The 922,746-nt window shown below is 46.6% G+C and carries 885 protein-coding genes, 27 tRNA genes, 3 rRNA genes, 6 pseudogenes, 11 riboswitches and 6 other annotated features (2 of these 938 cut by a window edge); of the genes and pseudogenes, 267 read left to right on the top strand and 654 right to left on the bottom strand.

The window, feature by feature from the left end; translation table 11 throughout:
• From A0126_RS05255 to A0126_RS05090, 34 genes are all read right to left on the bottom strand, one after another.
• On the bottom strand, positions 1-600 hold the 5' portion of the coding sequence (locus A0126_RS05255; protein ID WP_088836719.1) for an LrgB family protein. Its footprint begins 81 nt before the window's first position; the window shows 600 of its 681 coding nt (coding positions 1-600); the start codon lies at positions 598-600; the stop codon falls past the left edge of the window.
• Positions 593-982: a CidA/LrgA family protein gene (locus A0126_RS05250; RefSeq protein ID WP_088836718.1), complete on the bottom strand. Its 390-nt coding sequence runs from the start codon at positions 980-982 to the stop codon at positions 593-595. The genes A0126_RS05255 and A0126_RS05250 overlap by 8 nt, the downstream gene beginning before the upstream one ends.
• Positions 983-1,458: 476 nt before the next feature.
• Positions 1,459-3,273 carry a DNA mismatch repair endonuclease MutL gene (gene mutL / locus A0126_RS05245; RefSeq protein ID WP_088836717.1) on the bottom strand — a complete coding sequence of 605 codons (1,815 nt, stop codon included), beginning with the start codon at positions 3,271-3,273 and terminating at the stop codon, positions 1,459-1,461.
• 11 nt (positions 3,274-3,284) lie between these two features.
• Positions 3,285-5,819, bottom strand: a complete 2,535-nt coding sequence (mutS, locus tag A0126_RS05240; RefSeq protein ID WP_088836716.1) for a DNA mismatch repair protein MutS — start codon at positions 5,817-5,819, stop codon at positions 3,285-3,287.
• Positions 5,820-5,883: 64 nt separating this feature from the next.
• Positions 5,884-6,321 (bottom strand): YlbF/YmcA family competence regulator, encoded by a 438-nt coding sequence (locus A0126_RS05235; RefSeq protein ID WP_029333202.1) that lies wholly within the window; start codon positions 6,319-6,321, stop codon positions 5,884-5,886.
• A gap of 112 nt (positions 6,322-6,433) precedes the next feature.
• Positions 6,434-7,255 (bottom strand): DNA-3-methyladenine glycosylase family protein, encoded by an 822-nt coding sequence (locus A0126_RS05230; protein ID WP_088836715.1) that lies wholly within the window; start codon positions 7,253-7,255, stop codon positions 6,434-6,436.
• Positions 7,256-7,268: 13 nt separating this feature from the next.
• Positions 7,269-8,540, bottom strand: a complete 1,272-nt coding sequence (locus A0126_RS05225) for a DUF445 domain-containing protein (RefSeq protein WP_088836714.1) — start codon at positions 8,538-8,540, stop codon at positions 7,269-7,271.
• 123 nt (positions 8,541-8,663) lie between these two features.
• A complete protein-coding gene (locus A0126_RS05220; protein ID WP_029333199.1) occupies positions 8,664-8,951 on the bottom strand; it encodes a hypothetical protein in 288 nt (95 codons plus the stop codon).
• 124 nt (positions 8,952-9,075) lie between these two features.
• A complete protein-coding gene (locus A0126_RS05215) occupies positions 9,076-10,533 on the bottom strand; it encodes a phytoene desaturase family protein (RefSeq protein WP_088836713.1) in 1,458 nt (485 codons plus the stop codon).
• On the bottom strand, positions 10,530-12,146 hold the full coding sequence (locus tag A0126_RS05210) for an alpha/beta hydrolase (protein WP_088836712.1): 1,617 nt from the start codon (positions 12,144-12,146) through the stop codon (positions 10,530-10,532). Before A0126_RS05210 ends, A0126_RS05215 begins: the two co-directional genes overlap by 4 nt.
• Positions 12,147-12,238: 92 nt before the next feature.
• Complete coding sequence (locus A0126_RS05205) at positions 12,239-13,411, bottom strand: glycine C-acetyltransferase (protein WP_088836711.1); 1,173 nt, start codon at positions 13,409-13,411, stop codon at positions 12,239-12,241.
• Positions 13,411-14,499, bottom strand: a complete 1,089-nt coding sequence (tdh, locus tag A0126_RS05200) for an L-threonine 3-dehydrogenase (protein ID WP_088836710.1) — start codon at positions 14,497-14,499, stop codon at positions 13,411-13,413. The genes A0126_RS05205 and tdh overlap by 1 nt, the downstream gene beginning before the upstream one ends.
• A gap of 97 nt (positions 14,500-14,596) precedes the next feature.
• Positions 14,597-15,463: a 2-oxoacid:ferredoxin oxidoreductase subunit beta gene (locus A0126_RS05195; RefSeq protein ID WP_088836709.1), complete on the bottom strand. Its 867-nt coding sequence runs from the start codon at positions 15,461-15,463 to the stop codon at positions 14,597-14,599.
• The gene (locus A0126_RS05190; protein ID WP_088836708.1) at positions 15,450-17,201 is read right to left on the bottom strand and encodes a 2-oxoacid:acceptor oxidoreductase subunit alpha; all 1,752 of its coding nucleotides are present in this window, start codon (positions 17,199-17,201) and stop codon (positions 15,450-15,452) included. Before A0126_RS05190 ends, A0126_RS05195 begins: the two co-directional genes overlap by 14 nt.
• A 201-nt stretch (positions 17,202-17,402) precedes the next feature.
• On the bottom strand, positions 17,403-17,663 hold the full coding sequence (locus tag A0126_RS05185) for a stage V sporulation protein S (RefSeq protein ID WP_029333189.1): 261 nt from the start codon (positions 17,661-17,663) through the stop codon (positions 17,403-17,405).
• 29 nt (positions 17,664-17,692) lie between these two features.
• Positions 17,693-18,487, bottom strand: coding sequence for a TIGR00282 family metallophosphoesterase (locus A0126_RS05180; protein ID WP_088836707.1), 795 nt, complete (start codon positions 18,485-18,487; stop codon positions 17,693-17,695).
• A 49-nt stretch (positions 18,488-18,536) separates the two neighbouring features.
• A complete protein-coding gene (rny, locus tag A0126_RS05175; protein ID WP_029333187.1) occupies positions 18,537-20,099 on the bottom strand; it encodes a ribonuclease Y in 1,563 nt (520 codons plus the stop codon).
• A gap of 269 nt (positions 20,100-20,368) precedes the next feature.
• Entirely contained in the window at positions 20,369-21,409 is a 1,041-nt protein-coding gene (gene recA, locus A0126_RS05170; protein WP_029333186.1) for a recombinase RecA, read from the bottom strand.
• Positions 21,410-21,512: 103 nt separating this feature from the next.
• Positions 21,513-22,754 carry a competence/damage-inducible protein A gene (locus A0126_RS05165; protein ID WP_088836706.1) on the bottom strand — a complete coding sequence of 414 codons (1,242 nt, stop codon included), beginning with the start codon at positions 22,752-22,754 and terminating at the stop codon, positions 21,513-21,515.
• Between the two features lie 70 nt (positions 22,755-22,824).
• Positions 22,825-23,403: a CDP-diacylglycerol--glycerol-3-phosphate 3-phosphatidyltransferase gene (pgsA, locus tag A0126_RS05160; RefSeq protein WP_088836705.1), complete on the bottom strand. Its 579-nt coding sequence runs from the start codon at positions 23,401-23,403 to the stop codon at positions 22,825-22,827.
• Positions 23,404-23,449: 46 nt separating this feature from the next.
• Positions 23,450-24,346, bottom strand: coding sequence for a helix-turn-helix domain-containing protein (locus A0126_RS05155; RefSeq protein ID WP_088838459.1), 897 nt, complete (start codon positions 24,344-24,346; stop codon positions 23,450-23,452).
• Positions 24,347-24,377: 31 nt separating this feature from the next.
• Positions 24,378-25,157 (bottom strand): DUF3388 domain-containing protein, encoded by a 780-nt coding sequence (locus A0126_RS05150; protein WP_088836704.1) that lies wholly within the window; start codon positions 25,155-25,157, stop codon positions 24,378-24,380.
• Positions 25,158-25,250: 93 nt separating this feature from the next.
• Positions 25,251-25,955: an elongation factor P 5-aminopentanone reductase gene (ymfI, locus tag A0126_RS05145; RefSeq protein ID WP_088836703.1), complete on the bottom strand. Its 705-nt coding sequence runs from the start codon at positions 25,953-25,955 to the stop codon at positions 25,251-25,253.
• A gap of 3 nt (positions 25,956-25,958) precedes the next feature.
• Positions 25,959-27,227: an EF-P 5-aminopentanol modification-associated protein YfmH gene (yfmH, locus tag A0126_RS05140; protein ID WP_088836702.1), complete on the bottom strand. Its 1,269-nt coding sequence runs from the start codon at positions 27,225-27,227 to the stop codon at positions 25,959-25,961.
• Positions 27,227-28,480, bottom strand: a complete 1,254-nt coding sequence (gene yfmF / locus A0126_RS05135) for an EF-P 5-aminopentanol modification-associated protein YfmF (protein WP_088836701.1) — start codon at positions 28,478-28,480, stop codon at positions 27,227-27,229. Before yfmF ends, yfmH begins: the two co-directional genes overlap by 1 nt.
• Positions 28,481-29,029 (bottom strand): cob(I)yrinic acid a,c-diamide adenosyltransferase, encoded by a 549-nt coding sequence (locus A0126_RS05130; protein ID WP_088836700.1) that lies wholly within the window; start codon positions 29,027-29,029, stop codon positions 28,481-28,483. It abuts the gene before it with no gap.
• A 31-nt stretch (positions 29,030-29,060) separates the two neighbouring features.
• Positions 29,061-30,788, bottom strand: a complete 1,728-nt coding sequence (locus A0126_RS05125; protein WP_088838458.1) for a sensor histidine kinase — start codon at positions 30,786-30,788, stop codon at positions 29,061-29,063.
• A 2-nt stretch (positions 30,789-30,790) separates the two neighbouring features.
• Positions 30,791-31,507: a response regulator transcription factor gene (locus tag A0126_RS05120; RefSeq protein WP_088836699.1), complete on the bottom strand. Its 717-nt coding sequence runs from the start codon at positions 31,505-31,507 to the stop codon at positions 30,791-30,793.
• Positions 31,508-31,728: 221 nt separating this feature from the next.
• Positions 31,729-32,895, bottom strand: coding sequence for a c-type cytochrome biogenesis protein CcsB (ccsB, locus tag A0126_RS05115; RefSeq protein ID WP_088836698.1), 1,167 nt, complete (start codon positions 32,893-32,895; stop codon positions 31,729-31,731).
• Positions 32,892-34,430 (bottom strand): cytochrome c biogenesis protein ResB, encoded by a 1,539-nt coding sequence (locus A0126_RS05110; protein ID WP_239456862.1) that lies wholly within the window; start codon positions 34,428-34,430, stop codon positions 32,892-32,894. Before A0126_RS05110 ends, ccsB begins: the two co-directional genes overlap by 4 nt.
• A 21-nt stretch (positions 34,431-34,451) precedes the next feature.
• Positions 34,452-35,042: a redoxin domain-containing protein gene (locus tag A0126_RS05105; RefSeq protein WP_029333174.1), complete on the bottom strand. Its 591-nt coding sequence runs from the start codon at positions 35,040-35,042 to the stop codon at positions 34,452-34,454.
• Between the two features lie 126 nt (positions 35,043-35,168).
• A complete protein-coding gene (locus tag A0126_RS05100) occupies positions 35,169-35,930 on the bottom strand; it encodes a pseudouridine synthase (RefSeq protein WP_014969990.1) in 762 nt (253 codons plus the stop codon).
• Complete coding sequence (gene scpB, locus A0126_RS05095; protein ID WP_029333173.1) at positions 35,930-36,502, bottom strand: SMC-Scp complex subunit ScpB; 573 nt, start codon at positions 36,500-36,502, stop codon at positions 35,930-35,932. The genes A0126_RS05100 and scpB overlap by 1 nt, the downstream gene beginning before the upstream one ends.
• Entirely contained in the window at positions 36,492-37,247 is a 756-nt protein-coding gene (locus tag A0126_RS05090; protein ID WP_088836696.1) for a segregation/condensation protein A, read from the bottom strand. Before A0126_RS05090 ends, scpB begins: the two co-directional genes overlap by 11 nt.
• Positions 37,248-37,341: 94 nt before the next feature.
• On the opposite strand from A0126_RS05090, the gene A0126_RS05085 reads away from it, so the two are divergent.
• Positions 37,342-37,815 carry a DUF309 domain-containing protein gene (locus tag A0126_RS05085; protein ID WP_029333171.1) on the top strand — a complete coding sequence of 158 codons (474 nt, stop codon included), beginning with the start codon at positions 37,342-37,344 and terminating at the stop codon, positions 37,813-37,815.
• Positions 37,816-37,835: 20 nt separating this feature from the next.
• Here A0126_RS05085 and A0126_RS05080 read toward each other — a convergent pair whose 3' ends face one another.
• From A0126_RS05080 to A0126_RS05035, 10 genes are all read right to left on the bottom strand, one after another.
• Complete coding sequence (locus A0126_RS05080; RefSeq protein WP_088836695.1) at positions 37,836-38,183, bottom strand: GNAT family N-acetyltransferase; 348 nt, start codon at positions 38,181-38,183, stop codon at positions 37,836-37,838.
• A 151-nt stretch (positions 38,184-38,334) separates the two neighbouring features.
• Positions 38,335-38,865, bottom strand: a complete 531-nt coding sequence (locus A0126_RS05075) for a type 1 glutamine amidotransferase domain-containing protein (protein ID WP_088836694.1) — start codon at positions 38,863-38,865, stop codon at positions 38,335-38,337.
• A 97-nt stretch (positions 38,866-38,962) separates the two neighbouring features.
• A complete protein-coding gene (locus A0126_RS05070; RefSeq protein WP_088836693.1) occupies positions 38,963-39,400 on the bottom strand; it encodes a peptidylprolyl isomerase in 438 nt (145 codons plus the stop codon).
• 106 nt (positions 39,401-39,506) lie between these two features.
• Complete coding sequence (locus tag A0126_RS05065) at positions 39,507-40,511, bottom strand: S66 family peptidase (protein WP_088836692.1); 1,005 nt, start codon at positions 40,509-40,511, stop codon at positions 39,507-39,509.
• A gap of 97 nt (positions 40,512-40,608) precedes the next feature.
• On the bottom strand, positions 40,609-41,910 hold the full coding sequence (locus A0126_RS05060; RefSeq protein ID WP_088836691.1) for a pyrimidine-nucleoside phosphorylase: 1,302 nt from the start codon (positions 41,908-41,910) through the stop codon (positions 40,609-40,611).
• A gap of 26 nt (positions 41,911-41,936) precedes the next feature.
• Positions 41,937-42,749, bottom strand: coding sequence for a purine-nucleoside phosphorylase (locus tag A0126_RS05055; protein WP_029333165.1), 813 nt, complete (start codon positions 42,747-42,749; stop codon positions 41,937-41,939).
• 20 nt (positions 42,750-42,769) lie between these two features.
• Positions 42,770-43,942 carry a phosphopentomutase gene (gene deoB / locus A0126_RS05050; protein WP_088836690.1) on the bottom strand — a complete coding sequence of 391 codons (1,173 nt, stop codon included), beginning with the start codon at positions 43,940-43,942 and terminating at the stop codon, positions 42,770-42,772.
• 116 nt (positions 43,943-44,058) lie between these two features.
• Entirely contained in the window at positions 44,059-44,943 is an 885-nt protein-coding gene (gene xerD, locus A0126_RS05045) for a site-specific tyrosine recombinase XerD (protein ID WP_088836689.1), read from the bottom strand.
• Between the two features lie 124 nt (positions 44,944-45,067).
• Positions 45,068-45,550, bottom strand: coding sequence for a ferric iron uptake transcriptional regulator (locus tag A0126_RS05040; protein ID WP_088836688.1), 483 nt, complete (start codon positions 45,548-45,550; stop codon positions 45,068-45,070).
• 102 nt (positions 45,551-45,652) lie between these two features.
• On the bottom strand, positions 45,653-46,183 hold the full coding sequence (locus tag A0126_RS05035) for an NUDIX domain-containing protein (protein ID WP_088836687.1): 531 nt from the start codon (positions 46,181-46,183) through the stop codon (positions 45,653-45,655).
• Positions 46,184-46,380: 197 nt separating this feature from the next.
• Here A0126_RS05035 and A0126_RS05030 point away from each other — a divergent pair, with 197 nt between their 5' ends.
• A complete protein-coding gene (locus A0126_RS05030; RefSeq protein ID WP_088836686.1) occupies positions 46,381-47,235 on the top strand; it encodes an aldo/keto reductase in 855 nt (284 codons plus the stop codon).
• A 68-nt stretch (positions 47,236-47,303) separates the two neighbouring features.
• Positions 47,304-47,960 (top strand): type 1 glutamine amidotransferase domain-containing protein, encoded by a 657-nt coding sequence (locus tag A0126_RS05025; RefSeq protein ID WP_029333159.1) that lies wholly within the window; start codon positions 47,304-47,306, stop codon positions 47,958-47,960.
• A gap of 428 nt (positions 47,961-48,388) precedes the next feature.
• On the opposite strand, the gene A0126_RS05020 is transcribed toward A0126_RS05025, so the two are convergent.
• The 11 genes from A0126_RS05020 to A0126_RS04970 all read right to left on the bottom strand — a co-directional run bounded on the left by A0126_RS05020 (position 48,389) and on the right by A0126_RS04970 (position 57,799).
• Positions 48,389-49,027 carry a hypothetical protein gene (locus A0126_RS05020; protein WP_088836685.1) on the bottom strand — a complete coding sequence of 213 codons (639 nt, stop codon included), beginning with the start codon at positions 49,025-49,027 and terminating at the stop codon, positions 48,389-48,391.
• 26 nt (positions 49,028-49,053) lie between these two features.
• Positions 49,054-49,590, bottom strand: coding sequence for a PadR family transcriptional regulator (locus tag A0126_RS05015; RefSeq protein WP_088836684.1), 537 nt, complete (start codon positions 49,588-49,590; stop codon positions 49,054-49,056).
• Positions 49,591-49,717: 127 nt separating this feature from the next.
• Positions 49,718-50,281: an NUDIX hydrolase gene (locus tag A0126_RS05010; RefSeq protein WP_239456861.1), complete on the bottom strand. Its 564-nt coding sequence runs from the start codon at positions 50,279-50,281 to the stop codon at positions 49,718-49,720.
• A 17-nt stretch (positions 50,282-50,298) separates the two neighbouring features.
• Positions 50,299-50,880 carry a CDP-alcohol phosphatidyltransferase family protein gene (locus A0126_RS05005; protein WP_029333155.1) on the bottom strand — a complete coding sequence of 194 codons (582 nt, stop codon included), beginning with the start codon at positions 50,878-50,880 and terminating at the stop codon, positions 50,299-50,301.
• Between the two features lies 1 nt (position 50,881).
• On the bottom strand, positions 50,882-51,769 hold the full coding sequence (locus A0126_RS05000; RefSeq protein ID WP_088836682.1) for an ABC transporter ATP-binding protein: 888 nt from the start codon (positions 51,767-51,769) through the stop codon (positions 50,882-50,884).
• Entirely contained in the window at positions 51,753-52,487 is a 735-nt protein-coding gene (locus A0126_RS04995; protein ID WP_029333661.1) for an ABC transporter permease subunit, read from the bottom strand. Before A0126_RS04995 ends, A0126_RS05000 begins: the two co-directional genes overlap by 17 nt.
• Positions 52,484-53,248 carry an ABC transporter permease gene (locus tag A0126_RS04990; RefSeq protein ID WP_088836681.1) on the bottom strand — a complete coding sequence of 255 codons (765 nt, stop codon included), beginning with the start codon at positions 53,246-53,248 and terminating at the stop codon, positions 52,484-52,486. The genes A0126_RS04995 and A0126_RS04990 overlap by 4 nt, the downstream gene beginning before the upstream one ends.
• The gene (locus tag A0126_RS04985; protein ID WP_088836680.1) at positions 53,235-54,431 is read right to left on the bottom strand and encodes an ABC transporter substrate-binding protein; all 1,197 of its coding nucleotides are present in this window, start codon (positions 54,429-54,431) and stop codon (positions 53,235-53,237) included. Before A0126_RS04985 ends, A0126_RS04990 begins: the two co-directional genes overlap by 14 nt.
• A 15-nt stretch (positions 54,432-54,446) precedes the next feature.
• On the bottom strand, positions 54,447-55,205 hold the full coding sequence (locus tag A0126_RS04980) for an SDR family NAD(P)-dependent oxidoreductase (RefSeq protein WP_088836679.1): 759 nt from the start codon (positions 55,203-55,205) through the stop codon (positions 54,447-54,449).
• On the bottom strand, positions 55,202-56,176 hold the full coding sequence (locus A0126_RS04975; RefSeq protein ID WP_088836678.1) for an MBL fold metallo-hydrolase: 975 nt from the start codon (positions 56,174-56,176) through the stop codon (positions 55,202-55,204). Before A0126_RS04975 ends, A0126_RS04980 begins: the two co-directional genes overlap by 4 nt.
• A gap of 180 nt (positions 56,177-56,356) precedes the next feature.
• Complete coding sequence (locus A0126_RS04970) at positions 56,357-57,799, bottom strand: NADP-dependent glyceraldehyde-3-phosphate dehydrogenase (RefSeq protein ID WP_088836677.1); 1,443 nt, start codon at positions 57,797-57,799, stop codon at positions 56,357-56,359.
• 217 nt (positions 57,800-58,016) lie between these two features.
• Between A0126_RS04970 and A0126_RS04965 the strand changes: the two genes are divergently transcribed.
• Positions 58,017-58,895, top strand: coding sequence for a chemotaxis protein CheV (locus A0126_RS04965; protein ID WP_088836676.1), 879 nt, complete (start codon positions 58,017-58,019; stop codon positions 58,893-58,895).
• 115 nt (positions 58,896-59,010) lie between these two features.
• On the opposite strand, the gene A0126_RS04960 is transcribed toward A0126_RS04965, so the two are convergent.
• Positions 59,011-59,379, bottom strand: a complete 369-nt coding sequence (locus tag A0126_RS04960; RefSeq protein WP_088836675.1) for an Hpt domain-containing protein — start codon at positions 59,377-59,379, stop codon at positions 59,011-59,013.
• A gap of 121 nt (positions 59,380-59,500) precedes the next feature.
• Here A0126_RS04960 and A0126_RS04955 point away from each other — a divergent pair, with 121 nt between their 5' ends.
• On the top strand, positions 59,501-60,436 hold the full coding sequence (locus tag A0126_RS04955; RefSeq protein WP_029333146.1) for a magnesium transporter CorA family protein: 936 nt from the start codon (positions 59,501-59,503) through the stop codon (positions 60,434-60,436).
• Positions 60,437-60,499: 63 nt separating this feature from the next.
• Here the strand turns inward: A0126_RS04955 and A0126_RS04950 are convergent, their stop codons facing one another.
• A complete protein-coding gene (locus tag A0126_RS04950) occupies positions 60,500-61,603 on the bottom strand; it encodes a PP2C family protein-serine/threonine phosphatase (protein WP_088836674.1) in 1,104 nt (367 codons plus the stop codon).
• A gap of 124 nt (positions 61,604-61,727) precedes the next feature.
• Between A0126_RS04950 and ytzI the strand changes: the two genes are divergently transcribed.
• Together ytzI and A0126_RS04945 are read left to right on the top strand one after the other, a co-directional pair.
• The gene (gene ytzI, locus A0126_RS19100) at positions 61,728-61,898 is read left to right on the top strand and encodes a YtzI protein (protein WP_152638925.1); all 171 of its coding nucleotides are present in this window, start codon (positions 61,728-61,730) and stop codon (positions 61,896-61,898) included.
• A gap of 134 nt (positions 61,899-62,032) precedes the next feature.
• Positions 62,033-62,545 (top strand): YtxH domain-containing protein, encoded by a 513-nt coding sequence (locus A0126_RS04945; protein WP_088836673.1) that lies wholly within the window; start codon positions 62,033-62,035, stop codon positions 62,543-62,545.
• A 66-nt stretch (positions 62,546-62,611) separates the two neighbouring features.
• Here the strand turns inward: A0126_RS04945 and A0126_RS04940 are convergent, their stop codons facing one another.
• Entirely contained in the window at positions 62,612-63,196 is a 585-nt protein-coding gene (locus A0126_RS04940; protein WP_088836672.1) for a YdcF family protein, read from the bottom strand.
• A gap of 301 nt (positions 63,197-63,497) precedes the next feature.
• Positions 63,498-64,319 (bottom strand): endonuclease I family protein, encoded by an 822-nt coding sequence (locus tag A0126_RS04935; protein WP_088836671.1) that lies wholly within the window; start codon positions 64,317-64,319, stop codon positions 63,498-63,500.
• Positions 64,320-64,665: 346 nt separating this feature from the next.
• Between A0126_RS04935 and amyS the strand changes: the two genes are divergently transcribed.
• Positions 64,666-66,207 (top strand): alpha-amylase, encoded by a 1,542-nt coding sequence (gene amyS, locus A0126_RS04930; protein ID WP_088836670.1) that lies wholly within the window; start codon positions 64,666-64,668, stop codon positions 66,205-66,207.
• A 71-nt stretch (positions 66,208-66,278) separates the two neighbouring features.
• Here amyS and A0126_RS04925 read toward each other — a convergent pair whose 3' ends face one another.
• Positions 66,279-66,893 carry an NAD(P)-dependent oxidoreductase gene (locus tag A0126_RS04925; RefSeq protein WP_088836669.1) on the bottom strand — a complete coding sequence of 205 codons (615 nt, stop codon included), beginning with the start codon at positions 66,891-66,893 and terminating at the stop codon, positions 66,279-66,281.
• 381 nt (positions 66,894-67,274) lie between these two features.
• Between A0126_RS04925 and A0126_RS04920 the strand changes: the two genes are divergently transcribed.
• The 7 genes from A0126_RS04920 (at position 67,275) to A0126_RS04890 (ending at position 74,476) form a co-directional block, all read left to right on the top strand.
• Positions 67,275-68,198 carry an AAA family ATPase gene (locus tag A0126_RS04920; protein ID WP_029333138.1) on the top strand — a complete coding sequence of 308 codons (924 nt, stop codon included), beginning with the start codon at positions 67,275-67,277 and terminating at the stop codon, positions 68,196-68,198.
• Between the two features lie 5 nt (positions 68,199-68,203).
• Complete coding sequence (locus A0126_RS04915) at positions 68,204-69,274, top strand: DUF58 domain-containing protein (RefSeq protein WP_088836668.1); 1,071 nt, start codon at positions 68,204-68,206, stop codon at positions 69,272-69,274.
• Positions 69,275-69,297: 23 nt separating this feature from the next.
• A complete protein-coding gene (locus A0126_RS04910; RefSeq protein WP_088836667.1) occupies positions 69,298-70,164 on the top strand; it encodes an ABC transporter permease subunit in 867 nt (288 codons plus the stop codon).
• Positions 70,161-71,177, top strand: coding sequence for an ABC transporter permease subunit (locus A0126_RS04905; protein WP_088836666.1), 1,017 nt, complete (start codon positions 70,161-70,163; stop codon positions 71,175-71,177). The genes A0126_RS04910 and A0126_RS04905 overlap by 4 nt, the downstream gene beginning before the upstream one ends.
• Before the next feature lie 145 nt (positions 71,178-71,322).
• The gene (locus A0126_RS04900) at positions 71,323-72,024 is read left to right on the top strand and encodes an ABC transporter ATP-binding protein (RefSeq protein WP_088838456.1); all 702 of its coding nucleotides are present in this window, start codon (positions 71,323-71,325) and stop codon (positions 72,022-72,024) included.
• The gene (locus A0126_RS04895) at positions 72,024-73,154 is read left to right on the top strand and encodes an ABC transporter permease (protein ID WP_088836665.1); all 1,131 of its coding nucleotides are present in this window, start codon (positions 72,024-72,026) and stop codon (positions 73,152-73,154) included. The genes A0126_RS04900 and A0126_RS04895 overlap by 1 nt, the downstream gene beginning before the upstream one ends.
• A gap of 143 nt (positions 73,155-73,297) precedes the next feature.
• Positions 73,298-74,476: an MFS transporter gene (locus tag A0126_RS04890; RefSeq protein ID WP_088836664.1), complete on the top strand. Its 1,179-nt coding sequence runs from the start codon at positions 73,298-73,300 to the stop codon at positions 74,474-74,476.
• 202 nt (positions 74,477-74,678) lie between these two features.
• Here the strand turns inward: A0126_RS04890 and A0126_RS04885 are convergent, their stop codons facing one another.
• The 5 genes from A0126_RS04885 to A0126_RS04865 form a co-directional block, all read right to left on the bottom strand.
• Positions 74,679-75,791, bottom strand: a complete 1,113-nt coding sequence (locus A0126_RS04885) for an MFS transporter (RefSeq protein WP_255407432.1) — start codon at positions 75,789-75,791, stop codon at positions 74,679-74,681.
• 199 nt (positions 75,792-75,990) lie between these two features.
• Positions 75,991-78,558 (bottom strand): ATP-binding protein, encoded by a 2,568-nt coding sequence (locus A0126_RS04880; protein ID WP_088836662.1) that lies wholly within the window; start codon positions 78,556-78,558, stop codon positions 75,991-75,993.
• A 237-nt stretch (positions 78,559-78,795) separates the two neighbouring features.
• On the bottom strand, positions 78,796-79,281 hold the full coding sequence (locus A0126_RS04875; RefSeq protein WP_088836661.1) for a hypothetical protein: 486 nt from the start codon (positions 79,279-79,281) through the stop codon (positions 78,796-78,798).
• A 60-nt stretch (positions 79,282-79,341) separates the two neighbouring features.
• Positions 79,342-79,767: a hypothetical protein gene (locus tag A0126_RS04870; RefSeq protein ID WP_088836660.1), complete on the bottom strand. Its 426-nt coding sequence runs from the start codon at positions 79,765-79,767 to the stop codon at positions 79,342-79,344.
• The gene (locus A0126_RS04865; protein ID WP_088836659.1) at positions 79,767-81,887 is read right to left on the bottom strand and encodes a type IA DNA topoisomerase; all 2,121 of its coding nucleotides are present in this window, start codon (positions 81,885-81,887) and stop codon (positions 79,767-79,769) included. Before A0126_RS04865 ends, A0126_RS04870 begins: the two co-directional genes overlap by 1 nt.
• Before the next feature lie 43 nt (positions 81,888-81,930).
• Between A0126_RS04865 and A0126_RS04860 the strand changes: the two genes are divergently transcribed.
• Positions 81,931-82,827, top strand: a complete 897-nt coding sequence (locus tag A0126_RS04860; RefSeq protein WP_088836658.1) for a DMT family transporter — start codon at positions 81,931-81,933, stop codon at positions 82,825-82,827.
• A gap of 54 nt (positions 82,828-82,881) precedes the next feature.
• Here A0126_RS04860 and A0126_RS04855 read toward each other — a convergent pair whose 3' ends face one another.
• A complete protein-coding gene (locus A0126_RS04855) occupies positions 82,882-84,342 on the bottom strand; it encodes an MDR family MFS transporter (protein ID WP_088836657.1) in 1,461 nt (486 codons plus the stop codon).
• Positions 84,343-84,486: 144 nt separating this feature from the next.
• Between A0126_RS04855 and A0126_RS04850 the strand changes: the two genes are divergently transcribed.
• A complete protein-coding gene (locus tag A0126_RS04850; RefSeq protein ID WP_088836656.1) occupies positions 84,487-85,299 on the top strand; it encodes an SDR family NAD(P)-dependent oxidoreductase in 813 nt (270 codons plus the stop codon).
• 76 nt (positions 85,300-85,375) lie between these two features.
• On the opposite strand, the gene A0126_RS04845 is transcribed toward A0126_RS04850, so the two are convergent.
• The 7 genes from A0126_RS04845 to rnz are packed head-to-tail and all read right to left on the bottom strand — an operon-like array spanning position 85,376 to position 90,152.
• Complete coding sequence (locus A0126_RS04845) at positions 85,376-85,753, bottom strand: hypothetical protein (protein WP_088836655.1); 378 nt, start codon at positions 85,751-85,753, stop codon at positions 85,376-85,378.
• Positions 85,754-85,778: 25 nt separating this feature from the next.
• Positions 85,779-86,351, bottom strand: coding sequence for an ECF transporter S component (locus tag A0126_RS04840; RefSeq protein ID WP_088836654.1), 573 nt, complete (start codon positions 86,349-86,351; stop codon positions 85,779-85,781).
• Positions 86,342-87,307, bottom strand: coding sequence for an ATP-binding cassette domain-containing protein (locus tag A0126_RS04835; protein ID WP_088836653.1), 966 nt, complete (start codon positions 87,305-87,307; stop codon positions 86,342-86,344). Before A0126_RS04835 ends, A0126_RS04840 begins: the two co-directional genes overlap by 10 nt.
• Positions 87,261-87,962 carry a hypothetical protein gene (locus A0126_RS04830; protein WP_088836652.1) on the bottom strand — a complete coding sequence of 234 codons (702 nt, stop codon included), beginning with the start codon at positions 87,960-87,962 and terminating at the stop codon, positions 87,261-87,263. Before A0126_RS04830 ends, A0126_RS04835 begins: the two co-directional genes overlap by 47 nt.
• A complete protein-coding gene (locus A0126_RS04825) occupies positions 87,940-88,350 on the bottom strand; it encodes a DUF4430 domain-containing protein (RefSeq protein WP_088836651.1) in 411 nt (136 codons plus the stop codon). The genes A0126_RS04830 and A0126_RS04825 overlap by 23 nt, the downstream gene beginning before the upstream one ends.
• Positions 88,347-89,243 carry a hypothetical protein gene (locus A0126_RS04820; protein ID WP_088836650.1) on the bottom strand — a complete coding sequence of 299 codons (897 nt, stop codon included), beginning with the start codon at positions 89,241-89,243 and terminating at the stop codon, positions 88,347-88,349. Before A0126_RS04820 ends, A0126_RS04825 begins: the two co-directional genes overlap by 4 nt.
• Positions 89,244-89,246: 3 nt before the next feature.
• Positions 89,247-90,152 carry a ribonuclease Z gene (gene rnz / locus A0126_RS04815; RefSeq protein WP_088836649.1) on the bottom strand — a complete coding sequence of 302 codons (906 nt, stop codon included), beginning with the start codon at positions 90,150-90,152 and terminating at the stop codon, positions 89,247-89,249.
• 108 nt (positions 90,153-90,260) lie between these two features.
• Between rnz and A0126_RS04810 the strand changes: the two genes are divergently transcribed.
• On the top strand, positions 90,261-90,440 hold the full coding sequence (locus A0126_RS04810; protein ID WP_029333114.1) for a hypothetical protein: 180 nt from the start codon (positions 90,261-90,263) through the stop codon (positions 90,438-90,440).
• A gap of 57 nt (positions 90,441-90,497) precedes the next feature.
• Here A0126_RS04810 and A0126_RS04805 read toward each other — a convergent pair whose 3' ends face one another.
• Together A0126_RS04805 and A0126_RS04800 are read right to left on the bottom strand one after the other, a co-directional pair.
• Entirely contained in the window at positions 90,498-91,622 is a 1,125-nt protein-coding gene (locus A0126_RS04805) for a M20/M25/M40 family metallo-hydrolase (RefSeq protein WP_088836648.1), read from the bottom strand.
• A 205-nt stretch (positions 91,623-91,827) separates the two neighbouring features.
• Positions 91,828-92,814 (bottom strand): aromatic acid exporter family protein, encoded by a 987-nt coding sequence (locus tag A0126_RS04800; protein WP_088836647.1) that lies wholly within the window; start codon positions 92,812-92,814, stop codon positions 91,828-91,830.
• Between the two features lie 78 nt (positions 92,815-92,892).
• On the opposite strand from A0126_RS04800, the gene A0126_RS04795 reads away from it, so the two are divergent.
• The 4 genes from A0126_RS04795 (at position 92,893) to A0126_RS04780 (ending at position 96,662) form a co-directional block, all read left to right on the top strand.
• On the top strand, positions 92,893-93,978 hold the full coding sequence (locus A0126_RS04795) for an N-acetylglucosaminidase (protein WP_088836646.1): 1,086 nt from the start codon (positions 92,893-92,895) through the stop codon (positions 93,976-93,978).
• A gap of 56 nt (positions 93,979-94,034) precedes the next feature.
• Entirely contained in the window at positions 94,035-94,970 is a 936-nt protein-coding gene (locus A0126_RS04790; RefSeq protein WP_029333110.1) for a manganese-dependent inorganic pyrophosphatase, read from the top strand.
• A gap of 88 nt (positions 94,971-95,058) precedes the next feature.
• Positions 95,059-95,823 (top strand): 2,4-dienoyl-CoA reductase, encoded by a 765-nt coding sequence (gene fadH / locus A0126_RS04785; RefSeq protein ID WP_088836645.1) that lies wholly within the window; start codon positions 95,059-95,061, stop codon positions 95,821-95,823.
• Between the two features lie 125 nt (positions 95,824-95,948).
• The gene (locus tag A0126_RS04780) at positions 95,949-96,662 is read left to right on the top strand and encodes a ZIP family metal transporter (protein ID WP_088836644.1); all 714 of its coding nucleotides are present in this window, start codon (positions 95,949-95,951) and stop codon (positions 96,660-96,662) included.
• A gap of 164 nt (positions 96,663-96,826) precedes the next feature.
• Here the strand turns inward: A0126_RS04780 and A0126_RS04775 are convergent, their stop codons facing one another.
• The 7 genes from A0126_RS04775 to A0126_RS04745 form a co-directional block, all read right to left on the bottom strand.
• Positions 96,827-97,426, bottom strand: coding sequence for an HD domain-containing protein (locus A0126_RS04775; RefSeq protein ID WP_088836643.1), 600 nt, complete (start codon positions 97,424-97,426; stop codon positions 96,827-96,829).
• A complete protein-coding gene (locus A0126_RS04770) occupies positions 97,419-97,955 on the bottom strand; it encodes a GNAT family N-acetyltransferase (RefSeq protein WP_239456859.1) in 537 nt (178 codons plus the stop codon). Before A0126_RS04770 ends, A0126_RS04775 begins: the two co-directional genes overlap by 8 nt.
• 58 nt (positions 97,956-98,013) lie before the next feature.
• Positions 98,014-98,736 (bottom strand): amino acid ABC transporter ATP-binding protein, encoded by a 723-nt coding sequence (locus tag A0126_RS04765; RefSeq protein ID WP_088838454.1) that lies wholly within the window; start codon positions 98,734-98,736, stop codon positions 98,014-98,016.
• A gap of 13 nt (positions 98,737-98,749) precedes the next feature.
• Positions 98,750-99,406: an amino acid ABC transporter permease gene (locus tag A0126_RS04760; protein WP_088836641.1), complete on the bottom strand. Its 657-nt coding sequence runs from the start codon at positions 99,404-99,406 to the stop codon at positions 98,750-98,752.
• 60 nt (positions 99,407-99,466) lie between these two features.
• On the bottom strand, positions 99,467-100,240 hold the full coding sequence (locus tag A0126_RS04755; RefSeq protein WP_088836640.1) for a transporter substrate-binding domain-containing protein: 774 nt from the start codon (positions 100,238-100,240) through the stop codon (positions 99,467-99,469).
• A 786-nt stretch (positions 100,241-101,026) separates the two neighbouring features.
• Positions 101,027-101,452, bottom strand: coding sequence for a BrxA/BrxB family bacilliredoxin (locus A0126_RS04750; RefSeq protein ID WP_029333102.1), 426 nt, complete (start codon positions 101,450-101,452; stop codon positions 101,027-101,029).
• A gap of 32 nt (positions 101,453-101,484) precedes the next feature.
• On the bottom strand, positions 101,485-102,669 hold the full coding sequence (locus A0126_RS04745) for a class I SAM-dependent methyltransferase (RefSeq protein ID WP_088836639.1): 1,185 nt from the start codon (positions 102,667-102,669) through the stop codon (positions 101,485-101,487).
• A 98-nt stretch (positions 102,670-102,767) separates the two neighbouring features.
• Between A0126_RS04745 and A0126_RS04740 the strand changes: the two genes are divergently transcribed.
• Positions 102,768-103,541 (top strand): sporulation protein, encoded by a 774-nt coding sequence (locus A0126_RS04740; protein ID WP_088836638.1) that lies wholly within the window; start codon positions 102,768-102,770, stop codon positions 103,539-103,541.
• Between the two features lie 150 nt (positions 103,542-103,691).
• Here the strand turns inward: A0126_RS04740 and tenA are convergent, their stop codons facing one another.
• Positions 103,692-104,393: a thiaminase II gene (tenA, locus tag A0126_RS04735; RefSeq protein WP_088836637.1), complete on the bottom strand. Its 702-nt coding sequence runs from the start codon at positions 104,391-104,393 to the stop codon at positions 103,692-103,694.
• Between the two features lie 74 nt (positions 104,394-104,467).
• Positions 104,468-104,573, bottom strand: a riboswitch (TPP riboswitch).
• Between the two features lie 187 nt (positions 104,574-104,760).
• Here tenA and A0126_RS04730 point away from each other — a divergent pair.
• The 6 genes from A0126_RS04730 (at position 104,761) to A0126_RS04705 (ending at position 113,618) form a co-directional block, all read left to right on the top strand.
• Positions 104,761-105,642 (top strand): DUF1002 domain-containing protein, encoded by an 882-nt coding sequence (locus A0126_RS04730; protein WP_088836636.1) that lies wholly within the window; start codon positions 104,761-104,763, stop codon positions 105,640-105,642.
• A gap of 281 nt (positions 105,643-105,923) precedes the next feature.
• Complete coding sequence (gene abc-f, locus A0126_RS04725) at positions 105,924-107,780, top strand: ribosomal protection-like ABC-F family protein (protein ID WP_239456857.1); 1,857 nt, start codon at positions 105,924-105,926, stop codon at positions 107,778-107,780.
• 224 nt (positions 107,781-108,004) lie between these two features.
• Positions 108,005-109,474: an alanine/glycine:cation symporter family protein gene (locus A0126_RS04720; protein WP_029333096.1), complete on the top strand. Its 1,470-nt coding sequence runs from the start codon at positions 108,005-108,007 to the stop codon at positions 109,472-109,474.
• 128 nt (positions 109,475-109,602) lie between these two features.
• Entirely contained in the window at positions 109,603-110,490 is an 888-nt protein-coding gene (locus A0126_RS04715) for a diacylglycerol/lipid kinase family protein (RefSeq protein WP_088836635.1), read from the top strand.
• A gap of 276 nt (positions 110,491-110,766) precedes the next feature.
• Positions 110,767-111,489 carry a M23 family metallopeptidase gene (locus tag A0126_RS04710; protein ID WP_088836634.1) on the top strand — a complete coding sequence of 241 codons (723 nt, stop codon included), beginning with the start codon at positions 110,767-110,769 and terminating at the stop codon, positions 111,487-111,489.
• 137 nt (positions 111,490-111,626) lie between these two features.
• Positions 111,627-113,618 carry a penicillin-binding transpeptidase domain-containing protein gene (locus tag A0126_RS04705; protein ID WP_088836633.1) on the top strand — a complete coding sequence of 664 codons (1,992 nt, stop codon included), beginning with the start codon at positions 111,627-111,629 and terminating at the stop codon, positions 113,616-113,618.
• Between the two features lie 160 nt (positions 113,619-113,778).
• Here the strand turns inward: A0126_RS04705 and trpA are convergent, their stop codons facing one another.
• The 15 genes from trpA to A0126_RS04625 all read right to left on the bottom strand — a co-directional run bounded on the left by trpA (position 113,779) and on the right by A0126_RS04625 (position 130,368).
• Positions 113,779-114,558: a tryptophan synthase subunit alpha gene (gene trpA, locus A0126_RS04700; RefSeq protein ID WP_088836632.1), complete on the bottom strand. Its 780-nt coding sequence runs from the start codon at positions 114,556-114,558 to the stop codon at positions 113,779-113,781.
• The gene (gene trpB, locus A0126_RS04695) at positions 114,558-115,754 is read right to left on the bottom strand and encodes a tryptophan synthase subunit beta (protein WP_088836631.1); all 1,197 of its coding nucleotides are present in this window, start codon (positions 115,752-115,754) and stop codon (positions 114,558-114,560) included. The genes trpA and trpB overlap by 1 nt, the downstream gene beginning before the upstream one ends.
• A 5-nt stretch (positions 115,755-115,759) precedes the next feature.
• Complete coding sequence (locus A0126_RS04690) at positions 115,760-116,329, bottom strand: phosphoribosylanthranilate isomerase (protein ID WP_088836630.1); 570 nt, start codon at positions 116,327-116,329, stop codon at positions 115,760-115,762.
• Positions 116,316-117,092, bottom strand: coding sequence for an indole-3-glycerol phosphate synthase TrpC (trpC, locus tag A0126_RS04685; RefSeq protein ID WP_088836629.1), 777 nt, complete (start codon positions 117,090-117,092; stop codon positions 116,316-116,318). The genes A0126_RS04690 and trpC overlap by 14 nt, the downstream gene beginning before the upstream one ends.
• Complete coding sequence (gene trpD, locus A0126_RS04680; protein ID WP_088836628.1) at positions 117,089-118,108, bottom strand: anthranilate phosphoribosyltransferase; 1,020 nt, start codon at positions 118,106-118,108, stop codon at positions 117,089-117,091. The genes trpC and trpD overlap by 4 nt, the downstream gene beginning before the upstream one ends.
• Positions 118,109-118,114: 6 nt before the next feature.
• Complete coding sequence (locus A0126_RS04675) at positions 118,115-118,681, bottom strand: anthranilate synthase component II (protein WP_088836627.1); 567 nt, start codon at positions 118,679-118,681, stop codon at positions 118,115-118,117.
• A complete protein-coding gene (gene trpE / locus A0126_RS04670) occupies positions 118,678-120,072 on the bottom strand; it encodes an anthranilate synthase component I (RefSeq protein WP_088836626.1) in 1,395 nt (464 codons plus the stop codon). Before trpE ends, A0126_RS04675 begins: the two co-directional genes overlap by 4 nt.
• A 51-nt stretch (positions 120,073-120,123) precedes the next feature.
• Positions 120,124-120,370 (bottom strand) — a binding site (T-box leader).
• A 52-nt stretch (positions 120,371-120,422) separates the two neighbouring features.
• Positions 120,423-120,656: a binding site (T-box leader), on the bottom strand.
• Between the two features lie 50 nt (positions 120,657-120,706).
• Entirely contained in the window at positions 120,707-121,981 is a 1,275-nt protein-coding gene (locus tag A0126_RS04660; protein WP_088836624.1) for a dihydrolipoamide acetyltransferase family protein, read from the bottom strand.
• A gap of 13 nt (positions 121,982-121,994) precedes the next feature.
• Entirely contained in the window at positions 121,995-122,978 is a 984-nt protein-coding gene (locus A0126_RS04655) for an alpha-ketoacid dehydrogenase subunit beta (RefSeq protein WP_088836623.1), read from the bottom strand.
• Positions 122,975-123,988, bottom strand: coding sequence for a thiamine pyrophosphate-dependent dehydrogenase E1 component subunit alpha (locus tag A0126_RS04650; RefSeq protein WP_029333083.1), 1,014 nt, complete (start codon positions 123,986-123,988; stop codon positions 122,975-122,977). The genes A0126_RS04655 and A0126_RS04650 overlap by 4 nt, the downstream gene beginning before the upstream one ends.
• A gap of 13 nt (positions 123,989-124,001) precedes the next feature.
• On the bottom strand, positions 124,002-125,423 hold the full coding sequence (gene lpdA, locus A0126_RS04645; protein ID WP_088836622.1) for a dihydrolipoyl dehydrogenase: 1,422 nt from the start codon (positions 125,421-125,423) through the stop codon (positions 124,002-124,004).
• Positions 125,393-126,496: a butyrate kinase gene (buk, locus tag A0126_RS04640; RefSeq protein ID WP_088836621.1), complete on the bottom strand. Its 1,104-nt coding sequence runs from the start codon at positions 126,494-126,496 to the stop codon at positions 125,393-125,395. Before buk ends, lpdA begins: the two co-directional genes overlap by 31 nt.
• A gap of 13 nt (positions 126,497-126,509) precedes the next feature.
• Entirely contained in the window at positions 126,510-127,634 is a 1,125-nt protein-coding gene (locus A0126_RS04635) for a Leu/Phe/Val dehydrogenase (RefSeq protein WP_088836620.1), read from the bottom strand.
• A 13-nt stretch (positions 127,635-127,647) separates the two neighbouring features.
• Positions 127,648-128,568: a phosphate butyryltransferase gene (gene yqiS / locus A0126_RS04630; RefSeq protein ID WP_088836619.1), complete on the bottom strand. Its 921-nt coding sequence runs from the start codon at positions 128,566-128,568 to the stop codon at positions 127,648-127,650.
• 144 nt (positions 128,569-128,712) lie between these two features.
• Entirely contained in the window at positions 128,713-130,368 is a 1,656-nt protein-coding gene (locus A0126_RS04625; protein WP_088836618.1) for a sigma-54 interaction domain-containing protein, read from the bottom strand.
• A 121-nt stretch (positions 130,369-130,489) separates the two neighbouring features.
• Here A0126_RS04625 and A0126_RS04620 point away from each other — a divergent pair, with 121 nt between their 5' ends.
• Complete coding sequence (locus tag A0126_RS04620) at positions 130,490-130,744, top strand: DUF2627 family protein (protein WP_088836617.1); 255 nt, start codon at positions 130,490-130,492, stop codon at positions 130,742-130,744.
• A gap of 782 nt (positions 130,745-131,526) precedes the next feature.
• On the opposite strand, the gene spo0A is transcribed toward A0126_RS04620, so the two are convergent.
• From spo0A to aroQ, 15 genes are all read right to left on the bottom strand, one after another.
• On the bottom strand, positions 131,527-132,240 hold the full coding sequence (gene spo0A, locus A0126_RS04615; RefSeq protein WP_029333077.1) for a sporulation transcription factor Spo0A: 714 nt from the start codon (positions 132,238-132,240) through the stop codon (positions 131,527-131,529).
• Between the two features lie 3 nt (positions 132,241-132,243).
• Positions 132,244-133,950 carry a DNA repair protein RecN gene (gene recN / locus A0126_RS04610; RefSeq protein WP_088836616.1) on the bottom strand — a complete coding sequence of 569 codons (1,707 nt, stop codon included), beginning with the start codon at positions 133,948-133,950 and terminating at the stop codon, positions 132,244-132,246.
• Positions 133,951-133,962: 12 nt separating this feature from the next.
• The gene (gene ahrC, locus A0126_RS04605) at positions 133,963-134,412 is read right to left on the bottom strand and encodes a transcriptional regulator AhrC/ArgR (protein WP_088836615.1); all 450 of its coding nucleotides are present in this window, start codon (positions 134,410-134,412) and stop codon (positions 133,963-133,965) included.
• Between the two features lie 143 nt (positions 134,413-134,555).
• Positions 134,556-135,362, bottom strand: a complete 807-nt coding sequence (locus tag A0126_RS04600) for a TlyA family RNA methyltransferase (protein WP_088836614.1) — start codon at positions 135,360-135,362, stop codon at positions 134,556-134,558.
• Positions 135,363-135,368: 6 nt separating this feature from the next.
• Positions 135,369-137,255: a 1-deoxy-D-xylulose-5-phosphate synthase gene (gene dxs / locus A0126_RS04595; protein ID WP_029333073.1), complete on the bottom strand. Its 1,887-nt coding sequence runs from the start codon at positions 137,253-137,255 to the stop codon at positions 135,369-135,371.
• A 119-nt stretch (positions 137,256-137,374) separates the two neighbouring features.
• Complete coding sequence (locus A0126_RS04590) at positions 137,375-138,244, bottom strand: polyprenyl synthetase family protein (RefSeq protein ID WP_088836613.1); 870 nt, start codon at positions 138,242-138,244, stop codon at positions 137,375-137,377.
• Positions 138,241-138,462 (bottom strand): exodeoxyribonuclease VII small subunit, encoded by a 222-nt coding sequence (locus A0126_RS04585; RefSeq protein WP_029333071.1) that lies wholly within the window; start codon positions 138,460-138,462, stop codon positions 138,241-138,243. The genes A0126_RS04590 and A0126_RS04585 overlap by 4 nt, the downstream gene beginning before the upstream one ends.
• 1 nt (position 138,463) lies before the next feature.
• Positions 138,464-139,783 (bottom strand): exodeoxyribonuclease VII large subunit, encoded by a 1,320-nt coding sequence (gene xseA, locus A0126_RS04580; protein WP_088836612.1) that lies wholly within the window; start codon positions 139,781-139,783, stop codon positions 138,464-138,466.
• Positions 139,780-140,613, bottom strand: coding sequence for a bifunctional methylenetetrahydrofolate dehydrogenase/methenyltetrahydrofolate cyclohydrolase FolD (gene folD, locus A0126_RS04575; protein WP_088836611.1), 834 nt, complete (start codon positions 140,611-140,613; stop codon positions 139,780-139,782). The genes xseA and folD overlap by 4 nt, the downstream gene beginning before the upstream one ends.
• 65 nt (positions 140,614-140,678) lie before the next feature.
• Positions 140,679-141,080, bottom strand: coding sequence for a transcription antitermination factor NusB (gene nusB, locus A0126_RS04570; RefSeq protein ID WP_239456902.1), 402 nt, complete (start codon positions 141,078-141,080; stop codon positions 140,679-140,681).
• Between the two features lie 121 nt (positions 141,081-141,201).
• A complete protein-coding gene (gene accC, locus A0126_RS04565) occupies positions 141,202-142,554 on the bottom strand; it encodes an acetyl-CoA carboxylase biotin carboxylase subunit (RefSeq protein WP_239456856.1) in 1,353 nt (450 codons plus the stop codon).
• A gap of 14 nt (positions 142,555-142,568) precedes the next feature.
• Positions 142,569-143,030: an acetyl-CoA carboxylase biotin carboxyl carrier protein gene (gene accB / locus A0126_RS04560; RefSeq protein WP_088836609.1), complete on the bottom strand. Its 462-nt coding sequence runs from the start codon at positions 143,028-143,030 to the stop codon at positions 142,569-142,571.
• 167 nt (positions 143,031-143,197) lie between these two features.
• Positions 143,198-143,764, bottom strand: coding sequence for an elongation factor P (gene efp / locus A0126_RS04555; protein ID WP_088836608.1), 567 nt, complete (start codon positions 143,762-143,764; stop codon positions 143,198-143,200).
• Positions 143,765-143,792: 28 nt separating this feature from the next.
• The gene (locus A0126_RS04550; protein WP_029333064.1) at positions 143,793-144,857 is read right to left on the bottom strand and encodes a M24 family metallopeptidase; all 1,065 of its coding nucleotides are present in this window, start codon (positions 144,855-144,857) and stop codon (positions 143,793-143,795) included.
• Positions 144,858-144,876: 19 nt separating this feature from the next.
• Positions 144,877-145,302, bottom strand: a complete 426-nt coding sequence (gene aroQ / locus A0126_RS04545; RefSeq protein WP_088836607.1) for a type II 3-dehydroquinate dehydratase — start codon at positions 145,300-145,302, stop codon at positions 144,877-144,879.
• Between the two features lie 156 nt (positions 145,303-145,458).
• On the opposite strand from aroQ, the gene A0126_RS04540 reads away from it, so the two are divergent.
• Entirely contained in the window at positions 145,459-146,391 is a 933-nt protein-coding gene (locus tag A0126_RS04540; protein ID WP_088836606.1) for a DUF1385 domain-containing protein, read from the top strand.
• Between the two features lie 20 nt (positions 146,392-146,411).
• On the top strand, positions 146,412-146,819 hold the full coding sequence (locus tag A0126_RS04535) for an SA1362 family protein (protein ID WP_088836605.1): 408 nt from the start codon (positions 146,412-146,414) through the stop codon (positions 146,817-146,819).
• Positions 146,820-146,898: 79 nt separating this feature from the next.
• Here the strand turns inward: A0126_RS04535 and hpt are convergent, their stop codons facing one another.
• The 3 genes from hpt to A0126_RS04520 form a co-directional block, all read right to left on the bottom strand.
• Positions 146,899-147,426, bottom strand: coding sequence for a hypoxanthine phosphoribosyltransferase (gene hpt, locus A0126_RS04530; RefSeq protein ID WP_088838449.1), 528 nt, complete (start codon positions 147,424-147,426; stop codon positions 146,899-146,901).
• A 145-nt stretch (positions 147,427-147,571) separates the two neighbouring features.
• On the bottom strand, positions 147,572-147,994 hold the full coding sequence (gene mntR / locus A0126_RS04525; RefSeq protein WP_029333059.1) for a transcriptional regulator MntR: 423 nt from the start codon (positions 147,992-147,994) through the stop codon (positions 147,572-147,574).
• Positions 147,995-148,018: 24 nt separating this feature from the next.
• Complete coding sequence (locus A0126_RS04520; RefSeq protein ID WP_029333058.1) at positions 148,019-148,849, bottom strand: lipoate--protein ligase family protein; 831 nt, start codon at positions 148,847-148,849, stop codon at positions 148,019-148,021.
• A gap of 138 nt (positions 148,850-148,987) precedes the next feature.
• On the opposite strand from A0126_RS04520, the gene A0126_RS04515 reads away from it, so the two are divergent.
• On the top strand, positions 148,988-149,368 hold the full coding sequence (locus A0126_RS04515) for a rhodanese-like domain-containing protein (protein WP_029333057.1): 381 nt from the start codon (positions 148,988-148,990) through the stop codon (positions 149,366-149,368).
• A 239-nt stretch (positions 149,369-149,607) separates the two neighbouring features.
• Here A0126_RS04515 and gcvPB read toward each other — a convergent pair whose 3' ends face one another.
• The 13 genes from gcvPB to A0126_RS04450 form a co-directional block, all read right to left on the bottom strand.
• Positions 149,608-151,086: an aminomethyl-transferring glycine dehydrogenase subunit GcvPB gene (gene gcvPB / locus A0126_RS04510; protein ID WP_088836604.1), complete on the bottom strand. Its 1,479-nt coding sequence runs from the start codon at positions 151,084-151,086 to the stop codon at positions 149,608-149,610.
• Positions 151,079-152,425: an aminomethyl-transferring glycine dehydrogenase subunit GcvPA gene (gene gcvPA, locus A0126_RS04505; protein WP_088836603.1), complete on the bottom strand. Its 1,347-nt coding sequence runs from the start codon at positions 152,423-152,425 to the stop codon at positions 151,079-151,081. The genes gcvPB and gcvPA overlap by 8 nt, the downstream gene beginning before the upstream one ends.
• Before the next feature lie 13 nt (positions 152,426-152,438).
• Positions 152,439-153,521, bottom strand: a complete 1,083-nt coding sequence (gene gcvT / locus A0126_RS04500; protein WP_088836602.1) for a glycine cleavage system aminomethyltransferase GcvT — start codon at positions 153,519-153,521, stop codon at positions 152,439-152,441.
• Between the two features lie 182 nt (positions 153,522-153,703).
• On the bottom strand, positions 153,704-154,018 hold the full coding sequence (locus A0126_RS04495; protein WP_088836601.1) for a hypothetical protein: 315 nt from the start codon (positions 154,016-154,018) through the stop codon (positions 153,704-153,706).
• Complete coding sequence (locus tag A0126_RS04490; RefSeq protein WP_088836600.1) at positions 154,015-154,500, bottom strand: shikimate kinase; 486 nt, start codon at positions 154,498-154,500, stop codon at positions 154,015-154,017. Before A0126_RS04490 ends, A0126_RS04495 begins: the two co-directional genes overlap by 4 nt.
• The gene (locus A0126_RS04485; protein ID WP_239456854.1) at positions 154,493-154,726 is read right to left on the bottom strand and encodes a hypothetical protein; all 234 of its coding nucleotides are present in this window, start codon (positions 154,724-154,726) and stop codon (positions 154,493-154,495) included. The genes A0126_RS04490 and A0126_RS04485 overlap by 8 nt, the downstream gene beginning before the upstream one ends.
• Before the next feature lie 35 nt (positions 154,727-154,761).
• On the bottom strand, positions 154,762-155,193 hold the full coding sequence (locus tag A0126_RS04480) for a hypothetical protein (protein WP_235195262.1): 432 nt from the start codon (positions 155,191-155,193) through the stop codon (positions 154,762-154,764).
• On the bottom strand, positions 155,078-155,434 hold the full coding sequence (locus A0126_RS04475; protein WP_088836599.1) for a prepilin-type N-terminal cleavage/methylation domain-containing protein: 357 nt from the start codon (positions 155,432-155,434) through the stop codon (positions 155,078-155,080). The genes A0126_RS04480 and A0126_RS04475 overlap by 116 nt, the downstream gene beginning before the upstream one ends.
• 6 nt (positions 155,435-155,440) lie before the next feature.
• Positions 155,441-155,902, bottom strand: a complete 462-nt coding sequence (locus A0126_RS04470) for a prepilin-type cleavage/methylation domain-containing protein (protein WP_239456852.1) — start codon at positions 155,900-155,902, stop codon at positions 155,441-155,443.
• On the bottom strand, positions 155,871-156,182 hold the full coding sequence (locus A0126_RS04465; protein ID WP_088836598.1) for a competence type IV pilus major pilin ComGC: 312 nt from the start codon (positions 156,180-156,182) through the stop codon (positions 155,871-155,873). Before A0126_RS04465 ends, A0126_RS04470 begins: the two co-directional genes overlap by 32 nt.
• 20 nt (positions 156,183-156,202) lie before the next feature.
• Positions 156,203-157,141, bottom strand: coding sequence for a type II secretion system F family protein (locus A0126_RS04460; RefSeq protein WP_239456850.1), 939 nt, complete (start codon positions 157,139-157,141; stop codon positions 156,203-156,205).
• 17 nt (positions 157,142-157,158) lie between these two features.
• Complete coding sequence (locus A0126_RS04455) at positions 157,159-158,004, bottom strand: ATPase, T2SS/T4P/T4SS family (RefSeq protein ID WP_239456848.1); 846 nt, start codon at positions 158,002-158,004, stop codon at positions 157,159-157,161.
• A gap of 57 nt (positions 158,005-158,061) precedes the next feature.
• Complete coding sequence (locus tag A0126_RS04450) at positions 158,062-158,448, bottom strand: Spx/MgsR family RNA polymerase-binding regulatory protein (protein ID WP_029332995.1); 387 nt, start codon at positions 158,446-158,448, stop codon at positions 158,062-158,064.
• 225 nt (positions 158,449-158,673) lie between these two features.
• On the opposite strand from A0126_RS04450, the gene A0126_RS04445 reads away from it, so the two are divergent.
• Entirely contained in the window at positions 158,674-158,937 is a 264-nt protein-coding gene (locus A0126_RS04445) for a DUF2626 family protein (protein ID WP_012369782.1), read from the top strand.
• Between the two features lie 53 nt (positions 158,938-158,990).
• Here the strand turns inward: A0126_RS04445 and A0126_RS04440 are convergent, their stop codons facing one another.
• Complete coding sequence (locus A0126_RS04440; protein ID WP_088836596.1) at positions 158,991-159,608, bottom strand: MBL fold metallo-hydrolase; 618 nt, start codon at positions 159,606-159,608, stop codon at positions 158,991-158,993.
• Between the two features lie 167 nt (positions 159,609-159,775).
• On the opposite strand from A0126_RS04440, the gene A0126_RS04435 reads away from it, so the two are divergent.
• Complete coding sequence (locus tag A0126_RS04435) at positions 159,776-159,955, top strand: DUF2759 domain-containing protein (protein WP_029332993.1); 180 nt, start codon at positions 159,776-159,778, stop codon at positions 159,953-159,955.
• Between the two features lie 155 nt (positions 159,956-160,110).
• Here the strand turns inward: A0126_RS04435 and A0126_RS04430 are convergent, their stop codons facing one another.
• The 22 genes from A0126_RS04430 to A0126_RS04325 all read right to left on the bottom strand — a co-directional run bounded on the left by A0126_RS04430 (position 160,111) and on the right by A0126_RS04325 (position 182,308).
• On the bottom strand, positions 160,111-162,036 hold the full coding sequence (locus A0126_RS04430) for an LTA synthase family protein (protein WP_034801229.1): 1,926 nt from the start codon (positions 162,034-162,036) through the stop codon (positions 160,111-160,113).
• Between the two features lie 216 nt (positions 162,037-162,252).
• Positions 162,253-163,209 (bottom strand): ROK family glucokinase, encoded by a 957-nt coding sequence (locus A0126_RS04425; protein WP_157898463.1) that lies wholly within the window; start codon positions 163,207-163,209, stop codon positions 162,253-162,255.
• Between the two features lie 84 nt (positions 163,210-163,293).
• On the bottom strand, positions 163,294-163,491 hold the full coding sequence (locus A0126_RS04420) for a YqgQ family protein (protein ID WP_029332990.1): 198 nt from the start codon (positions 163,489-163,491) through the stop codon (positions 163,294-163,296).
• Complete coding sequence (locus A0126_RS04415) at positions 163,475-164,512, bottom strand: M42 family metallopeptidase (protein WP_088836594.1); 1,038 nt, start codon at positions 164,510-164,512, stop codon at positions 163,475-163,477. Before A0126_RS04415 ends, A0126_RS04420 begins: the two co-directional genes overlap by 17 nt.
• A gap of 203 nt (positions 164,513-164,715) precedes the next feature.
• Positions 164,716-165,225: a GNAT family N-acetyltransferase gene (locus tag A0126_RS04410; RefSeq protein ID WP_088836593.1), complete on the bottom strand. Its 510-nt coding sequence runs from the start codon at positions 165,223-165,225 to the stop codon at positions 164,716-164,718.
• A gap of 199 nt (positions 165,226-165,424) precedes the next feature.
• Positions 165,425-166,378: an L-lactate dehydrogenase gene (locus tag A0126_RS04405; RefSeq protein WP_088836592.1), complete on the bottom strand. Its 954-nt coding sequence runs from the start codon at positions 166,376-166,378 to the stop codon at positions 165,425-165,427.
• Between the two features lie 163 nt (positions 166,379-166,541).
• A complete protein-coding gene (locus A0126_RS04400; protein WP_088836591.1) occupies positions 166,542-167,324 on the bottom strand; it encodes a DUF92 domain-containing protein in 783 nt (260 codons plus the stop codon).
• Positions 167,315-167,863 (bottom strand): 5-formyltetrahydrofolate cyclo-ligase, encoded by a 549-nt coding sequence (locus A0126_RS04395; RefSeq protein WP_088836590.1) that lies wholly within the window; start codon positions 167,861-167,863, stop codon positions 167,315-167,317. The genes A0126_RS04400 and A0126_RS04395 overlap by 10 nt, the downstream gene beginning before the upstream one ends.
• Before the next feature lie 58 nt (positions 167,864-167,921).
• On the bottom strand, positions 167,922-168,071 hold the full coding sequence (rpmG, locus tag A0126_RS04390) for a 50S ribosomal protein L33 (protein ID WP_012369771.1): 150 nt from the start codon (positions 168,069-168,071) through the stop codon (positions 167,922-167,924).
• Positions 168,072-168,175: 104 nt separating this feature from the next.
• Positions 168,176-170,359 (bottom strand): glycoside hydrolase family 57 protein, encoded by a 2,184-nt coding sequence (locus A0126_RS04385; protein WP_088836589.1) that lies wholly within the window; start codon positions 170,357-170,359, stop codon positions 168,176-168,178.
• Between the two features lie 35 nt (positions 170,360-170,394).
• On the bottom strand, positions 170,395-171,117 hold the full coding sequence (locus tag A0126_RS04380; protein ID WP_088836588.1) for a DUF4912 domain-containing protein: 723 nt from the start codon (positions 171,115-171,117) through the stop codon (positions 170,395-170,397).
• A gap of 108 nt (positions 171,118-171,225) precedes the next feature.
• Positions 171,226-171,888 (bottom strand): phosphate signaling complex protein PhoU, encoded by a 663-nt coding sequence (gene phoU / locus A0126_RS04375; protein ID WP_088836587.1) that lies wholly within the window; start codon positions 171,886-171,888, stop codon positions 171,226-171,228.
• Positions 171,889-171,904: 16 nt separating this feature from the next.
• Complete coding sequence (pstB, locus tag A0126_RS04370) at positions 171,905-172,681, bottom strand: phosphate ABC transporter ATP-binding protein PstB (RefSeq protein ID WP_239456901.1); 777 nt, start codon at positions 172,679-172,681, stop codon at positions 171,905-171,907.
• A gap of 94 nt (positions 172,682-172,775) precedes the next feature.
• The gene (pstA, locus tag A0126_RS04365; protein ID WP_088836585.1) at positions 172,776-173,684 is read right to left on the bottom strand and encodes a phosphate ABC transporter permease PstA; all 909 of its coding nucleotides are present in this window, start codon (positions 173,682-173,684) and stop codon (positions 172,776-172,778) included.
• Between the two features lies 1 nt (position 173,685).
• Entirely contained in the window at positions 173,686-174,627 is a 942-nt protein-coding gene (gene pstC, locus A0126_RS04360; protein WP_088836584.1) for a phosphate ABC transporter permease subunit PstC, read from the bottom strand.
• A gap of 95 nt (positions 174,628-174,722) precedes the next feature.
• Positions 174,723-175,667, bottom strand: a complete 945-nt coding sequence (locus tag A0126_RS04355; RefSeq protein ID WP_088836583.1) for a PstS family phosphate ABC transporter substrate-binding protein — start codon at positions 175,665-175,667, stop codon at positions 174,723-174,725.
• 224 nt (positions 175,668-175,891) lie between these two features.
• Complete coding sequence (locus A0126_RS04350) at positions 175,892-177,964, bottom strand: peptidoglycan D,D-transpeptidase FtsI family protein (RefSeq protein WP_088836582.1); 2,073 nt, start codon at positions 177,962-177,964, stop codon at positions 175,892-175,894.
• A gap of 144 nt (positions 177,965-178,108) precedes the next feature.
• Positions 178,109-178,717: a superoxide dismutase gene (locus A0126_RS04345; RefSeq protein WP_088836581.1), complete on the bottom strand. Its 609-nt coding sequence runs from the start codon at positions 178,715-178,717 to the stop codon at positions 178,109-178,111.
• 93 nt (positions 178,718-178,810) lie between these two features.
• Positions 178,811-180,271, bottom strand: a complete 1,461-nt coding sequence (locus tag A0126_RS04340) for an alpha-amylase (RefSeq protein WP_088836580.1) — start codon at positions 180,269-180,271, stop codon at positions 178,811-178,813.
• Between the two features lie 115 nt (positions 180,272-180,386).
• A tRNA-Ile gene (locus tag A0126_RS04335) sits at positions 180,387-180,460 on the bottom strand.
• Positions 180,461-180,472: 12 nt separating this feature from the next.
• Positions 180,473-180,546 (bottom strand) — tRNA-Met (locus A0126_RS04330).
• A 121-nt stretch (positions 180,547-180,667) separates the two neighbouring features.
• Positions 180,668-182,308, bottom strand: coding sequence for a Na/Pi cotransporter family protein (locus A0126_RS04325; protein ID WP_088836579.1), 1,641 nt, complete (start codon positions 182,306-182,308; stop codon positions 180,668-180,670).
• A 224-nt stretch (positions 182,309-182,532) separates the two neighbouring features.
• On the opposite strand from A0126_RS04325, the gene A0126_RS04320 reads away from it, so the two are divergent.
• The 4 genes from A0126_RS04320 (at position 182,533) to A0126_RS04305 (ending at position 186,174) form a co-directional block, all read left to right on the top strand.
• Positions 182,533-183,006 carry a hypothetical protein gene (locus A0126_RS04320; RefSeq protein WP_088836578.1) on the top strand — a complete coding sequence of 158 codons (474 nt, stop codon included), beginning with the start codon at positions 182,533-182,535 and terminating at the stop codon, positions 183,004-183,006.
• Between the two features lie 182 nt (positions 183,007-183,188).
• Positions 183,189-184,298 (top strand): flavodoxin-dependent (E)-4-hydroxy-3-methylbut-2-enyl-diphosphate synthase, encoded by a 1,110-nt coding sequence (gene ispG, locus A0126_RS04315; protein WP_029332972.1) that lies wholly within the window; start codon positions 183,189-183,191, stop codon positions 184,296-184,298.
• 93 nt (positions 184,299-184,391) lie between these two features.
• Positions 184,392-184,970 carry a 5' nucleotidase, NT5C type gene (locus tag A0126_RS04310; RefSeq protein WP_235195212.1) on the top strand — a complete coding sequence of 193 codons (579 nt, stop codon included), beginning with the start codon at positions 184,392-184,394 and terminating at the stop codon, positions 184,968-184,970.
• A 127-nt stretch (positions 184,971-185,097) separates the two neighbouring features.
• Entirely contained in the window at positions 185,098-186,174 is a 1,077-nt protein-coding gene (locus tag A0126_RS04305) for a GGDEF domain-containing protein (protein WP_088836577.1), read from the top strand.
• 12 nt (positions 186,175-186,186) lie between these two features.
• Here A0126_RS04305 and A0126_RS04300 read toward each other — a convergent pair whose 3' ends face one another.
• From A0126_RS04300 to A0126_RS04260, 9 genes are all read right to left on the bottom strand, one after another.
• Positions 186,187-188,031 (bottom strand): EAL domain-containing protein, encoded by a 1,845-nt coding sequence (locus A0126_RS04300; RefSeq protein ID WP_162288267.1) that lies wholly within the window; start codon positions 188,029-188,031, stop codon positions 186,187-186,189.
• Positions 188,032-188,184: 153 nt separating this feature from the next.
• Complete coding sequence (locus tag A0126_RS04295) at positions 188,185-189,282, bottom strand: hypothetical protein (RefSeq protein ID WP_088836575.1); 1,098 nt, start codon at positions 189,280-189,282, stop codon at positions 188,185-188,187.
• A 12-nt stretch (positions 189,283-189,294) separates the two neighbouring features.
• Positions 189,295-190,116 carry a hypothetical protein gene (locus A0126_RS04290; protein ID WP_088836574.1) on the bottom strand — a complete coding sequence of 274 codons (822 nt, stop codon included), beginning with the start codon at positions 190,114-190,116 and terminating at the stop codon, positions 189,295-189,297.
• Positions 190,113-190,793 (bottom strand): ATP-binding cassette domain-containing protein, encoded by a 681-nt coding sequence (locus tag A0126_RS04285; protein WP_088836573.1) that lies wholly within the window; start codon positions 190,791-190,793, stop codon positions 190,113-190,115. Before A0126_RS04285 ends, A0126_RS04290 begins: the two co-directional genes overlap by 4 nt.
• Positions 190,786-191,172 carry a GntR family transcriptional regulator gene (locus tag A0126_RS04280; RefSeq protein ID WP_088836572.1) on the bottom strand — a complete coding sequence of 129 codons (387 nt, stop codon included), beginning with the start codon at positions 191,170-191,172 and terminating at the stop codon, positions 190,786-190,788. Before A0126_RS04280 ends, A0126_RS04285 begins: the two co-directional genes overlap by 8 nt.
• Before the next feature lie 400 nt (positions 191,173-191,572).
• On the bottom strand, positions 191,573-193,009 hold the full coding sequence (locus A0126_RS04275; RefSeq protein ID WP_088838441.1) for an NAD(P)H-hydrate dehydratase: 1,437 nt from the start codon (positions 193,007-193,009) through the stop codon (positions 191,573-191,575).
• Between the two features lie 185 nt (positions 193,010-193,194).
• A complete protein-coding gene (locus A0126_RS04270) occupies positions 193,195-193,620 on the bottom strand; it encodes a Fur family transcriptional regulator (protein ID WP_029332963.1) in 426 nt (141 codons plus the stop codon).
• Complete coding sequence (locus A0126_RS04265) at positions 193,592-194,461, bottom strand: metal ABC transporter permease (protein WP_029332962.1); 870 nt, start codon at positions 194,459-194,461, stop codon at positions 193,592-193,594. The genes A0126_RS04270 and A0126_RS04265 overlap by 29 nt, the downstream gene beginning before the upstream one ends.
• On the bottom strand, positions 194,458-195,225 hold the full coding sequence (locus tag A0126_RS04260; protein WP_088836571.1) for a metal ABC transporter ATP-binding protein: 768 nt from the start codon (positions 195,223-195,225) through the stop codon (positions 194,458-194,460). The genes A0126_RS04265 and A0126_RS04260 overlap by 4 nt, the downstream gene beginning before the upstream one ends.
• Positions 195,226-195,442: 217 nt before the next feature.
• Here A0126_RS04260 and A0126_RS04255 point away from each other — a divergent pair, with 217 nt between their 5' ends.
• From A0126_RS04255 to A0126_RS04245, 3 genes are all read left to right on the top strand, one after another.
• Entirely contained in the window at positions 195,443-196,981 is a 1,539-nt protein-coding gene (locus tag A0126_RS04255; protein WP_088836570.1) for a Ppx/GppA phosphatase family protein, read from the top strand.
• Positions 196,978-199,137, top strand: coding sequence for an RNA degradosome polyphosphate kinase (locus A0126_RS04250; RefSeq protein ID WP_088836569.1), 2,160 nt, complete (start codon positions 196,978-196,980; stop codon positions 199,135-199,137). The genes A0126_RS04255 and A0126_RS04250 overlap by 4 nt, the downstream gene beginning before the upstream one ends.
• A 75-nt stretch (positions 199,138-199,212) precedes the next feature.
• Positions 199,213-199,386 carry a XapX domain-containing protein gene (locus A0126_RS04245; protein WP_014969827.1) on the top strand — a complete coding sequence of 58 codons (174 nt, stop codon included), beginning with the start codon at positions 199,213-199,215 and terminating at the stop codon, positions 199,384-199,386.
• 54 nt (positions 199,387-199,440) lie between these two features.
• Here the strand turns inward: A0126_RS04245 and A0126_RS04240 are convergent, their stop codons facing one another.
• From A0126_RS04240 to A0126_RS04205, 8 genes are all read right to left on the bottom strand, one after another.
• Complete coding sequence (locus A0126_RS04240) at positions 199,441-199,623, bottom strand: FeoB-associated Cys-rich membrane protein (RefSeq protein WP_088836568.1); 183 nt, start codon at positions 199,621-199,623, stop codon at positions 199,441-199,443.
• Positions 199,624-199,639: 16 nt separating this feature from the next.
• Positions 199,640-201,616 carry a ferrous iron transport protein B gene (gene feoB, locus A0126_RS04235; protein ID WP_088836567.1) on the bottom strand — a complete coding sequence of 659 codons (1,977 nt, stop codon included), beginning with the start codon at positions 201,614-201,616 and terminating at the stop codon, positions 199,640-199,642.
• Positions 201,613-201,849: a FeoA family protein gene (locus A0126_RS04230; protein WP_029332956.1), complete on the bottom strand. Its 237-nt coding sequence runs from the start codon at positions 201,847-201,849 to the stop codon at positions 201,613-201,615. The genes feoB and A0126_RS04230 overlap by 4 nt, the downstream gene beginning before the upstream one ends.
• A gap of 128 nt (positions 201,850-201,977) precedes the next feature.
• Positions 201,978-202,592 carry a hypothetical protein gene (locus A0126_RS04225; RefSeq protein WP_088836566.1) on the bottom strand — a complete coding sequence of 205 codons (615 nt, stop codon included), beginning with the start codon at positions 202,590-202,592 and terminating at the stop codon, positions 201,978-201,980.
• A 19-nt stretch (positions 202,593-202,611) separates the two neighbouring features.
• On the bottom strand, positions 202,612-203,511 hold the full coding sequence (locus A0126_RS04220) for a deoxyribonuclease IV (protein WP_088836565.1): 900 nt from the start codon (positions 203,509-203,511) through the stop codon (positions 202,612-202,614).
• 104 nt (positions 203,512-203,615) lie between these two features.
• Positions 203,616-204,968 carry a DEAD/DEAH box helicase gene (locus tag A0126_RS04215; RefSeq protein ID WP_034801484.1) on the bottom strand — a complete coding sequence of 451 codons (1,353 nt, stop codon included), beginning with the start codon at positions 204,966-204,968 and terminating at the stop codon, positions 203,616-203,618.
• A 68-nt stretch (positions 204,969-205,036) separates the two neighbouring features.
• Positions 205,037-205,990 carry a sugar ABC transporter substrate-binding protein gene (locus tag A0126_RS04210; protein ID WP_088836564.1) on the bottom strand — a complete coding sequence of 318 codons (954 nt, stop codon included), beginning with the start codon at positions 205,988-205,990 and terminating at the stop codon, positions 205,037-205,039.
• On the bottom strand, positions 205,980-207,767 hold the full coding sequence (locus A0126_RS04205; RefSeq protein WP_088836563.1) for a two-component system sensor histidine kinase NtrB: 1,788 nt from the start codon (positions 207,765-207,767) through the stop codon (positions 205,980-205,982). The genes A0126_RS04210 and A0126_RS04205 overlap by 11 nt, the downstream gene beginning before the upstream one ends.
• A 147-nt stretch (positions 207,768-207,914) precedes the next feature.
• Here A0126_RS04205 and A0126_RS04200 point away from each other — a divergent pair, with 147 nt between their 5' ends.
• Positions 207,915-208,862, top strand: coding sequence for a 4-hydroxy-3-methylbut-2-enyl diphosphate reductase (locus A0126_RS04200; RefSeq protein WP_029332951.1), 948 nt, complete (start codon positions 207,915-207,917; stop codon positions 208,860-208,862).
• A gap of 394 nt (positions 208,863-209,256) precedes the next feature.
• On the opposite strand, the gene A0126_RS04190 is transcribed toward A0126_RS04200, so the two are convergent.
• From A0126_RS04190 to rpsU, 21 genes are all read right to left on the bottom strand, one after another.
• A complete protein-coding gene (locus A0126_RS04190) occupies positions 209,257-210,372 on the bottom strand; it encodes a Nif3-like dinuclear metal center hexameric protein (RefSeq protein ID WP_088836561.1) in 1,116 nt (371 codons plus the stop codon).
• Positions 210,372-211,088 carry a tRNA (adenine(22)-N(1))-methyltransferase gene (locus tag A0126_RS04185; protein WP_088836560.1) on the bottom strand — a complete coding sequence of 239 codons (717 nt, stop codon included), beginning with the start codon at positions 211,086-211,088 and terminating at the stop codon, positions 210,372-210,374. Before A0126_RS04185 ends, A0126_RS04190 begins: the two co-directional genes overlap by 1 nt.
• A 144-nt stretch (positions 211,089-211,232) precedes the next feature.
• Complete coding sequence (gene cccA / locus A0126_RS04180) at positions 211,233-211,574, bottom strand: cytochrome c550 (protein ID WP_029332948.1); 342 nt, start codon at positions 211,572-211,574, stop codon at positions 211,233-211,235.
• A gap of 155 nt (positions 211,575-211,729) precedes the next feature.
• A complete protein-coding gene (gene rpoD, locus A0126_RS04175; RefSeq protein ID WP_012369736.1) occupies positions 211,730-212,815 on the bottom strand; it encodes an RNA polymerase sigma factor RpoD in 1,086 nt (361 codons plus the stop codon).
• 34 nt (positions 212,816-212,849) lie between these two features.
• The gene (gene dnaG / locus A0126_RS04170) at positions 212,850-214,646 is read right to left on the bottom strand and encodes a DNA primase (protein ID WP_239456845.1); all 1,797 of its coding nucleotides are present in this window, start codon (positions 214,644-214,646) and stop codon (positions 212,850-212,852) included.
• 127 nt (positions 214,647-214,773) lie between these two features.
• The gene (locus A0126_RS04165) at positions 214,774-215,583 is read right to left on the bottom strand and encodes a pyruvate, water dikinase regulatory protein (protein WP_029332946.1); all 810 of its coding nucleotides are present in this window, start codon (positions 215,581-215,583) and stop codon (positions 214,774-214,776) included.
• Between the two features lie 14 nt (positions 215,584-215,597).
• Positions 215,598-216,227 carry a transcriptional regulator CcpN gene (locus A0126_RS04160; RefSeq protein WP_029332945.1) on the bottom strand — a complete coding sequence of 210 codons (630 nt, stop codon included), beginning with the start codon at positions 216,225-216,227 and terminating at the stop codon, positions 215,598-215,600.
• Positions 216,228-216,246: 19 nt separating this feature from the next.
• Complete coding sequence (gene glyS, locus A0126_RS04155) at positions 216,247-218,307, bottom strand: glycine--tRNA ligase subunit beta (protein WP_088836558.1); 2,061 nt, start codon at positions 218,305-218,307, stop codon at positions 216,247-216,249.
• Positions 218,300-219,190 (bottom strand): glycine--tRNA ligase subunit alpha, encoded by an 891-nt coding sequence (gene glyQ, locus A0126_RS04150; protein WP_029332943.1) that lies wholly within the window; start codon positions 219,188-219,190, stop codon positions 218,300-218,302. Before glyQ ends, glyS begins: the two co-directional genes overlap by 8 nt.
• 285 nt (positions 219,191-219,475) lie before the next feature.
• Complete coding sequence (gene recO / locus A0126_RS04145) at positions 219,476-220,225, bottom strand: DNA repair protein RecO (RefSeq protein ID WP_029332942.1); 750 nt, start codon at positions 220,223-220,225, stop codon at positions 219,476-219,478.
• A gap of 3 nt (positions 220,226-220,228) precedes the next feature.
• Positions 220,229-221,137, bottom strand: a complete 909-nt coding sequence (gene era / locus A0126_RS04140; protein ID WP_029332941.1) for a GTPase Era — start codon at positions 221,135-221,137, stop codon at positions 220,229-220,231.
• Positions 221,130-221,528 (bottom strand): cytidine deaminase, encoded by a 399-nt coding sequence (locus tag A0126_RS04135; protein ID WP_029332940.1) that lies wholly within the window; start codon positions 221,526-221,528, stop codon positions 221,130-221,132. The genes era and A0126_RS04135 overlap by 8 nt, the downstream gene beginning before the upstream one ends.
• Before the next feature lie 49 nt (positions 221,529-221,577).
• Entirely contained in the window at positions 221,578-221,928 is a 351-nt protein-coding gene (locus A0126_RS04130; RefSeq protein WP_088836557.1) for a diacylglycerol kinase family protein, read from the bottom strand.
• On the bottom strand, positions 221,925-222,401 hold the full coding sequence (gene ybeY / locus A0126_RS04125; protein ID WP_029332938.1) for an rRNA maturation RNase YbeY: 477 nt from the start codon (positions 222,399-222,401) through the stop codon (positions 221,925-221,927). Before ybeY ends, A0126_RS04130 begins: the two co-directional genes overlap by 4 nt.
• A complete protein-coding gene (locus tag A0126_RS04120; protein ID WP_088836556.1) occupies positions 222,398-224,455 on the bottom strand; it encodes an HD family phosphohydrolase in 2,058 nt (685 codons plus the stop codon). The genes ybeY and A0126_RS04120 overlap by 4 nt, the downstream gene beginning before the upstream one ends.
• 37 nt (positions 224,456-224,492) lie before the next feature.
• A complete protein-coding gene (locus A0126_RS04115) occupies positions 224,493-225,455 on the bottom strand; it encodes a PhoH family protein (RefSeq protein WP_088836555.1) in 963 nt (320 codons plus the stop codon).
• 160 nt (positions 225,456-225,615) lie between these two features.
• A complete protein-coding gene (locus tag A0126_RS04110; RefSeq protein WP_088836554.1) occupies positions 225,616-226,059 on the bottom strand; it encodes a hypothetical protein in 444 nt (147 codons plus the stop codon).
• 13 nt (positions 226,060-226,072) lie between these two features.
• Positions 226,073-227,056, bottom strand: coding sequence for a flotillin-like protein FloA (gene floA / locus A0126_RS04105; protein WP_029332934.1), 984 nt, complete (start codon positions 227,054-227,056; stop codon positions 226,073-226,075).
• On the bottom strand, positions 227,053-227,562 hold the full coding sequence (locus A0126_RS04100; protein ID WP_034801219.1) for an NfeD family protein: 510 nt from the start codon (positions 227,560-227,562) through the stop codon (positions 227,053-227,055). The genes floA and A0126_RS04100 overlap by 4 nt, the downstream gene beginning before the upstream one ends.
• Positions 227,563-227,755: 193 nt before the next feature.
• Positions 227,756-228,202, bottom strand: coding sequence for a GatB/YqeY domain-containing protein (locus A0126_RS04095; RefSeq protein WP_029332932.1), 447 nt, complete (start codon positions 228,200-228,202; stop codon positions 227,756-227,758).
• A 21-nt stretch (positions 228,203-228,223) separates the two neighbouring features.
• Positions 228,224-228,397: a 30S ribosomal protein S21 gene (rpsU, locus tag A0126_RS04090; protein ID WP_012369719.1), complete on the bottom strand. Its 174-nt coding sequence runs from the start codon at positions 228,395-228,397 to the stop codon at positions 228,224-228,226.
• Positions 228,398-228,708: 311 nt separating this feature from the next.
• On the opposite strand from rpsU, the gene A0126_RS04085 reads away from it, so the two are divergent.
• Complete coding sequence (locus A0126_RS04085; RefSeq protein WP_088836553.1) at positions 228,709-229,962, top strand: dicarboxylate/amino acid:cation symporter; 1,254 nt, start codon at positions 228,709-228,711, stop codon at positions 229,960-229,962.
• A 73-nt stretch (positions 229,963-230,035) separates the two neighbouring features.
• Here A0126_RS04085 and pulA read toward each other — a convergent pair whose 3' ends face one another.
• From pulA to A0126_RS04020, 13 genes are all read right to left on the bottom strand, one after another.
• Positions 230,036-232,948 (bottom strand): type I pullulanase, encoded by a 2,913-nt coding sequence (gene pulA, locus A0126_RS04080; protein ID WP_088836552.1) that lies wholly within the window; start codon positions 232,946-232,948, stop codon positions 230,036-230,038.
• Between the two features lie 346 nt (positions 232,949-233,294).
• Positions 233,295-234,218 carry an LCP family protein gene (locus A0126_RS04075; RefSeq protein ID WP_088836551.1) on the bottom strand — a complete coding sequence of 308 codons (924 nt, stop codon included), beginning with the start codon at positions 234,216-234,218 and terminating at the stop codon, positions 233,295-233,297.
• Positions 234,219-234,229: 11 nt separating this feature from the next.
• On the bottom strand, positions 234,230-235,417 hold the full coding sequence (locus A0126_RS04070) for a DHHW family protein (protein ID WP_088836550.1): 1,188 nt from the start codon (positions 235,415-235,417) through the stop codon (positions 234,230-234,232).
• A gap of 16 nt (positions 235,418-235,433) precedes the next feature.
• The gene (locus tag A0126_RS04065; RefSeq protein ID WP_088836549.1) at positions 235,434-236,822 is read right to left on the bottom strand and encodes an MBOAT family O-acyltransferase; all 1,389 of its coding nucleotides are present in this window, start codon (positions 236,820-236,822) and stop codon (positions 235,434-235,436) included.
• The gene (locus A0126_RS04060) at positions 236,812-237,309 is read right to left on the bottom strand and encodes a hypothetical protein (protein WP_088836548.1); all 498 of its coding nucleotides are present in this window, start codon (positions 237,307-237,309) and stop codon (positions 236,812-236,814) included. Before A0126_RS04060 ends, A0126_RS04065 begins: the two co-directional genes overlap by 11 nt.
• Positions 237,306-238,406, bottom strand: coding sequence for a non-hydrolyzing UDP-N-acetylglucosamine 2-epimerase (gene wecB, locus A0126_RS04055; RefSeq protein WP_088836547.1), 1,101 nt, complete (start codon positions 238,404-238,406; stop codon positions 237,306-237,308). Before wecB ends, A0126_RS04060 begins: the two co-directional genes overlap by 4 nt.
• Before the next feature lie 23 nt (positions 238,407-238,429).
• Positions 238,430-239,260 (bottom strand): ABC transporter ATP-binding protein, encoded by an 831-nt coding sequence (locus tag A0126_RS04050; protein ID WP_088836546.1) that lies wholly within the window; start codon positions 239,258-239,260, stop codon positions 238,430-238,432.
• A gap of 11 nt (positions 239,261-239,271) precedes the next feature.
• Positions 239,272-240,072, bottom strand: coding sequence for an ABC transporter permease (locus A0126_RS04045; protein WP_088836545.1), 801 nt, complete (start codon positions 240,070-240,072; stop codon positions 239,272-239,274).
• Positions 240,069-241,361, bottom strand: coding sequence for a nucleotide sugar dehydrogenase (locus tag A0126_RS04040; protein ID WP_088836544.1), 1,293 nt, complete (start codon positions 241,359-241,361; stop codon positions 240,069-240,071). The genes A0126_RS04045 and A0126_RS04040 overlap by 4 nt, the downstream gene beginning before the upstream one ends.
• Positions 241,362-241,637: 276 nt before the next feature.
• Positions 241,638-242,897, bottom strand: a complete 1,260-nt coding sequence (locus tag A0126_RS04035) for a glycosyltransferase (protein ID WP_088836543.1) — start codon at positions 242,895-242,897, stop codon at positions 241,638-241,640.
• Positions 242,894-244,216, bottom strand: a complete 1,323-nt coding sequence (locus tag A0126_RS04030) for a glycosyltransferase family 4 protein (protein WP_239456843.1) — start codon at positions 244,214-244,216, stop codon at positions 242,894-242,896. The genes A0126_RS04035 and A0126_RS04030 overlap by 4 nt, the downstream gene beginning before the upstream one ends.
• Positions 244,108-245,115, bottom strand: coding sequence for a class I SAM-dependent methyltransferase (locus A0126_RS04025; RefSeq protein ID WP_088836541.1), 1,008 nt, complete (start codon positions 245,113-245,115; stop codon positions 244,108-244,110). Before A0126_RS04025 ends, A0126_RS04030 begins: the two co-directional genes overlap by 109 nt.
• On the bottom strand, positions 245,112-247,757 hold the full coding sequence (locus tag A0126_RS04020; RefSeq protein ID WP_088838440.1) for a glycosyltransferase: 2,646 nt from the start codon (positions 247,755-247,757) through the stop codon (positions 245,112-245,114). Before A0126_RS04020 ends, A0126_RS04025 begins: the two co-directional genes overlap by 4 nt.
• A 283-nt stretch (positions 247,758-248,040) precedes the next feature.
• Between A0126_RS04020 and A0126_RS19385 the strand changes: the two genes are divergently transcribed.
• Complete coding sequence (locus A0126_RS19385; protein ID WP_167331095.1) at positions 248,041-248,202, top strand: hypothetical protein; 162 nt, start codon at positions 248,041-248,043, stop codon at positions 248,200-248,202.
• 105 nt (positions 248,203-248,307) lie between these two features.
• Here A0126_RS19385 and A0126_RS04015 read toward each other — a convergent pair whose 3' ends face one another.
• Entirely contained in the window at positions 248,308-249,300 is a 993-nt protein-coding gene (locus A0126_RS04015; RefSeq protein ID WP_088836540.1) for an NADP-dependent oxidoreductase, read from the bottom strand.
• Between the two features lie 155 nt (positions 249,301-249,455).
• Here A0126_RS04015 and A0126_RS04010 point away from each other — a divergent pair, with 155 nt between their 5' ends.
• A complete protein-coding gene (locus tag A0126_RS04010) occupies positions 249,456-250,559 on the top strand; it encodes a PTS sugar transporter subunit IIC (protein ID WP_239456841.1) in 1,104 nt (367 codons plus the stop codon).
• Positions 250,560-250,613: 54 nt separating this feature from the next.
• Here the strand turns inward: A0126_RS04010 and A0126_RS04005 are convergent, their stop codons facing one another.
• From A0126_RS04005 to A0126_RS03995, 3 genes are all read right to left on the bottom strand, one after another.
• Positions 250,614-251,240, bottom strand: coding sequence for an HAD family hydrolase (locus A0126_RS04005; RefSeq protein ID WP_088836539.1), 627 nt, complete (start codon positions 251,238-251,240; stop codon positions 250,614-250,616).
• 12 nt (positions 251,241-251,252) lie between these two features.
• On the bottom strand, positions 251,253-251,819 hold the full coding sequence (locus A0126_RS04000; RefSeq protein WP_088836538.1) for a DedA family protein: 567 nt from the start codon (positions 251,817-251,819) through the stop codon (positions 251,253-251,255).
• A 139-nt stretch (positions 251,820-251,958) separates the two neighbouring features.
• Positions 251,959-252,393, bottom strand: a complete 435-nt coding sequence (locus tag A0126_RS03995) for a YkvA family protein (RefSeq protein ID WP_088836537.1) — start codon at positions 252,391-252,393, stop codon at positions 251,959-251,961.
• Positions 252,394-252,555: 162 nt separating this feature from the next.
• Between A0126_RS03995 and A0126_RS03990 the strand changes: the two genes are divergently transcribed.
• Positions 252,556-253,296, top strand: coding sequence for an SDR family NAD(P)-dependent oxidoreductase (locus tag A0126_RS03990; RefSeq protein WP_088836536.1), 741 nt, complete (start codon positions 252,556-252,558; stop codon positions 253,294-253,296).
• Between the two features lie 525 nt (positions 253,297-253,821).
• On the top strand, positions 253,822-255,015 hold the full coding sequence (locus tag A0126_RS03985; RefSeq protein ID WP_239456840.1) for a murein hydrolase activator EnvC family protein: 1,194 nt from the start codon (positions 253,822-253,824) through the stop codon (positions 255,013-255,015).
• Positions 255,016-255,085: 70 nt separating this feature from the next.
• Here A0126_RS03985 and A0126_RS03980 read toward each other — a convergent pair whose 3' ends face one another.
• Entirely contained in the window at positions 255,086-256,735 is a 1,650-nt protein-coding gene (locus A0126_RS03980) for a methyl-accepting chemotaxis protein (protein WP_088836534.1), read from the bottom strand.
• Entirely contained in the window at positions 256,732-257,709 is a 978-nt protein-coding gene (locus tag A0126_RS03975) for a BMP family lipoprotein (RefSeq protein WP_088836533.1), read from the bottom strand. The genes A0126_RS03980 and A0126_RS03975 overlap by 4 nt, the downstream gene beginning before the upstream one ends.
• Positions 257,710-258,011: 302 nt before the next feature.
• On the opposite strand from A0126_RS03975, the gene A0126_RS19820 reads away from it, so the two are divergent.
• Entirely contained in the window at positions 258,012-258,128 is a 117-nt protein-coding gene (locus A0126_RS19820; protein ID WP_369834780.1) for an IS3 family transposase, read from the top strand.
• 85 nt (positions 258,129-258,213) lie between these two features.
• Here A0126_RS19820 and deoC read toward each other — a convergent pair whose 3' ends face one another.
• From deoC to rluF, 4 genes are all read right to left on the bottom strand, one after another.
• Positions 258,214-258,879, bottom strand: coding sequence for a deoxyribose-phosphate aldolase (gene deoC, locus A0126_RS03970; RefSeq protein ID WP_088836532.1), 666 nt, complete (start codon positions 258,877-258,879; stop codon positions 258,214-258,216).
• A 77-nt stretch (positions 258,880-258,956) separates the two neighbouring features.
• Entirely contained in the window at positions 258,957-259,841 is an 885-nt protein-coding gene (gene rarD / locus A0126_RS03965) for an EamA family transporter RarD (RefSeq protein WP_088836531.1), read from the bottom strand.
• A 22-nt stretch (positions 259,842-259,863) separates the two neighbouring features.
• Positions 259,864-260,739 carry an EamA family transporter RarD gene (gene rarD, locus A0126_RS03960; RefSeq protein WP_029332906.1) on the bottom strand — a complete coding sequence of 292 codons (876 nt, stop codon included), beginning with the start codon at positions 260,737-260,739 and terminating at the stop codon, positions 259,864-259,866.
• A gap of 55 nt (positions 260,740-260,794) precedes the next feature.
• On the bottom strand, positions 260,795-261,490 hold the full coding sequence (gene rluF, locus A0126_RS03955; RefSeq protein ID WP_088836530.1) for a 23S rRNA pseudouridine(2604) synthase RluF: 696 nt from the start codon (positions 261,488-261,490) through the stop codon (positions 260,795-260,797).
• A 394-nt stretch (positions 261,491-261,884) separates the two neighbouring features.
• Here rluF and A0126_RS19815 point away from each other — a divergent pair, with 394 nt between their 5' ends.
• Complete coding sequence (locus tag A0126_RS19815) at positions 261,885-261,977, top strand: IS3 family transposase (protein ID WP_157898462.1); 93 nt, start codon at positions 261,885-261,887, stop codon at positions 261,975-261,977.
• 197 nt (positions 261,978-262,174) lie between these two features.
• On the opposite strand, the gene mtaB is transcribed toward A0126_RS19815, so the two are convergent.
• The 7 genes from mtaB to hrcA all read right to left on the bottom strand — a co-directional run bounded on the left by mtaB (position 262,175) and on the right by hrcA (position 269,985).
• Complete coding sequence (gene mtaB, locus A0126_RS03950; RefSeq protein ID WP_088836529.1) at positions 262,175-263,509, bottom strand: tRNA (N(6)-L-threonylcarbamoyladenosine(37)-C(2))-methylthiotransferase MtaB; 1,335 nt, start codon at positions 263,507-263,509, stop codon at positions 262,175-262,177.
• 5 nt (positions 263,510-263,514) lie between these two features.
• Positions 263,515-264,261: a 16S rRNA (uracil(1498)-N(3))-methyltransferase gene (locus tag A0126_RS03945; RefSeq protein WP_088836528.1), complete on the bottom strand. Its 747-nt coding sequence runs from the start codon at positions 264,259-264,261 to the stop codon at positions 263,515-263,517.
• Positions 264,262-264,265: 4 nt separating this feature from the next.
• Positions 264,266-265,213, bottom strand: a complete 948-nt coding sequence (gene prmA / locus A0126_RS03940) for a 50S ribosomal protein L11 methyltransferase (RefSeq protein ID WP_088836527.1) — start codon at positions 265,211-265,213, stop codon at positions 264,266-264,268.
• A 24-nt stretch (positions 265,214-265,237) separates the two neighbouring features.
• Positions 265,238-266,347 carry a molecular chaperone DnaJ gene (gene dnaJ, locus A0126_RS03935; RefSeq protein WP_088836526.1) on the bottom strand — a complete coding sequence of 370 codons (1,110 nt, stop codon included), beginning with the start codon at positions 266,345-266,347 and terminating at the stop codon, positions 265,238-265,240.
• A gap of 135 nt (positions 266,348-266,482) precedes the next feature.
• Positions 266,483-268,309, bottom strand: a complete 1,827-nt coding sequence (gene dnaK, locus A0126_RS03930; protein ID WP_088836525.1) for a molecular chaperone DnaK — start codon at positions 268,307-268,309, stop codon at positions 266,483-266,485.
• 53 nt (positions 268,310-268,362) lie between these two features.
• Positions 268,363-268,923: a nucleotide exchange factor GrpE gene (gene grpE / locus A0126_RS03925; protein WP_029332899.1), complete on the bottom strand. Its 561-nt coding sequence runs from the start codon at positions 268,921-268,923 to the stop codon at positions 268,363-268,365.
• A 24-nt stretch (positions 268,924-268,947) separates the two neighbouring features.
• Complete coding sequence (gene hrcA / locus A0126_RS03920) at positions 268,948-269,985, bottom strand: heat-inducible transcriptional repressor HrcA (protein ID WP_029332898.1); 1,038 nt, start codon at positions 269,983-269,985, stop codon at positions 268,948-268,950.
• 77 nt (positions 269,986-270,062) lie between these two features.
• On the opposite strand from hrcA, the gene A0126_RS03915 reads away from it, so the two are divergent.
• Complete coding sequence (locus tag A0126_RS03915; protein ID WP_088836524.1) at positions 270,063-270,242, top strand: hypothetical protein; 180 nt, start codon at positions 270,063-270,065, stop codon at positions 270,240-270,242.
• 112 nt (positions 270,243-270,354) lie between these two features.
• Here the strand turns inward: A0126_RS03915 and hemW are convergent, their stop codons facing one another.
• Both hemW and lepA read right to left on the bottom strand, forming a co-directional pair.
• Positions 270,355-271,500, bottom strand: coding sequence for a radical SAM family heme chaperone HemW (hemW, locus tag A0126_RS03910; RefSeq protein WP_088836523.1), 1,146 nt, complete (start codon positions 271,498-271,500; stop codon positions 270,355-270,357).
• Between the two features lie 60 nt (positions 271,501-271,560).
• Entirely contained in the window at positions 271,561-273,384 is a 1,824-nt protein-coding gene (gene lepA, locus A0126_RS03905; protein WP_029332895.1) for a translation elongation factor 4, read from the bottom strand.
• A 233-nt stretch (positions 273,385-273,617) separates the two neighbouring features.
• On the opposite strand from lepA, the gene rpsT reads away from it, so the two are divergent.
• Positions 273,618-273,878 (top strand): 30S ribosomal protein S20, encoded by a 261-nt coding sequence (gene rpsT / locus A0126_RS03900; protein ID WP_014969761.1) that lies wholly within the window; start codon positions 273,618-273,620, stop codon positions 273,876-273,878.
• Between the two features lie 135 nt (positions 273,879-274,013).
• Here rpsT and A0126_RS03895 read toward each other — a convergent pair whose 3' ends face one another.
• Together A0126_RS03895 and holA are read right to left on the bottom strand one after the other, a co-directional pair.
• Positions 274,014-274,451: a GNAT family N-acetyltransferase gene (locus A0126_RS03895; protein ID WP_088836521.1), complete on the bottom strand. Its 438-nt coding sequence runs from the start codon at positions 274,449-274,451 to the stop codon at positions 274,014-274,016.
• A gap of 15 nt (positions 274,452-274,466) precedes the next feature.
• Positions 274,467-275,468 carry a DNA polymerase III subunit delta gene (gene holA, locus A0126_RS03890; protein WP_088836520.1) on the bottom strand — a complete coding sequence of 334 codons (1,002 nt, stop codon included), beginning with the start codon at positions 275,466-275,468 and terminating at the stop codon, positions 274,467-274,469.
• 100 nt (positions 275,469-275,568) lie between these two features.
• Here holA and A0126_RS03885 point away from each other — a divergent pair, with 100 nt between their 5' ends.
• Positions 275,569-275,730: a YqzM family protein gene (locus tag A0126_RS03885; RefSeq protein WP_029332892.1), complete on the top strand. Its 162-nt coding sequence runs from the start codon at positions 275,569-275,571 to the stop codon at positions 275,728-275,730.
• Positions 275,731-275,765: 35 nt separating this feature from the next.
• On the opposite strand, the gene A0126_RS03880 is transcribed toward A0126_RS03885, so the two are convergent.
• From A0126_RS03880 to A0126_RS03815, 14 genes are all read right to left on the bottom strand, one after another.
• Positions 275,766-277,928, bottom strand: coding sequence for a DNA internalization-related competence protein ComEC/Rec2 (locus tag A0126_RS03880; protein WP_088836519.1), 2,163 nt, complete (start codon positions 277,926-277,928; stop codon positions 275,766-275,768).
• Complete coding sequence (locus tag A0126_RS03875; protein ID WP_088836518.1) at positions 277,928-278,542, bottom strand: helix-hairpin-helix domain-containing protein; 615 nt, start codon at positions 278,540-278,542, stop codon at positions 277,928-277,930. The genes A0126_RS03880 and A0126_RS03875 overlap by 1 nt, the downstream gene beginning before the upstream one ends.
• Before the next feature lie 203 nt (positions 278,543-278,745).
• A complete protein-coding gene (locus tag A0126_RS03870; RefSeq protein WP_088836516.1) occupies positions 278,746-279,474 on the bottom strand; it encodes a class I SAM-dependent DNA methyltransferase in 729 nt (242 codons plus the stop codon).
• Entirely contained in the window at positions 279,474-279,821 is a 348-nt protein-coding gene (gene rsfS, locus A0126_RS03865; RefSeq protein WP_029332888.1) for a ribosome silencing factor, read from the bottom strand. Before rsfS ends, A0126_RS03870 begins: the two co-directional genes overlap by 1 nt.
• Positions 279,818-280,393 carry a bis(5'-nucleosyl)-tetraphosphatase (symmetrical) YqeK gene (yqeK, locus tag A0126_RS03860; protein ID WP_088836515.1) on the bottom strand — a complete coding sequence of 192 codons (576 nt, stop codon included), beginning with the start codon at positions 280,391-280,393 and terminating at the stop codon, positions 279,818-279,820. The genes rsfS and yqeK overlap by 4 nt, the downstream gene beginning before the upstream one ends.
• Entirely contained in the window at positions 280,383-280,952 is a 570-nt protein-coding gene (locus A0126_RS03855) for a nicotinate-nucleotide adenylyltransferase (RefSeq protein ID WP_088836514.1), read from the bottom strand. The genes yqeK and A0126_RS03855 overlap by 11 nt, the downstream gene beginning before the upstream one ends.
• Positions 280,949-281,242 (bottom strand): ribosome assembly RNA-binding protein YhbY, encoded by a 294-nt coding sequence (gene yhbY / locus A0126_RS03850; protein ID WP_088836513.1) that lies wholly within the window; start codon positions 281,240-281,242, stop codon positions 280,949-280,951. The genes A0126_RS03855 and yhbY overlap by 4 nt, the downstream gene beginning before the upstream one ends.
• Position 281,243: 1 nt before the next feature.
• The gene (gene aroE / locus A0126_RS03845) at positions 281,244-282,029 is read right to left on the bottom strand and encodes a shikimate dehydrogenase (protein WP_088836512.1); all 786 of its coding nucleotides are present in this window, start codon (positions 282,027-282,029) and stop codon (positions 281,244-281,246) included.
• On the bottom strand, positions 282,029-283,138 hold the full coding sequence (yqeH, locus tag A0126_RS03840) for a ribosome biogenesis GTPase YqeH (RefSeq protein WP_029332883.1): 1,110 nt from the start codon (positions 283,136-283,138) through the stop codon (positions 282,029-282,031). The genes aroE and yqeH overlap by 1 nt, the downstream gene beginning before the upstream one ends.
• A 141-nt stretch (positions 283,139-283,279) precedes the next feature.
• Positions 283,280-283,864, bottom strand: coding sequence for a YqeG family HAD IIIA-type phosphatase (locus tag A0126_RS03835; RefSeq protein WP_088836511.1), 585 nt, complete (start codon positions 283,862-283,864; stop codon positions 283,280-283,282).
• 143 nt (positions 283,865-284,007) lie between these two features.
• Positions 284,008-284,787 carry a phosphatidylserine decarboxylase gene (locus A0126_RS03830; protein WP_088836510.1) on the bottom strand — a complete coding sequence of 260 codons (780 nt, stop codon included), beginning with the start codon at positions 284,785-284,787 and terminating at the stop codon, positions 284,008-284,010.
• Positions 284,780-285,271, bottom strand: a complete 492-nt coding sequence (locus A0126_RS03825) for a thioredoxin family protein (protein WP_029332880.1) — start codon at positions 285,269-285,271, stop codon at positions 284,780-284,782. Before A0126_RS03825 ends, A0126_RS03830 begins: the two co-directional genes overlap by 8 nt.
• A gap of 13 nt (positions 285,272-285,284) precedes the next feature.
• On the bottom strand, positions 285,285-286,418 hold the full coding sequence (gene iadA / locus A0126_RS03820; protein WP_088836509.1) for a beta-aspartyl-peptidase: 1,134 nt from the start codon (positions 286,416-286,418) through the stop codon (positions 285,285-285,287).
• 69 nt (positions 286,419-286,487) lie between these two features.
• Complete coding sequence (locus tag A0126_RS03815) at positions 286,488-286,682, bottom strand: YjzD family protein (RefSeq protein ID WP_012369663.1); 195 nt, start codon at positions 286,680-286,682, stop codon at positions 286,488-286,490.
• Between the two features lie 196 nt (positions 286,683-286,878).
• Here A0126_RS03815 and A0126_RS03810 point away from each other — a divergent pair, with 196 nt between their 5' ends.
• Positions 286,879-287,688 carry a Cof-type HAD-IIB family hydrolase gene (locus tag A0126_RS03810; protein ID WP_088836507.1) on the top strand — a complete coding sequence of 270 codons (810 nt, stop codon included), beginning with the start codon at positions 286,879-286,881 and terminating at the stop codon, positions 287,686-287,688.
• Between the two features lie 63 nt (positions 287,689-287,751).
• On the opposite strand, the gene A0126_RS03805 is transcribed toward A0126_RS03810, so the two are convergent.
• The 7 genes from A0126_RS03805 to A0126_RS03775 all read right to left on the bottom strand — a co-directional run bounded on the left by A0126_RS03805 (position 287,752) and on the right by A0126_RS03775 (position 297,585).
• Complete coding sequence (locus A0126_RS03805; protein WP_029332877.1) at positions 287,752-288,603, bottom strand: YitT family protein; 852 nt, start codon at positions 288,601-288,603, stop codon at positions 287,752-287,754.
• Between the two features lie 236 nt (positions 288,604-288,839).
• Entirely contained in the window at positions 288,840-291,140 is a 2,301-nt protein-coding gene (locus tag A0126_RS03800; RefSeq protein WP_088836506.1) for a glycoside hydrolase family 65 protein, read from the bottom strand.
• A 255-nt stretch (positions 291,141-291,395) separates the two neighbouring features.
• The gene (locus A0126_RS03795; protein WP_088836505.1) at positions 291,396-292,427 is read right to left on the bottom strand and encodes a LacI family DNA-binding transcriptional regulator; all 1,032 of its coding nucleotides are present in this window, start codon (positions 292,425-292,427) and stop codon (positions 291,396-291,398) included.
• Positions 292,428-292,461: 34 nt separating this feature from the next.
• Positions 292,462-293,991 (bottom strand): alpha-amylase family glycosyl hydrolase, encoded by a 1,530-nt coding sequence (locus A0126_RS03790; protein WP_088836504.1) that lies wholly within the window; start codon positions 293,989-293,991, stop codon positions 292,462-292,464.
• A gap of 19 nt (positions 293,992-294,010) precedes the next feature.
• Positions 294,011-294,844 (bottom strand): sugar ABC transporter permease, encoded by an 834-nt coding sequence (locus A0126_RS03785; protein WP_029332873.1) that lies wholly within the window; start codon positions 294,842-294,844, stop codon positions 294,011-294,013.
• Complete coding sequence (locus A0126_RS03780; protein WP_088836503.1) at positions 294,844-296,199, bottom strand: carbohydrate ABC transporter permease; 1,356 nt, start codon at positions 296,197-296,199, stop codon at positions 294,844-294,846. Before A0126_RS03780 ends, A0126_RS03785 begins: the two co-directional genes overlap by 1 nt.
• Before the next feature lie 126 nt (positions 296,200-296,325).
• Positions 296,326-297,585 carry an extracellular solute-binding protein gene (locus A0126_RS03775; RefSeq protein WP_204251432.1) on the bottom strand — a complete coding sequence of 420 codons (1,260 nt, stop codon included), beginning with the start codon at positions 297,583-297,585 and terminating at the stop codon, positions 296,326-296,328.
• A 455-nt stretch (positions 297,586-298,040) separates the two neighbouring features.
• Here A0126_RS03775 and A0126_RS03770 point away from each other — a divergent pair, with 455 nt between their 5' ends.
• Entirely contained in the window at positions 298,041-299,828 is a 1,788-nt protein-coding gene (locus A0126_RS03770) for a glycoside hydrolase family 13 protein (protein ID WP_088836501.1), read from the top strand.
• Between the two features lie 303 nt (positions 299,829-300,131).
• Positions 300,132-301,283 (top strand): cation:proton antiporter, encoded by a 1,152-nt coding sequence (locus tag A0126_RS03765; RefSeq protein WP_088836500.1) that lies wholly within the window; start codon positions 300,132-300,134, stop codon positions 301,281-301,283.
• 71 nt (positions 301,284-301,354) lie between these two features.
• Here the strand turns inward: A0126_RS03765 and A0126_RS03760 are convergent, their stop codons facing one another.
• Complete coding sequence (locus A0126_RS03760; RefSeq protein WP_088836499.1) at positions 301,355-302,128, bottom strand: enoyl-CoA hydratase/isomerase family protein; 774 nt, start codon at positions 302,126-302,128, stop codon at positions 301,355-301,357.
• 198 nt (positions 302,129-302,326) lie between these two features.
• Between A0126_RS03760 and A0126_RS03755 the strand changes: the two genes are divergently transcribed.
• From A0126_RS03755 to A0126_RS03725, 7 genes are all read left to right on the top strand, one after another.
• Positions 302,327-303,709, top strand: coding sequence for an MATE family efflux transporter (locus tag A0126_RS03755; RefSeq protein WP_088836498.1), 1,383 nt, complete (start codon positions 302,327-302,329; stop codon positions 303,707-303,709).
• Positions 303,669-304,136 carry a Cys-tRNA(Pro) deacylase gene (ybaK, locus tag A0126_RS03750; RefSeq protein ID WP_088836497.1) on the top strand — a complete coding sequence of 156 codons (468 nt, stop codon included), beginning with the start codon at positions 303,669-303,671 and terminating at the stop codon, positions 304,134-304,136. Before A0126_RS03755 ends, ybaK begins: the two co-directional genes overlap by 41 nt.
• A 20-nt stretch (positions 304,137-304,156) precedes the next feature.
• Complete coding sequence (pssA, locus tag A0126_RS03745) at positions 304,157-304,894, top strand: CDP-diacylglycerol--serine O-phosphatidyltransferase (protein WP_200872399.1); 738 nt, start codon at positions 304,157-304,159, stop codon at positions 304,892-304,894.
• Between the two features lie 130 nt (positions 304,895-305,024).
• A complete protein-coding gene (locus A0126_RS03740) occupies positions 305,025-305,780 on the top strand; it encodes a carotenoid biosynthesis protein (protein WP_029332864.1) in 756 nt (251 codons plus the stop codon).
• Positions 305,749-306,447, top strand: a complete 699-nt coding sequence (locus A0126_RS03735; RefSeq protein WP_088836495.1) for a lysophospholipid acyltransferase family protein — start codon at positions 305,749-305,751, stop codon at positions 306,445-306,447. Before A0126_RS03740 ends, A0126_RS03735 begins: the two co-directional genes overlap by 32 nt.
• Entirely contained in the window at positions 306,444-307,520 is a 1,077-nt protein-coding gene (locus A0126_RS03730; protein ID WP_088836494.1) for a glycosyltransferase family 2 protein, read from the top strand. Before A0126_RS03735 ends, A0126_RS03730 begins: the two co-directional genes overlap by 4 nt.
• A 16-nt stretch (positions 307,521-307,536) precedes the next feature.
• A complete protein-coding gene (locus tag A0126_RS03725; RefSeq protein ID WP_088836493.1) occupies positions 307,537-309,009 on the top strand; it encodes a phytoene desaturase family protein in 1,473 nt (490 codons plus the stop codon).
• A 434-nt stretch (positions 309,010-309,443) separates the two neighbouring features.
• Here the strand turns inward: A0126_RS03725 and A0126_RS03720 are convergent, their stop codons facing one another.
• From A0126_RS03720 to addB, 9 genes are all read right to left on the bottom strand, one after another.
• Positions 309,444-310,271, bottom strand: coding sequence for a phytoene/squalene synthase family protein (locus A0126_RS03720; RefSeq protein ID WP_088836492.1), 828 nt, complete (start codon positions 310,269-310,271; stop codon positions 309,444-309,446).
• Positions 310,237-311,709: a phytoene desaturase family protein gene (locus A0126_RS03715; RefSeq protein ID WP_088836491.1), complete on the bottom strand. Its 1,473-nt coding sequence runs from the start codon at positions 311,707-311,709 to the stop codon at positions 310,237-310,239. The genes A0126_RS03720 and A0126_RS03715 overlap by 35 nt, the downstream gene beginning before the upstream one ends.
• Positions 311,706-313,196: a phytoene desaturase family protein gene (locus A0126_RS03710; protein WP_088836490.1), complete on the bottom strand. Its 1,491-nt coding sequence runs from the start codon at positions 313,194-313,196 to the stop codon at positions 311,706-311,708. Before A0126_RS03710 ends, A0126_RS03715 begins: the two co-directional genes overlap by 4 nt.
• Positions 313,197-313,302: 106 nt before the next feature.
• Entirely contained in the window at positions 313,303-314,301 is a 999-nt protein-coding gene (locus A0126_RS03705; protein ID WP_088836489.1) for a class I SAM-dependent methyltransferase, read from the bottom strand.
• A 231-nt stretch (positions 314,302-314,532) separates the two neighbouring features.
• Entirely contained in the window at positions 314,533-314,913 is a 381-nt protein-coding gene (locus tag A0126_RS03700; RefSeq protein ID WP_088836487.1) for a DUF1516 family protein, read from the bottom strand.
• Positions 314,914-315,001: 88 nt separating this feature from the next.
• Positions 315,002-317,542, bottom strand: a complete 2,541-nt coding sequence (locus A0126_RS03695; protein ID WP_088836486.1) for a HAMP domain-containing sensor histidine kinase — start codon at positions 317,540-317,542, stop codon at positions 315,002-315,004.
• Entirely contained in the window at positions 317,523-317,900 is a 378-nt protein-coding gene (locus A0126_RS03690; protein WP_029332854.1) for a response regulator, read from the bottom strand. The genes A0126_RS03695 and A0126_RS03690 overlap by 20 nt, the downstream gene beginning before the upstream one ends.
• 454 nt (positions 317,901-318,354) lie before the next feature.
• Entirely contained in the window at positions 318,355-321,906 is a 3,552-nt protein-coding gene (gene addA / locus A0126_RS03685) for a helicase-exonuclease AddAB subunit AddA (protein WP_088836485.1), read from the bottom strand.
• Positions 321,903-325,340 (bottom strand): helicase-exonuclease AddAB subunit AddB, encoded by a 3,438-nt coding sequence (gene addB / locus A0126_RS03680; protein WP_239456838.1) that lies wholly within the window; start codon positions 325,338-325,340, stop codon positions 321,903-321,905. The genes addA and addB overlap by 4 nt, the downstream gene beginning before the upstream one ends.
• A 138-nt stretch (positions 325,341-325,478) precedes the next feature.
• Here addB and A0126_RS03675 point away from each other — a divergent pair, with 138 nt between their 5' ends.
• Both A0126_RS03675 and A0126_RS03670 read left to right on the top strand, forming a co-directional pair.
• Entirely contained in the window at positions 325,479-325,859 is a 381-nt protein-coding gene (locus A0126_RS03675; RefSeq protein ID WP_088836484.1) for a truncated hemoglobin, read from the top strand.
• A gap of 59 nt (positions 325,860-325,918) precedes the next feature.
• A complete protein-coding gene (locus tag A0126_RS03670) occupies positions 325,919-326,257 on the top strand; it encodes a hypothetical protein (RefSeq protein ID WP_029332850.1) in 339 nt (112 codons plus the stop codon).
• A gap of 72 nt (positions 326,258-326,329) precedes the next feature.
• Here A0126_RS03670 and A0126_RS03665 read toward each other — a convergent pair whose 3' ends face one another.
• From A0126_RS03665 to A0126_RS03605, 14 genes are all read right to left on the bottom strand, one after another.
• A complete protein-coding gene (locus A0126_RS03665) occupies positions 326,330-326,740 on the bottom strand; it encodes a hypothetical protein (protein ID WP_029332849.1) in 411 nt (136 codons plus the stop codon).
• 120 nt (positions 326,741-326,860) lie between these two features.
• Positions 326,861-327,334 carry a competence protein ComK gene (locus A0126_RS03660; protein WP_034801199.1) on the bottom strand — a complete coding sequence of 158 codons (474 nt, stop codon included), beginning with the start codon at positions 327,332-327,334 and terminating at the stop codon, positions 326,861-326,863.
• A gap of 110 nt (positions 327,335-327,444) precedes the next feature.
• Positions 327,445-328,812 carry a HAMP domain-containing sensor histidine kinase gene (locus A0126_RS03655; RefSeq protein ID WP_239456836.1) on the bottom strand — a complete coding sequence of 456 codons (1,368 nt, stop codon included), beginning with the start codon at positions 328,810-328,812 and terminating at the stop codon, positions 327,445-327,447.
• Between the two features lie 11 nt (positions 328,813-328,823).
• The gene (locus tag A0126_RS03650) at positions 328,824-329,489 is read right to left on the bottom strand and encodes a response regulator transcription factor (RefSeq protein WP_088836482.1); all 666 of its coding nucleotides are present in this window, start codon (positions 329,487-329,489) and stop codon (positions 328,824-328,826) included.
• Between the two features lie 131 nt (positions 329,490-329,620).
• Positions 329,621-329,776 (bottom strand): hypothetical protein, encoded by a 156-nt coding sequence (locus tag A0126_RS19380; RefSeq protein ID WP_167331094.1) that lies wholly within the window; start codon positions 329,774-329,776, stop codon positions 329,621-329,623.
• Positions 329,777-329,877: 101 nt separating this feature from the next.
• The gene (locus A0126_RS03645; RefSeq protein WP_088836481.1) at positions 329,878-330,309 is read right to left on the bottom strand and encodes a methylglyoxal synthase; all 432 of its coding nucleotides are present in this window, start codon (positions 330,307-330,309) and stop codon (positions 329,878-329,880) included.
• Between the two features lie 121 nt (positions 330,310-330,430).
• Positions 330,431-331,975: a fatty acid--CoA ligase family protein gene (locus tag A0126_RS03640; protein ID WP_088838434.1), complete on the bottom strand. Its 1,545-nt coding sequence runs from the start codon at positions 331,973-331,975 to the stop codon at positions 330,431-330,433.
• A 125-nt stretch (positions 331,976-332,100) separates the two neighbouring features.
• Positions 332,101-332,988, bottom strand: a complete 888-nt coding sequence (locus A0126_RS03635) for an SDR family oxidoreductase (RefSeq protein WP_088836480.1) — start codon at positions 332,986-332,988, stop codon at positions 332,101-332,103.
• A gap of 51 nt (positions 332,989-333,039) precedes the next feature.
• Positions 333,040-334,029: a lipoate--protein ligase gene (locus tag A0126_RS03630; RefSeq protein WP_029332843.1), complete on the bottom strand. Its 990-nt coding sequence runs from the start codon at positions 334,027-334,029 to the stop codon at positions 333,040-333,042.
• 33 nt (positions 334,030-334,062) lie between these two features.
• Entirely contained in the window at positions 334,063-334,746 is a 684-nt protein-coding gene (locus A0126_RS03625) for a DsbA family oxidoreductase (RefSeq protein WP_088836479.1), read from the bottom strand.
• A 561-nt stretch (positions 334,747-335,307) separates the two neighbouring features.
• Positions 335,308-336,981: a glycerol-3-phosphate dehydrogenase/oxidase gene (locus tag A0126_RS03620; protein WP_088836478.1), complete on the bottom strand. Its 1,674-nt coding sequence runs from the start codon at positions 336,979-336,981 to the stop codon at positions 335,308-335,310.
• Between the two features lie 137 nt (positions 336,982-337,118).
• Complete coding sequence (gene glpK, locus A0126_RS03615; protein ID WP_029332840.1) at positions 337,119-338,609, bottom strand: glycerol kinase GlpK; 1,491 nt, start codon at positions 338,607-338,609, stop codon at positions 337,119-337,121.
• 28 nt (positions 338,610-338,637) lie between these two features.
• Complete coding sequence (locus tag A0126_RS03610) at positions 338,638-339,462, bottom strand: MIP/aquaporin family protein (RefSeq protein ID WP_088836477.1); 825 nt, start codon at positions 339,460-339,462, stop codon at positions 338,638-338,640.
• Positions 339,463-339,651: 189 nt separating this feature from the next.
• The gene (locus A0126_RS03605; RefSeq protein WP_088836476.1) at positions 339,652-340,215 is read right to left on the bottom strand and encodes a glycerol-3-phosphate responsive antiterminator; all 564 of its coding nucleotides are present in this window, start codon (positions 340,213-340,215) and stop codon (positions 339,652-339,654) included.
• A gap of 155 nt (positions 340,216-340,370) precedes the next feature.
• Here A0126_RS03605 and A0126_RS03600 point away from each other — a divergent pair, with 155 nt between their 5' ends.
• Complete coding sequence (locus A0126_RS03600) at positions 340,371-341,012, top strand: YczE/YyaS/YitT family protein (protein WP_239456834.1); 642 nt, start codon at positions 340,371-340,373, stop codon at positions 341,010-341,012.
• 45 nt (positions 341,013-341,057) lie between these two features.
• On the opposite strand, the gene A0126_RS03595 is transcribed toward A0126_RS03600, so the two are convergent.
• Both A0126_RS03595 and A0126_RS03590 read right to left on the bottom strand, forming a co-directional pair.
• Entirely contained in the window at positions 341,058-341,801 is a 744-nt protein-coding gene (locus tag A0126_RS03595; RefSeq protein ID WP_088836474.1) for an ABC transporter permease, read from the bottom strand.
• Complete coding sequence (locus tag A0126_RS03590) at positions 341,779-342,696, bottom strand: ABC transporter ATP-binding protein (protein ID WP_088836473.1); 918 nt, start codon at positions 342,694-342,696, stop codon at positions 341,779-341,781. The genes A0126_RS03595 and A0126_RS03590 overlap by 23 nt, the downstream gene beginning before the upstream one ends.
• 154 nt (positions 342,697-342,850) lie before the next feature.
• On the opposite strand from A0126_RS03590, the gene A0126_RS03585 reads away from it, so the two are divergent.
• From A0126_RS03585 to A0126_RS03575, 3 genes are all read left to right on the top strand, one after another.
• Entirely contained in the window at positions 342,851-343,342 is a 492-nt protein-coding gene (locus A0126_RS03585; RefSeq protein ID WP_088836472.1) for a GNAT family N-acetyltransferase, read from the top strand.
• A 42-nt stretch (positions 343,343-343,384) separates the two neighbouring features.
• A complete protein-coding gene (locus A0126_RS03580; protein ID WP_088836471.1) occupies positions 343,385-344,983 on the top strand; it encodes a sensor domain-containing diguanylate cyclase in 1,599 nt (532 codons plus the stop codon).
• An 86-nt stretch (positions 344,984-345,069) separates the two neighbouring features.
• The gene (locus A0126_RS03575) at positions 345,070-346,533 is read left to right on the top strand and encodes a glycoside hydrolase family 32 protein (protein ID WP_088836470.1); all 1,464 of its coding nucleotides are present in this window, start codon (positions 345,070-345,072) and stop codon (positions 346,531-346,533) included.
• 162 nt (positions 346,534-346,695) lie between these two features.
• Here the strand turns inward: A0126_RS03575 and A0126_RS03570 are convergent, their stop codons facing one another.
• The gene (locus A0126_RS03570; RefSeq protein WP_088836469.1) at positions 346,696-347,193 is read right to left on the bottom strand and encodes a GNAT family N-acetyltransferase; all 498 of its coding nucleotides are present in this window, start codon (positions 347,191-347,193) and stop codon (positions 346,696-346,698) included.
• Positions 347,194-347,460: 267 nt separating this feature from the next.
• On the opposite strand from A0126_RS03570, the gene A0126_RS03565 reads away from it, so the two are divergent.
• The gene (locus A0126_RS03565; protein WP_088836468.1) at positions 347,461-349,623 is read left to right on the top strand and encodes an ATP-dependent helicase; all 2,163 of its coding nucleotides are present in this window, start codon (positions 347,461-347,463) and stop codon (positions 349,621-349,623) included.
• A gap of 75 nt (positions 349,624-349,698) precedes the next feature.
• Here the strand turns inward: A0126_RS03565 and mscL are convergent, their stop codons facing one another.
• From mscL to A0126_RS03530, 7 genes are all read right to left on the bottom strand, one after another.
• Entirely contained in the window at positions 349,699-350,085 is a 387-nt protein-coding gene (gene mscL / locus A0126_RS03560; protein WP_029332829.1) for a large-conductance mechanosensitive channel protein MscL, read from the bottom strand.
• A gap of 12 nt (positions 350,086-350,097) precedes the next feature.
• Positions 350,098-350,982: a Cof-type HAD-IIB family hydrolase gene (locus tag A0126_RS03555; protein WP_029332828.1), complete on the bottom strand. Its 885-nt coding sequence runs from the start codon at positions 350,980-350,982 to the stop codon at positions 350,098-350,100.
• 116 nt (positions 350,983-351,098) lie between these two features.
• On the bottom strand, positions 351,099-352,562 hold the full coding sequence (gene cls, locus A0126_RS03550) for a cardiolipin synthase (RefSeq protein ID WP_088836467.1): 1,464 nt from the start codon (positions 352,560-352,562) through the stop codon (positions 351,099-351,101).
• A gap of 111 nt (positions 352,563-352,673) precedes the next feature.
• Entirely contained in the window at positions 352,674-354,080 is a 1,407-nt protein-coding gene (gene hemG, locus A0126_RS03545; protein ID WP_088836466.1) for a protoporphyrinogen oxidase, read from the bottom strand.
• Positions 354,070-355,002 (bottom strand): ferrochelatase, encoded by a 933-nt coding sequence (gene hemH, locus A0126_RS03540; RefSeq protein WP_088836465.1) that lies wholly within the window; start codon positions 355,000-355,002, stop codon positions 354,070-354,072. Before hemH ends, hemG begins: the two co-directional genes overlap by 11 nt.
• Positions 354,999-356,045 carry a uroporphyrinogen decarboxylase gene (gene hemE / locus A0126_RS03535; protein WP_088836464.1) on the bottom strand — a complete coding sequence of 349 codons (1,047 nt, stop codon included), beginning with the start codon at positions 356,043-356,045 and terminating at the stop codon, positions 354,999-355,001. The genes hemH and hemE overlap by 4 nt, the downstream gene beginning before the upstream one ends.
• A gap of 143 nt (positions 356,046-356,188) precedes the next feature.
• Entirely contained in the window at positions 356,189-356,491 is a 303-nt protein-coding gene (locus A0126_RS03530) for a MerR family transcriptional regulator (RefSeq protein WP_088836463.1), read from the bottom strand.
• Positions 356,492-356,608: 117 nt separating this feature from the next.
• On the opposite strand from A0126_RS03530, the gene A0126_RS03525 reads away from it, so the two are divergent.
• Entirely contained in the window at positions 356,609-357,904 is a 1,296-nt protein-coding gene (locus A0126_RS03525) for an ammonium transporter (RefSeq protein WP_029332822.1), read from the top strand.
• Positions 357,905-357,996: 92 nt separating this feature from the next.
• On the opposite strand, the gene A0126_RS03520 is transcribed toward A0126_RS03525, so the two are convergent.
• A complete protein-coding gene (locus A0126_RS03520) occupies positions 357,997-359,133 on the bottom strand; it encodes an ABC transporter permease (protein ID WP_088836462.1) in 1,137 nt (378 codons plus the stop codon).
• Positions 359,130-359,864, bottom strand: coding sequence for an ABC transporter ATP-binding protein (locus tag A0126_RS03515; RefSeq protein WP_088836461.1), 735 nt, complete (start codon positions 359,862-359,864; stop codon positions 359,130-359,132). Before A0126_RS03515 ends, A0126_RS03520 begins: the two co-directional genes overlap by 4 nt.
• Positions 359,865-360,202: 338 nt before the next feature.
• On the opposite strand from A0126_RS03515, the gene A0126_RS03510 reads away from it, so the two are divergent.
• The 5 genes from A0126_RS03510 to A0126_RS03490 are packed head-to-tail and all read left to right on the top strand — an operon-like array spanning position 360,203 to position 361,641.
• Complete coding sequence (locus tag A0126_RS03510) at positions 360,203-360,451, top strand: GlsB/YeaQ/YmgE family stress response membrane protein (protein ID WP_088836460.1); 249 nt, start codon at positions 360,203-360,205, stop codon at positions 360,449-360,451.
• Between the two features lie 44 nt (positions 360,452-360,495).
• On the top strand, positions 360,496-360,747 hold the full coding sequence (locus tag A0126_RS03505; RefSeq protein ID WP_088836459.1) for a GlsB/YeaQ/YmgE family stress response membrane protein: 252 nt from the start codon (positions 360,496-360,498) through the stop codon (positions 360,745-360,747).
• A 45-nt stretch (positions 360,748-360,792) separates the two neighbouring features.
• Entirely contained in the window at positions 360,793-361,044 is a 252-nt protein-coding gene (locus tag A0126_RS03500; RefSeq protein ID WP_088836458.1) for a GlsB/YeaQ/YmgE family stress response membrane protein, read from the top strand.
• A 42-nt stretch (positions 361,045-361,086) separates the two neighbouring features.
• Positions 361,087-361,338: a GlsB/YeaQ/YmgE family stress response membrane protein gene (locus A0126_RS03495; protein WP_088836457.1), complete on the top strand. Its 252-nt coding sequence runs from the start codon at positions 361,087-361,089 to the stop codon at positions 361,336-361,338.
• 51 nt (positions 361,339-361,389) lie between these two features.
• Positions 361,390-361,641 carry a GlsB/YeaQ/YmgE family stress response membrane protein gene (locus tag A0126_RS03490; RefSeq protein WP_088836456.1) on the top strand — a complete coding sequence of 84 codons (252 nt, stop codon included), beginning with the start codon at positions 361,390-361,392 and terminating at the stop codon, positions 361,639-361,641.
• 65 nt (positions 361,642-361,706) lie between these two features.
• On the opposite strand, the gene A0126_RS03485 is transcribed toward A0126_RS03490, so the two are convergent.
• On the bottom strand, positions 361,707-362,771 hold the full coding sequence (locus tag A0126_RS03485; RefSeq protein ID WP_088836455.1) for a hypothetical protein: 1,065 nt from the start codon (positions 362,769-362,771) through the stop codon (positions 361,707-361,709).
• A 114-nt stretch (positions 362,772-362,885) separates the two neighbouring features.
• Here A0126_RS03485 and A0126_RS03480 point away from each other — a divergent pair, with 114 nt between their 5' ends.
• The 4 genes from A0126_RS03480 (at position 362,886) to A0126_RS03465 (ending at position 365,612) form a co-directional block, all read left to right on the top strand.
• Entirely contained in the window at positions 362,886-363,311 is a 426-nt protein-coding gene (locus A0126_RS03480) for an HIT family protein (RefSeq protein ID WP_088836454.1), read from the top strand.
• 127 nt (positions 363,312-363,438) lie between these two features.
• The gene (locus tag A0126_RS03475; protein WP_029332814.1) at positions 363,439-363,780 is read left to right on the top strand and encodes a hypothetical protein; all 342 of its coding nucleotides are present in this window, start codon (positions 363,439-363,441) and stop codon (positions 363,778-363,780) included.
• Positions 363,781-363,864: 84 nt separating this feature from the next.
• Positions 363,865-364,434 (top strand): HTH-type transcriptional regulator Hpr, encoded by a 570-nt coding sequence (locus tag A0126_RS03470; protein WP_029332813.1) that lies wholly within the window; start codon positions 363,865-363,867, stop codon positions 364,432-364,434.
• Positions 364,435-364,697: 263 nt separating this feature from the next.
• Positions 364,698-365,612, top strand: coding sequence for a peptidylprolyl isomerase (locus A0126_RS03465; RefSeq protein ID WP_088836453.1), 915 nt, complete (start codon positions 364,698-364,700; stop codon positions 365,610-365,612).
• A gap of 161 nt (positions 365,613-365,773) precedes the next feature.
• Here the strand turns inward: A0126_RS03465 and namA are convergent, their stop codons facing one another.
• Together namA and A0126_RS03455 are read right to left on the bottom strand one after the other, a co-directional pair.
• Positions 365,774-366,796 (bottom strand): NADPH dehydrogenase NamA, encoded by a 1,023-nt coding sequence (gene namA / locus A0126_RS03460; protein ID WP_088836452.1) that lies wholly within the window; start codon positions 366,794-366,796, stop codon positions 365,774-365,776.
• 22 nt (positions 366,797-366,818) lie between these two features.
• Entirely contained in the window at positions 366,819-367,739 is a 921-nt protein-coding gene (locus A0126_RS03455; protein ID WP_029332810.1) for an HD domain-containing protein, read from the bottom strand.
• A 103-nt stretch (positions 367,740-367,842) separates the two neighbouring features.
• Here A0126_RS03455 and A0126_RS03450 point away from each other — a divergent pair, with 103 nt between their 5' ends.
• The 5 genes from A0126_RS03450 (at position 367,843) to A0126_RS03430 (ending at position 371,523) form a co-directional block, all read left to right on the top strand.
• The gene (locus tag A0126_RS03450) at positions 367,843-368,175 is read left to right on the top strand and encodes a hypothetical protein (RefSeq protein ID WP_088836451.1); all 333 of its coding nucleotides are present in this window, start codon (positions 367,843-367,845) and stop codon (positions 368,173-368,175) included.
• Positions 368,176-368,269: 94 nt separating this feature from the next.
• Positions 368,270-369,442: an IS200/IS605 family element RNA-guided endonuclease TnpB gene (gene tnpB, locus A0126_RS03445; protein WP_088838432.1), complete on the top strand. Its 1,173-nt coding sequence runs from the start codon at positions 368,270-368,272 to the stop codon at positions 369,440-369,442.
• Between the two features lie 61 nt (positions 369,443-369,503).
• On the top strand, positions 369,504-370,100 hold the full coding sequence (locus tag A0126_RS03440) for a CorA family divalent cation transporter (protein ID WP_239456832.1): 597 nt from the start codon (positions 369,504-369,506) through the stop codon (positions 370,098-370,100).
• 65 nt (positions 370,101-370,165) lie between these two features.
• Positions 370,166-371,245, top strand: coding sequence for a DNA polymerase IV (gene dinB, locus A0126_RS03435; protein ID WP_239456830.1), 1,080 nt, complete (start codon positions 370,166-370,168; stop codon positions 371,243-371,245).
• A 56-nt stretch (positions 371,246-371,301) separates the two neighbouring features.
• Positions 371,302-371,523 carry a YhzD family protein gene (locus A0126_RS03430; protein WP_088836449.1) on the top strand — a complete coding sequence of 74 codons (222 nt, stop codon included), beginning with the start codon at positions 371,302-371,304 and terminating at the stop codon, positions 371,521-371,523.
• A 135-nt stretch (positions 371,524-371,658) separates the two neighbouring features.
• Here the strand turns inward: A0126_RS03430 and A0126_RS03425 are convergent, their stop codons facing one another.
• Positions 371,659-372,036: a YlbF/YmcA family competence regulator gene (locus A0126_RS03425; RefSeq protein WP_029332804.1), complete on the bottom strand. Its 378-nt coding sequence runs from the start codon at positions 372,034-372,036 to the stop codon at positions 371,659-371,661.
• A gap of 20 nt (positions 372,037-372,056) precedes the next feature.
• Positions 372,057-373,193 carry a DUF445 domain-containing protein gene (locus A0126_RS03420; protein WP_088836448.1) on the bottom strand — a complete coding sequence of 379 codons (1,137 nt, stop codon included), beginning with the start codon at positions 373,191-373,193 and terminating at the stop codon, positions 372,057-372,059.
• A gap of 73 nt (positions 373,194-373,266) precedes the next feature.
• Between A0126_RS03420 and A0126_RS03415 the strand changes: the two genes are divergently transcribed.
• From A0126_RS03415 to A0126_RS03395, 5 genes are all read left to right on the top strand, one after another.
• On the top strand, positions 373,267-374,097 hold the full coding sequence (locus A0126_RS03415) for a helix-turn-helix domain-containing protein (protein ID WP_088836447.1): 831 nt from the start codon (positions 373,267-373,269) through the stop codon (positions 374,095-374,097).
• Between the two features lie 119 nt (positions 374,098-374,216).
• Positions 374,217-375,323: an ABC transporter ATP-binding protein gene (locus tag A0126_RS03410; RefSeq protein ID WP_029332801.1), complete on the top strand. Its 1,107-nt coding sequence runs from the start codon at positions 374,217-374,219 to the stop codon at positions 375,321-375,323.
• A 160-nt stretch (positions 375,324-375,483) separates the two neighbouring features.
• Positions 375,484-376,245, top strand: a complete 762-nt coding sequence (locus A0126_RS03405) for a transporter substrate-binding domain-containing protein (RefSeq protein ID WP_088836446.1) — start codon at positions 375,484-375,486, stop codon at positions 376,243-376,245.
• Complete coding sequence (locus A0126_RS03400; protein ID WP_088836445.1) at positions 376,242-376,892, top strand: amino acid ABC transporter permease; 651 nt, start codon at positions 376,242-376,244, stop codon at positions 376,890-376,892. The genes A0126_RS03405 and A0126_RS03400 overlap by 4 nt, the downstream gene beginning before the upstream one ends.
• 142 nt (positions 376,893-377,034) lie before the next feature.
• Positions 377,035-377,223, top strand: a complete 189-nt coding sequence (locus A0126_RS03395) for a hypothetical protein (RefSeq protein WP_014969669.1) — start codon at positions 377,035-377,037, stop codon at positions 377,221-377,223.
• A 359-nt stretch (positions 377,224-377,582) separates the two neighbouring features.
• On the opposite strand, the gene A0126_RS03390 is transcribed toward A0126_RS03395, so the two are convergent.
• Both A0126_RS03390 and A0126_RS03385 read right to left on the bottom strand, forming a co-directional pair.
• Positions 377,583-378,479 (bottom strand): aldo/keto reductase, encoded by an 897-nt coding sequence (locus A0126_RS03390; protein WP_088836444.1) that lies wholly within the window; start codon positions 378,477-378,479, stop codon positions 377,583-377,585.
• 147 nt (positions 378,480-378,626) lie between these two features.
• Complete coding sequence (locus tag A0126_RS03385) at positions 378,627-380,363, bottom strand: phospho-sugar mutase (RefSeq protein ID WP_088836443.1); 1,737 nt, start codon at positions 380,361-380,363, stop codon at positions 378,627-378,629.
• Between the two features lie 91 nt (positions 380,364-380,454).
• Between A0126_RS03385 and A0126_RS03380 the strand changes: the two genes are divergently transcribed.
• Positions 380,455-381,267, top strand: a complete 813-nt coding sequence (locus tag A0126_RS03380; RefSeq protein ID WP_239456828.1) for a sulfurtransferase — start codon at positions 380,455-380,457, stop codon at positions 381,265-381,267.
• Positions 381,268-381,305: 38 nt separating this feature from the next.
• On the opposite strand, the gene A0126_RS03375 is transcribed toward A0126_RS03380, so the two are convergent.
• The 4 genes from A0126_RS03375 to A0126_RS03360 are packed head-to-tail and all read right to left on the bottom strand — an operon-like array spanning position 381,306 to position 387,497.
• Positions 381,306-383,729 (bottom strand): glycogen/starch/alpha-glucan phosphorylase, encoded by a 2,424-nt coding sequence (locus A0126_RS03375; RefSeq protein WP_088836442.1) that lies wholly within the window; start codon positions 383,727-383,729, stop codon positions 381,306-381,308.
• 28 nt (positions 383,730-383,757) lie between these two features.
• Positions 383,758-385,209 (bottom strand): glycogen synthase GlgA, encoded by a 1,452-nt coding sequence (gene glgA / locus A0126_RS03370; RefSeq protein ID WP_088836441.1) that lies wholly within the window; start codon positions 385,207-385,209, stop codon positions 383,758-383,760.
• Between the two features lie 13 nt (positions 385,210-385,222).
• Entirely contained in the window at positions 385,223-386,323 is a 1,101-nt protein-coding gene (gene glgD, locus A0126_RS03365; protein ID WP_029332793.1) for a glucose-1-phosphate adenylyltransferase subunit GlgD, read from the bottom strand.
• Positions 386,324-386,336: 13 nt separating this feature from the next.
• Positions 386,337-387,497, bottom strand: coding sequence for a glucose-1-phosphate adenylyltransferase (locus A0126_RS03360; protein ID WP_088836440.1), 1,161 nt, complete (start codon positions 387,495-387,497; stop codon positions 386,337-386,339).
• 207 nt (positions 387,498-387,704) lie between these two features.
• Here A0126_RS03360 and A0126_RS03355 point away from each other — a divergent pair, with 207 nt between their 5' ends.
• Positions 387,705-389,486, top strand: coding sequence for a transglycosylase domain-containing protein (locus A0126_RS03355; protein ID WP_088836439.1), 1,782 nt, complete (start codon positions 387,705-387,707; stop codon positions 389,484-389,486).
• Positions 389,487-389,489: 3 nt separating this feature from the next.
• Here A0126_RS03355 and A0126_RS03350 read toward each other — a convergent pair whose 3' ends face one another.
• The 21 genes from A0126_RS03350 to A0126_RS03250 form a co-directional block, all read right to left on the bottom strand.
• Positions 389,490-390,056 (bottom strand): DUF5366 family protein, encoded by a 567-nt coding sequence (locus tag A0126_RS03350; RefSeq protein ID WP_029332790.1) that lies wholly within the window; start codon positions 390,054-390,056, stop codon positions 389,490-389,492.
• A gap of 246 nt (positions 390,057-390,302) precedes the next feature.
• Positions 390,303-390,776: a tRNA (uridine(34)/cytosine(34)/5-carboxymethylaminomethyluridine(34)-2'-O)-methyltransferase TrmL gene (trmL, locus tag A0126_RS03345; protein WP_088836438.1), complete on the bottom strand. Its 474-nt coding sequence runs from the start codon at positions 390,774-390,776 to the stop codon at positions 390,303-390,305.
• Positions 390,776-391,261 (bottom strand): methylated-DNA--[protein]-cysteine S-methyltransferase, encoded by a 486-nt coding sequence (locus tag A0126_RS19775; protein ID WP_088836437.1) that lies wholly within the window; start codon positions 391,259-391,261, stop codon positions 390,776-390,778. The genes trmL and A0126_RS19775 overlap by 1 nt, the downstream gene beginning before the upstream one ends.
• On the bottom strand, positions 391,251-392,396 hold the full coding sequence (gene queG / locus A0126_RS03335) for a tRNA epoxyqueuosine(34) reductase QueG (protein ID WP_088836436.1): 1,146 nt from the start codon (positions 392,394-392,396) through the stop codon (positions 391,251-391,253). The genes A0126_RS19775 and queG overlap by 11 nt, the downstream gene beginning before the upstream one ends.
• Before the next feature lie 82 nt (positions 392,397-392,478).
• A tRNA-Gly gene (locus tag A0126_RS03330) sits at positions 392,479-392,549 on the bottom strand.
• Between the two features lie 31 nt (positions 392,550-392,580).
• Positions 392,581-392,651 (bottom strand) — tRNA-Gly (locus A0126_RS03325).
• A gap of 4 nt (positions 392,652-392,655) precedes the next feature.
• Positions 392,656-392,736, bottom strand: a tRNA-Leu gene (locus A0126_RS03320).
• A gap of 35 nt (positions 392,737-392,771) precedes the next feature.
• Positions 392,772-392,845: transfer RNA gene (locus A0126_RS03315), tRNA-Cys, on the bottom strand.
• A 6-nt stretch (positions 392,846-392,851) separates the two neighbouring features.
• Positions 392,852-392,926, bottom strand: a tRNA-Gly gene (locus A0126_RS03310).
• A gap of 8 nt (positions 392,927-392,934) precedes the next feature.
• A tRNA-Gln gene (locus tag A0126_RS03305) sits at positions 392,935-393,006 on the bottom strand.
• A gap of 10 nt (positions 393,007-393,016) precedes the next feature.
• Positions 393,017-393,089 (bottom strand) — tRNA-His (locus tag A0126_RS03300).
• A gap of 9 nt (positions 393,090-393,098) precedes the next feature.
• Positions 393,099-393,169: transfer RNA gene (locus tag A0126_RS03295), tRNA-Trp, on the bottom strand.
• Positions 393,170-393,173: 4 nt separating this feature from the next.
• Positions 393,174-393,244: transfer RNA gene (locus A0126_RS03290), tRNA-OTHER, on the bottom strand.
• A gap of 36 nt (positions 393,245-393,280) precedes the next feature.
• Positions 393,281-393,353: transfer RNA gene (locus A0126_RS03285), tRNA-Phe, on the bottom strand.
• Positions 393,354-393,360: 7 nt separating this feature from the next.
• Positions 393,361-393,436, bottom strand: a tRNA-Asp gene (locus A0126_RS03280).
• Positions 393,437-393,443: 7 nt separating this feature from the next.
• Positions 393,444-393,517: transfer RNA gene (locus tag A0126_RS03275), tRNA-Met, on the bottom strand.
• 10 nt (positions 393,518-393,527) lie between these two features.
• Positions 393,528-393,602, bottom strand: a tRNA-Glu gene (locus A0126_RS03270).
• Positions 393,603-393,635: 33 nt separating this feature from the next.
• Positions 393,636-393,726: transfer RNA gene (locus tag A0126_RS03265), tRNA-Ser, on the bottom strand.
• Between the two features lie 26 nt (positions 393,727-393,752).
• Positions 393,753-393,827, bottom strand: a tRNA-Asn gene (locus tag A0126_RS03260).
• 6 nt (positions 393,828-393,833) lie between these two features.
• A 5S ribosomal RNA gene (rrf, locus tag A0126_RS03255) occupies positions 393,834-393,949 on the bottom strand.
• Positions 393,950-394,050: 101 nt separating this feature from the next.
• Positions 394,051-394,347, bottom strand: a sequence feature (16S ribosomal RNA rRNA prediction is too short).
• A gap of 388 nt (positions 394,348-394,735) precedes the next feature.
• The gene (locus A0126_RS03250; RefSeq protein WP_029332786.1) at positions 394,736-395,605 is read right to left on the bottom strand and encodes a nucleotidyltransferase-like protein; all 870 of its coding nucleotides are present in this window, start codon (positions 395,603-395,605) and stop codon (positions 394,736-394,738) included.
• 117 nt (positions 395,606-395,722) lie between these two features.
• Here A0126_RS03250 and A0126_RS03245 point away from each other — a divergent pair, with 117 nt between their 5' ends.
• Positions 395,723-396,085: a DUF2614 family zinc ribbon-containing protein gene (locus A0126_RS03245; RefSeq protein WP_029332785.1), complete on the top strand. Its 363-nt coding sequence runs from the start codon at positions 395,723-395,725 to the stop codon at positions 396,083-396,085.
• Between the two features lie 13 nt (positions 396,086-396,098).
• On the opposite strand, the gene perR is transcribed toward A0126_RS03245, so the two are convergent.
• On the bottom strand, positions 396,099-396,521 hold the full coding sequence (gene perR / locus A0126_RS03240; protein ID WP_369834779.1) for a peroxide-responsive transcriptional repressor PerR: 423 nt from the start codon (positions 396,519-396,521) through the stop codon (positions 396,099-396,101).
• A gap of 176 nt (positions 396,522-396,697) precedes the next feature.
• Here perR and A0126_RS03235 point away from each other — a divergent pair, with 176 nt between their 5' ends.
• Positions 396,698-397,996: a glutamate-1-semialdehyde 2,1-aminomutase gene (locus A0126_RS03235; protein ID WP_088836434.1), complete on the top strand. Its 1,299-nt coding sequence runs from the start codon at positions 396,698-396,700 to the stop codon at positions 397,994-397,996.
• 55 nt (positions 397,997-398,051) lie between these two features.
• On the opposite strand, the gene A0126_RS03230 is transcribed toward A0126_RS03235, so the two are convergent.
• The 4 genes from A0126_RS03230 to mutY all read right to left on the bottom strand — a co-directional run bounded on the left by A0126_RS03230 (position 398,052) and on the right by mutY (position 401,987).
• Positions 398,052-399,842 (bottom strand): ABC transporter ATP-binding protein, encoded by a 1,791-nt coding sequence (locus A0126_RS03230; RefSeq protein WP_088836433.1) that lies wholly within the window; start codon positions 399,840-399,842, stop codon positions 398,052-398,054.
• A gap of 43 nt (positions 399,843-399,885) precedes the next feature.
• On the bottom strand, positions 399,886-400,428 hold the full coding sequence (locus A0126_RS03225; protein ID WP_029332781.1) for a nucleoside tri-diphosphate phosphatase: 543 nt from the start codon (positions 400,426-400,428) through the stop codon (positions 399,886-399,888).
• 120 nt (positions 400,429-400,548) lie between these two features.
• Positions 400,549-400,971, bottom strand: a complete 423-nt coding sequence (locus A0126_RS03220; protein ID WP_088836432.1) for an SRPBCC family protein — start codon at positions 400,969-400,971, stop codon at positions 400,549-400,551.
• The gene (gene mutY / locus A0126_RS03215) at positions 400,968-401,987 is read right to left on the bottom strand and encodes an A/G-specific adenine glycosylase (protein ID WP_088836431.1); all 1,020 of its coding nucleotides are present in this window, start codon (positions 401,985-401,987) and stop codon (positions 400,968-400,970) included. The genes A0126_RS03220 and mutY overlap by 4 nt, the downstream gene beginning before the upstream one ends.
• A gap of 111 nt (positions 401,988-402,098) precedes the next feature.
• Between mutY and A0126_RS03210 the strand changes: the two genes are divergently transcribed.
• On the top strand, positions 402,099-403,082 hold the full coding sequence (locus A0126_RS03210; protein WP_088836430.1) for a metal-dependent hydrolase: 984 nt from the start codon (positions 402,099-402,101) through the stop codon (positions 403,080-403,082).
• Positions 403,083-403,139: 57 nt separating this feature from the next.
• Here the strand turns inward: A0126_RS03210 and A0126_RS03205 are convergent, their stop codons facing one another.
• The 5 genes from A0126_RS03205 to A0126_RS03185 all read right to left on the bottom strand — a co-directional run bounded on the left by A0126_RS03205 (position 403,140) and on the right by A0126_RS03185 (position 408,791).
• The gene (locus tag A0126_RS03205; RefSeq protein WP_051667383.1) at positions 403,140-403,415 is read right to left on the bottom strand and encodes a YfhJ family protein; all 276 of its coding nucleotides are present in this window, start codon (positions 403,413-403,415) and stop codon (positions 403,140-403,142) included.
• Complete coding sequence (locus A0126_RS03200; protein WP_088836429.1) at positions 403,415-403,732, bottom strand: DUF1811 family protein; 318 nt, start codon at positions 403,730-403,732, stop codon at positions 403,415-403,417. The genes A0126_RS03205 and A0126_RS03200 overlap by 1 nt, the downstream gene beginning before the upstream one ends.
• Positions 403,733-403,791: 59 nt before the next feature.
• Positions 403,792-405,852: an ABC transporter ATP-binding protein gene (locus A0126_RS03195; protein ID WP_088836428.1), complete on the bottom strand. Its 2,061-nt coding sequence runs from the start codon at positions 405,850-405,852 to the stop codon at positions 403,792-403,794.
• 17 nt (positions 405,853-405,869) lie between these two features.
• Entirely contained in the window at positions 405,870-407,597 is a 1,728-nt protein-coding gene (locus A0126_RS03190; protein ID WP_088836427.1) for an ABC transporter ATP-binding protein, read from the bottom strand.
• Between the two features lie 375 nt (positions 407,598-407,972).
• Positions 407,973-408,791 carry a RecX family transcriptional regulator gene (locus tag A0126_RS03185; RefSeq protein ID WP_088836426.1) on the bottom strand — a complete coding sequence of 273 codons (819 nt, stop codon included), beginning with the start codon at positions 408,789-408,791 and terminating at the stop codon, positions 407,973-407,975.
• 113 nt (positions 408,792-408,904) lie between these two features.
• On the opposite strand from A0126_RS03185, the gene A0126_RS03180 reads away from it, so the two are divergent.
• From A0126_RS03180 to A0126_RS03155, 6 genes are all read left to right on the top strand, one after another.
• Positions 408,905-409,813: a TIGR01777 family oxidoreductase gene (locus A0126_RS03180; protein WP_088836425.1), complete on the top strand. Its 909-nt coding sequence runs from the start codon at positions 408,905-408,907 to the stop codon at positions 409,811-409,813.
• 19 nt (positions 409,814-409,832) lie between these two features.
• Positions 409,833-410,975 carry an amidohydrolase gene (locus A0126_RS03175; RefSeq protein ID WP_088836424.1) on the top strand — a complete coding sequence of 381 codons (1,143 nt, stop codon included), beginning with the start codon at positions 409,833-409,835 and terminating at the stop codon, positions 410,973-410,975.
• Positions 410,976-411,235: 260 nt separating this feature from the next.
• Positions 411,236-411,793, top strand: a complete 558-nt coding sequence (locus tag A0126_RS03170; RefSeq protein WP_029332770.1) for a GNAT family N-acetyltransferase — start codon at positions 411,236-411,238, stop codon at positions 411,791-411,793.
• A 134-nt stretch (positions 411,794-411,927) separates the two neighbouring features.
• Positions 411,928-412,611 carry a response regulator transcription factor gene (locus tag A0126_RS03165; RefSeq protein WP_029332769.1) on the top strand — a complete coding sequence of 228 codons (684 nt, stop codon included), beginning with the start codon at positions 411,928-411,930 and terminating at the stop codon, positions 412,609-412,611.
• Entirely contained in the window at positions 412,608-414,002 is a 1,395-nt protein-coding gene (locus A0126_RS03160) for a sensor histidine kinase (protein WP_088836423.1), read from the top strand. The genes A0126_RS03165 and A0126_RS03160 overlap by 4 nt, the downstream gene beginning before the upstream one ends.
• Positions 414,003-414,127: 125 nt before the next feature.
• On the top strand, positions 414,128-414,646 hold the full coding sequence (locus tag A0126_RS03155; RefSeq protein ID WP_239456826.1) for a TVP38/TMEM64 family protein: 519 nt from the start codon (positions 414,128-414,130) through the stop codon (positions 414,644-414,646).
• A gap of 30 nt (positions 414,647-414,676) precedes the next feature.
• On the opposite strand, the gene rlmD is transcribed toward A0126_RS03155, so the two are convergent.
• Positions 414,677-416,062 carry a 23S rRNA (uracil(1939)-C(5))-methyltransferase RlmD gene (gene rlmD / locus A0126_RS03150; RefSeq protein ID WP_088836421.1) on the bottom strand — a complete coding sequence of 462 codons (1,386 nt, stop codon included), beginning with the start codon at positions 416,060-416,062 and terminating at the stop codon, positions 414,677-414,679.
• A 43-nt stretch (positions 416,063-416,105) separates the two neighbouring features.
• Positions 416,106-416,312 (bottom strand): SE1561 family protein, encoded by a 207-nt coding sequence (locus A0126_RS03145; protein WP_029332765.1) that lies wholly within the window; start codon positions 416,310-416,312, stop codon positions 416,106-416,108.
• Positions 416,313-416,399: 87 nt separating this feature from the next.
• Between A0126_RS03145 and yfkAB the strand changes: the two genes are divergently transcribed.
• The 3 genes from yfkAB (at position 416,400) to A0126_RS03130 (ending at position 419,012) form a co-directional block, all read left to right on the top strand.
• Positions 416,400-417,512 (top strand): radical SAM/CxCxxxxC motif protein YfkAB, encoded by a 1,113-nt coding sequence (gene yfkAB / locus A0126_RS03140; protein WP_088836420.1) that lies wholly within the window; start codon positions 416,400-416,402, stop codon positions 417,510-417,512.
• Positions 417,513-417,598: 86 nt separating this feature from the next.
• Positions 417,599-417,781 carry a hypothetical protein gene (locus tag A0126_RS03135; protein ID WP_088836419.1) on the top strand — a complete coding sequence of 61 codons (183 nt, stop codon included), beginning with the start codon at positions 417,599-417,601 and terminating at the stop codon, positions 417,779-417,781.
• Between the two features lie 82 nt (positions 417,782-417,863).
• Complete coding sequence (locus tag A0126_RS03130) at positions 417,864-419,012, top strand: MFS transporter (RefSeq protein WP_239456825.1); 1,149 nt, start codon at positions 417,864-417,866, stop codon at positions 419,010-419,012.
• A gap of 122 nt (positions 419,013-419,134) precedes the next feature.
• On the opposite strand, the gene A0126_RS03125 is transcribed toward A0126_RS03130, so the two are convergent.
• Both A0126_RS03125 and A0126_RS03120 read right to left on the bottom strand, forming a co-directional pair.
• On the bottom strand, positions 419,135-419,431 hold the full coding sequence (locus A0126_RS03125; RefSeq protein ID WP_239456823.1) for a hypothetical protein: 297 nt from the start codon (positions 419,429-419,431) through the stop codon (positions 419,135-419,137).
• Between the two features lie 153 nt (positions 419,432-419,584).
• Positions 419,585-420,514 (bottom strand): DMT family transporter, encoded by a 930-nt coding sequence (locus A0126_RS03120; protein WP_088836416.1) that lies wholly within the window; start codon positions 420,512-420,514, stop codon positions 419,585-419,587.
• 187 nt (positions 420,515-420,701) lie between these two features.
• Between A0126_RS03120 and A0126_RS03115 the strand changes: the two genes are divergently transcribed.
• Positions 420,702-422,651: a heavy metal translocating P-type ATPase gene (locus A0126_RS03115; RefSeq protein ID WP_088836415.1), complete on the top strand. Its 1,950-nt coding sequence runs from the start codon at positions 420,702-420,704 to the stop codon at positions 422,649-422,651.
• 62 nt (positions 422,652-422,713) lie between these two features.
• Here the strand turns inward: A0126_RS03115 and A0126_RS03110 are convergent, their stop codons facing one another.
• From A0126_RS03110 to A0126_RS03095, 4 genes are all read right to left on the bottom strand, one after another.
• The gene (locus A0126_RS03110; RefSeq protein ID WP_088836414.1) at positions 422,714-423,622 is read right to left on the bottom strand and encodes a YihY/virulence factor BrkB family protein; all 909 of its coding nucleotides are present in this window, start codon (positions 423,620-423,622) and stop codon (positions 422,714-422,716) included.
• A gap of 89 nt (positions 423,623-423,711) precedes the next feature.
• Entirely contained in the window at positions 423,712-424,137 is a 426-nt protein-coding gene (locus tag A0126_RS03105) for an NUDIX hydrolase (RefSeq protein WP_088836413.1), read from the bottom strand.
• A gap of 41 nt (positions 424,138-424,178) precedes the next feature.
• Positions 424,179-425,090: a guanosine-inosine kinase gene (locus A0126_RS03100; protein ID WP_029332752.1), complete on the bottom strand. Its 912-nt coding sequence runs from the start codon at positions 425,088-425,090 to the stop codon at positions 424,179-424,181.
• A gap of 190 nt (positions 425,091-425,280) precedes the next feature.
• Positions 425,281-426,174: a 1,4-dihydroxy-2-naphthoate polyprenyltransferase gene (locus tag A0126_RS03095; protein WP_088836412.1), complete on the bottom strand. Its 894-nt coding sequence runs from the start codon at positions 426,172-426,174 to the stop codon at positions 425,281-425,283.
• A gap of 160 nt (positions 426,175-426,334) precedes the next feature.
• Here A0126_RS03095 and A0126_RS03090 point away from each other — a divergent pair, with 160 nt between their 5' ends.
• The 7 genes and pseudogenes from A0126_RS03090 to A0126_RS19475 form a co-directional block, all read left to right on the top strand.
• The gene (locus A0126_RS03090; RefSeq protein ID WP_088836411.1) at positions 426,335-427,714 is read left to right on the top strand and encodes an isochorismate synthase; all 1,380 of its coding nucleotides are present in this window, start codon (positions 426,335-426,337) and stop codon (positions 427,712-427,714) included.
• Positions 427,704-429,353: a 2-succinyl-5-enolpyruvyl-6-hydroxy-3-cyclohexene-1-carboxylic-acid synthase gene (menD, locus tag A0126_RS03085; RefSeq protein WP_088836410.1), complete on the top strand. Its 1,650-nt coding sequence runs from the start codon at positions 427,704-427,706 to the stop codon at positions 429,351-429,353. Before A0126_RS03090 ends, menD begins: the two co-directional genes overlap by 11 nt.
• Positions 429,350-430,126: a 2-succinyl-6-hydroxy-2,4-cyclohexadiene-1-carboxylate synthase gene (gene menH, locus A0126_RS03080; protein ID WP_088836409.1), complete on the top strand. Its 777-nt coding sequence runs from the start codon at positions 429,350-429,352 to the stop codon at positions 430,124-430,126. The genes menD and menH overlap by 4 nt, the downstream gene beginning before the upstream one ends.
• A gap of 18 nt (positions 430,127-430,144) precedes the next feature.
• Positions 430,145-430,969 (top strand): 1,4-dihydroxy-2-naphthoyl-CoA synthase, encoded by an 825-nt coding sequence (gene menB / locus A0126_RS03075; RefSeq protein WP_029332747.1) that lies wholly within the window; start codon positions 430,145-430,147, stop codon positions 430,967-430,969.
• 74 nt (positions 430,970-431,043) lie between these two features.
• Positions 431,044-432,417 carry an o-succinylbenzoate--CoA ligase gene (menE, locus tag A0126_RS03070; protein ID WP_088836408.1) on the top strand — a complete coding sequence of 458 codons (1,374 nt, stop codon included), beginning with the start codon at positions 431,044-431,046 and terminating at the stop codon, positions 432,415-432,417.
• Positions 432,414-433,484 carry an o-succinylbenzoate synthase gene (gene menC / locus A0126_RS03065; RefSeq protein WP_088836407.1) on the top strand — a complete coding sequence of 357 codons (1,071 nt, stop codon included), beginning with the start codon at positions 432,414-432,416 and terminating at the stop codon, positions 433,482-433,484. Before menE ends, menC begins: the two co-directional genes overlap by 4 nt.
• Before the next feature lie 281 nt (positions 433,485-433,765).
• Positions 433,766-434,007: pseudogene (locus tag A0126_RS19475) on the top strand (transposase); the annotation flags it as partial.
• Positions 434,008-434,039: 32 nt separating this feature from the next.
• Here the strand turns inward: A0126_RS19475 and map are convergent.
• The 5 genes from map to A0126_RS03040 form a co-directional block, all read right to left on the bottom strand.
• Positions 434,040-434,786 carry a type I methionyl aminopeptidase gene (gene map, locus A0126_RS03060; protein WP_088836406.1) on the bottom strand — a complete coding sequence of 249 codons (747 nt, stop codon included), beginning with the start codon at positions 434,784-434,786 and terminating at the stop codon, positions 434,040-434,042.
• Between the two features lie 14 nt (positions 434,787-434,800).
• Complete coding sequence (locus A0126_RS03055) at positions 434,801-435,991, bottom strand: EAL-associated domain-containing protein (RefSeq protein ID WP_088836405.1); 1,191 nt, start codon at positions 435,989-435,991, stop codon at positions 434,801-434,803.
• 73 nt (positions 435,992-436,064) lie between these two features.
• On the bottom strand, positions 436,065-436,331 hold the full coding sequence (locus A0126_RS03050; RefSeq protein ID WP_029332742.1) for a hypothetical protein: 267 nt from the start codon (positions 436,329-436,331) through the stop codon (positions 436,065-436,067).
• 97 nt (positions 436,332-436,428) lie between these two features.
• Positions 436,429-438,015 carry a degradosome RNA helicase CshA gene (locus A0126_RS03045; RefSeq protein WP_088836404.1) on the bottom strand — a complete coding sequence of 529 codons (1,587 nt, stop codon included), beginning with the start codon at positions 438,013-438,015 and terminating at the stop codon, positions 436,429-436,431.
• 337 nt (positions 438,016-438,352) lie between these two features.
• Positions 438,353-439,207, bottom strand: a complete 855-nt coding sequence (locus A0126_RS03040) for a S1-like domain-containing RNA-binding protein (RefSeq protein ID WP_029332740.1) — start codon at positions 439,205-439,207, stop codon at positions 438,353-438,355.
• A gap of 237 nt (positions 439,208-439,444) precedes the next feature.
• On the opposite strand from A0126_RS03040, the gene A0126_RS19375 reads away from it, so the two are divergent.
• The 7 genes from A0126_RS19375 (at position 439,445) to A0126_RS03010 (ending at position 446,812) form a co-directional block, all read left to right on the top strand.
• Positions 439,445-439,612 (top strand): hypothetical protein, encoded by a 168-nt coding sequence (locus tag A0126_RS19375; RefSeq protein ID WP_204251421.1) that lies wholly within the window; start codon positions 439,445-439,447, stop codon positions 439,610-439,612.
• A 131-nt stretch (positions 439,613-439,743) separates the two neighbouring features.
• The gene (locus A0126_RS03035; protein WP_088836403.1) at positions 439,744-440,049 is read left to right on the top strand and encodes a hypothetical protein; all 306 of its coding nucleotides are present in this window, start codon (positions 439,744-439,746) and stop codon (positions 440,047-440,049) included.
• Positions 440,050-440,088: 39 nt separating this feature from the next.
• Complete coding sequence (locus A0126_RS03030) at positions 440,089-440,346, top strand: hypothetical protein (RefSeq protein WP_029332738.1); 258 nt, start codon at positions 440,089-440,091, stop codon at positions 440,344-440,346.
• Positions 440,347-440,423: 77 nt separating this feature from the next.
• Positions 440,424-441,122: a lysophospholipid acyltransferase family protein gene (locus tag A0126_RS03025; protein WP_088836402.1), complete on the top strand. Its 699-nt coding sequence runs from the start codon at positions 440,424-440,426 to the stop codon at positions 441,120-441,122.
• Position 441,123: 1 nt separating this feature from the next.
• Positions 441,124-443,016, top strand: a complete 1,893-nt coding sequence (locus A0126_RS03020; RefSeq protein ID WP_088836401.1) for an ABC-F family ATP-binding cassette domain-containing protein — start codon at positions 441,124-441,126, stop codon at positions 443,014-443,016.
• A gap of 151 nt (positions 443,017-443,167) precedes the next feature.
• Positions 443,168-445,009: a GGDEF domain-containing protein gene (locus tag A0126_RS03015; protein WP_088836400.1), complete on the top strand. Its 1,842-nt coding sequence runs from the start codon at positions 443,168-443,170 to the stop codon at positions 445,007-445,009.
• A 12-nt stretch (positions 445,010-445,021) separates the two neighbouring features.
• On the top strand, positions 445,022-446,812 hold the full coding sequence (locus A0126_RS03010; RefSeq protein WP_088836399.1) for a GGDEF domain-containing protein: 1,791 nt from the start codon (positions 445,022-445,024) through the stop codon (positions 446,810-446,812).
• Positions 446,813-446,869: 57 nt separating this feature from the next.
• Here the strand turns inward: A0126_RS03010 and A0126_RS03005 are convergent, their stop codons facing one another.
• The 3 genes from A0126_RS03005 to A0126_RS02995 are packed head-to-tail and all read right to left on the bottom strand — an operon-like array spanning position 446,870 to position 449,143.
• Entirely contained in the window at positions 446,870-447,514 is a 645-nt protein-coding gene (locus A0126_RS03005; protein WP_088836398.1) for a hypothetical protein, read from the bottom strand.
• On the bottom strand, positions 447,511-448,683 hold the full coding sequence (locus tag A0126_RS03000) for a DEAD/DEAH box helicase (RefSeq protein WP_088836397.1): 1,173 nt from the start codon (positions 448,681-448,683) through the stop codon (positions 447,511-447,513). The genes A0126_RS03005 and A0126_RS03000 overlap by 4 nt, the downstream gene beginning before the upstream one ends.
• A 28-nt stretch (positions 448,684-448,711) precedes the next feature.
• The gene (locus tag A0126_RS02995) at positions 448,712-449,143 is read right to left on the bottom strand and encodes a hypothetical protein (RefSeq protein ID WP_088836396.1); all 432 of its coding nucleotides are present in this window, start codon (positions 449,141-449,143) and stop codon (positions 448,712-448,714) included.
• A gap of 347 nt (positions 449,144-449,490) precedes the next feature.
• Between A0126_RS02995 and pflB the strand changes: the two genes are divergently transcribed.
• The 3 genes from pflB to abc-f (A0126_RS02980) all read left to right on the top strand — a co-directional run bounded on the left by pflB (position 449,491) and on the right by abc-f (A0126_RS02980) (position 454,433).
• Positions 449,491-451,740, top strand: coding sequence for a formate C-acetyltransferase (gene pflB, locus A0126_RS02990; protein ID WP_088836395.1), 2,250 nt, complete (start codon positions 449,491-449,493; stop codon positions 451,738-451,740).
• A 24-nt stretch (positions 451,741-451,764) separates the two neighbouring features.
• Entirely contained in the window at positions 451,765-452,484 is a 720-nt protein-coding gene (gene pflA, locus A0126_RS02985) for a pyruvate formate-lyase-activating protein (protein WP_088836394.1), read from the top strand.
• Positions 452,485-452,756: 272 nt separating this feature from the next.
• Positions 452,757-454,433 (top strand): ribosomal protection-like ABC-F family protein, encoded by a 1,677-nt coding sequence (gene abc-f, locus A0126_RS02980; protein WP_088836393.1) that lies wholly within the window; start codon positions 452,757-452,759, stop codon positions 454,431-454,433.
• Positions 454,434-454,605: 172 nt separating this feature from the next.
• Here abc-f (A0126_RS02980) and rsgA read toward each other — a convergent pair whose 3' ends face one another.
• Positions 454,606-455,655 (bottom strand): ribosome small subunit-dependent GTPase A, encoded by a 1,050-nt coding sequence (gene rsgA / locus A0126_RS02975; RefSeq protein ID WP_088836392.1) that lies wholly within the window; start codon positions 455,653-455,655, stop codon positions 454,606-454,608.
• Positions 455,656-455,925: 270 nt separating this feature from the next.
• Here rsgA and A0126_RS02970 point away from each other — a divergent pair, with 270 nt between their 5' ends.
• Genes A0126_RS02970 through A0126_RS02950 form a run of 5 tightly spaced genes read left to right on the top strand, consistent with a single transcriptional unit; the run spans position 455,926 to position 459,376 of the window.
• Positions 455,926-456,306 (top strand): lmo0954 family membrane protein, encoded by a 381-nt coding sequence (locus A0126_RS02970; RefSeq protein ID WP_029332726.1) that lies wholly within the window; start codon positions 455,926-455,928, stop codon positions 456,304-456,306.
• Positions 456,307-456,336: 30 nt separating this feature from the next.
• Positions 456,337-456,951 carry a hypothetical protein gene (locus tag A0126_RS02965; protein WP_088836391.1) on the top strand — a complete coding sequence of 205 codons (615 nt, stop codon included), beginning with the start codon at positions 456,337-456,339 and terminating at the stop codon, positions 456,949-456,951.
• A 57-nt stretch (positions 456,952-457,008) separates the two neighbouring features.
• Positions 457,009-457,728 carry a cell wall-active antibiotics response protein LiaF gene (liaF, locus tag A0126_RS02960; RefSeq protein ID WP_029332724.1) on the top strand — a complete coding sequence of 240 codons (720 nt, stop codon included), beginning with the start codon at positions 457,009-457,011 and terminating at the stop codon, positions 457,726-457,728.
• Positions 457,725-458,750, top strand: a complete 1,026-nt coding sequence (locus A0126_RS02955) for a sensor histidine kinase (RefSeq protein ID WP_034801180.1) — start codon at positions 457,725-457,727, stop codon at positions 458,748-458,750. The genes liaF and A0126_RS02955 overlap by 4 nt, the downstream gene beginning before the upstream one ends.
• Positions 458,747-459,376: a response regulator gene (locus A0126_RS02950; protein WP_029332722.1), complete on the top strand. Its 630-nt coding sequence runs from the start codon at positions 458,747-458,749 to the stop codon at positions 459,374-459,376. The genes A0126_RS02955 and A0126_RS02950 overlap by 4 nt, the downstream gene beginning before the upstream one ends.
• A gap of 500 nt (positions 459,377-459,876) precedes the next feature.
• Here the strand turns inward: A0126_RS02950 and A0126_RS02945 are convergent, their stop codons facing one another.
• The 8 genes from A0126_RS02945 to A0126_RS02915 form a co-directional block, all read right to left on the bottom strand.
• Positions 459,877-461,568 (bottom strand): b(o/a)3-type cytochrome-c oxidase subunit 1, encoded by a 1,692-nt coding sequence (locus A0126_RS02945; protein ID WP_088836390.1) that lies wholly within the window; start codon positions 461,566-461,568, stop codon positions 459,877-459,879.
• The gene (locus tag A0126_RS02940; RefSeq protein WP_088836389.1) at positions 461,569-462,039 is read right to left on the bottom strand and encodes a cytochrome c oxidase subunit II; all 471 of its coding nucleotides are present in this window, start codon (positions 462,037-462,039) and stop codon (positions 461,569-461,571) included.
• A gap of 12 nt (positions 462,040-462,051) precedes the next feature.
• A complete protein-coding gene (locus A0126_RS19085) occupies positions 462,052-462,165 on the bottom strand; it encodes a cytochrome C oxidase subunit II (protein WP_152638917.1) in 114 nt (37 codons plus the stop codon).
• 791 nt (positions 462,166-462,956) lie between these two features.
• Positions 462,957-463,664, bottom strand: a complete 708-nt coding sequence (locus tag A0126_RS02935) for a Crp/Fnr family transcriptional regulator (protein WP_088836388.1) — start codon at positions 463,662-463,664, stop codon at positions 462,957-462,959.
• A 168-nt stretch (positions 463,665-463,832) separates the two neighbouring features.
• Positions 463,833-465,215 carry an aldehyde dehydrogenase gene (locus A0126_RS02930; RefSeq protein WP_088836387.1) on the bottom strand — a complete coding sequence of 461 codons (1,383 nt, stop codon included), beginning with the start codon at positions 465,213-465,215 and terminating at the stop codon, positions 463,833-463,835.
• 191 nt (positions 465,216-465,406) lie between these two features.
• Entirely contained in the window at positions 465,407-466,114 is a 708-nt protein-coding gene (gene deoD / locus A0126_RS02925) for a purine-nucleoside phosphorylase (protein ID WP_029332717.1), read from the bottom strand.
• A 28-nt stretch (positions 466,115-466,142) separates the two neighbouring features.
• Positions 466,143-466,847 (bottom strand): response regulator transcription factor, encoded by a 705-nt coding sequence (locus tag A0126_RS02920; RefSeq protein WP_088836386.1) that lies wholly within the window; start codon positions 466,845-466,847, stop codon positions 466,143-466,145.
• Positions 466,847-468,604 carry a sensor histidine kinase gene (locus A0126_RS02915; RefSeq protein WP_088836385.1) on the bottom strand — a complete coding sequence of 586 codons (1,758 nt, stop codon included), beginning with the start codon at positions 468,602-468,604 and terminating at the stop codon, positions 466,847-466,849. Before A0126_RS02915 ends, A0126_RS02920 begins: the two co-directional genes overlap by 1 nt.
• 208 nt (positions 468,605-468,812) lie before the next feature.
• On the opposite strand from A0126_RS02915, the gene A0126_RS02910 reads away from it, so the two are divergent.
• Entirely contained in the window at positions 468,813-470,102 is a 1,290-nt protein-coding gene (locus tag A0126_RS02910) for an NCS2 family permease (protein ID WP_088836384.1), read from the top strand.
• Between the two features lie 107 nt (positions 470,103-470,209).
• Here A0126_RS02910 and A0126_RS02905 read toward each other — a convergent pair whose 3' ends face one another.
• Positions 470,210-471,493: an ABC transporter substrate-binding protein gene (locus A0126_RS02905; RefSeq protein ID WP_088836383.1), complete on the bottom strand. Its 1,284-nt coding sequence runs from the start codon at positions 471,491-471,493 to the stop codon at positions 470,210-470,212.
• Positions 471,494-471,682: 189 nt separating this feature from the next.
• Between A0126_RS02905 and A0126_RS02900 the strand changes: the two genes are divergently transcribed.
• On the top strand, positions 471,683-473,146 hold the full coding sequence (locus tag A0126_RS02900) for a potassium/proton antiporter (protein ID WP_088836382.1): 1,464 nt from the start codon (positions 471,683-471,685) through the stop codon (positions 473,144-473,146).
• An 18-nt stretch (positions 473,147-473,164) separates the two neighbouring features.
• Here the strand turns inward: A0126_RS02900 and A0126_RS02895 are convergent, their stop codons facing one another.
• The 5 genes from A0126_RS02895 to A0126_RS02875 all read right to left on the bottom strand — a co-directional run bounded on the left by A0126_RS02895 (position 473,165) and on the right by A0126_RS02875 (position 477,376).
• The gene (locus A0126_RS02895) at positions 473,165-473,764 is read right to left on the bottom strand and encodes a DedA family protein (RefSeq protein ID WP_088836381.1); all 600 of its coding nucleotides are present in this window, start codon (positions 473,762-473,764) and stop codon (positions 473,165-473,167) included.
• A gap of 19 nt (positions 473,765-473,783) precedes the next feature.
• Complete coding sequence (locus A0126_RS02890) at positions 473,784-474,002, bottom strand: hypothetical protein (protein WP_088836380.1); 219 nt, start codon at positions 474,000-474,002, stop codon at positions 473,784-473,786.
• Between the two features lie 157 nt (positions 474,003-474,159).
• Positions 474,160-475,134, bottom strand: a complete 975-nt coding sequence (gene asnA, locus A0126_RS02885) for an aspartate--ammonia ligase (protein ID WP_088836379.1) — start codon at positions 475,132-475,134, stop codon at positions 474,160-474,162.
• 66 nt (positions 475,135-475,200) lie between these two features.
• Positions 475,201-475,458: a binding site (T-box leader), on the bottom strand.
• A gap of 143 nt (positions 475,459-475,601) precedes the next feature.
• Positions 475,602-476,489: a carbohydrate ABC transporter permease gene (locus A0126_RS02880; protein WP_088836378.1), complete on the bottom strand. Its 888-nt coding sequence runs from the start codon at positions 476,487-476,489 to the stop codon at positions 475,602-475,604.
• Entirely contained in the window at positions 476,486-477,376 is an 891-nt protein-coding gene (locus tag A0126_RS02875; RefSeq protein WP_088836377.1) for a carbohydrate ABC transporter permease, read from the bottom strand. The genes A0126_RS02880 and A0126_RS02875 overlap by 4 nt, the downstream gene beginning before the upstream one ends.
• Before the next feature lie 167 nt (positions 477,377-477,543).
• On the opposite strand from A0126_RS02875, the gene A0126_RS02870 reads away from it, so the two are divergent.
• Entirely contained in the window at positions 477,544-479,223 is a 1,680-nt protein-coding gene (locus A0126_RS02870; protein WP_088836376.1) for a formate--tetrahydrofolate ligase, read from the top strand.
• A gap of 10 nt (positions 479,224-479,233) precedes the next feature.
• Positions 479,234-480,202, top strand: coding sequence for an alpha/beta fold hydrolase (locus tag A0126_RS02865; protein ID WP_088836375.1), 969 nt, complete (start codon positions 479,234-479,236; stop codon positions 480,200-480,202).
• 308 nt (positions 480,203-480,510) lie between these two features.
• Here A0126_RS02865 and A0126_RS02860 read toward each other — a convergent pair whose 3' ends face one another.
• Positions 480,511-480,930 carry a hypothetical protein gene (locus A0126_RS02860; protein ID WP_088836374.1) on the bottom strand — a complete coding sequence of 140 codons (420 nt, stop codon included), beginning with the start codon at positions 480,928-480,930 and terminating at the stop codon, positions 480,511-480,513.
• Positions 480,927-481,472 (bottom strand): imm11 family protein, encoded by a 546-nt coding sequence (locus A0126_RS02855; RefSeq protein ID WP_239456821.1) that lies wholly within the window; start codon positions 481,470-481,472, stop codon positions 480,927-480,929. Before A0126_RS02855 ends, A0126_RS02860 begins: the two co-directional genes overlap by 4 nt.
• A 172-nt stretch (positions 481,473-481,644) precedes the next feature.
• Here A0126_RS02855 and A0126_RS02850 point away from each other — a divergent pair.
• Positions 481,645-481,718, top strand: a tRNA-Gly gene (locus tag A0126_RS02850).
• A gap of 142 nt (positions 481,719-481,860) precedes the next feature.
• Positions 481,861-482,670 carry an MBL fold metallo-hydrolase gene (locus tag A0126_RS02845; protein WP_029332702.1) on the top strand — a complete coding sequence of 270 codons (810 nt, stop codon included), beginning with the start codon at positions 481,861-481,863 and terminating at the stop codon, positions 482,668-482,670.
• 333 nt (positions 482,671-483,003) lie between these two features.
• Here the strand turns inward: A0126_RS02845 and argF are convergent, their stop codons facing one another.
• From argF to argC, 7 genes are read right to left on the bottom strand one after another with little or no spacing between them, the layout of a single operon-like run.
• Positions 483,004-483,936: an ornithine carbamoyltransferase gene (gene argF, locus A0126_RS02840; protein WP_088836373.1), complete on the bottom strand. Its 933-nt coding sequence runs from the start codon at positions 483,934-483,936 to the stop codon at positions 483,004-483,006.
• The gene (carB, locus tag A0126_RS02835; protein WP_088836372.1) at positions 483,933-486,968 is read right to left on the bottom strand and encodes a carbamoyl-phosphate synthase (glutamine-hydrolyzing) large subunit; all 3,036 of its coding nucleotides are present in this window, start codon (positions 486,966-486,968) and stop codon (positions 483,933-483,935) included. The genes argF and carB overlap by 4 nt, the downstream gene beginning before the upstream one ends.
• A complete protein-coding gene (locus tag A0126_RS02830; protein WP_088836371.1) occupies positions 486,958-488,010 on the bottom strand; it encodes a carbamoyl phosphate synthase small subunit in 1,053 nt (350 codons plus the stop codon). The genes carB and A0126_RS02830 overlap by 11 nt, the downstream gene beginning before the upstream one ends.
• A complete protein-coding gene (locus tag A0126_RS02825) occupies positions 488,007-489,152 on the bottom strand; it encodes an acetylornithine transaminase (protein WP_088836370.1) in 1,146 nt (381 codons plus the stop codon). Before A0126_RS02825 ends, A0126_RS02830 begins: the two co-directional genes overlap by 4 nt.
• On the bottom strand, positions 489,118-489,891 hold the full coding sequence (gene argB / locus A0126_RS02820) for an acetylglutamate kinase (RefSeq protein ID WP_088836369.1): 774 nt from the start codon (positions 489,889-489,891) through the stop codon (positions 489,118-489,120). The genes A0126_RS02825 and argB overlap by 35 nt, the downstream gene beginning before the upstream one ends.
• The gene (gene argJ / locus A0126_RS02815; RefSeq protein WP_088836368.1) at positions 489,888-491,105 is read right to left on the bottom strand and encodes a bifunctional glutamate N-acetyltransferase/amino-acid acetyltransferase ArgJ; all 1,218 of its coding nucleotides are present in this window, start codon (positions 491,103-491,105) and stop codon (positions 489,888-489,890) included. Before argJ ends, argB begins: the two co-directional genes overlap by 4 nt.
• 13 nt (positions 491,106-491,118) lie before the next feature.
• Positions 491,119-492,150 (bottom strand): N-acetyl-gamma-glutamyl-phosphate reductase, encoded by a 1,032-nt coding sequence (gene argC / locus A0126_RS02810; RefSeq protein ID WP_088836367.1) that lies wholly within the window; start codon positions 492,148-492,150, stop codon positions 491,119-491,121.
• A gap of 872 nt (positions 492,151-493,022) precedes the next feature.
• On the opposite strand from argC, the gene nhaC reads away from it, so the two are divergent.
• Positions 493,023-494,396, top strand: a complete 1,374-nt coding sequence (nhaC, locus tag A0126_RS02805; protein WP_088836366.1) for a Na+/H+ antiporter NhaC — start codon at positions 493,023-493,025, stop codon at positions 494,394-494,396.
• A 242-nt stretch (positions 494,397-494,638) separates the two neighbouring features.
• Entirely contained in the window at positions 494,639-494,848 is a 210-nt protein-coding gene (locus tag A0126_RS02800) for a DUF3006 domain-containing protein (protein WP_029332693.1), read from the top strand.
• A 92-nt stretch (positions 494,849-494,940) separates the two neighbouring features.
• Here A0126_RS02800 and A0126_RS02795 read toward each other — a convergent pair whose 3' ends face one another.
• The 5 genes from A0126_RS02795 to nfsA all read right to left on the bottom strand — a co-directional run bounded on the left by A0126_RS02795 (position 494,941) and on the right by nfsA (position 499,116).
• Positions 494,941-495,396 (bottom strand): hypothetical protein, encoded by a 456-nt coding sequence (locus A0126_RS02795; RefSeq protein WP_088836365.1) that lies wholly within the window; start codon positions 495,394-495,396, stop codon positions 494,941-494,943.
• Positions 495,397-495,400: 4 nt separating this feature from the next.
• Positions 495,401-495,946, bottom strand: coding sequence for a TlpA family protein disulfide reductase (locus A0126_RS02790; protein WP_088836364.1), 546 nt, complete (start codon positions 495,944-495,946; stop codon positions 495,401-495,403).
• Positions 495,947-496,069: 123 nt separating this feature from the next.
• Positions 496,070-496,780, bottom strand: coding sequence for an NAD(P)H-binding protein (locus A0126_RS02785; RefSeq protein WP_029332690.1), 711 nt, complete (start codon positions 496,778-496,780; stop codon positions 496,070-496,072).
• 338 nt (positions 496,781-497,118) lie between these two features.
• A complete protein-coding gene (locus A0126_RS02780; protein WP_204251419.1) occupies positions 497,119-498,354 on the bottom strand; it encodes an LCP family protein in 1,236 nt (411 codons plus the stop codon).
• A 15-nt stretch (positions 498,355-498,369) separates the two neighbouring features.
• Positions 498,370-499,116, bottom strand: coding sequence for an oxygen-insensitive NADPH nitroreductase (gene nfsA / locus A0126_RS02775; RefSeq protein WP_088836363.1), 747 nt, complete (start codon positions 499,114-499,116; stop codon positions 498,370-498,372).
• 140 nt (positions 499,117-499,256) lie between these two features.
• Between nfsA and A0126_RS02770 the strand changes: the two genes are divergently transcribed.
• Complete coding sequence (locus tag A0126_RS02770; RefSeq protein ID WP_088836362.1) at positions 499,257-500,168, top strand: hypothetical protein; 912 nt, start codon at positions 499,257-499,259, stop codon at positions 500,166-500,168.
• Positions 500,169-500,208: 40 nt separating this feature from the next.
• On the opposite strand, the gene A0126_RS02765 is transcribed toward A0126_RS02770, so the two are convergent.
• Positions 500,209-500,472, bottom strand: a complete 264-nt coding sequence (locus A0126_RS02765) for a hypothetical protein (RefSeq protein ID WP_029332686.1) — start codon at positions 500,470-500,472, stop codon at positions 500,209-500,211.
• A 127-nt stretch (positions 500,473-500,599) separates the two neighbouring features.
• Here A0126_RS02765 and A0126_RS02760 point away from each other — a divergent pair, with 127 nt between their 5' ends.
• Positions 500,600-501,448 carry a GNAT family N-acetyltransferase gene (locus A0126_RS02760; protein ID WP_088836361.1) on the top strand — a complete coding sequence of 283 codons (849 nt, stop codon included), beginning with the start codon at positions 500,600-500,602 and terminating at the stop codon, positions 501,446-501,448.
• Here A0126_RS02760 and A0126_RS02755 read toward each other — a convergent pair.
• The 4 genes from A0126_RS02755 to A0126_RS02740 form a co-directional block, all read right to left on the bottom strand.
• Positions 501,406-502,356: a hypothetical protein gene (locus A0126_RS02755; RefSeq protein ID WP_239456819.1), complete on the bottom strand. Its 951-nt coding sequence runs from the start codon at positions 502,354-502,356 to the stop codon at positions 501,406-501,408. The two genes, A0126_RS02760 and A0126_RS02755, sit on opposite strands and share 43 nt — an antisense overlap.
• Before the next feature lie 114 nt (positions 502,357-502,470).
• Entirely contained in the window at positions 502,471-502,830 is a 360-nt protein-coding gene (locus A0126_RS02750; protein ID WP_088836360.1) for a hypothetical protein, read from the bottom strand.
• Positions 502,831-503,005: 175 nt separating this feature from the next.
• Positions 503,006-503,458, bottom strand: a complete 453-nt coding sequence (locus tag A0126_RS02745; RefSeq protein WP_088836359.1) for a GNAT family N-acetyltransferase — start codon at positions 503,456-503,458, stop codon at positions 503,006-503,008.
• A gap of 25 nt (positions 503,459-503,483) precedes the next feature.
• Positions 503,484-503,999, bottom strand: coding sequence for a GNAT family N-acetyltransferase (locus A0126_RS02740; RefSeq protein ID WP_088836358.1), 516 nt, complete (start codon positions 503,997-503,999; stop codon positions 503,484-503,486).
• A 299-nt stretch (positions 504,000-504,298) separates the two neighbouring features.
• Between A0126_RS02740 and murB the strand changes: the two genes are divergently transcribed.
• Positions 504,299-505,210, top strand: coding sequence for a UDP-N-acetylmuramate dehydrogenase (murB, locus tag A0126_RS02735; RefSeq protein WP_088836357.1), 912 nt, complete (start codon positions 504,299-504,301; stop codon positions 505,208-505,210).
• Between the two features lie 84 nt (positions 505,211-505,294).
• Here the strand turns inward: murB and A0126_RS02730 are convergent, their stop codons facing one another.
• Positions 505,295-506,518 (bottom strand): aminopeptidase, encoded by a 1,224-nt coding sequence (locus A0126_RS02730; protein WP_088836356.1) that lies wholly within the window; start codon positions 506,516-506,518, stop codon positions 505,295-505,297.
• Positions 506,519-506,616: 98 nt separating this feature from the next.
• On the opposite strand from A0126_RS02730, the gene A0126_RS02725 reads away from it, so the two are divergent.
• Positions 506,617-507,036, top strand: coding sequence for a DUF1232 domain-containing protein (locus A0126_RS02725; RefSeq protein ID WP_029332678.1), 420 nt, complete (start codon positions 506,617-506,619; stop codon positions 507,034-507,036).
• Between the two features lie 49 nt (positions 507,037-507,085).
• Here A0126_RS02725 and A0126_RS02720 read toward each other — a convergent pair whose 3' ends face one another.
• Together A0126_RS02720 and A0126_RS02715 are read right to left on the bottom strand one after the other, a co-directional pair.
• A complete protein-coding gene (locus A0126_RS02720) occupies positions 507,086-507,922 on the bottom strand; it encodes a formate/nitrite transporter family protein (RefSeq protein ID WP_088836355.1) in 837 nt (278 codons plus the stop codon).
• A gap of 189 nt (positions 507,923-508,111) precedes the next feature.
• Complete coding sequence (locus A0126_RS02715) at positions 508,112-508,723, bottom strand: hypothetical protein (protein WP_157898461.1); 612 nt, start codon at positions 508,721-508,723, stop codon at positions 508,112-508,114.
• A 132-nt stretch (positions 508,724-508,855) separates the two neighbouring features.
• Between A0126_RS02715 and A0126_RS02710 the strand changes: the two genes are divergently transcribed.
• Positions 508,856-509,725: a YitT family protein gene (locus A0126_RS02710; protein ID WP_088836353.1), complete on the top strand. Its 870-nt coding sequence runs from the start codon at positions 508,856-508,858 to the stop codon at positions 509,723-509,725.
• Positions 509,726-509,965: 240 nt separating this feature from the next.
• Positions 509,966-510,574: a CHASE3 domain-containing protein gene (locus tag A0126_RS02705; protein ID WP_088836352.1), complete on the top strand. Its 609-nt coding sequence runs from the start codon at positions 509,966-509,968 to the stop codon at positions 510,572-510,574.
• An 89-nt stretch (positions 510,575-510,663) separates the two neighbouring features.
• Here the strand turns inward: A0126_RS02705 and A0126_RS02700 are convergent, their stop codons facing one another.
• The 7 genes from A0126_RS02700 to A0126_RS02670 form a co-directional block, all read right to left on the bottom strand.
• Positions 510,664-511,029, bottom strand: coding sequence for an ArsR/SmtB family transcription factor (locus A0126_RS02700; protein WP_088836351.1), 366 nt, complete (start codon positions 511,027-511,029; stop codon positions 510,664-510,666).
• Positions 511,030-511,115: 86 nt separating this feature from the next.
• Complete coding sequence (locus tag A0126_RS02695; RefSeq protein WP_088836350.1) at positions 511,116-511,553, bottom strand: hypothetical protein; 438 nt, start codon at positions 511,551-511,553, stop codon at positions 511,116-511,118.
• A gap of 20 nt (positions 511,554-511,573) precedes the next feature.
• Positions 511,574-512,212 (bottom strand): thiamine phosphate synthase, encoded by a 639-nt coding sequence (thiE, locus tag A0126_RS02690; RefSeq protein WP_088836349.1) that lies wholly within the window; start codon positions 512,210-512,212, stop codon positions 511,574-511,576.
• The gene (gene thiM / locus A0126_RS02685) at positions 512,202-512,972 is read right to left on the bottom strand and encodes a hydroxyethylthiazole kinase (protein ID WP_088836348.1); all 771 of its coding nucleotides are present in this window, start codon (positions 512,970-512,972) and stop codon (positions 512,202-512,204) included. Before thiM ends, thiE begins: the two co-directional genes overlap by 11 nt.
• Positions 512,953-513,762: a bifunctional hydroxymethylpyrimidine kinase/phosphomethylpyrimidine kinase gene (thiD, locus tag A0126_RS02680; protein WP_088836347.1), complete on the bottom strand. Its 810-nt coding sequence runs from the start codon at positions 513,760-513,762 to the stop codon at positions 512,953-512,955. Before thiD ends, thiM begins: the two co-directional genes overlap by 20 nt.
• A 116-nt stretch (positions 513,763-513,878) precedes the next feature.
• A riboswitch (TPP riboswitch) is annotated at positions 513,879-513,989 on the bottom strand.
• Positions 513,990-514,050: 61 nt separating this feature from the next.
• A complete protein-coding gene (locus A0126_RS02675) occupies positions 514,051-515,325 on the bottom strand; it encodes a murein hydrolase activator EnvC family protein (protein WP_088836346.1) in 1,275 nt (424 codons plus the stop codon).
• Positions 515,326-515,528: 203 nt separating this feature from the next.
• Positions 515,529-516,980, bottom strand: coding sequence for a murein hydrolase activator EnvC family protein (locus tag A0126_RS02670; protein ID WP_088836345.1), 1,452 nt, complete (start codon positions 516,978-516,980; stop codon positions 515,529-515,531).
• Positions 516,981-517,240: 260 nt separating this feature from the next.
• On the opposite strand from A0126_RS02670, the gene A0126_RS02665 reads away from it, so the two are divergent.
• Positions 517,241-517,648 (top strand): VOC family protein, encoded by a 408-nt coding sequence (locus tag A0126_RS02665; protein ID WP_029332666.1) that lies wholly within the window; start codon positions 517,241-517,243, stop codon positions 517,646-517,648.
• A 53-nt stretch (positions 517,649-517,701) separates the two neighbouring features.
• On the opposite strand, the gene A0126_RS02660 is transcribed toward A0126_RS02665, so the two are convergent.
• From A0126_RS02660 to A0126_RS02640, 6 genes are all read right to left on the bottom strand, one after another.
• Positions 517,702-518,214 carry a type 1 glutamine amidotransferase domain-containing protein gene (locus A0126_RS02660; protein ID WP_088836344.1) on the bottom strand — a complete coding sequence of 171 codons (513 nt, stop codon included), beginning with the start codon at positions 518,212-518,214 and terminating at the stop codon, positions 517,702-517,704.
• A 24-nt stretch (positions 518,215-518,238) separates the two neighbouring features.
• A complete protein-coding gene (locus A0126_RS19370) occupies positions 518,239-518,406 on the bottom strand; it encodes a hypothetical protein (RefSeq protein ID WP_204251418.1) in 168 nt (55 codons plus the stop codon).
• A 30-nt stretch (positions 518,407-518,436) separates the two neighbouring features.
• A complete protein-coding gene (locus A0126_RS02655; protein WP_088836343.1) occupies positions 518,437-518,877 on the bottom strand; it encodes an Ohr family peroxiredoxin in 441 nt (146 codons plus the stop codon).
• A 138-nt stretch (positions 518,878-519,015) separates the two neighbouring features.
• The gene (locus A0126_RS02650) at positions 519,016-520,359 is read right to left on the bottom strand and encodes a hemolysin family protein (RefSeq protein WP_088838425.1); all 1,344 of its coding nucleotides are present in this window, start codon (positions 520,357-520,359) and stop codon (positions 519,016-519,018) included.
• Positions 520,360-520,541: 182 nt separating this feature from the next.
• Complete coding sequence (locus A0126_RS02645) at positions 520,542-521,024, bottom strand: DUF456 domain-containing protein (protein ID WP_088836342.1); 483 nt, start codon at positions 521,022-521,024, stop codon at positions 520,542-520,544.
• A gap of 61 nt (positions 521,025-521,085) precedes the next feature.
• Complete coding sequence (locus A0126_RS02640; RefSeq protein ID WP_088836341.1) at positions 521,086-522,291, bottom strand: DUF2254 domain-containing protein; 1,206 nt, start codon at positions 522,289-522,291, stop codon at positions 521,086-521,088.
• Positions 522,292-522,484: 193 nt separating this feature from the next.
• On the opposite strand from A0126_RS02640, the gene A0126_RS02635 reads away from it, so the two are divergent.
• Together A0126_RS02635 and A0126_RS02630 are read left to right on the top strand one after the other, a co-directional pair.
• A complete protein-coding gene (locus tag A0126_RS02635) occupies positions 522,485-523,969 on the top strand; it encodes an aldehyde dehydrogenase family protein (RefSeq protein WP_088836340.1) in 1,485 nt (494 codons plus the stop codon).
• A gap of 63 nt (positions 523,970-524,032) precedes the next feature.
• Positions 524,033-524,422, top strand: coding sequence for a tautomerase family protein (locus A0126_RS02630; RefSeq protein ID WP_088836339.1), 390 nt, complete (start codon positions 524,033-524,035; stop codon positions 524,420-524,422).
• 443 nt (positions 524,423-524,865) lie between these two features.
• Here A0126_RS02630 and yidD read toward each other — a convergent pair whose 3' ends face one another.
• On the bottom strand, positions 524,866-525,150 hold the full coding sequence (gene yidD, locus A0126_RS02625; protein ID WP_088836338.1) for a membrane protein insertion efficiency factor YidD: 285 nt from the start codon (positions 525,148-525,150) through the stop codon (positions 524,866-524,868).
• A gap of 101 nt (positions 525,151-525,251) precedes the next feature.
• Here yidD and A0126_RS02620 point away from each other — a divergent pair.
• The 4 genes and pseudogenes from A0126_RS02620 (at position 525,252) to A0126_RS02605 (ending at position 529,850) form a co-directional block, all read left to right on the top strand.
• Positions 525,252-526,194, top strand: a pseudogene (locus tag A0126_RS02620) (quinone oxidoreductase).
• 200 nt (positions 526,195-526,394) lie between these two features.
• Positions 526,395-528,752 carry a YhgE/Pip domain-containing protein gene (locus A0126_RS02615; RefSeq protein ID WP_088836337.1) on the top strand — a complete coding sequence of 786 codons (2,358 nt, stop codon included), beginning with the start codon at positions 526,395-526,397 and terminating at the stop codon, positions 528,750-528,752.
• Complete coding sequence (locus A0126_RS02610; RefSeq protein WP_088836336.1) at positions 528,739-529,299, top strand: TetR/AcrR family transcriptional regulator; 561 nt, start codon at positions 528,739-528,741, stop codon at positions 529,297-529,299. Before A0126_RS02615 ends, A0126_RS02610 begins: the two co-directional genes overlap by 14 nt.
• Before the next feature lie 272 nt (positions 529,300-529,571).
• Entirely contained in the window at positions 529,572-529,850 is a 279-nt protein-coding gene (locus A0126_RS02605) for a hypothetical protein (RefSeq protein ID WP_088836335.1), read from the top strand.
• 49 nt (positions 529,851-529,899) lie between these two features.
• Here A0126_RS02605 and A0126_RS02600 read toward each other — a convergent pair whose 3' ends face one another.
• The gene (locus tag A0126_RS02600) at positions 529,900-530,634 is read right to left on the bottom strand and encodes a metallophosphoesterase family protein (RefSeq protein ID WP_088836334.1); all 735 of its coding nucleotides are present in this window, start codon (positions 530,632-530,634) and stop codon (positions 529,900-529,902) included.
• Between the two features lie 359 nt (positions 530,635-530,993).
• On the opposite strand from A0126_RS02600, the gene A0126_RS02595 reads away from it, so the two are divergent.
• Positions 530,994-531,992: a PTS sugar transporter subunit IIC gene (locus tag A0126_RS02595; RefSeq protein ID WP_088838424.1), complete on the top strand. Its 999-nt coding sequence runs from the start codon at positions 530,994-530,996 to the stop codon at positions 531,990-531,992.
• An 88-nt stretch (positions 531,993-532,080) separates the two neighbouring features.
• On the opposite strand, the gene A0126_RS02590 is transcribed toward A0126_RS02595, so the two are convergent.
• Positions 532,081-532,153 (bottom strand) — tRNA-Val (locus tag A0126_RS02590).
• Positions 532,154-532,319: 166 nt separating this feature from the next.
• On the opposite strand from A0126_RS02590, the gene A0126_RS02585 reads away from it, so the two are divergent.
• Positions 532,320-535,427 carry an efflux RND transporter permease subunit gene (locus tag A0126_RS02585; protein WP_088836333.1) on the top strand — a complete coding sequence of 1,036 codons (3,108 nt, stop codon included), beginning with the start codon at positions 532,320-532,322 and terminating at the stop codon, positions 535,425-535,427.
• 154 nt (positions 535,428-535,581) lie between these two features.
• On the opposite strand, the gene A0126_RS02580 is transcribed toward A0126_RS02585, so the two are convergent.
• Positions 535,582-536,058: a DUF456 domain-containing protein gene (locus A0126_RS02580; RefSeq protein ID WP_088836332.1), complete on the bottom strand. Its 477-nt coding sequence runs from the start codon at positions 536,056-536,058 to the stop codon at positions 535,582-535,584.
• Between the two features lie 190 nt (positions 536,059-536,248).
• Here A0126_RS02580 and A0126_RS02575 point away from each other — a divergent pair, with 190 nt between their 5' ends.
• Both A0126_RS02575 and A0126_RS02570 read left to right on the top strand, forming a co-directional pair.
• Positions 536,249-536,794, top strand: a complete 546-nt coding sequence (locus tag A0126_RS02575) for a methyltransferase family protein (protein ID WP_088836331.1) — start codon at positions 536,249-536,251, stop codon at positions 536,792-536,794.
• A gap of 22 nt (positions 536,795-536,816) precedes the next feature.
• Positions 536,817-538,307: a phytoene desaturase family protein gene (locus A0126_RS02570; RefSeq protein WP_088836330.1), complete on the top strand. Its 1,491-nt coding sequence runs from the start codon at positions 536,817-536,819 to the stop codon at positions 538,305-538,307.
• 66 nt (positions 538,308-538,373) lie between these two features.
• On the opposite strand, the gene A0126_RS02565 is transcribed toward A0126_RS02570, so the two are convergent.
• Genes A0126_RS02565 through A0126_RS02555 form a run of 3 tightly spaced genes read right to left on the bottom strand, consistent with a single transcriptional unit; the run spans position 538,374 to position 540,987 of the window.
• The gene (locus A0126_RS02565; protein WP_088836329.1) at positions 538,374-538,925 is read right to left on the bottom strand and encodes a histidine phosphatase family protein; all 552 of its coding nucleotides are present in this window, start codon (positions 538,923-538,925) and stop codon (positions 538,374-538,376) included.
• A gap of 11 nt (positions 538,926-538,936) precedes the next feature.
• Entirely contained in the window at positions 538,937-539,620 is a 684-nt protein-coding gene (locus tag A0126_RS02560) for a response regulator transcription factor (RefSeq protein WP_088836328.1), read from the bottom strand.
• Positions 539,621-539,625: 5 nt separating this feature from the next.
• The gene (locus A0126_RS02555; RefSeq protein ID WP_162288266.1) at positions 539,626-540,987 is read right to left on the bottom strand and encodes a sensor histidine kinase; all 1,362 of its coding nucleotides are present in this window, start codon (positions 540,985-540,987) and stop codon (positions 539,626-539,628) included.
• A 166-nt stretch (positions 540,988-541,153) separates the two neighbouring features.
• Between A0126_RS02555 and A0126_RS02550 the strand changes: the two genes are divergently transcribed.
• A complete protein-coding gene (locus tag A0126_RS02550; protein ID WP_088836326.1) occupies positions 541,154-541,723 on the top strand; it encodes a YdhK family protein in 570 nt (189 codons plus the stop codon).
• Positions 541,724-541,768: 45 nt separating this feature from the next.
• Here the strand turns inward: A0126_RS02550 and A0126_RS02545 are convergent.
• Both A0126_RS02545 and A0126_RS02540 read right to left on the bottom strand, forming a co-directional pair.
• A tRNA-Val gene (locus A0126_RS02545) sits at positions 541,769-541,841 on the bottom strand.
• A 237-nt stretch (positions 541,842-542,078) separates the two neighbouring features.
• A complete protein-coding gene (locus A0126_RS02540; RefSeq protein WP_088836325.1) occupies positions 542,079-542,705 on the bottom strand; it encodes a nitroreductase family protein in 627 nt (208 codons plus the stop codon).
• 192 nt (positions 542,706-542,897) lie between these two features.
• Between A0126_RS02540 and yhfH the strand changes: the two genes are divergently transcribed.
• From yhfH to A0126_RS02520, 4 genes are all read left to right on the top strand, one after another.
• Positions 542,898-543,044 carry a protein YhfH gene (yhfH, locus tag A0126_RS02535; RefSeq protein WP_084157661.1) on the top strand — a complete coding sequence of 49 codons (147 nt, stop codon included), beginning with the start codon at positions 542,898-542,900 and terminating at the stop codon, positions 543,042-543,044.
• Positions 543,045-543,264: 220 nt separating this feature from the next.
• Positions 543,265-544,110: a polysaccharide deacetylase family protein gene (locus A0126_RS02530; protein WP_088836324.1), complete on the top strand. Its 846-nt coding sequence runs from the start codon at positions 543,265-543,267 to the stop codon at positions 544,108-544,110.
• Positions 544,111-544,122: 12 nt separating this feature from the next.
• Positions 544,123-544,773 (top strand): YkyA family protein, encoded by a 651-nt coding sequence (locus A0126_RS02525; protein WP_088836323.1) that lies wholly within the window; start codon positions 544,123-544,125, stop codon positions 544,771-544,773.
• Positions 544,774-544,866: 93 nt separating this feature from the next.
• Positions 544,867-545,775, top strand: a complete 909-nt coding sequence (locus A0126_RS02520) for an EamA family transporter (protein WP_029332642.1) — start codon at positions 544,867-544,869, stop codon at positions 545,773-545,775.
• A gap of 59 nt (positions 545,776-545,834) precedes the next feature.
• Here the strand turns inward: A0126_RS02520 and nagE are convergent, their stop codons facing one another.
• From nagE to A0126_RS02505, 3 genes are all read right to left on the bottom strand, one after another.
• Positions 545,835-547,343 carry an N-acetylglucosamine-specific PTS transporter subunit IIBC gene (gene nagE / locus A0126_RS02515; RefSeq protein ID WP_088836322.1) on the bottom strand — a complete coding sequence of 503 codons (1,509 nt, stop codon included), beginning with the start codon at positions 547,341-547,343 and terminating at the stop codon, positions 545,835-545,837.
• Positions 547,344-547,502: 159 nt separating this feature from the next.
• Positions 547,503-547,700 carry a CsbD family protein gene (locus tag A0126_RS02510; protein ID WP_088836321.1) on the bottom strand — a complete coding sequence of 66 codons (198 nt, stop codon included), beginning with the start codon at positions 547,698-547,700 and terminating at the stop codon, positions 547,503-547,505.
• A gap of 117 nt (positions 547,701-547,817) precedes the next feature.
• Positions 547,818-549,020: an ornithine--oxo-acid transaminase gene (locus A0126_RS02505; protein WP_088836320.1), complete on the bottom strand. Its 1,203-nt coding sequence runs from the start codon at positions 549,018-549,020 to the stop codon at positions 547,818-547,820.
• A gap of 181 nt (positions 549,021-549,201) precedes the next feature.
• Here A0126_RS02505 and A0126_RS02500 point away from each other — a divergent pair, with 181 nt between their 5' ends.
• Positions 549,202-551,241, top strand: a complete 2,040-nt coding sequence (locus A0126_RS02500) for a sensor domain-containing protein (protein ID WP_088836319.1) — start codon at positions 549,202-549,204, stop codon at positions 551,239-551,241.
• A 411-nt stretch (positions 551,242-551,652) separates the two neighbouring features.
• Here A0126_RS02500 and A0126_RS02495 read toward each other — a convergent pair whose 3' ends face one another.
• Positions 551,653-553,050, bottom strand: coding sequence for a basic amino acid/polyamine antiporter (locus A0126_RS02495; RefSeq protein ID WP_204251430.1), 1,398 nt, complete (start codon positions 553,048-553,050; stop codon positions 551,653-551,655).
• 114 nt (positions 553,051-553,164) lie between these two features.
• On the opposite strand from A0126_RS02495, the gene A0126_RS02490 reads away from it, so the two are divergent.
• Together A0126_RS02490 and A0126_RS02485 are read left to right on the top strand one after the other, a co-directional pair.
• Positions 553,165-553,848: an MgtC/SapB family protein gene (locus A0126_RS02490; protein ID WP_088838422.1), complete on the top strand. Its 684-nt coding sequence runs from the start codon at positions 553,165-553,167 to the stop codon at positions 553,846-553,848.
• A gap of 108 nt (positions 553,849-553,956) precedes the next feature.
• Complete coding sequence (locus tag A0126_RS02485; RefSeq protein ID WP_088836317.1) at positions 553,957-555,591, top strand: peptide ABC transporter substrate-binding protein; 1,635 nt, start codon at positions 553,957-553,959, stop codon at positions 555,589-555,591.
• Positions 555,592-555,689: 98 nt separating this feature from the next.
• On the opposite strand, the gene A0126_RS02480 is transcribed toward A0126_RS02485, so the two are convergent.
• On the bottom strand, positions 555,690-555,947 hold the full coding sequence (locus tag A0126_RS02480; protein ID WP_088836316.1) for a hypothetical protein: 258 nt from the start codon (positions 555,945-555,947) through the stop codon (positions 555,690-555,692).
• Positions 555,948-556,195: 248 nt separating this feature from the next.
• A complete protein-coding gene (gene ade, locus A0126_RS02475; RefSeq protein WP_088836315.1) occupies positions 556,196-557,932 on the bottom strand; it encodes an adenine deaminase in 1,737 nt (578 codons plus the stop codon).
• A gap of 127 nt (positions 557,933-558,059) precedes the next feature.
• Between ade and A0126_RS02470 the strand changes: the two genes are divergently transcribed.
• Both A0126_RS02470 and A0126_RS02465 read left to right on the top strand, forming a co-directional pair.
• Positions 558,060-558,599 (top strand): gamma carbonic anhydrase family protein, encoded by a 540-nt coding sequence (locus A0126_RS02470; protein ID WP_088836314.1) that lies wholly within the window; start codon positions 558,060-558,062, stop codon positions 558,597-558,599.
• A 108-nt stretch (positions 558,600-558,707) separates the two neighbouring features.
• Positions 558,708-558,905, top strand: coding sequence for a hypothetical protein (locus A0126_RS02465; RefSeq protein WP_088836313.1), 198 nt, complete (start codon positions 558,708-558,710; stop codon positions 558,903-558,905).
• A gap of 132 nt (positions 558,906-559,037) precedes the next feature.
• Here A0126_RS02465 and A0126_RS02460 read toward each other — a convergent pair whose 3' ends face one another.
• The gene (locus tag A0126_RS02460; protein ID WP_088836312.1) at positions 559,038-560,621 is read right to left on the bottom strand and encodes an ABC transporter permease/substrate-binding protein; all 1,584 of its coding nucleotides are present in this window, start codon (positions 560,619-560,621) and stop codon (positions 559,038-559,040) included.
• Positions 560,618-561,745, bottom strand: a complete 1,128-nt coding sequence (locus A0126_RS02455) for an ABC transporter ATP-binding protein (protein WP_088836311.1) — start codon at positions 561,743-561,745, stop codon at positions 560,618-560,620. Before A0126_RS02455 ends, A0126_RS02460 begins: the two co-directional genes overlap by 4 nt.
• Positions 561,746-561,936: 191 nt before the next feature.
• Between A0126_RS02455 and A0126_RS02450 the strand changes: the two genes are divergently transcribed.
• Positions 561,937-563,136 (top strand): LysM peptidoglycan-binding domain-containing protein, encoded by a 1,200-nt coding sequence (locus A0126_RS02450; protein ID WP_088836310.1) that lies wholly within the window; start codon positions 561,937-561,939, stop codon positions 563,134-563,136.
• 121 nt (positions 563,137-563,257) lie between these two features.
• Here the strand turns inward: A0126_RS02450 and lysA are convergent, their stop codons facing one another.
• The 12 genes from lysA to A0126_RS02390 all read right to left on the bottom strand — a co-directional run bounded on the left by lysA (position 563,258) and on the right by A0126_RS02390 (position 575,770).
• Complete coding sequence (gene lysA / locus A0126_RS02445) at positions 563,258-564,568, bottom strand: diaminopimelate decarboxylase (protein WP_088836309.1); 1,311 nt, start codon at positions 564,566-564,568, stop codon at positions 563,258-563,260.
• A 13-nt stretch (positions 564,569-564,581) separates the two neighbouring features.
• Positions 564,582-565,640 carry an alanine racemase gene (alr, locus tag A0126_RS02440; protein WP_088836308.1) on the bottom strand — a complete coding sequence of 353 codons (1,059 nt, stop codon included), beginning with the start codon at positions 565,638-565,640 and terminating at the stop codon, positions 564,582-564,584.
• Positions 565,637-566,569, bottom strand: coding sequence for a branched-chain amino acid transaminase (locus A0126_RS02435; RefSeq protein WP_029332625.1), 933 nt, complete (start codon positions 566,567-566,569; stop codon positions 565,637-565,639). The genes alr and A0126_RS02435 overlap by 4 nt, the downstream gene beginning before the upstream one ends.
• 25 nt (positions 566,570-566,594) lie before the next feature.
• Positions 566,595-567,302: a 2,3,4,5-tetrahydropyridine-2,6-dicarboxylate N-acetyltransferase gene (gene dapD, locus A0126_RS02430; RefSeq protein WP_088836307.1), complete on the bottom strand. Its 708-nt coding sequence runs from the start codon at positions 567,300-567,302 to the stop codon at positions 566,595-566,597.
• Positions 567,289-568,035: a 4-hydroxy-tetrahydrodipicolinate reductase gene (dapB, locus tag A0126_RS02425; RefSeq protein WP_088836306.1), complete on the bottom strand. Its 747-nt coding sequence runs from the start codon at positions 568,033-568,035 to the stop codon at positions 567,289-567,291. The genes dapD and dapB overlap by 14 nt, the downstream gene beginning before the upstream one ends.
• Positions 568,032-568,913 (bottom strand): 4-hydroxy-tetrahydrodipicolinate synthase, encoded by an 882-nt coding sequence (dapA, locus tag A0126_RS02420; protein ID WP_088836305.1) that lies wholly within the window; start codon positions 568,911-568,913, stop codon positions 568,032-568,034. Before dapA ends, dapB begins: the two co-directional genes overlap by 4 nt.
• 22 nt (positions 568,914-568,935) lie before the next feature.
• Positions 568,936-569,928, bottom strand: coding sequence for an aspartate-semialdehyde dehydrogenase (locus tag A0126_RS02415; protein WP_088836304.1), 993 nt, complete (start codon positions 569,926-569,928; stop codon positions 568,936-568,938).
• Between the two features lie 12 nt (positions 569,929-569,940).
• Positions 569,941-571,140, bottom strand: coding sequence for an aspartate kinase (locus tag A0126_RS02410; RefSeq protein ID WP_029332620.1), 1,200 nt, complete (start codon positions 571,138-571,140; stop codon positions 569,941-569,943).
• Between the two features lie 112 nt (positions 571,141-571,252).
• Positions 571,253-571,431, bottom strand: a riboswitch (Lysine riboswitch).
• A gap of 71 nt (positions 571,432-571,502) precedes the next feature.
• Positions 571,503-572,873 (bottom strand): argininosuccinate lyase, encoded by a 1,371-nt coding sequence (argH, locus tag A0126_RS02405; RefSeq protein WP_088836303.1) that lies wholly within the window; start codon positions 572,871-572,873, stop codon positions 571,503-571,505.
• Complete coding sequence (locus tag A0126_RS02400) at positions 572,870-574,075, bottom strand: argininosuccinate synthase (RefSeq protein ID WP_088836302.1); 1,206 nt, start codon at positions 574,073-574,075, stop codon at positions 572,870-572,872. The genes argH and A0126_RS02400 overlap by 4 nt, the downstream gene beginning before the upstream one ends.
• A gap of 121 nt (positions 574,076-574,196) precedes the next feature.
• Positions 574,197-574,625: a GNAT family N-acetyltransferase gene (locus A0126_RS02395; protein ID WP_088836301.1), complete on the bottom strand. Its 429-nt coding sequence runs from the start codon at positions 574,623-574,625 to the stop codon at positions 574,197-574,199.
• On the bottom strand, positions 574,622-575,770 hold the full coding sequence (locus A0126_RS02390; protein WP_088836300.1) for an alanine--tRNA ligase-related protein: 1,149 nt from the start codon (positions 575,768-575,770) through the stop codon (positions 574,622-574,624). Before A0126_RS02390 ends, A0126_RS02395 begins: the two co-directional genes overlap by 4 nt.
• A gap of 127 nt (positions 575,771-575,897) precedes the next feature.
• On the opposite strand from A0126_RS02390, the gene phnF reads away from it, so the two are divergent.
• Entirely contained in the window at positions 575,898-576,632 is a 735-nt protein-coding gene (phnF, locus tag A0126_RS02385; protein WP_088836299.1) for a phosphonate metabolism transcriptional regulator PhnF, read from the top strand.
• Positions 576,633-577,143: 511 nt separating this feature from the next.
• Here phnF and A0126_RS02380 read toward each other — a convergent pair.
• From A0126_RS02380 to A0126_RS02355, 6 genes are all read right to left on the bottom strand, one after another.
• Positions 577,144-578,244: an LCP family protein gene (locus A0126_RS02380; RefSeq protein ID WP_088836298.1), complete on the bottom strand. Its 1,101-nt coding sequence runs from the start codon at positions 578,242-578,244 to the stop codon at positions 577,144-577,146.
• Positions 578,245-578,522: 278 nt separating this feature from the next.
• A complete protein-coding gene (gene tnpB / locus A0126_RS02375; RefSeq protein WP_088836297.1) occupies positions 578,523-579,695 on the bottom strand; it encodes an IS200/IS605 family element RNA-guided endonuclease TnpB in 1,173 nt (390 codons plus the stop codon).
• Positions 579,696-579,807: 112 nt separating this feature from the next.
• Positions 579,808-580,563 carry a glucosamine-6-phosphate deaminase gene (gene nagB, locus A0126_RS02370; protein ID WP_088836296.1) on the bottom strand — a complete coding sequence of 252 codons (756 nt, stop codon included), beginning with the start codon at positions 580,561-580,563 and terminating at the stop codon, positions 579,808-579,810.
• A 15-nt stretch (positions 580,564-580,578) separates the two neighbouring features.
• The gene (nagA, locus tag A0126_RS02365) at positions 580,579-581,718 is read right to left on the bottom strand and encodes an N-acetylglucosamine-6-phosphate deacetylase (protein WP_088836295.1); all 1,140 of its coding nucleotides are present in this window, start codon (positions 581,716-581,718) and stop codon (positions 580,579-580,581) included.
• Positions 581,719-581,883: 165 nt separating this feature from the next.
• Positions 581,884-584,442, bottom strand: coding sequence for a bifunctional lysylphosphatidylglycerol flippase/synthetase MprF (gene mprF / locus A0126_RS02360; protein ID WP_088836294.1), 2,559 nt, complete (start codon positions 584,440-584,442; stop codon positions 581,884-581,886).
• Positions 584,439-585,794, bottom strand: a complete 1,356-nt coding sequence (locus tag A0126_RS02355) for an MATE family efflux transporter (RefSeq protein WP_088836293.1) — start codon at positions 585,792-585,794, stop codon at positions 584,439-584,441. Before A0126_RS02355 ends, mprF begins: the two co-directional genes overlap by 4 nt.
• Before the next feature lie 97 nt (positions 585,795-585,891).
• Here A0126_RS02355 and A0126_RS02350 point away from each other — a divergent pair, with 97 nt between their 5' ends.
• On the top strand, positions 585,892-586,674 hold the full coding sequence (locus A0126_RS02350) for a CHAD domain-containing protein (protein WP_088836292.1): 783 nt from the start codon (positions 585,892-585,894) through the stop codon (positions 586,672-586,674).
• Here the strand turns inward: A0126_RS02350 and glsA are convergent.
• The 3 genes from glsA to A0126_RS02335 form a co-directional block, all read right to left on the bottom strand.
• Positions 586,671-587,603 carry a glutaminase A gene (gene glsA / locus A0126_RS02345; protein WP_088836291.1) on the bottom strand — a complete coding sequence of 311 codons (933 nt, stop codon included), beginning with the start codon at positions 587,601-587,603 and terminating at the stop codon, positions 586,671-586,673. The two genes, A0126_RS02350 and glsA, sit on opposite strands and share 4 nt — an antisense overlap.
• 194 nt (positions 587,604-587,797) lie before the next feature.
• Positions 587,798-590,371 carry an ATP-dependent chaperone ClpB gene (clpB, locus tag A0126_RS02340; RefSeq protein WP_088836290.1) on the bottom strand — a complete coding sequence of 858 codons (2,574 nt, stop codon included), beginning with the start codon at positions 590,369-590,371 and terminating at the stop codon, positions 587,798-587,800.
• 6 nt (positions 590,372-590,377) lie between these two features.
• Positions 590,378-591,241, bottom strand: coding sequence for a DnaJ C-terminal domain-containing protein (locus A0126_RS02335; protein WP_088836289.1), 864 nt, complete (start codon positions 591,239-591,241; stop codon positions 590,378-590,380).
• 197 nt (positions 591,242-591,438) lie between these two features.
• Here A0126_RS02335 and A0126_RS02330 point away from each other — a divergent pair, with 197 nt between their 5' ends.
• A complete protein-coding gene (locus A0126_RS02330; RefSeq protein ID WP_029332605.1) occupies positions 591,439-591,630 on the top strand; it encodes a YwbE family protein in 192 nt (63 codons plus the stop codon).
• A gap of 41 nt (positions 591,631-591,671) precedes the next feature.
• Here A0126_RS02330 and A0126_RS02325 read toward each other — a convergent pair whose 3' ends face one another.
• From A0126_RS02325 to A0126_RS02315, 3 genes are all read right to left on the bottom strand, one after another.
• Entirely contained in the window at positions 591,672-592,796 is a 1,125-nt protein-coding gene (locus A0126_RS02325) for a M20 family metallopeptidase (RefSeq protein WP_088838420.1), read from the bottom strand.
• 57 nt (positions 592,797-592,853) lie between these two features.
• A complete protein-coding gene (locus A0126_RS02320; RefSeq protein WP_088836288.1) occupies positions 592,854-593,708 on the bottom strand; it encodes a MurR/RpiR family transcriptional regulator in 855 nt (284 codons plus the stop codon).
• Positions 593,709-593,874: 166 nt separating this feature from the next.
• Positions 593,875-595,038, bottom strand: a complete 1,164-nt coding sequence (locus tag A0126_RS02315; protein ID WP_239456817.1) for a CamS family sex pheromone protein — start codon at positions 595,036-595,038, stop codon at positions 593,875-593,877.
• Positions 595,039-595,187: 149 nt separating this feature from the next.
• Between A0126_RS02315 and A0126_RS02310 the strand changes: the two genes are divergently transcribed.
• On the top strand, positions 595,188-595,766 hold the full coding sequence (locus A0126_RS02310) for a class D sortase (RefSeq protein ID WP_088836287.1): 579 nt from the start codon (positions 595,188-595,190) through the stop codon (positions 595,764-595,766).
• Between the two features lie 116 nt (positions 595,767-595,882).
• On the opposite strand, the gene ligA is transcribed toward A0126_RS02310, so the two are convergent.
• The 34 genes from ligA to mtnK all read right to left on the bottom strand — a co-directional run bounded on the left by ligA (position 595,883) and on the right by mtnK (position 636,671).
• Entirely contained in the window at positions 595,883-597,877 is a 1,995-nt protein-coding gene (gene ligA, locus A0126_RS02305) for an NAD-dependent DNA ligase LigA (protein ID WP_088836286.1), read from the bottom strand.
• Between the two features lie 14 nt (positions 597,878-597,891).
• Positions 597,892-600,117: a DNA helicase PcrA gene (gene pcrA, locus A0126_RS02300; protein WP_088836285.1), complete on the bottom strand. Its 2,226-nt coding sequence runs from the start codon at positions 600,115-600,117 to the stop codon at positions 597,892-597,894.
• Positions 600,118-600,160: 43 nt separating this feature from the next.
• Entirely contained in the window at positions 600,161-600,844 is a 684-nt protein-coding gene (locus tag A0126_RS02295; RefSeq protein WP_088836284.1) for a heptaprenylglyceryl phosphate synthase, read from the bottom strand.
• A gap of 77 nt (positions 600,845-600,921) precedes the next feature.
• Complete coding sequence (locus A0126_RS02290) at positions 600,922-601,146, bottom strand: hypothetical protein (protein WP_088836283.1); 225 nt, start codon at positions 601,144-601,146, stop codon at positions 600,922-600,924.
• Positions 601,147-601,158: 12 nt separating this feature from the next.
• Complete coding sequence (locus tag A0126_RS02285) at positions 601,159-602,538, bottom strand: TrkH family potassium uptake protein (protein WP_088836282.1); 1,380 nt, start codon at positions 602,536-602,538, stop codon at positions 601,159-601,161.
• A gap of 39 nt (positions 602,539-602,577) precedes the next feature.
• Positions 602,578-602,892: a YerC/YecD family TrpR-related protein gene (locus A0126_RS02280; RefSeq protein ID WP_029332595.1), complete on the bottom strand. Its 315-nt coding sequence runs from the start codon at positions 602,890-602,892 to the stop codon at positions 602,578-602,580.
• Between the two features lie 68 nt (positions 602,893-602,960).
• Positions 602,961-604,700 (bottom strand): adenine deaminase C-terminal domain-containing protein, encoded by a 1,740-nt coding sequence (locus A0126_RS02275; protein ID WP_088836281.1) that lies wholly within the window; start codon positions 604,698-604,700, stop codon positions 602,961-602,963.
• Between the two features lie 795 nt (positions 604,701-605,495).
• Positions 605,496-606,749 (bottom strand): phosphoribosylamine--glycine ligase, encoded by a 1,254-nt coding sequence (gene purD, locus A0126_RS02270; RefSeq protein ID WP_088836280.1) that lies wholly within the window; start codon positions 606,747-606,749, stop codon positions 605,496-605,498.
• A 15-nt stretch (positions 606,750-606,764) separates the two neighbouring features.
• The gene (purH, locus tag A0126_RS02265; protein WP_088836279.1) at positions 606,765-608,285 is read right to left on the bottom strand and encodes a bifunctional phosphoribosylaminoimidazolecarboxamide formyltransferase/IMP cyclohydrolase; all 1,521 of its coding nucleotides are present in this window, start codon (positions 608,283-608,285) and stop codon (positions 606,765-606,767) included.
• The gene (gene purN, locus A0126_RS02260; protein ID WP_088836277.1) at positions 608,282-608,857 is read right to left on the bottom strand and encodes a phosphoribosylglycinamide formyltransferase; all 576 of its coding nucleotides are present in this window, start codon (positions 608,855-608,857) and stop codon (positions 608,282-608,284) included. The genes purH and purN overlap by 4 nt, the downstream gene beginning before the upstream one ends.
• A complete protein-coding gene (gene purM, locus A0126_RS02255) occupies positions 608,854-609,888 on the bottom strand; it encodes a phosphoribosylformylglycinamidine cyclo-ligase (RefSeq protein ID WP_088836275.1) in 1,035 nt (344 codons plus the stop codon). Before purM ends, purN begins: the two co-directional genes overlap by 4 nt.
• Before the next feature lie 19 nt (positions 609,889-609,907).
• Complete coding sequence (gene purF / locus A0126_RS02250; RefSeq protein ID WP_088836274.1) at positions 609,908-611,317, bottom strand: amidophosphoribosyltransferase; 1,410 nt, start codon at positions 611,315-611,317, stop codon at positions 609,908-609,910.
• Positions 611,293-613,512 (bottom strand): phosphoribosylformylglycinamidine synthase subunit PurL, encoded by a 2,220-nt coding sequence (purL, locus tag A0126_RS02245; RefSeq protein ID WP_088836272.1) that lies wholly within the window; start codon positions 613,510-613,512, stop codon positions 611,293-611,295. The genes purF and purL overlap by 25 nt, the downstream gene beginning before the upstream one ends.
• Positions 613,493-614,176: a phosphoribosylformylglycinamidine synthase subunit PurQ gene (purQ, locus tag A0126_RS02240; RefSeq protein ID WP_029332587.1), complete on the bottom strand. Its 684-nt coding sequence runs from the start codon at positions 614,174-614,176 to the stop codon at positions 613,493-613,495. Before purQ ends, purL begins: the two co-directional genes overlap by 20 nt.
• Positions 614,173-614,421 carry a phosphoribosylformylglycinamidine synthase subunit PurS gene (purS, locus tag A0126_RS02235; RefSeq protein ID WP_088836270.1) on the bottom strand — a complete coding sequence of 83 codons (249 nt, stop codon included), beginning with the start codon at positions 614,419-614,421 and terminating at the stop codon, positions 614,173-614,175. The genes purQ and purS overlap by 4 nt, the downstream gene beginning before the upstream one ends.
• On the bottom strand, positions 614,418-615,125 hold the full coding sequence (purC, locus tag A0126_RS02230; RefSeq protein ID WP_088836269.1) for a phosphoribosylaminoimidazolesuccinocarboxamide synthase: 708 nt from the start codon (positions 615,123-615,125) through the stop codon (positions 614,418-614,420). The genes purS and purC overlap by 4 nt, the downstream gene beginning before the upstream one ends.
• A 59-nt stretch (positions 615,126-615,184) precedes the next feature.
• A complete protein-coding gene (gene purB / locus A0126_RS02225; RefSeq protein ID WP_088836267.1) occupies positions 615,185-616,480 on the bottom strand; it encodes an adenylosuccinate lyase in 1,296 nt (431 codons plus the stop codon).
• Positions 616,477-617,580 (bottom strand): 5-(carboxyamino)imidazole ribonucleotide synthase, encoded by a 1,104-nt coding sequence (gene purK / locus A0126_RS02220; protein WP_088836266.1) that lies wholly within the window; start codon positions 617,578-617,580, stop codon positions 616,477-616,479. The genes purB and purK overlap by 4 nt, the downstream gene beginning before the upstream one ends.
• On the bottom strand, positions 617,577-618,068 hold the full coding sequence (gene purE, locus A0126_RS02215) for a 5-(carboxyamino)imidazole ribonucleotide mutase (RefSeq protein ID WP_088836265.1): 492 nt from the start codon (positions 618,066-618,068) through the stop codon (positions 617,577-617,579). The genes purK and purE overlap by 4 nt, the downstream gene beginning before the upstream one ends.
• Positions 618,069-618,157: 89 nt before the next feature.
• Positions 618,158-618,259, bottom strand: a riboswitch (purine riboswitch).
• A 439-nt stretch (positions 618,260-618,698) separates the two neighbouring features.
• Positions 618,699-618,899 (bottom strand): NETI motif-containing protein, encoded by a 201-nt coding sequence (locus A0126_RS02210; protein WP_029332581.1) that lies wholly within the window; start codon positions 618,897-618,899, stop codon positions 618,699-618,701.
• 117 nt (positions 618,900-619,016) lie between these two features.
• Positions 619,017-619,132, bottom strand: a 5S ribosomal RNA gene (rrf, locus tag A0126_RS02205).
• A gap of 54 nt (positions 619,133-619,186) precedes the next feature.
• Positions 619,187-619,483: a sequence feature (most likely nonfunctional fraction of RNA operon), on the bottom strand.
• 360 nt (positions 619,484-619,843) lie between these two features.
• Entirely contained in the window at positions 619,844-620,761 is a 918-nt protein-coding gene (locus A0126_RS02200) for a proline dehydrogenase family protein (RefSeq protein WP_239456815.1), read from the bottom strand.
• Positions 620,762-620,847: 86 nt separating this feature from the next.
• Complete coding sequence (locus A0126_RS02195) at positions 620,848-622,152, bottom strand: NCS2 family permease (protein ID WP_029332579.1); 1,305 nt, start codon at positions 622,150-622,152, stop codon at positions 620,848-620,850.
• Positions 622,153-622,286: 134 nt separating this feature from the next.
• A riboswitch (purine riboswitch) is annotated at positions 622,287-622,388 on the bottom strand.
• Between the two features lie 79 nt (positions 622,389-622,467).
• Positions 622,468-622,950 carry a hypothetical protein gene (locus tag A0126_RS19470; protein ID WP_239456813.1) on the bottom strand — a complete coding sequence of 161 codons (483 nt, stop codon included), beginning with the start codon at positions 622,948-622,950 and terminating at the stop codon, positions 622,468-622,470.
• A 769-nt stretch (positions 622,951-623,719) separates the two neighbouring features.
• Positions 623,720-624,256, bottom strand: a complete 537-nt coding sequence (locus A0126_RS02185) for a hypothetical protein (protein WP_088836262.1) — start codon at positions 624,254-624,256, stop codon at positions 623,720-623,722.
• A gap of 300 nt (positions 624,257-624,556) precedes the next feature.
• Positions 624,557-626,077 carry a glutamine-hydrolyzing GMP synthase gene (gene guaA, locus A0126_RS02180; RefSeq protein WP_088838417.1) on the bottom strand — a complete coding sequence of 507 codons (1,521 nt, stop codon included), beginning with the start codon at positions 626,075-626,077 and terminating at the stop codon, positions 624,557-624,559.
• 129 nt (positions 626,078-626,206) lie between these two features.
• A riboswitch (purine riboswitch) is annotated at positions 626,207-626,308 on the bottom strand.
• A 37-nt stretch (positions 626,309-626,345) separates the two neighbouring features.
• Positions 626,346-628,418, bottom strand: a complete 2,073-nt coding sequence (locus tag A0126_RS02175; protein ID WP_088836261.1) for a DUF4129 domain-containing transglutaminase family protein — start codon at positions 628,416-628,418, stop codon at positions 626,346-626,348.
• A complete protein-coding gene (locus A0126_RS02170; RefSeq protein WP_088836260.1) occupies positions 628,415-629,497 on the bottom strand; it encodes a DUF58 domain-containing protein in 1,083 nt (360 codons plus the stop codon). Before A0126_RS02170 ends, A0126_RS02175 begins: the two co-directional genes overlap by 4 nt.
• Positions 629,494-630,450 (bottom strand): AAA family ATPase, encoded by a 957-nt coding sequence (locus A0126_RS02165; RefSeq protein WP_088836259.1) that lies wholly within the window; start codon positions 630,448-630,450, stop codon positions 629,494-629,496. Before A0126_RS02165 ends, A0126_RS02170 begins: the two co-directional genes overlap by 4 nt.
• A gap of 370 nt (positions 630,451-630,820) precedes the next feature.
• A complete protein-coding gene (locus A0126_RS02160; protein ID WP_204251417.1) occupies positions 630,821-631,846 on the bottom strand; it encodes an ABC transporter permease in 1,026 nt (341 codons plus the stop codon).
• On the bottom strand, positions 631,846-633,363 hold the full coding sequence (locus A0126_RS02155; protein WP_088836257.1) for a sugar ABC transporter ATP-binding protein: 1,518 nt from the start codon (positions 633,361-633,363) through the stop codon (positions 631,846-631,848). Before A0126_RS02155 ends, A0126_RS02160 begins: the two co-directional genes overlap by 1 nt.
• A complete protein-coding gene (locus A0126_RS02150; RefSeq protein WP_088836256.1) occupies positions 633,360-634,439 on the bottom strand; it encodes a sugar ABC transporter substrate-binding protein in 1,080 nt (359 codons plus the stop codon). The genes A0126_RS02155 and A0126_RS02150 overlap by 4 nt, the downstream gene beginning before the upstream one ends.
• Before the next feature lie 19 nt (positions 634,440-634,458).
• Positions 634,459-635,505: an S-methyl-5-thioribose-1-phosphate isomerase gene (gene mtnA, locus A0126_RS02145; RefSeq protein WP_088836255.1), complete on the bottom strand. Its 1,047-nt coding sequence runs from the start codon at positions 635,503-635,505 to the stop codon at positions 634,459-634,461.
• Positions 635,502-636,671: an S-methyl-5-thioribose kinase gene (gene mtnK / locus A0126_RS02140; protein ID WP_088836254.1), complete on the bottom strand. Its 1,170-nt coding sequence runs from the start codon at positions 636,669-636,671 to the stop codon at positions 635,502-635,504. Before mtnK ends, mtnA begins: the two co-directional genes overlap by 4 nt.
• Before the next feature lie 76 nt (positions 636,672-636,747).
• A riboswitch (SAM riboswitch) is annotated at positions 636,748-636,850 on the bottom strand.
• 204 nt (positions 636,851-637,054) lie between these two features.
• A riboswitch (SAM riboswitch) is annotated at positions 637,055-637,156 on the top strand.
• Positions 637,157-637,236: 80 nt separating this feature from the next.
• Here mtnK and A0126_RS02135 point away from each other — a divergent pair.
• The 6 genes from A0126_RS02135 (at position 637,237) to A0126_RS02110 (ending at position 641,773) form a co-directional block, all read left to right on the top strand.
• Positions 637,237-638,427, top strand: a complete 1,191-nt coding sequence (locus tag A0126_RS02135) for a 2,3-diketo-5-methylthiopentyl-1-phosphate enolase (RefSeq protein WP_088836252.1) — start codon at positions 637,237-637,239, stop codon at positions 638,425-638,427.
• Entirely contained in the window at positions 638,424-639,083 is a 660-nt protein-coding gene (locus tag A0126_RS02130; RefSeq protein WP_088836251.1) for a 2-hydroxy-3-keto-5-methylthiopentenyl-1-phosphate phosphatase, read from the top strand. The genes A0126_RS02135 and A0126_RS02130 overlap by 4 nt, the downstream gene beginning before the upstream one ends.
• Positions 639,080-639,700, top strand: a complete 621-nt coding sequence (locus A0126_RS02125) for a methylthioribulose 1-phosphate dehydratase (protein WP_088836250.1) — start codon at positions 639,080-639,082, stop codon at positions 639,698-639,700. Before A0126_RS02130 ends, A0126_RS02125 begins: the two co-directional genes overlap by 4 nt.
• Positions 639,701-639,715: 15 nt before the next feature.
• Positions 639,716-640,255, top strand: coding sequence for a 1,2-dihydroxy-3-keto-5-methylthiopentene dioxygenase (locus A0126_RS02120; protein WP_088836249.1), 540 nt, complete (start codon positions 639,716-639,718; stop codon positions 640,253-640,255).
• Between the two features lie 188 nt (positions 640,256-640,443).
• Positions 640,444-640,944 (top strand): arsinothricin resistance N-acetyltransferase ArsN1 family A, encoded by a 501-nt coding sequence (locus tag A0126_RS02115; protein WP_088836248.1) that lies wholly within the window; start codon positions 640,444-640,446, stop codon positions 640,942-640,944.
• Positions 640,945-641,017: 73 nt separating this feature from the next.
• Positions 641,018-641,773, top strand: coding sequence for an MBL fold metallo-hydrolase (locus A0126_RS02110; RefSeq protein ID WP_088836246.1), 756 nt, complete (start codon positions 641,018-641,020; stop codon positions 641,771-641,773).
• 91 nt (positions 641,774-641,864) lie between these two features.
• On the opposite strand, the gene A0126_RS02105 is transcribed toward A0126_RS02110, so the two are convergent.
• Positions 641,865-642,512, bottom strand: a complete 648-nt coding sequence (locus tag A0126_RS02105) for a pentapeptide repeat-containing protein (RefSeq protein WP_088836244.1) — start codon at positions 642,510-642,512, stop codon at positions 641,865-641,867.
• Between the two features lie 209 nt (positions 642,513-642,721).
• On the opposite strand from A0126_RS02105, the gene A0126_RS02100 reads away from it, so the two are divergent.
• The 3 genes from A0126_RS02100 (at position 642,722) to A0126_RS02090 (ending at position 645,239) form a co-directional block, all read left to right on the top strand.
• Entirely contained in the window at positions 642,722-644,047 is a 1,326-nt protein-coding gene (locus tag A0126_RS02100; RefSeq protein WP_088836243.1) for a Y-family DNA polymerase, read from the top strand.
• Positions 644,031-644,360, top strand: a complete 330-nt coding sequence (locus A0126_RS02095) for a YolD-like family protein (protein ID WP_088836242.1) — start codon at positions 644,031-644,033, stop codon at positions 644,358-644,360. Before A0126_RS02100 ends, A0126_RS02095 begins: the two co-directional genes overlap by 17 nt.
• Before the next feature lie 66 nt (positions 644,361-644,426).
• Complete coding sequence (locus tag A0126_RS02090) at positions 644,427-645,239, top strand: ZIP family metal transporter (RefSeq protein ID WP_029332569.1); 813 nt, start codon at positions 644,427-644,429, stop codon at positions 645,237-645,239.
• Between the two features lie 107 nt (positions 645,240-645,346).
• On the opposite strand, the gene A0126_RS02085 is transcribed toward A0126_RS02090, so the two are convergent.
• On the bottom strand, positions 645,347-647,437 hold the full coding sequence (locus A0126_RS02085) for a heavy metal translocating P-type ATPase (protein WP_088836241.1): 2,091 nt from the start codon (positions 647,435-647,437) through the stop codon (positions 645,347-645,349).
• A gap of 172 nt (positions 647,438-647,609) precedes the next feature.
• Here A0126_RS02085 and A0126_RS02080 point away from each other — a divergent pair, with 172 nt between their 5' ends.
• From A0126_RS02080 to A0126_RS02060, 5 genes are all read left to right on the top strand, one after another.
• Positions 647,610-648,446 carry an undecaprenyl-diphosphate phosphatase gene (locus A0126_RS02080; RefSeq protein ID WP_088836240.1) on the top strand — a complete coding sequence of 279 codons (837 nt, stop codon included), beginning with the start codon at positions 647,610-647,612 and terminating at the stop codon, positions 648,444-648,446.
• Between the two features lie 111 nt (positions 648,447-648,557).
• Positions 648,558-649,151 carry a LemA family protein gene (locus A0126_RS02075; RefSeq protein ID WP_088836239.1) on the top strand — a complete coding sequence of 198 codons (594 nt, stop codon included), beginning with the start codon at positions 648,558-648,560 and terminating at the stop codon, positions 649,149-649,151.
• Positions 649,148-649,888: a TPM domain-containing protein gene (locus tag A0126_RS02070; protein WP_088836238.1), complete on the top strand. Its 741-nt coding sequence runs from the start codon at positions 649,148-649,150 to the stop codon at positions 649,886-649,888. The genes A0126_RS02075 and A0126_RS02070 overlap by 4 nt, the downstream gene beginning before the upstream one ends.
• 8 nt (positions 649,889-649,896) lie before the next feature.
• Positions 649,897-650,169, top strand: coding sequence for a DUF1294 domain-containing protein (locus A0126_RS02065; RefSeq protein ID WP_369834755.1), 273 nt, complete (start codon positions 649,897-649,899; stop codon positions 650,167-650,169).
• A 215-nt stretch (positions 650,170-650,384) separates the two neighbouring features.
• The gene (locus A0126_RS02060) at positions 650,385-651,347 is read left to right on the top strand and encodes an EAL domain-containing protein (protein ID WP_088836237.1); all 963 of its coding nucleotides are present in this window, start codon (positions 650,385-650,387) and stop codon (positions 651,345-651,347) included.
• Positions 651,348-651,388: 41 nt separating this feature from the next.
• On the opposite strand, the gene A0126_RS02055 is transcribed toward A0126_RS02060, so the two are convergent.
• Positions 651,389-652,414, bottom strand: coding sequence for an iron-containing alcohol dehydrogenase family protein (locus A0126_RS02055; protein WP_088836236.1), 1,026 nt, complete (start codon positions 652,412-652,414; stop codon positions 651,389-651,391).
• A 145-nt stretch (positions 652,415-652,559) separates the two neighbouring features.
• Between A0126_RS02055 and A0126_RS02050 the strand changes: the two genes are divergently transcribed.
• The gene (locus A0126_RS02050; RefSeq protein WP_088836235.1) at positions 652,560-653,384 is read left to right on the top strand and encodes an aldo/keto reductase; all 825 of its coding nucleotides are present in this window, start codon (positions 652,560-652,562) and stop codon (positions 653,382-653,384) included.
• 59 nt (positions 653,385-653,443) lie between these two features.
• Here A0126_RS02050 and A0126_RS02045 read toward each other — a convergent pair whose 3' ends face one another.
• From A0126_RS02045 to A0126_RS02035, 3 genes are all read right to left on the bottom strand, one after another.
• Positions 653,444-654,157: a general stress protein gene (locus A0126_RS02045; protein ID WP_088836233.1), complete on the bottom strand. Its 714-nt coding sequence runs from the start codon at positions 654,155-654,157 to the stop codon at positions 653,444-653,446.
• A 122-nt stretch (positions 654,158-654,279) separates the two neighbouring features.
• Positions 654,280-654,597: a DMT family transporter gene (locus tag A0126_RS02040; protein WP_088836232.1), complete on the bottom strand. Its 318-nt coding sequence runs from the start codon at positions 654,595-654,597 to the stop codon at positions 654,280-654,282.
• The gene (locus A0126_RS02035; RefSeq protein WP_088836231.1) at positions 654,594-654,920 is read right to left on the bottom strand and encodes a DMT family transporter; all 327 of its coding nucleotides are present in this window, start codon (positions 654,918-654,920) and stop codon (positions 654,594-654,596) included. Before A0126_RS02035 ends, A0126_RS02040 begins: the two co-directional genes overlap by 4 nt.
• 273 nt (positions 654,921-655,193) lie before the next feature.
• Here A0126_RS02035 and A0126_RS02030 point away from each other — a divergent pair, with 273 nt between their 5' ends.
• Together A0126_RS02030 and A0126_RS02025 are read left to right on the top strand one after the other, a co-directional pair.
• Complete coding sequence (locus A0126_RS02030) at positions 655,194-655,745, top strand: GNAT family N-acetyltransferase (protein WP_088836230.1); 552 nt, start codon at positions 655,194-655,196, stop codon at positions 655,743-655,745.
• Between the two features lie 211 nt (positions 655,746-655,956).
• Complete coding sequence (locus A0126_RS02025; RefSeq protein ID WP_239456811.1) at positions 655,957-658,713, top strand: SH3 domain-containing C40 family peptidase; 2,757 nt, start codon at positions 655,957-655,959, stop codon at positions 658,711-658,713.
• Between the two features lie 55 nt (positions 658,714-658,768).
• On the opposite strand, the gene A0126_RS02020 is transcribed toward A0126_RS02025, so the two are convergent.
• Positions 658,769-659,062, bottom strand: a complete 294-nt coding sequence (locus tag A0126_RS02020; RefSeq protein WP_029332555.1) for a putative quinol monooxygenase — start codon at positions 659,060-659,062, stop codon at positions 658,769-658,771.
• 88 nt (positions 659,063-659,150) lie between these two features.
• Here A0126_RS02020 and A0126_RS02015 point away from each other — a divergent pair, with 88 nt between their 5' ends.
• Together A0126_RS02015 and msrA (A0126_RS02010) are read left to right on the top strand one after the other, a co-directional pair.
• The gene (locus A0126_RS02015; RefSeq protein ID WP_088836229.1) at positions 659,151-660,323 is read left to right on the top strand and encodes a M20 metallopeptidase family protein; all 1,173 of its coding nucleotides are present in this window, start codon (positions 659,151-659,153) and stop codon (positions 660,321-660,323) included.
• A 70-nt stretch (positions 660,324-660,393) separates the two neighbouring features.
• Positions 660,394-660,500, top strand: a riboswitch (SAM riboswitch).
• Positions 660,501-660,607: 107 nt separating this feature from the next.
• A complete protein-coding gene (msrA, locus tag A0126_RS02010) occupies positions 660,608-661,138 on the top strand; it encodes a peptide-methionine (S)-S-oxide reductase MsrA (RefSeq protein ID WP_088836228.1) in 531 nt (176 codons plus the stop codon).
• A 422-nt stretch (positions 661,139-661,560) separates the two neighbouring features.
• On the opposite strand, the gene A0126_RS02005 is transcribed toward msrA (A0126_RS02010), so the two are convergent.
• From A0126_RS02005 to A0126_RS01985, 5 genes are all read right to left on the bottom strand, one after another.
• The gene (locus tag A0126_RS02005) at positions 661,561-662,106 is read right to left on the bottom strand and encodes a ribonuclease FAU-1 family protein (protein ID WP_088836227.1); all 546 of its coding nucleotides are present in this window, start codon (positions 662,104-662,106) and stop codon (positions 661,561-661,563) included.
• Positions 662,107-662,128: 22 nt separating this feature from the next.
• Positions 662,129-662,608: a DMT family transporter gene (locus A0126_RS02000; protein WP_088836226.1), complete on the bottom strand. Its 480-nt coding sequence runs from the start codon at positions 662,606-662,608 to the stop codon at positions 662,129-662,131.
• A gap of 12 nt (positions 662,609-662,620) precedes the next feature.
• Positions 662,621-663,298, bottom strand: coding sequence for a Crp/Fnr family transcriptional regulator (locus tag A0126_RS01995; RefSeq protein ID WP_088836224.1), 678 nt, complete (start codon positions 663,296-663,298; stop codon positions 662,621-662,623).
• Between the two features lie 11 nt (positions 663,299-663,309).
• The gene (locus A0126_RS01990; protein ID WP_088836223.1) at positions 663,310-663,738 is read right to left on the bottom strand and encodes a DMT family transporter; all 429 of its coding nucleotides are present in this window, start codon (positions 663,736-663,738) and stop codon (positions 663,310-663,312) included.
• Between the two features lie 412 nt (positions 663,739-664,150).
• Entirely contained in the window at positions 664,151-665,089 is a 939-nt protein-coding gene (locus A0126_RS01985; protein ID WP_088836222.1) for an NAD(P)H-dependent flavin oxidoreductase, read from the bottom strand.
• An 83-nt stretch (positions 665,090-665,172) separates the two neighbouring features.
• Here A0126_RS01985 and A0126_RS01980 point away from each other — a divergent pair, with 83 nt between their 5' ends.
• On the top strand, positions 665,173-665,688 hold the full coding sequence (locus A0126_RS01980; RefSeq protein WP_088836221.1) for a gamma carbonic anhydrase family protein: 516 nt from the start codon (positions 665,173-665,175) through the stop codon (positions 665,686-665,688).
• A gap of 105 nt (positions 665,689-665,793) precedes the next feature.
• Here the strand turns inward: A0126_RS01980 and paaX are convergent, their stop codons facing one another.
• The 12 genes from paaX to A0126_RS01920 all read right to left on the bottom strand — a co-directional run bounded on the left by paaX (position 665,794) and on the right by A0126_RS01920 (position 676,215).
• Positions 665,794-666,681, bottom strand: a complete 888-nt coding sequence (gene paaX / locus A0126_RS01975; protein WP_088836220.1) for a phenylacetic acid degradation operon negative regulatory protein PaaX — start codon at positions 666,679-666,681, stop codon at positions 665,794-665,796.
• Between the two features lie 76 nt (positions 666,682-666,757).
• On the bottom strand, positions 666,758-667,528 hold the full coding sequence (locus A0126_RS01970; protein ID WP_088836219.1) for an enoyl-CoA hydratase-related protein: 771 nt from the start codon (positions 667,526-667,528) through the stop codon (positions 666,758-666,760).
• Positions 667,525-668,733 (bottom strand): acetyl-CoA C-acyltransferase, encoded by a 1,209-nt coding sequence (locus A0126_RS01965; RefSeq protein WP_088836218.1) that lies wholly within the window; start codon positions 668,731-668,733, stop codon positions 667,525-667,527. The genes A0126_RS01970 and A0126_RS01965 overlap by 4 nt, the downstream gene beginning before the upstream one ends.
• Positions 668,730-669,599, bottom strand: a complete 870-nt coding sequence (locus A0126_RS01960; protein WP_088836217.1) for a 3-hydroxyacyl-CoA dehydrogenase — start codon at positions 669,597-669,599, stop codon at positions 668,730-668,732. The genes A0126_RS01965 and A0126_RS01960 overlap by 4 nt, the downstream gene beginning before the upstream one ends.
• Before the next feature lie 52 nt (positions 669,600-669,651).
• Positions 669,652-671,160 (bottom strand): aldehyde dehydrogenase family protein, encoded by a 1,509-nt coding sequence (locus tag A0126_RS01955; protein ID WP_088836216.1) that lies wholly within the window; start codon positions 671,158-671,160, stop codon positions 669,652-669,654.
• A 16-nt stretch (positions 671,161-671,176) separates the two neighbouring features.
• On the bottom strand, positions 671,177-671,953 hold the full coding sequence (locus A0126_RS01950) for an enoyl-CoA hydratase/isomerase family protein (protein WP_088836215.1): 777 nt from the start codon (positions 671,951-671,953) through the stop codon (positions 671,177-671,179).
• Positions 671,931-672,254 (bottom strand): EthD family reductase, encoded by a 324-nt coding sequence (locus A0126_RS01945; protein ID WP_029332541.1) that lies wholly within the window; start codon positions 672,252-672,254, stop codon positions 671,931-671,933. Before A0126_RS01945 ends, A0126_RS01950 begins: the two co-directional genes overlap by 23 nt.
• A 15-nt stretch (positions 672,255-672,269) precedes the next feature.
• Positions 672,270-672,767: a 1,2-phenylacetyl-CoA epoxidase subunit PaaD gene (paaD, locus tag A0126_RS01940; RefSeq protein ID WP_088836214.1), complete on the bottom strand. Its 498-nt coding sequence runs from the start codon at positions 672,765-672,767 to the stop codon at positions 672,270-672,272.
• A gap of 13 nt (positions 672,768-672,780) precedes the next feature.
• On the bottom strand, positions 672,781-673,566 hold the full coding sequence (gene paaC, locus A0126_RS01935; protein ID WP_088836213.1) for a 1,2-phenylacetyl-CoA epoxidase subunit PaaC: 786 nt from the start codon (positions 673,564-673,566) through the stop codon (positions 672,781-672,783).
• Positions 673,563-673,907 (bottom strand): 1,2-phenylacetyl-CoA epoxidase subunit PaaB, encoded by a 345-nt coding sequence (gene paaB / locus A0126_RS01930; RefSeq protein WP_029332538.1) that lies wholly within the window; start codon positions 673,905-673,907, stop codon positions 673,563-673,565. Before paaB ends, paaC begins: the two co-directional genes overlap by 4 nt.
• Positions 673,908-673,921: 14 nt before the next feature.
• A complete protein-coding gene (gene paaA, locus A0126_RS01925) occupies positions 673,922-674,893 on the bottom strand; it encodes a 1,2-phenylacetyl-CoA epoxidase subunit PaaA (protein WP_088836212.1) in 972 nt (323 codons plus the stop codon).
• Between the two features lie 20 nt (positions 674,894-674,913).
• On the bottom strand, positions 674,914-676,215 hold the full coding sequence (locus A0126_RS01920; RefSeq protein ID WP_088836211.1) for a phenylacetate--CoA ligase family protein: 1,302 nt from the start codon (positions 676,213-676,215) through the stop codon (positions 674,914-674,916).
• Positions 676,216-676,550: 335 nt separating this feature from the next.
• Between A0126_RS01920 and A0126_RS01915 the strand changes: the two genes are divergently transcribed.
• Genes A0126_RS01915 through A0126_RS01885 form a run of 7 tightly spaced genes read left to right on the top strand, consistent with a single transcriptional unit; the run spans position 676,551 to position 683,376 of the window.
• Positions 676,551-676,946, top strand: coding sequence for a thioesterase family protein (locus A0126_RS01915; RefSeq protein ID WP_088836210.1), 396 nt, complete (start codon positions 676,551-676,553; stop codon positions 676,944-676,946).
• A 46-nt stretch (positions 676,947-676,992) separates the two neighbouring features.
• Entirely contained in the window at positions 676,993-678,138 is a 1,146-nt protein-coding gene (locus tag A0126_RS01910; protein ID WP_088836209.1) for a Leu/Phe/Val dehydrogenase, read from the top strand.
• A 14-nt stretch (positions 678,139-678,152) separates the two neighbouring features.
• Entirely contained in the window at positions 678,153-679,205 is a 1,053-nt protein-coding gene (pdhA, locus tag A0126_RS01905; protein WP_088836208.1) for a pyruvate dehydrogenase (acetyl-transferring) E1 component subunit alpha, read from the top strand.
• Position 679,206: 1 nt separating this feature from the next.
• Complete coding sequence (locus A0126_RS01900; RefSeq protein WP_088836207.1) at positions 679,207-680,205, top strand: alpha-ketoacid dehydrogenase subunit beta; 999 nt, start codon at positions 679,207-679,209, stop codon at positions 680,203-680,205.
• Between the two features lie 12 nt (positions 680,206-680,217).
• On the top strand, positions 680,218-681,423 hold the full coding sequence (locus A0126_RS01895) for a dihydrolipoamide acetyltransferase family protein (RefSeq protein WP_088836206.1): 1,206 nt from the start codon (positions 680,218-680,220) through the stop codon (positions 681,421-681,423).
• The gene (locus A0126_RS01890; RefSeq protein WP_088836205.1) at positions 681,424-682,827 is read left to right on the top strand and encodes a dihydrolipoyl dehydrogenase family protein; all 1,404 of its coding nucleotides are present in this window, start codon (positions 681,424-681,426) and stop codon (positions 682,825-682,827) included.
• A gap of 33 nt (positions 682,828-682,860) precedes the next feature.
• Positions 682,861-683,376 carry a methylated-DNA--[protein]-cysteine S-methyltransferase gene (locus tag A0126_RS01885; protein ID WP_088836204.1) on the top strand — a complete coding sequence of 172 codons (516 nt, stop codon included), beginning with the start codon at positions 682,861-682,863 and terminating at the stop codon, positions 683,374-683,376.
• A 409-nt stretch (positions 683,377-683,785) separates the two neighbouring features.
• Here A0126_RS01885 and A0126_RS01880 read toward each other — a convergent pair whose 3' ends face one another.
• The 15 genes from A0126_RS01880 to A0126_RS01810 form a co-directional block, all read right to left on the bottom strand.
• On the bottom strand, positions 683,786-684,808 hold the full coding sequence (locus A0126_RS01880) for an aldose epimerase family protein (protein WP_088836203.1): 1,023 nt from the start codon (positions 684,806-684,808) through the stop codon (positions 683,786-683,788).
• Positions 684,805-686,301 (bottom strand): UDP-glucose--hexose-1-phosphate uridylyltransferase, encoded by a 1,497-nt coding sequence (locus tag A0126_RS01875; protein WP_088836202.1) that lies wholly within the window; start codon positions 686,299-686,301, stop codon positions 684,805-684,807. The genes A0126_RS01880 and A0126_RS01875 overlap by 4 nt, the downstream gene beginning before the upstream one ends.
• Positions 686,302-686,332: 31 nt before the next feature.
• Complete coding sequence (gene galE, locus A0126_RS01870; protein ID WP_088836201.1) at positions 686,333-687,325, bottom strand: UDP-glucose 4-epimerase GalE; 993 nt, start codon at positions 687,323-687,325, stop codon at positions 686,333-686,335.
• Between the two features lies 1 nt (position 687,326).
• Positions 687,327-688,499, bottom strand: a complete 1,173-nt coding sequence (locus A0126_RS01865; protein ID WP_088836200.1) for a galactokinase — start codon at positions 688,497-688,499, stop codon at positions 687,327-687,329.
• Complete coding sequence (locus A0126_RS01860) at positions 688,496-690,628, bottom strand: alpha-galactosidase (RefSeq protein ID WP_088836199.1); 2,133 nt, start codon at positions 690,626-690,628, stop codon at positions 688,496-688,498. The genes A0126_RS01865 and A0126_RS01860 overlap by 4 nt, the downstream gene beginning before the upstream one ends.
• 12 nt (positions 690,629-690,640) lie before the next feature.
• Positions 690,641-692,626 (bottom strand): beta-galactosidase, encoded by a 1,986-nt coding sequence (locus A0126_RS01855; RefSeq protein WP_088836198.1) that lies wholly within the window; start codon positions 692,624-692,626, stop codon positions 690,641-690,643.
• A 27-nt stretch (positions 692,627-692,653) separates the two neighbouring features.
• Positions 692,654-693,439 (bottom strand): carbohydrate ABC transporter permease, encoded by a 786-nt coding sequence (locus tag A0126_RS01850; protein ID WP_088836197.1) that lies wholly within the window; start codon positions 693,437-693,439, stop codon positions 692,654-692,656.
• Positions 693,440-693,452: 13 nt separating this feature from the next.
• Positions 693,453-694,415 (bottom strand): carbohydrate ABC transporter permease, encoded by a 963-nt coding sequence (locus A0126_RS01845; protein ID WP_088836196.1) that lies wholly within the window; start codon positions 694,413-694,415, stop codon positions 693,453-693,455.
• A gap of 74 nt (positions 694,416-694,489) precedes the next feature.
• Positions 694,490-695,800: an ABC transporter substrate-binding protein gene (locus A0126_RS01840; RefSeq protein ID WP_088836195.1), complete on the bottom strand. Its 1,311-nt coding sequence runs from the start codon at positions 695,798-695,800 to the stop codon at positions 694,490-694,492.
• Positions 695,801-695,829: 29 nt separating this feature from the next.
• The gene (locus tag A0126_RS01835) at positions 695,830-696,312 is read right to left on the bottom strand and encodes a hypothetical protein (RefSeq protein ID WP_029332520.1); all 483 of its coding nucleotides are present in this window, start codon (positions 696,310-696,312) and stop codon (positions 695,830-695,832) included.
• Between the two features lie 568 nt (positions 696,313-696,880).
• The gene (locus A0126_RS01830) at positions 696,881-698,041 is read right to left on the bottom strand and encodes an ROK family transcriptional regulator (RefSeq protein ID WP_088836194.1); all 1,161 of its coding nucleotides are present in this window, start codon (positions 698,039-698,041) and stop codon (positions 696,881-696,883) included.
• A gap of 106 nt (positions 698,042-698,147) precedes the next feature.
• Positions 698,148-698,852, bottom strand: a complete 705-nt coding sequence (locus tag A0126_RS01825; protein ID WP_088836193.1) for a hypothetical protein — start codon at positions 698,850-698,852, stop codon at positions 698,148-698,150.
• Between the two features lie 353 nt (positions 698,853-699,205).
• Positions 699,206-700,057, bottom strand: a complete 852-nt coding sequence (locus A0126_RS01820; RefSeq protein WP_088836192.1) for an MBL fold metallo-hydrolase — start codon at positions 700,055-700,057, stop codon at positions 699,206-699,208.
• Between the two features lie 74 nt (positions 700,058-700,131).
• Positions 700,132-702,801 (bottom strand): MMPL family transporter, encoded by a 2,670-nt coding sequence (locus A0126_RS01815; RefSeq protein WP_088836191.1) that lies wholly within the window; start codon positions 702,799-702,801, stop codon positions 700,132-700,134.
• Positions 702,802-702,840: 39 nt separating this feature from the next.
• Positions 702,841-703,284, bottom strand: a complete 444-nt coding sequence (locus tag A0126_RS01810) for a MarR family winged helix-turn-helix transcriptional regulator (RefSeq protein ID WP_029332515.1) — start codon at positions 703,282-703,284, stop codon at positions 702,841-702,843.
• A gap of 150 nt (positions 703,285-703,434) precedes the next feature.
• On the opposite strand from A0126_RS01810, the gene A0126_RS01805 reads away from it, so the two are divergent.
• Entirely contained in the window at positions 703,435-703,629 is a 195-nt protein-coding gene (locus A0126_RS01805) for a hypothetical protein (RefSeq protein ID WP_088836190.1), read from the top strand.
• 61 nt (positions 703,630-703,690) lie between these two features.
• On the opposite strand, the gene A0126_RS01800 is transcribed toward A0126_RS01805, so the two are convergent.
• The 3 genes from A0126_RS01800 to A0126_RS01790 form a co-directional block, all read right to left on the bottom strand.
• Positions 703,691-704,140, bottom strand: coding sequence for a universal stress protein (locus A0126_RS01800; protein WP_088838409.1), 450 nt, complete (start codon positions 704,138-704,140; stop codon positions 703,691-703,693).
• 36 nt (positions 704,141-704,176) lie between these two features.
• Entirely contained in the window at positions 704,177-704,626 is a 450-nt protein-coding gene (locus A0126_RS01795) for a YflT domain-containing protein (RefSeq protein ID WP_088836189.1), read from the bottom strand.
• A gap of 81 nt (positions 704,627-704,707) precedes the next feature.
• On the bottom strand, positions 704,708-705,436 hold the full coding sequence (locus tag A0126_RS01790) for a hypothetical protein (RefSeq protein WP_088836188.1): 729 nt from the start codon (positions 705,434-705,436) through the stop codon (positions 704,708-704,710).
• Positions 705,437-705,550: 114 nt separating this feature from the next.
• On the opposite strand from A0126_RS01790, the gene A0126_RS01785 reads away from it, so the two are divergent.
• Positions 705,551-706,183, top strand: a complete 633-nt coding sequence (locus A0126_RS01785) for a FusB/FusC family EF-G-binding protein (RefSeq protein ID WP_162288265.1) — start codon at positions 705,551-705,553, stop codon at positions 706,181-706,183.
• 41 nt (positions 706,184-706,224) lie between these two features.
• Here the strand turns inward: A0126_RS01785 and A0126_RS01780 are convergent, their stop codons facing one another.
• From A0126_RS01780 to msrB, 4 genes are all read right to left on the bottom strand, one after another.
• Positions 706,225-707,751, bottom strand: coding sequence for a GGDEF domain-containing protein (locus A0126_RS01780; RefSeq protein ID WP_239456809.1), 1,527 nt, complete (start codon positions 707,749-707,751; stop codon positions 706,225-706,227).
• A 607-nt stretch (positions 707,752-708,358) separates the two neighbouring features.
• Positions 708,359-710,899 (bottom strand): ATP-binding protein, encoded by a 2,541-nt coding sequence (locus tag A0126_RS01775; protein WP_088836186.1) that lies wholly within the window; start codon positions 710,897-710,899, stop codon positions 708,359-708,361.
• Positions 710,900-711,052: 153 nt separating this feature from the next.
• Positions 711,053-713,929: a S8 family peptidase gene (locus A0126_RS01770; RefSeq protein WP_088836185.1), complete on the bottom strand. Its 2,877-nt coding sequence runs from the start codon at positions 713,927-713,929 to the stop codon at positions 711,053-711,055.
• Positions 713,930-714,124: 195 nt separating this feature from the next.
• Positions 714,125-715,225: a peptide-methionine (R)-S-oxide reductase MsrB gene (gene msrB / locus A0126_RS01765; RefSeq protein ID WP_088836184.1), complete on the bottom strand. Its 1,101-nt coding sequence runs from the start codon at positions 715,223-715,225 to the stop codon at positions 714,125-714,127.
• A gap of 184 nt (positions 715,226-715,409) precedes the next feature.
• On the opposite strand from msrB, the gene A0126_RS01760 reads away from it, so the two are divergent.
• The gene (locus A0126_RS01760) at positions 715,410-715,793 is read left to right on the top strand and encodes a DUF302 domain-containing protein (RefSeq protein WP_088836183.1); all 384 of its coding nucleotides are present in this window, start codon (positions 715,410-715,412) and stop codon (positions 715,791-715,793) included.
• Between the two features lie 55 nt (positions 715,794-715,848).
• Here A0126_RS01760 and A0126_RS01755 read toward each other — a convergent pair whose 3' ends face one another.
• The 9 genes from A0126_RS01755 to A0126_RS01715 form a co-directional block, all read right to left on the bottom strand.
• Positions 715,849-716,625: a sulfite exporter TauE/SafE family protein gene (locus A0126_RS01755; protein ID WP_029332504.1), complete on the bottom strand. Its 777-nt coding sequence runs from the start codon at positions 716,623-716,625 to the stop codon at positions 715,849-715,851.
• A gap of 53 nt (positions 716,626-716,678) precedes the next feature.
• Positions 716,679-716,906 (bottom strand): sulfurtransferase TusA family protein, encoded by a 228-nt coding sequence (locus A0126_RS01750; protein WP_029332503.1) that lies wholly within the window; start codon positions 716,904-716,906, stop codon positions 716,679-716,681.
• A 50-nt stretch (positions 716,907-716,956) separates the two neighbouring features.
• Entirely contained in the window at positions 716,957-718,093 is a 1,137-nt protein-coding gene (locus A0126_RS01745) for an MBL fold metallo-hydrolase (RefSeq protein WP_088836182.1), read from the bottom strand.
• 31 nt (positions 718,094-718,124) lie between these two features.
• A complete protein-coding gene (locus tag A0126_RS01740; protein WP_088836181.1) occupies positions 718,125-718,691 on the bottom strand; it encodes a sulfurtransferase TusA family protein in 567 nt (188 codons plus the stop codon).
• Positions 718,692-718,739: 48 nt separating this feature from the next.
• Complete coding sequence (locus tag A0126_RS01735; protein WP_088836180.1) at positions 718,740-719,036, bottom strand: rhodanese-like domain-containing protein; 297 nt, start codon at positions 719,034-719,036, stop codon at positions 718,740-718,742.
• 26 nt (positions 719,037-719,062) lie between these two features.
• Complete coding sequence (locus A0126_RS01730; RefSeq protein ID WP_088838404.1) at positions 719,063-719,368, bottom strand: rhodanese-like domain-containing protein; 306 nt, start codon at positions 719,366-719,368, stop codon at positions 719,063-719,065.
• A gap of 78 nt (positions 719,369-719,446) precedes the next feature.
• Positions 719,447-719,926, bottom strand: a complete 480-nt coding sequence (locus A0126_RS01725) for a DsrE/DsrF/DrsH-like family protein (RefSeq protein ID WP_088836179.1) — start codon at positions 719,924-719,926, stop codon at positions 719,447-719,449.
• Positions 719,927-719,983: 57 nt separating this feature from the next.
• A complete protein-coding gene (locus A0126_RS01720; RefSeq protein WP_029332497.1) occupies positions 719,984-720,247 on the bottom strand; it encodes a metal-sensitive transcriptional regulator in 264 nt (87 codons plus the stop codon).
• A 105-nt stretch (positions 720,248-720,352) separates the two neighbouring features.
• The gene (locus tag A0126_RS01715; RefSeq protein ID WP_088836178.1) at positions 720,353-721,210 is read right to left on the bottom strand and encodes a LysR family transcriptional regulator; all 858 of its coding nucleotides are present in this window, start codon (positions 721,208-721,210) and stop codon (positions 720,353-720,355) included.
• 119 nt (positions 721,211-721,329) lie between these two features.
• Between A0126_RS01715 and A0126_RS01710 the strand changes: the two genes are divergently transcribed.
• Positions 721,330-722,184, top strand: coding sequence for a sulfite exporter TauE/SafE family protein (locus A0126_RS01710; protein ID WP_088836177.1), 855 nt, complete (start codon positions 721,330-721,332; stop codon positions 722,182-722,184).
• A gap of 78 nt (positions 722,185-722,262) precedes the next feature.
• Here the strand turns inward: A0126_RS01710 and A0126_RS01705 are convergent, their stop codons facing one another.
• A complete protein-coding gene (locus tag A0126_RS01705; RefSeq protein WP_088836176.1) occupies positions 722,263-723,120 on the bottom strand; it encodes a YihY/virulence factor BrkB family protein in 858 nt (285 codons plus the stop codon).
• 184 nt (positions 723,121-723,304) lie between these two features.
• Between A0126_RS01705 and A0126_RS01700 the strand changes: the two genes are divergently transcribed.
• Both A0126_RS01700 and A0126_RS01695 read left to right on the top strand, forming a co-directional pair.
• Entirely contained in the window at positions 723,305-724,387 is a 1,083-nt protein-coding gene (locus tag A0126_RS01700; protein ID WP_088836175.1) for a nitric oxide synthase oxygenase, read from the top strand.
• The gene (locus A0126_RS01695) at positions 724,384-724,836 is read left to right on the top strand and encodes an NUDIX hydrolase (protein WP_088836174.1); all 453 of its coding nucleotides are present in this window, start codon (positions 724,384-724,386) and stop codon (positions 724,834-724,836) included. Before A0126_RS01700 ends, A0126_RS01695 begins: the two co-directional genes overlap by 4 nt.
• A gap of 182 nt (positions 724,837-725,018) precedes the next feature.
• Here A0126_RS01695 and A0126_RS01690 read toward each other — a convergent pair whose 3' ends face one another.
• The 9 genes and pseudogenes from A0126_RS01690 to A0126_RS01650 form a co-directional block, all read right to left on the bottom strand.
• The gene (locus tag A0126_RS01690; RefSeq protein WP_088836173.1) at positions 725,019-725,801 is read right to left on the bottom strand and encodes a GNAT family N-acetyltransferase; all 783 of its coding nucleotides are present in this window, start codon (positions 725,799-725,801) and stop codon (positions 725,019-725,021) included.
• A gap of 110 nt (positions 725,802-725,911) precedes the next feature.
• A pseudogene (locus A0126_RS01685) lies at positions 725,912-726,984 on the bottom strand (amino acid permease); the annotation flags it as partial.
• 39 nt (positions 726,985-727,023) lie between these two features.
• Complete coding sequence (locus A0126_RS01680; RefSeq protein WP_088836172.1) at positions 727,024-728,829, bottom strand: mechanosensitive ion channel; 1,806 nt, start codon at positions 728,827-728,829, stop codon at positions 727,024-727,026.
• A gap of 173 nt (positions 728,830-729,002) precedes the next feature.
• On the bottom strand, positions 729,003-730,421 hold the full coding sequence (locus A0126_RS01675; protein ID WP_088836171.1) for an MBL fold metallo-hydrolase: 1,419 nt from the start codon (positions 730,419-730,421) through the stop codon (positions 729,003-729,005).
• Between the two features lie 46 nt (positions 730,422-730,467).
• Positions 730,468-730,767, bottom strand: a complete 300-nt coding sequence (locus A0126_RS01670; protein ID WP_088836170.1) for a rhodanese-like domain-containing protein — start codon at positions 730,765-730,767, stop codon at positions 730,468-730,470.
• 148 nt (positions 730,768-730,915) lie between these two features.
• Positions 730,916-732,784, bottom strand: a complete 1,869-nt coding sequence (locus tag A0126_RS01665) for an ABC transporter ATP-binding protein (protein WP_088836169.1) — start codon at positions 732,782-732,784, stop codon at positions 730,916-730,918.
• Positions 732,781-734,505 carry an ABC transporter ATP-binding protein gene (locus A0126_RS01660; RefSeq protein WP_088836168.1) on the bottom strand — a complete coding sequence of 575 codons (1,725 nt, stop codon included), beginning with the start codon at positions 734,503-734,505 and terminating at the stop codon, positions 732,781-732,783. Before A0126_RS01660 ends, A0126_RS01665 begins: the two co-directional genes overlap by 4 nt.
• Complete coding sequence (locus A0126_RS01655; RefSeq protein WP_088836167.1) at positions 734,498-734,986, bottom strand: MarR family winged helix-turn-helix transcriptional regulator; 489 nt, start codon at positions 734,984-734,986, stop codon at positions 734,498-734,500. Before A0126_RS01655 ends, A0126_RS01660 begins: the two co-directional genes overlap by 8 nt.
• A 208-nt stretch (positions 734,987-735,194) precedes the next feature.
• Positions 735,195-736,064, bottom strand: coding sequence for a cation diffusion facilitator family transporter (locus A0126_RS01650; protein WP_088838402.1), 870 nt, complete (start codon positions 736,062-736,064; stop codon positions 735,195-735,197).
• A gap of 306 nt (positions 736,065-736,370) precedes the next feature.
• On the opposite strand from A0126_RS01650, the gene A0126_RS01645 reads away from it, so the two are divergent.
• Positions 736,371-736,694, top strand: a complete 324-nt coding sequence (locus A0126_RS01645; RefSeq protein ID WP_088836166.1) for a thioredoxin family protein — start codon at positions 736,371-736,373, stop codon at positions 736,692-736,694.
• A gap of 43 nt (positions 736,695-736,737) precedes the next feature.
• Here the strand turns inward: A0126_RS01645 and A0126_RS01640 are convergent, their stop codons facing one another.
• The 8 genes from A0126_RS01640 to A0126_RS01605 form a co-directional block, all read right to left on the bottom strand.
• Positions 736,738-737,037, bottom strand: a complete 300-nt coding sequence (locus A0126_RS01640; RefSeq protein ID WP_088836165.1) for an excalibur calcium-binding domain-containing protein — start codon at positions 737,035-737,037, stop codon at positions 736,738-736,740.
• A 486-nt stretch (positions 737,038-737,523) separates the two neighbouring features.
• Positions 737,524-737,997, bottom strand: a complete 474-nt coding sequence (locus A0126_RS01635; RefSeq protein ID WP_088836164.1) for a hypothetical protein — start codon at positions 737,995-737,997, stop codon at positions 737,524-737,526.
• Between the two features lie 127 nt (positions 737,998-738,124).
• The gene (locus tag A0126_RS01630; RefSeq protein WP_088836163.1) at positions 738,125-740,512 is read right to left on the bottom strand and encodes a carbohydrate binding domain-containing protein; all 2,388 of its coding nucleotides are present in this window, start codon (positions 740,510-740,512) and stop codon (positions 738,125-738,127) included.
• A gap of 64 nt (positions 740,513-740,576) precedes the next feature.
• Positions 740,577-741,923, bottom strand: coding sequence for a GH1 family beta-glucosidase (locus A0126_RS01625; RefSeq protein WP_088836162.1), 1,347 nt, complete (start codon positions 741,921-741,923; stop codon positions 740,577-740,579).
• 26 nt (positions 741,924-741,949) lie between these two features.
• On the bottom strand, positions 741,950-742,870 hold the full coding sequence (locus A0126_RS01620; RefSeq protein ID WP_088836161.1) for a carbohydrate ABC transporter permease: 921 nt from the start codon (positions 742,868-742,870) through the stop codon (positions 741,950-741,952).
• 3 nt (positions 742,871-742,873) lie between these two features.
• Positions 742,874-743,770 carry a carbohydrate ABC transporter permease gene (locus tag A0126_RS01615; protein ID WP_088836160.1) on the bottom strand — a complete coding sequence of 299 codons (897 nt, stop codon included), beginning with the start codon at positions 743,768-743,770 and terminating at the stop codon, positions 742,874-742,876.
• Positions 743,771-743,830: 60 nt separating this feature from the next.
• Positions 743,831-745,138 carry an ABC transporter substrate-binding protein gene (locus A0126_RS01610; RefSeq protein WP_088836159.1) on the bottom strand — a complete coding sequence of 436 codons (1,308 nt, stop codon included), beginning with the start codon at positions 745,136-745,138 and terminating at the stop codon, positions 743,831-743,833.
• 206 nt (positions 745,139-745,344) lie between these two features.
• Positions 745,345-746,358 carry a LacI family DNA-binding transcriptional regulator gene (locus tag A0126_RS01605; protein ID WP_088836158.1) on the bottom strand — a complete coding sequence of 338 codons (1,014 nt, stop codon included), beginning with the start codon at positions 746,356-746,358 and terminating at the stop codon, positions 745,345-745,347.
• A gap of 213 nt (positions 746,359-746,571) precedes the next feature.
• On the opposite strand from A0126_RS01605, the gene A0126_RS01600 reads away from it, so the two are divergent.
• Both A0126_RS01600 and A0126_RS01595 read left to right on the top strand, forming a co-directional pair.
• Entirely contained in the window at positions 746,572-747,000 is a 429-nt protein-coding gene (locus A0126_RS01600) for a VOC family protein (protein ID WP_088836157.1), read from the top strand.
• A 340-nt stretch (positions 747,001-747,340) separates the two neighbouring features.
• The gene (locus A0126_RS01595) at positions 747,341-750,088 is read left to right on the top strand and encodes an ATP-dependent DNA helicase (protein ID WP_088836156.1); all 2,748 of its coding nucleotides are present in this window, start codon (positions 747,341-747,343) and stop codon (positions 750,086-750,088) included.
• 1,064 nt (positions 750,089-751,152) lie between these two features.
• On the opposite strand, the gene A0126_RS01585 is transcribed toward A0126_RS01595, so the two are convergent.
• The 6 genes from A0126_RS01585 to A0126_RS01565 form a co-directional block, all read right to left on the bottom strand.
• Complete coding sequence (locus A0126_RS01585; RefSeq protein ID WP_088836154.1) at positions 751,153-754,485, bottom strand: DEAD/DEAH box helicase family protein; 3,333 nt, start codon at positions 754,483-754,485, stop codon at positions 751,153-751,155.
• Between the two features lie 21 nt (positions 754,486-754,506).
• Positions 754,507-755,652, bottom strand: a complete 1,146-nt coding sequence (locus tag A0126_RS01580) for a restriction endonuclease subunit S (RefSeq protein WP_088836153.1) — start codon at positions 755,650-755,652, stop codon at positions 754,507-754,509.
• On the bottom strand, positions 755,645-757,108 hold the full coding sequence (locus A0126_RS01575; protein ID WP_088836152.1) for a type I restriction-modification system subunit M: 1,464 nt from the start codon (positions 757,106-757,108) through the stop codon (positions 755,645-755,647). Before A0126_RS01575 ends, A0126_RS01580 begins: the two co-directional genes overlap by 8 nt.
• A 263-nt stretch (positions 757,109-757,371) precedes the next feature.
• Positions 757,372-758,118, bottom strand: a complete 747-nt coding sequence (locus A0126_RS19465; RefSeq protein ID WP_239456807.1) for a hypothetical protein — start codon at positions 758,116-758,118, stop codon at positions 757,372-757,374.
• 78 nt (positions 758,119-758,196) lie between these two features.
• Complete coding sequence (locus tag A0126_RS19460; protein ID WP_239456806.1) at positions 758,197-759,693, bottom strand: DEAD/DEAH box helicase family protein; 1,497 nt, start codon at positions 759,691-759,693, stop codon at positions 758,197-758,199.
• Positions 759,690-760,013 (bottom strand): nucleoside triphosphate pyrophosphohydrolase, encoded by a 324-nt coding sequence (locus tag A0126_RS01565; RefSeq protein ID WP_088836151.1) that lies wholly within the window; start codon positions 760,011-760,013, stop codon positions 759,690-759,692. Before A0126_RS01565 ends, A0126_RS19460 begins: the two co-directional genes overlap by 4 nt.
• Before the next feature lie 110 nt (positions 760,014-760,123).
• Here A0126_RS01565 and A0126_RS01560 point away from each other — a divergent pair, with 110 nt between their 5' ends.
• Positions 760,124-760,513 (top strand): RidA family protein, encoded by a 390-nt coding sequence (locus A0126_RS01560; protein ID WP_088836150.1) that lies wholly within the window; start codon positions 760,124-760,126, stop codon positions 760,511-760,513.
• Positions 760,514-760,547: 34 nt separating this feature from the next.
• Here the strand turns inward: A0126_RS01560 and A0126_RS01555 are convergent, their stop codons facing one another.
• From A0126_RS01555 to A0126_RS01545, 3 genes are all read right to left on the bottom strand, one after another.
• Complete coding sequence (locus A0126_RS01555) at positions 760,548-760,814, bottom strand: hypothetical protein (protein WP_088836149.1); 267 nt, start codon at positions 760,812-760,814, stop codon at positions 760,548-760,550.
• A gap of 14 nt (positions 760,815-760,828) precedes the next feature.
• Entirely contained in the window at positions 760,829-761,212 is a 384-nt protein-coding gene (locus A0126_RS01550; RefSeq protein ID WP_088836148.1) for a hypothetical protein, read from the bottom strand.
• Between the two features lie 75 nt (positions 761,213-761,287).
• Positions 761,288-761,581 (bottom strand): hypothetical protein, encoded by a 294-nt coding sequence (locus A0126_RS01545; protein ID WP_239456805.1) that lies wholly within the window; start codon positions 761,579-761,581, stop codon positions 761,288-761,290.
• 146 nt (positions 761,582-761,727) lie between these two features.
• Between A0126_RS01545 and A0126_RS01540 the strand changes: the two genes are divergently transcribed.
• The 3 genes from A0126_RS01540 (at position 761,728) to A0126_RS01530 (ending at position 764,150) form a co-directional block, all read left to right on the top strand.
• Positions 761,728-762,441, top strand: coding sequence for a Type 1 glutamine amidotransferase-like domain-containing protein (locus A0126_RS01540; RefSeq protein WP_088836147.1), 714 nt, complete (start codon positions 761,728-761,730; stop codon positions 762,439-762,441).
• Positions 762,384-762,794: an NUDIX hydrolase gene (locus tag A0126_RS01535; RefSeq protein ID WP_088836146.1), complete on the top strand. Its 411-nt coding sequence runs from the start codon at positions 762,384-762,386 to the stop codon at positions 762,792-762,794. Before A0126_RS01540 ends, A0126_RS01535 begins: the two co-directional genes overlap by 58 nt.
• A 252-nt stretch (positions 762,795-763,046) precedes the next feature.
• On the top strand, positions 763,047-764,150 hold the full coding sequence (locus A0126_RS01530; protein ID WP_088836145.1) for a DNA/RNA non-specific endonuclease: 1,104 nt from the start codon (positions 763,047-763,049) through the stop codon (positions 764,148-764,150).
• Positions 764,151-764,188: 38 nt separating this feature from the next.
• Here A0126_RS01530 and A0126_RS01525 read toward each other — a convergent pair whose 3' ends face one another.
• The gene (locus A0126_RS01525) at positions 764,189-765,280 is read right to left on the bottom strand and encodes a GGDEF domain-containing protein (protein ID WP_088838401.1); all 1,092 of its coding nucleotides are present in this window, start codon (positions 765,278-765,280) and stop codon (positions 764,189-764,191) included.
• A 165-nt stretch (positions 765,281-765,445) separates the two neighbouring features.
• Here A0126_RS01525 and A0126_RS01520 point away from each other — a divergent pair, with 165 nt between their 5' ends.
• Positions 765,446-765,625, top strand: coding sequence for a hypothetical protein (locus A0126_RS01520; protein WP_239456898.1), 180 nt, complete (start codon positions 765,446-765,448; stop codon positions 765,623-765,625).
• A gap of 66 nt (positions 765,626-765,691) precedes the next feature.
• Here A0126_RS01520 and A0126_RS01515 read toward each other — a convergent pair whose 3' ends face one another.
• Positions 765,692-766,219 carry an NUMOD4 domain-containing protein gene (locus A0126_RS01515; RefSeq protein ID WP_157898460.1) on the bottom strand — a complete coding sequence of 176 codons (528 nt, stop codon included), beginning with the start codon at positions 766,217-766,219 and terminating at the stop codon, positions 765,692-765,694.
• A gap of 137 nt (positions 766,220-766,356) precedes the next feature.
• Here A0126_RS01515 and A0126_RS01510 point away from each other — a divergent pair, with 137 nt between their 5' ends.
• Positions 766,357-766,938: a DEAD/DEAH box helicase family protein gene (locus A0126_RS01510; RefSeq protein WP_088836142.1), complete on the top strand. Its 582-nt coding sequence runs from the start codon at positions 766,357-766,359 to the stop codon at positions 766,936-766,938.
• Complete coding sequence (locus A0126_RS01505) at positions 766,886-767,257, top strand: hypothetical protein (protein ID WP_239456803.1); 372 nt, start codon at positions 766,886-766,888, stop codon at positions 767,255-767,257. The genes A0126_RS01510 and A0126_RS01505 overlap by 53 nt, the downstream gene beginning before the upstream one ends.
• A gap of 53 nt (positions 767,258-767,310) precedes the next feature.
• Here A0126_RS01505 and A0126_RS01500 read toward each other — a convergent pair whose 3' ends face one another.
• The 7 genes from A0126_RS01500 to A0126_RS01470 all read right to left on the bottom strand — a co-directional run bounded on the left by A0126_RS01500 (position 767,311) and on the right by A0126_RS01470 (position 773,728).
• Positions 767,311-767,640 carry a hypothetical protein gene (locus tag A0126_RS01500; RefSeq protein WP_088836140.1) on the bottom strand — a complete coding sequence of 110 codons (330 nt, stop codon included), beginning with the start codon at positions 767,638-767,640 and terminating at the stop codon, positions 767,311-767,313.
• Between the two features lie 2 nt (positions 767,641-767,642).
• Positions 767,643-768,686 (bottom strand): DNA alkylation repair protein, encoded by a 1,044-nt coding sequence (locus A0126_RS01495; RefSeq protein WP_088838399.1) that lies wholly within the window; start codon positions 768,684-768,686, stop codon positions 767,643-767,645.
• Entirely contained in the window at positions 768,673-769,731 is a 1,059-nt protein-coding gene (locus tag A0126_RS01490; RefSeq protein WP_088836139.1) for a bifunctional transcriptional activator/DNA repair enzyme AdaA, read from the bottom strand. Before A0126_RS01490 ends, A0126_RS01495 begins: the two co-directional genes overlap by 14 nt.
• Before the next feature lie 173 nt (positions 769,732-769,904).
• Positions 769,905-770,156, bottom strand: coding sequence for a hypothetical protein (locus tag A0126_RS01485; protein ID WP_088836138.1), 252 nt, complete (start codon positions 770,154-770,156; stop codon positions 769,905-769,907).
• A gap of 253 nt (positions 770,157-770,409) precedes the next feature.
• Entirely contained in the window at positions 770,410-771,780 is a 1,371-nt protein-coding gene (locus tag A0126_RS01480) for a copper amine oxidase (RefSeq protein WP_088836137.1), read from the bottom strand.
• A 125-nt stretch (positions 771,781-771,905) separates the two neighbouring features.
• Positions 771,906-772,358: a hypothetical protein gene (locus tag A0126_RS01475; RefSeq protein ID WP_088836136.1), complete on the bottom strand. Its 453-nt coding sequence runs from the start codon at positions 772,356-772,358 to the stop codon at positions 771,906-771,908.
• The gene (locus A0126_RS01470) at positions 772,355-773,728 is read right to left on the bottom strand and encodes a PepSY-associated TM helix domain-containing protein (RefSeq protein WP_239456801.1); all 1,374 of its coding nucleotides are present in this window, start codon (positions 773,726-773,728) and stop codon (positions 772,355-772,357) included. The genes A0126_RS01475 and A0126_RS01470 overlap by 4 nt, the downstream gene beginning before the upstream one ends.
• A gap of 321 nt (positions 773,729-774,049) precedes the next feature.
• Between A0126_RS01470 and A0126_RS01465 the strand changes: the two genes are divergently transcribed.
• A complete protein-coding gene (locus A0126_RS01465) occupies positions 774,050-775,420 on the top strand; it encodes a copper amine oxidase (RefSeq protein ID WP_088836135.1) in 1,371 nt (456 codons plus the stop codon).
• Positions 775,421-775,651: 231 nt separating this feature from the next.
• Here A0126_RS01465 and A0126_RS01460 read toward each other — a convergent pair whose 3' ends face one another.
• On the bottom strand, positions 775,652-776,236 hold the full coding sequence (locus A0126_RS01460; RefSeq protein WP_088836134.1) for a DedA family protein: 585 nt from the start codon (positions 776,234-776,236) through the stop codon (positions 775,652-775,654).
• Between the two features lie 302 nt (positions 776,237-776,538).
• Here A0126_RS01460 and A0126_RS01455 point away from each other — a divergent pair, with 302 nt between their 5' ends.
• Positions 776,539-777,750 carry a dicarboxylate/amino acid:cation symporter gene (locus A0126_RS01455; protein ID WP_088836133.1) on the top strand — a complete coding sequence of 404 codons (1,212 nt, stop codon included), beginning with the start codon at positions 776,539-776,541 and terminating at the stop codon, positions 777,748-777,750.
• Between the two features lie 144 nt (positions 777,751-777,894).
• A complete protein-coding gene (locus A0126_RS01450) occupies positions 777,895-778,689 on the top strand; it encodes an NUDIX domain-containing protein (RefSeq protein ID WP_088836132.1) in 795 nt (264 codons plus the stop codon).
• A 359-nt stretch (positions 778,690-779,048) separates the two neighbouring features.
• Here A0126_RS01450 and A0126_RS01445 read toward each other — a convergent pair whose 3' ends face one another.
• The gene (locus tag A0126_RS01445) at positions 779,049-779,900 is read right to left on the bottom strand and encodes a VOC family protein (protein WP_088836131.1); all 852 of its coding nucleotides are present in this window, start codon (positions 779,898-779,900) and stop codon (positions 779,049-779,051) included.
• Between the two features lie 121 nt (positions 779,901-780,021).
• Between A0126_RS01445 and A0126_RS01440 the strand changes: the two genes are divergently transcribed.
• A complete protein-coding gene (locus A0126_RS01440) occupies positions 780,022-780,378 on the top strand; it encodes a winged helix-turn-helix transcriptional regulator (RefSeq protein WP_088836130.1) in 357 nt (118 codons plus the stop codon).
• A gap of 172 nt (positions 780,379-780,550) precedes the next feature.
• Positions 780,551-781,324 carry a nucleotidyltransferase domain-containing protein gene (locus tag A0126_RS01435; RefSeq protein ID WP_088836129.1) on the top strand — a complete coding sequence of 258 codons (774 nt, stop codon included), beginning with the start codon at positions 780,551-780,553 and terminating at the stop codon, positions 781,322-781,324.
• A gap of 153 nt (positions 781,325-781,477) precedes the next feature.
• Here the strand turns inward: A0126_RS01435 and A0126_RS01430 are convergent, their stop codons facing one another.
• Positions 781,478-782,407, bottom strand: coding sequence for an NADP-dependent oxidoreductase (locus A0126_RS01430; protein ID WP_088836128.1), 930 nt, complete (start codon positions 782,405-782,407; stop codon positions 781,478-781,480).
• A gap of 104 nt (positions 782,408-782,511) precedes the next feature.
• A complete protein-coding gene (locus tag A0126_RS01425; RefSeq protein WP_088836127.1) occupies positions 782,512-783,987 on the bottom strand; it encodes a methyl-accepting chemotaxis protein in 1,476 nt (491 codons plus the stop codon).
• A 145-nt stretch (positions 783,988-784,132) separates the two neighbouring features.
• Here A0126_RS01425 and crcB (A0126_RS01420) point away from each other — a divergent pair, with 145 nt between their 5' ends.
• Together crcB (A0126_RS01420) and crcB (A0126_RS01415) are read left to right on the top strand one after the other, a co-directional pair.
• Positions 784,133-784,537 (top strand): fluoride efflux transporter CrcB, encoded by a 405-nt coding sequence (gene crcB / locus A0126_RS01420; RefSeq protein ID WP_088836126.1) that lies wholly within the window; start codon positions 784,133-784,135, stop codon positions 784,535-784,537.
• Positions 784,534-784,893: a fluoride efflux transporter CrcB gene (crcB, locus tag A0126_RS01415; RefSeq protein WP_088836125.1), complete on the top strand. Its 360-nt coding sequence runs from the start codon at positions 784,534-784,536 to the stop codon at positions 784,891-784,893. The genes crcB (A0126_RS01420) and crcB (A0126_RS01415) overlap by 4 nt, the downstream gene beginning before the upstream one ends.
• 59 nt (positions 784,894-784,952) lie before the next feature.
• Here the strand turns inward: crcB (A0126_RS01415) and A0126_RS01410 are convergent, their stop codons facing one another.
• From A0126_RS01410 to A0126_RS01385, 6 genes are all read right to left on the bottom strand, one after another.
• A complete protein-coding gene (locus A0126_RS01410) occupies positions 784,953-785,807 on the bottom strand; it encodes a DegV family protein (protein ID WP_088836124.1) in 855 nt (284 codons plus the stop codon).
• 70 nt (positions 785,808-785,877) lie between these two features.
• Positions 785,878-786,906: an aldose epimerase family protein gene (locus A0126_RS01405; protein WP_088836123.1), complete on the bottom strand. Its 1,029-nt coding sequence runs from the start codon at positions 786,904-786,906 to the stop codon at positions 785,878-785,880.
• A 178-nt stretch (positions 786,907-787,084) separates the two neighbouring features.
• Positions 787,085-788,779 (bottom strand): LytS/YhcK type 5TM receptor domain-containing protein, encoded by a 1,695-nt coding sequence (locus A0126_RS01400; protein ID WP_088836122.1) that lies wholly within the window; start codon positions 788,777-788,779, stop codon positions 787,085-787,087.
• 610 nt (positions 788,780-789,389) lie between these two features.
• On the bottom strand, positions 789,390-790,703 hold the full coding sequence (locus A0126_RS01395) for a hemolysin family protein (protein WP_088836121.1): 1,314 nt from the start codon (positions 790,701-790,703) through the stop codon (positions 789,390-789,392).
• A 36-nt stretch (positions 790,704-790,739) separates the two neighbouring features.
• The gene (locus A0126_RS01390; protein WP_088836120.1) at positions 790,740-791,138 is read right to left on the bottom strand and encodes a MerR family transcriptional regulator; all 399 of its coding nucleotides are present in this window, start codon (positions 791,136-791,138) and stop codon (positions 790,740-790,742) included.
• A 140-nt stretch (positions 791,139-791,278) separates the two neighbouring features.
• The gene (locus A0126_RS01385; protein WP_088836119.1) at positions 791,279-793,414 is read right to left on the bottom strand and encodes a (Fe-S)-binding protein; all 2,136 of its coding nucleotides are present in this window, start codon (positions 793,412-793,414) and stop codon (positions 791,279-791,281) included.
• A gap of 381 nt (positions 793,415-793,795) precedes the next feature.
• On the opposite strand from A0126_RS01385, the gene tnpA reads away from it, so the two are divergent.
• The 3 genes from tnpA to A0126_RS01370 all read left to right on the top strand — a co-directional run bounded on the left by tnpA (position 793,796) and on the right by A0126_RS01370 (position 795,644).
• Positions 793,796-794,194 (top strand): IS200/IS605 family transposase, encoded by a 399-nt coding sequence (gene tnpA / locus A0126_RS01380; protein WP_088836118.1) that lies wholly within the window; start codon positions 793,796-793,798, stop codon positions 794,192-794,194.
• A gap of 5 nt (positions 794,195-794,199) precedes the next feature.
• Complete coding sequence (gene tnpB / locus A0126_RS01375; RefSeq protein ID WP_088836117.1) at positions 794,200-795,291, top strand: IS200/IS605 family element RNA-guided endonuclease TnpB; 1,092 nt, start codon at positions 794,200-794,202, stop codon at positions 795,289-795,291.
• Between the two features lie 128 nt (positions 795,292-795,419).
• Complete coding sequence (locus tag A0126_RS01370; protein ID WP_088836116.1) at positions 795,420-795,644, top strand: hypothetical protein; 225 nt, start codon at positions 795,420-795,422, stop codon at positions 795,642-795,644.
• A gap of 27 nt (positions 795,645-795,671) precedes the next feature.
• On the opposite strand, the pseudogene A0126_RS19455 reads toward A0126_RS01370, so the two are convergent.
• The 6 genes and pseudogenes from A0126_RS19455 to A0126_RS01345 all read right to left on the bottom strand — a co-directional run.
• A pseudogene (locus tag A0126_RS19455) lies at positions 795,672-795,788 on the bottom strand (IS30 family transposase); the annotation flags it as partial.
• Positions 795,789-795,987: 199 nt separating this feature from the next.
• Positions 795,988-797,031, bottom strand: coding sequence for a zinc-binding dehydrogenase (locus A0126_RS01365; protein ID WP_088836115.1), 1,044 nt, complete (start codon positions 797,029-797,031; stop codon positions 795,988-795,990).
• 21 nt (positions 797,032-797,052) lie between these two features.
• Positions 797,053-798,372, bottom strand: coding sequence for an APC family permease (locus A0126_RS01360; protein WP_088836114.1), 1,320 nt, complete (start codon positions 798,370-798,372; stop codon positions 797,053-797,055).
• Positions 798,373-798,554: 182 nt separating this feature from the next.
• On the bottom strand, positions 798,555-798,974 hold the full coding sequence (locus tag A0126_RS01355; RefSeq protein ID WP_088836113.1) for a hypothetical protein: 420 nt from the start codon (positions 798,972-798,974) through the stop codon (positions 798,555-798,557).
• On the bottom strand, positions 798,964-799,386 hold the full coding sequence (locus A0126_RS01350) for a YwiB family protein (RefSeq protein ID WP_239456799.1): 423 nt from the start codon (positions 799,384-799,386) through the stop codon (positions 798,964-798,966). Before A0126_RS01350 ends, A0126_RS01355 begins: the two co-directional genes overlap by 11 nt.
• 239 nt (positions 799,387-799,625) lie before the next feature.
• Positions 799,626-801,326 (bottom strand): glycoside hydrolase family 13 protein, encoded by a 1,701-nt coding sequence (locus A0126_RS01345; protein WP_088836112.1) that lies wholly within the window; start codon positions 801,324-801,326, stop codon positions 799,626-799,628.
• 361 nt (positions 801,327-801,687) lie between these two features.
• Here A0126_RS01345 and A0126_RS01340 point away from each other — a divergent pair, with 361 nt between their 5' ends.
• The 9 genes from A0126_RS01340 (at position 801,688) to A0126_RS01300 (ending at position 811,440) form a co-directional block, all read left to right on the top strand.
• Positions 801,688-803,127: an NAD-dependent succinate-semialdehyde dehydrogenase gene (locus tag A0126_RS01340; RefSeq protein ID WP_088836111.1), complete on the top strand. Its 1,440-nt coding sequence runs from the start codon at positions 801,688-801,690 to the stop codon at positions 803,125-803,127.
• Positions 803,124-804,749, top strand: a complete 1,626-nt coding sequence (locus A0126_RS01335) for an acetolactate synthase large subunit (RefSeq protein WP_088836110.1) — start codon at positions 803,124-803,126, stop codon at positions 804,747-804,749. The genes A0126_RS01340 and A0126_RS01335 overlap by 4 nt, the downstream gene beginning before the upstream one ends.
• Positions 804,750-804,753: 4 nt before the next feature.
• Positions 804,754-805,080: a bacillithiol system redox-active protein YtxJ gene (gene ytxJ / locus A0126_RS01330; RefSeq protein ID WP_029332401.1), complete on the top strand. Its 327-nt coding sequence runs from the start codon at positions 804,754-804,756 to the stop codon at positions 805,078-805,080.
• Positions 805,081-805,306: 226 nt separating this feature from the next.
• Positions 805,307-806,839 (top strand): DHA2 family efflux MFS transporter permease subunit, encoded by a 1,533-nt coding sequence (locus A0126_RS01325; RefSeq protein ID WP_088836109.1) that lies wholly within the window; start codon positions 805,307-805,309, stop codon positions 806,837-806,839.
• Positions 806,840-806,967: 128 nt separating this feature from the next.
• Entirely contained in the window at positions 806,968-807,264 is a 297-nt protein-coding gene (locus tag A0126_RS01320; protein ID WP_088836108.1) for a metal-sensitive transcriptional regulator, read from the top strand.
• Between the two features lie 12 nt (positions 807,265-807,276).
• The gene (locus A0126_RS01315) at positions 807,277-809,409 is read left to right on the top strand and encodes a heavy metal translocating P-type ATPase (protein WP_088836107.1); all 2,133 of its coding nucleotides are present in this window, start codon (positions 807,277-807,279) and stop codon (positions 809,407-809,409) included.
• Positions 809,406-809,612: a cation transporter gene (locus A0126_RS01310; RefSeq protein WP_088836106.1), complete on the top strand. Its 207-nt coding sequence runs from the start codon at positions 809,406-809,408 to the stop codon at positions 809,610-809,612. Before A0126_RS01315 ends, A0126_RS01310 begins: the two co-directional genes overlap by 4 nt.
• Positions 809,613-809,698: 86 nt before the next feature.
• Positions 809,699-809,923, top strand: coding sequence for a hypothetical protein (locus A0126_RS01305; RefSeq protein WP_029332396.1), 225 nt, complete (start codon positions 809,699-809,701; stop codon positions 809,921-809,923).
• 209 nt (positions 809,924-810,132) lie between these two features.
• Positions 810,133-811,440: a globin-coupled sensor protein gene (locus tag A0126_RS01300; protein ID WP_088836105.1), complete on the top strand. Its 1,308-nt coding sequence runs from the start codon at positions 810,133-810,135 to the stop codon at positions 811,438-811,440.
• 86 nt (positions 811,441-811,526) lie between these two features.
• On the opposite strand, the gene A0126_RS01295 is transcribed toward A0126_RS01300, so the two are convergent.
• Both A0126_RS01295 and A0126_RS01290 read right to left on the bottom strand, forming a co-directional pair.
• On the bottom strand, positions 811,527-812,153 hold the full coding sequence (locus A0126_RS01295) for a class F sortase (RefSeq protein WP_239456797.1): 627 nt from the start codon (positions 812,151-812,153) through the stop codon (positions 811,527-811,529).
• Entirely contained in the window at positions 812,113-812,907 is a 795-nt protein-coding gene (locus A0126_RS01290) for a DUF4397 domain-containing protein (protein WP_088836104.1), read from the bottom strand. The genes A0126_RS01295 and A0126_RS01290 overlap by 41 nt, the downstream gene beginning before the upstream one ends.
• Positions 812,908-813,492: 585 nt before the next feature.
• Between A0126_RS01290 and A0126_RS01285 the strand changes: the two are divergent.
• Positions 813,493-813,858: pseudogene (locus A0126_RS01285) on the top strand (IS3 family transposase); the annotation flags it as partial.
• A gap of 410 nt (positions 813,859-814,268) precedes the next feature.
• Here the strand turns inward: A0126_RS01285 and speB are convergent.
• From speB to A0126_RS01270, 3 genes are all read right to left on the bottom strand, one after another.
• A complete protein-coding gene (speB, locus tag A0126_RS01280; RefSeq protein WP_204251415.1) occupies positions 814,269-815,141 on the bottom strand; it encodes an agmatinase in 873 nt (290 codons plus the stop codon).
• Positions 815,142-815,201: 60 nt separating this feature from the next.
• Positions 815,202-816,041, bottom strand: coding sequence for a polyamine aminopropyltransferase (gene speE, locus A0126_RS01275; RefSeq protein ID WP_014969274.1), 840 nt, complete (start codon positions 816,039-816,041; stop codon positions 815,202-815,204).
• Positions 816,042-816,183: 142 nt separating this feature from the next.
• A complete protein-coding gene (locus A0126_RS01270; RefSeq protein ID WP_088836102.1) occupies positions 816,184-816,858 on the bottom strand; it encodes an NAD(P)H-dependent oxidoreductase in 675 nt (224 codons plus the stop codon).
• 397 nt (positions 816,859-817,255) lie between these two features.
• On the opposite strand from A0126_RS01270, the gene A0126_RS01265 reads away from it, so the two are divergent.
• Together A0126_RS01265 and A0126_RS01260 are read left to right on the top strand one after the other, a co-directional pair.
• Positions 817,256-818,812: a BCCT family transporter gene (locus tag A0126_RS01265; RefSeq protein WP_088836101.1), complete on the top strand. Its 1,557-nt coding sequence runs from the start codon at positions 817,256-817,258 to the stop codon at positions 818,810-818,812.
• A gap of 75 nt (positions 818,813-818,887) precedes the next feature.
• A complete protein-coding gene (locus A0126_RS01260) occupies positions 818,888-819,733 on the top strand; it encodes a metallophosphoesterase (protein ID WP_239456795.1) in 846 nt (281 codons plus the stop codon).
• 36 nt (positions 819,734-819,769) lie between these two features.
• Here the strand turns inward: A0126_RS01260 and A0126_RS01255 are convergent, their stop codons facing one another.
• On the bottom strand, positions 819,770-820,264 hold the full coding sequence (locus A0126_RS01255) for a YwhD family protein (RefSeq protein WP_029332388.1): 495 nt from the start codon (positions 820,262-820,264) through the stop codon (positions 819,770-819,772).
• 68 nt (positions 820,265-820,332) lie between these two features.
• Complete coding sequence (locus A0126_RS01250) at positions 820,333-820,860, bottom strand: hypothetical protein (RefSeq protein ID WP_088836099.1); 528 nt, start codon at positions 820,858-820,860, stop codon at positions 820,333-820,335.
• A gap of 171 nt (positions 820,861-821,031) precedes the next feature.
• Here A0126_RS01250 and A0126_RS01245 point away from each other — a divergent pair, with 171 nt between their 5' ends.
• On the top strand, positions 821,032-821,217 hold the full coding sequence (locus A0126_RS01245; protein WP_029332386.1) for a 2-hydroxymuconate tautomerase: 186 nt from the start codon (positions 821,032-821,034) through the stop codon (positions 821,215-821,217).
• 89 nt (positions 821,218-821,306) lie between these two features.
• The gene (locus tag A0126_RS01240) at positions 821,307-821,936 is read left to right on the top strand and encodes an NAD(P)-dependent oxidoreductase (RefSeq protein WP_088836098.1); all 630 of its coding nucleotides are present in this window, start codon (positions 821,307-821,309) and stop codon (positions 821,934-821,936) included.
• Positions 821,937-822,016: 80 nt separating this feature from the next.
• On the opposite strand, the gene A0126_RS01235 is transcribed toward A0126_RS01240, so the two are convergent.
• The 4 genes from A0126_RS01235 to A0126_RS01215 all read right to left on the bottom strand — a co-directional run bounded on the left by A0126_RS01235 (position 822,017) and on the right by A0126_RS01215 (position 826,075).
• Complete coding sequence (locus A0126_RS01235; RefSeq protein WP_239456897.1) at positions 822,017-822,361, bottom strand: YciI family protein; 345 nt, start codon at positions 822,359-822,361, stop codon at positions 822,017-822,019.
• Between the two features lie 257 nt (positions 822,362-822,618).
• Positions 822,619-823,797 (bottom strand): NupC/NupG family nucleoside CNT transporter, encoded by a 1,179-nt coding sequence (locus A0126_RS01225; protein ID WP_029332383.1) that lies wholly within the window; start codon positions 823,795-823,797, stop codon positions 822,619-822,621.
• A gap of 123 nt (positions 823,798-823,920) precedes the next feature.
• Positions 823,921-824,772, bottom strand: coding sequence for a phosphotransferase family protein (locus A0126_RS01220; protein WP_088836095.1), 852 nt, complete (start codon positions 824,770-824,772; stop codon positions 823,921-823,923).
• Positions 824,756-826,075, bottom strand: a complete 1,320-nt coding sequence (locus tag A0126_RS01215) for an HD domain-containing protein (protein ID WP_088836094.1) — start codon at positions 826,073-826,075, stop codon at positions 824,756-824,758. Before A0126_RS01215 ends, A0126_RS01220 begins: the two co-directional genes overlap by 17 nt.
• A gap of 146 nt (positions 826,076-826,221) precedes the next feature.
• On the opposite strand from A0126_RS01215, the gene A0126_RS01210 reads away from it, so the two are divergent.
• Positions 826,222-827,046 (top strand): octanoyl-[GcvH]:protein N-octanoyltransferase, encoded by an 825-nt coding sequence (locus tag A0126_RS01210; RefSeq protein WP_088836093.1) that lies wholly within the window; start codon positions 826,222-826,224, stop codon positions 827,044-827,046.
• Positions 827,047-827,059: 13 nt separating this feature from the next.
• Complete coding sequence (locus tag A0126_RS01205; protein ID WP_088836092.1) at positions 827,060-827,908, top strand: DegV family protein; 849 nt, start codon at positions 827,060-827,062, stop codon at positions 827,906-827,908.
• A 112-nt stretch (positions 827,909-828,020) separates the two neighbouring features.
• On the opposite strand, the gene A0126_RS01200 is transcribed toward A0126_RS01205, so the two are convergent.
• The 8 genes from A0126_RS01200 to A0126_RS01165 form a co-directional block, all read right to left on the bottom strand.
• Entirely contained in the window at positions 828,021-828,431 is a 411-nt protein-coding gene (locus A0126_RS01200) for a hypothetical protein (RefSeq protein WP_088836091.1), read from the bottom strand.
• Positions 828,428-829,972 carry a flotillin lipid rafts scaffold protein FloT gene (locus A0126_RS01195; protein WP_157898459.1) on the bottom strand — a complete coding sequence of 515 codons (1,545 nt, stop codon included), beginning with the start codon at positions 829,970-829,972 and terminating at the stop codon, positions 828,428-828,430. Before A0126_RS01195 ends, A0126_RS01200 begins: the two co-directional genes overlap by 4 nt.
• Positions 829,948-830,469, bottom strand: coding sequence for an NfeD family membrane protein (locus tag A0126_RS01190; protein WP_088836089.1), 522 nt, complete (start codon positions 830,467-830,469; stop codon positions 829,948-829,950). Before A0126_RS01190 ends, A0126_RS01195 begins: the two co-directional genes overlap by 25 nt.
• Positions 830,459-830,698, bottom strand: a complete 240-nt coding sequence (locus A0126_RS01185) for a hypothetical protein (RefSeq protein WP_029332376.1) — start codon at positions 830,696-830,698, stop codon at positions 830,459-830,461. Before A0126_RS01185 ends, A0126_RS01190 begins: the two co-directional genes overlap by 11 nt.
• A gap of 143 nt (positions 830,699-830,841) precedes the next feature.
• Positions 830,842-832,041, bottom strand: a complete 1,200-nt coding sequence (locus tag A0126_RS01180; RefSeq protein ID WP_088836088.1) for a multidrug effflux MFS transporter — start codon at positions 832,039-832,041, stop codon at positions 830,842-830,844.
• A 12-nt stretch (positions 832,042-832,053) separates the two neighbouring features.
• Positions 832,054-833,187, bottom strand: coding sequence for a YfbR-like 5'-deoxynucleotidase (locus A0126_RS01175; RefSeq protein WP_088836087.1), 1,134 nt, complete (start codon positions 833,185-833,187; stop codon positions 832,054-832,056).
• A 58-nt stretch (positions 833,188-833,245) separates the two neighbouring features.
• Complete coding sequence (locus A0126_RS01170; protein ID WP_088836086.1) at positions 833,246-834,001, bottom strand: TerC family protein; 756 nt, start codon at positions 833,999-834,001, stop codon at positions 833,246-833,248.
• A 149-nt stretch (positions 834,002-834,150) separates the two neighbouring features.
• Positions 834,151-835,008 (bottom strand): TerC family protein, encoded by an 858-nt coding sequence (locus A0126_RS01165; protein WP_088836085.1) that lies wholly within the window; start codon positions 835,006-835,008, stop codon positions 834,151-834,153.
• Positions 835,009-835,314: 306 nt separating this feature from the next.
• Between A0126_RS01165 and folE2 the strand changes: the two genes are divergently transcribed.
• Positions 835,315-836,220 carry a GTP cyclohydrolase FolE2 gene (gene folE2, locus A0126_RS01160; RefSeq protein WP_029332371.1) on the top strand — a complete coding sequence of 302 codons (906 nt, stop codon included), beginning with the start codon at positions 835,315-835,317 and terminating at the stop codon, positions 836,218-836,220.
• A gap of 174 nt (positions 836,221-836,394) precedes the next feature.
• Here folE2 and A0126_RS01155 read toward each other — a convergent pair whose 3' ends face one another.
• From A0126_RS01155 to pta, 8 genes are all read right to left on the bottom strand, one after another.
• Positions 836,395-836,841 (bottom strand): GDYXXLXY domain-containing protein, encoded by a 447-nt coding sequence (locus A0126_RS01155; protein WP_088836084.1) that lies wholly within the window; start codon positions 836,839-836,841, stop codon positions 836,395-836,397.
• A complete protein-coding gene (locus tag A0126_RS01150; RefSeq protein ID WP_088836083.1) occupies positions 836,838-838,031 on the bottom strand; it encodes a DUF2157 domain-containing protein in 1,194 nt (397 codons plus the stop codon). The genes A0126_RS01155 and A0126_RS01150 overlap by 4 nt, the downstream gene beginning before the upstream one ends.
• Before the next feature lie 129 nt (positions 838,032-838,160).
• Positions 838,161-840,140, bottom strand: a complete 1,980-nt coding sequence (locus tag A0126_RS01145; RefSeq protein ID WP_088836082.1) for a methyl-accepting chemotaxis protein — start codon at positions 840,138-840,140, stop codon at positions 838,161-838,163.
• Positions 840,141-840,326: 186 nt separating this feature from the next.
• A complete protein-coding gene (locus A0126_RS01140) occupies positions 840,327-840,626 on the bottom strand; it encodes a rhodanese-like domain-containing protein (RefSeq protein WP_088836081.1) in 300 nt (99 codons plus the stop codon).
• A gap of 94 nt (positions 840,627-840,720) precedes the next feature.
• Positions 840,721-842,097: an amino acid permease gene (locus tag A0126_RS01135; protein WP_088836080.1), complete on the bottom strand. Its 1,377-nt coding sequence runs from the start codon at positions 842,095-842,097 to the stop codon at positions 840,721-840,723.
• 223 nt (positions 842,098-842,320) lie between these two features.
• Positions 842,321-843,628 carry a nucleobase:cation symporter-2 family protein gene (locus A0126_RS01130; protein ID WP_088836079.1) on the bottom strand — a complete coding sequence of 436 codons (1,308 nt, stop codon included), beginning with the start codon at positions 843,626-843,628 and terminating at the stop codon, positions 842,321-842,323.
• Complete coding sequence (locus tag A0126_RS01125) at positions 843,625-844,209, bottom strand: xanthine phosphoribosyltransferase (RefSeq protein ID WP_088836078.1); 585 nt, start codon at positions 844,207-844,209, stop codon at positions 843,625-843,627. The genes A0126_RS01130 and A0126_RS01125 overlap by 4 nt, the downstream gene beginning before the upstream one ends.
• Positions 844,210-844,285: 76 nt before the next feature.
• Positions 844,286-844,385, bottom strand: a riboswitch (purine riboswitch).
• A 59-nt stretch (positions 844,386-844,444) separates the two neighbouring features.
• Positions 844,445-845,428, bottom strand: a complete 984-nt coding sequence (pta, locus tag A0126_RS01120) for a phosphate acetyltransferase (protein WP_088836077.1) — start codon at positions 845,426-845,428, stop codon at positions 844,445-844,447.
• Between the two features lie 344 nt (positions 845,429-845,772).
• Here pta and hemQ point away from each other — a divergent pair, with 344 nt between their 5' ends.
• Complete coding sequence (gene hemQ / locus A0126_RS01115; protein WP_088836076.1) at positions 845,773-846,549, top strand: hydrogen peroxide-dependent heme synthase; 777 nt, start codon at positions 845,773-845,775, stop codon at positions 846,547-846,549.
• A 93-nt stretch (positions 846,550-846,642) separates the two neighbouring features.
• On the top strand, positions 846,643-846,792 hold the full coding sequence (locus tag A0126_RS19365; protein WP_204251414.1) for a hypothetical protein: 150 nt from the start codon (positions 846,643-846,645) through the stop codon (positions 846,790-846,792).
• Between the two features lie 340 nt (positions 846,793-847,132).
• On the opposite strand, the gene A0126_RS01110 is transcribed toward A0126_RS19365, so the two are convergent.
• Together A0126_RS01110 and A0126_RS01105 are read right to left on the bottom strand one after the other, a co-directional pair.
• Positions 847,133-847,501: a DUF423 domain-containing protein gene (locus tag A0126_RS01110; RefSeq protein ID WP_029332361.1), complete on the bottom strand. Its 369-nt coding sequence runs from the start codon at positions 847,499-847,501 to the stop codon at positions 847,133-847,135.
• Positions 847,502-847,503: 2 nt separating this feature from the next.
• Positions 847,504-848,109 carry a trimeric intracellular cation channel family protein gene (locus tag A0126_RS01105; protein WP_029332360.1) on the bottom strand — a complete coding sequence of 202 codons (606 nt, stop codon included), beginning with the start codon at positions 848,107-848,109 and terminating at the stop codon, positions 847,504-847,506.
• 165 nt (positions 848,110-848,274) lie between these two features.
• Here A0126_RS01105 and A0126_RS01100 point away from each other — a divergent pair, with 165 nt between their 5' ends.
• From A0126_RS01100 to A0126_RS01085, 4 genes are all read left to right on the top strand, one after another.
• The gene (locus tag A0126_RS01100; RefSeq protein WP_088836075.1) at positions 848,275-849,903 is read left to right on the top strand and encodes an ABC1 kinase family protein; all 1,629 of its coding nucleotides are present in this window, start codon (positions 848,275-848,277) and stop codon (positions 849,901-849,903) included.
• A 132-nt stretch (positions 849,904-850,035) separates the two neighbouring features.
• A complete protein-coding gene (locus tag A0126_RS01095) occupies positions 850,036-850,887 on the top strand; it encodes a GRP family sugar transporter (RefSeq protein ID WP_204251427.1) in 852 nt (283 codons plus the stop codon).
• Positions 850,888-850,908: 21 nt separating this feature from the next.
• Positions 850,909-851,694 carry a glucose 1-dehydrogenase gene (locus tag A0126_RS01090; RefSeq protein WP_088836073.1) on the top strand — a complete coding sequence of 262 codons (786 nt, stop codon included), beginning with the start codon at positions 850,909-850,911 and terminating at the stop codon, positions 851,692-851,694.
• Between the two features lie 39 nt (positions 851,695-851,733).
• On the top strand, positions 851,734-852,708 hold the full coding sequence (locus tag A0126_RS01085) for a cation diffusion facilitator family transporter (RefSeq protein ID WP_088836072.1): 975 nt from the start codon (positions 851,734-851,736) through the stop codon (positions 852,706-852,708).
• Positions 852,709-852,968: 260 nt separating this feature from the next.
• Here the strand turns inward: A0126_RS01085 and A0126_RS01080 are convergent, their stop codons facing one another.
• The 4 genes from A0126_RS01080 to A0126_RS01065 all read right to left on the bottom strand — a co-directional run bounded on the left by A0126_RS01080 (position 852,969) and on the right by A0126_RS01065 (position 855,119).
• On the bottom strand, positions 852,969-853,715 hold the full coding sequence (locus A0126_RS01080) for a thermonuclease family protein (RefSeq protein ID WP_239456793.1): 747 nt from the start codon (positions 853,713-853,715) through the stop codon (positions 852,969-852,971).
• A gap of 79 nt (positions 853,716-853,794) precedes the next feature.
• A complete protein-coding gene (locus A0126_RS01075; protein WP_088836070.1) occupies positions 853,795-854,148 on the bottom strand; it encodes a thiol-disulfide oxidoreductase DCC family protein in 354 nt (117 codons plus the stop codon).
• On the bottom strand, positions 854,145-854,795 hold the full coding sequence (locus A0126_RS01070) for an SDR family NAD(P)-dependent oxidoreductase (RefSeq protein ID WP_088836069.1): 651 nt from the start codon (positions 854,793-854,795) through the stop codon (positions 854,145-854,147). The genes A0126_RS01075 and A0126_RS01070 overlap by 4 nt, the downstream gene beginning before the upstream one ends.
• Before the next feature lie 57 nt (positions 854,796-854,852).
• Complete coding sequence (locus A0126_RS01065; RefSeq protein ID WP_088836068.1) at positions 854,853-855,119, bottom strand: DUF5327 family protein; 267 nt, start codon at positions 855,117-855,119, stop codon at positions 854,853-854,855.
• Positions 855,120-855,175: 56 nt separating this feature from the next.
• Here A0126_RS01065 and A0126_RS01060 point away from each other — a divergent pair, with 56 nt between their 5' ends.
• Complete coding sequence (locus A0126_RS01060) at positions 855,176-856,141, top strand: Gfo/Idh/MocA family oxidoreductase (RefSeq protein ID WP_088836067.1); 966 nt, start codon at positions 855,176-855,178, stop codon at positions 856,139-856,141.
• A 36-nt stretch (positions 856,142-856,177) separates the two neighbouring features.
• Positions 856,178-857,836: a glycerol-3-phosphate dehydrogenase/oxidase gene (locus A0126_RS01055; protein ID WP_088836066.1), complete on the top strand. Its 1,659-nt coding sequence runs from the start codon at positions 856,178-856,180 to the stop codon at positions 857,834-857,836.
• Between the two features lie 88 nt (positions 857,837-857,924).
• Here the strand turns inward: A0126_RS01055 and A0126_RS01050 are convergent, their stop codons facing one another.
• The 5 genes from A0126_RS01050 to A0126_RS01030 all read right to left on the bottom strand — a co-directional run bounded on the left by A0126_RS01050 (position 857,925) and on the right by A0126_RS01030 (position 864,313).
• Positions 857,925-859,214: a DUF2252 domain-containing protein gene (locus A0126_RS01050; RefSeq protein ID WP_088836065.1), complete on the bottom strand. Its 1,290-nt coding sequence runs from the start codon at positions 859,212-859,214 to the stop codon at positions 857,925-857,927.
• Between the two features lie 69 nt (positions 859,215-859,283).
• The gene (gene msrA, locus A0126_RS01045; protein ID WP_029332348.1) at positions 859,284-860,231 is read right to left on the bottom strand and encodes a peptide-methionine (S)-S-oxide reductase MsrA; all 948 of its coding nucleotides are present in this window, start codon (positions 860,229-860,231) and stop codon (positions 859,284-859,286) included.
• 71 nt (positions 860,232-860,302) lie between these two features.
• Positions 860,303-860,485 (bottom strand): hypothetical protein, encoded by a 183-nt coding sequence (locus tag A0126_RS01040; RefSeq protein ID WP_029332347.1) that lies wholly within the window; start codon positions 860,483-860,485, stop codon positions 860,303-860,305.
• A gap of 56 nt (positions 860,486-860,541) precedes the next feature.
• Positions 860,542-862,302 (bottom strand): solute:sodium symporter family transporter, encoded by a 1,761-nt coding sequence (locus A0126_RS01035; RefSeq protein ID WP_088836064.1) that lies wholly within the window; start codon positions 862,300-862,302, stop codon positions 860,542-860,544.
• Positions 862,303-862,831: 529 nt separating this feature from the next.
• Positions 862,832-864,313 (bottom strand): amino acid permease, encoded by a 1,482-nt coding sequence (locus tag A0126_RS01030; RefSeq protein ID WP_088836063.1) that lies wholly within the window; start codon positions 864,311-864,313, stop codon positions 862,832-862,834.
• 112 nt (positions 864,314-864,425) lie between these two features.
• Positions 864,426-864,610, bottom strand: a riboswitch (Lysine riboswitch).
• Between the two features lie 171 nt (positions 864,611-864,781).
• Here A0126_RS01030 and A0126_RS01025 point away from each other — a divergent pair.
• Both A0126_RS01025 and A0126_RS01020 read left to right on the top strand, forming a co-directional pair.
• Positions 864,782-865,237, top strand: coding sequence for a MarR family winged helix-turn-helix transcriptional regulator (locus A0126_RS01025; protein WP_088836062.1), 456 nt, complete (start codon positions 864,782-864,784; stop codon positions 865,235-865,237).
• A gap of 156 nt (positions 865,238-865,393) precedes the next feature.
• Positions 865,394-866,485 carry a GGDEF domain-containing protein gene (locus A0126_RS01020; RefSeq protein WP_239456791.1) on the top strand — a complete coding sequence of 364 codons (1,092 nt, stop codon included), beginning with the start codon at positions 865,394-865,396 and terminating at the stop codon, positions 866,483-866,485.
• Positions 866,486-866,557: 72 nt separating this feature from the next.
• On the opposite strand, the gene A0126_RS01015 is transcribed toward A0126_RS01020, so the two are convergent.
• Positions 866,558-867,172: a TetR/AcrR family transcriptional regulator gene (locus A0126_RS01015; RefSeq protein ID WP_088836061.1), complete on the bottom strand. Its 615-nt coding sequence runs from the start codon at positions 867,170-867,172 to the stop codon at positions 866,558-866,560.
• A gap of 193 nt (positions 867,173-867,365) precedes the next feature.
• Between A0126_RS01015 and A0126_RS01010 the strand changes: the two genes are divergently transcribed.
• The 4 genes from A0126_RS01010 to A0126_RS00995 all read left to right on the top strand — a co-directional run bounded on the left by A0126_RS01010 (position 867,366) and on the right by A0126_RS00995 (position 871,080).
• Complete coding sequence (locus tag A0126_RS01010; RefSeq protein WP_088836060.1) at positions 867,366-868,022, top strand: HlyD family secretion protein; 657 nt, start codon at positions 867,366-867,368, stop codon at positions 868,020-868,022.
• Between the two features lie 12 nt (positions 868,023-868,034).
• Entirely contained in the window at positions 868,035-869,729 is a 1,695-nt protein-coding gene (locus A0126_RS01005; RefSeq protein WP_088836059.1) for a DHA2 family efflux MFS transporter permease subunit, read from the top strand.
• A 122-nt stretch (positions 869,730-869,851) separates the two neighbouring features.
• Complete coding sequence (locus A0126_RS01000) at positions 869,852-870,394, top strand: hypothetical protein (RefSeq protein ID WP_088836058.1); 543 nt, start codon at positions 869,852-869,854, stop codon at positions 870,392-870,394.
• A 128-nt stretch (positions 870,395-870,522) separates the two neighbouring features.
• Positions 870,523-871,080 carry a nitroreductase family protein gene (locus A0126_RS00995; RefSeq protein ID WP_088836057.1) on the top strand — a complete coding sequence of 186 codons (558 nt, stop codon included), beginning with the start codon at positions 870,523-870,525 and terminating at the stop codon, positions 871,078-871,080.
• A gap of 247 nt (positions 871,081-871,327) precedes the next feature.
• Here A0126_RS00995 and A0126_RS00990 read toward each other — a convergent pair whose 3' ends face one another.
• From A0126_RS00990 to A0126_RS00980, 3 genes are read right to left on the bottom strand one after another with little or no spacing between them, the layout of a single operon-like run.
• Positions 871,328-872,533, bottom strand: coding sequence for a CDP-glycerol glycerophosphotransferase family protein (locus A0126_RS00990; RefSeq protein WP_088836056.1), 1,206 nt, complete (start codon positions 872,531-872,533; stop codon positions 871,328-871,330).
• Positions 872,534-872,564: 31 nt separating this feature from the next.
• A complete protein-coding gene (locus tag A0126_RS00985) occupies positions 872,565-873,590 on the bottom strand; it encodes a ribitol-5-phosphate dehydrogenase (protein ID WP_029332337.1) in 1,026 nt (341 codons plus the stop codon).
• On the bottom strand, positions 873,587-874,300 hold the full coding sequence (locus A0126_RS00980; protein WP_029332336.1) for an IspD/TarI family cytidylyltransferase: 714 nt from the start codon (positions 874,298-874,300) through the stop codon (positions 873,587-873,589). The genes A0126_RS00985 and A0126_RS00980 overlap by 4 nt, the downstream gene beginning before the upstream one ends.
• Positions 874,301-874,609: 309 nt before the next feature.
• Here A0126_RS00980 and A0126_RS00975 point away from each other — a divergent pair, with 309 nt between their 5' ends.
• The 3 genes from A0126_RS00975 to A0126_RS00965 all read left to right on the top strand — a co-directional run bounded on the left by A0126_RS00975 (position 874,610) and on the right by A0126_RS00965 (position 879,215).
• Positions 874,610-876,373, top strand: coding sequence for a CDP-glycerol glycerophosphotransferase family protein (locus tag A0126_RS00975; protein ID WP_239456790.1), 1,764 nt, complete (start codon positions 874,610-874,612; stop codon positions 876,371-876,373).
• The gene (locus tag A0126_RS00970) at positions 876,370-877,431 is read left to right on the top strand and encodes an acyltransferase family protein (protein WP_088836055.1); all 1,062 of its coding nucleotides are present in this window, start codon (positions 876,370-876,372) and stop codon (positions 877,429-877,431) included. Before A0126_RS00975 ends, A0126_RS00970 begins: the two co-directional genes overlap by 4 nt.
• Before the next feature lie 587 nt (positions 877,432-878,018).
• Entirely contained in the window at positions 878,019-879,215 is a 1,197-nt protein-coding gene (locus tag A0126_RS00965; protein ID WP_029332333.1) for an MFS transporter, read from the top strand.
• A gap of 99 nt (positions 879,216-879,314) precedes the next feature.
• Here the strand turns inward: A0126_RS00965 and A0126_RS00960 are convergent, their stop codons facing one another.
• The 3 genes from A0126_RS00960 to A0126_RS00950 all read right to left on the bottom strand — a co-directional run bounded on the left by A0126_RS00960 (position 879,315) and on the right by A0126_RS00950 (position 880,952).
• Complete coding sequence (locus tag A0126_RS00960; protein WP_088836054.1) at positions 879,315-879,647, bottom strand: hypothetical protein; 333 nt, start codon at positions 879,645-879,647, stop codon at positions 879,315-879,317.
• Between the two features lie 172 nt (positions 879,648-879,819).
• Positions 879,820-880,272: a DUF4385 domain-containing protein gene (locus A0126_RS00955; RefSeq protein ID WP_088836053.1), complete on the bottom strand. Its 453-nt coding sequence runs from the start codon at positions 880,270-880,272 to the stop codon at positions 879,820-879,822.
• Between the two features lie 53 nt (positions 880,273-880,325).
• Complete coding sequence (locus A0126_RS00950) at positions 880,326-880,952, bottom strand: TetR/AcrR family transcriptional regulator (RefSeq protein ID WP_088836052.1); 627 nt, start codon at positions 880,950-880,952, stop codon at positions 880,326-880,328.
• 110 nt (positions 880,953-881,062) lie between these two features.
• Here A0126_RS00950 and kynU point away from each other — a divergent pair, with 110 nt between their 5' ends.
• From kynU to kynB, 4 genes are read left to right on the top strand one after another with little or no spacing between them, the layout of a single operon-like run.
• Positions 881,063-882,340, top strand: a complete 1,278-nt coding sequence (kynU, locus tag A0126_RS00945) for a kynureninase (RefSeq protein WP_088836051.1) — start codon at positions 881,063-881,065, stop codon at positions 882,338-882,340.
• A 10-nt stretch (positions 882,341-882,350) separates the two neighbouring features.
• Entirely contained in the window at positions 882,351-883,733 is a 1,383-nt protein-coding gene (locus A0126_RS00940) for an amino acid permease (RefSeq protein ID WP_088836050.1), read from the top strand.
• A 20-nt stretch (positions 883,734-883,753) separates the two neighbouring features.
• Positions 883,754-884,593 (top strand): tryptophan 2,3-dioxygenase, encoded by an 840-nt coding sequence (gene kynA, locus A0126_RS00935; RefSeq protein ID WP_088836049.1) that lies wholly within the window; start codon positions 883,754-883,756, stop codon positions 884,591-884,593.
• Positions 884,594-884,606: 13 nt separating this feature from the next.
• Positions 884,607-885,230, top strand: coding sequence for an arylformamidase (kynB, locus tag A0126_RS00930; protein ID WP_088836048.1), 624 nt, complete (start codon positions 884,607-884,609; stop codon positions 885,228-885,230).
• Positions 885,231-885,490: 260 nt separating this feature from the next.
• Here kynB and A0126_RS00925 read toward each other — a convergent pair whose 3' ends face one another.
• Positions 885,491-886,138: a cyclase gene (locus A0126_RS00925; protein ID WP_088836047.1), complete on the bottom strand. Its 648-nt coding sequence runs from the start codon at positions 886,136-886,138 to the stop codon at positions 885,491-885,493.
• 139 nt (positions 886,139-886,277) lie between these two features.
• Here A0126_RS00925 and A0126_RS00920 point away from each other — a divergent pair, with 139 nt between their 5' ends.
• Entirely contained in the window at positions 886,278-886,781 is a 504-nt protein-coding gene (locus A0126_RS00920; RefSeq protein WP_088836046.1) for a hypothetical protein, read from the top strand.
• A 59-nt stretch (positions 886,782-886,840) separates the two neighbouring features.
• Here the strand turns inward: A0126_RS00920 and cydC are convergent, their stop codons facing one another.
• Positions 886,841-888,556, bottom strand: coding sequence for a thiol reductant ABC exporter subunit CydC (cydC, locus tag A0126_RS00915; RefSeq protein WP_088836045.1), 1,716 nt, complete (start codon positions 888,554-888,556; stop codon positions 886,841-886,843).
• Positions 888,553-890,283, bottom strand: coding sequence for a thiol reductant ABC exporter subunit CydD (gene cydD / locus A0126_RS00910; RefSeq protein WP_088836044.1), 1,731 nt, complete (start codon positions 890,281-890,283; stop codon positions 888,553-888,555). Before cydD ends, cydC begins: the two co-directional genes overlap by 4 nt.
• Positions 890,284-890,494: 211 nt before the next feature.
• On the opposite strand from cydD, the gene A0126_RS00905 reads away from it, so the two are divergent.
• Both A0126_RS00905 and A0126_RS00900 read left to right on the top strand, forming a co-directional pair.
• A complete protein-coding gene (locus A0126_RS00905) occupies positions 890,495-890,977 on the top strand; it encodes an Rrf2 family transcriptional regulator (RefSeq protein WP_088836043.1) in 483 nt (160 codons plus the stop codon).
• A gap of 14 nt (positions 890,978-890,991) precedes the next feature.
• Positions 890,992-891,375: a nuclear transport factor 2 family protein gene (locus A0126_RS00900; RefSeq protein WP_088836042.1), complete on the top strand. Its 384-nt coding sequence runs from the start codon at positions 890,992-890,994 to the stop codon at positions 891,373-891,375.
• A 51-nt stretch (positions 891,376-891,426) separates the two neighbouring features.
• On the opposite strand, the gene A0126_RS00895 is transcribed toward A0126_RS00900, so the two are convergent.
• A complete protein-coding gene (locus A0126_RS00895) occupies positions 891,427-892,272 on the bottom strand; it encodes a KPN_02809 family neutral zinc metallopeptidase (RefSeq protein WP_088836041.1) in 846 nt (281 codons plus the stop codon).
• A gap of 208 nt (positions 892,273-892,480) precedes the next feature.
• Here A0126_RS00895 and A0126_RS00890 point away from each other — a divergent pair, with 208 nt between their 5' ends.
• The 3 genes from A0126_RS00890 to A0126_RS00880 all read left to right on the top strand — a co-directional run bounded on the left by A0126_RS00890 (position 892,481) and on the right by A0126_RS00880 (position 896,878).
• Positions 892,481-894,004 (top strand): methyl-accepting chemotaxis protein, encoded by a 1,524-nt coding sequence (locus tag A0126_RS00890; protein ID WP_088836040.1) that lies wholly within the window; start codon positions 892,481-892,483, stop codon positions 894,002-894,004.
• A gap of 272 nt (positions 894,005-894,276) precedes the next feature.
• Positions 894,277-895,392, top strand: coding sequence for a glycosyltransferase family 4 protein (locus tag A0126_RS00885; RefSeq protein ID WP_088836039.1), 1,116 nt, complete (start codon positions 894,277-894,279; stop codon positions 895,390-895,392).
• A gap of 151 nt (positions 895,393-895,543) precedes the next feature.
• On the top strand, positions 895,544-896,878 hold the full coding sequence (locus A0126_RS00880) for a sugar phosphate nucleotidyltransferase (RefSeq protein ID WP_088836038.1): 1,335 nt from the start codon (positions 895,544-895,546) through the stop codon (positions 896,876-896,878).
• Positions 896,879-897,008: 130 nt separating this feature from the next.
• On the opposite strand, the gene A0126_RS00875 is transcribed toward A0126_RS00880, so the two are convergent.
• The gene (locus A0126_RS00875) at positions 897,009-897,644 is read right to left on the bottom strand and encodes a peroxiredoxin-like family protein (protein WP_088836037.1); all 636 of its coding nucleotides are present in this window, start codon (positions 897,642-897,644) and stop codon (positions 897,009-897,011) included.
• 64 nt (positions 897,645-897,708) lie between these two features.
• On the bottom strand, positions 897,709-898,752 hold the full coding sequence (locus A0126_RS00870) for a YcjF family protein (protein ID WP_088836036.1): 1,044 nt from the start codon (positions 898,750-898,752) through the stop codon (positions 897,709-897,711).
• Between the two features lie 123 nt (positions 898,753-898,875).
• Here A0126_RS00870 and A0126_RS00865 point away from each other — a divergent pair, with 123 nt between their 5' ends.
• On the top strand, positions 898,876-899,481 hold the full coding sequence (locus tag A0126_RS00865) for a hypothetical protein (RefSeq protein ID WP_088836035.1): 606 nt from the start codon (positions 898,876-898,878) through the stop codon (positions 899,479-899,481).
• Between the two features lie 149 nt (positions 899,482-899,630).
• Here the strand turns inward: A0126_RS00865 and A0126_RS00860 are convergent, their stop codons facing one another.
• From A0126_RS00860 to A0126_RS00825, 8 genes are all read right to left on the bottom strand, one after another.
• On the bottom strand, positions 899,631-900,110 hold the full coding sequence (locus tag A0126_RS00860) for a GNAT family N-acetyltransferase (protein WP_088836034.1): 480 nt from the start codon (positions 900,108-900,110) through the stop codon (positions 899,631-899,633).
• A gap of 62 nt (positions 900,111-900,172) precedes the next feature.
• Positions 900,173-900,874 (bottom strand): YjjG family noncanonical pyrimidine nucleotidase, encoded by a 702-nt coding sequence (locus A0126_RS00855; protein ID WP_088836033.1) that lies wholly within the window; start codon positions 900,872-900,874, stop codon positions 900,173-900,175.
• Between the two features lie 3 nt (positions 900,875-900,877).
• Positions 900,878-901,348, bottom strand: a complete 471-nt coding sequence (locus A0126_RS00850; RefSeq protein WP_088836032.1) for a DMT family transporter — start codon at positions 901,346-901,348, stop codon at positions 900,878-900,880.
• Between the two features lie 12 nt (positions 901,349-901,360).
• Positions 901,361-902,029, bottom strand: coding sequence for a Crp/Fnr family transcriptional regulator (locus tag A0126_RS00845; RefSeq protein ID WP_088836031.1), 669 nt, complete (start codon positions 902,027-902,029; stop codon positions 901,361-901,363).
• Positions 902,030-902,041: 12 nt separating this feature from the next.
• The gene (locus A0126_RS00840; protein ID WP_088836030.1) at positions 902,042-902,467 is read right to left on the bottom strand and encodes a DMT family transporter; all 426 of its coding nucleotides are present in this window, start codon (positions 902,465-902,467) and stop codon (positions 902,042-902,044) included.
• 143 nt (positions 902,468-902,610) lie between these two features.
• Complete coding sequence (locus A0126_RS00835; RefSeq protein WP_088836029.1) at positions 902,611-902,949, bottom strand: zinc ribbon domain-containing protein YjdM; 339 nt, start codon at positions 902,947-902,949, stop codon at positions 902,611-902,613.
• 288 nt (positions 902,950-903,237) lie between these two features.
• Positions 903,238-904,089: a PPK2 family polyphosphate kinase gene (locus A0126_RS00830; protein WP_088836028.1), complete on the bottom strand. Its 852-nt coding sequence runs from the start codon at positions 904,087-904,089 to the stop codon at positions 903,238-903,240.
• 77 nt (positions 904,090-904,166) lie between these two features.
• Positions 904,167-905,024 (bottom strand): SDR family oxidoreductase, encoded by an 858-nt coding sequence (locus tag A0126_RS00825; RefSeq protein WP_088836027.1) that lies wholly within the window; start codon positions 905,022-905,024, stop codon positions 904,167-904,169.
• A 126-nt stretch (positions 905,025-905,150) separates the two neighbouring features.
• On the opposite strand from A0126_RS00825, the gene A0126_RS00820 reads away from it, so the two are divergent.
• Positions 905,151-905,465 carry a winged helix-turn-helix transcriptional regulator gene (locus tag A0126_RS00820; RefSeq protein ID WP_088836026.1) on the top strand — a complete coding sequence of 105 codons (315 nt, stop codon included), beginning with the start codon at positions 905,151-905,153 and terminating at the stop codon, positions 905,463-905,465.
• A gap of 52 nt (positions 905,466-905,517) precedes the next feature.
• Here the strand turns inward: A0126_RS00820 and A0126_RS00815 are convergent, their stop codons facing one another.
• The 22 genes and pseudogenes from A0126_RS00815 to A0126_RS00705 form a co-directional block, all read right to left on the bottom strand.
• Positions 905,518-906,507 (bottom strand): NAD(P)/FAD-dependent oxidoreductase, encoded by a 990-nt coding sequence (locus A0126_RS00815; protein WP_088836025.1) that lies wholly within the window; start codon positions 906,505-906,507, stop codon positions 905,518-905,520.
• 67 nt (positions 906,508-906,574) lie between these two features.
• Entirely contained in the window at positions 906,575-907,471 is an 897-nt protein-coding gene (locus A0126_RS00810; RefSeq protein WP_088836024.1) for a phosphotransferase enzyme family protein, read from the bottom strand.
• 125 nt (positions 907,472-907,596) lie between these two features.
• Positions 907,597-908,158, bottom strand: a pseudogene (locus A0126_RS00805) (isochorismatase family protein).
• 393 nt (positions 908,159-908,551) lie between these two features.
• A complete protein-coding gene (locus tag A0126_RS00795) occupies positions 908,552-909,127 on the bottom strand; it encodes a hypothetical protein (RefSeq protein WP_088836022.1) in 576 nt (191 codons plus the stop codon).
• Between the two features lie 81 nt (positions 909,128-909,208).
• Positions 909,209-911,005 carry a glutamine--fructose-6-phosphate transaminase (isomerizing) gene (gene glmS / locus A0126_RS00790; RefSeq protein ID WP_088836021.1) on the bottom strand — a complete coding sequence of 599 codons (1,797 nt, stop codon included), beginning with the start codon at positions 911,003-911,005 and terminating at the stop codon, positions 909,209-909,211.
• 794 nt (positions 911,006-911,799) lie between these two features.
• Entirely contained in the window at positions 911,800-913,155 is a 1,356-nt protein-coding gene (gene glmM / locus A0126_RS00785) for a phosphoglucosamine mutase (RefSeq protein WP_088836020.1), read from the bottom strand.
• A gap of 29 nt (positions 913,156-913,184) precedes the next feature.
• Positions 913,185-914,471: a CdaR family protein gene (locus A0126_RS00780; RefSeq protein ID WP_088836019.1), complete on the bottom strand. Its 1,287-nt coding sequence runs from the start codon at positions 914,469-914,471 to the stop codon at positions 913,185-913,187.
• Complete coding sequence (gene cdaA / locus A0126_RS00775; RefSeq protein WP_204251426.1) at positions 914,471-915,295, bottom strand: diadenylate cyclase CdaA; 825 nt, start codon at positions 915,293-915,295, stop codon at positions 914,471-914,473. The genes A0126_RS00780 and cdaA overlap by 1 nt, the downstream gene beginning before the upstream one ends.
• 115 nt (positions 915,296-915,410) lie before the next feature.
• The gene (locus tag A0126_RS00770; protein ID WP_088836017.1) at positions 915,411-916,025 is read right to left on the bottom strand and encodes a polymer-forming cytoskeletal protein; all 615 of its coding nucleotides are present in this window, start codon (positions 916,023-916,025) and stop codon (positions 915,411-915,413) included.
• Between the two features lie 16 nt (positions 916,026-916,041).
• On the bottom strand, positions 916,042-916,605 hold the full coding sequence (gene sigW, locus A0126_RS00765; protein ID WP_088836016.1) for an RNA polymerase sigma factor SigW: 564 nt from the start codon (positions 916,603-916,605) through the stop codon (positions 916,042-916,044).
• A 125-nt stretch (positions 916,606-916,730) separates the two neighbouring features.
• A complete protein-coding gene (gene rocF, locus A0126_RS00760; protein ID WP_088836015.1) occupies positions 916,731-917,639 on the bottom strand; it encodes an arginase in 909 nt (302 codons plus the stop codon).
• Between the two features lie 221 nt (positions 917,640-917,860).
• Positions 917,861-917,936 (bottom strand) — tRNA-Ala (locus A0126_RS00755).
• Positions 917,937-917,952: 16 nt separating this feature from the next.
• A tRNA-Gly gene (locus A0126_RS00750) sits at positions 917,953-918,024 on the bottom strand.
• 7 nt (positions 918,025-918,031) lie between these two features.
• Positions 918,032-918,104 (bottom strand) — tRNA-Lys (locus tag A0126_RS00745).
• 4 nt (positions 918,105-918,108) lie between these two features.
• Positions 918,109-918,192 (bottom strand) — tRNA-Tyr (locus A0126_RS00740).
• Positions 918,193-918,225: 33 nt separating this feature from the next.
• Positions 918,226-918,298: transfer RNA gene (locus A0126_RS00735), tRNA-Thr, on the bottom strand.
• Between the two features lie 9 nt (positions 918,299-918,307).
• A tRNA-Glu gene (locus A0126_RS00730) sits at positions 918,308-918,382 on the bottom strand.
• 2 nt (positions 918,383-918,384) lie between these two features.
• A tRNA-Asn gene (locus A0126_RS00725) sits at positions 918,385-918,459 on the bottom strand.
• A 16-nt stretch (positions 918,460-918,475) separates the two neighbouring features.
• Positions 918,476-918,591: ribosomal RNA gene (gene rrf / locus A0126_RS00720) — 5S ribosomal RNA — on the bottom strand.
• A 55-nt stretch (positions 918,592-918,646) separates the two neighbouring features.
• Positions 918,647-918,943 (bottom strand) — a sequence feature (most likely nonfunctional fraction of RNA operon).
• Positions 918,944-919,323: 380 nt separating this feature from the next.
• Positions 919,324-919,929, bottom strand: a complete 606-nt coding sequence (locus A0126_RS00715; protein WP_088836014.1) for a KinB-signaling pathway activation protein — start codon at positions 919,927-919,929, stop codon at positions 919,324-919,326.
• A 3-nt stretch (positions 919,930-919,932) separates the two neighbouring features.
• The gene (locus tag A0126_RS00710; RefSeq protein ID WP_029332281.1) at positions 919,933-920,964 is read right to left on the bottom strand and encodes an Mrp/NBP35 family ATP-binding protein; all 1,032 of its coding nucleotides are present in this window, start codon (positions 920,962-920,964) and stop codon (positions 919,933-919,935) included.
• Positions 920,965-921,144: 180 nt separating this feature from the next.
• Positions 921,145-921,777: a M15 family metallopeptidase gene (locus tag A0126_RS00705; protein ID WP_088836013.1), complete on the bottom strand. Its 633-nt coding sequence runs from the start codon at positions 921,775-921,777 to the stop codon at positions 921,145-921,147.
• A gap of 100 nt (positions 921,778-921,877) precedes the next feature.
• Here A0126_RS00705 and A0126_RS00700 point away from each other — a divergent pair, with 100 nt between their 5' ends.
• Positions 921,878-922,168, top strand: a complete 291-nt coding sequence (locus A0126_RS00700) for a hypothetical protein (RefSeq protein ID WP_088836012.1) — start codon at positions 921,878-921,880, stop codon at positions 922,166-922,168.
• A 92-nt stretch (positions 922,169-922,260) separates the two neighbouring features.
• On the opposite strand, the gene rpsI is transcribed toward A0126_RS00700, so the two are convergent.
• Positions 922,261-922,653: a 30S ribosomal protein S9 gene (gene rpsI, locus A0126_RS00695; RefSeq protein ID WP_012369042.1), complete on the bottom strand. Its 393-nt coding sequence runs from the start codon at positions 922,651-922,653 to the stop codon at positions 922,261-922,263.
• Between the two features lie 24 nt (positions 922,654-922,677).
• Positions 922,678-922,746, bottom strand: the final stretch of a protein-coding gene (rplM, locus tag A0126_RS00690; RefSeq protein WP_012369041.1) for a 50S ribosomal protein L13. Its footprint extends 369 nt past the window's final position; the window shows 69 of its 438 coding nt (coding positions 370-438); its start codon lies off the right edge, out of view; its stop codon occupies positions 922,678-922,680.

Genomic DNA, 922,746 nt, shown 5'->3' with positions numbered 1-922,746 from the left:
ACCCTCCCGCTGGTCGAGTGTCATCGATTTTGTTGCACCCATGACATGGGCAATCGAAGCCAGTCCGACACCCCGACTGACGAAGTGACGAATCTTTAATCCCGTCATCAAGCGTGGACCGACAAGTGAACCGACGAGCCCTGTCATCAGGACGAACGTCGCGGTTAAGGTCGCCGTTCCACCCGAACGCTCAGAAATCGACAAGGCGACGGGCAACGTGACGGATTTCGGGAGCAGTGCCAGATTCGTCGTTCGTCCGAGATGTAACAACAGTCCGAACAGGATATCTGACGTCAAGGCGATGCTCGTCCCGATGACGACCCCTAGCCCGATTTCCGGCAAGAAACGCCGAACGTGGTGACGGACCGTGTAGAGTGGAATTGCGAAGGCGGTGATGGCAGGACCGAGCATTTTCGTCAAATACTGTCCGCCAGTCATATAGGTCGCGTGGGATACACCCGTCAATGATAAAATCAAAATCATTGTTGCCGTCACGGTCAAAATCGGTAACGTCCAGACTCGTGGATACCGCCGATACCCGGCAAATCCAATCAAAAAGATAACAATCGTCAGAATCAACCAAAATAGTGCCTTAATCACGTGGCGTCACCCCATCTTTTCGATGAGCAAGCCGATCGACGATGTAGGCAGAACCGACGAGCGTCAGCAAGCTACTCATGATGACGATCAATACGATCTGTAAGCCGTTCTGGCGTAAGAATACCGCATAGTCCATGATTCCCGACAATGCCGGAACGAAGAACAACGGCATGATGAGCAGCAACAGCCGGCCGCCCCGTTCAACGTGTTTGACTTGGACGACCTTTGCCTTGAGCGCTAAATAGAGCAACAAAAGTCCGACGATATTCCCCGGTAACGCTAAGTCAAAGCTTTTACTGATCAGTTCACCGATTGTCGCAAAACAAGTGATCAGGATCACTTGCCCAATCAATGAAAGAAGTGTGCGCATTTTTGTAGACATAATTCCTTTTCCCCTTGTATAAACCGAATTCACTGTTCATTATCCGCTTCTGTTTGTGAACAATCAATGAAATGAGTCAATTTGTTTGATGTAATCGTTCTCACACGAATTGAAAGGATACTTCTTGATACAGTACAGCTTTAAGCATCAAGAACTGTTGTTGAACAGACGAACGTGTATGAAGCGATTCAAGACGAAACACGCTCTAAAATGTCTTTTTTTCGGTGTAATCCCAAAAAGCTTTGCTTTTGCGTTGACTCCTACGGGAAAAAGCGCGTTTTTACGCGCTGATAAGAGGCGGGCAAGCAACGAAAAACAGAAGCTATGATTGTCAAAGACTACGTTTCCTATACTTTGAGACTGTGCGTAAGTGGATGGACCATGACACACGAAACGCCGATAATCCCGTTTTTCATACGGAATCATCGGCGTTTTTTAGGCGTATTCTTTTCGTTTGCGAGAGGTAAATACTCTTCTCACATCACGCGTTTAAACAATTTCTCCAGTTCATATGTCGTCCATTCGATGATGACCGGTCGGCCGTGTGGACACGTGAACGGCATCTCGGTTTGTGACAGGTCGACGATTAACCGTCGCATCATCTCTTCATTCAACGGATGATTGGCTTTGATGGATTTTTTGCAGGCCATCATGATCGCCGCATCTTCCCGGTACTGTTCGATATCGACTTTTTGTTTTACCAACGCTTCATCCATCAGTTCTTGAATCGTCTCTTCCTGCCGGTGCGAGGGAAACCAGGTCGGCACTTCACGGACGATAAAGCTTTGTGGTCCAAACGCCTCCAGCTCAATTCCGACTTCCAGCAGTAACGGTAATGCTTCTTCCATCCGCTTCATGTCGTCAGATGAAACTTCGAACGTGTACGGCAATAACAGTTGCTGTTGTTGCTCGAGCGGACGACCAAACATCACTTTGTACGTTTCATACTTGATGCGCTCCTGGGCAGCATGTTGATCAATCAAATACATCCCGTCCTCGCCGGAACAGACGATATAGGACGAGTGCAGTTGACCGATGACATCGAGATGGGGAAACTTCGGTCGAGTGTCCTCCGTTTGGCCAGCGTTCTCTATTACTTCTTCCCGTTGCTCCCCTCCGAAACTGACTGCTTGTTCAGATTGTTGCCCTTCTGTCTCATGAACCGCTTCGCGTTTTGGAATCGGGTAATTCCAGACTGCACGCGACGACGTATCTTCAACCGAATCGACGCTATACGAGAAGTCGAGTCGTTCCTGAGCACTCGGGTCTTTTTTAGGTTTTGGTTTCGTCACTTGCGGAATCAACGTCTCGCGACTGAGTGTCATTCGAATCGTCTCTTGAATCAATTGACATAGCTCCGCTTCCTTCGACAAACGGACCTCCCGTTTTGCCGGGTGGACGTTGACATCAATCAATAGCGGGTCCATCGTCACCTCGATGACGGCAATCGGAAAACGACCGATCGGCAGTAACGTATGATAACCATTCAGGACAGCTTGCGACAAAGCAAAGTTTTTGACCGACCGCCCATTTAAAATCAAGGTGATGTAGTTTTTCGATGCCCGTGTGACTTCGGGTTTAACGAGATGACACGTCAATTGATAGTCCGCATTCGATGCTGTCGCAACAAGTGTCCCTTGAATCGTCTGATGCCCGTAGACGCTCGCTAAAGCTTGCCGGACGTCTCCGGAGCCATTCGTCTGGATCAACACTTTCCCTTCATGGACGGCACGGAACTTGACCTCCGGGTGGGCGAACGCCATCCGGTTCAAGACATCGGTGATTGCCGCAAGCTCCGTATGTGTCGTCTTCAAATACTTCAGGCGGGCTGGTGTATTGAAGAATAAGTGTTCAACGGTCAGTTCTGTTCCGCGGTTCATCGCGCTAGCCGAACGATCGAGTAACTTTCCGTATTCGAGAATCAATTGGACCCCTTCTTGATCGGCTCGTTTCGTCTTCAGCGTGACTTTACTGACGGACGCAATCGAGGCCAATGCCTCGCCCCGAAAACCGAGTGTCTTGATCCGGAACAAATCGTGTTCATCCTTAATCTTACTCGTCGCGTGACGAACGAAAGCGAGTTCCGCATCTTCCGGATAAAACCCGTGTCCGTTATCGCGAATCGTCATCCGTTTCATCCCTGCTTCTTCAAGTTCGACATCGACTTGTGTCGCTCCGGCATCGAGTGCATTTTCGACGAGCTCCTTGACGACGGAAGCCGGTCGCTCGACGACTTCTCCCGCCGCGATCCGGTTTGCTAACGAATCCGATAATTCACGAATGATGCCCATCCCTTATCTCCTCACTTTCTGGCTTCTGCTTGCAACCGATACAACGTATTGAGTGCATCGAGCGGTGTCATGTTAATTAAGTCGAGTGTCGCAATCGTTTCCTTGACAGGGTCCGGTTCTGCGAACAGGCTCATCTGATCGATTGGTGCCTCGAGTACTGGCGGCGTGACGTCGACCGGTGGTTTGACGCTTTGATCAGCTTGTTCGAACTCAGACAATAGCACTTCTGCCCGCGAAATCAAGGTTTCCGGTAAATCTGCGAGACGGGCAACATGAATCCCGTAGGATTGATCAGCTTTCCCGTCCCGGACTTCATGCAGGAATACTACCCGCCCGTTTTGTTCGACGGCGCGGACGTGGACGTTCGCAAGCTTCGCAATCGTTTCCTCGAGCACCGTCAACTCATGGTAGTGGGTCGAGAAAAGCGTTTTTGCGCCGACCGAATCGGCAATGTGCTCGACAATCGCTTGGGCGAGGGCCATTCCGTCATACGTTGACGTGCCCCGACCAATTTCATCCAGCAAGATGAGTGACCGATCCGTCGCTCGTGCCAATGCCTCTTGTGTCTCGACCATCTCGACCATGAACGTCGATTGTCCACTGACTAAATCATCTGCTGCCCCGATCCGGGTGAAGATTTGATCGAAGACGGGAAGTTCTGCCCGCGACGCCGGAACGAACGAACCGATTTGGTGGAGTAAGGCAATCAAGGCGAACTGACGCATGTAGGTTGATTTACCAGACATGTTCGGTCCCGTGATCAATAACATTTCCCGCGCTTCGTCTAATGCAATCCCGTTTGCGACGTATTCACCACGCGGTAAGACCGTTTCGATTACCGGGTGACGGCCGTCTTCAATCGCTACGCTTCGACCATTCGTCGTCACCGGACGGACGTAATCGTGCGTTTCGGCGATTTCCGCGAGCGCGACGAGGACATCGAGTTCCGCAATCCGGCGGCTGACCCGTTGCAAACTCTCAATGTGTGTTTTGACTTGGTCACGGACACCACAGAAGAGTTCATATTCCATCGTGATACTTTTTTCTTCCGCGCCGAGAATCAAGGCCTCTTTTTCTTTCAGTTCCGGCGTAATGTAACGCTCGGCATTCGCAAGCGTCTGTTTTCGTTCATAGCGTCCTTCCGGGAGCAGCTTGGCGTTGGCGCGTGATACTTCAATGTAATAACCGAACACACGGTTGTAGCCGATTTTTAACGTTTTAATACCCGTCGCCTGCCGTTCACTCGCTTCGAGTGTCGCAAGCCACGTCTTCCCGTCTTTTGAAGCGGTCAGCAATTCATCGAGCTCGGCGTTAAAGCCGGTCCGGATCATACCGCCGTCCTTCGTTGAAATTGGTGGGGCTTCGACAAATGCCGCATCAAGTAACGCCGTTAACTCGTCATGCGGATCTAGTCCAAGCGCCAATTGACCGAGACGCTGGCTGAGCAGTTCTTCGAGCGCTGCCTGTATCCGTGGAATTAACCGTAATGTCGTTTTCAGCTGGACGAGATCACGGGCAGAAGCTGTTCCGTAGCCGACTTTCGCGACGAGTCGCTCGAGGTCGTAGACTTCCTTTAACGTATCTTTCAACTGTTGACGCTCAAAGTAGTGTCCCAGCAGTTCTTCGACCGCATCAAGCCGCTCCGTAATCGTCTGTTCCGACAAGAGTGGTTTTTCAAGCCAACGCTTAAGCATCCGGCCCCCCATCGCGGTTCCCGTAATGTCGAGTAATCCAAGCAACGAACCCTTTTTGTCGCCTGTTCGTGCTGACCGGACGAGTTCAAGGTTTTTGACCGTATTCGGCTCGAGCTGCATGAAATCTGTCGCTTCATAGACGAGCGCCGGTTGCAGGTGCGACAAGGCACGTTTTTGTGTATCATGCATGTAGGCATAGAGGACAGCGAACGCATCCGCTTGTGCCGCGTCGATCGCCCGGTCACCATGCGGATGACTTTCGCGACGCGTGCTTTCCGTCAACGGGATCCGTAACGACTGTAATGCTGCCGCATGCTCCGGATTCGTCACGACGATTTCCCGGGGCAAGATGATACTCAGTTCCTTGATGACAGCGTCGAGCGAAGTAACACTCGTCAAGGCACTCTCGCCTGTCGAGACGTCCCCGCGGGCAATTCCGAACCGTCCTTCTTGTTCAGCGATTGCGACGAGGTAACGGTTTTCCTTTTCCGTCAAGGACGACATCAACGTACCCGGCGTGATGACTTGAATGACTTCCCGCTTCACGAGTCCTTTCGTCAACTTCGGATCTTCGACTTGATCACACAACGCGACTTTATATCCCCGTTCAATCAATTGTTCGATGTACCCGTTCGCCGCATGATGCGGAACCCCGCACATCGGAATCGGATGTTCCGCATTCTTACCATTCTTCGCCGTCAACGTCAGCTCCAGTTCATGGGCAACTTGTTTTGCGTCGTCAAAAAACAATTCGTAAAAATCACCCAATCGGTAAAATAAAAAGGCATCCGGATAATCCGCCTTAATTGAAAAATATTGTTTCATCATTGGTGTGTTGTGTACTGCTTCCATCTTTCCACCTCATTCGTAGAAAAAGCCGACGGATTTCCGTCGGCTTCCCCATTCATTTCATTGATTAATAGCCGCAACCGCCGCTTTTGTTTTCAGCTTCCATCCCACTGCCGGTTTTTCCAGCTAAGACATCGCCATCCGTTGCTTCGATGATTTGATCCGTAATCCCGTTCGAAATCGTCACCGTGATGTACTGAAGTAAGCCGTTGACTTCTTCTTGCGACTCTTGGAACTGTTGGACGACCGGCATCTCATCGAGCTCAGCAAATAATTTATCCAGTTTTGCTTCAACACGCGCGAGTGCCTCTGTTTTTCCGTAGTGCTGGCAGTTGACTGCCTCTTTTTGGAGGAACTTGATTTGTTTCATCATCTTTTGGACTTTTTCGTTGCCATTGATGTTTGCCTCTGCCGCTTTAAATCGTTCGACTTCTGACGTTTCAGAAATCATTTTAGCGATTTCGTTTGCTTTTTCGATGATTTGTTCATCTGTATACATACACATTCGTCCCCTCTATGTCGAGCGGTTAGACCGCTACTCGTCGTTTCTACGAACGATGACTCGTTCTGTCGCATTCATTATACCGTTCTCACTAGAGGGTGACAAGAATAGTTCCTTATTCAATCGAACGCCACAATAAGTAAGCAGCGTGACTGCGGTACGGGGCAAATTGTTCAGCGAGAACAATCGCTTCATTGACAGTCGGACGAACGCCATTCAAGCGTTCAAACGCCCGTAAAATCCCGATGTCGGACGCCGGAAATAGATCACTCCGCCCATAGCCGAACATCAACACATTTTGGACTGTCCAGGGACCGACGCCTTTTAAAGCAATCAATTGTTCAGCGATGACCGCATCTTCCGCCTGTCGGAGTTGTTCAAAGTCAAGATTGGCGGTCGCTGCCCGTAACAAATAATCGACTTTACGACCCGATAGTTGCAACGCCCGTAAGTCATCCACCGAAGCACCCGCCAGTTCAGCTTGCGTCGGCGGAAAAACGACGCCGTCGATTGTCGTTCCGAATGTTCGAAAAACCCGGTCCGTCAAGACGCGTGCGAACGACAGATTGATTTGCTGATGGATGATGGAGCGAATCAATGCTGTAAACGGATCAACATCGAGCACAAGCCGTTCCGCGCCAAACGTTTCAACGATCGAAGCAAGCGTCGTCTGCTTTAGTTCGTGCGACGGGTTCGGTTCATCTAAGCGAAACCGTCGACGCATCGCGTCGACCATCGGTTGTTTTGGTCCATCCCCCGCCAACACGATCGTTCGACGATCGTCCGCCCGGATTTGACCAATCCACGGCGCTTCATCGATACGAATTGGAATCCGTAAGGCATCTGCCGATTGTTGCTGTAGCGAATCATTCAACAGGCGGGTCCGGACACCCTCAAAATCATAATCAGACGTCAATTTTACTTCTTGTTGCCACATCAGAAGTCTCCTTTTACGCAAAAAATAGTTTGACTCCACCTAAAATTAAACCGATGAAAAATCCACAAATCGCTCCGTTGACCCGAATCCATTGTAAGTCGTTTCCGACTTTGTCCTCAATCATATGAATCAACGTTTCCGTATCGAACCGGTTCAAGTTCTCACGGACGAGTCCGCCGATCCGCGCATGGTTTTGGTCGACGAACCGGACGAGTTGGTCTTTCATCCAGCGGTCGCTCTCGTCTTTGAACGTCGGATGGTGTTCCCACTCATCAAGCGCCTGGTTCATTAAAGGCAGTGCCCGTTGTTCCCAAAATGCATCTGATATAAAGTACGTCTCTAGCTCTGCGATGCCTGACGTGTAGGCACGATCGAGGATCGGCTCTAAATCAATCCGTTCGATTTCTTGCATCTTCCACGCATCGATTTTCTCTAATCGGACATCATCTTGTGCGAGCTGTGCCAAATTCCGACGGATGTGATCGATGATCGCCAACCGATTTGGATGATGGACGTGTTTCATGTCTTGAATCACACTCAAGAGGACACTTTGGATGACAAGGCTGAGGCGTTCCTCCGAATAGACTTTTTGGACCGTCTTCGCTGTCACCCGTAAGAAGGTATTTTTTTCTTGATCAATCATTGCCTGATAGGCAAGTCGTCCGATTTGATCGCGGATGACGGGGTCTTGCAAGAGTTTTTGTCCGTAACCGAGCAGTTGATCAATCGCCAACTCATCGAGTCGGCGCTCATCGTTCAAATCGATTAAGCGATCGGCTAATTTCTTCGCCGGGTAAGCACGAATCGTTTCAACGATTCGCTCATCGGCCGCCTTGATGATTGATGCCCGTGGAAGCTTTCGTAAAATCCCGATCAATAGTTCCGTCACGGTCGATCGAAACGCCGGGACTAACACAAGTGAACGTAATAATTTGATGAAGCGATCTGCAAGCGTCATGTGGCGTAGCTTTTCGACGATGCTTTCTTTGTTCAATAAATCTTTTTCGAGCATCTGGACAATCGATTCGATGACCCGTTCCCGATTTTTCGGCAGCAAGTTCGTATGTGGAATCTTTAAACCGAGCGGATGACGGAACAGGGCTGTAATCGCGAACCAATCGGCGATTCCACCGACGAGACCGGCCTCAAAACCACTTTGAAGCCAAAAAATCCAAGCATTTTCTTTAAACGGTAGCGACGCGACAAAACCGACTGCCATAAAAATCAACGAGACGGTCGCGAGGCGTCGTGTCGAAGATTTTGGTGTGTTCACCTCGTGTTGCAAAACACTTCCTCCTTTTCATAGAAAGGGATTGATTGAGCGTATAGTTGATTATACGTTACCCCATTCTGATAAGTTTCGACAAGAAAGAGCCCCAGCCTCACCTGACTGGGACTCGTTATGTAATTAAAACGTGTATTCTCCGAATTTTTTGCCGTCCCACGTCGCCGTTGCCGTTGATACGAAATAGACTAATCCGTTTCCGAATGTGTTCTCCATTAAAGAAACAAGCTGTTGTCCGTTCGTTTGTTCGACAAATGCTAACCGAACCTCTTCCTTGCCTTGATAAATTCGTTCATAGACACTCAGTCCTCGGGCATTGATGAACGTTCGTGCCGTTGCAAAAACAATTGGCCCGACTTCCGGACGACGCTCCTGGATGAAGAGTTGACATTTTTCCTCAAAGGGATTCACGCGATTCACTCCTTCTCTCTTTTTATGGTCATGACTACTTACTTCCCGTCTCTCCCTCATCATAATCCTGTTCTGAAAAAAAAGCGACCATTCGGCCGCTTCTTTCATGATTTCACAAAGTCATTCAAATCTTGACACCTAACTGTCGGGCAACATGAATCGCTGACGTCGACGCACCGATTGTCCCTGCCCCCGGAAAGACGGTATCGCCAATGACATAGAGATTCGGGACACCGGTCCGAAATGATGCCGCGCGGAACAAACTCGTTGAACGCAATTGCGGATAACCGCCGACGCCACCGTCCGGTCGTGACGTGTAACGCACCCAGGCGCCCGGTCCACCAGGATGACGTTCGATTGCCTGCTCGCGAAAGCTGGGAAACTCTTGTTCGACAATCGTTTCGAATACATCCTGCATTCTTTCAATCTGATGCCCGTAATGTACGTTGTCCGTAGCATCAAAGTAACCAATCGGGACGTGACAGGACATCGTCAATGTCCGTACGCCCTCCGGAGCCCGTTTTATATCACCCGAACGTGATAATGACAAAAAGGCATGACCCGACGGTAACCGTTCATCATGAATTTGTCGAAAGGCACTATCGGATGTAACCAATTTTTCCGGAAAGGCAGCATAATACGTGAATGTGGCCCATTGCGCCAGTTTCCTTTGTCTTGCGTACGTCCGTTTAAGCGTCCGTAAAAGAGGTGGACTGACGAGACGTTGCATCGCTTCGAGTGGGAGCGCACCGATGACGACATCTGCTAACACGAGACGACCGCGACGATCTTCTAGTAAAAAGCCATCTGCCGTTTGCTTGACCGACGTGATTTTACGACCAAGCAACATCGTCGCCCCGTCATGTTCTGCCGATTCTTTCAAGATTTCTGCGACTCGATAAAGACCGCCCGGCACATAGTACGCACCGTCGTGATAAATCGATAAGGCAACGGCACCGAGTAACGCGGACGCTTCCTGACCGGTCTGCATACTGTCTAATAAAATCCCGTCCACCAGCCGAGCGAAAACCGATCCTTCCAACCCATGGCGCCGTAACACTTGTCCGACGGTCTGTGTGACGTATGGAAGTAAGGGCAGGCTCGATTGTGCTTCTTTTAGAATCAACTGTGCATCGTGCAATGTTCGTACAGGTAGTGCCGGGAGTGACTCCATCAACGGAGCGACATGACGTTGAATCTTATCGATTTCTTCAAAAAATGTGCCGATTTGCTGCGCCTGTTGTGGGAATACATCTTGTAGTTCTCCGATGAATCGAGCACGGTCACGGTAATAGGCAATATCGTGCCCGTCGATTTTAATCGTCATCACAAGATCAAGTAATTCCGTTTCGACATTTAACCCCAAGTGTTGCAAAATCCGGTCATGAATGCCGCCTCGTTGAAAGCCCATCCCGAGTGTCGCCCCGACCGGATACGTCAAATCTTTTCGGGTGAATTTGCCGGCGGAACCGCCCCATTCGCGACTTCCTTCAAGCAATGTCACGTCATGCCCTTCTCGAGCGAGGAGCGCCGCTGCTGTCACGCCGGCAATCCCACCACCAATAATCGCGACCCGTTTCATTGATTATCCTCCTCTTCCACGACTAGATTTTCTTTAAATAAGAAATCGCGTACTTCGCGGAAAACCGGTTCGCGCCGGTGAATCGTGAAGTGATCATACTTATATGACTTCGTCTCGATGTTGTCAGTATAATCTTCGAGCGTGAACGAACTGTCTAACGGAATCAGATTGAAGTCGCCTCCTTTGGCACCGAAGGAATAAACAAGGACATCACGCGGCCATGTCTCGAGCCGCGCTTTCAATCGCTCGATCGCCTTTGAGTTCTCTGCTAAATCCTGAATCGCCGGACTGTTCGTATTCGTCCCGAACGGAGCAAGCGTCAAGCCGAGCGTCGCATAATTTGATCCACCAATCGGTGCATCAAGCGTGACGACTTTTCGAATCGTATACGGAAGATTTTCATTCAACGTATATTCGACGACGTCGACTCCACCCATACTGTGACCAACAAGTTGGATGTTGGTAAACGTCGCCTTTTGTTGCTTGTCATACTGAGCGATCGCGGCTTCAAGCCACGTCTGTTGCTGCGCAAGGCTTGCTTCATCGTCTTCGAAGGTGATACGAACGAGTGGGAAGCCGGTCGACGAGTCATTGATTTTACAACTTACCTTCCCGGTCCGATCAACATCACATCGCCCTCCGTCATCCGCTAACTTTTTTTCCGTAAAGTTTTCAATCATCGGTAAGAAGGTCCGTTCCGTCCCGAACAAGCCATGCACCATGAACGTCGGGACAATCTCCCCCTTCGATTCCGTCACGATTTGCGTTGTCGGTGGCGGAGCACTGGCCGTCTCCTCAGCAAAGATTAACCATGCACCCCCTCCGAGTAACAGACAAACGAGTAGCGAGATACTGATTGTTTGAAGTTGTTTGCGGCGTAATTTCCGCACGTGGTGGATGATCCAAAACGTCAAGAGACCGAGTCCAATCAATAAGACGATCCCTGTGATAACCCAGCCCGTCGGATTCGGGACGTATGCCACGAGTTGCAATTGATTGTCTTTCGTCCCGTATAATTTCCACGAGACGTCATTGTAGTTCGCCCAGTCGATTTTCTCCGCATTTTGCAAAGCGACGACTTCCGGGACGTGCAGTTTAATCTCGATGTCCGCTTGACGGATGTAACGATCGGCTAACTTTTTAACTTGACCTGTAGGATGATAGCCCTTGATATTTAAGCGATCGATACTTAAGTCGATGTTTGTATTTAAACGGTACGTATTAAACCAAAAACCTTCATGCTTGTCCACATCATACGTCGTATCCGGCGGAATCAAGATTCCTCCGACACCTGTCTTCCATTCATCTTTAATCGAGGCCAAATCTTCAAGGTTCGCGAAGGTTTTTTCCATACGAAGTCCTTCATAGTCGTCCTTCGTTTTAAAAGTCGACGCTGCATAGCCGTTTTTTTCAGCCTGCTTCGCATACATCTCCCAGTCTGGATTAAAGTTCAATAATCGTGCGACCGGATGTTCTTTTGCTGCATACGTCGTCTTCAAGGTGACACTTTGATCCAGATGGACAGTCGCATCATACTGAATGCGAATGCAGCCACCGAGCAAAAACGTCAGCATCAATAAAGACGCCAGCAACAGCTTTTTTTGAATCGTCATAAAGCACGTGCACTTCCTTTCTGAAGTTCTCTTTTCCCTATCATACAATCGAAAAAACAGCCGAATCAATCATCGGCTGTTTTTCTATCCTGTTAAATCAAGTTTAATTCTTGTCCGACTTGTTTGAAGGCTTCGATTGCTTGTTCTAAATCGTCACGCGTATGCTCTGCCGTAACGATTGTCCGGACACGTGCTTTCCCTTTGGCAACGGTCGGGAAGGCAATTCCTTGCGCGAAGACGCCGTGAGCACGCAGTTGATCGGACAACTTATGACAAAGCGCTTCGTCCCCGACGATGACCGGTGTGATCGGCGTCGTCGATGTCCCGATGTTAAAGCCAAGATCACGTAGTCCTTGTTTAAAGAACTCTGTGTTTTCCCAAAGACGATCGAACAGTTCCGTCTCTTCTTCCATTACCCGCAGTGCTTCCCGATTTGCTTCGACGACTGCCGGCGGATGTGACGTCGAGAAGAGGAACGGGCGCCCTTTATGGATTAAGTAATCTTTAACATGCTGTTCACACGCGACATACCCGCCAAGGACACCAATTGCTTTCGACAAGGTACCGACTTGGAGGGCGACACGACCGTCAAGCCCAAAGTGGTTGACCGTCCCGCGACCACTTTTTCCTAAAACGCCTGAGGCATGTGCGTCATCGACCATGACAAGCGCATCGTACTTTTCTGCGAGTTCGACGATTTCCGGAAGTGGTGCGATGTTACCGTCCATTGAGAAGACGCCGTCCGTGACGACGAGTCGTGTCCGTGCGTCTTGAGTCTCTTGGAGCGCTGCTTCAAGATCAGCTAAGTCGACGTGTTTGTAAATGCGGCGTTTCGCTTTCGTCAAGCGAATCCCATCGATGATCGAAGCATGATTAAGGGCATCGGAAATGACGACATCCTCTGGTCCGAGCAGTGCCGACAAGACACCGAGGTTCGTTGCGAATCCCGACTGGAAGACAAGTGCTGCTTCTGTATGTTTAAAGGTCGCGAGTTCTTGTTCGAACGCTTCATGCATTTCGAGTGTTCCCGCGATCGTCCGGACCGATCCTGTCCCGGCACCGAATTCAAGCGCTGCATCCGCTGCCCGTTTTGCGAGACGCGGGTGCGCTGCGAGTCCGAGATAATTGTTTGAAGATAGTTGAATCAGTTCTTTTCCATCAATCGTCACACGATTGTGTTGTGCACTTTCGAGTGGTACGAGCTTGCGGAACGTCCCCGCCGCTTTCATTTCCTCTAATTCTGTCCGTAAGTGTTCGAAACCCATTAATTCGTCCCCCTTGGTTGTAGTACAACTTTGCCACATTTCCCTTGGCGCATCAATTCGAAGCCTTCTTCAAATCGTTCGAGCGGTAATGTATGTGTGATTAACGGTTTGACATCGACCTTGCCGCTCGAAAGAAAGGCTGATACTTGGCTCCATGTCTCGTACATCTTCCGCCCCGTGATTCCTTGGACGCGGACCCCTTTAAAGACGACATGGTTCGTCAAGTCGATTTCAACCGGTTTGACGGGCAGACTTAAGATGTTGACATCTCCGCCTGCCGTCACCATTTCAAAGGCTTGACTGATCGCGACCGGATGACCACTCATCTCGCAGACGACATCGATTCCGTCGCCGTCCGTCATCATCATGATCCGTTCGATGACATCATCATGGCGTGAATCAAGAACGACATCTGCGCCCATCGTCTTCGCAAGCTCTAACCGATACGGATTGACATCAATCGCGACGACTTCCGCTGCCCCTGCCGCTTTCGCGACCGAAACGGCCATCAAACCGATTGGACCACAGCCGACGATGGCGACCGTCTTGGCACTGACGTCGCTTGCAAGTACCGTGTGGACGGCATTTCCCATCGGTTCTTGAATCGACGCGATGCTTGCCGGCATTTCTTCCGGATTGACCCAGAGGTTTTCTTCCGGCATGACGACGTACTCGGCAAAACAGCCTTGCGTATCGACACCGATGATTTTCGTGTTTTTACAAATATGATACTGTCCCCGTAAACACTGTTTACATTGATGACAGACGATGTGTGTCTCAGCTGAAACATGATCCCCAAGCTTCAGACGTTTTGTCCCTTCGCCGAGTTCGACGACTTCTCCCGAAAACTCATGTCCGAACACGTATGGCGGATTGACACGAGACGCGGCCCAGGCATCCCATCCGTAAATGTGGACGTCTGTCCCGCAAATCGAAGTCGCTTCAACGCGAATCAATACTTCACCGCGTCCCGGGACAGGAACCTCGACTTCTTTCAAGACCGCTCCAAAACCACGCTCTTGTTTGACGAGTGCCCGCATCGTTTTTGTTTGCGTCGTCTGTTCTTCCATCGTCACTAATTTTGTCATATTTCCCCGACTCCTTCATGGGTCTTACCTGTTTCTCTAATCGGTAATGACCAAATGTTTAGCATCCCCAAAAACCAAACCATCATTCGACTCTATTTTACATGAATTCCGCAGCGAGTTGGTTAAATGTTTCTTCATTCATTTCAAGATCGGCAAACGTCAGTCCCGTCTCATCATACCCATCGATTTGTGACTGATAGTCGAGCCGCGAATCATCTTGATAAATCAGACCCATGACGAGTCCGTCGTGCTCATGGACGACGCGTTTCGCTGTATCGAGATTTGTTGCATCATACCCCTCAATCTCGTCCAGCTTCGTCAAATTTTGTTTGAACCAATCGTACGTGTTGACCTTGTTAAACGTCACACAGGGACTGAAGACATTAATGAAGGCGAACCCTTTATGTTCCGTCGCTTGTTCGATCAGCCGTGTCAATCCTTTCAAGTCGTTCGAGAAACTTTGGGCGACGAACGTCGCACCGGCAGTCAAAGCAAGCTCGACCGGTGAAATGCTCTTCTCAATCGAGCCTTTCGGTGTCGACTTCGTTTTGAATCCGGGAGCTGACGTCGGTGATGTTTGCCCCTTCGTCAAGCCGTAGATTTGATTGTCCATGACGATGTACGTCATGTCGACATTTCGTTTGAAGGCATGGACCGTATGCCCCATCCCGATTGCAAAACCGTCCCCGTCCCCGCCGGACGCGATGACTGTCAATTCCCGGTTCGCCATCTTGACGCCTTGGGCAATCGGGAGCGAACGGCCGTGGACACCATGAAACCCATAAGTATTGATGTAACCAGAAATGCGACCGGAACAGCCGATTCCAGAAATCAAAGCCAGTTCTTCCGGCTCAAGACCGACGTTCGCGACGGCACGTTGAATCGCTGCTTGAATTGAGAAGTCACCACATCCCGGACACCAGTTCGGTTTGACATCATTTCGAAAATCTTTAAAGGTTGCCATTAAAAACGCCTCCTGCTACTACCTGTTCTACGACTTCTGCCGGATAGAACGGATCACCGTTGAATTTCAAGATGTGTTCAATCTTGTCTGCGAACCCACAGTTCATCTGAATCAGTTTCGCGAGTTGACCGGTCGCATTGTATTCGACGACGACGACTTTTTTCGCCCGCTCAAGATGTGGACGGACGAGTTCACTCGGGAACGGGTGCATTTGACGAATATGCAAGTGATCGACTTTCATCCCTGCATGCTCTAGACGTGGCATCACTTCTTCAATCGTCCCGCGCGTCGAATTGAAGCCGACGAACAGGATGTCTGGTGTCTGATGCTGTTCCGTCACAAGGACAGCGTCTGCTAGACGGAATTGATTGAGTTTGCGTAAACGTTTCGTCATTTGATCGACCCGGTTCTTCGTTGCTTCCGAGGGACGTCCTTCTTCGTTATGTTCGACGCCCGTCACGTGATGAATCCCGTGTTTCATTCCCGGGACGACACGCGGGCTGATCCCGTCTTCCGTCACTTCATACCGTTTGAAGTAGTCTTTCCCGGCAAGTTCCGGTAAGTCGCCTTGCAGTAATTTTCCGCGTCGGATTTCGACACGTTCTAAGTCGAGCGGTTCGACCGATTGTTTTCCAAGCGATAACATCAAGTCGGTCAAAAGGATGACCGGACATTGGTATTCTTCTGCGATATTAAAGGCTTCTGCCGCATCATAAAACGCTTCTTCGACCGTCGACGGTGCAAGGACGACTTTCGGAATCTCGCCATGCGTACTGTAAATCATCGCCATCAAGTCCGATTGTTCTTGTTTCGTCGGGAGTCCCGTTGACGGTCCTCCCCGTTGTGTATCGATGATGACGAGTGGTGTTTCCGTCATCCCGGATAACCCGATGGCTTCCGCCATCAACGACAGTCCTGGTCCAGCTGACGCCGTCAAGGCACGGACACCGGCATAGTTCGCGCCGATCGCCATCGTGACAGCTGCCAGTTCATCCTCTGTCTGAACGACCGTTCCCCCGAACTGTGGTAATTTCTTGATTAAGTACTCCATGATTTCTGACGATGGTGTAATCGGGTAAGCGGCCATCAAGCGGGCTCCCCCTGTCACGGCACCGAGGGCAATCGCATCGTTGCCAATCATGAACATGCGTTGCTTCCCGTCGGCCGGTTCCAGGATGAACCGCTCGGCATCGAGTGCCATCTCTTCAAAAGCAGCTGCTCCTTCCCGAATCGCCGATAAGTTCTTTGCGACCATCTCCGGACCTTTGCGACCAAAAATTTGTTCGACGACGGCTTCAAACCGTTCTGGATCAATTCCGAGAATCGCACTTGAAGCACCGATCGCGACCATGTTTTTCATCAGTGCGGTTCCAAGACCCGCTGCGATTTCCGTAAACGCAATCGGATAGAGATCGGCACGCGAAGCATCCGGATTCGTCGGCTTGAACTTTGCGTCGGCAATGATGATTGCCCCCTGGCGTAACTCGTGGAAATTGACATCGATCGTCTCTTGATCAAATGCCACTAAAATATCGAGATCGTCCGCGACGGTCCGAACTTCATGTGTCGCCACACGAATCTTATTGTTTGTATGTCCACCTTTGATGCGTGAAGAAAAGTGACGATATCCATATAAATAATAACCAAGACGGTTGAGGGCAATCGCAAAAATCTCACCTGTCGATTCGATTCCCTCTCCCTGCTGTCCGCCTACTTTCCATGATAATTGATTGTACATCGACGTTCGCTCCTTCTCTGTCCCCTGAAATGATGGAAGCGTCTTACTTTACTATCCTCCCTCATGATACCGATTTACAGATACTTGTACAATCCTCCCCCGGAAATCCGTTCGTTTTTTTGATTTTCGTCACGACAAAAAGACCATCTACTCTAGCCGAGTAGATGATCACGTGTATTTAGGACCTATGTCCGAACGATCTTAGCGTGGTTCAACGATGAGTTTAATTGCAGTCCGTTCTTCGCCATCAATCATGATGTCGGTAAAGGCTGGGATACAGATTAAATCCATGCCAGCCGGCGCAACGAATCCTCGCGCAATCGCGACCGCCTTAATGGATTGATTGAGTGCACCCGCACCGATTGCCTGAATCTCGACAGAACCTTTCTCTCGAAGCACGCCCGCAATCGCTCCTGCGACGGCGTTCGGATTCGATTTAGCTGATACTTTCAGGGCGTCCATGCAATGTACCTCCCAATCAAAAATGACACTTAATCAAAGAATATCGATTGATCCGTCAAATGAATCCGTTCAATCTTCGTTGCTTTTTTCGTCGCATCATCGATATGAATCAAGACTCCATTTAGTTGTTCCCGTCCTTCCGCAACTTCAAACCGAGTTGGAAGCTGTGTCTTAAATTTTCGTAAGACATCATCTTTACGCATCCCGAGGACACCGTCCAGTGGACCTGTCATGCCGACATCCGTGATGTAAGCTGTTCCACCGTCAAGCACACGTTCGTCGGCAGTTTGGACGTGCGTGTGGGTTCCGACGACCGCTTGGACACGTCCGTCGAGGTGATAACCCATCGCGATTTTTTCACTCGTTGCTTCCGCATGGACGTCAACGAAAATCGCATCGACTTCCCCTTCGACTTCCGCAATCAACGCGTCAACAGTCCGGAAGGGATCTCCGAGTGCTGGTAAGAAGACCGTTCCTTGGACGTTGATGACGGCAATCTTTTTATTCCCGACCTTTAAGACCATCATGCCACGACCTGGTGTTCCTTCCGGATAGTTTGCTGGACGGACAATCCGGTCAGCGTCATCAATCCAGTCGAAAATGTCCCGATTGTCAAACGTATGATTTCCCATCGTGACGCCGTGGAAACCAAGTTCGAGTAATTGGTGATAAATCGATTTCGTGATGCCACGACCGTGTGCTGCATTTTCACCGTTGACGAGCATGACGGTTGGATTGTACTTCGACTTCAGACGTGCCGTAAATTGTTGTAAGATGTGTCGACCTGGTGCGCCAACGACGTCTCCGATAAATAAAATCTTCATGCTAATTCCTCCAATACATTAAAAAAGTGGCGGTCGCCCGCCACTTTGCTTATTTTGCGTATTCGACTGCTCGTGTTTCCCGAATGACCGTGACCTTGATATGACCCGGATAATCGAGTTCTTCTTCGATTTTCTTCCGGATATCACTCGCCATCTTGTGTGCTAAGACATCATCGACAACGTCAGGACGGACGATAATCCGAACTTCACGACCGGCTTGAATCGCAAACGATTTTTCAACACCATCGAATGATTCTGAAATTTCTTCCAAACGTTCGAGGCGTCGAATGTAACTTTCAAGCGTTTCTTGTCGTGCACCTGGACGTGCTGCTGAAAGTGCGTCTGCTGCCGCGACAAGGACGGAGATGACCGAAGTCGCTTCCGTATCACCATGGTGAGAAGCAATCGCATTGATGACTGTCGGATGCTCTTTGTACTTCGTACCGAGCTCGACACCAATCTCAACATGACTTCCTTCCACTTCATGGTCAATCGCTTTTCCGATATCGTGCAGGAGACCTGCCCGTTTCGCAAGCGTGACATCTTCGCCAAGTTCCGCTGCCATCATTCCCGCAAGATGCGCGACTTCAAGTGAGTGGAACAAGACGTTTTGTCCGTAACTCGTCCGGTATTTCAAGCGACCGAGAATCTTGACGAGATCCGGGTGGATTCCATGAATCCCGACATCATATGTCGCTTCTTCTCCGATTTCGCGAATTCGCTCATCGACTTCGCGACGTGATTTGTCGACCATCTCTTCAATCCGTGCCGGATGAATTCGACCGTCTTGGACAAGCTTTTCAAGCGCCATCTTCGCCACTTCACGACGAATTGGATCAAATCCAGACAAGATAACAGCTTCCGGTGTATCATCGATGATTAAATCGATTCCCGTTAACGTTTCAAGTGTCCGAATGTTACGACCTTCACGACCGATGATTCGACCCTTCATCTCATCATTCGGTAGGTTGACGACAGATACCGTCGTCTCAGCGATATGTTCAGCGGCGAACCGTTGAATCGCGAGGGACAAGATGTTACGTGCTTTCTTGTCGGCTTCTTCTTTTGCTTTTTGTTCGATTTCTTTTTGTAGCATTGCCGCATCATGCAGCGCAGCTTGTTTTGTCTCATCCATGATGATAGCGCGCGCTTCGTCTTGCGAAAGATTCGCAACACGTACGAGCTCTTGGCGACCTTCTTCATACAGATCCTCAACTTTGCGTTCTAACGCTTCAGCTTGTTGCTTCCGCTTCGCGATCTCAGCGTCTCGTGTGTTGATTTGATCTTCCTTTCGGTCGATTGAGTCGACACGGCGATCGAGAGTCTCTTCTTTTTGGAGCAAGCGGGCTTCTTGTTTTGTTAGCTCTTGACGACGTTCACGAAGTTCTTTTTCTACTTCATTGCGAAGTTTAAAGGCTTCGTCTTTCGCTTCGAGTAATGCTTCTTTTTTCGTTGCTTCCGCTGACACTTGTGCCCGTTCGACGATTTTTGTCGCTTCGGTTTCCGCGCCTTGAATCTTTGCTTCAGCAATCGATTTCCGCAAGAAGTAGCCTACGATGAATGCGATGAGCAAAGTGAGGAGAAGTATGATAATCCAAGTTATTGTATCCATGGGTTCACCTCCCCTTTGCAAGGTGTTTCTTAGTTCATTTCGGTTTTTCATCGAAGCTGTCTAAAAAACGTACATCTATATTGTAAGGATAGCACTCGTTCATTGTCAACGAACGGGCGGGAAAGAATTCCTTTGTTTTCCTCTTTTCAACAAAAAACACCTTGAATCGAGGTAACTTCAATGAAAAATCTAAAAAAAGATAACGTTCACTCCAGCGAGTAAACGTTATCGATTGTTCGATTCACCTTCAAGAAGGAACCGCCTCTATATTATTCTGCGAATAGATCTTCTGTTTCTTCTTCTACTTCCGCATCAAGTGCACGTTCAACAAGACCGTGGTGCTCACGAATCAAGCGTTCGACTTCCTCAGCGACCTCCGGATGCTCGACCATGTATTGTTTCGCGTTTTCACGTCCTTGACCGAGACGTTCTGAATTATAAGAGTACCATGCACCACTTTTTTGAACGATATCGAGATCCGTCCCGATGTCGATTAACTCACCGACTTTAGAAATCCCGAGACCATACATGATATCAACTTCTGCTTGTTTGAATGGTGGTGCAATTTTATTTTTAACGACTTTGATTTTTGTTTTATTCCCGACGATATCCGTTCCATTCTTCAATGCTTCCGCACGACGAACTTCAAGACGGACAGACGAGTAGAATTTCAAGGCACGTCCACCTGGAGTCGTTTCTGGGTTCCCGAACATGACACCGATTTTTTCACGGATTTGGTTGATGAAGATGACAATCGTCTTCGATTTGTTTGTTGCACCAGACAACTTACGTAATGCCTGACTCATCAAACGTGCTTGAAGACCTACGTGGGAATCACCCATTTCGCCTTCGATTTCAGCTTTTGGTACGAGCGCTGCAACCGAGTCGACGACGAGCACGTCTACTGCACCTGAACGGACGAGGGCTTCAGCGATTTCAAGTGCCTGTTCCCCTGTATCCGGTTGTGATAACAATAACTCATCAATGTCGACACCAAGTTTATTTGCGTAGGCTGGATCTAACGCATGCTCTGCGTCGATGAACGCTGCCTGACCGCCTTGTTTTTGTACTGCTGCAATCGCGTGGAGCGCAACAGTCGTTTTACCAGAAGATTCTGGACCGTATACTTCGATTACCCGTCCACGTGGATATCCACCTGCACCGAGAGCTATATCTAATGTGATTGATCCAGAAGAAATAACAGATACTTTCTGGTCTGCATTTTCACCTAGTTTCATGATTGAACCTTTACCAAATTGCTTCTCTATCTGGCGTAATGCCATTTCAAGTGCTGCTTTACGATCACTCACGTAGCAGGCCTCCTTCTATTTATCTTACTGAGATTATTGTACTTCTTTTGAGACCGAATGACAAGCTTTTTACGAACATTTATTCGCATACTTGGAATTATTCTTATTTCGGTTGAACGGCAATTTTCTTAAGGTATTTCAACAGAAGGAAGTACGCATCTTTTACAGAACGTAATCTAATCATACCACGGTCGAATGCTGGGTAGGTAAATTCAACGACCTCCGTTCCGTCCGGTGTTGCTAGGGCGCAATAGACCGTTCCGACTGCTTTTCCACTATTACTCGTCGGTCCCGCTTCCCCTGTCAACGCAATAGCAAGATTCGATTGATAGAGACGTCTCGCTCCTTCAGCCATCGCAATCGCGACGTCAGCGCTGACGGCCGTTTGTTCGCGCAGCAAGGTTTCGCTAACGCTTAACAGGTTACGCTTCGCTGCATCGTCATAGACGACGGCACCTCCACGAAAGCTGTTGCTTGCTCCCGCAATGTCAGTCAAACCGCTCGCAAAAGCTCCTCCTGTTAAAGATTCCGCTGCCGCAAACGTCACGCCTGCCTCTTCACAAGTCCGTAAGACGACTTCCGGTAAACTCGTTTCACCATAGCCATAAAAGTACTCCTCGACTTCCGCAAGGACAAGTTGTTCGAGTTCGTCAAGCATCTCGATGGCAACTTGTTCCTGCGCCGCTTTCGCCGTCAAACGTAACCGTACTTCAGCAAGTTCCGCATACGGTGCGATCGATGGATTTTGTGAGGAACGAATCAAATCGGTCAATCGGTCGTTCAGTGCCGATTCCCCGATTCCGAAAAAGCGAAGTGTTCTCGATTTGATGGTTTCCTGTCCAAACAAATGATCAAAATGATCGGCGATGATTTGCTTCATTTCCCGCGGGACACCTGGTAATAAGATATATTGGTGGTCAGCCGTCTTCAGCGACATCCCTGGCGCGAGACCCGCACCGTTCGAAAGGACATCCGCCCCTTCAATGACCAGCGCCTGTTTTTTTTCATTATCCGTCATCATGCGACCACGTGTTTTCAAAAAACCTTCAATCCGGCTGTACGCGACTTCGTCAACTTGCAAACGACGTCCGAGCAGCTTAGCGAGCACTTCTTTCGTCAAATCATCTTCCGTCGGCCCAAGTCCCCCCGTGATGACGAGGAGGTCGGCACGTGCTTGCGCCTGTTTGAAGACGTCCGTCATCCGCGCCTCATTATCGCCGACGACACTATGATAATGGACATCGATGCCGCAACTCGCGAGCCATTCCGAGAGGTACTGTGCATTCGTATTGGCGATTTCTCCTAATAATAGTTCACTTCCGACTGCTATGATTTCTGCTTTCATCTTCATTCCCCGCTTTCAAAAGTATATAAAAAGACTGTCCGATTTAGCGAACAGCCTTGTTTGAGATAAGTTACATCGATTTCGTGATTAATTTAATGTTTTTTGAGAAATACTCAACGCCTGAGTAAATCGTTAAGATTAACGCCAGCCACATCGTAATTTCAGCAAACGGGATATTGAGTAATGCAAATCCGATATCGTGAAGCAAGAAAGCGATGATTGACGTCAGTTGAACCCATGTCTTCGCCTTACCTGAGTTTCCGGCTGCTAAGACGATTCCTTCGTCTGATGCGACGAGACGAAGCCCTGTCACGGCAAACTCACGGCAGAGAATGATGACGACGACCCAAGCTGCAACGAAATCGAGCTCTACAAGGTAAACGAGTGCAGCTGCGACTAACATCTTATCAGCGAGTGGATCCATAAACTTTCCGAAATTCGTGACTAACTTATTTTTACGTGCCAAGTAACCATCCAACCAGTCCGTGATGGCAGCAACTGAAAAAATCATCGCCGCAACAAAGTGAGAAACCGGAAGTTCGGCACCGAGAACGTCCCATTGACCCCAGTTTGGGTCGATGGCGAGTACTGCGACAAAGACAGGAATTAACAAGACACGTAATACCGTCAATTGATTAGGCAAGTTCATTCTGGTATCCTCCTCCTTTTTATGTAAGATCAGTAGCTATGCCGTCTTACGGCGTAGCTACTTTCTTCAAGTAAATATTTTGAACGAGGAGCGAACGGTTAAGTTTGAGCTCCTGGTCATTGACGACGATTTTATCGATGCCTTTAATTGAACCGATGCGAATCCGAATCAAATCTGTTTTCGCATCTTTGACGACGACCGGGTTCGGATCGGACGCATTGATATGTTCTGGCGCGAGCGCCTCTCCTTCAAGCGATGTATCACGTACTCCGACAAACGGTGACGGCGATGCATCTTTTTTGATGCTGATCGAGACATCCATCGTTTTATCCGCCGGTACTTCATATGTGATATCTTGCCCAGAGGTCGTTTTCGCCACTAATGGCTTCTTGACTTCCTCTTTCGGTTCTTCTGTCACTTCTTCTTTTGGTTCTTCTTTCGGCTCTTCCGTTGCCGGAACATCCGTCTCCTGACTCGGAGCGTCTCCTTCATCAATCGTCACATCACTCTGTTTCGGTGCTGTCGTATTGGCTTTATCACTCGAATCGAGGAAATTTTGCAACGCATAGTAAAGTGCGACACCAATCGCAAAGATTAACAGGATGATAATGATGTTTGGAATCCACCGTTTGGCAACACTCTTTTTCGGAGCCGTCGACTTCGAATAGGTTGCGCGTCGTGACAACTCGACGACCGGTTGTGCTTCAGGTTCCGGCAAGTCTCGTTTATACGTCTCAAACACTTCGTCTACGTCCAGACCGAGTGCTTCGGCATACGTTTTGATGAAAGCACGTGCATAAAAAGCACCGGGCAATTGATCGTAGGCACCTTCTTCAATCGCGACGATATAGCGCTTTTGAATTTTAGTCGTGCTTTGAATTTGTTCTAGCGAAACGCCTAATGTCTCACGTTGTTCTTTTAAGTAGGTTCCGAGCTCGGTCATCGGTAACACACCTTCCATTTTCATTACTTATTTAAAAATTGAACCATTCATTTCCGCCAAGTGCACGTGGAGGTTCGGTCACGATGATTTCTTCGGTCGTGTTGCGTAATTCAATGATGTAATCGAAATCATCCCACGTGTATTCACTCGACTTAACGAACGCATCCGGATGTTCGACGATTTTCGTCGCTGGCAAACGCATGACTTCACGTAAAATTTGCCAATGGCGCTCATCGAAGTGCCGTTGGGACACAAGGGCATCGATGATGTAGACGTAGTCGCCCGTCCGTTCATCGTCAAATAACGAAGTTCTGACCGTTTGTTTGATTAAAGTCGACGATAAGAACAACCATTTCTTATTTGCACTGACACTTGCTGCGACGATCGATTCTGTTTTCCCGACCCGCGGCATGCCACGGACACCAATCAGCAGATGCCCATCCTGCTTACATAATTCAGCCATGAAATCGACGAGAATCCCTAAGTCTTCTCGAACAAAACGGAATGTTTTTAATTCATCACTACTATGGTCGATATAACGACCATGACGAATCGCAATCCGGTCACGCAACTTCGGCTTCCGGAGTTTGACGATCTCAATCGTCGGCATCGTCTTTAAGATGGCTGCGAGTCGCGGTATTTGATCAGGCTGTTTCGTTTGAAGTAACATGCCGCGGCGCTCACGATCAACACCATTGATCGTGACAATCGAGATATGCAGCATCCCCATAAGTGAGGCAATATCTCCTAGCACCCCCGGACGATCGACATTCAATTCGTACTCAAGATACCACTGTTCGAATTCACCCACTCGCTAGCCCTCCTCGTCTATACGGTTATCCATTCCCCATGTTAAATGATTTTTTGAAAAATGAAAAGCATTCCTCGTTCAATTTTCAAGCGATCACATCCACGCGCCATCAATTTTTAAAGTGGCTCCCGAGATATATCCAGCCTCTTCCCCCATTAAAAATGTGATAGCCGAGGCTACTTCTTCTTCCGTCCCGAACCGACCAGCCGGAATCTCCGCTAAGGCTTGTTCGCGATCTTCCTTCGAAAAAACAGCATTCATCGGCGTATCAATCCAACCAGGCGTGACAGCATTGATTCGTCCGTTCATTGCGCCTAGTTCTTTGCTATAGGCTTTTACGAAACCAAGTTGTGCCGCCTTACAGCTCGAATAAACGACTTCTCCGGCTACGCCGAACTCGCCTAAGACACTGCTGACGACAACGATCGACAACGGTGCGGAGAATGGTTTCTTATGTGTCAAGAACTGACTGATGCGAATGAGCGATTCGACGTGCAAGGTCATCATCGATTCAATTGAGTTCGTCGATTGATCGATTAACAGTCCACTAAAGCTCGTCCCGGCGATATGGACGAAACCATCGACTGGTGGCAAACCCTCACAAAGAGAGGCAATCTTTTCCCGATTCGACAAATCGCCTGCGACGATTTCAGTCGTCACAGGCAACTCCTGTACAAATTGCTCAAGCTCGTTTCGGCGTTGATGTGTATGCAAGACAAGTTCATGTCCGGCTGCTGCCAGGCGTCTCGCTGTCGCTAGACCGATGGCACCACTGGCACCTGTAATAAAAATCCGCATCGGTTAGACATATGGTTTGACGATTGAAATCGCTCGGTTCTCAAGCGCAAACAATTCGTCAAAACGTGCTTCAATTTCCTCTTTCGTAATCGAAGCAATCAGTGTCGGCAATGCAAACATGTTCGTGTCCGCTAAAGCATGACGTGAAAACTGATTGGCGATAAATTCCGGCGAATTCAATGCCCGTAAGAATTTCCCTTGCATCATATTCCGCTTCCGGACGACTTCCGTCTCGCTGAACGAGGGACGCTTTGTAAGAAGCTCCTCATACGCTGCGATGAAACGTTCCGGATCTTCCGTTTCCATCCCGAATGTCGCAAAAGCAAATTCTTCTTCGCTCGAATAATCAAAACTGAATGTATCGTCAATCAATCCTTCTTCATACAAGTCGAGATACGTCGACGAGGTTTGATCAAACAGGAGATGTAGGAGTAACTCACTCGTCATTTCTCGGCGGACTTGTTCTTCGCCGCGAAGTGATTCATCCTTATATCCAATCAAGACTTTCGGTGTCTTGACGTCGAGCTCGAGTTCGAATCGCGGACGTGCGACTTCTTTTGGTTCAACGCCGTAATCGCGTTCGATTGCCGGACGGTCTGTATAATCTTTTTTCGCTTGATTTTGTTTGATCAACTCAAGCGTTTCCGTAGGATTGATGTTTCCGACGACAAACAAAACCATGTTTGACGGATGATAGAATGTCCGGTAACACGTATACAAATCATCGGCTGTAATCTTGTCAATCGACTCCGGTGTACCTGCGATGTCAATCCGAACCGGGTGATTCGCGTACATCGATTCGATGAGTCCAAAAAATAGACGCCATCCGGGATTATCTTGGTACATCTGAATTTCTTGCGTAATGATGCCTTTTTCCTTCTCGACACTCTCCGGTGTAAAGTAAGGATCTTGAACGAAATCAATCAATGTTTCGAGATTTTGCTCGATCAGCGATGTCGCAGAGAACAAATACGCTGTCCGTGAGAATGATGTAAAGGCGTTCGCTGATGCACCGAGACGACCAAATTCTTGGAAGACGTCCCCTTGCAACGACTCAAACATTTTATGCTCGAGGAAGTGGGCAATCCCGTCCGGTACGCTCACCCAGTCCTCACCTTTTTTGAAACGATTGTCGATTGAACCATAGCGGGTCGTAAACGTCGCATACGTTTTTTCATAACCTTTTTTCTGAAGTAAATAAACAGACAAGCCATTGTCTAATTGTTCGAAAAATACCGTTTCGTCTGTATCATGATACGTTAACTGTTCCATTATTCTTCACCTCGCAATAAATAGACTGCCTCTAATTCGATTTTAGCGGCTAGACGGACGACATCTTCACGCGTCGCCGTCTCGATGATATGAATTTCATCTTCTAGCGTCAATCCACGCATTTTCGATCCGTTCAACCAGCCAATCAATTGTCCGGGTTGATCGAGAATTTGACGACGCGCATTGATGAGCATCGCTTTCGTTTGCGTCAACTCTTCAGCCGTAAAGTTCCCGGCTTTCAAATCGACAAGCTGTTCCTTGATGATTGTTTCTGCCCGTTCCGCTTTTTGAGTTTCGACACCGGAGTAGACATATAATGCACCATTCAACGCCGCATAACGCGATGCTGCATAATACGCGAGACTTTCTTTTTCCCGGACATTCATGAACAATTTCGAATGGGGAAATCCACCAAAAAGACCGTTGACGATTTGCATCCGGATCGAATCAGCAGATGTCGGATCGACTGCAACACGGTAGCCTAAATGTAACTTTCCTTGTTTGATTGGTTGTGTCTCTGATGAACGCTTCACACCGGCGACTTGTTTCAAGGCCGGAATATAATGACTCGTTTTTTCACTGTGCGAAGGCAAGAAGGATAATGCCTCTTCCATTTCGTCACGTGTCACATGACCGACGACGAAAACATCGATCCGGTCGTTTTCAATCATCGACCGATATGTATCGCGCAAGGAGGATGTTGTAATTGCCTCTAATCCTTCGAGCGTACCGAGTGACGACAGTGAAACGGCTTCTCCAGGGGCCATTAACTCAAGAAGACGCTGCTGGGCAAAACGCATTTTATCATCATAAAGTGAGCTGATCCGTAACGCATGGAGACGTTTTTCCTGTTTGACGAACTGTTCACGGAAGCCGCCTTCGGTTAAGTCAGGATAGAAAATCATTTGTTCGAGCAAATCAAGCGCCTCTTCAAGCAACGTCTCATGCCGTACGAGATCACCTCGGACGACGTCGAGCTGGAATGAAATAACATGCTCTTCGCCGAATTTCGAAGCATCTGCATAAAGTCCCGCATCATATAAGGTTTCGAGTGGTTCACGTAGCGCCTTCATCGATGGATAGGCCGCTGTCGATTTTTCCATGATGTACGGTAAGATCGCCCGGCTCGTCAGCGTTTTTTCTTCAAGTGGTGCAGAAAATGTGACGAGTACGGTCGTTGTCTTGAATTTATCGGTCGGGACGAGATGGTACGTCGTCCCCTCTTTTTTCCACGTTTCGAATGACTGACTCATTTACTCTCCATCCTTTCGTTTAAACACATGTGCACTGCGAAGGTATTCAATATCTGCTGTTTGATTGACTGCATTCTCATAACGCGCTGCGGCAAAGAAAAAGTCACTCAGTCGGTTGATGAATGGCAAGAGGTGACGGGCTTGTGCGACATCGACCATCGAACGTTCAATCCGTCGACAAATCGTTCGCGCAACATGCAGGCTTGCCGCTGCTTCCGTTCCGCCTGGCAAGATAAACTTATCGAGCGGGGGAGATAATTCCGTTAAACTATCAATCCAACTCTCAAGATTTTCTGTCGCAGTTTGACTCAAGCGGGATTCTTTTTGTTCGACGTACATTAAGTCACTTCCACAATCAAACAAGGCATGTTGAATGACAATCAATTGTTCTTTTACTTCAATCGAAGTTGCTTTTGTCCGTGCGAGGCCGACGAAGCTGTTCAGTTCATCCAGTTCACCCATCAAATCGATTTGCACATCATTTTTTTTAACGCGGCCACCGACGAGCGATGTTTCCCCTGAATCCCCGGTTTTTGTATAAATCTTCATTTTTCTCACTCCTATAGCGAAAGGAAGCGAATCAGAGAGTTCGCTTCCTTTGTTTTTTCGGTAATCGAATTCGGAATGTCGAGCCTTCGCCGAGCTGGCTCTCGACTTCGACCTCCCCTTCATGCGATCGGACGACGTTCACGACAATCGCGAGACCGATCCCTGTCCCCGTCTTGCCACGCGTCCTTGCTTTGTCCGCCTTATAGAAACGATCAAAAACGAACGGGACATCTTCTTCCGGAATTCCTGTACCGGAATCAATTACGGATAGGAATATGTTTTCCCTATCTTCCGTAATGTTAATCTCGATTTGACCATCCTCGGTGTAACGAAGCGCATTGCCGAGTAAGTTCGTCAACACTTGCTCCATTTGATCGGGATCCGCCTCGAACTCGACGTTCGGTCCGACGACGTCAAACGATACACGTTTGTCGCGTCCCATTTGCTTGAATTTTTTAATCATCCGTTTTGCAAACGGGACTGCTTCCATCGGTTCAATCCGTAACTCTTGATGACCTGCCTCCATTCGGGCAAGATCGAGTAAATCATTGACGAGACGCGATAGACGTTGCGACTCATCATAAATGATTGAAGCAAATTCTTTTGTCGCTTCATCGCTTTCCGTCATCCCGTCGACGATCGCTTCCGAGTACCCTTGGAGCATGACGAGCGGTGTCCGCAATTCATGACTGACGTTCGCAACGAAGTCGGCGCGCATCTTCTCGAGCTGCTGCGCTTCTGTCATGTCCCGTAAAACGGCAACAGCACCAATCTGCTCTTCGTGCTCAAGTAACGGACTGACGATAATGATGTAATAACGACCTTCCCGTTCAAAGGAAACAGTCATTTCTGTCTCTGTCCGCATGACGGTCTTGAACAAATCAATCAGTTCTTCCGGAACCGGTGCCCCTGCCAAAAAATCTTCTGCCGGCGGATTTGTCGCGAGCAACTCCCCGGAATCAGAGAACGTCAAGACGCCATCTGCCATACAGCGTAAAATGGATGACAACAGATGTCGTTCTTTATCGAGATCCGTGACATATTGATTCAATTGGCTGCTCATTTCATTGAATGCCAACGCCAAGTCCCCGATTTCATCGCGTGAACGTTGCGTCAGACTTTGGTCGAACTTTCCTTCTCCGGCTTCGACGACAGCTTGACGAATCGTCCGCAGCGGCGCCGTAATGCGCGTCGAGAGGAAGAAGGCGAATACGGTTGTCCCGATGATCGCAAGCAGGACACAGAGTTGAATGATCTGCCTCGCGCCTTCATTCGCCTGTTCGATGTTCGTCAGTTCTTCAATCAAATACGTCGTTCCCGCCTCACTTGATGTGACGAGCGGGGCACGATAGGCGAGTGCTGCCTTGCCATTGAATACTTCATAGTTCCCAATCGCCGTCTCGCCCTCTTCACCGTCAACTGCTTTCCAGTTCTGACGCTCGAGCTCCTTAATCATACGTCGTGCCTTTTCCTCTGAAATATTCGTTTGAATCGTTTCGTCCTTCGTTGTCGCAATCAACGTCGCCCCGTAAATATCCGTAATTTCGACGGCGGTCGCCGACCCTTCCTCTAGCCCATCGTGCGCTTGGAAAACGGTCTCGACTTGTTGACCTAGCTTCGCGAGATGTCCTCGTTCTTGTTCAATGTGAAACGAGTTAAAAAATTCGAGCAACAAAATCGTCAAAGCAATTAAAACGACAGAAACGAGCAGTAAAATCGTTCCCCATAATTTGATGACGACACTCTGTAACCACTTCATCGTCAAGCAGGACTATTCTCGAATTTGTAACCGACACCCCAGACTGTCGTGATCATCTGAGCCGCGCTCGGTGACAAGCGGTTTAGTTTTTCCCGCAATCGCTTAACGTGTGTGTCGACCGTCCGCAAATCACCAAAGAATTCATAATTCCAGACCTCTTTTAATAACTGTTCCCGTGAAAAGACTTTATCCGTCTGCTTCGCGAGGAAGTAGAGCAATTCGTATTCTTTTGGCGTCAAGTTGACTTCTTGCCCTTCGACCGTCACGCGGTGCGCATCATTATCAATCGTCAGATGTGGGAAGACGATAACATCTTTTGTTTTCGCATCCGTATGCAAGAACTTCGTTGCGCTGGCACGTCGCAGAATGGCCTTGACCCGAAGCACGACTTCGCGTGGACTGAACGGTTTAACGATATAATCGTCCGCTCCCATTTCAAAACCATGAACACGATTCGTTTCTTCCCCTTTTGCCGTCAACATGACGATCGGCGTCGCTTTTGTTTTGCGCAACTCTTCACAGACCTGCATACCATCGAGCTTCGGCATCATCAAATCAAGTAGAATGACATCATATTCCGTTTCAAGCGCCATTTCGAGCGCCATCTCGCCGTTGTCTGCTTCCTCAATCGTAAAGTTCTCCCGTTCGAGGTACATTTTTAATAAGCGTCGAATCCGTTCTTCATCATCGACGACTAAAATACGAGCTTCTTCTGACATCGGTTGATTCCTCCCATAAACTAGTCTCTCTTCTCTATCCTACTACTCTTTTAGTATACTATGAAACAAAAAGAAAAAACTTCCCTAACCGGTTAGACAGAAAAGGGTGATTGATTCATTTCATGTTTCCTTTAAAATCAAATATTTGATGCTTGGACGAAGAAAGGGAGTCACCAATCGATGTCATTCATCGATCGGTGACTCCCTGTTTCATTTTTTAGTCAGGCGTAAGAATGAAGACCTGCGACAACGAGGTTGACGAACACCAGGTTGAACATGATGACCCCAAACCCACCGACACACAACCAGGCTGATTTTTTACCGATCCAGCCACGCTGAATGCGCATGTGCAGGTAGAAGACGTAAAATAACGCCGTAATCAATGCCCAAACCTCTTTCGGGTCCCAGCCCCAATAGCGGCTCCATGCCATCTGGGCCCAAATCATCGCAAAAATCAAACCGCCCAGGATGAAGACCGGTAAGCCGATCGCAATTGCACGATAGCTGATTTCATCTGCTGTTTCTAAGTCGATTTTACGGGCGATCGGTTTTAAGCTTTCCGCAAGACGCTTCCGTAAGATGACAAATCGAAGGAGTACGTACAAGACGAGACCACCGATCAGTGACCAAAGAACTGTATTGACTTTGTTCGCGTTCAAGAAGTTCGGCAGTTCGACGACTGCGCCCGATCCCGAAATGACTTTTCCGCCTTCCGGACCAGTCAACACGGGCATCGTATAGTCGTGTTGCATCGTCGCGCCGTTTTTCGCAACATATTCAATCGTCGCATTCGTCGAAAGTGCGTTAAATAACAATCCGACAAGAATATAACCGACCACGCATGTTAACGAAAACATGACGACTTCAAGCCACGTCCGTGTTTTTGATTCTTTTCTGAAATCTGTTGCGTGAATCAGGTAAAGTAATCCTGTCGCGAAGCTGACCGCGAGGATTCCTTCGCCAAGTGCAGCTGTCGTGACGTGAATTTTCAACCAGACACTTTGAAGTGCCGGAATGAGTGGTTGGACCTCATCCGGGAACATCGATGCATAGGCGATGACGAGCAAAGCAATCGGCATCGCGACTAATCCTAAAACGTTGTTCCGGTAAATCCCGTAGACAATCAGGAAACCAAGAACCATCATCATCCCGAAGAATGTCGTATATTCATATAAGTTCGACACAGGAACGTGCCCCGCTCCTGCCCAGCGTGTAAAGAAATAACCAAGTTGTGTCGCAAATCCAATAATCGCGAGCGTAAAGGCAATCTTACCTGACCGGCTCGGTCCCTTTTTCCCACTCGTCGCAACCGCAAAAAATCCGGTACTGATGAGATACAAGATAAACGATGTCAGCAGTAAATTCCCACTCAAATTAAGCAAATTCATTCTGATTCCCCCTCTTCCCGCAACTTCTGCCGGTCTTCTAGTTGAGGAAGACCTACTTCTGTCAAGGCGAGATTGGCTTCTTTTTGAAGCCCTAACGCGTTCTTGTTCGTAAAGCCGGCAATGTTAATCCGACCGTTTGTTTCTCTAATCCAAAGGCGACGATGCGGCCAGTACATGCCGATGAGCAGACCCGCCATAAAGATTACTCCACCGATGAACAGGAACGGCAGCGTCAAATCTTTTTTAATCCGCACTCCCGAGATATTCGACAGTTCAGTCCCGGCAAAGCCCATCTTGTATTGATTTTCGTCCCCGCCGACATTGAGCTTAATCCCGATCAGACTCCGTTCGCCTTCCGGGTGCTCCGGTGACTTGATGTTAAAGACGAATGCCGGATTGACCGGCCGTGAAGAATTTGTCGTCGGTTTTCCGTCTTTGACGACGAAGTCCGGTAAAAAGTCTTTTAACTCGACTTCGTAGCCATCCTTCAATTCATACGTCGAGTCCGGGTTGCGTAAATCGACTTCAATCGTATCGACAACTTTTCCGGTTTTTTGATTTTCGATATTAAACGACATCGTCTTGAATTCAGGATCTGCCGCATATTGTTCCTGGAAGACTTGATAGTTTTCGAATTCAAACGGTTGGTTAACGGCCGTTTCACCAGATTTTACTTTTTCAAGTTCCGGTTTAAAATCATCCGTCATGCCCGTCTTTTTATACAACGTCATTTTCGTATCGTAGTTTTTCGGAACACTACCACCCGCTCGTTTCAGCGCTTCACTGAATTTCGCGTCGACCTTTTCCGGGTCATAAAATTCGATATTGAAGGCATTGTTTTCGAGGTAATACTCGTTGTCCGTCGCTTCGATCGGCAACGTTTCACCTTCACGAAGCCACAGCAACTCATCTTCATGCATCCCTGGTACAATCCGTAACATCGCGCCACCAAAGAATAAGACGAGTCCGATGTGATTGATGTATGGACCCCAACGTCCAAACCGTTGTTTTTCTGCTAATAAAGCGCCGTCCTGTCGACGGATTTTATAGCCTTTCTTTTTTAACAACGGCTCAATCGCGTCAATTTGTTTTACCGTTCCAGCCGTCTCAGCGCCAAATCGCTGACCGCCCATAAAACGGTCAGACTGGATGACCGGTTGTTTCTTCAACGCTCGATAGAGCGGGAAGAAGCGGTCGATCGATACGATGATGATAGATAAAAGTAATAAGGTGATCAGTCCGATGTACCACCACGATTCAAAGAGATTATGAAATCCTAATGCATAGTAGATATCGCCTGCCGTACCGTATTCCTTACCATAAAATTCTTCTGGCGGTGTCGCTTGCGGGATATACATTTCCTGCGGGAAAATCGTCCCGACACCACTTGCGAGAATGATTAAGCCAATCAACCACAGTCCGACTTTAACGGAAGAGAAGAATGTCCATGTTCGGTCAATCCACGACTGTTTTTTTCGTTTTGAACGAAGCTCTGCTTCTTCATAACGCATGTCCAGTTGCTTATATTCCTGCATCATCAATTCCCCCTCGATGCGTTACTCGTTTGCTTTTTTAATCATTTCTTCCAACTTCGCCTGATCAATTTCACCCTCATACTTTTCGACGACTTCGCCTTCTTTATTGATGATGAATGTGACCGGTAAGTTATAAATGCCGTACGCTTTCTCGACGGAACTGTTCGTATCCATCAAAATCGGATAGTCCGTTCCACCAATTTCCTTGATGAAGCTCGAGACGCGAACCGGTGTTTCGCCGACATTGACGGCTACAAAATTGACATTTTCATCTTGCATCATGCTGTAGTTGTCGTTAATCAATGGCATCTCTTTTTTACACGGTTCACAAAACGTTCCCCAAAAATTAAGCAAGAGTCCTTTTCCAGCATACTCATCCATCGAGTGTTGTTTCTCACCATACAAGTCGACGAGCGTAAAGCCAGGTGCATCGTCTCCCGCCATGACACGACCATTTTTATCGCGTGTCGCTTGATCGACGAACTGCATGATGACGACCGCACCAGCAAACAAGACGATCGTCATGATCATCAGTCGCCAGAATGAGCGTTTCTTCTTTTTTTGTTTAGCGGCTTCGAGCCGCTCTTCCGGGTTTTGCTTCGTTTTTTTCATGTTATACCGCCTCCACCCATATTGTACTTGAAATCGCTTAAATGTTGAGACAATGTGAAATACGTTAATTGTTTTGTCACAAAAAAAGAAAACTCAACCTATAGGATGAGCTTTCCGCTTTACAAATTAACGTTTTTTTGTGTTCTTACGTCTTTTCGTAGGTGGCGCGACGGGATCCGCTAGCTCACGCAATTGATTGACTTCTTTTTTTGAAAGTTCACGCCAGTCCCCTGAAGTGAGTCCAGCTAACGTCAAGAATCCGAACTGCTCCCGCTTCAACTTGATGACTTCTGCGCCGAGTGTTTCGACCATCTGACGGACTTGACGGTTATGTCCTTCGTAGATGACCATCTCGAGGATTGCCGTATTCTTTTTCTTGTCGACATCACGCATTTCGACGCGTGCTTTGCCTGTCTTGAATCCGTCTGGTAAGACGACACCCTTTTCCAGACCTTTGACGTGGTAATAATCCGGCACGCCTTTGATTTTAACGATGTAACGCTTCGGTACTTTGTATTTCGGGTGCAGTAAGAGGTTTGAAAATTCACCGTCATTCGTCAATAAAAGTAAGCCGCTCGTATTGTAGTCAAGACGACCGACCGGGAAAACACGATGGCCCGGCGGCACAAGATCAACAACCGTTTTACGTCCCTTATCATCTTCAACCGTCGAGACGACACCTGTCGGCTTATACAGCATATAGTAGACATGCTCTTCCCGTTCGAGCTTGACGCCGTCGACTTCGACTTCAGCACGTCCGCCGACTTTCGTTCCAAGCTCTGTGATGACTTTTCCGTTGACCTTAACGCGACCTTCTGTAATTAATTCTTCTGCTTTGCGTCGTGATGCGACACCAGCTTGTGCGATAATTTTTTGTAGACGTTCCATTAATTTATTCTCTCCTCTAGTGACGGTTCATTCCTGAAAAATAGATCGCCATCCGCTTCGAACGTTTCTTCGAATTCGAGCGGAGGTAACTCCTCGATACTATTGAGACCAAAATGGTCCAAGAAATGATCGGTCGTTTTATACAATTTAGCTCGCCCGACGCCTTTCGCACGCCCAGCTTCTTCAATTAATCCTTTTGCACTGAGCGTATGAATGACACGCTCTGTCTTGACGCCGCGAATGACTTCGATGTCTGCACGCGTGACAGGCTGCTTGTAGGCGATGATGACGAGCGTCTCCATTGCAGCACGAGACAAACTGTCTTCCGCGAGTGATCCCGCGTAGGCTTGAACGTACGGTGACATCTCTTTTCGTGTCACCATCTTAAAGACGCCACCGGACTCAACAATTTGAAGGACACGTCCTTCCGACTCAAACAATTGCTGGACCGCATGCAGTTGTTCGCGCGCTGCTGCTTCACTGATTTCAAGCACTTGGCTCAGGCCACGTGGATCGATGCCATCATCTCCGACGACAAACAATAGACTTTCAATGATTCGATCATACGCCAATCGGATTCTCCTCCTTCGCCAAGGTCCGTAATAAAATATCGTCGTTCATCTGCTCGCAAGCAATGACCCGTTGTTTGACGAGTTCAAGGACAGCAAGAAAACTGACGACGAGTTCTTCGACTGTCGGTTGTTCCGTAAAGAAGCCAAAAAAGGTCGTCCGTTCTCGCGACAGTACATATTCTGATACATGAACCATCTGTTGCTCCAGTGTCCGTTCCTCACGTTTGACCGTCTTCGACCGTCTCACTTTCCAGGCAACACGTTGTCGCATTTTTTCATAGGCACGCAACAAATCACTAAATGATAACGTTCCGTTATAGTCATTTGTTTCTGTATCCAGATAACGCAACAGGTCTTCCGGTTGTTTTGAAAAAAGCTCGAGTCGTGCTTCTTCCTTTTCCTTCAACACAACCGCTGCTTCCTTATACGCTTTGTACTCAATCAATTGTTGAATCAAACCTTCTCGCGTCGGCTCCTCATCAAAATCAGGAACCTCCTCGAACTCCGATTGTTCAATCGGTAACAGCTGTTTACTTTTCAGTTGCAAGAGCGTCGCAGCCATGACAAGATATTCACTAGCAACATCGAGTTCAAGATGCTGCATAGCTCGAATATAGGACACATATTGATCCGTCACGATTGAGACGGAAATATCGTAAATGTCGATTTCTAGTTTCCCAATCAAGTGTAACAGTAAATCCAAAGGGCCTTCAAACGCATCCATCTTCACACTATATGATTCCATGATTCTCCCTGCCCATCAACGTTTTTTGCGCCTTAGTATACCATACATCGTTACTGTTCGACTATGCTATATTAAAAGGAAAGGAGGTGCTCTCATGCACCCGATCGAACAATTTACTTTCGAATTCAATATACAAGAAGATTACTTCGAATGCCATGAAGTATTAGAAGAACTTTGGCAAGCCGGCAATCGGACGGACGAATCACTCGTCGCTTTGATTCAATTAGCCGTCGCCCGGTATCATCACCGGCGCGGTAATGTGACCGGCGCGATGCGGACCTATCCGAAAGCCTTTCAAAAAATCGAACGGCATGCAGCGTCAATTACCCAACTCGGCATCGATGCCACGCAACTGCTTACGTTAAAGTCCGCTTTTATGGAGCCGGAATACCGGAGAATCCATTTACCAGTAGACGAAAGACTCGAACAACGAATGAAGACCCAATCACTCGAACCGCTTGATCGAACCTTTTTAATCGACAAACACCGGTTACGAAACCGGCAAGACGTCATCGACGCAAGGCAAGCCGCACTTAAAAATCGCGGGAAATGGAAAAACCGGCCCTGAAATAAACGGACCGGTTTTTTTCATTGATTTTTCCACTTTTCAACAAGACGACTTGTTTCTTCAGTCGAGCCGATGATATCGAGACGCATCATCTTCGCCGCAGCGTCGAGTAATGTGTACGACATCCGCTCCCCGCGGAACGATGGAGACAATGCGATGTGGCTCAATTCAGCGTGGCCATCCACTAATTGAAAACCGATCACTCCTACGAAGTCTTCATCCTGTTTGTAAAGATACAATTGACGATCTTCTTCTTGTTCATAGGCTTGAACCGTTTCAAGCAAATACTTCGGATCCTTCACTTCACACGAAAAGGCGATTAACCCCATCGCGGTCCGTTCATTCAGCTTCTTATATTTTACTAGCATCTGATTCTACACCTTCCTAATTTCAACAACTCTCAGGACCATGAACGACTGAGACTCATTTATTCTACACCTTATCGGCTAGAATTACTTCATTTTTTTGTCGAGAAGGACAAAAAGAAGGAGTGAATCACTTCACCCCACCTTTTCCGAATTATGACTTCGACTTTTCTAACACGGCGATGAATTCACGCATATAGTCAGGTAGATCGGGCGGTCTCCGACTTGAGACGATGTGTCCGTCGACGACGACCGGCTCATCGTGCCACACTGCGCCCGCATTCGTCATGTCGTCTTTAATCCCCGGCGTACTCGTGACGTTGACACCTTTGAGTACATCTGCTGAAATTAAAACCCATCCCGCATGACAGATTTGACCAATCGGCTGTTTTTGTTCGTCGAAGTGTCGGACCATTTTCAAGACCGAATCAAACCGCCGTAATAAATCCGGTGACCAACCACCCGGAACGAGAATCGCGTCGTAGTCTGCTGGATTAATGTCAGCAAACGCGATGTCGGAGACGATTGGAACACCGTATTTCCCGATATACTTTTCATTTGCTTTCTCACCCACGATGTCGACCGTTGCCCCTTCTTCACGTAACCGGTGGACCGGGTACCATAACTCTAAATCCTCAAAATCATTACTGACGAGTTGAATCACTTTTTTACCTTGTAAACGCATCATGAAACGCCTCCTGAAATTCTATTTGTGCCTTATTATCTGTTCCCTTAGTCTAAAAAACAAAAACTCCCCTTCTAGTTGAAGAGGAGTCAGACACTTATGCTTCTACGCGAATTTCTTTAATGCCTGCGCCTTGCTTCATTTTTTGAGCATGCTCAAGTCCTGAAGTGACTTGTCCGAAGACTGTATGCACACCGTCAAGGTGCGGTTGCGGCTCGTGGACGACGAAGAACTGACTCGAACCTGTGTCGCGACCAGCGTGCGCCATCGAGAGTGAACCTGCTTTGTGTTTGTGCGGGTACGAAGTTGACGTTTCACATGGGATTGTTTTCCCAGAACCGCCTGTACCGTTCCCGATTGGGCAGCCGCCTTGTGAGACGAAGCCCGGGATGACACGGTGGAAGTTCAATCCATCGTAGAAGTTCGAGTTCGCAAGGCTCTCGAAGTTTTCTGTTGTAATCGGTGCATCGTCGTTAAAGAGTTCAAAATCAATTTTATTTCCGTCTTCTAATAAGATATATCCAGTTTTTTGCATTGTATACCAACCTTTCGCGCTTTTCAGCTAATGGTGTTCGTCACAAGCAACTTGTGACTCCATGGAACAGTGTACCAAATTTTTTCGGAAAACGCAGGTTTTTTACTCAGTTGACGGCAGAATCTACTATTTCAATTTCAATTTCATCACCGACACGAACGGAAGCTGTTACACCGAGTGGCAATGTCAGAACCGGATCCGTATGACCGAAGTCAGCGTCGAGGACAATCGGGAAGTCGTAGCCGCGTGTTGCCCGTAAAATGATGTCTTTCAATGTAAAGTCCGGATCAAAATCGACCTGACTCTCGAACCGGCCGATAACGAGTGCTGAAATCTCATCATACACACCAAGATGCCGCAACTGTGTAAAATAACGGTCGATCGTTTCCGGTGTTTCGCTTCCGTCATCTTCGAGCATCAAGACAACATCTTCGAAAGACGGCATATACGATGTACCTGCAAGTAACAAGAGTGTGCCACAGTTTCCGGCAAGAATCGGTCCTGTCCCCTCGCCTGTACGACCAATCAACATCCCCGCATTCGGTTGTCGTTTTTTCGGACGGTCGTCATGTACGTCCCAGCGGAGTACTTCATCCGTCCACTCGGATGAGGCGACGATTTTCCCAATCGGTTCCGTCTGCATCAACGTTCGCTTGAACGACTGTTCAGTATAGTCGTCAAGACCGTCCAGTAGACCGAACTGCGGCAAAATCGCCGGCCCTAAAAACGTCGTCAAACCTGTTTTTGCATAAATCGCAGCATGCAGTGCCGTGATGTCACTATAGCCGAGTAAAATTTTCGGGTTTTCCCGAATCAAGTCATAATCGAGCTCATCTAACAGCTGATGCGAGTTGAAGCCGCCGATCGTCGCGATGATCGCTTTGACTTCCGGATCGCGAAACGCCATATGTAAGTCTTGCACCCGTTCGCCAATCGTTCCTGCCGTATGACTATGGACTGCCGTCGCATTCGGCATCACAAGGACCTGAAAGCCCATCCGTTCCAATGTTTCAATGCCGCGTTGCAATCGGCGCGGCACGTAGGCTGCAATCGCTGATGCGGGTGACACGATCGCGATTGTATCGCCTTCTTTTAATCGAGCTGGTTTCATCTTTTTTCCTCCTTCTTCTTTTGGAAAAACCTGACTTTCATCATAACAAAAAAAGTAGCAAATTGGGAAGAAGACCCAACTTGCTACTTTACATGATTTAATCGATGACAGCGTGAACGAGCGGACGTTCTTCCGGTTTCGTTTCACTGATATGATACGCATGATCCATTTTCTCAATTGCTTGATCAAGCGTTTCTTTATTCGAACGAAGTGTCGCGATGACATCGCCGACTTCAACACGATCGCCGACTTTTTTCAATAACGTGACGCTTGCTGCATGATCGATGACGTCTGTTTTCGTCGCTCGGCCCGCTCCAAGAATCATCGCTGCGACACCGACTTCATCGGCGATGATTTCAGAGACATAACCTGCTTTTGATGCCACGAAGTCTTTTTGGTATTTCGTTTCAAGTGCTTTTGACATATCGTCAACGAGTGACGCGTCGCCACCTTGCGCTGCGATGAACTTTTTAAAGACGTCGAGTGCTGCACCGTTCGCGAGGCGTGTCTCGAGATCGGCATACGCTTCGTCGAACGTCGGGTAGAACTCACCAAGGACTGCCATATGTGAGGCAATCGTCAAGGCGATGACTTTCAAGTCACGCACATCTTTACCTTGTAAGACTTCGATTGCTTCTTTGACTTCGTTTGCGTTCCCGATTTCGTTTCCGAGTGGCTGATCCATGTCCGTGATGACGGCAATCGTTTTCCGGTTGACACTTTTCCCGATTGAAACCATCTCTGTCGCAAGTGCTTTCGCGTCCTCAAACGACTTCATGAAAGCACCTGAACCCGTTTTAACATCAAGAACGATGCTATCAGCGCCGGCCGCAATTTTTTTCGACATGATTGAACTTGCAATCAACGGAATCGAATTGACTGTTGCTGTCACGTCACGTAATGCGTAAAGTTTTTTGTCAGCAGGTGTTAAGTTCCCGGTCTGACCGATGATTGCCATCTTGATGTCGTTGACTTGGCTGACGAAGGCTTCTTCCGATAATTCAACATCGAAACCAGGGAAGGCTTCCAATTTATCGATTGTTCCACCTGTATGACCAAGACCGCGTCCGCTCATCTTCGCAACCGGAATTCCGATTGACGCGACGAGTGGTGCAACAATCAGACTGATTTTATCGCCGACGCCGCCTGTTGAGTGTTTGTCGACTTTTTTGCCGTGAATCCGTGATAAGTCGATGACGTCACCTGATTCGACCATCGCCATCGTCAAATCTGCGATTTCACGATCTGACATCCCTTGATAAAAAATGGCCATCGACATCGCTGACATTTGATAATCCGGAACGTCCCCGTTCGTGAATCCTTCGACCATTGCTTTAATATCGGCTGTTGGTAACTCGCCGCCGTCTCGTTTCGTTGCAATCAAATCTACCATACGCATAATCTATTTCCTCCTCTAAGGTGTTGTTACATTTTTTTGATCGAACCACGAACGAGCGACAGGAAGTGTGCCCGGACCCGTTCCGTCGTTTCGATGACTTCATCGTGATGGAGCGGCTGATCTAAGATACCTGCTGCCATGTTTGATACACATGAGATTCCGAGTACGCGCATGTCTGAGTGACGTGCGACGATGACTTCAGGAACCGTCGACATGCCGACGACATCTCCACCAAGCATCCGTGCCATTTTGACTTCAGCCGGCGTTTCATATGTCGGACCGGTGTTGCCGAAGTAAACGCCTTGACGAACATTGATTCCGAGCTCATCTGCCGTCGCTTGGGCAAGTTCCAGTAATTCTTTATCATACGGCTTCGACATGTCCGGGAAACGTGGTCCCATCTCATCGACGTTCTTACCGATCAACGGATTCGTTCCGAAGAAATTGATGTGATCTGTGATCAACATGAGATCTCCCGGTTCAAATGCTTCGTTACAAGCACCCGCTGCATTCGTCACGATTAATGTTTCGACGCCGATTGCTTTCATGACACGAACTGGGAATGTGACCATTTCCATCGAGTAGCCTTCATAGAAGTGGAATCGTCCTTGCATCGCGACGACTTGTTTGCCTTCGAGCGTCCCGAAGACGAGTTGTCCCGCATGTCCTTCCACTGTCGAAACAGGGAAGTTCGGAATATCGCCATACGGAATCGCGATTGGATTTTCAATTTCATCAGCCAGTACGCCGAGACCTGATCCGAGAATCAAACCGATTTCCGGCTTTGCCTGCATTTTACTTTCTAAATATGAACGTGTTTCATTCCAGTTGACTGTCATCCAAAATCGCTCCTTTGAAATTAAAGTTCTGTTAAAAAGCTTTTTCCGTGTGCCGGCATTTTAACACCGAAGTTTGCAGCAACCGTCGCTCCAAGATCAGCAAATGTTGCACGCGTTCCTAAATCGTTTGCGACACCAGATTTTTGGTACGCAAGAAGCGGGACATACTCACGCGTGTGATCTGTTCCAGCGTGAATCGGATCGTTTCCGTGGTCAGCTGTAATGATTAAGAGATCATCTTCTTGCATCCGCTCGAATACTTCCGGGAGACGTGCATCAAATTCTTCAAGTGCATCCCCGTAACCTTGCGGGTCACGACGATGTCCGAACAAGGCATCGAAGTCAACAAGGTTCAAGAAGCAAAGCCCTGTGAAGTCACGTTCGAGTTGACCAACGAGTTGGTCCATTCCGTCCATGTTCGATTTCGTACGAATTGCATCCGTCACACCTTCACCGTCAAAGATGTCAGCGATTTTTCCGAGCGAAATGACATCGAATCCAGCTGTCTCAAGCTCATTCATGACAGTCCGGTCAAACGGTTTTAAGGCATAGTCGTGACGGTTCGATGTCCGAACCCATGCGCCTTGCTCCCCAAGGAATGGACGTGCGATGATGCGACCGAGCATGTATGGATCGTCGCGCGTGATATCACGTGCATATTCACAAATTCGGTAAAGTTCTTCGAGTGGGACGACTTCTTCGTGGGCTGCAATCTGTAAGACAGAGTCAGCAGATGTATAGACGATCAATGCGCCCGTTTCGACGTGTTCTTGACCGAGTTCATCTAAGATTTCCGTACCAGAAGCTGGTTTGTTACCGATGATTTTCCGACCAGAGAATGCTTCAAGACGGTCAATCAAGTCAGCCGGGAATTTTTCAAAGACACGGAATGGTGTATCGATGCGAAGACCCATGATCTCCCAGTGTCCCGTCATCGTATCTTTCCCCGCCGATACTTCTTCCATTTTACCGTATGATGCGATTGGTGCGGCATCAGCCGAAACACCTTGAACGGCTTCAATATGCGCGAGACCAAGCTTTTCCAGGTTCGGGATATTCAAGCCATTCATATGCTCTCCGATGTGACCAAGCGTATGTGCTCCTAAATCTCCAAATTGTTCCGCATCGGGTGCTTCACCGATACCAACAGAATCCATGACGACTAAAAATACACGTTTGAATTGTTGTGCCATTTGTATTTCCTCCTAATACGTACTGTAATGAACGACTGCCCTAATGATTTTCCCACAAACCGACTAGACAAAACGCTTCATTTGTCTGAAGTCAGACCTTTGTTTTATAAGGAACATCATGCACGTGGATGATGATTCTTATAGACTTCATGTAACCGACCTTTGTTGACATGCGTGTACATTTGCGTCGTCGACAAGTCGGCATGACCGAGCATCTCTTGGACAACCCGTAAATCTGCACCATTTTCAAGTAGATGAGTAGCGAATGAATGACGGAGTACATGTGGCGTAATCTCTTTTTCAATACCCGCTTCTCTTGCACGTCGTTTAATCATCTTCCAAAAACCTTGTCGCGATAACCGGCTTCCCCGACTATTCAAGAAGACATAATCCGTTTGCTGGCCCCCTAAACTGTTTCGTGCTAATTCGAGATAGGTCGTGACGCTCTCAATCGCTGTCGTGCTGATTGGAATGATTCGCGTTTTGTTCCCTTTCCCAAGACACGATAAGTAACCGAGTTCGAGCTGCAGATCGTTTAACGTCAACTGTAGCAGTTCACTGACCCGCATACCGGTACCGTATAACAGTTCAAGCATCGCCGCATCCCGTCTGACGAGCGGATCGTTTCCGACCACGGAATCAAGCAACTTAACGACGTCCGTTTGACTCCAGACGACCGGGAGCTTTTTTTCTGGTTTCGGTAAATCCAAATGACGTGACGGATCACTCTCCACTTGACGCTCTTCGACCAAATATTGATGGAACGAACGGATCGAACTCGTCGCCCGTCTGACCGTCGACCGTGACTTTTGAGCGTTCAACAAGCTCTCGATATGGAGCACGATATGATGTCGTGTCACGAATTCAAGCGAAGTCACCCCTGCTTGTTCGAGCGAATGAAGATACTGGTTTAAATCATTTCGATAGGCTGCTGCCGTATTTCCTGACATTTGCCGTTCAATGACGAGATAGTTGATAAATGCTTCCAGTTGTTGTCTCACTGAATTCATCCTCTTGGCTTAAGAAATCGCTTACTTTCCCATCATATCAAAGGTGTAAACCGTTGTGAAGAGGTCTGACCTATATTTTCAAAAAGAAAAAACCGCCCTGTGTGTGGAAGGACGGTTAGACAGTTTGTGTTTGCGTTTGTTCAAGCGCTTCACGTGCATGACGCTCCTGACAAACACGGCAAACTCCGTGGAAGGTCAAGCGATGATCTTTAATTTTAAAGTGAAACCGCGAGACGATTTCTTTTTCGACATCTTCTAACATATCATCTAAAATTTCTTCGACGGAACCACATTCGATACATACAAGGTGGTGATGCGAGTGACTCGCCCCTTCTTGTCGTAAATCGAATCGAGATACGCCATCTCCGAAGTTGACCTTATCGACGACTTCAAGCTCCGTCAATAATTCGAGCGTCCGGTACACGGTCGCGAGTCCAATATCAGAGTTTTTTTCTTTCACTAATAAAAAGACATTTTCAGCACTGAGGTGATCCGACTCATGTTCTAGCAGGATACGCACAGTCGCTTCACGTTGGGGAGTCAGCTTATATCCTTTACCGCTCAGCTGTTTTTTAATGCGTTCAACACGACTTTCCATCATAGCGCCCCCTTAGGTCGAAACTGATGCTTTTATCATAGCTGATTCTCAATCAATTTTCAAATTAAAATGATTATCAACTGAAAATCAACCAAATTAGAATCATTTTAATGTACGGATGTGCCAATGTTGAATCGCCATGATTGTTTTTGCATCGACAATCGTGCCATTTGCAATCAGTTCTAAGGCCCGGTCAAGTGACAATGTCTGGTTTTCAAGGAATTCATCTGCATCCAGCTGACGTTCACCAGCCGTCAAACCGATTGCTTCATATATATGTACGCGTTCGCTGCAAAATCCCGGTGCCCCGTAAAAATCGAAGACATGTTTCAATTCTTCTGCCGCGTAACCTGTTTCTTCTTTCAATTCTCTTCCGGCACAATCAATTGGATTCTCACCCGCCTCAAGTTTTCCCGCAGGAATTTCAATCGATAGCTGTTCGAATGCTTTGCGGTACTGCTCGACGACAATCAAATCACCTTTTTCATCAAAGGCGATGATGGCGACGGCTCCGTTATGATAAACGAGCTCGCGCACTGATGTATTACCGTTTGGTAAGCTGACGACATGCTTTTCGACATTAAAGACTTTTCCTTCATAAATGACTTCTCGTTCGATTGTTTTTTCTTCCATTCCGAACACCTCTTCCTTCTATAACTATCCGCGCCGTAATTTATTCTTCTTATTCAGTATGCCTGTTATCTGATTCCTGATGCAAGTTTGTTTTTTCAAACTCAAAATATGAAACAGTTCCTCAACAGGGGGACGGAGAAATAAATATGATAAACTGTTCTGTAGTAGCACATATCGAAAGAAATGAGGGATTAGTCATGGGACTCGGATTAGGCACAATGACAATATTAAAACGCGGACAAGAAGAAGCAACAGAAATCCTCCGTACAGCGCTCGACGAAGGGGTCATTCATTTTGACACAGCGGACGTCTACGCGAACGGAGCCGTCGAATCGTTGATTGGACAGACATTTTCGCAAGAAGACCGCAGCCGGATTTTCCTCGCCTCTAAAGGCGGGAACCGAATGAATGCAACGGGAACGGGTTGGACGTGGGATCCGAGTTACGAGTACTTAAAACAAGCATGTCTTGAAAGTCTGAACCGACTCGAAACACCTTACCTCGATCTCTATTATGTCCACGGCGGAACGATGGAAGACGACCTCGATGCATCGATTCAAGCCGTGAAGGATTTAAAAGCAGACGGTAAGATTAAGGCCTATGGTCTTTCTTCTTTACGGCCGAACGTCATTAAGTATTGGCTCGAGCATAGTGATCTCGATTATTTGATGACACCTTACTCGTTACTCGATCGGCGCATCGAAGCACTCTTGCCTTTACTCAATGAAAAAAATGTCAAGGTAGTCGCTCGTGGTCCGCTCGCAAAAGGATTATTGACGACTGAGAGTACGTCGCGCCTCCAATCCGTTGACCAGTTCGAGCAATTTAATAAAGAACAACTCGAAGAAACATTGAATTTCTTGCAAGACTACCCACTACCCGCGCTCGCTCTCCAAGCAATCGATCAACAAGCCGCAATCGTACTGCCTGGTGCGTCGAGCGTGTCGCAATTACAGGCCAATCTCAAGGCGATGCGGGAACCCGTCACGCTTGAACAAATCAATCACGTCCTGAAGACATTGCCGGTCCATCCTTATACAGCACATCAATAAGGTTTGAGTTTTAGCAAGCCGGGGAATCCTCTTATTTGTAACGTTAACCCTAGAGGAGGAATTTTATTATGGCACGTATTTTAATCGTTTCAACAAGCGCGGATGACATGAACGGACACGCAACAGGACTTTGGTTCGAAGAGTTTGCTGCACCGTTTAACTTATTTAATGAAGCAGGACATGACGTCACTGTTGTTTCTGTTAAAGGTGGCGACGTCCCAATCGATAAAGCATCACTCGTCAAAGAAATTCTGCCGAAGTTCCAAGACGCACGTAAAGCACTAAAAGATACAGCTTCACTCTCAACAGTCGATCCTTCATCGTTCGACGCTGTTTATTTCCCGGGTGGACACGGTGCGGTCGTTGACTTCCCGAACAATCCACAAGTTGCCGGTGCAATCGAAGCAATGGTCAAGAAAGACGGAATCGTCGCATCTGTTTGTCACGGACCTGCCGCTTTCGCTCACGTCATGATTGATGGCAAACCATTCGTCGAAGGTCGTCAAATCAACGGCTTTACAGATGAAGAAGAAAAATCAACAGGTCTTGAAGAGAAAGTTCCATTCTTACTCGAAACAACGTTGCGTAATGAAGGTGCAACGTTCTTGACTTCAGACGCAGGTAAAGAATTCGCAGTCATCGATGGCAACGTCATCACAGGTCAAAACCCAGCTTCAAGTGAAGCTGTCGCTAAATTGATCGTCGCTAAACTCGCGACTGTCTAAAATTTTAGTTGATGCTAAGCACTTCCACTGAACATCAGTGGAAGTGCTCAGCGTGTAGACAAACTAGATGGAAGGTCACTTGAATGTGATTTCCCATCTTTTTTTTTGCTCTCTCTTTCCTTCCTAATTGTCTTCCTGTGGCAAACATCGCGCCGCTACAGCAAAGCTGCAGGGTCGCTCCTGTTTGCTTTCCACTAGGAAGCGATTAGATTAGAAAGCGAGATTTTTTTAGCTTTCTTTAAGATCAGTGAAGATACTCTGTCGTTTTGGAAACGATTCAAGACGGTCCACCTGAAAGGCGTCCCTTTTCGTCGACTTCTACGGGAAAAAATGCGTCTTTGCGTGCTTTTCTCCCCCCACGTGACGTTGTCTACATGCAAAACAGCACCTCCACTGAACAAAGGTGGAGGTGCTGTTTTCGCTTCGGGTCATTTCCCTTCGTTAATCGCCCGCTGAAGCATCAGTATTTCACGTTCGGCTGCCGCAACCGTGCGGTCTTCAATAACGAGCTGCTGCTGTCGTGCTTCAAGCTGCTCGTCAAGGTTCGTACGCTCTTCATCGGTAAACGACTGTTCAACCACACGTTCCCGTCGATACCAACGCTTCGGAATGATTTTTGGTGCTGGTCCTGTCTCAATCGTCCGTTCGATTTCATCGAATGCCGCCTGCACTTCTGCCTGACGGTCTTGAAGCGGACGAATCTGTTGAGTGAACGCCTGTAATCGTTCGTCGACGAAGGGGCGTGTTTTTGACGCCAACATTTCTTTTACATCCATTCGTAACACGTGTTCTGCTTGCTGACGTTGCATATCTTCTTCGTGATCTGTTGGTTCGAGAAGTTCCACACGGTCGCTGTTTTCAGACTCTGTCAGAATGTCTTCGATTTCACTGATCGACAACCACGAGACATGTCGCATGACGAATTGATCGATTAGCCCCGCATCAACATAGTAGTCTCCGACTTCTCCACCTAATTTCAATTCAGCGGCGGCATATGTTGCATGTCGTTTGATGATGTCATCCGTCTCTTCGTCCAGCCAGTCTTGATAATCTTTAAATACACTCACGTTCTCTACTCCCTATCCCATCACAATCAAACACTCGTTTGACTTCTCTTGATTTCTTCGATTGCCCAGTCACACCAATCGAGGTAATTCAGCATCATCCGTAGACCGTATTCACTCGTCAATGTCTCCCCGAGTGTCGCCCCGTTCTCTAAATGATCTTTTCGCCACACTTGCATCATGTCGACCGCAAATTGATGATGCCGTTTTGATTCTTCAAGGTAAGCGATCGCTTCCTCGAGCGGCAAGAGGTGTAACAACGACACGCGCATTAAGTTCTCATCTTTCATTTTCGGCTTAAATTCACTCGGTGCCCGCAGCCAGGCGACGAGCTCTGTTTGGCCTTTATCTGTAATCGAATAGACTTTTTTATCTGGAAGATCCTCCTGGACGATATGAACACTCGTCACGAGTGATGCTTCTTCCATTTTTAATAATTCTCGATAAATTTGCGTATGGTGTGCTGTCCAAAAATGCGTCATCTGTTTTTTGAACGTCGTACTTAAATCATAGCCTGTCGCTTCTCCCTGGGTTAGCAGTCCGAGCAGTGCGAATCGTAATCCCACTGGCTGCACCTTCTTTCATCAATAATATATATTGTTAATTATCTCAAATTACGTTGCATTACGCCACTTTGTACTTTTTTAAGCAAAAAAAAACTGTAGATCGCTGTCTCATCTACAGTTCCTCCTGTCACATGCTAGATTGTTCAATGCTTCGTTCGACCATCGCCCAGTACTCCGGCGGGTGCGGGACGAAGCGGTTCCGCCCGAAACGTTCACCCTCGATGCTGACGACTTCCGTTGTCGTTTCGTCACCTAACGTAGCAAATGCGTCGAATGAAAAAGCGACCAGCCGTTTGACTTCAGTCGCTTGTAAATGATAGTCAGAAATGGCTTGGTTCGATTCCGTCAAAAAGACCTGAGTCCGCTCGCGATCAATGAATCCCGGCAACGTCAGTTCTTCTAGAAAAATACCAACGTGCTCCAACTGATCCATCGCCCGGACGAGTCCGAGCTCTTCTTCGAGTTCACGAACACCATCAGCAACGGTTTCACCGGCAAGTAAATGTCCTGCCGCTGTAATATCGAGACAATTTGGAAAATCCTTTTTTCCAGTCGCCCGTTCTTGAAGAAGAACGATTCGTTGCTCTCGATTCACGACGAAGCAGTGGAACGTCTCATGCCATAACCCTTCAGCATGTACCCGGTTTCGTGACGCCGTGAATAATGGATGCCCGGCCTGATCCGTGACCATGATTAACTCCTGTTCACTCATCCCAGCACCTTAGAGGCTTGATAGAAGCGCTCGCCTACCGTATACAGCTCTGCAATCAAGAAGACGATCGCAATCCAGATGATTGCACTTGGGAATAACAGCATTGCCGTTAAAAACAAGAACCCCTCTGTCCGTTCAACGAGACCCGGCTGGTATTGGAAGGACTTGATGCCATAATTTTCACTGACTGCCCCAATCGCGAGAAACATCGTCATACCGATGACAAAGGACGCAATTAAAAAGAGCATGACGATTTGTGTTTCCGGAAAACGAAGCGCAATCCCGATCAGCACGGACAACTCGACGATTCGATCTAGTACAAGATCAAGAATCGTTCCAATCGCTGTCGGTTTTTCGCGACGTGCCATCGTCCCATCGACGACATCAAGCATTCCAGAAATCCACAATAAGAGAATCGCAATTCCCATCATGTCATTGTAGACGAAGAATCCTGTTGCCCCTCCGATGATGCCGGAAATGATTGTGACTTGATTCGCCGACAGACCAAGCTTTTTCAAACCGGTCGCCGCTTGGTCGAACACAGGTTGGACCATCTTTCGTGCTCGTGTATCTAACATATTAGTCCTCCTTTCTGACGACATAAACAGTCGTCGCTTCGTCGAACGCTCTTCTTGTCTGAATGACGAGTCGCTCGCCGGTTGCCCGTTCGACTTCATAGAACCGAACACCATATTGGATTAATTCTTTCGTAATCGTAACACGTTCATTTGTTTGATTCGTCGGTCTTAAGACCAACTCGATCGCAGACAGCGGATACCATGTCCCGTCTAAGGCAAGACCATCTCCAAAAAACGGACTCGTCTCGCTTAAAGCAACAGGTCGCCCTTGCTCGATAATGCGTCCTGCCTGCATGACATACACATAGTCCGCCATTGCCATCGCTTCTTCGCGATCATGTGTGACAAGCAACGTCGTCACGCCTTGTTGCTCCGTCAGGCGACGAATCAACGTCCGTAATTCACGCCTCCGCGGCAAATCGAGGCTTGAAAACGGCTCGTCTAATAATAAAAAGTTCGGTTGACTCGCAAGGGCACGTGCTAAGCTCGCACGTTGTTGCTCGCCTCCCGACAGTTGATGGACAAAGTCCGCTTCACGTCCCGGTAACCCGACGCGGTCGAGCCACTCCGAGACTTGTCGGGCGTCCCCTCGCATGCCAAGGCGGATATTCTGCCCGATCGTGAGATGGGGAAACAGTAGCGGTCGTTGAAACAGCATCGTCACTCCGCGTTTACTCGGGACTGTTTTCGTAACGTCACGCTCTCCGAAGTGAATCGTTCCACCTGAGACCTTTTCTAATCCGGCAATCAAGCGCAGTAACGTCGTCTTCCCGCTTCCACTCGGTCCGACAAGCGCAACGCATTGTCCCGAGGCGATGGTTAGATCGATGTCTTGCAAGACGGTCGTTTTACCGAAACGCTTCATCACTTTATTAATTTTTACGTCCATCTAATAACCTCCGAACCCCTTCTATCCATAAGGTAAAGAACAACATTTGCCCTAGATAAATCAAAAATGGTAACCCGATCAACCAAATCGTCGCTTCTTTAGCCGCATCAACCGCATTCCCAGAGTAAAGGGGGAAGACTTCAAGTGCGAGCATCCGAACGACGCCACCGCCGATGAGCACGACGAGTGCATACTGACTAAGTGTGATGACGGTGACGAGCAATGTCACCGATTGTAATGTCGGACGAAGCAACGGTCCGACTAAAAAGAAAAATCGCTTCAAGCGGTTTGCCTCAACAAGGACCGTCTGTTCGAGTAGTTGTTCACCGAGCGCCTGAAATCCGTTCGTATAAAGGCGGACCGTGTACGGAAGTGTCGGTAACAAAAGGACGAGTAACACGCCAAGGAATTGATCAGCCAAACCTAAACGGATCCACGTCAAATAAAGACCGAATGAGAGCAATAATACAGGTAAAAACAGTGGCAGACTAATCAACAACTCAGCCAGTTGAATGATTCGTCCCGTCTGAAAGGCAATGGCTTTCCCTGCCGCATAACCAATTACGTGGTTCAAAAACGTCACTGCTGCAATCATGAAGAGCGTCGTCGTCAACGTCTCGACGATTCGCGGATTTAGAGAAAATGATTTCGGAATGATTCCCAGCAGCGGTGCAACGACGAGACAAGCGATCAATAGCGTAACGATTCGTTGCTTCATTCAATCCGCCCCTTACTGATTCGCTCTGTGATCGGTCGAATCCACCACGTGAAGACGGCTAACATCATGAAGAGCAACGTCGTCAAGACGACACTGATGGCAAAAGCCGTTGGTTGTTGCGACAGGTCTCCTTGCGTATATAAATCAAATACATATACACCAATCATTTTCGGATACGTCACACCAAGCAATGCCGGCACTTCGTAGGCAAATAGAACAAATGCAAAAACGATGAAGCTAGCTTCAAGTGCCGGAAACAAAATAAAAACACCTTTTCCATGCCAAAATCGGCGAATCCTAGATAATCCAAGCAGTTGCCCCAATTCCTCATACCGGTGATCAAGCCGTCGAAAAACAGGAATGAGATAAAAAAAGATGAACGGTGTTTCTTTATATACGTAAGTCAAGATGATACTGAAATGATTCGTCTCATGCGGACCAATCATCGGTACATTACTGAAGTAGAGAATCGCAAGATATGCTGCACCAAGATGCGGGATAAACAGCGGAAGTGCGAGGATTTGTTCCGCCATCCCCCCTCGCCTTGAGAAAAATTGAGCTAAGCCGAAACCGACCCCTAACGAAAGTAACGTGCTACTCAGTGCGACGTACAGACTTAACACAATGCTTTCAAGAAACACGGTATCGCTTAACAATGCACGATAATCGGCGACTGTCGTCATCGATACACTGATGAACAGTCCATAAAGAACCATTCCAGCAATCAAGAAGACAGCGGGGTAAGGATTACCGCGCCACACGTTCCGGCCAATCCTTTCGAATGATCTCGAAGAATTCCGGGTCGAGCTCCGCTCGGACTTTTCCTTCAAATGCATCTGGTGTCGGTGTCGATTTTGCTGCCGGAACATCCTTAAACGCTTGTTGTTCTACTGACGTCAACGTACTTAAATCAAGACTTGTCCCATCTCCCCAGTAGGTCGCGTCATATTTCTTCAACTGCGCATCTGCCGATAACAATTCGTTGATTGCAACGAGCGCCCCTTTTGGGTTTGGTGCGTTAAATGGAACCGATAAGAAGTGGGTCGACGCAATCGAACCTTCTTCTAAGATGAGCGGACGCGTTTCTTCCGGGAAGGTCCCGGACGCTACTTCCTGTTCGGCCCGGCGTTCATTGAAGCCCATCGTGAATGCGACATCCCCCTTCGCATACAATTGATCGAGCTGAGCGAGCGTCTTCGGATAGGTTTTCCCTTCTTTCCAAAGGTACGGCTTTAAATCGTTTAAATAAGCCCATGTCTTTTTAAAATCGCTTTTCGGGTTCTTCAACGTTTCATTAGATTCGACCCCGTACATGACGTGACGGACAAACGTATTTCCCGTGAAATCCGTCACTTCCGGATAAGTGAATTTTCCTGGGTTTGCTTTGACCCAGTCTTTTAACTCGTTTAAGTCCACCGGTGGTTTGGCAACACTGGCTTGATCATAATGGAACGCAAACTGGACTTTTCCCCAGGCCGCTTCGAGCCCTTCCGTCTTCGTCCCACTATCTGAAGCTTGCGCCGCGGCGTCGACTTGCTTGATGTTCGGTAAGACGCGCGCGATGTCACCATATAACAGACCGTCTTTTTTCGCACTTCGGAAATTATCGCCGTTGATCCAGACGACATCAATCACGCCTGTGTCCTTACCGGCTGTTTTTTCAGCACGCAATTTCTGAATGATATCCGCTGTTTCAATCGGCACACGCTTCAATGTGATTTGCTGCTCTTTTTTCAACTTGGGTGCGACGTACTCGTCGATATAGGCATTGATTCCGTCATCTCCACCCCACATGTACATCCGGACCGTCGTTTTCGCTGCTTCCTGTTCAATCATTTTATAGGATGAACCTAGCACTTCGTCCTTTGCCGGCAAGTCAGAAGTTGCGCCACACCCGGCAAGCAACAACCCACCGACAGCGATACCGATTACTTTTTTTAACATTTTCATTCCACCCCATCATTTTTTGTCAAATCCGGACTTACCGAGCCATTCAATCAATCGGGGACAAACGGCATATGCTTTCGCTGAAAGTTCCATCCACCACGGTGCATTGACCTCTCGTTTTTGACGCTCGATCGCTCGGACCACCGTTTTTGCAAGCGACTCTTTCGATAACAAAATCGAGGCGACATTCTTTTCATATTTGCGACTGAGATCGGCGCGAATGAAAAATTCAGTCGCAATCGGTCCCGGATTAACCGTCATCACATGAATTCCTTTTGGTCGTAATTCAAGTCGCAATGCATTTGAGAACTGAAGCAGGCTTGCTTTTGTCATGCAGTAGATGGTCGATTTCGGAGTCGGCAGCTTTCCTGCCTGACTGGCGATATTGACAATCATTCCATTCGGACGCAGGAAAGGTAGACACGCTTTTGTCAACCGAACGGGCGTCAGGACATTGATCCGGTGCATAGATTCAATCGTCTCAATCGAGGTATCCTGCAAGAAACTGAATTCTCCGAATCCGGCATTATTGATCAATACATCAATCATGCCATAGTCGACCTGGATTCGTTCGGCTAAATGCTCCGGTGAATGTTCTAAGTCATAGACGATATAGTCAGCATGCAGCTCTCTTGCTAAGCGTTCGAGCCGATCGGCACGGCGGGCAATCAAAATCAAATTCGCTCCTTGCCGGTTCAAGACGCGCGCTAACGCTTCACCGAGACCGCTTGATGCTCCAGTCAAGACAACCGTTTTATTCATTAGATTCATCCGCTAACTCCCGCTTTCGAATAATAAAGAACCGTATCTCGTTTTTCGACTGTAATTTGACCGCTTGCGACTAAATAATCGAGTCGTGCTTTCATTTCACTCATCACGAGCGGAAACGATTTTTTTAAACGATTGCCGTACGTCAACTGCGCTAACTCAAATAACGTCTGCTCTCCCGTCAGATGTTTCAAAAGTTGCTCACCGCGGGCCTTACGTTGGAGCAATCGTTCTTCAATCAAGGATGGAACGTCACGGATTGTTTCGCCATGACCGGTATAGGCGATCGTGATTCGTTCACCTTGAAGCTTTTCGAGCGAGCGCATATATGCAAGGACAGGGCGTTTTATATCAGACGCATCTCCTGCTTGCGGCTGTTCAAGTAACGGGTTCGGCTCAATCCGTGCCAGTAAATGGTCGGCTGCAAACAATGTCCCGTCTTGACCGAGAATCCCGATCTGGTCGCTTGCGTGTCCCGGTAGCTCAATCACGCGGTATGTACTTGCCGCCGTGATGGAATCCCCTTCTTTTAGGACATAGTCGAGTTGTCCTTTTCCGAGCCATTTGAGGGCCGACAGATAACTCGGTAGCAACGCTCGTATTTCTTTTGGCACCCCGAACGACATCGCTAAGCGTTGCAAAAAGGCATCGCCACTATTCAAGAAGTCCGTATCCTGTTCTAAATAGGGACGAAGTCGTGCGTGCCCGTAAATCGCAATTCCTTTTTCAGAAAAACGATAAGCCATTCCGGCATGATCGGCGTGGTGATGCGTCACGATTACTTTATCGAGTTCTTCGACAGACAAGCCGATTTTCTGCAAACCCTCTTGCATGGCGTGCCAAGCTTCTGCCGTATCCGGTCCACAATCAATCAAAATATTTTCATTGTCCGTTTTGAGGACGTAACAATTGATATCACCGACTGGAAACGGCGTTGGGATCGGTAGCGTGAAGATTTCATCTTTGCTGTTCACTTGGAATCCCCTCATTTCTCTCACTAGTTTCCTTCATTATAGAGAAAAATGAACCCGAGCCGCAAACTTTGTCTGTCACTCTCTTGCATCCCTTCACTAAAGCATACGTAAACCGTCTGGAATTGGATGCAAAAAAAGCGACCTTTCGCAGAATGAAAGGTCGCTCGTTTATTGCAAATCTTATTTTAAATTAAGGACAGTCAGTTTATCACGCGTCATCGAAGCAAGACTTCGTCCGACACCCTGCACACCAAGTCCAGATGATTTAACGCCGATGAATGGGAAGTGGTCTGGGCCACGTTCAGTCCGACCATTAATTTGAACAGAACCTGTTTCAAGGGCATCCGCTACAGCAAAAGCTGAATCAATGTTTTCCGTAAAGACACTTGCTTGAAGACCGTATTCCGATTCGTTCGAGTACGCAATCATCTCTTCGACTGAGCTGACACGAATGATTGGTAAGACGGGTCCGAACGGTTCTTCCCAAGCAACACGCATGTCACGTGTCACGTTGTCGATTAGTGTTGGTTCAATCAAGTTGTTCGTCCGGTTTCCACCAGTAACGATTGTTGCACCTTGATCTTTCGCATCCGTAATCAAGCCCTCCACGTAATCCGCTGATTTTGTATCGATCAATGGAACTACGACACTGTCGTCTTCAGGTGAACCGACCGTTAACTTCGCGATCCGTGTTGTTAATTCGTCAACGAGCGCATCCGCTTGATGATCTAAGACGAATACACGTTTGATCGCTGTGCAGCGTTGTCCAGAATAAGAGAACGCTCCACTGATGATGTGATCCGCTGCTAATGAAAGGTCCGCGTCTTCTAAGACGAGTGCCGGGTCTTTTCCACCGAGTTCAAGTACAAGTGGGATCATCGCTGATTGGCGAGACAAGTGACGTCCCGTCCCTGTACCACCCGTGAAAGTAATCATATCAATTCCTGGATGTGCTGTTAAATAGTCACCGATGACTGATCCCCGACCTGTCACGACGTTAACGAGACCTGACGGAAGACCTGCTGCGACGAGTGCTTCAATCATCAAGATTCCACTGATTGAACCTTGTGTTGCCGGTTTGAAGACAACCGCGTTTCCTGTCATCAACGCCGGTGCAAGTTTTGCTGCCGCTAAATTGACCGGGTAGTTAAATGGTGAAATCGCAAGGACGACGCCGAGTGGCGCTTTTTTGATGACTGCAAGTTTTTTGGCACTCCCACCTGGGAATGAATCGCCTTGCATCATTTGACCGTCAAAACGAAGACCTTCTTCTGCTGTATACCGAATGATTTCCGCAGTCCGCTTCACTTCTTTAACGCCATCTGCACGTCCTTTACCCACTTCACGCATGATGACTTCGCCGATTTCGTCAGCGCGTTTTTCAAGTTCTGTTGCCCATGCATGTAATAGTTCAGCACGTTTGTTTGCTGGTTGTTTCGCCCAAGTCGTTTGTGCCGCTTTTGCTGAAGCAATCGCACGGTCGACTTCTGGTTTCGTCATCGCTTGTACACGACCAACGAGTTCTTCTTTATATGGTGAAGAGATTTCGATTGTCTCTTTTGATTCACTCTCATACCATTGTCCATCCAATAAAAATGTATACGTTGTTTTTGTTGTATTCATTCCACTCTACCTCCATATGTTTTTTCTCTCTGTCACTTCAGTGTGTGGCTGCATAGCTATTGTAAACAATTGGTCAGACAAATGCCAAACATTTTGCTTAACATATTATGAAAGCGATTACAATAGTTTTTTTATTGAATTTGATATGGAATGTTTTACGAAATGTGCCGATAACTAGGCAGAAGTGAATGTGCAGGAACGAAAGGGGATAAATCACGTGTACAATCAACACGATATTTTGTTAGAAGCGGGTACGAATGAATTAGAAATCGTCATTTTCCATTGTGGTCCTTATACATTTGGGATCAACGTCATGAAAGTGCGTGAAATCATCGTTCCGTTACCGATGACACCACTCCCAGGAACACCAGATGCCGTCAAAGGATTAATCGAACTACGCGGTGAAGTCATGACGGTCATCGATTTGCCGACTGTCATCGGTGTAGCCCATGACGAAGCGACGGAAGATCGGTTGATCATCTGTGAGTTCAATGGCGAGAAAAGTGTCCTTCGCGTCGATTCTGTCACGGAGATCAGACGTATCTCGTGGGAACAAATTGATACACCGAACGAACTCGCACGTGGAATCGAAGGATTGACGAACGGCGTCGTCAAGACAGGCGATAAGATGATCATCTTACTCGATTATGAAAAAATCGCACTCGAACTGTCTCGTAAAGACATCTTCGCACGTGAAGAAGGACGTCGCGTCCAACCGCGTGACAGATCGAACAAAACGATTTGGATTGCCGAAGATTCAGAAATGCTCCGGACACTCATCATTGAGACGCTTGAAGAAGCAGGATATCACGGCTTAAAATGGTTCATCAACGGAAAAGATGCATTTGACGCCTTCGAAGCAGGTAGCGATTGTGACTTGTTGATCACAGATATCGAGATGCCGAAAATGGACGGACTTCATTTATCGAAACGCCTTCGTGAAGACGACCGGTATGCCGAACTGCCAATCATCGTCTTCTCTTCCTTGATTTCAGATGATCTTCGCCATAAAGGTGAATCTGTTGGGGTCAATGCACAAATTACAAAACCAGAAATCGGTCGTTTGATCGAAACGGTCGATTCATACGTCTTGTAAGACGTTGTTGACGGTTATATCGGAGCTCACTTTCCAGTGGGCTCCGATTTTTCAATTCACAAAAAAAAAAGAAGCGTCCACGAAATCGTGAACGCCGGTTTACTTTTTTCATCAATTACTTGATCGAGTCCGAATTCTTTCCAATAAAAGCATCCAACCAGACTTTTCTGAACTCCACCATAGATTGATCAATGTTTTGCAAAACCTGATTCGCATTTTCAAGCGAACCCGTTTCTGCTTCTTTTTCAAGTTGTTCGAACTCATCTGCCAAATCGTCCGCCGCGACCGAATAGGAGGCACCTTTAAGTAAATGTGCGATTTTTTCTGTCTGTCCCGGATCATTGTTATTGATCGCTTGCTCTAGTTCAGGAAATTTACGATCAAACTGCGCAATGTATGTTTCACCAATCTTTTGTAAAAATACGTGGTCCCCACCGGCGATTGAACGTAATTCCTCTAACTTCTTTTGATTAAAAAAAGGCATCTGGTTCCCCCCTCTGGTTTCATTTTAACATTAAATGTCGTAAAAAAAAATCTGAGAATCATTTACACGCCCTATCTTCTGTCCCTATAATAAGCAAGTGAAGAGCAGGAGGGATAGACATATGTTGACGATTTATCGAAGTGATGTGACCGGGGCAGTCAACGAAATTCAAGAATTCACGAAAGGTTCTTGGATTCATCTTGTCAATCCGACAAAAGACGAAGCCGACCAAGTCATTGCTGCCACAAAGATTCCTGAGGATTTTATCTATGACCCACTGGACGTTGAGGAAAAACCTCGTTTTGAAAAAGATGATGAAGGGCTCTTGATGATTGTCGATGTTCCGTACATCGAAGAAGAGTCATCGGGACGACGCTACAACACGATCCCGCTCGGTATCATCGTGACGTCGAGGCATTTCATCACCGTCTGTTCGCAACAACTCGACGTGTTGACCTTGTTCTCGAACGGTAAATTACGGACATTCCGGACGAATTATCGTTCACGCTTTGTATTTCAAATTCTTTATAAAGTCAGCTCTTCTTACCTTCGTTTCCTTCGTCAAATCGATCGCCGAATGGACGAACTCGAAGATGAACTTCAACGTTCGATGCGAAATCAAGAAATTTTTCAACTGATGAACTTACAAAAATCCCTCGTCTATTTCATGACGTCACTTAAATCAAACGATGGTGTTCTTGATCGCATCATTAAAACACCGAGTCTCGAGAAACATGAAGACGATGAAGATTTACTAGAAGATGTTTTCGTCGAGCACCGCCAGGCAATGGAGATGGCACAAATCTATAAAGATATCATCAGTTCGACGATGGATACGTTTGGTTCCGTCATCTCGAACAATGTAAACTTCGTCATGAAGTTTTTAGCCTCAATCACGATTGTTATTTCAATCCCGACAATGATTTCCGGAATGTTCGGGATGAACGTCCATGTGCCGTGGGAAGGTGAAGTCATCGGCTTTTGGATTGTCTTTGGGATGATGATTTTCTTCTCCGGACTCGCTGCCTTTATTCTGTGGCGGAGACGCTTTTTCTAGCACAAAAAAACCACTCGCTTTTACATGCTGAAGACGTAGCATGTACAAAAGCGAGTGGCTTTTTTAATTGATTTCGACCGTGACGAGACATAAATCATCGGCCTCATCACTTTGATCGGGCTGAATCAAGTGGTGAATGTTTGGTCCTTGTTGTTCGATCAACTGACGGATCGCACTGATCCCTTCGTCAATCCCTTTGCTATACAGCTCCATGAAACCATCCGTATAGAGGTAGATACATCCAGGAGACGTCAAGTCGATTGTCCGACTCGTATATTGTGAGTCCTCAAACATCCCGACTGGCAATCCTGTGTTCTCGAGGGCGATGATTTGATCCCCCATCCGTAACAAACCAGGTGGGTGTCCCGCATTCGCATAACTAAGTTTCATCTCATCCAAGTCGATGTACAAATAAACGGCAGTAAAATAAATTTCCGTTTCATCCCCTGGGAAAAGGCGGCTCATCTGACGGTTCAGTTCTTCAAGTACTTTTGCCGGATCACCGATGCGATGCACGAGTTCAAACAAGATCGAGCTCATCCCCATCGTAATCAACGCTGACGAGACACCATGGCCCATGACGTCAAACAAGATGATGCCATATTTATTTTGCGAGATGCGGTACCAGGCATACATATCTCCCGCTAGTTTTTTAGAAGGAATATAGGTTGCCATGATTCGAATGTCTTCATCTTCGATATTTGCACTCAAAACACTTTGCTGGAGCTTTTGAGCAAGATCAAAATCTTCTTGTAAGACTTTTTCATATCGTTTCCGTGCATCTATCGCTTGTTTTAATGACATCGCATTTCGAACACGAGCAAGCAATTCCGTTTTTCGAATTGGCTTTGTCGTATAGTCTGATGCTCCCGCATCCAGTCCATCCGCGATGTCCTCTTCATTGGAACGACCGGACACGATGACGATTGGCAGTTCATCTAAACCAAATCGTTTTCGGATCAACCGTGTTGTATCAATCCCACTAATGCCGGGCATCTCTACATCCAGTAATACGACATCTAAGTTGTCGATAAAGGCCGGGTCCTCCATCAATTCAATCGCTTCTTCCCCACTCATCGCTTTTACGACATCGTATCCTTCATTTTCAAGCAGTCGCTCCAAAATCATTAAATTCGTAAATTCGTCATCTACGACTAATATACTCATACCGTCACCTCGTTCCTAAACATGTTAATCTGAACATAGTTTATCACATCATGACCACTTTCGTTTAGACGAACGGACAGTTTTCCGTCATACTAAAAGAGAAGAATGAAAGGAGGAATGGATCATGTGGCTCTATGTTGTTTCCATTCTAATCATCGTGTTTGTCTTAGTTGCTTCAATCATCGTCATTTCAAAAGGCTACGGATATAAAGGCAATCAAGACGATATCGAAATTGACTACGATGAAATCAACCGTAAACTGACTGAAAAGCAGGATGAAGAGAAGCAAAACTAAACAACTTTGACCGTCTGAGACCATTTTAACATCGGTGGTCTTTTTTTGTTGCATGAAAAGTGCATGTTTTCCTTTTTTATGACGAGGGTACATATCTATCATGGTCAACTATTACCTTAAGGGAGTGTCTATTCATGGAACCTAATCTACAAAATGATCCACATGCTGCTCAACAAGAACATCCAAATCGTCAATTCGATCAAGAAGCTTCGTCAGGTCGTCGTGTCAATTTACTTACGGGGATGTTGCTAGGAGCTGTCGTCGGCGGATTGCTTACAATGCTGAGCTCAACGAATCGACAAAACACAAAACAAGGACTTAGCGGCGCAAAAGATTCCGTTTCATCATTAGCATCTACTATTAAAGAAGATCCGTCAGGAAAAGCTTCACAAGTCATCGAACAAGTAAAAAGCGCTTCAGGAATCATTCAAGAAGTCGCTGGTGACGTCCAAAATGTGTATGACAAGGTTAACAATGAACTTGATACCGTCAAATCGGATGCTTCTTCTGTAAAAGATACTGCAACGGAAGCTAAGGGTGACCTGTCTTCAATTAGTGAAAAAGTGGTCGAAGCAAAAGACGTGGCGCTTGGAAAAGAAGAAGCCCCACAAAACAATCAATCAGACAATTCACAGCAAAATAAATAAACCGTTTTATCAAAAACCATCATGCTTCTGGCATGGTGGTTTCTTTAACGTTGTCACAACAATCCATTACTCAAAAAATTTCACGATGATTGCGACACGTTCACGCATACCATATCGTAATACACCAGATAACGGTGTTTTTGCAGGAATCGCATCACTATTCAATCCTACTTTCTTCGCTTCGGTACGAGCACGATACAAATGAAAATCTGACGTCACGATCGAGACTTGATTTTCACCTTTTGGTAATAACGATTTTGAAAAACGTAAATTTTCAGTGGTCGACGTCGATTTGTCTTCGAGCACAAGACGTTTTTCAGAGATTCCTTCGTCAATCATGCCACGGCGCATCGCTTCTGCTTCTGAAATCGCTTCACCCTGCCCCTGCCCACCGCTCAAGATAAAAGTCGTTCGCGGATATTTTTTTCCGTATGCAGCTGCAGCCTGAATCCGGTTTTCCAATATCAGTGACGGTGTTTCCCCTCTGACACCTGCACCGAGGACGATGACAAACGAGTGTTTCCCGTTCGCTGCGGGACGTTTTCCTTCTGCGACAAATAAACCGATACTAAACCAGAAAATGACGAGTCCACCTACGATTCCGGCCACTACAAGCCGATATCTTTTCAAAACTTGTTTGATCCGTTCCATGAGTCATATGATTCCTTTCAGACTGCTATTTTCGATTACATCCGTTTCTACGATGTTTTTCTAAGAAAAGTTTCAATCACAAAACAGGGGCGACTCAAAAATGGGGATGTCTCCCGATTAAAAGGAATCCGGACTTTTTCATGCATACCTCCGGCAAGCACTAAACTATCTTGAACAATAGAAATGACCGATGGTCCCGTGAATCGCGGGAGCAACGGTCATTTGATTAAATGGAGGACGGAAACGTCCGTCACACGGATTGATGTTGGTCCGACTTCTGATTCAGACCCCTTTTGCTAGATTAATTTCCCCAAATTGCTGTCGCATATTCTGGATGATCAATGAATGGATTGCGGTTTTTTTGCCATTTTTCAAAAATGATGTCATTGCGTTTCTTTTCAAATGCATCGACCGGGTCAAGTTTGTTCCACGCTTTTAACGTCGATAATTTTCCGTGAAGTGGGTTTGAGCCATTGTTGACGTTTTCTGACGTCTCTAAGTCGATTTCGCCGCCACCTTCATAACGAACCGCCATATAGAAAATCATCCGCGCGATATCACCTTTGACGCGAGTCGGTGGTTCCCATGAATCACCATCTCGGTTACAATCGCATCCGCTATATTTCGTTCCGCCATTGTCAAAATCAAGGTTCCCACGAGCACTATTGACGACGACGTCTGACGGACGTAAGTGATGCAAGTCTGTCCCTGGTCCCATGCTTGTTCCGAAGTCTCCATGCGATTTTGCCCAGACATGCTCTCGGTTCCATTGACCGACATTCCCACCGTTGCTATTTTTTGAAATGGACTTCCCCGTGTACAATTCGATCACGTTGTTCACATTACCTGGATCTTGATCGGTTTCTTTTAATGCCGTCCAAACCGTGTCATACGAGACTTCCGTATGATTATCGATGATGTCATGCAGTGATGCTTTTAATGCCGCACCCGTTTTCCCCGCTGCCGGCTGATAATAGGCATCGATTGTTGATTGTGACGTTACCGCCTGTGGTCCCGCTACTATCTTTGTTGAATCTGTTTTGGCGATGACCGGCGTGAAGGCAAGTGATCCTAACGCGAGTGTCGCAACAAGTGCCCCACTGATTTTCGACTTCCAGTTCATGCTTTTTCCCCCTCAGGTTAAGTATGGACATGCAATGTCAAACCGTATTACACTCCCATTTTCACATCACTTGTCTTTCTTATGGAAGATGGACGAAAGACCTCTTCTTTTTAGAGGAATCCAGAAATCAAAGTTAGCACAATTGTTCAACGGTTAGAAGGTCCTGTTTTTTAGTGAATCACGAATCAATAAACGATGAATTATTATTTAGAAGAACTATTCTAGAGGCAAAAGTCATGATTATAAAGGATACATAAATAAGGTATGAGGATGATACTCCCCACGTTTCAACTTGCTATAATAATTAATGCAAGCGTTTTCATAATTTGATAGAGGAGGCTTTTTGATGAAACATAAAAGCTTGATTGTCGCATCTCTTGCAAGCGTGACGTTTTTAGTGCCACTTGCGCAACCGATTGCAGTAGGGGCAACAGCAGACAACGGGACGATGATGCAATACTTTGAATGGTATTTACCAAACGACGGGAACCACTGGAACCGTCTAGGAAACGACGCTTCTAAGCTTGATCAACTCGGAATTACATCTGTTTGGATTCCTCCTGCCTACAAAGGAACGACTCAAAATGATGTCGGCTACGGTGCCTACGATCTATATGACCTCGGTGAGTTTAATCAAAAAGGAACAGTCCGGACGAAGTACGGCACGAAAACGCAATTGAAATCCGCCATCGGGCAATTGCACACGGCTGGAATCGATGTGTATGGTGATGTCGTCATGAACCACAAGGGTGGTGCTGACTTTACGGAATCCGTCACGGCCGTCGAAGTCAATCCGGGTAACCGTAATCAAGAAGTCTCTGGCGACTATCAAATCCAGGCCTGGACCGGGTTCAACTTCGCGGCGCGGAGCAACGCCTATTCAAACTTCAAATGGAAATGGTATCACTTCGACGGAACGGATTGGGATCAATCCCGCTCAAAAAGTGCCATCTATAAATTCCGAGGAACAGGTAAGTCGTGGGACTCGAATGTATCTTCTGAAAATGGAAACTATGATTACTTGATGTATGCAGACATTGATTTCGATCACCCGGAAGTGCAGCAGGAAATGAAAAACTGGGGGAAATGGTACGTCAATGAACTCGGGCTCGATGGATTCCGTCTTGATGCCGTCAAACACATCAAACATACGTATCTCGCAGATTGGTTGACGAATGTTCGTCAGACGACGGGTAAGGAATTATTCACAGTCGCCGAGTACTGGCAGAACGATCTCGGGACACTTAAAAACTATTTAAGTCAGACGAACTATAAACAATCGGTCTTTGACGCTCCACTTCATTACAAATTCGAACAAGCGAGTAAAGGCGGCGGCTTTTATGACATGCGCACAATTTTTAACGGCACACTCGTCCAAGATAATCCGACGCTTGCCGTCACACTCGTTGAAAACCATGATTCTCAACCTGGTCAATCGCTCGAATCGACCGTTCAATCCTGGTTCAAGCCCCTTGCTTACGCGATGATTTTGACGCGGGAACAAGGGTATCCATCTGTCTTTTACGGGGACTACTACGGAACAAAAGGCTCGTCGAACCGTGAAATCCCTGCCCTCGCGTCAAAAATCGATCCGATTCTAAAAGCACGGAAGGACTTCGCGTTCGGGAAACAAAATGATTACCTCGATAACCAAGACATCATCGGTTGGACACGGGAAGGTGTCTCAGACCGGGCAAAATCAGGTCTTGCGACAATCCTTTCGGATGGTCCTGGCGGTAGCAAGTGGATGTACGTCGGGCTTCAGAACAAAGGAGAAGTCTGGACAGACATCACCGGTAACAATTCAGCTTCCGTCACGATCAATGCAGACGGGTATGGTCAATTTTTCGTCAATGGTGGTTCTGTCTCGATCTACCGCCAACAATAATTCGTCCTATTTAAAAGCCCCCATCCGGTACCGTTTCCTTTTCAGGAAGGTTCGTGGATGGGGGCTTCTTTTCATTCAGCGAGACCGACACTTTCGCGAATCGATTCTTCCTGTTCAATCGCTTCAAGCAGGAAATGGGCGACATCGGCCCGATTGATTTGTTTCGCTTGGTCGGGTACACCGTCAGCTGTTTGGCGGTACATCCCGGTTAACGGACCATTCATCAAACGGAGTGGTCGTGCGACCGTATAGTCGACGTCTGCCTGTTTCAACAAGTCAATTGCTTGCCGGTGATCACGTAATGGATTCTTTAAGATTTGCTGTGCGAGTAATCCTTGTGCACCCGGTAATTCCTTATCAACACCTGCTGATGCGACGTAACCAATCCGCGTTACACCACTGACTTTCATCGCATTGATGATCCGGACGAGACTTCGTTCTAAAAATCCACTGTAGGCAAGGCTTTCTGTCCCTAACGCCGTCAAGACAGCATCTTGTCCGACAAGCGCCGCATTGACATCCTCTTGGTTCAAGACGTCCCCCGTGACGACATGAAGTCGTTCATCTTTTAGTTCCAACTTATCCGGATTACGGACGAACGCCGTCACCTCATGGTCATGCGCAATCGCCTGTTTGACGAGTTCTTGTCCGGTTTGACCCGTAGCCCCAAAAATAATCAATTTCATGCATAACATCCTTTCCCTTTCAAGATCCACTGTTTGAATGATACCCTTACCGCTTGAAAATGAATCGTCTTCCCTCACCCTTATTTTCAGAAAATTATTTTTATTTATTAACAGTGTATGCTAAAATCTCCCTAAGTACATATGGATATTTTTTCCTTAATTAAAAGAACGACCATCTTTTTTCTTCGATAAAGACAGGAAGTCAGTCTATTCTGCTTTATGCTTTGAAAACTCGTACAGTCACGTCGCGTGAAAAAACGGCGCCCTTCTTTTGGAGGTGTGACGGATGATGTTCCACTATCTCAATACGGACGATGAGGTTCTACGCTTCGAACAACAATTATCACGCTACTCATCACCTTAACCTTGGAGGGATTTCCTATGAAGCTACAACAGTTAAAAGACCAACTCAATTCGATTTATCTCGGCAAACCGGACGTCATCGATCTCTGTCTGACGGCACTCATCGCCGAAGGTCACATCCTGCTTGAAGATGTACCGGGGACCGGGAAAACGATGCTTGCGAAAGCACTCGCCCAAAGCTTCGAGAGTGCCTTCTCCCGGATTCAGTTCACGGCGGATTTGCTTCCGTCCGACGTCATCGGTTCAGACTTCTTCAACTTAAAGACGCAGGAGTTCGAGAATAAACGCGGACCGTTGTTTGCAAACGTCGTCTTGATCGATGAGATCAACCGCGCCGTCCCGCGGACACAATCGGCATTGCTTGAAGCGATGGAAGAACGTCAAGTCTCGATTGGCGGAACAACGTATCAGATGCCGGCACCATTCTTCGTCATCGCAACTCAAAATCCGATCGAGTCAGCAGGAACATTCCCGCTACCGGACGCCCAACTCGACCGGTTCATGGTCGCGATCGAAGTCGGTTATCCGGATTTTGAGAACGAACGCCGCTTGCTGTCTGAGATTTTGACGAACGTCCGCCGATCAGCCGTCGGGATTGCGTCAGGAGGGGACTTGATTTCATGGCAGGAAGAAGCACGACGTGTCCATGCGTCGCAAGACGTGCTCGATTATCTGCTGCATATCGTTCAGGCGACACGGAATCATGAACTCGTTGAAGTCGGTGTCAGTCCACGTGGTGCGATTGCCCTGCTTCGCGCGTCCCAAAGCTATGCTTTCTTGAATCAACGCGACTTCATCATTCCGGAGGACATCAAACACCTTGCAAAACATGTCTTGGCCCACCGCCTGACATTGACACTTGAAGGGGGCATCAAGACGACAAAGGCCCAAGTCTTGTACCATCTCCTTGATGCCATTCCAGTTCCTGTCGAGATTGGGTGACGCGGATGAAAATCGAACGTTCCGTCCCCTTTTGGCTCGAACAAAAATTATTTCCCGTCTATTGCATATTGACATTTTTATTCTTATTCCTCCCCGTCGTCTCGGGACTCGGGTTTCTCTTTGCCGCACTCGCGACGATTCATGTCGTCGTCAACCGGACGGAACGGCAACTCCGCCGGGAAGTCGCTTTAGAATGGAAACACTATGAACGATTGATGTTCAACCAAGAACAAACGGACCTCCAGCTGCAACTTTTCGGACTCGAACTTTTTTCGTCACTCGGCCTTAAGGCCTCCTTCCGTCTCCATGCTGCTGACGGGATTGTTTTCACGACGAGTGACGCGCTCCATCCCCACACGTATGATACCGAACTGGTGTTGACGGAAGAATTGTTTACGATCCCAATCCAGACCGTCAAACGTGGTCCGACGGCACTCGACGAAATCATCTTAACGATTCGTCTGCCCTGGCGGATGGGCGTTTACTTATTTTCATTCGACAGTTATCCGCAGTTCACGGTGCTGCCTTCGTTAACGGCACAAGCGACACCTTTCCTGCTGAACCGCTTACGGATTGGTGATCGTCCGGACCGCTATTCACCATTAAAAAACAAATTGGTCCAGCTTGGATCAAAAGCGTATACGACGGAACCGTCGAAGGACATCGATTGGTACGCGACAGCAAAAACCGGCCGTCTGCAAGCAAAAGTCTATGAGACGAGTAATCAGGACACATTCACCATCGCCCTCAATTTGTCGGGTCCAAGTGGATACGGCTTACATAATCAATCGGAACGCTTCATCGAACAAGCTTCGTTCTTAATCAGTGAGTTGATTAAGGAGGGCTGTAAAGTTGAATTGTTCCTGAACCGTCTCAACGAAGCGAACCACATGACCCACTTGGCGTTAGGTGAAGGACAACCGCACTTGAAGCACGTCCTTGTCCACCTGTCGACGTTATCCGACCGGGATTCCTATATCGCAACAAAACAGTTCGAACGGTATGTCGTGCGTCGAAAACATCTTAACAGTCAGCTGATCCTGGTTGGGAACGACCGGATCCAGGCGATTGGCTGACGATCAAAGAAGGAGGTTTTATTATGGTTTCCCTAGTCATTCGAAAGTCGCTTCAGTTCATCGTATCGTTGGTCGTTTTACTGTGCATCAGCGCCTTACCGGCATTGATCGTCCAGTTACGTCCGAACTTTTCGAATTACACCGATGCGCTCAAACAACAAGTCCTGTTTTTGACTGGTGTCGAACCGATTCTTTATTACAATGTGACCGCACAACAGCTTCGTCCGTTGTTGCCGGACTTACAACCGTTCATCCAGGAGACGCTGCTGATCTTCAGTAGTGCCCTTGTCTGTTCGTTTATCGCCGCACTTGTCTACGCGTTTTTCTTTTATCGCGCGCGTCTGCGGACACGTAACCTGTTGAAGCAGACGACGCGTGTACTCGAGATGGTGCCGGATTTATTTTGGGTGATTTTTTCACAGTACATCATCATCGTTCTTTTTAAGACGACCGGTTTCGATCAAATCGAAGTCGCCGGCGGTTTTGCTGATTCGATCCGTTTCCTTCCGATTCTGACGCTGTCGCTGACGACCCTCTTCTTCTTCATCAAATGGTTGACGGGGCAGATCCAAGAAGAGGAAGGAGCCAGCTATATCGAACTTGCCCGCGCCAAAGGGACACACGCGAATCATTTATTTTGGTCACACTTGATTCCGAACTTGTTTTATCGGTTCTATCTGTTTTTCCGCGCCAACGTCATCACGATTTTATCGAGTCTCGTCGTCATCGAATACACATTCAATGTCCAAGGTCTGTTTCGGTTCGTAATCATGAATCCGCAACTTCCTGTCCTGCTCGTGACGCTCCTCTTGATTTACTTACCGTTCTTTTTGATTGACTTGATTGCTGAGCTTTGTATTCCAAAAGCTTGGAAAGGTGGTGCTGTATGAGACGTGTCTTATTGCGTGATCCGTTCTTTTGGGGCTGTATCCTGATTTTTGCGACGCTCCTCCTACTTAGTGTCGGACATACTCTATTTCGTGACGGACAAGTCGACCAAATCTCGAACCGGTACGCGGCGGATGGGACGTTCCTCGCGACATCTCCACTTGAACCATCGCGTGAGCAGTGGTTCGGAACGGACCGGGCGGGCAACGATTTATTCCAAATCATGATTGCCGGTGCCAAGTGGACGATCGGGATTTGCTTTGCCGTCGCCTTCGGACGCATCCTGCTCGCTCTGTTGATCGGCGTGCCGCTCGCCTTTAGGGGTAAAAGATTAAATACGGCAATTCGTACCGTTCTTGACGGCTTTTTAATTTTACCGATTTCCTTACTGGCCTATTTCATTTTGTTGACAGGCTTATTTTTTGCAAGTCCAGAAGACATTCCGTCCTTGTCTTCCCGTGTCCTCTTTGAGACAGGCGTACTGATTTTACTCGGGTTACCTGCCTTACTGATGTATTTAGTCAGTGAAACGCGTCACTTGTTGACGCAAGAGTTCATGGTCGTCGCCCGAACACTCGGTGGCAGTCCCCATTACCAATTTAGAAAGCACATTTGGCCGCATCTTTTACCGACGCTTGCCATTGTTTTCATGCAACAGTTCGTCCAAACGTTGATGGTCTTGATTCACCTGTCCTTGTTCGGGTTATTTTTCGGCGGGACACTTTCACGCTTTGCGAACGATGTTTCACCGACGATTTTTGAATGGTCTTCCCAGTTCGGTTTCTACTTCCTTCAGTTTTCAGCCGTTTCCTGGATCAATCACCTGTTCCTGATCCCGGCAATCAGCATCGCTGCGCTCGTCTTCCTCGGGAACTTGCTGACGAGTCGTCTCGAGCGTGCCTATCGCTTACGACGTGAACAGCTAATCTTCACGGAACCGGTCGCACAGGCAGAAGCCGCTACGACACGTTTGACGAATCCGTTTGATTCTGTCTCACCATCAATTACGAAATAATTATGTAAAATATACTTAGCGCCGTCGTATTCTTTTATATGACGGCGCTAAGTATGTCTTAATTTCTTTTAAACTACTTAATCCCTCTAAAAAACAAGCGTTTGGTCTTTTGCGGGTATAGAAAGAGAGAAGGGACGTGAAAATGATGATTGAAGTCAAGAACTACTCTCAACGCTTCGGAAAAACCGACGTGTTGACAGATGTCAATTTTTTAATTGGTCAAAGTGAAATCGTCGGGCTGATTGGACCAAGCGGTTCCGGTAAAACAACATTAATCAAGTCGCTGATTGGCCTCCAAACCCCGTCAAGCGGAACCGTCACTGTACTCGGGTCACAGCAGCCGTCGTTACGTCAGGCAGAAAAAATCGGCTATATGGCGCAAGCCGATGCTTTGTATGAGGATTTGACGGCACGTGGCAATTTACGCTATTTCGGCAAGCTGTACGGCTTAAAAAAAGACCGCCTCCGCGCCCGGATCGAATCCGTCCTCCAGTTCGTCGACTTAAAGCAGGATGCCGACCGCCCGACCCATCAATTTTCCGGTGGGATGAAGCGCCGCCTCAGTCTTGCGATCGCCTTGATTCATGAACCGACTTTGCTTCTGCTTGATGAACCGACCGTCGGAATTGATCCCGCCCTCAAGAAAACGTTCTGGCACGAGTTCGACCAACTGCGGAAGTCTGGCGTCACAATCCTCGTCACGACACACGTCATGGATGAAGCCGAGCGGTGCGATCGTTTATTATTGATTCAACATGGGCGATTGATCGACGCCGGTACGCCCGCGGAATTAATTCAACGATTCGGCTCAATCGATGAAGCTTTCATCCGAAAGGAGCAAGTCTGATGCAGACACTGACCGTAGCAGAACGTGTCATCTCGCAAATTTTTCGCGACAAACGGACCATTGCGATGATGTTCCTCGCCCCCCTATTCGTTCTCTTTTTATTATCATCAATCCTCGGTTCGAGTTCGGATGAAGTCACGATCGGCACCGTCGACCTACCCGAAACGTTTGACGAGGTTCTCGCATCGAAAACGGCGACGACGACCTATCCGAGTTATGCGGACGGAAAACAGGCGATGGAAGATCAACACATCGAGGCATTGATCACGTACCGGGATGATGCCCCGGAGATTTTGATTGAAGGCGGCGACGTCTCTAAAAATGCCCACGCCATCCAGGTCATCCGCGAAACGTTAACGGCAATCGAGATGAAGCAGGCGACGACAGCGAATGCACAGTTACGCGAAACCGTTAATCAACTGCAACAACGGCTCGAACAATTGACGAATCAAAAATTGACCGTTCCCCCTATCGCCTCACAATCAATGATGGAACCAGATATCCGCTTTTTATATGGAGATAAAGATGCAGAACTGTTTGATCAAATTGCACCTGCCTTGATGGGATTTTTCATCTTTTTATTTGTCTTCATCATCGCCGGGGTCAGCTTTCTCCGTGAGCGGTCCAGCGGGACACTCGAACGGACACTCGCTACTCCGCTCAAACGGTCGAGCATCGTCTTCGGATACTTCGTTGGCTTTTTCTTGTTCGTCACGATTCAAACTGTCCTTATTCAACTATTCATCGTTAATATCTTGAACGTGACACAACAAGGCAACTATTTTCTGTTACTCTTCGTCAATTTATTGACGGCAAGCGTCGCCCTGTCACTCGGACTCCTGCTGTCGAGTTTCGCACGGACGGAATTCCAATTGATTCAGTTCATCCCGCTCGCAATCGTCCCGCAAATCTTTTTCAGCGGTCTATTTGATTTGACGGATGCCCCGACCTGGGTCGAAGTCATCAATCGGCTGATGCCGTTGACCTATGCCGCCGATGCCCTGCAAAACATCATGATTCGCGGGTACGGTTTCCGTGAAATTTGGCTCGACCTTGTGGTCCTTGCCGGATTTATGCTTGTCTTCGTCCTCCTGAACATGCGTGCCTTACGGAAACAGCGGCCGGTGTAAGGGCACTTCGTACAAAGGGAATTGACAATCCATTATTTTCCTTATATACTTTAGTCAAAATTGACCGAAATGAGGCCGTCCAATGTAAATTCATCTAAACTCCTAACCACTAACTAAATATGATTGATGTGGAGGTTTTTTAGATGAACCGTTTTACGACTTTACTGGTCAGCCAGTGGATGGCGAATGCGGGGGACGCGCTCTACATCGTCGCCCTCATCGCTACCTTGTATCAACAAACAGGACAGGCGAGCACAGCTGCGCTCTTTCCGATTGCCGTAACGGCAGGCATGACGGTCAGCGGCTTCTTTTTCGCCCGCCTTGCGAAGCAGATGCCCCATGCAACGCTTTTGTTGCTCAGCCAGCTCATGAAGACCCTCTCGCTCGTCTTGATCGTCCTGCTTGATTTACCACTCGTGGCGTTGCTCCTTCTCGTGGTTTGGATTGCCTTTCTCGACGGCTTTGCCCGACCGATTGAAAGTGCCTTTATTCCGCAAATCACGACCAATTTCCAAAAAGCAAACAGCATCGTCCAAGGAACGAATCAAGTCGTCCAACTGATCATGTGGCCGCTCGGCGCGATTTTAGTCAGTACAGGGTCGCCCCAGTCCGTCTTATTCGTCTCATTGCTGCTTTTTCTTGTTGCAAGTATCGGAACGGCGTTATTTCGTTATCAAGTGCGCTCCCTTCAAGGGTCTGTGGAAGAAGCGGACGAGGAACCGACGTTTCGTTCAAGTTTGCAGTATACCCGGACTAACATACCGGCCCGTTTGAATACGTCATTGCTTGGCATCGATGCTTTCGCGAGTACCGCCTGGATTTCTGCGTTATTCCTCGTCTACATCGCTACGCACCTGCATGTATCGGACAGTTGGTGGGGCATCTTGAATGCATTTTATCTTCTCAGCATGATTGTCGGGAGTTACCAGATGCTCCGACGCCGAAAGCAACGTTCACTGCTACAGTTCAGTGTGTTGCTCTCGATTGCCGCGACGCTTCTGTTTGGTCTCGCTCCGCATGTTGTAGTCGCCTTGATTGCTTGCGTCGTCCAGGGCTACGCCAGTCAACTCCGGGCGATAGAATTAAATACACGGCTTCAAGCAGATACCCCAATCGCACGGTTACCTTACGTTTACAGTGTTCAACAGACCGTCTATACGATTAGCTTTTGTCTCGGGAGTCTCCTGTTCGGTCTTCTCGCCGATTGGCTGAGTATCGAAGTCGTCTATCTCATCGCGAGTATAATCGCGTTGTTAATGATTCGTCCGGCCCGGCAATTACGCAAGCAAGTAGCAACCGAACGGACGCAACAGATTTCTTAAGCAACGGTTCGTTATACAGAAGTGGAGCTGAAGGGATGTGTTGGAGATTCCTTGGTTTTTCCCAAACGTTTTTCTGCACACAATGAAACGCCGCTGATTCCGTTTTTCATACGGAATCAGCGGCGTTTTCGATATCTTCCATGACGACGAACATCATGTTTTAAGCAGGCCTTCCCATGTAGCCGTCAAATCGACGATGGCGTCATTCCCATCGTTTGCTTAACCGCGCAACGTATAACCAAAGGACGAACGACACGAGACACAGATACACATACGCTATGTCCAAACTCGCCCGCTTACTGATGAATCCGAACCCGAGACCGACGATGATGATCAGCACGCTCTCTAGCCAGGAAGCAATGGAAACGATTGTTGCCCGCTCTTTTGCTGACGCATAAGTTTGCAAGAGACTGCTCGTCATCGGCTCCGACAGACCGTATAACAGAAACATCACGAACAGGAAGATGAGACTCACCGCTTCCGTGAAGGAAAAGCTGATGACACTTACGAAAAAGACGACTAATATCCCGTTCAACTTTACCTTCAACGAACCCTTCTTCAATGCGGGCAACAGGTTGCCAACGCCTTGCGCTACCATAATTAAAATGAACACGAGACCAAATCCAGTCATGGGAATGCCACGATCACGCATTGACAATTGCCAAAATTCTTCGATGAAATTAATCGTCGTCCCGAATAGGACACTAAATAGAAAAATCCGGATCAACATGGGGCGTGTTCTCAGTTCTCGCCAAACGAGACGAAGTGGACGGGCTGTCGATTCTTCAACCACGAGTCGCGTTTCATGTAACGTCAGGCTAACCAGTGTCGCACTCATTAAACTGATGAGCGAAATCTTGTAATGAAATTCAAACGCAGTGGACTGCGTCAACCAACTGCCGGTGAGGGCAGCAAGTCCAGCTGTCATGAGGCTGACTGCATTCAGTCGACCAACTGTCCGTTCGAATCGCTCGACTCGACCGACTTGTTCAAGCGTCTCAAATAAGAAGGCTTCTTCTGTCCCGCTGATCGCAGCAGCCCCGACCCCTGCGAGTACCATCGCACCTAAAAAAGCAGTCAACGTATACGCGTTTAATAGAATCGCGAAGGATAGACATTCTGCCATCATCCCGAAGACGAGAAACCACTTTCGCCCGAAGCGATCGGTGGCTCGTCCGAACGGCAACTCAAGCGACAATCGAGTCAAAGCGAAGACAATTTCTGCGTAAATCACATCGAGAACACTCATTCCACGCGCTTCCCAAAACAACCGCTCAATCACATAAGCAGGTACGAAAGCTGTTGCAAAACGCATCATATATAATTTACGGACGTTCGCTTGAATCGCCGTTTAACAAGGAGGGCGGATTATACGCATCAGTCAACATCCTCTCTTATTTTTTTAAAAAAACCGTTAGTTTCCATTTCCCGATTTCAAGCAAGTTAATCCCATGTCCGTGATTATATCGTAGATAGACAAACCCCCTACGCCGTATAGACGCAGAGGGTTTCCTTCATTCAAAATCAGTTATTTCCAGTGTTGGTGAGAGTGCTGTCGGATTTTCTTGAATGATGGGCAATTCGACTGTAAAGCTTGAGCCGGCGCCTTCTGTCGAATCGACGTGAATCATGCCTTCATGGGCACGAACGATTTCTTGACAGATTGCAAGTCCAAGTCCTGTTCCACCAATTTTTCGGCTATCGGAATTATCGACCCGGTAAAACTTGCTGAATAACTCTGGCAAGGCGTGACGGGGAATACCGATTCCTTCATCTTGAATCCGAATCCGCAATAAGTCATCGGCAGGTTCGATTCCAATCGTAATCGCGCCGCCATCCGGTGAATACTTGATGGCGTTGTTGATTAAATTACCGAACAGTTGTCGCATTTTTTGTTCATCGGCTTGAATCATTTCGACTGCTGCGTCATCCGTCTCGAGCAAGACAGTATGAGTTTGAGACGAACCGACTTGGAACTCAGCGATTTCACGAATCATCGCTACGACGTCAAGCTCTTTAAAATGATAGTGTTGCTGACTGGATTCCATCCGTTGTACGTCGAGGAAGTCATTGACGAGTCCCGTCAATCGCTCAGTCTCGGCATGAATCGTTTCGAGATAGCGTTGTTGGCGGTTAGGTGTCAACTCTTTTGCTAACATCAGTTCCGTGTAGCCAAAAATCGAAGCGAGTGGTGTCCGCAACTCATGCGACACCGTCGAGACGAATTCCGACTTCATCCGGTCGACTTCTGTTTCGACCGTGACGTCACGCAAGACGAGCATCGTCCCACGGAAACGTCCACCGTAATGAATTCCTTCTGCATAGAGCGTGACGAAACGCTCCTCTTTATTAAGTGATAGCGAAAGACTTTCCGTCGGTACTTGATGACTGCAGACTTGATTCATGTATTCAAGGAATGCCTCGTGTTGATCGACTTGAACCGCCAATTCTTCAATTTTGACATCGAGCGTCATCAAACCCTCGTCATTGAACTGATCGTGCGCTGGATGATGGAACAACGCAAGCAATGGACGATTGGCAAAAATCCGGTCTTCTTCGATATACATGACTGCCTCACGAATCGAGTGTAGCAGTTTCGATGTTTTTTCACGTTCCCGCTCAATTTCATCGAACACACGCATCCGTAGTAAGGACAAGGCGAGCTGACGAGAGAACGACCAAATTTCAGCCGTTTGGTCTTCATTGAATTGATCACGGTAACGGACAAGATAGATGCTTGCAATCATCATGTTCGTCGATGGGTCCATGACGGGTACGACCGTTTCATACATGCTATAAGGGTACGGCAACGGATGATCACTCGTCACTTGTTTCGTTGAACGTACGGCTTTTTTATGCATGCGCGCTCGCTCAAGTAGAGAAAGTGATGACGTCAAAAGTTTCCGTTCTTGATCGACCGTCATGCCGTAAGAGACGATATCCGTATACTCGTCCTCGTCAAGAAAAACAATCGCTCCGAACTCGGCATCTGTAATCGAGATTAATTTTTCGATGATGGCAGGATAAGCTGTTAACGTCTCGCGTGAAGCGAGCGTTTCTGTCAATTCATTCCGGTACCGCAGATGCGTCTCATTGCGTAACGTCACATCAAGCGCTTCTTCGAGTTCTTCTTGTTGTGTTTGAAGCTCCTCTTGTTGGGCAACTAACTCTTCTTGTTGACTTTGTAATTCATCGTTACTTGAGACGAGTTGCGATTTTTGATTTGAAATCGACGCAGCCATTAAATTAAATGTCGTCGTCAACTCGCCAATCTCGTCTTTTGCATTTAAGACCTCAATGGGTGAAGCATCTTCACCTTTTGCTAATCGACTGCTCTCTCGGTTCAATTGACGCAATTGACGTGTAATTTTCGCGACAAATGGTCGAACGAATAACACGATGATGAATAAAAGAACCGCTAAGTTAATTAAGCCGAGAACTTGAGATGAGTTAACTTGTGTCCCTAGTCGATTTTGGGCAGCGAGTTCCTTCTCATTTAATGAATTACGATAATCCGTAAAGACGGTCTCCATGTCAACGATACTCGAACTCATGTCCGCAGCACTTTTCGTATCGATGTTAAATTTCCGATCCTCATCCAGGTTCGGTGTTTGCGTGACTTTACCGAGCGTCGCCATTTGTAAGAACGGTTCTTCGACTTCACCGTCTTTTTTAGCATCAACATAATTAATCAGGCTCGGCATGACGCGCGTCGTGTAGGCGTCATACAGCTCCCGTGCATCATTCGCGTATTGCTCTTCTTCTGCAAATGCCGCATTTTTTTCGAACCACGTCGTTTGTTGATCGATATTTTGTTGTTTCGTTTTAATTTCCTCTAACATTTCATCGTCTCCAAGTAAGACGAATCCCCGCATCTCATATTGAAGACTTTGCCACGATTCATATAAATTCGTCGCATTGGTCCGGTGTTCGTTTAACGTCGCTAGTTCTTGTTTAGCTTCTTGCACCTGCTGTTTCGTATAGAAATATACACCTGCTGATGTCAGCAATAACATTGCTAAAATAATATAGAAAGCGGACATGATTTGGCGTCCGATTGTTCGATTAAGCCATGTTCTCATAAACGATCGATCCTCCCCCTTCTCCTCTAGTTGAATAATACGTATAGGAGATACCTGTCCTTTCTATTGTAAAGGTTTTTTATACTTTTCCATTAAATATGCTCATTTTTTTTTACTTTTCATCTAATTTTAATAAAAATAGTTGTATGTTACAAAAACATGACAAAAAGGTTCGGATTCACTCCTTTTTCGTCAGAAAAAATGCCCCGCCACATACTCGTGACCGGACATTCTTGTTCATGCATGATGCGAATGGTGTGTCGAATGATGATGGATAGGTGCTTCATCTGCCAAGATTTCGCCGTCGAACAGACCAAGCCTTGCATACTGTGCCGTGATGTCTTGTTTCGTCATCTCGGTGATTTGATCTGTCGTGCTGATCAACGTTGAGATTCCTTTCACCAACCGGACCGGTTCTAAATTTGTTTTCTCGACCGGAAACGTCGACAAGGAGCGGAGATAGGCGACGTAGGCTTGTGCCCCTTCTTCCGTCGGTGTAACGAGCTCAGAAGCGTGATGGCGCAAATGATTCGTCAAACTGCTTGTCGAGACGCCTTTCGTGACGGCACTGATCAAGGCAAAAGCCATAAAAGACAAGATTACGATAAAAAAGATGACCATGAAGACCGGCATGTCTGAAAAGAAACTTTCTCCTTCGACGTAAGCCATCGTTCCTCCCGCTTTCAGCAGCGACAGGAACGGACCCGAAATACTACCTGACATGAAGATTTCCCCCTATTTCGTTTGATATCTGTTCATACGCAAACGACGCACAAAAGGTTTCTAGTTCTTTCCATCTCCAAGTAAAACTTCCGCATTAAACCAGTCTTCGACAAACAATGACCCGGCCGGTCCATCAATCTGATAGGAATACAAAACGGAAAAATCGCCTTCTGTCATCATCGGTAAGGTCAGTTCCCGTAAGACCGCTTTGACTTCTTCTGTCATCCTCGTCTCATACTGAACAAATCCGTCTTCCCGCGTTTGCTGTTCTTTCAAATATGGCAACAACAGTGCTTTGCCAAATGATTGGGGGTCATCGATGACTTCAGCCACTACACCGAATAGTTCTTCCGCTTCAAAAATCAAATCATCGGCTTGTCCGATCGTCACTTCATCGGGAAACCAAACCGTCAATTTTACTCCTTCCTTCAAAAACCGTTCGAATATCGGAATGAACGCCCTGTTCTCCATTAAATCGTAATGCATCATGACTCTCCTTTCATAAACTCGAATTTTAATTGATCGCGCTCTAGATACAACATCGCCTTGAATGTCCGGCCATTTTTCTTCATCTCGAGCGGTTTTGTTTTTTGAGTCGTTAAGATTTTTTTGACTTCCGCCTGTGTCACGCGCGCTCCGAGGATTGTTTTCGGTAATGTAAAACCGCAGTTCGTTTTTTGATACCCGCTGCAGCCATAAAACTTCCCACGATCAAGCACTTCCGCCTGACAGAGCGGACATGGTCCGACCGGGCGGTTCGTTGCGGCGGCGTGACGCGTTTTTGATTTAACTTGCGACGGATCGACGTGCAGTTGCTCGACACGCGACTTCGCATCATCGACGAGGTGTTGCGACAGTTTTTTCGCTTGTTCGACGAACTGGGCAGCGGATGCTTCCCCTTTACCGATTTGGTCAAGCCGACTTTCCCACTTTGCCGTCATCTCAGGTGATGCCAAGATGCTCCCGCTGACCGCCTCGATTAAAATCCGACCTTTTGCTGTCGGATGGATCTCTTTTTTCTTCAGCTGGATGTAATCGCGTCGCTTTAATCCGTCGATGATTCCGGCACGCGTCGCCTCCGTACCAAGTCCCTCGATTTCTTTCATGATCGCCTGTAATTCATTTTCAAGGACTTTCCCCGCTGTCTTCATGCCGAGGATTAATGTTCCTTCCGTATAGCGTTTCGGTGGCTCCGTTTGTTTTTCAAGTAACTTTGCCCCTTTAATCGGGACGTGTTGTCCGTGTTCGACTGCCGGCAGTTCGACTTCCTTCGCCTCAATTTGCAAGACTTCTTTAAAACCGCGCGCAATCGTCCGGCTGCCTTTCGTCAGGAAACGATCTTGCTCCCTTGTCGTGATGATGTCTGTTTTTTCAGCGCGCGCGGGGGGTGCAAAAGCTGCTAAAAACCGCCGGACGATTAAATCGTACACTTGTGCATCACGCCCCGATAATTTCGCGACCGCTCCCGCTTCTTCTGTCGGAATGATTGCATAGTGATCACTGACTTTCGCAGAATTGACATACCGTTTATCGTGTGTGGGATCTTTCGTCAAAATTGCCTTCAGTCCACCGTATTCCGGTTGCTTCAACAGTCGATTCAAAATCGTCGGGAACTGACCCGCTTCTTCCTTTGAGACGAACGATGAATCCGTCCGGGGATAACTGATCCAACCGCGAATGTAGAGTTTTTGAGCGATATCAAGTGTTTCTTTTGCGCCAAGTCCGAACCGTCGACTCGCTTCCGTTTGCAACAACGATAAACTGAACCAGAACGGCGGTTTCTCGATTTGTTCCGTCTTCGTGATGGACGCAACGATTCCTTCCCCCTTCGTCCGTGCCTTGATTGCTTCCGCGAGTGCCCGATCGGTCAGCTTCGTCTGTTTTTTTTGATCGATGTATTTTCCTTTATACAGCGAAAAGTCAGCCTCGACTTCAAAATAGGTTTCCGGCTTGAACTGTTCGATTTGTTTCTCACGTTCGACGATCAAGGCAAGTGTCGGTGTCTGGACACGCCCAAGCGAAAAGACATCGGCAATGCCTTTTTTCTTCAGTAACGTCGTATAGGCACGCGATGCATTCATCCCGATCAGCCAATCGGCGCAAGCGCGGCTCATCGCCTCATGAAAAATATTTTCCGTTGCTTTTCCGTCCAGTAGATTCGCAAATCCATGATCGACGGCTTGCGGCGTCAAACTTGAAATCCACAGTCGCTCGATCGGTTTTGCATTGTTAGCCAGGCGAAGAATTAATCGGACGATTGCCTCTCCCTCTCGCTCGGCATCAGATGCTATAATGATGGAAGTCGTCGTCCGCTCGTTCAACAGTTTTTTTATGACTTGAAACGCTTTGCTTTTCCCTTTAGCGAGCCGGTAATCGAACCGTTCCGGAATGATTGGCAGATGGTCATAGTTCCAGCGTTTCCATTTAGCATCATAATGGGCCGGTTCCTGTAATTCACAAAGGTGACCGACGGCGTAAGCCAGTTTCGCCCCACTCGGGAAACGCTCACACGGTTTGATTTCGATGTATCCGTCCCGCTTGACCGATGGATACGGCGCTGCGAGCTTTTCAGCCTGTTTTGGTTTTTCCGCAATGATCAATTGCATTGTTACACCCTCATTTCCTAACTACAGACACGTGGAGGTACTCATGCCGTATTTTACTTTGTTCATGGCGTTATTCTTTATTTCGACATCGGCTATTTTCGTGAAATGGGCAGACACGCCAATCGAGGCCGTCGCTTTTTTCCGAATGTTATTCTCGACGTTTCTTTTACTGCCGCTCATTCAAGTTAAAGAATTGTTCAGCCTCAGTTCCTCAACGATCCGCCACATGATTTTAAGTGGCGTCCTGTTAGCCGGGCACTTTTGGTTATGGTTTCTCTCTCTTGATTATACGACAGTTGCCAGCTCAACGCTCTTCGTAACCGCCAGTCCCATCTTCGTCTTAGTCGGGAACGCCGTCTTCTTTAAGCAACACCCGTCGCGAAAAGCGTTGTTTTTCGTCGGCGTCGCCCTGATTGGCGGCGGACTGGTCGCATACGGTGATATCGCCGTCGGAACACGTGCCTTGATTGGTGACGGGCTGGCCCTACTCGCGACGATTTTAGTCGCCGGATACTGGTTGCTCGGGCAACACGTCCGGACAAGTGTCTCGACGAATACATATTCCTTTGCCGTCTATGCCGTCGCGTCCGTCGTTTTGCTGCTGTTCTCACTGATTCAGTCCGTCGATCTCGTCTCGGCGTTTCAAACGGATTGGTTGATTTATGTATTGCTCGCCATCTTCCCGACGTTGCTCGGGCATAACTTGTTCAACTGGGCGCTGTCCCGTGTCAGTGCGAGCATCGTCAGCATCACGATTCTCGGTGAAGCGGTCTGGGGAATGATTTTCGGGTACTTCTTATTCCAGGAATCGCTGACTTGGATTCAAATCACGGGTGCCGCGCTACTCCTTGTCGGCATCGGTCTGTTCTTACGCCGGAATGAAAAAGACATCCGGGCGCAACTCGTCGCACGTGAAACGGCGACTTCTGTTACTGAATAAGCAAACCGCTGAATGTCCTCCTCTCACCTGCGAGTCGGACGTTCAGCGGTTTTTTTAGTTTGGTTTATCGTCCGGACGAACTTTTGGTAAGCGGAACGTCATCGCGAACGCGACGAGCGCACACAATACACCGCCGATGAAGACGAGCCGTAACCCGTCTGCTAAGGCCAGTTCCGCCGCCGTATGGACGGCATCTCCATACCGGTTCGCCGTCGTCGCTTGGAAAAATGGATCAATTGAATAACCGGATAATATTTTCGAATCGTTAAACGCTTGAATGATTGATAGATTAAAAATCGTCCCGAAGATGGCGACACCAAGCGTTTGTCCCGTCGTACTCAAAAAGGAGTTGACGGCCGTCGCTGAACCACGGAGCGAGCGACCGACTGATGTTTGCAAGACAACGATGAAGACCGGTTGCGATAAACCGAACCCGATTCCAATCAAGGAAACCGCAAGATAGAGGAACACATCACTCGTCTCACGTGAGATGAAGACTAAAATCAGCATCCCGACGACGAGTAACCCCATTCCGGTCATCGTTCGATAACGGGGTGACGCCGTCCCAATCGATCGGCCACCGATGATTGCCGTAATCGTCCAAAATAACGAGAGCGGCATCAACATGAAGCCGGCTTCAGTCGGACTTTTTCCGAGGACGCCCTGTGCGAAAATCGGGATATAGGCTGACATCGAGACAAGCACCCAGGCGGAGAAGAACACTGCCAGATTGATCACGGCAATGACCGGATGTTTGATAACAGCCGGCGGTAAGAGTGGATCACTCGCTTTTTTCTCGGCTTGATAGAAAAAGAATAATAAAACCGCACTGATCAAAAAACTACCGATGACCGTCGGACGTAAAAATTGTTCCGCTTCACTTCCTGATAACAGACCGTATAGTAACGCACTCATCCCGACCGCAAACAAGAGCGCTCCCCGATAATCGATTTTTCGCGACGTCTCCTTCACGGTTTCCTTGTAGAAGACGACAATCATGATGAACGACACAAGCGCAAACGGAACGTTCAACAGGAAAATATACCGCCAGGATAACGATTCGACTAAAAATCCACCGAGGAGTGGTCCAGCAACGCCGGATATCCCCCAAACGGCACTCAAGATTCCCTGAATTTTTCCACGTTCTTCATATGTATATAAATCGCCGATGATCGTCATGGCAATCGGCAGAACCGCTCCTGCTCCGATTCCTTGGACCGCGCGGAAAATGATTAGTGTCTCCATCGACTGCGCAAGCCCACACGCTAACGAAGCGAGTGTAAAAACGCCAATTCCAAATAACAAGACGCGTTTCCGACCGTATAAATCAGCCATCTTCCCGTAAATCGGCGTCGATACTGCCATAAATAAGAGAAATCCTGCAAAAATCCAACTGACGAGCTTCGCCCCATTTAATTCACTTGCCATGACGGGTGTTGCCGTCGCGACAATCGTTCCTTCGATTGCCGCTAAAAAAGTTGCTAACAACAGCGCAATCGTGACATTTTTTCTCATGCTTCCGCACTTCCTTTCTCTTTCTTATCATACCGGTTCTGCCCCTTGTTTCGAAAGTAAATGCTTACTCGGCAGGATTCAAGGGAACAATAGGGAATGGTACAATTAGAAAATGATTCAATTATGTGAATGGAGGATTTTGTTATGTTACGAAAAACTGCTTTAATTACAGGGGCTTCTGGCGGAATCGGACTTGATCTTGCCGTGCTCGCAGCGCGCGACGGGTTTGATTGTGTCTTAATCGCCCGAAACGAAAAAAAATTAACGGAACTTAAAAATGTTCTTGAAAAACGTTATCAAATCAAAGCCTATACGTTCGCAGCCGATCTCTCACAGGCAGACAGCGTCTCACGTGTTCTGACGTACCTCGATGAACAAGAATTGACTGTTGATTTGTTATTCAACAACGCTGGTTTTGCGACATCCGGCCGTTTCGCGGAAATCGATCCATCGGAAGACATCGACTCGATTCATGTGAATGTCGTCGCTTTAACGGAACTGACGAAACGTTTGTTACCAGGTATGGTCGATCGTGGCTTCGGACGTATCTTGAACGTCGCTTCCGTCGCCGCTTTCATGCCGGGTCCATACATGAGCGTCTATTACGCAACAAAAGCCTACGTCCTGTCCTTCTCTGAAGCACTCGCTTCTGAACTTGATGGTTCAGGTGTTACGGTCTCATGCCTCTGCCCGGGACCGACGGATACAAACTTCTTTAATCGGGCGAACATCACATTGCCTTTCCAAAGCATGCCGTCACACCTCGTCGCCTTCGCAGGTTACCGCGGTACGCTTAAAGGGAAACGTGTAATCGTTCCAGGCGCGAGCAATCGGGCAATGGTTTCACTGGCTAAATTCTTACCTCGCCGTCTTTTGACAGAATTAACAGGTCGCATCCAAGATCCTGCTCGTCAAGATCAAGACACAACGGAAGAAGATCTCGCGTACTCCAATTAATCGACGCTTTCTTAAAACAAGTCCCGCTAGCTCGGCTAGCGGGACTTGTTTTATAGAGGAGACTTTTTTTAAAGGTTTAATGTATTTGTTTTTTTCGCTCAAACCGATTCACAAATTGTGTCCGGAGCGTCTTCGGTAACGAAGTATAGCGATACAGATAACGAAACGTGACGGCACTCGTCACCATGAGCATATACCCCGTCGCTAATACGAGTAACCACGCAACACATCCTAAAAAGAGACCCGCTTCAAAGTAAAGTTGTGACATCAATGCCCCTTCAGCGGACGTGATGAGCATCGCTGCCGGAAAAATTGCTGCAGCCAGTAAATAAAAGCCCGCATAGCGTCCACGAACAGTGTGTTTTAACAATAGAATACTGCCAAACAGTAAACAACAACTCGACATAAGTAACAATAAGACGACATATGGTAGTGACACGGATGAACTAAGCATCTTTTTTCACTCCAATCGAATCAGGTTAATGTTCTTTACCCGCCTTTCGGTCGATTGAGTGCAAAATCCGTAAAAAAGTCGGATGAAGTAATAAAATAAAGCAAACATTTCCGATTCCATGTACTAAATCAAATACCCCGCCTGTGACGACAAGTGTCAAAAAAGCTTCTCGTGAAAATGCTGTAAAAATTAAAAAGCCGAGGTTGCTGATCCAGCCATACAAAAATCCGGCGAGAAGCCCGTAACAGGCTAACAGCCATTTCGATTTCAATAGCGGTACGAGTCCGACGAGACTGATTGCCATGTAAGCAAGCGCTTGAAATAAAACGAACGGTCCGCTCCCTAAGAATAAACTCGACAGGACGACGACCAACAAACCCGCGACTGCACCGACGACCGGACTGACGTAGACGGCAAGTAACAGAACGAGTGCCGTGGCCGGTTGAATGTTCGGCAGACTCGAAAAAAGAATCCGTCCGACAATCGCCGCCGCAGTGACGAGCGCGATGAAGCGTAACATCGCTTCTGACAGCGATCGACGCTCAAAACGGATAAACAGAATCAAAATGGACAGAGAAGCGAGGAGAATCAGTCCCATCCATATAACCTACTTTGTTCTAAAAAAGTAGCCGCCGGACCATCAAACGCAATTTCACCTTGAACGAGATAAAGGACACGTGTCGCGTGACGGATTAAAAAGTCGTCATGCGTCGCCATCACGACTAACTTCATTGGTTGTTCGACGAGTGTTTCGACGAATCGCTGCCGTTGTGCGTCCGTTAATCCTGCTGTCGGTTCGTCAAAATAATAAGCATCGTCGCTCCAGTCAAGCCGTTCCAACAATTGCTGTTTTTGTGAAGCGAACGTGCCCGATCGACTGTCAACTTGAGGCGCAAGGGCCGGATGCGCAGGCAAGTAATTCTTTCGCCCGCGTCGTTTCACTTTTCCATACAAGGGACGCTCAACGCCGAGTAAGAGCCGTAGCAACGTCGACTTCCCACTCCCGTTGGCACCGACGAGCACCACTCGTTCCCCTGCCGCTAAACTGAGGCGGGATACGTCTAACGCATAGCGCGTCTGCATCGGATAACGATGTTCGACGGCCCGCATCTCATCATAGATGTCTCCTTGAGTTGCTTGCTCGAACACAATCTGTTCTAAATCCGCTTGATCGGTGACTGAATAATAGATACGACATGTAAAACGACGTTCCATCTCACTCAGCAAATCGACCAATCGCCGTTTTCGCACGTGATCTAAAAACAGGAAGGGATTGTCTAAGAAAAGACTTGGCGGTAACGAAGCGAGCGCATATCCAACTGAAACGAGTTGCTGCTCTCCGGATGATAACTCACTTACCTCTCGCTCAAAGAACGGTTCTAGTCCGAGGAGTGTCGTAAGTTCTCCCGCGACAAACAGACTTGTTGTCGCTAGTAAATCACGGACTCGCCCATGTAGCAGTCGTTCCGGATAGATGATGGGCTGTCCCGCTTCGGCCGCGAGACGCTCAAGCTGTCCGGTCGCTTTGCTGTCGTTTGAAATAATCGTTGGCATCACGAAAAGCTCCTTTCGAACAGAGTAAAATCATCGGCAATACGACTGCACCAACATAAGCATACGAGGTCAACAACAGACTGCTGACACTAAGCAAAATCACACCCGTCCGAATGTCACGCAGCGTTAGTTTTCGAAGTCTGCTCGGTACGGCGTCAATCGGTAATAAATGATACATCGCCATTCGTTCTAACTGCTCCGATAATGAATGATGCCGATGGCTCATCTTCACTTCCGGCCATGTCCGGAGCAAAGACGGAATTAGTGCAAGCACGAGCCCGGTTAGTCGCGTCAGTCGTGGTAACATCCGAAACAAAGGTCCCATCTGTTCGAGACGAACAAGCGTGAACACGAGTTGACTTGACGTGAGAAATAAGGTGATTTGTACGCTGACCGCCAGAATCCCAATCACATCAATCGATGCGCCATAGAGAAATGGAACCATCATCATCAATGTATAGAGTAGCGGTAACATGAGATAACGAAAGACCTCGAACTGACGAATGGTAATGAAAAAGATGAGATGGACGAGCGCGAGCATTCCTATATGATCCTGCAAGACGAACGGGACCGATAGCATCACCATCAAAAAAAGAGCAACATTCAATGGATGAAGTCGCTCCCGTTCTGTCTTACTGAAAATAAGCCATTGCATCTTTTTCAAATCGCCATTCAAGGCGATCTCCGTCTTGAAGTTCGTAACTTCCCGCTCCGACCTCACCCGGTTTTTCATTGACGCCGAATACCCAGCCGCTGCTTGCTCCAGCTGACTTTTCTCGAACTCCCTCGACGGCTGTGACATAAACCATCTCACCTTTTCCTGTTTTGACGACATCTAACTTCGTTTCTTCGAGCGCATCCAGCGCCGTCTCTTCTTGATCAAAACACATTGCTTCCTCAAACAACGTCTTGTCCTTTGCATGGTTGACGACCGAGACGTCAACCTTCACGTCGCAGGCCTCTGTTTTCGAACTCTTAGGCTCCGCTTCCTCAGAACACCCTGCTAAGATAAGTAAACTTCCCGCTAATATCCACTGTTTCATCGAACGACTCCCTTTCGCCTTGATGTCTCAAAGCTGTAATTGTACAACAAAATCTTTTTCTCACGAAGGGATTGTCCGTCCGCCCGCAAATAGGTCAAGCGAATTGCGTTCGCGAGGACGTCTTCTCCTGTATTGACATAAGGGATCAACTCCCCTTGATCATCAATTAATAACACGGTCGCATCTTGTAGACTAAACGTTTCATAAAGACCATCCATATCCATCTCGACATACGGTGTCTTTGATTCATGTAATATTTGTTTAATCGACAGCTGGCGTAACGTATCAAACGAACGAGACGCATCAATCAGTTTCTGGTAATACGATTCGAGCGATCGTTCCAGCACTTCTTCACGTGGTCGATACGTGATTGTGCCTGTGATTTCTTGATATGAAATGTCATAGCGGACGAACCGCTTCGGGCTTTTAGCAATCACTTCGAACGTCGCATTCCGCAAATTGCCACCCTGGTCAAATAATAGTTCGCTTTGCTCGAGCCGTAACGACTCATCTCCGACCCGCTTCTCAATTTGGTTCAACAAGTGATTGAACGACTGATCCGTAATCATCACTCGCCCAATCTGTTGTGTTTCTTCACGGACTGTAAACGTATCAAACGGACCGGCGAATAATTGCAATAAAAAAAATAAAAATCCGAACAAGGCCATATACCGTTTGTAGCGTGAGTTTTTTTGCGGATGAAGCACGATTAAAAATAGAATGATTCCAAGTGGTAACTGAATATCATAGACTGGAAATGAAACGGAACCTAAGCAGGCATAAAAGACAAGTTTCATGTAGAGATAACGTTCTTTTTCCGTCCTTTTTTCTAGTAAGAATGCGAGTAGGACGGCTGCTAATAAAAAGAGTGCCCACCGAATCAATACGTCCATCACTTACGCCTTCACTTGGACGGATTGATGATCCACCATGAGATACGATTCAGGGAATACTTCCCGTGCTTCACGTTCTAAGTGATCCTCTTGCTCGACATAACGGGCTGAGACATGTGTCAATAATAATTTTTTCGCTTCCGCTTGTTTTGCAATTCCCGCCGCCTGACGTGCTGTCGAGTGTCCGAAACGTCCCGCATGTTCTGTTTCGGTATCGGCGAACGTCGCCTCATGAATCAACACATCGACTCCCCGCGCTAAGCGGATGCTCGCTTCGCAAGGTGTCGTATCGCCTAAGACGGCCAACTTCACGCCTGGTTTCGGTTGCCCTAAAAAATCTGCTGACTCGTAAAGCGTTCCCTCAAACTCGAACGAATCGCTTTGTTTAATTTGTTTATAGAGTGGACCGGACGGAATACCGTGCTCCTTTAAGCGATCGACGAGCAACATCCCTTTTTCTTGATGCCCTTCGATCCGGTACCCATACGCTAAAAAACGATGCTCAAGTGCGGCGACCGTAATCGTAAAACCTTCATGTTCGTACGTTTGACCCGCTTCGACTTCAATCACGTCTAGCGGATAGCGTAAATATGTCCCTGTGACACGAAGTGTCGCATCGAGCCATTCCTGTAACCCCTTCGGTCCATAAATCGTCAATCGTGTCGTTCCTTCAAGCGCTGCCCGCGTACTGATGAAACCGGGCAAACCAAAAATATGATCCCCGTGAAGATGAGTGATGAAAATCGTGCTGACTTTTCGTGGTTTAATCGGACTGTATAAGATTTGGTGTTGCGTCGCCTCACCACAATCAAACAACCACGTCATCTTCGGGTGCATCAAGGCGATTGACGACACGTTGCGTTGTTTTGAAGGCATACCTGCTCCTGTACCTAAAAAATAAAATTCCATCTTTTTCCCCTTTTCGTAAAATTAGCATTTTTCATACACAAAATACATCTTTCACACAATGAATCATGGTAAACTGTACCCATACTGATTCGAAAGGTGGTTTTTTCCATGACCAAAATCGAACGGACCTATGCACGAATCGTACACGAAGCCCGGATGCTGAACGAGAACTATCGGCAAAAGTACGGCAAGTCGATTCAGATTCAAGAAATCGCGACGACCTTATTATGTACTGAAGAATTTGTTCTTGAGTCAATGGAGTTCGTCGAACGTCCTCAATTAACTTAATCGTAAACGAACAAAGAGTGTACCGCAATATAGCGGTACACTCTTTTCATTATCTTCTCACTTATTTGTGATGTAATCGACGAGCGTAACACATAGTTCTGCCGTCTTGACGAGTTCTTCGATCGGCATTCTTTCATTCGTCGTATGGATGTCTTCGTATCCGACTGCTAAGTTGACTGTCGGAATACCGAAACCAGCGATGACGTTCGCATCTGAACCGCCACCTGAATGAAGTAAACGTGGTGTCCGCCCAAGTTGCGCAATTGCAGCTTTCGCAACTTCGACGACTTGATCTCCGTCTTCGAACTTGAAGCCAGGATACATGACTTTGACTTCGACTTCAGCACGTCCGCCGAGTTCAGCGGCTGCTTCTTCAAAGGCAGCTTTCATTTTTTCTGTCTGGGCTTCCATCTTCGGTGCAACGAGTGAACGTGCTTCTGCGAAGATTTCTACATAATCGCAGACGATGTTCGTCGATGGACCACCACCACTGAATCGGCCGACATTTGCTGTCGTCTCTTCATCAATTCGACCAAGCGGCATTTTCGCGATGGCTTTTGCAGCAATCGTAATGGCAGAAACACCTTTTTCAGGCGCAACCCCAGCATGTGCCGTTTTGCCATAGATTTTAGCATTCACTTTCGCTTGTGTCGGGGCAGCCGTGATGATATCGCCCACTTTACCGTCTGAATCAAGGGCAAACCCATAGTCTGCATCGATTTTTGATGGATCGAGGACCATCGCCCCGACAAGACCTGATTCTTCGCCAACTGTGATGACGAATTGAATCTGTCCGTGCGGTTGCTTCGTTTCATTCAAGACGTGGACCAGCTCGATGATTGATGCAAGACCCGCTTTATCATCTGCCCCGAGGATTGTCGTACCATCCGTTTTGACATACCCATCCTCGATGATCGGTTTAATCCCTTGTCCCGGGAATACCGTATCCATATGTGACGTGAAATAAATTTTATCGACCCCGTCTTTTGTTGCTGGAAGTGTGACGATTAAGTTATTTCCTTTATGTTCCGTTTTCGATGATGCATCATCTTCAAAGACGTCACATCCGAGTTCTGTGAACGTTTTTTTCAAATGGGCACAAATTTGTGCCTCTTCTTTTGATTCTGAATCGATTTGGACTAACTCTAAAAATGTATCAAGTACACGTTTCTCATTGACCATGCTAGATTCCTCCTCATGTAAGTACTATTCGACTAGCGCTTTTTCAGTATACCATCAACTGACTGATTTGCACTTCAGAAGGGTTGTTTGTACAATAACAGTAATTACGTTTGCATTTTAGAAAGGAGTTGCACCTGTCATGTCACGCCCATCCAAACAACAACGTCTCATCAAGTGGACGACGATTGCGATCTTAGCAATCTTCTTACTTGGTACTTTTGCCTCGACGATGTTTTATTTCTTCTGATCTCGCGACGAAACGCTGCTTTAATTGTAAATATTGCTCCGTTTCTTGCAACATGTGCAACAGCGCGGACCGGACTTCGAACTCTTCACGTGTCGTCGGTAACGGCGAAGCACGGAAGGTCGCGAGTAAGTCCGCCAGTTCTTGTAAAAATAAACTTGCGTCGGCCTCCGGACGGACATTGTCACCAATCGTCCGAAACAGGTCGGCGACTTTTTTGCCTTCTTCGACGATTAACACCAAATCATCAACATTACGGACGATTCCGCGGAGCAGTTCGAACTGTTGCTCCCGCATCCGGAAATAGCTGTAGTCCTCGTCATCATTTCGACGACCGATGGCATTGCCCATCCGTTTTAACGAAGCGTCCTTTCCTTCCCGCAACAAGCGTTCCGTTTCTTCGAGCGTCAGCGAATGATGATTGATCCGCCCCGTCTCGATCGCCGCGGCGACTTCAAAGAACAAAGCAGCAATCCGTTTATCGATTTGCTGACGGCGCTCCGTGATGACACGGTCAAGGCTCGGCATATACATATTGACGAGTAATCCGACACCGACGCCAATCAAAATCAAGTAGACTTCATTTAAAAAAATCGCAAGGTTGAGTTGTCGTGCCGTGTAAAGATGCGTCAAGATGACGACACTCGTAATAAAACCGTCCTGTAGACGGAGGCGTTGCGTCAACGGAAGGAATATAATGAAATAAAGTGCTAAAGCAACTGGCCGATAACCGATGATTTCGAAAATCAGAAAACCGATTCCGATGGCAAGAATCGACGCCATGATGCGTTCGTACGATGAACGAATTGATTTTTTCCGCGTCGCTTGAATACTCAAGATGGCGATGATGGCGGCGAAAACATAGTAGTCGAGTTGCATCTGCTCTGCAATCCACATCGCAAGTGCGGCTGCGACGGCCGTTTTTAAAGTCCGATATCCAATGAACATCGAGTTCCCCCCTATTCTTTGTTAGACTACCTATCCTTTACCCAAGTTGTCTATCGATTTTTTGAAGGACGTGATTTTTTGAGTACACGCACGATTCGTCCCGGCCGTCCCGCAAAAAAAGCGGGATCCCTGAAAGGACTGTTATTTTTCTTTTTGCTCGGGATCGTTCTATTCTATTTGTTGAAGGACGATCCACCGTCCGTCTTAAAACCGGCTGCTCCGTACATCGCTGAAAAATATCAAGAAGGTCAAGTCGCGACGGAACAAGAATTCGATACGTTCAGCGAAGCGAAAACCTACCTTGGTGACGACCGTGGTGCCGTTAAACGAACCGAGGATGACCGTTATCTCTACTTGACTGGTCCCGGTATCGGGATCGTCGACGAAGGTGGTACGCTCAACATCTATCAAGACGAATCGTTAAAAAAACGGTTGACATATGTCGCGTCCGGTAGCCGTTTAACACTGCGCGACTTCGGTCCAGACGTCAGTCGGATTGAAATTGCCGGTGTCCGCGGCTTCGTTGCGTCGGATCGGTTGACCTTGTATCCCCTTGAACGATCGACGAACCGATCGTTTTACGAACGAACGGGTGATACGTTACGTCACTACATCGTCGCGAACGCCGGACTCGGCGGCTGGATTACCGTCGGACGTGCCCCAAAAGACATTTCGAAGCGGACGACCGACTATGTCGAAGTGACGACATTGACGAAAGATTTACGGAAACCGACTCCTTTGTCCGCAAAAGAGCTTGATGCCTTCATCAAAAACAATGCGCCCGATAGTCCGTTGATCGGTACTGGGAAGACGTTCAAAAAAGTCGAGCGTGATTTTGATATCAATGCCGCCTATCTCCTCGCTCATGCGATTCATGAATCAAATTACGGTCGGTCGACGATTGCCCGTGAAAAATTCAATCTGTTTGGCGTCAATGCGACGGATATTGCACCTGGTCAAAATGCAACGGCTTATAAATCGCTTGACGACTCGATTCGAAAAACGGGTCAGTTTATCGCCCGCGACTACCTCGCGACGGATGGTAAGTACCACCGTGGACCGTTCCTCGGAAATAAAGCAAAAGGAATGAACGTTTTTTATGCATCGGATCCTTACTGGAGCGAAAAAATCGCTGGTATCCTGTACAAAATGGACGCCTTCTAATTCCGAGATATGATACACTAATGGGCGAGACATTAACCATTGAGGAGTGATTCAGCATGGAAAAAGTATTGATTTTTGGTCATAAAAATCCGGATACGGATACGATTACGTCAGCAATCGCGTACGCTGAACTGAAGAAAGCATTAGGTGTGAATGCCGAAGCGATACGTTTAGGCGAAATCAATGATGAAACACAATTCGCACTCGATCAATTTAAAATCGCTGCACCGCGTCTTGTTACGGCAGTCGCTGCCGAAGCATCACACGTCATTCTCGTCGACCACAACGAACGTCAACAAAGTGCCGACGACATCGCTGACGTCACGGTCACAGAAGTCATCGATCACCACCGGATTGCGAACTTTGAGACATCAGATCCGATCTACTACCGCGCTGAGCCCGTCGGTTGTACGGCAACGATTTTGAACAAACTTTATAAAGAACATGGTGTCGCGATCAAACCGGAAATCGCAGGTTTGATGTTATCGGCAATCGTTTCCGATTCATTGTTGTTCAAGTCACCGACATGTACGGAAGAAGACATCGTCGCTGCACGTGAACTTGCAGAAATCGCCGGTGTCGATGCAAACGTCTACGGTTTGAACATGCTCAAAGCAGGTGCTGACTTATCGAAAAAATCAATCACAGAATTGATTTCACTTGACGCAAAAGAGTTTTCGATGGGCGCACACAAAGTCGAGATTGCTCAGGTCAATACGGTCGATACAGCTGAAGTGTTACTTCGTCAAGCTGAGCTTGAAGAGCAAATCAATACGATCATTCTCGAAAAAGAACTCGATCTGTTCGTGTTCCTCGTGACTGACATCTTAACAAATAATTCAGTTGCGCTCGTACTCGGACAACAAGCACCACTCGTCGAACAAGCTTATGGAATTGAAGCAACCAACCACCTCGTTTACCTCGAAGGTGTCGTTTCACGGAAGAAACAAGTTGTTCCAATCCTGACAGATACTGCCGTTAGTTCAAAATAATCGACTACAAAAAAGAAGGAGTTCACTCCTTCTTTTTTGAATACTAATAATGAATGGTTGTTCATTCAGACTAAAGGGGGAGAAGTTAATGGCACAAACGATCATGGTGACAGGCGGTACGAGCGGTATGGGGAAAGCAATGGCACTCGCCTTAAAAGAAGCCGGCTGGAACGTCGTCGTCACAGGACGTGACTTGGAACGGTTACAACAAACGGATCATGAACTAAAGCAGATTGAGGGGGAGCATCTGACCATTCAAATGGATGTTCGTGATACCGATGCCTGTATCGCGGCTGTCAATCAAGCACGGGAAACGTTCGGTCGCTTAGAGGCACTCGTGAACAATGCGGCCGGAAATTTCATCTGTCCGACGGATGAGCTGTCTCCGAACGGATGGAAGACGGTCATCGACATTGTCCTCAATGGGACATTCAATTGTTCACACGCGCTTGTCAAAGGCTGGCAAGAAGATGACGTCAAAGGTGGACAGATTTTAAACATCGTCGCTTCTTACGCGTGGCAAGCTGGAGCCGGTGTCGCTCCGAGTGCTGCCGCAAAAGCCGGAGTCTTGAATTTGACGCGGACGCTTGCCGTCGAGTGGGGGTATAAGTATCATGCCCGCATCAATGCGATCAGTCCGGGGCCGATCGAACGGACGGGTGGTGCCGATAAACTGGCGATGTCACCGGAACACGCGGAACGAATTCGTCGCAATGTACCACTCGGACGGTTCGGGACACCGGAAGAAATCGCTGGACTCGCCGTCTGGATGGTCTCCGATCAAGCAAGCTACTTAAATGGAGAATGCATCGCACTGGACGGCGGTCACTGGCTGAACAAACAACCGTTCTGACTATCACAATCACCTTCCAAAGCGGGAGGTGATTTTTTCATTTCGTTTCTCCTCTAAAAATTAACTATGTTTATAAATCATTATCGAAAGGAAAAAAGAACAATGGAATAAGGGAGGAATCAGTTATGTGGATGGCTTTAGGTTGGGGCGCACTCGCCGGGGGCGCAGTCGTCATCGGAGCATTGATTGGTTTATTTTTACCGATGAAGCAACGGTACATCGGATATGTCATGTCATTCGGTACGGGGATCTTGATTGGGGCAGCGACGTTCGAACTGCTCGACGAAGCCTTGAATAAATCAACGACGTTCATCGTCGCTATCTCGTTCATCGTCGGTTCTCTCGTCTTTACAGGATTTGATTTTTTTGTTTCTTCGCGAGGTGCGAGTAAACGGAAACGTTCAGGCGGCGGAAACGAAGGGACCGGCACCGCCATCTTTTTCGGAACGATTTTAGATGCGATTCCGGAATCGATCATGATTGGGGCAAGCTTATTGTCGGGGAATGTCAGTGCGGCACTCGTTGCGGCGATTTTCGTCAGCAATATTCCGGAAGGTCTCTCGAGTACGACCGGACTTCAAAAAGACGGATTTTCGAAGAAAAAAATCTTAATCATGTGGGGTGTCGTCTGGTTGATTTCTGCCCTCGCCTCGCTCGCCGGCTATTCCGTGCTTGCTAACCTACCCGATATGCAATTTGCGATGATCGGCGCCTTCGCAAGCGGTGGCATCATCGCGATGCTCGCTTCGACGATGATGCCGGAGGCGCATGAGGAAGGTGGCACGATCGTCGGACTACTCGCCTCACTCGGTCTCATCACTGCCATCATCCTTAGCTGAAGCTCGGTGATTTTAAAAGAGCTTGACGATAAGGACCGAGCTAGAAAGTGCCGGTGAATCCGCATCATTTACGGATTCACCGGCACTTTTTGCGCACAGGACGGAACTATCGGAACAGAGAGCGCGGACGGATTGAGTCTTGAATCAACTCTTGTGTTCGTTTTTCACAACTCCCACTCCGTCTGAAAACGTTCCAAAAATTCAACCATGAACGCATGCCGTTCCTCTGCGATGCCTTTTGCCGTTTCGGTATTCATCAAATCCTTTAACAAAAGTAACTTCTCATAAAAATGATTGATTGTGCTCGAAGGACTCGTCCGGTCTCCCGGCTTGCGTGGTCTTAAACCGGGTACATGCATCGGTGCTTGGGTCAATGCTCCATACTGGAAGGTCCGGGCGACCCCGATGGCACCGATTGCATCTAACCGATCTGCGTCCTGGACGATTTTCCCTTCCAGCGTCTCAAGTGGTGGACGGTCCCCCCCTTTAAATGACATCCCATCAATGATTTGAAGGATTTTCTGTTTCCGAGTGTCTGAGACTTTCCCGGATAAAAACGCATCGACGGAAGAAAGTGTTCCGCCGAGTTTCTCGTCCGCGACATCATGCAGGAGTGCCGCCAGTTCAATCGTCAGCAAATCCCCGCCTTCCGTCGCAGCAATCTGTAAAGCCATCTTCCGGACCCGTTCGATATGGGCATAGTCATGTCCTGAAAAATCCGTCGCGTGAAAGGCACAGACGAACTGTTCCGTTTCGTTAATCATAAAAATCCTCCCACTCCGTCTGCAACAATCCGTAAAGCAACATGTCATGCCGCTTACCATCCCGTTTTAAAAATTGCCGGTACGTGCCTTCGTGGACGAAGCCGAGTCGTTCGTATAATGCAATCGCACGCTCATTATAGGCAAAGACCGTCAACTGGATCCGCTCGAGGTTGAGCTCATAAAAGGCGTATCGCAGTAATAGCTGTAATGCTTTTCGCCCATACCCTTTCCCGGTTTCACTTGGGTCGATTCCAATCATCAACCAAGCCGTCCCGTTCGACCATAAGATATCTTCGAGGGAGACGATACCAATCAGACGCTCGGCATCCGTCCGACGAACGGCGAACCGAAACGTCTCATGGGCATCACTCGCAAGCATCCCGTTGATTTTTTCATCTGACAAGAAGCGATATGGTGTCGCACTCAAGTTTCGTGCAAACGTCGCATCGTCAAGAAAGCCCCGATAGACGTCCGTATCTGCCGCTTGGAAACGTGTCAGCCGGATGCCTTTCCCCTCTAGTAACTTCACTTCATTCATCCTCCTCAAAAAACGCCACCCCTTTGATGAAAGAGATGGCGGTTATGTGTTATAAGACTTTTTCCAAGAATTTTTTCGCACGATCCGTTTTTGGATGATCAAACAACTCGACCGGTGTTCCTTCTTCCATCAAAATGCCTTCGTCGAGGAACAGGACACGGTCGGCGACTTCTTTTGCGAAGCCCATCTCGTGCGTGACGATGACCATCGTCATCCCACTTTCCGCGAGTTGCTTCATGACATCGAGGACTTCATTGACCATTTCCGGGTCGAGTGCTGATGTTGGTTCATCGAACAACATGACGTTCGGCTCCATCGCGAGGGCACGCGCGATCGCAACACGTTGCTTTTGACCACCGGATAGCTGGTTCGGGAAATTATCCCGTTTTTCAGCGAGACCCACGCGTTCAAGTAATACTTCGCCACGTTTGATTGCGTCCTCTTTTGATAAACCGAGGACATTGATTGGGGCATAAATTAAGTTATCGAGCACTGACTTATGAGGGAACAGGTTAAACTGTTGAAACACCATCCCGATGTTTTGACGCGCTTTCGCGATATTCGCTTTCGGTTTTGTCAATTCGAAGCCGTCGACATTAATCATTCCACCTGTCGGTTGCTCCAAAAGGTTGATACAACGTAAGAACGTCGACTTCCCTGAACCCGACGGTCCGATAACTGCGACGACTTCCCCACGGCCGACTGTCGTCGTGATGCCTTTTAATACTTCTAACTTTCCGAACTGTTTGTACAGATCGGTGACTTGAATCATAGGTTCCATCTGATTACCCACTCTTTCTCATAGCTTTTTCGACTTGTTGACCAATCAAGGACAATCCCATGACAAGGACGAAATAGACGAGTCCCGCAAATAACAAGGGTTCGAAGTACAATGCTTTTTCTCCACCGACGACTTGCGCTCGGCGCATAATATCGAGAACACCGACTGTCGAGACGAGTGCCGACTCTTTTGTTAACGTAATCATTTCATTCATGATGGCTGGTAAAATGTTTTTGAACGCTTGCGGTAAGATGATTGACCGCAATTGTTTCATGTATGGGATACCGAGTGCATCCGCTGCTTCCCATTGTCCACGATCGACTGCTTGAATTCCTGCCCGGATGATTTCCGAGATGTAAGCACCCGAGTTTAATGAAAAGGCGATGACAGCGGATTGATAGCCTGTCGTGACGTAACCTGTCAGTTGCGGTAAACCGAAGTGAATGATTGCCAGTTGCAAAATCAAGGGTGTTCCACGAAAGACTGCCGTATACGCGTGTCCAATGAAGCGAATGAATTTGCTTTTCGTAATTTTAAGGGCTGCCACGATGATTCCGATCAACATCCCTGCGACGGCAGCGACGAGCACGACTTGGAACAGAACTGGAATCCCTTGCAGAATATATGGGATTGAATCTTGAATCTTTGTAAAGTCTATCATAACCAAACTCCTAACGTCGCGCAAAAGGGATGGGTTTACCCCCACCCCTATGTGCTTCTCTTATTTTGCTTCTTTTTGGAACCATTCTTCTGCAAGTTTGTCGATTTCACCCGCATCGATCATCTTTTTCAACTCTTTGTTGAACTCGTCACGCATCTTGTCGCCTTTTTTGAAAGCGGCGGCTGAACCCGTCGGTCCGTCTTCTTTAATTTCATACGTTTTTAACGATTCGTCTTGATCCATGTATTTGACCGCTACAGCATCTTCGATGATGAGCGCATCAATCCGACCCGTATTGAGTTCTTGAATGATTTCCGGAATTTTATTCAACGAGACGGCTTCGCTGTCTTTATAACGATCTTTTGCAATGCCTTCTTGAATCGATCCAAGTTGGACGCCGATTTTTTTACCTTTCAGTTCATCTTCCGAACTAATCGCTTCGTCTTTTGTCATGACGAGGTTCTTTGATTCGAAGTAAACATCTGTGAAATCAGCGTTTTTCTTCCGCTCGTCTGTCGGTGTCATTCCTGCCATGACAAAATCAACCCGACCTGAGCTGAGTGCTCCGAGTAAGCTACCGAACTCCATGTCTTCAATTTTCAAATCATAACCGAGGTTTTTTGTAACTTCTTTTGCGATTGCGACATCAAATCCAACGATGTCGTCCCCTTTCGCCGTATCGATGTATTCAAACGGGAAGTAATCTGCTGACGTTCCCATCGTTAATACTTTACTGTCATCACTTGAACCGCCTGATGAATCATCTGATGCACCACATGCTGCCATCGTAAGTGCGAGAATGCCTGCCATTGCCGTTGCTACTAATTTTTTCATGAATAAATTCCCCTTCCAACGCTCAATTGTCAGAACTTTAACAATAGTATGACTTATGTTTTTTTCTAATTCAATACTAAATAGCTCTGATCCGATTTATTACTTTTAGGATATACGAATATTTATTCATTGTAAAGTATAATTATCTCGTAATAATGCATAAATCGATTCTTTTTATACAAAACATGAGTAAATAACCACTTTTGAATCCGCTTACATTTTTTATTGCTATCCTCGGATTTTAATCATGGGTACTTTCTAACTCGAAAAAGGGGATGCTATTGATTCGATTCGTCTTTCTTTTTTCATTGCTCTTTCAATAAGTCGGCCTCTGCTTCAGGGGGACTGCTAAAAAAACATCTCTTTCGCGCACACTCACTTTCACGACAAATTAAAACCGTGTTTCAATTAAGAAACACGGCTCTAGACTGTAGTCAAAGTGCTATTGGGCGATAAAAGCGTTTTTTTCGTTGCTTTCCTCGGGCGAGGCGCAAGCCGTTGCTCCTTGGTCCTAATGGACAACGAGCAGGGTCTTGCCTGCCTCTGAAAGTGCGTTAAAAACGCACTTTTTCCCGTAGGAGTCAACGAAACGTGACGCTCTTTAGGAAATACCGTGAAGGAAATCCAGACATGCAGACGGTTTAGAGCGCAATCTGTCTTGAATCGCTTTAGAACCGCGAAAAGCGAATGGATCGCACCTAGATGTCGCATGTTCACTCTTCATAAGCGTTTGTATACATGCTGGAGCCGTGTTTCAATTAAGAAACACGGCTCCAGTTGATTCACTTATGCGTAAATTTCAATCAATGACTCTAATTTTTCAACAACTTCTTCTGCAGTAAACGATTCGATGTCGAAACGTTCAACCATCGAAAGAATGTTGCCATCTTGCATCAAAGCGAATGATGGTGATGAAGGTGGATACCCTTCAAAGTACTCGCGTGCCCGGTCCGTTGCTTCACGGTCTTGTCCCGCAAACACCGTTACGAAATGATCTGGCTTCACGCCTTCCATTCGATTGACGTAAGCAGCTGCCGGGCGAGCAATCCCACCTGCACATCCACATACTGAGTTGACAAGGACAAGTGTCAATCCTTCACGCTTCATCGCGTCATCGACGCTTTCAGCTGTCGTTAATTCTTCAAAACCAGCAGCTGCCGCTTCTTTACGTGCTGTCTGGACGACGTCTTCAAAATACATTTGGAAATCCATCGGTCTAATTCCTCCCTTATTCGTTCTCTTCCTTATTGTACGAGTTTAGATGAAATCTGTCCAAGTCTGCCGCTTAATTCTTGCGCCAAATATGGTTTCGCATGTAGTAGATCACGGAAGGCGACGTAACGGTCAATTTTTTCTTCCGACGGCTGACGGTCATTTTTATACGCACGAATCAAGACATTTTTTGGTGTATGCTCTAAATCAATGAATTCAAGCAATTGTGTCTCGTAACCGACGAGCGTCAAGATTTCGGCACGGATCGAATCCGTCGCAAGCGAAGCGAACTTCTCTTGAATCAGCCCGTGTTGCAACATGACGTCGAGTGGTGAACAGTCGAGTTGACGATTGAGTTCTTTTTGACAACACGGGACACTTAAGATGACAGACGCATTCCAATCAACGGCGCGGGCAAGTGCAACATCCGTTGCGACGTCACAGGCATGAAGCGTCACCATTAAGTCAACCTCTGTATCTTCGTTATAATCATGGACGTCCCCGACACGAAACTCGAGATTCGTATAGTCGAGATCGCGCGCAATCGCTGTACATTCTTCGATGACTTCTTTTTTGAGATCAAGTCCGGTCACTTTCAAGTCGAAGCCTTTGACGACACTTAAATAATGATACAAGGCAAACGTCAAGTACGATTTTCCACAACCGAAATCAAGAATCCGTAACGTTCGGTCTGTCGGTAACGCGGAAATACTATCTTCGACGAACTCTAGGAACCGATTGATTTGTTTAAATTTATCGTACTTTTGCCGTTTGACTTGTCCGTCTTCCGTCATGACACCGAGTCGGACTAAAAACGGAACGACGACACCATCTTCAAGGAGATGACTTTTTTTACGGTTATGTGACAGTTCTGCTTGCAGGGGTGACTGTTGCGTTGTTTTTAACGATACTTTCATTTTTTTGGATAACTGGAACTGAACTTCTTCCGTCTCGAAACGGAATAAAAATTGACGGAATTCCTCCATCAATCCGTCGAGTCGTTCTAAAAATTCATCAACCGACAAATTTTCGTGTTTAATTATCCGTTCATATTGAAACTCTAACTGGATTGCATACGTATCTTTCAATAGAATCGGTTTTAGTTTGATTCTTCGAAGATCATTCGACTTTTGGCGCGGACCACTAATCGTTGCATGCACGAGAGCAGCAGCCTCGAGCTTTTGAGTGAGTAATTCTTTTACTTGGTGTAATTCCACTGTAGTCCCGTCCTTTTCTGATTGTTCTTTCGAAACTGTAGCAAATTCCACCCTATTCGACAAGTAAGGTAGCTTCATCATTAAAGGAGGAACGAACGATGTTCAAAAAACTTTTATCACAAATCGGAATCGGTGCCGCCACAGTCGATACACGACTCGACAGCGAACGCTGTGAGCCAGGCGGACAGATTCACGGAACCGTCCATATTAAAGGCGGCAATGTCGACCAAGAAATCGATCGGATTTATTTAGCGTTTAATACACAATATAAAGAAGAAGTCAGGGACAGCACGACATTTACGACGTTCACACTCGATCGTTTTTCGCTAAACGAAGCCGCCTTTACGATTGAAGCAGGTGTCGAACGCGAAATTCCGTTTACGCTTCAAGTACCATTCAATACGCCGCTCTCGGTCAGTCAATCGAAGTCATGGATTGAAACGGGTCTCGATATCGCCCAGGCGGTCGATCCGTCAGACCGGGACGCCATCATCGTCCAAGCCAATGACCTCCAATCCGTTATCTTAGAAGCGATGGAAGAACTTGGCTTCCGACTCAAGAAAGCGGACACGGAAAAACTTCCCGGGCGTTACCGGAAGGATTTACCGATCGCCCAGGAACTCGAGTATTCGGCACGCAATACGTACTTCGCCCATAAACTCGATGAAGTCGAACTCATCATGCTCCAAGACCGTACCGGCATCGACATCGTCTTGCAAATCGACCGTCGTGCCCACGACTTAGGTTCGCTCTTCAGTGAGATGGCGGGTGCGGATGAGACGATGACGAAGCTATCCTTATCGAACCACGATTTGATGGACCGAAACGCCGTCAAACAACAATTAAACGATTTGATTGAACGGTACAGCTGATTTCCTTACCAGAATTTTCATCATGCCTGTAATCCACCAACAAAAAAACCTGAGCGATTGCCATGACTTTCTTTACGAAAGCTGAAAATTGCTCAGGTTTTGTGCAGTCTGCCGTCTGATCGCGCTGATCAACAGCGGCTAAAGCTGTACTTATCGTTTCGTTACTTTTGGTTGACGCGTAACTTGTGTAAAGAGACGTTCAAACGTTTCTTCCGTCCAGCCCATTTCCCAAAACATCAATTCGTAATAACAGCTTCTGACGAAATGGTGTTTCATCCGTTCCCGTTCTGCTTCAGTCGCTTGCGCCGCCAAAGCATCCAGCCGGTCGACCTGTTCAAAGACGACCCGTTCGAACCATTCCGAGCTGTATGTTGCAATCCACTGTTGATAAATCGGTGACGCCGGTGACTTCGTCAACAGTTGTTGTCCGACTTCATAATAAAGCCAGTAACACGGTAAAATCGCTGCAATCGTTTCCCCGAGTGTCCCCTCGCTCGCATGATGCATATGTGAGACATAGGCATACGCAGTCGGTGCCGGTTCGAACGCTGCTAAATCCGCTTCCGTAATAGCGAGCGGTTCAAAAAACGATTGATGGAGTGATAGCTCAGCCGCATAGGTCGATGTCGCATGTTCCGCGAGTTCCGCGATCGTCGCAAAATCCGTTGCCTTTGAGGCGGCCCGGGCTTGAATTTTTGCGAAATGTTTTAAGTAATACGCATCCTGCATGACATAATGTCGAAATTTTTCGAGCGGTAACGTCCCGTCACCAATGCCTGTGACGAATGGATGGGAAAAACTGCTGTCCCAATATGTTTTTGCGGCTTGCCGAATTTCTTGACTGAATTTCAACCTAATTCCCCCTTTTGTTGAATCAAAAAACGCCACACCCTACGAACAGGGCATGACGTGAAGAGACAACAAGAGAGATATTCACGCCACTTCCCTCCGTAAGTCCAAACTTAATCAGGTTCAAAGGGTCCGAACGTCTTCGTCGTCTCAGTCGGCCTACCGACTCCCCTAGTGGTCATTATTTAATTCCTCTTCACTATATCATTTTTTCAGTCACATGATCAGGATTTTAAATGAAATGTAGTATAGGATTAGGGACACGAGGTGGGCGGTTCATTCCGCCTCAAGACCGATTCCGTTCTGGAAGACGTCACTTACAATGAAATTAGCACCTGATACTACCTACTATACTCGGAGGATTTATACTATGAATAAAGCAACAAAAATCATGACCACGACGCTTTTAGCGACAAGTTTACTTCTACCGACTGCTGCTTCAGCAGAGCAAGTCGTCGATAAAACAATCATCACGCTTGGTGAATCGCTCGGGGCAAAGGATAAAGCCTGGGTACTCGCCCGATTGAATGCGCCGGAAGGCATTACGCCCGTCATCGCCACGGCAGCGGATGAAGAAAAATATTTAGGGAAAAACGTTCCCCAATCGCAACTCGGCGGCAATATGTACTCTTCCGCAAAAATCGAACTCGCTGAAAAAGGCGACGGTTTATCTGTCGCGACCGAAAACATTACCTGGGTAACAAAAGACATGTACTTGAACGCGCTCGTCACTGCAGGCGTAACGGACGCCGACATCACAATCACTTCCCCTTATAAAGTCACCGGGACCTCTGCTTTGACGGGGATCATGAAAGCATACGATCAAACGTCGGCTGAGACCGGCATTAAATTGACGGATGAACGAAAAGATTTAGCCCAACAAGAGTTATCGGTCACTTCCGATGTCGGAAAAACGGTCGGGACGGACAAAGTCGCCGAACTGATGAATGAAATCAAAGCAGAGATCGCCAAACAAAAGCCGGAAACCAAAGTCGATATCGAGAATGTCATCATCCAAGTCATTCAAAATAACAACATCCAGTTGTCGGACGCCCAAATGGAGCGGTTGACGTCATTGTTCAGTCAAATGGAGAAAGCTGACTTGAACTGGGGACAAATCGAGACCGGATTAAAGGGTGCCGGGCAAGATATCCACGCGTTCGCGACCTCCGAAGAAACGAAAGGATTTTTTGCAAAACTGTTTGACGGCTTAAGTAAGTTCTTTAACTCGATTTCCGGACTGTTCAAGTAACTGAAAACGATTTCATTTTCAGTTCAAAACATGGTAAACTAACTTTATCGAAACGAAAAGGTGGTGTAAAAGATGGGTTTTGCTGCGTGTAAGCAATGGTTGATGGAACAACTTTATCTGTTGCGCGCGATTTTTCATGAAATGGCGTTCTAAAGGACGAGTCTGCCCTTTTCTTAGGAACATCCATCTGAAAAATAAAGCAAAGCGCACCTTTTACGGTAAACGGAGAGCGCTATTTGCGTTCTCCGTTTTTTGATGCGCATGAAAGGAAGTTACTGATCATGATTTGCGACATCCAACACCTGACAAAACAATTTGGGGGAGCATCCGTCTTAACCGATGTCTCGCTCTATCTTAAACAAGCTGACCGCATCGGATTGATCGGTCGAAACGGAACCGGAAAAACCACGTTACTGCGTTTAATCGCGCAACTCGAAACAGCGGACAGCGGAACCCTTTATCTTAAAAAAGGACTTTCCATCGGTTATTTGGCTCAAATTCCACAGTTCGCAGAAGAATTGACGGGCCTTGATGTTCTCTGGACCGCATTTGCCCAAATCGTCGCCTTACGGACGACGATGCATCAGCTTGAGCAACAAATGGCAAGTGCTGACCACCTGGACGATGTGCTAAATGAGTATACGCGTGTGACCGAACAATTCGAACAACAGGACGGTTACCTGCTCGACTCGAAAATCCAGCGCATGATTAACGGACTCCACCTCGATGCCTTGCTGACACGTCCCTTTTCTCAATTAAGTGGTGGCGAACAAACGAAAATCTGCCTCGGCCGGATGCTGCTGGTGGAACCAGACTTGTTGATTCTCGACGAACCGACGAATCACCTCGATCTCGCAGCAATCGAATGGCTCGAACAATTTTTAAACAGTTATCCGGGCGCTGTCATCATCGTCTCGCATGATCGCGTGTTTCTTGACGCAAGTGTCAACTTGATCGCTGAACTTGAAGATGGTGAACTGACAATCTACCCAGGAAATTATTCGGCGTACACGGTCGCGAAAGAACGCCTGCTCCTCGAACAATTCCACGCCTACACGGAACAACAAAAGAAAATCAAACAGATGAAGGATGCGATTCGGCGCTTGCGCCAGTGGGCAAATGAATCCTCTCCGCCAAGCGAAAAACTGTTCCGAAAAGCAAAAGCCATGGAACGGGCACTCGAACGGATTGAGCGACTCAAACGGCCACTCCTGGAAAAAGCGGTGCCTGACATCCGCTTTTCGTCGCAAGGGCAACTCAGTCAAATCGTTTACCGTCTTGAGGATGTCACGCTTTCCGTCGCCGGCCGGAAGTTGTTCGCGTCGCTCGATTTCGAAGCCGCGGCACGTGACCGGATTGGAATCGTCGGTGCGAACGGAAGTGGGAAAACGACGTTATTACGTGTCTTACTTGGACAACTCCAGCCGACGAACGGACGTGTCACGCGTGGTCCGTCAAATCAGGTCGGATTTTTATCGCAACACGTCGATATGCCGGGTGAAGAGCGACTGATCGATTACTTCCGCTCACACGTTTCGGCGGACGAAGGAACAGCTCGCTCCCTGTTGGCCCGTTTCCTCTTTTTCGGTCCACGTGTCTTCTTACCGATTACTGCGTTAAGCGGCGGGGAAAAGATGCGCTTGATGCTCGCGATTCTTGTCCATTCGCCGCTTAATGTCCTGATTCTTGACGAACCGACGAATCACCTCGACATTGAATCCCGCGAGGCGCTTGAAGAAGCACTCGAGCACTTTGACGGAACGCTGATTGCCGTATCGCACGACCGTTATTTCTTGAACCGACTCTTCTCGAAAACCTATTGGCTAGATGACACGACAGAAATCTTTCACGGTTCTTACCAATATGCTGCCGAAAAACGACATGCCCGGTCAATCGTCGAATCAGCGGCACCCACGCCCCGCGCTACCCGGACGCCGGTAGCCGGGAAACATCCGGCTTTAAATGCAGGCGAACTCGAACAGCAGATTCAACAGCTAGAGGATGAGGTGGCTTTACTCGATACATCACTCGCGGCGACACATGATTATGAAGTCCTCACGACATTATTCTCAGAACGAGAACAACTCGTTAGTCAAATTGATGACTTCTATGAAAAATTGTTGGCAGTCGATCACTAATCAAAAAACGCATCATTTCACCACCGCTGCTTCATTAAATGCGGTGGTTTTTTAAATTAAAAATGCTTTGATGACGATCTGTTTTTCTGAACCCGAAAAAATATATTTTAAATATTTTAAAAGAAAGTTTCGAAAAAAAGCTTGCAAGTTGTCTGAAAATTCGTATAATTCAACTTATAGCTATTATCAGTTTTTAGCAAAAACACTTTGGGAGGAACTATCACATGGATGCATTTCAACAAGCTGTACAATCGGGCGTCGATTTCGCCAACAACATCTTATGGTCTTATATCTTAATCGCCGCTTTAATCGGAGTCGGCATCTACTTCACCATTAAAACGAAGTTCATCCAATTCCGTTACTTGAAAGAGATGTTCCGTGTCACACTCGATAAAAATGAAAAGACAACAGATGATGAAGGTCAGAGTATTACATCCCTTCAATCATTCTTCATCGGTGCCGCGACTCGAATCGGTACAGGGAATTTGGCCGGTGTTACGATCGCTGTTACACTTGGTGGACCCGGAGCGGTCTTCTGGATGTGGATGGTCGCCCTCCTTGGTGGAGCAACAGCCCTTATTGAAAGTACGCTTGCTCAAGTGTATAAAGTACGTGATACAGGCAATAACGCTTACCGCGGTGGTCCTGCTTACTACATCGCAAAAGGATTGAACAACCGCGTCCTCGGAATCATTTTTGCAATCTTAATCGCCGTCACATTTGGTCTTATTTTTAACTCGGTTCAATCGAACACGATTGCCGCTGCTTTTGACAACGCCTTTGGAATCGACAAAATGATCGTCGGTGGGATCTTAGTCGTTCTTACAGGTCTCGTCATCTTCGGTGGTGTCCACCGTGTCGCGAAAGTTTCAGCAATCGTTGTACCAATCATGGCGTCACTCTACTTGATTGCTGCCATCTTTGTTGTCATCACGAACATCACTGAACTTCCAGGGGTTTTCGCAATGATCTTTAAGAGTGCATTCGGTATCGACCAGGCTGTTGGTGGATCTGTCGGTGCTGCAATCTCGCTCGGTGTTAAACGTGGTCTCTTCTCGAACGAAGCCGGTATGGGTTCTGCTCCGAACGCTGCTGCTGCCGCTGAAGTTTCTCACCCAGCAAAACAAGGATTCTTACAAACACTTGGTGTTTTCCTTGATACGTTGATCGTCTGTACAGCAACAGCGACAATCATCTTACTCAGTGACAGCTACGCTGCCGGTAATGGTGAAGGTATCGCCATGTTACAAAATGCGCTTTCTGAGCAACTCGGTGCCGTCGCACCAGCCTTTATCGCAATCAGTGTCTTCTTGTTCGCTTTCAGTTCAATTGTCGGTAGCTACTACTACGGTGAAACGAACATTGAATTCATCAAGAAAAGTAAATCAACTGTCTTTGGCTTCCGAATTGCTACGATGGCATTCGTCTTCATCGGATCGCTCCTCAGCCTCGGAATGGTTTGGAGTTTCGCCGACCTCTTCATGGCCGGTATGACATTAATCAACTTAACAGCCATCTCGCTCTTAGGTGGAGTCGCAATCAAAGTCATCAATGACTACCAAAACCAACGTAAGCAAGGTCTTGATCCTGTCTTCTCTGCTAAAGCATTAGGTATCGAAAATACCGAATGTTGGGACGATGAAGAAGAAGCGCGTCCAGCTGCTGGTGAAGCACCACCTGTCGCACGACGGTAAACATTTCTTTTCTACTAAAAACCTTGGAGGCGCGTGTAATCGCCTCCAAGGTTTTTTTGCTGCGCTAGGATTATCTTGGTCGTGAGTTGGGAAAATAGGAACAGAGAGTCACTAAGGAGGAATTGAATGTGTCGAAGGCCATGTTAATTATTAATCCCTCATCCGGGAAAGAATTAGGTAAAAAATACGCAGAATTTGCAGAAGGTACACTCGCTCAGCGCTTTGCAACGGTCGATGTCCGGTTCACTGAAAAAGAACTCGACGCAACAGAATTTGCACGTACTGCTTCGACTGAGCAGTATGACGCCGTCATCGCAATGGGCGGTGACGGAACGGTCAATGAAGTCATCACGGGAATCGCAGAACAAGACCACCGTCCGACGCTCGGCATCGTTCCACTCGGGACGGTCAACGATTTAGCACGTGCGCTCCATATTCCGACGGATGCCCGCGACGCGATCAACGTTCTCGAAGATGCTCCGATTCGTCCTTTTGACATCGGTAAGTATGGATCACACTATTTCATGAACGTGATTGCGATTGGGCTGATTGCCGATGCCGTCGAAGAAGTGAGTGTCGAACAGAAGACATCACTCGGTTCTATCGCATATTTCATTGAAGGATTAAAAGCCTTCAAGGATCATAGTCCCTACCCGCTCCAGTTAACAGCCAGAGAAAAATCTTTCGACGGCGAAACACCGTTACTTATCGTTTCGTTGACGAATTCCGTCGGCGGTTTCGAATCATTTGCGCAAGAGGCGCGTGTCGATGACGGATTACTTCATGTTTTTCTTGTAAAACAACTTGGTATTTTAGACGCCTTACAAGCGCTACCTAAACTATTGAAAGGTGATTTATCTGAAGCAGATCAAGTCGAGTACTTTACAACGAAGGAAGTCAAAATCGAATCTTCGGAAACACTTCCGATTAATGCTGATGGCGATACGGCAGGCAAACTTCCGATTACGGTCCAAGTTCTTGGTCAGCACTTAAACGTCATCGCTCCCACGTCCTAAGTACTATCCTTTATGAATATAAGCCCACCAAGCTGCATAGAATCGGTGGGCTTTTTAGCATGGACAAAATAAACCAAAAATGACCATTACAATATATGTTATAGAGTGATAACTTTGAAACAAAACTGAAATATTTCCCCTTTATTTCCGATGCTATAATCATTCTATCAAGAAAACATTTTCTACCTTAACTACATAGAACCTTCACCTTACAATATTGAAAGACTTAGTTTTACTGACGTCCGTCGCCTTTTCCCAATTAGGAGGAACTCACATATGAAGCGTATGTTAACAACAATGACAATGACAGCACTAATGGTTTCAGGCTTCGCTACGACAGGCATCGAAAAAGTCGAAGCAGCAACTACATATAAAGTAAAAGTAATGGCTGACGGTCTCCGTGTTCGAACGGGTCCTTCGACTGCCTATAAAGCAGTCGGAACCGTCAATAAAGGAAAAACATACAAGTACCTCGGCGTATCCGGATCATGGACGAAAATTTCATACTCAGGTTCTTCCCGTTATGTCGCTTCCAAGTATGTCAAAAAGTATAAAGTCACAACAACGACGGCAACAAAAGCATCGAGTGGCTTTTCGCGACCGACAAGTGGTCCAATCACACAAGGATACGGTGCAGCGAGCGGCGTTTACGGTTATACGTTCCATAACGGAATCGATATCGGCGCTGCAACAGGAACGCCCGTCTATGCTTCTGCTGCCGGTAAAGTCATCACGTCCCGTAATTACGGTGCTTATGGCAATTACGTTATGATGACGCACACAATCAATGGACTTGCTTACACGACGGTCTACGCTCACTTGAACAGTCGCTCGGTATATGCCGGTCAAACGATTGCAAAAGGAGCAAAAATCGGGACGGTCGGTGCAACCGGAAACGCCTTCGGCGCCCATCTTCACTTTGAACTACACCGTGGTTCATACGTCTACAGTGCGTCATCTGCTGCAAGCAGTATCAATCCATTAAACTACTTCAATTAACTCAACCACCACTGACTTAAATTCGTCAGTGGTTTTTTTGTGCCTTACGTTTCTCGTGCGTCAAGGGTGTCTTAGGTGAAAGTTAGACAAAACAATGGTACGGTGATTAAATAAATGCTTTTAAGGAGGGATTCACCTTGAAATCACGCTCACTTTTGTTTGCCGCAACAAGTGCTGCGAGCATCGGAATTCTTGTCGGCTGTCAAGATCAGCCGACAGCCGAAGAACGACTCGCTTCCTATTCAAAGCTTTGGGAAAAACAAGACTATGACAAGATGTATGCCGATTATGTCAGTCAAACGACACAAAAAGAGTACGGAGAAAGTCAGTTCATCGAACGAACGAAAAAATTGAACGATACGCTTGAAATCAAAAATATTTCCATTACACCGGGAAAAGCACCCGACACAGATGATGAGAAGAAACAACTATTGCCTGTCACCGTCAAATTCGATACGGTCGCGGGACCTGTATCGTTCAAGAAAGAGGTCCCGCTCGTCTACGAGACAAACAAAGACACAGACAATTGGTACGTCGACTGGGATCCTTCCTTCCTGTTCGAAGACTTTGAACAAGCGGATCAAATCAAATTGAACACGCTTACCGCAAAACGCGGTGATTTAATTGACCGGAATGAAAAACCGCTCGCGACGACCGGTCAAGGCTTTGAAGTTGGTGTGACAGCTGGCCAGCTGGATGACACGACCAAAAAGAAAGTCGCTTCTCTCCTCGACCGGTCGACGAATTCGATTGACGACGCTCTATCGGCATCTTGGGTCAAGGACGGTCAGTTCGTTCCGTTAAAAACATTTGATCCGTCTGACGAAGCAACCGTTAAGCGCTTGACGGCACTTAAAGGGGTCAGCGCCAAGGAAACAGAAGTGCGGACTTACCCATACGGTGAAGCGACGTCCCACTTAATCGGCTATGTTGGATCGGCGACCGCTGAAGACGTCGAACAATCGAACAATAAAATCCAAGCTGGTGAACAGGTTGGTAAACGCGGACTTGAACAGGTTTTCGATGATGAACTTCGTGGCCAGTCCGGAACGAGCATCGAAATCGTGAAGTCGGACCAGGACGAACCGGTAACCGTCGCCGAGACGAAGGTCAAAGACGGGAAAGACATTACGCTGACGATCGATGGTGCGCTCCAACAATCGACGTACGAGACGATGAACGGTGAACCGGGTGTCGCAACTGCACTTGATCCAAGGACCGGTGAAACACGGACCCTCGTCAGCTCCCCCGGTTTTGATCCGAGTGAGTTCACACTCGGCATCTCGCAAGACCGACTCGACACATTGACGAATGATTCAGATCAACCGTTACTCAATCGTTTTACGAGTGCCTTTGCACCCGGATCGACACAAAAACCGTTGACGGCTTCCATCGGTCTAAACGCCGGAAAGTTAAATCCCGATAAAGCCTATTCGATTGACGGCTTAAAGTGGAAAAAGGATGGCTTCAATGTCACCCGGATCCACGAGACACCGGACCCTGTCGATTTACACAATGCGCTAGTCTACTCGGATAATATTTATTTCGCGCAATCGACACTTGAAGTAGGTGCTGACACCTTTACGAATGGACTGGAGGCACTCGGTTACGGTGAAAAAATTCCGTTCGCCTATCCGATGCGGGCTTCACAGATTTCAAACGACGGGACCATTTCATCTGACGGTCAATTAATGGATACATCGTACGGACAAGGTCAGATGTTGACGAACATCGTCCACCTCGCTTCGATGTACGAAATCTTTTTGACAGACGGAATCATCTATCAGCCGACGTTACGGGCGGATGAAAAAACAAAACAGATCTGGAAACAGGATTTAATCTCAAAAGACGATGCCTCAATGATCCGGAAAGACTTGTATGATGTCGTCCATGCCGGATATGACTTACCTGCCGACATACAGGAAGTCGCCGTTGCCGGTAAGACGGGAACGGCTGAACTTAAGCAGGCGGGAGAAACAAAGGGGAAGGAAAATGGCTTTTTCGTTGGTTATGATAATGATGACCCGACGCTACTCGTCGCGATGATGATTGAATCGGTCGAACAGGAAGACCGGGGCAGTCCGTATGTTTCCGGTCTCGTCGCCGAAGTCTTGAAAGAGACCAAGTAAAGCGATTGGTCAAGGGTGCGATTTCAGCTAATGTTTGCTGCAGGGTCGCCCGTCACCGCTTTTTATGAAGAAACGTAAAATGGCCGATGATTCCGTAAAAAGTGGAATCATCGGCCATTTGATTGATGTCGGTCTGATGGATGCGTCAGATCTTTTTTAGTTAGACATGAAGATCGGGTAACCGGGCTGCCATCAATTGCTCAATCGCTGATGTATCTTCTTGTTGTAACAACTCAACGATTTTACTACCGACGATGACACCTGCGACCGAAGCCCCTAACTGTTTGACGTGTGCCGGCGTACTGATTCCAAACCCGGCGAGGACCGGAACAGGACTCAGTTCCGCGACATTTGCAAGATGCGCTTCGAGCGACTCGCCGAACGTCGTCTGCCCTCCTGTCGTCCCGTTGACGGTGACGGCATAGAGGAACCCTTCACTTTGATTCGCGATTTTTTGAATCCGTTCGATCGGACTCGTCAGTGAAACGAGTTGGACGAGGGCGATGTCTTGTTTGTCATGCTTCGCAAAAAACTGCGCACTCTGTTCGAGTGGTAAGTCCGGAATGATTAAGCCATCGACCCCGACTTCACGACAGGTCGCAAGAAAGGCATCGATGCCAAAGCGGAAAATCGGATTCAAGTAGGTCATGACGACGATCGGGACCGTCGTTTCTTGACGGGCGACCCGAATCGCCTCGAGGACGTCGTGTAAGCTGACTTCGTGTGCAAGCGCGCGAAGACCGGCTTCTTGAATGACCGGACCGTCCGCAACAGGGTCCGAGAACGGGACACCGACTTCGATTGCTGTGGCCCCACTCCGTTCGAGGAATGCCAAAATGTCCGGCAGACGGTCGATTCCGCCGTCACCTCCCATGACATACGGGATAAACGCTTTTTCACCGCGGTCATTGACTGTTCGGATTGCTTGTTCTAATCGCATCACGCTTCCCCCTTTAAGGCCGATCTGACCGTCATGACATCTTTATCACCGCGACCGGATAAACAGATGACGAGAATCTCGTCTTCCGACATGTCTTTCGCAAGCTTCGTCGCATAGGCGACGGCATGTGCTGTTTCGAGCGCCGGAATGATGCCTTCTTTTTGGCATAACAACTGGAGCGCATCGAGTGCTTCTTGATCGGTGACGGCTTCATACTGGACACGACCGATGTCTTTTAAGAGACTATGTTCCGGTCCGACGCCTGGATAATCGAGCCCGGCTGAAATCGAATGGGCTTCCGTGACTTGACCGTGTGCATCCTGTAGCAAGTACATCATCGACCCGTGTAAGACACCGACTTCACCTTTCGTCATCGTCGCTGCGTGTTTGTCCGTCTCAATTCCGTCTCCTGCTGCTTCAATTCCGTACAGCGCAACCGTTTCATCATCGATGAACGGATGGAACATACCAATCGCGTTACTCCCGCCACCGACACAAGCGACGATTGCATCCGGCAAGACACCCTCTTTTTCAAGGATTTGCGCCCGCGTCTCTTTCCCGATGACGGATTGGAAATCACGGACGAGCTCCGGGAACGGATGCGGTCCGAGAACCGATCCCATCAAATAGTGTGTATCCTCAACATGTTTGACCCAGTAACGTAACGCTTCATTGACGGCATCCTTCAGGGTCCGACTGCCCTGTGTGACCGGGATGACCTTCGCCCCAAGCAGTTCCATCCGGAAGACGTTCAATTCTTGACGCCGGACATCCTCTTCCCCCATGAAGATGACACATTCTAAATCAAGTAAGGCACAGACGGTCGCCGTCGCAACACCGTGTTGTCCGGCACCGGTCTCGGCGACGATTTTCCGTTTCCCCATCCGCTCTGCGAGTAGAGCTTGTCCAATCGTATTATTGATTTTATGAGCGCCCGTATGGTTCAGGTCTTCCCGTTTCAAGTAAATCTTTGCGCCACCGATTTCCCGCGTCAAGTGTTCCGCGAAGTAGAGTGGCGTCTCACGCCCGACGTAATTTTTTAAGAGATCGTTCATCCGTTCATAAAACGCCGGGTCCTCTTTGACTTCGGCATAGGCCTGTTCCAGTTCAAGGACGGCTTGCATCAATGTTTCCGGAATGTAGCGTCCACCATAAACTCCATATTGACCAAGTGCATCTGGTTGTGAATAACCCATCGTGCTCATCTCCCCTTTACGGCATGTGCGAATGCCAGCATTTTTTGTTGATCTTTTTGAAACTCCGTTTCGATTCCGCTCGAGACATCCACTGCAAACGGTTGATAGCGCGCGATCGCTGCTGCGACGTTCGATGGTGTCAAACCACCTGCGACGAACATCGGTCGTGTACTTGTTAAATCCGTCGACCAATCGAACGGTTGTCCGCTTCCAGCTTGGGGCGCGTCATAGAGAATGTAATCCGCTTCCGTATCGATTGAAGTGGCGCCCGCGACGAGTGCCTGAATGATCGGAACTTTCGTTTGTGTACGAATCGCTTCGTCCACCATACCGTGAATTTGAATCAAATCCAGTCCAACCGTTTCAATCGCCGCTTCGACTTCTTGTAAGGTCGGCGAGACGAACACACCGACGACTTGGACCGTTGCCGGAACCAATTGCCGCAATTTAGCTGCTTGTTCGAGCGTGACCTGACGTTTACTCGGCGCGAACACGAAACCGATGTAGTCGGCGAGTCGGCTCGCGACCACCACATCATCGGCGCGCCGTAACCCGCAAAATTTAATGCGTGTCATAGACCGGTCCGTTGACTGCTTGGATGAAGGCGGTGGGATCCTCTGCGCGCATCAGCGTTTCACCGACTAAAATGCCGTCTGCCCCGTCCTGATGGAGCTGACGTGCCTGCTCGACCGTCTGAATCCCGCTTTCACTGATATACCGGACGCCCGGGCGCTTCGTCTGCAACAGCCGTGTCGATGTCGCTAAGTCGACGGCGAACTTTTTTAAGTTTCGGTTGTTGATGCCGATGATGCGTGCACCGAGCTGTTCTGCTTGCTTCAGTTCCGCTTCATCATGGACTTCCACTAAAACTTCGAGACCGTTTGCGTAGGCATAGTGATACAAGTCTTCCAGTGTCGCTTCGTCAAGTGCCGCGACGATCAACAGGATCAAGCTCGCTCCATGCGCTTTCGCAAGGTCGATTTGAATCCGGTCAATCATAAAATCTTTACACAGGATGGGCACATCGACTACATTTGCGACTGCCTCAAGGTCTGCCATGCTCCCTTTGAAATACGTCGTATCCGTCAAAACCGAGATGACCGTTGCCCCGCTCGCTGCATACCGTTTTGCTTGAGCGACAGGGTCGACGTCGAGCGAGATGTCGCCTTTTGAAGGAGATGCCCGTTTAATTTCCGCGATGACCGACAAGTCGTCTTGGCCGAGTCGTTCGTGAATCGAACGGCGTAACGGTGACCGTTCGATTTGCTTGACTCCCGACACCTTGAGTTCAGCTACTTCGCGTTTCTTCGTTTCAATGATGCGGTCTAAAATATTCATCCGATTGCCTCCTGTCGTTTCGTCTGTTGCAATTGTCGCAGTTTTTCTCGTGCTTGTCCGGAATCGATACTGACGATCGCACAATCGATTCCTTCCCGAATCGTTTTGACCCGTCCTTCCGCGAACAGGGCGATGCCGGCGTTGAGTAAGACCGTATCCCGGTAGGGTCCCGCTTCCCCGTCAAGGACACGTAGTAAGATGTCGGCATTCTCTTGTGCCGACCCGCCACGGATTGCTTCGAGTGGGGCGACGGTCAATCCGACTTCTTCCGGGTGAAGACTGAAGCGAATCAGTTCTCCGTCGTCGAGTAACACAAGTTGGTTCGTTCCGGCGAGAGACGCTTCATCCATTCCATTCGCTCCGTGTAAGACGATTGCCCGTTTGCGTCCGAGACGGTGTAACGTCAACGCCATCGTCTCGAGTAAATCTTCCCGGTAAATCCCGAGCAATTGTGTTTTTAAAGAGACCGGGTTCGTTAACGGACCAATCAAGTTGAAGATCGTCGGGATCCGTAAATCGCTCCGGACCTTCATGATTTGTTTGACACGCGGGTGCATCCGCTGAGCGAATAAGAACGCAATCCCGTTTTCTTCGAGTCGGTTTGCGAGTTGCTCGGGTGTTTCATCCAGTTTAACACCTAATGCCTCGAGGACATCGGCACTGCCCGTTTTACTCGAGATACTCCGGTTACCGTGCTTGGCGACTTTCGAGCCTGCACCTGCGAGAACGAAGGCGGCTGTCGTACTGATGTTGAATGACTGTGAGCCATCGCCACCCGTCCCACAGTTGTCGATGAAGTCCGTTCCTGTGACGGGAATGTCGAGTGCGACTTCCCGCATGATTGAGGCGAGTCCCGCCAGTTCATCCGCTGTTTCGCCTTTTGCTTTTAAGGCGACGAGGAAGGCGGCGATTTCGCTGTCCGTCACGTTCGGTTCAAACAGTTGTCGTGCTGCTTGTTGCATCTCTTCGTATCGTAAATGCTTTGCAGCTGCTAGTTTCGTTAATATCTCTTTCATGTCTTGTCACTCCCCTGTCAGTTCAATGAATCGTTTGACGATTTGTTTTCCGTCGATCGTTCCGACCGACTCTGGGTGAAACTGAATCCCGTATGTCGGGTGTTCGATATGTTCAAATGCCATGATCGTCCCGTCTACTGTTTCCGCCGTAATGCGTAACACGTCGGGTGCCGTCTGCCGGTCGACAATCAGTGAATGATACCGCATGACTTCGAATTGTTCTGCGAGTCCCTTAAATAAGTTCCCGTTCTGTCGAATCATCGATGTCTTGCCGTGCATGATGTCCGTTGCCTGGACGACTTGTCCCCCGAAGGCTTGTCCGATTGCTTGGTGACCGAGACAGACGCCAAGGATTGGAATCGAACCGGACAGTTGTTTGATGACATCTAGACAAATCCCGGCATCATTCGGATTACCTGGTCCCGGCGATAAAATGATTCCGTCCGGTTGCAAGTCTTGAATGCCTTCGATTGTCATCGCATCGTTACGGACGACTTGTACGGCGGTATGTTCCGCCGCATATTGATACAGGTTATAGGTAAAGGAATCATAGTTATCAATCAATAAAATCATTTCCAAACCTCCAGTAACGACTTCGCTTTATGCAATGTCTCTTCATATTCGAGCGTCGGGTCCGAGTCATAGACGATTCCGGCACCGGCTTGGACATAGGCCGTACCGTCCTTGATGACCATCGTCCGGATTGCGAGTGCAAAATCAAGATTTCCACTGACATCGAAGTAACCGACGGCGCCCGCATACACTTCCCGCTTCAACGTTTCATACTGTTCAATCAATTGCATCGCCCGAATTTTCGGCGCCCCGGAGACCGTTCCAGCGGGTAAACAAGAAATCAAGGCGTCGGCTCCTGTCTGCCCGTTCGCTAACGTCCCTTCGACGACGGAGACAAGATGCATCACGTTTTTGAAACGTTCGATTTCCATGTAGCGCGATACGTTAATGCTTCCGACCTGACAGACCTTGCCGAGATCGTTGCGGCCAAGATCGACGAGCATCCGATGTTCGGCACGCTCCTTCTCGTCTGCAACGAGCTCAGCTGCCAACCGTTCGTCTTCTTGTTTCGTTTGTCCTCTGCGCCGTGTCCCGGCGATCGGATTCGTCGTCACGCGTCTTCCCTTGACCTGAACGAGACTTTCCGGCGATGCCCCAAGGACAATCAACTCGCCGAGGTCGATATAAAAGAGATAAGGGCTCGGGTTGTCTTGCCGTAACTTCCGGTAGAAGTGAAACGGATCCCCCGCGAAGGTCGCATCGAGTCGTTGCGATAACACCAGTTGGAAGACGTCTCCTTGCCGAATATGTTGTTTCGCTTGTTCCACGAGCTGGATAAAATCTTCCTTCTCCATCTGCGGCTGATATGAAATGTTTTCAAGGGGACGTTCCAGTAAGGTTTGCTCCCCTGTCCGTTCGAGTTGTTGCTTTCTTTGTTCTAACCGCTCCATCATTTCACTGCGGTCCGTCACACCACCGAGTGACGTATGGACTAAGTGGACGCGATGTTCAAGATGATCATATAAAATGATTTCATCATAGACGGCGAGTAACGCATCCGGTAGGTTCCGGTCAATCTTTGGCATCACTCCGATGTTTTCATAGGCGCGAATCGTGTCATAGCCGACGTAACCGATCGCCCCACTTAAAAAGGGTAAGTCCAGTTCACTTGTTGGTCGTGTGATATAGTGTTGCAGTAAATGGACCGGATCGCCGATCGTCGTAACCGATTCGTCCGTCTTTAAATCATGCCGCGTGACTTGATTCCCCTCTGCCCGTAGCAAAGCGACTGGGTCGACCCCGATGATTGAGTAACGTGCATTCCCGGACTGGGTCGAACTTTCGAGTAAACACTTTCGATTCCCGTCGATCCGTCGAAAAATCGAAATTGGTGTCAGCTCGTCCCCGTTCATCTCAAGTCGTTCGATTACTAATTCTTCTGTCTGAATCATCCTGATTTCGCCTCCTGGTATAAAAAAAGTCCTCCACATAGCAATTGCTACATGGAGGACGATTAACTCGCGGTGCCACCTCGATTGGAACGGTTGTTGCGTTCCCACTTTTCCGGTGCTTCCTCATTTCAAGGACACCGTAGCCTGCGATAACGGGGGCTTCCGTCATGACCTACTGTAAATTCAGCCATGCTCTCATGAGACCATTCATTAAACCTCCCTGTGCCGAAGTCCCACCCTTCTCCGGCTCTCTGAAACAGTGATGTGTTTAACTACTTAACTCATTCATCGATTTTTTTATGTTGTTGTATACGAAAAGGGTCTTCCTGTCCATTCATGTGATCATTCACATGAAGGACGGGAAAACCCGCGGTACCACCTTCGTTGACTATCCAATAGTCCCCTCGAACGAACCGGCGCACCTGATTCGTCGTCCTCGATAACGGGAGGTCACCGTCAGAGCCTACTTCAAGTTCGGTCTGATGCTCAAAAGCCCATTCACCTGTTTCCCGATACTGATTCGCACCACCCATCAGCTCTCTTCAATCGTTTCACGGGCTACTCTTCTTCGTCGTAGCGTTATGTTGTTCAATTGTTTATTATATTACGTCGCTTCGGGCGACCTGTCAACTATTTAGTATAAAGCGAGTTGATCCGGGTCGATCGATTCGAGCGCCTGCTTGACGGTCTGCAGGAATTGACCGGCCACTAACCCGTCAAGTACACGGTGATCAATCGACATACATAAGTTGACCATGTCACGTGCTGCGAACATGCCGTTGACCCAAACCGGGCGCTTGACGATTGATTCGACGGATAAAATCGCCGCTTGCGGGAAGTTCAAGATCGGTGCCGATTGGATCGAACCGAACGAACCCGTGTTATTGACGGTAAACGTACCACCTTGCATCTCGCTTGACGATAACTTACCGGCCTGCGCCCGTTTACCGAAGTCATCGATTGCCCGAGCGAGTCCTTTAATGCTCAGTTCATCCGCATGTTTGACGACCGGGACGAATAACGCTTCTTGCGTCGCGACGGCGAGTGATAAGTTGATTGCCCGTTTTTGAATGATTTTATCGCCTGCCCACTGCGAGTTCATGATTGGGTGTTTCTTCAGTCCTTCGACTGTCGCTTTCATGAAGAACGGTAAAAACGTCAATTTGACGCCTTCTTGTTTGAAGAACTGATCTTTATGACGATTCCGTGCTTCGACCAGATTCGTCACGTCGACTTCAACCATCAACCAGGCGTGCGGTGCTTCTTGTTTCGAGCGCACCATGTTACTCGCGATCGCTTGACGGACACCTGCCGTCGGAATTTCAATATCGCCGTCTTCCGTCGTACTCATCGTCGGTTTTGGCGCAGACTTCGGTGCCGGAGTCTCGACTGCCGCTTCCGCTTTTGTCGGTACGGTCTCAATCGTCGGGGCCTCGACAACATCCGGCTGATTGACTTGACCGGATTCAACGAGCTTCAGCAAATCTTTGCGTGTAATCCGGCCGCCCGCTCCCGTCCCGTTGACGTGATCGAGATTGATGCCGTGTTCTGCTGATAACTTCAGCACAGCTGGTGAATAGCGTTTTTTCATCGACTGAACCGTTTCTACCGTCTGCTCTTTTACAGCCGGGATTTCTTCTTCGGTCGCTGCGACTTCCGTCGATCCACCACTGACTTGTAACGTGACGATTGCTTCCCCGACTTGGAGCGTGTCCCCTTCTTCAGCGAGCAGCTTGTCGATGACACCATCAAACGATGATGGTACTTCGGCTGTCACTTTATCGGTGATGACTTCAGCAATCGGATCATACTTTTTGACGGTATCTCCTGGTTTGACGAGCCATAACGAAATCGTTCCTTCCGTCACGCTCTCACCAAGTTGTGGCATCGTTAATGTTTCTGTCTTCATTGACGGGTCCCCCTCAGTACGCGTAGAGCGTCCGGATTTTATCTTCAATTTTTTCGCTTGAGATATTAAAGAATTTCTCCATCGTCGGTGCATATGGCATCGCCGGTACATCGGGTCCGCACAATCGTTCGACTGGTGCATCAAGATCGAACAATGCTTCTTCCGCGATGATCGCCGAGACTTCACTCATGACACTGCCTTCTTTATTATCTTCCGTCACGAGCAAGACTTTACCCGTTTTTTGTGCCGCTGCGACGACTGCCGCCCGGTCGATCGGATAGACGGTCCGAAGATCAAGGATATGGACGTCGATGCCGTCTTTTTCAAGACGTGCTGCTGCGTCAAGCGCCATTTGGACACAAAGTCCGTATGAGATGACGGTGACGTCTTCTCCGTCCCGTTTGACATCAGCTTTCCCGATTTCAACCGTGTAATCTTCTTCCGGAACTTCACCTTTTAACAACCGGTAGCCCCGTTTATGTTCAAAGAACAGCACAGGATCATTCGAGCGAATCGCAGCCTTCAATAACCCTTTGGCATCGTATGGGTTTGACGGAATGACGATTTTTAGACCCGGCGTCGAATTGAACATCGCTTCGACCGATTGTGAATGGTACAACGCACCATGAATGCCGCCGCCAAAGGGTGCGCGGATGACGATTGGACAAATCCAGTCATTGTTCGAACGGTACCGGATTTTTGCCGCTTCACTGACGATTTGGTTGACGGCCGGCATGATGAAGTCGGCGAACTGCATCTCAGCAATCGGACGCATGCCATACATGGCGGCTCCGATTCCAACACCTGCAATCGCACTCTCAGCGAGTGGTGCATCGATGACACGTTCTTCCCCGAACTGCTCGAGCAATCCTTGTGTCGCCCGGAATACTCCACCACGGACACCGACGTCTTCTCCTAAGATAAAGACGGAATCATCCCGTTCCATTTCTTCTTTGATTGCGCTATTGATGGCTTCAATTAAACTTAATGTCGTCATTTCGTTTCCTCCTCGTCGTACACGTAACGAAGTGCGTTTTCCGGTAAGTCATACGCCGCTGCTTCTGCATAAGCCGTCGCTTCTTCGACTTCACGTTCGAGCGTCGTCTCGATTTCTGTCGCTGACTCCTCCGTCAAGACACCCATATCAATCAATTTCGCACGGAAAATCTTGATGCCGTCACGTGTTTTCAGTTCTGCCAGTTCTTCTGCCGAACGGTATGATTTGTCATCATCGTCTGACGAGTGGGGGACAAGACGTTCAACTTCGACTTCGATTAACGTCGGACCTTCCCCACGAATGCCACGGTCACGTGCTTCCTTGACTGCTTTATAGACGGCGAGTGGATCAATCCCGTCAATCGTCACACCCGGCATGCCATAGCCGATTGCGCGGTCTGCGACATGTTTCGCTGACAATTGTTTCGAGAGGGGTGTTGAAATCGCATATTTATTGTTCTCACAGAATAGAATGACCGGTAATTTATGAATCCCGGCAAAGTTTGCTCCTTCGTGGAAATCCCCTTGGTTCGATGATCCTTCACCAAACGAAACGTACGCGACAAGTGGTTCCTTACGCATTTTCGCAGCCAGGGCGATCCCGACCGCATGCGGGACTTGTGTCGTGACAGGACTTGATCCCGTGACGATGTTTAAAGCACGTGAGCCGTAGTGTCCCGGCATTTGACGTCCACCTGAGTTTGGATCTTCCGCTTTCGCGAACGCAGACAACATGATGTCACGCGATGTTTGACCAAAATGAAGGACGACCCCTAAATCACGGTAGTACGGTAAAATATAATCCGTTCCTTTTTCGAGTGCGAATGCCGCCCCGACTTGCGCCGCCTCTTGCCCCTGGCAAGAAACGAGGAACGGAATCTTACCTGCCCGGTTCAATTTCCACATCCGCTCATCGATTTTTCGTGCCCGTACCATCGTCTCGAACATCTGGATTGCATCCTGCTCCGTCAGTCCGAGCTCAACGAGTTCTTTAAATTCTATTTTTTCCATCTGTTATTCCTCCTTATGCGTGAACCGCTAATCCGTCAACTGCTAATGCTGCTTCACCGAATGCTTCTGACAGGGCCGGGTGCGGGTGAACGAGCTGCCCGACTTCCCATGCCGTCGCATTCAAGACAAGCGCCAGCCCGCCTTCGCTAATCAGTTCCGTTGCTTTTGGTCCGACGATATGGACACCGACTAAATCGTCCGTTTTGGCATCAGAGACCAGCTTGATGAACCCGGCGGCTTCACCTTCGATGCGTGCCTTACCGAGTCCGTTAAACGAAAACATCCCCGTTTTGACGTCCATTCCGGCATTTTTTGCTTCAGCTTCCGTCAGACCGACCGAAGCAGCTTCCGGTACACTGTAGATACAGCGTGGGACAAACGCGTAATTGAGTGGCGTCGTCGATCCATTGACGATTGCTTCGACCGCTTTTGCGCCTTCAGCAGATGCAACGTGTGCCAGTTGCAGACGTCCGATGACATCGCCAATCGCATAGATATGATTGTCTTTTGTCCGGAAATCATCATCGACTTGAATAAACCCGTTTTCGACGACGATGTTCGTATTCTCAAGCCCAATCCCTTCGACGTTCGCCATCCGTCCGATCGCGACAAGCAACTTGTCCGCCGCAAGCGTCGTGATGTCACCATTTCGATCGACGTCGATCGTCACACCGGACTCCGTCATCTTGAAGCTGTCACTTTGCGCAGCCGCGCTCGTCAAAATCTTGACTCCGCGTTTTTTCAACTGACGAGCGACTTCACGACTGACCGCCTGATCTTCAGTCGGTAAAATCCGGTCGCTGAACTCGACGACCGTGACATTGACATCAAAGTCCGTCAACATCGATGCCCATTCGATTCCGATGACCCCGCCGCCGATGATGACGATCGAGGCAGGTAACGCATTCATGTCGAGTGCTTCATCCGAGCTGAGGACATATTCGGAATCAAACGACAGACCGGCTAGCGGACGCGGGCGTGATCCTGTCGCGACAATCAATTGACGCGGTAAAATCAATTCCCCTTCCCCTTCTTCCGGTTCGACACTGATTGTCCCCGGCATCGGTGAAAAGATGCTTGGCCCAAGAATCGATCCCCGACCATGGAAGACTTCGATTTTGCCTTTTTTCATCAAATGTTGAATCCCGGATTCCAGTCCATCGATGATGTCTTGTTTCCGTTGTTTGACCTGTTCGAATCGTAAAAACGACTCCGGTACGTCGACGCCATATGTAGCGGCGTGTTTGACTGTCTGATAGACCGCTGCTGATTTCAAGAGTGCCTTTGAAGGGATACAGCCACGGTGTAAACAGGTTCCCCCGAGTTTTCCTTGTTCTACGATCGCGACCGTCTTGCCGGCTTGTGCAGCGCGAATTGCTGCGACATAACCGCCCGGTCCGCCACCTAAGACAACGACGTCGAATTCTCTAGCCATGTTGGTTCGCCTCCATATTCCTTAACTTCTTCTTCTCCACGTAACACGCGTATTACACCTTCCGCAAGTGCACGTAACTCATCTTCACCCGGAATCCGGATCACTTGTCCGAGGTGTGCGACGCGTTCTTCGATTGCACTCGTCAACCGGTCGCTGTATGCTAAGCCACCTGTTAAAATGATGGCATCGATTTGACCATATAAGACTGCACTTTGGGCAGCAATTTCTTTTGCAATCCGGTAAGCCATCGCGTCGTACAGTAAGGCAGCCTTCTCGTCCCCGGCATCGATTCGACGTTCAATTTCGATTGCGTCAAATGTCCCTAGGTGCGCGACAAGTCCGCCTGACCCTACGACCAGACGCTTCATTTCCTCGAGTTTATACTTGGTACTATAACATAGTTCTACTAGTTGACCAACAGGAAGGGACCCGCTTCGTTCCGGCGAAAATGACCCTTCCCCGTCAAGACCATTATTGACATCGATGACCCGTCCGTCGAGATGTGCACCGACGGTAATCCCGCCTCCCATGTGTGCAACGATCAGACGCATTTCTTCATACGGCATCTCCGCTTGTTTCGCATATCGTTTCGCGACTGCTTTTTGATTCAAGGCATGAAAAATGCTTTTGCGTTCAAGTTCAGGTAATCCCGTAAGTCGGGCAATCGGCTCAAGTTCATCTACGACGACCGGATCGACGATGAACGATGGAATCGATAACGTGCGAGCGATTTCGTCTGCTAGTAGACCTCCGAGATTCGATGCATGGACCCCAAAAATGCCACTCAATAAATCTTCACGCATTTCCTGGTTGACGGCATACGTCCCACTGACGAGCGGACGAAGCAGACCACCGCGTCCGACAACCGCAGTAAGCGCTTTCAATTCAATCTTTTCTTGTGCCAATACATCCAACACCACTTGACGCCGTATTTCCAGCTGAGCGTGAAGCGGTCCTCCGACCGCTTCAGCTGGGTGGCGTAACGTCTTCGCAAACAACTGCTCCGTTCCTTCGAAGATTCCAATCTTCGTCGAAGTCGAGCCTGGATTGATCGTTAAAATACGTTCGCTCATCTGAATCCTCCTCTTATCCGCGTGACCCTAAGATATTTTTATCACGACGTAAGAATTGACTGCGTGCACTGCGCATCGTCGCAATTCGCTCTTCTGCCATTTTTTCAGCTGCACGATACGTCGGCAAGTGGTCACGTTTTGAAATCTCGATGACTTTTGCGACAGCGTCATACACAAGTTCAACTTTTTTCATTGCCCGGTCACGGTTGTATCCATCCAGTTCGTCCGCGACGTTGATGACACCACCTGCATTGATGACGAAGTCTGGCGCGTACAGAATACCGCGTTCTTCGAGCATGTCACCGTGGCGATCTTCTTTCAGCTGGTTGTTTGCAGCACCGGCGATGACTTTGACTTTCAGTTGAGGAATCGTTTCGTCGTTCAATGTTGCCCCAAGCGCACATGGTGCGAAGATATCGGCGTCAACGCTGTAAATTTCATCTGGTCCGACAATTAAAGCACCGAATGCTTCTTCCGCACGACGTAAGGCATCTTGATTGATGTCCGTGACGATTAATTTTGCTCCTTCTTCATGGAGATGACGGCAAAGATTGAATGCCACGTTCCCGACACCTTGGATGGCAATTGTTTTTCCACCAAGCGAATCTGTTCCGTAGACTTCTTTGGCTGCTGCTTTCATCCCACGGTAAACACCGTACGCTGTGACCGGTGACGGGTTTCCGCTTGAACCGAAGGCTGGACTGACACCTGTCACGAAATCTGTTTCCATGTGAATATAATCCATGTCAGCGACCGTCGTATTGACATCCTCCGCTGTGATGTAACGCCCGTTCAATGACTGGACATAACGGCCGAATGCACGGAACAAGGCTTCTGATTTTTGTGTTTTCGCATCACCGATGATGACGGCTTTCCCGCCACCGAGGTTTAGTCCCGCTGCTGCATTTTTATACGTCATCCCTTTTGATAAACGAAGAGCATCAACTAATGCTTCCTCGTCAGATGCATAGTTCCACATACGAAGACCGCCAAGTGCAGGGCCGAGCGTCGTATCGTGGATGGCGATGATGGCTTTTAACCCCGAAACTTTATCATGACAGAACACGACTTGTTCATAATCTTCCATTTCCATTGTTTCAAAGATACTAAAGCGTGTTTCTACATTTGTTTCAACCATTTTAAGTTCCTCCTCAGATTGTTTGTTTGATTTTTTTCGTTTGTTGCGCATTAAGTAAAGCAAAGGCTAATGAATAGAGTTTCGCTTCTGCCGTATCTGCCCGACTTGTCAATACGACGGGTGCTTTCGCTCCAACTAAAATCGCCGCGACTGAAGCATGTGCAAAATACATCAGTGATTTATAAATGACGTTCCCGACTTCAATTTGTGGCACGACAAGAAGATCTGCTGCCCCCGCAACGTCACCTGTCAGTCCTTTTTGTTTGGCTGCGTCTAGATTAACGGCGTTATCAAGCGCGAGTGGTCCATCGACAAGGCAATCCTTGATTTGACCGCGGCGGTTCATCTGTGTCAATAAGGCGGCGTCGATCGTCGCCTGCATTGTCGGATTAACGACCTCGACTGCTGCGAGGACGGCTACTTTCGGAAGTGTATAGCCGATTGCGCGAAGTGCCGATACCCCGTTTTCGATGATGTGGACCTTATCTTCAAGCGTCGGTGCGATATGGATTGCAGCGTCCGTTAAACCGATTGCCGATTCGCGACCTGCTACTTCAAACAATGCGACATGAGATAAGACGTTCCCCGAACGTAATCCCATCTCTTTGTTCAGAACGGCTTTCATGAACGTTGCTGTCGGAACAAGTCCTTTCATCAAGACGCTCGCATCCCCTTTACGTACAGCGTAAGCTGCACGTTCTGCCGCCTCTTGAGCAGTCGCAGTGTGTGTGATCACAAATTGCGACTCCGACAATCCACGCGCATGGATCATCTGTTGAATCCGGGTCGCATCCCCAAATAAATGAAAGCGAGCTAAATCATGTTCAATCGCAAGTGCGACGGCATCCATGACTTCTTCGTCATCCGCGGAAGCAATCGCAACGATTGAATCCTCAAGCTGAGCAGCTTGTTTTAGCATTTGATCAAACTTCACTTTGTTTCCCCCTAACCTGTCATTCAATTATTTAATAGCAATTTTCGTGCCATAATGAAAACGCTCTCTTTTCGGCATGAACCCTTTCTTAATTTTGCATTTAATTGCATTTAATGCAATATGTTGCACGCAAAAAACTGCAAATTATTGATAAATATTAAATCGCTCCACTTTATAATACAAAGCACGCAAGGAAATGCCGAGTTGTTTTGCGGCTTCTGTTTTATTGCCATCAAAAGCCTCGAGAGCTTCGCGAATCAAACGTTCCTCGACATAAGACATCTCGTCAGACAGATGCTTAATTTCTTTTTTAGGACGTTCAACTTGTTTTTTAGCGACCGGATGATCGAGCTGAAGGTGGCCTTTTCGCAAAACATCTTCCGTCTTGTCCGTAAAGATCAACGCACGACCGATGACATTCTCAAGCTCACGGACATTTCCTTTCCACTCCTGCTTTCGAATCACTTCCAGTGCATCTTCCGAAATCCGGGCGACGGACCGGCCATAACTTTGATTTAACTTCCGTAGCAAGTGCGTTGATAGCGGCAAAAGATCATCCGGGCGTTCACGCAAGGCTGGTATGTGAATCGGAAGTCGATTGATCCGGTAGTAAAGATCTTCGCGAAACTCACCGGTAATGATTTTTTGCTCCAGGTTCGCATTTGTCGCTGCAATGATTCTTACATCGACCGGTACCGATTTCGTCCCACCGACGCGAACGACTTCATTTTCTTGTAAGACCCGTAATAACTTCACTTGTACATCGAGCGGCAGTTCTCCAATTTCATCAAGAAAAAGTGATCCGCCATGCGCCTCTTCAAAATAACCACGCTTTCCACCACGGCGCGCTCCCGAGAACGCTCCTTCTTCATAACCAAACAGCTCACTCTCTAACAGACTTGGAGCGATTGCTGCACAGTTAACACGGACAAGCTGTTCGTATCGCCGCTCACTCGCAGCGTGAATCGCATGCGCAAACAATTCTTTGCCTGTTCCTGACTCTCCTCGAATCAAGACATTAACCGGCATCGTTGCAGCAAGCTTTGCTTGATCGACGACGAAACGCATCGCTTCACTTTCAGCGATGATATCGTCAAACGTATATTTCGCCTCGAGTGTCCGAATTTTTTGACGCGCCGCCTTCAATTCTTTCGCGAGCGCCTTCATTTCAGAAATATCACGAATGACACCAACCGACCCCCGAACTTGCCCATCCACGACGACCGGTTCCGCATTGACGATGATATCACGTCGATCGTGGCCAATCTTCATCCGCGCATCACGAACACTTTCACCCGTCTCAAGGACACGCAGGTGAACCGATTCCTGCATCCCGATGTCAGCGCTTGCTGGTTTGCCGATGACGTCCTGTCCACTATACCCCGTCATTCGTGTATAGGCCGGGTTGATTAACATCGTTTGACCGTCTTGATCGGCAACCGAAATTGCCTCACTTGTACAATGGATGATGGCTTCAAGCATTCGTTCTTTTTCCGTCAGCCGTTCAATCAGAACGCGTACGAATTCCCCCGGCAGAACGGCTGCTTCGGGAAAGAATTGAATCAACTGTTCGAATACGCCACGTTTTCCCGTCGCATCGATGATGAAGTCGACCGTCGTTCCTTCAAAGGCCGTCCAAGATGTCTCAACACGAATTTCTCCGCGTCTTGCCAGCTGAAGACCTGGTGCTTGTTCATTTGAATCAACGACTCCGATGACCGTCAAGAGCGGTGAACGTTGGAAGGCATGTAGCACTTCCGTCCCGCCTTGTCCGGCACCGACAATCAGAAGATGATGCATCGTTATTCCCCCTTTGAAACTGCTTACATCTTTATCCTACCTATAATAAAACAAGAGGGCAAACCCGATTCGCAGTCTTACCTGATTTTTGATACAATACGCTTGGAAAGGGGTCACTTCTATGCGAATCATCGGACTACTAACTTTATTGATTCCTGGCATCATTGGAGCCATCGGAATCAAACTTATGCGTGACAGTGTCTTTTTAATTGCCCAGTTCCCATTTGCATACCTTGGGGACTCGGCCTATGTATATGTTTTACAGGGGTTTGTCGGACTCGCCTTAGCGATGGGTGGGATTGGTTTTGTCGCAGGGTATGTTTTTTATCGTGATAAGAAACGTGGAAAAGTCTCCGAACGGTATCAAAAAAAGTGAACACAGAAAAAGGTCCCCATCTCTTGAACTCATTTCAAGCGCGGGACCTTTTACTCATATAAAGTTGGATTCACGTACGGATGAACTCCTCTCATAGTAGAACTATTCGTGTACTTCAATACCATAGGTTGTCCTCTTAATGAAGAGGTTGAAAGAAATCAGATCTGGCTATCGAGCGATCGATAGAATGGTGATACTACTCCATTATCTGACTGTACTTGGACCTAGGTGAAGCTTAATGTCATCCGCTTCGAGCAGTAACACTTTCGGTTGCTAACAATCACTGCTAGACAACACTCCTTTTCACGAACTGTACTTGTATTTCGGACATTTACGTTACCTTCCACTTTCCCCTTGCTTTGAAATCATGGAAGTCCCTATCACTTCGAGATTCTCATCTAGAAATGATACGAAAGGTCTTGATAAAACATCTATCAAGAGAATGTTGTCCATCATTCTTGAGCTATTTACAGGTAGCGTCCTGAGATGAGGCTTGTGGAATGGGTTCTCCGGAAACCGATTCGACTCGACGTTCATCTGACGTCTTTCCAAATGATTTGGTACCTTTATTATAACAAACATTTCAGTTTATGCAATGTTTTTTATTGAATATTCTAACAAATATAAATAATTTCTTTTATTACTTCGTCACTTGCGCCTCTCACATCTCCCCCTCTTCGTTCTCACGGACGAGCTATCAGCTTTACAAGGTACTCTTTCTAGCAAAAATCATTTTGATTCACAGTAAAAACCACTCGATCTCATGGATCGAGTGGTTAATTTCAAGACGGTTTCATATAATTTGAGACGTACGAGATGAACTCCGAGTTTTTCGGACTCTTTTCTTGCTCAATCCGTCCTGTGAACAGGGTATGATCACTCATCCCTTCTTTCCAGGCCGATTTGATGGCATGGCGCATCGCCCGTTCCACACGGGAAGATGTCGTTTTATGGGTGCGGGCAATCGTCGGATATAACTCTTTTGTGATTAATCCGAGCAGTTCTTCACGTTCTAAAACGAGCCCAACCGCATCTTTTAAATAAGTAAATCCTTTAATATGCGGCGCAATCCCGACTTCTCGTAAAACGGTCGCTATTTTCGAATCCATCGTTTCCGGTTGAATCGTTGGATTATTGTTCGTCACAAGGCGAATTTTGTTGACTAACTGATTCATGCTGAACGGTTTCAGCAAGAAATAAGCAGCACCTAACGTCACTGCCTGTTGTGATACCTCATCTTTACCGAAGGCACTCAACATGATGACAGCCGGATTATTTTTTTGTTTCATCAATTCTTCGAGGACCCCTAATCCATCCAGGTGCGGCATGATGATGTCTAGCAACAACACATCGGTCTCGACTTCTTTTAATTTCTCAAGACACTTCTCCCCATCATATGCGACACATACGACTTCCATATCCTCTTGAGTAGCGAGATGCTGGCGAATCAATTCGACCATCTCTCGGTTGTCATCTGCGATCCCGACTCTAATCAATCCTTACACCCCATTTTTAAGCGATTCCTTCATACTCATTGCTTGGTCCATCAATTCTTCCGCATGACGAAGCGTCAAGTCCGTCATATGTGTTCCGGAAATCATCCGTCCAAGCTCATTTCCACGGTCTGCTTCCGTCAAGACGTTGACCTGTGTCGTCGTCCGGTCCGTCTCTTCGACTTTACGAATATAGAGATGCTGATCCGCCATCGAGGCGACTTGCGGCAAGTGTGTAATACAGAGCACTTGTCCTTCAATCGATAAACGATAGATTTTCTCCGCCATTGCTTGCGCGACCCGTCCCGATACCCCCGTATCGACTTCATCAAAAATAATTGATGCGACGCCGAGCGAACGCGAGAAGATTGACTTGAGTCCGAGCATGATCCGAGATAGCTCCCCTCCGGAAGCGACTTTCCCGAGCGATTTAAACGGTTCACCCGCATTTGTCATGATATAAAATTCAATTTGATCGATTCCATTTTTTCGTAAGGCCGGCGTTTTTCCATCTTGCATGAACCGAATTTCGAACCGTGCTTTTTCCATGTAGAGTTCACGCAGTTCTAAATGAATCGCCTCGCCAAGCAACTGTGCCGCTTTTCGGCGTGCCTTCGATAGCTTATTGCCAATCTCAAACAGCTCACTTTCAAGCAACTCGACTTCTGCCTTTAGCTTTTCAATGCGTTCATCACGATTCGTCATCGTATCAAGCTCAATCCCAATTTTTTCACCATAGGCGATGACTTCCTCGATTGTCGCACCATATTTCCGCTTCAGCTGTTGGAAAACAGATAAACGCTGTTCAATTTCGTCTAACCGGTTCGAATCAAACTCTAATGTCTCAAGTTGATCACGAATCGCGTACCCGACTTCTTCAAGACCGTAAAAAGCGCTCGCGATGGCATCACTTTGATTCGCGAACTGATCATCGATGCTCGATGCTTGTTGAAGCTCCCGCATCGCATCCCCAACTGAATCAATCCCGCGCATTTCATCATGAAGTGCATCGTAGGCGGCTTTTAACGAATCGTGCAGCTTTTCGAAGTTCGCGAGTCGGTTCCGTTCACCCAACAGTTCATCTTCTTCTCCTTGACGAAGGTTCGCACTCGTGATTTCTTCTGTCTGAAATGATAATAAATCAATCCGTTGTGCAAGTTCCTGCTCACTCTGTGCCAGTGATTGTAATGCTATCCGTTTTTCCTCGTACAGCCCGAACTTTTTTTGATACTCGTGCAGACGCGGGGAAATCGTCTCATGACCAAAATCATCAAGAATCGATTGGTGGTACATATTTTCCATCAAGTGTTGGTGTTCATGTTGACCATGGAGGTCCACGAGCACACGACCGAACTCACGTAAAATCGTCAGCGTGACGAGCTTATTATTGACACGACAAACACTTTTACCAGAAGCAAATAAGTCTCGGCGTAAAATGATGGATCCATCTTCGACGTCGATGCCATATTCCTCAGCTAATGTGTAGACCATATGCCCGTCCTCAATCATGAACAGTCCTTCGAGTTCCGCCTTATCTTCGCCGTAACGAACAAATTCAGCAGAACCCCGTCCGCCAATCAATAAACCGATTGCATCGAGGACGATGGATTTACCAGCACCCGTTTCTCCAGTCAAGACAGTCATTCCTTTTTTGAAATGAATCTGCAGCTGGTCAATGATCGCGAATTGTTTGATCGATAATTCAGCTAACATCTTGTCAACTCCTTAAAGCATCCCTAAAATTCGTTCCGTCACTTCTTTTGCTGTATCTTCACTTCGAGCAATCATTAAAATCGTATCATCGCCACAAACCGTCCCGAGCAGTTCCGACCAGCCTAAGTGATCGAGTAGGACACCGATTGCATTGGCGTTACCCGGTAAGACATGCATGACAATCAAATTTTGAGCAAAATCAATCGAAATAAAGCTATCACCTAGTAAACGGCGTAATTTCCCTAATGGATTAAAACGCTGATCGGCAGGCAAACTATACTTATAACGGCCATCGTTTAACGGCACCTTTACAAGATGTAGCTCCTTAATGTCTCGCGATACAGTCGCTTGCGTCACTTTGTATCCAGCATTCCGAAGTTCTTCGACCAATTCATCTTGAGTCTCGATTTCAGATTGCGTAATGATTTCCCGAATCTTAATCAACCGTTGCCCCTTTGTCATCCTTGCACCTCGCTATATTCTTCGCTGTTACTATTGTAATCCAATAAATCATGAAAAGTCCACGTTTGCCATTTTTCGTACGGGTCGAAAAAAGAAGCAGACTCCAACATGACGAAGTCTGCTTCCATGATAGTTTTCTTTTTTTACAACGCTTGATGTGCCAGACGAACCGTATCCGCTGGGTCAACGATTGTTTCCATGCCGGGTGTTGTCAGCTGCGCATGTAAGAGAAACTCGATATTTCCTTCACCACCTGTAATCGGTGAAAAATCAAGTTGCTTCACATGGAACCCTTCACGAATGAAGAATTCGACCATCTCCTCAAGAACTCGTCCGTGAACACGTTCATCCCGAACGATTCCTTTTTTCCCGACATCGTCCCGTCCCGCTTCAAACTGTGGTTTGACGAGGGCAATGACGTCGCCCTCCTCAGCTAAAATCGTTTTCAGTGGTGGAATGATGAGACGAAGTGAAATAAAGGAGACATCGATTGTCGCGAAACTTGGCTGAACGGGAAACATGTCTCGTGTCGCATGACGGAAATTCGTTTTCTCCATCGCCGTCACACGAGGATCTGACCGAAGTTTCCAATCGAGTTGATTTGATCCAACATCGAGGGCGTACATATGTGCCGCACCATTTTGAAGGGCACAGTCCGTAAAACCACCTGTTGATGAACCGATATCGAGCCCTGTCCGGTCCGTCACGTCGATGTCAAAGACCTCAAGTGCCTTCTCCATCTTAAAACCACCGCGCCCGACGTATGGCATCACTTGTCCTTTAACGGCCAAGTCGATGTCGGACTTCACTTTTTCTCCTGCCTTCTCTAATCGTTCCGTTCCACTGAAGACGAGCCCGGCCATGATCGTCCGCTTCGCTTTTTCACGTGTTTCGCATAAACCGCGCTCGACGAGTAACACGTCGAGGCGGATTTTTTTAACATTTTCCATTAATCGTTACACACTCTGTTTCTTTCCTTGATTGACAAAAGCACGTACTTCTTCCGCGATTTGTCCAGGCAATAATCCGATTTCTTCAAGTAGCTCGTTGACGCCACCGTGCTCGATATACCAATCTGGAATACCGAATCGTTTGACGCGCGGGAACGCTTCCTGCTCATTCGCATGTTCAAGAACTGCAGAACCGAAGCCGCCTTTTAAGACTGCTTCCTCCAGCGTGACGAGTGGAATACCTTCCGCATACAGTGCATCCAACATCTTCCCGTCGAGTGGCTTGATTGTCCGCGCATTGATGACACGAACAGACAGTTCTCCCTCGAGCAGATCTGCGATTTTCAACGCATCTTGGACTTGTGGTCCGAATGCCATGATTGCAACATCCGTTCCTTCACGTTCGACTTCCCATGTATCGAGCGAAATTTCGTGTAACGTCTCATCCATCGTTACACCGATTCCTTCCCCTCTTGGGAAACGGACAGCAATTGGTCCTTCATACTTCACAGCCGAATAAAGTAAATGTTGCAGTTCGTTCTCGTCTTTCGCCATGACGATCCGGATATTCGGAACGTGGCGCATGAACGCGATATCGAAGACGCCTTGGTGTGTTTCTCCGTCTGCTCCGACAAGACCTGACCGGTCAATCGTAAACGTCACGTCAAGATTTTGACGCGCGACATCGTGGACGAGTTGATCGTAAGCTCGCTGGAAGAAGGTCGAATAAATGGAAACGACGGGTTTCATCCCTTGCGTCGCTTGACCCGCCGCGAACGTGACGGCATGTTGTTCCGCAATCCCGACATCAAACATTCGGTTTGGGAACTCCTTCTCAAAGCAATCGAGTTTTGAACCGACGCTCATTGCCGGTGTAATCAATGTTAATTTTTCATCATCTCGTGCCATCTTCGTCAACGTATTCGCGACCGTGAATGAATAACTCGGCGCTTTCGATTTACCTTTGATGACTTCACCAGACTCCATCTTGTATGGTCCGAGACCGTGCCAGGTTCCAACTCCATCATATTCAGCTGGGCGATACCCTTTTCCTTTTTTCGTGATGACATGAAGCAGGACCGGACCTTGCTCTTTTTTGACGTAATTCAACTGTTCAATCAAATCCGTCAAGTCATGTCCATCGACTGGACCGTAGTAGTTAAAACCGAGTTCTTCAAAGAACATTCCTGGAACAAGTGCGCCTTTGACGGCTTCTTTTAGTTTTTCACTACCTTTTTCAAGACTTCCACCGATCAGCGGGATTTTCTTGATTAATGTCTCAAGTTCATCTTGCGCATAACGGACTTTACGTGAAGAACGAATACGACCTAACATCTGATGCATCGCACCGACGTTCGGTGCAATCGACATCTCGTTATCATTAAGGATGACGATGACATTTTGTTGTTCCGCACCGATGTGGTTTAAAGCTTCAAGTGCCATTCCACCAGTCAATGCACCATCTCCGATGATCGCAATCGCGCGGTCGTCATTTCCTTTTAACTCGTTTGAGACGGCAATACCCATCGCTGCCGACAACGAGGTCGAACTATGCCCAGTTTCCCAGACGTCATGAATGCTTTCATTTCGTTTCGGGAATCCGCATAATCCTTTGTGTTTGCGTAACGTATCAAACTGTCCCGCACGTCCCGTCAAGATTTTATGCACGTATGCCTGGTGACCGACATCCCAAACAAATTTATCGTTCGGACTATCAAATTCTCGGTGAAGTGCTAATGTCAATTCGACGACACCTAGATTCGGTGCTAAGTGACCACCCGTCGTAGCCAATTCTTCAATCAAAAAGCGTCGGATGTCGCCTGCGAACACATCGAGTTCTGAGACTGACATACGCTTTAAAAATGACGGATCCTGTATTTCTGTCAACTTCATACCTTACCGCCTCTTTTCCTTACATTCTTATATCGTTTGTACCCTACATTGTACTAGAACAATCTAATGAACGCCACATAACTGGCACATAAAAAAGACGACGCCAGGCGTCGTCGATCTCAATGGTCACGCTTGACGACGAAGTCGAGCAAGTCCTTAAGTGTCGTCGCTTCGACCGATAACGCATCAATCGCTTCCTCAGCAGCTTGTACTTGTGCCGCAAGAGCCGTCTTCGCACCCTCTAGACCAAGTAGTTTCGGATAGGTCGCTTTGTCGTTTCCTTCGTCACTCCCGACCGGCTTACCAATCTTTTCAGCATCTCCCGTTACATCTAAAATATCATCTTGAATTTGGAAGGCGATTCCAAGATGACGTCCGTAACGTTGTAAGTGGACTACATCATCTTCGTTTGCTCCAGCAAGAATTCCTCCTGCCTCAACAGCAAACACGAGTAATGCCCCCGTCTTGCGCCGATGAATCGATTCAAGAGCCTCGACGTCATCAATGCCACCACGTTCACCGAGCATATCGTCAAGCTGTCCACCGACCATCCCGGCCGCTCCAGCTGCCATGGCGAGACGCTCGAGCAATTGAATCTTGACGTCTGCCGACGCGTCCGTCTCGAGTAAACAGGTAAAGGCATTCGTCAACAACGCATCGCCTGCTAAAATCGCTGTTGCTTCGTCAAACTCGATATGGTTCGTCTTACGCCCACGACGCATGTCATCATCGTCCATTGCTGGTAAATCGTCATGGATTAAAGAATATGTATGAATCATCTCAAGCGCTGCTGCCGTCGCGTCCCCTGTTGTCCGCGAGACACCGTATGCATCAAGGACAGCATAAATCAACGCCGGGCGGACACGCTTCCCTCCAGCATCGAGTGAATAGCGCATCGAAGCACGTAATTGTTCTGGTGCATCGAGTCGGGTCATAAATGATTCGAGCGCACGCTCGACTTGAGCTTTCCATTCCATCAAGGCAATCATTGTGCTCCCCCTTTTTCACGTAACGTTCCATCTTGTTCCAAGATTAAATCGAGTTTCTTTTCAGCTGTCGATAGTTTCCCCTGGCAAAGAGCAGTCAGTTTTACACCTTCCTCATACAACGTCATCGCTTGCTCAAGTGGGGCTTCCCCTTCTTCAAGCAATTCGACGATTTCTTCTAAGCGTTCTAACGCCGCTTCAAATGATTGTTCCGTGTCCATCTCACTCATCCTCTCGTTTCGCTAGAATACTTCCGTCATGAAACTGAATCCGGAAGGCGTCATCCGTCACTTGTTTTACCGATCGAACGACCTCTCCGTTTTGTTCGACATACGTATAACCACGTAATAAGACACGGGTCGGACTAACCGAGTCAAGGCGTGCCACCATTTGGTGCAATCGCTCATGCTTCATCTTCATGTACGGGCGAATCCGTTCCAACTGTTTACGCATCCGCTCAACTTCACGCGACTGCTCTTCAAGACGCTCCCGAACCGGAATCCGTGCTAAACGGTTCGATAGGTTTAACACGCCTTGCTGTTTCGTTAAAATGAGTTGTTTTCCGATCCGATTCAAGTTCATATCGGCCCGGTCAAGGCGCTCCTGTTTTAATCCAAGCAAAACGCGGGGAGACTTTAATCCATAACTCATTGCAAGCCGGGTTACTTGTTCCCGTCGGCTCTTGACGAAATAGTCATAGTTTCGTGTCAAACGTCGACTCAGTTCACCGACTCGTTTTTCCAGTTCGGCCGCCTCTGGTGTTACGAGTTCGGCTGCAGCAGTCGGTGTCGCTGCCCGGACATCCGCGACGAAGTCACTGATAGTAAAGTCCGTTTCATGACCGACTGCAGAAACAATCGGGATCTGCGACTCATAAATCGCCGTAACGACGTTCATTTCATTGAACGCCCAAAGTTCTTCGATCGAGCCGCCACCGCGACCAATGATTAACACGTCACACGCCTGACGCGCATTCATCTGTTCGATGGCACGAGTAATTTGCGGTGCCGCCTCTTTCCCTTGAACGAGCACTGGCGCGAAGACGATTGCCGCTTGCGGATAGCGTCTCCGTAGTGTCGTCGCGATATCGTGAAGTGCCGCACCTTTTGGTGATGTGATGATTCCGACACGTTGCGGAAACGCCGGGAGCACTTTTTTTAACGCTGGATCGAACCACCCACGTTCTTCGAGTTGTTCTTTCAAACGGACGAAAGCTTCATACAGGGCGCCGACGCCATCTTCCGTCATCCGCTCGACGTAGAGTTGCATCTCGCCGGAAGCGAGATACACGGATAACCGCGCCGTCATGACGACACGCATCCCGTCTTTGATCGGTGATTTCAGGCGACTTGCGTCACGTGCGAACATGACCGCCTTCATCCGTGACTGGTCGTCCTTCAACGTAAAATAAAGGTGACCGGAAGAGTGTCGTTTAAAGTTCGACACTTCTCCCACCACCTGCACTTGCTGTAACAGCGAATCACTTTCAAGTTCACGTTTCACATACCCAACGAGCTCGGAAACTTGAAGTGGGTCATTCATCGTGCTGCCTCGATTGTATTATGGAGCAACATCGTGATCGTCATCGGACCGACACCGCCAGGAACGGGTGTGATCATCGAGGCGACCTCTTTGACCGAATCAAATTCGACGTCCCCGACAAGTTTACCGTCAACACGGTTGACACCGACATCGATGACGACAGCATCCGGCTTGACCATATCTGCCGTAATCAATTTTGGGACACCAACAGCGACAATCAAGATATCCGCTTGACGCGTCATCTCAGAAAGGTTTGCCGTCTTCGAGTGGCAGTAGCTGACTGTCGCGGATTCATTTAAAAATAACATCCCGACCGGTTTGCCGACGATTTGACTCCGACCGACGACGACGACGTGGCTGCCTTGGATCGGAACATTCATTTCTTTGACGAGGTGCAGAATTCCATTTGGGGTACATGGTAAGAACGTTGGTTCACCGATCATCATTTTCCCGACCGAGACCGGATGGAACCCATCGACGTCTTTGTCCGGTGAAATAGCGAAGATGACTTTACTCTCGTCGATTTGTTCCGGCAGCGGCAGTTGAACGAGAATTCCGTGGACACTCGCGTCTGCGTTTAGTCGTTCAATCAACTGGAGTAACTCCGATTCTGATGTCTCTGCCGGTAAACGAATCAAATCCGACTCCATGCCAATTTCTTGTGCCGCTTTTTCTTTCCCGCGGACATACGATTGGCTTGCTGGGTCTTCACCGATTAATACAACGGTCAATTTCGGTTGAATACGTTGTTCTTTCAGACGTGCGACTTCTTCTTTCAGCTTCAAACGATACGATTTTGCGATTTCTTTCCCATCGATTACTACTGCCATGATTTGTCCACTCCCCCAAAAAATTCGTTTCACTCTGCACCTTGAAAAAGGTTATCTTTATCTACTTATGAATTTTCTTTGACTGCTTGTTGTGCGACCTTACCAAGCACACCATTGACGATTTTCGTTGCTTCTTCGTCTGCGAACGCTTTTGTTAATTCGATTGCTTCGTTGATTGTAACGCGGATTGGAATTTTCGGTTCGAACATCAATTCATAGACGGCAAGACGAAGAATCGTCCGTTCGATGTTACCAAGACGCTCAAATGACCAGTTGACGAGCGCTGCCCGTAAATGTTGATCAATCTCATCCTTGTTCGTCTCTACACCAACTACTAATTGCTCTACAAATGTATCATATTCTTTGCCTTCTACTGCGAATTCAATGGCCTCTTGTGCAGACAAGTCAGAAAGTTCCATTTGGAACAAAGATTGTACTGCGAGTTCGCGTGCCATGTGTCGTTTCATCATGATTTCACGTGCTCCTTTTTTTGTCGTTCTCAATCAATTAGTTTAGCACATTCCCCTTTTAAAAAACATAGTGAACGCCAAAAAGACGGGAGTAAAATCCATCGACTCCCGTCATCGTTCATTTTACGATTGCTGCTTTTAACTCACGTTCCGCAAACTTCGTCGTGAAGGTTCCCCGGCGGAATACAGGATGCTGTAAGACCTTTTGATGGAACGGAATTGTCGTTTTGACACCCTCAATCCAAAATTCAGCCAAAGCACGCTCCATTTTCGCACAAGCTTCCTCGCGCGTCTCTGCATGGACAATCAATTTCGCAACCATCGAGTCATAGTACGGAGGAATCATGTAACCTGGATAAACGGCACTATCGATTCGGACACCCATACCACCTGGCGCGACGTATTGTGTGACGCGACCCGCATGTGGTCGGAAATCGTGATCTGGATCTTCTGCGTTAATCCGGCACTCGATTGAATGCCCACGGAACTCGATATCTTCTTGTTGAACTGCTAACGGGTGGTCGAGCGCGACTTGAAGTTGTGCTTGAACAAGATCAAATCCTGTAATCATTTCTGTCACCGGATGCTCGACTTGAATCCGAGTATTCATTTCCATAAAGAAAAATTCTTCTGTTTCTTCGACAAAAATGAATTCGATTGTTCCGGCACCCGTATAGTTGATGGCTTTTGCCGCTTTGACAGCTGCTTCTCCCATTTTCAACCGTGTCGCTGCGCTGACGGCTGGCGAAGGAGCTTCTTCAATCAACTTCTGCATCCGCCGTTGCACCGTACAATCTCGTTCTCCGAGGTGAATGACGTTCCCATGTCGATCGGCAAGCACTTGAACTTCGACGTGACGGAATTCTTCGATGAAACGCTCTAAATAAACATCGCTGTTGCCAAATGCTTGTTTTGCCTCGCGACGTGTTTCTTCCAGTCCATCAATCAGTTCTTGTTTTGTCCGGGCAACACGAATCCCGCGCCCTCCGCCACCTGCCGTCGCTTTAATGATGACCGGATAACCGATTTCTTCAGCGAGACCAATTGCTTCTTGATCCGTCACCGTTCCGTCAGAGCCCGGCACGACGGGGACACCACATTCAATCATCGTTTTTTTCGCGACATCTTTAATGCCCATCTGGCGAATCGCTTGCGACGTCGGACCGACGAATTGAATACCACACGCTTCACACATCTCCGCGAAGTCAACGTTTTCAGCCAGGAATCCGTATCCCGGGTGAATCATCGTTACGTTTCGATTTGTCGCAACGGCGAGAATATTCGTCACATTCAAATAAGAAGACGTCGAACTGACATCGCCGATGCAATATGCTTCGTCTGCCATTCGGACATGAAGTGCTTCTCGATCCGCTGTCGAATAGACAGCAACCGTCTGGATCCCAAGTTCCTTAGCCGCACGAATAATCCGAACGGCGATTTCTCCACGGTTCGCGATTAGTAGTTTTTCCATTCCCATCACCCCGCTCAAGGACGAATCCGGAAGAGTGGCTGACCAAATTCAACAAGGTCTCCATCTGCGACGAGAATTTCGACGACAGTTCCGGCAATTTCCGAATTTAAGTTATTGAATAGTTTCATCGCTTCTAAAATGCAGACGACTTGACCCACTTCGATTTGATCGCCGACTTTGACGAAAGCAGGTTTTTCAGGATTTGCACGTGAATAAAACGTACCGACCATTAGCGCGTTAATTGTGACCGTATCATCCTTCTCTTCCATGACTTCAGGTACAACGGCCGGCTTTTGTGCCGTTTCCACTACTTTTTGCTGGACAGGTGCCGCTGCGACCGCGTCGTGCTGAGATACTACGACACCGTCCCCTTGTTTTTTAAGCTTTAATTTATACGTGTCTGTTTCTAGAGAAAGTTCATTTACGTTTGATTGATCAAGCATTTCTAACACTTGTTTCAACTGATCGATTTTCATCTTCTTTCCATCCCCCATCTAAACATTCATTCATAATATTATACCAGGTGCTAATGCCTACTCAAATATTAAGTTTAACTGGTCATACCAGAGGATGCAAGTGCCGGCGAGTGAAAAAATACCCCTTGACTCGGAAACGAGTACGAAGGGGCATTGGCATATCTGTATTATCCGTTGTAGCGTCCTGTGAAATCACCTGTCCGCGTATCAACTGTTACTTTTTCTCCTGCTTCGATGAAAAGCGGCACATGGATGATGTGACCCGTTTCAACTGTCGCATTTTTCTTGACGTTAGAAGCTGTATCGCCTTTGACGCCTGGCTCTGCTTCAACAATCGTCATAACGATCGTGTTCGGAAGTTCGAGTCCGAGGATTTCGCCGTTGTAGACTGCGATTTGAACTTCCATGTTCTCAAGGAGATATGGAAGTGCTGCTTCAACTTGTGCTGTCGTCAATTCAAGCTGCTCATACGACTCCGTGTCCATGAAGACATACGTTTCACCCATTGGGTAGAGGTATTGCATTTTGTTACGCTCGATGTGGGCACGTTCGACGCGCTCGCCACCACGGAATGTCATCTCTTGGATGTTCCCGTTACGGATGTTACGCATTTTTGTCCGCACGAATGCTGCACCTTTACCAGGTTTTACGTGTTGGAACTCAAGGACTTGCCAAATCATTCCGTCTGAAGTTTTAATCGTCAAGCCTGTTTTTAAATCGTTTACTGATACCATACTGGTTCCTCCTAAATGTTCATCTTACTTAGAGTGTAATGAGTTCTTTCGATGAAGACGAAAGAATTTCGCGCCCTGATTCGGTAATCAAGACATCATCCTCAATTCGGCATCCACCAACTTGTGGCACATAGATTCCTGGTTCGACTGTCACGATCATCCCTGGTTCGAGCTTCGTTTCCGAACGGAACGAAAGTCCCGGTCCTTCATGCACCTCAAGACCAATGCCGTGACCAGTCGAGTGACCGAAGTATTCGCCATAACCAGCTTCTTTGATGATGTCACGTGTTAACGCGTCTGCTTCGATTCCAGTAATCCCTGGACGAAGTCCGTCTACGCCCGCAAGTTGTGCTTGTAAGACCGTATCGTAGATTTTTTGTAACTCGGAATTAATTGGACCGACCGCAATCGTTCGCGTAATGTCAGAGACGTAACCGTTCAACAATGCACCAAAGTCAAGTGTTACGAGCTCACCCGTTTCAATCACTTTTTGGCTCGCGACACCGTGCGGTAACGCTGAGCGGTAACCAGATGCGACAATCGTATCGAATGAAGACGACGTCGCTCCATGCTTACGCATGAAGAATTCGAGTTCGTTCGACACTTCGAGTTCTGTTTTCCCCGGCTGGATGTACGTCAAAATGTGTTCAAAGGTAGCGTCTGCTAGTTTTACCGCTTCCTTAACCATCTTAATCTCTGATGAATCCTTAATCAAGCGTAGGTTTTCGACGATTCCGGTCGTTGGAATCAGTTCGATTGCAGAAGCTTCATCATATGCTTCGAATAAACCAAGTGTCATCGTATCTTTTTCGACCCCAACCGCTCGCACGCGTGCGCCTGCGATGAGTTCACCCATCGTCGCCGGAATCGACCGATCGATTTGAACGATTTCCATTCCTTTGACTTGATCAGCAGCTTGCTCCGTATAGCGGAAATCCGTCACGAAATAAGCATGTTCTGCCGTAACGAGACACGCGCCACTTGAACCGGTGAATCCTGAAATGTAGCGAATATTTTCTGCCTTCGTCACGATAAGTCCTGGTAAGTCACGTTCTTTTAAAGCGGATTGTAATGCTTCAATACGATGTTGCATGTCTGTTTCCCCCTTTAAGTTATGTAGCGTCCGGATGAAGTAACGCTTCAGTAGCGAGTATATACCCCGTCATCCCAAGTCCACTGATGACACCACGACAGACCGGTGCGATGAGTGAGCGATGTCGAAACTCTTCTCGCGCATGAACATTCGATAGGTGCACTTCGATTGTCGGCACTTCAATCGCTGCGATCGCGTCACGTAAGGCGATACTCGTATGTGTGTATGCAGCTGCATTCAACACAATGCCATCATACCCCCGCGCTGCATGTAGAGAATCAATCAACGTTCCTTCATGGTTCGATTGTTCAAACGTAAACTCAACTTCCGGAAAACGTTCCATCATCAACGTTTCTAAATCATTCAACGTCTTTGCACCGTATGTTTCCGGCTCACGCGTTCCAAGTAAATTCAAATTCGGTCCATTTAAAACCAATACGCGCACATCATCACCTCCATTCGTCCTTCTGATTGTATCATAAGACGTTTTCCGTCTCCTAAAGATTCACCCGTCATCAAGCAGTCCCCCATAGTTTTTTTGAATAGAATCTAGTAAACTGACGATACACGATATTTTATTTGAGATAGGATGCGTTTAAATATGAAAACCGCAAAAGCTCCCGTCGGTGGACAAGCCATCGTCGAAGGCGTAATGTTCCAAAATGCGACACATGCTGTTTCTGCAATTCGTCGAAATGATGCGACGATTGAGACATTTGAACAGAAAAAGCCGATTCGTCCACGGATTGCGATTGGTAAACGAATCCCGCTTCTCCGCGGACTGTTCGCTCTTGTCGAATCATCTGCGAATGGAGCAAGCCACATGAACTTCGCAAGTGATCGTTACGGCGTTAATCCCGGAGAGGAAGAACCCGAAGAAACGAATCAAGGACAATTGACAAAATGGCTCGGTGTCGCTTTACTTGGTGTTTTATCATTCTTTTTCGGAAAGTTACTGTTTACGCTGTTGCCGGCATTCTTAGCCTCACTATTCAGTTCTTTCCCAGCATTATCCGGCCACTTCGTCCAAAACGTCATCGAGGCGTTGATTAAGCTGACCCTACTGTTTGGATATTTGTACTTGATTTCATTGACACCACTCGTCAAACGATTGTTTCAATACCACGGGGCGGAACATAAAGTCATCAATTGTGTCGAATCCGGTCATCCACTGACCGTCGAAAACGTCAGAAGAAGCAGCCGCCTCCATTATCGTTGCGGTTCAAGCTTCCTGATCTTCACAGTCATCGTCGGTTTCTTCGTTTATTTAATCGTCCCGACCGATCCATTATGGGTTCGACTCGCCTTCCGAATCGCTTTACTTCCCGTTGTCATCGGTCTGTCTTTTGAAGTTCTTCAATTAACAAATAAAGCCCAAAATATCAAGGGATTACGTGTCATCGCCTTGCCAGGCCTATGGTTACAGTACTTGACGACAAAAGAACCAGACGATTCACAGATTGAGGTTGCGATTTATGCGTTTGAAGCACTCGAAAAACAGGAAGATAACATACATGAGAATGCACTGGGTTAATCGATAACAGGGGTGATAATATGATTAGACAACGGATCGGCTCTACATTCGCACTTATCGTGTTACTGTTTGCTTTCGTCGGCTTTGGATATAAGCTTATCAATGATCCTGGCGGTCTGTTTTCACAATTACTGTTCGTTGCAGTTGTGGCGGGAATCATTTTCTTGATCTTTAAGTTCATGACGCGCAATAGCGGTGCTGCAAGCGGCGGAAACGCACAATATCGAAAATCAGTCGCGCAATCGAAAAAATTGCACGGTAAACGAGATCAAGGTCCGCGTCGAACAGACTTTAAGAAAAAACAAATCAAAACGGCGACGAAATCCTCGACTTCGAACAAAGTACGCCCACTTCGCGATCGGTCGAAAGGTCCTAATTTGACCGTCATCGAAGGTAAAAAAGGCAAAAAGAAAAAACGTGCTTTTTAATATTAAAAAGAGAGAGCTGCTAAAACACAGCCCCCTTCTATCGTTCGACCGTCAGCGACTCGTGTCTGCTGACGGTTTTTTATTCTGTCTCGACCCAACCAATGTACGGCAAATTGCGATACTCTTCTGCACAATCGATGCCATAGCCGACGACGAAGTAATCCGGAATCTCAAATCCAACATAATCTGCCGTCAACTCGACTTCACGACGCGCAGGTTTATCAAGTAACGTACAAATCTTCAAAACACCCGGCTTATGCAATTTCATATGCTCGCACAAAAAGCTCAGTGTATGTCCCGTATCAATAATGTCCTCGACAACAACAACATACTTCCCTTCGACATCCAGGTCTAAATCTTTTTTCAATTGAACGCGTCCAGAAGAGACCGTCTTCGCACCATATGATGAACAGGCAACGGTATCGATTTGAACACTTCCTTTAATTTGCCGCATCAAGTCCGCTGCAAAAACCATCGACCCTTTCAACACGACGACAAGGACAATTTGACGCCCGGCCGCATCCCGTTCAATCTCGATTGCGAGTTCACTCACTTTTTTAGCTAAATCAGTTTCTGAAACCAATTTTTCTTTGATGACGATTTCCATAGTATCCGGGTGAATTTCCACCCGTCACCCCCTTCGGTCATTTTCATCGTCAGTATAGCATAATCCGTTCAATTCACGTACTTTTTTATTATTTTATAACCAAATGTTCGTTTATAAGGCGTTTAACGTAAAAAAACAAGCCCACTCAGTCTTCTGGGTGTGCTTGTTGATAATTATGAAGTTCTTCCTGTAAAGCCGGGCGTTCAGCGAAAAATTGAATCATCCCATTGATTTTATCAAGTGCTTCGATACTCAAGTGATGTTCAATTCCCTCGACATCTTTATAGATTAGTGACTCTTCTACGCCGACAAGGCGCAAGAAATCTTCTAACAGCGCATGCCGTTCGACAAGTCGTTTCCCAATCTTTCTACCTTTTGCAGTCAACATGAGACCACGATACTTTTCGTAGACGAGGTACTCTTCACGGTCTAACTTTTGCACCATCTTCGTTACAGAAGAAGGGTGTACGCCTAATAGTTCTGCGATATCCGATACACGGGCATATCCTTTTTCTTCGATCAAGATATAAATTTGCTCTAAATAATCTTCCATACTCGGAGTCGGCACGACATCACCTTCCAATCTTTCGCTTTAACGTTTCCAGTTCCATTCATCACTACGATACTTCTCGGCTAACTGTTCAATTTCCTGCCATTGCCGCTCATTGAATTCAAGCGGAACGAATTCCAATTGAAGCGCATCCTCAAAACCACGTGTAAACGCATCACGAACTTCCTCGAATGACACTTTCCGGCCCGCGAGTTCATTCAAGGCAACCGCTTTCCCTGCAAAGCGTGACTTCATCCGTTGACGCATCGTTTCATCTTCATAAAGGAAGCAGTCAAACAATTCACCTTCATCAACCGATAGAGGCACTGATCCATGCTGAAGCACAACGCCTTGATGACGAACTTGAGCACTCCCCGCGACTTTCCGTTTTCCGACTGCCAATTCATAGTAAGAGGCTGCATCAAAACAAACGGCCGATTTCGGCTTTCGTAACTCTTCCTTTTCTTCTTCCGTCATCGGAACTGAAAATTCAACGGGAATACCGAGGTGATGATAGCCTTTCCGGATTCCTTCCGTCAACAGGCGATAACTTTCGATTACAGTTCGTGGTAGTCCTTCTGTCGCCTCTTGAATGACGACACTATATGTGAGTTCATCCGCATGTAAAACCGCTCGACCACCAGTCATCCGTCGAACGATTGGGATACCGAGTTCTTCAATTCGCTTTCGATCGATATCACGTGTCGCACGCTGGAAATGACCGACACTGAGTCCGCGTGGTTCCCATGAGTAAAAACGAAGCGTAGGCGCAATCTCTCCTCGCCCGACAAAAGCAATCAATGCTTCATCAATTGCCATGTTCATTGCCGGCTCTAATGCTTCGGTCGTCAATACTTGCCATTTCTTTACCAAGCGAACACCCCCAAAACGTTTCCGTATAAGTGTATCAGACCCTTTCTATCCTGCGCAACGACGAGTCGATTGCCGAAATCGATTTCGTTTACTATAATGATAGAGATGTTATATGAACGAAGGGGTTGGAAGTTGAATATGGAAACAGGCACAATCATCACAATCGTCTTATGGGTGGCATTGATTGCTTATGTCGTCTGGCGTTTCATGCCAGTCAAAGGCATCACAAAACTCTCGCAAGAGGAATTCCGCGCGAACTACCGTAAGGCACAAATCGTCGACGTCCGGGAAACACAAGAATTTAAAGGCGGTCATATCGTTGGCGCGCGTAACATTCCGGTTAGCCAAATGAAGATGCGTTCGAAAGAGCTTCGTAAAGATATGCCGATCTACTTGTATTGCCAAGGCAGCATGCGATCTTCACAAGCAGCTAAAGTCTTGAAAAAAGCCGGCTACACGAACTTGTACCAGCTTAAAGGCGGTTTCAAACAGTGGACTGGAAAAGTCAAACGTAGCTAATTCACTATTCAAGCGAAAAACCCTTCCTACGCCTCAGGCTCAGGAAGGGTTTTTCGCTTGTCGACTCATTGACGAGACGCTCTGATTAAAAAGGTCGTGAACGACAAAAATAGGCATAGAAATGACCGATGATCCAGTAAAAATAGAATCATCGGTCATTTAATTAATGTCGACTGGAAACGTCCGTCATAGGAATCGATCTTAGTCTGACTTACGAGTCAGTTCGTTTTCAGTAACCGTTATGCATGGACTTCCTGTTTCGGCTCATAACGCAACACCGGTTTACGCGCTGCCAACGTCTCGTCCATCCGTTTGACGACCGTCGTATGCGGTGCGTTCAGGACGACATCTGGCGTTTCTTCGACTTCACGTGCGATTTGGAGCATCGCGTCACAGAACGCATCGAGTGTTTCTTTCGATTCCGTTTCCGTCGGCTCAATCATGATACACTCTTCGACATTTAACGGGAAATAGATTGTCGGTGGATGGTAACCGAAATCAAGCAGTCGTTTTGCGATATCAAGCGTCCGCACGCCAAGTGCCTTTTGGCGACGACCCGACAAGACGAACTCATGTTTACAATAGACATCATACGGTGCGTCATATGCGCCTTTGAGGCGTGCTAACATATAGTTTGCGTTCAAGACAGCTTCTTTCGAGACACGGGCGAGACCTTCTCCGCCCATCGTCCGAATGTAGCTGTAGGCGCGGACATTAATCCCGAAGTTTCCGTAGAATGGTTTGACACGTCCGATTGCATCTTTGCGATCATAATCAAGGATGAATCCTTCGTCTGTTTTTGCGACGATCGGTTTCGGTAAATAAGGGATCAAGTCTTGTTTGACACCGACCGGACCTGAACCAGGACCACCACCACCGTGAGGGCCGGTAAACGTTTTGTGGAGGTTCAAGTGAACAACATCGAAGCCCATATCGCCGGGACGTGCAATCCCCATGATGGCATTCGAGTTTGCTCCATCGTAATACAATTTCCCGCCTGCTTCATGGACTGCTTTTGCGATCTCGACGATATCCGATTCAAACAATCCGAGCGTGTTCGGGTTCGTCAACATTAAAGCCGCTGTATCGTCTCCCACTTTGCTCTTTAAGTCTTCTAAGTCAACAAGACCTCGTTCATCTGACAAGACCGTCACGGTATCAAATCCTGCGACAGACGCCGATGCCGGGTTCGTGCCGTGTGCCGAGTCTGGAACGAGTACTTTCGTCCGTTTGAAGTCGCCGCGCGCATGATGATAGGCTTTGATCAACATCAATCCAGTCCACTCTCCGTGTGCCCCTGCTGCTGGTTGAAGCGTCACTTCATCCATTCCCGTGATGACTGCTAACTTTTCTTGTAAGTCATACATCAAACCGAGCGCTCCTTGAATGCTCTCAACCGGTTGAAGCGGATGAATGTGGGCAAACCCGGGAAGTCGTGCCATATCTTCATTGATTTTAGGATTGTATTTCATCGTGCATGAACCGAGCGGATAGAACCCGGAATCGACACCGTGGTTTCGGTTTGAAAGTGCCGTGTAGTGACGTACGAGATCCAGTTCCGAAACTTCCGGTAACGCGACGTCTTCTTTTCGGACAAAAGAAGCTGGCAACATGTCTTCGATTGCTTCTTCTTCGACCGTCGCGAGTGGTAACGCATATGCGACACGACCGGGTTTTGAGATTTCAAAAATCAATGTTTGTTCACTTGATTTATGCATGAGTTAATCCCCCTAACGCTGACACGAATTGATCGAGCTCTTCTTTCGTCCGTAATTCTGTTGCACAGACAAGCATTTCACGACTTCGTTTTGCGTCGTATGTGCCGAGCGGCAATCCACCGATAATTCCCGCTTTAAGCAATTGACGACTTGCTTCTTCCGCATCGATTGGTAATTCGACGACGAATTCATTAAAGCTCGGTCCATCATCGACGATGCGGAAGCCGGCTGCTTTCAATGATTTTTTCAAGGCATGTGCCGTTTGCAAGTTGCGGACCGCTAAATCACGAATCCCTTGTTTTCCGAACGCGCTCATCGCAATCGATGCCGCCAATGCGTTCAATGCTTGGTTGGAACAAATATTTGATGTCGCTTTATCACGACGAATGTGCTGTTCGCGAGCTTGGAGCGTCAAGACGAAACCGCGTTTGCCATCCTCATCCACTGTCTGACCGACCAGGCGTCCTGGAATTTTACGCATTAAGGCTTTTGTCGTCGTGAAGTAGCCACACGTCGGTCCACCAAAACTTTGGGGAATCCCGAACGGTTGGCAATCGCCAATCGTAATATCCGCACCGAGTTTCCCAGGTGCTTCAAGCAGTCCGAGGGCAAGCGGATTGGCTGAGACGATAAATAAACCGCCTTTTGCATGTGTTGCATCTGCTAACGCTTGTAAATCTTCGACGCGTCCATAAAAGTTCGGGTATTGGACGATGACACATGCGATATCATCAAGTCCGTCTAATTGTTCGATTGCCGTCTCGCCGTCCCGTAACGCAAGCGTCTCGACATCGAGCCCCGGCCCTTTCGCATACGTCCGAACGACATCATGTGCTTCCGGATGAACCCCATCCGACAAGACGATCGTCTTTTTCTTTTTATGGGCACAGGCAAGCATTGCCGCTTCCGCTAGTGCTGTAATGCCGTCGTACATCGATGAGTTCGCGACATCCATTCCTGTCAATTCACAAATCATCGTCTGAAACTCGAAAATCGCTTGCAGTTCCCCTTGTGAGATTTCAGGTTGATAGGGTGTATACGCCGTATAGAATTCTGAACGCAACAACATATGATTGACGACAGCCGGTGCATAGTGATCGTAAATGCCTGCACCGAGGAACGATGGATATTGCTTCGTATTCATATTTTGGTCAGCAAGCTTCGAGAGTGTCCGAATCAAATCTGTTTCCGGTAGCGGAATCCCGACTTCTTCTAACGTCCCTTGGTCGCGGACAGCGGCTGGAATGTCTGCTAGTAAATCTTCAATCGAATTTGCACCAATCGTCTGTAACATCTCTTTTTCATCTTCTTGCGTCATCGGTAAATAACGAAAATCCATCTATAAGTCCCCCTTAGTTGGCTCGACGATAAAACGGTGTGTTCACACGTTTTGCGGCTAGTTTCTTTCCACGTACTTCCACTTCGAACTGGTCCTCTGTCGCATATTCTGCTGGTACGAGCGCCAAGGCAATGGCTTTACCGATTGTCGGCGGCAACGTCCCTGTCGTCACAAAACCAACAGTCTCTCCATTCAGTAAAACCGGAGCATCCTGACGGACAATCCCTTTATCGACGAGTTCAAGTCCAATCAAACGGCGTGGTGCGCCTTGTTCTTTTTGTTGTGCGAGCACATCTGACCCGATGAATTTTTTCGCTTGTAGTTTGACGGCAAACCCCATCCCTGCTTCGATTGGTGAAATCGTCGCCGATAACTCATGACCATAGAGTGGTAAACACGCTTCAAAACGTAAAGTATCACGCGCGCCAAGACCACATGGAACGACACCTGCTTCAAGTAGTGTCTTAAAGACATGTTCTGTATCTGCTGCCGGCATATATAACTCGAATCCGTCTTCTCCCGTATAACCACTGCGCGAAACTAACATGTCGATGCCTGCCACTTTCCCGTAAACGAACCGGAAAAATTTAATTTCATTTAATGCGAGCTCCGTCATCGACGACAGGACTTCTTCTGCTTTAGGACCTTGGACGGCAATCTGCCCATACGCATCCGATTGGTTTTCAAGTAACACGTTTCCTTCCAGATACGAACGAAGATGCGCTTCATCTTTCTCGATATTCGAGGCGTTGACGACTAGTAAATATTTTTCCTCTTCCAGTCGATATACGAGCAAGTCATCGACCGTCCCACCATCTTCTTGACATAAAACATTGTATTGAGCCTGTCCAATGGCGATCTTAGAGATATCATTCGACAGCGTCTTTTGAAGAAACGCTAATGCTTCAGGACCTGTCACTAACAATTCTCCCATATGAGATACATCGAACATCCCTACTTGTTCACGTACTGCAATGTGTTCTTCCTTGATTGATGAAAACAGAACCGGCATTTCAAACCCTGCAAAATCGACCATTTTCCCCATCGGTGCGATCGTTTCAAACAATGGCGTTCTCTTCAATGTCGTCTGACTCATACATATCCCCCTATTTACGAACATTTTATGTTCCTTTTCTCTTTAATGTTCAACTTTCATTTACATTCTATCAACTTCAAACCTATTTTTCTAGGTTTATTCGGAAATTGAACAAAACTAAAGAGAGAAAGGACAAAGTCCCTTCTCTCCTATTGTTTCACATTCGCTCAATGAAAGCCATTTCAAAATTGCTTGAGTCCAGCTGTATGTTGAACTTCTGTTGAAAGTCGTTGCCCTTCAACCATTAGTTGACGCGCCCCTTGCTCAACACGCTTCCCTTCACTCACAAGATGATCGACATTTCCTTTAATTTGATCAATCCGATTCGTCGTATGGTCGACGCCTGCCTGCAACGTTTGCTGGCGGATCGTAAATCGCTCCAACAACTGTTTCACAAGCCGTAAGTCTTGTGAAATCTTCTTTTTATAAAGCACAAATCCATAAGCAACTAAGCCGAGGATCGCTACTACAATGATTCCAATGTTAATCCAAATCATGACTTTTCCTCCAATACCGATTCTATTTCTGCCGTTAGCTCCCGAATCGATTTCATTCCCTCTAAACGAAGATCCGCACCGTCTGCATAGATAGGACGTCTGCGCATATACAAAGACTTCACAGTCTCGTACTTCCCTACTAAGGGACGATTTCGGTCCGACTCAATTCGTCTCCAAATCGAATCGAATGGTGTATCAATCCAGATTACCGTACCCGTTTCCTTCATCCATGTACGATTTTCGGGTCGTTCAATGATTCCACCACCCGTGATGACAATTTGTGATTGACTGTTTCGTAACAATTCGCTTTCGCGCGCTCGAAACCCTGCCTCACCATGTGCTGCAAAAAAATCAGCAATTGATTGACCATACTCTTGAACAAAACGTTCATCCAGTTCATCTACGTCATATCGTTCGCTCAACTTCCGACCAATCGCTGTTTTACCAGTTCCCATAAAACCAATTACATAAACCTTATCCATCCGAAACGACCGCCTCGATTCTTTGTCCATTATCTAAGATTGCTTCCATTTTAAAGCCTTTATCCGTTCGGATACAAGTAACTCGTCCAATCGGATAACGGATCGTCTCATCTTGGCGACAGTCATGTGATGCCGCTCTGACAAGGGACTCGAGTTGAAGCGCCTCTTGCTCTAGCTTATACTGTTTGATGGTCTCATCCATCCGCATACAACCTAGTAGCATCATGGCACCAATTCCTATCAGAATCAATAAGGTTTGAATCAGGATGAAGCCGGTTTCTTGCAGGCGTAAGTTCGAGACCGCTGATTGAGTTCGATTACGATTCGGGCACCGTCTTCTTTGATTCGATAATGCGTCACGTCGTGGGCATACGTCAGTTCGCCTCCAAACTCTTTTTTGAGCCGTATTTGATTTTGTACACGAACGAGCCGCCATTTAATCGGCTCCTCTCCTGGATCGACATCCCGCCCCCTCAGCTCTTCTCCTACTAATCCACACTCAATGCTGCGCCACATCAATCGTTCAACGGTATGAAAAAACAGGTCCTCTTCCATCCATTCTGTTTGGTTGGCGTTGCTAACGAGTTGTGTCATCGTCAATAATCCAAGGAGTAATAGAGGACTCAACCAAAGGACCATTGAAATTTCGAGAAGGGTCGTTCCGGATTCGGCTCGCAAGGCATAACGTTTCAAGACACCACTTCCCTTCCTCGACACGATACCCCGTCGAATCACCCGCCACTTGCTTCGATGCCATCTCGTCCAAGCGCCGTGTCTCAACAATTAACTGTGTTTTTTGTTTTTCGAAATTCAAGTAAGGATCAATCGCTAATACTAAGAACAAACTGATGGCGACAAGCGAAAGTGTCACTTCAAGGAGAGTGAATCCACGCTCTTCCTCCGAGCAAACAACTCTTTTTACCTTTGACCGCATGCCATTTCACCTCATTTGTTGAATCAACATTTGATAATTTCCGAGGAGGAATTTTATTTCATATTCTTGTTTTGCTGAACGGCAGTACCAGGTCGAGGCATAGGTCGAATGATAACTTTTAAAGTAAATCACTCGCCCGGTCGTCGGGATGATACAACTATGACCAGGTTGAAACGTTCTCTGCCACAGGATTCGATCGTTCACCATGATAAAATATCCCGTTCCGTCTGCACGCCATCGAAATTGAATGGTATTTTGATTATCCGTTTTGGAGTATTGCAGTAACCGTAACGTCTGAAAATCTTGCCGCATCATCGCAATATCTTGTTCGAGTAAATAAATTGCCGGGCGCCGATCAATAACAGTCGGCAATAACAATAAGCACAGCAGACCTGTAATCATTAAGACTCCACTCATTTCAATCAATGTAAACCCATCACTTCGTAAGTTCGCCTGTTTTTGAATCATAGGTATACGTCTCCTGATCGCAGAGCAGTTCATTTGGTTTTTCAGCAGTACCACGGTTAATCGTCTGCAATGTTTCCGGATATTTTTTTTCTTTCGCATAATAAAGGTTGACCTCGGAACGAATGACACGGATGTTCGCTTCACAACTAACACCTTTCGCTTGATCTTTCCCGCTCGTCATCGTCGGAATTAATACGAGCAGCAGTAGCGAAATAATTAATAAGACAGCAGCCATTTCAAGTAAAGTGAATCCACGTTCGTTTTTCAAGAATCGTCTCATAATCAAAACTCCTTCTTTCTTCAAAATGGAAGTTGTTGAATCGCCAGTTGGATCGGGTAGTACAAAATAAAAAATAAGCTGCCTGTCATGATCGTCAAGCCTCCATACAAGACCGGTTCAATCAACAGCAGTTTTTTCTCTAACTCTTCTTCAATCGATTCATGCAACAAACTGGCTTGTGCTAGCAATAATGGACCTAAGTCACCACTTTCTCGAGCAAGGTGAACGAGCCCAACGGTTTCAACATCAATGATTTGTTCTTGTAAGATGGCTTCAGATAACGAGGTGCCCGCTTGTTGATGTTGGTGAAGCATCGCGTACATTTGTTGTTTCTTTCCCGTCTGCCCCTGTTCAAGCGAGCGGAAAGCCTCTTCTAACGAGAAACCTGCGTCAATAAAGGAACCAATCTCAATCGTAAACAAGTAACTGTAATACAACTGAAGGAGTTTCTGAATGATTTTAAACTGTAATAGCCGTTTGACCGGAATCAGACGAAAGGTGAGAAGGAGGATTGAAAGTAACAGAATCGGAGTCGCTGCAAGGACGTACTTGGCTGAAGGGTGTAAAATCAAGACTAAAAAGCGCGGAAGACTTTCTGGACTCGACATCTCGAGTAGGGAAGGAAACACGTAGAGGGCATAAAACATGAAAAGTAACATCAAGCTTGAGGCGAGGACAAGTGGATACCGCGCCATTTTCCAAAATTTCTTTTTCATTTGATTTTCTAACTCCAGCAAGCGAATGACCTGATGTAAAATCATCAAGGGGCGTTCCGTTTGATCACCCACCTGAAGCAGACGCTGGAGCGAAGGGGACAAGGCGAGTGGTTCTAATGCGATGGATAACGGATTTCCGCTCTCTAACCGACGTTTGATTTCTTCAATGACCGGCAGAAGGATCGGCTCTTCGAATCGTTGTAAGATTTCTAACGTTTCTTTCGTCGAAATGCCTTTTGACAATAGTCGATGAAATCGGTTTAAAAAGCGACATTTGCTGTTCGTGTTAAGTTTTCTACTGTACAGTGGACATCCCCCTCCTCCCGGTAAAGATGAATGATTTTTTTACAGACCGCTAACTCCTCCCCTGAAATCCCTAGCGATTTTAAGCGTAACAACACTTCATTGACTGTTCCGGCATGTAAAGTAAATACGACGACGTGCCCACTAAGAGCAGCATTGATCGAGAGTCGTGCCGCTTCAGCAGTTCGAACTTCCCCAAAAGCAATCCAATCCGGGTCTGCCCGAAGAATTTCCTCAAAACAACGTGTCGCGTCAAAACCGGCCTTTTCATTTAACTCAAGCTGTAAGACACCAGGCACCGTACATTCGACGGGGTCCTCGACAGAGATGATCCGCTTGCCTTCCATCGATGCCATCAAGGAATAGAGCATCGTCGTCTTACCTGCCCCCGTCGTCCCAGAAATGATGATACAACCGTGACTTTGTTGTTGAAGCCATTCTAAATCCTCAATCGGATTGAGAAGCGTCGATGCAATCTCACTCGAGACAACCGCCCGATAGAAGCGCCATGACATCGCGTCCCCGTGACGACTTGGTAAAATCGAGACCCGCATCCCGCTTTGGTCAACCGGATAGACACCACTTTGCGGAATCCGTTCATTTTGTTCTTTCAAGTTGGATTCATACCGAATATGACTAACGATTGAACTGTATTGACTAAAAGGGATTGCTTCTTGTTCCTTTAATCCGTCGGCCGTCCTACAAATGACACGCGCCATTTGTTCATCTGGAACAAAATGCACATCGGTGACACCACCTTTTGCAAATCGCTGAATCAATTGACTGACAAGTTCTCTCAACATGACACCTCCTTACTTAAAAAAGTACAAAAAAAAAGAAGCCCGGACAACTCGGCTTCTTTAAGATACTTGAGCGATTAAGCGTGCTTTGCGCTTCGCTAGTGTTTCAAGACCTGGTTTATCATACCCGATTACGAGTTGTTTGCCATCAGTAATGATTGGACGACGTAACAGTTTCGGATTATCGCTCATCAATCGGAGTAGTTCGCTTAATTTCATATCCTCTACATCAATCCCAAGATCTTTGAAAGCTTGGCTACGTGTTGCGAGTAAACTTTCGATGCCGTCTGTCGATAATTTCAACAATTCCATCAATTCGTCCACTGTCGGAGCATTTCTGAACAGATGGCGTTCTTCTACATCAACATGTTCCTCTTTTAACCATGATTTCGTTTTACGACAAGATGTACAGCTCGGATACGTGAAAAATATCAACTCATTTGCCATTGTTGCTCCTCCTCTCAAAATATGCGCTTCTCATTACAGAAACTATACCACGGTTTTTTTACTTTGTACACCTTTTGTACAACTATTGTACAACTTTTTATTAAACTTCATCTTTTGTTCACAGTTATTCCTTAACAAACACTAGAACATGATGGACGGATGATTGTTTGCTTGGTAAAATAAGTACGTATATTGACTATCTGTCGGATTTAGGGGGTTATATGAATGGGGAGAATGTACCGCGTACTCGGATTTTGGACTGGAATCATTGCAGTCATGGCATTTATCGGCGCACTCGGCGGCGACGCGAGCTCAAGTGAGCATACGGATTCATTTTTAGTTATGGGCTTTGTCTTCTTGGCACAAACTGTCTTCTTTGCAGCATTAGGCTATCTTCGCCTAACTGAAAAAACGTATGTCTACATCTTTGCAGCTTACTTAACAGTATTCTTTATCGTCTTCACGTATTGGTCCAACTTCCAGATGTAAAATAAAAAAACGCCTTCTCTTCAATCGAAGAGAAGGCGTTTTTTTACACGTAATCAAAAGAACGGGTTGTTCTTAACTTCTTGACGCAATGTTGTCGTCGGACCATGTCCAGGGTAAAACGTCGTGTCATGCGGCAACTCAGCGATGATTCGATCAATCGAGCGCATCAACGTGTCTTGGTCGCCACCATGTAAGTCCGTCCGCCCAACACTCTGCTTAAACAACAAATCGCCGGCAAAGGCAACCCGTTCATTTTTGAAGTAGAACGTAACGCTACCAGGCGAATGCCCAGGCGTCTCGAGAACATGCATGTTAAAACTACCGATTGAGAGTGGTCCAGGCTCTAACCGATGCTCAGCCGGTTTGACTTTGACCGGCGGCACACCAAACTTCGACGATCCATTTAAATCGGGATTCGCCAACCATTTTGCTTCTTTTTGATGAAGATAGACTGGAGCCGATGTGAATCGTCTCAACATGTCAACGCCACCGATGTGATCAAAATGAGCGTGTGTTAAGAGGATTGCTTCGACTTGCGCGTTCCGCTGCTCGATTTCGTCAAAGAAACGCATATCTTCCGTTCCCGGATCAATGACGAGACATTTCCCATCTCGAAAAAGAAGGTATCCGTTTTCCGAGGCGATACCTGAAGTAATACTTACGATTTCCATATGATCAGACTCCTTTTAAACATCATTCTTTTCTACTATACACGAAATTGTCGAAACTTCCCTCTTCCCCCTCTCGACTTTAGGCGGATAGTCAGCTAAACTAAAAAGTGAGATTTAAGTGAAATCTTCGTGAACTTCATAACGTGATTTTTAAGGGGGAGTACGTCATGCATTTGGATCAACCAATCGGTTGGCTTTTCTTCATCGTAGCACTCGTCGGTGTTTGGGCCGTCGTCCGTTCACTTAAGAAACGCCAAATGTTTCCACTCGTATTTGCTGGACTGACTGTTGTACTATTCGGCTGGTTCGGTATTGCGACGCTGATTTTCGGTGGAATCCCATCGTAATCGTTGGATAAACATTAAAAAGGTGAGCTTTCTCGTCGAGAAGGCTCACCTTTTTTTGTCGTCATAAGTCTTGCGAAACGGATCGTACGAACAAAAGAAAGCCGAAATCCCTTAAGACGTAGAGGGATTTCGGCTATTTTAGTGTTTATCACGACTTATTTAGACTTTTGTAAGAAACGTAGCAAGTCACCGTAAATGACTTTGTCCGACAGACCGAGTTCTTTTTCAGACTGTTTGACTGCCTCTTTACAGATGGCTCCATTTTCTTCATCCGTCACTTCTTCACCTGTTTTCCGGTCATAACACGTTTCTTGTGTATAAACGGTTTTATCGGTGATGATAGACCCATCACGGAACAAGGCGTAATCTTTATGTTCTTTTGAGAACAAGTCTGTTCCGAATAAGACTTCATCCTTAAAGTCTTTTCCTAATAGGTGGAGCAACGTTGGTTTCATGTCGATTTGACTCGCCACTTCTTCGTGCTTCACACCTTTAGTTTGTCCTGGTAAGTGAATGACGAACGGAACACGTTGCAACTGAGCGACGTCATATGCCGTCAACTCATCTTTTTCGAGGAGTTCCGCCATCGCCGCGTTATGGTTCGTCGAGATTCCGTAATGGTCTCCATACAACATGAAGATTGTATCGTCCCATGTACCATCCTCTTTCAGACCATCGATGAACTTACCGAGTGCCATGTCTTGGTATGCGAGGGCTTGGACATAATGATTCAATGTCGTCGAGCTCGTCTCAAGCGGTGGGACGAGTTCATCTTCCGGTTTCGGCATTTCGAACGGATAGTGGTTCGTCAATGTGATGAACTTCGAATAAAACGGACGTGGAAGATCTTTTAACATTGGTAACGACTGTTCAAAGAACTTGTCGTCGAGTAAACCCCACTCCGTTAAATCATCCGGGTTACCGAGATCATAATCGGTCTCCGAGAAGAAACGATCGACACCAAAACTATTGTAGACGATGTCACGATTCCAGAACGATTTATTGTTCGCATGGAACACGGCAGAATAATAGCCGTCTTCTTTTAACATCTCTGGTGTTGCCCGGAATTCATTTTCCCCATTCGTAAAGAACGCAGAACCACGACCAAGTGGATAGATTGAATTCTCTAAGATGAATTCAGCATCCGATGTCTTCCCTTGTCCCGTATTATGGTAGAAGTTATCCCATGAATGTGACTCTTTAATTAATTTGTTTAAGTTCGGTGTGATTTCTTGACCATTCGGCGCTTTCAGACCAACCGCAAATGATTGGGCCGATTCGAATGACATCACGATGACGTTTTTACCTTCGTACTTACCGAACATGACCGGGTTCGGCTCAGCATACTTCGACGCGACGAAGTTTTGAACTTCCGACAATTCAGAACTGTCCGCAAGAGCTTTTTGTGCTGATGTTTTTGATTGAATCAACGCGTCATACATATGGAAGTTAAACGTTCCGATATTTTTGACGAGTAGTTCGCGGTCAAATGCCCGTGTCAATAGTTCCGGACGTTCCGTTTCAGCAAGTGCCAAGTTTCCAAGGAAGACAGCAGTTGCTGCGACGAACGCTAAAATCGCGCGTCCTCGTGACGCGACATTTTTAGACATGTCCATTTTCCGTAAGAAGAATGGAAGAATCAATAGATCGCCGACAATCAATAAGTCTGCCCATGTCAACAATGATGTAAGCGATGCTGAGACCGTCTCAGCATTTGATGTTTGGAACAAGACCGGTAACGTCAAGTAGTCATTGAAAAAGCGGAAGAAAATGATGTCCGCATAAAGAACGAGCGTCGCCAGGACGAGTATTCCGTAGATGAACCATTTTTGAACGTTACCACGGAAGAAGAAACTAAATCCAAACATGAAGAGCGCCGAACTGATTGGATTAATCAGTAAGATGAATGCTTGTGCTGAATTCGTAATCGGAACATCGAAAAACAGCGTGTATGCTACATACGTTTTTAACCAAATCAACAATGTCGCAATCCAAAAAAGTTTATGTTCTGTGTAGGTGCTTTTCACACCTTGGCCTACCTTTAGTCGCATGCGCGACCAAATGCCAGAGTCTTGCTGCATAAAAACCTGCCTCCTAATATACGTGTGTTCTTGACCTGGAACTTTTACACGTCAATCCATATTCTATTTATACCCGTATCACGTGAAAATTTTACGCTTACTTTTACAAAAATGCAACCTGAACAAAGCAGATACTTAACAATCACATACTTTCCTTACGTTTGTAAACAAAAAAAAGATTCGCAAAAGCGAACCTTTTTCTGAAATTTAATGAAATCATTTTTTCAAGAACATTTGTTTCGCAAGCCATGCACAACCGATGACACCTGCGTCATTCTCAAGTTCAGCAATTTTGAAAGTCGTCGACTCAAACACACGCGGTAACGCGAAGCGTTCAAATTGTTTTTTGAGCGGTACCATCAAAGCATCCCCTGCTTTTGAAACCCCACCACCGATAACGATCATTTCCGGATTGATGCTGTTCGCGAGATTCGAGATTGCTAATCCGAGATGGAACGTCACTTCCTCGACGACTTCCGTCGCAATCCGGTCGCCTTTCGTATAGGCATCGAAGACATCCTTCGCCGTCACGGCTTGAATATCGTTCAGGACCGTTTGCTGTCCTTTTCGTTTTTCGAGCCCGAGACGTGCCACACCTGTCGCAGAGGCGATCGTTTCAAGACATCCTTTTCGTCCACAACCGCACAGGACGCCGCCTTCTGCTAACATCGTGATATGCCCGATTTCTCCTGCCATCCCGACTGTCCCGTGAACGATTTGACCGTTCGTAATCAATCCACCACCGACGCCTGTCCCGAGTGTCACAGCAAGTAACTCCGTCGCTCCACTACCGGCACCTTTCCACATCTCACCAATTGCCGCTGCATTCGCATCATTTTCAATAACAGCCGGTAAACCCGTCAATCGTTCAAATTCACCAATCAACTCAAAGTTATTCCAACCGATGTTTACGGCACGTTCGACGACACCGGTATTAAAGTCGATGAAGCCTGGTGCACCGATTCCGGCACCAACGAAGTCTTCCGGACGTTTATTACTCTCTTTACATTTCTCAAAAAAAGATGTCGCGATGTCGCCTGGAATCTGTTCCCCATCATTCAGGATAACCGTCTCAATCTCCCATTTCTCAACGATGATGCCTTGTAAATCAAGAATTGCCATCTTGACTGTCGTTCCACCAATATCAATCCCGAGTAACCATTTCATCTGCATAGCTCCCTTATTCGTAAATGATTTCATCTCTATTAGTTTAGCTGAACGGCAATCTTGTGCAAAGGGTTGCACAAGATTTTTTTCTTACGAATGTCGTGATTTTTTGAATTCATGTGCCAAAATCACTTTCGCTGAATCATATTGCTTTTTTTCTAACACACCGGCTTGTTCAAGCTCATCGAGTTCGAGCATCATCATTGCTATATCCGACTCGCGATCGCCTAAATAGACAATCGTCCCGTACGTTTTCAATAACTGTTGCACATCATAAAGTGTTTTCATCATTCATTTTCTCCTTCACGAACACATTCAGTAAATCATACGTCGCTTGAAGTGACGCTTCATGCGTCCGTTCATACGAGTGACTCGATTCGATTCCTGGACCAAGCAGTCCATGACGGACGTCGTGCCCCGCACTGACGGCTGCTGAAGCGTCAGAACCGTAATATGGATAGATATCGACCTTATACGGAATCGAATGGCTTTGGGCAAGACGTGTGAACTGATGACGTAATGCAAGGTCATACGGTCCTGAGCTATCTTTCGCACAGATTGATACCGTATATTCATCCGAGTGTTGTCCTTCTCCTAATGCGCCCATATCGACAGCGATGTATTCTGCGACGTCTTCAGAAAAACCGGCATTCCCACCAAATCCGACTTCTTCATAATTCGAAATCAGAATTTGCGTCGTATGCGGTAATGTCTCGTTTTTCCACTCCTTGATCAGTTCAAGCAACAGGGCGACGGATGCTTTATCGTCCAGATGACGTGATTTGACGAAACCTGTTTCGGTATGAATAAATCGCGGATCGAACGTCACGATGTCACCGACTTCGATCCCTGCTACCCGTGTTTCCTCTGCCGTCGTTGACCGGATGTCGAGTCTCACTTCGATGTTCGTCGCATTTCGCTCTTCCGTGTTCGTCACGCGTGACGTATGGACGCTTGAGTGATGGAACAAAATCGTTCCTGAGACGGTCTGTCCGTCCATTTTATGGACGAGACAATTTTCACCTTCGATTGCCGTCCACGCATAACCGCCAAGTTGTGATAACGTCAGTCGACCTGTCGGCAAAATTTCTTTGACCATCGCCCCGAGCGTATCGACGTGTGCTGTCAACAAACGAATCCGTGAAGACTGTCCGGGCAACGTAGCGATCAATGCTCCTTTTTCTAACTTTTTATACGTAATTCCTTCTGCTTTAAATCGATTTTCTACATATGTAAGAGCATGCGCGGTAAATCCAGTCGGACTTGGGATTTCTACTAATTCACGAATCGTCTCAATCACAGCTTTCATCTTGTTCGCTCCTCGTTTGACGTCCTTTTTAAGGAAGGACGGCTTATTTTAATGAAATCGTTTCCTTCTTATGATACCAAATATCTCTCTCCAGTCGAAAAAGAATGCACAATCAAAAAAAGCGACCGCCTACTATGAAAAAAAGCCATAGCAACAGTTGCGCTACGACTTTCATCCTTTAAATGACTTCTTAACTCTTTCATTTAGACGTATTTTTTCATCCAAATGTCATCTCGATACGTCCCATCCTCTAGTTTGACCGAATCAGGGTCTTCTGCATATACTTCGAAACCAAGTGATTCATAGAGTTTTTGAGCAGCTTCATTTCCTGACAAGACGGCTAGAATGACTTGTTCGACTTCCGGAATTTGTTTCGCCTCTTCAATCAAGGCCTCCATCAGGGCGCGCCCCGTGCCCCCACGATAATCCGGTGAGATATAGACACCAGAAATCATCGCCTTATGTGATTCCCGTGACAGTTCGTACGGTTTGACCTGACCAAATCCAAACAATGTATCTTCATCGAATATCCCGATCCAAACTTCATCCGACTCCGGATCTCCTTCTAGCCCCTCTTGAACTTCTTCGAGCGGCGTTTGTTGCTCATCGTCAAAAGAATGACCAAATGCATCCGGATGATTTTTTAGCCCTTCGAGGCGTAAGCGCCAATACTGTTCTGCATCTTCCTTTGTTAACGTTCGAAATGTATACATGACTATCGTTTCTCCCCTTTGTGAGTTTTCTAATGTTTCTTAAGACATGAAAAACTCTTCTATCCCTAACATAACCTTTTTCTAGTAAAATAAAACCTAGTTTTCAGATTTTTTATCGCGTTCTTTTTTCTAATCAAAAAATCGTACCCACTGAAACTCCGTTTGCCCGAGTTCAGTGGGTACGATTGACGCTTCCGATTTAACGTAAGACAGGTTCCATCGTTTGACGTAAAACTTCCGCCGAATGATGGAATTTTTTTAATTCCTCATCCGTCAGCGACACCTCGATGACTTCGCGCACACCTTGTCGGTTAATCACGGCAGGTACACCGATATGAATACCAGAAATCCCGTACTGTCCGTCAACGTGCGCTCCTACAGTCAACAAACAGTTCTCGTTCCCGAGAATCGCACGGACGATCCGAACGAGACCAAGTCCAATCGCATAGTATGTTGCACCTTTTCGTTCAATGATATGATAGGCTGCATCGCGTACATTGATATAGATTTGATCTAAATCTTTTTGAGAATAACGATCGTCTTCTGCAAGCAGTTCATCAATCGTTTTTCCATAGATTCTTGAGTTGCTCCAGGCAGCGAATTCCGTGTCGCCATGCTCACCTAAAATATAGGCGTGGGCGTTTCGTGAATCGATATTAAAGTATTCTCCTAACATTTGGCGCAAGCGTGCCGTATCGAGTACCGTTCCTGATCCGAAGACGCGTGACTTTGGTAAACCAGAATATTTCCATGCTAAATGTGCCATGATGTCAACGGGATTTGATGCAACGACGATGATGCCGTCAAATCCTGATTCCATGATTTGGCGCATCATTTCTTTCATGATTAAAGCATTTTTCGCAACGAGGTCAAGTCGTGTCTCACCCGGTTTTTGTGGTGCACCGGCCGTGATCACGATGACTTCGGCATCTTTACAATCCACGTAATCCCCTGCCCATATCCGCATCGGCGAAGAACTGAATGGCGTCCCGTGATTTAAATCCATCGCTTCCCCTTCAGCTTTTGCTTTATTCACATCAATGATGACAAGTTCTTCACAAAGTCCAGCTGTCGTCATTTGATACGCAAAACTTGATCCTACTGCCCCCGCACCAATTAACGCAACGCGTGTAACTTTAGCATGTAATTCCATCCGATATGTCCACCCTTCCAAACAAACTAAAAGTTTGTTAACTATATCACAATTAGATTGTAACATCTTTCACAAACTATAAAAGACTGTGTAAACGGTCACATTTTGTCTAATTTGTGTCAACAATATCCTAACATAAGGAAGTCAGGTACTTCACCTTCCATTACCACAATCGATACAACATGAAACCAATCAGCCCCGCTAGCGTACTGGACAAATAATTAACGGCGTCATTCCCTAGCCACTTCCACCCTCGGACATATTGTGTCGTAGTACCATGATGGATTTTTTTCTCGGTTTCTTTGCCACAAATCTGACAACGATACTTTCGTTGGACGGTAGCGCCTAACACCGTATCGAGAATACTGCCAAGGACACCTCCGGCCGCGACGATCAACCATTGCTTTACGGACAAATCGAATAGAATATCACCCGCTGTCGCGATAAATAATGCACCGATGATTGTCGCGAGTGTCCCGAGTAAGGATACCCCGCCGCTCGTTCCTCGTAAGACCGGTTTAAACGTCCGGATTGAAATCGGTTCTTTTTTAGAAAGCGGACCAATCTCGGATGCCCATGTATCTGCATTCGAAGCAGCAATGACAATCAAGAAAACTAATAAAAAATCAAATTCATTTGTCAGTACAACGCCTATCGAAGCAAGCATAGCGGTTCCACCGTTGGCAAGTACTTGCCAACCATCTCGTGCACCATCTTTCTCGACGATTTGATCGACGGACTGCTTGCGTGCCTTACCGAGTTTTGATAACAGGCTAGAGCTACCGAAGAATAACAGTAACAGGACTAATCCTTCGGAATCGAGCGCATAGACGACCGTGCTGCCGACAAGTATCGTCAAGAATGCACCGCTTTTCGTTAATAATCCGAATTGATAGCCAGCATATCCGAGGGCTAAGCAGATGAATAGAAGAACAGTTAATGACATTGAATGACCTCATCTTCAGTGACAATTGTATCAACCGGGCGATCAAATGATTCTACTTCGAATCGTTCCACGACTTGAACGGCAAATGCAATCGAAAGCGTCGGACCTGAAAAATCAATCAACGCACGATCATAAAACCCACCACCCCATCCTAAGCGATAGCCATTACGCATATAGGCACGACCCGGTACGATACAAAGATCAATCGTCGGCAATGCAATTTCAAAAGCAGTTGCATCCGGTTCAAAAATCCCCATCGAATTCTCAATCAGTCGACTGCTTGGCGAATGTTCAAAAAATCTCATTTCTTGACCGATGACCTTCGGAATGACGACACGTTTTCCATCCGCCCATGCTTGTTGAATGACTCGATCCGTTGAACATTCGTTTCGAAACGAGAGGGTCACCGCAATTGATGTCGCACTCATCCATTCTGGCAATACAAATAACTGCTCTGCAATTCGTCGTTCCCGCTCCTGCCGGTTTTCCAACTCGTTCAGTCGCTCACCGATTACCCGTCGCGCTGCTTTTTTATTCATATAGTATTCCCCCATTCACAAAAAAAGCCATCACACAAGGTGACGGCTTCCATCTCAATTATTTTACTTCACGGTGAAGTGTGTGCTTACGGAGACGTGGGTTGTATTTCTTCAACTCAAGACGCTCTGGGTTGTTACGCTTGTTCTTTTTAGTGATATAAGTACGGTCACCAGTTTCAGTGCAAGCCAAAGTAATTTTAACGCGCATGGGATTCCCTCCTATCTAGCTCTCAATGTATCAAGTGTTTTTGCTTTACATAAGGTTAAGCATACTCAAGTATCGTACCAAGAAAGGAACGGAATTGCAACTGTTCATCCGTTCTTTTTCTGAATCGCCAATTGTTCGTATGGTTTTTCAAGGTTCACTTGGAATTCAAGCGGTTTTTGAGCAACATGATAATCATTTTCGATTCCTTGTCTCGCTTCTTCACGTTCTAAATAAATCAATTGTGAATGACGAAGTGCTTCGCCCTCTAATCGTTTAATCGCAACAACTAAACCACCGCTACTCGCTGGAGAACGTTCACTCTCAAGATTGTACACATTGCTGACAAGCGGCAACTGATTGATCTCAGCAAACGATTGAGCAGCCGACGCCGTCTCCATCGTAAAGTTATGGACAAGGCGGAATTCTACGATTTTATGCAGGGCTTGCGCTTGACGCAACACGGCAAGATTTAATCCGGCCAACTGATTGTAAGTCTGAACGAGCGGTAGGCCCGTCATGCGGACGCCGTAAATATGAACGCCATCTTCAAATCGATAAGCCGTCTCATTTTCTGTGATGACATAGACATTTTCTCCCGCTCCTGCCAATCGCTTCGCAAACTCAGCAATTGGTCGGTTCGAATCTTGGTAATCTTTTGCGACGAGTAAAATCGCAGCATCGTTCCATGACGTTTCACGTTGCACCGCAACATAGTAGTCATGCGTCGTCAAATAGACGTCTGGTTCGATGTCTGTATCCGCTAAGAAGGGATATTCGGCATAACGCGTTTCAAGCCAGTCGGTCGTTAATTCTCCAGCGTCAAGTAACCGCTCCGTTTCTTCAAATCGCTTAATATGTTCACGGAATCGATTCGCCGCATATTGTGCAGTCGTCTGTCCATCGAGAATGAACGGCCAGTCGCTCGAAACCGCGAGCAAGTATTCACGAATCAATTGACGTTTTGCTTTGACCGTCAAACCATCTTGATGACGATTACGCGCCATGACACCGGCTAATCGTTTTTCAAGTTGATGCAAGTGACGAATCATCCAGTCGTTCCGTTCATTGATCCACACATCCGCATACCCTTTCCGGCCCCATGTCCCCATTGCGACGTGCACCGTCTCGATGTCGCCAAAATGACGCTCGAGGAACATTGTAGGTGAAATCGATTCGACCCCAACATCTTCAAGTCGTTCCATGGCTTTACCAAGGAAGTCCGGTCCCTCAAACCACCAATGTCCAAACAGTTCTGCATCGAATGGCGCCGTGACGAGGAAGGGTGGGAAATCTTGTCCACTGTGCTGGTCAAGATGCTCCGCCAATGCTTCCGCAAAGTCAGCTGCATGCTCATCCGTTTGTTTCCAAGCCCAGTCGCGGACATAAAAAGCCTTTTGATCGGACTCTCCTGTAACACGATGTAATTTTAAGCCCGTATCGTAGCGGAGTCCTTCAGGATGCATGAATTCTGCAATTTGGTCCCACTCCCGATCATAGGCAAGATCGCGGTAAAATTCACGATAGTTCGGGTGTCCCGGATAACCAATGACAGAACTCCAAATGCGTCCAGAAATGATTTGATCGCGCGGAAACAGTGCAACACCATGTGGCGAATAGACCGGTGCGCCGATGCCGTGTTTCGGAGCAGGATCAGCGTTTAAGATGGAATGTTCGTCTACGAATGTATAACGAATCCCCTCTTCGCACATGATTTTATCAAGACCTGGTGTGTAGGCACATTCCGGCATCCATAGCCCCGTCGGACGGAATCCATAATGACGTTCGAAACAGTTTAATCCAGTTTGAATCTCTGACCGGGCAGCTTGCTCTGATAACATATGCGGACTGAAACCATGCGTTGCCGTACAGGTCATCAATTCAAGGTAACCCGCTTCTTTATAATGACGGAAGGCATGGTTTAAATCGCGACCCCAATGTTCGAATGTATTTTTTAAGTCACGGTACCGTTCTTTGTAGAAAAGCAGGGCATCCCGTTCTTCCGCCACTAAATCGCGGTCAAGTTCTTGATCAATTAAGCGTAATGTATCATCTAAATGCTCTACATAACGTTCTTGAATCAGTGAATCCGCAAGCATTTCAATGACGGGTGGAGAAATACTAATCGTCCATCCGAGCGGACGCTCCAGACGATCAATTTCCCATAATAACGGAATATACGTTTCTGAAATCGCTTCGTACATCCAACGCTCTTCTAGACGATGAGCTTCCTGATGACGAATATAAGGTAAATGGGCATGTAAAACGAGTGAAAAATAGCCTTTGCGCATGTTTTCTCTTCCTCTCCTTCTTTCTATCTTTTAGCTCAACGAATTCGGTCGAAATAAGAATACGGTCGTAAAACTTCTACCCATTCCGGTTGCTCGACTTCTCCATTTTGCCAACGAGCGACGACTTCAGCGAATCGCCCTTCAACGACAGGTTCGTCACGCGGCGTCTCGACCGGCTTCGAACGTAGTACCGGAACAAAGTCACCATCAATCGTTTGAATTCCCCATTCGATGATGTATGTAGTGTTTGGGGATAACGGACGAACGAACCAAGAGTTCGTCATTTCCGGCAGTTCAAATTGATACGTCCGGTTCGCTTCACCTTTTTCATACTCGACTAACGTCACATCAATGATTCGAAGTTCTTTACGGAATGAATCGAACGCTGCATGGTAATGCGTCTCTAACATTTTACGAGATAACTCCGAGAGCTCCCAGTACACGTACAATGCCGTCGGCGATTGAACGATGGCATGCATGATGTCATCTTCATAGTGCGTCGCCATCCCGAATGCATCCCGTTCAAGCGATGGTATGGCGATGACAGCAGGAACGATTTCATTCGCAGCCACTTTCATCGATGGAGTGGCTTTCTGTTGTTTTTTAGGAGCTGCTGTTTTTTTGTCCGTTGGTTCTGAAAGTGATTTTCGGTACTTACTCCACGCATATTTCACTTTCCCTTCCGTCGACTCTAATTTCTCAGCGATTTGTTTTGTCGTCAGTCCTTGTTCTTTTAATTTTATGATTTTATCAAGCATTACCTATCACCTCTTTATCTTTATTCACTTCTTTCCTATTCTACAAACTTGTTTCAAATTCCTTTACGAAAAAAAGTAGGTCGAGGATTTTCCTCGTACCTACTCAAGTTAGTTATTTAAGTCGTAGTGTTTCCCTTTTTCGAGATAGATGAGGTGCTCCCCGACGTTCGTCAAATGGTCGCCCATCCGTTCGATGTAGCGACAGATGTTCGTAAACTGCATGATTTCATCGACAACAATCGGTTGCAATGACATATGGCGCATGTATTGGCGAAGCGCTTTATATGTCGTCTCATCAATGATGTTGTCGAGATCGGATAACGCTTTTGCTTTTTCGATATCACCATCGCGATAGGCGACGATGGCTGTTTCCGTCATATCAAGCAATGTTTCAAACGCTTCTTTTAGAAGCGAGATGTCGATGACATAAGGAAATGTTTCGACACGTAAAACCGCTTTCGAGATGTTTCCGGCATAATCGGCAATCCGCTCTAAGTCTGTTGCGATTTTCATCGCTGTCACGAGTCGACGTAAATCCGTTGCCACTGGTTGTTGTTTCGCAATCAAAAGAATCGCATCATCATTGATTTCAAGTTCCAGCGCATCGAGTTCGTTATCATTTTCAATCACTGTACGCGCGATGTCGAGATCGTATTTTTCAAGTGCTTCTGCTGTCGTCGCAATCTGTTGCATCGTCTTGCGGGCAAGAAGAAAGACTTTTTGATCGAGTACTGCTAGATTTTCTCCAAAAATCGTACGGTGAGCTGCCATTGAAAGTTCCTCCTAATTATCCGAATCGTCCTGAAATATAATCCTCTGTCCGCTTATCACTCGGATTCGAGAAGATACGATCCGTTTGATCAAACTCCACTACTTCTCCGTTCAAGAAGAATGCCGTCTTATCTGAGACACGTGCTGCCTGTTGCATATTATGCGTCACGATGATGATCGAGTACTCTTTTTTCAACTCCTGGACGAGTTCCTCGACTTTGAGTGTCGAAATCGGGTCGAGTGCTGAAGTTGGCTCATCCATTAAGATGACATCCGGTTCGATTGCAAGGCACCGCGCGATACAAAGACGTTGTTGTTGCCCACCTGATAATCCGTAGGCATTTTCATTCAGACGATCTTTGACTTCATCCCAAATCGCCGCACCTCGCAAGCTACGTTCCACGATTTCATCTAAAATCTTTTTGTTTTTGACACCGTGGACACGTGGTCCGTACGCGATGTTATCGTAAATCGATTTCGGGAACGGGTTCGGTTGCTGAAAAACCATTCCGACGGACGTCCGTAATTCTTCCACTTCATATTCTTTATCGAAGATGTTCCGGCCGTTATATTCGATGACACCGTTCGTCCGTACGATTGGCACGAGCTCGACCATCCGGTTCAAGGTTTTGATGAATGTCGATTTCCCGCACCCAGACGGTCCGATGATTGCCGTGACTTCGTTTTGTTTAATATCTAAGTTGACATCTTTTAAGGCGTGGTCATCGCCGTACCATAAGTTTAAATTGTCGACACGGTATACACTGTCTTGCGCAGCTACTGGTTGATTCATAGTTGTTGCCCCTTCTTTCTCGGCTGTTTTTGTCGTCAGCTTCGTATCCATCATCTGTGTTCCTCCTTAAAAACGATTCAGCACACTCCTACGATTAATAACGTTTAGAAAAACGATTTCGAATCCAGATTGCAAGTGAGTTCATTGTCAATAAAATCACCATCAAGACAATGATTCCTGCTGCAGCAAGACCTTGGAAATCAGCTTGCGGACGGCTTGTCCAGTTATAAATTTGAATCGGCAACGCCGTAAACTCTGAAAAGATCCCTTCTGGTGCACGGGCGATGAAGATGGCTGCTCCGACCATGATAAGCGGTGCTGTTTCACCAATCGCACGTGAGACAGCTAAGATGATTCCCGTAATGACACCTGGAAGTGACGCCGGTAAAACGACTTTGAACGTCGTCTGCCATTTCGAGGCACCAAGTGCCAGTGAAGCATGACGCATCGCTTGCGGCACGGAACGAATCGCCTCTTGCGACGATACGATGACGACCGGTAAGCTCATTAACGCGAGCGTCAACGCTCCAGCAATCAATGTTGAACCGAAGCCCATATTCCGGACGAAGAATGTTAAACCGAGCAAACCGAAAACGATTGAAGGTACGCCTGCCAAGTTCGAGATGTTGACTTCGATGAACGATGTCATCCGCCCTTTTTTCGCGTATTCCTCTAAATAAATCGCAGCTCCGACACCCATGATGAAAATCATTGGAACGATTAAAAGCATTAAGAAGATCGTACCCATCAGTGCAGGATAGATTCCAGCGCGTTCTGGACGTCGTGATGGGCCATTCTGAAGGAAATCAAGCGATAACCATGCAGCACCATCACGGAGTACGCCGACAAGAAGAATACCAAGAACGACGAGACCAAATAGGAGACCAATCAAGAAAATCACTTTCGTCACATTGTTGACGACAAGACGCTGACTGATTGATTTTTTTACTGCAACTGGATCAATGAACTTTTTTTGTACAGGTTGTTTTTCTGGTAAGGCCATCTTAATACTCCTCTCTGAAACGACGCGTAATCCAGTTCGCGAGGAGGTTCATCACAAGTGTAAAGACGAACAACAGCGTACCGACAGCGTAGATACTATAATATTCAACGGTTCCATATCCCGCATCACCAAGCGCGACTTGAACGATATAAGCTGTCATCGTTTGGACAGGTTCAAGCGGATTGACGGTTGCAGTAGGATTTGATCCCCCGGCAATCGTCACAATCATTGTTTCACCAATCGCACGAGACATCCCTAGGACGATCGACGCGATGATACCTGAAAGTGCTGCCGGAACTACGACTTTTAAAGCCACTTCAAGGCGTGTCGAACCAAGTGCGAGTGCACCGTCACGGATTTTTTTCGGGACAGAACTCATCGCATCCTCAGAAATCGAGGCAATCATCGGGATGATCATGATTCCGACGACAATCCCTGGGCTGAGTGCGTTGTAAATCGCAAGACCGGGAATTAACTTTACGAGTAGAGGTGTAACGAACGTCAACGCGAAGAAACCGAAGACGATTGTCGGGACACCTGCTAAGACTTCAAGAATTGGTTTTAACACACGACGTGCGCGCTCTGACGCATACTCACTTAAATAAATAGCAGATGTGAGTCCGATCGGCACGGCAACTAGCATCGCAATCACGGTAATCTCAAGTGTTCCGACGACGAGCGGCCAGATTCCGTACTCTGGAACCGAGTTCAACGGGTACCAGCTCGTACTACCGAAAAATTCTTTGATTGAGACGACTTCAAAGAAATGTTCCGTTTCGATGACTAACGTGAGAATGATGCCAATGGTCGTAACGACCGAAGCAAACGCACATAAAAATAAGATGATTGGCATAATTCGTTCCATGATGTTTTTCATACTGAATTTTTGTTTTCGGTTCTGTTGAATCAGCTCGCGAACCGAGTTTTTTGATGATGAATTCATCCTTCTTCGCTCCCTACTTCATCATTCCTACATAAGAACGGGACTTAAAAAGGGAGAGATTCCCCCCTTTTTAAGTCACCCTCCTATTCGGATGTTTATTTCATTGCATCTTCGATTGCTTTTGCATTTTCGTCATAACGCTCTTGCTTCATTTTGACGTAACCGACTTCTTCCGCTAAATCACCGGCATTTTCATTCGTAAATTTCACGAAGTCAGCGACTTGTTTTTTATCAGTGAGTGATTTGTTGTTTACATACGTGTAGATTTCACGTGATAACGGATATGAAAGATCGTTGATTGTTTCTGGTGTTGGATCAACAGCATCTTTTCCTTCAGCCGATAACGGTACTTCTTTTAACTTATCTTTGTTTTCAGCATAGTACGCATAACCAAAGTAGCCGATTGCGCCTTTTGTTCCTTCGACACCTTTAACGAGGACGTTATCATCTTCAGAAAGCTGGACGTCTTTACGCATATCTTTTTCATCCATTACTTCCTCATTGAAGTAATCGAATGTACCTGAGTCTTTACCAGGGCTGAAGAATTTGATTGGTTCTGCTGGGTAAGATGAATCGACATCTTTCCATGTTTTGACGTTCGGATCCTGCCACATTTTATTGAGCTGGTCAATCGTCAATTCCTTGACCCATGTGTTTTCTTTACTTACTGCAACTGTTAATCCGTCAAGCGCTAGTGCCATTCGTGTATATTCAATTCCATTTTTTTCTGCTTCTGCTGCTTCTTCTTCTTTGATTTCACGTGAAGCGTTCGAAAGATCTGTTTCACCGACGACGAAGCGTTTAAATCCGCCACCTGTCCCAGACACACCGACCGTTACGTTTACATCTGGCTGTTCAATCGAATATTCTTCTCCGACTGCTTCCATGATTGGAAAAACTGTTGACGATCCATCAATTGCAATCTTTCCTGAAAGATCCGACGAACTCGAAGAGCTTCCTTCGTCATTTCCGCATGCTGCACCGACTACTGCGATTGAAGCTACTGTTGTGATAAGTGCTGTTTTTTTCATCCAAGACATGATTAAATTTCCTCCTCGAAGTATGTCGCTTATACCAATACGACTTTTTATCCGTTTCCCTTACAAGACTTATAATACGGATGAACTATTAAAACGAAATGAATCCAACGTAAAAGAATTGTAAAGGCTTGTTTTTTGCAGTTTACAATTCAAAATACATTATAAAAAAAGGTCAATCCAAATAAAAAAAACGAAGATGAGTTTCCTCACCTTCGCTCTTCTAGTTAATTTGGCTTAGTCTGCCACGGAATATCTTTTACATTGAAGTACGCCTTCACTAAATCATGCCCAATTTTCGAGTTGACCGTTTCTTGCTCCATATATGGAAGGAACACGGCCCAAGCAATCTCTGGATTATCATACGGCGCCCAACCGACAAGGTTCGAGTTTAATGAACGAACCGGCTGACCACTGCTGTCACGTAACGCAATCCCGTCTTCACCATATACGCTTACCTGTGCCGTACCTGTCTTAGCCGCCGCATCGATTCCTGTCAGCGCAATTACTTTAGAAGTCCCGCGCTCTCCTTTGACGACTCGATGTAATCCTTCACGGACGTGATCAATGTTGTCTTGGCTGACTTCGATTCGGTTCAAGTAATTTGTTTCGAAGCTATACTCGACTTGTTTTGTATCTTCTTCAATTGAATTCGATGCGAGCACTTCTTTTAAAAAATGTGGTTGAACACGATAACCGCCGTTCGCGAGTGTTGAGATATACTGCGCGACTTGTAACGGAGTGAACGCGTCATATTGCCCGATGACACGGTCCATCAAGAGCGTGACGCGGTCCGGTGTCCCTTGCACACCTTTCGCTTCGTACGGTAAATCAATCCCAGTCGTCACGCCGAGCCCGAACTGGCTGTAATAGTTTTGCATGATGGCTGCAGCAGCATCGACGCTCGCCCCTGCAATCCCATTACTCGGATAATTTGCCATCCGCATTGCGATGTTGAACATATATACGTTTGACGAGCGTTCGAGCGCCGTCAAATCCGTAATCGGCCCCATGTTGACGTAAGAAGCCTTCTTCGTCCCACCGATTGTAATCGGCGCATCATTGATGACTTCATTTTGACGAATGACGCCTTCTTCAAGTCCCATTGCAACCGTCGCCCCTTTAATCGTCGATCCGATTTGGAGTGAGGTCAGAACATTATTGATTGCGACGTCACTGAATTTATTCGTCGCCGTATCGAGTTTTTGTCCCGACATCGCTAAAACTTCACCCGTTTGCGGGTTCATCACGACCGCATAACCTTCTTTAAGATAGCCGCTTCCCATGCCGCGACCCATCTTGATCGCTTGTTGGAGGATTTGATCGACCTGTTTGTTGTATTCCGCGTCAACCGTCAGAACGAGGTCTTTTCCAGACTCTCCTTCTTCGCGGTTCGGCTCACCGACTGGTTCGCCGTTAAACGTCTCATACACATCATATGCCGGTTTACCGCGTAGTAAATCTTCATATTGTTGTTCTAAAAACGATGTTCCGACCCGATCGTTTAAACTGTACCCTTTTGCCTTGTATTCCGCTTGTTGCTCAGCAGGAATCTTCGAGTACTTTCCGAAAATGTTCCGGAGCGTTCCTTCATATGGATAAGATCGTTCATAGAACGGTTCCACAGAAACACCTTTTAGGTCTTCGAGATTTTCGTCAATGATCGCCATCTCTTTTGCCGTCGCACCAAGCTTGACGAGTTGTGGATCAAGCGCATACCCGACTTCCATATTGTGTTTGATTGCGACGATTTCCATTGTTTTATCATCATAATCAATATCTTTCTCTGTAATTGTATCGAGCATGACTTGATTCTCTTCAGCAATCGATAACTTTTTTCGTTCTTCCAATGTCGGATACTTTTCTTTCATGACAGCATCAAAACGACGTTTCGACTCTTCTGTATTGGTCGCGATCCAGTAATCTTTTAAGTCACGTTCCGTTACCTTCCAATCATCTTTCGGTAAATTGATGATGGCAGCGAGACGTGAAGCTGTTTCAATCCGCTCATCGACCTTTGTATTTTGCGAGCGTCGGTAGACAATTGAATATTTTGAAATCGTATCGACGAGCAATCGTCCATCGCGGTCATAAATTTTCCCGCGTGGTACTTCATACTTGGAAGCGATCATCTCTGTTTTTTGAACTTCTCGTGAGATTTTTTCACCATTGACAATTTGGACGACACCAAGTCGGAAAATCAAAATCGCAAATAATAAAAAAACAACAAAGAACATTAAATTTAATCGAAGCGGCAAGTGGTTACGCCGTCTTCCTCTTACCGTGATTCGTTTCGCCATGGCGTACTCCCCTATCGTTCAAAAAGTCATCTTTGTTCATTATATAGAAGGAAACAATCCATAACAACCTATCCCATCATTTTCCGCATTAAAAAAAGAACCGTGCCCTCTTACCGGGGACACGGTTCTAGCATTTAAAAACGATTATTTTGCGTCAGCGTAAAGCTTGGCAACGTGATCCCAATCAATGACATTGAAGAATGCATTGATGTAATCCGGACGACGGTTTTGGTAGTTCAGGTAATATGCATGCTCCCAAACATCAAGTCCGAGAATTGGCGTTTTACCTTCCATGACTGGTGTATCTTGGTTCGGTGTCGAAACGACAGCAAGTTTGCCACCTTCGACGATGAGCCATGCCCAACCAGATCCAAAGCGTGTTGTAGCTGCTTTAGCGAAAGCATCTTTGAATGCATCGAATGAACCGAATGCTTCATCGATTGCTGAAGCGAGTTCGCCTGATGGTGCAGCACCGTCGTTCTTTTTAAGCAATTTCCAGAAGAATGAGTGGTTCCAATGACCGCCACCGTTGTTGCGAACTGCTGTTTGAATGTCAGCAGGAAGCGCATCAAGGTTTTGAAGCAACTCTTCTAATGATTTCCCTTCGTGTTCCGAGCCTTCGAGCGCCGCGTTGACGTTCGTGACGTAAGCATTATGGTGTTTCGAGTGGTGAATCTCCATCGTACGAGCATCGATATGTGGCTCAAGCGCATCATAAGCGTAGCCGAGTTCTGGTAATTCAAATTTTGACATTTTCATGTCCCCCTTTATCCTATTTTCGGAACTTCAATACCTTTTAAGACTAGCAAAAATGACGGGTATAACGCAAGTAATGACCCTTACATTTTATTGTTCATCGCGTGGTGCGAATACAGAGACACCACCACCCGGAACAGGGAAAACACCAAATCCTTCTTCATCGATGACGACAGGCTCATCTTGGTGATTTGTGTAATCGAACCATTCTTCACCAGCACGATCTTCTCCGACGAACATCCGTTTTTCACACATGTCTGCATTTGACAATAGTACGGCACAACCCGAGTTCGGGAACTCTTCGACTCCGTGACGGACCCAACCGACACAGTGTGGATCATCGAGATAATCTTCTTGTTTCCCGTATGCTTTATGGTAGCGGGCGTACAGCAATGCATCGATCATCTCTTTTTTACCTTCGACTGGATGTGGTCCTTGTACACCGTAATAATCGCCGTAAAAGACACACGGATAACCGTCTTTACGAAGGAGAACGGATGCGTAAGCATGTTGTTTAAACCAATCATCGACCCACGACTCAAGCGATTCGCCTGGTTGCGAATCATGGTTGTCAACGAATGTAACAGCATTCGTCGGATGCGACTCAACAAGTGTATCTGCGAAGAGCATCGTCAAATCAAATTTTTTCCCCTGTTCTGATGCTTCGTGGAACTTATAATGAAGCGGAACATCGAATAAATCAATTGTATAGTCGACGCTATCTAAGAAGTGACGACAATCATCTAAGTCAGATTTCCAAAATTCACCGACCATATAAAAATCTTCTGGATTTTCACCCATCATTGATTTCGCGAATTCATTGACGAATTCGTAATTGATATGCTTGATTGCATCGAGTCGGAATCCTTGGCAATCGAGTGTATCCTTGAACCAGTGCCCCCAGTCGATCATTTCCTTGCGGACTTCAGGATGATTGTAATCGATGTTCGCAAACATCAAGTAATCATAGTTCCCGAATTCGCTATCGACTTGGTTGTTCCAGTCTTTATTTTTTCCGGAAATTTTGAAGACGCCGGTTCTTTCTTCTCGCGCATCAAAATCCGTTCCGTTAAAGAATTCATGATTCCAAACAAAATCAGAATACTTCCCGTCACGTCCTGGGAAAGTAAATTTTGTCCATGCATCGATTTCGAATTCTTCTGAAATTTCTTTCGACCGATCTTCTGGGTTAACTTCGACGACATTAATCGTCTCCAGTTCATCTGCTGCCGCCTTATGGTTCATGACGACATCGGCATAAACAGCGATATCATTTTCATGTGCCACTTGAATTGCTTCAAGTAGTTCGTCTTTCGTCCCGTATTTCGTCCGAACCGTTCCTTTTTGATCGAACTCACCTAAATCATAAACATCGTATATCCCATACCCTGTGTCTTCATCTGATTGCCCCTTAGAAGCTGGTGGAATCCAAACAGATGTGATGCCTGCAGCACGAAGCTCCGGCGCTCTCTCTTTTAAACGTTGCCAATGCTTCCCATCATTTTCTACATGCCACTCGAAAAACTGCATCATTGTATGGTTACGTTCCATCTCTCTTCGCTCTCCCTCAATTACTATAGTATGAATATTATTACAATATCTTTAATATTCCCCAAGCGAACAAAAATAAACGCACACCCCTAAACAGGAGTGTGCGTTTATTAAATGGACCCTGCAGGACTCGAACCTGCGACCGGACGGTTATGAGCCGTCAGCTCTAACCAGCTGAGCTAAGGGTCCTTAAATAAATAGTAGCGGCGGAGGGAGTCGAACCCACGACCTCACGGGTATGAACCGTACGCTCTAGCCAGCTGAGCTACACCGCCATAATGAATTAAAACAACTACAATTAGATTAATGGAAAGCATCTAAAATGTCAATAAATTATTTCACAAAAATAAAGAGAGACTTCTTTACAGAAGTCCCTCCCGCTTATATTCATTTCATTCAAGCCGTTCCCGAACGTTGTTCGAGTACTAAATCTGTAATATTGACGGCGTGATCGCCAATCCGTTCGAGGTTCGATAACAGATCAACAAAAATCATACCCGCTTGACCTGTACACTCCCCGGCATTGACGCGTAAGACGTGGTGTTTACGGAATGAACGCTCGAGTGAATCGAGTTTCCCTTCTAATTCAAGGACTTGGCGTGCTAACGAAACATCATCACGTTCAACTGCTTTGATTGCCGTATCGACGATTTTTTGTGTTAGAACGTACATTTCATCCAACTCTTTTTTCGCTTTTGGCGTAAATTCAATCCGGTTGACGATTTGGAAGTCAACGAGTTCGATTACGTTTTCGACATGATCACCAATCCGTTCGAAGTCATTGACCGCATGCATTAAGAGCGAATGGTCATTCGATTCACGTTCAGAAAGATCGTTCGCCGCCACTTTGACAAGGTAGTTCGTGACTTCCGTGTTCAAATGGTTGATTGCATATTCAATCTGACCAGCGTCAGAAACATCTTTTTTATCATGGGATTGCGTGTAGCGATGTGCTTTACCGAGTGCTTCTTTCGAGAACTCACCCATCCGTAAGACTTCCATTTTTGCTTGGTTAAGCGCAAGTGAAGACGATTGATTCAAGATGTTTTGATCCAAATGACGTGGTTTTGAATCGACTGTCGTGTCTGTTCCCGGAACGACCTTTTTAACAAGCCATGCGATTTGTGCGATGAACCAACATTGAATCAATGTGTTGACGACATTGAACGTACCGTGTGCAAAGGCAATTTGCATTTTCGGTTCAAGATTGAGTACACCTGTGATCCAAGCGATGAACGTCGAGAACAAAGGTAAGGCGACTAAGAAAATAATCGTACCGACGATATTGAAGATGACGTGTGCTGCTGCTGTCCGTTTTGCGGCAATCGATGCACCGAGTGCTGCGAGTACTGCCGTGATCGTTGTTCCGATATTATCCCCGAATAAAATCGGGAGGGCTGCTTTGATATCAATCATGCCACCAGAGTATAGCTCCTGCAAAATACCAATCGTCGCAGAGGACGACTGGACAAGGAACGTAAAGACCGTCCCAACGAACACACCGAGTAACGGATTATCTGACATCGAAATCGTCAGTTCACGGAACCACTCACTTGATTGAAGTGGTTTCATGCCGTCACCCATCAATGTCAAACCATAGAACAAGGCACCGAAACCGAAGAAGATTTGTCCGATGTATTGAATCCGTTCTTTATTGAAGAAGAAGATGAGAAACGCACCAAGCGCGATTGCAGGAAGGGCTGCTTCCTTGACGTTAAAGCCGATGATGAAGGCCGTGATCGTCGTTCCGATATTCGCCCCCATGACGACACCGATTGCTTGACGTAAATTCATCAGACCCGCGCTGACGAGTCCAACGACGATAACGGTCGTACCTGACGATGATTGAATCAAGACCGTGACGACAATACCGGCAAGAATTCCGAGTAACGGGTTCGATGTGTATTTGTCTAAAATGTAACGAAGTCGGTCCCCTGCTGTTTTTTGGAGCCCATCTCCCATATACTTAATACCGAATAGGAAAATACCGAGTCCACCAATAAAAGTGAAAATCATTTCCTGCAAATCATAATTCATCGTTTCATCTCCTCATATCTAAAAAAGTGGGATTGATTTTTTGTTAAGATTTTATTGTTTCAACCTCTCCTATTATGTAAAGGTCCGTTGAACTTGTAAATAGTTTTATCAACATTTGAATGTTAAGGTTTTATTAACCTGTACCAAAACAGAGAAAACCCTTTATTACAAGCGTTCCTACGCTCACTACACCACTGTTATGAAACAGAGAAAAGAGTGTTATCATGATTTTTTTAAGACAATTTATTAATTATTTACAAACCACCTTAGTTCCAAACCGATCTTTTTTAAAGACTCGCCTTGCCGATGTCTCCCTTTATTTTTGTGGATTAGCGTGGATTTCATTTTGGACGACAGTCATCGATAGTATATTTATCATCAAAACGGTTCCATTCATCGTCTGGTTTATGCTCCATTTCATTTTCGTCGCCATCGCGCTTTTACTGTTTCTTCTATTGATGTCGTATTTGAATCGTTGGTTGATTGATTGGATACTCAAAAGACCATGGGCGTACCGGCAAGTTTTTCCGTATACGGTTGCTGCTAACTTATGGAGCTTTCCAGTCGGTGTCCTCTGTTATCAGCTCGGATTCACAGCACTTGGGGTGACGCTCCTATTAGTCGGTCACTTCATTTATTCTTTACTGCCCGTTTTCTCAGCGCGGAAGCGAAAAAAAAATACTCGTCCAAAGTCGTGATTCTGCCTTACTTCTTCGTCTCAGCTCCGTCTACCGGCGGATTGACAGTTGCTTATTTCTATTAAAGAATTGTAAATGTTCGAATTTCGTTCTTGTTTCTCGATTTTTAGGGAATAGTTCGATATGATAGAGAAGGTAAACTTACACAATATGGCGCTATGCCACAAAAGGAGATTTTCGATATGCCGAAAATGGTCCATCGCTCTAAGACTCGTCCCGTTCGTGTTGGGGACCTTGTCATTGGTGGAAATAATGAAGTCATCATTCAAAGTATGACAACAACAAAAACACACGACGTCGAAGCGACTGTCGCTGAAATCTTACGACTTGAAGAAGCCGGATGCCAAATCGTCCGCGTTGCTTGTCCAGAAGAACGTGACGCACTTGCGCTCGCTGAAATCAAAAGCCGAATCAACATTCCGCTTGTCGTCGACATTCATTTCAACTATAAACTTGCGCTCATGGCAATCGAAGCAGGCGTCGACAAAATCCGGATCAACCCGGGTAACATCGGTCGTCGCGAAAAAGTTGAAGCGGTCGTCACAGCTGCAAAAGCTAAAAATATTCCAATCCGGATTGGTGTCAACGCTGGTTCACTCGAGAAACACATTCTTGAGAAATACGGATACCCAACAGCACGTGGTATGGTCGAAAGTGCCTTACACCACATTAAGATTCTTGAAGACCTTGACTTCCATGACATCATTGTTTCGCTTAAAGCATCTGACGTTCAGCTTGCGCTTGAAGCTTATCAGTTAGCATCTGAATCATTTGACTACCCACTTCATGTCGGTATTACAGAGTCAGGTCCTTTACGTACTGGTTCATTAAAATCCGCTGCTGGTCTTGGTGCGATTCTTTCACGCGGTATCGGGAACACGGTCCGTGTCTCACTATCAGCTGATCCGGTCGAAGAAGTGAAAGTCGCAAAAGAAGTCTTGAAATCATTTGGTCTCGCAGCAAACGCAGCAACATTGATTTCTTGCCCAACATGCGGTCGGATTGAAATCGACTTGATGGCGATTGCGGCAGAAATCGAGGATTATATCGATAAGATTCAAGTCAACATCAAAGTTGCTGTACTCGGCTGTGCCGTCAACGGTCCTGGTGAAGCACGTGAAGCGGATATCGGAATTGCCGGAGCACGTAACGAAGGGCTTCTATTCCGCCACGGAGAAATTATCCGTAAAGTACCTGAAGCGACGATGGTCGAAGAATTGAAAAAAGAAATCGATGCAATCGTTCTTGAAAAAGAAGCTGAAAAAGAAGCGGCGAAAGCCAACCAAGTTTAATTGTTGAAGAGCCCTCTTTTTAATTGAAGAGGGTTCTTTTCATATCCGTTTTTCGACTATGTTATACTAATGACAGAAATTTAAGGAACGCAGGTGATCCAATTGAAAATCGGCATCGATATCGATGGGACGATTACGCACCCGTCTTCATGTTTTAACTATATGAACAAGTATTTAGGAACTTCGATTGACTTCGAAATGGCATCCGAATATGAATTGCATACGTATACGGATATGGGACAAATCGAGTTTTGGGAATTCATGGTCAAGTCTGGTCATGAGCTCGGTATTTATCGAGAATCTACGCCTCAGGCATTTGTCCAAAAACATTTATGGGAATTACGTCAACATTTTGATTTGCACTACGTAACGGCACGCTCAGAAATCGTTCGACCGGTTACGGAAGAATGGATTGCGCGCCATGAGTTACCACTCGACTCGCTCATCATGACCGGGTCGCATGACAAGGTTCAAGTTGTACGTGATCTATCACTCGATTTATTCATGGAGGATCGATTAGAGAATGCGTTACAAATTGCGGAAGATACGTCAATTCCAGTTATTTTGTTCGATGCTCCTTACAATCGAAAAGCACTTCCAGAGAACATCATTCGTGTTTCTTCTTGGGATGAAGCCGTTCAAACGATTTATAAATTCGCTCCAATCCGTTAAAAAACAGCCTTATCCGGCTGTTTTTTTTCCATTTTTTATACATAATCCGTCTACGTTATCGTACAATTATCATGAATTCGTTACGTTTTGTCTCGAGTCATCTTCTATTAGCTGAAAGGATTTTTTTATGTTATCGACGTTGAATATTTTTTTCACGAACATATGCATTATATTTTTAATACTATCTGTCACATTTTATTTGATGCGAAATCGACTCCCGATCCAGTATGACTCCAAGCGTTCAACGCGCTTGTATTTTGGTTTAGCAAATGGTTTAACCGGCATTTTACTGATGCATAACTCCATCTCAATCAATGGATCATTGATTGATTTACGACTGCTGCCGCTCGCTCTATCCGCTCTATACGGGGGGCCAGTCAGCATTGTGACGACAGGAATTATTTTACTGCTGTATCGTGTCCTCATCAGTGGGGGTGAATCCGTTAGTGCCTTACAAAATTCTCTAGTGATGCTGACCGGATTTACCGTGCTTATCATCCTCTGTGCTCAACTCATCAAACATAAAGGGCGACTCTTCACTGTAATTGTAACGATAGGCTCTACCTTGGTTCTCTTACGCATGTTGCTCGGCCCTTCACAACCTCATGCATGGCAGACGATTTTTTTGCCGTATTTCTTAATCACAATTGGCGCCTCGATTCTTTTTTATCATCTTTCATATATGTTACAAGGACACTTCGTTCTTTACGCGTACCAGTCCTATTTGGCTTCGACCGATGAACTGACGCGCCTCGCGAACCGTCACGTTATCATGGAAAAAGTACAGGCTCTTGTAGAAGCGAAGGCACCTTGGGGTGTGATCATCTTCGATCTTGACCACTTTAAGTCAGTCAATGATCAATATGGTCATGCTGTCGGAGATGCTGTATTACGTCATTTTTCCGTTTTACTCACACAGGAGTGCCCGGATAGTATCACGGTCGGTCGCTACGGTGGCGAAGAGTTTATCGTCGTCATTCCGAATACATTTACGGTTTCACCGACGCGACTCGCAAGACAACTCGTTCAATCCGTCACCGATACACCGTTCGTCATGCAAGACCACGCCTTGACGATTACTGTTTCCGCCGGTGTCGCCTACGCGAAAAATCAGGCAGCCGGAATCGTTTTTAAACAAGCGGATACCGCGCTCTATGCTGCAAAAGACAACGGCCGTAACCAGGTCATGTTATACGATAAATAAGGAAGCATGGACTTAATCCATCGCTTCCTTATTTTTGCTTTCTAATAAAAGAATGATATCTGTTAGCGAAACTGGTTTTGCAAAAAAGTAACCTTGAAAAAGATGAATCCCAATATCTTTGGCAATTTGAACTTCTTCTCCTGTCTCTACCCCTTCGACGATACACTCGACATTCATCGAACGTGTCAATTGGAAAATCGATTCAAGGATGGACTGGCGTTTTGCTGATTCTTCAATTTGTTCAATGAACTGTTTCGGTATTTTTAATTGGCGCAAAGGTAACAACCGTTCCAATACATGGTAAGAAGCATGACCTGTTCCAAAGTCATCTAACGACACTGGAAAATCAAGTGTTTTTATCCGCCGTAATGCCCGAAGAATCGGCTGGCTCTCAAAATCGAGCGACTGACTTTCCGTAATCTCGATTTTGATTTGTTGCGGTTTAAGCGAATACTTAAGTAGCATCCGTTCAATAAAGGGCATGAACGATTCGTTCGTCAATTGGCGTGGTGACACATTCACTGATACCGTAAAATTCTCTGGCACAAGACCGATCAATCGTTTTCTTGTCTTACAGCCTTCTTCAAAAATCCATTCGCCTAGACGAATGATTAAGTCACTTTTTTCAGCAATCGGGATGAAGACGGATGGTTGATTCGCTTTAGACAACTCCGTTTTCCAGCGAACGAGTGCTTCAAGTCCAACAAAGGTCTGTTGATTCGAATCGTACTGTAGCTGATAGACTAAATAAAAATCTCGATTGACTTCAGCAAGTGATAAGGCGCGCGCAGCTTCGACACGTAATGTTTGTTCACAGCGCCATGTTTGATCGATACACATGACTTTTTTATCATTTTGAACGGATTCTTGTAGCGCAGAATTCACTTGTTGAACTCGTTTCATCCAACTTTTTTGCAACGTATCGCCGTCATCAATTACGATATACAGATTGACATAAATTTGATGGAGGTCTATCTGATAGGGCGCAGACATTTTTTGACTAAGTAACTCCATCTCATCATGACAGGAAACACCTTCAGGTTTTTCCATGACGACAGCAAGCGTCCCTCCTTCAATCCGCACAAGTGCTAAGTAAGGTGGAAGTAATGATTGGAGTCGTTCGATACATTCAAACAAGACACGAGCTTGTATGTCTTCTCCAAAATAGCGTGCCAATTCATAATAATTCTCAAGGTGAATACCGATGAGCAGTAAATGTTGACGGTTAGCATCATCAAAAAAATCTTCTAATCCACGCATATTCAATAATTCTGTTTGCGGATCACGTTTTGCGGCCTCATCAAGTTGATTAGCAAGCGAGTGCAATTGACTTAAATTTCGTATATGTAAATGATTGATGATTAGCGCAATGCAAATTCCAATCGTAACCATCCCGAGCCGTGCGACATGATCTGAAGAGTCGATTTCCACCAGAGTCGTCGTTGTATTGAACATGATAAACAGATTCGTCGCTAGTACGACGACAATCGTATACCACATCACAATCCGGTTGTACGAGATCAAGGCAATCATTAAAAATAAAAAACAACTTGCCCAAGCTGTGACGGCAGCATATGGTAACAAATTAATCGAGATGATCGGCACAATCAGTAACATGATGGAGAGGAGATGCGATTGATATTTTGACGCGATATGACTTCGACTAATGATAAACGTCGTTATCCCGATCACTAAAAGCAGTATGATGATCGTTGATCGATTAAGATACGCATTTTGTAATACATCATCCGTCGTCCCTAAAAAAATCAAAGCTCCTGCTGTCATCATGAACAACGCAAAATTTCCCATCCAGTGTTGTTGTGCGATAGTGGTATCAGTCGTCGTGCTAAGCGGCATACGTCTCCTCCTTTCATTTCCGATTGTCATTGAGGTAGTCATTTTTTTATTCGACATCGCTTGATGATACTCCTGTCTTACGTTATGTGTCAATTTTTTACTTAAAAAGACATGTTCTTCTGTTTTTACACAGCTGAACATGTCTGATTTGATTTAATATCCAAAAAAGCTGGTGATGATGGCGCTTGACTTCACTTGATTTTTATCGCGAATCTGTCCGACATAGATGACGTCCCCTGACAAGATATCGACGACACGGACTTGATAATCATAGTCGTTCATCTTGGAGACGAAATAAAACTGGTTGTCTGCAAATGCTTCGTTAATCGATTCCATCTTTTTCTCCGCCGCTTCAAGCCTGATTGCATCCTTTGTCACTTGCTTCGTTGCAGTGTCATAGACGGTCCATTGCAGTTCGTTTGTTTCTTCATTTTCATTATAAGCGATCAATCGTTCGCCGTTGCCCATCGCAACGAAGGATTGATTCGTTTTATTTAACTTCTCGATTGGTCGGACGTGTTTCCCGTCATCTTCAAGATACGTTTCCTGAATTTCCGAATCGTTATTTTCATCAATGAATTGTTGCACATAGATGACGCGATCCGGCCCGGCCGTTAAGTAGTTTCTGAATTCGTTCTTTTTGATTGCCGGTGAAGCGAGTCGGACCGGCTTGATTTTTTTCTGTTGATAGTCCACTTGCATCAATTGATTGGTCTCGTGATTTTTTCTGTACGCATCGACTTGGATATAAAGTGTCTTATCCATTCGGTTGATGACGCGTACGCTACCTGTCCCGTATCCCGTCTTGACGGTAGACGGAAACGGGAGTGTCATTTCTGTCAGCCGTTTCGTCTGTTTATCCCACATCTTTAATTCCAGTTCCTTTTCGGCCGTACGGATGCCATACAGATAGTCGGCATCTTCACTGAGTGTTTCATCTGCCCGAAAAAAATCCTTGGCGTCTGTTTTTAGAATCGGGTTAAACTCTCTGTTTCCAAGTATTCCTTCAAGATAATTGTCGCCATTTTTTTTGACTGTCCCATCTAACGATACATCGGAATAGACGTTTTTACCTTTCGCTGTCGACTGCAGAATCAGATGCAGTTTCGCAAGCTTCGTCCCCTTTACGTCTCCTTCTATGTGCTTGACGGTGTAATCCGCCGTTTGAATCGTTGCCGTGTAACCATAGTAACTCGTCAAACTCACTAGACAGATAACGAGTAACACCACTAAGTATTGAAAGCGTCGCATCATGTTCCCCCCTTAAACGGATAGTTTGTTTTGGACTAAGCGAATGCTTCTAAAGCCGATATAGAAGAAGCCGATCGATAATAAGACAAGATACAACGTCACGTATTCTACTCTTAACAATAAACCGGACAGTGGACCTTCCATGATATACATCACGAGTCCGAATGGCAGGATTAAAATCATCGCTTCAGCTATCAGCTGGATCATCGCCCGTGATTTTCGGAACGACCGCTCAATCAGGACGATGAAAAACAACAGATTGATGACGGCACAGGACATCATCAATAAGATGAAGACATCCTCGATATTCATCGAATAAAACATTTGCAACAGACTCCCATCTTTAATCAGACCGGTTGGTAATTTATGTGATTCTGGTAACAACCAATCAAACAGACCGTAACTTGCGATAACCGTCAGCCACTGCAAACCGATTAAACTCACCGTCACGAGCAGGACCGTCGTCAGCTTCGCAAAGTAGATTGACACCCGACTGCCCGGTAAAAGTAAGAGTCGATAGATATGTTTTGATTCCCCAATCCATTCACGGTACCAAATTTGCAAGGCGAGTACTAAGATATATGCGACACCAATCATCATGATGTAATCAAAAATCGAGGTCGCTGCCGCAAAAGAAAATTTTCCATACGAATTGACCGCTTCGAGTTCGGAGGCTTGGTTCATCCGCATGAACGTCTCGATGCTTCGTTCGTATAACATCGTCTTGACGACGACTGACAGTAGTTCAAGCACGATTAATGCACCGACTACGATTAAATACAATTTACTGCTCCGTTTGATTTCTTCATTCGTTAACATCAAATACTTTTTCATCGCTGATACACCTCCCGCATCCGGTCTTGGACGGATTTCCCGTGAATTTCCCGCATTTCTTCCGTATCGTGTTCATCAATGATTTGTCCGTCCTGTAAAAAAATCACACGGTCAATCAAATGCTCGACTTCGACGATTTCATGCGTCGTCATCAAGATGCCGCGCCCTTCCATATAATGACTCGAAAAAATCCAGGCAATCTGTTCTTTCGTAAACAAATCAATCCCGGCAAACGGTTCGTCCAGCAACAGATACGGCCGATCGAGGGCAAAACCGAGTAATAAATTGACCTTTGCCTGATTTCCTTTTGAGAGCTCATTAATTTTATCCGTCGACAGCAGTTTGAACGTCGCCATCAATTCATCTGCCGTCTGCTCGTTCCAGTCCGGATAATAATCGTTCATGTATGTAAGCGCATCCCCGATGGTCATATAGCTCGGCATCGTCTGGACGTCCGGCACAAAAGCGATTTTTTCGCGCGACGTCGTCCCGTCGACGATGATACTGCCGGCGTCCATCGGAATCAGACCGACGATGCCTTTAAGAATCGTCGATTTCCCTTCCCCGTTTAAACCGATTAAACACGTTAACGTATCCGGTTTGACAGAAAACGATACACCGTTCAAAACGGGACGTTTTCGTCCAAAGCGTTTTTTTAGACCATGTACCTCAAGCATCGATTTTCCCCCGTTCTTTCGTTTCGTATAGGTGTTCGATTTTCATGACGACTTCATCAAGCGGGACTTGAATCGCCTGGATTGAATGCACAAACTGTTCGACTGCTTCATTTAACAATTCCGCCCGGACCTTCGAGACAACTTCCGGATCCATCGTAATTTTACTCGGGACATTTCGTTCAGTCGTAATCAAGTGTTGTTCCTCCATTTCCTTATATGCTTTTTGAGCGGTGTTCGGATTGATTCCTAGTTGAGCAGCGATTTCGCGTCGTGAAGGAATCTCCTGACCACGTTTCAACTCTTCCGTCGCGATTCGTTCTTTAAACCACCGGATGACTTGTAGGTAGACAGGACTCCGTTGATCGAATTGCATCGGCATGTTGCCACCTCCATCGTTATACTGTATTAAAACACTAATACACCTTATGACTGTATGATACTTGTAATACAGTCACGGGTCAATAAAAAAAATCACTTCTTTTTCGAAGTGATTTTAGGGTGTAAACAAACTTGAGGAGTCGGATGGGTATGAAGGCATGTCGCGCTTCCCTGTCTTGACTCGTATTCAAAGCGGCAACATTCCGCTTTGGAATCGATTCAGACGCTACGCGCTCTAAATCTTTGCATGACTTGTCTTTCACTGCGTCACAGTTTGAAAGGCTTCGTTTTCGTTGACTCCTATGGGAAAAGTACGTTTTTGTCCACCTCGCTCGAGGAACGCAACGAAAAAGATAGACGCTTTTATCTCCCGCTATTACTTTGTCTACGCTAAGAAAAGGTTAGGTTCGTCGTGCCAATTCATCAATCAAATCCGTCGCAACGATACTACTTGGATGGATGCGTTGTTCGATCCGCTTAGAAGCCCGTGCATACCAAGCGACTCCCATGGCGATTAAATGCTCAACCGATCCTTGATCGTGGTAGTCACGTTGGGCGAGCAGACTGGTTATCAAGCCAAATAGCGTATCGCCGCTGCCGCCTTTTGCAAGTCCACTCGATGCCCCGGAAATGACGTATCCTCCCCCGTCCGGTTTAGCGACCAAAATGACATGCGATTTCAAAACAACCGTCACTTGATGGAGCATCGCATAGTCCGACGCTGCTCCAAATAAATCATCTTGAATGTCTGCGACCGCTTTGTTCGTCATTCGGGCAAACTCACCGATATGTGGGGTTACAACGATTGGGGCTCGCCGTTCTGGATAATCTTCGCGAATCAGTGCCGCCGCATCGAGGACAACGGGAATATCTTTAGTAAAAGCCAGTTCAATCCAGTCCGCTACTTTATCCGAAGTCAGTCCCGGTCCGATTCCGACAGCCGTCACTTGATCAAGCATCGCTTGAATCGTTTCCGTCGTCTGATTGAGCACCATCGCTTCCGGCGCGTTGATTAATAATCCAATTTTTGCTGAATCGACTGTTGCGACCTGTAACTTTCCGACACCGGTTCGTAAAGCCGCCCGCGCCGCGAGTTGAATCGAACCCGGCATCGTCTCGCTTCCGCCAATCAAAAGTGCCGTGCCATAGGTCCCTTTATGTCCATCGTGTTGCCGTTCAAACAAACTGTCGATCGGTTCCTCGAACAGTTCCCATTCCGCTGCGTTCGGTAATCCGATATCGACGAGCTCGACATCTCCATAAAACGGTGCGGTCTTCAGTAAAAAGGCGGACCGTTTATAGGCGTGGAGGCAAAACGTCTGCATCGCTTGAACCGCTTCCAAAGAAAAATCGGTTGCCGCATCAGACGGTACTCCGCTTGGTACATCGATCGCATAAACGATTGCTCCTTGCTGACGCTGTTCTTTCACCAAGTCAAAGGTTTTTTCCGTCACCTCATTGATTCGTTTCGGATCAAACCCTGTTCCGAAGAGCGCATCGATAATTACATCATATTGTCCACAAGGTGGCTCTGCGACGACACCAAATTTTTCAGCATACGTTTCATGGAGCCGTGCCGTCTCCGTCTTGGTTGGACCAAGCGGAGCTTGGACCGTCACGTCATAGTCGTCTCGAATCAGCTCACGGGCGATGACGTATCCATCCCCTCCATTGTTGCCTGTCCCACAAATGATTAAAATTCTGTCCGTCTTGGTATGCCGTTGCTTCATCTCGGCCGCGACATGTTGCCCGGCCCGTTCCATCAGCACTTCGACCGGCAACCCCGACGTCCGTGCCCATTCATCAATTTGTCTTGCTTCATTTGCATCATAGATCATTCCAATCACCTCTGTTCGTCCTATTCCCGTTTTCCACCGAACTATGCAACAAAGGCAGTCGATCCTGAAACCAAAAAAGGGATTGCCCACTTAAGTATGGCAATCCCTTTTTCTTGATTGTTTTGTTCAAAATCAACTTGTTCCCCTTCATCCTCATATGATCCTCTAGAAGAAGTTATTCTGAGTCAGACAGATTGGCAATCGGCACACCGACCATAGATTTCAAACTTATGATCTTCGACCTCAAAACCAGACGCTTTGATTGGTGACATTAATTCCATCGGGCACACGTTCAGCGTTTGCGTCTTTCCACAAGCGCGACAAATTAAATGATGATGATGTTGTCCCGACTGACAAGCAGCACGATATTTCATTTCACCGTCGAGTTCCGTCGTTTCTAAAATATTGATTTCCGCAAAGTCGTTTAAGTTACGGTAAATCGTATCGTAACTTAGCGACGGATGAGAGGTCCGTAATTCTTCCGCGATTTCTCGAGCACTGACATACCGGTTCGCTTCAAAGAGATACGCCAGTAAATCAAGCCGCTTCGGCGTTGCTTTAAATCCGGAAGCTTTCATTTGTTCACGCGCTTGTTCGATCTGTTTCTGCATGCGTTTTTCCTCCAATCCAAAACCGTTCCACTAACATCACGATGATGAGTTCAGCAACAGCAAGCATGACAATCATTCCGCCAGGTGCTAAATCGAATTGATAGGCAAGAATCAACCCGGCGACCGTCGCGACTTCACCAAAGATGATCGCAAACAAAATCGTCGTCTTGAAACTTTTTGCAAAACGAAGCGCCGCTGCGACGGGTAATGTGATTAAACTAGAGACGAGTAAAATGCCGACGACGCGCATACTGATTGCAATGACGAGCGCTACGACAATCATAAATAAGATATGCACAAGACGTAAACGAATACCCGAGACACGCGCCTGTTCTTCATCAAAGGATAAAAAAAGTAATTCCTTATAAAAAGCGATGACGAACAAGATAACGATTCCCGTCACGATTAAAATGGTATAGACATCCGTCAATGTGACAGCCGAGACCGTTCCGAACAAAAAGGACACTAAGTCCATTGAAAATCCATTCGCCAAGCTGATAAAAATTGCCCCAAGTCCCATCCCGGTCGCCATGATGATCGGAATCGCAAGTTCTTGAAAATGTTTATATTTCGCGCGCAACCAGTCAATCGTCAACGCCGCGATGACGGCCGTCACAATCCCTAAGTAAAGAGGGTTCAAACCGGATAAACTTGCGACCATTCCTGAAATCAACAGACTGAGTGCAATTCCAGCAAGTGTGACGTGAGACAAGGCATCGGCGATGAGACTCATCCGGCGTACGACGACGAACGACCCAATCAACGGGGCCGTAAACCCAATCAAGACTGCTGCGACGAGTGCGTACTGTAAAAATTTTAATGTCATAAAGGCTTCAATCACTGGACGCCCTCCCCTTCATGGATAAGCACGCGTCCCGGTACCGGGTAAAGCGAACGAATCGTCTGCTCATCAAGTTCCCAGTATTCCTTAATACCACAGTTGCAACCAAGACGTCCGTCCACGAGATGAATGACGTCCGTGACGAGCTTACTGACAAAATGAATATCATGGGTGACGAGGACAAACGTCCGCTTCTTATCACGTCGTAGTTCTTCTAAAATTTCATAAAATTCTTTGACATACCGCTGGTCGACACCGACTGTCGGTTCATCGAGAATCATCAAGTCCGGATCATTGACGAGTGCACGCGCGATAAAGACGCGTTGTTGTTGTCCCCCCGATAAATCACCGACCTTCGAGTCGCGCCGCTCCCACATGCCGACTGTCTCAAGCGCCGTTTTCACTTTTTCACGATCTTGTTTCGTTACACGGCGAAATAACCCTTTTTTCGCGTACAGCCCCATTTCGACGACTTCAGCGACCGTCACAGGAAAACCGGAGTTAAACGAAGCCGCCTTTTGCGAGACATAACTGATCCGCCACCAGTCATTGAAATTCGACTGATTTTGTCCGAACAGGCGAATCGATCCTTTCGGGTTCAACAGCCCAAGCATACATTTAATTAACGTCGACTTCCCGGATCCATTTTCGCCAACAATGGCGAGAAATTGTCCTTGCTCAACTGTGAATGACACATTGTTCAATACACGGCGATCCGGGTAATCGTACGTTACTTGATTAATCTCAATAATCGGTTCATTCATTTGTCTTCACTCCTTCCGTTTTTTAAAACGGAATAATTACGTCTTATCAACTTTTCCATTATAGCCCCGCTCCCTGACTGACGCAACTGATGTAACTTTTTTAAACGTTATCGTTTTTTCAGTTAGTCACAAGGTACAATAAAGAAAGATACACTCCCGTTTCTCACCGTATCGTTTCGGGAACAGTTTACTATATGTGAAAGGAGTCGGGATATCTTTGAAAAACGAATTAGCAGTCATCGACATCGGATCGAACTCGATCCGTTACGTCATCTTTCACCCGATCGATTCAGGTCGCTATATCGAAAAAATTAACGTTAAGGTGGTCGCTCGACTATCCGCTCATATCGATCAAGACGGAGCACTCGATCAAGCGGGCATCGACATCTTATCTGACACACTCCAACGGTTTCATGAAATCGGTTTGACGCACAACGTCGAAGAAACGTTCTGCGTCGCGACAGCTGCCATTCGAAATGCCACGAATCGCCAGGAGATCGTTGAGACCGTTGACCAGACGACTCCATTTTTGATGCGTATCCTATCCGACGAGCAAGAAGCCTACTATGGCTATTTCGCCATCATTAACTCGACCTTCTTGACAGATGGTTATTCCGTCGATATCGGCGGCGGTTCGATGGAAGTGACGTTGATCGAAAATCGCGAGATGGTCGCCTATCACAGTTTTCCGTTCGGAGCCGTCACGTTGACACGCCAGTTCATCTCCGGTGAGACGATGACCTCAAGTGAACAAAAGAAATTGATTAAATTCTTAAAAGAGCAGTTCGCTGAAATTCCTTGGCTTAAAGAAAAAAAATTGCCGTTGATCGGTGTTGGTGGTTCTGCCCGAAACTTCGTCCGCATCCATCAGTCGACTCTCGATTATCCACTTCACGGGATCCATCAATATCAAGTCCGGACAAAAGAACTCGGAAAACTCGTTGACGAGCTTGAAGACAAGTCACCAAAACACCTTGGGAAAATTGAAGGGTTATCAAAAGATCGAGTCGATATCTTCCTACCTGCCCTGATTGCGATTCACGAACTCGCGTTACATATCGAGGCCGACCAATTCGTGATGAGTAACTACGGTTTGCGCGAAGGACTCGTCTATGAGTACGACTTACACGAAGGTAACCAACGCCGTGTTGAAAACGTCCGCGAAGAAAGTCTGTTTCAACTCGAAAGTGATTATAAAGTCAATCGCGACCGGATGAATTACCTCGGCACGCTCGCTAAATCACTATATCGTCAACTCGTCTCACTCGACATCATTCCGGAACGCGCCGCCGATTTACGATTACTTGATTCAGCGAGTCGTCTGCTTTACTGCGGACAGTATATCAATCCAGATACGCGGTCGAACCAGACCTTTTATTTATTGACGAATACGGACTTGAAAGGCATGACGCATAAAGATCGGCTTGCGCTCGCGCTCGTCAGCTCTTATTCATCGTCAAAACGGATGCAACAACTCTTGAAACCATTTAAAGATTGGTTTTCCGATAAATCAATCGAGCGGTTCGATTTGCTTGGATCACTTCTTAAGCTTGCCGATGCACTCGACGTGACGGAGCGTCGCGCCGTCGACAGTGTCGAACTGCACATTGAAAACGAGGCCCTGCTCCTGACGCTCGATACGGGTGATCATGATTATGGATTTGAAGTCGAAAAAGCCGAAAAACAAAAGAAACATCTCGAACGCGTCATCGACCAGTCGATTGAACTGCAAACGAAAGGAAGTCTTACTTCATGAAATTCGATTCTCCAGACTACTTTAATAATCGCGAAATCAGTTGGCTCCAGTTTAATGAACGTGTGCTCGGAGAAGTCTTAGATACACGAAATCCGTTGATGGAACGATTGAAGTTTTTAGGAATCTTCAGCTCCAACTTGGACGAATTTTATATGGTACGTGTCGGTGGATTAAAGGATGAGGTCCTGGCCGGGTTCAACAAGCCGGAAAACAAACAGCAGTTGACGCCGAAGCAACAACTGCGCGCAATTGCCGCGAAAACAAAAGAGCTCGTCGAACAGCAATATGAGGCATTCAAGGAAATTAGTACTGCTTTAAAGAAAGAGTCGATTTTCTTTTTAAAGCACGAGGAATTAAACGAAGTTCAGTCCGAATATGTGAAAGCGTTTTTCCGTGATCAAGTTTTCCCTGTACTGACACCGGTCGCAGTCGATGCCTATCGCCCCTTTCCGATGTTATCATCGAAGTCGCTCAATATCGCGACTGCACTCGAAGCAGAGGATGGTTCAAAGCGGAACTTAGCGCTCGTCCAAGTCCCTGCCGTCTTACCGCGTTTCGTCGATTTACCGGTCGACGATGAAGAGACGACGGCCGTCATCTTACTCGAAGATGTCATTATCTCCTTCATCGATTCGCTCTTTAAAGGTTATCGTGTCCTGTCTGCGATGCCATTTCGCATCACGCGAAATGCCGACCTCCCGTTTCATGAAGAAGGGACACATGACATTTTAAAACTGATTGAAAAGGAATTAAAAAAACGCCGGTGGGGGGTAGGGATTCGTCTCGAGATTCAAAAAAATGCCATCAATACAGAACTACTCAACATGTTGCGCGACGTGCTCGACTTACAAGATCGCGATATTTTCGCCGTCGACGGTCCAATCGATTTAACGTTCGCTTTCGCCTTTTATAGTCAAATCGGTGTCGAGTACGACCACTTGATCTATCAAACGATCATGCCAGTCGAACCACCTGCGCTCGAACAATCGAAAAACTTATTCGATCAGATTTTACAACGCGATTATTTGTTACATCACCCGTACCATACGTTCGATCCAATCGTCCGTCTGATTGGTCAGGCAGCTAATGATCCGAACGTACTCGCAATCAAACAAACACTTTACCGTGTCTCAGGAGACTCCCCTATCATTAAAGCTTTAAAGACAGCCGTCGAAAATGGGAAACAGGTTACCGTTCTCGTCGAGCTGAAAGCCCGGTTTGACGAAGCGAAGAACATCGAGTGGGCAAAACAACTTGAAAAAGTCGGTGCTCACGTCATCTATGGGTATAGTGACTTAAAGACGCACTCAAAGATCACCTTGATCGTCCGCCTTCAAGAAGGACGAATTCAACGCTTCGTCCATCTCGGGACGGGGAATTATAACGATTCAACGGCGAAACTCTATACCGACATCGGTCTATTGACCGTCCGCGAACAATTAGCGGAAGATGCGACAAACTTCTTCAACTGGTTATCCGGATACGGGGAACAGCCGAAATGGAATGCGATCCACACGTCCCCTAATTCGATGCTTGAAAAATTCTTATCATTGATTGATGACGAAATCAAATTTCATAAAAAACATGGCAACGGTCGAATCGTCGCGAAGATGAACAGTTTGACGGAAAAAGAAATCATCACGAAGCTCTATCAAGCATCACGTGCCGGCGTCCGCATCGAACTGATTGTCCGTGGCGTCTGTTGTCTCCGTCCACAAATAAAAGGTGTTTCAGAAAACATCAGAGTCACGTCTGTCGTCGATCGATACTTGGAGCACTCACGAATCTTTTATTTCCACCATAACGGAGAAGAACTGATTTACTGTTCGAGTGCCGACTGGATGACACGAAATATGCGCAAACGCATTGAAATCTTATTTCCGATCATCGATGAAGATCATAAAGAGTATTTGAAGGATTGCCTCGCGATGACACTGGCGGACAATATCAAAGCACGGGAACAAGGGGCGGATGGAGAATACGCTTACGTCACGCGTGGTAAACAAGCATGTGAATCGCAAATCTTGATTCAACATTATACGAACGACAAATTAAAATCAAAACCATCATTCGAAAACCCACTCGAACACAAATGGATTGCCATTGAACGAAAGGAAGATAAAATCTCGTTCGAGCCACAATCACCTCAAAAATAAATGTTGTTTAACGTCAGACATCTTCATATAATGAAAGTGTAAGCGTTTTTTTATATGAAGAAAGGACTGGAACTCATGCTACAACAAATTTTATTATCACTACTTGCCGGCATCATTTGTGGTGTCGTCTTTACCGCTCTTAAATTACCAATCCCGGCACCACCTGTCTTCCCCGCAATCGTCGGAATTTTTGGTGTCTTCCTCGGAATGAAAGTATTTCTATTCGTTGCCGATCGTTGGCCGTTTTAATGAAACAAAAAAACGTTCGCCTCATCCCTTTTTTAGGACGAGACGAACGTTTTTTTATTTCTTCAATGCTTCGGCGATGACATGATCCCAGTTCACATCATCACAAGCTGTTTTACACGTTGGTTCTACTTCACACGTCGCACATTTTCCCTTTTTCGCCTTTTTCGTAAAACGAACTAAAGAATAACCTGCGTATCCAAAGATTATCAATCCAATCAAAATATCGACAAGATGCATGTAATTCCCTCCAAGCTTATGAAAAACCGAGTAGTAGCCCTGTTTGATAAATGACGAAGGAGACACCATAGGCGACGAACAATCCATAGAGACTTGCAACCCACGTCAGCTTCGCGCTTCCGACTTCACGTCGAATGACGGCGACGGTCGCGAGACACGGAACATACAGTAATACGAATGCCATGAAACTATAGGCACTGAGTGGCGTGAACTGCCCTGACAACTGACGACCGAGTTCTGATTCATTGACGGCATAGATGATTGCCATCGTTGAAACAACGACTTCCTTCGCCAAAAATCCGGTAATTAAGGCAGCACCTGCCTGCCATGTCCCAAAGCCGATTGGAACGAGGAGCATTGCAATCACTCCACCAATCATCGCGAGAAAACTATCATTCATATTGACATCGAATCCAGCTGGTCCCGTATAAGCGAGCAACCAAATGACGACTGATCCCCCAAAGATGAACGTACCGGCTTTTCGAACAAACCCTTTTCCTTTTTGCCATGTACTCCGCCATAACGTCAACCATTGCGGTACCCGGTATGGTGGTTGTTCGACCATGAAGAGACTTGTCGCATCTTCGGCCGCTAGGATTTTTGAAAATACTTTTGCCGCAATCAGCGCAAGTACGATTCCTAAAATATAAAGTGATAAGACAATCAATGCTTGATTACTCGCAAAAAAGCTACCGGCGAATACGGCATAAATCGGCAGTCGGGCCGAGCAAGACATGAACGGTGAGATGAAAATCGTCACCAGTCGTTCCCGCTCTTCTTCGACCGAACGTGCTGCCATGATACCAGGAACGTTACAGCCGAAGCCGATGATCATCGGAATAAAACTTTTCCCGTTCAAGCCAACCATTTGCATGAAACGGTCCATGACGATCGCGACGCGGGCCATGTACCCTGAATCTTCGAGAAACGAGATGAAGAAAAACAAGACGAAGATTTGCGGGACAAACACTAATACACCACCGACCCCTGCAATGACGCCATCAATTAATAAATCTTGAATGAATCCAGATGCCCCGATTGCACTTAGTATCCATACAACACCTGCTGAGAGCGGTCCTTCGATGAAGGCCGATAAGAGGTCCGATAACGGAGAGCCGACCCAATTAAACGTGATATGAAATAATCCATACAGTACGGCGAAAAAGATTGGTAACCCGAAAATCGGATGCGTAACGACTGCATCAATCCGGTCGGTCCACGTTTTTTGATCCGTCTTCTCCTCGACGACAGCACTCGCTCGCATCGCGATTGCCCAGTTTCGGCGACACTCTGTAATGTGGGCATGAATGAAACGACCGAGTTGAGCTTCGAGTTGTTTTCGAATTTCGATAATTGAAGACGAACGTCGCTCCAGGTGTTCGACAAAAACACGATTCCCAGCCAAGTATTGAACAGCCATCCAGCGTTCGTTCAATTGCAGCGTTGCTTGTTCCATAATTTCTGTAATCGCCTGTTCCGTTGCCTCTCCGTAGTCAATATGCAGTGGAGTAACGGCTTCTGTCTTGAGTGATGTTAATAAGACATCACAGCCGTCTCCAGTCCGAGCGACAATCGGAAATATTTCTACCCCAAGTGCCGTCGCGAGTGCCCTCGCATCAATCTGTGTTCCCCGATTAGTCGCGACGTCAATCATATTCAATCCAATTTGAAGTGGTTTTCCAATCTCAAGCAGCTGTGCCGTCAATTGCAAGTTCCGCTCTAACTGCGATGCATCGATGATATTAATCATGGCGTCGAATTGTTCTTCCATTAAAAAACGGGCGACGACCGCTTCATCGGCCGATAGCGGGTCCAAATCGTAGACGCCGGGCAAATCGACTAGCTGTCCCCGCCCACCGTGTAATTTCCCGATTTTTTTATCAACCGTTACCCCCGACCAGTTGCCGACATGGGCATATGATCCGGTCAAGCGGTTAAATAATGACGTCTTCCCCGTGTTCGGGTTACCGAGTAAAGCAATCCGTTGCGTCATGGTGAATACACCTCAATCTTTTTTGCATCGCTGCGCCGAATCGCAATCATTTGATGATGATCTCTTTGTTCTATTGTCAAAGGACCTTGAAAGCTCGCCCGTCTCTTGACGACGACTGGACAACCTTCATAAAAACCAAGCGCGAGTAAGCGTCTTCGTAATCGATCCTCGATTTTATTTAAGTTGGTCATAACAACGGGTTTGTTGATTGGAATCGTTGCTAAATCAATCATTATGGTTCCCCCATCTGATACATTTTTCATTGATAACAATTATCATTGTTGATTATAACACGTTTTTCTATAATAAAAAAAAGCTGGTAGTGATTCGATGTGTGAACATCTTGTCACTATCAACTTTCTTACGGTTCATCTGAGGTTGCCGCAACATCGATCAAGGACTCAGACCTTTGATGAGCTAAACGATGGCATGAAGGACAGAGCGTCAGGAACTGATTGTTTTCCTGATGCCACTCTAAAATGGACTGGTTTTTTTGTCCACAATGTTCGCAAGCTTCCGCTAACTGACCGATATGATTCCGCTCATGAAATTTCTCCTGCCTGCGTTGCTTCGCTTCCTCAATCGTCGTAACGTCGGTTTCGAAATACCCGTACTGCCACGCTTCGACAAGGCGTTGACGAACACTCACCTGAACCATCCCCGATTCAACCTTCAAATCTGTCAGTGGTGTGCCAAGTAACGGATGATGTAAGTCGACGCTAATTAAATCAAGACACGCGTATGTCCGCTCGACTCCGTCTGCCTCTACTCGCCAGTGAGGATCAGATGGGCGTGTCGTATATTCACTGAACAACGTTTCCGCATAAGCGATTATCCCCATTTTTGTCGCTAAAAAAACTTCTTCACCCGCTTCTAAATCTGCTGGTAAATAAAAGGGTTCCTTCGTTTCATAATAATGAACGACCGCCTGCCGTAAAGCAAAATCTGATTCATCAACGACTAGTAGATGGCACACGTCCTTACACCTCTCTCGTTTAAATGGATGTTCCGATGAGCGGTAATCGCCACTCTGCATCAAAGTTCCCTGACCGCAACATCGCGATTTCTTCTTTATAGGGTGCCACTTTCTTTTTCGGATCAAGCCCGATATACGGTGTCTCTAAAATTTTTGGTAAATGAGCAAGCGCTTGATGATGGACGATCCGATGTAATGTGTCAAATCCAATTTCACCAAAACCGATGTTTTCATGACGGTCTTTTTTCGCACCACGGACGTTTTTCGAGTCATTAACGTGGATGACACCAAGGCGATCGAGACCGACGACCCGGTCAAACCGTTCGAGTACCCCGTCTAAATCGTGGACGATGTCATATCCTGCATCATGGACGTGACACGTATCGAGGCAAATCGACAAGCGGTCGTTGTGTGTGACCCCATCAATGATTTGTGCCAATTCTTCAAACGTCTTCCCGATTTCAGACCCTTTCCCTGCCATCGTTTCGAGTGCGATTTTTACTTTTTCATTTCCAGATAAGACTTCGTTCAATCCTTCGATGATTCGTTTAATTCCGATATCCTCACCGGCACCGACATGGGCACCAGGGTGTAAGACGATATGTTGCGCCTTTTCAAGTGCTTCCGCGCGTCGAATTTCTTCTGCCAAGAATGATACGGCTAATTCAAAGGTTTCCGGTTTCGTCGTATTGCCAAGATTGATGATATAAGGGGCATGGACGACAATCTCTTCAATCCCATTTGCCTCCATGTGCAATAATCCTTCTGCAATCCGTAATTCCTCAATCGGTTTTCTTCGTGTATTTTGAGGTGCTCCTGTATACACCATCATCGTTGTCGCGCCATATGACGCCGCTTCCTCACTTGCACCAAGTAACATCTTTTTCCCCGATAAGGAGACGTGTGAACCAATTTTCATCCTGTATTCCACCTTTCGCTCTACTTACATTGTACCAAACGTCGGAAAAAAAACAAAAAATCCCTAGGACGAGAAGCTTCTTCTCATCCGTAGGGAAACGTGACTTATTTTGATTTACTCGCATTCGCCTTACGTTCTGCACGTCCGACGCCACGCTGTTCTTTAATCCGCTCACGTTTTGCTGTTTCTTTTAACTTATACTGGTGTTTCTTTTTATAGCCAGGTTTGACGCGTTTTTTCGCTTTAGCCGCTTCACCTGATAAACGGCTATGTGCCGTTTTCGAGACAGCCGTCTTCATGTGTGGTTTCGCACGACGACGCTCTTTGACTTCGCTGACTTGACCACTCTTGACATCGACATTGATGAATTCGATGCCACGGTCTTCAAGACGGTTGATTGAACCATTCTCATGATCTTCAAACAACGTGTACGCAAGTCCTTCTTGGTCGACTCGACCCGTCCGTCCGACACGGTGCACGTAGAAATCAAGATCTTTCGGAATGCCGTGGTTGATGACATGTGAGACACCCGAAATATCGATGCCGCGTGCTGCTAAATCCGTTACGATAACGTATTGGAATTTCGCTTCGTTGATTTCTTTGATTGCTTGTTTCCGGCGTCGTGCGGGTAGGTCACCGTGAAGTGAACCGACATTTAAGCCTGCTTCAAGGAACGATGCTTCAAGTTCAATCGCTTCTGTTTTCGTGTTTGTAAAGACGAGACAGATGTACGGGTTGAGTGCTTTCGCTAATTTCAACGCTAAGTCTGAACGATCACGGTGCTTGACGGGAACCGTATGATGGACGATTTTTTTCGCCGTCTGTTGTTTTGGATCAACATGTGCATAACGTGGGTTGTTCATATACTTCTTGAGAAACGGTTGAAGTTTCTCAGGAATCGTCGCTGAGAAAACCATCATCTGAAGTTTCTCAGGAAGTGCTTGGGCAATCCGGTCCACTTCTGGTAAGAAGCCCATGTCAAGCATCTGATCGGCTTCATCGATGACATAGTTTTTGACGAAGTGCGGTTTTAACGCTTGCTCTTTAAAGAGGTCTAAAATGCGACCTGGCGTCCCGATGACGATTTGTGGTGAAACTTTGACGCGCCCGATTTGACGTTCACGATCCATCCCACCTGTGATGAGGCTCGTTTTGATATAGTCTGGGTTCTTCACGAGAATTGATTTTAATTCTTCGTGGATTTGCCATGCTAATTCACGTGTCGGTGCAACGATGATTGCTTGCATTTCTTGTAATTCTGGATTGATGTTTTGAACCATCGGTAAGAGGAATGACAAGGTCTTCCCTGTTCCAGTTTGTGATTGACCAATGATATCGCGACCCTTAAGGGCAGCCGGAATAATCCGTGATTGAATATCCGTTGGTTTTTTAATACGTGCGTCTTCGAGTGCTTCGACGACGAACGGGTGCAAATCAAAATGGGTAAATCCATTCATCTTCGTCACCTTCCTTTCTCCTGCTTAAACAACTAAAAGTGATTGTGTCACTTTTATCATCTATTTACTTAGTTCAACATGGGTATGGGTCTACTACCGTCATACAGATAAGAATACGTATAGAAACGATCTGGAATTTTTTTATTTTTCGTATGAAGCTTCAACGCGCTGAAGGCGACTTGCATCATCTCTTCAGCGGACTGGACAACCGTCGCATCCATCGATTTCATGTCAACAGCTTCTAATATAGCACGATTCCCGTCGATTCCGACAACTATTTTTCCGGAAATGTCTGCTTTTTTCAAGGCTTCGAGCACACCTAACGCAATATCGTCATTGTGACAGTAGACCGCATCGAATTCCGTACCGGACTCGATGATCCGACGCATGACGCGTTCTGATGTCACCGGATCATAGTCACCACTTGCTGAATTGACAATCGATATCCCGGGTTCTGTCACGATTCCTTTAACGAATCCGTTATGCCGTTCATTCGTCGTGTGTATGTTCGTCGTCCCCGTAATTTCAACGACTTTTCCTGTTGCAGTTCCATTTCGTCTAATCAGTTCGTTTTTGACATATGAAGCAAGTTGTTCACCAATCATCTGATTGTTCGACGTCACCGAGCTGACGACTGCATCAGATCGAATCAATCGGTCAATCGCAAAAACGGGAATCCCATTTTTTTCTGCTTCTTCTAATGCGCTCGTAATATAAACATCGTCAAACGTCGTGATAAATATCGCGTCGACCTTCAATTTGATGAATTCACGAATTTGCTCTCGTTCACTGATGCGGGAGTTATGTGACGTCGCCACGACGGCTTCATACTTATTTACTTTTGCCTCGGCTTTAAACGCTGTAATCAACCGTTGGGCGAATTCATGTTTATCGTTGACGATTGTAAAGGCGACAACGTCACGGTCAGGATTTTCCTCCTGACCTACGAACAGATTTGAAATCAGCAGGATTGAGGCCGTCCAAACAAAGAGGACAAGCAACCATGACTTATTAAACTTCATCCTGGTCTCCTCCTCGTGGTAAGTGAATTTGGACTGTCGTACCGACACCAACCTTGCTATCGAACTCAATTTTTCCATTATGCTCACGAACGATGCGACTTGACATATAGAGACCTAAACCATTGCCATCCGCTTTCGATGTCTTAAAGGCTTGCCCAATCGTTTCGAGTTGGGGTTCTGTCATGCCGACACCATTATCTTGAACAATGAAGACGAATTGATTCGTGTAGACGTGTAGATGCAAATGACAAATCCCATCTGCACCACGCGACTGCACTGCTTGTAAGGCATTACGAACACAGTTCGACAAGATTTGTGACAAACCGTTTTCAGAGGCATAGAGATTCGGCATATGCGCCGGCGTATAAATTTTACAATCTGCTGCTTCTGCGTATGTCTCGGCGTGTAAACGCGCTTCTGCTTCCATGATGAATTTAAATTTTTTCATGAATTCGTTCATGTCAATCATCGACATCTTTAATACCTCGCCGCCACCTTTAGAGAGGTCGAGCATCGTCTCAATCATTGCGTTGGCACGATCTAGTTCTGATAAGGCTAACGCCAACATTTCCGGACTATTGTTCTCTTGCTCCGTCAAAAGTTGGAGCGTCATTTTGACTGGCGTCAATGGATTGCGGATTTCATGCGCGATTCCTGCCGCGAGCTGACCGAGCGAGGCTAATTTTTCTTGGTGTAACATCGCTTGTTGTTGACTCAATTGTTCGACTCGCGCGTTTTCCATCCGCTGGGCATACTCATTGTAAGCAGACACTAATGTTTTTACTTCGTTCGACCCCGATCGTTCCAATTCAATCGGTTGTGGCGTCGTGCTTTTTTCGATTTTTTGTACGAGCTCGAGTAAGGGTGCTGTCAGTTGACGTGACATGAGGTACCCGACGATTAGACTGAGGACGAGCGTCAACGCTGCGATGACAAGATATTGTTGCCGTGTCGTATACACGGGTTCGTAAAAGACACTCCGGGGTGTCCGAACAAGAATTTTCCAATCCGTCACTTTTAAATCACGTGCAAAATAATACATGTCTTTGTTCGTACTGAAGATATCGTATGGTTCTACCGTTTGAAATGCCCGGTCGACGACACTTTGAGTCAAGACACGTTCTTTGTCGGTCACGAGGTTTCGCGAAGTCGCGAGTGGCTCTCCTTTACTGTTAAAAAGATAGGCCATCGTTTCGTCGTCGAACGATTCGAGTGAATTTCGAAAGACAAGTGAATTCATCAGACTTAATCCACCACCAAAAATCCCAACCCGTTCACTGCCGTTACGAACCGGAACATACATATACGTGAGATAATCCGACTGTAACGGATATCGTTTACTCATATGAAAGTCTGTACTCGTCAAGGCCTGAAGAAAATCATCATCTTCTAGAATCTTTGAATTTCGGATGCGTCGATCTTCACTAGAAAACCATGTGAATTTTTTAGTCTTTAAATCATAGTAGAAGAAACTCTTAAAACCCGTATCGATATCGAGTAAGTTCGTTTCGCGAACGACTCGTTCTAATTCATTCATATTGTCGACATTCAATTGCAGACCCATGATTTCTTCATGTAAATTCCCGATACTATCACGGAGTGCGTTGCTCGAGACCTCAACACTGTTTTCACTTTGTTTTTCCGTTTGCTGTTCAACCCGTGAAATCGTCACACGGTCAGCTGTGAAAGCAAGTGCCGCGATGACCAGACAAATTAGAATGAACAAAACAGCGGTGATTTGAAAAAAGTAAGACCGCATCATCTTTTTTGTCTCCAACGTATTGCCTCCTTCTCCATGATTTTTACAACTCAATTAGTATATCATGTTATCACTCTTGAATAGACTCCTCTATTTTCAATCATCTGCAATCAATGGTACACTCTAACTAATCATTCTTTCTACGCTAAAGGAGAATCAACACTTATGTTAGTAAAAAAAATCAGCCCTCGTGGTTATTGTTATGGTGTCGTTGACGCGATGAAGTTAGCGCAACAAGCCGCAATGAATGAAAACTTGCCACGACCTATCCATATTCTCGGTATGATCGTCCATAATGCTCACGTTACACATGAATTTGAACGAATGGGTGTTTTGACAGTTGATGGTCCTGATCGTCTTGAAGCACTCGAAACCATTAAAGAAGGAACGGTCATCTTTACAGCGCACGGAATTTCACCTGCCGTCTATGCGCGCGCTGCTGAAAAAAAATTAACAGTCGTCGATGCGACATGTCCTGATGTCACGCGCACACATGATTTAATCCGGACTGTCGTCGCTGATGACTATGAAGTCATCTACGTCGGAAAACACGGACACCCGGAACCAGAAGGTGCAGTTGGCGTCGCTCCTGAACATGTCCATTTGATTGAAAAAGTCGAAGACATCGAAGCATTGCCTGCCCACTTATCAACCAAAAAAATCATCGTCACGAATCAAACGACGATGAGCCAATGGGATGTCCAGGCCTTAATGGAACATGTCCGTAAAAAGTACCCGCACGTCGAAGTCCATAATGAAATTTGTAACGCGACGCAAGTCCGTCAAGAAGCTGTCGCCGATCAAGCGGGCGATTGTGATCTTGTGATCGTCGTCGGCGATCCACGTTCGAACAACTCGAATCGCTTGGCACAAGTTTCATTTGATATCGCAGGTACCCCAGCTCATCGTATCGGTGATTTGACTGAACTTGATTTAACATGGCTCGAAGGCGTGAATCAAGTCGGTGTCACTTCAGGTGCTTCTACACCAACACCAATCACGAAAAAAGTCATCGATTTCTTACAGCAGTATGACCCAGCTGATATCAGCACACATGATAAAACACCATTTCTTGAATTGCGTCGGATTTTACCAAAAGTAAAAATCTTGTAATAGACATTTAAAAACCGTACGGAACTTTAAGGTTCCGTACGGTTTTTAAATGTAGACAAACTCTTATAAAGAACTAAAATTCTATAGCGAGATGTTATCAGTTCGCGCTTCCCTGTCTCGCCTCGTCTTCAAAGCGGCAATGTTCCGCGCCGTTACAGCAAAGCTGCAGGGTCGCGACCGATTGCTTTTCGCGGTTCTAAAGCGATTCAAGACGGATTTCGCTTTAAACCGTCTGCATGCCTGGATTTTCGTCACGGTATTACCTAAAAAGCGTCATGTTTCGTTGACTCCTACGGGAAAAGCAACGAAACATGACGCTTTTACCTTCCGATATCACTTTGTCTACACGCAAAAAACCGTACTGCACTTTAAAGTGCAGTACGGTTTTTTGCGTTCATAAAAATTTGAATGGATTCGTATTTGTCGTCGAGACGACCAATTCGACGTCGCGGATTTTTCGTTCCTCAAAACGTTTCTTCAGCTCATTGACGACGCCTTGTTTCATGACTGACTCGACGTGATGTCCAGGATCGACGACTGCTAAGCCGAGCGCCATTGCATCATGGGCGACGTGGAAGTACAGATCGCCCGTCACGAGGACATCTGCCCCGGCAAACGCCGCTGTTGAAACATGTTTATTGCCGTCTCCACCGAGTACGGCAACTTTTTTTATGAGGCGGTCCGATTCTCCCACAAAACGCAGGTTTTCAACACCGAACACATCACGGACATGTTCTGCGAACTGACGTAACGACACTGGTCGTTCGAGGTAACCGATTCTGCCAAGCCCTAACGGCTCAGCTGTCCGCTCCTGGCGCATGATATCATAAGCGACTTCTTCATAAGGGTGCGCTTTTTTCATCGCACGAATCACTTGTTTTTGATTCAGTTCCGTAACGATCGTCTCAATTCGGACTTCAGAAACTCGTTCGACTTGTCCGACATTGCCAATGTAAGGTACTGTCCCAGTCTCAGGTTTAAATTGTCCAGTCCCTACACTATGGAACTGACAGGCGCTGTAAGCACCGATTTGTCCCGCTCCTGCCTTCGTAAGCGCTTCTGATACCTGTTGTACGGCTTCTTGCGGAACGAAGACAACAAGCTTATAGACCGCGTTTTCAAATGTAGGTGACAAAACCGTTGTGTCGGTCAGTCCGATGGCTTCTGCCATCAAATCATTAACACCGCCTTGTGTTACGTCGAGATTCGTATGTGCCGCGTAAACGGCAATCTTATGTTCGATACACTTCATGACGATTCTTCCAGTCGCCGATTGATCGTTGACTTGCGCTAATTTACTAAAAATCGGCGGGTGATGGGCAATGATTAAATCGACGCCTTTTTCAATTGCTTCATCGACGACCGACTCCAAGACGTCAAGCGTCACCATGACACGCTTCACGTCTTTATTCAGCGTACCGATTTGTAGACCGATCGGATCCCCCGGCATCGCAAATTTTTTCGGTGAAAATGCTTCGAACTGTTCGATAATGAATTGACCGTTCGCCATCAGCTCGTCACCTCTTCCATTTTTTCGATCAAGCGGCGGATTGTCGTGATTTTTTCTTGGAGGAGCTCCGAGTCATTCCCACGCTGCATTTGTTCTAAAATAAATTGACGCTTTTGTTGTTCTGCTTGCCATTTTTCAATGAAAGCAGGTGCTTTTTCTCGCATGAGTTGCGGTCCAAATAACAATTCCCACTTCCGGATGTCCGCGTCCTCTGCGTAAATCATTTCTTCTCCTTTTTCTGCAACGAGAATCTCGTAAATCTTTCCATTCTCTTTAACGATGGCTTCCGACAGTAACGCATATCCATGTTCAAGTAACCATTTTCGAACATCGACAGCATCGACGTTCGGTTGAAGAATCAAGCGTTCTTCGCCCGATAAATGCGCCTTCCCTTCCTCTAAAATCGTTGCGATGAGCGTTCCACCCATGCCGGCAATCGTCACAGCCGTTACTTCTCCTGGAGTGAGAACCGTCAAACCACTCCCGAGACGTACTTCAATCTGTTCGTCTAATTGAACAAGCGCGACTTGCCCTTGTGCCGCTTCCATCGGCCCCACATTGACTTCGCCTGCGATGGCACGTTCGACTAAGCCTTGTTGGATACAATAACACGGGACGAATGCGTGATCGGAACCAATATCCGCGAGGACTGCTCCTTGTGGAATATATGAGACTACTTTTTTTAATCGTTGATCTAATGTGACGTGTGTTTGCAATGTATGTCATCCTTCCTCTTTCTAATCCATCTCTTTTTAAAATAGCTGACTTAGCCTAAAAAAGAAATACCGTGCTGTATGGCTTTTCCCAAATTCGTACAAGAAAAAAACACCTATCTCGGAGAAGAGACAGATGTTTTTGACTTATTTCTTTTCTGCAAGCCATTTCGCTAAAACAGTGGCTTCTTCGTCGTTAGCAAGACCCCCAGGCATTTGCCCTTTACCATTCATAGCGATGTCTTTGATTTCTTCTTCTTTCAGCTTCGCACCGACTTTAGTTAAGTTCGGACCTGCTCCGCCTTCGAGATTGCCGCCGTGACATCCTGTACATCCTTTTGATGCAAATAAATCTTCTGGCTTCATTTCAGCTGTTGATGGACCCTTTTCAGCTTCTTTCGCCTGATCTACGCCAAAGTATGACAATGAAATCATGGCAATGATTGCGATGATCGCAATCGCTGCGAACGGTACTAATGGATTACGCATTTGGATTTCCCCCCATATTCTATACCCAACCAAGTTGGTGACTGAATGGTATTCCCCGTTACTATTCTACTGTAAAAAAAACAGAGAAGGAAGAAAAAAACAAAACTTTTTCTTCCTTCTCACCAAATTTTCATATTTTCTTCACACTTTTAAAATCAATCCAAGAAGTCTTTCAGACGTTTTGAACGACTCGGGTGGCGAAGTTTACGTAAAGCTTTCGCTTCAATTTGACGAATCCGCTCGCGCGTAACACCAAATACTTTACCGACTTCTTCAAGCGTCCGTGTCCGACCATCATCAAGACCAAAACGAAGACGTAACACGTTTTCTTCCCGGTCCGTCAATGTATCGAGGACATCTTCAAGTTGTTCTTTCAATAATTCATACGCAGCTGCGTCTTGAGGCGCCGTTGCGTCTTGATCTTCAATGAAATCACCGAGATGCGAATCGTCCTCTTCCCCGATTGGTGTTTCGAGTGACACCGGTTCTTGAGCGATTTTTAAAATCTCACGTACTTTCTCAGGTGTTATTTCCATCTCTTTTGAAATTTCTTCAGGCGTCGGTTCACGTCCTAAGTCTTGTAGGAGCTGACGTTGAACACGAATCAATTTATTGATCGTCTCGACCATATGAACCGGAATCCGGATTGTACGTGCTTGGTCAGCAATCGCACGGGTAATCGCCTGACGAATCCACCATGTTGCGTAGGTCGAGAATTTGTATCCTTTTGTATAATCGAATTTCTCGACCGCTTTGATTAATCCCATGTTTCCTTCTTGAATCAAGTCGAGGAACAACATACCACGTCCGACGTAACGTTTTGCAATCGAGACGACAAGACGTAAGTTCGCTTCAGCAAGACGCTTTTTCGCTTCTTCATCGTTTTGTTCAATTCGTTTTGCAAGTTCGACTTCGTCCTCTGCATTCAAGAGATCGACACGACCGATTTCTTTCAGGTACATCCGGACAGGGTCATTGATTTTAACACCTGGTGGGACAGAGAGATCGTTTAAATCCGCCTCTTCTTTATCGTCACCCGTACCATCGTTGTTTACTTTGATACCTTCAGTCTCTAACAATTGAAGAAACTCTTCAAATTGTTGCGCATCCATCGATTCAAATGAGCTGAGCTTATCTTCGATTTTTTGATGCGATAGTTCCCCATTTTTATGTCCGAGCGCGATTAGTTCATCCTTCGCGAGACGGAGTATTTCTGCTTCTGATCTTGCTTTTTCTGCCATCGAACCATACACTCCTTCCACATCATGCAACAGGTCATCGATCTTTTAAGCGTCGTTTCCGTTCGATGATTGCCTGCATTAGTTCCGCTTGAGCACGGATATCTGTTTGTTGATTCAAACGTGACTTCTCTTCATCGAGTGTCCGTCGTTGTCGTTCATTTTGAACGGCGCGTATATAATGACTCAACAAATCCGGATCGTACTCCGGCATGAGCATAAACTCTAAATCGGCGACGATTCGTTGAAGCGATGCATCTTGTAACATCGTCAAGAAGCGGTCCGGATTTGCCGGAGCACCTGCTCCATAAAACTCATATAATTTACCGGCGATCAGCTGATGCGCCGGATCATTAAAATCGACTCCGAGTTGATCTCGGACTTCCATTCCAACCTCCTCTGACCGAATCATGTAAGCAAGTAAAAAACGTTCTGCCCGCTTCCAGTTCGTAAATGTTCGGTCTTGAGGTGCTGCGACGTTCGTTTGTCGTTCGACGCGACGTTCCTGCTTTACTTTAGGTGCTTGTAACGGTTTCACTTGTGACAATAACGATTCTTTCGATAACTGGAATTCTTCCGCTAGCTTACCAAGATAAATATCTCGAAGCAGAGGATTCGTTGTCCGATTAATCTCCTCAAGCATAGTTTCAATATATCGAACGCGTTCTCCTTCTAATCGCAAGTTTTTTTCTTGACGAAAATAAAAAGATTTGAATTCAAGACTTGAAACCCGTTCTTGTTCCACTAGACGAATAAATGTTTCTTCGGAATGAGTTCCGATGTACGAATCCGGATCTTCTTCATCCGGTAGCCGAATGACGGAACAATCTACCGCAACATCTTCAAGAAGACGTAATGCTTTAATCGTCGCTGCCCGACCGGCTTTGTCTCCGTCATAGCAAATAATGACTTCATCGACGATCCGTCCAAGATTTTGTGCATGGACAGGAGTTAAGGCCGTTCCTAAAGAGGCTACGGTATAGGATATACCCGCTTGAGCGACTCGTACAACATCTAAATTGCCTTCTACGAGCACAACTTGTTTATTTTTACGCATCGCGCCCCGTGCTTGTGCAAAACCGAACAGTAATTCACTTTTATTGAAGAGCGGTGTCTCTGCCGTATTGACGTACTTCGGGTCTCTTCCATCAATGGAACGTCCACTGAATCCAACAACCGTGCCATCACGATCTGAAATCGGAAAGACGACCCTGCCGTTAAATCGATCGCGATAATCGCCATCTCTACCTACAGAAATCAATCCAGCTTCCACCATTTCATCCAAGTCAAAATTACGCCGGGTCAAGGAGTCGACTGTAAAACGTTCTTGGTCTGGAGCATAGCCGAGTTTAAATTCACGCATCGCCGATTCGCCAATTCCCCGTTTTTCAAGATATTCACGACCGGCGTCACCAGCGGCTGTCTGTAACATGACTTCATGGTACAAATCAGCAACGATTCGATGCGCTTCACGCATCCGGTATTTCTTTTCTTGATCTGGTGTCGATTCAGTCTGATCAGATCGCTCGAACTCCGGTAATGTCACGTCCGTTCGATCAGCGAGTTTCGAGACGGCTTCCGGAAAACTCATCCCTTCCGTTTCCATGACGAAGGTGATGGCGTTTCCGCCCGCTCCACAACCAAAACAATAATACATTCCTTTATCAGGCGAGACCGAAAAAGAGGGGGATTTTTCTGAATGGAATGGACATAACCCTGAATACCGATTCCCTTGTTTTTTTAATTCTACACGTTCAGAGATTAGTTCAACGATATCCGTCGCTTGGCGAACCTGATCGACCAGTTCATCCGGAATTCTTTTCAATCGTCCCACCTCCTCTTCTCAACTCTTATATATATACCCGCAATGAAACGGAACGAATACTCGTTCCGTTTCATTGGAAAAATTGCATCATCTCATTTATCAGCTAGACTAGTATACTACGCAAGTACTTTCTTGACTAGTCATGTGCCTTTCCTGAAATTCCCGTCAAAATCAAGTTCGCTGTTTCTTCAACTGCCTTATTTGTCACATCGATGATTTGACAGCCAATCCGCTCATACAATTTTTTCGCATAATCAAGTTCACGATTGATGCGATCGATTTGTGCGTAGGCAGCTTCCGGTTTCAAACCAAGCGAACGTAACCGTTCCATCCGGATATCAATCAACTTCTCAGGAGAAATCAATAATCCGAAACACTTTTCTTTCGGAATATCGAAAAGTTCTTCTGGTGGTACAGATTCCGGAACGAGAGGAACATTCGCAACTTTGTACCGTTTCAAAGCAAGGTATTGTGAGAGAGGAGTCTTCGACGTTCGTGAGACACCAATCAAGACGATATCAGCCCGTTTAATTCCGCGTGGATCCCGACCGTCATCATACTTCACAGCGAATTCGACCGCTTCGATTTTCCGGAAGTATTCCTCATCCAAACGATAAATTAGCCCTGGCTCTTCTTTAGGTTGCATCCCGAGTCGATCTTCCATCGTATCAAGCAACGGTCCAAGTAAGTCGATTGCTTCGACTTCGTGAGCCTTCGCCGTCTCCGCAAGCAAACGACGGTGCTTCGCATGGACGATCGTATAAACAATCGTCGCCCGCTCTTCTTTCGCATGCAAAACGAGATCATAAATCACTTGATCGTCATCGACGAATGGGATCCGGACTGTTTCAATCGCCCGCTCCGGAAATTGAATCGCTGCTGCACGAACAACAAGTTCACACGTTTCACCCACTGAATCACTGACTACATAAATACGTTGTCTCATCTGTGAGCCTCCTCTTAAATTTCTTCATCTCTTGCTAACGCGACCAGTACTTTCGTCATGTTCGTCTTCGTCATCCGTCCGACGACTTTCAGGATGCCATCACTGTTTTCAACGACAGGCATCGAGTCGATTTGTTTTTCGATCAACTTCATCCCGGCCCCGATCAATGTTTCCGTTTTCTCACACACTGTCAAGTTCGGCATCCGCGTCATGATGATATTAACGGGCAATGAATCGAGTTCTTGGTTCCCGATTGCAGCTCGTAAAAAGTCTTTTCGTGATAAGACACCAACGAGTGCATGATCATTGCCAACGACGAAGAGCGAACCGACATCTTCTAAGAATAAGTGAACGATTGCGTCGTAAACGGTCATACTCTCATGAATCACCTTGGCAGAAGACATGAACTCGCCGACTGTCAACGTGTCGAGTTTCTCATGAAGCATCGAGGCGTTCTTTTTACCAACATACATATACCCGACGCGCGGACGCGCTTCGAGCATTCCTGTCATCGTCAAAATCGAGAGATCTGGTCGTAATGTCGCCCGCGTCAAGGAGAGCTCAGACGCAATTTGCTCTCCTGTGATCGGACCATTTTCTTTGACGATTTGGAGTATCTTTTTCTGCCGTTCATTTAACTTCATCGGCTCATCCGTCCTTTGTTTACACTAAAGTGAGTGCATTGAATCGTGCGACCGCTTGAATCGCGTCCGCGAAACGTTTCATTTCGCTTAAACGGTTCGATCGAATCGCATCGTCTTCTGCCATGATCATCGTCCCATCAAAATAGGCTGTAATGGCTGGAACCGTTGATTCAAGTGCGCCCATCGCTGTTTCGAAATCAGATTGCTCTACTGCCGCTGCGACTTGTGGAATGACCTGTTCGATTCGTTCATGTAAAGTACGTTCCGCTTCATTTTCAAAGAGCTCCGGATTGATAGTAACGACCGTTTCCGCTTTTTTCGAGATGTTGAGTACACGGCTCAACTGTTCGACTGTTTTCTTGAATGTGTCCCGTTGCGTCGCCGCTTCAAGCATTGCTGCTCGTTTTTCATTCGCTCCGACCGTCATATCAAGTTGAAGTGCTGCTTCAACGACGTCATGACGATACCCTTTTTCCGATAAACGGAACTTGAGGCGTTGACTGAAGAATTCTTGCATCGCCACTTTTACTGATTCTGCATCTGTCTGATAAAGACCTGCTTTAATTTGAGCTGTCACTACGAAATCAATCAGTTCAACGAGTGTCATTTGGATATTGCGATCCGCTAAGACTTGGACGATTCCCTGAGCCTGGCGGCGTAACGCATAAGGATCGGCAGAACCGCTTGGAATCATACCAACACCGAAGAAGCCAGCGACGCTGTCCAACTTATCGACGACGGCAAGTAGCGTCCCGGTTGGTGTCGCCGGACTTTCATCCCCAGCGAAGCGTGGCATGTAGTGCTCGCGGATCGCCGCTGCGACTTCCTTGTCTTCTTGTTTCATGTTTGCATAACGCTCGCCCATCAAACCTTGGAGCTCCGTGAACTCATAGACCATCTGACTGACGAGATCGAATTTATAGATATGACCGGCACGATCGACTTTCGTTCTGTCGGCTGAGAAGCGGTCTGCAAGCGCAAGCGCCATCTCACGTACGCGGCGAACTTTTTCACCCGTCGTTCCAAGTTTTTCATGGAAGACGATTTTGTCGAGACGGGCTGCTTGTGCGTCGATATCCGCTTTCTTATCTTCTTCGTAGAAGAATTGCGCATCGGCAAGACGGGCACGAATGACTTTTTCATTTCCGCGGGCGACGTTCTCGATGTGTTGCGCGTTCCCGTTACGCACCGTCACGAAATAATGCAGTAACGTACCATTACGTTTTACAGGGAAGTAGCGTTGGTGCTCTTTCATCGTCGTGATTAAGACTTCTTCCGGCAATTCAAGGTACGCTTCGTCAAACGCACCGAATAAGGCAGTTGGATATTCGACGAGGTTCGTGACTTCTTCAAGCAGTGACGCATCGATCGGTACTTCGAATTGTTCTGATTGTGCTAGTGCTTCGATTTGTTCTTCAATCATTTGGCGGCGTGCTGCATAACTGACGATGACATGCTCACCAGCCAATGCTTCGACATACGCATTCGGACGTAAAATCGTGATGTCTTGACCAAGGAAACGATGGCCACGTGACGTCCGTCCTGTTTCGACTGATGCGACTTCGAACGGAATGACTTGATCGTCAAGTAAGGCAATCAACCAACGGATCGGACGCATGTAACGGAGCGGTTGTGTACTCCAGCGCATGTTTTTCGGGAAGTTCATCGCCTCGATCACTTGTTTTAGCCCCGTCAATAACGTCGCTGTTTCTTGTCCTGCTTCCTTACGCGTCGCATAGATGTATTCGACTCCTTTTTCTTCACCAAGGAATAGATCATCTGTCGTCAATCCTTTTCCACGAGCAAATCCTTCCGCCGCTTTCGTCCAGCTCCCGTCCGCATCTTGCGCGATTCGTTTAGCTGGTCCTTTTAACGTTTCTTCCAAATCCGTTTGGCGTTCCGCGATTCCTTTAACGAGAACAGCGAGACGGCGCGGTGTTGAAAAGGCTTCGACTGTATCAAATGTAATCCGTGCTTCTGTCAAAAATGTCGTTACACGTTCCTTCAGTTGTGTTTCAGACTGCAAGACGAAGCGTGCCGGCATTTCTTCGAGACCGATTTCAAGTAATAATTCATGCATGTGATTCACCAGCTTTCGATTTAATCAATGGGAAACCTAAACGTTCCCGCTCTTCGATGAAACTTTGAGCACAACGGCGCGACATGTTCCGGACACGGTGGATGAATCCTGTTCGTTCCGTGACGGAAATCGCTCCTTTTGCATCGAGCAAATTAAAGGTATGTGAGCATTTTAAGATGTAGTCATACGCCGGGAACACAAGGTTTTCGTCGAGCGCCCGGTTCGCTTCTTTTTCATACTGATCAAACAATGTGAACAATAAATCAACATCTGATGTCTCGAACGTATATTTGGAATGTTCGAATTCTGGTTGATAGAAGATATCGCCATAGCGGAACCCGTCCGTCCAGACTAAGTCAAAGACACTTTCGACATCTTGAATATACGACGCGAGACGCTCGATACCATACGTGATTTCCACTGCAATCGGATTACACTCAATTCCACCAACTTGCTGGAAATATGTGAATTGCGTGATTTCCATCCCGTTCAACCAGACTTCCCAACCAAGACCTGCTGCACCAAACGTCGGGTTTTCCCAGTTGTCTTCGACAAAACGAATGTCGTGTTCAAGCGGATTGATGCCGAGGAGTTCTAGACTTTGTAAGTAGAGTTCCTGAATGTTGTCAGGAGACGGTTTCATGATGACTTGGAATTGATGATGTTGATACAACCGGTTCGGGTTTTCCCCGTATCGTCCGTCAGCCGGGCGACGTGACGGCTCTGTATAACAAACGTTCCACGGTTCTGGTCCTAAGCTCCGTAAGAATGTCATCGGGTTCATCGTCCCGGCACCTTTTTCTACATCATATGCTTGCATCGTCAAACAACCTTGTTCCGCCCAAAATTTCTGTAACGTCAAAATCATGTCTTGTACTGTCATTTTCAAGAGATCCACCTCCAAAATTTATAAGGAAACACAAAAACGTCCCTATGTACAACATGGTTGTACATAGGGACGAGACAAGCCCGCGGTTCCACCCTACTTGCATGCGTAGCATGCCACTCTTTTACGGGAACACTCAAAAATGCCGTTCACACCCGTTTCATATCCAGCTCACACTATCCTGGAATCGCTTGAATGAAGAGGAGGTGCTACTCCTTTTTCTCATCGTGTTCGTTTAGTTAGTTCTTCCGCACTTATTCTACCGAACGTACGCGTAGTCTGTCAATCATTCTCAAGGTTGAGCAATTGATCGAGAACGCGCTTCGATCGTAACCGAAGTCCACTATAACGTTCCATGTAGGCATCCATGATTTGACGCAGTAATCGTTTCGTTTCCGGCTTGACCGTGACCGTACCGATCCGTGAAAAATCATAGACGGAAAAGACATAGAGCATCTTTGCAACTGACTCCTGCAAGAATACGGCATACTCATCTTCATGACGATGGCGCTTACAGAGCAGTCCGCCATGGTTCAGCGAAAAGGCGAAAGGTGCTTCCGTACTCCCGCAAATCGTACAGCCGTTTAAGTGCGGAGCGATACCAAGATGACGCAACAAGCGTAGTTCAACAATGAACGATACGACATCCGGATCAAGTCCTTCGTCCATCGCCTCCAGTCCGTCGACGAATAAATCATACAACGTCGGATAGGCGACGCGTTCGTCAAGTGCCTTATCCGCAAGTTCGAGCAGGTACATCGCATATGACATCAAGAGGACATCTTGCCGGATATGTGAATACCCGGTGATGACATCCGCTGATTTTAATTGACCGAGTCCACGTGACCTCGGGTAGACATAGACCGCCCGAATAAACGGCTGACTTGCTGCATTAAACCGGCTACCCGGTTTCTTCGCACCACGAGCCATGACGGCGAGCTTTCCGTATTCACGCGTCAGCAACGTGATGATTTTATTCGATTCACCATACACGACCGTTCGTAATACGAGCCCTTCCGCCTTATCAATCATCGCTTAATACTCATCGTCGCGGAAGCCGAGTTCACGCAATTGTCCGGCTTTGTTACGCCAGTCTTTTTGCACTTTGACCCATAGGTTCAAATAGACTTTCGTTCCGAGAAGCATTTCGATGTCCGTCCGTGCTTCAGACCCGATTTCCTTGAGGAGTGCCCCACGTTTCCCGATGATGATGCCTTTTTGCGAATCACGTTCGATTAAAATCGTCGCGTGGACGTCGACCATATTGCCGTCCTCACGTGTTTTGATTTGATCAATCGCAACTGCGATCGAATGCGGTACTTCGTCTCGTGTTTTTTGTAAGACTTTTTCGCGAATCATTTCCGAGATAATAAAGCGTTCCGGATGATCCGTTACTTGATCGGCCGGATAATACATCGGTCCTTCTGGTAAAAGTTTCGCAACCTCACCGAGGAGCGGTTCAACATTATTACCTTGAAGAGCAGAAATCGGCACGACCGCTGCAAACTCTAATTCGTCTTTATACGACTCAATGATTGGCGGAATGTCATTCGGATGAATCAAGTCGACCTTGTTCATGACGAGAATGATTGGCGTATCAAGGCCTTTCAACTTCTCGATGATGAAGTCGTCGCCTTTTCCTTTTGGCTCCGTCACGTTGATCATGAAGAGAATCGCATCGACTTCACGCAAAGCGTTTGTCGCAACTTTCATCATGAAGTCACCGAGCTTATGCTTTGGTTTATGAATTCCTGGCGTATCGATGAAGACCGTCTGCACATCATCCGTTGTGTAAACACCTTGAATCTTGTTTCGTGTCGTCTGTGGCTTATCTGACATGATTGCAATTTTTTGACCGATGACACGGTTCAAAAACGTCGATTTCCCGACATTCGGACGACCGATGATCGAGACGAATCCCGATTTAAATCCTTCTTTAAACATTGAGATCTCCCTTCGTGAACGCACCTGGTAACAATGCGCCAACGGTTGTTTCTGTGACATCACCTGTTAAGTTCGTCAAATAGATTGGCATATCTGCATCACACATTTCGAACAGGACTTGGCGGCATTGTCCGCATGGTGCTACTGGACCTTCCGTGTCTGCTACGACAGCCATCGCTGCATATTCACGTGCATCTTGTGCCCATGCTGAGAAGACGGCTGTCCGCTCTGCACAGTTGCAGAGACCGTAAGCGGCGTTTTCGATGTTACACCCGTGGAACACTTGTCCGTCTTTTGTTAAGAGAGCAGCTCCGACTTGGAACTTCGAATATGGAACGTACGCTTTTTCGCGTGCAATTTTAGCTTGTTCGAGTAATTGTTCTGTTTTCATGTCATTTTTCCCCTTTTAGCAACTTTGTTGGCCAAAAAAGGCCGGATTCTTATTGTACCAAATATGGGACGAAGATGCATAGTGCAATCACAATTGATGTAAGCGCCAACACTAAAACTGCACCGCTTGCGATGTCTTTTGCCGCCTTGGCTAACGGATGCCACTCTTTCGTCACTAAATCGACCGTTCTTTCAAAAGCTGTATTCAGCATTTCCGCACCTAGAACGGTACCGATCGTTAAAAATAAGATGGCACGTTCAACGGACGAAAGTGGGAAATAAAATGCTGCAATCGTGACGACTAGTCCGAGAACAAAATGAACTTTCATATGTCGTTCTTCTCGAACGGCTTGTCGGATGCCCGCTAGCGCATGGACAAACGGAACCCACCAGGACTTCACAACTCGCCTCGATACAACTCGAAGTGATGTAGAATTTCCTCCTGACGTTTTGTCATGACTTCTTCATCTGCCTTTTCGATGTGGTCATACCCTAACAGATGTAAAAAACCATGGACGGCTAGAAAACCAAGTTCCCGCTCAAACCGATTTCCATATTCAGCCGCTTGTTCCCGACACCGTTCGACGGAAATGATTAAATCACCCAGTACAACGGGTTCGTCTTCTAGTAATTGAAAGTCAATTTCATCTTCTCCGAGCTCATCCATCGCAAACGAAATGACGTCCGTCGCTTGATCTTTCCCACGCCAGTCGCGATTGATTTCTCTGATTTCTTCATTCGTCACGAATGTGACGGACAGCTCACTATTGACTTCGACTTCTTCTTGTTTCGCAGTATAAATAAGAATCGATTCGACTAAGCGCTGCTGTTCCTCGCTCAATAAGTTTCCCTCGTCTGTCATATAAGTATTCATTTCGTTTCCTCTTTCTTTAATTCAGGATATTCAATCCGTTCGTGGAACAATCCCGAAAGCGTATGACACGCACTTTCCCCGACACGATAAATGTCACGTGTCGTAATGTCACATTCCGCGAATTGATCGTCGAGCATCTTCTCTCGAATGATTTTCGAGACAAGATCACGAATCCCCTCTTCAGTCGGAGACTTCATCGAGCGGACAGCTGCTTCAATCGAATCCACAATCATGATGACTGCCGCTTCTCGTGTCTGTGGTTTTGGTCCACTGTAACGGAATTCCGCTTCGTTGACTTCACCTTGCTCCGTTGCTTTTACATAGAAGTAGCGGAGTAACGACGTACCGTGGTGCTCTTGGCAAATCGCGACGATTGCCCCCGGGATTTTTGCTTCTTGTAAGAGTTCTACTCCATCATCCGTATGCGCTAAAATAACACGCGCCGACTCGATTGGTGTCAATCGATCGTGCGGATTACGGCCATGTTGATTTTCGATGAAATAAAGCGGACGGCGGGTTTTCCCAAGGTCATGATAATAAGCACCAACTCGCGCAAGTAACCCATCTGCCCCGATTGCTTCACATGCCGTTTCAGCTAAATTCGCGACCATCATACTATGATGATACGTTCCTGGTGCTTCGACCAGTAATTTCTTTAATAACGGATGTGTAGGATTTAACAGTTCTAATAACCGTGTCGGAGCCAAGATTCCGAAAGTCATTTCTAAAAATGGTAACAAACCAATCGCGAAGATAGCACTCAATACGCCGCTCGCGATCGCAAACGCCGTTAACGTTAGCGTTTCCTGAAGTTCAAGTTGCCCACTGCGCATCAATAAGAAGGTAAAGAAGACAACGATGTTCGCAGCAGAAATCATTAAACTACTCAAGAAAATCCGTCGTCGTGACAAACTCGATTGTAAAAAGAATGTCGCGACGAGTCCGCCTACCACTAAGTAAATCGCAATGTTAAAACTAAAGTTTTGGTTCGTGCTATAGAAAAATGTGCCGGCAAGCGCCATAAAGAGTGTGCTGGACAAGGCGATTCGTTCATTCAGCAAATTTCGTAAAACGAGTGCCGCGAATGTCGTCGGTGTCAACAAGTACAGTACAGGATTGATATCCTCTGCCAAAAACGCCATTCCGTATGTCACGACAAGTTGCAAAATCACGACAAGATAGACAAGACCGAACAAACGTACTTTACCCATCTTCGCGTATCGAAGATTTGAACGAGCGATGAATCCATATAACAGCAACGTCATTAAACCACTCAAAAGTAACGTTCCTAACAATGGTTTGAACGACTTCCGGTCAGAGATCAATCCGACAAGCTTAAGCTGACGGTATTCATCTTGCGAAATCACTTCACCACGCTTAACGATAACCTCCCCTTCAGAAATGATGACAGGTTCGACTTTATCGCTCGTTTGATTTCGTAATTGCTCCGTCTTCTCAGGGTCATACACGTAGTTCGTGACAATCAATTGATCGGTCAATGCCTTACTGACCGCTTTTAATGAAAAAGATAATGGTGTTCGGTCGATGTCGAGCCGTGCATTCTCACGCGCTTCTGCTAACTCTCCGTCCTCAGAAGAAATCCGCTGTTTCATTGCTTCTTCAATTGCCGTAATCACCGCGTCACGTGTCGTGCTTCGAACGGACGAAGAAGACGTCGCAAGCAAACGCAATTCATCATCTTTCAATAAATCAGCCGCCTCTGTATTTCGAAGCCGCTGCTTAATCCGTCCGATGTCTTCTGCCTTCGTTATACCTTTTAAGCTCGCAAAGAGTTGTTCCACCTTATCAATTTGTTGCGATGCATATTCTTTTTTGACCGTATACTGACTGTCAATCGCAGCTACGGTATTTTCTTTAATCTGTCTGGTCGCTTCACGGTCTTCGATGGTCAAAGGAGATCGGATATCTTCTTCCGCGATAGAGAAGGCTTCTGCCGCCAAAGCTTCCGGACGAACGGACACATACATCATCGTTGACACGATGATGTAAAATCCAATCGTCAGCAAGCTGATCCACAGTCCTATTTTCCGCATGTCTTAGTCCCCTTCCCCTTACTTTCATGGTTGAGTTTCAGCCGATTTCTTGGCTGTACGCATCAATGATTTTCCGGACAAGTGGATGACGAACGACATCAGCAGAACTGAAGTGTTCAAAATGAATGCCTCGAACATCACCTAACAAATTCAAGGCTTCTTGCAATCCAGAGGCTTTTCCCCGAGGCAAGTCGACTTGCGTCAAATCTCCTGTAACAATCATTTTCGAATGAAATCCGAGTCGCGTCAAAAACATTTTCATTTGTTCTTTTGTCGTATTTTGAGCTTCATCCAAGATGACGAAGGCATGTTCGAGCGTTCGTCCACGCATGTAGGCAAGTGGAGCAATTTCAATCACACCGCGCTCTAATAAGCGCGCCGTATGTTCGACACCTAACACATCATGGAGCGCATCGTATAACGGACGAAGGTAAGGATCGACTTTTTCTTTTAAGTCCCCCGGTAAGAAACCTAGACTTTCACCAGCTTCAACAGCAGGACGTGTAAGGACAAGCCGTTTCACATGCCCCTCTTTCAGGGCTTTCGCCGCCATGACGACAGCTAAATACGTTTTCCCTGTCCCAGCAGGTCCGATTCCGAACGTTAAATCGTATTTCTCAATACCGCGTACATAACGTGCTTGACCTAGTGTTTTTGCACGTAATGGTTTTCCTTTATGATTCGTATGAACGACGGTGTCATATAATTCAAGTAATTCATCGACTCGATTTTGTCGTGCCAATTGAATTGCACTTGTTGCGTCACGCTCCGTTAAAACTGCCCCACGATTCACGAGCTGCGTGAGAACGCCGATGACTTGTGTCGCCAGTCTAATCGAGTCCTCCATTTCTGCTTGAACAACCAATTCATCACCTCGATGAACGAGCTGAACATCAAGTTCTGCCTCCATTGTTTTAAGCACCGCATCATTCGGTCCAACGAATGCTTGCGTCTGATCTGAATTCGAGAATGCGAATGGAATTCTTTCATTAAATATCACGTTATGATTGGCCTCCTAATGATGGACAACAGTATGTCATCGCCACAAATCTATTCTCTTCTACTTTAGCATTTCCTAATAATAGATGGAAAGAAAAACCCATCTTGTTGAAACACCTAAAAAGGTCAGCTCCCCTTAAAATTAGGAAGCTGACCTGTTCTTATGAATGGGGTGTTTTCGTTTTACGTTTTGAAACGGGTGGACCGAGGACTTCACTCCAGATGATGGCACGACGTGCTTCTTCTTGCGTCGTTTGCATCCCTGTTTTCTTGACCGCTTTCGTCCCGATTGCTCCTTCGGCGATTGAACCTTTAATCTGTCCGATATTCGTACTCGTTTTAGAAACCAGTTGACGATCCGTATGCCGTTGCATGTCCGTTCGACGATCTTCTAACAGCGGACGTTGCTGTTTCTTTTTTACAGCCGGCGGTGCATCATCCTTCGTCATCGCTTCCGCCTGCCCCACCATGTTCTTCACATAATCCCCAAACTCTTTTGATGGCGTCCTTGTCGGTTGGTTAGCTTTACTTTTATCTGCCGCTTTAGAAATGACAGAAATGACGCCAAATGCCACCATTAAACCGACCCAGATTAAACTTCCCATCCTACATCATCCTTTATTGTGAGTCATTCGGCGAAGACTGACCACCAATTGCCTGGCGCATCTTCGTATCTGCTGTCACGTTGAGGTAATTCGCATAATCCATCACGCTGAAGTTTCCGTCACGAAGCGCTTCCGAAATCGCAAGCGGGACTTCCGCTTCGGCTGCAACAACTTTCGCTCGCATTTCTTCGACACGTGATTTCATTTCTTGTTCGCTCGCAATCGCCATCGCACGACGCTCTTCCGCTTTCGCTTGGGCGATGTTTTTATCCGCTTCCGCTTGATCCGTTTGAAGAACAGCACCGATATTTTTCCCGATATCGATGTCCGCGATATCGATTGATAGAATTTCGAACGCCGTACCGGAATCAAGGCCTTTCGCAAGAACCGTTCGTGAAATCATTTCCGGATTTTCAAGCACTTCTTTTTGATCGTGACACGAACCGATTGTCGAAATGACACCTTCGCCGACACGGGCGATGACTGTTTCTTCACCCGCACCACCGACAAGACGGTCAATGTTAGCCCGGACTGTGATTCTTGCTTTTGCTTTTACTTCAATCCCGTTCATCGCAACACCTGCGATGAATGGTGTTTCGATGACTTTTGGATTAACTGACATCTGTACTGCTTCAAGCACGTTTCGTCCTGCCAAATCAATCGCGGCCGCACGTTCGAAACTAAGTTCGATGTTTGCACGATGCGCGGCAATCAACGCATTGACAACACGGTCGACGTTACCACCGGCAAGAAAATGACTTTCAAGTTGGTTCGTATTCAAGTTTAAGCCAGCTTTGACGGCTTTAATTAACGGATTGACGATTTTAGATGGTGTGACGCGACGTAAACGCATTCCAACGAGTGTGAAAATCGAGACGCGGACGCCGGCCGCCAAAGAACTAATCCACAGTGGGATTGGAACGAGCGTAAAGAAAATTGCGAGGAAGATTAAGACTCCTCCGGATATGAGTAGGACCGTTAACAGTTCAGGTGTCATGTGATTGACTCCTCCTTCGTAGTTTGGACTCGAACGACGACGCGTCCGTGTGTCACTTCTTTGACGATAATTCGCTCACCAGAGCCGATAAAATTCCCTTCAGTCACTGCATCGATCCGATTCCCATCGATTTCAATCGTTCCAGCAGGTCGTAAAGGCGTCAAACTGATACCTTCCTTGCCATTGAGTTGAACTTTCTCTTCATGTGACAAATACCCTTTTTCCGACGATGTCGAATCCGTCAAAATCAAACCTCTCCATAACAATGACTGGTTGGATTTGATTCTTCGGTATGCCCAGTATCCTGCCGCCAGCGACAAAAATACGGATAGACCTATCGCAAGGCCGACTTGACCGACCGTCGCACCCGCCATGATCAGGCTCGCGAGGACAGCACCGATACCCACAACTCCAAAGATACCGAATCCTGTGACGAATATTTCGATCAGCAACATAACGACACCGACCAAGAAGACCGCTAAAATCATCCCTAAGCTAAAAGACATTACTCCGTTCACCCCTTTTTATCAGAATCAGACGCTTCTCCCCTTTTGAAACACATTTCTTTGTTACTCTTATTATATACGCTTTCACCCATTAAAAGGTTTCACAACTCTTTTAATTTCTAATTATTCCGATAATATGTGTCAAAAAAACAAATAAAAAAAAAGGTATCCCGTGGGATACCTTCAAAATTGATCAATTTAATTGTTGTTTAACAAGTCGATTAATCAAAGCACCGTCCGCCTTGCCCTTAAGCTGCGGCATGACGACACCCATTACTTTCCCCATATCAGAAGGAGCAGAGGCACCCGTCTGTGCAATAGCTGCATCAACGATTTCCTGAACTTCTTCTTGAGAAAGTTGTTTTGGCATATAAGCTTCGAGCACGATAATCTCTGCTTGAATCTTCTCGACGAGGTCGTGACGATCAGCGCTTTCGAATTCTCGGAGGGAGTCGTTGCGCTGTTTCATCTCACGTGAGAGTATAGTTAGCTCTTCCTCATCAGTTAATTCTTGCTTACCGAGTTTAATCGCTTCATTTTGCAGGGACGACTTCACCATCCGAATCGTCGTCAGACGATCTTTCTCACGCGAACGCATGGCTTCCTTCATATCCGCTGTCAAACGCTCTTGAAGACTCATGAGGATACACCCTCTCTAACGTTAGAACTTCTTACGCTTACGCGCAGCCTCCGATTTAAGCTTACGTTTTACACTTGGCTTTTCGTAGTGTTTACGTTTACGAACTTCAGCAAGCGTACCATCTTTTGAAACACCACGTTTGAAGCGACGAAGTGCGTCTTCAAGTGATTCATTTTTACGTACACGAGTTTCCACTAGTTTTCCCTCCCTCCGATATTACCGACTAAAGGAAACGTGTCAGACACGTCATATAACATTATAGTAGGAATGTACAGAATGGTCAATAGTTGATTGACATGTTCTCATTACATCCTTGATATGTTCCTTTTTGTTCCTTTCTATAGTCTCATGTCGTCCCATTATTTACAACAGATTCATCTGTTTTACCTAAAAAAACGCGGCACTTTTTGTAAGCGCTTTCTTAAAATCATTAAAATGTTTTGTCAAAACAGTGAATGATGTGTCAAAATATAAACAGTTATCTGAAAAAGGAGTTGGTATTATTTATGAAAGAAGCAAAACGAGTCATCTGGGGTCTTCTCATCGGTATCGCCTTAGGACTTGTCCTAGCCGCTCTACCTGACAAGACGATTTACGAAAAATTAAATATGTATGCCTTACAACCAATCGGGACGATTTTCTTGAACCTGATTAAAATGCTTGTTGTACCGATCGTCTTCTTCTCCATTTCCCTCGGTGTCATGGGTCTCGGGAACCCAAAAGAATTGGGTCGTGTCGGCGGAAAAGCCATCGGGTTTTTCTTATCGACGACAGCAGTTGCGATCATCATCGCACTTGGTCTTGCCTTATTAATCAAACCGGGCGAACGTGGTACTTTCTCGACGGAAGGACTCTCAAAGGCAACCGGTGAGATTCCTGATACAAGTATCATCAATACGATCGTCGGGATGTTCCCGACAAACCCGATCACGGCGATGGCGGAAGGTAACATGCTCCAAATCATCGTCTTCAGTGTGTTCGTCGGGTTCGGAATTACGTTCTTAGGTAAGAAAGCAGCAACGCTTCGTTCGTTCATCGAACAAGGCAATGACTTGATGACGTACTTAATCACACTCGTCATGAAAATGGCGCCGCTCGGAGCTTTCGCCTTGATCGCTTCAGCCGTTGGTTCATTAGGTCTTAAATCATTACAAGCAATGTTCGCGTATATGTCGATCGTCGTCTTATCATTAATCGTTCATTCATTATTCACATATGGTTCTGCCGTCTCTTTGATCGGAAAAATGAATCCGATCTTCTTCTTCAAGAAGTTTGCACCCGTCATGATGTTCGCCTTCTCGACATCTTCGTCGAACGCAACACTTCCGGTCGCGATGCAAACGGCGCAACGTGAACTTAAAGTACCACGGTCTGTCTCAAGTTTCGTTCAACCGCTTGGTGCGACGATCAACATGGACGGAACAGCAATCATGCAAGGGGTCGCGACCGTTTTCATCGCGCAAGTCTATAATGTCGATTTAACACCAGGACAACTCGCGACGGTCGTCTTGACTGCCGTTCTCGCGTCTGTCGGAACAGCTGGTGTGCCTGGAGTCGGCCTCGTCATGCTGACGATGGTCCTCCAGTCGGTCAACCTTCCCGTCGAAGGAATCGCCTTAATCATCGGGGTCGATCGTCTACTCGACATGATGCGGACTGCCGTCAACGTCACTGGTGACGCTGCTTGTGCCGTCATCGTAGCGAAATCGGAAGAAGGTAACTTAAAAGATAAGGAAGTCGAAGACGAGCGCTACGCGTAAGTTTTCCGCTTGATGAAAAAAGGTCGTCCCTACCGTGAATCACTCATGGTAGGGACGACCTTTTTGTATCTTGTTATTTTTTTAGAACAAATGAACTGAGTGGATCTACCGTGATGCTGCCTGAAACATTTCGAAGTGTTTTCGTCCCTGCTGTTTTACCATCGACGATCAACTTCCACTTTCCTTTCGGAAGCGTCAGCTTGACCGCAGCACGTTTTGCGTTATGGACAACGAACAACTCTGCTTTTTGATGTGGTGCATCTTCTGAAAGTTGATACGCGACGACTTGCTCCATCGTATCGACAAACGTCAAATACCGTCTGATGTCTTTCGCTGATCCGAGGTGAAGTGCCGGATTTGCTTTCCGGACTTCAATCAAGCCCTTCATGTAATCGACGTCTTGTTGACGATCCATCTTCCGTTTCCAGTCGAGCTGGTTGACGGAGTCCGGTGATTTATACGAATTATGGTCGCCGCCCTTCGTCCGCATGAAATCTTGACCGGCATGAATGAACGTCGTCCCTTGTGACGTTAACAGGATGCTTGACGCCAAGCGGTGCATTTTCGTTTTCGTCGCATCCGTATCGTTCGGGTTCGTTAAGTTCAACTTATCCCATAACGTATGGTTGTCGTGTGCTTCCACATACGTGATGGTTTGATTCGGCTCTGCTGCAAATCCTGTGATGTCTTGGTTATACGCAATCTCACCGACGATTCCGCGTTTAATGCGTGTTTCAAGACCTGTTTTCCCGTTAATGAATCCTGCATCCGTATCTTCAAAGACACTTCCTTTAAGCGCATCACGCAAGTTATCGTTGAAGTGGGCGACGCCCGGCATTTGTTTTGCATTTGTCTGATTCGCTTTTTCTGTTTCAGGAAGTGGTGTGTTCAAGCTCCACCCTTCGCCAAAAACAAGGATTGATGGATCGATTTTAGTTGTCGTCTTTTTGACGGCATTCATCGTCTTGACGTCATGGATCCCCATCAAATCAAACCGGAAACCGTCCCAGTGGTACTCTTTTGCCCAGTATCCGACGGAGTCGACGATCAACTTATGCATCATCTGGCGTTCTGACGCTGTATCATTCCCGACACCCGTCCCGTTCGCTAAATCGCCACCCGCTGTGTAACGGTAATAGTAACCCGGGACGATTTTATCGAGGTTCGATGCTTTGGCGTCGAACATATGGTTGTAGACGACATCCATGACGGCACGTAGCCCATTGTCATGAAGACCTTGAATCATCTGTTTCATCTCTGTGATTCTGACTTTCGGGTCATATGGATTCGTCGCATATGAACCTTCTGGTGCATTGTAGTTTTTCGGGTCATATCCCCAGTTGTATGATTTTAGCGGATTCGTCTCATCGACGGAAGCCGTATTGAAGTCGTACACTGGAATGAACTGAACATGTGTGATGCCAAGTTCTTTGAGATGATCAAGTCCTGTTTTCGTCTTCGTTTTCTTGCCATCTTTCATTAAACGTGTTCCACGTTCAACTACTCCGAGGTACTTCCCTTTTTGCTTAATTCCTGAATCATATCTTGAACCGGTCACATCAAACATCGACAAATCACGGACGTGGGTTTCATAGATGATGGCATCTGTCGCTTGTTTAAGCGGCATCTTTGATTTCGTCCAGCGTTTCGGATCCGTCTCCTTTAAATCAACGACAACACCTTGATCCCCATTGACAGCAACAGCTGTCGCATATGGATCGACGGCACGCGTCGTATCTTTTGCATGTTTCACTTCATATGTGTAGCCTGTCCCGTCGAGGTCACCTTTTACAGTGACGGTAAAGACGCCACGATCACCACGTTTCATCTCGATTTCTTGTGTGATGTCTTTTGTTGTTGCTGCTGCTTGTTTTGGTAACTTGTATAACTCGAGCTCGACCGTTTGAGCGGTTGGTGCCCACAAACGGAACGTCGTTTTTGATTTTTTATACGTCACACCTAACTTGCCATCATAGGCATACTTTTGATCAAAGGCATCAGAACGTAAGACCTGTCCTGCTTCAAGCACGCCTTCACCGAAGACAGGATGTGTCACAGTCACGATCTTTGCTAAATCGATGTCGGACGAAACCGTTACTTCAAGTGTCTTCGCGTCAAGTTGTGTGACGACCGGATTGACGAGTCCCGTGAACGAAAATTGTCCGATATCGTCTGCTGAGACGGGCGCGTTCGTTTTGAGCGTCAGCTTCTTAAAGTCATCTGCGAGGAAACTCGTAATCTTAGGTGTCCGGTCAATTTCCGGTTTTCTGTAGTAGATTGTTTGATCCCCTTCGATTAACCAGATGTCTTTTGCTCCGGCATAGAAGAAACGATCCGCCCCGTCTTTTTCAGACCAGCCTTCGATATGCGGAATGATCCCGACGAGTCGTTGTTTCGTTGGGTTCGCAAGCGACACGGTTGTGACAGCACCAAACTCATCTTGTTGATTAAATTCAAACCGTTGTCCATCTGCCGCATTCGGCCATGCCCAAACGCCATATTTTTCATAATCGTTGTCATAACGATAATAATGGACGTTCGTTTTGATTGATTCGACGTCAGCCCCGCCTGTCGGATTGACCGGTGAGACGTCTTTACTTCCGGATGCAATCCACACTTCCGCGACACCATCTTTAATCATGTCTTTTGTGATGAATCGGTCATTTTCAGAACCGGAATCTTTGTTCCAGTTATCATCACGGACGATAAAGCCGATTTTTTCTGGTTGGTCGACCGGGAATTCATAAGCGGCAACCTTTCCGTATGCATCTTCTCCGTTAAAGACGTGCGCCTTGTTCGGGAAGTAATCCGGTCCGTTCGCCCAGAGCCAGAGATTCCAATCTTTTTCTGACGTTTTATCTTCTTTGTAGTGAATGATGACGAGCGTCGATTTGCCTTTTTCGAGCGCTAATCCGTTCACTGGGAGTAAACTGAAAATTAGTGCAAACGTTAGCACAACTGCACAGACTGATTTCCATCGATTCATGTTCCATCCTCCTTGAATGTATGTAATCGTTTTCATTTCCATTTTCCACACGAATTCCCATACTGTCAAAGTATATTTTAGTTAACTAAAGAAAATAAGCCTTTCGGACCAGAACAAAAAAGGGCTGACTCATAAGTCAGTCCAAAATCAATCCTATATCGATCAAATGCTTATGAAACTTAAAAAACCTGCATGGGTAGGCTGTTCTGTCACATTTCCCTGTCTCGACTCGTCTTCAAAGCGGCAACCTTACGCGCCGCTTTGGAAGCGATTCAAGACGGAAGACGCTTTTAATTCTCGCCACTTTGTCTACAAAGTGAAGAAAACGACAACTCCACAGTCTGTGTTATCCCTTCATCAATGCTTCGAGTGCTTGTTTCGTTTCCCGCATCGACGCATCCGAGGCGAAGAAATACCAAATGCCGTCACTTGCGATATACCCTTCGCCGTCGATTTTCAAGGATTGTAAGTGTTTGAAACCGGTTTGATTCTCTTGTGCCAGTTGGGTCGCTTCAGAAAACGTAATGTTCGTACTGAAATTATCCTCTAAGACCTGACTGAGTTGTTCGAGCTTCGTTAAAATGTTCGGACCTGCAAGTTTCATTCCGACAGACTCAAGAACTTGCCGTTGCCGGATTTGCCGTCCCATATCCCCGAGCGGATCCTGTTTCCGCATCCGGGCGTAACCACTCGCTTCGAGACCGTCCAGTTCAATCTGTCCTTTCTTGTACTCTTTTTGAAGCCGACGGTCGTTCCAACTAAAGGCAGACGGATTATCAACCGTCACACCATCAACGGCGTCAACGAGTTCAATCAGTCCATCCATGTTGATTTTAGCGTAATACGGAATCTCGACGTCAAACGTCTTTTCGACCGTCTGAAGCGTCTCTTCGACTCCACCATAGGCATACGTATGATTAATTTTTGTCGTCTGTCCATCTGCTAACGTGACTTGCATATCGCGCGGAATCGAAAGTGAACTCGCTTGTTTTGTTTTCGGATTAAACGATAACAACATGATTGCATCGGCCCGACCCGGATCATTTTTCCGTTCATCGACACCAATCAACAAAACATGGACAGGTTGCATGACTTCAAGTGGTAATTTTTGCTCACCTTTTAGTGGAGTAATCAATGCATCAGCAGTTTGTTGGAGCTTTAAAAATGCGTATCCGGTCGTCGCACTCGCAATCAAGACGACTAGTAACAAAAGCACACTCGCGACTCGCAAGAACGGATTCGGTCGCTTTTTCTTCATCCGTGATTCCATCATTAACCTCCTCACAGTTTCTGTTGATACGTCTTCATCAGACCGGTGATATTCGAGTTATGCAAGAAGAGTACACCGTCGACTTGTTGTTGTTTTGCGAATTCTGACACATCAAATGTTGCATTGACATACCGGATATCAACGACTTCGAGATTCGCACTTCGGGCGAGAAACGGCAGGACAGGATTCGCAAAGGAATCCTTCAGGACAAGCAGTTTTGGTCCCTTTACGTCCGACCGCATCGACATGATGCCATGGTTGCCCCGTAAAAAGACTTCATACCGGTCGGCATAATCACCTGCTTCCTTGATATAGCTTTCATCGATGACCGGTTGCTGGCACGTGTTGTCGTAGCACACATCAATCCCGTCGAACTGGCTTCCATCGTAATAAGCAAGTGTATCGCCGGTCGTTGCATAGGCGAGGGTCGTTTTCCGGGCAAGTGATCCATAATATTCGTGCCCGGATACTTTCCGGGCGTTTGACGCGACCGGTACTTCTTTAATCGATACCTTGTCCGCTCGCAACTGACGAACGATTTGCTGATAGGCAAAATAAGCTCCGTCAATGTTCCAGTGATGATCCGTTTTAAAATAATCGGACAGCTTCAACTGGTCGAGCGAAATGTTCGTCATCCCTGCCTGATCAAACCCTTCTACCATCTTTTTGTACCGGACTGTCGCGTTCGACGCGACATAGTCGGGTAAAATCCCGTTCTTCTCAGCGACGACCGTCTTTGAAGGAGCTAGTGCCATGTAGACAGGTCGATCAACGGCTTGAACAAATTTCTTAAAACCGTCCGGAATCGGTGTCACCTGTGCCTGACTCGACTCAATCATGTAGTCATTCGGGGCCGTATAAATGCCATTTCGAAACGGTTGGCGTAAGACGTTTTTTGACAAGCGGGCTTGTGTTTCGACGAGTGTCCCACGAAGCAACAATTGATCGGTAAAATACTTTTCGAGTTCTCCCATGTATGCCCCACTGACGACTGTTGCTGTCGTTGGTGGCGTCAATTTTGCGAGCGAACGATTTTCAAGTTGTGACATGACACGGTCCTGTTTCAAGACCGTCCCAAGACCAACCATCGTCAGGATGACCATGAAACTGACTGCCGTCGCCGCCATCATCCGTCGTTCGAACGAGTACTTCTTTCGTGGCCTCTGGTCTTTGTCTGGTCTGAGTGGCGCATGTGCCATGCTGATTCCTCCTTACTTAAAAACGGAAATAAATGAACGGATTGAAGGTACTCGCGACGAGGGCAGATGTCGCAAGAAACAGTAACAACATCGCATAGCCATACTGAATCGTCTGGCCGACTTTCCCGAGCCGTTCGACGATCCACTGACCCAGTATTTTTGGTAGCGGTGTCGCAGCAAACGCGGCAAGCAGTAAGATGACACCATTTTGGACGAGCTGGTAACTGGCACGTTCATCCCACACTTCTGTCGGGATAAACATCGCACGCAAGTACTCGAGTGCGTCCGGAAATGTCGTTGCACGGAAAAAGACCCAGCCGACTAACACAAGAATGAATGTCCAAATCGTCGAAATGACGGGGACACGGCGTAATAATTTCCCGAGAAATGCTTTCTCGAGCATAATCCATATCCCGTAGTACGCACCCCAGGCGACGAACGTCCAACTCGCACCATGCCAGAGGCCCGTCAGCATCCAGACGACTGCAAGATTTCGATACTGTTTGAGCGGCGAGACACGATTGCCGCCAAGCGGGATATAGACGTAATCACGGAACCATGAGCCGAGTGAGATATGCCAACGTCGCCAAAACTCCGAGACGGACTTCGCGATGTAGGGATAGTTGAAGTTTTCCAAAAAATGAAATCCGAACATCAGTCCGAGTCCAATCGCCATGTCGCTATATCCCGAAAAATCAAAGTAAATTTGTAGCGCATAGGCGATGATGCCGATCCATGCCAGACCCATCGACAAATCATTCATCTTGAAGACGGCATCTGCCACTTGCCCGCAGCCATTCGCTAAAATCAATTTTTTCGACAACCCGATAATAAAGCGGCGGACACCAAGTGCGAAATCAGGTAATGTCTCTTGCCGATCGTTGATTTCATTTGCGACCGTCTCGTAGCGGACGATTGGCCCGGCAATCAATTGCGGAAATAACGCGATATACAAAGCTAAATCAAGCGGGTTTTTTTGGACTTTCCCCGCTTCCCGGTAGACATCGATGACGTAACTCATCGCCTGAAACGTAAAGAAGGAAATCCCGATCGGTAACACGACTTCCGGAACAAACAGTTCCACCTGAAACGTTTGATTCAAAGACGCCATGAAAAAGCCACTGTACTTGAACCACCCGAGTAAAGCGAGGTTCGTGATGACCATACTCGCCATGACAGGTTTGATGCCGACACGGTGCCGGTACGTATCGACCATCAGGGCAAACAAATAGTTGATCAGGATACTCGCGAGCATCAGTAAAACGAACTTCGGTTCTCCCCAAGCGTAAAAGAAAAGGCTCGCTACAAGGAGCCAGCCGTTACGAAAAAATCGTGGCACTAGATGATAGACAAGCAGGACGACCGGTAAAAACACAAATAAGAAAATCGTCGAACTAAACAGCATAGTGAGGATCCTCCTGTTTCAGTTGAATACGTTCAGCGATCTTCAACTCGGTCAGTTGGATCCGGACGTCACCTGCTACGAGAAACTTAAAGGCAATTTTAAAATACTGTGCCCCTTTCATCCGCTCCAGTTGAATCTGAAGATCAGTTGCTCCGTCGAGCATGACGAACTCCGACTCCGACCCCATGCGTTTTTTATTTCCGTATTGCATCTTAAAGAGTTGGACTTGACAAGGAACATCGGTTTCAAAACGACACGTCACATGAATGACGTCCGCCTGTCCGAAAGCGGCATCTTGGCGGTACAGCTTTGACGGCGGATACTGGAAACCTTGATCAAACAATTGGATATACAATTTATCCGCATCCGTCGCCGCCTGGAAATCGAACAACACACCAACCGCTTCGTCTTCTAACAGAATCTTTTCTTGACTTCCCTGCGGAAAAAAATGATAACTTGCTAAATGAAACGTACGTGCTGTTCTCATACCGGGACCTCGCTCATGATCGCGTCAACGATACGTTCCGCCGCATGACCGTCACCGTAAGGATTCGCGGCCTGTGCCATCCCCTGATACATTTCTTCATCCGTCAATAAGCGATGACTCATCTCAAAAATACGTTCCGGATTTGTCCCGACAAGTTTTAATGTCCCGGCTGCAACACCTTCCGGCCGTTCTGTCGTCTCCCGCAGAACAAGTACTGGTACACCGAGCGATGGCGCTTCTTCTTGGATACCGCCGGAGTCTGTCAAAATAAACGTTGCCCGGGCCGCTAAGTTATGAAAATCAAACACATCGAGTGGGTCAATCAAGTGAATGCGCGGATGGTGTTTCAATTGCTCCGCCGCTTCGAGCACGATTGGGTTCGGATGGACGGGGTAGACGATTTCAATATCTGCATGCGTCTCTGCCAACCGTTCGATGGCATCAAAGATGTGCGACAGCTGGAGGTGATTTTCGCGCCGGTGGACGGTCAGTAAAATTAACTTGCGTCCGCTCGCCTCTAAGTCCGTTAAGACTGGGTGCGTATAGTCGGACGAGACGGTTGTCTTGAGCGCATCGATGACGGTGTTCCCGGTCACGATGATCGGTGTCTGTTTATGCTCGCGTCGGAGATTTTCCGCTGCTTGATCTGTCGGTGCAAAATGAAAATCAGCCAGCACACCTGTCAATTGACGATTCATCTCTTCCGGGAATGGTGCATATTTTTGGTAGGTCCGTAATCCCGCCTCGACATGTCCGACCGGAATTTGTTGGTAAAAAGCAGCGAGCGAAGCAGCGAACGTCGTTGTCGTATCCCCATGGACTAACACGAGATCGGGTTGCTCCTTTTCGAGGACACGACGCATCGCATTCAAAATCCGTGCCGTCATTTCTTCGAGTGTTTGCCGTGGACGCATCAAATCTAAATCGTGATCGGGAACAATCTGGAACAACTCCAAGACTTGATCAAGCATCTCACGATGTTGCGCCGTGACGACGACGATCGGCTCGACACCTTCGCGCGCCTCAAGTGCTTTGACGACGGGCGCCATTTTAATCGCTTCCGGTCTCGTTCCAAATACAAGCATGACTTTTTTCATCCATTCCATCCCCTATTCCTTATTCATGATGACAATTCAATCGTCTCGCCACGGACGGACCGTTCGATTTCATCACTTCGTCCTGTCCGTTTTTTTGCCACGTAATGGGCAACTTGCTTTTTCGATAACTGTTTATGCCAGTAGAGATACTTGTTGTACTCCGCCATCGTCTCTGCGGTTGGTCCGAACATCCGGACTTCGCCGTATTCGAGCCATAAGACTTTTGAACAAAAACTTTTGACCTGACTGAGCGAATGACTGATGAAGAAAATCGTTTTCCCTTGATCACGAAACTCGCGCATCTTATCCAAGCATTTTTCCGTAAACGTCTGATCGCCGACCGATAAGGCTTCGTCGATAATCAAGATATCTGGATTGATGTTGATGGAAATCGCAAACCCTAAGCGGGCCCGCATCCCGCTCGAATACGTTTTGACCGGCTGGTCGATGAATTCCCCGATGTCGGCGAATTCTAAAATGTCTGGAGTGATCATTCGGATTTGTTTTTTGTTCAGTCCCATCATCAGCCCCTTGAGCTCGATATTGTCGCGCCCCGTCAACTGATTGTTCAATCCGCTCGAGATGGCAATTAAGGCTGACTTACCACGCAACGTCACCTGCCCGTACGTCGGAGGCGTGACGTTCGCAAGGAGATGTGACAACGTCGATTTCCCGCTTCCGTTGATGCCGACGACACCAACGATTTCACCTTGTTCGACTGAAAACGATACATTCTTTAAGGCATAGAACGGCTTTCCGCTCATCTTGCCAAATAAAACCTCTTTTAACTTATCAATCGGACGCGAATACAAGACGTATCGCTTCGAGACATTTTCAAACACGACATGACTCATCTTCGTTCCTCCTACACATAATCAATGAAATAACGACGGAATCGGATATGGACGGTTGCACCTGTCATTAAAATCACTGCGGTAATGCTCCAAAAATAACAGCCGTACCAAAGATGCTCCATCAAATACCCCGTTCCGATTAAGGCTGAACGATACCCTTCGATCAAATAGACGAGTGGATTGATCATCAACAACGTCTTAAAGATGGAATGATCGGGTGGGACCCACATGATTGGCGTCAAATACATCAACATCCGCATGCCTGATGTGACCATGTTTTGGACATCCCGGACCATCGTCGCGAGCGCCGACAACAGGAGCGAGACCGCATATAAGAAAATGATTCCTGCCGGTATGATGTACAACAGTTCGAACGTATGCCATCCCGGAAAATAACTAAAGGCAGCTCCAAGAATGATTGTCAGGAGGACCATCGCAATGTGCCGATAAAATTGTGCCAAAATGACATAGGCCGGAATCGTACTCAACGGGAAATGCATCTTTGAGACGAGCGCGACCCGTCCATAGATGGAACGGGACCCACTCGGAATCGTACTTCCGATAAAGAACCAGGCAATCAATCCACTGACTAACCATAAGACAAACGGAATCCCGTCAACCGGGTGTCCACCTCGAATGCCAAAACCGAAGACGACCCAGTAGACACCGATTTGCAACAACGGCGTCATGATTTCCCAAAACCACCCGAGGTATTGCATGCTGTATTGGCTTTTTGTCTCATAGAGTGAAAGACGTACGATCAGGTAAAGATGATCTTTCAACTCATTGAGAACAGTACGGACGCTCTTCATATCGCTTCAGCGTCTACTTTCATCGTGTTATGTGTATGCAAGTTACCGAAGTTAAGGACCATGATGTCTTCAAGCTCTCCGACGACGCCTTTCGTATCGAATAAGACTGGTGTCCGCATTTGGTTTTTCAGACGACGTGAATCAAATGCCTTGAATTCATCGTGATCGACAAGGACAAGGGCAAGGTCAGCTCCTTGGATTGCTTCAATCTCGTCGACTAATGTGAAGCGTGACGAAATCGAGCGTTCGACGTGCGGATCACAGACTGCGACATCGAGTCCACGATCTAGTAATTGTTCGATGACTTCGACTGCCGGACTTTCCCGCATATCATCAACGTTTCCTTTATACGTGACACCGAAGACAGCAATTTTCGGACGGACACGGTTGGCGACGAGGCGTTCTGCTTGATCCGCAACGAAACGGGGCATGTTGACATTCGTATCACGCGCCGTATGGATGATTCGTGCAAGCGACGGCGCCTTCGCGACGATGAAGTACGGATCGACGGCAAGACAATGTCCTCCGACACCCGGTCCCGGATGATGCAAGTTAACGCGTGGGTGCATGTTTGCCATCTCAATGACATCGAGGACGTTAATTTTAAGTTGGTGACACACTTGTGTTAATTCGTTCGCAAGTGCGATGTTGACGTCACGGAATGTATTTTCCATCAACTTTGACATCTCTGCCGTCTTCGCATCCGTCTGGACGATTTCTCCCTGGACGAAAGTCCGGTAGACAGCGGCCCCGGCCTTGGCACACGCTTCCGTCAGTCCCCCAACAATCCGGTTGTTATGAATCAATTCATGAAGAATTTGTCCCGGTAAAACCCGTTCCGGACAATGGACGACGAACACGTCTTCGCCAATCTTAAAGCCCGCTTCTTCAATCAATGGTCGTACATGGTCATCCATCGTCCGTGGTGCGATTGTTGATTCGACGATGACGACGTTCCCTTTTTCTAAGTGTGGCAGCAGATTGCGTACTGCTGAAATGACATATTTCAAGTCACATGATTTGTACGTATCGTCAAGGTTCGGCGTCGGAACGGCAACCAGAAAGACATCAGCTTGTTCCGGCGTTAATGTCGCACGGAACGTACCGTTCGCGACGACTCGTTTGATGACGTCTTCTAAGCCTGGTTCTTCAATATGGATATCTCCTGCATTCAACATTTGAACGATTCGCGGGTCGATATCGACACCGACTACTTCTGTGCCGTGATCTGCGAACATCGCAGAAGAAGGTAATCCAATATATCCAAGTCCGATTGTACAAAGTTTCATTTTGTCATTCCTCCATCTAGTGTGTAGTTCACGTCAAACCTTGCATCGAACATGACGTGGCTGTACCTAGACCATACCGACAATTCCTAGTGTTTCCAATGGTTCTAACCATCTCTTAAACCATTCTTCACAGACCTTACATTCGCCGTATTTTCTGTACTTTACGTAAAGGTTGTAAAGAATCGACGAACACGTTGACGAACCTTGTATGATACCGACCATATCCACATCAAACGTTCTCCATTTGTGTGGTTTCACTTGGTATTAGCTGTAACTTTAATTGACTTCAGGTGCTGTTCCCGCTGAAACAGCCGCATATACCGCTAAGAGATGTTGTTTTTCCTCGTCCCAGTTGTACCGTCTTCTCGCCTCTTCCGCTCGGCTTTTCATCTGATTGCGTAACGAATCATCCGCTATCAAGCGATTGACGGCTTGCGCAATCGACTCCGGCGACTCGACATCGACAATCAAACCGACCTGTTCCGTTTCGACGACCCGGCGAATTTCTGGTAAGTCTGCCGCGACGACCGGGACAAGTGCTGCCATATATTCGAATAATTTATTCGATGAGGCTGAATAATGGTTAAAGCAGACGTTTTGTAAGACTTGGAACCCAATCGTCGCTGCCGCTGTATAACTCGGCAACTGATTTAGTGGTACTTTATCGATGAAATAAATCCGCTCACGCGCTGAAGATTCCGCGGCTAAGCGTTGCAAATGTGTTTTGATTTTACCATCGCCAACAAATAATAAAGTTCCGTTCGTCACGGATGGCATCGCCTCAATCAATCGTTCCAGTCCGCGCCCTTCTTGAATCCCGCCTTGATAAAGCAAAATCGGTTCCGCACGGTCGAGACCGAGTTCTGTGTGCAGCGAACGTGCCGCCGGGATCGTTTCCTGATAAAACGGATAATTATGAAGAACCGTCGGCCGGCTTCCGTACAGTTGCTGGTGATAATCCGCTCTTGTATCATTTTCGACCATCGTCCAATCAACGAAACGCAACAGGATACGCTCAAGGATTCCTTGTCCCTTTCCGTATCCTGTCCGGTCGGTTTGCACTTCGTGTGAATCATAGACGACTTTTGCCTGACGTTTTGCTAAAATCGCTTGCGGTAACGTATTTAAATCATTGGCGTGCATGACATCGTATTGACGCTGTCTTGCGGCGCGCGTCATCCGGATGATGCCAAAGCTGTTATAAAGCGCATAGCGTAAAAAGCGGCTTTTTTGTAACAGATAGAGCATGAGCAAGACGGGAATCAACCACGGAATCAGTACCAACACTCCGATAGCCGCGACTAGCGTAACCGGTGACCGTTTCCGAAAACGCGACAGCACACCGGCAAGTGGTGGTGTGCGATCAATCCGAAGAATGCGGAAACCTGCTGGATGCTGCTCGATTTTCGGTAACGTTCCGTCATTTAAACAGTACAAGTCGACCTGATACGCAGCATCAGCAAGGGCGGTACATTCCCTTAACACACGGGCATCGTTCGTAAAAGTGTTCCAAACAAACATTCCGACACGTTTCATCCCTTCACCTCCACTGTCTGTTGACAAGTTTGACGAATCGCTTCAAACAGTCGCTCTTCATTTTGTTCCCAGTCAAAATGTGTTTGGACGTAGGAGACGCCAGAGCGTCCCATCAATGCCCGTTCTTCCGGATTGTTTGCGAGATGACGAATCTGCCGGACGATCTCGTCCCGGCTGCGGTCACGCGATACGACACCAGCACCCGATGCTTCAATCACTTTTGCGGCATGTCCGGAAACAGCGCCGACGATGGCACATCCCATCGCCATATAATCGATGATTTTCCCTGGTGTGACCGTGTCGAATGCCGTGCTCTCGACAAGCGTCGCAAAGGCGATGTCACTTTTAGCGAGCTGTTTCAATGCGTCCCAACGCGGCATCGCGTTCATGAAGTGGATGTTCGTCAGTTTCCGCTCTGCAATCAACTTCTCGAATTTTTCCTTATGGTATCCGTAACCAACGACATGGAATTCAATGTTTCTGTCGACCATCAACCGTTCCGCCACATCAAGTAATAAAAAGACATCTTGTGCCAGTCCGATGTTTCCCGTGTAGACAACGCGGACCTGTTCCGAGACATGACGCCGTTTAATCAACCACTCATTTTCTTCAATCGAATTCGGAATGTAGTGAATACGCGATGCGTCAATCCCCTTCTGTTCGATATAGGACCGAAACCCTTCGCTGTTGATGACGATTTGATCCGCTTGATGATACATCCATTTTTCAAGCCAGTACAATGGTCTCAATAACAGGCGTGATTTCGTGATGCCGACACCGACGAGTGATTCCGGCCATAAATCACGGACATCTAAAATTAGCGGTGCCTGTTTGACATGTTTCGCGACGACACCGACCAGTCCCATAAAAATCGAAGGTGTTGTCGCATAGATATATTCGTACTGTTTTGGATCTTGCCGCACTTCTTTGATCGCTAAGAAAAACTGTTCGATGAAGAGGTGGAGTCGTTTCCACAAATTAGTCGTCGCCCGGACATCGCGTGGTTGAATCCGTGTGATGTGCGCGGCGTCAAGCGTCGGTTCGTCCCAAAACATCGCATCCGTATAGAGTTCCGCCGTCGGATAAAGCGGCTCTGACGTCAAGACATGGACGTCACTGCCCCGTTGTTCCATCCGTTTAAAAATATTTTTCATCCGATTCGCAGCACTTCCGATTTCCGGATAGAAGTTTTGACAAATCATCAACACGTTCATCGACGCCTTGCCTGTCTTCGTGATAGTTTTCGTCTGAGCTTCCAGTAACGGACGATGACTTTTCCTAATTTTGAATTTGCGAGTGACCGGTATTTTGATTTCCATGCTTCATTCGCCTCCAGCACTTCCATGTTCGAAACGAGTGCCTCCTCGTAACGTTTGAGCACTAACGTATATTGGTGCGCAAGTTGTTCCAGCTGTTGATTCATCTCGCTTACTTGGTGTTCCAGTTTCACCTGTTCATTCGATTGTTCCACCATCCGCAATTCAATTTCCGCTACGTGTTGCACTTTTTGTTCCAGCCGCTTGTTGACTTGTTTTAGACGGATGACTTCCGCTAGGTGCATCCGCTCGACAGTCTCAAACGAATCTTCGAGCCAGTCGACTTCTTCTGCAGACAACATCCGGACCGGTTGTACATCTTCCTGAACGACAAGCGTCACGCCAAGCCACTTATCCAACCGTTCGATTTTTTCAATCGTGCCATAAGGTGTTACTTGTTCGACAAGTCGTTTCAAATAATAAGTCCGCTTATGATCGGCGTAATCATTAACGCCGAACGGAACGGTCACGACAAGACGTCCACCTGGTTTGACGAGTGTATATGCCTGCTGAATCACCCGTTCCGGTTCACCGATGTGCTCGAGTACTTCTGTCATCAAAACCGTATCGAATTGCCGGTTTGCTGAAAAAGACATGATGTTCGCTTCACTGAACATGACGACGGATTGGACAGATGCCGCTTCTTCTTTTAATGCAGACGTTGCTTCAGCGATTGCTTCCGGAGAGACGTCGATTCCTGTGACATGTTTCCCTTCGCGTCCGAGTAAAATCGGGACGAGTCCCCCTGAGCACCCGACATCAAGGATGTCTTCTCCCTTCGCCTCACGTATTATCCAGTGGATGCGCGCCCGGACCTTTTTTCCGAACGCGATCCCTAACTGGTCATAATAGGCGGCACGAACTTGATCCTTTGGTCGTTTCATTCCTGCTGTGCCCGTCATGCCGTGACCTCCTCTAATAACAATTCTTGAATCGCATCCGTCTTACCCGCATCCGCTAATTCGACGAACTGCCGGACTAACGGTGCCGTTAGTTGAATCGGTTCATAAAACCCGACAATCGTCCGTAATAAGGCAACACTTGGTCCAAAGTCCTTATCGCTGCATTGGCGCAGCTTGACCAAATACCAGTGTTCGAAGAAATGCTCAAAACGTTTCGTCTTGTATTGGTCGAGCACACCATATTTTGCAAACTTCTCTGCTCGTGCCCGTTCACGGAGGACACTGCGCTCAAAGAAGCGGACCGTCAACGAGTTAACCGTCGAGCCGGCGACTGCCGCGTAATAATAATGCACGACGCGGTTCACAAGCAGAACACGCTCCGCCCGTAACATCATCTCTTGGAAAAATAACGAGTCTTGACCGACGGCTCCGACGACCTGTTCCAGCTGATGTTTGACGAGGAAATCGCGCTTGACGACCAATGCTTGAATGCTTTGCACGGCAAAACGATGTTCAAGCAGATAGGCACGGGGGTCTTCACAAACGGTTCGTCCCTTTTTCCGAATCGTCGGCAAGGCGATGATGCTCGTCTTCTCCGCTAACTTTTTCATATGACCGACTGCAAAATCCAGCTCCCGGTCATTGTCAAGTTCATTCAACAACTCCGCATAACGGTCACTGAGCACTTCATTGTCCGGATCCAAAAAGGCTACCCGGTCGGCACGCGCCAGTTCGACACCTTTGTTACGAGGACGTGATGCACTTCCGCTCCCGCCTGTTTCAAAGAAGTAAGTCGTCACGTTCCCGTGTCGCCGTCCAATTCGTTCGACGGCTTGAATCGTCCCGAAATCCGTCGACCCGTCGTCGACAAGCACGATTTCCGTTTCGTCAAAACGATTCATCCGCTTCAAGCTCGCAAAACACTTATACATCAAATGAGGGCCGTTGTTATAAATCGGCACGACGACTGACAAGACCGGCGCAAGGAGCGGCTCCGTTTGATACTGTTCATTCCACTCGAAGCGATCCAGCATGAGCGTCCGTCCGGATAACGTTCCGCTGACAAACTGTTCAAACGGGACATGCTCCCGCCAGACCATCGCTCCGGTATCTGCGCCTGACGTCTCAAAGACTTCATAAGCGGCTTGTCCGCTGAGCGATTTCCGGACGATATCGGCATCGGCAAACTTAAAGCCGTTGCGTAAATCTTCGAGGTAATATTCCCCGTACGACTCGCCGCCGTCGAGCAGGGCAACAAGATCGGCTTTTCCATATTCCCTTTCCGTCAACTCGGACAGGTGACAAATAGCATCCGCTTCAATCGATTGCTTGGCAATCTGCTGTTCAAGAGCCGGTGTCGGATTGCGTAAGACGACGAGCAGGCGACGCGCCGGTTGCGGTTGATTGAGTTTCAACATCCGCGCCAATTGATCGACCCGGTCAAACACCGTGTGACTCGACATGACGGAACGAATTCCTTCAGCACGCAATTGCTCAATGTCTTCTTCAGATGTCCGTTCGACGATTGCTTTGATTTCCTGTTGATCGTGAACTGTAAATACGTTTGGAAACAGATTGTTGACGGCGATACTATAATTCGAAATGATTAGATTCCCAAGTGCCTGCGATTCAAAAATCCGGCGCGCACACATCGTTTTACTGTATTTGATGCTATTGAGATTCAACACCCAGTCGTAACATTTGCTCACCTGCTGAAGCGCATCATACGGAATCGCAGGGGCAACCCGTTTGACGTACCGGTCCGGGAAATGATAGTCCGGTAAGCCGAGGTGATAGTTGCGGTCGACGATATCGAGCTGATGCGATGAGCTCATCACCCCATCGAATAGCACTTCCGTATCCTTGACACGTTCTGGATACTTCGCCATCCAGCTCCCGGCGAACAAGACATGATTTTTCCGGCTTCGGGTTGCGCCAAGCGGATTATGGATCAGCGGATTCACACCGAACGAGACCGCTTCAATCCGGTCATGGCCACAAAGCACTTGATATTCCGGAAGCATCGCTTCGTCCGATGTCAGCACATAATCGGCTTGTTTTGCCAGCTCACTGAAACGGTCGAAGTTACTCGGGTCTTCCGTTGACTGGAAGACAATCGGAATCCCTTGTTGTTTCACCTCTCGCATCATCTGGAGGAGTAATGTTCTTTTTTTCGATTTCGGTGTCGCGACCCCTTTCCAGTCATCCCCCTGCAAGCCTTTCCATGACGTGATGACTAAAAAGAGATCGATTTTACGACTAAAGACATCCTCAAACGTGTCTGCATTCACATAATGGAGATGGAACGCATCTTGATAATAGGCATGCATGAACTCGGAACAGACGACAGCTACTTCAAGCGGTCGCGGCTCATAGTAACGTGACTGACTCCGAAGCGGAATCGATTGGTAGTCGATCGTATCGAGTAATTGTTGATTACTCTCTTCTTGATAGCGCTTCGTTTTTGTTTCAACCGGCTTGTTTGACGGACGAATCGTCTTAGCCGTTCCCAACGATCCTAACTGTTGTAATGTCTCGAACGCAGTCGAACTCGCTGCTGGTTCCGTCTTCAATCGCTGTTGTTCAGCACGGACCCAACTTAGCTGTTGCGTCACTTTTCTTTTCCACTGTTGTCTATTCACGTTCAAAACACCCTTCCTGCTTGATCTCTTTTCAGTGTACGAGAGCAATTCAAAGGGCACTTAAATCCCTTGCAAGGTTTTTGTAAAGAGTTGATGAATGTTCTCCAGTATTTCCTTATATTCCAGTTGAGAAGATGACTGATTGGCATGGACTGTAGTTTGTTCGTGACTTACTTTTGAATAATTAGGCAATAAAATATGATGAGCACTTCATTAGTTTCAGAATCAGATAGACGGGTAAATCTTAAGAAGATTCGAAAAAGAGAAAGGAATGAATTTTACCATGAATGAAAAAAAAGAGAATTTACCAAATGAACAGGCAGACGTCGGTCTTCACCCAGATCCTGAACCGGCTGAAACATCAGACCCCGGCATCAAGCCTGCTGAGACACAACACCCCGATCCAGATTTAGAAGAATTGAAAGACGATCAAAAAAAATCATGATCGACGTTACACGTCGTACCTAAAAAAAGAAGCGTCGGACGATTCAATTACGAATCGTCCGACGCTTCTTTTTTTAGGTACGTTTTTACATACAAAGTCTACACTTTACAGTTTCACGAGTAACTTTCCTGTGTTCGAACCATCGAACAGACCTAGGAATGCATCCGGAACGTTATCGAAACCTTCAAAAATCGTTTCTTCATATTTCAATTCACCGGCACTGACCCATTTCCCTAACTGTTCTGCCGCTTCCTTGAAACGTTTTCCATAATCCCCGACTAAGAAGCCTTGCATCCGTGCCCGTGAAGCAATCAATTTTGATTGTACGCGAGGTCCGATGTTCTCTTTTTCATTATATCCAGAAATCGCGCCACAGACCGGAATACGGGCAAACGGATTCAAACGGTCAATGACCGCGTCCCCAATCTCGCCTCCGACATTCTCAAAGTAGACGTCCACTCCACTCGGACACGTGCGGTCAAGTGCTTCGCCGACGTCTTCCGTTTTGTAGTTGATGACTTCATCAAAACCAAGTTGCTCTTTTAGGTAGGTCGTTTTTTCATCGCTTCCCGCGATTCCAACGACACGAGCACCTTTGATTTTGGCGATTTGACCGACGATTGATCCGACAGCCCCGGCCGCAGCCGACACGACAACCGTTTCACCTGGCTGCGGGTTACCGATATCCAGTAAACCAAAGTAAGCCGTCATCCCTGTCATACCGAGTACGCCGAGCGCTGTCGATACAGGTGCGAGCGACGCATCAATTTTCCGAACAGTTTTTGCATCGACAACAAGTTTCGTTGCCCAGTCGAGCATTCCGACGACGATATCCCCTTCTTTAAGAGCATCACTACGTGACTCGATAACTTTCGCGACGACACCCCCTTGAACCGGTGCGTCCAGCTCAAATGGTTGCGAGTATGAACGTGCATCATTCATCCGCCCGCGCATGTATGGATCAACTGAAATGTAGAGTGTCTCGAGCAAGACTTGTCCCGCGTCTGGTGCGTTTAGTTCGATTGATTCATACCGAAACGTTTCACGCGTCGGACGTCCTTCAGGTCTTTTTGCTAAAACGATTTGTTGTTCTGCCATTTCATTCATCCTCTCTAATATCTTTTACCCTTTTACTCTACCAGTCCTTTTCACGGAGTGCGAACAGAATGCACTCATCAATTCACAGAAAATTCCTATTTCTTCTTGACGTGTTCTTTCCTGTCGCGTAAGATAAAAAACAATTCATAGCTTTTATGCTGTTATGCACAAAAGCATTACATAAGGAGTGTATTCCCATCGAATCTTCTACAACACGAATCAATCGTCAGTTCGGTATCCATGTACTGAACGGACTCAGTATCGGAATTTTAGTTGCACTAATCCCAGGTGCTCTGCTCGGCGAACTCGCCAAAGCATTATTACCTTACTTCGCGCCCGCTCAACACATCATCGACTCGACTACGATTGCGATGCGCTTGTTACCGATGGTCATCGGTGTTGCCGTCGCCATGCAATTCAAGACGACTCCAATCGAAACCGCCTCGATTGGTCTAGCGACCGTCGTCGGTTCAGGTGTCGCAACACGGACGGAAACAGCCGGTTTTTTATTCGTCGGTACGGGTGATGTCATCAACGCAGGTGTAACAGCTGCCATCGCAACCGCACTTGTCTTATGGATTGGAAATCGTTTTAAAACCTACACTGTTCTCGTCATACCGACGTTGATCATTGTCGGTGCAGGCGGGATCGGCGTCCTTACATATCCGTTCGTCACTAAAATCACTGCGGCGATCGGTCAAATGATCACTCAGTTCACTGTTCTGCAACCAATCTTGATGGGCGTCCTGTTAGCGGTCACGTTTTCTGTTTTGATTGTCTCTCCCCTATCGACCGTCGGGATTGCGACAGCCATCAGTCTCTCCGGCATTGCGGCAGGCGCTGCAAACCTCGGTGTCTGTGCAGCTGGATTCGGTCTTGCAATCGCAGGCTGGAAGGCAAATTCTCGCGGAACGTCGATTGCGCATTTTTTAGGATCACCGAAAATTCAGATGGCAAACTTCATTCGAAATCCCATCATGATCGTTCCCGTCATGTGTAGTGCCGCTGTTCTCGGCGGGTTAGCCGGGATTTTAGGGATTCAAGGAACACCGTTTAGCGCCGGCTTCGGTATGTCCGGGTTGATCGGTCCAATCAATGCTTTGCATTTGATGGCAGGTGGATGGACATGGGCAAATGGACTGCTCGTCTTCGGATTATTCATTTTACTCCCGATTGTCCTCTGCTTATCCTTCCATCAGTTATTCCGTCGCTTCCGCCCCTGGACGAACCAGGAAGACTACCGACTCGATTTTGAATAATTAAAAGAAGCGGATTGCCGGTACCGGCAATCCGCTTCTTTTAATTAACATACTTTAAACAAACTTTAAGACATCTAACGGTTGTTTAAGCTGGTGGTCTGCGAGTTCCCATTCATCCGTCGTCCCGAAACCGAACCGGCAAATCGCAACCGGCATGTCAGCAATTCGTGCTGCTTCGATATCAGACGACCGGTCACCGACCATCAAGTACTCGACGTCTCCAAACTCTGCTCGATGTGCCGCTAAAATATCAGCTTTTTGTTTCCCGTTCACTGAACCTAAACATTTCGGACTCGTGAAAAACGGTCGGATGGCTTGACTGTCGAGGACAAGATTCATGTAGTGGACCCCGCAATTGCTTGCCGTCGAGACAATATGTCCTTGTTCCGTCAAGGTGCGGAGTAAATCCCGGACTCCTTCAAACAACACCTCTTGATCCTTCATTGTCTGTTCTAAATGATGATGACGCTTTTGGCGAATCAACCGAATGTCTTCTTCTGACGCATCCGGAATCGCCTTTTCCCAAAACGCACTTCCCGCCAGTCCGTAACTTGCCCGAACGCGGTCTTTTGATGGCTTTTCAAGATGCGGCATGTCTGCCATCGCAAGATGAATCGCCTCTGTCATCTGATTTGTCGAGTCGATCAATGTCCCATCAATATCAAATAAAATAACTGCCATGAAAACACTCCTCTATTTTTTTAGCATTCTCTTTTTTCTAACATATAGGTAAACCCCGAGAAGAAGCAATAGCCCGACAATCCACGGAGTATACTGGTGAAAATCATGATGTCGTCCATTCATACCATGCCCGAGCTTTTTTCCACCCCAGATGAAAAACGCGGACCACACAAAAAAGGACACTGTCGTTGCGATTGTGAACGTCAAACGAGACACACCTGTCAGACCTGCTCCAACCGCAAAACCCATTCGCCACATCGGTGACAGGAGTAAAATAAATCGTCCGCGTGTCTCCATTTGCTGTTGAAATTGAACCATTCTCGTTTCAGAAATCCGAAACAATTTAAAAACGCGTCCAAGTAGCCGCTCACTTCCGAGTTGACCGATCGTAAAGAAGATGTTCTGGCTGACGACGAAACTGAAGACGGCGACAAGTAACATCAAGACAATATTTGATTGTGCCGTATGCACCAAGTAACCCGCATAGGCGAGCGGAACTTCACTTGGTAAAAACGGAAACATTAATGTCACCATAATCCCTAGATAACCATAGGACTCCATCCATGCATGCCAGGCCATCACATACCTCCTCTTCTCCGTTCGTTTCCTCTTCCCAGTGTAACGAACTTTACGAGTAGCGTACAGAAAACAACTTTTTTCCATTATAAAAGCCTGACACTGAATCAATCAGTGTCAGGCTCAACAATCCGTCTATGTTTCAGTAGGCATCTTCACTTTGGATAGGTTGCGTTCGTGCTTTTTGTTGCTCATCCTGCCAATCACTATATCGCGTCAACTCTTCAAAAATCGTTTTCGTGACGAACAGAATAATCGCGACATCATCTGCGAACCCAAAACCAAGAATAAAATCTGGAATCAAGTCGATTGGTGAAACCAGATAAATCAACGCACCGATTACTTTTAGAATTGTTGTCCGGCGGATATTTCGGTATTCTCCTGATTGATACGAACGTACCATATCAATGAATAAGCGAACCGGCGAAAAGACAAGTGACAGACTTGAATTTTTTTGAATTGAATTGTTCGCTCGTTTTAAAATCGATTTTGTTTTTTTCGGACGATCGATATAGTCCTTTGCTTCTTCCGCATATTGATCTTGTTGTTGTTTTAATTTCTCATTCGATAAATCCATCCGTAAATCCCCCATTCGACGATTTAATGTCTTTAACGTTAATACTATTCCCTCTACACTTGATTGATAATCCTCAACCGTACTTGAAACGTTAGGTTTTAATCAATCCGATTCAGGCTATTCCATTTAGAAGGAAAGTTGCAAAGAAGAGGAGTGAAAGACATGGATTTAGTCAATCAAACGGTCATTATTACTGGTGCTGCAAACGGGATTGGTGCAACGCTTGCTAAAACATATGCAAATGAAGGTGCCGTCGTCATTTTAGCAGATATTGATCAAATGACGGGTGAAGTCATTGCTCAAGAAATCGAAGAAGCTGGTGGAACGGCTTACTTTTACCGGTTGGACGTTCAAGACGAACATGATGTCAACTTACTCATCGAAAAAGCATTAGAACATACAGGTAAAATCGACATCATCATCAATAACGCCGGCATCATCATTCGAAAACCCCTTCTTGAACTCACGCTCGAAGAATGGGACCGCGTCAACCATACGAACTTACGCAGTATCTTTTTGACAACAAAGGCAGCTGCACCACATCTAAAACACGGTGGTCGAATCGTTAACTTGGCTTCGACTCGTGCCTATATGTCGGAGCCTGATACAGAATCGTATGCCGCAACAAAAGGTGGAATCGTCGCTTTGACACATGCTCTTGCCGTTTCGTTAGGTCCCAAAGGCGTTCTCGTCAATGCAATCGCACCAGGGTGGATCGAGACCGGGAATTATCATGAACTTTCCCCGGAGGATCATTCGCAACACCCGTCTGGACGCGTCGGTAAGCCAGAAGATGTCGCTCGTGCCGCCCTGTTCTTAACGAACCCCGAAAATGATTTCTTGACGGGAGAGACACTTGTCCTTGATGGTGGGATGACGCGAAAAATGATCTATGAAGAATGAGTACCGATCGACTGATTGAAAACCATGCGACTACAAGGGTGGGAGTTATTGCATTCTCCCCTCTTGTTTCACGTGACTCCTTCAGGAAAAAGTCCCAACGTATCTTGTCTTGCCGAGCAAAGCGCTTAAAAAAGTAATTCCTTTTTTTGTGTCTGACCATTTAGTCCAAAACTAATTTAAATAACCAAATCATTCATATATCAAACCACTTTTTAATAATGAATATAAAATATTACAAAAACATATCAATGGTCTTTTATTGAATTTTATCTTTCTATCACGTCTACCATTCCTTTTTTACCGCTTTATACCAGTCTTTTCATTGTCTTCTTTACGATACTTATCAATTATTTTCATAAAAAGTACATCCTTTCTATCATTATTTTCCTTATTATTTTAAATAAACTGTAACGTCCCTCCGTAAAAATTGTTGTTAGAGTAGTACAAGTATCACTCAACAACAAGGAAGGACTGATCGATTCACTTATGAAAAAATCTTTCATGCACTCAATGGGAATTTCCCTGATGACACTCACACTTCTCACAACACCATTCGTTACATCCGTAGGTGCTGCGACTTCATATAAAGACAAACAACAACAAAACGAACAAAAACAATCAAAACAAAAAGAAGCACTCGACGAAAACAATCAACAATTATCGAAAGCCCAAGAGAAAGTTTACGCGATTGACCAACAAATCAATGGATTGACGCTTCAAGTCGTCGAAAATGAACAAAAGATTGATCAAAATGAACGTCAGTTAACGAAACTTAAACAAAAGATTACAGCTTTACAGAAGAAAATCAAAAAACAAGAAAAAATGCTCGGCGATCGGCTGGCAGTTCGACAAGCTAAATCTGATAAAGATCCATTGCTCGAAGCTGTCTTCGGTGCAGAAGACATTGGTGATATGATCAGTCGCTTCAACGCATTCAATACGATTGCCGAAAGTGATGCTTCATTATTAAAAGATTACGAAACGAGTAAACAAGAGTTGGCAGAAGCAAAACAAGAACTTGAAGATACACGTACCGCACTCATCCATGACCGGAAAGTTCTAAAAAAGAAGCAACACGAGTTGAATGCTGAAAAGGACAAACGAACAGCCTTATTAAAACGCTTGAAGAAACAAAAGCGTTCAATCGAATCAAACATCTTAAGTCTAAAAGAGGCCGCTGCTCAACTTAAGGCACAAGAAGCGGCAGCCAAAGCCGCTGCTCTCGCAGCTAAAAAACAAGCAGCCGCGCAATCGGCGCAACCTGCTTCAATCAGTAAAGCAAGTACGAAAGTTATCTCAAATGCAACCGGAAAATTCATCAAACCTGCGAACGGTTCCATTTCACAAGGTATGGGTGCCGCGAGCGGAAATAATGGCTATGCTTATCATAACGGGACCGATTTCGCTGGACCGGTCAATTCTGCAATCGTCGCATCAGCTGCTGGAACTGTCATTCAAGCAAGCTCCGGTGGTCCGTATGGTAATCATGTCTATATCGCACACAACATCGGTGGTAAGACATATACGACTGTTTATGCGCATATGAATGCCTTGACAGTTAAACAAGGACAACAAGTCAAGCAAGGCCAACAAATCGGAAAACTCGGTAGTACGGGGAATTCAACCGGTCCCCATCTTCACTTCGAGATTCATGAAGGTGGCTACCAATATAATGCGAACGGACGGACAAACGAACTAAACCCAGAAAGTTTCTTTTAAAATGAATAAGCCCCGACACGTCGATTGATGTGTCGGGGCTTATTTTTTATATTGAGAACATGAGAGGTCATTAAATTTTAAATTGATTTGTTTGTTGATCAAGTGATGTTGTTGTCGTCTCGAGCTCTAACATCAATTGATGAATTTGCTCGAACGAAGCTTGTTGATCACGCATCGAAGCTGCGACCTCTTGATTCCCTGCCGCTAACTCTTCCATTACGCCACTAACCGAACTGACCTGATTGACGACATCATTCGCTTGTTCTTTCGAGCGGACAAGCTGTGATGTCACGTAATTGAGCGTTTCAGTGACATCGGCTACATTTTTCCGCGTCTCTTCGAATGCCGATTTGACTTGAGCAAAGTTTGCGACCTGATTCTCTTGTTCTTTTTCAGAACGCAACAATGCTTCTTGCAAGACAGCACCATCTTGGCGAATCGAACGTACGAGTGAGAAGATTGATCGTGTCGCTTGGTGCGTCTCGTCCGCAAGTTTTTTCACTTCGCTTGCGACGACGGCAAAGCCACGTCCTGCTTCTCCGGCTCTTGCCGCTTCAATCGCTGCATTCAAGGATAAGAGGTTTGTCTGCGCCGAGACACCTGAAACAAGTTCTGCCATTTTTTCGATTTGTTGTGTCTGTTCAAGGAAACCTTCTAGCTGACGTCCAAGTTCGCGGTTTTGAACCGTCGACGCAGCGAGTGAAGCTGTTTGTTCTTCCATGACCGAAGCACTCTGCCCCATCGTCGTGTCTGCGACTTGACCTTGGCTTAATGCAAGCTGAGCCCGACGTTCACTTTGGTCGAATGAGGAGCTCATGTCTGTAATCGTACTGACCGTCGTCTGTAAATCATCCGATACTGTCTGTGTTCCGCTCGCCATCTCATTGATCGCATGCGTCATATTACCAGACACTTCGACGATGTTCGCATTTTCAGACGTTGCCTGTTCACTCATTTGACTGATTGTATTCGAAGTATGACTAATCGTCCCAATCACACCATGTAACGTTTGTTGCATTTGCGCAATCGCTGACTCGAGACGACCGATTTCATCTGCTCGTCCTGACGTCTCCAGTTGCTCCGATAAATCACCAGCCGAAATTTGCTCCGCTGTTTTAACGACACGGCTGATTGGACGCGTAATGCTCCGTGCGAAATACCAATTATATAGTGCTAACGCAATCAATAAAACAAACGTTGCGATTAACACAGTCCGTGTCAAATTGACGGTCTGGTCCTTCGCTTCTTGTTGCAGTACATCATAAAACTCACCGTTTTTTGTATGTAGTGTATACAAATCACTTAGTACACCCTCGATTCGGGCAGCATATGATCGGATTTCAATCGGGTTACGCCCCTCGACCAAATCATTTCGTTCAGCTGATAACGCAGTATATTTTGCTTCCGCCCGGTCCATTTCCGTTTTAAATGCATCAATTAAATACGTTTTTTCAAGCAACTGTAGCGCCTTCTCGTTCTTTTGACTTAAAGCGAGTACTTGCTCGACTTGACTGTCAGACGGTTGAGTTGCAAGACGGTTCCATGCGGCTTGTTCGTACAGTAGTTTTGTTTCAAGTTCCGAGATTTCGACAAGCTGTTTTCCATAATCTTCGTTGTACGATTGAATTTGCCGGAGTTCAACCAACGTCCATCCCATCAAGGCAACGACACTGATGATCGTCACGAGTGTCGAAATTAAAAAGCGTGTCCGTAACGTCATTGTACGTCAACCTTCCCTTCTAATACATCTTGTTTCAGTTGCTCAAGTTGCTTTAAATCTTTCTCTGAAAACGTTACATTTCGAATCGGGGCTAGTTGAATCGCACCTTCTTTGACACCGAGCACGATTTGACCCGACTGTAACCCTTTTTCTTTTACCGTATCGCCAATCGTCGTGATCGCGAGATCGACTTGTTTTAACATCGAGGTCATGACGGCGTCAGGCGCAATTGCCGTCTGATCACTATCGACACCAATCGCTTTATTGCCTTTTGCTTGCGCTGCTTCGAGGACACCACTGCCCGTCAAACCAGCTGCGGCAAATAACACATCTGCTTGTTGTTTCATTTGATCGTTCGCAATCGTCCGTCCTTTTTCGGGTGCTGCAAAGTCTTCTGCATAATCGACTAAAACTTTGATGTCCGGATTGACGGCTTTTGCTCCTGCCGTGTATCCTTTTTCAAACTTCTCGATTAAAGGCGACTTCATTCCTCCAACAAACCCAATCGTCTCATTTTCCGATTGAAGCGCAGCAGCAGCTCCTGCAAGATAACTGCCTTCATCTTCTTTAAATGTAACCGATAAGACATTTGGTAGTTCTGATACGGCATCAATCAACGCAAATTGTTGCAATGGATAACGTTTCGCGACTTCTTCTAATTCCGCTTGTCCCATAAAACCTAATCCGACGACGACGGTCGGCTTCTCTTTTGCCAACGTATCAAACGCCACTTTATATGTTTTCGTTTCCCCTAGTTCACGATAATCAATGAACCAATCTTCTTTTTCACGTAGTAAGGCCATCCCACTCATCGCGGCATCACTAAACGATTGATCACCAAGACCGACATCTGATAAGACAACCGCCATTTTTTGACGTTCCTTCACTGCTTGATCTGGATCGTCGATGATACTTCCACAACCTGCTAAACTGATCGTCGTCGCAAGCATTGCTAGTTTCCAGTGTTTCAACATCTCTACACTTCCTTCCAACGTTCTACATCTGATTATCGGAAGTGATGTCTGACTTCTTAATAGCTAGATTAAATTCAGAATTTTCCTGACAACAAAAAAACACGCCCCTCCTAACATAGTGAACTGAACCCTAAATGGTGGACACTTGATAAAAGACCCCATTCGGGGTTTTTTGTGTTCAGAGATATCGATATACTATATCTATTCAATTCATACGGGAGGACTATTTATGAACAGACGTACCTTTAATCCAGATCAAATCAGACAACTTGAAGCGAATCCCCACGTAGCCTCGGTATCGGATCGCACCATCCAATACAAGGGAGAATTCAAGATTTACGTACAATAGCGAACGAAGACAATGGAAACTACAAAAGATGACTCCGGCACAATACCGAAGCCATCTCATAGCAGCTTAAACAATAAAGGTGCTTTTATTAAATTGTCCAAACTATAGGGCGCAGTTCATAGGAAAGACGTGTCTGATGATGTATTTATTGCGAATTAATAATCGCTGTCTGAAGAACCACCTGTTACGATGGCGATACCAGCAGATGCACCGATACGTGATGCACCAGCATCGATCATCGCTTTAGCGCCTTCGAAGTCACGAACGCCACCTGAAGCTTTCACACCGATGTCAGGTCCCACTGTTTCACGCATGAGGCGAATGTCTTCAACCGTTGCACCACCAGTTGAGAAACCAGTTGATGTTTTAACGAAGTTCGCTCCAGCTTTGACTGAAAGTTCAGCAGCTGTTTTGATTTCTTCTTTTGTTAAGAGGCAGTTTTCAAAAATGACTTTAACGAGCGTACCATTCGCCGCTTCGACTACTGCACGGATATCACGTTCCACGAGTTCCACGTCACCGTCTTTTAGTGCGCCGATGTTAAGAACCATGTCGATTTCAGTTGCACCGTTTTTGATCGCATCTTTCGTTTCGAAAGCTTTGACTTCTGGTGTGTTCGCACCAAGTGGGAAACCGATTACTGTACAAACTTTAACGTTGTCGTCAGACTTTAAAAGTTCTGCTGCAAGTGCGACATACGTCGGGTTGACACAGACGCTAGCAAATTTGTACTCGAGTGCTTCCTTGCAAAGTGTTTCGATTTGAGCGCGTGATGTTTCCGGCTTGAGTGCCGTGTGGTCGATCATAGCTGCTAAGTTCATGATTAGTTTTCCTCCTTAAGGATATCCCTTATACTCTTTTTCTATTCTATCACGCAAGAGGTCAGACTTCTATCTTTTTACGCTACTTTCCGCAGTTGTTTTTTTCGAATCAATAAACTGTTTAACGTAAAGACGAGCGCAGCCGACCAAATAAATGTAAACGCGACCAAGTGTGTACGTGTAAAGGGTTCATCATACAAGAGAACACCGATGGCAAGTGATAGCGTCGGAGCAACAAACTGTAGAAAACCGACGACTGTATATGGGATCCGTTGGGCACCAAAACCGAATAAAAGTAACGGTACGGCCGTGATTACACCTGTCAACAATAATCCTGCCGTGACGAACGGTGTGTGCGAGAAGGTCGACGTTCCTTGTACACCAAGATAACTGATAAAAAGGAGTGCGAGCGGTAGCGGTGCGAGCGTTTCGAGTGTCAGACTGACCGTCGCTTCGAGCGGACGTTGTTTCTTGACGACACCATAAAAGCCGAAACTAAATGCGAGCGCAAGCGAAATCCAAGGGAACTCGCCATAACCGATTGTTAAAATCAAGACACCGATCGTCGCGAGCAAAATTGCAATCCATTCAATCCGTGACAATTTCTCTTTAAAGAAGAACACCCCGAACACGATGCTGACGAGCGGATTGATGTAGTAGCCAAGCGAGGCTTCGACGATGAAATTATGGTTGACTGCCCAGATGTAGATAAACCAATTCATACTAATGATGATTCCGTTCAAGAAAAACAATCTTCGTGTCCGTTGATTTTTAAACGCCGTCGTCAATTTAGGTAATGCTTTTTGGAAATACAATAACAGTAATAAAAACAAAAACGACCAGACAATCCGATTGGCGAGTATTGCCTCGCTTGAGACGCTAGCTAACAGCTTCCAATAAATCGGAAGTAATCCCCAAATGACATATGCTCCTAATGTGGCAAACAGGCCAGGTTTATTCATCGTTCCATTCCTCTTTTCTGAATTACGAGACCTTTTTCATCTTCATTCGTCCTGCCGATAAACCACTGATCGTAAACAGTGCGACGGCAATCCAGATGAACAGGAAGGCCACGAAGTGAATCGATGTAAACACATCATTAAACAAAAAGACACCGAGTACTAACGTCAACGTCGGTGCGATGTACTGCAAGATACCGACATATACAAATGGAATCTTCGGCATACCGTACCCAAACAGCATCAACTGAACAGCTGTCGCAACACCAAGCATGATGATGGCAATCAAGGCTCCGGTCGGTAAAGCGAGCGGATTCGCTCCCGTCACACCAAGCGTCAACAACGCGAACGGTAATGTCACTAACGTCTCTAGGAATAACCCTGATAACGGTTCTGCCGCTGCCTTTTTCTTTAACACACCATAAAAAGCAAACGAAACAGCAAGCGAAAAAGCAATGATTGGAAACTTCCCGTAGCCGAATGTCAAAATCAAGACACCGATGATGGCACTGATGATGGCAATCAATTGGGGCCGGTTCAAACGTTCTTGGAAAAATAACAACCCAAACAATACGCTGACGAGCGGATTGATGTAATAGCCGAGCGACGATTCGACGATGTACCCTTCACCGATTGCATAGAGATAGAGCGTCCAATTCCCACCGAGGACAAGACCAGCAGCTAAAACGGTCAGACGTTGTTTTTTATTCCGCCATAATCGACCGACTTGCGTAAATTTGCCGGACAAACGTAATAATAGTGTGACGAAGATGAACGCACTGATGATGCGAATCGACACGACCGTCCATGCCGGAACAGTGTCTGCAAATAATTTGTAAATCGGTAACAACCCGCCAATCACGTAGGCGACGAACGTCGCGCTCATTCCCCGTTTATCCACAATGAACCTCCTTATGTATACAAGTAAAGCCGCCATCATCATGGCGACTTTTTCGTTATTCCTGATCGAGCGTCGTAAATAAGGTTTTCATTTCTGACTCCGTCAAGTCACGCCATTCACCAATCGGTAAATCACCTAACTCAATATTCATGATACGGACCCGCTGCAACCGTTTGACGCGGTAACCAAATTCTTTACACATGCGACGAATCTGCCGGTTCAAGCCTTGCGTCAAGACGATTCGGAATGTCCGTGACTCGAGTTGTTCGACGATACATTCTTTCGTTGTTGTTCCAAGGATATCGACGCCGCTCGCCATTCCTTCGATGAACGTCTCTGTGATCGGGGCATCAACCGTTACGATATATTCTTTATCGTGATTATTCTCTGCCCGTAAAATCCGGTTGACGATGTCCCCATCGTTCGTCAAAATGATCAGTCCATCTGAGTCTTTGTCTAAGCGCCCGATCGGGAAAATCCGTTTCGGATGATTGACGAAATCGATGATATTTCCTTCGATGTCGAGTTCGGTCGTACATGTGATGCCGACCGGTTTGTTCAAAATCAAGTACTCAAGCGTCGGTTTTGTTTGGAGCGGCTGTCCATCGATTTCAACGGCATCCGTCGCTTCCGCTTGTGAACCGAGTTCCGCGACGACACCGTTGATTGTGACGCGACCGGCATCGACTAATTTATCCGCTGCCCGTCTTGAGCAGTATCCTGTTTCACTGATGAATTTATTAATTCGCATAGGTTGTCCTCTTTCTCTTGTTAGAATCTTTCCTCAGTGTAGCGTATACGTTACTTGAAAACAAAATAATTTATTTCGTACAGCCTGTTATGAAGCGTGAACATGCGATATCGAGAGGCAATCCGTTCGCGCTTCCCTGTCTCGCCTCGTCTTCAAAGCGGCAATCTTCCGCGCCACTATAGCAAAGCTATGCAGGGTCGCGACGGATTGCGCTCTAAATCGTCGTCTGCTTGTCTGGCTTTTTTTCAAGATATTACCTAAAAAGCGTCACGTTTCGTTGACTCTGAACTGAACCCTGAATGGTGGACACTTGATAAAAGACCCCATTCGGGGTTTTTTGTGTTTAAAGATATCGATATACTGTATCTATTCAATTTAGACGGGAGAATTATTCATGAACAGACGTACCTACAATAGCGAACGAAGACAATGGAAACTACAAAAGATGACTCCGGTACAATACCGAAGCCATCTCATAGCAGCTTAATACGTTAAGGGTGCTTTTATTAAACTGTCCAAACTCTAGGGCTCAGTTCACTCCTACGGGAAAAAGTGCGTTTTCAACGCACGTTCAGAGGAAGGAAAGACCGAGGAAAGCAACAAAAAAGACGCTTGATCTCCCGATAGCACGTTGTCTACTCGCTAAAAAAGTTCGCCTCCCTGAAGCAGGAAGACGAACTCATTTCAGATCGCTTGTTCTTTTAATGTCTCCATGATGCGGACGAATTGTCCGTCATTCATTGGATAGCCGGCTTTATTGATTTTGACGCGCACGAGTTGACCAATCAAAGATTCGTCTCCCTCGATCGCGACACGTAAGTAATTGTCCGTGTAACCGACGAGACGACCGCCTGCTTCTTCCGAAAACTCTTCCGGAATGATTTCAAGCAGTTCCCCTTCGTATTTTGAAGCATATTCTTTTGCGAGTTGATCCGATAAAGCGATCAAACGCGCAACACGCTGTTCTTTCATCGACTCTTCCACTTGATCGTCCATCATCGCAGCTGGTGTCCCTGTCCGTTTCGAGTAAGGGAAGACATGCAGCTCACTGAACTTATGATCATTGATGAAGTTGAACGTCTCCATGAATTCTTCTTCCGTCTCACCCGGGAAACCGACGATGACATCTGACGTGATGGCACAGTCCGGTAACACTTCTTTCAGACGCGTGATCCGTTCCCCGAACTCCGCCATCGTGTACTTACGACGCATCCGCCGTAAAACGGTATCCGATGCTGACTGAATCGGGACATGCAAGTGTCGGACGACAATTGGCGAATCCTTTAAGACGTCTAACACTTCATCCGTGATTTGACTCGCTTCGATCGAAGAAATCCGAAGGCGTTCAAGACCTGTGACGGACTCGAGTGCTTTGAGTAACTTCGCTAAGTTATAGTCTTTCAAATCTTCACCGTAGCCACCCGTATGAATCCCCGTCAAGACGATTTCTTTGTAACCGGCATCAACGAGCTGTTGTGCTTGCTTTAAGACATCTTCCGGTTGACGAGAACGCATCAACCCACGTGCCCATGGAATGATGCAGAAGGTACAAAAATTATTGCAGCCTTCTTGAATCTTCAGCGAAGCACGTGTCCGGTCCGTAAACGCTGGAACGTCCAGTTCTTCGTAGACTTTTGCCTTCATGATGTTCCCGACTGCATTAATCGGCATCCGTTCTTCGCGGAACTGTTCGATGTACCCAATCATCTTGTGGCGGTCTTGTGTCCCGACGACGACGTCAACCCCTGGAATCGCCATGATTTCAGCAGGCGATGTCTGTGCATAACAACCCGTTACACAGATGACACTGTCTGGATTTTGACGAATCGCCCGTCGAATGACTTGACGACTTTTTTTATCACCCGTATTCGTAACGGTACATGTATTGACGACGTAGACGTCTGCATGATCTGCAAAATCGACACGCGCGTAACCTGCATCTTTAAACAGCTGCCAGACGGCCTCTGTCTCATAATGATTGACTTTACAGCCAAGCGTTTGAAAGGCAACAGTAGCCATTTCGTTCACCCTTTCAGTTCAAAATGATACGATACGGCGGATAGGACATACAGCGGCGCCGTTTCCGTCCGTAAAATCCGTCGTCCGAGTGATGCCGGTAAGAAGCCGGCATCAGTCAACCGTGTTACCTCCGTCTCCGTCAGTCCACCTTCAGGACCAATCACGACGAGGAGTGAATCCCCTGCTTGTAGTCGCGCAAGGGTCGAGGCAAAAGCCGTAGCTTCGCCTTCTTTCGCTGCTTCTTCATACGCGACTAAACATGCAGTATATTGCGGTGCTTCTTGTAGGACTTCATCATACGTCACATAGTCAACTTGCGGCAAGTGAGCACGGTAGGATTGCTCGGCAGCTTCTTTGATGATTTTTTCAAGACGCTCGAGTTTTTTCGGGACCTTTTTCGCATCCCATTTCGAGACCGAACGGGCGGATTCAAAAATGAGTAGTTGATTCATCCCGAGTTCGGTCGCTTTTTGAGCGACAAGCTCGATTTTATCACCTTTCGGCAAGGCGTAAGCAAGCGTCACCCGAATCGGTAATTCTGTATCGATTGATGACGACTCGACAATCCGTGCGATGGCCTGTTGTTTGTCGAGTTCTTCGAGCGCACAACGAAATAGGCCGGTTCCATCAAGGACCAAGATTTCATCCCCGACATCCATCCGCATGACGTTTTTCATATGATGGGCGTCATCCTTTTGCAAGGTAAACCGTTCTCCCGAGCGAGCTGCCTGTTCTACAAAGTATCGTTGCATCGGCTCAGGCCTCGCGTTTCGCAATGATTGCGACCCAGTCTTCCAGTTTTGTTGTTTCAACAATCGTAAAGCCGGCCTCGGTCATCGCCTCGACAACCATGTCTTTCTTCTGACTGATGATGCCTGAAGCAATGAAGTGCCCGCCTGGCAGTGTCAGCTCGTAGGCATCGTTCACAAACAATAAGATGACCTCAGCTAAGATGTTTGCGACAATCAATTCGACAGGCTCATTTAATGCTTTCATCAAGTCACCTTGACGGACTGTGATCCGGTCACTGACTTGATTGAGTGCCACGTTATCCGTCGCTGATTTAACAGCGACTTCATCTAAATCAAGCGCGAACACATCTTTTGCTCCCAGTTTCGCAGCGGCGATTGCGAGGACACCTGAACCCGTCCCGACATCGACGACGCGATCTTGCTCTTGCAAGTAGTTTTCAATCGCTTGAATACAGAGAACTGTCGTCGGATGCGTTCCTGTCCCAAACGCCATACCCGGGTCAAGTTCGATGATTTTTTCATCCGGTTGTGGTGTATAGTCTTCCCACATCGGAACAACCGTCAAGTGACGGCTGATCTTGACCGGTTTATAAAACTGTTTCCACGAATGGGCCCAGTCTTCTTCATCGACTTGTGTGAACGTGACAGTACCTGAACCGATCGTCAGTCCGAACTGCGTCAGCATCTGGATATCACGTTCGATTCCTTTAATCATATCCGTCAAATCGCTACTTTCCGCAAGATAAGCTTTGACGAGGACACCTGTATCCGGATATTCGTCTCGTTTTTTCTCATCCCAAATTTCACCGAAGTTGTCTTCACGATGCGACATCATCTCGAAATCTTCGACATCCTCGATGACGACACCACTCGCTCCTGCTTCATGTAAAATATTCGAGACTGCTTCGACTGCTTCTTGTGTCGTATGGACACAAACTTCTGACCATTTCATTTCCTGTCACGCTCCTTTAGCGAATCACCCTTTAAAGAATGTTTTAATACGGCCAAAGACACCTTCATGCTGCTCTTCGACACCTTTTTCATCACTGATTTCGTTGAATTCACGTAAGATTTCTTTTTGACGATCTGTCAAATGCTTCGGTGTGATGAGGACGACGTTGACATACTGGTCACCATGATGACCTGAACGAACGTTCGGCATCCCTTTACCACGAAGGCGGAACCGTGATCCAGTTTGTGTACCGGCCGGAATCTTCAAGCTAACTTTTCCATGAACGGTTGGCACTTCGATTTCATCCCCGAGTGTCGCTTGAGCGAATGTTAACGGCATGTCCATGACGATATGATCGTCAACGCGCTCGAACAATTCGTGTTCCCGGACACGGACGACGACGTAGAGATCACCGAACGGTCCGCCGTTGACGCCTGCTTCCCCTTTACCAGCTAAGCGAATTTGTTGTCCATTGTCGATTCCTGCTGGAATTTTGACACGAACGTCTTTATTTTTACGGACACGACCTGCACCACGACATGTTTCACATGGTTCTTTGACGATTTGTCCACGCCCGTGACATGTCGAACATGTTGTTTGGTTGACGACACGACCGAACATCGTGTTTTGTTCGACGTTGATGTGACCTGATCCAGCACAACGTTTACATGTTTCTGGGTGCGTCCCTGGTTTTGCACCTGATCCATGACACGTTTCGCAATCTTCCTCGATTGGAATCGTGATGACTTTCTCAACACCCGAGAATGCCTCCATGAAATCAATTTCTTCTACGTACTGGAGATCTTGTCCTTTACGCGGTGCATTCGGATCTTGACGGCGTCCACCACCACCAAAGAACATGTCAAAAATGTCCCCGAATCCTTCTGCGCCGCCGAATCCTGCACCACCTTGCGATGGATCTTGGTGACCGTACTGATCGTAACGTGCTCGTTTATTGTCGTCAGACAAAATTTCGTACGCTTCCGAAATCTCTTTGAATTTTGCATCGGCATCTGATTCTTTATTGACATCCGGATGGTACGTCCGGGCGAGTTTCCGATAAGCTCGTTTAATTTCTGCTGCTGAGGCGTCGCGTGCAACACCTAACACTTCATAATAATCGCGTTTTTCCACGTTCAGTCTCCCTCTCTTTGGCTCCGATTCACTTCATACTGTTTGATTTTACCGAACTTCGTGCGACATGGAAAGAGCCAAAGCGCGGATCACGCTTTGGCTCTCTCTAGCGCCCGAAAAATCGGTCGATTCGAATTATTTGTTGTCTTTATCGTCTACTTCTTCAAATTCTGCGTCCATGACGTTGTCGTCTTGTCCGTCAGCTTGTGCGCCTTCAGCGCCAGCTTGTTGTTGAGCCATGTTTTCGTAGACTTTTTGTGTGAGTTCTTGAACGACTGTTGATAATTCATCTTTCGCCGTACGAATCGCTTCGATGTCTTCTCCAGCAAGAGCCGTTGTTACTTTTTCTTTTGCAGCTTCTGCTTTTTCTTTATCGGCAGCATCGATTTGTTCGCCGAGATCTTTGATTGCTTTATCTGTCGCGAAGACGAGTTGATCGGCTTCGTTACGAAGTTCAACTTCTTCTTTACGTTTGTTGTCTGCATCTGCGTTCGCTTCAGCATCTTTGACCATTTGATCGATGTCCGCTTCAGTCAAGCCGCTTGATGATTGGATTGTGATCGATTGTTCTTTGTTTGTACCGAGGTCTTTCGCCGATACGTTAACGATTCCGTTTGCATCGATGTCGAATTTAACTTCGATTTGCGGTACGCCGCGTTGTGCCGGTGGAATGTCTGTCAACTGGAAACGACCCAGCGTTTTGTTATCTGTTGCCATCGGACGTTCCCCTTGAAGGACGTGGATATCTACTGCCGGCTGGTTATCAGCTGCTGTAGAGAACACTTGTGATTTAGATGTCGGGATCGTCGTGTTACGATCGATCAACTTCGTCATCACGCTACCCATTGTTTCGATTCCGAGTGAAAGTGGTGTTACGTCAAGAAGAACAACGTCTTTGACGTCACCAGTCAATACGCCACCTTGAACTGCTGCACCGAGGGCAACCACTTCGTCCGGGTTAACGCCTTTGAATGATTCTTTACCTGTGAAGTCTTGAACTGCTTTTTGGACTGCAGGAATTCGTGTTGATCCCCCGACAAGAATGATTTTATCGATTTTATCTGGTGACATACCAGCATCGCTAAGGGCACGGCGCGTTGGTTCCATCGTCCGCTCGACGAGGTCAGCAGTCAAATCGTCGAATTTCGCACGTGATAACGTCATTTCAAGGTGAAGTGGACCTGCTGCGCCAGCCGTGATGAACGGAAGGCTGATTTGTGTCGAAGAGACACCTGAAAGGTCTTTCTTCGCTTTTTCAGCAGCATCTTTCAAACGTTGAAGTGCCATTTTATCTTGTGCTAAGTCGATGCCATTGTCTTTTTTGAATTCTGCAACAAGGTGATCGATGATTTTTTGGTCAAAATCATCTCCTCCAAGACGGCTGTCACCGGCTGTTGAAACAACTTCAAAGACACCATCACCAAGTTCAAGGATTGAAACGTCGAATGTACCGCCACCTAAGTCATAGATGAGGATTGTGTGGTCTTCGCCTTTTTCAAGTCCGTATGCAAGTGCTGCTGCAGTTGGCTCGTTGATGATCCGTTTCACGTCAAGACCAGCGATTGTACCCGCGTCTTTTGTTGCTTGGCGTTCTGCATCATTGAAATAAGCAGGTACTGTGATGACAGCTTCCGTTACTTTTTCACCGAGATAATCTTCAGCTTGCGCTTTCAATTTTTGAAGGATGATTGCTGATACTTCTTGTGGCGTGTAATCTTTTCCTTCAACTTCAACTTTGTAGTCTGTACCCATGTGACGTTTAATCGACATGATTGTATTCGGGTTCGTGATTGCTTGACGTTTCGCGACTTCCCCGACTTGACGCTCTCCGTTTTTAAAAGCGACGACAGATGGTGTCGTACGGTTACCTTCTGCGTTTGCGATAACGACCGGCTCTCCGCCTTCCATTACTGCTACACATGAGTTCGTTGTACCTAAGTCAATACCAATGATTTTTGCCATGATAAATTCCTCACCTTCGATTAGTTAATTGTTGTGTTTCGGATGATTCGAGATTACTCTGCGACTTTGACCATGCTTGGACGAATCACGCGGTCATGTAACTTATACCCTTTTTGGAATTCAGCCGTTACGATGCCCGACTCGAATTCGTCACTTGCTTCCTGAACGACTGCCTGATGCAGATTCGGGTCAAAGGCTTCGCCAACCGCTGGAATTTCAACGACACCTTCGTTTTGAAGGGTTTCGGCTAACTGACGCTTGACCATTTCGACACCCGCTAAGACGGACTTTGTTTCTTCGTTGTCAGACTCAATCTGAAGTGCGCGATCAAGGTTATCGACGAGTGGGAGTAACTTCTCGACGATAGATTGTGATGAATACTTCGCACGATTTTCTGCTTCAATCCGGTTACGGCGCTTGAAGTTATCAAAATCGGCACGCAACCGTAATTCTGATGCTTTTGCTTCAGCAAGTTGCGCTTCAAAATTCGGTGTCGCTTCTTCTTCGACGAGGTCCGCTTGCACGAGTTCCTCTTCTGTTACTTCAACTGTTTCTGCTTGTTGCTCGGTTGTTTCTTCATTACTGAGGTTTTGATTCTGCTCTTTTTCTTCCACTCTGAATCGAGCCCCTTTCTATATTCAATCCAAGCTGTTTTTACGCAGCTCGGTTTGGAATGCTTGCAAAAGATGAATGATCGAATTGATGCCTCGATTATAATCCATCCGTTTTGGACCAATCAGCGCAAGTGTCCCGAGCGAAACGCCATCAACGGAGTAATGGGCACGGATCACGCTACAATCCTTCAGGGCATCGACATTGTTCTCGCTTCCGATCGTAATCAAGATTTGATTATCGAGATTCGGACTCAAGAAATCAAACAATGCTTCCTGCTGTTCAATCAATTCTAAGACAGGTCTTAGTTTGGCGACGTCTTGAAATTCCGGTTGGTCGAACATATTTGCTTTCCCACCCAGATAAATCAAGGGACGCTCATCCTGTTGATCCATCAGAACGATATCGAGTGCTTTCGAAAGTAACGACGTCTGCTCCGAATGTTCGGAACGAAAACGTCTGATTTCTTCCAGCAAACGAATACGAAGATTGCTCAGTGGCGTTCCTCGTAACGTCTTATTCAGACGTTCCATCAGTCGACTCGCTGCCTCACGTGAGAGAGCTTCCGCTAACTGAAGTGTCTTATGCTCAACATGACCTGTCTCCGTTACGAGAACGATTACGACGCGTCCTTCTGCTAACGGGATTAATTCTAAATGGTGGAGCCGTTGTCCTTCTTCTTTAGGACCTAATACAAGTGTCGTGTAATGCGTCAATTCGCTCAACAAGTCCGCCGTATGTCTGATCAAGCGATCATTTTCATTCACGGAATGGGCAAATAATGATTTTAATGCTTTTGCCTCTTGCGGTGAGATGCTTTCCGGACGAATCAGATGATCGACATAAAATCGATATCCAAGCTCAGATGGAATTCGTCCCGCAGAAGTATGCGGTTTTTCAATCAATCCCATCTCTTCGAGGTCCGCCATCTCATTTCGAATGGTCGCGGAACTGAACGTCACGTCGTCTCGTTTCGAGAGCGTCCGTGAGCCGACGGGTTGAGCGGTTTTGATATAATCATCGACGATTGCACGCAAAATCAACAATTGACGATCCGTCAGCACCTTCTTCACCACCTTATTTTGTTAGCACTCACTTTTAACGAGTGCTAATTACATCTTTACTATAAGGAATAGTGGAAATGATGTCAACAGATTTGCTGAACCCTTTGAACAGTTTCCCATTATACGATACAGTGAAACAAATGATGAAAAGGATGATCAAGATGCTTGAGATGTTTGCGATGGCCGGTGTGTTCGTTTGGTTGTTCATTGCCATCATCGGAACGACTGCTTATTTCGCAAGAAAATCTAAAAAATAGACGCGTACGAGGAAAATAACGAGAAAAGACGCTTTTATCTCCCAATAGCACGTTGTCTGTACGCAAAAAACCAATCCCGCTACTGTGGATTGGTTTTTTTGTCGTCCTGAAATCATTCAACTTCCGCTTCACCGATGAACTCGGCGAATACTTCATTCGCAAGCGGGACACCCGCCTCCGTTAATCGCAAGTGTGTATCCGTCCGTTCGACTAATCCGCGCGGCAATAACTTCGTGATTGTTTTACCAAAAGCAGCATCTAACGCTATCCCATACTTTTGCTCAAAGTGTTCGATTGACACCCCTTGTTTCATCCGAAGTCCGAGGAACATCTCTTCTTCCATTCGCTCGACACGTGTCAGTGGTGTCTCGTTGCGGACCGGTAAACCTTCCGCCTTGATGTAATGCGGAATCGGTGCGATGTTCGCGCGACGTGTTTGAGCGATGTAACTATGCGAGCCTGCGCCGAAACCGTAATACTCATCATTTTCCCAGTAGACCCGGTTATGCCGACTTTCTTTCCCCGGTAACGAGAAGTTCGAAATTTCGTATTGTTTCAAACCACCGGCTTCAATCGTCTCAATCATCAAACGATACATCTCTGCTTCAAGATCTTGTGTCGGTAACGGGAGTTTTCCTTTTCGTTCTTGAATCGCGAACACGGTGTGCGGTTCCAAAATTAACGAGTACGACGAAATATGGGTGATCGGTAAGCGAAGGGCGCGCTCGACATCGTATTTAACTTGCTCAAGCGTTTGATTCGGTAAGCCGAACATCAAATCGACGGAAATGTTATCAAACCGTTTAGCCGCTTCGTCAAGCGTCTCTGCGACTTTCGCTTCCCGGTGCGTCCGACCGATCCGTTCAAGCAATCCGTCATCAAACGACTGGACACCGAAACTGACACGGTTGACACCACCCGCTTTCATGATATCGAGTTTTTCAGGCGATACGCCGTCCGGATTCGACTCGACCGTGTATTCAAGCGTCTCATCCGTCAGCGGCAAGAGATGTTTGCTGATGATGTCCATCAGACGTTGCATCTGTTGTTCGTTCAGGGCAGTCGGTGTTCCGCCACCAATGAAAATCGTTTCAAGTCGATCGGTCGGGTATTGTTGTAGTGTCAGTTCGATTTCACGTTCTAACGCATCTAAATATTCCGCAACCGGTTGATTCTTTAAAAATACTTTATTGAAATCACAGTAGTAACAGATATGTTCACAAAACGGAATGTGGACATATGCGGCGCGTGGAGTCATTTCGCCTCATCCTTTCTATATAAACAAGAAAAAGGGTGCGTTAAACGCCCCCTTTTGACTTTAATCTTCATCCATCGACAGAACCGACATGAAGGCTTCTTGAGGTACCTCTACCGAGCCTACCATCTTCATGCGCTTCTTACCTTCTTTTTGCTTCTCAAGCAATTTACGTTTTCGTGAGATATCCCCACCATAACATTTTGCGAGAACGTTTTTCCGAAGGGCTTTAATCGTCGAACGCGCAACGATTTTTGTCCCGACCGCAGCTTGAATCGGCACTTCGAATTGCATCCGTGGAATCAATTCTTTTAATTTATCAACGATGACTTTCCCACGTTCGTACGCAAAATCACGGTGAACGATGAAACTCAGGGCATCGACGTTTTCGTTATTCAATAGGATATCCATCTTCACAAGGCGTGATTGTTGGTAGCCAATCAATTCGTAATCCAGTGAAGCATATCCTTTTGTACTCGATTTTAATTGATCGAAGAAATCATAAACGATTTCCGAAAGCGGTAACTCATACGTGATTTTAACACGTGTCGTATCGATGTATTCCATGTCGATGAACGTCCCACGTTTCTTTTGACAAAGTTCCATGATTGCCCCGACATAGTCGTTCGGCGTCATGACAGCTGCCTTGACGAAAGGTTCTTCGATGAACTCGACCTTTTGTTGATCGGGCATCTTCGACGGGTTGTCGACATGCAAGACTTCGCCAGACGTCGTCGTCACGTTGTAGATAACCGACGGTGCTGTCGTGATCATATCGATGTTGAACTCACGTTCGATTCGCTCTTGAATGATTTCCATGTGCAACATACCTAGGAATCCACAGCGGAAACCGAATCCGAGTGCTTGCGATGTCTCCGGCTCGAACTCGAGTGCTGCATCACTTAACTGGAGACGCTCAAGCGCTTCACGTAAATCATTGTAACGGGCGGCATCGATTGGATACAGTCCACAATACACCATCGGATTCATTTTCCGGTAACCCGGCAACGCTTCGATTGCCGGTTGTTTCGCGAGTGTAATCGTATCCCCTACTCGGACGTCTCCAACGGTCTTAATCGACGCTGACAATGTACCAACATCTCCGACCGTTAATTCTTGTTGACGAAGTGCCTTTGGTGTCGAAACGGCAAGTTCTAAGACTTCGAAATCTTTACCGGTCGACATCATACGAATTTTATCACCGACTTTGACCGTTCCGTTGACGATTCGGATTGATGCGACAACACCACGGTACGGGTCATAGAACGAGTCAAAAATTAACGCTTCAAGCGGTGCAGCCGGATCACCGGTTGGTGCAGGCACTTTTTCGACGATTTGTTCAAGAATCTCTTCAATTCCGATTCCTGCTTTTGCTGACGTCGGAACCGCTTCAGATGCATCGAGTCCGATGACATCTTCGATTTCTTGACGAACACGTTCGACATCCGCCGACGGCAGGTCAATTTTATTGATGATCGGTAAAATTTCAAGATCGTTATCTAACGCCAAGTAGACGTTCGCGAGTGTTTGTGCTTCAATCCCTTGCGCCGCATCGACGACGAGAACAGCACCTTCACACGCTGCGAGTGAACGCGAAACTTCATAAGTAAAGTCGACGTGTCCAGGTGTGTCGATCAGATGGAGGATATATTCCTCACCATCTTTTGCTGTATACTTCAATTGGACGGCATTCAACTTGATTGTAATTCCACGTTCCCGTTCGAGATCCATGGCATCAAGCGTTTGGTCTTTCATTTCCCGTGACGTCAAAGCGCCTGTTCTTTCTAGAATACGGTCAGCGAGCGTCGATTTCCCGTGGTCGATATGGGCGATAATCGAGAAGTTCCGAATGCTCTTTTGCCGTTTTAAACGGTCTGCATTATTCATGTTTATAGTCACCTTACCTTATATTCAAACGTACATACGCTTCATTATAACAAAAATCAGACGAGCTGTACCATCCCGTTTTGTTTTACCGAAAAACAAAAATCCAAAGAAACCCTAGAGCTGTTATTGCTTTTAAGAAAAACGTTTGCTACAATTGTGTTTGTTCTGTTGAACGATAAATGCAGATATGCGAATATAAATCTCGAATGAGTTTTCTTGGAGGTGAATCATCCATGGCTAACATTAAATCAGCAATCAAGCGTGTTAAAACAGCTGAAAAACGCCGCGTCGCTAACGTACAACGTAAATCGTCAATGCGTTCAGCTATCAAAGCAGTCGAAACTTTCGCTACTGAAGGTAACAAAGAGCAAGCGCTCGTAGCTTTCAACACAGCGTCTAAGAAAATCGACAAAGCTGCTGCTAAAGGTCTTATCCACAGCAACAAAGCTGGTCGTGACAAATCACGTCTCGCTAAACTCGTAAACGCACTTTAATTCTTTCCGAAGAATACGGTGATCGATCGCCACTAGGGGCTTCCCCGGTGGCGATTTTTTTGTGCTTAAAAAAGAGACCGACTCCAAAAGAATGCTTCCTTTCGAGTCAGTCTCAGTTGATTTGAATACTTCGTTTCAATACGTCAATCGATCGACCATCACGTGATGCGGACCAATTCCTTCGATTTCAAATTGCTCACTCGCAATCTTCATTCCAAATCGTTCGTAGAACGGAACTGCGACTAGCCGGGCATTACACCACCAACCAGTAGCTTGCCGTTCCTTTAAGATTCGTCGTGCTTCTTCAAGCAATGCAATCCCGTATCCTTCACCACGTACATCCGGACTCGTCGCCATTCCCCGCAATTGATATGTCAATTCGGGAGCTGTATCATATGACCGTTTTGCAAATGAGCCGATTGCGACAATTTTACCGTCCTTGACGCCTCCAAGGTGAAACGTATCTGTCGCCAAGTCGTCCGGATACGTGCACGCCTCAATCGGTTGATGCGGACGTAAGACGCCATGACGAAGTGGAATCACTTCTGTTGCTTGAATCATTCGAATTTCCATTAGTTCGTCAGCTCCTCACAAAGTCGCTAGTCGGACGATTAGTGAATCAAACAATATTCGCTTATCACCACGCCCAGTCTTCATCCCTTCATCAGTCGTCGTGATGGCGATTAACGCTTGTTCGAGTTGGGCGAACGTAAATCGTTTCCCGGACTGCAATGCTAATTTAATCACATATGGATGCGCCCCGACCTTTGAAGCAATTTGTCGTTCACCATAACCTTGTTCCGCCAGGCGCTTAGACAGTAACATCATTCGGTACTGACGTGCCATCAAACCGAGCAGCGCTAATATTTCCTGACCTTGCTTTTCTAAGTCACGAATCAGGCGAATCGCAGGCTCAAGTTGACGTTTCATTAAGTAATCCGTCAATTGAAAGACATTGTCTTCAAGTGTCCGCGGTACTAACAAATCAACATCCGCCAATTCAATCGTCGGATGATCGCCTGCATAAAGCATCAGCTTATCGAGCTCATGCGCTAGCGTTCCCCACATTTCTCCTGTCAAAAAGATTAACCGTTCAATTGCCGGTCGCTCCATCCGGTATCCTTTGTCATTAACAGTATCCATCGTAAAGCGGAATAATTCTTCCGAAGTCGGCTTTTTTGCTTCGAGGACCGTCGCACGATCTTTCAACCGCTTGACGATTTTTTTTCGTTCATCCAGTTTCTCCGCTTCGACAATTAAAACGACGACTGCATAATCTGCCGGTTGTAAGACATATTCCGCTAATCGATCAACGTTATGCGTTTTTTTATCTTTCGCGCCCGTCAGAAAAGTCGCTGGTTTTGCAACCACGACACGGTAATCACTTAAAAAAGGAACTGTTTCCGCCTCATCTAACACGGCATCGAGAGGCTGATCGTTTAAATCGATCTTCATGTAGTCAAATCGTTCGCCATCTGGTAATGCCGCCTTCACGATTTCACGTTCCCACTCCTCTAAAAGATGACGCTCCGTCCCATATAATAAATAAAGGTTAGCCAACTTTCCGTTGACAAGCCAAGGTGTTTTCATCATTCCCACCACATTTCACAGTTTGTTCTTAACTTCATCATAGATAATCCTCTTTTATTCCGCTATACTAGAAGCGGAATCTATTAAGGGGGAATGCAGCATGGCACATTCAGTACGCCCACCAAGTGAAAATGCGTTTGAAAACGATATTCAATCAAAACGTAATGACGCGCTTGACTCAGCCGTCGGTTTTGGCGCTTCATTTGGTTTCTTCGCCGTTTTATTCATCATTGGCGTTTTAATCAAATTCTTAAGTCTATAATCACTAAAACAGCAACCTTGGGGGGTTGCTGTTTTTTATTTTATCATAGCTTCACAGCCTGCTGAAGAACAAGTTATCATCCCGTCCCTGTCCGTCCGCCAAATCGTCCGCTGATTTCCGATGCGATCTAACACTTCTTCATGCGGGTGACCATAACGATTATTCCGTCCCGCGGAGATGATGACTGTTTCTGGATTCGTTTGTTGCAACAAGTCGAGTCCCGTCGACGTCTTCGAGCCATGATGACCCGCTTTCAAAATATCGATTGGTCCAAGGTTCCAACCTTCTTCTTGTTCATTGCTCGCGTCACCCGTCAACAAAACCCGTTTTCCTGCAACGTCCGCAAGCAACACGATGGAACGGTCATTCTCCTCTGCTTCTGATTCGTCAGGTGCAACAACAGTAAGCCAAGGTCGTATCTCTCGCCCTGCCTTGACGAACTCCACTTTGGTCCCTGTCGCTTCAATCTGCTCCAGCAAACGATGCCGCTTTTCATCCTGATTATCGTATCTTCCGAAATAAATCGTATCGACACGAATTTTCTTTAATAACCCGATGACACCTCCAATATGATCATTGTCAGCATGAGTCAAGATGAGTCCGTCGATTACTGTCTCCGCGCGCGTATGAAGAAAAGGCGCAACGATTTGACTACCAGGGTCGAACGGACGTAACGTGGGACGTTGTGATAACGTAAACGCCCCGCCTGTGTCGATGACGAACGTTTCTCCATCCTTCTCGATTACCGTACTATCGCCTTGACCGACGTCGAGAAATGTCACCTGTTCTTCCGTCCTTAAATCCATCGATACACTTCCAAGAAGAAGAGCACAGACGGGAAGAAGATGCCCCCACCACTTTTGTTCCGCTACATACCATCCGATTAAGACGACGACTATAACGAGCAAAAAGAGTGGTAACGATAATAAGTGGACAGCAACGGTCGGAACAGGTAACTGCTCCGCTTGCGCGAGGGCAAGATCAAGTACACCAACTGCTCGCTCGTGGAGCGTCATGAATGTATCCGTGACTGGGAAAAACAAGAGTAAGCCTACTAGAAAGGAAAGCGGAAGGATGATCCATTCGATCCAGGCTCCAATGACGAGGTTCAACAGAGGCGACCATGGCGAAACTTCCGTTTGTTCCGCCATTTGCAAGACTAGGCTCGTTAAGATTTGCGCCCAGACACTAATTAACAACCAGTTCCAAGGACGTTTTACTTTTTGCCAGATCTTGCGCGACAATAATAAAAAAATCGTTAGTCCGACAGTCAACTGAAAGCCGATATCATAAAGACTCGTATAGGAATAGGCGAGTTGCGCTGCTGCAACATAGGCAACCACGAGGAGCGGGTCTGTCCGTCGTCCGAGACGCTGATAGAGCAGCAAGATGAACGCGACGCAGACTGCACGCGTGACCGGCGCACTCCATTCCGTCAGCCAACCATATAACGGTAATAAGACAAGGACGAATTCCGCTCTTCGTTCACGCGTCAATCGGCACTTTTTCAAAATCCATAATATCGTAAAAATCAAAAAGGCGATATGTGAACCTGAAATGACGATTGCGTGTAACAATCCAAACTTTTTGAAGCGATCAAGTGTCAACTGATCCATCAATCGGTCCTCACCTAGCACGAGCGCTTCGATATACAAGGCTTGTTTCGCCGGAAGTCGTTCAATCCGGTCCATCCATGCTTGGCGCATCCTGCGTCCCTGCGCGTCAAATCCAGGTGTATCGGTACACGATCCCCATTCTTTCACTTCGAATTTTCCTGCTAATCGTTCTGTACGCATCCAGCGCGCCTCGTCAAAGCCGCCACGATTGACACGGGGTAAAACCATCTTTTCCGTCAGTTCGACTTGACATCGTCTTCCAATTCGCTCGTAATCGAGATCCTGATGTTCATCTAGCGTCGCCGAAACAATCAACTCCTGTTGATTCGCAGTCGCCAGGTACCGAATCCGATCTCCATTTTGCTTCGCATCCAAAATATCAATTGTCTGAATCGGTGTCGCATCATCGAAATCTTGTCCGTACACGATGAACACTACGACCAACAGACTCATCAAGACAAGGCGTGTCGAAGTAAAAGACCAGCTTTTAATGGTCAAAACGAGACAAATCACACCTACGAGCCAAAGTGACTCTTTGATTGCGATCAATACAATCATGAAAAATAACGGGAATAACGGCATCAGTAAACAATCAAATAGGCTCTCAATGTTTCAAGCGTCTTGTCACCAAATCCTTTGACCTCTCCTAAGTCTTCATAACGCGCGAACCCGCCCTTTTCTTCACGATAGGCTAAAATCGCGCTCGCTTTAGCTGGACCGATTCCAGGGATTTCAAGTAACTGTTGCTCCGTTGCAGCATTCAAGTCGAGCAGACCAGTCGGCACATCTGCTTGTGGTACTTCTTCTTTCGGTTGTGTAAGTTTCACTTTTTCTTTTGTCGGAACAATGACTTCCTGACCGTCAATCAATCGTGCAGCGAGATTCATTTCTGTCACATCAGCAGCTTGTGTCAACTCCGCACGAACGACTGCGTCTTTAATCCGGTCGCCTAACTTAAAGGAATAGGGTCCCGGTCGCTTGACTGCCCCTTTCACATCAACCATGATTTTTTTGTTTAAGAGGGTCTGCTCCGTGGACCCTTGATCTTCTGCTTTGGCGTCTTGCTCATGCTTAACGATTGCTGGTTTGTCGACGAGCGCTTCTTTCGAACACGATGGTAACGGGACGAACAGTACGATTATCAGTAACACGACAACAACAACACTCGCGATTTGTTGAATCCGGGGAATAGTCATCGGTCTCCCTCCTCTTGCCTCGACTTTACCAGGCTCGAGTCTTCACGTAGCTTTGAGTAATTCGTTTTTCTCGTGGTGTTAACTGACAAATCAATTCCTCAAGAAATCTTTTTCATGTAAATCGTTTATTTTTCTTTAACATACAGCACAAAATACAGCACAAAAAACCGCTGCGAAAGTTTCCTTTTGCAACGGTCCATCCATTATATTTTTTCAGCTACAAAGAAAATTCGTTCGGCCGTCGGTGTTGGTGCATCACTCGTGAAATCACCTGTTACGGCGAGCGTCCGGAATCCGGCTTCACGAAGCCACGTCACGTATTGTTCCGGCGGATACGTCCGTTGATGATGTGTCTCGTCAACACGGTCATAACGTCCATCTTCGTCTTCGATGAAGAACGTCAATTCGTGGACGACGGACAGTGGTGCTTCTCCGGGATCGGCAAACCAAATATAAGAACTTTGTTCGGCGTGTGTCGCATATGTTTTCCCGTTAAAGAGTGTTTCCATCTTATACGGGGAATGCACATCAAACAACAACTTCCCGCCTTCTTTTAACGTCCGTGCCGCATGTTCGAACGTCTGTTGCACATCCGCTTCTGTCTTCAGGTAGTTGAGCGAGTCACACAAAATCGTCAGTGCGTCGACTGGAGCAGGCAATTCGATTTCGCGCATGTCTTGACACCAAAAATCGATTTTTTGCTGTTGTCCCATCGCTTTTTCTTGTGCAATTTCAAGCATCTCTTCCGATAGATCGATACCTGTCACGCGGTAATGCTCAGCGAGTAACAACGTCGCCGTTCCTGTCCCACAACCGACGTCAGCAATCGTACTGTTTGCTTCGACGTATTGCGATACCCAGGCGACCCATTCGTCGTAGGGAACATCTTGCATCAACTCGTCATAGACGTATGCAAACTGTTCGTACGCCATCAGTCGATCTCGACTTCTACTTTAGGTGCGTCTGACCAGAGTTTTTCAAGGTTGTAGTAGTCACGGTCATCACGGTGGAAGACATGGACGACAACATTTTCAAGATCGGCGAGTACCCAACGCGCTGCGTCAAGTCCTTCGAGACGTTTGATCGGAAGTTCATTTTTATGCGCAACTTCTTTCACTTCACGTGCGATCGCTTGAACTTGCTTTTCTGATCCACCTTCACAAATCACGAAATAATCTGCGATTGGTGAGATGTTTTTCATATCTAAAACGATGATATCTTCTGCCCGTTTATCATCAATTGCATTTACGATTAATTTTAATTCTTGTTCGACTGTCATAGGACGGTCCCCTTTCGTTTAGCCGTGACGAACGCGTTATACGTTTCAATCGTCAACGGAAAAATCACTGTTTGTTTGTTACATAAAAATTGGATGGTATGCGCAAGCGTCGCGATGACGGCGTCCGTTAAATCGGCGTCTGCAATTTCACGTAATGTTTCAACGCCTGGATACGTACGATTCGGCTCAATCGCATCGGCGACGAAAATCACTTGATCGAGCAATGGCATATCCGGAGCACCGGTCGTATGATTCGCGATCGCTTGGTAAATCACCGTATCTTTGACGCCAAGTTCACGTTTGACGAGTTCTGCGCCGATTGGCGCGTGCAAGAGCTCATCGTCATAATCGAGCAACTCGAGCTGTCCGAGTTCGCGAGCGAGCGTCCGCATTTCTTCGGTGTCCCGATACTTCGCATAATCGTGCAGCATCGCAGCGAACGCTGCCGTTTCCTCGTCGACACCGTTTCGCCGTGCGAGTTGACGAGCTGTTTCAACAACTCCAAGCGTATGCATATAACGCTTATGCGGGAGTGTTTGTTTAATGATATCGTCTGCTTCTTCAAGTAACATACAATTCCCACTCCTCGATTAGTTGTCGGACAGCTTCAGGAACAAGGTAACGGATACTTTTACCGCGGGCGACACGTTTTCGAATGTCCGTCGAAGACACTTCAAGCGACGGTAAGTCGACTGCTGTCACTTGCGCACCTGCCGGAATCAAATAACGACTGCCTGGACGTGCGACCGCTCCGAATTGAACTGCCTCAAACAGGCGGTCTGCTTGATACCATGTATCAAGGCTCGCAAGCGAGTCTGCCCCGAGTAGAAACACGAACTCGTCTGTCGGATACCGTTTTTTCAATTCGAGAACCGTCTCAAGCGTATACGATTTTTCCTGACGCTCGAACTCAATCGTCGAGACGGAAAACGCATCGTTTGCCTGGACAGCGGCTTCAACGAGCTTCAACCGTTGCGCAGCACTCGTCACGTTCGCCGCTTTATGCGGAGGGACGTTCGCAGGTAAAAACCAAACCGCATCAAGATGCAGTTGTTCCTTTGCTTGTTCCGCTATCAATAAATGACCGATGTGGGGCGGGTCAAACGTTCCGCCCATCAAACCAATCTTCATCGTGGTAATTGTAACGTTTTATTCTCTTTCGATTCTTTGTAGAGAACAACAACTTTACCGATGACTTGAACGAGTTCAGCATTTGTTCCGTCGACGAGTTCAGCCGCTACGTCTTTTGGTGTGTCGGCACAGTTCTGCAAAACTTGGACTTTCAATAATTCACGTTTTTCGAGTGCATCGATCAAATCCGCACACATCGCTTCTCCAACGCCATTTTTCCCTACTTGGAAAATCGGGCTTAAATCATGTGCTGTCGCACGTAAAAATCGTTTTTGTTTACCTGTTAACATATCAATATTCCTCCAATTGCTTTCGAATCACCTGCTCACCAAGCGTAAGATCAGGTGCATGACCGGTGAAGCGTTCAAATGCTTCAGCCGCTTGTAAAACGAACATCGGGACGCCGTCTAGTGTCGCGAGTCCTCGAGCCGAGGCATCACGTAGTAGTTGCGTCGGAGTCGGTCGATAAATAATATCACAAATCAGTGCCGTCGTCTCGGTCAATACGATTGGTGTTGCTTCGATGCGTGGCATCATACCGACCGATGTCGTATTGATGATTGTGTCATACGGCGTTAAATCTGGTGACCCCGACCAGTCGATTGCCTGCGCCTGAAATTCAGCGGCAAGCGCGCGCGCGCGTTGATTCGTCCGGTTCATGAGTGTGACAGTCCCGTCGAGCGCTGCGACGATTCCTCGCGCCGCCCCGCCCGCGCCAATCACAAGAATGTTTTCTGACGATTGTCTTGCGGACAAGGCACGAACGAATCCCGTCCCGTCCGTATTCGCACCGACCAGTTCCGTCCCGTCAAAATAGACCGTATTGACCGCCCCTGCTTTTTCAGCAGAAGGCTCGAGTCGATCAAGAAACGGGATGATTGCCGTCTTATAGGGAATCGTGACGTTAATCCCGTCGAGCTCGCGCATCCGTAATTGCCGGACGACCTGCTCTAAATCGTCTGCTTCGACATCTATCATACTATAACAGCCGAAAAGCCCAGCCGCTTCCAGCCATGCCTCGTGCAGCACGGGTGAAAGTGAATGGGCAATCGGATGACCGATGACAGCGAAACGCATCAGACGAGCGCCTCACGTAAGGAAACAGCAACACCTTTAGGCGCGTAGGCAGCTACTCGTCCACCTTTTCCGTGAACTGCAACCCAACCGAGTCCACTGAAGACGATATCTGTTTTCATGTTGTCACGTAAGCTGAACTCATGACGGACGAGCGGTGGTAACATCTCAAGCGTTTTTTCATTCGGAGGCGATAATAACTCTCCATTATGATTTGCATAAAGATCGTCCGCCTTATCTAACTTCGTCCGGTGAACCTTGAGTTCATTTGACATATAGATGACGAATGAACGTTTGTTCCCTTCCATGTAGTCAAGGCGTGCTAAACCACCAAAGAATAACGTTTGTTGCGGGTGGATTTGGAAGACTTGTGGTTTGATTTCTTTTTTCGGCGTAATCAATTTCAAGTCGCGCGCATCGACATAGTGCGCCATCTGATGATGATTGATGATTCCTGGCGTGTCGTACAGGTTACAGTTGTCATCTAGCGGAATGTCGATCAAATCGAGTGTCGTTCCTGGGAAGTGACTGACGGTGATGACGGCCTCTTCTTCTTCACCAAAACGTTTAATGACTTGGTTGATGAGCGTTGATTTCCCGACGTTCGTACAGCCGACGACGTAAACGTCGCGCCCTTTACGATAGTAGTCAATCTTCTCGGCTAATTCATCGACGCCATGCCCTTTTTTCGCACTAATCAAGTGAACATCTACCGGACGTAAGCCCAGTTCCTTCGATGTTTGGCGCATCCAGTTCATCAAACGATTCGGATTAAGTGATTTCGGCAACAAATCTGCCTTATTCCCGACAAGCAGGACATCATTTTTTCCGACGAAGCGGTGTAATCCTGGTAACCAACTTCCGTTGAAATCAAAAATATCAACGATTTTAACGACGAGTGCATCTTTTTGACCGATTCCGTCTAAAATTTTGACAAAATCATCGTCCGTCAATGCAACGTCTTGAATTTGGTTGTAGTGTTTCAGTTTAAAACAACGTTGGCAAATGACCATTTCACGGTCAAGTGCAGATTTAGGCGCATAACCTGGTGCTTTCGGATCCTCTGTTTGAATCTCGACACCACAGCCGGCGCAATGAATTTCTTCGTTCATATGTGTGTTGAGCCGCATCGGGAACTTTCCCTTCTCTATTCAACGTAGCACCCTGCACGCTACTCCAAGAGCGTAACTTCCGACCTATTGCCGTACATGTTGCGACTACTGCCTATCCTTTCATCTACCGGTATGACAGGGTCATTGTTGCTTATCTTGACGCAGTGACTCGATCTGCCGCTTTTCCGTTTCAGACTCTTCTTTGACACGTTGCGTCAATTTATAGATGCCTTTACGTTTCATGCGACGGAAGACGAGACGTTCCATCAAGCGATTGAATTTAGTGACGACACCGTCTGTTTTAACGACGGGTTGGACGTGAATGACTTCGATGCCTACGGAATTTGCTCCTAGCACATCAGTAAACAGCTGATCCCCAAGAAATACAACTTCTTTTGCATGGTAACCGAATTCCGTTAATGCTCGTTTGAAACCGATTGGTAATGGTTTTCGGGCAGGTGCAATATAGTGAAGTCCGAGTGGATCCGCGAACTTTTTGACACGATCGCCGTTATTATTCGAGACGATGATGACGTCAAATCCGTATTGATTATTCACCATATCCAGCCATGACACCAATTCGTCTGGAGCATCGGCAATATCCCATGCAACAAGCGTGTTATCAAGATCCGTCAAAATTGCTTTGACACCGTTTCGTTTTAACATCTCTAAATCGATATCATAAATGGATGCGACGAAATGTTTCGGATAAAGTCGTTTGAACAAGAATAAAACCTCCAGATAATGGTCTAGCTCTATAGTTAAGTTTAAGAAACAGTTATGTTCTTATCGTTCGATTATAGCACAATCAATGGCGTAGAGCGATGCACAAAAGAAAACGCCCTTTCACTTTAAGGGCGCTTTTGCTTTCATGAATTCCAAATACCAAGTGCTTGTCCCATCAAGACAGGACCAGTTACATCACCTTCTAAATCAAGCGCACCTTTTGGAGCAATTAAAACGACCGTCGAACCGAATGAAAAATACCCGAACTCGTCGCCACGACGAATGTCACGTGCATGATTCGTCTGGACGATCGTGTTGACGTTCAACGCTCCGACCATGACGTGTTCAAGCGCATGTGCACCTTGGACGATTCGCGTCACCCGTCGATAGTTTCGTGTCAGCGGTCGCGTTCCGTAAGCCAATCCAAGATCATTGACCGGTGCAGAATCCCGCCCGAGCGTATAACTCGTCCGAACTGTCCCATCGATTGGAACATGAACGCGATGATAATTTTGTGGGCTGAGATAAAAAATCAGGACACGGCCACCAACGTACGTTGCCGCTTCATGGTGTGAACCAATCAATTCCGCGACTGAATACGTTTGTCCTTTGACCGTGAAGCGACTCTCTTCCGTCAAGTCGTCGACGACAGATAAAACACCGTCGCACGGACTGACGAATGCGTGCTCAGCTTGCGTAATCGGTCGGACTTCTTCTTTTAAGTGACGGACGAACAACTCATGTAGAGTCGGGTACGCGTCGACCGGCTGACTCGCTTCGTCCATTTGTAAATCATACAGCTTAATAAACGGTTTGATGAAAGGCCGGCTCAATTCACTCATCGCAAAGCGCCGCAATTGATGTGCGACGAACGGGCGTCCATTTAATTCGAATAGATTTTTAAAAAACCATTTTTTAATCATTTAAATCACCCGATGATTCTTCTTTTGAATCCTCAATATCCTTACCTGCGAAGAATTCCTTATAGCTTTCTTCTGTCTGTTCGCCTGCGACACGGCTTACTTCTTTCCCATCTTTGAAGTGGACGACAGTTGGTGTTCCTTCGATACCGAATGTATCCCACGCCGACTGTTCGACAGCAAGATCAATCTGTTCAAACGGAATATCCTGTTGCTCGCCGAGCGGTACTAAGTACGGTTTTACTTTTTCACAGTGGACGCACCCTGTCTGATAGAAGTACGTATAGAATTCGTCACCTGACTTTAATTTTTCAGCGACTTGACTCGCTGTTAGATTTCCATCTTTCGTTGCTGAATCTTCATTATCCATGAAGAGCAGCAATGTTGCTCCCAGTATGACGATCAATGCGATGACGCCGGCCGTTATCCAATTCGCTTTTGATTGCGACTTTTTCGACGGCTTCACGCGCGTAGACTTTTTCGACAAATCGATCCCTCCATCATTTTGGCATAAGCCATTTTTTCTGAATCATTATAGCATGACCACCCGCTAGAATCGTATCGATTTCAAAAGCGTCACTAATCAGTAACAGGTCGGCACGTTCACCCGGTTTGATTGTCCCTCCAGAAATCCCGTAAGCTTCGGCAACGTTTCGTGTGACCGTCTGAATGGCGTCCGTAAACGCTACCCCATGACGAACCGCTTCCTCGACCGCTTGCAACATCGAGGTCGGCTTTCCTGATTCCATTCGTAGAAGTTTACCTGCCGCATCGAACGCCGGCAGACTCGCACCGGCGTCACTCGACATCGTGATCTGCCGTAAGGGAATCCCTGCTTCAAGTGCCCGTTTCAGCGCAAGTCCAGCCGGCACCTCGCCTTCTTCGATGAAGGCTTTTGTCGTACAGGTCGTAAAATCAATCCGTCCCCCTTGTTTCGCCCAAGCAAGACCGGCTTCAAAAATCCGTTCACTTCGATTGATATGTGTCGGTAAAAATTGTTCGATCGGTACATCCGACGTCCGGACGACTTCTTCGAGGAGATGTAACGCTAGTTTCCCGTCTCCAATATGGACGTTCATCGTTCCATTGACCCCTTTGACCATCCCGGCGATGCGCGCCTCAGCTGTGAGTCGCGTCAGCTCCTGAACAGTCGGTTGAGTCGAACGATGATCATTGATCGCAATCTCGCCGAGTCCGATGACTTCATTGATAAGGACGATATCACGACCAATCGTATCCGTAATCGAAACGGGCGGGACAGCGTAGCTGCCCGTTAACAGAAAAGGTCGAATTCCGTGTCGTGCAAACCCGCGGACGTGTGCCAGTAAATCAATCCCGGTCCGGGTCCAACCATCCGTGCCAAGTAATCCGACGACCGTCGTCACACCACCCGTCAAGAAATCACTAGCGACTAACGGAGCCGTCCGAGAAGCAAATCCGCCTTCCCCACCTCCGCCAATCGGATGAACATGACCATCGATCAATCCTGGAACGAGTCGCTTCCCCGTACCGTCAATCGTTTGTTCAAGCAAATCCTGATCGATATTATATGTCCCGATTCCTAGAATCGTTCCACCTCCGACAAGTACATCCGTCGGGATCTCGTTAACAAGTGCTTGTTTAATTAAAATCAAGCCTCTTCCCCCTCACTATAAACGATAAAAAGCGAGCATATCGCCCAGTGACGATACCTCGCTTTCAAGTTATTCTGCCTTTGTCCCTTGACCAAGACCAAGATCTTCGTTGACTGCATCAAGTGCGAAGACAACAAGTGACGTCACGACTGACATCGCTGTCGCAAATCCAAAGTTATACGTAACTGCATCGACCGCTGATACGATGAACACAGCTGTGTTCACGAGTAAGAACGACCAAAAGAATGTAACGAGAAAACGCATTCTTTCCCCTCCATTTCCATAGCTTACTTTTATTAGTCCTACGTCTCGTAGTATATCATTTTTTAAATCATCCGACAGCTTTAATCGGATTTTTTTAAGCGTTTTCCTTTTTGCTCAAAACAGTCACTTCCCTGTTTTCTACCGGTCCATATGCTAAAGTAATGAGGAAAGAATCTAAAGCGAAGTTGGTGAATGTATGAAACGTCATCTTATTGCCGTCGACCTCGACGGTACACTCTTAAAAGACGACAAGACAATCAGTCCTGCAAATATTGCCGCACTGCACAAAGCGCGTGAAAATGGTCATGAAGTCGTCATCGCGACAGGTCGTCCGTTTCGCCACGCGAAACGCTACTATGAAGAACTTGGTTTAACGACACCAATCGTTAATTTCAACGGAGGTTTCGTTCATCATCCGAATGATCCCCACTTTCAAGTCAGTCATCATCCGATTCCGTTAAAAACCGTGCAACATATTCTCGAGTCCGTTGCTGATACGAAAACACAAAACATCGTCTGTGAAGTGACCGATCATGTCTATTTCCAACGTGATCCGGTCGGGATTTACGAATTTTATACCGATCATGCCCTGTCCGTGACGACCGGTGATTTGCGGAGGCTGCTCCAACATGAACCGACCTCGCTGTTGATTCATGCCAAGGGTGAGCACGTTAACGAAATCCGGTCAGAGCTGTCGCATGTTCATGCCGAGACCGTCTTGAACCGTCAGTGGATCAAGCCCGAGTATATGGTCGAAGTCATGCGTAAAGGAACGAGCAAAGCGATTGGTCTTGAGCAAATCGCACGACATCTCGGAATTGAACAGAAACAAATCGTTGCCTTTGGTGACGAAGAAAACGATTTAGAAATGATTGAGTATGCGGGACACGGTGTCGCGATGGGCAATGCGATCGGACCACTCAAATTACTTGCGAACGGGACGACAAAACGAAATGAAGACGATGGCATCGCCTATTACTTGAAGCATGTCCTCGGACTCGCTTGATGATAAAAAAACGCATCTCCTTGACCGACAAATGTCGTTACTCAAGAGGATGCGTTTTTTGTTCTATCCTTTTCGGAAGTAACCAACGACTGAATCGGTTGGTACGACATTGATAAAGACGGTTTCATCCGCGTCACGGCAAATCCGTTCGATATCCCGCAGTTCATGTCGTTCGATGACCATCATCAGCGTCGATTTCTCGGCCCGTGAATACGTTCCGATCGACGGCATCTGTGTGATTCCACGAATGATATGTTGGTGCAGTGCCATCGTGATATCGTCGGCATGGTTCGTGATGATGAAGATTGTCAGGCGCTGATTGCTCGTATGAATCTCATCGACCACTTTCGACGTCACGTAGATAAAGACAATCGTATAGAGAGCTGTCGACCAACCGAACAATGCGCCGGCAAGGATTGCAATCAAAAAATTCAAAACGAATAAATAAAGACCGACACTTCGGTCCGAGAACCGGGCAAAAATCAAGGCGACGATATCGAAGCCACCGGTCGACGCACCAAATTTAATCGTAATCCCCGTTCCAATCGCAAGCAAGACACCACCAAACACTGCGTTTAATGTTTGGTCACCCGGAATGACAGCATATTGTGGAATCAAACCGATAAAGATCGTTGTCGCTAAAACAGAAATCAGCGTAATGATTGTAAAGCTACGACCGAGCATAATCCACGCCAATATAATCAATGGAATATTAAGGGCTAAAAACCAAACGTTCTCACCGAACGCAAATGCCGTGTCCTGTAAAACCTGAGTCAGGATTTGGGCAAGCCCCGTAAACCCTGTCGAATAAACGCCACTTGGAATCAAGAACCAGTTCATTGCGACCGCAATGACGAACCCACCAATCGAAGCGACCATTACCTTTAAAATATTTTCCTTCACAACTGCTGTCACACCTCGTTCTCCTCTCCTGCTTGAACTATCTTGGAACACTTTAGCACATAACAAATGACAGCGGATAGTCAAGAATGCGAAAGAAATTGATTTCTTTTTTTGGTAGCGCTCTCATGTGTCCGCGCGATGACTGAACGAAAACAACTCGAAAAACCGGACGATTTTCGAGATTCATCAAGAATTTCGAAAATCGTCCGGTTTTGTGTCAATCATATACACCTGATTCGTTCTAATTTTTAGACCGTCATTGAAGAAGGAACCGTGACGCTACCTTCAGCTGGTACGTCAACGACTTGATTATGGAGTTTCAACGAGAATGCTTCACCTACAGATTGCTCAATCGAGATTTCATTTTGTTTGACGTGAATATGGATATGATGACCGCGCCACTGCATCCGGAACGAATAACTCGTCCAGCCTTGCGGTAACATCGGATTGAAGGATAATACTCCTTCTTGAACACGGAGTCCGGCAAAACCATGCACGATCGACATCCATGATCCGACCATTGACGTGATGTGAAGACCATCTTCCGTATCATTGTTGTAGTTATCCAGATCGAGGCGTGCAGAACGTTGATACAATTCAACCGCCTTTTCTTCATATCCGACTTCAGCGGCAATGATGGAATAGATACAAGGTGAGAGCGACGATTCATGCACCGTACGTGGTTCATAGAAGTCGAAGTTCGCTTTCTTTTGCTCAATCGAGAAACGATCCGTCAAGAAGTAAAGGCCTTGCAAGACGTCTGCTTGTTTAATGAATACAGACCGGAGGACACGATCCCACGACCAGTTTTGATTGAGTGGCAAGTGTTTCGGATCAAGATCAGCAACCATGATTTGTTCTTTATCCATGAAGCCGTCTTGTTGCATGAAAACTGCCGGCTCCGTCTCATCTTTTGGATAATACATTTTTTGATCGATGTCGGCCCACTGCGCAAGCTCTTCATCCGTCAATGTTAATTGATGCATCAACTCGGCGAGACGGTCCGGCTCGTTGTCCGCTAAATGACGATGGACGGTTTGCGCGTATTCAAGGCACCATGCTGCCATCAAGTTCGTATACCAGTTATTGTTGACGTTATTTTCATATTCATTCGGTCCTGTCACACCGAGGATCATGTAGACGTCTTTTTGCGGGACATAGTTGACACGGCTCGCCCAGTACCGCGCAATTTCGACAAGGACTTCAAACCCGTATTGTCCGAGATATGACGTATCCCCTGTATAGTTCGTATAGTTATAAATCGCATGCGCAATCGCGCCGTTCCGGTGAATTTCTTCATGGGTGATTTCCCACTCGTTGTGACACTCTTCCCCGTTCATCGTGACCATCGGATAGAGTGCACCTTTCATACCGACGTTCTTGTCTGCATTCTCTTTTGCTTGCGGCAATTGATTATGACGGTATTTCAACAAGTTCCACGCGACGTCAGGTTTTGATGTCGCAAGGTAGAAGTTGAGACAATACGCTTCCGTATCCCAGTAGGTCGCGCCACCATATTTTTCGCCGGTGAATCCTTTTGGTCCGATGTTCAACCGGGAGTCTTCTCCTGTGTAGGTTTGGAACATGTGGAAGATGTTGAAGCGAATCCCTTGTTGCGCTTCGACGTCACCTTCGATTTTAACGTCTGCTTCTTCCCAGTGCTTCAACCAAGCGGCCTCATGCTGTGCGAGGACGGTATCGAATCCCAGTTCGAACGCTTCATTGACACGCTTCATTGCCTGCTCCAGTAAATGTTCGACTTCATAATCACGGTTTGTCACGAGCGCGACTACTTTCTCTACCGTCGCCGCTTCACCTGGTTCGACTTGTTTCGTAAAGCGGTTCGCCACGTATTGTGACGTCCCTTCAACGACTTCACAAAATGCGCCTTCAACATCTGTAATCATCGCCGCCGTTACGTGCCAATCGAGTTTTTTTGTTTTTGACGTGACATATCCGAAACGCTCTTCCGTCCCATGTTCGACCGGGAGCCAAAATTTTTCATCGTAGTTCGAGTCCTCGTTCTCGACATCCGCATCAAGATACGACTCGATGATGATTTCCGCTTCAAAGTTGATCGGTGTGACCGTATAACGGAGTGCTGCGATTTCTTTTGTCACGATTGAGAAGAATCGCGTCGATTCAATCTTCGTCTCTTCGACGCCATTCTTAAGTAACATCGTTCGTGTCAAAACACCATGTTGCATATCAAGTTCACGCTTAAAATCGACGACTTCCCACTCATTCAAATCGACATTCTTACCATTGATCGAAACACGGATACCCATGATATTGACTGCGTTCAATACTTTTGCGAAGTACTCGGGATAGCCATTTTTCCACCAGCCGACACGTGTTTTATCCGGATAATAGACACCTGCCACATACATTCCTTGGTGTGTATCGCCTGAGTAATCTTCCTCGAAATTACCACGCATCCCCATATGGCCATTCCCAATCGAAGTCATCGATTCGGCGAGACGGTTATCCTCAGGATGGAACCCCTGCTCTATAATTTTCCATTCATTCATATCAAATAATCGTTTCATCATCAGTCGCTCCTTTTATCATTGCCGATTTCGAACGTTTTCATCGTCATTTGTAAGCGTTTCAACGTTTCTGTACATTCTTTATTTTACACATAAAACAGCTTAATGCAATCGTTTGCACGAAAATAAATTTCTTTTTGTGAAACCGTTCCTAATAACTTACTTTCCACTTTAGTTTCTTTGTGTTTTTTTGTTCATAGCATAAAAAAAACTTCATCTCGAGCCCCGTTCCGGGCGAGATGAAGTCACTGGTTTTCATTCGTTTTTTGGACCCCCGCAAGACTGACGAACGACGAGGTAATGCGGGACGATGACACGTTTACCATACGGCGTCGCATCTTCATTGATTTGTTCAATCAAACAATTCGTCGCTTCAAATCCTAGACCAAAGATGTTGATTTCGACCGAGGTCAATGGCGGACTCGAAAACTCAGCGATGAACAGGTTATTGAAGCTGACGACCGCCATTTGGTCCGGGACACTAATCCCCATCTCATTCAACGTACTCATGACGCCGAGCGCCATCATATCATCACTGACGACGACGGCAGTCGGCGGATGATCGAGTGACATCAATCGTTTAACGGCGTCAGCCCCACCAGTCGTCATGAATGGTGCACTGACGATATAGTTATCCTCGACCGGAAGACCCTCTTCCATTAAAGCCGTTTTATACCCACCGACGCGTTCTTGCGTGACCGCTAAGTCTTGTGACCCGCCAACGAAGGCAATACATTCATGTCCGAGCTGATGCAAATACTTTGTCACTTCACGACCGGCAAGGTAATTATCCGTATCGACATACGTGACTTGCGATGAGTCACTGAACGGTTTCCCGACGACGACGAAGGGAAACTTCGATTCTTGAAGAAATTGTACGACTTTATCATCGGTTCTTGAATATAAAACGACAACTCCGTCGACGCGACGGCCCTGAACCATCGAGACGACGCCCTCATATACTTCTTCTTCCGACACGCCTGTCGTCATATAAAGCGAGTACCCGTTTTGATGCGCTTTCGTACTGATTCCACGGATGACTTCTGAAAAGAATGGGTTTTGAAGTGTTTTCGTCGCTGCGCTCGGCATGACGAGACCAATTGCTTGCGTCGTCCGGTTCGCTAAACTCCGAGCATGGACGTTCGGATAATAACCGAGATCTTCCATTGCTTGTCGAACACGTTCTTTTGTTTTTTGACTGATTCGCGGACTATTCGCGATGACACGTGAGACCGTCGATGGTGCGACGTTCGCTTCCCTAGCGACGTCTTTAATTGTGACTTGCATCCCCTTCACCTCATCATTTCCCTACAAATGTATTTTATTGTTTTTCGTTCGAACGATTGACGCGTCTGCGATGGACCAAGAGAAGAATCAACGCAAGGATTGGGGCAATGGATCCAATCGCAACAAGTGACCACCAGTTCACTTGAGAATCTTCTAAGATATATCCATTCGCACTACTGCCATCCAATGTAATTTCATAGGCATCTCCATCTTGTCGGACGAGATCGGAAAATAATAATCCTCGCAGACGTTGATCATCACCGATTTCAGAAGCTTTAATCCGCATCGTCGTTTTCTTCTCTCCTAGATTGATTGCGTAAATCGCCGTCTGATTTTTTGATTCTCGAGCGTATACGGCCATATGATCCGTCTTTCCTAACAAGCGTTGCTTCCCTGTCGCGAACGCTGGGTAGTCTTGACGCATCTGATTCAACGTTTTTACATACTCCTGCATCTTTTCATTTTTATCAAACTCCATCATCATTCGGTTCCCCGGATCTTCACCACCCGGCATGGCGACTTCCGTTCCTTGATAGACGACCGGCATACCTGGAGCAGCATATAGGGCGAATAACGCGAGGCGTAATTGGCGTTCTTCATCTGAAGTTCCACCGATTTTCGCTTCTGTAATGAATCGTTTCAAATCATGATTATCAATGAATGTCGCGAGCGACATCGCTTTCGGATTAAATGTGATATCTCGATTATAAACTGAATCGAGTTCTTCCGCTGAACCATTTTTGCGGGCAAATTGATCTTTTATCCCGTAATAGAAAGGAAAGTTTGTCACGGAATCAAATCCAAGCTCTGAATAGGTCGCAATCTTTCGCGGATCACCATCGAATACCTCTCCGAGTAAAAATAAGTCCGGATGTTTTTCTTTGACGGCCGGAATGAATTCCTTCCAAAATGCCGGCGGAACATGACGGACCGTATCGAGACGATACCCATCGATTCCTGTCTCATCGACCCAGTAATTCGCGACGTCAACCAAATAATCGACGACTTCTGGATTTTCAGTATTGAAATCTGGCAAATCAAATAACCAGTTGTTTTCGACTTCGACTTGATTGTTCCAATTCATAATCGGTTGTTCTTCATGGAACCAATCCGGCTTTTCTTCGACAAGCGGATGATTTGGTCCGAGATGATTGACAACTAAATCAAGAACAACTTTGATGTCACGCTCGTGTGCTTCGTCGACCAATGTTTTAAATTCTTCTTTTGTTCCGAAATGGGGATCGATTTTATAATAATCCTCCGTCCAGTAACCATGATAGCCATTCGGTCGATTCTTAAAGACCGGTGTCAACCAGATTGACGTGAATCCTTCATCTTTTATGTAATCAAGGCGTTTCGTCACCCCTGCCAAATCACCACCATGATAAGCTTTCGGATCGTCCTTGTTCACATCGATATCATTACTCGTTTTCCCGTTCTCAAACCGGTCGATCATAATAAAATACATTCGTTCCTTTTCCCAATTTGCTGCTTCACTCGTCTGCGGAAAAAGTCCGAAAGACAAGAGAAGCGGCAAGAAGAGAAGCATCACGCCTCGTCTCATGCCGCTAATTCCTCCTTTATTACCCTTTCGTTCCACCTGCCGTCAATCCAGATACGAAGTAGCGCTGGAAGGCGAAGAACAGAAGGACGATTGGGACTGCAGATAAAACGGCACCTGCCGCAAACAACGTGAAGTTGTTATCAAATTGCTCAGAAACCATGTTGTATAATCCGACCGCAAGCGTCTGTTTCTCCGGCGAACGGAGAACAAGTGACGCCAGGATGAAATCATTGAACGGTGCCATGAAATTGAACAAAGCGATGACAGCAACCATTGGTTTAGCAAGCGGAAGGATGATTTGCCAGAAAATCCGAAGATGACCTGCCCCATCCATTCGTGCCGCTTCATCTAGCTCTTTTGGTATTGTATCAAAATATCCTTTGGCGAGATACGTATTCATCGGAATCGCTCCACCAGAGTATAAAAGAATCAACGCAAGATGTGTATCGAACAAATCGAGCATGTTGAGCAACACATAAATCGCGATGATCGCGACGAATTGCGGAACCATCTGCAAGACGAGGAACAAAATCAACGAATTTTTTCGCCCGACGAACCGGTAACGTGAGAAGATATAGCCCGTTAACGTGATCAATGCGACCGAGACGACCATTGTAATGACAGCGATTTTGATGGTGTTCAAATACCACATGCCGTAATCCGTTTGTGTCGCATCAAACAGATCGAAGTAATGGATGAGTGTCGGATTACTCGGGAAGATGTCCGAAGTAATGCTTTTCCCCGGGTTGAGCGAAGTCCCGACAACCCAAAGTAGTGGATAGACAATAATAATCGAGGCGATCGTCAAAATGAGGTATGACAACGCCATATTGATTCGGTTTTGTTTTCTCATTAGATCATATCCTCATCTTTGAATGATTTTGAACGTTTAAACTGAATGACGGCAATCGTCATGATGAAGAACGACAGTACGAGTGTAATTGCTGCTGCGAAACCATACTGTGGATTTGAACCGAGCGATAGCTTATAGATCCAGGAGATTAAGATATCGGTTCCACCCGCAGATTGTCCCGGTACAGCCGGTCCACCATTGTTAAAGAGATAGATGATGTTGAAGTTATTGAAGTTAAACGTGTATTGCGTAATTAAGATTGGAGCTGTCGCGAATAAAATCATCGGTAACGTGATCAAACGGAATTTTTCACCTGAAGTCGCCCCGTCAATCGTCGCCGCTTCATATAGATCTTCCGGAATCGACTGTAAGATTCCTGTCGTGAGCGTCATGATATACGGGAATCCGAGCCACCACTGAATCCCGATCAGTGCGAGACGTGTGTACGTCGGGTCAGTCATCCACTCGACACCACCGCCTATTCCGATTGCCGGGAGCAACGTCGTGTTAAAGACGCCAAATGTTTCATTGAACATTGAACGGAAAATCAAAATCGTGATAAAAGCCGGTACCGCCCACGATAAAATCAAAATTGAACGGAAGAAGCGTTTCCCTTTAAGACCTTTTTGGTTCAAGAGAACAGCCAGACCAATTCCGATTGCGATGACGCCTGTCGTCGAAGCAACTGTCCAAACGAGCGTCCAACCTAACACACTGATGAACGTATCACGGAAAATATCGACCGTGAAAATGTTTAAGAAGTTTTGAATGCCAATCCAGTCGACGAGCTTGGCTGGTGGCGAGTTATTGAATTTATAGTTCGTAAAAGCAATCAAGAATGTAAAAATCAACGGTAAAACGACTGTGAAGACGAGTAGTACCAACGATGGAATCAGCATGGCATACGGGAACCCATTATCACGGAAATTCCGTAGCTGCATCTTCAATGAAGGTACTTCTACATTTAAATCACGCAGTTTACCGATTCGATACGCATCGATAAAGTTCCAGACGTAAATGGCGATACCAAACACAAGTAAAATCAACGCGATGATTCCCTCGACCATTAAGAAAATCGAGTGATCTCCCCTTACGCCTGCTACCTCACCGAGTGTAATCAGACCCCAGATCGCACCGCGATCCCCTGGTCCATTCCCGGCTCCTTTAAAAAACAAATCAAAATTGACTAAAAAATATGACAGGACGACGATAAAGAATATCGCGCCTTTTAAAAATTGTTTATTATACAGTTGCCCTAAACCTGGCACGATTGAAATCAACGAAGCAATTTTGCGGTGATTCGTTTGTAGTTCCGGTGTCGGGTCCGTTTGTTTCGGTGTCGTAATGGCAGCCATCGTCTGTTCTCCTTTCCAAAGGTCATGTCTGACCTCAGGCTTCTCTTCCAACCATAAAGATGAGGGGGAATCAATGATCCCCCTCTCTTTAATTCTTTTTTAGTGATTCAATTGGGAAACGACGACTTATTGATTGTTCGCTTCGATTTGTTGCTTGATTTGTTTGACAGCGTCATCTGCTGATTTTTGAGCATCTTGCTTGTCTGTTGCAACAAGTTGAAGTGCTGCTGCCATTGGTTCCCAAACTTGTCCCATCTCGGCGATGTTCGGCATTGGCACACCGTCTTTAGACTGAGCGAAGACTGCTGCTGCAACTTCGTTATCTTTAATCGATGCATCTTCTTGGAGTGAAGTGACCGGTGGAATCTCGTTGTATTTCTCAAACATCGCTTTCGCGTTTTCTTCACCTGTTAATGTAGCAAGGAATTTCTCAGCCCATTCCGGATTTTTAGAATATGCAGAAACCGCATACGTTTTAACTCCTACGAATGTTTTGATTGCTTCACCGTTCGGAAGCTTCGGAAGCGCCGATGCTCCTAAGTTGATGCCTTTTTCTTTATAGCTTGAGACTGCCCATGGTCCGTTCATGACAGCGACTGCTTTCTTGTCACCGAACAATTGATCCATTGCTTGACCGCCGCCACCGCCGATCAACCCTTTCGGGAAGAGACCTTCTTTGTACCATTTGCCGATGTAGTCCATTCCTTCGACAGCACCAGCATTGTTCAAGCCGATGTCTGCAGGATCAAGTTTTCCACCGTTATCTTTAAAGACATATCCACCGTACCCAGCAATCGGACCGTGTGCGAAGTAGAAGTTATCCCAAAGTGCGAGGAAACCATACTTGCCGTCTTTTTTCTGTTCCGTTGATACTTTATAGAGATCATCCATTGAAGCTGGTGCTTCTTTTAACTCATCCTTGTTGAAAAGGAGAATCGGTGTTTCAACAGCTTTTGGATAGCCGTACACTTTACCATCAAATGTGACAGCAGATTTTGCTGTATCGATGAATGGCTCAAGTGCTTTTTCACCATCTTTAAGTTCAGTGATCAATCCTTGGTCAACGACTGTCCCAATCTGGTCGTGTGGAAGAAGAATGATATCTGGTCCTTTATCAGCAGGTCCGTCAAGTGCAACTTTTTTCTGTTGATCTGTCATTTTGACTTCTTTAACTTCAACTTTTACGCCTTCTTTTTCTTCAAACGCTTTTGCCGCTGCTTTTGTTGTTTCGGCTTTTTCAGTATCTTCCCAAATAACGATTTTATCTGGTTTGCCACCATCGCCTGATGTATTCGATGAAGAGTCTGAATCTGTTCCGCCACCACATGCTGCGAGAGCACCGATTGCCATTACCGATACCGAAAGACCTGCTACAAGTTTTTTCATTTCCATGATTGAAAATTCCTCCCCAAGTTAACGTACGAATGATAAGTTCTAATGCACAACGTTTGCATAAAGGCACAACCATTTTCTCATGATAACAACTGAGTAGTTGTAAGCGTTTTATGAAAACGTTTGCATCACCTTTACATTTTTATTATACAATCTAAATCCCTTTTGACAAGTCCTTTTTATTAATTATTTTCCTACATTTTAAAAACATTCTAAAAAAGTATTTAATCGAATAAACTTCCCTAAAATTTTTATTACCCAAAAAAGAAAACGTTTACATTTAATTTAATTGCGCACTTTAATGCAATCGATTGCATTAAATCATAAAATTATCTTTTGGAATTCTCGTTTTCACCAATTCTAATTGACTTTAAGAAAGCGCTTTACTATTCTTAGTTCGAGGACCATTACATTAGAGTGCAATCGATTGCACTAGAGGAGTGACCATTATGCTCAAAGAAGCCGTATTCCATCGCGCCATGTCTCCGTTCGTCTATAAGTACGACGAAAACACGATTCATATCCGTCTCCAAACTAAGAAAAATGATGTTGAGCATGTCGAACTGATTTGGGGAGACCCGTATGATTGGCATACTGAAAATCCCGATGATGCGGACTGGAACTTCGATCCATCGAAAACAAATCATTGGAACACATTCGAAACATCAATGAAAAGAAGTGGTTCAGACGAATTATATGATTACTGGTTTATTGATGTCATCCCCCCATTCCGTCGTCTTCGCTATGGTTTCCGGTTACACGATGGGCAAACAACACAAGTTTTCACAGAACGTGGGTGGTTCAATGAAAAACCACTTGATGATACCGGTTACTACTTCTGTGTACCTTACTTAAATAAAATCGATGTCTTCACATCACCCGCTTGGGTCAAAGATACGGTCTGGTACCAAATTTTCCCTGATCGTTTTGCGAATGGTGATCCATCGAACGACCCTACCGGTACATTGCCTTGGAATAGTACAGAACCGACGACAACGAATCTGTTCGGTGGGGATTTCCAAGGGGTGATTGATCACATCGACTACTTGGTTGAGCTTGGTATTACGGGCATTTATTTCTGTCCTATCTTTAAAGCGAAATCAAATCATAAATACGATACAATCGACTATCTCGAAATCGACCCACAGTTCGGAACAAAAGAAAAATTTAAACAAATGGTCGACCTTCTACATGAAAATGGCATTCGTATCATGCTCGACGCCGTTTTCAATCATGCCGGATTCCATCACGAAGCCTTCGCTGATATCCGTGAACACGGTAGCAACTCGTCTTACCGTGATTGGTTCCACCTCCGCGACTTCCCACTCGTCACAGAACCGATGCCGAACTATGATACGTTCGCCTTTGTGCCTGAGATGCCGAAATTCAATACAGAAAATGCTGAAGTAAAAGCATACCTTCTTCACGTCGCCCGCTACTGGGTCGAGGAATTCGGAATCGACGGTTGGCGATTAGATGTCGCGAATGAAGTCGACCACGCTTTTTGGCGTGATTTCCGTCGGGTCGTCAAAGAAGCAAATCCTGAAACGTATATACTTGGAGAAATTTGGCATGATTCGCAAGAGTGGTTACTCGGTGATCAATTTGATGCCGTCATGAACTATCCGTTTACGAACGCAGCGTTAAACTTCTTTGCCCTTGATAAAACGAAGGCGACGGCGTATGCCAATGAAATGTCACACGTTCTCTTCTCGAATACGATGAACGTCAACGAAGTGACATTTAACTTAATCGGCTCACATGATACACCGCGCGCCTTGACGCGTGCCGGCCATGACAAAAATAAGATGCGTCTCCTCTTACTATCGATGTTGACGTTTTCCGGTAGTCCCGTCATCTATTATGGCGATGAAATCGGACTCGATGGGGATCAAGATCCGGGTTGCCGTAAATGTATGCCATGGGACAAAGAAGAACAGGACTTAAACCTTTTGATGTATACAAAACATTTACTTCAACTGCGGCAACAGCATAAGACTCTTGCGAATAACGGACACATTTCATTCGTTCATGCGGATGACGAGACGAATTCGATCGTCATGCGTCGAACGAGCGAAGATGGAACTTACTACATCTACTTCAACAACTCGAATCAGCAAGTAACACTTCCCGCACCAGCGGCAGGACAAGGCATGGATTTGTTCTCGAATTCACCACTTCCTTCTTTAGAAGTAACACTTCCACCTTATGCAGGAACAATCGTCCAAGTCCTTTAATCAATACGGTATCTGTCTCGTTTCGAGATGGATGCCGTATTTTGACGTGTCGACAAAGTAATATTGGACACGTCCTTTTCGTTACTTTTCTCGGACAAAGCGCAAGCTGTTGCTTCTTAATCCCATTCTTACCTGTTTCTAGCTATGCGGGGACAAGTACTGTCACGGGCAAGTACAGGAAGGAAGAAACAAAATCAGCGAGTTTTCCCTCCTACTTCATTTTCTGTCCCTTGAAACTCATCTAATAGTTATTTTGATGCTTTTCTAGGGTAAAGGAAAACATAAAAGGAGGACGTGCTCGCTATGGAATTATTTTTTTATGCCGGTCTTATTCTCATCGGCTTATTTGCAATCAGTTATTTGAGTGAACGTTTCCACCTTCCGAGTATCCTCGCTTTCATTTTAATCGGGATTGCCATCGGGCTTTATTACGATGCACCTGAAGAATTGAAGTTAGGCGGTGAAGCGGGAATCATCGTTCTATTTTTTTTGCTGGGACTTAAATTTTCAATTGCTGACTTGCTCAGTCAACTACGCCACGTGTGGAAAGCCGGATTAATTGATGTTGCGTTATCTTTTGGTGGAACATTCCTCCTGACGCTTGCGTTTGGCTTTTCCATTCCTGAAGCCTTTTTAATCGGCTGCGTTTTATATGCGACGAGTTCTTCGATTTCTGCCCGTTTGCTCGATCGTGAGCCAGACAAACACAAGGACGTTAATCGCTTTGTCTTATCGTTACTTATTTTTGAAGATTTGATTGCCCCGCTTCTCTTGACGACGGCACCGTTTATACTTGGTACAGAACCTTTTACATTTGCCAAAGTAGGGTCCATTTTCGCGGGTTTTCTCTTTCTGTTCAGTGCTTTAATCTTACTAACCGTCTTTATTCGCAGAAAAGAACGGATCATTGGTTCCTTGTACCGGCATCCTGACGCCGGAATTGGAATCATCGGCTTGATTTTAACTTTTTCAGGTGTCGGTATCATGTTCGGTTTATCAGAAGTACTCGGTGCTTTCATCGTCGGGATTTTGTTGACTGAACTAAAGGAAACACGCTACTTGAAGCGGCTCGTCACACCTTTTCAAGATTTACTGCTCCCTCTCTTTTTCATTGCATTCGGGATGTCGTTTGAATTGACGGAAGGACTGCCTTTAGACTGGTTCTTTTTGGCACTCGTCATCTGGGGGCTGTTATCTAAATTTTTGGTCGGATTCTTCGGTGGTCGTTCATTCGGGCTGTCAAACTACCATGCCATCGAATCCGGTTTTTGCTTAGGACCACGCGGAGAATTTTCAATTCTTTTTATTACACTCGCTAGCGGCGCCTTCATCACGCTGACGGGGTTATATATTTTCGTCTCCGCTTTTCTAGGAATTTTACTATTTCGTCTCTCGAGTAGGTTAACCGATCAAACACATGCTACGGCCCAAAAAATCAAACAAAAAATGCGCTAAAACAAGCAGGACCATTTCCGATTACAACGGAAGTGGTCCTGCTTGTTTCACTGATATTAAAATAAGTCGTTTTAACGTCCGGTAAAAACAGGCGGTTTTTTTTCAAGAAATGCTTGAACCGCACGTTGATGGTCTTCCGTTTTACCGGCACGTGATTGGTAGATAATTTCCTGTGCCAACATATCATCGAGCGTCGACTCGAAACTTGCTGATTGAAGTTGTTTAATATACGCAATTACTTTTGTCGGTCGCGCTGCGAGCTGCTGAGCAAAATCCATTACTTCCTCTTTAAACCGGTCAGTCGCGACCGCTTTTGTCACGAGTTGAAACTCGACTGCTTGCTTCCCTGTTATCGTATCACCAAGCAGCGCTAATTCGAGTGCTTTCGCCGAACCGATTAAACGCGGTAAGAAGTATGGTGCTCCAGCATCCGGGACGAGACCGATGTTAATGAAGCCGAGTGACAATTTTGCATCTTCCTGAACAATCCGGAAGTCACATGCGAGTGTCAACGACAGTCCTGCTCCTGCTGCCACACCATTGATTGCTGCGATGATCGGCTTTTTCGATCCGGCTAATGCACGGACAACGGGATGATAATAGCTTTTCAAATAATCGCCATGGTCCATTCCTGGTGAGACCGTCTTTAAATCTTGACCGGCACAAAAGCCGCGTCCTTTTCCAGTCAATACGATGACGCGGACTGCTTCATCTTGATTGGCTTCCTCGATTGAATCTGCTAATTCATTTAAAAGTGTTGATGTTAAGGCATTTAATCGTTCCGGACGAGCTAACGTCACCGTTGCTACGCTCGATGCTACCGTGTACTCTACTTCAGAATTCATCACATTCCCCTACCTTTCAAAAGTGAACAACGATTCATTATGATGTATTCGTGATGTTTTATGAAAATCCTTTTAAATCCCCGTTTTTTTTATGAAAGCTTTGTTTTTCACTTTCATTATGAAAATTGAAGGCGTATAGTTTCCAAAAGATACAGTAAGACAAAATGTTTTAAGGACTTAAAAGGGGAATTTAATTTTATGAAAACTGTAAAACAACCAACATTATTCCAAATCACTTGGCCATTATTCATCGAAATCGCGTTGCATATGAGTTTAGGGATCATCGCGACATTAATCTTAAGTTACTACTCTGACAGTGCAGCAGCCGCTGTCGGTGTCTCGAACCAGGTTTTGAACATCTTTATTATTTTATTTAATATCACATCTGTCGGAGCGACAATCATCATCGGTCAGTACCTAGGTGCAAAACGTGTCCAAGATGCACGTCAAACCGCCCGCTCTGCCTTCTCGATTAATCTTTACATCGGATTAATCATATCTGTACTCGTCGCCCTAACCGGGAAACAATTATTAGGTTTCTTCTCATTAGAAGGACAAACATTAGTTTACGGCGAAACATTCATAAAGATTGTTGGCTTATTCCTATTTTTAGAAGCCATTTCGTTAACACTCGGAGCAATCCTCCGGAGTCATGGTTTCACAAAAAATGCAATGTACGTCACTCTTTTGATGAACTTCGTCAGTGCCTTCGGTAACGTCATCGCCGTACTCGGTCTGTTCGGTATTCCGGTACTCGGCGTCGCAGGTGTCGCGTGGTCGATCGTCATCGCACGTGCTTTCGCCGTCACACTGTTATTCTTTGTCGTTTACCGTAAATTATCACTACGTTTTCGTTTGAAAGATTTAATTCAAATCAACCGTCAAGACATCAAGAGCATCATGAACATCGGAATTCCATCAGCGGGAGAAGGAATTTCTTATCAGTTTTCACAGCTCATCATCACTGGTTTCATCGCAACAATTGGTGAAGCTGCCTTGTCTGCACGCGTTTACGTCTCAAACATCACAATGCTCTGCTTCTTGTTCAGTCTCGCAATTGCCCAAGGAACACAATTGTTAGTCGCCCGCCAAGTTGGAGCACAACAATTTGAACAGGCACATGCACGTGGCATCAAGACATTAAAAATCGCTGTCTTCGCAAGTTTCGTATCAGCCGTCGCAATCGCAGCGTTCGGGACATCCATCATGTCACTCTTTACATCGAGCCCTGAAATCATTGCCATCGGTATTCCGTTGCTCTGGGCAAGTGTCATCCTCGAACCAGGACGCGCGCTGAATATCGTCTTGATGGGAACGTTGAAATCAGCAGGAGACGTCCGCTTCCCGGTCACAATCGGTGTCCTATCGATGTGGGGAATCGCTGTCGTTGTCAGTTATGTACTCGGACTTCAGTTCGGTCTCGGACTTCTCGGTATCTGGATTGCCTTCTCAGCCGACGAATGGTTCCGTGGTATCTTCGCACTGAAACGCTGGAACGGTCGTAAGTGGGTTCAATATTCCCTCACTAAAGGAGAATCTCATGAGCAAAACGAACGCAGAAAGGCTACTGAAGCAGTCTAACGTTTCCTTTGAATCCATTTCTTATCCGGTCGACTTGAGCGATTTGTCCGCTCAAGCCGTCTCTGAAAAAATTAAATTCCCGCTTTCATCGGTTTTTAAAACATTAGTTTTAGAGGACGATCAAAAAAACTACTTGTTCTCTGTCATCTCTGGCGAAGAAGAGGTTAACTTGAAGGCGGTCGCTCGGGCATCTGGTGCGAAGAAAGTGGCATTGGTCCCAATGAAGGCATTAGAAAGTCTGACAGGATACGTCCGTGGCGGTGTTTCTCCGATCGGAGCTAAAAAAGCTTTTCCCGTCTTCCTGTCCGACCGTGCCATCGGTCAACCGTTCATCATCATCTCAGCCGGTAAACGGGGACAGCAAATCAAATTGTCTCCGGATGATTTATTGGAATTTACTAGTGGGATTCTCTATCGAAACCGCTGATACGAACAGCTAGATATGATATGATGAGTAGTATCGAAGAAGTGGCAGGAGGAATCATTTTGTGGAAAGAACGTGTTCGTAACTCAATCCCGAATCTCTTTACATTCGGGAATTTATATTGTGGTTTTCTCGCAATCGTCATGGCGGCGCGGGGAGATTTTCAAAATGCCACACTGTTGATTGTCATCGCCATGATGTTGGATAGTTTAGATGGTCGGATTGCACGGATGCTCGGTGTCGCTGGCGATTTTGGGAAAGAACTTGATTCGCTCGCCGATGTCGTCACGTTCGGTGTCGCCCCCGCAATGATGGCATATTACACTTATTTTTACGACTTTGGTGAAATCGGCTTACTCGTTGCTGCTTTGTTCCCTTTATTCGGAGCATTTCGCTTGGCACGATTCAACCTTTCAGCAACAAATGTCGCGTCCACCTACTTCTCAGGTGTACCGATTACGGCAGCAGGTGGGATTTTAGCTGTCGTCACGCTGTTTAGTGGACGAATGAATGATTTAATGGTTCCGCTCGCCTTTACGGGACTTGCCTTCTTGATGGTCAGTCGCGTCAAGATTCCGAGTTTCAAAGATATTCCAGTGCCGCGCCATACATTCGTCATCACGTTCACGTTACTCTATGTCACGTATGTCATGATTGCCCGGAGTAACGAATGGTCGACGTTTTGGTTTATTGCCGTCCCCCTTTATATTGCCTTTTTACTCTTTTCATTCGTCAAACGAAAAAAACAAAAGCAACATTAAACGCTTTACTGCTGAACAGACCGTCTTTTGACGGTCTGTTTTTTTAATCTGCCCCTCCATGCTCGCTCGAGTCAGATGGATATGGGTATACTAGTGACATCATGCTAATGAATGGAGGTTTACATACGTCATGGCCATATTTCAGCGCCGCCTTTGGTTATTCTTTACAGTTTGGTTCGTCATCGGGCTCATTTTAGTCGGATTTTCATTATTACCCCCTTGGCTCGAATGGGCCAATGCCGTTTTTTTGTTCGCTTCTGGTCTGTATGCCGCTTGTTACTTATGGGATGTCTTACCGAAAGGACGCTTCATTATTCCTTTTATTTTCTTTGGGTCTATTTTAATCGAATCAATTGGTGTCCACACCGGATGGCCATTCGGGACCTATCGGTATGAATCGGACTTCGGTGTTCAGTTACTCGGTGTTCCAATCACGATCGGTGCAGCTTGGTTGTCCGTTATGGGGGCAAGTCTTGCATTCTCGAAGCGTTTTCCGTTTCGTTACAACACCCTGATCCTCGTCCCCTTGTTTGCTGTTTGGCTCGACTTGGCCATTGATCCGGTCTCAGCGAACGTCAAATCGTATTGGCTTTGGCAAGATGGGGGTCTGTACTATGATATCCCAACACAAAACTTTATCGGTTGGTACGGAACAGCACTTGTCTTCGCTCTTTTGATGGCACGATTTGAACAAAAGCCAACGTTCACCGAGCTCGAACGAAACAACCAGTACTTATTTTTGATGCTTCATGGTTTATTTGGACTGACTGCTGGTGTCGCAGGCCTTTATGGTGTGACGATAATCAGTAGCCTAGCATTGCTTGTTTACTGGCTGACGAAAGGAGGAGCACTACATGCAAAAGGCGCAAAAAAACAAATTAGCTGAACAAGCCTTTCATCTGTACTTGAAAGAGCGGCTCATCCGCAAACAGTTCCATCGAATATTGTATCGCCCTGATGATTTACCGGTACCTGGTTTGATGCTTGCAACACATGGTTCGTGGTGGGACGGGATGATCTTATTTCATCTCGATCAATCCGTACTCCATCAAAACCCGTACGTCATGATTGATGAACATGGCTTAAAGCGCTTCCCTTTCTTTTCACGACTCGGTGCCTTTTCCATCAACCGGGACTCCTTAAAGGATGTAAAGATGAGCCTCAACTACGCAAAGGAACGTTTGCAGGAAGGCAGTAGTGTTTGGATGTTCCCGCAAGGCGAAGAACGCCATCAAGAAGAACGACCGCTTCAACTCGCGAGCGGCGCGACTTATCTTGCTAAAGCAGCCCGGTCTGTCTCCATTTTTTCATTTTATTATTCGTTCAGTCATGAACAACAACCGGATGTCTACATCCGAACACGCCAAATCGAAATACCACCTGGTCGTACTTCAAACCAGACTGAATTTCTAACAGCAGCAATGACTCGCTTATATGATGATGTCCGGCTTGATGCGATGTCAGAAAATGTCGAGGCTTATCAAGTGTTGACGCAGCGAACAGACCCGCTTCCTGTTAAAACGGAGCGTTGGCTAAAGGCGGTTCGACGATGAGCATGATTTTATTCATATTCTCGCTCCTTGTTTGCCTCTATACGTTCATTAACTTGATGTTTCTCCCTAAACTCGCTGCACCCGTTCCACCACCGAGTCTCGCAATTTGTATCCCCTTGCGGAACGAGGAACGAAATGTCGTGAAGTTGCTTGATTCACTCAAACGCGCACTCGGACCGAATATGCATGTCTATCTTTATGAAGATCGCTCAACGGATGAGACACGTAACCTACTGTTGCAACAGACACATCAGGATGACCGCTTTACAATCATTGACGGAATCGACCTCCCCTCAGATTGGGCGGGAAAGGTTCATGCTTGCCATCAACTATCACTTGTCGCAAAGGAAGACTATCTGTTATTTCTTGACGCAGACATTACATTGATGCCGGATACGATTCCTCGACTATATGCGACGATGCGACAGGAAAAAGCTAGCTTTTTATCTGGTTTTCCGTCATTTCCTGTACCAACGTTTTTAGGCAAGTGTTTGATTCCGATGCAACATGTCTTAATTTCGCAACATCTCCCGCTTGCTTTTCGCAAGGTAAAGCACCCTGCTTTTGCCGCTGCGAACGGGATGGTCGTAATCGTTGAACGTGCATCTTATTTACACGTCGGGGGACATCAAGCGATTCAAACGGCACTCGTCGATGATTTAGAGCTCTGTCGGACGTTTAAGCAACACGGTCATACGACGACACTCGTTCATGTCGCCCCTTATGTCAGTTGTGACATGTATGCTACGAACGGTGAAGTATGGCAGGGATTTCTCAAAAATGTCTTTCGGGGAATGAACGACTCCTACTTCGTCGGCAGTTACTTCCTGTTGTTCTATCTCGTACAGTTTTCTTTACTACCAGCTGCCCTCCTCTTTCCGTCTTGGGAGACGATTGGTGGACTTGCTCTCTTGTTGCTCGCACGATACAGGATTGATCGGATGGCGCGGATTCGCCATGTTTGGTTGTTGCACCCGTTCGCAACCGGTCTTTATGTCCTCTTACTTGCAACGGCGATGATTCGAAGAGCTCGGAAACGGGAAATCACTTGGAAAGGTCGGGCCTATTCTTAAGGAGGAATTGTTCATTATGAAACATGTCGCTATCATCGGAGCCGGTTTAGGTGGTTTAAGTGCCGCTATTTCACTCGCTTCAAAAGGATTTAAAGTTACTGTCGTTGAACGAAATGATCATATTGGTGGAAAATTGATGCCGCTGATCACGGAAGGACACCGGTTTGATTTCGGTCCAAATACCATCACGATGCCCGAAGTCTTTCAATCTGTCATCCGGGAGTCGGGAGCAGATCCCGATGATTACTTCCAGTTCGAAAAATTAGCACGCCATACCGCCAATCACTTTCCTGACGGGCGGACCTTAACTTTTACGCATGGCCGAGAAGCAATGCGGACGGAAATCGATCGTTTTACGAACGGACAATTAGCAAAAAATGATATCACAGGCTATCAAGAAGAGGCCGCCGAATTATTCCGAATCGCTAAACAGCAATTTTTTATCAATATCGATTCATATTTCAATTTCTCTTTACTACGAGATATGGTCAAAGTTCACCCGTTCAAAACGATCCATTCGCTGCACAAGAGCTATTTCAAGGATCCTCAACTGATTCAGGCACTCGATCGTTACGCGACGTATATTGGTAGTAGTCCGTATCAGGCGCCCGCGACATTTGCTTTAATCGCTCATCTCGAACTGAATGACGGCGTCTACTTTACTCGTGGCGGAAATACGGCAATCGCAGAAGGGTTCGCACGCCGGGCGCAAGAGATGGGCGTCGTTTTCCGCTTAGGCGAGGAAGTCACACAAATCGAAGTTACGGATGGACTTGCGACAGAAATCGAACTGAACCATGTCGATTACTTACCTGTCGACTTCGTCGTGATGAATGGTGATCTATTGACACAATACCCGCGTCTCGTTTCGGAAACGATTCGACCCGATTTTAAAAACCCGACACCCAGTCAAATGGAACCTTCGATTTCGGCCTATGTTCGTTGTATCGGGCTCACGCGACGAATTGAAGGGCTTGCCCATCATAACGTCTTCTTCTCATCGGATTATGAAGCAGAATTTCGTGCCCTTTTTGAAGAACACCGTTACGCGGAAGAACCGACCATCTACATTTCGAATTCTTCCGTTACGGCACCTGAGATGGGCGAAGCTGGGGACAACCTCTTTATACTTGTCAACGCACCCGCGACGAATGAAGGCAACGTCATCGACTTCGACACGTATGATCACTTGATTAATCAACGGCTGAAACAGTTCGGAATCGATATCGAATCGGACGTCGTCTTCGAACAACGCATCACACCGACCGATATCGAACAAAAATTTTCTGCGTATCATGGGTCTCTTTATGGACTCTCTTCGAATGGTACACGCAATGCGTTCATGCGCCCAAGCAACCGTTCAAAAAATGTTCACAATTTGTTTTTCGCGGGAGGATCGACCCATCCTGGTGGCGGTAGTCCAATGGTGACGCTTTCAGGAAAACTGGCAAGTGAACGAATCGTGTCAAGTGCTGCCCAATCCCTGTGAACGTTATGTGAATTGCAAATCGATTACTTGTACGGACAACTAAGATTTGATACGATTACTTCGAGTTCAAGAGGTAGTGATTGACCCCACATCCTCAATCAAGCGCAAGGTGACTTCCCCGAGTCAAGAGCGTTTAGGAACTTAACACACTTGCAGCGGTTATTTGATTCATCGTTTAAGACCCACTTAAACGAAGTAGTTCTACGTTTGAACTGTCAGCATGATTTACGACGTTCCCCCTTAGATCGTCTCATCCTGATTAGTTCACAGGCAGCTCGTTGAAATACAGTTCATCCCCGTGAATTGTTGACCTGCCTTGTTAGCAACTGCTCAACTGTTTCAAAAATCGCTCAGAAACGTCTTAGACTCCCCGGTCTAGACGAAACATAAAAAAAAGACCTTGGTCCCCGCCAAGGTCTTTTTTTTATGGACTTTTAAATCGTTGCGAGTAACTTCATCTTTTGCCAGCGGCTTACGTACGCCCGCTTCGTAAAAACATCATATTGGTTATCGCGTGCCGCATCCAAAATACCACGATAAAGCAATGCTGCCACTTTTAAGGCCCGTCGACTTTCTTTTGGATAACGCTCGAACGAAGGACTTGCTGCATCATAGAGATGCTCTGCGCGTAGAGCTAATGCCTCCCAAAGACCTACGAAGTCCCCAGACGGCGTTCCTGCGAGCAAAGAATGTGGCGTGACGTCGTATTCATCCATCCATTCTTTCGGCAAATAGATTCGGCCACGCTTTGCATCTTCACCGACGTCCCGTAAAATATTCGTTAATTGCATCGCGATGCCTAACTCAATCGCAGATTGACGGAGTTCCGGTTGACCCGGTGCTAAAATCGGCAGCAGCATCAAGCCGACCGTACTTGCAACATAATAACTGTATTGTTCTGTTTCTTCGAGTGACTGATATCGATTTTTTTCGATGTCCCAACGCATACCTTCCGCCAGCTCAAGGAAAGGCGTCTCATCCATTTCATACCGTTCAAAGACATCCGTCAATGCAATCCAAAGTGGCTTTTTTATAGGGTATCCTGAACGGAACAAACGAAATTCTTCTAAAAAGGCTTCCAAACTTTCTTTAGGTGTGTCGGATTCATCAACGGCATCATCTAAAAAACGACAGAATGTATAAATGGCATAAACGGCTAATCGATCTTGTTTTGGTAATAACGAAAATGCTTTATAAAAGGTTTTTGATCCGTTCTGAATCGTTTCTTCACACGTTGCGTATGCCTGCGTCACTGTATTCATTTTTCCACCTCATCTCTTGTTCCATACGATTGACAAGTAATGTCGCTCCCATCATGACGATCGGAACGCCTCCACATGGATGGACGGATGCACCTACTGCATATAATCGTTCAATATCAGGATAAGGACGCGCCTGCGTTTTCAAGGCTGCTGATTGGCGAATCGTCGGTGCGATACCAAAGCTTCCGCCTTCATACAATCCAAACTCTTTTGCGTCTTGCGGTGTTCGGATTTGCATCTCTTCGATTTGATTACGGAATCCTGGATGATGATTCTCAATTTTCGTTAAGATGGTTTCAATAAAACCGTGTTGCTCGAACTTCTCCCGATTAAAATTCCGCGGAGAAGGAACTAACGCATAGACGACACTATCCTCACGATCCGTTAGCGAATCGTCAACCTTGCTCGGATTAAACAAATAAACAGCCGGATGTTCTGGTAGTTCATCTTGATGGAAAATCGAGTTCATCAACGGTTCTAGGTCATTCGGCATCAAAAAACGATGAACCGGCAGATTGACTTTTCCTCGCATTTTAAAATACAAGAGTAACGTTCCGCCAGAAGGCGTATAGGCTTTCGGTTTTTTCCCTTCGACAAGGTATTCCATCAATGGAAACTCACCGTTTAAAACAACGTTATCATAATGATATTCTGCATCACCCACTACGATACCTGTCGCTTGCCCGTCCTGAATCGTGACACGTTCGACGGACTGATTGAATTCAAAACGAACACCGCGTTCAACCAATACTTCATACATGCGTTCAGCTAAAGAGAAATAGCCGCCCTTAACGTACCAGACACCTTCTGCTTGTTCACGATATGGAATCAAACCGTAAATCGAGGGAGTTGTGTAAGGATTCCCACCAATGTAAAACGTCGGAAAACTGTAGGCCATTCGCAAGTATTTATTTTTAAAATATCGCTTCAAATGATCATGCGCTGTCTCAAGTGCATGCATCTTTACTAATGGTTTCAACATGCCTGGCTGTAACAATTCAGTTTTACGGAAATAACTCCGCTCTAAAAATTTCGAGACGCTGATGTCATAATCCTTTGATTTTTGATGCATAAATTCAGAAAAGCCACGGCCTTCTCCAAACTGTCGCTCAATCGCAACTGCCTGATCGACGACATCACCTAATTTCGTCACGACCGTCCCATCATCAAAATGTAAATCGTACAGGGGATCGATTCGTAACAATTCGACTCCATCGAGTCCCGCTTCCGCTAGCTGTTCCTGTAATTTTCCAGGCATCAAGACAATCGTCGGCCCTTGATCAATCCGACCGCCTGACTCAAAGTCGACAGAAGCGAGTCGACCACCGACCCGCCCTTCCTTTTCGTAGATTGTAATATCAATCTCTGGATAGCGTTTCGTCAATAAGAGCGCCGCATGCAGTGTCCCGACGCCCGCGCCTACAAATCCAATCTTCATTTCGTCACACCTACTTCACCAGTCAACAAATCGGCAGTGATACGAGCGGACTCAAAAATCGTCGGAAGGCCACTACCTGGGTGTGTCCCGCCTCCAACTAGATAGACATGATCTAATTCTTCAAACCGATTGTGTGGTCTAAAATACATCATCTGCGTCAATTGATGTCCTAAGTTGAACGTCGCTCCTTGATGGACCCCCATCGCTTCCCAATCGTCAGGCGTGAACATTTCTTCGACTTCAATTGCCCCTTCCACACCTTTATAAGGAGAACGTTCTTCTAGTGCATCGAGGACTTTCCGGCGTAACTTCGGTCCTTCAACTGCCCAATCAAGATCTGAATAATTATTCGGGACTGGGACGAGCACATATAGAGATGACTTGCCTTCAGGAGCAAGCGTCGTGTCAATGATTGAAGGATTTTGAACATAAAACGAAAAGTCTTCTGATAATTCAAGAGTCTGCGTCATCTCACGGACATTTTTTTCGTAGTCTTCCGCAAAATAAATCGTATGATGCGGAGCGTCAAACCGTTTATCGACACCTAAATACAACATGAATGTCGAACATGAGAATTTTTTACGATCGATTTTCGGACGGGACCATTTTTTGAGAACACCTTCCGGTACGAGATGATTCATCGCATGAGCGAAATCCGCACCTACGACTACATCGTCATATAACACATGTTCTCCCGATTCTAGAATAACACCGGTTGCTTCTTTTCCATCTAAAATCAATTGATCGACTCCAGCATTCAGATGAACTTTCCCGCCTAAGTCCTCAATTGCTTGTTTCATCGCTTCCGGGATGCGGTTCATTCCGCCAATCGGATGATGAACGCCGTAAGCATGTTCCATGTAAGATAGAATTGAAAAGCCGCCTGGACATTCCCAAGCTGACATACCAAGGTATTTTGCTTGGAACGTAAACGAATACTTTAATTCTTCACTTGTAAAGTAGTCCGACAATACATCATATAACGAGCGTCCTAACGATAGCCGAGGTAACGCCGTCAACACACGTGGTGATAAATAATCCGTCAATCGATCATGCTTCGTTTGGAGGATAGGCATCAACTTCCCTAGTTTTAATGCTTGTTCCGCCATAAAGCGATCATACCCTTCTCCATTACCCGGGAACTGGTCTTCAATTGCTTGCTTCATCCGGTCTCGGTCCGTCGTCATCGTGAACTGATCCTTTCCTCCATTGAAATAGAGTGTATACATCGGATCCAATGCCTTTAGTTCCAAATAATCGTGTAAATTCAATCCGATGCTCGTAAATAGATTTTCTAAAATATGGGGCATATTTAAGAAGGTCGGTCCTCGATCAAATTGATAATCACCAACTTGCACACGTGACGTCCGTCCACCTACGACTGCTTGTTTCTCGTACACAGTCACATCTACCCCTCGCCCTGCTAATAACATGGCGCAGGCGAGTCCTCCGGGTCCTGCTCCAATAACGGCTACACGCTGCTTCACACGAATCTCTCCTTTTTCTCTCTGGTCGTTTTAACTATTATACTAATCACATACTATGCCCACAAATCTAAAGTGCCTTCAAACTGTAAAAACGCCAAGCTTCCGATTAGGAAGTGGCGTTTGCAGTGACGATATACCAAGCTCCTTCTTTCAAAAATGGTGTGATCGATACATTTTCAAAACCGGCTGCATGTAATTGTTCAGTCAATTCTTTTTTTCCAGGAAGCGGATATAAATTTTCGTGTAACGTCATGAAGGCGTTAAAGGCAGCTGAGAACGGCGCCCCGTATTCACTATCCCGAAGTGGTGTGACAAGAATAACTGTTCCATCGTCCTTGACGAAGCGACGGACACCTTCGAGGAGACGGAGTCGCTCTTCCTTCGGAAAATAGTAAAGAATGTTGTTCATCATGACACCATCGTATGTTTCCGTTACTTCAAAGGTTTTAATATCTCCGACAACAAAATCAATTTCTCCTGTCGTATCGCGTCGCTTCGCTTCAGCGATGACAGACTCTTCGATATCAATTCCAGCCAAACGGAGTTCCGGTAAGGCTTCATGGATTTTTCGTAAGTATCCTCCGTACGCACATCCGATATCAAGTAAGGACGTGACGTTTTCATTTCGAATGATATGACGTACTGCCGGAAAAGCAACCGTTTCGACAAGTGCGGACGTCTCAGCAACAATGTCTCCGTGTTCCTCTCCATTAAAGGTCTTCTGTTGACCATCTTCTAAAAATTGCGGATAGGAAAATAAAGCCGGCAAATGAAGTTCCATCAGTTCTGATAACATGAAGCCGATACTGCGGTCATCTGATTTCGAGAGTTCTGGAAGGACATGCCGTGTTGCCGTGTACCGTAAATCTTTCTTTTTGAGGTGTCCGACTGCCAGGCCAACCTCGAACCAACGCGATAATGCCTCTGTTGTGAGCGGTTGCTTCAGTCGTATTTGGGCTTCTGCTTGTGTTGCGCCAGCACCTAAGACATCGAACAACCCATATTTATAGCCAATATATCCATGCCATAATGGTAAAACCGGTTCCGCCCGTTTCATCCATTTTCTCGCCCGAAAAACCTTTGTCCATTCTTTCAACTGTGCCACAAGCGTTCCCCTCTCTACCACGTAATACATCCCTTTTCCCAAATAACAACAACTTGTAAACAAAAAAAACGCATTAAACTTTTGCTTCAGACTGTATACAAAGTGCTATCGGGAGATAAAAGCATTTTTTTCGTTGTTTTCCTCGATCGAGGCGGGAAAACGCAAAATAAAAAGAGTCGACCATCGCTGTGCCGGAACACAATGATGGTCGACTCTCAACCGGACAGTGAATTAGAAGAACTCCATACCGAATGGTAACGAGTATCCTAAGAAAATCGTCACGAGTATGAGCACCGCAAATCCGAGCAAGAACCCAGAATACGATTTTCCTTTTTTCAGTCGAACTAATGTCAATTCACCCAAGATGAGTGACAATAAACCACCGGTGATTTTTGCATGGTATAAACCGTCCGGATTTTCAGACATCCCCATGATTTGGATATACAGATACAATCCTGTCGCAAACGTTAACACCAATAAGAGGCGAAAGGCCATATGGATTCCTTTAGCTGCAGGCTTCCCCTTCTTATACATTGAAAAGGCGACAAAGAACGCAACGAGTAGTAACACCCATAGTAAAACATGGGTATGAACAAAAGCAGTGATTGGCATGATGATTTCCCCCTTTTTCTAGTTCCTATTTCATGGTAGCTGATTTCCCCTGCTAGATATAGGGTTATTTTCGTAACATATCATTTATTCAAGAAATCGTCACACGTTCTACCAGTAATGGAAGTTTAACCATGAACGCACTTCCATGTTTTTCGATGGACTCGACTTGAATTTCTCCGCCGTGACCCGTGACGATTTCTTTACAGATCGCGAGTCCAAGTCCAGTCCCGCCAATTTTACGGCTATCTGAATTATCGACACGATAAAACTTCTCGAATAAGTGGTTGAGTGCTGCCGCTGGAATACCAATCCCTTGATCACGGACCTCGAACAAGACATGTTGTTCTTCAATCGACAGGGTCACGTCAATGTTTCCACCGAACGGTGAATATTTGACAGCATTGTTCAATAGGTTATTCATCAACTGTTTCATCTTTTCTTCATCTGCTTCTATGAGCGGAAGTGCCTCACTCATCGCCCGGAAAGAAATCGTGTGCTTTTTCGTCGATGCTGCATAAAATTGTGTCGTCTCTTCGAGGAGTAGACGCAAATCAAGCGGCTCTTTTTTATACGACTGTGTCCCCGATTCCATCCGTTGTACGTCAAGAAAATCATTGACGAGATTGGCAAGGCGCTCTGTCTCGGAGTGAATCGTCTGCAAATACTTATCTTGACGGGTCGTATCGATATCTCGATTCAACATCAACTCCGTAAATCCATAGATGGACGATAGCGGCGTCCGTAATTCATGCGAAACCGTCGAAACAAGCTCCGACTTCAGTCGATCCATTTCCGTCTCTTTCGTCACGTCACGCAAGACGAGCATCGTCCCTTTGTGAACACCAAGGATTTCAATCGACTCGACATAAAATTGAATGAAGACCGTTTGTTGTCGGATTGAGAATTGAAGACTTTCTGTCGGGACATCTCCTTCTAGAACGGCTTCAACGTACTGTGAAAATGCCGCTTGGTCATCGACGATGGAATGAATTGCTTCTAGGCAGAAATCAAGTGTCTCGACTTCTTCGTTCGCTCCATAGCGCAACTCTGGAAATAGATCATACAATGGCTGATTGACGAAGACCTCTTCTTTACCGGGTTCGATGTAAATGACCGCTTCACGGATCGAATCGAGAATACGTTCAGTTTTCGTTTTCTCTTTGTTCATCTCATCAAATAACCGCATCCGTAATAGGGAAAGTGACAATTGACGTGAGAACGACATGACATCCCGCATTTGTTCATTCGTAAATTGGTCGCGGTAACGAACGAGATAGATGAAAGCAATCACTTCATCCGATGACGGATCTAAAATCGGTACTGCTGTCTCATACATATAGTACGGGTAGGGCAACGGGTGATTACTCGATACTTGTTTAGACGAATGGACTGCTTTTTTCAAAGTATCTGCTCGCTTCAACAATGAGAAATCGCTACCTAGCAATTGTTCCGTCAATTGCTCCGTCATACCATGCGTGACGACAGAATAACTTTGTCCTTCATCGACGAAAACGAGGGCACCAATTTCTGAATCTGTAATCGTTACAAGTTTTTCGATAATTTCCGGATAGGCTGTCAATGCTTCCCGAGCCGCCAGCGTCTCTGTTAAATCATTTCGGTATTGAAGATGCTGTTCGTTTCGCATCGTCAGTTCTAGCGCTTCTTCTAACTCTTGTTGTTGGGCTTGCAGTTCTTCTTGTTGTGCTTGCAGTTCTTCTTGTTGCGCTTGCAGTTCTTCGTTTTTTGCAAGTAAGTGTTGTTTATTTTCTGAGATTGAACTGGCCATTTGATTGAATGACAAAGCTAGGATTCCGATTTCGTCTTTTCGTTTTGGGACTTGAATGTTCGAAATGTCTTCTCCATTTGCAAGGCGCTGACTATTTTTAACGAGTCCTAAAAGCTCAGAGGTGATTCTTCGAATGAACGGGTAGATAAAGAAAATCAACACAGCAATGACGACGATGATATTCGACAACCAAATCAGTTGTGTCGTTCGAATCTCTTGTCCTAACTGCTGGCTCGTTCTCTCTGCCCACTCATCAAGAAATTCACGGTATCCTCCAAGTGCCAACTCACTTTTATCGATTTCCGAGAGGACATCGATATTGCCTGCGTCATCTAATGAAATTTTTCCATCCGCGACAAGTTCTTTCCCTAATGGAAGATTTGTTAAAGTCGTCCCGCGAAGAAAAGTCTCCGTTACGTCCCCATCTTTTTTACCTTTTACATAGGACTGCACAAGCGGCAAAACCGAATCGAAGTAATAGCTATACAATTCGCGTGAAGATGTCGCATAGACTTTTCCTTGCTCATAAATCGCATTTTTTTCGAACCACCGTGTTTGACGATCAATCGTTGTTTGTTGCGCAGCGATTTTTTCATATAAGGTGGCATCCCCCATTAACGCATAACCACGCATATTAAACTGAAGGTCTTGCCACTCTTCCCATAGTGCACCGGCCCGGGCGCTACGATCCCTGATATCTTCAAGCTTCGCGCGGGTATCTTGTAACCTTGTGTCCGTATAGTTGTAGACGACCAAAGAAGAAATCATCAGCGTAGCTAAAACGACATAAAAGGAAGCCATTAGTTGGCGTCCGATTTTTCGATTAATCCACTTGATGATCACTCAATATCCCTCCTACGACATCAATCAACTCTAACGGACTGAACGGTTTTGAGAAAAAGTAATTCGCCCCGATCTCTTCAGCACGCTCACGGTCAGATTGTTGACTTTTAGCCGTTAACATCATGATCTTTAATTGTTGTTTGTCCGGATGACGTCGTACTTTTTCGATAACTTCGATTCCCGTCATTCCAGGCATCATGTAATCAAGTAATACAAGATCATAATGCTGACTCATGATTTTTTGATAGGCTTCGTCGCCATCCGTCGCTTCATCGATCGTGTACCCTTCATCTTCTAACGTATCAAGGACCAACATCCGTAATACGTCTTCGTCCTCTGCTAATAAAATACGTGCCATCTATAATTCCTCCTAAAATATCTACTCATCTTGGCGGTACTCGCTCCATCCTCACTTATACACATGGATGGAGGAAGTTCAACCATACTTCCTTCATTCTACACAGTTCCTTCATAATAGGAAATGGAAATTACTCGATGACTATTGTTTTTAAATGCGAGTCGTCTCATGCGCCTAGCCGAAAGGAGTTGATTCAAAAAGGAATCAACTCCTTTCACGTGCTTTTTCCTGTAGGAATCGTGTAAGGCGATATGCTTCCTTTTCCTCATATACAAGGGAAGAGGACTTTTGCAGGCACGCCTTAAAGAAACGAACATCAGGATTGGGAAAAATCCACATAGAAATGACCGATGATTCCCCTTTTTCATCGGATCATCGGCCATTTGATTGCGGTAAAGTGGAACCTTCCATCCTCGACGCCTACTGGAAAAGAAATCCTACTCTTGTTTACTCGTTAGATAACTTCAATCACTTGCTCTAAGGAAAATGCATAAATCAATTTTCGAGAGATAGAAATGTTCAAAATGGATTCAAGAGCTTCTTGATACAGGTTCAATTGTGTCGCGTAACGTTCGCAAAGAATCTCAGCTGGCGTTTGGTCAGCGCTCGTCTCGAAGACTTGGTCCGATTTATAGTCGAGAAGAATATAGTCCTCCCCGTCTTGAATTAAACAATCGACAATCCCTTGCATGACTGCTTGATCAACGGGACCATGCCAATCCGTACGAAAACGTGAGGCATCGATTTTGTACGTGAAAGGTAGTTCACGGTAGACGTCTCCCGTCCGTAAACGCTCCTCAAATAATCGTCCGATGCTTGAGGACAGGAATGTCTCGAGCTGATTTTGCGCATCACGCATCGTCAAAGCTTCTTGTTCTGAGATTCGTTCACCTGTCTCCCACTTCGTGATTTGTTCAGCGAGCGGCAGATCCGCTTCATAAAGTTGCATCGCTAAGTGTAAGACAGTCCCACGTTCTGCTCCCGTTAAGACCGGGCCTAAGAACTGTGGGGTCCGGTAATACGTCGCTTGACGTTCTGTCGCTTCAAACGCTGCCCGCTCCAGTTGTTCGGTCCGTTTGAGTTCAGTCACGGTTTGCTTCGCTGCCGTCTCGGTCGCAAGCTGGTGCGCATAGCGATAAGCAAAACTTTCTTCGATTCGCGCTTTGAAAGCGTCATTTTCAGGACGATCAATTTTTTCAAGTGAGCGGACATGTTCCAGTTGTTCAATCATCGTCGAAATTTCTTGGTATGGGGCAATTTCGTTCAGTTCCATGATCCGGAATGCCCATTGTTGCTCTCCTTCTTGTAACATAAAGTTTCGAAGTACAGCTGGTGCTACCCAGTCTGCATACGTTTTCGCATTACGACGGTCGATTTCCGGCAACAATAATTCGTCGTGTGGAGCAGCTTGCCATTTTACCAACTGTTCATCTAATCCCTTGATTGAACCGACTAATACCAGCTTTTCTTTTGCTCGGGTCATCGCGACATAAAGAACTCGCATTTCTTCCGCTTTCATTTCACGATCCATCTCACGGCGAATGACCTCTTTTAACAATGTACCTGACCGCAGGCGTTTGATTGGATCAATCGCGTCAAGCGCAATCCCATACGTTTTGTGTAATTGTATGGCTTGGATTTGATCTTGTTTATTAAATTGCTTTCCGAGCTGACTGACAATCGTGACAGGAAACTCGAGCCCTTTCGATTGATGAATCGTCATGATGCGAATGACATCTTCGTCTTCTCCTAGTGAACGAGCTTCGGAAAAGTCTTCGCCACGCTCAATCAAACGATTTATCAGTCGTAGGAAACGATACAACCCGCGATACCCTGCTCCTTCATATTGTTTTGCACGTTCGTATAACGCATTCAAATTCGCTTGACGACTTCGTCCTCCTGCGAGACACCCGACGTATTCGAAATACCCGGTTTGATCAAACAGTGAGCGAATGAGTGCAGCAAGTGACTTACCACGGGCTTCTGTCCGCCATTGGTTGACACGTTGTAACGCTTCATCGACTCGAATCCCGAGTGGTGTCGCTTCGCCTGCCACATGGACGGCAGCCTCATAAAAACTCGTATCCTTCGATTTTGCACGAATCCGTCCTAAATCACGATCGGTCAGACCAAAAATCGGCGACCGGAGCAAACTCGCGAATGGAATGTCCTGTAACGGATTATCAATCGTTTTTAATAATGCCATCATGATTTGAATTTCCGTCGCTTGGAAGTAACCGCCTGTCGTGTCCGCGTATACCGGCAGCTCATATTGTTCAAACACTTCAACGAGCGCTTGAACGCGTTTCCCACGTGAACGAACGAGCACGACGATGTCACGGTATTCACATTTTCGAAAACGTTTTTGTTTAGCATCGAAGACGAGATAGGGATTGTCATCATTGACCATCTCGATGATTCGGGTTGCGATGGCACGGGCCTCTAATTCTTCCTTATTTTCATCTTGTTGATCGATTAAAATCAATTCCGGTTCGACTTGTTCTGATTCGAAGTAACCCAGATTCCCGAGCCGTAGATAGGCTGCGTCGTCATAATCGATTTCACCGACGGCGGCATCCATCACTTGTCTGAAAATATGATTCGTCCCATCAAGGACTTCAAGACGACTCCGGAAATTTTTCGTCAAATCGATTCGTGTTCCATAATCTGTTTGCCGGAATCGCTTGAACTTATCAAGAAAAAGTCCCGGCTCAGCATGACGGAATTTATAAATCGATTGTTTAACGTCACCGACCATAAATAAATTACCGGTTTGTTCGTCTGATTGGGAGACTAACGTCAAGATACGTTCTTGCACTTCGTTCGTATCTTGGTATTCATCGACGAGCACTTCGACGAAGCGTTCTTGAAGCAAGCGGGCGACATCGGTCGGTGCCCCGTCTTCTTCTAAAACGGCTAAAGCAAAATGTTCCAAATCGGAAAAATCGACAAGCCCCCGTTCTTGTTTGGCTTCGAGATAGGCTTCAGCAAACTTTCGGACGAGTGTCACGATCATCTCGACATGTCCAAGTTGCGACCGAAGATCTTCGAGGTAGTCGACACCCTCTTTTTGAACGAATAGTTCCTGACGCTTTTTCAACTCACTGACGAGACGCGTCCGTTCCGTTTGAAATGTTTTAATCGCCTCATCCCCACGCGGACTTTTCCAGCGTCCGAACTCGACAGCTTGGAACGTCAGTGCGACCGTCGTCCAACGATCAGTCGCCGGATTAATACGGCGTAACGGTTCAATGTCACGCATTAGGAGCTCCGCCATTTCTGTATAGCCGGACTGATGCAAACGATAGGAGAGCTCAAGGTAACGTTCTAAAAGCGGTGCGATTTTTTGCCATTCTAATTCAAGGAGTCGTGTCAGCAACGAAGATTCATCAGGATCAACCGGCTGGTCGTATTGTGCAAGCAGATGCTCGTAAAAACCGTCTGGATCTGGTAGCGAACGCGAAAACCGGTACAAGTTTGAAATCAGAGAGAGCATTGCCTGATCGTCCCGATCGGAAGTATAACTATCAATCAATTCATAAAATGCCGGATTGGCGGCAGCGTAAAATTCTTCAAAGACCTCTTCCAGTACATCATCTTGTAACAACAATAATTCGGATTCATCCGCAATTCGAAAAGCCGGATCCAGCCCGATTCGATAATAGTTTTCCCGTAAGATTGATAAACAGAAGGAATGGATTGTCGTAATTTGTGCCCGGTTCATCATCTGACGCTGCTTCTTCAAATAAACATCGTCTGGGGCTTCTTTGATTTTCGCTTCGATCGCCTCGATGACACGCGTTTTCATTTCTTTTGCGGCAGCGTTTGTAAACGTCGCGACTAAAATCCGGTCTGCTGTCAGTGGATCTTCTTGATCGATGACGCGTTGCGTCAACCGTTCAACGAGTACGGCGGTCTTCCCTGAACCGGCTGCTGCCGAAACGAGAATGTGTCCTCCGCGCGCATCGATTGCTTGTTGTTGCTCATCCGTCCAATTGACGCTCATTCCTCTTCCTCCTTCAGTCGGTCCAATACTTCTTTTTCAGATAAAGGGTCCAGTTGACGATAACTGTTCCCGAGCGATTCGTCGAATTGACAGACCGAACGGTATTCGCAAAACGTACACGGTGTTCGCTCTTGATAGTCGAACGGATCGATGGCGATATCTCCCGCGTACATCTCGGCACTGCTTGTTTTCAATTCGTCCCAGGCATGATCCATCAACGCGTTCAGTTCCGCTTCTTTGACGACCCCTTTCGTATGTGATTTATGCAGTCCTGTCTTCGTAAACGTCACTTTGACGAGTGGCGATTTTTTCCGTTCATCAAACGCGATTTGATCCATCGCCCGTAACACATCATCATTTTCGACAATCACACCTTGCATCTGGTAGGATTCGAGCAATAAACGATTCCGTTCTTCTTCAGCCGCCGACAAATCACTTCGTAACATCGGATTTTTGACATGGAAGTACAGGGCGCCTGCTGGTTTCGCTTGTTGATTAAATAAGACTTCTGATTGTTCGACGACCGTTTTTAAATAGAACAACATCTGAATCGCAAGACCATAATAAATTTCAGCAAAATCAAGCGCTCGGGCACTCGACTTGTAATCGACAATCCGGACGTACAATTGGTCACCAATCGTCGCTTGGTCGACTCGATCAATTCGACCAGTGAATTCGATTTCCGTTCCATCCGGCAGTGTAAACCGTAAAGGAGGGAACATCGCGTTCCCAAAGCTGATTTCAAATAAATCAGGTTCGAAGTCAGACCGTTCTGCTTGTTTGACGAGCATCTTCGCCGTTTGTTCGACGACATCCGTTAATTTTTTCTGAATGTATCCGAACCGATTCGAACTCATCAAAATAGCATTTTGAATGTCTGGTGTCACTTTTTCCACGGCATTTTTCGCAAGTTCTGTGCACGATGCATCATCTAAATCACGCCATTTTCTGCCGGACTCCTTGATGTTGACGGACAAATCATTTAACGCGCCATGAAATAGATTTCCAATGTCGGGTGCCTCGAATTTATATAGTTTTCGTTCCTTCAAACGTAGCCCATACCGTGCAAAATGCTTATAGGAACACGCATTATACGTCTCAAATCTAGAGACACTCGCCTTGATGCTGTCACCGTAAAGGGAACGTGCTAAGTCGTCTGGAAGTTCATCTGCTCGGTTTTGATAAAATAACGCATCGACGAGTAACGCCATTCGTTCTCGTCCTTGACCATTCTCGAGCAATGCATTGTAGACATCAAACCATGACGATTGAATCGGATACCGGCGCTGTAAACGGCGTAACTCGATTGCCGTCGCAGCCGCCGCTCGGTCGGGATCAGTTACGAAATCGAATTGATCATTTGGTGCATGCTCTCCTGCTTCTGCGAAGTGTGTTTTGACAGGACGGTCTTGCAGTAACTGGTACTTGATTTGTTTCACGATGGAGGCTGGTTGTAATGCCTTCCCGTCCTCATCAACAAGAGCATAACTGATATACAACGATTCACTCGGTGCCGTCACTCCGTGGTACAGGTAGTATAATTCGTCATCAAAGACATCCAGTGACGCTTTACCGACCGGAACTCCATGATTGTGAAGGAAATCATGATCTCCTTCCGACAATAGTTTCGACTGGTCTTCGACGAACGGAATCATACCATCATTCGCGCCGAGTAAAAATGCGACTTTTACTCGTTGTAAACGCCCCCGGACATAATCCGTCGCGATGACCTGATCGAGCGATGGTGGGACGAGTGAGAAGCGCAGACTCTCAAGTCCGGTTTCGACCATTTGTACGAATAAGTCTGTCGACAGTTCCGTCTCAGGAGCTGCTGCTTCGAGTTGTTCAAGTAAATGTAAGACCGCTTCATATACTTGATCATGTTCCCGGGCATGACTGAGCTCATTGCGCTCGAGCGCCTCTTGTTTCCAACTGAACAGCCGATCTGTCAACTGGTGTTCTTCAAGGAACTGATAAAGCGAACGCGTATGTTCACTCATTGTTTTTGATTTCTTCAACCGGTCTTGTAACGGGGTAATCGCATCGACGACGAATTGACGCATCCGGTTTAACTCATCCTCTTCTTCGAGTTCCTCCGCCGTCAGACTGACTTCATCCGTTAAGCGTCGTTTCAATTGCCACGGCTTTTGCCACATCGTGCCTTTAATGCCACGTTCTAAGACAAACGTCTCCAATCGATCAAGCGCGAGCCGTTGATCATCTGCCGGGAGTGGCATCAATTCCGTTTTCAGCAGACGAAAGACTGCTTCTTCACGGTAACCGGCGACGACGAGCTCTAAAGCAGACTGAATCAATTCAACAATCGGATGATGAATCATCGTTTCCCGCTTATCAAGGAAATACGGAATATCATAGAGCTGAAACGCACGTTCTAAATGATCCGCATACGGTTCAAGATGTCGTACGATAAAAGCAATTTCATTGAACCGGTAACCATGCTGGCGCACGAGTTGGATTGCCTGGCGGACAGCGGCTTCCGTTTCGACTTGGCGATTGACGGCAGCTGTCACCGTGACCCCGTCCACTTCATGATCGACAGGAGGATAGGCAGGACTCATCAATGATTGTTCTAATGTTTGTAGTCCTTCCGACTTGAACTTAATCGTCCGTTCATAATGGACCTCTTCATGCTCGAGCTGTCGGTCTTGCATCTGTTCGAGCAATTGCATATAACAACGTTGGGAGACCCCAAACTCCGTCTGTTTCGCATAGGGATCGCTCACATCGATTGTAAAGCTGATATGCACTTCTTTTGCTAGTTCCATCAATTTAAGCAACACCTGTTGTTCCTGTAACGAAAACTCATAGAAACCATCAATAAAGAATTGTGTATTACCAAGACCTGCTGTCGGTAACAAGTCGAGTAACGTTGTATAGTAATCATCTGCATGAAGCGCTTTATCCACGATGCGTTCTGAGAACCGCTCATAAATCAGAGCTAAATCATTTAGTTTCGGCGAGCGTTCCGGAGAAAGTCCGCTAATTTGACGTAACATGTCTGGAGCGACGAGCGAACGTTTGAACGTAGCGATCAGTTCATCAAGCCCCTTGTAAAACCCGGGCATATTCTTTGTCCGTTTGAAAATCTTTAACTCATTTTCAACTTCTTCGACGACTTGACGTAATAACAACTGTGTCCCTGTCTCGTCTAAAAACGGAATCGCCTGATTGCCATGATCCCGCATGATATGAAAAGCAAAGCGCCGCAAACTCATGACTTCCATCCGTACTAATCCAGATAGGCGGGCATCCGTCGCAATTCGACGTTCCATCTCAAATGACATTTGATCGGGGACGATAAAATAAATCGGCTCTCCAAGTGGTCGCTCCTCGAGCTCATTGATTACAGTCTCTATTAATTTTGTGGTTTTTCCGGTTCCGGCACGACCGAGGTGCATATGATTCATGGTCATCAGTTCCTCCCTTAGCTCGTTTTTGTATACGTCATTATCTCATAAAACACGAACAAACGTCCGTTTTTGAAGCTATATTTTTCTACTTATTTTTGCTACACTGAAGCCAATTAAAATTAGTTAGACAGGAGGAATACCATGCTATATGATGACATCGGAAAACAACCGATGCTTGAACAGCTAGTCGCTCGCTTTTATCAACTTGTTTATGCCGACCCCATACTTCGTCCGATTTTTCCTGATGATCGTCAACGTGTCGAGCAGGCGCAAGTTATTTTTTTGACACACTTAACAGGTGGTCCACGCCAATATGAGTTAGATGATTCGCGGACGAATTTAGCGATGATTCACCGACTCTTACCAATTGAACAGCAACACGCCTTTCGCTGGATGGAGTTGATGGAAGTGGCCATCTATGAGACACTTTCCAATCGAGCTGTAGCTGAACGTTTGATGGAGCGCTTACGAATTGGTGCATTAAACGTCTTACGGATTTGTGAGGCTCATCAGGAACCGTGAGGGATTTTTCTTTCTCATCTGTCCATTTCCATGTAAAATGAAAGATGGAGGCGATAATTATGACTGAAGAACAAGATAAGAAACCTGATTTAGTGAAATCGGCACTCGAACAAGCAGAGGCGAAAACTGCAGAGGAACCGGTTGAAGAAGAAAAGTCTGACGAGCAAAAGAAACTCGAACATATTAAAGGACTCGTCACATTAGAGCGCGGTTCTGATTACTTCCGTGTCGTCTTTTATGATGACCACAAGCATTTGATTTTCAAGGAACTCGATTATGATCGTGTCGAATTCGTTGGTCGCTTCTATAATGATAGTTTTGACGCGACGAATTTGAAACAGCTCGAAGAAATTGCAGAGAAAGCACTCTCAACTTCGATTCGAAAACGTTTCCTTTAAGATAGGTTATGTATAGAGAAAGCCGCGTCCCTGGATTAAATGAGGGACGCGGCTTTTTTCTTATACGCTTGTTTATTCACTCTCGGGAGTGTTTCTTTTTTTGCGACGAAGTACATATGCGAGTACCCCTCCGGCAACGGCAAGCCCTGTCGCCGCTAAAACGGGAATCAATACTTTCTTCGAAGATAATTTTTGCTTCACTTGCTCTAAGCGAGATTCTGTTACTTCTTTTTGCGCAATCGATGTGCGGCGGTTAATCGTCATATGTTTTGATGCATCTGTGACGACTACTCGCTTTGTCACCCAACGTCGATTTCCTGCCTCGTCGACGATGAGTTGGCGTGTTCGCTTAATATCTTTAATTCGTTTGCCGGGCGTGTTTTCTGGACGGACGATCCGTGAACTAATAAAACGGCGTCCTCCATTAACACCGAAGCCCGGCTGTAATTTTCTACGGTTTAACCATTCATATGATTCATTCATCGTGTAGCGACCAGATCGGCCGCTTCACCTCCCCTTCAATGCGCATTCAGTTTCTACTCAAGTTCATTTCGCTCTCATTGGTAACGTTTCCTGTTAGAGTGTTCCACTTTTCTGCACTTTTTAAACGTGTTCATGTCCCGTCCCCTGGAAGCGTCGTTGCATTTCGTAAGCTAATTCTAGGGTTTTAATCCGCTGTCGTTCAATACTATAGGCAGATGCGGCCGTATCAATCCGCTGTCCTGTTTGAAACTCGACTTGCACCTTTCCGCCACTCTTCTTAACGGTCTTCATTTGTTTAAAGTTAATCCAGATGCACTCCGCCTTTTCTTTAGCTGTCGTCGGAAAGAAGATGGTTTGTGCTTGCCAATCAATTAAAACCGGCGTTTTTCGGTTTGGTCCTAAGATATGTCGTGCTGCTTCAATTCTTCCTCGCATCGAAGAACCAAAATACAAACATGATTCTTCAATCAGTTTGATCGGATGTCCTTCGAGCACAAGTTCCGACCGTTCTTTAATAAGTAGTGTTTGCGGTTCCCCGTATTGACCGTACTGAGGAATAAGAGCTAACGTTTCTTCCGTGATGTTATGTGGCATCCTACTATCTCCCTTCTTCTATTACTTTGTTTATATCAAAGAACCCACCTGTACGCCCTCGACTGTTCGATATTTCCCAATATAAAAAACGAGATATCGCTATCTCGTTTTTAAAGTTCTTTCGTTGATTGGTCCATCTCTGGCTTAAAATGACGTGGGAATTTGAAAATCACACAAACTTTATCTTTTCCATTTCCCACTGCTTGGTTCTCGATTGAAACTTCCCCGTCATGACGCTCAACGATACGTTTTACGATATAAAGACCTAGACCAAATTTACCTTCTTTACCACGTGAAAATTGATGGAAAAGTGGTGATGATGAATCGAGTGGTGGACCGTCGTTTTCAATCTCGATTTGAGCTATCTCTTCGGTCCCGGATAAACGAATATCAATCGATGTCTCGGCATATCGCATCGCATTATCAATTACATTTTCAAGTGCAACTCGTAATTGTTCTCCTTCGCCAAGTACAAGACCGGCTTCCCCTGTAATCGTCCACGAAAGCGGCTTTGTACTTGAAAAACGACTTTGTAGTAAATGAACCATTCGGTCTAAATCAATCGTATCCCATGTAGAACGATCTAATTCAAAGTAATCCAATTTTGTCACATAAAGCAAGGCAGCGACTTTCTTTTCTAACCGCTCGGCCTCTTCCTCAATCACTGAGACCGAACCTGTCAAATCACCATCCGGATAAATCCCGTCAGAAATGGACTGTGCATAACTGCGAATGACCATGATTGGTGTCTTCAGGTCATGTGAAATATTTTGTAGCAATGCTTTTTGTGCTTTATCCTGCTTTTCTAAATCGACGCGCATGGCATTGACCGATCGTGCCAAACGACCAATTTCATCTCCGCGATCAAGAGGAAGTGGCGTATTCCACTGTTGCGCTGCAATCTTTCCGACTGCACCTTCAATTTCAATCAATGGTTGCGTCAAGCGACGTGCTAACCAAAAAGCGATGAACAATGTCAAGATACTCACAATTACGACGACCCAGCCAATTTTTGAAAACAATTGCGTAATCAGTTCTTGACGATAGGCATCCCAGACATAAGAGACACGATAATACGTCTCCCCTTCCGATTCTATCTTGAGAATGCTGTAATAGACGTCTTCTTTATCAAGTTGCGTCGTATATTTTTCCGTTTCTGCTTTTTGATTGATCGCATCACGATACATCTGATCAATCAATTGTTGCGGGGCTCCCCCATAATAGAGTTTCCCATTTTTCGAAAGCAACAAAATATTAACGGAACGCGACTCCTGTTTTCGACGATCAAATTCAATTGGATTGTCCTGCAACATGTCGATGACAGAAGCATCTTTTGAAAAGAAGACTTCACTGTTTTCTAACGTCGAATAGACCTGTTCATCAATAAAGTTTCCAATCGATGACCGCATGACGACTAGGATAACGATCGAGAGCGTTGCGATGACGAGTAGAAACATCGCCCAAATCTGAAATCCCAAACTCCGATTCTTCATGCAGACACCAACCGGTAGCCAATCCCATAAATCGTCTCTAGTTCAAGTTTGGATAATTTTTTCCGGACTCGTCGAACTAAATCGTCGACGACACGATCGGAACCAAAGTAATCATCACCCCAGACACTGACAAGAATCTGTTCACGGGACATTGGCGTCCCGATTTGTGTCGCGAATAAAATCAACAAATCATACTCTTTTGAGGTCAAATCAATTTCTTGACCATTTTCTTCGATGACTCGTTTTTCAGGATAGATTGTATAATCGCCATACTGAATCACTCCTGTTTTTGGTGTCGCATAGGCGCGCGCTAAGATTTTTTTGACACGAATGACAAGTTCTCTTGGCAAAAACGGTTTCGCGATGTAATCATCCGAGCCCATTTCTAAGCCGATGATTTTGTCGATATCTTCGTCTCGGGCAGAGATGAAAATAACAGGTGTCGTCTCATCATGTGCCTTGATCCGTTTAATCAACTGAAATCCGTCCATATCCGGTAACATAATATCGAGCACCCATAAATCAGGCTTTTCAATAATCGCTGAAGCTGCCGCTTCCCCAGAGGTGAACGATTTCACTTGCCATCCTTCTTGTTCTAAATATTTTACGAGCACGCGGTTCAGATTCACTTCATCATCCACTAAATAAATCGTATGCATCACTGTCACTCCTGACTAAGTCCTTTTTTTGTAGTGTATCAAAGGAATTCCGCACAATTATGTGAGAACACTCCAAATGTGAAAAAAACGCCCTCTTTTATCCAAAAAGAGGCGCGTTTAGTCAGTAACACTATTTATTTTACGAGGCGCAACGATGGATAGGTTGCACGTTCTACGTTCGTTTTAACATCTGTCGCAATATGACGACGTTCCGTCTTTACAATATGTGCTAAGAAGGTTGCTCCTCCACCGAGTAAGACCGTGACACCTGTCATTAAAATGATTTCCATTGTTTTCGCCGCCCTTTTCTATCGCAATTGATAATCAGTATCATCTTCAATACGACTATAACACGATGAAACGAAAATGAGAAGCGTTCTCAAGCAGTTTGTTACGAAGAAAATTTATCTTGTTCCTCTTCCCGTCGCTTTTGAATAATTTCACGCCATTTAAAATCACCTTGTTCAAGCCCATTAATTAAAATCTCAGCCGTCCCGACATTTGTCGCTAACGGCAAGTCATAGACATCACATAAGCGAATCAAGGCCGATACATCCGGTTCATGAGGCTGTGCCGTCAACGGATCACGTAAAAAGATCACGATGTCAATTTCCCCTCGAGCAACCATCGCGCCAATTTCTTGATCGCCACCAAGTGGTCCAGATTTACAGCGGTGTACGTCGAGCGCCGTCGCTTCGACGATCCGCTTCCCTGTCGTCCCCGTGGCGTACAATTGATTCTTTGCTAAATAGTCCTGGTAGGCCCGGGCAAACATGATCATCTCATCTTTTTTCTCGTCATGTGCAATCAATGCAATGTTCATTTTATCGTCCTCCTCTCTAGAGTATATGCACTCAAACGCGCCTTCAAAAACCTCTCATTTTCATGAATAGACTAAAAAACCGACGATGTTCACGCTTGAACGTCGTCGGTTAAGAAGGATGTCATGAATTGGATGGTTGTTTTTTCAACACGGTCCGTAAAATTTTTCCGGTCGTATTGCGTGGCAATTGATCAATGAATTCGAGACGTGTCGGACACTTGTATTTCGCGAGTGAAATCGCACAAAAATCGAGAAGGTCTGCTTCTGTGACGCTATCTTTTAACACGATAAATGCCTTGACGGCTTCTCCCATCTCTTCATCTGGTACACCGATTACGGCAGCTTCGACGACCCCTGGATGTTTATAGAGCACTTCTTCGACTTCACGTGGATAGACATTGTAACCACCAACGATAATCATATCTTTTTTCCGATCGACGATATAAAAATAACCGTCCTCGTCTCTTCTCGCGAGATCTCCCGTATATAACCAGCCGTCGCGTAGCGTCGCTTGTGTCTCTTCCGGCATCTTATAATAGCCCGTCATGACATTCGGTCCACGGACAATTAACTCTCCGACTTGACCATCCGGTAATTCTTGTCCGAGTTCGTCCACAATTTTATTTTCGACATCGATGATGGACGGACCGATCGACCCCGGCTTTTGGATTCCATTTAACGGATTGAAGCACGTGACGGGTGAGGCTTCTGATAGGCCGTATCCTTCTAGTATGTGACAGTTGAACGTCTTTTCAAATGATTCAAGTAAAGGAACCGGTAAGCTCGCTCCACCGGAAACGAATAATCGGCTCGACGCAAAGTAATCTGCAAAATGCGGGTGGGCTTGAACCGTCTGAAGAAGGAAATTATACATTGTCGGTACGCCGGCAAAAATCGTAACTTGCTCTTTTTTCGCCAGTTCAAACGTTTCTTGCGGTGAAAAACGTGGTGCAATGATGATTGATGCTCCGTGTGCAAGTGAAGCGTTAACGACGACCGTCAAGCAAAAGACATGGAACATCGGTAACACAGCGAGCGTCCGGTCGCGCTCTGACACATTTAAGTATTCACCAATCGATTGTGCATTTGATGTTAAGTTACGGTGTGAGAGCATGGCGCCTTTCGGTTTCCCTGTTGTTCCGCTCGTATACAAAATGACTGCCGTATCATCGAGTTCATTCATCACGTCTTTGACCGGATGTTCGATGGAAAGCCAGTCTTCTAACGTCGTAAATTCAACATTCCCGATTTTTTCGCTTGGGCCAATTACCCCGTTAAACGGCACCGATACGACAACGGATAAGTTCGGTAAATGAACTAACCGTGCTTTTGCTGCTTCGACGAGCGGAGCGATCCCAAGAATTCCTTTAACGTCCCCATTCATCAAAATGTACCCGATTTCATCCGGTGTATATGTTGGGTTGATTGGAATCGCAATCGCCCCTTGCTTCATGATGGCATAATACCCAACTAAAAACGCTGGACTGTTCCCAAGTATCAATGCAACATGATCTCCTTTGCGAATCCCGTTCGCTTCTAATGCCCCTGCTGCCCGGTAGAACTTCTCGACAAACTCATGATAACTGACTTTCGTGTCTTCGAAGACGTAGGCGACTGCATCCGGACTTCTCCGGGCGGTCTCCTCTACAGAATGAATCAATCCCATCATCATTAACTTCCCCCTTCAAATGAACAACCATTCATTTTTTACGCAAAAAAAAACCATACATAACGCTTGCGTTAGTATGGATAGTATATCATTTTATGGAAACGTTTTCACGTTCTTTATCATTATCCGTTGATGATGACACCACCATTGAGATGAAGCACTTGTCCTGTCATATAGCTCGAATCATTACATGCTAAGAACACATATGCGGATGCCATTTCTGCCGGTTGGCCCGGTCGATCCATCGGTGTATTTTTACCAAACGTTTTTACCGATTCATCCGGGAACGTCTCCGTGATCAACGGTGTCCAAATCGGACCTGGTGCGACAGCATTGACACGAACCCCTTGTTTTGCGAGATTCATGGATAAACTTCGCGTGAAGCTGACGATCGCCCCTTTTGTTGAAGAATAATCAATCAGAAGGGCATTGCCTTCATATGCTGTTGATGATGTTGTATTGATGATGGCAGATCCTTGCTTGAGGTGTGGTAAAGCAGCACGTGCAAGACGCATCATTCCAAAAATATTTGTTTTGAATGTCTTCTCCAGCGACTTGTCTTCAATATCGAGAAGCGAGTCTTCTGGTTTTTGCATACTCGCATTATTGACTACAATATCGAGGCGGCCAAATTTGTCGATTGTTTTTTGAACGAGTTCTTCACAATAAGCTGCGTCTCCAATGTCTCCTTTAGACAGGAGCACTTCCCCACCAAGCTCTTCGACACGCGCTTTCGTTTCTTCCGCGCCCTCTTGGTCGCCATAGAAGGCGATGACGATTTTCGCACCTTCAAGCGTATAGGCAAGCGATACGGCACGTCCGATTCCGGAATTACCACCAGTGATGATTGCGACCTTGCCTTTTAATTTCCCGGCCGCACGATAATCGTCACGTTCATAGTAAGGGAGCGGTTGATTATCCTCTGTTTTTGGTAACCCTTCTGAGACCTGTTCAAAATTGATGAAATCCTCTAACGTACCTTCTAAAAAGTTATCTTTATTGTAGCCCATAAAAAAAGCTCCCCCTATGCAAGTTGATAGAGAGAGTTTTCCCAAAAAAGCTTATGCTAAAACGTCGAGTACTTCGTCTAGTTCGACAGCACCAAAATATTTTTTTAATTCATACTGACTTAATACTTCCCGCAATGACGCACGGTCGTATCGTTTTCCTTCTAATGCTTGAGCAATTTCCGAGGCATCCGCGACACCAAAGAAATCTCCATAGATTTTCGCTTCTTGAATGATGCCCTTCGTAACATTAAGCCGGAAATCAATCGTTCCGATCGGGAAACGTTTTTTATGGATGACATCAAACTTCGGAGACTTGCCGAAGTTCCAGTCCCAGTTGCCATACCGTTCTGCTGAAATCGCATTAACCTTTTCCCAGTCTGCTTCCGTCAACGTATAACGCTCGATTTCTTTTCCTTCATAAATCGAAGCGAGCAGATGATCAACGAATTGATCCATCGTCAACGGTTCAGTTAAGAATTCAGAAATATTGGCGACACGACTACGAACTGATTTGATTCCTTTTGATCGCATTTTTTCTTCGCTGACGACTAACGCATTGACGACTTCTTCAATATTCGAATCAAGCATCAATGTCCCGTGGCTAAACATCCGCCCACGGGTCGTAAACTGAGCATTCCCACTAATCTTACGCGTTCCGACATGAATATCGTTTCGCCCAGATAGCTCAGCTTCCACGCCCAGTTTGTGAAGGGCTTGCACGACAGGCTCCGTGAACTTTTTGTAGTTATTAAACGAATCACCGTCATCTTTCGTCAAGAAACTGAAGTTCAAGTTTCCCTCATCGTGATAAACCGCTCCACCACCAGATAGACGACGCACAACGTGAATGCCATGATCCTCGACGTACTTCAAGTTGACTTCTTCATTCGTGTTTTGATTTTTTCCGACGATGATGGAAGGACCATTGATATAAAATAAAAAATAGTCTTCTTCATTGACGTTCAAGTTATTCAAGATGAATTCTTCGACAGCAAGGTTAATCCGCGCATCTCGAATTTCAGGGTGAAAGATAAGTTTCATGTAGGGTACGTTCTCCTTTTGTTAGCCTGGATTTTAGTTACAACCATCGACTCCGCAAGCATCACCATCTGCTACGACTTCAATCTTTTGTTCCGCTTGAATCCGGTCCATCACTTGGCTAAACGCTTCAACGGGTTGCGCCCCTGAAATCGCATATTTACGATCAAATACGAAGAAGGGAACTCCTGTCACACCAAGTTCGCGTGCCATATCTTCTTCTTCCCGGACTTCAGTTGTTGAAGTATCTGATGCAAGGAATGCCTCAACCTCTTCTGAGTCGAGTCCGACTTCCTGCGCAACGCGCGTCAAGATTGACGGATCGTTCAAGTTCTCCCCTTTCATGAAGTAAGACTGAAAGAGTGCTTCCGATATCTCATCCATTTTACCATGTTTTTTCGCGAGTTGAGTCAAGCGATGAGCTTCAAATGTATTGGCAGGAACGACACGATCCATTTCGTACATTAATCCGTCAGCTTTCGCTGACTCAACGATGCCTTGTGACATATTACGTGCTTCCTCGACTGTCGTACCGTATTTCGAAGCAAGAATTTCATATAATCCTTTCGTCGGTTCAGCCGGTGCATTCGGATCGAGTTCAAAACTTTTAAATTCGACCTCGACATTTTTCATTCCATTCGCTTCAATTGCTTTTTCTAGACGTTTTTTCCCGATATAACAAAACGGACACGCGTAATCTGACCATACTTCTACTTTCATTTCATTCCAACTCCCTTTGATTTTTCAGTATGGACTAAGCATAATCCTCAGCGACACCTCTTGCAATTAATCTGATTTCAAGTCATGGAAAAATGCCCCCGACGTATTGTAGGGAGCATTACAACGTGTAGATAAAGTGATCTCGAGAAATAAAAGCGGTTTTTTTCGTTGCTTTCCTCGGGTGAGGCGCAAGCCATTGCGCCTTGATCCTAATGGACAACGAGCAGGGTCTTGCCTGCCTCTGAAAGTGCGTTAAACACGCACTTTCACCCGTAGGAGTCAACGACACGTGACGCTTTTTAGGTGATACCGTGAGGGAAAGGCATGCATACGGTTTAGAGCACAATCCGTCTTGAATCGCTTTAGACCGCGAAAAGCAATCGGTCGCGCTCCTGCAACTTTGCTGTAGCGGCGCGATCGATTGCCACTTGGAAAACGAGGCGGGACAGGGAATCGCGAGTTGATAGCATCTCGATATCGCATGTTCACGCTTCATAAGCATTTGTCTACAACCTCAAATGCCCCCGACGTGTCGTCGGGGGCATTACACACTTATTTCATTCAGTTAGCGGCAGAAGCTGTTTCAGTAACGAGTGCGTGTGACGCATCGTTAATTTCAATTTCTAATTCTTCTGTATACTGTTTCGTTTGTTCTTCCGTCCAGTTCAAGTGTTGTTTCATCTCTTCGATGACTGCGTCTTTATACTGACGTGCCCAAGCGATATTGAAGAAGACAGCGCCAGTCCGACGAATAAAGAAATCGATTGGACGTGCGACCATTTCTTGCTCAATTCCATAATGGAGCTGTGCATAGACATCACGCGGAAGTTTTGTTTCTGCTTGATCGTAAGCTGCAGCATACGTCAATACTTCAGAGATGTTTGATCCGTAACGTTGCGCAAGGAACAAGACTTCTTCTGAAGTGAGTCCGTTTGCTGGTGCTTGCGATTTCAAGAACCGTTCGAAACCTTTTGCTCCGTCGACATGTCCACCTGAGATTGGCATATTTTTTGTTGAACAACGCGCATAGGCACGGTTCGTTTCTTCTTTTAATAGTTTCGCGACCAGGTTGACAACATGCTCTGCCATTTTGCGGTATCCTGTCAATTTACCACCTGCGATTGTGATGAGTCCTGACTCTGACTGCCATACTTCATCTTTCCGTGAAATTTCAGAAGGATCTTTCCCTTCTTCATAAATCAATGGACGAACACCAGCCCAGCTTGACTCGACGTCTTCCGCCGTGACTTTGACTTCTGGGAACATGTAGCGAATCGCGTCTAAGACATAATCTTGATCTTCGACAGTGAATTTCGGATGCGCTGTATCTTTATCGAAGAACGTATCGGTTGTTCCGACATATGCTTTACCGTCACGTGGAATCGCGAAAATCATCCGACCGTCTGGTGTATCAAAATAGACTGCTTGTTTGAGTGGGAATTTAGATTGGTCGATGACAACGTGAACCCCTTTTGTCAAACGAAGTTGTTTCCCGACTTTTGAACCATCTTTCTCACGTAACTCATCGACCCATGGTCCTGTCGCATTCACAACTTTTTTAGCACGGATTTCATGAACATCTCCTGTTAAGAGATCTGTCACACGCATACCGACGACTTTACCTGCTTCGTAGATGATTTCTTCAGCTTTCGTATAGTTGACGACACGTGCTCCGTGACTGACGGCTTCTTTCATGACTTCAATCGTCAATCGTGCATCATCTGTCCGGTACTCGACGTAATAGCCGCCACCTTTTAATCCGTCTTGTTTGACTAACGGTTCTTTTGCGAGTGTTTCTTTTGCAGATAACATCGAACGCCATTCTGAACGTTTGACACCCGCTAGGAAATCGTAGACACGGAGTCCGATTGACGTACTGAACGGTCCGAATGTACCACCTTTATGCATCGGTAGTAACATCCACTCCGGTGTCGTAACATGTGGTCCGTTCTCATAGACGATTGCTCGTTCTTTCCCGACTTCAGCGACCATTTGAATTTCAAATTGTTTCAGGTAACGTAAACCACCATGGACGAGTTTCGTTGAACGACTTGACGTCCCGGCTGCAAAGTCTTGCATTTCAACGAGACCGATTTTCATGCCGCGTGACGCAGCATCGAGTGCGATTCCTGCGCCTGTAATTCCGCCACCGACGACGAGTATGTCAAGTTCTTCACGTGTCAATCGATTGTAGACGTCTGTACGGTTTTTGCTTGAAAAAGATTGGTTAGCCATGAATAGTTCCTCCTGTTAGGTTCGAAAAAGAAAAAAAGAGACCACAACGAACAAGCTGACTATGCCAACTGCTGTTGTGGTCTCTCCATATTCTCCGACCGGTTTATTAACTTATACCCAATATAACATATGTCACATCATTTAAACAACATCGTAGCTTGGACAGCTTTTTTCCATCCGTCATATAATGCATCGCTTTCTGTTTCATCCATCTCTGGTTCGAAACGACGATCCATTTTCCAATGTGCCGCGATTTGCTCTTTGTCCTTAAAGAATCCGACTGCGAGTCCTGCAAGATATGCAGCACCAAGTGCCGTCGTCTCATTGATTTCCGGACGTTCGACTGGTGCATTGATGATATCGCCTTGGAACTGCATTAAGAAATCATTTTTAACAGCACCACCATCAACACGAAGTGCCGACATTTCAATTCCTGAATCTTGCTCCATCGCCGTCAAGACGTCGCGTGTCTGATACGCAAGCGACTCGAGTGTCGCACGAATGAAGTGTTCCTTTTCTGTTCCACGCGTCAGGCCGAAGACTGCTCCACGGACGTCGCTATCCCAGTAAGGTGTCCCGAGTCCGACGAATGCCGGAACGACATAGACGCCGTCTGAAGAAGTGACACGTTTTGCGTAAGCTTCCGTTTCCTTCGCATCATTAATGAGACGTAAGCCGTCGCGCAACCATTGAATTGCTGATCCGGCAACGAAGATGCTTCCTTCGAGTGCATATTCGACTTTTCCGTCGACACCCCAAGCGATCGTCGTCAATAAGCCGTGATCCGAAACGACTGGTTTTTCTCCTGTGTTCAACAACATGAAGCATCCTGTACCATATGTGTTTTTCGCCATTCCTTTTTCAAAACAAGCTTGACCAAATAATGCCGCTTGCTGATCGCCTGCTGCTCCAGCGATCGGAACCGACTCACCGAAGAAATGATAACCTGCTGTATTCGCATAAATTTCAGACGACGGACGGACTTCAGGAAGCATGGCTTTAGGCACATCAAGAATCTCAAGTAATTCGTCATCCCACTTCAGTTCATGAATGTTGTACATCAATGTCCGACTGGCATTTGAATAGTCTGTCACGTGCGCTTTTCCACCTGACAACTTCCAAATCAACCACGTATCAATCGTTCCGAATAAGAGTTCTCCTCGTTCTGCACGTTCTCGTGACCCCTCGACGTGATCGAGGATCCACTTGACTTTTGTACCTGAGAAGTAAGCGTCAATTAAAAGACCAGTTTTTGAACGGAACAATTCACCATGACCCGCTTCACGTAACTCTTCACAGATTTCAGCTGTCTGTCTGGATTGCCAAACAACTGCGTTGTGAATTGGCTTACCCGTTTCTTTTTCCCAAACGACTGCTGTTTCACGTTGGTTCGTAATCCCGATTCCAGCAATTTGATTCGCTTTTACGTTCGCTTCTGTTAAACATGTTGCGACAACTGCAAGGACTGTACCCCAGATTTCATTCGCATTATGCTCGACCCAACCCGGTTTTGGAAAATACTGCGTGAATTCACGTTGGGCGGAATGAACGATTTCCCCTGCTTGGTTAAACAGAATCGCTCGTGTACTCGTTGTTCCTTGGTCTAATGATAAAATGTAGTTCTCCATCTCTTCCCCATCCTTTGTATCTAGTAAGTTAAGCTGACTTTGACGCTACTGACGTTTCTTTATTCGGACGAATACCGAATTTATAGCATAAACCTAAAATGACAATTGTCACAAGTCCGACGATAATGAAGGCCGGTGTATCCTTGCCTGAGAAAACAGACCGATAAAATAATCCACCTAAGCTTCCGCCTAATACGGGACCGAGTACTGGAATCCAAGCGTAACCCCAATTCGATGATCCTTTTCCTGCAATCGGTAAAATGAAGTGTGCGATCCGCGGTCCTAAATCACGTGCCGGATTCATTGCATAGCCTGTCGTTCCCCCGAATGACATACCGAGACTAACAATCAAAAAGCCGACGATGAGTGGATTCAAACCATCTGAGAACGTATTAGCACCAATCGATAAGATTCCGACGACGAGCAGGAACGTAGCAATCAATTCACTGACAACGTTTGCGAATGTATGTGGAATAGCGGGTGACGTTGCGAAAACACCCAATTTTGTTGCCGGGTCTTTTGTTTCTGCCCAGTGCGGTAAGTAATGAAGATAAACGATACTGGCACCGACGATTCCACCTAAGACCTGCGCGATCATGTATCCTGGTACATCTGCCCAATCGAATGAACCGTCAAAGGCTAATCCGAGTGTGACGGCAGGGTTCAAGTGGGCTCCACTGAACTGACCGACGGCATAGACGGACAACGCTACCGCAAATCCCCAAGCAAACGTAATGACAATCCATCCAGCGTCTTTAGCATACGACTTTGATAGCGAAACCCCTGCCCCGACTCCGTTACCTAACGCAACAAGTAAGGCTGTTCCTAAAAATTCTGCTAGTACTGCTGACATGTTCTATTCCCCCTTTTATCAAAATAGCAACAAAAAAAGAGATTCACACTTCCTCCCTCTTGAGAATTACTCAAAGGGAATAAAAGCGTGAATCTCCGATTTCTCCGTCACTGTGTATTAACTTAATGTCACTATAACAATCGATGAAAACGCTGTCAAACACTTTTTGTGCGTTTTATCATAGCGCTTTCATCGTTCAGGTTCAAAATGTCGCCACAACTCTTTATTGGACGTCGTAATACTCGACGCACCCGCTGCAATCGCTTGTTCTACTTCCTCGACCGTATCAATCAATCCACCCGCAAAAACGAGTCGTCCCGTTTTTCGTTTAACTTCTTCAATGTATTTTGGCATCAATCCGGGTAACACTTCGATATAATCAGGCTGAGTCCGCTCCATCAATTGATAACTTTTTTCGAGTGAACTGGAATCGAGCAGAAACATCCGTTGCATCGTTTTAACTTTCTTTTGACGCGCCTTTAAGATGACGCTCGCTTTCGTTGAAATGACACCATATGGCTTTAATTCCTGACAGACGTACTCCGTCGCATATTCATCATTTTTTAGTCCTTGAACTAAATCCATATGCAAAAACATTTTTTTATCATATCGATTGGCTAATTCATAAACCGACTTCAAACGCGAGACGTGCATCTCGAGTAACACTCCGTATTCATACGGACTTTTCAGCATTTTTTCAAAGTCCTCAAGTTTCCTGACGGACGGTAAAATTTTCTGACCAAAATAAGTCATCGTCACTCCCCATTTCTTTGAATTGTTTTCAGTATGTCGTGTCCAGTAAAGGTTTCGCAATGGGGTTTCCTGAATTTCCATGAAAAGAGTCAACACTTTTAGGGTATACCTTAACGTAAAACTGTCTGAAAAGGAGGTGAGAAGCGTAGCATCACTTGCTACGTTCCACCATGAGTCAACAAAAACGAATTACGATTTACTTATTTTCTATCATCATCAACGCCTTAGGGAACAGCTTTATGGTCACCGCCGCAATCGGGAGTGCTCCTTGGACTTCCGCCAGCGAAGCTTTAGCGAGAATTTCACCTTTAACGGTCGGGTTAGCAATCGTTTGTCTGCATATCTTCGCGCTCGCCAGCGCTCTCGCTTTAGGAAGTCGTTTTAGTTGGTGGACAATTATTTTAAGTTTTTCGCTCGTCGTTTTATTTGGTGTTGCGATTGACTTTTTCTTAGCTATTCATCAGTTACTCTATGTGCCATCGAACCTTGTAACCCGTTCGGTTTATATGATAATCGGGATGCCGATGATTTCATTAGGTCTCGCCCTTTATCTACAAATCGGTTTCGTCTTAATGCCGCCTGATTACTTGATGAAATCGTTAATCAGTCGTTTTAACAGTACGACAATCGGTGCGACGATCAGCTTAGCAATCCCTTTCCTCATCGCAAGTGTTCTTTCCATCGTCGAACACGAATTGATTGGAATTGGTGTCGGAACCTTTGTGTTCTTGTTATTGAATGGTCCATTAATCGAGTTTTTCCAGCGGATTTTCCCGATTTCCAATCGAGTGAAGTAATTAAAAAAATCCCGCCCTCACGAATCATATGAGGACGGGATTTTTTTACGTATATGATTTCTTTTGGAAGATTAAAATTGATCCACCGAGCAATACTAAGATATGCGCAAGTACAAAGAGCACGGAGAATGTCAATGTCGTGTCCATTTGATTAGCCATCTCTGCCATTAGTGAACCATCGAAGTACATCGACCAATCGAGGTGCATGAAGACGATCCATTTCGCGATTTCTGGTTTAAAGGCAAGCAAGACGTTCCCGGCAATCGAAGTAAAGAACTGAGCAAGTACAGTAAAACCGATGATCATTCCGACGGAGCGGAAAACGAGCGAAAAGAATAACGTCATGAAAATCGTAAAGATTGGACCTACCAGTTGTAACCAGGTATCCCGCATGACGAGTGGGTCTCCAGCTTCAGAGAACGTAAATGACAATGCGTATGAAAGCAGGACGATAAACAGGAACTGACCGAGCATGATGAGAACGGAAAACGCTAATTTCGAGAAATAAATCGTCATCCGAGAATATGGACTCATCAATAAATGTTTCATCGTATCATACCGGACTTCATTACCGATCGCTTCAGCTGTGAAGACGATTGTGATGATACCAAGCAGTGCAATTAAAACCATCGACGTGATTGAATAAAATTCACTTCGCGTAAAATCGATATCATTTGTCTTTGCGATTATGATGATTCCAATCGTAACGAGTACATACAAGGCCAATACGATTTTCGATTTTTTCATCGTCCACCATTTCATCCATTCATTTTGTATGAGTGAAAGCATGTGAATCCCCCTCTTTTTTCGTGACTTGCAAGAATTGTTCTTCTAACGTCATCCGTTTAATGGTTAACTCGTGTAAATCAGCAATCGGAACGACTAGGCGAGCAATTGCCGGGCATGCCGTTTCAGGAGCCGTAACGACGATTCGATCATTCCACAGATCCGCTTGATAGTTTGCTGCTTTAAGTGCTTTAAGTACGTCTTCCGTTTCTTCCGTCGCAACACGTAATAAAATTTTCGATCCCGTCTCATTGCGGACGGATTCGACAGATTTGATGACACCTTGATCGATGATGGCATACCGGTCGCTAATCTGCTCCATTTCACCCAACATATGACTCGATATTAAAATCGCAATCTGTTGATCCCGAGCCATCGCCCGTAAATATTCACGCAGTTCTGCGATTCCGGCTGGGTCAAGCCCGTTCGTCGGTTCATCGAGAATGAGAACACGCGGATTATGTAATAAAGCGCGGGCAATTCCTAAACGTTGTTTCATCCCAAGAGAATACTCGCCGACTTTTTTCGACAGCTTCCCTTCTAGCCCAACGAGACGGGAAAGTGCCTCGTAGTCGACTTCACCTAAACCTGGAATTAAGTTTTTCGCATGAACGAGGTTTTGCTTCCCTGTCATATACGGATAAAATGCCGGATTTTCGACAATCGCTCCAATTTGCGTCAATGCTTTCGAACGCTCCTCGACGACATCGTGTCCATTCACGGTCACTTTACCTTCGTCCTGCTCTAACAACCCTGTAATGATTCGAATTGTCGTCGTTTTCCCCGCACCGTTCGGACCTAAAAATCCAAAGACTTCTCCGGGTGCAACTTCAAAGCTGACATCTTTTAGGATTTGCTCTTTTCCGAGCCGCTTCGAGATATGTTCAATCTTCAACATTTTTTTCGCCTCCTCATTTTTTTACTCTACCTTTACATTGTACGGGAAATAAAAGAAAAAGTTCCTTTTCTTACAATTATGTAATCAAAACCCACTTGCTCTTTGTATAATAAAAGCATTGAATGTTACGAAATTGATGAAAGAGAGGTTCGACATGGACGTTACGTTTATTGAAATCACCCCGGACCACTTTAAAGATGTTCAAACCATTTTTAATCACAACCTGGCATATGCTCAGCTAGAAAATCGTCAACTTCCTTTAACTCGTCAAGCATTCACAGAAGAGTTCCTTAACCCCGAAACCGTCAGTCTTCTATGTCGAAGTGATGCGGGATTTTTTGCAATTATCGACTATTTGCCTGAACATCCAAGGGACGGATCAACTTGGATTGGTCTCTTTTTGATTGATGGCCGCTATCATCACCAGGGAGTCGGTACAATCCTTTATCATACTTTTCATGAACGCTATTTAAAGAACAAAGACGTCATTCGTTTAGCTGTTCTTCCAAAAAATCAAATCGGACAATCTTTTTGGCGGAAACTAAGTTATATTTTCGAACAGAAAAGTATTTCTAATACGAACCAGGAGGTCGAAGTTTTCGTCAAATTTCAAGACCTGTCGAGGAACTATGATAAAATAAAGTAGAATACGTCATCGTATATTTACAGGTGAAATGGAGCTCACTAGATGCAAAAGTTATCAATTCGTTTTGATGTGTTACTTGCAATGCTAATTGCCCTACTCTTTTTTACAATGACCTTATGTTTAACCTTTTTTATTAGTGACCGTGCAACAGATCGCCTAAAAGAAGAAGTCGGAATGACGTTGTCTGCGACTGCCTACCAGTTGTCTGATAAACTCGACCATTACATGTGGTCACGGGCAGCAGAAGTTAATCTACTTGCTACGCTTCCGACGCTTAAAAATTCAGCAGACCTCCCTGTCACGCGAACGACGTTAGAACAACTTCAGCAACAAATTCCTGATTTCTCTTGGATTGGTCTACTCGATGCGAACGGTACAGTGCGTGCTTCGACGGATCAAATCTTAGAAGGGCAATCGATTCAATCACGCCCCGTCTTCCAAGAAGCGACAGAACGCCCATTCATTGGTGATGTCCATGATGCCGTCTTGCTTGCAAAACTGCTTCCCAATCCGAGTAATGAACCTTTACAGTTCGTTGATATCAGCACCCCTTTATTCACTGATGGTCGATTGACTGGCGTCCTTGCAGCGCACCTGAGCTTCGCCTGGGCAAAAGAAATCGAACAAAGCTTTAAGAGTTCAACCAAACAAATCGAGGGTTTAGAATTTTTCATCGTCAGCGAAAATCAACGGACTGTTTTACTCGGACCGAATGAGTGGCGCGGTAAAGCGCTCCCACAGAATCTCGTCGAACCCGTCGAGTCCGGTTATCATGTATCGGAATGGTCTGATGGAAATGTCTATTTGACCGGCTCGACTAAAAGCCAAGGCTACAAAAACTACGATGGTCTCGGCTGGACGATTCTTGTCCGTCAACCAAGTGAAATCGCTTTTAACGACGCCATCCTATTGAAGAAATTTATTTTTTTCGCTGGACTGATTGCTTCCATCGTTACTGCCGTCATCGGTTGGTTCATCGCGCAACTCATTACGAAACCACTCAAGAAAATTACATTGGCTGCTGAGCAGATGCAACACGATCATTCAATCTCAATCCCGTCCCATAAAGGAATTCGAGAAATCACCGTTCTATCGGTTGCCTTACGTCAACTGATTGCTCAGCTGTCTGATACAGAACAGCAACGAACGACGTATGAGACGTTAGCGCTCATCGATCCGCTGACCGGTTTACCGAACCGAAACGGACTGTCGAACTACTTACATGAGATTTCTTTAAATGAAACGCCCGAAATCTATCTTTATATTGATTTAGATGGCTTCAAAGCAATCAATGATCGATTTGGACATCAGACAGGTGACGTATTATTAAAAGAAGTAGCTGAACGTTTAAGCCAGATGAGACGCCCGAACAGTATGATCGCACGACTTGGCGGAGATGAATTTTTAATCGTTTTGAACGATGTCGTATCCTTTGATTTACTCGATCAGTACGGAACAGAAATCATAGCGTATCTTTCAGATTCCTATGTCATCAATCAATCCACACTTCAGATTGGGGTAAGTATCGGAATTGCGACGCGACGATTAAACGAATCGGTTGAACAAGTCATCCACCGTGCTGATATTGCACTATATGATTCTAAAAAACTTGGTAAAGGTCGATTGACGTTCCATCGCTAACATTAGACATTGACAAGAGGGAACGCTCTCCGTAATGTAAGCAAATAGAAGAAAAAATATAAATAAATGCATAAGGAGCTGTCAGCATGAATCAGTGGACACGCGAGGCACGCTATCGCCCCCTCTCAGATATCGCACCGGAAGTTTATCAAACAATGAAGGAAGAAGTAAGAAATTCTCCTTGGCGGTTTTCTTACCATATCCAACCTCCAACCGGTCTCCTAAACGATCCGAACGGTTTTGTATATCACGACGGAACGTATCATTTATTTTATCAGTGGTTCCCACTTGGACCTGTTCATGGTCTAAAGTATTGGTACCACATGACATCAAAAGATTTAGTCCATTGGTTTGACGAAGGCGCGGCACTTATTCCGAACGATGATGCAGATTCCCATGGTGCATACTCAGGTAGCGGCTTCATTAAGGATGATGCTGTCCATATTATGTATACAGGAAACAAACGCGATGCAGATTGGGTACGGCATCCAAGTCAAATCGTCGGTCATTTGCGTTCGGATGGTCGCATCGACAAACACTTACCTCCTGCGATTCCGAACGTTCCTGCAGGTTATACAGAACATTTTCGCGACCCGAAAGTCTTCCAGGAAGCGTCTGGTACATGGTATTGCATCATCGGAGCTCAGCGCGACGATTTAACGGGATGCACCGTCCTCTATCAGTCGGAAGATACTGAAACATGGACGTTCCTCGGAGAGTTGAAGACACAATACCCTGACTTTGGCTACATGTGGGAATGTCCTGATTACTTCGAGCTCGACGATAAAGGTATTTTATTATTCAGCCCACAAGGCATTGAGCCGGACGGGGACGCTTATCAAAACATTTTCCAATCCGGATACATGATTGGGGAAAAACTAGCTTTGCCTGAGTTAACGTATCAACACCATGCCTTCTCAGAACTCGATTTCGGGTTTGATTTTTATGCCCCCCAAACGACGCAAGCAGCAGATGGACGCCGGATTTTAGTCGGATGGATGGGCTTACCAGACATTTCATACCCGAGCGACATGTATAACTGGGCTCATGCATTAACACTTCCACGTGAACTGACGTTGCAGGAAGGACGTTTGAAACAATTGCCTGTCCGTGAACTCGATCTTCTTAGAAAACGTACAATTTACGCGCAATCTACTGAAATTAATCATGCGATGGTGATGGCCCAAGCAGAGACATTTGAACTCGATCTATCAAACTTAGCACTTCAAACAACGCAGTTCGAGATACATGTTCGAGCCGCTGACCAGGAAGCAACCGTCCTAACTTATGATGCGATGACACAACGCTTTACGCTTGATCGTAGTCGTTCTGGCGCTGAAGTTCCTGCTGTCGATTACGGTACGACACGTACTGTTCAATTAGAACAACCGTTACATCAACTACGGCTATTCGTTGATCGCTCATCAATCGAAATCTTTTTGAATGACGGTGAAGCTGTCGCTTCCACTCGCATTTTCCCGAAATCAACGAGTCAGGATATTACGTTAATCGGTGATTTGACAGCGGATATTGCGATCTACGAATTGTAAATATAAAAAGCACAGCACTTTTAGACCGAGAGTCCGAAACACGTGATTTGCTCTAAAAAAAATTAAAGAAGGGATTGCCATCTAAAATCGATGCGCAATCCCTTCTTTAATTTCGTCCTGTTCAAAATCATCCGATTGTATCTCAAGCCTTTTCGATGGTACTCAACGCTCTAATTGCGTTTCTTTTTGCAAGCTAAAAGCGAGTATGTGTTGTTCGCCGATTGGTCCCATGACTGATTGGAGCGTATCTACATAACCGGTTTTAAAATATAACGATTTAGCCGCGATATTTTTTTTATTGACAGCTAATGTAATGGCAGTTACTTGTGGAAAGTGTTGCTGAACGAATTTTGGTAGCTGCAACATCGCTTCTTTGGCATACCCTTGTTTTTGATGTTTAGCATCAATCGAAAATGCACGTAAGAGAACACTTTGTTCTTCTGTCCGATGCGTTTTCGGGGGGTTTAAGTGCAAGATGAAAAAGCCGACGACTTCCAAGTCTTTTTTGATGACGACAGGAAACTTATCTGGATTTTCTAACGCTTCCGTTACGACACGAGTCGGGAAAGTCGTAAATTGAACTTGTTCTTCCGGAAGTATAAAGGCATCGCATTGCTCATAGTGTTCATCCGTATACATAAATAATCTGATTTGAGACATGGTTTTTTTCATCCTTCCGTCTATTTCAAAAAGAGCTACTTTAGCTCACTAGACTTACATCAATTCCCATTTTACACTGATTTTAAGTTTTATCCTATACATAACTCACCGAAAAACGAAGTCACTTCTCATTTTTTCTCATATCATACTTTCTGTTTCGTTCTAATATTATTCCACTTCTTTTACTTCCTTAATCAATTATGATGTCGGAAATGCTAAACTAGGGAAAGAAAATCGAGTTTACAGATGTTAGAGGTGAAGATTGACATGTCCGATGATTTCTTTAAAAAAATGGAGCTTGAAACTGGTACGAAGTTGAACCCCGTCCAACGTGCTGCGATTGAGCATGATGAAGGTCCGCTTCTGTTACTTGCTTCCCCCGGGTCTGGTAAGACAACTACCTTAAACTTTAAAATTGCTTATTTAATCTTAGAAAAGAAAGTAAATCCACGAGCGATTCTAGGTTTGACGTTTAGTAAAGCAGCAGCCCATGAAATGGCGGAACGGTTTCACGGTTGGTTTCATCATCTTATTGGGACGACTGCGTCCTTTTCCACCATCCATAGTTTCGCTTTTCAGGTCGTGCGAGATTATGCGTCATTGAATCAGTTACAATATACGATCATCGAAGGTGCTTTGGAAAAGACAGCGAATCAGCCGATGCATAAACGAATGGTATTACGTCGTATTTTCCAGGAAATAAACCGTAGCGTCATCACAGAAGATCAAATGGACGAGTTGTTACGGATGATTTCTTTTGTCAAAAACCGCCTCCTCGTCGAAAAAGATATTCGTACATTAAAAACAACGATTAAAAACTTCACAGAAATCTATCTTGCATATGAACAATTTAAACTGCGCGATCCCTCACATCCTTTGATGGATTTTGATGACATGTTGACGTATGCCAATACGATTCTTGCTGACGATGCTTCTTTGTTAGCTAACTATCAACGACGTTTCGAATATATATTGACGGATGAAAGTCAGGATACCTCTCTCGTCCAGCATCAACTCGTTGAAAAATTGGCTCTTCCGCATAACAATCTCTGTGTTGTCGCTGATGATGACCAAACTTTATATAGCTGGCGTGGTGCCGATGTTTCGAAGATTATCCACTTCAAGGACACGTACCCGGATGCAACGGTTTTGTATATGGAACAAAATTATCGTTCGTCAAAAGAAATCGTCGAAACGGCGAATCAATTCATTCAACGGAATAAAGTACGACATCCGAAAAAAATGTTCACAGAAAATCCATCCGTCCGTCCGATTACGATTGAACAGCTTGCTTCTTATGAAGATCAAACGCGATATGTCATCAATCAGTTGCGGCAGGAAACGAACTTTGAGGAAGTCGCGATTCTTTACCGGAACAATGCATCGTCAATCAATGTCATGAATGCACTCGATTTAGCAAATGTTCCATTTTACATTAAAGATGTCGATCATAAATTCTTCAGTCACTGGGTCCTAAAAGATATTTTACATTTTATCGAATTCGCCCAGGATCCTTCCGACATCGATGTATTGGCACAAATTCATACGAAGTTTGCCGGCTATATTTCTAAAGTCCAGTTGCAACGCCTCTATGAATTACGTAATGGTGAACATGCGTTTGACTTGTTACTTCAACATGTCGAGATGAAGTTTTACCAAAAGAAACAATTAAAAACGATGAAAACTGTTTTCGCTTCGATTCAAACTGCCCGTCCGGCTGCTGCTCTTGCTTTGATTCGTAATGAACTCGGATACGAAAAAAACTTACGTAAGATGAGTGACAGTCTTGGATTCAGTATCGATTATTTACTTGAGATGTTGAACACGATTGAAAATGTCGCCAGTGACTTACCGACCGCTCTCGCATTCAAGGAGCGTATTGTTCACTTAGAGCAACTGATGCGTGATGCCAAGTCCAATAAACATCAAAACGCAGTCACGCTTTCCACGTTCCATAGTGCAAAAGGACTCGAATTTAATCGTGTCTTCATGATTGATTTAATCAATGGCGTTTTACCATCATCAGATAATATCAAATCCTATAAAGATGGTCAGCTCGAAGAAATGGAAGAGGCTGCTCGGTTGTTCTATGTCGGCATGACACGAGCACGTCATGAACTCCATTTGATTTCGTATCGCTACAAATCAAAAGTCGTCGAAGAATCGATTTTTGTTGGCAACGTGCGACAAATCCTGAATCCAGATGCCGCTAAACGACAAAAACAGCAAGCACAAGTTCGACCGAGTATGCGTCCTCCCGTAGAACTATTACCAATCGAGGAAAAGATGCGGATTGCCCATAAATCATTTGGCGAAGGGACTGTTCTTCATTTAACAGGAGACGTTCTCGATGTTCAATTTGATCAAGGTGTCGAAAAACAATTTTCCCTTCAAGTTTGTTCAGAGAATCAACTCATTTCCATTTTATAAGAAAAACCCGCTGCATTTTCTACTGCTACGACGAGTAGAAAAGCTGACGGGTTTTTTCTTGATTTAATTTTCTACTTAAATACGATCATCGTTTCGACTGACGAGTGCATCTCGAATTTCTGTAAGCAGTCTTTCTTCCGTCGTCGGTTCCGGGACTTCTTCCGTAACTTCTTCTTTACTCCGAAAACGATTGATAGCTTTGACGAATAAAAACAACGCAAAGGCAATTAAGATGAATTCAATCGTTGCTTGAAGAAACTGTCCATACAATAATTCTGCACTCCCGACGGACACTGATAATCCTTTTACATTTACTCCACCAACTACGATGCCAATCAACGGCATGAAGATACTGTTGACGAGTGCCTTTATGATACTACTAAATGCTGCCCCTAAGATGACACCAATCGCTAAATCAACGACATTTCCGCGAAAGGCAAACTCTTTAAACGCTTTAAACATATTACCCTCCCGTTAAGACCATGTTCCGGCTGCAAGTTGACTGATTGCATGACCGACACCATGTTCATCGTTTGTTTTTGTGACGTGAGCGGCAATCGCTTTTGCATCTTCATGTCCATTTCCCATCGCAATCGCAACACCTGCGACTTTGAACATTGGAACGTCGTTTAAGTTGTCACCGATGACTGCGACCTCATCGATTGATACACCTAAGTGCTTCGCTAACGTTTTGACAGCTGTTCCTTTATCGGCACCGACTGCCATGACTTCGATGTTATCGTGACCAGACGACGTCACATAAATGCCGTCAACTTTTTCTTCGACTTCTTTCCAAATCTTATTCATTAAGTCTTGATCGAACGAGAATGAGATGAATTTAAAGACTTGTCCCGCCTGATTCCGGATGAAGGAACGGAACCCATCAATCATTTTTACATCTTCATTGACGTAATAGCGTTTATAGAAAAAGTCGAGAACTTCTTTCGCACGGTCACTTTCACGACTCATATCTTTTAATGAGTCATACGCTGCATCGATTGTTGCGCCTTGCGCTGTTACGAGACCTTGATCACAGAACATCTCGAAAAACACTTCATATTGGCTGATGATACTATAAATTTGTTGCGCTTGTTCAGCCGTCAACGTCGTTGCGCTCAGTTGTTCACCATCGCGCGTCATGACACGTGCACCGTTCGATGCAATGATTGGACAAACGATTCCTGCTTGATCCGTTAATTCCTTCGCATTTAAGTAGTTCCGCCCTGTTGCAATCGCAAAATCGACGCCTTGTTCCTTTGCCGCCTTAATCGCATCAATCGTTTCCTGTTCGATTTTTTGATTACTCGATAAAACCGTACCATCCATGTCGGAAATCAATAACTTGATTGCTTTTGCCACTTCTTCCACTCTCCTTTATCTTTTTCAATCCCACTATACCATTTCTCTTTTTCTTTGCCTTCTCAAACCTGTTTCGAACGAATCGTGATCAAAGTCATACCTTTACCTTTTCTTCCTTACAAAATCGGAGACAACAATCTAGAAATGCTCTCTTTAAATTTAATCAGCCTCGACCGTTCTGCATATATTTCAGCAGTTAACAACTTTGATACTTCACAATCAGCGAGAAATAATTGTTCTAACTCGAGCGCAGTCGCTCGATCATATACAATCGAGTTCATTTCAAAGTTCAATCGAAAACTCCGGGCATCAATGTTCGTCGTTCCGACCGAAGCAATCTCCCCATCCACTACAATTGTCTTTGCATGAAGAAACCCTGGTTCGTACGTATAGATTTTCGCTCCATAGGCAATCAGTTCTCCCGCTGCGGCTGTCGTCGCCCAGTAAACGAATGGGTGATCCGGTTTATTCGGAATCATGATTCGAACATCGACACCAGACAATAGCGCCATCTTACACGCATCCATGTAACTGGCATCTGGTATGAAATAAGGCGACTGAATCATTACTGATTTCTTAGCGAGCGAAATCATTTTAATCAATACATTTTTTAAATGTTCTGTCTCAGAATTTGGTCCGGATGTGACAATTTGCATGGGTAACGGCTGATTGATTTCGTGAGATCCATAATAAAAGAGCGTTTTATCCGTGTAGATGTCATTCGCTTGATTCCAATCCAAAATAAATCGATCCAATTGATCGTGAACGACCTCACCTTCTAGCCGAAAATGTGTATCACGCCAATAGCCGAATTTCTCATCAATTCCAAAATACTCCGTTCCGACATTAAAGCCTCCGATGTAACCAATCTGCCCATCGACGATACAAGACTTACGATGATTCCGGTTGTTCATTCGAAAATTAATGACTCCAAACGTCGGTGGAAAAAACGCAAACACTTCTCCACCATGATGAAGTAAGTCTTTAAAATCTTGTCGTTTCAAATCACGAGAGCCTACTGCATCATACAATAAACGGACTTTGATTCCTTGACGCGCCATCTTCGTCAATGCGTCAATCAATGCTAAGCCAAGGGAATCTTTTTGGATGATGTAATACTGGATATTGATTTCATGTTTGGCATTCATGATGTCTGTCATCATTCGATTAAATTTTTGTTCACCATCTGATAGAATCGTCACTTCATTTTTCAGGCTGAGTAATGACCCGTTTGATTTCAGATTCATTTGAATCAATTGATTGTATCGTTCGATCAACGGATATGTCCGTCGAAGGTCACCCAAATGGTTCAATTCTGCAATCTGTAGCTCGACACGTCGTGACTGTTCCAACCGCTCCTCTTCTTTAACATGATAAAAATCCTTTTTCTTGAGTAGGCGTCCAAAAAATAAATAAATTAAAAATCCAACGATCGGAATGAAATAGAGGACGAGCATCCAGGCCCATGTCGCACCAATATCACGCCGTTCCAAGAAGATGACCGTCAACACTGCAAGTAAATTCATGATTCCCAGTCCAAACAGTAAGACAACTGTAAACGTGCTAAGTACATCCATCATATCCATCCCTCCTCTCCCTTCTATTCCCCAGCATCCATTCTTTAGTCCCTTTGCCGTTCATTAAAAAACATGCCTGAAATTCAGTAGTAACTGAATTTCAGGCATGTTAGTTTAAGCGTTCGACTGTTCGTGTCCGTGCTGTATAGCGATTTCTTCAACCATCGTTTTCGCACTGGCAACACAATCCGGTAAACCGACGCCATCATAAGCCAATCCCGCTAAATACACACCAGGATACTTACTCATGACTTCGTCACGGACAATTTGAATCCGTCCTGCATGACCAACCGTATAAGCTGGTAAACCATCAACTAACCGGCTGATGATGACTTGTCTCGGTGCAAGCGTTTGACCACAAATTTGTTCCAAATCTTTTAATACTGTTTCCTTGATGACATCATCCGTCTCGTGAACGAGCGCATCATTACCTGGCCGACCGACAAAAGCGCGTAAAACCGTATGATTCGGTGCAGAATGACTCCACTTTTGATCGATCGCCGTACATGCCGTAATCGAATACCGGGCACGTCGATTGACGACAAAACCTGTACCTTCAATGGGTAATGTCGCTTGCTCATCGAAAATCAGCGTAACCGTCGCCGTTGAATGGGTCTTCAACTGCTCAAGTTCCCGTAAATCGGCATCCGGAAGTAAACTGACGACTTGAGGATGAGGAATCGTCAAGAGTACATAATCGGCATACTCAGGACCATGATCTGTTTTTAAGCGATACCGTTCATTTTCACGCGCAACTTCGAGTAAAGGCGTTTCTAGACGAATTTCAGTCCGTTCAAGCACTTCTTCTAAACGTTCGACTAGCGATTCAAGTCCCGTTGAAAGTGACAGGAACTGTCCTGTCGCTGGTTTCGTTTGTCCTTGAACCTGCGCAGTCGGACGCATCAAACGCATCCCTTCGAATAACGATCCCGCTTTTTGTTCATTCGCAACGAACTGCGGATATGTCGCGAACGTACTCATTTGATCAATGTTCCCGGCATAAATTCCCGACAATAACGGTTCGATCAACTTCTCGACCAGCGCATCCCCGAGGCGAGGACGCAAGTAACTACCGAGCGGAATATCTTCTTCAGGAATCGTCAATTGATCAGAAGGATGAAGCAACAATCGTGCAACCTCCGCTTTTTCCGAATCTGTCAGCAACGTCGTCTCTGAAAATAAGTTTAAATCGGTCGGGATCCCCATCACAGACCCTTTCGGAATCGGATGGAGACCACCTGGATCTAAAATGAATGCTTGCGACGTGTTGTTTCGAACCAACTTATCGCCTAATCCAACCGCTTCAATTAAATCGGTCAAGATGTGTTTTCGTGCGACGTAAGAATCCGGACCACGCTCAATCATGAAGCCGTCTTCTCGATAGGTCGCGACTTTACCACCAAGTCGCTCACCTGCTTCTAGGACGGTGATATTTAAATCAGGAAATAAACGTTCTGCGAAATAGGCAGCGGCAAGACCAGTAATACCCCCGCCGACGATAACGAGACGTTTACTTGACATAGCTACCAACTTGTTTTGCGACGGCTTCCGTGACTGCCTCCATGAAAGCCGGCTCCGCGTTTGGCATACCTGGTCGAGCATAGTGGATACCGAGTTCGTCACATACGACTTTACACTCGTAATCATTATCAAACAAAACTTCTAAATGGTCAGCGACGAATCCGACTGGTACGTATACGAATGCTTCATACCCTTCTGTTTCATAAACATCACGCGTTAAATCTTGAACGTCTGGCCCGAGCCAAGGTTCAGGTGTTTGTCCTGCCGATTGCCATCCTGTAATCATATGTTTGACACCAGCACGTTTTGCAATCAACTCTGCCGTTTCTTTCAATTGATCCGGATACGGGTCACCGTTTGCAATGATTTTCTCAGGAAGACTATGCGCTGACACGACGAGGACCGCTTTTTCTTCTGTTACAGGCAGTGCATCGAATGTTTGACGAATCGCTTGTCCCCACCAGTTGATGAATGCTTCTTCTTGGTACCATGATTCGACAGAAGCAAGCTGAATTCCGTGTTTGTCCGCGACTTCTTTTGCTCGTCCATTGTATGAACGAATGCTGAATGTCGAATAGTGTGGTGCTAAAACAACCGTCACTGCTTCCGTGATGCCGTCTTTTGCCATTTGCTCGACCGCATCTTCGACGAACGGTTCGATGTGCTTGAGACCTAGATAGAGTTTGAACTCAATTTCGCCCGCATATTTTGCAGACAACTGACGATGTAATTCTTCCGCCTGGTCAATCGTGACTTGTGCAAGTGGCGAGACACCGCCGATTGCTTCATAACGCTCCGTCAGTTCAGCGAGTGCTTCAGGTGACGGTTTACGCCCACGACGGATGTGCGTGTAATATCGTTCGATATCTTCCGGTTTATACGGTGTTCCGTATGCCATTACGAGTAATCCAAGTGTTTTCATTTTGCTACCTCCATTTTTTCTTTCGAATAATCATGGATAAATGCAGTCAAGCGTTTTAAGACTTCTGGGTCGACTTCCGGGAAGATTCCATGTCCTAAATTAAAGATGAATCCAGGACGTTTCATTCCCATGTCAAGAATCTCTGTTGCTTTCGCTTCTAAGATTTCCCATGGTGCAAGTAAATAAGAGGGATCAAGGTTTCCTTGCAACGTTTTTGTCAACCCGCGTTCGCGTGCTTCGTCGATCGACAGACGCCAATCAAGTCCAACGACGTCGAGCGGTAAATCATGCCACTCTTCTGCTAAGTGACTTGCACCGACACCAAACATAATCATCGGAACGCCCGTTTCTTTTAATTCCGTGAAAATCCGCTCCATTGTCGGTTTGATGTAGAGAACATAATCTTTCTGACTTGTCGTTCCGACCCATGAATCAAAAATCTGAAACGCTTGAATCCCAGCATCAACTTGAGCTTTAATGTAGTCAATCACCATGTCTCCGAGTTTCTCCATTAATGCATGCCATACATCCGGATGTCCATACATCAATGCTTTCGTTTTATGGTAGCCTTTTGAAGGTCCACCTTCAATCATATAGCTGGCAAGTGTAAACGGTGCGCCTGAAAACCCAATCAATGGTACTTCTAATCGTTCCCGTAATAACTTGATGGTCTCGAAGATATATGGAATATCTTCTTTTTTAAACGGTTGTAGCGCCTGTACATCTTCCATCGTTTGAATCGGATTCGCGATGACCGGACCGATGCCACTTTTAATTTCAACATCAACACCCATAGATGGTAATGGCGTCATGATGTCTTTGTACAGAATCGCTGCGTCAACACCAAGTTGTTTAACCGGCAATTCAGTGACGTATGCACATAGTTCTGGATCATGTGTGATCTCGAACAGCGTACGCGTCTTTTTAATTTCACGATATTCCGCTTGATAACGACCTGCTTGTCGCATGTACCAGACAGGTACGTGGCCCACTTGTTCGCCACGGACCGCCCGTAAAAACGTATCATTGAAGTTTTTCATCATAACTACCCCTTTATACTCTTACTAACGCCCCAAAATAACGTACGATAAGTTTGTGAACACAGAAACATTATATCTGAAATGAAGAAGTCTGTGCCAATAAATCGGTTACAAAATTACAGTTCCTTATCCAGTTCATTAAATGTTCACCGTTTCTTGTAAAGACCAAACGCAGCATTCAATTGTCCCCGAATTAAATCAGTTCGTTGCTGCTCCGTTACTTTCCGCTCTTTTTCACGGATTTCATGCGTCCGCCAACCATCTTCGATTTTTTCTGCAACTTCAACTAGTCGTTCAATATCTGTAAATGAATATTTTCGTGTTTTCCCGTTCGTACGCTCCGGGAAAATAAGTTTCCGCTCCTCATAGTAACGAATCTGACGTTCCGATAACCCTGTCAATTCACAAACAATCCCGATCGACATCACTTTCTTTTCACGGTAACTCATCTTCGTCACTCCTTTTGATAAAAATACCATGTCAGATTTTCTGACACAAGTCGTTCCTTAAAAACAATTTCCGTTTAAAGTAAACACATACTTTAAATTGATAAAGGAGGAACGACGATGAATCTTGAAGAAATGATCATTTCAGTTGATACGTTTTATGTCTTATTCGCTACGCTACTCGTCTTTACGATGCAAATCGGTTTCCTATTACTTGAAACGGGAATGTTACGCGCCAAAAATGCAGGGCACGTCGCCGTCAAACAGCTCATTAGTTTTTCCGTCGCCGCGTTAGCTTTTTGGGCGATTGGGTTTGGACTGACGTTCGGAGACGGACCTGGTCTAATCGGAACGGAAGGATTCTTCTTACAAGGAGGGTTCTCAAGTCTCGACTGGTCAAATGTTACAATCGATGTTAAGTTCCTCTTCCAACTCTCATTCGTCGCTGTTTCCTTAGCGATTGCCTGGGGCGGGTTTGCTGAACGAGCTAAACTATCTGTTTATCTGCTGTTCGGAACATTCTTTGTCGCCATCATTTATCCAATCATCGCTCGCTCCGTTTGGGCAGGTGGTTTCCTCGGTTCACTCGGTATGCAAGACTTCGCCGGTTCGACCGTCGTCCACTTACAAGGTGGAATCGCCGCTCTCGTCGCCGCGTTAATTTTGAAAAAACGGATTGGCGCTGAAAAAACGCCGCTCCTTGGTCACAACGTCATCTATTCTGTCGTCGGCGCCTTCATTCTTTGGTTATGCTGGTTCGGCTTCAACGCTGGATCGACATTGACGATTGCCGACGGGTTCTTCAGTTATGTCGCCTTGACGACGTTACTTGCGACAGCTGCCGGCGCACTCGGTGCACTCGCTATTTCTTTCTGGCATCGTCGTGTGGCAGACATTCCTTCGATTATCAACGGCGTACTTGCAGCACTCGTCGCGATCACTGCAGCCTGTGCATTTGTTGAGCCGTGGGGTGCCGTCGTCATCGGTTTCCTCGCAGGTATCATCACGTACGGAACAAGCATTTTACTCGCGCGCCGTGTCGATGATCCATTATGTGCCTTCTCTGTTCACGGTGTCGCCGGGATTTGGGGCACACTTGCTACCGGGTTCTTCGCCTCACCACGCCTCGTTGAAATCACAGGGATTGGACAAGCTGGATTATTCTACGGGGGTGGATTTGGTCAACTCGGTGTCCAAGCACTCGGTGTTGTCTTCGCCGTCGTCGTCGTCAGTGTCTTAAGTTATGCTTTCCTCAAACTCCTCGATGTAACGATCGGTCTTCGGATCACGCGAGAAGATGAACTCCGCGGACTTGATGTCGCTGAACACGGACAAGCTTCCTATGACCTCCCCGCTCCAATCAGTAAAGAACTAAAAGCAACGTACGATGCTGAAACTTCTGAAAAAGTGAATTAAGCTCTCGCTTTCTTAAACAAGAAACTAACCCCCGATTTCTCGTGCCTACTTAGGAACGAGAAATCGGGGGTTAGTCTGTCATACATTACATTTCATTTTCTGAGATACATTTCACTAACGGCAATGGCGATGATTGCCCCAATCAAGACGATAGGTTGTCCGTTCATTAACATAGCGATTAATGCTAATGCGATAATCTGAAGGATTGACGCGACCCGAATGACTTTTTTACGAGAGCTATTCGCATCTCCAAAAGGCAACAAGCGCGTTAAGAGGTGTGAGTCAATCGCTCGTGTGAACGGTGCCAATTGGAAACTTGTCAAACCACTGAAGGCAGGAATTGCAAACGTGACAAGCCATGGATTATCTTTTCCGAGCCAGATGAAGACTGCTCCAATCAATGTAAGCCGAACAATCAATCCAATTCCGTCTGTGCTACGAATGAGTTGCTTCATGTAAAGGTAGTCGAACGTTTGTTTTTTATCAAATTGAATTTTTTCGACGAGTTGACTTAAGATACGGCGTTGTTTATACGTCTTCGATAAGCGTGGAACATCGACGAACCAGTTCGCAATCCGATAGAAACGATCACGCGACTCTTGCTCGATTGCAATCCATTCCATCAGCGGTAACTGCTGATATTTTTTTAGGTGCAGCGTGACGAGCAGTAAGCTCGTAATCACTATACTGAAAATCGGCATGTCAATCATCACTAAAACCCCTGCACCCACTGCATGCAGAACGACAAGTCGGTGCGGAATCGCTTCTAGTTTCGATAGGTTCGCGCTCGCACCAATCATCGCGAGAGCGAAAAATAATACGATCATCTCAAGCGGACTCGTTGATTCCGTTCTTACATAAAGGACAGCGATTGCTAAAAACGGAATGACAACTCGAACCATTCCTAAAAAAGCATTGTACAGTCGGACCCGCTTCATATAAGAACTAAGTTGCGGCAAGTTCGGCAATAAAAATACTTGGTCAGCTTCGACTAAGAACGTTCGTGCCGTCCGATAAAAGGCGATGATAATGAATAAACCGCCCATCAGCAGATTTCCAGGAAAGTCGCCATTGATTTGATTCAGAAACCGCCCATAGACGACGAGAGCATATAATACGACGAAGTAGACCGTAAATAACAACCCACCGTTCGCCATGTACTTCGTGTACTTGGTCATTTCCGACATCGCAGCTTGATAGCGTTCTCGCCATAAGGTAGCACTCGTCATCCTTCTGCCTCCTCAATGGCAGCTACATAAATGTCATCAAGCGAACTATCCGTTAAATCAAAACGTTTCCGCAATTCCTCGGTCGTCCCCTCTGCTGCGATATGTCCATCGTGAAGGAGAATAAATCGATTACAATGCCGCTCCGCAGTCTCTAAAATATGTGTGGACATTAAAATACCTTTTCCATCGGTTTTTAATTCACTAAAAATATTCAACAATTCCCGGATCGCTAGTGGATCGAGACCAACAAACGGTTCGTCAACAATCAATAACTCACTGCCTGTGATTAAAGCACAGAGAATCATCGCCTTTTGTTTCATTCCTTTAGAAAATACACTTGGAAACCATTCCAGCTGTTTCGTCATCCGCAATCGCTCTGTGTAATGTTCGATTCGTTCTTGTGCTGTTTTCTCATCGACATCATACCCTTGCGCCATTAAGCGAAGGTGCTCTCGAAGAGTCAACTGTTCGTATAACATCGGCTGTTCCGGGATGTATGCCACTTGTTTCCGGTACGTTTGTTCATCAGCTGACAGACTGACACCGTTAATCAAGATTTCACCTGACTTAATAGGTAACAATCCTAATATGTGCTTAATCGTCGTCGATTTCCCGGCACCATTTAATCCAATCAGTCCAACTAACTCCCCTTGCTTTACAGCTATATCAATATGATGCAACACTGTTTTCGATCCATATCCACCTGAAAGATCTTTAATTTCTAATAACAAATCTAGCCACTCCTCTCATTAACTATCCTAGACAATTCATCCTTGTTTTTCTACTGTTGATGATTTTTTTTAAAAGAAAAGGTTTCAATACATCTTATTACGGCAATTACTCTAAGTGTAATCGTTACATCAATATATGAAAAACGATTTACAAAAATTGAAAGTGTATGTCACATCAAACGTTTTATAGAGAAGTAACTGGTCTAATCGTCTAGCTATCTTATCTACTTGTATTGTTTTACTTCTCATCAAAAATTACGTTTATGAGTCATTCATTTTCAAAGTGTTTATAACAACCTGAAAACAGGTAAATCTAAGTATGAAAAGGAGTGTTTCAAATGGGATTCTTATGGGCTTTAATCGTTGGTGGACTAATCGGTTGGGTAGCAAGTTTAATCATCGGGAAAGACGTTCCTGGTGGCATCATCGGTAACATCATTGCTGGTTTCATCGGCGCAATCATCGGACAGTCAATCTTCGGTTCAATGGGACCTGATCTTGCCGGGTTCGCAATCATTCCTGCAATCTTAGGTGCAATCATCTTAATCTTCATCGTGTCATTGATTCTTCGTGCCATTCGCAAGTAATCATTATCATCGAATAACAATTTAAATTAGAGGAGTGTTTTTAAATGGGATTTTTATGGGCTTTAATCGTCGGCGGTTTAATTGGTTGGGTAGCGAGCTTGATTATCGGGAAAGACGTACCGGGCGGCATCATCGGTAACATCATCGCAGGTTTCATCGGTTCAATGATCGGACAAGCTATCTTCGGTGACATGGGACCTTCTATCGGCGGTTTCGCGGTAATTCCTGCAATCATTGGTGCAATTATCTTAATCTTCATCGTGTCACTCGTTCTTCGTTCAGTAAATAAAAAGTAAGTAGCAGTAACCACTAAAACTAGTAATTCAAAGGAGTGTTTTTTAATGGGATTTTTATGGGCTTTAATCGTTGGCGGTTTGATTGGTTGGGTAGCGAGCTTGATCATCGGGAAAGACGTTCCTGGCGGCATCATCGGTAACATCGTCGCTGGTTTCATCGGTTCAATGATCGGACAAGCCATCTTCGGGGACATGGGACCTGACATCGGCGGATTCGCAGTTATTCCTGCAATCATCGGTGCAATCATCTTAATCTTCATCGTATCGTTGATTCTTCGTTCAGTAAACAAAAAATAAGTAACAGTAACTACAACTACTAATTCAGAGGAGTGTATTTTAATGGGATTCTTATGGGCTTTAATCGTCGGCGGTTTAATTGGTTGGGTAGCGAGTTTAATTATCGGGAAAGACGTTCCTGGCGGCATCATCGGTAACATCGTCGCTGGTTTCATCGGTTCAATGATCGGACAAGCAATTTTCGGAGACATGGGACCTTCTATCGGCGGTTTTGCAGTCATTCCTGCAATCATCGGTGCAATCATCTTAATCTTCATCGTATCACTCGTTCTTCGTTCAGTTCGTAAACGGTAATAAAAACTAATTACTTGAGACCTTATTCAAACTAAAAAAGGAGTGTTTTAAATGGGATTCTTATGGGCTTTAATCGTTGGTGGTATCATTGGTTGGTTGGCAAGTCTTATTCTTGGTAAAGACGTTCCCGGTGGTATCATCGGTAACATCATCGCAGGTTTCGTCGGGGCCATGATCGGTCAAGCTCTCTTCGGTAGTTGGGGACCTGATCTTGGAGGATTCGCCGTCATTCCAGCATTACTCGGAGCAATCATCTTGATTCTAATCGTTTCGTTCATTCTTCGTGCAGTGAACAAAAAATAATAAATGAAAGCACCGGTAACAGACTCGAAGTTCTCAAAGTCGTTACCGGTGCTTCTTTTGTACCATCAGCGTAATTCTAACCACATTTTATCCGAACGCTCGATCACTCTTTTTTCTGAGCGCAAGTTAAGCCAACCTAGTATATCTTCAAAGAAGCTCGTCGGGTACTCCCAGACGGTCCCGATCGATTCATTACTTTTCGATTCCGGTTTACCGGCGACTGCTTCAAGCTCAGACGGCGTCTTATTTAAATCAATCATGATGCTTTTTACATCATTGTTTGCATACGTCACTTCAAAACCGTCGTACACTGCACGATTTGCTACATTTGATGCGGGAGGACCAAATTCTTTTTCAACAGAAGAACGGTTCTCATCCAAATAAGCTGTCATCGCGTCGATCGACTTGCCTGTTCGTGCCTCGACTTCAGTTTCTAACAATTTTTCGATGTCTAATCCATACTGCTCCGTGACGTCTGGTTTGATTTGCTTCGCTAACTTAAACGTTACTTCCGTTGTTTTTTCGTCTCCCAGTTGAACGGTTTGACGGTCTCGTCCTGTCTTACCATTGGCTTCGACACTTGCAAGTACATCGTACTCACCCGGGAAACGTTTGATTTTCAACGGCTCATCCTCCTGGACGCCTACTTCTTCATCATCTATGAAGACGGTCGTCTCTGGTACATCACTCGTTACTTGAAGTAGCTGTTTATTTAGATGAAGCACATATTCGTCATACCAAAAGCGCCCTGCTGTTTTTTTTAGCTCGAATAAATCCTGTTCATTTTTCTCTGCTGTAGGTTCAGGGTAGTTTTGCTGATCGGCTTTAATCTCCGCCGCTGCTCGGCTGAGACGTCCATCCTCTGCCTGAAACCATTTCATCAAACGAGTTGCTTCCGCAATCGATACGACTTGATCATCTTCATAGACGAGTTTTTGGAACGCAGCCCGGTTCTGATCGTTCACGGCTTTCACAAAAACAGCTTCTGTACGCTCTCGCTCAGCAGCCGGCTTGATTTGGCTTACGTACCCCCAGACTCCCCCTGCAACTAAGAGGAGAACGATTCCGATGATGAGCAAACGCTGATTTCGTTTTTTCCTTCGTTCATGTAACGTCATACGAGACGGCATCGTGAGTTCCCTACTTTCTTTAATCTTGTGTATCTAAGTGTAAAAACGTTTGATTACGTTGTCAATCACACTTAAGATGGAGATAATTCTATTTTTAAAAAAGGAGTAATCCCTATGCAAAAAGATAACTGTATTTTCTGCAAAATTGCTAAGCACGAAGTACCTAGCCATAAAGTGTTTGAAAATGATGAGGTTCTTGCATTCCTCGATCTTTCTCAAGTTACAAAAGGTCATACATTAATCATTCCAAAACAACATGCAGATTACGTATACGATTTATCGGTCGAAGATGCTCAATCAGTCTTTGCCGTAGTTCCGGAAATTAGTCGTGCCTTACAAAAGGAAACACAAGCTGCTGGCATCAACATTCTATCGAACACGGGCAAGGTCGCTGGACAGTCCGTATCACACTTTCATATTCATTTAATCCCACGGCATGATAAACATGATGGTTTTGGCGCAAAATGGGAAGTTCATAATGAAGACTACACGGCTGAAGAGCTTGCCATTTTAGCAAATTCAATCTCGACTCACCTGTAAAAAGACCTTCGAATGCATTATTCCATACACCCTTTTTTAGAAATATTGTCAAAATAGGTTTCCAATATCGGATTTTCGGTAAAATAATATGAAACAAATATTTTAATATTAAAGAAGGAGGTAAACTATGTCGAAGCGTCCCCAACGTAACTGGGTCGCTTTTGGTGCTACGCTGTCGCTTGTGACTTTTTACGGTTTGAAGGCGCTTCGCCAAGGTACTAAAAGTGACTCTTCGAATGGTAAACAACGTCGAAATTCTTATTCTACAATCGTAACGAACGTGCAGGATTTAACACAGGAGGGCAAGAACTTAATAGAGACAGCTAAAATTTCCGGTACAACCTTCAAAGATGAAGTTACGAAAGATGTCTCTGTGTATCAAGCCGAGATTCAAGAATCCATTTCGCGTATTCAAGAATTAGCTGATGAGGCGAAACAAGATGCGGATCACCTCTCTCCTCAAAAGTAAGGTCCATTGCTTCGATTTGTTTTTTGTATAGTTTGCATTTTGCGTTTTTTAGCCATCGTCACCTTTCGAAAGGATGAGTCAGATATGGAACATGAAAAATTATATCCTGGACAAGAAGCACTGTTATACAGTCATAAAATTGTCCAGCTGAGCAAAGCACTATGGAAAACGGTAGAAAAAGATTGGCAAAATTGGATTAAGCCCTTTGATTTAAACATCAATGAGCATCATATCCTCTGGATTTCACATGCTTTAGGTGGTGCTTCGATTTCTGAGATCGCGAAGTACGGTGTCATGCACGTTTCAACGGCGTTTAACTTCTCTAAAAAATTAGAAGACCGTGGTCTGTTGACATTCTCTAAGAAAGAGACGGATAAACGAAATACCTACGTTCAACTCACACCGGCTGGCGAAACGCTTTTACTTGAGACCATCCAAGCGTTCCGTCCGGAAGAGAACGGTGTCTTCCGTGCCTCACTCCCGCTTCAAGAATTATACGGGAAGTTTCCTGAGCTGACGGACATCTCTGCAATCGTTCGTCGTTTATACGGGGACAGCTTCATGGATATCTTCGCTGAAACGTCGAAAATGATTACAGAAGAAGCTGATCGTCGCCCGCAAGACCCTGTCATCGATTCAATCAAAAAGGCATAACTCGATGCTTTTAAAAATCAGGCGTTCTAGCCTCTTCCTAGAACGCTTTTTGTCTGTTTTGTGGAGTGACGGTCACATTACTAGTCTGTGTCAAAGACAGAATTCCCATCACAATTTCCCATAAAAATAGTCGACGCTGTTGATGATGAATGTGATAGCATAGAAAAGAGCAAACATCTTTTGAAAAGGTGTGCAGCTGTCAACCTAGCCAGGATATGATATGATAGAACGGTTGAAATAAATGGTAAATTAGGGGTGTATGTATGAAGAAGAAATTTTTAAGTGCAGCAGCAGTCGCAAGTGTTTTCACACTAGCAGCGTGTGGGTCAAATGATGAAGCCGTCATCAACTATAAAGGTGGCGAAGTAAACAAGGCTGATGTCCAGGAAGAGGCCTATGAAAAAGCGGGTGCGCAAATCGCTTTCCAACAAACAATGAACGAGCTTCTTGAAAAAGAATATGGCAAAAAAGTAACGGATAAAGAAGTAGAGGCAGAAGTCAAAAAAACAAAAGACCAATTCCCGGATGAAGAGCAATTCAACTCTACATTGGAAACAGCCGGTATTAAAAGTGAAAAAGAATTCGAAAAAGTTCTTCGCACACAAATGCTCTTAACAGAAGCGAAATCTGCGAAATCTAAAGTAACAGATAAAGAAATTGAAGAACGTTTCAATCAAGAAAAAGTTGAAGTAAAAGCAAGCCACATTCTTGTCGAAAAAGAATCAGAAGCAAAAGCAATCAAAAAAGAGTTAGATGACGGTGGAGACTTCGCAAAAATCGCTAAGGAGAAATCGACAGATACAGGTAGCGCTACGAAAGGTGGAGACCTCGGTTACTTCACAAAAGGTAAAATGGTCGAGGAATTCGAAACGTATGCCTTCAAAGATGGCGTTGAAGGTAAAATCTCTGATCCAATCAAAACACAATTCGGTTACCACATCATCAAGGTAACGGATCGTAAAGAACAAAAGGACTTTACACTTGAAAAAGAAGAAGACCGGATCAAAAAAGAACTTGCTGAAGAAAAAGCAGCTCAAGTCAATCCGAACGATATCTACCGTGCATTGATGAAAGAATACGATGTCAAAATCGAAAATAAAGACTTTAAAGACGCATTTGATCTCGATAAACAAGAACAAGAACAAATGCAGCAACAAATGATGCAACAACAGCAGTAATCAAAAAACGCCGATGATTCCGTTTTCTATACGGAGTCATCGGCGTTTTCTATACATATTTTCTGAGCATGGCGACCAAGTGCGTAGATGAAGCAACTCCCCCGCCTGAAGAAAGCACATGTGCGAAAGCGTGATTCCTTTTTAAGTCCGCTCTTTTTTGATCAACGAATGGGCGCACGTTCGTATTGCTTCGGAAGGATGACCTCATCATGGAGTTCTGCCGCTGCATGATGAACCCAATACGGTTGCCGTAAGAGTTCACGTGCGAGTAATACGACATCAGCACGTTGACTCCGTAAAATCTCTTCTGCCATCGTTGCTGTCGTAATTAATCCAACTGCCCCTGTCTTGATTCCTGTCGCTTGCTTGAGCTCTGCAGCATAGGGAACTTGATAACCAGGGTATACGTCTGGAACTGCATTAGCGACGACGGCACCGGAGCTACAATCGAGTAAATCGATACCTCGTTCTACTAATGCTTGTGCGAGTGGAATATAGTCCGTCGCTGTCATCCCACCCGGTGCGTGATCAGCTGCTGAAATCCGGACCCATAGTGAGATATCCGATTTTGCTTGGATGCCTTCGATGATTTCAAGTAAGAAACGCATCCGGTTTTCAAGCGATCCGCCATACTGATCGTTTCGCTCATTTGATAACGGTGATAAAAATGTATTGATTAGATAGCCATGTGCCCCATGTAATTCAATGAAATCGTACCCTGCTTGTTCAACGCGTAATGCTGCATCGATAAATTGTTGCTGAATTTTTTTTATGTCTTCTATAGATAACTCGGCTGGACTTCCATATGAATCATCAAAGGCAATCGGACTCGGTGCGACAGGCGGACGTGCTGTCGTGCTTTTCCGTCCCGCATGTGCTAGTTGTACGCCAACTTTCGCCCCCGCTGCTTGTACTTGCTCCGCAATCCGTCGTAAGCCTTCAATTTGCGAATCTGACCAAATTCCTAAATCGCCTGCTGAAATCCGTCCGTCAGGTGTCACAGCTGTCGCTTCTAACATGACACCTCCTACACCCCCTACTGCGCGGGACGCGTAATGTGTCACGTGCCAATCCGTCACCTTACCGTCTTCTTTCGCGCTATACATACACATCGGTGCCATGATGACACGATTACGAAACGTCACATTCCCAATTTCGATTGCTTCGAATAACTTTGCCTTCATTTTATTCTCCCCCTACCGCTGATTATAATTTTGGTCGATAAAACGAACGGTTGTCGAGTGCAAACGAACGTTCAGAGAATTGTCCTGGTTCCACGTATTCAAGAAGACGATCCATCATCGTCATTCGTGCATCCAAATTATCAATTAAAAATAACACTTCTGCTTCGCGCATTTGAGGTGCTACTGCCGATCCCCACTCAGGACGACCGTGATGACTGAGCACTAGATGTTGTAAGACCGTCAACACTTCAGCATCAATCTCGAGTTCTGCTCCGACTTTTTCAAGTTCTGCGACCATTAATGAAATATGACCGACAAGTTTTCCAGGAAGCGTATACTCTGGCGTGACAGGATCTGATAACTCTTTTATTTTTGCATAATCATGTAACACGACACCTGCTACGAGTAGATCGCGATTCAATGTCGGATAGAGCTTCGCGATTTGATCGGCAAGCTTCAGCATCGACAGTACGTGGTACGATAACCCTGAGTAGAACGCATGGTGGTTCTTAACAGCCGCCGGATGCGTAAAGTAGGCATTAAAGTTTTTAGTGACAAGGTGTTTGACGATTTTTTTCATATCCGCTTGTTGAATCGACTCGATGTACTGGAGTACTTCTGTTTCGATTTGTTCCCGCGGGAGCGGTGCTGCCTGAATGTACTCTTCAACATTGGTCTCATCGAGTACCGTAATTTGTTTTAGTTTCAACTGTGTCCGGCCGCGATAATCCATCACTTCACCTGCCGCATGGACGATGAACTTAGGTGCATACTTTTCGACATCACTCGTATCCCACATCTTCGTCTCAATTTCACCTGTCTTATCTGCTAAAATCAATGTGAGATATGGTTTTCCGTTCGCCGCGATGCCTTTCATCGACTGCTTAATCATCACACGTTGATCCAGCATTTCTCCAACTGCCAGTTGTCCAATACCTTTCATTTCACAACACGTCCTTTATTTTAGAAGTTAATCGTATCTTTAATATTTTTCATTATGCTTACTGCAATTCACTTATTTATTCTACTATATGGGAGCCTTAAACATGAAATTCGATTCGCACTTTAACTGGTACCGCTACATGACTGTATCAGACTACGACCAACAACTAAATAACGAAGAGACCGTCAGTCCCTCAAAAATTGAGTGGGTTCGTCAGCTTCGTACAAAAGATGTCAACTTTACCCGAGCAGAACTCGGTGTCTTATACGGTTCAATCGTGACTTGGCAAAATCCTGACGACAAAAGCGACCGTCGCTTCATCTGCTATTACATCACGCCAACTGAACTCATCACGATCGGACTCTCTGAACATATTATGTCACTGGCTGCACCGTTTGACTCAAAAACAGCTTTTGATGCCTTTTATCAAAATTAGGCGAGAATACGCCCACTTCTAAACGAAGTGAAAGTGGGAGATGAATCGCCAGCCTGCTTTTCGGGTATATTCCCTTTGAAGGAGGTGAAAAATGGTGTTGACACACAAGGCCTACAAATTCAGAATCTATCCGACAAAAGAGCAGGAAATCCTGATCGCGAAGACCATCGGTTGTTCGCGCTTCGTCTTCAATCACTTCTTGGCGAAGTGGGATGAGACATACAAAATGACAGGAAAAGGACTGTCTTACGGTTCTTGTTCGAAAGAAATTCCGATGTTGAAGCAGGCGTTCGACTGGCTAAAAGAAGTCGATAGCACATCTGTGCAGACAAGCGTCAAACATCTTGCCGATGCCTTTGACCGCTTCTTTAAGAAGCAGAACGAACGGCCTCGCTTCAAGTCAAAGTGCAACCCTGTTCAATCGTATAAGACGAACATTCAGGGCAATTCTCAACTTCCCGAAGTCTCGATCGTTGGTGCCAAAATCAAAATTCCAAAGCTGAAGTGGGTGCGCTTCGCTAATTCGAGGCAGGTCGTCGGACGCATCTTGAACGCGACCATCCGGCGTAACGCTTCAGGAAAACACTTCGTCTCCCTGCTCGTCGAGCAGGAGAGCAACGAAATACCGAAGACGGGCTCATCCGTCGGCGTCGATGTCGGATTGAAGCACTTCGCCATCCTGTCGGACGGTACGGTGTACAAGAACGACCGTTACTTCCGTTCGCTTGAGAAGAAGCTGGCGCGTGAGCAACGCAAGCTTTCTCGTCGTCAACGGTTGGCCCTGGACAAGAAAGTAAAACTTTCCGAGGCGAAGAACTATCAAAAGCAGAAGCGCAAGGTCGCCCGCATCCACGAAAAGATTGCCAACAGGCGAACCGATTTCCTGCACAAGGTATCGACCGAAATCGTTAAAAACCACGACGTCATCGGGATTGAGACCTTGCAGGTGAAGAACATGCAGAAGAATCGCAAGTTGAGCAAGTCCATCTCCGAGGTCAGTTGGTCAGAGTTCTTCCGCATGCTCGAATACAAAGCGGAATGGTACGGGAAGACCGTCGTCAAGGTCGCCAAGACCTTTGCTTCCAGCCAACTGCGCTCCAGTTGCGGACATCAACACAAAGACGTGAAACATCTTGGATTGCGTGAATGGACATGTCCGAGTTGCGGCATCCATCACGACCGGGATGTGAACGCAGGATTGAATCTTAAACAAGAAGCAGAACGCCTCTTAGCTTCTTCAACCGTCGGGACGACGGGGTTAGCCTGATCAATTTTCGACCGTTAGGTCGGATCACTCAGGAATCCCCCCACCTCTAAGAAAAGCGTAGGTGGAGGTAGTTCAAGCGATTCTTTCGTTACAAATGAATACGTACTTTTCAGGCATCGATGACTTTGAAACGGAACTCTTTTCTCGACAAGATGAACTCCGGGGCAACATCAATGAGAATTCACTCGATAGCATCTTTGCTTTACGCGATACAATTGAGAACTGGTCTGACTTAATCGTCCCTTTTCAAGAATTGATTCTCGCAGGCCAAGAAGCCTTCGTCGCAGTCACTGATTTTGAACACCATCTTCCGTTTCGCCTTGCCAAACGGCGTTTCGAGCGTTTATTGATGTTGATTGAACACTATCAAAAGGATATTGAGGTTCTGCTCGATTTATCGACGACTGTTTCAAACTTCAGAGGAAATGAAATCATGAAAGCCCTGACGATTTTCACGGCTGTCGCAACTCCGATGATGGCCCTCGGTGCGATTTGGGGCATGAACTTCAAGAACATGCCCGAACTCGACTGGAAATATGGTTACGCCGGTGCGCTCACCCTCATCTTGATTACGACTGGCGGAATCTTTTATTGGATGAAATGGCGTGGATGGCTTGGTGCGCTCGTTCGCATGCCTAAAAAACGAACAAAAAAATAGATGTAGGAACATAAGTTCGTTATACTGATTTTATCATACTTACTTTTAGGAAGGAGCTGACTTTGATGGGACGAAAAATCATTCATATCGATATGGACGCTTTTTACGCTTCTGTCGAACAACGCGATCGCCCTCACTTAAAGGGTGTTCCTGTCATCGTCGGTGGCCCTCCTCATGCACGTGGAGTCGTCGCGACGTGTTCCTATGAAGCACGGAAGTACGGTGTCCACAGCGCGATGCCATCTCGTCGTGCCTTTCAGCTTTGTCCGCGTGCCGTCTTCATCCGTCCCCGATTCGACGTCTATCGTGCGGTTAGTGCGCAAATCATGGAACTGTTTCTTGAAGTCACACCGCTTGTCGAACCATTATCACTCGATGAAGCGTACCTCGATGTGACGGAGAATAATTTAAATATGCCGAGTGCGACCCACATCGCAGAGTATATCCTTGCTGAAATCAAACGCCGGACGGACTTGACGGCATCCGCTGGTGTCTCTAATTCGAAGCTCGTCGCAAAAATTGCTTCCGGTTATCAAAAACCGAACGGCTTAACCGTTCTTCCGCCTGAGGAGGTACTTCCCTTTTTGTCTTCTTTACAAATCGGTGACTTGCATGGTGTTGGGAAAGTCACAGAGCAGACGCTTCGAAAACATGGATTTGAGACCGTCGCTGATATCCAACAGTCACCGGTCGAAGAACTCCGCGGGTTACTCGGTCGGGACCGTGGAACAGAATTGTATACGATGGCCCACGGTGAAGACGAACGGTTAGTCCGTCCCCACCGTGAGCGCAAATCGATTGGATCTGAAACGACCTTCGAAGAAGATACGGAAGATATTGATACGATTTTCGAAACCTTAAAGCGAGAGGCCCAATCTGTCGTCCGTAGTCTGCAACAAAAAGAACTCGTTTGTCGGACAGTCACCGTTAAGTGGAAAACAGAGACATTCCAATCACGTTCAAAACGTTTCACTTTTCTCGAAGAGACGAACGACGAAGATCGGTTACTCACGGTAACGACAAAATTATTTAATGAAATCGAATTCACGGGTCCGATTCGTTTAATCGGAATGAGTGTCAGTCATCTTGAAGTACCACCAAAGTCGAGACAATTAACGTGGCAAGATATTGACTCCTACTTGTAAAATGAATGACTATTCAGTACACTTGAATTAGTTATTTTACTAAAGGAGGAAGAGACATGCTCTATACACTTACTGTATTCGCGGACCGTGGAGAAACTTTACTCGATGATACGTTTGAATCACCTAACGATTCAGATGCAAGGGAGGAAGGGATCCGTCGTCTCAAAGAAGGAAAGTTCGAACATAAAGGCGCCCGCGTCACGCGTGCCGGTAAATTAATTCATTTCGAGCGTGCTTATTTACCTAAAATTGTGCCTGTTGCAGGCAGTTCAACATAAGTTCTTATTGAAATCAGAGTCATCTATGTACAAATTAAGAGGAACGCGACGAAAAAGAAAGAATCTTCTATTGTCTAATGCCACTTTGTCTACACACCGAGAGCCCCGGACATTGTCCGAGGCTCTGTTTACATCTTATTGCACGTCGTCTTGATTTTGCTCCATCATTGGCGCATAAAGTTCTTCGAGCGGCTTCATGATGATTTGAGTAACTTCCGTCAACATCGTATGCATCCGTTGTTCTTCTTGCATCAATTGACTGATGAGTGGATTGTTTTGAACTTCCAACATTTTTGCTTGAGCTGAAGCCATATCGTCAGGTGTGATTTCTTCACCTTCCATTTGCTTTTGTTGAAGCTCAAGTTGAACGTTACGGAATGAAGCAAACAGTTCATTCGATGCTGGATCAGCGTTCACTTGTGTGTATAAATCTTGTAATGTTGTGTACTCCGGAGTTTCTCGCAGTGCACGTTCGAGCGTATAGGCGTGGTCATACAAATTTGTTTCAGACATATTAAAACCCTCCAATTTAGTTAAGCAATCACGATGATTGCTTGTATCATCCCAATTAAACCACCTAACAGTCCTCCAAGCCAAGTGATAGCCCGGAATTCCTTCCGAGAAATCGATAAGACGATTTCTTCGAGATACTGTGTATCGAGTAGGTCGACCTCATCACGCACAATCGATTCGACGTCGAGTGTCGTCATGATTCGTTCTGCGTGTTTCACCGCTTGGTCAATCAACCGGTCGACAATCACCGGAACGAACTCGGTCCGCACTTTCTCATCAAACCGGCCGAGATAATGGTGTAATGGCTTATCCAACGTTTCTGTTAGTGGAATCCGGTTGATGATTTCCGATTTGACGCGTTCGATGACTTGTTTCTCTAACTCTTCATCAAGGAGTGTATGAATCGGACGTTCCATCACTTGTTCGATTTCTTTCTCGACCATTTCAGTAATGAACTGACGCGTCGACTCTCCTTGTAATACCCGTTTGATTTCAGGTTGAATCATCTCCACCAAATTGATATTCGCAAGTAACATCCCGAACATTCCGCCTCCAAGTTTTCCTTGGATGAATCCGGCGGCCGTCTCCTCTAATTTCATCTTCCCTTCTGGACTATCAAAATAAACATCCGTTTGTTTTAACAATGCATCTACGACGTCAGGGATTGCTTCCTTGACTTTTAAGACTCCGCCTTCGCCGATGACTTCTTGAATCGTTGAGTTTTTCAGATGAATCACGCCGTCCATCAATTCATGTTCAAGCGTCTGTTCGATTTTTTTTCGCAATTGTTCTTCCGGTTGATTGACGAAGCGGCCGATCACTTCTCGAATCGTGACGGTTGAGTGTACCCATTTCATGAGTTCGGTCGTGACAAGATTTGTAACGGCCTCGTGCATCGCAGGTTGTCGAAGGCGTTTCCCGATTCCTTCAGGGGTCACTAAATGTTTGACAACGGTCCGTCCGAGATTGGCTGCTAGTTCATCGCGCCGTTTCGGAATTAGACCTGGTGTAAAAGGAATCCGGTACTTTCCGATATATTTTGCTTCTAGCGGTCGAAATAACATACGAATCGCAAGATGGTTCGTGACTGCACCGATTGTTGCACCTAATACAATCATTCCGATGATTTTTAAGATGGTCATGAATTCGATTTGCATAGCTCATCGTTCCTTCCGAATTTAGTATTGTGGTAAAGTCTGAGTATCACTTTTTATGTAGGAGAGATGTAACGTGCTACAGCAATTGATTTCCTTATTCAAAGATCAGTTATCGACAGACCCCACGGTATATTGCATGGATAATTATAGCGTATATCAGTTAGCGGATGGGCTTCGTTTCGGAATCGAAAGTTCCGCGTTGTCCGGGCGTGAAATCGACTTATTGAATTTAATCGCAGAACGCGTCGTCGTTTCAGCATCAACCGATACAACTTACTGGCATCAGCGTCTGGAATTATCGAGCGCCGTCGAGCACGAACCCTTCCGGATGACCCATTTCTTATTCAATCAACTCGATGATCGGACGACTGAAGATCTCGAACAGCTATTGACTTCTTTTTTCGACTCCTCGAGCATCTTTGTCCCCTTGACGACGACTCGACTGCTTGTCATTGAACGAGATGAGTTAGTGAGCGAACATGATTTAAATGACTTATTCACAGCTTTACAATCTGATTTTCTAACAGATGGAAAAGTATTAATCGGTCAACGCCGAATAAATGGAGATATCGCAGTCCAGTTCCGTCTAGAACAAGCAGCCCTTAACCTGCTTCCGTTCCGTGTCGAACGTTTCTTACCTGCCCTCACACGACTCGCTCTTTTATCGGAAACGGTCCGTGACGAGCTGACAGATCGCTTCATTGCACCACTCGAACCTGAATCGCGTGAGACGATTGATGCTTTCTGTCGTGCCAATCTGAATGTATCGTTGACAGCAAAACACTTATTTCTTCATCGTAACAGCCTTCAGTACCGACTTGACCGGTTGACAGAACAGACAGAAATCGATATTCGATCGTTTGAAGGTGCCGCCTTTTTATATACCTTGTTACTTCTAGCATAGTGCCCAAATGAAAACGGTTGCATTTCGTCATGTTGTCCATGTTCAGTTGATCCCTTTTCTTCTATACTAAGGATTGTAAGCGTTACATTACCCGATCACACTACTAGGAGGATATACACATGGCAGATATTCGTCTTGAACATATTGACAAAATTTATTCCGGCTCAGCAAAGGCCGTTGACGACTTTAACCTTCACATCCAAGACAAAGAATTCATCGTTTTCGTCGGACCATCAGGTTGTGGTAAATCAACGACACTTCGGATGATCGCTGGACTCGAAGAAATCTCAGGCGGAGATTTCATCATCGACGGTAAACGGATGAATGACGTCGCACCGAAAGACCGTGATATCGCAATGGTCTTTCAAAACTACGCACTCTACCCGCACATGAACGTGTTTGATAACATGGCATTCGGACTCAAGCTACGTAAGTTCCCGAAAGACGAAATCAAACAGCGCGTCGACAATGCGGCACGTATCCTTGGTCTGGAAGAGTACCTCGAGCGGAAACCAAAAGCATTATCAGGTGGACAGCGTCAACGTGTTGCAATCGGTCGTGCCATCGTTCGTGATGCAAAAGTCTTCTTGATGGATGAACCCCTCTCGAACTTGGATGCAAAACTCCGTGTTCAAATGCGTAAAGAAATCATCCAACTTCATAAACGTCTCGAAACAACGACGATTTATGTTACCCATGACCAAACAGAAGCAATGACGCTTGCGACGCGTATCGTCATCATGAAAGCAGGTCTCATTCAGCAGGTCGGTTCTCCTAAAGAAGTATACGATCACCCGGACAACATGTTCGTCGCCGGATTCATCGGATCCCCTTCGATGAACTTCCTAACAGGCAAACTGGCTGACGATGGACTTTTCCACGTCACAGGGACAGAAGAGAAGTTCGAAGTCCCTGAAGGCAAAATGAAAGTTCTCCGTGAACGCGGCTATACGAGCAAAGACCTCGTCCTCGGAATCCGTCCGGAAGACATTCATGCTGAATTGATTTATCAAGACACAAAAACAGCACACCGTTTCCCGGCACACATCGAAGTTTCCGAATTGATGGGTGCAGAATCGTATCTCTATTCCAAGGTAGGTAATCAAGCCTTCACAGCTCGTGTCGACTCACGCTCACACGTCGAGATGGGATCAGATCTCGACCTCTTCTTCGACATGACAAAAGCGCATTTCTTCGACGCTGCAACTGAAGCGACAATTCGTTAATTTCAACTGAATGTTTACTTTTCTAAGACTGTCCATTCGTGGGCAGTCTTTTTTATTGACAGACGTTCTTGTAACTTTGTATGATACTGCTTGTAGTCTTAAATTAATCCTATTCGAAAACTAGGAATTGAAATCATTTATTTTTAAAGGAGAGAGCGCTATGAAACACGGACTAAAGCTAGCAGTAGCAGCACTATCAACGGCGGGGGTGTTAGCAGCGTGCGGCGCTTCTAATGAAGAAGCAAGCAAAGACAGTAAGATGATTACGGTTGGTACTGAAGCGACATACCCACCATTTACGTATAAAGAAAAAGGCGAACTGACTGGTTATGACATCGATGTCATGAATGAAGTCGCTAAACGCGCCGGCTATAAAGTCGACTATAAAGCAATGGACTTTAAAGGATTGATTCCAGCACTTGATTCAGAACGTATCGATGTCATCGCGAACCAAATGGGTATCACGGATGAGCGGAAAGAAAAGTATGCATTTTCTGATGCATATACGGTATCCGGATCAACAATCATCGTCAATGAAAAAACGGACGACATCAAAACACTTGATGATTTAAAAGGTAAAGTCGTTGGTTCGACACAAGGTTCGCTTTATGCAAAGACAGCAGAAGATGCTGGCGCAAAAGTGAAGTATTATAAAGGTGCAAACCAAGTTTTAAAAGATCTTGAAGCAGGACGTGTTGATGCTGCGATGAACGATCGCTTGTTCGTTTTGACTGAACTCAAAAAAGCCGGTTATAAAGTGAAAGCAGTCGGAGAAACATTTGATAAAAATGAGTCTGGTTTCATGATGGCAAAAGATAGCAAGTATGCAGAGGACTTCAATGAAGCACTTGCAGAAATGAAAAAAGACGGTACACTTGCAGACATCGGTAAGAAATACTTTGACGAGGATATCAGTCAGTGACGGAATTGTTCACGATCGTTCGCGATAATGCGAACGTCTACGGAGAGGCGATTGGCATTACACTTCTTGCAAGTGGACTTGCCATCGTCTTTGCGCTTTTCCTCGGGTTGATTCTTGCCGTCATGCGTGACAGCCGCTTCACCGTCTTTAGCGGTTTCGCTCGATTGTATGTCTCGTTCTTCCGCGGAACACCTTTACTGTTACAGATTTTGATTTTATATAATGGTCTTGTCGCATTACAACTGACGGGCTTTCAGGCACTCGCTTTTGGATTATCACTGCACTTTTCCGCTTATATTTCGGAATCGTTCCGTGCCGCCATCGCTTCTGTCGATCGCGGGCAATGGGAAGCAGCTGATTCGCTCGGAATCCCGCGTCGGAAAACGTTCAAGGACGTCATCCTTCCTCAAGCATTATCACGCGCCATTCCGCCACTGTCGAATTCTGTCATCGATATCATTAAATCGACGTCACTCGGTACGCTTGTCGCTGTCGAAGAGTTAACGTATGTCTCGGATCAAATTTCTGCTACGACCTATCTCGTCATGCCACTTCTGCTGTTCTCAGCAGCGATTTACTGGATCATGTCGACGCTCGTACAGATGGTTCAACACCGCTTAGAAGTTCGCTTTAGCATCCCGAATTAAATGAAACCAACTTGGAATGGTCAGCACATTCCAAGTATTTTTTTGTTCTTTTTAAGGTTTAACACTAGGCAACACGGGAATAATCAAGTATACTAATAAAAAATCAGAATTATCTGATAACTTTAAAAGGAGCGTGGCCAAGATGAAACAAGTAATTGAAGCTTTCCGTAGACAAGATGCAGAACAGCGGATTCCAGTGCTACGCCTCGAGATTGATTATGAGCTCAGCACACTCTTTGATGCTATCCAAGTCAGTGACCAAGCTGCCGTAGTTGCCAGTAAAGAACGTCTAGATAAATACCGCCAGGAGATGCTTCGCCTAGAAGCGTGACCCTATAGATACCCATCTCAAATCCCCCTTGAGATGGGCTTTTTGTGCAAAAAAAATAGCCCGAAGGCTATTTTTAGGCTATGGCCAAACTCTAATGAAGGATTTATACCGATATGATCGTGTGTAACGCTTCCCTGTCTCGCCTCGTCTCAAAAGCGTCACTTTTCCGTTGACTCCTACGGGGAAAAGTGCGTTTTTAACGCACTGTCAGAGGTAGGCAAGACCCTGCTCGTTATCCGCTAGGATCAAGGAGCAACGGCTTGCCTCTCGCCCGAGGAATGCAACGGAACAGGGATAAGCTTTTATCTCACCCTATGTTACTTCGGCTAGACGCTGAAAATAGCCCGAAGGCTATTTTTTTAATCGACGTCACGTCCGCGAGACGCTTTCAAAATTTCGAACCACTGTTCACGTGACAATGTCAAACGCGTCGCATTGACCGCGGATTCAATCCGTTTGATTTTCCCTGAACCGACAATCGGCATGATGCGTGCCGGATGTTTCAAGAGCCACGCATAGGCGACTTCATCAATATCTGTCGCTCCGATTTGTTGTCCGATTTCTTCAAGCTTATCTCGTAAGACGCGATATTCTTCTTCTTTGAATAACCGTCCACCGGCGAGCGGACTCCATGCCATGACCGGCATCTCGTTTTCATGGCAAAGATCCACCGATCCATCTTCGAAATGTTTCAGTTCAGCAACTGAGAGTTCCAATTGATTCGTCACGAGCATGAACGGTAGACGTGATTGAATTAAACTTTGTTGAGCTGGCGTATGATTCGATAAACCGAACGTCCGAACTTTACCGGACTCTTTTAATTCAACAAACGCTTCGGCAATTTCGTTCGGGTCCATCAATGGATCCGGTCGGTGAATCAATAACGTATCAATGTATTCGACACCAAGTTCCTTTAATGAACGTGTCGCATTTTCAATGATATGTTCTTTTGTTGTATCGTAAAATGAAAGGTTTTGATCGGAATAGTAGTTCCCTTTCATCTTGATCCCCGTTTTCGTCACAATCTCCATTCGTTCACGTAATTCTGGTTTTAAGGCCAACGCTTCTCCGAACAAACCTTCATTCGTATAATCCCCGTAAATGTCCGCATGATCAAACGTCGTGATCCCAAGCGCTAAACATTGCTCAATCAAAGCAAGACGTTCTTCTGCTGTCATGTTCCACTCATTTAATCGCCATAATCCATGAATCACACGCGAAAATGACAATTCTTCTGTTAGTTGAATTCGTTCCATTCCAATTCATCCTTTCGATCTCGTACTTTTTCTGTCCCATTTAACTCTACAGGAAGTTGGTAACGGTTGCACGGATTTCGCTTTTCACAAAAAGGCACGAGATACCTGTCCGGTACTCGTGCCTTGATAATCATTTAGTCAACGGTCTTACTGAATTTGTTCCACTTCTTGCATCACTTCATCTTCAATCAGTTGACGTTTACGTGTCGTATCCGCCGCATCCGGTGAAGTTACACTGAAGTAAAACTTGATTTTCGGTTCCGTTCCTGATGGGCGGAGGCAGAACCATGAACCATCCTCAAGCGTGAACTTCAGCACGTTCGATTTCGGAAGATTGATTGGCGATGGTTTGTGTTGAATCAAGTCGTGCGCCATGCTCGCATCGTAATCTTCGAACAAGACCACTTTCTCTCCCGCCACTTGTTTGGGTGGGTTTTCACGGAACGTGTTCATGATTCGTCCAATTTGTTCCACTCCGTCCTTTCCTTTTAACGTCAGTGAACGTAACGACTCTTCGAAGTAACCGAACTGTTCGTAAATGGCTTGTAATGCCTCATACAACGTCCGTCCTTCTTTCTTATGGTACGCTGCCATCTCTGCTGCGAGTAAGCACGCCTGGACAGCATCCTTGTCGCGACAAAAATCGCCGATCAAATAACCGTAACTTTCTTCATAACCGAACAGGTATTCATATTCACCTGACGCATTATATTGTTTAATTTTTTCACCGATGAATTTAAAGCCCGTTAATGTGTTTTCGACATGCAGATTGTAATGACGGGCAATTAACGCACCGAGTTCTGATGTTACGATTGTTTTCGCGACAAAGCCGTTCGCCGGTAATGTACCTTGGGCTGATTTTTGCGACAGGATGTAGTCGAGTAACAATGCACCCGTTTGGTTTCCTGTCAGTACCGTCCATTCCCCACTTGCATCGCGCGTCGCTACACCGACGCGGTCTGCATCAGGATCTGTCGCGAGCAGTACATCCGCGTCGACCCGATTCCCGTATTCGATGGCAAGTTCAAACGCAGCGTGTTCTTCCGGGTTCGGTGACGAAACCGTTGGGAACGCCCCGTCCGGTTTTGCTTGTTCTTCAACGACCGTCACGTTTTCAAAACCGTAGTTCTTTAGTCCGACAGTAACAGGAACAAGACCTGTTCCGTGAAGTGGCGTGAACACAATTTTTAATGAATCTTGCAACTCGTCTTGAATCGCCGGTAAAACACGAATCGTTTTTAATTTTTCTTGATACGCATCATCGATTTGTTCTCCGACACGAACGATAAGTCCATTTGCCCGAAGGACTTCTTCTGCTTCTAACACGATCGATAGTTCATCTTCAACTTGATCGACATACGATACGAGTTCATCCGCTTCTTTTGGCGGCAATTGTCCACCGTCATTACCGTATACTTTGTAACCATTGTACTCAGGCGGGTTGTGGCTTGCCGTAATGACGATCCCCCCTGCAGCGCGAAGCTCACGTACAGTAAACGATAATTCTGGTGTCGGACGTAGTCCATCGAATAAATATGCTTTAATGCCATTGCTTGCAAGCGTTTTTGCTGCTTCTAAAGCAAACTCAGGCGAAAAGTGACGCGAGTCATGTGCAATGACGATTCCTTGCGTGACAGCTTCTTCCCCTGCCGCTTTAATAAAGTCTGCAAACCCTTGAGATGCTTTACGGACTGTGTAAACGTTCATCCGGTTCGTACCGACACCGATTTCTCCACGCATACCGCCAGTACCAAACTCAAGTTCTTTATAAAAAGCGTCCTCTGCCGCTTTATCATCTGCTGATAACGCGACGAGCTCTTCTTTCAATTCAGGCTCTAATTTTTCAAACTGATTCCACTTTTGATAGGTCTCTTTCCATGACATATTCATTCCACTCCTTTAATTTATCGAAGTCACACTTGCGATGAAGCGTCACCTTTCATATGATTAATCTAGAAAGGTCGAGGTGATTCAAATGTTTCCAACCATTCAAATGGCGGACTTACAACAACTCGTCCACTCGGATCAAATCCGTTGGTTCGATTGCCGCTACGATTTACGTGATCCGAATTATGGTCGTCTAGCTTTTGAGGACCAACATGTGCCTGGTGCACTGTATCTAGATTTAGCAAATGATTTATCAGGACCCGTATCCTCTACGGGCGGGCGTCATCCTTTACCGTCGAAAGAAAAATGGATTCAAACGCTAGAAGCGCACGGCATTAAAAATGATGACTTCGTCGTCTTATATGATGATGGTTTTCCTTATGCAGCACGCGCATGGTGGCTTTTCAAATGGGCCGGTCATGAACGCGTCGTCGTACTCGAAGGCGGCCTCTCCTCTTACCTTGCGTTTGACTATCCGATGACACAAGATTTGGAATCCTTCGCGCCTTCTACATACGACGCTGAGTTCCAAGATGACATGCTCGTCGATTTTGAGACAGTCAAAGGACGTTCGACGGATACGCTACTCGTCGACTCTCGTTCCCCTGACAGATTCAAGGGTCAGAACGAAACGATTGATGCTGTAGCTGGTCACATTCCCGGTGCTGTCAATTGTTTCTTCGAAGAAGCGATTTCACCCGACGGAAGACTGAAAGATGCAGAAGATTTAAAGGAGCTTTATGCTCCGTTACTTGAAGAAGCATCTCCGATCCTCTATTGTGGTAGCGGTGTGACAGCTTGCGTCAACATACTCGCATTACACTCGCTCGGTAAAAATGATGTTCGGCTATACGCTGGTTCTTATAGCGACTGGATTAGTCAAACGAACGATATTTCATAATTTTTAAAAGCCTGATTAGATCAGGCTTTTTCTTATGATCAAACTTGAACCGGCTTGATGTTCCAAATCGCGTTCGCATATTCTTTAATCGTCCGGTCACTCGAGAAGACACCTGATTTTCCAATGTTCATAATAACCATCTGGTACCACTTCTCAGGGTTTTGATACGTCCGGTCGATTCGTTCTTGTGCCTGCTGATACGACTGGAAGTCTTTTAAAATCAAGTACTCATCGTTATACGTGATGAGCGAGTCATAAATCGCTTGAAACTCCCCAACCGGGAATAATGAACCATCAACTAAGCTATCGACGATTCTCCGTAACTCCGGTTGTGAACTGTATTGGTCGTATGCATTATAGCCACCGTACTTTTTATAGTTCATGACCTCTTGCGGTGTAAGTCCGAAAATAAAGATATTTGCATCCTCGACCTCGTCCCGAATCTCAATGTTCGCTCCGTCAAGTGTCCCGATTGTCAAGGCCCCGTTCATCATGAACTTCATGTTTCCTGTACCAGACGCTTCATAACTCGCCGTCGAGATCTGCTCACTGACATCACTCGCCGGGAAGATTTTTTCAGCAAGCGAAACACGATAGTTTTCTAAGAACACGACTTTCATGTAAGGGCTGACTTCCGCATCAGAATTAATCAATTTTGCGAGTGCATTGATGTAACGAATGACTTCTTTCGCATAATGATACCCCGGAGCTGCTTTTGCTCCGAAAATAAAGGTCCGTGGTGTCATCTTGAAGGATTTATCTTCTTTTAGACGGTAATACAACGAATGGATATGCAAAGCATTAAGTAACTGGCGTTTATAGGCATGGAGACGCTTGACTTGCACATCAAAAATCGAATATGGATCGACAGTAATGCCTGTCTCCGCTTCAATCAATCGAGCAAGTTCCTGTTTATTTTCAAGCTTAATTTGTTTGATATCCTGTTGGAGTTGACGATCTTCCGACCATTTCGTCAACTTTTGCAAGTCTGACGGATGATTGATCCAGCTATCTCCAATCGCTTCCGTCACACGGTTCGCGAGTTGCGGGTTCGATAACAACAACCAGCGACGATGCGTAATCCCGTTCGTTTTATTGTTGAAACGAAGTGGGAACATCTCGTAAAACAGACGCATCTCCCGTTGTTTCAGGATTTCAGTATGAATCTGTGCGACGCCGTTCGTCGAATGTGTCCCGACAACTGCTAAGTTCGCCATGTTGATCCGTCCATCGGCGATGATGGCGATTTCTTGCATGTGTGAAGCAAGGTGTGGATAGTTATCAAGAACGTCCTGACAGAAGCGACGATTAATTTCCTCGATGATTTGATAAATCCGCGGTAATAAATTTCTAAATAAGTCGACCGGCCAGCGCTCGAGCGCTTCGGCGAGCAATGTATGGTTCGTAAACGACATGACACTCTTCGTGATGCGCCACGCTTCTTCCCACTCATAGCCTTCCTCATCAATTAGAATCCGCATCAGTTCTGGAATCGCGACGACTGGGTGTGTGTCGTTGATATGAATCGCGATTTGATTTCCGAGCTGTTTAAACGATGCATTTCGTTTTTTGTGAGACAAGAGAATACTCCGTAAGCCGGCGGCAACAAAGAAATATTGTTGCTTCAAACGTAGGACTTTCCCTTCGTACGTCGTATCGTCCGGATAAAGAAACTCTGAAATCGTTTGAATCGATTGTTTATGTGCAAGTAAATCTTTATAGTTCCCGCTGTGCTGGTGCAACAGTTCATCATCATCATATGGAGATTCTGCGCTCCAAAGACGCAAGTTATTGACGACACCATTTTGATAGCCGACGATTGGCATATCATACGGGACGGCCCGGACAATTTCAGCTGGTTCATGATGGACACGGTACCCGCCGTCTACTTCCTCGAGCCAGACGTGTCCACCGAACGGAATATCGACTGCCTTATCGGGACGACGTATCTCCCACATGTTTCCGTTTTTGAGCCAGTTATCCGGGAGTTCGACTTGATAGCCGTCGATGATTTTTTGTTTAAATAAACCATACTGGTATCGAATTCCGTTCCCGTGTCCAGGTAGACCGAGAGCTGCCAACGAGTCTAAGAAACATGCTGCTAATCGTCCGAGCCCTCCGTTACCAAGTCCTGGTTCCGGCTCTTCTTCCGTCAAGTCTGCTAGGTCGTAGCCAAGTTCCTCTAATCCCTCGCGAGCTTCCTCGAGTACGTCTAAGCTCAGCAAGTTGTTGTACAGAAAACGTCCGAGCAAAAATTCGAGCGAGAAATAGTAGACTTGCTTACTCTTTTTATGGATATAGGTTTCCTTCGTGTGCATCCAATCTGATGTGACATATTCCCGGACCATGTAGGCGAGTGTTTGATACACATCATTCTCTGTTGCTTCACTCAGTGCTTTTCCGTGCATCGACACAAACCGCTCATTAAACCTCTTCTTGAACTTCTCTTTATCTTTAAACATGCCAAAACCTCATTTCTCTTAATCCCAATCAGTCAACAGATGGTGCGATGAGATGATAGAGTGCTAAATATTCATCGGCTGAGCGAATCCAGCTAAAATCTTCTTCCATTGCTGTCTCAATCAGATGCTTAAAGACTGGTTTATCTTGATAGACATCAATCGTTCGCTTGATCGCGTCAAGGAAGTCATGTGCATTATAATTCGAGAACGAGAAGCCATTTCCCTCTAATGTAAATTGATTGAATGGTGTCACCGTGTCTCGCAAACCACCTGTTTCACGGACGACAGGTAAAGAACCATACTTCATCGAAATCAATTGACTGAGTCCACACGGTTCAAAGCGTGACGGCATCAAGAACGCGTCGCTCCCTGCATAAATACGTTGAGCGAGTCCGACGTCAAAGCCGATGTATGAAGCCACTTTATCCGGACGAATTGTTGTCGCATGGTGGAACAAGCCCTCGTATTCCGCCTCACCTGACCCGAGAATGATAAACTGCGCGTCGAGTTCGAATAAATCAGGTAAAATGTGCGCAAGTAAATCAATTCCTTTTTGGTCGACAAGACGCGACACGAATCCGAAAAGTGGAACATCCGGATTGACCGGTAAACCCAATTCTTTTTGCAATGCTTCTTTATTTACTGCTTTTCCTTCTTCAGCCGTCTCAACATCATAATTCTCGACAAGATGCTCGTCTGTTTCCGGATTGAATTGACGGTAGTCAATTCCGTTTAAAATCCCACGAACATCGACTGCCCGGTGTTGCAAGATGGATTCTAGACTCTCACCATAGTACGGGTCCATGATTTCATCCCGATACGATGGGCTGACCGTCGTAATTTGATTGGCGTGAACAAGTCCCGCTTTCATATAGTTGACGAGACCGTTATGCGCAAGTCCATCCATCGTAAAGTGTTCATGACTGAGGCCAAGTAAATCGCCAAGAACTTCTTCCGGGAAAATACCTTGGTACTGCAAATTATGAATCGTAAAGACCGTTTTGATGTCTTGATAACGCTCAAGGTGTTGGTAATGAATTCGTAAGAAAGCTGGAATGACACCGGTCTGCCAATCATGACAATGAATGACATCTGGTACTTCCGCACGATCAAGGTGTTGAATCATCTCGAGCACCGCCCGGGAAAAGTATGCGAAACGCTCCGCATCGTCGTAATGACCATAAATAATCCCATCTCGATTAAAGTAATATTCATTATCGATGAAATAAAATGTGACACCATCCTGTTTCAGACGTAGGACGGCACCAAACTGTTGCCGCCAGCCGACGGGTACGATGAAATCGAATAAAAATTCCATTTCCGACTTGAACTGTTCTTTAATTTGACCATAGTTCGGTAAGACAACGAATACTTCCGCACCCTCTTCAGCAAGCGCTAAAGGGAGCGAGCCGACGACGTCAGCTAGCCCCCCCGTCTTGATGAAGGGTGTCGCTTCTGTGGCAGCAAACCATACCTTCATGATGACATCCCCTTTAAACGATTGTTTGTTTTTTGATGACGATCGGTTCTTCCGCCGTTCCACGAATCACTTGTCCACGTTTGACAGTGACTTCTTTATCGAGAATCGCGTATTCGACGACTGCACCTTCTTCGATGACCGATTTTTGCATGATGATTGAATTTTTAACACGAGCATGTTTCCCGACTTTCACACCCCGGAATAAGATGCTGTCTTTCGCTGTTCCTTCTAATTTACATCCATTCGCGACGAGCGAGTTCTTGATCGTCGAGCCTGGGAGATAACGTGTCGGTGGTTCATGCTTAATCTTCGTGTAGACATGTTGGAAATCATTGATTGCTCCCCACTGCTCGAGCAATAGCATGCTTTCACGGTAATACGAGCGTAGTGAGTGGATGACTTGTGATGTGCCCTGATACTCGTACCCATGAACATGCAGACGGTTCAACTGCGAGCGAATGATGCTTTGAAGCAAATCATATTCGCCACGACCGACTGCTTCGTCAACGAGACGGACGAACAGGTTTTTCGATAGGACGACTGTTTCCATATAGAATGTTTCGTCAGACGGTTCAAAACCGCGCGAACCAATCGCTGTCACTCGATTTTGATCACCAAAACGAATCGGACGGCAATATTTACATGGCAAGTCACGCTTCGTATAGACGACTGTGATGTCAGCATTCGATTCTTTATGTTCACGCAAGACATCGCGATAATCTACTGCCGATAACACATTCGAACCCGAAATCACGAGGTAGTTTTCTTTACTACGCAAGAAGAAGTCGCGGTGTAAATGGAAGTTTGATAAATCGCCCCGGAATTCATGGGCATCTTGTGATAATGCCGGTGGGAAGATATAGAGTCCCCCGTTCGAACGGTCAAGATCCCACTCTTTTCCCGACCCAAGGTGGTCCATCATCGCTCGGTACTTTTCAAGCGTAAAGACACCAATGTTGGCGATTTCATTTTGTACCATGTTCGTCAACGTGAAATCAATCAACCGATACCGTCCGGCGAACGGAACCGCGGCTAAATTTCGATGCTCCGTCAGTTCTTTAAAGAATCCTTCTTCTCCACTTAAATTAATGACACCCAATAGATCTGCTTTCATCGGTAGTTCCCCCTTATTGAATCGCTTCTTTTACGACTTCATTTTTCTTGATGACACTATTTGCCTCGATGACGAACACTTCGCCGCCCGGTGTACCGATTGTTGCGCCGTCTTCGACGACGACGCCGTCCGCTAAAATCGCACGATGAATCGTGACATCTTTTCCGATTTTGACATTCGGGAAAATGACCGAATCTTTCACGAGTGCACCTTCCGCGACATCAACGCCGTAGAAGAGAACGGAATGGTTGATTTCACCTTCAATGTGACAGCCTTCATTGATGATTGACGTTTCAATCGTCGCATTGTTTCCGATGTACTGTGGTTGTTGATTCGGGTTAACGGAATGTACTTTCCACGATGGTTCATACAAGTCGAACTCTGGTTCCGCTTCAAGTAAATCCATATTCGCTTCCCATAACGACTGGATTGTCCCAACATCTTTCCAATATCCTTTAAATTTGTACGCGCGAATATTTAAGTTTTCAAACAACATATTCGGAATAATGTTTTTCCCGAAGTCAAAGCTTGACTCGGCATCCCCGGCGTCTTGAATAAGGTGACGTTTTAAAATATCCCAGTTGAAGACGTATATGCCCATTGAGGCTAAGTTCGATTTTGGATTTTCAGGTTTTTCTTCAAACTCATTGATCCGTAAATCATCATCTGTGTTTAAGATTCCAAAACGTGGTGCTTCTTCCCACGGCACTTCACGGACTGAAATCGTTACATCTGCCCCACCTTGACGATGCTCTTCAATCATCTTCTCATAATCCATCTTATAGATATGGTCTCCAGATAGGACAAGGACATAGTTTGGATCGTATTGATTGATGTAACTCATGTTCCGATAAATCGCGTTGGCCGTTCCTTCATACCAGTTCTTTCCGTTTTGGGCTTGATATGGAGGCAAGATCGTTAATCCCCCGTTTCGACGGTCTAAGTCCCAGGCACTCCCGATTCCGAGATAACGGTTCAATTCTAGTGGTTCATATTGCGTTAAGACACCGACTGTATCGATTCCCGAGTTCGTACAGTTCGATAATGGGAAATCAATGATTCGATATTTCCCTCCGAACGCAACTGCTGGTTTTGCAGTGTGTTTCGTAAGTGCTCCTAGACGTTTTCCTTCTCCACCAGCAAGTAGCATTGCCACAACATTCTTTTTAGCCATTTCGTCCCCTCCAGTTTATGCTCTTTCTTTACAGTCAGACCATGATGTAGTTTTTATACAGATACTCTTATATACCCACCTTTTCTCTTTTTAATATAACATTCCTGCAAAATAGGTTTATTAAAATACGAAATTCAGAAAAAAATCTATTCCTTTGCTTAAAAGAGACCGATAATAAGAAGGAAATGTCTTTTGAGAGGAGTTTTCATGAGAATTACGACTGGCTACCTTTTATTAATTGGACTTACTATCGGTTTACTTTTGACGTTGTTTTCCGTTCGCGACCAACTCGAGACGTCCCGCAAACTTTTCCATTGGGCAGATGTACAGACGACCCGTCAACCATTGACGTCGTACAAACCGATCACTGTCACATACGGCAAAGAGAAGGTAAAGTTGTACGATGGACTTCGCCGTGATGATTTAACAGCAAATGCGTTACCTAAAAAGGTCGAACAAACCTTCATCGCTATCGAAGATCAACGTTTCTATCAGCATGGTGGTTATGATATTACAGGAATTCTTCGCGCATTCACTGAAAATCAATCGACTGACCAAAAAGGGCAAGGTGGCAGTACGATTACACAACAATTGGCTCGAATGACGTATCTTTCAAATGAAAAAACATATACTAGAAAAATAAAAGAACTTTTAATCGCCATTTCATTGGAGCAAAAATACTCCAAAAAAGAACTCTTAACGGCATATGTCAATCAAGCCTATTTCGCAAATAATATTTATGGAATCGAACTGGCATCATCGGCGTACCTCGGAAAAAAGGCGAACGATTTGACGTGGGCAGAAGTGAGTTATCTAGCGGCGATTCCAAACAACCCCACACTATACGATCCGTTACGTTCACCTCAAAATACAGAAAAACGTCAACAGCGGATTTTAAAAATTTTAGCAAATACAGACACGATACCAAAATCGATTAAAACAAAAGAAATTGCATTGTCCTTCAATAAGCCGGTCATCCCATTCCCTGACTATATTGATGCAAGTGTCAAGGAAGCAATCCGTCAAACGGCCGCCATCAAAAAATTAGATTATGAGGCCGCACAACAATATCTGCATCAACATGGCGCGACGATTGCGACTTATTTGGATTCAACGGAGCAAACACGGGCCAAACAATCCATCGTGGCACTACCTAAGGAAATCGAAGGTGCTTATGTTGGAATTGATGGACGAACGCATGGTGTGACAGCACTTGTCGGCCATAAAACTGACTTACCTGGTCAATTCAATCGGGCAACACAATCCTTTCGTCAACCGGGATCCACATTAAAGCCCTTACTCGTCTATGGACCATACCTCGAGAAAACAAAAGCCACGTTAAGTAGTCCTCTTGACGGTCGTCCTGTTTGCTTTGACGGCTATTGTCCTGAAAATAGCGGGAACCGGATTCTTGGTGAAGTCACACTTGCCGATGCCATTGCCTATTCCTATAACACGCCAGCCCTTCGTGCGTTTTCTGTCTCCTTCGCTGAAGGATTAAAAGCGATTCGTCCGTTTAAATTCAGCCAATGGTCGAAGCAAGACAATGCCTACACGAGTGCGTTAGGTGGATTAAAATATGGTGTTAGTCCTTACGAGTTAACGAATGCCTATACAACGTTTGTTAATGACGGCTTGTATAGTCCAGCATCCATGGTTCGAACCATCACCTTATCGAAAGGCGAAGGGACGCTGTATCGGCATACTGTTCAAAATAATCGCATTTGGTCGAGTCGGACAAACCAGGTGTTACGTAAAGGATTGACGAATGTCATGACATACGGAACAGGGCGTCTTGGTTATGATGCACGCCCCACTTATATCGGTGGAAAAACAGGGACGACGAATGATAATAAAGATATGTGGTTCGTCGGAATCAAAGATCAACACATAGGAGGGATTTGGTTAGGCGCAGACATCCCACGACCTTTCCCTGCCGAGGCCAACTCAACGCTTCAAGTAAGGACGTGGGCTAACATTCTACGCTGACGATCATTTCGGGAATAAAATCGCTTCGCCTAACGAATTGAACAAAGTCAATCCGACCCAGGCTAAGCCAGCCAGTAAGATGCCCCATGCAAGAAACAAAAAGACAATCAAGCCAATCGCTCCGGCCGCAGTCGTCATCTTGCTGATTTGAAAGGTATAAAAGAAAAAATAAATTAGGAATGAACTTGCTAATACGAGGCAGACGAGTGGGAACGATGTCATGAAAGCAAAGCTGATGCATCCACCTACGAGCAATAAAATGCTACCAGGTCGAAGCATACTGAGTGTCGTCCCAATCTGTTCCTTGATGAAGAAGGCAAACCCTAACTGATTGATTGTGTCTGAAATCAGTTTGAGCGTACTAAAAATCATAAAATAGACAATCAAAAAACCAAGCCAAACTAATAATTTAGTGTCACGTGCGCTCAAAATTTGTAACAATTCATTGTATACACCGACATCCTTTAGCCATGAGAGTGCTAACTCCGATGTCGCAATCGCAAGCGACGTACTGAACAACAGGATGCTAATCAACGGCGCATAACTTAACAGATAGACATTCGTCCGCATTTCCAATCTCCATTCATAGAAAATTCATATGTAGCACACAATTTCTCTTACAGGTATACTATAATAGATTATATCGGTTATTGAGACTGAAGGGGGAAGCAAAAATGGCATTTATTTTAATGATTGGTGTAAGTCTCGCTTTCTTGACAGCGATTTTCACTGCAGGCTACAACAAAAAACCTGAAGGTAACGAATAATAAAAAGGCGCTGATGCATCGAATAGGATGCGTCAGCGCTTTTTTGTGTTTAAAGTAGTCCAGCGTACCTTTGCTGCCGTAATGCTTCATACACGATAATTGCAGCCGTATTTGAGACATTTAGCGAACGAACTAAATTTGACTGCGGTAATCGAATACAACGATCTGCATTTTGGTCGATCACTTCAAGCGGTAAGCCTTTTGTTTCTCGACCGAATACAAAGAAGTAGTCTTCCTCGACATTTGACAAATCAATTTGACTTGGATACTGTTCCCCATACTTCGTGATGTAATAAAACTTCCCTTCCGGGTGCTTCTCCCATAATTCTTCGAGTGAATCATGATATCTTACATCAACAAACTCCCAATAATCGAGTCCGGCTCGTTTCAACTGCTTATCATCCGTTGAAAAACCTAATGGACGGATTAAATGAAGAACGGAATGTGTCGCAGCACACGTTCTTGAGATATTTCCTGTATTTTGAGGAATCTCTGGTTGATACATTACAACATGAATTGCCATTATCTTCTCTCTCCTATCTCATGCGCAAGTAGCGCTTGTTTATGATCGATTCCACTCGCAAACCCCGTCAACTTTCCGGATGCCCCGATGATTCGATGACAAGGATAAATCAGCGCGATCGGGTTTCGATTTAATGCCCCACCGACGGCTCGCGCTGCTTTTTCGGAACCCATCATTTTAGCTAATGTTCCATAACTCGCTGTTTCTCCGAATGGAATCCTTCGAAGATTCGTAAGAACACGCCGCTGAAAATCCGTCACGTCGAGGCGGCAACTAATGCGTTCTAGCGCATTTGGTAGACGATTTTCATAATCATCGAGAGCTTGTTTTAGATGCAGTGGAAGTGGCGCTTCGTACCGCTGTCCTTCTCGAACATATCGTTTAGCGCGCTCAGTATCAAGACCAAAATCTAAATAAACAACGACGTCGTCCTCCCAGGCAATCAGTAACTCTCCGAACGTGAACTTCACTTGTTTATACGGCATCGGGTTCCCTCCACTCCGACAAAAGACGCTCACCTTCCGTTTGGACATCCTGTGCGGAATCATTCATTAGTCGTTCTTCTACGTAACTTTTTTCATCGCCCCCCGCAATACGGCCAATCGCCCAGAGCGCGAGAGCCCGCATATCATCACGTGGATCTGTTTCTGCCATCAAGCGCAGAGCATCAAGCGCTGTCTTGTCTCGATAATGGACGAGTGCACAAATCGCATTTCGTTGAATCGGCTTCTTTCCACGCCATGCTCCTGAAAGCGAACCGAATTTCGCTTTGAATTCACGATTGCTGAGCGACAAGATTGGAATTAAGAGTGGTTTGACTTGTTCCGGGTCCGGCTGCAATTCAGCATGTTGTGTCGCATGTTTTTTTCGATTGTAAGGACAAACTTGCTGACATGTATCACAGCCGTATAAGCGATTACCTAATGCGTAACGGAAATCTTCCGGAATCAGCGTCTTCGTTTGGGTAATAAAGGAGATACAGCGTTTCGCATCAATTACCCCCGGCTCGACTAATGCATCCGTCGGACAGGCATCGATGCACTTATTACACGTTCCGCAGAGTTCTTCAACCGCTTGATCAGGAGGTAAGTAAAGATCTGTAATCAATTCACCGAGATAAAGATAAGATCCATGTTCTTCGCTAATGATCGAACAATTCTTTCCGCTAAAACCAATTCCTGCCCGTTCTGCGACGGCGCGATCGACGAGTTCACCAGTATCCACCATCGAACGTGTCTTTGCTCCAGGCGATAACTCTTCGATTTTTTTCTCTAGTAGCTGGAGTCGTTGATTCAGCGCCTGATGATAATCAAGCCCCCAAGAAGAGCGACCAAAAATCCCACGCCGTTCCCCGGCTTTCCCACGTGGTGCATCCGTTAACTTACTCGGGTAAGCAACTGCAATCGCGATGATTGATACCGCGTCATCTAGCAACAGTTTCGGAGTTGTCCGTTTTTCGAGATCAGGTTCTTCAAAACCAGATGCATAATTTTTATCCTGCTGATCAATCAATCGTTGTTTCATCGTTAAAAATGGATCGGCCGTCGTCACCCGAAACACATCGATCCCAATCTCTAAAGCATATGCTTGAAGTGTTTCTTTAAGTTGTTCTCCGCGCATGACAGATCCCTCCTTTCATCATTCTATCCTAAACAAAAAGAGCAATGTGTCAGATGAAAACGACACGTTGCTCTTTTAAATAAGCGGGTGAAGGGAATCGAACCCTCATCATCAGCTTGGAAGGCTGAGGTTTTACCACTAAACTACACCCGCATGGGTTAAAACTAAGATTGTGAAAAGGTAAAGCGGGTGAAGGGAATCGAACCCTCATCATCAGCTTGGAAGGCTGAGGTTTTACCACTAAACTACACCCGCAAGATACCGGTGGTCGGAATCGAACCGACACTCCAAAGGAACACGATTTTGAGTCGTGCGCGTCTACCAGTTCCGCCACACCGGCACAATCTCTTGCAAAACTATTGAATTGAAAAGAATTGGAGGCGCCAGTCAGAATCGAACTGACGATAGAGGAGTTGCAGTCCTCTGCCTTACCACTTGGCTATGGCGCCACTCGTTGGAGCGGAAGACGGGATTCGAACCCGCGACCCCGACCTTGGCAAGGTCGTATTCTACCACTGAACTACTTCCGCTTAAAAAGCTGGGCTGGAAGGGATCGAACCTTCGCGTGCTGGAATCAAAATCCAGTGCCTTACCACTTGGCTACAGCCCAATAATAAGAGGGCGACTGATGGGAATTGAACCCACGAATGCCGGAATCACAATCCGGTGCGTTAACCACTTCGCCACAATCGCCATAATAAACAGGGGCAGCAGGAATCGAACCCGCGCTGACGGTTTTGGAGACCGTAGTTCTACCGCTAAACTATGCCCCTATGGTGGTGGGGGGGGGCGGATTCGAACCGCCGAACCCGAGGGAGCGCCGCGTTTAGCCACTTCGCTACCCCCCCACAAATGGGAAATCAACTTCATTCTTCTATAAAAGGTGGCTTTGGACGGAATCGAACCGCCGACACGAGGATTTTCAGTCCTCTGCTCTACCGACTGAGCTACAAAGCCTTAACAATGGCGGTCCTGACGGGATTCGAACCCGCGATCTCCTGCGTGACAGGCAGGCATGTTAACCGCTACACCACAGGACCGTATGTATTGCGGGGGCCGGATTTGAACCGACGACCTTTGGGTTATGAGCCCAACGAGCTACCAGACTGCTCCACCCCGCGATGATAAAAATGGTGACCCGTACGGGAATCGAACCCGTGTTACCGCCGTGAAAGGGCGGTGTCTTAACCGCTTGACCAACGGGCCATCGTAGTAAAATTGAAACGTTACATATAATTATGGCGGAGAGCAAGGGATTCGAACCCTTGAGACGCTTATGACGCCTACACGATTTCCAATCGTGCTCCTTCGGCCACTCGGACAGCTCTCCAGTGAACGTGGTGAAGAAGTTATTAATGGCTCCGCAAGTAGGATTTGAACCTACGACCTACCGGTTAACAGCCGGTTGCTCTACCACTGAGCTATTGCGGAACGATCGCCTGGCAGCGTCCTATCCTCACAGGGGGAAGCCCCCAACTACTTTCGGCGTTCAAGTGCTTAACTTCCGTGTTCGGCATGGGAACGGGTGTGACCACTTGGCTATCGCCACCAGACATCTATTATCTTAACATTATGTTTCCATAACGTCAAGCACTTTTTTTGAAAGGCTCGCGCCCTCAAAACTGAAGTCATCAACAATCATCTGCTAGAACAAGGCCTCGACCGATTAGTATCACTCAGCTCCGCATGTCACCATGCTTCCACCCGTGACCTATCTACCTCATCGTCTCTGAGGGGTCTTTCTTGATTACTCAAAGGGAAATGCGCCTTTCATCATCGGACCATGCGGTCCGAAGAACTATCCGGTATTAGCTCCGATTTCTCGGAGTTATCCCAATCCTTGAGGCAGGTTCCTTACGTGTTACTCACCCGTCCGCCGCTCATTCCACTCACTTCCCTCCGAAGAGTTCCGTGAGCTTCCTGCGCTCGACTTGCATGTATTAGGCACGCCGCCAGCGTTCGTCCTGAGCCAGGATCAAACTCTCCATAAAGTGTTTGACTTGCTCGTTTTTGTGACTAAAAGTCACGTTGACGAAGCTTGCGCTTCATTCATTGTTTGTATCCGAAGATACGTTTTTTGCCTCATCGTTCAGTTTTCAAAGTTCGTCGTGTCGTGTTAGCGACTTTAATAAGATATCATGGAATAACTTAACCGTCAATCCTTTTTCTTATTTTTTTAATTTGCTTTCGTCGTTCAGAGCGTGTCGCCCTGTCGACATGTATTAATATACTATCTCAAAATAGTAACGTCAACAGATTTTAATAAAAAACTTTTAATTATTTTTTTCTTCTATATATAGTATTTTCGATTCGCGATAAAAAACATATGAACCAATCGTTTAAACGACTGGTTCATATGTTACGAGTTCCACGCCCGTACCTTTTGTTTGACGATAAGAGATGCGAATTAACCCTTTACGCATAAAGAAATCGACTAAACTACCTAAATCAACCTTCAGTTCCTGCAATCGTTCATTTTCCATTAGTTCATACATCGTCCACGGGATTGTTCTTTCACGCATCACTTCAAATAAATACTTTCCACCGGATAATACTTTCGATTGAAGTAGATGTTCCAGACCAATCAAAGCTAAATGGATTCGCAATTCAAGTGTTTCTTCACTTAATAGTAATTGCTGGTATAACTTGTACACTTCCGGATCATCCATGCGAGCTTGTTCCCAGACGACAATTTCAGGATGTGCTCCTTTTTCAAGAACGGAAAGCCGTGCTAAATGATGTAAAGCATGATGCACGTGCGTGTAAGCATCATAGTAGTTACCGCGACTAAAGAGATTACGCCCGTCTTGAAAACGACGTAGTAGTTTCGCAAAAGACAGTGACATTTGCAGGCAACGTTCTGCTTCCGGGAAATTCAACAGCCTTTTTTTCATATCAGTTAAATAATCATTGCGTTCAAAAATAATTGTTCCTTCGGATATCCAATGGACAGCTCGCCGATTCGCGTTCAGTACAATCCATCGTGACAGTACATCTTCATGGACGACATGAAGTGACACCTTGAGTGTATCTAGGCGGTAGTGTTTGATTGTCCATTCAATAGAGGAGTCCCGTGTAACAACTAGTAACAGTATATCAAATTGGTCCGTCAATGAATCCTTCGGTTGCTGTTTTTCAACAGCGATGATCCCTTGCGTTTCTTGATAGGCAGCATATTCGGAATAAATTGTTCTTGTGACTTGTTCCATTCAATTCTCACCCTTCTTCACTCATACTCATCCGTTACCATTTTCGACAAAAATTCATTGTTTCCTTCTTCAGGACATAAGCTACAATATGCTAGACTGTCGTTAGGGGGAATTCAATTGAAAAAACAACGCAAGAATAAAATAAACCGCGCCCGTAACTTGGCGATGTTCCTCGTTTTTGGTGGAATGCTCGTTATGTATGGCGGTCTTCTATTAAAACAATTTGAAATCATCATGGTTATTTTAATGCTACTCGGTTTTGTCATGGTCTTAGCGAGTACTGCCTTATATTTCTTGATTGGTTTAACTTCAACGAAAGCAGCCGTCGTCACTTGTCCGAACTGTGGAAAAGAAACAAAAGTCCTCGGTCGCGTCGATTTATGTATGCATTGCGATGAGCCACTCACGATGGACCAAGAACTTGAAGGAAAAGAATTCGATGAAAAATACAATAAACACAATAAACGAGCTCCCCGTTAAAGGAAGCTCGTTTTTATTGTACGTTTGATTGGCATTCAGGACACGTCCCGTATACTTCGAGACGATGACGATCTACTTTAAATCCAGTCAAATGTGCAGCGACCGTCTCGACATCATCGAGAACCGGATAATTGAAGTCGACGATTTTACCGCACCCTTCACATATCATATGATAATGACGTGTCGTAACGAAATCGAATCGGCTCGAAGCGTCTCCATAGTTCATCTCTTCAACGATTCCTTTTTCACGGAAAACACGTAAATTATTATAAACTGTCGCCACACTCATATTTGGAAAACGATGTTCGAGCGCACGATAGATATCATCTGCCGTCGGATGCGTATGTCCTGTCGTCAAGTATTCCAAGATTGCGTGACGTTGTGGTGTCATGCGAACGCCCGAGTCCCGTAAAGATCGTACTGCGTCATCTAGCATTTCGTTAGCCACGTCCATCCCCTCATTTCTATCTTTCATTGATTATTAGATTGTAATCTTTATAATTAGTCTACCTACATTATTCCCGTCCGTCAACGGCTCTGCTTCTGATTTGACGTCCGTGATACAATCATATCGTGATATTTTTCACGAATCAACGATTGGAGGAATCATCCATGTCAACCCATTCTACACGCCCGACATCCGAGGCGTTATACGACGTTGCCCAAAAATGTATCGTCGGAGGTGTCAACAGTCCATCCCGCTCTTTTAAGGCCGTCGGAGGAGGCGCCCCCGTTTATATGGAACGTGGAGAAGGTGCTTACTTTTACGATGTCGATGGCAATCGTTATATCGATTACTTAGCCGCTTACGGTCCAATCATCACCGGGCACGGGCATCCACATATTACGGAAGCGATTACGCATGCGGCGCAAAATGGTCTCCTATATGGTACGCCTCACCGTCTAGAAATCGACTTCGCACATAAGCTTCAACAAGCGATTCCGTCTTTAGAAAAAGTTCGCTTTACGAATTCAGGAACCGAGGCGGTCATGACGACGATACGAGTCGCGCGTGCCTACACGGGTCGTGAACTCGTCGTGAAATTCAGCGGCTGTTACCACGGACATTCTGATTTAATGTTGATTGCAGCAGGAAGTGGTCCAGCAACACTCGGTTCACCGGACTCTGCCGGTGTAACGAAAGCAACAGCGAAAGAAGTCTTGACAACACCGTTCAACGATGTTGAAGCCTATCGTCAAATCATGGCTGAATGGGGCGATCAAGTTGCCTGTGTCCTCGTCGAACCGATCGTTGGGAACTTTGGGATTGTCGAACCGCATCCTGGATTCCTCGAAGCCATCAATGAGATTACTCATGAGTACGGCGCACTCGTCATCTACGATGAAGTCATCACGGCGTTCCGCTTCACATACGGCAGTGCTCAAGAACTATTGAATATCCGTCCTGATATGACGGCACTCGGCAAGATCATCGGTGGTGGTCTTCCGATCGGTGCATACGGTGGTCGTAAAGACATCATGGAACACGTTGCTCCGCTCGGTCCTGCTTATCAAGCTGGAACGATGGCTGGAAATCCGGCATCGATGGCAGCAGGTATCGCTTGCCTAGAGTTACTTGAACAGCCTGGTGTCTACGAAGAATTCGAACGTCTCGGTGCGAAGCTCGAACAAGGGATTCTCGAGGCTGCTGCTACTCATGACGTCACGATTACAATCAATCGTCTAAAAGGAGCTTTGACGGTCTACTTCACGGATGAGACGGTCACTGACTACCTCGGTGCGGAGCGCGCAAATAGCGAGATGTTCGGTCGTTTCTTCAAATTGATGCTCGAGCAAGGCATTAATCTTGCCCCTTCAAAATACGAGGCGTGGTTCTTGACGACGGCTCACACGGACGCAGACATCGATGAGACGATTGCTGCCGTCAACCGTGCGTTCGCACAATTGTAAGCTGTTCATTCTTTATACAAAAAGGCTATTCCGAAAAAAACGGAATAGCCTTTTTTCATTCGACGAGCTCGAGGTTCTGAATCGCGTACAGTTCAAAATATGCGCCACGTTTACGCATCAACTCTTCATGACGACCGAGTTCCGTGATTTGACCATTTTCAATCACGACAATCTTATCGGCATCCGTAATCGTCGACAGACGGTGGGCGACAGTAAACGTCGTCCGTCCTTTCGCGAGACGCGCAAGCGAATCTTGAATCATCGATTCACTTTCTAGATCTAGCGCACTTGTTGCTTCATCCAGAATGAGAATCGGTGGGTTCTTCAAGAAGACACGGGCAATCGCCAAGCGTTGCTTTTGTCCCCCTGACAGTTTAACGCCTCGTTCTCCGACCGCCGTCTTGTACCCTTGCGGCAGCCGTTCAATGAACTCGTGTGCATTCGCCGCCTTCGCAGCAGCAATTACTTCTTCATCCGTCGCTTCCGGGTTCCCCATCTTGATGTTCATTTCGACCGATTCACTAAAGAGAATCGATTCTTGCATGACCATTCCGATTTGGTCGCGTAAGCCACGCAATTTCAAGTTTCGGATGTCGACACCGTCAAGCGTAATCCGTCCAGACGAAACATCATAAAAACGAGGAATCAGACTGACGAGCGTCGATTTCCCGCCTCCCGACATTCCGACGAAGGCGATTCGTTCCCCCGCCTGGACGTCGAGCGTCAACCGGTTGATCGCAAGTTCGCCATCTTCTTCATACGAGAAGCTGATGTCTTCGAACTGGACGTTTCCTTTAACAGCGACCGGATCTTTCGCATGTGCTTTTTCCGTAATATCATACGGTTCGTCTAAAAATTCAAACATCCGGTCCATCGAAGCAATCGATTGTGTCAACGTAGTGGACGAGTTGACGAGGCGACCGAGCGGTGCATACAGACGGTCGATGTAGCCGATGAAAGCGACCATCGTCCCGATTGTTACTTGTCCGTTCAAGACGAAAAAGGCAGCCGTACCAAAAATCAAAATCGGTGCAAAGTCGGTAATCGTCGAAACGACGACGTAGGTCCGTGCATTCCAGTTCGTCTGACGAAGTGCCGCTTTTAAGAAACCATCATTTTGACCTTTGAACGCTTTGTTTTCATGTGGTTCAAGGGCGAAACTGCGGATAACTGCCATTCCGTTGACCCGCTCCGTCAAATGTCCTTGGAGTTCCGCAAGTGCTGCTGAGCGATCGCGCGTCAAACTGCGGAGCCGCCCATAAAAGAACTTCACGGCAAAGGCATAAAACGGCAATGGGATGATTGCGACGAGCGTCAATTTCGGATTGATCGTCCACATGATGGCAATTGCGATAAAAATCGTAATCATATCGAGCCATAAGTTCATCAAACCCGTTACAACAAAATCTTTTGTTTGTTCGACATCGTTGATGATTCGGGAGATGACTTCGCCGGTTTTCGTGTTCGAATAAAAGCGAAGTGATAATTTCTGAACATGATCAAACAAATTATTCCGTACGTCGAACAAAATTTTCGACGCCGACCACTGTGCTAAATACTGACGGACGAATTCAAGTGGTGGTTTGACGACGAGGAAGACGAAGAAGCCCGCTCCAATCAAATACGCCAGTTCCTTACTCCGCTCTGCAAGCGGTACCGTATTATCGGTCAGGAGGTTATCGATGATGTACTTATACAGTAACGGTAATCCTAACGGAATCGAAAACTTGATGATTCCGACGAACACCGTCAAGAGGATTTGTTTTTTGTACGGCTTGACGAACTGCATGTAGCGACGAATCGAACCTGGTGTCTTATTTTTCTGTTGTTGAGTTTCCTTACCCATGATGATTCACTTCCTTCAATTAAAAAAAGACGATGGCGAACCATCATCTCCGATATCTTGTTTCATATTCACGATACCACGTTTCAACGAATGCCGGATTGAACGGACCTTTCCGACTTCGAATCCACTGGATTAAAATCTGGACGTTGTCCTTCAGGATACGATCAATCGCTTTCGGATAATTCATTTCCCGGCGATGTTTCTCGTACTCATCCTCATCCAAAATCATATACGACATGTCCGGATACACCTTAATGTCTAAATCATAATCAATGTACTTGACTGCTCGATCCTTTTCATCAAACGTCGAAGGTGACCCTAGGTTACAGTAATAGTAGATTCCATCCTCTCGAATCATACAGATTACGTTAAACCAGAGTTCTGTCGAAAAATAACAAATCGCGGGTTCGCGTGTCCGCCACTGACGACCATCCGATTCACTGACCATGATTCGATCATTGAATCCAATCAATTCTTCTTCCGTCGATTTAAGCACGAGCGTTTCTTCCCAAACTCTGTGTAAGCTGCCATTATGTTTGAAACTTTGAATCTCAATCTTGCTACCTTCTTTTGGGAATCGACTCATGTGCTACTCCTTTCTGAAGCTTTTTTATTCAATTTTTCTATACTCTCGTGCTTATTATACCCATTTTCAGAACACATGAAAAACGAAAGGGTACTTTTTCAGAAAAATGACTGTGATTTATTAACTAAAGTAGTCTAAAATCGCGCGTTTCCGTTGATCGAACATCGGTTTGAGAATCAGTAGATCGACAATCATTTTCGGAAAATAAGATTTATAGAGTAATTCATCAATCATGTAGACCCCGTCCGGACGCTGTTCGACACGGTGGAGATGACACCAAGTAGCGAACGGGAACGGGACCTTGACTCCTACATCAACGAAAGCATGTTGACCGACAATCGGAATCAGTGACTCCCACTCGACGAAAATGGGCGGAAGACCGACTTTAAGCTGAATCGTGTTTCCGGCGATTGTCCGCGTATCACCAATCGTTTTCACTTTCGGGAAAACCGTCATTCCCGTTAATGCTTTCGCATCGCCTAAAAACGTCCAAGCCTGCTCTAACGTCGCTGTTACTTTCGTTTCCGTACGAAATGTATTCATGTAGTCTCCTCCTTTAATAGACGATCGATTTTCATTTGTGCGACTGATATCGGCTGCTTGACGTACGTTGCTTCATCCATCAGTACCGTTCCTTCAGGTTGCGTCGCGACACGGTAAATACTGACTTCCCAAATCCGGTGTGAAAAGATATGTTTAATCTTCCCGACATACGTTCCGGGTACGGTTTCCGTCGATTCGACTAACGGATATTGCCACATACCCGCGAGCAGTCCCGTATCCGGTCGCTGTTCGACTGCAACTTTCCCTGCTTCTTCGTAGACGAGAGCGTCGTATTGAATCGTCTGCGTTTTTCCTTTTTTCGTTTTGACCGGTAACTCACCTTGGGCATTTCGCTCGTACGCAAAACAGACGTCATTGACGGGACATAACCCACACATCGGAGACTTCGGTGTACAGACGATTGCCCCGAGCTCCATCAACCCTTGGTTGAAGCTCGACGGATCAAGCGGATCAATCAGTTCATGGACCGCTGCCTCGAACAGTTTCCGTGTTTTCGGTGCGGCGATGTCTTCATAAATCCCAAGCACCCGCGATAAGACGCGCATGACATTTCCATCGACTGCCGGTTCCGCCTGACCGTAAGCAATTGACAGGACTGCTCCCGTCGTATACGGTCCGACACCACGTAAGCTTTCAAAAATTTCTTTTTCGTCAGGAACAATTCCGCCATATTTTTCAACAACTTCTTGAACGGCGATTTGAAGATTCTTAACACGGGAATAGTATCCTAAGCCTTCCCAGTATTTTAAGACTTCGCTTTGCTCTGCCGCCGCTAAATCGTGCGGCGTCGGAAAACGGTCCGTGAAGCGATTATAATAAGGGATGACGGTATCGACACGCGTCTGTTGTAACATGATTTCACTAATCCAGATGTGGTAAGGATTTTTAGTTTCTCGCCATGGTAACTGGCGTTGTTCACGTAAAAACCATGCGACCAATTCGGTTGTGAACGTTCGTTTGTTAAAGTTTATGAAATATTCTTGAACGGGGATCAAATGTCTACCTCTTTTCTACAAAAATACGTTATAGTGAATGAAAATTACCCGGAACGCTTACACTTGTTTGTTTATCCGTACCATTACTACTTTTAGAGGAGCGAATTCGCATTGGATACTGGTACACATATCGGAATGGGACTTTGTCTCGCCGCCATCGCAACACTTGAACCGGATGTCGCAGCAAGCGCAACACTCTTTGCTGCCGTCACGACCACTGCCTTAGTCGGATCGCACGCCCCCGACTTTGACACGGTTTTTAAATTTAAAGGGAACGGTGCTTACTTGACGCAACACCGTGGAAAATCCCATGGATTGATTGCCCTACTCGCTTGGCCGTTACTCTTATCAATCGTCATCGGTACCTTATTCGGCGTACCACCTACTTCATTATGGCTGATGGCGCAGATCGCTGTCGCCCTTCATGTCTTCGTCGATCTGTTTAACGCCTATGGTACACAAGCTCTGCACCCCTTCAAACAGACCTGGATTGGTTGGGGTGTCATCAATACGTTTGATCCGTATTTATTTACGATGTATTACGGCGCTTTCGGGATCTGGGTCCTGACACGCGCGACCATCGTTATTTTCCCGATTTTAATCGTCATCGTCGCGATTTATTACGCCGTGCAGTTTAAACTCCGAAATGATGCCCTGGCGACGGCAGCCCGTTACTATGGCGGGGCCCACAAGTTATTCATCTCACCCGGAATGAAGTGGGACGAGTGGCACGTCGCAGCACGACTGCGCGACGACTATTCCGTCGTCAAAATCAACTCTGGTGTCGTCGTCGAATGCGGAAACTTCCGCATCAAAGAGGAACCGCATGGGGATGTACTCTATGAAGTCGTCAAACAAAATGAGGACTTGAAAGCTTTCCTCGCCTTCTCAAAAATCCACACGTATACGGTATCCCGAAAAGACGGCATCGTCGAATATCGTTTCACGAACTTACGGTACTTCACAAAAGATGTCTACCCATTCGTTGCCGTCGTCCGAATCGATGAGGCGTCCCAACAAATCGTCAGTTCCTATACGGGTTGGGTCTTTAGCGAACGGACGCTGCAAAAGAAACTGATTATCCCTGCTTTATAAACAAAAACTCCGTGTCCGTGGTCAACCGACCAAGACAGGGAGTCTTTTTCTGTTCATTTACTGGACGTCGCGTCCGAGCATCAAGTGCTTAAACTTTTCATTCGATGTATTGAAGCGGTGCAACATCGCGCCATGTTGTTTGATTTGTTGCTCGACGAACCGGACGGCGACAGCCTCACCTTGATATTTTTCGCCTGCCCGGGCAAGCGTCGCCTCAAAATCTTCCCAAAGGACTTCGACCCATGTCAATGCCTCGATTGGCGTTAATACCGGATTGACGGCTTGTAATTCTCCTGCTAGTTGCTCTAGTGCCGCTGTGCGGTTTTCTTCCATCATACACCCTCCTCAGAATGAATCAGCGCAAGCGGAATCGCGACTTCGTTGACGGTTCCTTCAAAATGCCCCCAACCCATGACGCCGTTGACGAAATGTAATTCGAATACCGCCTCTTCCCCTTCGACTTGGTAAAGTTGTCCGGTTTCGAACTGACTTGCATCGACGAGATAACTTTGTGCCATCGCGATTTTCCGAATGACAACTTCGACTTCACTCATGTTCCCATGCTGCTCCGCTTTTCTTTTTTGTTCGTTTAGTTTCGTGACGAGCATTTCTAATTCGTATTTCGATAATTGACTCATCCGTGTTTCCATCAAAAAACTCCCCCTCTTCGTCATTAGTATATACGAAAAGGAGGAGTCATATCATGGTGTTAGCTCGATTTCAGCTCAAGATTCCGTTTGCTTTGAAGGGCGTACATCTTCGCGTAAATCCCTTTTTCCGACAAGAGCACGTCATGTGTACCACGCTCCATGATTTGACCGTGATCGAGGACGATGATTTCATCGGCATCTTTAATCGTCGACAACCGGTGCGCGATGATGAAGGTCGTCCGTCCTTTCGTCAACGTCAGCAAGGCTTCTTGAATCATCGCTTCCGTCTCGGAATCGACACTTGCCGTCGCTTCGTCAAGAACGAGAATCGCGGGATCAAAGGCAAGCGCACGGGCAAAACTGATTAATTGCCGTTCCCCCGCAGACAAGGTCGCACCTTTTTCGATGACCGGTTCGTCTAAGCCATGCGGAAGTCGATCGATGAAGCGGTCTGCTCCGACGGCAACGATTGCCTGGCGGACACGCTCTTCCGAAATCGATGGATTATCCAGTGTAATGTTCGAACGAATCGTTCCTGTAAACAAGAACGGATCTTGTAAGACGATTCCCATGTGGTCACGGACCGCTTGTTTCGGTAACGTCGTAACATCTTGTCCGTCAATCAGGAGATGACCGGACGAAGGATCATAAAAACGCATCAACAGGTTCATGATTGAGCTTTTCCCACTCCCCGTATGCCCGACGAGGGCGATGGTCGCACCAGGACGTGCCTCAATCTCGATTTGACGTAAAACCGGATACCCCTCTTCATAGCTGAATCCGACGTCTTTAAACTCGACGCGCCCTGAGAAACGGGGAATCCGACCTTGTTCGACCGGTTCACCTTTTTCGTCGAGCAACTGGAACATCCGGTCGGCCGAGACGAGTGCTTGTTGGAGCGGTGACAGTTGATTCATGATTTGTGTGACCGGTTCGAACAGACGCGACACGTAATCAATGTAGGCATAGAGAATTCCGAGTGATAAAAATGTCCCGTTCGTTAAACTTTGACCGGCAACGACCCAAATCAATAAGGCGAGCGTCAAGTTTTTTAAGAAATACGATAAGTTGTGTGACATCAATGCATCGAGCCGTAACAGTTTCGCACGGGTTTGATAGTTTTCTTCATTTTTCTGTTCGAATTCAGCGAGCACTTCTGCTTCACGGGCGTACGACTGAATGATCGGCATCGTCTGGATGTTTTCATTCAATTGTCCGTTCATATCCGCGACGAGTGCCCGGACTTTAAAGTTGTTTTCCGTCGCAAACTTTTGGAACAGTTGAATCCAAAAATAGACGATCGGGATAATGGCTAAGGAAACGAGACCCAGCCGGACATCCAGGAAGAACATCGCGACGAGAATCCCTGCCATCGTGATGATGCCTGAGAACACACGCGCCAGGACACCGAGGTAGAGATCCCGGATCGTCTCCGTATCGTTCGTGACACGACTGACGATTTTACCAATCGGTGTCTGATCGAAGTAACGGACCGGCAAGCGTTGCAGATGTGAAAAGACATCAAGCCGCATCCGTTTAACGATTTTATGCGCTGAGCGTTGCAATAAGATTTGTTGGACCCAGTTCAGGCCCGCTGCGATCAACAGCAAAATGATATAAAAGAGCGATAACCAACCAATCGCCTTTAAGTCCGAGGCATAAAAATCATAGACTTGTCCTTGCGTGAGCTTTTCGACACCGGCGTACCGAAACGTTTCCTCTCCTCGCGTGACAGTTAACGTGTCCCCCGCGACTTGACGTTCGCCACCACTGACGACTTGTTCCGGAACGAAATAATACCCCGCCTTCGACTGGACGATCGAGATCGGACCGATGACCGCCGACTTCGGAACGTCTTGCGACTTCGCAAAACGTCGTCCGTCATAACCGACCGTCCCCCCCGATTCGACTTCCACCCAGTCTTTTTCGATTGCGACGATGTGTTCGTCGATGATGATTTTTGCGATATACGGTCCTGTCAGTTCGGCTCCGACCGCTAAAACGAGCAGGAAAAGCCCGAGAAAGATTGCGCGTTTCTCATGCATCGCATAGCGGACGAGTGAACGAATCGTCGTTTTCCGTCTGACGGGATCGAGTAAATAATTTTCTTGTTCAGTCAATTTCAGCACCTCCTGCCTTACGTTTCTTCACTTTGTCGTTCGAATTGTTCTGCATACCAGCCACGTCGTTCCATCAGCTGTTCATGCGTTCCCCGCTCACTGATCACGCCGTCTTGTAAGACGAGAATTTCATCCGCATGCGCGACGGCAGACAACCGGTGCGCAACGATCAATGTCGTTGACTGATGACGGTTCGTCCGGATCGCGTCGATGATTTGTGATTCCGTTTTCGCATCAACGGCTGACAACGAGTCGTCGAGCAACAGCAACTCCGGTTTCTTCAACATCGCCCGGGCAATCGACAAGCGTTGTTTCTGTCCACCGGAAAGCGTGACTCCCCGTTCTCCGACCATCGTTTGTAACCCTTGGTCAAGCGTCTCGACATCCGTCGTAAAGGCCGCTAAACGAATCGCTTCTTGCAACTCAGCTTCTGTTGCCTCACCCGCCCCGAACAAAATGTTATCGCGTACGGATTTTGAGAAGAGTAGATGCTCTTGCGAGACATAGCCCGTCCACCCGCGGACGGTCTCCAGTGCGACGTCTTCATAGGGGGTTCCATTTACTTTCAACATGTCTCGTCCAATCGGATACTCCCGTAAAAATTGGCGTAAGAGCGTTGTTTTCCCAGATCCAGTCGGACCGACGATTCCAATCGTCTGTCCGTGTTTGATCGTCAAATCAATCCCGTGTAACGACGGATGATTCATCTCTGGATACGTAAACGTCAAGTTAGCCAGAGTAATCATTTCCGGTCGCACAACTTCGACTTTCGGTGTCGATGTAATCAGCGGTTTGACACGCATCGTCGCTTCTAAGCGATCGAGACTCGCCGTCCCGCGCTGGATGACGTTGATGAGCTCACCGAAGGCATACATCGGCCAAATCAACATCCCGAGGTAAATATTGAAAGCGACGAGCTGACCGAGCGTAATATCGTTCGTAAAGACAAGGTACGTCCCGAACGATAGACCAATTAAATAGCTGACACCGACCAATAACTTGATGATCGGTTCGAATAAGACGTCAATTTTTGCGACATGCATGTTTTTTTCGAAGACATCCGTCGTCGTGTCATCGAATTTTTTGACATCGATCTCTTCTTGGACGAACGAGCGGATGACACGAAGTCCGGAAATCGATTCGACGACCTGGTCATTCATCGTTCCAAACGCATCTTGGGCGACGATGAAGCGGCCGTGAATTTGACTTCCGAGCTTGTTCATCGCATACGCGAGGAGCGGCATCGGAAGGAGTGCCGCGAGCGTCAGTTTCCAATCAATCGCGACCCCCATCACGACGAGGGTGATCGCCGTCATATTCAACGAATCGACAAGTGTCAACACACCGAATCCGGCTGTTCGTTCGACCGCTTTTAAGTCATTCGTCGCAAGCGCCATCAAATCTCCTGTTCGGTTCTTTTGATAGAATGTCGGCGTCAATTTTAATAAATGTGTAAAGAATCGGCTTCGTAATGTCCGTTCGAGTAAAAATGCCGTCCCGAACAATTTCGCGAGCCATAGATACGTCAAAATAAACGAAGCGATCGAAATTACGAGCAGTCCGACGACATATTGAATCAGTGTCGTCCGGTCCATCGACCCGGACCGTAACCCGTCAATCACTTTTCCAATCAGCCACGGCGGCGTTAAATCAATAAAACCCGTGATAATTAAGAGTACGACGGCAATCAGATAAGATGTTTTGTGTTCTTTTAGAAACCAACTGAGTTGGCGAAATAATCGCACGATGGTTCCCCCCTTTGTGTCATGTTATGGTGTTCCTTTTTTCCGAACGCACAAAAAAGGCATACTGATTTCCGGAAGCAGTCCGAGAATCAATATGCCTTGAAAAGACGATATGAATCAAAAATATGGTCTGCGCGCTCGGGGAACGGATTCCCTGTCAATCGCACACTAAAATGAGTGTTTATACGAGTTCGAGAGTCTCCGCCATATTCAACTGTCCAATAGTAGATGCGATAACAAGTTGCTTTTTCATGTGACGGTTCCTCCTTTTCTTAATCTGAGCGTAGAATAGCACAATTGTCGGACAATTGTCAATTTTCCATCTTGCTATTTAGGAGAATGAGTTTTCAATTTTTTCAAAAGGAAAGACGCTTGTTAGATTCCTTCTTCTTCTTGCTTGACCTGTTCGATGACTGTTGCCACGATTCCATATGGGAACCCTTTTCGAACGAGTGCTTGTTTCGTTTTTTGTTCTCGGGCAAATGGCTCCAGTTTATGATATTTCGGATAATATTTACGCGCTTGATAGAGCGCCGCCTCTTCTTCCGCGTCGACTTCGACTTCCTCAAAGACGATTTGAACCCCTTGTTGCGTCACTTCTGAAGAAAAACCACGTTGCATCAGAGTTTGTTGCAGTTTCTGTTTCAATTCCCGGACCGAACGCCGCGCTAATTCCTTTTGTTTTTGGCGCAAGAACTTGACGACCTTCTCAAGCTCTTCTTCTTCCGTAAACTGTCGTAACGCTTCATCGATAAACTCTTTTTTTACCTTCAATGCTGCTAAATCACGCCGGATTCGTCCCGGACCTTGGGGAGTCGTCGCTTTTTTCGTCGCCGTATAGGCAAGGGCAAACTGCTGGTCATCGATATACTTTTGTTCCGTCAGGCGCTGAATCGCATGTTTGATTGCGTGTTCCGGCGTTTCCTTTTCGATCAAATGCGTTTCGACTTCGCTCGTCGCCCGCATCCGGTAAGACAAATGGTTCAACGACAACCGGTAAGCTTTTTGTTCTTCTTCCGCCGTCAACACTTCCTTGACGAAGTCGTCATCGATTTCCTTATCACGCTCAAGGTTATATTTAATTAAGATGTCAACATCGACGGCAAACGCATACTCTTCTTTTCCGTCCCGTTCGATATAGATATTAAACCGTTCATTATTTTTCTTTTGGGTTGAAATCCGTTTAATCTTCAAGGGGGTATCCTCCTATATGAAACTGAATACTTAACGATAACATGCTTCCTCATGTTTGAGTGAAACTGACAAACGGGAACATATGTACAAGATTGTTGAAAGGGATGATACAGATGAAGATTGCGATTACAGGTGGGACAGGAATGATTGGGCAGGCGCTCTCGAAACGATTGATTGCGGAGGGGCATCATGTCTATATTTTGACCCGGTCCGTACAAGACAACACAGAACACACTACTTACGTTGAGTGGTTGACGTCGTCCGCCGCTCCAGAACAGCAGCTTGAAGGTATCGATGCCTTTATCCACCTGGCTGGCGCTTCCATCAATGATGGTCGCTGGACGGAAGAACGGAAACAAACGATTCTGCAAAGCCGGATCGATTCGACGAAAGAGTTAGTCCGCATCAACCAGGCATTAACAACGAAACCGGCTGTCGTCCTCTCCGCTTCCGCTGTCGGCATCTATGGACAGGACCGGCACCAGACATTCACGGAGGAACAGCCACTCCCGCCGACAAGTGACTTCCTCAGTCAAGTCTGCGTCAAGTGGGAAGCGTTAGCCCAACCAATCGCTGACCTCGGGATTCGGCTCGTCCATCCGCGGATCGGTGTCGTCCTTAGTAAAGAAGGCGGAGCCTATCCATTGATGCGCCTCCCCTACAAGCTTTTCGGCGGCGGGACGATGGGCGACGGAAAGCAATGGGTCTCTTGGGTTCATATCGACGACCTCGTTGAATTATTCATCTTTGCCCTTAAAACAAATCAACTCACTGGTCCGCTTAACATTACGGCACCGCATCCGGAAACGATGCGTCAGTTCGGAAAAACAATCGGAAAAACGTTACAGCGCCCCCACTGGTTACCGGCTCCGCGCTTTGCTCTCGAACTCGCACTCGGTGAAAAAAGCGTCATCGTCCTCGAAGGAGCACGCGTCATTCCGAAAAAAGCACTCGAAAATGGGTTCAAGTTTCGGTATGCTGAATTAAAGGATGCACTAAGCAACTTAGAGCAGACAAACTAATACAGGGGCTGACGAAACGTTGAACGTATTAATACGCAATGCACACATTTTCCCGATCACAGCAGATAGTTTTTATGGTGATATTCGCATCAAGGATGGCAAAATCCACGAAATCCACGAGTTACTTGACGTTCAAGACAACGAACGTGTCATCGAAGCCGAAGGACGCTTTTTATTGCCGGGCTTCATCGACGCCCATACCCATCTCGGGCTTTATGACGAAGGAACGGGAACGGTCGGAAATGACGCCAACGAAACGATTTTCGCAATGACACCGCACCTGCGTGCGATTGACGGCGTCTATCCGCTGGACGAAGGATTCAAGGAAGCGATTGAACATGGTGTCACGACCGTCCAAGTCATGCCGGGCAGCATGAACATCATCGGTGGTGTGACGAGTGTCATCAAAACGCACGGACGCTTTATCGACGATATGATTTTACGGAAATATGCCGGTCTGAAGATTGCGCTTGGTGAAAACCCGAAACGTGTCCACAGTGCCGGACGTGCAGGAGAATTGACGCGGATGGGCATCATGGGCATGCTCCGCGAAGCGTTCCTCGAAGTGAAGATGCAACGGACGGCAGATACGTTCGCTCACCGAATGATTGAACGCGTCCTGAATAAAGAGATGCCACTTCGCGTCCATGCACACCGGGCGGATGATATCCTGTCTGCCATCCGCTTCGCTGAAGAATTTAATCTCGATGTCCGGATCGAACACTGCACGGAAGGTCATCTCGTCGCAAAAGAATTACAACAATTGCCGATTGAACACGTCACCGTCGGACCGACCTTCACCCGCAAATCAAAAATCGAGCTTAAAAATAAGACATGGGAGACGTATCGCGTTCTCCACGAACATGGTCTCGAAGTCTCGATCACGACCGATCATCCGTACACGCCTGTTCAGTACTTGAACTTGTGCGCAGGACTCGCCGCTCGTGAAGGCTTACCCGTCGACATTGCCCTCCGCGCCATCACGATCAATCCAGCTCGTTCGCTTGGCGTATCGGATCATGTCGGATCGATTGAAGTCGGAAAAGATGCTGACTTAGTGTTATGGAGCCATTTCCCACTTGATTATTTAGCAAAACCGCTCATGACGATGATTGACGGAAACGTCATTTTTGAACACACGCATTTAACCTCGATGTCTTAAAAAATCAGCCTTTGATTTTAACGCTAAAACGTTGAAAATCAAAGGCTTTTTTCTTTGTGAAAAACAGTCATTTTCATTTGCAAAATTTGTCTTGTTTTTGTATGTTTTTTCACAAAAATTATTTACTTGCATTTTTAAAAAAAGAAGGTAATATTATCTTATCCGACAACTGAAGAAGGCATACCATGCGCGGTTCAAACGAGTCAGACAGGTAGCTTTCGACAATCATTCTAGCGGTCTTAAGAAGGAGGAATGGAAGTATGCTCAAGCAACGGGAGCTGAGCGACTGCGCTGATTTGTTCGAACTGATGCAGCATCAAGACGTATATCCGTACGTCCGCCAAAAAACACGGTACTTTGATGAATTTCTGTTTACTACAAAGCAGGCAATCGAAGAGGAAGAACGTGGTGAACTTGTCTCACGTACAATCCTGGATGAATTCGATCAACCAATCGGTACAATCAGTTTACTCGATATCGAAGGACATTATGGTTTTCTCGGTACATGGTTAGGTAAACCGTATCATGGAAAAGGCTATAACAACCTTGCAAAAGAAGCATTCTTTTCCGAGCTGTTTTTCGAACTCGGTTTCGAGAGTGTCTTTATGAAGATACGCCAGACGAATATCCGTTCACAAAAAGCAGCTGAAAAATTGCCTTATGCCTTTTGTGCGGATGAACTCCGTCCAACGTTACTCGAACAATTGAATACAGGCGAGACCCAGTTCACGCTGTATGAAGTATCAAAGTCGAGTTTCCACATGTATATTCATGGTCGTGAGCTCGAAACGGTCTACGAACAACAACTCGAAGCATGAGTGGCATCGCCCACTCGTGCTTTTTTTGTCGTACTTTTGATGCGGCGTGAAACGCTCAAATGGTATGATTAAAAAAAACTCACCGGTCAACTGGGTTCAAATCCCGTTTCCCGGATGAATGAGGAGCGATTTGAATGGCAGAACAGTTTAAAATACTCGTCGTCGATGATGAAGCACAGATGCGCGATTTACTCGTATCAAACCTTGAAAAAGAAGCTTACGTCACGACAACTGCGACGAATGGACAAGAAGCAATCGATAAAATTCAACAGGATACCTTCCATCTCATTTTACTTGATGTGATGATGCCTGAAATGGATGGACTGACGGCATGCATGCGGATTCGCGAATTTTCAAATGTCCCGATCATCATGTTGACGGCACGTTCGGACGAACTCGACCGGATTCATGGTTTAAAAATCGGTGCCGATGACTACATCACGAAACCTTTTAGTCCACGGGAACTCCTTGCGCGAATCGAAGCGACGCTCCGCCGGTCGCACCGTTTCGCTGTCGATCAATCGGCGTCGTTATCGATCGGCAAACTCGAACTCGATACAGAAAGCCGAAGCGTCCACGTCAGCGGTAAACCAGTCAGCCTGACACGAAAAGAATTCGACTTGTTGCACTTGTTCGTCCAACATAACGACAAAGTTTTTTCTCGCGAACAACTGCTCGACCAGATTTGGGGAGCCGATTATATCGGAAACTTACGGACGGTCGATACGCATATCAAAACACTTCGCCTGAAACTCGGAGAAGCTGGGGGCGCCATTCAAACGGTCTGGGGCATCGGCTATAAATTCGAGGAAGTATGATTAAACGCTACACGATCCGAAAGCGGATTTGGATCACAATTTGGTTCACGAGCGTCTTTTCGGCGATTCTCTTCCTGTTACTCACGTTTTATCTGTACGACCGGTTTTATCTCCAGACACAAGAAGACATCTTGCTGAACCGCGGTGAAAAATTGATTAACATCTATGAATCGGAAGGCCTGTCCGGTGCTTTTTATGACGGAATGACCTATACGAACGAGCTGACGGAATCAAAAGTCTTTTTCATCGATTTCTTACAAAAGAATCCGGGCGGACTGCGTTTCCTGACGAACGAAGATATCGAACAGCTCCGAAACGGCCAAACGGTCGTCTCGAGCCGGACCCATCCGATTGAAGGCACTGATATTTTGATGACGGGATTTCCAATTATCGAAAACAACCGGTTAGTCGGGACGTTGATCCTCTACCTTGAACTGGGACAGATCAGTGAACCGTTCCGCCCTCTGCGGCTGATGATTTTCTTCATGATCGGCTTAATCGTCCTCAACCTCGTCATCTTCGGTCGACAAATCATCGATACGATCATTCGTCCATTGATTGACATGAAACGGGCCTCGACGGTCTATGCCCAAGGTGATTTTGATTACCGGATTCCGATTCAATCGGATGATGAAATCGGGGAGCTTGCCGAAACATTGAACAAAATGGCAGAATCACTTGGCGAAGTCGACGAACAGCGAAAAGAGTTCCTCGCGAATGTCAGCCACGAACTCCGGACACCCTTGTCCTATATCCGTGGTTATACGGAAATGATGCAAGATGAACATTTAGACACGAAGACACGCGATCAGTATTACCAAATCATCGAACGGGAGACGGAACGTCTGCAGCGTCTCGTCAACGATTTACTCGACCTCGCGCAACTTGAACGGGACTCGTATCCGATGACGAAACAACCGCTCGTTTTCAGCCAGGTTCTCGAAGATGTCGTCTACCGGATGGCACCGATCGCGCAAGCAAAAGGCATTCAACTCGTGACAGACTTTGATCCGAGTCAAATCGTCCTCGGTGACAATGACCGGTTGGAACAAGTCATCGGAAACCTGATTGACAATGCCCTTCGGTACACACCGTCTGACCGTTCGATTTACTTGACGACGAAAACGGATGGCAATTTGACCATCTGTACGATCCGTGATGAAGGAGAAGGAATTCCCCCTGAACATTTAGAGCGTTTGACGAAACGTTTTTATCGTGTCGACAAATCGCGGACACGTAAAGATGGCGGGACCGGTCTTGGCCTCGCGATCACGAAGCACATCATCGATCGCCACGATGGAACGCTTGCCTTTACGTCATCAATCGGACAAGGAACGACCGTCACAATCACGCTTCCCCTCTTACCGGATGAAGACGATGGATTTGCATAACAAAAAAAGTCATCCGTTTTCACGATTGTTTTTCAGAAGTGTTTGCTTAAAAGGAGTGTTTCTTCATCGAAACGAGATTAATTGATTTACTTCAGGGTGCGGACCATTTCGCGGTTCTGATCAGCTTGCTCGTCAGCTTCATCGTCAGTATTTTTGGTTTCTTACCGAGTTCTTTCGTCACCGCTGCAAACGTGCTTTACTTCGGTTACTGGGAAGGGTTTTTGTTATCCTTCCTAGGTGAGGCCTTTGGTGCACTCATCGCTTTTTACTTGTACCGGTTCGGTGTCCGTCGTCTTACACCAAAGATTGACTCGGTCCGCGTTCAAAAGTGGACCGACCGGCTCGCTGAAACGAACGGACGTGATGCGTTTTGGCTGATCGTTTTACTACGCGTCTTGCCGTTCATTCCGTCTGGCCTCGTCACGTTACTGAGTGCGGCTAGTCGTGTCTCTCCGCTCGTTTTTTTCATCGCAAGTACTCTTGGAAAGATTCCTGCTCTATTTATCGAGGTCGCGAGCGTCAGCTGGTTCATCGGAAGCGATGCGGTAATCCAGTGGATTGTCGTCGGTGTCGTCATCGTTCTGTATGCGGCTCACCTCGTCTACAAACAGTATCAATCCAAACAAAAAACGCCGTCTTCTTGATTTACTTCAAGAAGGCGGCGTTCGTACGTATTAGAACTTTTTCTTTTTCTTTTTCTCGAGGACGACGATTGCTTCGACATGTGCCGTTTGCGGGAACATATCGTACGGTTGAATGTAACTCACTTTATAATCAGCCTTCATCAAGTGATCACAATCGCGGGCAAGCGACTGTGGATTACACGAAACGTAGACGATTTTTTTAGCTTTTGACGAAATCATCGCATTCAATAGTTGTGTATCACAACCCGACCGTGGTGGGTCGACGATGAAGACATCCGGGACCCAACCTTCTTTGACCCAACGCGGAATCCAAGCTTCTGCTTTCCCGACGACGTAATGGGCGTGATTGAAACCATATTGCTTCATGTGTGCATTCGCATCTTCAACCGCTTCTTCAATGATTTCCATACCGCGGACTTCTTTTGCTCCTTTTGCAAGCCAAAGACCAATCGATCCTACTCCAGCATACGCATCGACGACACGCTCTTCACCCGTCAGCGCCGCTGCCCGAACGACTTCTTCATACATCCGTTCTGCTTGTTCCGGATTCAATTGGAAGAAGGCACGTGGCGAAAGTTGATACGTGAATTCACCCATCTGCTCTTCAATCTTTTCGACACCACGAAGAACTTCTGTTTCTTCTCCGAAGACACGTGACGTCAGTTTGTCATTGATGTTTAGCGCGACCGAGATGACACCCGGAATATTGTGAATATCACGTGATAGTCCTTCGAGATCTTTAAATCCATCTTTAAACGCGACGAGGACGACTTGAATCTCACCTGTTTTGATTCCTGTCCGGACGACGATGTTACGAATGACACCATCTTGTTTCGCAGAATTGTAGACCGGTACATTGTAATCATTTAATAACTTCGTCACGGCATTGTTGACGCGTAACGTTTCTTTATTTTGTACGATGCAATCATCAATCGCGACAAGACGATTTGAATTCGCTGAATACAAACCACTGACGATTTGATTGCCTTCTTTTCCGACCGCAAATTGCGATTTATTCCGGTATTCCCATTCTTTTGTACCGATTGTTGAACGGATATCTGCCTTTTCGATGTTCAACTTCGTTGATTTCGAGAATGCATTTCGTAACATCTCTTCTTTGTAACGGAGTTGTCCCGCATAGCTCATATGTTGAAGCTGGCATCCGCCGCATTGACTGTAAATCGGGCAGAGTGGTGTGACACGATCCGGCGAGCGATCATCACGTTTGACTAGTTTTGCATTTGCGAAATTGTCGTGGACTTCCGTGATTTCAATCTGTGCTGTTTCTCCGACGAGTAACCCCGGAATGAACACGATTTGTCGTTCGAGTGTCGCAATCCCCTCGCCATTGATTCCCATCCGTAGACACGTGACGGAGCGGATTTCTCCGACATTTAGTTTAATTTTCGTTGCCATTCTCTTCATCCTTTCCATGATACAAATGAAAAAGCGGTTTCGATTAACCGCTTTCTGATCCCTCATGTTCCTTCATATCTTTTGCATAACGAAGTACCTTGGCTTTTAACTGGTCCAAGGAAACTGCGAGTCGTTCTAAATCCTCGATATCTGATGTTTCATCCAGTGAATCGATCGTGTGGCATAGAAGCTGCATTCTTGATTTTAGCACATTCATCTGGCCAAGTTTATCAGTTCTTGCTTTTCCCATTATTCAGACTTCCTTTCTTCTTATAGATTCCGTCGTTATTTTAGCATACGATACGAAGTGGAGCATTTATGAAGGAGGAATATAACTATGTTACAACAATCAACGATCACGATCGAAAATGATCCGTGGGAAGCCTATCGCGATATCGAACAGTATGGTCAGGCCATGCTGACGAACATCGAAGTGACGACAACAAAACTCTGCAACATGCGGTGTGAACATTGTGCCGTCGGCTATATGTTAGCGAGTAGCGAGAACCCAGAAATCCCCGTCGAACTATTAATCAAACGTCTCGATGAAATCAAACATCTCCGGGCCTTTTCGATTACAGGGGGCGAACCGATGCTATCGACGAAATCGGTCAAGGAATATGTTGTCCCTTTACTTAAGTATGCCCACGAACGCGGCGCTAAAACCCAAATTAATTCAAATTTAACACTTCCACTCTCACGGTACGAATTAATCATCCCCTATCTCGACGTTTTACACATATCCCATAACTGGGGAACGGCGGACGATTTCATCGATGGTGGTTTTGCGATGATGGAACGGAAACCGTCACGTGAAGCGCGGACGAAGTTATTCGAACGAATGAAGGAGAATGCACGGATTTTAAATGCCCGTGGCGTTCTTGTCTCCGCCGAAACAATGATTAATAAACGGACACTCCCGCACCTCGAAGCGATTCATCAAGAAATCGTGGATATGGGTTGCGTCCGTCATGAAGTGCACCCGATGTATCCAGCAGATTTCGCTTCAATGATTGAAGCTGCCAGTCTTGATGAAATTCGCGACGGGATCCATCGTTTGCTTGACGTCCGTGACCCGAACATCTGGATGCTCTTCGGAACACTCCCGTTCTATGCCTGTTCGATGGAGGAAAAAGATTTAGCTCTTCATCGCCGTCTGCGTCAAGAAACGAATGTATCTGTCCGAAACGATCCGGATGGACGCTCACGCCTAAACGTCAATATTTTTGATGGTGAGATCATCGTCACGGACTTTGGTGATGAACTCGCTTCTCTCGGAACGATTCATGATACCTCTTTCAACGACGCCTATGCTGAATGGCAACAAACTGAACTAAATAAAAGTCTATCGTGTCATTGCCCGGCCGTTAAGTGCCTCGGACCGAATGCGCTCGTCAAGAATGCCTACTATCCAGATGTCGACTTCCTCAAGCAATCAAGTCGCTTATAACAGCCGACAGGTTTTACCTGCTTCCAAACGGGGAAAAGATTGTCACAAAGTTGACACACGTTCTTTCGCTGAAGGGAGTTTTCAAAATGGAATGGCTCGTCGGGATTGTCACCATCATCGGGATGTTCAGTATGGTACTCGGAATCATGATGATTGGAATTCGTTCTTCCCACAGCATCGAACATGATGAAGTGTTCGATCAGACGGATTGGGACGAACACCTTCTGCATATGCCATGCCCAACACGTTTTGAACAGACTGAAAAATAGGAACACAAGCGCCCCGCTGTACAATCGTGCAGGCGGGGCGTGTTATGCTTAATTCAAAAAAATGAAAGGCAGTTGTTTTGTCGTGTCTCGTCGCTTCGCCCTGATTTTATCGATTGTCTTTATCTCCGGCTTTACGCAAGGATTATTGATTCCTTTGTTGTCTATTTTACTCGAGCGTCAAGGAACACCTGCTTACATAAATGGTCTGAGTGCTGCCGTCCTTTATATCGGTGTTATCGTCGCTGCTCCATTGATGGAAAAACCTTTACGACGTCATGGCTATGTCCCCGTCATCTCTTTCGGTCTATCGTTAGTCGCCGTCGCTGTGTTCGCCTTTCCGTTGTTACCAAGCGTCCTCGCCTGGATGGTATTACGCTTCATCGTCGGGTTCGGTGATCAAACGTTACATTACGGTTCGCAAGTCTGGGTGACATCGATTACCCCCAATGAAAAGTTAGGACGGACGATGTCGCTTTACGGCATGGCATTCGGGCTTGGCTTCGCACTCGGTCCTCTTGCCGCTCCACTTGTCGATTTAATTGACTGGCTTCCGTTCGTCTTAACCGGGACATTGACCGTCATCGTCCTCGTATTGTTACGTCGCTTGCCGAATGAAAAACCAACCGACATCATGCCGGAAGAATTACAAAGTGCCGCCTCCCGCTATCGTCTCGTCCTCGCGAGTGCCTGGTTTACGTTACTGCCTGGCTTCACATACGGATTTTTGGAAGCGACATTGAATGCAAGTTTCCCCGTTTTCGCGACACGTAACGGGTATGCCTTGTCCGAAACGAGTGCATTAATCACGACATTCGTCGTCAGTTCGCTCATCATGCAACTCCCGCTCGGACGGCTAGCTGACCACTTCGGAAAACGGCGTACCTTAATTACTGTACTCTGCATCGGGGCAAGCGCGTTTCTCGCGGCTTGTTTCCTCTTTGAAAGTTACGGTGCCTTGTTTGCCATCTTCGCCTTTAGCGGCATGGCACTCGGCTCGACGTATTCATTAGGGGTCGCTTACATGACCGAACAATTACCGAGTCACTTATTACCGACCGGCAACCTCCTAGCCGGTATTTCCTTTAGTCTCGGGTCGATTCTTGGACCGATTGCAGGCAGTGTGTTCGTCTTACTTCCTCCTGCTTTTTACTTTAGTTTATTTGTCGGCGTCCTCTTTACACTGGCTTATTTATTATTTCGCTCGACAGCTAAGCCGATACAAATTAAATGAGACCCGTTCTTTCATGTACAGTAAGAAGGGAGTGCCGCTCGATGCGACACTCCCTTTATTGTTTAGCGTTTATTTTTCATTCAGTCCATCGTAATTCGATGACTCCTATTCACGAGACGGTATCACTTGACGATTCCGACTTGTCGAAAACGTTGCCAGAGCTTTTCATCGATTGCGTACGGTTGATTTTTTGCTTGCTTCAACTCTTCCGTCTCCAATAACACGATGATCTCTCGACCATTGATCGACCAAACTGAATCGTACCCCTTTTCCGCCTCAATAATTTCCACATCGACCTCGCCATGGGTTTCCTTGAGTTGCTGGCTGACGCACGTTACGACGAACCGAGCGAACTCATCCCGGGGACGGCGATTTGCCATGATCTTTCGAACGATCTCATTACGTTCCACTTTTCTCATCTCCTCTCGTTTTCTAGTCATACTAGCCTTTTTGGCAAGGCCGAATCGGTGTTTTATGACCGTACAGAAAAAGCCGAACAAGTCGGCTTCAGCAACGAACGATTAAGAATGAAACTTTAATTGAGACTATTTTCACACGATTCAGATTCTTCGTCAACTGCGCTTTTGAAACCAGACTGGAAGATACGTCGAGACAAGAATCCCTGATACAACAAAAAGCAATCCAAGGAGCGCTTGCGGCGGAATCGTCTCACCGAGAATCAGGGCCGACAGACTGACACCGTAAATCGGAACGAAAAACATGAATAATGAAACACGACTAACAGGATTGTACTTCATCAGTAAATTCCAAAGTGTAAAGCCCGTCGCTGATAAAAAGGCGAGGTAAAGCAACATCCAGGCCGTCGTTTGTGTGAAGTGGAACGGGAACCATTGACCATTCAGCACCGCACCTGCGATGAACAGGCCGATCGAACCAATCACCATTGCCCAGCCCGTCATCGGTGCGACCGGATAAACAGCCGAATACTCTTTCGCAATCAAGTTAGCAAATGCCCCTGAGATCATTGCACAAATCAACAAAATCTCACCGACACCGAACGTGACACCCGCCGCCCCTTGTGGCCAGTTTGCTAAAATGACACCCGTGAACCCTAAGAACAACGCTAGTCCTTTAAAACGATTCAAGCGGTCGTCTTCATAACGAAAGTGTGCAAGTAACATCTGAAAGAACGATGTTGAACCGGCAATGATTGAGCCTTGGACACCTGTCGATAATGACAACCCGATGTAGAAGAAGACATATTGTAAAAAGGTCAAAAAGAATCCAAGACGACTATAGGCATACGCTCTCTTTTTCAAAGTAATCGGCTGTTTAAAAATCAGGACGCTGACGATGAGCAATAAAACTCCTGCCAGAAAAAAGCGATAGCTCGCAAACAATAACTGCTCTCCATATTCTGAAGATGTGATTGCTAAAAGTTCATAACTCTTTTTAATGAACGGAAAGGCGCTCCCCCATAAAAGTGTCGTAAACAATGCAAAAACAACCATCCCGACCGGATGGGTTAAGATTTTTTTCATTTTTTTCAGTTTCCTTCCCTGTTTCTTTTCACTGAGGCATGGTATAGTAACTTTACAGATAATAATAATTATAATCTAGCGACAATGAAACTCATTATCATTGACTTAAAAACGTTGGTAATAAACATTCTCATTGTTTTAATATAATGATTTCATTTCTCATTTATAATTTGGAAGGAGCTTTTTTATGACTACCTCTACTACTACCGATACTCATCAGCGTTCCGCAATTCGTCATGCTATCGAGGAGCATCACGAATTGATTTTAGCACTCTTTAGCGGAATATTAATTTTAATTGCTTACGCTTTCGAAAAACTACAAATTCCGGCAACTGTCTACGTCACACTTTACTTATCCGCCTATGTGATCGGAGGCTATGCGAAAGCTAAAGAAGGATTGACAGAAACGTATCAAGAAAAAACATTGAATGTTGAATTGTTGATGATTTTAGCAGCAATCGGTGCAGCAGCAATCGGCTACTGGATGGAAGGTGCGATCCTAATTTTCATCTTCGCGTTATCCGGTGCGCTTGAAACGTATACGATGAACAAAAACGAACGCGCTCTTCAAAGCCTGATGTCACTACAACCAGAAGAAGCAACACGATTGAACGCAGACGGAAAACTTGAAGTCATCGGAATTGAACATCTCTCGGTTGGTGATATCGTCTATGTCCGTCCTGGTGAACGAATTCCCGTAGACGGGACGATCATTCGTGGTCAAGCCGCGATTGAGGAAGCTTCGATTACGGGTGAATCCATTCCTGTCGAAAAACGGACCGGTGACACGGTTTACAACTCGACCGTCAATATGAACGGCGTCTTGACGATTGAGATGACGAAAGCCGCTGATGAATCGTTGTTCCAAAAAATCATCCATATGGTTCAAAATGCGCAAAGTGAACAATCACCTTCTGCTCAGTTCATTGAGCGGTTTGAAAGTCGTTATGTCAAGGTCGTCCTTGTCGTCGTCACATTGATGATGGTTCTCCCACATTATCTTGTCGGTTGGAGCTTTGAAACAAGCATCTATCGTGCCATGATTTTACTCGTTGTTGCGTCACCTTGTGCCCTCGTTGCCTCGATCACACCAGCTGCCCTATCAGCCATTGCAGCTTCTGCCCGGAACGGTGTCCTGTTTAAAGGGGGCGCCCATATTGAGACGTTAGGTCAAGTAAACACGATCGTCTTTGATAAGACAGGTACACTCACGACCGGTAAACCGATTGTGACCGAAAGTCATTATGCAGAGGATGCTAATCAGTTCTTGCTCAAACAAGCCGTCGCCTCGATCGAAGCGCAATCAAATCACCCGCTCGCTCAAGCGATTGTCGATCATCTTCAAATCGAGACGCAAGAACCGTCTGCTTTTAAAGACGTGACAGGATACGGCATTGAAGCGACGGTTTCCGGCGTGACGTATCGTATTGGGAAATATGGTTTCCATGAAGGCTTAAATGACCCGTTTCGCTCGATGGAACAAACATTAAAAGAAAAAGGAAATACAATGGTCTACGTCAGTAACGGCGAATCCATCGTTGCACTCTATGCACTCCGTGATACGATTCGTCCTGAAGCAAAAGCAGCCATCACTTCTCTCAACTCGCTCGGCATCACGACGATCATGCTGACAGGCGACAACCCTGTCACGGCAGCTGCAATTGCAGAAGAAGCCTGTCTTACATCGTTTGTCGCAGAATGTCTACCTGAAGATAAAGTAAACTACATCAAACAATACCAAGCAGATGGACAAACTGTCGCTATGGTTGGTGACGGAATCAATGATGCTCCTGCGCTTGCCCTTGCTCATGTCGGAATCGCGATGGGCGAAGGAACAGATGCTGCATTAGAGACTGCTGATGTCGTCTTGATGAAAAATGACTTAGGTCGTCTCGCTTACGCTGTCAATAAGGCACGGAAAATGAACCGTGTCGTCAAACAAAACATCACGCTCGCAATCGGCGTCATCTTAATCTTGATTGCCTCGAATCTCTCTCAATTTCTCATCATGCCGTTCGCTGTCGTCGGGCATGAAGGATCGACGATTCTCGTCATCCTCAACGGCTTACGTCTTTTACAAAAAGACGCTCCCACACCTGTAGAGATGACTGCCAGCTTAAAAAAAGTCGCAGCTTAATTCAGTGATTCACTAAAAAAGACTCTAAAAACCGAGCAACCGGTTTTTAGAGTCTTTTTTTATCACCCGAACGTATTCGTCGGAATCGAGTCGAGATCCGCTTGTTCTTTCAGACGTTTTTCTTCCATTTTTTTCGGATCAGCCTTCTTCATGAAACGTTCCCATGAAGCATTTAATTCTGAACCCAGTAAAATAATCAATCCTGTGAAGTAGAGCCATAAGAGAACGATGACGACACTCCCGAGTGAACCGTACGTCTGGTTGTAATTCGAGAAGTTCGATACGTAAAATCCGAATCCAACGGACAGCAATTGCCAAACGATGACACCGAACACGGCACCTGGAATCGCCTCTTTCATCGTAATCGGACGCTTTGGTGCAACACGATAAAAGATGGATAAGATGACAATCAGTAATACTGTCGAGATTGTATACCGAAGGACCGTCAAGAGAACTTTTTGCCCCATATCAATCGGTAAAACGAAATCTGCTAAGTAACTAATGATCGGACCACCGAGGACGTTTAAGATGATTAGCAATAACATCCCAATCCCGAGAACGACCGTCAAGATTAAGGCGATTCCACGCGAAGCAACAAAGCTCCGTGGAGAAAAATCTCCATAGGCGTGATTGGCAGTTGTAATCAAACGATCGACACCTTTAGATGCTGACCAAATCGCTAAAATCGCACCAATCGAGAGCAGACCACCTTGAGGTTCTTTGATTGCTTGGAAGATGACATCCGTGAATGTATTCACTGATCCACCCGGTGCTAAATCGCGAAGTTGCGATTCAAGTGTTTGCTGGTCAATATCGAAAAATGATAATACTGAAATAACAAAAATGATACCTGGGAAAATCGATAAAAACCAATAATAGGCGAGCGTTCCAGCGTAGTCTGTAATGTTATGATCAGACATCCGCTGCTTTAAATTAAGTGCTAACCCTTTTGGGTCACGTGTATGCGCCATCCTCATCATCTCTCCTTAATTAAAAAGAGGCAGTCTAGGACTACCTCATCATCTTCCTATTTATTTCCCTGTTTAGTTCAACTAAAACCTCAAATATCTTCTAGTCGAATATCATAAAATCGTTCTGTCATCTCTGACAATTCCTTGACGAGAGAAGTCGGACGAACCGGTAACTGTTTTAGTTCGCTACGTTTGACCCAAAGCGGGGTATACCCAGATGATGTATCTTCGAACTCTTCTCCAGTCCCTGTACCAAATACTCCACCCGTGATTTTCGCCCAGTAATATGGATTGTCTAAATCGTTAAAACGAACGATTGCTGCTACCCCTTCGAGTTCGACATCGACACCTAATTCCTCATGAGCTTCCCGAATCGCCGTTTGTTCGAGCGTCGCCCCCTCTTCGAGACCACCTCCGGGGAAAACGTAATACGTCACGTCTTGTTTATCCCGGCGAATCAAGGCAACCTCATCTGCTTCATTCAAAATGATGACGGCACTTCGTTGTATTGGCATGGCTATCCTCCCCACATTTACATTAGACATAGTCCGGTTACTTATCGAATCGTCTCTAACATCTCAGGAACTAAGCCGTTTTCTGTAGAAGCGATGACTTCGGCCGCGACTTTCATTCCGAGCGTTAAGGCGTCTTCTGCTTTTTTTGCGTCTGTTAACTCCGACAAAACAGCTGAGAAGAATGAGTCTCCCGCTCCAGTCGAATCGACGACCTTCACTTTTTTTGTTCCGATGTGACCAGATGTCGCACTGCGGCGATCAACATAGACTGCACCAAGCTCGCTCATCGTCACGACTGTGAACGGTGCCCCTTTTTTCGCCAGTTCATTTGCCACATGAAGCGCATCCTGAACCGTCACGATTGATAAATCAGATAAGATTTCTGCTTCTTCGCGGCTGCAGATAAATCCTGTGAATCCTTGCAAAAGGTGACGATTCCGTTCGATGACACTGAGGTGTCCGCACACTCCGAACAACGGCAACTCCATTTTTCGGCAGAGATGAATCAACCGTTCTAAAACGGTCACGGATAAATCTAAATCGATCGCGACTGCATCGACTCCATCTAGGGCGTAGACGGACTGGCGAAGAATCGCTTCTTCTAATAATTTTGCGTCAGGTTGCTTTGAAATCGATGTCTGGAGGTCACCCTCGTTATCCATGACGGCTAACCACATACCCATTCCGTTGTCGTCAAGCATTTCGACGTGATCCACATTTGCACCGTATGATTTTAGTTCTTCCAACACGCCGACACCGATTTGGTCGTTCGTAACCGTCGAGATAAAGCGAACATCATTCCCGAGAACGGCTAAGTTCTGCGCTACATTCCGTCCTGTACCACCATTTGAAAACGTGATGTCTCCAACGTTTTTCGCATCCTTATGCAATGGAGCGAACGAAGTTCCTTTTATGTCGACGAATACTTTTCCGATTACCGCGATTTTATTCATTCCAGTTCCACCTCTAAAAAAAATTCATGATTCCCGAGTATCCACTCGAATATTTCAGGCACATTGCTTCAATTATAGTAAAATTTTAAATCTGTGACAACCAATCCTACTCTTACGAGTAACTCGTGCATGGCAAAAAAATACCCTGCTGCCCGTATTCACGGCAGTAGGATATTTTAAAGGTATTATTTTAGAAGTTAGCGAACGTCAAGCTAATCGCAAGCAACAATCCGAAAATTGTATTTACTTTTCCCGTCTGCGCCATTCCCGGCATCAATTCTTGTGGTTCAAGGTCGTCCCAAAACAGCTTCACGGCCTTGATCATCAATGGAATACTCAGTAAGGCAAGTAACGCGAACCAGGAAACGTTAAACGCAACGACGGCAACGATTAACGAAATGACGGCAGCAACAAAAAAGGCGATCAGGACGTAGACTGCCGCCCGGTGACCGACGAGGCAAGCAATCGTTTTTCTTCCGTTCACTTTATCGTTGTCGAGATCACGAATATTATTCGCTAGCAAGATCGATCCAATCAAAATCGCGACTGGCACTGAAATCGCGACCGCTTCCGTCGGGACATAGCCAATCTGGAGATAAGCCGAAATGGCGATGATGACGTACCCCATGAAGAACCCAGCGACGATTTCCCCGAACGGCGTGTATGCAATCGGGAGCGGTCCCCCGGTATAGATGTAACCGACGAACATCGAAACAAGTCCGACTAAGAGCAGCCACCATGTTGTCTCAAGACAGAGATAAATCCCAAGCAGTGCAGCAATGCCATAGAGTGATAAGGCGAAGGCAAGAATCGTCCCCGGCTTGAATCCGTCCCGGACGATTGAACCACCGATGCCGACCGACTCTTCATTGTCGAGTCCCCGCTTGTAGTCATAGTATTCATTAAATAAGTTCGTTGCGATTTGAATCAACACCGATGCAATCAACATCGCAAAAAATAGATCGAGTCGTAATGACTCGATACGTGGTGCGACGATAGCCGTCCCCACGACGACCGGTACAAAACTCGCTGTTAATGTATGTGGCCGTGTCATTCGCCAATATACGGCGATTGATTTATTCATATAATAAACCCCTTTCCCGTCTAAGTGTATCGGGTTTCGTTTTTTGCTGTCAATGCTCAATGAAAGATAGCTTATTCCTTCTTTTTTTTCAACAAAAAGTTTACAATTAGATTAAGTGAAACGTATCACAGTATCTACAGACTAGGGGGCAATGAGCGGTATGGCTTACGCTCAACAAGAGCTTAAACAACGTATTGAACAGGCCGTTGGTCATGCGAACGCATACCAGCGCTCTATAATCGCTTCTTATTCATGGGAAATCGAAGCGCAAGACGTCAATTCATTGACGTACGGAACAAAAGAACGCTATTACTTTACGACACCCGACCGATCGATGCGTGCCATCGGTTTCGGTATTGCGAAACAGTTAAAAGCGTCAGGACACGATCGATTTTTACGAATTCAATCTAAATGGTCGAATCTCAACCGCGATCATGTGGGTGATGATTTATTTGCGTTTTGCGGTTTTTCGTTCAGCGAACTCAAAAACCCCGATTATCGCTGGTCTTCCTTTGGAGAAGCCTCGATGACAGTTCCAAAGTTTTTATTCTTAGAACGGGATGGACGGACGACCGTCACACTATTCGCGATCGTCGACCCTCAGTCAAACGCTGAAAAAACACTCAATCAACTCGCTTCCGATTACGCCGAGTTACACCAACCAAAAACAAGTCGTTTCGTGACTCGGATCCGAATGACTCGCGACGGGAATGAGGCTTTTGAAGCGTCTTTCCATCAAGCGACACAACTTTTAAAAACGTCGTTAAAGAAAATCGTGTTAGCTCGTGAAGTCGTGTACGAAATGGATCAGGCCGTCGACCTTGCCGGACTCGTCCGCGAACTCGAGCAGTCTCAACCGGGAAGTTATGTTTTCTTCTTCCAGCCGACCGTCGACGAGGCGTTCCTCGGAGCTACACCAGAACGACTCGTCTTAAAAGAAGGAAACCAAATTAAAACAGCTGCCGTCGCTGGTTCTGCGCCACGTCACGAAGTCGAACAAACCGATGACGCACTTGGTCTTGCGTTGCTCGAAGATAAAAAAAATCGTGTCGAACACTCAATCGTCGTTGACTCCATCACGAGTACGTTACACGATTTATCGACTCGAATCGAGAAACCGGATCAGCCGATGTTGCTTAAGAACCGCCACATCCAGCACCTGTATACACCGATTACTGCTACGTTGTCACCGGAGGTGACGTTGATGCAGATTATCGAAAAATTACACCCGACGCCTGCTTTAGGTGGCGAACCTAAACTAGAAGCAGTTCAAGCCATCCGTGAGATTGAAACATTCGAACGCGGTTGGTACGGTTCTCCTGTCGGGTGGATGGACGGTCAAGAAAACGGTGAATTCATTGTTGCCATCCGGTCAGGTCTTTTCACTGAACGGTCGGCAATTCTCTATGCCGGTTGCGGACTCGTCGACGGGTCACAACTAACGAGCGAACTAGAAGAGACGGAAACGAAACTTTCACCGATGCTTCAAGCTCTTTCACATCTGTGCACGTTAGAAAAGGATGATGTTTATGTTGACTAAGTGGATGCACACATTAATCGATACGCTCGTCGCTAGCGGGGTACGGGATTTCGTAATCAGTCCCGGCTCTCGCTCCACACCACTCGCGATTGCTGCATTTCTTCACCCGTCTAGCCGTACCCACGTCCTCGTTGACGAACGGTCGGCTAGTTTTTTTGCTTTAGGATTAACACGGACGGAAGAACAGACACGTCCCGTCGCTTTGATTTGCACGAGCGGGACAGCTGCGACGAATTATTTTTCCGCCATCACGGAAGCAAACATTTTTGAACTCCCATTGATTGTTTTGACCGCTGACCGACCACACGAATTGCGTGGGGTTGGAGCACCACAAGTCATCGATCAAGTCGGTCTTTACGGAAAACAAGTCCGCCATGCATTCGATTTACCTTTACCAGAGGAACAAAGTCTATCGTATGTCGCTCATGTCGCAACGCGGTCCGTCCTGTTGGCGATGACCGAACCGGCCGGACCGGTCCATATCAATGTCCCGCTACGCGAACCGTTGATTCCGGAGCTTGATCCATTGCGGACTGGGCGAACTGTCGGAACACTCCCCCGTTTTGCCGAGCAAATGACGACTGACGAGCTCCTAACTCTTCTATCTACAAAGCGTCTTTTGATTGTCATCGGACCACAACTTTCGACGGTCGATACAAAAATTATTTTGGATTACGCGAAACACTCGCGAATCCCCGTATTAGCGGATCCCCTGAGTCAAGGACGTCAGTACAAAACAGACACCGTTTTTGCCTTCTATGATACGTGGCTAAAAAATGAGACAGTCAAAACAGTAGCTAAACCCGACCACATCTTACGGTTCGGAGCAATGCCGACATCAAAACCTTACTTACTTTGGTCACATGATATTCCGACGACGGTCGTCGGTCATGCGGCAAATTGGCGTGCTCCGCAACTGCATACGAATCTGTTAGCCGGGCATCCGAGTCAGCTCCTGAGGATGCCCGTGACTGAGCATGATCCTGCTTATCTCAAGACGATCCAAAGAGCTGAAGAAACAGTCGGCACTGTCTTTACGACGCTCGATCAAGAAGACCTGACGGAGTATAACGTCGTTCGTGCCTTAAACACCTTGTCGTCAGGCAGCTTATTCGTCTCAAACAGCATGCCGATTCGCGACATCGATACGTTTTTGCCTGCAGGTACACCGCTTCGCCTTCTCGCCAACCGGGGTGCGAATGGAATCGATGGGATTTTATCGAGCGCAGTCGGTGCGACATACGATGCACAGGAACGCTACTTGCTCGTCGGTGACCTCGCCTTTATTCATGACGTCAATGGCTTGATGATGGCACGGACTCGTCCGATTACCATCTTGCTCATCAACAACACCGGGGGCGGAATTTTCAACTTCCTGCCACAACAGCAACAGCTTGAATCCGAGGTCTTCGAACCGTTATTCGGAACAGCCCAGCATCTCGATTTCAGTCATATCGCAGCCGGTTATGGGGTCAAACATCAAGTCGTCACGTCAATTTCCGAACTGAAAACACGGTTAACCGAACCGACGACTGTCACACGAATTCTCGAGATTCGAACAGATCGTGCGACGAACGTCCTGAAGCACCGTACGATTTGGGAACAGACAAATCATGCGCTCACGGAGTGCTTTCAATGAAGTTACGTGACCATGACTACCATCTCGAAATCGAGGGGCAAGGTCCTCCATTGTTGTTACTGCATGGGTTTACCGGCAGCAGCGGGACATGGACGATGCTCAGTGCACGACTTCAGGAAACCTACACCGTCTATCGGATTGACTTGCTTGGTCATGGAAAGACGCCGCCTGCTGCGTATCAGCGGATGCGTTTGACGGAGCAAGTCAAAGACTTACAAGCGTTACTTGCGACAAGAAATGAACGATGGACCGTGTTAGGCTACTCGATGGGTGGACGGATTGCCTTGATGCTTGCAGCCTGTTCAACGCAAGTCCAAAAGACAATCGTTGTCAGTACGACACCTGGCCTAAAGACAGCACACGAGCGCCGTGCCCGGCGTGCAACAGATCGGCTTTTGCAACAGATGTTGCTTGAAGACGGACTCGAGGCATTCGTCCGGCACTGGGAGGCGTTACCGCTGTTCGCAAGCCAGCGCCAATTACCGTCATTTGCGCAGCAACAGATTCGGTCGGAGCGTTTGTCCCAATCAGCAGAGGGATTAGCCGCTTCACTCGCCGCGCAAGGAACAGGGAATATGCCGTCTTTATGGACCTGTCTTCAAGACGTATCCATTGAATGGATTGTCGGGGAACACGATGAAAAATTTAAAAAGATTGCGCAACAAGCGGCGGATTCAAAAAAAATCCACCAGATTTCGCATGCAACGCATGCCCCACATATCGACCAACCGGAAAAGTTTGTTACAATAGTAGAGAAACTACTCTTAACTTAAGCAAATGGGGGAATTTAGATGAAATATGCTCCAGAATGGGCAGCAGTCCGTAGTTATGAAGACATTAAATACGAAAAATGGAATGGGATCGCTAAAATTACGATCAACCGTCCTGAAGTGCGCAACGCGTTCCGTCCACACACGGTCCATGAATTAATCGATGCGTTCTCACGTGCGCGTGACGACCAAAACGTCGGTGTCATCATCTTGACAGGTGAAGGCGATCTCGCTTTCTGTTCAGGTGGAGACCAAAAAGTTCGCGGACATGGTGGTTACGTCGGTGAAGATGAAATCCCACGCTTGAACGTCCTTGACCTTCAACGTTTGATTCGTGTTATCCCGAAACCGGTCATCGCGATGGTCGCTGGTTATGCAATTGGTGGCGGACACGTCTTACACTTAGTCTGTGACTTAACGATTGCTGCTGATAATGCGAAGTTTGGACAAACCGGTCCTAAAGTTGGATCATTTGATGCAGGGTATGGTTCTGGTTACTTGGCTCGTGTCGTCGGCCATAAAAAAGCGCGTGAAATTTGGTTCCTCTGCCGTCAGTACGGTGCTCAAGAAGCACTCGACATGGGACTCATCAACACGGTCGTTCCACTTGCTGATCTTGAGCAAGAAACAATCCAATGGTGTTCTGAGATTCTTCAACATTCACCAACAGCTCTTCGTTTCTTAAAAGGAGCGCTCAATGCAGACTCTGATGGTCTTGCTGGAATTCAGCAACTTGCTGGAGATGCAACATTACTCTACTACACAACAGACGAAGCAAAAGAAGGACGCGATGCGTTCAAAGAAAAACGTGATCCTGACTTCGGTCAATTCCCACGTTTCCCATAATACGAAAAAAGGTTCAATGTCGTGAGACGTTTGAACCTTTTTCGTATCATCTTGAAGAAAGGATGTGATTTCCGGTGTACCCTTGGATTTATACACGCGCTAAGGAACAACCTAACGACTTAGCTCTAGTCACAGATCAAGCCCGCTTATCTTGGCAGGAATTATATACGGCAGCACACAAATTAGCAAGTGCCTGGGCAAGCCACCTTTCGCGTGGTGACCGGATTGCTCTTTATGGTCCTGCAAGTCAGTCATATATCATTGCCATCCATGCGGCACAACTACTTGAATTAACAATCGTCCCACTCAACGTCCGCTTAAGTCAGCGCGAACTGGATGATCAATTAAAACGAGCACAAGTCAAATATGTCATCTCCGACCGGACGCTAGATACCGATATCAAGATTTTACCGTTCCACTATGTGAACACGGCACCTGACATCATCGTTCGACATATGCCAAAACACTATGTCCAATCGATGCTCTTTACGAGCGGAACGACAGGTCGGGCTAAGGCAGTTGAACAGACAATGCTAAATCACTTTTCAAGTGCGATGAATGCAGCACGTCATATCGGTTCCTCGACGGATGATCGCTTCTTAATTGTTACCCCACTGTTTCATATGAGTGGTCTCGCTGTCGTTTACCGTGCTGTCATCTACGGCGCCCCTATCGTCCTTGAACCTCATTTCGCCCCGACGAAAACGATTGAATGGATTAAAAATGAACGGATTACCCATGTTTCCCTCGTTTCTGTCATGTTGGATCGGCTGCTTGAAGCAGGGTTGCGTCGCTATGATTTACGTGTCGTCTTGACGGGCGGTGGACCGGTCCCTTTACCGATTTTGACTCGCGCCCTCGATCGAAAGATTCCCGTCATGCAAACATACGGGATGACAGAAACCGCTTCGCAAATTGCGACACTATTGCCGGAAGATGCGTTACGAAAAATCGGTTCTGCCGGCCAAGCAATTGCCCCGACCGATATCCGAATCACACGCCATCAAGAAATCGAAGTCAAAGGACCGACCGTCATGAAAGGTTATTTTTCAGATGAGCAAGCGACCGTAGCATCTTTTACCGCAGACGGCTATCTCAAGACAGGTGACCTTGGACGTTTAGATGAAGAAGGCTATTTATACGTTCTCGATCGGCGAAGCGATTTAATCATTTCAGGCGGTGAGAATGTCTATCCGGCTGAAGTCGAATCTGCCCTGCTCTCGATTGACGGAATCAAGGAAGCTGGTGTCGTCGGTCGCTTTGATTCGACTTGGGGACAAGTCCCTGTTGCGTTTATCGTCAGCGCTGTCGATGAATCGATCGTCCGTCAAGCAATCAGTCAGTTACTCGCCAAATATAAATGTCCCGTCGCCTATGTTTATCGTGACGCTCTGCCACGGAATGCGAATGGAAAACTGCTGCGTCATCAACTGAAGGACTTCGTATGAAGATTACGCTTCGAAGTGCAGAAGTATTTGATGTCCGATTAACATTCCGTCAGCCGATGAAAACGGCACTCACTACCTTAAGCAATCGCCGGACGACGATTCTCCGATTGACGGACACAGAAGGCAACATCGGTTACGGGGAAGGTGTCGCCTTTGAGACACCGTGGTATACCGCCGAGACACAAGATTCGATTCATGCCTTAGCCCCCGTCCTCTATCGCTTGCTTAAAGGACCGCTCAATCATCCGTCAGAAGTCGCAACACGCTTTCACCCGATTCAAGGAAACCAGATGGCAAAAGCAATGTTCGACGGCGCCGTCTATGAATTGTTTGCTCGCGCGAGTAACCAAACGCTTGCCACGTATCTCGGAGGTGACGAAAACAAAGCCATCGCTTGCGGAAAAGCACTTGGTCGCGCGGAAGCCAGCAAGACGGTACGTGCCGTTGAGGACGCGTTACAGGACGGTTTTCAGCGTATCAAGCTAAAGCTAGACCCAACGGATACCTCCGTCTTAGCGCACGTTCGAAAACAATTTCCTGATGCGCCTTTAATGTTTGATGCCAACGGAAGTTTCACCCGTTCCGAGATGAATCTCCTGCAGGACTGGGATCAGTATGGATTAATCATGATGGAGCAACCATTTCGGGCAGATGATTGGTTGACGCATCAATATGCTGCGTCACTGCTCTCGACTCCTTTATGTTTGGACGAATCGATCCAAACGGTCACTGACGCTGACTTAATGCTCTCACTCGGTGCAGGTCAAATCATCAACATTAAACCGGCACGCGTCGGAGGCTTGACGAACGCCCTAGCATTAAGAGATAAAGCGACGTACTGGCTCGGTGGAATGTTCGAGAGTGGAATCGGGCGTCGGCAGACGCTTGCTTTCGCTACACTACCTGGTCTAGCGTATCCGATTGACATGGCTGGAACCGATCATTATTTCGCCGAAGATCTCCTTGAAGTCGACTATCGAATCGGGAACGGTCACATTCCATACGCCGAGCACGAGGTTTCACTCGAGCGGTTAAATCGGCTTACCCGGTCTAAAATCGTTCTTTGAAGACGTTAAGAATTCGCATTGCGCAAAAAAAGCTTCTACCTTTTCCGTTGCTTTCCTTGGGCGAGACGCGATAAAACGGCATACCTATGTAGACAAACTAGATGGCAGGTCACTTGAATGTGATTTTCCATCTTTTTTTGTTCTCTCTTTCCTTCCTAATCGTCTTCCTGTGGCAAACATCGCGCCGCTACAGCGAAGCTGCAGGGTCGCTCCTGTTTGCTTTCCACTAGGAAGCGATTAGATCGGAAACCGAGGTTTTTTTAGCCTTCCTTCATATTATAATTGAACGTGTCTTGGCGGACGCGACAGAAAAGCATGGCATACGTTGGACTCGCTACCTCGGGTTAAAAAAGTGACGATTCAGGCAATGCTCACTTTTGCTACCCTGAACCTCAAAAAATTGGCCAATTGGTCATGGAATTTCAGTCGGAATCCTAATGTAGTGTCATATTTTTTACACATACATAAGACAAACCCTCATTTCCAAGTGGAAATGAGGGTTTGTCTACAATCTACATTCTAAAAGCGCCGTCCCTTTGCGGAACGACGCTTTTTTTAGTCTGCCTTCGTCAAGATTTCGTATCCATCCTTCAAGACAACGACGCTATGTTCGAACTGTGAAACCAAACTTTTATTTGGCGTGTACAGTGTCCAGCCATCCTTTTCATCTTCCATACAAAATTCGTCGCTCGTCGAGATAAACGTTTCGACTGCGATGACTTGTCCTTCTTTCAATAAATCATTTTCTTCTCGGTTGAAGTAATTCGAAATCGACTCCGGTTCACCATGCAACGTTTTTCCTAATCCATGTCCAGCTAAATTCCGAATGACCGTAAAGCCATTTTTGCGTGTTTCCGCATAGATTGCTTTACCGATTTGATTGACTTTCGTACCTGCTTTGACTTTCTCAAGTCCTTTTTCAAGGGCAGACAATGACACCTCGACCAGTCGGACGTGCTCAGGACGCTTCGCTTCGCCTGCAATCACCGTTTTACCTGTATCTGAATAGTAGCCATCTTTGACTGCCGAGACATCGACGTTGACGATATCGCCTTCTTGAATGACATATGCACCAGGAATACCATGAGCCGCGACTTCATTGACACTGATACACGTTGCTCCAGGAAAATCATACATGACGATCGGTGCTGATTCCGCTCCATGTTCCTTCAAAATACGCGCTCCGATATCATCAAGCTCTTTCGTTGTAATTCCTGGTTTGACAGCATCCGCCATTTCATCGCGCGCAATGGCGACGATGCGCCCAATCTCACGTAGTGCATCATAATCATAATCCAACATGTTTCATTTCCTCCTTATTCACTTAACCGTTCTTGATATAAATAACTTGCTGAAATATCAGCAAATAAGAACATCCCATTATTTAGCGGCATACTGAACGTTCGCGTTTGTTCACTCGAACTGAAATCGACGTATCGATCAGAGAGGTATCCCGTATGCCGTCGTTCCATCGCAACCGTAGTCCGAATGAAGTACGGTCGAAAACTCCAGTTATAACCTTTGTAAAACGCATATGTTTTCCATCCACCGCTCTTTTTACTAACGTTTGATGATTTTTGAAAGCCATTCGCGTCTGTGATGTAAAAGCGAATGAATTCGGGTTCCATCTTTTGGGCCAGCCTAATTAGCCATTCATCCAATGCTTCATCTGCTTTTAACGACTGGCAGTACTCATTAAACCGAACCGTCCAGTCTTGTTCGAGCTGGAACAAACGATTCATCTGTTCCCGGTCATATTTATAGAACATCGGCACTTCATGTAATAAGATTTCCATGCCTGGGCATGTCGTCACCCAGTCAGGTGTCGTCTCACCGAGTAGATTTCCCATGTAATAGCGCCCACCATGTTGCCATGCATACCGAAGTTGACCAAGATGGCTGATATTTTTGTAAAGAAGTGGCGCACCGAGCTGGTCACATAAGTGTTCCATCGTTTGTAACAGGTGCGGATAGCTCGCTGAAACGGTTTTTTTCTCAATCATCGAAGATAAGTCGACAATCAGCATGTCCGGCGACATGGCAAAAACGCGTTCTAAGCTCGTCGCCTCCGCACGATCAAGCGCAACCTTTAAGCCAGAGTTTTGATAGTACGCAACGATTCGTCCGAGTCGATCAAAGTCATCCACTTGGACATCGGTCAGTGTGACATATAACCGGTCTTCCGGAAAGTCGATCTGTGCGTCACGTAAGATACTCAAAAAATCTTCACCACCATTTTCGAATAACCAATCAGGTCGACAGCGGATTAAGACAAATGAATGCGCATCGGCCGGGACTTTTTGAAAAGCATGGCGAATGACATGACTCATGACTTCTAACTGGTATTCAATTGGTACATCATCTTCTTGAAAAAATGGCTTCAGCGGCTCACCGCGAAAATGAGATTGGATTTCATACCCTTCCACTTTAAAAGGTGCCGCTCCAACAATTGGTTGGAACCACGCCTCAATCTGTTCGGGATGAACAATGACATCTAATGCATCCATTCTTCTCCCCCCCTATTCTCTTGTTCTATCTTATCAAAAAAAAGACCACCCTGTAATCAGAGAGGCCCCGTCTTTAAAATAACGTTGTATCTTTTCTTAACGCAATGTACAAATAGACACCAAATGTCGCCGTTAAATAGATAATGCTCAGAACACCGTATTGAATGCCTGTAGCACCACCCTTACCAATCGCTAAGACGAGAAAAATAATCCCGCCAAACAATAACGTCGCTAAAGGGATATAACGAAAGTGTCCTTTTGTCGTCTGCTCGCTAATTTTTTTAGTTGCGATGAGCAGTCCAATCAGACAAATGAATGCTGCTGCATAAATGGTATACACGAACGATTCAGCCCTCTCTATATCTTTCATTGCTCATTTTATCATGAGAATTCATAAAAAAGAACCGACTTGTCTGTGACAAATCGGTTCGGATTTTTTACTTTTCAAAACGTGGTTTACGTCCGCCACGGTTACGATCACTTTCGCTACGGTTGCTACGACCAGCGTATCCACCTTCACGACGATCTGATGACGATGAACTACGGTTTCCTTCAGAAGGACGACCACCTTCACGGCGCTCCCCACCACGCGGGTTGCTGCCACGGTATCCGCCACCACGGTTAGAAGAACCAGAACCTGATCCACCTTTATTGCCGTAAGGACGACGGTTACCACCGCCACCGTTGCTACCAAAACGTTTGACACGGATTGGTTCGATTGACGAAATTTGAACTGGAGTTGCATCCGGCTCTTTCGTTAATCCTTTAAGCGCTGCTGCGATTAATTCAACCGCTTCATACTCTTCAAGAAGTTCTTGCGCGAGTGTTGTATACTCTTGTGAGTTTTTCGCTTCTACACGTTTGATGAGTTCTTGTGCAGCAAGCTTCAAGTTGCCTTCCAAGATTTCGTCAAGTGTCGGTGCGTGACGACGTGACATTTTTTTGTTTGTTACACGTTCGATTGTTTTGATTTGACCAAATTCACGTGGTGTAACGAACGTGATTGCTGATCCCGTTTTACCAGCACGTCCCGTACGACCGATCCGGTGAACGTAGCTCTCTGGATCTTGTGGTACATCAAAGTTGTAAACGTGTGTAACACCAGAAATATCAAGTCCACGTGCTGCAACGTCTGTCGCAACAAGGATATCGATTGTTCCTTTTTTGAAGCGACGAATGACTTGGTCACGTTTCGCTTGTGTTAAGTCACCGTGCAAACCGTCCGCCGTGTATCCACGTTGGATAAGTCCTTCCGTCATTTCGTCAACACGTTTTTTCGTACGACCAAAGATGATTGAAAGTTCTGGAGAATCTGTATCAATCAAGCGGCAAAGCACATCGAATTTTTGGCTTTCTTTTAGTTCGATGAATGATTGGTCGATGTTTTCGACTGTCATTTCTTTTGCTTTTACTTTGATGTGCGTTGGCGTTGTCATGAAACGATCCGCGATTTTACGAATCTGCGGTGGCATCGTTGCAGAGAACAAGAGTGTTTGACGAGTTGGCGGAAGTGTACCTAAGATTTTTTCGATATCTTCCACGAAGCCCATGTTCAACATTTCATCTGCTTCATCCAAGATGACTGTTTGAACGTGGTCAAGGTTTAATGTTTTACGGTTCATGTGGTCCATTAGACGACCAGGTGTCGCAACGACGATTTGTGGGTTCTTGCGAAGTGCACGAATCTGACGATCGATTTGCTGACCACCGTATACTGGCAATGCATGAACGCGTTTCATTTCACCAATGCGGTTAAGTTCTTCTGCTACTTGAATCGCAAGTTCACGAGTCGGTGCAAGGATCAACGCTTGGATATGGCGCGATTTTGCGTCAAGACGCTCAATCGTCGGAATACCGAATGCTGCTGTTTTACCAGTACCTGTTTGTGCTTGACCGATTAAGTCAACGCCGCTAAGACCGACTGGAATTGTTTCTGCTTGGATTGGAGTTGCTTCTTCAAAGCCCATTTTTAGGACACCTTTGATAAGTGCCTCACTAAGATTTAATTCACGAAATGTTGTCAATGCTAAATACTCTCCTTTGTCATATGAAAAGCGTCTGCCACTAAACAGACGCTACCGTAACGAATACAATCGACTACCTATTATAGCAGAAGCCCGTCCTTAAAGATAGAGGCTATTTCTACTGATAATAATGTTTAGGGAAGTCACCATCATAATCGTTGCCATAAGGGCGAGGGAAAGGCATGATGCCCGGACCGTTCAACGCTTTAAATCGCGCCGCTTGCCCCCACTAGTGATGGGGTTTTATTTGGAAATGGTCGCCGGTTAAAACCAGCCGCAACCACCAAAATGATGAATTCCTAACTATTTATTCGAAACGTAGGTTCAGTTGGCTAGCTTACTTCGTTAGCCGAATACCCGTTTCATGTTTTTCTATTTTTTTATCTTTCAACAATCGACCTAGAGCACGTTTGAAGGCAGCCTTACTTAGGCCGAATACCTCATCAATCGTCTCAGGAGGTGTCTTATCACCATACGCCATCTGACCGCCATGTTCAAGTAGGTGGTTCAGGATTAAATCCGCATCGATGTCGATTGCCTCGTGAGCACGTGGTCTTGCTGAAAGTAATACTGTACCATCTGGCTTCACATTTGTCACCCGTAATTTCATAACTTCTCCGAGACGCGGCCACCGTTCCATCTCTTGTTCATGTAGAAAACCAATCGATTGATCGTTCACCCAAACGTTGACACCCGGATCACGCTGGGCAAAGACAAGTCCTTCAACGTCCATGTTATTCCACTCTTCCGGTGCCGGTTGCGCCTTAAGATTGAAATAGGCATAAGGAGCCGGGTCACCTAACAAACGTAATTTTTGATCATGTTTCAAACGAATGTAAAGTTCGTCTCCCTCTTCCGGCCAAAATGTCCGGCGTTGCGGAAGATCGTCCAGCGAGACGAGAACATCCTTTTGAATTCCGATGTTCGCAAAAACACCTGTATTGTAACGTGTTCCGTTAATCGGTGCTTTGACGTAATCCTCAAATGACGCTTCCGGAATCGTCATTGATGAGGCGAGACGCCCTTCATTGTCTTGGTAAAGGAATACTTCGACCTCTTCTTCTAGCATGAGCGATTTCGTCTGTTCATTTTTATGAAGTAAGATATCCTCCGTACCATCACTTAAAAACACACCAAATTCTGCTTCACGCTCTACTTTTAATGTGACAACCTGTCCTGCACGTAGTGCCATTTATGGTCATCTCCTTTCATTAACTTGGTTAAGCTGAAACACTCAACTAACCGTAAGTTCTTTTCATCACCTTCAATACTATACTCTTTTTCAACCTATCTCCGACATCAAATGGAAGCGAACAGTTGTGACATTTTTGTGAACGAATCTGATTTAAGTGATTTTTTTGAAAAAAACAGATATGATAAAAGAATAGGAAAAAGAAGGTTTAGTTTTGGTAAATATGGGGGAAAAACTATGTTTCATGACATTCAATCGCGTTCTTTCGCAAGACGCTTTACAAAAACGTTAGTATTCGCTTTTTTCGCATTTCTCGCAACGATTGGAATTGTATTCGCTGAAGGGTCGAGTAGCACTGATTTGTCTCCAAAGACACCTGCACTCCAACAAATCGATACACCTTAAAATCTACATCTCATCGTGTAGATTTTTTTATTTGTTTCCGAGTTTTTACTGGACGATAAAGGAAATCCTGCTTCGTTAGCGAATTGCTTTACTAGACACACTTAGTAGAGTGACACGAAGGAGGAAGTACTGTGTATTTTTACTTATTTACGACGCTTACGGGTCTCATTAGTACATACCTTAGTTTTATCACGGGATATTATACCGATTCAGTCGGGATTTTCGTCTTCACCCTATCCATTTGTCTTTCACTTTCATCTTTTAGACAATTAATTCGTACGACATATCATGGTTATCATGAATATATGCAATACCGCCGCGTCAAAAAACAGTTGGAGCGTATGAAGAAACGGGAACACTCTTATCAATTGTCTTACGAACAAAATGACACAGTCGCATCACTTGCATTATCAACGACAGAACAGCATGATAAATAAAGAGTTTGACTTCATGTTTTTAGGAGGAACCGATTCATTATGAATGAAATACCACTATCCAACGGCTGGACACTTCGTTACTCACCTGTCATCGACTTATGGCTAAAAGAAGATGGTGTTTTACTCGTCGATCACGAAGATAAGGTACGTTTGACACTCATCCTCGATGAAGAGACGATGGAAATCAAACAAATCGATAATACGAATGCCTCGTTTTCCATCGATCCGACGACGAGACGCCTGACATTCGAACTCGGCGAGAGTGAAGAGGAATCTGAACCTCGTTACTGGGAATAAAGAAGAAGACCGGGTGCGATACCTGGTCTTTTTTTGTACAATAATAATACACAGTAAAAAAGGAGTTTGATGCCATCATGTTACGCACGATCATCTGGTTCATTCATTTTGGGCTAGTATTACCTCTTACATTACCATTTTTGCCTGGCGCAAAACGTCGAACACACGCCGCTCGCTACGCGTATACACAAAAAGTAGCACACGTTTGGGCGAATTCGCTCCTTCGCTTAGCTGGAGTGAAAGTCCGTCTGACAGGGGAAGAACATATTCCGTCTGATCAACCTGTCGTCTTCATCGCCAACCACCAAGGGAATTTTGACATCCCGATTTTGCTCGGACATATCGCAAAACCCAAAGCCTTTATTTCGAAAATCGAAGTCAATAAGATTCCAATCGTCAATGTCTGGATGAATTTAATGGGATGTGTCATGATTGACCGAAAAGATCGCCGACAGTCTTTAAAGGCGATTCGTGCCGGTGTCGAGACAATCAAAGATGGGCAATCGATGATCATCTTCCCGGAAGGTACTCGCTCGAAAGGCGGACCGATTGCTGAGTTCAAAGCAGGTAGCTTCACCCTAGCAACATCTAGTGGTGCACGCGTCGTTCCGATTGCCATTTCAGGAAGCTATCGTGTCATGGAAGAGACTGGTCGGATTCGACCGGCAACTGTCGATGTGACAATCCTTCCATCCATCGACCCTGCTACAATGACCCAAAAAGAACTCGTCGCTACTGTTGAACAACAAATCAAGCATATTGTAGAAGGAGTCTGACATGCTACTTAAAGTAGATCAATTAAAAAAAGAATTTGCTGATAAAATCGTTTTTGAAGACGTGACATTTTCCGTCACACCCGGAGACCGGATTGGAATTATCGGTGTCAACGGGACAGGAAAATCGACACTGCTCCATATTTTAGCAGGAAAAGAGACAGCTGATTTCGGTGAACTGCATCATCCGAACGATTACCGGATACGTTTACTTTCACAATCGACAGATTATCCGGAAGATCAAACAGTGATGGAAGTGCTCCTCTCCGGAAACACACCGACAATCAATGCTTTACGCCATTATGAAACAGCTCGTTTAGCGCTTGAACAAGATCCGACAAATGAAACGTTACTCAAACGATTCATCGATGCCCAAACGGAAATTGATGCCGCAAATGCCTGGGATACGGAGTCTCGCCTTAAAATGATTTTAACGCGACTTGGCATTACAGATTTAGAAGCAAAAATCGGTTCGTTATCGGGCGGCCAACGGAAGCGTGTCGGCTTGGCAGAAGCTTTGCTCGACGAAGCCGATCTATTACTACTCGATGAGCCAACGAATGAACTCGATGCAGAAACGATCACTTGGCTCGAATCACAAATCAAGGAATACCGTGGAGCGATTCTGTTGATTACCCACGACCGTTATTTCTTGAACCGCGTTACGAATCACATGATGGAAATCGCGAACGGGACGGCCCATTTTTATGTCGGAAACTATGAGTCATTCCTTGAAAAGCGAGCTGAGCGCCGCGAACGGACTGCTTCAATGGAAGAGAAGCGCCAAAACATTTTACGCCGTGAACTCGCTTGGCTACGTCGTGGTGCAAAGGCACGGACGACGAAACAAAAGGCACGGATTCAGCGTGTCGATGCACTCCAAGAACTCTCTTATGAAGAAGAAGAAGCAACACTTGAAGTACAAGTCGGTTCGACACGACTCGGTAAAAAAGTCATCGAAGCAACGGAACTTGGTCATACATTTGGTGAACGAACACTGTTCGAATCATTTAGCTGGTTATTCGGTCGAAAAGAACGTTATGGCATCGTCGGTCGGAACGGGAGCGGGAAATCGACACTGTTGTCGATTTTAGCGAAACAACTTGAACCGACTCAAGGGGAAGTCGTGCACGGGGAAACGGTCAAAGTTGGGTTTTATGGACAGTTCGCCGAGTTCACGCACCCGGAACGTCGTGTCATCGATGAAGTCGAACGGATCGCCCAGGTGATCACGACACTTGATGGTCAAGAAATCACAGCCAGTCAGATGCTTGAGCAGTTCTTATTCAAACCGGAAGCACAGTATAAGCCGATTGGTAAATTATCCGGTGGCGAAAAGCGTCGACTCAAGTTGTTGACGATCTTAATGGATGAACCAAACGTCTTGTTCCTCGATGAGCCGACGAATGATTTAGATACAGAAACGCTGTCGGTTCTTGAAGATTATCTCGAGTCCTTCCCCGGGACGGTTATCACAGTCAGTCATGATCGTTATTTCCTCGACCGTGTCGTCAATCGGTTACTTGCGTTCGAGAATAGTACGATTGTCTCTTATTATGGGCAGTATACGGATTACCTGGAACAGCGTGAGGATGAGACACCTGAAGCAGCTATCGTGACTGAGGTAAAAGAAGTGGTAGCTGCTCCAACCGACATCCCGAAAAAATTGTCTTATCAGGAACAACAAGATTGGACAACGATTGAGACACAGATTGAAAACGCGGAAGCTGCGCTTGAGCAACTCGAACAACAGCTCGCTTCGGCAGGTAGCGATATCGGGCAAGTTAATGAACTCTATCAAAAGATTGAGCAAGGAAAATCCCAACTCGATCAACTGATGGACTATTGGTCTTACTTGTCCGAGAAGATAGAGGCGTACGAATCTTATAAAAAATAATTTGTTTTTGATTTATTGTCTATTTGACCGTATATTTTCCTTTCCGGAAAAATGCGGTCTTTTTTCTTCTGTTCCAAGTACGTTTTTTCCAAATTGAGGGTAATGAATTATATAGTTAAACTGTTACTTTCATTAGACAGGAGGTTTTCTCATGTCAAAAGCGTTCAAACGAATGACAGGAGGAATCGTCATTTATTTGATTATCTCGTATACCATCCTTCTTTTAATTCCAAACTCATTCGTCTTACCCACAGCCGTCTTTTCAAGCTTTGTCGGGTCTTTATTGATTACGAGTGCCGCCATTTTATTTTATAGAAAAACACCTTCACCAGAACTTAAATGGATCCTCATTGCTGTAAGTGCTTATTTCATCGGAGACTTAGGTGGAGTTGTCAGTGGTTACTTTTCGCTCACGTCTGTCAATTTGAACGTCCTACTCGACTTTCCCTATACAATCCATCTCTTGACGATTACCATTTTTTTATTCCGTCTTTTGGATATTGAACATTTCCGTTCACAAAAGCTTTTAATTCTTGATTCATTGACACTTTTTACTGTCGCGATGATTGCTGGATACTTGACAATTTTTAAATACATCCCCGAATACACAAGAACGTTCGCGGAGCAGCTCAGCTGGGATATCTATTCATTCTTGACCATTCTCCTGACTCTTTTCTTTTTCTTACTCTATGCTTCCGGTTTAAAAAAACCGGTCTCGTTGTTCGCTTTTAGTTTTTTAATGGGTGGAACGTTTTTATTAGGTATGATCAACTTTTTATTTTACAGCTTTTTATTGAACGATTTTACTTTTTACGCAATGCTTTTATTACCGCTCTATCCGCTGAGTAGCTATTTTTTCATTAGTTTCCTAGTAACTTGGCATTTACCGATCATCGCTAAACAACAATTATTGTTACTTCGGATTGAACAAATTCTTCGTCCTTCTTTTTCATACATCTTACTATTACTGTTAATTACCTATGTCACGTTTTCACCTGTCACGACACGCTTCTACTTCATCACAATCGCGACCACTTTTTTACTTTTCTTAACGCGGCAGCTTTTTTCTTATCGCGAAAATGTACGCCTTTTACGAGAAACGACTTCGCTACAAGAAAATTTGGAAACCATCGTTTCACAGAAAACGGAGTTACTTCGGTTACGCGAACAAGAATTCAAGGCACTGTTCCTCTCCTATCCGCAAATGGTACTTGAAGTAAATCAAGCGAGTCACATTCTATCCGGAAATCCTGCAGCCATTCGAGAAGGATGGATGGAGAAGTCATTGAAAGACGAACAGGTCCGTCTTTTCAAACAAGTAATGGAGGCGCTACATGCCAATAAAGGGGTCCCTTCCTTATCAAAAACGTTTTATATCCCCCATGACGAAGAGGACCTCATCTACACGATGACGTCGATTTGTATAGCCGATCAAGAACGTGTCTTTATCATTTTATCCGACGTCACAGAAGATGTTCGCCAAGAACAATGGTTGGAGAAATTAGGAAATCATGACGCTTTGACCCGTTTACCGAATCGGCGCTTTTTTGAAGAACAATTGCAGACTCTCCTCCCTACCATACGACATGGATCGTTATTGTTTGTTGATTTAGATGGTTTTAAAGCTATCAATGATACGTACGGGCATGATGCTGGAGATTTATTACTTCAAGAAACCGCAGGCCGGCTACAACAACTAATTCAAGGAGAGGAGCTTGTCGCCCGTTTAGGAGGAGACGAATTCATTTTATTCACCGTTCGAGACGAAGATGAGACGACTGCATTTGCGAGTAAGTTGCTCGCATCACTCAATGAGCCGTTTTATATTAAAGATCAAACGATGTCTGTCACACCGTCCATCGGTATTTCGCTTTATCCGAGTGATGGAAAAAGTTCGAATGTCCTTTTGATCCGCGCAGACGAAGCCATGTATCACATTAAAAATACGAACAAAAATAATTTTCAGTTCGCCGCTCAACTAAAACGCAACTAGGAGGAAACGCATATGCAACAATCCCCCTACTTCATCAGATGGTTCCCTTCACTACTAATCATTTCTTTGATTTTAATTCTCTATTCATACACGCAAGGCTCATTCATGAACCACCTTGTCGAACAAATTCTAGAGTACTTGTCATTTCTTTTAATCGGACTTTTCATCCTCATCGCCTATAAAAAAGAACGGTCACTCGTCGTGCCAAGACGAAAATTTTGGATCATCGCCTTCATTTCACTTATCTTCTCGCTAGCTGCTTCGATTTTTGAAACCATTAACTTATTCAGTAATACGCTGTCTTTTCCGAACAGTTATAGCTTAATTTGTTTCTCCATTTCGCACTATATATTTTTAATCGGACTTTTTTACCGGATTGCTTCACAAAAGAGTTTTTCACAACATCTGCTTGCATTCGTGGATGCTCTAATCATCGTCGTTTTTTTAGGACTTGCTGCTTTTCATACATTAAGCGAACTGGCCGACCCGACAGCTAGTACGTTCCCGTACGATATGATCGTCGTCCTCAACACTTCACTCGGATTGTTTGTTCTCTTCTACTTCTTTTTTGTTCAAGAAACACACTGGGTTTCCCGAACGACGTTATCTCTACTATTCTTTTCACTGTTCATTCGTGGCATGTATGAAGTATCTGCTGTATACTTTCCAGATTTCACGGAACAATATTTAGTCTTTTCTCCTGTATTGATTCGTCTTGTTCAAAGTGCAGCAATCTTATGGCACCTTGATCACATCACTGAAGGTAAACAAGCGTCTCCTGTCGTTCAGAGAACTTGGCTGCCTTTGCTCGCAATTCCACTATTTTTACATTATGTCATCGAACTCGAAGGTAAAAAATTTGATGTGTTCATCATCTTATTGTTACTAATCATTCGACAAATCATCATCGCTCGGCAACATACGTTGCTCGTGCAAAAGTTAAACGAGCGAAACGAACAGTTAGCCGAACGCATCGAACACCGGATCCGGCAAATCAAAGAAAGTGAGCAACAAGTCCTGCCACTGTTTTCAAGTCATCCTGATCCAATCATCCGCTTTGATCAAAACGAAACAGCGACGTATGCCAATCTTGCGGCTCAAGCAACGTTTAAGCTTTCTGCCTTGTCAATCGAAGTACCCACTCACTCAGTCTTACATCTTCAGTCTTCCTTACAGCTTGATTCCAATCGTTATCTCGATGAATCTAACCGCCAATATGAATTAACAAAAATCCCCATCCACATCGCTTCAAAATCGGCCGGTCATTTCTTAGTCTTACACGACGTAACAGAACAAAAGGAGCGGCAGCAACGGATTGAATACCACGCGTTTCATGATGTTTTAACTGGTATCGGTAACCGTCGTTCGCTCGAACGGACATTCTTATCGATTGACCAGTCCGTAAACTATCTGGCGTTACTTGATTTAGACGGTTTTAAATTAATCAACGATACGTATGGGCACGAAGCTGGTGATTATGTCTTAATCGAAGTTGCTCGTAGAATGAGTCTAGACCTCGAACGCGAAGAGTCGGTTTACCGGCTGGGTGGTGATGAGTTCGCCTTGCTAACTTCAGCGAAAGATGAACTTTCACTCCGACGTCGCTGTAAACATTTCTTACAATTATTGCGTCGCCCTTATGTTTATAAAGGGCAAACGTTACATGTCTCGGCCAGCATCGGAGTCGCTCCATTTTTCGAAAACGATGATTTAGAAAGTTGGCTGAAACATGCTGATCTCGCCATGTATCGCATCAAAAACCGTAAAAAAAACGATATTGCGCTGTACCATCAAGATTTTTAAACGAACAAACGTCCATTCACCCTAGCTTAGGATTGAATGGACGTTTGTTTTTTGCTGTTATGCTTCAGGTCGTGGTGTAATGTTTCCCTCTTCGATATCGAGTAATAAGTCAATCAACTCCGCACAAAATTCAGGATACTGACGCAATAGTGCGTCGTCACCGACTTCATCGACAAAATCAGCTAAAAGAACACGCACTTCAGGTACAAGTGCCCGTGCAACCTTCATATAGGCGATTGCGAATCGCCATTTGCCTGAAATGTAGAGAAGTTTGCCGACTAACAGATCGCCAACCGCAACGTCAATCTCTGTCAAATCGGTCTGATACGTTTGTTCCGACATGATGTCGAAGACGCCGTCTTCTTTTACAAGGAAAAGCGACGGAACAGGATCGGCCAGCCCTCTTAAGGCACGATACAGACTTTGAGACATATCTTCTTTGACTTGTTCTAAAAAACGACCATGCGGTGTTTTCCCTTGTTCATCGGTCTCATAAAAAATGGCCCAATCGACGAACAAGTCTCGGAATAACTCAGCATCTTTTAAATACCAACGTCCTTCCGTCGCGATTTCTTCGATGAATGCGACCCAATCGGTGCTTCGAGCAGTGGCTGCTTCTTGATATAAAGTTTTGAGCGCTGTGTTCATCTCTGCTTCGGATACAGTCGTCGGAAACGGGATAATCTTTCGCTCACTTTTCATCGTGTTGGTCCTTTCCGGTGTGGTTTCGCCGGACTTTTAAGCGCTTCCGGTTCCGTGACTTCACGCTTTGGAATCACTTCCCCGCCATAAATCTCCATCGGTTCAATTTCCACACCCATTTGTTTCGCTAATGTTTTCAGGTGTTTCAGATCATGATCCGTGACGAGCGCGAGGACCATACCCGACGCGTTCCCACGTCCTGTTCGACCTGAGCGGTGGACAAAATCATCAAGGGATTCCGGTAAATCATAATGCACGACATGCGTGACGGCATCAATGTCCAGACCGCGTGCAGCAAGCCCTGTCGTGACGAGTAACGGAAACTCTCCCCGTTTATATGAACGTAACGTCTCCATCCGTTCTCTTTTCCCTTTTTCGGCATCTAAAATCCGGTATTTCAGCGAAAACTTGCTTAATTCACCGTTTAACGGACCGAGGAAAGAACGGTTGTTTATGAACGTCAACACTTTGACCTGTTGCATATTAGACAAACGACGTAACATTTCCGGTTTCAGACGACGGGATGTTTCGATGTAACCGAACTTGACTTGCGTCGTCTCCGTCCGTTCAACTCGGATGACTTCTGGATCATTCGAAAGTGTCCGTCCCCATGCTGCTGTCCGTTCAGGCAATGTTGCTGAAACGAGTGCTAACTGGCGGTCACGAAGCGCACTGTTCGCGATGCGCGTCGCTGATGCACTCATTCCACTTTCGTAGATTTGATCAGCCTCATCTAAAACAATCAATTTTACTTTATGCATCTTCAACTTTTTTGAATCAATCAACTCAACTAAGCGTCCTGGTGTCCCAACAATGATTTGTGGTTTTTTCTTGAGACGCTCATATTGACGTTTTAATTCAACGCCACCGATGAACGCACCTGACTTAATCCCGCTTCCTTGGGCAAATAATTGGATGACTTGATGAATTTGCATGACCAGTTCTCGTGTCGGTGCCGTAATCGCGACTTGAACGTGTGGTTCATTCGGATCGATGCGCTCGAGGGCTGGAATGACATAAGCGAGCGTTTTCCCAGTTCCTGTCGGCGCTTCGACTAAGACATCTTTCCCCTCACGGATTAGAGGAATGGCTTGTTCTTGAACGGGCATCATTTGTTCAAAGCGTGCTCGTTCCCACGCTTCATTAATAAAAGGTTTAGTAAAATTCATAACGTATCTTCTCCTACTCTCTTGTCTATCATTCTGTTACATATTCGAAACGATCATCGGTTTCAGTTTTAATACCGCGTAACGTCTGCGTATATTCATTTCCAGAATCGATTAACCGAATATGAAAAACGATTTCTGTCTCATTTTGTTGATCTGCACTTAACACTTCGAAACCTTGCGCCATTCGATCTTGCAGCTCAACAGCAAGTGTTTCAAAACCAGCAAGTACAGGATAAGTTGCTCTGACATCGATTGGGCGTCGAACTAATCGTGCGAGGTACTTCTGGTCGTAACCGATAAAGTCCTCGAAATCAAAATCATCTTCAAACCGGAGCCAAAACCCGTCGTCTTCAAACTCGGTGATCATCCCGATCCGTTCTGTTCCTTCAGTTGATACTTTTAGGGAAACCCAGTCCCCTGTTCGATAGTCTGCTTGCTCTTTTAATGGCGAAAACTCCATTCACTCCACCTCCACGTTCTATATTCCCTTTTTCATTGTCAACGATACGTCCTAAAAATACAAGGTAGCGCCGCGTGACTTTTATCACACTAGCTTCTGTCTCTATCCATTCCACTACAAATTAATGATACAGCTACAGAAAAATCCTTTCACAGCAGTCTTTTTCTGTTTTTTGAACACGGGACACTGACTGATACAATTTACTGTGAAGTAAGTCATAGCAACACTTTTACATTTGTTAAAAGATTCACATATACGTAAAACCTCTATCCCGAATTGTTTGTTACACTATTCACATAAGAGATGTATTAAGAACCGCTGACCTTACTAATGAAGGAGTGTTGATGATGTTACTTGAAAAAACACAGGCATGGCAACGATTCGAAGGTGGAGAATGGATGGAAAAGATTGATGTCGCTGATTTCATCCGGCGCAATCGTTCAGAATACACAGGAGACGATCAGTTCCTCGCCGGTCCGACCGATGCAACCAACACGTTATGGCAACAAATCATGCAGTTAACAGAAGAAGAACGAATTCGTGGTGGTGTCTATGCCGTTGATGCTGCAACTCCATCTTCAATTCTTTCGCACGGTCCAGGTTACCTCAATCCTGAACTCGAAAAAATCGTTGGTCTACAGACCGATGAACCATTCAAACGTTCGATTCATCCGAACGGTGGTATCCGAATGGTCAATGATGCCTTAGAAGCGTATGGTTTTAAATCAGATGACACTGTTACACAGATTTTTAGCGAGTACCGTAAAACGCATAATCAAGGGGTTTTCGATGCGTATACGCCCGAAATGCGTGCTGCCCGTAAAGCCGGTATCATCACTGGACTTCCTGATGCTTACGGTCGCGGACGGATCATCGGTGATTACCGTCGCGTCGCCCTTTATGGAACAGCTCACCTCATTGCTGCAAGAAAAGCGGATTTGAAAGCACACGGTGGATTTTTATCAGAAGCGATGATTCGTGATCGCGAGGAGATGAACGAACAACTCCGCTCCCTTCATGAACTGACAGAACTCGGTAAACGTTACACATGTGACTTATCACGACCAGCTGAAACGGCCCAAGAAGCATTCCAGTGGGTCTATCTTGCTTATCTCGCAGCAATCAAAGAACAAAACGGAGCAGCGATGTCGCTCGGTCGCGTTTCGACCTTCCTTGATATTTATATCGAACGTGACTTGCAAACGGGTCGGTTGACAGAAGAGAGCGCGCAAGAACTTGTCGACCACTTTGTGATGAAACTTCGAATCGTCAAGTTTCTTCGGACACCCGATTACAACGAACTCTTTTCCGGTGACCCGACGTGGGTAACAGAATCAATCGGCGGCATGAGTGAAGACGGTCGCTCGAACGTCACAAAAAGTTCGTTCCGCTTCTTGCAGACACTCGTCAACCTCGGTCCGGCACCTGAACCGAACTTAACCGTTTTATGGTCACCAAAACTTCCACGTGGTTTCAAAGAATTTTGTGCGAAGATGTCCATCCTGTCTAGTTCGATCCAATATGAAAATGATGACTTGATGCTTCCGATTTATGGTGATGATTACGGGATTGCTTGTTGTGTCTCAGCAATGAAAATCGGTAAACAAATGCAATTCTTCGGCGCCCGGGCGAACTTAGCAAAAGCCTTACTCTACACGTTGAACGGTGGCGTCGACGAAAAACTCAAAATTCAAGTCGCCCCTCCTTCCGACTTGATTTTAGATGACGTGCTCGATTATGAAACCGTCATGGCCGCCTATGATAAACAATTGGATTGGTTAGCTGAGCTCTATGTCAATACACTGAATGTCATTCACTTCATGCATGATAAATATAGTTATGAGCGCATTGAAATGGCACTCCACGATCCTGAAATTTTACGGACGATGGCTTGTGGGATTGCCGGATTATCCGTTGTCGCCGATAGTCTGTCAGCGATTCGTTATGCTAAAGTCACACCAATCCGAGATACGGATGGCATTACAGTCGACTTTAAAATCGAAGGCGATTTCCCGAAATTCGGAAATAACGATGATCGTGTCGATCAAATGGCCGTCGATCTCGTCGAACTCTTTATGGAAAAAATCCGGAAACATCCAACGTATCGTGATGCTTTACCAACCCAATCTGTTCTGACGATCACGTCAAACGTCGTGTACGGTAAAAAAACCGGGAATACACCCGATGGTCGTCGCGCTGGCGAACCGTTCGCACCGGGAGCAAATCCAATGCACGGACGTGACACACGTGGTGCAGTCGCTGCGTTGACTTCTGTCGGCAAATTACCTTATGAGCATGCCTTAGATGGTATTTCCTACACGTTCTCAATCGTTCCGAAAGCACTCGGAAAAGATGAAACAACACGTATCAACAATACAGTCGGTCTACTTGACGGCTATATGGGCGGTACGACTACCCGTGGTCATCACTTAAACGTCAACGTGTTCGACCGCGCCACTTTACTCGATGCGATGGAGCATCCTGAACTTTATCCACAGTTGACGATTCGTGTATCGGGTTATGCCGTCAACTTCATTAAGTTGACACGCGAACAACAAATCGATGTCATCAACCGTACATTCCACGGTGCACTTTAACTTTTCTGAAAGGACTTGATCACTATGACTTACGGGACGGTTCACTCTGTCGAATCTTGTGGGACTGTCGATGGTCCCGGTATTCGTTTCATCGTCTTTACGCAAGGCTGCCCACTACGCTGCCAATATTGCCACAATGCGGACACCTGGGAATTCGGTTGTGGTCGAAAAGTAACACCGGAAGAAATCATCAAAGAAGCGAACAGCTATCGTTCCTTCTTTGACGCAACGGGTGGAGGGGTGACCTTCTCCGGTGGCGAACCGTTGGCTCAACCCGAGTTTTTAGAAGCCTCGCTGCGTGAAGCAAAACGAAACGGCTTGCATACCGTCATCGATACAGCAGGTTCGGTCGTCCCGAAAAACCTGGATCAAATCCTGGACTATACAGATCTCGTCTTACTCGATATCAAGCACATCGATGATGCGACGTGCCGGATTTTGACCGGGCGAAGTAACATCAATACACTAGCCTTCGCAAAATTGCTCGCAGAACGAAACATTCCCGTCTGGATTCGCCATGTCCTTGTCCCCGGCGTGACGATGACGGAAACGTTTTTACGGCAAACAGGTGAATTCATTCGAACACTCGGAAATGTCGAACGGGTTGAAGTCCTCCCCTATCACCAATTAGGTGTCTATAAATGGGAGGCACTCGGGCTCGAATATGCGCTAAAAGATGTCTTACCGCCTACCGCGGAGGAAACGTTTGCCGCGCAAGATTTACTCAACTCGTACTTGTCATGATTGATGTGACTTGATAGACTGAACACATAGTCTATGAAACGGAGGTACAATACCGAAATGAAGCAATCACTCGCTAACGTCTAATGATGAATGAACTCATCACTTTCGCAATCGCTTGCGGATGACTGACGCTACGAGTCTGCTCAATTTCGGTATTTCCCTATTTCAGGTGGATACCTTCTTTGAATTGCACTCCCGCACACCATCCGTACGCTCAGGATGGTGTGTTTTCATTTCATCTCAACCGAAATGAAACAAAGGGAGCTGAGCTTATGCCAACTGAAGTATTATCCATCCATGATTTACAAATCGATTTTGCCGGGCAGTGTCTTTTCCACGATGTCACGTTCTCCATCCGCGACGGCGAACACGTCGCCTTGGTCGGACCGAACGGCGTTGGAAAAACGACGCTCTTGCGCGCCATCCTAAAAGAAATCATCCCGACGACCGGGACAATCCATCGCACGTATGACCGGATCGGGCTCTTAGCCCAACAAATCGAACCCTCGACAAGTGTAGCAATTCAAATCGTCGAACAGGCGGATGTAACCCGTTACGACTTACGTGAACGTGCCTTAACCACTGAAGCCGTGGCCGACTACCAGGCTGCCGTTGACGCAGATGCCTTCACGCTCGAAGCCGATGCGAGACGTGTCCTGAAAGAAGTTCAACTCGAGCAATCTCTTTGGTTTCAGCCTTTGAACACACTGAGCGGCGGCGAACAGACCCGGATTCAACTTGCATGTCTACTGTTGAAGAAACCGGACTTCATCCTGCTTGATGAACCGACCAACCATTTAGATGAAGACACACTCGAGTGGCTCGTCGCGTGGACGCGTCAAACGAAGACGACGATTCTCTATGTTTCACATGAGCGTGCCTTTATCGATGCGACGGCTGACGCCGTCATTGAATTGACTGAAGCAGGAGCGGCACGTTACGAAGGAAACTATGAGATTTACCGTACGTTAAAGGAACAAGAACGGACTGCACAGTGGCATCAATATGAGAAGCAAGAACGAACACGAAAAGAACTCACCCGGATGATTGGTCAATATCAAAATTGGCATCAAAAAGCGACGGCTAGTGCAAGTGAACGAGATCCGTACGCGAAAAAAAAGGCAGCAAAACATGCGACAAAAGTCAAAGCAAAAGAAAATCAGCTCGAACGCCTACTGGAACACCGGGTCAAAAAACCGGAAACGCCGTCCCACGTCCATGTCAGATTCGAAGGAGAACATTTTTTAGCGAAACGTCTCGTTTCAGTCGATGATCTCTCATTCGACTATCCGCATCGCCGGCTCTTTCAGGATGTGTCGTTCTCCATCCAACGTGGCGATCGAATCGCGTTGATTGGTCGAAACGGTTCTGGGAAAACGACGTTATTACGTCTTTTACTTGGAGAATTGGCGCCATCTGCCGGTATCATCAAACGGCACCCGACTTTAAAAGTCGGTTACTTTTCTCAAGTTCTATCCACCTTACCGAATACCGGCACACTACTTGATGCCTTGCTTGAGACGAGCGAGATATCGGAAACAGATGCCCGGACACTACTCGCGTGCTTTTTATTTCGGCGAGAGACCGTCTATAAACCAATCGCTGAAGCGAGTATGGGCGAGAAATGCCGGATTGCCTTTTTACGCCTCTATTTTTCCGGCGCGCATTTACTCATCCTCGACGAACCGACGAATTACCTTGATCTTGCGACACGGGAACAAATCGAAGCGGCACTCGAAGTTTTTCCCGGTGAGTTGCTTTTTGTTTCCCATGACCGTTATTTTACCGATCGTTTATCAAACCGAACGATTTCCTTGACCGGTGACTTCACAGTCCATCCTGTCGGAACAAAGGCTTTACGGGAACAACGTGCTTCTGATTCGGATGGAATCCGGGCTGACTTACGGCGTTTGAATGAACTGACCGGTGAAATCGACTTTGATGTGTAATTGACGGAAGTCACATCACGAACTGACTTTTAGCACGATGATAAAAGCATGCTAACTTAAAAAGAAATACGGTACTTTTCCATGCGCCTCCCACATGCGTATCTAATTACCGCGAACGAAAAAAACGCTGATGATTCCCTGTAAAGAAGGGGAACATCGGCGTTTCGTTTACTTATCTTTTTTGATACTTTAATTTTGTATGTGCCTGCGCGTTTTTCTGAATCTTCTTCCACTTTTCTTTTTCGGCAGCTTGTAGCGCTACACTTTGCTTCCGTTCAGCATAGGCAATTTCCCGTTGCAGCTTCAGATAACTTTCCCAGCGTTCGTGCGGAAGACTTCCATCTTCCAATGCTTGGCGGACTCGACACCCGGGTTCATTGCCATGTTGGCAATCCCGGAAACGACAGTTTTCAGCGAGCGACTCGACATCAGAAAAAGTCGAAGTCAGACCGTCACTTCCGTCCCATAGTCCCAGTTCACGCATACCCGGTGTGTCGACGAGCAACAGACCGTTCGCTAATCGTTTGAGTTCACGGTGCGTCGTCGTATGCCGTCCGCGTTGATCGTCTTCTCGCACGCCACCTGTTTCCATCAACTGTTCCTCTGCTAACGCATTAACGAGTGTCGATTTCCCGACACCGGATGAACCGACGAGGACAATCGTCTCACGTGGTTCGAGAACATCTCGAAGACTTTCCAACCCGTCACCGGTCAACGAATCAATCGCAACATAAGGTGTCCCGAAGGCAATTCCTTCAATCTCAGCCAACTCGGACTCGACGGATTCCATCAGACTTCGTTTCGTCAAAACAATGATCGGCTTGACGCCAGCTTCCCAGGCGACCGTTAAATAACGTTCAAGCCGCCGGACATTAAAATCGTGACCGAATGCCATGACGAGCAAAGCTACGTCAACATTCGCACAAATGATTTGTTCTTCGACTTCCGTACCCGCTGCTTTTCTTGAGAATTGTGAGGTCCGCGGAAGAACTTGCTCAATCCGTCCTAATCCCGCTTCTCGCTCTGTCTGGATGATCCAATCCCCTACTGCGGGAAGATCTGCTTTCGTCAATGCCTCAAAGCGCATCTTTCCAGATAATTCACTAAGCGTCTCGCCAGCAGCCGTCATGACACGATACTGTTTTTGAAAGACTGCAGTGATCCGTCCTAAATTTTCATGTTCTCCTGCCTCATGTGCAGGTGGTTTACCCCATTCGTTCAAATGGTTTCCTCCTCTAATTTAAGGGAGGGAAACCCCTCCCTGTTCTCCAGTACGTGTTTGATTTACGTTGATTTGCACATTCATAAACCTCACTCCTCTCCAGTAACTTCCTTTGTATTTTATCATATGTAGCCACTTCAAAAACCGTTGGGCGATAAAGTCAGACCTTACTACTCCGCCTCAAGGCCGAGACGAATACGGTCCGAGGGGCGTCGTCGTTTTTTTCACCATCCCTTATCATAAAGGTATTAAGTAAAAGGAGGCTTCATCATGAAGCAATCAAAAGGCAAACAGGCTTTGATGATACTTGCTGGTATCGCTCTTCTCGCAGTCGTCATCGGGACACTCCCACATATGATTGGACTCGGGCTCGGTGGACTGCTTGCATTTTACGCCATCAGTAAGTTTATCCGTTCAACAAAAGTCATCGCAAAAATCGGTTTTGGTTTACTCGCAGCAGTCGGAATCGGCTTAGCCCTTTCAAACATTTGGGCGGTATTCGGTATCGCGGCAGCACTTGCCCTCTACATCGGTTACATGCGGATGAAGATGGAACGTGTGAATCCAAACGATTTATTTTCTCGCCGTCGTCGGTCAAACGCGTCTCATTTTGAAGCAGATTGGAAAGACCTCGATCAAAAACGCTTTTAATCGCTACTTATACTCAAGGAGGAATTCACGATGAAGAACGTATTCGACCAACTCAATGATTTTGCTAACCAAATGATGACGGAAGTCAAAAAGGCAGCCGAGCAAGGTGAAGTCCCGGCTAAAAAATTAGTCCGTCATATCCGGATTACCGAATCTGATTTAAAAGAAATCGACCGGCTACTCGAACGTCAACGGTCACTCCTAAGCGAACTCACACAAAAACAAGATGAAGCAAAAGAACTAGCTGATAAGCGGTTTGCCCAAGTCGAAATTGCTAAACAAGCTGAAGAGCAGGAACTTGCAGAACGCGCCGCTATCGAATCCAAACATTACGGTGAACAGTTCCGTTTCTTCGAAGAGTTGATTGTTGAAACGAAACGGGAATTGACGCAACTTGAACGGGAAGCACTCGAGTTGAAACTTAAACTCGAAGACTTGCAAAATAAACGCTATGAGTGGATGATGCGGGAAAACGTTTCTAATTTAAAATCAAAGATGAACCAGGTGCTAGAACGCGAACCAAATGCTACTATTAAACAAGAAGAACATCCGTTTACGGCAGCAGAACCGGATGTCGCAGAACAAACACCAGAAGACGACATCGATTCACGTATTGCGGAACTCGAACGTCGCTTCCAAAAATAAGTATTTTGACGAAGGAGGCCCTTGCCTCCCTTTGTCATGTCAGGGAGGAGATTGATCGTGCGACGATTAAGTACAAAACAATTAGTCGGCTACGTGTCGATCCTATTCGCGCTCGGATTATTTTATGATTTGATGACTGGAGCCGGAAACGTCTTATTTGGAATCTTATTCCCGTTCTTGTTGTATTATGTCGGGATTCATTTTCGGCGTCGCGGTCATGAAAAACTGGCCATCCTGTTTTATATCGTCGGTACGATTATCTTAGCTGGAGTCGTCTTGAGCTCGGCAGCTGTCGGATTCGTCATCGCCGGAATTTTGCTATATCTCGGAATTATCCTTGTCACCCGACACTCCGTCCGCGAATTTTTCTTTTCGAAGATTTCACCACGTCTTTATGAAGAAGAAGGCATTACGATCCAACCTGCTTACTCGTTTTCGACGCAGTCTGAAACACCTTACGTGTTAAAAGACTTGAGTGAACAGTTCATCGTCAAAGATTTAGAAATCGATTTAACGCATGCCTATGTCCCAGAAGGTGAAACACTCATCGTCATCAGTGGTGTCGTCGGAGATGTGCGTATTTTATTACCTTCAGGATATGACTATACGCTTGATACGTCGATTGGTTTTGGAAGCGTCAAAACAGATGTCCGCCGGATCCCGACATTTTTTAACCGTCGCATTCAGTTCCGGGCACCACAATATGAAGAAGCGACTCGAAAAGTCCGCATTCACGTCATGCTTGGCATCGGTAACGTGGAGGTGACCTCGATATGAAACGTGATCACTTCCCGCTCGGTGTCATCGCGCTCCAAGTATTGACCGGATTTCTGACAGCCGTCGTGACGACTGGTTTGTTTTTAAGTACACGCCAAGTCGATTGGCATGTACTTTTCGTCCGTCAACAAGATTTACCTGTCTTATTGCTTGTCGTCGGATTATCCCTGTTACTTCCGCTCGCAATCGGCAGCATCCACTACTTCTTTTTACGTCGTGACTTCAAACGTGTCACAACTGCCATCATCGAACTCGAGCAAGGAAAAGAAGTCACGATTGTCAACGGACCTTACTTCCACACACTGACCCGCCTCTCACGAATTGGGAAACGAATCGATGAACAGGTCGAGACGGTTCAAAAAATCAGTACACGTCCGCAACACGTCGAACAAGTTCGTGTCCAAGCCATCACGGAAGAACGCAAACGTCTCGCACGTGATCTCCATGACTCCGTCTCCCAACAACTTTATGCCATTTCGATGATGACGACGGCTGCCAAACAAACGATTTTGACGCAACCGGAAACGGCAGCGAAACAAATTGACTTAGTCGAGACGATGGCACAGACGGCACAATCGGAAATGCGTTCTTTATTGCTCCAACTACGTCCCGTGGAACTCGAAGGCATGACTTTACAACAAGGACTAACCCAACTGCTCGAAGAACTATCAAGGAAACAATCGACGCAATTGAGCTGGAAACTCGAACCGATTGAATTACCGCGCCCGATTGAAAATGAATTATTCCGCATCGTTCAAGAAGGCTTGACGAATGCTTTACGCCACGCGAAAGCATCGCACATGAATATCGAATTGCGTCAATTCAATGAGACAATCATCTTGAGTATGAATGACGACGGTGTCGGCTTTATCGTCGACGAGAAAAAACTCGCCTCGTACGGGATCAACTCGATGCGCGAACGTACGGCTGAAATCGGTGGGACGATTCGCCTCGTCAGTGTGCCCGGTCAAGGAACACAGATTGAAGTCAAACTTAGAAAAGAACGGATGGTGCAAGTATGATACGCGTATTATTAGTCGATGACCATGAAATGGTTCGCGCTGGAGTCTCTGCCTTTTTATCGACCCAACCTGATATTGAAGTGGTCGCAGAAGCTGCTGACGGACAAATCGGAGCGAAACTTGCTCTTGAACATCGCCCTGATGTGATTTTGATGGACTTAGTCATGGAGCCGGTCGATGGTGTCGAAGGAACACGTCTGATTCGCGCCGAGTGGCCGGAAGCTAAAATTTTAGTCGTCACAAGTTTCTTAGATGATGAGAAAGTTTATCCCGTCATTGAAGCCGGTGCGATGAGTTACGTCCTAAAAACGGCAAGCGCGTTTGATATTGCGGAAGCAATTCGCAAGACAGCGAGCGGACAATCTGTCATGGCAGCTCAAGTGACAGGTAAGATGATGGAACGCCTGCGCAAACCTGCCAGTCAACTCCACGACGATTTAACGGAGCGTGAACAAGAAGTCTTACAGTTGATGGCGCGCGGTATGGCTAATCAAGAGATTGCAGACGAACTGTTCATCTCCCTAAAAACAGTTAAAACGCATGTTTCCAACATTTTATCAAAGCTCGATGTCGTCGATCGGACGCAAGCCGTCGTCTATGCCTTTAAGCACCACATCGTGAAATAATCTTTTACTTAGTTTTTGCACTCGTCTACGCATCCATTCATTAAAAAAAAGGGTCAGCTTATCAAAGCTGGCCCTTCAGACTGTAAACAACGTGCGATTGGGAGATCAAGCGTCATGTTTCGTTGCTTTCCTCGGGCGAGGCGCAAGCCGTTGCTCCTTGGATCCTAGCGGACAACGAGCAGGGTCTTGCCTGCCTCTGAAAGTGCGTTAAAAACGCACTTTTTCCCGCAGGAGTCAACGAAAAGTGACGCTTTTCAAGTAATACCGTGAGGGAAAGCCGAGCATGTAGACAATTTAGAGCGCAATCCGTCTCGAATCGCTTAGAACCCCGAAAAGCAATCGGTCGCGACCCTGCAGCTTTGCTGTAGCGGCGTGACCGGTTGCCGCTTTGAAGACGAGGCGAGACAGGAAAGCACGAACGGAGTGCTTCTCAATATAGCATTTTCACCCTTCAGCGTGTATAAAAAGTCCTAGTAAGCTATCAGCACTTTTCGATAGGGCTACCAGAGTTTCCAACCTGGAGCTCCAGGAGGCGCATTATCAATCATGTGCCAAATCGGTACTGTGTAAGCAAACGCAATCAAAGCAAACGTCACGAAAATCCAAAGTTTCCAGTTCTCAAAGAAGAGTGGTGTCTTCATCGCTGCTTCCTCTGTTTCCGCGACAGGAAATTCAGTACTTCCTTTCGGTGTCCGGAAGGCCAGTTGGAACATCGCAAACAAGAATAAGAGGATTGAAATAAAGAGGATCGTACCACCGATTGCCATCGCAACGTGATAGGGAATCCAATCTGCGACGAGCGAATCTTTGAAATATGCCGCAGGACCCGTCCGTCTCGGATTGCCAAGTAAGCCTGAAATATGCATCGCAGTCGACATAAAGAGCATACCAATCGTCCACGTCGCCGTCTGGATGAGACCAATTGTATTGATCCGTTTTGTTAAGGTCCGTCCTCGTAATAATGGAACAAGCCAATAGGCCGTTCCAAAGAACGTCAACGCGACTGCAGCCCCGACTGTGATATGGAAGTGACCTGTCACCCATAAAGTGTTATGCACGACGATATTCAATTGGTGGGAAGCATTGACGACACCACCGGCTCCAGCCGGGATGAAGAACAACATGCCGACGAACGGTGCAAGAAAGCGGACATCCCGGTACGGCATTTTCTTGATCCACCCAAATAGTCCGGTCGCACCTTGACGACGACCTGCTAGTTCAAATGTCGCAAACATCGAGAATGCTGTCATCAATGAAGGAATGATGACAAGGAACGTCAAGACGACTTGGATGTACTTCCAAAATGCTGATATACCGGGTTCGAGCAACTGATGGTGAAAACCAACAGGGAACGAGAACAATAAGAACAGTAAAAATGACATTCGTGCTAAAGCATCTGAAAAAATCTTACCCCCGACAATCTTTGGAATGACCGTGTACCATACGATATAGGCTGGCAATAACCAAAAATAGACGAGCGGATGACCAAAATACCAAAATAATGTTCGGGATAATTCAATCCCGACCTTATCCGTCCAACCGAGTGATAACGGCAAGAGTTGAAAGAGAATCGTCGCTGCGACACCTAGCGTGGCGATGACCCACAACAAAGCCGTCATGATGCTCATATAGGCTTGAAGTGGTGGATGGACATCCTTATGTTCTCGTTTGTAATCCGCGTACATCCGGAACATTGCGGCAGAAGAAACCCATGTTCCCACAACGAAAATCACGAGTCCGATATAAAAAACAGGGTGTGCCTTCAGCGGCGCATAAAACGTGTAGAGAACGGATGCTTCACCTGCTAACACCATCCATGTGACAAGGAGGACACCGACAATCATCAACCAGAATCCAACCCAGCCCAAGCGTCTCGGAAACTCTTCAAAACGCCCGAACGACTGTCCTAAAAATGAAAATAAAAGTCCGAATATGAATAATGTCGTAAAGACAATCGCAAGCATTAGTCCGTGAGCCGTCAGCAATTCATAATAACCGACTCCAGCAATTTCTGGAATGACTCCAGTACGGACGAGTGTCTGTAGTAGACCACATAGTCCACCGATCAGTAACGCCACAAGTGAAAAACTGACGTAGGCAAATCCGAGTTTTGCTTCTTTTAATCCAATCTCTCCTGCGGGGATTCCCCGCTCCATCTCAAACTCCATTAATTTTTTCGAAATCGCATTCATTTATTCCACCACCTTAATCTTAGTCGACATCATGTGATGCGCCGATCCACAATATTCGTTACAGACAATTAAATATTCGCCAGCTTCTTTGAATGTGTACTCGATTGAATTGATATGTCCGGGAACGACCATCATATTGACGTTCGTCTTGACGATTTCAAATCCATGGACGACATCTTTCGACGTCACCAGAAAATCGACGGTCGCGCCTTTTTTGATAATCATGTCTTGCGGTGTGAACTGGAAAGCTTGTGAGACCATGACGGCCTCATATTTATTGTCGTCAATTTTTTTTAGACCCGGTTTATCAAATGGCTTCGTCTGATCGACTTGCGTCGGGTCAATCAATGTTGCGTCCGACGGTGGTTGATTATCAGAAGCGAATGCTGATACGCCAATGATGATTAAAAAGACTGCCAACATGATACAACCGAATACTAACCATATTTTTTCTAAACGATGAATATGCACCCTGATTCCCCCTTATCTTGAAGTGAATAATAAAAAGATTGATCCCCACATTCCGATGATGACTCCGGCAACGATAAATACAGCGATAAACGTTCCCTTCAGTTCTGTATCTGATTTCTGACGCATGATCAGTAGCTCCCTTCCGTCGTTGAATCGGTGACTTAACCTACCTTTATTTTAGAAAAAGACACCCTTCGTAATATGTGATAAACGTCACACCAATTGTGACGATTTCGCGCTTTTCTTTTATAAAACACACATAAAGTTCACAACTTGTTACGTACTGAACATATTACGTACTGAACATATTTTGAACCGCTACTGTTTGTGCGACACAAAAAAGGACCACATTCAAAAAGAATGTGATCCTACAGCGTGTAGACAAACTATTATGAAGAGTGAACATACTATAACGAGAGGCAATCCGTTCGCGCGTCCCTGTCTCGTCTCGTCTTCAAAGCGGCAACCTTCCGCGCCGCTACAGCCAAGCTGCAGGGTCGCAACCGATTGCTTTTCGCGGTTCTAAGCGATTCGAGACGGATTGCGTGCTAAACCGTCTGCATGCCAGGCTTTCCGTCACGGTATTCCTATAAAAAGCGTCACATTTCGTTGACTCCTACGGGAAAAATTTCGTTTTCAACGCACTTTCAGAGGCATGCAAGACCCTGCTCGTTGTCCGATAGAACCAAGGAGCAACGGCTTGCGCCTCGCCCGAGGAAAGAAACGAAAAAAGACGCTTGATCTCCCGATAGCACGTTGTCTACAGCCTGAAGGACCACATTCAAAAAGAATGTGATCCTAGACTGCTGATAAGTTCTTCTGAAGTTTAACGCGTTGCGGTTCCATCAAAAGGATGTTGGAGCAATTTTTAAGTCAGCTCCAACGTATGGCTCCGTAAGCTAACGCTCAAGTTAAGTTTAAATCCGGCAGACACCGACAGGACACCCTTCACAGTGGCAAAGATCGCGTAAATAGTTGGCATCATGAACGATGATTTTAGTCGTCGTCATCGAAATGACATTGTCTTTTTTCCACTGAGAAAACATCCGGTTGACCGTTTCACGTGGTGCCCCGATCAACTGACCGAGTTCAGTATCCGACGGTCGCTTCGAAATCACGTAATCGTCATCGACTTTTTTTCCGTCCATTGCGATTAGTCGTAAGAGTGTCGAAGCAAGTGCCCCTTGTTTCCCGAACAATAAGAGGTCACGTAACTTCGTTTCCGTTTGTTTTCGCATCAAGGCTTGCCAGCGCATGATATCTAACGCGAACGTTCCATCTTTTTTCATCAAATCTTCGAGTGTCGCTTTCGAGATGAAGCCAATGACACTGTCCTCCATCGTTTCGACACTATAGGAGCTTGGAAATGCTTCTCCGACATCGAATTCACCAAATAAGTCACCTTTGAAATATAAGAACATCATTAGCGGGCTACCTTTTTTCGTGAGCTTTGATAGTTTTACACCACCTTGTTTCACATAAAAAAGTTTATCGTTCATTTCCCCTTCCCAACAGACGATTGAGTCTTTTTTAAAAGATACCTCAGTCATGAACTCTTCAAGTAATTCACGTGTCTCACTCGACAACACGAACGTATTGGCTTCTGTCGTCCCACAAGTAAGCATCTCGCATTCTCCTTTCCGTAGCTTCTGCCTTCAGTATAGAACATCACAAGGGAAAATAGCGTTTTTTCAAAAGATTGTCAAACTTTGTTCACTATTTCACAAATTAAATAAACAAAAAAATCCAAGGTAGACCGATTGGATCTACTCTTGGCTCCGTTTAAGTTCCATTTATAATAAATAACGCATCCATTTTGAATCGGTATTCGAGCGCATGTAGCGGAACGGCAAATCGAACTTCGTCGTATTGTTGACGACTCCTTTACGGTGGCTGAACGTCTCAAAGCTGAATTTCCCATGATAGCCACCGATACCACTTCCGCCGACCCCGCCAAATGGCAAGTTATGTTGCGCAACATGCATCAACGTATCATTGATGCATCCACCACCAAATGACACACGATCGAGTACACGATGCTGAACAGCTTTACTTTCTGTGAAGAGATAGAGCGCCAACGGCTTATCACGGTCATTGATGAAACGGATGACCTCTTCCACTTCACGATAAGAATAGACTGGAAGAATCGGTCCAAAGATTTCTTCTTGCATCAACGGACTTTCTGGATCAACGTCCGTCATGACGGTTGGTGCCATCTTTCTCGTCGCTGCATCGACTTGACCACCAAATAAAATTTCACCTTGGGGCAAGTAGCCACTCAATCGATCCAAATGACTGTCTGAAACAATCTTGACGTAAGAATTCACACCAACACCATTACCATACTGGGCAAAAGCTTCCTTTTCAATCAAGCGTAAAAATTCCTCGCGGACGTCTTCATGGACAAAAACATAGTCAGGGGCGATACACGTCTGTCCTGCGTTTAACCATTTGCCCCAAGCAATTCGTTTTGCAGCAAGCTTTAAGTTCGCATCGCGGTGAACGATCGTTGGAGACTTCCCGCCGAGTTCCAGCGTGACAGGTGTCAAATGTTTCGCCGCTGCTTGATGGACGATTTTTCCGACACGCGTCGACCCCGTAAAGAAGATGTAATCAAACTTCTCTTCAAGAACAGCTGAACTGACGTCCGCATCCCCCTCGATGACAAGTCCAAATCGTTCGTGAAATGCCGTTTCAAAGACTTCACGGAGAACACGCGAGACGTTTGGTGTTAGTTCTGATGGTTTCAAGACAACCGTATTTCCGGCAGCGATCGCCCCGATGATTGGTGCAACAGCGAGCTGGAAAGGATAGTTCCACGGCGCGATGACGAGCACGTTTCCATATGGTTCATAATGGATGTCACTTTTTGACCCGATATGTAACAACGGTGTCCCGACTCGTTTCGGTTTAGCAAGTCGGCGAAGTTTCTTCTCCATCCGTGCGAGTTCGCCGTAGACGAATCCGATTTCCGTCGTAAACGCATCTTGACGTCCTTTATTCAAGTCCGTTTTTAATGCCTCATAAATTGCTTCTTCATGCGTTTCAATCGCTTGCTTTAAAAACGTCAACATACTTAGACGAAACGCAACACTTCGCGTCGCGCCTGTCTTAAAGAAATTACGTTGCGTTTGAACAAGATTCGAAATAGTTGATTCAGTCATCGTCGATTCCATCTCGTGTTCCTCCTCATGGTCTAGGCTTTCTTTTCCTCATTCTATCATAGCGAATGAGCAATGATTCAATCGTATGCTCCCTCTTCTTTGTGATTAGACAAAAAAGCAGGACTCGAAACGCGAGTCCTGCTGTGTTCGTTTCATGAAGACAGTGATTTTACCATCCGAATCGTCTTATTTCATCTGATTGATTACAGCTGAATCGCTGTTTCAAGTGCCACTTTCATCATATCATTGAACGTCGTTTGGCGTTCTTCAGACGTTGTTTCTTCTCCCGTTAGGAGGTGATCTGAAATCGTCAAAATCGTCAAAGCATTGACTTTATGTTTTGCAGCGAGTGTGTAGAGACCTGCTGCTTCCATCTCGATTGCGAGGCAACCGAAGTCCGCCCATTTTTTGAAGTGGTGGAAATCATCTTGATAAAATTGATCCGTCGTGAAGACTTGACCGACTTTTGCGTCGATTCCGTGTTCTTGTGCCATTGTGTACGCTTTATGCAATAACTCGAATGAAGCTGTCGGCGCATAATCCAATCCATTGAAACGGACACGATTTTGAGCCATGTCGTGTGAAGCACTCATCGCGATGACGACGTCACGTACTTTTACATCCGGTGTAATCCCGCCCGCTGTACCGACACGGATCAAGTTTTTTGCACCATACGATTGAACGAGTTCATTTGCATAAATTGACATCGACGGAACACCCATACCTGTTCCTTGAACGGATACTTTTTTCCCTTTGTATGTTCCTGTGAAGCCATACATCCCACGCACTTCATTATAAAGAACAACGTCCTCTAAAAATGTTTCGGCGATGTACTTCGCGCGAAGAGGATCTCCCGGAAGTAAAACTGTTTCTGCGATTTGACCTTCTGCTGCATTAATGTGTACGCTCATGTACGTTTCCTCCTTGACGTTCGTTTAATTAAATAGATAACAACTCTCTAAACTCATTCGGTGTCATGCCGAATTGCTTCTTAAATACTTTTCGAAAATATTTATCATCCTGATACCCGACTTCAACGGCAATCTCATATATACGGGCATTCGTCTCTCCCAGCAATTCCTTTGCCCGATTTAGACGAATCGTTTGGATATAATCCGATAAGTTAACCAAAAAACGCTGTTTAAAGCGCCTTGATATATATTCTCGGCTTAAGTAGAAGCGCTCACTCATGAGCTGGAGCGTTAACTCTTCCGCATAATGTGTCTCGATATACTTCGCAATTTGATCAATCGCCTCTCCCTGCTCTTGAACTGGGCAAATCAGCTCCATTGCTCGGGAAAGCGCATCATTTAAAACATCTGGATCGATCGGTTTCAATAAGTAATCAAACGATTGATGTAAGATCGCACGACGCATATACGTATAATCATCATACCCTGTCAACACGATCGTGACGACCTTTGGATGATGATTTTTTGTCCATTCTAATAAACTTAATCCGTCTACTCCCGGCATTTCAACATCGGTCAGCATCAATCCGACTTTTTCTTCATTTAAGATTTTTTTCGCAGCTGCTCCATCTTCCGCTTCAAAAATATGCGATACTTTCCAGTCACCCCATTCACCAAGTAACTTTACAGCGTCACGAACGTGTTGTTCATCATCAACGATTAGTACATTCATTACAATTCCTCCTGTTCGATTGGAATTCGGATAGTGATTCTGAATCCACCTTCTATTGGAGATTGGAGCGTCATGTTTGTGCGTTCACCGTAAAAAATTTGAAGACGTTCGTATATATTGTGTAAGCCGATGCCAGATGTTTGCCGGTCTTCAGGAGCGCGATGTGCCCGCATTTTTTGGTTAATCATCTCAAGATCTGCCTCAGACATGATCGGTCCGCTGTTTTCGACGCTAATGATCAGTTGGTCCCCATCGGTTCTAATTTTGTACGCCAAGTAATTATCTAACGCATCACTTTGCTGATTAAAGGCATGTTTAAAGTAATTCTCAGCGAACGGTTGCAAAATCATTTTTGGTACTTCAATCGGGTTCATGTGCCAAGGGACATCGACGATATAACGAAATTTTTCTGGGAAACGCTGTTGTTGTAAGCGCATATACCCTTGAAGATGGTCGACTTCTTGCTTTAATGTGACAATCGTCTGTTCGTTGTTCATCGAATAACGCATCATTTGTGAAAGACCGGTTATCGAACGGTAGGCGACTTTCCGGTCCCCTTGCAACGTCGTTGTTCCGATCGATTGTAGCGCATTAAATAAGAAGTGTGGATTGAGCTGTGATTGCAACGCACGTAGCTCGTTCGTCCGATTTTCAAGTGCTAACCGGTATTCTCGTTTAATCAAACGATCCATCCGGTGCACCATTCGTTGAAACTGGCGATTCAATAAACCGATTTCATCATTTGTCGTCGCGACAAAACGTGTGGAGAGGTCCCCTTGCTCGACCCGCCAGACATTTGCCGTCAATTGTTTGATCGGTTTTGTAATTTCGAGTGCGACGAGACTTGCCGCCATAATCATTAATAGAAGTGACACTAAACCAATCACCAATAAAATGATTGCCGTTTCATTTGCTCCCTTGATGACAGAAGCATAAGGAATTTTCTTGATCAGTGTAATCGGCACGCCTTGCTTTTCGGTCTTCACATACACGATGAACGAGCTACCGACGTGCATGCTCCCACTTTTTCCAGTCATTTTTTCAGTCGTCACCGGTAATGTCGTTCCTGTCTTCGCGATTAAGTGATTCCCACTCATTAACCATAATGATTCGTCCGGTGAATTTTCAAACAGCTGTAGTTGTTGTTCAAATACCCGAACTGGAATGTCTACTGACAAAAAGCCGATGGGTTCACTCGTTTCGACGCGATCAATCCGGTAACGAAAACTGACGACTTCTTTTTCATCAAGAATCATCGTCCGAGAATTATATGCTGTAATCACATGTTCCGGGTCTATCAACCAACCATTTTCTTGTTGCATCAATCGAAAATAATCAGTCTCTTGTAACCAATCAAATTTGCCACGACCGGAAGTCTTCATATTATAGACAGAGTATTCCGAGTACCCTTTTAAAATCACAAAATGAATTTGTTCAACATCCTGTCTTGATAAAAAGAGACCGAGTAAGGAACGAGCGACGACACTATCTGACTCACCAAGCTCAGCATCGGCACCAGCATTCATAATATTCATCAATGAACGATTAGCGTAGAGACTTGTTGATAACCGTTTCACGTCTTCCATATAATGACTGATTTGACTATTTCCGCGTTGGAGAGCGCTTAAACTCGAACGCTCGGCTTCTGCAATGTTTTGCTGACGTACATATATATAAGAAGCAGTTGTAGCAAGTGTTGTCGGAACCAAGATAGCGAGGGCTACAAGTAATATAAGACGCGTCCGGATGCTCTTCATTTTGCCACCTTCCACCCTTTTTCTTCTAATAAATAGTATAGCACAACTGTATCCGCTTACATCCACTTCCTTTTAGCGCTTACGATGGTTTATAGATCAAGTTATCCATAATATACTTAAAAAATAATCCTTGATTCCGAATGAATAATCATATAGTATCGTTAATGTTCGTTTTTTAATTAAACTCATCGAAGGTGGTTCTCTATTTATGTTTAAGCTTTCTGCCCATAATACGACCGTGAAACGTGAAATCCAAGCCGGGTTCATTACGTTCATCACGATGGCCTATATTTTAGTTGTCAACCCAACGATTTTAGCTGACGCGGGCATTCCGCAAGCACAAGCATTTTCTGCGACCATTATCGCTACACTCGTCGGAACGCTTTTAATGGGGTTATATGCGAATCTCCCTATCGCCGTTGCACCGGGCATGGGACTGAATGCGTACTTCACGTATACTCTCGTCATCGGTGAAAAAATTCCTTATCAAACAGCACTCTCTGTCGTCTTTGTATCCGGAATCATTTTTCTATTGCTCTCGTTGTCTCCAATCCGGACGAAACTGATTGAAATCATTCCACTGACACTCAAGTTAGCGATCACTGGTGGAATTGGACTTTTCATCGCTTCACTTGGACTGAAGATGTCAGGTATTCTTGTTGCAGATGAAGCGACTTTGATTACGATTGGCTCACTGTCTTCACCAGAAGCTATTATTACACTCATTGGTTTGATGACTGCTGCCATCTTAACTGTCAAACGTGTTCCAGGTGGATTACTGTACGCGATGATTCTTGCGGGTGCGCTCGCTTTCATCACGGGAGAACTCAAATTTTCAAATACACTCACGGCTTGGCCAACATTACCGGAAGGCTTGTTAGTCACAAACCCTTTCACAGCGATTCAAGATGTCTTTCAATACGGACTCTTTAGTGGTGTCCTTTCGTTCGTCCTCGTAACGATGTTTGATACGACAGGTACGATGGTCGCAGTCGGTGAACAGGCCGGACTGATTGAGAAGGACGGTTCACTTAAAAATAGTGATCGTGCTTTATTATCTGATTCAACGGCGATGGTCGTCGGTTCGATCTTTGGTACAAGTCCTACGACTGCTTATGTTGAGTCTGCTTCTGGTGTTGCTGCCGGAGGACGTACTGGTTTAACGTCGGTCACAGTCGGTCTGCTCTTTGCGCTCGCAGCGATTTTCGGACCAGTCGTCCAAGCGATTTCAGGTGTTCCTTCGATTACGGCACCCGCTTTAATCCTTGTCGGTGCATTGATGCTTCAAAACATCAAGCAAATTGCGTGGGAAGATTTCAGTGAGGCCTTCACTGCTTTTCTAATCATCATCATCATGCCGCTTTCAGGAAGCATCGCGACCGGAATTGCCTTCGGATTCATCGTCTATCCGATCATGAAAGCCGTACAAAAGCAACGGGTCCATGCCTTAATCTATCTATTTGCCATCCTGTTCTTTATCCAGTTATTTTTCTTATAAGATGTAAAAAACTCCTCTTCCCTATCATCGATTCGATAGGAAAGAGGAGTTTTTCATGTCGATCCCCACCATGTAAACCACTGGTCTGAGATCGCTGTAGTTACTGCTTATTTTTTCATTTTCATCCATGTCTTCGTGAAGTCCTGTAACATCTCTTCTGACGTTTTTTGTTTACCGATATAGGCTTGCATGATTGCTCCGTATTCATTTACAGCACCATCCGGATATTTGAACCAGTTCCATGAAATCGTTTTGCCTTCTTTCGAGTAAGCTTGAATATCTTCTGCAAGCGGTCCTAAGTCCGTCGCTTCGATGGATTTAAAGGCCGGAATGAACTTAAATTTATTGACCATATAGTCTTTTCCTGTATCCGATGTCGCCATCCACTCGAGGAACTTCTTACCTTCTTCTTTATTCTTCGAGTTTTTATTGACGACCCAGTTATTCGGGACACCAACCGGAAGACGGTCCATTTTTTCTTTATCATCATTGATCGGCATCGGGATGAAGCCCATTTCGATGTCCGGGTTCACATCCGTGATCAACTGTTGCGCCCAGTTCCCTTGCTGAATCATCGCTGTTTTTCCTTCAGCAAACTGTGTGACTTGTGTATTATAGTCTGTCGTCAACGGATTTTTATTCCCATATTCAATCGTTAAGTCAAAGAGATCAATAAATTCTTTAAACTGTTTGTTGTCCTCGAATTTCCCTTTTCCTGCGTTTAAATCTGCAATAAACTGGTCGGGATCATCTTGTTGCGCCATCGGAATATTCAAGAGGTGATTTCCGAGTACCCACCACTCGCCATATCCGATCGAGAACGGTGTCACACCATCTGCTTTAAGTTTTTTAGAAGCATCCGTCAGTTCCGTTAACGTTTTTGGTAAGTCTGTGATGCCAGCTTTTTTAAAGATTTCTTTATTATAAATAAAACCATAGCCTTCTAAGTTCATCGGCATACCATATAGTTTTCCATCAATCGTCATCGGTTCTTTTGAAAGATCAGTTAAGTCACTAACCCACTCCTCGTCTGATAAATCTTCAAGTTTATCTTGCCACGTTTTTGCTTCAGCAAAACCACCATTATTGAAGACATCCGGTTCATTTCCTGACGCGAACTGTGACTTCAAGGCTGCACCATAATCCGATCCACCACCGACTGTTTGAACGACGACCTTCGTTCCTGTTTCCTTTTCGTACTCTTTCGCCATTTGTTCCATGTCTTTCGCAATCTCCGCTTTAAACTGGAATACATTAAGCGTCTTTCCATCTTTGGAAGAATCACTGTCCTTAGAATCGTCGCTATTTAGCGTCCCACCGCCACATGCTGCTAATGCGACGACCATTGCCGTAGTGACGACTGGTACTGTTGCCCATTTACGTTTACGCATTCGGATACCTCCCTGATTTCGAGTTGATAATCGTGCTACGCTTTTACAATAAATGAAAACGCTACCAAATAAGATAGATAATTTTGTCGGGTGTGGTGGAAAATATTGAACAGTCGTTATCCGACCGAAAAACTCGGGATTAGTGTATAATGAAGTTAGAATTAAATTTTAACAAAGGAGTTTGATGCAATGTCCTTACCTTCGATTATTTTACTGATTGGTTCTTTGTTGTTCATCGCTGTCTGGACAACAAAATTATCTAGCCGCTTTAACATACCTGCTTTACTTATTTTCATTTCTTTAGGAATGATTGCTGGTAGTGATGTCACGGGCTTCATTCGTTTTGACGATGCAGAGTTGGCACAGTTGTTCGGTACGATTGCCTTAATCGTCATCTTGTTTGAAGGTGGTCTTCAAACGGTCTGGAAAGATGTCAAAAAAGAGCTCGCCCCATCTTTGTCCCTCGCGACGTTCGGTGTGTTCATCGCAACGACTGTCGTTGCCGTTGCTTCCCACTATATTCTTGGCTTTAACTGGCCCAATTCCTTTTTACTCGGAGCCATCGTCGGGTCGACAGACGCGGCTGCTATCTTTTCTGTGCTGAGTGGTCAATCCGTCCGGCGTAAAGTGGGTTCAACCCTCGAAGTCGAATCAGGGACAAATGACCCAATGGCTGTATTCTTGACGGTTCTCTTTCTTGAGTTTGTCACCAATCCGCAAGATGCCTCTCTTTTAAACGGCTTGTTTTCACTCACTTGGGAGATGGTTATCGGATTGTTACTTGGACTCGCGATTGGTTGGGTCGCTTCTGCCGTGATCAACCGAATCGATTTAAGTTCTTCTAGTTTTTATCCGATTCTCTTGATGTCATTTGGTTTCCTCTCATTCGGTATTGCTTCTGCTTTCTCAGCAAGCGGATTCTTAGCTGTCTATGTCACAGCCATTTACATCAGCAACCATGAACTTGTCTATCGGCAGACACTCGTCCGTTTCACGATGAGCATGGCCCATCTCGCTCAAATCGGAATGTTCATCGTACTTGGTCTACTCGTCTTCCCGAAACAGCTGCTTGATCCTCAAGTCATTCTTTCGTCTATCGCGCTAGCTTTGATTTTGATTTTCATCGCTCGTCCACTTTCTGTTTGGTTAAGCTTACTGCCGTTTAAATACAGTTGGCGTGAGAAGATTTTTATCTCGTTTGCAGGTCTTAAGGGTGCTGTTCCAATCATTCTCGCTACTTATCCACTTGTTGCAGGAATTGATAATGCCTCGATGATTTTCAATATCGTCTTCTTCACAGTGCTACTTTCGACATTGATTCAAGGGAGTTTGTTAAGTTTATTAGCTGACCGCTTACACTTAAACGAAACGGGCTCATCAACAATTCAAACCGTCATCGAATTTATGTCGATTGGAAAACCAAACGCTGAAATCATTGAATTAACGATTCCACGTCACCATCCGTTCATCGGAAAAATGATTTCAGATATTCAACTCCCTCAAGAATTTTTGATCACGGCAATCATCCGTGACGACCAAATCATTACGCCGCGTGGTGATACTGTATTCGAAGGAAATGATCAACTGTTGTTGTTGACACCGAAACACCGGATTAAAACGTTAAAACGCTTCCTGTTCCCTAAAACGTCATAACAAAAAGGAGAATCGTGTTTACGATTCTCCTTTTTTCGATTTCCGACGATAAATAATGTAACCGACGATTCCGATGATGATAATCCCGAGAATCCACCACAGTTCTTTTTCAAGTGCTTTTAACATCGACTCTGCACGTGCTACCCCAAATTTTTCTCCTAGCCAAATATAGAAGAACGAGACCGGAAATAATCCGACACTCGAAGCAAGGATATAACGCTTGAAGGAAAGATTAAATAGTCCACAGGGAATCGAGACAACCGACCGAACGACAGGAAAGAAACGACCAAATAGTGCTGACCACGTTCCGTATTTCGAAACAATTCGTTCCCCTTGATCGATTTCCCGTTCTTTAATCAATAACCATTTCCCGTAACGGACAAGTAATGGTCGTCCAGCATAACGACCTAAAAAATAAAATAATATCGCTCCCATCAGGCTACCAAAGAAGCCGATTAAGACAGCCGTCGTCCAGCCGAGTGTTCCGTTTGAGACATACAGACCCAGTAAGGGTAACCCGACTTCTGCCGGAATTAATTCAGTACCTAATCCAAGAATCATAATCCCTAAAAAAAGCCAGAGATTTGACTCTCCAGCTGCAAATAACCACTCTAACACGCTTAACCCCTCCTCTTTTTTAACCTCGCGGACGGAGGAGATAATAGATGATGACGACAAGTGTCGTCCATACACCAGTGAAAATACCAATCACACCTACAATAAAGAAACCTAGTGCTACCATTGAGCCTGTTTTTTTATAATCACGCCACATCGTTCGAAGTCCTTTAATGTTAAACCAAAGAAATAGAACAAATAATAACGCAAATACCAGTCCTGTAATGAGTAATGCAGACATGTCTTCACCTCTTTCTTATTTATTCTTATGCCCATTATACGTCAATTCAACACGTTTTCCCTCCGTCTAAGGTCTTATGAACTTACTCATACTAAAAAAGAGACCCCACGTTTGTGAGATCTCATTTTCATTTCTTCTATATAATATAGTCACTCGCTTACAGGAGGTGCACACCTTGCTCGCGGTACGAACGACGCGTTTCCTCTGACCAGACGGATGCTTGGACTTCCCCGATGTGACGTTTCTTCAATAGGAACATCGCCATTCGTGATTGCCCGATCCCTCCTCCCATCGTCAACGGGAGTGTCTCTGAAAGAACACCTTGATGGAAAGGAAACTCTAATTTTTCGTGTTCTCCTGTCGTCTTGATTTGAGACAAGAGTGCCGCCCGATCGACGCGAATTCCCATCGATGATAACTCAAAAGCACCAATTTCCGGGTGATGAACTAAAATATCACCGTTTAGTGACCAGTCGTCGTAATCAGCTGCTCGGCCATCATGTTTTTCTCCAGAAGCTAAAGCTCCGCCGATTTGCATAAGGAAGACCGCACCGTACTCTTTTGTAATTGCCGTTTCCCGCTCTTTTGATGATAGGCTCGGATACGAATCTTCGAGCTCTTGTGTCGTCATGAAATGAATCGTCTTCGGTAACGTCGCTTCAATCCCGAACTGCTCTTGAACTTCTAATTCAACTTGGCGAATTGTTTCATAGATGGATAAGACCGTTGTCTTTAATGAATCGATTGTCCGAGCTTCTTTTGAGATGATCCGTTCCCAGTCCCATTGATCAACATGAATCGAATGTGTCGCGTCGAGTACTTCATCCCGACGGATCGCATGCATCAATGTATATAGCCCTTCGCCTTCTGCAAACCCATATGTGTGCAACGCTTGGCGTTTCCACTTCGCGAGTGACTGAACGATTTCAAGTTCTACTTGATGATCGATTGCATCAAAGCGAATGACACGCTCCGTTCCGTTTAAGTGATCGTTGACACCTAGTGTGCTTTCTACGAATAAAGGTGCTTCTACACGTGTCAATCCGAGTGTTTTAGAGAACTGGTCCTCAAAGCGTTTTTTTACGAGTGTGATGGCTTCCTGTGTCTTTTTCATCGATACGAGTGTTGTCATGGTTTTCTTCCTCCTCAATTGTGTTTTGAAAAAGAAGCCATAAAAAAGAGCCCTTCTCTCCCAAGAATATGGGACGAAAGACTCGGTTCCGCGGTACCACCCATGTTAGTAGCAAAGCTACTCACTCAAAAGACTTGATGAATCATCATCTCAATCTTCGGCCATATGATAACGGACAGGCATTTCCGGCTACGCCTACTGACAATCGTGTTCGGGTAGCGACTCCAGGATGTTCTTCACAACTTGTTTCCGACTGGGCTCTCACCGTCCCCAGCTCGCTAATACGGTTTTTCAAGGTGTTACTCTTCCTTTCAACGTCGTTGTTACAATTGAATTGAGATTATCGTACACTATGCCGTCACACTTTGAAAAGCTTTTTTTTTCAAAAAAATAAAATTGTCTGATTAGTCTGATTAAGTTTATCAAGCAAAAGCGTTCCCGCAGAAGCGAGAACGCGCTTTCAAAAATCATTTGATGGAACCACTCGTAATTCCTTGAATGATTTGCTTTTGCATCGCGAAGAAGAAGAGCAGTAACGGGATGATACCAAGCACGAGTCCGGCAAGCGCCAAGTCCCATTGTTTCGTGTATTGACCGAAGAAATAGAAAGTCGCCAGTGGAATCGTCCGTAAATCAACATCACGTAACATCAGCGATGGTAACAAAAAGTCATTCCAAATCCAAAGCGTATTCAAGATGACGATTGTGACCGTGATGGGCTTAAGGAGCGGGAAAACGATCCGCCAAAAGACACCCCACTGTGAGCAGCCATCGATAATGGCCGCTTCTTCGATTTCTTCCGGAATGGATTTCATGAACCCATGATACAAGAAAATCGATAATCCTGATCCAAACCCGAGATACATCAAGATTAAGCCCCAGTAACTATTTTGCAAACCGAGCTGACCCGATAACTTCGATAACGGAATCATGATCGATTGGAACGGAATGATCATCGCTGCGACGAACAAAAAGAAAATAATCGTCGACAAGCGTGTTTTCGTCCGAACGAGTTTCCATGCCGCCATCGAACAGAAAATAACGATGATTGCATTGGCACCGACCGTGATGATGACGGAATTCAAGAACACTCTTCCGAAGTTCATCGCTTCCCAGGCATCCACGTAGTTTGAAGCCATCCACTCTTTTGGAAGACCGGATGTATTCGTAAAGATGTCTCCTCTCGACTTAAACGAATTCGAAAGTACGTAGTAAAAGGGGATCATATAGAGGAGTCCCATGATGAGCGCCGCAATTTCGACCATTCCAAGTCGAATCGAATAGCGTCCCTTTTTTTTCGGTTTTTGTTTTGGCGTTTGTTTTTCTGGCGTCGGTAAAGGTTGGGCTGTACTCATGCTTCCACCTCCCGCTTTTTCGTTAAGTAGACCTGTGTGACTGTAATCGCCGCAACGACCACAAAGAAGATGACAGCCTTCGCTGAACCAAGTCCTAAATTATTATTTGTAAAGGATTCTTTGTAGATGTTCAAAGCGAGCATCTCTGTCGACTTGAACGGACCACCGTTCGTTAACGATAAGTTCGTATCGAACAGTTTGAATGACCAGGAAATCGTTAAGAATAAGCAAATCGTCACCGACGGCATGATCAATGGAATCGTAATATTACGCAGTGTCGATAAGCGATTCGCTCCATCAATTTTTGCCGCTTCAACCAATTCTTGCGGTACATTTTGTAACGCAGCGATATAGATGACCATGATGTACCCGCCACCTTGCCAAATCGAGACGATGACGATTCCCCAAAAACCTGTTCGGGCATCTCCGAGCCATGGTAATTCAAAAAGACTCCAACCCGTTAACTCGCCAATCGAAGAAAAACCTTTTACATAAATAAACTGCCAGATGAACCCAAGAATCAATCCACCAATCAAGTTCGGCATAAAGAAAATCGTTCGTAAAAAATTACGAGTCCGAATGTTTTGTGTTAATAAAAATGCCAGGATGAATCCAACTAGATTGGTCAAGACAACAGCAACAATTGTATAGCGCGTCGTTAACCAAAATGACTGTTGGAACTGTTCATCACTCGTAAACAATCGAACATAATTGTCAAAACCAATCCAATTCAGTTCACCTGTAATCCCGTTCCAATCCGTGAATGAATACATAACGCCATTAAAAAATGGAACAAGAACAATGACCGCGAAAACCAAAAAAACCGGTCCTACGAACATCCAGAAATCCAGTCCGCGTTTTAGTTTTTTCTTATTGCCTGATGCCATTTATCATCCCTCCTCTACCTTACATTACGAAATTCGACAAAAAATGAAAACGTAACGATTTGACTCTTTGGGTGGAAAATATTGAACGATTATTTGGCGTGTCTGTTTTAGATACGCTACTATAAGGAAATAGAGAGAAATCTATAATTGGAGAGGGAGAAGCTGCCATGGAAAAAACCATTCGTTCTGACTTAGAAATTGCACAACAGACGATTTTAAAACCAATCTCTGAGATTGCTGATCAAATTGGACTTACGGAGGCTGATTACGACAGCTACGGAAAGTACAAGGCAAAGTTAAGTGATGGATTAGCAACTCGCCTCGCAACTAAAACGGATGGGAAGCTCATTTTAGTCACAGCCATCAACCCGACGGCTGCCGGTGAGGGAAAATCAACTGTGACCGTCGGTTTAGGTCAAGCACTCCATCGTCAAAATCATAAAACGATGATTTGTTTACGCGAACCCTCCCTTGGACCAACTATGGGATTAAAGGGTGGCGCTTGTGGCGGTGGGTATAGTCAAGTGTTACCGATGGAAGAAATCAATCTTCATTTCACTGGAGACATGCATGCGATTACTTCGGCTCATAATACGATTAGTGCTTTACTCGATAACCACATGCATCAAGGAAACGAGCTTCACATCGATCCACGTCGCATCACCTGGAAACGCGTTCTCGACTTAAATGACCGCGCCCTCCGAAACATTACGATTGGTCTAGGGGGACCCGCACACAGCATTCCACGACAAGACGGTTTCGATATTACAGTCGCTTCCGAAATCATGGCCGTCTTATGCTTAGCCGACTCCTTAAAAGATTTAGAAGAACGGATCAGCCGGATCGTCGTCGCTTATTCTTATGATCAGCAAGCAATCACGGTCAAAGACATTGAAGCGTCGGGTGCTGCGACATTACTGCTAAAAGAAGCGTTCCGTCCGAACCTTGTCCAGACCGTCGAAGGAACACCCGCTTTAATTCACGGCGGGCCATTTGCAAATATCGCCCACGGCTGTAACTCACTCATCGCAACACGGACTGCACTTAAGTTAAGTGATTATGTCGTGACAGAGGCTGGATTCGGCGCTGACCTAGGGGCTGAAAAATTCTTCAACATCAAATCAAGAATTGGTAATCTCCATCCAGATGCTGTTGTCATTGTCGCGACGATCCGAGCACTTAAGATGCATGGTGGCGTCGCAAAAGATCAACTCGTCGAAGAAAACCTAGCCGCCTTAACAGAAGGACTGGCGTTGCTCGAAAAACATGTCGAGACGATGGATGTATTCGGTGTTCCCGCTGTTGTCGCACTCAATCGATTTTTCACTGATACAGAAACAGAACGGCAAACCGTCTTAACATGGTGTCGCGAACGAAACATTCGCGTCGCAGAGAGCGAAGTCTTCAGCCAAGGTGGTGCTGGTGGCGAAGCACTCGTCAGTCAAGTCATGGAGGCACTCGAGGAAGAGAGTCAATTCAAACCGTTGTATCCAGCAGAGTTACCCCTCAAGCAAAAAATCGAACGAATCGCAACGCGTGTCTATGGTGCTGCTGACGTACATTTTGAAGACAAAGCATTGCGCGAACTTGAACGTTGTGCAGAACGCGGGCTGAATGACCTGCCGATTTGTATGGCGAAAACACCGTTTTCTTTAACGGATGATCCATCAAAATATGGTCGGGTCGAAGGATTTACCATCACCGTTCGTGAAATCAAGCCGGCCATCGGTGCCGGATTCATTATTGCTCTAACCGGGAATGTATTAACGATGCCGGGTCTTCCTAAAAAACCGGTTGCTAATCAGATGGGGATTTCTGAAGACGGAACAATCTTTGGTCTTTCGTAATCAAGAGAGGATGAGACATGTGACAATTAATCATACACACTGGATTGCTTCTGATGGCTATACAACAAATATGCGGATCCTAGAAGCACAAGCACCAAAGGGAGTCGTCATCGTTTTCCATGGCATGATGGAACACGGGGCACGCTATGACGAATTCGCAGAATTTCTCAATGCTCACCACTTCCATACTTTCATTCCCGATCTTCGCTGTTTTGGTGAACGTGCGCAACAGCAAGATGCCCTCGGTCATCTAGAGCCGAACCAAGGGTTTGAACAACTCATTCAGGACGCAGAGGAACTCGTACAAGATATTAAACAACAGTATCCTGAATTACCGGTTTTCGCATTCGGACATAGTTTTGGTTCCCTCATCTCACGCCGCCTTGGTCAAACGCTTGGGCATGTGCTAGCAGGCGTCATCGCTAGTGGTCCACCTACTGATGCTGGAGTTTCAGGAACAGTCAGTAAACAACTCGTCAAACGGTTGATTGCTAATACTTCCGCCAAACAACCAGCTGAAGGGATGGGGCGTGCTGTATTCGGTCGATACAACTTACGTTTTTTCCCCGCCCTTTCGTCGAATGCCTGGTTATCCTCGGACCCACAATCCGTCTTGCGGTATGATGAAGATCCACTTTCAGGGCAGACCGTAACACTCGGATTTTTCCATGAGCTCTTGACGGCAACCAAATCCGTCAATGCGCTAGCAAATCTTTATCAGCACCCACGGCATCTCCCCCTTCTACTCGTCGCCGGAGAAGATGATCCGGTCGCCTTTGACGGAAAAGGAATTCACGCATTGTTTGATGCCTACAATCGCGTTCGCGTTGAAGATACTCAACTGACCGTCTATCGCGGTTTACGTCATGAACTCTTCCATGAGTTCGAACGCATTCGTGTGTTCGCAGACATTGCCGGTTGGTTGAATAATCATATCAATGCTCCATATCCTGCTTCTATTCGAAAACAGGGCTCTTAATCGAAACAAAAAGAGCTGACGTTAACGTCAGCTCCGGCTGTAAATAAACTTTTAGGACGAGTGAAGAGCATGTTGGCGTGTCACCCCTGAAAAGTGCGTAAAACACTTGTTTACTGTATTTCAAAGAAAAAGGGCTTTTCGCTACGGGAACCAAGTGTGCATCCAGTCATCATGAACGAGATGAAGCAAAAAAACGCCGATGACTCCGTATGAAAAACGGAATCATCGGCGTTTCTTATGCTAAGGACGAAACGGTCCATCACAAAGAATTGTGAAGGGAATCGTTTTGAATTAGCACCTTTTTCAATTCAAGAAATCCATTTTAAAGATGTCATGATCGTTTCGATTTCTTCTAACTCGAGCGATTCGCGATCCGCTGAGTACGTTAATAATACAAGGCGTTCTCCATCTGAATACGCAAAGATGCGAAGGAAAATTCCTTCCTCTTTTCCATCTACTGCGAGCAACGCTTCTTTTGTTGAATTACGACGCGTTTCAAGTGGACTCGTCAATTCGATATCAAATTCTTCAACCAACAAGTTGATTTCTTGTTCGGCTGCTTCGAATGGCGTCAATTCCTCCGATTCCGATTCATAAATCGAAAGTTGTAAGGTTCCCATCGCATTTTCTTCTGTCGAATAAAAACTGACAAAAGTCTCTTCTTCTTGATATTCAAATGCTTGTGGATATTCAAGTGTAATCCAATTATCGACCGTGTATTGTTTCATATTAATTCCTCCATTCGATTTATCTCGTCAAATTGTATCCCGGTCACGGTTAATCGTTCTAAATACCGTGCTAGCTGACTGGAGACGAAAATTCGATCTGTCAGTTCGTCTCGTAATAGATGATGGACACCGAGCGAATCTTGAACGAGTCGCTCTGTCATGAAGTAGACATACTTTTTTCCGATCGGTCGGAAAATGTTCGTCTTATGTAGATGTTCCACCCGTCTGACCGCTAGTATATTGATGAGATAGTAGTTGCTCCATCCCGATCTCGTTTGAAGTTGAACCCGAAGACATTGAACAGAAAACGGTGTAAACTGTTCAAGCGCCTGTTTCATCCGTTCAGAGACCAGCGGGATGTTCAACACGTTCGGAAGCACGTCCGGTAACATATCCGCATCCTGTTCAATCGAAAAGGCAAGTAAGCTTGCGTTAAGGAACCACTCTCCTGTCGTGAAGCGATGACGATCGATTTGATGATGGCATTGTGCCCTCCATCCTTTTCCCATCGGCTGTTCGCTCCAAACTTGAACTTTGTCCACTACTCATACGCTCCTCTATCCATCTTCAGCCATTCACAATCGTTACAGGAAGCTCATGTAAACGATTTAGCTATTATTATTGTACACATAAAATCAACCGAAATAGCTTTTTTTCATAAAAGTTATGGAAATAACTGCTTTGCTATGCTACTATATTTCATGTAGCACTCATGCGGGTGTAGTTTAGTGGTAAAACCTCAGCCTTCCAAGCTGATGATGAGGGTTCGATTCCCTTCACCCGCTCCAATTTTAAGACATAACATAGGTCAACGACCATAATCCCTCTAGAGGGCAGGCGGCTTGCGCGATGCAAGCCGTCTTTTTTGTTGTCTTCTAGGGTAATTCCTCATCGTTTCAGGGTATAGTTCGATATAAAAGGAGGGATTTCATGATCCAGATGAAGATGCCGGGCGTGACCGTCTATCAAAGTACATTGATGAAAACAACTTCAACCTTGATTGAAACGCCGGATTGCTTGATTGTCGTCGACCCCGGCTGGTTGCCGGATGAAATTGCGACGATTCGCCGAGATGTTGAAATCATCCGCCATGAACGTCCGCTCTATATCGTTTACACCCATGCTCACTTTGATCATATTTTAGGAGCTTATGCTTTTAAAGACGCCATCGCGATTGCATCGCGTCGGTTCATCGAAACTGACACACAAGTCGCTTTAGAAGAAGTTCAAAATTTTAATGATGAATACTATATCGATTCTCCTGTCCTCTTTCCGGAGATCACGCATATCATTGAAGAATCGGAAACAACACTCACCATCGGATCGACTAAACTTATTTTCTTTTTGACGCCGGGGCATGAAGAAACACACCTATCCTTCGTCGTCATGCCAATGAATTTACTCATTTGTGGGGATTATGCGTCAGATGTTGAAATCCCCTTGATTGAACATGACTCGACGGAATATTTAACGACGCTCGAACTACTTGAATCGTTCATTTATGAATACGAGGTGAAATTGCTCGTACCAGGTCATGGACATATCTGTGATGTGCGGACGGATATGATTGAACGTCTACATCATAGTTATGATTATATTCTCGGCCTCCGTGCCGGAAAAGAGTCGGAATGGTCTGCATCTTGGCAACGAACTCCCTTCATGCATCGCCTCCATGAAAAAAATAAACGACAGGTCAATAAAGAGCATGAAGCCCGTCTCGCACGACGGCAGTTCGATTAATTCCCTTCGTCTCTTTCACCGGAAAAGGGGGACTGACTCATGCGTCAGTCCGATATCGATTTTCACAACGGACGTTTCCGTCCTACATCAACCAAATGGCCGATACTCCCTTTTCTCATGGGATCATCGGCCATTTCAATGCATATTCTTTTCAATCATGGCGTCCGCTTATTTAGGACACGGAGCTCATCTCTTGTAGAAAGGATAAGGAAACACTCGCTTCACGCAACTTCTACAGGAAAAGGGCAAGAGGGCACCTCCCCTGAGAAAAGCGCATGAAAGAATGATTCCTTTTTGATTTTATTTTTCAAGCAACAAACCAACGTCTGTCACTTACTTGCCCAGCAGCTCAATCATCAGTGCTTTTTGAGCATGAAGACGGTTTTCTGCTTGATCGAACACAACGGAGTGCGTCCCATCGATGACATCAGCCGTCACCTCTTCCCCACGGTGTGCCGGCAAACAATGTAAGAAGATGACTTCATCTGCTGCCTCGCGAAGCAAAGATAGATTCACTTGATAGCCTGCAAAGGCATTCAGGCGCTCAATCGACTCTGACTCCTGCCCCATGCTCGTAAACACATCACTGTAAATGACTTCTGCACCTTTTACAGCTGCTACGGGATCCGTAAAGAGCTGGATTGTTCCACCTGTCGCCTTCGCGATTTCTATCGCCTGTGCAACGATTTTTTCGTTCGGCGCATACGCATCCGGACTACAAATACGTACTTCCATCCCACTCAGTGCTCCACCGAGCAATAAGGAGTGTGCCATATTGTTTCCGTCACCGATATACGTCAAAATCTTGCCTTGACGAGAACCTAAGTGTTCTTCAATCGTCAGCAAATCTGCAAGTACTTGGCACGGATGATGTAAATCCGTCAGGCCGTTAATGATAGGAATCGTTCCATGCGTAGCAAGCGTTTCGACCGTCTCATGGGCAAACGTCCGAATCATCAATGCATCTACGTAACGACTCATGACTTTGATCGTATCGCTTAACGGTTCTCCGCGTCCGATTTGCATGTCAGCACCACTTAGGACGACCGGGTATCCGCCTAGTTCGACGACACCGACTTCAAATGATATCCGCGTCCGTGTCGATGCTTTTTCGAATAAGAGCGCAACCTTTTTTCCCGCCAGTGCCGTTTGATAGTCGCTTGGGGATTGTTTGACTGCTTTTGCAAGCTCAAGTAGCTCTGTTAAACTTTCAGCCGTCAATTCTTCCAGCGTCAACATATGTTGTAACTTGTGCTTCGTCTTCATCCTTTCATCCACTCCTTTTGCTTGATCATCCATTCGCTTAACGGTTTGACTGGAATCGATGCACAATCACGAACCGCTTCGTAATATTCGGCTAGATGTTGCTCAGTAATGACATGAACGCCTTTTGCAAGGGCTTGTTCCCGGAGTCCTTTTTCTTCAGGAATGAAAGAAAAAAAGGCAACACACTCGTCAAACACAGGGAAATCTCCGAGCGGCGTCGCTTGTCCCCACGCTTCTGTCCCGTGACCAGCAATCGTATGCGCAGGTTTGGTCATGTGACGTTTCGTTGTTTCATCGAATAAGAAACGCTCCTTTGCATGACCATTTTCTGTCCACTGTAACGTTTCTCCGGTCGAACGCATGATCGGACCCGTTTTTGGATCGACATGCGTCAGTTTCAACGTCGAGAAGACCGGTGTCTTGACCGCATGGAAAGAGAGTTCCATCCGCTCTGACGGCAATTCGATTTTTTGACCGATTGCTGCCTTTACAGCCCATTCAAGTAACGGTTGTCCCGTTACCTTCGCGACGATCGGTAATGTCCGTGACGCGCGAGGATTAATTTCTAGAACATAGATCTGTTGTCCCGTGACGACGAATTGAATATTGAACGCTCCACGGTATGAGAGATGCTGACCGATTTTTTTAGAGATCCGCTCGATTTCATTTTGTAGCTGAGCTGAGGCTGACTTTGGCGGAAGAACCATCGTCGAGTCACCTGAATGAACGCCTGCCGCCTCAATTTGTTCCATAATGATTGGAACGTAACTCGTCGTCCCATCTGAAATACAATCGACTTCAAACTCTTGACCAGCGATGTAAGCATCGAGGAGCACGGGGAATGTCAGCGATGGTAAAAGCGCTTCTAACATCGCGTCGTCGTTTAAAATATGCATCCCTTTCCCGCCAATCACATACGATGGACGAACGATTAAAGGATAACCAAGTGCCATCACAGTTTTCTTCAATGCATCAACTGTCATGACTTCTTCTCCCGGAATATGCTTAATGTCTAATTGATCGAGAAAATCGTAAAACCGGTGGCGGTCTTCCATCGCATCAATCGTGTCTGAGGTCGTGCCTAATAACTGATACCCACGTGCTTCGAGATCGGCTGCTAAGCTGATTGCCGTCTGTCCCCCGAACTGAACAAGGACATCTTGGCATTGTTCTGCTTCTAAGACATGAACGACATCCTCAATCGTCAACGGCTCAACGTAGAGGCGATCTGCCACTTCGAAATCCGTCGAAACGGTTTCCGGATTGTTGTTAATCATGATGGTTTCGTACCCGGCACGTTGTAAAGCGCGGACCGCATGGACGGAGCAGTAATCGAATTCAATGCCTTGTCCGATTCGAATCGGACCCGCTCCGATGACTGCGACCTTTTGTTGATTCGATGGTTGTACTTCAGTTCGCCCAGACCAACTTCCGTAGTAATAAGGAGTCGTACTGACGAATTCTGCTGCGCACGTGTCAATCATTTGGAAGGCGGGAGTAATGTCATGCGCTATCCGCAGTTCGTGGACATCTTCCGCTGCCACACCTGTGATGTCGGCAATCTGCTGATCGGTAAAACCGTGCCGTTTCGCTTGTTGAATGGAAACAGGTTTCGTCAGGTCGAGCGAGTCGCGTATCGTCAGCAACCGAGCAAACAGTTCTAAAAAGAGCGGTTGGATACTTGTCTGTGCCGCTAGTTCGTCCTGCGTCGTCGCCTGACGATCGAGCAAGGCGAGCATCGCCAACAACCGTAAATCGGTTGGAGTCGTGATTTCTTTCCACAACTGCTCCCTCGTCGCCTCACGCATCCACGATGGATAGAGTGGTGCCTGTTCGACCCCTGCACCACGCCATGCTTTTTGCAGTGCTTCTTCTAACGTTTTCCCCATTGCCATACTTTCACCGGTCGCCTTCATCTGTGTTCCGAGCGCACGTTCAGACCCTGAAAATAAATCAAATGGGAAACATGGTACTTTCGCCGTAATATAATCGAGTGCCGGCTCAAAACTCGCCATCGTCTCTTTTGTCACAGGGTTGATGCAGTCATCCAAGCGTTCACCGAGCGCAAGACGTGTCGCTAGTTTTGCAATCGGATACCCTGTTGCCTTCGAGGCCAAGGCGGAAGAACGACTGACACGCGGGTTGACTTCGATGACGAAATACCGGTGCTCTGTCGGATGAATCGCGAATTGGATATTGCAACCACCGATCACACCGAGTGCGGAAACGATGCGACGTGCCTCGGTCCGAAGAAGTTGATTCATTCGATCAGAAATCGATTGGATTGGAGCAAAGACAACCGAGTCGCCCGTGTGGACACCGACTGGGTCGATGTTTTCCATGTTACAAACGATAATCGTCGTATCGTATGCATCACGCATCACTTCATATTCCACTTCCTTGTAACCTGCGATACTGACTTCGACCAAACACTGGGAAATCGGACTTGCTTGCAGACCGTTCATCGCAAGCGTACGTGCTTCTTCCTTCGTCGTCGCGATTCCACCACCGGTTCCCCCTAATGTGAATGCAGGACGGATGACAAGGGGTACACCGTGGTCCTCCATGAAATTCTCCAGTTCCTCAATCGTTTCAATCGTTTGACTATCCGGGAGTGGTTGATGTAATTCAATCATCCGTTGTTTGAAACGTTCACGATCCTCTCCGTCCCGAATCGTTTCGAGCGATGTTCCGAGCAGCGAAACACCATATTGCTCGAGGATGCCCGCTTCATCCAGCGTGAGCGACAGGTTCAAAGCTGTCTGTCCTCCAACGGTCGCAAGTAAATGCGTCGGGCGTTCTCGTTCGATGATTTCTGTCGCCTTTTCGAGTGTCATCGCTTCGATATATACTTGATCCGCCGTCGACGGATCCGTCATGATCGTAGCCGGATTCGAATTCATGAGAATGACCTCGCAGCCCGCTTCCCGAAGTGTTTGACATGCTTGCGTTCCGGAGTAATCAAATTCCGCCGCCTGACCAATGACGATTGGTCCCGATCCAATGACCATGACTTTTTTGTTATCCAACATGGGCTACCTCCTGTGATAAAACCGAGGCGACGAATTGATCAAACACGACCATTGCTTCTGTCGGTCCCGGATTTGCTTCTGGGTGAAACTGCACTGTCATGATTGGTTGCGATGGATGAATCAATCCTTCAATCGAACCATCGTTAATATGTTCGTATGCCGTAACTAGCTCTGACGCCGCAACACTCTCTGCCTCAACGACGTACCCATGATTCTGCGAGGTCATGAAAACACGACCGGAAGCAAGGTGACGGACGGGGTGGTTTGCCCCCCGGTGCCCGTGATGTTGTTTCGTGATTTGGCAGCCGAAGGCTTTCGCGATGATTTGATGCCCCATACAAATGCCGAGCGTCGGATAATCCATCGCGAGCTGTTTAATTTCTAAGAGAAATGGTTCAAGTTGATCCGGATTTCCAGGACCATTCGAGAACAACAGCCCGTCCGGTTGCAATCTTTTGATGGCGGACGCTTCTGTATCGAATGGAACAACTGTCACGCGCATACCCCGTGCCAGTAAAGCTTCAATCATCGATTTTTTGACGCCATAATCCAGACAAACGATATGTCCATCAGCATTCTCGAGTTCATATGTTTTCATCGTTTTGACGGAGACGGATGCGATTCCTGTCTGATGGCGTTTCTCGTATAGAGCGTCTGCCTCAATACTTCCCATTTGATCGCCAGATGATCGAAGTTGATGGACAAGCGCCCGTGTATCGACTCCTGTCAGAACAGGTATATCCGCTTCTGCTAACCAGTCGGCAAAATCCGTTCGTGCTCCGTTTTGTGCGAGCGTTTGAACAATGACACCCGCGACTTGAATCTGATTACTTTCTGCTTCATCATGGGCGATTCCGTATTGCCCAATTAGCGGATACGTGAAAACAAGGATTTGTCCACGGTAAGAGGGGTCCGTCAATACTTCTTGATAACCGGTCATACCGGTGAAAAAGACGACTTCTCCTTTAGCGGATGATGTACCGACCAGCTCTCCTGAATACGTTGTCCCATTTGCAAGCGTTAATGTACCTATCCCGTTCATACCATGACCTCCTGTTGGCAGACTTGTTTTATTTTTTCTAGCGCAAGATCTAGTTCCTGTCGTGTCACAAATAGAGACGGTAATAAACGAACTACGTGTGGTCCGGCACTGACGACGAGCATCCCTACTTGTTGAAGCGCTTGGACAATTCCAGCGACCGGTCGTTCGAATTCAATTCCAATCATCAAACCACGTCCTCGAACACTATGCAGACTTGTTTCAGGCAACTCTGCTGCGAGTCTTCTCATCAAGTAATTTCCTTTCTCCTGCACCTCGTGTAAAAGCTCGTCTGTTAAGAGAAGGTCGAGTGTCGCTTCCGCTGCTGTCATTGCTAGCGGGTTCCCGCCAAATGTTGAGCCGTGTGTCCCCGGTGTAAATATGGTTGCCGCTTCCGCAGTCGTGATGATCGCTCCAACCGGAAAACCGCTTCCGAGCCCTTTCGCGACTGTAATGATATCTGGTTTTAGTGGCGTCTGTTCAAAAGCGAAACGTGATCCAGTTCGCCCAATCCCCGTTTGGACCTCATCGACGACGATTTTGACGCCATACGCTTTTGTCCGTTTCATTAACGCCTCCAACCAAGCATCGTCCGCGACGATGACACCACCTTCACCTTGGATGATTTCAAGCCAAACGGCGCCCGTTTTTTCCGTGATGGCATCTAAACTACTTAAGTCGTTGAACACGAGGTGTTTAAAGTCCGCTACCATTTCACCGAACCCTTCTTTGACTTTTTCTTGACCTGTTGCTCCCATCATCGCGAATGTCCGCCCGTGGAACGATTGGCTGAATGACAAGATTTCTGTTTTTTGCGTCCATTTGCGAATTAATTTAAACGCACCTTCATTCGCTTCTGTTCCGCTGTTACAGAAGAAAGCATGACTCAAGTGACTGTTCTCCGTCAGTAGCGTCGCGACACGTTCCTGTTTACTGCTTTCAAATAAATTTGACGTATGCCAAAGCTGACCAAGTTGTTCTTTGAGGCGTTGCTCTACGTAAGGATGCCGATGTCCCGTGTTGCAAACGGCAATCCCCATCATAAAATCAAGATACGTGATGCCTTGCGTATCTTTGACGAACGATCCCGTCCCTTCGACTAATTCGATATTATGACGTTGATAAGTTGGTAGTAATGCGCTCATCTGTTTCCTCCTTGACGCGAGTCCCCTGACTCGTCACGTATTTCCCGGACCGAATCCGAACGTCTGGAATCCCTTGTTTTGATGCTTCAATCACCGCTTCTACTTTCGGAATCATGCCACCATGAATCTCATTTGTCTTTATGCCGCCTTCCAACATTTCTCGCGTGACGACTGCTTGATAAGCACCATCTAACCGGACTCCTTCGACATCCGTCAATAGCTCAAACGCATCGACATCGAGTGCGTTTGCGACGGCAATCGCACATGTATCGCCATTGCTATTAAGCGCACCGGACGGACCGGTAATCAGCGACGTCACGACCGGAATATAGCCTGCGCCGAGTAGCGTTTCAAATAAGGTTTTATCTACGAAGCGAATATCACCAACTGCCCCTAACCCTTGTCGTTGCTCTCCGCCAATGCTTGCACCGTCAATCCCCGTCAATCCGACTGCAGGTAGGTCTGATCGATTGAGCTGATAAACGATTTTTGACTGAACCTCGCCCCCGAGGACACGTTCTGCCCCGAGTAAGACCTCCTCGGTCGTCACACGGACGCCTTCCCGGAAGACGGATTCGATTTCTAAGGTTTCACAATAAGCTGATAAAGCGGGGCCGCCACCATGCAAGATGATTAATTCGTGACCAGCATCGCACCAGTCTTTCCATTCTTTAAAATAACGGGAATCGAGTTGTTCAAAAATACTCCCACCGAGTTTGATCAGTTTTCGTTGTTTCATGTCCGGTAACTCGCATTGATTTTGATATAGTCGTACGTCAAATCACATCCGAAGGCACGTCCGACGGCCGACCCACTATTTAAATCGATTTCAATCGCTACCGTATCCGCCGCAAGTTCATTTGAAGCAAGTGTCTCATCGAACAAAATCGGCATACTCTGTCGTAAGACCCACTGTGAACCAATCCGAATATCAATTTTCGAGACATCAATCGGTTCATCGATGCTTCCGATTGCTGCTACAATTCGTCCCCAGTTCGCGTCTTCTCCGAAAATCGCGGTTTTAACGAGCGAAGAACCAACGATTTGTTTGGCGATTTTTCGTGCCAATCGTTCTTCGTCCGTTCCTTGAACCGTTACTTCAATCAACTTCGTTGCGCCCTCTCCGTCTCGTGCAATGAGCTTCGCAAGTTCTTGACAGACATGCGTGACCGCCTGCTCAAACTGCTCCGCTTCTTGCGTATCAAGCATGATTGTCGGCGTTTTTGCCGCACCACTCGCTAACATCATGACCATGTCATTGGTTGAACTATCACCATCGACCGTAATGCAATTGAACGTCCGGTCGATTGAGCGTTTTAATATCGTTTGCAGGACGTTTGGTTCGACGGTCGCATCGGTCGTTAAAAATCCGAGCATCGTCGCCATGTTTGGATGAATCATTCCTGACCCCTTCGCAACACCGCAAATCGAAACTTCACTTCCATTCATCAAAAATTGATACCCGGCCGTTTTGATACCTGTGTCAGTCGTTAAAATCGCATGGGCAAAAGCATCCGCTTCTTCTTCCGCCTCACTCGCCACCAGTTGATCGACTCCAGCTACTAACGTGTCGATCGCCAACGTTTGACCAATGATTCCGGTCGATGCGATTGCGACTTGTTCCGGTTTAATCTGTAAGTGATCCGCGATTGCGTGTTGCGACGTATAGGCATGGGTCAAACCTAATTCACCGGTGCAGGCGTTAGCATTCCCGCTATTGACTAAAATGGCATGAATACGCCCCTCTGAGGCTTCCATCGCTTGTTTTGTCACTATAATCGGTGCTGCTTGCATTTGATTTGTCGTATAGACAGCCGCCGCACTCGCTCCTCCTTCACATACCAACAAGCCTAAATCTTTCCGTTTTCGTTTGAGTCCAACATGTATACCTGTCGCCTTAAAGCCTTTTGGTGTCGTCAGCGTCAACGGTGACACGGTTTGTAAGTTCAACACGTTCGTTCCTCCTTTAAATGAATAATGGTTGCTGGGTCAAACCGAGTGCTTCCTCATATCCGCACATCAAGTTCGCATTTTGAATCGCTTGCCCGACTGCACCCTTTTGCATGTTATCAATGACTGAAACGACTGTCAGATGTCCTGTTCTCGCGTCAGCGTATATCGTCAAATCACAGTAGTTACTGCCGACGACCGATTTAATTTCCGGATCATTTCCGTTAATTCGGACGAAGGGTTCGTTCTCGTAAAATGCATGGAGCCACTCACGCCATTGCGTTTCCGATTTATTGATGCGTGGAGTCAATGTCATCGTCGCCATGATTCCGCGATTGATTGGAATTAAATGTGTCGCGAACGAAACGATGGCGTCTTGCCCCGTCACGGTTTGAATGACCGATTCGATTTCGGGGATGTGCTGATGGCGATTCATCTTATACAGACGCATGTTTTCATTCGATCGCACATGATGTGTCTGTTCGCTAAAGGATTTCCCGGCTCCCGATAACCCTGAACTGGCATGAATGATAATCGGCACCGGCTCGATGACCTGTTCTTTTAAAAATGGTAGGAGACCCAGGAGTACGGCTGTCGCATAACACCCTGGATTGGCAATCAAACGACTCGTTTTTATCGCTTCACGGTTCCATTCTGATAGTCCGTATGTTGCTGTTGCTTGAATCATTGGCTCGACCGCTGGTTTTTCGTACCAATGTTCATATGATATTTGGTCGAGACGTAAATCGCCGCTCAAATCGATGACTTTCCCTTTCCAATCTCTCAGCTGCTCTAAGTACTGTTTTGAAATTCCGCTTGGAGTCGCCAAAAAAATGAGTTCCGTTCCAACCTCCTCTAAATGGGAAAGTGAGAACTCCTGTAAGAGGGAATAGTTTTTTTTATTCATGAATGTGTATATTTCCGTAATCGATTCAGTTGCCTTCGAATCACTCACGAGAGAGACGATTTCTAAATGGGGATGTTGCTCAATCATTCGTATCAATTCGACTGCTGTATATCCCGTCGCACCTATGATTGTACATTTCATGTCGGATACTCCTTCGTTAATAATGATAAACTGATTTAAACATATGTATATTTATACTGTCAAATGTATTTTTATTAATTTATAAACAAAAAAAGACTTTGACCGATGACACCTTTCAGTAAGATGTAACTGGTCAAAGTCTTTTTAGTTCATGTTTCTCATCTTTTTTCAGCACGTTGTGCGACGAGATGATCGATTCCAAAAACGCTTGCCCCCATCAAAGCAATAACAACAACAAAAATCGCTGTAAACATATGTATCCTCCTCTTGTTCACAAAATCGACATCATTACTTTCTTATTGTGCAAGATTTTTTATAAAAAAGAAAGCGTTTACGACAAAAAATCGTCACATTTTTTTTGTATTCCTGGTTATATTTCTAAATAAAACTCAGGATGTAGACAAACTCTTATGAAAAGCAAAAATTCTACACGGAAATGCTGTCCGTTCACGCTTCCTTGCCTCACCTCGTCTTCAAAGCTGCCGGGGATCGCGGAAAGTTGCTTTCGCAATTTAAAGCGATTCAAGACCGAGCGCGCTCTAAAACGGCTGTACGGTTTGCCTTTCCCTGTGCTACGGCCTAAAAAGCGTCGCTTTTCCGTTGATTCCTACGGGAAAAAGTACGTTTTTAACACGACCTGCCAGATGTAGACAAGACCCTGCTTGTTGTCCGTAGGGTCAGCCTTGCCCTCGCCTGAGGAAAGCAACGAAAAAGGGAAAAGCTTTTTTCACCCCATGTTACTTTGTCTACATGCTGTAAAACTTTCTTAGTTGACGCAGTCAGGAATCTTCGATAAGATTGCATTTGTTCATTACTTTCACACATAAAAGCAAACAAGCATAAACGTAACAAAGATATAAGGAGGTGGAAGCATGCGCATGTCCTTTCGTGAATCCGCAGCTATCCTAGGAATTAGTATCATTATCTTATTGTCCGCATTATTCGGTGCACAGGCCGAACCACATCTCGCTATACTCGCCAGTCTTATTTTTGTTGTAGGGTATGCCGTGTATCGCCGCTTCCCTTTCAGTCAACTTGAAGAACATATGATTAACGGTATTCGAGAAGCGATTAAACCGATTTTAATCATGTTACTCGTCGGCATGACAATCGCCGTCTGGATGATGAGTGGTGCCGTTCCAACCTTGCTCCATTATGGCTTGTCGACATTATCTGCGACCTGGTTCGCGCCAACCGCTTTAATCATCGCGATGATCGTTTCGACCTTTACAGGCAGTTCATTTACTACAATTGGTACGGTCGGTGTCGCCTTGATGGGAATCGCCGTCGTCCTTGGTGTCAATCCCACCCTTGCTGCAGGTGCAATCATCAGCGGTGCTTGTTTTGGAGATAAAATGTCTCCTTTATCGGATACGACGAATTTCGCACCAGGTATCGTCAACGTCTCTGTTTTTGATCATATTCGTTTTATGATGGGAACAACGATTCCTGCTATCGCGATCACATTTGTTCTCTTCCTTATTTTTGGACGAGGTGAAGGATCAATTGATTCAGAAGCGATTGGAGCAACACAACAAGCACTCGACAGCCTTTTCCGCTTATCTCCTTGGACATTGCTTTCTCCGCTTCTCGTGATGGTACTCGCTATTCGGAAGATGCCAGTCATTCCAACATTGATTGCAGGCGTTTTAAGCGGATTATTACTCACAGGTCTCGTTCAAGGAAATTGGAACATCGCGCAATGGATGTCTGTCATCCAAAATGGTCTCAAGCTCGAAACAACGAATGAAACGGTTGCGAGCATCATTAGTAAAGGTGGCATCCAATCAATGATGTGGTCCGTCTCCCTCGTCATGCTCGCGTTAGCGTTCGGCGGTGTTTTACGTGGTATCGGAGTCATCGATGTCATTATCGAAAAAACCGTTTCGAAACTGCAACGTGACGGGAGTATCATCTCGTCTGCTGCACTTGCTGCAATCGGCGTTAACTTCATGGCAGGTGAACAATACTTGTCTATTTTATTACCGGGACAAGCCTTCAAGAAAATTTTTGAAGAACGGTCAATTGACCCACGGTTTTTATCCCGTGCGCTTGAAGATGGCGGCACACTTGTTAATCCTTTGATTCCTTGGGGTGTATCCGGGGCATTCTTTGCCTCGACACTCGGTGTGCCTGTCACATCGTATGTGCCATTTGCCTTTTTCTTAATTTTATCTCCCCTCTTCACTTTCATCTTCGCCTTTACACGACCGACAAAAAAACAAGTCACGAAAAGTGTCGCGTGACGTAAATCTATTATCAGTAAGGCATACCATTCATAAGTCGAATGGTATGCCTCTTTTTTCTCACTTCTATATGTGAAAGAGGGATATTCAAGCGATTCTCGACTAATTTAGATAAATAAGTGTAAAGATAAAACGAAGTGGGAATATACCAAACATAAGATTAAAATTACAGAGAACTAGAGAGAGATACTGCAACCCTTTTAAAATGGTTGCCTTCGATGTAATTGTAGGAGGAGTCCAATATGATCAAACGTGGTACGCTTGAACGGCTTGATGGTAAATATGCTGTTCTTCTCTGGGAGAACGGTTCAAGTTTTATCCCTCGCCGCTATTTACCGACTGAGGCACGATTAGGTGACACAATACTTTTTGATGGTACAACGTATTCAATTGATGCATCGAGTACATCCCAATCGTCCTTTCAGACGTTTTCCTTTCGGCAAATGGGTTGATGATAATTAAAAAGCCATTTAGACAATGAATTGACTACTTGAGCGTCCTTGCCCACGTCAGTCTTTCCATCTTCTAAATGGCTTTTTCGCGTTTAATCATTCCTTACGTACAAGGATTGATGCCTACATTCGGGACACTTCGCTTGGTGCAAATCGTCAATCGAAATTCGATGTAGTACTGTCTCATCTCGTTCACAGCGATGAATCGGTTCGATGATAGCTGAAGGAATGAAGAGTGCACACCAAAAGCGTGTTGAAATCGTATCGCAACAGGGACACTGAAACAAATCGTATTGATGCGGGACCCACCCGCCTTCAATTGCATCGATATGTGCATGATAGTTCTTAATTAACATCGCCCGGTTTTGATCATCGATGTGCGCTCGGCTAATGAGTGGTTCCTGATAAGGCGGCACGAATAAAAAAGGCAATGCTGTTCTGTACTGTTCTAGTCCATAGGTTAGCATCGAAGGGAATTCCCCCCATTCCTCCCGCTGACCGATTTCAGCGACGATGTGATAAGAACAGTCGCGGCAGTGAATCTCCATTCCCTCATCCTCCCTTTTTCCCTACCATCTCTTTTAGCATACTTGATGTAACAGGACCAATGTGTTTTGCGACGATGACTCCATCCGTATCAATGACGTAAGTCGCCGGCATCGCGACTAATCGATAAGCATTTTCTGATTGGCCCTGCGTATCATAGAGCACCCCGTAATCAACAGGAGTCTCTTTCAGAAAATCGGCTACATCTGAAACCTTTCGTTCGGATGTCGTCACGTTGATGCCATAGACGGGCACGTCCACCGCTTTAGAAAAAGCGTTCAGTTCAGGTATTTCTTGTTTACATGGTGGACACCAGGTCGCCCAAAAATTGATTACGATCAATCGATTCGTCAAATCAGATAGTTCCACCATTTTTCCATCCTGTTCCAACTTGAGATTTGGTGCCTTCATTCCAATCTCTAATCCGCCTTGCGCTTGTTGCGTCGCTTGAGTAAATTCTTTAATCTGTTGTGCTTTATAGGCGTCATAGCTTTTATATGCAATCCCACTAATCGCTAACCCGACAATCACGTATAGTAAATATTTTTTCAACTGCTGTCCACTCCCTCTTTCTATTAGTGTAGCAGAATCAGCCTCTGAATCTATGAAAAACGAGCATACCCTTCCATTTTCCCCGGAAGTGATATGCTCGTTTATATACATCCTTTTTTACTGTCAGTTATAGCGAGGAAGTTGTTGTTTAACCCGACGATTGTCTTTAATGCTTTCAAACGATTCGTCTCCACCAAGCGCTTCATTTAGTGACGTTTTTCCTTGTTTCACCTCTAAACGTCGATTGAAAAGTGCCCGATTATCGACCGATGCCGCCAAAATCGACGCGACATCAATTTCAGAAATCGTTGCATCTTTTACATCTTTTAAATCCTCATCGGCTTCGATTAGTCCAAGACCTTCTCCGTCAACGATGTTGACCGGACAAATGATTGTATACGTCAAACCACTATGCTCAATTTGCTCTTCTGCCGCATTTTTTGCGGCATAGAATGGATAGACTTCTTTTTTAAATTGATTTGGTCGATCAGCGCCATAGGCACTGAGGAGGACAAAATGACGGACACGTGCCTTTTTCGCAGCATCAATCGTTTTTAAAGCAACCGTTCGATCGAGCAACTCAATTTCAGTCGCTTCACCATCGACACCCGCGGTCGCTGCACAAATCACAGCATTTTGACCTGCCACCCCGAGATCAATGACCTTTTCAAGCTCAGTTTCAATGTCGACGTAATGTGCTTTGACACCGAGTTTTTCGAAGCGATCGACGAGATGCTTATGTCGAACGATGACAGTGACTTGATGACCTTTCGCAAGCGACTTGACGACGCGAGCTCCGATTGTACCTGATGCACCTACAACTAATACATTCATATGCTAGGTCCCTCCTCAATAAGCTAGTCACCTCTATTGAACTACTCATACTTATGCAGATAAGAGCTTCCTTCATCGCTTACTCCTGTTAAAAATATCAAAAAGCAATCAAGAATTCTCATCATCCCGACGATTAGGTGTTCGGATTTCGGTACGTCGTCTTTTAAGCCGCCTACTCAAAGATATGTTCATTCCGGCCAAAGAAGCATGAATATTGAAGATATGGACAGGTCTTCAGCTATGATATCTTCCGTTCTCAAAAGCGCAACTGCGTACATCAATTTATACCCGCAATAGGGAGAAGGAAACCTTTCAAAAAGGAACCTATTTTTTTAATGTCAGTCATTCGCCAGTACACCGTAAAACGTCGTCTGTAATTTTTCTCTCAATTGTGTCAGGGCTTTTTCATCCGGGAAATCATAGAAAATGCCATTCAATCGATCACTGACAACGTCAATTTCAAGATATTCTCGCTCAGACATCAATGCCAGGGCTAAGCCTGCTGTCGCCATTTGACGGTAACTGATGTCTAAACTCATCTCCTCTTTCATATAAGCATGTGCTGATGAAATTTTAGTCCAGCCTGTCGGCTTCAACAGATGCGTCGCTACAGCTTGAATGACTTCTGACTGACGATTGGCTCGTGCCCCATCATTGTCTGTTTTTCGGTGACGAGAATAGGCAAGAGCCATCGCTCCATCCATATGGTATTCCTTTCCTTTTTGAAACGCATATTGATTCGCTTTTCCGCTAGCGTCTTGCTCCGAGAATGTTCCTGTCGAAACAAAATCAATCCCGCCGATTTGATCAACTAAACCAATGAAACTATCGAAAGAGATAACGATTTTGCTATCGATGTCTACATCAAGTAGTTCACTGACGGCGTTTTGCGTACACGATTCCCCACCGAACGCAAAAGCATGCGTGATTTTATCTTTTTTCCCATCCTCACAACTGATGGGTGTATACGTATCACGTGGAATCGACGTTAACTGAATCGTCCGTGATAACGGTACGAATTGCATGACGGATAGTGAATCAGACCGTGAACCTCGTAGCGATTCTCCGGGTCTTGCGTCGCTTCCGATCAATAAAAAGGTAAACGGCTGTGAGGCAAACAGGATAAAGCCAATCAATAGAACTAAGAGCAGCCCAAATATTTTTGTTTTGAAGCGACGTTTCTTTCTCTCAACAGGTTGTTTCTTTAAACCATCCTGCCTCGTCTCACGTGGTACCTTTTCTTCCAAACGTCCATTTTTACGTCGATTCGACCGTGTCCGCTCCGCCATAATCGTTCCGACTTGCTTGGCAGACCTTCTGACTACGGTGAAAAGTCGTCCTCCGATACCAGTCCGTGTTTTTTTCTGCGAGCCCCGGTGATTTTGTTGAACTGAACGCGACGTCAAAGTTGGTCCATCCTCGACGTATCGATGATTCTGCCGTTGTGAGGCGTCAATCCGCATTCGCTGGTCTGCTCGATGCTCAATTGGTGTATGTGTCGAAGTACGTCGCATCTGCTCTTCTTCCTGTCGTTTTCGTTCTAGTCGAGAACGACCTGATTGAAACTCATCCATAATAGTACCTCCGTTTTAGTCTTGCGATAACTGCTTATCTTGTAAGAACTTACGTAGATACGTCCGTTTCGGTTCCTTCATCGAGGTAGCCATTTGATAGACCCATCCCTCAGTTCGTGCGCCATCCGTCCGCTCTCCATAATATGACGAGGTTTCTGCCTCATACTGTTCTAGCAACTCACGCATCTTGTTGTCATTAGTATACGTATTACGATGGAAGATTGCCTCCATCGGAAGACGGGGTTTTTTACCTGACTGTTGATCCGGCAAACCGACTGCAACACCAAATAACGGTACGACGTGACTTGGCAACTCAAGAAGTTCACTCACTTTTCGAGCGTCATTACGAAGTGAACCGATATAAACTGTCCCGTATCCTAATGATTCTGCTGCTACGACAAGGTTCTGTGCGGCAAGTCCTGCATCAACCGCTCCGACAATCAACGCTTCCGTCGTTTCGACTGTGTCAGCGACTGAGCCATTCGCAATCTCTGCTGCCAACATATGTTTATGGTAGTCGATACAGAAGACGAAGAAGTAGCTATTATCTGCTACATAACTTTGTCCACTCGCTACTTCTACGAGTTGCTGTTTTTTTTCTAAATCCTCAATTCCGACAATTGCGTAGGCTTGTTGATAAGAAGACGTCGAAGCAGCCTGGGCAGATTGGATTAATAGTTCAATCGTCTGTTCGTCGAGTTGATGTTCCTTAAATTTCCGGATCGAGCGGTGGTTTAATAAATGTTCAATCGTTTCATTCATCTGAATCTCTCCCTTAAATTAATCTTTCCCTTTAAAAATAGGCAATGATTGTGTAAAAGAGCAAATGAAAGATGTTCGTTTTATGAAAAAATCGGGAAATGAATAATGAAGTGCTGTGTTTTTGTCGAAGGAGGGCGATCATGAGAATTCGAAAATTACGTCTTTTACTGGAGCAATATGGCGATACTACCCTTCGCGACATTATCGTAGAGATCTATCGCCAACTTCCTAAACAAACAATTGAAGATAAAGAATTAGATTTGATGCTGTCGCAATTCGCAAAATATAAAGGTCTAAAAAAAGAACAAGAACAACCGACAATCGAACAAACCATCGAGCAAACTGAACAATTCATTCAACTCGCTTACGATGGTGAGTATTTAGAACCAAGTACAATCGTTTCCGTACGCGAACAAAAAAACTGGTACGTCACAGCAAAACGATTATTAAAACACCTGCGACATTATGTTGGTCGAAAGAACGGAACGCGTGTTGCTTTCGAAGAATTCTTTTTTTTACTGTCTTCCGCCGCTGGTGAAGAACCTCTTTTCCTGAGTAACGACCCCTTCCGACTGATTAAAGTCTCTCAAGTTGAGCTCTTCCAAGAACTCGTTGGTTACTACAAGCTCGACACATCCGATAATGCGTGGATGAAGCGCGCCATCTACACGGCGTTAAAGGTACCGATCGACGTCGACACAGAACGCAGTGACCTTTTCCTTGCCGTTCTCGAGCATTGTGAAACGCGACAAGAGCGTGAGTCTTACCTGTCGTTATTGAACATGCATGCGAAAAAGCTTCAAATGAACGTTCGCATCGATGCAGACAAGCTCATCCTCTATCAAGAGATTCGCTTCGCAGAACTTCATGCCCTGATTGCTTTACGTGAACTAGAACGAGCCGAAACGATGCTTTTCACAGAATATATTCCTTATTTTTCACACCGTTCGACTCCATTTCGCTATTATCTCGACTTGCTGGAACAGGCGGGTCTAGATGAAGAACATGATCGGATTGAACGCGTTGGCCGAACCAAACATATTCATTTTTAAATACAAAAAAAGAGCTTCGGAAAGGTTTCCCGAGGCTCTTTCAATCTGATGTATTGACGATTCCAAGTCCTACAGTTGCAAGCAGTGCGATACAGGCAAATAAAAATGCCATGTCATTCGGTGAGTCAAAACCATCATATGTCGGTTCTTTTCGATCAATGATGAGTTCATCCATCGTTCCATAGCTTCCATACGTCACAGCTTCTCGGACGCTCGTTTCTTGTTTATCTAAATCTTGTGCTTGAACGGGATGAATACTACTTAAAAACAAAAAGAAGCAGACATAGATAAACTTTTTCCCCAATCTAATCCCTCCCCCGTTTCTAACAGATTACTTTTACCTTTTATGATAAAAACTATTATTTTCCTTTTATTGCTTATAGTATACTTAAGATATTGTTTCATCCTAATCAGAAAAGGAAGTGTAGCGTTTGAAAATTTTACGTTACGAGCAATTGTCGCACGGTCAACGTCGTCTCGTCCATCAGTTGTTACAAAAAAACCGCTTATCTCCTCTGTCCCTCTCATTCCAACCACCTGAAAAATATCAATGGGCTTTAATCAAGGGTGATGCCGTCTGCGCGACATTAGGATTTAACCAATTCGCCTCGTCCCTTCAAATCATCAATGCCGCTTACACGGACTTGATTGCTTTCCGCACTTTGGCGCATTTCGTCCATGATTACGCGCTCTCTCTACATCCTCATCAAATTGACGTTCAAATCATTCCACCACATGATTTCGGGTTGGTCTCGACTTGGAACACGCTCGGTTATACACTTTCCTCTGAACAATTTCGCTTCATCGGTCTCATCAATGATCATGCCGCGTCACTTCAATTCAAGCCACTTACACTCCGAAACCGTTCCTTGTTCTTAAATCTCAGAAACGAGTCGATTCAATCCTCACATTTTTTATTTAGCTATGACGTATCCCATATCGAATATTTGATTGAACAGGGGGCATTGCCGTACCTTGTCTACGATCAACAAACAATCGTCGGAACAATCATCATCCAAAAACAAAAGCAAACGATTCGTTTACTCGAAATTACGTGTATCCCTGAATTGAAGAATCAAGGATATGGGCGAAGAATTCTTGAGACCTTTCAAGCTAAATTAAAACGCACGACAGTTCGGACATTCGAGACGTATTGTTTTTCAACACATCAAGAAGCCCTTCGTTTATATGACCCCGATACATTCTGTGATATTCAACTCTTCTCACACTGGCATACTTACTCTAGAGAATCTTTACGTAACCGCTCAACGATTTCTTGATATTCCGCCAGGACGTAGGCATCCTCCACTTGTTTGAAATCAATATTTGCTCGGATCCTTAGCTGCTCCCCCATCTGATATAGACTGTCGATATAGTCATTTCCTAACGCACTCGCTTGACCTGGTTGGTGGTTATGAAAGGCTAACAGTGCATCTTCTAAAAGCAGTTGTTCCTTCTCCGTTTTTAAAACTGCTTCAAGCAACTGTTCAAATACTTCTGTATGCCGACCGATCATCGCGTAAAAGAGTGGATAGTGTTTGGCATATTTAAAATCAACTTGATATTTTTTAGTCTCGACGATTGTCTGAATGCTTGACGGATTCGACCGCTTTAACTGCTCAACAAAACCGATTGTTGCCGGATGGTCTGTAAAAAATTCTAGGCTTCGTACGTCCATTTCGTCTTCTAAATCAAGCAACAAATAGAGATCAAGCATATTAATCACGTGCGTTTCTAAAAAACGATCACTCCGTTGCAAGGATGTCGTGTAGTCTAAATCAAGACCAGCCTCTATCGCCAATTGAAAAAGTTCATGATTGATTGCACTGTATAGACCGACTGGAAATGCTAGCGGTTGACGGACAATTGAACGATGTCCATCAAGCTCTTTTAATTGATTGAGATCTACACCATGTTGTACCAACAAACGGAAAAAGAGCGTTCTATCTTGTATCGCCCCCAACTTAAGTAACAGACGATCGAGTTCAATGACTGGTTGGTTCGTATCAAGCGCTAGCGCCAAGTGCTCTGATGACTCTAAGTCAAAAGCTCGCTTCACGAAATTTAAAGCGACCCGTTCTTGTTCGGACAACTCAGCATTGTAATACTCAAAATCTTTTCGATTCAATTCTTTAAATGCACGCACTGCCTGACCAACTGCCTCATTTTTCACAAATCGTTTCATCATCGGTTTGCCCCCCTGAATACTGCTTCTCTTCGTAGTGTACGCAATATTATCTTTTCTTGAAAGCCAAAAAAATCCTGATGCCTTCCTCACAATAAGGAAATCCACCAGGATCTATCAATTCTCGCCTACTTTTAAAGGCATCGATCGAAAAATCTCATCTTGCTTTCCGACTTTTTCGACACTCGTTCCAATTGAACCGCTATATTCAATTGTCTGTTCCGGCTGAATGAACTCATAAGTAATGGCCGGTTCTCCACGCAATCGAACCTGGATTACCTGTCGATGTTGCAGGGAAAACGAGGCCTTCACTTCTAAAAATGATGCTTCACTGATTCCATGATGTTTTTCAAGCATCGTCTTTAACTGCTTTTCTGAGTTCTGTTGGCTGCTTTGAAGCTCTGCGTAAGAAATTCCGACCGCAAAAGATAAAAGTCCAATCAGACTTAACGCGAGAATGACCAGTACTTTTTTCATAGACTGATTCACCTCCGAATGAAATTCGTTCTGCTCTCATCATCGGTTCACTCCGCTATTTTTTGAAGTATTTCTCGAAAATAAGCGTTTCCTCATGTCTACAACCATTGGGACGACAAGGGAGAGACGTCTTCCCAACCTAGATGAGAACTTTAGTTGCTAGGTAAAGGAACATTCAATACTCTTCTTTAAGCGATAAATGCATATCAAGGTGTGGAATTCCATCCTCCAGATACACATCAGATGTCTCTTCAAACCCAAACGATGCATAAAACTTTTTTAGATGGGCCTGGGCCTGCAAATAAATCCCTGTTTCTTCTTGTGTCCGGATGTGTTCGATTGCTTCATTCATCAAGCGACGTGCAATACCGTGCGACCGAAAATCAGCGTGGACGGCGACACGACCAATCGCTACAGCACCTGATTGATTTTTAGGGAGTACTCGAAGGCAACCGATTAACTGCTGATCTGCATAGGCAAGTGCATGAATCGCCTCCTGATCACGATTATCGAGCTCTGAATAGGCACATTCCTGCTCAACGACAAAAATATCAGTTCTTAATTTTAATAACTGATAAAGCGTCAAGGCACCAAGCTGATTAAACCGAATAAATTCTGTATGATACATGAATTACACTCCTCTGCTTTAATGTTCAGCCTCTAAATAGACGGGTTAGTCTGCATGAATAGACGACGACGGGTATCCCTTTAAAGACCGTTTCTTTTTCCCAACCCAATCCGTTGGCGCGAGCCACCTTTTGAGAAGAATGATTTTCTGGATGAATGATTGAAATCAGACGATCGTTTCCACGTTCAAATGCCTCACGCATCAGACGTTTCGCTGCTTCACGCCCGTATCCGACTTTCCAGTGCTTCGGCTTTAACCAATATCCGACTTCAAGTTCTTCTACTCCGTCGACTTCTTGTAGGATGAGTCCTGCAAAACCGATTGGTTCCTCATCCTCTTTTTTTTCAATCAGCAAAAACCCCGTCTGACGATCATCTTCATACCGCTCGAATTGTTGGTCGAACCATAAACGGGCCTCCGTCTCATCCAATGAAACACCACCGTTAATATACTGCATCACCAATTCATTTTGAACGAGTTCTTTATAAAAGTCGAAATCTTCCTGAGAAAAAGGTCGCATTCTCAAACGTTCGCTCTCCATATCGATTCCCCTCCTAATTTTCCGAACATCCTTCTATATACGTATTTATAATTCCCCCTTTTCTAACCGATTCATACCCTAAATCCTTATTTTGTCTTGTTCACCTTTCGAAATTCGGAATTCCAGATATATATTTTCATTACTAAGCGATGACAGTTTTCGGATAAACCTTGCATTTTTCGTGTCAACTCTGTATTTTGGGAACTATGTGCTAAACATCAATTACGTAATTAGTGTAAAATATATTTTGAGCGTACTTTCGCTGAATGGAATTCATAAAAAAAGGACTGAGAACTTATATGACTGAACAGTTGTTGACTGGGCTTTACGAGGGATTAAACGAAGACTCTGTATTAGTGAATGAACCGTTAAAATATCATACGTATACGAAAATGGGAGGAATTGCCGACCTTTTCATCATTCCTTCTTCTTACGAAGAAACAGCTTTTGCTGTTCGCTATGCTTATGAGAACGATCTCCCATTGACATTACTCGGTAATGGATCGAACCTCGTCGTACGTGATGGCGGGATTCGTGGCATCGTCTTATCATTTGAAAAATTAACGGATATTTCGGTCGAAGAACATGAGCTCGTCGCACAAAGCGGCGCGGCCATCATCCAAGCCTCACGCGTCGCTTATGATCATGCATTGAGTGGTCTCGAGTTTGCCTGTGGAATCCCCGGCACAGTCGGTGGTGCTCTTATCATGAATGCTGGTGCGTATGGAGGGGAAGTCAAAGATTGTCTTCAGAGCGCGACGGTTTTAACACGCCAAGGTGAGCTGTTAAACATCACACGCGACGAACTCGAACTTGGATACCGGACAAGCTGTTTCGCTAAAAAAGAATATATCATTCTCGAAGGACGTTTTTCTTTGACGGAGGGGGATCCTGTTCTCATCAAGGAAGTCATGGACGATTTGACGAATAAGCGTGAAACGAAGCAACCCCTCGAATACCCTTCTTGCGGCAGTGTCTTTAAGCGCCCTGAAGGATATTTCGCCGGAAAGTTAATCCAGGACAGCGGACTTCAAGGGACACGAATTGGTGGAGCGGAAGTCTCACAAAAACATGCCGGTTTCATCGTCAATATCGAAAATGCAACGGCGACTGATTACATTTCGCTTATTCACCACGTTCAAGAAACGGTGCAGGATAAATTCGGGATTCTCCTCGAGACCGAAGTAAAAATCATCGGTGAAGAACTTTAATACGAATACTTTCCTTAAACACAAAAAAGTAACAGGAACGGATACCCGTTCCTGTTACTTTTTTAGCCTCCATTCGGCTCATCCTTAAATTGACCAGTTGCCGTTACGCATTAACGCTTCGCGTGTACCGTCTGCTAATTCGCCATCGATTGCCATATCTGCTGAGCCAATCATGAAATCAACATGCGTCATCGAATCATTCGCCCCTTGCTCGGCTAATTCTTCATTCGATAAACTTGGTCCATTCTCAAGGCACGTCGAGTAGGCACGACCAATCGCGAGGTGACATGAGGCATTCTCATCGAACAACGTATTATAGAACAAGATGCCCGAGTCAGAGATTGGTGAATGGTGCGGCACGAGAGCTACTTCTCCGAGATAACGTGCTCCTTCGTCGAGCGAAATCAACTCATCTAATGCCGCTTGACCCTGTTTCGCTTCTGCTTTGACGATTTTCCCATCTTCAAACCAAAGCGTAAAGCCATCAATCAAGTTTCCGCTGTAGCTGAGTGGCTTCGTACTCGAGACATGACCGTTGACTCCTGTCTTCTTCGGTAACGTAAAGACCTCCTCCGTCGGAAGGTTCGCGATGAAATCAACACCGTCCGCATTCGGTCCACCACCACCGAGCCATACATGACGCTCTGGTAACTCGATCGATAATTCCGTCCCTGGTGCCGAGTAATGAAGTGTTTTATATTTTTTCTCCGTCAAGAATGTCGCTTTCGTACGGAGATTATGATCATGTTTCTCCCATTCAGCGACTGGATCTGCTTGATCGACACGAGTTGCCTTTAAAATCGCTTCCCATAGCTCTTCTACAGCGTTTTCCGAGTCCGGGAATACCTTAGCCGCCCAAGCATCTGAAGGTGCAGCAACGACACACCAGCTTACATTGTCGCTCATGACGAATTTACGCCAATTGGCTAGTGCAACTCCTGCTGCTTTATTCGCGCGCGCGATACGACTCGACTCGACTCCGTTTAAAAGATCTGGATCTTCACTGACGACAGATAAGAAGGCTGTCTTTTCATCAGCTAATTGATCGAACCGTGCTTTTAACCACTCTGGAAATGCGTCAAACGAATCTTCCGGTGCATCGAAATAACGGATTTTCGTCATTTCATCATCTGACCATTGCACGTAAACGTTCGATGCGCCTACTTCGTAAGCAACACGTGTAATTTCACGAACAAGTGGTGCATTTTCGATGCCAGCACGAATTTCTAGTTGCTGACCGGATTGCAAATTGATTCCTGTACGTACAGCGAGTGCTGCATACTTTTTGAGTTGTTCTTGAGTCGGCATTATGTAATCCCCTTTCGTCTCTTACTCTTATTTTCACGAAAGAGTTGCAATTTTGCAAGAAATAAGGTGAAACTAGGTGTAGAGAAGGAGTGTTGAACATGGAATTCGTACCAGGAGATTTTAAATCCGCTTACACATATTTCCACCGTCAGGCATTGGCGTTAGTCGGAGATCACAAAGCACAGGAAGATTTATTGATTCGAGGAGAAGTTGGCTTAGCACATTTAACAAAAGATATCGCTTCAGAAGAAGGGTCTGATATCGAACGTGAAGCAGAACTCGTGCTGTATTTCCAACTTAAACAGTTACTTGAGATGTTACGTGCCCTTTATCAAAAACGTTTTTCGATGAAGGAAGAACAAGAACAATTATTATTGACGGCTGTGCTCTATTTTACTTCCCCAGTTGATGCACTACCTGACGAAAATGTTCTCGGTCTGTTCGATGATGCTCAAATCGTCGAATCGATCTATGAAGAACTCGCAGCAGATGTCGATCGCTTCCAACATCTCGAATAAAGAAAAAGGTAAGGGAGGCGGGAAAACCCGTCGCTACCTTACCTTTTCTTTATGCTTTTTTTTTCGTCGCGATGTTGATTGTCGCAGCTTGTTGTTTTGATTGATCCACTTCTAGCTTTTCTTTATTCAACCACGTGTAAACCATTCCCATGAAGAGTGCTCCACCGATGATGTTACCGAAGAGAGCAGGAATTAAGTTATGGATTGCTCCGGCAAATGAAATCGCCTCTGGGTGAGGTACGACAAGCGCGATTGAGAACAATGCCATATTGGCAATGACATGGTCAAAACCTGATGCGAAGAAGACAGCAACTAAAACCATCATCATCATGATTTGTGCCAATTCATTTTTCATGTTTTTCGGAATGAAAATCGCTAAACAAACCATCCAGTTACAGAAGATTGCTCGCGTAAAAATTTCCCATGTCGAGTGATGGATTTTCGATTCAGAGACAGCGAACAACCAGTTGTTTGCGCCTAACTCTTGAATGATTCCAGTTTGCGAAAAGAGTAACGCGAAGGCAAGTCCTCCGAGACCATTACCAATCAAACAAATCGTCCATACTTTAAACGTATCCATTTTTGTAGTGTATCCACGCATCGTCGCCGTAGTAAAATACATCGTATTTCCTGTAAACAGTTCTGCACCGCCGTAGACAATTAAGACAAGCGCAACACCAAAAGTTAATCCACCGACGAGCGTCATCGCAGCCGATTCATTTAGATAAAGTCCGTTGATTGCTTTGAGTGTAAATATGATAGCAAAACCGATGAATACCCCAGCAAGCATGGCACGAACTAAATATTCGAGTGGACGCATTTGTAGCATTTTAGTTGATTTAACCGCTTTATTTCTTAGCCCTTCTAATGCTTCTACTTCATTCATTGTAGAAACCTCGCTTTCTTCTTGTTCAACACTTCACAATGTTTGTTCACTTATTATCATACTTCCATCTTATAAGATGTTCAACCCCTGCCTACCCCTTATTTAAGGTTTTTACGAAAGAATGACATGTAAACGATACCATTGTGTCAAGTTTGTGAAAAAAGCTTTTTCTTGCTAGATACAACTACTTTACGGGTATATTTTGAGTTGTGAACGGAAGTATTCTAGAAAGGATTTTCGTCTTGATTCAACTAATACATAGTCGTCAATAACTACACGATTAAAGCGGTTAGTGGACGTCGAAGCTCGCTCAATATCGCGTGGTGTATACCCTTCAAAATCATTACGCGTGATTTTAATTTGAAGGATTGATACAGGATCCGTATATTGAATTTCAACTGTCATTACATTAGGAATCGCTAAAAAAAGAGCCAGCGTATGGTGCATGACGAGTTGCGAAAATCGACTTTTGATAAAAGAGGGTGTAGACGGATCAATCCATTCATGATTTGTCCCGACCCATTCTTTTCTGGATTTACCCGTCACTTCATAACGTAAGGAGACGGTAGTCCCTTCAATCTTTACTTGTTTAAGTGCGTCTGAAAATGGAAATCGTTCAATAAATCCTGTCATTGCATTTGTATTTGTAACCGATGTTCCGACATATCTGGTGACCAGTGCTCCATCACGCCACTTATTGTCAGGGGATTCCCTCGAGTAATGCAACATAAAAACGGAACCTGCGCTTAATCCAATGAGCGCACAGCATAAAAATAAAAGGATTTTTTTCAATTCACTCAATTCCTTTCGACCCGCGTCACATTTTTTTTACGATATTTTTCAGTTGAGGGGTTGAATTTAATGCTATATAGGCGTACTCTTGCAGGCAGATACTTTACAAAGGAGGAGCATGAGGATTTCTCATCAATCACAATGAAGACTAAACAAACGAGCAAGAAAAAACGAACAGAAAAAATCAGTTTCCTTTTAATCGGTACACTTCTTTACTCCCTTTATATCAGCCTTTTATTATCTCCAAATGACATTGGATCTGGCGGCATCATGGGAATCACACTTATTTTCCAAGAGTTGTTCAATACGCCTATCGGACTGACCCAACTTGTCTTGAATATCCCGCTTTTCTTACTTGGTTTTCGCTTCTTAAGAAAACGATTCATGCTACTTTCAGGAATTATCGTCCTTATTTCTTCATTTTTAATTGATTGGATTCCAACACAAGTGGTTCCTGAGTCATTAAACGATCCTCTCGTCGCCTCCATTTTTGCAGGGTTAGTTTCCGGACTCGCAATGGCATTAATCTTCTTTGGCGGCGCTTCGACAGGTGGACTCGACATCCTCGGAAAGTTCTTTTATGCCCGCTTTCATAACTGGCCGCTCCCGCGTATTTTTTTAATGCAGGATTTAGTGATCTATATCTTAGTTTGGCTAGTCTTCGACTTAAAACATGTTATGTATGCATTAATTATGAGCTTCGTTCGCGCCAAGGCGTTGCAAACGGTCTATAGTTTTTACTCTGCTTCTAAACAATGTATTATCATTTGTGAAAAAGCAGATGAAATCAACGACGTCATCACAAAAGAACTTGGTCGTGGTGTCACGATTCTCGATGCGCGCGGTGGCTATTCCAACCGGACAAAGAAGATGGTTTATGTCGTCGTACAGAATAATGAAATCGTTCGTCTTCAGGAAATTGTTTCTTCTGTCGAACCTAATGCCTTCGTCACCTTCTCTGAGATTCATACCGTCTTCGGAAATTACAAAGAACATTCCTACTCTTTTTAAATGAACCGCACACGATGAAACGACACCCCCTGTCATGAGGTGGGTTGTTTTTTGTAAACGAAGGCTGACCCATCATATACGTCTACGTTTGGTATCGCTTCAGGTTTCATCTCAAAATATAAAACGATTGGATCCCCGTAACCAAAAGATGTTCCCCTAAAAAATAGATAACTCTTCACTTTTTGGGAATTAGTGGTTAAGCTAATGACATTACCAGTTAGCTTACGAAGGAATGATTGCATGAATAAACTTTGGCGCTACCGCATCTCTCTCATTCTTTTAGTCAGTTTGTTCGCTTCGATTCCTCTCATCTATGCCTTGACAGGTTATCGTACCATTTCAAAAATGACAGAAGAGATGCACGCCCATAACATCCCGATGATTAAACAGGTCGACCAACTCGTCGAATACAATCGGGATCGGGCAAATGCCGTTCGCGGCCTATTGCTCTATGAAGACGACCGCTACATTGAACAATACTACTTCTGCACGACCAAAATTCATGATTTACGCCGTGTGCTCAATGCTTCGAACGAAACACCTGTACCGATTAAAGATTTATTGGTCCGTAACAATGCATGGGAAAAAGAAATCGAAACCGTTTTCAGCCTTTATGAAACAAACGGTTCACAGGCAGCTACCGCTTTAGCGAAACAATCGACGCAGACCACGCAGACCATTCTTGAAGATCTTGCTCAAGTTAAAGATCAATTGTATACCGAATTAGATCAAGAACTCGAAAATACGGCGCTCGTGACAGCATCCTATAAACGGATGTGCTTTAGTCTATCCATTTTAGCCTTTCTACTCATCAGTGTGACCATCACGTTCTTCCATCGAATCAAATAATCTGTTGTTTCATACGATTAGCTTCGTGAAAAAGCTAAAAAACGCACCGCAGTTCTTTATCGGACTGCGGTGCGTTTTTTATATTTTTCTCAAGAAGAAGCCTTTCCTTCATTCACATGCTCCATTGCCAAATGAACTAACGACGAGACATGATGGTCATCAAGTGAATAATAGACAACTTTTCCTTCTTTACGATATTTGACGAGACCTTGTTTCAATAACGTTCTTAAGTGATGCGAAGCCGTCGCAATCGAACAATCAACTGATGCCGATACGTCACAAACACAAAGTTCTCGCTCGACCGTCAATGCATAAGCGATTCGTAGACGCGTTGCGTCCGATAACACTTTAAACAATTTCCCAATCTCAAGCGTCGGGATTTTCTCAACGGCATGACCAATTTCAGTAGCACGTTTTTTATCGATCGCAATCGTCTCACAGCGTGGTGCCTCCACTGTCTTCACCTCTCCTCCAAACTATTGCACCATCCTAAAACAACAAATGCAAGTAAGATGACTACGATGATTCGCGAGGTGAAGATTCATTTCCGATGTTTTTTTTGGATTGTACGAAAAACTGCCCATCCCCCTAATCGATTCCCGATATCCCAAACGATTCGATTAGTATCGACAGCCCGTACACCGATATCGATGATACTTGTATTTCGCAATCGCTCCTTATATCGATTCGATAGGAAGCGTGGTAACGGTACTTGTAACATCACTCGATAAAATAAATCGAGGTGTGTATGGCCCCAGATTTCCGTAGCGATGGATGCCGTTTTAATCAACAGCGGCCGTTTATATCGTTGTTGGTGTTTGTTTTTTAACAAAACCGCCAATTCAAATGCATAACGATTCGGATAGGGAAACAATTTCCAACCTAAATGATACTTTCCACGGTTGTCGATTCGAATGATTTGTGGTTCGATTCGATACCGAATCCAGCCTCCCCGAAAGCGAATGACTTGCCATTTCACGTACATCACCTCTTCAGTGATTATACCCGGTCTGATACTATTTGACGCGCAGTCTGAACCGCCTCTTTGAACTCTCGTGCCGCACGTTCAATATCTGGTGCTGCGAATAAGGCAGAGACGACGGCATATCCTTCAAGCATCTCGAATAAGTCGGGCACCACATGATGTGTGATTCCACCAATCCCGACGAGAGGAAGGGAAACAGCCCGGCGAATCGCCCGGAGTGTTTCGTTTGTCATCTGACTCGCATCGTCTTTTGTCGCCGTTGGATAGAGCGACCCTACGCCAAGATAAGTTGCCCCGTCTTGCTCTGCTTCGATTGCCTGTTCAACGGTGGAAACAGAAACCCCAATCGTGGCTTCCGGTAACAGCTTACGTGCTTCCTTCAAAGGGATGTCCTCTTGCCCGATATGCAGACCTGCACCGACGATTTGTGCGATATCAATCCGGTCATTGATGATGAGTGGGACGCCGTAACGAGACATCATTTTCTTCAAGTCACTCGCTTGTTCGAGAAATTCTTTCCCTTGCGCCTGCTTTTCACGAAGCTGGACCATCGTCGCGCCACCTTTTATTGCTGCTTCGACCGCATCAATCAAGGCAACGTCCGGGTGAAAGCGCCGATCTGTTACCGCATAAACCGTGTAATCATTCTCCACTGGTCAATACCCCTTTCAAACTTTCTTCTGTAGTCAAGCTGATTGCGTTGAACAACCCCATCCGGAAATCACCAAGTCCCGCTGCTTCATCTGCGACTTCACCCGCTTTTCCCATTAAATACGTCCCATAGGTCGCTGCTTCGAATGCATCATACCCTGCTCCAAGTAGGGTTCCGATGAGCGATGCCGTCATGCAACCTGTCCCTGTAATGTGTCCGAGTCGTGGCGTTCCTACGGTTAGTTTTACTTGTCGCTTGCCGTCTGTAATGAAATCAACCGGTCCCGTTACGACGAGAGTCGTCCCGAGCCGTCCAGCAAACTCATGGACGACTTGAAAATCTAATGTCTCTCCGGAAGCGACATCGACTCCTTTTGAACGTCCGACTTGACCGATGAGCGTCTTGATTTCAGAGACGTTCCCCTTAATGACCGTAAAATGAATTGCTTCGAGTAACTCTTTCGTGAATTGTGTCCGAAGTGTCGTCGCCCCCATTCCGACTGGATCTAAAATAATCGGTTTCTTCAATCGGTTAGCCGTTTGACCTGCCAACAATTGCGACGCTCGTGAAGCTGCGTTCAATGTCCCGATATTGATAACGACAGCATCTGCATGTCCAACCATTTCCTCGACTTCTAGGATATCTTCCGCCATGACAGGTGAACCCCCGAGCGCAAGGGTCATATTGGCACACTCATTAATCGTGACCGCATTCGTTAAATGATGAATTAATGGTTTTTTATCATGAATGGTTGTAAGCATCCGTTTCCCTCCAAATGTCATAAAAGTGATGTGTCGGTCCGATTCCGTTCCCTAAGGCAAATCCATGCCGGATTGCTTCAGTTACGTACCGTTTAGCATAAATCACGCTATCCTTCAGGGAATCTCCCAGCGCAAGACGTGCCGCAATCGCGGAAGACAATGTACATCCAGTACCATGTGTATGCTGGCGTTTTAATCGTGCCTCCTGAAACAGATGATGCCTCCCTTCCGTGTATAAAATATCCGAGGCATCCGTACTTTCAAGATGACCGCCTTTTAACAGGATAGCGATGTCTCGTTTTTGTGCGAATTCCGTCGTCGCCAGCTTCATTTCATCAATTGTCGAAATCGCTTGCCCTAACATGCGTTCCATTTCCGGAATATTCGGGGTCGTCAAGGTTGCAAGCGGCATCAAATGCTCCATTAATGCTTGTTCAGCATATTTCCTTAACAGCGCATGCCCCCCTTTTGCGACCATCACGGGGTCTAAGACGACTGGTCCCTGATAATGTTTCAAACATTTGGCAATGACTTGAATCGTTTTTTCATTCGAGACCATCCCAATTTTAACGGCATCTACACGAATATCGCTAAAAATCGAGTTCAACTGGGCTTCGACAAGCGTTGGTGATACATCTTCAACTGCTTGTACGCCTAACGTATTTTGCGCTGTGATAGCAGTAATTACACTCATACCGTAAACCCCAAGAGCAGAAAAAGTTTTTAAGTCGGCTTGAATTCCAGCTCCACCACTAGAGTCTGATCCAGCAATCGTCAGTACATGTTTCATCGATAGACCTCACTTTCTATGAGAGCACAAGGAGAAAGCGGAACGAAAAAAAGCGCCGTCCGCTGTAAAAAAGCAGACGACGCCATGAAAAACCAACGAGTGTGGTCACTTATTCATGTCTTCAATCTCAACTTTCCTACGCTGGTATTATCCAGATCAGGTGATAGGGTCGAAAACAGAATGGTTTTCCTCTCAGCCAGATTCCTCCAGCTCCCCTAGTTGCTCATGATTTAAATTTCTCTTTCACTGTAGCATAGCGCCATAAAAAAAACGAGCCGAAGCTCGTTTTTATAAGTATGCTAATGGATTAACTGTGTTAGCTGGTCCTGTCGCACTGTATTGGTAACCACCAATATGCAATTCAAAATGAAGATGTGCGCCCGTCGAGTTTCCCGTATTTCCGAGCGTACCGATTTGTTGCCCTTGCGAGACCGTTTGTCCAGCATGAACTGATAATGAATTCATATGCGCGTAAACTGTTGTATACACTTTCCCATTCAAGAAATGTGAAATCATCACGTGATTTCCGTACGGTCCACCGCTTCCTGCTGTGATGACCGTTCCTGAAGCTGCTGCGACGATTGATGATCCGACTGACCCTCTAAAGTCGACACCATTATGGAAAGTATACCCATTCGCACCACTCGCTGGTCCGAATCCTTGTGAAACACTTCCTGACGCAGGGCGAACGAACTGCGCCGAACCACTCGGAACACTAGCGACTGGCGTAGCACTTACGACCTTCTTAGACGTCCCGGCGTTGTTTTTTTCCGCCGCCTCCGCCGCCTTTTCCGCTGCCGCTTTTTCAGCTGCTGCCTTTTCCGCTGCTGCTTTAGCTGCTGCCTTTGCTGCCGCAATCGCACGTTCTTGCGCTTCTAATGTCGCTTGAAGTTCTTTCGCATTCAGAAGTTTTGTCGTAAATTTTGTTTTACCTTGACGTAATTTTTTTAAGGTTGCACTACGTGCTTTCATTTGCTGTTTGAGTTCCTTTTTTTGAACCAAAAGGGCTTCTTTTTCTTTCACTCGCTCTTCCTTTTTATCCACAAGCGTCGCTTTAGCATCAGCTAATTTTTTTTGCGTTTCAAGGTAAGCAGAAATCATCTTGTCATCTTGTTCAGCAATTTTTTTCCCTGCCATCACACGACTAAAGAGATCGCCAAGATCTTTCGAACCAAAAATGACTTCTTCCCATTTAATCGAATTCCCATCATTTTCTTGAAGCACACGAAGGCGGTCTCCTAACAGCTCTTCCTGGCGTTTTAACATTTCTTCATAATGGATAATGTCTGCCTCAAGCTCTTCAATTCGTTCATTCAACTGACGAATCTGTTTATTTTTTTCTGAGACACGAAAAATATTTTCATTGATTGCTGCATCAATCGCATTGATTTGACGTTGCTCTTTTGAAATTTTAGATTCTTGTTTTTTGATTGATTTTTCTAGTTTACGTTGTTCAGCTGCATTATCTGCTTTCTTTTCTTTGATTGTAGCCGCTTGAGTGATTGGGGTGTTCGTCAATAATAACGTCCCTAATAGTACGGTAGAAAATAACTTTTTTAGCATATGTGAGTTCCTCGCTTATGTATGAATTCGATTTTTGAAGTCCTGTTCCGTAGTGAAACTATCTGAAATTGATTATAGCACCGTAATAGTTTCAGAAAAATTTCATTTACATTTCAAATGAAAACGTTATTTTGTAATATAACAACTAATTATTCAAACTGTATAAAAAAGAACCTCTACAATGTAGAGGTTCTTTTACGATTTTATAACATTGACATAGGATTAACACTATTTGCAGGGCCTGTTCCGCTGTAGATATACCCACCGACATGAATTTCGAAGTGTAGGTGTGGTCCAGTCGAGTTACCCGTGCTACCAAGTGCACCGATTTGTTGTCCCTGGCTGACACGTTGTCCTGCACGCGCATTCAATGAACTCATGTGCGCGTAAACCGTCGTATACGTTTTTCCGTTCAATTGGTGAGCAATCATGATGTGATTTCCGTAAGGACCACTACTAGAAGCCGTAATGACAGTTCCTGTTGCTGCTGCGACAATTGGTGTTCCAACCGGTGCACCAAAGTCGATTCCATTATGGAATCCATACCCATTTTCACCACTTGCTGAGCCGTATCCTTGTGTAGTCGCACCACTTGTCGGATGAATGAACAATGCTGAAGATGCAGCTGGAGCCGGAGCTGGATTCGGTGCTACTGGTGCTGGTTTTGGTGTTACAGGCGCTGGTGTCGGCGTTGATTGTTTTGTTGAATTCGTTGTTGCTTTTTGACGCGCTGCTTGTTTTGCAGCTTGCTCGGCTGCCGCTTTTTCTGCTGCAGCTTGCTCAACTGCTGCCTTTTCTGCCGCTGCCTGATCGGCTGCTGCTTGTGCTGCTTGAGCTTCAGCACGGGCTTTTGCTTCTCGTGCTTCTTGTGCTTTGCGCTCTTTTTCAATCCGTGCTTCACGTTCACGTGCCGCTTTTTCTGCCGCGATTGCTTTTTCTTGCGCAATCAAGATTTGTTGAACTTCTTTCGCGTCCATCAACTGTGTCTCAAATTTCTTTTTTTGCTTCTTAAGTTCTTTAATGCGTTTGTTTCGTTCACTGATTTGTTGTTCGAGCTCTGCCTGTTGACGCTTTAATTCTTTTTTCTCTGTCACAAGCTTTGCTTTTTTATCTTTAAGTTCTGCTTGGGCATTCGCTAATTTCTTTTGCGTGTTCTGGTAATCCGTAATCATCTTATCATCTTGTTGTGAGATGGATTTCCCCGCTAGCACACGGCTGACGAGATCTCCGACATCTTTCGAACCAAAGATGACTTCTTCCCATTTAATCGAATTACCATCATTTTCTTGCATGACACGTAAACGATCGCCGAGCAATTCTTCTTGACGTTTCAGCTTGGCTTTATATTTTTCGATTTGCTTACCAAGTTCGACGATTTCAGCTTCTGTCGCCTTGATTTGACGATCTTTTGCTTCGACGGCAAACATTTTTTCATTCAATGCTTCGTCTAAACGATTCACTTCTTGTTGTGTCTTCGAAATTTTCTCACCTTCGTGATTCACAGAAGACTCAAGATTTTTTTGTGTATTTTGGTTTTCTTGTTGCTTTTGTTCGTTTTTAGCTTTTTGTTCACTTAAATCATCTGCTGATGCAAAATAAGGAGTTGATGAAAGGACAAGTGCGGAAACGATGAGCGACGTAAACGTTTTTTTCATGTAGTATTCCCTCTTTTTCTCTATAATTTTATTGTAGTCAAAAGTATGCTTTATTTAAATTTCATTTTAATGTTTAAATTTTATAAGAACGTTTTTGATTATAGCATTCATTTTGCCTCTATTATATTTCAGTGAGATTTCATTTTGTATAAGTTTATTGGTTAATTATGTAATACGATGAAGCTCCTTTAGTGAAAATACCTGCGCGTTGCACCTTGAGGGAAGTTTTGGCACACTAGTGGTGTAAGGGAGGAATTATAGTGAAACTTGATCATACTGGAATTGCCGTCCGTGATATGCAAGAAGCCATTACTTTTTATACAACAATTTTAGGAGGGAAATTAGTCCGTGAATATTCAAACCCCGCTCCAGGCGTGGCATCGAATATCGCTGTCATTGAATTTGAAGATGCACACATTGAACTACTGACACCAACAAGCGCTGACAGCCCAATCGCTCGTTTCTTAAAACAACGTGGTAAAGGGGTACATCACATCGCTTACCGCGTTGACGATTTAGATCAAGCGATTCTCGATGCAAAAGAACAGGGACTTACGTTCCTCGAAGATACGTACCGGTCAACGCCTTTTGGCCGTCGTTTGATTTACATGAATCCGAGGCATTCACATGGGGTCATCACTGAGCTTTGCGATTACCCAAACGCTTAACGCAAAAACAAATCCCCTACACGACCTGTGAAGGGGATTTGTTTTGCATGAACTTATGCGAGCTTCGCTAACATTTCACGGTTGAACGCCGGAATATCATCTGGTTGACGACTCGAGACGAAGTTATCATCGACGACGACTTCAGTGTCTTCGAAATCAACCCCAGCATTTTCCAAATCGATTCGGATTGATTTATACCCTGTCATCTTGCGCCCCTTAACAATTTTAGCGTTAATCATTAATTGTGGACCATGACAAATCGCGAAGACTGGTTTCTTCGACATATCGAACTCTTCTACGAAAGAGACAAAACGTTCGTCTTCACGTAATAAATCTGGTGAAAATCCACCCGGAATCAACAGCGCATCATAGTCTGCCGGTGATGTTTGATCAATCGTGACATCAACAGAGACTTTTGCATCTTCTTGTTTACCAACGAGTTCTGCACCTTTTTCTGAACCGATGACTGTCACTTCATGACCTGCCCCTTTTAATGCGTCGACTGGTCCTGTGAACTCGACATCTTCGAAATGGTCCGCGAGTACGACTGCTACTTTTTTACCCATTAAAATCATCCCCCAATGTCTATATTACTTATCTTGTCCACGATCGCGAGGTGAAATCGGATCATCCGGCATAGCGTTCTTTCCTTCAAGAATTTCCTCTTGTTGCTCGGATGACAGTTTGCGTTCTTGTTCAGTTAAACGCTCTCGCTCATCTTCTAACTTTTCGTTTGGACGGTCAGTTTCTTTTGGCATACTGATTCCTCCCGTAAAAAAGAATAGTTTTTATTCGCTTAATGCTTCTACCACTTTTACCGATAAATCAACATCAATATTTCCGCGTGTCGCTTTAGAGTACGGGCAGAAACCATGCGCTTTTTCAAGTAATTCTTCTGCTTCTTCTTGCGAGACGCCGACAACTTCTACAACAAGTTTAGCTGCGATTTTAACGCCGTTATCTGCTTCGTCTTGTAAAAGACTCACTTCCGAGTTCGTCCGTGTTTCGACACGTTTTTTTGCTTGGCGTGCCATTAAATTATATGCACCATCGAAACATGCCGCGTATCCTGCCGCGAATAGTTGCTCTGGGTTTGATGTCGGAATATCTTCTTTACCTTTTGTACCAGGCATTACTAAATCTAAATTAATGACGTTATCGTCAGAAGAGACTTTTCCATCACGGCCCCCTACTGCCGCCGCGCGTGAAGTAAGAATTGTTTTAGTCATGAAATAGAACCCCTTTTCCTCTGGTTTGAGTAACTTTTTTGCCACATAAACAGTAATACCACTGACTGCCCGAGTATAAACAAATTCTCTACGCCTTTTATCAAGAAAAAAACAAGGTCACCCTGTGGGCGCCTTGTTTCACATGATTTCTTCTTCAGTTGGTGTAGTGGATTCTTTTTCAGGGAGTTGTAGATAAATCGATTTTACTTGGTGATTATCGACTTCCATCACTTTGACCGTATAGTCTTCATAACGGAACTCTTGACCGCTCGACACTTCCGTATCTTGCGCCATCACCCAACCACCGATTGTATCGATATCTTCTTCCTCGATTCCGAGGTTAAACCGCTCGTTCAAGTCATCGATTAGGACACGTCCAGAAATTCGATACAGTCGCTCATGAATTTGTTCGATGTCGGCCTTCTCATCTTTATCGAATTCATCACGAATCTCACCGACAATTTCTTCTAGTATGTCTTCCATCGTGATGACGCCGGCAGTACCACCATACTCATCGATGACTAACGCCATTGGTGTTCGTTCGACTTGCATTTTCAACATCGCATCTTGTAAAGGAGAATACTCTGAAACAATCGGCAAATTATGCACGTAATAACTTAACGCCTTCCCTTTATTCGCCATATGATCGGTGAACAGTTGCTTCGCATTGATGAAACCGAGGATTTTATCCTTGTCCCCTTCCTCTGCAACCGGATAGCGTGTGAACTGATATTCTTCGACAAGTGCGATGATTTCATCCATCGACGCATCATTGGAGATGGTAATCAAATCTGTTCGCGGCAACATGATGTCTTTTGCGATCCGTTCGTCAAAAGAAAAAATGTTCTGCATGTAAGACAGTTCAGTCTGGTTGATTTCACCACTCTTATAACTTTGTGTCATGATGATTTTAATCTCTTCTTCCGAGTGTGCTTCTTCATGCCCTGCCGGCTCTACACCGAACAAGCGCAAAAAGACTCGCGCTGATCCATTTAAAATCCAGATGAATGGCTTCATCACTTGACCAAACCAGTAAAGGGGTGGTGCAAGCAACATCGTAATCGCTTCTGTTTTTTGGATTGCTAACGATTTTGGTGCTAATTCACCTAACACAACATGAAGGAATGTGACGATTGAAAAGGCTAAGACAAACGAAACAATCGTAGAAATTGAATCGGGTAACGCAATCTCTACGAAGAGCATTTCCAGGATTGCACCTACTGTCGACTCTCCTAGCCACCCTAGACCAAGTGCTGTCACCGTAATCCCTAATTGACACGCTGATAAATAATAATCGAGGTTTTCCAATAATTTTTTGGCGATGACCGCTGTTTTATTTCCCTCTGTAATCAATTGATCGATTCGAGACATCCGCATTTTCACGACCGAGAACTCTGCCGCTACAAAAAATGCTGTCAAAACAATTAATAATCCAATAATGAGAAGCCTGATAATAATCGTTGTTGTGTCGAATGTCTCCATTGCATGTGTACTGTCCAATCGTTTCCCCAAGAGAAGGGGATTCACCTCCATTTAATTAAGCTCAGCTTGAGCTTTTGCGTAAAAAAGAAGCTTTTATAAAAATAAGCTTCTCCTCTTTTTCATATTCATACTATAACGGAACTTACACTAAATGTGTACTTGAAGCAACCTTTGCTTTTAGGTCAAACAATGTACAACATAAAGACGACAATCATTAAGAGCATGGCAATCCCTTTTAATAATGCACTTGATAAAATGCCTAAAACCGTTCCGATACCAATCGCCATTGATTCATTCCACGTCTTTTTACTGATGATTTTTTCTGTTAAGATTGCGAAAACAAACGGGAAAATCAACAGACCCACACCAGGAATAATGAACGGTCCTGCAATCAATCCGACTGTCGTTGCAATTTTAGCCGCACGTGACCCACCACGCCGATCGACTGTGTAAGAACTTACTAAATAGTCAAGCGTGAATAATAAAATGATAAATACCGACTGAATGAGCCAAAAACTAATCGTTAACTCGGTAAACCCGAAACCAAATCCATATATCAAAAAACCGATGATGAGTAACGGTGCACTTGGAATGATTGGATAAACAAGTCCTACAAAACTAGCTATGAAACAGACCGCAATCAGAATCCAAAGTAAAATCGTCATACATATCTCCCACTTTCTTTGTTCTCTCCTCCTAATTTACGTACAAGACACGAATTAAGTTTCAAGCAAGCGCTTTTTCTAAGACCTTTTCTAGATGCACACGATCCCAGTCATTCAGAGAAGACCAATCCAATTCTGAACAAACAAACGGGATAAACGTCTGAATTGTTGCCCGATGTTCGGACAAAGCATTTCGTTTCGCGCTCTCGAGTGACTCTAGCATCGTTGCAAGCACAGAAATATCTTCTTGTCCGTAGTGTCGCAGTTGATAAAACGTCTCGTATAGTAATTCCGAGAAAGTAACGCGTTTAACGATGACAGAGCCTTCGCCGCCGATTAACAGACTGCCATCCGGAAGCATCGCAAAATTGCGTAGCAGGTCACCGATTTGTCGAAGCGCGTGTCGCGCCGTATTCGGGTCGTTAATCCCCGGAGAAATTGCGCGTAAACCGACTTCAGATAACTTTTGGATGACAAACGTAAAATCTTGCACGGAAGAACGTGTTGGTCCAATGATGATTCCGGATTCCACACCTTCTTCGTTTGCAGTACCAATCGCTTGTCCTTTTGTCACGTAACTCCCAATCGTGACATCGACTTGAATATTCATTCCTTCTTTCGCCAATGCACCGTAATCAAGCAATTGCAAGTAACCAGACTCTGATGCGACGATTGGATATTGTAGCGAATCATAACCATCAGAAATAAAATGATGTTTTTCCGCTTTCAAATTATCAATTTGTTCCTCGATTAATTGACTGCCTTCCCGGTGCAAACGATCCAGTAATGTCGTCACACGAATCGATTGGCTAACGATATGGATGAAAGCAACGAAAGCAATGATTGAAATTAAGACGACGAGAACAGCAACGGCAGAAGCAACGACACTTCCTCGTAAAGAAGGACGAACGAAAAACAACATCGTAATCGAATACGTAACTGCCCCGATAAAGATTCCGAAAATATGTTGAACTTGTCGATTTTCGATGAAGTTCGGTAATGTTCGTGGTGAGAACTGTGATGAATAGGTCGTCAAGACGACTAAGATCGTCGAGAAGGTAAACGTCATCATCGTCAACAAACCAGCGAAGACAGAACTATGAATCGTTCTTCCTAAATCGAGCGTTGTTTTCCAATCGTCCGGAAAGTAGTTTTTTAAATATAAATCAGTCGCGAGGACACATGCCGTCAACAAGGCACCACCTACCCCATATAACAAGGGCCACCACCAGTTTGTCTCTTGATAAATCAGCTTCAATCGCTTCATCAACCCAACTCCATTCTTGATATATTGCTATATTTTTTAATTCCTGTTTCTTCATTTAGTGAAACCTTTATCATTCTTCTTTTTCAATAAAAGCTGAGTCACTTTATTTTGTGAAAGTGTCAGATTGTGTTTTACTTCTTTTCATAACGTGAATAACTTAATTGTTATCAAAAAGAATTGGAGATGAAAAGTCATGAAACAGACAAACGAGAACGTTCTGAAAACTGATTTCACAAAAATCTTCATCGATGGTCAGTGGCGCAAAGGCGCAAGTGACAGCAACATGGAAAATACGAATCCTTTCACAGGGGAAACACTATTTGAAATTTCAGCTGCAAACAATGACGATTTGGACGAAGCTTATCAAGCAGCGAAAATCGCTCAAAAAGAGTGGGCAAAAACACCGGCTCTTAAACGCCAAGGATTGATTGAACAGTTCTTGAAAGTCATGTACGAAGAAAAAGAAACCATCATCGATTGGTTAATTAAAGAATCAGGTAGTACACGAATTAAAGCTGAAGGTGAATTCCTTGCTTCCGTTTTAATCGTTAAAGAAGCAGCAACGTTCCCACTTCGGATGCATGGTGAAATTCGCCCATCTGTCGTACCAGGCAAAGAAAATCGCATCTACCGCAAAGCACTCGGCGTTATCGGCGTCATCAGCCCTTGGAACTTCCCGTTCCACTTAGCGGTCCGCTCGATCGCAACGGCAATCGCAATCGGGAATGCAGTCGTCGTCAAACCAGCGACTGATACACCCGTCTCAGGTGGGTTAATCTTCGCAAGCCTGTTTGAAAAAGCCGGTCTTCCAAAAGGTGTCTTGAACGTCATCGTCGGTCGCGGTTCTGAAATCGGCGATTCAATCGTTGAACACCCAGTTCCACGTTTAATCTCATTCACAGGTTCTACTGAAGTTGGTCGCCATATCGGTGAACTTGCTGGGAAACACCTGAAGAAAACTGCATTGGAACTCGGTGGTAACAATGTCTTCGTCGTTCTTGACGATGCTGATCTCGATCGTGCCGTCGAATCTGCTGTCTACAGCAAATTCTACCACCAAGGTCAGATTTGTATGTCAACGAACCGAATTCTTGTCGCAGATTCGATTCACGATGAATTCGTTGAAAAATACATTGCTCGTGTTAAAGAACTACAGTTCGGCGATCCATCAAAAGACCGTACACAAGTCGGTCCATTGATTAATCAATCACAAGTCGATCGTATTATGGAAGATATCGAAAAAACAAAAGCTGCAGGTGCTACAGTTCGTGTCGGTGGTGAAGCAAACGGGAATGTCATCGCACCAACGGTCGTGACTGGTGTAACGAACGATATGCCACTCGCTAAAAACGAAATCTTCGGACCTGTCGCAGTCATCATCCCGTTTAAAGATGACGAACATGCGCTTGAACTCGCAAACTCACTTCCATATGGTTTAAGCGGTGCCGTTCATGGTTCTTCAATCGAACGCGCGACTGAATTTGCGCTTCAAGTTGAAACAGGAATGATTCACATCAATGATCAGTCGGTCAACGATGAACCACATATGCCGTTCGGTGGCGAAAAAGACTCAGGTCTTGGTCGTTTCAACGGTGAATGGGTACTCGAAGAGTTCTCAACGGTTCAATGGGTATCTGTCATGCACGAACGTCGCCAATACAAACCATTCTTCGAATAAAATAAAAAAAATGCGGGCATTGCCCGCATTTTTTTTACATACTATTTAAAAGGAGTGTTACTAATGCCACTATTACGTTTTGATGTGATTGAAGGACGAAATGAAGAAGAGTTAAAGGTGCTCCTCGATACAGCGCATGATGCGATGGTCGAAGCTTTTGATGTACCGGAACGCGATCGTTACCAAATCGTTCACACGCATAAAGAACACGAGATGATTATTCAAGATACAGGACTCGGTTTCGAACGGACACGAAACCTTGTTTTGATTAGTGTCACGAGTAAATCGCGGACACAGGAGAAAAAACAAAAACTCTATCGCTTACTCGCGGAACGACTTGAAGCAAACTGCGGTCTCGCACCAAGTGACTTGATGGTGTCAATTGTTGAAAACGATGCCGCTGACTGGAGTTTCGGAATGGGCGAGGCACAATTCTTAACCGGAAAGTTGTAAATTCCAAATACCTTATTTCATCAAAAAAGCCCTAATTCCTAAAATGGAATTAGGTCAACGTGTAGACAAACTCTTATGAAGCGTGAACATGTTATAACGAGAGGCAATCCGTTCGCGCTTTCCTGTCTCGCCTCGTCTTTAAAGCGGCAATCTTCCGCGCCACTACAGCAAAGCTGCAGGGTCGCGACCGATTGCTTTTCGCTTTATAAGCGATTCGAGACGGATTGCGCTCTAAACCGTCTGCATGACTGGATTTCCGTCACGCTATTCCCTAAAAAGCGTCACGTTTCGTTGACTCCTACGGGGAAAGCAACGAAAAAGACGCTTGATTTCCCGATAGCACATTGTTTACACGTTGGCCTAATTCCTAAAAGGAAATTAGGTCTTTTTACTTGTATGAATCATCCATCTCAACCGTTCGCATGTAAAATCAGAGACCGCTCTCAATCAACCGTTTCTTCATCATTCTCTCGTTCTTTTGGATTCTCTCGCTGCAGCGGTGCTTTCCAACTAAACGTTTCCGGAACAAAGTCGAGTCCACCCGGGTGGAACGGTTGGCAACGTAACAGGCGACGTGTCGTCAAGTATCCACCTTTCATGGCACCATGCTGTTCAATCGCTTCTTTTCCGTAATGCGAGCAAGTCGGATAAAAGCGACATGTCGCCGGCTTCATCGGAGAAATCACTTTTTGATAGAAATGAATGCCACCAAGCATAACTTTTTTCATAATACTTCACCCTCTTTTTTTCATTTTAACGCATTCCTGCACTTATATCAGTTTAGATGATCTATAGTTAAATCCATTACTACTAAAAGGATGTGTTTCAGATGAAAGCTCTTACGTTCAGTTCATTCGGAGATTCCTCCGTCCTCACATATCAAGAAGCTCCAACTCCCGTTATTCAATCTCATGAGGTTTTAATCGAAATGAAGGCAATCGGTCTTAATTTCGCTGACATCTATCGCAGAAAAGGTAATTATCACTTAGAAGGAGCCGCTCCCTACATTTTAGGATATGAGGGTGCTGGTATCATCACTCAGATCGGGGAAGACGTTTCCGGACTTAACGTCGGTCAGCGTGTTGCCTTTGCCGATGTACCGAATGCGAACGCAGAACAGGTTGCCGCTCCCTGACGAGATTTCCTTTGAAGTCGGTGCTTCCCTGCTCCTACAAGGATTGACAGCCCATTACCTGACACGTGACAGCTACGCGATTCAACCACGCGATCTTGTTTTGATTCACGCAGCAGCTGGAGGTGTCGGACAACTGCTGACTCAAATCGTTCATTCGCATGGAGCCGTTCCAATCGGGCTGACCTCTTCCGAAGAAAAAGCACTCATCGCAAAAGAAAATGGTTGCGAAGAAGTTTTTCTTTATTCGGACGACTGGGTTGAGCAAATTCTGACAGTAACGAATAATCGTGGTTTCGATGTCGTCTATGAATCCATTGGTACAACATTAATGAACAGTTTTGACGTCACAAAAGTAAGAGGAACCGTCGTGTTTTACGGAATGGCCGGTGGAGATCCCGTCGCAGTCGACCTCCGCTTTTTAATGGATACATCAAAAACACTTACAGGCGGTGATTTGTGGAATGTTCTCACATCACGTGAAGAGCGGATTCGACGGGCGGGTGAGCTGTTCAGTTGGGTGATTTCAAATCAGCTCCATGTATCTGATCCAACTTCATTCCCACTCGCTGAGGGAGCACGTGCCCATGATTATCTTGAGAGTCGAAAAAGTACAGGCAAAATCCTCTTGATTCCTTAAAGACGCTCGTTTTTTGAAGCACGTCTCATTTTTTCCTACATTAAATACTATCTCTTTTAAAATCAATCACAATCAGTCATTACAAAATAGTAAAGATTTGATTAAATGAATTGCTTTCTATTCTGAAAGAGAGTAAAGTAAATCTCATCAAAACCGAAAACTCAAATAAGTTTTAAGTTTTCAAAAGGGGATTTATATTCATGTTTCGCTCAGAATGGAAAAAATTAAAAAGCCCGATGATGGTGATTGTCATCTTGGCAATCATTCTTGTTCCCTTTCTTTACAACTCCATTTTCCTATCTGCATTCTGGGACCCGTACGGTCAGACAGAAGAGATTAAAGTGGCCATCGTAAATGAAGACAAGACGATCAAGTATGAAGGTGAAAAAATTGATATCGGGGATCAATTCATCAAAAAATTAAAAAAGAACGATGACTTTGATTGGCAGTTTCTTTCAAGTAAAGAAGCCGAAAAACAGTTACGTTCCGGGGATATCTATATGACGGTCGTCATTCCAAAAAACTTTTCAAAGAATGCGACAACTTTACTCGATGAACATCCTAAAAAAATTGAACTCGAGTATTACTTGAACCCTGCTAAGAACTACTCAGGGACACAGATTTCAAGTAATGCCGCTAAACAGTTAAATGAAAAAATTCGAAAATCCGTAACGAAGCAATATAGTAGCGCCATCTTTGGAGCGCTAAAAAAAATTGCGCAAGGTCTTGAAGATGCCTCAGAAGGTTCGTCGAAGCTTGAAGATGGTGCCAACAAAACGACAGACGGTGCCAAAACGCTTACGACGAATCTCGGCAAACTGACAGATGGTACAAACGACTTGTCAACGAACTTAGCAAAGGCAGCGGATGGTTCGTCTCAACTCTCGACAGGTCTCAACACACTTAACGATGGTGCTCAGACGCTCGCTGAGAAATCTGATGAGTTATCGAGTGGTCTGAACCAGCTGGATGACAATAGCGGTAAACTCATTAAAGGATCAACTGACCTGCAAGCTGGTTCTACTCAACTTCGTCAAGGTCTTGAATCGGCTTCTGCCGGATCAACTCAACTGCGTCAAGGTATTGAGAGTGCTTCTGCTGGTGCATCAGAGTTAGATAGCAATCTTCCGAAATTCAATGCCGGACTCAATCAACTGAATGAAAAAGCACAGGAAGTGGATGCGACGATTACAAACTTGAACAGTGCCGCTGCAGCTTTAAAACAAGATTTAAGTGCTCGGCGTGAAGCAATTGAAGCTAACGTCGCAACAATCAAGGGAGTCATTTCTTCTTCTGAGAATTTATCGGAAGAAGAAAAACGTACGTTACTTGAATCGATTGCGACGATGGAACAAAATGTTCAGAGTCTCGCGCAACAAGAAACGGCTCTCGATGCTAGTCTTGCCGCTGCCAACGATGCGACAGATAAAATTAATCAGTTAGCAGTCGGTGGACAAAACATCGCATCCGCCGTCTCGCAACTTGACGGTGGTCTAGTAAAATTACTTTCAGGTGCAAAAGACTTGGAGCAAGGTCAAAACAAACTGCTTTCAGGTGCAAAAGACTTAGAGCAAGGTCAAACTGATTTTAATCAAGGATTAACGACGTATACAGATGGTGTTCATAAAGCAACTGACGGTAGTACACAGTTAACTGCCGGTGCTCAAAAAATTGCGACCGGGACAAACGATGCCAGTACGGCAATGGGAAGTTTGAACTCAGGACTCGGTCAACTGACAGACGGTGCGGTAGCACTTTCATCTGGGGCAGGTCAACTCACAGATGGTGCTTCGCGCTTAGCAGATGGTAACTCTAAACTGGCTGACGGAGCAAAAACACTCACTGATGAACTCGGTAAAGGTGCAAAAGACGCAACAGTCAAACCATCGAACGATCGTGACAACATGCTCGCTGAGCCTGTCGTATTAAAAGAACATGACTACTCGACCGTTAGCAACTACGGTTCCGGACTGTCTGCTTATATCTTAAGTATCGCTTTATTCGCTGGTGCGTTGATGTTCTCTTCGGTCTACCAGATTCGTCCAGCACACGGAGAGACGTTATCATGGCGCTTCCTCGTTGGTAAACTTTCTTTGATTTTACCAATCGGTGCATTGCAAGGGGTTGCCGCCGCGACCGCTATCGTTTACGTCCTCGATTCGACTGTCGCGAGTGTCCCTGCCCTCTATGGCTTCGCCGCCTTGACCGGGATGACGTTCATTACCTTGCTATTCGCTTTGACGATGTTATTTGGCCGCGTTGGACAATTCGCAGCGTTCCTGCTATTACTCCTTCAAATCGGTGGTAGTGGCGGTACGTTCCCAGTCGAAATGACACCAAGCTTCTTCCAGTATATTCACCCGTTCCTACCGATGACGTATTCAGTCAGTGGGTTCCGTGAAGCACTTGGACTCGGTGTCACAGATGCTCTTGCTTCTAATAGCCTAGTCCTCGGATCGATTCTAGCCGGAGCGTTAGTACTTGTCTTCGTAGGTGCTTTAAGCGCTAAACGTATTTTGCTTTCGACGAAAGCGAGAAAATCACATGACGCAGCATGAAAAAGAACAAGTCATCCTAAACGCGGCAATGGATTGTTTCTCTGAACTCGGTTATAAAGGAACGACGATTGAACGAGTTGCAAAGCGGGCCCATGTTGGAAAACCAACTGTTTATCAGCTGTTCGAAAGTAAGCTTGATTTGTTTGAATCTCTTGTAACCTTCGTGTTACAAGAGATGCGAACGGAAGCTGAGAATGCTTACGTCGAAGGTGCAAGCGTGGAAGCCAATAAACAGGCGATGATCGATGCAATCGTTAATCATCAGCAGCAACATTTATTCATCTTAAAAATTACAGAAGAGACGCACAACTTAAAACTACAAGAGATGCAAGAGTTACGAACCCGCATTGAAAAACATGTTGTTGACTATATTAAAAACTTACTCGAAACACGCCTCGAGCTAGATGTCAGTTCCTCTGGAATCCCGATTGATGTAACAGCGTTTCTACTGTTTCGAACGTATATCGCTTTGATTGCCGAATGGCCATTGATCGGCGATGAGCTTGACCTAAAAATCATCAGTCAAGCCATGCTCAAGCTACTGTAACCAAAAAGAATGACTTCTCCTGTTAAGGAAGAGTCATTCTTTTTTTGTCTAGTACTGCCTTCTTAGTGGCATGCCGTTTGACTAAATGGTATGTCTTTTTCATCGTCCTGAACAAGAAAACATTTTGATACAGCTTCTTCACCCACTCCCACCTATTCTTGTCTCTCTTCGTTTGATTCGAAATGAATCAATGATTTCCTTTTACAGAACCCCTTTATTTTGAGTTTAATCGTATACTTAAACTATCTTGCTTGAATGGAGTGTTACCCTGTATGCAATCGTATATGCTTCTCCCGCTTTATCTCTTGGTTCTGCTTGTCTACGTCATCATTTCACTGATTGATATGTGGAAATCCTATACGGCAAGCAGCAACTCGTCGGACTTCCTGTTTTTCATCTTGACGCTAGTCGCACTGTTTGCAGGCTTTCTGCTTGCCCCGATCCTGTCACTACTCTTTCATTGGAAACGCAACCGCCTCAAACGAAATATCGGGCTCGTCCTCTTCTTCATCCTCATCATTGCGTACATCGTAAGATTTTTTATTTCGTAAGTCAAAGCGGCGTCGTCTTTCTCGGCGCCCTCTCTTTTATCTATCGACTTCAACTTCTTCCCCCTAAAAACAATTTCCGTAACAACTCTTTTGACGGCATGTCTGACGCATTAAATGATTCGAGGTACGCCGCGTCATCATACGGTACATCCATAAATTCTACGTCCCAGTTCTCACTATCTCCTGACACGACCGCAAATGGTGCGATTGCCTCCGGTTGGCACCCTAACGCTCCCGGATTCACATATGTCGTTCCGTTTACTTGAACGAACTGTCGCGGATGGTGATGCCCAAAACAAATCAGGGTGGCACTCGTATCAGCAAATAACTGCGGAAGTGTTTCTTTATTACCATCAACCGTCGGACGAAGCGGTTCTTCTCCAATCATTGCCCGCACGTCCCGATAGGCATAATGCGTGAACAGGATACGCCGTGATTCAACTACTTTTGAGATGGTCCGCGGCAGTCGCCCTAAAAAAACTCGATTTTCTGCCGTTAATTGATTCGCAACCCAACTGTGATGTGCTTTCGCATGAAGATAACTGTCCGGATACCGTTCCCCATTCAATAATGCCAAGACATTTTCATCATGGTTTCCACTGATTGTCCGAATTTTTCTATCACTTCGAATCAAGTCAATCACTTCATTCGTCTCGGCACCGATTCCGACCAAATCACCGAGGCAATAAATCGTCTCAATATCTGGATCTTGATTGATTGTGTCAAGGACTGCTTTTAACGCTGACGCATTGCCGTGAATATCTGTAATAAGTGCAAATTTCATGTAACCGCCTCCATTCCAGGTTTACTAACGTTTCTTCTTCCTTTCCTCTTTTAAGCTGAAAGTGAACTGAAAAATAAATTGTCAGAAAATATTGATTATTCATTTAATGCATGTTAGGCTTAGAAAAATTCAAGCGAGAGGAGCACGACACGATGTACCTTCCACAAATTGCGGGCCGACTGATTATTCTATGCACGAGGGACTGAAAACTTTTCCGAGATTTTCCGGAATCGATTTTTGGGCCCTCCTTTCGATGCATCGAATGAGGCGCCCGCACTATTCATGGCGCCTATCCAGTTAACGGATAGGTTTTTTTAATGGAAAAATAGAGAGGATGAAGAAGAGTGAAGGATTATGCGATGGATCGAATGGTAAAGGTATCAGCCGGGATGGCGAATGCAGTGCTCGTTACACTTGGCGTGGGCTTATTGATTGAGACGTTCGGAAACTTATTACATATCGAAGTGTTACTGACGATTGGCGGCATCGCAAAAGTTTTACTTGCCCCGGCGCTCGGTGCCGGCATCGCCTATCAACTTGGTGGTAATACGCTCGTTCTCTTCAGCGCAATGATTGCGGCAACAATCGGTGGTGCTGCCCTCCAGCCGACTGAAGCCGGTCTCGTCTTAATTCCCGGTCAACCGATCAGTGCGTTGATTGCTGCAGCCGTCGCTGTTTATGTCGGAAAACGAATGACAGGCAAAACGAAGTTCGACATGATGGTGATTCCAATGTGTGCCGTACTTGCAGGAGGCATCACTGGTCTTGGTGCTGCTGCCGTAACGACACCCTTACTTACAAAATTCAGTGCAATGGTCACATCTTCTGTCGAAACATCGCCAATCGCGACTTCACTCGTCATCGCACTCATCTTTAGCGTAATTTTAATGTCTCCTGCTTCATCTGCAGCACTCGCCATTGCGCTTCAGCTTGATCCCGTCGCAAGTGCCGCTGCGCTTATCGGCTGTTCCGCACAATTCGTCGGTTTTACTTTGATGGCCTATCGCCAAACCGATCCCGGCGGTTTGATTGCCTCGTTCTTCGTGACACCAAAAGTTCAGTTTCCGAATATCGTCAAGAATCCGCGAATTGTAGCCGCACCGTTTTTAGCAGCTATGATCTCAGCGCCGGTCGCAACACTCGTGTTGTCATTAAAAGTTCCATATGAGTTAGCTGGACTTGGATTGAACTCGATGATTGCGCCACTCAATATTTTCGTCAATCAAGGGTTTAACGCGTTCGCCGTCTTCGTTGTTACAGGCATTCTCTTACCCGGCGTCCTCACATTCGTCTTCTACCGGGCGACAACATTGTTCGGTTGGACAAAAGTTGGCGATCTCCACCTTGAAATCCAATAAAGTATAAGCTATTCCCGTTCAATTAAGGGAATAGCTTTTTTAACGACAAAAAAAACTCGCTCATCAAAAGATGAACGAGTTTTCGGTATGATTCTGACTGGGCTCGAACCAGCGACCTCTACCCTGTCAAGGTAGCGCTCTCCCAGCTGAGCTACAGAATCATGATATCGTGTTGCTGGGTATGTCTTTATTATATCAGCATATCGAAAAGTGTAAAGTGTTTTTTCTAACTTTTTCATAAAAATTAAACCGTTTTAAAGTTGCAGCCCTTTAAACCGTCGTCTAGTATGTAATTAAGCACATACAAAAATAAAGGAGGGACATCTTTTGAACTTTTTAACACGTTTTAGCTTAAAAAACTCTGTCGCTGTATTTATCATCGCTATTCTTTTAGTGTTAGGCGGGGTCTATTCATTTACCCAACTCAAGGTCGACCAGTTTCCTGAAATCGAATTCCCGCAAATTTCAGTTGAAGCCGTTTATCCCGGTGCATCCCCTGAGGATGTCGATCAACAAGTCGTCTCAAAACTCGAAACCGCTCTCAAAGGGATTGAGGGATCAACAAAAATTTCGAGTTCTGCGTACGAAAGCATCGGGATCATCAATATTGAATTCCCGTTTGATACCGATATGGACCAAGTCGAGCAACAAATCGATGCGGCGATCCAGGATGCAAACTTACCTGAAGAAGCAAGTACTAAATTAAACCGCTTCTCCTTTGGTTCGTTCCCCATCTATAATATCTCCTTCTTTAGCAAAGACGGAGAAGACATTGAATCACTATTAAAAGATCAAATTGAGCCAGAATTGAACAAAATCCCAGGTATCAACAGCGTTTCGGTCGGTGGTTACAAAGATGACCTCGTCCAAATTACCGTTGATAAAAAGAAGGCGACAGCAGCCGGTCTGTCGCTCTCAAGTATTAAAGATCAAATCAATGCCAAATACGTCTCCTTCCCATCTGGACAACTTGCGGAAGGTGATTCCAAGATTCCAATTCGTGTCGAAGAAAAACTTGAAAATCTCGACAAAATCAAAAATCTACAATTAACATCGTCCATCGGTACTGCAGCTGCTCCAACAGGACCATCTACTGGTGCTACCGGAGGAACAGGTGCACCAACTGAAGCAACTGGTCAGGAGGCACCTCAAGAACCAGCAGAACCGATTCGTTTAAAAGATATTGCGGACATTGAATCCGTCTCAAAACAGAGCGAAAAAACGCGTTATAACCTAAAAGATTCACTCTCGATGGCAATCACAAAAAAACAGGATGCCAACACAGTTGAAATCGCTGATCAAGTCACAAAAATTCTCAACAAATATGAGGATCAAATCGATTATACAATCGGGATTGATTCAGCAAAAGATATCGAAGAGTCCGTTTCGACACTCGTCAAAGAAGGACTTCTCGGTGCTCTATTCGCTTCGATTGCTGTACTTCTGTTCTTACGTAATATTCGTGCGACCATCATCGCAATCATCTCGATTCCACTTTCACTATTGATTGCTGCGATCTTCTTGAACTGGCAGGACATTTCACTGAACATCATGACCCTTGGTGGGATGGCTGTCGCGGTCGGTCGGGTCGTCGATGACAGTATCGTCGTCATCGAGAACATTTTCCGAAGGGTCCGCAAGTCAGAACAAGGGATGACTAATGAAGTCATCGAACAGTCGACGAAGGAAATTTTAAAAGCGATTACTTCATCGACATTAACGACCGTTGTCGTGTTCTTACCCATCGGATTCGTTGGTGGAATTACTGGTAAGTTCTTCTTACCATTCGCTTTAACCATCATCTTCTCGCTACTCGCTTCATTGCTCGTCGCGATTACGATTGTTCCGATTTTAGCGAAGTTTGCATTCAAAAAGGTTCCGGCGGAAGAAAAAGAAGGCGTCCTCCAACGCTGGTACGGGACATTGATTGAAAAATCATTATCCCATAAAGCGATTATCTTGATTGTCTCTTTCTTACTCCTCGGTGGATCACTCGCCATCGTACCGCAACTTGGCTTTACGTTTATTCCGAATGAAGCTTCTAAAACATTGACAGCATCGCTTGAGCTTCCGGCTGCGACATCACTTGAAAAAACAAGTGACGTCTCACTGAAGATGGAAGAGATGTTTGACGATGAAGAAGCGATTGACGATGTGACGACGTCTGTCGGAGCGCGTGACTTCACGACAGGTCTTCGTCTCGATAATAAGGCAAGTTACTTCCTTAACTTAAAAGCAGATGCTGATGTCGAAAAAACAATCAAGTCACTTGAATCACAAATGGATGAGATTGCAGCCGCAGACGATGTTGATGCTAAAATCAGCATCGCCGAACTTTCGACTGGTGGTCCTCCTTCGAACAATAACGTGGACATCGATTTGTTCTCGAATGATCTCGAAGCGCTTCAAACAGCAGCAAAATTAGTCGAAGACAATATGAAAGAAAACAGTGATTTAAAATATGTTACAAATAACTTTAGTGAAAAACAAAAGCAATTCCTCGTTGAAATTGATACAGAGAAAGCAAGCGACCTCGGTCTCTCTGGTTTCCAAATTCTCGGTACCGTCAATGACCAAACGAAACCGGTCACGGTCGGCACGTTGACACTCGACGATAAGGAACAAGACGTTCAATTGTCTTATGCAAAAGAGTTAACATCACGTGAAGATCTTGAAGATGTTCAATTGTTCTCAGCGACAGGTCCTGTTCCTTTAAAAGATGTCGCTACAGTCAAAGCAGTCGATACGTTCACATCGGTTCAGAAACTCGATGGAAAAGTCTACGCACGTGTCTCAGGACAAGTGAAAGGCGATAACGTCCAAACGGTTTCGAGTGACGTTAAAGCAGATGTCGAGAAAATTGAGTTACCCGATGGTGTATCTCTCACCAGTGGTGGCGGTAATGATGATACGGTCGAAATCTTCCAGTCACTCGGAATCGCAATCGTCGTTGCGATTGGTCTCGTCTACTTGACGATGCTGATTACGTTCGGCAAGGCGCGTATCCCATTCATCATCTTGTCATCGCTCATTTTCGTACCAATCGGTTCACTCGTCACACTCTTCTTAGCGAACGAACCATTGTCCGTCAGTGTCATGATCGGATTCTTAATGTTGATCGGTATCGTAACGACGAACGCAATCGTTCTCGTCGATCGTATCGGACAAAATGTCACCCGTGGATTACCAATTCGTGAATCGCTCATCGAAGCTGGTAAAACACGTCTCCGTCCAATCTTGATGACGGCATTCGCAACAATTATGGCGCTCGTTCCACTTGCTCTAACGACTTCGTCCGGAACGCTGATTTCAAAAGGTCTTGCGTTGACGGTTATCGGTGGGTTAACGACTTCAACACTCTTAACGTTAATCATCGTACCTGTCGTCTATGAGTTATTCTTCTTCAAAAAGATCAAAAAAGAACGTAAAGCGTAACGAAAAACCCTTCTCGCCTGTGCGAGAAGGGTTTTTCAGCGTGTACAGATAACAATACGAATCTTCTTCCTTTTCCGTTGCCTTCCTCGGGTGAAGCGGTCTTGCCGGTAGAAAGCGAGTGGAAGAAAGCACGGCACTTTGTCTCGTCACTTCTTTATTTTTCAAGGTATTCATCTGTCCGTTCAATCGTTCCGTTATGTTTTGCGACTAGGCCATCCAAAACTGATGGTTCAAATTCCTCACCAATCGCGATCACCCCTGTCTTCCCGGGTGGTATGACCCCTAACGTCCGTTTAAACGTCTCTTGAATCGCTTGGTTTTCTTTCAATTCTTTTGATCCACCAATCAGCATACCAGTCATCGAACCGAGGAGAATCCCGAACGGACCACCCAGTATACCTACGGCCATCCCAATCAATGAACCTTTAAACGCTTTATTCGAACCACTTAAATCAACGGCATCCTCAAACGAAAATGCTCCATTCTCGCTTCGTTTAATGATTGCGACTTGCTCAAAATCCACTTGCCCGTTCGCATGATACTTCTTCAGTTCACTGAACACTTGATACGATGTTGATTCTTCTTCAAACGTTAACGTAATGATATGATGCTTTTCATCTTTTTTAGCCACAGCTTCCACCTCTTTCATACCAGACGGACCGATACAACTGAACGACGAAGCATACATCAAGTATTTACCATTTTTATATCCATATGAAACCTTTTAGCAGACTTTAGACGATTGAAATTCTATAACTTTGGGTAAAATAACATGTACGTGCTTTTTCTAAATAATGAATCATGTAAGGGGCGAATCTGTGATGTCAATTTTAGATTATGCCTTCATCCTCGTATCACTGTTTTGGCTACTCGAATTGTTTCTCTTTCGAAATCGTCAAAAAGAATCATCTCCATACGCAGAACAACGTAGTTTCTACTTAATTTTCATAACGTTGTCTCTCACAATTATTTTCTCGTTGCTATTCAGTCGAACAGACGAAAGTCTCCCTCGACAAATTATCGGACTAGGTTGTTTAGGAGGCGGAGTCTTTTTACGTTACTGGGGCATTCTCCACCTAAAGAACCAATTTACGCGGCACGTTACGGTAAATACGGGTGACCGTCTTGTCAGTACGGGACCGTATCGGACATTACGCCACCCACTTTATACTGGACTATTGTTTATCACGATCGGTTTCCCGTTATTTTTTGCTAATTGGATCGTTACGATTGTTGCCGGTCTTGTGATGTTCTTTATGTTGCGCCACCGGATTCGAATTGAAGAAACGTTACTCACAGCCGGTTTTGGTCCAGCTTATACGCAATGGGCGACGACACGAAAACGTTTGATTCCTTTCATTTATTAAATTCTAAGGAGAAGTGATTCTATTGAAAAAACAAGCAGTGGTTGTCGGAGCAGGTTTAGCAGGAATGTCAGCAGCGATCCGTCTCGCGGGAGACGGTTATGCCGTCACGATGCTCGAGCAGAACGGCAATGTCGGTGGGAAGTTGAATCAACGAAGCGGGAAAGGATTTACGTTTGATACAGGTCCTTCTATCTTAACGATGCCTTGGGTCCTCGAACAACTTTTCTCAAGCGTGCATCGTCGCCTCGAAGACTACTTAGAAATTGAACGAATCGAACCTCAATGGCGGACGTTTTTCGAAGACGGGACAGAACTCGACGTCAAAGGTGACTTACCTGGCATGCTCGATGAATTTAAAAAAGTTTCGGATCAAGCCGATTTTGTTGAACTCTTCGGTTACTCTAAAAAAATGTATGACCTGTGTTTAGATAGCTTTTATAAATATAGTCTTGAAGACTTAAAAGATTTAAAGAAATACCATACGATGTCCGAGTTACTTAAGATGGATCCGTTGAATACAGTTGCGAGTGGAACAAAAAAACATTTGAATAACAAACATCTCGAGCAATTGTTTAATTACATGGTGATGTATGTCGGTTCCAATCCATACGAAGCACCTGCCGTCTTCAACCAAATGATTTATGTCCAAATGGGAATTGGCATCTATTACGTCAAAGGCGGTATGTATAAGATTGCTGAAGCGATGCAAGCATTGCTTGACGAATTGCGTGTCACTGTTCACGTCAACACGCCGGTCGAACGTGTCGTCGTCGAAGGAAAACGCGCAGTCGGTGTCGAGGCAAAAGACGGTACGTTTTACCCGGCTGATGTCGTCGTCTCGAATCTCGAAGTCATTCCGACTTATCAAAACCTTGTTCCGGACAAAAAAGCAGGCAAACAAGCGAAAAAGTTAAATGATTCGTTTGTTCCTTCTGTGTCTGGTCTCGTCTTGTTACTCGGAGTCAACCGTGAATACGAATCATTAAAACATCATAATTTCTTCTTCTCGGAAAATCCAGAACGCGAATTTGCACAAATGTTCAAGGATGGTGTACCACCTGAAGATCCAACGATTTATGTTGGTGTCTCGTCGAAATCTGACGCTTCACAGGCACCGGAAGGAAAAGACAATCTATTCGTTTTGACGCACGTTCCTCCCCTTACGAAAAACCCCGCTGGTAAAACGGATTGGGATGCGTATCGCGAAGTCGTCCTCGACAAACTTGAACGGATGGGACTAGACGGTTTACGCGATTCGATTGAATTCGAATATCGTTTTACACCGGAAGACTTACAATCACTCTATGGACCGAATGGCGGTTCGATTTACGGTGTCGCTGCAGATCGGAAAAAGAACGGCGGCTTTAAAATCCCTTCGAAAAGTGACCTGTACGAGGGACTTTACTTCGTCGGTGGTTCGACGCACCCAGGTGGCGGTGTGCCGATGGTCACATTGTCCGGCCAACTGACGGCAGACTTGATTAAGAAACATGAAGGCGCCGTCAACGTTTAAGTATGACCCTATACAAAAGAGGCAGTGATTTCCGGTACGTACACGGAAGTCACTGCCTCTTTTAGTTCACCTTGTGACTTGCCGACTTCCGCTATAGCATTCCCCTTCAAAGTCGAGTCGGTACACAGCAGGCATCGGTAACGTTTGCCAAAAGGCATAGTCATACTGCGCATCAAAATGCTGCATCAATAAGGCCATGATGTTTCCATGTGTTCCGATGACAAGCACCTCTTCTTGATGCGTCCGCAGTAACTCGATCGTACTTGCGACGACACGTTCTGTCGCCACTTGATTCGACTCACCACCGTACGGATTATCATCCGGATGTTCCCAAACGACACGGACTGCTTCTTGAAAATCAGCCAAGGCCCCCGGAGCAAGCACTCGCTCCGCGAAATTTGACTGTTCCTTAACAGCGAGCCTCCGATTTGCTGCTAAAGGTTGAACTGTTTCACGTGCTCGCCTGTATGGACTCGTATACACATGATCTACTGCAATATTTTGAAACACTGAAACTAATGCTTCGGCATCTTGCTTTCCTTTCGCCGATAACGGACGATTTCGTTCATCGGTTGAATACGTTGAATGCGCATGGCGCACAAGATAGATAGTCGTCATGATATTCCCCCTTATGTTGACCAATCCGGGTAATCCGTTAACCGATAACCGATTCCCCGAACCGTCTCTAAATACCGATCAATCGGAAATTCCGCGTCACGTAATTTTTCTCGGACATGTCGAATATGCGAATCGACGGTTCGAGGTTCAAGCATGTTTTCATAACCCCAAACAGATTCCAATAAACGTTCCCGCGAAAGGATCGTGTTCTTGGCATGTAGCAGTTTTCCGAGTAACTGAAATTCTTTTTTCGTAAGTGAAATTCGCTGACCCTCGTATTCACAGCGATAGGCAGCAGAATTATACTGAAGACCATGAAAATTAATTTCTCCATTTCGAGACTTCCCGATTAACAATTCGATTCGAGCAAGCAACTCTCCTTCTTGAATCGGTTTTGAAACATAGTCATCTGCGCCGACTTCGTGACCACGCAAAACATCTTCTCGTTGATTTCGGGCTGTCACCATAATGATTGGAAAATCAGCGAACTGCCGGATAGTTTGACATAATTTCCAACCGTCGACTTCGGGCATCATGACATCTAGTAATGCTAAGTCAATCGGAACCGTTTGAACGAGTTGTAAGGCTTTTTCTGCTGATTCAGCTAAAAAACAAATGTGTCCATAGGGCTTTAAATATAACTGAAGCAACTGCCGCATACGTGCTTCATCATCCACGATCAATATACGTGCCATCTTTGTTACACCTCCCATTGGACAGTTACTGTCGTCCCTTGATTTTTTCGACTTTTAATCTCTAAGCTAGCCCCATGCGCTTTGACGATGGCACTCGCAATCGCCAGACCGATTCCTGATCCGCCACGATTCCGAGAGCGCGACGGTTCACTTCGGTACAACCGTTCTGTGACCCGCTTGATTTCATTTTCCTCTATCCCAATCCCCGTATCTCGAACCGCAAAAAAGGGCCCACCTGAATTTCTACCATAATTGATTTCAATGGATCCGGTTTCTGTATATTTCCGTGCGTTATCAAGAAGATTCAATACGACTTGACCGAGACGAACGTCATCTCCTTCAATCGTTACAGCGTCACCCATGACCGTTAGTGTTAATCCTTCCGCTTCAATCGCGGGACGAACTTTCTCGACAAGTGATGGAATGAGTTGCTCAAGTGATACCGGTAACCGTTTAATCAAGAATTCATTTTCATCTAAACGTGCTAATAGAAGAAGTTGCTCAATCAATTCCGTCACCTGCATGCTTTCCTCTTGAATAATCTTAATATACGAAGCTTTTTCAGATTCTGTTAAATCAGGTCGGCTTAAGATATCCGCATAACCTTTCATATAAGTTAACGGTGTTCTCAATTCATGGGAAACATTTGCTAAAAATTCGGTACGTTCCCGATTCAGAAGATCGAGATCTTTCGCAAGTTTTGTAATCGAACGTGCCAACGCGCCTAGTTCGTCTTGCCGTTCGACCGGCAAATCAGCAGACAAGTTCCCTCTACCAAGTTCTGCCGTCGCCCGTTCCATTTCGATTAAAGGACGTGAAATCACCCGCGTAAAGAACCAAACAACAAAGACCGTCAAGACGAGTGCGACGATTCCCATTCGTATAAATTGCCGGGTTAACGGATCAACTACTCGTTGTATTAAATCTGCCTGGGCGAACATGAACACATGACCTACGTGTTTTCCCGATACAGTGATCGGGCTATCTGTCATCAAGTAGTGCCCTTTCGTCTCGGATGGATTAACAATCCGACTGTTTTGCTGGTATGTAAAGTCGGTATGGACAAGTTTTTGTCGCATCTCATCCGTCAGTCGGTCAGATGTACTTTTGATTTGTCCATATTGATCGGTCACGACAACCGTGAACTCGGACGTCGATTCCATCAAACTGACATGATGAATCGTCTGCTCCGTGAAGGACTGCTCGAGTACGTCACGATGCGTATCCCCCCGATTCAATAGACCTAACATGACTTCATCCGAACGATCTTCGACAAGATTCAAGTACAAAGCACCAAACAAAATACCTCCAGTCACTAAAAAAGCACTCAAAAATAGTACTCCGATATAGTGCGATATGCGTTTCAAGTCATCCCTCCTCATACCATGCTCTTCTTGTTCATTATAAACACCAATTGATTTTAGACTTCAACTGAAAGGTACAGGATGCAGAAATGTCACGCTTTCTGCACGGTTTCTGCACGAATAATGGGTAAAGTAATCGTGTCATCACATTATACAGGGGGAATTTAAAATGAAGAAAACAATCGTAGCAAGCCTCACATTATCGACTGCCTTATTGCTTGGTGCATGCGGGAATGATCAAGATAAAGAAGCAAACCACAATGACATGCAGAGTGAAATGCAGGACGATTCACATGAAGGAATGATGCATTCAAGTGACGGGGATTTACCGGAGGGTATTAAAAAAGCAGCAAATCCTAAATTCGAGGTCGGCTCAACAGCAATCATGTCGTCGAAGCATATGAAAGGAATGGATGGAGCGGAAGCGACAATTGCCGGTGCATTTGATACGACCGTTTATGCCGTGAGCTTCACACCAACAGATGGCGGAAAGAAAGTGACCAATCATAAATGGGTCGTCCAGGAAGAGTTAACACCAGTCCCATCTTCTCCACTTAAAAAAGGTGACACGACGACGATTGATGCTGATCATATGACTGGTATGAATGGTGCCAAAGCAACAATCGACAGCGCTGAACAAACAACCGTTTACATGGTTGACTTCAAACCGACGACGGGCGGCGACACTGTCAAAAATCACAAGTGGGTGACAGAAGACGAACTTCAAACGAACGAATAAACTAAAAAAGTCCCGTTCATCAAATGATGAACGGGACTTTTAGTATGATTCTGACTGGGCTCGAACCAGCGACCTCTACCCTGTCAAGGTAGCGCTCTCCCAGCTGAGCTACAGAATCATGATGCAGTACGTTATGTACTTGCTAGGACATTTATTAATATAGCAAGAAACTAAACAGCTGGCAAGTAGTTTCCGTAAAAAAAATAATTTTTTCATAAAAAAACAGTCGAGCTGACTCAAAAAGAAATCACCTTTCTTTTTACGCGCTTTTTTTGCAAGAGTCGCGTGAAGCAAGTGATTCCTTTTAAACAAGATGGGTGTGGCACATGTTTACTTTTGAGTCAGCCCCTTGTTTTTATAATATTGTTGTCACTTGATCGACTGGTAAGCGAAGTGCCGGGCGTTTTTTCGCATTTTCAACGGCTTTACCGACAGCAATCAACATAACAGGTACAAAACGCTCTTCCGTAATGAACGTATCGGCGAATACTTGATGATCGAAACCGCCCATCGCAAGCGTCGAGAGCCCTTTCGCTTCTGCCACGAGCATCAACTGCATCGCAGCTAAGCTGGCATTCGACATTGCCGCGTCACGGCCGTATGCAGCACTTTGGTAGGCACCTTCTACTTGCCCTTTGATCGAGTCAAATAACTCTTCCGTCATGCCGCCCGCTTCGACAGCTGGTCCGTAGACCGGATTGTAATTACGGTTTGCCTGCGTATCACCCAGCACGGCGATGACGACTGAAGAAGACGTGATGGCTGGTTGATTGTAAGCAATCGGTGCGAGCTGTTGTTTCGCTTCTTCTGAGTGGAAGGCGATAAAATGCCAATGTTGTAAGTTCCAAGCACTTGGTGCAGCTGTTGTTAATTCGATTAATTCTTTTACTTCCGTTTCAGTTAATGTAAATGACGCATCATAATGACGAACAGAACGTCGTTCATTCAATGTTTGCAGTGTTTCTGAAAAAGTTTGGTTCATGATGTAATCCCCCTTAATAGTATCTAATTTACTTTGATATCGTATCATCCTGTTTCTCGACTGTCATATGACAAGACTTACTTAACTTCATCTGTTATAAAACAATTATTGACTTTCATCATCTGTACTAATACAATAAGATTATATAAACAACGTTGTATACACATTGATTGCCATTAGGAGGAGATACAAATGGAACAGCCACTTTACCAAGAGACATCTGCTGAATTTTATCGTCAACTCCCTGCAAAAACTTGTGCTACCTGTGGAAAAGAGATGGATGAACAATGCGAATCTTACCAGTCCGAATGTACGGATTGCACAGTCACTGAACAATAAGTGAGCTATAACAAAGAGGACAAACAGATCCAAACGGGTCTGCTTGTCCTCTTTTTCATATTTAATTTAAATCAAATATCATCTGTTTTAATCTAACTTACTGAGTCATAATTTGAAAAATCTTACTCAGTTATCTTTTTGTAACATGTTTGTTACAAATGAAACAGACAAAATGTTACAGTTAACCTATACGATTTTCTGCAAAGGAGCTATAACAGCGATGGATTCATACAACACTGGAAATCCGATTGGTCTTGGACCACGAAAACGACATTCTAAGAACAAATTTCTTCGCAAGCTATCGATTTTATTCACCTTACTTTTACTTTCTGTCGGTGGATTCATCGCCTATCAATACATCAAGCCGAAACAACAGCTCGCTACTGTAACGGTCACAACGCTCGGACAAGTCCCTGTTGCTAACATGGAAAAATCCCGGGTCGATCAATGGAATGGTGTGACAAAAAAAGTCGCCTATTTAACGTTTGAGGATGGTCCTAGCGCCTTAACCACAGACATTTTAAATGAACTGGCGCAACAACAAGTCAAAGCTACTTTCTTTTTCATCGGAAGCAACATCGACGCCCAGCCGACGTTTGTAAAAGATACCGCAACAGCAGGACATTACATCGGTTTGCATAGTGAGACCCATGACTATGAAACGCTCTATAAGAAAAAACAATATGTCAAAGAGATGCTGAGCGTCCAAAAAAAGATTAATCAGTTAACGGGACATTCGCCTCTTCTGACGCGTCCTCCTTATGGCTCGTCTCCCGGTATTTCAAAAACGATTGCGAATGATGTGGCGTCTGCGAATCTACGTGTCTGGGACTGGTCGATTGATTCGATGGATTGGTATTACAAAGACAGTGCAAAAGAAGTCGCAAAAACTGTCATCGACCGGGCAGAAGATCCCTTCGAAATTATTTTATTACATGAACAACCACAAACGTTACGCGCACTTCCGGCAATCGTTGCCGGTTTAAAGAAAAAAGGCTATCAGTTTTCGATTTATGATGAAGACTTCCATATTCCGTTTAATTTTGTTCAGCAATCCAATCTATAAGGAGTTTCGTTCATGAAAAAAATATACCTGTCTCTCACTTTTCTCTCGAGTTGTGCTGCGTTACTTTTAAGTGGTTGTTCAACAGATTCCTCTATGGACTTTTATGACAAACTCGAGGAGCACGCAACATACGAACAAGACGCGACCACGCTCGCAGAGTCTAGAAGTAGAAAAGATGAAATTTCCGTTAACACGTACCAAGCAGTTCTCGATGCAGGAGCCGAGGAAATCAAGCGGTCACAAAATGAACGTGAGGAATTAATGGCTTTAAACGAAGAACGATCCTCTTTGCTTGAACAAGAACAATCGTTGCGCCGAGAGGCTTTCGCCAAGTTAGATATGCAAGAATTAAAAGATTACGTCGCAGAACTCGAAACCGGACCGAAACGTGAAGGATCTCGCGTGATTGAAGTCATCGAACAGCGTGAACAAGCATTCACTACGTTCGTTAAGCAGTATACCGCTTCAATGAACGCGGAGGAAAAATTACTCTCCTACTTGACCGAGAAACCGAACTTCGTTAAGATTGATGAAGCAACAGCCGACTTAAATCGTATTACGCGTCAGGCTACAGCTACGTTAAACGATTTTAATCGTTTAACTGCTCGCTACAATGAATTAAAACCCGCCTTTTACAAAGAGGTAGGTCTCAACATTAAATAACTCACACAGGTTGCAACCAAACCCTGTCCAAAAAACCTGGACAAGGCCCTGTTGCAACCTTTTTTGTGCGTTCTAAAACATGGAGGCAACTAAATGAATCGATCAAAAGCAACACTTTTCGTTTTAATCGGCGCTATCAGTTACGGTGTCCTTTCAACGATTGTCAAACTAGCTTATGCTGCCGGCTTCGACTCTGCTACAGTTTCAGGAAGTCAGTTTCTCTTCGGATGGCTCATGATTTTCATCCTTGCGCTATTTACAAAAAATCTACGTCTCGCACCTACGACCGCTATGAAACTGGTCATTATCGGCATCTCCAGTGGGACGACAGGTTACCTTTACTATCAGAGCCTGCAGACAATATCTGCTTCCGTCGCAATCATCTTATTGTTCCAATTTACGTGGATTGGTGTTGTTATCGATTCAATCATTTCGAAACGCTTACCTTCACGGGCACACTTCTTGTCAGCAATCCTCTTGATTGGCGGAGCCATTTTGGCAAGTGCTGCTTACACGAGTTCGCTTGACTTCCGCGGAACGTTGTTCGGATTAGGAGCAGCGGTCAGCTTCTCCATCTTTTTACTCGCGAGCGGACGTGTCGCAAATCATCTTCCGGTCATCAAAAAGAGCTTTTATATGATGACAGGTGGGTTACTTTTCGTCATGATTATGTATCCACCTACTACTTTCTTGAGCGAAACAAATTTTGAAAATGGAATGTTGCTTTATGCCCTTCCACTCGGCTTATTCGCTTTGATTTTACCACCACTTTTATTTGCTGCAGGTGCACCACATCTCAGTCCTGCCAGCGTCTCATTGCTCGGGGCTGCCGAGCTCCCAACAGCAGTTATCTGTTCTGTGCTCATTTTAGGCGAACATTTAATGGGCTCGCAATGGATTGGTATCATCATCATTTTAGTCGGTATTTTTTATCCGATTTATGCCCACGCCCCAAAACAAAAAACAGTCACTGCGTCGCACAATCAACGTGACTTTTCTTAAAAGTGTATCTCCCTTCAAAACAAAAGACCATCGCTCATGAGCGATGGTCTTTTGTTTACTTATTTTTGACGTTTCATGGCATCCGCGACGAATTCAACATCTGTCCCGATGATGATTTGGACGTTTGTCGCCCCCATCTTCATGACACCTTTTGCACCAGCGGCTTTAATCGCTGCTTCATCAATTACACTTGTATCTTTGACTTGTAAACGTAAACGTGTTGCACAATTATCAATCGCCGTCACATTTTCCGTACCTTGTAGACCTGCAAAGATTTTTGCTGCTTGTTGCTCATACTTATCATCTGAAACACCTGTTACGATACCCGTGTCTGTTACGAGCGATTCATCTTCACGACCTGGTGTTTTTAAATCAAACTTCGTAATCATGAAGTAGAACAGGAAGTAATAGATAACCGCGAACGCGAGACCAACCGGAATCAGCAACAACGGTTTTGTAGCGATTCCAAAATTCAAGGCATAGTCGATAAAACCGGCCGAGAATGAGAAACCATGCAATACTCCGATTAAATTGACGACGGCCATCGAAAGACCTGTCAAAACAGCATGCATGACATACAAGACGGGTGAAAGGAACATGAATGAAAACTCAATCGGCTCCGTAATCCCCGTTAGGAACGAAGTCAATCCTAAACCGATCATCGCTCCGGCAACAGCTTTTCGATTTTCTTTTCGTGCTGCCATCACCATTGCAGCAGCAGCTGCCGGTAGCGCAAACATCATAATCGGGAAGAAACCAGCCTGATAGATACCCGCTGTCGGATCTCCGGCAAAGAAACGGGCAATGTCTCCATTGACGATCGTCCCGTCTGCTTTTTCATACGACCCGAAGACGAACCAAAAAATATTGTTTAAGACATGATGAAGACCGACAGGAATCAAGAGACGGTTGAAGAATCCAAACAGTGCGGCACCGCCTGCTCCGAGGCTGACCATCCATTCTCCTGCACCATTGATCCCATCTTCGATGAACGGCCATAAGTAACCAAAGATAAAAGCTAAAACGAGCATGACAGCAGAGGTGATGATCGGAACGAACCGTCTCCCACCAAAGAATGCTAACCAATCTGGAAGTTTAATGTTATAAAAACGATTGTAAAGCAACCCAGCTGTAATTCCGGCAATGATTCCGCCAAATACAGCCATATTGACCATCGAACCGAGACTCGCCTGATTCGCAATCGCACTCAAGGTCGCACCGTCAGCTTTCGTCGAAGAGTCATTGACAATGGCCGCTATCGCATCATACTTCGCTTGAATTTGGGCGTTGGAATAATCTTTGTTCATTGAATCAACACCATTTTTTAAAACGAGATAACCAACTGCCCCAGCTAATCCGGCTGCCCCGCTGGCATCAATCGAAAGTCCGATTGCGACACCAATAGCGAAGATGAGCGGCAGGTTATCAAAAATTGCCCCTCCCGCTGCAACCATCAATGGGATATCCAGCATGTCTGCCGATCCGAGTCGTAAGACAATCCCTGCGGCTGGTAATACGGCGATTGGTAACATTAAGGCTTTACCAATCCGTTGAAGAAATTGCAACATACACTTCATCCTTTCTTAAGTAAATAATGATTTGTGATAGAACAATGAAAACGCTTTTACAACTGTTATTATTTCATATAAACATCTAAATGACTAGACCTTTATACAAATTTATTCATAAAAAAAGTACCCGAACGTTCGGGTACTTTCAGCCATGCATTAATGACGATTCGTATCCTCAAGATCTTGCTGGACATTTCCGACTGTCTTTTTCGCGCCGCCTTTTAGTTGATCTTTCTTCCCATCACGTTCTGTTGATTTATCCCCTGTTGCTTTACCAAGTGCCTCTTTTGCTTTACCTGCTGCTTTATCGACTGCACCATCGAGCTTTTTATTCAAACCACTGTTATCTGACATATTCATTACCCCCTATTTTTTATGCGAATAATAGTATTTTCCCACCTCTAAAAGAATCAAACATAAAAAAGAAAAAGACTTCCCGTCATTATCGACTGGGAAGTCTTGATCCCTCCATTATTGCGTTACTGAAGCGCCTAATACTTGTTCGATTCGTTCAAAGGCCCAGTCGAGCTCTTCTTTCGTGATGACGAGTGGCGGTGCAAAACGAATGACCGTCTCATGCGTTTCTTTACAGAGCAAACCTTTTTCTTTTAATGCTTCACAATATGGACGAGCCGCTTCTGTCAACTCAACCCCGATGAAAAGACCGCGTCCGCGGACTTCTTTAATGATTGGATTTTTAATTTGTTTTAGTTTCTCCATGAAATACGTTCCGAGTTCGAGCGACCGCTCAGGTAACTTCTCATCTTCAAGTACTTCAAGCGAAGCAACTGAAACGGCACATGCTAATGGATTTCCACCAAACGTTGAGCCATGCGAGCCTGGATTAAAGACATTCAGTACGTCCCGATTTGCCGCGACACATGAAATCGGGAAGACTCCGCCCCCTAATGCTTTTCCGAGAATATACATGTCTGGCGTCACTTCGTCCCAATCCGAAGCAAACCACTTGCCTGAACGTCCGAGACCTGATTGGATTTCGTCAGCCACGAGCAGGACTTTCTGCTCTTTACAGACAGCTTGGGCGTCTTTTAAGAACCCTTCGTACGGAATCAAGATTCCCGCTTCCCCTTGAATCGGCTCAACGATGAAAGCTGCCGTATTTTCAGTGATTGCACCTTTTAAGGCTTCCAGGTCACCATAGGGAATCGTTTTGATTCCAGGTAACAGTGGTCCAAAACCACGTTGGTATTCTGCTTCCGTCGACATGGAAACAGCAGTCATCGTCCGCCCGTGGAAGTTTCCTTCGCACACGATAATCTCAGCGTCGCCCGGAACCCGTTTTACTTCATACGCCCAACGTCGTGCAGCTTTCACTGCTGTTTCGACGGCTTCTGCACCGGTGTTCATTGGTAGAACCATATCTTTATTCGTCAACTTCGCTACTTTTTCATAGAAGAAACCTAACTGATCATTATGGAACGCACGTGACGTCAACGTAATCTTATCAGCCTGGCGTTTTAAAGCTTCGATGATTTTAGGATGACGATGCCCTTGATTGACGGCTGAGTAAGCACTGAGCATATCCATATACTGACGTCCTTCCGGATCTTTGACGAAGACGCCTTCCGCTTCTGAAATGACGATTGGAAGTGGATGATAGTTATGTGCCCCGAACTGCTCTGTCTGTTGAATGATTTTTTCTGTTTGATTCATAAATAGTCCCCCTTTGACTCTTTAGAAAACGCTTTCAAATCGATTATAACAGATTCCTCAAAATAATCTTCATACAAAAATTAAACATCTAAGAGGGTTTATCTGCATGTTGATTGAATATATTGGGAATAGACAAGACAACTGAACTATCAATTTGCGTAACAAGGAGTGTGTGCATGTAATGGACCGTTCGACCATTGATTCCTATGAAGTCGTCATGAGTAAGTTCCCCTTACCTGCCTTCATCTTAAATCTGGATTTAACCGTTCGTATCTGGAACCCTTCGGCTGAAGACTATTGGGGATGGTCTGCAGATGAAGTGTTAGGTCGAACACTTCCGTTATTAAATCCGGAAGACGTTGCTTTTAGTGAACAGATTTGGAAATCATTTTTAGAACGTCGTCAGGCCATTCAACTTCCGAACACGTATTTTTTACACAAAACAGGTACAAGCATGACCTCGACAATGTTGATCACACCACTGTTTGACGATAGCGATGAATACGTCATAGGTGCTTCTTTTTGTAGTCTTCCTTCAACCGCTCAACATTCTGGTACGAAACCGCTCTTTCAAGGATTGATGGACTTACGCTATGCGTTTGATCAAATCGCCTGTGTCCTCGTTTTGGATGCACGGGGCACTATCGCTTATGCGAACGCCAACATGGTCGATTTCACAGGTTTTTGTCCGAATCAGCTAATCAAGCGCCCTTGGACGCAGTTGCTCAGTGCAGCCGAAAACGACGTATTGATGACCATCCGCTCGCAAATTAAACAAAAAAAAGCCTGGTCCGGAAAAGTACCGATTGAAACGTCATCGTCCGAAAAAAAGTTTCTCCAAGCGACACTTATTCCGATTTATGATGCGGCCGGTGTCCGGTTCCAACACCTATTTATCGGGACTGATGTGACCGAAACAACGCGTCTTGAAGAGGAACTTGATTTTCTAGTCCACCATAACGAAATGACACACTTGCTCAATCGACGTGGATTTTTAAGAGAAGGTGCAACAATGTACGATCACGCTTCACCCACTCAGCCGCTCGCTTTAATCTTATTTGATATCGATCGTTTCAAAGTCATCAATGATTCGTTCGGAACGCACATCGGTGATCAACTTTTACAAGCATTAGCCATTCGTCTCTCACAGCAGACAGAAGGTACCTTAACCTTTCATCCAATGAGTGATTTATTCGGTCTACTCATTCCCGCTTCCGACAGAAATATGTTGTTCCAACTCGTCCGTAAGCTCCAACAAGTCATTCAACGCCCTTACTACATTAATGGTCATTCATTAATCATCTCCTGTACGTTCGGAATCACGCTCTATCCGTCAGAGGCCAGTTCACTCGAAGATTTATTCCGGCGATCAGAAATGGCACTATACTCAGGAAAAGCTGTCGGAACAGGAACGATTCAATATTTAACACATGAAATGGATCAACAATTTACACGAAAAGTACAGCTTGAACGTTCTTTATTTACAGCTTTGGAAGATGGCGCGTTCTCACTCGCTTATCAGCCAATCATCAACTTGAAAACGAGACGTGTGAATGGCTTCGAGGCATTGCTGCGTTGGAATCATACAGCACTCGGAAGTATTCCGCCGGCTGAGTTCATTCCGCTTGCCGAAGAAGCAGCACTCATCACACCCATCAATAACTGGGTCGTACTCGAGGCGTGCGAACAACTAGCCAAGTGGCAACAGACGATTGATCCTAAGCTGACGATGGCCATCAACATTTCCCCCCATCAGTTCCAAAGCGATTCCTTTATCCGGACGCTCCAACACTTGATTTCAAATAAAATAATCTCGCCTCGCTCAGTGACGCTTGAGATGACAGAAAACATCGCTATCCTACAAACGCAGCGAACACTCGAACGGATGCAATTGATCAAGTCACTCGGTTTCCGCCTGTCCATCGATGATTTCGGAACAGGTTATTCTTCACTTCAATATTTAAGTGCTTTTCCAATCGATGAACTCAAAATCGATAAAACTTTTATTGATGGGATTGACGTTGGAAATGTAGGATTATTAGATTCCATTATTCAACTAGGTCGGAATTTGAACCTTAATTTAGTTGCGGAAGGAGTCGAAACTTCCAGCGCTGAAGCGTATCTAAAAACAACATCATGTCAACAGATGCAAGGATTCATCTTCGCAAAACCTTTATCCGCCGACGAGGTCGACAAACGATTTAATTCCTCAACTAGCTGATATCGCTTGTTTAACAATACAAAAAGGGCTGACTCAAAAGTCAGCCCTTCAGCGTGTAGACAAATTATTAAGAAGCCTAAACATGCGGTATCGAGATGCAATCCGTTCGCGCTTCCCTGTCTCGCCTCGTCTTCAAAGCGGCAATCTTTCGCGCTCTAAACCGTCTCCATGCCCGGCTTTCCGTCACGGTGTTATCTAAAAAGCGTCACATTTCGTTGACTCCTATGGGGAAAAATGCGTTTTTGACGCACGTTCAGAGGCAGGCAAGACCCTGCTCGTTGTCCGCTAGGATCCAAGGAGCAACGGCTTGCGCCTCGCCCGAGGAAAGCAACGAAAAAAGATGCTTGATCTCCCGATAGCACGTTGTCTACAGTCGGAAGGGCTGACTCAATAGTCAGCCCTTTTTTACGATTACAACTGGATTTGACCAGCGATCATACCATAAATGGCGATCCCCGCTAAAATTACGAGCACACCGCTCGCGATCATCTCGTAACGTGACATGCCACTACGTTTTTGCTCACGTTCTGCTAACGAGTAGGCAATGATACCCGGAGCATAAACCAATGCTGCAATGACGATGTACCAAATACCCGACGCATACACGAGCCAAATCGAATAGAAGGAAGCAATAATAGAGAAAATCAACATCTTCGTATTGCGTTCCGCCTTAGAGAAACGAACGCTATAGATCGCCGACAACAAGTACGGTAAAAGTGCACAGATCCCGGCAATACTCGATAAAACAAGATACGTTTGGGCCGAGAACAAAGCAACCGCCGCAACGAGTTGTGTCGCAATTTGTGTGATAAGCAATGCGCCGACGGGTGCTCCGTTCCGGTTCGTCTTCGCGAACACTTTTGGAAAAGCTCCATCTTTTGCGACAAGATAGGAAATCTCTGAAGCTAAAATCGTCCAACCGAGCAAAGCACCCGACAACGAGATAATTAATCCAATCATGATGATGGTTGCACCGACCGGTCCGATTGCGGCTTCCAAAACATACGCCATTGTCGGTTCATTTAATCCGGCTAGTTGCTCTTGCGTCAGGACACCGAGTGATAACACTGAAATCAAGATGTAAATGACGAGTACGCCGACGAGACCTGTCACGGTCGCCTTACCGACATCACTCCGCTTGTTCGCACGTGACGATAAGACGACGGCTCCCTCAATTCCGACGAATGCCCAAAGCGTGACAAGCATCGTTCCCTTCACTTGTTCAAAAATCGATCCAAGCTCCGTTCCCTCTCCCCAAAAATTAAGATTGAACGTGCGTACATTAAACGCAATCCCGACGAGCAGAATGAAGATTAGGATGGGGACAAGCTTAGCGATTGTCGTAATCAAGTTAACGAGTGTTGCTTCTTTAATCCCACTCGAGACAATCCAAAACAGTCCCCACACGACGACGACACTCATCATCAATAAAAATAGTCGATTTTCCGCTGAAAAAATCGGGAAGAAATAACTGAGTGCGTTAAAGACTAACGTGATATTCGCAACGGTACCGATCCAGGCGGATACCCAGTACCCCCAAGCGCTATTGAAACCAACGAAACGACCGAAGCCTTCTCGTGCATACGCATAAATACCACCTTCAAGCTCCGGCTTACTATTCGCCAAGTGCTGAAAAACTAATGCCAACATAATCATACCGAGCCCTGTAATGCTCCAACCGATTAAAATCGGACCAGCACTTGCTTTTTGAGCCATCGCTCCTGGCAGGTTAAAGGCTCCCCCTCCAACCATCGAACCGATGACCATTGCTGCTAATGCAAAAAAACCAATCTTTTGTTGATTCATGATGTAAACACTTCCTCCAAATCTGTATATCTATTCATATTAAACGTATATTCATTCGAAGACACAAAGTTCATTATAACAAAACCCACTTCAATGTAAAGAAAGGATTTGATGATGATGGCATGGGTGCATTCGTTCCAACTAGAGGACTTATATAAATTAATGATTGCCGCAACATTTGGAATCATTATCGGATTCGAACGTGAAGTCAAAAACAAGCCAGTTGGTATACGTACTAGCCTCGTAATTACCCTGATCAGTTGCCTGTTAACCATCGTTTCAATCAACTCCGTTATTTTTTATGAAAACATTGCTTCTCATGTCCAGATGGATCCGATGCGAATCGTCGCCCAAATCGTCGCCGGAATTGGATTCATCGGAGCCGGCGTCATCCTCCGACGTCCACATGATATCGTCAGTGGTTTGACGACAGCAGCAATTATCTGGGCAGCGAGCGGCATCGGGATTGCCGTCGGTGCAGGATTCATTATTGAGTCAAGCTTTCTCGTACTTTTTCTATTCGTTTCGCTCGAAAGTATCACCTGGATCATGAAACGATTCAACAACAGCCGGTTTGAAGCAAACGTCATCGTCGCTCATTTGACTTTACCGGAAACACTCGATGCAGAAACGGTTAAAAAAGCGCTCGAACAACAAGGGGTCCGGATTACGAATATTCGTTTACGCGGCACGCCACAGCAATTGACATTGCGGATGTACTCGCCTCACCGTGTCACGATTTTCATACTTTATGACTACTTGAAATCGCTCGGAATTGGGCAAATAGACCTTGATCAGTGAGAATTATCAGAAAATTTATGTTGCATTTTCATCCATTTTCACTTAAATTTACATTATGTTCAAACTTTTCTGAAATTATTTTAAATTAATCGGGGGGTCATTTTTCACATGAAGAAACAGACTAAAATCGCCTTTGCTGGCTTATCGAGCATGGCGCTACTCGCAGTAGCAGCTTGTGGTCAGGATAATGAATCGAACGGTAGCTCGTCATCAGATGGTAACAAAAAACAAGAAGTGACATTTATCTCTACAACGGATGTCCCACAACTCGATCCATCGAAAACGACGGACTCGACATCAATCATCGTGACAAACAACGTATTCGAAGGCCTTTATCGTCTGGATGGTGAAAATAAACCAACGCCTGGGATGGCTGAAAGTGTTGAAGTATCCGATGATAAACAAACATATACCTTCAAACTACGCAAAGACGCAAAATGGTCGGATGGTTCATCGGTCACAGCGGATGATTTCATTTACTCATGGAAACGTGCACTTGATCCGAAAACAGGTGCTGAATATGCGTACATCTTACAGGATTTAAAGAACGCCAATAAAATCATGGCGGGTGAAGCAGAACTCGACGAACTCGGCGTCAAAAAAATCGACGAACAAACACTCGAAGTTCAGCTCGAAGCACCTGCACCGTATTTCCTTGGTTTGACGAGTTTCCCTACGTACTTACCACTTAAGCAATCATTCGTCGAAGAAAAAGGCGACAAATTCGCGATGAATGTTGAATCGATGAACTTCAATGGACCTTTTATCTTGTCAGATTGGCAATCGAACGCCGGATGGACATACAAAAAGAATCCAGATTACTGGGACAAAGCAAACGTCAAAATGGATAAAATCGATGTGAAGGTCGTAAAAGAAATCTCGACCGGCGTCAACTTATTCGAGTCAAAAGAAGTTGATTTCGCACCGATCACTTCTGAATTCGTTTCACAATACGAACAGTCAGAAGACTACAAAACACGTCCAGACGCACGGATCAATTTCTTACGCTTCAACCAGAAAAATAAAGCACTTCAAAATGAGAACATCCGCAAAGCCCTTGCACTTGGTTTCGAGAAGCAAGGCATCACAGATGTCATCCTGAACGATGGATCAGAACCTGCGAACTTCATCGTCGCAAAAGATTTCACGTTCACACCGGACGGCGAAGACTTCCGTGCGAAATACCCAGACCTTCAAAGCTTTGACGCTGCAGAAGCGAAAAAAGCCTGGGAGGCCGGTCTAAAAGAGTTAGGTGTTAAAACAGTTGAACTCGATATGCTTTCACGAGATGAGGATGCCTTCAAAAAGGTATCTGAATTCTTAAAAGGTGATCTCGAGAAGAACTTGCCTGGCTTGACGGTCAAAATCAAGCAACAACCGTTCAAAAACTTCCTTGATCTTGAGTCAAAAGGTGACTATGACATCTCCGCTGCCGGCTGGGGCCCTGACTACCAGGATCCAATGACGTTCCTCGACATGTGGTTAACGGACGGAAGCTTTAACCGGATGAACTACTCGAATAAAGAGTTTGATCAACTTGTTAAAGATGCGAAAAAAGAAACAGATGAAGCAAAACGTTGGTCTGATCTTCAAGAAGCTGAAAAAATGCTTCTCGCAGAAGATTATGCAATTGCTCCAATCTATCAAAAAGGTGAAGCTTACTTGCAACGGGCTAATATCGACAAATTATACCGCCACCCATTTGGTGCTGACATGAGCTTTAAATGGATGGAAGTTAAGTAAGTAACATATGAAATCCAAAAATCCATTCCGGTGGGTTTTTGGATTTTTTTATTTTGTAAAACAACAAAGACCCCTTCTGCCGGAGCCGTCTGGGGTCTTTACTGTGCGATTTGTTTATAGAATTCAATTTTTTCATGTTGTCCCTCTTCTACTGCTCTGAAAAACTCGGCGAAAAATTCATACAACACCGTTCGCTCTTGATAGGTCGGACCTGCTTGACGGATGACAGAAAACGCAAGGTTTCGCAGTTGACGTTTTGTTCGACGCCGCTCTGGCAACTCATGAAATTGGTCGATAAACGAGCGATAGACGCAAGCAATCAGTTCTTGATGTCCTTCAAAATACGATTTATCCATACGATCCTTCCTTTCTTTTTTCTTTTATATTTTACGAATCAAGGGTTAAAAAGTTTCACTAAAAGTGATGTTTTTCACAGATGATATAAAAACAACTATAACAAGGATCAGATAATGATTCAACTTGGAAAATATTAAGTTTCAATAACAAATGTAAAGGAATGATGGGATTTGAGGCGGGAAGGAAATCAATAAAGCAGGTGAACACTAGTCGTAGTGAGTGTTCACCTTTTTTAATTCGTGTTTCTTTATTTTGGGGCCTGCGTCTTAATATGTTGGAAGGTTTTGACGTCAAACAGTCCGCTGTCCGTCAATTTCAAGTTCGGAATGACGGGTAAGCAAAGGAACGACATCGTCAAATACGGATTGAATGAACGATCCGCTTCTAGTACATCCAGTGCATCGTTTAACTTTTCTAACGTAGCTCCGACTTCCTCGAACGGACGACTCGTCATCAAACCGGCGATCTCAAGTGGCAGTTCTGCCAAGACGTCCTCACCTTTGACCGCGATGACGCCTCCCCCCGCTTTAACGAGACGCTCTGCTGCAAGCTTCATCTCCGCATCTGAAGTACCGACGATGACGAGGTTATGTGAATCATGGGCGACCGTCGCGGCAATCGCTCCACGTTTCATACCGAATCCTTGGACAATGCCAACTGCTGAGAAGTCTGTTCCGTTATGGCGTTCGATGACAGCAATCTTTAATAAATCTTGCGCTGTATCCTGCACAAACATTCCATCGACGACGGGCACATCCAACACGAGATGGTTCGTAACAATGCTTTTCGGAATAACTCCGATAACATTTGCTTTCGGGTGCGCGAGTGGCAGTTCAAACACTGTGTCCGTGATTTCTTTCGTTTTTAATTCACCGCGCAAATTAGGTGGGACCGTTACTTTTGGAGACGTAATGATTGTTTTACCATCCCGAGCGACCGGTTCGCCTTTTACGAACACTTCACGAATCACTACACGATCAGGATCCGTCAAAAGAACGTAATCCGCCCGGCGTCCTGGGACGATTGCCCCGCGATCTTGTAATGCATAGGCATTTGCTGCATGGAGTGATGCCATCGCATATGCCGTTTCCCGTTTAATCCCATGCTCGATCGCATAGCGCACGTTGTAGTCGATCGTTCCCTCACGTAATGTATCATCCAAATGTTTATCGTCTGTACAGAATAAGAAGCGACTCGCATTGCTTTCCGTTACGGCATCAAGTACTTCTTTTAAATTCCGGGCTGCCGATCCTTCACGGACTTCGACATACAAACCTCTGCGTGCACGTATGAGCGCTTCTTCTTTCGTAACCGCTTCATGATCCGTCCGGATGCCGGCAACCCCGTAGATATTGACTTCACGTGCACCAAGACCTGCTGCATGACCATCAACGAGCTTTCCTGCTGCTTCAATCTGCTCGATTTTCTGTAGCATGTCCGCATCGGCACGTTCGACCGCCGGGTAATCCATTACTTCTCCCAAGCCATGGACACCCGGATGATTGACGAACGGTACTAAGTCGGCTGCCTTTAACGACGCCCCTGCGTGTTCGAACGACGTCGCCGGAACACAGCTCGGTAACATCATCCGTACATCAAGACGAAGCTGTTCCGCGTCATCTAACATGAACTGTAGACCGTCCGCTCCCTTGACGTTAGCAATTTCGTGTGGATCGGCGATTACCGTCGTCACTCCGAGCGGTAAGATGGCCTGTTCATATTCACTCGGTGTCACCATCGAAGATTCGATATGGACGTGTCCATCGATGAAACTCGGTGCGATATATTGATCCGTTCCATCAATGTTCTCTTCACCTTCATAGCCGTCCCCAACGGCGGCGATGTAGCCTGAATCGATTGCGACATCCGCTTGATAGGTCTCACGTGTCATCACATCAATGACCTGAATGCCTTGATAGACAATTGCCGCTTTCTGTTTTTTCGCAGCAATCGCGATAAGTCGTGCTCGAACTGTAGTATCCATCCTATATCCTCCTATAATGACCGGTATTTTTACCATCTTACAATTAGATTGTAAGCAGTTGCAATTTATTTTTCGGGAGTTCAAGATAAAAGAGGTAATTCTTAATCGAAAGTGAGGACAAGCAATCATGAAGTATCGCGTCGGAAACTTAATTCCAAAGGTCGATCCAAGCGTATATATCGCAGACGGTGCAAAAGTCATCGGTGAAGTCGAGATCGGGAAAGATTCAAGTGTCTGGTTCAACACCGTCATCCGCGGGGATGAAGGGCTCATCTCAATCGGGGAGCGGGTTAACATTCAAGATGGTTCGATGATTCATCAATATGAGGAATACTCAACGATTATCGAAGATGATGTCACGATTGGACATATGGCCATGATTCACGGAGGCATCATTCGAAAAGGCGCATTAATCGGCATGTCAGCCACAATTTTAGACGAAGCAGAAATCGGAACCGGTTCGTTCGTCGCTGCCGGTAGCCTCGTTCCACCTAAAATGGTCGTCCCTCCGAATTCGCTCGTCATGGGCGTCCCTGCAAAAGTCATTCGCGAAATCAATGATCACGACCGGTTCATCATGGAGCGGACTGTCAAAAAATATATCAAGCGCGGACAACAGTACGCTGCTGATTGTGTACCTTTATCTGAAGATATGACAGCCTTGTGAAAACACTTACAATATTCACCTGTTTTTAACATTTCCCCTCTCGTTCGTTTACATGTTGCGCGTACACTAAAGGTGTAGCACATGAATCGAGATTGAGGGGGATATGAGATGATTCCATTATTCGCAGAGCGATTGATGTCTGATTTATTTTTGTCGACGAGCAATCCAAGTTATGGTCTTCCTACATTACCTGAACACGAAGCAGATTGGTTGACGATTGAAGTCCAACAGCGTATTGTTAATGATGCCGAGCAAAAATCTTTGAGTTCAGGAACAACTCAACCAAGAGAGGAAGAACGTGTATGATTCAGCAAAACACCGTTCGCGCTTGGCTCGCTAGTCGAATCAAAAAATAATGATCTTATTTTCCAAAACGATATAGCGCGTCAGCGCGCATATAAAGAGCCGAAGCGGATTCCCGCCTCGGCTCTCTTTTTATTATTTTTTAATCATACCTTCTTCAATCAAGAACTCACGTGCGACATCTTCTGGTCGTTCTTTTTCGACGTCAGCCTTAAAGTTCAATTCTTGCATCTTCTCATCCGTGATTTTATCTTTTAACATATTGAGAACTTCTTTTAATTCTGGATGTTCATCCAACGTTTCTTGACGAACGATTGGGACCGCGTAATACGGTGGGAAGAATTCTTTATCATCCTCAAGGACCGTCAAATCAAATTTCTTCAACAATCCATCTGTCGAAAAACTATCGATGACGTTCGTTTTTCCATTCGTCAATGCCGTATAACGAAGCCCACCATCAACAGGCTGGACATCTTTGAATTTCATGTCCGGATATTTCTCTTTCAAGCCAAGGTATCCGTCTTCACGATTCGCGAACTCAATTGTTGAACCAAGAATCAGACGATTACTGACAGCAGCCATATCAGAGACTGTTTTCAAATCATATTTTTCGATGTCTTCTTTTGTCATCGCTAATGCGTACGTGTTATTGAAACCAATCGGATCGAGGACATCGACCTGACTTTTCGCTGGAATCATTTTTTTAACTTTTTCATACACGACTTCTGGATCCGTTTCTACTTCTTGTTTGAGTACATCGATCAGAAGCGTCCCCGTATAGTCTACATACGCGTCAATTTCTCCAGTCTCAAGCGCACCATAGGCAACTTTTGTACCACCGAGGTTTAATTGACGTTCGACTTCTAAATCGGTCTTATCTTCGATTAAATCAGCCAACATGTTCCCTAAAATCAATTGTTCCGTAAAGTTCTTTGAACCGATGACGATTTTATCCGGCTTCAAGAACGAATACGCAACCGTTCCACCAATTAATAAAACGACGATACTCGCAATTGCGATTTTCTTACCGGCCGACATCGCTTTGCGACGTTTACGTGTCCGATTTTTGACCCGTCCGTCTGCCAGCTTAATTCCGTTTGGTGCGACCGAATATTCAATCCGGCTGACGATGAAGTCAATCGCAAGCGCTAAAATACCTGCTGGAATCGCACCGGCTAAAATCTGATTGTTATCAACGGTTTGAATACCGGAGAAGACAAGATAACCAAGTCCACCGGCACCGATGAACGCAGAAATCGTCATCAATCCAACCGCTGTCACGGCAGAAATCCGAATTCCGGCCATCATGATCGGTAAGGCAAGCGGAATTTGAACCTTTCCTAAAACTTGTCGTTCGGTCAGTCCAATCCCTTTTGCAGCTTCCAACATATCTCCCGGAATGCTTGATAAACCTGTGTACGTATTTTTGACAATCGGGAGTAATGAATACAAGACGACCATGATAATCGCCGGTGTCGAGCCAATCCCGATGAACGGAATCAAGAAACCAAGTAACGCGAGACTCGGAACCGCCTGAACGACACTCGTCAAGGCGAGGACTGGTTTAGCGAACCGTTGATAACGCGTAATTAAAATACCGAGCGGAATCCCTAAGATAACTGCGATGACGACCGCAAATACGGTCAGCTGTAAGTGTTCAAGTAATAAGTTCCAGATTTGATCAGTGTTATTTTTTACATAGTCAAAAAATCCACTCATTGCACTTCCTCCTCCTGAATGAACTGCTCACTCAAGACGGAAAGCAAGCTACTTCGTGTAATCAAGCCGCGTAATTGACCGGCTTTGTTCGTTACAGGTAAATAACCTGTTTCTTCATGGTTCATTACTTCTAATACATCAAGCAGTGAATCCTGTTCATCGACGGCAACAAGTTCACCTTCCATGATTTCTTCAATTCGTTGACTCTTATCTGAAACCGTTTGGATGTTTTTCAATTTAACGATTCCCTGTAATGTACGATCACGATCTGTAATCAGCAGGCTATCCACTTTTCGTCCACGCATGATTTCTATCCCTTGCAGCAACGTCCGCTTACCACTGATTGAGACGGGATCTTCAATCATGATATCTTCTGCTTTAATGAACGCCGGACTACTCCAAATTTTATTTTTTCCAATGAATGATTCAACATATTCATCTTTTGGATGTCGTAAAATTTCTTCGGGTGTATCAAATTGAACAATTTCCCCATCACGCATGATACATATCCGATCGGCTAGCTTGATCGCTTCATCCATATCATGGGTGACGAATACGATAGTTTTCTTTACTTCTTCTTGGAGATTAAATAATTCTTCTTGGAGGTCGTTGCGGGTAACGGGGTCGAGCGCACTAAACGGTTCGTCCATTAAAATAACATCTGGATCATTCATCAATGCACGGGCAAAACCGACACGTTGTTGTTGTCCACCACTGAGTTCGCTTGGGTAACGGTCAATGAATTGTTTCGGGTCGAGGCCGACCATTTGGAGAAGTTCTTCTGTCCGTTGATCCATTTGATCGTGATCTTTTCCTTCAAGACCGGCAATCAATTGAATATTTTCACGAACGGTCATGTGTGGGAATAGACCGGTTTGTTGAATGACGTAGCCCATATGGCGTCTCAGTTCAATCGTATCCGTCTTCATGATGTCCTTCCCATTCACTAAAATCGTTCCTGAAGAGGGCTCAATCAAACGGTTGATCATCTTGAGCGATGTTGTTTTTCCACAGCCACTCGGACCGATGAATACAACGAGTTCACCCGCTTTGATTTCTAGCGTTAAGCCTTTTAAGACAACATTGTCCTTAAATTGCTTCCCGACATTTTTAAATTCGATCATCCATATTTCACTCCTTTTACTATTTCCATATATTATGTTTTCCCTATTTTTTTTGAATTCAAACAATATTTTTCGTTTTTTTGTTTAAATCTCGAAATAAACGGGAATTGTTCTGTTTTTTTGTTAAAAAAGGGTAATGATAAGTAAAGCGTTTGCGGAAGTGTCAGCGGACTGAAAAGGAGGAAATCATGATGGGTAAAAAATGGCTTCGGTTACTTGTTGTTTTGTTACTGATGTTCATTCCATTGTCCAGTTATCAGCTACCAGTCGAAGCAGCTAGCTCAACATTCGTCACGAAAGGTTCGACAACGAACAAAGTGGTGGCATTGACGTTCGATGACGGGGCGGATGGTACAAACATCGGTAAAATTCTCAGTATCTTAAAAAGTAACAATGTCAAAGCAACCTTCTTCCTGACCGGTGCCGGTGCCGCGAATCACCCACAGTCGATCAAAAATATCGCGAGTGCAACACCGACGCATCAAATTGGAAATCACTCCTACAGTCACCCCGATTTTACGACTTTGTCTGCAAGTCAGATGACAAGTGAATTGACACGGACGGAAAGTCTGCTTAACTCATTAACGGGACAGACAACAAAACCAATTTTCCGGGCTCCATTTGGTGCAAGCAACAGTGCTGTTTTAGCAGCCGTCGGTAATGCAGGTTACACGAAAACGATTCAATGGAACATCGATACGACGGACTGGAAAGGAATCAGTTCTACCGCAATCTTGAACCGCGTCATTCCGAACATCGTTCCGGGATCGATTGTCTTAATGCATACGGGTGCCGGTGCATCCGGAACCCCAACCGCCCTTCCTTCAATGATTACGCAACTGAAAGCTAAAGGGTATACGTTCGTTACGGTTTCTGAATTACTGCAACTCCCGACTTCAGGTAGTAAAACGTATACCGTCAAGTCTGGCGATACGCTCTATAAAATCGCAAACCTCTATAACATTTCTGTCAGCGCTTTAGCTAAAGCAAATAACATCACCAACTTTAACCTGATTTCTGTCGGACAAATCTTGACGATTCCCGGTACGTCGACGACACCTCCCCCAACCTCAACGACTTCTTATACCGTCAAAAGCGGGGATACACTCTATTCTATCGCTCGGAAGTACGACGTTTCCGTCAGTGCACTCGCTTCAGCAAACAACATCACTAACCTCAATTTGATTTCTGTTGGTCAAGTGTTGAAAATTCCCGGTACGTCAACAACACCTCCCCCAACAACGACTTCTTATACCGTCAAAAGTGGAGATACGCTTTATGCGATTGCCCGTAAGTACAATGTGACAGTCAGCTCGCTCGCAGCAGCGAATAAGATTACGAATGTCAGCTTGATTTCAATCGGACAAGTATTGGTCATCCCATCCAAATAATTTGACTTGATGTTCCCTCAAAACGTTTCGAAACACCATCTTTCGGCAGATAAACCTGTTTCCTGAAATTTAAAACAGCAAGCCTTCCTCGTTTCGGTCGACGGGGAAGGCTTGCTGTTTATTAAGATCGTACGTTTTCTAGACCGAGATCACACGTAACGAGATCCGCATATGTTTGGCGTCGGACGACTTCCCGCGCTTCCCCTTGATTGACGAAGACGACTGCCGGACGTAAAAATTGATTGTAGTTGCTCGCCATCGAGAAATTATAGGCGCCCGTCCCGAAGACCGCCAGCGTATCCCCGCTAGCCGGTTCCGCCAATTGCGCTTTTTCTGCGACTAAATCGCCGGATTCGCAAGCAGCACCAACGACCGTCACTTCGCGCAGCGTTCCTGTCACCCGATTGGCGATGACTGTTTCGTAGACTGCACCGTACAGCGCAGGACGGATATTGTCTGCCATGCCGCCATCAACAGACAGATACGTCCGAACCCCTTGGACTTCTTTAATCGCCCCGACCGTATAGAGTGTCGTCCCGGCATTCGCGACAACCCACCGCCCTGGTTCAATCCCAATCCGTGGACGTTCGATTCCAAGTCGTGTCGACTCTTCCTCGATGATTGCCATGACATGCTCCATCGTCTGTTCAAAATCAAGCGGGACATCGTCTTTCGTATACGCAATCCCGAATCCACCGCCGACGTTGACTTCGCTCGCCGTGAATTCCGTTTCTTGACGAATCGTTTCGACAAACCCCATCATCGTCCGCGCCGTCCGCTCGAACAACGAAAGATCTTGGATTTGTGATCCAACGTGACAATGAATACCGAGCAGGACAAGATGTTCCGACGCTAAGATTGCCCGAACGGCTTCAAGATACGATTCATCATGGGTCGAGAATCCAAATTTCGTATCAACGCCGCCCGTCTGAATTTTAGTATGTGCCCCACCGATGACCTGGGGGACGATTCGAATCAATACGTTTACCGTCTGACAAGCATCTGCTGCAATTTGTTCGAGCTGTGCAATCTCACCGTAATGGTCGATGACGATTTTTCCGACGCCTTCTTCGACGGCATACCGTAAATCCTGCGTCGATTTGTTCGAGCCGTGGAAATAGATCCGTTCTGCCGGTACGCCCGCTTGACGCGCGATGTAAAGCTCGCCCCCCGTCACGACATCGATTCCGAGTCCGTGACGTACGACTTGCTGATAGACGGCACCAATCGTCAACGCTTTTGAAGCAAAGGAAGCATACGTATTCGGATATTTCGTTAAGAAACCATCTCGTACGGTCGCTAAACGGTCTGTCAGTTCACGCTCTGCCATCACGTAAAGGGGTGTTCCATATTGTGCTGCTAAATCTGTTGCTGCGACACCATCGATTTGAAGCGTGTTGTCTTGTTCCGTCAAATACGAGCTTCCGTACATAAATAGTTCCTCCTTATAGATAACGGTGTGCCAATCGCCATGAGCGTGCACACATCTGTTCCGAATTATTTGCCGTTCCCGTCCGTGTGATGTCGTCGATTTCAATTCCGTCCCCGTACAAGACGACTTCATCCCCGACTTCGACTGTCGAATCAACGGCAACGAACGTATGGCTCATGAATAATTTACTAATGATTGAATACGGTTTCCCGTGAATCAATACAGGTAAAGCGGACCGCCCTCGGACGACACCATCACCATAACCGACCGGTAAGACGGCGACACGAAGCGGTTGATCCGTCGTGTAAGACGTACCGTATCCGACGTGTTCGTCCGCCCCAACTTCACGGATTTCAACGACTTCTGTCGTCATCCGTAATGTAGGGACTAACCAGTCCATCTTTTCAATCGGTGAATAACCGAACAAAAAGATACCGGGACGAACATAGTTACAAAAGGCGAGGCGCTCGTCATGTTTGACGATCGTCGCACTATTTTCAGCATGCATGTACGTAAATTCATGTTGTGTCTGGACGACGTTCGCAATCGCTAAGAAACGCTCGACTTGTCCATCATGGTCCGCTCCCGGCTCGTCTGCGAGCGGAAAATGTGTATATAGCCCTGTCAAACAGAGCTGTTGCTCCTGCACTACTTCAAGGACTGCTTGCGCTTCTTCAAGTGAACTGACACCAAAACGGTTCATCCCGACATTGACCTTTAAATGGAGTTCGATGTTCGAAAGGTCTGCTTGATACCGCTTCAACCAATCTACCGACGGGATTCCAAGCGCGATGCCATAGTCTCGAGCCGCCTCGAACTGAGTCGCTGGATTCATCGCTAAGACATAACTGTCTGGAAAATTCGTTTTAATTTCAATTGCCTCATAAACTTCAGCGACAGCGAAATGATGCACGCCCGCTTCCATCAATGTCCCGACCATTTCAAGCATACCTAAGTTATAGGCATTATTCTTCACCACGGCGAAAATCTGTTTTTGCGATCGAGCGAAGACCGATGCGACATTTTGTCGCACCGCTTCCCGATCGATTGTTACGCGTGTACGTGTATTCATTCAGCTACCGCTGGTGTGACGTGTGTCAACCAGTCTGCATATTGCGGGAGTTGTCCTGAGACCGTTTGTCGGTAAAGCTCGAGTAATTCATCCGCGACAGCCCGTGTTCCGCCGTTGATTGTAATATGGTCGATTTCACCAACACTCGTGATTTCTGCCGCTGTCCCTGTTAAGAAAATCTCGTCTGCGACATACAGCTCGTCACGCCCGATATGACGTTCGACGACCGGGTACCCTTGATCTTGCGCGAGGCGCATGATGACTTGACGCGTGATGCCGTCAAGGACAGAACAGTCTAGTGACGGCGTGTAGATTGTCCCGTTTTTCAACATGAATAAGTTCGCGACACTTGCCTCACTGACATTACCGTTCATATCGAGTGCGATTGCTTCGTCAAATCCATCACGAAGGGCTTCGCCTTTTAAGAGTTGTGAGTTCATATAGTTCGCAGCGGCTTTCGCTTGCATCGGCATCATCGTTGACGATACCCGACGGTAAGAGGCGACTTTCGCACGAATGCCGACACCTTTATCGAAGTATTCACCAAGTTCCCAACATGAGATGCCGACGTGAACCGTCGTATCTTTTGCCATCAAGGCTTGCCACGGTGTACCGAGGAAAACGAATGGACGGATGTAACAAGACTCAAAGCCATTTTTCGCAACGAGATCAATCGTTGCCTGGACAAGTTCTTCCACTGTATATGGAATCGTGACGTGATAGAACGCGCAACTCCGGAAGAGACGTTCGATGTGTTCCGTCAATTGAAAAATTGCCGGACCGTCAGGCGTCGCGTAAGCACGAATCCCTTCGAAAAAACCACTTCCGTAATGAATCGCGTGTGACATGACGCTCGTATTCGCTTCTTTTGGATCATGAAAAATCCCGTCTAACCAAATCGCTTCACCATACTGTGTATCCACTGCCATGTGTTTTCCTCCTCTTCGACGTCAATCAGAGTGAACGTAAATCATCCACTAGTTGCGTCTTCTCTGCTGTTTTTTCGTCTTTCTGTTTGATGACGCGTGCTGGTGTTCCAGCAACGACGCTACCTGCAGGGACGTCTTCTGTGACGACACTGCCTGCTGCAACGACTGCATCTTTTCCGACACGGACGCCTTCCAAGATGACGGCGTTCGCTCCGATCAAGACACCATCTTCGATGATGACCGGTGTTTTTGAAGGTGGCTCAAGGACACCTGCGACCACGGCACCTGCGCCGACATGAACGTTTTTCCCAATCGTGCCACGTGCTCCGACGACGGCGTTCATATCAATCATTGTACCATCTCCGATCGATGCACCGATATTGATGATTGCACCCATCATGATGACGGCGTTATCGCCGATGACGACATGATCCCGAATCCACGAACCCGGTTCGATTCGCGCATTCAAGTGACGTGTGTCAAGCATCGGTACAGCACTGTTCCGACGATCGTATTCGACGTGGACGTCCGTGATTCGGTCTGAATACTTTTCTAAGAAAGTCGCAGCAAGTCCTGCATCTGCAAAGAAAATTTTTGATTCATCCGATCCGAAAGCTGTCGCCCCTTCAATCGTCAAGCCCGCTAAATCGCCATTGACGTAAAGTTTGACCGGTGTCTGTTTTTTAGCATCTTTAATGAATTTCGCAATTTCGTAAGCATCAGTTAGTAACATGTGAATCCTCCTGTGAGTAGAGCGTCTCTAACGTGTAGAGTCCCGCCGATTTTTGAATGAGTGCTTCGGCTGCTTTAATCGCACCTGAAGCAAATACTTTTTTTGATAATGCCGTGTGCTTGATTTCAATCAATTCATCGACCCCGGCGAACAACACTTCATGTTCACCGAAAATTGTTCCACCACGCATCGAGTGCATGCCGATCTCAGACGCTTGGCGTTTTTCCCGTGTCGATTCACGTTCATAGACCGGCTGGACGTCACGGAGTTCTTGAATCGTCCGCAATAAGAGTTCTGCCGTCCCGCTTGGTGCATCGACCTTTTGATTGTGGTGCTTTTCTAATAGTTCGATATCGAACGAACTGGCGAGTGGTACGAGCACCTGTAACAATTGCTGCATCATCGCGATCCCGAACGACATGTTGTACGACTGAAAAATTGGAATTTCAGTCGAAGCGTCTTTTATCGTTTGTAACTCCGCTTCCGAAAATCCGGTCGTCGCGATGACGAGCGGTGTTTTCGTTTTGAGGCCATACGCCAGTAAATCCGGCAACAAGCTCGGGTGAGAGAAATCGATGATGGCATCGACTTCTTCTGTTAGCTCGGACACCGTTTGATACGAAGGAATTTTCTCCGCTGACTTCGTCTGATCGATAACGGCGACAACTTCAGCGGGTGCCAATTCCTCGACATAATGCCCTGTCGCACCATATCCATGAATGGCAAGCTTCATCGAACCACTCCTTTATAAGCACGCATCGTCTCGAGTAAGTGTGCATGCCCGGCTTCGGATTGGCGAACGAGCGGCAAGCGTGGTGCACCGACTGCAAACCCGACTTCTTCGAGTGCTGCTTTAACAGGAATCGGGTTGACGTCACTAAAGATGGCTGCGATGACAGGCATTAAATCACTTTGAATGCGTCGTGCCGTCACTAAGTCGTTTGCGAGCACGGCTTCAGCAAGCGCTTGTGTTTCTGCCGGGTACGGGTTCGACAGGACCGAGATGACACCTTGTGCTCCCCATGCCATGTACGGCAGGATTTGATCGTCGTTGCCACAGAAGACTGCAAAACCTTCGGGGAGTGCCGTCATCAATTCACCCATGAAACTGACATCCCCGCTCGCTTCTTTGAATGCTTGAATGTTCGGATGCTCCGCGAGTGTTACAGCTGTCTCAACTGCAATCGCGACACCCGTCCGTGAAGGTACGTTGTATAACATGATGGGTAATTCGACAGCATCCGCGACTGCGGTAAAGTGAGCAATCAAACCGGCTTGTGACGTTTTATTGTAATACGGTGTCACGAGCATCGCTGCATCCGCTCCGAGCCGCTGAGCCGTTTTCGTTTTTTCAATCGTCTGTGCCGTATTGTTCGTTCCCGTACCGGCAATGACCGGAACACGACCTGCCGTGACACGGACTGCTGTCTCAAGTAACGTTTCGAACTCTTCGCTCGAAAGCGTCGATCCTTCACCTGTCGTCCCGGCGACGACGAGCGCTTGGATATTGGCTGCAAGTTGCTGTTCAATCAACTGTTCAAAAACGACTAAGTCGAGTTCACCTGCTGAATTGAACGGTGTCGCTAGTGCTGTTCCTGCTCCTTTGAACATGTTAAATTCCTCCTTAGTATGATTAAGAATGGATGCCGTTTTCTAAAGCATGACGCGCGACCTGGACTGCATTTGACGCCGCGCCTTTTCGAATGTTATCCGCGACACACCACAGATGGAATGTGTTCGCGAGCGTTTGATCTTGACGAATCCGCCCGACGTACACTTCGTCCGTCCCGCTTGCATCAAGCGGCATCGGGTACTGATTTCGCGAAACATCATCAACCAGTACGACGCCTGGCGCGTCAGCAAGTGCTGTGCGAATCGCTTCGACCGTCGTCTCGTTTGAAAACGTCACGTTGATTGCAACCGAATGCGAATTTGTGACGGGAACACGGACACACGTCGCACTGACCGGTAAGTTCGGTTGGTTAAAAATCTTCCGTGTCTCGTCAATCATTTTTTGCTCTTCTTTCGTGTACCCGTCTTCTAAGAAGACATCGATATGCGGCAAGATATTATCATGGATCGGGTGCGGATAGTTGACCGGTTCTTCACCGCGGCTGCCTCGCGCCAAGTCCTCAATTCCTTTTTGACCGGAACCGGAGACTGCTTGATACGTCGTATACGTGATTCGTTCAAAACCTAAGTGTTTGAGTGGTGCCAGGGCAACGACGGATTGAATCGTCGAGCAGTTCGGATTAGCGATCAGTCGGTCGGTGCTGCTGACCGCTTCCGGATTGACTTCTGGTACGACGAGCGGAATCGTCTCTTGCATCCGGAAAGCACTTGAATTATCGACGACAAGTGTTCCGTGTTCTGCCAGCAAGGGGGCATACTGTTCACTGATTGCTCCACCGGCTGCGAATAATGCGACGTCGATCCCGTGATGGATGATGTCTTCCGATAAAGCTGTAATCGTCACGTCCGTTCCATTAAACGAAACGACTTTTCCTGCTGATCGTTCTGAAGCATACGCCGACAGTTGACCGACTGGAAAATCGAGTTCCTTCAAGACTTGTAACATCTTTTGTCCGACGGCGCCTGTCGCACCGATGACTGCTACGTGGTACATGTTCATTCCTCCTTACAGGCTAAACGCGTTCGCAATCGCCGCGACCGTTCGTTCGATATCTGCTTGTGCGATTGTATACGAGATACTGATTTCTGATGTCGTGACTTGATAAAACGTGATGTTCTCGGCACGGAACGTCGCAAATAATTTTGATGCGACGCCCGTTGCGTCACGCATTCCGATTCCGACGACCGATAACTTGGCATGCTCGTTATGACGATCGACTTTAACGGTCGGAAAACGATCGATGATATCTTTCAGTGCCTCTTCGAGAAACTCTTCTTCATCGAGTGGACAAGAGAACGAGAGGAACACGTCACTATCAAAGGTCGTTTGACTGATCATGTCGATATTGACATGGCGATTCGATAACAATTCAAAAATGTCGGCGACTGCTGAATTGGTTTGTGGAACGTGTTTGATTGAAACCGTCAAAACATTTTTCGTTACACTGACGCTCGTGACTGCTTTTTGTTCCATCGTTTCTGTTGCCTCCATGATCCAAGTCCCTCTTTCCGATTCAAGTGTTTTCCCAACAAAGATATGCACGCCGTATTTTTTCCCGAGTTCGACGCTGCGCATCTCCATTACCTTCGACCCCAGTGCACTCATTTCCATCATTTCATCATATGAAATTTGTGGAATCGGCTGTGCCGCTTGATGAATCCGCGGATCCGCCGTATAGACACCGTCGACATCCGTATAGATTTCACAGCGCTTATCAAGGACGGCCGCTAAGGCGACAGCCGTTGTGTCTGACCCACCACGACCGAGTGTTGTAACATCCCCAAGCTCGTTGACACCTTGGAATCCGGCGACGATGACGACATCATAGGTTTCGAGTTTCTTTCGTAACAAGTCCCCGTCAATTTGTTTAATCTTACTTTTCGTATGAACCCCCATCGTGCTGATTCCTGCCTGCGCACCTGTTTGTGATAAGGCTTTTACTCCGACGGAATTTAAGGCGATGCTGAGTAACGAAATCGTTTGTTCTTCGCCGATTGCGAGCAATCGATCGAGTTCACGTCGTTCAGGACGATCCGTGATTGCTTGCGCTTGTGCGATGAGCGAGTCTGTCATCTTCCCCATCGCAGAGACGACGACCACTAATTTTTCACCTTGTTCTGTCCGATTTTTTAAATAATTCGCAATTGACTGAATCTGTTCGACAGTCGCGACCGAGCTACCACCAAATTTAAGTACAGTTGTCACAATCCTATCTCCTTTGTCCCGAAACAGAAAAAAACGACGGGCCGGTAGGAGCGTTCCTACGGCCCGTCGTTATCACGATCGGACAAACGAAGACAAAGTCTTTCGTTCTTTTACGTAAGATAGCGCTCCGAAACATCGGTTTCGGCAGTACAACGGATCTTAACCGTTGTACCAGCAAATGAGAAGAAGCATCTTTCTCATTCACTTCGGCGGATTTCCCCTTTCACATCACTCAGCATGCTCGCTTCAATAAATGATGTTACTGATGTCATCCGCGCCTCTATCTGTCGGTTGTTAGTTACAGTTATAGCAAACATTTTTTGTTAAATCCAGTCATTTGCTAAAATTTTTTCATTTTTCCGTTAATCCGTGAGTTTTTTCTTCGCTTGATCGAGTTGTACAGAAACAGCAGCAAAACCTGTCCCGCCGTAACTTCCTCTTCTTGCCACTGCTTGCACCGGGTCGAGGAGCGGATAAACATCTTCCGCGATGACGGAGTGGAACGTTTGATACGTTTCAAGCGTTAAATCTTTTAAGAAACAATTCGTCTGAACACAATGGAGGACCGCTTTTCCGACGATTTCATGCGCTTCCCGGAAAGGAACACCTTTTGTGACGAGATAATCTGCTAGTTCCGTCGCATTCGAGAAGTCTTGCATTGTCGCCTTCTTGAGCGCTTCTGTCTTAAACGTTGCTGATTCGAGCATTCCCGTAAAGATTTGAACGGATTGTAAAACGGTATCTGCCGTATCGAAGACACCTTCTTTATCTTCTTGCATGTCTTTATTGTAAGCGAGCGGTAATGCTTTCATCGTCGTCAGGAACCCCATCAGGTTTCCATAGACACGCCCTGTTTTTCCGCGAATCAATTCAGCGAAGTCCGGGTTTTTCTTTTGTGGCATCATGCTCGAACCCGTTGAAAATGCATCTGACAATTCGATGAATGAAAATTCTTGCGACGCCCAGATGATGATTTCTTCACAAAAGCGTGAGAGGTGCATCATGACCGTCGAAGCAATCCCGAGATATTCAATGACGAAGTCACGGTCCGATACAGCATCGAGGCTGTTCGGATAGACGTGCTCAAATCCGAGCAGTTCCGCTGACTTGAAACGGTCAATCGGGAATGTCGTCCCGGCGAGTGCCCCAGCACCGAGCGGCGAAATCCGAATCCGTTTCAAATTATCTGTCAGACGATCTACGTCACGGTCGAACATCCAAAAATACGCGAGTAGATGGTGTGCAAGTGAAATCGGTTGTGCCCGCTGTAAGTGGGTATACCCCGGCATGACGGTTTCGATGTGTACATCCGCCTGTTCCGTAATCACCGTCTGCAAGTTGCGGAGGCTTTCGATTAAATCAACCACATGTTGTTCCATCCATAAATGTAAATCCGTCGCAACCTGGTCATTCCGACTTCTCGCTGTATGCAACTTCCCTGCGACCGGTCCGATTTGTTCCGTCAGCAACCGTTCGAGATTCATGTGGATGTCTTCGTCAGCAAGCGAATAGACATGTGTTCCAATCGAAGCTTGTAACGTCTTGAGACCCGCTTCGATTTTTTCCCATTCCGTCTCTTCTAGGATACCTTGTTGATACAACATATTGGCATGGGCGAGACTTCCTTCTAAATCAACTGCCGCAAGCTTTTGGTCGAATGAAATCGATGCCCCAAACGCTTCAGCCTGAGCGGAAGCCCCTTCTGTAAACCGTCCGCCCCAAAGTTTCGTCATTTTGTCACGCCTTCCTGCCGATGAACACTTGCGTGTGTCGCAATCGCAAGACCGTGCAATTTAATGAATCCTTTCGCTGCTTCATGATCGAACGCATCTTCTTTCGTATACGTCGCAAGCTTCTCGTCATAAAGTGACACCGGTGACTGACGTCCTGTGACCGTCGCATTCCCTTTGTAGAGTTTGACCCGTACTTCGCCCGTGACGTCTTGTTGCGTCGCTTTTAAGAATGCTTTCAGACCTTTCGTTAACGGTGCGTGGAACAAACCGTTGTAGATTGTTTCTGCATATTGTTGACTTAAAATCGGTTTGAAGTGAGCGACGTCTTTCGTCAATGTGATGGTCTCGAGTGCGGCATGGGCTTTTAGCAAGACCGTTGCTCCCGGGCATTCATACACTTCCCGCGATTTGATTCCGACGAGACGGTTCTCGACGTGGTCAATCCGTCCGACACCATGTGCTCCGGCGATGATGTTGAGTTCTGTAATCAACTTCGCCAGTGGGTAGACTGTTCCGTTGATTGAAGTCGGAACACCCGCTTCAAAACCGATAATGACTTCTTCTGCTTGATCCGGTGCTTCTTCCGGTGCGACCGTCAGTGCATAAGCATCTTGCGGCGGTTCTGTCCAAGGGTTTTCAAGGACACCACATTCGTTACTCCGTCCCCAAAGGTTCATATCGATTGAATATGGGCTGTCGAGATTGATTGGAATCGGGACATTGTTGTCTTTTGCATAAGCGATTTCCTCTTCACGTGACCATTTCCATTCCCGTACAGGGGCGATGACTTCCAGTGAAGGATCGAGTGCTGCGACCGAAACTTCAAACCGGACTTGGTCATTTCCTTTTCCCGTACAACCATGTGCAACGGCCGTTGCGCCATGTTGATGCGCAACTTCGACGAGCTTTTCAGCAATCAGCGGGCGAGACAGTGCCGAAATCAGTGGATACGCACCTTCGTAGTGGGCACCGTATTGAAGTGCTGGTAAGACGAATTCATTTGCGAATTCTTCTTTGACATCAAGAACAATCGATTCGACGGCTCCGACGAGCAACGCTTTTTCTTTGATGACAGTCAAATCTTTTCCTTCGCCGACGTCCATACATAAAGCGACGACATCATAATCCTTACTCAACCATTTGATTGCCACCGATGTATCAAGTCCCCCAGAATACGCTAAAATTAATTTTTGTTTCGTCATTATTAATTCCTCCCTGATTTCGAATTCATCTGTCTGTATAAAAATTCATTATTAATTATATATATACATAGACTTTCAAAAAAAGAAACCCTTTTTACAGGATTTCTTTAAAATTTCTCAATTAAACTTTCTTTTCCATCGTTCGGTGTGGGATGCCGGCATCATCAAATTCGTCGGACATGATGTTGTATCCTAAGCCTTGATAAAAAGGAATCGCTTGAACTTGAGCACCAAGCGTCAAGATGCTCCGACCCTCTCGTCTCGCCACGCGTTCCATTGCTCGCATCAGCTCACCGCCGTAGCCTTTCCCACGTGTCGCAGCTAGCGTCGCAACACGTTCGACCTTCATCCGTTGATCGTCGTAGGGACGTGTCCGTCCTGTCGCGACAGGGCGATTTTGTTCGTCAAGGACAAGCAAGTGAATCGCTGTTTCGTCATGGGTATCATATTCAAGATTACGAGGAACCCCTTGTTCTTCGACGAAGACCCGTTCGCGAATCATTCGGACTGCTTGGTGCTGCTCTGCTGTTTTTACTTGAATCACTGTCATGTTACTTGTTCCTCCTTCAATCGTTCTATGTAAGCAACTGCATCCTCATGCGTGTTGAACATCGCCTGTGCGACGTGCTCGCTACCACCACCACGTCCATTGAACGTCTTCAAATGGACTTTGGCAAATTTCCCAAGGTGGACCGGACTTGATCCTTGCATCAATAATTTTTTAGCTGATTCGTTCCAAATGAGTCCGAGACGTCCTGCTTCCGCAATCGCTTTGACTAGTCTTTCAGAGAATGGCAATGCCTCGTCAGCATGGTTTACGAAAATCCAATCCTCCGTCGACGCCAGTAGTTTATTGAGTTCCGTACGGACATGTGCGGCTTGAACTGTTTCAATCATCCGATTCAAGCGAACGACATCTTGTTTTAATTCTTCGACGGCTTGCGGCAGCTGCTCTTTTTTAGCCGATAACAATTGAGCGGTTTCACGCAAGGCACGTCTTTCCTTCGTTAACAACTCAAATGCGCGCCCTTTCGCGACGTACATCAGTCGAATATTCCCCCGAACCCGCTCCTGCCCTGTCAAGATAATCAATTCTAAATCAGCTGTCGATTCGAGGTGTGTTCCTCCACAGGCGCTATAGTCCAGTTCACCGATTTGGACGACACGAATCTTTCCTGTCACTTGGGGTGTTTTACGTAAAGGCAGTGCGAGTGCCGCCGCCTCGTCGTACTCGTTCGCCGTAATCGGTAACGCCGATGTAATGACGTGGCGCAATCTTTTTTCAAGACGCGCTTGCAAGGCATCATTCCATTCACCTGCTTCAATATCTAGTGTCGATTCTTCAGAGCCCGTCCGAAAACTTAATGTCTTGATATTGAACTCGTCCTGCAAAATCGCTGAGATTACGTGTTGCGCCGTATGTTGTGCCGCATGATCCGTCCGGACGGCGTCATCGATGACGCCCGTAACAGTACCTTCGATTTTTTGATCAACTTGATGCCACACGATACCGGCTTTAAGTTGAACGTCACGAACCTTCAAATCGTTTAATGTCCCTCGATCCGCCGGCTGTCCGCCACTCTCCGGATAAAAATAACTTTCTTCTAAAGCAACCCAGTATCCGTGTTCTTCTTTAACATCCGTCACGCGTGTCACGAACTTTCGGACCGCAGGATAAATTTGCTCCAGTCGCATGTCTACCCCACCTTTCTCAATCTATTCATTTGCTATTATGCCATATTTCGCCTAGTATCGTTTGTCGACTTGTCCATTTCCTAGTACACTAGATGAAAGACTATCGACCGCGAAGGGACGAAATGCCGTGATTCAGCACATCAATAAAAATTCACCACTCCCCATCTACTATCAAATTGAAGCTGCATTAAAACAACAAATCGAAGGCGGGGTGTTGCAACCCGGCGATTTAATTCCTTCTGAACGCGAATTTGCTGAAGCCCATCAAATTAGCCGGATGACCGTCCGCCAAGCCATCACGAATCTTGTCAACGCCGGCTATTTGATTCGTCAAAAAGGACGCGGCACATTCGTTGCGAATAAAAAAATCGTCATGCAATTATCTGGACTGACAAGCTTTTCGGAAGAAATGGAACATTTAGGGCTCGAACCTGCAAGCGAATTGTTGTCGTATCAGATGATTGCTGCCGAAATGACGATTGCCAATAAACTCGGAATTCGTGAAGGCGCGACCGTGTATGAATTGAAGCGACTCCGGATCGCTGATGAACAAGCGCTTGCGCTCGAGACCGTCTATATTCCGGAACAGTTGTTACCTGGATTGAATCAGGATGTTGCGACGGCGTCACTCTATGCTTTTGCTGAAGCAAGCGGACTCAACCTCGGTCGTGCAAGCCAGACGTTCGAATCACGCCTCGCGACAAAAGAAGAAGCGCAACATCTCGGACTGACGACAGCTGCGCCCGTCTTGTCGGTTGAACAATTGACTTTCCTCGCGACGGATCAACCGTTCGAGTATGTCATTTCTGCTTATCGGGGCGATCGCTATACGTTTACTGTTGAAATGGAACGCCGCCGCTAATGTTTAATATCACAAAAAGACCCTGCCGCAAAAGCCGGCAGGGTCTTTCAGCGTGTAGACAAAGTGATATCTGAAAATAAAAGTGTCTTTTTTCGTTGCTTTCCTCGGGCGAGGCGCAAGCCGTTACTCCTTGGCCCTCACGGCCAACGAGCAGGGTCTTGCCTGCCTCTGAAAGTGCGTTAAAAACGCACTTTTTCCCGTAGGAGTCAACGAAACATGACGCTTTTTAGGTAATAGCGTGACGGAAGGCCGGGCATGAAGACGGTTTAGAGCGCCGCGATTCGTCTCGAATCGCTTAGAACCGCGAAAAGCAATCGGTCGCGACCCTGCAGCTTTGCTGTAGCGGCGCGGAAGATTGCCGCTTTGAAGACGAGGCGAGACAGGGAAGCGCGAACTGTTGCTTCTCGATATCACATTTTTACGTTTCATAAGAGTTTGCCTACAGTTTAAAAGACCCTGCCGCAAAAGCCGGCAGGGTCTTTTAAATCGTTATCGAGAATCAAACTTACACTTATTGAATCGTCGAATCGGTTTCTGTCGTTTGGTCCGTTTCCGCCGGTAACTCTGTTTCCTCTTTAATCGGCGCAACTTCTTGCCCCTGCATGGCTTGCGCTAAATTATTTTTGACGAGTTCTAATTGATTCGGATCCAGATGGTACTCCCATTTCCCACTGATTCCGATATAGCCTTCTCCAGCAAGCTGGTATTCCGTCGTATTTTGTAAAGCTGTCGTGTAGTCCGCGAGGCGCGTGTAGTCATTTGGACCTAAGTTTGTCTCAACATTATCTCCGACTGCGTTCAAAATATCACGGTATGCACCGAGTGAGCGGAAGCTTGCGGCTTCTTTTGCAACGGCTTGGATGACTTGCATTTGCTTTTGTCCACGACCGATGTCACCGAGTGGATCATCATGTCGGTTACGAACATAAGCGAGTGCTTGTTCTCCCGTCAGGTGCTGCATCCCTTTTTCCACGGTAATCGTATCTGCCTTACGTGCAGAATCTTGTTCTTTAAATGCATAACGGACGTCAAGATCGACACCGTTTAATGCATCGATCAATTGAACGAATCCTTGGAAATTTACTTTGACGACATGATCAATTTGAATCCCGAGAAGATTCTCCGTTGTCTCACGCGCTAACTTAATCCCGTTGTATGAGTTCGATTGATCCATCGAACCAAAATAATGCGCGTGGGTAATCTTATCTTGTTCGACCCCTGTTTTTCCATAAGGTACATCATAGTTCGAGTAGTCGATGTTGACGAGTGAATCACGCGGAATACTCGTTAAAACGAGTTGCTCCGACTCTTTATTCAAGATACCGACAATCATGACGTCAGAACGTGCCGGTTCATTCCGATCTTTACTTGCTTTTGTTTCATCGGTTCCTAAAATCAAGAAGGATTCGGACGGGACATCATCATATTTCGAACTCACTTTTGAGCCGGGGATTGTAATCTGTGTTTTTGCTAAAGTTTCTTGTGTTTTTATAAAAACCGCTCCAGCATAACCAGAACCAATCACTGTTAGAAGTAATAAAAGTGCTGCTACCACTTTTATGAACATCTTACCAGCGCTCGGTTGCCTCTTTCTTGCTGATCTCGTTTGCATGTTCAAGCCCTCATTTTCACGTAAATTTTCTGTAAAGTGCGCTAATCTCCATTATCCCTACATTTACTGAAATGTCAATTTACGATTCGATTAAACTATGACGCTTGCAACAGCATGCATTAAAGACATCGTATCTCCTAGCGAAAAAAGATGTCCGGGAAACCGCATAGCGGAATCACGTACCTCCTGTAGTCAATCATTTTTTGAACTACCTCCACCTACGCTTCACTTAGAGGTGGAGGATTCCTGAGTGATCCGACCTAACGGTCGAAACCTGATCAGGCTAACCCCGTCGTCCCGACGGTTGAAGAAGCTAAGAGGCGCTCTGCTTCTTGTTTGAGGTTCAATCCTGCGTTCACATCCCGGTCGTGATGAATCCCGCAACTCGGGCATGTCCATTCACGCAAGCCAAGATGCTTCACGTCTTTGTGTTGATGTCCGCAACTGGAGCACAGTTGACTGGAGGCGAAGGTCTTGCCGACTTTCACGATGGTTTTCCCGTACCATTCCGCCTTGTATCCGAGCATGCGGAAGAACTCCGACCAACTGACCTCGGAGATGAACTTGCTCAACTTGCGATTCTTCTGCATGTTCTTCACTTGCAAAGTCTCGATGCCGATGACGTCGTGGTTTTTGACGATTTCGGTCGATACCTTGTGCAGGAAATCGGTTCGCTTGTTGGCGATCTTCTCGTAGATGCGGGCGACCTTCCGCTTCTGCTTCTGATAGTTCTTCGCCTCGGAAAGTTTTCCTTTCTTGTCCAAGGCCAACCGTTGACGACGAGAAAGCTTGCGTTGCTCGCGCGCCAGCTTTTTCTCAAGCGAACGGAAGTAACGGTCATTCTTGTACACCGTGCCGTCCGACAGGATGGCGAAGTGCTTCAACCCGACATCGACGCCGACGGATGAGCCCGTCTTCGGCATTTCGTTGCTCTCCTGCTCGACGAGCAGGGAGACGAAGTATTTTCCTGAAGCGTTACGCCGGATGGTCGCGTTCAAGATGCGTCCGACGACCTGCCTCGAGTTAGCGAAACGCACCCACTTCAGCTTTGGAATTTTGATTTTGGCGCCAACGATCGAGACTTCTGGAAGTTGAGACTTGCCTTGAATGTTCGTCTTGTACGATTGAACGGGATTGCTCTTCGACTTGAAGCGAGGACGTTCGTTCTGTTTCTTGAAGAAGCGGTCAAAGGCATCAGCAAGATGTTTGACGCTCGTCTGCACAGACGTGCTATCGACTTCCTTCAGCCAGTCGAACGCCTGCTTCAACGACGGGAGTTCTTTCGAACAAGACCCGAAGGACAGTCCTTTACCTGTCGCTTTATACGTCTCATCCCACTTCGCTAAGAAATGGTTGAAGACGAAGCGCGAACAACCGATCGTCTTCGCGATCAGGATTTCCTGCTCTTTTGTCGGATAGATTCTGAATGTGTAGGCCTTGTGTGTCGGCATGATGTTCACCTCCTTACAACGGATATAACTGAAAGAGAGGGTGGCGATTCATCTCCCACTTTCACTAGGGCTTCACCCTGATCGTTTAGAAGTGGACGTATTCTCGCCTGATTTAGATAAAATTCGTATAGGCTGCGCGTCCAGTACGTTTCGCTTCTTCAGACAATAAGGCGGCAGCTTCCTCGTCCAGGACAATCATCACGTCAGCATGACGTTGTAGAATCGTCGCCGGACAATCGGGCGTCGCCGGACCTTCCATCATATCGCGCACGGCTTCTGCTTTTCTGGCACTAGAGGCTACGAGCAAGATTTTTTTCGCTTCCATGATCGTACCGAGCCCCATCGTGATTGCATGTGACGGAACATCTTCTAACTTTTCGAAGAACCGCTGATTCGCTTCACGCGTCGATTCTGTCAACTTCGTTACGTGAGTCGTCGCGTCAAATGAGGTGCCGGGTTCGTTGAAGGCAATATGTCCGTTCGAACCGATTCCAAGCAATTGAAGATCGACACCAAGCTTACGAACCAGGTGTTCATAACGTTCACTTTCTGCATGGGCATCTTCCGTATCTCCGAATGGAAGATATGATTTCTTGAAGGCAACTGCATTAAACAGATGTTCCTTCATGAACGTGTGATAACTTTGCGGATGCGTCGGACTAAGTCCGACATATTCATCAAGATTGACCGTCGTCACGTGCGAACAGTCTAATGTATCTTGACACCACTCTTCATAGACGCCGACAGGCGAACTCCCTGTCGCCAGCCCAATCGTCAACCCCTCCTCTTGCCGTTGAATTTCATTTTTGAGAAGTTGATACGTGACTTGTGCCAATTCTTCAGCCTTTTCGACAATCATCCATTTCATAAAAATAGACTCCCTTCATTTTTTAAATGTATGGACTGCTCCACGATGAATCGTCCGCTCGACAAATAATGATTCATCTAACACAACGAAATCAGCATCTTTACCAATCTCGAGCACCCCTTTTTTCGTCAGACCAAATTCTTCTGCCTGATTGATTGAAGTCATCCGTACCGCTTCTTCAAGGGAACACCCTGTAAAGGCAATAATATTCCGGAGCGCTTGATCCATCGTCAGGACACTTCCGGCTAAATTTCCGCTCGCTAGTCGCGCTGCTCCATCTTTTACGTCGACCGCTTGGCCACCGAGCTCATACTGACCTTCTGGTAAGCCTTTTGCCCGCATCGCGTCCGTGATGACGGTCAACCGGCTTGCTCCTTTCATCCGGTACGCAAAATCAACCATTTCTTTTGCACTATGAATCCCGTCCGGAATGATTTCCGCACGAACCGCTGGATTGAGTAGACAGTATCCGACTGTTCCCGGCTCGCGATGATGCAGTGCCCGCATCTGATTGTACAAGTGTGTCCCGTGGACGACGTTCCCTTGCTCATTCTGCTCGTATGTTGCGTCGGTATGGCCGGCTGACGGAACTGCCCCCGTCAGACGGACCGCTTCTTCAAATGCCCGCGCTCCCGGTCGTTCGGGTGCATAGGTGACGAGTTTAATCTGACCACCTGCTGCCTGCTGCCACTTTAAAAATTGTTCGACGTCCGGCTCAACGATATAGTCGAGTGGTTGGGCACCCGCATAATCCGGATTAATAAACGGTCCCTCGAGATGAATGCCTTCAATCGTCGTTGTCTCGGTTTCCATCACTTGCCGCGCCGCCTCGAGTGCGCGCGTAATTTGACTCCAGTCTTGTGTGATCGTCGTCGCAAAAAAGGACGTGACACCTTCCGCTAACATCGCTTGACTAAGACGCATTAAGCCTTTTTTATCGGCGTCCATCGTATCGACGTCATATCCCCCATGAATATGAACATCGATCATTCCTGGAATCAATTGCTTCCCTTCTAAATCAAGTACCCCTTCTTCCGCCACTGGTACATACTTCGTCATATCGCCTAGCTCGCTGATCGTCTCTTCAAACCGAATGAATCCCTTCTCTATCACGGTCTGACCCGTATAGATGTTCGCATTGATGATGACAGTCATATCTTCGCTTCCTTTCTTGCTTTGCCTCAAGAGTCGTTTCTCTCTGTTTAGTATAACGCCTCTATTTCTAGTTGTATAGACCTTTATACATTTGTTTAATAAAAAAAGAAGATTCCACACATTCACTGGAATCTTCCCTGATTGATAAACGCGTAATCCTCACCGTCATGGCAGTAACACACGGTCTTTCTTTTTAGAAATGAGACGTGTCACTTTTAAAATCGCAATCGTCAACGATTGACGTTTGCGATACGCCAAGTAACGTCCTTCCCACTTTGGATCATATTTTTCTTTGTAGCGTCTTAGGCCTGTAAAGCTATACATGTAACGAATGTTATTGAAGACGTCAGCCGCGACACGTTCTTGCCAAAATGACGTTTCGTCTTCTCCAACAGCAGATAGTGGTGCCATTCCCATATTGAACGTATGATAGCCTGCTTCTTTTGCATACTCAAACAAACGGATGAACATCGCATCCATAATCCCATTCGGTCCATCAGGACGGAAGCGCATCAAATCGATTGATAAGACACCGTCTTGATAAGCAGGCATGAACGTCATGAAGCCAAGCAAGTCGCCTGCCGCGTCACGCATGATTCCAACGGGTGCTTGATTCAAATAGTCTGACTGAAAGTATCCGAGTGAAAACCCTTTTTCTACTTTGTTCCCTAACCAGTCATCTGATACGTCACGTAACGATGTAAGTAAGGCATTTGAAAATGGCGGTTTTACAACTTCAAACGTCATGCCTTCTCGTTCAAAACGATTTTTAATGGAACGTAGTCCAGCTCGCTTCTTACCGGAAACCGTAAACGTCGTAATATCAACAATTGCTTCTTCGCCTAACTTAAAAAAGTTAAAACCAAAATCATGATACAGGGACATGTTTTGCGCCTGAATCTGATAGATGTTCGGAATGTAGCCCAAATCCTCGACGCGTCGTAGAAACGTACCAATCAATTGCGAATGTTCATCCGGGTTCCCACTCGGGTCACCCAACACAATAATCCGATTTCCTGTCTGACTGAATTGAAGAAATGCCCGACCCGATTCTGAGAAGAAAAATCGTTTATCCCCTAAAAAAGCCAAATGACTCAAGTAGTTTCCGCCTTCTTCCGTCAACGTCTGACGGACTTTCATTTCATCAAAAGCCTCTCCGAGGACCGGATGGTTAAACGTGTTGAACAGGCGAATGAACACTAACAAGTAAACAAGTGCAAAAATCGTTGCACTTGCTGCAAACATCGAAATTTCATGAGACGGATACACTTCCGTTCCGTCTGCAGACCCTAACGTATAAAACGTATACCCGAAGAAAACAAATCCACCGAGGTAAAGTATCCCGGCCAACGATGCACGCATTAAGCGCATCGTCGTAATCAGCGTCCGCTCGCGGTGGAAAGATTTTGCCGAAACCGTCAGCAAAATGAGCACAACGAGAACCGCAGAAAGCGAGATTAAGTTGAATCCTCGTAAGGCCATCCCAATCAGTGCGAAGAATGATGCCCCGTATACCATATAGAGCGAACGTTTCGTCCGTCGATATAACGAGGGTGCCAGTAAGACGAATAATAACCCGCCCATCAAGAAGAAACTGTTCCCAAGTAGTAATAATTCATGCGGTAAACGGGCTTCTAGAAAATCGTATTGTGACGAGACCGGCGGTAAAATCGCAAGTCCCCAAATCGCAATACCTGCGAGCAACGTGATCAAGGCTAACGCAAAATGACGGACCTTACTTAAAAAGCGCAGTTGCAAGCGCCAAATGACTCCACCGACTTCGACGGATGGTCCGACGATCGGCTTATCTTCAATCATTTTGACAACAGGTCCACTAAATTCGCGTGCTGAGAACACCAGCCCAATCACAAAGGGCACTATGTAATAGACCAGACGGTAAATCAACAGTCCCGTCAAGACGCTTCCTTCCGCTACACCAGCGCGTTGCATACCAATCAAAAAAACCAAGTCAAACGAACCAAAACCCCCGGGAACCATCGAAATCAATCCGGCCGTCGCCGCGATGATGAATACACCGATGACTTTCGCAAAACTGACGTCCGTTCCGAGTGCCTGTAAAATTAAATAGACGACGACACCGGCACTGAACCATTCTACGAGCGAGACGAGTGAATACAGTACGATCGACGATGGTCGAATGCTACTCGCCCCGCGTCTGAACGTAAACAGGAGATATAAAGGGAAGAAAAGTGCGACACCAATGATAACGGGCCAAAGCCATTTTTTAAAATCGAGCACTTCGAACGCCGGGAAAATATTTAATAAAGACAATGCAGATAAAATCGATAGTCCACTAATCAACGTCGGCGCCATCCAGCCGATTGCCTTCAGGAGACGACTTCCTTCAACGAAAGGCCGATAAAGCGCCGTCCGAACCCCCATACCGGCAAGACCACCAAATCCGATGATTCCGTTAAACGAATTCGCAATCCACGAAGCCCGGAAGACGAGTCCGAGCGGCGCTTTGACCTCCAAAGAACGTAACAGGATGACGTCATAAAAGAACATCGTCGCGACGGCAAGGAGACCGGCACCGACTAAAAGAATGAACTTCCATGATGGGATTTGCTGAATGGCTTGAATCGATTCATTTAAAGATAAATTTTTCAATTCACTTTGTCCTTGATACAAGATAAAGAGAATTAAAGCAATCGGTAAAATAATTTTCGCGATCGTAACGATTCGTTGTTTATTGAGCTTCATCCAACAACCTCCTTTGACTTCTTGACGAGATAGACCAATCGTAAGAGCAATAACGTTGCTCCGACCGCAAGACCAATAATGAGTCCCCACCAGTAACCGTCCGGTCCAAGTGTCGTAAACCGTTCGAAATAAAAACCGAGCGGTAAGCCAATCACCCAGTACGCCGAAATCGTCAAAATGAATGTGGCATTGACATCTTTAAAACCACGTAACGCGCCTTGAGTCGGTGCTGCGACCGCATCGGATAACTGAAAGAAAATCGCGAGAATCATGAAATGTGCGGCTAGATTGATTACTTCCGGATCATTGCTATAGAGTGCCGCGACCCGTTCATTTTGTAAGTACAAGAGTCCGCCGGAGAAGAGCGAGACAGCAATACATAATAACAGCCCAATCCAAATGTACTGGACGGCATCCTTGACGCGTTTCGCCCCAACTTCGTACCCGACAGTGATCGTCAAAGCTGACGCAGCTGACAGGGGGAGCATGTAGACGAAGGATGCAAAGTTGATTGCAGCTTGATACGCACCGATTACGACATCCCCATACGCACCGAGTAACAACGTCACGGCTGAGAAAATACTGACCTCGGAAAAAATTGCTAGTCCAATCGGCGCCCCTAAAAAGACCAGTTCCTTAATCCGAGTAAAATCCGGTTTGTAGAATCGCCGTAAAATACCGAGGCGCTGGAACAGTTCCCCTTTTAGAACAATCCCGGTAATGGCGATACACAATAACCAATATGTGATTGCCGTCGCGACCCCTGCCCCGACACCCCCCAACTCCGGAAAACCAAACTTTCCGAAGATAAAGAGATAATTGAAAGCAACATTAATGGGTAAAGAGAATAATAATAATACCATCGTGATGTTTGACTTCCCGAGAGAATCGACTAATGTGCGAAGGACAAAAAAGATAAACATCGGAATGATACCAAATCCGAGCATGATGAGATAGACACGTGCGACACGTCTTGCTTCACCCGATAATTCCATCTGATTCAAAATCGGATTGACGAACAGTAAACCGAGTACTAATGTGACAACGATGATGAGTACTGAAACGTAAAGTGCCTGAACGACGATTCGTTTGACTTCACGCTCCTTCCTTGCACCCATTGCTTGCGAGACGAGCGGCGCGACGGCTAATAAAATACCCGTCAGACCTGTATAGACAGGCGCCCAAAGACTTGCTCCGACACCGACACCAGCTAAATCAGCTGAGCCGTATCGTCCAGCCATGACCGTGTCAAAAAAGCTAATCAAATAAAAAGCGACTTGCGTCACTAAGATTGGAAAGAAAATTTTCATGAATTGTTGAATCTTTCCAGACAACGTAAACGTTTCTAACATGACTTCACCACATTCCAGAGCTAAGAAACGGCTCTATTTTAATCATTATTTCTGTCTATTAGCTTGTTCTACGTAAAAATTGTGAGGAGGGATTCATATGAATCATCGCGATACTGAAAACTTAACGTTCGAACTACTTGAAACGTGGGCGACATTCAACCACTATGCAAAAGAAGCCCAACAATTTAAAAATCCGGAAGATGTCCACCAAGCAAGAATCCGTCTTCGGAAGTTGATTACGTTCGCTACACTTGTCGGTGAGACGGATGAACCTGTTTATCTGATTTGGAGACGACTGATGCGCGCATTTGGCGAGGTCCGTGATTTAGACGTCCAACTCGAACAACAATCTGTCACGTCACCCGTCGAGCAACTATTCGCCGAACACCTCGCGCTCCAACTCCAAGGAAAACGAGCAACGCTACTTGAAACGATGCATCTGCTCATCTCAAGTGAACTCGATAAATCCGTCCGTCGTTTCTTAGCAGGACCGCTGACAAAACGATTAAAACGGATGGATGAAAACGATTTGATTCACGCGGCAAAAAAACAATTTGATAAAAAAGCACAAAAATACGAAAAAGTGCACCATACAGAAGGACAAAAAAGAATCCAAAAGATGCACGAATTACGTCTTGCGACAAAGTACTACCGCTATACATTAGAATACTTGCGTCCTTATACCACTCTTCCGAAGTCGACCGTCGATCGTCTAAAACGCGTTCAGACCCAGCTTGGCCAAATCAATGATACCTACAACCGGCTCGAACGGTGGCGCGCGTTTACACCACCGGATGAATACCAATTGAAACGCGCAAAAGAAGTTGCACGACTCGAACAAGCCTTAGTGACGGCACTGGACGACTTTTCACTCGCTTAAGGGTGACGCTGGACGAGCAGCTCGAGCATTTTTGTGCCCGCAATTGAGTTTCCTTTTAAATCGAGGGCTGGTCCAAAAATACCGATTCCGAGATCTGCCATATCGAAATCACTACGTCCACAGGCCACGATGGCACCCGAGACACCACTTTTCCCGGGAAGTCCGACTTGAACAGAAAACTCACCAGAAGCATCATACATGCCGCACGTCGTCATGATCGCACGAATGATTCGCGCATTACGACGAGAGATGACTTGATGGCCGGATGGTGTTTTTCCTGACTGGCTTAAAATTTTACCCATCATCGCGAGTCCTTTACAGTTCGTCAAGATTGCGCATTGTTTTGTGTAGACATCGATGATTTCTTCGACGTTTCCTTCAATGACTCCGTGATAGCGCATGAAGTACAGCAATGCCCGGTTCAAATCCGTCGTTTCGAATTCGGATTTTGCGACTTCCGCGTCGTACTTGACCATCTCGACTTCGATGTCGAGCAGACTCGCGATGAATTCACGCAGTTTGAGCAGTTTATCTGCCGCATCTTCCCCAGGTAACATACTCGTCACGGCAAGCGCTCCTGCATTGATCATCGGGTTGAGCGGTTTTGTTGGAATCGTCTCCTCAAGCTTCGCGATCGAGTTGAAGGCATCCCCCGTCGGCTCCATTCCAACTTTTGAAAAGACATAATCCTCACCAAATGTTTCGAGAACAAAAGCAAGTGTGATAATTTTAGAGACACTTTGTAACGTAAATAAAGTGTCCGCCTCACCAGCAGACACAAATGTCCCGTCGGCATTGCAAACTGCGATTCCAAGTTGCGTCGGTTCTGACTTCGCAAGCTCCGGAATATAACTCGCAACTTGTCCGAGTACTGCATAAGGACGGCATTCATCAATTAATTCTTCTAGTTGTTGTTGTGTAACGTTCATGTACTTCCCTCTTCCTGTTTTTTTATAGCTTATCATGCTTTGTCAGAACGAGATATGGCAAGACGTAGTTTTGTCTGTGAAAGCAAAAAGCTCGGGAAAAGTTACTGTAAAAACAACAAAAAAATCTGAACATCATCGAGATTCATACTTTGAATGTCGACGACGTTCAGATTTTTTAACAAGCAGACGTTCCATCAACGAATGACGAGTTCTGAACCGTCTGCGTCGATCGCGACGTGCGACCCATCCTGGATTTCCCCGCTGATCAGTGCACGGGCCAGTTTTGTCTCGATCGTCCGCTGGATATAACGATTGATTGGACGGGCACCGTACTGAGGTTCGAAGGCTTCATCGAAGATTAACGTTTTGGCGGCTTCTGTCACATCAATCGTAATTTCCCGACCTGATAAACGATCTGCCATCTTCGCGACCGCTTTATCGATGATCCGCTCGATTTCTGCGCGGTGCAATGGATGGAATAAAATCGTGTCATCAATCCGGTTCAAGAATTCGGGCCGGAAATGATTTTTCAGTTCTTGACGGACAGCTTCTTCTTCGGCTGGATCAATGTAACCATCTTTGGCTGCTTCTAACAAAATGTTCGCTCCAATATTCGAGGTCATGATGACAATCGTGTTTTTAAAGTCAACGACACGTCCTTGTGCGTCCGTCAAGCGGCCATCATCAAGCAGTTGAAGCAGGATATTGAACACATCGCCATGTGCTTTCTCGATTTCATCAAATAAGAGAACCGAGTACGGACTGCGACGGACCGCTTCTGTCAGTTGTCCGCCTTCTTCGTATCCGACATAACCCGGAGGCGCACCGACGAGACGGGACACATTGTGTTTCTCCATATATTCCGACATGTCAATCCGAATGATGTGATCTTCACTGTCGAACATCGCTGCCGCAAGTGCTTTCGCAAGCTCGGTTTTCCCGACACCGGTCGGACCGAGGAAGAGGAACGAACCGATCGGCCGGTTCGGGTCCTTGATTCCGGCCCGAGCCCGGATGACGGCGTCTGATACAAGGCGGACGGCTTCGTCCTGACCGAAGACCCGTGTATGCAGCGTATCTTCGAGATGGAGCAACTTCTCCCGTTCACCTTGCGCAAGACGTGTAACCGGAATCCCCGTCCATTTCGAAACGATATCTGAAATTTCTTCGTCTGTTACGGCTTCGCGGACTAACTCATGAGAGACGTGTTCTGCTGATTCTTCTGCTACATGTAACCGATTTTCGAGTTCCGGAATCTGTCCGTATTTGATTTCAGAAGCCGTATTTAAATCATACCGGCCTTCTGCTTCTTGTAAGGCAAGTTTTGCTTTTTCGAGATCTGCCCGCAGCTGCTGGACACCTTGCGAACTTTCTTTTTCATGTTCCCACCGTGTCCGAAGCGCACTCTCATCTTCACGCGCTGAACTTAATTCTTGTTGCAGCGTCTCAAGGCGTTTACGCGAGGCCTCGTCCGTTTCTTTTTTAAGAGCTGCCTCTTCGATTTCAAGTTGCATGACCCGGCGAACGAGTGAATCAAGTTCCGCTGGCATCGATTCCATATCCGTCCGAATCATCGCGCACGCTTCATCGACTAAGTCGATCGCTTTGTCCGGCATGAACCGATCCGTAATATAGCGATCGGAGAGAATGGCCGCTGCGACTAGGGCATTATCATGGATTCTGACACCATGGTGAATTTCAAACCGTTCTTTTAATCCGCGCAAAATCGAAATCGTATCTTCGACGTCCGGTTCTGCGACGAGGACTTGTTGGAACCGGCGCTCGAGTGCCGGATCTTTTTCAATATATTTCCGATATTCATCGAGTGTCGTCGCTCCGATACAGTGCAACTCACCACGGGCGAGCATCGGTTTGAGCATGTTACCGGCGTCCATCGCCCCTTCTGTTTTTCCGGCTCCGACAATCGTATGCAGCTCATCGATGAAGAGAAGGATTTGCCCTTCTGCTTCCTTGACCTCGTTCAAGACGGCTTGCAAACGTTCCTCAAATTCACCCCTGTATTTTGCACCTGCAACGAGCGTACTCATATCCAGGCTAAACAACTGTTTGTTTTTTAAGCTCTCCGGTACATCACCACGCACGATACGTTGGGCGAGTCCTTCCACGATTGCCGTCTTCCCGACACCGGGCTCACCGATCAGAACGGGATTGTTTTTTGTTTTTCGGCTGAGTATCCGGATGACGCGACGGATTTCATCGTCCCGACCGATGACGGGGTCTGTTTTCCCTGACCGAAAATCAGCGACAAGATCCCGTCCATATTTTTTTAAGACATCAAATGTCGCTTCAGGATTTTTTGTCGTCACTTTCCGATTACCACGCATCGCTATGATGGCTTCGCGTAATGTTTCTTCCGTCACACCTTGCCCCCGTAAATATTGTGTTGCAGGACTCGTTTGTTTCGAGAGTGCGAGTAAGAGGTGTTCGACCGAAACATACTCATCTTGCATCAAACGGGCTTCTGTTTCCGCTTCCGTCAACACGTTCAATAAAGAACTACTGATCCGTGGTGTCGAGACTTGCGCGAGCGCCGGTAATTTTTCAATCGCTTGATTGATGGCTTGTTCCATCTGATCCATCCGCTGATCGAGTTTTTCAAAGACGATCCGAGCGATTCCTTCTTCCTGTGCGATTAAAGCGAGTAATAAATGCCACTCTGTGATTTCACTATGCCGACGTTGTTTCGCAATCGCTTGCGCTGATACGATTGCCTCATGAGCACGATCCGTTAATTTCTCAAAGTCCATGTCGCATTACTCCTTTACTGATAATTGATTTTCCCATTCTTCATAAAACGTTGCATCCATCTCAGGCAACTTCACTTCTAATTGAACAAGTAAAGCACCCCGATGCCCGTCTTGATTACTTAAGCCACGATTTGGAATGCGTAGTCTTGCACCTGGTTTCGTCCCCGGCTTGACCTTTAACTTGACACGTTTTCCTTCAAGCGTATCGGCAATCACTTCGCCACCCAAGACAAACGTCGTCGGATACACACGAACCGTTGAAATGACATCCTGTTCGTGTCGACGGAATCGGTCGTCATCTTTGAGATGAATCGTCACGTAGACGTCACCCGCCACTCCACTTCGGTTACGCAATGAACTTTTTCCGCGTAAACGAACTTTCTTCCCTTCGTAGACGTCTTTCGGAAGACTCATCTGAATCGTCCCTGAAGCTAAACGAATCGTTACTTTTTCATTTGTACTGAGGTGACTGAGTGGTACCGTCAGTTCAAGTTCTTCATCCGTCGATTCTTCTTCTTGGTTAAAAAACGAACCAAACATGTCTTCAAAACCAAAGGATTGACCGCCACCGGTCGGTCGAGACTGTCGTCCATTGTATTGACGGAAGATGTCCTCGTAGTCTGCTGATTGCCCCGGACCCGCGCCAGCCATGCGTTCAAAGTCACTTCCATAACGATCATACTGCGTCCGTTTTTCTTCATCCCCGAGGACATCAAAAGCCTCCTGAATATCTTTAAAACGGCGATCTGCACTCGCCTCTTTATTGACGTCCGGGTGAAACTGTTTCGCAAGTTTCCGATACGCTCGTTTGATGTCTTGATTCGTTGCCGACTTTTCGACACCAAGCGTCCGGTAATAATCTTTTGCCATCTCACTTCACTCCTTCACTTATTAACTCTGTATCTTAATTATAAAATCGAATCGTCAATTGGTCAAATATAGTCAAACTTTTTTGTCACGGCTTCTCTTCATCTTTTCACTTTACGGTTTTTCTTCAAACAAGTTTCATGAACCGACTCATGCTATACTGATACCCATAGTTATTCACAAGAAGGAGCGATAAACAAATGGATGGAAAAAAACGTGCAGACGTCAAGCCTGGACTACGTGTCAGCATCGTCTTAAAGCAAGATCAGCGTACGGGGAAACGGACGGAAGGAATCGTCAAAGACTTATTGACGAAATCACCGAACCACCCGCACGGCATTAAAGTACGCCTTGAAGATGGTCAAGTCGGTCGTGTTCAGGAAATTCTTTAAGTAGATAAAAAGGCGTTCCCGTCGTGGAACGCCTTTTTCGATTACCGTGTCGCTAAATAACGTAATGTCGCTTCGACTAATATCTTCGCTGCATCGACCATCGCCGGCTCTTCAAAGTCAAAGCGTGGATGATGATGCGGATAATGTGATGCATCACCTGCACCGGTAAAGAAGAACGTCCCCGGAACTTCCTTTAAATAATAGGCAAAGTCTTCCCCGCCCATTGTCGGATCAATTTCAAATACACTTGTATCCCCGATCACGTCGCGGGCGACAGCTTCTAAAAAACGTGTCTCAACCAAGTCATTGATGACAGCCGGATACCCTGTTTCATAGTGAAACGTATACGTCGCACCCGCTGCATCACAAATCCCTTTAATCGTCCGCTCCATCTCCGAGACGATTTTTTGAGCAACCGTCTCATCAAACGTCCGGACGGTCCCCGTCAATTGTGCCCGGTCAGCAATGACGTTGAACGTATTCCCGGCATGAAGCGTCCCGATCGTCAAGACGGCTTGCTGCAATGGATCGAGACGACGGCTGACGATACTTTGAAGTTCTTTGACGATGGTCGCCCCGAGTAGTACGGCATCAATCGTTTCGTGCGGTTTTGCCCCGTGTCCGCCTCGGCCGAACAACGTTAACTCGAATTTATCCGCCGCTGCCATGACGGGACCGACCCGTGTTCCGATCGTCCCCAGCTGGGTCGTCGACCAAAGGTGCGTTCCGAAGATGACATCGACTCCGTCAAGACAGCCGTCAGCAATCATCTCACGCGCTCCCCCCGGTACCACTTCTTCTGCATGCTGGTGAATCAAGACGACATTTCCCGTCAGCTGTTCTTTTTGACTGGCGAGAACTTCCGCAACGGCGAGTAATGTCGCGGTATGACCATCATGACCACACGCGTGCATGACTCCTGGAACAGTCGAACGATAATCAACCGTTTTTTCATCTTGAATCGGTAACGCATCAAAATCTGCCCGTAATGCGACCGTTTTCCCCGGTTTTCCTCCTCGAATCGTTCCGACGACACCACGTCCTCCGACATTTCGTCGGACTTCGATTCCAAGTTCTTCGAGACGACTTGCGATATAATTCGGTGTCTCAACCTCATGAAAAGAAAGTTCAGGATGTTGATGTAAATATCGTCGGCGTTCAACCATTTCCGGAAATAGCTGTTCGATCCGGCTCGCTATCGACTGATCCACTAAGTAGCCCCCTTATTTTTTTCCGTGCAACATCTTTACACTTTCACGTGTGTACTGAAGTCGTTCAATCGTATCCGTATAGTGAATTGCTGCATAAGACAAGAAGAGCACATCAATCGCAAACAATTGTGCCAAGCGCGAACTGAGTGCCGCACTTCGAAGCGGTGCTTCCGGTGCACGCGATGTCCACAATGCGATATCTGCCAGCTGACTGATTCGGTTATCACCAAATCGGGTTAGACTAATCATTTTTAAACCGCGAATTTTTGCCAGTCGCATCAGTTCGACGACTTCTTCTGTTTCCCCGCTGTAAGAAATCGCGAAGAAGACATCATCCGGACTCGCATTTGCAAGGAGTGTCGCTAAAAGATGCTGATCCGATTCTTGAATCGCTAACTTCCCGACGCGCGTCCACTTTTGAGCTGCATCAAGTGCGACGACGTTCGAAGCACCGATTCCATAAAAATAGATAGCACGTGCTTGATCGAGCGCTTTTGTCGCTTCTGCGATTCGGACATCGTTCAATTGTTTGGCTGTATCTTGTAGGGCTTGCATACTGTTACTAAGCGTTTTTTCGATTAAATCTGCTGGACGTTCGTTTTCTTCGATATCGTGATATCCTGTCAAATCCGTTCGTGCCGTATCAGCAGAAATCCGCATCCGCAGTTCCGGATATCCCTTTAATCCAAGCGCACGACAAAATCGGACGACGGCTGCAGCACTCGTATTCGATTCTTCTGCCAAATGATGAATCGTCATCCCGGCGATTTCGTTTGCGTGGGATAAAACAAAATCAGCTACTTTTCGTGACGAGGACGGCAACTCCTCGCGTACTGCTTCAATTTGTGAAAAGATACCACCCTTCATTCAATCCGCTCCTTTGACTTGACGTTCTTTTAGAATCCGTTTTCATGTTATACATTTAGTGTACATTTTATGAAACTTAATTTCAAATAATTATTGTATTCCAAAATTTAATCATAATAAAAAGGACCCATGTGCATGGATCCTTCAGCTTACAGGAAAAACTTTATCAACGAATTTTAACGATTGGTTTTTTCGTATCGGGTTCGAGGAATAACATCGCTTCCGTATCTCCGTTTAAGTTCGTGACGGTAATCGTCGTCGGAACATTCCGGTTATACTCCCACTGGTTTTCAAGCAGATACGTCACGTATTGGATGAAGGCGACAAGTTCTGCTTTTCCGTAAAATTGAACCGGGATTTTAATTTCAAGCTTCTTCAATTCACCCTCTTGATAGAATCCTTCACCCATCATCCCCGTGTAGTTCGGGAAGTAGTCTTCGAGCCGGTCCTTGAACAAGTCGAATTTCGCCGCGTCATCACGAACGTCATTCGTTGCTGCTGAAGAAGGATAGTAGTAATACTTCTCATCATAATTTTTCCAGTCATTCGCACTAATTTGGTTCCCGCGACCGATGAAGGCCGATGAAAGGTAGTGACCTGAAACCGGTGAACCCTCTTTCTCTTGTAAATAGAGGGCGACGTGGATCGGTGTCGTCTTCATCCCGTCCGTCTTCCGCATCTTTTGGACGAGTTCGTTTGCCATTTTCTTGCCTTGCTCGATGACTTTTTTCTCATCTAATTTCACAGTATATGTCGGCCCATAGTTTTCATCTTGGAAAACGTACTCACTATTTAAGACTAACGCAATCGATGTCCCACCCAGTTCGAGTTTTTTATCTTCTTCGAGCATGTAGTCTTGTTCTAAGATGTGCGATAAAATCAAAGGAGACTTCTGATTTTTCTCTTTATATGATTTTCCAGTCGTGTACGCCGGGTTTAATCCTTCTGGATCACTCCCACTCGTATCTGCTTTTCCTGTTCGAAGCAACCACGTTGCGATTTGGTCCGCTTCCAGCAGTTGACCTTCTTGGTAATAATATTTTTCCGGGTCAAAAAACTGTGTTGAATGGCGCATCAGCCCGGTCTCAATCTCATCCAGTTCAAGCCGTGAGCTGACCCGCTTTTGTGTCATCCCGCGGGCGACGCTTGGCCGAAACGGAAGTACCGTTCGATAGTACGAATCGGTCGTATCGATTGCCGGACTGACAACTGCTTGGACTTCTTTACCTTGTTCGCTCTCAGTAATGACTTCTTTCGTATCGCTATCTTGTGATAGATCCATCGAACAAGCACCTAAAAATAGTGTGCTCGTCAATGTCAATGCTATCATTTTTCTATATCTCATCATCATTGCACCCCATGTTTTAAAATCGTTCTCTTTATCATAACAGAATCGTTTTCAATCGGGGAAGCACTAGTTTTCCCCTACTTTTCAAAAAGCACTGCGTGACTTTTAATCGCGCGAAAGGACAATCTTATATGAAACAACGACAAGTCATCGGGTTCCTTCTCTTATCAGCAGGCATTTTATTCATGCTTTGGCCCATTTGGAGTACCTATCAAAAACAAGCAACAACGACTGATTTAAAGCAACAATGGAAAAAAAGCTTACAAACGGTTGATGCAAAAGAAACGACAAAACCACTGGCGACAAAAGGTGACGGACTCTTAACAATCCCTTCACTTGATTTCGAACAAGTCATCTTAGAAGGAGCTTCGACCGATGTTCTTGATCGCAGTATCGGGCACATCGAAGAAACCGGTGCCCCGGGAAAAGGAAACTATGCTTTAGCAGGACACCGAAGTTTTACGAAAGGACTTCATTTCAACAAGTTACCGCAACTGAAAACAAAAGCCGATGTCATCGTCACCACAAAAGACCATCGTTATACGTACCGCATGGAAAGTTCAAAACTCGTCAAGCCGACGGATCTCTCCGTTCTCGATCAAAACGTCAAACAACCGATGATTACACTCATCACTTGTGATCCACCGGAAACCGCGACAAACCGTTTAATCAAACAAGGTGTGTTGATTAAAACAGAAACACTTGATTGAGTCTAGCACTTCATCTGCTTTCAAACACAAACAAAAATCCGAGTGATTCTTTTCAAAAGAAGAATCGCTCGGATTTTTTTAAGGCGTAGACCCTACTCTGAATCGCTTATTTTAAATCACGCCTCGTGTCGTGCCAATTCTTCCAGCAATCGTGCCTCATCCCAAATCTCAATTCCGAGTGATTCAGCCTTCGTCAACTTCGACCCCGCCTTTTCACCTGCGACTAAGATATCGGTTTTCTTACTAACACTCCCGGTCACGTCCGCACCGAGTATCTCAAGACGCTTTCCAGCTTCCGAACGTTTTAACGATTCCAGTGTCCCGGTCAAAACAATCGTTTTCCCGGAGAACGGTGCATTCGATTGATCGATCCGTTGACCAAGAAACTGTTGGTTCAGTCCAAGCGCTGCTAAATCCTGAATTAGTGCCTGTGCTTCCGGATGCTCGAAGTACTGCGTAATCGAGTCAGCAATTTTACTGCCGACTCCGTCGATCGCCACAATTTCATCGTAACTTGCTTGCGCGATTCCGGTTAACGTATCAAAACGTTCTGCGAGCAGATACGCTGCTTTTTGACCGACGAGACGAATCCCTAGACCAAAGACGAGGCGTTCGAGTGAATTTTGTTTCGACGCCTCGATTGCCGCCAGTAACTTATCGACTGACGTTTCTCCCATCCGTTCATAGGTCAAGAGTTCGTCACGATCGAGACGATACAAATCAGCAAGCGTCCGAATTGCTTGATGTTCATACAGTTGACGGACAACTTTTTCACCAAGCCCATCGATGTTCATCGCTTGGCGCGAGACGAAGTGGATGATGCCTTCCGTCAACTGGGCGGGACATTCCGGACTGACGCAGCGCACGTCGACTTCACCTTCGAGGCGGACGAGCTCCGACTGACAGGCAGGACATTGTTTCGGGAATTCAATCGGTTGTTCCGCCCCCGTTCGTTCTGAAACGACGACACTGACGACAGCCGGAATAACGTCCCCCGCTTTTTTAATGATGACTTGATCGTGCAGGCGGATATCTTTTTCCATGATGAAGTCCGCGTTGTGTAACGTCGCATAACTGACGGTCGAACCGGCAACGACGACGGGTGCGAACCTTGCGCGTGGTGTCACTTTCCCGGTCCGTCCGACACTAAAGTCAACTTCTTCGACGGTCGTCATCACTTCTTCAGCAGCAAATTTATAGGCGGTCGCAAACCGTGGACTCTTCGCCGTAAATCCGAGTTCTTCCTGATCGTCATAGCGGTCGACCTTGAGCACGATGCCATCGATTTCATACGGCAATGTCGCACGCTCTGCCGTCCAGTACGTGATGAACGCTAAAATATCTTCTACCGTCTGACATGTTTTCATTTCTTTGTTCGTCGGTAAACCGAGCTGTGCCAGTTGTTCCATCGCTTCACTATGAGAGCGCGCCGTCAGTGTATTGACGCCGACACCGTAGACGAATAACGATAAATTGCGTGACGCCGTTATCGACGAGTCGAGTTGCCGTAAGCTACCGGCTGCGGCATTTCGTGGATTGGCGAATAATGCTTCTTCGCGTGCCGTCCGTTCCTCGTTTAAGCGCTCAAACGATTGTTTCGGCATGTAGGCTTCGCCGCGAACTTCAACCGTCTCCTGCTCACGCAGACGTAACGGTAACGCTTTAATCGTCCGTAAGTTTTGGGTAATGTTCTCCCCGACCGTTCCGTCACCTCGTGTCGCCCCACGAACGAGTAGTCCGTCCTCATACTTTAAAGAAATCGCGAGTCCGTCGAACTTCAGCTCCGCGACATATGTCGTTGCACGACCGAGCGACCGTTCAATCCGCTCGACCCATTCCCGGATCTCCGTTTCATCGAAGACGTTGCCAAGTGAGAGCATCGGTAAGTCATGCGTCACCTTTTCGAATGCTTCGAGTGGCGCTGCTCCGACACGTTGGGTCGGAGAATCCGCCGTAATCAGTTCCGGATGGGCCGTTTCCAGTTCAGTCAGTTCCCGTAGCAATTGATCGTACGTGCTATCCGGTACGGTCGGCTGATCTTTTACGTAATATTCATAGCTGTACTGATTTAGTTTTTGGCGCAATGCTTCGATGCGTGCTTGGTCTTCCATTTTGACGCCTCCACTCATACCTTTTTAATTGGTGCGAATTTTGCAAGCAGCCGTTTAATCCCGACTGCCGGGAACGCGATATCAATCTCAAGACTATCGCCAGACCCACGTGTTTGGACGACCGTTCCTTGCCCCCACTTACCATGCTCTGCCTTGTCCCCGACATTCCAGCCAAGTGACTCGGCGCCGGATGTTTTCATCGCTGTCGGTTTCGTGACCGAACGACCGATAACAGCTTTCCCTTGCGGAACCGGACGATCTTCCCATGGGAGTGGTTTGGGTTTTTTACCAGTCCGTTCGATAACTTCTTCCGGTAACTCGGCTAAGAAACGCGATTCTTGGTTCGCATTTGTCCGTCCGTATAACGAGCGCATCCGCGCATGCGAGAGATAAAGTCGTTTTTCTGCTCGCGTGATGCCGACGTAGGCCAGGCGGCGTTCTTCTTCCATCTCGTCTTCATCTTGCAACGAACGGCTGTGCGGGAACAAACCTTCTTCCATTCCAATCAGGAAGACGACCGGGAACTCAAGCCCTTTCGCCGAGTGCAACGTCATCAACGTGACTTGCTCACCTGGATCCGTTTCATCAAGCGAATCAACATCGGCGACGAGTGTCAAGTCGGTCAAGAAGGCAATGATCGTCCGGTCTTCCGGATCTTCTCCTTCTGTCTCCTTCTCGAAGTTTTGCGCGACAGTGATGAACTCGTTGATGTTCTCAAGACGACTTTGTGCTTCAAGCGTCTTGTCTTCCTTTAAGACTTGACGATAGCCTGATTTTTCAAGAACTTCCTCGACGAGCTCCGAGATGCTGATAAATTCCTGCATCTGACGTAACCCCATGATCATCGTCCGGAAATCCGTCAATTTAGCTGCCGTCTTTGGTGCGATATTCGACAATTCGATATCACGGATGGCATCCATCAAGGACACACCCTGAAGATCAGCGAAGTCACGTAATTTATCAATCGTTGTCGCCCCGATTCCTCGTTTCGGTTCATTGACGATTCGGGCAAAGGATAAATCCTCGTTCGGGTTCGAAATCAGGCGGAGATAGGCAAGAACGTCTTTGATTTCTTTTCGATCGTAGAACTTTGTTCCGCCAATCATTTTGTACGGTACGTTTGACTTCAGTAACGTTTCCTCGATTGCACGCGATTGAGCGTTCGTCCGGTACAAAATTGCGATGTCGTTAAGCTTCATCCCGTAACGTAGCGAATTGCGAATTTCTTGAACGATGTAAAAGGCCTCTTCCCGCTCGTTTTCCGCCGTATGGATAATCAATTTTTCCCCTTCGAGATTTTCCGTCCACAGCTTTTTATCTTTTCGTGTACTGTTGTTTTTGATGACATGGTTTGCCGCATCAAGAATTCGTTTGGACGAACGATAGTTTTGTTCGAGCAAGATGACGCGGGCTGTCGGATAATCCTCTTCAAACGACAAGATGTTCGCGATATCCGCACCACGCCAGCGATAAATCGACTGATCGGAGTCACCGACGACACAGAGGTTTTGATGTGCGGCTGCTAATAAGTTAACGAGATCGTATTGGGCTTTGTTCGTATCTTGATACTCATCGACATGGATGTAACGGAATTTTTTTTGATAAAAGGCGAGTACGTCCGGTGCTTGTTTGAATAACTCTGTTGTCTTCCCAATCAAGTCATCGAAATCGAGCGCATTATTGCGGCGTAAGACGGATTCGTATCCTTTATAAATTTCAGCGACTGTTTTTTCATATGGATTCGTCACGATTGACGCATAGAACTCAGCACTCCGTAATTCATTTTTTTGACTTGAAATAATAGAAAGCATCGACCGTGGATCCCATTTCTTCGGATCAAGGTTCTGTTCTTTCAAGACCAATTTAAGTGCCGACTGCTGATCGCTTGAATCAAGGATTGTAAAGTTCCGGTCGTAACCAAGCTTATCGATATCACGACGTAACATCCGGACACACATCGAGTGGAAGGTCGAGACCCAGATGTCGTTTGCGACCCCGCCGACTAAACGACCGATTCGGTCACGCATTTCCCGTGCGGCTTTATTCGTAAAGGTAATCGCTAAGATGTTCCATGGTGCGACTTGTTTTTCCGCCATCAAATAGGCGACACGATGCGTCAAAACACGTGTTTTCCCTGAACCGGCTCCTGCCATGATCAGCAAGGGACCGTCCGTATGTTTGACCGCTTTCGCCTGCTCCGGATTCAATCCGCTCACGAGCTGTTCACTTAAATTAAACATGTAATAGCCTCATTTCTTTTTTCCGAACTTTTGTTCTTATATTTTATCGTGTTGCTTCTACTGTCGCAAGTGCTGCTTTTAAATCCTCATAAATGATATTTCCGACGACAATTGTATCAGCATACCGGAACATTTCCCGAGCCCGCTCGACGGAATCGATTCCGCCCCCATAAAACAGCCGCGCCTGCCGGACGACGTCCTTGACGGCTGCGACGACTTCCGGATTGCCATAGACGCCGCTGTACTCAAGATAGACGATCGGCAGACGGAACACACTGTCCGCGAGTTGAGCGTAGGCGACGACTTCTTCGTCCTGTAATACTTTTGCTTTTGTGACGTGCGCGACCTTCGCCTCCGGATTCAAGACGATGTAGCCTTCTCCGACCAGGTCGGCATGGGCCAGCATATGCCCGACTTCCTGTAAGGCTTCGACCTGTTTTTCGACCAGATATTCTAGCGTACCACTATTTAAGACGCTCGGAATCAAATACGTATCAAACCCCATCGTCGCCGCTTCGAGCTCAGAAATTTCAAGTGCGACCGCGACCGGATATCTTCGCAGACGCATCAGTAAGTCGAGCGTCGTATCCAGCGTAATGTCGTCCGTCCCCCCGACGATGATTGCATCTGTTCCAGAGGTTGCGATTGCTGCGAGGGTCGTCTCCTCGATTTCTTTTGCTGGATCTAATTTAAAGACATGCCGCCATTCATCATACGGTAGTAACACGTTCGTCCCATCCTTCCTATCTTGTTCATCTCTAATTAGTATAAAACAAAAACCCATCTCGCGCAGGGCGAGATAGGTCAAGTAGTCGCGCGTCGTTTCGTTAAGAGTGCTGCGAGTCCGAGCGCTAAAAATCCGTAAAGGACGGCAAATGCCCATGGCTCAGCGAGAAAAAAACCGAGCACCGGGACGTCGAGTAACGATGATTCAGGCGAGCAGAGTGCCCGTCCATTGACGATTGCCAGAAATGGCAACGCCGGAACAGCAAAGATGTAACCAAAATTAATCCAAAATGCACGATTCATGCAATCGTCTCCTTAACCGATAATGACGGATTCCTTCGGATAATTGTATTTTCGTTTTGGCTGATTCGCTTTTAAGAGTAAGACAAACGAGATGACACCGATTCGTCCGATGAACATTAAAATCGATAATGTCCATTTTCCGACATTCGATAACTCACTCGTGATTCCGAGCGATAACCCGGTCGTTCCAAAAGCGGAACATGCTTCAAAGAACAGCACAAGGAATGGTGCATCCTCGAACATGAGCAAGACAATCAATCCGATGATCGTCACTCCCGTCGAAACGACAATGACGACGAACGATTTCCAAATGTCCGATTGGTCAATTTCACGTCCGAAAATCTTGATTCCATATTCTCCACGGATGAAGGCGACAACACTAAGTAATGCAACAGCAAACGTTGTTGTCCTGATCCCCCCGCCGACGGATGATGGAGAAGCACCGATGAACATTAAAATGGATAAGACGAAGACGGAAGCTTGTGAAAATGTCGTAATATCAACCGTCGTCAATCCACCATTTCGTGTCGTAACCGACTGGAACAGCGCATCGACAATTTTTTCATCAATCGGTAATCCTTTAAAGGACTGGTTCCATTCAAACAGCAACAGACTGCCTGTCCCGAAAAGGACGAGGATGAAGAACGTCGAGGCTGTCAGTTTCGTAAATAACGAAAAGTGATACGGTTGTCGTGTCGATTGACGTGTTGCCCGGTAGGCAAAGTATCGTCGCACTTCAACAAGTACAGGGAAACCAATCGCACCGAGTGTCAATAAGACGATTTGCATAAAGACGACAAATAAGTCTCCTCGAAACGGAAGAAGCGACTCTCCTGTGATATCGAACCCCGCGTTCGTCGTCGCACTGACTGAACCGAAGACACCTTGCAACATTGCTTCACCGATCGTCGGAAAGTATTTCGTATAATAAAGGCCTAAAATAAGTGCACCGATCAATTCAATGGAAAGAATGATTAAGATGACTTCACGGATATATTTGACGACCCCTTGCATCGTCGTCTGGTTTTGATCACGAACGACGAGTTGCCGTTCTCGAAAACCGATTCGCTTCCCCAAGATGACCCACATCGCGATATGGAGCGACATCAAGCCAATTCCACTTACCTGCACCAAAATCATGATCATAAAATATCCGAACGTCGTAAACGTATCGGAGACGGAAACGGTCGTCAATCCGGTCACACTGACACAGCTAACCGCCATGAACACCAAGTCTGTAAAATCCCAGTCATAGTCTCCACGGGTCGACCACGGTAGTCCTAATAAAATGATTGCGATGATGACAGCAACGAAATAGATGATGACGAGCGACTGGATCGGCGTCAGTTTTCGAATGAAATGCTGAATCTTTTGTTGAAACGCTAAATCCATCCAGGTTCGTCCTCCTTCATCAAAGCAGCGGATAACCGATTAGTTATCCGCTACTGTTTCTTCTTTCAAACCTAAACGTGCTAACGCTAAATCGTAACCACCAGAGCCATAGTTCAAACAACGTTTCACACGTGAAATCGTCGCCGTCGACGCCCCGGTCGCCTTCTCGATTTTATGATACGTGTTTCCTTCACGTAGTTGACGTGCCACTTCGAGACGTTGCGCAAGCGCTTGAATCTCGTTGACCGTCGCTAAATCTTCAAATAACGTATAACAATCTTCTAATGAATCCATCTTCATGATGGCCGTAAATAATTGGTCGAGTTCTTTCCCTCGTAATTTATCGAGTTGCATCTTGTAACTTCCTTTCCCATTCAATCACTCTTTAATAGTTTAAAGCGCGACGTTTTAAATTTCAAGCATCAGCGTAAAATCGCTGGGAAAAGAACTTTTTTCCGAAGGACTTCATAGATGCCTTGCGGCGTGATGCGGACATACGGCAAGTGCGTCGATGCAAGGAATAATAACGTATAAATCGGATCTTCGAATTGGTACCCCCGTGCGAACAACGCTTCACGCAATGCTGTTTCCTGAACGATTAAGTCTTCGAGCGGTAAATCAGAAGTCTGTCCCATCAACGTCAACGGAATCTCGGCAATCACTTCCCCGTCTTCGACGAGAACAATTCCCCCACCGAATGCTTTCATCCGTTCAAACGCCACCTGCATATCTTGTTTCGATTTCCCGATCATTAAGATATCACCACTGATTGAATAGGAACTGACCATCCCCCCGACGTTCGTCGCAAAGTTTTTCAAAACCGTATTAAGGCGCCATTTCCCTTGCCGATCAAGTAACATTAAAAACGACTCATTGCAATCGGCAGGTAAGACAGGCACACTCGTATCATGTTCAACTTGATACAATTTCATGATGACCGAGTTGATCATCTCAAGACCAACCGGCATGCTGAATGAAAAATCTTGATCCGTCAATGAGACGCTGACTTCAGACTTCTGCATTAATTCCATCGCTTGATCGAGTGCTTCAACGGGGTAGCACGGAATATCGTCACGCCGGACCCACGTCCCGCGTGCTAGGACATCGACGGGTGTCGGTTGATCGATCGCTTCTAAAATATTTAAGTGGGCAATCCGTCCCGGTGCGATACTTCCCAGGAGATGATCAAGATTAAAGTGACGTGCTGCATTGTACGAGGCAATCCGGTATGCTTCTTCTGCCGGAATTCCCGCAGCAAGCATCAAGCGGACCGTCTCGTCCATCAAACCAGACTTATAGAAGGACGGTGTCGAACCATCTGTCGTCACGAGGACCTTTTCATAATTTTGTAATCCGGCTTCGACAAGTCCTGCAAAAATGTCCGGTAAATCAGGACGAATCGATGAGTAACGAATCGTCGTCGTATATCCTAATTCAAGACGCGTCAATGCTTCCTCGACCGTCATCGCCTCATGGTCACTCGTTACGCCATATAGTGCCATCTTTGTCAGGGTTTTCGCAGATGCTCCCGGGAAATGCCCTTCAATCGGTTTTCCGAGCTTCATCGCGTCCTGCATCCATTGAAGTAACTCATCATCGCCTTGTGAAAGACGGGGCCATCCTGTCAATTCTCCCGCCTGAATAACTTGGGGATGTTTGAGCCAGGCTTGAATCCGCTTGTTGTCAATCGAGATACTATCTGCATCAAGTTCCGTCTGTGCGTCGAGTCGTGCCCACCAATACATCGATGTCGGAATATCCGCTAACGCTTCAACTTGTGCAAACGCTTGCTCGACGGGCTCTAACAAAAGGAGCATATTATCATTGACGAGTGTCGTCGTTCCACGCTCCGCAGCAAACTTCGCGAGCGTCGCCGGATTATATAATTGGAAGGGATGGGCATGCGGTTCAATGTATCCTGGTACGATGAATTTCCCTGTTGCATCGTAGACCTCGTCCGCCTGGTCCGGCATATCCGGTCCGACATAGATAATCCGGTCTCCGCTAACCCAGATATTCGCCGTGCGCCATGCTTTCAACCCATGATTTAAGTACGTCGCATTTTCAAGTACGAGTGTAGGTGCAAGCTGTCCGCTGATGACCGCTTGGTGACCACGTACTTCAGTTTTCGTCCAAGGGGACCTTCCACAATTCTTTTTCACGAAAGCTCGACCTCCTTTTATTTTCTGAAAACGCTTTCTTATACTTCTTATACTAAAATGTTATCAAAAAAGTTTCAAGGTAATTTCATGTATATCCGACCTATTTCGACAAAATAACACAAAACTGTCAAGGAAGACAATCAACTTTCGCATGTTCCTTCGGTTGAACGTCTGCTCTTCTCACATTTTTTCCGGTGTTGGACTGTATCGAACCTGATGCTCGTCATGTCCGCCGCTCTCTCCTTCTCGAATCGTCTTATGCTTTCCGACATTTCAGGCCGTATGCGAATTAGACAAATTCCTGATGCTCGTCATGTCAGCCGCTCCTCTCCTTCTCGAATCGTCTTCTAGCGGCAATCCTTCGCGCCGCTTCGCTACGCTGCAGGGTCGCTCTTGATTGCTTTTCGCTAAGAAGCGATTCAAGTCGGAAGTCGCGTCCTGACACAGCTGTTTTTTAGAGCAGTATTCAAAAAAACAGCACCCTGACAAAAGTTTCGCTTCTCGTGACTCCTACGGGAAAAAGCGCGGTTCGCGCTGTCAGAGGCAGGCGAGACCCTGCTACTTGTTCGTAGAATCAAGGAGCAACGGCTCGCGCCTCGCCCGAGGAAAGCACGAGAAGAAAGAATCTTTTTGTCAAAACCAACCTCTCAAAAAACGACATCCCGACACAGCTTTCGCTTCTCGTGACTCTTACAAGGAAAAGCACAAGAAGGAAAAACCTTTTGTCAAAACCCTTCTTTTAAAAAAAAGCCAAGCGAAATCGCTTGGCTTTTTACATAACAGTTTCCTTTAAATTCATGTTGTCCGAAACGCCTTTTTCGCAATATCCGTCCGGTAAAAGAAACCGGTTTGATCAAACGAAGCTAACCCTTGATAAATATCAGCGACTGCTGCTTCCATCGTCGCGGCTTGACTGACACAGACGAGGACACGCCCGCCTGCTGAAACGAGTGTATCGTCCTTTTCTGTCGTCCCGGCATGAAAGACTAAGACTTTCGAATCGATTGATGTAAGATCAATCGGTTGTCCTGTCTGCGGTCGTTCCGGATATCCGTCTGCCGCGATGACGACACCGACCGTCGCAGCATCGGACCACAGGACTTCAGGTTCCTCACCTGCTGCGAGCGGGATGATGACATCGAGCAAGGGGGTTTCGAGACGCGGTAAGATGACTTCTGTTTCCGGATCCCCGAACCGCGCATTAAACTCGATGACGGACGGTCCGCGGTTCGTCAACATCAGACCCGCGTATAAGAATCCTGTAAAGGGAATCCCTTCGCTTGCCATCTGCTCGACGAGGGGACGCAAGATCCGTGTCATCGCTTCATCCGTGACGGCTTGTTCATCGAATTGAGGCAACGGGCTGTAAGCTCCCATTCCACCGGTATTCGGTCCGGCATCACCATCGAAGGCGCGCTTGTGATCTTGCGACAAGACCATCGGGATGACGGTCTCTTCATGGACGAATGCCATCAAGGAACACTCTTCTCCAACGAGACATTCTTCGATGACAACACTACTTTGGTCACCGAAGTCACCGGCGAAGATGTCTTCAATTGCGCGAACTGCTTCATCAAGCGTCGTCGCCACCGTGACGCCTTTACCTGCTGCGAGACCATCTGCTTTGATGACGATCGGTGCCCCTTGACGGGAGACATACGCTTTCGCTTCTTCTGCCGATGTAAAGACAGCGAATGCTGCCGTCGGAATCCCTGCCCGTTCCATCAATCCTTTGGCGAACTGTTTACTTCCTTCAAGTGCCGCCGCTTCACGCGAAGGACCAAAAATCTTAAGACCCGCTGCTTCGAAGGCATTGACGACACCGAGGACAAGTGGGCCCTCTGGTCCGACAATCGTCCAATCAATCTGTTCGTCTTTAGCAAATTGGACAAGCTCACTGATGGCATCTTCCCGAATCGGGACACATGTGGCTTCCGTCATCCCGACATTTCCCGGCGCGGCATAAATCGTTTTGACTCGTTCATCTTGTGCTAGCTTCCAGACGAGCGCGTGTTCACGCCCGCCTTTTCCGATTACTAATACCTTCATGCAAGTCGCCTCCACTCAGTGTTTGAAATGACGGACATTCGTAAAGATCATCGTGACGCCGTGTTCGTTACACGCATCAATCGACTCTTGGTCACGAATCGACCCACCCGGTTGGATGATTGCCGTAATCCCGGCTGCCGCCGCGGCTTCGACCGTATCGCGCATCGGGAAGAAGGCGTCAGATGCGAGAGATGCACCAATCGCCTTGTCACCGGCTTGCGCGATGGCGATGCTCGCCGACCCGACACGGTTCATCTGCCCTGCCCCGACACCGACCGTCACTTCATCTTTCGCTAAAACAATCGCGTTCGACTTGACGTGTTTGACAGCACGCCATGCGAGCTTCAAGTCTTCCCATTCGGCTGCTGTCGGTTTACGGTCCGTGACGACACGTGCTGCTGCATCATCTAACGTCTCATCGTCGCTATCTTGGACAAGCATACCGCCAGCGACGGCTGTATAGCGAATCGCTTGGACACGTTTGACATCCAGTTCAAGCAAACGCAGGTTTTTCTTCGCTGCCAACAGCTCGAACGCTTCTGTCGTAAACGATGGGGCGATGATAATTTCAAGGAAGATGCCACTGAGCTGCTCCGCTGTCGCGAGATCGACTTCACGGTTCAGAGCGACGATGCCGCCAAAGATCGAGACCGGATCTGCTGCATGCGCCCGGCGGAAGGCTTCGTCGATTGTCGGACCGACAGCGACGCCACACGGGTTCATGTGTTTGACGACGACGGCTGCTGCTTCGCGGAACTCATCAAGGATTTCAAGTGCGGCATTGGCATCTTGAATATTGTTGTATGACAATTCTTTTCCGTGCAGTTGGTTCGCTGATGCAAGAGACGCCCCACGATAGATCGGTGTTTTATAAAACGCCGCTTCCTGATGCGGATTTTCTCCATAGCGTAAGTCTTGTACCTTCTCGAGCGTAATCGTTAATTGCTCCGGGAATTTTTCTCCCGTTTGTGTCAAGAAGTAGTCCGCAATCAAGGCGTCGTAGGCTGCCGTATGACGGAAGGCTTTCGCTGCTAATTTTTGGCGTGTTTCAAACGTCGTTCCACCGAGGTTGATTTCTTTGATGATTTCGCTGTAGTCTGCTGGATCAACGACAACCGTCACGGCTGCATGGTTTTTCGCAGCAGAGCGAATCATGCTCGGTCCACCGATATCGATGTTTTCAATTGCGTCTGCGTAAGGAACGTCCTCTTTCATAACCGTTTCCTTAAATGGATACAGATTGACGACAACGAAATCGATTGGTTTGATGTGTTGCTCTGCCATTTGTTCGCGGTGCGTCTCTAAATCACGACGTCCAAGTAAACCTCCATGGACCATTGGATGTAACGTTTTCACACGACCGTCAAGCATCTCCGGGAATTGTGTGACTTCACTGATACCGATGACCGGAAGTCCTGCTGCCTCAAGTGCTTGATGGGTCCCGCCTGTCGATACAAGTTCAATCCCTGCTTCGTGAAAGGCTTGTCCCAGTTCTACGACTCCTGTTTTATCCGATACACTAATTAACGCTCTCATACGTTTGCCCCCTCTTTAATCCACTCTTCGATGACTTGCGGATACAATCTGTGCTCTACTTGCTGAATCGCTTTCTGTAGCGTTTCCCGCGTCATATCCTCAGTGATACGGACCGCTTCCTGTGCCATGATTGGTCCCGTATCCATCCCTTCATCGACTATATGAATTGTAACACCTGTGATTTTAACTCCGCCACGAAATGCTTGCCCGATGGCATCTTTTCCTGGAAATGCCGGAAGCAGCGACGGATGGATGTTGACGATTCGTCCGGCATACCGTGCGAGAAGGACATCACCGACGAGACGCATATATCCGGCTAGGATAATCCGTTCCACGTCTCGCCGCTCTAGTTCCGCAACGATTTCGCGTTCAAAAGACGGTTTATCCGGGTAGTCCTTGGCTGTAAAAACAAACACATCACAGCCGCGTCTTCGTGCCCGCTCGATGACGAGCGCCTCTTTTTGATCGCAGACGACGAGTTCAATCGTCGCCTGTAAACGTCCTTCCTCAATCGCTTCAAATAACGCTTCAACATTACTCCCGCTTCCGGAAGCAAAACAGGCAAGCCTCATTGGTCGACTCCTTTGATGCGAATCCCGTCTTGATCTGTCACAGTCCCGATCGTATAGGCCGTTTCATTTTCGCGCGCCAGGCGTGCCGTCACTTCGGCCACGTGTTCCGGCTTGACGATCATCATGTAGCCGATCCCCATGTTGAAAACGTTATACATCTCGTCACGCGGAATGTTTCCGGCTTGTTCAAGCCAATCGAAGACCGGTAACGTCGGCCATTTTTTCGGATCAAACGTCGCCCCGCAACCTTCCGGGAGGACACGTGGTACGTTTTCATAGAAACCGCCACCCGTGATATGGACCATCGCTTGAATCTTCTCTGTTTCGAGCGCTGCTTTGACCGCTTCGACATAAATCCGTGTCGGCATCAACAAGGCATTGCCGATCGTGTTACCGAGCATCATCAATTCATCTTCATACTGAAGACCACTTTCTTCGACGATTTTCCGAACGAGTGAAAATCCGTTCGAGTGAACACCTGACGACGCGAGCCCTAAAATGACATCACCGGGTGTAACGCCTTCACCAGTAATCAATTTCTGTTTTTCGACGGCACCGACGGCAAAGCCGGCAATATCATACTCACCGTCTGCATACATCCCTGGCATCTCTGCCGTCTCGCCGCCGATTAACGTACAGCCCGACTGGACACAGCCTTCGGCGACACCGGCGACAATCCGTTCGATTTTCGACGGAATGGCTTTACCGAGTGCGATGTAGTCAAGGAAATAAAGGGGTTCTGCGCCTTGAACGATGATGTCGTTGACACACATCGCGACACAATCAATCCCAATCGTATCGTGTTGGTCGAGGGCGAAGGCAAGTTTTAACTTCGTTCCGACGCCATCTGTCCCGCTGACGAGCACCGGTTCTTTTAGATTCAATTGACTGAGGTCGAACATTGCACCGAAACTTCCGAGTCCCGTCATGACTTCCTTCCGCATCGAACGGGCGACGTGTTTTTTCATCCGGGATACGGATTCGTACCCTGCGGTCAGGCTAACACCTGCTGCTTCGTATTGTTTACTCATGCTTTGTTCCCCCATCTATTCAAAGTTTGGCTTCTAGTTCAAGTGCACCGATCGGTGTCGGATATTCGCCTGTGAAGCAGGCCGTACATTGTCCTTTCAGTGGACCATCGAACGGACGGTCAATCGCATTGACCATTCCGTTGACTGTCAGAAACTCCAGTGAGTCAGCACCGATTTCTTGGCAAATCTCACTGGGTGTCAGGCGGGCGGAAATCAGTTCGTCTTTTGACGACGTATCGATGCCGTAATAACACGGATTCGTGATGGGCGGCGCCGTGATGCGGACATGAACTTCCGTTGCCCCGGCTTCGCGTAACAGTCCAACGATGCGGCGGCTTGTCGTCCCACGCACGATGGAATCATCAACCATGATGACCCGTTTGCCGTTGACGACACCCCGTAGTGCCGACAGTTTCATTTTAACGCCGCGTTCCCGTAATTCTTGCGACGGCTGAATGAACGTCCGTCCGACGTAACGGTTTTTAATCAATCCCATCTCGTAGGGAATCCCGCTCGCTTCCGCATAACCAATCGCAGCGGAGATACTTGAATCCGGAACACCTGTGACGACATCTGCCTCGACCGGTGCTTCTTCGAACATTTTTTTGCCAAGTGCTTTTCGTGCCGTATGGACATTGACCCCATCAATCATCGAATCGGGACGGGAAAAGTAGATGTATTCCATCGAACACATCGCCCGCTCATGCGGTTCCATATACTGCCGTGATGACATGCCGGACGTCGTGATCGTCACGAGCTCTCCCGGCTCGATGTCACGAATGAACTCGGCCCCGACGATATCAAAAGCACACGTTTCCGATGAAAAGACGATGCCGCCATCTGGTGTTTTCCCGAGTGATAACGGGCGCAGACCATGTGGATCGACGGCGACGTACAACGTATCTTCCGTTAAAAAAAGAAAGGCGAATGCACCGACAAGCCGCGCCAGACTATCGGCAATCCGGTCTTCGAGTGTCGGTAATTTACTCCGTTTGACGAGGTGGGCGACGACTTCCGTATCGCTTGTCGTCTGGAAAATCGCCCCTTCCGCCTCAAGTAAATGTTTTAACGAATCGGCATTGACGAGATTCCCGTTATGGGCAAGTGCCAAGTCACCCGTCCGTGATTTGAAGTGAAGCGGTTGTGTGTTCTCGAGCGTGTTGCCACCAGCTGTCGAGTAACGGACGTGTCCGATCGCATGCTGTCCGGCTAACGAATCGAGTGTCTCTTGTGAAAAAACTTCCGTCACAAGTCCTTGTCCCCGGTGTGGAAGAAGCAGGTTGCCGTCGCTCGCGACGATTCCTGCGCCCTCTTGCCCCCGGTGTTGCAGACTGTGGAGACCATAATAAGCAAGTTGTGCCGCTTCCGGTTGTCCGAAAATCCCGAATACCCCACACTCTTCATTTAATCCTTTGATGTCATATAACACGCGATCGCCCCTTCCCAGTCGGCTTGCAGTGTTGAACGTGTTGCTTCGATGAGTGTGTCCGTTGTCTTGATTTGAATCGAATCCTCTGCTGTGACGTGACCTAGTTTTTCAGCACCTGTCTGTTCGACGAAGGCTGCCTCGTGCTCCGGCTTCACCGATACGACGAACCGGGATTGTGATTCACTGAAGAGATGTAACGCCGGTCCTTCAAACGTCACGTCGAGACCGAGCGTCGTTCCGAATGTCATTTCTGCCAAGGCGACGGCGAGTCCACCTTCCGCGACATCATGGATGGCTGTGACGAGCCCTGCCTGAACGGCTGTTTGTAAGGCACGTAAACGGGTTTGTTCGACGTTCAAATCGATGCGTGGTGCTTTCCCGAATGATTTTTCGAATTGCATGTATTGGAGTTCACTGCCACCGAACTCCGGTAACGTCTCACCGAGCACGTAGATTGCGTCGCCTGCTTGTTTGACGTGTTGTGTCGTGATCCAGTCGGTCTGGTCATGTAATCCGACCATTCCGACGACCGGCGTCGGGTGGACGGCTTTGCCGGCTGATTCATTGTAGAGCGAAACGTTTCCGCCGATGACCGGTGTCTCGAGCACGCGGCAGGCTTCAGCCATCCCGGCCGTCGCTTGTTCGAGTTGCCAGAAGCCTTCCGGTTTATCCGGATTCCCGAAATTGAGGCAATCGGTGATCGCAAGTGGTGTTGCACCACTTGCAACAATATTGCGGGCGGCTTCAGCGACGGCGATCTGACCACCGACGAACGGATCGAGGTAAACGAAGCGGCTGTTACAGTCTGTCGTCATCGCGAGTGCTTTGTTCGTGCCACGGACACGGATGACGGCTGCATCGGAACCCGGTGCAACGACGGTTGACGTTTGAACCATATGATCATACTGATCGTAGACCCAACGTTTTGACGCGATCGTCGGTTGTTTGAGCAGGGCACGCCATGTTTCGACGACATCCTCGACGACCGGCAACGTCTCTTCCATTGCTTGGAACTCTTCATAATAAGCCGGAACGCGCGATGGCTTTTGATAGACCGGTGCTTCTTCCGCAAGGGCATCGACCGGTACTTCAGCGACGATCGTTCCGTGCTGGACAAGGCGAAGGACTTTTTCTTCGATGACTTCGCCGACATGAACGGCATGTAAGCCCCATTTGCTGACGATGGCTTCGATTTCCGCTTCCCGTCCGCGCTCGACGACGAGCAACATCCGCTCCTGCGACTCCGATAACATCATTTCATAAGCGGTCATGCCGGTTTCACGTTGCGGCACATCATCAAGGTGCATTTCAATCCCCATGCCGGCTTTCGAAGCCATCTCGGCTGACGACGAGGTCAGTCCGGCAGCGCCCATATCCTGCATCCCGACGAGTGCCGGATGGCCGACGATTTCGAGACAGGCTTCAATCAATAACTTCTCCATGAAGGGGTCACCGACTTGGACGGCCGGACGTTTTGCTTCCGTATCCTCCCCGAGATCTTCTGAAGCGAAGGTAGCACCGTGGATGCCGTCACGCCCTGTTGCCGCACCGACGTACATGACCGAGTTCCCGGCACCTTTCGCAAGACCTTTTTGAATATCTTCATGATTGATCAGTCCGATACACATCGCATTGACGAGTGGGTTTCCTTCATACGAACGGTCGAAACCGACTTCTCCGCCAATCGTCGGAATCCCGACGCAGTTGCCGTATCCGGCAATCCCGGCGACGACTTGTTCAAACAACTGATTGACGCGTGGTGTCCCGAGATGTCCGAAACGAAGCGAGTTCATCAACGCGACAGGACGGGCTCCCATTGAAAAGATATCGCGGATGATCCCACCGACACCCGTTGCTGCCCCTTGGTAGGGTTCGACGGCTGACGGATGATTATGACTTTCGATCTTAAAGACGACCGCTTGATTATCACCGATATCGACGACACCTGCGCCTTCACCTGGTCCTTGCAAGACACGGGGACCGGTCGTCGGAAACTGGCGTAAGACCGGTTTTGATGTTTTGTACGAACAGTGTTCTGACCACATGACGGAGAAGAGTCCTGTTTCCGTGTAGTTCGGTTGACGACCGAGTAAGTCGACGACCATCTGGTACTCCGCGTCGCTAAGTCCCATCGTCGCATAAATCCGTTGCTCCTGAATTTGCTCAATCGTTGGTTCAGACTGTTGTTTTAACATGGTGGGCCCCCTGTTTGACGAGTGAAGTGAATAACTTAAGTCCATCTGTTCCGCCTGTCAGCATTTCGACAGCACGCTCCGGGTGTGGCATCATCCCGAGCACATTCCCTGCTTTATTCGTAATCCCTGCAATATCGCCGCGCGATCCGTTCGGATTGTCGACGTATGTGAAGGCAATTTGTTGATTCGTCTGCAACATCGCGTACGTGGCGTCGTCACAGTAGTAGTTTCCTTCCCCGTGGGCGATTGGAATCGAAATCGTTTCACCCGGTGCATAATCTGACGTGAAACGTGTCTGGTGATTTTCGACCTTCAGTTCGACTGTCCGGCACATGAACTTCAGTCCGGTATTGCGGTGCAAGACACCCGGGAGAAGACCCGCTTCGACAAGGATCTGGAAGCCGTTACAGACACCAAGAACGGTTTTCCCTTCTGCTGCAAATCGTTTCACTTCCTCCATGATTGGTGAAAACTGGGCGATTGCGCCGCAGCGGAGATAGTCCCCGTATGAGAAACCGCCCGGAAGCAGGACACCATCGTATCCTTCAAGTGACGTTTCGGTATGGAAGACATAGTCCGCTTCCTCACCGAGCGCATCCTTGACGGCATGGTACATATCTAAATCACAGTTCGATCCTGGAAAGACGATGACCGCAAACTTCATGCCGTCGTCACCCCTTCTACTTCAAAACGATAGTCTTCCATCACCGTGTTGACGAGGAGCTTTTGGCACATGTCATGAATCATCGTGTCCGTCGTTTCATCCGAGACGAGCAGTTCGATTCGTTTTCCGATCCGGACTTCTTCGACACCCGTAAAACCGAGTTGCGCAAGACCACCTTTGACAGCGACTCCTTGTGGATCTAAAATGCTTTCCCGTAATGCGATCGATACGATGACTTTTTTCATTGTGTGTTTCCCCCTAGGCGATTGAATAGTGTTTGGTACGTGTCGATGAGTGATCCGATGTTGCGACGGAAGACATCTTTATCGAGGTGCTCTCCCGTTTCTTTATCCCACAGACGGCATGTATCCGGTGAAATTTCGTCAGCCAGTAGAATCTCGCCTGTCGGTGTTTTTCCGTATTCGAGTTTGAAATCGATGAGCGTGATCCCCTTTTCGTCAAAGTACGGACGTAAGACGGCATTGACACGGTTCGCTTCTTGTTCAAGTAAATCGAGCTCTTCCGTAGTCGCAATCTTCAGTAAATTGATGTGGGCACGGGTGACGAGCGGATCGCCTAAGCTATCATCTTTATAGTAAAACTCAACGATTGGTGTTTCGAGCACTGTTCCTTCTTCGATCCCAAGCCGTTTGCTGAGGCTTCCGGCGACGACATTGCGGACGACGACTTCGAGTGGAATGATGGTGACACGGCGTACGAGCTGTTCGCGCTCGGAAATGCGTTCAATGAAATGGGTCGGAATGTCGGCCGCTTTAAGTACTTCAAAGAAGTGACTCGTCAAGCGGTTGTTCAGTTCACCTTTACCTGCGAACTCTGCTTTTTTCTCTCCATTAAATGCTGTCGCTTCGTCCTTGTAGACGATGCGGAGCACGTCCTGCTCCTGCGTCGTGTATAATCGTTTGGCCTTACCTTCATAAAGTGGTTGCATTGCTTTCGTCCCCCAGGATCCTAAGATGTAGACGGGGACAATGCCCCGTCTCAGGTTGATTAGTTCAAGCCACACCGTTCAAAAATTTCATCGACCCGGCTCGTATGATACGTTGGATCAAAACAAGCATCGAGTTCTGCTTCTGTAAAGAGTTGTTGAATCTCTTGTTCCTGCCATAACAAGTCACGGAACATGATTTGTTCTTCCCATGCTTGCATCGCCCGTGGTTGGACGAAGTCGTACGCGGCTTCACGCGACCAGCCTTTTTCAATCAAAGCGAGTAAGACGTGTCCGGAGAAGATGACACCATACGTCCGGTCCATGTTGCGTTTCATGTTTTCCGGGAAGACCGTCAAGTTTTTGACGATGTTACCGAACCGGTTCAACATGTAGTTGAGTAAACCGGTTGCGTCCGGCAGAATGATCCGTTCCGCAGATGAATGGGAAATGTCCCGTTCGTGCCAAAGCGAGACGTTTTCGTAAGCCGTCACCATGTGTCCACGAATGACCCGGGCAAGCCCTGTCATGTTTTCTGAACCGATCGGGTTACGTTTATGTGGCATCGCGGATGATCCTTTTTGACCTTTCGCGAAGAATTCTTCGACTTCTCGTGTTTCGGTTTTTTGAAGACCACGAATTTCCGTCGCCATCTTCTCAATCGATGTTGCGATTAACGCGATCGTCGACATGTAATGGGCATGACGATCACGCTGCAGGGTTTGCGTCGAGACCGGCGCCGGTTTCGTTCCAAGCTTCTCACAGACATATTTTTCGATGAACGGGTCGATGTTCGCAAACGTTCCGACCGCACCTGACATTTTTCCGTATTCGACGGTCTCACGTGCAGCGTCGAAGCGGACTTTGTTCCGTTTCATCTCTTCGTACCAGAGGGCAAGCTTCAGACCGAATGTCGTCGGTTCGGCATGGACACCGTGTGTCCGTCCCATCATGACCGTGTATTTATGTTCGTTCGCTTTGACTTTCAAAATCTCGATGAAGCGGTCAAGATCCGCTGCGAGAATATCGTTTGCTTGCTTCAAGAGATACGAGAGTGCCGTATCGACGACATCCGTTGACGTCAGTCCGTAATGGACCCATTTACGTTCTTCACCAAGCGTCTCCGATACAGCGCGTGTAAAGGCGATGACGTCATGGCGTGTCTCTTGTTCGATTTCATTGATGCGGCTCACATCAAACGAGGCATTGTCCCAAAGGAGTTTCACATCTTCTTTTGGAATGACACCAAGCTCGCTCCACGCTTCACAAGCTAAGATTTCGACTTTCAACCAAGCCTCAAATTTATTCTGTTCTGTCCAAATCGCTTTCATCTCAGGTCGTGTATACCGTTCGATCATCTAACCGTCTCCTTCCAGATTTGCAGGCGCTCGACTTCGGCTAATGCTTCTTCGACTGAATCCGCTAAGATGTTCAAGTGCCCCATCTTCCGTCCTGTCTTCGCTTCCTGCTTTCCATATAAGTGAACTTTCGTCCGTGCCGATAATGTATGTTGTTCCTCGGATAATGCTGTGACATGTTGACCTAGGATGTTCGCCATGACGACCGGTGTCGTCAGACGGGTATCACCGAGCGGGAGCCCACAGATGGCACGGATGTGCTGTTCAAACTGTGACGTCTCACACGCATCGATGGAATAATGCCCCGAGTTATGTGGGCGTGGCGCCAGTTCATTGACGATGATTTCTGAACCGACAACAAAGAGTTCGATCGCGAGCGTCCCAATCAAGCCGACTGCTTCGGCAATGTTCGTTGCCAAATCAATTGCCTGTTGTGACAGCTCACTTGAAATGCGGGCCGGAACGATTGACAGATGGAGTATGTTATCCCGGTGAATGTTTTCGCTGACTGGAAAGACACGCGTTTCCCGTTCGCTCCGTGTGACAATGACGGAGATTTCTTGATCGAACGGTAACCATTTTTCAGCGACGTATTCGGTCGGTTCGAACGTTTCAATGGCACCTGCTAAATCAGCTGCCGTCCGAATGACCGTCTGCCCTTTTCCGTCATAACCGAAGCGAGCCGTCTTCAGGACGAAAGGTAATCCTAACCGTTCGCTTGCTTCTTTCAAGTCTGCAACGGTATGGACAGCATGATACGGTGCGACCTGATAACCATGTCGTTCAATCATCTCTTTTTCCCGGATCCGGTGTTGCGTCTGAAACAACAACTCTGTCCCGTGGACCAACTTATCACCGATTGCCATCGCGACTTCGTGCGAGATGTTCTCAAATTCGTATGTGACGACATCTGATTCTTGCGCTAGACGCTTTGCTGCTTCGACGTCCGTAAAGTCTGCGACAATTTGTTGATCCGTGATTTGCGCGCAAGGTGCATTTTCCGTCGGATCCAGTGTCAGGAGTTCGTATCCCATTTCGCGTGCCGATAATGCCATCATCCGTCCGAGCTGGCCGCCACCTAAGATTCCAATCTTCGTCATGTCAGATGCACCTCGGAAGCGATGACTTGTCCTTCTAGTTCAACGCGCATATGGTCGAGTGCTCTCGCAATCCGCTCGTCCACTGTTCCAAGAATTTGTGCTGCCAGTAATCCGGCGTTCTTTGCACCCGCCTCACCGATCGCAACCGTAGCGACAGGCACACCACCCGGCATCTGGACGATCGAGAGTAAGGAATCGATGCCTTGAAGAGCTTTGCTTTTAATCGGAACCCCGATGACGGGGAGTGTTGTTTTGGCTGCCACCATTCCTGGCAAGTGGGCTGCCCCACCCGCTCCTGCAACAATGACCTTCAGTCCTCGTTCGCGCGCTGTTTCTGCGTAACGGAACATTAAGTCCGGTGTTCGGTGGGCCGAGACCACTTTCTTTTCGTACCGAATGTTCAGCTGATCGAGTACATCACATGTCGCTTTCATTGTTGACCAGTCAGACTGGCTTCCCATAATAACGCCAATTTCCACATTACTCATCTTCGTCTCCTCCTTTTTGCATAAAAAAAGCCCAAACCACGACTAAAAGGGTGGCTTAGGGTATAAAAAGGTACGCCAAAGAACGATCGACGAACATCCATATACCCCATAGTCCAACGATTTAGGGTCGTCGGGTAGAAACTTGCAAGCCATATCCCTGCTATTATACGAGGTGTTATATTCAATCTTCCTATCACGCCTTCATCTTAACAAGACAAGGAAGCATCCGTCAACCAAAGGCGAACAATTTAATTATCTGAAAATTTATTGTTCGTCTTTATACACAATTAGCTCATGCATTTTTTAATTGCATTCGGAATTTTTAATATTGGTTTTACAAAAAAAGGCAAAGTATCACGGTTGCGTGAACTTCACCTTAGCCTGTAGTCAAAAAATGTAGTTTGCTGAACTGGGATGATTGACGTTGCATGGCCTGACTCACAAGTTGCTTCACTCTATTTGAGGGAGGAACGGTTCATCTTTGTAAGCAAAAACGCCGATGACCCCGTTTTTCATACGGATTCATCGGCGTTTTCTATACCTGTTCCTCGGTCGTGACGTCCTGATACATATCCTGAGCTACGCACCTCTGTCAGAGACAAATAGTCCGGAGGCGCGCATGTAAAGGAATCAGTCAGATTCTGTTTTCGCTTTACAGTCAAAAATGATCTGTTGGCGAATCGGATACGGTTCTTCATTCGCATCTAATCCAAAAATCGGTTCTTCACGTCGAACAGTCGGACGATAACCCATGGCATCAATCCGATCGAGGCAGTCGCTGATTGTTTCATTCTCTTCAACAGCCACTCGAAGTTTTTGTTTTTTTGCCATGTGTGTCACGTTCCTTCCTTATTATATAAGTCATGCATCTTTGAAAAAACATCAAGATACAAAAAAAGTCCATAAAAAAGCGGCGGCCCTTGAGCGTATGCTCCAGAACCACCGTTTGCCTGGCAACGTCCTATCCTCACAGGGGGAAGCCCCCAACTACTTTCGGCGTTCAAGTGCTTAACTTCCGTGTTCGGCATGGGAACGGGTGTGACCACTTGGCTATCGTCACCAGACGACGGGCTCGCGCCCTCAAAACTGAAGTCATCAACAATCATCTGCTAGAACAAGGCCTCGACCGATTAGTATCACTCAGCTCCGCATGTCACCATGCTTCCACCCGTGACCTATCTACCTCATCGTCTCTGAGGGGTCTTTCTTGATTACTCAAAGGGAAATGCGCCTTTCATCATCGGACCATGCGGTCCGAAGAACTATCCGGTATTAGCTCCGATTTCTCGGAGTTATCCCAATCCTTGAGGCAGGTTCCTTACGTGTTACTCACCCGTCCGCCGCTCATTCCACTTGCTTCCCTCCGAAGAGTTCCGCGAGCTTCCTGCGCTCGACTTGCATGTATTAGGCACGCCGCCAGCGTTCGTCCTGAGCCAGGATCAAACTCTCCATAAAGTGTTTGACTTGCTCGTTTTTGTGACTAAAAGTCACGTTGACGAAGCTTGCGCTTCATTCATTGTTTGTATCCGAAGATACGTTTTTTGCCTCATCGTTCAGTTTTCAAAGTTCGTCGTGTCGTGTTAGCGACTTTAATAGATTAACAGCTTGTTTTGATTATGTCAACCGTGTTTTTGAAAAGATTTTTCAGCCCCAACAAACCGTTTATAAAAGGCGTCTCGCTGGAACATTTATTAATATAACAACAAAATTCGACAAACACAAGCATTATTTTAAAAAAACTTTACAAAAAGCTGTTTTGCGTTTTACATACAGCATCAGAGTCTTAACATACTCAATAAAGTAAACCTGATATTTGCAGGTCGTTCAGCCAGACGTCTCATCAAGTACGTATACCAGTCTACTCCGTGCGGTACATACACGACAACACGATATCCTGAATTGACCAACTCTTTCTGACGTTGCGGTCGCATCCCTTGAAGCATTTGAAATTCAAAACACTCATCTGAAATGTCAGCTTGTCGAATAAAGTCGAGTAGTTCCTCAATCATATCGTCATCATGTGTCGCGATTTGCGTATAACGTCCTTTCATCAAATTCTGTTTTACTAATAGAAGATAGTTGGCATCTACCATCGCCTTATCCTCGATGTAATGTTCTTTCGACCCCGTATATGCCCCTTTTACGATCCGGGTCATTGGTTCGAGTTGATCCAAGTCAAAACGACTACGGTGCAGATTTGCTTGAAGCGCCACGCCAAGGTTCGGGTAAGAGAACTGAAGCACACGGAAAATTTTCAAAATCGACTCAGTCATTTCGTACTCTTCCATGTTGATCGTCACCCGGCGATTCAGCTGAAGTGCGACTTCAAGGATACGCTCCATCTGCATGAGGGCGAGTTCCGGATCTAACCGCACGCCGACGGATGTTAACTTTAATGAAATTTGTCCATCCACTTGTTCTTTCTCTAATCGGTACAAAACATCAATGCATTCATCCGTAATCGCCTTTGCATCCTGCACATTGTGAATAAACTCTCCTAAACAATCAATCGTGACTGCCCGACCCTGCGCATTCAACGTCCGGACTGTTCGGAACGTCTCATCAATTGTTTGCCCTCCTACGAATAATGTTCCCCCTAAAGGTAAGCCGACTGCTCGGGCCACACGAATAAGACGTTTATCAACAGCGAGTCGTTCGAATATCGGACCTGTTAGTTTTTCCAACACGTTCATCACCTCCTGTTTGTTGATTCCCTACTCTCCATAAAAAAAACGCCTTTCTTCTATATAGAAGAAAGACGTCAGCTTAATAAGAAAAATTAGTGTAACCAGATGAAGTATGCTAGGAACCCGAGTGACATGGCGTACATGATCGGGTGCACTTCTTTCGCGCGACCTTTCGCGATCATCGTGATTGGATAGAATAAGAACCCGAATGCGATTCCCGTTGCGATCGAATACGTAAGTGGCATCATGATGACTGTCAAGAAGGCTGGAACTGCATACTCGAACTTTTTCCAATCAATCTGGAGAAGTGAGGATGCCATTAACACACCAACGATGATGAGTGCCGGTGCTGTGACCGGCGCCGTGATGACGGCGAGAAGTGGTGAGAAGAATAAGGCAAGTCCGAAGAATAAGCCGGTTACGATTGCCGTCATTCCTGAGCGACCGCCTGCTGCGACACCTGCACTTGATTCAATGTATGAAACCGTCGTTGATGTTCCAAGGATTGAACCCGCGACTGTTGCTGTTGAGTCAGCGATCAAGGCGCGTCCTGCACGCGGAACTTTATTTTCCTTAATTAATCCTGCCTGGTTCGCGACGGCAACGAGTGTTCCCGCTGTATCGAAGAAATCAACGAAGAAGAACGTTAAGATGACGACTGCCATCTGGACAGTAAAGATTTCATTGAAGTGAAGGAACGCTTGTCCGAATGTCGGTGCGATACTCGGTGGAGCTGAAACGATTTCCCCAAGGCTTGACGGAACAGGAATCAATCCAAAAATCATTCCCGCGATTGCCGTCAAAATCATTCCGAAGAAGATGGCGCCTTTAATTCCGCGTGTCATTAAGATCGCTGAAACGACTAAACCGAACACAGCAAGCAATGTTGTCCCTTGACCCAAGTTACCGAGTGAGACGAGCGTCGCTTCGTTTGCGACGACGATTCCACCTGTTTTCAAACCGATGAAGGCGATGAATAAACCGATTCCGGCAGCAACTGCCATTTTAAGTGGTTCTGGAATCGCATTGATGATTGTTTCACGAATTCCTGATGCCGTGAGTACCATGAAGACAAGACCCGATACTAAAACACCGGATAATGCCGTTTCCCACGGGATCCCCATGCCGATGACGACACTGTAGGCGAAGAACGCGTTCAGTCCCATACCGGGTGCGAGAGCAATCGGATAATTCGCGAGTAAGCCCATCGTGACTGAACCGATAACGGCGACAAGCGCCGTTGCACCGAAGACAGCACCAGGATTCATCCCGGCGTCTGCTAACGTATTCGGGTTAACGAATAAGATGTACGCCATCGCGAAGAATGTTGTCATACCGGCGATGAACTCTGTCCGCATGTTCGTACCGAGTCCGTCGAAGTCGAAGAATCGCGCGATCGCGTTCTCCTTTTGTTTAGGTTGTTGCGGTTTCATCTGTGTGCTCATGGTTGCCTTCTTTCCAAATAAGCCGTCTCAAGAAACGAAAAAAACGGCAGTTACCTAAGCGGTAAAAGCCGTTTCTTTAAGCGCACACCAGAATCAGTGCACGCCGTAGTAGGAACCTTTAAGGTGTTCCTGTAGAGACTTCCGGGCCATATCCCCAGAATTATACGGCATTATTTTTTGTTTTTTAGTAGATGATTTAAAATAAGAACAGACACATCGTAGCACGCTCAAAATAGACGGTCAACCATAAAAGCGAAATTTAGTGGATTAAATAAGCCGAACGTTCGGTTTTGGAAGCGTTTTTTTAGACTGACTGACTTTTTCTTTGTTTTTCTTCTCACGGTTATTTTGCTTTAATATGTAAGGCAATAACTGAAAACGGATGGGCAATCTTCCAAAGACCATCACGAGGACTGCCGCTAACATCGGAAGAAAAAGCACTCGTCCGATTGTGAGCTCATCAAAGTAAGACGCAGCGACCAGTCCTTTGACGATAAAACCGTGGAGAATATAAATCGTCAATGTCTTCGTTCCAAGATGGGAAATTACGAATGGTTTTCTCGGCAACAACGTAAAGAATGCCATGATCATCAGACACTGAATCATATACAGAACAAGCCGCAAGATTAATCCAGTTTCATCTAACCCCATCTTGAAATATGAATTCGCTCCACTCAGCAAATCAAACTGAAAAAGGTTTGGCCATGTCCACATCATTAGAGCACTAGCCAGCATGACCACTAAAGCCATCCCGCGGTTCGGGAACACCTGATAGATGATTCATCCACGACGCTTGAAGTAATAGCCGAGCACATAAAACGGAAAAAAGACGACAATGCGCGATAAGCTCCATGCTCAGCCGATTTGATCGATGTAGCCGGCTGGCCAGCATACTGACCAACAAAATGTGCCCGATTCCCATCTTGACGGATCGCCTCAGCCAAAGAACCGCCGGCAGCAGGGGACTCCAGACAAACATCGCAAACAGATATCAATAGATATAAGCCGGTTGTACTGCCAAGAATTGATATTGGTCAATTCCGTTCCCTTTCATCACCGCTACAAATACCAGTTGTATCAGGATGAATAACACAAGATAATCCAAAAAACAGTTTCAGCCCGGCTTTAAGAGTTAATTCCCCCTTTGTAAAATAACCCGATATGAAAATGAAAGCTGGCATATGGAAGAAATAAAATTAAATACACTTTCCAACTCTGGGCTTTTTAAAATAAAGGGCTCGATTATATGACCGAGAACTACTTAAAAAATCAATACTAATTTGGCATGATCGTAAACCCAATCGCGTCCGTTCATTGCCTTCCTCCAACTCCTTTTTTCGTCTGTTGATTGATATCTCTCTTTTTAAGTTACTAAAGTCTATATTTAAACACACGTTTTTTTGAAGAAAAGAAACAGAAATTTTGTAGACGCATCACGCGAAAAAGAAAGTAACTGACAGTCGCTCTTCCGATTGGAAACAAATTCTTAATTCATATGGAGCTTGTTCCTTATTGAAAGTTAACGTTGACGGAGTACTTCTTTAAAGTATTCTGTCAATAAGCCTTCTCCTTTAAATCGATCTTCTAAAACAGGTTGTATCTGCTTTAATTCATTCTTAAGTGTTCCATAGGTATTCGGGAAATATCCTAAGTAAGAATACTTATATACAGGTTCCTCAGGATACAATTCATAAGCACGTTTTAACATAGAAATCCCTTTTTCTTCCCACTGTTCATAGTCGCCAAAATAATAGGGAAACACAGAAATCATATAACCAAAACACCAGAGAAAATCCTCATTCGTCATAAAATGCGCTAAGCCGAAATGTGTAACTTCCTCCAGTAACGACTCTAATTCATCCATATCTACATCTGCATCTGTAATTCCTAGCGGTCCTTGTTCGACTACGACATACCAACAAAAAAAGCCCAGTCGAATCACAGTTTTTAAGTCTATGGGATTTTGTTGCCATGCTTTTAAAAGATATTCTTTTGCTTCATTCCACTTCTCTTGATGCTCTAATCGATCAACTTCAGCCCATGTCCAATCAATCATAATGGTTCGCCACCTACTCCATTTAGTTATTCACTTCATATTATATCAAGTGCCCGATGCACATCTCGATATATCGTGGTCTCCTCCCTTGAATTTGTTGGTTTAGTTTAAAGTCATCCAACAGTTCCATGATTTTAGTCACGAAAAAAGCCCCCTTTCATTCACAAATAATGCGAACAAAAGAGAGCTTCATTTTTAAATATAATTGTTGAAGGTGAAACGGACTTCTTTTCACCTATCCCCTTTAAAGCGTTGGTACGACAGGCTTCATGAGACGAATTTCCTCAGCAAGTCTAGTTCTTACTCCCACTCAATCGTTGAAGGTGGTTTCGACGTCACATCGTACAGGACGCGGTTAACGTTCTGGACTTCGTTGACGATCCGGACGGAAATCTTCTCGAGCACGTCCCACGGGATGCGTGCCCAGTCCGACGTCATGCCGTCGATTGACGTAACGGCACGGATGCCGACTGCATAGTCGTATGTCCGCTCGTCACCCATGACACCGACTGAACGAAGTGGTGGCAAGACCGTGAAGTACTGCCAGATTTCACGTTCAAGACCGGCTTTTTTGATTTCGTCGCGGAGGATGAAATCAGATTCACGGACGATTTCAAGTTTCTCATCTGTGATTTCACCGAGGACACGAATGCCGAGACCGGGTCCTGGGAACGGCTGACGCCAGACGATTTCGTCCGACAAACCAAGTTCTTTACCGAGTGCACGGACTTCGTCCTTGAACAACGTATTGATCGGTTCGATCAATTTGAACTGCATGTCTTCCGGCAATCCACCGACATTGTGGTGTGATTTAATCGTTTGTGCCGTATCCGTTCCGCTTTCGATGATATCCGTATAGAGCGTTCCTTGGGCCAGGAAGTCCATATCCGTCAATTTTGACGCTTCTTCGTCGAAGACGTAAACGAATTCGTTACCGATGATTTTACGTTTTTGCTCCGGATCTGAAATCCCTTTTAATTTGTTCAGGAAACGGTCTTGCGCGTCGATTTTAATGACGTTCATGTGGAAGTGATCGGCAAATGTCTTCATGACACTTTCCGCTTCCCCTTTCCGTAAGAGACCGTGGTCGACGAACATACATGTCAATTGGTCACCGATTGCCGCATGAATCAGTGCTGCGACGACAGACGAGTCGACACCGCCTGAAAGGGCACAAAGAACTTTTTTGTCGCCGACTTCTTCTTTAATCTTCGCGATTTCGATTTCGATGAAGTTCTCCATCGACCAGTCGCCTGTACACTGACAGACTTCGAACAGGAAGTTTTTCAAGAGTTCTTTGCCGAACATCGTGTGGTTGACTTCCGGATGATACTGAACACCATACATTTTTAACTCTTCGTTTTTGATGGAAGCGATCGGGCAGGAAACGTTTGTCCCATCGACGACGAAACCGTTCGGAACCGTTGTGACGAGATCACTATGGCTCATCCAGACCGTCTGCTCGAGTGGTAAGTTTGCATACATCGCGGACGGATCGTTCAGCGTCAATGTCGCTTTTCCGTACTCCCGGTGTCCGGCACGCTCGACTGTCCCACCGAAGTGTTGCGACATCAATTGCATGCCGTAGCAAATACCAAAGATCGGAATTCCGAGTTCGAAGATTTCCGGATCACAGCGGTACGCGTCTTCTGCGTAGACACTGCGTGGTCCACCGGAGAAGATGATACCCGCTGGTGCGATGTCTTTGATTTCTGCTGCCGTAATCTTGTGCGAATGCAGTTCACTGTAAACTCCGAGATCACGGATGCGTCGTGTGATCAATTGGTTGTACTGACCTCCAAAATCGAGGACGAGGATCATTTCTTGGTCCAAATGTGCTTCCAAATCTATTCCCGCCTTTCAAGTTTCATGCGTACCCCTATGAAAAAAACCCACTCTTCCCCCATGAATAAATGGAAAAAGAGCAGGCCGCTTCACAAAAAAATGTATACGAAGGGTCTGCTCCTTCATAGTCAGGTCGTTTAAGGTGACCCGGTAGAGACTCTCGCGCCATATCCGCGAGTATATACAAAGGAGATGCATGTATGATTTACGTTGTTCTCATTGTAACTGTATCAATTCAAAAATATCAACCCTCTACGCGACGAATCATATTTTCGAAATATTCACGTTTCTTTTCGAGCGACAACGTCTCACCACCATAAATCATCCGTTCATAGGCATCCGTCAACGGGCGCATCGCGTACGTTTCGTAATACCCATCGACTTCATGTGCAAGTTCCGCGAGCGTCCGTCCATCCTTATAATGGAACCCTTGTTTATCGAGACGTCGGAGCAAGAAGCGATACATCCGTTTGAATCCTTCCGGTCGTTTGATTTGGCTACGGAAGAAGAGAATTGCGGCCGTTCGTCTGATTGGTTTTCTAAACAGATAGAGGAACACAAGACCGAGCAACGCACCAATGATCGGCCAGACGGGAATCGAACGTTTTTCCGCCTGATTCGCTGTCGTCGCTTGGGCGTCATCGAGAAGATTTTCCTGCGGACGGTTCGGTGTTGCCGTTTCCGTATCTGTCTCTGTATCCCGTTGCGGATTTGATTGTTCCGTTTCGTTATCGGTCTCTTGATTGATCGTATATTGCCCTGTACCGTCAAAACTTACAGTCGGCTCGAGCGGTACCCAACCCGGTCCTTCGATGTAGACTTCGACCCAGGAATGGGCATTTTTGTTTCGGACCGTATAACTCGTGACAGCAGAACCGATGACATCGGATTCGCCACCTGTAAATCCTTTTACCCAGCGTGCCGGTAATCCAGCCGCCCGTAGTAACACAGTTGCTGAAGTCGAAAAGTTATCACAATAACCGAGCTTCGTCTCGAACAAGAATTGATCGACATAGTCTTGATCTTCTGCCGGGACAGCAACATCTTCCGTATTGTACTCAAAGTTTTCTTGCTCGAAGTAATTTTCAATCGCTTTCGCGCGCTCCCACGGTGTTTCTTCATCAGCAACGATCTCAGCCGCTAAATCACGAACCCGGTCCGGTAACGTTCCCGGCAGTTGCAGGTAACGATCTTGTTCCATTTCTGAAAGTTTTACCGGTTCATCCGTTTGGAGTAGTTTTTCAGTAAACAGTGGATACGCGTACTGAATCTGATAATTTTGTTGGCGCGTTGCATCGTCAAGATACGAAATTTTTTGATTTTCCGGGTTGATTAAAAGATTTTGTCGTTGATCAGCTGCCGTCAAGCGCACATTATCTCCATTGTAAGGGACAAACGGCAACTCACGAGCCAACTTGAACGTCGCACTCTCTTCACGTGTCTCGACGTCATCGCCAAAGTGCGAGAAGAAACCACGCCCGTTAATCTCCGGACTTGACTCCGATAAAATCCAACCTTTACCGGTGTAGACGTCCTTCGTCTCGACCCGCCAGTAACGATTCCCTTCACTCTCGACTTGAAAAACTTCCCGGTCGTCCATTTGGAATGGACCACCGAGCTGTTCATCGTTCGAGCCGTATCCGACTTTTTGAATCGCATTCGTCGATGTACCTTCTCCTTCAAAACGTGACGTCCAGTCATACCAACTGTTTTGCCACGTCGCTGTGATGACCGGACTTTGTAGTGCCGCAACGATCGTTACACCGATAATCAACAAGGCACTAATCGGCCGAACGTAAGAGGCAGTCGGTCGTTCATTGATTTCTGTCGCATACAACAAAAGTAATGCCAGGAGGATCGGATACAAGATGAACTGGTCACCCGAGTAATCCGTCCATGTGTCACAATAGGCGATGAAACCGATCACACCGACGGTCAACCCAACAACAAATCCTCGATTCGGGAAGGTTCGGCGACCAAGGTAGCCGATTAAAAAGCTAATTAGACCGATCGATAAGGCGAAGGCCGGTCGTCCCGGCAACTCCCCATTGATGACACGTGATACATCATCCGTAATTTCACCTAATAGTCGCCACGGGGCTTCTCCCGGTGTCAAGATGAAGTAAAAAGACACCATCAAAGCAAGTAGACTGCCACTTAAAAACCACCGTCTTCGGACGTGCGATAGCAGGAGTGGTGTCAAAAGAAGCGGCAAGAAAGGAACGATGCTGTCAAACGTCGTCAGTTCCAGTAGCGGGGGCATGAAGCTCGCAAGTAGTAACGCCGCGAGTAAGTTCCAAATCAGTCGTCGACTCATCGGCTCCCCCTCCTTTCCGGCGTATAGACATGCACGGTCGCTTCCTGTCTGATTTTAGACATCCACATTTCGTTATTCGATTCAAGGTCCGGCGTGATGAAGAGGACGTTTCCACTCAGACGTAATGCTTTTGAGGAATACTCCCACGACTCAATGAAGGACCGGGTCCGACTCGGTTGAGCCGTCATCAAATAATGTGTCAGCTTCGCCCCTTCAAGTGGTAGAGACAGGGACTGGACAGCATGACCGACGAGATGGATCCGGTAATTCAAGCGCCGTTTGTTGAGTTGATCGGTCGCATCGGCAAGCATCGAAATGCTCCGTTCGAACTGCGCATCACTCACCGTTCCTTCATCAAAAACAATTGTCGTTTCCCGCTCTTGTTCCCGTTCAAATGTCTTCGTCATCAAACCTTGGCGTTTCGCCGTTGCCTTCCAATCAATCTGGTTCATCCGGTCGCCACTGACATATTCCCGGACTCCAACGACGGTAAAGGATGACTGCCGCAAATCGAGCGAGACGGGCGAAATTCCGCCGTCCCCCCGATCGTCTTCATGTGGCAACTGCGTCGCGAGCCGTGCCGGTTCAATCGCAAGATACGTTTCGACCGGATAGAGTTTTTTTCGCATGAATACACCGAACGGATCCGTGATTTCAATCACACAACCCGGAATCTGATACAGTCCACGACGAATCGATGGAATGACATATTCAATCTGTTCCGTCTTCCGGTAATGGGCACGTAACGAGCGCCGAATGTCTAAACGCTCCGCACTCAACGCTTCCGGTACTTCCTCTGTTACTTCGACGGTCCCGACAAGAAAGGGGTATTTTCGTCTAACTTGTAAAACGACAGGAATGTCCGTCCCGGCAATCAACATTTTATTCGAAACTTCTCGCGTCGCGACGGCTTTCGTCACGGGCCAGATTAAAAAAATCGTCCAGTAGACAGTCAAACCTGCCATGACGTAGAACAGTAACGAGGCTACATTTCCACCATCCACACGGGCGTAAATCCACAATGCCGTGACCATCAGGAGCAGGACGGCATAACGCCAGCCGATTTGCCACCGTTTCATAAAGACTCCACGTCGTGTTGAATCGGCACCGCAACTTCTTTTTTCACCTGTTCCAATACCCGTTCAGCCGACTGTCCGTGGTAGCGAGCATCTGCCGTCAAAATCAACCGGTGTGATAAGACGGGTGTCAACAGGTGTTTCACGTCATCGGGTAATACGAATTTCCGCCCTTCCATATAAGCCCAGGCTTGCGCGACTTTCATTAAAGCAATCGATGAACGCGGACTGGCTCCAAGGTAAAGCGAAGCATGCTCACGCGTGGCCTGGACGAGCTGAACGATATATTTTTTAACCGGTTGTGAAACGTGGACTTCCTTGACTTCTTCCTTCATCCGTAACAATTCGTCGCGCCCGATGACCGATTCGATCGTGTCGATTGGTTCATCGCGTTCGAATCGATTCAGCAACTTCATCTCTTGCTGAAAATCCGGATAGCCCATCTTGACTTTGACTAAAAAGCGATCGAGTTGTGCTTCCGGCAATGGATATGTCCCTTCATGCTCAATCGGATTTTGCGTCGCCATGACAAAGAAGGGATTCGGAAGCGTATGGATTTCTCCGTCCACCGTTACATTTGCTTCCGCCATCCCTTCCAGTAACGCCGATTGTGTTTTCGGAGAAGTTCGGTTGATTTCATCCGCGAGAACGATATTGCCCATCAATGGACCCGGACGATACTCAAATTGACTCGTTTTTTGGTTATACATCGAAACACCCGTTAAATCCGAGGGGAGTAAATCGGGTGTGAATTGAACACGCTTAAAAGTCAGGCCGATTGAGCGACTGAATGCGCGCACGAGCATCGTTTTCCCGACCCCCGGTACATCCTCAAGTAAGACATGTCCTCCGGCAAGTAGCGCTGCTAACGATTGTGTAATAACATCTTCCTTACCGACGATTACTTTTTCTACGTTGTCGATGATTGCTTGAATCTCTCTTGTGTATGTTCGCATTGTCAGGCCCCTTGCTCTTTAGTAGTTGAATTTTCTGACTCTTTCTATCTTCTCATACCCGTAGTCCCTTTGGAAAGGCATATGAGTCTCTCAATACGCACAAAAAAGGGGGCGCCGCAGAGCGACTCCCCCTTTGTGTTTCAGGAACGATTACATGCCGTAAACCGTTCTTGATTCGTGCAGAGTGCACGTAAAACACGGGTACAATCCGTGTCTATAAACTTATTCCGTTCGTCAAGTCCGGTGATCCTCTTCTACTCGAAGCGACATGCGATCGTTCCCTCTACATTGATAATCATTCATGTGCATCACCATCCTTTCATATATTGAATATTACCGAATCTATTCGAAGTTAAACCTTGTTTTTTAATTATTTTTTTCGAAACCGGTAATACGTCGTTGCTAAAGCAAGTGCAAGGACAAGCCCCTTAATAATATTCAATGAGTAATACGGAACAGATAACATAACGAGCCCATTCTCAAGAATCCCGACTAAGCAGGCTCCGACTAATGTCCCGAGTGCGTTCGGTTTCCCTTGTCCGGCAAACGATGAACCGATGAAGGCAGCCGCGACTGCCGGCATCAAATAGCCGGATCCGGCATTAATCTGTGACGATCCAACCTGCGACGCAAGCAGGATTCCTCCGACTGCCGCGAGTAGTCCGGCAATCACATAGGCCAGTGCCCGGTAACGGTGCACCGGGATTCCCGTCAAGTGTGCCGCCTCCGGGTTTCCGCCAATGATGTATAAGAAGCGGCCGTGTCGTGTATGGTTCAAAAACAGATGCGTCACTGCTACGACGGCGAGCATGATTAGGATGATCCACGGTGCCTGACTGATTTTTAGGAAGGACTCCGGAATCATCCCGACTGTCGGTGTTCCGTCGAGACGGGGCATCCCGGCACTGATTGATCCGCCGCCGGTATACGTCATCGCCACCCCTTCAAAGATGAACATCGTCGCAAGCGTCGCAAACAAGTCGGGAATCTTGAATTTGACGATCAATAACACGTTGACCAGCGCGACGCTTAAGGCAATCAAAATCGCCAAGCCGATCGACAGACCAAGCGGAAGGCTGTACCAGACAAAAAATGAGACGACGAGCGAGCTGGCAAAGGTCGCGGTCGAACCGACCGATAAATCAAAACCGTTGACGGTCAGCGAAACGGTCAACCCGATTGCGATGATCGTCACAATCGAGATACTGCGCAAAATATTAATCAGGTTCGCGCCCTGTAAAAAGCTTGGTGCCGTCACGGCAAAAAAGACGATGAGTGCAAGGATTGCGAGGACGATCCCCCAGTCATTCAAAAAGCGTAACAACCGTTTACCGGATGCGTGTCGTTCCGTGTTTGGTTTTGATTCCGTCGTTGGTTCGTGAAGTACCTCGTTCATCAAGTCATCCCCCCTGTCGCATACAGCAGTAATTGGTCTTCCGTCGTCTCCGACGTATTCGTCTCGAACACGATTTTCCCGTCATACATGACATAAATCCGGTCCGTCACCGCCAGCAATTCATCGAATTCACTGGACGCATACAGAATCGCTTTTTGCTGTCCGGCCAGTTGATCGATCACGTCGAAGATTTCCCGTTTCGCCCCGACGTCGACACCTTTTGTCGGTTCGTCGAGCAGCAGGACCGCAGCATCGGCGAGGAGCCATTTGCCGATCGCGACCTTCTGCTGGTTCCCGCCGGATAAGCCTTCCACGCGTTGCGTTTCATCCGTTGATTTGATCGCCAATCGTTTGATGATAGCGTTGGCGGCAGTCCGTTCCTTTCCGGTTTGGACCCAACCGAACCGATTGACGAATTGTCTGAGACTTGCCGCGGTCATGTTTTGATAAATCGGATCCGTGACAAGGATGCCTTCTTTCCGGCGTTCTTCCGGGACCAGACCAATCCCGTGTCTGACTGCCTCGTGCGGCGACCGGATAGTCGCCGGTTCGCCGGCTATCCGAATCTGTCCCGCCACAGTCGGAGTCACTCCGAAAATCGTCTTACAGAGCTCGGTTTTTCCCGCTCCAATAAGTCCGGCAATTCCAATCACTTCACCTGCATGAACCGTCAATGACAGCTGATTGAGTTCACCCGGGACCATCACTTGATTGAGCTCGAGCAACGCTTGCCCGACGGTTCGGGTTTGCCGGTCCGTCTGTTGCAAACGTCTTCCGAGCATCTGTTCAACGATTGTCTCTTTCGTTTGCCCGGCTAATGCTTGGCGGGCGACAAGTTTTCCGTCACGCATGACGGAAATCGACTCACAGATTTCAAATAATTCCTGCAGGCGGTGTGAGATGAAAATCACGCCCAATTGTTCGCGTGTCGCGAGTTCCCTGATGATGCGAAACAAACGTTCCGTCTCCCGTTGACTGAGCGGCGCCGTCGGTTCATCCAGGATTAAAAAACGGCTGTCTTGAACGAGTGCCCGGGCAATCAAGACCAACTGTTTGTGGGCAAGGCGCAGTTCACTGACCCGTTGCCGGACATCAATCGAAGACTGGAGTTTCCCGAGCGCCTCCCGGGCAATCTGTTCCAACCGGCGTTGCCGGATGACCCCTTTGAGCTGTCCGTTCGTCAACAAATCGAGGCAAATGTTTTCCGCGACCGTCAAGTATGAAATCAATGCCGTATCGACTTCTTGGTAGACGATTTCAATTCCCGCCCGTTTCGCGGCACGCGGCGAATCGATCGTCAACGGCACACCTTCAAACGAAATCGTCCCGTCATACGCCGCATGCGCTCCCGCCAATACTTTCATCAGCGTCGACTTACCGGCGCCGTTCGCTCCGACGAGCGCATGAATTTCCCCGCGGCGGACGGAAAAGTCAACAGCATCAAGCGCTTTGACACCGGGGAATTCAATTGAAATCCCACGCATCTCGAGCCGGTTCGTCGCGTCCAGATGCGTCATTTCGCAGCATTCGCTTTCCGTAGTTTTTCCATCCACGGTTCATTGAATTTCTCGGATGTGCTCCAGCCCTTGATGATTGTATCGAGATTGTACATCGTCGTATCGGCTTTGAGCGCCTTTTGCTCGACTAATTTAGCGTCCAGATCAAAGCTGCCCGGTGTTTTTTCGCCGGCCAGTTTTTTCGCCAGCAGGCGCATGTCCGTCTGTCCGATCAAATGCGGATCAACGGCACTCGTCGACACCCAGTTGCTGCCATTCTCACGCATCAGGTTGATGTCCTGATTCGAGACATCGATTGAAATCAACGGGATTTCCTGACGTTTGTTGTCTTTTAAGGATTTATAGGCGCCTTTTGCGACTTCATCCCACGCTCCCCAGACGGCATCGATGCTTCCTTTCGGATATTTCGCGAGAATCGCGTTCATCTTCGTCGCGATATCGCCCTGGACATCCTGGAAATTCGTCGGTCCGACCGTTTCAAGCGTCTTGATTTTGCCGTCCGCTTCATACGTCTTATAGATTTCCTGACGGCGGTCAAGCGGTGCAAACCCCGGACCGAACCACAATTTGATGACCCGGACCGGCTTGTCGTCTTTCACTTTCGTCACTTCATCGAGTGAAAGTTCTGCCAGTTTGTGATCATCCTGGAATGTCTCCGTGATGCCTGTTAACGTCTGGTCCTTTTTCTTCGTCACCGTATCAAACGTCACGACCTGAATCCCTTTGTCGATCGCCGGTTTAATCATGTCGTAGGAATAATCTTCTTTTCCGTGCGAGATGATCAGTCCGTCATAATCCTGCTGAACGGCTTGCGCCACCAGTTCCTTGAACTTGACGTCATTGCCTTCGGAAATGAACATGTTGACCTTAAACCCAAGCGCCTCCCCTTCCGAACGGGCACCGTCTAAAAATTGTTTCGTATGATCATCGGACGCCAGATTGCGGATGACGGCAATCTTGATGTCGCCTTGGACACTTTCCGGCACACCGCTGATTTTTTTCGTCGGTGTCGCTTCACTATTGGCGCAAGCAGCCAGCAAGACCGCCGGTGCGAGTAAGAATGCTAATTTTTTCATCTCGATCTCTCCTGTCTGTTTAGATGACCTGTTGTCCAATCGCCTGTTCGATCGTTTCCACGCTCGGCCGTTCAATGACGCCGAGTTCCGTGATGATCGCCGTGATGAGCTCGTGCGGTGTCACGTCAAACGCCGGATTAAAGACCTTTGTTCCGGCTGGTGCCGTTACTTTCCCCGCCAGTTGTGTCACTTCACTAGCATCGCGTTCTTCAATTTCAATCTCGTCACCTGATAAACTCGTCACATCAAACGTCGACAGCGGTGCCGCGACATAAAATGGAATCCCGAAGGCACGTGCGAGTAACGCCAGCTGGAACGTCCCGATTTTATTGGCCGTATCCCCGTTACGGGTGATCCGGTCCGCGCCGACGATGATGGCGGTGATCTGCTTTTCCTTGATCGTATGCGCGACCATATTGTCCGTGATCAAGGTGACGTCAATCCCTGCCCGTTGCAGCTCCCATGTCGTCAAGCGCGCCCCCTGCAACAAAGGCCGGGTTTCCGACGCATAGACGGATAACGGGATGCCTTGTTCCTTCGCAAGATAAAACGGGGCCAGTGCCGTCCCGTACGCCGCTGTCGCAATCGATCCGGCGTTACAAATCGTCAACACCCGGTCTCCCGCTTGAAACAGCTCCAACGCATGCACACCGATTTGCCGTGACGTCTTGGCATCGGCTTCATAAAGGGCAATTACTTTTTGTTCCAGACGTTTCGGCAGTTCCTCGAGCGTTGTGCTCGAAAGGATAAGCTGATTGAGCGCATCGAGTACGTTCCGCAAATTGACGGCGGTCGGCCGGGTCGCCAGTAACTCCGCCGATACCGTCAACAGTTTTTGTTTGACCTCGTCAAGCGATCCCGTCGTCCGGAACGCTTCCTGCACGAGGACGAATCCACCGAACAGACTGATTGCCGGCGCCCCCCGGACACGAAGTTGTTTAATCGCCTCAACCGCTTGCGCCAAATCATGAATGACTTCGTACCGTTCTTCTTGCGGGAGACGGGTCTGATCAAGGATCTTTAAGCACGCCCGCTCATAGATGACACTACGGATAAACTCGCTCATCGGCTCAATTCCTCCGTCACGTCAAAATTCCGGAGATCGGTAAACGTCTTACATTCGCCGCGCCGTTTAATCAATGCCGTCCCGAGGCGTAACGCATGACGTTTCCGTTCAAGGCGCGTCGCAGCATCCGGAATTTGTTCCAAATCAGCGACCGGTGCCAAACCAATCGTCCGCCGGATCAGTTCACAACCGGCGAAACCGAGCGCGTCTTGGAGAATTGTACTGAGGACATCATCGACAAGCCCGGGTACCGTCCGGAAAGGTTCGACGGCTTCCCGTTCCCACAGTGCCGTGAACGTCGAAGCAAACGTCAGCCAGAACGTATCGATATCCTTCACCCGCTTCTCCCGCAACTCAGCATAGTTCGGATACGCCGCAAAGCAGAGGTGGGCAATGAACTGACCGACATCAAACCCGAACGGTCCGTAAAAAGCGAACTCCGGATCGATGATTTTCGTTTCGCCCGCCGAAGCAAAAATGCTTCCTGTATGTAAATCTCCGTGTAATAAGGCCTCCCCTTTCGTGATGAACAACGTTTCGAGCTTCGCGACTTCCCGCTTCAGTTTTTCGTCCTGCCAGAGCTGCTGTACGTCTGTTTCCAAGCCGCTCTCGATGTTGTTTGTTTCCGCGTCGTAAAACGGATCCGTAAAGATTAACTTTTCCGTAATGTCGCATAAATCCGGGTTGTAATAGTCACGTGCGACCTGTTTTTTTCCGACCGGACCGAGCGCAAAATCTGACGTGAAAAATAACGTCCGTGCCAAGTAAGAACCGACATGTTCTGCAAGGAGCGGGTAGGTTTCGCCTGCGAGCAATCCCGTCCGAACGATTTGCAGGTGCGACAAGTCCTCCATCACTGTATACGCTTCTTCATGACTCGCATGAAAGACCCGTGGAACGAATGGCGTCGCGTATTTTGCGAATTCCTTCAGTGCCAACTGTTCGATCCAGGCCCGCTCGAGTGACAAGGGCCAGCTTTCCCCGACGACTTTTGCATAAGGTAATGCCTGCTTCAAGATCAAACGTTCTTTCCCTGCCTGAATCCGAAAGACTAAGTTCAAGTTGCCGTCGCCGATTTCTTCTGCCGTCGCTTCTTCCTGTCCGATGAGTCCGAGTTCCCGGACACGTTTAATGGCGTCCTGTTCTGTAAATGCTTGATATGCCATCTTGCTTCCCCCTTCATTTCTACACAAAAAAACGCCGCTTTTCGTCATAGAAAAGAGGCGCGGGGTATCATCCGTCCTCTTATCTCTCAGACGAATGTCTGTTGGATGTAGCACCGTGCCGGATGGTCGGTTGCTGCGGCGTCTTCGGGCCAATTCCCTCTGCCAACTCACGATAAGAGTCATATGTGGTTGTTGTGTTCGATGTTGATTCGAATATTACGCCCGTCTTAAATCATCTGTCAATTCCAATTTTTAGTGAAAAACCATTTAAAAGACCGCCATCTATAGAAGCTGATTTCAAAAAAAATAAATTTTCAAAAAATTATTTGACATCACGTCCATCTCATGTAAAAATTGCAATTAGATTTCACAATTTCATCCAATTCTTATCAAGAGCAGACGGAGGGACGAGCCCTATGATGTCGCAGCAACCGACCAGTTGGCACGGTGCTAATTCTTGCAGCTAACACGCTGACAGATAAGAGTCCACGCGCAATTTTTCATGGTCTCTTGTCATTGACGAGGGACCATTTTTGTATTTTTTAACAAGGGAGAGACGACGATCATGGCGTACATTACCGCAACTTACCAACTCGGCGTGACCGATCAGTTACCAAAACGGGCAGAGCAAATCGCCCTCGGTCTGACGGTCGGCTCATGGACCGATTTGAATCACTTGGAACAACAACAGCTTGAATCCTTTAAAGGACAAGTCGTCCATACGGAAGAACACGACGGAAAAGGGTATGTCACGATCCGTTATCCGGAACACAACGTCTCACGAGACTTTTCGGCGATTTTGACGACCGTCTTCGGCAAGCTGTCACTCGACGGTCAAATCAAACTGACGGATCTTCAGCTTCCCGCTTCATTCACACCGGATTTCCCCGGTGCTAAATTCGGCATTGAGGGCGTCCGCCAATTGATCCAAGTCCATGATCGCCCCCTGTTGATGAGCATCTTCAAAGGCGTCATCGGACGGGATCTCGTTTTTTTACGGGAACAACTGGAAGCCCAGCTCGCCGGCGGGATTGATCTCGTCAAGGATGACGAAATCTTATACGACAATCCGCTGACACCGGCACTCGACCGGGCGCGGATTGGACGGGAAGTCCTCGATGCACACTATGAACGGACCGGTAAACGGGCCCTTTATGCGATTACATTGAGTGGTCCGGTCTTCCGCTTGAAAGAGCAGGCGAAACGACTGGTCGAAGCCGGAGCGACAGCCCTCCTGCTCAACACGTTTACATACGGGCTTGATGTCTTGCGGGAACTGGCAGCCGATCCGGAAATCCCGGTCCCGATCTTTAATCATCCGGCGTTGAGCGGTGCCTTGATCGCCAGTCCCGAGTACGGGATTGCCGCCCCGGTCCTGCTCGGAACGTTGCCGCGGATTGCCGGTGCCGACTTGACACTGTTCCCGTCGCCGTACGGGAATGTCGCCCTCGCCAAAGACTTGGCCCGCGGGATTGCCGTCGAAGCGACCCGAATCGGTGAGACCAAAACAATTCTCCCGGTCCCGTCCGCCGGAATCCACCCGGGTCTCGTCGCCCAGCTTGTTCGTGATTTCGGCGTCGATTCCGTCATCAATGCCGGAGGCGGTGTCCACGGTCATCCGCAAGGTGCTGCGGCCGGAGTCATCGCTTTCCGCCAGGCACTGGGCGCAGCACTGGCCGGCGAATCACTGACAAGTGCCGCCCACCGGCACGAGGAATTACGTGTCGCTCTCGATGCTTGGGGGATCACGAAATGACGATCCGGATTTTATGTGACTTTGACGGAACAGTAACGGAGCACGATAATATCATCGCCTTGATGCAGGAGTTCGCTCCGCCGGAAAAATTTGAACCGTTAAAACAAGGTGTGCTCGACCGGTCGCTCTCGATTCAATCCGGCGTCGGACAGATGTTTCAGCTGCTTCCGTCCAGTCAAAAACAGGACTACATTGATTTCTTGATGACACAGGCAGTCATTCGTCCCGGCTTCGACACCTTACTCGCTTTTGCCAAATCAAACGAGATTGATTTTTCCATCGTCAGCGGCGGGATCGACTTTTTTGTCCAGCCGATTCTTGCGGATGTACTGACGGACGAAGCGATTTATTGCAACGGCAGTGACTTCAGCCAGGAGACGGTTCGAATCGAATGGCCGCATGCCTGCGACGCGGCCTGTACAAATCAATGCGGCTGTTGCAAAACCTCGATCGCCCGGAAGCTGAAGCAGAACGGTGACACGATCATCGCGATCGGCGACTCCGTAACAGATTTTGAACTGGCTAAGCAGGCGGATCACGTTTATGCACGGGATTATCTGATCACGCTATGTGAACAGCACGGCATCCCGTATACGCCGTTTGAAAACTTTCATGACATATTGAATCATCTGCAGACAAAGGTGGTGTACACATGACCTTCTTAAAACGATATGAAGAATTACGTGCCGTCAAACAGGAACTTGCAGCACGCGACTGGTTCCCCGGCACAAGCGGCAATCTCGCCATCCGGACAGCCGATCAACCGACTGAATTTCTCGTGACGGCAAGCGGGAAGGACAAACGGCAGGATACACCGGACGACTTCGTCCATGTCGACGCGTCCGGTCAACTGATCGGCGAACAGACGGGTCGTCCCTCTGCCGAAACGTTGCTCCACGTCGAGGTCTTCAACCGAACGACTGCCGGGTGTTCCCTTCACGTCCATACGATTGACAATAATGTCATTTCGGAACTGTACGGCGACCAAGGCGAGATTCGGTTTGCCGGTCAGGAAATCATCAAGGCACTCGGCCGTTGGGAAGAAGATGCGGAAGTCCGTGTGCCGATTATCCCGAACCATGCCGACATTCCGACGCTTGCCGCTGCCTTTGCAGCACATGTACATGCCGAGAGCGGCGCCGTCCTGATTCGCAATCACGGCATCACCGTCTGGGCACCGACTGCCTTTGAAGCGAAAAAACAGTTGGAAGCATTCGAGTTTTTGTTCAGTTACACCTTAAAACTACAAACGTGCCGACAGGCGATTCATTAAAAGGAGGAATTTACAATGGCAACAGTACTTTTCCAACAGACAAACGAACGGTATACGGATCAAAATGAGGTCTCTTCATTCCTTGCTTCACGCGGCGTCTTATATGAACAATGGGACGTCTCGAAGTTACCGGGCGACCTCGTCGAGAACTTTACATTAACGGATGACGACAAACAGACGATCTTAACGACATTCGCGGACGAGATTAAAGATGTTTCGGAACGTCGCGGTTACCAGACGGCTGACATCATCGCACTGTCGGATACGACACCGAATCTCGATGAATTACTCGTCAACTTCCAAAAAGAACACCATCATACCGATGACGAGGTCCGCTTCATCGTCAGCGGCCATGGCGTGTTTGCGATTAAAGACGAGGAGGTCGGCTATTACAACATCGAGCTCAATCCCGGTGATTTGATTTCCGTTCCCGTCAACACGCGCCACTACTTCACGCTCCAGGAAGACCGGAAAGTGGTGGCGATCCGAATCTTCGTCACGACGGACGGCTGGGTGCCGATTTACGAGCGGGACGCCCTGTCTTCAGCAAACTAATTCAGTCCGGTCCGGCCCAAGTCTTCTAGCAATAGAGGACCTGGGCTTTTTTTGTACGGAAACGTCGTCTGACAAACATGTTTGAGGAAAGCGCGTGTACGGAAGCATTTCCTATTCTAGAAACATGCCGTTTGTTTCGTCCATCTCCGATATAATGAAGAAAAGGACACAAAAAGGAGCTGACGTGTATGATGATTCGTCTCGTTCAAGAAACCGACTTACCGGACGTGCTCGCCATATATAATGAAGGAATCGAAGACCGGATCGCGACGCTCGAGACGGATACGAAAGATCTCGCCTTCATGCAGCAATGGTTCAGTGAACGCTCCGAGCGACATGCCGGTTACGTTGCCTATGAAGGGGCAAAGATTCTTGGCTTCATTTCGCTCGATGCCTACAATCCGCGTCCCGTCTATCAGTCCGTCGGCGAACTGTCCGTCTACATCACACGGACCCACCGCGGACAAGGAATCGGAAAACGACTACTCGACATCATCGAAGAACATGCAATCATTCACGGCATGCATAAGCTGATTCTCTTTACGTTCCCCTTCAACCGGATCGGACAAAAACTCTACATCAAAGCCGGATTCCGAATCGTCGGTACCTTTAAAGAACAAGGAATGTTAAACGGGTATTACGTCGATGTCCTGGCCATGGAAAAAATTCTCCCTAAACCGGACCAATGATGTTTTGGATTAAAGGTTCGGCAAATCGGGAATATGAGACGAGGAAGATTCGTACAAGAAAGGAAGATTTCCTGTGAACATCCAGCAAATTCGAAATGCGACACTCGTCTTGACCTATGCCAACCAAGTTTTTTTAATTGATCCTTTTCTCGGTGAAAAGGGTTCGCTTCCTCCGTTCGACCATACACCGAACACCCACCGCAACCCCCTTGTCGACTTACCAGTCGATGTCTCGACCTTACTCGACCCGGATGCCGTCTTCGTGACACATCTTCACGCCGATCATTTCGATGAGGCCGCAAAACAATTGTTACCGAAGACGGTTCCGCTCTATGCCCAAAACGCGACGGACGCCTCTGTCATTAAAGAGGCCGGTTTCACCGACGTTCAGCCGTTCGACCAGGGTGTGACACTCCGTGATGTCAAAGTTTTCCGCACGAACGGTCAACACGGTGTCGGCGAAATCGGACAACGGATGGGACACGTATCCGGTCTCGTCTTTACACATCCCGATGAGCCGACGCTCTATATCGCCGGTGATACGATTTGGTGTGACGACGTCGATTCTGCGATTGATACCTATGCACCGGATGTCATCGTCGTCAATAGTGGTGCCGCCCAGTTCCAGACCGGTGAACCGATCACGATGTCGGAACGTGATTTATTAGCGGTCCACGCGGCAGCGGCTGAAGCGACGATCATCGTCTCGCATCTCGAAGCTGTCAATCACTGCCTGCTCCGCCGCGATATGATCGCTGACTTTTTAGCAGCAAATCATCTCTCCGCTCACTTTTTGATTCCGGACGACGGCGAGACGCTCTCCTTTTAAGTCTCTCCTTCGAGAGTCGTATGAATACAAAAAAACCGGACGTTTTCCGTTTCCCTAAAAGGAAGAGGAACAGCGTCCGGTTTTTTCATGTTCATTCTTGCGGAATGACAAGACCGAGTAATCGGGCAAATGCGATTGCTTGTCCTTCCGTCACGATCGCCCCTGTCAAAAAGCGTGGATCAATCGTAATCCCCGAGACGTCCGCTTGTCGCAAATCGAGTCCTTTTAACGGAGTTTCAACCCACTGGCTTTCCATCAATTCAACATCCTCAAAACGTAAATCGATGAGTTTCCCTTCGAAGAATTGTGTCTCCCGCATCGCCGTCTGCTCGAACGTTACTTGTCGGAGCGATGTCCGAATCACTTGTAAGTAATTCGCCTGGCATGCTTTTACCGTGACATGATCAAGCGTCGTTTCTTCTAATTGAACCCCCGTCAGGCGACAGTCCTGAAACAGAACGCGATGAAAACGACTGTCACGGAACTGACAACCCGTCAAATCACACTGCTCAAATCGGACATTTTCAAATGACGCGCGATCAAACACGAGACCCGCAAATGAGACATTCCGAAAACAGACTTGATTGGCATCGATCCGCTCCGTCAGCTCGATGGGTAACGTTTCTTTTTCATACAGCATTTGATACAAGTACGGATCATCGATTTCGATTTCTGCAAATGTTTCGACTGCTAAATTATTCGGGACATCCGGTAGATGGATCATCGGTTTTTTCTTCATTCTCTCCCAACCCTTCTTCTTCTCAGTCCTTAGTGTACCAAACCTGTTACCTAAATATGACTCAAGAGGATGATTTCTAAAGTCATGCTGCGCTCTAAAAAGTGATGACATGTACACTCTTTTTCAATTTTTGATTTGAGACACTTTGAGACCGTGCTAGAATCAACATAAATAAAATAAGAACAAACGTTCTAAAAGGAGTGATTTTCGTGTCTTCTGATGCGGACTTTCCAAACCAACGTATTTTTTGCGTGGATAGTGTCTCTTTTTATGCCAGTTGCGAGTGCCATTACCGAAATCTACCACCATTAACAACAAAATTAGCCGTCGTTTCCGATTTAAAACGGAGCGGCTCCGTCATTTTAGCGGCGAGCCCTGCTTTGAAGACGCTTGGTATCAAAACGGCAAGTCGTCTCTACCAGATTGAACAACTCCCGTACAAGGAACGAAAGCAGATTCACCTCGTCGAACCACGCATGTTATGCTACATGAAAACGTCGATTCGTGTCCTCGATGTGCTCCATCAATTCGGACCACCGGAAGCAATCCGGGTATACTCGATTGACGAAATTTTCATCGACATGACGGGAACGGAGCACCTCTTCGGTACGGATTTTGAAGCTGCTAACCAATTACAGTCAGCCATCCTGGAACAAACCGGTATTCACGTCCGAATCGGGATTGGTCCTAATAACGTCATCGCGAAACTTGCCCTTGATTTACTCGGGAAAAAACAGGGCATTGCGCGTTGTGGTTATGCTGATGTCCCCCGTCTCTTACATGACTTTCCCGTTCGCAAGATGTGGGGGATCGGTCATCAAATGGAGCACCATCTGAATCAATTAGGCATCGAGACGATCGGCGATTTGGCGGCCGCACCATTAGAAACACTACACGAACGTTTTGGTGTCATCGGTGCCGAACTTTGGCATCATGCATGGGGCATCGATCAATCTCCGACGACGATTGATCCGACCGCTTTATTTCGTCCGGCATCATCCCGACAGAAGACGGTTGGTCATGGCGTGACACTAATGCGTGATTATTACGAATACGACCAGATTCGGCTGGTCTTAAGTGAGCTCGCAAGCGATGTCGCAGCCCGCGTCCGCTTTTCCAATCAACTTGGATGGACGGTTCACTTAGGTGTCCGTTACTCGAGACATATCGTCCGGGCAGGGTTTTCAAAGCAACTCCGTCTCCCTTATCCGACTTCAGACGAACGGATTATCCTGCGGCATATCCTTCAGCTGTTCGAGCCGAACTGGCTCGAACACGAACCGATTCGTTTTTTGTCCGTCTCGCTCGGTCAACTTGTCCCCGACCAAGGTGCACTGCAACTGTCGTTGTTCGAAGACAATACCCGTGTTTGGAAACGCAAACGCTTGTTAAAGGCAATCGATCATGTCAACGTCCGTTACGGGAAGGGAACCATCCGCCTCGCTGTTTCTTTTCTTGATACAAGTGTCGCCAAGCGCCGCCTCCGCTTCGTCGGTGGTCATCCGGGAGGTGACGGCAATGACACGGTATCGTGACCGTGGCAATTTAAAATGGATTCCGTTTTTGATGCCGGAGTACATTCAACTGTTGCGCGACTATTATAAAGATACGCATCGTTTAACACTACCGCCCATCGATGAACAACTTCAAGAATCATGGCAATTCATCCTCGAAGAAGCATTAATGGAAGGAAAAGAACTTGAAATCACGTATTATAAGGAAGGAAGCTATATCACACTGACCGGATTCATCGAACGAATCGAGCGCGAACGAGGACTTCTGTACGTCCGGAGTCAAAATTCGATCGAAATTCCCCTGATGCGACTAGTTCGGATTGAAAACGGGTAGGAGTGACAGTGGGCTTCAATAATGCACTTATCTCTTGAATTATGATTTGAAAGAAGGAATGTTTGTATGTTTGAATGGTTTACTTCACTCCCCGTCGTGATCCAGGCATTACTCGCCGGGATGATGACATGGGGCTTGACCGCACTTGGGGCGGCACTTGTTTTCGTCTTTACGACAATTGAAAAAAAGGTCATGAATATGATGCTCGGCTTCGCCGCCGGTGTCATGATCGCTGCGTCCTTTTGGTCACTGCTCGCTCCGGCGATTGAATTTACGGAACAGGATGGTGGCATCGCCTGGCTTCCGGCTGCAATCGGATTTTTAGCAGGTGGCTTCTTCGTTCGCTTACTCGACTTCGTCACACCACATTTACACTTATCCGCACCACTTGAAAATGCAGAAGGCCCTTCGACCGGTCTTAAAAAGGCAACTCTGCTCTTTTTAGCGATCACCTTGCACAATATCCCGGAAGGTCTAGCAATCGGTGTCGCTTTTGGTGCTGCTGCGTTAAATATGGACGGGGCGACAGTCGCTGGTGCTTTGACGCTCGCACTCGGAATCGGGATTCAAAATATGCCGGAAGGTGCTGCCTTATCGATTCCGCTTCGTGGTGAAGGCATGTCACGCCGTCGCGCTTTCAATTACGGTCAAATGTCCGCTATTGTTGAACCGATTGCGGCAATGATCGGGGCGGCTGCCGTTTTCTTCATTCAACCGTTACTGCCTTACGCACTCGCCTTTGCAGCCGGCGCGATGATTTTTGTTGTCGTTGAGGAATTGATTCCTGAATCACAAGCTGAAAACGGCTCGGATTTAGCGACACTCGGTCTAATGGTCGGCTTTACCGTCATGATGATTCTTGATGTCGCCTTAGGCTAAAAACAAACTGATTGAACAAAAAAAAACTCCTTCATCGCCGGTGAAGGAGTTTTCAGATTGATATTGGAATGACTTTTGAGTCCGTACCTTTCAACGTGTACCTTTAATTATTTTTTGAGGATGCGCATCGCATTTAAAACAGCCAGGACGGTTACACCAACATCCGCAAACACAGCTTCCCACATCGTCGCGAAACCAAATGCACCAAACAGGAGAAACACGGCTTTCACGCCAAGTGCGAAGAAAATGTTTTGATAGACAATTTTTCGTGTCGCACGGGCAACCTCAATTGCTTCGACCAACTGCTTTGGTTCATCTGTCATGAGGACGATATCTGCGGCTTCAATCGCCACATCACTGCCGAGTCCGCCCATCGCGATTCCGACATCGGCTCGTGTCAAAACAGGGGCATCGTTGATGCCGTCGCCAACAAAGGCCACTTTTCCATCCGCTTGCTTCAAAATCAGTTCGAGTTGTTCGACTTTTTGATCAGGTAATAGTTCTGCTGCAACTTCGTCAATCCCGATTTGACGACCAATCACTTCTGCTGTTGCCAGGCGGTCCCCTGTTAACATAATCGTTTTCTTCACACCGAGTGCCTTGAGGCGAACAAGTGCTTCAACCGTGCTGTCTTTAATGTGATCAGCAATTCGGATGTAGCCCAGGTACGTATCATTGCGTGCGACATGAACGTACGTCCCGTCTGCCGTTTGATCAAGCGTCTCATAACCAAGTTCGTTGAACCAACGGGCATTCCCGGCACGAATCGTATCCGTTCCGAAGCGACCGACGACACCTGATCCTGCGACTTCGCGATACTCTTGAACGGATTCCGTCACTTCACCATAACTTGCATATGTCCGTTGGATGGACTTTGCAATCGGATGATTCGAATGCTGTTCAACAAGCGTTGCCACTTTCAATAATTCTTCGTCTGAACAGGCAACCGGGCGGAGTTCCGTCACTTCAAAGACCCCTTCTGTCAAGGTCCCTGTTTTATCAAAAACGACCGTATCCAGCTGTTGTAATGACTCGAGGTGATTTCCACCCTTCACGAGAATCCCTCGTTTTGAAGCGGCACCAATTCCACTGAAGAACCCGAGCGGAATTGAAATGACGAGCGCACAGGGACAACTGATGACAAGAAAAACAAGTGCCCGGTAAATCCAGTCCTCCCATGTCGCACCCGTGACAAACAATGGAGGCAAGACAGCAAGCAATGTCGCAATCCCGACGACTGCCGGTGTGTAGACACGAGCAAATCGGGTGATGAATTTTTCCGTCGGCGCCTTGTGGCGCGAAGCATTTTCAACGAGATCAAGAATTTTTGCGACCGTTGACTCACTATAGAGACGGTCGACTTGAATCAACAGTCGCCCATCTGTATTGATCGTTCCTGCAAGAATCGTATCGTTCGTGCGGACACGTCGTGGTACTGATTCTCCCGTCAAGGCGACGGTATCGATGAATGCTTCTCCTTCAAGGATTGTTCCGTCGAGCGGAATCTTTTCGCCCGGTCGGACTAAAATCCGTTGTCCGACCTTCACTTGTAACGGACTAATCGTTTGTCCATTTTCAAGAGTTGCCGTCTCAGGACGAATATCCATTAATTCAGCAATCGATTTGCGGGATTGATCGACTGCCCGGTGTTGGAAAAACTCACCGACTTGATAAAACAGCATGACGGCGACCGCTTCCGGGTACTCGCCAATTAGAAAAGCACCAACCGTCGCGATGACCATCAAGAAATTTTCATCAAATACTTGTCCCTGACGAATATTTCGGATCGCGTTTCGTAACACATCCCAACCGATTAAGAAGTAAGCCAGCGCAAATGAGATAAGTTCAATTGAGCTCGGTAAAAAGAAGGCACTGATGAAGGCAACCCCACCGATGCTGTATTGAATCTTTTTCATTTTCGTTAAAAATGGACCGTGGTCATGAACATGACTTTCGTCAGATGGAACGTCACGAGAAACTTCGACGTTCGGCTCTAATTCTTGTACCCGTTTGACGACCGCATCGTATGTTGCGTCATCCGGTGCCTCTCCTTGATAAGTGATATAAAGCTTTTGTCCCGTAAAATCAAGATTTGCCGCTTCGATTCCTTCGACAGTCGAAACACCACGCTCGACCTTCGCCGCACAATTGGCACAATCAATTCCTGAAATTCGTAATCGCTCAGTTTTCGTTTCCATTCCTCCACCTCATTCAAATGTTCGTTTGATTATAAGTCCATCCTACTCTTTTTTTATTCATTCGACAAGGTGTTTTCGTTATCGGTCTTGCGCCCGATATTCAGATTAGTTCTATCTCAGAAGAATGAAACATGATATGTTTTTAGATAGTAAAATATAGAAGGAGAATAACATGACTATCATTGAATTACTTAAAGCACTCTTACTCGGTTTCGTCGAAGGGATGACGGAATTCGCCCCTGTCTCTTCAACTGGTCATATGATCATCGTCGATGACATGTGGCTCCAAACAACGGACTTTCTCGGAAAATACTCCGCGAACACCTTTAAGATCGTCATTCAGCTCGGATCAATCCTTGCCGTCATCGTCGTCTTTTGGAAACGGTTGTTCAGCTTAATCGGACTCTATAAAATCGAAGGCGAGCATGATGCGACGGGCACACACAAATTAAAACTGCGTCACGTCTTAATCGGACTGCTTCCTGCTGCCGTGCTCGGTTTATTGTTCGAAGACTTCATCGATGAAAATCTCTTTTCGATTGATACCGTCATCATCGGTCTCGCTGTCGGTGCCATCTTGATGATTGCAGCAGATAAACTCGGTCCAAAAGAACCGAAAACGACGACACTCGACCAAATTACTTACCGTCAAGCAGCACTCATCGGATTGTTCCAATGTATTTCACTTTGGCCAGGATTTTCGCGTTCCGGTTCAACGATTTCCGGCGGTGTCTTCCTCGGGATGAATCACCGGACGGCGGCTGACTTTACGTTCATCATGGCCGTACCGATCATGTTCGGGGCCAGTTTCCTCTCGCTCGTCAAAAACTGGAATTACATCGAAATGGCTCACCTCAATTTTTACATCGTCGGTTTTGTTGCATCGTTCGCGTTTGCGCTACTATCGATTCGTTTCTTCTTGAAACTGATCAATAAAATCAAACTTGTTCCGTTTGCGATCTATCGCCTTGTCTTAGCTGGGATTCTTGCAATCGTCGTTTACATGTAAGAAACAAAAAAACTATCAGTTTTTTGCTGATAGTTTTTTGTTTTTTTGAAACTTATTGAAACCGTTTAGGGTATATAGTAGATGAGATACAGAAAAAGGAGTGAACGAATTATGGCACGTAGAAATCGTGGGGGTTCTAAATTACCTCTCATCATCGGAATTGCTGTTGTTGTCATCATTGCATTTTTAGCAATCGGACAATACAACAGTCTCGTAAACGTCGAAGAAGATGTTTCGAACAAATGGTCACAAGTCGATAACCAAATTAAACGACGGGCGGATCTCATCCCGAATCTCGTCGAGACTGTTAAAGGTGTCGCTGGTCAAGAAGAAAAAGTTTACGGCGATATCGCAGAAGCACAAGCCGGCCTTGCCCGCGCTGCTTCGACAGAACAACGGATTGAAGCCGACCAGCAAGTCACGTCTTCTCTCCGTGGATTAATCGCCTTACAAACGACGTATCCGGACCTCAAATCAAGTGAACGATTCCAATCATTGATGGATACGCTTGAAGGGACAGAAAACCGTCTCGGTATCGCACGGAAAGATTACAACGATTCAGTCACACTCTACAATAAGAAACGTCGCAGTTTCCCAACTTCGCTTTATGCTTCGGCGTTTGGTTTTGATAAAAAACCATACTATGAAATTTCAGAAAGCGACCGCGAAAACCCAACGGTCGATTTCAACAGTGATTCGAAATGATTTGGCGAAGAACGCGCCTCCTTTTGAGTGCGTTCCTCGTTTTCTTCCTTCTGACTCCGACTGCCGAAGCCGTATCAGAACGCACGGGAGCCGCTTTCTTCATCCAAGATGATGCAAAGTTGCTGACCGCGTCGGAAGAAGCGGAACTCGCTCGTCTTGGTCAGGAACTCGAACAATATACGACCGCACAAGTCGTTTTAAAAACTGTCCCCGACTTAAAAGGACAGGACTTGAGCACGTATGCGAATGAAACCTTCCGTGCCCAAGGGATTGGACAAGAAGGAAAAGATAACGGTGTCATGGTGATCGTGGCACCAAACGAAAAAAGCCGGAATTTCCGGATTGAAGTTGGCTACAAGCTTGAGGGTGTCCTGACCGATATCACGGCAGGCCGGATCCTCGACCAATATGCCGTTCCTTATCGTGACGAAGGCGATTACGGAAAAGCAGCTTCAGAAACCTATAAAGCCGTCATCAGTGTCGTCTCGAAGGAACAGTCACTCGAATCACAAGATCCGCCTAAAGCGAATGCTGAAGAGGGATTGAGTCTTTGGGTCAAAATCGTCATCGGTGCAGGCCTTGTCCTGTTATTGTTCTTGGATATGAAATTTACAGGTGGCATGTTCTTCTTCGCAATCATCAACATTCTGTCAGCCGTTATGCGCGGCGGTGGCGGTGGTGGTGGTGGAAGTCGTGGTGGCGGCGGTAGTTCCGGCGGCGGTGGCGCAGAAAGGTAGGAACAATAATGAACGGATTATACATGGTTCTTATTTTTTACGGCGTGATGACCGTCGTCGGCTTCTTCTCGATGTGGTCCGATAAACGTCGCGCGAAACAACACGCGCAACGGACGCCGGAAGCTACATTGCTTTGGATTGCCTTTCTCGGAGGTGCGCTCGGTTCATTACTCGGGATGCAACTCGTACGTCATAAAACACGCAAACCGAAATTCCAGTTACTTGTCCCGCTTGCTCTTTTGTTACACGCGACGGGCTGGGTTTTGTTCATGACAGCATGATCGATCGTTTTACTTTTCGTTTCAATCACCCGATAAAGAAGATAGAGGATTCGATTTTCTTCGAATTCTCTATCTTTTTTTAGTTTGGTCAATAGCGTATTAAATGTTTGAATTCAGGTTACATTTCAATTATCTTTGGGTAAAGTATTTAACCAATTTAATAAATACATCTTTTTTTAGATGTATCTCTCTACAGGAAAGGTGGAAATCATTTTATGTGGCATCCTTGCGCCGAATGTACGACAACGATTCGTTTTATAGAGGCCGGCTCCTTACATATCCAGTCGAGCATCCCTCAAGTTTATTCGTACACATCGTTTAACCAGTTAGAGGAGCTTCTTGAATCAACGTTACAGATTAATGATGTTCCCGTCTCATGTCGAAAAGATGGATCGCGCTTTTCTACCCCAATGCTTCTCGCTTCTGTTCTACTCGAGCAATTACGTCATCGTCAAGCCATCGACTTCATCCAAACAGGTAACATGACGAGTCACCTGCAACCGATTTACGATATTCAGGCCAACACGCTGTTCGCGAATGAGGCACTCCTTCGCGCCGCTGATCACAATGTCTCGATGTCACCAGGTATTCTTTTTTCGACTGCTTCAAAGATGGGACTCCACTCACGACTTGATCAACGCGCACGCGAAGAAGCGATTCGCGCGACACATCATATTGGCGGAACAGAGAAAACGTTCATCAATTTCCTTCCCTCGACGATTTATAACCCAGAATACTGCCTTCGTCATACGTTCGAAATCGTTGAACGATATAATGTCGACCCGAGTCGTCTTGTGTTTGAAGTCGTCGAAACGGAAAAAATTGAAGACGTCAATCACTTGAAACATGTCTTCGAACAATATAAAAAACAAGGGATACAAGTCGCGCTTGATGATGTCGGCGCCGGCTTCTCGACACTCGATATGTTGACGTTGTTGCAACCGGACTATATCAAAATCGATCGGTCTTTCATCTCGAACTGTGATACGGTCGCAGAAAATGAAGCCTTCTTACGAAAAGCTCGCCATCTTACGAAAGAAATGGGAATCAAGATTTTAGCAGAGGGCATCGAACGCGAGGAAGAACTCGAGCTTTGCCGGCAGCTTGGTTTCGATCTTGGCCAAGGATATCTGCTTGGTCGCCCTGCACCTTACGCACAATTCGCAAAGGCACAATAACAAGAAAAACAGCCCCCATTTTTTAAGCAGGGGCTGTTTTTTCATGAAGTTGTGATGATCTCGACATCATTTTGCTTAAGCACGCCCAGTAAACGTGCTGGCGATAAATCCGTCTCAATCAACTGACATAATGGTTCTTGTCCGATTCGTGCTGCCAACTGACTAAGTTCTACCGATGTCAGTCCTAAATCAAGACTCGTTATCGGTTGTCCGTTTTTTTGTAAATACGTCCGCAACTCGTTGTATGCTTCACTTTCACTTAACAACTGCTCCTGGACCAAGAGACCATATCCGACCTTACTTCCGTGTAAAATTGAATGTGTTGATGCAAAAGGAGACATCGCATTATGGACACCATGACCAATTGCCCCACGCGTCGCATCATCACCAAACCCGCCGACACTACCCGCTAACGGAATGACGGTTTCCACCAAGTGTTCGATGCTGGACGGATACGCCCGAAAAATCTCCTCGCTGATTGGTGTTTTTAAGATGAGGTCTTTGCACTGCTCCGCAACCCGTAAAGCCATTTCAATGATTGGATTCTCCACTGTGATCCCACTTAAAGCACGTGCCTCATACCATTTTGCAAGTGTGTCTACGAGACCCGCGACAAAATAATCATAGGGGCTCGCCGACAGAATCCGATGGTCGAGTAAAAGTGCCTCGATGACAACCGGCAGCGTATCAAAACGAAGATATTGACCTTGCGTGTCGTACATGACGCTAAGTGGCGTCCACGGCGCACAATTCGAGACGATCGTCGGAATGACAATCAAAGGTCGGTTCAATTGAACAGCAACTTTCTTTGCCGTATCAATCAATGATCCGCCCCCTAACGCAACGATAACGTCATATGTCGCACATGCCTTGACTAATTCCGCGACTTGAAAATCCGTACAATGCCCTTGAAACAGGACTTTCGGTAATGCTGGCAAGTAAGGATTCGCCGCTTGTAAGGCTTTTGCTCCGTGTAGTAGCACGCCACTCCGCTTCCCAAGCAACGTGTCAAGCTGAGATACGGCTTCTTTTTCATGTATGTATTGCAAAACTGCTTGACGAATCATCTAAATCCCCTCATTCCATTATTTGTTATTGCTCAGTATACGCAGACTGTTCCTTTCTTACAACCCCTCATTTCATTCGATTTTCATACTGAATAAGCGTACACTTATGAAGATAAAACGATTACATGAAGGAGGACTTCCACTCATGCAACACGTCACACTCAACAACGGTCTAAGTATGCCTCAACTCGGTTACGGTGTTTTTAAAGTACCTGAAGAAGAAGTGTATCAAGCAGTACTGGAAGCGTTACGTGCCGGCTATCGTTCAATCGATACGGCGATGATTTATGAAAATGAAGCAGGTGTCGGACGCGCATTACGTGACTCTGGAATTCCGCGCGAAGAAATTTTTCTGACGACGAAAGTTTGGAATGCGGATCAAGGATATGCAGAAACGCTCGCAGCCTTCGAAACAAGCCTCACTAAACTCGGGGTCGATTATGTCGATTTATATCTTATCCATTGGCCGATGCCGAACGAAGATCGTTACGTGGACACATGGCATGCGCTCGAAGAACTGTACAAGCAAGGAAAAACGAAAGCCATCGGTGTTTCGAACTTCCATATCCCCCACTTAAAGCGGATTCTGGAAGAAGGAACCGTCGTACCTGCTGTCAATCAGATTGAATTACATCCGTTCTTAAGTCAGGAAGAAATTCGGACGTTTTGTAAGGAACACGACATTTTAGTTGAAGCATGGAGTCCGCTCATGAAGGGACGCGACGCCTTGACTGAACCTGTCATCACGGACATCGCGACGACAAAAGACAAAACACCAGCCCAAGTCATTCTCCGCTGGCACATTCAACACGGGATTATCGCAATTCCGAAATCGGTCACGCCGAGTCGAATTCGTGAAAACCTGGCAGTCTTTGACTTCGAACTTTCAGCACCTGAGATGCAACAACTTGATGCGTTAAATCAAAATCAACGAACCGGTTCGAATCCGGATGAAATGCATAAAAAATAATTAAAAAAGGGAGGGGCCGTTTTCGGCTCCTCCCTTTTAGTAACTTTTTCAAGAGCGGATTAACGATCGAGATTGTTTCCGTGATCTTGCTCGGCTACATCATCCGAGTGTGACTGCGTCTGTTTCTTATTTTCTTCATCACGCTCAGAGTCGAGCCGTTTGAAATCGTCATCGCGACGCATCGCAATGTCCGGCTTGCGGTCCTGTTCTACTTTTGCCCGATTGATGGCTTGTTCGTCTTGCGGCATCTGATCCGTTCCGGCTCGGTGTAAATCAACTTCGGCATGTTCTTCCTTAGAGTCCCGATCGACATCAAGCGTATTCCCTGAACCGAGTTGGGCATTTGAATTTGCAGCGCTCGATGTGTGCGTCTCATCATAACTGCCGTAACGGACTTTGACATCTTCATGTGTATTGTCCGTATTCAAATGCGGATCAAACTGAATATCCTGAACCTCAATCAGAAGTACGAATCCGCCGCCTTCGACTTCGACTTTACGTTCTTCTACATCTTCTGCAGGTAAATCAAGTGAGTCGAACAACTGATCGACTTCTTGATCGCGCCCTTTGTTGCCGCGGATCCGATCCATCCAAGATGGTTTTGTCGCCGCAATTTCCGCGTCCATTTGACTGCGGACGAGTTCGATATCTGATTTTTCCTTGACGATGACATAAAAATCTTCTTCACGGTGCCCCTGAATATGCAATTCATCCATTTTCGAGATTAACTCTTCTTCCGAGTAATACGTACCGATGTATTGTTTCGTTTTCATATGAATCTCCCCTTATGTTCGTTTTGTCGTACAACGTATCCTTATAAGGAGTATTTCCTGTTTCTCTGTAAAATATGCCAACAAGTCGGCTCTTCCATAAAAAAATAATCTATTTGACATGTTTATTCGCCAATCAGCTTTAATCCGACCGTCGCACTAAGAATCAGACCGATACATACTATCCGCTTCCAGTCTTTCGCTTCCTGATAAAAAATCATACTCAGTACTGTTCCACCGGCTGCCCCGATTCCTGTCCAGACAGCGTAAGCTGTTCCCATCGGCAATCCGTTCATCGCAAGTGATAGGAATAGGAAGCTCAAGCCGAATCCGCCAAACATCAATAGACCATTCTTGAACGTTTTGTGTTGATTAAACGTATTGATGAAGACAACACCCAGCATTTCAAACAATCCGGCAATAATGACAAATAACCAACTCATTCTTCCACCTCCCCACTGACTAATTTCAATCCGATGACACCCATCAACAGCACACCAATCAATCCTAACTTCATGACTGACGCACTTTGGTCAAATAAAATGATGTCCAATATGACCGTCCCGACTGTTCCAAGGCCGACGAAGACCGCATAAACTGTTCCAACCGGCAAATGGTTACTCGCCTTAATCAAGACAGCAAAGCTGATGATGATGCTGATGATTGTTCCCATCCATTCAAGTACGCTATCTGCATGTTTCAAACCGACTACCCATGCAACTTCAAAAAAGGAAGCCACTAGAATTCCTAACCAGTATTTCGTCATCACTTTTCCTCCTAACATTCATCCTAAAAAATAAAAAAAGCCCGGAAGCAGGCGTCTAGACGCTCTACTCCCGGGCTTTTATCCCTCCGTTGCATGAGGTGTACTCATGTGCCTCCCTCGGTCCAAGTCTACGTTGCCGTACGGAACCCTAGAGGCTAGCTATTTCGTTCGATGTCTTCACCCTAGCACGCTTGATTTTACGTGTCAAACAGGAGAATCCACTACCGTTAGCCAATATAGATAAGTGAATCAATGAAAGAGGAGGGTCTCATCATGCGCTACAAAATCAACGATCAACTTCGGATTCGACGTTTCACACCAGAAGATTTGGAAGCTGTCCATTCCTATGCCTCACAACCAATCGCCAGTCAGTATCAGTCGTGGGGACCGAACTCTGAGAGTGATACGAAACAGTTTTTACACGATGCACTTGAAAGTGAGCTCGAAAGTCCACGTCGTCGCTATGTCTTCGCCGTCACCTCTCCTGACGATCATGTCATCGGCGCGGGAGAGCTCATCGTCACCGACACAGAACATAAAATCGCAGAAATTGGATATATTTTATCGCCTGACGAATGGGGCAATGGTTACGCGACATCGATTGCAACATTTTTACTCGAATTCGGCTTCGAAAAATTAAACTTACATCGCATCACGGCAACATGTGATCCGCGAAATGTCGCTTCGGAGCGTGTCTTGCAAAAGGTTCGGATGACGCGCGAAGGTTTGTTACGGGAAACTGTTTATTTAGAACACCACTGGCGCGATTCGTTGATTTACAGCATGCTCGACTGGGAGTGGCAGATTGATCACGAAGCAGAATAACTTCATTTCACCAAAAGAGATGGTCGAATTTCTAGCGAAATTTGTCCGTCTCTTTTTTGATTTATTCACGGCGGAATATGTCCTACGAAATCGTTCCCATAATTTAGTTCATTTTTACTATTTCTGATATCCAGCTCTTTTTCCAAAAAGAAAGTGCTAAACTTATCTTTAGACATGCTAAATTACAATTTTAATGATAGGAGCTCAATGAATGAAATCTTATAAATATTGGTTTACGAGTATCACGGCATCTGTCATGTTACTCGGGTCTCTCCCACTACAAGGCCACGCGGATACGAATCCGACACCAACGGAAGTGACAGAACAAACAGAAACAGAACAAGCAACCGGAACGCAGTACACACTTTCCGAAACTCCTGTTTTTGAGACTGCTGACGAGACGACTCTCGTCAAGACGTTACCAGAAACGACCGCCGTCGAAACCTTTGGCACAGATGGTCTCTTTACACGCATTTCAATCGACGGCGTCTATCGCTTCGTCAAGACAACGCAACTTGCAAAGCAACCGGTTTATCAAAAAATCGATTCGCAATACATAACAGCACTCGCGCCTTCCTATACGACTGCTTCAATTGATACGCCGACAGGAAAATCAATCACTCCAAATACGTTAATCGATACGTACGGGACATCGGGTGACTTCACGCGGATTAAACAAGGCGACGTTTACGTCTTCGTTTCAAGTAAATTCTTAAGTAAGACACCTGTTTATGAAACGACGGGCACTCAATTCGCCCAACAACAAACTGTGATTTATACAGATGCCGATACGACAAGTAAACAACTTGGGAGCTATTCTTTAAATGCTACCGTCAAAACATACGGGACATCCGGCACATTCACCCGTGTCCAGTTCAATGGTGTTTACGGCTTCGTGCTTACAAAACAACTCGGTTCAAAGGAAGTTGAATCGTATCCGCTGACCGGGAAAAAGTACGCCCAACAAACGACATCCATTTACGACAAAGCAACAACAAGTTCGGTCATCGGGACGCTAGCACCGAATCAATCGGTCAATCTTTACGGGACATCTGGTCTTTATTCCCGCGTCCGAATCAATGATACCTACGGATACGTATTGACGGCGCACCTCGGCGATTCCGTTGTCTACGCAAAGACCGATCGGCTTTACGTCCAAGATACGACACCGATTCAGGTAGAGCCAAACAGTTCGAGCACCATCTTGAAGCACCATAAACAAAATACACTTTTGACGATTTACGGGACAAGTGGTGCCTACAGCCGGATCATCTTCCGTGGTGAATACGCGTACGTCTTGACGAGCTCGCTCGCGAAATCAAAAGTCTATGCCAAAACAGATCGCCTGTACATCCAAAAAACGACACCGATTCAGGTAGAGCCAAACAGTTCGAGCAGCGTCTTGAAGCATCATAAACAAAATACACTTTTGACGATTTATGGCACGAGCGGTGCCTACAGCCGAATCATCTTCCGCGGTGAATATGCATACGTCTTGACGAGCTCGCTCGCGAAATCAAAAGTCTATGCCAAAACGGATCGCCTGTACATCCAAAAAACAACACCGATTCAGGTAGAGCCAAACAGTTCAAGCAGCGTCTTGAAGCATCATAAACAAAATACACTCTTGACGATTTACGGGACGAGCGGTGCCTATAGCCGGATCATCTTCCGCGGTGAATATGCATACGTCTTGACGAGCTCGCTCGCGAAATCAAAAGTCTATGCCAAAACAGATCGCCTGTACATCCAAAAAACAACACCGATCCAGCAATCCCCAAGCAGTTCAAGTACGGTTCTTAAGCATCATCAAAAGAACACGCTCTTGACGATTTACGGGACGAGCGGCGCCTATAGCCGAATCATCTTCCGCGGTGAATATGCATACGTCTTGACGAGTTCGCTCGCAGCAACGAAAGCAGATCTGTATGCGACGACAGGGACACGTTACGTGACCGAAGACAAGTTGGTCGTCCATCCAAAAGCCAGTCTTAGCGGAAACATTGGGACACTGAAAAAAGGAGCACTAATCACGACCTATGGAAAAAGCGGTTACTACACACGCGTCAAAATCGGATCACGCTTCGGATTCGTTGACTCAAGTCGGCTCGGTTTAAATAAACCGACGTCTAAAGCCAAAGTCGGGACCGTCTTTTACGTCCATTTCAACCAGACACCACTCTTTTCTGCTGACGTCGCCTACAGTCGTCCGGCGAGTCACTTAAGCAAAGGAACGAAATTGATCGGGTTAAAATCGATTGATGATGACTTTTGGCAAGTCCGTCTACCGAATGGTCAAACGGGTTACGTCCTCAATCCTTATATCGGAACGAGCAAACCGGATATGCGGTATAACGAGCAAGCCATCAATCGTTCAAAAGTCTATACGGTCAAAGCAACGACTTCATTTTATGACACACCTGCCAGTCCAAAAAGTGCCGGGTTGGTCGAAAAAGGCAAGCGTGTGTATCCACGTTACCGCGTCGGTAATTTCTATGTCATTCAGTCCGGCTGGACGCCCGTCTACATCCCGGTGACGGCCCTTACAGTGACGAGCGAAACAAAAGTTGACAAGAAAAATAATTCACGTGGCGAAAAGTTGATTCAAGCTGCTGTTGCCCATATCGGTACTCCGTACACATGGGGATCACAAAACGTGGCGAATGGTGGATTCGATTGTTCCGGATTGATTCATTATGCGACGAACCAAGCCGGAAAATACGGCGGACGGACGAATGTCCGCGGTTACTGGTACGGAGCGTTCTTTACAAATCAACGCACAAGTATCAGTTCCGGAAAACGCTCGGATATCGTCTTCTTCGAAAACACGTATACGGATGGCCCCTCGCATATCGGGATCATGTTAGATAGTAAACACTTCATTCATGCCGGAGGATCACAACTGCAAATCAGTTCAATTTACGAGCCGCACTGGCGTGAGCACTTCCTCGGTTTCAAATCAATGTAATGATTAAAAAAACGGACCTTCCCTAACCCGGGAGGTCCGCTTCTTTTAGCTAACATTAAAATGTCATTTCCGCATATTTCGTAACTTGGCGATCGATTAAGTACAATTCGATTTGCTCGCGATACGCTTTATAGTGGTCTGACGCAATATGCGCTTCTAACGCTTCTTCATCTTGATAGACTTCATACAGCATGAACTGATGTTCATCTTCAATCGATTGATGTAAGCTATAACGCAAGCACCCCGGCTCGTTTTGTGAAGCTTTGTAGACCGTACTTAAAATCGGAAAGACTTGATCGGCTAAACCTGCTTTGACTGTGATGACCGCGTTGACAATAATTTCTCCCATGACTTGTTTTCCTCCTCATCATTCATTACTCCTATCTGTACCCGTTTTATAGAAAGTCATACCTCAAAAACCTGAAAGGATGATTATGATGCAACAGCAACTCTTCACTCAACTCGATCAACTCGAACAACAAATCATTGAAAGACGTCGTGATCTGCACCGTCACCCGGAACTCTCTTTTCAAGAAGTGCGGACACCAAACGCCATCGCCTCATTTTATGATGAGCTTGGTCTCCCTTACCGCAGGAACGTCGGTGGTAGCGGGATCGTCGCGACCCTCAAAGGAAAACATCCTGGAAAGACCATCGCCATTCGGGCCGATTTCGATGCCCTGCCACTGCAGGAGGAAACGGATCTCGCCTTCCGTTCGATTCATCCGGGTGTCATGCATGCGTGTGGACATGACGGACATACGGCGATTGCACTCGGTCTTGCCTCGGCCTTTACAGCACTGCAAGAAGACCTTCACGGAACAATCGTATTCATTCATCAACACGGGGAAGAAGTCTTCCCGGGTGGTGCCATTCAAATGATTGAAGACGGCTGTCTTGACGGGGTCGATGCAATTTTCGGTACGCATCTCGAAAATGACTTACCTGTCGGAACAATCGGCTATCACGCAGGACATACGCTGTGCGCCATCGATGAATTCGAAATCGTCGTCCACGGACAGGGTGGTCATGCGCAAGCCCCTCATAAAACACAAGATGCACTCGTCGCCGGGGCACAACTCGTCTGTAATCTCCAACACCTCGTCAGTCGGCGCGTTGATCCGTTTTCACCTGCCATCATCGCAATCGGTTCATTCCACGCCGGAACGGCTCCGAACATCGTTACTGGTGAGGCACGGATTGTCGGAGAAATTCGAACATTTGACGAAGCGCTGCGTCACCAGTTACGACAGCAGGTCGATTTGGTTGCCCGGACGACGTGTGCCGGAATCGGTGCGAGCTATTCCATCGACTTTACGACGGGTTATCCTTCCCTTTGGAATCATCCGGTAGAAACAAATCTCGTTAAAGAAGCGACGGCTTTCTTAGGTGAGGCATCTGTCAAAGAACTCAAACCGATGATGGCAGCCGATGATTTCGCCTATTATTTAGAGCGTATCCCAGGAAGCTACTTCTTTACGGGGTCCGCCAAAACGGATGGGAGTACGATTTATCCGCAACATCACCCGAAATATGAAATCGATGAACAGGCATTGCTTATCGGCGCAAAAGCCTTAGGTGCAACCGTCCTTCATGCTTTAGAATCTTAAGGATTGACTTTGTCGTTTTAGAGATGCTATTATCACATCAATGATAACGAATTTAATCAACTTCATATAACACTTATCAAGAGTGGACTGAGAGATCTGGATCGATGACGTCCCAGCAACCTGCCTTCAGTGGCAAGGTGCTACGACCAGCAAAGCGCAAGCTTTGGTTGATAAAAAGCGACGACTCCTTTTGCAACCAAGCAAAGGAGTCGTTTTCGTTTTCTCGCTGTCAGAGCACGAATGATTATAGGGCGACTACCGCCAGCGGAAAGGACGAGATATAGATGGAAAAAGCAACATTCGCAGGAGGCTGTTTCTGGTGCATGGTGACACCATTCGAAGAACTGCCCGGTATTCACGGAATTGTTTCCGGTTATACAGGAGGACAAATCGAAAATCCGACATACGAACAAATAAAAACAGGCACGACCGGTCATTCGGAGGTCGTCGAGATTACATTTGATCCAGCGTTATTCTCATACGAGCGGTTACTCGAACTTTACTGGCCGCAAACGGATCCGACTGACGCCGGCGGACAGTTCCAGGACCGTGGGACACAATACGCACCTGCCATCTTTTATCATACGGAAGAACAGCGCCTTGCTGCGATTGCTTCACGTGACGCGCTTGCTGCGAGCAATCGCTTTAAGCAGCCGATCGTCACACGAATCGAAGCGGCACAAGCCTTCTATCCAGCAGAAGACTATCATCAAAACTTCCACAAAAAGAATCCGGAACACTACAAAAAAGACCGGAAAGCATCCGGTCGCGATGAATTCATCGATGTGGCTTGGAAAGAAGAAGTATCTGTCTAAACTAAAAAAGCCCGCTTCGTGCGGGCTTTCAGCATGTAGACAAACTCTTATGAAGAGTGACTATGCTATAACAAGAGGCAATCCGTTCGCGTTTCCCTGTCTCATCTCGTCTTCAAAGCGATTCGAGACAGACTGTGCTCTAACACTACTCTATGATTTTCTCTGCGGTACACCCTGAAAGCTTCGTTTTTCGTTGACTCCTACGGGAAAAAGCGCGTGAACACGCGCTGCCAAGAGGCTGGCAAGACCCTGCTCGTTGTCCGTGAGGATCAAGGAGCAACGGCTTGCGCCTCGCCCGAGGAAAGCAACGAAAAAGGAAGAAGCTTCCCCCCCACGTTCCTTTGTCTGCATGTTTATGTAGTCAAAAGTTTTCAATTGTCTTTTTGATAAGGTAGCCTAAAAGGTTTTGATTTCTGTCGACTCTAGTTATTCATCACATTCATTAATGTATCCTTATGGTGACGCGCTAACTTGATCAATTCAAAATCGCCCGTACTAATTTTGGCTTTGAGGGTTTCAACTTCCCCCCATGCTAACTCATACTGTTTTTTATCAATGACACCTTGAGATAAAGCATCTTCCAGTTCATCAGTATCCATTATGTACATATCACCAGACGGTAGCAGAACGATGTCTAAAAATAAGTCCTCCCACCACGGACTTCCATTAGTAAAACCATTCTGCAAACAAATATCGATATACCACTGCACAATATTTCCACTCGCATCGAACATCGTTGTAACAGCATGGTGTGCATTTGACGGGAACTGTTGCAGCCACATGTAACCATCATCCAAAATACAGACATGTCCCTTTTCATAATGAACGTTCAAGGGATGCGATACTTGAAGGGCATGCAATAATGTTACATGCCCTTCAAACTCTTCTGTCTCGATTAATGACTGTGCGTACGCTCTCTCGGTGATTCGCTTCCAATTCTCACGTTTTCCATCTCTTCGCTTTAGCATCTTCACACGCCCCATTCAACCATTACGATACCTTTTCCGACAACTCATCCGAAGATTCGATTTCTACGACTTGATATCGTTTCAACACAAAAATACCGGCTAGCATCACAAGCAATCCAGTGACTTGTCCGAGCGAAAGCTCAAGTTCCGGTAAACCGAACCAACCGAACAAGTCGACACATAATGCAAAACTCAGTTGCGAAATCAAGACGACCGAAATCGCAATCGATGGACCGAGCAGCTGAATCCCGCGCATCACACAAAATACGACACCGACACCGACCAGACCACCGAATAAATAAAGCGGTTCGACCGTTTGAATGTTCGAGAATGTGCCACCCCGAAATACGAGTAGCGCAAACAGTGAACCGATGAACCCGACAAAAAAGACGAGGGTCGTCGTCGCCCATGCCCCGAACGCATGACTCATCTGTGCATTCAATACCGTCTGTAAACTAATCATCATTCCTGCCGTAATCGCACAAAACATACCTAGTCCCACGCTAGCCCCTCCTTATTCGTAACTATTGCCATTCGCTTTTTCTTTAATCCGCTCTACATCTAAAATAATGATTTTCCCGCGTCGTCTCGCCAAGATTTCTTCTTCACAAAGTGTTGAGATGATACGGTTTAAATGACGGTAACTCGTCCCGAGCCAATCGGCGACGTCATGGAGATTCGACGTTCGCATCTCTTGATAAAACAGACTGTCGGAAACGTCCGAGGTAATCGATAACAGATATCCGGCAAATCGTTCTTCGACCGAATAGAGGACATGAAATGATGCTGATTTCGAGTCCGCGTACCACTTGGTCGTAATGACCCGCAGTAAAAATTGTAAAAAGGTGTTCGTCGTATTGTGCTCACGTAAGATCGCATACGGAATGCTGAGTGCCACGACGTCCGTAATCACCTCGATGGTATTCAAGACTTCCCGTTGATTGATATATTCCGCATCACCAATCACCGTCATCGCCTTTTTGAAGCGTAAAATCCGTTGTTTCCCTTCAGCCGATGCTGCAGAGATTTTAATTTTTCCTTCGACGATGAAATACATCCGGTCAATCGGTTCACCCGTCACACATAACAGGTCCCCTTCCGAAAACGTTTCGATGCGTAAATAAGATTTACTGGTCTCCGTAAAAATATCCGCTAAGTCGTACTGTTTTAAATAGGTCTCAATCGTCTGCATAGGCCCTCCCTTTAGGACAGTGAAAAAATCGCAACTCCGGCAAGCATCAAACTGATCCCGATCCACTGTCCCCGGTTACTCCTTTTTTTGATGACACCAAACCAGCCGTTCAAATCAATCACGAATGCACATAAAATTTGTGCGACGAGCAACAAACACATCGCCCACGTCATGCCAAGTAACTGAATCGACGTCAGTTCGGTCACGACGACGAGTACGCCAAGGAATCCGCCACTGGCATAGAGGAGCGGAAGCTGTCGAAAACCGCCGATTTTCCGGTCACGAACCACACTATAAATCGCTAAGCACCCCATCAATCCGACGAAATGAACGATCGTCACCGAAAACCACGGACCAATGGCATCTCCTAAACGGGCATTAAAAATCCCCTGCAACGCAATGAATAGTCCACTCATTAATGCGAATATAACTCCCTGCACTTTAAGGCACCTCCTTTTGTTTCTTCTGTTATGAGTAGACACTATTTTCACCTTATCTGAAAAGGACAAATGTCCCATTTTAAAAAATTGTATAAAAAAAGACGGATTGCCCGTCTTCAGCGTGTAGATAATCGATTAAGAGGCGTAACCATGCGATATCGGGATGCAATCCGTTCGCGCTTCCCCGTCTCGCCTCGTCTTCAAAGCGGTATTATCTAAAAAAAACGTCATGTTTCGTTGATTCCTACGGGGAAAAGTGCGTTTTTTAACGCACGTTCAGAGGCAGGCAAGACCCTGCGCGTTGTCCGTTAGGATCAAGGAGCAACGGCTTGCGCCTCGCCCGAGGAAAGCAACGAATAACGACGCTTAATCTCCCGATCGCACGTTGTCTACAATCCGCCTCACTTCTCGATTACATATAATCCGCCCGCACCCGTTCAATTTGCGTATACGCTTCCTGTTGCATCCGCTCGAATAATTCAGATACGGTCGGAATATCTGTAACGAGACCAGACACGAGACCGGCGTTGACATACCCGTTGACCTCGTCACCATCGACCGCACCCGTCACGTGATACGCTTCTGTCGTCTTCGCGTTAAACTCATCAAGCGACGAAACACCTTGTAGTGCAGCAACGTACGGTCCATTTAACACACGCCGGACACGACCGACGGAACGACCGATGATTCGTGTCTCAAGATCCGTTGCTTCTACGAGATGGTTCTTGTAGTTCGCATGAACGACTGCTTCTTGCGTCGCAATCAGACGCGTTCCAAGCTGCACCCCGGACGCACCAAGCATCCAAGCGGCTGCAAGTCCACGACCGTCTCCAATTCCCCCAGCCGCGATGACGGGAAGTCTGACATGATCCACGATTTGCGGAACCAGTGTCAGCGTCGTCAGCTCGAGCGGTGAATTGATACCTGCCGCTTCCACACCTTCTGCAACAAGCAAATCGACCCCGGCCGTTTCTGCCTTTAATGCGTGTTTGACTGACGCGATGACCGCAATCGTCGTAATTCCGGCCGGCCGTAAACGTTTAGTATAGGGTGCTGGGTTTCCGGCTGATAAGGACACGACCGGAATCTGTTCTGCTATCGCTAATTCAATCAGGGCTTCCGTATGCGGCGAGACACCAATCGCAATGTTCAAGGCAATCGGATGCGTTGTTAATTGACGGGTCTGCTCAATCAAACGGCGCATTTCTTCCGGCGAACGTGTGCCACAACCGAGTGTTCCTAAACCACCGGCATTCGAGACGGCTGCCGTTAAGGCAGCATGACTGACATTTCCCATTCCGCCTTGGATGATTGGAACGCGGATTTGCAGTAACTCACATAATCGGGACATCGTCTTCCTCCAATCTGCTGTTTAAGAATGATATACTAAGTAAGACTGAATTGAAATTCATTAATCGGAAAAGAGGGATTTTTATGAATATTCCATATCGTGATACGACACCTAGACTTGCGGAGACCGTCTTCGTGGCGCCGGGAGCATTCTTAATCGGTGACGTAACGATCGGTGAAGAGTCAACGGTTTGGTTCAACGCCGTATTACGCGGGGACGAAGGACCGATTACAATCGGGAAGCGTTGCAGCATCCAGGACAACGCGACGATTCATTTATACGAAGGGGCACCTGTCATCGTCGAAGACGAGGTGACGGTCGGACATAATGCGATTCTCCATGGCTGTCGCATCGGTCGCAGATCGATCGTCGGCATGGGGGCGACGGTCCTTGATCACGCCGAAATCGGTGAAGAATGTATCATCGGCGCCAATACGTTGATTCCCCCGGGCAAGAAGTTCCCGCCCCACTCCTTGATTGTCGGGTCCCCCGGTAAAGTCGTGCGGCAGTTGACACCAGCTGATCTCGAGATGATTCAGGAATCAATCGACTCCTATGTTGATAAAGGGTACGCCTTCCGGGAACAGCTCGGACAATAACTGTTTTCCACATGCGAAAAGTGAACTTCCAGAAGACCGGAGTTCACCTGTAATAGATTCATTTCTCAATTGACGCTACGGTCGTAAGCACAAGGTTACTTGCGCTTACGACCGCTCCGCAAACAATGGATGCTCCGACGCATCGTAGTCAGCACTTTTTTGTGTCACGTCGTGTGTCTCTTTGAAAATCGACTCAAAAAATCGGCTGGCCGGTGCCGCAAGCAGGCGATAGTATTGTTCGAACAATACTGCCGCATGGTGTCCGTTCCAGGCATCCGGAAGTAATTCTTGCGGCAGACCAGGATCCGTAAACAAAAACTTCCGGTATTCATGGACGAGCTTCGTCCGTTCGACAAAACACTGTTCCTCATCCATCTCTCCGAGTTGGATTTGGCTTTGATGGACGATGTAACGCCGGCTGTACTCAACGATGAATGCTTCGTACCGCGCTTGTAACTCGTCGAGTGGAAAAGCACGTTCGACGAGCGATTGATCTTGTTGCGGTCCGTGGTATTCGCCGACGAAAAAATCGACGTATTCGGTAATCTGATACGCCTCGATCAGACGTGTCGCTTCTTTTTCAAGCGGGTTCGGAGAAATCCAGACCCCGTTTGATAAGTTACCGAAACCACTCCACGTCAGTTCCTTCCGCAACTCATCCCGAATCTGACGTTTTTCCTCCGGAATCGTATACATCAATGTCCGCCATTTCCCATCCCAGACGTGTGGCGTCGACTTGTAAATCCGCCGCGCCGCCTCTTCCATCCGTTCGACCCCACGGTCCGTCAGCGAATAAAAACTTTTTGTCCCTTGTTTTTCAGAAATCAACCATCCTTGCTTGACCATTCGTGAAACGGCAACGCGAACGGCTTGTTCGTTATGTCCGAACTCCTTCAACAACCGAATCAGACTTCCCACCCAAACCTGATTCCCGTAGTGCCGGATGTAATCGCCATAAATCGTAAAAATCATCGATTGGGTATTCGCACTCATGTCATTCACTCTCTCTTTGATATAACGTTTTTTTGTGTACCGTTAGTATACGTGTTATTTCAGGTGGCGACCATCCTCATCTCCCTTGAAACTGCGGTGTTCGCTTCTCAGCAAAGGCGCGGAGTGCTTCAAGCCGGTCCTCGGTCGGTATGACTGCCTCATAGGCTTCCGTTTCAAGTCGTAAGCCGTCAGCGAGCGACACATCCATTCCGCCGTCGATCGCTTGTTTCGCCTGACGAATGGCAATCGGCCCATTGCGGAGCATCGCTGCTGCAAGTTCAAAGCAAGCCGGTAACAACGCATCCTTTGTCGCGACGACTTGCGAGACGAGCCCGTATCGTTCTGCCGTCTCGGCATCAATTTTCTTCGCCGTAAAGATCAGTTCTTTCGCCCGTGTCTCCCCAATCAGACGCGGAAGGCGTTGTGTTCCACCCGCTCCCGGGATGATACCAAAGCTCGTTTCCGTCAGACCGACCAACGCGCCGTCGACGATGATCCGGAAATCGCAGGCAAGCATCCACTCAAATCCCCCGCCAAGCGCGTGACCGTTAACTGCTGCAATCGTCGGTTGAGGCAACGCCGCGATGCTCGCAAAGACTTCACGGATTGCCAGCACATTCCGACGGACTTCTGTTTCATTCAGTGTCACCCGCTCTTTTAAGTCAGCACCGGCACTAAATGCTTTCCCTGTCCCGGTAAATACGACGACCCGGACCGATTCGTCCGTTTTGACGGCATCCACAAGTTCCTGTAGCTCGACCAGCGTCGGATAATCAAAACAATTCATCCGTTCCGGACGATCAATCCGAATCAGCGCAAGTTGTCCACTTCGTTCAAAATGAATCATGTCAGTCCCTCCCGTTCGACTATCAAGGCGATTCCTTGTCCGACCCCGACACACATCGTCGCCAGCCCGTATGTCCGGTTCGTCCGCTTCATTTCATGCAACAAGGTCGTCAAAATCCGGGCACCACTTGCACCGAGTGGATGACCGAAAGCGATCGCCCCTCCGTTGACATTGACCTTTTCCGCATCCAGACCAAGTTCATGGATACAGGCTAAACTTTGTGCGGCAAATGCTTCATTCAGTTCAATCAGGTCGAGTTGCTCGATCGTCAGTCCTGCGCGCCGTAACGCTTTTTTCGTCGCGTCAATCGGACCAATCCCCATGACGGCAGGTTCGACACCTGCCGTCGCACTTGCCCGGTAAAACCCGAGCGGCGTCAGTCCAAGCTCGCGTGCGTGTTCCTCACTCATCAACAGCAAGGCTGATGCACCATCATTGACACCTGACGCATTCCCCGCCGTGACCGTTCCGTTTGGAAACAACGGGCGCAATGTGCCGAGCTTCTCGTGCGTCGTCTCCGGGCGCGGATGTTCATCTTGACTGACCTCAAGCATCGCTCCCCGTTTATTTGCGTAACGAACAGGAACAATCTCGTCCTCAAAACGCCCACTGTTGATTGCTTGTTTTGCCCGGAACTGGCTTGTATACGCGAAGTCGTCCTGGGCGTCCCTGCTGATTCCGTAACGCGACGCGACATTCTCCGCCGTTTCCGGCATCGAGTCGGTTCCGTATGTTTCGGCCAGCCGTTCATTGACGAACCGCCAGCCGATTGTCGTATCGTATAACGTTTGATTGCCACGCGGGAACGCCGCATCCGGTTTCCCCATCACGAATGGAGCACGCGTCATACTTTCCGTCCCGCCGGCGATATAGACGTCGCCTTCGCCTAAGGCAATCGCCCGTGCGGCTGCGATGACAGCATCAAGTCCGGAACCGCATAGCCGATTCATCGTCGTTCCGCCGACGCTGACCGGTAAACCGGCAAGTAAGCCCGACATCCGGGCGACATTCCGATTGTCTTCCCCCGCTTGGTTCGCGTTGCCGAAAATGACTTCTTCGATTGTTTCAGGGGCAACTTGTGTATTACGGGCGAGTAAGGCTTCGATGACGACTGCTCCTAAGTCATCCGGACGGACGTCTTTCAACGCCCCATTGTACCGTCCGATCGGTGTCCGGACGGCATCGATGATTGCGACACGCCTCATGGTGCCTTCACCCCGCTTTTCGCATAGTCATATACTCCGCGTCCCGTCTTACGACCGAGCCGTCCCGCTTTGACGTATTGCTCGAGCAATGGAGCCGGACGGTATTTTTCTCCGAGCTTCTCATGTAAGTAACGTAAATTATGCAGACGGGTATCGAGCCCGACTAAGTCTCCCAGTTCGAACGGTCCCATCGGATAATTCAACCCGAGCTTGATCGCCTTATCGATTTCTTCCGGCGTTCCAAGTCCTTCTTGTAGCATGTAGAAGGCTTCGTTACCGACGAGCGCACTGATCCGTGACGTGACGAACCCCGGGAACTCCTGAATGACGACCGTTTCTTTCCCCATCCGTTCGGCGACGTCCGTCAGCGCCGTCACGGTCTCATCCGACGTCTCAAGTCCACGGACGAGTTCGACAAGCGGCATCAGATGAACCGGATTAAAGAAATGCATCGCCATGACACGGTCCGGTCGCATCGTGAACGAGGCGATTTCCGTCGGGCTCATCGTCGACGTGTTCGTCGCGAAAAAACATGCCGGGCGGGCTGCGGCTTCAATCGTCCGGAAGACGGACTGTTTAATCTCGAGCCGTTCCGGAACGGCTTCAATCACGAGATCGGCGTCTGCTGCGGCCGCTGTTAAGTCTGTTGAAAAACGAAGGTGCAAAAACAGTTGTTCGACTTCATCCGCCGACATCTTCCCGCGGACGATTCCTTTTTCGGCAATCCGTTCCAACTCCTGTTTGGCAGAAGTGAGCAAGGCAGTTTCGATATCGACGAGTGTGACTTCGAATCCTTTTGCGGCTGCGACGTAGGCGATTCCGCGCCCCATGACGCCTGATCCAACAACGACAATCTGATTAATCATCTGAATTCCTCCTTATAAAAAAATGTGCGGACTCGCGTCCGCACGTTGGTGTTTACAGTCCGAACGGATTAAGCGGACGGCTTCCGTAATACGATAAGATACTTTTCGTTTCCGTATATAAATCAAGCGTTTCGATACAGAGTTCACGACCGAAACCGGATTGTTTGTAGCCACCGAACGGCGTACCCGGGAACGCGGAGAACGGACAGTTAACCATGACGATCCCGGCTTTGATTTGGTTCGCGACTCGTGTCGCCCGCGCCCCGTCCTTCGTCCAGACCGCTGAACCGAGACCAAATTCCGTATCGTTCGCGAGACGGACTGCTTCTTTTTCATCTTTGAATGGCATAACGACGACGACCGGTCCGAAGATTTCTTCCTGGACTGCCTTCATGTCCTGCGTGACGTCCGTGATGATCGTCGGTGCATACCAGAAACCTTTTTCGAATCCTTCGACCTGTTCGACTTGACCGCCCGCAAGGATCGTGGCCCCGTCCGCTTTTGCCGATTGGACGTACCCGTCGATGACATCGAGTTGCTGTTGATCAATGATTGCCCCGACATGTGTCCCTTTATCGAACGGGTTCCCGAGGACAAGTTGCTTTGTCTTCGCGACGAATTGTTCCATGAATGTTTCGTAGATGTCTTCATGGACGTAAAGACGTGACCGTGCCTCACACGATTGACCGCTGTTATAGAAGATGCCGAACAATGAGCCGTCGACAGCAGCCGTGATATCCGCATCTTCAAAGACGATGTTCGGTGACTTGCCGCCGAGCTCGAGCGTGACACGCTTCAGTGTCTCGGATGCCCGACCCATGATGTCTTTTCCGACCGGTGTTGAACCGGTGAAGGCTACTTTATCGACGTGCGGATGCTCGACGAGATGGTTTCCGATTTCGCGTCCTGATCCCGGAATGACGTTGACGACGCCTGCCGGGACACCGGCTTCCAGACAAATTTCTCCGAGAATGATGGCAGTCAGCGGCGTCAGCGTTGCCGGTTTGATGACGACGGAACAACCGACCGCGATCGCTGGTGCGACTTTCCAGACAGCCATCATCAACGGATAGTTCCATGGAATGATTTGGGCACAAACACCGACTGCTTCTTTTTCTGTGTAGTTGTGGAATTGTCCCGGCACGTTATTGACGACACCGCGGTGACCGACGATCGCCCCGGCATAAAATTCGAAGTCTTCGATTGCCTGCGTGACTTGTCCTTGCGCAGCCGCTAACGATTTTCCGGTATCGAGAATCTCGAGTTCCACGATTTCATTGAAGCGCGACCGCATGATGCTTGCGATTTTGTTCAGGATTTGCGCACGACGACCAACTGGCCACATCTTCCATTTGCCATGGTCAAACGCCTCACGTGCTGCTTTGACGGCACGGTCGGCATCTTCTTTGGACGCTTTCGCCACTTCTGCCAAGACTTCGCCGGTCGCCGGGTTATAGGTCTTAAACGTCTCGCCTGTCGTGCCTTCGACTTGTTCCCCATTGATGACGAGGTGGTAGACCGACCGTTTCATTTCGATTGTTTTTTCGTGTACCGTTGACATGACATCCACTCCCTTTTTAGTTTCCTTTGAATGTAGGTTGACGTTTTTCGAGAAAGGCTTGCATGCCTTCCGTTTGATCGTCTGTCGCAAATAACAAGTAGAAATTTCTCCGCTCGTGTTCCATTCCGTCCTGAATCGACAAGTCGCCGGCTTTATCGACGGCATCCTTAATCAGGCGGACCGACATCTTCGGTTGCGCCGCAATCCGGTGGGCAACGGTCAATACCGTCGCTTCGAGTCGGTCGGCTTCGACGAGTCGGTTGACGAGGCCAAAACGCTCCGCTTGATCTGCTGTCATCTGCTCCCCCGTCCATAACCATTCGAGGGCACGTGTCCGGCCGATCCGTTTCGTCAGTCGCTGTGTTCCGCCTGCTCCCGGCATGACACCAAGATTGACTTCCGGGAAACCGAACCGTGTCGTATCTGTTGCATAAATTAAATCGCAGGCAAGTGCCAGTTCAAACCCGCCACCCAGGACGTAGCCGTGAACGGCAGCGAGCAGCGGTTTCTTCAACCGGCTGATGCGATCCCAATCGGCGAAAGGGTCCAGGAGTTCCATCGAAATCGGTGTTGCCTCTACCATCTCGTCGATGTCTGCCCCGGCAGAAAATGATTTTCCGGCGCCACTCAATACGATGGCACCAATCGTTTCGTCGCGGTCGAACTGCTCCATCGCTTCGACAATTTCACGAATCATTGCCCGGTTGAGGGCGTTGTAGCGCTCCGGACGATTGAGAATGACGCGTCCGACCGTTCCATCAATCGCTGTTTTAACGTACTGTTGCATCGGCATGGACTTCTTCACCAATCATCAATGTGACGAGATCCCCAGCGAAGCTCATCAAGTCCTTCCCGGATGCTTTCCCTTCAAGTGAACGCATACCGGCCTGCATCGTCTCGTGACTTTCGTAGACCATTTCACACATCAAATAATATTTTCCTTCGCCACCCATCGGTGAACCAACGATTTTCGTCACGGTCATCTCTTGTAAGCCGGGAATTTTAGCCGTGATCGGACCATGAACATTGAAGTAGTGCTCGTCAAACTGTTCCTTGTTCTCCGGGTGTTTATAAAGCGCGATTAGTTTTACCATATCAATTACCTTCCTTCACATGAGAGTAGAGACGGGTTTCATCGCCTCGAATGGATTTTTACACGTTTTACAGTACAGAATGCTGCGACATGCCGTCGGACCAAAGAGGTTTTCGATCGATACGAACGTCGAACCACAGTACGGACAATCAATTTCCCAAGATCCGTCGACGACGCGTGGTGGTGCAATCCCGAATGACTTCAGTCCCTCGATGCCCTGCTCAGTGATCCGGTCCGACGTCCACGGCGGGTCAAAGATGAAGACGACGTCGATTGTTTGTAACGCCGTAATTTGCTCGAGTGCTGCAATCGTATTTTTTTTGATGATGTCGAGTGCCGGACATCCGAGGAATGTCGGAAGCAACGTCACCCGAATCGCGTAACCGGTCGCAGATTCCGTCAACTCCATCTTGTCGAACATACCGAGATCAAGAATGCTGACGGCATCGATTTCCGGATCCTTGACGGTATCGAGCGCGGCCTGGATTTCTTGTTGTAACGCAAGCGTCGTCATGACGCATCCCTCCTCACCATACGGCGGACTGGTCAATCAAGTAGACTTCTCCGAGCGTCGACAAGGCATCGTTCAAGTCAGCCGAATGTTCACCGTTGCGACCATTGGCTGACATCCGCATCTCCGGTAACGTGACATCCAACTCGACGAGCGTCGGCGTCAATGTCTGATACCACCGATCAAGTAAGATGCCTTGCCCTTCAATCAATCGCATCTCTTCAATCACGTCACCGTGCTCCCCGTAATCAAACATGTCGCCGAAGTCCGCCAGCACTTGTTCGAGTGCCGCATCCATCTTTTGACGTGCCGTCGGAGTCGCTTGATAAAGTTGCGTGAACCACGTTTGCCAGTGGAGCAGGTGATAGTACAATTCCATATTGATTTTGACAGCGGCTGCCGCGAGTGGGGCATAGCTGCTGTTTTTTAAAGCATCGATGCGGATTTTTTTCGCCAGCGTGTAACAGTAGTTCCGGACGACGGCATACGCCCAGTCATATTCCGGTGTCTCCATGTAGTATCCGGGACCGTTGACCCGTTCGACGAGAATCGAATTTTTCCGTTCATGCGCCAGTCGGACGTGTGCCAATGCGTCCGCCTTCCCCTCCCCTAACTCTTCGAGCAACTGATAATACATCGCCGCGTGTCCCATCGAATCCTGGGCAATGGATGAGGACGCAACATCTTCTTCGATATGCGGTGCCAGACCAAGCCATTCCGAGCCGCGGAACGCATAAAGAAAATCGTCATCCGCTAACTGATACAGTAACGCTGCGAGCGCTGTCCGTTCTTGCTCCGTCATTTCGAGTCGCCTCCCTGCCAAGACATGATTTCTTTTTCGTCGAGCATCTGCTGTTCATAATGGCGCCACTTTTTCTTCAAGTAGCCGTACCCTTTCGTCGTCCGGTAATCCTTGTTATCGAGTCGCGTCAACATCTGCTTTTCGTCCGGAGTCAGGCCGCGGACGTCCGTCCGTTTGACGACCCAAATGTCGACGACCGGTTCGCGGCGCATGAAGTTTTCTTGCGCCATCAGTAACGCCATTTCCTTGTTTGGTGCAAGCAAGCTGAATTGATGCGTGAACGCGGCGTTCGGCGTCCGTTTACTAAACACTTCGAACTCCTGATAAAATGTTTCCGTCATGTCGTTCCCCTCCTTCATGCCATCGTCTTGGCCAACGCTTCACGGACCCACGCGTTATTTTGATAAGACGTCCGGCGTAAGGCGAGACGCTCCTTCGAACGCGGTCCTCCGCCTTGAATGATTTTCTTAAACTCCGACCAATCGGGCTGGGCATAAATCCATTGTCCCGATTCTTCGTCAAAACGGAGCGTTGGATCCGGAATGACCAGTCCAAGCGATTGAATCCGCGGGACATACTTCGTAAAGAAATTTTGGCGGAGTTCTTCGTTTGTCTTCGTCCGAATCTTATAGGCAATCGTGATGTCTTGTTTCGATGTTCCGGTCGTTTCTTTTGTCGCCGGACCGAAGAACATCAAGAGCGACTCCCACCATTCATCCAGTGATTCCTGAATCATCGCTTTTTGTTCGGGTGTTCCTTCAGCAAGTGCCATGATGATTGATTCACCATGCTGCGCATGGAACACTTCTTCCGCACAAATTCGTTGTAAGGCACGGGCATACGGACCGTATGACGCCCCTAACATGTTCGTCTGGGTGATGATTGCTGCACCATCAACGAGCCAACCGATCGTTCCGGCATCTGCCCACGTACGGGTCGGCATGTGGAAGACGTTGTGAAACTTCAGACGTCCCGTAAACAGGTCATCCATCAAATCACCGCGCGTTTTCCCGTACGGTTTCATCAAATCCTCGACGACGCGGAGCAACAGTTGTCCGTGCCCCATTTCATCCTGGACTTTCGCCATGATCCCAAGTTTTCGCCGGAGGGACGGGGCTTTCGGGACCCATTCCTTCTCTGGTAAGGCGCCCATGATTTCGCTGATTCCGTGCATCGAAATCAATTTGATTAACGTATCGCGGTAAAACGCAGGCATCCAGTCATCGGCTTCAATCTTTTCACCGTTCTCGATTCGTTCCGTGAACCGGGCGAGCTTTTCATCTTCCGTCATGACTTCCGGTTCGAACAAGTGTGTTGCATCGTACATGTTGAGTTCCTCCTCTTGTCTTAAACAGGTTCTTTATCCGACGTTTCGGTCCGACGATCGACAATCCGCTCTGCTTTTCCTTCTGAACGGGTGACGCCATACCGCGGGTGACAGATCATTTCAATCGAAATCAGGCATTCTGATTTGATGGCTTCACAGACGGTTCGCATGACTGCTTCCTGCTGCGTCTGTTCTTCGAGCTCGACGTGCAGCTCGATCGCATCAAGTCCATGTCGTTTGACGAGATGAATTTGATAATGTGGTGTGACACCATCTTGTTTCAATAGGACACGTTCAATCTCCGACGGGAAGACGTTGACACCGCGGATGATCATCATGTCATCCGTTCGTCCTGTAATCCGGGACATCCGGGTCGTCGTTCGACCGCAAGCACATGTTTCACGTGTAATCGAAGCGAGGTCCCCCGTTCGGTAGCGGATAATTGGAAGCGCTTTCTTTTTTAAACTTGTAAAAACGAGTTCCCCGACCATCCCTTCTGGTAACGGTTCCCCCGTGCTGGGATCAATGACTTCCGTGATGAACAAGTCATCCATGATGTGTAATCCCTGTTGCGCTGGACATTCGATTGCGACGCCCGGACCCATGATTTCGCTCAGTCCGTAAATATCAAGTGCAGTAATATTCAATTTTTCTTCGAGCGTCCGACGCATTTCTTCCGACCACGGTTCAGCTCCGAAAATTCCATAACGTAAGCCCGTTGCCCGGGGATTGATGCCCCGCTCTTCCATCCGTTCTGCAAGGCGCAGCACATAAGAAGGTGTACCGCAAATCCCTGCCGGTTTGAAGTCTTCGATCAATGTGATTTGCCGATCCGTATTCCCGCCTGATACGGGGACGACCGTTATCCCGAGTTTTTCTGCTCCGGCATGTAAACCGAGCCCACCCGTGAACAGTCCATAACCATACGCGTTATGCAACAAATCCGTCCGTTTTGCACCTGCCATGACGAGACCACGTGCGACGGCACCTGCCCAGTCGTCCAAATCTTCCTGCGTGTACCCGACGACCGTCGCTTTGCCGCTCGTTCCGGACGAGGCGTGAATGCGCGCAACCTCTTCTTGTTTGACGGCAAACAGCCCGAACGGATAGTTCTCACGTAAATCACTTTTTCCGGTGAACGGAAGTTTTTGAATATCTTCTAGCTGATCAAAGGCAACAGCATCAAGCCCGGCTTCCTCAAAACGTTTCCGGTAAAACGGCACACGTTCCATCGCATACCGGACCGTTTCACGTAAACGATTGAGTTGCAGTCGTTGTCGTGTTTCATGCGTCATCGTCTCAAGTGCCTCATCATAAAACATAGCGCACCTCCCCATTCATTTAACACAATAAAAATACGCCCGTTTAAATTTAGTTATACGTTAAACCTACGATACGTTCACAATGTTGTCAATGATTCATTTTGTTAAAAGCTCCCATATCTTTCGTCACCCAATCGAATCTTCGTCATTTTTCGGATTTAAGGTCTTTTCACCATCATAAAACGGCATAACATACTACTGTTTGGAAAAAATTTCTGAAATGGTTTGCTCATTTTGTAACTGATTGATAAAATATCGTGTGACAAGTGTTATACTATTTTTGGTAAGACCACTTGGAGAGAAACAGATATGTTTTGAAGATAGAGGAGGATTCTATGAAACCTGGTTTAGCCCTTGGTCAGACGGCACGCGTCGAAACGACCGTCACGGAAGAGATGTTCGCACAGTTCGAAGGAACCGTCGTCCATCCCGCCTACTCCACTGTGTCGATGGTTTATCATATGGAGTGGGCCGCCCGCAAAATCATCCTCCCTTATCTGGAATCGTCAGAAGAAGGCGTCGGGGGAGCAGTCAACGTAAAACATCTGAATATGGCACCACTCGGATCACAGGTCAGCATCATAGCGACGGTGACAGAACTGCGGGACAACCGCGTCCGGACAAAAATCGACGTCACGAACGAACACGGGTTGATCGGCGTCGGCGAAGTCACGCAAATCATTTTGGATAAACGATTTATTGAGGACAAGTTGACGACACACGTTTTTTAAACTAAAAAATGAAAGCGCTTACTTAGAAATCCAAGGAGGCTTTGACATGAACATGATCAATCCATCTACAAACACATCTTTATCAATCATGGAAAAAATCGCAGGACACGAGCAGGTCATCTTTTGTAACGATCCGATTTCGGGACTTCAAGCCATCATCGCGATTCATGATACGACACTTGGTCCGGCACTCGGCGGTTGTCGTATGGCACCGTATGCGACCGTCGATGAAGCACTGGACGATGTCTTGCGTCTGTCGCGCGGCATGACCTATAAATGCGCCGCTGCCGACGTCGATTTCGGCGGAGGGAAAGCTGTCATCATCGGTAATCCGGCAACGGACAAAACGCCGGAAATGTTTCGTGCTTTCGGTCGATTCGTCGATTCGTTAGGCGGACGTTTCTATACGGGGACGGACATGGGGACGACGATGGACGACTTCGTCCATGCGAGTCGCGAAACCTCACGGATCGTCGGCATCCCGGAAGCCTTTGGCGGGAGTGGTGATTCGTCGATTCCAACTGCTGAAGGTGTCGTCAATGGATTACGTGCAACGATTGAGAGCCTGTTCGGATCGGACGACTTGAGTCGTGCCTCTTACGCCGTCCAAGGACTCGGAAAAGTCGGTTATAAGGTCGCAGAACAACTTTTACATGCTGGTGCCAATCTGTACGTCTCGGACATTAACGAAGCAGCACTCGCCTCGATCGTCAAAGAAGCCGAGATGACACCGGGAACGGTTCATGTTGTTGCCCCACACGAGATTCACCTGACGGATGCCGATGTCTTCGTCCCTTGTGCCTACGGCGGTGTCATCCGTGCGGATAACATCGCAAGTCTTCCATGTAAGGCAATCTGCGGTTCAGCAAACAATCAGCTCGCAGACGATTCGCTCGCTGAAGAATTGATGCAGCGCGGCATCCTTTATGCCCCTGATTACATCGTCAATGGCGGTGGTCTGATTCAAGTCGCAGATGAACTGTACGGAGCCAATCATGAACGAGTCCTCCTGAAAACACGCCACATTTACGATGCCGTCCTGGAAGTATTCGGACAATCACGTGCCGAGTCAATCACGACACTCGAAGCCGCAAACCGGATGTGTGACAAACGGATTCACGTCCGCGCCCGCCACAATAATATCTTCACGAATACAACGAAACCAAAGTGGAACATTCGCAATCAATCTTGATGGAGGTGGACGAGATGGAATCACAATTCCCGATTCAACGTATCATCGACGATGCCGGTCAAATCGTCGACGAGACGAAACGAGACGCTTTGACGAAAGAATTAGCGTTACAGTTATTCACGCACATGAACCGGATTCGGACATTCGACCGAAAAGCGATCAACTTGCAACGCCAAGGACGGCTTGGAACCTATGCCCCGTTCGAAGGACAGGAAGCGGCTCAAGTCGGCAGTGCCCTGGCGTTAAACGACACGGACTGGATTTTTCCGACGTACCGTGATCACGGGGCGACATTGACATTCGGTGCCGATATGGTCCGGACACTCCTTTACTGGAACGGACGGGTCGAGGGGTGTGTCCCGACGGATGACTTGCATATCTTCCCCCCTGCCGTTCCGATTGCCACACAAATCCCCCATGCGGTCGGTGCCGCTTGGGCGGAAAAACGAAAAGGAACGTCCGCCGTCTCCGTTGCCTATTTCGGAGACGGGGCGACGTCTGAAGGTGACTTCCATGAGGGGATGAACTTCGCAAGTGTCTTCCAGGCACCGGTCATTCTGTTCAACCAAAATAACGGTTATGCGATTTCTGTCCCGATCCAGAAGCAGATGCACTCGGAGACCATCGCCCAAAAAGCACTCGCTTACGGCATGCCGAGCGTCCGGATTGATGGAAACGATGCCTTTGCCGTCTACTTCACGATGCAAGAAGCTGTCGCCCGCGCACGGAACGGTCAGGGACCGACATTGATCGAGGCCGTCACATGGCGGTTCGGTGCCCATACGACAGCGGATGACCCGTCGAAGTACCGCGATCAAGAACGGTCGCGCGACCGTGTCGATCCGCTCGAACGCCTCGAACAGTTCATGCGTACGCAAGAGTTTTACGACGAGACGGAAATCGATGCAATCCGGAAACGTCACCAAACGGAGGTCGAGGAGGCCGTCAAAGCGATGGAAGCCTTCAAGCCACCGGCAATCGATGACCTGTTCGATCATACCTATGCGACGTTGCCAGCAGACGTCGCGCGTCAAAAAACCGCTTACCTGACTGCGAGGGGGAACTAACATGGCGACACCAATCAATCAGCAAACCGACATGACGCTCATCCAAGCCGTCACGGATGCATTACGCATTAAATTAGCGACCGACGACACGACGCTTGTCCTCGGCGAAGATGTCGGGAAAAACGGCGGTGTCTTCCGGGCAACGGACGAACTGCAAGCCGAATTCGGCGAGGACCGTGTCATCGACACCCCACTCAGTGAAGCGGGGATTGTCGGGACCTCGGTTGGACTTGCCGTCAATGGCTTTAAACCGATCGTCGAAATTCAATTTCTCGGGTTCATTTATCCGGCTTATGAACAAATCATGACCCACGTCTCGCGCATTCGGATGCGGACGATGGGACGCTACAGCGTACCGATGGTCATTCGTGCGCCGTATGGTGCCGGAATCCGCGCCCCGGAAATTCATTCGGACAGCACGGAAAGTTTATTCACCTCGATGCCAGGACTCAAGGTCGTCTGCCCTGCGACGCCTTACGATGCCAAAGGACTGTTACTTGCTGCGATCGATGACCCCGATCCCGTTCTGTTCCTCGAGTCGATGCGGAGCTATCGCGCTTTCAAGGAACCCGTCCCAAATGAAGCCTATACGATTGAAATCGGTAAAGCGAACATCGTCTCGGAAGGGACCGACGTCACGTTGATTGCCTGGGGTGGAATGGTGCAAGTCGCTCAAAAAGCAGCAGCACAGGCAGAAAAACAAGGTCTCTCTTGTGAAGTGCTCGACCTGCGGACACTTTATCCGCTCGATCAAGAGACGATCGCTGCCTCCGTCCAAAAAACAGGACGGGCCGTCATCGTCCACGAGGCCCACGCGATGGGCGGTCTCGGGACAGACTTGATTGCTTTGATTAATGACACATCCTTCCTCTACTTACGGGCACCGATTGCCCGCGTGACCGGATTTGATGTTCCCGTCCCGTTGTTCGCACTAGAGGATCACTATATTCCGACACCCGCCCGCGTACTTGAAGCGATTACGCGTACGGTCGACTTCTAAGGAGCTGAGTTTATGACTGAAGTGAAACTACATGATGTCGGAGAAGGCATGACGGAAGGTGAAATCGCCCATTATCTCGTCAAAATCGGTGATCACGTGACGCTTGATCAACCGGTTGTCGAAGTGTCGACCGATAAAATGGTCGCTGAACTGCCGGCACCGATTTCCGGCGTCATCAAAGACATCTTAATTCCGGTTGGACAGACCGTCACTGTCGGAACGACACTCCTCCTGATTGAATCCGGTGACGAGGAAGCGGCAACACGCGAAACCGTCACCGAGCCATCGCGTCCTGCCGTGAACGCGCGAACACCGCTTGCCATACAGACGCGCCGTGTCCTCGCGACACCGTACACACGAAAAATCGCTCGCGATCACGGAATTGATATCGAACAAGTACCCGCATCGGACCCATCCGGACGCGTTTCGGAAGAGGATGTTTTGCAGTTCGTCACAAGTCGAGAATCCGCGTCACCTGTCCGGCCTGAAGCCGTCACGGCTCCTGAGGCGGTCACACCGCCAGCTACTCCGACGACGTTACCGTTTCGCGGGATCCGCAAACAGATTGCGAAGAAGATGACGCAATCGCTCTTTACGATTCCTCATGTCACGCACTTTGAAGAAATCGACATGACTCGTCTCCTCGTGCTGCGGGCAGAACTAAAAGCGAACGGGACACCGATCAGTGTCAACGCCTTCTTCGTCAAGGCACTTGTCGTCGCCTTAAAAGACTTCCCGGTCTTCAATGCCAAACTGGATGAAGCCAATGATCAAATCATTTTAGAGCAGGAGTACCATATCGGCATCGCGACGGAAACGGAAGACGGCTTAATCGTCCCTGTCGTCCGTCAAGCCGACCAGCTCTCACTCCGCCTGCTACATGAACAACTCGCCGGACTGCACACACGGGCGAAAACAAACGAGTTGCGGGCGGGCGACTTAAAAGCGAGCACGTTTACGATGAGTAATGTCGGACCGCTCGGTAGTACCGGTGCGACGCCCATCATCAACTATCCGGAGACCGCCCTGATCGCTTTTCATAAAACAAAAAAACGGGCTTGCGTCGATGAAAACGATCAAATCGTCGTCCGCTCGATGATGAACGTCTCGATGTCGTTTGATCACCGTGTCGCGGACGGAGCGACGGCCGTCGCCTTTACGAATCGCTTCGCCGGTCTGATTGAACAACCGACTACTTTATTAATGGAGTTGATTTAAATGGTCGTAGGAGAACTGACACAAGAGCGTGACCTCCTCATTCTCGGGGGTGGACCGGCTGGTTACACAGCTGCGATTCGGGCGAAACAGCTTGGACGCAACGTCACATTGATTGAACGGGAACGACTCGGCGGAACATGCTTGAACGTCGGATGTATCCCGTCGAAAGTATTGGCGCATGCTGCGCAGGAGCGGACACGTCTCTCACACTTGACGGCACTCGGCTTTTCCATCGAAACGACACATGATTTCGGCCAGTTAGCAAGCTACCGGGACCAAGTCGTGACGAAGCTGCGCCAAGGCGTCGAAGCGCTATGTAAAGCAAATGATATTGAATATATAACCGGATCCGCGTCCTTCCTCTCAGACGACCGGATCGGTGTCGAACACGGACATCAGTTCGATACGTATCGTTTTCAAGATATCGTGATCGCAACCGGCAGCCACAGCATCCGTGAAGAATCATCCGTTCTCTTGAACGCGGAACAACTGTATCAATTACAAGAGTTACCGGACAGTCTGATTATCATCGGGAACGATTATATCGCGATTGAAGCAGCGATGAGTTTTCAAGCACTCGGGACAGATGTGACGTTGATTGCTGACGGATTCGAGTTCGACACAAGTCTCGAAAAAGAATTGAAGCGGACGTTCAAAAAACAAAAAATCACACTTGTCAGTGGCACTGTGACGACGATTACACCGGCGGATACTCACGTCGACGTCACAATCGTCAAGGCTGAACAAGAAAAAACTGTCCAGGCCAGTTACCTCTTCCAGTCGTTGCCACGCGTAGCCAATACACTTGATTTAGGTGTCGATCGGCTTGGTCTGACGTTAAACGAGGATGCAACACTAGTCGTAGATGCGCTTGGTCGAACAAACTTCCCCCATATTTATGCGATTGGGGACGTAACACCTGGTCCGCAACTCGCGACGCGGGCAATCCATGAAGCAAAACGGACGGCGGAACATCTCGGTGGCGCTTCACCTGATACGACGATTCCTTACTTCCCGACAATCATCCGCTCACTTCCGCCAATCGCTTCCATCGGCTTGACGGAACAAGCAGCCACTGAAGGCGGGTTCACGGTGCAAGTCGGACAGTTTCCATTGACGGCAAACGGGGCGAGCAGTATCGATGCGGCCAGCGGTTTTATCAAAGTCGTCTCGGACGCGAAGACATCACTGATTTTAGGCATTCATATGATTGGGGACGGTGCCCTTGAACTCGCCGGTACATGTGCGCTTGCCCTTGAAATGGCTGCGAAACAAGAAGATTTACGTTTTCCGGTCCAAGCACACCCGAGTCGCAATGAAGCCTTGACGGAAGCACTCGAAGCACTGGTCGGACAAGCAATCCATCTTCCACCACGTCAACAGGCTGTCTTCTCGAACACGTAACCACACCACTTGTTTTTGAAGGAGCAATGCCCGATGGAACTTTACTTTACGAAACTTGAATGGGAACACCATTGCTTTCCGATTGCTGCGACGTCGGACGGTCTCTGTTATGTCGGTGCGTTTGACGAACCGTCCGAACTCTTTGAAGACTGGAAACGAAAGCATCTTCCACGGGCTGAAGTCTTAATTGACGATTCAAGAATCAATCCGTACCGGGAGCAACTGCTCGGTTATTTGCAGGGAGAGCGGACGGCCTTTACATTGCCACTTCACCCGATCGGGACACCGTTCCAGCTCGATGTCTGGCAAGCATTGCAAGCTGTTCCATACGGAAACACTACAACGTATTCCGAGATCGCAGCGGCCGTCTCACGCCCTCGTGCCATCCGGGCAGTCGGCACGGCAATCGGGAAAAACCGGTTGCTGTTAGTCATCCCCTGTCACCGGATTGTCGGTAAAAATGGTGGTTTGATTGGCTACTGGGGTGGATTGAACATGAAACGCCGCTTGCTTGCCTTAGAGCAAGAAGTCAGTCCGAATTCAATGTAATTGAAAACCCGAGCGACTCCGTTTTCTAACAAGAAGCGGAGCACTCGGGTTTTCTCGTAGACACGGCGTTCATTACGTCGCGGTTGATGAACAATTAGCCTTTTGTTCATATGTTTTTCTCGGTTGAGGCATGAGTCATCGAGATTAAAACAAAATGAAATGGAGACAAGCTAAAAGTCAACGATCAAGCGGTTGTTGATTCTCATGCGAGACTTCGCTTTCCACGGGCGGAAGGCGAGCCTCCTTGTCACTTACGTTCCTCGGGGGTCTCACCTATTCCGCTGTTCCCGCAGGAGTCTCCGTCTCGCATGAGAATCAACGGATGACACCTGCTTCAGCATGTTCTTCATCAAAAGAATATAAAGATGAACAGCGGATGACTCAAACGAGGGACGTCACCCCTCCGATATCAGTTTACATTATTGATTCCAAACTGATATGTCGTCTCCCACTGGTACGTCGCACCCGGTTCGATGAGAATCGATGGAAAATGGGATTCATTGACAGCATTCGGATGAACTTGTGCCTCAAGGCAAAGACCAAGTGACGGACGGGACGGGACACCGCGAACCGTATAGTCGGTCAAAAGTTGTGTTCCCGTATATAAGACGACGACCGGCTGATTCGTCGTCATCTGTAACGTTCGTCCTGATACCGGATCCATGAGTTGCGCTCTCCCTTCGTCTAAGACGAACGGATGATCATAACCGTTCCCGGCATTGACCGTCTCCTCACTTTCCGATTCAGCGCCACTGCGAATCGACCGCCCTGTCCGGAAATCAAGGACCGTTCCGTCGACCGCACGGAATTCACCCGTCGGTAGCAGATCGGATCCGAGCGGTAGATAGGTCGAACTCGGTAACGTCAACTGATGATCCAGAATATCGCGTTGTAAGTTCCCGGACAGGTTCCAGTACGTATGATTCGTCACGTTCAGTGGTGTCGTCTGATCCGTCGTTGCTTCAATCGACAACGTCAATGCTGTCCCGTTTAGCCGGTAGATGACATCCACGGTTACATTTCCGGGATACCCTTCGCAACCATCCGGACTGAGCGTCCGTAAGTGCAACAGCTGTTCCGTTGCTTCGATGACATCAAAGAAGACTTGATCGAAGCCGTGCGTGCCGCCATGTAAGTGATTCGTTCCGTCATTTGCCGCAAGGTGATAGGTTTGTTCAGCAATTGAAAAGCGGGCTTGCCCAATCCGTCCGGCGACCCGGCCGACGATTGCTCCGAAATACGGCGAATGTTCTTTGTACGCGGCCAGTGTATCGAAGCCGAGCACCACACTCTCCATCTTGCCCGAGCGATCTTTGACCCGGACGTCATTGATGATGCCACCGTAATTCCATATCTCGACTTCCATGTCCGGTTGCATCAAGCGGTGCCGAACGAGTCGCGCGTCTTCTGTTTGATGTGTCTCGTACGTCATCGCCGGTCACCTGTCACTTGATGTGTCACCGTCTGCAGGAACCGGTTAAGTCCCGCCTGCCCTGCCTCCGTCTGTTTGAAGACACCGCAGTCTTCGAGTCCACGGACGAATTTTTCGGCCACCGCTTGTTCGACGTAAGCTGTGACCGGTTGACCGGTGTACTGTTGCTTCAACGATTCTGCCCAAGTCCGGTGTACCGGCAAGACGTCCGTCGTTTCACCGACGATGAACTGTTCGACCTGCTTTAGTTCTTCAAGCAACCGGGCTGGTAAGACCGCAAGTCCCATCACTTCAATCAAGCCGATGTTTTCACGTTTGATGTGGTGGATGTCCGCGTGCGTATGGAAAATGCCATCCGGATGTTCGACAGAGGTCCGGTTGTTTCGTAAGACAAGATCGAGTTCATAGACGCCGTTTCGCATCCGGGCAATCGGTGTCACCGTGTTATGCCGGACGCCGTCTGTCATCGCAATGATTTCCTGCTCCGCGTCACTATACGTCAGCCAGGCTGTATACACATCATCGGCAGCAGCGAGTAACTGGTGACGATCAGGGCTACTCAAGCGGATGACGCTGAGCGGCCAGTGTAACGTTTGCCCACTGACATCCGGTTGTTGCGGCAAGTCGAACCGGCTTTGGATCGTTGCTCGGTCCATCGCGAACTCATAACGCCCGCCTTGGTAATGATCGTGCGTCAAAATCGAACCGCCGACGATTGGTAAATCAGCATTTGACCCTGCAAAATAATGCGGGAATTGATCGACGAACTCCAGTAATCGTTCAAAGGCGTCGCGGTTGATTACCATATCGCGATGCGCCTGCGACAAAATGATGCTATGTTCGTTGTAGTAAACGTATGGCGAATACTGCAATGCCCAATCCTCACCTTGGAGTGTCAACGGAACGATCCGGTGGTTCGCCCGAGCCGGATGATTGTTGCGTCCGGCATAACCGACGTTCTCGACACAAAGCAAACACGTTGGATAGGTCGATGCTGCAACAGGTTCTGTCCGGGCTGCCGCAATTTCGCGTGGATCTTTTTCCGGTTTCGATAAGTTGATTGTAATATCAATTTCCCCGTAAACCGTCGCTGCCTTGTACTGGATGTTTTTCGCAATCCGTTTCGTCTGGATATAATTGCTCGCCTGACTGAGTTGATAGAAATAATCCGTTGCGTGCACCGGATTTTCTTTGTAGAGCTGATTGAACGTCGTCGTGATCGTCGAAGGACGATCGACGAACACATCCATTAATTCAGCTGCGAAACGTTCTTTTTCATCGAGTCGTGCTGCAAGCCGTCCGGACGCAATCATTTCTTCCACCAGCGCCTCGAGGATGTCTGGAATCGGTTCCGCTGTAACAGTCCCTGGATCGGTATAATCCGCCTGACCGACAAGCGCAAGAATTCGATTACGCGCATAGATTTCATCTTCTGCGTCAATCAGATGTTCAGCAATCGCTTGCTCAATCAATCGTTTGATGTGTTCATTCATCGCCTTCACTCTCCTCAATCCATTCTCTCTCTTATGTTGTCTGATAGCCGTTCGGACGGCGTTCGTGCCAGTTCCAGGCATCACGGATGATTTGGTCGATGTCCGTCCGACGCGGTGACCAGTCGAGAACACGTTTTGCTTTTTCTGATCCTGCGATTAACGTACTCGGATCACCGGCACGTCTTGCGACGACTTGTTCCGGAATCGGGTGCCCCGTCACCCGGCGCGCCGCCTCGATGATTTCGCGGACGGAAAATCCGTTGCTCGAACCGAGGTTAAAGACATCACTCGTGTGTCCTTGTTGTAAGTAATCGAGTGCGAGAATATGGGCATCAATCAAATCTTCGACATGAATGTAATCCCGGATGCATGTCCCGTCTGGCGTCGCGTAGTCATCCCCATAAATCGAGATGACAGACCGCTGATTGTTTGCGACTTCAAGGACAAGTGGAACAAGGTGTGTCTCTGGTGTATGGTCCTCTCCGACTTCTCCTGTCGCGCGTGCTCCAGCGACGTTGAAGTAACGTAACGCCACATAACGAAGACCATGTGCTTGTTCGCACCATTTCATCATCTTCTCCATCATCAATTTCGTTTCACCGTACGTATTCGTCGGGTTCGTCATTGCCGTCTCGAGAATCGGCATCGTTTCTTGCTCACCGTATGTCGCAGCCGTCGAAGAGAAGACGATTTGTTTGATATCATGTGCGACCATTGCCTCGAGTAAGACTTCCGTTCCGTAGACGTTATTGTTGAAGTATTTTAATGGTTGTTCCATCGACTCCCCGACCAACGAAAAGGCAGCGAAGTGAACGACTTGTTCAATCGTCTCTTTTGTAAAGACACGGTCAAGGAACGACCGGTCGCGAATATCTCCTTCGTATAAACGGGCTTGCGGATGGACCGCCTTTTTGTGACCTGCCTGTAAATGATCAATGACGACGACGTCTTTTCCAGCATCAATCAACTGATAGACCGCATGGGAGCCGATATAGCCGGCCCCACCGACAACTAGTACTGCCATATTAGATGACCTCCCGTTCGACTTCACGCGCTCCGTCTCCGACAGTCGCCGTGTAAAACGTTGCCGGATAACCGATCCGGCTTTCATAGCGTTGTCCGACGGCATCGATGAATCGGTCGACTGTTGACGTTTCAACGATTGCAATCGCACAGCCACCAAAGCCGGCTCCTGTCATCCGTGCCCCAAGGACACCCGGTTGCGCCCAAGCCGCTTCGACCAACGCGTCGAGTTCTTGCCCTGTCACTTCATAATCGTGTTGGAGTGACCGGTGCGACGCATTCATCAATTCTCCGAATTCCTCGAGTTGCCCTGCTTGTAGTGCTTCCAAGGCTTGTAACGTCCGCTCATTTTCAGAAATGGCATGGCGTGCCCGGCGCATCAAGCGTTCGTCGTCGAGTGTGACGGCTTCGAATTCTGCCATCGACCAATCTCCGAGCGTTGCATACGGCCGGACTTGCTGTAACTGTTCGAGCACCTGTTCACACTCCGCACGTCGCTCGTTGTATTTTGAATCGGCGAGTTCACGCCGCTTGTTCGTGTTCATGATGATGATCGTATAGCCCGTCAAGTCGAGCGGTGCATACGTGTAATCAAGCGTTTGGCAGTCAAGGAGTAATCCTGACCCTGCCTGTCCCATCCCGATCGCAAATTGATCCATGATGCCACTGTTGACGCCGATGTAGTGATTTTCGACCTGCTGACCGAACTTCACGAGTTCGACCCGGTCGAGATCCAATTCATATAAACGCTCGAGCATGACACCGATGACGAGTTCGAGTGAAGCAGACGAAGACAACCCTGCTCCGTTCGGAATATCCCCTTTAATCAAGACGTCAAATCCTGACGTGATGGCGTACCCGGCTTCCCGGAGGATGTGCACCATTCCTTTGGCATAATTCGTCCAACCGTCTTGCGGATTATGGGCCAAGTCGTCTAATCCGACTTCGATGATGCCGTCTGCTTCGAAGTTGAGTGAATAGAAACGACACGTTGCATCATCCCGTTTTCGGGCAATCGCATGCGTCCCGAGCGTCAAGGCACATGGAAACACATGACCTCCGTTATAGTCCGTATGCTCTCCAATCAAATTGATACGCCCTGGCGCAAAAAAGCGATGTGTCGCCTGTACATCGAATTGCTCTTCAAAGATTTGTTCTAACGTCTGGTCGGTCATGCGATCGGCTCCTTTTGCTCAATTTGTCTCAATTGATAGATGGGTTGAATTCGTAAACAACGTGCTTCATAGTCCGTCGAATAAGAGAAGTTCAGTCCTTGGTTCATCAAGTAAGCACCGCTCACCTGGCGATCTTCCACTTGATAGAGTCTACTTGCATCTAATCCCGTCAGTTTAAAGCTGTACTGGTGAATGCCATGCTTACGCATCGGTGCAACCGCCAAAATGACTGTCTCAGTTTCAGACGTATACTGCATGATGCTCGCTGTCGTTTGTGAGAATGGACTGAGGCGGTATTGACGTCCGTGCTGAACTGTCGGCCGAATCGTCTTGTATGTCTCAATCCATCCTTTCGCTTCCGCGAGTTCACTTGCCGTCCACTCACTTAAGTTTCCACCGATGCCGAGCGTCCCTTGCATCGAAGAGACGAACCGCGTCGCAAGCGGTAAGTTCCGCCCATTCAACCAGTTCGGACCATCCGTCACCCAGCAACTCATCATTTTTGCATTATAGGCAAACGAGAAGTCATGTTGAATCGTCAACCGGTCAAGCGGGTCCGTGTTGTCACTCGTCCAGACTTGTTCCGTCCGCTCTAAAATCCCGAGATCAATCCGACCTCCGCCACCGGCACACGCTTCGAAGTCGACCGTCGGATGCCCGAGTCGTAGCTCGTCGAAGATTCGATATAAGGCATCGACGTGACGCTTCCAAAGTTCTTTTTGCGCGTCCGGCGTTTGCGACGGGACACCCGGCTCAGAGAATGCCCGATTCATGTCCCACTTGATGTAGTCGATTTCGTGCGACGTCAATAATTCATCCATCATGTCATAAACAAAACGTTCGACTTCCGGTAAACCGAGGTTCAAGACGAACTGGTTTCTCGATGTCGTCCGGACAGCACCCGGAGCATGATAAATCCAGTCCGGATGTGCGCGATATAAATCGGAGTCCGGATTGACCATCTCCGGCTCGACCCAAAGACCGAACTGCATGTTTTTTCCCTTCACATACTCAATCAGAGGGGTCAGACCGTTCGGAAACTTCTTCCGATTGACGACCCAGTCGCCTAATCCCGCTTGATCGGAGTGACGTTCACCGAACCAACCGTCATCGACGACGAATAGTTCACATCCGATGTCCGCTGCTTGATCGACGAGTGCCCGTTGTCCCTGTTCCGTCACATCGAAATACGTCGCTTCCCATGAGTTATAAAGGACCGGTCGAACGTTTTCACGGTCAGACGCCGGCATGATTACGTGACGCTGGAAGTCATGCGCGCGCGCACTCATTCCGGCGAAGCCGTCCGGAGTATAGCCGATATAAAAGACCGGTGTTATTAGACGTTGTTCAGCGTCAAGCGTCCAGCTGAAGTCAAATCCATTCATCCCACCCGATAGTTGGACGAACCCGAAGGCATCTTGTTCAGCGTGAATCGACCAGTTGCCCGAATAGGCAAAATGGCCGTAAATGACTTCGCCCGTCGTCTCTGTCGCATTGTGTTCAAGCGCGAACCAGGGATTTGCCTGGTGACTCGTCACACCGCGTCGACTTTCAATCGTCTTGCGTCCTGCTGTCAGCGGCGTGATTTGTTTTTGGAATTCGCCCGTCCATATCCCGGCATAATGATGGAAGTTGAGCGTCGGACGATTTAAAAGTCCCATCGCGAACGACTGCGCCGTCGTCAAACGGACAGGTCTTTCTCCTGCGTTTTCGATGATGAGCGAGCGCCCGATCATATCGTATGCCGCGAAAAGTTCATACCGTACCCCGACGCGCAAATCTTGGAGGGGATCGTGGAGCCATAAGACAAGTGCCGTATCCGACAGCTCTGCTTGCTCGAAAGAAAATTGACTGATTCTTGCTCCGTCTGCCCGTTCTGATTTTAACGTCGGTTCTGTATAGACCATCTCACCGAACGGGATAAAGTCGTACGTCGCGACGCCGTCTGGCGATTCGAATGAACTGTGTGCAAGAACCGCACTCGGTAACGCCGCATAATCTGCTCGATACGGAAGTCGTGCCCCGAAATACGTATGAACGAGCTTCCCATTCGCTCCGATTGTCACGACATGCGCGACATCTTGTCCTTCGATCACGAATCGGTGTTTCGATACTTCAAAGATTGCCATGGTCCTACCTCCTTACGTCGTCAGAATCAGTGTCGCAAGCGGTGCGAGTGTCACTGTTCCACTGTATGTCTCTTGCGTCGTCAGCTCCTGATATGTTCCGTCAAGCGTGACTTGTTTCGTTTCTTTTGTGTCATGGTTCATCAGGAAGACGAAATCGCGTGTTTCCCCGTGACGGCGAACGACTTCGACCTGGTCCGGCACTTCAAGCGTCTCGATTCCTGCTTCTTCAAAGGCTTGCGCGTAAATCGTATCGATCATCGCGTCATCGATCGACGCTCCGATGTACGTGATTGTTCCTTTGTATTGATTTCGCGTGACGGCTGCGACACCATCGTAAAATGTATCGCGATAAACGGCGAGCGGCTCTGCCGTCGTCGGTGTAATGAGATCGCACCAGAGGCGTGCCGTCGACGATTGTCCGTCAAGTCCCTCGACACGGTTTTGCTGGACCGCTTGAAGGGATTCATATTCATCGATTTCAATGCCGGCATACGTGGCAAACTTCCCGGGAAGTGTTTTCGGGATGACATTGTTATGCGGATCCTTGACACCTGTCCGGTACGTAAAGATGACGTGCCCCCCTTGTTCCATGTAATCAATCAATGCTTGATCGAACGTCGGGTTCGTCAGGAAGTACAGCGGCACGATAATCAGTTTGTAGCCGTCAAGCGCATCGCCCGGGAAAACGATGTCCGTCGCAACCTGCTTGCGGACAGCCCCGCCGTAAAAACGGACGAACTCGGTCCGGAAATCAAATGCATCGCTGTGTCGTTGATGCGTCCAGGCCCAAACGTTTTCCTGATCAAAATAGACACCGACATCCGCTCGGTACGTACTGGCATTGATCTCGTCGCCGAACGTATTTAGTTCCGTCATGATCTGTTTGACTTCAGCAAACTTCCGTTTCGGTTTCCCGTCGTGGTCGATGATGCCGTGGCAAAATTCTTCCGTCCCGAACAAGGCTGCCCGGAAGCGGAAATAGACGATCGCTTCCGCGCCGCGCGCAACGGCTTGATACGTCCAGAGACGAATATGACCCGGGCGTGGTAAGTATCCGATTTTGCTCCACCCCTGTGCGCCACTGAGCTGTTCCATGACCCAGAAACCTTTGCCCTGTTTCGACGACCGGCAGAGATCGTGATCGCTCGCCATCTTCTCGAAACGGTTTGGTTCCGGTAACCCGCCCCAGACGGGATAGTTATCAAATGAGACATAGTCAAGATCTTGCGCCATCTGTTGTTGATTCACAGCCATATCGCTGTAGACGAGGTTATGTGTGATAAAGGCATCCGGATGGATATGTTCCCGTAAGACATCGACTTGCAGCTTGTTGTAATAGTTATAGCCGTCGGCACAAAATCGGTCGAAATCGACGAGCAGGGCTGGACTATGCTCTTGGTAAACTTTACGCGGGACGGGAATTTGTTCCCACGCCGTATAGGTTTGACTCCAAAAGACCGTTCCCCATGTCTCGTTTAACACGTCAAGCGTGCCATACCGCTTCTTGAGCCAGACCTGGAAAGCGGCCCGGTCGATAGCACTGTAAGAGCGGTCCGACTTTTCATGACCGTACTCATTATCTGTCTGCCAACCGATGACACGCGGATGTTGCCCGTACCGTTTCGCCATTTCCGTCGTAATCGCGACGGAAAACTTTTGATAGGTCTCACTGTGAACCGTATAGTGACGACGCGCACCAAAGCTGATCGTCACACCGTTTTCGTCGACCGGTAAAATTTCTGGATACTTATGACACATCCAGGCGGGTGGTGTTGCCGTCGGTGTACCGAGGACGATATCGAAGCCCGCGTCACTGAGTCGTGCGACGACGTCATCCCAAAAGTCGAAGTCATAAACCCCTTCTTCCGGTTCCATCATCGTCCACGCAAATTCTGCAATCCGGACGACGTTGACCCCCAGTTCTTTCATCAAACGAAAATCTTCCTCCCACAATTCACGTGGTGTTTGTTCCGGATAATAATCGACTCCTAAATACATATTGCTCCCCCTGACTCAAAAAACAAATTATTTTACTGCACCGGCCGTCATTCCTTTTTGGAAGAAACGTTGGAAGAAGATATAGAAGACCATTGTCGGTAAACTGATTAACACAAGTGAGGCATAGATTTTACCTGGATCGCCGCCGAGTGCATCTTTGAAGAAACTCGGTGCCATCGTGACTGTCTGGTAAGCGGGATCGGTCATGAACGTCAAGACCATCAAGTATTCGTTCCACGAGTTGAGGAACGCATAGATTAATGCTGTCGCAAGTGCCGGTTTCGCGAGTGGCAACATGACTTTGAAGAAGACTTCTAAAATTGTCGCACCGTCGATATAGGCCGCTTCCATCAGTTCGTTCGGCAATTCGTCAAAGTACCCTTTGATGAGCATCAAGCCGAACGGGAGGAAAAATGCAACTTCTGCCCCAATCAATCCCCAATGATTGTTCAGTCCGTCAAATGAACGGAGCGTAAAGAACAAAGGGACGATCATCGAAGCAACCGGTAACATTAAACCGGCGAGGACCATATTGAACATGAGACGCTTTCCTGCGAACTCTAGCTTTGAAAAAGCGAACGCTGCAAACGCAAGAATCGTGATTGAGATGATGATCATGAAGAAAGCAACAAAGAAACTGTTGAAGACGAACGTTGGGAAATTCGGGTTTTGTAACGTCGCGATATAGTTCTCAAATCCATTGACACGTAAGCTTTCCTTGAACATGACAAAGATCGGGAACAGCCAGACGATTGAAGCTAAGGCAAGGACAAGGTTGATCATCCAACGACTCTTTTTAGATTCTACATTCATGGTACGTTCCTCCTTAGTTATCCATTTTCTTTTGTATCCGTAATTGGAAGTACGTGATCAGCAACGCGATTGTAAGTAGCACGATGGCGACAGCACTCGAGTAGCCGACTTCCTGTTGGAGCATTGATTTTCGGAATAAGTAGGTCGAGATAAATTCTGTGGACGATCCCGGCCCACCGGCAGTCGTGATCCAGACTAAGTCAAATGTCTTCAGTCCACCGATGACACCGAGGATCGATAACGTGAAGGTCGTGCCCTTTAAGTTCGGGAACACGATGCTCCAAAGGGTCCGGAAGAAACCAGCTCCATCAATTTTCGCAGCTTCGAAAATTTCTTTTTCAATCGTCAACATCGCCATGTAGTACATGACCATCGACGACCCTGTCCACTGGAAGATATTGATGGCGATGACGGAATAAAGCGCGATATCCGGATCGCCGAGCCAATTCTGCTCGAGACTCCCAAGACCGATTGCACGTAAGAATTCGTTGATGTAGCCAAATTGGAAATCATAAATTTGTGTGAAAGCTGCCCCAAGGACGACCGGACTCAAAACGACCGGGAAGAAGAAGACCGATTTCATCGCAGTCCGCAGCGGTCCTTGTGTATGCAGGAAGTACGCGAGAACAAGTCCGATTCCAGCCTGGATTGTGACCGTCAAGACGGTGAAGATGAAGGTGTTTTTGAGCGAAAGATAAAAGTCCGGATCTCCGAACATTTCCGCATAGTTTGAAAGCCCGACAAACGCTTTATCAAACGAAATCCCGTCCCATGAGAAAAACGAGTTATAGGCATTGTAGAAAATCCCGTAGTAGATGAAACTGACGACGAAAAGGACGATTGGTGCGACAAATGCCCAACCGACCATATTTTGTTTCATCTTGCCTTTTTTTCTTGGAGCAGGTGAACGTGTCGCTGCTGGTTTTAACGGCTCTGCTTTTGGTTTAATCGGCAATTCCTGACGCTCTGTCTGCATGTTGATTCCTCACTTTCCTCTTTTCCAAAAATCAGGAAGTGATACGCCAGGCGCATCACTTCGCTGTCTACTGCTTATTTCGCCGATTTATCCGCTGTATCTTGAACACGTTGAAGTGCTTCTTTCGGATCTTGACCTGTTGCGATATTTTGAAGTTCCTTCCCGAGGATATCGTTCAATTTCGTATCCCGGATTCCACGGCTCGCGACTGCGTCCGCAAGCGTATCGTTTAACATTTTGTATGATTCTTTTTCGCCTTCCGATGTGAAAGCGGAATCAGAGTCGATTGTGACATCTTTAATTCCTGGTGCCATCTCGAACTCACCCATGTATACTTCTTGTCCTTCACCTTGACTCATGAAGGCGATGAACTCTGCTGCACCTTCTTGTTGTTTCGATTCTTTATTGACACCAAGCGCCATATCGATTGAAGCGATGATTGGTTGTTCTGTTCCGCCTACGAGGTTAGGAAGTGGCGCAAATCCAAGTTCATCGTCAATTTTCCATTTGTCTTTTTTCTCAGCCGTCGTCATCGAGTGTGCTTCCCATGAACCGATGACCCACATCGCAGCTTTTTTATCGAAGAACTGGTTCATCCCGTCATTGTAAGTCGCAAGACCAAGTGCTCCTTCTTGGAAGACTTTATCTTCGAAGAGGTCTTGCCATACTTGTGCTGTTTTGACCATTTCGTCATCTGTCCATTTTGCTTCACCCGACAAGACTTTTTGAATATAACCCGGCGCGACTTGGTGACTGAGGACGTTGTAGACATCGATGTCGATCCAAGCATCTTTTGCTCCGAGCATCAATGGAATGACTTTATCGCCAGACGCTTTGATTTTTTTGACGGCATCGACCGTTTCTTTATAGTTCTTAGGTGGCGTGACACCGTATTTATCAAGCATCGTCTTGTTGTACATCAAGTATGCTTGTCCTGTGAAACCGATTGGGACTGCGTATTGTGTACCATCAAGTGTCGTCTGTTCAATCCCGAGCTCGACGAATTTATCTTTCCATCCATCTCCGGCTGCTTTATCCATATATGAATCGACCGGTACGACACGATCTTTATACTGCTGAATCATCGGTTCTTTTAAGCCAATGATGTCCGGGCCTTTACCTGACAACATTGCGACTTGAAGTTGCTTTTCATAGTCTTCACTGTACCGTTTGAATTCGACTGAATACTTGTCTTGCGATTTGTTGAACGCATCGACAACGGCTTTCCCAGCTTCAGGTTGTGGTGCCCAGCCCCACCAGGTAATGATTGTTTTACCGTCTTTTGTTGTCGTCTGTTGCTCATCTTCGCCACCACAAGCTGCGAGTAGTGCTGATAATGTAAGAACCGATGCTGCCGCTAAAATCTTCGATTTTTTAAATTTCATCTGATTGATCCCCTTTTTATGTGTAAGTATCATGCGTATTTTTGACCGTGTTGACCTTCCAGTTTCGCTTGTTTGCACCAGTCTTCCATCACCGTTTGGTCGATCGGCATTCCCTGTAGCCGAATCAACACGCGGGCAATCAAACGTAACCGATAATCCAATGTGTCGACTTCGCGAGCGACAAATAAGTAAAACTCTCCGCCAAGTGTTAAGCAGCCTGCCGTCCGCATTTGTTGCATCAATGCGCGTAATTCGATGTATCCGCTCTCATTTTTTCGAACATGCAGTTCTGAGGAACGGATTGTCAATACTCCTTGCACGGATGACATCCGGAATTGAAAAACTCCATCTTGTCGCGGACGGACGAGCACGATGTCTTGGTCCGGTGACCGTTCATCCCCTAGTTGTTGTTCAGTCATCCGCTGCGTTTGACGATCATAGTAAAAGCCGCGGATGGCCCCGTAACGCCCAAAAGCTTCACGATAGGAAACCCACGGATCTTTTGTTTCCATCGGCGCGTTGCCTCCTTCTTTCCGTTTCAGCTCGACTGGTCTTCGCCAGTCCGCATCCACCTCCACCGTTCACATGAACTTAGTAAATTAAATTTATTATCTATCTTTAAAAAGACTATATCATATGACTTTTATATTTGTAAACGTTTTCATAAATTATTTTTTGGGGTTATCTCGAGATTGCTTGAAGTCCTGATAACTGAGGGCGTGACAAAGCGTCTTTTTCGTTGCTTTCCTCGGGCGAGGCGCAAGCCGTTGCTCCTTGGTCCTAACGGACACGAGCAGGGTCTTGCCTGCCTCTGAAAGTGCGTTAAACACGCACTTTTTCCCGTAGGAGTCAACGAAACGTGACGCTTTTTAAGTAATACCGTGAGAGAAATCCAGGCATGCAAACGATTTGGAGCGCAATCCGTCTTGAATCGCTTTAGACCAATTGCCGCTTTGAAGATGAAGCGCGAAAGGGAAGCGCGAACTGATTGCTTCTCGTTATCGCATTTTCACTCTTCATAAGAGTTTGCCTACAGTCAAAAAAACTACTTCCGTCATATCGATGGAAGTAGTTTATACTTTAAATCGTTTGAAAGACACTATTTGTCGCTAAAGCTGCGGCACTAAGTGCCCCTTGTTTTTCACTCCACGGCACCATCTTCACGTCCGTCTGTCGCGAGGCTGTTGTCAGCGCCGTATGCGCGACCCGTTCTTTAATCTGCTCGACGATGCCCGGTGCGCGTTCAAACATCGGGCCGCCTAGTAAAATCCGTTTCGGGTTCAACAAGTGAATCGTATTCAATACACCAATCCCGATATACTCTCCTGCTCGGTGATAGGCGCGCGCCGCTTGTTCGTCTCCTGCCACTAAACGACTTCGCAGTTCCAGTAAGGTTTTTACTTGCGGATCAATGACTTCAAAATCGCGCAACAGTGACTTTTCGCCTGCCAATGCCTCGAGGCAACCACGATTGCCACAAGAACAGATGGGGCCATCTAAATCAAGTCGCATATGTCCGACTTCACCCGTGATGTGGTTTTCCCCATCAATCAACTTTCCATCCAGTACATAGGCGCCTCCAATCCCTTCGCCTGCATAAAGGTAAAAGAATTGATCGACCCCGACCCCCTCGCCAAATAACAATTCGAAGGAAGCGAGCGCACGCACGTCATTCTCGATGAAAACTGGATAGGCAAATCGTTCCTCTAAATGTTTTTTTAGTGCGACATCATGAAGGTGGAACCGAGGGGCAAATAGGATGACACCTGTTTCCGGATTAACCATCCCGTGGACAGAAATTCCGATGCCATGAATCGTCCCGACACCGTTTGTCGCTTCAATCAATTCTTCACACAGTTGACTGACGGCATCAATCATATCGTCACTCGTATCAAAGTGTCCGATCGATTCGACTTCATGGATCGTATTTCCACTCAAGTCGGCGATGACACCGATGAAACGATGACTCGTCGCATCGATTCCGATGACATATTGTTGCGTCGCAACCAATTCAAGCATGATTGGTTTGCGTCCCCCATTCGAAACTCCGAGTTCCCGCTCCGTCACGAGACCATCGGCAATCAACTCACTGACGATGTTCGAGACCGTCGGCTTCGTCAAATTTGTCCGCTGGGCAAGTTCGACCCTCGAAATTGGCTGATGCATTCGAATCAGGCGTAACACAAGTGCCCGATTGTAGGAGCGCATCCATTTTGAATTACGTGGTGTCTCTTTAGTCATGCTTCCCCTCATCCCCTCTAACCTTCTCCTTCCTATCTTCGCACATTTTGTAAGGGATTTCACTGTCTCCTTTTTAACTCATTTTGAAAGAGAAAGAGGCGAGGTTTCACGCTTCATCATATGGCTGCTCGATTACGAGGATTCGGCTACCGTCTGGCTTTTCCGTCAACTCCATTTCAATAATGGCCTGCCCGACTAGCAACACAGCGGGCAATTCTGGGTCCGTCTTCCGAAAAAAGCTGACATGACCTTGATAAACGTCCATATAATCAGCGAATAAAAACGTTCCATTGACATGGATTTCGTCTTGCTTCGGGTTGAATTCAAGTCGCGGGACCCCGAACCATGCTTCTCCGTTCAAATACAACAATGGTTTGTTTCCAATTCCTTCATTGGTGGCTCGGCGCACTTCAATCGCTCCTTTCGTCTCATAATAAAGGCGGTCATCCCCTCGTGTCGCAATGACAATCGGATTGTCTTGATACAGGACGATTTCAAGAATTTCATCCGCCTGTTCGACATAATAACCCGAGTCATCAGCTGTCGCAAAACTAATCGTGTACAGTTGAATCCAGGCGACGACATCTGTTACTTCGACCGGCTTCAAAAATAACGCGGAGACAAGATACGTCCGCTCCGGCATCACGATTAAGTTGACACAGATATCTGCCAATTGAATCGTTCGTACTTGTGTTGAAGGATACATTTCTTCGTAATCTTTCATAAAAACCACTTCATAATAATGCGTCGTCTCCCGGAGCTCTCTCCCAGGTAAACGACGATCAAAGTCGGCAATCTGGATGCGTTTCATGTTGTGCCTCCTCTGCAAAAACCTGTAAGTGTCTCATGCTGATTATTACCCAAAATTTGGTCTCTTTGCACTCCCCTAAAAATCAAAAAATCACCTCCCGATTTTTTCAGGAAGGTGACGCGTCAGATTGTTTTCATTGGAGATACAAGTCGTAGAGAACATAGAGCACTAGCGCAATCACAAAGACGAAAAAGAATTTTCCCGTACCAAAAAAACACGGTCGCTTGTTTCGTTCCGATTATTTTTATCCGGATACATTATACAACTCCCTTTCTCATCTATCCAATTTTTCTCATATTGAATAGTTTCGCCTTTTGCGGCATCAATTCCTTCCGAACTGACGATTGATTTCTTTAAGATTTCATCCCGTTCGCAAAAAAGACGAGCGTTTCTTCTTCGTCCGTCGTTAACACACGGTCGACCGTTTCTTTGTATAATCGATGCATCTCTGAAATCTTCCCACCTGCTCGCTCCGTCACATCCATCGCCTGACGTAACATCACGACTTCTTGTTCGAACGCTTCGCGGGGCATTGCCTCACCGTGCGACCAAACGTAATACGCCGCATCATACTCCGCGATTGCATCGAGTAACAACGTCATTCGCTCGACCGTATAGTTCCATTTCGCCGAAAAGATATCAGCATACATCGCGTCCCCTAAAAATAAGACACGTTCTTCCGGTATGTAAACAAGCAGACTCCCGGGTGAATGGTCATTTTCGACTTCGCGCAGAATACAATGCACATTCCCTAAGTCGACGACAAGTTCTCCCTCGAATTGAATATTTGGCAATTGTACTGCTATATCACGTGTCGGACCAAACTCGAGCTTGATGGCATCGGCACAAAACGGTATCTCGATTCCCTGCTCGATTCGCGCTTCGAGTGCTTCATCTGTCCAGTCATAATCTAGCATCTGTTCAATTCGCGCTACCGTCCGCTTCGTTGCCATCGCCAGAAGGTTCATTTCCTTTAGTCCGAAAATATGATCCCAGTGCCAATGCGTCAATGCCAGTAAATCAGGTTTTTTCAAGCCATGTCGCTCCACTTCTTCTAAAAACAGTGCCGCATGCCGGCTCGAGTTTCCTGCGTCAATCATCAGACTGCGTTTTGCTCCGACGATCAGCCCTAAAATCGGTCGATCCGTTTCACTGACCGGCGTTTGATACCATACACGATCCGTCAATTGGTTAAATTGTTGCATCTTCATCGCCTCCTGCTTGTAGTATAACGAAAAAGCCCATCCGGATGACGCCCGGATGGACCAGTTCAATGCCTTTACTTCTTATTTTCTTTTTGACGGAAAGGCCACCAGACACCTGAACCGAACGAAACCGTAATCGCCGGGATCAAGAGCGGTAAGACAATCAATCCATACAAGAGAAGACCCGTGATGACAATCGTCGCGATTTGAACGAGACTGAGGACACCGGATGGCATCATCGCACCGAACGTACCGGCGAGGATGATCGCTGCCGTAATGATGACCGAGCCCATTTTTTTCATCGAGATGTACATCGCTTCTTTCGTCTCAAGTCCGTTGATCGTTTCTTCGCGGAAGCGATCAAGGAGGAAGATTGAATAGTCGATGCCAAGTGCGACAAGCATGACAAAGCCAAAGAATGGAACCGCCCAACTGATTCCGTCATACCCCAGTCCGTTGACGAAGATCAACTCTGCGATTGAGACCGACGTATAGTACGTCAGTAACAATGAACCAATCATGAACAGCGGCATGATGAACGAACGGAACATGATTGCGAGGACGATGAACAGACTCACGATCATAATCGCGACCGTCCGCGAAAAGTCCGCTTTTGACGTATCGTTTAAGTCACTATTGATGCTTGAAATACCACCGTAAGCAACTTTTGCCTCTTCGAGTGGCGTATCTTTTAACGTACTCGCAGTCGTTTTTTTAATCGCCGCGACTGTTTTGATCGCTTTTGGCGAATATGGATCGTCGTTTAAGATGACTTCAAACTTCAGTCCTGTTTCGTCATCAATTGCATATCGTTCGATGACCGGTTCAAACTCTTTATTCGTTAACGTCTCTTTCGGAATAAACATTCCGGTCCCGCGAATCGTTTTCGAATCGCCCATCTCAGTCAGAATATCCGCTACATCCGTTAAACCGTCTTCGATTTTTTGAAGACCCTCATTTGCCGAACCGACACCGTCCGCAAGTTGCGTCAAGCCACCACCGAGCTGTCCAGCTTGTGCACCTTGTTGTTCAATTCCTGTCGCCGCTTGCGCAATGCCGGTTTCAATTTGCGTCAATTGTTCCGATAAAGCGGACAACGTCCCGACCGCTTGCGGTATGTTTTGTGTCGTTTGCAGTCCTTGACCGACAGCGCCGAGCTGTTGATTGATTTGACCGAGACCATCTGCTGCCTGTTGCAATTGTGTTGCCCCAGCCGTCGCTTCGTCTCCAGCCGGAAGCTGTCCACTAATCGATTGAAGGTTTTTTTCGACTTCCTCTAAACCTTGACCGACTTCACCAAGACCCGTATTGGCATCTTTGACCCCATCTGCAATTTGCGCGAGTTGGCGGTCGACGTATAAATCGGGGATGACCTCACCCGTTGGTCTTGAAATCGACCGAACGGATTTGACACCATCCAATTTGACGAGCTCGCGACTTAACTGCTCCGCATAAGGAAGTGTTTCTTCTGTCACGATGTCTTTATCGTCCTTTAAGATGACGTTGACGGGGAGCGATTCTCCCGCACCAAATCCGTCTGAAATCGCATTTAACCCTTTGACGGTTTCGTATTTTTCTCCAATCTCATCGACTGTATTGAATGAAAGATCGTCATCATACGTAAAGAGCGTCGGGACTGTAATGACGGCGACGATTGCCATCGCGAGCAATGGACGGCGAATCGATAATCCGCCGTAACGTGCCCATAACTTACTATCACGGTGACTCGCTGCACTTTTCGACGGCCAGAATAATTTTTCTTTTAACGTCGCCATGAAGAATGGGACGAGTGTAAACAGGACGAGCAGTAAGACGGCAATCCCGACCGCTACTGCAACCGATGATTTAAAGATCGGGAAATCTGCGAATCCGATTGCCGAGAAACCGACGAGAACGGCAATCCCACTGATCAGCAATGTCCGACCCGCTGTTTTATACGTGTTGACGATAGCCGTTTCGACGTCATGTCCAGCTGTCAGTTCTTCCTTGTAGCGGCTTAACAGTAAGATACAGTAATCTGTCCCAATCCCGAATAAGATCGCGACGAGGAAGATTTGTGTGAAGTTCGAGACCGGGAAACCGAACCAATCAACAAAAAACGCCACAAATGATTGGCTCATCAGGTAGGTTACGCCGACTGCAAGCAGTGGAACGAACGGTGTGACGATCGAACGGAAGACGATGAGCAATAAACCAAAAATCAAACCGACAGTAATTAACTCCGTCCGTTTCAGTCCTTCTTGCGAACTTTTGTTGACGTCTGCATTAATCAGCGATTCACCTGTCAGATAAATCCTCCGGTCATTCGGAAGGACATCCGCCCGGATTTTTTCCGCGAGCGCTGTAATTTCTTCTTGTGACCCGTCCACTGTAATTGGAACGAGCACCGTTTTTTTATCTTTTGAGACAAGTTGTCCTTCCGTTTCCTCACTTTCAAACGGATTAAGGACACCGGTCACAGGTTTGTCGAGTTTTTCTAAATCCGTCACGATTTGACCGATGTCAGTGCGGTCAGACGCTGAGACCTTGTCCTTTAACGGGATGACGAGCGAAATGGTTTCTTCACTTGCACCAGCTGCCTGTAAAATATCTGCTGCGCGCTGCGAATCTGCATCACTTGCGAGCTGAATCGCTCCAGCATCCTCTGCTTGTTTCGATAAGTTCGGTGCCGCTAAAAATAGACCGACTGTCGCAATCAATAAGACGATTACGATCGGCCAGCGCCACTTGACGATTTGTCGCATGCCTTCTCCACCTCTTCTAGTTCTATTTTTCTCTGCTGCTTAGTCTTCAATCTTTAAAATCGATTTGACCTTTTTAAACGTTTCGATAAACTGTTGAATTTCATCGTCCTCAACCTTACCATCAATCAATTGTTCCAAGTAGAGATAGATTGCCTGGTTCGATTCCTCGACGACATCGTGTCCTGCTTGCGTCAAAATGATTTGTTTCGTCCGATGATCATCTTCCGCCCGTTCGACTTCCACGAGTCCTTTTTCATTTAACTTTTTCAGACGGTTTGAAATCGCGCTTTTATGGACACCTTGCATGACGGCGATTCGTCCCGAAGCAATCGGTCCGTATTTACCGACGATTTTCAATAAATGAAGTTGCTCTGGAGAATACAAACGCCACACGGGAGATTCAACGGACTTTAATACGCGTTCCGTCCCATGAATCATGACTTCCTCAAACAGAAGGACGGCTTCCCGAAGATTGTCTTTCATTTTAGTTTACCTCCTAAACTGTTAGTGTTAGTTTAGCCCCTCAACTAGCTGACGTCAACTTCAAACTGTCACAATTAGGCAGACAGACCCGAGCAATGTTCGATATGATAAAAGAGAGCTTGATGTTTGCTAGATAAAGGAGGAAGAACGATGACCCTTTTATTTTGGATCGCCCTTGTGATTTGTATCATTGGACTTATTTTTACACTCATGGTCGGACGTAGCCGTAATGAAGAAAGCTACAGTAACAAAACAACTGCTAAAAACATGGTTTGGATGTACTTGATTTTACTACCGGTCATCTTAATCGTGCTTGGTGTATTTTATTACCTGCTGACAAAGTAAACTAAAAAAGATAAGCGGTCCCTTAAGCTACTGCCTTTAAGAGACTGCTTATCTTTTTTGATTAATTTAACGTTTTTGGACGGACGATATAAATGTCGCATTTCGCATAACGGGCAATGTTTTCGGATACACTCCCAATCATGATCCGTTCCATTGCGTTCATGCCGACAGCCCCACAGACAATCAGTCCTGCCCCGACACGCGGTGCAATGACTTTCGGGATCAGCGTCTTCGGTGACCCTGTCTCGATGACGAGCTCGACTGCATCCAACCCGGCTTGATGTGCCTGTTTTTCGTATCGTTCAAGTAATTCTTGTGCATACTCTGTCACGTTTTGGTCAATGAAGCGTTGGTTGGCACGGACATTCGCGAATGTCTGAATGTCGATGACGTGTGTGATGACGAGCTTTGCATGATCAATTTTTGCAAACTGGACCGCTTTATCGAATGCCAAGTCTGCCGTCTTTGATCCGTCTACTGCGACCAGAATTGTATGGTAGTGGCTGTCCATCATGATTCACCCTCTCCACTCAAACAAAGGCAACACTCATAATTTATCGTTGTTTTCGTTCTCCAATGCTCTGTTTTCATGATCGAGTTTCCGTTCTGCTTCGATGCCTTCCGGCTCCGTCTCAAGAATACTTTTAGGTGACGGTGTCGGTCGCTCCGCACCTTCTTGATCCGCGAACAAGACGTAAGCACCATGCCGGACACCGACGACATGACGTTCGATTTCCTCGTCCGCTAGACCAAGCGACGTAAATGCCGTTCGGATTTCATCTTCTGTCGCCGGCTTTCCGGTAAAACGCTCGAACAATGTCCGTTTACCCGTGACGAGTTGTGCTGCTGACTGTCCCCGCAACATCGCCATATCGGTTTTATCCTGTAAGACGACGTATAAATCTTCCTCAAGATACCCTTTAAAATGTAAATCTTCAATATCCCGAATCAATTCGGTTTCATTTTCATACGTTCCGATAAATTGTTTTTTCCCCATTTGACTGTCTCCCCCTTTTTAACTTCTATAAGGGATATACCCGAAAAAACGAAAAGCAATGATTCAAACTGTCGGTTTGTTTCAAGAAACTGGTGTTTTTTGTTCTGAAAAAACCTTTTGTCGTCTCCGAAAGACCACTACTGTGACGATTGCGACTGCTACCGTCGCAATAACGGTAATCCATTCCTGTGTCAAAGTGAGACGATCGTTAAAGAACAGCCCACTATAAAACCAAATCATCACTACACCAAACACCCAATCCGAATGGAACCAGCTGAATACTAGTACACCACCTGCAAAAACAATCAGCATGATACTCGTCCAAAGCGAGACACTTAAACCAAACAGTTCCTCAAACCGGAAATCACGTAAAATCCGAAACGGTAAAATTAAGATTTGGACGCTCGACCAGGCTAGAAAGACGGAAAAAGGCGAGCGCATCCAAGGTGAACGGTTCGGATGCTGTTGAATTTTTGAATAGATGAGACAAAGACTTATGAAAGACACTGTCATCAACACGAGTTCCCACGGCGGACCTACAATCGAACTTACTCCGAGTCCAATCATCGTCAAACTGAACCATCCACTTATATCAAGTATCAACGTTCGATCTGCCGGATAAGATCGGACTGGACGGATGCACCAAATCAGGAGTGTCGTATACAGAACACCGACGACAGCATCAACGAATGGTGCCGGCATGATTGCTAACGGTAACTCGGTCGGCGTCTTATACCACACGACACGGGCAAGTAAAACGAATAAAAACGATAAAAAATTGAGTAAACGAAGTCCCGTCAGTGTCAACATCTCGCGTCCACCTCCTTACCTAGTCTTTTCCCGACGCGACATGCTCGAAAACAAAAAACCTGTCTTCAAGAAACGGATTCAGGTACGATGGAAATACAAAGGAGCGTTGATCATATGCAACCATTCATCAAGCCCCACCAATATAATTTCATCCGGAATCAAATTGAGTTATTACTTCAACAATTAACGACCGTGAATGACCCCGATGTCCGTGATGCCGTTTTATACAGCGCGACGACAAAAATTTTCGACATCATTCCCATTCTGTCCCCGGAACAAGAGGAACTTTTGATGACGATCCGGAATCAAGCTTCAGAGCAACAGCTGTTCACGTATCTCGATCAAATCCAACCGTTCGTCGAACCATTTCCGACGATCACCCCCGCTGAAATCCAGGCACTTTTTCCAAAGGTAAAAAAACTCCATCTTCCTCCACTCGATACGATTGATTTTTCAATGACGACGTATTTGAGCTGGAATGATACGAGCAACAAAAAGAAATTTTTTGTTTATCCGCTCGACGGGACGTGGATCGGACTCGAGAGCACCTATTTACCAAACATTCAGCACGGAATTTGCAGCCTCTGTAAAACAAACAATGAGGTCGCGCTCGTCTCGGTTCGAACAAATAAATCAGCTGATCACTATCGTGCTGTCGGGAACTACTTATGCATCGATAGCGACCAGTGTAACGCTTCCATCACAGCGATTTCTGATCTTGAAAAATTCTTAGCAAATGCTAAATAACAGCAAAAGCGAAGCACCCTGTTTTCGGGAGGCTTCGCTTTTTAATCAGCTTGTAAATAGAATTGATTTTTCCCGCGCCGTTTCGCTTCATACATCGCAATATCCGCTTGTTCAATCAACGTCGTCCGTGACGTCGCATGTGTCGGATAGATTGCGCACCCGATGCTCGCTGTCATGCAGACCGGTGTGTCTTGAAGAATAAAGGGGCGTTCAAACAATTGTACGAGTAATTGTCCACACTCCTCAATCACGTTCGTTTCTTTCACGTCAAATAAAAGGACAACGAATTCATCACCGCCTTGACGGGAAATGACAGTGTTGTGTGGTAATTTTTTCTCAAGACGGCTGGCAATATCGATGATGAGTTGATCGCCGATTTGGTGACCATAGGTGTCATTGATTTGTTTGAAGTGATCCACATCAATAAAATACAGAGCGGCTAACCGTTCGTGTATTTCTGCGCGACGCAGCTCTTCTTTAAAGAGACGGGCAAACAAATACCGGTTCGGCAAATTCGTCAATGCATCGTGATAAGCCATGTGCTCCATTTCTTCGAGCGCTCGCTCCAAGTCCGCCGTCCGCTGGTCGACTTTCGCCTCCAAGTTTTCCCGAAGCCGGTGATTATCCATGACAATACGAATTTGTCGCGAAATCAACAAAGGTGTCGCAATCATCAGCCCGATGGTCAACCCGTTAAAGGTGACGGCTTGGCGCGCCATTGTGATAAATAAAATCAACAAGAAAATATAAGGCGTCACTAAGCGTACCCAATCCAGCACGCGACGATTTAACATGAAATCGACAGACCGCTCATCTGCATTAAATAAAATCGCGGCTCCCCCTACTGTCAACGTCGTCGCGAGCCAAACTGGATCGAGCCACATGGCGGACACCGGGAAGTCCGCCCGATACAACACGACGTACAGAAGGTCGGCTAATAGTTGTAAGTGAAAACCTAATAAGACGAGCAACAACGATCTACTGTTGCCTCGTTTCATCACGCCAAAGAATAAGATGATCATTCCTCCAAGGAGTAACAAATCACCTAGCGGATAGCGAATCAACAGCAAGGTTTCTAAGTCAAATCCGGTCGCATTTTTTAAATAGGGTGTAATCATATAGTGCCAAGATATCGATCCTGCAACGATCAGAATAATTAATTCATCGAATAAGAAAAATCGCAGATTGATTTGAGTACGGCGATTGAATAAAAAATAACAAAACGCAATCAAATAAAAGATAATCTGCAAGCTGAAGACAAAGTCAATCCAGTCGAATGGTCCAAAGCGTTCAGCCCGCTGAATTTGCAAAACCAATTGACCTACTTCACCTGCAATCAAAGCGATATTTCCTAAGAGCAACAGGAAAAAAAGTCGTTGCGTAAAGGGACGAGTGGGATGTTTATAAATCGCCAGTAGGAGCATTGCAGAAGATAAAACGGCACCACCCGTCGTAAATAGACTATTACCGATTCGTGCGAGATCGGAGGACGTTCCTACGATAGATAACCAGCTAAAATGACTCAAAACCCAAGCAATTATCAAAATATAAATTAATTTTTGTCTCACTTCGTCCTCCTCCCTTCAAATAGTTCTAATGTCCTATCATCTATCGGTTAAAACAATATATTTTTAACCTTCTTTTCTTATTATATTCAAAAAGTTTTTTATTTTCCTCTATTCCGCCTATCGAAGTATTTGGTTTGGTCGACCCTAAAAAATGCTTGCTGGAATGAACGAGCAAGCATTTTAAACTGTAGACAACGTGCTATCGGGAGAAAAAGCATCTTTTTTCGTTGCTTTCCTCGGGCGAGGCGCAAGCCGTTGCTCCTTGGTCCTTACGGACAACGAGCAGGGTCTTGCCTGCCTCTGAAAGTGCGTTAAAAACGCACTTTTTCCCGTAGGAGTCAACGAAACGTGACGCTTTTTATAGGAAGACCGTGACGGAAAGCCGGGCATACAGACGGTTTAGCGCACGATCGTCTCGAATCGCTTTAGACCGCGAAAAGCAATCGGTCGCGACCCTGCGCCGTGACCGATTGCCGCTTTAAAGACGAGGCGAGACAGGCAAGCGTGAACGGATTGCCTCTCGATACCGTATGTTTACGCTTTTTAATAGTTTTTCTACACGCTGAAATGCTTGCTCGAATGAACGAGCAAGCATTTTAGTGTATTTTTAAGATGGAAGTACGCTAGACAATGGAAGTAGAATCGTAAATGTACTGCCTTCGCCTTCTTCAGATTCAACGTGGATCGTTCCATCATGTTCCTTGACGATTTCTTTACAGATTGATAACCCGAGTCCCGTTCCACCGATACGACGCGTATCGGAATTGTCTACGCGATAAAATTTATCAAACAGATGAGCAAACGCATGAGGCGGTATGCCGATCCCTTCGTCAATGACATGAATGATGACATTCTCATCATCCAAGTCCAGAACGACGTCAATTTCTCCACCATCCGGTGAATATTTGATTGCATTATTAATTAAATTACTTAAGAGCTGTTTAATACGATCTTCGTCAGCATGAATGGCTGGCAATTCCTTATTTAAGAGGCGTAGTCGAATCGAGTGGCGTACACTCGACGTCTCATAAATTTCGACGACTTGTTTCGCGACAGTATACAAATTAAGTGTCATCTTTTGATAGAGCTGCGCTCCTGATTGCATCCGTTGAACGTCTAAGAAGTCTGTCACTAAGTTCGACAAACGACCTGTTTCGTCATGAATCGTTGCTAAATATTTTTTTTGCTTCATGACATCGATTTCACGGTTCAACATCAACTCCGTAAATCCATAAATGGATGAAAGCGGTGTTCGTAACTCATGGGAGACCGTTGACACGAGTTCTGTTTTCAGGCGATCCGCCTCTGTTTCCCGGGTAATATCACGAATGACAAGAATGACACCTTTCCATCCGCCTTCAATATCAATCCGTTCCGCATACACTTCGAGGTGTGCTGTATTGTTTCGCACATCGAACTGAAACTTATCCGGAGGAACGATGCCTGAGCGAATTAAAGTGACATACTCATCAAATACGTCACGATCGTCGACTACACTTCGCATCACTTCAATCACATAGGACCCGGATGATAAGGTCCGGTCACTCGTGAACTCCGATTGTAATTCCGGAATCAGGTCAAACAGCGGACGGTTGACATACAGTTCGTCATTTCCGTCTTCTAGATAGATGATGGCCTCACGAATCGAGTCTAAAACTTGTTCCGTTTTTTTCTTTTCTTGTTTCATCTCTTCATACGAACGTGTCCGTAACAGAGAGAGCGTCATTTGTTGGGAGAAATCGCGCATATCAAGTAACTGTTGCTTTTTGTAAGGCGACTTGTACCGGACTAAATAAACTGCCGCCATCAACTGACCACTTGCCGGATCATAGATAGGTAGTGCCACTTCGTGTGTACTAAAGCTGTACGGAATGTCCGCTGTTCGGTCGACACGTTTTTCAGATTGAACGATCTTTTTACCTAACAGCATCCGACTTAACACGGACGTATCGTCAGTTCGTAAGGCTTCCAGGTGACTTTGTTTCATGCCATTCGTCGTCGCACTGATGTACATTCCTGCTTCATAAAGAAGAAGCGCTCCGTACTCTGAAGACGTGATATCAATCATTTTCTGGATGATTGACGGATAGGCTTCCATCGTTTCTCGAATGGCTAAGGCTTCTGTCAGTTCACTTCTGAGCTTTAGTTTTTCTTCATTTTGTTTCGTTGCCTGGTAGGCTTCCTCTAATTCTTCTTGCTGTGCTTGCAATTCTTCTTGTTGTGCAAGCAATTCTTCACTTTGCGCTTGCAACTCTTCATTTTTCCCCTGCATCTCATCTTTATGTGCGTTCGTCGTCATCGCCATTTGATTGAATGAGGCCCGGAGTAGACCGATTTCATCCGGACGTTGTTGTGCCACCTCATCTATTTCAATCGGTTCACTTCGCGTCAATTTTTGATTGTCGTCAATTAAGCGGAATAACTGTTTTGTCATCCGACGAATGAACGGATGAACGAACAATAGAATGAAACTGATTAAAACAAAAATACTTGAAATCCAAATCCATTGTGTATTCGCGACTTCAGTCCGTAATTTTAAAACGGCAGCTTCTTGTTGTTGCTGCAACGTATCACGGTATTCTTCCAGTGCCGATGATGCTTTTTCGATGTCTGGGGTGATATCAATCGATCCGTCTGCCGTTGGTTTGATTTGACCTTGCTCGACGAGACGTTGCGCGATTGGTAACGAAAACAAACTATCACCTTGTAAAAAATCTTCATTGATGCGATTTGCTTTTTTCTCCGTTACGTATGATTGCGTCAGCGGGAACAATGCCCCGTAATATAAATCATACAAGTTCAACATTTGAGCAGCGAATTCTTCTTCTTGATCCGTTTCTGCTCTGCGTCCAAACCAATCCGTCTCACTTTTGATTTCAGTCCGTAAGGCTTCAATCTCATCAAATCGTTCCTGATCTCCAAAAATCACGAATCCGCGTAATCCAAATTGGACGTTCTGCCAATTGTCCCAAAGCGTATCAGCCCGTCTATTTTTCTCACTAATCGTCTCAAGATCACTTCGGGACGATTCAATTCGTGTTTCCATGTAGTCATAAACAAAAAATGATGTCACCGATACTAATAGTAATACTACATAAAACACCGCTAGCAACTGGCGTCCGATTCGTCTCCGAATCCACTTGATCATAGAATATCCCCCTCACCATCCACTCAGGGATGGTGCCTTTTTTGAAATTGTTTCAGTTACTTAAAAATAGCATAATCTACCGAAAAATACCTTAAAAATAATCGACTACAAAAAAACCTCCTCCAGATGACTGGAGAAGGGCTGTTCAACAGATTATTTTTTCGCTTTTTTGACCGTGATCGACGTCTTTACACTTGTCTGTTTATGCGCGTTGACAAGATAAACGGAAAGTTTCGTTCCTGCTTTTTGTTTCGCGATTTTTACAGAGAACGTTCCTTTTGACGTGACGGTTCCTTTAGCGATGACTTTCTTTTTCGCATTTTGTACGTAGACGCGTGTTTTTTTCTCACCTGTCCCAGACAGTTTCGTCTGACTACTAGTGATGGCTTTGACTTTTGGTGCCGCAGGTGGTGCCAAAACCGTTACGACAGTTGGTTTACTTGAACGTTTTGCGATATCAAGCACCGTCACGCTGAGGCGTGCTCCAGCTGTTTGTTTTGGTACTTTGACGCTGAACTTACCTTTGGCATCCACCATGCTTGTGGCAATCGTCTTATTCTTAGCGTCCTTCATGACGATTTTTCCACTTGCACTGGCTGTTCCTGTCACTTTCGTCGCGCCTGCGAGTACAGGATTCACTTTCGGTGCAGCAGGTGCTTTCCCAGGCAATACTTCCGTCCGCTCAGATGTAACATCCGTTCCATTCGCATAACGAATCGTCAAGACCGTTTCTTTTGCTTGGCGTGGAATTTGAACGGAGAACGTACCAGCTTTTGCTACTGTCGAAGCTAAACGTTTTGTTGACCAGACTTCTACTTTTGTGCCCGTCTTAACAGTCCCGCTGACAACGAGTTGATTGTCATAGACCGGTTTGACTTTTCCTTGTAAATGCAATTGTGAAATGGCACGCAAAATATTGATTTTCCCGTAACCGGATACCGGACTGACGTAGGCCGGAAGTTTTTCCGGCGCTTTACTAGGCGGATACTCGTCTTCCATGTCCTCTTCATCATCCTCGTACCAATCATTCGGATTTTCGAAGGCGAGTGGTTCTGCACTTGTTCGTAAGATGTTTTCGATTTCTTTTGGTTTCAGTGTCCCGTCGAGTGACGCCAAGATGCCTGCGACTGCCGCAACGTGTGGTGTTGCCATACTCGTTCCATCCATGTAAACGGTGTTACCGTCCGGGACGAGACTTGCGATTTTTGATCCTGGTGCCACGACGTCAAGCCCGAAACCGTAGTTCGAATAGTCAGCGACCATCCCGAGTGGATTCGTTGCTCCAACTGAAATGGCATACTCCGAGTTCGCCGGGAACCCGATGTAACTGTCATATTCATTCCCTGACGCCGCGACGACTGTGACGCCGTTGTCCGCTGCGTACTTCATCATGTAAGCCATCGTTCGACTCTCGCCGCCTCCGAGGCTCATGTTGATGACTTTTGCTCCGTGATCGACAGCATATTTAATTCCGAGTGCGATGGCATCTGTTTCGCCTTCCCCATTCGCATTCAATACTTTAATCGGGAGGATTTTAGCAGATTGGTGAATTCCGCGAATGCCATATTCATTTTCGAGTGCTGCCGCGATGACGCCTGAGACGTGTGTCCCGTGACCATTGTCGTCAAGGGCATCTCCTTTTCCATTGACATCGACATAGTTTTTTTCGTTCGCGATGTCGACTTTTCCTTGTAAATCTTTCAGGCGGTAATCGACTCCTGTATCGATGACAGCAATCGTCACCGGAGTCAGTGTTTTGCTGATTGGACTGGCGACGAATTGTTCAAAACCGATTCCGACATCCGGTAACTGTTCGACGATCGCATTTTTATTTAACGCCCACTGGTAGTCATAGTTGATGTCCCCTGTTGCGCGGTACGTCTGAATTTTCTCGACATACTCGACGGCAGAAGACCGGCTGAGTGACTGTTTCAGTGCCGTCGCGGTTTGACTTTTGACTGTCGGATCTTCCGTGACAATGACGAAGTCGCCCGCTTTACCAAGCGATAAACGCTCAACATCTGTCGCCGGAGTTCCAGCGATCTTCATCGACCGATTCATCTGACCCGGTTTTAGTTTAACGATGAACCGTGTTTTTTCTTCTGATTGAATCGTCATTCCGAGTGAACGGAATGTTTCACTCAGCGTGCTTCCACCAAGCGTTGAAATTTCCATTTTTTTCGCATACTGATTGATTTCATTCGCGATGATTTCTGGTGACGCGTCACGTGTTAATTCAAACAGACGATTGACTGCCTGCTGATCGGCTTTTGATAATGTATACGTCGTTCCATTGACGAGCGCCGTCATCGCTGGTTTCAACGTCTTCAAGTCTTCTGCTGCTTGTGTTCGCTTATCTTTATTAAATAAAATCGCTTTGACGACGTAGGGTGACGCTTTGTAATACAGCGACGTTAAGCTACGTCCTTGCTCCGATTGACTCAACACTTGTTTTTGAATCGCGTGCATCAACGCTAGCATCGGCTTTTCTTCAGTCGTTTGCTTCAACGCTTCTTCCGCTGCACAGCTAATATCACTGATTGGTTCGTACTCGACTGCCAGTTTGACATCATTGTATGTCAGTTTAACGTGTGCCGCTTTCGTCGTTTTGCCTTCTTCGATATTCGGATAGTACTCGACTTTTATATAATACGGGCCATCCCAAGCGTAAGGAACTGCCAGTTTCATGGCTTCTTTTTCATCAGGTTCAGCGTAGCTCCGGTAACGATCGAATGTTTCATCTTTCGCTGCCATTTCTTCACTCGGATAGGCGGTCACTTCGATCGATTGATCCGTATCAATTGATAGTTCGAAGTGCGATGCCGTTTTTTCGATTCCTGCTTGCTGTTCGACTTTATACCAATATGTATTTTTGTCGTTCGTCCCCGTTTCGAGGACCGTTTCTTGTCCTGCTTTTAATCCGATTGCCTGTCCTATTTCGTCTGCCGCTATCGTTTTCATAGCGAAAGGTCCCACTCCAAGTGTCAGAATGAGGCAGCTCAACATGAGCCAAATCGTCAACTTCTTCACCACTGTTCCTCCTTAAGAAAAATAAATCGTGCTTTTCTCAAGTATAAACAATATTTGGATAAATATGATAATTTTTTCGTTATATTACCTTACAATTTCGAAAGGAAAAATATTCACTTGACCGAACGACTTGGTCCCCCTGCTTTTTTTCAGAAGAAAACCCACCCTTTCGAACGAAAGGATGGGGCGCATATGTTATTTAAATTCAGACAGATACTGACCGTACCCCTCTTTTTCTAAATCTTCCTTCGCAATGAACTGTAGAGCTGCCGAGTTCATGCAGTACCGAAGACCGGTCGGCTCAGGACCATCGTTAAAGACGTGACCGAGATGGGCGTTGCCATGACGACTCCGGACTTCCATCCGCTTCATCCCGAGGGCAAAATCACTTTTTTCAATGATATTCCCAGGCTCGAGTGGTTGACTGAAACTGGGCCATCCTGTTTTCGAGTCGTACTTATCTTTTGATGAGAAGAGCGGTTCACCAGAAATCAGATCGACGTAAATCCCGTCCGCTTTTAAGTCGTGATAGGGATTGTCAAAGGCAGGTTCGGTCCCGTCTTCTTGCGTAACTTTATACTGAATATCGGTCAATTTTGCTTTCTTTTGAGCATCCGTTAACTTGTCATACTTCGGTAAATCGAGTTTCGGTTGATCGTTCCAGTAGCGGTCGATGAACTCATCTCGCCCGGAAGCGGCACGGTAAAACTTATACTTTTTCTCGCTCTTCAAGTAGTAGTCCTGATGATATGCCTCCGCCTCATAAAAAGGACCGGACTCAATCAAAGGTGTGACGATTTTGTCGTCAAAGATGCCGCGGTCTGCCAGGTCTTGTTTTGACTGTTCAGCGATTTGCTTTTGGTCATCGTTTGTATAAAAAATCGCTGTCGTATACGACTCGCCTTGATCGACGAATTGACCGTTCGGATCGGTTGGATCGATTTGGCGCCAGTAGACATCGAGTAACTGTTTGTACGAAATGACAGTCGGGTCAAACGTAATCAAAACGGCTTCCCGGTGACCGGTCGTCTCAGCAGACACTTGATTGTAGGTCGGGTTTTCAACGTCACCGCCGGTATAACCCGAGATGACGGACTTCACGCCCTTCAATTCCTCAAATGGCGGTTCCATACACCAAAAACAGCCCCCTGCTAAAATCGCCGTCTCCTCTTTCGCATAGGTCAGTTCTTTACTTCCGCTCGACTTCGCCTGTTGCTGCTGGAAAACAAAATACCAGCCAATCATGATGGCAAGTAATGCAACGACGGATAGAATCGTCAACATTCGCTTCTTCATCTCCCTTCGCCTCCTTTTTAAAGCATACGTTCCGGGTGAATGGTTAGATGTCTTTTTTCTAATGTACCTTGATTTCACATAGTTTGTCGTTGACCGTGCCTCAAAATTGCACATCTGATGCTGAATGATTATTTAATGAAAAAGTAGGGAATAGTTTTAAGACTAAACACCAGGAGGGGTATCGATGTTTGATTATACAGTTACGACTGAACACTCAACAGAAAAAACCATCACACGTTTGAAAGAGGAGCTCCAAAAAGTTTCATTTGGTGTCCTTTGGGAATTCGATTTAGCAGGAAAATTAGATGAAAAGGGACTCGACTTTGAAGGCGAATATCATATTCTCGAAGTCTGTAACCCGAAAGAAGCACACCGCGTCCTGTCAGCTGAACGACGTGCGGGTTACTTCCTACCTTGTAAACTGGCTGTCTTTACGGAGAATGGACAAACGAAAATCGGCATGCCACGTCCGACAGCACTGATTGCGCTCGTTGAAGATGAACAATTAAAACAGGTCGCAAAAGAAGTCGAAGATCAATTGCTTCACGTCATCGACGCAAGCAAGTAAGCAAAAAAACGAGCCGGTTTCGTCTTTTGACGATACCGACTCGTTTTTTGTCTGTTTATAAAATATCAAGCCAAATCTTGATTGCTGTCGCGAGAATCAAGACAGCAAGGGTCACTTGCAGGATTTTAGTATTCATCTTTTTCCCGGCGATTGCTCCGAGTGGCGCCGCAATCAGACTGGCAACAACCATGATCGCTGCAGGACCCCAATCGACTTGCCCCGTCGTGATTTTACCGACGGTCGCGCCAATCGAAGAAATGAACGTAATCGCGAGGGACGAAGCGATCGTCATCCGTGTTGGAATTTTTAAGATGACAAGCATGATTGGAACAAGTAAGAAAGCTCCGGCAGCACCGACGATTCCAGCACCAATCCCGACGATGAAGGCAGCACTTGCTGCGATACCTTTATTGAACTTCACTTGATCGAGCGGAATGTCATCGAGCCCTTTTTTCGGAACGAACATCATGACAGCAGCTGTTAACGCTAATATGCCGTAGACGAGATTGATTGTATCTTCCGCTAAGACGTTCGAGCCATATGCGCCGATGAAGCTCCCAATCAAAATCGCTCCACCCATGTTGATGATTAACGATTTGTTCAGGTAACCACCTTTACGATACGCCCAGACGCCGCCAATCGTCGCAAAAAATACTTGAATGGCACTGATTCCTGCGACCTCATGAGCAGAGAACGCCGCAAATCCGAGCAACGGTGGAATATAAAGTAACATCGGATACTTGATGATCGATCCGCCAATTCCTAACATCCCGGAGATGTACGAACCGACGAAACCGATTAAGAAGATGGTAATAATAAAACCGATTTCCATGTGGATCACTCCTTTAAAAAAAGGGGACTGTCAGCAGCCCCCTTAAACTTGAATTACCCTTTTTGAATCCAGAATTTCAATACACTCGCTTCTTCTTCGTGTTTAACGAGCTCATGACCGCCTGAGTTTGCCCAAGCTTGTAAATCATTTTTAGCACCTTTATCCGTTGCATGTACTTCTAAAATTTGTCCTGATTCAAGTCCTGCGATTGCTTTTTTTGTTTTGACGATCGGCATTGGACATGCAAGTCCTTTTGCGTCGAGTACGAGTTCTGATTTCATTGATGAATTCCTCCTAATAGTTGCTTGCTTTAGTTTAGTTTTCGAGCTGATTAACGAACGGCACACCGGTTCGGACCGACTTCCATCTCACGTTGTGTTTCGAGATCTGGTGTCTTCTTACCCATGTTCGTTTCGCGGATTTCTTGATACGCATTTGGTTGCGGCGGCAAGTTCTCTGTCACCATCTTACGGAAGACACTTTCGTCTTCGATGTTCAAACCGTGATTGTTCGCAAGGAGAACATTCAGTTTCTCCGCGACACTGCCCTCTGCGTTCAACTCTTCAATCAACATGAAGTGTGCCGGAAGCACGATCAAGTCGTTCGAAAGTTCACGGTACGTCGTGTAGAGGGAGTTTCGTAAGTCACCGACCCAGTCGTCCGCAAGACCTGCGAGGTCAGGGCGACCAATCGAATCGATGAACAGGATATCACCCGTTAAGAGATACTGGTTATCGACGACGAATGATGTCGAACCAATCGTATGTCCCGGGGAATAAAGGGCAAGGACGTCGATTTGTGTATCCCCGACTTGCACATGGCTGCCATCTTCAAGTGCCGCATATTCGAATGTCACATCTGTCGCATCTTTTGGTGGTAACCAATAGGTCGCACCCGTTTTTTCAGCAATTTCACGACCACCTGAAATATGATCGGCATGTAAGTGTGTATCAAACACATGTGTGATTTTGACATTACGTGCTGCTGCATAATCAAGATAGACATCTGTCATCCGTGTTGCATCTACGAGGACCGCTTCGCCCTCCGAGATGATCATGTAAGACAAACATCCTTTTCCGATTCGGACGAACTGAACGACTTCACCACGATCTTGACCCGTCTCATTCAATGTTCCGAGTGAAATCGGTTCGAGGTGCTCGCTCCATGCCTTCATGCCACCTGCTAAATAAGAAACAGTCCGTCCTGCTTCCTCTAACAAATCAGCGACGAAGATGGAAGAACCTTCTTTTGCACAGACGACGAGAACGTCTTGATCCGTCGACAGTTGATCGAGAATGTCTTCGACACCATCAAGTAAATCAAAGTATGGAACGTTCAAATAATTGAAGTTTTCACCTTCAATTTTCCAGTCCGCGAATGCATCTTCGTTCCGGACGTCTAAGATAAAGAATGGTTGACGGTTAATAACTTTTTGTGTGACTTCTTGAGTCGTCATTGCATGTGCCATCTGTTGTTGTTCCTCCTAAGCGGTTTAGTAATTAAACAGTCGTTGCCGTATCAAACGTCCACTGGCTCATGCCCGGTACGACATTTTGAACCGTGAATCCTTTTGCATCCAGTTGTTGTGATGCGAGATCACTCCGGCTGCCTGTCCGGCAAACGACGTAAATCGTTTTGGTTTTATCGAGTTCATCACTGCGTGTGTCGAGCTCACCGAGCGGAATGTTGATCGCGTTCGGGATATGTGAAAAGGCATATTCTGCTGTTTCACGTACATCGAGAACGAGCACGTCGTCGTTTGAGCGCACTGCTTCAAGTGTCTCGTTATTCACTACTTGTGTGAAAGCAGGAGCTTCCTGATCGTTTCCGGAAGACTTCCGGACGTAATGACGTAACACGTCCCCTTCTTCAATCGTTCCAAGGTACTGATTGCCGGTACTGTTCGCCCAAGCACGTAAATCAGCGGTTGACCCTTTATCGGTTGCCTGCACTTCGATGACTTGACCCGGTTCGAGTGTCTTGATTGATTTTTTCGTACGGACGATCGGCATCGGACAAGCGAGTCCACGTGCGTCAAGTACAACGTCTGTTTTAATTGTCTGCAAAAGTATTCGCTCCTTTTACCTCTAGGGGTATATTTAAGATTAAAATTTTTACTCTGTTTTTCCTTCGTAGGACATCATGCCGCCATCCATGTTGATGACATTGTAGCCTTGTCCTTCGAGATATGTTGTCGCGCGACCGCTGCGTGCACCAGAGCGACAAACCATGACGTACTCTTTTTTCTTATCGAGTTCATTCATTTTAAATTCAACGAGACCAAGCGGAATATGATTCGCTCCAGGAATCTTGCCTTCTTTCACTTCGTCGACTTCACGTACGTCGATGATGTTTAAGTGTTCCCCGTTTTCAAGCTTTTCCTGTACTTCTTTAGCGGTTAGTCGTTTCATTTACTTCATCCTCCTTTAGTTTACGTTCAGCGCCACGCATTCATGCCGCCTGATACTTCCGTTACGTTCGGATAACCTGCTTTTTTGAGTTGCTTGACAGCCTGTTTACTTCGCATCCCGCTTTGACAGATCACGATAACTTCCTTGTCTTTCGGAATTTTGTCGAGTTGTGCCGGTAACGTTTGGAGCGGAATGTTTTTGAACCCTTTAATGTGGTTTCCTTTAAATTCGCCCGGTGTCCGGACGTCCAAGTAAAACCGATTACGCTCATTTAATTTACTTTTTAGTTCAGTTGTTGAGATTTTCGCGACACCTTTCGTCGGTGCAAACATGCGGTAAGCAAGAAACGCGACGATCAGTAGAAAAACAACGGTTAAGATATCCACTTTGTGATGCCTCCATTCTCTAAGTTAGATGAAGAGATTGACGTTTCCGTTTTCTGCGTCTGCGAGGTATGCTGCAACACCTGCGTATTCAATCCCATCATGCAATTCTTCTTGTTTCAGACCAAGCAAGTCCATTGTCATCGTACAAGCGACAAGCTTTACGTCTTGTTCTTTTGCAAGTTCAATCAAATCCGGAAGTGGCATTGCGTTGTGTTTTTTCATGACGTTTTTGATCATTTTTTGACCGGCACCACCGAAGTTCATTTTCGAAAGTGGCATTTTATCGGCACCGCGTGGCATGAATTTACCAAACATTTTTTCGAGGAACGTTTTATCCGGTTGGATCGGTTCATCTTTACGCATCGCGTTTAATCCCCAGAACGTATGGAAAATCGTGACTTCGTGATCATACGCTGCTGCTCCATTTGCGATGATATATGCTGCCATCACCTTATCGTAATCTCCACTGAACAATACAATCGTTGTTTTTTTAACATCTGACATTTAACTAATTCCTCCGTCTACTTTTACCCATAGGGGTATAAATTATTCTAAAAAATTTTACCGGCTTTTTAAAAGCAATTGAACGGCTTCTGCAACAGCCTGTTCATGATTTTCTTCTGTCTCATCATTTTTGACACAACCGATGAGGTTTTCACTCACAACCAGTCCGATGACACGATCAATCGCGCTACGTGTCGCACTGAGCTGTGTGACGACATCCTTACAAGAAGCATCCTCTTTCATCATACGGACGATGCCATGTAGTTGTCCCTCAATCCGGTTCATTCGATGAATGATTCGATCTTCATATAATTTTTCCATTTGAAGACCACTCTCCTTTTTCGTGTGACGTTCGTCATACCTCGTTGGTACATTTCATACTTTAATACCTATGGGGGTATAAGTCAACGGAAAAGTTTTCTTTTTTTAATTCTGTTTGAATTCTTCTACTACCATCGCCATCCACTTCTCGGAAAGCCGCGTCGGTTGTCCCTTTAACGTCACGAATTGAAAAGTCCGCTTGTGAACCGGATCTTCGTTGTGAAGCCGGTAGTTTGCTGAATCGAGCATCTCTCCCGCCAACCGCTCGGAAATCATCGAAATACCCGTTCCATTTTCAATCAACTGTTTGACGAGACGATTCGAATGGACCGTAATGATACGTTGCGGAACGATATCATTCGTCGCTAACCAGGATTCGAGTGATGCTCGCCCGGCAGACCCCTCCTCACGGTAAATGAATGTCGCCTCACTGAGGTCAAGTTCTCGTCGACCAATCACCCGGAGGCGATCGAATGTAAACGGCGTTACCTCAATTTGTGGTGCTTCGACAACTCCTTCGACTAGACCTAAATCAATTTCGTAATGAAGCACAGCTTGTTCGACTTGTTCCTGATTCATCAATTTCGCATCAATCACGACTTCCGGATACAGATTTACAAAACGATGGATCATTTTTTCGAGCATCGTTTCATAAATCGTATGTGTCGCAGCAATCTTCAAATGACCGCGGACAAGCCCCTCGAGTTCATCCATCTCTTGATCGAGTCGCTCCACTTGATGCAGGATTTCTTTCGCGTGGCGATAAACCAATTGTCCGGCTTCTGATATTTCAATCGTCTTATTAAAGGAATGCCGGTGAATCAACGCTTGTCCAAAATGCGTTTCTAACCGTTTTAAATGCAGACTGACCGTTGGTTGTGAAATATAGAGTTGTTCTGCTGTCTTCGTAAAGTGTTTCGTTTCAACTAATGAAATAAACGTTCTTAGTTCGTGGAGACGCATTCTTTTCCCTCCTCATTAACCTTTATAATCATTTACATCAGTATAATCTATTTTCGTAATGAATTAACACGCTGTACAGTAAAGATAGATTAAGTACAAAAGAAAGAAGGGTTTACTGCATGGAATTCATCCTGTTTATACTTTTAGGGTCAACAATTGGTATCTTATCCGGTTTTTTCGGAATCGGCGGAGGGATTATTTTAACTCCTCTCTTATTAATCCTCGGTTATCCACCCAGTACCGCGATCGTCCTCAGTCTGTTATTGACACTCGGTTCGACCGTGACCGGGACGGTATCCCATATGCGTCTGAAAAATTTTCATGTCCGTGATGCGTTAGCCGTCGGATTATCCGGGATCGTCGGTTCTGCCGTCATCACGCCGGTCGTCTTTTGGCTCGAACAACGGACTGGAGCCGATGCCATGATTTCTGCCCTCTACATCGTCTTGTTGACGTGGTTTGCGATTCAGTTCTTAAAACCATCGAAACGAAAACCAGTCGAAGGACATATCACACAAGCGAATCTTTATAAATTGATCGTCATCGGATTTGCTGCCGGGATTCTCTCCTCCCTCATGGGGGTCAGTGGTGGCTTCCTGCTTACGCCACTCTTGATGGGATGGGTCCGTTTCCCACTCAAACAAGCCATCGGCACGAGCATCGCCTCGGCGACACTGATCGTCCTCGGCGGTGTCACCAGTTATCTTGCTTCCGGTACCGAAGCTCCGCTTTATCTCGGCATTGCCTTAATCGTCGGTGCGTTTATCGGCTCTCCGATTGGTGCTTCTTTACTCCATCTGTTCGAAGATCGTTTCGTCCGAAAGAGTCTTGGCATCTTTTACGCCGTCGTCGCCGTCAGTGTCGTCTTGAAAGTCTTAGAGCAGGAAACAGGATCGCTCATCTTGCTCGGCATCTTTACGATTGGGCTATTGCTTCTATTTTTCTATCAAAAAGTAAGAAGTAGACATTCCTAGAACATGAGTCTTTTTGAATCGCGTCCACAGCGAAAACAATCTTCATAACCCTTTACGTGCAAACTAAAGAAACTGCCCTCAGCGGACAGTTTCTTTTTTGATTTTTTCAGGCTTCATGATCTTCGCCTCTTTTTTCTGCCGCATCCGTTCTGCGTTCATCAATCCACCGAGCATCAAAACAACGGAGGATAAATAAAACCAGGTCATCAAGACGATGATTCCTGCGAGCTGACCGTAGAGACGATTGTAACTCCCAAACTCCGCATAGTACGAGAAGACTTCCGATACGACCTGCCAGGCAATCGTCGTAAATAATGCCCCCGGGAGTACTTGACGAATCGTCAAACGGACACTCGGTAAAATGCGATACAACAATACAAAGAACACAAATAGAAACAAGGAACCGAGCCCCCAGCGGAATACAAACCAAATGGACGAATAGTCCGCTGCAACATCCGCGATGAGTGCAAAATGATTGATGAAGCGTCGGGCCAATTTCTCGGCGACCGGAACAAGCAGCGAAAACGGCAAGATGAACATCATCCCAATCGTAAATCCGAAGTCTTGTAATAAGCCCCGCCAAAACGGCACTTTCCTTGTCACCTCGAGGGCATCATTGAGGGACCGGACGAGCGACTGGACAGACATCGAGGCGAGCCAAAAGGCTGCGACGAAGCTAATCGAAGCAAGTTTTAATCCCCCTTCGTCAAAAATCCCTACGACATTTCGGCGAATTAAATCATAGGTTTCTGCTGGTGCGAAAGGACGAATCAAATCAAGGACTTCACCGGAAGTGAATGGTAAAAAAGATACTAATCCGACAACGAATAATAAGAATGGAAATAAGGACAACATCAAATAATAGGCCAGCTGTGCCGACTTATCGAAAAAAGCTTCGCCAAAAAAGCGAATAAAAACCGGTTTGACTAAAGACATGCCAAGTTCCTCACTTTCGATTGATTCTCTTATCTATCCCCCTTCCCTCTCCCACTTAATCTGTGAACGTCTTTTGAACGTATCAAAAAACGGGCAATTGCTATGAGTTGGCGCTTCCTCCATTCACCTTGTACACTAGAATAAGAAACTCTGTCGCTTTGGATGAAGAAAGGACTCAAACGCCGTGCAACATTTACTAGACGAAGCAGAACGCTTCTTGACGACTTATATAGAAGAGACACCACATACACAAAATCGTTTGAACGACGTGCGCGAAGAAATTTTACGAACGGGAAACTATACACAAACAACGGACGAATTGACGTTCGGGGCGAAACTTGCTTGGCGTAACAGCAACCGGTGCATCGGACGGCTCTTTTGGGATCAACTGCACGTCATCGATGCCCGTGCGGCGACAACGATCGAAGCGATTCGAGACGCGTTGTTCCATCACATTCGCCACGCCACCAATGAGGGACGGATCCGCTCGACAATCACGATTTTCCATCCGCAACGTGTCCGCGTCCTCAATCATCAACTGATTCGTTACGCCGGCTACGAAACGGCCGACGGCGTACTTGGTGATCCTGCATCCACCGCTTTCACGAAACAATGTCAGGCACTTGGGTGGACGGGACAGGGGACCGCCTTTGATATTTTACCGCTGTTGGTTGAACTCGATGGTCAAGTAACACTCCATGAGATTCCACAAGAACTGATTCTTGAAGTTACGATCATCCATCCCGACTATGATTTGTTCGCAGGACGCGACATCAAGTGGTACGCCGTCCCGATGATTTCCGATATGCGTCTTGAAATCGGCGGCATTTCGTACCCGTGTGCTCCGTTTAATGGCTGGTATATGGGAACTGAAATTGGAGCCCGTAACCTTGCTGACGCGGATCGTTATAATCTCTTACCGCTTGTCGCTGAACAACTTGGTCTGAACACGTCCCGTGAGCGCGCCTTATGGAAAGACCGGGCCCTCGTCGAACTCAATATCGCCGTCCTCGAATCCTTCGAGCGGTCCGGAGTGACGATTGTCGATCATCATACGGCGGCCAAACAATTCGCCCGGTTCGAAAAAAATGAAGCCACTTACGGTCGCGACGTCACTGGGGAATGGTCGTGGCTCGTTCCGCCGATGAGCGGAGCAGCGACACATATCTTCCATAAAGATTATGACAATGCGTTACAGCGACCGAACTTTTTCCCGAAACAGACGCAAGCCACGGGATGCCCGTTCCACCAGGAGGTGCCGCGGTGAATTACGTCAAATCCATCCGTGATTTAGTCGGACCCACTCCACTGATTTTAGTCGGTGCCGTCGTCCTCGTCATTAAGGAAGGTCAGATTTTACTCGAACAACGAAATGAAGAACAAGCACGTTTCGGTCTTCCGGGTGGTCTCATGGAATGGGAAGAATCGACGGAAGAGACGGCCCGACGCGAATTATTCGAAGAAACCGGACTCGTCGCGGATACGCTCAAGCTGCTCGGTGTCTACTCCGGTAAAAATTACGTCACGACACTCGCGAACGGGGATGTCTTTCAAAGTGTCACCCTCGCATACGTTGCGTCCGATACTTCCGGCACACTCCGTGTCAGTGATGAAAGTGTTGCATTGACGTATGTGTCACTGACGGACTTGCCGGATAATATCGTCGGTTCGCATCTTGTGATGATTCAAGATTATATAGCAAGTATTTCTTCATAAATTCATTCTTAGAGACGAGGCATTTTCCAATGATGAACAAAATCATGCTCGTCATGCTTGGTGGTACTGGAATCTTATTCGTAATTTTCGCCATCCTCGTCATGATCAGCTTATGGACATGACAAATAGCCATTCGTTCCAAAGTAGTGCTTGCTACTTACGAACGATGGCTATTTTTTTCGTTAACGAATGGCTTTACTCATGACGAATTGCTTTAAATCACGCTGTACCCATCCTTCTGCACGCAATGTTTCCCAGACGAGTGGATTCGTCGACTGCAATTGATACGTCATTCCGCTCAAACGTCGGGTCGCTTCCGTTGCGATGCGTGCGACCTCCGATTCTTCTGTCAAGATGGCAAAAATCGAGTCGTTTGAAGCAGCGATGAATGCTCCATCCAGTTCATAATAGGTGGCCTTTCTATATTTCATCACGCCCGGATCTTGTTGCCAAATGTATTCGCCTTGTTGGGCGTATCTCCGTTCAAATGCCACTTCATCAATCTCAACGAGTGGATTCACCTGGTTCGGTTCATCGCGCTGAAAATAACCGAGTTCATGGTCTTGGCGGTAGCCAAGCTGGTGATACAAATCAATTGCAGGTGTATTACCTTGGATGACTTCAAGCATTAATCGATCGACTTCCAGCTCTTTCGCATAACTTAGTTGAGCCTCGTATAATGCTTTTGCGATGCCGAGACGGCGATACTGCGGATCTACGCCAAGCCCGCCACACCGCATGACTTGCTCTTTTTTAATTTTCTTGAGGCCGTTCAGCCATAACCCGACAGGTCGTTCTCCATGAAAGGCGACAAACGAGTGTTTCAATTGATTGGCATCTCGCGTCAAAATCCGTTCCTGAAACACTTCAAGTGACAAACCGAGCGGAATCATGTAATCACTGAACCCTTCTTGCATCGCGTTGTAGGCAGATTCTAAATCAGGATTTCTTTTAATATGAATCATATGTAGTCCCTCCTCTTCTCTCTTCAATCGTTCGACTTTTTACAAGATGTTTCCTGCACTTGTTTCCAACAAAAAAATCACCCCCGATGAAATCGAGAGTGATCATGTACTTAATTTAATTTCGAACGGCTTCTTCCGTAACCGAAGTAGACAAGCAAACCAATCGCCGTCCAGATGAAGAACGCAATCCACGTAAAGGTTTGGAGATTCAACATTAACATGATACAAGCAAGGACCGATAAAATCGGGAGAACCGGGACGAACGGGACTTTGAACGCCCGTTTCAAGTCCGGACGCGTCCGACGCAAGATGATGACGGCGACGGAGATTAATGCGAACGCAGCGAGTGTTCCGATGTTAATCAATTCCGCCAACGTACCGAGCGGGACGAATCCAGCAATCAAACCAGAAGCGGTACCGAGAATCCAAGTCGCCTTGACCGGTGTATGCGATTTTTCATTGACGTCCGAGAAAACTTTCGGTAATAATCCATCACGACTCATCGCAAACAACAGACGGACGAGACCAAATGTCATGACAAGAATAACTGTCGTCATCCCGACGATGGCTCCAATCCGGCAACCCAGTTTTGACCTGCGACTTTCAACGCAAGCGAAACCGGACTATCGACACCTTCAAATTGTTTGAACGGGACGATTCCGACCATGATTGCAGAGACGACGATGAACAAGATGACGACGGCGACTTTAACGAGTACCATCACGTTATTGACGCGTTTTGTTTCCTTGATTCCAAGTGACAACAAGAACGTAATGACCATCAAAATTAAGAATGCCGGTAAGTTAAAGAACGTTTCACTGCCAGGTACGGCGCCCGGTGCCGCACGGAGCGTCGTCGGAAGTTCAATGCCGAATTCCGATAACAACGACTGGAAGTAACCTGACCACCCTGTCGCGACGGCACTCGAAGCCAGACCGTATCCTAAAATTAAACACCACCTGATGATCCAGGCAACGAGTTCGCCAATCGTAGCGTAGGTGTATGTATATACACTACCCGAGACAGGAATCATCGAGGAAAATTCGGCATAACAGAGGGCGACTAACGCACAAACGATGGCTGAAATAATGAATGAGACCGGTAATGCTGGACCTGCGTATAAGGCGCCTGTTCCTATTAAAACGAAAATACCTGTACCAATGATGGCACCGATTCCGAGTAAAAAACTCCTTCGCATACTAGCGAAGGAGTTACACGTTACTTACGGACGATCGTTTGGATGATCAAGATTTGGTCCACGATTTCCATCTGGGTCAATCGGATAATCATCCTGTTGTGCCAAATCATTTTCAGGAAGCGCACCTTTTGGCTTACCGTGCGTCGGTTTCTCATCAGTCGATTCCGTCGAACGGGAAGCACGTGGGGCACGGTCTGGCGTGACATCATCTGCTGCTTTCGAAGCTGCACCTTTAGCCGCTTCTTTCAGGCTTGGCTTAGGAGCTGATGGAGTTCGGTCCGAAGCAAGACTCGACGTATCAAGCTCTGTCTCTTCTGCTTTCTTCTCGAGACGATCAAGGTAGCGCGAAGCATTATCGCGACCACCTAAACCAAAGGCGAGGCCGAAGGCAAGGGCGGCTGCTCCGAGAATCAAGATGAAGGCCGAGTTGACGATCGTCGCTGCGACCCCAAGTTGATCGAGTGCCATGAAGATCGCGAGGGCTAAAATCGCATAACGTGCAACATTCGATAGGACTTTAAGATCAGAACTGCCGAACAAACTATCCATCGCGCGTTTGACCAAGTTACTGACGATAATCCCGATTGCGAGAATGACAATCGCCGTCAAGACACTCGGAAGGAAGGCAAGGACAGCTCGTCCAAGATCGACCATGAAGTTCAGACCAATCAGGTTAAAGGCTTCGACGACGAACAGGACGACGATGATAATCTCAACGAGAGCACCGACGAGTGAAGAAGGTGACATCGACGTATTGTTAGCATCCCAGTTTCCAATTTTCAAGTGACGTGTCAAATTGTTAAAACCGAGTCGGACGAGAAGGTCGGTGACGAATTTTTTTACGAATCGTCCAACATAGACACCGACGAGAATCAAGACGACGCCGATTACAATGTTCGGAATCATTCCGAGGACATCGTTTAGCATGCTGATTGCTGGTGCACTGATTCCTTCGATGTTCAGTTGATCAAGTGCTGAAATCGTGATCGGAATCAAAATCAAGATGAAGACGACTGTCCCGAGAATTGACGAGACCGATTTTGAATCTTTTTGATTGTCTGTCCCGATGTTAAAACGGGAAGCAAATTTATCCGTCCCAATCGCATGAAGGAAGTTCGTCACGATATCGCGGACAATTTTTGCGACCAAGAACCCAACTAGCAAAATAGCTGCTGCTGCGATTAGTCGTGGGATGAAGCTTAAGAACGAGGATAACAGTTGACTGAACGGTTCCGAAACACTGTCAATGTTGAGGGCATCAAGTACACCTGGTAGGAAAATCAATAAAACCAAGTAGAAGACGATATCCCCGGCAATTTTCGGATAGTTCGATAGATCGGCTTGTCCTTGTAACATCTTGTTTGAACGAACCTTTTCGTTCGCCATCAACTTTGTTCCACCTTTGACGATGACCATCCGTAAGACGACGGCAATAATATAGGCGAACAGTAGAACGAGTGCAGCTTTTAAGATGTTCGGAATTGCCGCAAGCAGCGTGCTCATTGTGTCTGCGAGTGGTGCTGCAATGATGCCAAGATTAAGAATGTTGAACACTAAAATTAGTACAAAAACCATTAAGACCCAAAAAATAACTGTTCCAACGACTTTTTCTGGTGTCCATTTCTTTTTCTTCGTTGTCGCTTCAGCTGACTTTTCTGGCATCAACTTCTTGACGACACCTGACTTTTCTAGTGCCTTTTGAATGCCGTTCGCAATTAATTTTGCGATCAGCCAACCAATTAGGAACACAAGTAGTGCACCTAATATGTTACCAAGAACACCGAACATTCCGTTCAGGTTTAGCGAAGTATCGTTCCACATATTGTTCATCCTGTCACACTCCTTTTTTAAAAAATGGATTATCGGCATACCTTTACATCTATCATTTCCCCCTGTTGTGAATGAAGTAAACACGCTTTCAGTCAAATTGACAGACAATTCAAGAAACACTAAAAAACGGATGACCCTCGCGAGAATCATCCGTTTCGACATTGTTTATTTGATTAACGTGACGTTGCCTTTCCGGCGACGGTCTGATCGTGTAAGACGTCTTCAATCGCTGCATACCCGCCATCGATGTTAATGACATTCTTCACACCGAGTGATTGGAGGACGCTGACCGCCATCCGTGACCGGACCCCTGACGCACAGTGGACGGCGATCGGTTGGTCGCTCGGAAGCTCTTCATGACGTGACGCAAGTTTTCCGAGTAAAATCCGGTGAGCCTGTTCATAATGGCTCTCCTCCCACTCTGTTTTATTTCGGACGTCAAGGACGTAGACGTCACCGGCTTCAGCTGCTGCGATGGCTTTGTCTGCTGTCCAGTCCGGATAACTTTCTGTTAACTGACTCGCTGTCAGTTTTTCGACATCAATCAATGTCACGAAACGATCCAGTCCGATCGATTGTAAATCCGTTTGAATCGTTTCCAGTTGATCCGTTGCTGCGAGAATCGCGATATCCTGATTGAAATCGACTAACCAGCCTGCCCAGGCGACGAATTTCGAATTGTAGGGAATGTTGATTGTCCCCGGTACATGTCCGGCACCAAATGTTTTTCCGTCTCGTGTATCGACGACTTGCATCGTCTTGACGAGTTCTTCCACCGTGTTCGCTTCAGCAAAACGTGGACGATCAACTTCTGTCGTCACGACAATGCCTTCTTTGTTGACTTTTTTCATCATCGCAAAGTAGTTCGGTGGTTCTGGTTGATCCGTTGTTAATTCTTTAACAAATGCCGCTTCATCCTCCATCCGGAGTGCCCAGTTCGTCACTTTTTCGTAGCCGACCGTCGATGTCGGAACAGCACCGAGGGCTTTCCCGCACGCGCTTCCTGCACCGTGTCCCGGCCAGACTTGTGTGAAGTCAGGCAGTTGTTTGAAGCGTTTCAAGGACTGGAACATTTGCTTCGCACCGAGGGCTGTCGTTCCTTGAATACCGGCTGCTTCTTCCAGTAAATCAGGACGTCCGATATCGCCGACGAAAACGAAGTCACCTGTGAAAATCCCCATCGGAACTGTCTGATCACGATCGTATAAGACAAACGAGATGTGTTCCGGCGTATGACCTGGTGTATGCATGACTTCAAGCGTCACATTCCCGACTTTGAACGTCTCCCCGTCTTTGACGAGACGGGCATCAATCTCTGAAGCAAAACCATACTTCCAAGAAGCATCGCCTTCGTTTGATAGATAAGCTGTCGTTCCGAGACGCTTCGCGAATTCGCGTGTCCCAGAGACGAAATCGGCATGAATGTGTGTTTCCGCCGTCGCCGAAATTCGAAGCCCTTCTTTTTCCGCTTCTTTGAGATACGGTTCGATGTTTCGTGCCGGATCGATGACGATCGCTTCCCCTGTCTTCTGGCACCCTACCATATATGAAGCTTGTGCTAATTTTTCATCATAGAAATAGCGTAATAACATAACGATTCCTCCTTTAGTTGAATGGTCGTACCCGATTGATCGTTGCTTAGCGTGTGACGTTTCCTTCCCAGCTCATCATTCCGCCGTCGACGTTCGTGACGTCGAAGCCTGCTTGTTCCAAATACATCGAAGCATTCATACTCCGTCCACCCGATAAACAAATGACGTGGAGCGGTTGAGAGGCATCCAGTTCAGCCGTGCGTTCCGTCAATTCAGATAATGGAACATTTTTAGCCTGTTCGATATGACCGCCTGCGTATTCATCCGTTTCGCGGACATCAATCAACTGGATTGATGCATCCGTTTGAAGTGTTTGTTCAAGTTCAGTCGTCGACATGTTTTTCATGAAGTTTCTCTCCTTTTGTTGCCCGTTCGGCAAAATGATTTCTGCTCATAATATACCCCCTGCGGTATTAAAAATCAAGGGAAAGGATTATTCCGACAAAAAAAGCAGCCCCTCTCCTCGAGGAACTGCTTCATTTCTTACGATCCTGTCATACGACTTCTTTTTCGGAAAACTGGCTGTTGTAGAGGTCCGCATAGAAACCATCTGCTTTTAGCAACGCTTCATGCGTTCCTTGTTCAATGACACGCCCTTGATCCATGACGAGGATTAAGTCCGCATCTTTAATCGTCGACAGGCGGTGGGCGATGACGAAACTCGTCCGTCCGTCCATCAAGCGTTGCATCGCCTGCTGGATGAAGATTTCCGTCCGCGTATCGACGCTCGACGTCGCTTCATCCAAAATCATGATCGGTGGATCGGCGAGAACCGCACGGGCAATCGTCAACAATTGTTTTTGCCCTTGTGAGATGTTCGAGGCCTCTTCGTTCAAGACCGTCTCATACCCGTCCGGTAACGTCCGGATGAAGTGATCGGCATGGGCTGCTTTCGCCGCATCGATGATGTCTTCTTCCGATGCTCCGACTTTCCCGTACGCGAGATTATCGCGGATCGTCCCGTTAAAGAGCCACGTATCCTGTAAGACCATCCCGAAGGTCGTCCGTAGGTCTTCCCGGGAGATGTCACGGGTATCGATTCCGTCAATCCGGATCGCACCACCGTTTAATTCATAGAAACGCATCAACAGGTTGATTAAGGTCGTTTTCCCAGCACCGGTCGGACCGACGATCGCGACGGTTTGTCCCGGCCGGACATCGATGTTCATGTCTTCAATCAAGAGGTCTTTTCCGTAACCGAAGTCAACGTGTTCAAACGCGACGGCACCTTTCGCACGCGCGAGATGATGCGTTGTCACTTCTTTGATTTCCTCTTCTTCATCTAACAATTCAAAAACACGTTCTGCTGCTGCGACCGTCGACTGGACGATATTTGCGATGTTCGCCGTCTGCGTGATCGGTTGTGTGAATTGTCGGGTATACGTGATGAAGGCTTGAATGTCCCCAATCGAGATACTGCGTTGCGTCACTAAAATCCCGCCGACGACACTGATCAAGACATAACTGATGTTCCCGATGAACATCATCATCGGCATGATGATGCCGGAAATGAACTGCGCTTTTCGTCCGGCATCATAAAGCTGTTCATTGACGTCGTCAAACTCTGCGACGGCTTTCCGTTCGTGACCGAACGCCTTGACGACCGGATGTCCCGTATACATCTCTTCGACGTGGCCATTCAGCTGACCAAGCGTCCGTTGTTGATCAGCAAAATACTTTTGCGACCGTTTTAAAATCGGACGGATCGCAAAAATCGATAACGGTAACGTCACGAGTGAAATCAGCGTCAAGAGCGGACTGATCGTCAGCATCATGATTAAGATCCCGACGATCGTGACGATTGACGTAATGAACGATGTGACACTTTGTTGGAGCGTACTCCCAATCGTATCGATATCGTTCGTCACCCGGCTGAGCGTTTCCCCGTTCGGTCGTCCGTCATAATACTTCAGCGGTAATCGCTCAAGTTTCTGATTGACGTCCTCTCGTAAGTCATACACCGTTTTTTGGGCGACGCTCGACATGATGTATTGCTGAATGTAACTAAATATACTACTGATGACGTAAAGTCCTGCGAGCAGTAACAAAATCTGACCAATCTTCGTAAAGTCGATTTCAGCGCCCGGCACCCCTTGGAACTTCGCATACGCCCCTTCGAACAGTTCTGTAATCGCTGTCCCCATGATTTTTGGTCCTGCGATCATAAAGACCGTACTGAGAATCGCGGCGACAAACACAGCAATCAGTGCCGTCCGCCGTGGTTTTAAATAGGCGAGTAACCGACGGAACGTCGCTTTGAAGTCTTTCGGTTTCTCCCCCATCATCATCATGTTTCCACCGCCGGGACCGCCACCCGGTCCACCCGGAGGTCCGCCGGCAGGTCGTTTCGTTGTCTGACTCATGCGATTTCCTCCTCTGACAGTTGGGATTTGACGATTTCTTGATAGACATCGTTTGTTGCGTACAGTTCGTCGTGCGTGCCGATTCCTGCGACGCGCCCTTCTTCAAGAACGATGATTTGATCCGCATCCATGACCGTACTGACACGTTGGGCGACAATCAGAACGGTCGCTTGACGCGTTTCTTCTTTTAATGCTTTTCGGAGTGTCGCGTCCGTCTTGAAGTCGAGGGCGGAGAAGCTGTCATCGAACACATAAAGGTCGGGTTTCCGGACGAGCGCCCGGGCAATCGAAAGCCGTTGTTTTTGGCCACCGGAAACGTTTGATCCGCCTTGTTCAATCACGGAATCGTACCGGTCCGGCATCCGTTCGATGAAGTCGGTCGCTTGGGCGACACGCGCTGCATGTTCGATTTCTTCTAATGATGCATCCTGTTTCCCGAAACGGATGTTGTCCGCAATCGATCCCGTGAACAATAGGGCTTTTTGTGGCACGAAGCCGATTTTTGAACGTAATTCCTCTTGCGGGACGTCACGACTGTCGACACCGTTGACTTGGATGCTGCCACTCGTTACGTCGTAAAAACGGGGAATCAAATTGACGAGCGTCGATTTCCCGGCACCGGTCCCGCCGATGACAGCGGTGATTTCACCAGGACGTGCTTTGAAGCTGATATCCGACAGCACCGGCGCTTCTGCTCCCGGATAGCTGAACGTCACGTGATCGAAGACGAGCGTGCCCGGCTCACGGTCTGCTGAAGCGCTTCCTTCATCGACCATCGTCGGTGTCATCTCGAGGACTTCATTAATCCGTTTCGCCGAGACCGCAGCACGGGGAATCATGACGAACATGACGGATGCCATGACGAGGGCGAACATGATTTGCATGACGTATTGGATGAACGCCATCAGGTCACCGATTTGCATGCCGCCGTTATTAATCCGGATTCCACCGAACCAAATGACGCCGACGACCGTCAAGTTCATCACGAGCATCATTGTCGGCATCAAAAATGCCATGATCTTATTGACCTTAATCGAGACGTCCGTTAAGTCCGCATTGGCTTGCGTCAAACGGACTTTTTCTTCTTTCTCCCGGTTGAAGGCACGAATGACACGGATGCCTGTCAAATTCTCACGTAAGACGAGATTTAACCGGTCGAGTCGTTTTTGGACTTGTCCGAACAGCGGCACCCCTTTCCATAAAATCAACAAAATCGAGACAACGAGGACGGGCATCGCGGCAACGATGACGAGTGATAGTTTGGCATCCTTCGAGACCGCCATGATCAGACCACCAATGAACATGATTGGTGCACTGACGACCATCCGCAACATCATGATGACGACTTGTTGGACTTGTGTGATGTCGTTTGTCGTCCGTGTGATCAGCGACGCTGTTCCGACTTGGTCGAACTCTTGCAGTGAAAAACGTTCGACGTGGTTAAAGACTTTCCGGCGAATGTCGCGCCCAAGCCCCATCGCCGCTTTTGACGAATAATAACTTGCGGCAATTGCAGCCGTCGCACCGAGTGCCGTGATGCCCAGCATAACCGCACCAATTTTCCAAATGTAGCCTGTATCCCCGACAACAACGCCTTTATCGATGATGTCTGCCATCAAAGTCGGTAAATACAAATCGGACATCGACTGGGCGAAGACGAGGACCAATACGGCGAGGACCGCCCATTTATAGACTTTTAGATTTTTGAGTAACTTAATCACGTGTACAACCTCCGTTTCCTGGCGGGAGAATCTCTTTCATGCCACGGGCAATGATGTCATGAGTCGCAAGCATCTGCTCGAAGGCTTCCGGATCAATCGTTTCCAAAATTTTCTCGAGGCGTTGTTGCATCCCGGTTTCTTGTTGTTTCATCTCTTGAACGAAACGTTCTCCTTGTTCACTGAGCGACAAAATCACTTCGCGCCGATTTTGTTCGTTCGTCTCGCGAACAATCCAGCCGGACTGCACCAGTCCTTCGATCGATTGACTGAGCGTACTTTTCGGTAAGTGGGTCTGTGCTGCCAAATCTTTTTGGGTAATCGGTCCGCGCGGTGCAATCGTCATTAAACTATGAAATTGCGGCATACTGAGTCCATTTTCCTGTGCCGTCTGATGGGCAAAACGCATCAAGTGGCGCTGGATGTTCCAAAACGATTTCATCATCGTTGCCGATCGTAAATTTTCCTGCTGTTCTGTTTCCATGGATTCAACTCCTTTGTTCAATTTCGAATCGTTCCATTTGGAATGATTATCTATGTAAACTAAATTACGCCGATTCATTCGTAAAGTCAACTAAATAACAATGTGAAAATGCACATAATATTTTTAGCAAATTCAAAGAGTGACCACAGATTATGAATACACAAAAAAACGACCATTTCTCTACCTAGAAATGGTCGTTCTCTATAGTTCACTCCGGCTCCACATGGACATGAATGTCGTAGACGCCATATTCGTCCGTCAACGTATCTTCGACTCGTGTTGCGATATCATGGGCTTGGTGGATGTTGAGTGTCGAGTTGACGAGAATTACGACATCGACGACTTCATTATTGCCATAGTTCCGTCCTTTGATTGACTTGATTCCTTTGACACCTTCGAGGTCAAAAATCACGTCCTCATACATCTTCAGCTTTTGTTCATCAAAGCCGTCCGTCAGTTCGTGGGAAGCTTCCGAGAAAATGTCCCATGCCGTTTTACAGATTAAAAAACCGACGATGATCGCCGTCACGATATCAAGCCACGGCATCCCGAACTGGGAACCGATGATTCCGATTGACGCTCCGATACTGACCCAGGCATCCGACCGATTGTCTTTCGCCGCTGCCATGACAGCCTTGCTGTCAATTTCTTCAGACAGTTTGCGGTTATACCGATAGACAAAATACATGACGACTGCCGAACCGATTCCGACATAGGCAGCTACGATATCTGGAGATTCTTGTTTTCCTTCAAATAAGCTTGAAATCGTATCAATCAACACTTGGAGACCGACTGCCATCATAATGAAAGAAGCGACCATCGACGCAATCGTCTCACTTTTCCAGTGACCGTATTTATGATTGTCATCTGCCGGACGACGGGAAATTCGTAATCCGATTAACACAGCAATCGATGCGATGATATCCGTCGTATTGTTCAAACCATCTGCCCGTAAAGCGGCAGAATCCGCTGAATAGCCGACAAGCAATTTAATTACGGATAATAGGATATAGGCTGCAATGCTAATCATCGCACCGCGTTCGCCCCGTTTTAGATTATCGAATTTTTGTTCGTCCATCATTCCGCCCGCCCCCACTTACTCGCTTAATTCCGAAAACTTATCGTAGCAGTTCAATACAAGTGGGTCTAGAGAAATCATTTTGTTTATAACTAGATAATTAATAAATGACCAACTTTGTTTTCTATAGGCAAAATAGATCAAGCCCTAGTAATCCAACATTCTTGAACAGAAAAACCGCTTACATCTCTTGAACAACCAACTTTTTTGCGGAAATTTATTGAACAAAAAAAGCATAATCCGTGCATCTTCTTACCAGAGTCAGTAGACTAAAGACAAACAATCATACTATAGGGGGATTTACACATGAGTAACTACATCAAGAGTGAAGACACGTTTAAAGAACTAATCGCAAGCGAAACACCGGTCATCATCAAGTTCGAAGCCGACTGGTGCCCGGACTGCAAACGGATGGACTACTTCATGCCGGACGTCGAGTCACAATTTAAAGAACTTCCAATCTATACGATCGATAAAGATGAGTTCCCGGAAATCGCATCCGATAATGTCGTCATGGGAATTCCAAGTTTACTCGTTTTCCAAAACAGCGAGAAGCTTGGTCACTTGCATAGCGCCAACGCAAAAACACCAGGAGAAGTGACAGACTTCCTCAAAAAGAACTTCAACTAAACGCATGAAGCCCCACTTTCCATTTAGGAGAGCGGGGCTTTTTTTAGCGTTCGCAGGCGATGCCGTCTTTGTCACGGTCTTTTGACTTATTGAGATTATACGTCGCTAAGCTTACATGTTGGGCGTACTTTGTTTTCTTATAAATGGCTTTCCCGTTTTTATCGTAACCCGTTCGGTTTTTCAAACCCTTTTTCTTCGAGACGCCACCTTTATACGTTTTTTGCATCTCCGTACAGTTTTTAAATGCCTTCGCCTTAGTCGCTGCGTCACTTTGACCAGATGTAGCGCTAAGTAATGAAATACTAAGTACACCTGTCATGACAATCTTTAATGCTTTTTTCATCAGGTTACCTCCGTTTCTAAAAAACCAAATCTTAGTGATAATTTGATTATAATAGATTTCTTTAGAAATAGTTTCCTATTTTTAAAATTTAGAGATATGACTTATCTGACAGTTTAAAAGACAAAAAAAGACCCGCTTCATTATGAAGCGGGCCCTAGCGTGTAGACAAACGCTTATTAAGTGTGAACACGCCGATTTGAGACGGATTTCGCTCAACTGTCTGCATGCCCGGCTTTCCGTCACGGTATTACCTAAAAAGCGTCACGTCTCGTTGACTCCTACGGGAAAAAGTGCGTTTTTAACGCGACTTGCCAGAGGCAGGCAAGACCCTGCTCGTTGTCCGTGAGGATCAAGGAGCAACGGCTTGCGCCTCGCCCGAGGAAAGCAACGAAAAAAGAGACGCTTTCTCTCCCGATAGCACATCGTACGTTGTCTACAGTCTGAGACCCGTTTCATAATGAAGCGGGCCCTACTTGTAATTACCATTCAGTAACGCAACCGTTCAATCTTGATTTTCTTATACCGTAGGCTTAAACCGAAGGCAATCAAGAGATAGAGGAAACCAATTAAAAATGAAAAATCACCATACGGAATTGCAGTAAAGGCATTCCAACCAAACATCGGCACGACAAACAGAACATACAGTGGATATTGGATTCCTGACATCATGTCAAACCACGTCTGATCCCAAAGGTGATTCTCAAACAATGTAATCAAATAGACGACCATCCCGCCGATGAAACCAAAACGAAGGTAGTTAAACAGAAAACGGATGAGCGATGTGTTTTTAAGGATGAGGATTGATCCCATCAAGAAAGCAAACCAGCCAATCGACGTAAGAATTTGTACTATACCAATCGAGCCATCCGGATAAATTCCGGCTGGCCAGCCGTTCAACATAATCGAAACGAGTAATAGCGTACAAAAAAGTACGAGATAAGACTTTGTTCCCTTCGGCATTTTCAAATTCCTCCATTACTTTTGATATGAACTAGTATTCGACGTCCCTCTCGTCAAACCTTCCATAAAAAGTAAAAATATTTAATTACATAACAAACGAGCCCTAACAGGTCAGGGCTCGTCCGGTTTATTTTACTTCCAGCTTCACATCATCAATCATCACGTCATGCGCCGCAAACGGAGAGCCTGCCGCTTTTCCCAGCAAGAACTTTAGACCAGCTGTATCGTCTTGTCCCATCGTGAACTCGTACTGGTACGTGTTCACCGTCGGACTGACTGCTACGACCTGACTGAAGTAGCGTGTATACGCCGCATTTTCGACCGTCACTTCGAGCGGCCGTGCAACCGTCGACGACGCCTTAAACGTCAACTGGTACGTCTGTCCTTTGACGAGCGCTAAGTTCCCTTGTTCCAGTAAGATGCTCCATGGCTCCTGTCCTTCTGAAGCAATCGCGATTTTTGCAGCTTCATTCACCGTCGAGACGACCGCTTGTGCATCATAATGAACGTATGAACTCCAGAAGTTCAGCCCTTCCGTGAACGAGCCGTTTTTTAACGGCAACTTATCGATCTCGATCGGCGTCGTGTCAAAGAGTTCAACATCATCGATGGCCACTTCCCCTTTCTCTGATCCAAGAATGAACTGGAGACGACTTTTTAGATCGGTCGCTTCTGTCATCGTAAACGGTACTTCAAACGTCTCCATCTTACCGCTCGGCGCAATCCGTTGTTCCGGCAGGTAAGCCGTCGTTTCTGTCGCATCCGTCAACTGAACATTTATCTTGTTCACCCGTTTTGCTGCTGCTTTGAAACGCAGCACATATTGATGGTCTTTTACGAGTTGTACGCCTTGTTGCGACAGTGTCGCGTTTTGTCCTTTTTTCGTATTCGTTTTGAATGTGAAGACGCGTGTTACCAGGTCAACCGATCCCGTCCCCTTCGTTTTCCCGGCATCAAACTGCCAGTACGTCAAACGATCCATCGCTCCTTGGTCAAACGTTCCGTTGTAGATTTGATTGCCGTCCGGTAAAGCCGGTTTTGTTGCCGCTTCATCGATTTCACCGCGTGGAATCTGTTCGACACGGACGTTGCCGATTTTAACGCCCGCTTGCGCGAGACCTAAATTGAATTCGAGCCGGGCCGCAAGATCCGTTTCACCCGTCATGTCGAACGTAAACGTGTACGGCTTGACGGTCGTCGTTAAATCGATTGATTCTTCATTCGAGTATTTCGTATAACCGCGTTCAGCCCCACCACCGACTTTGACCACCATCTTCCGCGCCTGGTCGCTACTCGCGTCGAAGCTGACTTGATAACGGCCACCTTGTGCGAGCGACACGTTTTGAATCAATTGGTGCGAGTACGTTTGCGTTCCTGGTTTCGTAATTGACACGTCAGCAAAACGTGTTCCGTCCTGCTCCGTCACGTCGACTGATCCCGTGCCGCCAAAGTCAGGCAACGTCACATAGTTCCAGTAGGTCGGATCAAGTGTCTGCGCGCCGTCCGTAATCGTCTTAATCGCTTTTTCGTACGCTTGGTCATAGACGAGGTTTCCGTCTTCAAGCGGTTGCTTCGCCCCGTCCGGTAACGTCACGTCTTCATAGACCGGCTCGACCGGTTCCCGGTAGGCGCGGTTCTTCAGGTCATAGACCCGGACATAATCGACTTCCATCTCAGCCGGGAACTTCGTCGTCGCGTCGACTTCCCCGTCGAACCAGCCGCCGACAGCGAGGTTCATCACGAGATAGAAATTTTGGTCGAACGGTGCCGGATAACTGTAGTTCGTCGCCGTATTTTTTCCTTTGCTGTACCAATCGTTTTGTGTCTGATAGAGGTTTCCGTCGACGTACCAACGGAGTTCACCCGGCTCCCACTCAACGGCATATGTATGCCACTGGTCAATCCGCTCACCGTCCGGGAAATGATAATCCTTACCGGTATATTTATTATTCGGCCAGTTTTCGCCGTAATGAATTGTCCCCGCGACCTTTTCAGGCTGACTGCCCCAGGATTCCATCACATCGATTTCACCGGACGATGCCCAGGCACCATACTTGTCCTGCTCCGGCAACATCCAAAACGCTGGCCACAGTCCTTTACCGGTCGGCAGTTTCGCTTTGATTTCATAACGGCCGTACGTCTTGCTGAACAGTCCTTTTGTCTTCAATTTTGCCGAAGTGTAGTCATAACTTCCGAAGGCGTCCGTCGTCTTTTCCTGTTTTGCGCGGATGACGAGTTTTCCGTCACGGATGAAGGCATTGTCTTTTTTGTCGGTATAATATTGTTTTTCGTTATTTCCCCACCCGGATGAAACGCCGTTGCCGTCCGCATCGACGATCCAGTTTCCCGTGTCGTAGTTCCATTTCGTCCGGTCAAGTTGTTGTTTCGTAAACTCGTCCGACCAGACCATTTTCCATTTCGTTTTGTCCTGTTTGTCTGCTTTTTCAGCATGCCCTGTCCCGGCATAAGTTAAGACTAAGCCTGTCCCAAGGGCGACTGCGAGCCATTTCTTCATCTGTAATCCTCCTTTGACAAAAAACAGGCAAGACCGATGTAATTCGACCTTGCCTGCGACTGAGTTACGCTTCCTGTGAGAGTGTTGCTTTATGTGTCTGGATGACATCGGCATACCAATGCGCGCTGTCCTTCCATGTCCGTTCCTGTGTTTCGAAATCGACATAGATGATGCCGAATCGTTTGTCGTATCCGAAGCTCCACTCGAAGTTATCGAGCAGCGACCAAAGGTAGTAGCCTTCGATGTTCATTCCCTCGTCGTTCAAGTCGGAGACCGCTTGCAAGTGTTGCGCAACATAGTCGATCCGGTTTTGGTCATGGACACGACCATCGACGAGTTGATCGTCGAACGCTGCCCCGTTCTCCGTGATGAAGATCGGGAGTGACGTATATTCCGCGCGAAGGCGACGAATCAAGTCCTTGAACTCGTTTGGTGCGATGTCCCAGCCCATGCCCGTCTTATCGTAGTCCGAGTACGCATCTTTGTGCAAGAAGTCATTCGCGGCACTGAATTCAACTAAGTTGCGGCTGTAGAAGTTGATCCCGAAGAAGTCACAGCCGACCGAAATCGTTGCCATGTCGCCTTCTTGGATGAAGTCGTACGTATGGACGTATTTCGAGAACAGGTTCATCATGTCGACCGGATACTGTCCCTTGAAGATTGGGTCGAGGAACCAGCGATTCGCGTACCCGTCGGCGTTGTTCATCGCCAACTGATCATTGACGGAATCCGTCTTCGCGTACTTCGGTGCGAGATTCAATGTGATGCCGATCGGTGTCGCCGAGTTGAACTCCCCTTTGAGCAGTTCGACCGCTTTTCCGTGTGACAACAGCATGTGGTGAACGGCACGGACGGCTTCGTTCATGTCCGTGTGACCGGGTGCATGGTGTCCGAGGTGGTAGCTGAGGAAACCGGCACACCACGGTTCATTGTGCGTGATCCACGAATCGACGATGTCGTCGAGTTCTTCGAAGCAGACACGGGCGAAGTCGAGGAACCAGTCGACCGAGTCACGGTTGACCCAGCCCCCTTCGTCGTATGCCCACATCGGTAAATCCCAGTGGTAGAGCGTGACGGCCGGTTTGATCCCTTCTTCGCGTAAGCGTGTCGCGAGTGTCCGGTAAAACGCCATGCCTTCCGGGTTGTAGTGACCTTTCGCCGGGAAGATCCGTGGCCAGGCAATCGAGAAGCGGTACGTATCGACGCCTAACTGTTTGATGTGCTGGATGTCTTCTTCAAACCGGTGGTAATGGTCGCAGGCGACATCGCCATTGTGTTTTTCAAAAACTTTTCCGTCCGTATCGCAGAACGTATCCCAAATTGATGGTGTCCGTCCCCCCTCGTCGTGTGCGCCCTCGATTTGATACGAAGACGTAGCCGTTCCGAAGACGAAGTTTGATGCAAATTTCATACGCGTACTCCCCTTTAACTAACAGATTATTCTTTGACGGCACCAGCCGAGATGCTGCTGACGATGTATTTTGATAGGAACAAGAAAGCGATCATGATTGGGACGACAGAAATCGCGATCCCGAGATAAAGTGCCCCTAAGTTTTCTGCGACTTGTGAACCTTTCAAGAAGCCCATCAAGACCGGTAACGTGTATTTTTCTGGTGAGAACAATAGGACGAGCGGCATGATGTAGTTGTTCCACGAACCGATGAACGTAAAGATCGACATCGTCGCGATCGCCGGCATCATCATTGGCAAGGCGATCGTATGGAAGATACGCCATTCGCTTGCACCATCCATTCGCGCCGCCTCAATCAAACTTGGGTGCATGACGGTCTGTAAATACTGACGGACGAAGAAGACCGTGAATGGACTGGCAATCGCCGGAACGATCAGCGGGATGAAGCTGTCGAGAATACCTAAATTCTTACTGAGTTCGTAGAACCCGATCAATCCGAGTTGTCCCGGAATCATCATCATGACGAGCATGAAGACGAACAGGACGTTTTTTCCTTTGAACTGATAAAAAGCAAATCCGAACGCTGTCATCGCTGAGAAGTAACCCGACAAGACAGTGACGAGGATGGCGATGATCAGACTGTTCTTGAAGCCGGACCAGATGTTGACGTAGGAGCTTAACGCCGCATAGTTCTCAGCGAGCGAGTTCCCGGGAATCAAGGAGAAACCGGACAGGACTTCTTCGTTCGACCGGGTCGCGTTGATGATCATCATTAAAAATGGAATGATACAGGCGATGGTCAAGGCAATCAGGCTGACATAAATCAGGCTCTTGCCGAACCAGGCTTTTTTCTGTTTCGGTGGTGCCAACTTCAGCGGACGTTCTGAACGCTCCGGTTGTTCCTCCGTTTGCGGGACGATCCGCCGTGCTTCTGCATTTCGTTCCATCGGTCAGGCTCCTTTCGGTGAACGTTCTTTTCGGAACATCCCTTTGAAGACGATGATTGAAAAGACGAGCGTGATAGCAAACAATCCATAGGCGACGGCAGCAGCGTAGCCATAGTTGTTGTACTTAAAGGCTTGATTGTAGAGATAGAGGACCATCGTGTTCAAGGCACCATCCGGCGCACCGACACCGTCCGTAATCAACATCGGGAGATCAAACAGTTGCAGTCCACCGATCAGTGACGTGATCATGATGTAAAGCAGGATCGGTTTTAACAGCGGCAACGTGATTCGCGAGAAGATTTGCCAGCGTGTCGCACCATCAATCAAGGCCGCTTCGAAATAATCTTTCGAGATGCCGGATACACCGGCCATGACGACGATGAACGAGTGACCAAGCCACATCCAGGTCAGGATGAGTGAAACGGAAATCTGGGCTGTGACCGGTTGTGTCAACCAGTTGATCGGGTCGGAAATGATTCCGACTTTCATCAACATCATGTTGAGTGATCCGTGTTGCCAGTCGAGTAAAATCCCGAACAACAAGGCAACCGAGCTAATCGTGATTAAGTTCGGTAAGTAGAACGTCGCCCGGAAGAAAGCAAGTCCTTTTAACTTGAGTTGTAAGTCTGAGAACAGTAAGGCGAGCATCAACGCTCCACCAATTTGCAGGATGAAGTTCAGTCCCCAAATCTTGATCGTATTGAAGAAGGCTTCAATGAAGTACGTATCTCCGAGCAAACGCGTATAGTTCGCGAGTCCGACGAGTTGTTCGCCTTCTGCGCCTGTATAGTTCGTGAAGCTGTAATAGAACGTCAACGCGACCGGATAGATGCTGAAGATTAAGAAGACGATCCAAAACGGTGCGATGAACAGATAACCATGGCGATCGAGTTTTTTCACAGGTCAAACCCCTTTCTTAAACAAGAAGAGGTAGGGCGAGGTCCGCCCCACCCAGTCTCCTTATTCCGGTACTTTGACGTCCGGATACGCATTTTTGACTTTTTTGTAGAATTCAGCAAGTGCTTCGTCTTTTGATTTTTTGCCTTGGACGTATTCCATGACTGACGCACCGTATAATGTATCGAGCTGTTGGTCGTACTTCGTCACGATACCCGGTGTGATTTGATCCGCTTGATCGAGGAAGAACTCATAGTTGTTCTGTCCGCCGAGGAACTCATCTTTGAAGTCGGTTTTGATTTTGTCGGTAACCGGTGTATACGCAAGGACGTCACCTGTTTCTTTCGCCCAATCCGTCAAGAACTCTTCGTCTTGCGTCATCATCTTGACGAAATCATACGCAAGTTTTTGTTTCTTCGAATCTTTGTAGACACCTAACCATGTACCGCCCCAGAAGTATGGGCTCGGTCCGCTTGTGACTGCCCAGTCACCGGCTGATTTCTTCGCATTTTCTTTTAAGACACTGTGTAAGCCCCATGTTGGAAGGACGTACGAGAAGATTTCTGTTTCGGTTTCTTTACCGTTTTCTTTGACTTTGACCGGCTTATCCATCCCGGCGAACCATGATGGTGACCACTCCGGTGCAAGTGCTGTGTATTGTTTCGTCCGGAGCTCTTTCGCGTAATCCATGTAGTTTTTCTTGTCTTCTGTCAAGACGAGCTCTTGCTTATCGTTGACCCAGGCCTGCGGATCATTACCTTGTGCGAACCAACGGATTGAACCTTCATCCGGGAACATTTTGTAGCCTTTGCCTTTCATTTTCTCAGCAACATCGAAGACGCCGTCCATCGAGTTCATCATCGCACCGATTTCTTTTGGATCATCTGTACCGAGGACTTTTTTGGCGATGCTGCGTTTGTAATAGATACCACCCGGTGTTGTTTGCCATGACAGCGCACGGACGTTACCGTCTTTGTCTTTCCCCATGTCATAGACGTACGGAATGTAGTCATCTTTGACTTCGTCTGCGTTAAACGGTTTTTCAGATAGGTTCGCCCAGTAACCGGCGTCGACCCATTGTTTCAAGAAGGCGATCTCACCTGTGAAGATATCCGGTGCACCGACGCCGCTCTCAAGTGCCGGTTTTAATTTCGTTGGGTAATCCGCGATCGGAACGATCGTCAATTCGACTTTGACATCATTGTTCTCTTCGAACTTTTTGATTGGTTCTTTTAACTCATCCGTGAATGACCAGATTTTCAAGACTTGTTTCCCATCACTTGTCGTTGCTTCTTTACTATCTGAACATCCTGCTAAAACGCTTGCTGTTAACGCGCCGACTGTTAATACGCTGACTAACTTCTTCTTCATGTCATCCCATCCTTTTTCTGATGTACTCGCTCACTAATTTAGTAAGCGGTTTCATTTCTTATCCAAAAATATCGAAAGCGCTTTCGAAAACTCCTAGAAAAAAGTTCCGAAAGCCCTTTCGGAAAGCTTTAAAAAAATATACTGTTTCGAAACCGCTCTCGCTTGTCCTCGCCTTCCACCTGCGAGAGCGATTTCGAAATCGATTGTTAGTCGTTGACGGGTCCCGTTGAATGGCGGACGATCAACTCGACGGGAATGATGTCCGTCGTCTTGAGACGTTGCTTGTTAACGATTTGTTCGATCAATAAATCCGCTGCATGTTGTCCGATCCGTTCCGTATCCTGCCGGACGGTCGTCAACTTCGGTGTGACGTATTTCGACATTTCGATATCATCGTAGCCGACGATTGAAATATCTGCTGGTACGTGTAACCCGGCTTCATGTATTGCTTCCATCGCACCGATCGCCATTTGGTCACCGGCAACGAATACTGCCGTTGGACGTTGTGGTAAGGCAAGTAACGTCTGCATCGCTTGTTTACCTTCTTCGACCGAGAAAAAACCACCGTTGATTAAGTAACCTTCTAAAATCGGTAGTGCGAGTTCAGCCATTGCCCGTTCGTACCCAGCAATCCGTGCACTTCCTGCGTCAATCGTCGTATCTCCCGCGATATGGGCGATTCGGCGATGACCGAGTTCATGCAAGTGATTGACAGCGAGTGCTCCGCCTGTCAGATTGTCCGAGAAGACGACGCTACAATCCGCGCTGTCCATATCGACGACGACGATTGGAATCGTGCTCTGAATTAACTCTTGGACGTGCTGGTCCATTTGATCGGAACAGATGACGACGATACCGTCGACCGCCCGGTGCTGAAAATGCTCGAGGTAACTCATGTCGCGGTTGCGGAGATTACGTGAAGCAAAGATTAAGTCGTATCCTTGTTGCTCCGTCGCTTGACGGAAACTTTCGATGATCGCGTTGAAGAACGGATGCATCATCCCGACTTCGTTCGCTTCCGAGAACATGACCCCGATCGTCCAGGACCGTTTCGTCGAAAGGGACTGAGCATGCGCATTGGGTAAGTACCCCATATCCGCTGCCGCCTGAATGATTTTTGCTTTCGTTTTCTCACTGACATCGGAATAGTTGTTTAATGCCTTTGAGACTGTCGTAATCGAAAAACCTGTTAATTTTGCTAAATCATAAATTGTGCCCATCGTTAAAATCTCATTTCACCGAAAGCGCTTTCGATAAATTTAGTATAGGTCGGAATCTGGAAAGACGCAACCATTATTTGCGAATTTATTTGGAATTTAAAAAATAAATGATATCGCTTTCATTTTTAATCATAAAATCCTGTAAATAAGAACAAATGTTTGGTATCATATAAATATCAGTCACCCGTGTTTAAAATGGAGAGGAGCATTATCATGCCGATTACCCCTTGCCTTGTATTCAATGGCAATACCCGTGAAGCGATCCATTATTATGCCAAAGTCTTTGGTCAAGACATCCCCGACATCATGGAGTTTGGTCCCGGCAATGGTCCGGACGGTCAACCGTTTGAAAAAGACGTCCAGTCGCTTGTCCTGCACTCGCAATTAATTATTCACGGCACACGCGTCATGTTTTCCGATGCGATGCCGCATGATCCGGTGGCGATCGGACAAAATGTCACGCTGGCCCTTCATCTGCCGGACGTCCAAATCATTCACGAGACATTTGACAAGTTGGCACAAGACGGCAATGTCATCATGCCGATCCAAAAAACGTTTTGGAGTGAAGCCTACGGTATTGTCGAAGATCCACTTGGTGTTCAATGGCAGCTGAATCACGAGGTGAGTGAAGTGACAGCGTAAGTTGCTTGTCATATCATATACTCCTGACCAAAAGTAAGATTTGATGGATTTCGTCGGATCTTACTTTTTTAAATTTTTCTTGCTTGTTTTAAAGTGGTATTAAATTTAAATTTAATGCGATTTAAATTAGTTTGATATATAAATCAACGTTTTAGTTTAACGGAATACAATCGATAAGAAAAATAAGAAATCAGATATATTAAACTACTTTTGAAGTTATGTTAATAAACAAAGAAGTGTTTTAAAATTTATAATTAAATGGTAAATTAGGTATATGAAGTTATATTAGTAATTAAAATACATTATTTTTGAATTTTATTTAATTTATTGGAGGTGCAGAATGTCAAATGAAGTAACTCTTCAAATAGACGCACAGATCATCAGTATAGACAAGGTGATCTGTCGCCACATAGATAACCTTAGCTTGTTGAAAAGAGGTGCAGTTTCGCAGGATATCCTTTCTCAATTGCGAAACTTTGTCGAGCACATAATGATTAAGTTTTATTCTAACGGTAAAGACATTGAGAATAGTTATGACAATATCCAAGAAGCAATTAAATTTGTTAGATCACAGGGTAATTTGAAAATGTTAAAGAGATTTCATGATTATTTACAAATTGTAGCATCTCATTACACACTCGACGAAGAAAACTCAGAACGGTTAATGTTGAAATATTATGAGTACCTTTTAAAAACCAAAAATCTACTTCAAGACACTTTCTCTCTAAGTATTCTGAATAATATAAACAAATTCCCGCTAAATTTAGATTCGAACATGCAAGAATATTATATGAAAATTGCTAATAAGATAAAAAGTTCTACTATCCAGCAAGCTATAACAACCGAGAAATACTACATTCAAAAAACCAAACCTTTCTTTATCGATCAACAGGTTTACTATGAAGTAACTTTTACACCTGCTAACGACTATGCGAGTAAGACTAATCGCGTTATTGCCTTTACAGATTTAGAAATAACCGAAAATTATGCTGTCAATCTTGATTTAACTCGCGATAGCATTGAAGTTCTTGGTAAAACTATGCCTATTACAATTATTGCAGGGTGGCGAGTCGCTATTCGAGATTGCGAGTTTAAGAACTTTTCGAGTCTTATTAGAAAAAAAGCTATTAAGACTGGATATGCTGAGCAGCAGGGTATCTCAGAATTTTTAACTTCAACTGGATTTACTTTGACCGAACTTATCGATTTCTCTGACGCGGAATTTCAAAAGGTTAAGCAACAAGCGACACAACGAGCAAAGAGCGTTGTATTCTTCAATGATTTAGAACGGTGTCGTGAAATAATAAAAGCAAATGCAACGGGCAGCAACCTCCTGCGCTACTTATTATTCCATATGAATAATAAAATAATTAAAAACCAGTTACATAACGATGTAAATTATAATTTGTCTAGGCTATATGTACACAACGGTTGTATTCCATTCGATAAGATGCCGTTTAATACTTCGCTCAGAGGTCATAATCCCAAACTTAGCGATTTGTTCGCTTGTATTGATGCTACCGAAAGGCGACATGAGATACTTGCACGCTTGGTTAGGAACGCTACCGAAATTAAGGGACAACTTTTTACTCCAGTAAAAGATATTGTCGGGTTTGATGATATAACAGCACTTGTAAAAATATATAATTCAGTCTTGTGGCGTGGACATGTTGAAAATAGCAAGTTAATAATTGAAAAAGGTCATATTTTTATTAATGAATATAAAAAAAATACTCAATTTATTATTACAGAGCTTAATGAACTAGCACAAAGTGGAGTTAAAAACTATTCAAAATCGGTAGATGCGTGGTTGAACGAGCCTAATCACGGTGTTGACTGCGATGAGAAAAAAGAGAAATTGATTCAGATGTTTGAACACTCAAAGATTGCTTTAATATATGGTTCAGCTGGTACGGGGAAATCTACTTTGATAAATCATACAGCACATTTCTTCGCCGATAAAAAAAAGCTCTTTTTAGCACAGACCAACCCTGCTGTTGATAACTTAAAACGGAGAGTGACAACTTCAAATTGCACTTTCTTAACTATTACAAAATTTTTAAAAGGTCGAAGTAATGTTACTGACTATGATTTGATAATAATAGACGAGTGTAGTACCGTAAGTAATCGTGACATGAAAGATGTTCTTGTCAAAGCTACATGCAAGCTATTGGTTATGGTTGGTGATTCATATCAGATAGCCTCGATTAGGTTTGGAAACTGGTTCAACTTAGCACGCACGTTTATCCCTGTTACTTCCGTGTTTGAATTAACAAAACCTTATAGGAGTAATAATGAAAAGCTACAAATATTATGGGACAGAGTGCGTAAGATGGATAACAACATTCTTGAAAGTATTACGCGAAGTGACTATTCCACTTCATTGGATGCTTCAATTTTCAATACCGCTGTAGAAGATGAGATTATTCTATGTCTTAATTATGATGGCCTTTATGGAATAAACAACATTAATCGTTTTTTACAACAGAGCAATTTGAGCATCCCAGTTTCTTGGGGAATTCAACAGTATAAAGTTAACGATCCAATTTTATTCAATGATAGCGGGCGTTTTGCCCCACTAATTTATAATAATATGAAGGGTTGGATAGTAGGGATAAGAATTCTCGATCGCAAAGAGCTTTCTGAACGCATACAGTTCGATATCAAATTGGACACAGTAATTAATGGTATAGATGCCTCTGAACAGGATTTTGAGCTATTGGATAGCGATTCAGAAAGCACAAATTCGATTATACGCTTTTGTGTCAATAAACTTAAAAGCGAAGATGATGACGATGATGAGATTTCAACAGCAGTCGTTCCATTTCAAGTTGCATATGCGATATCTATTCACAAGGCACAAGGTTTAGAATATAACTCTGTTAAAATCGTTATAACTGACGAGATTGACGAACTTGTAACACATAATATCTTTTATACCGCTATAACGCGTGCAAGAAATAAGCTTAAAATCTATTGGACGCCTGAGGTAGAGAAAAAAGTATTAAATGAAATAAGACCTAAAAACAATAAAAAAGATATACATTTTTTGAAAAGTTTGATTCAAGTAGATATATCAAATAATTAAAATCAACTAAAGCAGCTTGTCTCCTAAAATCAATAGGACTCAAGCCGCTTAGTCGTTTTTAGAAACGTTCAGCCTTATGTAAATATATGTAAATTTAGATAAAAGTTCTAGCTCTTAGTAAGCTTAATACTAATGCAAATAATACATCCTCGCTTTTAAAATACCACTAAAACTTTCTATTAGGATATAGTGCCGCTAGGAATATACTGTGTTTCAAATTTGTCCCATCAATCATTCTCTTAAATCCTCTTGACTTGATTGAAAACCACAATCGCTATGGATTATCTTAACTCCCAGTGATGGGGAGTTGAGTGATTGCTACAACGTCTGGAAGACAAGTGCATTGTTGTTTTTTTGACTTCCAGATTTGGTAGGTAACAATTGGTGTTTTAAAATCTCTATTTTCTTTTCGGTCTCTTTAAATAATTTTATTTTAAGAGCACTTATTTTTAAACCTTATATTCTAAAGTGAAAAAAATCTAAATTAGATAAATAAATATACTTCCCTGTTTCCGCTTTAGAAATTTTACAATAAGCAAAAAAATTTAGTCTCATTTTTTTACATAAACTTTCCAGTTCTATAATCTATTTTTTTATTATTTAAACTCTCATTTATTATTTTTGCTGAGATATAAAGTGGAGTCTGTTTATTATCTTTATTTCTTACCTCAGCTTCAAAAAATATAATATAGTCCCCCCTATTCTTTTTTGAGCGTATGATATTTCCTTCGCCATAATAAATTCTTTTATAGTTGTTTATATTATTTAAGTCTGTGCATACTAGGTAATTAAACATAGCCTCATAGAATATTTCAGATCGTAGACAAACCCTCATTTCAACGTTGAAATGAGGGTTTGTCTACGATTTGAGGGCTTAACCTCCAATGGAGGTTGAGCCCTTTTATATGATTCATCTTTATAATATATATATCATTTTCTAATCGATACAGTTCTCTAGAGCATCTCTAAACAACTATACCTTGCAGTTAATGAAGAAGACTTTATAGAGTCAACGGGTACATTTTCAATTATTTTAGATGTATTGATGTTTGTTTTGATCGATGTTATAGAACAACATCCGCATTCTGATTGATCTGATCAACAATACTCAAAATCCGTTTAGCATCTGTGATGTTCTCTTTAAATAAAGACGTTACACTCCCTAGAGTTCTAAAAGGATCTTCTTGTAAAATTCCCTTATCAAGAACCCCATTTTTTACTACATAATCAACAACTAAACGAACAAAATGAGCTTGATTCATATTTAGTCGATTCTCGGAAAGAAACTCAGAAAAAGCTTCTAAAGCTGCTTGTCGGTCAAGTCCGACGATGGTTCTTACCAACCGAGTGATTGATGTATCACCGTAATCCTTCTGATATTGTTCTCTTGTTCCGAGTTCTTCCCAAAGCAATCGTTCGAGCGTTTCAGTGTCTTGTTTTGTCAGTAGTTTGTTGTGGCGCAGTTTGTATACAGCTAGTTGATCTTGATGTTGTTTAAGATAATGTTCAACCTTCTGGCGATAGCTTTGCAAGTTATTTACATTTAAAATTGAACCATTTTCGTTCTGTTCAGTTACTTCATCCTGGAAATCAGTGTAATAAATTTTTTGTTGACTTCGTTCAATAAACTTTATCAAATCTCGTAATGCTTCTCGTACCTGTTCGAAATCTAATAGAAAAGCTTCTTGCCAAAATTGTTCTTGTTGCACACGTTCAATCACTTCTCGCTGCTCTAATACTTGTGGAATTGTACCGAGTTTTGAGAGAGCTTTAGCTGTTCGCATAACACGCTGAATTGGCTTTGTTGCATTGTTTTGATTCAATTTAGCTAATTCAATCGTGAACATGAGTAAGTCGAACCGTTTTGCCAATTCGTCATCATTATAAGGCTGAACTAACGGAGAAATATGTTCTTTTATTTCATTTGTCTGAACTACAGATAATGCATTCCATTTTTCCATATTCTGATATTTATGTACGTATTGAATATGCTGACGAACACGAAATAGCTCGTCATTCAACGATTTTACATCTATAATCAGCGTTTCTAGCGTTTCTTCTCGAAATTCTTTGTATGGGCTTACTTGATATTCCACATCTTGGAGTTCTCTCACAATATCCACTTTGGTATTAAAAAGCTTCTCAGAAAGTGATTTTGTATTTTTTACTTCTTCTCCATGTTCATTTGCACGGAAATAATCAAAATTCGCAAGCCAATCAAAAATTCTAAAGTACTCTTTATGAAGTCCCATCCCAAATAAATCTTCACTTAAGCGAGTTCCCCGTCCAATCATTTGCCAGAATTTCGTTTTTGAGCGCACTTTTTTAAAGAACACCAAGTTAACTACCTCTGGTACATCAATTCCTGTATCTAACATATCTACCGAGATGGCAATTTGCGGATGCTTATGTGAAACAGAAAAGTCGTCAATTAAAGACTGATAGTAATTTACGCTATAATCAATAACCTCAGCAAAGTGGGGTCCTAAATAAGGAAATTTGATATCGAACCGTTCCTTAATAGCAAGTGCATGACGATGATTCTTAGCAAAGAGAATCGTTTTTCCGACTTTATCTCCACCTTCTACATGAATGCCTTTTTCCATTAATTCTTCTAAAACCATATCAATAGTGTGAGCGTTAAACAACCAATTGTTTAACGCCGAACTGTCAATGTCTCTTACATTCGGTTCATCTTCAAAGACATCTTCAAACTCTATCTTTTCATCATCACTCAGCTCATCGTATTGAATACCTTTTTCAAGGAATTTAGTCTTTGTTTCAACAGTCACATAATCTACTAAGTAGCCTTCATTGACCGCATTTTTTAATTCATAAGCGAAAGTTGGAATTCCATTCTCTAAATCAAAGATAGAGTATGTATTTTTATCAACTTCATCTTTCGGTGTTGCCGTTAATCCCAGGAGCATGCTATCAAAGTATTCAAAAATACTTCGATACTTCTGATAAATGCTGCGATGTGATTCGTCAATGATAATTAAATCGAAGTGCCCTACTGTAAATAACCGGTCGCCATCTTTCGTCTTAGTCTCGTCAATTGCATTCATCATCGTTGCATATGTTGAGAAAATCATCCGACTCTCTTGAGGGTTTGCTTTGTTTTCAAGCAAGCTACAAAGAGAAAGATTTGGCATTAACTCATTAAAATTCCTCATTGCCTGCTTTAATAATGAAGTACGATCCGCGAGGAATAAAATATTTTTAATCCAGTTATGTTTCGCAAGCACGTCAACTAGTGAAATAGCTGTTCTTGTCTTTCCACTACCTGTAGCCATCACCAAAAGAGCCTTACGCTGGTTACGGCTGAATGCATCACAAACAGCCAAGATGGCTTCTTTTTGATAAGCGCGATTTGTAACTTCTTCATTAATTTCAATATCAATTAAGGGCTTTTTAAGGTTGCGCTGGTCAATGAGCAGTTGTAGATCTTCCTTGCTATAAAACCCTGACGTTTTACGCGACGGGTATGTATCGTGCAAAATATACGTTTCGTAACCATTTGTATAAAATACAACAGGACGCTGGTCTTGCTCTTTTTCAATACAATCAGCATATAGACGAGCTTGCTGACTGCCTCTCTTTGGATTTACAGAAGTTTTTTTCGCTTCAACAACGCCGATTATTTTCCCATTGTCTCCTCGAAGAACATAATCGACATATCCTTCTTGAGAAGCATTAGGCATTCCTTTTACATAATATTCTTCTTCGATATCTTGATTAAACTTCCACCCTGCTAATTTTAAATCTAAATCAATGTATTTCTTGCGAGTATCAAATTCACTAATCCGATCAACATTGAAATCATCTTCCTGTGTATGCGCGACTCGCTTAGCGGTCAAACCCTCTCTTAAGCTTTCATTCTGCTTGCGTAATTCTTCAAGACTTTTGTCCTTTGCACTTAACCGTTCATATAAATCCTGCAATTCTTCAGGTCTTTCCCTTTTCTCAGGTGTACTATGTAAAAGGGTTTCATCGAATTCAGATGCAGTGTATTCATTGGCATAGCAATAATCAATCCAAGAAATAAACTGGTAAAGGTGGTGAAGTGCCAGGATAGCTTCGTCTCTCGAAATCTCAGCATTAGTATGAACGGCTGTATTGCCAAGTTTTACAATGTATTTCATCATTGGCAAAAGTGCTTCATCAATAATGGCGATGAAGCTTCGATCATGAATCAAACTAGATAAGTTTTCACGGTAAGGCACTCGAACGGCATTGTCTGCCTGATAGACCCATTTCACAGCCAATTCAAGAGCACGACGTGTCGTGATGGCACTAGTCGCCGGACTTACTAATAATGCATTTTCAGCTTCCATACAAGCGTTTGCAAAGCTTTTGAATTGATTCTTACTTGTTAAAAATTCGAAGTTAGACATAGCAATTACCACCTTTCCCACCTATTTTTTATAAGATAATTCTCCTTGGAAAGCTTTTTGAAAAAGTGAGTTGTAAAAGGCTTGCATTTCGATCTGTGCATCTATTAATTTTGCTTTTTGCTTTTCAATTTCTCGATATTTATCTTCAAACAAAATCTGCAATTTTAAAGGAGGTAATACTCCCTTAAAAGATTTTATTTGGTTTTTATTTACTTTAGGAATATTTGTTCTACTACTATTCTGAGATACATGAGATAAAAAGGTTTCAGATCTAAGTAAAAATGCAATATATGTTTTCGTAGCTACTTTATCATTCACTAAAATTGGGTAAGCATCTGCACTACATAACCCTTCAAATTCAGGCATTGCTACTTTATTTAAATACGGACGTATTTTACTATATATAATATGTTTTTTATTAAATATATACTTACCACTAATTAAGTGACTATCTTTCACCTTAATACAATCAATGATTCTTCCTGTATTTTTCTCTATATTATTAATTCCTATATGGAACAATTCTTCATAAAGCTGAAAGTCTTTAGTCATTTTGGTATCAATTTTAGCAAAGTAATCAAATTCTTTTACATCCCATGCTTTATTATTAGTCTTAAGATTACCAAACATCTCTAAAAACACACTTTGAATTAATTTATCTAATGCTACAATTTGAGATTTACGTTTATTAATTATATCTAAGCATTTAGACAAATTAGCTGATAAATTTACTTGTTGTGAATAACTAGGTATGACTAACTTTAAACTCCTTAAGTCTGCTATTGACAAATTGTTAATAATCGATTTTTTCCCTAATTTAGTTAATTCCCTAATTTTACTATCTATCAGGAAGAGTAAATAATCTTCATTAATATTTTTTCCGGGTATAATCTTCACTACTCGTTGGTTTAATAAAGCCATTCCTTTAGTCCATCTAATAACTTTAAAATCGCCTGACATACTTAATAATATGTCACCGTTATTTACGATAAATTGTTTTTTGTAATCATGATTCCAGTATACAAAGTTATTTTCATTACTATTAACGTTTTGAATTCTTACTATTGGTATAGAGTCTTTATTTCTTTCTATAACAAATTTGCTAGAGGGATAGGCGAAACCTGAAACGAATTCCACAATTTCCTCAAGTTTTACTTCTTTATTCATTTAAAAGTCCCTCCTTTAAAGCTAACAAATCATTTTGAATATCATATTCTGTTTTTAAAATTTTCTCTAATATTTCCATTGGACTTTCATATTCGATTTCGTCATATTCAATTTCTTTATATTTATTAATAGATAAATCATAACCCTGCTCTTGAATTTCTTTAAGTGATACGAAGAATGATTGATCATTTCGTTTTCTATCTTTTTCATTCTCACGTTTGTGGAAGCGTTCAATAATGTCAGGAATGTCATTGGCTGTAATTACATTTCTTTTATCATCTAAAGAATAGCCGTCAGCTTTCATATCATAAAACCAAACATTTTTTGTACCACCAGCTGAAGTTTTTGTGAATATCAAAATAGCAGTGGACACTCCGGCATAAGGTTTAAAAACTCCACTTGGCACTGAGATGACTGCTTCAAGTTTATTTTTATCAATTATTTCTTTACGAATAGTTTTGTGTGCATTTGACCCGCCAAATAAAACACCGTCAGGCACAATAACCGCGGCTCGACCACCGGGTTTTAATACACGAAGAAATAAAGCTAAAAATAATAATTCTGTTTTTTTTGTTTTAGCGATTGTCAACAAATCATTTGAAACGGATTCATAGTCCAAAGATCCTTTAAAAGGTGGATTAGCTAGAATAAGCGTGTATTTATCTTTTTCAATATTGTCTTGAGACAATGAATCTTTGTAAGTAATATTAGGGCTATCTACACCATGTAACATCATGTTCATTGCACCAATGCGCAACATTGTAGAATCCATATCGTTTCCGAAGAACATATCGTTGTGATAATGCTCTTTGAGGCCTGCTTGCAGAAATAAATTCGCGTGATTTTTACGAAGATATTCACTTGCGGAAACAAGAAAACCTGCTGACCCCATAGCTGGATCAATGATAATATCTTCTGGAGTCGGTTTCATCATTTCCACCATCATATTGATAATATGGCGCGGCGTACGAAATTGCCCGTTTGTTCCTGAAGTAGCGAGTTTCGATAAAAGATACTCGTATACATCTCCTTTTGTATCACGATTCTCCATAGAAATCCCATCTATTGCAGCGACTACTTTTTGCAGAGTAGAAGGTTTATTAATTTGGAAAATAGCATCTTTCATATATACCGAGAATGCAGAATCTTCCTTTCCTCCAAGACCTTTGATGAACGGAAAAATTTCCTGTATCATAATGGTGTACATATCGGCAGCGTCACCAAGATTCTTGAATGTATGCCAGCGTAAATATGACTTATCTTTTGGGAAAATACTTTTATATTCCAATCCAAGCAACTCAGCATCCGCCTCTTTAGCCAGCTCACCTTCATCTAATCCCTTCATAAACAGTAAATACGTAACTTGCTCAATATTTGTAAGGGGATTTGTACTTCCCTCAGTCCAAAGAGTCGTCCAAATACCGTCAATTTTACTTTTCAATTCACCTGTTAACATTGTAAATTCCTCCCAAACATAAAGGTGCCTTTTTGGTAATTTCCTTAAATAAAATACTAACATATTTTCACTTTCTTACAGTCATTCAAATGTTATTTTTACAAGGCGAGATTTCTTATAAAAAAGTTTATTTACTTTTATTATTGTCTGAATCACTAAAATTTTAGATGTAAAAAGTATCTACCGATAGTGCCCAAAAAATTCTTCAACAGTCTAAAATTCTAATTTATTTATGGTACAGTTCGCCAAATCACAAGTAAAATTCAATTGCTGATTATAAAGTATAAATTCATTCTAAATAATACAGCGTCGCACATCATCTTATACAAATATCTAGAGTGTTGTTCCACTACCTTCACAAACAAAGTATTTCTTTCAAATACAAACGGGCTTCCTATTCTTGAAAACGGCATATCCCTCAACAATCGTTCAACTTTCACAGCATCAAATTCACCTTTTAATTCAGCTGTCTGTGCATCCTTTATTTCGCGATACTTCTCTGCATGCAAATATTCATAAAAGAACGGAGCCACTTCTTCAGCCGTAATCGGCTCCATCCAACGTTCTTCTCCTCGCTCGAGCATCGCCAGCAACACAACCATCTTATAACTCCGGTTCATTACCGTTTTTTCAACCTGTTCAATCAATTCACGGTTAGCATCATAAGTCTCGACTTCTTCAGCCGTCAATTCCCCTTGTTCTTTCAGAAAACCGACGTACGAGCCCCACTCTTGTTTATAACCCGTCGGCACGGCTGTCAGTTGTCCGATCTCAACGTAAGTCGGACGACGCCCAAGATCAAGCTTCAATTGTTCGTAACTCTCAATCAATCGCAGTTTCCGCTGATTCGGCTGACGCATCCGATGAATAATATTCAGTGCTTGTGTATCGAACTCGATGATGCATCCCTTTGGTGGGGTAATCGGCTCCTTATCTCCCCGCTTGAGCTTGTCTTTTACTGTGCCAAGCAACATCAGCTTCGTTTCGACGTTTTTATAGTTGCCGATCAAATCGATGACGACACAATGTGATTTCTTGTTCGCTAAACGTAAGCCCCGTCCGATTTGCTGTGTGTAGATTGCAATCGATTACGTCGGTCGACAGAACAGTAACGTATCGACTTTCGGAATATCGACTCCTTCATTAAACAAATCAACCGTAAAGACGATTTCTACCGTTCCCTGTTCAAACTCCTGAATCCGCTCCCGTCGATTAACGGTCTGTCCGGTCAAGGCAATCGCTTGGTGTCCCATTTCCCGGAATGTCTGTGACAAATATTCGGCTTGACGGATCGACGAACAAAAGCCGATCGTCCTCGTCTGCCGGTGCTTCGACCAGGCGGCATAGATGTTTTCTGAGACTGCCCGATCAATCTGCGCCTGTTCCAGTTCCATCGCATCATATTTCCGCCCCATCCGCCGCAGTTGCGAATAATCGATGACGTCATGAATCCCGTAATAATGGAACGGTGTCAGGAATCCTTCATTGATCGCTGACGTGAAGTGCATTTGAAACGCAACGTTATTGTCGCACAGTGCATAGACGTCCGCTCCGTCCATCCGGTCCGGCGTCGCTGTCAGTCCCAGTAAAAACTGCGGTTCGAAATGCGCCAGAACTTTTTGATAACTTTTAGCTGCTGCGTGGTGAAACTCATCAATGATGAGCAAATCAAAATAATCTTGTGCAAACCGTTCAAGATGACGGTTTTGGGATAACGTCTGGACTGACCCAAACAGCACGTCCGTCTGTTCATCATTCGTGCGGTCTGATCCGATATACATAGCCGTCTGCCAATTGGGTTCGACCTTTTTAAACGAACGTTCCGCTTGTTCCAGCAACTCGCGTTGATGTGCGAGGAACAGTACCCGCTTAAAATCACGCGCAAAGAACGCACTGAGATACGTTTTCCCAAGCCCGGTCGCAAGTACGGTCAAGGCACGCGTCCGTCCTTCTTCCATCGTTTCCCGGAGTGCCCGCAAGGCTTCCTCCTGCACCCGGTGCGGCAGAATCTCATCGGACGTGACAAGCTGTTGCTCCGCATAGTCAACTTCAGGTTCTGCGACATATTGCCGTGCGTCATGTTCTTGCCGGTATGCTTCGAGGACAATCGGATTCAGGTCTTGAGCTGCTTCACTTAAATAAAGATCCATGAATGCCTCAATCGCATTATCCAAGATGTGCGGTGCGACGGCTTGCGGCAAATGGAGATTCCACTCGACACCGGTCCGAAAAGCGCTTTTTGAGATATTCGATGAGCCGACAATCGACAGACCCGTCTCTGCATTGCGGAACAAATAAGCTTTCGGATGAAACGCCCGTCCGCCGGAGCGATAAAACCGGATCGACAGACCGTCCAGTTTCAATAATTCTGCCAACGCCTCCGGGTCCGTAATATGTAAGTAGTCGCCAATCAAAAAATGAACATCGGCGCCCCGTTCGACGGCGCGACGTAACGCCGGTAACAACAGTTCGACACCCGAGCGTTGTGCAAAGGCGGCGACGATATAGACTTCATCCGCTTGGTCAATGGCATCGACCAACGACGCATACAAATCGTGTGTCGTCAGTTTTGCTGCCGGAATCAATCTTCGACCTCAATCAGATACAGCTTGTCATCAAAGCCGCCCCGCTTATCGTGTTTCGCAAGCCGGATTGCTTCGAGTTGCTGCGGGGTCGTTCCGTGCGTCCGGACTAGCGCGTGAATCAGCTCCAGCAAGTCGGCCAATTCTTCAACTGCTTCCTCGGTCGTCGTTGCTTCTTCGTATTCAGTAACTTCTTCATGCAATTTCCGTTTCGCTTCGACGAGGAATTCTTCTTCGTTAAGTGTCCGGAACGTTGCTTTTTTTCCGTTCCGAGCAATGATAGTTGGAATCTGATCCCGGACTAATTTATGATAAAGAGGCATTGGGTTCACTCCTTGTAAGTATGGTGATGGTGTTGTAAAAATTATCCTATAGTTCAAGGCAGATAGCACGTTCTACATACTATTTATTTTATGTTAGAGGAGGAATTTTCATGAGTTCATTCCAGAAAATCGAAACAACTAACGCCCCGGCTGCCATCGGTCCCTATTCACAAGGTTTCATCGCTAACGGCACGTTATATGCATCTGGTCAAATCCCGATCAATCCGGCAACGGGTGAAATGGTCGTCGGTGGCATTACGGAACAGACGGAGCAGGTCATGAAAAACGTTGATGCCATCTTAAAAGAAGCCGGTCTGACACCGGATCGTGTCGTCAAGACGACGTGTTACTTAACGAGCATGGATCATTTCGCTGCGTTTAATGATATTTACTCCGATTACTTTGCTCCACATAACCACTTCCCCGCACGATCTTGTATCGCCGTCAAAGAATTGCCGAAAGGTGCTTTGGTCGAAGTCGAGATTTTAGGATTAGTCTAATGCGTTGCAACACGTCACTGTTGGTGGCGTGTTTTTATTTCCGTAACCCCCAACGTCCTGTCCCTTTGCCTGTCTCACTGTAGAACAAATCCCTCTTTCCTTCATACAATTCACACTCACTCGCATGAAGATAGATTAATTTTCGGATGCGGGCATCGAGTCCGGCTTTCGTCGAAAAACGTGACAAATCTAAATCGTTTCGCTCTCGTACACGCTGGTAAATCTCCGTCAACTCCATTTGGCGTCCTGTCTCCAAGATTTCGATGATCGCTTCTAATAATGCTTCGCTGCTTTCAGTCATCGGGTCTCCTCCACTCATTCAGTTATTTGCTTTTTCATACGTTGTTTTGCTTCCCGTGACATCGCGACGACCACCGCAATCAACTGCGGAATGAGCATCAACAAACTGACAAACAGAATCAGTTGTTCGGCTGTCAGCGGTTTAAAATACCCGTCCCAGCCGAAGTCGTTCCTCCGTCCCGCAAAATAAACCGAGACGAAATAAGACACGATATTGCCGACAACAACAAACGACAGATGACTAAAACGTTGTCCGACATAGGCGAGTGCCGTAAACACGACCAGTAACAGCAAATAACCAAGTAACGTTCCCGTTTTGAAATCTCCCAATAATGCAAAATAAACGAACGGAACCGTGTACCCGATTAGGACGATCAGTCCGACCAGCCCTTTTTTCATCTCGTTTCCTCCCCGCTTTCTGTACATTGTCCATAGAGCCAGTCCCGCAGCACTTCCCACTCTTCTGGAAAGGCATTACTGCCGCGAGATGCCGTCTCCACCTGGACCACTCCAACTGATTTCCCAGTCCGTCCCGTCGAGAATCAGCCACTCCGTCTCATAAATCGGTTTCCAGTCGGCTACCTTTGCTTGCGTCAACCGTTGTTCAAGCACCGCTTGTTGCTTTAACGAGAGCCGCTTGATTTTAGGTTCTTCCCGCCCGTCCTCTTCGTATCGCAATTCCCCGGTCGCCCTAGTCCAGAAGAACGTTTGCCCTTGCCCCATCCCGGACTCCCGGTAGCGAAATCGATTTATCTGCTTTTGGTTCATATCCAGCTCTCCTCGCTGTACTTTCCCTGGTATTCCCATTGTAATTCATTTTCCGTTTTCTACCTATCACAAAAAATAAACAGGTACCCTTTGTCGTATATTTCTAATACGATAAAAGAATACTTTTTTTGAAGGAGGTCTTTCCCATGACCAATCAACATCTCTTCTTATTCGGCGGTGGTCCACCGTTTACGGAAGGACTCGCCCGTCGTTTCGCGAGTGTTTGCGCATCGGCCGGTCCCATCGCTTTACTGTACGTCCCGCGCGAAGGTACGTCATGGATGTCTTACGCCCCCGTCCTGACCGGTTCACTCGAAGCGCACAGGAAGACGGACTTTTTCCACTTCCCGCTTTCCGGGCATCCGACTGCTGCTCAGCTTGCGGCGCTGAAACAAAGCGCCGGAATCGTCATCGCCGGTGGTGAAACGGAGCGGTATCAGCAGTTCATCGTTCATACGCCGGTCGGCGCTGTCATTCAGGAACAGTTTCAAGACGGTATCCCAGTCGCCGGCTTTTCTGCCGGGGCATTACTCGCACCGGACGAGTGCCGGATACCGGCGATTGATCAGCGGGACGGCCGGGACTTAGTCCTTGAAGGGCTCGGCCTCTTACCGGACGCCGTCCTCTCCGTCCATTACGATACTTGGGACGAAGCTGCGAATTTACAACAGGCATTTACTACGACCAGAAGGCTATACGCTTACGGTTTACCGGAACGGACAGGGATTTACCTCAAAAACAATCAACTCGTACGACAGGAAGGCCCCCTGCCTGTCGTACTCAAGCGAACGGAGGAACACACATGCCAACCATCGTCACCGCCGTCAAAGGCATCATTCGGCAAGATCACCGAATCCTGATCGTCCAGCGTGCCGCTGCCGACTCGGGTGGCGGGACCTGGGAATGTCCGGGCGGGAAGATTGATTTCGGGGAGCAACCGGAAGCGAGTCTGATCCGTGAAATCCGGGAGGAAACGGGACTCTCAGTCACGGTCGACCGGATTGCGTATGCCTCCAGTTTCCTGACCCACTCCGACCGCCAAGTCATCTTACTCGTCTATTTCTGTACGGCGGAAACCAATGCTGTCAGCTTATCGGACGAACACGACGCCTATCTTTGGGCTGACGAAGCAATGATTCGGAAACAGATTGCACCGAACATCTTAACTGACTTTGAGCGGTATCAGATATTTCCTCAGCTCGTCTCGACTTGAAAACACGTCACGTGAAGTGGCGTGTTTTTTTGTTGTCCTGCCCACCAGGACAGATCGTCTTTTTCCTGAAATGCAACTTCCTTGATGCATCTCGTCACGAGGTTGACGTCGTCATTCCTTAAGTAAATTTACATATTTGTTTAATTGCACCCAAATATATATTAAGATTGTTATATATTGAAAATCAGCTTAGCGCCAGCTTCAGGGATGTTGAGAAAACAGACGGGTGTGCTTAAGTGAAAGGAGTGCGGCATGAAAAAACGAATGTACCTTGCATTACCGCTAGCGACCCTGTTACTGACGGGATGTGCGAGCGACGAGGAGACAGTTTCTTCGACAGACACGAAGACGGAGGAACGTGCTCCAAAAGAAGAGACGCCGCAGACGAGCGACGTCAAAGAACCGACAGCGGACATCGTTAAAGAAGACGCGAAACAGGAGACGCCTCCTGCAGAGCCGGTTGCTAAAGAGACGACCGAAAAAAAATCAGACACGACAACGGATCAAAAAGAAACAGAAGACAAGCCCTCGGTCACGGCGTCCAGCAATGATCCGTTCACCGGATACAAACAGATTCAAGTCGATGGCGGCGACCAGTCCGGAGACCGTCAGGCGAACGTCGTCGTCGATATCGGGTTCGGGGACCGTGAATACTGGGCATTTACGAACAAGCATGGACAACTCGTCAAAGTCATCGCCAAAAAAATCACCTTACAAAATGATAAAACGGAAGACGTGACGTCAGCCGGTCGCTACTATCATGATGAAGCGAAGGTTCCGGGTGTCGAACACCGTGATCTTGATGAAGGACATGTCATCGCCGATTCGCTTGGCGGTGTCTCGAACGCCTACAACATCACGCCGCAGGACAGCACGCTCAATCGCCACGGCGATCAAGCCTACATGGAAGATACTATCCGTAAAGCCGGTGGTGCGACGAATTTCGAAGCGATCATCCGCTATGAAACGACGAAAACACAAATTCCTTCGAGTTATCAGTACACGTACACAATCAAAGGCAACGTCATCGTCGACAAGTTCGATAACATCAACCCGGATGGTGTCAACGCGTCGCTCGGTCTGACCGAGAGTCCGGAAAGTAAACCGAAGGCTGAACCAAAGGCAGCGCCAAAAGCAACACCAAAAGCTGAACCGAAGGCGAAAACGCCTGCCGCTTCGACACCAAGCACGACGCCGGAAACGGGCGGTGACGTCTCAAGCGTCGATGCGAACGGAAACGGACAAGTCACGATCCAGGAAGCGAAGGATGCCGGTTTCAGCATGCCGATCCGGAGTGACCACTGGCTCTATCCGTACATGCGGGACAACGATCACGACGGCATGGTCGGTGAATGACAACACGAAAAAGGCAGGCTCCGCGGAGCTGCCTTTTTTTAATTATGTGTCACATCATAACCGACGACTTTGTTGCGCCCCGTCTGTTTTGCCTGATACAGCGCCTGATCGGCTTTTTGGACGACTTCGAACGCCGTCTTGGCTTGATCGGACGATGCGACACCCATCGAAAGCGTGACATGGAAAGCCGGATACGGTTTGAAGATGAAGTGTTGATCGGCGCACGCCGTCCGGATCCGTTCCCCGAGTCGCTCCGCTTCACGGTGCGAGATATCCGGCAGGACGACGACGAATTCCTCGCCGCCATACCGGGTGACGAGTCCCGTTTCCGGACAAAACGTCGTCAACAGATGACTGAGTTGCCGTAAGACGACATCCCCGCCATCATGTCCGTATTCGTCATTGACCGACTTGAAGAAGTCGATATCGACAATCAGGACCGAGAAGGCATACCCGTGTTTGTCATAGTCGGCCAATGTCTCATCGAGTTTCCGCCGATTGGCGAGATTCGTCAGACTGTCCGTCAAGGCAAGCTCCTGCTGGGCTTGGACGAACTGGAAATGTTTCCGTAACTCCTGCAGGAAACGAAACGTCACGTACCCTCCGAGAAGATTGAAGATGATGTAGACGAATGACATCTCGAAAAACCGAATGAACGTATCCGTCAACAAGTACAGGGCCGGTAAGCTGTAGCCGATTCCGATGCTCAGTAGGACAAGGTAGTCTTTGAACGTCTGGGCAGCAAAGCGACGGTAAATACTTGCCGTGACGAGTAAAGCAAGACAAATCAGCGTCGCGAGAATCAAACCTTGGTAGACACCGGGTGGCGTGACGAGAAAGCGGGCCCCGATGACGGCGACCGTCGTCAATGCGCCACTGATCCAGCCGCCGTAATAATACGCCGTGACGAGCGCGACGAGTCGTAAGTCAATCTTTGCCCCGTCGTAGGAGATACTGTTTAAGACGAGCAGTGCACCGATCACGCTTGCAATCAATCCGACGGCAAGCCGGATCCGGATTGAGGAGTGCGGTGAAATGCGTTTGATGTTGCGCATCGGTAAGAAAGCGAACAGCAGGGACGTAATCAAAAGGGAAAAGTTTAATAGAAACTGGTTGAATTGACTCAACACGACGATCGACATCCCTTCAAAAAATAGCTTTTTCTGTCTATATCTTCTTTATCGTCTTACCGGCACCCTTTTTCTAGCCGTTTTGCAGGTTTTCCATTTTCTTAAAGGGGAATCATTATGACAGATGCATCTGTTAATTCGTAAAAGGGGGAACTACCTGTGGACATGAACGAAGAAAAACGAAAAAGTAAAATGCCTTTCTTCATCGGGCTCGTCATCGTCATCTTTTTAATCGTCGCCGCTGCGTTAATCATCTACGTCACGTCTGAACCGAAAGAGGAAACGCAACAGCTCCTCCAACTGACGGTGAGCCAAATCACGCCGTACTTACCACTTGCCGGCTAACGACACCTTACTTTTTTTCAACCAAAAGGGCAGACCGATTTTCTTCGGACTGCCCTTTCCTTCTGCCTACATGACATACCGCGCCTCTTTCTTATCGATGATATTGCGGACCCGGTTTTCAGTCACCCCGTACACGAGCGCAAGCTTTCGAATCGACGCTTCGCCCGTCCGGTAGCGCCGCCGGATCTCCCGAATCTGCCACGCCGACAATTCGACATGGTCCGTCAACAGCAGATCGAATTCAGCGAGTAAGGAAGCATAGGCTTGGCTTGGCGAAGGCTTGACGGACAGATTATCAATCTGGTCATTCAAGCGGTCACCGTCCGCCCGCACGAGACGTTCCTGGCAGGCAGTCGGGTCAAGAAACGCCCGGGCGACGAGTTCACCGACGTAAAACCGTTCACCACGCCCCTGCTGATACAGCGTCACTTTCCGGTAGCCGTCCTGATTGATTCGCGGACGCAGGACGACACCCGTGCGCCGCTGTTTGACGCCACGGCTTGTCTCGACAATCCGGTCGAGCGAACGGACATTTCCCGACGTCGACACTTGATAACTCCCTTCATATCCTTGTACCATCTTCCAATGTTCCATCTGCCCGAACACCCTCCATTCGTTGTGACACGCCATCCGTTGTTATCTCCATTATATCATTTTACGAACAAACGTTCTAACTCCAACATGCTGAACCGGTATGGTAATCTAACAAAAAAAGGAAACGGGGTCTTTTGATGAAATTTGTTTTATTGCTCGGTCCGCAGGCGGTCGGAAAAATGACGATCGGTCAGGAACTCGAACGGTTGACCGGGATGAAGTTGTTTCATAACCACCAGACAATCGATTTGCTGTTGCCCTATTTCGACTTTACAAAGCCCGCCCATCACAGGCTGAAGGACTTGATCCGCCGGGAGATGTTCAAGGAGATGGCGGTCAGTGATCTCGAAGGTGTCCTCTTCACGTTCCTCTGCCTGTTCGGGGTCGAGGGCGGGGGAATCGAATTCATCGAGGAGACGGTCGCGTTGTTTGAAGAGGCGGGTTCCGACGTCTATATCGTCGAACTCGAAGCATCCGTCGCGACTCGTCTCACGCGGAATACGACGGAAAACCGCCTCACCCATAAGTTTACGAAACGGGATCTCGCCGCTTCCGAAAACGACTTGCTCGAGACGGCAGACGGCTACCGGACGTCCTCCCTGCCAGGAGAACTGCCGTACCCGAACTACTTCCGCCTGGATACGGAAGGACGCTCTGCCGCTGCAAGTGCCGAAGCAATCTGTGCCCGCTTCGGCTGGTCTTACACACCCGTCAGGTAACGTCATGAAAGGGGAATGCCGCTTGAAGTCGCACCGGAACGAATACCACTCTCTGATCCTGACTTTCATCCTCTTGATTGTCAGCATCCTGCTGTTCTTCGGGCTGAACGGACGGACGTTCCCGAATATGAGCCTTTGGGTCCCGATCAGTCTGTATTCGCTCGTCGGCGTCGGCTATGTGATGTCACTCCTGATTGCGCTCCGGTTGAAAAACACTGTCATCAAGACCTTCAGCCTGCTTGCCACTCTGATGCTGTTGCTCCCGCTCGTGATTTGGGTTTATCTCCTGCTGCTCGCGAACGGCATCTCGGAACCTTAAAAAAAGAGGACAAGCCGTTCGCAGTCTGCGACGCGGATTGTCCTCTTTTTCGTTTAGTGCGTCAAGGCTAACGAAAATCCGTCATCCGTTCTCTCAAATCCACTCTTCTCCCAAACGACGGCTTCCCCGCCTCTGCCCGTCACGGACGGTAACAATAATGTCCGTGCCAGATACGCCGTGATGACCCTCAAGGCTTCTTCAACGTAGCCGGCGGCGTCAGACGGATCGATTGCGTCATAGCTGAGTTGCTGACCGGCTAACTGCATCGTCGCAACCTGTTGGTGCTCGTCCCGCAGCTCCAATGTCCAAACACAGCCGTCTGTCGTATCCACCGCTTCGATGTGTAAGCGGGACGTCGTAAAGTCAGGATGGCGTCCGTTCATCTTCATTCCTCCCCTGTCACGTCAAACGTTGCCGTTGCGTAAGCTTGCCCATTAATCAAGATGGTCACACGATGCGTCCCCGGATAGTGGACACGTGTCGTCAAGTTACGAAACGATTGCCTCTTCGTGAATGTCTCCCGCTCACGGACGAGCCGTTCACTGATTCGGAAGACCTTCCGACTCGTTTTCCGCTTTTTGAAATAGTCAATCGCATATTCAATCCGCAGGACTTGCGGTTCCGTCGTCGCGAGGCTAAACGTAAATGACAGCTCGCCCCCGATCGGCAGCGACGGTGTCACCGTCAAATCATCGACCGTGACCGTGCCGCGTGTCACGAGACCAAATGCCTTTAGGACGTCAGGGTGTCCTTGTTTCAGCAACGTCCGCGAAGCATGACGTAACACCCAGTCCGTCTGCGGATTGTTTCCGAGCTGATCGAGTCGTTCAATCACAAGTTCCGGGTGCGTCTTCGTGATGTCGTTCAAGTGATTGGCGACACTCTTGCGGACGTAAAGTGAGTCGTCGGTCAGCAACCGGTCGAGCAGCGGCAGGACGGGACGCGGATCGGCAATCAACGCCGGGATGGCCTGTCCCCATGGTAGGCGTGGTCGTGTCCCTTCCGATGCCAGGCGCCGGACATGTTCATCGTCCGACGTGCTCCAGAGCAGTGCCTGTTGTAAGTACCGGTCTTGGTCGCTCAGTAAAAATCGCCGGACAGCGAACTCCGCTGTCGAATACGGCGTCAGCCGTTCGAGTGCCAGCAACGACCGGTCCCAGTCGTCGCCGTAGAGCTCGATATAGTCGGGAAACACGATCCCGGCGAGTCCCGTGAACTCCGGGGCAAGCCGTTCGAGTGTTGTCGCCGCCCCATCAAATTCACGTGGCACATACGATCCAAGCGACGTCGAAATTCGGCGGACCCGTTGTTTGAAGGCGAGTTCCTCCCAGTCGGCTTGTTTGATGTCCTGCTGCAGCCGCGGCGCATCCAGCGCCCGACTCAGGCGGTCGAGCCAGTCGTCTGAAAAAACATCTTTAATCAGTGCCATGCAGCATCCAGTCCTTTCGTCGTTCGGTTTCGAGTAACGTCGCTTTCCGGGCGAGCCCGCCGGCATATCCGCCTAAGTCGCCATTCGCCCGAATGACGCGGTGACACGGGATGACGAGTGCCAGTTGATTGGCACCGTTCGCCCGGGCGACGGCACGAACGGCGAGTGGATTACCGATCCGGATGGCAAGTTCTTGATAGGAAATCGTCTCCCCGGATGGAATTTGCTCCAACTCGGCCCAGACGAGACGCTGGAATGGTGTCCCGTACAGTTTGCGCGGCGTCGCGAACTTGTTCAGCGTCCCGTCGAAATAGTCGGTCAGCTCCTGTCCGATTTGCTCAAAGATGATTGATTCCCCCGGGACGATGACGGCACGTGCCGCGAGACGAAGCCGTTCGATCTCCCGTTCCAGTCCTCGGCGATCGACGAATTCAAGCAAATGAAGGGCTGCGTCGTCCGCAATCGCGAGCATCGGACCGAGTGGCGTATCGAGCCATTTCGCCTGCAAGTAAGTCCCGTCCCAGCGTTTTGGTGTCGCACCCATGATTTTTGCGAAAGCATCCCGAAAGCCGCTGCTCGATTCGTAGCCACCCGCGAGCTGGGCCTCGATGACCGGTTTCCCGGTCCGGATTTCTTTCATCGCCAGTCCCATCCGACGTGAGCGGGCATACTCGACGAACGTCATCCCGAAGCGTTTTTTGAATTGGCGGCGCGCCGTTGACGCATCGAGTCCAAGTTCCCGGAAATCGCCCTCCTTAAATCGTTTTTCCGGTGTCGCTTCGACAGCGGCAACAAGACGGCTGATGATGTCACTCGCACCGGGGTGCGACAAGGGTTTACAGCGGAGACACGGGCGATATGAAGCGAGTAAGGCTTCTTTCGCCGTCCCGTAAAATTCACAGTTCTCGCGTTTCGGTTTCCGGGCAGGACAGGACGGCCGGCAAAAGATGCCTGTCGTCTTGACGCCGACGAAGAACCGCCCTTCATAGGTCGCATCCCGGCGGACGAGTGCCGCATAATACTCTTCTGTTTGATGGTCCTCCATGCGATCGCCTCCTTCTTTCCTTCAGTATACCGAGTTCTTCCGATGGGATGTCGCCGAAAATCAGGCATCGATGTGTTTGTTTTTGCGACGTGCCTGATCCGGACGCGTGTCCACTTCAAAAAAAAATCCGCCTCTTCAGCCACAGATGGCTGAGAAACGGATCGTGCTTTCATTTAACGCTTTGGTTTACGTCGCAGGAGGAGGAACGTCACGAAGGCACTGAGCAATAGACTACTGACAATCCACGGTAAGATACGCGGGACGATACCTGGCTCGACTGCACGATCTTCGACCGGGATGATTTCGCTCGATGTCAATGGATCCTGCAACAGATGTTCAACTGCCACTGCATGCAGTTCTGGTGTCATGAGAGCTATGAAGACGACGAAGACGAGTACTACTACCACGCCGATGGTTCGTTTCATTGTTCCTCCTCCTTTCCTGATTTTTATTTTCACGATCGTCTTCTAATAAAAATTCGTTTTTTAAAGAATGCCCGAGAGTAGGAATCGAATCTTGAATCCTTCAAAATCATTGAGTCTGCAATCTAATGCGACTGACTTAAACGTCAGTCTTTACAGAGACAAAGGTGACCGACGTTACATCCGCCACCCTCCTCTCGTCTAAAAGAACGCACGCGCTTCAGGCGACTTTTTTGAGTCATCTCCGTCAGACAGCTTATTGTTGTTCGCGACGACCGCGGATTGCAAAAAATCCTAGAAGTGAAGCGGCTGCAATTCCGAACAGTGACCATAAGATACCGGCTGACGATTGAGTTTCAGCGGCTCCACCAAGACCTGTGTTCGGCATGCTTGCTGGCGTCCCTTGGAATTTATCCGGGAATTGATCGACGATTGCTGTCGCTGTTCCTTCACCGACTCCGTACATATGACCGTAAGCTTCACGGATTGCCGGGTACGTTTTATCGTAGTCTTTTTCATTGTAGCTATTGAAGGCGAGTAACAATTGATCAACGTGCATCTTCAAGCCTTCTTCCAGGTCTTTTGACTTCAGGCGACCTTCCGTTGCTGCATCAAGGAAGGCAGCTTGTTCGACACGGTATTCGTCGAGCTCTTTGACGGCCATGTCACGTGCGTCTTCATCTTCCGCCCCCGTTGCTTTGACATAGTCGACGAAGTAGCCGATGTGGCTCGACCAGATTTTTTTGAATTCTTTCGCTGCATCACTACCGTAGACCGAGCCGATTGATGCTGTCAGGTCGTCCGTGTTTTCACTGAGTGCACCGGCTGCGGCATCAAAGTCTTTTGCTCCTTCAATCCCTTTTTGCATCGCAAGTATTGCGAGTGCCGCGTGTTCCGAGAAGTTGTGGTTCAGACCGGCACGTAAATCGGCTGCGGGTGTATCGACTTTCGTATTTTCAAATTTATCCGGGTATTGATCGACGATTGCTCCCGATAATCCTTCCCCGACCATGTACATATGCTCGATTGCTTTTCGCAAATTGCTGTACGTGGCGTCATAATCACCTGCAACGTAACTGTCGAACGACGTCAAGAGTTGGGTGACGTGGACTTTTAAGCCACCTTCGAGATCAGCTGCTTTCAATCGCCCTTCCGTTGCTTTATCCAAAAAGGCTGCCTGTTCGACGCGGTACGAATCGAGGTCATCGAGCGCTTTTTGTTTTGCTTCCTCATCTTCTGCCCCTGTTGCTTTCACGTAATCGACGAAGTAACCGATGTGACTTTTCCAAATTTCTTTAAAGGCTTCTCCGCCTTCATCCCCGTAAACTGATCCGACGGCTGCTGAGAGATCATCGGCATTTTGATTCAGTGCACCTGCTGCTTGATCAAAATCATCCGCCCCATCAATCCCTTTTTGCATTGCAACGACTGCGAGGTAGGCATGTTCCGATAAAAGCTGATCGAGTGTCGCCCGGAGGTCGGACGCTGGTGAGGAGACATCGAGAGACATGTTTCCGGAGCTGGCCATCTTGCTGTGATCTTCATGACCATGGGCACTGACGCCGGCTGCCGGAATCAACAATGCGGCACTGAGTGGAACTGCGAGAAACGACTTTTTCATTTTCATCTTGTAAACACCCCTTTATTTTTTTGGACTACACATAGATAACGTAAGAAGTTCACAAATAGTTTTGATTTTTAATATTTTTCCCAAAAAAATAAAGACTTCGGCAGCGAAGTCCTTATTTCCCATTAATGATGTCCATGATGATCCGTCTGTTCCCCTGCCGGTACGGCCTGTTTCAATAAGCTCTGTGCCGCCTCGAGCTCTTTTTCTGACACATCCCCCACTTGAACGAGTGCTTTTGGTGTGTAGACATGCGAACCGACATGGACCATACCATTGACGAGATAGACACCGGCTTTTTTAAAAGGAATACTGCTGACATAATGTCCCTGTTTCTGTTCTGCCATATACGTTTCTGTCTCGTCACTTCCTACTGGCGTAACTTGAACATGCACCTGATCGATGGCTTGCGGGTTCTCAATTTCAAGCGCGACCGTCGTGTTCGTGTCTGCTGCGATTTTCTCCGGTGCGTAAAGTCCGACTTTCATCGCAGGCGCAGCCGCTTTTGTCTCGAACTGACAGCCGGCCAGTAACACCATACTACTGGCGAATAAACCTGTTAATACGAATCGTTTCATGCTGCCGCCTCCTTATTTCCTTTACGTCGACGCGTGAAAATCAAGAAATCGAGTACGAGGATTGTCATGACCGACAGTGCCGCGAGTGGCATCGTCAAACTGATCACTACAATCAAACCGGCAACGATTTTTTGCACGCGTTGATCACTCGCCCGTTTTGGTGGCGCTAGTTTTCCTGCACCATTTCGGCGTTTCCACCATAGAACAAATGAGCTGGCGACGATGAAGATTAATCCTAGACACAGTGCTAATCCGACGAGTTGATTCAAGAAACCAAACAACCGTCCTTCATGAAACCCAATCCCAAGCGTAATGCCCTTCGCGAGGAGTCCGTAGTCTGCATAAGAGACATTGGATAAGACCGTTCCCGAATATTGATCGAGATTAATCGTCGCTTCTTTGGTCGGCGCACTTTGAAGAGAGGATAACGTATAGACCCCTGTTTCCCCTTGTGGAAGTGTAATTTGATACGGGCGTCCCATCCCTAACTGTTTCGCTTCAGCTGCGACTTCCGTCACAGACAGTGTCAACGGTCGGGCTGGTCCCGAACTCGGAACGACGTCGTTTTGTGTCGCCCAAGGAATATCCGTCGCAATGTCCTTCGTGACGATTTTTGACGCCATACTTTCATCCGGTCCGTACGCAAACTGTGGATAATTCGAATTGGCTTTCGTCGCAATCGTATTGATCCACTGACCTGCGACACCCGACCATGCGAGTCCGGAACCGATGATCACGAGTAATCCGATCGTTGACCAGACGGCAACTGAACCATGAAGCCCCTTCCAAAAATTACGTGCTCCGTTTTTCTGTCTGAAGGACGGGAAAAATACACGCTTGAAGCTCCCCGTTTTCCCTCGTGGCCAAAAGAGATACGTTCCTGTCACCAATAAAATGATTGCCCAGCTCGCTGCAAGTTCGACGAGAAGATTTCCGGCTTTCCCAGCAAACAATTCCCCATGAATTGTTTTAATAAAGCCGAGTGGTCCTGCCCCGAGTCGTTTCCCCGTCACTTCACCCGTGTATGGATCAACATAGACATATCCCGACTCCTCTTTGAACGTCACGCCAATCCGTGTCGTCCGGTCTTGTTGCTCAAACTGACCAAGCGAAGAAATACCCGCCTCTGGATATTTGTCCGCGACAGCTTTCATCTGATCTTCGAGCGGCAGACGTTGCCCTGTCTCTTCCGTGAAGATCATGTCACGGTACAACATATCCTCCAGTTGCGGTTTAAATAAGTAAATCGATCCTGTGACGGCAAGTATGATAAAAATCGGTGCAAAAATAATGCCTGCATAAAAATGCCACCGCCACATCGATTGGTACCAGCTCTGCTGCACGCGCGAAGCTTGATTCCGTTCTTTCATGATCATATCCCCCGTTCTTTCCTATATATGTCCCACATGTGAACACGTCTTTAATTATAAGCGGTTACATCAAGCCAACTTTTAACACACTATGGCGAATTCTTGCCAATCCAGTGTTGTTTCTGCGTAGTCCCTATGAAGAAAATGCACACATACTGGAGTCTTTTTTCATAGATTCCACAAATGACTTAAAAAAGATTTCACTTTTTTTTGCTTTTTTAAATCCAAACGAAATCCGGGTGCGTATGCTGTTCAGAACGATGAGGAAACGAATTACCAGATTGGTTAAAATAAAACCCAAATTTGAAAGGATGATTACAAATGAAACACACTAAAAAATTCGCAGCATCAGCAATGGCAGCAGCACTCGTATTACCAGGAACGGCGGCGTTTGCATCAGGCGGTTCAGACGACATGATGCATGAGGACAAAGCAAAAAACGTCACGGTCAAAACGAAAGCAGCAGATCTTCGTGCGACACTCGACCAATTGCTTTCTGAGCACTTCGTGCTTGCTGTCATGGACATGAAAAAACAATATGACGGTTCAAAAGATGCTGAGTATTATGAAGCAGCACTCAAACAGAACGCACTCGACATGACACCGGCAATCGCTTCAGTCTATGGCGACGAAGGCGCGAAACAATTCGAAAAAATCTTCGTCGATCACAACAAATACACAACGGACCTCGTCAAAGCCGTCAAAGCGGATGATCAGGAAGGCATCAACGCTTCGAAAGCCGAGACAGAAGAATTCGTCCAGGATCTCTCGACATTCCTCGACGCTGCGACAGAAGGCGAACTTCCGAAGGAAGCAGCTGAAGAAGTCCTTCGTGCTCACGAAGCGGACGTCTATAAAACATTCCAAGAGTATGCAGCAGGCGACTATGAAGGATCGTACAACACGTTCCGTGAAGGATACAGCCGCATGTATGACATCTCGAAAGCTCTCTCAGTCGCGATCACAACACAGATGCCTGAGAAGTTCGATAACTCGAAAGCTGATACGAAAGCGGCTGACCTCCGGTCAACACTCAACAGCCTTGCTGCTGAACACGTCGCTCTTGCGAACCTCAGTATGACGGCAGGTGTCGATCAAGCGAAAGACTACGATGCTGCAAACTGGGCGGAAGACATGCACACAGCTGACTTCAAAGCCGCAATCAAATCAATTTACGGTGAAGCCGGTGCAGATCAGTTCGAGCAAGCTTGGACGAAAAATCACATCGAAGCACAAGCAAACCTCGTCACAGCAGCCATTAACGATGACAAAAAAATGATGGCTGACGCTCAAGACATGCTTAAAATGTTCTCGAACGACTTCGGTGCGTTCCTCGGAGCAGCAACGGAAGAAAACCTTCCGACGAAAGCAGCACAAGAAGCGGTCGCTGGCCATGAAACATATGTCCAAGACACGTTCATGCAGTACACGGAAGGCGACTACAAAGGATCAGTCGACACGTTCCGCGAGTCATATGCTTACATGTATGGTGTCGGTGAAAACCTCGGTAACGCGATCGTCATGCAATCTCCTGAGAAATTCATGGACGGTACACCAGGTTCAATGCCGAACACAGGTAACGGCGGCATGAGCGACACAAGCAACAACGCAACAACAGGTGCACTCGCACTCTTCGGTCTTGCACTCGGTGCAGCTGGAATCGTCGTGGCACGCAAACGTCAAAACGCGTAAGTTCACTTAATCAACTTTATTCAAACGAAAGACACGTTCCGCATCGGCGAACGTGTCTTTCAGCGTTTAGACAAACGCTTATGAAGAGTGAACATGCGATATCGAGATGCAATTCGTTCGCGCTGCCCTGTCTCGCTCGAGGAAAGCAACGAAAAAAGACGCTTGATCTCCCGATAGCACTTTGTCTATCGTGTTTTAAGTTATTAGGAGAGTGCTCCCCCATGTTCTTGTTCACTCAGCGATTGCTTCTTCTTTCTCGAGGCGGTGTCGCCGTCTCGCATGTACGATGGAGGCACCCGCAATGATTAATATGACGGCAAGGATAATAAAAATCATACTCGGATTCGTCATAATCCATTCCCAAAGCTCCGACCATGTCACGGCTTGACCAATCCGAACGATGACAAATGTCCAAAGACCCGTATATAAACCGGCGGCTAAAAACGTCATCCCGAGGTATCGTGGAAGTGGGTATGCAAGCAATCCTGCAACATAATGGATGGGATGACGTACCCCTGGTAAAAAGAACGAGAGCCCGATCGCCCACAAACCACGACGATCTAAAATCTCTTCTGCCCGTGTCAAAAACTTTACTTTCATGAATTTCTTGATGAGTGGAATTTCACGGAAGAAACGGGCGAGTAAATAAAACCACGCGAAGGAAATGAAAAAAATTGGCCACGCAGCGAGCCATATGAGGACCGGATGTACCCCTTCTTTGATTCGTAACGCTGTATATCCCATCATCAAAACATCATCCGATAGCGGAGTAAACATGATTCCTCCGGCCAGGCGGACGAGTGCCATGATATCCATTAGTTCATCACTTCCTTTTTTCTCTATACAGAGAGTATGCCTGATTTTGACGTTTTTGAGTAATCTTTGTTCACAAAGTATTTTGAACGGAAAACTATTTTACCTTTTAATTTTTTCGTAAGTTGATGCAGACACGCACTGTAAAGTGGCTGTACTAAAGCGTTGAAGCGTTTATTGCATAAAATCATGCAACCGATTTCTATATTTCGAATAATCAGAATGATTAAAACGCTGTAGTAATGCCATTTTAGATGTGCGAAAATAGCTTCAATTCAGTTAGACAATTTCATTATTAAGAAAGGATGATTGGTTTGAAGTTTAAAATTGGTCTGCTCGGTCGTATTGTCATCGCCATCGTATTTGGAATTATAGTGGGTAGCCTCGTCACCGAACGCTTCGATTGGATCGTCCGTTCTTTCGTCACATTCAATGGGATTTTTGGTCAGTTCTTATCATTCGCTATACCCTTAATCATCCTTGGTTTCATCATTCCGGGTATCGGTGAACTTGGAAAAGGCGCTGGAAAGCTTGTCGGAATCACAGCTCTCATCGCTTATCTCTCGACAGTCGTCGCCGGTTTACTCGCATATGGTACAGCAGTCAACTTGTTCCCGCGCATGCTCAGTGGTTCATTTGCAAACATGGAGAATCCGGAAGAAGCACTCTTAAAAGGCTTCATGGAAGTTGAAATTCCCCCTGTCTTCGGCGTCATGACCGCTCTTGTCATGGCCTTCGTCTTCGGAATCGGAATCGCAGCAACTAGAAGCGAACGTCTGCTTGAACTCTCGATTGATTTCCGTAGTATCATCGAACTGATTATCGGCAAAGTCATCATTCCATTACTTCCGTTTCACATCGCAGGAATTTTCATGAACATGACATATGCCGGTCAAGTCGCAGAAATTCTTTCTGTGTTCGCACTCGTTTTCGTCGTCATCCTCGTTCTTCATTTCGTGATGATCACATTACAATATACGATTGCCGGTATCGCCAATAAACAGAATCCGTTCCGTCTTTTGAAAACAATGATGCCTGCCTACTTCACAGCCATCGGGACACAATCTTCCGCAGCGACAATTCCTGTCACGCTACGGCAGACAAAAGCAAATGATACCGATGAAGAAGTCGCAAACTTCGTTGTTCCGCTTTGTGCGACCATCCACCTTGCGGGTTCGACGATCACGTTGACGTCAATCGTCATCGCGATTCTTTACTTGAACAACATGCCGGTCACGTTCGGTGCGATTTTCCCATTCATTCTCGCCCTCGGTGTGACGATGATTGCAGCACCAGGCGTTCCCGGTGGTGCCGTCATGGCCGCAACCGGCTTGTTCGTCTCCATGCTCGGCTTTGACCAGACCATGGTTAGCCTCGCGATTGCACTCTATATCGCACAAGACAGTTTCGGTACAGCAGCAAACGTCACAGGGGACGGTGCGATCGCGAAAATGGTCCACGCCATCAAACGCCATACATCAATCCTTGATGACAAAAAAGAACGAGATATCGCTTAATCCCAAAAACGGCTTCGCTCTCCGCGAAGTCGTTTTTTTGTTGTGCTCGATTCGTTTGAAAAAGAAGGGAATCCGCTTACGATAAGAGAAGTGTAATAAAGAACCTGAACGTATATCTGCTTGTATGATAGAGGAGGAATTTTCATGTTACATCGCCGGAAGACCTATACGATTCGCCCGGAACGACTACAGGAATTTACCGAGTTCTTTCACACCTATCTCTTTCCCCTACAAATCAGTCACGGTGCCCGTCTCGTCGGTCGCTGGGTGACGGAATCGGAAGATGAAGTCATCGCCATTTGGGAATATCGCGATCGGGAGCACTATGAGCAAGTCGACCGTGATGTCCGCAACAGCGCCTTACGCAGGGAAGCGATGAAGAAACGCGCCCGCCTCGGGAAAAACCTCTACATCAAATCGACGGAAGATTTCATGACGGCGACAGGTGTCTACACACCACCCCGTGCAATCGTCAGCGTCACTGCCTACATCACGAACGATGCTGGTGAAGTCTTGCTTGTCCGCAACCTCCATCGTGGCGACACGTATGAGCTACCGGGCGGACAAGTCGAAAACAATGAATCGATTCTCGATGCCGTCAAACGTGAAGTCAAAGAAGAAGCCGGTGTTGACGTCACGATCGACGGCATTACCGGCATCTATCAAAATATATCAAGTCACATCATCTGCGTCGCCTTCCGCGGGACGTACGTCAGCGGTGAATTGCAAGCACAAGAAGGCGAGACGACGGACGTCGGCTTCTTCCCTGTCACGCGTGAGAACGTCGACACCTATATCAAACGTGAGCATTTCCAAATCCGTGCACTCGATGCGATGAATCCCGTTTACCTGCCGCATGCCCTCTATACCGTCCGACCGTATGAACTCGTCAGTCGTTACGATGGCAATGCCCCGTCTGCTTTATCCGGACAAAATTAACTGACAAAAATGGACCCTCTCCAATGAGAAGGTCCATTTAAGCGTGTAGACAAATTCTTATGAAGCGTGTACATGCGATATCGAGGAGCAATCCGTTCGCGCTACCCTGTCTGCATGACTAGATTTCTGTCACGATATTACTTGAAAAGCGTCACGTTTCGTTGACTCCTGCGGGAAAAAGTGCGTTCTTAACGCACTTTCAGAGGCAGGCAAGACCCTGCTCGTTGTCCGTGAGGATCAAGGAGCAACGGCTTGCGCCTCGCCCGAGGAAAGCAACGAAAACAGACGCTTATCTCCCGATGGCACTTTGTCTATAGCCTGAAATGGACCCTCTCTGTGATGAGAAGGTTCATTTTTCATTATTTCGTAACCAGTCGTGCCGTAATGCCGGCATCATCCGTGACGTACACCGCGTCTTCCGTCCGCTCTACTCGGTAGAGCGAAGCATCGATCGCAGCAACCGCTTTTTCTAACACGGATGCACTTGGATAAACGAGCGTCCAATAATCCAGTCCGACGGCGTCGCCCGGTGCCTTTGGCGCGTCCGCTCCTGCCCACAGGTTCATCCCGATGTGGTGATGATAACCACCCGCTGCAACAAATAAGGCTTTCATCCGTGACGCATCGGTCGCCACTTCAAAACCAAGCGTGTCGACATAAAAGGCGCGTCCGGCTTCGAGTGATTTGACATGGAAATGGACATGACCCATGACCGTATCTGCCGGCATTCCGTACCAGTCTTCTTCGCCTGCCTCAACGAGCATGCTTTGCCAATCGACGGGGTCTGTCGTCATCTTGACGTCCCCGTTCGCCTCATAAGACCATGTCTCCCGTGGACGATCGGCATAAATCTCAATCCCGTTCCCGTCCGGATCGGATAGATAAAACGCTTCACTGACGAGATGGTCGCCTTGACCAAGATCAACGTCATTTGAAATCAAGTTGCGGATGACGAAACCAAGTTCTTTTCGACTTGGCAATAAAATCGCGAAATGATACAGTCCCGCGACTGAATTGGGTGCGAGACGTCGTGCATCTTTCTGCTCCTCCAGCACGACGAGTGGTGTCATTTTCGCACCAAGCGTCGCCGTGTTCCCTGTCTGTTCGAGTACCGTTAGTCCGAGCAGGTCACGGTAAAATGAAATCGATTGGTCTAAATCCGTAATCCGTAAGCTGACCGGTCCGAGCGTAATCTCTGAATGGATTGTCATATTGTTATTCCTCCTGTACGTTCACTTCATAGGTTCATTATCCCCCGGAAGCAACGTGAACGGAAGTAGGCACAAAAAAGTGGTATAGTTTCTAAAAAGATACTACGAAGGAGGAACGATGATGCAAGAGACACCCATCTGTCGCGTCGAGACTGCACTCGAGATTTTGACGGGAAAATGGAAACCGTCGATTTTGCTCGAGCTCATTACTCACGGGACACTCCGCTTCAGTGAATTAAAACGACATCTACCGAACATCACCCAAAAGATGTTGACGGCTCAACTACGTGAACTTGAGCTAAATGATATCGTACACCGTGAAATCTACCAAGTCGTTCCACCCCGCGTCGAGTACTCCTTGACGGATTACGGGCGGACACTCATGCCAATCCTCAATGTGATGAACCATTGGGGCGAACAGCATGCCGTGCATATGGAACAAAAAGAACAAGAACAACATACAGCTTCTTTACGCTAAGGGTTTGAAACAGCTGATGATTTAAAGGGATGGCTTTTGAGTCAGGCCCTTTTTGTGTTGTTGATTTTTCTCTGCTCACTCGCTTTAGGAAATCAGTAAAAATGATAATGGAATAATCTCCCTTATTTCACGTATACTGAAGAAATAGACTGCTTGAAGGAGTGACTTACTTATGCACCAGCTATATGCCATCGAACAACTTACAGATCGGCTCAAACAGGATCCGACCGTTGAAGCGATTTTTTTGAAAGGCTCATTCGGTCGCGGCGAGGAAGATTTTCATTCCGACCTCGACCTCTACTGCCTCGTCGCAGAAGGGACTGTTTCGGAGTTCCTGCCTCGTCGTCTGGCGCACCTTGAAGCGTACCGGCCCGTCATTTGGCACGATGACATTTTCATCGTCGCCCCACAAATGATTGCGGTCTATGATGACTTGTTACATGTCGACCTATTTACCGTCACGACCACTTCGTTAAATCAAAAAGATGCCATCCGCGTCCTGTATGATCCAAAAAATCAGTTAGCACCGTTTATCGAAGAAACGTCTCTGACCCTGTCGCAGCAGGAATTCGAAGACGAGGCAATCGATGCCGTCTGGTTCTACTTCCAGTATCAAAAAGCCGCCGCGCGCGGCAACGGCTTATGGGCGGTCGAAATGTTACGCAGTGCGTTGACGAAGTTCGCAAAAGTCCTGTTGCACCACTATCTGCCGGAGCGGGCGCAGCTCGGACTAAAGACGATTTCAGATTACTTACCGGACGACCAGCGTGTCCCGTTCGAGGCCGTTTATGACGTCCTCGTCCCGGCGACGTATCAAGAAGCAGGACGCCGCTATATTGCGTTACTCGAGCAGGAACGCTCCTTTTTGCAGACGACATTACAGAATCAACCGGAGACACTCGTGTTACTCGACCGTCTCCTCCGCTCAGCGTCTGTTTCCCGTTGAACAAGTCGTCGCTTTTGTCGAATATTACTTAACCTACAAACAAAACTCCCTTCGGATATTGAAGGGAGTTTTGTTTGCTGTTCCGGTTATCCTAACGTAAGGTGACGTTTAGAAAACGCCCTGACTCAAAGTTCGAGTCAAGACGTTCCCGCGTCATTTCACTTTAATGACAATTTTACCTTTCGCATGCCCTTCTTCTCCGTAATCATGGGCTTGTTTCGTATCCTCAAGATCAAAGATCCGGTCGACGACGGGTTTCAGTTCACCTTTTTCGACGGCTTCCGCAATTTTTTTCATCCGTTCGCCTGTCGGCTGCATGAAGACATATTCGACGCGTGCCTTCGCCTGTTTTGCTTCCTCTTCGTTCGGCGGCGTTGAAATCGAGACGAGCATTCCATTTTCTTTAAGCATTTTGTATAGTTTGCCCTGTCCGTCTCCCCCCATCGTATCGAAAACGAAATCAAGGTCACGCACGGTTTCTGCCGGATCTTGTTGTTTATAATCGATGACTTCGTCGGCTCCGAGTTCACTGACCCAATCGACGTTCGGGGTGCTCGTTGATGTGACGACATACAAGCCGTGTGCTTTCGCGAGCTGGATTGCGACCGTCCCGACGCCACCTGAACCGGCACCGATGAAAATCCGGTCACCCGGTTTCGCATCCATCACTTCGAACATGACTTGCCATGCCGTATGCGCGACGAGTGGCAATGATGCGGCCTCCTCGAAGCTCAGGGAGGCTGGCTTTTTGACGACGAGATGGGCATCGACCGCAACATACTCGGCATATGTGCCTTGACGGGCAATATCCGGGCGGCTGAAGACTTCATCTCCGACCTTCAAATCGGTCACGTTTGCTCCGACTTCTTTGATGACACCCGATACATCCCAGCCGATGACGAGCGGCATGTCGTAACTGAGCATCTCTTTTAAGTACCCTTCACGCAGTTTCCAGTCAACCGGATTGACACTCGCTGCATGAACTTCAATCAATACGTCATCTGCACCAATTGTCGGTTGCTCAATCTCTCCTACTTTGAACTCATCCGACCCACCATATTGTTCGATATACGCTGCTTTCATCTCATCGTCCTCCTTTAATTTGTTCATTCACCTTTACTATCTTCCCATTCTGCTTATTCCACAAACGAAAAAGCACACCGCGTGTAGGGCGATGTGCTTACTCATTAACCTTCTTTTGTCGTTTCACGGAGCGTCGATGCCGTTGCGTTCAACGCATGAATCGCGTGCTGCAAGTCACGAATCTGTTCGACTTGCGACCGGGTCAGACCTGATAATTGATCACTGCTCGTCAATAACAAATCCATGAAGGCATCCAGCTGTTCTGTCGCCTGCGTGATATCCGTCAAACTACTCGTAATCGTTGCGAATTGCTGACGGGCGCCACTAATCGCTTGGACCGAATCGGATGAGTCTGATGCGATCGTCTGCAAGGCTTGCTGACTCCGCTGCATCCGTTCCTCTTGCTCACGGAGTAACGTCGTGCTCGCATTGATCGCACTTCCCGTATTCGTCACGTCACGTTCAACCCGTTCGATGATTTGATTGATTTCTTTTGATGCCTCTGCCGTTTGTGACGACAGGTTGCGAATTTCCTGTGCGACGACGGTGAACCCTTTTCCGAATTCCCCTGCCCGTGCAGCTTCGATTGAAGCATTTAAGCTCAGCAAATTCGTCTGCGTCGCGATTGCGTTGATGCTCGACGTGATCGTCACGATTTCTTGGAATCGTCCTGCGAGCTGACCGAATGATGTCACGGACTCACCCATGCTGACCGTCAATTGTTGGAGTGACTCGCCCGCTTCACTGATTGTCTCTTGACTGTTCTCGGCCGTGAGTTTTGAAGAAGAACTCCGCTCGAGAGCGCGATCGACGGCTAGTGTGACGTCAGCAATCGATTGGACGTTACTCTCATTCATTTGCCGAATTTGACGGACGGATGTCGCATTTTTCGCTGAGTTTGCCGCAAGCATCTTCATCGCGTCATCGATTTTTTCGAATGAGGCTTTTGCCGTATCGACTGTTTCACTCATATCTTCCGTGAACGTCGTCACGTCTATCGCTGTTGCCGCGGATTGGGCAAGCGTCGTCCGAGAGACTTCTGCATACGTTTCCGCTTTTTCCTGTTGACGCTGAACTTCCGTCATGACATTGCGACCGAACACAGCAACAAAGACGGCTGCTGCAAAAATCATCAAGTAAATGACAAGCGCAACGATCAAGTCGAACAGATTCGTAAACTCAACCGTTCCGATGCTTGTAAACATGACAAGTTCGAGCAGACCGAGTACTCCCGCCATCACGACAATCCGGGGAATCAAGTAGACAATCGACATGACGAGATACAGATAGGCAATCGTCCAAATGCTCTGCGTCGGCAAAGTGACGAGGACGAGCGCCAGGACCAAATAGGTCAATGTGATTTGAATGTACTTCCCAATCGGGTGCTGCCCGAAAAATTGATTCCCGGCCAGTAATGCTATCGTCAAGATGATACCACCGATCAAAAATTGATAAAAAGCTCGCATCGAGACATAATCCATCTGGGCAAAAATGAAAATCAACGGATGGGCGACTGTAATTAACGTTGGGATGAGGCGGGACAATATTTTAGTACTGAGCTGTTCGAGCGGTGACACCATCTGCAAAACTCCTTCTCTCATTCGTATACTCATCTATCGGTTTCAATGCGTGAGAGTTTTAGTGATTTGCCTATTTTACCCACTTGACGCCTTGATTCTGAACAGCGTATGTTGAAAATATGCTATAGGTAGAGGATGGGTGACAATGCTGTATGTTTTAGTCGGCTTCGCCGGTGTACTCGGTGCCTCGGCACGGTACGGTCTTAGTCTAACAATCGGTCAACTGGCGACAGGGACGTTTCCCGTCGCAACGGTCTGTATTAATCTTCTCGGCTGTTTCGTTTTAGGGTATGCAACACATTTTTTATTCCGTACAAATTTACTTCATCAATATGCGATGACGGCGCTCGGAACAGGCTTCATCGGCTCGTTCACGACATTCTCGACGTTTAGCGTCGAAGCGGTCACGTTACTGCGGACCGGTCTATATGGCTTCGCCGCACTTTATGTCCTTCTTAGTCTATTCGGCGGATTATTTTGTTCGTACCTCGGTTACGCGCTCGGGACGCGCCGGCTCCGGCAGTTCGCGGCAAGGAGGGACAACACATGACACTGCTCGCACTCGGAATCGGTGCTTTTTTCGGTGCCATCAGTCGTTTTGCACTCAGCCAATGGGCGAAGACGTTTTGGACACGCGACTTCCCGCTCGCGACATTCATCGGTAATGTCAGCGGTTCTTTTTTACTCGGTCTCGTCATCGGTCTTCATCTCGATTCGACGTGGACGTTGTTTCTCGGGACGGGATTTCTCGGTTCGTTTACGACCTTTTCGACCTTTAAGCTCGAGACGCTCCAACTGCTCCAACATGAAAATAGACGGACACTCGCTCTTTACCTCGGGACAAGTTATGTCCTTGGCATCAGTGCAGCTTTTCTTGGTATCGTCTGTGCACTCGCAACAAACTAAAAAGCAGGTCTGCCTCGTCCGCTGAGCGGAGAAGGACAGACCTGCTTTATTTTTTTCATTTAATCATTCAACCAGAAAAGGCCGACTGTTTCTGCTCCGGCATGTGTTCCAATCGCTGGACCGAACGTCCCTTCAAGAATCGTCAATTCCGGAAACTTCGCTGCGACACTGCTCCGCAGATCGGCTGCCATGTCTGGCGCAAGCGTCGTCGCGACATAAATCCGGTTCTTATAGAATGTCTTCTGACGCATCGCATTTTCGATTTGTTTAATCATTTCGATATATGCTTTTTTAAGTGAACGTGCCTTTTTGAACGGAACGATTTTCCCCGCTTCGTCCGTCGTGATGATTGGCTTGATGTTGAGTAAGTTCGCGAGGAATAAATCTCCTGACGAAACCCGCCCACCGCGGCGCATCGTCTCCATGTTCCCGACGATCATATAAAAATGCGTCCGTTTCGATAAGTTCGTCAAAGCTGCTGTAATCTCTTCGACAGTCTTTCCTTGTGCTTCAAGATCCATCCCGTAACGAATGAACTCTTGTTGGTTTTCAAACGCAGTATGCGAATCGATGATATGGACTGGGAAACTTGCCGCTTCTGCAGCTGATGCAGAACTTTGGACCGTACTTGATAATCCATTCGTACAGTGCACAGCAATCGCACAATCATATCCTTCTTCTTTTAGGCGTTCATACGTACCGACGAACTCGCCGAAGATTGGTTGTGATGTCTTTGCGACCAACTTCTTGTCCGCATCAAGTGCGCGGAACAAACGCTCGACAGTGATCGTGTCTTCGTTGTAGGCAGTATCCCCGAGCAAGATTTGAATCGGTACGACATTGACGCCGATTGCGTCTGCCTCTTCCTTTTTGAAATAGGCCATACTATCGGTCACCCATGCTATTTTAGTCATTTTCTTATGCCTCCGTTAGATTCTTCTCGCTTTATCCTACCACATACGAACTTAATATTCGCGAGAAACATCACTGTATTCGGCTAAATTGGAAGGTCGTCCGCTTTTGATACCGATCGCCCGCGCGTAAGACGACGGATGGGAAATCAGGTTGATTGATGGCGTCCGGCAGTCCTTGTGTCTCAAAACAGATGCCAAGGTAAGGCGTCGCGCGACGACCGGCAATCGTAAAGTCTCCCCCTAAATGGTTGCCCGTATAGACAACGACACCCGGTTGTTCTGTCACGACACGTAACGTCCGACCACTGACCGGTTCTTCGAGGACGATTTCGCCCCCCTCTTTCAGAAGGAAGGGATGATCGACTCCGCTTCCGACCTGACGGAGCGCTTCGTCAGGAGCATGCGTCACTTCGTATAACGGCCGCGCTGTCCGAAAATCAAAAACGGTTTCATGAACGGATAAAATTTCACCCGTCGGTAACGCGTCTTGATCGAGCGGGACATAGAATGGCGCATCCATCCGCAATCGGTGTTGCTCCACTGTCGTCTTCGCGTCTCCTGTTAAATTGAAATACGTATGGTTCGTCGGACTAAACGGTGTTGAAGCCGTCGTCGTCGCATCATACGTCAACGTCAATGCATCCTCATCCGTCCACTCGACCGTCAATCGCACATCGAGCTGTCCCGGATATCCATTCTCTCCATCCGGACTGACAAGTGACAAGTGAAGCAAATCGCCTTCAATCTCATGATCAAAAAAGCGATTCGACCAGTTGACACTCCCTCCATGTAAATGATGATCTCCTTCGTTTTGTTCGAGTAGGTAGTTCATCCCTTCGAGCGCGAAAGCCCCATTGGCGATTCGTCCCCCGACACGACCAATCGTCGCACCTAAATGATGGGGATCATCTAAATATTGGTCGAGCTCGTCAAATGCGAGAACGACATTCTCAATCTTCCCCTGCTTATCAGGTACACGAATCGCCGTGATTTTACCGCCGAGGTTCAACAGGTCGACACTGTGTCCCAATCGATTCATCAATGTAAAAGCGATGATCGGTCGTTCGCCGGATCGTCCGACTTCTTTTTTTGTAATCATCCGCTTCTTCCTCCTATATCTTATCGTTGCCTGCTTTCATTTTTACCCACCTTCTCCTAAAAAAAAACAACAGTACCCGCAAAAACGTCCCCTTTCTAAAAAACCGGACTCGACACCTGTCGAATCCGATTTTCACTTCAAGACGATTCCTGCTGATGCAGTCATATTGAGTTCTGAGTCAACCTTCCTCAACTACTGGTAGCGGCAAGGTTAGCACGACACGCGTTCCTTGGTTGAGACGAGAGTGAATCGTACACGTCGCGGCTTTTCCATACTTGATATCGAGCGTCCGTCGTAGTAAAAACAACGTGCTCGTCTCCGTCAAAGCATCTTCTTCGAGCCGTCGTTTCACATCTGGTCCGATTCCGACGCCGTTATCGCTGACTTCTAAGACAAGATCGTTCTCCTGACGAAAAGCACGCACGTTAATTTGTGAACGACGACCGACTTTCGAAAACGCATGCCGTAACGCATTGTCGACTAACTTCGTTAACAGGAATGGCATGATGAGCGTCTCCTCAATCGCCGTCTCGACATCTAAATCAATCGTGATATCCGCATGGGTCAACTGATTTTGACGTCGCCTTGTCCCTTCGAGAGCGAGATAGGCTTTTAAGGTTGTGATTTCGTCACGAAGTGGATGATCTTCGACCCAGCGTGCTGCCGTCAATAGTTGGAGCAAAGAGCCTAGCTGTTGTTTGACCGGCGTCCCCGGATCAGCCGTCTGATGGATTTCGTCCACGATTCCCCGTAAATAATTCGGATGGAGGAACGGTTTCATTTTAGGGAGCGAGCGTTTTTCGAGTTGCTCTTCTCGATACGTCACGAGCTCACGCGCAAACAGCTGAACGAGTTGTTCCGTCGTCTGTTCAATCGTGTCATCAAACAAATGACTCGGAAAATAACATACGATACCGGCCTTGTCTCCATCCATCTGTAAGGGATGAAACGATAGAATTTGGTTTGTCGTCCGGTCTTCGACTTGTAACGGAACCGCTTCTTCAATCCAACGTTGTACATTCGGTTGAAATCTGCCGCCGTACACAGGTGTTTCCCCCGCTTCAATATCGACGAGCACTTTTGCAGGTCCAAGTAAGACGACACGGTCAATTTTAGTTTCTTCCAAAATGGTCGTGCCAATCTGACAGGCGACGTCTGCTGTCATGCCTTCTTTTCGAAGTGGACGGATGACAGCCAACAATCGAGAGGAACGGGCACTTTCGCGAACAAACAATTCCTTTTCGAATCGGAGTTGCGTCCGTAAGATGACGATGAAGACGATAATCCCGATCGTGTTTGCAAACAGCATCGGGAAGACCGCCTGACTCGCAATCACGATGAGTTCCGACGGATCATCCGCGAGCAAGATGGCCAATCCTAAATCAAGGATAACCATACTCATGACGAGAGCGATCGGTTGTAATAATGTATATTTATCTTTCAAGCGCCAGCGACGACTGTAGAGACCACTGAGAGTACCGGCAACGACGGCGATGAACCATCCTGTCTCTGCTCCCATCGAACCGAGCAAAAAACGATGAAACCCAACAAGGAGACCCGTCAGTCCACCGATGAAGGGACCACCGAGCAGTCCACTCGTGACGATAATCGTTAGACGCGTATCAATCAATAATTGATCATCGGTCACTGCAAGTCCAAGCAACGGATCAATCGTTTGATTCGAGGAGACGGCAACTCCGGCATAGTTCATCAAAATACCCGAGACGACGAATATGCTGAGCAAGGCGAGTCGACGCGAGCGACTCGTCGATGTTTTAAAGACGTGCCGTGACGTTCGCCACTGCGACAATAAAAATGCAAGCAACGCCAGCATACCAAGCCGGCTGAGTAAAAACGGGATTAAGTCTAACACAAGGTTCCTCCCTCTAGTGAACGACACGATGAATTCTCTTTTTAGTAGTATTCAAGCCGACACGACGATTTCCCTACTTCCCGATCCGTTATTCACACACTGATATGATTTCTGAAAAATTGATTCCCGCAGCAACAAAAAAATCCCTTTGATGATTTCAAGAGGATTTTAGACTGTAGACAAACTCTTATGAAACGCAAAAATGTAATATCGAGAAGTAATCAGTTCGCGTTTCCCTGTCTCGCCTCGTCTTCAAAGCGGCAATCTTCCGCGCCGCTACAGCAAAGCTGCAGGGTCGCGACCGATTGCTTTTCGCGGTTCTAAAGCGATTCGAGACGGCTTGCGCTCTAAACCATCTGCATGCCCGGCTTTCCGTCACGATGTTACCTAAAAAGCGTCACGTTTCGTTGACTCCTACGGGAAAAAGTGCGTTTTTAACGCACTTTCAGAGGCAGGCAAGACCCTGCTCGTCGGCCGTGAGGACCAAGGAGCAACGGCTTGCGCCTCGCCCGAGGAAAGCAACGAAAAAAGACACTTTTATCTTCCGATATCACGTTGTCTACACGCTAAAATCCCCTTGATTGGCTCAAGAGGATTTTGCATGTTGTTCTTATTCTGCTTTTTCGAGCGGGTGCAACCACAGTTTGATTTGATTGATTTGATAGTTCTCCATTTCCATCACTTCGACAGAGAACGTCTCTGTATCGATATGTTCGCCTGGCTGCAGATCGATGTTGTGCATCTGAATCCAGCCACCGATCGTATCGACATCTTCATCGTTCGTAAACCGCAGACCGAAACGTTCTTCCAAATCTTCTAGTAAGACCGTTCCTGCGACGAGATATTCGTTGTTCGGCAACTCTTGAATTTCTTCGACTTCATCCGTATCAAATTCGTCACGGATTTCACCGACGATTTCTTCAAGTAAATCTTCCATCGAGACGATTCCCGCCGTACCGCCATATTCGTCTACGACGAGGACGATATGTGAACGGGTTTCTTTCATTTTTCGTAACGTATCCTGAAGCGACGTCGATTCTGAGACGACCGGTAAATCCTTCAAGTAATGTGTGACCGGATATTCATGTCCGTTCGCGAAATCTGTCAAGACTTCTTTGACGTTGATATAGCCAAGAATACGGTCTTTATCATTTTCTTCCGTTACCGGGTAACGGGTAAACGGATTGTCCATGAAAATTTCCATCAGCTCCGCTTTTGAGAGACGCTCTGAGATCGTCGCCATCCGCATCCGCGGGACCATCAAATCTTTGACGACGTGCTCGTCAAAAGCAAAAACATTTTGCATCAAGGCAAGTTCCGTTTGGTTGATTTCACCACTTTGGAAGCTCTGTGCCATGATGATTTTCAACTCATCTTCTGAGTGGGCTTGTTCGTGTCCAGCAGGTTTCACACCGAAAAGTCCAAGGAACAGACGTGCCGATCCATTGAGTAACCAAATGAACGGGTACATGATTTTTCCGAAAATGAACAAGGGACGTGCGAAAATCAAAGTCATTTTTTCCGCATACTGGATGGCAAGCGTTTTTGGCGCAAGCTCCCCGATGACGACGTGTAAAAATGTCACGGAAATGAAGGCGATTCCGAACGATAAGAGTGTCGAGACGGCAGCCGAGACGCCGAATTCGTCAAAGACAGGATGGAGAATCTTTTCGACGGTCGGCTCTCCGAGCGCCCCGAGTCCAAGTGCTGTCACCGTGATCCCAAGCTGACAGGCAGACAAGTAATAATCGAGATCACCGGCGATTTTTTTAGCAAGAATCGCACTCTTATTGCCTTCTTGAATCATTTGGTCGAGACGCGACATCCGAACCTTAACGACCGCAAACTCTGACCCGACGAAAAACGCTGTTAACACAATCAACAACACCACTAAAAATAAATTGATGAAAAGTATAGTATCCAAAATCCCCTAAAAAGGGGTCACCTCCAGTTATTAGTTTTACAGCTGGGCGATCAACGATGCAATCAAGGTGAGGCGACGCGATAACTCAAGACGAATCTCTTGTTTTTCGAACTCTGTCGATTCGAGCAGACGTCGCTCTAACCCTTTGACCGTATCTTGAAGCTGCTGTACTTCTTGATAAATGACATCTCCCGTTTTTTCTTCCCGTTCCGTAAATGAAGCAAGAATCTCTTGTAAGGAAAGCCGCTGTGTCTTTAAATATTCAATCTTTTGGACTTGATGGACGACATCTTCCGGATACAACCGGTAACCTGCCGCCGTTCGTTCTGACGTTAAGAGACCGAGCGACGTGTAATAGTCAATCGTCCGTTTTGATAAGCCGGTGGTCTCCGCGACCTGACCGATTTTAAGTAGCGCCTTCCCAAAGATTCTCACCCCCTTTCACAGCAATTTGTATTTTTATCATAGCATGTCAAAACCGTACAGTACAACGTTGTGCTTGCTTTGAAACATGTATTCACAAAAAAAGACCACTCGCCGGTCTTCCGTGACGAAGACGCGCAAGTGGTCATTACTCATACCGTAGCGATTGATTCTTTCATCGGTGTCCCGACGATTGAACGTTCGAGCAATTCGACGACGTCGTATGTTGCGACGGATTCATCGACTTCTTTTGCTTTCGTTCCATCGCTGAGCATCGTCAGACAGTATGGACAAGCAGAACCGATGACAGATGGTTGCACCGTCAACAGCTGTTCCGTCCGAGCGACGTTGACACGGGCTCCGACTTTTTCTTCTTGCCACATCATCCCGCCGCCTGCACCACAGCACATCCCTTTTTCCCGGTTCCGCTCCGTCTCGACGAGCGTGATTCCTGGAATTTTTTCAAGAATGTAACGGGGAGCGTCGTAGATGTCGTTGTACCGTCCGAGGTAACACGAGTCATGATAGACGACACGTTCTTTGACTTCATGCATCGGCGTGATCCGTTTGTCGTCAATCAAGCGCGCCAGTAACTCCGTATGGTGATAGACTTCGACGTCCGGACTGAGTCCGAAGTCCGGATATTCGTTTTTGAACGTGTTGTAGGCGTGCGGATCAATTGTGACGATTTTTTTGACACCATATTTTTCGAACGATTTGATGTTCGCTTCCGCAAGTTCCTGGAACAAGACTTCGTTTCCGATCCGGCGTGGTGTGTCACCCGAGTTCTTCTCATCATTTCCGAGAATCGCGAACGAGATGTCCGCTTCGTTCAGAATGCGGGCGAATGCCATCGCGATTTTTTGACTGCGGCTGTCATACGAGCCCATCGCACCGACCCAGAAGAGGTACTCGAATTCTTCGCCGGCCTTTTTCTTTTCTTTCGCCGTTGGAACAACGAGTTCTTTGCGCGTTTTGCGCCAGTTTTCGCGTTCTTTCCGGTTCATGCCCCATGGATTCCCTTGACGTTCGATGTTCGCCATCGTCCGTTGCATCTCCGGATCCATTTTCCCTTCCATCATGACGAGATGGCGACGTAAGTCGATGATCTTGTCGACATGTTCATTCATGACCGGGCATTGATCTTCACAGTTACGGCATGTCGTACACGCCCAGATTTCTTCTTCCGTGATGACATTGCCAATCAACGAATCGGGTACGATGTCCATTTGACCGGCTGCAGCAAGGGACGCAATCTGATTCCCTTGTGATCCGTCAAAGGCAAAGGCAGGTGCCCACGGTGATTTTTGTGTGATCGCTGCCGTCTTCATGTTGAGGTGATCCCGCAGCTTGACGATTAAGTCCATCGGCGACAGCATCTTCCCTGTTCCGCTCGCCGGGCACATATTCGTACAGCGTCCGCATTCGACGCAGGCATACAGATCGACCAATTGTTTTTGGTTGAAGTCTTCAATTTTATTGACCCCGAAACTAAATTCGGCATCGTCATCTTCCGCTTCTTCCATGACAGACAAGTCGATCGGTGCAAGGCGGCCGACTTTTGACGTCCGACCGAGCCAGACATTGGCCGTACCGGCGATTAAGTGGGCATGTTTGCCTTGCGGGATGTAGACCATGAAGCTGAGTAAGAACAGTAAATGGGCCCACCAGAAGAAGACGAACAGTCCGAATGCGACTTGTTCCGGTACCCAGCTGAACAAGAAGGCGATGGCAGACGCAACGGGTTCACCGAGTGTCGAATGATTTTCATAGACGAGGAAAAATCCGTTGCCGAATAAGACTGCGACCATCAATCCACCGATAAAGATTAAGGCGAGTCCTGCCATGAAGTTTCGTTTTAAGCGCACCAGTTTCTCGACATAGCGACGGTAGAATCCCCAAACGACCGCAACCAAGATGACGAGCATGACGATTTCCTGGAAGAACGTAAAGATTGGATAAAGTGGACCGAGTGGAATGTGTGGAAAACGTTGTCCGACTGCGAGTCCCTTCCAGATGAAATCAATCGCTCCGAACTGGACGAGTAAGAAGCCGTAGAACATCATGACGTGAATCGTCCCACTCTTTTTATCCTTAAGTAATTTCTTTTGTCCAAAGACGTTCACGAGTACCGAATTGAACCGTTCTTTATTCGTTATATCCCATTCCGCCTTTTTCCCCCGACGAATCGCTTCGTAACGGCTCTTGACGAGCGTCACGAATAGATAACCTGCATACCCGACGATGAGCAGGAAGGCAATCCAGTTAATCAGTAAAAATGTCCCCATGAAACAAGCCCCTTTCCCCCTAAAGCAGTTGTATTGAGATGAGTATAGCATATAATGAATGACTATTCATTCATTATTTTGATATTTTTGGTTACGTTTACATTGACTTTTCTATTAAAATTTCACTTCAAATAGGGGGGATTTTGCAACATCCGAGTGGTTTAGTAAAAGAAGTAAAAGCCGGTTTCTCATGGACGACGTTCTTTTTTGGGTTTTTCCCGGAGTTTTTCCGCGGTGATTTTAACTAAATTTAGCGAGAATTCTCCCACCTCTAAGCGTCTTGGGGCGAAGCCCAGAGTGTGGGAGATGAATCGCCCGTCTTGGCAAGACTTCAATCGTTTGATACAATCAGTATAACTAATCAAAAGGACTGATATATCAATGAAAATGGACACAAATAAACATTCAGTCTTTCTTCTGAATTATCATCTTGTCCTCGTCGTGAAATACAGATGCAAAGTGATCGATGACGCCATCTCGGAGTTCGCGAGACAGACGTTCGAACGAATCGGCGCGTCGTATCATATCACGCTGAACGAGTGGAATCATGACGGCGATCATATCCATGTGCTGTTCAAAGCACACCCGAACACGGAGATGTCAAAGTTTCTGAACGCCTACAAGAGCGCAAGCAGCCGACTGATCAAACGAGACTTTCCGCACGTCAAGAAACGATTATGGAAAGACATGTTTTGGTCTCGAAGTTACTGTCTGGTGACGACCGGTGGTGCGACAAGCGACGTCATCAGACATTATATCGAAAAACAAGGAAAGGAGTGATTGCTTTGCTGAAGGCGTACAAGTTTCGACTCTATCCGACGAAACCCCAACAAGAATATTTCGTGAAGACGTTCGGTTGTGTCCGTTTCGTCTACAATAAGATGCTCGAAGAACGTATCCGATTGTTTGAAGATTCGAAGCTCAATCCTGACACGAAGCAGAAGCTCCCAACCCCAGCGAAGTACAAGTCCGAATTCCCTTTCCTCAAAGAAGTCGACAGTCTTTCTCTTGCGAACGCTCAGATGGACTTAAACAAGGCGTATACCAACTTTTTTCGAGATCGGTCTGTCGGGTTTCCGAAATTCAAATCGAAGCACAATGACCGGGCCTCTTACACGACAAACAATCTGAAGGGGAGCATCCGCATCGAAGATCGTAAGGTGAAACTTCCTAAAATCGGTTTTGTGAAGTTGAAACAACATCGTCCGTTTGATGGTGTGATCAAGTCCGCGACGGTCTCGATGACGAAGACCCGGAAATTCTTCATCTCCATCCTTGTCAATCAAGCCGAAGAGCAATGGGTTCTAGCCAAGAATAAAGTAGGAATCGACCTTGGTTTGGAGCACTTCGCCATCATGACAAACGATGAGCGTGTTTCTGAGAAAGTTGACAATCTTCGTTTTCTTCGAAAGTCCGAAGAGAAGATAAAGAAGGCGCAACGCGCCTTGTCCTGCAAGAAAATCGGGAGTCAGAACCGAGAGAAGGCGAGGATGATCCTCGCGAAGAAGCATGAAAAGATTGCAAATCAACGTAAAGATTTTCTTCATAAGCTGTCGAAACGGATCGTTGACGAAAACCAAGTCATCGTCGTTGAGACACTAAAGTCGAAGAACATGATGAAGAACCATAAAATCGCCAAATCGATTGCAGATGTCAGTTGGTATGAGTTCGTCCGACAGTTAGAATACAAATGCAAATTCTATGGACGAACACTTATCAAAGCGGATCAATGGTACGCCTCTACTCAAATCTGTTCTTCTTGTGGAGTAAAAGGCGAGAAGAAAACGATCGATGTACGCGAATGGACGTGTACTTGCGGCGCTCATCATGACAGAGATATTAATGCGAGTATCAACTTGTTGATGTTGGCAGACTGAAAACCCTTCAGGGTGAGAACCACCCGATGAGCTTGGTAAATAACCGTAGCTAGTAAAAGTACGATCTTCCCAAGAAGCTCCCACTTCAATTTGCGAAGCAAATAAGTGGTGAGTAGTTCACATGGGGCTTGATTCAACTTGTTCTCGGTTTCATCGCAGCATTTGCGACAGCCGGCATCCTGAGTATCGTAATCAATATCGCGTTTGCTTTCCTATACAACAAGCTTTACATCAACGATTTAATCGAAAAAGGCTATCGCCCGATTGATCAGTCGTTCCAACAATCGTTATGCCAACGCGGCATCCACGCTAAACTCTTATCCGAAACAGAACGGACAGAAGCTGTATTTTGATCTTTCTTTTTAACACATGACGGTTTGTCAAATTAAGTGCAACACTTCTTCCGTGAAGACCTCGTATGCAGTTTTCCAGTTGAGACATTTTCGCGGTCTCCCATTGATCCAGGCGAGCGCTTGAGCGAGTTCAGAACGACTGAGTAAGATGAACATAGCTCATAACGAATCCTCCGTTGAATTTTGTGTGGTAACTCTATTCTACACGAGGCCGTTATGGGTTTTTTTTGTGTTTTCAGCTAGGTGTTGCACTTAATATTACAATTCGTCACATACAAAAAACCGACAGCTTCTCACTTTCCAAGGAAGGTCAGAATCCGTCGGTTTTTTTGTATAAAGTTAATTATTCGCCCGTTGGCAACAAAACGATTTTCCCAAGCTTCCCCGCTTCCTTGAAATACGTCTGCGCTGCCCCCGCTTCCTCGAGCGGGAACGTCCGGTCGATGACCGGTTCGAGTTTCCCGGCGGCAATCGCTTCAAGCATCCGTCCGTATTCTGCGCGCGTTCCGAGAACAGAACCATACAGCGTCAAGTGCTTCAAGTAAACCGTCCGGAAGTCGAGCTGTGTCTGCTGACCCCCGGCTGAACCGGAGATACAGAACTTCCCGCCATTTTTTAAGACGGCGAGTGAGGTCGCGAATAACGCGTCTCCGACGACATCGAGGACGGCATCAATGGGTCCACCGTTCGCCGCTACAATATCATCTGCCAGCTGCTCTGATTTATACGAGAGGACATGTGTCGCCCCAAACTGTTTTAACTGGTCGCTTAGTGCAAGATCTCCGACAAGGGCGATGACGTTTGCCTGAAAGACACGTGCGGCAATTTGAACGTTCAGTGAACCGACACCACCATTCGCCCCGGTCACGAGTACCGTTTGTCCCGGTTCCAGTTGGAGCTGCTCGACCATGTGCCACGCCGTCAAACCACTGACGGAGAAGACGGCACTTTTCGTGTAGTCGTCAAGCGGCATATCGTAACAGAGTTCAGCCGGCCAGACGACGTAATCCGCGTAACCCCCGTCGTATTCCGAGCCGATAAACGACATATCCTGCGCGATATGCTCCGTTCCGTCCGGTCCGCTTGAGGTAAAGGGAAACAGGACGACGTCCCGCCCGATTTGTGTTTCTTCTACTCCCGTCCCGACTTTCACGATCCGTCCGCTAATATCAGAACCCGGGACGCGTGGAAACTGAACGCCTTCCGGTTTCCAACCCGATTTTGCGTCCGTCCCGTAGGCCCCTTCACGCATCCAAATTTCTGTATTGTTGATCGCACACGCTTTGACTTGTACGAGTACTTCTCCTGGACCTGCTTCCGGAATCGGACGCTCGACGACGGCGAGCTGGTCCACGTCCCCGTATCCTCTGACTTCGACTGCTTTCATGATCATCTCTCCCTTTCAAACTCACTCTGATTTATCGTTTGACGCATCCTCTTCATCGACATGCTTCAAGAACAGCCGTTCACCAAAGAAGACGACGGCGATGACGATCAGTGACACGACGACGACGAGCCAATCACTTGAGGCTTTGACGTAGACGAAGGCACCAAGGACAATCGCGTCAAGGATGATTGCACTGATGACGATGAATGGATTAACGCTCAACTCTTTCCGAAGATGTTTCAGCACACCGACATGAATGATGATATCCATGACGAGATATAAAATCGCGCCCATCGAGGCGATGCGTGTCAAGTCGAACAGCACCGTTAAGACCATCGCAATGACGATCGTATAAACTAACGTATGCTTTTGCACCGACCCCGGCATCCCGAAGTGTCGGTGCGGAATCAACGTCATGTCCGTCAACATCGCGAGCATCCGTGAGACAGCAAAGACACTGGCAATGATTCCGGAAATCGTCGCGAGGAGCGCGATTGACACCGTGAACCAGACACCGGCGTCACCAAGTGCCGGACGTGCCGCTTCCGCCAGAACATAATCCTTCGCATCGATAATTTCTTGGAGCGATAGACTGCTTGACACCGAGAAGGCGAGCAAGAGGTAAACGACCAGACTGATTAAAATCGACACGATGATTGCGATGCCGACGTTGCGTTTCGGATTGACGATTTCAGACCCGCTGTTCGTAATCGTCGTAAACCCTTTAAACGATAAAATCGTTAAGGCGACTGCCGCAATATAGCCGGTGATTGTGACATCGGGTGCACTCCCCGTCGTCTCCGGGACGAATGAAAAGCCACCGATGGATAACGCAATAATCGCAAAGACGACGAGTGCCGCGACCTTCAAGACCGAGGCGACAAGTAAAAAGGATTGAATGAAGGCATTCCCTGCGATATTGACTAAAAAGGCGAAGACCAACAAACCGACACCAAGTAAGGGAACGAGATAGTCGGCTTGATCCCCCGGGAATAATTGCAGTAAGTATGTCCCGAACGTCCGGGCGACCAAGCTTTGATTGATGACCATCGACAAGGCCATCAGTAAGGCGGCACCTGCTGTAATCGTTCCTTTCCCGTACGCTTTGACGAGGAACATTCCGATTCCGCCGGCAGACGGAAAGGCATTGCTCAGTTTGATGTAGGAATAGGCACTGAATGCCGTCACGATTCCACCGATGATGAAGATGAACGGAAACCATGTCCCGGACAGTTCTGCGACTTGCCCAAGCAAGGCAAAGATTCCGGCACTAATCATGACGCCTGTTCCGAGTCCGATGGCTCCTGTTAACTTGATACTGTCTTTCTTGTATTCTGCCATTTTCCCCACTCCTCTCTATTGCAATCATTACCCTGAAAATTCTTAGGTTTAAACAGCGATCGAGAAATAGCGTGTCTGCAAACAATTTTTTGAACACAAATAGAGAGGGGGGCATCAAAACCCACCTCTCTATTTCGTCATCACCTTTAGCGTGGTAAAAAGCAATTCTGTCTAACCCGCCGTCATTCGAGACCTAACGCTTGCGGCAACTTGACTGCTTTTGTATACGCCGTCTGGTAATCTTTTTTCGCGACAGCTTGTTCGACTTGACGGAGCGCCGGGTGGTTTTCTTCTGCGAACGCACCGAGAATTGCGAGGTAGCGCTCGTAGACCGTTTCGTCCTCTTTTCGGGCGTGAAGTAACGCCGTATACAACATGACTGTATCTTCTCCGTACAGAACCGGCAATTCTTCATTGATTAACAACAATGAATCGATTGCGTCCGTCTCGACTTTCGGATTGTATTCCGTCATGACTTGTTCTGCGAGTGTCTCGAGCTGATCGCGCCACGCATTGTATTTATCCTCATCATTTTCCAACCACTCGAACCATTCCTCGTCGAGCATCTGTTCCATCTCTTTTACCGTTTGTTCAAACGCCATCTGTCTCACTCCGTTTCCATGTTAGTTCAATCGTATACGTTCCGACCGCCTGATGATTCATCATCAAGTCGTAGGTGAAGCGCATCTGTTGGTCGCGCATTTCAATCGTGTGGGTCTCCGTCTGCATCAACATCTGACCAAACTGACTTTCATATCCACTCTTTGTTTGTTGTCCTAAAATGAACACGTGGTGCATCGAGACAGGACCTTTACGGTTCAATGCAACTTGGTCATGCGACCATTTGATCGTCGTATCAATCGGTTGCTCGTCTTCTTGTACGAATTTTACCGCAAAACCGTCCTTCGTCTCGAATAGCATACCTTCTGCTTCGAGATCGACGGATTCACGCATCGCGTCATCTTGAATCGTCGTCACTTGCCGCAGCAGGACGGGATAACGTTTTGGTTTCACTTTTTATCACCTCATTGTCTAGCGTACACGATTTTTTCCTCATGCGCACGGTCGCAAACTGACAATCTACACAAAATAGCCTGACTCAAAAAGGATTCACTCTTTTCCAAATGTATCTTAGATATGTCTCAGAGCGTCAGGACCGAGATGAGGAGACATAGAAAATGCCAATGAACCCGTATCATAAACGGGATCATTGGCATTCGCTGCGTACAGGTCGGAACGTTCATCCCCGTTCCTTAACGTACCCGGTACAGACGTGCTTCGAATGGACGAAGCGCCAGTTCTGTTCCTTCGTGATAAGCCGTCACGTAGTTACCGAGAACGAGATTATCCGAATGGAGGATGATGTCCGTGTCGATGTCCGCTGCTTCACCTTTTAAGTTCGTGACGATTAAGAATTGTTCGTCACCGAGTGTCCGGGTGTAGGCGTAGACTTTTTCGTCGTCCGGTAAAATCAAATCATATTCTCCATAAATCAATGTTTCTTCTGCTTTACGAATTTGAATCATCCGTTTGTAGAAGTTAAGAATCGAATCTTCATCTGCTTGTTGCGACGCGACATTGATGTCAGCGTAGTTTGGATTGACACCGAACCATGGTGACTGCGTAGAGAAACCGCCGTTTTGCTCATTCGTCCACTGCATCGGTGTCCGTGAGTTGTCACGCGATGAGTTCCAGATGACTTCCATGATTTCTTCATGTGTCTTCCCGGAGCCCAGTTGCATGTCGTACATGTTTTTCGTCGCGACGTCATCATAATCCGTAATGTCCGGGAATTGAACGTTCGTCATCCCGATTTCCTGCCCTTGGTAGATGAATGGTGTGCCTTGCATGAAGAAGTACATCATCGCAAGCGACTTCGCACTTTCCTTCCAGTACTGCTCTTCATCTCCCCAAAGTGAAACGGAACGGACCTTATCGTGATTTTCAAGATAGAGTGCATTCCAGCCCGTTTCTTCAAGACCTTTTTGCCACTTCGTCAAAACTTGTTTCAGTTTGACGACGTCGACACCTTTTTCTGCATCTGACCGCCATAAGTCCATATGCTCGAACTGAAAGACCATGTTCATTTTTCCGTTCTCTTCGCCGACCCAAAGATCTGCTTCTTCCGGTGTAACACCATTCGCTTCACCGACTGTCATGATGTCGTACTTCGAAAACGTTTCGTCTTTGAGTTCTTCCAAGTACTCATGAATCCCATCGACGTTCATATGCATCTCAAACGACGGCACGTGTGGCATCCCGAGTGGATTCGGTAAGTCGGCAAATGATTGGTCTTTATTGATGTGGCTGATGGCATCGATTCGGAAACCATCAATTCCTTTATCGAGCCACCAGTTAATCATCGTATAGATCGCTTGACGCATGTCTTTGTTTTGCCAATTCAAATCCGGTTGGCGACGCGAAAAGACGTGTAAGAAATATTGTTCTGTCTTTTCATCATATTCCCACGCGGATCCGCCGAAGATGCTTTCCCAGTTATTCGGCTCCCCACCATTGACGGCATCTTTCCAGATGTACCAGTCGCGTTTCTCATTCTCTTTTGAAGAACGCGATTCGAGGAACCAAGGATGCTCATCTGATGTGTGGTTGACGACAAGATCGAGTAAAACTTTAATATCACGTTTGTGCGCTTCTTCCATTAAGAGATTGAAGTCTGCCATCGTCCCGAACTCATCCATGATATCTTCGTAATCACTAATGTCATAACCATTGTCGTCATTTGGCGATTTAAACATCGGACAAATCCAAAGAACGTCGACACCTAAATCTTTCAAATAATCAAGTTTTGCGATGATACCCGGAATATCGCCGATTCCATCGTTGTTTGCGTCATAAAAGCTTCGTGGGTAGATTTGGTAAGCGACAGCTTCTTTCCACCAAGCTCGTGTTAAGGTTTTTTGGGCCGTTTCTGGGCGCGGTATCATTTGTGTCATCGTATATAGATCCTCTCATCGGTCTGTCTTAGTCCATTGATTTTTTTCATCATAATTGCTCATTTGTTATAAGGGTGATCGATTCATTTCTTTTAGCGCAATCGATTGCGCAAATACTCTACCTTCATCTTATCAAATACACATGCAATGTCAACGTTCCCGGTCTGTTTCCGGCACTTCAAAGTGATGACGTTTGTTAACAATATTTCAGTCATGCATACATTACAGTTACTGAATTATCCTACACTCTTTATCGGTCGATTTCTAGCCTTTTGCATGAAGTTCTGTCGAAAGATGAATCTTTTTTTCCTCGTTCGGGTATATTCTTAACAATGCAAATAAAAAAGGGGGATTTTGTAAGATGGACGGACAATTTTTGATTGATGGAAAGTGGCTTGATCATAATCGTGAACGGACGGACGTCAAAAATCCCGCAACCGGGGAAGTCGTCGGGAGTGTCCCGAACGGAACGAAATCGGATGTCAATGACGCCGTCGAAGCGGCACGCGAGGCGTTTCCGGCTTGGTCGAAACGAAGTGTCTATGAACGGGCTGAACTGCTTGAGAAGCTTTACGAGAAGATGATTGAGAAAAAAGATGAACTCGCCCGCTTGATGACACTTGAAATGGGGAAACCGCTCGCAGAATCTGAAGGTGAGGTCCAGTATGCGGCAAACTTCGTCAAGTGGTTCGCTGAAGAAGGAAAACGTGCTTATGGACGCATCATTCCCTCGCACGATACGAACAAACGGCTTCATGTCATCACACAACCGGTCGGTGTCGTCGCTGCCATCACACCCTGGAATTTCCCGGCTGCGATGATTACACGGAAAATGGCACCGGCACTCGTTGCAGGCTGTACGTTTATCCTGAAGCCACCTACTGCGACACCACTGACTGCCCTTCGCCTGCTTGAACTTTGTCAGGAAGTCGGGATACCGGATGGCGTCGTCAATGCCGTCACAGGAAGCGGTAAAGAGCTTGGGGAATCGCTCGCAACGCATCCGCATATCGACAAAATCACATTTACAGGCTCAACAGAAGTGGGTCGGACATTGATGGCCCAAGGTGCTGAGACGATCAAAGCGATGTCACTCGAACTCGGCGGACACGCTCCGATTCTTGTTTTTGACGACTGTGACCTTGATCTCGCCGTCGCGGAAACGATCAAGTCGAAATTCCGTAATGGTGGACAAACGTGCGTCTGCGGGAACCGGATCTACGTCTCCGATTCAATCTATGATACGTTCGTCGAAAAACTGGGCGAAGCGACAGCGAAGCTCAAAACCGGGAACGGACTCGACGAAACAACGAACATCGGTCCGATGATCAATCAAGCCGGTTATGACAAAGTCAAAAAACACGTCGACAATGCGACGTCAGCCGGTGCCCGTATCGTCACAGGTGGGACTGGAACGACAGATGAAGAAAAAGATGTCTACTATTATGAAGCAACGGTCCTCGCCGATGTCACACCGCAAATGTTAATCATGAATGAAGAAACATTCGGTCCCGTTGCTCCCGTTCAACGTGTCAGCTCTGACGAAGAGGCCATCCGTTATGCAAACCAAACGCCGTTCGGTCTTGCATCTTACGTCTTTACGAATAACTATGCCCGCGCGATGCGGACGATTGAACAATTGAACTACGGCATCGTCGGTTGGAATGATGGTGTTCCCTCTGCCGCACAAGCACCATTCGGCGGTATGAAGCAGTCAGGAATCGGACGCGAAGGTGGATCGGAAGGTCTCGAAGCGTACCTTGAAACCAAATATGTTTCGATTGGAGGAATGGACGCATGAATGCGGCAGAACGGTTCGTCGCCTGCCTCGAAGCAGAAGGGGTCACGCACATCTTTGGCGTCCCGGGAGAAGAAAACATTACGTTACTCGACGCCATCAGTGAATCGGATATTACGTTCATCACGACACGCCATGAAACAAATGCTGCGTTTATGGCAGCGATGTTCGGTCGCTTAAGCGGTCGTGCCGGTGTTTGCTTATCGACGCTCGGACCAGGTGCGACGAACATGATGACGGGCATCGCAAGTGCAACGATGGACCACTCGCCTGTTGTCGCGATTACGGGACAAGGAGCGACATGGCGCCAGCACAAGGCATCCCATCAAATGTTCGATTTAGTCGAGATGTACCGACCGATCACGAAGTCGAGTACATCGGTCGTCTCAGGAGAAGTCATCCCGGAAATCGTGCGTCAAGCGTTCGCCCAGTCTTGTTGTGATAAGCCGGGTGCGACACATATTTCTTTTCCGGAAGATATCGCAAAGGCAGATGTCGATGCCAAGACACCACTTTTACGCGACAGTGAACCGGATACGTTACACCCGACATCCGTCAAAGACAGCGCGGTCTTAAAACAAATCGAACAAGCGGAGCGGCCCGTCGTGATTGCCGGCTTTGGAATCAACCGGAGCGAAGCGACCGCTGTGTTCCGGACGTTCGTTGAAAAGCTTGGAGCACCTGTTGTCGAGACGATGATGGGTAAAGGGGTCATCTCCTCGCAACATGCGCTCGCCGCCCATACAATCGGTTTACCGAATACCGACTACAATCAACGGATTCTCGACCAAAGCGATCTCATCATCGCCATCGGTTACGATATTACCGAGTTGCCGCCTTCGAAGTGGAATCCGGACCGGACACCTGTCATCCACATCGACACGAACCGGCATGAGATTGACCAGTATTATCCTGTCGTTGCGAACTTGGTTGGTCCGCTGTCTGATTCGTTACGTCTGTTAGCAGAAGCGATTCCGACGCGGGCCTGGGAAGGTTGGCAGGCGGACCGTGATAAGTTGCGACAAGAAATTCAAGCAACCTATTCGATGGCATTGCCCCTCCACCCTCAAAGTATCGTTCGTGCCCTCGAGACGGCGACGGGTGAAGACGGCATGTTGTTCTCAGACGTCGGGGCCCATAAAGTTTGGCTCGGTCGTCATTTCCAAACGACACGCCCTAATCAATTATTCATCTCGAACGGCTTTTCTTCGATGGGCTATGGTCTGTCGAGCGCGATTGCTGCAAAACTGCTGCACCCGGAGCGTCGGGTACTCTGTGCTTCTGGTGATGGTGCATTCTTAATGAATGGTCAAGACCTCGAGACAGCAGTTCGTTTGAAACTCCCCATCACTGTCGTCATTTGGCGTGATGGCACATACGGCTTGATTGAATGGAAACAACAGCAGGCTTATGGCCGGGCACCGTTTACAGAATTCGATAACCCTGATCTCGTCGAACTCGCGACGGCTTTCGGTGCACTCGGACTTCGTGTCGGAGAACACGGCAGTCTCTCGAACTGTCTCGAACAGGCTCAAAACAGTGACGGACCTGTTTTGATTGACTGTCCGGTCGATTACAGGGAAAATCTAAAGTTAAGCGAACGTCTACGGACGTATGGAGGATGATACTATGCCACAACTTAGAAAACTTCAATCGATTTCTGACTTTGATCAATTCGTTTCCGAACACGACTCGTTCGTGATTTGTAAACACAGTACGACCTGTCCAATCAGTGCCGCCGGTTTTTCTGAATACACGAAATTTGCTGACGCAACGTCAGTACCGACTGCCTACTTGCTCGTCCAAGAAGCACGGACGCTGTCGAATCACATCGCCGAACATTACAATGTTCGTCATGAATCACCACAAGTCATCTTCATCGAAAAAGGACGTGCGACTTGGTCCGCAGCTCATTATGACATTACAAATGATGCCCTAAACACGCATGTCGGCTGAGACCTTTCATCACTACTGACGGTTTACAAAAAACATCCTACTCTTTTTTAGAGTCGGGTGTTTTTTTACTTTCAACAAGCTTCAGAGCCATTCGTTCTTCATTAAAAATAAAATTACCTTTCTTAGTTATTAATGTTTGTATTTATCTTGAAATCAGATTAAGATATACAACAGATATAACGACCGTATAGAAATGTGTACCGTCAGTTCATTAAGGAGGAAAATCATGCAACACAAAAAAACTGCTTCTAATCGTCCCCCCTACGGTATCCTTTCCGTATTGATGATTGGAGCCTTCATCGCTTTTTTAAATAACACGTTACTTAACATCGCCCTTCCTTCGATCATGAAGGATCTCAACATCGAAACATCGACCGTCCAGTGGCTGTCGACTGGTTTCATGCTCGTCAACGGGATTTTAATTCCGACATCTGCTTTTCTGATTCAAAAATTTTCTGTTCGTCGTCTATTCATCCTCGCGATGACATTATTCTCACTCGGTACAATCCTTGCCGGGTTCGCAAGTGAATTCCCCGTCCTGTTGGCAGGACGAATGATTCAGGCTTCTGGTTCAGCAATCATGATGCCGCTCTTGATGAACGTCATGCTCGTCAGTTTCCCGATTGAAAAACGCGGGACGGCGATGGGCTTCTTCGGGCTCATTATGATGGGTGCACCCGCAATCGGACCGACTTTGTCAGGCTGGATCATCGAACACTATGATTGGCGGATGTTATTCCACTTCATCACACCAATCGCTTTAGTCGTTCTCGTTGCCGGAATCGTCTTACTCCGTGACGTCAAAGAACGGTCGGATGCTAAACTCGACTTCATGTCAGTTGTTTTATCCTCATTCGGTTTCGGTGGACTCCTATACGGGTTTAGTTCTGCCGGTTCTAAAGGGTGGGACAGCCCACACGTCACAATCGCGCTGACAATCGGTGTGATTGCGCTCGTTTCTTTCATCCTGCGTCAGTTACGGATGGAGCGTCCGATGTTGAACTTCAAAATTTATCAGTATCCGATGTTCGCTCTCTCATCTGCCATTTCAATCGTCGTCACGGTGGCGATGTTCTCCGGGATGCTGCTCTTACCGATCTACGTCCAAAATATCCGTGGCATTTCTCCACTCGATGCAGGGTTGATGTTACTACCGGGAGCCATCCTCATGGCAGTCATGTCACCGATCAACGGGAAGTTGTTCGATAAGATTGGCGGACGCCCACTCGCAATCACCGGTCTCTTCATCACTGTCGTCACGAGTTATTTCTTCAGTCAACTGAAGATGGACACGACGTATACACACTTAATCATCTTGTATTCACTCCGGATGTTCGGGATGTCGATGGTCATGATGCCCGTCTCGACAAACGGCTTAAACCAGTTACCGACGCGCTACTATCCGCACGGAACGGCAATGAACAATACGTTGCAGCAAGTATCCGGCGCCATCGGAACGGCATTACTCGTTACGATCATGTCGACGCATGCGAAGACACGTGGGACGGAACTTGCCGAAGAGGCCGCTAAAAACATGACAAGTCAACCGACAGCAGAGGCTGCTGCTGCGTTGAAACAACAAATCATGATGCAAGCGACACTGGACGGCATCAATTACGCCTTCCTCATTTCGACGTTCATTGCGGGTGTTGCGTTCATCCTTTCGTTCTTCATCAAACGAGCGACGCAAGCGGAAGATATCATCAGTGGTCGTTCGCGCAACGAACAAATCATCAAACCTCAAGTGTCTAATCAATAAGGTCCGACTGAATACGCCATCCCATTCGGGTGGCGTATTTTTTTAATCCTGCAAATCAATATACTTGTACCCCCTACCCCTATATGATACAGTGTAGACATCAACCACCAACAGAAAGAGGTGTTCCTATGCAACACGATCATCCACTCGTCCCCCGCTCTTCTGAAGAGCAGGACGCATTGACTAAACGTTTGAAGCGTATCGAAGGGCAAGTCCGTGGTATCGCCAACATGGTCGCTGAAGATCGGTATTGTATCGATATTTTGACACAGACGGCATCGATTCAAGCCGCTCTTCGTCAAGTCGAACTGCAAGTCATCGAACGTCATGTGAAGATGTGTATGCATGATGCAGCTACCGGACAGAAAGACACAGATCTTTATGTCGACGAACTGATGTCCGTCATCGCCCGACTCAAAAAGTAAGGAGGTATACGTATGTCAAAAACAATCGAATTGAACATCGAAGGCATGACATGCGCCGCCTGTTCAGCCCGAATCGAAAAAGTCCTGAACCGGATGGACGGTGTCGATGCGACGGTCAACTTACCACTCGAGACGGCGCGGATTGCAGTCCCCGACGAACTCGATGAACAAGCAATCATTGATAAAATCAAGAAGGTCGGTTACGGCGCGACCATTAAGTCGGCCCCTCATGAAACAGTGCAAGATCGGCGGATGCTCTATCGTTTTTTCATCGCCGCCTTGTTGTCGTTACCACTCTTACTCAGTATGGTGTCGCACATTCCAAATAGTCCGGTCCATCTGACGTTCCTGATGAATCCGTGGCTCCAGTTCGCACTGGCTACACCCGTTCAATTCATTATCGGGGCGCCGTTCTATGTCGGTGCCTATAAGAGTCTCCGGAGCGGTAGTGCCAACATGGATGTCCTCGTCGCACTTGGGACGTCTGCCGCTTACTTTTATTCGGTCGCAGAAATGCTCATCCATCCGGCAATGCCGAACCTTTATTTTGAAACAAGTGCCATCTTAATCACGCTCGTCCTCCTCGGTAAAGTACTCGAAGATCGGGCAAAACAACAAACAACTGGTGCAATCAAAAGTCTCTTGTCCCTGCAGGCAACGGATGCCGTCGTCCTCGACAATGGCACGGAACGAACTGTCGCGATTGATCAGATTCAACCAGGCATGCAGATCGTCGTCAAACCGGGACAGAAAATTCCGATGGACGGGATGATTTTATCCGGTGATGCCTATCTCGATGAATCGATGCTGACCGGTGAACCGCTTCCTGCGCATAAAGGTGCCGATGATACCGTCATTGGTGGAACCTTGAATACGAATGGGAATTTGTTGATTGAAGCAACGAAAGTCGGTCAGGAGACGATGCTTGCGAACATCATCCGCGTCGTTGAACAAGCGCAGACAGAAAAAGCGCCAATCCAACGACAAGCCGACCGGATTTCAGGCATCTTCGTGCCAATCGTCGTCGCCATCGCTCTCATCACACTTGGTGCCTGGTGGTTGACGACTGGATCATTCGCTGAAGCAATTCGTCCTGCAATCGCTGTTCTCGTCATCGCTTGTCCCTGTGCATTAGGACTCGCGACCCCGACATCGATCATGGTCGGAACGGGTAAAGGTGCTGAGCATGGTGTGCTTTTTAAAGGCGGTGCCCAGCTTGAATCGTTACAACATGTCGATGCCGTCGTTTTCGATAAAACAGGTACACTAACCGTCGGACGCCCTGTCGTCGTCGAGACGTTCGGGAACGAACAAGCACTCGACTTCGCAGCAGCCATCGAAAAAAAATCAGAGCATCCGCTCGCTCATGCCATCACGGAAGAACGTGATGTCGTGTTCGATATCGAACAGTTTCAAGTCGATGCCGGTCGTGGTGTCAGCGGGATGATTCTCGGTCGCAACATCCTGGTTGGTTCTGAACGAATGATGCGGGATCAACAGTTCGATGTCCCGGACTGGTCTTCTGCCGACGCGACATTCGTCTATGTCGCCGTCGACGGGCACGTTGAAGCCGGTTATGCGATTCGCGATGAACTGAAGCCGACGACGAAACACGTCATCACTCAAATTCAACAGACAAAAGCAGTCTATCTCTTGACGGGTGACCGAAAAGACGTTGCCCTCAATCTAGCGACGGAACTCGGTATTCCAACAGATCATGTGTTTGCAGATGTCTTACCCATCGAAAAAGCCGATCACATCAAAGCCCTTCAAGATGCGGGACACCGCGTCGCCATGGTTGGTGACGGAATTAACGATGCGCCAGCGCTTGCGACGGCTGACGTCGGAATCGCTCTTGGTAGCGGGACGGATGTCGCCTTAGAAGCAGCTGACGTCACACTGCTTGGACACGATTTACAACAAGTCGCGACGGCGATTCGGTTGAGTGAACAGACGATGAAGAACATTCGCCAAAATCTCTTTTTCGCACTCGCCTATAATACGATCGGAATCCCCGTTGCTTTTCTCGGACTGCTCGCTCCGTGGCTCGCCGGAGCAGCGATGGCATTTAGCTCTGTTTCCGTCGTCACGAATGCGTTACGCTTAAAACGTACCCCACTCACTAAAGGAGGAACTCACTCATGAAAGAAACGACTTTAAACGTCATCGGTATGACATGTAACCACTGTAAAGCAAGTGTCGAATCAGCACTGAACGAACTGGACGGCGTCACAACGGCGACTGTTTCGCTCTCTGACAATTCAGTCACTGTCGTCCATGAGGATGTCACACAAGAACGTCTCGTCGAAACCATCGAAGAAATCGGCTATGACGTCGCGCCCGCTTAATTTTCTCAAGTCAAACTGTTGCTACCGCACAGTTTGGCTTTTTTAATTGCGGAAAAAGGGGAATGGACTAACAAGGAGGGGTTCGTATGGTACCGAAAATCGAATTCGTACAACACTTCGACGACAACAAAGGAAAACGATTTAAAATCGAACTTTGGAATCTCGGAACCTTCACATTTAGTGCCGAATCAGCCAAAGGCCCCGTCACGCGGTTTAGTTCGATTGATATCCAGTTCATTCAATCGTGCGTTAGCCGGATGCGGGCACTTAACGATGCAAAACAAGCCTTCCAAGAAGATCAACCGGTCTAACTTTCTTTCACTTTCTCTTTAAAAATACATGATGTACGATCGAACACGCTTCCGCTCATGATCCCGGATCATGAGCTTTTTTCGTTTAAGGTCAATATTTTTTAACTTCTAGAGAGTTTCCTTCTAAAAAAGATACTGTTTTTTCCTTTAGCAACCGATAAAGAATAAGACTATTACATTCTTAATTTGAAGAAAATCGGAGGCTTACTGTGCGCAACCCATTTAAAACTAAATCATCAAGCTCAACCTATCAGGCAAAAATCGGATTTCCCGATAAAAAATTCATTACAAAAACAAGTGATCCCACTTTAGCAGGACGCCTTGAATATATGGGCTACACTGAAGAACAATTGCAAACGTTAAAAGCGATGGCTCCTGTCGTCAATTCTGTATTAGACGAAGTCCTCGAACAAGTACTTGACCAACTCCTTCTCCACCCGGAAATGGTGCAGATTGCTGAAAATGCTTCGACACGTCAACGCCTGAAAAAAGTATTTGCCGACTATTTCGGTAGCCTCTTGACCGGAAATATGGACGAGAAGTTTCTTGCGATGCGAAAACGCATGGGTAAAACGCATAACCGGAATTTCGTCCCTGTTACGTGGTTCATCGCTTCTTACGCAGCATTCAACACCTTACTGATTCCTAAAGTCGTCGAGCATTTCCAGGAAGATCCGGAGCAACTTGCAACAGCAATCCTCGCGTTGACTCATGCGATGAACTTGGATGCGCAAATCGTTACAAGTCAGTATGTCGACGCACGATTAGAAGAAGTAGGTGCAGCCAATGAAGCACGCACACGACTTCTGCAAGACGTCGTCCGTGTCAGCCAGGAGGTCGCGAGTACGGTCGAACAAACAGAAGGGGCCATTCTCGAAACGAGTCAACGGGCGACACAAATCTTATCCGAGACGGATCAGACCGAGAAAACAAGTCGCAATCTCGTTGGCTTAACATCAGAAAATGAAGCACAGATGGACAAAATGGAACAACAATTCGTCCAATCGACGGGTCAAGTCAATACATCATTAACAAGCATCCAACAGTTAAAAACGACATCTGACGAAATCGTCAAGATGACACAAGGTATCGAAGACATCGCGAACCAAACGAATCTCTTAGCTTTAAACGCCTCAATCGAAGCAGCACGTGCCGGTGAGCATGGGAAAGGATTCTCTGTCGTCGCAATCGAAGTCCGTAACCTCGCTGAAAATGCGAAATTGTTAAGCAGCAGCATTAATACGCTCATCCAAAAAAATAATGTCAACATTACTCAACTCGTCTCACAGATGGAAGACATCACACGTTCGAACTCCGCCTCTCGGACAGAACTGCAACAAGTGAAGAGTGGGATTCACACAGTGAAAAAAGAGATGGAGAATTACTTGGAGATGTTCGGGCGCAATAAGAACGACTTAGGCCAAATCGTTCAGACGATTCAAGGAATCAGTCAAACGACACAAGGTCTCTCGGCTTTGACAACGAACCTCGTCGCAGCATCGGAATCGAACGCGTAAGTTTTTTTGATTTGTTCAGGTTGAGCTTCATCTAAAAAAAGACCAACCCATGACGGATTGGTCTTTTTTTGATTCCGTATTGCTTGTTACTCTTCCACTTGATCGGCGGTTACGACTAACCGTTCATCATACCCTTTTGATTTCGTAAACGTTCCGATACACGAAATCAACGTCAGGCGTTTAGCGACCGTTGCCCCAAAAATCGAACCAACGGGTGCTTCATCTACAGGATAGGAGGTTACGTTTGTCACCACGTAAGATATCGTCTGCCCTGCTTTTGATCGTAACTCGATTCGTTGTCCTTGTTTCATCTTTGCTAAATCGTAAAATACAGCGGGACCTTCCGTGTCATCTAAATGACCTGCGAGGATGACATTTCCGGTTTGGTTCGCCTCCGCGCCGTATCGGTACCAACCCACTTGATCGGTTTTTTTCGGAACATCCATCCGCCCTTGCTTGTCTTTCCCCACGATTTCAACCTTTGCTTGCACGTCAATCGCATCAATCGATAGTGTCGCCGGGATAAAACTAGCCGTTTCACGACTTTCTTGTACGGATTCAGGTATTGCTTGCTCGATTGCAGGTGTCGCTTGCTCGACTGGCTTCGAAGGAGGAACAGATTCTTCTGTTCCTCCACATCCAGCGAGAATGAGAAAGATCAGAAAGAAACTGTTACGCGTTTTGTTTACGGCGAATGACATAACTTGTTCCAACTAGGGCCGCTCCAGCAAGTGCTACAAGTGCCCAAGTCGTTGCCATTGAAGATGTGTCTGCTGATCCACCAAGTCCTGTGTCTGGCATCGCAGCCATTTCACCGCCATCTGGAATCAAGAGCACATCAAACGCGGGTTCTCCTTCAAGAAGACCGATTGCAAGCGCTGTATAGTTTTTACCGCTATCTAATTTAACACCGTCGAGTGCTTTGACAACATCCATCGCGCCCGCTGGTCGTACTTCAAGATCATACGTGCCGGCATCGAGTGTTCCATAGTCTGAGACTTTCGAGAATTCAAGGTCACTGAAGAGTGCGTCTCCACCTTTAGGGGCGACATCAACAGCTGGTGCGTCCGGTGCAAAGTGCGCGACACGAACCATTGATTTTCCATCTTCACCTTGACCATTGTCTTCCATGACAGCGAGTTTAATATCTGCTAATTTACCGATTGCCGCGACTGAGTAAAATTTTCCGGCTTCAATGTTGAGTGTTTGAGAAAGTACAGGATCTTCTGTTGTTCCTGCAGCGAAGACTTCAACTTTATGTTCTCCTGCCGGAAGAGTGAGATAGTCTGTGACAGCTTTGAATTCCGCTCCTGAGACAGCTGTTTCGCCATCGACGGCAATATCAACTGCCGGAGCATCTGGTGAAGCGTGAATTACACGCACCATTGCGTCATCTGCTGCACCTACCGGTAGCACGAATAGTGCAAACAAAAACGCAGCGGTAACGAACGATATGAATTTCTTCATCATTTTTTCCACCTCTCGTGTCATAATGTATTTCGCTTCTCAAGCCAACCTTTCATTCTAGAATAAAATATTTCATTCGCGGTGACATCTTGAATTTAAACTAATTTGCAGTACTTTGTAAATATTCCGATGTGCTGAGAGTAACAGTTGTACGCTATCCCCTTTCGGAGTCTCCAGCATCTCACTACCGTATTCCATTCACCCCACCTTCTTTAACTGAAACTGATAAACTGTACAAATGAAGAAATGTACTGCCCATCCTATGTCTTTTTAGACGCATCATGTTTTTCAGCACCACATGGATCGGTTTATCGATCATATGATTCAAGCGGCAATCTTTCGGGATGTTGTAAAAAAAAAACAGGCAGGCGTCTATATGATGAACTGAACCCTAAATGGTGGACACTTGATAAAAGACCCCATTCGGGGTTTTTTGTGTTCAGAGATATCGATATACTGTATCTATTCAATTTAGACGGGAGGACTATTTATGAACAGACGTACCTTTAATCCAGATCAAATCAGACAACTTGAAGCGAATCCCCACGTAGCCTCGGTATCGGATCGCACCATCCAATACAAGGGAGAATTCAAGATTTACGTCATACGACGAATAAACTCGCAGAACGACTTCAAGGGAATACACATCCGGAAGCCATGATACACTCCGATCAAGGTTTCCATTATACGCATCCTGCTTATCAAGCACGGATTCGTGAGATGGGGATGCTTCAATCCATGTCACGTCGAGGAAACTGCCTGGATAATTCCCCGATGGAATCATTCTTTGGGCACTTGAAAGATTATGTCGATTATCAATTAGCATCTGACCTCGATGAGGTCTGCGCTATGGTCGATGCTTACATTGATTATTACAATAGCGAACGAAGACAATGGAAACTACAAAAGATGACTCCGGTACAATACCGAAGCCATCTCATAGCAGCTTAATACGTTAAGGGTGCTTTTATTAAACTGTCCAAACTCTAGGGCTCAGTTCATATGATTACACTACCCTTTGCTAAGCATTTGTAACGTCCGAATGTAGATTCGAGACGGATTGCGCTCTAAACCATCTACATTCCCGGCTTTCCGTCACGATGTTACCTAAAAAGCGTCACGTTTCGTTGACTCCTACGGGAAAAAGTGCGTTTTTAACGCACTTGCAGAGGCAGGCAAGACCCTGCTCATTGTCCGCTAGGATCCAAGGAGCAGCGGCTTGCGCCTCGCCCGAGGAAAGCAACGAAAAAAGACGCTTTATCTCCCAATAGCACGTTGTCTACAGTCTGAAAAAAGTAGCGTACAAGGACAACCCCTTGTACGCTACTTTTTTACATATCCCGCAATCATTTCAGACAAATTTACTTAATGAAACCAATCATCATTTCACGTAAGACTTTCGCAGCGGCAATCGCTGTCATGTCAGACTGATCATATGCCGGGCAGACTTCAACGAGATCGGCTCCGATGACGTCGACGTCAGCACGTGAAATCATGTGGACGACTTCAAGTAACTCTTTTGTTGTCACGCCGCCGATTTCCTGTGTACCTGTTCCTGGTGCAGCAGACGGATCGAGGACGTCGATATCAATCGTCACATAAACTTTTTTACCGGCAAGCTTCGGCAAAACAGTCTTTAACGGTTCAACGATTTCATACTTGAACAAATTGTAACCGGACGTCTTCGCCCACTCGAATTCTTCTTTCATCCCTGAACGGATGCCGAATGAATAGCAGTTTTCCGGTCCAATCAAGTTGGCGATTTTTTTGAGTGGTGTCGAATGCGAGAGCGGTTCACCTTCATACTCGTCACGTAAATCCGTATGTGCGTCAAAATGTAAGACGACGAAATCATCGTAGTGTTTATCAAAGGCTTTAACGACCGGCCACGTCACGAGGTGTTCGCCCCCCATACCGAGCGGGAACTTACCTGCCGTCAGTAACGAATCGACATACTCTTCAATCATGTCGAGTGACTTTTGGGCATTGCCGAACGGCAACGGAATGTCACCCGCGTCAAACAATTTCGCATCGGCGATATCGCCGTTTAAATACGGACTGTATTCTTCGAGACCAAGTGATACTTCACGAATCCGCGCCGGGCCAAAACGTGATCCCGGGCGGAAACTGACCGTCCAGTCCATCGGCATGCCGTATAACACACCTTTTGCATCTTCGTGAGTCGGTTGACTCGCGATAAAGACTTTACCTGAATATGCTTCATCAAAACGCATTTCTATTCCTCCAGTCATAGAAAGGAGTGTCCCTGAAAACGGAACACTCCTACTTTGAAATTAAATCGTTAAATCTTTGACGAACTTTGGCAACGCGAACGCTGCTGTATGAAGTTCCGGTGTATAGTACTTCGTTTCGATTTCATGGAAACGCTCTGGTGCGACAGCGAGTGGATCATGTTTTTTCGATCCAATCGTAAATGTCCACAGACCGCTCGGGTACGTCGGAACGTTCGCGATGTATAGTTTTGTGATTGGGAAGATTTCTTTGACGTCACGTTGTACATCACGGATCAAGTCTGGTGTAAACCATGGGTTGTCCGATTGTGCGACGAAAATACCGTCTTCTTTTAATGCTTTCGAGATTCCAGAGTAGAATCCTTTTGTGAACAGGTTGACGGCAGGACCGACCGGCTCTGTCGAATCGACCATGATGACATCGTATTCGTTGACCGCTTCCGCGATGTGCATGAATCCGTCACCCACAATGACTTCGACGCGTGCGTCGTCTAAACCACCTGCGATGTTCGGAAGGTATTTCTTCGAGTACTCGATGACCTTGCCATCAATTTCGACGAGAACTGCTTTTTCGACCGATGGGTGTTTTAAGACTTCACGGATGACTCCGCCGTCTCCCCCACCTACGACGAGAACCGATTTCGGGTTCGGGTGTGTGAACAATGGGACGTGTGCGACCATTTCGTGATACACGAACTCATCTCTGTCCGTTGTCATGACCATCCCGTCAAGTAACAACATTGTACCGAACTCGTCCGTCTCAACCATCTCCAGGCGTTGAAACTCCGTTTGTTCGCTCTCATAAACGTGGTTGACACGGAATGTGATACCGTAATCTTCCGTTTGGTGTTCCGTGAACCATAACTTTAATTTTTGTTCCATTTGCGATAGAACCCCTTTCTTTCTCAAGACAAAAGTTGTTCGTATGCGAGTGGCGTTTACGGCGCTTCTTAATCATACAAATGCGAGTATACCGAATTTTGAAAGAAACTTCTATATAATTCGAAAAAAACTATCTGAGTGTTTACTCGACGAAAGTGACGATTTCATCCAAGTCACGGCGTTGTTTCGCACGTTTCGGTTCATCCGCCCGGTAACCGAACGCTACCATGACAGGAACCGTAAATACAGTCCGGTCGAGTAAATCATGGTCGACTAAGATTTTTTCAATCGCCTCTTGATCAAATCCTTCAATCGGACATGAATCGATTCCGATTTGTGCTGCCGTCGACATCATGTTTCCGAGCGCGATATAGGCCTGTTTCGCTGACCAGTCTTCCATCGCTTTTTCATTATTCCCGATTTTAAAGTCTTCTTCGAGGAAAAGACCATACCGCGTCGTCCGCCCTTGTTTTGCCTCGTCTGACAAACCGAGTGCGTCCATCATGTGCGTGACATGCGGACCATCTGGTTGCATTTGCGCACCTGTCCGTGCAAGGAAAATGACATAATGGCTCGCTGTCGGCAATTGTCCTTGGGCACCCCACGAGACGGCACGAAGTTCTTCACGCAATGCTTCATTTTGGATGACGAGCATGTTCCAAGGCTCATAACCAAATGAACTTGGGGAGAGACGCGCGGTTTCTAAAATAAATGCGAAGTCTGCTGGTGTGATCTTTTTCGAAGGATCAAATGCTTTCGTCGCATGACGTGATTGAAAGGCTGCTAAAATAGCTTGTTTTTTCTGTTCGTGACTCATTGTTCGATTCCTCCAGTGATTTTGATCGATTATTTCACAACGATAGCAAATCTGAAATGACCCGTCTGCTATTCTGCTTGATATTAAATGTTACAAATCAATCTTTTCGGGAAATACTAGAGAAACAAAAGAAAAATTAGATTTTTTCATTTTTTTCAAAAATCGCTATGCAAAGCCAGTTCAAACGACTTTACCACCCTTTTTTTCTAGAAATCCCCATCTTTCATTACCCACAGCATTTGCCATCCTTACTATAAGTTTGTTACGGTAGTAACTTGCGTGATAAGGTTTTGTTTTTGAAGTTACGGGTATTACTAATCGTTGTATAGCAATTTTTCAGTATTTACAACATGAAACAAAACAAACATGTAAAATTCGAAAGAAGGTGTTGACCACGATGGAAAATAATCGAAAAAGCAAGATCACGAACGTCTTTATTGTATCCGTCATTTTCTGTGTGCTCTTTACCATATGGGGAATCTTACCTGAATCACTCATTGGTGCCGCAAATCTTGGCAACGTAACAGCAGTCGCACAAAACTTTGTTACAAATGGCTTCGGCTGGCTCTACTTATTCGGTATGAGCGTCTTTTTATTAGTTGCAATCTTCCTCGTCTTCTCGCGTTTCGGTTCTATCCGACTCGGAAAAGACTCTGATCGCCCTGAATATAACCTGATTTCTTGGTTCGCGATGCTCTTTAGCGCCGGTATGGGGATTGGACTTGTCTTCTGGGGTGTTTCAGAGCCATTGACACACTTCCATACACCACCGGTTGCGACGAGTGACCCGACTGAAGCAGCACGTCTTGCGATGCGCTATTCATTCTTCCACTGGGGACTTCACCCATGGGCACTTTATGCAATCGTCGCTTTAGCAATCGCTTACTCGACATTCCGTAAAGGACGTCCTGCAACAATCGGCGATACTGTCGCTTCGCTTATGAAACCGAAATATGAAGCTGCAGGTAAAGGGACAGTTGAAGTTCTCGCGATCGTCGCAACAGCATTCGGTGTTGCCACTTCACTTGGACTTGGCGCCCAGCAAATCTCGGGCGGTTTACATTTCCTCGTTGGAGGTATTCCAAACTCGTTCATGACCCAGCTCCTGATTATCCTTGTTGTTTCAGTCCTTTATATGATTAGTGCTGCTTCTGGTCTCGACAAAGGAATTGTACGCCTCAGCCACGCGAACCTTGTTCTCGCGGCGCTCTTGATGGTCGGCGTCTTGTTCCTCGGACCATTCAGTTTCATCATGGATTTATTCGTTCAAACAACAGGTGCCTATTTACAAAACCTGCCGATCATGAGTTTCCGTGCCTCAGCCTTCAATCCGGACGAACGTTCATGGATTAACGGCTGGACGATCTTCTACTGGGCATGGTGGATTTCTTGGTCACCATTCGTCGGTACGTTCATCGCACGTGTTTCAAAAGGACGGACGATTCGTGAATTCGTTCTCGGTATCTTGCTCGTCCCAACAATTTTCGGACTGCTCTGGTTCTCTGTCTTCGGTGGATCGGCAATCTGGAACGAACTTTTCAACAGCGTAAACTTAATTGATACAGTTAACGATAAAGGTGTCGAAACAGGTATGTTCGCCTTGTTCGAGACATTTGGTACACTTGGTACGATTCTTAGTATCGTAGCTGTCTTCTTGATTACGACATTCTTCATTACGTCAGCTGACTCAGCAACGTACGTACTCGGAATGCTCTCTTCAGGCGGTAGCTTGATGCCAAGCCTTCGAATCAAATTGACATGGGGTGTCATCCAGTCTTCAATCGCAGCTGTTTTACTTTATGCCGGTGGGCTGAGTGCTCTCCAAGCTGCCGCGATTTTAGCCGCCTTCCCGTTCATCTTCGTTGTCGGGATGATGGTCATCGCCTTGTTCATTGATTTGTATAACGAACCTGAAGAAAAGAAAGCATCTGATGATTTAAAGAAAGAAGCATAATCATGTCAGGCACCTCTTCCGCAATGCGGACTGAGGTGCCTTTTTGGTATGCTTAGTGAAGAGAGGAGTGAGGTCTTGCGCGTCAGAAAACGCTGGTTCGTTTCATTAGGGGTTCTTGTCTTAGGCGGTTGGTTTTTATATCAAGAAAATAATGTGATTGAAACGACCGCAATCACGATTGAAACAGAACGACTGCCAAAAGCATTCGATGGCTATACAGTCGTCCAAATCGCTGACTTACATGGGAAATCCTTCGATCCAAAACAAACGAAGCTACTCAAAAAAATTACTCAAGCACAGCCTGACCTCATCGTGATGACCGGGGATTTAATCGACTCTCGCCGAAACGGAGAAGCCGCTGCGCTGACTTTGATGAAACAATTGACTGCGGACTATCCTGTCTATTTCGTCACGGGAAACCATGAAGTTCGTCGCAACTTGACCCTTTTACCGAAACTCGAAGCGATTGGTGTACAAATTTTACGGAATACGGCAGTCCCGCTCGAATATAACGGTGCAAACATCGCTCTACTCGGCATCGACGACCCAACGACGACACGCTGGAGCGAAGGTCTCCAAGAGTCTGACGGAACTCGGAAAAGCCTCGCTTCCGCACAAGAAACGGTCGATCGATCGACGTTTCAACTCTTACTCGCCCATCGTCCGGAATATGTACCGCTCTACGCGGAGCGGCAAATCGATCTCGTTCTGTCCGGTCATGCTCACGGCGGTCAAATCCGACTTCCTTTCACAGATGGCTTGTATGCACCTGGACAAGGATTTTTCCCGAAACGGACGGCCGGTCAATACACAGTGGATACGACACAACTCATCGTCAGTCGCGGCCTTGGTAATAGCCTTTTCCCGTTCCGGTTGTTCAATCGTCCGGAAATCGTAGTCATCACTTTAAAATCACAATAAAAAATCGCCGCCTCCTAGGAGACGGCGATTTTTTAGTTATGCGAGTGCATCATGTAACTCAGGCTCTGCGTTCGCCCACATTTCCGGTTTATGTGTCATCAGGAATTCACGAAGCAGTCCTTTTGACGTATCATCCATCTGATCAACGACGATACGTCCCTTGAGTGACTTGTCCATTTTATTGACGTGATCAGCTAAGATTTTAAACCCGCGCCGTGCTTCGACGTCGACTAATAAATCGCACGCTGCGACGCCTCCGTAATAAAACCCTTCTGGCTTACGTCCTACCGTGACCCAAACGATCCAGTACAGTTTCCCATTCGGTGCGTCCGCTCGATCCGTCGTGAACTTAATTCGCTTCTCAATCGCTGCTTTCGCATGCATGGCACCCATATCGATGTATGCTTCGCCGTCCTCTGGCGAGATGATGACCGGTGACATACTGTTCAAACTGAGTGTCCCGACGCCAAATCCACCATGTCCGTCTGTTGAATTATCTGAAATGATATTGAAGTTAATCTTCTTTTCCATCTTTACTCGACCCCTTTTACAGCTGTTGCCTCTATCATACCGCATTCAACTGCTGACGCAAGTCCTGCTTAGCGTTTCACTTGTTCCAGCTGTTCTTTCGTCATACGCCGAATCGTCGGCAGACGGAGACATTCAAGTGAGGTCAATTCTTCATGCACAGGTGGATTTGATTCTTCCAAGCGTGTCAATGCCCGGTCGTAAAGTGTCTGTGCCGCACGACCAAACAAAATCACGCGTTCAAGCGACGAGCAACGAGACCGAATCGCCCGCAGTTGTTTAGCAAGCTCCCGGACACGCTCCTCGACTTCTGTTTCAATCTCAGGCGGTAACTTCCGATTTTGGAACAAGGGCTTAAAGCGGTCATCCTCTTCAAGTAACGTCACCATTCCATACCGTTTCGCTTCCGGCGTACCGACGAGTGCTGCTAATTCTTTATCCGTCACAAGTCGACCAAACGGAATGCTTTCATCAAAAATGACTTCTGCGACTTCCAAACCCTTCGTCCCCGATAGTGGATACGTCGTGTCCTCTGGTAATGCCCGGTCGAAAATAAGCAAGGTATGAATCTTTTTTCGTATAACAGATTCCATTTCCATTGGTGTCACCTCTTCATCCTAAGTTTTCCTCTCGACTACTTCTCTTTTACATGCCCCCACTCCTGTCTTATACCCGTCTTTTCGTGTTTCGATGTCGCTGTTTGACGGCTCCCCTGCTCCATACGGTATACTGAGGGCGTATTGCCAATATGTTTTTAGGAGGAACGATTTATGCCTTACGTTACCGTTAAAATGCTTTCAGGACGGACTGTCGAACAAAAACGTGCACTGATCGAAAAAGTAACAGAAGCTGTTTCAGAAACAGTCAATGCTCCAAAAGAAAACATTACCGTCTTCATCGAAGAAATGGAAAAGACGGACTATGGACAAGCAGGCGTCATGTTTGCCGATAAATAAGGAACTAAAAAAGGATGGACGATGCGTGTTGCTCGACCATCCTTCTTTCTTATACCTATAACACCATGAACGAGAGAGGATGAATTATGATGGCAACGCTTAGCCTTTTAGGGGCAACGGGACGGACAGGGCGCCCCCTGCTCGATTTATTGTTACAAGCCGGTCACAATGTCCGTGCGCTCGTCCGCTCGACCGATCACATGTTACCGGAGCACCCGCAATTGACGATCATTCAAGGAGATGCAACGGAAGTAACAGATTTAGAGAACGTCATTCAAGGTTCATCTGCCGTCTTCAGTTGTCTTGGTACGGATCAGCAACATGTTCTTTCAACAGCGATTCCCCATCTCGTCACGAAAATGAAGGAACAACAGATCGAACGGATCATCTTCATCGGGACGGCTGGCATTCTCGATGCCTCAGAAGAACCCGGGAAGTACCGCTTCCAGTCAAGCGAATCGCGCCGCCGTTCGACAGTGGCTGCTGAAGATCATTTGAAAGCTTATTTGACATTAAAGGATGCTGACGTTGACTTCACTGTCATCTGTCCGACTCAATTGACGGAAGACGATGAAATCAATGATCTCTTAATTGAAGCACCCCGCTTCACACAGGAGACAGGACCGATTCCTCGCCGCAACGTCGCCCGTTTTGCTTTTGAAGCCTATAACGAACATCTCTTCAGTCGTAAGCGCGTGGGGATTGCTTCCCATCAATGATTTCAAAAATCAACATGACGATGAATCCCGTGCGCCGTCAGGCATGCTGGATTCATCGTCATGTTTTAGTTTGCTTACTTTCAATCAAACACTTGTCGTAGTTCAATTTCCCCTTCACCGTGCCCTTGCGGATCCGGCATCCGTAGTGCCCAGTCGATTGCTTCTTTTCGTGACGCGACATCGATCAAAATAAATCCAGCAATCAATTCCTCTGTTTGCATGAATGGTCCTTCCGTAACGATCGGTCGATCTCCAGGTCCACGATAAGAAAAGCGCATCCCGTTCGAGCTCGGATAGAGTCCTTTCGCCATCACATGTACCCCTGCATCGCGTAACGCTTGATTGTACTCGGACATCGCTTCCATAAGCTCAGGACTTGGACGCTCACCCGCTTCTGCACGCTTTGATCCTTTAACGATCAACATAAATAGCACGTTCAGCATCTCCCTTTCTCGAAAGTCGCTAAAATGATGTATTAACCAATTCCACCATCCCCTTCTCCGCAAACCAAGATGAGTCTAACCAAATCAATTCTTGTGGCGGATGTTTCCGACATCCTCGCTTTCCAGGTAAGCTTGGGGAGAGCAACGAAAATAGATGACGCTTGTTTGGCCCACAATTTCTTTTTCCACAATCTAAAATACCCGCCGACAAAGATGTCAGCGGGCATGTTAAGTTCTCATTAGATGATGACACTGACGACGATTGCTGTCAGAACACTGACGAGCGTCGCACCGTACAATAATTTAAGACCGAAGCTCGCAGCGACACTGCCTTGGCGATCGTCGAGTCCTTTAACTGCACCCGCGATGATCCCGATTGACGAGAAGTTCGCGAATGAAATCAAGAAGACCGATACGATTCCGAGTGTACGCTCTGAGAATTCTTTCGTGTACTCAGGAAGACTGAGCATCGCGACGAATTCGTTCGTGATCAATTTCGTTGCCATAATGCTACCAGCACTGACTGCTTCTGCCCATGGAACACCCATGATGAAAGCGAATGGCGCAAAGATGTACCCGAGAATTTCTTGGAACGAGATACCAAGAACCATCAAGAAGATGTCGTTGACCATCCCAATCAATGCGTTGTATCCGATTAACATCGCACCGACGATGATTGCGACTTTAAATCCATCCAAGATGTATTCGCCGAGCATCTCGAAGAACGTTTGTTTCTCTTCGACGATTTCTAAGATATCTTCGTTTGGATCGACCGTATACGGATTGATGATTGAAACAATCATAAATCCACCAAAGAGGTTTAAGACGATGGCCGTAACGACATATTTCGGTTCCACCATTGTCATGTAAGCACCGACGATTGACATTGAAACGGTCGACATCGCCGAAGCACACAATGTATAGAGACGGTTTGCCGGTAATTTACCGATTTGTTTTTTGACTGTGATGAAGACTTCAGATTGACCGATCGCTGCCGAGGCGACGGCGTTGTATGATTCAAGTTGTCCCATGCCGTTAATCTTCGACAAGACAAATCCGATTCCGCGCATTAAGAGCGGGAGGATTTTCGTGAACTGTAAAATTCCGATTAATGCTGAGATAAAGACAATAGGAAGAAGAACGTTGATGAAGAATGGCTGTGCCCCTTCATTCGCAAGTCCACCAAAGACAAAGTTAATTCCGATTGCTGCATAACCAAGTAACTTTTCAAAGACACTCGCTACACCGCGGATGATAATATAACCGAACGACGTGTTCAATAAGATGAATCCGAGAACGAGCTGAAGCACTAGCATGACCGCAAGCGGTTTCAATTTGATACTTTTACGATTGCTGCTGACGAGTAGAGCTAGTCCAAAAACGACGACCAGTCCAAGTAACGCGATTAAATATTTCATGAAGTACCCCTCAATCTATTAGTTGTTTATCAGTTGTACATAAGTACGATGTCTGACGTTTAATCTCTGTCCCAAGTACTAGAATAATCAACATTCGTCAGAACTGCAATAGGTAAAGTTCATTTAGTAACCGCTTTCGTTATTTTCATAAACTTTCAAGACAAAGTTTTCCAGGCGTTTCCGAACATTGTCCTGACTGAGGTTTCGCTTTCCATATGCTTCCCACCCCGGATATACAGTAATTGTTTCGGGTCCAAAATCGAAAACAGCATTTAAGTCCCATCTCCGATCGTAAGTAAGCCCGCTCATCGCCTGATAAAATTTTAAAAACCGGTCCGCAACTTCGACGGACTCGAGTAAAGCAAGGTTCAGCCGGCAATGCGCCACGTCTGCTTCAATCGGTCCAACACATGCACTCACCCAATCAACTACGTTATACTTTTCCCCTAAATCGTATAACACATTAACCGGATGGAAATCACGATGGATGAATCGAATCTGTTCACTAGGCGCTGGTGCTGTTGCACTTGCCCAGTCCCAGGCGGCGATTTCGGTTGCCCAGGTCGGAACGACACGGGTTTTACTATAGGGTTTATATACATACGAAGTTTTTGGGACCGGTAAGCGATGAATTGCGACTAACGTCCGTGCCAGTCGCTCCACATACAGATCGTCAAGTGGCGTAAGTTGCACCACCCCTTGGACATACGTCATCTGAAGCCAAGGTGGAATCTCGCCGATCCACGCTTCTTGATACTTGAGGACGCGCGGTGCAAGCGGCCCCGCCGTCTTTAGCGCAAAGACCTCGTGCGCGACGAGGTCCTGTTCTTGTTGCAACCAGTTTGGATTCGTATGGATTCGGATAACACTGTCGCCCGCCCGTACGACGAGCGACGAGGTCGCCCCGGGTAAAACTTCCGTCTCAATTCCGGACAACCCGACCTGTTCTAAAATCTGCTCAATGACTCGTTTCATTTGAGTATCCTCCGAGCAACAGTTGATCAATCTGCATCTTTTCATTAGCGAACTCACGTAAGTCATACAAGATTTCTTGCGGATAAAACAACTTTTCATCCGTCTGTCTTGAATTCGCGATCGCTTCGACGAGTGGGGAGACTTGTGAGATTTCTTTTTTCTGCCCGTCTTTCATTTGGAGCATGATCGGCTGTTTACTGATTTCTCCGTTCTCTCCATATAAATCATACGGAAGGCGACTTAATTTATCTTCTAACAAGTAATATGCCGGATCGAGTCCGATTTTATTGAACAGTTCTGCTAGTTTTTCATGGATTGCTTCCCGCTTTTCTGGTGGGTAGTCGACGTACTTAAATAATTTTCGATTGACGAACCGACGTGACAAGTCACTAAGAATCGCATCGTGTTCTTCCATCCATTGTTGGAAATAGAAATAAACAATCGTTTCATCAAGCGCGAGGTAATTCTTCAACGCCATCGTTTGGTCAAATAACGGAATCAAATGAACCGGATGGATGTCAAACACATAACCCGAGGTATACAGTTCCTTCGCCCGCTCGAGAATCGCTTTTAATAAGTAATCGCTCGATCGTGTGACCGGGTGCAGATAGACTTGCCAGTACATCTGATACCGGCGCATGATGTAGTCTTCAATCGAGTGCATGCCTGATTGTTTGACGACCATCTGATTGTGTGCGGGACGTAAGACACGCAACATGCGTTCTAAATCAAACTTCCCGTAACTGACACCGGCGAAATGGGCGTCACGCAATAAGTAATCCATCCGGTCGACGTCGAGTTGCGAACTGATCATCGTCACGAGCAACTGGTTCGGATGCGTCTTATTGATGACGGAGGCGACTTCTTCCGCAAAGCCTTCGCCAACTTGATCGAGGACTCGTTTGATTTCCGTATCCCCGAGAATGATCCGTTCCGTCCACTCCTCGTGATCGACACCAAAGACATTTTCGAAGGCATGGGAAAAGGGTCCGTGCCCGACGTCATGAAGCAAGGCTGCGACGAGCGTCAGCTCGCGGTATTGGTCATCCCAGTCAGCACGACCGTTAAAGACGTCGATCAGTTGGCGTGTAATCTCATACACACCAAGCGAATGATGAAACCGCGTATGCTCCGCTCCGTGAAACGTCAAAAAGGATGTCCCGAGTTGTTTGACCCTGCGAAGCCGTTGAAACTCCTTTGTTCCAATCAGTTGCCAAATCAATTGGTCGCTGACATAAATATAACGATGAACCGGATCTTTAAAGACCTTAGTTTCTCTTAATTGACCTAGTGACTGATACATGTCATTCTCCCCTTCATCTGGTCGTTCTCTTCGTTGTTTTCAATTTAGGGGCAGTCTGTTCCTGTCAGACTATCCGCTTCTTACATAAAGTTTACACTGGCTATGCTATAATGATGTCGCAAATCTACAAAAAAAGGAACGAGCCAATGGGAATCGAACTCTTAAAACAAGAACAATATCGTATTTTTGATCAAACGTCACTCGGAACGACATTTCATGCCACCCAATCGTTCGCGATGGACGACACGCTTTGTGCCTCCGTCGCAACAGAAGGTGCGGCACTTCGTTCTTGGGTGCACCACGAAACGGTCGTCCTCGGGATTCAAGATGCCCGTCTGCCTCACTTAACAGAAGGAATCGATGTCTTGAATACACACGGCTTTCACCCCGTCGTCCGAAATTCGGGCGGACTCGCGGTCGTCCTCGATGCAGGTGTCTTGAACATTTCGCTTGTCCTACCAGAACGGGGCGGCATTGATATCGACAGCGGCTACGAAGCGATGCTCGCCCTTGTGCAGCACATGTTCAGAGACGAAACCGATGCGATCGTCGCTGGCGAAGTCGTCGGCTCATATTGCCCCGGCTCTTACGACCTTTCGATATTCGGTAAAAAGTTCGCCGGGATTTCGCAACGACGTGTCCGCGGGGGGGTCGCCGTTCAGATTTATTTATGTGTCAACGGAAGCGGGAGTAAGCGCGCAGCACTCGTGCGCGACTTTTATGAAGCCGCCCTGCAAGGCGAGGAAACAAAATTCACGTATCCTGTCATCATTCCGGACACAATGGCCTCTCTTGAGGAGTTACTTCAACTTCCGCTTACGGTCGAACAGTGTTTACTCCGTGCTTACCGTGCCTTGATGGCACTCGGCACAAATTTAGTCCCGTCCGTCCTCGATGAAGTCGAAAATGAACGATTCGGTGTAAACCTGGGCCGGATGCTCGAACGAAACGAAAAAGCCCTAGGTAAGTAAAGGAGAGAACGCAATGGTACGATTCATTACCGATAGTGGTGCCGATGCACCGCAAGAATTATTAGATGCCCATGACATCACAATCATGCCGTTCGGTGTATTGATTGGAGACGACACGTATTTTGACGGCGAAACGATTTCGCCGGAGGAGCTCTATGCTAAAATGCGTGACGGTGCTGCGCCAAAAACTTTCCAAGTCGAGGTCACGCGGATCGCGGAAGTCTTCAAAGCACACTTCGAACAAGGGGAACCGTTCCTCTATCTCGCTTTTTCAAGTGATCTATCCGGCACCTATCAAACGGCAACGATGCTCGCAGAAGAACTCGCCGAACAATATCCCGATGTTCCGTACGCCGTCATTGATACGAAAACAGCATCGACCGGTCAAGGACTCTTCGTCCTTGATGTCGCGACCTTCGCGAAAACACATACGTTTGACGAAACAAAAGCCTATGCAGAACAAAAAGTGAATTCGATCCGTCACTTGTTCACGGTTGAATCACTCGAGTACCTGATGCGTGGTGGTCGTGTGTCACGTGCGAGTGCCTTCATCGGTGGATTATTATCGATTCTGCCGCTCTTGACGGTCGAAGACGGTAAGTTGATCCCGAAAGAAAAGATTCGTGGTCAGAAAAAGGTCATGAACCGGATCGTCGAATGGATGGAAGAAGCGCGTCCGATGATTGACGGACACCGCATCATCATCGGTCACGGTGACTCGATTGAACGGGCCGAGATGCTCAAACAATTGATTGAAGCCCAGTTCTCTCCAAGCGAAGTCTTGATTACGATTGCCGGAGCGGCCATCGGTTCGCACACCGGACCGGGACTGCTTGTCATCGGCTATGATTTGCCGGCCTGACAGCCGCTTGATTTTATCCACACTAAAAAATCCGAATGATTCCCCTCTTCTTTATCAGAAAAGGTTGGATCATCCGGATTTTTTTGTTTTTAAAACCTGTCATTTCACGGTTTCATCGTCTCGATGCATACGGTGTCCGCTCTGTTCTCGGTTCAAAAAGTCCGAGCAACAAAAAGCGGAACAATACATACACAAACAAAAGCAATGTCACCAGTTCAAAGAACAAATAGCCGACATCTTGCAAGGACAGTCCTGTCCGGATTCCGTTCCACAAGTAGGCCAGATCTATTGTCAACAGACCGATTAGACCGGCAGCGAGCGCTTCCGCCCGTGTCAGCGGATGGTGAAGCGAATAGGAAACCCGCTTGACGTTGAAGATGTTCTGGATTCCGTCCTCTGATGTATAGCCTTTATACAGCGCGAACGCCGAACCGATTGCTACGAGGAAAAGTGCCGAAAGCGGGGCAACCAGATTTACGATAACCAGCAGAAACAGCATCGGCAAGACAACGTTCGGTTTCATTCAGACTTCGTTCCCGACGCGACCGGTTCCCCTTGATTCAAGTTGACCGTCAACGGTTTGGCTGTCCCTTTTCCAGAAAAGTTCTCAATCAATTCTTTGACATCGATTCCGGAAGAAGCCTTCAACGTCTCTTGGAGTGACGCCATCAAGTCCGTCGCATAACCCGTCACACGGTTCGCACCGCCACCTTCACCGTTCCCTGTATCGACGACCGTGATCTTGTCGATGTTACCGAGTGGTGCTGCGATTTCTTTCGCATACTCCGGCATCATGCGAATGACCATGTCGAGAATCGCCGCTTGTCCGAATTGTTCGAAGGCTTGGGCAATCTTCTCTTTTGCTTCTGCTTCCGCAAGACCTTTCAGGCGGATGATGTCCGCCTCGGTTTCCCCTTGTGCCCGCTCGGCGTCGGCTTTTGCGAGACCATCAAGGCGAATCCGTTCCGCATCGGCCTTCGCTGACGCTTCAATCCGGTATTTCGTCGCATCGGCTTCTGCATATTGTTTCGCCCGGTCCGCTTGTGCTGCCTGTTCGATCGAGTACCGATCGGCATCGGCACGTTTTTTAACTTCTGCGTCGTACTGTTTCTCGCGACGGAGAATTTCACGTTCTTCGAGTTCGATTTGTTTTTGCCGTTCGATGATTTTGATTTGCATTTGTTGCTCTGTGACTTCTTGTTGCGCGCGTGCATTTTCTAAGTCGTAGGCTTGGTCGGCTTTCGCCTTCGCGATGTCTTGTTCGCGACGATAGTCTGCCATCTTCAGCTGGTTTTCTTTTTCCGCTTCCGCGATTTCAGTCGCGCGCTCGAGCTCTGCTTTTTTCGCATCTTTTGAAGCTTCCGCCCGCTTGATCCGCGTTTCTTTTTCAGCATCCGCCGTCGCGATATCAGCGTCACGGCGTACTTGCGCGATGCGTGGTTTCCCGAGTGATTCGAGATAACCGTTTTTATCGCGGACATCTTTAATCGTGAACGAGACGATGATCAGTCCCATTTTCGCGAGATCTTGTGACGCGACACGTTGCACTTCTTGCGAAAATTTATCGCGGTTCTTATAGATTTCTTCGACCGTCATCGATCCAAGAATCGACCGCAAGTGACCTTCGAGGACTTCCCGCGCCTCACTTTCACGGTCTTCCTTTGATTTCCCGAGGAATTGCTCGGCTGCCGTCGCGATTTCCGAAATCGAGCTGCCGATTTTAATGATTGCCGTTCCATCCGCCATGACCGGAACACCTTGTTCCGTATAAACTTCAGGCGTTGTTACTTCGAGCTTGCTCGACAGTAAACTGAGCGGTGTCGCCTGTTGGAAGACAGGCAAGATGAATGCCCCGCCACCGCGAATGATTTTAACGCGGTTACCGGATTCATCCGTATTGACACTTGGACTATTTCCGAGATAACTCCCCGACACGATTAACGCTTCTTCTGGCCCAACTGTCCGATACTTCGTGATAAATAGAGCAACAAGCGCTAAAATGAGCGCGCCGGCGATAATCGCCACAATAATAACTGGATTCACGTAAACATCTCCTCTTTCCATTGGTTCGGGTAGGTCATGACGTGCGCCACCCCTTGTTTGATTTCAATGATGATGACTTTCGTTCCTTGATCGAGTGGCGGTCCTTCAAATAAAACGGCTGATTTTGAAATCCGTCCGGATACGTCATCGACTAAAATTTCTCCATATCCGTCACTCGGGATCGATAAAATGACCGTTGCACTTCTTCCTTCTAGCATCTGCTCGGAAAAACCCAGCGACTGCTCGGCTTCGGCAAGCGGTACAAAAATGAACAAGTGCACTAAGGTCGTCAAAATAAGACTGATGAATCCACTGAGCAATAAGATCATCAATGAGCTCATGGCTGTTAAATGCTCAAGTCCGAATCCGAAAGCCGACGTTAAAATGACGAATGATAAAATCAACGTCGGATGAAAAATTTGATCGACGCCCGGAACCAGGTCCGAGAACACGACCGATAACAAAACGCCACATCCTGCTGCTGCCAGTGCATAGAGATACAACGTACTAACGTCCATCTTCTGTCACCTCGATAAAAGCACTCGAGCCATAAAGCTGATGATAAATCCGTTTGTATTCATGCCGGTTTTCTTCATACAGCAGGTGTGCCAGCTCACGCTCACGCGGACTGGTGTCTTCTTGCAAACGCCGTGCATACTTTTTCTGTGCCGCGTAATGACGCGCTAGCAAACTTTCGAGTGCTCCTTGACTTGGCGTGGCCGCGACAGGTTGACGTCGTTTTCTCATCTTCGTGCTCCTTTCCTGTTTAATCCGTTCAGTTTTATGTACGCTAGTTTTTGGAAATGGTTTCAAAAACCAATTTCCTTTTTCCATTTTTCATGCGGATAAACAAAAAAACCGAAGAGCAATGCTCCTCGGTTTTAATCCGTTTACTTTTTCCGTTTAACAATCAAAACATAGTAGATGACGAGTGCTGCACAATCAAGTGTCATGATAATCAACCCCATCGGTAAAGCCGAGTCCTCGCCCATGATTCCGACGAGTGGTGAAACGAGTGAACCGACGAGCATCGGCAAGAGACCGAGCAAAGCAGATGCGCTCCCTGCCGTCTTCCCGTAGTTTTGCATCGCAAGTGTAAAACCAAGCGTTGAAATCAGACCGACGCTCGACACAACGAAGAAAAGTGGAATCATGACAAAAATCAAGGCATCGGATAAGGTCAAGCCGAGGAACAACAAGATGCTTGCCGTCGCAACAATCATTAAGGCAATCCGCATCAATTTCTCACTATCGACGCGACCGGCGAGTCGTCCTGCGATTTGAGCCGCGATGATGATTCCAATCCCGTTCAAGCCGAACAGGAAACTAAACTGTTGCGGACTCGCACCGTAAATGTTTTGTAAAACGAACGGCGAACCGGAGATATAGGCGAACATCGCACCCATGACGAACGCTTGTGCAAAGGCGTAACCGATGAACACGCGGTCCGTCAATAAACGACCAAACGTCCGAACCGTCGTCGCGAGATTCCCTTCGACCCGGTGATGCACCGGCAGTGTTTCCGGTAACCGGAAAGCAACGGCAAGCAGCATCATCGTACTTAAGATGGCCAGTAAATAAAACACCACATGCCAATCACCGAAACGTAAAATTTGTCCACCGATGACTGGTGCTAAAATCGGAGCCGTCCCGTTAACAAGAGATAAAGCAGCAAAGAACTTCGTCAATTCCGGTCCTTCAAACAAATCACGAACGATCGCGCGCGAAATGACGATGCCGGAAGCACCAGCCGCCCCTTGCACAAAACGAAGTGCAATCAACACTTCGATCGTCGGAGCAAACGCACATGCAAGCGAGGCGAGGAGATAGGCGACGAGTGCGAGCATTAAGGGACGTTTCCGTCCACGGACATCGCTAAGCGGTCCGACAATCAATTGACCGAGCGCCATGCCAAGCATACATGCCGTCAAACTCAATTGAATCATCGACGCACTCGCCCCGAATGAACGGGACATGTCGGGGAAAGCAGGTAAATACATGTCGATCGAGAGCGGACCGAGTGCTGCCAATGAGCCTAAAATTAAAATCAAGGTAAGTCGTTTCGTTTTCACGAGTGAAACATCTGCCATCCGATTTCCTCCTTAAGTCGTTACGTAATCCAAGTCGTGCAAGACATAGGCGAGGAAAAAGACGACAGATGGATTTTCGTAAGCCGTCTGGACTTTCTTCAGTTGCGCCCGGTAGCCTGTCTCATATTCCACTCCGTTCAACTTGCGTTCCATATTCATTTTAATCAACGCATCGAGCTTATCGACGACATCTACCATCTGTCCTTCATACGTATCATCTTTCGCTTCGACGAGAAAACGATAAAATTCTGTTCGCATCACGTCAGGTAATAATCCAATCAACGCCTCCCCTTCTGCCCGTTCATAGGCCTCAAAGGCAGCTGCCGTGACCGGCGTCGCATGTTTGACCGGTCCGAGGACGTCCCCTGTCGTCCCTTCGACTAAATCGTGACAGAGCAAACGCGAAACGACTTCAGCCGTATCGATCGTAACCCCGTACTTTTTCGACTCGATCAGACCGTTGAACAAGCCGAGGGAAGCCGCCCGAAACGCATGTGTCGCGTCATTGTCATCAATCGTATTGAAGCGCCCTTTCCAGCGTCGAATCGTATCCATCATCAATGCATTGTCAATGAAATGTGCCATCTCGTCTTCGGCAAAGACGGATGTCGTCAAGCGACGGATGGCATATAACGGGTGTTCGAGTAAATAGTTTTTCAGTTCAAGCGTTTTTGCTTCAAAGAACGGTGACGCCGTCATCCGTGCTTCCCGTCTTGCGAACAACATCGCGTCGAACGTATCGATCGCTTTAACGATTTGCCCTTCAATCGTGTCATCTTCGGCATGGACGAGATAGTCTGTAAATTCTGTTTGAAGCGATTTCGACAGTAAAGCGACGAGTTTCTCACTCGCCTGTTGCTCCATCGCCTGAATGTGATCATGAAGTGTCGGCTCTTTTTTCGTCCGGTGTTTGATTGGACCGGTGATCACTTCGTTCATATCGTGAAACAGTGCCTTTCCTAATAAGCGGAGGCGATCGATTTCAACGGGTTGCTGCTCTTGTTCGATATAGCTCGCCATTAAACTAAATAGAGCGACGCGAAAACTATGACTTGCGGCGTTGTCTTGAAAACGCGGAGCATACTCATCCCAACGTGGTACGTTCTGCATCCGTGTCAGCATTCGAATAAAGTTACCGTTTTGCATGAAATCTCCCCCAAAATCAAAAAGGACAGAGGAGTTGTGACCCTGTCCAATTTTTGTATTATTTTTCTTCTTTGACACCACTTCTAAACCAGCCGATGACAAGAATCAGTCCGAGAACGACCCAGAAAATCGTCTGCCAGAGCGTGCTTTCCGGAAACTCGTGCGGTAAGACATGAATGGTCGGGTGTGCAAGCGTCATGATGACGAGCTTAACCCCGACCCAAGCGACGAGCCAAAATGCTGCTTCTTCAATCCCTGGTCGTTTTTGGAGTAAAACAACGAACCAGCTTGCGAAATATCGCATGATGACAAGTCCGATGATCCCACTGAAGAAGACGACCCAAAATTGTCCCGTGTTCAGTCCACCAATCATCCCGCCGACCATCGGTAATGTCGTCGCCATGGCAACGGCCGCGAGTGTCGAATCGACGGCAAACGCTAAATCAGATAATTCGACCTTGACGACCGTCCACCAAAAATTCGGCGATTCTTTTTTGGATGCCATCGCATCCGGTATTTGATGTTTGTTTGATCGTGCCTCGACGATTCCTTTAAAGGCGACATAAAAGAGGTACGCTGCACCAAGTGCCTGTAACTCCCAAACAGTCGCTAAGTACGACGCAAAGAAAATCGCGATGAAACGAAGGACGAGTGCCCCGATTAGTCCGTAAAACAACGCTTTTTTTCGTTGATCGTCCGGTAAAGGACGAACGAGTACCGCCATGACCATCGCATTATCAGCCGACAGCAATCCTTGTAAGATGATCAGGACGAGCCCGACCGTCGCATACTGCGTAATTAATCCAATATCCATAAAAACGAATCCCCTTTTTGTTCACTAGGTTCATTATAATCTTTGTACCTGTAAAAGAAAAAGACGGAAGCTTGAACCTTGTGTTTCTATCTTCCCCCTTTTTTCGGAGTTCACACTAAAAAAGACCCTCCAGTCGGAGAGCCTTTCGCTTAAAGATGTTGATCCACTTTTTTCTCAGCATCTGGATTTGGTTTTGTTTTCGGTGAAGAGAACCAACCCCAAACTGCGAGACCGACCATGACCGTCCAGAAGAACGCTTGCCATGGCGTACTGTGAGCAAAGCCTTCCGGTAACTTCATCGCTTCAAAGATTGTTCCTTCAATCGATGCGTGATATTTCGGATGCTCAAGGGCAAGAACGGCGAGCTTGACTCCGACCCAAGCGACGATTGCGAATGCCGCTGTTTCAAGTCCAGGACGTTCTGCGAGTAGTCTGACGAAGACGCGCGCTGCGAAACGCATCAAGACGACACCCATCAAACCACCTGTCAGGATGACGACGAAATGTCCGGCATTCAATCCACCAATTTCATTTGTCCCCCAGTCAGGTAATGCGACGGCGAGTGCGACCGCTGCAAGAATCGAATCGACGGCGAATGCAAGATCGGCGAATTCAATTTTAGCGACTGTTTTCCAAAACTCCGCTTTTGAGACGGGCTCATCCGATTTCGGTTCTTGATCGAGCTCACTGTCTGCCCCATGGTTTTCACCGAGCCGTCGTGCCTTGACCGTTTTATAAATATGCCGTAACCCCATGATAAGCAGGTATGCTGCACCAAGTGCTTGAATCTGCCAAATATCAACGAGGAACGAAATCGCGAACAATGCCGCGAAGCGGAGGACGAACGCTCCTGCCAAACCATAAAATAAAGCTTTTTTCTGTTGTTCGCCTGGTAAGTGTTTTACCATGACGGCGAGGACGAGTGCATTATCTGCTGAAAGTAGTCCTTCGAGTGCGATTAAAACGACGACTACCCAGGCATATTGTAGTACTAACTGCCAATCCATCTACTTCATTCCTTCCTATCTTATAAGTTTCACAAAGGCATTAACTAAAAAAAGATTTACGCGTTCATATGAACATATACTATCCGATTCAGTACAGACTTGCAAGTGTCCCTTATGATGAGTTTAGCAAACTGTTGATTCTGAGCCTTGCTAGTTTCGTTTTGCTAGCAGTTCATGATAAAATTCATATCAACAGTTCAACATAGTGCAAACACATTTGCGGAATCATCAGAGTTGCTCGTCTCTAGCATTCCTGTCATGTTATTACTATTGATAAAATACAAAAGGACAAAGGGGCCAATTGAAATGTCTACCTACCCGATTACACTACCAACAAAAGAAGAGCGTCATAAGCTTTTCGGTTCTGTTCCCCCTGTTAAAGGAACAAAACCTACTGAAAAAGATAAAATGGTTGATCTTCAAAATACACCAAAGAATTTCTTGTTTGCACTTGATGCAGTCGGTATTTCAAACGTCAAACATCCTGTCGTCATCCAAGATGGTGACAAAACGCAGGCCACTGTCGCGACGTTCGAGCTTTCGACATCACTCGTTCAAGACCGTAAAGGCATCAACATGAGTCGCTTAACGGAGCAACTCGATCAGTACCATCAAGAAGGATGGGTCGTCACGAACGAATCACTGATTCAGTTCGCGCGCGATTTAGCCGAGCGGATGGAGCAGTCTGAAGGTCAATTAACGATTCGCTACCCATGGTTCTTCACGCGTAAAGCACCGGCAACTGGACTCAGCGGTCTGATGAATGCCGAAGTCTGGCAAACGGTCAGTGTCGATACGGAAACGAATGAAGCAACGTTGACGGTCGGGTTAACGATCAATGTCACGACACTCTGCCCATGTTCAAAAGAAATCAGTGAGTACAGTGCCCATAATCAACGTGGTTACGTCACGATGGAAGCATCGCTTCGTGACGAGGCAGATGACTTTGACTGGAAACAAGAATTACTGGATGCGGCTGAATCAAATGCATCAGCACCACTTCACCCGGTCCTCAAACGTCCGGATGAAAAACGTGTTACGGAGATGGCTTACGAAAACCCACGCTTCGTCGAAGATATGGTCCGCTTAATCGCGGCTGATCTCTACGAAATGGATGCGATCGCAACGTTCTTCGTCGAATGCCGAAACGAAGAAACCATTCACCAACACGATGCCATCGCTCGAATCACGTTCGATAAAGACGCACAATAAGTCTTATACCACCCTCGCCCTAGATGACCTCTTCGTTGTCTAGGGCGTTTTTTCATTAACCGGATGCACTTTTTTGAAACGCCTGGAAGCAATGAAGAAATCGGCATGACTTGAAACAATATTAAAAATGAGAGGAAGGACCTAGTAACGGTCCATCCTCTCATTTTGTTTTTTTTACTCGTTTCGGAGCAATAAGTCCGTCGCCCGAACGGTTCCCCATGGCGAAACATCAGCTTTGACTTCTAATTTTTCCGCATCCTCATACCCTTTTCCTGTACCTTGTTCGACATAATATTGAGTCAGCTGAGAAATCGTCACGTATTCATCGTAATACTCACCAGCAACCGAACCGAAAAAGCGGTCATTCGAGATTTTATCAATTCTTGCATATCCATCTTCCTCCGTTATAAACGTAACGTAGACAAGTCCTTGTTTGACAGAAGCATCCGGTTTTAAATCTGGATACTGCAACACGACGTACTCCCCGTAAATCGGATCAAATGGATCAAACGGCTCTGCCCGGAAGCGATAACTCTCTCCGAACCACGAAATCGCATAAAAACTGAGTACGACAAGCAAAACAATCAGTGTCTGAATAAACGCAAACCCGTACTTTTTCATGCCGACTGACCTCCTTCACGACGTCGTTGCATCCACCAGAGCACACCGGCAATCAAGAACACGAGTAAGGCCCCGCCTAGGAAAAAGAGTGACATATTCAGACGATTCCAAGCATAAATGAAGTAAACCGTCAGTTGAACGGTAATGAAATAAACGAACGGAATCAGTAAGCGATGACCGGTTCGTTCTCGCTCAATCAAATAAACGAATGCCATCACTTCAACTAAAATCGCCATCAAGATCGCTTGTTCCTCGAACCATAAGAGTCCGACCAAACCGAGCGGGACGATGAAAAGGAGCGGACGGTAACGTACATAAATCAAACTTCCGACCGCCGCTGCGGCAAGTACAAGTAAAATCGCTTCGACGAGCGAAATCGGAGCAGTTGTCGTTTCTGCGCGGACAGATAGATAGACCAGTGAGTTAATGGCTGCCGTGACTAAATAGAGCGCGTAGAGGAGCAGGCGCTTTTGCTCCTCCCGAACAAGTAACAGTAATGGAACGAGGAAAAATAAAGTCCAAATCGGCCAAAGAATACCTTCGTAGGAAACGAGGAAAAACAATTCCAACCCTGCGAAGTAGAGGAGCAACCAGCTAAAAATCAGTGATGGAAACGTTTGACTGAAATAGAACCAGGCTACGGATATCAGAATCAAACAAACAAATGATGTCCAGTCTAGAAACGTAGCGTACTCGCTCCCGAAGCTGCCGATTCCCGTAAAAATATTCAATCCCGCCAAAAAAGCGACGACAGCGTAGGCAGCGTGACGCCAAACGAAAAAATGACCGAGTGCCATAAGAAAGATTACCCAGGCAATGAATGAGCTTTCAAGCGACATATGAAAACTTTGGACCGTGACAATCAATGCACCGAGCAACGCGAGAATCCCGAGTATCCGGAACGCCACCGGATTCCAAATCGTCCGGCGTTCGGAAATATCAGCTAGCACATAACAACTGATCATGATGACAAGAACGAGTCCGATTTTGACCAATGCCGGAATGACTTGCCAATTGGCCGCTAAAAAACTGAGTAAGGCCAAGCCGACAAACGTCAAGCCGACAATCAACAGTAAGGGCGTCCGCTTTTTGACTTGGTGTTTGTGTTCGTACGCTTCAATCCGATCGACGGTTTCTGCATCAAGCAATCCTGCTTCCTGCCATTCTTTCAACTTTGTCAATCGCGCCATCTTTCCACCTCCTAGGACTCAACATTACACTTATATTTTTCCCGTTTTCCTATCGCTTCAAGCAAATTCACAATAAAAAAAGCGACTACGTCCAGCTCAGTTTCGCTGACGTAGTCGCCTTCTTCTGGTTTAAACGCGGAATTGCGTCACCATTTCTTGTAATTCTTCTGCCATATCCAACAATGCTTTCGCGGATTGCGAAATTTCTTCCATCGAACCGAGCTGTTCTTCCGTCGTCGTCGCAACACGTTCGGATGCTGTCGAATTCTCATCCGCAATATGAGCGATTTCCGTTGCCGAAGCCGACACTTCTTGGACGTTCGCCGCGATTTCTTCGACCGTCGCTGTGACATCTTCGATTCGTGGCGTCATCTCTTGTGTCCGTAACATAATTTTCTTGAAACGTTCCGCTGAATCTTCTGTCGTCTCAAGTCCGGCTTTCGTATGATGCGATACTTCTTTCATCAAGGAAACCGACCGTTCTGTTTCCTGCTTGATGTTTGTAATCAGGCCCGAAATTTGTTTTGTCGACTCTTGTGACTGTTCGGCTAGCTTCCGAACTTCACTCGCGACGACCGCAAATCCTTTGCCATTTTCGCCGGCCCGTGCTGCTTCGATCGCTGCATTCAAGGCAAGCAAGTTCGTTTGGGCTGCAATCCCGTTGATGACATCGACAATCTTTCCGATTTCGTTTGAGCGATGAGCCAAGGATTGAATGACTTCACCGAAGTTTTCGACCGATGCATCAATCGCTTTCATCTGTGTCACATTTTTCCCGACCGCAATCGTTCCGTCTTCTGCTTCGAGTGCTGTTGCCCGTGATAGCTCGGAGACGTTCGTCGAACTCTCTGCGATTCGCATGACACCTGACGTAATCGCTTGGAGTGATACAGCATTTCCTTCGAGTTGACGTTTCGAGTGGTCAGCACCTGCTGCCATCTGTTGGACGGAACCTGCGATTTGCTCGGAAGCTGCTGTCGTTTGCGCTGCGTTCGCCATCAATTCTTCTGAAGACGCCGCAACTTGCCCAATCGATTGATCGAGGTTCGTCACGATCGACCGGAGTGATGTGACCATGACATTAAAACTTTGGGCCACCTGACCGATTTCGTCATTGGATTCGACGATGACTTGCTCCGTCAAATCACCTTCTTTAATCCGATCGGCACTTTCCGTCAAACGACTTAACGGACGGAGGATCGAACGGAGAATAAAGTAGAGTAAGACAGCTGCTAACAAGAACGTTCCAGCGATAACGGCAACTGTTGTCCAAAGAATGCCCGATGTTTCATTTGCAATTTCTTTATCGTACAGTGTTCCGGCGACTTTCCATCCCGTCAGACTGTTCGTCATATAGTCCATTTTCTTTCCTTGATTCTCAAACTCATAAGAAAACTGACCATTTTTTCCGGCATAAAGGGATGTGACCCAGTCTCCAGATGCCTTTTCTCCAGCCTTCTTCGTCGGATGTGTGACGAAATTCTTATCGGAGTCGAGAATCGTGACATAACCTTCTTGACCGATTTTAACTTTTTTAGCAATTTCAGAAATTCGATCGACATCCACGTCGACAGCAATGACGCCACGTCCATTCCCACCTGTTTGTGAAAGGGTGACCATCATCTTCCCTGAAGCTGCGTCGACGTATGGATCAGTAATGACGACTTTCCCACCGGCGTCCTCCGCCGCCTGATACCACGGACGTTCTCGTGGATCATAGTCATCTTCAAATGACTGCTCCGGATAGATAGTCATATCACCTTCCGTCGTCGCGTAATAAATATTTGCCGCTTGCGGATGTATATCGAGATATTCCATCATCTTTTCTTTCAATGCTAAATTTTGTTTCCCTTTTTGATAGAGGATTCCATCAATCCGGTCCGCAAAGAACGCGACATCTCGTCGTACGGGATCAATGATATTGGTGATTTCATCGTTCATCCGGTCAACACCGGCATGTGCTGATTGCAGGATTTGATCTGTGATTTTCTGTTTCGCTTGATTGTATGCAACAAAACCAATCAATAACGATGGAATCAATAATAAGAGTAAAGATGTAATAATTAGTTTCTGCTTGATGCTAATCGTTCGTTTTTTTGTCTGTTCCATACATGACTCCTCTTCCCGATATGTAAACTCATTGTTCTAATCTATATATCGGTCAGAACGTGTCATTTTTCACAACTAAATGAAAAAGAAGGTAATCCATTTTCATGAATTACCTTCTTGGACTACCTATAAAGTGATGCGGAATAACTTCGCGAACAGAACGTTTGAGAAAAGAACACTATCGCTTTACGCTTCTTGATCGCCCTTCCAGTTCATCATCCCGCCTTCGACGTTGACGATGTCGTAGCCATACTGTTCGAGGAAACGTCCGACGTTCTCGCTGCGTCCACCTGCTTTGCAAATCAGGTAGTATGTTTCACCTTCTTGCAGCTCTGTATAGCGTTCACCGATTTCAGACATTGGTAAAAAACGGACGTTCGGGATATGACCCGCGTCATATTCATCCTGCTCGCGCACGTCCACGACGTGGAGTACTTCACCGGCTTCAAGCTTTTCTTGTAACTCATCGACATGGATTGTTTTCATCGTAAGTTCCTCCTCTTGTTTCATCTTTGTTCAGTGTAGCAAAACTGACGTCGAAACAGAACAAAAGAGACCGGCCGAAGCCGGTCTCCCTGATTCATTCCCCTGATGCCCGGTCGAACGAGCGTCGTGTCTGTTTATGCATCCCCCGCGCATAGTAGACCGCAATCAAAATCACATACCAGAGTGGTCCAACAATCAGTGCGATGCGTGTACTCGCATCAAACGCCATCAAGACGATGACGCCAGCTAGCGCGAGCAAAGCGATGTAGTTCGCGACCGGGAAGAACGGAACAGCAAATTCTGCCGTACCATAGACTTTCCGAGCCCGCATTTGCGAAATCAAAATCATCGCCCATGTCCAGACGGCTCCGAACGTCGCGATACTCGTCACGATCGCAAAAACGTTTTCCGGTAAGAAGTAGTTTAAGGCGACGCCGACGAGCAGCGCGATTCCTGAAAGAATCGTTGCGATTGCTGGGACTCCGTTCTTCGAAATCTTCGCGAACCGTTTTGGTGCTTCTTCATTTTGTGCCAGGTTCATCATCATCCGTGCCGTCGAGAAAATACCCGAGTTACATGACGACAATGCCGCTGTCAGGACAACGAAGTTGATAATGCCGGCAGCTGCCGGAATGCCCAGTTGATCAAATAGTAAGACAAATGGGCTACTGTTATTTTGTCCGACTTGATCCCATGGATAAATCGACAAGATGACGAATAGCGCACCGATGTAGAAAATCAAGATCCGTAAAAAGACGTTGTTGACTGCCTTACGAATCGTTTTCTTCGGATTTTTAGCTTCCCCAGCTGTGACCCCAATCACTTCAATGCCTAAGAACGCAAACATGACCATTTGCATCGCCAGCAGGACTCCCCCGAATCCGTTTGGCAAAAATCCACCATGCGACCAAAGATTAGAAATCCCGACCGGTGTACCCCCGTTGCCAAGTCCGACGACAATCGTCAATGTCCCAAGAATAATCATCGCAACAATCGCGACAATCTTAATCAAGGCGAACCAAAATTCGAATTCGCCATAAAATTTGACGGCAATGAAATTAATGCTCGTCATAAGTAGTAATGCTGCAAGCGCCCAAATCCAGCGTTCCGACTGCGGGAACCATTCCTGCATATAAATTCCGACTGCTGTGATTTCTGCCATACATGTAAAAATCCACAGAAGCCAATAATTCCACCCGGTCAAAAATCCAGCGAGTGGACTGACATATTTCCGGGCGTATTCAGCAAAGCTTCCCGCCACCGGTTCACGTACCGCGAGCTCCCCAAGTGCCCGCATGATGATGAAGATGATGATACCGCCGATTAAATAACCAATCAGAATCCCTGGTCCTGCCAACTGAATGGCTTTTGCCGAGCCTAGGAAAAGTCCAACGCCGATTGCCGCCCCCAGCGACATCAACGTAATATGACGCTCTTCCAGTCCCCGATTTAGCTCTGTCTGTTGCTTCATTTGTACGACGTCCTTCCTGTCTCTCTATCGTTCTTAGCAGTTCCCCAAACCGCTACGTTGTCAGTATAAAGAAGAGGTGTCTGATTTGTAAACGTTTTCAAGTGAGATTTACCACTTTCTTCCCATACTCGAAATATTCTGATTTGTGTAACGTTCTCTCATCACAAAAAAGAGACCTCCATCCGAAGATGCAGGTCTGCTCGTAACACAATCGTTCTACTATTTACTCAGCTTTTGCGAATTGTTCGTCTTCTGTACGCTGCTTGCGATCAGCCAAACGGAACAAACCATTGAGAAGCAATGCCGTCAACGAACCGGCGACAATCGGACTATCCGTCAAGACGCGGATTTGTTCCGGTAAACCGGACACGATCGCCGGGTTCATACTGATGCCGAGTCCGACGCCAAGCGATAAGGCGACTGTCAAGACGTGGTCGTTTTTTGCGAAGTCGACGCGAGACAGAATCCGAATTCCGCTTGCTGCAACCGTCCCAAACATGATGAGCATTGCCCCACCAAGCACTGGTTTCGGAATCAGTGTCGTAAAGGTGGCGACTTTCGGCAAGAAACCGAGAATCACTAAAAACAACCCGGCAAAGATGATGACTTTTCGTGTTTTGACGCCCGTCAGTTGAACAAGCCCGACATTTTGACTGTAGGTCGTGTATGGAAAACTGTTGAAAATCCCGCCGATGATTGTCGCAGCACCCTCTGCCCGGTAACCGCGTGCTAAGTCTTGCTTCGAGAGTTTTTTATCCGTGATTTCACCAAGCGTCAAGAAGACGCCTGTCGATTCAACCATTGAGACGAGACCAACGAGCGTCATCGTCAAAATCGCCGTGATATTAAACGTCGGTGCACCAAAGTAAAACGGTGTAATCATTTGGAACCACGAGGCGTCAGCAACTGGACTAAAATCAATCATCCCCATGCCGAATGCGACAAGTGTTCCGATGAGCACCGCAATCAAGACAGCCGCTGCCTTCGAAAAAACGGTGCCGTAACGATTTAAAATCAAGATTAAAGCAATCGTTAATCCGGCGAGACCGAGGTATCGGAAGTCACCAAAATCTTTAACGCCTTGTCCGCCACCGATATCATTGATGGCCGCCGGAATGAGTGATATTCCGATAATCGTCACGACGGATCCGAGCACGACCGGTGGAAATAAAATCGCAATCCGGCTAAAGAGTCCGGAAATCAATAAAATGATGATGCCGCTTGCGATTAATGCGCCGTAAATCGCCGTGATGCCCTGCAGGCTACCGATCGCAATCATCGGTCCGACTGCCGTAAACGTACATCCGAGCACGACCGGCAGTCCGACACCGGTATACTTCGTGACGAAGACTTGGAGTAACGTCGCGATTCCACACATGAATAGGTCAATCGCGACAAGATACGCGAGGCCTTCTCCGGATAGTCCGATTGCACTGCCGACGATCAACGGAACGATGGCTGCTCCTGTATACATGGCAAGGACATGTTGGAGTCCGAGCCCTGCCGCTTTAAAATTCGATAAGGATTTCATACGTTCACCGAGCGGACGAACGTCGCTTTCCCGTTCTCTAATTTTTCAATTCGCGCGAGCGATTCAACACGGAATCCTGCATCAAGTAACTTCTCTCGCCCCGGTTGGAATGATTTTTCGATCACGATTCCGATACCGACGACTTCTGCTCCTGCCTGCTCGACTAATTTAGCAAGACCGAACGCCGCTTCCCCGTTCGCTAAAAAGTCATCGATGATCAGCACACGTTCACCTTGCTGTAAGTATTTTTCAGCGACCGTGATCGTACTCGTCTGCTGTTTCGTAAACGAGTAGACTTCTGCTGAAATCGTTCCTTCGTTTAACGTCAGCGACTTCGTTTTTCGTGCATAGACCATCGGTACACCGAGACGAAGCGCCGTCATCATCGCCGGTGCGATTCCACCTGCTTCAATCGTTAAAATCCGCGTAATGCCTGCGTCTTGAAACCGATGCATGAATTCATAAGCAATTTCCCACATCAATGTCGGATCGACTTGATGGTTAAGGAATGCATCGACTTTCAAGACTTGATCGGACAGGACGATTCCTTCTTTGTTAATCATTTCTTCTAAACGTTTCATAGCTGAGTTCTCCTTTATTGACGAAAAAAAACGTACAGCGCTACCCCCGGGGGCAGCCACTGTACGCCAAAAAAGAGAGCAGTAACTCACCACCCGTAGTCGGATCGTTACGGCGATCCGGTAGAGACTCGTGGGCCAATTCCCACTATTATACGAGCGTTGCTATACGTTTATGATTCGTGCATGATGTGTTTCATTTTACGATGTTCTCTGAAAAAGTAAAGACTTTTCCGTTTTATGCGTTTGCTTCAACTGCTTGAGCTGCCGTGATGATCGCAAGTTTGTAGACATCTTCTTCGTTACATCCACGTGAAAGATCGTTGACCGGTTTGTTGAGACCTTGGAGAATCGGTCCGATCGCTTCGAATCCACCAAGACGTTGTGCGATTTTGTAGCCGATGTTTCCTGACTCAAGGCTTGGGAAGATGAAGACGTTGGCTTGACCGGCAACATCTGATTCTGGTGCTTTTGATTTTGCGACGCTCGGGACGAACGCTGCATCAAATTGTAATTCTCCATCGATTGCAAGTTCAGGCGCACGTTCTTTTGCGAGACGTGTTGCTTCGACGACGCGTTCTGTTTCAGGTGATTTTGCTGAACCTTTTGTCGAGAAGCTGAGCAATGCCACTTTCGGCTCGATGCCGAATGTTTTTGCTGTTTTTGCTGATGCGATTGCATTTTCTGCTAAGTCGTTTGCGTCAGGTGCGATATTGATTGCGCAGTCAGCGAAGACATACTGCTCATCATCACGAACCATGATGAAGACACCCGATGTTTTCTTATAGCCTTCTTGCATTTTGATGATTTGAAGTGCCGGACGGACTGTATCGCCAGTCGCGTGCATCGCACCCGAGACGAGACCTGCTGCTTTACCTGTATGCACGAGCATCGTTCCGAATGTGTTGACGTCCTTTAAGATGACTTCACGTGCTTGTTCTTCTGTCGCTTTTCCTTTACGGCGCTCGACGAATGAAGCAACAAGTTCTTCCATCGCATCGTACGAAGCCGGGTCGATTGTTTCAAGATCCGTTACGTCGATTCCGTTCGCCGACGCCGTCTCTTCAATCTTCACGCGTGGTCCGATAACGACTGGTGTGACGAGACCATCTTTTTTCAGGCGGACAGCAGCACCAAGAACACGTGCGTCGATTCCTTCTGGGAAAACGATTGATGGTTGGTGTGCTTTTACTTTTGTCTCAAGCATTTCGAATAATTGCATGATTTTCTCTCCTTTTATGTCAATCAAGTGTCGGTTTCTATTCCTTATACATTCCATCGTTCATTATACACAGTTCTGTTTCGTTATTAAAACAATTTGCAAAAAACTTCTTTTACCCATTACACGGAGCGATTTTTTATCACTATTACAGTTATTTCTAGGAATAGTACAGAAGGCGCTTAACGCGTTTTAGCACACCCTTTTACTTCATACCCCGATTCGTGTTACTTCATGTCTCTATCCCTAATGAGAGACGGTTGTTTTGTTGCGATGAACCGTCCGATCTATGATAAGATTAGCAATGGAGAATGTACTTTTCATTATAGATTTCAGGAGGTTTTTTCATGGAACATCGAACATCAGAACCAACTGCTACACAGCAAGCCGCCGAAACTCTCGACGGTTGGTATACATTACATGATTTCCGCCGGATTGACTGGTCGCGCTTAAAACAAGTCGAAACAACTGTCCGGACGAAAATGATCAACGAATTCCAAACGTTCTTAGCTGAGCTCGGACAAGTCGAAGAACAAAAAGAAGGCAGTCATGCCCTCTATACGATCATCGGTCAAAAAGCAGATCTCGTTTTGATGGTCCTTCGTCCGACAATGGAAGACATCCAAGCCGTCGAAGTGAAGATGCAAAAACTCGACTTATATGACTATCTCATCCCGACGTATTCATATGTCTCCGTCGTCGAACTCGGCACATACCGTGGATCTGGCGAAGGGAACCCGTATGAGAACCCGTATGTACGCGACCGTCTCTATCCAATCTTGCCAAAATCGAAGCACATCTGTTTCTATCCGATGAGTAAATCTCGTCGCGATGGCGATAACTGGTACACGCTTTCGATGGAGAAACGGAAAGAGCTCATGTACCGTCATGGTATGATCGGGCGGAGCTACGCTGGGAAGATTCAACAGATTATCGGTGGATCAACTGGCTTTGACGATTGGGAATGGGGCGTCACCTTGTTCGCGAATGATATCCTCCAGTTCAAAAAAATCGTCTATGAAATGCGTTTTGACGAAGTGAGTGCAAAATACGGTGAATTCGGTGAGTTCTTCATCGGCAACCGTCTTGAGTCAAGCGAGCTCGAAACACATTTCGCGCTTTAATATGCTAAAAGACGTTTCATAGAAAAACCCTATGGGAATATACTCTTTGCGGCCATAAAAGATGTACGTTTTATACGTTAAGGAGGAATGATCATGGGGAATGCTATGAACCGGTCAACGCGATCGCGTGAGTTGCAATTCGCTGTGCTTTCAAAAGAGCTAAAGCCAGTCGCACAACGTGTACTGGATCGCTATGAGCAAGCATTATCGAAGTTAAATAAAACACAACCAATAAAGCATTGAGGCAGTTGCTTCAATCGTAATCGGTCAAGAGGCAGTGATGTCTCTTGACCGTTTTTTTTATTTCGATGGCGTAATCGTCGTAAAAAGACAAAAAAAAGAGAGTGGATATACATCCACTCCCAGTGTGTAGACAAACTTTGAACATGCGATATCGGGAGGCAAAACCCTGCTCGTTTTCCGTGAGGATCAAGGAGCAACGGCTTGCGCCTCGCCCGAGGAAAGCAACGAAAAAAGACGCTTTCAACTCCCGCTAGCACGTTGTCTACATCCTAAGAGAGTGGCTATAAAATCCACTCCCTTACTTTCGTTTAACGACCAACTTTTCAAGTCAGTCGACGGATCATAATCCCTTATACGCACCAATCGCAACAAAAATCCATGCTGCGATGAACAGAACGCCGCCAATCGGTGTGATTGCACCGAGTTTTGTAATCCCTGTCAGCGCCATGACATATAAGCTGCCGGAGAAGAAAACGATTCCGGCGAGCATCAACCAACCTGCAAGCGAAAATTGTGAAATCGAAACTTTCAGTAACATGCCACCGAGTGCCAAAATCCCAAGTGAGTGCACCATCTGATAGAGGACACCCGTCTGCCAGTTCGCAAGCATCCGCTCAGATAACATATCTTTTAGCGCATGCGCTCCGAACGCACCGAGTGCGACCGCTACCATCATCGACAAAGAACCAATCATGATTAATACTTTCATTTTCATTCTCCCCCTAAACGTCGTGCCGGTAAATTCCATTCATAATAATAAGATAGCATACGTAAAATCGTAATGAGTCCCAGTAATGTGAACAAATGCAGAGGATTCGTCAGTTGGAACCGATCGATGACGAGCGCGGCCATGACGGCCCACATCGCATAGATTTCCTTATGCAGGACAAGCGGTTTGCGTCCGGCGAGTAAATCCCGGATGACACCACCGCCGACACCCGTTAAAACAGCTGCTGAAATCGTTGCTGAAAGAGGTAAGCCTTTTGCAGATGCCATGAGTGCACCCTGGATCGCAAATGCGGATAAACCGAGTGCATCGGCGAGCACGCCCCACCGTGACCAATGTGGTAAAAATAATTGTGGTAAAACAAAGATTAATAATGCGACTAAAATCGCGATCAAGAACAATCCGCCTTGCGACCAAAGTGCCGAGACGGGTACACCAATCAACAAGTTCCGGATTGCACCGCCTCCGAACGCCGTAATCAATGCCAATAACCAAACCCCAAACAAATCATATTTTTCTTCCATCGCGACGATCGCGCCACTCATCGCAAATGCGACCGTTCCGATGATATTTAATAAGTCCCAGGACATGCACACATTTCACCTTTCCACATTGAAATTCCATTACTTACTATACTCTCTTTTTGCGTCGCGTCCACCTTATTTTTACGATTCTTTTTTCAGCCGTTTGTAAGTGACGTTTTTAGGTAAAGTAACCTATACTGAAACAAACTGTACAGGAAGCTAGGTGACCGTATGAAACGTTGGGCGCTCTACCGGATTTTCGTCATCGTGACGATGTTCGCTCGTTATATTTGGACTATCTATCGATTCACCCGGAAAAACCGACCAGGTACGAATACTGAAGAATTCGAGCGCATCATGATCACGATTGCGCGTGATTATAAGAAGAAAGCACTGCGTCTCGAAGGACTCCTGATTAAACTCGGGCAGTTTTTATCGATTCGTGCCGACTTATTCCCACCAACCGTTTTAATGGAGTTAACTGAACTCGTCGATAAGGTCCCAACGAGCAAACTCGGGGAATCTCGAAAAATCATCGAGGAAGACTGGGGCATGCCGATCGAAGACGTCGTCGATAATATCAGTCCTCGCCCCATCGCATCTGCTTCAATCGGAGAAGTATATAGTGCGACACTCAAATCGAACGGGCGAAAAGTCGCAATCAAAGTCCAGCGTCCTAACATCGAACGAATCATTAAAACGGATTTCCGCGCGATGCGTCTCGTCATCGCGATGCTTCGACGGACGTCACTCAATAAATCGACTGATCTCCAAAGTCTTTATCGCCAAATGGTCTTCGTCATCGGAGATGAACTGAATTATCGGACCGAATTAAAAAATGGTCTCTACTTTAAAAAGATGTATGAAACGAACCCTGTCATCTACATTCCAGACTATTATGAAGAACACTGTACGAATCGCGTCTTGATGATGGAGTGGATTGACGGTACACGGATCACGGACCTCGAGTTTTTAGCAGAACATCAAATCGATCGTGACGAACTCGCGCGTAACCTCTTCCTGAATGCGGGTGAACAGTTGCTGTTCGGCGGGAAATTTCATGCCGATCCCCACCCGGGCAACGTCCTCGTCCAGGCAGACGGAAAAATCGTTCTGCTCGACTTCGGGATGATTGGTGCGACGACCCCGGACGACATGCGGGCGATTCAAGGAATCTTACAGTCGTTCGTCACACTCGATTACGATGCAATCGTCGACGGTCTGGAAGACTTACGTTTCTTATTACCGAACGCCAACAAACAAAATATCCGTCAAGCGATTGAAAAAGCCGTCAACTTTTACCTTGAAAGCGATATGGAGAACGTCGATACGAAATTAATTGAAAAAGTACTGTCTGATATTGAATTACTCGTTCGGAATGAACCGATTCAATTACCGGCCGAGTTTGCCTTTTTCGGTCGTGCCGCTTCAACGATCCTGGGTATCCTGCAAATCCTCTCACCAAAAATCAACTTGCTTGAACTTGCTAAACCGATGGTCCGCCGTTGGCTGGACGAAGAAGGGAAAAATCAGAATCGTTACTTACAGATTGCAGGGTCTTACGGCGCACGTCTTCTCGCCTTTCCTCGCCTAGTCAATGATGCCCTCAGTGAACCAACACGCTGGCGGTTGTTCGAACAGCAAAAATTCTCACGCGTCGCGAATATGGAATCGCTTAAAATTCGTCAGTGGACCAGTTCACTCGTCGGAATCGTCAGCTTACCTGTCAGTTACGGTGGCTATTTCTTAAGTCAGTATGACTTGATGGGGATTTCCTTAACGATTGCTGTCGTCGCCCTCTGGAACGCTCGACGAATCGGACGACACATCGTCCGCATCGCTGACGAACCCTTTAAATAATAATTTTCACGTCCCATTCGTGGGGCGTTTTTTATTTTAAGATAATATTCGTTAGCCATTAGAGGTTTTTCGGCGGGATTCCCGGGGTACATCTTCAAGTAGATAGAACAAATGGAAGAGGTGAATCACTTGATTGATATTTTAATTGCCATCGTTCCTGCATTGATGTGGGGGACGTTGCCTCTCGTCGTTTCAAAAATCGGCGGTTCAACAGAACAACAAATTATCGGGACAACACTCGGTGCGTTAGCATTCGCCCTCGTGACGTTCTTATTTATCAGTCCAGAACTGTCGATGACGGCCTGGATTGCCGGTCTTTTCTCCGGTGCTTTTTGGGCACTTGGTCAAATGAACCAATTTGCTGCTTTTAAACAAATGGGTGTTTCGAAAACGATGCCGATTTCGACCGGGATGCAACTCGTCGGAACATCCTTGTTTGGCGTCCTCGCTTTTGGTGAATGGTCAAATACATCCGCACTTATTCTTGGAATTAGCGCTTTAGTACTGATTGTCGCCGGTGCTGCTTTTACATCGTATAAAGAAGATAAGAGCAAGAAGGATGAAAACATCGGAAAAGGATTGCTTCTACTCGTCATCTCGACGATTGGTTATGTCGGCTATGTCGTCATCGCCCGTTGGTTCAACATCAATGGTTGGGAAGCCGTTTTACCACAAGCAATCGGGATGGTCGTCAGCGCCATTTTACTTTCATTACGCAAAGGGAATTTGTTTGCGAAACAGACGTTCACAAATGGCCTTGCCGGTATCATGTGGGCTGTCGGGAATATTGCCCTATTGCTCGCAACGGCACGTGTCGGCGTCGCAACAAGCTTTTCGTTATCACAAACCGGTGTCGTCATCTCGACAATCGGCGGCGTTCTGTTCTTGAAAGAAGCTAAAACGAAAAAAGAAATGACGTTCGTTATCATCGGCTGTACTCTCGTCGTAGCGGGCGGTATCATGATCGGGTTTACAAAACAATAATCTAAAAGGGAGTCGATTTTCATGTATAATAGTCTAAACGGAAAAGTAGCTATCGTCACAGGCGGTTCAATGGGAATTGGCGAAGCCGTCGTCCGCCGTTACGCGGAAGAAGGTACAAAGGTCGTCATCAACTATCGGAGCCACCCGGAAGAAGCGGATCAGATTGCTGAAGACATCAAGCAAGCCGGTGGAGAAGCCATTACGATTCAAGCTGACGTATCGAAAGAGGACGACATGATTCGTCTTGTTAAAGAAACAGTTGACCACTTTGGTCGACTCGATATCTTCGTCAACAATGCCGGTGTCGAAATGCCATCACCGTCGCACGAAATGTCCCTCGAAGACTGGCAAAAAGTCATCGATGTCAACTTAACCGGTTCATTCCTCGGCGCACGTGAAGCCTTGAAATACTTTGTCGAGAACGACATTAAAGGGAACATCATCAATATGTCGAGCGTTCACGAAATCATTCCATGGCCAACATTTGTTCACTATGCGGCAAGTAAAGGCGGCGTCAAACTGATGACGCAGACGCTCGCGATGGAGTACGCACCAAAAGGCATTCGAATCAATGCGATTGGGCCGGGAGCGATCAACACACCAATCAATGCAGAGAAATTTGAAGACCCGGAACAACGTAAAGAAGTCGAAAGCATGATTCCAATGGGGAACATCGGGAAGCCTGAAGAAATTTCCGCTGTCGCTGCATGGCTTGCTTCTGACGAATCCAGTTACGTGACCGGCATCACACTATTTGCAGACGGTGGCATGTCACTTTATCCATCATTCCAAGCAGGACGCGGTTAATTCCGCTTTCCTGCTTTTTTAAAAGGAGAGGATCACACTATGGCCAACTTTTTCTCACTAATGAGGCGTGGTAACAAATCTGCTTTAGCTGCCGCTATCGTCAATACGATTATTGCCATTATTAAATTCATCGCTTATATCTTAACCGGTAACATCGCCATGTTCGCAGAAATGATGCATACGATCGGTGACGCTGCCAATCAAATGTTCGTTTATGTCGGATCTGCGTTAAGTAAAAAAGCACCAACAAAACGATTCCCGAATGGATTCGGTCGACTCGTCAATCTCGTCCTGCTCGCAGCAATTATCGTCGTCGCCATTTTAGCGTATGAGACGATCCGTGAAGGCGTGTTGCATATTCTACATGCTCCAGGAGAAGAAACAAGCGGACTGTGGATCATCTTAACAGCGCTTGGAATCGGCGTTGTCCTTGAAATGGGTGTCTTTTATAAAGCGATGATTGAAATCGCTCATGAAACCGGTCTGAAATCGCGTGGATTCACGCTCGTTCGCGAAAGTTTCTCGAAGCTTGGACAAGCAAAACCAGCGACGCGACTCGTCTTTATGGAAGACTTAGTTGCGACACTAGGTGGTCTCATCGCCATTATCGCCGTCCTCATTTCGCACTATACATCGTTTTATCAAGCAGAAGGGATTGCTTCTGTTTTAATCGGATTGATGATGTTTTACGTCGTCTATAACGTCTTCATTCAAAATGCAGCCGGTGCGCTCGGTGAAACTGATGAAGTCTTGACGGCAAAAATCGCAGAGATTTTACTCCGTGATAAAGATGTCCGTGATATCGAAAAACTTGAAGTCATCAAAGAGGGCGATCATTTCCACGTTGATCTTGAAATCGAAGTCGACCGTGGCATGACAATCGCGCAAGCCGATGACATCAAAGACCGTCTCGAACTGCAAATCCGGATTTTAAAAGGCGTGACCGACGTCACGATTGCCTTTGATGAGGATGATCAAATTCCGCATTATAAACCCTTCCCGCCTTCAGAATAAGAGGGAGTAACCACAAACAGTGGGCACCTGTTAGGGTGTCTCAGACTGTAGACAACGTGCTATCGGGAGATACGCGTGCTTCCCTCGGGCGAGGCGGACATGCAGACCGTTTAGAAAACGCCGATGATTCCATGAAAAACGGGATCATCGGCGTTTCGTGCGTACAGGACGGAACCGTCCGTCATGAGTTTGAGTTTGAAGCGCCTTTAACATCGGCCCCTTCAGACAATAAAGGACAAACTCTCATGGGGCGTGCATCATTAATTCGCAGCGCGTCGAAAACCCGCTTGTTTCGCTTCCTGTTCGCTACAGAACATTTCCTCTGGCTTGACGTCCTCGTATGAACGACCGCCTCTGACATGATAAATCTTGTTCCCTTGCCGGTTGATATTTCCTTTGATGTCTTCACACTGACCTTTTGCCGAAGAAGTCGATTCCTTCGTCAAGACCGTTTCGTCAAATCCACGATTCGTCGCATAGCCTTCCGTTTCCCAAATGCCTTTTTTCGCTGCTTTTGCTTCTTGTTCAATGTCTTCGAACGTTTTGACATACCGCGTATCCGGTTCGTACACATAGGCGACACGCGCAAGCCCTTGACGTAACAGCTCTTGATTAACCATCTTGCCATCAATCCAGACGTACGCTAGGAGACGACCGTAACGATCCGCCTTTGAGTGATCTCGCTCGATGACGATTTTGCTCCCTTTCGGTAAGAGGTCTTTCGTAAAGCTTGAAGCTTCCGGTCCGAACGGTTGAACCGGTTTTTCCGGGTTTACCGTTTCTGGCGTATCGATTAACAAAAAACGGACGTCTTCAATCTTCCCATCCGGTAACCGGACTTTAATTGTATCCCCGTCGACGACCCGCTCGACGGTCACTTGTGTGGCCTTTGTATCATCCGGTTGTGCGATACCGAACTTCGTTTCTGTTTCCGGATCTGCCTCTAAGGCACAGCCTGTACTGAATACTAGTCCGACTAGCATCAATGCCTTCATCCAAAACTTCATCATGCTCCTCCTTTTTGTTAGTGAGCCCGTCCATTCAAAAAACGCCGACCTTGCTTGCGTCGGCGCTTCGCTACATGTATTAATTGATGGAACACTCCGTCGTACAGCTCATCGGAATGACGCGATTTTTCGCGACTCGGTCATAGAGTGGTGCTCCGATTCGTAAAACAATCGCTAACGAGACCATTGGAGAGGCAGGTAAAAGGACTGGCAAGGTTTTCGTCAACAGACGAATTCCTTCGATTCCCGGGTACCGGACCCCTCGCTCGGTTTCGACATGCATCCGTTCGAGCAATCGCGGTTGTTGTTCCACCGGCATCCGTCGCGCATCGGAAAACGTCAACTGCTGAAAACAATCAATCCGTTCAAGCAGCCGTTTCGATTTTTGACAGAGTGGACAGAGACCATCGTAGTAGACGATTAACTGTTTCATTCTGCAGACAAGACTTTTTCGACATCCGTCCGGTTCGAATACAGTGTGTAGAAGGCTTCAGCGACATTCGCCGGATCGAGCGCCGTCCCCCGCTTCACTTCTCCTGCAATCGTGACCGTCCCGACGTAAACGTTATTTTCTTTTAGCGTGTCATGCAGCATGTGTGTCAATTGACGGACACCCGCTTTTCCAATCGATAGTCCGGGTAATGATTTAATCGCATGAATTCCAGCCCCGCCACCTGTGATTAAGATGGCGCCGTCTTTTCGTTCCACCATATCCGGTGCGACGAGCTGCGCAGCATCGAGTGCCCCGAGGACGTCGATTTCAAATTCTTTCGTGATTTGTTCTGCTGAGGCGTCGAGAACCGATGACTGATGCAGAATCGATGCATTGTAGACAAGGACGTCGACTTGTCCGTATTGTTCCTTCGTCCATTCGACAAGGGATGCGATATCCGTTCGGCGTGATGCGTCACACTCGACACCGACTGCTTCGACCCCATGCTCTTTCAATTCCGTGACGACAGCAGCAAGTGTGTCTTGCGTTCGCGCTGCACAAACGATTTGGAAGCCTTCTTTCCCGAATCGTTTACTGATTTCGACACCATTTCCTGGACCTGCTCCAATGATGATTGCTGTTTTCATACTGTTTCCCCCTCTGGCTTGTCTGTCTTTTCTATTCCCAAAAAGTTACGTATCTAGTCAAAAATCAAGCAATGACGGACCTTTTTGTTCATCTTCTTGTGCAACGCCCATGAAGCGTGCGAGCATCGGATCGACGTCCGGTTTTGCTGCCGGAGCTGTCTGTGAACGCACGACGTTTGCTGCCGGTGTGCCCGGTTGCTCAAGCAACAGCTCACAGTATGCTTTCATTGTCGCCAGTTGTTCGACTTGCGCCGTACCGCTCGTCTGCTCGATTTTTGCCATCGTCTGCCGCATTTTTTCAATGACATGTTGTTCTGAAATCATCTTCTTCACCTCACTTGTGCTAAATTGAAGGGACTAACCGAAAAGGAAGTGTCCTTATGATTCGTACTGCTTTAGTTGGATTTGGTCTTGCTGGAGAACACCTGCATGCCCCCTATATTACATCGCCCGATTATCAGCTCATTGCTGTTCAGTCGAGTCGTCCGGATGCAGTTGCAAAAAGCTACCCAAACGTGCCTGTATATCCATCGCTCGAAACATTACTCGCCGAGGAAACGATCGATCTCGTCGTTATCGCGACACCGAATTCTGAGCATTATCCTCTCGCACGCCTTGCGTTAGAGGCAGACTGCCATGTTCTCGTCGAAAAACCGTTTACCGTGACGCTCGCTGAAGCAGAACGATTAACTGAACTGTCTCGTCAACAAAATCGCTTACTGACAGTCTATCATAATCGTCGTTACAAAAAAGACTTCGAAACGCTACTGGAACTCGTCCGGACCGATCAGCTCGGCGACGTTCAGACGTTCGAAGCCCATTATGACCGCTACCGTCCGACCGTCCGTGAACGCTGGCGGGAACAGGACGTACCCGGTGCCGGACTCTTGTACGATTTAGGATCGCATTTAATCGATCAGGCTCTGACTTTATTCGGAGAACGACCGGATCGTGTCTTTTGTGACCAAACGATTCAGCGGATCGACGGTCCGGTTGACGATTATACGCACCTCATTCTCGCCTTCGGAACACGGCGTGCGATTCTTCACATCGGTTCGCTCGTTCCGATGTCTGGACGTTCTTTGAGCGTGCACGGAACGAAAGCAAGTTACTTCGTTGACATGGTCGATACGGAGAATGCGACCTATACATTCGGCCTTCCGGAACAACCACCTGAAGAACGCCCTTTCTTAAAGCCGGCTTCTACGTATTACACGGATCTTGCACGGGCAATCCGAAATGAAATTCCGCTCGTCGTGACGACAGAGCAAGCGTTATTTGTCATGAAAATCATTGATTATGCTCAAAAGAGTGCAAAAGAGGGTACATGGATATCAGTAGAGTAATTCAATCCAATTCATAATGAACAGGGGGAACTATTCATGTTTTCAAGTACAGAACGCACGGCATGGTTAGAAGAGATGGGACAAGAACTGCTCGATGTATTAGTCATCGGGGGCGGAATCACGGGCGCCGGGATTTTGCTCGACGCACAAAGCCGCGGTATGCGTACCGGTCTAATCGAAATGCAAGACTTTGCTGAAGGCACATCAAGTCGCTCAACGAAACTCGTTCACGGGGGACTGCGTTACCTCAAACAATTCGAAATCAAGCTCGTCGCAGAAGTCGGAAAAGAGCGGGAAATCGTGTATGAGAATGCGCCCCACGTCACGACACCGGAATGGATGATGTTACCGCTCGTCGAAGGGGGAACATTCGGAAGTTTTTCAACTTCTATCGGTTTACGTGTCTACGACCAACTCGCTGGTGTACGACGCAATGAACGCAGAACGATGTTATCAAAAGAAGAAACACTCGGTTATGAACCACTCCTCCGCTCAGAACACCTCGTCGGTGGCGGGCGTTACGTGGAATACAAAACGGATGATGCCCGCTTGACGATGGAGGTCCTAAAATCCGCTATCAGTTATGGGGGACGTCCCGTCAACTATACGAAAGCAGAATCACTCGTCTATCATAACGGGAAAGCTGTCGGCGTCGAAGTCCGTGACCTCTTAACAGACCGGACGTATACGATTCGGGCGAAAAAAATCATCAATGCGACGGGTCCATGGGTCGATGAATTACGGGAACAAGATGGTTCAAAATCTGGTAAGTCGCTCCATCTGACAAAAGGGATTCACCTTGTCATCGATCAAGCTGATTTCCCGCTCCGTCAAGCCGTTTATTTTGATGTCTCAGACGGACGGATGATCTTCGCGATTCCACGCGAAGGGAAAACCTACGTCGGAACAACCGACACGAACTATAAAGGTGACATTCTCGAGCCTGGTGTCACGGAAGAAGACCGCGACTATATCTTAAAAGCGACAAATGATATGTTCAATATCGAGCTTCGTCCGGAGCACGTCGAGTCGACGTGGTCTGGTCTCCGTCCATTGATTCATGAAGATGGCAAAGATCCGAGTGAACTGTCTCGTAAGGATGAAATCTTCATTTCGAAATCCGGCTTGATGTCGATTGCTGGTGGTAAACTAACCGGTTACCGGAAAATGGCGGAACGCATCATCAATATGGTCGCCGAACAATTCAAAAAAGAAGAAGACCGGATTTATCTTGAATCACGGACGCGTCATATCTTACTTGGCGGCGGACATAAAGATGGTAGTAAAGGATTTGCCCGCTACTTGAAAGAGCAACAACCGAAAGGAGAAGCCCTCGGTCTCTCGCCAGACGAGACGACATGGCTCATCCAACGCTACGGAACGAACGTCGAACGGGTGTATGAACTCATTCGTTCACGTGGCAGTGAAGCGGAACGTTACCAGTTACCACTTCACTGGTTCGGTGCACTGCTTTACGGACTCGAAGCCGAGCTCGTCATGCAACCCGGTGATTTCTTGAATCGCCGTGCGTCCGCCGTCTTCTTCGATTATCCAAATGCCGAGAAATATGCGGACGGCGTACTCGCTCTCATGCGTAGCGAACTCGGTTGGTCGGCTGAAGAAGAAGCAAAAGCCAATGAAAGCATCAAACGTGAGTTTGACGCTGTTCGTGTAAAAAGTTCAGTTCCCTCTTAAATTAAGAAATTAGCCTAAAAAAGGCAGGAGACGCCGAAGTTCAATTCGGTGTTTCCTGCCTTTTTCCGATTCCCAAAAGACCATTTTCTTATCGGTTCGTCATCCAGTTCAAAAACACGTGGAAGTCTAGCTTCGTTCTTTCCGCATAGGCGTTTGACCAGCGTTGAATTTGCTGAAGGAAAACTTGCTCTGACTGTCCGATTGCTTCGATAATCGCGACATCCGCATGATGAGTGAGAACCGTCGCCTTAATTCCTGCATCCATATCGGCTCGCGCATGGATTTTCGCCGTAATCCGACCTTGAAGAGCTAATACATTTTCAAGATCATCCTGGCTTTTAATATGCTTTGCTTTTAATTTCTTTTTGTACGGAGAGCGCTCTCGAATGTAATACTCCTTTTGATGCATCGTCACGTATCCAAGGTGAGGATCTTCATGCGCTTGCATCGCTTTTTGAGACGCGATGACCCGTAATCCTTGATGGACGGTCTCGACATCTTCGCGGTAAACAGGAACGAATAAGGACGGCACAGCCGTTTGTGCTTGTTTCATCTCAAGGATGACGTCCGGCTCTTCCTTCCCTTCCCCATTGATCAAAATGTAATAGCGTTCCAGACCAATCGAGGCGGTTCCGCTATCCAGTTTGTGGACGATGTCCTTGATCGTATAAAACGCGTCGTCTCTTCGATCGTTCTCATCGACTGATGCAATGTAATCCGGCCAGATCGCTTCGATTGCTGCGTACGTCTCTTTTTCGACACGCTTCATATCCGGTAGATCAAGAAACTTCCGGTGTCCATCAATCACAGTAGTTCGTTCACCAAGCAAGTCTGCTTTCTTCTTTTCAGCTTTTTTAATTAATTTTCGAATCGGTCCTTTCGTATTCTTGACCGTAAAACAGATGTCACTCGGATTTTTACCATTCGCGTATTCATGAAGGTCGTGTAAGTAGTTTTCAATGTAGGCTTTAATTGCCGGTTCCGCATCATAAGCGACCTCGTCTGCAAATAGACGGACCGAAACGGCCATCCGGATGACATCGTAAAGATAGGATCCGAGATACCCTTCATCAAAGTCATTAACGTCATAAATGATTTCACCCTTCGCATTTCCATGAACACCGAAGTTCTCAAAGTGGAGATCGCCTTGAATCCATGTCGGTGTCTCAACCGGTGTGTCGAACCCTAATGGAATACGGGTCAAATCATAGTAAAACAGATGGGAACTGCCGCGGAAAAACAGAAACGGACTTTGGCTCATCTTGTCATACTTTTTCCGTCGAGCCGTTTCATCGAGTCCTCGCACTTTATCATCATAAAAATCCAATACTTTGGCAATCGTCATCTGTCGAATGTCATCATAAACTGCTGTAAACAAAACATGACCTCCTTTCGATTCTAAAAAAGGCAGCCAAAACGAATTCGTTTTGCTGCCTTACGATTTGACTTACTCGAAGTGTTTTTTATATTCCCCATATCCGGCAGAGTCAAGCTCTTCTACCGGAATAAATCGAAGAGCAGCGGAATTGATGCAGTAACGCAGACCACCGAGCTCTTTTGGACCATCATCAAAGATATGACCGAGGTGACTATCGGCATCAGCTGAACGAACTTCTGTCCGCGTCATGCCGTGCGTCGTATCAAGATTTACTTCCATCTTGTCTTCTGCGATCGGCTTCGCGAAACTCGGCCATCCACAACTTGAGTTGAACTTGTCTTTTGACGTGAAGAGTGGCGTTCCATCGACGATATCGACATACAGTCCCGGACGTTCTTCATCCCAGTATTCATTTCGGAAAGCCGGTTCTGTCCCGCTCTCCTGTGTCACTTTATACTGGATGGGTGTTAAGCGTTGTTTCAATTCCTGTTCCTTACCGTGATCTTTCCAAGCTTCTTTGACGAACTTGGCACGACCCGATCCGACACTATACATTTGATAGCGGAACGGATTCTTTTTGTAGTAGTCCTGATGGTATTCTTCCGCTGGCCAAAATGGTGCTGCCGGACGGATGTCGACGGCAACCGGTTTTGAAAAACGACCAGAAGCATCAAGAGCTGCCTTTGATTGTTCCGCCGCTTGCTTTTGCGCTTCATCAACATAAAAAATAGCGGGTTCGTACGATTGACCTCGGTCATTAAACTGACCGCCACCGTCCGTTGGATCAATTTGACGCCAAAATACTTCAAGTAATTCTTCATATGTGATGACAGACGGATCATACGTCACCTCGACTGCTTCGAGATGTCCCGTCGTCTCAGAACAAACTTCTTTATAGGTCGGGTTTTCTGTATGACCACCGGTGTAGCCGGAAATCACCTGGTCGACACCATCATACTTATGAAACGGTTTGACCATACACCAGAAACAACCACCTGCAAATATTGCTTTTGCCATCTATCTTCCCCTCCTCTTTCTATCTCTCTAGTCTACTGCTTTTTAAAGCATGCCCCTACTATCTTGCTCACTCAATCTTCTGGATTTGCCTTCAGGCGTCGCATGACAAAATAAATCGCTGCAAAAACTAAAATCAACCCGCCGAGCGAATACCAAATGTTGTTCATACGATAAATCATTTGATAAATCGCTAATGTAATCAATAAAATCGCAATCGGGATGAATGCCCGTTTAAAGTGGTACCAGTAGTTCACGATGCTCGCCTCCGTTTTTCTTTAATCTTAATCGATTTGAGCCGTCAACTGTGAACTTATTCCGCTCGTTTGTACTCTTCCTCGAGATAAGTCGTATACCGCGCATGCCACGACTTCAAGGCAAAGCGCCAGAGGAAGACCGTCCCGACAAGCAAGACAAGCGTGATTGGCCAGAACCAGCCTGAAACGATACCATCCGGATAGGCGAGTCCTATTTTCGAGAAGAGGACATACATCAAGATGATACTCGACACGAGTAAGACCGAGACAGGCATCGCATATTTCCACGGCGTCATCCCCGTCGTACGTACCGGTCGACGACGATTCACCTGCATAACAGGACGATATTTTCCCATGAACCACATGAACAGCACTTCGATCACCAATAAAATACCATAGCCATGGATAAAGCTGATTCCGTGATCGATTCCGAACAACTGTCTGAGTCCGAAAACAAAGAAGTAATAGGCAATGACATGAAAAACAATGACGATTTTGGCAGCAATCGGTGGAATCGTCCGCACGAGCATTCCCATCATGACGATGACGAGAATCGGAATGTTGAAAAATCCTGTGAACTGACGAATCAACGTCCAAAGACCGTCTGGTGCATACATTAAGAATGGAGCGACGACAAATGAAATCAAGGCAACGATCGTTCCGAAGATTTTACTGACACGGATCAACTGCCGATCGGTCGCTTCTTTCGCAAAGACCGGGCGATAAATGTCGAGTACGAACAACGTCGCGATACTATTTAAGAGTGAGTTGAATGAACTAAAGACTGCTCCCAGCAAGACGGCCAAGAAAAATCCCATCAATGAGACAGGGAGCAACTCCGTGATTAATTTCGGATAGGCCAAATCTCCACTCGCTAGATTATCTCCATACAAATGGTACGCAATCACACCCGGAATCAACATGAATACCGGGACGAGTAGTTTCAGGAAGCCTGTCATCAAGACACCCTTTTGTCCCTCTTTTAAGTCCTTTGCTCCAAGCACGCGCTGAATCACATATTGATTGAGTGACCAATAGAAGAGATTCGCAAACAAAATCCCTGTAAAAATCGAAAAGAACGGAACGGCGTCGGTTGACGACCCAATCGCATTCAATTTTTCAGGGTGTGTCGTTGCGAGACGCTTCATCCCGTCGACCATATTCCCGTCCCCGAGTGCAAAAAAACCAAGAATCGGAACGAGGAAACCGATGATGACAAGGCCGACTCCATTTAATGTATCGGAGACGGCGACCGCACGTAGTCCTCCGAAAATTGCATAGAGGGCCCCGATGATCCCGACAACCCAAATGACGAGCCACAGCGACTGCGTATAACTCAATCCAAATAACTCCGGTACGTTAAACAGTTGTAAGACGGCAATCCCGCCGGAGTAAAGCATTGATGGGATCGTCACGCACATGTAGCCAAGTAAGAATAAGAGCACCGTCATCCGCCGGACCGTTTCATCATAGCGCTGACTTAAAAATTCAGGTAACGTCGAAATCCCCATCCCCAAAAACTTAGGCAACAGGTAGATCGCCATGATGATGGCAGCAAACCCTGCCGTGACTTCCCACGCCATGCTCGACATATTCCCCATGAACGACTGACCGTTCAAACCAATCAGTTGTTCTGCCGAAAGGTTGGTCAGAAGCAAGGAACCGGCAATAAAGATTCCGCTTAGTCCACGTCCTGCCAAAAAATATTCGTCAACTCCCTGTTCCTTTCCTCGTGTCATGCGATAGGACACATAAGCAACGAGTGCCATGAAGAACGCGGCCGAACCCAGTGTCAAAATCAATTCATATGTACTCATTTCACACTTCCTCCATCCCGATTGTTTTAGTAGATTTACTGTAAAGAATTTATTCCTTATTCTTACTTTATTGAAACAATATTTTTAGATAAAAATAAAATTATTAAAAAGAAATAATCCAATTACGGATTGACATACTTGCAGGGACATATCATGGAAAGAAACTAAAAAAATCTTTCGGAAAACCACTCGGTTCTTTTATACACAAAAAACCCTCTCGCAAGTGAGAGGGTTTTTGTGTGTAGACAAACTATTAAGAAGCGTAAACATGCGATAACGAGAGACAATCCGTCACGATACTACCTAAAAAGCGTCATATTTCGTTGACTCCTAAGGGAAAAGTGCGTTTTCAACGCGACTTGCCAGAGGCAGGCAAGACCCTGCTCATTGTCCGTTAGGATCAAGGAGCAACGGCTTGCGCCTCGCCCGAGGAAAGCAACGAAAAAAGACGCTTGATCTCCCGATTCCCGATAACACTTTGCTTATAGTCTGACCTCTCGTAAGCGAGAGGGTCCTTTAGCTTATACTATTATTTTTTCGGATGTTTCGGAAACTCCATCTCATCATACCGGACAACCGATGTCCGGTGTTTGACTTTATGTCCGAGCCAGAAGACCAAGAATAACGGAATTCCGATATACGTTGCTGCAATCCCAACCCAGTCGATTTGATCAGCGAGGAACGCGGCATAGTTTTGCCCAACGATAACGAGGAAACACAGGCCAAATGCGAATAGCGGACCAAACGGGAACGCCGGTGCAACGTACGGTAAGTCACGTAACGCATGCCCTTGGGCGACGAAACCTTTTCGGAAACGGTAATGACTGATCGCGATCCCGAGCCACGCGATAAATCCTGTCATTCCGGAAGCATTCAGTAACCAAAGATAAACTTGTCCACCGAACATCGACGTCAAGAAACAAAGCGCACCAATCGCCCCTGTCGCGAGTAACGCATTCCGCGGCACACCGTTTTTTGAGACTTTTGCAAATAGTTTCGGTGCATCACCTTGTCGTGCCAGTGTGTAGAGCATCCGGGTTGAAGCATACATCCCGGAGTTCCCGGCAGACAAGACGGACGTCAAGATGACCGCATTCATCAATGCTGCTGCAAACACGAGTCCTGCTTTTTCGAAGACGAGTGTGAACGGACTGACGGCAACATCCGTAATATCATTTGAGACAAGGCTCGGACTTGTGTATGGAATCAACATTCCGATGACGAAGATCGCAAATACATAAAATAATAAAATGCGCCAAAACACCTGTTTAACTGCTTTCGGGACATTTTTTTCCGGATCTTCCGACTCGCCTGCTGCGATTCCGACGAGCTCCGTCCCTTGAAAGCTAAAACCTGCGACAAGAATGATACCGATGACAGCTGGAATCCCTCCGACAAACGGTGCATCACCTAAGCCAAAGTTTTTGAAGCCTGCTGGTGGCTCCGAAGTAAAGATACCAAAAATCATCGCGACTCCTACACCAAGAAACACGATGACCGTGACGACTTTAATCATCGCAAACCAGTACTCGGCTTCACCGAATCCTTTGACCGAAAAATAATTTAATCCAATCATTAAAAGTAAAAACAGCGCGCTAAAATAGACGCCCGGAATGTTCGGGAACCAGTAATGCATGACGATTTGTGCTGCGACGAGCTCGACGGCAATCGTGACGGCCCAGTTGTACCAGTAGTTCCATCCTAAGGCGAACCCGAATGAAGGGTCGACGAACTTCGTCCCGTACGTCGAGAACGATCCTGCGACCGGCATATAGGCGGCCATCTCCCCAAGGCTCGTCATCAAGAAGTAGACCATCAATCCGACGATTGTATAAGAAAGTAACGCACCGCCCGGTCCTGCCGCTGCAACAGAGGCACCTGACGCGATGAATAAACCGGTCCCAATCGCTCCGCCAATTGCAATCATCGACATATGCCGGGCTTGAAGCCCTCGTTGTAGCCCTTCTGCTGTGGAATCAAGGGGGTGTTGTTGCTGTTGTAAATTGTTCATGTCTGTCGCTTCTCTCTTTTTATAATTTTTGAGAGGGCGTAAAAAAGCGCCCTCACCTTCCAAGAGGAAGATGAGAACGCAACATATCGATGATGCGTCTCATTCTACCGTCGTGAAAGATAGCTCCCCATAAACCGCAAACGGTTTATGACAGTATTAGACCTGTTTGATCTAATCCCAATCGCTGACTTTCAAAGTAGTCTACGATTTCGGCAATTCTTCCTTTTGAGCTATTTCATCTGCCGCTTGACGACATCCGTAACCCGACTCATAAGAATCGCAACCTCCATCCCACTGGTTGAGTGAGAACTAATTAAGTTGATTTACTAATTCATTACTTCGACATAGTACATAATATGTTTCTTGTTTGTCAATTTATATTTTTGAATCCTACCGTGCTCATAGTAAAATTCCGATATTTTTAGTACACTAAATGGTAGAAGGTAGTACAGAAAGGATGTTGCTCAGATGGGACAAGAACAACATGACCAATTGACATATCGATTAGAAGAACAAATGCGCGTGATTCTCCGGACGTTGCGCCGTGAGTTGAATCAACTGTTTGAAGGTACTGCCACGCGAAGTGAATTCTTCATCTTACGTAGCTTATCTGAAAACGGCCCCCAGCGTCCGACATTACTCGCGGAACAGTTCGAACTTGCGACAAGTCAGGTCACCGCTTTGACAGATAAACTTTATAAGACCGGTTTTGTGACACGGACACGTTCGACGGAAGATCGTCGTTCAATCGTCCTTGCCTTGACTGACGAGGGAGAGGCCGCTTTTCGGAATCTCGAAGTCGTCCGTCGCAAATATCTTCAGGAGCGATTCGGCACTTTGTCTGAAGAGGAACTGAACGTGATGATCCATGTATTTGATAAAATCCTCGCGACAATGGATGAAGAAGTCGTCTCATCCAATTAATAAATTAAAAATCAAGAGAAGGACAGAGGTTTTATTCTGTTTTTCTTTTTTTATTCTAAACATTCAGACCTCCTATACCGTTAGTAGAACGAGTATACTCAAAGTATATAATTGGAAGTATACTGCAGGGGGAGTTGGGAGGATTTGTTGTCTATTATGAATAACTTCATCATAAATTTTTGTCTCTTATTCACGACGATCACGCTTTTATTTTTACCTTTTCGAAATCAACCAAGAATTACACCAAAATCAAAGCTTGAATCACGCCTTATTTTAGGTTGTGTAGCTGGTGCAATTGCTGTACTCCTCATGTTCAACAGCATTCAAATTGATATTGCCCGGATTGACTTACGTATCATTCCTGTCGCGATTGCCACATTATTTGGCGGATTGCCTAGTGCCTTCATCACGGGAGTCATGATTATCGGAACGCGTTTTTTAATTACACCTGCTGATCAAATCGAAGGAGCGATTCTCGCTTCCGTCATCATGGTTTTATTCATTTTGACAATTGGCATAGCACGCAGATTTTTACGTAATACATTGCTGACTTTTGAATTAATGATCGGAATCGGTATTCTCTATTCGTTACCAGCTATCTATGCACTGACAAACAGTTGGGAAACGTTTTTCAAAGTATCGGTTACGTACATTTTCTTTAATTTATTAGCCGGACTCGTCACCTATCGCTTATTAGCCGAACTGCGACGACATTTTGAAAATATCCAGTACCAGCAAAAACTTGCGATGACCGACGCCTTGACGGGTCTCGCTAATCGCCGACGTCTGGACGACTCCCTATCACTCGTCGGATCGGATGACGATGGATATTCACTTATCCTGATCGATATCGATTTCTTCAAACACGTTAACGATACATATGGTCATGATGCCGGCGACGATGTGTTGCGGCAACTCGGAACGACACTTGCCTCTATTGTACGTCCGGATGATTTAGTCGGTCGGTACGGTGGAGAAGAATTTTTGATCATTTTACCGAACACATCATTGAAGGATGCGAAAAAAATCTCTGAATTAGCGCGGACGACAGTCGCCCGTAACCTGTTCCCGACTGCACATGTACCTGATTTGAAGATTACGATTTCGTTAGGAATTGCCCATTCGGGTGGATCCCATACATCACTCGAAGCATTGCAACAAGCGGATAAAGCACTCTATGCTTCAAAAGAGCACGGACGTAACCAAAGTACGATTTATACGAAACAGCTGGAATTCCGTCAAGCGTAATCTAACGTTATATCCGACTAGCACAAAAAGTGCCATTCCCTCACATCGGAATGGCACTTTTTAGTTCATTTTTTAGACAGTCCCAAGGCCTGTCTGAGGAAAACCAATACTTTCAACTGTTCCGAAGACGATCATCTGACTGAGCTGATTTGCCATGTACTCGGAGGAATACGGACGATCATTTCGTAACCACGACATCAAGAGCCCGAGTTGACCACCAATGACGTAGTTCAGTAATAAATCCCGATCCACCGGAACAGAGACACTTGTCGTCTCCCGGAAAGCAAGACGGTAGTTTTCTTTTAACGTATCCAAGAAACGGGAGATGAACGTCTTGACTGTTCCTTGGAGCAGCATCGTCCGGTAAAAGCGCTCGTTTTGCTCAATGTGGATGAACAAACGTGCAAAGTAACGACTGACGCGTTCGACTGTCGGAGGCTCGGCCGATTGTTTTCCTGTAATCCGAATCGCTTCTGCGAGCAACGTCATGTGCTCCTCAACGATTTGATCCAGCAAATCGTATTTATCTTTATAGTGCGCATAGAAGGTCGAACGATTGACCTCAGCACCATCCGTCAACATTTTGACGGTGATCGTCGAAAAGGAATGGTGTTCAAGTAAATGAAATAGCTCTGTCGTAATACGTTCACGTGAACGTTTAGGACGTGGATCGCACGACTGATTCATTTAAAATTCAGCTCCTTTTTACGTATTGTATCCGTTAACAAAGACTTTTCCAACATTTCGTCGGAAATTGTTGGTTGTTTGTTTGTTATGCACCCATATAATTAACTGTATTAACTACTCCTCCCCAGAGGAGTCTTTTTTATGAGACCGCACTGGGGCGATCAGCTAGTAACAGAAAGGATGCAACTTACTCATGAACATGAAGAAATTATTAATCATCAATATTTTAACGCTCGTCGTTTTAATTGGTGGTGGTGCGATCGGTTATTATTACTACGATCAAGCAACAAGTTACGTCAAAACAGAAAATGCCAAAATCGACGGTAAGATGATTACAATTGCTAGTCCTGGCGCTGGAAAACTCACTGACTGGACGGCAAAAACAGGACAGACACTCGATAACGGGGCGACACTTGGTCACGTCATGATAGCACAAACTGGTCAAAAACCGGTTGATGCGTCAATCGAAATGCCAGCAAAAGCAACCGTCGTTCAGTCGATGGCGACAGAGAACGGCTTTGTTGGTGCCGGTACGCCGCTCGCTTACGGATTTAACTTAAATGAATTATGGGTCACAGCAAACGTCGAAGAAACAGAAATCGATGAAGTCAAAGTCGGTCAAGCCGTCGATGTCTATGTCGATAGCTATCCTGATACAACACTTTCGGGTGAAGTCGAACAAATCGGGATGACAACAGCAGGCACGTTCTCGATAATGCCGTCATCGAACGGAAACGCAAACTATACAAAAGTCGCGCAAGTGATTCCCGTGAAGGTATCGCTCTCACAAGAAAAATCACTCGACATTCGCCCTGGTATGAATGTGACCGTCCGCATTCATAAGGATTAAGGAGGGACGCTTATGTCTACGACCTTCCTCTTTGGATACATTGTGTTCATGCTTGTCACGTTCCTTGCAGTCAATTTGATTGCACGCCGGGCACGGCAACCGCGGGTAGCTGGCGCAGGAGGTCCGGCGCTTGATGAAACATTGATTGAAGCAGAAGCGGTTGGCGCGATTCCAGCCGCCCCTGCTCCGCAAGCGCAAGCGACGATTTCAACGGAAAACATCAGTATCCCGAAAGTCATCACTGTCCTGTTAATTGGAATGTTCATCGCGATTTTGAATCAGACATTAATCAACGTCGCTCTTCCTGTCTTGATCAACGACTTCAACGTCACGACGTCGACAGCACAGTGGTTGACGACCGGGTTCATGCTTGTCAACGGAATCTTGATTCCAATCAGTGCGTTCCTCATGCGAAGCTATACGTTTCGCCGCTTGTTTCTTGTCTCGATGACGTTGTTCTTCTTCGGATCGATCATTTGTTCGATGGCGATGAACTTCCCGGTCATGATGATCGGACGTGTGGTCCAAGCAGCCGGAGCCGGTGTCTTGATGCCGCTCGGTACGAACGTCTTCATGACATTGTTTCCACCCCATAAACGGGGAGCTGCGATGGGCATGCTCGGGATTGCGATGATTCTTGCACCGGCGATCGGACCAACGATCACAGGATATGTCATTCAAAACTACGATTGGCACGTCATGTTCTATGCAATGGCCTTCTTTGGTCTCTTAACACTTTTACTTGGATTTGCCTGGTTCAAACTCGTCCAACCGTTATCAAAACCAAAGTTCGATGCTCTCGGTGTTGTCTTTAGTACGATCGGGTTTGGTAGTCTCTTATACGGATTCAGTGAAGCCGGAAACGACGGTTGGGACAGCCCTGTCGTCATCAGTACGATTGTCATCGGGCTACTTGGTATTGCCGCCTTCGCTTTGCGTGAGCTTGCGATGGACGACCCGATGCTTAACATCCGTGTCCTAAAAGTACCGGAATTTTCATTCACCCTCTTCATTAACGTCATCGTCACGATGGCCTTGTTCGGCGGGATGTTGCTGCTGCCGATTTACTTGCAGAGCATCCGTGGTTTTTCACCCGTCGACTCAGGTCTCTTATTACTGCCTGGTTCATTGATCATGGGAATCACCGGTCCTTTCGCCGGTCGACTGTTCGACCGGTTCGGCATTCGACCGCTTGCCATCTTCGGTCTGACGTTGATGACGTACGGAACATGGGAATTGACGCAACTTGATTTGAACACGTCTTACTATTCCATCATGGGCATCTATATGCTCCGGTCCTTCGGGATGGCGTTCATCATGATGCCGATTATGACAGCTGGCATGAACGCTCTGCCGATGAAGATGATTCCTCACGGAAACGCGACACAAAATACATTACGCCAAGTCGCTGGATCAATCGGGACGGCCATCCTCGTCACGGTCATGACCCGTCAAACGACAGCTCATCTCGCGGACGATGCCAACCAGTTTACGACACTTGACCCAACACTCTCGCAACACCTTGGTGAGCTCGGACAACAGCTTGGTAGTCCACAAGCCGCATCCGTTAGCTGGTTGACGCAATTGACGAAACAAGCGACGATCAATGGAATTACAGATGCCTTTTGGGTGGCGACTGTCTTGTCTGCTCTTGCACTCGTATTGTCATTCTTCCTTCATGGAAAAAAAGAACCGAATTTAGATTAACGTGTCTTATCCAGCCAGTTGACGGCACATCGTCAGCTGGCTTTTTAATCGTTCACCTTTGCACTTCTTCTCTAATATCGCTACACTAGGTTCATTGAGTTCATATCAAAAGGAGATGCTTTATGGTTGCCTTCCTTCAATTTTACGCGTTCATTTTCGCCTGTTGCTTCGCGTGGCAGGTCGGACGACCATCTCTTTCCTGGTCGCAAAAAATCTCGCGTGCGTTTTTAACGAGTATCAACAGTCTCTTCGTCTTTTTCCGTGCTTCGGTCTCGATTTTCTTACTCGTCGGTCCGTTAGTGCTTGTCTCGTACTATGTCTTTCCGAACCTCTTACAGTTCGAAGGTGGTCTCGCAATCGTCATCAGCGTGCTCGTGATTGGTCTAATTGATCGGCTCGTCAGCCTCGTCATCTTACCGCTTATCCGCTCGTTTTTCTTGAAGCGTAAACGCATCATGCCGCAGTTGTTTGAAGCAACTTTTTATACGTTGTCCATGACGGTCTTGCTTTACATTAACTTGACGGCTGTTCCGGGTGTCGAACTCGGACTTGCGATTCCGATTTTCTTTGGTTTCACAATTTATTTTGCACATTATTTAATGGCATTACTGCGATTACGCCAAGTCAAAAAGAAACTCGCTACGACAGCAAGCAAAAAACAATAACCACGTGAAACGAACGATGACTTCCATTGAATTCTAGTCACCGTTCGTTTTATTTTTCGGATTACCATTGACAATGATAATCGTTATCATTTATATTTTAAGAGTACTTAGGTCAGGAGATGATAGTGATGAATGCACGACAACTCATTTTAGAACGACGTTCGGTTCGTTCCTACACCGATCAACCTGTTCCATCCGAAATGATTGAAGAAATCTTAGAAGCAGCAATTTATGCACCGAATCATAAGTTACGCGAACCATGGCGTTTTGTTCTCGCGATTGGTGAAGGACAAGTCCGGTATGTCGAACAATTGATGGAGCTCCTTGAAGCACGTGGTCAATTCGATCAAAAAACGGATGAGCAACGTCTTTCATTTAAAGAAAAAATAAGTGAAGTCCCGGTGTTCTTGACGGTCCTTTATCACGTTCAAGGAACAGACGATCAACAGACAGAAGATTTACTTGCGACTGCTGCGATGATTCAAAACATCCAACTGCTTGCATCGGAACTTGGTTTAGGAAGCTGCTGGAAAAGCGGGAAACATTGGTTTACAGACGAATATGCGACACTCGTCGGTGCCCATGATGAAGAACGTGTCGCCGGTGTCATCCAACTCGGTTGGCCTGCGATGATTCCACCACTAAAAAAACGGACACCTGCCCGCGAAAAGTTAACGCACTTTTAAGGAGTGCGCATCCTGCGAGCTACCCCTGCTCGCACCAATCAAGCCCCATTTATAGAGTCATAAGCGATTATTTTGCAACTTCCTCCCCAAACGAAGTTGATCAAATAATCGCTTTTTCTTCTGCACGCTTCCCTCATTCCTGTCAGAAAACGGATTAAAAAAACCCGGATGATTCTCACTTTTTTTTAAAAGCAGAATCGTCCGGGTTTCTCTATATACTGTGTGATGTCCTTCAAGATGATCGTATTTACACGATTGTCGTTTTTTCAGGTGACACTGCAGGCGACTGCACATGATCTAACAGATGATCCACGATGCGTTTTGTCGCTTGCCCATCTTGATACGTGAAGAATTGACGGGCGAATTCCTCAATCTTCTCTGATTCGAACTGCCCTTGTTTCACCCAAGCGATGACTTCGTTGAACGAGGAAACAATCGGCCCCGGGACAAACGATTCATACGGGAAGTAAAAATCACGTTCTTCCTTATAGGATGTCAAATCATTCACGAGGAAGATGATTGGTTTTTTGAGTAAAGCGAACTCAAAGATGACGGACGAATAATCCGTGACCAAAATGTCTGAAATCTGCATCAAATCATTGATATCCGGATAATCCGTCATATCGATGATTTGGTCCGAAAATTCAGCCGGGACGACAGGACGATTAAGCACGAACGGATGCATCCGTAACAATAAAATATACTCGCTCCCGAGTTCTTGGCGGAACTGTTCGAAATCGAGTTCCTCATCATAATGTGCCGTCGTCTGACCGTTACCCCGGAAAGTCGGAGCAAGAAGAATGATTTTCTTCGAACGCCACTCCGGATGGTCAGCATACAGTTTTTGTTCGACATGTGCTTGGCGCGCCGGATTCAAGAGTTGATCCGTTCGTGGGACACCGAGTGGATGAACACGGGCCGCGTCCATCCCGAATGCTTCAGCATACGGTTCGATACAGGCTGTTCCCGAGACATAGACTTTCGAGTAGTTTCGGTGAATTTGAACCATCTTCAAGTAATCATCGTCCGGTGAATAGGATTTATCGAGCACACTGTAACCGAACTTTTTAAAGGCGCCACATGCATGCCACAGTTGAATGACCTCAGTCCCTTGACGCAGTGACGAGACATAGACCGGATAATAGTAGTCATCGATGATGAAATAGCGGGCAGTCGCGAGTTCATACGTCGCCCGCATCATGTGGAAGACGTATTTAATCTGACCGAAAAGACCTTGTGGGAACCGCTTTAACAGGAACACATAGCTGAATCCAAGATCGCGGCTCTCAAGTTCGTCATAAACGGCACGGAAGTTATCAACGAGCTTGTCTGAACGATATGTCGCAAACACGACTTTTTGCTTGTCAATCGGCAAGCGTCTCGTAAGCCAATACGTCATGACCAGTAAATAATGAACCGTCCGCCGCTGAATTAAACGTATTTTTTGTTTCATGAGTGATCCCTTCTGTTGCACCTACTAATTTTTACATGCACCATTCCATGACGGTTTTTCCGAAACGGTTCGTTAAATCGCTTTCGAACGCTTGATGGATGTCCTCGATTTGACGAATTTGGAATACACCTGCGACTAAGTTCGACAAGTATTCTGGAATATCCGGGTACGTTTGATACAGTTCCATCGTCCGAGCGAAGTCCGTTGGTGTACTGCGACTCGACCCATAGACACGTAATCCTTTTTCGAGAATCATCCGTGTATTGACAGAAACAGGCTCCTCAGATACACCGAGCAATGCCATCGTTCCTTCTGGAATGATATAGTCAATCATTTGATTGATTGCATATTGACTGCCGATGCCGCCTACACACTCAAACCCGTGATTGAAGGCAACACCTTCTGGAATTTGGTCGATATGATACGTCTCATCTGCGAACGAGAAGTAATCGAGCTTCGATTGTGTTTTTCCGAAGACGAGTAATTTCGCTTCCGGATACAGTTTACGTAACAACAGTGCTGTGATGAAACCAAGGTTTCCGTCACCCCAAATTCCGAACGTTTCCCGACGCGCATGTGCGATTTGGTCGAAACGTGTCACGGCGTGTACAGCGACACTGACGAGTTCTGTAAAGGCTGCGACTTCCGGGTTAAGATCTGCCGGTACTTCGACGAGACGATCGGCTTGAATGAAAACATAATCTTGCATGTAGCCATCATAACCGCTTGAACGGAAACGACTTGTCCGCAAGTAGTTTTCGCCGATGATGTCATCCGTCTCAGACGGCGTATTCGGTACCATCGCAACGAGCGTCCCTTTTGCGAATGTTCCTGACGGGTCATGAACGACTTTTCCGATTCCTTCGTGAATCATCGCCATCGGTAATTTTTTCGCGAGTACTTCTGCACTACGGCTTCCTGTGAAGTAACGTTGATCCGCGTGACAGATTGACAAGTAAGTCGGCCGGACGACGACGCGATCAGATTTTAACGACCGCTCATCATACGTCACCTCGATTTGACGAGGTGCAACGAGTTGATAGACTTGGTTAATCATTGGTTAATCCGCTCCTTCAGGATTGCGTTAGCAATACGTAAATCATAAGGTGTCGTGACTTTGATGTTGAAGAGTTCTCCTGTGACGAGTGCGACATCTTCACCTTTGAGCAATAGAATCTTACACGCATCCGTTAAGATGGCACGCTCTTCAGCAGACAAGGCTTCATAATGTGATTTCAGCTTCGTGATTTGGAAGCTTTGTGGTGTTTGTCCTTGATACATCTGGTCACGGACCGGAATGTCTGTGATTGTTTTTCCGTCTGTCGATGCAACGATTGTATCGATGGCTGAAATGACAGTATCACATGCACCATACTCAAGTGCTGTCGAGATATTTTCTTTAATGATCCGGTGTGTCAGGAATGGACGGACCGCATCGTGCGTTACGATAATATCTTCATCTGTGATGCCATTCTTTTCGTCGATCCAGTTGATCGCCGCCATGATGGATTCGTTCCGGTCATTTCCACCAGCCGTGATGACGATGCGCTCATCTTGTCCGATGTATTTTTCTAAGATATCGCGTGTATAGTTAATCCACGCTGTTGGTGTGACGATGATGACACGGTCAAAATCATCGTTCAGTAAGAATTTTTCAACCGTATGGACGAGAATCGGACGTTCCCCAATTGAAAGAAATTGTTTTGGACGATCGACGTTCCCCATGCGTGTTCCTTTTCCCCCAGCTAAAATTGCTGCATAAATCATCTTGTATCGCAGATGTCTCATCCGTCGCGTGACGGCGCTGTCATGAAACAACCTGCTTCCCTCCCTTATCAAAAATCTTTTTTGGTTTCCACCTACCAGCGATGTGGGTATATCTTCGAATAGAGTCGGATAATCGGATCACACTTGACGAAAAAAACAAAAAAAATATACAAAGCACTATTTTTTTTGCTTTGTCACGATATAATGATTGGTGATTTCTAATACAACTATACTATGTTCCTGGTGATTTTAAAAACCTATTACTTTTGTGTAAATACATTGTAATCATTTACGTGAGGAGAGATTGTTTTGACAGAAGAAACACTGATGCCGACTTTACAAGCGAAAGTCGACTATTTAGAGCTTGCCGGTACGACATTCCGCTTTGAGGCACGCTTGTTTGGATTAACTGAATTCTTGCAAGCAGAACAATTACTTTTCGAAAACCCGACAGCACAAGAAGGACAGGAAACAGAACGAGAAGATGACTACATTCAATCGGAAGCACCAGAAGCACCCATTCCGCTTGAACGTGCCATCGTCTTCCGCAATAAACGGAATAAACGGACGTTCATCCTCCGCTTCCCATTTGAAGGGGACTGGACAGAAGAGACCTTTACCGGCTCATTGAACCTCAATCACATCACACCGACGGGACGTCCTTTACCAATGGGCTATTTTGATGCCTTCTTCGCAATCGTCCAGGGCAACTCGATTTTACACGAAGCCCCATTCGGCGACACACGTGCACTGATTCCGGTCATTTACCGTGTCGATACGAAACATAGCAATCTGTTATTGAAACTCGAATATGAACTGGTCGTCCAACATTCTGAGTATAGCAACACCTTAAGCTTCCATTCCCTAAAACGCGGGGAGTCAAAACGTTTCATCCGGATGATTGACCGGTACAACAAATATAAAAAGGATTTCCGCAAACGCGCCTTTAAATTCCGTCGGTTTACGTTTAAAGCCATCTACAACGTCACGAAATGGACGCAGCCGATTGCGGAAGACAAAGTCTTGTTCGCTTCCGACTCACGGAGTGATGTCAGCGGAAACTTCGCCTACATTCTCGACGAAATCGAGCGACGCGATTTGAACCTCGACGTCAAGACATTCTTCAAACCGAATCTTCAATCCCGACGCGACTGGCGTGATAAATTCACATTGCCATATCACCTGGCGACAGCCAAAACAATTCTCGTCGATGATTTCTATCCGATGATCTATCCACTCAAAATCCGTAAAGGAACGGACCTCGTCCAGGTATGGCATGCTGTCGGAGCATTCAAGACGTTCGGTTACAGCCGCCTCGGTAAACCGGGTGGTCCAAGCGCCAACTCGCTCAGTCACCGGAACTATACGAAAGCAATCGTCAGTTCACATAATGTCGCGCGCCACTACGCTGAAGGATTCGGTCTCCGCGAAGATCAAGTCATCGCAACAGGTATTCCGCGGACGGATATGTTCTTCGACCAGGACTACATCGCTGCTGCGAAAGAACGGATTTATGAAGATTATCCAACATTCAAAACGAAAAAAGTCATCATGTTCGCGCCGACCTTCCGCGGTAATGGTGCGAAAAGTGCTTATTACGACTTCGACCAACTTGATTTAGATGCTTTGTACGAAGCGTTCCACGAAGAGTATGTCTTCGTCTTAAAAATGCATCCATTTGTTCGTCGTCGGATGGAAATTCCAGAACTGTACGCTGATTTCTTCATCGATTTGACGGATCACCGTGAAATCAATGAGTTGTTGTTCGTCTCAGACATTTTGATTACGGATTATTCTTCGACGTGTTTCGAATTTTCACTCTTGAACCGACCAATGTTGTTCTTTGCTTATGACTTAGACGACTACATCTCTAAACGCGATTTCTATTATGACTTTGAAGAATTCGTGCCCGGACCAATCGTCAAAAATTCGGATGAATTGATTGAACGGATTAAAAATGAAGACTTTGAAATGGACAACGTCAAAGCGTTCGCTGAGTACTTCTTCGAGCATCAGGACGGGAAATCAAGTGCCCGGTTCGTCGATCAAATCATTCTTGGAGAAAACAAATGACGGTTGCTCCAAAGCCGATTCCCGTGCCGGCTTACGATCACTGGCTCGGGAATTACAAAGTCTTGTTGATTTTCACGGTCGTCTTCGGTCACTTGATCGAGACGTTCCGCAATCTTGACGGCAATGATTCGGTCCAAATCGCTTACAATGTCATCTACTTGTTGCACATGCCGGCCTTCATCTTCATGAGCGGATACTTCTTCAAACAAGTCCGACCAAAACGAATCATTTCGTTTGTCGTTCTCTATTTTATTTGGCAGTCGATTCATGAAGTCTACCTGGCTTATGCGAACGATAAGACGCTCGAAGGACTGATTGACGGATTACTTCATCCGCTCGTCCCAAGCTGGACATTGTGGTACTTGCTCGGCATTATCATTTGGCAAATCGTCACACCGGGATTCCTCATCTTACGCTTCCCGCTCTTGGTCAGTGTCGCTGTTGCGCTTTTAATCAATGCAGACCCGGGTGCGATCACAAACTTCCTGTCGCTCCAAAAGGTGATTAGCTTTTATCCGTTCTTCTTGATGGGATATCTCGTCAAAGAACGCGGATGGTTAGCGAATGACGGCTTCCGCGATCGGTTGACGGGGCCTGCCGGACGACTCGTCGGTCTCGTCGTTTCACTGACGATTGCGATTTTTATGGGCATCTGGACAAAAAACGGTTTTGATACGGCATGGCTCTTTTACCGGGATACATACGGTGAATTTGAGGTCTCTCTCCTTAAGGGAGCGGCGACGCAACTGTTCCTTTATGCAGTCAGTACGGTCATGATTTTCTCCGTCCTCCTGATTGTCCCAAGACGATCTTTCGGTGAACGGTTTGACGAAATCGGGATTCAGACGTTAGCGATTTACTTACTCCATTCGTTCATCGTCCGTCTCTTCCGGGATTCCTTACCACCGGCCATCGCAGAATCACCGTTCCTGTTGATCGGCTTAGGGCTCTTGCTCGCGACAGTTCTTGTCTTTGTCCTGTCGAGTCGCCCGGTCGTCCGGATTTTGCGACCGTTGCTATCGCCGAATGTGAATTGGTTATTCAAGAAAACAAGCTGATGCTTTACCTGATACGTGTAGAAGCAGGTGACTTCATCTAAAACATCCAAAAAGGGATTGTCCATCGATTTTCAGATGGCAATCCCTTCAGACTGTAGACAACGTGCTATCGGGAGGTCAAGCGTCTTTTTTCGTTGCTTTCCTCGGGCGAGGCGCAAGCCGTTGCTCTTTGGTCCTAACGGACAACGAGCAGGGTCTTGCCTGCCTCTGAAAGTGCGTTGAAAACGCACTTTTCCCCCTAGGAGTCAACGAAACGTGACGCTTTTTAGGTAACACCGTGACGGAAAGCCGGACATGCAGACGCTTTAGAGTGCAATCCGTCTCGAGCCGCTTTGAAGACGAGGCGAGACAGGGAAGCGCGAACTGATTGCATCTCGATATCGCATATTCATGCTTCACAAGAGTTTGTTTACACGCTGAAGGGATTGTCCATCGATTTTCAGATGGCAATCCCTTTTTCCGTATCCATTTCAAAATCAATCCGGTCTTTTCAGCCCTCTAAATTGACACAGTCTTTCTCTTGAAACTAAGATGATAAGGATGACACAATAATCGCTTACATAAGCGCGCAGAAAGAAGGGGTCCCCTTGCAAGCGGATCAACGTAAAAAATTAACGGTCTTGATGATCAACATGTTCATCGCCGTCGGGAGCTTCGGGATCATCATTCCGATTCTGCCTGCTTATCTCGCCTCCATCGGACAAGGTGGAACGGCTGCCGGGCTGATGATTGCCATCTTTGCCGGCGCCCAGCTCGTCATGTCTCCCGTTGCCGGAAAATGGGCCGATCAATACGGCCGTCGCAAGATGATCATCTATGGACTGATTGGTCTGACACTGTCGATGTTCGTCTTTTACTTCTCGAACTCGGTCGCAATTCTTTATCTGTCCCGTGCAATCGGTGGTATCGGTGCTGCCTTACTGATTCCGGCAATCTTTGCTTACGTCGCCGATATCACGACGATGGATCAACGGGCGAAAGGAAACAGTTATGTCTCGGCCGCGATGTCGCTTGGAATCGTCATCGGACCGGGAATCGGTGGGTTCCTCGCCGAATATGACTTAAAGTTGCCGCTACTCGTCTCAGCTCTCGTCTCGGGACTCGCCGTCTTGTTCAGCATCTTGTTGCTCAAAGAAAGTGATGTCCATGACGCAACAGCGATGGCACCGGACGAAGGATCGATGCTCAGTAAAATCGGTGCGTCGTTCCAAAAACCGTACTTCGTCCCACTCGTCATTACACTTGTCATGAGTTTTGGTCTGATGGCGTATGAATCCGTCCTTGGTCTCTTCATTGATAACCAATTCGGTGCTTCACCAAAGGATATCGCCGTCATGGTGACATCGACGGGTATCATCAGCGTTATTGCTCAAATCTTTATCGTCGACAAAATCACCCGGAGTCTGGGTGAAGGCAAAGTATTGAATATCTTTTTATTGATTGCGACACTCGGGTTTCTCGTCTCACTCTTCGCCTCGAGTTACGGCGGCTTCTTCGCCGTCACGCTGGTCATCTTCCTCGCGACGTCGATTTTACGACCTGTCTTGAACACGATGATTTCAAAACTCGCCGGGAACGAACAAGGCTTTGCGATGGGGATGAACAATGCCTATATGAGCATCGGAAACGTCCTCGGACCAACACTCGCCGGTCTGCTGTATGACGTCAATATCTTATATCCGTTCATGCTGGGACTTGTCTTCCTCGCCGTGACGTTAGTCGGCTCTGTCGTATGGCAACGCCGCCAGTCCCGGTTGATTGAAAAAATCGAACGTACGTCTTAAGTTTCACCCACTAAAAAAGAGTAGGACGACTCCGGATATATAGCGGAGACCGCCCTACTCTTTGTTTATCGTACGACATCTAAATGAATCGGTCTTTTCTTAACGTTGCAGCTCTTTTCGAAGACGGAATTCGGTCGCAATTAAACGAAGTCCTTTCACACTGACTTCTACCGCAAGCAAGACAAACAAGAAAGCCGTCCATTCTAACCAAAGAACATGATTGAAGAGCAGTCCGCAGAGCAGTGTCGTCAGAAAAACGCGACGCGTCGTAAAAAAGCTCGCTTCCTGTATTTCGCCTACGAAACTAAGTCCCACACTGCTTACGAATAACACGAGCAAAATAGAATACGCAACGGTCTCGATGTAATAATCCGTCACTGCATACATACTCAATCCGAACAGGATTAACACGACTTGCTTCAGCTTTTTCATCCTTTCACACTCCATGATTGATTTGTTTCATAATAACAAATCGTTCCCCTTCAAATCCGTCTTTTTTAGTGCAATATGGAAACTGATTTTTAAGAAAAATCGGAGGAAGCGTCGTCAAAGATACATGCATCGCTGCAAGGTTACTGACGTATTGGATCCTCTTCGATTCATTTTAACCATATGCTTTTTGATGGGCTTTTTTTAACTTCAGGTAGTCTTCATCGGCCCGGATCAAGTCCCACTTCTCTTGAAAGATTTCAGCGGATTTTGCTTTTTCCGGGTCAATGTCCCGTTCGTTCAACTCGCCTTTTTCTTTATCCTTATATTTCCGCCCTCCCGGATAGTTCGCATAACGACGGGCACGTGTGTGTCCCATCTGAATGAACTTCCGTGCCATATCCATCCCGACGAAATCACCCGCCGCTTTATAGGCTAAGTACATTTCATAGATTTTTTCAGAGGACTCCTTTGCAATCTCCGGTGTCTTGAACCGCCAGTGCGGCAGGATTTCACCTTTATACGGTTCGACAAGCAGGACACCTTGCTCCCCCCGTCCGACGCGGTATTTTTCCGGTTCCTTCCGAAAGTCCGTCGTCTCGAAATCGATCTCATAATCAAATGCCACGGTTCCCACATCCCTTTAGTTAATTACAGGACAATTCCCCGCCATGCCTTCACTTAATCTTCTCGATACAATCCATGTGCATACACTTCCGTCAGCGTCCGCGCAATCTCATCAATCGTCGCCGTCGTTTCTGACCGGACGACTTCAAACAAATACATTTCATTTGCGAAAAACCACCCGCGTGCGACGAGTTTCGGATCAAGATCCATCCGGGCAAGCCCTTGCTGCTGGGCATATAAAATGTCTTGGCTGATTTGTTCAATGAACCGTTCCCGAATCTGTTTCCACTTCGTCCGGACGACGTACGATACGCCAATCGCTTGCTCGACGATCCGCAGCATCGCCCGCTCCTCATCCGCTAACCGAAGAAAGGCCGTCGCCTGTTCCAAAATCTGCTGTTTTGCGTCCGCACGCGAACGCGGCTCAAACACTTGCTCGGCAATTTTGTAAAACCGGTCCATGACGTCTTCCATCAGGACGATCAACAATTCATCCTTCCCTTCAAAATGAACGTATGCCGTTCCGTAACCGACACCTGCTTGTTTGATGATTTGTGAGATGGTTGCCGTTTGAAAGTCTTGCGATAAAAAGACGTCACGTGCTGCAACGAGCAGCTTTTCACGTGTTCGCACCGTCCGTAGATGACGTTTGTCGACTTTCGCCTGTCCTGGTTCCTTCATCCTCACACCACTCCTTTTGATTCGTTATTCGATAATATTGACACAGTGTCAATTTGTTTGCTACGCTTTTGTCAAAATTGATTGAGGATTCAGTTCGAGGAGGAACCGAGATGACACTTACCGCAAACCGTGAAGATGCAGTCCGCATGGATCAGCAAGACCAACTTGCACCGTACCGTAATGAATTTTATCTCCGTGAAGGGTCGATTTATATGGATGGCAACTCGCTTGGTCTCTTATCCAAACGTGCCGAACAGACATTGCTTGAGTCGCTGGCCGATTGGCGCGAACTCGGAATTGACGGCTGGATGCAAGGACGCCATCCTTGGTTCGAATTGTCGGAAAAACTCGCTGCCTTAAACGCCCCACTCGTCGGCGGGCGGGCAAACGAAGTCATGGTGACAGGCTCGACGACCGTCAACCTGCATCAACTCGTCTCGACGTTCTTTGCGCCGAGCGGACAACGGACAAAAATTTTAGCAGACAGTCTGACGTTCCCGTCAGACATTTATGCACTGCAAAGCCAGCTTCGCTTACGTGGACTCGACCCAGCCGAGCACCTTGTCCAAGTCGAGAGTCGTGACGGACGTTTCCTTGACGAAGAGGATTTAATTGCTGCAATGACAGATGACATCGCCTTGATCGTCCTCCCGACCGTTTTATACCGGAGCGGGCAAGTCCTCGACATGGAGCGCTTGACGAAGGCCGCCCATGACCGGGGAATCCTGATCGGTTTTGACGGCTGTCACTCCGTCGGTGCCGTCCCCCATGCGTTTCACGACTGGGGCGTCGACTTTGCGTACTGGTGCAACTATAAACATTTAAATGGTGGACCGGGAACCGTCGGTGGTCTATTCGTCCATGAGCGGCACTTCGGGACACTCCCCGGTTTAACCGGGTGGTTCGGTTCGCGCAAGGACAAACAATTCGACATGGATCACACATTGACGCCGGCAGAAGATGCGGGTGCCTTCCAGATTGGAACACCACATGTCTTAAGTCTTGCGCCGCAAATCGGTGCCCTCGAACTGTTCGCAGAAGTCGGAATCGGTGCCGTCCGGGAAAAATCGCTCGCCTTGACGGATTATATGATGCGCCTGGTCGATGAAGAACTTGCGCCTTACGGCTTCTTTATCGGAAGTCCTCGCGATCATAAGCAGCGTGGTGCACACTTGAGCCTCGAACATCCGGAAGCGGCGCGGATCTGTAAAACGTTAAAAGCCCATCACATCATTCCCGACTTCCGTGCACCGAACATCGTTCGCCTCGCACCGGTCGCATTGTACAATACGTTTAGCGATGTCTACGACGTCGTTGCGACACTGAAGACCATTATGGAAGAGAAGGAATACGCGCAATTCGCAAATGAACGCGAAGTCGTCGCGTAAGGAGGTCATCATGAAAGAACACCCTACTGAACTACGACGTGACTTAAAAACACGTCAACTGACGATGATAGCGATGGGGTCTGCCATCGGGACGGGACTATTTCTCGGAAGCGGTCTCGCGATCAGTCTCGCCGGACCAAGCGTGCTGATCAGTTATGCGATCGGCGCCTTCATCGTCTTATTACTGATGGGCTGCCTCGCCGAAATGACGGTCGCTCATCCGACTTCCGGTGCGTTCGGAACAATTGCCGAACGCTATATCAGTCCCTACGCCGGCTTTCTCGTCCGCTATTCGTACTGGGTCGCGAACGTTCTCGCCATCGGGGTCGAGGTCAGTGCGATTGCAATTTACATGAAATACTGGTTCCCGGACGTTCCCGGTTACTTATGGATTTTATTGTTTGCCGGTGCACTCATTTATATCAATGCTACGACGGTCCATACGTTTGCGACGTTTGAATACTGGTTCTCCGTCATCAAAATCAGTGCCATTCTCATGTTCATCGTTCTTGGTGCGTACTTGATCATCGGTAGTCCGGCACCGGAAATCGGCCCGCAAAACTTCACGAATGATGGCGGATTCATGCCGTTCGGAATTTCCGGTCTGTGGGTCGCCGTCTTTATCTCGCTCTTTAGTTTTATCGGAACAGAATTAATCGCGGTCACGGCGGGTGAAGCAAAGGACCCGGACGTTGCCGTGCCGAAAGCATTAAAAGCGACGGTCTTCCGTCTCTCGACGTTTTATGTTCTGACGATCGCCGTCATGTTGATGATCGTCCCGTGGCAACAGGCCGGTGGGATTGATCAAAGTCCGTTCGTCAAAGTGATGGAGCTTCTGTCGATTCCGTATGCAGGCGGCATCATGAACTTCATCATCCTGACAGCTGCCTTGTCAGCGATGAACAGTCAACTGTATGCCTCGACGCGGATGATGTACTCGCTCTCGAAAGCGACCTACGCCCCGCGGATCTTCAGTCGTCTGAACGCAAAAGGTGTTCCGCTGTTCGCACTCGGAATCTCGACACTCGGTATCTTCTTAGCTGCCGTCATCAGCAGCCAATCGAGCGTCTCCTACCCGTTCATGATGGGGATTTCGATGTTCGGTGCGATTTTCACCTGGTTCATGATTTTTATTTCCCACCTCTACTTCCGCAAAGCCTGGCAACGGGACGGCGGGCGGAAACTACCTGTCCGGATGATGGGGTATCCGTATTTGACGGCGCTCGGCGCCATCTTGTTAGTCGCGCTCGTCATCACGACATGGTTCACGGACTTCCAAATTGTCCTGAAGTTCGGAATCCCATGGTTGATTTTCTTGACGATTGCCTACGCGTTTTGGAAACGAAATCATCCACCGCAAGCAGATCAACAGAAACGTTCACAATCACTTTAACGTAAAGGGGATCGATTGGAATGGAACAGACCGGTCACAATGGAATCGAATCAACGATTCAAACGGATTTCAAGAAAGACATGTCGTACGGGGATTATTTACAGCTTGATCCACTACTCAGCAGCCAACACCGCTTATCGGATCATCATGATGAAATGCTGTTCATCATCATCCACCAGACAAGCGAGCTTTGGATGAAGTTGATTTTGCATGAGATGACGGCTGCGACAAAGGCAATTGCGGACGATCAGCTTGAACGTTCGTTTAAGATGCTCGCGCGTGTCTCAAAGATTCAGCAACAATTGATTCAGTCCTGGTCCGTCCTCTCGACGTTGACACCGGCAGAGTACCTCGAGTTCCGGGATTCGCTCGGGCACTCGTCCGGTTTCCAGTCCTATCAAAACCGGCAAATCGAATTTGCACTCGGCTTTAAAAACGCGCAGATGTTGCGTGTTTATGAACATGAAACAGAATTATTCGCTCAGCTGAACAATGATTTAAAAACGCCCAGCATCTACGATGAGACCGTCCGCGCGATGGCACGACGCGGTCTCGCGATTGATTCTGCAATCCTTGAACGCGATGTCACACAGGACTGGGAAGCTGATGCCAGTGTCGAAGCAGCCTGGGGGGAAATTTACCGTGACGTCGCACAATACTGGGACCTGTACGAACTCGGTGAGAAGTTACTCGATATCGGCAGCCAACAACAAATGTGGCGCTTTAATCACATGAGTACGGTCGAACGGATCATCGGACAAAAACCGGGTACGGGCGGCTCGTCCGGCGTCAGTTATCTCCGGCGTGTCCTTGACCACCGGTTCTTCCCGGAACTCTGGTCCGTCCGTACAAAATTATGAGGGGGAATTCCTGATGAACCGCTGGATTGATGTTTCACAACCACTGTCCTCGTCCGTGACGACATGGCCGGGAGATACGAAGTTCGACTATACGATCAGTTGGAGTAAGGCTGACACCGGATCCGTCAACGTCGGTAAGGTCACGATGAGCTTACACACGGGCACACATATCGATGCGCCGTTCCACTTTGACGATGCAGGCAAAAAAGTCATCGAACTCGACCCCGATCTTTACATCGGTCATGCACGGGTCATCTACTTACCCGGTCGGACGGAACTCGTCGCAAGTGACCTCGACGGATTCGATTTGACGGATGTCCGCCGTCTCATCATCAAGACGGACGGCTGGGTCGATAAATCGGTTTTTCCTGAGTCGATTCCCGTCCTGACACCCAGTCTCGCCGAGCGACTCGGTACTCTCGGCGTCGAACTGATCGGTCTCGATCTTCCGTCCGTCGATGCGATCGACAGTAAGGAGATGGCTGCCCATCATGCCCTTGCGACACATAGTGTGCATATTTTAGAAGGCCTTGTCCTCGATAAAATCGCACCTGGGGACTATCACCTGAACGCGGTCCCGCTCCCGCTCGTCGATGGTGACGGCAGTCCGGTCCGTGCGTTATTACGTCCGTATTGAACAGAAAAAAGAACGTTCTCGTTTTTTCGAGGACGTTCTTTTTTGACTGTAATGAAGTAACTTTCGGACAAACGTTTCACTTTTCGTGACTCCTACGGGGAAAAGCGCACGATTTTTGCGCTGTCAGAGGCAGGCAAGACCCTGCTACTTGGTTCGTTAGAACCAGGTAGCAACGGCTTGCGCCTCGCCCGAGGAAAGCACGAGAAGGAAGACACGTTTGTCAGTCACTCACTTCGCCTAGAAACGATAGACAACACCGTTCAACGAATTACCGTCACGGGAAAGAGTGTTTCTTCAATCCGTTTCGTCACATGCGCAACCGTCGCAAGCGACTGATCGACTTGAAAACCGATATCTAACGAATGATTCGCTCCAGGAATCAGCTCAACCGTTAAGTGACTGGCCCGGCACCGTTCGAGTGCCGACGTTTCATAAAACCGGTCCGTATCACCGATGACGAGTAATCCCCGTTGCCGGCTTGCCGCAATTCCTTCCGCGATGAAAGGTACGGTCAAAAGCGGCGTCAGTAAAATGACTGTCGCTTCCGAAAAAACCGGTCGTTGCATTAACGTGACGAGCGGACCTGTCCCAAGGGATTTCGCGATGAACTGGTGCGTCAGATAGGTTTTTTCTTGTAAGACTTTCGCGATGACGGCATCGATCCGGCGAAGGATTTCGTCGTCCGCTTCCTCGTCCGGCAACGCATAGATGTCGTCCGACATATAGTGAATCTCAATGATATTGACATCATGATTCAGCAACATCATCCGACTATAGTAAAAGTAAGGATGATCGTAAACATAACTTGCGCCTGACAACAAAAAACAGACCTGTGACGACTCGGAGTAGTAATGCGTATATGAAACTAGTTGCTTCCCGACTGCGATTGTTTCGTGACGGATATCCATCGAACTCCCCCTTTTTAATTTTCCTTACTTTACCATCGATACATCTAAAATTCCATTTCCATTCTGTAGGAAAACGGTCACCTGGCACTGACGATTCTTTTGTACACTGAATCCATCACATATCCTCTGGAGGTGCAGAATGGATTCAAAACGAAATGATGGGGTGATTGCTGTCGGTCTCCTGTGCGTCGAAGCCGGTCTTTTTGGTTTCGGTCATGCGATGTCCGTTTCACCTGAAGTCAGTTCCGGTAACGGCAATCCGGCCATTTTATTGGCAATGCTGTTAATCTTCTTATTCGTCACCAGCGTCCGTTCCGTCATCCGTTTCCTGCACCGTCTTCAAGTCCGTCCACCCGGATTGACGATTTTGCTGCTGCTCAGCGGGAGTTCCGTGCTGTTCGGTTCAATCTATCAAATCCATCACTACCGGACGTACCGGGCTGACTTGATTGATCATTTGATGCATCGCGAAGGAGCGACACGTGATTTAGAATACATTCGCTCGATCACATCCGTCTTCGACATCCACATGAATGATCAGACTTTCAATAGTACGACTTTTTTCATCTTCACTTGTGCCATCCTCCTCGTCAGTAGCTCGTTCCTGCTCCTCCATCACTGGTGGCTCAACGTACCCCGTTAAACCACACGAAAAAACAGGATCCGCTGGCGCCGTTCGTGGCACAAGTGGACCCTGTTTGTTTAACGTGCGATTTGATCCGGCGTAAAGACGGATTGTTCGACTTGTTTTAATGCGTAGAAGGCACCTTGTCGGTTCATCAACTCATCATATGTTCCGACTTCGATGACTTGTCCCTGTTCCATGACGACGATTTGATCCATCTGTTCAAGGCCTGCGAGACGATGGCTGACGAGTAGCACGGTTGCGTCTGTCGCACGTGCGAACAGTTGACGTAAAATCATCTGTTCCGTCAAGGCATCGACGGACGATGTCGGTTCATCCAGCAAGTAAAGCGGTGCTTCGCGTAAGAAAATCCGGGCAATCGCGAGGCGTTGTTTTTCGCCTCCCGATAGATTTTCTCCTTTCTCGAGCACCTTGTCAGCCAGACTAAACGTCAAATCAACCTGCCGCAACGCCAATTCCATCGCTTCATCCGTCGCTTCCTCATGTGCGAGCTGCAAGTTTTCACGAATCGTTCCGTAAAAGAAATGATTCTGTTGCAAAACGACATTCGTCTGTCGCCACAAGGCTTCCGGATCGATTCCTTCTCCGCGGACACCAGCAATCGTGATTCCGTCTACCGGATACATTCGGAGCAACAGTTGGAGCAAGGTCGATTTTCCGGAGCCACTCGCGCCGACGATCGCCGTCTTCGAGCCACGAGGGAATGTCACGCTGACGTTACGGAGGACGGGCCGGACTTCACCCGGAAATGAAAACGTGACGTCCGTTGCCGTAAGCGTCGGGGCAGCGTCCAGTTCAAACGGAGGATATGTCGGCATGACTTCGTCCGTTACGACGTCATCGAGCCGCCGTGCAGCATGGCGGCTATCTTCGAAGAAGCCGGGTAAAATCGCCATCGGTGCCGCACTTTCGAATACCGTCAGTGATGTCATGACGAGCAACGCAAGGAACACACCATCGAGTTGACCATCCGCGACGAGGTAAGCGCCCAGTCCGAGGACGAGCCATGAGATGACTAATGTCGCCAGTGTATTGAGCGCCAGGTTCGAGACGGCATGCAGTCCGTTTCGCCGTTCTTCTGCAACATAGCGGGCTGCGACTTCGTTCAGTTCCGTCTCTTTGTTCGCGAGTTGCTGATAGATTTTTAAGTCACGGTAGCCTTGGAACAACTCTGTCACTTCCGTCGACAGTTCCCCGCGCCGCGCGCGAACGGTCCGCGCGAAACGCTGTTCCCGGTAAGCGAACCAGCCCGGGATGATGAATCCCGTCAATAACAGTCCGAACACGAGGACGAGCGCGACGCTCAGTGAGAAGAAGCTGACAAAAAAGATCGTACACAGAAAGACGAGGACGAGGATGATCGGCGGATAGACGACACGTAAAAACGTGTTCTGCAGACTCTCGACATCGCCGACGATTCGCGCGAGTAAGTCACCGCTCCGGTACTTCGCGAAGATTCCCGGCGCAAGCGGTTCGAGCCGTTTGTAAAACGTCGTCCGTAAATCACTCAAAATCGTAAACGTTGCCCGGTGCGAGTAATAACGCTCCGCATACCGACTGACGGCACGCGTCAGGCTTGATATTTTTTGCAAGGCAATCAGTACAGCGAGTGTTTGAATCGGTGGCAACAGTGCCGCCTTCGAAATCAGGAAGCCGCTTGCCGCAAACAGACCCACCGCCGTGACGCCGGCAAGAACACCAAAGACAATCGAGAGGACGATATCCCGTTTCTGGTGCAGCATCAATCGAAAAATACCCATCAATTCCTTCATCGTGTTTCCTCCCCTCGTTGGACGGCACGCATCCGTGCATACTCTGAATCCCGTGCGAGTAACGCCTCATGTGTGCCTTGGTCGACGATCCGGCCGGCCTCTAAAATGACGATGTTGTCCGACTGTTCGATCGTATGCAGACGGTGTGCGACCGTGATGACGGTCGCCGTCCGTCCGAGTTCCTGGATTGCCTGCTGTAACAGGTGTTCCGTCTTGACGTCGAGTCCCGTCGTCGGTTCATCGAACAGGATGACGTTCGGCCGTTTCAAGAAGGCACGGGCGAGTGCGACCCGTTGTTTTTCGCCACCCGATAGACCGCGCCCCCCTTCACCGATTCCGGTGTCGAGCCCGTCCGGTAAACTCGCAATCAGTTCCCCGAGTCCTGCGGCAGCCGCCGCACGCTCGATGTCTGTCCGCGTCGCCTCCCGTAATTCACCGATGGCGATGTTGTCGGCGAGTGTCCCCGCATACAGGTAAGGATGCTGCGAGATATAGCTGAGCTGTCCGAACCAGCTCGTTTCCGTGATTTGTGCGCGTGGCTGACCATTCAGGAGCACTTCGCCGTTCTTTGGATCGGCCAGTCCCGCGAGTAACTGCAGGACGGTCGACTTCCCGGCACCACTTCGTCCGATCAAGGCGACTTTTTGGTACGGTTCGATGCGCAGCGTGACGTCGGTCAGTGCAAACCGCTCGTCCTGATACGTAAAGTCCACGTTTTTTAATTCAATCCGCGGTGGTGTCGCGGACTTTAATTCAACCGTTCCGAACGTTACGCCCCGGTCGTCTTGCGTCAGTTCAGACGCAATCTGTTTCGCCGCCGCAACACTGCCCCGTCCGGTATGGAATGCTGCCCCCATCTCTTTTAAGGCCAAATAATACTCCGGTGCAAGCACGAGCATCAGGAAGGCCGGAACAAAGGTGATGCTTTGGAATAAAATCAACCGCAAGCTGACCTCAAGCGCAATCATCCCCATGCTGAGCATCGAGATGAACTCAAGCATCAACGACGACAAGAAGGCGAGCTTCAGCACGGTCAGCGTCGCATCGCGGAAGTCGAGACTACTCCGTTCGATGACGTCCTGCTGTGCTTTCGCGCGACCAAACAACTTTAACGTCGTGATGCCTTGCAGCGTATCGAGGAAGGTTCCGGAGAACGCCGTCATCTTCTCGAGCTGCGTATCGGCACGTTTTTGCGTCATGATTCCGATGACGATGTAGAACAGTGGAATGAATGGTGCCGTGATCATCATGACGAGTCCCGTAATCCAGTCATAACTGAATGCTGCGATCAGCACCATCAAGGGAACGATCGACGTCTGGATGACTTTCGGCAAGTATTGGCTGTAATAGCTGTCCATCTCATCGACCGCGTCAAGCAACACACTGACCTTTTGTCCCGACTGTCCTTGCGACATCACTTCGACGGAACTCATCGTATACTTCGCGACGAGCGCCTGGCGAATGTCTTGTTTGACACGTGCCGCGAGAACCGTCCCGAGCCGCCCGTTCCAGTACGTGACAGCGACCCGTAACATCAGCATGAGCAGTAAGATACCGAGTAGCGGAACAATTGCCGCAAAGGCGTCCCCTTGGAGAAAAATGCGGTCGACGATGATGACGATCAAGTACGATTGACCGATGACCGCAATCCCCATCAGGACAGCCGCCAGCATCAATTGCAACATGATCGTACGTGGAATCGAGATGATTCCTTTAAGTGGATTCATATAAAAACGCCCCTTCACAAATTGTGAACGACTTTTAGTGAATATTTTCACATATCGTACATTCAGTATACCGAATCCTTCGTTTAGTTGCCATGAGAATGCCGCTCCAAAGGTGTGACGGTTTTGTGAGAAGCGTTTTACTCGACAAAATTGCTAACGTCCACTATTATAGACAATAGTTATCTACGTTATACAGAAAGGGCGAATTACCATGCAAATGAAAACCGGAGTCGAACAATCCGTCTACGCGATGCTGTTACTGACCTTTTTGCCGGAGAAAGGACTTTTACCCGGTGAGTTCATCAGTCAGCAGCTCGGCGCTTCACCGACGTACTTTCAAAAACTATTGCGTAAACTCGTCAGTGCCGACCTCCTTCTGTCTGTCCCGGGGGTCAAAGGCGGTTTCCGACTGAATCAACCTTCCGATCGGATTCGTATCTTTGACGTCTACGAAGCCATCGAAGGAAAACAATCCCTTTATGCTTCAAGTGGTGTCTTTGAAGACTTGATGGGCATCAAAGAACAGAACGTCCGCCTCTTATCTAACTTGATGACGGAAGCGGAAGATGCTTGGCAATCGACCTTAAAACGTGAAACGATTGGATCGCTCCGACAGGAAATCGACAGGAACTGTCCCCCTGACCACTTAACGACATTGCAAGCCTTGATTGAACAACAAATGATTCGCAACTAAAAGGAGACTTACGCATGACTACACTTGACCGCTACTTTGAGTTATTTGACGCTTCCCGGACCGATGAACAGGCTTTTAGTGACCTCTCTTCCCTCTTTTCGGACGACATCACGTTCGTCTTGAGTGGACAGGAACAACATGGCATCGACGCCTGGAAAAAATTCGTCCGCCTGGTCTTCACTGCCAACCAGGACATCAAGCACATGTATGAAGCCTGGCTCCCGTCAGCAGATGGCGATACATTCGAGACACGCTGGGCCGTCTGCGGCAAGCGGGCTGACGGAGCGGTCTTCACGCAGGACGGGACGGATATCGCCCGCCTTGATGCAGACGGAAAAATCGTCTACCTCGCCAATGTGCCGGATGATGCGAAGATGTTTAACAATTACAACGACTAACCCAAAGAGACCGTTCCCCACTCGGAACGGTCTCTTTTTGAAGTCATCCGCTTATAAGTTTGCTGCTTCGAACGTGTCGCCGCCTTCAATCGTTCCGTTATCAAAACCTTTTTGGAACCAGCTTTTCCGTTGTTTCGATGTCCCGTGCGTAAAGCTTTCCGGCACGACGTATCCTTGACCTTTTTTCTGAAGGGTATCGTCACCGACGGCATTTGCAGCACCAAGCGCTTCTTCAAGGTCGCCTTCTTCCAACAAGTTCTCCCCTTGCGCGTGATGTGCCCACACGCCGGCATAATAATCTGCCTGCAGTTCGAACCGGACGAGGTATTTATTGAATTTCTCTTCGCTCATCTTTTGACGGAGCGGCATGATCTCATCTGACGTCCCGAGTAACGTCTGGACGTGATGACCGACTTCATGGGCAATGACGTAAGCCATCGCAAAGTCGCCAGGCGCCCCGTACTTAGTTTGTAATTCATCATAAAAACTTAAATCAATGTATAATTTCTGATCGCCTGGACAATAAAAAGGACCGACCGATTTTCCGGCTTGTCCACACGCTGAACTGACTTGGTCGGTATAAAGGACAAGTGTCGGTTCTTTGTATGTCATCCCGTCATGTTTAAACTCCTTCGTCCAGACACGTTCCGTATCGGCGAGCACGACCGAGACAAAATCGGCGGCTTCTTTTTCTTTCGCTGTTTCTTGATAGCCTGAGTTCGTCCCGCTCTCTGAACCGGATAAATCCCCAAGCAAATCAGCAGGATTCCCACCCATCAACGTCACGACGATCAAGATGATGATGCCAAGTCCACCTCCGATTCCCGCGATTCCTTTCCCACCCATTCCCCGGCGGTCTTCTACGTTTGAACTTCGTTCTCTTCCCTTCCACTTCATGCGGCTTCCTCCTACCAATTTCGATGTTTTTATATACCCGTTCAGGCATTTATTCATGCCACGTTCTTTTAGAAAAATAATGGATGTGCATCTAACTTTTTTTCCAGTCAACAAACACATGCGTGCAACCGATAGTCTTGATACGTCTACCAAAACAGGACTTTGTCTTTGTTTTAGTTTCAACTAGAAATCGGAGGAATTTTATTTTATGAAACGTCATCAACTCATGCTCAGCATCACGTCTCTTATCGTCGTTTTATCTTTAATCGTCCATGGACTCCACCGCTTCACAACGTTTGGAGAAGGCTACTCCCTTTTACAGGGAAAAGGACCAGCCGCGTCGCTCGCTATGTTAACGGTCGTCGCGCTGATTCCTATCTTTTTTCTCTTCGCAGCTGTTATCCTGTACCGCCTTAATCCGCAGAGTAAACAGGTCGCCATCCTCTTGACACTGACGCTGACATTCGCAAGCATGTCAATCATCGCCGGTGGAGAGGGTCTCGTCGAATATCACTTCTCGATTTTCATGGTTCTGGCATTGATTGCCTATTTCCGGCGAATCGATTTAATTCTAATCAGCACGGTATTATTTGCGATTCAGCATCTTGCCGGATTCTTTTTTGCACCGACGCTACTGTGCGGAACGACCGGGTATCCGTTTAGTTTGTTGCTGATTCATGCAGTGTTCTTAGTTTTAACGAGCAGTGCCCTGATCATTCAAGTATTCGTTCAAAATCGTGAACGTCACGCGGCGCACGCACGGGAAACGGAAGCAAACACGTTAATCACGAACGTCAGTCAACAAATCGAAGCACTGGTCGGTCATTTAAAAACGAATACGACACACTTGAAGCAAGCTGCTGCAAACTCAGTTGTCGTCACAGATCAGATTGCTACTGCCATCGAACCGATCGTCGACTCTGCCGACGGTCAATATCAATCGATGCAACATGGAACGAATCAGTTACAGCAAGTCAATCAAGCAATCGCGACGATTCAAACACAGATGGCGACGACGGCAGACACAGCCGTCCACATGATAGCCACCGCACGTGAAGGAAATGAAGAGATGCAGTCGATGGAACGCCGGGTCGAAGCAATGGTCGAAGCGACGAACCGCTTAAACGATTCCGTCGAGACGATGACAGGACGCTCCGATCAAATCCAGACGATTCTCGCGAGTCTTGAAGCAATTGCCGGGCAAACGAACTTACTTGCACTCAATGCAGCGATTGAAGCTGCGCGCGCCGGTGAAGCGGGACGCGGCTTCGCCGTCGTTGCGACCGAAGTCGGGCATCTCGCCGTCCAGTCACGAAGCTATGCCAATGAAGTGACGGAAGTGTTAGAGGCTCTTGTCGAAGACACAAACCAAATCAAGGCGACGGCCCGAGCGTATGCCGAGACGTTGACGGAAAACCGTCAGATGACGAAACGCGTCGGTCAGACCTTCGCTGATATTACAGGAATGATTCAAGATGTCGAACAGCATATTCGCTCGATTCAAACAGCACGCCAAGGTGTCGGTACGCAAATGCTTGAAATCGGTGAACGCATGGATACGACACGTGTCGCCTCGCTCGAGGTACGGCGCGGGATCGAATCTACAGCTGCAGGACTCGAAGAACAGGCTGGTGTCCAACACGAATTTGAAACGATGACCGATTCACTCAATCAAATGACCGATTCGCTCGAACAACTCGTCGATAAATTAACGAATCATGTTAAATCCTAAAAAGCAGGTCCCTTCGTTAACGGGGACCTGCTTTTTAAAATTAAATGAAACCCTTCTAGGAATCTGCGATCCCTACCTCGAATAACTAATTAAGACTGACAGTATTAAAGAAAAATCCCTGATATTATACTGCAGAGTCTTGCGGTGAGAAAATGGACTTCAGATGACGTTGTCAGCTCTCACCTCCCTTTAAATAGCGAGGCGGTAGCTTACTCGCCCTTTCGAGACCCTCTTTTTGAATGGACCTACTACACGTATAGGAGGACATGATAATGAAACCACACCTCTTATTTTTGTCTTGGCGTGATATTAAACATCCGAAAGCAGGCAGTGCTGAAGTTTTCATTCACGAAGTATTGAAACGGGTTGCCGAAGATTATCGCCTTACCCACATCTCACCTGGCTTTGATGGTGGTCACGACGTTGAATTTCTTGATGGTGTCACCTATATCCGACGCGGAACAAACGCAACGGTCCTTCTGTATGCTTTTCACTATTACCAGATACATGCATCGACAATTGATCTCGTTGTCGATCAAGTCAATACCCATCACTTTTTCACTCCGCTTTATGTACCACGAGAAAAACGTGCCCTATTCATTTATCGACTAACACGTGAAATTTGGAAGATCAACGTCAACCAACCGTATGCCTGGTTAGGAGAACGGACGGAAACGCCCCGCCTCCGCCTCTACCGGAACGATTTGGCGGTGACTGTCAGCAAATCGACCACTGACGATTTAATCGATGTCGGATTCGCTCCAAAACGAATTACGATTTTACCGGCAGGAATCAATTTCACCCCATGGCCAGAGATAGACTGGAAAAATAAAGAAGAAAAACCGACTTTTCTTTACATTGGTCGTATGTCCGCCTATAAAGGAATCAACGATGCGATTAAAGCGTTCGTCATATTCAAACAGGAGTTTCCGGAAGCCCGTTTTTGGGTGATTGGTGAAAAAGATGAGACCTACATTGAAGAGCAACTAAATCCTCTTCTTCCGGAAGAAATGCGTCAAGATATTACCTATTTCGGCTTCGTCAGTCATGAAGAGAAACTTGAGCGAATGAGCCGGGCGACCGCTTTATTATTTCCATCAAAGCGCGAAGGCTGGGGGTTGGCAGTCAGTGAAGCTGCTGCTGTCGGGACGCCATCCATCGTCTATCATGCTCCCGGTCTTCAAGATGCTGTACAGTATGGATTAGCTGGATATATGACAACGTTCCAGACTCCAGGCGCATTAGCCATTGAAATGCGATCATGCATTCGGGATACAGAACAGTATGATACGATTCGTTACGCCTCTTACCTTTTCGCAAAAACACGCCACTGGGACTATACCGGATCCCGTTTTCGGGAATGGATACAGAAAACGTTGACTCGGTGACTAATGGTTTCTTAAAAGACCATTAGTCTATAAGTGAATTATGTGTTTTCCACTTTTCAACTCAGAACATGTCTCAATTGTCCAAAGAAATAGGAACTATTATTCATTTGCATAAATACAGTTAACCGTTTCATTGAAAGGATGGATTGGCATGTACATTTTATTATTGTCTGGCGGGTCCGGAAAAAGATTATGGCCCCTTTCAAATGACTTAAACTCAAAACAATTTTTACGCATTTTAGAAGACCCGTCCGGGAAAAAACAGTCCATGATTGAACGTGTTTTTCTCCAACTTCAAGAAATCAAGTTAGCTGAACGCACTCTGATTTCAACAACAAAATCACAGCTCGATGCTATCGAGCATCAATTAGGTCCAGATGTCGCCGTTATTTGTGAACCTTCGCGTCGTGATACGTTTCCTGCCATCATGCTTGCAACAAGTTACTTAGCTGAAAACATTGATTCGACAGAGACAATTGTCATCATGCCCGTCGATTCTTATGTAGATATGTCCTTTTTCGAGAGGTTTAGTTTACTCGATACGGCTGTCCAATCCCATCCTGACGCGTTGCATTTAATGGGTGTCGAACCACTTCATCCAACCTCAAAGTATGGTTACATTATTCCAGAAACAGCCAATCAGATGGCACGGGTAAAGAAGTTTCAAGAAAAGCCGACAATCATCTTAGCTGAACAATTAATTAAAGAAGATGCACTTTGGAGTTGCGGTGTCTTTGCTTGCCAACTCGATTTTCTTATTAAACAATTGTTTGCTCAAAACGTTCCTACCACCTACTGTGATCTACTCCGCTCTTACGACTCTCTTGAAAAAACATCTTTTGACTATGCGGTTGTTGAAAAAACGGAACTGATTTACGTACATCGGTATGAAGGTCCGTGGAAAGATCTCGGAACCTGGAATACGTTAACGGAGGAAATGCCGAGTGTTCTTCATGGAAATGCTCATCTTCTGAAATCAACAAATACACATATTGTAAACGAACTTCAAATTCCAGTTCTCGGAATTGGATTGGATGATTTAATAGTTTCCGTTAGTCCTGACGGTGTCTTGGTTTCTTCTAAAGAAGAAACGACCCATTTAAAAGAATATCTCGTCCACCAAGACCGACCTCCACAATTTGAATGGAAACGCTGGGGCTATGCGACAATTTTGCATCAACAATTACTTGAAGATGGACGATATGCAATTACACGACGCTTGCACATTAAAGAAAATCATCAAATCAGTCATCACTATCATGAACATACCGCCTCAACCTGGAGCATTCTTAAAGGAAGAGCGGAAGCAATCATTGATGGTAAACATCAGACGCTTGAAGCACCATCGGTTGTCCACATCCCCCAAGGCGTCTCACATACATTAAGAACGGTAAATGACTTAATTATGATTGAAATCAAACACTCCGTCGATTGGACAGAAGAAGACAACTATCCATTTCCAACCTCATTTCCCACTCAAGATTAATTCGTTTTTTATACTGTAGTTCTTTTTAAAATAATTCCGTCGCATACATCAAACAGCAGTCCTTCGTCTTATGAACGAAGGACTGCTGTTTACGAATAGAAAAATAAAGGAGTTGATCATTTATAACATTTTAAAGTTTTGAGATGATCGTTAACGGATCAACACGTTGCGTGTAGTCAGACGGAACGTCAGCAAACGAAATTTCACCTGACGGCTGAATGATGAACGTTGCTGGTTTCGGTAGCTGCCAGTCTTCATTCCCGTTATGTCCGGCAACGTCCAGCCCTGATTCTTTGTACACTTCAACTAAATAGTCCGGCATCTCGAAGACGAGATCAAATTGCCCTGCGACGACATTATCGACGTCACTGAGGACAGCGAACTCTAAGTCATTTTTTTCTTGCGTCGAGAGTGAATGATCCGGTGTCTCAGGACTGATTGCGACGAGTGTCGCTCCTTTTTCCTGAATCTTCGCCAGTTCACGTTGGTACGCACGGAGCTCTAAGTTACAGTACGGGCACCATCCGCCACGATAGAACGTGACGATGACGGGACCTTGTTCAAGTAAATCCGCTAAAGCGACGGATGTCCCTGCCGCGTTCGGTAGCGTAAAGCGAGGTGCCTCATCTCCGACAGCTAATCCTTTTGCTCCGTTTGATGCTGCGAGTTCTTCTGTTGCTTGCGTCATCAGCTTCTGCTTTTCAGCCGGTGCTTTTTGACGGAACTGTTCTTGATACGCTTGAATTTCTTCTAATAATGTAGACATGACAATCCCTCCCTGTTGTTTTTCATAGCATAACAGGGTATTTCAAAAAAGACTGAGATTATGCTCACTCCGATTTTTTTCGGAATCGTTTCACAAATCCTATCAGACTTTCCGGTGTCAGTTCGAGTTTGTTCTCGTACGCATATTTTGTTCCGTAACCAAGTGCGAGTGTCGCCGTCGAGGCGATACCCGCTCCGAATACAGCCCCGTACCCGGGCACCATCTTCGCCAGTTGGCGAAAAGCCGTTTTTCCTGAATTGCCGACGATTGTCACGACAAGTAACTCTTTCGCACTTTCTTTCGATAAGTTCCGTTCATATAAGTTCGACAGCTTCAGCATCAAACCGATTTGAATCGACGTCAACGGAATGATATCTGCGCCCGGGAACGGGACCGCTCCGATTGCACCAGCCGCCGTCCCGGCCCCGACAATCCAGTTGTTAGCGACTTTCCCCCGTAACGAAGGATCGATTTCGCGGACAAACAGATTATCCTTGTCGAACTTTTTTAGGATATCGAGGACCTCACGCCGCAACCGGTCGATATTCGTCCCATCCTTCGCTGATACAGGGACAAGGGTCGGTCCCGGTAACTTCGTTTCGATGTGCCGGGTGACGGTCTCTAAGTCGTTCGTCGCATCAATCTTCGTCACGACGATGATGATGTTTTTATTATGGGCATAAATCTTATTGAAATTTTTTGTTTCCGTCTCCGATAAGACGGTCCCCGCTGCATTCAAGAAATACAAAATAACATCCGCACTTTCGTAAAACTGCCACGTCGTATCTGAATTCAAGCTGTTCGCGTCATTGAGTCCCGGCGTATCGACGAAGATGACTTTATCTTCCGGGTGCTGCCGAATCTGATCGATGCGTGTCGTTTCACCCGGTTGCGCTCCGACCGTCGCGACGTCACGCCCAAGAATCGCATTTAATGTCGACGATTTACCGGCATTGACGTCGCCAATCAGGGCGACGGTCACTTCTTGATTAAGCGACTGGTTAAAGTCGCGCCGTTCTGCTTCAAACGATTGGTCAAATACTTCCTCAAGCTTTGATTTCCGTTTCTGTTCATTCGTCTCAAGTCCCTCACCAAAAAAGTCGTCCATCGTTACCCCTCCTGAAAATATGTGCTGTCAGTCTTTTCCCGTTCTTCATTGAAATCATCCAAGGAAAACGATAAGCTTGATGATGGATAATGTTTCCAACACACGAAGGAAGGGGCTTCTTCTATGAAGAACTGGATGTACATACCACTTGCCGCCCTTATCTTGACAGGGTGCAGCCAAAACCACGATCAAATCGAATCCGCTACGAAAAAAGTACCTATCACCCAGGCCACTTCTACCTTCACACTCTCCCCCCTACCCGTTACAGAAGGGGAAGAAAAATTTGCCACACTTGCCAACCAACAGATTGGCGCCGTTCAGCTAAAAGGAACATTAAAGGCGACCCACTGGCTAAAAGGTGTCGAATATCTCCCGGACAAACAAGAACGGGTACTGTTCTCGATGGAACTTGAACCGAAAAAGTACGATACCACGATCCGGTTTTCCCAGTCTTTCTCGGATGATCTGATTCAATTCGGGATTGATGTCGGTGATACGGTACTCTTCGGTGACGATACGTTTACGCATCTTGATGATTACATCGTTCGCGGTGCCGACTTCCGCTCAAAAACGGCTACGGCGACCCCTTATAATCTTTTGATGGTCTATCATCTGTCAAAAAATAAAGAAATGCGCGGGTTTAATTTAAATGAGGTCACGCGTCCCGCTGACGTACCACTCAAAAAAGGAGAGCGGATTTTCGGAATCGTATTATCCAATCAGAAGTAAAGCAGAACCCGTCCCGCACTTCTAGTTCAGACGGGTTTTTCCTTGTCCTTTCATGTCGTTCTGAAACGAATAATTCAACAAAGAGTGGCAGACTCAATCGCTGCCACTCTTTGTTGTATAGAAACTGACTTTTGCGTCAGCCCCATTTTTTAAATTTCACTTCTCCGCTCGAGTAACACGGTATCCCGCCAGACACCAGCCAACTGTCCGATTCGTTCCCGACGACCGACTTCCCGGAAACCGAACCGTTGATGGAGTTTGAGGCTGGCGATGTTTTCCGGAAAGATTTGTGAATGCAACGTCCAGATGCCTGCTGCTTCACTCGACGTAATGACCGCCTGCATCAATACCGTCCCGACTCCTTTTCCCCGTGCGTCTTCATCGATATACAAACTGACTTCGGCAACACCGGCATAGGCCGGAATCGACGAAAATGGACTGATGGCGATCCATCCGAGCATTTTCCCGTCTTTTTCCACCACAATCCGGCTGTGTATGTGGTGATGGGCATCCCAGTAGTCAAACGACGGTACTTCCGTTCGGAACGTCGCATTTTGTGTCTCGATTCCTTGCTGGTAAATCCGACCGACTTCCGGATAATCTGCTGCGGTCATCGCTCGTAGATTCATGACAACCTGCTCCTTTTCTAGTCTTTTATCGCTTCGCGTCAAACGATCTTGACATATTTTCGTTATCGAACTCGTTCCGTCGTCCGCAACAGATCAAGCAACTGTTCGAGCCGTTCGATGGTGTAGGTCGGTGTCAACTCACTCGGAGCCGTTTCCTGACCCGGGTTAAACCAACACGTATCAATTCCGGCCGAAATGCCGCCTTGGATATCTGCAGTCAAGGAGTCGCCGATGAGCAGTGTTTGCTCCGGACGGAATTCCGGAATCCGGTCGAACACATACGTAAAGAAAGCACGCATCGGTTTTTGATAGCCCGTGTCTTCGGAAACAAAAATCTGATCGAAGTACGGCAACAGTCCTGAACCAGCGAGCCGTGCATGTTGTGTCCGCGAGACACCGTTCGTCACGACGTAGAGTTGGTAATGTCCTTTTAACTGCCCGAGTAATTCGTGTGCTCCGTCAATCAAATCCGTTCCCTGACCGAGATACGTCCGGTAGCGCTCATCCATCTGTTTCCCGTCGACCACCCATCCCTGCTCTGCAAAAAACGTCACGAAACGTTCCGAGATGACTGCGTCTCGCGTCACTTCCCCCCGTTCGAGGGCTGCCCATAAGGCTTTGTTAATGGACCGGTACCGGGTTTCACGTTCTTCCGTCCATTCGAGCTGTTCGTCCACGAATAGTTTTCGCAGCGCCCAGCGTTCCGTTGCGTCAAAATCAAGTAAAGTATGATCGATATCAAAGAGTAATGTTGTATAGTTCATTCGTCATGCTCCTTTTCGTAAGATCCGTTTTTCTGTCAGCTTCCCGCCGAGTTGGAACAAAAGCACCCCGCCGCCAATCAAGAGAACGCCGACTGCCTTCGTCCATGTGAAGGCGACCTGTTCGAGACCGAACCAGCCGAGCGTGTCCCAGAGCAGGGCAAAGAGGATTTGTGAGACCATGACGATCGAGATGGCGTAGCTCGGTCCGAGTTGCTGGACGCCTTGCGTCACAGACAGGACGACGCCGACACCGATGATGCCACTGAACCAAAACCACGGCTGCATGCCGGTCATTGAAAAAAGTGCCGTCCCTTCAACGAGCAATCCAATCGTCATTGAAGCGAGAAAGCCGAGTCCAAGGACTAACGTCGTCGTTGCCCAGGCTCCGACCCGTTCTTTGACTTTGGCGTTAAAGGTGTTTTGCATACAGACGAGCATCCCGCCAAATAAGGCGAGTAAAATCCCAAGTGTCATCGTGCTTGCCTCCTATTCATAGATACTTTCCCCGACACGCTCCATTAAACCCGCGCGGTCGATGATCTCAATCGTCCGTTTCGTCCGGTCAATCAATCCCTCCCTGCTGAACTGGAGTAACACCCGGTTCAGGTGCCGGTAGCTCGTCCCGATCAAATCCGCTGCATCGACTAAATCCGTGACCGGCAGAGTTTGTTTTTCCGGTGTCATCGACAACAGATAACTCGCGAGCCGGACTTCGACCGGATATAAAAGATTAAAGCTCATCGAGTGCGATTTCAGTTCGAACTTCATCGTGATCGTCTCGAGCAAAAAACGTAAGAATGCCGGATTGTCCGTTCCTGCTTGTTCGAGTGCCGCGTAACTGATCCGGAAGACTTGGACCGGCGTTACAGCCTCGACCGTATTCATCAAGGGGATACGGCGGACATATTCGATATCGCCGACCAGATCGAACGGATGCTTGAAGGAAAGAACGAGCCGTCGTCCTGCCGCTGACATATGCGTGATCTTCAACTTTCCTTCGACGAGCAAATACAGCTGTTTCGCGTCATCGCCCTGCTGGCATAAGTATTCACCCGGCTCGACCTCGACACGTTCGAGATGACGGCGTAAGCGCTCGTCAAAGACATGCGTCAATTGAAAACGGTCCAAGTATGTCGCAAGTCGCTCATCCTCCACACGAATCCCTCCTTATAGTTTCAAGATTAAGACACCGCCGACCATCAACAAAATTCCGATGACTTGCGGCAGCTGCAACCGACGTTTCATCATTCCGAACCAACCGTTCCAGTCAATCAAAAGGGCCAGACCGAGCTGGGCGATCAAAAAGAGTGAAATCGTCAATGTCACACCCATCAAATGCACGGCTGTGATATTACTGAACAAAACAGCCGCCGCCAGTGCGCCTCCTGATAGATAAAGCGGCTTGACGCGACGCATCTCTTGAAACGTCCGATCGCGTAAGGCGAATGTGATCAATAAGGCGACGATGAAGCCTGTCATTTGGGTCACGGTCGCTGCCTGCCAGGTCCCGATTCCATCACTGATTCGGGCATTGGCGACACTTTGGAGCGTCAGAAAAAAACCGCCGCTGATTGCAAAAAGGATGCCTCGCATCTGTATCGCCTTCCTTTCGTTATCTTCTTTCATCCTATCCTAAAACGACGGTGGATGATTGATAAAGGACATTTGTCCTGAACATAAATTCATTCGTCGAACATACAAAACCGCCATGTCGACCTGACTGGCGGTTTTTTACATCAGATTTTTTTAACGAACTCGGATTTCAGCTTCATTGCACCTAGGCCATCAATCTTGCAATCGATGTCGTGATCTCCATCGACGAGACGAATTCCTTTGACACGGGTTCCTTGTTTGACGACGAGCGATGTGCCTTTGACCTTCAAGTCTTTGATGACCGTAATCGTGTCGCCGTCATGCAATTCGTTTCCGTTCGCGTCACGGATGACCGCCGTCTCTTCCGTCACGTCCGCTTCAGCCTGCGTCCATTCATGCGCACATTCCGGACAGACGAACAGATTTCCATCTTCATATGTATAGCTCGATCCACAGTTCGGACAGTTTGGGTATTCAGTCATGTGTGATTCCTCCAAATCGTTCATCGTTTCTTCCCTGTTTAGTATAACGTGTCTGACAAAAACGAAAATAACAAATTAAAAAAATGCTTAGACAACCTCTTATGAAGCGTGAATATGCTAGAACGAGAGGCAATCCGTTCGCGCTGCCCTGTCCCGCCTCGTCTTCAAAGCGGCACGTTTCGTTGACTCCTACGGGGGGGAAGAAACGAAACGTGACGCTTTATCTCCCGACAGAACTTTGTCTACAGCCTAAAAAACCGTTCATCGTCTGACGATGAACGGTTTTGATTATTCATTTTCCAGCTTTTTGATTGCTTCATCTAGTTTTTCTTGATCCTCGTCCGACACTTCAGGAAACTGCGGATTGATATCGCGTAAAACGTCGTTCATGACTTCTGTCACGATGTAACGTCCGAACCAGTCATCATCGGCCGGTAGCACGTACCATGGCGCATTTTCCGTTGATGTGTTTGAAATCAAATCGGCAAAGATGTCTTGATACTCATCCCAATGTTCCCGCTCCTCAACGTCACTAAAAGAAAATTCAAAGTTCTTTTTCGGGTCTTTCATCCGTTCGAGCAACCGTTCCTTTTGTTTGTCCTTCGAAACATTGAAGAGAAACTTGACGACACGGATTCCGTTCTCGACCAGGTACTGCTCGAAGTCATTGATTTGCCGGTACCGCATCTGCCAAACGTCTTGATCGTTCGGGAGTTCTTCCTCCTCAAGCAGGTTATGAATACGCGGTGCGATGACATCTTCATAATATGAGCGATTTAAAATGCCGACTTCTCCTTTGGCCGGCAACCCGTCATGAATCCGCCATAGAAAATCGTGTTTTTGTTCTTCTTCTGACGGTTTCTTGACGGAAATCGTCTTCAAGCCCTGAGCATTCAGATTTGAAAAGATATAGCTGATCGCTTCATCTTTCCCACCGGCATCGATTGCCTGCAGGACGACTAAAATACCTTGTTTTTCTTCTGCATGAAGCCGCCAGTGTAGCTCTTTCAATTCCTCGACGCTCTCTGGAATGTATGTCTTGAGTAATTGTTCTTCAGAAATCCGGTCCGGATCAGATGTTTGGTAATCAGCTAAACTGACGTTCGCATCCGGAGCAACTCGATATTTTTTGATGTCCATTTGAATCCTCCTCTAACTTTCGCTCACTCTCAAAAGAATACCCTGAGAAGGACTTCGGAAAACCCGTTCAAATGAACTTATCTTTTAATCAATCGTTCTAATGCATTGTTGATTACGACAGGCGGGCGACCGAGAATTTGTGCAAAGTCCTGACTTTCAACAGCAAGCGTATCGTTTGCAATCCCTTCTTGAATCGAGACAAGCATCGGGATGAGGAAGTCCGGGAGACCCGCTTGTTTCATGATATCAGCATACGTTGCTACATCCACTTGTTGAACAGTGACAGGTCGAGCAAGAACCGCTCCGAGTGCCTCGGCGATTTCTGTTTGTGTCAACAATGGACCCGACAGTTCATAGATAGCTTGTTTTGGAGCATCTGTTGTCAAAACAGTAGCGATTGCTTCTGCATAGTCGTCCTGCAACGCCCAGCCGACTTTTCCGTCACCCGCTGCTGTCAACCAGTCTGCTCCGTTACGTACAGCGTCAATCGTCGCCTGCTCGTTTTCAAGATACCAGTTGTTCCGGAAGAAAATATAAGGGATACCTGTCTGTTCAATCAATCGTTCTGTTACCTGGTGCGTCCGTGCCAAGAAATTTTGACTTGCTTGTGCATTGGCAATACTCGTGTAGGCGATCAGGCCGACGCCTGCAGCCTGCGCTGCCTCGACTGCTGCCGTGTGTTGCCGGATCCGTGTAGCTTCTTCCCCGTCCGTTGAAATGATCAACAAACGATCAATCCCTGCAAAGGCCGTTGCTAACGTAGTTGGCGCATCAAAATCTCCATGACGGACTTCGACACCACGTTCTTTGAGATTCGCTGCTTTTTCGACATTTCGGACACTGACGACAAGGTCGTCCGCACTAATCCGCCCTAACAGATGATTGACAATCTTAGTTCCTAATTTTCCAGTTGCTCCTGTAATCAATAGCTTCATGGGTATTCGCTCCTTTTTCTATCAAATGCCTATCCTGTACCTAATCTTATTACAGGTGGTACACTAATCCTAGTAGGCACCTTTTAGATACTTGGTCACCTAAACAGAACCATTGGAGGACACTAAATGAATCTTACCGAACAGCGGACGGCTTGTCCGGTCACTCGTGTGCAAACCATCATTTCTGGTAAATGGAAAATCCTCATCCTGTGGCATCTCAAACAAGGAACACAACGCTTTGGCGCCTTACAACGTCTGCTGCCCGGAATTTCTAAGGGCATCTTAGCACGTCAACTACGCGAACTTGAGCAGGATGGCATGTTGCTTCGAAAAGTCTACCGGGAAGTGCCGATAAAGGTCGAATACTCATTGTCCGACACGGGACTTAGTTTTTTGCCGATTTTAGATGCAATGGCTGCTTGGAGCCTGTCGCACATTTAGAATCTGATCAATAATAAAGGAGTATGCCATGTCGCATACTCCTGCTTTTACTTCATTTCGTCAGAACGTGTTGCTTAAAATGCGCATCGATTGTCGCTGCGACACGTAGACCGGATATGACGGCACTCTCAACCCGTGTCCGTCCCGAGGCATCATCTGCTTCAAGGAAGGCATCCCCGGCAAGCCACAGCGGATGGTGATTCAGTTTTAGAAACGGCGTGTGGAAGACATCGCGTGCCTGAGCGTAACGCCATCGTTTCAACTGACGGGAGATGAGTTCGACGGGACCGAGTTGTGCTTGCAGGAGCCGTTCGATTTCAGTGAGCGTCTCCGCTTCCTCCTTGTCATACCAGGATTCACTCCACTCACCCGTCATGTAGACACTCAGTAAAGGTGTCGCCGAGATTTCTTTTTCTGCGTTGTTGACGAGCTTCAGCATCCCGGGGACAAGTCCTTCGTCCGCCAGACCGACCTCCCCAATTTCGAGCGGTTCTTTCAGTTCAAACAGGCCGACAAATGTCGGTTCGAACGTGACACGGCTTAACGCTGTATGATCGGCTGCGTCAAGCGTCAGCCGGGACGCTTCCAGTAAGTCATAGGCTTGCGGAACCGGTGCTGTCACGAGCATCGCGTCATAGACCCGTGTCCGGCTATCTGCAATCGTCCGCAAAACCGTGTCCGCTTCAATCCGTACGACCTGTTCGTTCAAGTGGACCGGAATCCCGCGTGCAATCGACTGAACGAGTTGATTCATCCCGTTAATCGCGATATACCGTGGAAAATCATCACCGAACCATTTCCGAATCAATCCGCGTTCGAGCCATTCATCGACTTCCTGCGCCAGTTCATCCGTCCGGACGGTGAAAAAGACAGCTCCGTGGTCCGCCTTTCCCTGATCGATTCGTCGTGTCGCCATGCGTCCCCCGACACTTTGGCTTTTTTCGATGATCTCGACCTCGTATCCTTCGACTTGTAATTGACGGGCAGCGAACGTCCCCGCAAGTCCACCGCCGATAATTCCGATTCGTTTTGGTTGTTCCATCTGATACATCCCCCTCCACTTGCTTCATTTCCACAAGTATAGCGGTTCGCTCGTCAAACGACGTCTTTTAACGTTCTTCGAATATGCTCGTCCGTTCGAGTTCAATTAACAAGCGGGCATGGTTGTTGTCAAAAAACTGTTGGTGCTGCGCTAATCCACGCTGGACGCACCAGCCGATTCCCGTCAGTGCTTCAAACAGACGGTAGTACGGCAAATAGACTTCAATCGGTTCCGGTGTCCGAATTTGGCCGTATCCGTTTTGATAAGCACCCAGCAGAGCGCTGCCACCTTGGAAGACGTCCCGGTCGAGTTTCGTGAAGTCGATCTCCGTCGCTCCGAAACGTGAAGTTTCAAAGTCGATCAGTCCAGTGAGGTTTCCGCCGTCTGCGAGCAGATTCCCGAGCCGGAAATCGAGATGGACGGCGACCGGACGCGACGGTTCCGGTAACTCACGTTCACGCCGTTTTAATTCTGTAAAGGCGGCTTGATAAAGGGCAGGCGGCAAAACTTGTTGAATCGCCGGCTCGAATGAGGTCATCTTCGCATTTCGGAAGACACGCCAGTCCTGTGAGGTAAACGCGGTGAAGCCGTTCTCCTCAAAATCGCCGTACGCCTCACGGGTACACGTATGGAGTGTTGCGTGAAGCCGCCCGATTTGCGAGACCAGTTCCGGTGTCACTTTTTCAATCGTCGAACCGGCAAGTGCTTCGAGCACAAACGCACCCGTCGTCTGTTCGGTTGGTCGCGCCGCCATGAGAATCTTCGGGACAGCGACACGACTGGCTAAATACGTCAGCCATCCGTGCTCCCGGTACCATTTATCAGCCGTATAGGGTCGCTTTAAAAAAACAGTCCGACCGTCACGCAGAACCAGCCGGTCGACTTCGGAACTGTACGAATCCGTGACGGAAAAAATCTCTGCTACATCGAGATCAAACGATTGAATCCACTCTTCGCGGGTCATAATGCATCCCCCAGTCGTTTTTCAAGGATTTCGGGCAGTCCGTCAATTGCGGCTGTATCGAGCATCTGATAGGTTAAATAAACAGTCTCTTTTATCTTTCGCAGTTCAATCATAACTTCACTCCTTTATGTTCTGTGCTGATCGTGGATCGGTTCAAACAACTTTTCGGTTGACGGCCGGACCAGCGCAAAATGTTCGACATTGTAGTGACCGTGCAAAACTTGATTGTGATGGGCAATCATCTACTCCGCCGATAAAACATCGGAGCCGTTCGTCGTATGTCCGTCAGCAACGAGCGTCACATCAAATCCATTGACGGTTGCACTGCGGACCGCGGTATCGATGCAGTGTTCCGTCTTACAGCCGAGGATGACGACATGTTCGATTTGTCGTTCATTCAGATACTCAAGCAGTGGTGTCCCGTGAAACGCATTCGTTGCAGCTTTATCGAACGTCACCGCCTGATCTGGAATCTGAATCGAGGAGTGCACCTCAAACCCCGGTCCGTTTCCGTCCGCGACATCAAGATCCCGGATGAAGACAATCGTATGAGCATGATTCTGTGCTTCTTGCACGACTTGATTGATGACCTGACTGACGGGCATCTTTCGCATGAACACCTGACTCTTCTGCCGTCCCTTCGACGAGATCCTGTTGAAAATCAATAATGAGTACCGCTTGTCGCATCTGAATGTCCCTCCTTTTGGTTTCTTTACTTTTCTTCTTTCCCTTCCCTACTGGAAAGTCCTGTTTTTCACAAGAGATTTTAAGCTTTGCGAAACTTTTGATTGACTTGATGCGTTGAATAAGATGATGGAAAGGATGTTACATATGGACCTATTGCCACTCTTTTTCGTGATTTTCGTAATTGTCTTAGCTGTTAATCTGTTTCTCGATAAGATAATCATGAACCGGCGCCTTTCTCGGAACGTCTTCATGAAGAATCTCTTCGTCTGCTTTTTGATTTCACTTGTTTTGTTAAGCTTCTTCTATCTTCAGTCCATGATGAACTAACAAATAGACCGTACACTCTCTGTTGAGCGTGTACGGTCTATTGACGATTACTCGATTTCAGTATTTCTACTGCTTTGTTACCTTGCGTAAACGGTAGTATTTTGTAAGTCGAAATCCGACATAGGCTGAATCCCCTAAGAGTGGATAAGATGTCCGCTGATATATATTCCAGTAGCTGATGATGCGACACTCAATCCGTGTCATGTAAACATCATTTGCTTGTAGAAAGGAACACAGATTTTCCTCAGGCCACCTCTCTAAAATCGGTTCGATTCGTTCTAGAATTTCTCTTACATATTCCCCAGTCAATTCAATCAGATAAAGCAACACCCAGTCTGTATCCGCCTGTTCTTCTTGTAATCGTTGAACATATTTCTCGCGGATATAACCATTGTGATGGCGCGTATACAAGCAATAGAGCAGCCACCGTTGTTGTTTCGTCAACGTCTCGATTTTCACCTTTGGTACTTCATCCAAGTACACGCGAGACGGCAAATTCAACTTTTCTTGCCAATACGCGATTTCAATCGTCCCCCACGTCACCGGTCTAAACAATCGGTGGGGGAAGAGACGTCTCACAGCCTCCACGTCTACTGCACAGGATTGCGGAAAAGCTTGGAGCCAGTTTGTTTTCATCTGCATATGTGTTTCACCACTCATTCCTTCAGTGCTAGGTAATAAAAAAGTCATACTCCAACTGGAAGGAGTATGACTTGAATGTTTTTATTCGACTGTTACTGACTTCGCCAAGTTACGTGGCTTGTCGACGTCGCAATCACGGCCGAGTGCCGCGTAGTACGAGATCAACTGAAGTGGTAAGACTGAAAGTAATGGTGACAAGAGCGGCTCGACTGACGGGATGACGAATGCATCCGTCGGCAATTCGAGACCTTCTGAAGCGATGACACATGCGTTCGCGCCACGTGCGACGACTTCCTTGACGTTGCCTCGGTTGTTGAGGTGAACGTGCGGTTGTGTCACGAGGGCGATGACCGGTGTGTTGTCTTCAATCAAAGCGATTGGACCGTGTTTCAATTCGCCGCCAGCGTACCCTTCTGCCTGGATGTACGAAATTTCTTTGAGCTTGAGTGCCCCTTCCATTCCGACATACGCATCTTGACCACGGCCGATGAAGAAGGCGTTGCGTGATTCAGACAAGTATTCTGCAGCGATCTCTTGGAACCGTTCTTTTTGTGACATGACGGATTCCATTGCGCTTGAAATTTTACCGAGTTCTTTCATGAGATCGAAGTTGACGTCGACGCCTTTTGCTTGAGCCAGGTCAAACGCGAGGACCGCAAGAACAGCAATTTGCGCTGTGTATGCTTTTGTTGAGGCAACTGCGATTTCAGGACCGGCATGCAACAAGAGTGTTGCGTTTGCTTCACGTGAAAGTGTTGATCCCGCGACGTTCGTGACCGTCAATGCTGGGTGACCAAGTTTTTTCGCTTCAACGAGAACGGCACGGCTATCCGCTGTTTCACCTGATTGTGAAAGGAAGAGGAAGAGTGGTTTCTCTGTCAAAAGTGGCATGTTGTAGCCGAATTCAGACGAGATGTGGACCTCTGCCGGAATCCCAGCGATTTGTTCAATCAATTGTTTCCCGATCAAACCAGCATGGTAGCTTGTTCCGCAACCAATGATATAGACGCGGTCACGACCAAGGACTAAATCACGAACCGATTGATCGAGTGTGATTTCGCCAGCTTCGTTTTGGTATTTTTGAACGATGTTCCGGATGACGGCTGGCTGCTCATCCATTTCTTTAAGCATATAGTGCGCGTATGTCCCTTTTTCGATATCAGAAGCATCAATTTCAGCTGTATACGCGTCACGCTCTTGCACGTTTCCGTCTAAATCCTGGATTGTGACACTGTCACGCGTTAAGATGATCATTTCACCGTCATGTAACTCAACGAACTGATCCGTTACTTGAAGCATGGCCATTGCGTCAGACGCAACGACGTTGAACGTGCCGTCTCCGAGACCAACGAGAAGTGGTGATTTATTTTTTGCGATATAAAGAACGTCCGGGTTTTCTGCATCGATTAAAGCGAGCGCATACGAACCGTGGAGCACGCGAAGTGTTTGACGGAAGGCTTCCGTGACATCACCTGTTGCGTCAAAGTTCTTTTCAATCATCTGAACGATGACTTCTGTATCCGTGTCGCTGAGTAAATCGACGTTAAGTTCTGCTTTTAACTGCTCATCGTTTTCGATGACACCGTTATGCACGAGTGTAAAGCGTGATGATGCACTTTGGTGTGGGTGGGCGTTCGGAACACTTGGTACACCGTGTGTTGCCCAACGTGTGTGACCGATTCCTACTGTACCGTCTGCTTCTGCAGGGACGACTTCGCGTAGCGCAGCGATGCGACCGACTTCTTTATGAACCTGAACGCCGTCATTGACGAACGCAAGACCTGCCGAGTCATAACCGCGGTACTCGAGTTTTTCGAGACCCTTTAGTAAAATTTCTTTCGTGTTAACTTCTCCGATCATACCTACGATTCCGCACATATTGATTCTCTCCCATATCAAGTATTTCCCTGAAGAGGAAACGGCTCTTGTCGAGAGTTATCAGCACTTGCTTGTTTGTCCGTCTAATCACTTAGACGATTTCAAGTAAGTTTACGGTACTGATAAGGTACCGGGAGGCATCCGCCGAATGATTCGATAAACCTCCACCTCGTCAGCTGCCTATCACATAGTCAGCCCTGGCGCTTCTGTTTCTGTCCGACTCCGTTTCTGTCCGACTTTACAATCATACGAACTTTAATTGGAAAAAGCAAGGAAGGTAACGTATTTGTAACTATTCCCGATATCTTTCTAAACAATACTTCTAATCCCTAGATTTTGTAAAAAAAAGAATTAAGCTTCTGTACCTACTCATCCACCCTCCAACGAACCCGTGTCCCTGTCCGACTTCTACAGGAAAAGGAAGCTCTGCTTACGGCAGGAACAAGCAAGACCCGGGCAGCCTCAAGTTGGCCGCGGCTTGCGTTCCGCCTGAGAAAAGCGGGCAGAGGACAGCGGTGTCGTCCCCTTCTCTCTCCTATGATCCAAACACTGTTCCTACTCCAGACCCACGCTATTTCTGAAACGAACCCGTACCCCTGTCCGACTTCTACAGGAAAAGGAAGCTCCGCTTCCGACAGGAACAAGCGAGACCCGGGCAGCCCCAAGCTGGCCGCGGCTTGCGTTCCGCCTGAGAAAAGCGGGCACAGGACAACGGGTTCGTGCTAATTCCCCTCCTTAACATTCCTCCCTTACACAAAAAAAGGAGCAGCACGTAGCTACTCCTTTTCGTCGACTCAATTTTCTTGTAACGCGTAATTTTCACGCACGACGTTCGCGATCCGCTCGACGTACATGTCACACGCTTCTTGCGACTCTGCTTCCGCCATGACACGGACGAGTGGTTCTGTTCCAGATGCCCGAACGAGAATCCGACCGTTTCCAGCCATTTCCGCTTCGACTTCCGCAATGATCGCTTGAACGGCAGGACCGTTCATTGCCCCATTCTTATCCGATACACGAATGTTGACAAGACGTTGCGGGAAGATTGGCATCTCGGCTGCGAGTTCCGATAACTTCTTGCCTGTCGCCTTCATGATTTGGAGTAACTGAACGCCGGACAACATGCCGTCGCCTGTCGTCGAGTAATCCATGAAGATGATGTGACCTGACTGTTCGCCACCGAGTGTGTAGTCGTTTTTACGCATCTCTTCGACGACGTAACGGTCACCGACTGCTGTTTGTAAGGCTGTCATGCCGTGTTCTGCGACTGTTTTATGGAAGCCGAGGTTACTCATGACTGTCGCGACGATCGTGTTATCTTTCAAACGACCGATTTCGTTCAAGTATTTTCCACAGATGAACATGATTTTATCGCCATCGACGATATCCCCATTTTCATCGACTGCAATCAAGCGATCGCCGTCACCGTCAAACGAGAGACCGACGTCGGCATTTTTTTCTTTGACGAATGCCGCGAGGTGCTCAGGGTGTGTCGATCCGACACCATCATTAATGTTCAAACCGTTTGGCGTTGTACCGATTGTCGAGACTTCTGCTTCGAGGTCCCCGAACAAACGTGGTGCAAGGCTTGATGTCGCGCCGTGCGCGCCATCAATTGCGACATGAATCCCGGAAAAATCTTCATCCGATGTTTGACGAAGCATATGGAGGTATTTTTGCGCACCTTCATAATAATCGTGGACGAAACCAAGCTCTTTCCCCGATGGTCGCGGGAGTGTGTCCTCTGTTTCGTCGAGCAATGCTTCGATTTCGCGTTCTGTTGCGTCATTGAGCTTAAAACCGTCTGTTCCGAAGAACTTGATGCCGTTGTCTTCAACCGGGTTGTGTGACGCTGAAATCATGACGCCCGCAGTCGCATCCATCGTTTTCGTCAAGTATGCGACGCCCGGTGTCGAGATGACACCAAGACGCATAACTTCCGCACCGATTGATAACAATCCTGCAATCATCGCGTTCTCAAGCATTTGACCCGAGACGCGTGTATCGCGTCCGATTAAGACTTTCGGACGTGTGCTCTCGTGTTTCGTCAACACGTATCCGCCAATCCGTCCAAGACGGTAGGCGAGTTCCGGTGTCAATTCTACGTTTGCGACGCCGCGGACGCCGTCAGTTCCAAAATACTTACCCATGTGCTATTTCCTCATTTCACTGATTGGTTTTAATTGGTCTGTACCGATGTCCGGGGAATCGTCTTTAACGTGACGTCCATGTTATCCGGTCGTAAGACATCGAATGCTTTAGATGTCTGATATGAAATCGGTAAGCCGTGTGTGCCTTCTTTTAATCCTGTTACGTCGATGACAGCCTTGATGTCGGTTGCATCAATCGAAGCTAAGTCCGCTTCGCTGCCACGGACGACGAGATCAATCGTTTCAGCATAGTCAATTGTATACTTCGACTCGTCGAAACCGTTAAGCGTCACAGGAACACCTGTAATCGTCTTCTCTGCTCGCTCCTCGACCGTTTCCGTCGTCGATTTAGCATTTTCTTTCTCGACGACGATACTGACCGTAATCGAAGTCGGATCCATTGCCGTCACATTATCCGGTTCGACGAGTTCGATCGTCTTATCGGTCGTCTTCGTCAAATCTTTCAGTGAGATTGCCTTTGTATCGACTGAACCGATTCGCGTCAATTCTTCCTTCGTTCCGTACAGACGCGCTTCCGTGACGACGGGAACGATCTTGACGACCTTGTAGCCTTTTTTGACGCTACCTGTTGTTTTAACGTTGATCGGGACTGTTTTACTTTCCTTATAGACAGGAACTGTCACTTCAAGCTGTTCCGGATCGTACGTCGCGCTAATCGCGTTCCCATTCGTATCCGTCGCTTTAACGTTGAACGACTCCATGAAAGTCGACGCGCGACCCGTCACGTCGATCGGGACTTGAATCGATGTGATGGCTTGGAGCTTTTCTGCTCCTCCCGTCACAGCAACCGTTTGTTTACTCGGTTGTGCTTCACCGACGACATACCCTTCGGCGATTTTATTTTTGTTGAGTAAAGCGACTTGAACCGGGACTTGTTTCGTGACTTTTTTATCAAGAAAAACTTCGACCGTCTCCTGTTTCGGTGTCACTTCAACATCTTTTCCAAATCCATTCGCTGTCACACGAACACGGTGGTACCCAGGGTCGAGTCCCTCTAAATCTAACGATAGACCAAAGTCTTTGACGAGGCGAAGCATCGTCAAGCTACTCGATGGTCCTTTGACCGTCGTTTCGATTGTAGTTGGAATATTATAGGCGACCCACTGCGATTCATCATAATTCACTGTGACCGGTACGTCAAACGTCGTCGAGCCCTGACCAGCGATCGGCAATAGACTCGCCGCGTCACTTTTCCCGCTCGAACTCGAGCCTGCGACCATCAAATAGAGCATCACAGCAAGTAGTACCGCAACGATTCGTAAAAACCATCGTTCATTGAACCACTTTTCGAACATTATTTTTTCGCCCCCATCCAGTTAAAGAAGGACGTATTCGCCGGTTCGACTTTGACGAGCGTCTCAAGCAACTTCGTCCGAAGTGAATCTTCGTCGAGTTCCCGGTAAAGACGACCATTGATTGCGAGAGATACGCCTCCCGTCTCTTCCGATACGACAAGCGTGACACTATCCGTAACTTCACTGACACCAATCGCGGCCCGGTGACGCGTCCCGAGATCTTTAGAGATGTGGGCACTTTCTGAGAGCGGTAAATAACAAGCCGCTGCCGCAAGTTTGCCTTGCTGAACGATGACCGCACCATCATGCAACGGCGTGTTTGGGATAAAGAGGTTAATCAAAAGCTGACTCGTAATTTGTGAGCCGAGCGGAATCCCCGTCTCGACATATTCACTGAGACCGGTTTCCCGTTCAAACGTGACGAGCGCACCAATCCGGCGTTTCGACATGTATTGTGCTGACGAAACGAGTGCGTCGACGATTCGCGTTTGCTCATCTTCATCACTGATGGCACTCCGTGAAAAGAATTTACTCGTTCGTCCCAGGTGCTCCAGTCCTCGACGGAGCTCTGGCTGGAAGATGATGATAATTCCGAGTAATCCATAGGTGATGATTTGATTCAATAGAAATTGTAAGGTCTTCAGTCCGAAGAAGCCGCTTAAGAACCAGCTGATCAAAATGACAGAAATCCCTTTAATCAATTGAACCGCTTTTGTGCCTTTGACGATAATCATCAGGCGGTAAATGACGAATGTCACGACCGCGATATCAAGCACATCATTAATATAATCGTACCAGTGTACGTTTTCGCCCAGTTTCAACATTTGAAATTGAAGTGGTTGCCAGTTGAAGTAATTCACCAACCGTGCCCCCTATCTCATCTAATTTAAACAGCTTTCATTATAGCACAAAGGGGCGAGTTAGACTCGCCCCAACTGATTAATCAAAGATTCGTTTGATTCCGTACCAGACGCGTTCGAACAACTGATCGATTTCTTTAATTTCTCCAGTTACGTTTCCGGCACTGGCTGTGTAAGCCGTCCCGTCAACGGTCATGACGTCTCCATTGACTTTGCCTTCAATCCGGACATTGCCGCCTTCGACGTATAAATCTTGATTGACCGTCACTCCTTTTGGAACAACAACTTCGCCATTTTCAGCGACGATACCGGGAGCGTTCGTATACGACAAGTCTTTATCTTCTTGCGTCATGTACCCCCCGAGGCTACCGACCGAAAGTAACGCAAAGATCGAGGCAGCTGCAAGGAGTGGATACTGTTTCATCTTCCCTCCAAAACGAGAAGGTTTACGAAGCGGTGTCACATTCGACGTGTCCACCTGTTCAGGCAGTTGTGCCAGCACGCGGGATGTAAAGTCTGCCGAGAGCTTCGGCTTCGGAAGCGTGCGTAACTGTGCATCGAGGAGTCGATACTCTTCGAAGTCGTCCATCGCATTCGCCTCCCGTAACTCCGCTTCGAGTTGTTTAAAGTCTTCTGGAGGTTGGTTTTGGTCTAAATAATCTTGGATGCGTTCGTTTACGTGTTCTCGTGTCATGGTGAGATCCTCCTTCTCACCGCGTTCCGAAGTGCTTCTTCAGCGCTTCTCGGCCACGGTGAATTCTAGTTTTGACTGTGGCGACTGGTAAATCGATCAGTTCACTGATTTCCTTTAATGAAAGGTCTTCAATATATTTCAAGACGAGTGGCATTCGATACTTTTCAGGTAAAGCGGCAATCGCGTCCCCGACAGCATTTCGTTCTTCAGAATCAACGACTTGATCTTCTGGCAATTGCTCCTTACTTTCGAGCTGGGAATACAGCGTCAAGCCTTCAGTACCTGACATCTCGGCATCAAGGGAATAATCTGGACGTTTCTTCCGTAAGCGGTCAATTGAAACATTCGTCACGATCCGGTAGAGCCACGTACGGAATTTCCATTGTGCATTATACGATTCAATCTTTGTAAATACGCGAATAAAGGCTTCTTGCGTGGCATCCTCTGCTTCCATCCGATCACGTAATACACGGAAGGCAACTAAAAATGCCCCTTCTTTATATAGATCAACAAGTGCCGCAAATGCATCACGGTCGCCTTGCTTCACTCGCTCAATCAAGCGTAGTGTTGTTTCTTCCACTTCAAATACCCCCCGCTCTATGCGGTCAATCTCTTATACGGAGTCGACCGATAAATGTTTCATCTCAATTTAAATTGTAACAAAAAAAACTTGAACCCCGATGAAAAGAGTTCAAGTTCTATCCATTATTTTACTAAATGTTGGTTTTGCATCGCTTGAAGTAGGTTTCCGATCAAGGCATTCGCAAGAATCGCGGTTCCGTTCCCTTCTTCTAACAACGGATTCACTTCGACGAACTCCGCTGCAATAAAGTTTTCTTGTTCCGCACAAGAGTTCAAGACGGTCTGAGCATCCTCTAACATGACACCGTCCGCAACCCGCGTCCCGGTCCCTTCGACTAAACTCGGGTCAAGACCATCCATGTCGAAACTTAAGTAAAATGCGTCTGTCGTTTCGTTCAGGTAAGCAATCGCTTCCTTCATGATGGCTTCCATTCCCCGTGTCCGAATCGCTTCCATGTCATAAACGCGAATCCCAAGCCGATCAATCAATTCCTGTTCTCCCGGATCGACGTCACGCAAGCCGATAAAGACAAGATGCTCCGGTTGTAACTTGACGTCTGTCCCACCGATTTCCGTTAGGCGCTGATGCCCTTCCCCAAGAGCAACAGCGAGTGGCATTCCATGAATATTACCTGTAGGTGACGTTTCCGGTGTATTTAAATCACCATGCGCATCGAACCAAATCGCACCGAGCCGCGGAATCGATCGACGAAGTCCTGCGATCGTTCCGATTGCCATGCTGTGGTCGCCCCCGACGAGTAACGGAAAACGTCGTTCGGACAGCGCATCATGTACAAGTAGCTGTAAATCATTCGTCGTATGGACGACTCCTTCGAGACGCTTTAACTTCGCATCTTCCTCACGTACCGCGTCTTCTGGTAAGACAGCCGCTTCCCCATAGCGGACCGCTTCTTGTCCATGTGTTGCTAACGTTTGAAATAGGCCTGCTTGTTCGACTGCTGCCGGACCATGCTCTGTTCCTGGCTTTCCTTGACCGTAACGATATGGCACGCTGATATATGCAATGTTCATCCCCGCATCCCCTTTGCTTAATTAAGTTACCTTAATTGTAAGCGGTAACATACGGCTGGTTCAACTCGACAAGATGACGCATTTTTATACAGTAGACGACAACAAAAAAGCACTGTGAAGGGAATCACAGTGCTTTCGCGTACGTACTCTGGTTAACAGGCATTTCAAGTATAAAAAAACTTAAGACGAACGAAACTCGCTTAAGATCTTTAAGCAAAATTTGGTGGAGCCTAGCGGGATCGAACCGCTGACCTCCTGCGTGCAAGGCAGGCGCTCTCCCAGCTGAGCTAAGGCCCCAAAAAAATAAACAAAAAGCGGAAGACGGGATTCGAACCCGCGACCCCGACCTTGGCAAGGTCGTATTCTACCACTGAACTACTTCCGCAAGAAGATGAGCCATGCAGGATTCGAACCTGCGACCCTCTGATTAAAAGTCAGATGCTCTACCAACTGAGCTAATGGCTCGACATGGTGGGGGGGGGCGGATTCGAACCGCCGAACCCGAGGGAGCGGATTTACAGTCCGCCGCGTTTAGCCACTTCGCTACCCCCCCAGTTTGTCTAGGAAAATTTAATTAAAAAAACAGTGCCGGCAACAGGAGTCGAACCCGCGACCTACTGATTACAAGTCAGTTGCTCTACCAGCTGAGCTACACCGGCACAATAAAATGGTGACCCGTACGGGAATCGAACCCGTGATACCGCCGTGAAAGGGCGGTGTCTTAACCGCTTGACCAACGGGCCATTGGCTCCGCAAGTAGGATTTGAACCTACGACCTACCGGTTAACAGCCGGTTGCTCTACCACTGAGCTATTGCGGAATAAAAAAACAAAATTGCCTGGCAACGTCCTATCCTCACAGGGGGAAGCCCCCAACTACTTTCGGCGTTCAAGTGCTTAACTTCCGTGTTCGGCATGGGAACGGGTGTGACCACTTGGCTATCGTCACCAGACGACAGGGCTCGCGCCCTCAAAACTGAAGTCATCAACAATCATCTGCTAGAACAAGGCCTCGACCGATTAGTATCACTCAGCTCCGCATGTCACCATGCTTCCACCCGTGACCTATCTACCTCATCGTCTCTGAGGGGTCTTTCTTGATTACTCAAAGGGAAATGCGCCTTTCATCATCGGACCATGCGGTCCGAAGAACTATCCGGTATTAGCTCCGATTTCTCGGAGTTATCCCAATCCTTGAGGCAGGTTCCTTACGTGTTACTCACCCGTCCGCCGCTCATTCCACTCGCTTCCCTCCGAAGAGTTCCGCGAGCTTCCTGCGCTCGACTTGCATGTATTAGGCACGCCGCCAGCGTTCGTCCTGAGCCAGGATCAAACTCTCCATAAAGTGTTTGACTTGCTCGTTTTTGTGACCGAAGTCACGTTGACGAAGCTTGCGCTTCATTCATTGTTTGTATCCGAAGATACGTTTTTTGCCTCATCGTTCAGTTTTCAAAGTCCGATATGTCATTTGACGACTTTTAAATCTTACAGTAAAGTATTAACTAATGTCAATTCTTTTTTATAAGTTTTTTTCGTTGTATGACGCTCGCTTTCGGCGTGTGCCTTAGCGACATGTATTAATATATCAACTCTTGTTTTTTACGTCAACTGTTTTTCTAAAAAAACTTTTAAAAAAGATGGACCCGATGGAATTGGTCATAACAACCATTCCCCGAGTCCTTTTCTTATGCCTGTTTTTGCGACTGTACTTTCGCTGGAGCAGGCTTTTCTTGCAAGCGATGCAACATCAGGATTTGATACGCATTACAAACCAAGAGTGTCGCCAGTGCGGCCCAAAGCATCCGCTTGTCTTGCGTTGCCTGAAGAGCTGGTACCCATTCAATCAACGTGATGACCGTCATTAAGAATAACGTCGGGATGAAAGCACTGAAATTTGTTTCACGGGCTTTCGTACGTGCAACGAGAAATGCGACGAACAATAAGACAACCATTTCACCAATATAGAGGCTTGTTTTATCGAATCCGAACGCAAGTCCACGTAAGTAGACGCCGTCAAACAAGGCGAAGGCAATCAAAACGACCTGAACCCGATTCCATAACTTTGCGCCGCGGAACAGATCAAGTCCAACCCGGTGCAAAATCAAATAAGAGAAAAAGCCCATCAGGCTGATTGCCGTCCATGTACTACTGTATGCCAAGGCCGTAATGTATCCGCTAATCGATTGATTGCGGACGTACCCTGGTTCAGCGACAAGGTTAAACACGAAGCCGGCTAGCGTCCCAATTAGGAGCGTCATCCAGAACAGCTTCAAAAATCCTTTAATCTTCATGTATTATCCCTCTACTTTTTCGATGACACGCGCTGCGAGTTCATTATAGTGTGTTTCAAATGGATGGTCATCGCGATAAATCGATGGTGCAAAGTCCGATTCATTCGCATATGGTTGTCCAAGTGGAATCTTAGCTAGAATATCTGTTTTTAGCGCTTCTGACAACTTCTCTCCGCCACCTGATCCGAAGACATACTCTTTTTCACCAGTTACCTTGCTTTCGAAGTACGCCATATTTTCAATGATACCGAGCAAACGGTGGTTCGTCTTAATCGCCATCGCACCGGCACGAGCTGCAACGAATGCCGCTGTCGCATGTGGTGTCGTGACAATCAATTCCTGACAGCTTGGGAGCATCGAGTGAATATCAAGTGCGACGTCACCCGTTCCTGGCGGCAAATCGAGTAAGAGGTAATCAAGATCGCCCCATTCAACATCCGAGAAGAAGTTATTGAGCATCTTCCCGAGCATCGGTCCACGCCAGATGACGGGTGCATTGTCTTCGACGAAGAAGCCCATCGAGATGACTTTTACGCCAAACCGCTCTGGCGGAATGATCCGGTCATTGACGACGGTCGGTCGTGTTTCAATTCCCATCATATCCGGAACACTAAAACCATAGATATCCGCGTCAATCAAACCAACTTTTTTACCTGCCCGTGCAAGGGCAACTGCGAGGTTGACGGAAACCGTCGATTTTCCGACGCCCCCTTTACCAGAAGCGATCGCGATGAACGTCGTCCCTGACTCCGGTTTAAGAATCGATGGTGTCGTCGCTGCCTGAATCCCGTGATCGCCGAGTGCCTCGAAACGAAGTCCGACCGTCTTGAAGCCTTTTTCTTTTAACTCTTTAACGATTTCTTGTTGTAACGTCAACTGTTCACCTGAACCTGCTTGCGCAAGTGCGATTTTCAGGCTGACGTAGTCTCCTTTGATTCGGACATCACGAATCCCGTTCGTATCTGCAAGCGAGCGTTCGATCGTCGGATCAATTAACTGTCCGACTACCTCGCGAATTTCTTGTTCATTCAACATAGTGCCTTCCCCCTGAGAACGTTCGATTTATTCCATTTCAGTATAACAAAAATAAGATAGCGCTTGCACATTTCGGCTCATAAAGGATGACATTTCCTTGTCGACCCGGAAGAATCAGTCCAGCAGCTTCAAAAAAAGAGATCTCCTCCGCGCTGTCGCTAAAAGGGATCTCCCGATCTGTTAAAACATCCGATTCCAGGTTGCCGGTCCGACGACTCCGTCAACTGCTAATCCTTGACGTGCTTGGTAGGCACGGACCTTTTCAACCGTCTCTACATCAAATCGTTTCGTGACGGTTGCCTTGACCGCCCGCTGAATCCGCTCGATGTCCCGACTGTTCATCTGGACGGCCCCTCGATAGAGCGGCTGTCCCGGATAAGGCACTAAAACATCCGTCGTCACTGTATTTAACTCAAAGTGCGGATAATCTTTAAATCCACTCCAATCTCCGCCCCAGGAAAAACCTTGCCGTTTCATTGCCTGGACGATTTGTTGAAAGTTGGCATCGGTATTAAAGATCGCTTCCGTTCCGTCCATGGAGTATTGAAACAGATCAACGGCAATCCCGCGGTTATGATTTGATTGTCCTCCACGGGCATGCGTGACAATCGCTCCCGGCGTCGTTCGTCCTTGCGCATAGAGTTTCTCCTGCTCGGCATAGGAACGGAAGCCTTGGGCCACTCCGACATAAATTCCTTTGACATGGAGTTCCCGGATGACTTGGCGTGTCTTTCGGGCGACTTCCGGCGAGAGTCCGGGAACATTCAGTTTTCGATTGGCTCGTTCGAGCAACCAACTGACTGATAGTGTCATCTTTCACCACACTCCTTTCTCCTCTGTTCCCGAAAACAGAATCCGGTATACTTAACGATGGACTTATCCTCACCAAGCATTCGGAAAAAGGAGTTTTTTGATGAAAAAAATGTTAGTCTTCGCAAGCGTCATCACAGTCTTCTTACATATCGGCTATGCGATTTACTTTTATGCAGGGCATGAAGCAAATGTAGCTTATCAACCCGCTCTCCCTGAAAACAGCACGGTGTTAAGTCAGGAGACGTCTTTTACCGGTACAGTCGGTTCACAGACGGCGAATGATCCTCTTGCATTTTTACAGCATCTGTTCCTCTGGAGTATCCCGCTGACGTTTGTTGCTCTCACAGCACTCTTATTCCTCATCCGAACAATACGACGACGTACGTTTTGAACGGCAGACAGTTGCTTGACCGCTTTTTTAATTAGAGAGCGGTCTTTTGGCATAAAAAAATCTCCCACCCGTAAGGATGAGAGATAAAACGATTAACGTTTTGAGAACTGAGGTGCACGACGTGCTGCTTTAAGACCGTATTTTTTACGTTCTTTCATACGAGCATCGCGTGTTAAGAAGCCTTTAGCTTTAAGTGTTCCACGGAAATCTGGATCCGCTTGAAGAAGTGCACGTGAGATACCGTGACGGATAGCGCCTGCTTGACCAGTGAAGCCGCCGCCTTTGACCGTTACCATGATATCGTATTTACCTTCTGTTTCTGTGAGTACAAGTGGTTCTTTTGCAGTCATGATTAAAGTTTCATAACCGAAGTATTCGCTGATATCGCGCCCGTTAACTGTGACTTTACCGTCTCCAGCAACGAGGAAAACGCGAGCTGCCGCGTGTTTACGGCGACCAGTGCCGTAGTAACGTACATCTGCCATCGTGTAGTTCCTCCTAAATTCGTATTAACCGCGAAGTTCGTAAACTTCTGGTTGTTGTGCTTCTTGCTTATGAGTATCTCCAGCGTAAACGTG

The organism is Exiguobacterium sp. N4-1P, from assembly GCF_002214325.1.
The sequence above is the reverse complement of the archived record's forward strand: the minus strand, read 5'-3'. Positions and strand labels throughout refer to the sequence as shown.

Bases quoted from the DNA above. Each gene is read 5' to 3' on its own strand.
- A0126_RS05250 (WP_088836718.1), bottom strand. From the start codon at position 982: ATGTCTACAAAAATGCGCACACTTCTTTCATTGATTGGGCAAGTGATC.
- mutL (WP_088836717.1), bottom strand. From the start codon at position 3,273: ATGGGCATCATTCGTGAATTATCGGATTCGTTAGCAAACCGGATCGCG.
- mutS (WP_088836716.1), bottom strand. From the start codon at position 5,819: ATGGAAGCAGTACACAACACACCAATGATGAAACAATATTTTTCAATT.
- A0126_RS05235 (WP_029333202.1), bottom strand. From the start codon at position 6,321: ATGTGTATGTATACAGATGAACAAATCATCGAAAAAGCAAACGAAATC.
- A0126_RS05230 (WP_088836715.1), bottom strand. From the start codon at position 7,255: ATGTGGCAACAAGAAGTAAAATTGACGTCTGATTATGATTTTGAGGGT.
- A0126_RS05215 (WP_088836713.1), bottom strand. From the start codon at position 10,533: ATGAAACGGGTCGCGATTATTGGTGGTGGGATTGCCGGCGTGACAGCA.
- A0126_RS05210 (WP_088836712.1), bottom strand. From the start codon at position 12,146: ATGACGATTCAAAAAAAGCTGTTGCTGGCGTCTTTATTGATGCTGACG.
- A0126_RS05205 (WP_088836711.1), bottom strand. From the start codon at position 13,411: ATGGGTTTCGAACACTTACGGACAGAATTAGAGGAAATGAAAGCGGCG.
- tdh (WP_088836710.1), bottom strand. From the start codon at position 14,499: ATGACAAAATTAGTGACGATGGAAGAACAGACGACGCAAACAAAAACG.
- A0126_RS05195 (WP_088836709.1), bottom strand. From the start codon at position 15,463: ATGGCAACCTTTAAAGATTTTCGAAATGATGTCAAACCGAACTGGTGT.
- A0126_RS05190 (WP_088836708.1), bottom strand. From the start codon at position 17,201: ATGTACAATCAATTATCATGGAAAGTAGGCGGACAGCAGGGAGAGGGA.
- A0126_RS05185 (WP_029333189.1), bottom strand. From the start codon at position 17,663: ATGGACGCCCTGAAAGTATCAGCTAAATCGAATCCGAACGCCGTCGCA.
- A0126_RS05180 (WP_088836707.1), bottom strand. From the start codon at position 18,487: ATGAAGATTTTATTTATCGGAGACGTCGTTGGCGCACCAGGTCGACAC.
- rny (WP_029333187.1), bottom strand. From the start codon at position 20,099: ATGGATACAATAACTTGGATTATCATACTTCTCCTCACTTTGCTCATC.
- A0126_RS05165 (WP_088836706.1), bottom strand. From the start codon at position 22,754: ATGAAAGCAGAAATCATAGCAGTCGGAAGTGAACTATTATTAGGAGAA.
- pgsA (WP_088836705.1), bottom strand. From the start codon at position 23,403: ATGAACTTGCCTAATCAATTGACGGTATTACGTGTCTTGTTAATTCCT.
- A0126_RS05155 (WP_088838459.1), bottom strand. From the start codon at position 24,346: ATGACCGAGCTCGGAACCTACTTAAAAGAACAACGTGAGACATTAGGC.
- ymfI (WP_088836703.1), bottom strand. From the start codon at position 25,955: ATGCGGATTTTTATTACAGGTGCCAGTGGTGCCATCGGTCTAGCGACA.
- yfmH (WP_088836702.1), bottom strand. From the start codon at position 27,227: ATGGAACAGTTAACGTATCATGATACAGACGAAACGGTATTTTTCGAA.
- yfmF (WP_088836701.1), bottom strand. From the start codon at position 28,480: ATGAGTCAGTCATTCGAAACGTGGAAAAAAGAGGGGACGACGTACCAT.
- A0126_RS05130 (WP_088836700.1), bottom strand. From the start codon at position 29,029: ATGAAGATTTATACAAAAACCGGGGATTCAGGGGAAACATCGCTCGTC.
- A0126_RS05125 (WP_088838458.1), bottom strand. From the start codon at position 30,788: ATGAAGTGGTTACAGAGTGTCGTCATCAAATTATGGGGAACGATTTTA.
- A0126_RS05120 (WP_088836699.1), bottom strand. From the start codon at position 31,507: ATGTCAGAAGAAGCTCGTATTTTAGTCGTCGATGATGAAGAACGGATT.
- ccsB (WP_088836698.1), bottom strand. From the start codon at position 32,895: ATGAATTTGCTTAATTTGAGTGGGAATTTACTGCTGACATCGTTTATC.
- A0126_RS05110 (WP_239456862.1), bottom strand. From the start codon at position 34,430: ATGCAGGAATATAAGCAACTGGACATGCGTTATGAAGAAGCAGAGCTT.
- A0126_RS05105 (WP_029333174.1), bottom strand. From the start codon at position 35,042: ATGAAAAAAACGAAGCAAAACCCGGAAGAGCGGCTCGAAGCCGCTAAA.
- A0126_RS05100 (WP_014969990.1), bottom strand. From the start codon at position 35,930: ATGGAACGTCTACAAAAAATTATCGCACAAGCTGGTGTCGCATCACGA.
- A0126_RS05090 (WP_088836696.1), bottom strand. From the start codon at position 37,247: ATGGAATCATATAGTGTGAAGATGGATGCGTTTGAAGGCCCTTTGGAT.
- A0126_RS05085 (WP_029333171.1), top strand. From the start codon at position 37,342: ATGCACCCGATCGAACAATTTACTTTCGAATTCAATATACAAGAAGAT.
- A0126_RS05080 (WP_088836695.1), bottom strand. From the start codon at position 38,183: ATGCTAGTAAAATATAAGAAGCTGAATGAACGGACCGCGATGGGGTTA.
- A0126_RS05075 (WP_088836694.1), bottom strand. From the start codon at position 38,865: ATGCGTTTACAAGGTAAAAAAGTGATTCAACTCGTCAGTAATGATTTT.
- A0126_RS05070 (WP_088836693.1), bottom strand. From the start codon at position 39,400: ATGCAAAAAACTGGATATATCTTATTAGAAGACGGAAATAAAATTGAT.
- A0126_RS05065 (WP_088836692.1), bottom strand. From the start codon at position 40,511: ATGAAACCAGCTCGATTAAAAGAAGGCGATACAATCGCGATCGTGTCA.
- A0126_RS05060 (WP_088836691.1), bottom strand. From the start codon at position 41,910: ATGCGTATGGTAGATTTGATTGCAACGAAACGAGACGGCGGCGAGTTA.
- A0126_RS05055 (WP_029333165.1), bottom strand. From the start codon at position 42,749: ATGACAGTCAACTGGAATGAAACACGTTCATATTTAGAAAGTAAAATG.
- deoB (WP_088836690.1), bottom strand. From the start codon at position 43,942: ATGGCACAACAATTCAAACGTGTATTTTTAGTCGTCATGGATTCTGTT.
- A0126_RS05040 (WP_088836688.1), bottom strand. From the start codon at position 45,550: ATGGAAAGTCGTGTTGAACGCATTAAAAAACAGCTGAGCGGTAAAGGA.
- A0126_RS05035 (WP_088836687.1), bottom strand. From the start codon at position 46,183: ATGGAAGAAAAAACAATCGAACGAGAAGTCATTTATGAAGGAAAAGTC.
- A0126_RS05030 (WP_088836686.1), top strand. From the start codon at position 46,381: ATGGGACTCGGATTAGGCACAATGACAATATTAAAACGCGGACAAGAA.
- A0126_RS05025 (WP_029333159.1), top strand. From the start codon at position 47,304: ATGGCACGTATTTTAATCGTTTCAACAAGCGCGGATGACATGAACGGA.
- A0126_RS05010 (WP_239456861.1), bottom strand. From the start codon at position 50,281: ATGGTCACGGATCAGGCCGGGCATCCATTATTCACGGCGTCACGAAAC.
- A0126_RS05005 (WP_029333155.1), bottom strand. From the start codon at position 50,880: ATGTTAGATACACGAGCACGAAAGATGGTCCAACCTGTGTTCGACCAA.
- A0126_RS05000 (WP_088836682.1), bottom strand. From the start codon at position 51,769: ATGGACGTAAAAATTAATAAAGTGATGAAGCGTTTCGGTAAAACGACC.
- A0126_RS04995 (WP_029333661.1), bottom strand. From the start codon at position 52,487: ATGAAGCAACGAATCGTTACGCTATTGATCGCTTGTCTCGTCGTTGCA.
- A0126_RS04985 (WP_088836680.1), bottom strand. From the start codon at position 54,431: ATGTTAAAAAAAGTAATCGGTATCGCTGTCGGTGGGTTGTTGCTTGCC.
- A0126_RS04980 (WP_088836679.1), bottom strand. From the start codon at position 55,205: ATGAATCTAATGAATAAAACGGTTGTCTTGACTGGAGCATCAAGCGGT.
- A0126_RS04970 (WP_088836677.1), bottom strand. From the start codon at position 57,799: ATGAATACAACAAAAACAACGTATACATTTTTATTGGATGGACAATGG.
- A0126_RS04960 (WP_088836675.1), bottom strand. From the start codon at position 59,379: ATGCCTTTTTTTAATCAAAAGAAGTTAGAGGAATTACGTTCAATCGCC.
- A0126_RS04955 (WP_029333146.1), top strand. From the start codon at position 59,501: ATGTTGACGATTTATCGAAGTGATGTGACCGGGGCAGTCAACGAAATT.
- A0126_RS04950 (WP_088836674.1), bottom strand. From the start codon at position 61,603: ATGAGTATATTAGTCGTAGATGACGAATTTACGAATTTAATGATTTTG.
- ytzI (WP_152638925.1), top strand. From the start codon at position 61,728: ATGTGGCTCTATGTTGTTTCCATTCTAATCATCGTGTTTGTCTTAGTT.
- A0126_RS04945 (WP_088836673.1), top strand. From the start codon at position 62,033: ATGGAACCTAATCTACAAAATGATCCACATGCTGCTCAACAAGAACAT.
- A0126_RS04940 (WP_088836672.1), bottom strand. From the start codon at position 63,196: ATGGAACGGATCAAACAAGTTTTGAAAAGATATCGGCTTGTAGTGGCC.
- A0126_RS04935 (WP_088836671.1), bottom strand. From the start codon at position 64,319: ATGAACTGGAAGTCGAAAATCAGTGGGGCACTTGTTGCGACACTCGCG.
- amyS (WP_088836670.1), top strand. From the start codon at position 64,666: ATGAAACATAAAAGCTTGATTGTCGCATCTCTTGCAAGCGTGACGTTT.
- A0126_RS04925 (WP_088836669.1), bottom strand. From the start codon at position 66,893: ATGAAATTGATTATTTTTGGGGCTACGGGTCAAACCGGACAAGAACTC.
- A0126_RS04920 (WP_029333138.1), top strand. From the start codon at position 67,275: ATGAAGCTACAACAGTTAAAAGACCAACTCAATTCGATTTATCTCGGC.
- A0126_RS04915 (WP_088836668.1), top strand. From the start codon at position 68,204: ATGAAAATCGAACGTTCCGTCCCCTTTTGGCTCGAACAAAAATTATTT.
- A0126_RS04910 (WP_088836667.1), top strand. From the start codon at position 69,298: ATGGTTTCCCTAGTCATTCGAAAGTCGCTTCAGTTCATCGTATCGTTG.
- A0126_RS04905 (WP_088836666.1), top strand. From the start codon at position 70,161: ATGAGACGTGTCTTATTGCGTGATCCGTTCTTTTGGGGCTGTATCCTG.
- A0126_RS04900 (WP_088838456.1), top strand. From the start codon at position 71,323: ATGATTGAAGTCAAGAACTACTCTCAACGCTTCGGAAAAACCGACGTG.
- A0126_RS04895 (WP_088836665.1), top strand. From the start codon at position 72,024: ATGCAGACACTGACCGTAGCAGAACGTGTCATCTCGCAAATTTTTCGC.
- A0126_RS04890 (WP_088836664.1), top strand. From the start codon at position 73,298: ATGAACCGTTTTACGACTTTACTGGTCAGCCAGTGGATGGCGAATGCG.
- A0126_RS04885 (WP_255407432.1), bottom strand. From the start codon at position 75,791: ATGCGTTTTGCAACAGCTTTCGTACCTGCTTATGTGATTGAGCGGTTG.
- A0126_RS04880 (WP_088836662.1), bottom strand. From the start codon at position 78,558: ATGAGAACATGGCTTAATCGAACAATCGGACGCCAAATCATGTCCGCT.
- A0126_RS04875 (WP_088836661.1), bottom strand. From the start codon at position 79,281: ATGTCAGGTAGTATTTCGGGTCCGTTCCTGTCGCTGCTGAAAGCGGGA.
- A0126_RS04870 (WP_088836660.1), bottom strand. From the start codon at position 79,767: ATGCATTACGATTTAATGGAGAACAGGGCGTTCATTCCGATATTCGAA.
- A0126_RS04865 (WP_088836659.1), bottom strand. From the start codon at position 81,887: ATGCAATTGATCATTGCGGAAAAACCAAAACAGGCTGAAAAGCTCGCA.
- A0126_RS04860 (WP_088836658.1), top strand. From the start codon at position 81,931: ATGCCGTATTTTACTTTGTTCATGGCGTTATTCTTTATTTCGACATCG.
- A0126_RS04855 (WP_088836657.1), bottom strand. From the start codon at position 84,342: ATGAGAAAAAATGTCACGATTGCGCTGTTGTTAGCAACTTTTTTAGCG.
- A0126_RS04850 (WP_088836656.1), top strand. From the start codon at position 84,487: ATGTTACGAAAAACTGCTTTAATTACAGGGGCTTCTGGCGGAATCGGA.
- A0126_RS04845 (WP_088836655.1), bottom strand. From the start codon at position 85,753: ATGCTTAGTTCATCCGTGTCACTACCATATGTCGTCTTATTGTTACTT.
- A0126_RS04840 (WP_088836654.1), bottom strand. From the start codon at position 86,351: ATGGGACTGATTCTCCTCGCTTCTCTGTCCATTTTGATTCTGTTTATC.
- A0126_RS04835 (WP_088836653.1), bottom strand. From the start codon at position 87,307: ATGCCAACGATTATTTCAAACGACAGCAAAGCGACCGGACAGCTTGAG.
- A0126_RS04830 (WP_088836652.1), bottom strand. From the start codon at position 87,962: ATGCAATGGCTTATTTTCAGTAAGACAGAACGGGAGCGACTTCATCCA.
- A0126_RS04825 (WP_088836651.1), bottom strand. From the start codon at position 88,350: ATGAAACAGTGGATATTAGCGGGAAGTTTACTTATCTTAGCAGGGTGT.
- A0126_RS04820 (WP_088836650.1), bottom strand. From the start codon at position 89,243: ATGGACGTATTGATTCGGTGGGCACTCTTTTTATTAGCAGCCGTCCTA.
- rnz (WP_088836649.1), bottom strand. From the start codon at position 90,152: ATGGAATTTTATTTTTTAGGTACAGGAGCAGGTATGCCTTCAAAACAA.
- A0126_RS04810 (WP_029333114.1), top strand. From the start codon at position 90,261: ATGACCAAAATCGAACGGACCTATGCACGAATCGTACACGAAGCCCGG.
- A0126_RS04805 (WP_088836648.1), bottom strand. From the start codon at position 91,622: ATGGTCAATGAGAAACGTGTACTTGATACATTTTTAGAGTTAGTCCAA.
- A0126_RS04800 (WP_088836647.1), bottom strand. From the start codon at position 92,814: ATGTTCATTGGATATCGGACTTTAAAAACGGCCGTCGCAGCCGCACTT.
- A0126_RS04790 (WP_029333110.1), top strand. From the start codon at position 94,035: ATGGAAAAAGTATTGATTTTTGGTCATAAAAATCCGGATACGGATACG.
- fadH (WP_088836645.1), top strand. From the start codon at position 95,059: ATGGCACAAACGATCATGGTGACAGGCGGTACGAGCGGTATGGGGAAA.
- A0126_RS04780 (WP_088836644.1), top strand. From the start codon at position 95,949: ATGTGGATGGCTTTAGGTTGGGGCGCACTCGCCGGGGGCGCAGTCGTC.
- A0126_RS04775 (WP_088836643.1), bottom strand. From the start codon at position 97,426: ATGATTAACGAAACGGAACAGTTCGTCTGTGCCTTTCACGCGACGGAT.
- A0126_RS04765 (WP_088838454.1), bottom strand. From the start codon at position 98,736: ATGATTCAAGTCACCGATCTGTACAAACAGTTCGGAAAGTTAGAAGTA.
- A0126_RS04760 (WP_088836641.1), bottom strand. From the start codon at position 99,406: ATGATAGACTTTACAAAGATTCAAGATTCAATCCCATATATTCTGCAA.
- A0126_RS04755 (WP_088836640.1), bottom strand. From the start codon at position 100,240: ATGAAAAAATTAGTAGCAACGGCAATGGCAGGCATTCTCGCACTTACG.
- A0126_RS04750 (WP_029333102.1), bottom strand. From the start codon at position 101,452: ATGGATTTCCAAATGTATTTTGAAGACGTCGTCCAGACAGCACGTAAA.
- A0126_RS04740 (WP_088836638.1), top strand. From the start codon at position 102,768: ATGTTCAAAAAACTTTTATCACAAATCGGAATCGGTGCCGCCACAGTC.
- A0126_RS04730 (WP_088836636.1), top strand. From the start codon at position 104,761: ATGAATAAAGCAACAAAAATCATGACCACGACGCTTTTAGCGACAAGT.
- abc-f (WP_239456857.1), top strand. From the start codon at position 105,924: ATGATTTGCGACATCCAACACCTGACAAAACAATTTGGGGGAGCATCC.
- A0126_RS04720 (WP_029333096.1), top strand. From the start codon at position 108,005: ATGGATGCATTTCAACAAGCTGTACAATCGGGCGTCGATTTCGCCAAC.
- A0126_RS04710 (WP_088836634.1), top strand. From the start codon at position 110,767: ATGAAGCGTATGTTAACAACAATGACAATGACAGCACTAATGGTTTCA.
- trpA (WP_088836632.1), bottom strand. From the start codon at position 114,558: ATGCGATTAGAACAAGCAATCCGAACAGTCAATGACCGCGGTGAAAAA.
- trpB (WP_088836631.1), bottom strand. From the start codon at position 115,754: ATGGGTTATTCACAACCAGATGCACTTGGTCAATATGGAGTTTATGGT.
- A0126_RS04690 (WP_088836630.1), bottom strand. From the start codon at position 116,329: ATGACACGCATTAAATTTTGCGGGTTACGGCGCGCCGATGATGTGGTG.
- trpC (WP_088836629.1), bottom strand. From the start codon at position 117,092: ATGAATATTTTAGACCGCATCATTGAAACGAAGAAACGCGAAGTAGCT.
- trpD (WP_088836628.1), bottom strand. From the start codon at position 118,108: ATGAAAGAGATATTAACGAAACTAGCAGCTGCAAAGCATTTACGATAC.
- A0126_RS04675 (WP_088836627.1), bottom strand. From the start codon at position 118,681: ATGATTTTATTGATTGATAACTATGATTCCTTTACCTATAACCTGTAT.
- trpE (WP_088836626.1), bottom strand. From the start codon at position 120,072: ATGATTCAGACAGAAGAATTAGTAATCGAACGACTTGAGATGAACGGG.
- A0126_RS04660 (WP_088836624.1), bottom strand. From the start codon at position 121,981: ATGAAGACAGAAACATTAACGATGCCACAACTTGGTGAGAGCGTGACG.
- A0126_RS04655 (WP_088836623.1), bottom strand. From the start codon at position 122,978: ATGACGACATTAAGTTTAATTGAAGCCATCAATAGCGCAATCAAAGAA.
- A0126_RS04650 (WP_029333083.1), bottom strand. From the start codon at position 123,988: ATGGAAAAAATAGAATTTAAAGAACTCGTTGAGCTCGGACTGACGGAG.
- lpdA (WP_088836622.1), bottom strand. From the start codon at position 125,423: ATGGCTAGAGAATTCGACGTCGTTGTCTTAGGTGGCGGACCGGGCGGT.
- buk (WP_088836621.1), bottom strand. From the start codon at position 126,496: ATGAGCGAACGTATTTTAACGATCAATCCAGGCTCGACTTCGACGAAG.
- A0126_RS04635 (WP_088836620.1), bottom strand. From the start codon at position 127,634: ATGGTTGAAACAAATGTAGAAACACGCTTTAGTATCTTTGAAACAATG.
- A0126_RS04625 (WP_088836618.1), bottom strand. From the start codon at position 130,368: ATGCATCATCTTCTGATTGTCGGTGCCGGACAAGGCGGGACGGAAGTG.
- A0126_RS04620 (WP_088836617.1), top strand. From the start codon at position 130,490: ATGCGAATCATCGGACTACTAACTTTATTGATTCCTGGCATCATTGGA.
- recN (WP_088836616.1), bottom strand. From the start codon at position 133,950: ATGTTAGCTGAATTATCGATCAAACAATTCGCGATCATTGACCAGCTG.
- ahrC (WP_088836615.1), bottom strand. From the start codon at position 134,412: ATGACAAAGGGGCAACGGTTGATTAAGATTCGGGAAATCATTACGCAA.
- A0126_RS04600 (WP_088836614.1), bottom strand. From the start codon at position 135,362: ATGGAAAATGTTAAAAAAATCCGCCTCGACGTGTTACTCGTCGAGCGC.
- dxs (WP_029333073.1), bottom strand. From the start codon at position 137,255: ATGAAGTTGACAGAAATACAGGATCCGTCATTTTTAAAGCGTATGTCA.
- A0126_RS04590 (WP_088836613.1), bottom strand. From the start codon at position 138,244: ATGATTGCCTTGATGGAATGGAAAGCTCAAGTCGAGCGTGCGCTCGAA.
- A0126_RS04585 (WP_029333071.1), bottom strand. From the start codon at position 138,462: ATGGACACGGAACAATCATTTGAAGCGGCGTTAGAACGCTTAGAAGAA.
- xseA (WP_088836612.1), bottom strand. From the start codon at position 139,783: ATGAATGACCCACTTCAAGTTTCCGAGCTCGTTGGGTATGTGAAACGT.
- folD (WP_088836611.1), bottom strand. From the start codon at position 140,613: ATGGCAGTAGTAATCGATGGGAAAGAAATCGCAAAATCGTATCGTTTG.
- nusB (WP_239456902.1), bottom strand. From the start codon at position 141,080: ATGAAACGACACATGGCACGCGAACTCGCAGTACAATCTTTGTTCCAA.
- accC (WP_239456856.1), bottom strand. From the start codon at position 142,554: ATGGAAAAACTACTAATCGCGAACCGTGGAGAAATCGCCGTTCGGATT.
- accB (WP_088836609.1), bottom strand. From the start codon at position 143,030: ATGAAAATCGATCAGTTGAAACAAGTGTTAGAAATGCTTGATCAATCA.
- efp (WP_088836608.1), bottom strand. From the start codon at position 143,764: ATGGTATCAGTAAACGATTTAAAAACAGGCTTGACGATTAAAACTTCA.
- A0126_RS04550 (WP_029333064.1), bottom strand. From the start codon at position 144,857: ATGCAACATCGTATTGAAGCATTACAATCCGCTTTAAAAGAACGTGAC.
- A0126_RS04540 (WP_088836606.1), top strand. From the start codon at position 145,459: ATGAAAACCGCAAAAGCTCCCGTCGGTGGACAAGCCATCGTCGAAGGC.
- A0126_RS04535 (WP_088836605.1), top strand. From the start codon at position 146,412: ATGATTAGACAACGGATCGGCTCTACATTCGCACTTATCGTGTTACTG.
- hpt (WP_088838449.1), bottom strand. From the start codon at position 147,426: ATGGAAATCGTCATCAAAGAAAAATTGGTTTCAGAAACTGATTTAGCT.
- A0126_RS04515 (WP_029333057.1), top strand. From the start codon at position 148,988: ATGGAAACAGGCACAATCATCACAATCGTCTTATGGGTGGCATTGATT.
- gcvPB (WP_088836604.1), bottom strand. From the start codon at position 151,086: ATGCATAAATCAAGTGAACAAACATTGATTTTTGAAATCTCAAAACCC.
- gcvPA (WP_088836603.1), bottom strand. From the start codon at position 152,425: ATGGATTTTCGTTATTTACCGATGACGCAAGAAGATGAAAAAGAGATG.
- gcvT (WP_088836602.1), bottom strand. From the start codon at position 153,521: ATGAGTCAGACGACATTGAAGAGAACGCCATTGTTTGAAACGATCGCA.
- A0126_RS04495 (WP_088836601.1), bottom strand. From the start codon at position 154,018: ATGATTTGGATTAACATTGGAATCATTGTAGTAGCGATCCTCGGCTTA.
- A0126_RS04490 (WP_088836600.1), bottom strand. From the start codon at position 154,500: ATGGATAAGGTTTATGTAATTGGTTTTATGGGAACTGGTAAAACAGCG.
- A0126_RS04485 (WP_239456854.1), bottom strand. From the start codon at position 154,726: ATGATGCTACTAGGTTGTATGCGGATGGATGAGACCATCAAACAGTAT.
- A0126_RS04475 (WP_088836599.1), bottom strand. From the start codon at position 155,434: ATGCGGTCAAAGGTAAAAAGAGTTGTTTGCTCGGAGGAAGAGCGTGGA.
- A0126_RS04470 (WP_239456852.1), bottom strand. From the start codon at position 155,902: ATGATTCAAAAACAGGCGAACTTACGAAGTGATGGGTTTACATTGATT.
- A0126_RS04465 (WP_088836598.1), bottom strand. From the start codon at position 156,182: ATGAGACGATTCTTGAAAAACGAACGTGGATTCACTTTACTTGAAATG.
- A0126_RS04455 (WP_239456848.1), bottom strand. From the start codon at position 158,004: ATGTTGAGAGAACTTGTCAGTCAATTGATTCAGCGATTTGCAAAAGGT.
- A0126_RS04450 (WP_029332995.1), bottom strand. From the start codon at position 158,448: ATGGCAAATGAGTTGATATTTTTCACGTATCCGAGCTGTACATCTTGT.
- A0126_RS04445 (WP_012369782.1), top strand. From the start codon at position 158,674: ATGGGGAGAATGTACCGCGTACTCGGATTTTGGACTGGAATCATTGCA.
- A0126_RS04440 (WP_088836596.1), bottom strand. From the start codon at position 159,608: ATGGAAATCGTAAGTATTACTTCAGGTATCGCCTCGGAAAACGGATAC.
- A0126_RS04435 (WP_029332993.1), top strand. From the start codon at position 159,776: ATGCATTTGGATCAACCAATCGGTTGGCTTTTCTTCATCGTAGCACTC.
- A0126_RS04430 (WP_034801229.1), bottom strand. From the start codon at position 162,036: ATGCAGCAAGACTCTGGCATTTGGTCGCGCATGCGACTAAAGGTAGGC.
- A0126_RS04425 (WP_157898463.1), bottom strand. From the start codon at position 163,209: ATGCAGATGAAATGGTTACTCGGGATTGATATTGGTGGAACGACAGTC.
- A0126_RS04420 (WP_029332990.1), bottom strand. From the start codon at position 163,491: ATGAAAACACTTTATGATGTGCAACAGTTATTGAAAACGTACGGGACG.
- A0126_RS04415 (WP_088836594.1), bottom strand. From the start codon at position 164,512: ATGAAAGCTGTGATTGAGACGATTCGTGAATTAGTAGAAATCCCAAGT.
- A0126_RS04410 (WP_088836593.1), bottom strand. From the start codon at position 165,225: ATGTATACATTTCGAACGTTAACAAAGGAAGATGCAGAACAGTATTGG.
- A0126_RS04405 (WP_088836592.1), bottom strand. From the start codon at position 166,378: ATGGAATTACATGCTAAAGTTACACGCGTTGCGTTAATTGGTGCGGGG.
- A0126_RS04400 (WP_088836591.1), bottom strand. From the start codon at position 167,324: ATGTCATTAACTGTTCTTCTATTCATCTGCTTAGCCCTCGGATATGCT.
- A0126_RS04395 (WP_088836590.1), bottom strand. From the start codon at position 167,863: ATGAATAAAAAAGCAGCGCGACGGGTAATCGGTGAGCGACTGAACGAG.
- rpmG (WP_012369771.1), bottom strand. From the start codon at position 168,071: ATGCGCGTTAAAATTACTTTGGCTTGCACTGAAACTGGTGACCGTACT.
- A0126_RS04385 (WP_088836589.1), bottom strand. From the start codon at position 170,359: ATGCGCAAAGGCTATTTTTCACTCGTTTTACATGCCCATTTACCTTAT.
- A0126_RS04380 (WP_088836588.1), bottom strand. From the start codon at position 171,117: ATGCTTGATAAAATCATAAAATTAAAAGAACAAGGACTGACGACAAAA.
- phoU (WP_088836587.1), bottom strand. From the start codon at position 171,888: ATGGCAGCTCACCGTACGATTTTTGGAGAAAATCTAGCAGTACTCGAT.
- pstB (WP_239456901.1), bottom strand. From the start codon at position 172,681: ATGAATCAACCAGTAGCTGCGCAAGACAGTGTATACCGTGTCGACAAT.
- pstA (WP_088836585.1), bottom strand. From the start codon at position 173,684: ATGGCCTTACCAGAAAAACAACCTGTACAAAAAAAGTTCATTGATCCA.
- pstC (WP_088836584.1), bottom strand. From the start codon at position 174,627: ATGAATTCATCATCAAAAAACTCGGTTCGCGAGCTGATTCAACAGAAC.
- A0126_RS04355 (WP_088836583.1), bottom strand. From the start codon at position 175,667: ATGTCTTGGATGAAAAAAACAGCACTTATCACAACAGTAGCTTCAATC.
- A0126_RS04350 (WP_088836582.1), bottom strand. From the start codon at position 177,964: ATGGCGAAACGAATCACGGTAAGAGGAAGACGGCGTAACCACTTGCCG.
- A0126_RS04345 (WP_088836581.1), bottom strand. From the start codon at position 178,717: ATGTCAAAATTTGAATTACCAGAACTCGGCTACGCTTATGATGCGCTT.
- A0126_RS04340 (WP_088836580.1), bottom strand. From the start codon at position 180,271: ATGGAACGTAACCATACAATGATGCAGTTTTTCGAGTGGCATGTAGAA.
- A0126_RS04325 (WP_088836579.1), bottom strand. From the start codon at position 182,308: ATGAATTATGATTTGCAGGAAATGATTTTCACTTTTATTGGTGGACTC.
- A0126_RS04320 (WP_088836578.1), top strand. From the start codon at position 182,533: ATGATTTTTTTAAGACAATTTATTAATTATTTACAAACCACCTTAGTT.
- ispG (WP_029332972.1), top strand. From the start codon at position 183,189: ATGCCGAAAATGGTCCATCGCTCTAAGACTCGTCCCGTTCGTGTTGGG.
- A0126_RS04305 (WP_088836577.1), top strand. From the start codon at position 185,098: ATGTTATCGACGTTGAATATTTTTTTCACGAACATATGCATTATATTT.
- A0126_RS04300 (WP_162288267.1), bottom strand. From the start codon at position 188,031: ATGCCGCTTAGCACGACGACTGATACCACTATCGCACAACAACACTGG.
- A0126_RS04295 (WP_088836575.1), bottom strand. From the start codon at position 189,282: ATGCGACGCTTTCAATACTTAGTGGTGTTACTCGTTATCTGTCTAGTG.
- A0126_RS04290 (WP_088836574.1), bottom strand. From the start codon at position 190,116: ATGAAAAAGTATTTGATGTTAACGAATGAAGAAATCAAACGGAGCAGT.
- A0126_RS04285 (WP_088836573.1), bottom strand. From the start codon at position 190,793: ATGCTTGAGGTACATGGTCTAAAAAAACGCTTTGGACGAAAACGTCCC.
- A0126_RS04280 (WP_088836572.1), bottom strand. From the start codon at position 191,172: ATGCCGATGCAATTCGATCAACGGAGTCCTGTCTACCTACAAGTCATC.
- A0126_RS04275 (WP_088838441.1), bottom strand. From the start codon at position 193,009: ATGATCTATGATGCAAATGAAGCAAGACAAATTGATGAATGGGCACGG.
- A0126_RS04270 (WP_029332963.1), bottom strand. From the start codon at position 193,620: ATGCAGAAACAGATCGAACAAGCGCGTGAACAAATGAAAGCTTCCGGA.
- A0126_RS04260 (WP_088836571.1), bottom strand. From the start codon at position 195,225: ATGAATGAACCGATTATTGAGATTAATCAAGTAACGTACGATTACCCG.
- A0126_RS04250 (WP_088836569.1), top strand. From the start codon at position 196,978: ATGAAATTCGATTCTCCAGACTACTTTAATAATCGCGAAATCAGTTGG.
- A0126_RS04245 (WP_014969827.1), top strand. From the start codon at position 199,213: ATGCTACAACAAATTTTATTATCACTACTTGCCGGCATCATTTGTGGT.
- A0126_RS04240 (WP_088836568.1), bottom strand. From the start codon at position 199,623: ATGCATCTTGTCGATATTTTGATTGGATTGATAATCTTTGGATACGCA.
- feoB (WP_088836567.1), bottom strand. From the start codon at position 201,616: ATGACGCAACGGATTGCTTTACTCGGTAACCCGAACACGGGGAAGACG.
- A0126_RS04230 (WP_029332956.1), bottom strand. From the start codon at position 201,849: ATGATTGATTTAGCAACGATTCCAATCAACAAACCCGTTGTTATGACC.
- A0126_RS04220 (WP_088836565.1), bottom strand. From the start codon at position 203,511: ATGAAAATTGGTTCACACGTCTCCTTATCGGGGAAAAAGATGTTACTT.
- A0126_RS04215 (WP_034801484.1), bottom strand. From the start codon at position 204,968: ATGAATGGATTTACCCATTTTGATTTGCACCCGTTCGTCGTCGAAGCA.
- A0126_RS04210 (WP_088836564.1), bottom strand. From the start codon at position 205,990: ATGAAGTTTAATAAGTCATGGTTGCTTGTCCTCTTTGTTTGGACGGCC.
- A0126_RS04200 (WP_029332951.1), top strand. From the start codon at position 207,915: ATGTTAGTAAAAAAAATCAGCCCTCGTGGTTATTGTTATGGTGTCGTT.
- A0126_RS04190 (WP_088836561.1), bottom strand. From the start codon at position 210,372: ATGGCGAACGGTCAATTCATTATCGAACAGTTCGAAGCATTTTCACCG.
- cccA (WP_029332948.1), bottom strand. From the start codon at position 211,574: ATGCGTAATCCATTAGTACCGTTCGCAGCGATTGCGATCATCGCAATC.
- rpoD (WP_012369736.1), bottom strand. From the start codon at position 212,815: ATGGCAGAAAAAGCAAGATCAGAAGCAGAAATACTCCGTCTCGCGAAG.
- A0126_RS04165 (WP_029332946.1), bottom strand. From the start codon at position 215,583: ATGAGACAACGTATTTATGTAGTCAGTGATTCAGTGGGTGAAACGTGT.
- A0126_RS04160 (WP_029332945.1), bottom strand. From the start codon at position 216,227: ATGAAGTTAAATGAACGGCAGAAAAAGATACTCCAAATCGTCAAAGAA.
- glyS (WP_088836558.1), bottom strand. From the start codon at position 218,307: ATGCATGAATTATTACTTGAAATCGGTCTCGAAGAAATGCCGGCACGC.
- glyQ (WP_029332943.1), bottom strand. From the start codon at position 219,190: ATGACAGTACAAGACATGATTTTGACGTTACAGAAATTTTGGGCGGAA.
- recO (WP_029332942.1), bottom strand. From the start codon at position 220,225: ATGATTGATAAGGCGGAAGGGCTCGTATTACGAACGGTCGTGTATGGT.
- era (WP_029332941.1), bottom strand. From the start codon at position 221,137: ATGTTTAAAGAAGGATTTAAATCGGGATTCGTCTCGATCATCGGTCGT.
- A0126_RS04135 (WP_029332940.1), bottom strand. From the start codon at position 221,528: ATGAAAACAGAACAATTACTCGAACAAGCTAAAATTGCACGCGAAAAA.
- ybeY (WP_029332938.1), bottom strand. From the start codon at position 222,401: ATGAATACTTATATGACAGACGAGGGAAACTTATTGAGCGAGGAACAG.
- A0126_RS04120 (WP_088836556.1), bottom strand. From the start codon at position 224,455: ATGCGGAAAATAGGACTGTGGATCAGCTTGCTGACGATTGGATTTTAC.
- A0126_RS04110 (WP_088836554.1), bottom strand. From the start codon at position 226,059: ATGGGAAGTTTAATCTGGGTCGGTTTAATGGTGGCATTTGGCGTCATT.
- floA (WP_029332934.1), bottom strand. From the start codon at position 227,056: ATGACACCTGAACTGTTAACGGTCCTACTCATATCCGGAGGAGTCTTA.
- A0126_RS04100 (WP_034801219.1), bottom strand. From the start codon at position 227,562: ATGTCTTTTAGCTTAGGGATGATTTTAGCGGTCTTCTTGGTCGGTGTC.
- A0126_RS04095 (WP_029332932.1), bottom strand. From the start codon at position 228,202: ATGAGTCTTCAAGAGCGTTTGACAGCGGATATGAAGGAAGCCATGCGT.
- A0126_RS04085 (WP_088836553.1), top strand. From the start codon at position 228,709: ATGAAAGAAGCAAAACGAGTCATCTGGGGTCTTCTCATCGGTATCGCC.
- pulA (WP_088836552.1), bottom strand. From the start codon at position 232,948: ATGAATCGATGGAAATCAGTCTGTGCAGTTGTGCTAACGTTTGCACTA.
- A0126_RS04075 (WP_088836551.1), bottom strand. From the start codon at position 234,218: ATGGAATCACGGATGAAGAAAAAGCGACCGAATCCGTTCTTGCGAGTC.
- A0126_RS04070 (WP_088836550.1), bottom strand. From the start codon at position 235,417: ATGGCACATGCGCCACTCAGACCAGACAAAGACCAGAGGCCACGAAAG.
- A0126_RS04065 (WP_088836549.1), bottom strand. From the start codon at position 236,822: ATGCTGTTTAGTTCGACGATTTTCTTATTTGTGTTTTTACCGGTCGTC.
- A0126_RS04060 (WP_088836548.1), bottom strand. From the start codon at position 237,309: ATGAGAACAGCACGTACGTTTCATTTAGCAAGTTATCATTTTTTTCCG.
- wecB (WP_088836547.1), bottom strand. From the start codon at position 238,406: ATGAAAAAAGTCATGCTTGTATTTGGAACGAGACCGGAAGCGATTAAA.
- A0126_RS04050 (WP_088836546.1), bottom strand. From the start codon at position 239,260: ATGAGTCATGTCGTGTTTGAAAATGTCTCGAAGCGATACGTCTTGTAT.
- A0126_RS04045 (WP_088836545.1), bottom strand. From the start codon at position 240,072: ATGAAGAGCGTCCGTACTGTTCTCAATGAGTTGAAAGATCATCTTTAC.
- A0126_RS04040 (WP_088836544.1), bottom strand. From the start codon at position 241,361: ATGAAACTTTGTACAATCGGACTTGGATATATTGGATTACCTTCTTCT.
- A0126_RS04035 (WP_088836543.1), bottom strand. From the start codon at position 242,897: ATGAAACGTGTCGGAATGTTTGTTTGGAACACTTTTACGAACGATGCC.
- A0126_RS04030 (WP_239456843.1), bottom strand. From the start codon at position 244,216: ATGGAAATCAAAATACCGGTCACTCGCAAATTCAAAATTAGGAAAAGT.
- A0126_RS04025 (WP_088836541.1), bottom strand. From the start codon at position 245,115: ATGACGGGCACAGCAGGAATGAAACGACCAAAGGATCAAGTTCGTGCC.
- A0126_RS19385 (WP_167331095.1), top strand. From the start codon at position 248,041: ATGAATGAAAAAAAAGAGAATTTACCAAATGAACAGGCAGACGTCGGT.
- A0126_RS04015 (WP_088836540.1), bottom strand. From the start codon at position 249,300: ATGGCAGAACAACAAATCGTTTTAGCAAAAAGACCTGAAGGACGTCCG.
- A0126_RS04010 (WP_239456841.1), top strand. From the start codon at position 249,456: ATGCTGTTATGCACAAAAGCATTACATAAGGAGTGTATTCCCATCGAA.
- A0126_RS04005 (WP_088836539.1), bottom strand. From the start codon at position 251,240: ATGGCAGTTATTTTATTTGATATTGATGGGACATTGATCGACTCGACA.
- A0126_RS04000 (WP_088836538.1), bottom strand. From the start codon at position 251,819: ATGGCCTGGCATGCATGGATGGAGTCCTATGGTTATCTAGGGATTATG.
- A0126_RS03995 (WP_088836537.1), bottom strand. From the start codon at position 252,393: ATGGATTTATCGAATGAGAAATTAAAACAACAACAAGATCAATATGCG.
- A0126_RS03990 (WP_088836536.1), top strand. From the start codon at position 252,556: ATGGATTTAGTCAATCAAACGGTCATTATTACTGGTGCTGCAAACGGG.
- A0126_RS03985 (WP_239456840.1), top strand. From the start codon at position 253,822: ATGACACTCACACTTCTCACAACACCATTCGTTACATCCGTAGGTGCT.
- A0126_RS03980 (WP_088836534.1), bottom strand. From the start codon at position 256,735: ATGACGTTACGGACACGCTTTTTAATTTCGACACTCGTGACGATCATC.
- A0126_RS03975 (WP_088836533.1), bottom strand. From the start codon at position 257,709: ATGTTGAAACACTGGAAACTAGCAATGCTTGCGACGACGATCAGTTTA.
- deoC (WP_088836532.1), bottom strand. From the start codon at position 258,879: ATGAACTTAGCAGCTATGATCGACCACACGGCACTCAAGCCGGAAACA.
- rarD (WP_088836531.1), bottom strand. From the start codon at position 259,841: ATGAATAAACCTGGCCTGTTTGCCACATTAGGAGCATATGTCATTTGG.
- rluF (WP_088836530.1), bottom strand. From the start codon at position 261,490: ATGCGAATTAATAAATTCATCAGTGAAACAGGATACTGCTCAAGACGG.
- A0126_RS19815 (WP_157898462.1), top strand. From the start codon at position 261,885: ATGAACAGACGTACCTACAATAGCGAACGAAGACAATGGAAACTACAA.
- mtaB (WP_088836529.1), bottom strand. From the start codon at position 263,509: ATGGCTACTGTTGCCTTTCAAACGCTTGGCTGTAAAGTCAATCATTAT.
- A0126_RS03945 (WP_088836528.1), bottom strand. From the start codon at position 264,261: ATGCAACGATACTTTGTAGAACAGGCAGCTCGCTCGGGAGAACGGTTT.
- prmA (WP_088836527.1), bottom strand. From the start codon at position 265,213: ATGAAATGGTCAGAAGTTTGTGTCCATACGACACAAGAAGCAGTCGAA.
- dnaK (WP_088836525.1), bottom strand. From the start codon at position 268,309: ATGGCAAAAATCATTGGTATTGACTTAGGTACAACGAACTCATGTGTA.
- A0126_RS03915 (WP_088836524.1), top strand. From the start codon at position 270,063: ATGATGTCAACAGATTTGCTGAACCCTTTGAACAGTTTCCCATTATAC.
- hemW (WP_088836523.1), bottom strand. From the start codon at position 271,500: ATGACTCCACGCGCCGCATATGTCCACATTCCGTTTTGTGAACATATC.
- lepA (WP_029332895.1), bottom strand. From the start codon at position 273,384: ATGAATAATGCAGACCGTTTAAAACGGCAAAAGAGCATTCGGAACTTC.
- rpsT (WP_014969761.1), top strand. From the start codon at position 273,618: ATGGCTAACATTAAATCAGCAATCAAGCGTGTTAAAACAGCTGAAAAA.
- A0126_RS03895 (WP_088836521.1), bottom strand. From the start codon at position 274,451: ATGGAAATTCGAATGATTCAAGCAACAGAAGTGATTCCACTTCGTCAT.
- holA (WP_088836520.1), bottom strand. From the start codon at position 275,468: ATGAAAACACCTTGGCTTGTCAACGGAAAGTTGGCTAACCTTTATTTA.
- A0126_RS03885 (WP_029332892.1), top strand. From the start codon at position 275,569: ATGGCACATTCAGTACGCCCACCAAGTGAAAATGCGTTTGAAAACGAT.
- A0126_RS03880 (WP_088836519.1), bottom strand. From the start codon at position 277,928: ATGCCGTTATTCCCGTTATTTTTCATGATTGTATTGATCGCAATCAAA.
- A0126_RS03875 (WP_088836518.1), bottom strand. From the start codon at position 278,542: ATGACTATTCCCCGGATTCAACAAATCGCGAGTGTTGTTGTTGTCGTG.
- A0126_RS03870 (WP_088836516.1), bottom strand. From the start codon at position 279,474: ATGGCGTACGAACAGTTTGCATACGTCTATGACGAGTTGATGCAAGAT.
- rsfS (WP_029332888.1), bottom strand. From the start codon at position 279,821: ATGACAGTCGAACAAGAATTAAAATTAATCGTAAATGCAATTGATGAT.
- yqeK (WP_088836515.1), bottom strand. From the start codon at position 280,393: ATGTTACTTGAAGAAGCAGACGATATCATTAAACAAACACTCCCGCAT.
- A0126_RS03855 (WP_088836514.1), bottom strand. From the start codon at position 280,952: ATGAAGATTGGTTTGATGGGCGGAACGTTTGACCCGCCCCACATCGGT.
- yhbY (WP_088836513.1), bottom strand. From the start codon at position 281,242: ATGTTAACAGGTAAACAAAAACGATTTTTACGTGCGACAGCACATGAT.
- aroE (WP_088836512.1), bottom strand. From the start codon at position 282,029: ATGCGTTTCGCTGTCATCGGTCATCCGATTGCCCATTCACTTTCACCC.
- yqeH (WP_029332883.1), bottom strand. From the start codon at position 283,138: ATGAACGAAGAAATTCATTGCGCCGGCTGTGGTGTCGAGATTCAAACA.
- A0126_RS03830 (WP_088836510.1), bottom strand. From the start codon at position 284,787: ATGATTAAAAAATGGTTTTTTAAAAATCTATTCGAATTAAATGGACGC.
- A0126_RS03815 (WP_012369663.1), bottom strand. From the start codon at position 286,682: ATGCGTTTTCTCGTTACATTCTTTTGGTCGTTCTTACTCGTGAACACA.
- A0126_RS03810 (WP_088836507.1), top strand. From the start codon at position 286,879: ATGAAACGTCATCTTATTGCCGTCGACCTCGACGGTACACTCTTAAAA.
- A0126_RS03800 (WP_088836506.1), bottom strand. From the start codon at position 291,140: ATGAAACGATTATTTGATATGAATGAATGGAAAATTATAGAGCAGGGG.
- A0126_RS03795 (WP_088836505.1), bottom strand. From the start codon at position 292,427: ATGCAAGTCACAATTAAAGACGTCGCTAGGGAAGCGAACGTCGCACCA.
- A0126_RS03790 (WP_088836504.1), bottom strand. From the start codon at position 293,991: ATGAGACGAGGCGTGATGCTTCTCTTCTTGCCGCTTCTCTTGTCTTTC.
- A0126_RS03785 (WP_029332873.1), bottom strand. From the start codon at position 294,844: ATGAGAAAACAAAACCGAATCAATATGGCGTTGTCATACCTCATTTTG.
- A0126_RS03780 (WP_088836503.1), bottom strand. From the start codon at position 296,199: ATGGCTGCCATTACGACACCGAAACAAACGGACCCGACACCGGAACTA.
- A0126_RS03775 (WP_204251432.1), bottom strand. From the start codon at position 297,585: ATGAAAAAACTTGTAGCAGGTCTTTCGGTATCGGTAATGGCAATCGGT.
- A0126_RS03770 (WP_088836501.1), top strand. From the start codon at position 298,041: ATGCTCAAAGAAGCCGTATTCCATCGCGCCATGTCTCCGTTCGTCTAT.
- A0126_RS03765 (WP_088836500.1), top strand. From the start codon at position 300,132: ATGGAATTATTTTTTTATGCCGGTCTTATTCTCATCGGCTTATTTGCA.
- A0126_RS03760 (WP_088836499.1), bottom strand. From the start codon at position 302,128: ATGAATTCTGAAGTAGAGTACACGGTAGCATCGAGCGTAGCAACGGTG.
- A0126_RS03755 (WP_088836498.1), top strand. From the start codon at position 302,327: ATGAAAACTGTAAAACAACCAACATTATTCCAAATCACTTGGCCATTA.
- ybaK (WP_088836497.1), top strand. From the start codon at position 303,669: ATGAGCAAAACGAACGCAGAAAGGCTACTGAAGCAGTCTAACGTTTCC.
- pssA (WP_200872399.1), top strand. From the start codon at position 304,157: ATGATGAGTAGTATCGAAGAAGTGGCAGGAGGAATCATTTTGTGGAAA.
- A0126_RS03740 (WP_029332864.1), top strand. From the start codon at position 305,025: ATGGCCATATTTCAGCGCCGCCTTTGGTTATTCTTTACAGTTTGGTTC.
- A0126_RS03735 (WP_088836495.1), top strand. From the start codon at position 305,749: ATGCAAAAGGCGCAAAAAAACAAATTAGCTGAACAAGCCTTTCATCTG.
- A0126_RS03730 (WP_088836494.1), top strand. From the start codon at position 306,444: ATGAGCATGATTTTATTCATATTCTCGCTCCTTGTTTGCCTCTATACG.
- A0126_RS03725 (WP_088836493.1), top strand. From the start codon at position 307,537: ATGAAACATGTCGCTATCATCGGAGCCGGTTTAGGTGGTTTAAGTGCC.
- A0126_RS03720 (WP_088836492.1), bottom strand. From the start codon at position 310,271: ATGAATACAGTGACGCAGGCATACGCAACGTGTGAAGAAACGATTCAG.
- A0126_RS03715 (WP_088836491.1), bottom strand. From the start codon at position 311,709: ATGAAGATTGGATTTGTAGGCGCGGGCGTCGGGACACTGCATGCGGCG.
- A0126_RS03700 (WP_088836487.1), bottom strand. From the start codon at position 314,913: ATGCCAATCACTGCTTTTGTTCATACCCATGTTTTACTATGGGTGTTA.
- A0126_RS03690 (WP_029332854.1), bottom strand. From the start codon at position 317,900: ATGGCACGTATTTTATTAGCAGAGGACGAAGACGTATTACGGATGTTG.
- addA (WP_088836485.1), bottom strand. From the start codon at position 321,906: ATGAGCGTCAATTGGACGGATGAGCAACAACAAGCAATCGATGCGCGC.
- addB (WP_239456838.1), bottom strand. From the start codon at position 325,340: ATGACCATGAATCATATGCACCTCGGTCGTGCCGGAACCGGAAAAACC.
- A0126_RS03675 (WP_088836484.1), top strand. From the start codon at position 325,479: ATGCTATATGATGACATCGGAAAACAACCGATGCTTGAACAGCTAGTC.
- A0126_RS03670 (WP_029332850.1), top strand. From the start codon at position 325,919: ATGACTGAAGAACAAGATAAGAAACCTGATTTAGTGAAATCGGCACTC.
- A0126_RS03665 (WP_029332849.1), bottom strand. From the start codon at position 326,740: ATGAATGAATCATATGAATGGTTAAACCGTAGAAAATTACAGCCGGGC.
- A0126_RS03660 (WP_034801199.1), bottom strand. From the start codon at position 327,334: ATGCCACATAACATCACGGAAGAAACGTTAGCTCTTATTCCTCAGTAC.
- A0126_RS19380 (WP_167331094.1), bottom strand. From the start codon at position 329,776: ATGGAAATCATTTTAATGACAGGTGTCACGGTCTTACTCGGTGGAGGA.
- A0126_RS03645 (WP_088836481.1), bottom strand. From the start codon at position 330,309: ATGAACATTGCATTGATTGCACATGACGAGAAAAAAGATGAGATGATC.
- A0126_RS03640 (WP_088838434.1), bottom strand. From the start codon at position 331,975: ATGGGATTGATTCATTCTGTAGAGGAGACCGCCCGGAGAAGTCCGGAT.
- A0126_RS03635 (WP_088836480.1), bottom strand. From the start codon at position 332,988: ATGGGCTACAATAAAGATAACTTTTTAGAAGGTACGTTAGAGGATTTC.
- A0126_RS03630 (WP_029332843.1), bottom strand. From the start codon at position 334,029: ATGAAACTTATCTTTCACCCTGAAATTCGAGATGCGCGGATTAACCTT.
- A0126_RS03625 (WP_088836479.1), bottom strand. From the start codon at position 334,746: ATGAAAGTAGAAGTATGGTCAGATTACGCGTGTCCGTTTTGTTATATC.
- A0126_RS03620 (WP_088836478.1), bottom strand. From the start codon at position 336,981: ATGGCTAACCAATCTTTTTCAAGCAAAAACCGTACAGACGTCTACAAT.
- glpK (WP_029332840.1), bottom strand. From the start codon at position 338,609: ATGGAGAACTACATTTTATCATTAGACCAAGGAACAACGAGTACACGA.
- A0126_RS03610 (WP_088836477.1), bottom strand. From the start codon at position 339,462: ATGTCAGCAGTACTAGCAGAATTTTTAGGAACAGCCTTACTTGTTGCG.
- A0126_RS03605 (WP_088836476.1), bottom strand. From the start codon at position 340,215: ATGACTTATTTTGGTCAGAAAATTTTACCGTCCGTCAGGAAACTTGAG.
- A0126_RS03595 (WP_088836474.1), bottom strand. From the start codon at position 341,801: ATGCTTTCACTCATACAAAATGAATGGATGAAATGGTGGACGATGAAA.
- A0126_RS03590 (WP_088836473.1), bottom strand. From the start codon at position 342,696: ATGTTGAAGATTGAACATATCTCGAAGCGGCTCGGAAAAGAGCAAATC.
- A0126_RS03585 (WP_088836472.1), top strand. From the start codon at position 342,851: ATGGACGTTACGTTTATTGAAATCACCCCGGACCACTTTAAAGATGTT.
- A0126_RS03580 (WP_088836471.1), top strand. From the start codon at position 343,385: ATGCAAAAGTTATCAATTCGTTTTGATGTGTTACTTGCAATGCTAATT.
- A0126_RS03575 (WP_088836470.1), top strand. From the start codon at position 345,070: ATGAATCAGTGGACACGCGAGGCACGCTATCGCCCCCTCTCAGATATC.
- A0126_RS03570 (WP_088836469.1), bottom strand. From the start codon at position 347,193: ATGTCTCAAATCAGATTATTTATGTATACGGATGAACACTATGAGCAA.
- A0126_RS03565 (WP_088836468.1), top strand. From the start codon at position 347,461: ATGTCCGATGATTTCTTTAAAAAAATGGAGCTTGAAACTGGTACGAAG.
- mscL (WP_029332829.1), bottom strand. From the start codon at position 350,085: ATGTTTAAAGCGTTTAAAGAGTTTGCCTTTCGCGGAAATGTCGTTGAT.
- cls (WP_088836467.1), bottom strand. From the start codon at position 352,562: ATGATGGATGTACTTAGCACGTTTACAGTTGTCTTACTGTTTGGACTG.
- hemG (WP_088836466.1), bottom strand. From the start codon at position 354,080: ATGTCAAGTAAACGTCTCGTTATCGTCGGCGGGGGTATTACTGGTCTT.
- hemH (WP_088836465.1), bottom strand. From the start codon at position 355,002: ATGAAAACACTTGGATTACTCGTAATGGCATACGGAACACCGTATAAA.
- hemE (WP_088836464.1), bottom strand. From the start codon at position 356,045: ATGATGAAAAACTTCAATGATACGTTTTTACGGGCGGTCCGTGGCGAA.
- A0126_RS03530 (WP_088836463.1), bottom strand. From the start codon at position 356,491: ATGAGTTACCGTGAAAAGAAAGTGATGTCGATCGGGATTGTTTGTGAA.
- A0126_RS03525 (WP_029332822.1), top strand. From the start codon at position 356,609: ATGAATCTTGAAGAAATGATCATTTCAGTTGATACGTTTTATGTCTTA.
- A0126_RS03520 (WP_088836462.1), bottom strand. From the start codon at position 359,133: ATGACGAGTGCTACCTTATGGCGAGAACGCTATCAAGCTGCGATGTCG.
- A0126_RS03510 (WP_088836460.1), top strand. From the start codon at position 360,203: ATGGGATTCTTATGGGCTTTAATCGTTGGTGGACTAATCGGTTGGGTA.
- A0126_RS03505 (WP_088836459.1), top strand. From the start codon at position 360,496: ATGGGATTTTTATGGGCTTTAATCGTCGGCGGTTTAATTGGTTGGGTA.
- A0126_RS03500 (WP_088836458.1), top strand. From the start codon at position 360,793: ATGGGATTTTTATGGGCTTTAATCGTTGGCGGTTTGATTGGTTGGGTA.
- A0126_RS03495 (WP_088836457.1), top strand. From the start codon at position 361,087: ATGGGATTCTTATGGGCTTTAATCGTCGGCGGTTTAATTGGTTGGGTA.
- A0126_RS03490 (WP_088836456.1), top strand. From the start codon at position 361,390: ATGGGATTCTTATGGGCTTTAATCGTTGGTGGTATCATTGGTTGGTTG.
- A0126_RS03485 (WP_088836455.1), bottom strand. From the start codon at position 362,771: ATGCCGTCTCGTATGACGTTACATGAACGAAGGAAAAAACGAAATCAG.
- A0126_RS03480 (WP_088836454.1), top strand. From the start codon at position 362,886: ATGCAAAAAGATAACTGTATTTTCTGCAAAATTGCTAAGCACGAAGTA.
- A0126_RS03475 (WP_029332814.1), top strand. From the start codon at position 363,439: ATGTCGAAGCGTCCCCAACGTAACTGGGTCGCTTTTGGTGCTACGCTG.
- A0126_RS03470 (WP_029332813.1), top strand. From the start codon at position 363,865: ATGGAACATGAAAAATTATATCCTGGACAAGAAGCACTGTTATACAGT.
- A0126_RS03465 (WP_088836453.1), top strand. From the start codon at position 364,698: ATGAAGAAGAAATTTTTAAGTGCAGCAGCAGTCGCAAGTGTTTTCACA.
- namA (WP_088836452.1), bottom strand. From the start codon at position 366,796: ATGAAGGCAAAGTTATTCGAAGCAATCGAAATTGGGAATGTGACGTTT.
- A0126_RS03455 (WP_029332810.1), bottom strand. From the start codon at position 367,739: ATGAAAGGTATTGGACAACTGGCAGTTGGAGAAATGCTGGATCAACGT.
- A0126_RS03450 (WP_088836451.1), top strand. From the start codon at position 367,843: ATGAAATTCGATTCGCACTTTAACTGGTACCGCTACATGACTGTATCA.
- dinB (WP_239456830.1), top strand. From the start codon at position 370,166: ATGGGACGAAAAATCATTCATATCGATATGGACGCTTTTTACGCTTCT.
- A0126_RS03430 (WP_088836449.1), top strand. From the start codon at position 371,302: ATGCTCTATACACTTACTGTATTCGCGGACCGTGGAGAAACTTTACTC.
- A0126_RS03425 (WP_029332804.1), bottom strand. From the start codon at position 372,036: ATGTCTGAAACAAATTTGTATGACCACGCCTATACGCTCGAACGTGCA.
- A0126_RS03420 (WP_088836448.1), bottom strand. From the start codon at position 373,193: ATGCAAATCGAATTCATGACCATCTTAAAAATCATCGGAATGATTGTA.
- A0126_RS03410 (WP_029332801.1), top strand. From the start codon at position 374,217: ATGGCAGATATTCGTCTTGAACATATTGACAAAATTTATTCCGGCTCA.
- A0126_RS03405 (WP_088836446.1), top strand. From the start codon at position 375,484: ATGAAACACGGACTAAAGCTAGCAGTAGCAGCACTATCAACGGCGGGG.
- A0126_RS03395 (WP_014969669.1), top strand. From the start codon at position 377,035: ATGAAACAAGTAATTGAAGCTTTCCGTAGACAAGATGCAGAACAGCGG.
- A0126_RS03390 (WP_088836444.1), bottom strand. From the start codon at position 378,479: ATGGAACGAATTCAACTAACAGAAGAATTGTCATTTTCGCGTGTGATT.
- A0126_RS03385 (WP_088836443.1), bottom strand. From the start codon at position 380,363: ATGTCATGGAAAGAGACCTATCAAAAGTGGAATCAGTTTGAAAAATTA.
- A0126_RS03380 (WP_239456828.1), top strand. From the start codon at position 380,455: ATGTTTCCAACCATTCAAATGGCGGACTTACAACAACTCGTCCACTCG.
- A0126_RS03375 (WP_088836442.1), bottom strand. From the start codon at position 383,729: ATGTTTAAAGATAAAGAGAAGTTCAAGAAGAGGTTTAATGAGCGGTTT.
- glgA (WP_088836441.1), bottom strand. From the start codon at position 385,209: ATGAAGGTATGGTTTGCTGCCACAGAAGCGACACCCTTCATCAAGACG.
- glgD (WP_029332793.1), bottom strand. From the start codon at position 386,323: ATGAAAGCAGATCTATTGGGTGTCATTAATTTAAGTGGAGAAGAAGGA.
- A0126_RS03360 (WP_088836440.1), bottom strand. From the start codon at position 387,497: ATGGCTAAAAAGAATGTTGTGGCAATGCTACTTGCTGGTGGAGAAGGA.
- A0126_RS03355 (WP_088836439.1), top strand. From the start codon at position 387,705: ATGAGAATTACGACTGGCTACCTTTTATTAATTGGACTTACTATCGGT.
- A0126_RS03350 (WP_029332790.1), bottom strand. From the start codon at position 390,056: ATGCGGACGAATGTCTATCTGTTAAGTTATGCGCCGTTGATTAGCATC.
- trmL (WP_088836438.1), bottom strand. From the start codon at position 390,776: ATGGCAATTCATGTTGTAATGTATCAACCAGAGATTCCTCAAAATACA.
- A0126_RS19775 (WP_088836437.1), bottom strand. From the start codon at position 391,261: ATGCCGTATAAACAAGTGAAGTTCACGTTCGGAGAGTTACTGATTGCC.
- queG (WP_088836436.1), bottom strand. From the start codon at position 392,396: ATGCGCGGAGAACAACTTAAAGAAACACTTCAAGCATATGCTTTAGAG.
- A0126_RS03250 (WP_029332786.1), bottom strand. From the start codon at position 395,605: ATGGAACAAGTCACAAGAACAATTTATTCCGAATATGCTGCCTATCAA.
- perR (WP_369834779.1), bottom strand. From the start codon at position 396,521: ATGCTAGATGACGCAGTACGATCTTTACGGGACTCGGGCGTTCGCATG.
- A0126_RS03235 (WP_088836434.1), top strand. From the start codon at position 396,698: ATGTCAACCCATTCTACACGCCCGACATCCGAGGCGTTATACGACGTT.
- A0126_RS03230 (WP_088836433.1), bottom strand. From the start codon at position 399,842: ATGGGTAAGGAAACTCAACAACAGAAAAATAAGACACCAGGTTCGATT.
- A0126_RS03225 (WP_029332781.1), bottom strand. From the start codon at position 400,428: ATGAGTCGATTCCCAAAAGAAGGTAGCAAGATTGAGATTCAAAGTTTC.
- A0126_RS03220 (WP_088836432.1), bottom strand. From the start codon at position 400,971: ATGAATACATTTCGTACGGAAACGAAAGTAACAGCGACGTTAGAGCAG.
- A0126_RS03205 (WP_051667383.1), bottom strand. From the start codon at position 403,415: ATGGAAGAAAACCGCACAGCGGCACTAGAGCAACTAGCAGGAGAATTA.
- A0126_RS03200 (WP_088836429.1), bottom strand. From the start codon at position 403,732: ATGGAAACACGGATGAGTCAATTATCGAAATACGAATTAGAAATGCTC.
- A0126_RS03180 (WP_088836425.1), top strand. From the start codon at position 408,905: ATGAAGATTGCGATTACAGGTGGGACAGGAATGATTGGGCAGGCGCTC.
- A0126_RS03170 (WP_029332770.1), top strand. From the start codon at position 411,236: ATGCTCAAGCAACGGGAGCTGAGCGACTGCGCTGATTTGTTCGAACTG.
- A0126_RS03165 (WP_029332769.1), top strand. From the start codon at position 411,928: ATGGCAGAACAGTTTAAAATACTCGTCGTCGATGATGAAGCACAGATG.
- A0126_RS03160 (WP_088836423.1), top strand. From the start codon at position 412,608: ATGATTAAACGCTACACGATCCGAAAGCGGATTTGGATCACAATTTGG.
- rlmD (WP_088836421.1), bottom strand. From the start codon at position 416,062: ATGGCAACGAAAATTAAACTAAATGTCGGAGAAATCCGCTCCGTCACG.
- A0126_RS03145 (WP_029332765.1), bottom strand. From the start codon at position 416,312: ATGGGAAAAGCAAGAACTGATAAACTTGGCCAGATGAATGTGCTAAAA.
- yfkAB (WP_088836420.1), top strand. From the start codon at position 416,400: ATGTTACAACAATCAACGATCACGATCGAAAATGATCCGTGGGAAGCC.
- A0126_RS03135 (WP_088836419.1), top strand. From the start codon at position 417,599: ATGGAATGGCTCGTCGGGATTGTCACCATCATCGGGATGTTCAGTATG.
- A0126_RS03125 (WP_239456823.1), bottom strand. From the start codon at position 419,431: ATGAGAAAAGTGGAACGTAATGAGATCGTTCGAAAGATCATGGCAAAT.
- A0126_RS03120 (WP_088836416.1), bottom strand. From the start codon at position 420,514: ATGAAAAAAATCTTAACCCATCCGGTCGGGATGGTTGTTTTTGCATTG.
- A0126_RS03115 (WP_088836415.1), top strand. From the start codon at position 420,702: ATGACTACCTCTACTACTACCGATACTCATCAGCGTTCCGCAATTCGT.
- A0126_RS03110 (WP_088836414.1), bottom strand. From the start codon at position 423,622: ATGGCGCATACACGTGACCCAAAAGGGTTAGCACTTAATTTAAAGCAG.
- A0126_RS03105 (WP_088836413.1), bottom strand. From the start codon at position 424,137: ATGCCAATACAACGAAGTGCCGTCATCATTTTGAATGAAGCAGATGAG.
- A0126_RS03100 (WP_029332752.1), bottom strand. From the start codon at position 425,090: ATGAATAAAATCGCGGTAATCGGAAAAGTATTCGTCGACATAAAAGGA.
- A0126_RS03095 (WP_088836412.1), bottom strand. From the start codon at position 426,174: ATGAATAAATCAATCGCCGTATATTGGCGAATGACACGGCCACATACA.
- A0126_RS03090 (WP_088836411.1), top strand. From the start codon at position 426,335: ATGGCTTACGCTCAACAAGAGCTTAAACAACGTATTGAACAGGCCGTT.
- menD (WP_088836410.1), top strand. From the start codon at position 427,704: ATGTTGACTAAGTGGATGCACACATTAATCGATACGCTCGTCGCTAGC.
- menH (WP_088836409.1), top strand. From the start codon at position 429,350: ATGAAGTTACGTGACCATGACTACCATCTCGAAATCGAGGGGCAAGGT.
- menB (WP_029332747.1), top strand. From the start codon at position 430,145: ATGAAATATGCTCCAGAATGGGCAGCAGTCCGTAGTTATGAAGACATT.
- menC (WP_088836407.1), top strand. From the start codon at position 432,414: ATGAAGATTACGCTTCGAAGTGCAGAAGTATTTGATGTCCGATTAACA.
- map (WP_088836406.1), bottom strand. From the start codon at position 434,786: ATGTTGGATTATGATTATGATGCACTACGTGAGATTGGGCGCATCGTC.
- A0126_RS03055 (WP_088836405.1), bottom strand. From the start codon at position 435,991: ATGGATGCATTAGATGTCATTGTTCATCCCGAACAGATTGAGGCGTGG.
- A0126_RS03040 (WP_029332740.1), bottom strand. From the start codon at position 439,207: ATGGCACTACGTGCAGGACAGGTTGTCACATTAAAAGTAGAGCGTGAA.
- A0126_RS19375 (WP_204251421.1), top strand. From the start codon at position 439,445: ATGTTTCATGACATTCAATCGCGTTCTTTCGCAAGACGCTTTACAAAA.
- A0126_RS03030 (WP_029332738.1), top strand. From the start codon at position 440,089: ATGAATGAAATACCACTATCCAACGGCTGGACACTTCGTTACTCACCT.
- A0126_RS03025 (WP_088836402.1), top strand. From the start codon at position 440,424: ATGTTACGCACGATCATCTGGTTCATTCATTTTGGGCTAGTATTACCT.
- A0126_RS03020 (WP_088836401.1), top strand. From the start codon at position 441,124: ATGCTACTTAAAGTAGATCAATTAAAAAAAGAATTTGCTGATAAAATC.
- A0126_RS03015 (WP_088836400.1), top strand. From the start codon at position 443,168: ATGTCAAAAGCGTTCAAACGAATGACAGGAGGAATCGTCATTTATTTG.
- A0126_RS03010 (WP_088836399.1), top strand. From the start codon at position 445,022: ATGCAACAATCCCCCTACTTCATCAGATGGTTCCCTTCACTACTAATC.
- A0126_RS03005 (WP_088836398.1), bottom strand. From the start codon at position 447,514: ATGAAAAGTGAGCGAAAGATTATCCCGTTTCCGACGACTGTATCCGAA.
- A0126_RS03000 (WP_088836397.1), bottom strand. From the start codon at position 448,683: ATGAATTTTACTAAACCTTTTATTAATGAAGCGTGGGAACGAGCACGC.
- A0126_RS02995 (WP_088836396.1), bottom strand. From the start codon at position 449,143: ATGGAGTTTTCGCCATTAAAAGAGCAAGCAGACTATCGAACAGGGGAC.
- pflB (WP_088836395.1), top strand. From the start codon at position 449,491: ATGTTACTTGAAAAAACACAGGCATGGCAACGATTCGAAGGTGGAGAA.
- pflA (WP_088836394.1), top strand. From the start codon at position 451,765: ATGACTTACGGGACGGTTCACTCTGTCGAATCTTGTGGGACTGTCGAT.
- abc-f (WP_088836393.1), top strand. From the start codon at position 452,757: ATGCCAACTGAAGTATTATCCATCCATGATTTACAAATCGATTTTGCC.
- A0126_RS02970 (WP_029332726.1), top strand. From the start codon at position 455,926: ATGAAGCAATCAAAAGGCAAACAGGCTTTGATGATACTTGCTGGTATC.
- A0126_RS02965 (WP_088836391.1), top strand. From the start codon at position 456,337: ATGAAGAACGTATTCGACCAACTCAATGATTTTGCTAACCAAATGATG.
- A0126_RS02955 (WP_034801180.1), top strand. From the start codon at position 457,725: ATGAAACGTGATCACTTCCCGCTCGGTGTCATCGCGCTCCAAGTATTG.
- A0126_RS02950 (WP_029332722.1), top strand. From the start codon at position 458,747: ATGATACGCGTATTATTAGTCGATGACCATGAAATGGTTCGCGCTGGA.
- A0126_RS02945 (WP_088836390.1), bottom strand. From the start codon at position 461,568: ATGAATGCGATTTCGAAAAAATTAATGGAGTTTGAGATGGAGCGGGGA.
- A0126_RS19085 (WP_152638917.1), bottom strand. From the start codon at position 462,165: ATGCGTCAGAAATCAGATACAGAACTGAAGGGAACGTTTATCGCTGTA.
- A0126_RS02935 (WP_088836388.1), bottom strand. From the start codon at position 463,664: ATGCTTACTTGTGGGACGACAGAAGCCAATACGTTCGTGTTGTCGAGT.
- A0126_RS02930 (WP_088836387.1), bottom strand. From the start codon at position 465,215: ATGGAATCGACGATGACTGAATCAACTATTTCGAATCTTGTTCAAACG.
- deoD (WP_029332717.1), bottom strand. From the start codon at position 466,114: ATGAGCGTACACATTAATGCAGCAGAAGGTCAAATCGCAGAAACAGTT.
- A0126_RS02920 (WP_088836386.1), bottom strand. From the start codon at position 466,847: ATGAATGTACTAATCGTTGATGATGAACAACACGTTCGTGACGCTGTA.
- A0126_RS02915 (WP_088836385.1), bottom strand. From the start codon at position 468,604: ATGAAGAGCATCCGGACGCGTCTTATATTACTTGTAGCCCTCGCTATC.
- A0126_RS02910 (WP_088836384.1), top strand. From the start codon at position 468,813: ATGTTTAAGCTTTCTGCCCATAATACGACCGTGAAACGTGAAATCCAA.
- A0126_RS02905 (WP_088836383.1), bottom strand. From the start codon at position 471,493: ATGCGTAAACGTAAATGGGCAACAGTACCAGTCGTCACTACGGCAATG.
- A0126_RS02900 (WP_088836382.1), top strand. From the start codon at position 471,683: ATGTCCTTACCTTCGATTATTTTACTGATTGGTTCTTTGTTGTTCATC.
- A0126_RS02890 (WP_088836380.1), bottom strand. From the start codon at position 474,002: ATGTCTGCATTACTCATTACAGGACTGGTATTTGCGTTATTATTTGTT.
- asnA (WP_088836379.1), bottom strand. From the start codon at position 475,134: ATGACAACACTCGTATCGATGAAAAAGACACAGGAAGCCATCACACTC.
- A0126_RS02880 (WP_088836378.1), bottom strand. From the start codon at position 476,489: ATGAGTACAGCCCAACCTTTACCGACGCCAGAAAAACAAACGCCAAAA.
- A0126_RS02875 (WP_088836377.1), bottom strand. From the start codon at position 477,376: ATGGCATCAGGCAATAAGAAAAAACTAAAACGCGGACTGGATTTCTGG.
- A0126_RS02870 (WP_088836376.1), top strand. From the start codon at position 477,544: ATGGAAAAAACCATTCGTTCTGACTTAGAAATTGCACAACAGACGATT.
- A0126_RS02865 (WP_088836375.1), top strand. From the start codon at position 479,234: ATGAGACATGTGACAATTAATCATACACACTGGATTGCTTCTGATGGC.
- A0126_RS02860 (WP_088836374.1), bottom strand. From the start codon at position 480,930: ATGAAACAATACACGGTCGATAATTGGATTACACTTGAATATCCACAA.
- A0126_RS02845 (WP_029332702.1), top strand. From the start codon at position 481,861: ATGATCCAGATGAAGATGCCGGGCGTGACCGTCTATCAAAGTACATTG.
- argF (WP_088836373.1), bottom strand. From the start codon at position 483,936: ATGAAGACGAAGCACAAGTTACAACATATGTTGACGCTGGAAGAATTG.
- carB (WP_088836372.1), bottom strand. From the start codon at position 486,968: ATGTTGGATAACAAAAAAGTCATGGTCATTGGATCGGGACCAATCGTC.
- A0126_RS02830 (WP_088836371.1), bottom strand. From the start codon at position 488,010: ATGAACGGGATAGGTACATTAACGCTTGCAAATGGGACAACGTATTCA.
- A0126_RS02825 (WP_088836370.1), bottom strand. From the start codon at position 489,152: ATGAGCGCATTACTACCAACTTATCAACGTCATAATATCGAATTAGTC.
- argB (WP_088836369.1), bottom strand. From the start codon at position 489,891: ATGAAACAACGAAAACTGATCAAACTCGGTGGGAGTATTTTTGAACAA.
- argC (WP_088836367.1), bottom strand. From the start codon at position 492,150: ATGAAATGTACAATCATAGGTGCGACGGGATATACAGCAGTCGAATTG.
- nhaC (WP_088836366.1), top strand. From the start codon at position 493,023: ATGCGCATGTCCTTTCGTGAATCCGCAGCTATCCTAGGAATTAGTATC.
- A0126_RS02800 (WP_029332693.1), top strand. From the start codon at position 494,639: ATGATCAAACGTGGTACGCTTGAACGGCTTGATGGTAAATATGCTGTT.
- A0126_RS02795 (WP_088836365.1), bottom strand. From the start codon at position 495,396: ATGGAGATTCACTGCCGCGACTGTTCTTATCACATCGTCGCTGAAATC.
- A0126_RS02785 (WP_029332690.1), bottom strand. From the start codon at position 496,780: ATGAATGTATTAGTTGTAGGTGCATCAGGTACAATCGGAGCTCGCGTC.
- A0126_RS02780 (WP_204251419.1), bottom strand. From the start codon at position 498,354: ATGGATGAGTTTCAATCAGGTCGTTCTCGACTAGAACGAAAACGACAG.
- nfsA (WP_088836363.1), bottom strand. From the start codon at position 499,116: ATGAATGAAACGATTGAACATTTATTAAACCACCGCTCGATCCGGAAA.
- A0126_RS02770 (WP_088836362.1), top strand. From the start codon at position 499,257: ATGAGAATTCGAAAATTACGTCTTTTACTGGAGCAATATGGCGATACT.
- A0126_RS02755 (WP_239456819.1), bottom strand. From the start codon at position 502,356: ATGATGAAACGATTTGTGAAAAATGAGGCAGTTGGTCAGGCAGTGCGT.
- A0126_RS02750 (WP_088836360.1), bottom strand. From the start codon at position 502,830: ATGAAAAAAGTACTGGTCATTCTCGCGTTAAGTCTGATTGGACTTTTA.
- A0126_RS02745 (WP_088836359.1), bottom strand. From the start codon at position 503,458: ATGTATCATACAGAATTTATTCGGTTTAATCAGCTTGGTGCCTTGACG.
- A0126_RS02740 (WP_088836358.1), bottom strand. From the start codon at position 503,999: ATGGAGAGCGAACGTTTGAGAATGCGACCTTTTTCTCAGGAAGATTTC.
- murB (WP_088836357.1), top strand. From the start codon at position 504,299: ATGACTGAACAGTTGTTGACTGGGCTTTACGAGGGATTAAACGAAGAC.
- A0126_RS02730 (WP_088836356.1), bottom strand. From the start codon at position 506,518: ATGCCGACTCAAGAACAACTCAAAAAGTATGCAGCACTCGCTGTACGT.
- A0126_RS02725 (WP_029332678.1), top strand. From the start codon at position 506,617: ATGGAATTCGTACCAGGAGATTTTAAATCCGCTTACACATATTTCCAC.
- A0126_RS02720 (WP_088836355.1), bottom strand. From the start codon at position 507,922: ATGAATGAAGTAGAAGCATTAGAAGGGCTAAGAAATAAAGCGGTTAAA.
- A0126_RS02710 (WP_088836353.1), top strand. From the start codon at position 508,856: ATGAAGACTAAACAAACGAGCAAGAAAAAACGAACAGAAAAAATCAGT.
- A0126_RS02705 (WP_088836352.1), top strand. From the start codon at position 509,966: ATGAATAAACTTTGGCGCTACCGCATCTCTCTCATTCTTTTAGTCAGT.
- thiM (WP_088836348.1), bottom strand. From the start codon at position 512,972: ATGCTTACAACCATTCATGATAAAAAACCATTAATTCATCATTTAACG.
- thiD (WP_088836347.1), bottom strand. From the start codon at position 513,762: ATGAAACATGTACTGACGATTGCTGGATCAGACTCTAGTGGTGGAGCT.
- A0126_RS02675 (WP_088836346.1), bottom strand. From the start codon at position 515,325: ATGCTAAAAAAGTTATTTTCTACCGTACTATTAGGGACGTTATTATTG.
- A0126_RS02670 (WP_088836345.1), bottom strand. From the start codon at position 516,980: ATGAAAAAAACGTTTACGTCGCTCATCGTTTCCGCACTTGTCCTTTCA.
- A0126_RS02660 (WP_088836344.1), bottom strand. From the start codon at position 518,214: ATGGGTAAAAAAGTAGCAGTCGTACTCGCGGACCATTTCGAAGATGTC.
- A0126_RS19370 (WP_204251418.1), bottom strand. From the start codon at position 518,406: ATGCCAAAAGAAACTGACCGTCCAAACGAAAAGTTAGAAGATGAGCGA.
- A0126_RS02655 (WP_088836343.1), bottom strand. From the start codon at position 518,877: ATGACTAAAACAATTCTTACTTCACGCGCGGCGGCAGTAGGGGGCCGT.
- A0126_RS02650 (WP_088838425.1), bottom strand. From the start codon at position 520,359: ATGGAGACATTCGACACAACAACGATTATTATCAGGCTTCTCATTATT.
- A0126_RS02645 (WP_088836342.1), bottom strand. From the start codon at position 521,024: ATGACGATTTTACTTTGGATTCTGATTGCGGTCTGTTTCATAGCTAGT.
- A0126_RS02640 (WP_088836341.1), bottom strand. From the start codon at position 522,291: ATGAAGCGATTGAAGCTGATTTATCAAGAGACAAACTGGTGGTGGCCC.
- A0126_RS02635 (WP_088836340.1), top strand. From the start codon at position 522,485: ATGAAACAGACAAACGAGAACGTTCTGAAAACTGATTTCACAAAAATC.
- A0126_RS02630 (WP_088836339.1), top strand. From the start codon at position 524,033: ATGCCACTATTACGTTTTGATGTGATTGAAGGACGAAATGAAGAAGAG.
- yidD (WP_088836338.1), bottom strand. From the start codon at position 525,150: ATGAAAAAAGTTATGCTTGGTGGCATTCATTTCTATCAAAAAGTGATT.
- A0126_RS02615 (WP_088836337.1), top strand. From the start codon at position 526,395: ATGTTTCGCTCAGAATGGAAAAAATTAAAAAGCCCGATGATGGTGATT.
- A0126_RS02610 (WP_088836336.1), top strand. From the start codon at position 528,739: ATGACGCAGCATGAAAAAGAACAAGTCATCCTAAACGCGGCAATGGAT.
- A0126_RS02605 (WP_088836335.1), top strand. From the start codon at position 529,572: ATGCAATCGTATATGCTTCTCCCGCTTTATCTCTTGGTTCTGCTTGTC.
- A0126_RS02600 (WP_088836334.1), bottom strand. From the start codon at position 530,634: ATGAAATTTGCACTTATTACAGATATTCACGGCAATGCGTCAGCGTTA.
- A0126_RS02595 (WP_088838424.1), top strand. From the start codon at position 530,994: ATGGATCGAATGGTAAAGGTATCAGCCGGGATGGCGAATGCAGTGCTC.
- A0126_RS02575 (WP_088836331.1), top strand. From the start codon at position 536,249: ATGTCAATTTTAGATTATGCCTTCATCCTCGTATCACTGTTTTGGCTA.
- A0126_RS02565 (WP_088836329.1), bottom strand. From the start codon at position 538,925: ATGACGACTATCTATCTTGTGCGCCATGCGCATTCAACGTATTCAACC.
- A0126_RS02560 (WP_088836328.1), bottom strand. From the start codon at position 539,620: ATGGCACGTATATTGATCGTGGATGATGAAGCACGTATGCGGCAGTTG.
- A0126_RS02550 (WP_088836326.1), top strand. From the start codon at position 541,154: ATGAAGAAAACAATCGTAGCAAGCCTCACATTATCGACTGCCTTATTG.
- A0126_RS02540 (WP_088836325.1), bottom strand. From the start codon at position 542,705: ATGAACCAAACTTTTTCAGAAACACTGCAAACATTGAATGAACGACGT.
- yhfH (WP_084157661.1), top strand. From the start codon at position 542,898: ATGGAACAGCCACTTTACCAAGAGACATCTGCTGAATTTTATCGTCAA.
- A0126_RS02530 (WP_088836324.1), top strand. From the start codon at position 543,265: ATGGATTCATACAACACTGGAAATCCGATTGGTCTTGGACCACGAAAA.
- A0126_RS02525 (WP_088836323.1), top strand. From the start codon at position 544,123: ATGAAAAAAATATACCTGTCTCTCACTTTTCTCTCGAGTTGTGCTGCG.
- A0126_RS02520 (WP_029332642.1), top strand. From the start codon at position 544,867: ATGAATCGATCAAAAGCAACACTTTTCGTTTTAATCGGCGCTATCAGT.
- nagE (WP_088836322.1), bottom strand. From the start codon at position 547,343: ATGTTGCAATTTCTTCAACGGATTGGTAAAGCCTTAATGTTACCAATC.
- A0126_RS02510 (WP_088836321.1), bottom strand. From the start codon at position 547,700: ATGTCAGATAACAGTGGTTTGAATAAAAAGCTCGATGGTGCAGTCGAT.
- A0126_RS02505 (WP_088836320.1), bottom strand. From the start codon at position 549,020: ATGAATCAAACAGAAAAAATCATTCAACAGACAGAGCAGTTCGGGGCA.
- A0126_RS02500 (WP_088836319.1), top strand. From the start codon at position 549,202: ATGGACCGTTCGACCATTGATTCCTATGAAGTCGTCATGAGTAAGTTC.
- A0126_RS02490 (WP_088838422.1), top strand. From the start codon at position 553,165: ATGGCATGGGTGCATTCGTTCCAACTAGAGGACTTATATAAATTAATG.
- A0126_RS02485 (WP_088836317.1), top strand. From the start codon at position 553,957: ATGAAGAAACAGACTAAAATCGCCTTTGCTGGCTTATCGAGCATGGCG.
- A0126_RS02480 (WP_088836316.1), bottom strand. From the start codon at position 555,947: ATGGATAAATCGTATTTTGAAGGACATCAAGAACTGATTGCTTGCGTC.
- ade (WP_088836315.1), bottom strand. From the start codon at position 557,932: ATGGATACTACAGTTCGAGCACGACTTATCGCGATTGCTGCGAAAAAA.
- A0126_RS02470 (WP_088836314.1), top strand. From the start codon at position 558,060: ATGAAGTATCGCGTCGGAAACTTAATTCCAAAGGTCGATCCAAGCGTA.
- A0126_RS02465 (WP_088836313.1), top strand. From the start codon at position 558,708: ATGATTCCATTATTCGCAGAGCGATTGATGTCTGATTTATTTTTGTCG.
- A0126_RS02460 (WP_088836312.1), bottom strand. From the start codon at position 560,621: ATGAGTGGATTTTTTGACTATGTAAAAAATAACACTGATCAAATCTGG.
- A0126_RS02455 (WP_088836311.1), bottom strand. From the start codon at position 561,745: ATGATCGAATTTAAAAATGTCGGGAAGCAATTTAAGGACAATGTTGTC.
- A0126_RS02450 (WP_088836310.1), top strand. From the start codon at position 561,937: ATGGGTAAAAAATGGCTTCGGTTACTTGTTGTTTTGTTACTGATGTTC.
- lysA (WP_088836309.1), bottom strand. From the start codon at position 564,568: ATGTACGGAAGCTCGTATTTGACGGAACAAGACAACACGCTTCAAATC.
- alr (WP_088836308.1), bottom strand. From the start codon at position 565,640: ATGAATACACGTACACGCGTAACAATCGATCGGGAAGCGGTGCGACAA.
- A0126_RS02435 (WP_029332625.1), bottom strand. From the start codon at position 566,569: ATGGCAGTGGATACACAGTATGGTGAAGCGATTTGGTTAGACGGGATT.
- dapD (WP_088836307.1), bottom strand. From the start codon at position 567,302: ATGTTACTAACTGATGCTTACGAAATTGCGAAATTCATTAAAGATGCT.
- dapB (WP_088836306.1), bottom strand. From the start codon at position 568,035: ATGAAGCTTGCCATTCATGGATATGGTGCGACAGGGCATTATGTCGAG.
- dapA (WP_088836305.1), bottom strand. From the start codon at position 568,913: ATGTTCAAAGGAGCAGGAACAGCACTAGCGACACCGTTCAATTCAGCA.
- A0126_RS02415 (WP_088836304.1), bottom strand. From the start codon at position 569,928: ATGTACCACGTAGCAGTCATCGGTGCGACAGGCGCCGTCGGACAAAAG.
- argH (WP_088836303.1), bottom strand. From the start codon at position 572,873: ATGACGAAACTTTGGGGCGGACGGTTTACAGAAGGGGCTTCCGCTCAG.
- A0126_RS02400 (WP_088836302.1), bottom strand. From the start codon at position 574,075: ATGACGAAACAAAAATTAATTTTAGCGTATTCTGGGGGACTTGATACA.
- A0126_RS02395 (WP_088836301.1), bottom strand. From the start codon at position 574,625: ATGACAGTGATTCAAGTAAAAACAGCAGAGCAGCACCAAGCAGTCCGA.
- A0126_RS02390 (WP_088836300.1), bottom strand. From the start codon at position 575,770: ATGCGACTGGAGCAAATTTATCCTGCGGTCCGAAAGTTCGTGACACGC.
- A0126_RS02380 (WP_088836298.1), bottom strand. From the start codon at position 578,244: ATGCAAACGAGATCAGCAAGAAAGAGGCAACCGAGCGCTGGTAAGATG.
- tnpB (WP_088836297.1), bottom strand. From the start codon at position 579,695: ATGCCGACACACAAGGCCTACACATTCAGAATCTATCCGACAAAAGAG.
- nagB (WP_088836296.1), bottom strand. From the start codon at position 580,563: ATGAAATGGATGATTGTCGAAAAGGCTGAAGAATTGGCACAAGTCACG.
- nagA (WP_088836295.1), bottom strand. From the start codon at position 581,718: ATGACTGTCATCATCAATGCGAACATCTATACGGGTCAGACCGTGATA.
- mprF (WP_088836294.1), bottom strand. From the start codon at position 584,442: ATGAAGCTCAATAAACAACGAATCGTTACGATCGCGAAAATTATTTTA.
- A0126_RS02355 (WP_088836293.1), bottom strand. From the start codon at position 585,794: ATGTTAGAAACGTTTACGTTGTCTGGAAAGATTCAACAATTCATGAAA.
- A0126_RS02350 (WP_088836292.1), top strand. From the start codon at position 585,892: ATGAATCATCGCGATACTGAAAACTTAACGTTCGAACTACTTGAAACG.
- glsA (WP_088836291.1), bottom strand. From the start codon at position 587,603: ATGAACGTTACACAACAACAACTAGAAGAATTAATTGATGAATGCCGT.
- clpB (WP_088836290.1), bottom strand. From the start codon at position 590,371: ATGGACTTTGAGAAATTAACGGATCGTGCTCATGAGGCAATCGTATCA.
- A0126_RS02335 (WP_088836289.1), bottom strand. From the start codon at position 591,241: ATGGCAAAAGATTATTACCGGACGCTTGGTGTCGAAAAGTCGGCAACG.
- A0126_RS02330 (WP_029332605.1), top strand. From the start codon at position 591,439: ATGGATGGAAAAAAACGTGCAGACGTCAAGCCTGGACTACGTGTCAGC.
- A0126_RS02325 (WP_088838420.1), bottom strand. From the start codon at position 592,796: ATGGTTGAACGCCGACGATATTTACATCAACATCCTGAACTTTCTTTT.
- A0126_RS02320 (WP_088836288.1), bottom strand. From the start codon at position 593,708: ATGAAGGGTGGTATCTTTTCACAAATTGAAGCAGTACGCGAGGAGTTG.
- A0126_RS02315 (WP_239456817.1), bottom strand. From the start codon at position 595,038: ATGATAGCATTGACATTGACGAGCACACTATTTTTAGGTGCTTGTTCG.
- A0126_RS02310 (WP_088836287.1), top strand. From the start codon at position 595,188: ATGAAACAACGACAAGTCATCGGGTTCCTTCTCTTATCAGCAGGCATT.
- ligA (WP_088836286.1), bottom strand. From the start codon at position 597,877: ATGGAAGACCAAGCACGCATCGAAGCATTGCGCCAAAAACTAAATCAG.
- pcrA (WP_088836285.1), bottom strand. From the start codon at position 600,117: ATGTTTAATTTAAGTGAACAGCTCGTGAGCGGATTGAATCCGGAGCAG.
- A0126_RS02290 (WP_088836283.1), bottom strand. From the start codon at position 601,146: ATGAATCGTGCATTTTGGATTAATTTTGGTTACATCTTTGCTGTTCCG.
- A0126_RS02285 (WP_088836282.1), bottom strand. From the start codon at position 602,538: ATGGATTTAGCGTTTCAACAAAAGATTCAGCATTTCATTCGAAAACTG.
- A0126_RS02280 (WP_029332595.1), bottom strand. From the start codon at position 602,892: ATGCAACTCGATAAATTACGAGGGAAAGAACTCGACCAATTATTTACG.
- purD (WP_088836280.1), bottom strand. From the start codon at position 606,749: ATGAAGGTATTAGTAATCGGAAAAGGCGGGCGTGAACACGCGCTCGTC.
- purH (WP_088836279.1), bottom strand. From the start codon at position 608,285: ATGAGAGCGTTAATTAGTGTATCGGATAAAACAGGAGTCGTAGAACTG.
- purN (WP_088836277.1), bottom strand. From the start codon at position 608,857: ATGAGGCTTGCCTGTTTTGCTTCCGGAAGCGGGAGTAATGTTGAAGCG.
- purM (WP_088836275.1), bottom strand. From the start codon at position 609,888: ATGAGTAAACAATACGAAGCAGCAGGTGTTAGCCTGACCGCAGGGTAC.
- purL (WP_088836272.1), bottom strand. From the start codon at position 613,512: ATGTTAAAACAACAGTCTGAACCAACGATTGAGCAAATTCAGGAGCAA.
- purQ (WP_029332587.1), bottom strand. From the start codon at position 614,176: ATGAAGTTTGCGGTCATCGTCTTTCCAGGATCGAACTGTGATTTAGAT.
- purS (WP_088836270.1), bottom strand. From the start codon at position 614,421: ATGAAAAAAGTCATCGTATCGATCGCATTACGGGAAAGCATTTTAGAT.
- purC (WP_088836269.1), bottom strand. From the start codon at position 615,125: ATGCAACCACTTTATGAAGGTAAGGCCAAACGATTATACACGACGCAG.
- purB (WP_088836267.1), bottom strand. From the start codon at position 616,480: ATGATCGAACGGTATACACGACCTGAGATGAAAGCGATTTGGACAGAA.
- purK (WP_088836266.1), bottom strand. From the start codon at position 617,580: ATGACGAAGATTGGAATCTTAGGTGGCGGCCAGCTCGGACGGATGATG.
- purE (WP_088836265.1), bottom strand. From the start codon at position 618,068: ATGAGTAATGTGGAAATTGGCGTTATTATGGGAAGCCAGTCTGACTGG.
- A0126_RS02210 (WP_029332581.1), bottom strand. From the start codon at position 618,899: ATGGCAAAAAAACAAAAACTTCGAGTGGCTGTTGAAGAGAATGAAACA.
- A0126_RS02200 (WP_239456815.1), bottom strand. From the start codon at position 620,761: ATGAACGTGTTGGAAAAACTAACAGGTCCGATATTCGAACGACTCGCT.
- A0126_RS19470 (WP_239456813.1), bottom strand. From the start codon at position 622,950: ATGGCTTTAGTGGTCATGCTGGCTAGTGCTCTAATGATGTGGACATGG.
- A0126_RS02185 (WP_088836262.1), bottom strand. From the start codon at position 624,256: ATGATTGATTGGACATGGGCTGAAGTTGATCGATTAGAGCATCAAGAG.
- guaA (WP_088838417.1), bottom strand. From the start codon at position 626,077: ATGATCCTCGTCCTCGATTTTGGAGGTCAGTACAACCAATTGATCACA.
- A0126_RS02175 (WP_088836261.1), bottom strand. From the start codon at position 628,418: ATGAGTCGACGACTGATTTGGAACTTACTCGCGGCGTTACTACTTGCG.
- A0126_RS02170 (WP_088836260.1), bottom strand. From the start codon at position 629,497: ATGAAACGGTGGCAAATCGGCTGGCGTTATGCCGTCCTGCTCCTGATG.
- A0126_RS02165 (WP_088836259.1), bottom strand. From the start codon at position 630,450: ATGCGAACATACACAAGAGAGATTCAAGCAATCATCGACAACGTAGAA.
- A0126_RS02160 (WP_204251417.1), bottom strand. From the start codon at position 631,846: ATGAACGAGGTACTTCACGAACCAACGACGGAATCAAAACCAAACACG.
- A0126_RS02155 (WP_088836257.1), bottom strand. From the start codon at position 633,363: ATGACGCATCTGGACGCGACGAACCGGCTCGAGATGCGTGGGATTTCA.
- A0126_RS02150 (WP_088836256.1), bottom strand. From the start codon at position 634,439: ATGAAAAAATTAGCATTCTTACTCGCACCGGCGGTCTTGCTGGCTGCT.
- mtnA (WP_088836255.1), bottom strand. From the start codon at position 635,505: ATGAGCGAGTTTATCCGTAGTGTCATCTATGAGCGGGCGTGCTTAAAG.
- mtnK (WP_088836254.1), bottom strand. From the start codon at position 636,671: ATGGCATATCAAGCATTTACAGAACAGGACGCCATTAAACGTGTCCGG.
- A0126_RS02135 (WP_088836252.1), top strand. From the start codon at position 637,237: ATGGCGTACATTACCGCAACTTACCAACTCGGCGTGACCGATCAGTTA.
- A0126_RS02130 (WP_088836251.1), top strand. From the start codon at position 638,424: ATGACGATCCGGATTTTATGTGACTTTGACGGAACAGTAACGGAGCAC.
- A0126_RS02125 (WP_088836250.1), top strand. From the start codon at position 639,080: ATGACCTTCTTAAAACGATATGAAGAATTACGTGCCGTCAAACAGGAA.
- A0126_RS02120 (WP_088836249.1), top strand. From the start codon at position 639,716: ATGGCAACAGTACTTTTCCAACAGACAAACGAACGGTATACGGATCAA.
- A0126_RS02115 (WP_088836248.1), top strand. From the start codon at position 640,444: ATGATGATTCGTCTCGTTCAAGAAACCGACTTACCGGACGTGCTCGCC.
- A0126_RS02105 (WP_088836244.1), bottom strand. From the start codon at position 642,512: ATGAAGAAAAAACCGATGATCCATCTACCGGATGTCCCGAATAATTTA.
- A0126_RS02095 (WP_088836242.1), top strand. From the start codon at position 644,031: ATGACACGGTATCGTGACCGTGGCAATTTAAAATGGATTCCGTTTTTG.
- A0126_RS02090 (WP_029332569.1), top strand. From the start codon at position 644,427: ATGTTTGAATGGTTTACTTCACTCCCCGTCGTGATCCAGGCATTACTC.
- A0126_RS02085 (WP_088836241.1), bottom strand. From the start codon at position 647,437: ATGGAAACGAAAACTGAGCGATTACGAATTTCAGGAATTGATTGTGCC.
- A0126_RS02080 (WP_088836240.1), top strand. From the start codon at position 647,610: ATGACTATCATTGAATTACTTAAAGCACTCTTACTCGGTTTCGTCGAA.
- A0126_RS02075 (WP_088836239.1), top strand. From the start codon at position 648,558: ATGGCACGTAGAAATCGTGGGGGTTCTAAATTACCTCTCATCATCGGA.
- A0126_RS02070 (WP_088836238.1), top strand. From the start codon at position 649,148: ATGATTTGGCGAAGAACGCGCCTCCTTTTGAGTGCGTTCCTCGTTTTC.
- A0126_RS02065 (WP_369834755.1), top strand. From the start codon at position 649,897: ATGAACGGATTATACATGGTTCTTATTTTTTACGGCGTGATGACCGTC.
- A0126_RS02060 (WP_088836237.1), top strand. From the start codon at position 650,385: ATGTGGCATCCTTGCGCCGAATGTACGACAACGATTCGTTTTATAGAG.
- A0126_RS02055 (WP_088836236.1), bottom strand. From the start codon at position 652,414: ATGATTCGTCAAGCAGTTTTGCAATACATACATGAAAAAGAAGCCGTA.
- A0126_RS02050 (WP_088836235.1), top strand. From the start codon at position 652,560: ATGCAACACGTCACACTCAACAACGGTCTAAGTATGCCTCAACTCGGT.
- A0126_RS02045 (WP_088836233.1), bottom strand. From the start codon at position 654,157: ATGAAAACGAAACAATACATCGGTACGTATTACTCGGAAGAAGAGTTA.
- A0126_RS02040 (WP_088836232.1), bottom strand. From the start codon at position 654,597: ATGAGTTGGTTATTTGTCATTATTGCCGGATTGTTTGAAATGCTGGGT.
- A0126_RS02035 (WP_088836231.1), bottom strand. From the start codon at position 654,920: ATGACGAAATACTGGTTAGGAATTCTAGTGGCTTCCTTTTTTGAAGTT.
- A0126_RS02030 (WP_088836230.1), top strand. From the start codon at position 655,194: ATGCGCTACAAAATCAACGATCAACTTCGGATTCGACGTTTCACACCA.
- A0126_RS02025 (WP_239456811.1), top strand. From the start codon at position 655,957: ATGAAATCTTATAAATATTGGTTTACGAGTATCACGGCATCTGTCATG.
- A0126_RS02020 (WP_029332555.1), bottom strand. From the start codon at position 659,062: ATGGGAGAAATTATTGTCAACGCGGTCATCACAGTCAAAGCAGGTTTA.
- A0126_RS02015 (WP_088836229.1), top strand. From the start codon at position 659,151: ATGCAACAGCAACTCTTCACTCAACTCGATCAACTCGAACAACAAATC.
- msrA (WP_088836228.1), top strand. From the start codon at position 660,608: ATGGAAAAAGCAACATTCGCAGGAGGCTGTTTCTGGTGCATGGTGACA.
- A0126_RS02005 (WP_088836227.1), bottom strand. From the start codon at position 662,106: ATGCTAAAGCGAAGAGATGGAAAACGTGAGAATTGGAAGCGAATCACC.
- A0126_RS01995 (WP_088836224.1), bottom strand. From the start codon at position 663,298: ATGCAGACGATTGAGACCTATTTAAAACAGTACGACTTAGCGGATATT.
- A0126_RS01985 (WP_088836222.1), bottom strand. From the start codon at position 665,089: ATGTCCCGATTATGTGAGTTACTGCAAATCCGCGTTCCAATCATCCAA.
- A0126_RS01980 (WP_088836221.1), top strand. From the start codon at position 665,173: ATGAATATTCCATATCGTGATACGACACCTAGACTTGCGGAGACCGTC.
- paaX (WP_088836220.1), bottom strand. From the start codon at position 666,681: ATGAGTGCGAATACCCAATCGATGATTTTTACGATTTATGGCGATTAC.
- A0126_RS01970 (WP_088836219.1), bottom strand. From the start codon at position 667,528: ATGATTCATTTTGAACGAAGTGGACAACTTGCGCTGATTCGGATTGAT.
- A0126_RS01965 (WP_088836218.1), bottom strand. From the start codon at position 668,733: ATGAGGCGTGTCGCAATCATCGATGCCGTCCGGACACCGATCGGACGG.
- A0126_RS01960 (WP_088836217.1), bottom strand. From the start codon at position 669,599: ATGATTAATCAGATTGTCGTTGTTGGATCAGGCGTCATGGGGCGCGGA.
- A0126_RS01955 (WP_088836216.1), bottom strand. From the start codon at position 671,160: ATGTCAACGGTACACGAAAAAACAATCGAAATGAAACGGTCGGTCTAC.
- A0126_RS01950 (WP_088836215.1), bottom strand. From the start codon at position 671,953: ATGCCGATGCAACAGTACGTTAAAACAGCGATTGATGGAACGGTCGGA.
- A0126_RS01945 (WP_029332541.1), bottom strand. From the start codon at position 672,254: ATGGTAAAACTAATCGCGCTTTATAAACACCCGGAGAACAAGGAACAG.
- paaD (WP_088836214.1), bottom strand. From the start codon at position 672,767: ATGACGACGCTTGCGTTACAACAAGAAATCCAGGCCGCGCTCGATACC.
- paaC (WP_088836213.1), bottom strand. From the start codon at position 673,566: ATGACGGAGCAAGAACGGACAGCGCTCGCAGCGTTACTGTATCAGTTA.
- paaB (WP_029332538.1), bottom strand. From the start codon at position 673,907: ATGACGGAAACATTTTATCAGGAGTTCGAAGTGTTTAGTAAACGGACG.
- paaA (WP_088836212.1), bottom strand. From the start codon at position 674,893: ATGTACGATGCAACACACTTGTTCGAACCGGAAGTCATGACGGAAGAT.
- A0126_RS01920 (WP_088836211.1), bottom strand. From the start codon at position 676,215: ATGTTTTATGATGAGGCACTTGAGACGATGACGCATGAAACACGACAA.
- A0126_RS01915 (WP_088836210.1), top strand. From the start codon at position 676,551: ATGAAACCTGGTTTAGCCCTTGGTCAGACGGCACGCGTCGAAACGACC.
- A0126_RS01910 (WP_088836209.1), top strand. From the start codon at position 676,993: ATGAACATGATCAATCCATCTACAAACACATCTTTATCAATCATGGAA.
- pdhA (WP_088836208.1), top strand. From the start codon at position 678,153: ATGGAATCACAATTCCCGATTCAACGTATCATCGACGATGCCGGTCAA.
- A0126_RS01900 (WP_088836207.1), top strand. From the start codon at position 679,207: ATGGCGACACCAATCAATCAGCAAACCGACATGACGCTCATCCAAGCC.
- A0126_RS01895 (WP_088836206.1), top strand. From the start codon at position 680,218: ATGACTGAAGTGAAACTACATGATGTCGGAGAAGGCATGACGGAAGGT.
- A0126_RS01890 (WP_088836205.1), top strand. From the start codon at position 681,424: ATGGTCGTAGGAGAACTGACACAAGAGCGTGACCTCCTCATTCTCGGG.
- A0126_RS01885 (WP_088836204.1), top strand. From the start codon at position 682,861: ATGGAACTTTACTTTACGAAACTTGAATGGGAACACCATTGCTTTCCG.
- A0126_RS01880 (WP_088836203.1), bottom strand. From the start codon at position 684,808: ATGACGTACGAGACACATCAAACAGAAGACGCGCGACTCGTTCGGCAC.
- A0126_RS01875 (WP_088836202.1), bottom strand. From the start codon at position 686,301: ATGAATGAACACATCAAACGATTGATTGAGCAAGCGATTGCTGAACAT.
- galE (WP_088836201.1), bottom strand. From the start codon at position 687,325: ATGGCAGTACTAGTTGTCGGTGGGGCCGGCTATATCGGCTCCCATGCG.
- A0126_RS01865 (WP_088836200.1), bottom strand. From the start codon at position 688,499: ATGACCGACCAGACGTTAGAACAAATCTTTGAAGAGCAATTCGATGTA.
- A0126_RS01860 (WP_088836199.1), bottom strand. From the start codon at position 690,628: ATGGCAATCTTTGAAGTATCGAAACACCGATTCGTGATCGAAGGACAA.
- A0126_RS01855 (WP_088836198.1), bottom strand. From the start codon at position 692,626: ATGTATTTAGGAGTCGATTATTATCCGGAACAAACACCACGTGAATTG.
- A0126_RS01850 (WP_088836197.1), bottom strand. From the start codon at position 693,439: ATGAATGTAGAATCTAAAAAGAGTCGTTGGATGATCAACCTTGTCCTT.
- A0126_RS01845 (WP_088836196.1), bottom strand. From the start codon at position 694,415: ATGCAGACAGAGCGTCAGGAATTGCCGATTAAACCAAAAGCAGAGCCG.
- A0126_RS01840 (WP_088836195.1), bottom strand. From the start codon at position 695,800: ATGAAATTTAAAAAATCGAAGATTTTAGCGGCAGCATCGGTTCTTACA.
- A0126_RS01835 (WP_029332520.1), bottom strand. From the start codon at position 696,312: ATGGAAACAAAAGATCCGTGGGTTTCCTATCGTGAAGCTTTTGGGCGT.
- A0126_RS01830 (WP_088836194.1), bottom strand. From the start codon at position 698,041: ATGACTAAAGAGACACCACGTAATTCAAAATGGATGCGCTCCTACAAT.
- A0126_RS01825 (WP_088836193.1), bottom strand. From the start codon at position 698,852: ATGAAACGCATCCAGATTGCCGACTTTGATCGTCGTTTACCTGGGAGA.
- A0126_RS01820 (WP_088836192.1), bottom strand. From the start codon at position 700,057: ATGCAACAATTTAACCAATTGACGGATCGTGTATGGTATCAAACGCCG.
- A0126_RS01815 (WP_088836191.1), bottom strand. From the start codon at position 702,801: ATGCGACAAATCGTCAAGTGGCGCTGGCCGATCGTAATCGTCTTATTG.
- A0126_RS01810 (WP_029332515.1), bottom strand. From the start codon at position 703,284: ATGAAAGACAATCTTCGGGAAGCCGTCCTTCTGTTTGAGGAAGTCATG.
- A0126_RS01805 (WP_088836190.1), top strand. From the start codon at position 703,435: ATGACCCTTTTATTTTGGATCGCCCTTGTGATTTGTATCATTGGACTT.
- A0126_RS01800 (WP_088838409.1), bottom strand. From the start codon at position 704,140: ATGGACAGCCACTACCATACAATTCTGGTCGCAGTAGACGGATCAAAG.
- A0126_RS01795 (WP_088836189.1), bottom strand. From the start codon at position 704,626: ATGGGGAAAAAACAATTTATCGGAACGTATGAAAATGAAACCGAATTG.
- A0126_RS01790 (WP_088836188.1), bottom strand. From the start codon at position 705,436: ATGTTGACACTGACGGGACTTCGTTTACTCAATTTTTTATCGTTTTTA.
- A0126_RS01785 (WP_162288265.1), top strand. From the start codon at position 705,551: ATGCAACCATTCATCAAGCCCCACCAATATAATTTCATCCGGAATCAA.
- A0126_RS01775 (WP_088836186.1), bottom strand. From the start codon at position 710,899: ATGATCAAGTGGATTCGGAGACGAATCGGACGCCAGTTGCTAGCGGTG.
- msrB (WP_088836184.1), bottom strand. From the start codon at position 715,225: ATGAAGAAGCGAATGTTGACGATTCTATCCGTCGTTGCATTACTTGCC.
- A0126_RS01760 (WP_088836183.1), top strand. From the start codon at position 715,410: ATGTTTGATTATACAGTTACGACTGAACACTCAACAGAAAAAACCATC.
- A0126_RS01755 (WP_029332504.1), bottom strand. From the start codon at position 716,625: ATGGAAATCGGTTTTATTATTACCATCTTCTTAATCGGTTTCGTCGGT.
- A0126_RS01750 (WP_029332503.1), bottom strand. From the start codon at position 716,906: ATGAAATCAGAACTCGTACTCGACGCAAAAGGACTTGCATGTCCAATG.
- A0126_RS01745 (WP_088836182.1), bottom strand. From the start codon at position 718,093: ATGGCACATGCAATGACGACTCAAGAAGTCACACAAAAAGTTATTAAC.
- A0126_RS01735 (WP_088836180.1), bottom strand. From the start codon at position 719,036: ATGAAACGACTAACCGCTAAAGAAGTACAGGAAAAGCTTGAAAACGGG.
- A0126_RS01730 (WP_088838404.1), bottom strand. From the start codon at position 719,368: ATGTTTGCACCGACGAAAGGTGTCGCGAAAATCTCAACAACTGAACTA.
- A0126_RS01725 (WP_088836179.1), bottom strand. From the start codon at position 719,926: ATGTCAGATGTTAAAAAAACAACGATTGTATTGTTCAGTGGAGATTAC.
- A0126_RS01720 (WP_029332497.1), bottom strand. From the start codon at position 720,247: ATGGAAAAATTATATGAAGATCGAATCATTCATCGAATGAACCGGATT.
- A0126_RS01715 (WP_088836178.1), bottom strand. From the start codon at position 721,210: ATGCGTCTCCACGAACTAAGAACGTTTATTTCATTAGTTGAAACGAAA.
- A0126_RS01710 (WP_088836177.1), top strand. From the start codon at position 721,330: ATGGAATTCATCCTGTTTATACTTTTAGGGTCAACAATTGGTATCTTA.
- A0126_RS01705 (WP_088836176.1), bottom strand. From the start codon at position 723,120: ATGTCTTTAGTCAAACCGGTTTTTATTCGCTTTTTTGGCGAAGCTTTT.
- A0126_RS01690 (WP_088836173.1), bottom strand. From the start codon at position 725,801: ATGATTCATATTAAAAGAAATCCTGATTTAGAATCTGCCTACAACGCG.
- A0126_RS01680 (WP_088836172.1), bottom strand. From the start codon at position 728,829: ATGAACAATATGTGGAACGATACTTCGCTAAACCTGAACGGAATGTTC.
- A0126_RS01675 (WP_088836171.1), bottom strand. From the start codon at position 730,421: ATGTTATTACGCTATTTCTATGATGAAAAATTAGCACAAGCTTCATAT.
- A0126_RS01670 (WP_088836170.1), bottom strand. From the start codon at position 730,767: ATGAAAAACATGTCGACGACTGAACTTGAACAAACACTTCAAACGGAT.
- A0126_RS01665 (WP_088836169.1), bottom strand. From the start codon at position 732,784: ATGAGTCAGACAACGAAACGACCTGCCGGCGGACCTCCGGGTGGACCG.
- A0126_RS01655 (WP_088836167.1), bottom strand. From the start codon at position 734,986: ATGGAAACAGAACAGCAGGAAAATTTACGATCGGCAACGATGATGAAA.
- A0126_RS01650 (WP_088838402.1), bottom strand. From the start codon at position 736,064: ATGGACGAACAAAAATTCGATAATCTAAAACGGGGCGAACGCGGTGCG.
- A0126_RS01645 (WP_088836166.1), top strand. From the start codon at position 736,371: ATGAGTAACTACATCAAGAGTGAAGACACGTTTAAAGAACTAATCGCA.
- A0126_RS01640 (WP_088836165.1), bottom strand. From the start codon at position 737,037: ATGAAAAAAGCATTAAAGATTGTCATGACAGGTGTACTTAGTATTTCA.
- A0126_RS01635 (WP_088836164.1), bottom strand. From the start codon at position 737,997: ATGCCGAAGGGAACAAAGTCTTATCTCGTACTTTTTTGTACGCTATTA.
- A0126_RS01630 (WP_088836163.1), bottom strand. From the start codon at position 740,512: ATGAAGAAATGGCTCGCAGTCGCCCTTGGGACAGGCTTAGTCTTAACT.
- A0126_RS01625 (WP_088836162.1), bottom strand. From the start codon at position 741,923: ATGAAATTTGCATCAAACTTCGTCTTCGGAACGGCTACGTCTTCGTAT.
- A0126_RS01620 (WP_088836161.1), bottom strand. From the start codon at position 742,870: ATGGAACGAAATGCAGAAGCACGGCGGATCGTCCCGCAAACGGAGGAA.
- A0126_RS01610 (WP_088836159.1), bottom strand. From the start codon at position 745,138: ATGAAGAAGAAGTTAGTCAGCGTATTAACAGTCGGCGCGTTAACAGCA.
- A0126_RS01605 (WP_088836158.1), bottom strand. From the start codon at position 746,358: ATGGGCACAATTTATGATTTAGCAAAATTAACAGGTTTTTCGATTACG.
- A0126_RS01600 (WP_088836157.1), top strand. From the start codon at position 746,572: ATGCCGATTACCCCTTGCCTTGTATTCAATGGCAATACCCGTGAAGCG.
- A0126_RS01595 (WP_088836156.1), top strand. From the start codon at position 747,341: ATGTCAAATGAAGTAACTCTTCAAATAGACGCACAGATCATCAGTATA.
- A0126_RS01585 (WP_088836154.1), bottom strand. From the start codon at position 754,485: ATGTCTAACTTCGAATTTTTAACAAGTAAGAATCAATTCAAAAGCTTT.
- A0126_RS01580 (WP_088836153.1), bottom strand. From the start codon at position 755,652: ATGAATAAAGAAGTAAAACTTGAGGAAATTGTGGAATTCGTTTCAGGT.
- A0126_RS01575 (WP_088836152.1), bottom strand. From the start codon at position 757,108: ATGTTAACAGGTGAATTGAAAAGTAAAATTGACGGTATTTGGACGACT.
- A0126_RS01565 (WP_088836151.1), bottom strand. From the start codon at position 760,013: ATGCCTCTTTATCATAAATTAGTCCGGGATCAGATTCCAACTATCATT.
- A0126_RS01560 (WP_088836150.1), top strand. From the start codon at position 760,124: ATGAGTTCATTCCAGAAAATCGAAACAACTAACGCCCCGGCTGCCATC.
- A0126_RS01555 (WP_088836149.1), bottom strand. From the start codon at position 760,814: ATGACTGAAAGCAGCGAAGCATTATTAGAAGCGATCATCGAAATCTTG.
- A0126_RS01550 (WP_088836148.1), bottom strand. From the start codon at position 761,212: ATGAAAAAAGGGCTGGTCGGACTGATCGTCCTAATCGGGTACACGGTT.
- A0126_RS01545 (WP_239456805.1), bottom strand. From the start codon at position 761,581: ATGAACCAAAAGCAGATAAATCGATTTCGCTACCGGGAGTCCGGGATG.
- A0126_RS01540 (WP_088836147.1), top strand. From the start codon at position 761,728: ATGACCAATCAACATCTCTTCTTATTCGGCGGTGGTCCACCGTTTACG.
- A0126_RS01535 (WP_088836146.1), top strand. From the start codon at position 762,384: ATGCCAACCATCGTCACCGCCGTCAAAGGCATCATTCGGCAAGATCAC.
- A0126_RS01530 (WP_088836145.1), top strand. From the start codon at position 763,047: ATGAAAAAACGAATGTACCTTGCATTACCGCTAGCGACCCTGTTACTG.
- A0126_RS01520 (WP_239456898.1), top strand. From the start codon at position 765,446: ATGAACGAAGAAAAACGAAAAAGTAAAATGCCTTTCTTCATCGGGCTC.
- A0126_RS01515 (WP_157898460.1), bottom strand. From the start codon at position 766,219: ATGGAACATTGGAAGATGGTACAAGGATATGAAGGGAGTTATCAAGTG.
- A0126_RS01510 (WP_088836142.1), top strand. From the start codon at position 766,357: ATGAAATTTGTTTTATTGCTCGGTCCGCAGGCGGTCGGAAAAATGACG.
- A0126_RS01500 (WP_088836140.1), bottom strand. From the start codon at position 767,640: ATGAACGGACGCCATCCTGACTTTACGACGTCCCGCTTACACATCGAA.
- A0126_RS01495 (WP_088838399.1), bottom strand. From the start codon at position 768,686: ATGGCACTGATTAAAGATGTTTTTTCAGACGACTGGCTCGACCGCCTG.
- A0126_RS01490 (WP_088836139.1), bottom strand. From the start codon at position 769,731: ATGGAGGACCATCAAACAGAAGAGTATTATGCGGCACTCGTCCGCCGG.
- A0126_RS01485 (WP_088836138.1), bottom strand. From the start codon at position 770,156: ATGAAACGAACCATCGGCGTGGTAGTAGTACTCGTCTTCGTCGTCTTC.
- A0126_RS01480 (WP_088836137.1), bottom strand. From the start codon at position 771,780: ATGAAAATGAAAAAGTCGTTTCTCGCAGTTCCACTCAGTGCCGCATTG.
- A0126_RS01475 (WP_088836136.1), bottom strand. From the start codon at position 772,358: ATGAAACGATTCGTATTAACAGGTTTATTCGCCAGTAGTATGGTGTTA.
- A0126_RS01470 (WP_239456801.1), bottom strand. From the start codon at position 773,728: ATGAAAGAACGGAATCAAGCTTCGCGCGTGCAGCAGAGCTGGTACCAA.
- A0126_RS01465 (WP_088836135.1), top strand. From the start codon at position 774,050: ATGAAACACACTAAAAAATTCGCAGCATCAGCAATGGCAGCAGCACTC.
- A0126_RS01460 (WP_088836134.1), bottom strand. From the start codon at position 776,236: ATGGATATCATGGCACTCGTCCGCCTGGCCGGAGGAATCATGTTTACT.
- A0126_RS01455 (WP_088836133.1), top strand. From the start codon at position 776,539: ATGATTGGTTTGAAGTTTAAAATTGGTCTGCTCGGTCGTATTGTCATC.
- A0126_RS01450 (WP_088836132.1), top strand. From the start codon at position 777,895: ATGTTACATCGCCGGAAGACCTATACGATTCGCCCGGAACGACTACAG.
- A0126_RS01445 (WP_088836131.1), bottom strand. From the start codon at position 779,900: ATGACAATCCATTCAGAGATTACGCTCGGACCGGTCAGCTTACGGATT.
- A0126_RS01440 (WP_088836130.1), top strand. From the start codon at position 780,022: ATGCAAGAGACACCCATCTGTCGCGTCGAGACTGCACTCGAGATTTTG.
- A0126_RS01435 (WP_088836129.1), top strand. From the start codon at position 780,551: ATGCACCAGCTATATGCCATCGAACAACTTACAGATCGGCTCAAACAG.
- A0126_RS01430 (WP_088836128.1), bottom strand. From the start codon at position 782,407: ATGAAAGCAGCGTATATCGAACAATATGGTGGGTCGGATGAGTTCAAA.
- A0126_RS01425 (WP_088836127.1), bottom strand. From the start codon at position 783,987: ATGGTGTCACCGCTCGAACAGCTCAGTACTAAAATATTGTCCCGCCTC.
- crcB (WP_088836126.1), top strand. From the start codon at position 784,133: ATGCTGTATGTTTTAGTCGGCTTCGCCGGTGTACTCGGTGCCTCGGCA.
- crcB (WP_088836125.1), top strand. From the start codon at position 784,534: ATGACACTGCTCGCACTCGGAATCGGTGCTTTTTTCGGTGCCATCAGT.
- A0126_RS01410 (WP_088836124.1), bottom strand. From the start codon at position 785,807: ATGACTAAAATAGCATGGGTGACCGATAGTATGGCCTATTTCAAAAAG.
- A0126_RS01405 (WP_088836123.1), bottom strand. From the start codon at position 786,906: ATGATTACAAAAAAAGAAGTCGGACGATCCGGCGAACGACCGATCATC.
- A0126_RS01385 (WP_088836119.1), bottom strand. From the start codon at position 793,414: ATGGGGACATTTTTACTGATTAACTGGATTGCCTTCCTGCTCATCGTC.
- tnpA (WP_088836118.1), top strand. From the start codon at position 793,796: ATGAAAATGGACACAAATAAACATTCAGTCTTTCTTCTGAATTATCAT.
- A0126_RS01365 (WP_088836115.1), bottom strand. From the start codon at position 797,031: ATGAAAGCAGTCGAAGTCAGAGGATACGGGGACGTGGACCAGCTCGCC.
- A0126_RS01360 (WP_088836114.1), bottom strand. From the start codon at position 798,372: ATGGCAGAATACAAGAAAGACAGTATCAAGTTAACAGGAGCCATCGGA.
- A0126_RS01355 (WP_088836113.1), bottom strand. From the start codon at position 798,974: ATGGCGTTTGAACAAACGGTAAAAGAGATGGAACAGATGCTCGACGAG.
- A0126_RS01345 (WP_088836112.1), bottom strand. From the start codon at position 801,326: ATGACACAAATGATACCGCGCCCAGAAACGGCCCAAAAAACCTTAACA.
- A0126_RS01340 (WP_088836111.1), top strand. From the start codon at position 801,688: ATGGACGGACAATTTTTGATTGATGGAAAGTGGCTTGATCATAATCGT.
- A0126_RS01335 (WP_088836110.1), top strand. From the start codon at position 803,124: ATGAATGCGGCAGAACGGTTCGTCGCCTGCCTCGAAGCAGAAGGGGTC.
- ytxJ (WP_029332401.1), top strand. From the start codon at position 804,754: ATGCCACAACTTAGAAAACTTCAATCGATTTCTGACTTTGATCAATTC.
- A0126_RS01325 (WP_088836109.1), top strand. From the start codon at position 805,307: ATGCAACACAAAAAAACTGCTTCTAATCGTCCCCCCTACGGTATCCTT.
- A0126_RS01320 (WP_088836108.1), top strand. From the start codon at position 806,968: ATGCAACACGATCATCCACTCGTCCCCCGCTCTTCTGAAGAGCAGGAC.
- A0126_RS01315 (WP_088836107.1), top strand. From the start codon at position 807,277: ATGTCAAAAACAATCGAATTGAACATCGAAGGCATGACATGCGCCGCC.
- A0126_RS01310 (WP_088836106.1), top strand. From the start codon at position 809,406: ATGAAAGAAACGACTTTAAACGTCATCGGTATGACATGTAACCACTGT.
- A0126_RS01305 (WP_029332396.1), top strand. From the start codon at position 809,699: ATGGTACCGAAAATCGAATTCGTACAACACTTCGACGACAACAAAGGA.
- A0126_RS01290 (WP_088836104.1), bottom strand. From the start codon at position 812,907: ATGAAGAAATTCATATCGTTCGTTACCGCTGCGTTTTTGTTTGCACTA.
- speB (WP_204251415.1), bottom strand. From the start codon at position 815,141: ATGCGTTTTGATGAAGCATATTCAGGTAAAGTCTTTATCGCGAGTCAA.
- speE (WP_014969274.1), bottom strand. From the start codon at position 816,041: ATGGAACAAAAATTAAAGTTATGGTTCACGGAACACCAAACGGAAGAT.
- A0126_RS01270 (WP_088836102.1), bottom strand. From the start codon at position 816,858: ATGAGTCACGAACAGAAAAAACAAGCTATTTTAGCAGCCTTTCAATCA.
- A0126_RS01265 (WP_088836101.1), top strand. From the start codon at position 817,256: ATGGAAAATAATCGAAAAAGCAAGATCACGAACGTCTTTATTGTATCC.
- A0126_RS01255 (WP_029332388.1), bottom strand. From the start codon at position 820,264: ATGGAAAAGAAGATTAACTTCAATATCATTTCAGATAATTCAACAGAC.
- A0126_RS01250 (WP_088836099.1), bottom strand. From the start codon at position 820,860: ATGGAAATGGAATCTGTTATACGAAAAAAGATTCATACCTTGCTTATT.
- A0126_RS01245 (WP_029332386.1), top strand. From the start codon at position 821,032: ATGCCTTACGTTACCGTTAAAATGCTTTCAGGACGGACTGTCGAACAA.
- A0126_RS01240 (WP_088836098.1), top strand. From the start codon at position 821,307: ATGGCAACGCTTAGCCTTTTAGGGGCAACGGGACGGACAGGGCGCCCC.
- A0126_RS01235 (WP_239456897.1), bottom strand. From the start codon at position 822,361: ATGTTGATCGTTAAAGGATCAAAGCGTGCAGAAGCGGGTGAGCGTCCA.
- A0126_RS01225 (WP_029332383.1), bottom strand. From the start codon at position 823,797: ATGAAATATTTAATCGCGTTACTTGGACTGGTCGTCGTTTTTGGACTA.
- A0126_RS01220 (WP_088836095.1), bottom strand. From the start codon at position 824,772: ATGAAACGAGTCATTGAGCAGATTTTAGAACAGGTCGGGTTGTCCGGA.
- A0126_RS01215 (WP_088836094.1), bottom strand. From the start codon at position 826,075: ATGTATCAGTCACTAGGTCAATTAAGAGAAACTAAGGTCTTTAAAGAT.
- A0126_RS01210 (WP_088836093.1), top strand. From the start codon at position 826,222: ATGGGAATCGAACTCTTAAAACAAGAACAATATCGTATTTTTGATCAA.
- A0126_RS01205 (WP_088836092.1), top strand. From the start codon at position 827,060: ATGGTACGATTCATTACCGATAGTGGTGCCGATGCACCGCAAGAATTA.
- A0126_RS01200 (WP_088836091.1), bottom strand. From the start codon at position 828,431: ATGAAACCGAACGTTGTCTTGCCGATGCTGTTTCTGCTGGTTATCGTA.
- A0126_RS01195 (WP_157898459.1), bottom strand. From the start codon at position 829,972: ATGGAAAGAGGAGATGTTTACGTGAATCCAGTTATTATTGTGGCGATT.
- A0126_RS01190 (WP_088836089.1), bottom strand. From the start codon at position 830,469: ATGGACGTTAGTACGTTGTATCTCTATGCACTGGCAGCAGCAGGATGT.
- A0126_RS01185 (WP_029332376.1), bottom strand. From the start codon at position 830,698: ATGAGAAAACGACGTCAACCTGTCGCGGCCACGCCAAGTCAAGGAGCA.
- A0126_RS01180 (WP_088836088.1), bottom strand. From the start codon at position 832,041: ATGGCAGATGTTTCACTCGTGAAAACGAAACGACTTACCTTGATTTTA.
- A0126_RS01175 (WP_088836087.1), bottom strand. From the start codon at position 833,187: ATGCAAAACGGTAACTTTATTCGAATGCTGACACGGATGCAGAACGTA.
- A0126_RS01170 (WP_088836086.1), bottom strand. From the start codon at position 834,001: ATGGATATTGGATTAATTACGCAGTATGCGACGGTCGGGCTCGTCCTG.
- A0126_RS01165 (WP_088836085.1), bottom strand. From the start codon at position 835,008: ATGGATTGGCAGTTAGTACTACAATATGCCTGGGTAGTCGTCGTTTTA.
- folE2 (WP_029332371.1), top strand. From the start codon at position 835,315: ATGTCTACCTACCCGATTACACTACCAACAAAAGAAGAGCGTCATAAG.
- A0126_RS01155 (WP_088836084.1), bottom strand. From the start codon at position 836,841: ATGAAAAAGTACGGGTTTGCGTTTATTCAGACACTGATTGTTTTGCTT.
- A0126_RS01150 (WP_088836083.1), bottom strand. From the start codon at position 838,031: ATGGCGCGATTGACAAAGTTGAAAGAATGGCAGGAAGCAGGATTGCTT.
- A0126_RS01145 (WP_088836082.1), bottom strand. From the start codon at position 840,140: ATGGAACAGACAAAAAAACGAACGATTAGCATCAAGCAGAAACTAATT.
- A0126_RS01140 (WP_088836081.1), bottom strand. From the start codon at position 840,626: ATGAAAACAATCCATGTCGATGAGTTACAAGAAAAGCTTGAAGCCGGT.
- A0126_RS01135 (WP_088836080.1), bottom strand. From the start codon at position 842,097: ATGAAGCAACAGACAGAGCTAAATCGGGGACTGGAAGAGCGTCATATT.
- A0126_RS01130 (WP_088836079.1), bottom strand. From the start codon at position 843,628: ATGAAATCCTTATCGAATTTTAAAGCGGCAGGGCTCGGACTCCAACAT.
- A0126_RS01125 (WP_088836078.1), bottom strand. From the start codon at position 844,209: ATGAAACGTTTAGAAGAAATGATTAACAAAGAAGGAATCGTCCTGTCC.
- pta (WP_088836077.1), bottom strand. From the start codon at position 845,428: ATGCAATTATTCGAAATGCTTGAGACAAAAGTAAAAGCACACCAACCA.
- hemQ (WP_088836076.1), top strand. From the start codon at position 845,773: ATGGAACATCGAACATCAGAACCAACTGCTACACAGCAAGCCGCCGAA.
- A0126_RS19365 (WP_204251414.1), top strand. From the start codon at position 846,643: ATGGGGAATGCTATGAACCGGTCAACGCGATCGCGTGAGTTGCAATTC.
- A0126_RS01110 (WP_029332361.1), bottom strand. From the start codon at position 847,501: ATGAAAGTATTAATCATGATTGGTTCTTTGTCGATGATGGTAGCGGTC.
- A0126_RS01105 (WP_029332360.1), bottom strand. From the start codon at position 848,109: ATGTCCTGGGACTTATTAAATATCATCGGAACGGTCGCATTTGCGATG.
- A0126_RS01100 (WP_088836075.1), top strand. From the start codon at position 848,275: ATGAAACGTTGGGCGCTCTACCGGATTTTCGTCATCGTGACGATGTTC.
- A0126_RS01090 (WP_088836073.1), top strand. From the start codon at position 850,909: ATGTATAATAGTCTAAACGGAAAAGTAGCTATCGTCACAGGCGGTTCA.
- A0126_RS01085 (WP_088836072.1), top strand. From the start codon at position 851,734: ATGGCCAACTTTTTCTCACTAATGAGGCGTGGTAACAAATCTGCTTTA.
- A0126_RS01080 (WP_239456793.1), bottom strand. From the start codon at position 853,715: ATGAAGTTTTGGATGAAGGCATTGATGCTAGTCGGACTAGTATTCAGT.
- A0126_RS01075 (WP_088836070.1), bottom strand. From the start codon at position 854,148: ATGAAACAGTTAATCGTCTACTACGATGGTCTCTGTCCACTCTGTCAA.
- A0126_RS01070 (WP_088836069.1), bottom strand. From the start codon at position 854,795: ATGAAAACAGCAATCATCATTGGAGCAGGTCCAGGAAATGGTGTCGAA.
- A0126_RS01065 (WP_088836068.1), bottom strand. From the start codon at position 855,119: ATGATTTCAGAACAACATGTCATTGAAAAAATGCGGCAGACGATGGCA.
- A0126_RS01060 (WP_088836067.1), top strand. From the start codon at position 855,176: ATGATTCGTACTGCTTTAGTTGGATTTGGTCTTGCTGGAGAACACCTG.
- A0126_RS01055 (WP_088836066.1), top strand. From the start codon at position 856,178: ATGTTTTCAAGTACAGAACGCACGGCATGGTTAGAAGAGATGGGACAA.
- msrA (WP_029332348.1), bottom strand. From the start codon at position 860,231: ATGGCAAAAGCAATATTTGCAGGTGGTTGTTTCTGGTGTATGGTCAAA.
- A0126_RS01035 (WP_088836064.1), bottom strand. From the start codon at position 862,302: ATGAGTACATATGAATTGATTTTGACACTGGGTTCGGCCGCGTTCTTC.
- A0126_RS01030 (WP_088836063.1), bottom strand. From the start codon at position 864,313: ATGAACAATTTACAACAGCAACAACACCCCCTTGATTCCACAGCAGAA.
- A0126_RS01025 (WP_088836062.1), top strand. From the start codon at position 864,782: ATGGGACAAGAACAACATGACCAATTGACATATCGATTAGAAGAACAA.
- A0126_RS01020 (WP_239456791.1), top strand. From the start codon at position 865,394: ATGAATAACTTCATCATAAATTTTTGTCTCTTATTCACGACGATCACG.
- A0126_RS01015 (WP_088836061.1), bottom strand. From the start codon at position 867,172: ATGAATCAGTCGTGCGATCCACGTCCTAAACGTTCACGTGAACGTATT.
- A0126_RS01010 (WP_088836060.1), top strand. From the start codon at position 867,366: ATGAACATGAAGAAATTATTAATCATCAATATTTTAACGCTCGTCGTT.
- A0126_RS01005 (WP_088836059.1), top strand. From the start codon at position 868,035: ATGTCTACGACCTTCCTCTTTGGATACATTGTGTTCATGCTTGTCACG.
- A0126_RS01000 (WP_088836058.1), top strand. From the start codon at position 869,852: ATGGTTGCCTTCCTTCAATTTTACGCGTTCATTTTCGCCTGTTGCTTC.
- A0126_RS00995 (WP_088836057.1), top strand. From the start codon at position 870,523: ATGAATGCACGACAACTCATTTTAGAACGACGTTCGGTTCGTTCCTAC.
- A0126_RS00990 (WP_088836056.1), bottom strand. From the start codon at position 872,533: ATGAAACAAAAAATACGTTTAATTCAGCGGCGGACGGTTCATTATTTA.
- A0126_RS00985 (WP_029332337.1), bottom strand. From the start codon at position 873,590: ATGATTAACCAAGTCTATCAACTCGTTGCACCTCGTCAAATCGAGGTG.
- A0126_RS00980 (WP_029332336.1), bottom strand. From the start codon at position 874,300: ATGATTTATGCAGCAATTTTAGCTGGGGGAAAAGGAACACGCATGGGG.
- A0126_RS00970 (WP_088836055.1), top strand. From the start codon at position 876,370: ATGACGGTTGCTCCAAAGCCGATTCCCGTGCCGGCTTACGATCACTGG.
- A0126_RS00960 (WP_088836054.1), bottom strand. From the start codon at position 879,647: ATGAAAAAGCTGAAGCAAGTCGTGTTAATCCTGTTCGGATTGAGTATG.
- A0126_RS00950 (WP_088836052.1), bottom strand. From the start codon at position 880,952: ATGAAGGAACCAGGACAGGCGAAAGTCGACAAACGTCATCTACGGACG.
- kynU (WP_088836051.1), top strand. From the start codon at position 881,063: ATGACACTTACCGCAAACCGTGAAGATGCAGTCCGCATGGATCAGCAA.
- A0126_RS00940 (WP_088836050.1), top strand. From the start codon at position 882,351: ATGAAAGAACACCCTACTGAACTACGACGTGACTTAAAAACACGTCAA.
- kynA (WP_088836049.1), top strand. From the start codon at position 883,754: ATGGAACAGACCGGTCACAATGGAATCGAATCAACGATTCAAACGGAT.
- kynB (WP_088836048.1), top strand. From the start codon at position 884,607: ATGAACCGCTGGATTGATGTTTCACAACCACTGTCCTCGTCCGTGACG.
- A0126_RS00925 (WP_088836047.1), bottom strand. From the start codon at position 886,138: ATGGATATCCGTCACGAAACAATCGCAGTCGGGAAGCAACTAGTTTCA.
- A0126_RS00920 (WP_088836046.1), top strand. From the start codon at position 886,278: ATGGATTCAAAACGAAATGATGGGGTGATTGCTGTCGGTCTCCTGTGC.
- cydC (WP_088836045.1), bottom strand. From the start codon at position 888,556: ATGAAGGAATTGATGGGTATTTTTCGATTGATGCTGCACCAGAAACGG.
- cydD (WP_088836044.1), bottom strand. From the start codon at position 890,283: ATGAATCCACTTAAAGGAATCATCTCGATTCCACGTACGATCATGTTG.
- A0126_RS00905 (WP_088836043.1), top strand. From the start codon at position 890,495: ATGCAAATGAAAACCGGAGTCGAACAATCCGTCTACGCGATGCTGTTA.
- A0126_RS00900 (WP_088836042.1), top strand. From the start codon at position 890,992: ATGACTACACTTGACCGCTACTTTGAGTTATTTGACGCTTCCCGGACC.
- A0126_RS00895 (WP_088836041.1), bottom strand. From the start codon at position 892,272: ATGAAGTGGAAGGGAAGAGAACGAAGTTCAAACGTAGAAGACCGCCGG.
- A0126_RS00890 (WP_088836040.1), top strand. From the start codon at position 892,481: ATGAAACGTCATCAACTCATGCTCAGCATCACGTCTCTTATCGTCGTT.
- A0126_RS00885 (WP_088836039.1), top strand. From the start codon at position 894,277: ATGAAACCACACCTCTTATTTTTGTCTTGGCGTGATATTAAACATCCG.
- A0126_RS00880 (WP_088836038.1), top strand. From the start codon at position 895,544: ATGTACATTTTATTATTGTCTGGCGGGTCCGGAAAAAGATTATGGCCC.
- A0126_RS00875 (WP_088836037.1), bottom strand. From the start codon at position 897,644: ATGTCTACATTATTAGAAGAAATTCAAGCGTATCAAGAACAGTTCCGT.
- A0126_RS00870 (WP_088836036.1), bottom strand. From the start codon at position 898,752: ATGGACGACTTTTTTGGTGAGGGACTTGAGACGAATGAACAGAAACGG.
- A0126_RS00865 (WP_088836035.1), top strand. From the start codon at position 898,876: ATGAAGAACTGGATGTACATACCACTTGCCGCCCTTATCTTGACAGGG.
- A0126_RS00860 (WP_088836034.1), bottom strand. From the start codon at position 900,110: ATGAATCTACGAGCGATGACCGCAGCAGATTATCCGGAAGTCGGTCGG.
- A0126_RS00855 (WP_088836033.1), bottom strand. From the start codon at position 900,874: ATGAACTATACAACATTACTCTTTGATATCGATCATACTTTACTTGAT.
- A0126_RS00850 (WP_088836032.1), bottom strand. From the start codon at position 901,348: ATGACACTTGGGATTTTACTCGCCTTATTTGGCGGGATGCTCGTCTGT.
- A0126_RS00840 (WP_088836030.1), bottom strand. From the start codon at position 902,467: ATGCGAGGCATCCTTTTTGCAATCAGCGGCGGTTTTTTTCTGACGCTC.
- A0126_RS00835 (WP_088836029.1), bottom strand. From the start codon at position 902,949: ATGACTGAATACCCAAACTGTCCGAACTGTGGATCGAGCTATACATAT.
- A0126_RS00830 (WP_088836028.1), bottom strand. From the start codon at position 904,089: ATGGACATCAAAAAATATCGAGTTGCTCCGGATGCGAACGTCAGTTTA.
- A0126_RS00825 (WP_088836027.1), bottom strand. From the start codon at position 905,024: ATGAAGCTATTGATTACAGGAGCAACTGGAAAATTAGGAACTAAGATT.
- A0126_RS00820 (WP_088836026.1), top strand. From the start codon at position 905,151: ATGAATCTTACCGAACAGCGGACGGCTTGTCCGGTCACTCGTGTGCAA.
- A0126_RS00815 (WP_088836025.1), bottom strand. From the start codon at position 906,507: ATGGAACAACCAAAACGAATCGGAATTATCGGCGGTGGACTTGCGGGG.
- A0126_RS00810 (WP_088836024.1), bottom strand. From the start codon at position 907,471: ATGACCCGCGAAGAGTGGATTCAATCGTTTGATCTCGATGTAGCAGAG.
- A0126_RS00795 (WP_088836022.1), bottom strand. From the start codon at position 909,127: ATGCAGATGAAAACAAACTGGCTCCAAGCTTTTCCGCAATCCTGTGCA.
- glmS (WP_088836021.1), bottom strand. From the start codon at position 911,005: ATGTGCGGAATCGTAGGTATGATCGGAGAAGTTAACACGAAAGAAATT.
- glmM (WP_088836020.1), bottom strand. From the start codon at position 913,155: ATGGGTAAGTATTTTGGAACTGACGGCGTCCGCGGCGTCGCAAACGTA.
- A0126_RS00780 (WP_088836019.1), bottom strand. From the start codon at position 914,471: ATGTTCGAAAAGTGGTTCAATGAACGATGGTTTTTACGAATCGTTGCG.
- cdaA (WP_204251426.1), bottom strand. From the start codon at position 915,295: ATGTTGAAACTGGGCGAAAACGTACACTGGTACGATTATATTAATGAT.
- A0126_RS00770 (WP_088836017.1), bottom strand. From the start codon at position 916,025: ATGACACGAGAACACGTAAACGAACGCATCCAAGATTATTTAGACCAA.
- rocF (WP_088836015.1), bottom strand. From the start codon at position 917,639: ATGAACATTGCATATATCAGCGTGCCATATCGTTACGGTCAAGGAAAG.
- A0126_RS00715 (WP_088836014.1), bottom strand. From the start codon at position 919,929: ATGAAGATTAAAGGATTTTTGAAGCTGTTCTGGATGACGCTCCTAATT.
- A0126_RS00710 (WP_029332281.1), bottom strand. From the start codon at position 920,964: ATGTTGAATGAACAAGAAATTCGCGAGGTAGTCGGACAGTTAATTGAT.
- A0126_RS00705 (WP_088836013.1), bottom strand. From the start codon at position 921,777: ATGACACTATCAGTCAGTTGGTTGCTCGAACGAGCCAATCGAAAACTG.
- A0126_RS00700 (WP_088836012.1), top strand. From the start codon at position 921,878: ATGAAAAAAATGTTAGTCTTCGCAAGCGTCATCACAGTCTTCTTACAT.
- rpsI (WP_012369042.1), bottom strand. From the start codon at position 922,653: ATGGCAGATGTACGTTACTACGGCACTGGTCGCCGTAAACACGCGGCA.